Origin of the sequence: Pseudomonas sp. WJP1, from assembly GCF_028471945.1 — a bacterium.
Classification (GTDB): domain Bacteria; phylum Pseudomonadota; class Gammaproteobacteria; order Pseudomonadales; family Pseudomonadaceae; genus Aquipseudomonas.
In genome coordinates this window covers 515,810-1,438,555 of the sequence record NZ_CP110128.1, presented here as the reverse complement: position 1 = coordinate 1,438,555, position 922,746 = coordinate 515,810, and the positions used below count along the sequence as shown (strand labels likewise).

Here is a 922,746-nt window from a genome sequence, read left to right as displayed (position 1 = left end):
GGTGCTGCTGCTCGGCACCGGCATCCCGACCAACCTGCAAGCGGCCAAACCGCTGAACGACGACCTGCTGGCCGAAGTACCGCCTGGCCTGCCGTCGGACTTGCTGCAGCGTCGTCCGGACATCCTGCAAGCCGAGTACAACCTCAAGGCCGCCAACGCCAACATTGGCGCGGCGCGGGCAGCGTTCTTCCCGAGCATCAGCCTGACGGCCAACGCCGGGACCCTGAGCCCGGACCTGTCCGGCCTGTTCAAGGGTGGTTCGGGCACCTGGCTGTTCCAGCCGCAGATCAACCTGCCGATCTTTAACGCCGGCAGCCTGCGCGCCAGCCTGGATTACTCGAAAATCCAGAAAGACATTGGCGTGGCGAACTACGAGAAGTCCATCCAGACGGCCTTCCAGGAAGTCGCCGACGGCCTGGCCGCGCGCCAGACCTACGTGCAGCAGTTGCAGGCACAGCAGGATTTCGTCAATGCCAACCAGGACTACTACCGCCTGGCCGAGCGTCGCTACCGCATCGGTGTCGACAGCAACCTGACCTTCCTCGATGCCCAGCGCCAGCTGTTCAGTGCCCAACAGGCATTGATCACCGACCGCCTGGCGCAGTTGGTCAGCCAGGTCAACCTGTACAAAGCCCTGGGCGGTGGCTGGAATGAACAGACGGCGAAGAACGAGCCGTTGAAAGAAGAAGCGCCGAAGATGAAGTATTTCTGATAGCGCGGTGAAAACACGAAGCCCACCTTTTGGTGGGCTTTTTATTGGGTGCGGGAAAGTTGTGGTGCCTGTGATGGCCCCATCGCGAGCAGGCTCGCTCCCACAGTTGACCCAGTTCCTTCAGAAAAAATGCGGTCCATTGTGGGAGCGAGCCTGCTCGCGATGAGGCCCGCATAACCACCACAAATTCAAAACCAATCTCAGTTCGATAATCGCCCAAAAACTGTTTTCTACGATTGAACCATCTAGTACATTCACATCACCATTCGACCAACAAAACCAATAACAACAGGTCCGATGCCATGCCCCCGCGCCCTGCCCTCTCCGGCTGATCCGCCCCGTTTGTCCTGATTTCAAATGCACGTCTGCAACCCCGGGTTGCGGCATCACCCTGTTTCATCCCCAAGAATTAGAGAGACCCGAGCCCATGACGCCTTCTTCCGCTCAGTATTTCGTTCCCAGCCTGATCGCCATAGCCCTGGCGAGCGCAGCCCTGCCCGCCCAGGCCGAGGAGTCGGGTTTTGTCGAAGGGGCCAAGGTCAACCTGAACCTGCGCAACTTCTACATCAACCGCAATTTCACCAACCCGACCAAGGCCCAGGGCAAGGCCGAAGAGTGGACGCAAAGCTTCATTCTCGATGCCAAGTCCGGGTTTACCCAAGGCACCGTCGGTTTCGGCATGGACGTGCTGGGGCTGTACTCGGTGAAACTCGATGGCGGCAAAGGCACGGGCGGTACCCAGTTGCTGCCGCTGGACAGTGACGGCCGCCCGGCCGACAACTTCGGCCGCACCAACGTGGCGTTCAAGGCCAAGCTGTCGCAGACCGAAGCGAAGGTTGGCGAATGGATGCCGGTACTGCCGATCCTGCGTTCGGATGACGGTCGCTCCCTGCCGCAGACCTTCCGTGGCGGACAGCTCACTTCCAAGGAAATCGACGGCCTGACGCTGTACGGCGGCCAGTTCCGCCAGAACAGCCCGCGCGACGACAGCAGCATGGGCGACATGTCGATGACCGGCAAAGCCGGGTTCACCTCCGACCGTTTCAACTTCCAGGGCGGCGAATACCTGTTCAACGACAAACGCACCCAGATCGGGGTGTGGAACGCCGAACTCAAGGACATCTACAGCCAGCAATTCATCAACCTGACCCACAGCCAACCCATCGGCGCCTGGACCCTGGGTGCCAACCTCGGTTACTTCTACGGCAAGGATGACGGCAGCGCCCGGGCCGGCGAGCTGGACAACAAAACCATGTACGGCCTGTTCTCGGCCAAGTACGGCGGCAACACCTTCTACGTCGGCCTGCAGAAACTCACCGGCGACAGCCCGTGGATGCGGGTCAACGGCACCAGCGGCGGCACCCTGGCCAACGACAGCTACAACTCCAGCTACGACAACGCCCGGGAAAAATCCTGGCAAGTGCGCCACGACTACAACTTCGCTGCCCTTGGCGTGCCGGGGCTGACCCTGATGAACCGTTATATCAGCGGCGACAACGTGCACACCGGCACGATCACCGATGGCAAGGAATGGGGTCGTGAAAGTGAATTGGGCTACACCGTGCAGAGCGGTGCGCTGAAAGACCTGAACGTGAAATGGCGCAACTCGACGATCCGCCGCGATTACAGCAACAACGAGTTCGATGAGAACCGCGTGATCATCAGCTATCCGATCAGCCTGTTGTAAACCTCAAGTACGCCTTCGCGGGCAAGCCTCGCTCCTACAAGGATTGCGCAATACCTGTAGGAGCGAGGCTTGCCCGCGATGGCGTCAGTTCAGGCAACAAAAATCGCCGGGATCACTCCCGCGATTCAACCCCCAACTCATCCCACACCGACTCCGCCAGGTGGAACGTCGCGTTGGCTGCCGGAATCCCGCAGTAGATCGCGCTCTGCATGATCACTTCCTTGATCTCGCTGCGGCTCACGCCGTTGTTGGCGGCGGCGCGCAGGTGCAGTTTGAGTTCACCCTCGCGGTTCATGCCGATCAGCATGGCGATGGTGATCAGGCTGCGGGTGTGGCGCGGCAGGCCCGGGCGGGTCCAGATATCACCCCAGGCGTGGCGGGTGATCATTTCCTGGAACTCCGAGTTGAACTCGGTCAGGGTGGTCAGGCTGCGGTCGACATGGGCGTCGCCCAGAACGGCGCGACGGACCTTCATGCCTTCGTCGTAACGTTGTTTCTCGTCCACGGAATTCCCCTCAACGAGCCGTCAGAAAGGCCAGTACGCGGTCGCTGAAATCAGCGCCGGCCTGGACGTTGGACAAGTGCGCAGCATAGAGCTCGGCGTACTCGGCGCCCGGCACGTGCTCCTGGATGAAGTGCCCGCCGGACGGCGGCGTGACCGCGTCCTGGGTGCCGGCGATCACCAGCAGAGGCGCCTTGATCGAGGACAACTGATCGCGAAAATCGGCATCGCGCACCGCCGCACAGTTGGCCGCATAGCCTTCAGGCGATGTGGCCGCCAGCATGTCGGTAATCTGCTTGGCCGCCGCCGGGTTGGCTTCGGAGAAGTCCGGGGTGAACCAGCGTGCAATCGATGCATCGCGCAAGGCGACCATGGCCGCCTGACCGTCTCGCAGCACGGTTTCGATACGCGGGTTCCAGATCGACGGATCGCCGATTTTCGCCGCCGTGTTGCACACGATCAGCTTATTCAGACGTTCGCCGGCGTTGATGCCCAGCCATTGCCCGATCAGCCCGCCCATGGACAGGCCACAGAAATGTGCGCGTTCGATGTGCAATGCATCCATCAGTGCCAAGACGTCACGGCCCAGTTGTTCGATGCTGTAAGGGCCCGGTGTCACCAACGATTGGCCGTGGCCGCGGGTGTCGAAACGCAGCACACGGAAGTGCTCCGTGAACGCCGGAATCTGCGCGTCCCACATGTGCAGGTCAGTGCCCAGCGAGTTGGACAGCACCAGCACCGGCGCATCGACCGGCCCATCGAGTTTGTAATGCAGTTCGCCATCGGCGAGTTGAACGAAAGCCACAGCAGTCTCCTTCAGGCAGTCAATGCAGAATGTTCAGCCACCGCTCGCTCGACCCAGGTACGGGCCTGACCGAGATAATGGGCGGGGTCCAGCAGATGATCGAGTTCAGTGGCCGACAGCTCGGCGGTCACTTGCGGTTCGTCGCCGAGTACCGCGCGCAAATGGCGTCGCTCGGCGACGGCGCGTTTGCAGCATTGCTCCAACAGGTGATGCGCGGTGTCGCGGCCAACCCGTTGTGCGAGGACGATGCTCACCGCTTCGGCGAGCACCAGGCCCTGGGTCAAATCGAGGTTGCGCGCCATGCGTTCGGCGTCCACTTCCAGCCCGCCCGTGACCAACAGCGCTTGCTTGAGACTGCCGGATACCAGGCAGCAAATCTCCGGCAGGGTTTCCCACTCGGCGTGCCACAGTCCCAGGCTGCGCTCGTGCTCCTGCGGCATGGCACTGAACAGTGTCGACAGCAGGCCAGGCACGCGAGTCGCCGCGCCAATCAGCACCGCCGCGCCAACTGGATTGCGTTTATGTGGCATGGTCGAAGAGCCGCCCTTGCCCGGCGCCGAAGGTTCGAACACCTCGGCGGCTTCGGTCTGCATCAACAAGCTGATATCGCGACCGAGTTTGCCAAGACTGCCGGCGATCAAGCCGAGTACCGAGCCGAACTCCACCAGGCGATCGCGCTGGGTGTGCCAGGGCTGGTCGGGCAAGCTCAGTTGCAGTTCCTCGGCCAACGCCTGGGCAATCGGCAGCGCCTGCTCACCGAGGGCCGCGAGGGTTCCGGATGCACCACCGAATTGCAGCACCAACAGGCGCGGCTTGAGTTCTTGCAGGCGTTGACGGCTGCGAGTGACGGCGCCCAGCCAACCGGCGATCTTCATGCCGAGGGTGACCGGCGTCGCGTGCTGCAGCCAGGTGCGTCCCGCCAATGGCGTGGCCGCATACCGTTGGGCCTGGCTGGCGAGGGTGTCGCCCAGTTGCGCCAGATCACTGTCGATCAATTCCAGCGCCCGGCGCAATTGCAGCACCAGGCCGCTGTCCATCACGTCCTGACTGGTGGCGCCCAGGTGCACGTAGCGCTCAGCTTGCGCATCGCTCGCGGCGATCTGCTTGCCCAACGCCTTGACCAATGGGATCGCCGAGTTACCCGCCGTGGCAATCGCCTCGCCGAGGGCGGCAAAATCGTAATGCCCGGCCTGGCACGCCGCTTCAATCGGCGCTACCGCGGCATGCGGAATCACACCGACCCGCGCTTCGGCCCGGGCCAGCGCCGCTTCGAAATCGAGCATGGCCTGGACCCGGCCCTGATCGCAGAACACTTCGCGCATATCGCGGGCAGTGAAATAGGCATCGAACAATTGATTGCCCGGTCGCTCGTTCATAAACAGTCCCTGGAGGCGCGGGCCGCTTGGGCCCGCGGGTGTGGATCAAAGGTCGTTTTCTAGATACTTCGCATGCTTGGGCAGACGCAGGCTGAACAGGAACGCTATCGCCATCATCAACGTCACGTACCAGTAGAAGGTGTTTTCCATGCCGACCGCTTTGAGGCTCAGGGCTACATATTCCGCCGAACCGCCGAAGATTGCATTCGCCACCGCGTAAGCCAGGCCAACACCCAGTGCACGCACTTCAGGCGGGAACATTTCGGCTTTTACCAAACCGCTGATCGAGGTGTAGAAACTGACAATCGCCAGCGCCAGGGTAATCAGCACGAAGGCCAGGAACGGACTGGTGACGCTTTTCAGGCTGAGCAGAATCGGCACGGTGCACAGCGTGCCGAGTGCGCCAAACCACAGCATCGAGTTCCGGCGGCCGATCTTGTCCGAGAGCATGCCGAAGATCGGCTGCATGCACATATAAAGGAACAGTGCGCCGGTCATGATGTAACTGGCAGTCTTGGCCTGCATGCCGGCGGTATTCACCAGGTACTTCTGCATGTACGTGGTGAAGGTGTAGAAAATCAGCGAGCCACCGGCGGTATAACCGAGCACGGTGATGAACGCGGCTTTATGGTCGCGAAACAGCGCGCGAATGCTGCCGGCGTCCTTGTTTTCGCGCATTTCCTTGCTGGTGGTTTCTTTCAGCGAACGACGCAGGTACAACGAAACCAATGCCGCCATGGCACCGACCACGAACGGAATCCGCCAGCCGTAGGCACGCAGGTCATCCTCGGTGAGGAACTGTTGCAGGATCACCACCAGCGACACCGCCAGCAACTGCCCGCCGATCAGCGTCACGTACTGGAACGAGGCGAAGAAACCGCGCTGGCCCTTGAGGGCGACTTCGCTCATGTAGGTGGCGGTGGTGCCGTATTCGCCGCCCACCGACAGGCCCTGGAGCAAACGGGCGAACAGCAGCATGATCGGCGCCCAGACCCCGATGTCCTTGTAGGTCGGCAGACAGGCGATGAGCAACGAACCGAAGCACATCATCAGAATCGATATCAGCATCGAATTCTTGCGCCCGTGCTTGTCCGCGAGACGGCCGAAAATCCAGCCGCCAATCGGGCGCATCAGGAACCCGGCGGCAAAGACGCCCGCGGTGTTGACCAGCTGCACCGTGGGGTTGTCGGACGGGAAAAAAGCCGGCGCGAAATAGATCGCACAGAAGGCGTAGACGTAGAAGTCGAACCATTCGACGAGGTTGCCCGACGATGCGCCGACAATGGCGAAGATCCGCTTGCTGCGTTCTTCGCCGGTGTAGAGCGCTGCTGGAGCTGTAGTTGGGGTTGTCATTATTTTGTTCACTCAATGGGGACAGTGAGAGTCTAGACACACTTTGCAACAGTCCCGTTCCGCAGATAGTTCAGCGACGCGATTCCCCCTGTGGGAGCGGGCTTGCTCGCGAAAGCGGTGGATCAGTCGACGGTGATAGAGACTGACACGACGCCTTCGCGAGCAAGCCCGCTCCCACAGGGACTTACGGTGTACTCAATAATCGAAGAACACCGTCTCCGCATCAGTGCCCTGCAGAATCACATTCCACTGATAAACACCGCTCGCATCCTGCTTGGCCAGCAAGGTGCCGCGGCGCTCGGCCGGCACGCATTCGAGCAGCGGGTCGTTCACGTTGGCCGGCTCGCCATCGAAGTAGATCCGCGTCAGCAAGTGCTTCACCAAACCACGGGCGAACACCAGCACCACCAGGTGCGGTGCCTGGGTCGTGCCCTTGAGGCCTTCGACCGTGCCCGGCTTGATGGTGGTGAAACGGAAGCGCCCTTCGGCGTCCACCGGTACCCGGCCAAAGCCTTCGAAGTTCGGGTCCAGGGGTTTGTCCTGATCGTCTTCAGGGTGGGCGTACTTGCCGGCGGCGTTGGCCTGCCAGACTTCCAGCATCGCGTCGTTGACAACATCACCGTTGCCATCGACCACTTGCCCGGTGATCGCCACGCGCTCGCCCAGGGTTTGTTCGACGGTCAGGTTTTCGCGATTCAGCCAGGTCAGGCCGATGTGGTAGTACGGCCCGACGGTGTGGGACGTGGTCGCAGTCAGCGTCATCTTATTTCTCCATCGGCGTGGCGTCGCGGCCGCGCAATACGATGTCCCAGCGATACCCGAGGGCATAGGAAGGGATGGTTTTTTCCAGATCGAAACTGGCGATCAAACGCTCCTTGGCACTGGTATCCGGCACGCAGTTGTAGATCGGGTCGTACGCCAGCAGCGGGTCCCCGGGGAAATACATCTGCGTGACCAGGCGCGTCAGGATGCTCGGCCCGAACAGCGAGAAATGGATGTGCGCCGGACGCCAGGCGTTGTGGTGGTTACCCCACGGATACGCGCCAGGCTTGATGGTCTGGAACTGGTACCAGCCATCGGCGTCGGTCACGGTACGGCCGGTGCCGGTGAAGTTCGGGTCCAGCGGTGCGTCGTGCAGGTCCCGGGCGTGGTTGTAGCGACCGGCGGCGTTGGCCTGCCAGATCTCCACCAGAATCCCCGGCACCGGCAGACCGTTTTCGTCCAGCACACGGCCGTGGACGATGATGCGCTCACCCTGAGGCTCTCCCTCGTGCTGGGCGGTCAGGTCGTTGTCCTTCTCGTTGATGCGCTCGGCACCCACGGTAGGACCGGTGATTTCCGACAGCGAATGCGGCAAGAACACCAGCGGTTTGGACGGCGAGCGCAGGTTGGTGGATTGATAGGTCGGGTGCAGGTAGGCAGGCTGGGTGCCTTCCTGCGGGCGACGGTAACCAGGCTTGTCAGTCATGAAACATTCCTCTGTTCTTATAAGTCTTTTCGAGCGCGTCAGACGCGCTCGATCGCCAGGGCCAGACCTTGGCCGACACCGACGCACATGGTCGCCAGACCTTTCTTGCCACCGGTTTTTTCCAGCTGATGCAGAGCAGTCAGTACCAAACGCGCACCGCTCATGCCCAACGGATGGCCCAAGGCAATGGCGCCACCGTTCGGGTTGACTTGAGGTGCGTCGTCCGCCAGCCCCAGTTCGCGCAGCACCGCCAAGCCCTGGCTGGCGAACGCTTCGTTGAGTTCGATGACGTCGAAATCGCTGACCGCCACACCCAGGCGTTCGGTCAACTTGCGCACCGCTGGCACCGGGCCGATACCCATCACCCGAGGTGCAACACCGGCGCTGGCCATGCCCAATACTTTGGCGCGAGCGGTCAGGCCGTGCTTTTTCACCGCTTCGGCCGAGGCCAGGATCAAGGCCGCCGCGCCGTCGTTCACGCCAGAAGCGTTGCCGGCGGTGACGGTTTTGTCCGGGCCATTGACCGGTTTGAGTTTGGCCAGGGTTTCCAGGGACGTGTCGGCGCGAGGATGCTCATCCTGGCTGACCACCGTTTCACCCTTCTTGTGGGCAATGCGCACTTCGACGATTTCTTCGGCGAAAAACCCAGCTGCTTGCGCGGCAGCGGTGCGTTGCTGGCTGCGCAGGGCGAAAGCGTCCTGGTCTTCACGGGACACTTCGTAATCGTCGGCGACGTTGTCAGCGGTCTGCGGCATCGCATCCACACCGTACTGGGCTTTCATCAACGGGTTGATGAAGCGCCAGCCGATGGTGGTGTCTTCCAGCTTCATGTTGCGCGAGAACGCAGCGTCGGCCTTGCCCATCACGAACGGTGCGCGGGACATCGATTCGACGCCACCGGCAATCGCCAGCTCCATTTCGCCACTGGCGATGGCGCGGAACGCGGTGCCGATGGCATCCATGCCCGAAGCGCACAGGCGATTGAGTGTCACGCCAGGAATCGATTCCGGCAGACCCGCCAGCAGCAGCGCCATGCGCGCCACGTTGCGGTTGTCTTCACCGGCCTGGTTGGCGCAGCCGAGGAACACCTCGTCCACTGCGTTCCAGTCCACCGACGGGTTGCGCTCCATCAGGGCCTTGATCGGTACGGCGGCCAGGTCGTCGGCGCGAACCGCCGACAGGCCTCCGCCGAAACGGCCGATGGGGGTGCGAATCGCGTCGCAGATATAAACTTCACGCATCATGCTTCTCCTGGTGCTTGGCCGTGGGCCGCTGCGGTGCGGGCTTCCAGATCGCGCAGTGCGGTCAGCTCGACCTCAGTCGGCTCGGCGGTGGTGTCGACGTTGTCGGCAAAACGGATCGGCCAACCGGTAGCCGCGACCACTTGCTCGCGGGTCACGCCCGGGTGCAGTGCAGTGACCACAAATTCGTGGGTGCCGGTTTCCGGCTCCATGATGCACAGGTCGGTAATGATCCCTACAGGACCTGCGCCCGGCAGACCCAGACGCTTGCGTGAATCACCGCCCTCGCCATGGCCGACCGACGTGATGAAGTCGAGTTTGTCGACGAAGGAACGCGACGACTGCTTGAGGATGATCAGCACGCTCTTGGCGGAACCGGCAATCTCCGGCGCGCCACCGGCACCTGGCAGGCGCACTTTCGGTGCGTGGTAATCACCGACCACGGTGGTGTTGATGTTACCGAAACGGTCGACTTGCGCAGCACCGAGGAAACCGACGTCGATACGCCCGCCCTGCAGCCAGTAGCGGAAAATCTCACCGGTCGGGACCACGGTATCAGCGGTTTCCGCCAGTTCACCGTCACCGATCGACAGTGGCAGTACGCTCGGCTTGGCGCCGATCGGGCCCGATTCGTAGATCAGGACCACGTCCGGCGAGGAGGTCAGGCGCGCCAGGTTGGCCGCTTTCGACGGCAGGCCGATACCCACGAAGCATACAGAACCGTTCTTCAGGCGGCGGGCCGCAGCGACGGTCATCATTTCATTGGTGGTGTAAGTCATTACTTCGCCTCCGAAGCGGCGGCCAGTTTGGCCTGGAACTCGCTGAAGTCAGCGCTGCCATGGATGTACTCGTTGATCCACGCGGTGAAGGTTTCACGGTCGCGGGCAATCGGGTCCCAAGCCTGGTAGAAACGGTTGTCACGCTCGTTGTAACCGTGGGCATAGGAAGGATGAGCACCACCAGGGACGTGGCAAACCGCACTCAGGGCCCAGGTTGGCAGGACACAGGAGTTCATCGGCGCGTTCAGGTCATCGACGATTTCCTCAACGGTGACGATGCAGCGCTTGGCAGCCAGCGCAGCTTCTTTCTGCACGCCGAGAATGCCCCACAACAGCACATTGCCCTTGCGGTCGGCTTTTTGCGCGTGGATCACGGTGATGTCCGGGCGTACCGAAGGCACGGCAGCCAGCACTTCGCCGGTGAACGGGCAGGTAACGGACTTGATCAGCGGGTTGACCTTCGGCAGGTCGGAACCGGCGTAGGCACGCAGCACTGCGAACGGCAGGCCGGATGCGCCAGCGACATAGGCGTTGGCCAGGTCGGCGTGGCTGTGTTCTTCAATTTCCAGGGCGTGGGGCCACTGCTTTTCGACGGCGTCACGCAGACGATGCAACGAACCGACGCCAGGGTTGCCGCCCCAGGAGAAAATCAGCTTGCGAGCACAACCGGCACCGATCAACTGATCGTAGATCAGGTCAGGGGTCATCCGCACCAGGGTCAGGTCTTTCTTGCCCTGGCGAATGATTTCGTGACCCGCTGCTGTCGGGATCAGGTGAGTAAAGCCTTCGAGTGCGACCGTATCGCCGTCGTTCACGAATTGCTTCACCGCGTCGTGCAGCGAAAGAATTTCAGCCATTGGGGCAGGCTCCCATTTTTTATTAACCAACGTGGTGAAAAGGCGCCGATGCGCAGCGCCGGATTGGTTAAAGATTAAGCTCCTGCCATACGCCAAACAATCCGATAATCGACTGAGTGTTCGTTTATCGAACACATTGTTGTCAGGCTACCGTTTCTGAAAACTGCTATCAGGTCGCATCCGCATGACTGACCACGCCTTTAATCAGCACCGCCGCAGTCGCCAAAGCCGCCGGAATCACCAGTGCCGTCAGCACCTGCTCGAAATTCCAGCCCAGCCCCAGCAGGGTCGCACCCATCCATGCCCCCAGGATCGCGCCGAAACGGCCAATCCCGAGCATCCACGACACCCCGGTGGCACGTCCTTGAGTCGGATAAAACCGCGCCGCTAGCGACGGCATCGCCGATTGAGCACCGTTGACACACATACCGGCCACCAGCACCAGGGTCGCCAGGAGGGTGATATTGCCCAGGCTCTGCCCTACCGCGTAGGCAAACACCCCGGCCAACAGGTAGAAAGTTCCGATGACCTTGTGCGGATTGAAGCGATCCATGGCCCAGCCTACACCTACCGCGCTCAACACCCCGCCGAACTGGAACAGCGCGCCGATGAACGCGGCCTGCTCCATGCTTGCGCCACTGTCGCGCATCAGGGTTGGCAGCCAGCTGGTCAGCAGGTAAACGATCACCAGGCCCATGAAATAGGTCAGCCACAACAGCAAGGTGCCGACGCTGTAGGTGCCGCTGAAGATCACGGCAAACACGTTGCGCGCCTTCACGGTTTTCTGTTCCGGCACGCTGAAGCTCGATGCCTGGGCCACCACCTTCGGATCGATGGGCGCCAGCGTCTTGCGTACTTTGTCGGTGCCGCGATTACGCACGACAAGGAAGCGCGCTGATTCCGGCAACCAGAACAGCAACACGACGCCGAGGATCAACGGGAGGATCCCGCCGATCAACAGCAGGCTGTGCCAGCCGAACGCCGGAATCAGCTTGGCCGAAATGAATCCGCCACCGGCCATGCCCAGGTTGAAGCCACAGAACATGCTGGTCACCAGCAGGGACTTCTTGCGCTCCGGGGTGTATTCCGACAGCAACGTGGTGGCGTTCGGCATCCCGGCACCCAACCCCAGGCCAGTGAGGAAACGCAAGACCAGCAACTGATCGACATTCGTGCTGTAAGCCGACGCCAGGCTGAATGCACCGAACAAGAATACGGCACCCACCAGTACTACTTTTCGCCCGAAACGGTCAGCCAAAGGACCGGAGCCCAATGCGCCGAAGACCATGCCGATCAGCGCCGCACTCATGACCGGGCCGAGGCTGGCGCGATCGATGCCCCAATCCTGGGACAGGGCGGGCGCGATGAAGCCCATGGCCGCCGTATCGAGGCCATCGAGAAAGACGATCAGGAAACACAGGATCACCACTCGCCACTGATAGCGCGAAATGGGCTGGGCATTGATGAAGGACTGCACGTCGAGGCAGTTACCTACAGCAGACTGGGGCTGGTTCATTATTTTTATTCCGCGCAAAAATACACAGTCGAACAGGTGCCAACCGAAGGGTTGGCGCAGCCGCGACAGTAATAATCTGCAGGAAACAGCGTCAATTCACTAAAAGCGACTCCGTGCGATTATCGAACAACTTAGGTGAACAGCTGGGTGCTGAGGTCACGACTGGCACTCAACAGACCGGGCAGGAAACGTTGTTCAAGCTCGCTGCGACTGACCCGGCCGGCGTGGGTACTGACGTTGAGCGCCGCGACCACCTGACCGGAAGCGTCGTACACCGGGACGGCGATCGAGCGCAGTCCCTGTTCCAGTTCCTGATCGACGATGCACCAACCCTGTTGACGTACTTCCTGCAGGCATTCGAGCAAGGCTTCGGGGGTATGAATGGTTCGACTGGTCTTGGCTTGCAGGTCGGCGTGGTCGAGATACTCGCGCAACGACGTGTCATCGAGGGCTGCGAGCAGGATCCGGCCCATCGACGTGCAATAGGCCGGCAGGCGCCCGCCCACCGAAAGGTCGACCGAAATCAGGCGCTGGGTGGTCGCCGAGCGGGCGATATATAGAATGTCATCGCCTTCCAGGGTGGCCATGTTGCAGGCCTCATGGAGTTGCTCGCTCATGCGGTCCAGGTACGGTTGCGCAGAAACGGCCAGCGGCGTCGAGGACACATAGGCATGGCCGAGTGTCAGCACTTTGGGCAGCAACGAATACGTACGGCCATCGGTGGTGGCATAACCGAGCTTGATCAACGTGTGCAGGCAACGTCGAACGGCGGCGCGGGGAATTTCCGTGCGATGGCTGATCTGCGCAATGGTCAGGTGCCGCTTGCGCTCCTGGAAGGCTTGCACCACGGCCAGCCCACGCGCCAGCGAGGTCATGAAATCCGGATCACCGGTCAGGGCCTGGATCCGCTTGGCAGGTGAAGCAACGATCGGCGGTGCCACCGAAGCGAAGGAGTTGCGCAGTTGATCGTTCATAACAAGGTCCTTTTCCCGGACGGATCGGCGAGCTATTACAGGGCACTGGCAGCTGGGCACACAAGCCCGGCCCTAAGACACTGGGCGATTATCGAACCATTGCTCGATAATCGCAATCCATGCTGCTCATGACGCAACCGGTCATGCAGCCATCAGTACATGTACTTGCGCAGGCGCTGCAGACTCCAAGGCGCAATGTAACTGTCTTTAGTTGTGCGACTTAATGGCGCCAGCAAAAAGACATCGCCGTACAGTGGCATCTTCCATGCCCAAGTTGCCAGTAACGGTTATGGATAAAAAACAATCACACATCAAGATCCACTTTTAACTCTATCGTGATAGTGTTCTGTCAATCGCTCGCTATAATGTAATTCAGTAGCCATTCGGATTTTTATTGGCCGATACCGCTACCCGGTGGCGCGATGTTCCATCGCCGCTCTCCACAGCAAGCACCTGACGCCCATTGCATCCGCATGGCGCCAACGCGCTCGCTGAAACAGGATCTGATGCTACGTCAGCTGTTTATCTCTGGTGCCGTGGCCGCCTGCAACATGGAAGTAAAGATCGCACTGTCGCAAAAACGATGCCTGCAAGGGCTTTTTGCATTCGACGTGTGCGGTCAATACATCAGTGCAGCGCGTTTCACCAGAATTCATCTCAACTCAATCAGGTAGCACCGTGACAAAAGACGAACTGCGCGCGGAACTTGAGCGCCAGGAACAACGTTACAAGGAAGTTTACGGCGGGGAAGTCACCACCTACGCCGCCCAGCCAGAACCGGAACGCAAGCCATGGCGCAAACGTGCCACCGTTCAGGATCAGGTTTTCAAGCAAGAACTGGAAAAAATGGAAAAGGAACTCAAAGCCGAGGAGCCATGATGGCGTGGGCTTGAATACCTGCCGGGGTCTGCATTGCATCCGTTAAAAGCGGAATGTATGGATGTTGCCTTTTGCGCCCGCTACGAGCGGGCAGCGGCCGCCTTGCCCACCGGACGAGGTTGAAGGCTCGAATCTGACCCTTTTTTCAGAAATTTCATACAAGCATGCTCACACCCCCTACAGGTGAGGCAAACCCCTGTGCCTGCGGGCTTTCCAAAGAAATTCAATCACTTGCAAAACCCTGAAATTCACCGGGGTTACGGGCACCGTTGCAAAATAATTCGTTGAAGAATGTTACCGATGAGCAGCAAGTGCATCGATTTCCAGTCTTTTCTGGCATAATCGCGCCCCCTTATGACCGGGTCAGAAAACCTTCATGATCGATTTATTCAGCGGACTGGATGCTTGGGTGCTTGTGAGCCTCTTGCTCGCCCTGGCTTTTGTCCTCGCCTTCGAGTTCATCAATGGATTTCATGACACCGCTAACGCGGTAGCCACTGTTATCTACACCAAAGCCATGCCTCCACATCTGGCGGTGTTCTTTTCCGGTGTGTTCAATTTCCTTGGCGTATTGCTCGGTGGCGTTGGCGTGGCGTATGCCATTGTCCACCTGCTGCCGGTTGAACTGCTGATCAACGTGAACACCGGCCACGGCCTGGCAATGGTTTTCTCGCTCCTCGCAGCGGCCATCACCTGGAACCTGGGCACCTGGTACTTCGGTATCCCGGCCTCCAGCTCCCACACGCTGATCGGTTCGATCCTCGGCGTAGGCCTGGCCAATGCCCTGATCAACGATATTCCGCTGGCCGACGGGGTGAACTGGCAAAAGGCGATCGACATCGCCATGTCGCTGGTGTTCTCGCCCATGGCAGGCTTCCTGATCGCCGCGCTGATACTGATCGGTCTTAAATGGTGGCGTCCGCTGTCGAAGATGCACAAGACGCCGGAACAGCGCCGCAAGATCGACGACAAGAAGCACCCACCGTTCTGGAACCGCCTGGTACTGGTGATCTCGGCCATGGCCGTGAGCTTCGTGCACGGCTCCAACGATGGTCAGAAAGGTATCGGCCTGATCATGCTGGTGCTGATCGGTATTGTGCCGGCGCAGTTCGTACTCGACCTGAACAGCACCACCTACCAGATCGAACGTACCCGCGACGCGACCTTGCACTTGAGCCAGTTCTACAAGCGCAACGCCGACTCCCTGGGCGAGTTCCTGGCCCTGGGCAAAAGCTTGGAAGGCGATTTGCCGGAGAAGTTCCGCTGCAACCCGCAGCAGACCGAACCGACCATCGACGCACTGCTGGGCACCCTTAAAGGTGTAGCTGACTACCACTCGCTGTCGTCGGAAAGCCGCATCGAAGTACGTCGCTACCTGCTGTGCCTGGACGACACGGCGAAGAAAGTCAGCAAATTGCCAATCCTGGGCGCCCGTGAAAAGGCCGACCTGGACAAGCTGCGCAAGGACCTGACCACGACTACTGAATACGCTCCGTTTTGGGTCATCCTGGCGGTCGCACTGGCCCTGGGCCTGGGTACCATGGTTGGCTGGAAACGCGTGGTACTGACCATCGGCGAGAAGATCGGCAAGCAAGGCATGACCTATTCCCAGGGCATGTCGGCGCAGATCACCACCGCGAGCCTGATCGGCATGGCCAACATCTTCAGCCTGCCGGTGTCCACCACCCACGTCCTGTCTTCGGGTGTGGCCGGCACCATGGTCGCGAACAAAAGCGGCCTGCAAGGTGGCACGGTCAAGACCATCCTGCTGGCTTGGGTCCTGACCCTGCCGGCGACGGTCGCCCTGTCGGCCGGCCTGTTCTGGCTGGCTTCGAAGGCGCTGGGTAGCTGATACGCAGCTCTACGAAAAAGGCGCGCTCCGTGAGGACCGCGCCTTTTTTTGTTGCCCTGATCTGCCAAACACCACAAATCAACTGTGGGTTTGGTGTCCACCTTCCAAATCGCAGGCAAAAAAAAGGGCAACCGAAGTTGCCCAAAATGCCTTGCGTGCTCATTGCATCCAGAAAGACCTACGGCTTTTTGCGCTTGTGCGAGTCTTTCCAGATAAAAAATCCGAACCCTGCAAAAAATACCAACATGAGGCTGACGGTCAGCACTCCGGCGATCACCACGTTGTCGAAAAACATGACGCGTCTCCTGCAGTTGCCCTGTTGCGATGGAGCCAAGGTAACCAATCGGGCAGGAGAGAATATTGACCGGGATCAATGTTGCCCGGGGCCGGGCATAGAAGGAGGGGAAAACTGACCTGCATCAATCAATGCAGGGGGACTCAACGCTTTTTAGGTTTGTTCTTCGGCTTTTTCTTCGCCTTGCCCAACGGCATGGCCTGCTCAAACGCCTGGCGCACTTCATTCAGGCGCTTGTCGTTGAGGTCATGGACACGCTTGGCGCGTTCGGCATTAAGGTCGATCAGCTTGTCATCTTGGCTCATGGCGTCAGTGCATCGCTTGAAATGAAATTCAGTTGCCGCAGGGTTCGGCAGGATTGTGCCAATAATGCGGTCTGGCGACGGCGCTGACCAGCCATCGGCTCAAATCTCGATATCGACCCACAGACCCTGGCGAGGCTGGCCTTCCATCAACGGAGCCACCGGCACGGTGTTGTCGGCATTGAGTTCGTTGCCCGGGATCGGCAGGTGCGCCTCTGGGTCCTCGTCGGCCTCACGCCGGCGTCTTTGCTGCTCCTGCTTGCGCCGCTGCTCCTCGCGCAACAGCAAGGCGGCCTCCTCCGGATCACGATTTTGCAGGTCGATGGTGCTGTCGCTGGCACTCTCCTGCATCGGCACGACGGGCGCGATATCCGGACGCGGGCGGACCGGGTCGTGCTGTGAAGTGATCGGCACGGCACTCAAGGGGAGCATCGGTGGCAGCATATTTATCAGTCTCCTGTCAGCAGGCTGTCGGCCGCAGCGGCGGCGACTTGAGCCATCGGTCGCAAACTGTGCCTCTATCGGCACGGCGGGAACTGTCACAGGCTACGATTTGTTCAGCCTGGCCAGATCAAAAGATCGCAGCCCAAGGCAGTTCCTGCACAGGTATTCCTTTGGTCTGGAGACCTGATTCCGTTAAGATAGCCCGCTTTTTCAAGGTGGGAGTCAGGCAGCATGGCGCAGCAGTATCAACCGGGGCAACGCTGGATCAGTGACAGCGAAGCGGAGCTGGGTTTGGGCACCGTTCTGGCACAGGACGGCCGCTTGCTGACCGTGCTCTACCCGGCCACTGGCGACACTCGCCAGTACGCGCTACGGAATGCGCCCCTCACACGTGTGCGGTTTTCGCCGGGTGACACCATCACCCACTTCGAAGGCTGGAAACTGACCGTACGCGAAGTCGACGACGTCGATGGCCTGCTGGTCTATCACGGCCTCGACGGGCAGAACGAAGTGGTCACCCTGCCGGAAACCCAACTGTCGAACTTCATCCAGTTCCGTCTCGCCAGCGACCGCCTGTTCGCCGGGCAGATCGACCCCCTGGCCTGGTTCGCCCTGCGTTATCACACCCTGGAACACACCAGCCGCCAACTGCAGTCGTCGCTGTGGGGCCTGGGTGGCGTGCGTGCGCAACCGATCGCGCACCAGCTGCACATCGCCCGCGAAGTGGCCGACCGCATTGCGCCACGGGTTTTGCTGGCCGACGAAGTGGGCCTGGGTAAAACCATCGAAGCCGGCTTGGTGATCCATCGCCAACTGCTCTCGGGTCGCGCCAATCGTGTGCTGATCCTGGTGCCGGAAAACCTCCAGCACCAGTGGCTGGTGGAGATGCGCCGCCGCTTCAACCTGCAGGTCGCGTTGTTCGACGAAGAACGCTTCATCGAAAGCGATGCCTCCAACCCGTTCGAAGACACCCAGCTCGCCCTGGTGGCCCTGGAGTGGCTGGTGGACGACGAGAAAGCCCAAGACGCGCTGTTCGCGGCCGGTTGGGACTTGCTGGTAGTCGACGAAGCGCACCACCTGGTGTGGCACGAAGATCAGGTCAGCCCTGAATACTCCCTGGTCGAGCAGCTTGCGGAAACGATTCCGGGTGTCTTGCTGTTGACCGCGACCCCGGAACAGTTGGGCCAGGACAGCCACTTCGCGCGTCTGCGCCTGCTCGATCCGAACCGCTTCCACGACCTGGCAGCCTTTCGCGCCGAGAGCGAAAACTATCGCCCGGTGGCCGAAGCCGTACAGGAGCTGCTGGAAAAAGGTCGCCTGTCGCCGCAAGCCCATGAAACCATCCACGGCTTCCTCGGTAACGAAGGCGAAGCCCTGCTGAACGCCGTCAACGATGGCGACACCGAGGCCAGCGCCCGCCTGGTGCGCGAACTGCTGGACCGCCACGGCACTGGCCGTGTGCTGTTCCGTAATACCCGTGCCGCGGTCCAGGGTTTCCCGGAGCGCAAACTGCACCCTTACCCGCTGCCGTGCCCGGACGAATACCTCGAATTGCCCCTCGGCGATCACGCCGAGCTGTACCCGGAAGTCAGCTTCCAGGCCCAGCCGGATGCCAGCGAAGAAGAGCGCTGGTGGAAATTCGACCCTCGCGTCGAATGGCTGATCGACCAGCTAAAAATGCTCAAGCGCACCAAGGTGCTGGTGATCTGCGCCCACGCCGAAACCGCCATGGACCTCGAAGACGCCCTGCGCGTGCGTTCCGGCATCCCGGCCACGGTGTTCCACGAGGGCATGAACATCCTCGAGCGTGACCGCGCCGCCGCCTACTTCGCCGACGAAGAGTTTGGCGCGCAAGTGCTGATCTGCTCGGAAATCGGCAGTGAAGGCCGCAACTTCCAGTTTTCCCATCACCTGGTGCTGTTCGACCTGCCATCGCACCCGGACCTGCTGGAACAACGTATCGGTCGTCTGGACCGGATCGGCCAGAAGCACACCATCGAACTGCACGTGCCCTACCTGGAAACCAGCCCGCAAGAGCGCCTGTTCCAGTGGTACCACGAAGCCCTGAACGCGTTCCTCAACACCTGCCCGACCGGCAACGCCCTGCAACATCAGTTTGGCCCGCGCCTGCTGCCGTTGCTCGAGGAAGCCGACGATGGTGAATGGCAAGCGCTGATCGACGAAGCCCGTACCGAGCGCGAGCGCCTGGAAGCCGAACTGCACACCGGCCGTGACCGCTTGCTGGAGCTCAACTCTGGTGGTGCCGGTGAAGGCGATGCGCTGGTCGAGGCCATCCTTGAGCAAGACGACCAGTTCGCCCTGCCGATCTACATGGAAACCCTGTTCGATGCATTCGGCATCGACAGCGAAGACCATTCGGAAAACGCCCTGATCCTCAAGCCGAGCGAAAAAATGCTCGACGCCAGCTTCCCGCTGGGTGACGACGAAGGCGTGACCATCACCTACGACCGCAACCAGGCGCTGTCTCGCGAAGACATGCAGTTCATCACCTGGGAACACCCGATGGTCCAGGGCGGCATGGACCTGGTGCTGTCCGGCTCCATGGGCAACACCGCGGTGGCCCTGATCAAGAACAAGGCACTGAAACCCGGCACCGTGTTGCTGGAACTGCTCTACGTCAGCGAAGTGGTTGCCCCGCGCTCGTTGCAACTGGGTCGCTACCTGCCGCCAGCTGCCCTGCGCTGCCTGCTCGATGCCAATGGCAATGACCTGTCGGCCCGGGTGTCGTTCGAGACCTTGAACGATCAACTGGAAAGCGTGCCGCGCGCCAGCGCCAACAAGTTCATCCAGGCCCAGCGCGATCAGCTGACGCCACGGATCAACGCCGGCGAAGACAAGATCTACCCACGTCACGCCGAACGCGTGGCAGAGGCGCAACGCCGCCTGGCCGCCGATACCGAGGAAGAACTGGCACGCCTGACCGCGTTGCAAGCGGTCAACCCGACCGTACGCGACAGCGAACTGGTTGCCTTGCGCAAACAACGCGAACAAGGCCTGGCCATGCTCGACAAGGCTGCGCTGCGACTGGAAGCGATTCGGGTGCTGGTGGCGGGTTAAGCCCCTGCTCCACCGCGTGAACATAAAAAGGCCCGCAGCGATGCGGGCCTTTTTATTTACCTGAGTTTTGTACTGATCGTTCCCACGCTCTGCGTGGGAATGCAGCCTGGGACGCTCCGCGTCCCTTTCGAGAGCTGGAACGCAGAGCCTCCCTTGAGACAAGCCCACATAGGAGATACCCAGTCATTGCGCAGGATGTTTCCGACAGAGGCATAGGAACACCTCGGCCACTTATATAGCACAGTGGCGATTACATTTAATTTCGGCTTTTTTCCTACTTTTAAAAAGAGATTTCCGACGCAACTCTCGGACCCACTTGGCCAAAAAACCAATTAGCATGGAAGTGTGAAGTACACCTCCCCCACATCAACACTCTTTAATTAAAAATTATCGACGTGAGCAATTAAAACCCAACGCCTCGCAATAACAGCTACACATAAAGGATATTTAAATATGAGTAATGGAATAACTCTCCCACCCCTTGTCACCACAGCTACAGCCCCTGGCTATTCTCCGCCATCTGGCGGCGGTACTTGGGGCGCGCCGAATCCAGCATTGGTTTTCACTGCACAACAACTAGAACGGAACAATTACTACGCCCAAGGTCTGTGGCGTGAGATGATCATAAAAATCACCAAGGAACAGGAAGCCTCTATCAGAAACGGAGTAGCCTTGAGTATTGTTAGCTCTATTGTGCGTGACATGCAGGCAATCCCCTTTGCCGATAACTATATCTGCTTGAACCCGAACATATCACCCGCTCAAGCATTGTATTATGCGACGAATAACTTTAAGGCTGGATCTGTTCCGGAATCCAAAGGGTTATCAGGGGGACTACTTACTCCAGTATCTGCTTTAGGGCATTTCCTTTACGGAAAAGGTGTTGCCGCCGAGACGAACATCAACAGTTTGGGATTGGACCTATCAGGTACGAGGATTCCGATGCTGGAATCGGCATTCACCCAGGCGCCAATGGGTCGAACACCAATAACGCTGGATAAGGTACCGTACAACACAGGCTCTAACTCATGGCATACCGAGGCATGGCTTGGTAATATCACTTTAAAAATCGAAGGCACAGTCACGAAAAATGAAAACGGAACTTTATCTTTCACTGGTGGCGCACGAGCTTACAACGATGTATACGACGCAAATCCAAGCACCTTTCGCGACGCAGTAGGTGAAAATTCTACTCGAATACTCGCAACTGTTGAAAAATTCTTGAATGCCCAGCCGTATGAAATAGCTATCAAAGGGACAAATGTAATAAGCATAGAGCGCTAATTATCAAGAACATCTTTCCAAGCCCTGCATAACTCAAACAGTCAAACCAGCCTCATAGCACCCGTCACCTTCATCAGGAAAAGCGCAGACCATGCCCCCCTACCAACGGTTATTATTATCCATCTTACTGTTCATCGGGGGATGGTTCTGCTTGTTTAATGCAGCTATCCGCCTTCCAATCAACTCGCAAGACCTTTCTGACACAGAAGGTTTATCATTAGTTTTATTACTTGTGATAGCCCTGGTATGCCTAGGCCTTCCTGGCAGCGCACTTACAATTGCCGGCATGATCTTATCAACTATAACCAAACCGACATCACTTACTGTCCGGCGAGCAATTTTCTGGCCATCAAACTTGCTCCTATTGCTTTCTTCGCTTTTTGGAATACTGATTATTGGCTTATTTGTGCTCGATACACGCCTTAGCATAGTCGCCGTCAGTCTTTATATAGGTGCAATTAGTCTAATATTGTCTGCTATCCCAAAACGAGTAGCAGACAATAATCTACAGTGACTCCCTTCAACACCGTCAAGCAGTCGCCGCAGAACCCACCGGCTCAACCACCGCCACCAACCCTTCCTTCATCCGCTTCGCATCCCTCACAAAACACCGCGACGCCAGTACCAGAAACACCATGGTGAAAAACAGCGCCACTGGGATCAGGTACATCGCGTCATGCAGGCCCACGGCCTTGAACGCCTCGGTCATCTGTTCGGCACCCGCCGCCAGCATCGCCGTGTGGGCAAAGTGATCGGACAACGCGCCGACCACCACTGGCCCCAACCCACCGCCCAACAGGTAAAGCCCGGCAAAGAACAAGGCCATGGCGGTGGCCCTCAGGCGCGGTTCGACCACATCCTGAATCGCTGTGTAGACGCAGGTATAGAAGTTATACGCAAACAGCCAGCCCACACTGAACACGGCCACGAACACCCCGATCTCGATTCGCCCCGAATGCAGCGCCCACGCCGTGCACAGGGTTGAGATAATCAGACTGAACGCAGCGAACAACAGACGACCGTTGGCAATTCGCTGATGAATCTTGTCCGCGACCCAGCCACCCAGGGTCAGGCCGACCAACCCGGTCACGCCGACGATCACCCCGGTCGCCACCGCCGCTTCCTGCAACGGCATCAGGAAATAGCGCTGCAGCATCGGCACCAGAAACGAATTGCAGGCATAGGTCGCGAAGTTGAAGCACAGCCCGGCCAGCACCAGCCACAGGAATGTCGGCACCGCCAGGATACGGCGGATAGGCCGGTCAACCTTCTCCTGCGACACCTGCACGCTTTCAGCCGCGCCGCGTTTCGGCTCCTTGATGAAAAACATGAAGATCGCCAGGATCAGCCCCGGTACCGCGGCAATGAAGAACGGTGCGCGCCAGCTGTCGAAGGCCTTGACCATCGCGCCGATGGTGAAGAACGCCAACAACAGGCCCAACGGCAGTCCGAGCATGAAAATGCCCATGGCCCGCGCCCGGCGATGCGCCGGAAACAAGTCACCGATCAGCGAGTTGGCGGCCGGTGCGTAACTGGCTTCGCCGATGCCGATGCCCATGCGCACGATCAGGAAACTCCAGAAGCTGCCGACCATGCCATTGACCGCGGTCAGGCCGCTCCACGCCGCCAGCCCCCAACCCATCAACTTGCTGCGCGAGCCGGTATCGGCCATTCGCCCCAGCGGCAGGCCTGCGATCGCGTAGACGATGGTGAAGGCCGTACCGATGATCCCCAGTTGAAAGTCGCTGAGGTGCCACTCCATGCGGATCGGTTCGATAATGATGGCCGGGATCGTGCGGTCGAAGAAGTTGAACAGGTTGGCCAGGAACAGCAGGAACAGAATGCGCCAGGCATTCGCCGCTTGGGTCGAGTTCTGCATGGGTCCGTCTCTTTTATTGTTATGGGGCTTCACTGCCAGTGCATCCGAGCCCGGAACCTGCAATCTAGTCAGGCGGGCCAGGACTGTCTGTAATTATTCGTAAAGCTGATACCCAACCATGGGGACAGACGCGGCCCATGCGACATTTTATTTCCAAACGAACTAAGGTCCATTCCAAAATCATTGGGAGACAATGTGCCACTATCCCTTGCGTTCAATCCACGGCCTCTATACTCCAACACATTCGCCAGCGTTGATTGCCGGCAAGGGAGACAACCACGGGGCATGCTATGGAGTGGCTTGGTCTGCATTTCACTACAGAGCTAGCAGAAAGCGGACAGGTCATACTCCATTGCGCACATGACCCTTTTCTGGTGCTGCTGGCTTTTCTGGTCGCCTGCGCCAGCTGTTTTGCCGCACTGGATATGGCCGAACGAATCAGCCATGCGCAAAAACCGGCTTCCCAACGCCTTTGGCGCTGGATCGGTGCCGGGTGCCTGGCCGGTGGAATCTGGGCCATGCACTTCATCGGCATGCTGGCGTTCCAGGCGCCGATCGACGTCCACTACCATTTGCCCATCACGCTCCTGTCGCTGTTGATCGCCCTATGTGCGTCGTGGCTGGCGATGCACACCCTCAGCTTGCCTGTCTTGAATGTCCGCCAATGCTGCAAGGCATCGTTCATTATTGGCCTGGGCATCGCCACCATGCACTACGTGGGCATGGCCGCCATGCGTTCGCAAGCGACGGCCTACTACCATCCGGCGCTGCTCGTCCTTTCCATTGTGATCGCCACCGGCGCCAGCCTGGCGTTACTGCTGCTGGCGAGCTACCTGCGCAATAGCGCGGGTATTTTTCACCAACTGCGCAAATACGCCGCCAGCCTGGTGCTGGGCGCAGGCATCATGAGCCTGCACTTCACCGGCATGGCCGCCTTCGACCTGGTCCTGCCAACCGGCAGCCAGGTGACTCAACCTTCCGAAAACAACCATCTGCAACTGGGCCTGACGGTAGCCGTCATGACACTGCTGATCATCGGCAGTTGCATCAGCGCAGCGCTGGCGGACAAGAAACTGCAGCACAAGGACCGTGACCTGCTGCGGGTCAACTCGCTACTCAGCCAACTGGACCAGGCGCGCATGTCCCTGCAACAGGTGGCGCACTACGACGCCCTGACCAACCTGGTCAACCGTCGCGGGTTCAACCAGCTCTTCGCCGAGAAGCTTTTGGAGCGTACTCATTCAGGCGGCATGCTCGCCGTCCTGTTCCTCGACATCGACCATTTCAAGCGAATCAACGACAGCCTCGGCCACGACGCCGGCGATGAACTGCTCAAGGTCCTCGCCCGGCACATCAAAAGCTCGGTACGCAGTCATGACGATGTGGTGGCACGCTTTGGTGGCGACGAATTCTGCATTCTCATCGACCTGCATGACCGTGAAGAGGCGCGGCAGATGGCCCAGCGCATCATGCTGAAAATGAAGGAACCCATCGAGCTGTCCGGGCGACGCATGGTCATGACCACCAGCATCGGTATCAGCGTGTTTCCCGAGGACGGCAAGACTTGTGAAGAACTGCTGAAAAACGCCGACCTGGCGCTGTATCAATCCAAGGACAGCGGCCGTAACGGTCTGAACTTCTTCAGTGCCAACCTCAAGGCTCGCGCCATGCTGGAACTGCAAATGGAGGAAGAACTGCGCCATGCCCTGCGCGAAGACACCGGCCTGATGCTCTATTACCAACCGATCCTTGACCTCAAGACCAACCAGGTCAGCAAGCTCGAAGCCTTGATCCGCTGGCAACACCCCGTCCACGGCTTCCTCGCGCCGGACCGTTTCATTGGCGTAGCAGAGGCCAATGGCCTGATTACCGAACTGGACAACTGGGTGCTGCGCAAGGCCTGCGTGGATCTGGGCGAGTTGGCGCGCCAGGGTTGCGGGCACCTGAAGATTGCCATCAATTGCTCCCCCCTGACCCTGGCGCGCGAAGAACTGAGCGACGAAATCTCACTCGCGTTGCGCAGTGCCGGGGTGGAGCCCCATCGACTGGAACTGGAGGTCACCGAGAGTGCGCTGATGGGCAACATAGCCGATACGCTGGTGTTGCTGCAGCAGATACGCGCCCTCGGCGTTTCGCTGTCGATCGATGACTTCGGCACCGGTTATTCATCCCTGGCTTACCTTAAGCGCTTGCCGCTGAACACGCTGAAGATCGACCGCTCATTCATCCAGGATATTCCGAAATCCACCCAGGACATGGAGATCGTCCAGGCCATCATCGTCATGGCCCACACCCTCCATCTGGATGTGGTTACCGAAGGTGTCGAAACCTTCGAGCAGTACCGGTTTCTCGAAGGCCACGGCTGCGACTTCGTCCAGGGTTACCTGCTCAGCAGGCCGGTCCCGCTGACCGAACTGCAGCCGGTGCTGAACGAAATCAACCAGCGCAAGCAGTCATGCACCGTCACGCACCTGGGTCGGGTTCACGGTACATCTGCACTAATGTAGACGGGTCTTTCTCCAGGAAACCTTGCCCACCGTGCAGGCGCATCAATTGCGCAGCCAAGCCGCTGATCGGCGTCGCCGAACCTTGTTCGCGGGAAAACTTCACCGCACCGTCCAGATCCTTCAGCAAAGTCCGCACGTGCCATTTGACCGGTTCGAAACGGCTCTCGGCCATTTGCGGAGCCAGGAACTGCAAGGGCCTTGAATCGGCAAACCCACCGGTCAGTGCCTCGGCGATCAGACTGGCGTCGACCCCGGAGCGCTCCGCCAAGGCCACCACTTCGGCGATGACCAGCGCGTTGCAGGCAACGATCATCTGGTTGCAGACCTTGGTCACCTGCCCTGCGCCCACGGCGCCCATGTGCGTCACGCGCTGGCCAAGACTCAACAAAACCGGTTTGACTCGCTCAAGGTCCGCCACGGTGCCGCCGACCATGATCGCCAGGCTGCCGGCTTCAGCGCCCACCACCCCGCCAGACACCGGTGCATCCAGCCAACCCATGCCGGTTTTGCCGAGTTCTGCCGCCATCTCCCGGGTCGCCGTGGGTTCCAGGCTGGAAAAATCCACCAGCAATTGATCCTTTTTCGCCCCCTCGGCAATGCCCGACTTGCCGAAAACCACCTCGCGAACCACCGCCGTATCCGCCAGGCACAACATGACTACTTCGGCGTGTTGGCACAACTCGGCAGGCGTGGCGACCTGGCGTGCACCGGCCTCGACCAGCGGCGCGCACTTGGCCGGATTGCGGTTCCACACAGTCAGTGGGTAACCCGCGGCGAGCAAACGCCGGCACATTGGCAGGCCCATCAGGCCGATTCCGGCAAAACCCAGGGCCGGTAGCGTTGACATCATTTTGCCTCCTTTTGATTAAAGAACACCGAATATTGGCCGATTCATCAAGATGCAGGAAAGGATTCCGCCGAGCGACGCGCAAGCTGACTGCGCCGCCCGGGACTAATACGCGCTGATAAAAGACGCGAGCTCTCATTCCGTGATGGTCGACGACAGTAGTCCGCGACCAACCAGCCCAGGTACATGGCGAACAATGACTTCCAAAAACAACCCGGCCCCTGCGCTTTCCGACCTGACGCTGAGCCCGGCGGCTAACAGCCCCGTACCCTCGAAGCCATTGACGCCGTCGCGCCCACTGGCGACCCAGCAATACCTGTACTTCACCGAAACCAACACCGATCGCATCCTCGACAACCTCGACGGCCTGCGCGACATGGTGTTCCCCCGCCCACCGCATCTGGAAGGCGACAACGAACAGCACAACGACCAGCAGTTCCCGTCAGTGTGCCTGATTGGCCTGGGCCGTTGCGGTTCGAACATCGCGCTGGATGTCGCGGAACTGGTCTACAACGCCCGCAAGTTCTACCTCAACGAGTTCAACAACGAAGACCGCCTCTCGCCAGACAAACGCTATTCGGAAAAGGGCTACAGCCCGGCACAGTGGATTCGTAACAATTTGCGCCTGGGGGCGAACAAGGCCACCAAACCGGTGTTCCTGGTAGAACCGCTGGTGATGCTGGGCGACCTGGACAAGGACATTGCCGGGCGTATCCGCTTCTCGCGCAAAGGCGAAAAAAGCGGGTTCCTGCGTGACTACAGCAAAATGAAAATCATGGACCTGTCGGAAGTCCATGCCGGGGGTGCCGGTAACGCGCCGATCCTCGGCCAGTACCTGGCCAAGATCATCCTGAACAAGGACACCCAGCGCTTCTCCAGCCCGGACTGGAAGATGATCCACTCGTACCTGATCGACAGCTGCGGCATCAAGGCCAACCAGTCGCGCCTGTACTTCTCGATCTTCAGTGCCGGCGGCGGCACCGGTTCAGGCATGGCCTCGGAGTTCGGCCTGGCCCAGCAACACTCGTACATGAACAAGACGTTCGACACCAAGCCGATGGACGAGCATGACAGCAAGAGTGGCCACGCCTTCGTCTTCGAGCCGATCTTCACCAGCGGCATCTGCGTATTGCCGAACATTTCCGATCACCGCAGTGAAATGTCCGAAGCGCTTCACATCAACGCCGGTCGCCTGCTGTGCAAATACCTGTCGGAGGAGTGGGACTTTTCCTACAACTTCGCCAACGAAGACAGCAGCGAAGCCAGTGTCATGGGCCGTATCCGCCCTTGGAACGCGATGATGCTGATTTCCAACGACATCATGCGCTATGCCGAAGAAAGCGATGACGGCAACATCCAGAACATCGACGTCAACGCGATGGAAAAGCATGCCAACCAGTACATCTCGCAGCAGATCTTCAACATCCTGACCGCGCAGGCGGTCACGACAGACTACGACCAGAACTATTTCCGCCGTGCCGGCATCGACATTGGCGAAACCATTCGCCTGGACGCCAACGACCTGTTCATGAGCCTGGCCGGCCCGGTAGCGATTGCCTACGCCGAGTCCGTGGTTCCGGAAACCCCGGCGCCTACCGGCGACAAATTCAAGGTGTTCGAGAAAGAGCCACAACGCCTGAACATCGACGACCTGTTCTTCCGCTCCATCGACCTGCCGCACTTCAATAAAGTCACCCAAGCCATCGAAGGCATCAGCCTGTTGCCGATCGAGTCCAAGCGCTATCGGGCGTCGCTGGAGCAGTACAAGAATTCGGGATATGACGCGGCGGCCCTGCACGACCTGCACTTCTTCAAGAACTGTTCGTCGGTAGTGTCGATCGTTTCCCTGCCCAAGGACTACAAGCTGTCCTACATGGACCTGAACCGGTTGAAGACGCACCTCAACAACCTGTTCCCCAACACCACGCTCAAGCGCTATGCACTGGTGATCGGTGCCTCGGCCAACCTGTCGCTGACCACCCTGATCGCCAAGAGCCCGTGCCTGTCGGACGATTTCCTGACCTTGATCGTGGCGTTCATCAAGCGTTGCTTTGCGCGTACCCCTTACCGCTTCGATGACACCCTGGACAACTCGGTCCTGGACTTCATCATCAACGAAGAATTCGATGAAAACCTGATCGACGACCTGCTCAACGAGTTCGAGAACCCGGCGAAAATTCTCGATACCAATTGGTATGCGATCAAACCGATGTACGAGAAGAAGTATCGCGAGCTGATCAACGACAAGGACAAGTTTGTCTCAATCAATGACATCCGCCTGTCCCGCGACTGCGTGAAAAAAGCGATCAAGTACCTGCGTGAGATCTATCGTCACCGGATTGGCAAGACTAAGGTTATTTCGCTGAATAACCATACGGGCAAGACTTTCTAAGCCCGACGCAACACCGAGTCGGCCCTATCGCGAGCAGGCTCGCTCCCACAGTTGACCGCGTTCCTTATGAATGAAATGCGATCCCTGTGGGAGCGAGCCTGCTCGCGATGGCGTCCTCAGAATCAACACACTTTCAACATCCAGAAACAATTGAGAAGCCGCTTGGTTGTCCCCGCAACTGTTCCCGTTACGTTTACGTCACCGTGAAGCGTGGCCTTTCTCTACGGCAACGTGCCATCACGCTACTCGGCTACACACTTATCCCCGCCAAGCCATCGCACCAATACGGTGCGACCATTCAAGCCGGCGCCTTTTCCTGGATCATGATCCACGGCGAAACCACCACTGCCCACAACGGCGGATCGCGTTCGAAAAGATCCAGCGCCCGCGTTTCAGACAGCTTGGCGACCTGGTCGGCGGCCAGCCAGGCAGCCACTTTCTCGCCGTCGTCGGTTGCCATGGCCTCGGCGGCAGCGATCAGATCAAGACTGGGGTCGACCCACAATAGGGCACCCTTGGCGAAGAACGGCTCCAACTCCTTCCAGGTAATAGATGCGGTTTCGCCAAGCAGCTTGGCATAGAGGGTGCTAGGTTCTTCAGTCATGGGTCCGGTCCGGAAAAGAAATCGACGCAATGATAACGTCGGTAGTCAGGCAGAAAAACCCAGAAGCAATTTGCATCACCGAATGAAAAGCGCAGGAAGGCCAGGGAATGCACGGAATATGGCTATAAGCCCGTCAAACCCCCGCCGCAATTCTGACTTTTTCTTTCAAAAAAGCGACACCTCCAAGTTTTGCCCCCTGGCGCCAGCTTCCCAGGCTGACAATCGGCGCTCTACACTGTACCGGTACAGTTGCCGAGGGGCTTTTCCGGGGAATGTCGTAGATACTTACCCGGTTCTGCCGCCTACGGCGCCAGGACTATAAAAATTACAACAGTAAGAGTGGAGCACTATGACTAAGGCTACTAAGCAGATTTCCAAACTGTTTGCCGCTATGGTTCTGGCCGGGGTTGCCAGCCATTCGTTCGCAGCTGACACCATCAAGATCGGCATCGCCGGCCCTAAAACCGGCCCTGTAGCCCAATATGGCGACATGCAGTTCAGCGGCGCCAAAATGGCCATTGAACAGATCAACGCCAAAGGCGGCGTAGACGGCAAGAAACTCGAAGCCGTTGAATACGATGACGCCTGTGATCCAAAACAAGCGGTAGCGGTCGCGAACAAAGTCGTCAACGACGGCGTGAAATTCGTGGTTGGCCACCTGTGCTCCAGCTCCACTCAACCGGCTTCGGACATCTACGAAGACGAAGGCGTGATCATGATCACCCCGGCTGCCACCAGCCCGGACATCACCAACCGTGGCTACAAAATGGTGTTCCGCACCATCGGCCTGGACAGCGCCCAGGGTCCTGCCGCCGGTAACTACATCGCCGACTTCGTCAAACCGAAAATCGTTGCTGTCCTGCACGACAAACAGCAATACGGTGAAGGCATCGCCTCTGCCGTGAAGAAAACCCTGGAAGGCAAAGGCGTCAAGGTTGCCGTGTTCGAAGGCGTCAACGCCGGCGACAAGGACTTCTCGTCGATGATCGCCAAGCTCAAGCAAGCCAACGTCGACTTCGTCTACTACGGCGGCTACCACCCGGAGCTGGGCCTGATCCTGCGTCAATCCCAGGAGAAAGGCCTGAAAGCCAAGTTCATGGGTCCGGAAGGCGTGGGTAACGACTCCATTTCGCAGATCGCCAAGGACGCCTCCGAAGGCCTGCTGGTGACCCTGCCGAAATCCTTCGACCAGGATCCGGCCAACGTTGCCCTGGCTGATGCGTTCAAGGCCAAGAAAGAAGATCCAAGCGGTCCGTTCGTGTTCCCGGCCTACTCGGCTGTGACCGTGATCGCCGACGGCATCAAGGCTGCCAAGTCCGAAGACTCTGCCAAAGTGGCTGAAGCCATCCACGCCGGCACCTTCAAGACACCTACCGGCGACCTGAGCTTCGACGAAAAAGGCGACTTGAAAGACTTCAAATTCGTGGTCTACGAGTGGCACTTCGGCAAACCAAAAACTGAAGCCAAGCCTCAGTAAGGCATTGCCTGACTGACTGCCAACAAAGCCCACGGCGTGCCGTGGGCTTTGTTTTACGAACGTATCTGGGCCGCGCTGGCGTGATCCGCTAGTCTCCCCACCTGAAAATCTCAAAACCGTCATCAGCGGTTCGCTGGCAAACTCCGGATTCGAAGTGGATGCAGATCCACGGGGCCCGGGCGGGAAAATGACTCCACCAGTGAAATGCGTATCAGGTTTTTAGGAGCGCTGTAATGCCTGACATCTATCACTTCTTCCAACAGCTGGTTAATGGTCTGACCATTGGCAGCACGTATGCCCTGATCGCCATCGGCTATACGATGGTTTACGGCATCATTGGAATGATCAACTTCGCCCACGGCGAGGTGTACATGATCGGCTCCTACGTGGCGTTCATCGCCATCGCCGGGCTGGCCATGCTGGGACTCGACAGTGTTCCGCTGTTGATGACCGCCGCTTTCCTGGCGACCATCGTCGTCACCAGTGCCTACGGCTACAGCATCGAACGGATCGCCTACCGCCCCTTGCGCGGCAGCAACCGTCTGATCCCGCTGATTTCCGCCATCGGCATGTCGATCTTCCTGCAGAACACGGTTCTGCTGGCGCAAGACTCCAAGGACAAATCCATCCCCAACCTGATTCCGGGCAACTTCGCCTTCGGGCCAGGTGGCGCACATGAAGTGCTGATTTCCTACATGCAAATCGTGGTGTTCGTGGTGACCCTGGTCGCCATGCTCGGCCTGACGCTGTTCATCTCCCGCTCTCGCCTGGGGCGCGCCTGCCGCGCCTGTGCCGAAGACATCAAGATGGCCAACCTGCTGGGTATCAACACCAACAACATCATCGCCCTGACCTTCGTCATCGGTGCCGCGCTGGCGGCCATCGCGGCCGTGCTGCTGAGCATGCAATACGGCGTGATCAACCCGAACGCCGGTTTCCTGGTCGGCCTCAAGGCCTTCACCGCCGCGGTACTGGGCGGTATCGGCAGCATACCGGGCGCCATGCTCGGCGGGCTGGTACTGGGCGTGGCGGAAGCCTTCGGTGCCGATATCTTCGGCGACCAGTACAAGGACGTCGTGGCCTTCGGCCTCTTGGTTTTGGTGTTGTTGTTCCGGCCAACCGGCCTGCTGGGCCGCCCGGAGGTTGAGAAAGTATGACTAGGAATCTTAAACAGGCGCTGTTCAGTGCCTTGCTGGTGTGGGCCGTTGCCTATCCGGTACTGGGTCTGAAGCTGAGCATCGTTGGCATCAACCTCGAAGTCCATGGCACTAGCACCGCCACGTTGATCACCATCGCCGTGTGCTCGGTGCTGATGTTCCTGCGCGTTCTGTTCGACCAGCAGATCAGCTCGGCCTGGCGCTCCTCGCCGAGCATGCCGCTGATTCCGGCCAAGGCCAGCAACTTCCTGACCCTGCCGACTACCCAGCGCTGGATCATCATTGCGCTGATCGCCGGCGCCCTGGTCTGGCCGTTCTTCGGCTCGCGCGGCGCGGTGGATATCGCGACGCTGGTGCTGATCTACGTGATGCTGGGCCTGGGCCTGAACATCGTGGTCGGTCTGGCTGGCCTGCTCGACCTTGGTTACGTCGGCTTCTACGCCGTCGGCGCCTACAGCTACGCGCTGCTGTCGCACTACTACGGCTTGAGCTTCTGGATCTGCCTGCCGATTGCCGGCCTGATGTCGGCCACCTTCGGCTTCCTCCTCGGTTTCCCGGTGCTGCGTCTGCGCGGTGACTACCTGGCGATCGTGACCCTGGGCTTCGGTGAAATCATCCGTCTGTTCCTGCGTAACCTGACCGGCCTCACGGGCGGTCCGAACGGCATCAGCAACATCGAGAAACCAACGTTCTTCGGCCTGACCTTCGAACGTAAAGCCGCTGAAGGGATGCAGACGTTCCACGAGTATTTCGGCATCGCCTACAACTCGATCAACAAGGTGATTTTCCTCTACCTGGTTGCCCTGTTGCTGGCGCTCGGCGCGCTGTTCGTCATCAACCGCCTGCTGCGCATGCCCCTGGGCCGTGCGTGGGAAGCCTTGCGTGAAGACGAAATCGCCTGCCGTGCACTGGGTCTGAACCCGACCGTGATCAAGCTTTCGGCGTTCACCCTTGGGGCCAGCTTTGCCGGTTTCGCCGGTAGTTTCTTCGCTGCCCGCCAAGGCCTGGTGACACCGGAGTCCTTCACCTTCATCGAGTCGGCGATCATCCTCGCCATCGTGGTGTTGGGTGGCATGGGCTCGCAGCTGGGTGTGATCCTCGCCGCGGTGGTGATGATCCTGCTGCCGGAAATGATGCGTGAGTTCAGTGAGTACCGCATGTTGATGTTCGGTGCCTTGATGGTACTGATGATGATCTGGCGCCCTCAGGGCCTGCTGCCCATGCAACGTCCTCACATGGAGCTGCGCAAATGAGCCGCGAGATCCTGAAAGTAGAAAACCTGAGCATGCGCTTCGGCGGCTTGCTGGCGGTCAACGGCGTTGCCTTGAGCGTGAAAGAGAAACAAGTGGTTGCATTGATCGGCCCCAACGGCGCCGGCAAGACCACCGTGTTCAACTGCCTGACCGGCTTCTACAAGCCGAGCGGCGGCAGCATCCTGCTCGACGGAGAGCAGATCGAAGGCCTGCCAGGCCACAAGATCGCCCTCAAGGGCGTGGTGCGCACCTTCCAGAACGTGCGGTTGTTCAAGGACATGACCGCGGTCGAGAACCTCTTGATCGCCCAGCATCGCCACCTGAACACCAACTTCCTGTCCGGCCTGTTCAAGACCCCGGGGTTTCGCAAGAGCGAACGCGAGGCCATGGAATTCGCCGAGTACTGGCTGGAAAAGGTCAACCTCAAGGAGTTCGCCAACCGTCCGGCCGGCACCCTGGCCTACGGTCAGCAACGACGCCTGGAAATCGCCCGCTGCATGATGACCCGTCCACGGATCCTCATGCTCGACGAACCGGCCGCCGGCCTGAACCCGAAGGAAACCGAAGACCTCAAGGCGCTGATCAGCGTGTTGCGTGAAGAGCACAACGTCACCGTGCTGCTGATCGAGCACGACATGAAACTGGTCATGAGCATTTCCGACCACATCGTCGTGATCAACCAGGGCACGCCTCTGGCCAACGGTACGCCGGAACAGATCCGCGACAATCCTGAAGTGATCAAAGCCTACCTGGGGGAAGCGTAAATGCTGCAGTTCGAAAACGTTTCCACCTTCTACGGCAAGATCCAGGCCCTGCACAGCGTCAACGTCGAAGTCCGCCAGGGCGAGATCGTGACCCTGATCGGCGCCAACGGTGCCGGCAAGTCCACCCTGTTGATGACCCTGTGCGGTTCGCCGCGGGCCCACAGCGGCAGCATCCGCTACATGGGTGAGGAACTCGTCGGGCAGGATTCTTCGCAGATCATGCGCAAGAGCATTGCCGTGGTGCCGGAAGGCCGTCGGGTGTTTTCCCGCCTGACCGTGGAAGAAAACCTCTCCATGGGTGGCTTCTTCACCGCCAAGGGCGACTATCAGGAACAGATGGACAAGGTCCTCGGACTTTTCCCACGCCTGAAAGAACGCTTCGCCCAACGTGGCGGCACCATGTCCGGTGGCGAACAGCAAATGCTCGCCATCGGCCGTGCGCTGATGAGCAAACCCAAGCTGCTGCTGCTCGACGAGCCTTCGCTGGGCCTGGCCCCGATCATCATCCAGCAGATCTTCGATATCATCGAGCAGCTGCGCAAGGACGGTGTAACGGTGTTCCTGGTCGAGCAGAACGCCAACCAGGCCCTGAAAATCGCTGACCGTGCCTACGTATTGGAAAACGGCCGGGTGGTGATGACAGGCACCGGTGAAGCGCTGCTGACCGATCCGAAAGTGCGTGAAGCGTACCTCGGTGGCTAAGCCTCGGCGTTAAACAAAAAAACGGCCTTCACGGGCCGTTTTTTTTGCCTGCCACAATCCCGCCAACAATGAAAACCCACTGTAGGAGCGAGCCTGCTCGCGAAGAACTGGAGGGCGCTGCGTTCATCCAGACAGCCCACGTCATCGTTAACATCCATCGCGAGCAGGCTCGCTCCTACAGGGGTTATGTGAGCGTTTAGAGTCTGTCCAGCGCTTCGCCACTGCGCTTGAACCACCCCATCAGATAGTCCGCCAGCACGTGCGTGCGCTTGGGCAACCCGCCCTGATACGGATGCACCAGATACATCGGCATACTCCGGGTCTGATAATCACGCAGCAGCCAGCGCAAACGTCCGTCAGCCAATTCCGCCGGCAATGCGTAGGAAGGCAAACGGGCAATGCCGGCGCCAGCCAGCGCGGCTTTTTTCAACAGGTTGTAATGGTTGCTGGCGAACGGCCCCGAAACCCGCACCCGCAACAGTTCGTGTTGTTGGTGATACAACCACTCCTCCCGACCACTGTAGTGGCTGTTGAGCAGGCACCGGTGCTCGGCCAGCGCCTGCGGGGTCTGCGGTTCACCGTATTGCTCCAGATAGGCCGGACTGGCGCAGGTCAGTTCCCGCCACGCCAGTAGCGGGCGCGCCACCAGGCGCTGGTCGATCGCGACATCGGAGCGGATCGCCAGATCGAAGCCGTCACGGGACAGATCGCGATAGTTGTTGCTGAGCTCCAGCTCGATCTGCACCTCGGGATACTGGGCGGAGAACTCCAGCAGCAAGCCATCGAAGAAAGTTTCCCCCAGCGACACTGGAACCGTCATCCGCACAGGGCCGGCCATGTCGTCCTTCAGCCGTGCCAGGGCCTGGCGCGCGCGCTCGACTTGCACCACCAGCGCCTGGGCCTGGGGCAACAACGCAGCGCCCGCCGCCGTCAGGCTCAAGCGCCGGGTGGTGCGCTGCAGCAGGACCACGGAAAACTGCGCTTCCAACTGGCTGATGCGCTTTGACAACTGGCCCTTGCTGCAACCCAATTGCTGCGCCGCCAAGGTAAAACTGCCCGCTTCGACCAACACGGCGAATGCCGCCAGGTCATCCATCTCGCTCATGGATTGTTTCCATTTGAAAACCAAAGGTTGCCTATTAGTGCGCTTATCCGCAGAAAAAACCACTCTAAACTGAAACCTCACTCAATCGATACGAGGATAGGCCCGCATGAAAATTCTTTTGATCGGCGCAGGCGGCACCATCGGTTCGGCCGTCGACAAGGAACTGTCCCAGCGCCACGAGATCGTGCGCATCGGCCGCAACAGCGGTGATTTCCAGGTGGATATCAGTGACAGCGCCTCGATTCGCAAGCTGTTTGAGCAAACCGGCAAGTTCGATGCACTGGTGTGCGCCGCTGGCAACGTGACCTTCGCGCCATTGGATGAAATGACCGAAGAGAGTTTCGCCCTGGGCCTGAAAGACAAGTTGATGGGCCAGGTCAACTTGCTGCTGATCGGTCGTGAGTTCGCCAATGACGGTGCGTCCTTCACCTTTACCACTGGCGTATTGAGCCACGACCCGATCCGCAGCGGCGCCTCCGCAGCGCTGGTCAACGGTGCCCTGGACAGCTTTGTCCGTGCCGCGGCCATCGAATTGCCGCGCGGCCTGCGGGTGAACTCGATCAGCCCGAACGTGCTGGTCGAAGCCATGGGCAAATACGCACCCTACTTCCGCGGCTTCAAACCGGTTCCGGCGGCTGATGTGGCATTGGCCTACGCCAAGAGCGTCGAAGGCTTGCAGACCGGCCAGACCTTTCACATCTGAACAAACCCAAGGTGCGGCGCTGACTCAGCGTCGCATCAGGTTGCCGGCGGCTCCAGCAGCGTAGGCAGCAGATTGTCAGCGATCTCGCGCGGTACGGATATCATCAAACCGGGGCCTCTGATCACCGATTGAACCGTCGAGGTCGACACCAGGATGCCGTTGATGGACAGGCGCAAAGACTGGTGCATTTCCTGACGCGTTACCTGTTCCAGACGGCTTTGCGCATCGGGGCTAAGTACGACCTTGAGCGCAATGGATTGCGGATTCGGATCATCGACCCGTTTGAGCTCCAGGTTCATTTCCATAAAGTCAGATCTGGACGAAAGATCAATGTCTGCCGCCAGACATTGCATCGCGCCTTTCACCCTGGTGGTTCAAGTACAGCTGAATGTTTCTTTCGCAGCGCGGTTTCCCATGCAAGTCCAACTCATGGGTTGTGATGAACGGTCAGGCTGAGTAACGTGACGGCACTTGTCAGGAGACCCCACGATGCGTGCTGCCCGTTCCTTAGTCCTCGTTGCCTTTCTTCCGCTGTTCGCCGCCTGCCAGTTGTTCGATGGCGCGCGGGAAAGCGCTTCCCACGCAGGCCAGACCCGCATGCAGGGCCAGTTGAGCGCCGCCGAGGGCAAACTGATGTTCCAACCATGCGGCGAGCAGAAACGTTATGCGGTCAACGACACCGGCGCAACTAGCGTCCTGCAACAGGCCGCGAGCCTGGCCGATGCCCAGGGCAAACTGTTTGCCGATGTGCGCGGGCGGATCGTTTCCGGTTCCGGCGACGGGCAACTGGACCTCGAACAGCTGTACCGCGTCGAGCGTTCGGGCAATGCCTGTGCCGATCCCGACTTCAAGAAGCTGATCCTGCGCACCGCCGGCCATACCCCCGAGTGGAGCGTGAGGGTCACCGGCAAAGGCATGGTCCTCGAACGCGCCGGCCAGGCGCCGTTGGCCGTACCCTACGTCGAGGAGCAATTGGGCGATGGCCGCTTCAACCTCAGCACCGAAGCCAACCAGCAGCACATCGAACTGTGGGTCGCACCGCAACGCTGCGTCGACAGCAGAACCGGCAGCATCCAGCACATGAGTGCCGAACTGCGAATCAACGGCCAGGTGCAACGTGGTTGCGGGTATTTCGGCGGATCGCGCGACGACTGATCGTTTAAGCCTCACGGGCCTGCGCCTTTGAGGCTTATAATCGCCGGTTTCAAACGCCCTGGCGCAGTTGTGCGCCCCGCGAACCGGATCCTGCCATGTTACGAATCACCGAACTCAAGCTGCCGATCGACCATCCCGATGAAGACCTGCGCCCTGCCATCCTGCAGCGCCTGGGCATCAGCAGCGATGACTTGCTCGACTTCACCCTGTTCAAGCGCAGCTACGATGCACGCAAAAAGTCCTCGGAGCTGTGCTTCATCTACACCATCGACCTCGATGTTCGCGATGAAGCGGCGGTGCTGCACAAGTTCGCCGATGACCGTAACGTCAACGTGGCACCGGATGTCAGCTACAAAATGGTCGGTCAGGCGCCGGCCGACCTGAGCGTGCGCCCTGTTGTGGTCGGTTTTGGTCCGTGCGGGATTTTCGCCGGGCTGCTGCTGGCGCAAATGGGCTTCAAGCCGATCATCCTCGAACGCGGCACCGAAGTGCGCCAGCGCACCAAGGACACCTGGGGCCTGTGGCGTAAAAGCGTGCTCAACCCCGAGTCCAACGTGCAATTCGGCGAGGGCGGCGCGGGGACATTCTCCGACGGCAAGCTCTACAGCCAGATCAAGGACCCGAAGTTCATCGGGCGCAAAGTGCTCAATGAGTTCGTCAAGGCCGGCGCCCCGGAAGAAATCCTCTACGTCAGCAAACCGCACATCGGTACGTTCCGTCTGACGGGCGTTGTGGAAAACATGCGTGAGCAGATTCGCGCCATGGGCGGCGAAGTGCGCTTCCAGCAGCGAGTGACCGACGTACTGATCGAGGACGGCCAACTGGTTGGCGTCGAACTCGATGGCGGCGAACAGATCCATTCGAAACACGTGATCCTGGCCCTCGGCCACAGCGCCCGTGACACCTTCCGCATGCTCCACGGCCGTGGCGTGTTCATGGAAGCCAAGCCGTTCTCGGTAGGTTTCCGCATCGAGCACCCGCAGTCGCTGATCGACCGCGCGCGCCTGGGCAAGTACGCCGGCCACCCGAAACTCGGTGCCGCCGACTACAAACTGGTGCACCACGCCAAGAACGGCCGTTCCGTCTACAGCTTCTGCATGTGCCCGGGCGGCACGGTGGTGGCGGCGACGTCCGAGCCGAACCGCGTGGTCACCAATGGCATGAGCCAGTACTCGCGTAACGAGCGCAACGCCAACTCCGGGATCGTTGTCGGGATTACCCCGGAAGTCGATTACCCGGGCGGCCCGCTGGCCGGTATCGAGTTGCAGGAACGCCTGGAATCCCACGCCTTTGTGCTCGGCGGCAGCAACTACGAGGCACCGGCGCAACTGGTCGGCGACTTTATCGCCGGCAAGCCGTCCACCGAACTGGGCAGCGTCGAACCGTCCTACAAGCCGGGCGTTGCCCTGGGTGACCTGGCGCTGGCCTTGCCCGCCTTCGCCATCGAAGCGATTCGCGAAGCCTTGCCGGCGTTCGAGAAACAGATTCGCGGTTACTCGCTGCACGATGCCGTGTTGACCGGGATCGAGACCCGTACTTCGTCGCCACTGCGCATCACCCGCAACGAATCGATGCAAAGCCTGAACGTCAAGGGCTTGTTCCCGGCCGGTGAAGGCGCGGGTTACGCGGGCGGGATTCTGTCGGCGGGTGTGGATGGGATTCGCATTGCCGAAGCCGTGGCCAGGGACATCCTGGGCCTCGAAGCCTAACGCAAATCCCCTGTGGGAGCGAGCCTGCTCGCGATAGCGGACTATCAGTCAACATCATCGTTGAATGACACTCCGCTATCGCGAGCAGGCTCGCTCCCACATGGGGCCTTCATTGTCTGAAAGATCTTAGATATTGGCGCGCAACACGCTTGCCGGCAGCGGCTCGCCGCGCTCAACCGTCGCTTTAACCGCGTCAATCAACCCGCTCAGCTCAAACCCCTCGGCCTTGAGCCACGCCTGATCGTAATACGTCGTGGCGTAGCGCTCGCCGCTGTCGCACAGAATTGCCACGATCGACCCCTCCTCTCCCGCCGCTGCCATCTGCTGCGCCGCCATCAAGGCGCCGATCAGGTTGGTTCCGCTCGATCCACCAACGTGACGCCCCAGGCGTTCAGCCAGGTAATGCATGGCTGCCAGCGACAATGCGTCCGGCACCTTGACCATCGCATCGATGACCTTGGGCAGGAATGACGCCTCCACCCGGGGCCGGCCAATGCCCTCGACCCGCGAACCGTGATCCAGGCGCAGACTGGCATCGCCGCTCTGGTAGTAATCGAAAAACACCGAACGTTCGGCATCGGCACACAACACGCGGGTGGCGTGCTGGCGATAGCGTACGTAACGTCCCAGGGTCGCCGTCGTGCCCCCAGTGCCGGGGCTGGACACCAGCCAGCTCGGCTCCGGGTGCTTTTCGAAGCGCATCTGCTGGAAGATCGATTCGGCGATGTTGTTGTTCGCCCGCCAGTCGGTCGCGCGCTCGGCGTAGGTGAACTGGTCGATAAAGTGGCCGTCGTGTTCGCGCGCCAGGCGCTCGGACTCGGCGTAGATCTGCGTAGGGTCCGCGACCAGGTGCGTCTGCCCGCCATAGAACGCGATCTGCGCAATCTTCTCCCTCGACGTGCTGGCCGGCACCACGGCAATGAACGGTACCCCCAGCAAACGCGCGAAGTAGGCCTCGGAAATCGCCGTCGAACCGCTGGACGCCTCGATCACCGGCGCACCGGGCTTGAGCCAGCCATTGCACAGCGCATACAGGAACAGCGACCGCGCCAGACGGTGCTTCAGGCTGCCGGTGGGATGGCTCGACTCATCCTTGAAGTACAACTCGATGCCTGCAAAACCTGGCAGCGACAAAGGGATCAGGTGAGTGTCGGCGCTGCGCTGGAAATCCGCTTCGATGATCCGGATGGCTTCGCGGGACCACTGTCGGTTGTCGCTCATGGTGGTTTACTCGATGGGTCGGGCAATAGGCGGCCTTTTCACAAGCCTCAACCTCCAAGCTTAGGAAAAATCCTACATCCAGCACAGATACAGCTGAGTTCCAATACGTCCGGCAACTGCTAGGCTCAGGTCCTTGCCGCAGAATTGCGCTGTTACGACATATAACAAAAAAGAATATAACTTTTGTTTTAACAACTAACGGTACGGGTTAGGGTGTGCCACCTTTTGACTTTATCGATGGAGAGCGACCTTGCCTCTGCGTAGCACGTTCACGCGTTTCTTTCAGCTGGAAGCTGCCAGCGGTCTGCTATTGATCGCCGCAGCTGTCCTCGCGCTGATCATCAACAACTCCGCCCTGTCGTGGCTTTACAACGACCTGCTGGAAACCCCCGTCGTCGCTCAGGTCGGCGCGCTGAAAATCGCCAAGCCGCTGCTGCTGTGGATCAACGACGGGCTGATGGCGATGTTCTTCCTGCTGATCGGGCTGGAGGTCAAGCGCGAAGTCCTCGACGGGCAACTGTCCAAGCCGTCGCAGATCGTCCTGCCCGGCGCGGCCGCCATTGGCGGCATGGTCGTGCCGGCGCTGATCTACTGGTTCCTCAACCGTGACAACCCGCCAGCCCTGAACGGCTGGGCGATCCCGACGGCCACCGACATCGCTTTCGCGCTGGGTGTACTGGCGCTGCTGGGCAAACGCGTGCCGGTGTCGCTGAAGCTGTTCCTGATGACCCTGGCGATCATCGACGACCTCGGCGCCATCGTTATCATCGCGATCTTCTATTCCGGCGCGCTGTCGACCCTGTCCCTGGCCCTGGCCGCCGCCTGCATCGCGGCGCTGATCGGGATGAACCGGCTCGGCGTGGTGAAGCTCGGGCCGTACATGATCATCGGCCTGATCCTCTGGGTCTGCGTGCTCAAGAGCGGTGTACATGCCACGCTGGCGGGCGTGACCCTGGCTTTCTGCATCCCGTTGCGCACGAAAAACGCCGAACCGTCACCCCTGCTGACACTGGAACACGCGCTGCACCCCTGGGTGGCCTACGGCATCCTGCCGTTGTTCGCCTTCGCCAACGCCGGCCTGTCCCTGAGTGGCGTGACCGCCGAAAGCTTCACCCATGACGTACCAATGGGCATCGCGGTCGGCCTGCTGCTGGGCAAGACCGTCGGCGTGTATGGCCTGACCTGGCTGGCGGTGAAAACCGGCATCGCCGCCCTGCCCCTGGGGGCCAATTGGGGCCAGGTGCTGGGGGTCGCGATTCTCTGCGGCATCGGCTTCACCATGAGCCTGTTCGTCGGTTCGCTGGCCTTTGAACCGGGCGTCAGTGACTACGCCGGGATGGACCGGATGGGGATCCTGACCGGTTCGATTCTGGCGGCGCTGATAGGTTATGCCGTGACGGCAGCGGCGAGTCGCAAGTCTGTGCTGCAAGCTGCGTAACCCGGACGCCGGAAATTCTGTAGGGGCGAACATGCTCGCTCCTACAGGGCCAGCTTTCGCACAACACTATCGGATTCTTCCTACGATCTTTACGGATGCTGCCTGCATAAGTCTCCAGGCCTTTCTCGATAACTTTGCGATTTCTGACCCGTGCCTTCTGCTTAATCCAGGCACGGTCAAATTCAGTAATGTTGGAGAGGGTTATGGCGCTGCGTCAGGAACTGATGCCCCCGCATCTTTGCGAATCCAGGGTATCTCGCCTTGCAGACCTTGCGGCCGAAATTGCTGGCGCAGACCAGTATCGAACCAGGAGTCAGTTGGCTGAATTCAATCGAGAGGCCATGACCCACCTGACCTTTCTCGACTTTCAAGGCCTTTACGGGGCCCAGGATCATGACACATGGGTTCGCCAGATCCTGGCGGCTCCTTATGAACGACGCCTGAGGGACATCTCCCAATCTGAACTGATCGAAATCGCTCGAAGAGTCATGAATGCCGATAGCCCGGTACATGCCACCGACTTGTGGCTGAAAATGTTGGTACTCAATATTCCGGATGCTCGTATTTCCGATCTTTTTTTCTGGCCCGGTGAATATTCTGGCGATGGAGACAATGCTCGAGAACTCACGCCGGAGCAGATAATCGAAACTGCCCTGAAGAACAGCGATTTGTAACCTGATGCGGGAAACCGGCGCAAAAGAAAACCCCGACCAGTCACCCTGATCGGGGTTTTCTTTTACCCGTACCCCCGCTTAGTGGGAAACGCGGCTGGTGCCATCAACCGTGGCAATGCGCACGCGCTCGCCGACACGGAACACTTCGTTTTCCTGAACCTGTTGCACGTAGGCGCGCATGCTGCCGTCATCTTCGCGCACTGTGATTTCCACGCCCTGGGTACGGGTCAGGCCTTCTTCAGTGGCCGAGCCCAGCAGGCCGCCGGCAACTGCACCGATGACTGCAGCGACGATGCTGCCTTTACCGCCGCCGATGGCGCTGCCGCCGACGCCGCCGACCACTGCACCCGCAGCACCGCCGATCGGGGTTTTGGTACCTTCGATTTTCACCGGTCGCAGGGCTTCGATGGTGCCCATGCGAATCGTCTGCACGCGACGCGCTTCGTCACGGGAATAGGAGTCACCGGTCAGGCTCGATTGGCAGCCAGTGAGCAACATCGCCATGGTAGAAAAGGAAGCAACCAGCAGAACAGACTTACGCATAGCATCAACTCCAAAGGACAAGTAACCATTAAACTCCCCAGCTTGACGCCTGTCACGGCCTTGCCCGGAGAAAATTGCTTCGATTCAGGCTCCGTACAGGCCGTCTGCGAACTCACCACACAGTAGCGGCCTTTACTCAACACTGCGCCACTGACGGGGATTTATATGGATTACTTTATCATTGTCGTCACGACCGTCGCCGGACTGTACTTCCATGGCTGGCTGTATGTACGCATCCGACGCTGGATGGACCGGGACCTGGCGTTAGCGCTGGCGGGCAAGGACGAGCAGAAGAAAGCATTCATGCTCGAACGGTTGGCGAGCGCTCAGGCGCAGAAAATCAAGCGTCGAGACCTGCCGCAGTGGCTTGAGGCCGCAGCGGCAGGTTATCCCGAGCGGTAGACTGCTTAAGGAGCCAGACGTTCAAGAATCCAGCTGGCACCCTGCAGGCGATAGTTGAGGCGGTCGTGCAGGCGGCTTGGGCGGCCTTGCCAGAACTCGATGCGTTCTGACAGCAGACGATAACCGCCCCAGTGTTCAGGGCAGTGAGGCTGGGTATCGCTGAAACGTTGCTCGGTATCCTTGAGCAGCGACTCCAGTTCATTGCGATCGGCGATCACCCGGCTCTGCGGCGAAGCCCAGGCACCCAGGCGGCTGCCTAGCGGGCGGACCTGATAGTACGCGTCGGACTCCTCGGGAGTAACCTTCACCACCCGACCTTCAATCCGCACCTGACGCTCCAGGGTTGGCCAGAAAAACGTCATGGCGGCGAATGGATTCGCCTCCAGCTGCTGGCCTTTGGCGCTGTCGTAGTTGGTGAAAAAGGTGAAGCCCTGCGCATCCAGGCCCTTGAGCAGCAGAATGCGGCAATGCGGCCGCCCGTCCTGGTCGACAGTGGCCAAGGTCATGGCATTGGCCTCCACCGGTGCCTGCTCGGTTTTCACCGCGTCGGCAAACCATTGGTGGAACAGCGCAAACGGCTCGGCCGGCGCTTGCGCCTCGGTCAGGCCATCACGGGTGTAGTCGCGGCGCATATCAGCCAGGGCCTTGGTCATGGCGCATTCCTTATGGTTAACGAATCACTTCTTTGTGGAATCGGCGGCGACCTTCGTCGAGTCGGCAGCGGCTTTGGCCGGTGCAGTCTTTTTCGCTGGCGTCGCGGTTTTAGCCGGTGCCTTCTTGGCTGGAGCCTTGGCGGCTTTCTTGGCCGGCGCTTTTTTCGCGACCGGTGCAGCCGCTTTCTTCGCATCGGCAGGTGCTGGAGTCACAGGCTTGGCCACCGGTTTGATGTCCTGGGCCGCGACCATGCGCACAGGCGCCGGAGCCGGCATATTGTACTTGCTCAGCAGCGCGACCATGGTGTTTTGCGGCGTGACCAACAGCTCCACCCGACGGTTCAAGGCACGACCTTCAACGCTGTCGTTGGCGGCACGCGGGGCTTCGCCGCCCATGCCGCGCAGCATCAGGCGATCACGCTGCAGACCGCTGAGACGGAAGATTGCAGCCACGGACTGCGCACGTTCCTGACTCAGCTTCACATTAGCGGGCGCGGCACCCGAGGTATCGCTGTGGCCGAGTACCAGCACGGCCGTCTTCGGGTCGGCTTCAAGGATTTTCGCAACGCGAGTGAACGGGCCGAGCACCACCGGCAGCAGCATGGCCGGACGGTCCGGGTTGAACGAGCCTTCTACCGGCGCGGTTACCACCAATACGTTTTCACGGCGCTCGAGTTGCAGGTTGCTGTCCTTGATCGCTGTACGCAGGCGCGGCTCGTAGTCATCAAGCCAGGCCTGGGTGACTTTCGGATCCGGCATCGGCACGGCTTTGGCAGTGCTCTGCTCTTTGCCACCGAACGGCCACCACCACTTGCCACCCGCATCGGCCTCAGCCTTGGCCTTGGCCACTTCGACCGGCTTGGCTGCAGGTTTTACTTCCGGTTTTTTATCGAGCGCTTCCTCGGAGCCGAACGGCCAATACCAAGGACTGGAACTTTCAGCCTTGGCAACCGGCGCGGCCACCGGTTTCAGCGGTGCCGGGGTTGGGGTCGGGGCTGGAGCCGGTGTCTTGGTCGCGACTTTGTCGGACGACCCGAACGGCCACCAGCTGCCGCCGTCTACATCACTTTTAGGAGTCTGTGCGCAACCAGTAATAGCGAAGCACAGTGCCAAGGCGAGGGTGGGTTTGGTTGACATTGGATATCCACAAAAATGAGGTAATAAAGATCAGGCCGAATCGGCCCGCATAAACAGACGCTTGGAAACTGAAAAGGCTGTCGGGTTCCAGCTCCGGAACCTTTAAGCGTGATTTACAGACAAGTGGCCAGTACCCGCACAAGCCTTTGTGCGCGCGGATCCATCAAGACGTACGGCCCCAGGGTATTTGTCACAAATCCGAACGCCACATCATGCTCGGGGTCAGCGAACCCAACGGAACCGCCAGCGCCCGGATGCCCGAACGCTCGCGCGCCCAGGCCGAAGGTGGCATTGGGCACATCCGGTTGATCGAGCATGCAGCCCAGGCCGAAGCGGGTCCGGGTCAACAACGTCTTGTCCTCGCCAAGGCTGTGCTCACGGGTCAGTTCGTCGAGTAACTCGCCTTCGAGCAGGCTGCCATCGAGCAACCCGGTGTAGAACCCGGCCAGGCTGCGGGCATTGCCATGGCCATTGGCTGCCGGCTGCTGCATGCGCCGCCACTCCGGCTTGTTGGTGCTGGTCAGCACCGAGGGCGGATTGGTGAACGCGCGGGTGGTCATGGCCGTTGGCTCGCGCATGGTCACTTGCAGCAGACGCTGGGCCGCCGCATCGCCGACATTGCCCTTGCCGCGGGCAATGTGCGCCACGCGATGAAACTCTTCATCGGCCAGGCCGACATGAAAATCCAGGCCCAACGGTTTGGCAACCCGCGCCACGATGGACTCACCCGGGCCGCGGCCGTCAGCACGGCGCAGCAGCTCGCCGATCAGCCAGCCATAAGTGATTGCCGCATAACCGTGGCCTTCACCGGGCGTCCACCAGGGTGTTTCGGCGGCCAGCGCCTCGACCATGGTTTGCCAGTCGTAGAGCGCTTCAGGGGCCAACAGCTCGCGCAACGCCGGCAGGCCGGCCTGATGGCAAAGCAGCTGGCGCAAGGTGACCGATTCTTTGCCAGCGGCGGCGAATTCAGGCCAGTAGCGAGCCACCGGGGCATCCAGTTGCAACTTGCCTTCGGCCACCAGTTGCAGGGCGGTGACGGCGGTGAAGGTCTTGGTGCAGGAGAACAGGTTGGCGATGGTGTCGCTGTGCCAGGCTTCGGCCCCGTCCTTGTCGGCGGTGCCGGACCACAGGTCGACGACGGTTTCGCCGCCGATCTGGATGCACAACGCGGCGCCACGTTCCTGAGGATCGTCGAACAGCGCCGCGAACGCTTCACGCACTGCCTCGAACTTAAGCTCGTAATGACCCTGAATCTGCACCCGCAACTCCCCGCAAACGTTCTGTAAAAGTGGCCCGCATTGTTCCAGCCCTTGAGGGTTTTGGGAACAGGTGCGGGCTGGGCGGTCAATCACTGGCAGAACTGATCAGAACTCAATGACCTTTGCCGGAATGCCCACCTGCGCCCTTGCCCGGGCCTGTGCCGGCCTCGGCCTTGCGCCCGCCCTCGGCGTCATGGTTCGCCTTGTCGACTTCGGCTGCAGCCTTCTGCGCCTCTTTGCGCAACTGCTCAAGCGCCGCCAGATTGCTCTTGCGCACGCTGTCGACAAAGCCCTGGAACGGCAGATCGGTAATGCCTACCAGGCCAAAGTGACCATTTTCGCCATCCAGAAGGCGCCCCGTCACAGGTTGGTCGAGGTACTGGAACCAGTGCACCCCGACAATCGACGGTTCGGTCAGCGCCTGTTTCAGGAAGTTCGCGTAGGCCGGGCCACGGTCTTCTTCCTTCGCCAGTTGCGTGACGCCGCCCCAGAACGGGCCGCGATCGGTCGAGCCGAAGTTGAATTCGGTGATCAGCACCGGTTTGTCGAGGCTGCGCAGTCGGGCGAAGTCGTAACCGTCCTGGGGTTGCAAGGTGTACATGTTGAAGCTCAGGACATCGCAGTACTGCGCACAGGACTCAACCGCTTCCGGGGTGCTGATGGCGAACCGGCCACCGAGCAACAGCTGGTTCGGCGCGTGCCACTCGAGCGAGTCGGAAATGGTCTTGAAGTAGGTGTCGGCGAAAACCTTCTGGAAATATTTGAAGTCGGCCTCGATTTCCGGGTGTTCGGCGCTTGGCAGAGGCGGCACAAAGCCCGGGTCTTCCATCAGCTCCCAGGCTGGCAGATCGATACCCCAGGCTTTCGACAAGCCTGCCTGGTTGCGATATTTGTCGCGCAACTGCTTGAGGAACGCGCGCTTGGCCGGCACGTCGGTGGTCATTTTCAAGGTGCCGTACGCGAGCGCGTAACGGGCTTTCGGGTCATCGCCTGGACCGGCCCAGGCCAGTTCGTTGTCGGCAAAGTAACCGATCAGCCAAGGGTCGTCGCGGTGGTCCCGGGCGGCAATGGCCACCGCGCGTTCGGTCGCCATGGCGAACCGCGGGTCGAACGGGTCGGGCATCCCGCCCCACCAGTCGCTGCCGGTGCTGATGCTGGCGTAATCGCCGACGATCGACAGGGGCAAGGTGTAGGGAACGCGTTCAGCGTCACCCAGGGTCTCAGCGCTCCAATTACCGAGGGTGTTGAAACCCCAGGCCTGCAGGCGATCGAGGGTGTGGCCGGTCCAGCGCTGCTCATCAAACGTGGTTTTGCAGGGTTCGGCAGGTGTTGGCTCGGCCGCTTTCGCCACCGTCGCATCGACGGCGCCAGTCCGGGCGGCTTCGGCGACACCGGATTCGGCGGTTGATGGCGCGACGGGCGGCTCGGCAGACTTCTCGGCCGTTGCCTCTACCGCGTCTGCCTTGGCCGCTTCAGCGACGCCGGCCTTGGTATTGCTGCCCAATGCACAAGGGTCGCCATGCAGGCGCTGCAAGTTGGCCCCATAGAAGTCGTACCACTTGCCAGCATTGAAGCCCCGGCCCTGATCGACACCGTTACCACCGCGGTTGTCGCCTTCACCGTAGTGATTGGCCAGCGGTTCGTCAGGCTTGGGCAGGGTTTCGAACATCCATTCACGACCGGCGACATAGGTCTGGTTGACGTCCGCCGTAACCGCGTTGACCCCCAGCGAGTAGAACGGATGCCCTTGCGGCGTCACCAGGTACCAGCGGCCGTCGCGTTTCTCGGTGCGGAAAAAGCCGCTGGCCTTGAACGTCGGCCCTGTGGTCCAGCCACCGAACTTGTCCAGGGAGGACTTTTCGCGCTCGACCAGCCAGGTTTTCAGCTGCTGTTGTTCCTTGGCGGCGGCGCTTTTCAGTTGTTCGTCGTTGCTGACTTTTTCTGGCCATTTGGCCCGGGTCGATTGGCCATAAGCGTCCACCAGAGCGCCATAGACCGCTTGGGTCACCCCTTCGCCATCCTGCACGCCAAAGCGCTCCAGCAGGATGCTCTGGGCGACTTTCGGCTGATCCATGGACAAGCTGACCGACACCACCTGGCTGCGGTCCAGTTCACCGGCACTGCTGGCGAGCAAAACCCTTTGACCGTCGACCGTCATCGGCATCGGAGGCCCCGCCTTCATGCCCTGGCTAAGCGGCGAAGTCGGCTGCAAGGGCACCAACAGGGTCTGGGCCGGGCCGGCTGGAAGATCGACGCGACTGACCAATGTCTTGCCATCGTTGCTCTGGATAGTCACGTACAGGGTCACGGCCCAGTTCATCGCGCTCTGGATCCGCAGGCTCATCACGCCCGACTGCGACCAGTCCCACGCCCCGCTCTGCGGCGACAGGCGCAGGGTTGGCCGGGCTACAGGGTTGAACGTCACCCGGCGCAACACTTCGCCTTCAGGCGTCTGTTCAGCATTGGATTGCGGCAGGCTGGCGTCCTGGGTCGCCACCTGGACCACGTCGGCGGGGCGCACAAAGTTGAACAGCGTCTGTTGGCCTGCGGGTGCGGCCAGCAAGGGCGTTGCGAACAGGGCAAGAACGGCAGGTAGCGAGCGACGCAGCGAACGGCGAATCATGAGAACGGAATTCTCCCTAGCGACCCGGTCGGGCCAATGGAAAAGCGATGGTAGAGAGATAGACAACGCGGCGGGCAAAACTGCCCACCGGTTTATCAGGAAATTTCACGACGGAAGGGAGGCAACGCATTGAGGATCGCCTTGCCATAGCGCTGGGTGACCAGGCGCCGATCAAGCAAGGTGATGGTGCCGCGGTCCTCTTCGGTGCGCAGCAGGCGACCGCAGGCCTGGACCAGTTTCAGCGAGGCATCCGGAACCGAAATTTCCATGAACGGATTGCCGCCACGGGCCTCGATCCATTCGGCCAGCGCCGCTTCGACCGGATCATCCGGTACCGAGAACGGGATCTTGGCGATCACCACGTGCTCGCAGTACGCGCCAGGCAAGTCGACCCCTTCGGCAAAACTCGCCAGGCCGAACAGCACGCTGGAATCACCGCCATCGACCCGCGCCTTGTGTTTGTTCAGGGTTTCCTGTTTCGACAAGTTGCCTTGAATGAACACTTGCTTGCGCCAGTCGCGGTCCAGGCCGTCGAACACGTCCTGCATCTGTTTGCGCGAGGAAAACAGCACCAGCGTGCCCCTTGAGCCTTCGACCAGCTCTGGCAGATCGCGGATGATCGCCGCGGTATGGGCCGCCGCATCCCGCGGATCGGCGTTCAGGTTCGGCACCCGCAACACACCGGCGTCGGCGTGATGGAACGGGCTCGGCACCACGGCGGTCACGGCTTTTTTCGGCAGGCCGGCGCGCATGCGGAAGCGGTCGAAGGTGCCCAGGGCAGTCAAGGTCGCCGAAGTCACCAGCGCGCCATAGGCCACGTTCCACAGGTTTCGCCGGAGCATTTCCGCCGCCAGGATGGGACTGGCGTTGACTTCGATATCGAACAGCGAGCCGCTTTCCGACAGGGTCAGCCAGCGGGCCATGGGCGGGTTGTCTTCCGGGTCTTCGGCGGTGAAGGCGACCCACAATTCCCAGTTGCCCGAAGAGCGGGACAACAGGCTGCCAAACAGCGGATACCACTCTTCGGCCTGGTTACTGGCGATCCCGATATTGACCTCGCCGTCCATGCCTTCCTTGAGCAATTCCGTGAGGCGGGTAAACAGGTCAGTCAGGCGCGCGAAGCCTTTCTTCAGCTCGATGCCCATTTCGCGCATGTGCTCGGGAATCACCCCGCCGACGAAACGGTGACGCGGGCGTTCGCGGCCCTCGACATCTTCGCCGGGTTTGAAATCGGCGGCCTGTTCGCAGGCGGTGAACATGAACTGCTGCTGGGTCTTGATCTCCCGCGCCAGCTCCGGCACTTGCTCGATCAGCTTGCCCAGGTCACCCGGCAAGGGATGCTGGGCCAGCAGCTTGGTGAGGTTCTTGGCGGTGGTTTCCAGCCAGTCGGCAGTGGAGCGCAGGCGCGTGTAATGGGCGAAGTGGCCGATGGCCTTGTCCGGCAAGTGATGGCCTTCGTCGAACACGTAGATGGTGTCGCGCGGATCGGGCAGCACGGCACCGCCACCCAGTGCCAGGTCGGCCAGGACCATGTCGTGGTTGGTGACGATCACATCGACCTTGCCCATGCCTTCGCGGGCCTTGTAGAAGGCGCACTGGCCGAAGTTCGGGCAATGGCGGTTGGTGCACTGGCTGTGATCGGTGGTCAGGCGTGCCCAGTCGGCGTCCTCCAGGGCAGTGGACCAGCTGTCGCGGTCACCGTCCCATTTATTGCCGGCGAGCTTCTCGATCATGCTGGTAAACAGCTTCTGGCTGGCCTCATCGACCTCGATCTTGAAGCCTTCTTCTTCGAACAGCTGGGCGGTGGCGGTTTGCGCGTGACCTTCCTGGAGCAACATGTCGAGCTTGGACAGGCACATGTAGCGCCCACGCCCCTTGGCCAGCGCAAAACTGAAATTCAGCCCGCTGTTGCGCATCAGGTCGGGCAAGTCCTTGTAGACGATCTGCTCTTGCAAGGCGACGGTGGCGGTGGCGATCACCAAGCGTTTGCCGGCCGCCTTGGCCGTGGGGATGGCCGCCAGGCTGTAGGCCACGGTCTTGCCGGTACCGGTGCCGGCTTCCACCGCGACAATCGCGGGGTCGCCACTGCGCCGGCCTTCGTCGTCGGTGTCGATGTCACCGAGGACCTTGGCGATTTCGGCGATCATCAGGCGTTGGCCGTAGCGCGGCTTGAGGCTCTTGGCTTCGAGAAAACGCGAATAGGCGCCCTGGATCGTGGTTTTAAGTTCAGTGCTGATCATGGATTGTCGGGCGCAAAAAACGCTGGATAAATTTTCAGTAGTTCGGTTCGGCCGCTATCATACCCCGCTAATGAATCCCGCGCAGAACGGAGTAACCCAATGACACCCTTTAGCCTCATTTACAGCCTGCATGTCCTCGCCGCACTGGTGTGGGTTGGCGGCATGTTTTTCGCCTGGATGGTCTTGCGCCCCGCGGCCTTGAAGGCACTGGAGGGCCCTGCCCGGCTGAAGCTGTGGGTAGAAGTGTTTCAGGGGTTTTTTCGTTGGGTGTGGGTCGCGGTGGTGCTGTTGCCGATCAGTGGCGTCGGCATGATTCATCTGCAGTACAGCGGTTTTGAAACCGCGCCGCGTTACGTGCAGGTGATGATGGGGTTGTATGTGGTGATGACCGCGCTGTTTATCCGGATCCAGGCGTTGATGTTGCCGGAGTTGCGCACGGCGGTGACGGCCCAGGATTGGCCGGCGGGGGCTGCGGTGCTGGGGAGGATTCGCCGGTTGGTGGGGATCAATCTGATCGTTGGCCTGGTGCTGGTGGCGATTGCGGCGGCCAGGCCGACGCTTTAATGCCTCAAGGGACGCGGAGCGTCCCGGGCTGCATTCCCACGCGGAGCGTGGGAATGATCGGTCAGGGGGATTACAACCGCTGCACCGTCACCGAACCCGCAGCCCCCTCCACTCCCGGCTGCCCGTCTACGCCAGGCTTGCCACTCTTGCCGCCATCGGCCTTGTAGACGAAGCAGCCCTTGGCTTTACCGCCCGCCCCCGGCTTGCCGCCAGGTCCGGCCACGCCACCGGCACCGCCGGCCACTTGCACCTTGATTTTGTCGGCCGGGTAATCACGCGGCACGGCCAGCCTGACCGCCGCGCCAGGCGCACCGGCCTGGCCCTTGCTGCCATCGCTGCCGTCGGCACCGCGACCCGCCTGGCCCCAGGCACAACCCGGTGCCTGGCCGTTGGCCCCGTCGAGGCCGACAAAGCCCGGGGCACCCGCACCACCGCGAGCATCCACCAGCAGTTGCGGCGCCTTGAGTGCCTTGATCTGCATGTTCAGGTTGCGCCCGGAGCGGGCAGCCTTCTGGTAGGTCCCCGGTGCGCCACGCGCGGTGATTTGGCTGCCCTCGGACAAGTCGGCACGGTTGACCTTCAGCTCCAGCGGCTGCTCGCCGGGCACAATGGTAATCCGCGCATCGCGGCCCAAGTGCAGTTCACCGACACTGACCTCGGTCACGTTCGAGGGAATCAGCAAGGTGCCGTAGTCGGCCACTTCCAGGCGTTCCAGTTGCAAGGTGCTGGCGGTGTTGGGCAGGCGCATCAGCGAGTTGGTTTCGACACTCACCACCTGGGCGCAAGCCAATGGGCTGATGAGGGCGGCGAGCAGACAGAGTTTACGCATGGGAAGCCTTACGTGCGGTGGGAGCCGGGAGGGTTTGCAGGTGGAAAACGCCGAAAATGAGCACTTTCAAGCGATCGAGCCAAGGGTGGGCACGCCCCCTGAGGCTGCGGTAGCAAAACACCGCCTCCAGCAGATGAAGCCCCGCCAGCAGGCAGCCGGCCAGGTTGACCAGCGGGTGCAGCGGATAGATGAACGGTGTGAGCTGATTGACCAGCACCACCAACCAGAACACCAGGGTCAACAGCTTCCCCAGCCCCCATATCACCTTCATACCCGCCCCCGATGAGAATTATTATTTGCCCGCACAGTAACGGCTTCCACGCGGGATATGCCAGAGGGCAAGCGAAAATTCTTGAGGAAGATGGCAAATGGCCGACGGAACGACATGAATCATCGCCCGACGGCTCTATTGCGCGGTTCAGCGATTGATATGCAATTCCACTCGGCGATTTTTCGCGCGGCCTTCTTCGGTTTCATTATCGGCCACAGGCTCGCTTTTACCCTTGCCTTCGCTGGTGACTTTATCGGGCGCAACGTGCTGGCTGAGCAGGTATTCGGCGACGCTGCTGGCTCGTTTTTGCGACAGTTCCTGGTTGTACTCATCCGATCCGACGCTGTCGGTATGGCCGACCACCTTGATGCTCGCGACGCTGGGGTCCTGCAGTTTGCCCATCACCGAATCCAGCTTGCTTTGCATGCTGGGGGTCAAGTCAGCGCTATTGAACGCAAACAGCACGTCATCGGCATCGCTCAGGGTAATGACTTCGGCTTGCACAGGTTCGGCTTTCACGCTGGCCGGGTATTGCGGCAACGGGCAGCCATGATGTTCCACAGGGGTATTGGCGGGCGTGTCAGGGCAGCGATCGCGACGGTCGAATACGCCATCGTCGTCTTCGTCGCCATCCTGGGCATAACAGATCAAGCCACCGCCCAAGATCCCGAGCGCCGCTCCACCGGCCGCCCAACCGCCACTTTCGATAGCGCCCAGACCTCCGCCGACGAGTCCGCCAAGGAGGCTGCAGATCGGCCAGGTACGTTGATTGAGGGGGGCGGTGCCATCACTGTGAGTAGCGCAACCGGTCAACAGGCTGCCAAGCAGCAGAACCGGTAAGACGGTCCGTGTGAAATTGCTCATTTCTGAAAGCTCCTGTGTCACCGGCCGATGCCGGTTACACAGGAGTAAAGACCCGCATCCACGACTGCACAAGCCGTGGATGCGAGGGGTCTAGCGGTTGATTTTGATTTCCGTGCGACGGTTCATCGCGCGGCCGTCAGCGGTTTTGTTGTCGGCAACCGGCTGGCTTTCCCCAGCGCCGCTGACCGACACGAAGCTGCTACGAGGCACACCGCTTTCGATCAGATATTCCACCACCGAATGCGCGCGACGGTCCGACAGTTTCTGGTTGTAGGCATCGCTGCCCACGCTGTCGGTGTGACCGGTCACGGTCAGTCGGGCGCTGGCTGCTTCCTGTTTCAGGCGAGTGGCAATGGTGTTGAGCTTGTCTTTATCGGCGGCTGTCAGCTTGGCCGAGTCGAACTGGAAGTTGACATCGCGAATCACGATGGTTTCTTCCTTGACCACCACGACCTCTTCAACCACTGGAGCAGGCGCTGGTGGTGGGCAGCCATCGGCATCGACCTTCACGCCTCTTGGCGTGCCTGGGCACTTGTCGCGGCTATCGAGCACACCATCGCCATCTTCGTCACCATCACCGTGAACCCAGCAATAGGCTGCCGCCGTAGCACCGACTACCAACGCGCCATAACCGGCCCATGATGAACTCTCGGTTGCACCGAGACCCGCACCTACGACACCACCGACCGCGGCACAGGTCGGCCAGTCGGTTTTCTGCAAACCTGCGCAACCAGTCAACACACTGGTTAGCAGAACCAGGGGTAATGCTGTCCGAACTATGCTCATCTAGTTTTCTCCTGAAGGATCGGCTTAGAACCGATTCAGGGAGTAAAGACCGGAGTTTTAATCTCCGCCAGCAATAGGCCATAGCAGTTTTGTCCCGTGTTCACAGGCGATCGTGACTTTTCAGGCAAAGCCGCTCTAGGATCGAACAAGCGGGCAGGCTAGTCTTGGCAAATCTGATTGAGGATCTTCGATGATTGCAGGTATTTCTTCACGTACGCCGCAGCAGGCGTTGGCCGCTTTGCTGGACCGTTATGCCCCTGCGCGCCTGTTGTTGATTGGCGCCAGCGAGTTCCCCGCGCTTGAGGCCTTCAAGCTTGCGCACCCGGACACCAGCGTCGCGCATACGGCACCCGGGCCGTTGCCCGCCGAGCTGGCGGCGCGCCGCTTTGATCTGGCGCTGGTGGTCGACTGCCTCGAACACTTGCCCAAGCGTGATGGCCTGAACCTGCTCGGTGGCATTCGCAACCTCAACGCCAGCCGCATCGCGGTGCTGGCCGACCTGCCGGCGAGCGGCTGGCAGGAAACGGATTTTTTCTCCCTGGCGCTGCAAGCCAGCGAACGCTTCCAGCGTGACGAACAGGTGCTGACCCTGTTCACCTATGATCTGCTTGAATACAAACAAGTACCCGACTGGCTCAATTCGCGGTTCTGGGCCAATCCGGAAAATTTCGGGAAATACTGGTGGTAACGCAATGAGTACATCCATTTGCCCTTGCGGCAGCGGCACCCTGCTCGATGCCTGCTGCGGCCATTACCATGCCGGGCATCCGGCACCCTGCGCCGAAGCCCTGATGCGCTCGCGCTATAGCGCCTACGTGCTGGGCCTGATCGATTACCTGGTGGCAACCACCCTGCCCGCCCAGCAGAGCGGGCTCGATCGTCAATCGATCACCGACTGGAGTGCCCAGAGCACCTGGCTGGGCCTTGAAGTCGAGAGTTCCGAAGTACTCGGCGGCCAGCCGGAGCATGCCTTCGTCACGTTCACCGCACGCTGGCACGACGGCAGCGGCGAACACAGCCATCGCGAACGCTCCTCGTTTGTGCAGAATGCCGGACGCTGGTACTTCATCGACCCTACCGTGCAACTGGACATCGGACGCAACGACGCCTGCCCTTGCGCGAGCGGGCACAAGTTCAAGAAGTGCTGTTCGGGGTATTTCGGTAGCTGACACAAGGTCAACGGCTAGACTGGGGTTCAAGGGAGACAAACGACCATGATCACCCAGCAACTCTCACGCATTCTACTCACGCTGGCTCTTTGCCTGGGGCTCGGCGGCTGCGCATCCTGGTTCAGTACAGATGAACCAGACCCCGAGGTGCATCTGGTCAGGGTCGAAGTCGTGCGGGCCAAGCTGCTGGAGCAACGGTTTGTCCTGCACTTTCGCATCGACAACCGCCGCGACAGCGAGTTGACCGTGCGCGGGCTGGAGTATCGCATCCATCTGGGCGACATCCTGTTGGCCGAAGGTGAGCATGAGCACTGGATCTCCGTTAACCCCAGGAGCAGCCGTTTTTACAAGGTGCCGATCCGCACCAACCTTTGGCCCAAGGTCAAGGACCTGGTCAAACAGCTGAAAAACCCCGAGCAGGCCGTTCCCTATCGTCTGGAAGGTGAGATGGAAACCGGTTTATTCATCGCTCACTACGTGCACCTGGCGCGTAATGGCGTGATAATCCCCGCCGATCTAATTCCGGAGCAACCTCGATGACCCAGCAACCCCATGTTCATGGCCCAGACTGCAACCACGATCATGACCATCACCAGCATGATCACGACCATGGCCATGTACACGGCCCGAACTGCGGCCACGCCCACCAGGAACCGGTGCGCAACGCCTTGAAAGACGTCGGCCGCAACGACCCTTGCCCATGCGGCAACGGCAAGAAGTTCAAGAAGTGCCACGGCGCTTGATCGGCTGAACTGTAGGGCTGGCTTGTCGGGTCGACGCTTTGTAGAAAGCGGCAGGCTGACATACCGCGCTGTCTGGTTCGCCGGCAAGCCTGGCTCCTACGCAGATTCAGTCGTTATTGAGAATATGCGCGGTGCTGGTGACCGTGGCGTACTCGCCATGCAGGTTCCCCAGCGACATCCCATGCACCTCTTCGGCTGAGTGGGCATTGCCGAAAAAATCGGCCTTGTCGAAGGTAAAGCAGCCATCCTCCACGACCCAGGTATCAAACCCCAGGTTACCTGCCGTGCGCGCCGTGGACTCCACCGAGTTGTGGGTCGCCACGCCAACGATGACCAATTGCTCGATCCCCGCCTCGCGCAAAACGGCTTCCAGCCCCGTCGAACAAAACGCATCCGGTACCTGTTTTTGAATGTGTCTTTCGCCAGGCGCAGGCAGAAATCGTTCCTGAAATTCCACCCCGGACTGCCCGGGCCAGAACACTGAATCCTCAGAACGGGACAGATGCTGCACGTGGATCACCGGCCGAGCGCTATGGCGCCAATGGCCCAGCAGTTCCAGCATGCGCTCCTCGGCCTGGGGATTGTTCCGCCGACCGAGCTTGGGGTGCAGGATGCCTTTCTGTTGGTCGATGATGATCAGCGCCGCGTTGGTCTTTAGCTCCATGCAGACTTTTCTCGGACAGGGTTGAAGGGCGTGGGCAAACTTAACAGATTCTTTCATGAGGATCGCTCCCATGTTGCATGGGAGCGATCACCCGCGCGGGCTCAATGACCGAACACGCCCACCTTCTTGGCTTTCTTTTCCGTACGCTTTTCGATGGCGGTTTTCAGCGGTTTTTTCTTCGCTGCTTTCTTCGAATCCATACCTTTGGACATGATGCGTACTCCTCTGACTGGGGATGTGAGATCAGGTATACACCTATCGCAGCCGGCGTGTTCTTTTATAATCACCTGCTTTGCACACCGACAATCCAAGATCATGCCCGATACCCAGTACACCCGGCTCGACGAGCCGTTATGGCCGCTGATGAACAAGTTTTATCGCGCCCACCAATCGTCGATGAAGGCGGTCCGCGACGCACAACTGTGGGTGGCGCGGCGCGACGAGATCATCGCAGCGCTGTGTTTGCGGCCGGTGTCCGGCGGGCATTGGTTGACCGGACTGTTTGTCGACCCGGCCTGTCGCGAACAGGGTGTCGCCGCCGCACTGATCGGCGCGGCCACCCGCCACATAGAAAGCCCGGTATGGCTGTTCTGCCATCCGGACTTGCGCGATTTTTATCAACGTCGCGGTTTTGCCTTCGATCCACCGATGCCGTACGCCATGGTCGAGCGCCTGAGTCGCTACGCCCGCAGCAAGCCGATGATCGCCATGGGCCTGACGCCGTAAGACAGGTCAGTCGTCTGCGTTGGGATCAAGGTCCGGGAACATCACTTCGGTAAACCCGAACTTGCTGAAGTCGCTGATGCGCGACGGGTACAACCGACCGATCAGGTGGTCGCACTCGTGCTGCACCACCCGCGCGTGAAACCCCGAAGCGATGCGCACGATCGGCTCGCCCTTGGGGTCGAACCCTTCGTAGCGGATGTGTTGATATCGATCCACCGCGCCGCGCAGGCCAGGCACCGACAGGCAGCCTTCGAAACCCTCTTCCAGGGTCGGACTCAGCGGCGTGATCAACGGATTGATAAGAATGGTCTGCGGTACCGCTTCGGCGTCCGGGTAACGTTCGCTGTGCTCGAACCCGAAGATCACCAGTTGCAGGTCGACACCAATCTGCGGCGCGGCCAGGCCGACCCCGCCGACGCTTTCCATGGTCTGGAACATGTCGTCGATCAGTTGCCACAACTCGGGGCTGTCGAACATTTCGGCCGGCACTGGCGGGGCAATGCGCAGCAGGCGTTCATCGCCCATTTTCAGGATTTCACGGATCATGGTCAGGTTTCGTCAATGGTCGGTTTGGGTTTTGAATGATCGCGGCCCAGTCCCGACACGTGGTGTTTTTCTTCATGGACGGGGCCATGTTCGCCGGGAACCTTCTCGCCAGGGTCCTTGCCCTCTCGCGACATGTGCTCGATCACCGCATTCATTTCCGCGCCCAGCAGCAACACGGCGGCGGATATGTAGAAGTACAGCAACAGCACGATGATCGCACCGATACTGCCATACATGGCGTTGTAGTTGGCGAATTCCTTGACGTACAAACCGAAGCCCAGGGACGCGATGATCCACACCACCACCGACAGCACCGAACCTGGGGTGATGAAGCGAAATTCCTGTTTGACGTCGGGCATGACGTAGTAAATCAGCGCCACGGCGACCATCAACAGAATCACGATCACCGGCCAGCGCGCGATATTCCACAACGTGACGATGAAGTACTCGAGACCGACTTGCGCCGCGATCCAGCTCATTACCTGCGGCCCGAGCACCATCAGGGCGGCAGCGATAAGCAGCATCCCGGCGATGCCGACGGTGTAGATGATCGACAGCGGAAAGCGCTTCCACGCCGGCCGGCCTTCAACCACATCGTAGGCGGCGTTCATCGCACTCATCATCAGGCGCACACCGGCCGAGGCGGTCCACAGGGCAATCACGATACCCACCGACAGCAGGCCACCCTTGGATTGCTGGAGCTGGTCGATCACCGGGTTCACCTGTTCCAGCGCCTGGGGTGGCAAAACCAGTTCCGATTGCAGGCGCAACCAGGAAAAGAAATCCGGCAGGTGCAGGAAGCCGATCAGGGCAATCAGGAACAGGATGAACGGAAACAGCGAAAACAGCATTTGATAGGCCAGCGCCGAGGCATAGGTCGACATCTCGTCATCGACGAACTCGGTGACCGTGCGCATCATCACACGGTGCAGGGGCAGGCCTCTCATGTCCGGGAAAATCATTCGCGTCTCCATTCGCCGCATACAGGGTTGGGTTGAGATCGTGGCGACTCAGGGGCCGCTTGTATTGATCAAACTAGCCTACCTGGCGACTTTGAAACGATTTCGTCGCTCAAGTTCAGGCTGACACAAAAACGGCCATCCGTGGATGGCCGTTTCTTACGCTCACAAAAGGCCGCATTACGCTTTGTCGACACCTTTCTTGATCGCGTCCTTGGCTTTGCCGACGGCCTGCTGGGCCTCGCCTTTCCGTTCCTGAGCCTTGCCTTCCGCTTGCAGGTTGGGGTTATTGGTGGCCTTGCCCACGCCTTGCTTGACGTTACCCGCGGCTTCGTTGGCCATGCCTTTGACTTTATCGCTTGTGCTGCCCATGGTGTTTCTCCTGTGAACATCTCAATGAGAAAAAGTGGTTACACAAGGTTGACCGGGGGCGTTTGCAGGGAGTTTCATTTATTTTCCGCTGACATTTCATCGTTCAATGCAGGTTGGGCTTTATGTTTGCCCGGCAACCCCCGAGAATGCGCAACGTATTCAGGCCCTGGCGCTGAAGATCCAATTTTGTAGGAATGTTATGAAACTCGATAAAAAGCAGGCCATTGCCCGCAGAAATCAGGAACTCGGCGGTGCTGTGCTTGGCGTCAACAATTGCCACTTCACCGAACTGAACCGCAACCGCAACATCTGGTGGTTCGACATCCCGGTGTCGCGCCTGGCGGTGGGTCAGTACGAGTGGATTCACCTGCTGATGCACACCCCGGACACCGACGAACTGCTGCACCTGAAAGTGCCGACGGTGTTCCTGCGCGAGAAGCTCGAAGGCCTGGTGGTGCGCAATGAAGGCAAGCGCAAGGCAGCCCTGAGCCTGGAATTGAGCGCCGACAAGGACTCGTTCCTGCAGGACATGCGCCCGGCGGGCACCAACGTCAATTTCGCGCCGTTTCGCCAGTAACACCCGCTCTCTGCACTGATCGTTCCCACGCTCTGCGTGGGAACGATCAATTGAGCACAAACAAAAAGCCCCGCATCTGCGGGGCTTTTTTTGTTACGCGGCGGTTTTCTTCGCGTTGATCTTCTTCAGCTCTTCATCACGCAGTTCACGACGCAGGATCTTGCCAACGTTGGTGGTCGGCAGCGCATCGCGGAATTCCACGGCTTTCGGAACCTTGTAGCCGGTGACGTTGGCGCGCATGTGCTCCATCACCTGTTCCTTGGTCAGGGTCACGCCCGGCTTGGCGACGATGAAAATCTTGATCGCCTCGCCCGACTTCTCGTCCGGCACGCCGATGGCCGCGCATTGCAGCACGCCCGGCAGGGTCGCCAGCACGTCTTCGAGCTCATTCGGGTACACGTTGAAACCGGACACCAGGATCATGTCTTTCTTGCGATCGACAATGCGCATGTAGCCATCGGGCTGGATCAGCGCGATGTCGCCGGTCTTCAACCAGCCTTCGCTGTCGAGGATTTCATCGGTGGCTTCCTGGCGCTGCCAGTAGCCCTTCATGACTTGCGGCCCCTTCACACACAACTCACCGATTTCGCCCATTGGCTGCTCGACACCGGCATCATTGACGATTTTGCACAGGGTCGACGGAACCGGAATACCGATGGTGCCGATCTGGATGTTCTGGATCGGGTTGACCGTGGCCACCGGACTGGTTTCGGTCATGCCGTAACCTTCGCAAATGGCGCAACCGGTGACCGCTTTCCAGCGCTCCGCCGCCGCCAATTGCAGGGCCATGCCGCCGGACAGGGTGACTTTCAGCGCAGAGAAATCCAGCTTGCGGAAGCCTTCGTTGTTGCACAGGGCCACGAACAAGGTGTTGAGGCCGACGAAACCGCTGAACTTCCACTTCGACAGTTCCTTGACCATCGCCGGCAGGTCGCGCGGGTTGCTGATCAGGATGTTGTGGTTGCCGATCAACATCATCGCCATGCAATGAAAGGTGAAGGCATAGATGTGGTACAGCGGCAGCGGCGTGATCAGGATCTCGCAACCCTCATTGAGGTTGGAGCCCATCAGCGCCTTGCACTGCAGCATGTTCGCCACCAGGTTGCGGTGGGTCAGCATCGCGCCCTTGGCCACGCCGGTGGTGCCGCCGGTGTATTGCAGCACAGCCACATCGCTGCTGGCCGGGCTGGCTTCGGTCACGGGCTGGCCGTGGCCCTTGCTCAGCACGTCGTTGAACTTGACGGCTTTGGGCAAGTGATAGGCCGGCACCATCTTCTTCACGTACTTGATCACGCTGTTGATCAGCAGACGCTTGAGCGGTGGCAGCAGGTCCGCCACTTCCGTGACGATCACGTGCTTGACCCCGGTTTTCGGCACCACGGTTTCAGCCAGGTGAGCCATGTTGGCCAGGCAAACCAGGGCTTTGGCACCGGAGTCGTTGAACTGGTGTTCCATCTCCCGCGCGGTGTACAGCGGGTTGGTGTTGACCACGATCAAGCCGGCGCGGATGGCACCGAAGACGGCAACCGGGTACTGCAACACGTTCGGCAGTTGCACGGCGATTCGATCGCCCGGCTGCAAATCGGTATGCTGTTGCAGGTAAGCGGCAAAGGCACCGGACAACTCATACAGCTCACCGTAGGTGATTGTCCTGCCCAGGTTGCTGAAAGCCGGTTTGTTGGCGAAGCGTTGGCAGGACTGCTTCAACACTGCCTGAATATTCGGGTACTCGTCTGGATTGATGTCGGCAGCAATTCCAGCTGGGTACTTATCCTTCCAAAAGTCTTCGATCATGGAAGCCCACTCCTCAGCAACGCGAATTCAACACCGCATTTGATGCGATTATTATTGGTGTTTGTCTATAGGTGAGTCTGGCTTTTTACTAGGCCGAGAAGTCACAAAGCGCGCCGAGAGTAGCAGCTTTAAATTGGGTCGACTAGAGCCAAAAGCGGCCTCTATGGTCACTTTTGTGACTCAAGAACAGTAGTCGGTCATTTTAGAGCAAAAAACCTATATGTCGCTGAAAGCCCCGAAATTCGGGGCTTTCCCTTTAAACGCATCGCGGGCAAGCCCGCTCCCACACGTTTCGCGTCGTTCTCTTACCTTGTGAACAATGCTGAACCTGTGGGAGCGGGCTTGCCCGCGATGCGCGAAGCGCGATCTCTAACGATTATGCGATATCCCGCAACTCCCGCCGCAAAATCTTGCCCACCGGCGTCATCGGCAACGATTCACGCAAGACGATGTGCTTGGGCACTTTGTACGCCGTGAAGTTTTCCTTGCAGTAGGCCTTCAGCTCTTCCAGGCTGACCCCCGCCTCACGGGCCACCACGAACAACTTCACCGCCTCGCCTGAACGCTCGTCCGGCACACCGATCACCGCGCAGTTGGCGACTTTCGGGTGAGCCATGACCACGTCTTCGATTTCGTTCGGGTACACGTTGAAACCCGAGACGATGATCATGTCCTTCTTGCGATCGACGATGCGCACAAAGCCGTCCGGGTCGATCACCGCAATGTCGCCAGACTTGAACCAACCCTCGGCATCCAGCACTTCGTTGGTCGCCTCGGGTTTCTGCCAGTAGCCCTTCATGATCTGCGGGCCCTTGATGCACAACTCGCCCCGCTCGCCCAACGGCTGCTCGACACCTTCGTCGTTGATGACCTTCAAGGTGGTGCCCGGCACCGGCAGGCCGACCGTGCCGATGCGCGACTGGTCGCCATACGGGTTGGTACAGGCCACCGGCGAGGTTTCGGTAAGGCCGTAACCTTCGGTGATGCGGCAACCGGTCAACTGTTCCCAGCGTTCGGCCGTGGCCTTGACCAGTGCGGTGCCGCCGGAGTTGGTGAGCTTGAGGCTGGAGAAGTCGAGGGTCTTGAAATCCGGGTGGTCCATCAGCGCGACAAACAGCGTGTTGAGCCCCAGCAATGCCGAGAACCGCCAGTTTTTCAGCTCCTTGATGAACCCGCCGATGTCCCGCGGGTTGGTGATCAGCACGTTGTGGTTGCCGGTCACCATCATGCACATGCAATTGGCCGTGAATGCATAGATATGGTACAGCGGCAGCGGTGCGATCATCACCTCCTGGCCTTCGCGCAGCAGCGCCTGGCCGTCGGCCGCGAACTGGCTGAGGCAGGCCCGCGCCTGCTGCATGTTCGCCACCAGGTTGCCGTGGGTCAGCATCGCCCCCTTGGCCAGGCCGGTGGTACCGCCGGTGTACTGCAACACGGCGATATCCTTGAGGCCGGCGTTCAGTGGCTTGATGCTCTTTCCTTTGCCCTGGTGCAAAGCGCTTTTGAAGGAAATGGCCTGGGGCAAGGAATAGGCCGGGACCATTTTCTTCACCTTGCTCACCAGCGTATTGACCAGCCAGCCCTTGGCGGAGGGCATCAGGTCGCCCATCCTCGCTTCGATCAGGTACTGGATGTCGGTGTCCGCCAGCACTTCCTGGACCTTGGCCCCGAACATGTTCAGGTACACCAGTGCCCGGGCACCGGAGTCCTTGAACTGATGACGCATCTCCCGCGCGGTGTACAGCGGATTGGTGTTGACCACGATCAGCCCGGCGCGCAAGGCGCCGAACACAGCGATCGGGTATTGCAGGACGTTGGGCATCTGCACCGCGATGCGATCCCCCGGCACCAGGTCGGTGTGGGCTTGCAGGTAACCGGCGAACGCTGCGCTGTAGCGTTCCAGTTCGGCGTAGGTCAGGGTGACGCCCATGTTGCTGAATGCCGGGCGATCCGCGAACTTCTTGCAGGAACGTTCGAACACCTCGATGACCGACTTGTATTCAGTGACATCAATGTCCAGGGGTACGCCGGCCGGGCGTTTGTCATTCCAGAAATCAGGTTGCATTGTTCTTGTCCTCTTTACCTGAACCTATCCGGGGCCGCTGATCTGTCATTTCTCGACAACAGAACGCGGAGCTTCACGGACACTAGCAGCTATGGTGAATCAGGCAAATATGGGCCAAGGCGTCATTGATCGTGTGAATCTTCCCGCCGTGGCGTGGGCTGATGCCAGCGCCGTTATGCGCTATACAATGCAACCACCTCGCGCCCCCTGCATGGAAAGGAATCGCCATGATCCACGACACGTTCTGGCTGACCACCAGTGACCGCAGCCGTCTCTTCGTCAACCAGTGGCTGCCTGCTGGCGGGCTCAAGGCCGTGATTTTGCTGGCTCACGGCATGGCGGAACACAGCGGCCGCTACGCGCGCCTGGCGGGAAAACTCTGCGAACAGGGCTACGGCGTCTACGCACCCGACCAGCGTGGACATGGCAAAACTGCCGAAAATGGGACGCTCGGCCATTTCGCTGACGAAGGCGGCTGGGCCAAAGTGGTGGGCGACCTGGCGTGCCTCAACCAGCACATCGGCCAGCAGCACCCCGGGGTACCCATCGTGCTGCTGGGGCACAGCATGGGCAGCTACATCGCCCAGGCCTATCTGTTGCATCACAGCGCCAGCCTGCACGGAGCCATTCTCAGCGGTTCGAATTTCCAGCCCGTGGCGCTTTATCGAGCGGCCCGCCAAATCGCCCGTGTCGAACGCCTGCGCCAGGGCCCCAAGGGGCGTAGCGCCCTGATCGAATGGCTGTCGTTCGGTTCGTTCAACAAAAAATTCAAACCGGCGCGCACCCGCTTCGACTGGCTCAGCCGAGACCCGGTGGAAGTCGACCTGTACGCCAACGATCCGCTGTGCGGCTTTCGCTGTACCAACCAACTGTGGATCGATTTGCTCGGCGGGTTGCAGCAAATCAGCAAAGCGTCCAATCTCGCCCAGATCGACCCGGGCCTGCCGCTGCTGGTGATTGGCGGCGAATGTGATCCGGTGAGTGAGGGCAAGCGTCTGAAGGATCTGGCCAACGCGTTGCGCGAGGCTGGCAGCCAGAGCCTGCGACTGACCGTTTACCCGCAGGCACGGCACGAACTGTTCAACGACATCAACCGTGATGAAGTGACGAGCGACGTGTTGGCCTGGATCAACCAGGCGTTGAGCAGTCCACGACCACACCGAACCGAATAGTTTTTTGTGAATTTTTTAATTCGTCACAGGAATCCAGACACATGACCCAGGTTACCAACACCCCTTACGAAGACCTCGAAGTCGGCCAGACCGCCAGCTTCAGCAAAACCGTCGAAGAGCGCGATATCCAGCTGTTCGCCGCGATGTCGGGCGACCACAACCCGGTGCACCTGGACGCCGAATACGCCGCCAGCACCATGTTCAAGGAGCGTATCGCCCACGGCATGTTCAGCGGCGCGCTGATCAGTGCCGCGGTAGCCTGCGAGCTGCCTGGGCCGGGCACTATCTACATCGGCCAGCAGATGAGCTTTCAGAAGCCGGTGAAGATTGGCGACACCCTGACGGTGCGCCTGGAAATCCTCGAGAAACTGCCGAAGTTTCGTGTGCGCATCGCCACTCGCGTGTTCAACCAGCGCGATGAGCTGGTGGTGGATGGCGAGGCGCAGATCCTGGCGCCGCGCAAGCAACAGTCGGTGACCTTGACCGAGTTGCCGCCGATCAGCATTGGCTGACCCGCCCGCTACGATCGTTCCCACGCTCTGCGTGGGAACGATCAGCGCTCCCCCTCCTGCACCTGCACGCTCGCCGTCATCCCCGCACTCAAGTTGAGCCCTTCAGGCACGTGGTCGAGTTTGATCCGCACCGGAATCCGTTGCGCCAGCCGAACCCAGTTGAACGTCGGCTCCACCTCTGCCAACAACTGGCCATCCGGCGTGGTATTGCGGTCGGTAATCCCCCGGCTGATGCTTTCCACCCGCCCCTGCAAGGCATCCCCGGCACTCATCAACCAGACCTTCACCGGGTCGCCGACACGAATGCGCGGCAGTTTGGTTTCTTCGAAATACGCCTGAACATAAAAGGTCGAGTCATCGATAAGGGCCATCACCGATTGCCCGGCATTCACATAGTTGCCCTGGGCCAGGCGCAGGTTGGTGATGTGCCCGTTGCGCGGGGCGTGGACCTGGCTGCGGTCCAGATTGATTTGCGCGGCCTTGGCTTCGGCCTGGGCTTCGCGCAGCTCGCCACGTGCGATGCCGGCGTTGATCTGCGCGTTTTCCCGCAGCTCCGCACTGATCGCCTGCGGCCCGAGGCTGGCGCGTCGGCTGGCTTCGCGCTCGCGTAGACTGAGTTGCTGCTGGCGGGTTTGCACCACGGCCTGGGCCTTTTCCAGCGCAGCTTCGAAACGGTCGCGGTCAATGCTCAGCAACAGATCGCCGGCCTTCACCTGCTGGTTGTCGTACGCCTTGAGCTCGCGCACCCAGCCTGACACATCCGGGGAAATCACCACCACGTCGGCACGGATGCGCGCGTCGCGGGTCCAGGGGGTCAGCATGTAGTACTGCCACAAATGCAAACCTGCAAAAATCGCCGCCGCCACCAGGCACAGGGTGACCGCGACACGTACGGAGGTACGCATATTCAACTCCTTACAAAGGTCCGAGGACGACGGTGATCGCGGTCAATACGCAGACGTACAAGGCGCAATCGAATAACGCTTCATGCCAGATCCAGCGGCTCGCTGGCGTCAGGCGCAACAAAAGGCGCAAGGCACCGGTCACCAGCAGTGCCAGCACCACATAAATCAGGAACGGGCTGAGCAGCACGCCGCCCACCGACCACTCACGCAAGCCCATCGACTTCCTCCTGCTGGCGGCACCAGGCGCGCCAGCTGTTTTGCAATTGCAGCACCGCCCCCTGGGCCAGCTTCACCGCATCGCCGGGGGGCAAGGCGTACAAGGTTTTCAGCAACGCTGCGCTCGGTTCGGCCAATGCCTCGGCGCGACTGCCGGCCGGGCCTTGGCGCAGGATTTTTTCCAGGTCATCGAGATAACGCCGTTGCGGCTCGGTGACCGACACCTGCGCCACCGCCAGGCTCAAGCGCAGGTGCAACAATTCATCGCCGATGTCCAGGCCGAGCAAGCCGTCGTCCCAACGACTGCGCGCCGGTTCCGGCAGTTCCGGATAGTGCCGCGCCAGTTGCAGCAAGCGGTCGGCCATGCGCCCGCCGAACCAGCTTTCGGCGCCGGCCAGGTTGCGCCGGGTCAGGCGCACCAGATCGTCCAGGGTGGCCGCCAGCAGGCGTCGGCCATGCCAGGCCGGATTGCGCAGGATCAGCAGATGGAACGCCAGCACCGCCGCTCCGACACCGATCACCATGGCCTGCGCGCTGTTGAAGAACGTTGCGACGTCGAACTGCATCTGGTTCAACGGTGCGACCAACACAATGAAATGCAGGCAAAACGAGGTGGCAGTAGCACCGATCTGCGCCTTGGCCATGCCCAGCGCGCCGAAAAACAGCGGCACACCCATGGCCAGGCAGAGCATCGCGAAACTGCTCCACTGCGGCAGTAGAATTTGCCCGACGATAAACGCCGCTGGAATGGCCAGAAAGATACCCCGCATAAAACTCATGCCGATCTGCGCGCCGTTCTCACGACTGGCAAACAGGCTGCATACCACGCAGGTCAATACCAGTGCACCGGCGGCAGCGGGCCAGGCGGTCGCCAGCCAGAAGCACGACACCACCAGGAAGGCCAGTGCGCTGCGGGCGCCGAACACCAGGGCCAGGGACAGATCGCGGTGCGGTGTCAGGGTTCTCGGCGGGTCGAGTGTTTCACCGCCCTGCTCCACCGCTTTCAACGCCGCGTTTGCCGCCAAGGCGGTATCGATCAACAAGGTGAAGCGGACCAGGCAGTAACTCTGCGCAGAACTGATGCCCGGATCATGGGAAGCATCGAGCAAGCGCGGGCGCAAGGCTTGCAGGGTCGCGCCATCGGCACTGTTCAGCGCCTCCTGAACCTGGTTCATCCAGGGCAACAACTGCTCGGACTCCTGCGGCGCCAACTGCTTCCACTGCCGGCGCACCGAACGGGCAATACGCAGCAGCATCAACAGCTTCTGGCTCAAGCCGCTGATGGCCCGCGCGCGTTGGCGGCCACGGCCGCCTTCGAACCAGGCGTGTTCGCGCTGGGCGTCGACCGCGACGATTCGTCCGAGGATTTCCAGCAGCCCCTTGCGCGCCTGGGCATCACCGGCCAGGGTCGCCTGCGCCGCCTTGATGCCGCTTTGCCAGGCAGCCCGGGCCTGATCCGCCAATTGCCGTTCGACCCGCAGCGGCCAGATCAAGGCACTGCTGGCTGTGGCGCAGATAATCCCCAGGCAGATTTCCGTGCAACGCGCGACCGCCTGATCGAACACCGTCAGCGGATGATTGATGGCGGGCAAGGCAATGATCGCCACCGTGTAACCGGCCAGCACAAATGAATAGGACCAGGCGCTGCGCAACAGTGTTGAACTGGCGGTACACAGCCCCAGCCACAACGCCAGCGCCAACAGGAACAGCCAGGGCGTCTGGGCGAAGACGCCCATGAACACCACCGACATGATTGTCCCGACCAATGTCCCCAGCAGCCGCGCCAAGCCCTTTTGCAGGACCATCCCGGACAACGGCTGGGCTACGATGAAGGCCGTCATCAACGCCCAGGCCGGTTGCTCCAGGCCCCAGCGCAACGCGAGCCACAGCGCAACGCCCCCGCCGATCAAGGTCTTGATCGCGAATTGCACGGCGCGGCGGTCAGGCAGGAACAGGGCCTGCAGAGTGATAGGCACGGAATGGACTCTTGAAAGGACGATTTAACGATAGTCGGCCTGGGCCGTGTAACTTGAAAAACAAATTATTAGCTAGCTATCTATATCCCGTCCAGCAGTAAATCCATAACACAAAAAAACGCCAGGCTGGCTGGCGTTTTTGACAGCTAACGAACGCTTACGAGCGTGCGCGAGCCTGGTTACGCAGGGCTTTTACCTGATCGTGATTGCGTTGTACGCCGTGGTACTGGCGCTCAACGATGTCACGAATGCCCACCAGGTTGTGCTTGTTGATTTTTTCCATGGCGTCGCGGTAGGCCTTCAGCGCATGGTCTTCACCGCGCTCGGCCTCATTGAGCACGGCCTCTTCGTCCTTGCCGGTGAACATCGACTTCACGTCGACCCAGCGACGGTGCAAATCACCGCTGACACTGGTGGAAGTTTCCGGATCGCCACCCATGGAACGCACGGCGCCCTGCAGTTCTGCCGCCGCTGCGGCGCAATCGGCCGAGCGTTGCACGAACAGGGTTTTGAGTTCAGGGTGCTTGATGTCTTCAGCGCAAGTCTTGAACCCTTCCTGACCGTCCTTGCTGGTTTCAATCAGGTCGTTGAGTACAGAAATCGCTTCTTTATTCATGTCGGTCATTTTTCAATTCCTTGCGGGTTGATGAAAGATGCAATAGGTATTGCACTCGTCATGCCAGCCTGGAACCGATCAGTAATTTGTTATTTTTCAATAATTTAGAATCAATCAGAAAATCTGTATCCGTTTTATTTGCATGATCTGTCATTTGGCCTGCATGCAGAATGCCTGTATTTTCCAGACTGATTGATTCAAGGCGATAGATTGATGAACCCCGAAAAGCTCGAACTGCTGATTACCCGGCAAATGCCCTTTGGCAAATACAAGGGCCGAATCATCGCCGACCTGCCCGGCCCCTACCTCAACTGGTTCGCCCGGGAAGGTTTTCCCCATGGCGAACTGGGTGGCTTGCTGGCCCTGATGCAGGAAATCGATCACAACGGCTTGTCCGAGTTGCTCGAACCCTTGCGCGCCAAACATGGCAAACCCGCACCCCGTCATTGAATCGAGTAACCCATGCCCGACAACACCCGCCGTGCCCGTGATGAAGCTTTCTGGCGAACCTTTGCCGACCGCTACGATGTCCAACCCGGCCCGATCAACCTGGAAAACGGTTACTTCGGGCGTATGTCGCGCACGGTGGTCGAGGAATACCAACGCAACATCGAGCTGATCAACCGCAGCAACTCGGTGTACGTGCGCCAGCGTTTCGAACAGGGCGAGAGCCACAGGATCAGCGCGCAGGTGGCCGGTTTGATTGGCGTTGCCGCAGAGAGCGTCGCCCTCACCCGCAACGCGACGGACGGGCTGCAATCGTTGATCCGCAACTACAACCGCTTGCAGCCAGGCGACCAGGTGCTGTTCAGCGACCTGGAGTACGACACGGTCAAGGGCGCCATGCGCTGGCTGGCGCGCAACCGCGGCGTCGAAGTGATCGAGATCGAGCACCCGCATCCCGCCAGTTTCGACAGCCTGCTGGGCGCCTACCGCGACGCCTTCACGCGATACCCGCGACTCAAGCTGATGGCCCTGACTCACGTCACCCATCGCACCGGCCTGGTGATGCCGGTCCAGGCGATTGCAGCCGCCGCCCGGGAGCATGGCATCGACGTGATCCTCGACGGCGCCCACGCGCTGGGCCAGTTCGAATTCGACCTCAATGAGCTGGGTATCGACTTCGCCGCCTACAACCTGCACAAGTGGATCGGTGCGCCGCTGACCCTGGGTTTCATCTTCATTGCCCCCGAGCGCCTGGCCGACATCGACCCGGACATGGGTGAGATGCATTTCCCGGAAACCGACATCCGCGCCCGCACGCCCTACAGCACACCGAACATCCCGGCCTTGCTGACCCTGCCGCTGGTCATCGAGGAACATCACGCGATGGGCGGTTCGGCGGCCAAGGGTGCGCGGCTCAACTACTTGCGTAACTTGTGGGTAAGGCCGGCGCGCGAGCTGTCGGGGATCGAAGTCATGACGCCGGATGACCCCAGGCTGTATTGCGGCATCACGTCGATGCGTTTTGTCGCTCATGCCGAGCAGCAGCCGATGGTTGAGCGTTTGCTGCGCGACTACAACCTGTTCACCGTGGTGCGTAGCGGTGCGGCCTGTGGTCCGTGCATTCGGATCACGCCGGGGCTGACCACGACTGCGGCTGACATGATGCTGTTGACCACGGCTCTCACGGAACTGCGCTGACAACTGTAGGTGCGAGCCTGCTCGCGATGGACGTTAACGATAACGCGGGTTTTCTGGATGAACGCGGCGCTCTCGGGTTCATCGCGAGCAGGCTCGCTCCTACAGGGGTTTTTCATCAGGCAAAAAAAACGGTGCACCGACCAAGCGCACCGTAAAGCCGTAAAGCACACAACGAAGTGTCAGGTAAAACGGATCAGTCCAGCAGCGCCAGGGCCTCGGCGGTGCATTCCTGAATACGGGCCCAGTCGCCGTTCTTGATCCACTCCGGATCAAGCATCCAGCTACCGCCCACGCACATGACGTTTTTCAGCGCCATGTAGCTCTTGATATTGGCTGGTCCTACGCCACCAGTCGGGCAGAACTTCACTTCGCCGAACGGGCCGCCCAGGGCCTTGATGGCCGCGACGCCGCCGCTGACTTCTGCCGGGAACAGTTTGAAGCGGCGATAGCCCAGGCCGTAGCCTTCCATGATGCCCGAGGCATTGCTGATACCAGGCAGGAGTGGAATCGGGCTGGCAACGCTGGCTTCCAGCAGGTCACGGGTGATGCCTGGCGTGACGATGAACTGCGAACCTGCAGCTTCAGCAGCAGCCAGCATGTGGCGATCGAGCACGGTGCCGGCACCGGTCACCAGCTCCGGGCGCTGTTCACGCAGGACCTGGATGGCCTTGAGGCCGAACTGCGAACGCAAGGTCACTTCCAGGGCAGTCAGGCCACCGGCCGCGAGGGCGTCGGCCAGCGGCAGGATGTCCTGTTCGCGGGCAATGGTAATCACCGGCAGGATCCGCGCCTTGGCGCAGAGGCTGTCGATCAGGGCAACTTTATCCGCCATGGAAACGGTCGGGGATGGGTTTGTCATAGCGGCTGTTCCTTGGCTCATGGGCACCAGTAAATCTCTAACGTGGGTTGCAGAAAGGCGCGCACCGGCATTTCGGCGACATCGTCACCGGCCAGCGCGAAACTCAGGGTGGTCAGCTTGGACTGACCGGAAATCGACAGGATCTTGTGTTTGGCCGAGGCCAGCAGCGCACGGCTCATGGTCAGGCGTTGACGCGGCACGGTCGGCGCCAGCATCGGGTAGCAGCGACGGGTGCCGTCGGCCTGCAGCGCCTCGGCGAGATTCGGGCTGCCGGGGAACAGTGATGCGGTGTGACCGTCATCGCCCATGCCCAACACCAACACGTCGATCACCGGCAGTTCGGAAAGCAAACGATCGGCGTGCTCGGCGGCTTGCTCAAGGTTGGCGCTGGCGCTGTACAAGCTGAGGAACTGAGCCTTGGCCGCAGGCCCCTGCAACAGGTATTTTTTCAGCAGGCCGGCATTGCTGTCGGCATGCTCGACCGGCACCCAACGCTCGTCGGCGAGGCTCACCACCACGTTCGACCAGTCCAGCGTTTGCTTGGCCAGGTGCTGGAAGAACGCCACCGGGCTGCGGCCACCGGAAACCACCAGGGTCGCCGTGCCTTGGGCCTCAATGGCATCGCTCAGTTGCTTGGCCACGTTCAGGGCCAGGCTTTCAGCCAGCAAGACCGGGCTCTTGAACGCATGTGCGTGAACGCCCTTAGGCAGTTTCAAATCAGATATCGCCATACCACGACCTCCCGTCCCGCGTGATCAGAGCAATGGAACTCATGGGGCCCCAGGACCCGGCCGCGTACGGCTTGGGCGCATCACCGGATTTTTTCCACCCGGCGATCAACTGGTCACACCACTTCCACGCGGCTTCGATTTCATCTTTACGGACAAACAGGTTCTGATTGCCACGCATCACTTCCAGCAACAACCGCTCGTAGGCATCGGGAATCCGTGCGCTGCGCCAGGTGTCGGAAAAATTCAGCTGCAACGGACCGCTGCGCAGCTGCATGCCCTTGTCCAGGCCTTGTTCCTTGGTCATCACACGCAAGGAAATGCCTTCGTCCGGTTGCAGGCGGATAATCAGCTTGTTGCTGATCTGCAGGCGCTGCTCGGGAGCGAAAATGTAGTGCGACGGTTCCTTGAAGTGGATGACGATCTGCGACAGCTTCTGCGGCATGCGCTTGCCGGTGCGCAGGTAAAACGGCACGCCGGCCCAGCGCCAGTTGCGAATATCGGCACGCAGGGCGACGAAGGTCTCGGTGTCGCTCTGGGTGTTGGAATTGGGTTCTTCCAGGTAACCGGGCACCGATTTCCCTTCGCTGTAGCCGGCGATGTACTGGCCACGTACCACTTGGGTGGTCAAGCCTTCCGGACTGATCGGCGCCAGTGCCTTGAGCACTTTGACTTTCTCGTCACGGATGCTGTCGGCGGACAGGTCGGCCGGCGGGTCCATGGCGATCAGGCAGAGCAGTTGCAACAGGTGGTTCTGGATCATGTCGCGCAGCTGGCCGGCCTTGTCGAAGTAACCCCAGCGGCCTTCGATGCCAACCTTCTCGGCCACGGTGATTTCCACGTGGGAGATGTAGTTCTGGTTCCACTGGGTTTCGAACAGGCTGTTGGCAAAACGCAGGGCGATCAGGTTCTGCACGGTTTCCTTGCCCAGGTAGTGGTCGATGCGATAGGTGCGGTTCTCCGGGAAGAACTGCGCCACGGCGTCATTGACCTTGCGCGAGGATTCCAGGTCCGAACCGATGGGTTTTTCCAGCACCACGCGGGTGTTTTCCGCCAGGCCGACCTTGGCCAGGTTTTCGCAGATCGCGCCGTAGACCGCTGCCGGCGTGGCGAAATAGGCGATGACCCGCTGCGCACTGCCGGCAGCTTCAGCCAGGGCCACGTAGTCTTCGGCCTTGAGGAAGTCGACGTGCAGGTAGCTCAGGCGTGCGAGGAAACGCTCGGCCACGGCTTCGTCCAGCTCTTTGGCACCGACGTAGCGGTGCAGCTCGGACGTTATGAACGCCAGGTGCTCATGCTCGCTGCCAGGCTCACGGGCCAGCGCGATGATCCGCGTGTCCTCGTGCAGGAGGCCTGCGCCATCGAGTTGATAGAGAGCAGGAAACAGCTTGCGCAAGGCCAGATCGCCCAAAGCGCCGAACAAGGCAAAGGTGCACGGTTCAACCGTAATCGAAGGCATGATGTTTGTTCTTTTATCAAGTTAAGCTACAAATACCTTTTTTCAAGGCATCACTCAAGGGAAAATGTAGTAATAACCACAACATTTTCGCAAAATACAGATTCCGAGTGGTGGTCGGTCGGAGCCATCAGTAGGATAGGCCACCGTTACGGGCCTCATCAAAGGCCCTTTTTGCATTAGCCGCGCGCTTGTTGGCGCAGGTGTAAAGGATACTTATATGGACCGCGTGCGAAATTTACTGGAGCAGATCCAGAATCGCCTTGAAGAGCTGAACAAGGCCGAACGCAAAGTGGCCGAGGTGATCCTGCTCAATCCACAGCAGGCCACCCGATTCAGCATCGCCGCCCTCGCCCAGGCCGCCTCGGTCAGTGAGCCGACGGTCAACCGTTTCTGCCGTTCGTTTGGCGTCAGCGGTTATCCGGAGCTCAAGTTGCAACTGGCCCAGAGCCTGGCCAGTGGCGCCGCCTACGTCAGCCGTGCGGTGGAAGCCGATGACAATCCGGAAGCCTACACGCAGAAAATCTTCGGCAGCGCCATCGCGTCCCTGGACAGCGCTTGCCAGGCGCTGGACCCGAACCTGATCAGCCGCGCCGTCGACCTGTTGATCCAGGCCCGGCAGATCCACTTCTTCGGCCTCGGCGCCTCGGCCCCGGTGGCATTGGATGCGCAGCACAAGTTCTTCCGTTTCAACCTGGCCGTGACCGCCCATGCCGACGTGCTGATGCAGCGCATGATTGCCTCGGTGGCGCACACGGGCGAGCTGTTCGTGATCATCTCCTACACCGGCCGCACCCGCGAACTGGTGGAAGTAGCGCGCATCGCCCGGGAGAACGGTGCTTCGGTGCTTGGCCTGACCGCCGAGAACTCGCCCCTGGCCAAGGCCAGTACCTTGAGCCTGAACATTCCGCTGCCGGAAGACACCGACATCTACATGCCGATGACTTCGCGGATCATCCAGCTGACCGTGCTGGATGTGCTCGCTACCGGCATGACCTTGCGCCGCGGGGTGGATTTCCAGCCGCATTTGCGCAAGATCAAGGAGAGCTTGAATGCCAGCCGGTATCCGGTGGGGGACGAGTTCAACTAGTCCGACATCTGCATTGCCTGATCGGGCCTCTTCGCGAGCAGGCTCACTCCTACAGGGGATTGGTTTGAACACAGATGCTGTGTCCACTGAAGATCCAATGTGGGAGTGAGCCTGCTCGCGATGGCGGTAGACGGAGCGCCGCAAACCCAGAACTAAACTCCCACCCGCGCCTGCAAACTCAAATGCGCCCGCTCCCCTGGTTTCAGGCACAAGCTGTCGGTGCCGCCGCTCGCCGCTTCCACACAAACGAATTCCGATATCTCATTCCAGCTCACCCCCAACAGCGGCCGCGAGCCCGGGTGCCACACCACCGTGTCCGCCGTGTCGCCGGTATCGATGCACAACGCCCTCTCCCAGGCGTGATCGTTGAGCTGCAGTTCGCCGTCATGCTGGAACACCCGCTGACAACCGCCATCGACGCGCAACTCGCCCTCCTGCTGGCAACTCTGCCGGCTCAACTGGTCATAACCCTGCGCGCCCTCAAGCCCAGACAGCGCTATCTCACTGACATCACCAATACGCCAGTAAGCGTGCAAAGCCTGGCTCAACTGGCACGGCATGTCGTCCTGATGCTCGGTGCTCAGGTGCAGCTCCATGCGCTCGCCCAGATGCGCGTGCAGGTCCACTTGCCAGTCGCACAGCTCAAGCCGCCAGTGCAGGCGCACGCCATCGTCATCGCTGCCGCTGTCGATCAGTTTCCAGTCGAGCAAGCGCGCCCAGCCATGAGACGGCCAGGCGTTCTCGCTGGGATGACGGCCATACCATGGCCAGCACACCGGCACGCCACCGCGAATGGCTCCAACCTGCGGCCACTTCGCCGCGCACCACAGCCAGGGTTTCTGCCCCTTGGGCTGAAAGTGCAGCAACTGCGCGCCCTGACGACTGAACACCGCCTGACACAGCGGATGATCGATCACCAACACGTCGCGCTTCTGATAGCGCTCCCATGCGAACACCGGCCGTTCACGCAAGGATTTGAAGAAGCGTTGTAGCGGATGCTCAAGCATGTGCCACGGTCCTGAAAATCATCTGTTACCGGGGTGCGCGGCCCGCAAAAAAAAGCGGACAGCCTTGGCCGTCCGCAAAATGCGCACATGGAGAGGAGCTTATCGCAGTCGCGTTAGAACACCGACTGAATTTTCAGGCCGGCGACCAAAGCGTTATCGACTTCATCCACACCACCCGGGTGAGTGATGTATTGCAGGTTGGGACGCACGGTCAGCCAGTTGGTCACGTGGAAACCGTAGTTGAGCTCGTAGTTGTATTCGGTGTCACGCAGGGGCGAGAACAGCGGGTCGTTGTAGTCGCTGACGCCATTGGAGGCGTTGACCAGCTCGGCGTTTTTCTTCACGTCATCGTTGACATGGATACGCGCGAAACCGATCCCCATGTCATCTTTGGGGCGTGCATCGAACGGCCCTTTGTACACAAACATCAACGACTGGTAGTTGTCGACGATGTTGGTGTCCTTGTCGTGGAACGTGGCGTTGGCGGCAATGTTCAGACCGCGGGTTGCGTCACCGTTATGGCTGGTGAGTTGCTGTTGTGCAACGAACCAGTAGCCGTGCTTGCTGCTGTGGCTGCGATAGGCGTTGCCGCTGGTGGCTGCATCATTGCCGTTGTCGTCTTTAAGGACGTCATCGGCTTTGGCCGTGCTTTTGTAGTAACCGACACGGTACTCGCCCGGCAGGTTGCCAGGGTTAGGCAACCACACCAGTTCGACCGGCAGTACGGTGCCGTTGGTGCCACTGCCGCTGAGCTTGAAGCCGTTGCCGTGCTCCAGTTGCGACGTGTTCTGGTTGTACGCGCCGATCTGCGCATAGAACTCAGGCGAGATGTTCCACTTCAGGCGGATAGCGGCCTGGCTGACCGGCCAGTTGTACCAGATATTGGTGGCCCAGTTGCCCACCTGGGAACCGCAGAACGCCAGGTTCTGGAATTCGCACGGGAAGGTGTTGAAGTCTTCACCCTCACCGAAGTAACCGGCCTTGATGTCGAGTTTGTTGTCGAGGAACTGATGCTTGATCCACAGCTGGGTCAGCCGGACCATGTGCCCACGACCGTAGACTTCCTGGGAGGAACTCAAGGTGCCGGCACGCGGGTCGCCGATGCGGTCATTGGAGATGTTTTCACCGTTACGGTTGGTGAGCTGGACCTTGGCCTGGGTGTTGTCCCAGCCGAACAGTTTCTCCAGGTCCAGCGCCGCGCCCAGGCCGAACTGGTCACTGTAGCGCGCGGTCTTATCATCGTTGAAGCCGCCGTGGAGGTTGCCGCCCACTTCACCGACATAGTCCATCTTGATGTCGATGCCTTGCTCGATCAGCCGGGTCCGTTCGCCGCCCCAATCGCCGGTCATCCATTCGGAATCGGCGCTAAACGCTTCAGCCGCGTGCACGCTGCCGGCCAGCATCATGGCCGCAACGGCCGATAACTGGCAGATAAGCTGAGCGCTGTTGTTCTTCTTCATCCCTACTTCCTCGTCTTATTGTTATTAACTTTTTTGTTTAACGCGGTTACATCCCCTGTGGGAGCAAGCCCGCTCCCACATTTTTTGATCTTCAGCGGCCTTTGAATTGGGCGACGTTGGCCGTGTGTGATTCGATTTTCGGCAGGCCGGCAACCCCCAACCGTTCGCCGGTCTTGGCATCGAACAGCAGCACTTTCGATGGATCGAACTGCAGGGTCAGGGTCTCGCCTACCGCTGGCGCAACATCGGGCGCCAGGCGGCAGCAGACCTTGGTGTCGTTGAGATTGACGAACACCAGGGTGTCGGGCCCGGTCGGTTCGGTGACCTGGACTTCGGCGCGAATGGTCGGCAAACCATTGGCTTCACCGTTGCCCAGCACGATCTGCTCCGGGCGCATGCCGAGGATCACTTCGCGGTCTTCGAGACCTGCGTCCTGCATGCCCAGCGGCAATTCGCAACGGGCCTGGCCGCTATCGAGCAGCGCCAGCAGGCGACCGTCCTTGCGCTGCAAACGCAGGGGGATGAAGTTCATCGGCGGCGAACCGATGAAGCTCGCCACGAACAGGTTGGCCGGGTTGTTGTAGATGTCTTTCGGCGTGCCGAACTGCTGGATGATCCCGTCCTTCATCACCGCCACCTTGTCGCCCAGGGTCATGGCCTCGATCTGGTCGTGGGTCACGTACACCGTGGTGGTTTTCAGGCGTTGGTGCATCAGTTTCATTTCGGTGCGCATCTCGACCCGCAGCTTGGCGTCGAGGTTGGACAGCGGTTCGTCGAACAGGTAGATCTTCGGCCGCCGCGCCAGGGCACGGCCCATCGCCACGCGCTGTTGCTGGCCGCCGGAGAGCTGGCCCGGCTTGCGGCTGAGCAGGTGTTCGATCTGCAGCAGCTTGGACACCCGAGCGACTTCTTCGTCGATTTCCGCAGTCGGCATCTTGCGGATCTTCAGGCCGAAGGCGATGTTGTCGCGCACGCTCATGGTCGGGTACAGCGCGTAGGACTGGAACACCATGGCGATGTCGCGATCTTTCGGGCTCATGCCGCTGATGTCGGCGTCGTCCACCAGGATCGCGCCGCCGCTGATGGTTTCCAGGCCGGCGATGCAGTTCATCAAGGTGGATTTGCCGCAGCCGGACGGGCCGACCAGGATCAGGAATTCCCCGTCATCGATCTTCAGTTCGATGTTCTTCAGGGTGTCCGGCAAACCAGCGCCGTAGGTCTTGTTGACGTTGCGTAATTCGAGAGTTGCCATGTTCTACCCCTTGACCGCGCCGGACGTCAGCCCACGCAGGAAATACTTGCCAGCGAATATGTAGACCAGCAGTGTCGGCAGCCCGGCGATCATCGCGGCGGCCATATCAACGTTGTATTCCTTGGCCCCGGTGCTGGTGTTGACCAGGTTGTTCAGGGCCACGGTAATTGGCTGGGCATCGCCACTGGCGAAGACCACGCCGAACAGGAAGTCATTCCAGATCTGGGTGAACTGCCAGATCAGGCAGACCATCACGATCGGGATCGACATCGGCAGCAGGATCTTCCAGAAGATCATGAAGAAGCCCGCGCCATCGAGCCGCGCGGCCTTCACCAGCGCATCCGGAATGCTCACGTAGTAGTTGCGGAAGAACAGCGTGGTGAACGCCAGCCCGTAGACCACGTGCACCAGCACCAGGCCCGTGGTGGTGTTGGCCAGGCCGAACTTGCCGAGGGTGAACGAGGCCGGCAGCAGCACGGTCTGGAACGGCAGGAAGCAGCCGAACAGCAACAGGCCGAAGAACAGCTGCGAACCGCGGAAGCGCCACATCGACAGCACATAGCCGTTCATGGCACCGATGAAGGTCGAGATCAGCACCGCCGGCACGGTTATTTTCACCGAGTTCCAGAAGTAGCCGCCGACCACGTCCCAGGCCTTGATCCAGCCGATGCCGTCGATCACCGTCGGCCAGCTCAACAGGTTGCCGGTGCGGATGTCTTCCGGGGTCTTGAAGCTGGTCAGCAGCATCACGATCAGCGGGATCAGGTACACCGCGGCAGCCAGCAACAAGGTGGCGTAGATGGCGATGCGGCTGAAGCTGAGCGACGGTTTGCCGAGTTGATTAGTCATGGCGTTTGCCTCGCAGCTCGGAATACAGGTACGGCACGAGGATGGTCAGCACGGCGCCGAGCATCAGCATGGCGCTGGCCGAACCGATGCCCATCTGGCCACGGCTGAAGGTGAAGGAATACATGAACATCGCCGGCAGGTCGGACGAGTAGCCAGGACCACCGGCGGTCATCGCCGCCACCAGGTCGAAGCTCTTGATCGCGATGTGTGCAAGGATCATGAAGGCGCTGAAGAACACCGGGCGCAGGCTCGGCAATACGATCTTCAAGTAAATGGTCGGCAGGCTCGCGCCGTCGACTTGCGCAGCACGGATGATCGACTGATCGACACCGCGCAGGCCGGCGAGGAACATCGCCATCACGAACCCGGAGGCTTGCCACACGGCGGCGATCACCAGGCAGTAGACCACGCGATCCTGATCCACCAGCCAGTCCAGGCGAAAGCCTTCCCAGCCCCAGTCACGCAGCATCTTGTCCAGGCCCAGGCCCGGGTTGAGCAGCCACTTCCACGCGGTACCGGTGACGATCATCGACAGCGCCATCGGGTACAGGTAGATGGTGCGGATGAAGCCTTCCTTGCGGATGCGCTGGTCCAGCAGCACGGCGAGGAGCACGCCCAGCACCAGGCTGATGCCGATGAACATGCCGCCGAACAGCGCCAGGTTCTTGCTCGCAACCCACCAGCGGTCGTTGTCCATCAGGCGCATGTATTGCTGCAGGCCGACCCACTTGTAGCTCGGCATGAAGCTGGAGTTGGTGAAGGACAGTATGAATGTCCAGATGATGTAACCGTAGAAGCCAACCAACACGATCAGCATGCTCGGCGCCAGTACCAACTTGGGTAACCAGCGTTGCAGCGCATCGAACGGTGAGGCTTTGCTGAAAACCGCCACAGAGCTCATCGGGATAATCCAGGTTTAGATGTAGGGGATCGGAGTGCGATCCCTTGTAGGAGCGAGCCTGCTCGCGATGGAGTGTCAGTCGACATCTGTGTAGCTGACACACCATCGCGAGCAGGCTCGCTCCTACAGGGGGCTCACTCGGTGTCAGGGATTACTGGGCGGCTTTTACGGCCGACGCCAGTTGGGCGCTGGCCTTGGCCGGGTCGGCGTCCTTGTCGTTCATGAAGTTGGTGACCACGTCGAAGATCGCGCCCTGCACGGCCAGGGAGGTGGCCATGTTGTGCGCCATGCTCGGTTGCAGGCCGCCGTTCTTCTCGTCCGCCAGGAAGTCCTTGGCCGCCGCTTGGGCGCAGGAATCGAAGCCCAGGCCGGCCATGTCGTTCAACATGTCGGTACGCACCGGGATCGAGCCCTTGTTGATGCTGAAGACTTTCTGGAAGTCCTTGCCCAGGGCGACCTTGGCCAGGTCTTGCTGGGCGGCGATATCGCCTTTGCGATCGGCTTTCAACTTGAACACAGCCATCGAGTCGATGTTGTAGGTGAAGGCTTTTTCGGTGCCCGGGAACGCCACGCACTGGTAGTCCTTGCCGGCGACTTTCTTCGCCGCGGTCCACTCGCTCTTGGCCCAGTCGCCCATCATCTGCATGCCGGCCTTGCCGTTGATCACGTCGGCGGCGGCGATGTTCCAGTCACGACCGGCGCGGTTCGGGTCCATGTAGGTGGTGATTTTTTTCAGCTCGGTGAAGGCCTTGGTCATCTCGGCGCCCGAGAGGGTTTTCTGATCCAGGTCTACCAGGGCTTTCTTGTAACCGTCGGCGCCCATGACCGAGAGCACCACATCTTCGAACACGGTGCTGTCCTGCCAAGGCTGGCCACCGTGGGCGAGCGCGATAAAACCGGCGGCTTTGAGCTTGTCGCCAGCGGCATAGAATTCTTCGAGGGTGGTCGGCGCCTTGTCGATCCCGGCTTTCTTGAACACTTCCGGGTTGATCCACAGCCAGTTGACGCGGTGGATGTTCACCGGCACGGCGACGTAATCGCCTTCGTACTTCACGGTGTCGGAGACTTTCACCGGCAGCAGGCTGTCCCAGTTTTCCGACTTGGCGACGTCTTTCAGGGTGTCGGTACTGAGCAGGCCGGTGCTGCCCCACTCCTGGATGTCCGGGCCCTTGATCTGGGCAACGCCCGGCGGGTTACCCGCTACGGCGCGGCTCTTGAGCACGGTCATGGCCGTGGAACCGCCACCACCGGCGACTGCGCCGTCCTTCCAGGTGAAGCCGTCTTTTTCGACTTGGGCCTTGAGGACATCGACCGCCGCTTTTTCGCCACCCGAGGTCCACCAGTGAACGACTTCCACGGAACCTTTGGATTCGGCGGCAAGCACACTGAGAGGGAGCGCAGACAGGGAGACGAGAGAAATGACAGTAGCGAGGCGAGAAATCGCATTCATCTTGGAAGTACCTTTCTTGTTGTTATGCATGCAAGTCTGGTGCTTGCGCTGCAGAGGATTCTAAACAGGGGACGCCCCTTCGCAGGTAACGAAGGGACGCGCGAATGTCACCGCATGGTTACATGGAAACGCTCTGGGACAATGCCGCCAGCGCAATGGCCATGCTCGGCGCCAGGGGCAGGCGCGGGATCAGGACGGCTTGCCAGGCGTGATAGAGATCGGGTTTGCCGGTCCAGATATCGCCGCTGGGGCGGTTCAATGGGTCGAGTTCGTGGTGCCAGCTGCCGCCTTCGCGATCGATGAAATGACCCTCACAAAAATCCCAGAACAGGCGGTACCAGTGTTCGTATTGCTCATCGCCCGTGCGCTTGAGCAAGGCACTGGCCGCGGCGCTGGCTTCACAATGGGTCCAGTGCAGGCGATGGCGAACCACCGCCTTGTTGTCCCAGTCGAGGGTGTAGACCATGCCCGGCGCGCCATCGATGTCCCAGCCGTGGCGGCAGTTCTGTGCGAAGAGTTTTTGCGCGTCGGTGACCAGCCATCCCGGGGTGAGCATGCCGGCGCGCACCCGCGCGGCTTCCAGATGCAAGAGCAATCGGGCCCATTCGAAACCGTGACCCGGCGTGGTGCCGTAGGGACGGAAACCGTCGGCCGGGTTGTCGTGGTTGTACTCGCGCAGTGGCTGCCAGTCGCGATCGAAATGCTCGATCACCAGATAGTCATTGGCGGCGGCGTGACCATGGATCACCCGCTCGACGATGCGCTGGGCGCGGCACAACCAGCGCTTGTCGTCGGTGACATCGGCCAGGGCGAGGAAGGCTTCGGTGGCGTGCATGTTGCTGTTGGCACCGCGATAGGCTTCCTCGCTACTCCAGTCGCGGCTGAAGGATTCGCGCAGGGCGCCTTCTTCTTCGCTCCAGAAACAGCTGTCGATGATGTCGATCGCGTCATCGAGCAAGGCTTGCGCACCGGGCCGTTGCGCGACCACCGCGGAACTGGCGGCCAGGGCCACGAAGGCATGCAGGTAAGCATTTTTTCCGGTGTTGCCGTCGCGGTGTTCGGCAACCGCGAACCAGCCACCGTGCACGGCATCGCGCAACGGCCCGCGCAGGGCCTGGATGCCATGATCCACCAGCTCGGCAAAGCCCGGCAGGCCCTGGATGTGCGCCATGGCGAAGCTGTGGGTCATGCGTGCGGTGTTCATGGTGTGTGCTTGCGCGTCGGGCGGCAGGCGACCTTTTTCGTCGAGATTGCCAAAGCCTTCAGGCAGCTTCGAAGCCTTGGCAAACGCCAGCAGGCGCAAGCCTTCGGCGGCGAGCCATTGCTGGTGGGCGGGGGCATTCAGCCAACTGCTGAACGCGGGTTGGGAGGTGTGCATGGGGGGGCCTTTTTTGTTGTTATGACTGAGGGGCAGTCTAAACAACGGGCCGTGGCGGGCTTGTAACGAAGGGGGCGAGTTATGTCACCGACTTGTGACATTTGCCTTGATGTTTTTGTTGAAGGGTCTGACGCCATCGCGAGCAGGCTCGCTCCCACAGGGGTTCTGTGTCGTACGCAAATCCAATGTGGGAGCGAGCCTGCTCGCGATGAACGATAACTCGGTATTCCTAGTCAGCACTGCGAGGCAATTGCAAGGTCACCCTCAACCCGCCTTCACGCAAATTTTGCAAACTCACTTCCCCCCCATGACTATGGGCAATGTTGCGCGCAATCCCCAACCCCAACCCATACCCCTGCTGTTGCCCGGCCAAACGAAAGTGCGGCTCGAACACCTGTTCCAGCCGCTGCTCGGGAACCCCCGGCCCTTCATCATCGACATGCAGGACAAACGCGCTGTCGTCATCATCGATGTGCAGGTGGGCGTTCTGGCCGTACTTCAGGGCGTTGTCGATCAGGTTGCCGATGCAACGCTTGAGCGCCAGTGGTTTACCCGGATAGGCGGCCAGGGCACGGCCTTGCTGGGTCACGCGACCGTTACCGGTGGGCGACAGGTACGGCTCCACCAGACATTCGAGTACATGATTGAGATCCACCGGCTCGATGTTTTCGTGGATGTCGGTGTCTTTCACACATTGCAGCGCGCCCTTGACCAGCAGCTCCAGCTCATCCAGATCGCGACCGAACTTGGCTTGCAGCTTTTCGTCTTCCAGCAACTCGACGCGCAGGCGCAAGCGGGTGATGGGCGTGCGCAGGTCATGGGAAATCGCGCTGAATAGCTGGCTGCGCTCGGTCAGGTAACGGCTGATGCGCTCGCGCATGGTGTTGAAGGCGCGGCCGACTTCGACCACTTCACTGCCGCCGCCTTCGGCCACCGGCTCGACGTCGGCGCCCAGTGACAGGTCCCGCGCCGCCCGCGCCAGGCGCTTGAGCGGCCGGCTTTGCCAGTGCACCAGCAGGCCGATGAACAACAGCAGAAAGCCGCTGGTGAGCAAGATGAACCACACTTGCTGCGCCGGCAGGCCTTGCTCTTCAAGGCTGGTGTAGGGTTCGGGCAACAGCGAGGCGATGTACAGCCACTCGCCGGGCGCCATCTGGATCTGCGTGACCAGCACCGGCGGGTTCACCGGTTCCAGGGTCAATGCGTAGTGCGCCCAGGAGCGCGGCAGTTCGTCGAGCTTGAGCCCGCCATTGAAGATCCGCAGGTCTTCGGGGCTGACAAAAGTCACCGAGATGTCGGTGTCCTGCCCCAGGGACTGGCGCAGCACTTCGTCCACCGCCTTGATCACCGCCTCCTTGCGCGGCGTGATCGGCAGCACTTCCATGCCCAGGGGTTTGTCATTGAGCGTCACCACAAACCGTGTGCCGCCCATGCTGCGCAGCTGGTCGAGCACCAACGGGCGGTACGCCACCGGCAACGAGCGCAGGTAACTGACACTGGCGTTCATCGAGTGGGCGAGGCTGCGCGCGCTGGTGACCAGGCCTTCGAGCTGGGTCGCCCGCAGTTGGGAGACCCAGATCACGCTCGACAATGCCTGGGCGAACAACACCGCGAGTAACGTCAGCAACAACATGCGCCCGAGCAGCGAGCGCGGCACCGGCACGCGGCCGGCCAGCTTGCGCAGGAAATCAGTGACCATTGGCGGCAACCACACTGGCTGCCAACTGATAGCCGCTGCCCCGTACGGTGCGAATCAGTCGCGGTGGTTTTTCCGTATCACGCAGGCGCTGGCGCAAGCGACTGACCGCCATGTCGACGATACGATCCAAGGGCATCAAGTCCCGGCCACGGGTGGCGTTGCCGATCGTGTCACGGTCGAGGATTTCCTGCGGGTGATCGAGAAACAGCTTCAACAGGGCGAAATCGGCACCGGAAAGAATCACCTCTTCGCCGTCGATGTGAAACAGGCGATGACTGACCATGTCCAGGCGCCAGTCATCGAAGGCCAGCACTTCGCTGCCGGAGCGCTCCTGACCGAACTGCGCCCGGCGCAGCAAGGCTTTGATGCGCGCCTGCAATTCGCGGGGGCTGAAGGGTTTGCCCAGGTAGTCGTCGGCGCCCAGTTCCAGGCCGATGACCCGGTCGGCCTCGTCGGAGCTGGCGGTGAGCATGATGATGGGTACCTGCGACTGGCGCGGGTGCTGGCGAATCCAGCGACACAGGCTAAAACCGTCTTCGTCCGGCAGCATCACGTCAAGGATCACCAGGTCGCTGGGGGCCTCGTTGAGGGCCTGGCGAAAGCCTGCGCCATCGGGCGTGGTACGCACCTGGAACCCGGCGCGAGTCAGGTAGGTGTCCAGCAACTCGCGTATCTCTTGATCGTCATCGACCAACAAAATCGACTTGTTGACTGAGCTCACGGGGCGGCGTCCTTGTTGTTTGAATTGGGCGGATTATGCCTTAAGCACCGATTTTACAAACACCACAAAGCAACTGTAGGAGCGAGCCTGCTCGCGATGGACTCAAACGCACCGCGTGCATTCAGAAAGCACGCGTTATCGTTAACGTCCATCGCGAGCAGGCTCGCTCCTACAGGGAATCGCATTTCAGGTCGGGATGGATTGTTCCAGCGCAACCCCCGCACCCATCAACCCCGAATAAGGAGCCGTCACCAGCCACACCGGAATCCCCTTGAAGTAATCGCTCATGCACCCCTTGTCGGCAAAGCACCTGGCGAAACCACTTTCGAGGAAGAAATCGGCAAAGCGCGGAATCACCCCGCCAACGATGTACACACCAGCGCGGGCACCGGTGGTCAGCACGTTGTTGCCCGCCACGCGACCGAGCCAGCAGCAGAATTGTTCGAGCACTTCCAGGGCAATCGGATCACCCGCCAGGCCCGCAGCGGTGATCGCTTCCGGCGTGTCGAGTACCGGCTCGTGGCCGTCTACCGCACAGATCGCCCGATAGACCCGTGGCAAGCCGCCTCCGCTCAACGCCGTTTCGGCGCTGACATGCCCGATCTCGTTGAAGATGTGCTGCCACAGTTGAGTCTCGCGCGGGCTGCTCAGCGGCAGATCGACGTGACCGCCCTCCCCCGGCAACGCGGCAAATCGCCCTTCACCGAGATCAAGCAACGTGCCGACCCCCAACCCCGTGCCCGGGCCAATCACCACCGCCGGGCGCAACGGTTCCGGCGTGCCTTCGCAGACCACGCGGAATTCGCCCGGCTGCAAACGCGTCATGCCCAGGGCCATGGCGGAAAAGTCGTTGACCAGCAACAGCTGATCCACCTGCAAGGCCTGACAGAAATCACGGCGGCTCAGGCGCCAGTGATTGTTGGTAAACTTGAATTCGTCGCCGCTCACGGGGCCTGCCACCGACAGGCACACCGAACCGATCGAACCCGGCGCCAGGCCAAGCCCGCTCAGGTAGAGGCTGATGGCCTCTTCCGGGCTGGCATGGTCGGCCGTCGCCAGCACCTGGACCGATTCCAGCTGCTGGTTTTTCCACAACGCGAACCGTGCGTTGGTGCCACCGATGTCACCGACCAAAGCCAGTTTCAATTAAGCGTCTCCAGGGCAGAAGTGAAGGCGCTGGCCCCCTGCTCTGCCGAGCTGAAGGCCATGCGCATGAAACCAAACAGTTCGCGACCGGTGCCGATGTTGTTGCCCAACAGGCCCTTGGCCGGCGTGCGCGCTGCGAATTCTTCGGCGTCCACCTTAAGCTCCAGGGTGCCTTTGACGCCATCGACGCGGATGATATCGCCCTCTTGCACCCGCGCCAAAGCGCCGCCCACGTAAGCTTCGGGGCTGACGTGGATGGCCGCCGGGATTTTCCCCGACGCGCCGGACATGCGCCCGTCGGTGACCAGTGCCACCTTGAAGCCGCGATCCTGCAACACACCGAGGAACGGCGTCATCTTGTGCAGTTCCGGCATGCCGTTGGAACGCGGGCCCTGGAAGCGCATCACCGCGACGAAATCCTTCTCCAGCAAACCAGCCTTGAACGCATCGGCCAGGTCTTGCTGATCCTGGAACACCATGGCCGGTGCTTCGACGATCTGGTTTTCCAGTGCCACGGCCGAAACCTTCATCACGCCGCGACCGAGGTTGCCTTCCATCACACGCAGGCCACCCTCCGGCGAGAACGCCCGGGCGACTGGGCGCAGGATGCTTTCATCGAGGCTTTCGGTGATGCCTTCGCGCCAGACCAGCTCGCCATTATCGAGGAACGGCTCCATGGTGTAGCGGCGCAGCCCGTGGCCGAGCACGGTGTTGACGTTTTCGTGGAGCAATCCGGCATCCAGCAGTTCGCGGATCAGGAACGACATGCCGCCCGCCGCCTGGAAGTGGTTGATGTCGGCCTTGCCGTTCGGGTAGACGTGGCTCAGGGTCGGCACCACCTCGGAGAGGTCGGCCATGTCCTGCCAAGTCAACTGGATACCCGCCGCCATGGCGATCGCCGGCATGTGCAGGGTGTGGTTGGTCGAGCCGCCGGTGGCGTGCAGGGCGACGATGGAGTTGACCAGCGAACGCTCGTCGACGATTTCGCCGATCGGCAGGTAGTCGCCGTTCTGTTTGGTAATGCGCGTCACCTGATGCGCCGCTTCGCGGGTCAGGGCGTCGCGCAATGGCGTGTTCGGGTTGACGAAGGACGCGCCCGGCAAATGCAGGCCCATGACTTCCATCAGCAACTGGTTGGTGTTGGCGGTGCCGTAAAAGGTGCAGGTGCCGGGGCTGTGGTAGGAATTCATTTCCGACTCCAGCAGCTCTTCACGGCTGGCCTTGCCTTCGGCGTAGCGCTGGCGCACGTCGGCTTTCTGCTTGTTGGAAATACCCGACACCATCGGCCCGCCCGGCACGAAGATCATCGGCAGATGGCCGAAGCGCAACGCGCCCATCATCAGGCCCGGGACGATCTTGTCACAGATGCCGAGCATCAGCGCGCCATCGAACATGTTATGGGAAAGCGCCACGGCGGTGGACAGCGCGATCACTTCACGGCTCGGCAGGCTCAGCTCCATGCCCGGCTCGCCCTGGGTCACGCCATCGCACATGGCCGGGGTGCCGCCGGCGAACTGGCCGACCGAGCCGATTTCACGCAGGGCCTTCTTGATCAGCTCAGGAAAGACTTCATACGGCTGGTGCGCCGAGAGCATGTCGTTATATGACGAAACAATTGCGATGTTGGCGGAGTTCATCATCCGCAGGCTGTTCTTGTCGTCGCTGCCGCAACCGGCCACACCGTGGGCGAAGTTGGCGCATTGCAGCTTGCCGCGCATCGGACCGTCGCTGGCGGCATCGCGGATCAATGCAAGGTAAGCCTCACGCGTGGCGCGGCTGCGGGCGATAAGCCGTTCGGTGACCTCAAGGACGCGGGGATGCATGTGTAGAACTCCAGGCTAACGGATGTGGCGACCTGATTGTCTATGCTGATCAAACACCGGTGTCGATGGGATGACAGACGGCTTTCTTGACCATTCGGACCAGTTGATTCAGGTCACTCGTTGTAGATTGAACAAAATATTGCCATTAAAAAGGCTTGTTTTCTATTTTTTTGCGAATAATCTTGTAATTCCAACAACAAAACGACGGCGGCGCTGACAAATGACTCTACGAATCGCAATCAATGGTTTTGGCCGAATCGGTCGTAACGTCCTCCGGGCACTCTATACCCAAGGCTATCGCCAGGATTTGCAGATCGTCGCCATCAACGACCTGGGTGACAGCGCGATCAATGCGCACTTGCTCAAGTACGACACGGTTCACGGCACGTTCGACGCCGATGTCCAGCATGATAAGGAAAGCCTGACCGTCAACGGCGACCGTATCGCGGTCAGCGCCATTCGCAATCCGGCCGACCTGCCCTGGGCCGCGGAAAAGATCGATGTGGTGTTCGAATGCACCGGCCTGTTCACCGACCGTGCCAAAGCCGCCGCGCATATTACGGCCGGTGCCCGCAAAGTGATTATCTCGGCCCCGGCCACAGGCGCCGACGCCACTGTGGTTTATGGGGTCAACCACGACATTCTGCGCCAATCGCACCAGATTATTTCAAACGCCTCGTGCACCACCAACTGCCTGGCCCCGGTGGCACAGGTGCTGCATCGCGAACTGGGCATCGAAAGCGGCCTGATGACCACCATCCACGCCTACACCAACGACCAGAACCTGACCGACGTCTACCACACCGACCCGTACCGCGCCCGCTCGGCCACCCAGAATATGATCCCGAGCAAGACCGGTGCAGCTGAAGCGGTCGGCCTGGTGCTGCCGGAACTGGCGGGCAAACTGACCGGCATGGCGGTGCGCGTGCCGGTGATCAACGTATCCCTGGTCGACCTGACCGTTCAGCTGAAAAAAGAAGCCAGCGCACAAGAGGTGAACGAACTGCTCAGGCAAGCCGCCCAGCACTCGAAAATCCTCGGCTACAACACCTTGCCGCTGGTCTCGAGCGACTTCAATCACAACCCGCTGTCGTCGATCTTCGACGCCAACCACACCAAGTCCAGCGGCAAGCTGCTCAAGGTGCTGGCCTGGTACGACAACGAATGGGGCTTCTCCAACCGCATGCTCGATAACTGCCTGGCGCTGTGCAACGCCGAATAATTCGGCACGTCACACCCGATTCCGTAGGAGCCAGGCTTGCCGGCGAACCAGACGACGCGGTTTACCTGTTATTCCGCGTCATCGTTCTTCGCCGGCAAGCCTGGCTCCTACAGGAGATGGCGCCCTCAGCATCACCTTCGCACGTCTGGAACAACCCATGATCGGCATCACCTTTACCCAAAAGACCCTGGCAGCGCGCAAGCGCATCGCCCTGGTCGCCCATGACCATTGCAAAGTGTTTTTGCTGGACTGGGCCGAACGTCAGAAAGACCGGCTCGCGCAACATGAACTGGTCGCCACCGGCACCACCGGGTTGTTGTTGCAACAACGCCTCGACCTGCCGGTGGAGAGCATGATCAGCGGCCCATTGGGCGGAGACCAACAGCTCGGTGCGCGAATCGCCGAGCAACGGGTCGATATGCTGGTGTTCTTCTGGGACCCGTTCGAACCACAGCCACACGACCCCGACATTAAGGCATTGCTGCGGGTCGCGGCGGTCTGGAACATCCCGGTGGCCTGCAACGAATGCAGCGCCGACTACCTGCTCAGCAGCCCGCTGATGGATCAGGCCCACGGGCATCGGATTCCTGATTACGCCACTTATTTGCAGGGTCGGGCGTAAACCTTCACAAATCAGTACTTGACCATTCGAGCGGATGATAAGCATTATCATTCACTCGAAATGGATCAGGTCCTCCCGTGAGTCAATCGCGCTTCAACGACGTCTTCATCAACCAGCGAATCTCTCTGCTGCGTACGCTGGAGCGGATGGTCAACAATCACAGCACCGCCGAAGACCTCTTGCAGGAGACCTACCTGCGCGTGAGCCGTGCACTCAGCGAGCGGGCCATCGATCACCTGGAACCCTTCGTTTTCCAGACCGCCCGCAACCTGGCGCTGGACCATTTGCGCGCGCGGCGCATCCACTCGCGCACCATGGTCGATGACGTGCCACTGGACGTGGTGGAAAGCGTCGCCGCCCCCGCCAGCAGTGCCGAGGACGCCGCCCATGCCGAACAATTGCTCGAGCGTTTGAACGTGCGCCTCAGTCAACTCAGTTCCCGCCAGCAGCAGATTTTCATCCTCAGCCGCCTGCACGGTCATAGCTATCTGGAGATCGCCGAGAAACTCGGCGTCTCACTCAGTACCGTGCAGAAGGAGCTGAAACTGATCATGACCATCTGCATCGGCGTCGCCGACCGGTCGAACGGCCACTGAGCCACCCATGGCTCGACGACCTTGTTCATCAGGGCTACCCTTGGCCCTCTTTTGCGCTTCACTAAAAAAACACCCGTGCACAGACACGCCGAGGAAACACCGTGACGGACACCCACCGCGCCCCTTCGCCTTCCCCGGCGCAGGCCACAGCCGAGGCGATGGACCAGGCCCTGGACTGGCTGATCGTGCTGGACAGCCCGAGCGAAGAACAGACCCGCCAGTTCCACCAATGGCTCGCGGCCGACCCGGCCCACGCCGAGGCATTCGCCAAGGCCGAGGCGATCTGGAACGGTGCGCCCGTCACGCAATGCGCGCAAAAACTGGCGGCACAACCAGCCAAAGTCAGCGTACTGTCGCGCCTGCGCCCGCACTGGAAGCCGTTGGCCACTGCCGCCGTGCTGATCCTCGGCTTGTTCAGCTTCAGCAATCTGCCAATGCGCCTGCAGGCCGACCACCTGACCGTGGTCGGTGAACGCCAGCGCCTGCAACTGGAGGACGGCTCGAAAGTCCTGCTCAACACCAATTCGGCGTTTTCCAGCACCATCAACGACCAGAAGCGCGTGGCCCGGCTGTATCAGGGCGAGGCGTTTTTCGAAGTGCAGCCGCATCGCGGCCTGCCGCTGGAAATCGACGCGGGTCGGGTCACCGCGAGTGTCCGTGATACGGCATTTGCCGTGCGTTACCTCGACGGCGTGACCCAGGTTCGGGTGCAGCGCGGGGATGTCGACTTGCGCGCCACCGGCGACGACGCCCGGGTTCGGCTGACGGCCGGAGAAAGCATCCGCATCGGCCCCAATGGTTTCGACCGCCCGGCCAAACTCGATGCGGCCACTGACCTGGCCTGGGTCCAGGGTCGCCTGGTGTTTGAAAACTGCCCGCTGAACCAGGTGCTGGCGGAGCTGCGTCGCTACTACCCTGGCTGGATCATCAACAACAACGAGCAGTTGGCGAATGTTGCCGTGACCGGAAATTATCGCCTCGACCAGCCGCTGGACGTGGTCCGCTCGCTGGCTCACATCACCTCGGCACAGCTCAAGGAATACCCTGCGCTGGTCATCTTGAACTAAATGAGAATTATTTTTACTCGATAGCCAAAGCTCGTACGTCTCGTTATAGCCAATGCAATTGATTCGCATCTCTCAATGCCAATCAGCACCTATAAAGATTCGTGCGACACGGAGCGCTATCGATGTCCTCTCGCCTTACCCGCCCAGCCACTTCACCTTCCCGCGTACTGTCGCTGCTGACCGCCGCCATCCTGATGGCCGGTACTGCGCCGGTCATGGCCGCCACTGCTTCCGAGCAGTCGGCGCGCAAAATGGGCGATTACGCGTTCACCATTGCGCCACAGTCGCTGGTGTCGGCACTCAATTCGTTCACCGCCGTGACCGGCTGGCAGGTCGGCTTTTCAGCCGAACTGGCGCAAGGCATCGACTCACCGGGCGTGCGCGGATCGCTGCCGCCGGAAAAAGCCCTGGAGCGCCTGTTGGTGGGGACCAACCTGAGCTATCGCAAACTCGGCAACAACAACATCGTGCTGGAGCGGCGCGCCGTCGCCGGTGCCCTCAACCTGGAACAGGTGACCATCAGCGCCACTCGCCAGGAACAAGACATCAACAGTGTGCCCAGCACCGTCACTGTCCAGACTCGCGAAGATCTCGACCGCAACAACGTCAATAACATCAAGGATCTGGTGCGCTACGAGCCGGGAGTGTCGGTAGGCGGCACCGGTACCCGTGCGGGTCTTTCCGGCTACAACATCCGCGGTATCGATGGTGACCGCGTATTGACCCAGGTCGACGGCGTGCAAGTACCCGACGGTTTCTTCAACGGCCCGTACGCCCAGACCAACCGCAACTATGTCGACCCGGAAATCGTCAAGCGCGTGGAAATCCTGCGTGGCCCGGCTTCGGTGCTGTACGGCAGCAACGCCATCGGTGGCGCGGTCAGCTACTACACGCTGGACCCGGACGACATCATCAAGCCAGGCCAGGACGTCGGTGCCCGCCTGAAGACCGGCTACAGCTCGGCCGATGACAGCTGGCTCACCTCCGGCACCGTGGCCGGGCGCGCCGGCGACTTCGACGGCTTGCTGCACCTGAGCCAGCGCAACGGTCATGAAACCGAGTCCTACGGCGAAACCGGCGGAACCGGCCTGGACCGCACCGAAGCCAACCCCGAGGATGTGCGCACCACCAACGTGCTGGCCAAGCTTGGCTGGAACTACGCCGACGATGCGCGCTTTGGCTTGACTTACGAGCACTACAAGGACGATCGCGACACCAATCAGCTGAGCGCCGTAGGTGGCCCGTTCAACGCTGGACGCGGCTTCGGCTTCTACAAATCGCGCACTGGCAACGACACCATCACCCGCGAGCGCTTCGGCCTGGATCATCGCTTCGCCGTGGACAGCCTCCTGGCTGACAACATCAAGTGGACGTTGAATTACCAGATCGCCAAGACCGACCAGAGCACCGAAGAAATCTACGCGCCGTCGCGCACGGTGCTGCGTAACCGCGATACCACCTACAAGGATCGCCAATGGGTCTTCGATGCCCAGGCTGACAAGGCGTTTGCCATTGCCGACACCGACCATGTCGTCACTTACGGCACCACCATCAAGCAGGACAAAGTCACCGGCCTGCGCACCGGTAGCGGCACCTGCCTGACCGTGGCCGGCGCGTGCCGCGTCATCGGCGCGCCGAGCGCTGCCGACACCCTGACCCCGGCCAGCGACTTTCCGGACCCGACCATCAACACCTACAGTGTGTTCGCCCAGGACCAGATCGCCTGGAACAATTGGACCTTCATGCCCGGCCTGCGCTACGACTACACCCAGCTCAAGCCGCACCTGACCGATGAATTTCTGGCCACGGCCGACCAGAGCGGCAACGGTGAGGTCAACGAGGACAACAAGACCTGGCATCGCCTGTCGCCGAAATTCGGCACCACTTACCGCTTCAACGACCACTACACCTGGTACGGCCAGTACGCCGAAGGCTTCCGCACGCCGACTGCCAAAGCCCTATATGGGCGCTTCGAAAACGTTGCGGGCGGCTATCAGGTCGCACCCAATCCCGATCTCGAACCGGAAAAGAGCAAGAGCTATGAAACCGGCCTGCGCGGGCAATTCGACGCCGGCACCTTCGATGTCGCGGTGTTCTACAACAAATATCGCGACTTCATCGACGAGAACGCCATTACCCCCGGCTACACCGAGACCACCTTCCAGAGCAACAACATCCAGCACGCCACCATCAAGGGCCTGGAGCTCAAGGGGCGCTTGAACCTGGACACCTTCGGCGCGCCAAGCGGTCTCTACGCCCAGGGCTCGGTGGCCTATTTGTATGGTCGCAACGATGACAGCGGCGAGCCGCTCAACAGCATCAACCCGCTGACCGGCGTCTTCGGCCTGGGCTATGACCAGGACCAGTACGGCGCGTTGCTGAGCTGGACCCTGGTCAAACGCAAGACCCGGGTCGACAGCACCAGCTTCAACACCCCGGACGGCACCAGCACCCAGTTCAAGACACCGGGTTACGGCGTGCTCGACCTGGCGGGCTTCTACAAGGTGACCGACGACCTGACCGTCAACGCCGGCCTGTACAACCTGACCGACAAGAAGTACTGGCAGTGGGATGACGTACGCGGCTACGACAGCGTCGGCGAAGCCTCGGTGACCCAGCCCGCCAACCTCGATCGCCTGACCCAGCCTGGCCGCAACTTCGCGATCAATCTGGTCTGGGACATCTGAACCCGTGCACCTCACCGCGCGACGCTGGTAACAGCCGCCCGGTGAGGATTTTTTACTGTCATACGCCTGCTCATTCGTCTCGTTACCAAGCGCCTCTTCTTTCCCAAGGATCTGCCATGACCACCCAGGACACCGCCCAACGCTCCACCCTGCGTTCGCAACGCTTGAACCAGGTCACCAACGAGCCGCACAGCAAGCTCGATGCACTGGTCAAAGCCCACGCCCCCTTTGAAACCCAGGCCAATTTCGCGCGCTTCGTGGTGGCGCAATACCTGTTCCAGTCGGAACTGGTGGCGCTGTACAACGATGCCGAACTGACGGCCATCGTCCCGGACCTGCCAGCCCGTTGCCGTGCCGATGCGGCCAAGGCTGACCTGGCGGACCTCGACACCGAGGTGCCGGCGCCGGTTGCAGGCGCACTGCAAAACCCGACCAAGGCCCAGGCCCTGGGCTGGCTCTTCGTCTCCGAAGGCTCGAAGCTGGGTGCCGCGTTCCTGATCAAGCGTGCCGTGGGCCTTGGCCTGAGCGAAACCTTCGGTGCCCGCCACCTTGGCGAACCGGCCGGTGGCCGTGCGCAAGGCTGGAAAACCTTCGTCAAGACCCTCGATGAACTGGAGCTGAATGCCCAGGAAGAAGCGGAGCTGGACAAAGGCGCCATCGACGCCTTCAACCGCTTCACGGTGTTGCTGGAACAGGCTTATTCGACAGTTGCCGAACCGGCCTGATTGATACTCCACAAACCCTTGTGGGAGCGAGCCTGCTCGCGATGACGGACTGACATTCAAAAGTGATGTCGACTGTAAGACTGCTATCGCGAGCAGGCTCACTCCCACAAGGGATCGAGTCAGCCTGCAAGATCTTCATCAAGCCTCACATGCGTCCTTTGAGCTTATGCCTGCCTCTTCAAAACTCGCCCGCCTCCTCTTCGGCCTGCTGGCCTATGTCAGCCTCGCCATCGGCCTGGTCGCCATCGTCATACCCGGCCTGCCGACCACCGAATTCATCCTGCTGGCCGCCTGGGCAGCCACTCGAAGCTCGCCGCGCTTGAGTGCCTGGCTGGAAAATCATCGGCTGTTCGGCCCCATTCTCCATAACTGGCGCAACGGCAAGATCATCGCGCGCCGGGCCAAGGTCAGCGCCACCGTCAGCATGCTGCTATGCGCCACGTTGATGCTGGTGATGCTCGACCACGGCTGGCCGATCTACCTGGCGATTGTCGGCATGGGCCTGGGCAATCTATGGATCTGGTCGCGACCGGAATCACTGGCGCCACAACCTTAGGTTTTGCCGCGACTTTTCCCGTTTTTAACCCACTTTTCGGCACATTTTCCCGCGCAAACGTTTAACCATGACCGTTCGTCGGCAGCCCCCTCATGCAACCTGTGCCCCAGGCCGATGTGCATTGAATGGCGCTAAATGGATTTGGCGTGTCGAGCCGCAATGGCTCACAGCCGACCCCTCATCCATTCGCGAGCTCGCCCTATGTTCGACTCACTGTCCATCCGCCTGAAAATCGTCCTGCTGTCCGGCCTGTGCCTGCTTGGTGTGGTTGCATCGATAGTGGGCATGAACCTCTATCAGACCAACCGGAACGATGAACTGGTCAGCGCTTCCAGCAGCAGAATGCTTACCGACAGTGTGCAGAACCTGCTCCAGGCCAAAGCCGCCGAGCAAGGGGTGCGGGTACAGAAGACATTCGGTGAAACCCTGACGGTGGTGGCCGCCCTGGCGGACCAGATCAAGGACCTGCGCAACATGGCCGCCAAGCGTTCGCTTGAGCCAGGCGCCCTGCGTGAAGAGTTGAACCAGAGCCTGAAAACCGCCTTCGAACGCAACGGCAAAGTGCTCGGCATCTGGCTGGCGTTCGAACCCAACGGCCTGGACGGCAAGGACAGCGAGTTCGTCAGTGACGCCGCCCGCCAGTCCAACGAAATCGGCCGCTTTGCGACCTATTGGAGCCGTGCCGGTGGAGAAGCGCTGAACACGATCATGGTCGAAGAGGACATGACCAAAACCACCCTGAACCTCAGCGGCACGCCCTACAACGTCTGGTACACCTGCCCTCGGGACAGCAAGCGCATCTGCCTGCTCGACCCTTATGCCGATACCGTTGGCAGCAAGGAAGTGTTGATGACCACCATTTCCGTGCCGCTGCTGGTGGATGGCAAGTCGATCGGCGTGGTCGGTATCGACATTGCCCTCGACGCGCTGCAAGCGGCGGCGGTCGACTCCCAGCGAGAGTTGTTCAACAACGCCGGCCACATGCTGATCGTTTCCGGCACCGGTGTGATGGCGGCGTACAGCGTCGACCCGACGAAGGTCGGCAAGAGCATCGGTGACACCCTGGGGGCGGACGGCAAGGACATCCTGCAACTGCTCGCCAGCGGTGCGCCGAAGATTCTTCAACAGGGCGAGCTGATTCGGGCAGTGTACCCGGTCAGTCCGATTGTCGACGCCAAGGCGTGGGCGGTGGTGATCGACTTGCCCAAGCAAGTGCTGCTGGCCGACTCGGTAAAACTGCAAGAGGTGCTCGACGATGCCCAGCAAGCCGGCACGATCAAGGCAGTAGGCGTTGCGATCATTGCCGGCCTGATCGGCCTGCTGTTGATGTGGCTGACCGCCTCGGGCGTGACTCGACCGATCAACAGCGTGGCGCAAATGCTCAAGGCGATTGCCAGTGGCGACGGCGACCTGACCCAGCGCCTGCACTACGGCAAGAAGGATGAACTGGGCGAACTGGTCAGCTGGTTCAACCGTTTCCTCGACAAGCTGCAGCCGACCATCGCGCAGATCAAGCAGAGCATTACCGATGCGCGCGGCACCGCCGACCAGTCTTCGGAAATCGCCCGCCAGACCAGCGAAGGCATGCAGGTGCAATTTCGCGAAATCGACCAGGTCGCCACCGCGTCCAATGAAATGAGCGCCACCGCCCACGACGTCGCCAACAGCGCGTCGAATGCCGCCAGCGCGGCCAAGGGTGCCGATCAGTCAGCCCGCGATGGCATGCAGATCATCGAGCGCAGCACCCGCGACATCAATCAACTGGCCGACGAAGTCAGCAAGGCCGTGACTGAAGTCGAGGCATTGGCGGTCAACAGCGAGCAGATCGGTTCGGTATTGGAAGTCATCCGCAGCATCGCCGAACAGACCAACCTGCTGGCGCTCAACGCGGCGATCGAGGCCGCCCGCGCTGGCGAAAGCGGTCGCGGTTTTGCGGTGGTCGCCGACGAAGTGCGCAACCTGGCCAAACGTACCCAGGACTCGGTGGAAGAAATTCGCCTGGTGATCGAACGCATCCAGAGCGGCACCCGCGGCGTGGTCGCCACCATGCACTCGAGCCAGACCCAGGCCCACAGCAACGCCGGGCAGATCCAGCAAGCGGTCCAGGCCCTGGGCAAAATCAGCGACGCGGTTACGGTGATCAGCGACATGAACCTGCAGATCGCCAGCGCCGCCGAACAGCAAAGCGCCGTGGCCGAAGAGGTCAACCGCAACGTTTCGGCCATCCGTACCGTCACCGAAACCCTCACCGGACAAGCCACCGAATCGGCGCAGATCAGCAGCCAGCTCAATGCCCTGACCACCCAGCAGATGAAACTGATGGATCAGTTCCGGGTGTGACCGGTTTTTGATTTATGCTCGGGCTCTCGCTCCGGAGGGCCCTTCGATGACTGATTTGCTCACGTCCATTCAAGCCGAACTCGGCATGCCGCACAGCCCAATCGCGTTCACCTCCAGCGGCGCCCTGCCCTCGGTGTTCGCCGTCACCGACCTGGCGTGCGCCAGCATCGCCGCCGCAGGGCAAGCTGTCAGCGAATTGCTGCACCAGCAGACCGGACGCTTGCCCGGCCTGGAAGTCGACCGGCGCCTGGCCTCCTTCTGGTTTTCCAGTTCGATCCGCCCGCTAGGCTGGAGCGTCCCGCCGCTGTGGGACCCGGTCGCCGGTGACTATGCCGCCAAGGATGGCTGGATCCGCCTGCACACCAATGCGCCCCATCATCGTGCCGCCGCCGAATCGGTGCTGGGCGCCTGCGTCGACCGCCAGGCGATGGCCAGAAAAGTGGCGCAATGGGCCAAGCGCGATCTGGAGCAGGCCGTGGTCGAGGCCGGTGGTTGTGCCGCCGAAATGCGCAGTCGGGAACAGTGGCAGGTCCATCCGCAAGGGCTCGCGGTCAACGCCGAACCGCTGATTCAATTCACCACTGGCCACAACCGGCACAGCACACCCTGGCAAGGTTCGGTGGCCCGACCACTGGCCGGAATAAAGGTGCTGGATTTGACCCGCGTGCTCGCCGGCCCCGTCGCCAGCCGCTTTCTCGCGGGCCTGGGCGCTGATGTACTGCGCATCGACCCACCCACCTGGAACGAACCGGGCGTAGTGCCGGAGATGACGCTGGGCAAGCGTTGCGCACGTCTGGATCTGCACGACAAAACCGATCGCCATGTATTCGAAAGCCTGCTCAAGGACGCCGACATCGTGCTCCACGGTTACCGCGCCGATGCCCTGGAGCGTCTGGGCTATGGTACCGCCGAACGCCAGCAACGCATCCCTGGCCTGATCGACGTGTGCCTTAATGCCTACGGCTGGAGCGGCCCGTGGCAGAACCGCCGCGGCTTCGACAGCCTGGTGCAGATGAGCAGTGGCATCGCGGACGCGGGTATGCACCTCACGCATGCGGACAAACCGACGCCCTTGCCACTGCAAGCGCTCGATCACGCCACCGGGTATTTGATGGCGGCCAGTGCGATCCGGTTGTTGGCAGCACGCTTAAACAACGGACAGGGCGGCTCGGCGCGGTTGTCGTTGGCGCGTACGGCAAAGCTGTTGATCGACAACGGCCCCGGTGGCGACCAGCCGTTGCGGGCCGAAGATGAACACGATCAGGGGATGCTGGTCGAGCAGACCCCATGGGGCCCGGCGCATCGCCTGCACGTGCCGTTGAAGATCAGCGGGACGCCGCTGCAGTGGACGCTTGCAGCGTCTGAATTGGGTTCACATCGCGCACAATGGTGACACCATGAAATTCGACCTCGCCTATTGCCTCGGTCTCGACGAAAAACTGTCGATCTATGACGTGCGGGATCTTAATTTCGACGAGACGATGGCGTTCGATTCCGCGAAAGAACATTTCCAGTGCCCCAACGATGCCTGTCGTTTGGCGTTCGATTCCACGAATGCGTTGGGCACGTTCAACGCCAAGAACGTCAACTACGTGCGCACGCCGCACTTCAAGAATCTGCCGGGTACACGGCATGTCGCGAGTTGCCCTTATGTGAGCCTGAAGACCCCGGCTTCGGCCGTGGAGGCGGACGGCGAGGAAACGGACGACAGTCGCGAGGAACATTTCCCCTCGGAATTGCTGCTGAATCGGCGTGAGTATGTGCGCAAGCCGTCGCCCCTGGCCGGGGCTGCCGATCTGCAAAGGGATGCACCACCAGCGGCTCCGGCGGCCACCCAGGTCGAGTTACCCGAGCGCGAATCGACGCCGGACAAGACCCGTGTCTTCGCTCACCCGGTGGAATGCTTCGTGTCGAACTTCGAGGACAAGGCGCTGCTCAAGCGCATGCCCTTGAAGATTGGCGAGCACACGGCAACCTATGCCGGGTTTTTCAAGAAGATCGAGTACCTGCAGGACAACAAGGGGCTGATTTACTGGGGCAAGATCAAGCAGATCAAGGATTACACCCAGAGCTTTCGCATCGATTTCGAGAAGAAGGCCTGGTTCGAAAAGAAGCCGTACCCGGTCAACGTTTACCTGAGCAAGAAGCTGATCGACAACTACCGCAAACGCAAGGCGTTCCTGGAGGAGATCAAGCACGCCATCGAGGGCGGGCGACCATTGTATTGCTTCTTTTATGGCGTCCAGCCTGCATTGCAGCAGGTGCCCAGCAAGAAAAACCCCGAGCAGACGTTCGGCGTGTTCAGCGCCAACATTGAGAATCTGGATCATTTTATCGTGCGGGAGGCGCCGCAGTTGGAGGGCGAGTAATACCCGGCACGCAGGCAGTGACCTTCCGTCTGGCCAAGGGGCCGGAAATCGCAAAAATCGAAAAATGCGTTTGATCCGGATCGAAAACAACTGTACAAAAACACAGTACATTTGAATTCAACACTCTCGAGCCCGGAGAACCCCATGGCCTCTCAAGCGATGAAAATCACCCTGGAACGTATCGCCCTCTTCCAGTTCACCCCGGCCCACTGCGCCCAGGCCCGAGCGATGCTGGGCTGGAGCGTGGAAACGTTGTCCCGCGAAGCCGGGGTTTCGGTGCAGGCCATTGAGCGCTTCGAGGCGCGGCAGGAGGTGCTGGACGTCACGCGCCTGGCCCTGGCGTATCGGCTTGAATCGGAGGGGCTGGTGTTCTTCCCGGGGTTTGCGCCGGGTAGAGGGATGAATGTGCAAGGGGCAACGCCGAATCCGGTGGGGCGGGCTGATTTTGCGATGGTGGAGTGAGGTCGCAACTTCAGCACTGGAGCTACGACCCGACTTGCACAGATTAAAAACTACGGCCTGGACACTCCTGGTAGACCTGCTCTTCGACTTCATACCACCACGCGGTGCCACGCTGCGCCGCCATCACATTGAATGCCTCGCCCATCCGAGGCGTGGTGATCGAGACATTGCGCTCCCAGGCCAGGGCCAGGATGCGGTCGAAGGGTTCGTACCAGGCATGCGTCGACAAATCGAAGGTGCCATTGTGAATTGGTAGCAGCCAGCGCCCCTTGAGGTCGAGGTGGGCTTGCAGGGTTTGCTCAGGCTGCATGTGCACATGGGGCCAGTCGACGTTGTAAGCGCCGGTTTCCATGAGGGTCAGGTCGAAAGGGCCGTATTGTTCACCGATGCGTTTGAAGCCATCGAAGTAGCCGCTGTCACCACTGAAGAAGATCCGCGTGTCGCCATCGATCATCACCCACGAGGCCCAGAGGGTGCTGTTGCCATCGAACAGGCCGCGGCCGGAGAAATGCTGCGAGGGGGTGGCGACGAACTCGATGCCCTCGACCTCGGTGCCCTGCCACCAGTCCAGCTGGCGGATTTTGCTGGCGTCGATACCCCACTTGATCAGGGTGTCGCCCACGCCCAATGGAGTGAGAAAGTACTTGGCCTTGTCGGCAAGCTTGAGCACCGCGTGATAGTCCAGGTGGTCGTAGTGATCGTGAGACAGGATCACCGCTTCAATTGGCGGCAATTGCTCGAGGCTGATCGGTGGCTGGTGAAAACGCTTGGGACCGGCCCACTGCACGGGTGAGGCGCGCTCGGCGAACACCGGGTCGGTAATCCAGAATCTGTCCCGCAGCTTGAGCAGTAGTGTGGAATGACCCAGCCGATAGACGCTGTGGTTGGGCGCTGCCATCAACGCCGCTTGCGTCAGCGGTTGCACCGGCACAGGCGCCGTCGGGCGGGTATTGAGTGGCTTGTGAAACATCGCGTTCCAGAGGATGCGCAGGGTTTTGCCAAGGCTCAAACGCTGTATCGGCCGATGGTTTTGAAACTGCCCTTGAACCTGTCGGGAAGCTTCATGCCTGGAGGCGCTGCTCGCCGAGGGAGTTGATTTGGCCATGGGGAAATGACTCCAGAAAAACCGCACGCTTCACGATTTTCCGTTTTGGGACGATAAATGGCCAAGGCACGCACGCATCAGCCGAACACTCTATTTTTTACCGGGCAGGATTAACAAAACATTACACTGCACAGTGTAGTTTCAAGGTTGCAACAAAGCGACTCACAAGTAAACTGCTGAGTGTAATTTTCATTTCCTCCTGCCCAAAGCGTATTTATGACAGTTCCAAAGCGCCTCACCGACCGTAAACGCGAAGCCATCATTCAGGCGGCCATTGTCGAATTCCGTGCCAATGGTTTCGACATCACCAGCATGGACAAGATTGCCGCCACCGCCGGTGTGTCCAAGCGCACGGTGTACAACCACTTCCCCAGCAAGGAAGAATTATTCGCCGAAATCCTCAATCAATTGTGGGTCCGAGTAACCGCTGAAGATGAAGCGCCTTACCACCCCGACCTGCCCCTGCGTGACCAGATGCGTCACCTGCTGACGGCAAAGCTGCAGATGTTGAGCGATGAAAATCTACTCGACCTGGCGCGGGTGGCCATCGCCGCCACCATCCATTCTCCCGAGCGCGCGCAAAGCATGGTGACCCGAATGGGTGAACGCGAGGAAAACCTGACCCTGTGGATTCGTGCCGCCCAGGCCGATGGACGCCTGAAAGCGGTCGCCCCGGAATTTGCCGCGCAACAGGTCCATGGCATGCTCAAATCCTTTGCATTCTGGCCGCAGATTTCCATGGGGCTGCCGGGTTTGTCGGCCGAGATGCAGGGCACCGTGGTGGAGTCGGCGCTGGATATGTTCCTGGCCTGCTATGAGTTGCAATAAATGACAATTTCGACGGCGGCCTCGAGCGGTTGATCGCCGGGATTTTTTGCGGGGCAATGTGTTTCAGAATGAAACTCCTGATCAGCCTCACGGCAACTTCAGCGCCCGCCCCAACTCGTCAAACAGCGTCACCACCGAGCGCAGGGCACGGCAATCCGGCCGCGTCAGCAACCACAGCGCGGTGTCGTAGCCATGCAACGGCTGACCCAGCGGCTGCAATCGGTCACCGATCAGAAAGTCCGGCAATGCCGCCACGCCCAACCCCGCCCGCACCAGTTCGGTGACCGACAGCATGCTGTTGCAGCGATACCCCGGCATCACCCCCGGCAATGCCTGGCGGCGCCAGGCCACTGTCGGATGATCAGGCAAAAAATCGTCGGGGGCGATCCAGGTCAGTGACGCCAGGTCGGTCGCATCGACCGATTGCAGATAAGCGGCGCTGGCACACACCCGGTAGGAAATCCCCGCCAGGCGTCGCCCCACCAGATGCTCCGGTGGCGCACGGGTCAGGCGCAGGGCGATGTCGGCATCGCGGCGGCTGAGGTTGGCAAAGTCGTTGGACGTGCTGAGCTCAAGGGTCAACGCCGGATAGTTCGGCATGAACCGCGCCAGCGCCGGCAACAGCAAACCTTGCAGGACCGAATCGGTGCAGGTCAGGCGCACGGTACCGCTGACGACTTCGCCACCCTGCTCCACGCCGACCCTCGCGGCTTCCAATGCCTGTTCGGCGCGCTCGGCCTGTTCCGCCAGGGCCTGCGCCAGGGTGGTAGGCAGGTAACCGGCGCGACTTTTTTCGAACAACGTCTGGCCCAGTGCGGCTTCCAGTCGACGCACCGCGCGAAACACCGTCGAGACATCCACCCTCATCAACTGCGAGGCCCGAGCCAGAGAGCCGCCACGGACCAAGGCGAGAATCAGGGCCAGGTCCGGGTAGTCCAGTCGATAGTGCGTCGCTGCATTGATCACTTGGGAAAGTGCCCATATTGAGTGCGTTCACGCCAATCTATAGTGGGTGCCAGGATTCAACAAGCGCCGAGGTCACCCATGGAAAACCGCGTCATACGCATTGCCCTGATCGGCGATCACGACCCGCAAGTCACCGCCCACCAGGCCATCCCCGTGGCGCTCGGCATGGCCGCCGAACACAGTGGCCGAAACGTGCAAGGCCAGTGGCTGGCCACCGATAGCCTGCAGGCCGACACGCCGCTCAGCGGGTTCGACGGTTTCTGGTGTGTGCCCGCCAGCCCTTATCGCAGCATGGACGGCGCGTTGCGGGCGATTCGTTTTGCCCGTGAACAGCGGCGGCCTTTCCTTGGCACCTGCGGCGGTTTTCAACACGCGGTGCTGGAATACGCGCGCAACGTGCTCGGTTGGTCGGATGCCGAACATGGCGAGACGGCACCCGATGCAACGCGGGCATTGCTCACGCCGCTGGCATGTTCACTGGTGGAAACGGTGGACACCATTCATTTGCTGGAAGGCTCGTTGATCGCCAAGGCGTATGAAACCTCGGAAATTCGTGAGGGCTATCGCTGCCGCTACGGTGTGAATCCTCAATTCGAACGGGAACTGCTCAAGCACGCACTTCACGCTGTCGGCCATGATGCCGGGCACGACTTGCGCGCGGTCGAGCTCAGCGATCATCCGTTCTTTGTCGCCACGCTGTTCCAACCGGAGCGCGCTGCACTCAAGGGCACCCTGCCACCGCTGGTGCGCGCCCTGGTCCAGGCCTGCGCGGAGCAGCAATCATGATCGCCAATACGCCGCCGGCTCCGTATTACGCGGTGATCTTCACCTCACTGCGTACCGAGGGGGATCAGGGCTACAGCGAAGCCGCCGAGCGGATGCTCGAGCTGGCGCGGGAACAACCCGGGTTCCTCGGCGTGGAGTCGGCCCGGGGTGAGGACGGGTTGGGAATCACCGTGTCGTACTGGGCCAGTGAGTCGGCAATCCTGGCGTGGAAACAGCACCCCGAGCACCGGGCGATTCGTGAGCGCGGGCGTTCGACCTGGTATGCGCAGTGTCATACGCGGGTGTGTCGGGTTGAGCGGGCATATGGGTTCACGCAGTAGCGATGGCGGCCTTACAGCCGACCTGATTGCAGGTCTGTCCGCATTCCCCTGTGGGAGCCAGCCTGCTGGCTCTCACAGGGATCAGGTACACCCGTAAAAGTCAGGTCGGCTGTCAGGCCGCCTCGCTTTGGCTTTGGATCTGGGTGCCCCGTCAACCACGATGGCCGAACGCAGGCATTGCGCAGTGGGTAAACCGGCAGGACGCCGGTTTAGCCGCGCTGGGCCAGGGATGGCCCATCGCGGCGACCCACGGAGCAATGCCGGAGAGAGGGCATGCCGAGCCTAAGCGAGGCACCAAGTGGTGGGGCAAAGCCTTTTGCTTACTTTTTGGCGTTTGAAAAAGTGAGTCGCCGTAAGGGCGAAACCATAAGCCGCCGTTACCGCAGCAATGGATATGTACTCAGACAACAACGGACTGGCTCAGCGCGTGAGGTAGCAGCGCCAGTACAAAAAAACCCGTTAAAAAATCCGCGTTGAACAGGTTTATGTCGGTCTGACGATAGCGCTTGTCCAGTTCACTTGTTAAAAGAGACCTCTTTGAAACCCATCGCGAAAGGATCTCGACCATGCCGGCCACCTTCACCCAAAGCGCCCTGCTCCTGAGTTTGCTGCTCGGCCTCGGCCAAGCCCAGGCCACCAGCGAACCCGGCCCCGCCGCACTGGCCACCCGCGTGGGCATCCCACACCCGGCAGTGATCGCCCACCGTGGCGCGTCGTTCGATGCACCGGAATCCACCGCCGCCGCCTACAAACTGGCCCGCGACCTGGGCGCCGATTACCTGGAGCTGGACCTGCAGCGCAGCAAGGATGGCGTGCTGTTTGCCCTGCATGACAATAATCTACAACGCACCACCGACGTCGCCAGCAAGTTCCCCGAGCGCAAAGACAGCCCGGCCAATGCCTTCACCATGGCCGAGCTGAAAACCCTGGACGCCGGCAGCTGGTTCAACACGGCCTACCCGGATCGCGCGCAGCCTGGGTTTGCCGGCCTGAAAATCCTCACCCTCGATGAAATCATCGACATCGCCCAGGGCAATCCGCAACACAAGCCTGGCCTGTACATCGAAACCAAGGAGCCGAAGCAGTTTCCCGGCATCGAACACGACCTCAAGGAAAAACTCCAGGATCGCGGCTGGCTGAGCCCTGCGGGTTCGAAACTGGCCAAAAGCGCGCTCGGCGTTGGCCAGGGCAAAGGCAAGGTGGTCCTGCAAACCTTCGAGAAGAGCAGCCTCGAACTGTTGCAAAAGGAAATGCCACAGGTGCCGAAGATCCTGCTGCTGTGGGTCGGCGAAGGCAACATCGAACCAAAATCCACACTGACCTTTGCCGAATCCGGCGACAAGGACAAAGCCACCTACTACGCCAGACAGCAACCGAAAGACCAGGCCGAGTTCCAGCGCTGGGTCGACTACGCCAAGGCCCAGGGCGCGATCGGCACCGGCCCGTCTGCGGCGCTGACCCACGGTGGCGATCAGAGCTACGCCGACCTGGTGCAACCGTGGATGAACCAGTACACCCACGATCAGGGCCTGCTGGTGCACGTCTATACCATCGATGAGGCGGTGGACTTCCAGAAGGCCATGAATGCCGGGGTCGATGGTATTTTCACCAATCGCGCCAGCGAACTGCTCAAGTTCTACAAGCGCCCGGCGACGAGTGTGGCGCAGGTGCTGCGCAATAACGGGTACTGATTTCTCGGTTCAAGGGAATTTAAGCGTGAATTAAGTTGCCACAATTAATCTGATCCCACTTAAACGGCTCCCCAAGGAAAGAATCTCATGAAAACTCTGACTGCTCTGTTCACCGCTGCCACCCTGACCTTCACCGCCGGTGTGGCCCAGGCGAAAGACGTGCCCGTCGACCAGATCCCTCAGCTGGTCAAGGATGGCAAGGTCAAGTCGCTGGAAGAGTTGAATCAGATCGTAATGAAGCTGCACCCGGGCGCGACGATTACCGATAGCGAGCTGGACAACCACTTCAACGGCTATGAGTACGAAGTCGAGTTGATCGATGCCAACAAAGTTGAATGGGACGTGGATTTGAATGCCGCCACCGGCGAAGTCCTGAAGAACAAAAAAGACGACTGATGCACACCGCAAAAAGCCGCACGATTCCCCGTCGTGCGGCTTTTTTGCGTCTTGGCGACCGATCCGGCCGCAGTCACAAATCCGTCATCCAGACTTGCAATGATGCGGCTCACGTGAACCTGTAAAACACGCGACAGGCGCCTCCCCATGCGAGCCCTCATGAACCACAGCATCGATCACAGCCATCGCGATCCGGATCTGTTCGGCCTGCTTTACGGTTTCAGTTTTCGCCCCGGCGAGCGCGGGCGGGAGATCGATTCGGCCAGGGCCTTGCAGTACCTGCAACAACCGCAGGACGCCGAGCAATTTCTCTGGCTGCACCTGAACCTCGCCCATGCCGCGTGCGAACGCTGGATGAAGAGCCATCTGGAACTGCCCGACGAGTTTTTCGAGGCCCTGCATGAAGGCTCACGGTCGACGCGTATCGAACATGTCGATTCGGCGTTGCTGGCGGTGGTCAACGACGTGGTGTTCAACCTCAGCAGCATGACGTCCTCGGATGTCTCCACCCTGTGGGTGTGCGTGCGCAGTCGACTGATCATCAGCGCACGCCTGCAACCGCTGCACTCGGTGGACAAGCTGCGCTCGTCGGTAAAAGCCGGCGAGTGCTTCCGCTCGCCGCTGGAGCTGCTCGTACATCTGCTGCGCGACCAGGGCGAAGTGCTGACCCAGATCGTGCGCAAGACCAGCCTGAGCGTGGATCAGGTCGAAGATGAACTGCTGTCCTCGCGCCTGTCGACCAATCGCGCTGAACTGGGAGCCAATCGCCGGGTGCTGGTGCGCCTGCAACGCCTGCTGGCGCTGGAGCCCGGGTCGTTGCTGCGCCTGCTCAATCGCCCGCCTCCCTGGTTGCAGAAGGAAGACGTCAAGGAGCTGCGCAAATCCACCGAGGAGTTTGCCCTGATCATCAACGACCTCACAGCCCTGGGCGAACGGATCAAGCTGCTGCAGGAGGAAATCGCCGCCAACCTCAACGAGCAGAGTAACCGCACCCTGTTCACCCTCACGGTGGTCACGGTGCTGGCGTTGCCGATCAACATCATTGCCGGTTTCTTCGGCATGAACGTGGGCGGGGTGCCGCTCTCACAGGACCCGGAAGGGTTCTGGATTCTGGTGGCGCTGGTGGCGACCTTCACCGTGATTGCGGGGCGCTGGGCGTTTCGCAAGCGCCAGGATTTGTAGGCGCAAACAATCAAAGACTGATCCATGGCAGTCTCGCTGTAACAATTAGCAACGAATATCAACGGCACTCCTCCCTCCTCAGGAATGCCCGGCATGGCCACCCCGTCCTTTTCCGCCGCCCCGGCGCCCGCCAGTAGCGCCAAACCGCAGTTCGACAAGAAACCCGGCGTGCTCACCCTCGTGGTGTTCTTTGCAGTGCTGAGTATCGGGCTGCTGTTCACCGCCTACAGCCTGATGCACGACATGAACGAACTCGGCACCGTGGTGACCACCTGGACGCCGTTCCTGCTGCTGGGCGTGGCGTTGCTGATTGCCTTGGGCTTCGAGTTCGTCAACGGATTCCACGACACGGCCAACGCCGTTGCCACGGTGATCTACACGCATTCGCTGCCACCGAACTTCGCGGTAGTCTGGTCCGGGTTCTTCAACTTCCTCGGGGTGCTGCTGTCCAGCGGCGCGGTGGCGTTCGGCATCATCGCGTTGTTGCCGGTGGAGTTGATCCTGCAAGTCGGCTCTTCCGCCGGATTCGCCATGATCTTCGCCCTGCTGATCGCCGCGATCCTGTGGAACCTCGGCACCTGGTGGCTGGGCCTGCCGGCATCATCGTCGCACACCCTGATCGGCTCGATCATCGGCGTCGGCGTGGCCAATGCCCTGATGCACGGGCGTGACGGCACCAGCGGGGTGGACTGGGCGCAGGCGACCAAGGTCGGCTACGCCTTGCTGCTCTCGCCACTGGTCGGCTTCGCCTGCGCCGCGCTGTTGCTGCTGGCCCTGCGGGCCTTCGTCAAGAATCGCGCGCTGTACAAGGAGCCCAAGGGCAACACCCCGCCGCCGTGGTGGATTCGCGGCATGTTGATCCTGACCTGCACCGGCGTATCCTTCGCCCACGGCTCCAATGACGGTCAGAAAGGCATGGGGCTGATCATGCTGATCCTGGTCGGGACCTTGCCGATGGCCTATGCGCTGAACCGCACCATGCCCGCGGATCAGGCGTTGCAGTTTGCCGCGGTGGCCGAAGTGACCCAACAAGCGCTGGTCAAGAGCGCGCCGTTGCCGGCACCGGCCGACCCGCGTCCGATCCTGTCCGATTACGTGCGCAGCAAGGAAGTCACGCCGCAACTGATCCCCGCCCTCGCGGCACTGGCCGGCAACATCGGCAACGAAGTGAAGGGTTATGGATCGCTGTCCAAAGTCCCGGCCGAGGCCATGGGCAACGTGCGCAATGACATGTACCTGACCAGCGAAACCATTCGCCTGATGGACAAGAACAAGGTCGGTAATTTCGACGCCGACACCGCCAGCAAACTGCAGCTGTTCAAGCAGCAGATCGACAACGCCACGCGCTTCATCCCGCTGTGGGTGAAGATCGCCGTGGCGATAGCGCTGGGCCTGGGCACCATGGTCGGCTGGAAGCGCATCGTGGTGACCGTGGGCGAGAAAATCGGCAAGACCCACCTGACCTACGCACAAGGCGCCTCGGCGGAAACCGTGGCCATGCTGACCATCGGTGCCGCCGACATGTTCGGCTTGCCGGTCTCGACCACCCACGTGCTGTCTTCAGGGGTGGCCGGGACCATGGTCGCCAATGGCGGCGGCTTGCAGATGAAGACCATCCGCAACCTGCTGATGGCCTGGGTACTGACCTTGCCAGCGGCGATCCTGTTGTCGGGCAGTTTGTACTGGCTGTTCACCCAATTGTTTTGAAATCTCAATCTTGTAGGAGCGAGGCTTGCCCGCGAAGAACGGTAACTCGGTGCGACAGATACACCGCAGCGTCAGGTTCGCCGGCAAGCCTGGCTCCTACGGGTTACGGGTCACGCGTTGGACGTGGCGCGAATGACCAACCGCTCGCGCACCACGTCATACACCCAGTGATAAACGTAGGTGTACGGCAGGAAAAACAGCAGCACCCCGATGTCGAGCAGGAACGCCTGCCACAAACTGATGTTCAGCCACCAGGCAATCAGCGGTACGCCAAGCGCCACCAACCCGCCTTCGAACAACAGCGCATGCACCACCCGGACCCAGGCGTTGTGCGCAATGGCCAGGCGCTTGAGCACTCGGTCGAACATGCCGTTGAACACCACGTTCCAGGCCAGGGCCAGGGCCGCAATGACGACGGTGACGACGCCCATTTCCACCATCGGTTTGTCCATGATCCACGCCAGCAAAGGCGTACAGATCAGGATGGCCAGCAGTTCGAAACCGATGGCCTGGAAAATACGTTCGGTAAGGGATTTATTGGCGCTCATGGCCGGACTCCTTGAGTGACGATGGTTGCCATCATCCAGCTTCACACCGATACTTCATAACCAATAACCATCGATCAAGGCGATAGTTCATGGCGTCCCAGGAAGTGTTGCAGGCGTTCGTCCAGGCCGCGACCCAAGGCTCGTTTTCCGCGGCAGCGCGCAAGCTGGGCCGCAGTCAGTCGACCATCAGCGCTGCCATCGCCAGCCTGGAGATCGATCTGAACCTGACGCTGTTCGACCGCAGCAGCCGCAAGCCCAGCCTGACCCCCGCCGGCCACGTCATGCTGCAACGGGCCGAAGAGATCCTGGCCGCCACCAGCCGCCTGGAAATGACCGCCAGCCAATTGTCCCAGGGTGTCGAGGCGAAGCTGACGGTGGCGCTTTCCGACACCTATCAATCCGACCGTTTCGAAGCCTCGCTCAGTGCGTTCGAACAGCGTTATCCGGACCTGGAGCTCGAATGCCTGATCGCCGAATGCGACGATCTGGTGGCCTTGGTGCAGAGCGGTCGTGCGCAGATTGCCTTTGCCGAAATGCAGGACAGTTATCCACCGGACCTGGTCAATTCGACGGTGGACGAACGCACGGAAATCGCCCTGTTCGTGTCACCCGAACATCCGCTGGCGATGCAGGAACACATCGACCAGGACGTACTGCAACAACATCGCGAATTGCGCCTGGCGACCATCGTCAATCCGTATGAGAGCCGTGCAAAGGGACGCGTCTGGTCGGCGCCGAGTTACCTGATGCTGCTGGAAATGGCGCAGGGTGGTTTTGGCTGGGCGCCATTGCCACGCTGGCTGGTGGCGCGCTTCGGCCCGGGAACCTTACAAGAGCTGCAGGTGCGTGGCTGGCCAAAAACGGTGTCGGTGGATGCCTTGTGGTCCCGCTTGCATCCACCTGGGCCGGCGGGCAGTTGGTTGCTGGGCAAGATGCTGGAGTGAAGGTCCTGCGGCCCTTATCGCGGGCAAGCCACGCTCCCACAATGATCATTGGTGTACACAAAATTCGTGGCCACTCATTACCCTGTGGGAGCGGGCTTGCTCCGGGCGGCGTTCCGACGAAGAGGCCGGCGAGCACGCCTCACTGCAACGCCTTGAGCCGAGCTTCAATAAACCGCCGCTCCGGTTCTTGCTGCGTCAACTCCAGCGCCCGTGCATAGGCCGTCCGCGCCTGCTCCGCCCTGCCCAACTGCCGACAGAACTCCGCCCGCGCCGAATGCGCCAGGTGGTAATCGAGCAGCTCACCACGCGCCAGAATGGCCTCAACCAGCATCAGCCCTGCCAACGGCCCATCGCGCCTGGAGATCGCCGCCGCCCGGTTCAATTCGATGACCGGCGACGGCCATGCCCGCAGCAACACCTCATACAGCCCGACGATCTGCGCCCAGTCGGTTTCCTCGATCGACGGTGCTTCCGCGTGCACCGCTGCAATCGCCGCTTGCAGGCAATACGGCCCGAATCGCCGGGTACCCAGTGCCCGCTCTACCAGCGCACAGCCTTCGGCGATCAGTTGGGCGTCCCACAGCGTGCGGTCCTGGTCATCCAGCAAAATCAGGTCACCGTCCGCGCAGGTCCTGGCCAGGCGCCGGGACTCGTGCAACAACATCAGGGCCAGCAGGCCCATGACCTCCGGCTCCGGCAACAACTCCAGCAACAAACGCCCCAGGCGGATCGCTTCACGGGTCAAGTCTTCGCGGGTCACCTGTGCGCCGAGGGACGCCGAATAACCTTCGTTGAACACCAGGTAAATCACCCGCAGCACACTGTCGAGGCGCTCGGGCAGTTCCGCAAGGGATGGCACCTGATAGGGGATTTTCGCGTCACGGATTTTCGCCTTGGCGCGCACGATGCGCTGGGCGATGGTGGCCGGCGCCGAGAGAAAGGCCCGGGCGATTTCTTCCGTGGTCAGGTCGCAGACTTCGCGCAGCGTCAACGGCACCTGAGCGTCAGGCGCCAGTGCCGGGTGACAACAGGTGAAGATCAGGCGCAGGCGATCGTCTTCCACGTCTTCGTCACTCCAGTCGGCCTGCTCCAGCGCCTCCAGCTGCGCGACCAGCAGCGGTCGGGACGCGGCAAAACGTGCGCGCCGGCGTAGCACATCGATGGCCTTGAAACGCCCGGTGGAGACCAGCCAGGTGCGCGGATTGTCCGGCACACCGTCCTGCTGCCAGCGTTCGACCGCCACGAAAAACGCTTCGTGCAGCGCCTCTTCGGCCAGGTCGAAATCGCCGAGCAGGCGTATCAGGGTCGCCAGAATGCGTCGCGACTCCTGGCGATAAACCTGCTCGACCCTGGCCTGTACCGACAGCTGCGGCATCTTAGGGATTCAACTGCCGAACGGGGCGCACTTCGACACTGCCGACCCGCGCCGCCGGGATGTTCCCGGCGACCTGGAGGGCTTCATTGAGGTCCTTGGCATCGATCAGGTAGAAGCCAGCCAACTGCTCCTTGGTTTCGGCGAACGGGCCGTCGGTGATCGACATCTTGCCGTTGCGCATGCGCACCGTGGTGGCGGTCTGCACCGATTCCAGCGCCTCGGCGGCAACCATCCGGCCGCTGCCCTGGATCGCCTCGGCATAGGCCATGCATTCCTCGTCCTTGGGGCTCTCGGGCAGCGAATGCAGCAAGTGCTCTTCGCTGTAGACCAGGCATAAATACTTCATCGCGTTCTCCTGATTGAACGGATCAACTATGGCTGCAGATGGGCGGTTTCGCGCCGCGAACCGACGATCAGGGTTGCAGGTTGAACAAGGTCGTGCCGCTCATCATGTCGAACGGGGCCGACCAGTGTTCATGGACGATCCGCCATTGCCCGGCTTCGCGCCGATAGCACGCGGTCACGCGCATCCAGCAGGCCTGGGTTTCACCCTGCTCGTTGGTGCCGCCGCAATGGGCCAGCCAATGGGCGAAGGCGATGTGCTCATCGGCGACGATGTTCATGTGGTCGAAGTCGAACGTGTGCTGGCCCTGGCACATTTCCATGCATTCCAGCCAATGTGCGCGGTAGGCGGCCTTGCCGCGAAATTGCAGGGCCTTGACGGCGTCGTAGGAGACGATGTCGTCGGCGTACAGGGCCATGATTTTCTCGACGTCTTTGGAGATGACCGCCTCACGATAGGTGGCGATCAGGGTCTGGATTTCGTGGGTATCGCTCATGATGGTTCTCCGTGGTTTTTATTGGAAGACACCCTTAGTCGTTCGGTGATCCACCCAATCGACAGTCGAAATAAAAATAATCCATGCACGCAAACTCGCTAGAATCCGAGGCTTATTTCTATTGGAAAAAGGACACTCCAGTGACAACCCGACTCGTGCCTTACGAAAGCCTGAACGCGCTGCAGCGCCAGCAGGTCGAGGCCATCGAAGTACATCCGCAACAGATCAGGTTTTCCGGCGATATTCATGGTGCGTTGCACACCCTGTTGTCCAAGCCCGGCCCCGGCGTCAAAGGCTTTGCGTTGCTGGCCGATGCGGTGCCCGTAGCCTTTCTGCTGCTCAAGCGCCCACCGGCTTTACCGGCCTGGGCCGACGAACACAGCGCCACGCTGCACGCGTTGCAAGTCGATCAGCGCGCTCAGGGCAAAGGTTACGGCAAGGCCTGCCTGCAGGCGCTACCCGAAGTGGCGCGCCTGGCGTGGCCGGAAATCCGGGGGCTGGAATTGTCGGTGGATGCGGACAATGAGTCTGCGATCGCGCTGTATGCCAGGTATGGATTTGTCGACAGCGGCGAGGCGTACAAGGGGCGGATCGGCTATGAGCGGCGCATGGGCCTGAAATTCTGAAGTCAGCACATTCCAAATGTAGGAGCGAGCCTGCTCGCGATTGCGGTGTAACAGCTTGCATTGAAGCTGACTGAAACGACGCCATCGCGAGCAAGCCCGCTCCCACAGGGGTTCGGCGTCGGGTTTAGAGGTTCAGTACCATCTCATGCCAAGCCATCCCGCCATGGTCAGACGCCGATGGCTTGATGTAGGCAAAACCAAAGCCTGCATACAACGGAATATGCCGTTCCTTGCACATCAGGTTGATGCTGACCTTGCCCATGGCGCGCATACGTTCGATGAACTCGCCCATCAAGCGCTTCGCCAGGCCCTGCCCCTGATAATCCGGATGCACGACCACCGACATGATCACCACGTGCGGCCCAGCCGGGTCGTGGCCAATCAGCTCCTTGAACGCTTCGTCGGACATTTCCACCTGGAACGCCGCACCGGAATTGATGAAGCCGGCGACCACGCCATCCACTTCAGCGACGATGAATCCCTCGGGCCAGGTGGCGATGCGGGTGGCGATTTTCTCGCGGGTAGCGGCTTCGTCGCCTTCATAGGCCAGGGTTTCGATGGCGTAGCAACGGTCCAGATCAGCAGGCGTGACGTGGCGGATGACGGTGTTCATGGCGGGTCGCAAATCAGTTGGAAAGGACGAGGATCATAAAGCAGCGTCGATAGGACATCGAGAGACGAATCGTTTTTGATCCGCCTCCCGACGCTGGGGTCATGCCTTGATCGGCAACCAGAGTTCCAGCTTGCCGGTCTTGAGCCTGGGGTTGAAGTCTTCGCTGTAGCGCTCGAATTCCGGGGCGTTCAGCAGCTCGCGCCCGGACTGCGGCAGCCACGTGCCATGGATGTACTGGAAGGTTTGCGGCAGCGACTCCAAGGGGCCTTTGTGTTCGAACACCACATACTGCTGAGGCTGGACCTCGACCCAGCGGTAGGTGTCCGGCAAATCGTCAAGTTTGCTGATCTCGACACCCGCGATGTAATCAAAGCCGCCCTTGCCGTCGAAATTGCAGCAGACGCCGTAGGTCACTTCGCCCTTTTGCCCTGGAACATTGCCGATATGAGGAATGAATTTTTCCCAAAGCTCGGGAATGCCTTTGACGGTTTGCTGGGTGAAGTGTCCGCCAAGCCCTGCGATCAGCAGGAAGTGTCCATGTTCGAAGCGGGGTTCCGTCACTTCGACGCTTGTTTGTTCATCCATGACTCGACTCCTGGAAGGTAAAAGTGGGTTCGGCTGGGAGTATAGAAGCCAAACCCGATTCGCCCACTTACAGGGCGTGCAACTGCTCGACGGCACCTGCACCGACAAACTCGTTGTAGCCCGATAGAATCACGTACACCGCGAAATAGCAGAAGATCGCCGCAGATGCCATATAGGAATAGCGCAGCAGCTTGTCGCCTAGCAACTTGCCGCCGTGGCTTGCCGCGAAGCACAGGCCGGCGGACCACAGCAACCCGGCGCAGAGAAATCCACCGAGGAACAGTGCCGAGCTGAGCGCGCCGCCTCCACCGGAACGAGCGATCAACGTGCCGCCTACTGCGGCGAACCAAAGAATGGCACTGGGCGACGACATGGCGAGAAAAATCCCACGGAAAAACTCCTTGCGATGGGAGTTGTGACCCACCTCGGCGGTTTCGGCCAACAGCGCCTCATGGTGGATCGCCGAGTAAATCATCTTCGCCGCGAAGTACACCAGCAACGCCGAACCGCCGATCCACAGCACCCAGCGCACGGTTTCGTACTGCAGCAAAACGGTCATGCCGGCCAGCGCCAGCACGGCGTAGATCAGGTCACCGACGCAAGTGCCCAGGCCCAGGGCGAAGCCTTGAAAATAACCGCGCTGCATCGCCAGGGTGATCATCGCGATGTTGGCCACGCCTATGTCCAGGCACAGTGAAAGGCTCAACAGGAAGCCGCTGGTAAATTCCATCCAATCCTTTCCTTCGGAAAATTTGTTTACGTTGAGGCTGGACAGTCTGCCACAGCAGATCGTACATTCCGCCACAGGTCACCGCAGTGACCAGCGTCGCTCGGACGGTTCCGGGCGCTTACGTTATCCGAGGCAACAATGGCCGAACAAGGTTCGCCGCGCCGCTTTGCGCGCATCGATCGACTCCCCCCCTACGTTTTCAACATCACTGCCGAGCTGAAGATGGCCGCCCGTCGTCGTGGCGAAGACATCATCGACTTGAGCATGGGCAACCCCGACGGCGCCACGCCGCCGCACATCGTGGAAAAACTGGTCACTGTCGCCCAGCGCGAAGACACCCATGGCTACTCCACGTCCAAGGGGATTCCGCGCCTGCGCCGGGCAATTTCCAACTGGTACAAGGAGCGCTACGAGGTCGATATCGACCCGGAAAGCGAAGCCATCGTCACCATCGGTTCCAAGGAAGGCCTGGCGCACCTGATGCTGGCTACCCTCGATCAGGGCGACACCGTGCTGGTGCCCAACCCGAGCTACCCGATTCACATCTACGGTGCCGTGATTGCCGGCGCCCAGGTGCGTTCGGTACCGCTGGTGCCGGGCGTGGATTTCTTCGCTGAACTGGAACGGGCCATCCGCGGTTCGATCCCGAAACCGAAGATGATGATCCTCGGCTTCCCGTCCAACCCCACCGCCCAGTGCGTGGAACTGGATTTCTTCGAACGGGTGATCGCCCTCGCCAAGCAATACGATGTGCTGGTGGTGCATGACCTGGCCTACGCCGACATCGTCTACGACGGCTGGAAAGCCCCGTCGATCATGCAGGTACCGGGCGCCAAGGACATCGCCGTCGAATTCTTCACCCTGTCCAAGAGCTACAACATGGCAGGCTGGCGTATCGGCTTCATGGTTGGCAACCCGGAACTGGTCAACGCCCTGGCGCGGATCAAGAGCTACCACGACTACGGCACCTTCACCCCGCTGCAAGTGGCGGCCATTGCGGCGCTTGAAGGCGATCAGCAATGCGTGCGCGACATCGCCGAGCAGTATCGCCAGCGCCGTAACGTGCTGGTCAAAGGCCTGCATGAACTGGGCTGGATGGTGGAAAACCCGAAAGCGTCGATGTACGTCTGGGCCAAGATCCCCGACGCCTACGCGCACCTGGGCTCGCTGGAGTTCGCCAAGAAGCTGTTGGCCGAAGCTAAGGTCTGCGTCTCGCCGGGTGTCGGCTTTGGTGAGTATGGTGACGATCACGTGCGCTTCGCGCTGATCGAAAACCAGGACCGGATTCGCCAGGCCGTACGCGGGATTCGCGGGATGTTCCGGGCGGATGGGTTAGCCCCGAAAACCAACAGCTGACACAAAACACTGTGGGAGCGAGCCTGCTCGCGATGAGGCCATCACATCCAACAAAGATGTCGACTGTCCCACCGCTATCGCGAGCTGGCTCACTCCTACATTGGTTTTGTGTAGAGCCATGAGTTCAACACCCACAAAAAAACCGCATCGCTGCGGTTTTTTTGTGTCTGGCGAATGCCTTAAACGAACAACGACAGCAACAGGATAAAGCCCAGGCCCACCACCGACAGAATGGTTTCCATCGCGGTCCAGGTCTTGAACGTTTCTGCCACGGTCATGTTGAAGTACTGCTTCACCAGCCAGAAACCGGCGTCATTCACGTGGGATAGGATCAACGAACCGGCACCGGTGGCCAGCACCAGCAGCTCACGGTTAACCCCTGGGATCATCCCCACCACCGGCACCACGATGCCCGCGCCAGTAATGGTCGCCACGGTCGCCGAACCGGTCGCGATGCGGATCACCGCCGCCACCAGCCAGGCCAGCAGGATCGGCGAGATCTGTGCATTGACCGCCATGTGGCCGATCACGTCACCCACACCGCTGGTCACCAGCATCTGCTTGAAGCCACCACCGGCACCGATGATCAGGATGATCGCGGCGGTTGGCGCGAGGCTCGCATCCAGCCATTTCATCATCTGGCTGGAACCGATGCCCTGCTTGTAGCCGAAGGTATACAGCGACAGCAGCAGCGCCAGCAGCAACGCCGAAATCGGGTGACCGATCAGGTCCATGAAGGCGCGGAAGATATTGCCATCGGGCAGCACTACGTCGGCAAAAGTCTTGAGCAGCATCAGGAACACCGGCAGCAGCACGGTGACCAGGGTGATACCAAAGCTCGGCAGTTCAGACGTGTCCGATTCGCGGGCCAGTTGATCCACCAGCTCCTGGTTAGGATGACCGGGGATGTGCTTGGCGATGAAGGTACCGAAGATCGGGCCGGCAATGATGGCCGTCGGCAACGCAACGATCAGGCCGTACAGAATGGTTTTACCGATGTCGGCACCGAACACGCCGATGGCCAGCAACGGACCCGGGTGCGGTGGCACCAGGCCATGCACCGCGGAGAGGCCGGCCAGCAGCGGGATACCGATCTTGATGATCGACACGCCAGTGCGGCGGGCAACGATGAACACCAGTGGAATCAGCAGCACGAAGCCGATTTCGAAGAACAGCGGGATGCCGACCAGGAAGGCCGCGAACATCATTGCCCACTGCACCTTGTCCTTGCCGAAAGCGCGGATCAGGGTCTGGGCGATCTGATCCGCCCCGCCCGACTCGGCCATCATTTTGCCGAGCATGGTCCCCAGCGCCAGGATGATCCCGACGAAACCGAGCACGCCACCAAAGCCGTCCTGGAACGCCTTGATGATGGTGCCGATCGGCATGCCGGAGGTCAGCCCGAGGAAAGCGGCGGCGATGATCAGGGCAAGAAAGGGGTGCAACTTGAACTTGGTGATCAGGACGATAAGCCCGATCACCGTGACCACTGCGTCGAGCAGCAGGAACGTCTCGTGGGACATGCCAAACATTAGGGGTGTCTCCTGGTTGTTGTTGTTATTAAAGCGGGTTAATCAGAAGTCGTGAGGACAGCGCTGTCTTTGAAAGCACGTTCATACCGCCTGCTTCAGGCCGTTGGCCTGCCACCAGGTGTGGGCCTGCGCGGCCAGTTCTTCAACGCTGTGGATCGAGGCATTGAGCGCCAGTGTCAGCGGCTCACCCTTGGGAGACTCGAGGGTGGCGAACTGACTTTCGATCAGGGTTGCCGGCATGAAATGACCTGGCCGATGGGAGACACGTTCGGCAGCAACTTCCGGGGTCAACTCCAGGAACACGAAGCCCAGGCCCGGCAAGGCACTGCGCAGGCGCTCGCGGTAAATGTGCTTGAGCGCCGAACAGGTCAGCACCGGGCGCTGGCCCAGGGCATCGATGCGGCGCAGTTCATCGCACAGGCTGTCGAGCCAGCCGGCACGGTCTTCATCGTTCAGGGGGATTCCCGCGCTCATCTTTTCGATATTGGCGGCAGGATGGAAAGAGTCGCCTTCAATGGCAGTGGCGCCGCTCAGTTGGCACAGGGCTTCGCTGACGCACGTCTTGCCGCAACCGGCAACGCCCATGATGACCAGGGCGGTGATGGGATGATTCATGTAACACCTCAGCGCGCAGACAGCGCTACCTTTGAAAGCTATGACACTCGATCAAAAGCAGAAGTTGCCGACGCCTTTCTTGTCATTTTGTGGGTTGCAGCATGTGTGTTCCCAACGCCAAAAAGCGAGGATCAGGCGAACCCCCGCTCACGCATTTGCAGCTGCATCGAGACAGCGCTACCTTAGTGCCTTGAATTTTGTTTGGCAAGCCGTCGATGACTCCAACTAAAAACGATAAAAATACTCGCACCACTGGCCGCCCCACCCTGAACGAAGTGGCACGCCTGGCCGGTGTCAGCCCGATTACCGCTTCCCGCGCCCTGCGCGGGGTCAGCACGGTGGCCACCGAACTGGTGGAAAAAGTCCAGAAAGCCGCGCAGGAACTCAACTACGTGGTCAACCCTGCAGCCCGTGCCCTGGCTTCGGCGCAGAGCCATTCGGTGGTGGTGCTGGTGCCGTCCTTGTCCAACCTGTTGTTCATCGACACCCTGGAAGCCATTCATCAGGTGCTGCGCCCCAAGGGCTTCGAAGTGCTGATCGGCAACTTCCATTACTCGCGCGACGAAGAAGAAAACCTGCTGCGCAACTACATGGCCTATCAGCCCCGGGGCTTGCTGCTGACCGGTTTCGACCGCACCGAAAGTTCGCGGCGGATGATCGAAGCCAGCAACATCCCGTGCGTGTACATGATGGAGCTCGACAGCGCTGCCGGGCTCAATTGCGTCGGCTTTTCGCAACTGGCGGCCGGCGAAACGGCGGCCGAGCATTTGCTCTCGCGTGGGCGCAAGCGCCTGGCCTACATCGGCGCGCAGCTGGACCAACGCACCCTGCTGCGCGGTGAAGGTTTCCGCAAGGCACTGAAAAAAGCCGGCCTCTATGACCCCGCCCTGGAGGTGCTGACCCCGCGCGCCTCGTCCGTCGGCCTGGGCGGCGAACTGTTCCTGCAACTGCTGGCCAGTCACCCGGATGTCGATGCGATCTTCTTCGGCAACGACGACCTGGCCCAGGGCGCCTTGCTTGAGGCCATGCGTTGCGCGATCAAGATCCCCGAACAGGTGGCGATTCTTGGCTTCAACGATTTGCCGATGTCGGAACACATGGTCCCGCGCCTCAGCAGCATCAATACCCCGCGCGAAGCCATCGGCCGTCGCGCGGCGGAGCAGATGCTCACACTGATGGCCGGTAATACCGTGGCCAAGCCGGTGCAGGACATGGGGTTTGAGTTGAAGGTTCGCGAGAGCACCTGAGGCTAAAATCAAGATCAAAAGATCGTAGCCTGCGCTAGCTCCTACACTTGCCTATACGCCACTCTCGTTGGAGTCGTTCCATGGAACACACACTGAAGATTCTGGGAAAAGCCTCGTCGATCAACGTCAGAAAGGTCCTGTGGACCTGCGACGAACTGGGCCTTTCCTACGAACGCGAGGATTGGGGCAGCGGTTTTGCCTCCACCCACAGCCCTGAGTTTCTCCGGTACAACCCCAACGCGCAGGTACCGGTGATCATCGATGAGGCCGGTGTGCTGTGGGAGTCCAACACCATCTGCCGCTACCTGAGCGCAAAACACCAGCATCACCACACTGAGCTGTTGCCCAGCGAACCGGCCGCCCGCGCGCGGGTGGAACAGTGGATGGATTGGCAAGCCACCGATCTCAATTCGTCGTGGAGCTATGCGTTCATGGCGCTGGTGCGCAAGGATCCGGAATTCCAGGATGCACATCGCATCGACATCAGCGTGCGCAGCTGGAACCAGAAAATGGCGATCCTCGAACATCAGCTCGCGACCACCCAAGCCTATGTCGCTGGGGCAAAATTCACCGTGGCCGACATTGTCATCGGCCTGTCGGTCAATCGCTGGCTTATGACGCCCATGGAGCGTCCAGACTATTCGGCGGTGGACGAGTATTTCAAACGCCTGGCGCAACACCCGGGTTTTCTCAAACACTGCTGCAATGGCCTGCCTTGATCGACTTTCGATAGCGGTCGAGCACTGCCGCCGGGCGGCAAGCTCTGACCGCACCCCCACCCTTCCTGCTGGGTAAAGACAACCTAACCAGTTGACTTAGTTGATATTTACGAAATAGGCATACTATTTGCTGATTGCACTGCACCGCCAATACCTACAAGGTCTGCTTATCATGTTGGTCAGTGCAAAATTAAATTTGGTAACACCGCTGCCCAAACGCCCCGGTGAAGACCCGATCGCCGAAGCCGCCGCCGGCCTGCAAAGCGTCATGACGCAGGCCCTGCAAAACAACGTGCAGGCGCAAACCACGCAAACCAGCACGCAGGTCGAGGAATCCGCCACACAACTGGCCACGCAACAGGTGAGCGAAGCCTCGCGCATCAGCGATAACGTCGATGAAGCGTTCGCCAAGACCCGCGTAGGCCTGCAAGCAACCTCCGCGCCGCTGCCTGAGGACGTCAAGGACAGGATCGGCGATGGCTCGGCGACGGCCGAATTCAAGGACTACATGAGCAAGACCCCGGAACAGCGCATGCGCGATGCGATCCTGCAAGAGATGGGCTTGACCCAGGAGGAGATCGATCAGATGCCACCGGAGAAACAGCAGGCCATCGGCGAAGAAATAGCCCAGCGCCTGCTGGACAAGACGCAGGTGGCAGCGACCGAGAAAGACCAGCGCAATGGTGAAAACACCAGCATCGTGGGTGTGGACAAACTCATCGCCTCGCTGTAACGACGCGCTGATGTTCTTTTTTTGTAGGAGCCCGGCTTGCCGGCGAAGGCGTCCGAAAGACGAGCGCAATGTTCAAGGGCGCTTTCGCCGGCAAGCCTGGCTCCTACAAGCGAAGGCGTCCGAAAGACCAGCGCAATGTTCAAGGGCGCCTTCGCCGGCAAGCCTGGCTCCTACAGGAACACATCCGAAATCAGGTGGGTGATCAGTTCAACTGCAAGGTCGAGTTGAACTGGCTGATCGCATCCACCACATGGCGCGACCCCTGCTGGATCTCCAGGATCACCTCCCCCGCCTCGTTCGCCAGTTCCACGCCCAGCCCGGTTCGACTCAGGCTCGACTGCATGCTCGACACCGCACTCAATGACAGGTCGTGGTTCTTGCGCACCACATCGACAATTTCCAGGGTGGCCTGGCTGGTGCGTGCGGCAAGGCTGCGCACCTCATCGGCTACCACGGCAAAGCCTCGCCCATGCTCGCCGGCACGGGCCGCTTCGATGGCGGCGTTGAGCGCCAGCAAGTTGGTCTGATCGGCAATCCCGCGGATGGTCTGGACGATGGTGCCGATGATGTCGGACTGTTTACTCACCGCATCGATGCTCAGCGCCGCCTGGTTCAAGTCCCTGGAGATGTCCTGGATGATCTGCACCGTCTGCTGCACCACCTCGGAGCCCTTGCGCGCGCAGGCGTCGTTTTGCACCGAAGTGCTGTGGGCCGAATCCGCCGCGGTTTGCAGGGTGGTCATCTGTTGGGTGATGTCGCTGGCGAACTTGACCACTTTGTACAGGCGGCCCTTGGCGTCGAACAGCGGATTGTAGGAGGCTTCCAGGAAGATCGTCTGACCCTGCTTGTTCTTGCGCTCGAAACGATGGGAGTGATATTCGCCGCGGTTCAGTGAGGCCCAGAAATTCCTGTAGCCCTGGGATTCCGCTTCGGCGCGATGACAGAACAGGCTGTGATGCTGACCGACAATTTCATGGAGCGAGTACTGCGTGGTTTTCAGGAAGTTTTCGTTGGCCGTGATCACCCGGCCTTCGGGGGTGAACTCGATCACCGCCATGGAGCGGCCAAGGGCGGCGAGCCTGCTTTGGTTTTCGTGTTCCTGATGAACCCGCGCGGAAATGTCAGTGGCCACCTTGATCACGCTGCGCACCTGCCTGTCGGGGCCGAACACCGGCATGTAGCTGGCTTCGAGCCAGATCTCCTTGCCGCTCTTGTTCAGGCGCAGGAAGGTTCCGCTGATCGGCTCGCCCCGGGCCAGATCACGCCACAACTTGGCGTACTCTTCACTGCGGTAAAACGCCTCTTCACAGAATATCCGGTGGTGTTTGCCGCGCACTTCATCGGCGCTGTAACCCATGGCGTTGCAAAAATTCTCGTTGGCTTCGAGGACGATGCCATCGGGGGTGAATTCGATCATCGCCATGGACCGGCTGACAGCAGCCAGCTTGGCGTTGGCTTCAGTCAGCGCGCAGCTGAAACGTTCGATTTCCAGCAGGTCAGCCTTGTGATGCAAGTTAAACATGGTCGTATCACCTATGCGCGTTTATGAAAGTTGCTGGTCTTTCAAATCCACCACTACGTTCAACAGAACAGGCACACGCGTTCCTCCAAGGAGGAGGAACCAATCAGGTGATAGGTGATGTTCGATCGGAGGGGGTCCTTATCGCGACACTCTCATCAAGACATCCTTCTCTTGATAGCCCGGGGTCGGGCCAGCCCTAACGTGCTCATAAGCGAACTCCATTTCCGGACAACTTCCTGTGCAAGTGTGTCGGTGCCTTGGGTTGCGCACTCTGGCAGCTTGGCTCGATGGACCATACACGGCGATAACGGTCGGCATGGCTGGTTAGACGTCAGCATAGCCACCGGCCTCCGGCTTGCAAGGCCACTAGTCGGCCAGTATTGAGGACAAAATCGGTTCAGCGGGGCCTGGCGCCAGCGGGCTCTTCTACTGGGCAAACAACATGAACATGGGCGCAAACGCGATGCTCATGATCCGGTCGTTGTTCTCGGTCAGTTGGCTCTGTGCATTGATCTCCGTCCAGGTGCCGATGACACGGGCATCCTCGGGAATACTGAACGGACAACAGCCCTTGCCCAGGATCACCTCCCGGATATTGCTCATCACCATGTTGCCCCGGGCGCCTGGGCCATCCACGCCAAAGATCTTTACCGAGCCGGTCTTGTTGTTGTGCTGCCAGGAGGAGACCTCGGCGCTCATACCGTAGTCGGACAGGTTGACGGGCTGGCTTTTCGCAGAACTGAGCAATGACAACTTCCTGCCCGCAAAATCCGCAGCGCTCCAGAGACAGATGTAACCATAGTCACAGGAGCGGTCTGACTGTCCTGCGTCGCCGGGCACAGGGAAGGCCAGCACGACGGCACCCTCGTCGTAAGTCACTTGGGTAGCGCTGACTTGATGCCCTCCGGACTTTGAAATGAGTTGTCGGTCGATTTGCCGTTGCACCAGGGCTTTTTGCTCAATCGTCATGGGCGGCTCAAACAAGGCATAGGGGCTGCGCTTGACCGTCGCCTGTTTCGCCGAAAAGAACAGTGCGCCGATACCGAGGCAGATTGCCACGACACCAACCAGCCATTTGCGGTTCATGTAGAGACCCCGTTCACCAGGCACGCTGAGCCCATTCAGCGTGAGCAGGAAACCAGAGTCCCTTCGGCACCTTTTATTGTCTACTGTCAGAAATAACAGGCTCGACGGATGGCGCCATCCGGCCGATTCTTGAAATAACCCCGCGTCCCGCTTGCGTGGCCCCCTCCTGCTCACTAACGTAGCGCCTTTATCGCGCGCCGCCGCCTTTACCCCGCAGGAGCTTTGCCATGGCCTCGCCAGCCCTTTCACATTTTCTACCCCGGTTCGGCGTTGCCGCAGCAGTGGCGGGTGCCTTGAGCCTGACCGGTTGTCAGAGCTTCAATACCCAGGACACTCTCCCGCCCACCTCCGGCGTACAGCCGCTCAAAGGCCTGGCGCAGAACGTTTCGGTGCGACGCAATGCCATGGGCATGCCGTTGATCGAAAGCAGCACCTTCCACGACGCACTGTTTGCCCTGGGCTATGTGCACGCCAGTGACCGCATCACGCAGATGGTCACCCTTCGATTGCTCGCCCAGGGTCGATTGGCCGAGATGCAGGGGGCGGACCTGTTGGACGCTGACCGCTACATGCGCGCGGTCAACCTGAAGAAAAGCGCCGGCGAGTTGTACAAGGCCTCTTCACCGCGGCTCAAGCGCTTCTTCGAAGTCTATGCCCGCGGGGTCAACGCCTATCTGTTCCGCTACCGCGACAAGCTGCCTGCCGACCTCGTTGCCACCGGGTACAAGCCCGAATACTGGAAGCCGGAAGATTCGGCGCTGATTTTCTGCCTGCTCAATTTCAGCCAGTCAGCCAACCTGCCCGAGGAAATTGCCTCGCTGGTGCTGGCCCAGACCGTCACCACCGACAAGCTGCCGTGGCTGACCCCTTCCGCCCCGGATGAAAAACTGCCGCTGGGCGAAAGTGAAAAGCTGCAAGGCATCAACCTCCGCGGGCAGGTTCCGGGTCTGGCTGACATCAGCAAGGCCACCGGCCAGTTGTCCGAGCTGAACCTGCTGGGCGCCACCTCATCGAACAACTGGGCCATTGCCCCGCAACGCAGCCGCAGCGGTAAAAGCCTGCTGGCCAGCGACAGCCATGGCCCGATGGGGGTGCCCGCGCTGTTTAGCTACGTGCAGATCCGCGCACCGAAGTATCAGGCTTCCGGCGTGACCGTCGCCGGCTTGCCGATGATCCTGGGCGGGTTCAACGGCAAAGTGGCCTGGAGCATGACCAGCGTCATGGGCGACAACCAGGACCTGTTCCTGGAAAAAATCAAACGCCAGGGTAACGGACTCTCCTACGAAACCGCTGGCAAGTGGCAGCCGGTGATCGTGCGCAACGAAACCTACTTCGTCAAAGGCCAGCGGCCAATACGCGAAGCCGTGTTCGAAACCCGCCACGGCCCCCTGCTCAACAGTGCCCAAAGCCTGGCCCAGGGCAGCGGTTTCGGTTTGGCTTTGCAAACACCAAGCTTTACCGACGACAAGAGCCTGGACGCCTTCTTTGATTTATCCCGGGCGCAGAACGTCGAGAAAGCCTCGGACGCCAGCCGCGAGATTCGCGCCATCGCCCTGAACCTGGTGTTTGCCGATGCCAGCAACATTGGCTGGCAAGTCACCGGCCGCTATCCGAACCGTCGCGAAGGCGAAGGCCTGCTGCCCTCGCCTGGCTGGGAAGGACGCTACGATTGGGACGGTTACGCCGACCCGATGCTGCACCCCTACGATCAGGACCCGGCCCAGGGCTGGCTCGGCACCGCCAACCAGCGGGTCATTCCCCATGGCTATGGCATGCAGCTGTCCAACTCCTGGTCGGCACCGGAACGTGGCGAGCGCCTGGCCGAGCTGGCTGGCGTGGGCAAGCACGACACCCGTAGCCTGATCGCCATGCAATACGACCAGACCACGACATTCGCCGCCAAACTGAAGAAAATGTTCGAAGCAGCGGGCATGTCTCAGCCGCTCAAGCAGGCCATCGAGGCCTTGCCTGTGGCAGATCGTGGCAAGGCCCGCGAGGCCCTGACCCGCTTGATGGCGTTTGACGGCAAGCTCGCCCCGACCTCCGCCGACGCAGCGATTTACCAGTTGTTCCTTCAGGAAAGCACTCGGCAGATTTTCCTCGATGAACTGGGACCGCAAGGCAGCCCGGCATGGCAAGCGTTCATCGCCAATGGCGCCTTGTCTTACGCGGCGCAGGCCGATCACTTGCTGGGGCGTGAAGACAGTCCGTTCTGGGATGATGTGCACACCGCGCAGAAGGAAGACAAACCGGCGATCCTCGCCCGCAGCCTGGCCGCAGCGATCACCGCAGGCGACAGTCAGTTGGGCGGCGATCACAAAGCCTGGCAGTGGGGCAAACTTCATCGCTATGAGTGGAAGAACGCCAGTGGCCAGACCGTGCGCGGTCCGCAGCCGGCCGGCGGCGACCACACCACCCTCAACACGGCCGCGTACGCCGTGGGCCAGGACTTCAGCACCACGCGGGTACCGGCCATGCGCCTGATCGTCGACTTCGGCCAGCCCGAACCGCTGATGGGCCAGATCGCCACCGGCCAGTCCGGCAACCCGGCCAGCCCGAACTACCTCAACGGTATCGAACCGTGGCTGAAGGGGCAGTACCAGAGCTTGCCGATGCAGACGGAGAACTTTGACAGGGTGTATGGAACCAAGCGCTTGACCCTGACGCCTGGAAAATAACCAGCGACACTGAACCAATGTGGGAGCGAGCCTGCTCGCGAAGAGGCCCTGTCAGTCAACATCCATGCTGACTGACACACCGCTTTCGCGAGCAGGCTCGCTCCCACAGTCGTTTCCCCATTGAACTCCGATAGAACTTCTCCCCCCGCGCCAGCCTCCTAGCTAACAAGCCCCTCCACCCGGATAACAACGTGGACCTTGTCATCGCGCGCCCCGAAGGCTTGTACTGCCCTGCCGGCGATTTCTACATTGATCCATGGCGGCCAGTCGAGCGCTCGGTCATCACCCACGCCCATGGCGACCACGCCCGTAGCGGCAACCAGCATTACCTGGCGGCGGCGCCCGGCGAAGGGATTCTGCGTGCGCGACTGGGCCAGGACATCAACCTGCAAACCCTGGCGTATGGCGAGCGGCTGGTGCATCACGGCGTCACCCTGAGCTTCCACCCCGCCGGCCACGTCCTCGGCTCGGCCCAGGTGCGCCTGGAATATGGCGGGGAAGTCTGGGTGGCGTCAGGGGACTACAAGATCGAACCCGATGGCACCTGCGCCCCTTTCGAGCCCGTCCGCTGTCACACCTTCATCACCGAGTCGACATTCGGCCTGCCGATCTACCGCTGGCAGCCGCAGGCGCAGGTCTTTGCCGAGATCAACCAGTGGTGGCAGGCCAATGCGGCGCAAGAGAAAGCCAGCGTGCTGTTCTGCTATTCGTTCGGCAAAGCCCAGCGCATTCTCCACGGCATCGATGCCAGCCTCGGCCCGATCCTGGCCCATGGCGCGGTCGAACCGCTGAACCGTGTCTATCGTGAGGCCGGGATAGAGCTGCCACCGACGCTCTACGCCGGTGATTTCAAGAAAAGCGATGCGATCCTGCGCAAGGCGCTGGTGATCGCGCCACCTTCGGCCGGTGGCAGTTCCTGGATGCGCCGCTTCGGTGACTACAGCGACGGTTTCGCCAGTGGCTGGATGCGCTTGCGCGGAGCCCGCCGGCGACGCGGCGTGGATCGTGGTTTCGTGTTGTCCGATCACGCTGACTGGCCGGGTTTGCTCTGGGCCATCGAGCAGACTGGCGCTGAACGGGTGATGGTCACCCACGGTTCCGTCGCGGTATTGGTGCGCCACCTGCGTGAACAAGGCCTCGATGCCCAGGGCTTTCGCACCGAGTACGGTGACGATGAGGAGGCCTCGACGGCCGAGGCCGAGAGCGTCGAGACGCTGCCATGAAGGCCTTCGCACAGTTGTACGCCGAGCTCGACGCCACCACGTCGAGCAACGCCAAGCTGGCGGCGATGCAAGATTACTTTGCCCAGGCCGCACCGGAAGATGCCGCGTGGGCGGTGTACTTTCTGTCCGGAGGACGCCCCAGGCAATTGGTGCCAGTGCGCGTCCTGCGTGAGTTGGCAGTCGCCTATTCCGGGCTTTCAGCCTGGCTATTCGAAGAAAGCTACCAGGCGGTGGGCGATCTGGCGGAAACCATTTCCCTGGTGCTGCCCGAGATGCCCTACCGTTCCAGCGACGGCCTGGCGGTGTGGATCGAAGAAAAACTGCTGCCATTGCGCGGCGAAACCCCGCAGCTGCTCGCCGAACGCCTGCCCGCTCTCTGGTCGCAGCTGGACCGCCCCAGCCTTATGCTGTGCATCAAATTGATCACCGGCAGCTTTCGCGTCGGTGTCTCCAAGCTGCTGGTGACCCGGGCCCTGGCCTCCATGGCTGGCCTGGACAGCAAGCGCGTGGCCCAGCGCATGGTCGGCTATACCGACCTGTCCCACCGCCCCACTGCCGCCAGCTACCTGAAGTTGATCGCCGCGCAATCCCCCGACGAGCATGCGCAAAGGGGTGGCCAGCCGTATCCGTTTTTCCTCGCCCATGCCCTGGCACAACCGGTCGAACAATTCGAAGCGCTGTTCGGTGCCACCACCCAGTGGCAGGTGGAATGGAAGTGGGACGGCATCCGCGCCCAGATCGTCAAGCGCGAGGGGCGCCTGTGGATCTGGTCCCGGGGTGAAGAGTTGGTCACTGATCGCTTTCCTGAATTTGACAGCCTGATCCACTGCCTGCCCGACGGCACCGTGATCGACGGCGAGATCGTCGCCTGGAAAGCCACTCAATCGGGCACCGAAGATGCCTTCGATCCGCCTGAGGCAAGCCCCGCCGTGCAACCTTTCGCCCTGTTGCAGCAGCGTATCGGCCGCAAAAACCTCACCCGCAAGATTCTCAATGACGTACCGGTGGTCCTCCTCGCTTACGATTTGCTCGAATGGCAAGGTGCGGACTGGCGCAACCAGCCGCAAAGCCGGCGGCGCAGTCAACTGGAGCAGGTGATCGCCCAGGCCAACAATCCACTGCTGCTCGCCTCGCCCCTGTTGACCGGCGAAGACTGGTTCGACCTCGCGCGTCAGCGGGAAGCATCGCGCAGGCTCGGCGTCGAAGGCATGATGCTCAAGGCCCGGGACGCGCTCTACGGCGTCGGTCGCACCAAGGACATGGGGGTCTGGTGGAAATGGAAAGTCGACCCGTTCAGTGTCGACGCGGTGCTGATCTACGCACAACGCGGCCATGGCCGTCGGGCCAGTCTCTACAGCGATTACACCTTCGCCGTCTGGGACGCGCCACCCGACGCCAGCCAGCGCGCGCTGGTGCCGTTTGCCAAGGCCTATTCGGGGTTGACCGATGAGCAAATGCGCCAGGTCGACAACATCGTGCGCAGGACCACGGTGGAAAAATTCGGCCCGGTGATCAGCGTCAGGCCGAGCCTGGTGTTTGAACTGGGTTTCGAGGGCATTGCCTTGTCCAAGCGGCACAAAAGCGGGATTGCGGTGCGGTTTCCGCGGATGCTGCGCTGGCGCCAGGACAAATCGGTCGAAGAGGCGGATCACTTGGGTACATTGCAGGATTTGCTCGGCTGAATGCATCTTGCGAGCGCTGCGCGGATCCAAAAAAGTGCGGGCTTTTCATGACGCCCATTTTCGTGCACTAATCCCCTCCGGCAATTTCTTGAAAAAACCTTTTAAACGCTTGTTCGGCACTATGGTTCGGAAATTGCTACTTTCTTTAGGGCTTACGCTTACCAGTAACAATAATTCTGCGCCACAAGCGCTCATATTGGTTCTTAGGGATTGAATAATGAAAAAAGCATTGCTGACCCTTTCTGCACTGGCGTTGTGCGTGGCAGCCGGTTCCGCGCTGGCAAAGGAATACAAGGAATTGCGTTTTGGTGTTGACCCTTCCTACGCGCCGTTCGAGTCGAAAGCGGCCGACGGCAACCTGGTAGGCTTCGACATCGACCTGGGGAACGCGATCTGCGCCGAGCTGAAGGTCAAGTGCAAATGGGTCGAAAGTGACTTCGACGGCATGATTCCTGGCCTCAAGGCCAATAAATTCGACGGCGTGATCTCGTCGATGACCGTCACCCCGGCCCGCGAAAAAGTCATCGACTTCTCCAGCGAGCTGTTCTCCGGCCCGACCGCCTACGTGTCCAAGAAAGGTTCTGGCGTGACCGCAGACGTCGCTTCGCTGAAGGGCAAGACCGTCGGCTACGAACAAGGCACCATCCAGGAAGCCTATGCCAAGGCCGTCCTGGACAAGGCCGGGGTGAAAACCCAGGCTTACCAGAATCAGGACCAGGTGTATTCCGACCTGACTTCCGGCCGTCTCGACGCCGGGATCCAGGACATGCTGCAAGCCGAACTGGGCTTCCTGAAGTCGCCAAATGGCGCCGATTACGAAATCAGCAAGCCGGTCGACAGCGAACTGCTGCCTGCCAAGACGGCGATCGGTATTAAGAAAGGTAACACCGAGCTGAAAGCACTTTTGGATAAAGGTATCAAAGCGTTACACGATGATGGCACCTACGCCACTATTCAAAAGAAACACTTTGGCGATCTGAACCTGTACAGCGGCAAGTAATGCCCGGCGCCCATCCCGTGATGGGCGCTTTTTTCATCCGATCAGGTTGCTGATTTATGTTCGAAAACCTCCTGCAAAATCTGGGGCTCTCCGCCTTCAGCCTCAAGGGCTTTGGCCCGCTGCTGATGGAAGGCACCTGGATGACCATCAAGTTATCGGCGATGTCGCTGCTGGTGGCCGTATTGCTCGGCCTGATCGGCGCCAGTGCCAAATTGTCGAAAGTCAAACTGCTGCGCCTGCTTGCCCAGTGCTACACCACGCTGATTCGCGGGGTACCGGACCTGGTGCTGATGCTGCTGATCTTCTACAGCCTGCAAACCTGGCTGACGTCGCTCACCGATTACATGGAATGGGAATACATCGAGATCAACCCGTTCAGCGCCGGGGTGCTGACCCTGGGCTTCATTTACGGTGCGTACTTCACCGAAACCTTCCGTGGCGCGATCCTCGCCGTGCCTCGCGGCCAGGTCGAAGCGGCCACCGCCTACGGGCTCAAGCGCGGCCAGCGATTCCGCATCGTGGTGTTCCCGCAAATGATGCGCTATGCCCTGCCAGGTATCGGCAACAACTGGATGGTCATGCTCAAGGCAACAGCTCTGGTCTCGATCATCGGCCTCGCCGACCTGGTCAAGGCTGCCCAGGATGCGGGTAAAAGCAGCTATCAACTGTTCTACTTCCTGGTGCTCGCCGCCCTGATCTACCTGGTGATCACCAGTGCTTCCAACTTCATACTGCGCTGGCTCGAACGCCGCTACGCCGCGGGTACCCGGGAGGCCGTACGATGATCGAACTCCTGCAGGAATACTGGAAACCCTTCCTCTACAGCGACGGCAACAACATCACTGGCCTGGCCATGACCCTGTGGCTGCTCAGCGCGTCGATTTTCATCGGCTTCATCGTCTCGATTCCGCTGTCGATCGCCCGGGTTTCACCGCACTTCTACATTCGCTGGCCGGTGCAGTTCTACACCTACCTGTTCCGCGGCACGCCTTTGTATATCCAGCTGCTGATCTGCTACACCGGGATCTACAGCCTGGCTGCCGTGCGCGCGCAACCGGTGCTCGACAGTTTCTTTCGCGATGCGATGAACTGCACCATCCTGGCGTTCGCCCTGAACACCTGCGCCTACACCACGGAGATCTTCGCCGGGGCGATCCGCAGCATGGCCCACGGTGAAGTCGAAGCCGCCAAGGCCTACGGCCTGACAGGCTGGAAGCTGTATGCCTACGTGATCATGCCTTCGGCCCTGCGTCGCTCGTTGCCTTACTACAGCAACGAAGTGATCCTGATGCTGCACTCGACCACTGTGGCGTTCACCGCGACCATCCCGGACATCCTGAAAGTCGCTCGGGACGCCAACTCGGCGACCTTCCTGACCTTCCAGTCGTTTGGCATCGCCGCCCTGATCTACCTGACCGTCACCTTTGCGCTGGTCGGCCTGTTCCGCCTCGCCGAACGCCGATGGCTGGCCTTCCTCGGGCCGACTCACTAGGACCCGCTTCGGGAAACAAGACAAATGCGCCACCAGATACATGACCTGCTGGCCCCAATGCCGGGGACCACACGACAGATCCACAGTTTTCACTTCGGGCCGCAATCGGCCAACGGCAAGATCTACATCCAGTCGTCCCTGCACGCCGATGAAATGCCCGGCATGCTGGTGGCCTGGCACCTCAAGCAACGCCTGGCGGAGCTGGAAGCCGCCGGCCGCCTGCGCAGCGAAATCGTCCTGGTGCCCGTGGCCAACCCGGCGGGCCTGGAACAGGTGCTGATGGATGTACCGCTGGGCCGCTATGAGCTCGAAAGCGGGCAGAACTTCAACCGCTGGTTCGTCGATTTGAGCGAAGAAGTAGGCAACGCGATCGAAGGCCAGCTCGGCGACGACCCGCAGCGCAACCTCGAACTGATCCGCGACAGCCTGCGCCAGGCATTGGCGCGGCAGACCGCCAGCACCCAGTTGCAATCCCAGCGCCTGACCCTGCAACGGCTGGCCTGCGATGCCGACATGGTGCTGGACCTGCATTGCGATTTCGAGGCTGTCGCGCACCTGTACACCACGCCCGAGGCCTGGCCGCAGGTCGAGCCGCTGGCCCGCTACATCGGTTCCCAAGCCAGCCTGCTGGCTACCGACTCCGGCGGTCAGTCGTTCGATGAGTGTTTCACCCTGCTTTGGTGGCAGTTGAAAGAGCGCTTCGGCGAGCAGTTCGACATTCCCCTGGGCAGTTTCTCGGTCACCGTCGAACTGCGCGGCCAGGGCGACGTCAACCACCCACTGGCCAGCCTCGACAGTCAGGCGTTGATTGATTACCTGATTGATTTCGGCGCGATTACCGGAGAGTCGGCGCCTTTGCCCGACCTGCCCTACCCGGCCACCCCCCTGGCCGGCGTGGAACCTGTGGCGACGCCGGTCGGCGGCTTGCTGGTGTTCAGTGCGCTGCCGGGGCAATACCTGGAAGCCGGGCAACTGATCGCCGAAATCATCGACCCGATCAGCGACCGTGTCACGCCCGTCCATTGCACGGTTGCCGGCCTGATGTACGCCCGCTCACTGCGCCGCATGGCCACGGCCGGCATGGTGATCGCCCACGTCGCGGGCGTCGAAGCCTATCGCAGCGGCTACCTACTTTCGCCTTGAGGATGCATGCTCCATGTACAAACTGACCATTGAAGGCCTGCATAAAAGCTATGGCGATCATGAGGTGCTCAAGGGCGTTTCGCTCAAGGCCAACACGGGCGATGTCATCAGCCTGATCGGCGCCAGCGGCTCCGGAAAAAGTACTTTCCTGCGCTGCATCAACTTCCTCGAACAGCCCAACGACGGTGCCATGAGCCTCGACGGCCAGGCTATCCGCATGATCAAGGATCATCACGGCATGCACGTGGCCGATCCCGATGAGTTGCAACGAATCCGCACCCGCCTGGCCATGGTGTTCCAGCATTTCAACCTGTGGAGCCACATGACGGTGCTGGAAAACATCACCATGGCCCCGCGCCGGGTGTTGGGCTGCAGCAAGCAGGAAGCCGAAGACCGTGCCCGGCGTTATCTCGACAAGGTCGGGCTGCCAGCGCGCGTAGCAGATCAATATCCGGCATTCCTTTCCGGTGGCCAGCAACAACGGGTGGCAATTGCCCGCGCGTTGGCCATGGAACCGGAAGTGATGCTGTTCGACGAACCGACCTCGGCGCTGGACCCGGAACTGGTGGGTGAAGTGCTCAAGGTGATCCAGGGCTTGGCCGAAGAAGGCCGGACCATGATCATGGTCACCCATGAAATGAGCTTCGCGCGCAAAGTGTCGAGCCAGGTGTTGTTCCTGCACCAGGGGCTGGTGGAGGAAGAAGGTGCGCCGGAGGATGTGCTGGGCAATCCGAAGAGCGAGCGCCTGAAACAGTTCCTCAGCGGCAACCTGAAGTAACCGTTCAGCCTATGAATCGGGAGCCAGGCTCACTGGCTTCCGTCACTCAAGGTACTGCGAATTCCAGCCTGAAGCTGCCGTTTTCCACCTCGATACCTTCGGCATCCAGGCCTCGGAAACTTCCGGCAAACTGTGCGTCGCCTCCTACCGCCAATTCAAGCGATCCTCGATAAAGCTCCGCCTCCGAGCCGCCCGTCACATGAACGATCATGGGGGACCGCTCACACAGCCCCAGGGCAAACCTGCCACTCTCGATGCCCTGTGGCAGATAGACGTAAAACGTTTTGTCCTGGCCATTGCTCGCGCCAAGGCAATGCAGGCCTGGCAGCTCGAAAAAGTCCAGCGTTGGCGCTGCCCGAAACGCCAGGCACTCACTCGCCGTGAGCAAATCGGCGTGCAAATGTCCTGCACGAACTGACTTCATCTGAATGCTCCTTTTCATATTCTTCGACTGGCTGTCGGCCTTTGCGAAACGCTGCCGAGCGAACGGAGCAGCGATAAAACCACGGCCTGGCGGCCCAAAGGTTTCAACGACAGACACAGTTTTTTCCGAATATGAAAAGCGCGCGGCGGGAAGTGTGCCGGCCCATTCATTTGATTAAACCTTTGCCAGGCCGGCGTGGTCATTGAAAGAAGCCTTCCAGAGCGCACGCGGCCCGAATGGGAACCCACTACGACTTCGCCAAACGCTGGTTTACCGCTCGCGACTGGAAGCCATTCGAGTTTCAGAAACAGGTATGGGTAGCCATCAAGCGCGGGCAGTCCGGGTTGCTCCATGCCAGCACCGGTGCCGGTAAAACCTACGCGGTCTGGTTCGGCGCGCTCAATCGCTTCGCACGCTGTTCACCTGCGGTTGAAACACCACGTAAACGAAAGCCCGTGGCCGAGCCCCTGACCGTATTGTGGATAACCCCGATGCGTGCCTTGGCTGCAGACACCGCCCGCGCGCTGCAAGGGCCGCTGGTCGACTTGCAGCTCTCGTGGAGCGTCGGCCTGCGCACGGGCGATACCAGCAGCAGCGAAAGGGCGCGCCAGAGCCGGCGCCTGCCCACCGCACTGATTACCACCCCGGAAAGCCTGACGTTGATGCTCGCCCGGGCCGACGCGAAAACAGCGCTCTCGACCTTGCGCATGGTCGTGGTCGACGAATGGCACGAATTGCTCGGCAACAAGCGCGGCGTGCAACTGCAACTTGCGCTCGCTCGCCTGCGTCGCTGGAACCCGCATTTGATCGTGTGGGGCGTTTCGGCGACGCTGGGTAATCAGGACCACGCCGAGCAGGTATTGATCCCACAGGGCGGCGGCATCAGCGTTCAAGGCCGGGCCGATAAAAAACTGCTGGTCGATACCTTGCTGCCGCCCGGAATAGAACGCTTCCCATGGGCCGGACATATCGGCCTGAAAATGTTGCCGCAGGTCGCCGCGCAACTGGAGGCCAGCACCAGCAGCCTGGTCTTCACCAATACTCGGGCGCAATCGGAAATCTGGTATCAGGCCTTGCTTGAGGCAAGGCCTGACTGGGCCGGGCTGATCGCGCTGCATCACAGTTCGTTGTCCCGTGAAACCCGTGACTGGGTGGAGCGCGCCCTCAAGGAAGGCCAACTCAAGGCGGTGGTCTGCACCTCCAGCCTGGATCTGGGGGTGGACTTCCTGCCGGTGGAACGGGTGCTGCAAATTGGCTCGGCCAAAGGCGTGGCGCGGCTGATGCAGCGTGCGGGTCGTTCGGGGCATGCGCCGGGGCGAATATCGCGGGTGACGCTGGTACCGACCCACAGCCTGGAGCTGATCGAAGCCGCAGCGGCACAGGACGCGGTGGCGCAGCGGCGGATCGAACCTCGAACCTCACCCCATAAACCGCTGGATGTGCTGGTCCAGCATCTGGTCAGCATGGCGCTGGGCGGTGGGTTTGTGCCCGATCAGTTGTTTGATGAGGTACGCGCCGCCTGGGCCTATCGTGATCTCAGCGAGGCGGACTGGACCTGGGCGCTGGCTTTCGTACGCCATGGCGGACTTTCACTGACAGCCTATCCGGATTACCGCCGGGTCGAACCGGATGAACAGGGAATCTGGCGTGTCCCCGATGCACGATTGGCCCGACGCCACCGCATGAGCATCGGCACGATTGTCAGCGATGCGAGCATTCAGCTGAAGTTCTGGAGCAAGGGCGGCGGTGGCAAACAACTGGGCAGTGTCGAAGAAGGTTTCATTGCACGGCTCAAGCCGGGTGACGGTTTTCTGTTTGCCGGACGGCTGCTGGAGTTGGTGCGCGTGGAAAACATGACCGCTTACGTCAAACGCAGCACCGTGAAGAAAGCCTCGGTGCCACGCTGGAATGGCGGGCGGATGCCCCTTTCCAATGAGCTGGCGCAAGCGGTGGTCGCGCGTTTCAGTGCGGCGGCGCGCGGCGAGTTCAGCGGCCCGGAAATGCAGGCACTGTGCCCCCTGCTGGAGCTGCAGCAACGCTGGTCCGGCTTGCCAACGTCGCAATCGTTGCTGGCCGAGGCGCTGAAGTCCCGTGAGGGCTGGCACCTGTTCCTTTATCCCTTCGCCGGCCGCCAGGTGCATCTGGGGCTGGGCAGTCTGCTGGCCTGGCGAGTCAGTCAACAGCAGGCCGTGACGTTTTCCATCGCCGTCAATGATTACGGGCTGGAACTCTTGAGCGCCACCCCGGTGGACTGGGCGCAAGCCTTGAATCCGGAGTTGTTGAGTGCAGAGCATTTGCTCAGGGACGTACTCGCCAGCCTGAATGCCGGAGAGCTGGCCTTGCGGCGCTTTCGGGAAATAGCCCGGATTGCCGGGCTGGTGTTCGCCGGTTATCCCGGTGCACCGAAAAGCACGCGCCAGGTTCAGGCCTCGAGCGGGTTGTTTTTCGAAGTGTTCAAACAGTACGACGCGGACAATTTGCTATTGGCCCAGGCCGGCGAAGAAGTCCTACGCGAAGAACTGGATATTCATCGCCTGGAACAGACGTTGGCACACATCAATCAATTGCATCTCGACCTGCATCACGTCAAACGCCCTACACCCCTCGGGTTTCCGCTGCTGGTGGAACGTATGCGAGAGAGTATGAGTTCGGAAAAACTCGCCGACCGCATCAGGCGCATGGTCAGCGACCTCGAGAAAACCGCCGGGACAGGGAAAGCCTGATGAGTACACCCTACCCCGTTCGACTGGCCGGCGAGGAACTTTGGCTGCTACCGGAGAAAGCCCTCTACTGGCCTGCCCAGCAAGCGCTGTTGATCGCCGACATGCATTTCGGCAAGGCCGCCGCCTACCGAAGCCTTGGCCAACCGGTCCCCCAAGGCACTACTAGCCACAATATCGCCGTGCTCGACGGACTGTTGGCCACCCTGCCCTGCCGACAGCTGATTTTCCTCGGCGACTTTCTTCACGGCCCGGGCTCCCATGCCGCCGCCACGCTCAAAGCCTTGGCTGACTGGCGAACACGCAACGCCGAGTTGGCTGTGACATTGATTCGCGGCAACCACGACAAGCGTGCCGGGGATCCGCCGGCCTCGTTGAACATTCACGTAGTGCCGGAGCCATTGCTGCTGGGGCCGTTCGCTTTGCAGCACGAACCGCAACCGCATCCGGATCGACATGTGCTCGCTGGTCACGTGCATCCAGTTTATCGGCTCAACGGTCGGGGTCGGCAAAGACTGCGGCTGGCCTGCTTCAGACTTGGCGAGGAAATCAGCCTGCTACCGGCCTTCGGCGCGTTTACCGGGGGCTATCCGGTGGAACGGGACGACCACTGTAGGATTTTCGTCATCGGCGACAACGAAATATGGCCCCTGTAGGAGCGAAGCTTGCTTCGCTCCTACAGAAGAAAAATCTCAGGCCACCGGCGCAGGAGGCGGCTCGTCGGGCAAGGTTGGCTCGCCGGGCTCGGTCGGTTGTTCGTTGGGGGTATCGGGATCAGGCTGGCCGGGGATGCCACCGGCCAAGCTGACGGGCGGGTGTGCCAACAAGGACCAGGCCAAAACGCCAACCTGATTGGGCTCAAGCCTTGCCAGTTCGGCACTTATTCTGGGATCGATCTTCATAAAGCACTCCTGGGCGATGGCCCGATCCGCCTTGCGCGAATCGGAACAGTACACTCCATAGAGTGTACGCTCGCCCAGGAATTCCCGAGGCCCATCGGACGGCTGACTCAGGTGCGTGGCAGGGTGACGCCACGCTGGCCCTGGTACTTGCCGCCACGGTCCTTGTAGGAGACTTCGCACTCTTCGTCGGATTCGAGGAACAGCATCTGCGCCACGCCTTCGTTGGCGTAGATTTTCGCCGGCAGGTTGGTGGTGTTGGAGAACTCCAGGGTCACGTGACCTTCCCACTCAGGCTCGAGCGGCGTGACGTTGACGATAATGCCGCAGCGCGCGTAGGTGCTTTTGCCCAGGCAAATGGTCAACACGTTACGCGGGATGCGGAAGTATTCGACGGTGCTGGCCAGGGCGAAGGAATTCGGCGGAATGATGCAGACGTCGCTATGGATGTCGACGAAACTGCCGGCATCGAAGTTTTTCGGGTCGACGATGGCCGAATTGATGTTGGTGAATACCTTGAAGTGATTGGTGCAACGCACATCGTAGCCGTAGCTGGACACGCCGTAGGAGATCACACGGCTCTCGTCGCTGCCGCGCACCTGGCGCTCGACGAAAGGCTCGATCATGCCGTGTTCCTGCGCCATGCGGCGAATCCACTTGTCCGATTTGATGCTCATGGCGGGTGTCCTGAATAGCGAGGTCGAAAAATTCTGTCCGGCATCTTACCGGGCGCGCCGCCGGGTTCAAAGTCCGCTCTGCAATTCTCGCCGGACAGTCAGGAATTACCTGCGCTGGCGACGAAGCGTCACACCGTCGATCCTTAAAACAGAGAAACCTTCGCAAGAAGCATTGGCACGTTCCGGAAAAAGGGTTAAGGTGGCGCCACTGTGCTGCTTGTGTCACTGAGAATCTCTACACGATATGTTGAATTTCGATCCAACCATCTACAAGAATTTTTCCTGCTCTTTGCACTCAGTCTCGGCCAGGGTTCTTCCTGAGTCGCAGTTATCTTTGTTCAAGGAGTTACACCATGTCTAATCGCCAAACCGGTACCGTTAAGTGGTTCAACGATGAAAAAGGCTTCGGCTTCATCACTCCACAATCCGGTGACGACCTGTTCGTTCACTTCAAAGCTATCCAATCCGACGGCTTCAAAAGCCTGAAAGAAGGCCAACAGGTTTCTTTCATCGCTACCCGCGGTCAGAAAGGCATGCAAGCTGAAGAAGTTCAAGTTATCTAACTTGTACTTGCTTTAGTGAAAGGCCCCGCCCTCAAAAGCGGGGCTTTTTTGTGCCCGTGTGTTTTTGCCGGGCAAAAAAAATCGCGACCCGAAAGTCGCGATTTTTTTATGCCTTACCAGGTCACGCCAAATCCGGCCGTGTATCGGGTCTTATCCAGGTCAGCATCGTCGGTCCCGTCGATAATGTCTCGCTCGGCCTTGAGGTTCAGCGACGCCCAGTCCGTGACCTTGTAACGCAGGCCCATCTCGGCATCCAGTGCATATTCGGCCACGCCGGACAGTGGTTTGCCCACCTCGCCATTGGTGAAGAACTCGACTTTCTTGCCAATGAGGTAGCGGTTGTAATCCCACTTCATGGCCACCGAATAGAAATTTTCCTTACTGCCGTCAGCGAATTGATAGTCCGTGCGGTTGACCAGCGAACCGAGCGAGAACGCACCCAGTTCGTCATCCCAGAACTGATAACCAGGACCGGTACCGACGGTACGCTGGCGGGACAGATCCTCGACCTTGTCACGCTTGTACACCAGGCGACCTTGCCAGAACCATTTTTCCGTCAGGAAACGGTCGAGGGAGTACTCTCCCCGCCAATTGTCGGTAGTGACCACGTCATCCTGGAATTCGCGGTTGTACTCGCCTTCTGCGGTATGCCGCCACCGACCATGGCGCGCCGTGGTCTTGAAGTCGATGTCGTAATCGTCGGTATCCTTGTCAGCCCGCTGATAATCCAGCGCCGCATCGATATTGCCTTTCCACACCAGATCCTCGACCACAGGCTTGGGCTTGAGGATTTGCTGCACGCTCGCCAGCTCTACCGTCTTGGGCCCGTCACCGTTTTCCAAAGTCACCTTGCCATCATCCGCCGCGTGCAGCGACTTGGCCTTCTCACCGGTGTAGGCATCCTGCTTGACCAACAGTTGCTGATCACTTTCCAGGGTCTTGACCTGCTTCCAGTCGATCGGCACCGCACCGGCGTACTCCGTCTGGACCAGCAGCTTGCCACCGTCGAACAGGATGATCTTGCCGCTCAGCTTGTCACCGTTCTTCAACCAGACGGTGTCGGCGAGCAAGGGAGTGGAGGCACTGATGACAGCGAGGCACAGCAAGGTTCTGGACAACATAAGCAAAAACGGGCTCGGGTTCGCGAAAAAAAGTCGGCATTATCCTCAGGAATAAGACCCTGGCAACGACTGACCCAACTTTTTCTATTGAGTTCATTTCTCAACTGGCAATCCAGCATTTACTCTACAGACGGTAGTGCGAACGACTTCAGGAACTGCGAACGTGATCGAGCCGAGCGAAAAACCCGAAAGTGCCGCGCAAATCCGACGCACGGCGCTCTACCTGACACTTGCGCAAGTACCCGAAGGCAAGGTCGTGAGTTATGGTCAACTCGCTGAACTTGCGGGCCTCGGACGCGCCGCTCGCTGGGTCGGGAGGACGTTGAGTCAACTGCCCGGGGACAGCAAATTGCCCTGGCACCGCGTGCTCGGTGCCGGCGGGCGCCTGAGCCTGCCCGCAGGCAGTCCCTCCGGGGACGAACAGCGCGCGCGACTACGCATGGAAGGCATCAGTGTCCTGAACAATCGTGTTGATATTCAGCGCCATGGGTGGCGCCCGGTAGAGCACAGCGGTTAGAGTGCGCGCTTTGTTTCCGTATTTCTTGAGGCAGACTCCAGCCCATGCCCCGTAAAACCTGGCGCGCCGCGCTTGCTGCCTATGCCAGCCCTTCGACGCTTGTACTGTTATTGCTGGGTTTCGCCGCCGGCTTGCCCTACATGCTGGTGTTTTCAACGCTTTCGGTCTGGTTGCGCGAAGCCGGTGTGGCGCGCGAAACCATCGGCTATGCAAGCCTGATCGGCCTGGCCTATGCCTTCAAATGGGTCTGGTCCCCCCTGCTCGACCAATGGCGCCTGCCGTTGCTGGGCAAACTCGGCCGGCGACGATCCTGGCTGGTGTTGTCGCAAGCGCTGGTCATTCTGGGCCTGGTCGGGATGGGCTTTTGTGACCCGCAAAAACATTTGTCCTGGCTGATCGCCATCGCGGTGGTCGTGGCCTTCGCCTCGGCGACGCAAGACATTGCAGTGGACGCCTACCGCCTCGAGATCGCGGATGACAGTCGCCAGGCGGCGCTCGCCGCCAGCTACATGTCTGGCTACCGCATCGCGGCACTGCTGGCCACGGCCGGCGCGCTGTTCTTCGCCGAAGGCTTCGGCTCCACCGGCTTCAACTACAAGCATTCGGCATGGGCCGGCACTTACCTGCTGTTTGGTGCCCTGATGGTCCCGGCGCTGCTCACCTCGCTGTTCATGCGCGAGCCTTCGGTGCCCCTGCGCACGCAACTGCAGGCCGGGCGCTACAGCTTCGTGCATCAACTGGCCTCGGTGTTCGTCCTGATCGTGCTGCTGGTGTCCGTGCCGGCCATGTTTACCCAGCTCTACAACACCGACTTCGCCAGCGTACTGTTCGAAGGCGAGAGCCTGCTCGACCTGCTGCTCGAAGACCGCGCGTTCCTGCGCGCGATCCTCTACACCACCCTCACCGCCCTGTGCCTGTCGGCCATGGGTCGTCGGGGCCTGGCACCGGTACTGACGCCGATCAACGACTTCATTCTGCGTTATCGCTGGCAAGCGCTGCTGCTGCTGGGGCTGATCGCCACCTACCGGATGTCCGATACGGTGATGGGCGTGATGGCCAACGTTTTCTACATCGACCAGGGTTTCACCAAGGACCAGATCGCCAGCGTCAGCAAGATCTTCGGCCTGATCATGACCCTGGTGGGTGCCGGCATGGGCGGCCTGCTGATCGTGCGCTTTGGCATCCTGCCGATCCTGTTCATTGGCGGCGCAGCGTCGGCGGGCACCAATATATTGTTCCTGTTGCTGGCCGACATGGGCGCCAACCTCAACATGCTGATCCTGACCATTTCCCTGGACAACTTCAGTTCAGGCCTGGCGACTTCGGCATTCGTCGCCTACCTGTCGAGCCTGACCAACCTCAAGTTCTCCGCCACCCAATACGCCTTGCTCAGCTCGATCATGCTCTTGCTGCCGCGCCTGATCGGCGGTTATTCGGGCGTCATGGTAGAGAAGTTCGGTTATCACAATTTCTTCCTGATCACCGCCCTGCTGGGTGTTCCGACGCTACTGCTGATCGCCTTGCACTGGTTCCAGGAGAACCGTCGCGCAGGTCCGACACCGAAACCTGAGCCGGCTCCTACCCAGGTTGTGGAAGAATCGTAGGGAACACGCGCAGAAATCCTACAGAGGACGGGGTCAATCCCGTCCTCCTGCCACCGCACCGACCGCACGCCTGTACGACAGCGGAACTCGCCCGTACAATGCTCCGTCATTTCTCGTCATCAGCAATCGATAACGGCCAACCATGCGCACCAGTCAATTTTTGCTCGCCACACAAAAAGAAACGCCTTCCGACGCGGTCGTGATCAGCCATCAGCTGATGCTGCGCGCCGGCATGATCCGCAAACTCGCCTCGGGCCTGTACACCTGGCTGCCGATGGGCTTGCGAGTGATGCGCAAGGTCGAAGCCGTCGTTCGCGAAGAAATGAACGCCGCCGGCTCGCTCGAAGTGTTGATGCCGAGCACTCAACCGGCTGAGCTGTGGCAGGAATCCGGGCGCTGGGAAGAGTACGGTCCTGAATTGCTGCGCTTCAAGGATCGCCACGGTCGCGACTTCTGCGCAGGTCCCACCCACGAAGAAGTCATCACCGACCTGATGCGCAACGAGCTAAGCAGCTACAAGCAGCTGCCGATCAACCTGTATCAGATCCAGACCAAATTCCGTGACGAGATCCGTCCACGCTTCGGCTTGATGCGCGGCCGCGAATTCATCATGAAGGACGCCTACTCGTTCCACGCTGACCAGCCATCGCTGCAGGTCACGTACGATCGTATGCACCAGGCGTACTGCAACGTTTTCACCCGCCTGGGCCTGAAGTTCCGCCCGGTTGAAGCCGACAACGGCTCCATCGGCGGCGCCGGCTCCCACGAGTTCCACGTACTGGCCGAGTCCGGCGAAGACGATATCGTCTTCAGCAACGGTTCCGACTACGCGGCGAACATCGAGAAAGCCGAAGCCGTGCCGCGTGAAACCTCGCGTCCAGCGCCAAGCGAAGAGCTGCGCCTGGTCGACACGCCAGACACTAAAACCATCGCTGCGCTGGTGGAAAAATTCAATCTGCCGATTGAAAAAACCATCAAGACCCTGATCGTGCACGCCGAAGAAGAAGGCAAGCTGATCGCCCTGATCATCCGTGGCGACCACGAGCTGAACGAAATCAAGGCCGCCAACCAGCCTGGCGTTGCCAGCCCGCTGGTCATGGCCAACGATGCCGAACTGCGCGACGCCATTGGCGCCGGCGCCGGCTCCCTGGGCCCGCTGAACCTGCCACTGCCAATCATCATCGACCGTTCCGTGGAGCTGATGAGCGACTTCGGCATCGGTGCCAACATCGACGACAAGCACTACTTCGGCGTGAACTGGGAACGCGACCTGCCGGTTCCGACCGTTGCCGACCTGCGTAACGTGGTCAGCGGCGACCCAAGCCCGGACGGCAAGGGCACCCTGGAAATCAAGCGCGGCATCGAAGTCGGGCACATCTTCCAGCTGGGCAACAAGTACAGCAAGGCGATGAAGTGCGAAGTACTGGGCGAGAACGGCAAGCCGGTCACCCTGGAAATGGGCTGCTACGGCATTGGCGTCTCCCGCGTGGTCGCGGCTGCCATCGAGCAGAACAACGACGACAAAGGCATCATCTGGAGTGACACCCTGGCGCCGTTCCAGGTTGCCCTGGTGCCACTGCGCTACGAAACCGACCTGGTTCGCGAAGCCACCGACAAGCTGTACGCAGAACTGACTGCCGCCGGCTTCGAAGTGCTGCTGGACGACCGCGACAAGAAAACCAGCCCGGGCATCAAGTTCGCGGACATGGAGCTGATCGGCATTCCTCACCGGATCGTGGTCAGCGACCGCGGCCTTGCCGAAGGCAACCTGGAATACAAGAGCCGTACCGAGGCCGAGCCGCAAGCGCTGCCGGTTGCCGACGTGCTGCCTTTCCTTCAGGCCCGTATCCGCCGCTGAAACCAGATAGAGACGTCATGTTCAAGCGAAACACCTTAGGCCTCGGTGGTGCCGCCCTGTGCGGCACCCTGCTGGTCAGCGGCTGTGCCAACCACATGTCACAACGCAGCGAGCACGAGGAACGTGTCGAGCGCAAATTGCTTGATCACAGCCTGCAGATCGACGTGGGGGAGCCCAAGGTGCTTGAGCTCCCTCAACGCCGGGTGAAAATCCACGAGCAGAAGACTTTCGAAGTCACCGAGTTCGAGGTCACCCGCCATTACGATCGCTACACGCCGTACCAACCCTGGCGGGAGGTCTATGAGATCCCGCTGGGCGCGGTCGCGGTAGTGGCCGGGGTCGGCGCCAACGTGGCCAACGTGTTTGCCCTGGGCAATCTGCCGGATAGCATGACCAGGGACTGGTTCAGCTACGGCTTCGCCGGGCTCAATCCGTTCATGAACGTGCAGTCCCATGGACGCGCCCAGCAGAACCTGGCCGGCATCGACGAAGTGCAGCTCGACAAACGCACGGAATACTCGAGCCTGCCCTGGAGCGAGCGCCCGGTCGAAGTCAAGGCTGGCAAGGAAACCTTCGAGCTGAGCACCGACAAGAACGGCGTCTTGCGCCTGAACCTGTTGGACAGCCCGTTCGCCGAACATGACCTCAATCACCTGAGCAAGCTGCAGATCAACGTCCAGGATGCCAAGGACGATGTGCACAGCGATTCGTCGCTCGCACTGAGCAGCACCTTGCGCGGCAAGTTGCTCGAAGCCCACGGCTTGATTTACGACGACCTTGAAGACGACGAAGTGAGCCAGTGGGTTCACCGGGTCAAGCGCCTGTCGGAACTGGGCCTGGAAGAAGAAGCCACGGAACTGGAACAGAGCCTGATCGAACTGACTCGCAACGATCCGGAGCTGCAGACCGAATTCCTCAAGTCATTGACCAAGGATGCCGGGCGACTGGTGGCGGATCCGGGACCGAATTAAGGCCTTGTATAAAGATCGCAGCCTGCGGCAGCTACTACAGAGGAACGCATTCCCCCTGTAGGAGCTGCCGAAGGCTGCGATCTTTTGACTTTAAGGTTTAACGCTCAAACAACTCCATCTGCTCAAACCCGCCCCGCAAATCCTCCAGCCTCACCCCCACGCCCAACAACCGCACCGGTTTACCGCCACGGTTGAACGCCTGCGTCAGCAACAACTGATAACTGCCCAGGTCCCGCCCCGCCCCCGCCTGCTCCAGCGTGGTCTGGGTGAAATCATGGAACTTCACTTTGACGAAGGGTTTGCCCGGCCGATAGCTGCTGTCGATTCTCGCCATGCGCGAGGCGAGGGTTTCCAGCAGTTCCGGCAACTTGTCCAGGCAACTGCGCAGGTCTGGCAAGTCGACGTCGTAGGTGTTTTCGACGCTGATGGACTGGCGGCGGCTGTCGTTATGCACCAGACGGTCATCGATCCCACGGGCCAGACTCCAGAGTCGCTCGCCAAAACTGCCGAATTCACGCACCAGCGCCAACTTGTTCCACTCGCGCAGCTGCGAGCAGTCGACGATGCCGAGCTTGCCCAGCCTGTCGGCGGTGACTTTACCAACCCCGTGCAGCTTGCTCACCGGCAAGCCACTGACAAACGCCTCGACCTGATCCGGGGTGATGACAAACAATCCGTTGGGCTTTTTCCAGTCACTGGCAATCTTGGCCAGGAACTTGTTAGGTGCCACCCCGGCGGAGACGGTGATATGCAATTGATTGGAGACGCGCCGACGAATGTCCTGGGCAATTCGCGTGGCACTGCCGCCAAAATGCGCGCTGTCCGATACATCGAGGTACGCCTCATCCAGGGAAAGCGGCTCGATGATCTCGGTGTAGTCGCGAAAGATCGTGTGAATTTCCCTGGATGCTTCTCTATAGGCATCCATGCGCGGCTTGACGATCGTCAGGTCCGGGCACAGCTTCAATGCATGCCCCGAGGACATGGCCGAGCGCACACCATAGGCCCGGGCTTCATAATTGCAGGTGGCAATCACGCCACGCCGGTCCGCCGACCCGCCGACCGCCAGGGGTTTTCCAGCCAGGCGCGGGTCGTCCCGCATCTCGATGGCGGCGTAGAAGCAATCACAATCGACGTGGATGATTTTTCGCTGGGTCATTTCAACGCGGTGTTCATGGGGTAGAAATAGCGTCACGCGGTGTAGGAAAACAGTATCTCACTGACAACTGTATATAGCACCAGTACCTTGAGGGTTCTTTTTCACTCGCAGGAACGCTCGGTTGAATTTATTTTCTCAATCAAGAAGTTGGCTCCAATAGAGCCGCAGGCCTTGCCACACCTGCCTCTCAGGCCATCCGAGCGCCGCGATATGTAGCTAAGCGATTGAACCGGAAGAGGTTTTGTCAAAATTGCAGGTTGACACCCCCGCGCATTTCTATAGAATTGCCAACACAGACGCGGGATGGAGCAGTCTGGTAGCTCGTCGGGCTCATAACCCGAAGGTCGTCGGTTCAAATCCGGCTCCCGCAACCAAACATCAAAAAAGGCTACTCGAAAGAGTGGCCTTTTTTGTGCGTGTCAGTTTTGTCATCAGCATCCTCCCCCTTATGGCGGCCTGTAGCACGACGCCATAAGAAATCGTTCTGATTCCGAAACTTAGGTCCCCTCCTCGCACTTTTTGCCCTTTCTCAAACTTATTTGACCCAGTTTGGGATTAACGGTTGACACCCCGGCGATTCTCTATAGAATGCCGCCACACAGACGCGGGATGGAGCAGTCTGGTAGCTCGTCGGGCTCATAACCCGAAGGTCGTCGGTTCAAATCCGGCTCCCGCAACCAAACATCAAAAAAGGCTACTCGAAAGAGTGGCCTTTTTTGTATCTGTAGAAAAAGTCCTTTCGCAACAATGATCTGTCACTGTGTGGTGAACCTTACGGGCTCACCGATGCGCTGAGTTCCGACTATGCTCAATCGCACATTGCACGCTCTACGACTCAAGACGAACTGTCACCGGGACTCGGTGCCAGGCGTTATTATTCGTGATTATTTTTTTCTACAGGGATTGGTAACTTGGCTGGATACCCCCATCCTGTCGCGCACAATCCAAGAGGTGATTGATGCGCGCCAACTCGTCTGATCCACAAGACACCGTCACAGCGACACAACCGATCAAGGCGCAACGGCTGCGCTTGCTTGACCTGATCAGCAAGTACCGCCAACCCATCGGCCTGGCGGTCACCCTGTTGTTGTTCACCATTGCGCTGATTGCCTGCCGTCACTTGCTGAGCGAACTCGACCTGGACGCTTTGCACGACTCGATCCTCGAGGTTCCGCAACCGGCACTGCTGGGTGCGCTGGCTGCTACCGTCACAGGCTTCGTCATTTTGCTGGGTTACGAATGGTCGGCCAGCCGCTACGCCGGCGTCAGCCTGGCACCGAGAACCCTGGCACTGGGCGGCTTCACCGCCTTCGCGATCGGCAATGCCATTGGTCTTTCGATGCTGTCCGGTGGCTCGGTTCGCTACCGCCTGTATGCGCGCCATGGCCTGGGGGCCACTGAAGTCGCGCGCATGACGCTGTTCGCCAGCCTCTCGCTCGGTTGCGCCCTGCCACCGCTTGCCGCGCTGGCGACACTCAGCGACCTGCCCGCAGCCTCCACCGCCCTGGGGCTTTCGCCAGTCCTGCTGGGCACCATCGCGACGGCTGTTCTGTTGCTGTTCGCGGTACTGGCCATCGGCATCTACCGTCGGCGCCTGCCGGAACAACCGTACGCCGACAACCTGCTGGTACAGATCGGCCGCCGCACCTTGCGCCTGCCCGGGCGCCGCCTGACCTTCCTGCAACTGGTCATTACCGCCCTGGACGTGGCCGCTGCCGCCACCGTGCTCTATCTGTTGTTGCCGGAAGCGCCGCCGTTCGGCGCGTTTCTGCTGGTTTACCTGTTGGCCCTGGCCGCCGGCGTGCTCAGCCATGTACCGGGTGGGGTCGGCGTATTCGAAGCGATTTTGCTCGCAGCCTTCTCCGACAAGCTCGGCGCCGCACCATTGGCCGCCGCCCTGCTGCTCTACCGCTTGATCTATGTGGTACTGCCGATGCTGGTAGCCTGCCTGTTCCTGTTGATCAGCGAAGGCCAGCGCCTGTTTCAGACGCGCCAGACCCTGCGTGCCGCCTCAGGCCTGGCCGCGCCTATATTGGCGGTGCTGGTGTTCCTGTCCGGCGTTGTGTTGCTGTTCTCCGGCGCGACACCGGAAATCGACACGCGCCTTGAACATATCGGCTTCCTGATCCCGCACCGTCTGGTCGACGCCTCGCACTTTGGCGCCAGTCTGATCGGTGTGTTGTGCCTGTTGCTGGCCCAAGGCCTGCGTCGTCGACTGTCGGCCGCCTGGATGCTGACCACCATTCTGCTGCTGGTCGGCGCCCTGCTCTCCCTGCTCAAGGGTTTTGACTGGGAGGAAGCCACTCTGATGGTGCTGACGGCGAGCCTGCTGGGGGTTTTCCGGCGCTCGTTCTATCGCCCCAGCCGCCTGACCGAGGTGCCGTTCTCGCCCCTGTACCTGGTGGCCAGCCTGTGCGTACTTGGCGCCTCGATGTGGCTGCTGTTGTTCGCGTACCAGGACGTTCCGTACAGCCATCAACTCTGGTGGCAGTTCACCCTCGATGCCGATGCCCCCCGCGGCTTGCGCTCGCTGCTCGGCGCGGCGGTCCTGCTGGTGGTGGTGTCCCTGACCTGGTTGCTGCGCACCGCCCGCCCGGTCATCCACCTGCCGACAGCCGATGAGCTGGAGCGCGCGAGCAAGATTCTCATGGCATCCGCCCAACCGGATGGCGGCCTGGCCCTGACCGGCGACAAGGCGCTGCTGTTCCACCCCAACGACGAGGCGTTCCTGATGTACGCCCGCCGCGGTCGCAGCCTGGTGGCGTTGTATGACCCGATCGGTCCGGGCCAGCAACGGGCGGAAATGATCTGGCAGTTCCGCGACCTGTGCGACATCCATCACGCCCGCCCCGTGTTCTATCAAGTGCGCGCGGAGAACCTGCCGTACTACATGGACATCGGCCTGACCGCGATCAAGCTGGGCGAAGAAGCCAGGGTCGACCTCAAGCGCTTTGACCTCGAGGCCAAGGGCAAGGAGATGAAGGACCTGCGCTACACCTGGAACCGTGGCACTCGCGACGGCCTGTCTCTGGAAATCCATGAGCCGGGCCAGGCGCCAATGGATGAGCTCAAGGTGATTTCCGATGCCTGGCTGACCGGCAAGAACGTGCGCGAGAAAGGCTTCTCCCTCGGCCGCTTCAGCGACGATTACCTCAAGCACTTCCGCATTGCCGTGATCCGTTTCGAAGGACGCCCGGTGGCGTTCGCCAACCTGCTCGAGACCTACGGCCATGACCTGGCCAGCCTCGACCTGATGCGCGCGCACCCGGACGCCCCCAAGCTGACCATGGAGTTCATGATGGTCGGCCTGATCCAACATTATAAGAGTCACGGATACGCGCGTTTCAGCCTGGGCATGGTGCCGTTGTCGGGGTTGCAACCCCGTCGCGGTGCACCCTTGACCCAGCGCCTGGGCTCGATGGTATTCCGCCGTGGTGAGCAGCTCTACAACTTCCAAGGCTTGCGCCGCTTCAAAGACAAGTTCCAGCCTGACTGGGAACCCCGTTATATGGCCGTGCCCGCCGGACTCGATCCGCTGGTTGCCTTGGCCGACACTGCCGCCCTGATCGCGGGCGGCTTGACTGGATTGGTGAAACGCTGATGATTCAACGCTCCCTGCGCTATGTACTGGGCACCCTGGTAGTGGTGGCCCTGATTCTCGGTGGTGGCTACTGGTACCTCAAACGCCCGGCACCAGAACCGACCCTCGAACTGCTGACCCCCACCGATGGCGCGGCCATGACCCGCGTTATCCCCGGCACCACGCCCAAGGCCCAGGTACTGGTGGCGGTCAACGAAGACCAGAAACTCAGCGACAAGCAGTTGCTGACCCTGAGCCGTAGCGGTTCGGCGCAGATTGTCCAGGTGATCCTGCCCAAGGACTGCCTGCTGCAAAGCCGTGCCTTGCAATCGGGCCTGCGGGAACTGAAAGGCCCGGCCACCCTGGTCAGCGGCATCGGCCCGGGCGCGGTGCTGGCCTGGCGCTGGCTGTCCGAGCAGAAGAACGACAAGGCCCAGGCCGTGTCGGTGGACCTGGCCCTGGAAAAACCCGGCTGCACCCACCTGCTGCCGAAAAGCGCCGCCCACGGCCACTGGCTGGTGGCGTGGAACGACAACCCGGACGACACCAGCGCCGGCTTCGTGCGTGACCAACCGAACGCCGAAACCAGCATCAGCGACTACGACATCAACCTGCCGCAAGTGCTGAACAACGAACTGCGCAAACTGCTGGTCGGTGGTGACAAGGACGCGGGCGGCTTGCAAATACCCGTGGTCGAGGTGCCGGCCGGTCAGGCCAAGGATACCGTCACGCTGTTCCTTTCAGGTGACGGCGGCTGGCGCGACCTCGACCGCGACGTGGCGGGCGAGATGGCCAAGATCGGTTACCCGGTGGTCGGCATCGACACCCTGCGCTACTACTGGCAGCACAAGAGCCCCGAGCAAAGCGCCCTGGACCTCGCCGAGCTGATGCAGCACTACCGGCAGAAATGGGGCACCAAGCGCTTCATCCTGACCGGCTACTCGTTCGGTGCCGATGTGCTTCCGGCAATCTACAACCGCCTTGCAGAGTCCGAGCAGCAGCGCGTCGACGCCATTATCCTGCTGGCCTTCGCCCGCACCGGCAGCTTCGAAATCGAAGTCGAAGGCTGGCTTGGCAACGCTGGCAAAGAAGCCGCCACCGGCCCGGAAATGGCCAAGCTGCCTGCCGCCAAAGTGGTGTGCATCTTCGGCGAAGAAGAAATCGACGAAAGCGGCTGCACCGACAAGAGCGCGGTGGGTGAAGCCATCAAGTTGCCTGGCGGCCACCACTTCGACGAGAACTACCCGGCCCTGGCGCAGCGCCTGGTGGATGTGATCCAGAAGCGGCAAGCGCAGGAAACTGAAGCCCAGGAATAATCCTGGCCGCACAAAAAAGCCCCCGCTGCCGCAAGGCACCGGGGGCTTTTTTTCATACAACCACTACCCACTGTAGGAGCGAGCCTGCTCGCGATGGACGTCAACGATGACGCGGGAATTCTGGATAACCGCGGTGCATTTGAGACCATCGCGAGCAGGCTCGCTCCTACAGGGGTTACATCTCCACCTGGGTCCCCAGCTCAATCACCCGGTTCAGCGGCAGGTTGAAGAAGCGCAAATTGCCGTTGGCGTTCTGCAACATGAACGCGAACAGCGCCTCGCGCCACCGGGCCATGCCTTCGAGCTTGGAGGCGATGACCGTCTCGCGGCTGAGGAAGTACGTGGTGCGCATCGGGCTGAAGTCCAGCTCATCGAGATGACACAGCTTCAGCGCCTTCGGTACGTCCGGCTCGTCGGTGAAACCGAAATGCAGGATCACCCGGAAGAAGCCTTCGCCGTAGGATTCGACCTCGAAGCGCCGGCTCGCCGGCACTCGCGGAATGTCTTCGTAGACCACCGTCAGCAGCACCACCTGCTCGTGCAGCACCTGGTTATGCAGCAGGTTGTGCAACAGCGCGTGGGGCACGGCGTCCGGTCGCGCGGTGAGGAACACCGCCGTGCCCTGCACGCGATGCGGCGGTTGCACGGCGATGCTGCTGATGAAGATCTCCAGCGGCAGGCCGCCCTCGTCGATACGCTCCACCAGCAACTGCTTGCCACGCTTCCAGGTGGTCATCAACACAAACAGTGCAAAACCGGCGATCACCGGGAACGCCCCACCCTGGACGATTTTCGGCACGTTGGCGGCAAAGTACACACCGTCCACTATCAGGAAACCCAGCAGGACCGGCACCGCCAGCACCGGCGGCCATTTCCACAGCAGCAGGATTACCGCCGACACCAGGATACTGGTCATCAGCATGGTCCCGGTCACCGCCACGCCATAGGCCGAAGCCAGGGCACCGGAGGATTCGAAACCGAGCACCAACAGCACCACGCCGACCATCAACGCCCAGTTCACCGCGCCGATGTAGATCTGGCCCTGCTCGGCGCTGGAGGTGTGCTGGATGTGCATGCGTGGAATGTAGCCGAGCTGGATTGCCTGACGGGTCAGGGAGAAAGCCCCGGAAATCACCGCCTGGGAAGCGATCACCGTGGCCAGGGTCGACAGCGCCACCAGCGGAATCAGCGCCCAGCTGGGTGCCAGCAGGTAAAACGGGTTGCGCGCCGCTTCCGGATCGCCCAGCAGCAGCGCCCCCTGGCCGAAGTAATTAAGCACCAGCGCCGGCAGCACCAGGATGAACCAGGCACGGGCAATCGGCTTGCGGCCGAAGTGGCCCATGTCGGCATACAGCGCTTCGGCACCGGTCAGTGCCAGCACGACCGCGCCAAGGATCGCCACGCCCATGCCCGGGTGCACGACGAAGAATCGCACGCCCCACGCCGGGTTCATCGCCTGCAACACTTCAGGGTGCTGGAGGATCCCATGGACACCCAACGCCCCCAGCACCACAAACCAGGTGACCATGATCGGCCCGAACAGAATGCCGATGCGCGCGGTGCCGTGACGTTGAATCAGGAACAACGCCACCAGCACGATCAGCGACAGTGGCACCACCCAGTGGTCGATGCCGTCGAAGGCCAGGCCCAGGCCTTCAATGGCCGACAGTACGGAAATCGCCGGGGTGATCATGCTGTCACCATAGAACAGCGCCGCACCGATCAGCCCGCAGACCACCAGCAGCGTGCGCAATTTCGCATGCCCTGCCGCCGCCCGCCGGGCCAGCGCGGTCAAGGCCATGATCCCGCCTTCGCCCTGGTTGTCGGCACGCAGGACAAACATCATGTACTTGATCGACACGACCCAGATCAGCGACCAGAAGATCAGCGCGAGAATCCCCAGCACGCCGTCATGGTTAACCGGTACGCCATAGTCGCCGGAAAACACTTCTTTGAGGGTGTACAGCGGACTCGTGCCGATATCGCCATAAACCACCCCGACCGCCGCGACCAGCATGCCGATCGGCTTGGCCGCCGAATGCTCGGCGCCCGCCGCGTGACTACTTGCCTGACCCATCCAACACTCCTGATTCCCAGACCGGCTTCTTTGAACGAAGCACTATGCTTTGCATTGCAGCATGCGCCGTTTTACCTGTTGTTACAGACGTTTTCTTGACTGTAAAAAATCGGTAAGGCCCAACGGCGCGAAGCATAGCGCAGCACTCGTCGTATTTCCCTGCATAAAGCTGGTCAAGTGAGCGTCTCATCGCTAGAATTGCGCACTTTTTGATCAGAGGCACGCCAAGTGCCCGTTTGTCGCCTTGCCCATTTGCGGCTGGAGGCGTCACAAATACCGAGGTTAGACATGTCCACCACTCCTGCGCCGGCCAATCCAAAGGTTGGCTTCGTATCCCTGGGTTGCCCCAAAGCACTGGTCGACTCCGAGCGCATCCTTACCCAGCTGCGCATGGAAGGCTATGACGTCGTGTCCACCTATCAGGACGCCGATGTCGTGGTGGTCAACACCTGTGGCTTCATCGACTCGGCCAAGGCCGAGTCCCTGGAAGTGATCGGCGAAGCCATCAAGGAAAACGGCAAGGTCATCGTGACCGGCTGCATGGGCGTCGAAGAAGGCAATATCCGCAACGTACACCCGAGCGTGCTGGCCGTCACCGGTCCGCAGCAGTACGAGCAAGTGGTCAATGCCGTGCACGAAGTCGTACCGCCACGCCAGGACCACAACCCGCTGATCGACCTGGTGCCGCCACAAGGGATCAAGCTGACCCCGCGCCACTACGCCTACCTGAAGATTTCCGAAGGCTGCAACCACAGCTGCAGCTTCTGCATCATCCCGTCGATGCGTGGCAAGCTGGTCAGCCGTCCGGTCGGTGACGTGCTCGACGAGGCCCAGCGCCTGGTCAAGTCCGGCGTCAAGGAGCTGCTGGTGATCTCCCAGGACACCAGCGCCTATGGCGTCGACGTCAAGTACCGCACCGGTTTCTGGAACGGCGCGCCGGTGAAAACCCGCATGACCGAACTCTGCGAAGCCCTGAGCACCCTGGGTGTCTGGGTGCGCCTGCACTACGTTTACCCGTACCCGCACGTGGACGAGCTGATCCCGCTGATGGCCGCCGGCAAGATCCTGCCGTACCTGGACATCCCGTTCCAGCACGCCAGCCCGAAAGTGCTCAAGTCGATGAAACGCCCGGCGTTCGAAGACAAGACCCTGGCGCGGATCAAGAACTGGCGCGAAATCTGCCCGGACCTGATCATCCGTTCGACCTTCATCGTCGGCTTCCCTGGCGAAACCGAAGAAGACTTCCAGTACCTGCTGAACTGGCTGACCGAAGCCCAGCTCGACCGCGTCGGCTGCTTCCAGTACTCGCCGGTTGAAGGCGCCCCGGCCAATGACCTGGACCTGGAAGTGGTGCCGGACGACGTCAAGCAGGACCGTTGGGAGCGCTTCATGGCGCACCAGCAGGCCATCAGCTCGGCGCGCCTGCAAATGCGCATCGGCCGCGAAATCGAAGTGCTGGTCGATGAAGTCGACGAGCAGGGCGCGGTCGGCCGCTGCTTCTTCGATGCCCCGGAAATCGACGGCAACGTGTTCATCGACAACGGCAGCAACTTGAAACCAGGTGACAAAGTCTGGTGCAAAGTGACCGACGCCGACGAATACGACCTGTGGGCTGAACAGATCTAGTCGCAAAAAATATGAAAAGCCCCGCTCTCCTGACGAGATGCGGGGCTTTTTTACGGCTATCGTTTGATGAGGAACGGATTCTCATCTCCAATCACCCAAGGGGCAGGCTGGCATGCGCCAACATTCGGTCATTCATACACCGAAACAAAGTGACTACGAAGAATTGACCAGGGTCTGGGAGGCCTCGGTCCGCGCTACCCACGATTTTCTGCCGGACAGCTACATCGAACTGTTGAAGAACCTGGTGCTGACCCGCTACCTCGACGCGGTGATGCTGATCTGCACCAAAGACCCGCAGCAGCGCATCACCGGATTCGCCGGTGTCGCGGCGGGCAAGATCGAGATGCTCTTCATCGACCCGGCGCATCGTGGCCAGGGCCTTGGCAAACGGTTGCTGCGTTACGCCCTGGAAAACCTCAACGCCGATGAGCTGGACGTCAACGAACAGAACCCGCAAGCACTGGGGTTTTACTTCAAGCAGGGTTTCGAGGTGATCGGCCGTTCGGAAGTCGACGGCATGGGCCAGCCGTATCCGCTGTTGCACATGCGTTTGCGCCAGGCTCAGCAACTGACGCGCAATGGCTGATACACCGTGAAACCACTGTGGGAGCGAGCCTGCTCGCGAAAGCGATTTATCAATCAATATTGATGTTGAGCCTGATGGCCATTTCGCGAGCAGGCTCGCTCCCACAAAAAGCCCCTGCGGCAAAATGGTTCCGGGATTAACCGGCGCCAGGCAGGTACAATGCCCACCCCTTTTTTGTTACGGCCCTGTCATGACTGACCCGATTCGACTCTCCAAACGCCTCATCGAACTCGTCGGCTGTTCCCGTCGGGAGGCTGAGCTGTTCATCGAGGGCGGCTGGGTCACCGTCGACGGCGAAGTCGTCGACGAGCCGCAGTTCAAGGTCGGCACGCAAAAAGTCGAGCTGGATCCAGAAGCCAAGGCCACGGCGCCAGAGCCGGTCACCATCCTGCTCAACGTGCCTGCCGGCATGGACGCGGACACCGCCATGGCGACCATCAGCGCCGAGACCCTGAGCGAAGAGCACCGCTACGGAAAACGCCCGCTCAAGGGCCACTTCCAGCGTCTTACCGCCAGCACCGACCTGCAGGCCAATGCCAGCGGTTTGCTGGTGTTCACCCAGGACTGGAAGATCCTGCGCAAGCTCACTGCCGACTCCAGCAAGATCGAGCAGGAATACGTGGTCGAAGTCGAAGGTGACATGGTTGAACACGGCCTCAATCGCTTGCAACACGGCCTGACCTACAAGGGCAAGGAACTGCCACCGGTCAAGGCCAGCTGGCAGAACGAAAACCGCCTGCGCTTCGCCATGAAGAACCCGCAGCCGGGCGTGATCGCCCTGTTCTGCCAGGCCGTCGGCCTGAAGGTCGTGGGCATCCGCCGCATCCGTATCGGCGGCGTGTCCATCGGCAAGGTGCCCTTGGGGCAATGGCGCTACCTGTCCGGCAAAGAGAAGTTCTGAGGCTTCTCACGCCGCCATACATTCCGGCGCCGCTGCTATTGCGGCGCCCACTGCTGAATATCAGGATTGCACACCATGATTCACAATGACGTACTGCGCAGCGTGCGCTACATGCTCGACATCAGCGACAAGAAAGTCATCGAGATCATCAAGCTCGGCGGCATGGACGTGACCTTGGCCGACCTGCTGACCTACCTCGACAAGAAAGAGGAAGACGAGGAAGGTTTCGTACGCTGCCCGGACGAGGTCATGGCGCACTTCCTCGACGGCCTGGTGATCTTCAAGCGCGGCAAGGACGAAAGCCGCCCACCGCAGCCGATCGAAGTGCCGGTGACCAACAACATCATCCTGAAAAAGCTGCGTGTGGCCTTCGAGCTGAAAGAAGACGACATGCACGCGATTCTCAAAGCCGCCGAGTTCCCGGTATCCAAGCCTGAGCTGAGTGCGCTGTTCCGCAAGTTCGGCCACACCAACTACCGCCCGTGCGGCGACCAGTTGCTGCGTAACTTCCTCAAGGGCCTGACCCTGCGCGTTCGCCCGCAATAAGCGCCACCGCCCCTGTAGGAGCACAGCTTGCTGGCGATGGCGTCCTTGAGATCGCCATCGCCAGCAAGCTGTGCTCCTACAGGGGGCGCTAGCAGTTCCAGTCTGCATAGCCCCCCATTCCGCGCAAAAATAGTGGCTCCGCTTCCAGCGACTGACGACTAGGGTGTAAAGACCCTCAGTTCTCAGGATTAGCCATGCATCCCTACTTCTCCCTGCAAGGCCGCACCGCACTGGTGACCGGCGGCACCCGCGGTATCGGCAAAATGATCGCCAAGGCCTATGTCGAGGCTGGTGCCACCGTCTACGTCTGCGCCCGCGATGTCGAAGCCTGCCAGCAAACGGCAGACGAACTCGGCGCGCTCGGACGCTGCCACGCGGTGGCCGCCAACCTGGCCACTGAAGAAGGCGTGCAGCAGTTGGCCACGCGCCTGGGTGAGCAGATGACCCACCTCGATATCCTGGTGAACAACGCTGGCACCACGTGGGGGGCGCCACTGGAAAGCTACCCGATCAAGGGCTGGGAAAAGGTCATGCAACTGAATGTGACGTCAGTATTCAACTGCATCCAGCAGTTTCTGCCACTGTTGCGCAAAGCCGGTTCGCCTGCGAACCCGGCCCGGATCATCAATATCGGTTCAGTCGCCGGGATTTCTTCCTTCGGCGAACAGGCATATGCCTATGGGCCCAGCAAAGCGGCCCTGCATCAACTGTCGCGGATTCTGGCGCGGGAACTGGTGAGCCAGCACATCAACGTCAATGTGATTGCACCAGGGCGCTTTCCGAGCAAGATGACCCAACACATCGACAGTGATGCCCAGGCATTGGCGCAGGATACGGCGCTGATTCCGATGAAGCGCTGGGGTCGCGAGGAGGAGATGGCGGCGCTGGCGATCAGCCTGGCGAGTACGGCCGGAGCCTACATGACCGGGAATATCATTCCGCTGGATGGTGGGTTCAGTCTCTGAGACCGGCGGTGCGGCCATCGCGGGCAAGCCACGCTCCCACAGGGTTTTCTGGTGCTCACAAAATCTGTGGCCGGCCGAGATCCACTGTGGGAGCGGGCTTGCCCGCGAAGGCGGACTCACGGTCACCGCCGATGTAAAGGCCGATCGGGTTATCATGCCCGCCCCATACCGCCTCGACCGCCAACCATGACCTACAGCGTTTCCCCCATCGGCTTCGTGCGCTCCTGCTTCAAGGAGAAGTTCGCCATCCCTCGGCAGCCGCAATTGGCCCCGGCCGCACGCGGCGTCCTGGAACTGGTGGCGCCATTCGATCAGGGCGATGCCGTGCAGGGCCTGGAGCAGGTCAGCCACGTGTGGCTGCTGTTCCTGTTCCATCAGGCCCTGGAGGAAAAGCCGCGACTGAAAGTCCGCCCGCCTCGCCTGGGCGGCAACAAGTCCATGGGCGTATTTGCCACCCGCGCCACCCACCGTCCTAACGGCATTGGCCAGTCCGTGGTCAAACTGGACAAGGTCGAAGCCAATCGCCTGTGGATATCCGGCATCGACCTGCTCGATGGCACGCCGATCCTCGACATCAAACCCTACGTGCCTTACGCAGACATCATCGACACAGCCACCAATAGCGTCGCCAGCGCCGCGCCACAGTTGATTGCCGTGCAGTGGACGGACTCAGCCCTGCAACAGGCTCACGGGCACGCCCAGCGCCTTGAAGAGCCCTTGGTTGAGTTGATCGAGCAGTGTCTGGCGCAGGATCCGCGCCCGGCGTACCAGACGCCTGCCCCGGAACGGGAATATGGTGCGCAATTGTGGGATGTGGATGTGCGTTGGCATTATCCGACGCCGGAGATGATCCGCGTACTTGAAGTCATTCCCGCATCCAACGTGTAGGAGAACGCGCTCGGCATAAAAAAGCCCGCATTACCTGTATAGGCAATGCGGGCTTTTTTTGAGGCGGTTGTGCTTATTTCTCGACGAACGCACGCTCGATCAGGTAATCACCCGGCTCGCGCATCCGCGGCGACACTTTCAGGCCGAAGCTGTTCAACACTTCGCTGGTCTCGTCGAGCATGCTCGGGCTGCCGCACAACATGGCGCGGTCGTCCTGCGGGTTGATCGGTGGCAGGCCGATGTCGCTGAACAGCTTGCCGCTGCGCATCAGGTCGGTCAGGCGACCTTCGTTTTCAAACGGCTCGCGGGTCACGGTCGGGTAGTAGATCAACTTGTCACGCAGGGCGTCGCCGAAGAACTCGTTCTGCGGCAGGTGCTCGGTGATGAACTCGCGGTAGGCGACTTCGTTGACGTAACGTACGCCGTGGCACAGGATCACTTTTTCGAAACGCTCGTAGGTCTCCGGGTCCTGGATGACGCTCATGAACGGCGCCAGACCGGTACCGGTGCTGAGCAGGTACAGATGTTTGCCAGGCTTCAAGTCATCCAGCACCAGCGTGCCGGTAGGCTTCTTGCTGATGATGATCTCGTCGCCTTCCTTCAGATGCTGCAGCTGGGAAGTCAGCGGACCATCAGGCACCTTGATGCTGAAGAACTCGAGATGCTCTTCCCAGTTCGGGCTGGCAATCGAGTAAGCGCGCATAAGCGGGCGGCCGTTTGGCTGTTGCAGGCCGATCATCACGAACTGACCGTTCTCGAAGCGCAGGCCCGGATCACGGGTGCACTTGAAGCTGAACAGAGTGTCGTTCCAGTGATGAACACTGAGGACACGCTCGTGGTTCATGTTGCTCATGTACGGGGACTCCTGGAGATTGGGTCTGCGCTTGCCCTTTCAGGAAGAGACCTGTGGTGCGCAATTGCATCGCATTCTAATAGCGACGACAATATCTGTTAACTGGATTATTAAGATAAGGGTTATCGGTTATATCGATATGCGATTTACTCTCCGTCAACTTCAAGTATTCGTTGCCGTCGCCCAGCAGGAAAGCGTCTCCCGTGCTGCGGGCCTGCTCAACCTCTCACAGTCGGCGGCGAGCACATCGATTACCGAGCTGGAGCGCCAGTGCAGCTGCCAGCTGTTCGACCGCGCCGGCAAACGGCTGAGCCTCAATGCCCTGGGTAAACAACTGCTGCCCCAGGCCGTAGCCTTGCTCGACCAGGCCAAGGAAATCGAAGACCTGCTCAATGGCAAGTCCGGTTTCGGCTCATTGGCGGTGGGCGCAACCCTGACCATTGGCAACTACCTCGCGACCCTGCTGATCGGCGGCTTCATGCAGCGCCACCCGGAAAGCCAGGTAAAGCTGCACGTGCAGAACACCGCCAATATTGTGCAACAGGTTGCCCACTACGAAATTGACCTGGGTCTGATCGAAGGCGATTGCAGCCACCCGGACATCGAAGTGCAAAGTTGGGTCGAAGATGAACTGGTGGTCTTTTGCGCGCCGCAACATCCGCTGGCCAAACGCGGTACCGCGAGCATGGAGGAACTGAGCCAGGAAGCCTGGATCCTGCGTGAACAAGGTTCGGGGACACGCCTGACGTTCGATCAGGCCATGCGCCATCACCGCACCGCGCTGAACATCCGCCTGGAACTGGAGCACACCGAAGCGATCAAGCGCGCCGTCGAATCCGGCCTGGGGATAGGCTGCATCTCGCGGCTGGCGCTACGGGATGCGTTCCGTCGCGGCAGCCTGGTGGCCGTGGAGACGCCAGACCTGGACCTGGCGCGGCAGTTCTATTTCATCTGGCACAAGCAGAAGTACCAGACCTCGGCGATGCGTGAGTTCCTCGACCTGTGCCGCGCGTTCACCGCCGGGGTTCAGCGCAGCGACGAGATCGTTCTGCCTACGATCGCTTAAAGCAGAATCACCGCCCAGACCAGCGCGATCATGGTCAAGGCCACCAATTGCGCGGCGCTGCCCATGTCCTTGGCATTTTTCGACAGCGGGTGCAGTTCCAGGGAAATGCGGTCGATGGCCGCTTCCACGGCCGAATTGAGCAACTCGACGATCAGCGCCAGCAGGCATACCGCAATCAGCAACGCCTGCTCGACACGACTCACGTTCAGGAAGAACGACAGCGGGATCAGAATGACGTTGAGCAACACCAGCTGCCGAAAAGCCGCCTCGCCGGTGAACGCTGCGCGCAGGCCGTCCAGCGAGTAGCCGGAAGCATTAAGGATACGTTTCAGGCCGGTCTGGCCTTTGAAAGGTGACATAGAGTAGGAACTGACCAAAAAAAGGAGTGAGAACGCTAGATTAACCAAAGTCAAAAAAGCGTGAAGGCGCCAGCGCTTAATGGCTTGAAATTGACTCAAGTTGTTGCAGCAGCAGCGCCGCCTGGGTTCGGGTCCGCACATTCAGTTTACGAAAAATCGCGGTGACGTGAGCCTTGATGGTCGCTTCGGAAACGCTCAATTCGTAGGCAATCTGCTTGTTCAGCAACCCTTCGCAGACCATGGTCAACACCCGGAACTGTTGCGGAGTCAAGCTTGCAAGGCCTTCACTGGCGGCCTTGGCTTCATCGGAAACGCTGACCGCTTCGAACGCCTGTGGTGGCCAGAAAACATCGCCATCGAGCACCGCGCGCACGGCTTTCTGAATAACACTCAGGTCGCTGGACTTGGGGATGAAACCACTTGCACCAAATTCGCGGGACTTCACCATGATCGTCGCTTCTTCCTGGGCGGAGACCATGACCACAGGAATTTGCGGATACTGGCCGCGCAACAGCACCAACCCGGAAAACCCATACGCGCCCGGCATGTTCAGATCCAGCAGCACCAGGTCCCAGTCAGCCTTTTCGCCCAGGCGTGCCTCCAACTCGGCAATGCTTGCCACTTCCACCAGGCGGACATCCGGGCCCAGGCCCAGGGTCACGGCTTGATGCAGGGCGGAACGAAAAAGAGGGTGATCATCGGCAATCAGGATTTCGTATGTGGCCATTTTTCAAATGATCCTGTTTTTTCATGGGATACCCGATGCATTCGGGTAACGCCAAAACAACGCGAGGTAACAGCCACGCAGCTGCACCAACGGGGCACGTTCAACGCAAAAAACGGCGTTTCAAACTCTGGCCGCACCCTAATCGGCGCCAAGCATGCCCAGCGAAACCGGGGTGGTCAAGCGACATGGCCGGTACACTTTATTGCAGTATCGGCGACAATCAGTCCATCGATACCGCTGCTTGTTGAACATAGGCCATCAACTCGGTGTGCGCCGGGGTCGAAACATTCATTTCCAGCTGACGCTTGGCATCGAGGTAATGCTGGCTGAACACGTCGAAATAGGCGTCGAGTGCCGAGGCCGCCTCTGCATCCCCCGCCAGATCAAGACACAACGCCGCGACTTCCGCGGTGCACAGGTGTTCGCTTCGGGTGGAGCGGCGCAATTGATAGCGAGAGAGCCTCTCGGGCAACAGGCTGAGGATCGGAAGCGCGTCGAAATACGGGCTTTTGCGGAAAATCTTCCGCGCTTCGGTCCAGGTCGCGTCCAGCAAGATGAACAGCGGCCGCCGGCTCTGATCGACCGCCACGCTGTGAGTCACCCGCTCCGGCGCGACATATTCACCCGGAAACACCAGATAAGGCTGCCATTGCGGGTCGGACAGCAACGCCAGCAACTGTTGATCGACTTCGGTACGCGACCAAATGAATGCATGGTTGTCACGCACTACATCGGCAATCAGCCAGCCGGTGTTGCTGGGCTTGAACACTTCCTTGCCGGTCATGATCAGGCACACCCCGGAGCGAGTCTCGACCTGCGGGCGCCAGGCGCACAGGCAGTGACTCTCGATCACGCGGCACGCACGGCACCGCGTTGCCCGCCATCCACGGGCCTGGATCGGCTTGATGCCTTCCTCTTCGCGCTGGTCGCGCAGGCGGGCTACGGCGTTGGGAGCATGGTTCATCGCAGGCCACGCCGGCAGGAAAAAGAGATCGACACGAAAAGCACTCGGCAAGGGGGGGAAAGTGCAGGCAGTTTACCAGACCCTCTGGCGCAAACCTGTACCGCCCAGGCCTGCTCCCCTATAATTCGCCGCCACTGAACGCACAGTCATGTGATGGGTCAAACCCCCATCACTGCCCCAGGAGAGTTTCATGCTGCGCCTTATCGTTCCCACCGCTGCCATTCTGCTGGCGTCGCCATTCATCGCTCAGGCTGCGTCCTTGAGTGAGCAGAATTTGAACAGAGAGCTGCGAAACGTCGCCACCCAAAGCAGCGTCGGTACTCCACGGGCGATCAATGAAGACATTCTCGATCAGGGCTACACGGTCGAAGGCAATGTGCTGATCAACCACCTGAGCGTGCAAAGCAGCCACGCCAACAAGATGCGTGCCGACCCCAAGGCTGTGTACTTCCAGCTTGGCGCCTCGGTGTGCAACAACCCGTCCTTCCGCAAGCTGATGGCCAAGGGCGCGGTCATGCGTTACGACTTCACCGAGGTAAAGACCAACCGTGCGGTCGGTTCTGCAAGCTACCAGGAATCGGATTGCCCGAAAGCGACCCAGAAGAAAAAGTAAGTCAGTGGGATTTTGCGCGCCGCTGCTCATCCTCGGCGCGCAGCTCCGCCACCAGCGCCTGCAAATAGCGTGAGCGCTGCTCCGCGTCCTTAAGACGGCGGCAGCACTCCTCCTCGAGACTCAAATGATTGATCTCGGCTGATGACTTCAGCAATCGATACAGTTGCGTATCGATCTCCAGAATGACCCTGGCCATGACTTACCGGCTCCCTGCACCTCGCTCATGATGAGCGAAAAATCCTTTACTGCTTGTACCCTGCGCCCTGCCTTTGACGCCAAGTTGTCGTGTAGTACCTGTAACTTAGTAAATCAGAGTACGGAACTCCCGGGGCGGGTTCAGACGGGCGGTGAAACCACCTTGCAAATCGTCAATAAACGGTTGCCAGGAAAGACTTTGCGGCGCAATGATCAAGGCAGCACGAATCATCGCGAGGGTCTAGATTTCAGGTATCTACGTTCATTGTGTCAGGGCTGGAAAGGGCCACCCGTTTCGCCTTGCGCCGTGCGAACGTTTCTTTCACCCAAGGGAAAAACAGAGCCGGTATGGATGACCCGATCAGGGTCAAGTGAATCGCCCAGGCATGGGCCTGGGCAGACAGCGACACATGACGTGTCGTGGCATTGACGCTTCAATGGTCGAAGCCGATGGCTCTGTGCAGAAGGAGAAGTTGAATGCCTTACCAACCGAATGACCTCCTGAGCCGTCATTTTGAACAAAGCGGCCACAACCTCATCAGCAAGGTCGAAGAGCAGCTCAATCTGGTTTCACCCAATAGCCCGAACATTCCGATCTACCGCGACATGATCCTGACCGTGCTGCGCATGGCCCAGGAAGACCACAACCGCTGGAACGCCAAGATAACCCTGCAAGCCCTGCGCGAACTCGAGCACGCTTTCCGTGTGCTGGAGCAGTTCAAGAGGCGACGCAAAGTCACAGTCTTCGGCTCAGCACGCACGCCAGTGGAACACCCCTTGTATGGCCTCGCCCGGGAACTCGGCGCAGCCCTGGCGCGCTCGGACATGATGGTCATCACGGGCGCGGGCGGCGGCATCATGGCCGCAGCCCATGAAGGTGCAGGCCTGGAACACAGCCTGGGATTCAACATCACCCTGCCCTTCGAGCAACATGCCAACCCCACCGTTCAGGGCACCACCAACCTGCTGCCCTTCCATTTTTTCTTCACGCGCAAGCTGTTCTTCGTCAAGGAAGCGGATGCATTGGTGCTGTGCCCAGGTGGTTTCGGCACCCTGGACGAAGCCCTGGAAGTATTGACGCTGATCCAGACGGGCAAAAGTCCACTGGTGCCCGTGGTGCTGCTGGACGCACCGGGCGGCAAGTTCTGGCAGGGCGCACTGGACTTCATCCACCAGCAACTGGAGGAGAATCGCTACATCCTTCCCACCGACATGAAGCTGGTGAAACTGGTCTACAACGCCGAGGAAGCGGTGGAGCAAATCAACCAGTTCTACAGCAATTACCACTCCAGCCGCTGGCTCAAGCACCAGTTCGTGATTCGCATGAATCACAAGCTCAGCGACCCGGCACTCGAACACATGCAGCAGGCATTCGCCGACCTGTGTCTGAGCGATCAATTCCATCAACATGCCTATAACGGCGAGGAGCACGACGAACCACGGTTCAGCCACCTGGCGCGGCTGGCTTTCAACTTCACCGCACGTGACCACGGCCGGCTGCGCGAGTTGGTGGATTACATCAACTTGCCGGAAAACTGGGCACATACCCAGCCACCGGTGCAGCAGCGTACGCGAGAGCCATTAAAGGTTACGTGAGGAGAAAAAAAACGGCCCGCTATCGAAGTAGCGAGCCGTTTCAGTCAATCGTCCATCCCTCGGCCGCTGAACAAGCGGCTGATCATTTCCATGGAGTAGCCCCGATACGCCAGGAACCTGCCTTGCTTGGCACGCTCCCGGGCGTCTATCGGTAACTGCCCGGAGAATTTGCGTCGCCAGGTGTCCTGCAATTGTTCCTGCCAGTCGATGCCGCTCTCGCGCAAGGCGAGTTCGATGTCGCTACGCTGCAGGCCACGCTGACCCAATTCTTCACGAATGCGCAAAGGGCCATAGCCGCTACGGGCACGGTAGGAAACGAAGCTTTCAAGGTAACGGGATTCGGACAACAAGCCCTCTTCCGTCAATCGGTCGAGTGCTGTTTCGATCATTTCGGGGAGAGCGCCGCGCTGACGCAGTTTACGCGTCAGCTCGACTCGACCATGCTCGCGTCGTGCGAGCAGGTCCATTGCGGTTCGCCGCACCGCGACGAGGGTATCGAGTACGGCGGTCATCGGATCAATCAGATATCAGCGTCAGCCAGATCGTCTTCGGTCTCTTTGACCGCAGAAGCCTTGGCATCCGCTACCGAAGCCGGAGACAGCAGTTTGTCACGCAGTTGTTTCTCGAGCGTTGCGGCAATATCCGGGTTATCCGCCAGGTATTTGGCCGAGTTGGCCTTACCCTGACCGATCTTGGTGCCGTTATAGGCATACCAGGCACCGGACTTCTCAACGAAACCGTGCAGAACACCCAGGTCGATCATCTCGCCATTGAGGTAGATGCCCTTGCCGTAAAGAATCTGGAACTCGGCCTGACGGAACGGCGAAGCCACCTTGTTCTTTACAACCTTGACGCGGGTCTCGCTACCGACGACTTCATCACCTTCTTTCACCGCACCCGTGCGGCGGATATCCAGACGAACCGACGCATAGAACTTCAGCGCGTTACCACCGGTAGTCGTTTCCGGACTACCGAACATCACGCCGATTTTCATACGGATCTGGTTGATGAAGATCACCAGGCAGTTGGCGTTCTTGATATTACCGGTGATTTTACGCAGTGCCTGGGACATCAGACGAGCCTGCAGGCCCACGTGCATGTCACCCATTTCGCCTTCGATTTCAGCTTTCGGCACCAGCGCCGCCACGGAGTCGACGATGATCACGTCGACCGCATTGGAACGCACCAGCATGTCGGTGATTTCCAGGGCTTGCTCACCGGTGTCAGGCTGGGACACCAGCAGGTCGTCGACGTTGACGCCCAGCTTGCCGGCGTACTCAGGGTCCAGGGCGTGCTCGGCATCGACGAATGCGCAGGTCGCGCCGGCTTTCTGAGCCTGGGCGATCACGGACAATGTCAGTGTGGTTTTACCGGAAGATTCAGGACCGTAGATTTCAACAATACGGCCTTTTGGCAGACCGCCAATGCCCAAAGCGATGTCAAGACCCAGAGAGCCAGTAGAGATGGCCGGGATCGCCTGACGGTCCTGATCGCCCATACGCATTACGGCACCCTTGCCGAATTGACGTTCGATCTGACCCAGGGCCGCAGCCAAGGCTTTCTTCTTGTTGTCGTCCATTAAAGTCCTCACGTAATCAATAAGGCCTGACGGCCAACACCTGTATAAGTAGACAGTATTATTCCACAGCGCTTGCGGATCGCCTACCCCTGATTTGCGATTTCTCCCGCGGCATGGCGCAGCAGCCCCTCTAGCGCGGCCTTCACCGTTTGTCGGCGGACCTCGTCGCGGTTACCGGCAAAGTGCTGCACCTCGCTGAATACCTGGTCGTCGACGCCCCACGCCAGCCAAACGGTGCCCACCGGCTTGCTTGGCGAACCGCCGTCCGGCCCTGCCACGCCGCTGACAGCCACGGCAAAACGCGCACGGCTTTTTTCCTGTGCGCCACGCACCATGGCCTCGACCACCTCCCGACTGACCGCCCCCACCGTTGAAAACAACTCGGTCGGGACATTCAGCTGGAGTGTCTTCTGTCGGTTGGAATAGGTGACATAACCGGCTTCGAACCACGCCGAGCTGCCCGGTATCCGGGTAATCGCCTCGCTGATACCGCCGCCCGTACAGGACTCGGCGGCGGTGACGTGGGCATTGAGAACCTGCAGGCGCCTGCCGAGTTCAGCGGCCAGCTGTGTGATTTCTTTCACGGTCATCTCCTGATCGAACGGAATGAGGCCTAACGTACACGAGCGAATGGCGCTTGCAAGTTACAGAAGCGATTCAAAATGTCAGCGGGCAAGCGCTCTGACACAGGCCTTGCCGACTTGCAGGCGAAGCCAGGATCAGACCGCAGGTGGGCACAACACGGTCTTTGCCCGCTCCCAAAGTAGCAAACGATCCTGGAGCCCATTCAAGCCACCATTGATCCGTCGGGTAATACTGTTGAACTCATCGCCATCGGCCAGTTCATTAAGGCCGTTTCGCGCCCAGAACCAGGCCGCGGATTCAGCGGCCCATTGTGGCAACTCCAACAGTTCGGGTTGTTGCAGCAAGCGCTCATCGGCAAAAAGTGCTCGACTGCACTGCAGATAGTTACTGCGGCCGGTGATCTGGATCAGCCCACGCCCCCGATAGCGCTGACCGTCGCCGTCGGGCTCAGGGGAATTGCCCAGGCGCAGGGCCAGGTCCCCGGTATCGTATTTTTCGAAATACTTGTCGTTGCCCAACTCTCGCACATGCTGCAACTGCCCAGACTCGTGGCCGATTTGCGCCAGGAAAGCGGCGATGCGCCCGGGAGTATTGATATTACGACGGGCCATGGCGTTATTGAGGGCGAGTATGAACACGCCCGCCTGAGTGCGAGCGCCGGGAAAAATCATGAGTAACTGTTGCTCAGTGAGGCGCATCGTTCACTCCTTTGATTGATGCTTGAAATTCTCAATGTGGTGTTGGGAGAAATCCGCCGGCAGCGTATTGAGTGCCGCACCCCGAACGCCAGACTACACACCTGAACCACGCAAGCCTCGCCGGTAATTGTTGCACCGTGTTGTGCCATCGGTTGATGCCGCGCTTCGACAACGGCAGTGGGCAGTGCGCCACCCACTCACTGTCGGTCGGGGCGAGAATCTCGCGGCGATGCATCATCGATACCGATACGCCTGGACACCCAGCGCCCGTAAAATCCCACGGCCATGTCAGCCCCGGCTATCGCGGTGAGGCAACCGAAGGCACCGGCGGCCCAGATCGACATCCCGGCCGCGTACAGCAACATCATTGCCGAGACGCCGCACACCATGCAGGCCCCTGAACGCAAGGCCAGGCGTCGCAGCAATGTCCAGCCACGGGTGCCCTCCTTGTCGGCGCGCCACATTTCCCCGGACACCCCGCTGACCACTGCGAGCGTGACGACGAGCCAGATCGGCAGGTCCAGCAATAGTTGCTGCTCGTTTGTCATGTCAGGCCTCCAGGGTGTTTGGTTTGAGATGCAAGCGGTTGGGCCCCAGACTATGCATGTATGCATATACAGTCAATGCACTAATGCATTTTTTTGAACCGCAAAAAATGCAGCTCCAGGTGGCAAGCCAAAGGTCAGCGAGCGTACATGCCCCACCAGAACACATGCCCCAGGATAAGGATCTGCTCTTCCTGCATTTCCTGGAAGGAGTAATCCTCGTCAGGATGCTCATCGCGGTTGAAGCTGCGCAGGCGAATCCCGGTCGGCAGCCGATACAGCTGTTTAACCCGCAGCTGGCCGTTATGGTTGATGGCATAGAGATCGCCATCGACGATATCGCCAATCCCGCGCTTGCCAGCGTTGACGCCCACCGTGGCGCCGTCGCGCAACACCGGCAGCATGCTGTTGCCGCGCACCGTCACGCATTTGGCCTGGTCGAACTGCACGCCGTTATGACGCAGGCTGCGCTTGCCGAAGCGCAGGCTGGCGCGCTCGCTCTCTTCGATGACGAATCTTCCTGATCCTGCAGCCAATTCAACCTCGCGAAGAAAGGGTACTGAGACCTCGTCGTCATCAATGGGGGTGTCGTCATCCCACAGACTGATGTCGGTGAGTTGCGAATGCGTGCTTTCACGCCGGGCACCCGACGCCTTCGCGATGTCCGCCCGGCCACGCAACTGATCGGTACTGACGGCGAAGTAGTCGGCGATCTTCGAAATGTGTTTATCGGAGGGGTCGACAATCTTCCCGCCGAGGATGCGCGAGAGCGTGGATTGAGGCACGCCGGTGCGACGGTGAAGCTCCGTGGGGGAGATACCGTGCTGATCAAGCAGCGCTCTTAAAACAGTCGAAACATTGCGTTTTTGCATAATGCGCATAGTGCTCGAAGTTTTTTGCCGCGACAAATGCTTATTTGCATAACCCGGGCATGAACCATCAATAAAGACGTCACCCGGCCGTGATGCCTGCGTCGACAAGACTGCCCATGGTAACCTTGCGCCCATCGCGGAAAAGCCGTGCCAACGCCCGCTTTTGCCCCACACCTTTTGAACGAGTTTTCCTGGCAATCCGATGAATAAAGCCCTCTCCGACCTGTCCTCGCACACGCCGATGATGCAGCAGTACTGGCGCCTGAAGAACCAGCACCCTGACCAATTGATGTTCTACCGCATGGGCGACTTCTACGAGATCTTCTATGAAGACGCGAAGAAGGCCGCCAAGCTCCTCGACATCACCCTGACCGCTCGCGGACAGTCGGCTGGCCAGGCGATTCCGATGTGCGGCATTCCTTACCATGCGGCGGAAGGTTATCTGGCAAAACTGGTGAAGCTCGGCGAGTCCGTGGTGATCTGCGAGCAGGTTGGCGACCCGGCCACCAGCAAAGGCCCGGTGGATCGTCAGGTGGTGCGTATCATCACCCCAGGTACGGTAAGCGATGAAGCGCTGCTCGATGAGCGCCGGGACAACCTGATCGCCGCGGTTCTTGGCGATGAGCGGCTATTCGGCCTGGCGGTGCTGGATATCACCAGTGGCAACTTCAGCGTGCTGGAGATCAAGGGTTGGGAAAACCTCCTGGCGGAACTGGAGCGAGTCAATCCCGTGGAATTGCTGATCCCGGATGACTGGCCCAAGGATCTGCCGGCCGAGAAACGTCGCGGCGTTCGTCGCCGTGCGCCGTGGGATTTTGAGCGTGATTCGGCACTGAAAAGTCTTTGCCAGCAATTCTCTACCCAGGACCTGAAAGGTTTCGGTTGCGAAAACCTGACCCTGGCCATCGGCGCCGCCGGCTGCCTGCTGGCCTACGCGAAAGAAACCCAGCGCACCGCCCTGCCGCACTTGCGCAGCCTGCGCCACGAACGCCTGGACGATACCGTGGTGCTGGACGGTGCGAGTCGCCGCAACCTGGAACTGGACACCAACCTGGCCGGCGGTCGCGACAACACCCTGCAATCGGTGGTCGATCGCTGCCAGACCGCCATGGGCAGCCGCCTGCTGACGCGCTGGCTGAACCGCCCGCTGCGTGACCTGACCGTGTTGCTGGCGCGCCAGACCTCGATCACCTGCCTGCTGGACGGCTACCGTTTCGAAAAGCTGCAACCGCAGCTCAAGGAAATCGGCGACATCGAGCGCATTCTCGCCCGGATCGGCCTGCGCAATGCCCGTCCACGGGACCTCGCGCGCCTGCGTGACGCCCTCGGCGCGCTGCCGCAACTGCAAGTGGCGATGACCGAACTGGAAGCGCCGCACCTCAACCAACTGGCAATCACCACCAGCACTTACCCGGAACTGGCGGCATTGCTGGAAAAAGCCATCATCGACAACCCGCCCGCGGTGATCCGCGACGGCGGCGTGTTGAAAACCGGTTACGACAGCGAACTCGATGAACTGCAATCGCTCAGCGAGAACGCCGGGCAATTCCTGATCGACCTCGAAGCCCGGGAAAAAGCCCGCACCGGCCTCTCTCATTTGAAAGTCGGCTACAACCGCATCCACGGCTACTTCATCGAACTGCCGAGCAAGCAGGCCGAGTCCGCACCCGCCGACTACATTCGTCGCCAGACTCTCAAAGGTGCCGAGCGCTTCATTACGCCGGAACTGAAGGCTTTTGAAGACAAGGCACTGTCTGCCAAGAGCCGTGCCCTGGCGCGGGAGAAGATGCTGTACGAAGCGCTGCTTGAAGACCTGATCGCCCAGCTGCCACCCCTGCAGGACACTGCGGCAGCACTGGCCGAGCTCGACGTGCTGAGCAACCTGGCCGAACGGGCGCTGAACCTCGACCTGAACTGCCCGCGCTTTGTCAGCGAGCCCTGCATGCGCATCAACCAGGGTCGCCACCCGGTGGTTGAGCAGGTATTGACCACCCCGTTCGTGGCCAACGACCTGAGCCTCGACGACAACACCCGTATGCTGGTGATCACCGGCCCGAACATGGGCGGTAAATCCACCTACATGCGCCAGACCGCCTTGATTGTGCTCCTGGCGCACATCGGTAGCTTCGTGCCAGCGGCCAGTTGCGAGTTGTCCCTGGTCGACCGCATCTTCACGCGGATCGGCTCCAGCGATGACCTGGCCGGCGGACGCTCGACCTTCATGGTCGAGATGAGCGAAACCGCCAACATCCTGCACAACGCCACCGAACGCAGCCTGGTGCTGATGGACGAAGTCGGGCGCGGTACCAGCACATTCGACGGCCTGTCCCTGGCGTGGGCGGCGGCGGAGCGCCTGGCGCACCTGCGGGCCTATACGCTGTTCGCCACCCACTACTTTGAGCTGACGGTGCTGCCGGAAGCCCAGCCATTGGTGGCCAACGTGCACCTCAACGCCACCGAGCACAACGAACGCATCGTGTTCCTGCACCATGTGCTGCCAGGGCCGGCCAGCCAGAGCTACGGCCTGGCGGTCGCGCAGTTGGCCGGCGTACCGAACGAAGTGATCGTGCGTGCCCGTGAGCACTTGAGCCGGCTGGAAGACACCGCCCTGCCCCATGAGGCGCCTGCGCCGACCAAAGGTAAACCGGCCGCGCCGCAGCAAAGCGACATGTTCGCCAGCCTGCCGCATCCGGTGCTGGATGAACTGGCCAAGCTCGATCTGGACAACATGACGCCACGTCGCGCGCTCGAAATGCTCTATACACTAAAGACACGGGTCTAACGCAGCGGCTTGCAAGCTGTTAGAATCTCGCGCGGTTTGGGATGCTGCTGGCTTTTAGCCTGGCCGGCAGACTATCGCTCCCAAACCTTGCGACCCCTACGTGAAGGGGCGCAGCAAGCCGCGCCTGAGGAGAAAATTAGAAATGACCTTCGTCGTCACCGACAACTGCATCAAGTGCAAGTACACCGACTGCGTAGAAGTCTGTCCGGTGGACTGCTTTTACGAAGGCCCGAATTTCCTGGTGATTCACCCGGATGAGTGCATCGACTGCGCACTGTGCGAACCTGAATGCCCTGCCGTGGCCATCTTCTCCGAAGATGAAGTGCCTGCCGGCATGGAAAACTTTATCGCGCTTAACGTTGAGCTGGCTGAAATCTGGCCGAACGTCACCGAACGCAAAGATCCGTTGCCCGATGCCGCTGAGTGGGATGGCAAGCCAAACAAGATCGAACACCTCGAACGCTGATTATCCCCGCGTTCCAGAAAAAGGCCCCACAAGGGCCTTTTTGCTTTTCTGCAGGCAAAAAAAAGGGGCGGTCTGACCCGCCCACATTTTTTCCCTATTCCCTGTGTTCCTTTTCATCATCCTGATGAATCGCATCCTGCGATGTCCCTTCCCCTCATCCTTGAAGGGCGTGTCTGTCCGTTGACACAACACCGATACTAGAGTTTTTCGCGCCAAGAGCAATCGCCTGCCCGGGCCTGAATGGCTTGTCACATCCCTTTCATATTAGAAAATCTGCTTGTTTTTCAGCGGGATAAAAGTGGCCTGCAAAAAATATGGTCGACTGCCAACCTGTAAAAATAGTGAACACTTACGCAAAGAGTAAGCGAAGACTTACAACCTGAAGCTACAAAGCTGCGCTGGCGTCCCGGAGATAAAACCAGGGTAGCGGATAGCAAGAAGCCCCGAACCAGTCGGGGCTTCTTGCTATCAGCGGGATGCAACGCTAACGAAAGGCTTACTGAAACAGCGACTCGCTCGACAGCCCGTTTTTCTCCAGGATCTCCCGCAGGCGTTTCAGACCTTCTACCTGAATCTGTCTGACCCGCTCCCGGGTCAGGCCAATTTCCAGGCCCACATCTTCAAGGGTGCTGCTCTCGTGACCACGCAGGCCGAAGCGGCGTACAACCACCTCGCGCTGCTTGTCGGTCAACTCCGAGAGCCACTGGTCGATGCTTTGAGACAGGTCGTCATCCTGCAGCAGCTCGCATGGATCGGTTGGGCGATCGTCGGTAAGGGTGTCCAGCAGGGTTTTATCCGAATCCGGACCCAGCGAGACGTCGACCGAAGAAACCCGCTCGTTGAGGCCCAGCATGCGCTTGACCTCCGCTACCGGTTTTTCCAGCAGGTTGGCGATCTCTTCGGGTGAGGGTTCATGATCGAGTTTTTGCGTCAGCTCCCGTGCGGCCCGCAGGTACACGTTGAGCTCCTTGACCACATGGATCGGCAACCGGATGGTCCGGGTCTGATTCATGATCGCGCGCTCAATGGTCTGACGAATCCACCAGGTTGCGTAGGTCGAGAAGCGGAAACCGCGCTCAGGGTCGAACTTCTCAACCGCCCGGATCAAGCCGAGGTTGCCCTCTTCGATCAGATCGAGCAGCGAAAGACCCCGATTGACATAACGCCGGGCGATTTTCACCACCAGCCGCAGGTTACTTTCAATCATGCGTTTGCGCCCGGCCGGATCACCACTTTGCGACAGGCGCGCAAAATGCACTTCTTCTTCGGGGGACAGTAGAGGGGAAAAGCCGATTTCATTGAGGTACAGCTGCGTGGCATCGAGTGCCCGCGTGTAATCGATGTACTTGTGTTGCTTCAATGTCGCGGAGTGTTTGGATTTGGCACGAACGGAAGGTGGAGCCGCCCCTTCATCATTCGACATCGAATCCGCGGCGACGTCGGTCTCCATCAGGAGAACCTCATCGTCGATGTCAAACTCCGGCACTTCTTTACTGAGAGCCATTGTTATAGTCCTTTGGTGAGTTCGACCTCAAGCTCAAGCGGCGCCTTTATCCTTGGCAACGCTGGAGCCTGTCCCCTCTACGTGACGGAACAGGCTGGAAGCGATCAACGACGCGGCAGGAATTGCAGCGGATCTACTGGTTTACCTTGGCGGCGAATCTCAAAATGCAGTTTCACCCGGTCTGTACCCGTTGACCCCATTTCGGCAATTGTCTGTCCGACCTTGACCTGCTGCCCCTCCCGAACCAACAGCCTGCGGTTATGTCCGTAGGCACTGACGTAGGTTTCACTGTGTTTGATGATGACTAATTCGCCGTAGCCCCTTAAGCCACTCCCGGCGTATACCACCGTCCCATCAGACGCAGCTAAAACAGGCTGTCCCAAATCCCCTGCGATATCAATTCCTTTATTCAAACTACCGTTTGATGAGAATTTGCCGATCAAAATGCCATTAGATGGCCACCCCCAGCCGGTCGGGGCTGGACCCGGTGGAGGCAGTGGAGCGGGTGCAGGCTTGTTGGCGACGGACGGTACAACCACCGGTGTGGTCGTGGTCGTACCGTCCGCAGAGCGACGGATGACCGTGGTTTTACTCGAGGATGAAGGCGAGGAACTGGACGAGCTGACCACGGTGGTCGGCGTTGAACCGGTGCGCCCATCGAAGCGAATCGTCTGGCCCGGACGGATGGTGTACGGCGGCTCAATGTTGTTGCGCGCCGCCAGCGCCTTGTAGTCCCACCCGTAGCGAAAGGCGATGGAGAACAGGGTGTCCTTGGGGCGAACGACGTACTGCCCGGTGGTCACGGCCGGACGCTGGGCCGCGGCTTTGTTGCGGTCGACAACACCTACATCGCTGGATTTGTTACTGGAGCAACCGACCAGCAAGGTGCTCATGACGAGGCCAGTCACCAGGCGCTGAAAGCTCGTTGTACCCATACGCTGCGCTATGACTGTGAGACTCACCCGCCGCTCCCTTTGTGGTGGCTGAAAATGTGATTTGCCGTGTTCCGGCACGAAGTGCCGCAAGTATAACGGGCCGTGCCGGCTTTTCCCTTAATGAAGCGAAATGCCTTGGCGCACACGTTTGCTGCCCGCCAAAACACCCCGTTTAATCAATCGACCCCGCTATAAGACAGAGGCCATCGAAGAGAATTCAGCGCGTTTAAATAAATGCTCAGGCCAGTGGCCCATTGAGTAACGGGACGAAGCGCACCGACCCCAGGACACGCCTGGAGAAGCCATTTTCTTCCCGGACGATCAGCATCAGTTGTTGAACTTCACCGGAGCCGACCGGGATCACCAGGCGCCCCCCTGGCGCCAGCTGATCAAGCAGCGCCTGAGGTACGTCAGTTGCCACCGCCGTGACGATAATGCCGTTGTAGGGCGCCAGCGCTGGCCAGCCCTCCCAGCCATCGCCCCAGCGAAATACCACGTTACGCAAATTCAGCTCGACCAGGCGTTCCTTGGCCCGGTCTTGCAGCACCTTGATACGTTCCACGGAAAAAACCCGCTCGACCAGCTGCGACAACACCGCCGTCTGATAACCCGACCCCGTGCCGATTTCCATGACCTTGTCCAACGGCCCGGCTTCGAGCAGCAACTCACTCATGCGAGCCACCATATAAGGCTGGGAGATGGTCTGGTTGTGGCCGATGGGTAGCGCCGTGTCTTCGTAGGCCCGGTGCGCCAGCGCCTCGTCGACGAACAGGTGACGCGGTGTACGACGAATGACTTCCAACACCTTGGCGTTGGTAATCCCCTCCTCATACAAGCGCTGAATCAGGCGTTCGCGGGTCCGTTGCGAGGTCATGCCGATGCCGCGATGCAGCATGTCGTCTTGTCCACGCGTCATGGGTGCAACCCCTCCAGCCAGCCGTCGAGGCTTCTGAAGGCATCATTGAAGGTGCGATCCAGTTGCAAAGGCGTGATGGAAACAAAGCCCTGCATCACGGCATGGAAATCGGTGCCGGGGCCGCCATCCTCGGCGTCCCCCGCCGCCGCGATCCAGTACCCGGACCTGCCTCGCGGATCGACCACTTTCACCGGTGCAGCCGCACGGGCGCGATGCCCGAGGCGGGTCAACTGGATACCGCGGATGTGCTCCAGCGGCAAATTGGGAATATTCACGTTCAGTACCGTACGCGGTGGCAGTTCGAGATCCGCATGGGCCTCGACCAGTTTGCGCGCAAAGTAGGCCGCCGTGGCAAGGTTATCGACTTGTCGCGAGACCAGCGAAAAGGCAAACGCAGGGCGCGCCAGGAACCGACCTTCGAGTGCCGCCGCCACGGTACCCGAGTAGAGCACGTCGTCCCCCAGGTTGGCGCCCAGGTTGATGCCAGACACCACCATGTCTGCTTCACGCTCCAGCAAGCCATTGAGGCCCAGGTGCACGCAGTCAGTCGGCGTGCCATTGACGCTGATAAAGCCGTTGGCCAGCGTGTGCGGATGCAGCGGACGGTCCAGCGTGAGCGAACTGCTCGCGCCGCTTTTGTCCTGGTCCGGGGCAATCACCACGCACTCGGTGTAATCCGCCAGCGCAGCATGAAGCGCGGCGAGTCCGGGTGCGGTTACCCCGTCGTCGTTAGAAATCAGAATACGCATGGGCTGTCCGTCTGCCCCACCGGCACCAGATCAACAAGCTCGCGCACCAATACGGTGGCGAAGCATCCGGCCGGCAGGACGAATTCCAGTTGCAGAATGTCAGGTTCGGGATAATGCCACGTCAACCCGGCAATGGGCAGCCGCAGGATGCGGCGTTCGTGGCTCATTCCGGCTTTGATCAACCAATCGCGAAGGTCTGCTTCGCGAGCGGCGATCGCCTGCTCCAGTTCATGGACAGCGCCCGTGGCCGGCGAGTCACCTTCACCCCACTGCGGACCGGTCGGGTGCAGGTCGAGAATCGCCAGGCGTGGGTCGCTGCACTCGGCCTCACCTGCCGGAAAAAAGCTGCGGCTATCGGTGAAGGCCAGCAGATCGCCGACCTGCGCCTGCTGCCAGGTACCGTCGGCGACGCGCGCGGCCAACACCTGGTTGAAGAGGAAACTGCGGGCGGTCGACAGCAGGCGCGAACGCACGTTGCGCTGCTCCGGCAAGGCCTTGCGCGCGGCCCAGGCGCGGGCGTCGACCACGTTGCCGCCGTCATGACCAAAGCGCTGGGCACCGAAATAATTGGGAATGCCTCGTTTGGCAATCAGCTGCAGGCGCTCTTCAATGGCGGCCTTGTCGCCAGCGAACTGCGTCAGGCGCAAGGTGAAGCCGTTGGCCGCGTGGGCACCGCGTTGCAGCTTGCGTTTATGCCGGCTGGTCTTGAGGATTTTCAACGTTTCGTTTTCGGCCGCGGACAGATCCGGATCGGCCTTGCCCGGCAGTTGTACGCTGAACCACTGGCGCGTCAGCGCCTGGCGGTCCTTGAGCCCGGCGTAGCTGACAGTGCGCAATGGCACCCCGGCCGCCTTGGCGATTCGACGTGCTGCCTCTTCCGTATTCAGGCCGCGTTTTTCCACCCAGATCCACAGGTGCTCGCCGTCACCGCTCAAGGGAATATCGAGGACTTCGTCGACCTGGAAATCTTCGGCGATGGCTTTCAGTACGGCGCTGCCGAGCGGTTCACCATAGGCCCGCGGGCCGAGCAATTGCAGTTCGTTCATGCGCGCAGCAACAAGGCAACGGAATGCACGGCAATGCCCTCTTCGCGACCGACAAAGCCAAGCTTTTCGGTGGTGGTAGCTTTCACGTTCACTTGATCCAACTCAACTTGAAGATCCGCGGCAATCAGCGCGCGCATCGATTCGATATGCGGGGCCATTTTTGGCGCCTGGGCAACGATGGTGTTGTCGACGTTAGCGACTTTCCAGCCTTTGGCGTGGATCAACGCGACGACATGCCGCAACAGCGCTCGGCTGTCGGCGCCCTTGAATTGCGGGTCGGTGTCCGGGAAATGCTTGCCGATGTCACCCAGCGCAGCAGCGCCGAGCAAGGCATCGCTCAAGGCGTGCAGCAGGACGTCACCGTCGGAGTGAGCGAGCAGCCCGAAGCTGTGTGCAATGCGCACCCCGCCCAGAGTGATGAAATCGCCTTCAGCGAAACGGTGCACATCATAGCCGTGGCCAATACGCATAAAAAAACGCCCCGAATTTTGTCAGGGCGTGATTCTACCTGCATTAGGCACCTAGAGCATGCGCGTGATGCCGCAAGTGCTCATCGATGAAACTGGCGATGAAGAAATAGCTGTGGTCATAGCCCGGTTGCAGGCGCAACGTCAGCGGGTGACCGGCCAGTTTGGCCGCCTGCTGCAAGGCTTCGGGCTTCAACTGATTGGCGAGGAAATCGTCGCGATCGCCTTGATCGACCAACAGCGGCAGCTTTTCATCGGCCTCGGCGATCAACGCACAAGCATCCCATTCACGCCATTTCGAACGGTCTTCTCCCAGATAGCGGGAAAAGGCTTTCTGCCCCCACGGGCAATCCATCGGGTTGTTGATCGGCGAGAACGCCGATACCGACAGATAACGCCCCGGATTGCGCAAGGCGCAGACCAGGGCTCCGTGGCCGCCCATGGAGTGACCGCTGATGCCGCGCTTGTCCGACGCAGGGAAATGCGCCTCGACCAATGCCGGCAATTCCTGCACGACATAGTCATGCATCCGATAGTGGCGCGACCACGGTTCCTGGGTGGCGTTCAAGTAGAACCCGGCGCCGAGGCCGAAGTCCCAGGCACCGTCCGGATCACCCGACACATCGGGACCTCGTGGGCTGGTGTCCGGCGCGACGATGATCAGGCCCAATTCGGCGGCCATGCGCATGGCGCCGGCCTTCTGCATGAAGTTCTCGTCGGTGCAGGTCAGGCCGGACAACCAGTACAACACCGGCAACTTGCCGCCCTGCTCCGCTTGCGGCGGCAGGTACACGGCAAACACCATGTCGCAGCCGAGCGTTTCCGAGCGATGGCGATAACGCTTGTGCCAGCCGCCGAAGCTTTTCTGGCAGGAGATATTTTCCAGGCTCATGGCTGACCTCAGAAATGGATGACGGAGCGGATGCTTTTTCCTTCATGCATCAGGTCGAACGCCTTGTTGATATCTTCCAGGCCCATGGTGTGGGTGATGAAGGTATCCAGCGGGATCTCACCGGTCTCGGCCATTTCCACGTAGCTTGGCAATTCGGTACGGCCGCGCACGCCGCCGAACGCCGAACCGCGCCAGACGCGACCGGTGACCAGCTGGAACGGACGGGTGGATATTTCCTGGCCGGCACCGGCAACACCGATGATCACCGACTCGCCCCAACCTTTGTGGCAGCACTCGAGGGCGGCACGCATCAGTTGCACGTTACCGATGCACTCGAAGGAAAAGTCGACGCCGCCGTCGGTCATGTCGACGATGACTTCCTGGATCGGGCGATCGAAGTCTTTCGGGTTTACACAATCGGTTGCACCCAGCTGCTTGGCGATCTCGAATTTGGCCGGGTTGATGTCGATGGCAATGATCCGTCCGGCCTTGGCTTTTACCGCGCCGATGACCGCCGACAGACCGATGCCACCCAGACCGAAAATGGCCACGGTGTCACCGGGTTTCACCTTGGCGGTGTTCAACACGGCGCCGATGCCGGTGGTGACACCACAACCCAACAGGCAGACTTTTTCCAGCGGTGCTTCCTTGGCGATCTTGGCCACGGAAATTTCCGGCAGCACGGTGTACTCGGAGAAGGTCGAAGTACCCATGTAGTGGAAAATCGGCTGGCCTTTGTAGGAAAACCGCGATGTGCCATCTGGCATCAGGCCTTTGCCCTGGGTCGCACGAATCGCCTGGCAGAGGTTGGTTTTGCCCGACAGGCAGAATTTGCACTGACGGCATTCCGGGGTGTACAGCGGGATCACATGATCGCCCACCGCCACCGAGGTCACGCCTTCACCGATCGCTTGGACGATCGCCCCGCCTTCGTGACCGAGGATCGACGGGAAAATGCCTTCCGGGTCAGCGCCCGAGAGGGTGTAGGCATCGGTATGGCAGACACCGGAAGCCACCACGCGCAGCAACACTTCACCGGCCTTGGGCATGGCGACATCGACTTCAACGATCTCCAGAGGTTTCTTGGCCTCGAAGGCAACGGCGGCGCGTGACTTGATCATGGTGATTCTCCAGTGAATAAAAACGAGACTGAGAGTGTAATACAGCGCCTTACGGTGAATAATCAGGACAAAAGCAAAACATTATTGCTACACAGGGATAATCTTCGATGTCGGAAAACCGCTGGGAAGGGATCGACGAATTCGTGGCCGTCGCCGAATGCAGCCAGTTCACTGCGGCGGCCGAACGCCTGGGGGTTTCTTCCTCGCACGTCAGTCGACAAATCGTACGCTTGGAAGAGCGCCTGCAAACCCGCCTGCTCTATCGCAGTACCCGGCGTGTCACGCTGACCGAGGCCGGGCAAACCTTTCTGCAACATTGTCAGCGCTTGCAGGATGGCCGCGAAGAGGCGTTGCGGGCGGTCGGCGACCTGACCAGCGAACCCAAGGGCATGTTGCGCATGACTTGCGCGGTGGCTTATGGCGAACGCTTCATCGTGCCGTTGGTGACTCGCTTCATGGGGCTTTACCCGCAACTGCGGATCGACATCGAACTGAGCAATCGCCAACTCGATCTCGTGCATGAAGGCCTGGACCTGGCGATCCGCCTGGGGCGCCTGCAGGACTCAAGACTGGTCGCCACCCGCCTCGCGCCACGGCGCATGTTCCTCTGCGCGTCGCCTTCCTACCTGGAACGCTATGGTCGGCCACACAGCTTGTCGGAATTGAGCCGGCACAATTGTCTTATTGGCAGTTCGGACCTCTGGCAACTGGAACAGAACGGGCGGGAATTTTCCCAACGGGTTCAGGGAAACTGGCGCTGCAACAGTGGGCAAGCGGTGCTAGATGCGGCGCTACAGGGTGTGGGGTTGTGTCAGTTGCCGGACTATTACGTGCTGGAGCATCTGAAAAGCGGCGCGTTGATTTCGTTGCTCGAAGCGCATCAACCGCCGAATACAGCCGTTTGGGCGCTATATCCGCAGCAGCGGCATTTGTCGCCGAAGGTGCGCAAGTTGGTGGATTTTTTGAAGGAAGGGTTGGCGCAAAGGCCGGAGTACCGAAGCTAGCTGGCGTGTCAGCAAGATTTCGGTGCCCCGACTACCGCTATCGCGAGCAGGCTCACTCCTACAGGGGGCGGGGGTCAACCGTAAATCTTGAGCGCACCAATGAACCCTGTAGGAGTGAGCCTGCTCGCGATTGGGGACAACACTGAACCCAAATCAATCAGCGACGATTGGCCCAACGCTGTTTCAACCACTCAAGGTCTTCGGGCCGCGTGACCTTGAGGTTGTCCGACCGCCCTTCAATCAAGCGAGGAGCCATACCCGCCCACTCCATCGCCGACGCTTCGTCGGTGATGACAGCGTCCGCCACCAGACTGTCCGCCAACGCCCGATGCAACGCCCCAAGGCGAAACATCTGCGGCGTGTAGGCCTGCCAGATCACGCTGCGGTCCACGGTTTCAACCACACGACCGTGCTTGTCGACCCGCTTGAGCGTGTCCCGCGCCGGCACCGCCAGCAGTCCACCGACAGGATCGTCAGCCAGCTCTGCCAGCAGCTTGTCCAGATCGTTGCGACTCAGGTTTGGCCGTGCGGCATCGTGAACCAACACCCAATCCTCATCATCGGCACCTTGGGCATGCAAATGCAGCAACGCGTTGAGCACCGACCCGGAACGCTCGGCGCCCCCCTCGACCCGTGCGATACGCGGATCGCTGGCAAGAGGCAGGTTCGGCCAATAAGGATCATCAACAGCGAGACTGACCACCAGGCCCTTCAGGCCAGGGTGATCGAGGAAACAGCCGAGGCTGTGTTCGAGAATAGTGCGCCCGCCCAGTTGCAAGTATTGCTTGGGACGGTCCGCAGCCATACGGGCACCGACGCCCGCGGCAGGAATCACGGCCCAGAAGGCCGGTAGTTCAAGGTTCATTGGGCCAGCTGGTAAAGGGTTTCACCGTCCTTGACCATGCCCAACTCATGGCGAGCCCGTTCTTCAACGGTCTCCATGCCTTTTTTCAACTCGCTGACTTCCGCGTCCATCACCCGATTGCGTTCCAGCAATGTCTGGTTCTCGGCTTGTTGATCCGCAATCTGCTGGGTCAGCTCAGCCACTTGCGCCAGGCTGCCATTACCCACCCACAGGCGGTATTGCAGGCCAGCCAGCAACAGGAGCAAGACGAGAAACAACCAATTGGGACTGCGCATCGAATATCAGGTATCCAGTGGAAAAAGACAGCCATACCAAAACATGAAGCTACTGATAGCACGAAGCCTGGAAGAACCAGGCTTGTGCTTTCAAGGCATCAGATTAGTGGCAAAAGCGTCGCTGTAGCGATTTTTTCCGACACAATCCGGTGTCTTTTTTTACCAGTTAACGCTTAACCGCGGAATTCGCTGCGGCCGTTGTACTTGGCTTTACCGTTCAACTGCTCTTCGATACGCAGCAGTTGGTTGTACTTGGAAACGCGGTCGGAACGGCACAGGGAGCCGGTCTTGATCTGGCCAGCCGAAGTGCCCACGGCCAGGTCGGCAATGGTCGAATCTTCGGTTTCGCCCGAACGGTGCGAGATCACGGCGGTGTAACCGGCGGCCTTGGCCATCTGGATGGCTTCCAGGGTTTCGGTCAGGGTGCCGATCTGGTTGAACTTGATCAGGATCGAGTTGGCGATCTTCTTGTCGATGCCTTCTTTCAGGATCTTGGTGTTGGTCACGAACAGGTCGTCGCCTACCAGCTGAGTCTTCTCGCCGATCTTGTCGGTGAGGATTTTCCAGCCAGCCCAGTCGGACTCGTCCAGGCCATCTTCGATGGAGATGATCGGGTAACGCTCGGTCAGGCCTTTCAGATAGTCAGCGAAACCTTCAGCGGTGAACACCTGGCCTTCGCCGGACAGGTTGTACTTGCCGTCTTCGTAGAATTCGCTGGCTGCGCAGTCCAGGGCCAGGGTCACGTCGGTGCCCAGGGTGTAACCGGCGTTGGCCACAGCTTCGGAGATCACTTTCAAAGCGTCTTCGTTGGAAGCCAGGTTAGGTGCGAAACCACCTTCGTCACCCACGGCAGTGCTCAGGCCACGAGCCTTCAGAACAGCCTTGAGGTGGTGGAAAATCTCGGTACCCATGCGCAGGCCTTCCGAGAAAGACTTGGCGCCAACCGGCTGCACCATGAATTCCTGGATGTCGACGTTGTTATCGGCGTGCTCGCCACCGTTGATGATGTTCATCATCGGAACCGGCATCGAGTACACACCCGGGGTGCCGTTCAGGTTGGCGATGTGCGCGTACAGCGGCAGGTCCTGGTCCTGTGCTGCTGCCTTGGCCGCGGCCAGGGAAACGGCGAGGATCGCGTTGGCGCCCAGGGAACCTTTGTTTTCAGTACCGTCGAGCTTGATCATCGCCAGGTCGAGGGCTTTCTGGTCGCTTGGGTCCATGCCTTTCAACAGGTCTTTGATCGGACCGTTGATGTTGGCCACGGCTTTCAGTACGCCCTTGCCCAGGTAACGGCTCTTGTCGCCATCACGCAGCTCGAGCGCTTCACGCGAGCCAGTGGAAGCACCGGACGGCGCGCAGGCGCTACCGATGATGCCGTTATCGAGAAGCACATCCGCTTCCACGGTGGGATTGCCACGGGAGTCGAGAACTTCACGACCTTTGATGTCGACGATTTTAGCCATTGTTGTAAACACTCCAAAGTTGACGAAAACGACGCAGCTAGAGGAAATCTTTTACCGTCGGCAAGTGAGTCGCAGCGGGCAGGCTTGCGGACGATAAGGCTCAGGCCCGAGGGCCTGAGCGTTAAATCGTGCGGTACTTTACCGGAGAAATGAGGATTACGCGGTTTCTACCGTCGGAAAACTCTTCACCAGTTCGTCCAGGGCTTTGAGCTGGGCCAGGAATGGCTCCAGTTTGTCCAGGCGCAAGGCGCAAGGGCCGTCGCATTTGGCGTTGTCCGGATCCGGGTGGGCTTCCAGGAACAGGCCGGCCAGAGACTGGCTCATGCCGGCTTTCGCCAGATCCAGGACCTGGGCGCGACGACCACCAGCGGAATCAGCACGACCGCCCGGCATTTGCAGCGCGTGGGTCACGTCGAAAAACACCGGGTATTCGAACTGCTTCATGATGCCAAAGCCGAGCATGTCGACGACCAGGTTGTTGTAGCCGAAGCTCGAACCGCGCTCGCAGAGGATCAACTGATCGTTACCCGCTTCCACGCACTTGTTCAGGATGTGTTTCATTTCCTGAGGCGCGAGGAACTGGGCCTTTTTGATGTTGATCACCGCGCCGGTCTTGGCCATCGCGACAACCAGGTCCGTCTGGCGCGACAGGAAGGCCGGCAGCTGGATGATGTCGCAGACTTCAGCGACGACCGCGGCCTGTTCAGGCTCGTGGACGTCGGTGATGATCGGCACGCCGAAGGCTTGCTTGATGTCCTGGAAAATCCGCATGCCCTCTTCCAGGCCAGGGCCACGGTAAGAGGTCACGGAGGAACGGTTGGCCTTGTCGAAGCTGGCCTTGAACACGTAAGGGATACCCAGTTTCTGGGTAACCTTCACATACTCTTCGCAGACCTGCATCGCCATGTCACGGCTTTCCAGCACGTTCATGCCACCGAACAGCACCATAGGCTTGTCGTTGGCAATTTCGATATCGCCTACGCGGATGATCTTCTGCGCCATCAGGTTTACGCCTTCTTCTGGTGTTGAGCCAAAGCAGCTTTAACGAAACCGCTGAACAACGGGTGACCGTCGCGTGGTGTCGAAGTGAACTCCGGGTGGAACTGGCAAGCGACGAACCATGGATGATCTGGTGCTTCCACCACTTCGACCAACGCGCCATCACCGGAACGACCGGAGATTTTCAGGCCGGCTTCCATGATCTGTGGCAGCAGGTTGTTGTTCACTTCGTAGCGGTGACGGTGACGCTCGACGATCACGTCCTTGCCGTAGCAGCCGTGAACCAGGGAGCCCGGCTCCAGCAGGCAATCCTGTGCGCCCAGGCGCATGGTGCCGCCCAGATCGGACGATTCGGTACGGGTTTCGACAGCGCCGGTGGCGTCTTCCCACTCGGTGATCAGGCCCACGACCGGGTGACCGCTGGCACGATCGAACTCGGTGGAGTTGGCGTCTTTCCAGCCCAGCACGTTACGAGCGAACTCGATTACGGCCACTTGCATGCCCAGGCAGATGCCCAGGTAAGGCACCTTGTTTTCGCGAGCGTACTGGACGGCAGTGATCTTGCCTTCCACGCCACGCAGGCCGAAGCCGCCAGGTACCAGGATCGCGTCGACGCCTTCGAGCAGCGCAGTGCCCTGGTTCTCGATGTCTTCGGAATCGATGTAGCGCAGGTTGACCTTGGTGCGGTTGCTGATACCGGCGTGGCTCATCGCTTCGATCAGCGACTTGTACGCGTCCAGCAGTTCCATGTACTTGCCAACCATGGCGATGGTGACTTCATGCTCAGGGTTGAGCTTGGCGTCGACCACGGCTTCCCATTCGGACAGGTCGGCACCGCCGCATTGCAGGCCGAAACGCTCGACGACGAAGTCGTCCAGACCCTGGGAGTGCAGGATGCCCGGAATCTTGTAGATGGTGTCGGCGTCTTCCAGCGCGATCACCGCACGTTCTTCAACGTTGGTGAACTGCGCGATCTTGCGACGCGACGACACATCGATCGGGTGATCGGAGCGGCACACCAGCACGTCGGGTTGCAGGCCGATGGAACGCAGTTCCTTCACCGAGTGCTGGGTTGGCTTGGTCTTGGTTTCGCCAGCAGTGGCGATGTACGGCACCAGCGTCAGGTGCATCAGCATCGCGCGCTTGGCGCCGACTTCGAAACGCAGCTGGCGGATAGCCTCCAGGAACGGTTGCGATTCGATGTCACCCACGGTGCCACCGATCTCGACCATCGCCACGTCGGCATCGCCGGCGCCCTTGATGATGCGGCGCTTGATTTCGTCGGTGATGTGCGGAATCACCTGGATGGTTGCACCCAGGTAGTCACCACGGCGCTCTTTGCGCAGCACGTGCTCGTAGACACGGCCGGTGGTGAAGTTGTTGTTCTGGGTCATGGTCGTGCGGATGAACCGCTCGTAGTGGCCCAGGTCCAGGTCGGTCTCGGCGCCGTCGTGGGTGACGAACACTTCACCGTGCTGGAACGGGCTCATGGTGCCCGGGTCGACGTTGATGTACGGGTCCAGCTTCAGCATGGTGACCTTAAGTCCCCGCGCCTCCAGGATGGCCGCCAATGATGCCGATGCAATGCCTTTCCCCAAAGAAGAAACAACACCGCCCGTGACGAATATGTAGCGCGTCATGAAAAACCCTAGAAGTCTGCGTTAAAGCGGTCCGAGCCGCCGGGGAAAGCGAAGGAAGGCCGAAGCCCCCGATCACCTGCATTAATCACAGTGCACCTTTCAAAAAAACCGCCGCGTTGTGACAGACCGGGAAATGAAACACCGGTTCGTTGCTCGCTACACATTTTTTGGAATCGCCCAGCAAAGACTGCTTGGTAATCGGCAACTCCTGCAATTCAGGCGAATCCACAGAAGTTGTATCAAGAAGGGAGCGTAGTCTACCGGAAAGCCCCTTTCAGCTCAAACCTTGATCTTCGCCTGGTGTTTGCCAATGTAAATGCCAGTCACCCCGCGCCTTGCCGTCCAACCCCGGCAGGTTCGCCACCGCCAGCAATTGCTCGCCCTTGTACAGCAGCGGCAATCTGCCGCGCACGAACAGCGGCACCGCGCTTTCATTGAGCAAACGCTTGAGGTCGCGATGCCCACGACCAGGCAGATCCATCACCTCGCCTCCCACACGATAGCGGATCTGTAGCGTTCCGGCGGGGATTTGCCCACTGAGCGAGAGCACGCCGTTGTCGGGCAACGCCAACGGCTGCGTGGGTTCAAGCCATGCTCCTGGCGCTGGTGCCACACGCAACCAGGCACCGGACAACCACCAGATACGCCCGCCCGCCCGATGCAACTCGCCATCGGCCAGGCGCCAGATCGGCCGCGCGTCGCCGGTGGCATCGCGCAAATCGACCCAACCCGACCAATGGTCACTGTCCGGCAGTCGGGTCAGGGGTTCGAGCCAATGGCTGAGCGCATTGCGCTGGCGAGCGGCGGAGAGTTTTTCCAGGGGGGCCAGCTCCAGCGACGGCAGGCCCAGCCAATCGAAATCACTTGGCGTGTTCGCCTGGCTCAAGTCGATTTGCGCAAGATCATCGAGCAAGGTCTGCGCCTCACTGAGATGTGCAGCACTGCGAGCCATAGTTGCCACCGCCTGCGGCCAACGTAGAGTCAATGTCGGGAGCACCTGATGACGCAGGTAATTGCGCGAGAACTGCCGGTCCTGGTTGGAAGGATCCTCGATCCAGCTCAGCTTGTGTTCCGATGCGTAGGTCTCAAGCTCGGCGCGGGTAGCCTCGAGCAAAGGCCGCAGCAGATGCCCTTTGCCCAGCGGGCGCTGGCGTGGCATCCCTGACAGCCCCCTAACGCCGGCCCCACGCAGCAGACGAAACAGCAAGGTTTCCGCTTGATCGTCACGGTGTTGGGCCGTGAGCAGCACTTCATTGGCTTGAGTGGCCTCACTGAACGCCGCATAACGCGCATCACGGGCGGCTCGCTCAAGGCTGGCGCCGGATTGCACCCGGACGCGAATGACCTGTAACGGCACTCCCAGCGACTCACACACCAGCCGGCAATGCTCCGGCCACGCGTCGGCCACAGCCTGAAGGCCGTGATGGACATGGATGGCGCTCAGCGCTGGCAGGGATTCGGTTTTGGCGAGGTGTGCGAGAAGGTGCAGGAGGACGGTGGAGTCGAGGCCGCCGGAGAAAGCGATGCGCCAGGCAGGAGCGTTGCGCCACGGGGCGAGATTGCGCAAAAGCCTGGAAGACAAATCAATCGCGGGCCGATCCATATCTTTCCCTTTGCACAAATCAAATGTGGGAGCGGGCTTGCTCGCGAAGGCGGCTCAACATTCAACACATAAGTCGACTGTTATACCGCTTTCGCGAGCAAGCCCGCTCCCACATGGGTACAGCGTGATCGTCTTAGAGACCGTAGCTCATCAGACGCTCATAACGACGGTCCAGCAGCGCCTTGTGGTCGAGCTTCTTGAGCATCGCCAGTTGCGTGCTCAGTTCGGCACGGATCGAGGCAGCCGCAGCCGCCGGATCACGGTGCGCGCCACCCAGGGGCTCGCCGATTACTTTGTCCACGATGCCCAGGCCTTTGAGGCGCTCGGCGGTGATGCCCATGGCTTCAGCGGCGTCCGGGGCTTTCTCGGCGGTTTTCCACAGGATCGATGCGCAACCTTCCGGCGAGATCACCGCGTAGGTCGAGTACTGCAGCATGTTCAGCTGATCGCAAACACCGATCGCCAGTGCACCACCGGAACCACCTTCACCGATCACGGTGGCGATGATTGGAGTTTTCAGGCGAGCCATCACGCGCAGGTTCCAGGCAATCGCTTCGCTCTGGTTGCGCTCTTCCGCGTCGATGCCCGGGTAAGCGCCCGGAGTGTCGATGAAGGTCAGGATCGGCATCTTGAAACGTTCGGCCATTTCCATCAGGCGGCAAGCCTTGCGGTAGCCTTCCGGACGCGGCATGCCGAAGTTACGGCGAACCTTCTCGCGCACTTCGCGGCCTTTCTGGTGACCGATCACCATCACAGGCTGGTCCTCCAGACGGGCAATACCACCGACGATGGCGGCGTCGTCGGAGAAGTGACGGTCGCCGTGCAGCTCATCGAACTCGGTGAAGATGTGTTCGATGTAGTCCAGGGTATATGGACGCTTCGGGTGACGCGCCAGACGCGCGATCTGCCAGCTGGTCAGCTTGCCGAAGATGTCTTCAGTCAACGTGCTGCTCTTGTCCTGCAGGCGGGAGATCTCATCGCCGATATTCAGCGAATTGTCATTACCGACCAAGCGCAACTCTTCGATCTTGGCTTGCAGGTCGGCGATCGGCTGTTCGAAATCCAGAAAATTCGGGTTCATAGGCGTCCGTCTTGGGTCGGCGTCCAAGGGAGCTTGGGCCGGCCGGTTGTCTATTCGCGCCCTACCATAAGGGACAGGCGCGTTAAGGTCGAGATTAAAAATTCTGCTCAAGCCCAGGGTTGCGTAATGTCACCCTGACCTTAACGGTATTGGAGGAAGACGTTGTCTCGCCCGAACTGGTCACGCAGGGCTTGAATCAACGCATCCGCCGGGTCGATTCGCCAGCCTTCGCCGAACTGCAGCAAGGCTTTCGCATCGGGACTTGTGTAGTCCATGGTGATCGGGCACGCACCGCGGTGACGCTTCAACAGTTCACCCAGCCAGCGTAGCTGATCGCCCTTGAGATCCTTGGCATGCAGCTTCAGGCGCAGGCTTTCGGCCAGGTTGGTGCGCGCATCTTCCATGCTCATCACCCGCTTGACCCGCAACCGCAGGCCGCCGGAAAAGTCGTCGTTGCTGACTTCGCCTTCGACCACCACCATCGCATCGGTCTGCAACAGCGATTGCGCGGAATGGAAGGCATCGGCGAACAGCGACGCTTCGATCCGCCCCGAACGGTCGTCTAGGGTGATGAAGCCCATCTTGTCGCCCTTTTTGTTCTTCATCACCCGCAGGGCGATGATCATGCCGGCAACGGTCTGGGTGTCGCGCGCCGGTTTCAGGTCGATGATGCGCTGACGGGCGAAACGACGGATTTCCCCTTCGTATTCGTCGATCGGGTGACCGGTCAGGTACAGGCCCAGGGTGTCTTTCTCGCCCTTGAGCCGCTCCTTGAGGGTCAGTTCCTTGGCTTTGCGATGATTGGCGTAGACGTCGGCATCTTCTTCCACGAACAGCCCACCAAACAGGTCGGCATGGCCGCTGTCATGGGTGCGGGCGGTTTGCTCGGCGGCCTTGATCGCCTCTTCCATCGCGGTCAGCAAGACTGCGCGGTTGCGGTCGATATTGGCCTGGTAGGCTTTGGCTTCGTCGTGGAAATACGGGCCCAGGCGATCCAGTGCACCGCTGCGGATCAAGCCGTCGAGGGTGCGTTTGTTGATGCGCTTGAGGTCGACCCGGGCGCAAAAATCGAACAGGTCCTTGAACGGACCGTCCTGGCGCGCCTCGGTGATCGCCTCCACCGGCCCCTCGCCCACACCCTTGATCGCACCCAGGCCGTAGATGATCCGGCCTTCGTCGTTCACCGTGAACTTGAACTCGGAAGTGTTCACGTCCGGCGCGTCGAGACGCAGCTTCATCGTGCGCACTTCTTCGATCAAGGTCACGACCTTGTCGGTGTTGTGCATGTCCGCCGAGAGTACCGCGGCCATGAACGGCGCCGGGTAGTGCGCTTTCAGCCACGCGGTCTGGTACGACACCAGGCCGTAAGCCGCGGAGTGGGATTTGTTGAAGCCATAACCGGCGAACTTTTCTACCAGGTCGAAGATGTTACCGGCGAGGTCGGCATCGATGTTGTTGGTGGCGCAACCTTCAATGAAACCGCCGCGCTGCTTGGCCATTTCCTCGGGCTTTTTCTTACCCATCGCCCGACGCAGCATGTCCGCACCGCCGAGGGTGTAACCGGCCATGACCTGGGCAATCTGCATCACCTGTTCCTGATACAGGATGATGCCGTAGGTCGGGGCCAACACCGGCTTGAGGCCTTCGTACTGGTAGTCCGAGTGCGGGTACGCCAGCTCGGCGCGGCCGTGCTTACGGTTGATGAAGTCATCCACCATGCCCGATTGCAGCGGACCCGGACGGAACAATGCCACCAGTGCGATCAAGTCTTCCAGGCAGTCGGGCTTGAGCTTTTTGATCAGCTCCTTCATGCCGCGTGATTCAAGCTGGAACACCGCGGTGGTTTCAGCTTTCTGCAGCAGGGTATAAGTCGGTTTGTCATCCAGCGGGATGAACGCGATGTCCAGCGGCGGTTCGTTGACCTTGGCGCGGTCGCGGTTGATGGTTTTCAGCGCCCAGTCGATGATTGTCAGGGTCCGCAGGCCGAGGAAGTCGAACTTCACCAGGCCGGCCGCCTCAACGTCGTCCTTATCGAACTGGGTTACCAGGCCATCGCCGGCTTCGTCGCAATAGATTGGCGAGAAGTCAGTCAGTTTGGTCGGCGCGATCACCACGCCACCGGCGTGCTTGCCGACGTTACGCACAACGCCCTCAAGCTTGCGGGCCATCTCCCAGATTTCCGCAGCTTCTTCATCGACCTTGATGAAGTCACGCAGGATTTCTTCCTGTTCGTAGGCCTTTTCCAGGGTCATGCCGACTTCGAACGGAATCATCTTCGACAGACGATCCGCCAGGCCGTAGGACTTGCCCTGCACCCGCGCTACGTCACGGACCACAGCCTTGGCCGCCATGGAACCGAAGGTGATGATCTGGCTTACCGCGTTGCGGCCATATTTTTCGGCCACATAGTCGATCACCCGGTCGCGACCGTCCATGCAGAAGTCGACGTCGAAGTCGGGCATGGAGACCCGTTCCGGGTTAAGGAAACGTTCGAACAGCAGGTCATATTCCAGCGGGTCGAGGTCGGTGATCTTCTGCACATAGGCCACCAGCGATCCGGCACCCGACCCCCGGCCAGGACCGACCGGCACGCCGTTGCTCTTAGCCCACTGGATGAAGTCCATAACGATCAGGAAGTAACCGGGGAAGCCCATCTGGATGATGATATCCAGCTCGAAATTCAGCCGGTCGACATAGACCTGGCGCTTGGCCTCATAGTCTTCGGTGGTTTCCTTGGGCAGCAGGACGGACAGCCGTTCCTCCAGGCCATCGAAGGACACCTTGCGGAAGTACTCGTCGATGGTCATGCCATCGGGGATCGGGAAGTTGGGCAGGAAGTGCGTGCCCAGCTTGACTTCGATGTTGCAGCGCTTGGCGATCTCGACGGTGTTTTCCAGCGCCTCGGGAATATCGCTGAACAGCTCGGCCATTTCCTCGGCACTTTTGAGGTACTGCTGATCGCTGTAGTTTTTCGAACGACGCGGGTCGTCGAGGGCCCGGCCCTCACCGATGCACACGCGGGTTTCGTGGGCGGCGAAATCTTCCTGCTTGATGAAGCGCACATCGTTGGTCGCAACCAGCGGAGCGCCGATTTTCTCGGCCAGCGCCACGGCGCCATGCAGTTGCTCTTCATCGTTGGGGCGGTTGGTGCGCTGGATTTCCAGATAGAAGCGATCCGGAAACACGGCCATCCATTCACGCGCCAGGTTTTCCGCTTCATCCGGGTTGCCGCTGAGCATGGCCTGGCCGATTTCACCCTCTTTGGCCGCAGACAGCATGATCAGGCCGTCGCTGGCTTCGGCCACCCATTCACGCTCGATGATGATCGAGCCGTTGCGTTGACCGTCGATAAAACCGCGAGAGATCAATTCGGTGAGATTGCGATAGCCCGCGGCATTCATTACCAGCAGGCTGATCCGGCTCAGGGGGTTGTCCGGATCCTTGTTCGACAGCCACAGGTCGGCGCCGCAGATCGGCTTGATCCCGGCACCCATGGCGTTTTTATAGAATTTGACCAGGGAACACATGTTGTTCTGGTCAGTGACCGCTACGGCAGGCATGTTCATGCCGACCAGGGTCTTGACCAGCGGCTTGATCCGCACCAGACCGTCGACCAGGGAGTATTCAGTGTGCAGGCGCAGGTGAACGAATGAAGCCGGCATAGTGATCCTGTCTAAAACGTGAAAACAACAATGCCCGGAAATCCGGCGTTTAAAGCTACTGCGCTTGGTAATACTGCGTTGAACGGCAACTCGAAATGCTCATTGACTAAAGTCAACTCCGCTTTCTCGCTACCGTTCGCCTTGTCTTACCTGCGCTCGTGACGCTTTAAGACGCCGGATTGTACCGGGCCTTGGTAGAAAAAATCAGCCTTGGACTAACTCACAATGAGTCCTTCCTGCGCCTCATATGCCAGACGTACCGGGGCAAACGAGCGCCGGTGAATCGGGGTCGGGCCCAAGCGTGCCAGGGCTTCCAGATGAACGGGCGTCGGGTAGCCTTTGTGTCCGCCGATGCCGTAACCGGGGTAAATCAATTCGAAAGCAGCCATTTCACGGTCACGACTGACCTTGGCCAGGATCGATGCCGCAGCGATGGCCGGCACCTTGCTATCACCCTTGACCACCGCTTCGGAGCGCATCGGCAATTTCGGGCAACGGTTCCCGTCAATCATCGCCAGTTTCGGCTGGATGTGCAGCCCGGCGACCGCGCGCTGCATGGCCAGCATGGTGGCGTGAAGGATGTTCAGCTCGTCGATTTCTTCGACTTCCGCGCGGGCAATGCACCAGCTCAGGGCTTTTTCGCAGATTTCGTCGTAGAGCTTTTCGCGGCGGGCCTCGGTGAGTTTCTTCGAGTCGTTGAGCCCGAGGATCGGACGGTTCGGATCAAGAATCACCGCAGCCGTGACCACCGCGCCACAGAGCGGTCCACGTCCGACTTCATCGACTCCGGCTACCAATTCTTCAACCTCCGCGACCAAGGTGAAATCCAGCCCCATTTGCATACTTTTTTTACTCATTTTACCGGGTCGATCAGGTTCAGCACTGCATCCGCAGCCTGATTGGAGGCATCCAGACGAAGGGTCCGGTGAATTTCATCAAAACCGCGGGTTTGCTCTTCGCCACCCTCGATCAGCGGCGACAGGGTTTGGGCCAGCGCTTCCACCGTGGCATCGTCCTGCAACAACTCGGGCACCAACAAGCGCTGGGCCAGCAGGTTCGGCAAGGACACGTAGGGACTTTTCACCATGCGCTTGAGAATCCAGAACGTCAGCGGTGCCAGGCGATAGGCAACCACCATCGGCCGCTTGTACAACAAGGCTTCAAGCGTTGCTGTACCGGAGGCAATCAGCACGGCATTGCATGCCGCCAACGCCAGATGGGACTTGCCGTCGAGCAAGGTCAGCGGCAAATCGCGACCGGCCAACAGCTCTTCCAGCTGCGCCCGGCGCTGTGGGTTGGCGCAAGGCACTACAAACCGCACACCGGGGCGCAGTGCCCGTAGGCGCTGGGCCGTATCAAGAAACAAGGCACCGAGACGGCCGACTTCGCCGCCACGACTGCCGGGCATCAGCGCAACCAACGGCCCGTCAGGCAATCCCAGTTCGGCCCGCGCAGCAGCACGGTCGGCTTCCAGCGGAATGGCATCGGCCAAGGTATGCCCGACAAACCGCACCGGCACGCCTTTCTCTTCGTAGAATTTCGCTTCGAACGGGAACAGCGTGAGCATCAGGTCGCAACCTTCGCGAATCTTCAGCACGCGCTTCTGCCGCCACGCCCAGACCGACGGGCTGACGTAATGCACGGTCTTGATCCCGGCCTGACGCAGCTTGAGTTCGATATTGAGGTTGAAGTCCGGGGCGTCGATACCGATGAATACGTCCGGCTTCGCGGCGATCAGGTCGGCCACCAGCTTTTTGCGCCGCGCCAGCAATTCACGCAAGCGGCCCAGCACTTCCACCAGGCCCATGACCGACAGGCGTTCCATGGGGAAATAGGACGTCAGGCCCTCGGCCTGCATCAATGGGCCGCCGACACCGATGAACTCGACCGCCGGATGGCGCGCCTTGAGCGCACGCATCAGGCCCGCGCCCAGAATGTCGCCGGAAGCCTCGCCCGCCACCAGCGCAATACGCAGATTGGCCATGATTAGCGGGTGATGCCGCGGGTCGAGGACTGTATGGAATCGCGGAACACCGCCACTTCAGGGAACTGGGCAGAGGATTCGGCCAATTCGGCGAGCGCCTGCTCAACCGTCAGCCCCTGGCGATACACCACCTTGTAGGCACGACGCAGGGCGTGGATCGCGTCTTCGCTGAAACCGCGACGGCGCATGCCTTCGAAGTTCATGCTGCGGGCTTCGGCCGGGTTGCCGAATACCGTGACATAGGCCGGGACGTCCTTGCCAATGGCGGTACCCATGCCGGAAAAGCTGTGGGCGCCGATGTGGCAATACTGGTGAACCAGGGTGAAACCGGACAGGATCGCCCAGTCTTCCACATGCACATGGCCGGCCAGCGCCGTGTTGTTGACCAGGATGCAGTGGTTGCCGATGACACTGTCGTGACCGATGTGGGCGTAGGCCATGATCAAGTTGTGATCGCCCAGGGTCGTTTCCGAACGATCCTGAATGGTCCCACGATGAATCGTCACGCCTTCGCGGATGACGTTGTGATCACCGATCACCAGGCGGGTTTCCTCGCCTTTGTATTTCAGATCGGGCGTGTCCTCACCTACCGAGGAAAACTGGTAGATACGGTTGTGCTTCCCGATTCGGGTCGGGCCTTTGAGAATAACGTGCGGCCCGATTACCGTGCCCTCGCCGATTTCCACACCTGCGCCGACGATCGACCAAGGGCCGACCTCGACACCGTCAGCCAGGACGGCTTTCGGATCGATGATTGCGCGAGGGTCGATCAAACTCATAGTTTGCGTTCCGCGCAGATGATTTCAGCAGAGCAGACCGGCTTGCCATCGACCGAAGCCTGGCACTCGAACTTCCAGATCTGACGCTTGCAGCTGATGAACTTGGCTTCAAGAATCAACTGATCGCCCGGCAGTACAGGCTGGCGGAAGCGCAGCTTGTCGGAGCCGACGAAGTAATAAAGGGTGCCGTCGGCCGGTTTCACGTCGAGCATTTTGAAACCAAGGATCCCGGCAGCCTGAGCCATCGCTTCGATGATCAGTACGCCCGGCATGATTGGATGCGCAGGAAAGTGACCATTGAAGAACGGTTCGTTGATGCTGACATTCTTGTAGGCGCGAATGCGCTTGCCTTCCACGTCCAGATCCACGACCCGGTCCACCAGCAGGAACGGGTAACGGTGAGGCAGGTATTCGCGAATCTCGTTGATGTCCATCATTTCGGGGGGAAGCCTATGTAAAGATTGGGAGCGCGCGACTGACGCACACTCCGCTAGCAAATCAAGGACGCAGTCTAGCGGCTGTGCACACTTGATATGGAAATGGTATCAGCCATCTGATGAAGCATTACCGCCAGGGGTCACTTCCCCTGCTTGCTTTTCCAGCTGTCGCAGACGCCGCGCGATGTCATCGAGCTGACGAATACGTGCCGCGCTTTTGCGCCATTCGGCGGCTGGCTGCATCGCCGTACCGGAGGAATAGGCACCCGGCTCGGTGATCGAGTGGGTCACCATGGTCATCCCGGTGATGAACACGTTGTCGCAAATATCGATATGCCCCACCAGCCCTACGCCACCGGCGAGCATGCAATGCTTGCCGATCTTGGTGCTGCCGGAGATACCCACGCACGCCGCCATGGCGGTGTGATCACCTACCTGGACGTTGTGGGCGATCTGAATCTGGTTGTCGAGCTTCACGCCATTACCAATGATGGTATCGGCCAGCGCACCGCGGTCGATGGCGGTGTTCACGCCAATTTCCACATCGTCGCCGACCAGCACGCCACCGATCTGGGCGATTTTTTGCCAGATGCCTTTCTCGTTGGCAAAGCCAAAACCTTCACCACCAAGTACCGCACCGGACTGAATCACCACCCGTTTACCGACGCGCACGTCGTGATACAGCGTGACGCGCGGGGCCAGCCAGCCACCCTCGCCAACGACGCTACGGGCACCGATGAAGCAATGCGCACCCACGGTCGTACCGGCAGCAATATGCGCCCCGCTTTCGATCACCGCAAATGCACCGATACTCGCCGCCGGGTCGACTACCGCATCCGCTGCAATCACAGCCGTCGGGTGCACACCGGCTACCGCCTTGGGCTTGGGATCGAACAGGTGGGAAATACGCGCGTATGCTGCGTAAGGATCAGGCACCACCAATGCATCGCCGGCAAAACCTTCGGCGTCAGCGGCCTTGAGCAACAGCCCTGCCGCCTGGCTGCCTGCCAGGTACTTGCGGTATTGGGGGTTTGCGAGAAAGCTCAACTGAGTTGGGCCAGCCTCCTGCAAGGTGGCTAGCCCGGTAATTGCTTTCTCCGGGTCGCCACGTAGCGTGGCGCCGAGGAACTCGGCCAGCTGGCCGAGCTTAATGGTCACGGTCATGGATTACTTCAGCTGATTCATGCGCTCGATAACCTGGCGCGTGATGTCGTACTGAGGCTTGACATCAATCACTGCACCACGCTCGAAGACCAGGTCAAAAGCACCTTTCTTGATGACTTCTTCCACAGCGCTGTCCAGTTTCGGCTTGAGCTGCTTCAGCATTTCACGGTCGGCAACGGCTTTGGCTTCGTTCAGTTCCTTGGACTGGAACTGGAAGTCACGCGCCTTTTGCTTGAACTCAAGCTCCAGACGCTCACGCTCGCCTTGCTGCATTTTGTCGCCACCGGCCATCAGGCGATCCTGGATGCCCTTGGCGCTGCTTTCCAGAGTCTTGAGCTTGCTCAGCTGTGGACCGAACTTCTTCTCGGCATCCACGGCGTACTTCTTGGCCGCATCGGATTCCAGCAGGGCCATCTGATAGTTCAGAACGGCGATTTTCATGTCGGCAAATGCCGGACCTGCAACCAGTACGGAAGCCAGGAGAACCAATTGAGTCAACTTACGCACGATGCACTCCTACAAAATCCATTGTCGTTATCTTGGGGCAGACGCTTAGAACGTCTGACCGAGGGAGAATTGGAACACTTGAGTTTCAGCGTCATCCGGTTTCTTGACTGGCATGGCCAACGCAAAACTCAGAGGACCCAGTGCGGTGACCCAGGTCACACCCACACCGACGGAACTGGCCATATTGCTCAGACTGATGTCGTTGCACTTGGTGTTGGACTTCGTGCCATCGGCGTTCACAGTATCAGAGCACGATGAGTCGAATACGTTACCCACATCCCAGAATACCGAAGTGCGCAGGGAACGCTGATCCTTGACGAATGGCAGAGGGAACAGAACTTCCACACCACCCTGGATCAGCACGTTACCACCGAACGGCAGCGGATCCTGGTCCGGGTCGAGCGCAGTGCCAGGGTTCTTGCCGGTACTTGGCGTACTGCGAGGACCCAAAGTGCTGTCCTTGAAGCCACGAACCGAGTTGAAACCACCAGCATAGTAGTTTTCATAGAATGGCAAGCCATCGGTCGAACCATAACCATCGCCATAACCCAGTTCGGTATGCAGGCGCATGGTGTAGCTGTCGCTCAGTGGTTGGAACAACTGACCGCGGTAGTCGAGCTTGAAGAACGACAGGTCGCTGCCCGGCGTCGTGGTTTCCAGCACGAGGCTCTGGGAATGGCCACGGGTCGCCAGTACGCCTTTGTTCAAGGTCGACTCGGACCAACCGGCCGACGCCTTGAAGTTCAGGTACTTGTCGCCTTCCTTGTTAACGAAGTCGAAAATCTCGTCAACGGTATACACACCGGTCTTGATCTCGTCCTGCTGGGCCGTCAGGCCGAAGGTCAGGCGCGAAGTCTCGCTGATCGGGTAGCCGACGCTCACGCCTGCACCCAGGCTATCCACGGCATAGCTGGCCACGTCGACGTCAAGATCGTCGTAGTCAGTTGTACGGTAGAAGGCGTTGTAACCCAGGCTCACGCCATCGGCAGTCCAGTAGGGGTCGACATAACCGAAGTTGTAGCGACTCTGGTATTCACTGCGGGTCAAGCCGAGGCTGACCTTGTTACCGGTACCCAGGAAGTTGTTCTGGGTGATCGAACCACCGAGGATCAGGCCCGCGCTCTGGGCGAAACCGACGCTGGCGGTAATCGAACCGGAAGCCTGTTCTTCAACGCTGTAGTTGACGTCCACCTGGTCATCGACACCCGGTACAGCCGGGGTTTCAACGTTGACTTCCTTGAAGAAGCCCAGGCGTTCCAAACGGGTCTTGGACTGGTCGATCAGGTAAGTCGACGCCCAGCCACCTTCCATCTGGCGCATTTCACGGCGCAGCACTTCGTCTTCCGACTTGGTGTTGCCACGGAAGTTGATGCGGTTCACGTAGGCGCGCTTGCCTGGATCGACAGCGAAAGTGATGTCTACCGTGTGGTCGTCATCGTGGGGCTGAGGTACGCCGTTGACGTTGGCGAAGGTGTAACCCTCGTTACCCAGGCGACGGGTGATCAGCTCGGAGGTGGTGGTCATCAGCTTGCGCGAGAACACCTGGCCTTTCTGCACCAGCAGCAGGGACTTGACCTGGTCTTCAGGGACTTTCAGGTCACCGCTGAGCTTCACGTCACGAACGGTGTACTTGTCACCTTCGTTGATGTTGACGGTGATGTAGACGTGCTTCTTGTCCGGGGTGATGGACACCTGGGTCGAAGCGATGTCCATGTTGATGTAGCCGCGGTCCAGGTAGTAGGAACGCAGGCGCTCCAGGTCACCGGAGAGTTTTTCACGGGCGTACTTGTCATCGTTCTTGAAGAACGACAGCCAGTTGGTGGTCTTGAGTTCGAACAGGTCGATCAGGTCTTCATCAGGGAAGACCGTGTTGCCTACCACGTTGATGTGCTGGATAGCTGCAACGGTGCCTTCGTTGATGTTGACCTTCAGACCAACGCGGTTGCGCGGTTGCGGCACCACTTCAGTGTCGACGGTAGCCGAGTAGCGGCCCTGGGCGACGTACTGGCGTTGCAGTTCGTTACGCACACCTTCGAGGGTGGCGCGCTGGAAGATCTCGCCTTCGGCCAGGCCGGATTGCTTGAGGCCCTTCATCAGGTCTTCAGTGGAGATCGCCTTGTTGCCTTCGATCTCGATACTGGCAACCGACGGACGTTCGACTACCGTAATGACCAGGACGTTGCCATCGCGGCCCAGCTGGATATCTTGAAAGAACCCGGTTTTGAACAGCGCACGAGTGGATTCCACCAGGCGTCGATCATCCGCCTGTTCACCGACGTTCAACGGCAAAGCACCAAAGACGCTACCCGCGGAGACCCGCTGGAGGCCATTGACGCGAATATCAGAGATAGTGAAGGACTCGGCGTGAACTTCGGCGATCATCAATACGGTGAGAACCGCAGTTAGCAGCAGACGTTTCATGAAGTCCTTTCTTATTCCAACTGGCAATAAACAAACTGCCGCAAAATGCGGCAGGTTCGCAATTCAGCGAAGCGTTACAGTCGACCCAGATCATTGACCAGAGCAAGCAACATCACCCCAATCACCAAACTGATGCCGATCTGTATCCCCCAACCTTGCACCCGATCCGACAAGGGACGACCACGCGCCCACTCGATCAGATAAAACAACAAATGCCCCCCATCCAGCACAGGAATGGGCAGCAAATTCAGAACACCCAGGCTAATACTCAGATAAGCAAGGAAATTCAGGAAATCAGCGACGCCCGACTGGGCCGAAGCGCCCGCCACTTTAGCAATGGTTATCGGTCCACTCAAGTTTTTTACCGAGAGCTCACCGAACAACATTTTCTTCAGCGAATCGAGGGTCAGCAGGCTCATCGTCCAGGTGCGTCGAGCCCCCTCCCCCACGGCGGCCAACGGCCCATAACTGACTTCGCGAATCATCTCCGGCGGCCAATCGACCGCTTTTACGCCCGCGCCAAGGTAACCAGTGGGGGCCTTGCTTTCGCCACGGGCAGCCAACATCACAGGAACGTCGATTTGAGCAGCGTCACGCTCGACCCGCAGCATGATCTTGGTATCAGGATGCATACGGACCGTATCGACGACCTGTTGCCAGTCATCCACCGCCTTGCCGTCCACCGCCAACAGCCGGTCACCGGTCTTCAGGCCAGCCGCCTGGGCCGGGCCTTTGGGATCCAGCTCAGCCAACACGGGTGGCAATGCCGGACGCCATGGACGAATACCCAGCGAACGAATCGGATCCGGCTCATCAGCACCCTTGAGCCACTTGTCCAGCACCAGCTCACGAGGCGAATCCACCGTGGATCCCTGCTCACGAACCAGCAATTGCAGGGAACCGCTTTCACCCAGGCGACGAACCAGTTGCAGATTGACCGCAGCCCAACCGGAAGTGGGTTCGCCGTCGATGGCAATGATTTCCTGGCCTGCGCCCAGGCCTGCCCTGGCAGCAAGGCTGCCGGACTCGACAGCGCCAATGACCGGGCGGACCTGCTCGGTACCGAGCATCGCCAACGCCCAGAAAAACACCATCGCCAACAAAAAGTTGGCAATCGGCCCTGCCGCCACGATCGCAATGCGCTGGCGCACCGATTTACGGTTGAAGGATTGATCGAGCTGATCGGCCGGCACTTCGCCTTCACGCTCGTCGAGCATTTTCACGTAGCCGCCCAACGGAATGGCAGCCACCACGAATTCAGTACCCTGCTTGTCGTGCCAGCGCAGCAGCGGCATGCCAAAGCCTACGGAGAAACGCAGCACCTTGACCCCACAGCGACGCGCGACCCAGAAATGGCCGAACTCGTGGAAGGTAACCAGCACACCCAGAGCGACCAGGGTGCCGACAATCATATAGAGCGCGCTCATCTATTTTCTCCGCATTCCTAATCCAGTCCTGCATGGGCCGGCGCATGGCAACACTTACCGCCCGTGACGACTCAACCACTGCTCGGCCAGTACACGCGCCTTGGCGTCCGCCGTGAACACCGCCTCTAGATCATTCACTACAACCACAGGCTCGAGATTGAGTACTTCTTCGATGATACTCGCGATTTCCAGGTATCGAACCCGTCCGTCGAGAAAGGCCGCCACAGCGACTTCATTTGCCGCATTCAACATCGCCGGAGCGCTGTTGCCCGCCTCGGCGGCGTGACGAGCCAGGCGCAGGCACGGGAATCGATCTTCATCGGGGGCCTGGAAGTCCAGGCGCGCGACTGCAAACAAGTCCAGCGGCGGCACGCCTGAGTCTATTCGCTCGGGCCAGGCCAGTGCATTGGCGATCGGCGTGCGCATGTCCGGATTGCCCAACTGGGCCAATACCGAGCCATCGATGTAGTCGACCAGCGAATGAATCACACTTTGCGGGTGAATCACCACTTCAACCTGGGACGGCTTGGCATCGAACAGCCAGCAGGCCTCGATCAATTCAAGCCCTTTATTCATCATGCTGGCCGAATCGACCGAGATCTTGCGCCCCATGGACCAGTTAGGGTGGGCACAGGCCTGCTCGGGCGAAACATGCGCCAGCTCAGCCATGGGTGTCTGCCGGAACGGACCGCCAGAGGCGGTCAGCAGGATCCGGCGCACGCCGACCGAATCCAGGCCACGGGCAAAATCCCGGGGCATGCACTGGAAAATCGCGTTGTGCTCACTGTCGATCGGCAGCAATACCGACCCGCTTTTGCGCACAGCCTGCATGAACAACGCGCCGGACATGACCAGCGCTTCCTTGTTGGCCAGGAGGATCTTCTTGCCGGCCTCAACGGCCGCCAGGGTCGGACGCAAGCCCGCTGCGCCGACGATGGCCGCCATGACCGCATCGACCTCAGGGGCGGCAGCCACCTGGCACAGCCCCTCCTCCCCCACCAGAACCCGAGTCGACAGGCCTGCAGCGCGCAGATCATCCTGCAAGCAGCGGGCAGCAGCGGGCTCAGGCACCACTGCAAACTGTGGGGCGTGACGCACGCACAGCGCCAGCAGCTCGCTCAGGCGGCTGAAACCGCTCAAGGCGAAGACTTGATAGCGCTCAGGGTGTCGGGCGATGACATCCAGGGTGCTCAAGCCGATCGAGCCCGTGGCCCCCAGGACAGTTATCTGTTGAGGGCGGCTCACGGTGCAGCCATCCACAACAGCACCGCAAACACCGGGATCGCCGCGGTCAGGCTATCGATGCGGTCCAGCACGCCGCCATGCCCCGGCAGCAGATTACTGCTGTCCTTGATCCCGGACTGGCGCTTGAACATGCTTTCGGTGAGATCACCCACCACCGAGACGAATACGATCAGCGCAGCGCCGATCAAGCCCTTGAACAATTGCGCCACCGTCCAGTCACGCACCAGGGCAACCAGGGTGGTGATCACCAGGCTCAAGGCCAGGCCGCCGTACACGCCTTCCCAGCTTTTGCCCGGGCTGACCTGCGGCGCCAGCTTGCGCTTGCCGAAAGCACGCCCGGAAAAATAAGCACCGATATCGGCACCCCAAACCAGCACCATCACCGCCATGATCAGCCAGTTACCCAGCGGGTACTGCTTGATCTGTACCAGGCCTTGCCAGGCCGGCAAAAGGATCAACAGGCCGATCACCAGCTTGCAGGCGGCGCTTGCCCAATGCTCGCTGGAGCGTGGGTAGGTCAGCACCAGATAGGTCGCCACCGCCCACCAGATCACCGAAGCACCCAACACCCATGGCGCGAGGCCAGGCAGGATGTACATGACGAACAGCATCAATGCGACGACGGCGGCATAGCCGGCACGAAACGCTTGAGCAGTGAAACCGGCCAGGCGCGCCCATTCCCAGGCACCCAGGGTCACGACCAGGCCGATGAACAGCGCAAAAGCGGAACCCTCCAGCAGAAAAAACCCGCACAGGGCAATCGGCAGCAGGATCAGCGCGGTGATGATTCGTTGTTTAAGCATTAAACCCGGGCTCCAGCCTCGACCTGCTCGCTCGTTTTACCGAAGCGGCGCTGGCGAGATGCGAAATCGGCCAGCGCATTGCGCATGGCATCGTGTTTGAAGTCCGGCCAGAACAGGTCGGAGAAGTACAACTCGGCGTAGGCCAGTTGCCACAGCAGGAAGTTACTGATGCGATGTTCGCCACCGGTACGGATGCACAAATCCGGCAACGGCAGGTCGCCGGTGACCAGACAGGTTTGCAGCAGCTCAGGGGTGATATCTTCCGGCCGCAGATGCCCGGCCTGGACTTCACGCGCCAGGCGTTGTGCGGCTTGTGCGATATCCCACTGACCGCCGTAGTTGGCGGCGATCTGGAGGACGAAGCGATTGGCGCCGGCCGTCATGGCCTCGGCTTCACGCATGGCAGCCTGCAGTTCGGGGTGGAAGCGCGAGCGATCGCCAATGATGCGCAAGCTGATGTTGTTGTCATTGAGGCGCTTGGCCTCTCGACGCAATGCCTTGAAGAACAGATCCATCAAGGCACTCACTTCATCGGCTGGACGTTGCCAGTTCTCACTGGAGAACGCGAACAGGGTCAGCACCTCGACCCCCGCCTCAGCGCACACCTCGATGACCGCGCGCACCGCATCCACACCCGCTTTATGCCCGGCGACACCCGGCATAAAGCGTTTTTTCGCCCAGCGATTATTACCATCCATGATGATCGCGACATGGCGCGGCACCGTGGACGGTGCAACCTGCTTAGTCTTTTCCATGAAAACGCGACCCTTATACGGCCATCAGGTCTTTTTCTTTCTGCGCCAGGTTCGCATCGATTTGAGCCACGTACTTCTTGGTCAGATCATCGATTTCGCCAGTTGCGCGACGCTCTTCGTCTTCGCTGATTTCCTTTTCCTTGACCAGATCCTTGAGCTGGCTGTTGGCATCGCGACGGATGTTGCGCACGGCAACCCGGGCATCCTCAGCCACGTCACGCGCCTGCTTGGTGAAGCCCTTGCGGGTTTCCTCGGTCAGGGCCGGCATGGAGATCAGCAGCAACTCGCCCAGGTTGGTCGGGTTCAGGTTCAGGCCGGCACTGCCAATGGCCTTGTCCACGGCGCCCAGCATGTTGCGCTCAAAGGCAACGACTTGCAGGGTACGGGCGTCCTTGACGGTGATGTTCGCCACTTGCTTGATCGGGGTATCGGCACCGTAGTACGGAACCATCACACCTTCCAGGATGCTTGGGTGCGCCTGGCCGGTACGGATACGACCGAAGTTGTGCGCCAGCGATTCCACGGACTTCTGCATGCGCTCTTGAGCGTCTTTCTTGATTTCGTTGATCATTGTTGGCCTTCCTCGATCAGGGTCCCTTCAGCGCCACCATGCACGATGTTCAGCAGGGCGCCGGGCTTGTTCATGTTAAATACGCGCAACGGCATCTTGTGGTCGCGGCACAGGCAAATGGCCGTCAGATCCATCACGCCCAGCTTGCGATCCAGTACTTCATCGTAGGTCAGATGATCGAACTTCTCGGCATGCGGGTCCTTGAATGGGTCAGCGGTGTAGACGCCATCGACCTTGGTTGCCTTGAGCACGACATCGGCGTCGATTTCAATTGCACGCAGGCAGGCAGCCGAATCCGTGGTGAAGAACGGGTTACCGGTGCCGGCCGCGAAAATCACCACATCCTTGGAATTCAGGTGGCGCATGGCCTTGCGGCGATCGTAGTGATCGGTCACGCCGACCATGGAGATGGCCGACATCACGATGGCCGAGATATTGGCACGTTCCAGCGCATCGCGCATGGCCAAGGCGTTCATCACAGTGGCCAGCATGCCCATGTGGTCGCCCGTAACCCGATCCATGCCGGCCTTGCTCAGCGCTTCGCCGCGGAACAGGTTGCCGCCGCCGATCACCAGACCGACCTGGACACCGATGCCAACCAGTTGGCCGACTTCCAGCGCCATGCGATCCAGAACTTTCGGATCGATCCCGAACTCTTCCGAGCCCATCAGGGCCTCGCCGCTAAGCTTGAGTAGAATGCGTTTATAGCGAGCCTGATAACCACTGCCCTGCTGAGCCATTGCGAATCTCTCCTGCGGCGTATTTTAAAAATTCTTTGCGAGCTGTTTTCAGCTGGCGTTCACTCTAGCGTGGCGCTGCTTCAGCGCCATCGGAACATGGCTTTGTAAGCCAGTTCCAAACGGAAACCAATAAAAATTGGCAACCCATCTGAAAAGAGGCTGCGCGCGTGAGCGGGCAGCCTCTTCAGGGCGACAGTTAAAAAACCGTCTTATTGCTTGGCGGCAGCCAGCTGTGCAGCAACTTCTTCAGCGAAGTTGTCTACTGGCTTCTCGATGCCTTCGCCAACCTTGAAGTAGGTGAAGGAAACGATTTCAGCGCCGGCTTTCTTGGCCAGGGCGCCTACGGTAACTTCCGGGTTCATGACGAAAGCCTGCTCAACCAGGCTGGCTTCGGCCAGGAACTTGGTGATACGACCAGCAATCATCTTCTCGACGATTTCAGCTGGCTTGCCTTTCATCTTGTCTTCGTTCAAGGACAGGAAAACGCCCTTTTCACGTTCGATGGCTTCTGGCGAAACCTGCGATGGCAGCAGGAACTCAGGGTTGCTTGCAGCCACGTGCATGGCGATCTCTTTGGCCAGCTGAACATCGCCGCCCTTGAGAACAACAGCAACACCGATCTTGTTACCGTGCAGGTAAGTACCGACCACGTCACCTTCAACGCGAACCAGGCGACGGATGTTGACGTTTTCGCCAACTTTGGCCACCAGGGCTTCACGAGCCGATTCCTGAGCGGCGATCAGCGGAGCTGCGTCGGTCAGTTTTTCGGCGAAGGCTTTTTCTACGCTGGCAGCAACGAAGTTCTTGAAGTCGTCTTGCAGGGCCAGGAAGTCGGTCTGCGAGTTCACTTCCAGCAGTACGGCGGACTTGTCGTCAGCCTTGATGGCGATGGCGCCTTCAGCGGCAACGTTGCCCGCTTTCTTGGCAGCCTTGATGGCGCCCGAAGCACGCATGTCATCAATGGCTTTTTCGATGTCGCCGCCAGCCTTGGTCAAGGCCTTTTTGCAGTCCATCATGCCTTCGCCGGTACGCTCGCGCAGTTCTTTGACCAACGCTGCAGTAATCTCTGCCATTTCAAAATTCCTCTTGGATAGGTTATCAACCATTCCACCCGATCGAACGGGCGTTCAATTCTTCCCGAACCACCCTTGTTAGCTGCCGCACGTTACAGATAGAGCAGTGGGCGCCGACAAACGGTTTTCGAGGTGGCAAAAAGGGGGCCAAGCCCCCTTTTTGCTTACTGAGTCAACGCCAGGGCGTCAATTACTCAGCTGCAGCTGCCGGAGCTTCTTCAACGAAAACTTCGGTGCCGCCAGCAACGTTGTTGCGACCACGGATAACAGCGTCAGCCATCGAACCCATGTACAGCTGGATAGCGCGGATTGCGTCATCGTTGCCTGGGATGATGTAGTCAACGCCTTCCGGGCTGCTGTTGGTATCGACTACGCCGATAACCGGGATGCCCAGCTTGTTGGCTTCGGTGATCGCGATGCGCTCGTGATCAACGTCGATAACGAACAGAGCGTCTGGCAGACCGCCCATGTCCTTGATACCACCCAGGGAACGATCCAGCTTTTCCAGGTCACGGGAGCGCATCAGCGCTTCTTTCTTGGTCAGCTTGGCGAAAGTACCGTCTTCGGCTTGTACTTCAAGGTCACGCAGACGCTTGATGGAAGCACGGATGGTCTTGAAGTTGGTCAGCATGCCGCCCAACCAGCGGTGATCGACGTACGGCGAACCGCAACGTGCTGCTTCTTCAGCAACGATCTTGCCAGCGGAACGCTTGGTGCCGACGAACAGAATCTTGTTTTTGCCCTGGGCCAGGCGCTCTACGAAAGTCAGAGCTTCGTTGAACATTGGCAGGGTTTTTTCAAGGTTGATGATGTGGATCTTGTTACGCGCGCCGAAAATGTATTTACCCATTTTCGGGTTCCAGTAACGGGTCTGGTGACCGAAGTGCACACCGGCCTTCAGCATATCGCGCATGTTGACTTGGGACATGATAGTTCCTTAATAAGTCGGGTTTGGCCTCCACGTATCCCAATGACCAACCACCAGCATTTCGCTTGCGGCACCCAGGTCATCGTGTCGACACGTGTGTGGATTTAAGCTTTTCGGGGCATCCCCGGAAAGCGGCGCATTTTATACCACAGGGCAGGAAAAAACGGAACCCGGATTCTGAAATCGAGGCAAACGCACGCCACCATCCCTTGGAATCGGCCCGGAATGCGCCATTCTATAGAGAGAAGCGATCTACGGAGCCGCGGATTTGCGCTGATCGTCTGTTAGAATCGCGTTTTTCAGGGCTGCGAAGATCGATCGCGCAACGCCCTTTTCGTTTAGAAAGCGCCATCGAGCGCAGAGAGAGCCTGTATGACCGTCACCCTCAAAACCCCCGAGGACATCGCAAAAATGCGCATCGCCGGAAAACTGGCCGCCGATGTGCTGGAAATGATTGCCGAATATGTCAAGCCGGGCGTCACCACCGATCAACTCAACCAGATCTGTCACGACTATATCGTCAACGAACAGAAGGCCATCCCTGCCCCGCTGAACTACAAGGGCTACCCGAAGTCAATCTGCACCTCGATCAACCATGTGGTCTGCCACGGCATCCCGAACGACAAGCCGCTCAAGGATGGCGATACCCTGAACATCGACGTCACGGTCATCAAGGACGGCTACCACGGCGACACCAGCCGCATGTTCCACGTCGGCACGGTGCCGGTCTGGGCCGAGCGCCTGTCGCAAGTGACCCAGGAATGCATGTACAAGGCAATCGAGATCGTCAAGCCCGGCTGCCGCCTGGGCGACATCGGTGAAATCATCCAGAAGCACGCCGAGAAAAACGGCTTTTCGGTGGTTCGCGAGTTCTGCGGCCACGGCATCGGCAAGGTGTTCCATGAAGAGCCGCAGATCCTGCATTACGGCCGTGCCGGCACCGGCATGGAACTGAAGGCCGGCATGACCTTCACCATCGAGCCGATGATCAACCAGGGCCGCGCCGACACCAAGGTGCTGGGCGATGGCTGGACCGCGATCACCAAGGACCGCAAGCTGTCGGCCCAGTGGGAACACACCCTGCTGGTGACCGAAACCGGCTACGAGATCTTCACCCTGCGCAGCGATGACACCATCCCCCGCGTTTCGGCCTGATCCCGTCACCGTACCCAGCCTATAGAAAGGAAAGCAATCGATGCCGCAGGTGGATCCCGAACTCTTCGATCGTGGCCAGTTCCAGGCTGAACTGGCCCTGAAGGCCAGCCCGATCGCGGCCTTCAAGAAGGCGATCCGCCAGGCTCGCGAAGTGCTCGACGGGCGCTTTCGCAGCGGCCGGGACATTCGCCGCCTGATCGAGGACCGCGCCTGGTTCGTCGACAACATCCTGCAAAAGGCCTGGGAGCAATTCAACTGGAGCGAGGACGCCGACATCGCGCTGGTCGCGGTCGGCGGCTACGGTCGTGGCGAATTGCATCCTTATTCCGATATCGACCTGCTGATCCTGCTGGACAGTGCGGATCACGAGGTTTTCCGTGATCCCATCGAGCGTTTCCTGACCCTGCTGTGGGACATCGGCCTGGAAGTCGGCCAGAGCGTTCGCTCGGTTGACGAGTGCGCCGAGGAAGCCCGCGCCGACCTGACGGTCGTGACCAACCTGATGGAAAGCCGCACCATCACCGGTCCCGAACACCTGCGCCAGCGCATGCTGGATGTCACCAGCACCGCGCACATGTGGCCGAGCAAGGACTTCTTCCTGGCCAAGCGCGCCGAGCAGAAAGCCCGGCACCACAAGTACAACGACACCGAATACAACCTGGAACCCAACGTCAAGGGCTCGCCCGGCGGACTGCGGGATATCCAGACGATTCTCTGGGTGGCCCGTCGCGAGTACGGCACCCTGAACCTGCGGGCACTGGCCGGCGAAGGTTTCCTGGTCGAAAGCGAGAACGCCCTGCTGGCCTCCTCCCAGGAGTTCTTGTGGAAGGTGCGCTACGCGCTGCACATGCTCGCCGGTCGCTCCGAAGACCGCCTGCTGTTCGATCACCAGCGCACCATTGCCGGGCTGCTGGGATTCCAGGGCGACGACGCCAAGCAAGCCGTCGAAAACTTCATGCAGCAGTATTTCCGCGTGGTCATGAGCATTGCCCAGCTCAGCGACCTGATCATCCAGCACTTCGAGGAAGTCATCCTCGCGCCGGAGGATGCCGCGCCGCCACAACCGGTCAACTCGCGATTCCAGCTGCACGACGGCTACATCGAGGCGCGCAACGACAACGTGTTCCGCCGCACGCCGTTCGCCATGCTCGAGATCTTCGTGCTGATGGCCCAGCAACCGGAAATCAAGGGTGTGCGCGCCGACACCATTCGTCTGTTGCGCGAAAATCGGCACCTGATCAACGACGACTTCCGCAACGACATACGCAACACCAGCCTGTTCATCGAGCTGTTCAAGTGCAAGATCGGCATCCACCGCAACCTGCGCCGGATGAACCGCTACGGCATTCTCGGGCGTTATCTACCGGAATTCGGATTCATCGTCGGCCAGATGCAGCACGACCTGTTCCACATCTATACGGTTGACGCCCACACCCTGAACCTGATCAAGCACCTGCGTAAGCTGCAGTACACCCAGGTCTCGGAAAAATTCCCGCTGGCCAGCAAGCTCATGGCCAAGCTGCCCAAGCCTGAACTGATCTACCTGGCCGGCCTGTACCACGACATCGGCAAGGGCCGGCATGGCGATCACTCGGAAATTGGCGCGGTGGACGCCGAGGCCTTCTGCCAGCGCCATCAACTGCCGGTGTGGGACAGCCGCCTGATCGTCTGGCTGGTGCAAAACCACTTGGTAATGTCGACCACGGCCCAGCGCAAGGATTTGTCCGACCCGCAGGTGATCCATGATTTCGCCCAGACCGTGGGCGATGAAACCCGCCTCGACTACCTGTATGTGCTGACGGTCGCCGACATCAACGCCACCAACCCGACGCTGTGGAACTCCTGGCGGGCCAGCCTGCTGCGCCAGCTCTACACCGAAACCAAGCGCGCCCTGCGTCGCGGCCTGGAAAACCCGGTGGACCGCGAAGAGCAGATCCGCCAGACCCAGAGCGCCGCGCTGGACATCCTGGTGCGCGGTGGCACCGACCCGGACGACGTCGAGCAATTGTGGGCGCAATTGGGGGATGACTACTTCCTGCGCCACACCGCCGGCGACGTCGCCTGGCACAGCGATGCGATCCTCCAGCAGCCGGCCGACGGCGGGCCGCTGGTGCTGATCAAGGAAACCACCCAACGCGAGTTCGAGGGCGGCACGCAGATCTTCATCTACGCACCGGACCAGCACGATTTCTTCGCCGTGACCGTGGCCGCGATGGACCAGCTCAACCTGAACATCCATGACGCCCGGGTCATCACCTCCAGCAGCCAGTTCACCCTCGACACCTACATCGTGCTCGACACCGACGGCGACTCGATCGGCGATAATCCGGCACGGGTCAAGCAGATCCGTGACGGCCTGACCGAAGCCCTGCGTAATCCGGACGACTACCCGACGATCATCCAGCGTCGGGTGCCGCGCCAGCTCAAGCATTTCGCCTTTGCACCACAGGTGACGATCCACAACGACGCCCAGCGTCCGGTGACCGTGCTGGAACTGACCGCCCCCGACCGCCCAGGCCTGCTGGCGCGAGTCGGGACGATCTTCCTGGAGTTCGACCTGTCGCTGCAGAACGCCAAGATCGCCACCCTCGGCGAACGCGTGGAAGACGTGTTCTTCATCACCGACGCGAACAACCAGCCGCTGTCCGACCCGTTGCTGTGCAGTCGTTTGCAGGACGCAATCGTGGAACAATTGAGCGTCAACCAGGAACCCGATATCAAACTGTCGCGCATCAGTATCTGAATCAACAATGGCCCGCCCTTCTGTAGGAGCGAGCTTGCTCGCGAAAAACTCGCAAACGCCGCGTTGAACCAGCATGAGCGCATTATCGTTAACGACCATCGCGAGCATGCTCGCTCCTACACCGAACGAGATTCATCAATGAACAACGCTTTGTCGCAGCTCCAGCCCTACCCGTTCGAGAAACTCCGCGCCCTGCTCGGCAGCGTCACGCCCAACCCGGACAAGCGCCCTATCGCGCTGTCGATCGGCGAACCGAAACACCGTTCGCCGAGCTTCGTTGCCGAAGCGCTGGCCAGTAATCTGGAAAAGATGGCGGTGTACCCGACCACACTCGGTATCCCGGAGCTGCGCGAGGCCATCGCTGCCTGGTGTGAACGTCGTTTCAACGTTCCGAACGGCTGGATCGACCCGGCGCGCAACGTGCTGCCGGTCAACGGCACCCGTGAAGCGCTGTTCGCCTTCACCCAGACCGTGGTCAACCGTGGCGACGACGCGCTGGTGGTCAGCCCGAACCCCTTCTATCAGATCTACGAAGGCGCCGCGTTCCTCGCCGGGGCCAAGCCGCACTACCTGCCGTGCCTGGATGAAAACGGCTTCAACCCGGATTTCGATGCCGTTTCCCCGGACATCTGGAAACGCTGCCAGATCCTGTTCCTGTGCTCGCCGGGTAACCCGACCGGCGCGCTGATCCCGGCCGAGACCCTGAAAAAGCTGATCGCCCTGGCTGATGAATACGACTTCGTGATCGCTGCGGACGAGTGCTACAGCGAACTGTACTTCGACGAACAAACCCCACCGCCAGGCCTGCTCAGCGCTTGCGCGGAACTGGGTCGCCAGGATTTCAAGCGCTGCGTGGTATTCCACAGCCTGTCCAAGCGCTCCAACCTGCCGGGCCTGCGTTCCGGTTTTGTTGCCGGTGACGCGGATATCCTCAAGGGCTTCCTGCTCTATCGCACCTACCACGGCTGCGCGATGCCGGTTCAGACCCAGCTGGCCAGCGTTGCTGCGTGGAACGACGAAGTGCATGTGCGCGCCAACCGTGCGCTGTATCGCGAGAAGTTCGACGCCGTACTGGAAATCCTCAGCCCGGTTCTGGACGTACAACGCCCCGATGGCAGTTTCTACCTGTGGCCGAATGTGGCCGGTGACGACGCCGCCTTCTGCCGCGACCTGTTCGAGCAGGAGCATGTGACCGTGGTGCCAGGCTCCTACCTGTCACGGGATGTCGATGGCGTCAATCCGGGTGCCGGGCGTGTGCGCATGGCGCTGGTTGCGCCGCTGGCCGAGTGTGTTGAAGCTGCAGAGCGGATTCGTGCGTTTATTACTGCAAAAAAATAAGCAAGAGCGTCCCGCCCTGTGCAATGCAGCGGCGGGATCTTAATTCTGGGTTAGTTACCGCGACTTGAAAATTTCCAAACATATACCGCAGACCACATAACAGCCTTTTATTGCTCACCATCCAAAGCCACGCAACATAAAGAACAAAACTAACACTTCACCCCCCATCATCACAGCGATAGTATTTTCGCCACACTCAACCAGCATAAGATCCTGGGCAACCTTGCAAAACATAAAAACTCAACAATCGCTAAATCATCATTTCGGATATCACTCGCATGGACTCGGAAACACTGGATATTTGTGGAGGCCTTCCACCTGTTGACATCGAAGCCAACTATGACACTTCGATAGAAGGCAAAAACAGCGGCGGCAATATGCGCATCAAACGCGCCTTTGGCACTCCATCTCTGTATTGGCCCCAGCACAGCACTTTGAAAATAGCTTTTCTATTCAAAAACAAACGATTCCAGGAAATATTTAAATCGGCAGTCGAACAGTGGACCCCCCACATCAACCTGAAGATAGAGTACGTCACCGACCCTACACAGGCGCAGATAAGAGTAGCCGACCAAAGTGAAGACCCGGGAAACTGGTCGCGCATTGGAGCAGACGCCCTGAATGCTCCCGCTGATGAAGCAACCATGCAACTTGATTTGCGCCAAGCGCACAATATAGACACATGGATTTCTTATATATTGCACGAGTTCGGTCACGCTCTCGGCCTGCAGCACGAGCATCAACATCCTGATGCCAACATCGACTGGAATACATCCGCCGTATACCGAATCTGTAAAGAAAAAAATGGCTGGTCAAAAGAGATGACACACTTCAATATCTTTAAGAAGCTTAAAAATATTGAAGCACTGGGTCCATACGATCAGTCATCAATCATGCATTACGGATTTTGCAAGGCAGTGATCTGGAAAGGTGAAGCCATCACCAAGACCTGGACACTTTCGGAAAAAGACAAACAACTTATATCCAGCATTTACCCTCCAACATAGAAAGGGTAAATAACAACGGCCGGCGTTCTAACCAACCTCTCCCAGGTTCGCCTCACTCAAATCCAGCTCACCTAACACCTCACGCAACACATCATCACCAATCTGGTGATTACCGCTGAGCTTGTACAACTCCAGGCGCTGCGCCCGCAGCGCCCGGAGCCGTAAACGTCGCTCCAGCAAATCCATCTGAAGAGCCAGAGCCTGGGCTTCCACCGAATCGTTGAACACCTCGAGCTGGTGCCGATACTCGGACATGATCCGCGCCTTCAGCTCAATGGCCAGCGCAGCCTGGGCCGCATCCTGCGGGGTGACCTCTTCAACTTCGAGCGCATGAATCGCCGCCTGCGCGGTTTTACGCCAGGCATCACGCACTTCATTACGGCGCTTGTCGTCCGGGCTTTTCCCTATGCCACGCAGCAGCAACGGCAAGGCCACGCACGCAGCGATCAACGACAGCAGGATCACCCCGGCGGCAATGAAGATCAACAGGTCCCGTTCGGGAAATGCGTCGGCCCCCATCAGCATCGGCACCGACATCACACCGGCCAGCGTTACCGCCCCGCGCACGCCACCCACGGTCAGCAACCAGCAGGAACGTGCACTTGGCACCCGAGTGATCTCATCCTTGCCACGCCAGCGCCGCAGCAAAATGGACAGGCGCCAGATGCTCTGCACCCAGACGAACCGCAGCACCAGCAGCACCAGGAAAATCGCCAGCACATCGACGCAGCGATAGAGCAGCGTCGGCCACAGCGAGGCTTCATGACTGGCCACGGCCTTGATGATGTCCGGCAACTGCAAGCCCAGCAGCAGAAAAATCAAGCCATTGAAGGCGAACTCCAGCAATGACCAGACGCTGCGATTGAGCAGCCGCGTATTGGTCTGGCGCGGCAGCAGATCGAGCCAGCTTTGCATCATCCCCGCTGCTACCGCCGACAGGATGCCCGACGCACCTACGCGCTCGGCGAGCACGTAGGCGGCGAACGGCAGCAACAACATGAAGACGACGTGGGTGGCCGGGTCATCCCAGCCGCGGGCAATCATCCAGGAGCGCAGGCGCCCCACCAGCCAGCTCAAGGCCACGCCGATGGCCAGGCCACCGACCGCCACCAGGACAAAGGTGACACTGGCGTTGGCCAGCGAAAACGCCCCGGTCACAGCGGCCACAAGGGCGAACTTGAACGTCACCAGACCCGAGGCATCGTTCATCAAGGCCTCACCCTGCAGGATGTGCATCAAGGGCGTCGGCAAGCGATTCTGGGAGATCGCCGACACCGCCACGGCGTCCGTGGGCGACAGCACCGCAGCCAGCGCAAAGGCCACCGGCAGTGGGATACTCGGCAGCAACCAGTGAATGAAATACCCGGCGCCGACCACGGTAAACAGCACCAGGCCGACCGCCAGGGTCAGGATCGGTCCGCGAAGTCGCCAGAACTCTCGCTTGGGCATGCGCCAGCCGTCGGAAAACAACAGTGGCGGCAGGAACAGAAACAGAAACAATTCAGGGTCCAGTGCCACATGCAAGCCCAGGGTCGGCCAGGCCAGCAAGGCGCCTGCGGCAATTTGCACCAACGGCAAAGGCAGCGGGATCACCCGTCCGAGCAGGCGCGAAACGCCCACCAGCATCAACAGGATCAGGACGGTGTAGGCGGTTTGCATAAAACGGGATTCCCGGACAATCGACAGCATTGAAGTGCCATATTAGCTGCTTAGACTGTGCGTGACCCTTGCACCAATGTCGCACGCCGCCACGCCATGAGCCCCGGTGTCATGCCATGGCACAAAGACAAACCTGACCACAGCCGCCGCGAAACCGTCCGGTCATGGCATAATCCGGCACCTTTTATTTCCGACACCTGTAAAGGGGGCGATTCCTTGACCGTTTCAAGTAAAACGTTGCACCTTTTCGGCATCAAAGCCTGCGACACCATGAAAAAGGCGCGCACCTGGCTCGATGAACACGCTGTCAGCCATGACTTTCATGATTACAAAGCGGTCGGTATCGACCGTGAACACCTGACCCAATGGTGCAACGAGCACGGCTGGGAAGTGGTGTTGAACCGTGCAGGCACGACCTTTCGCAAGCTCGACGACGAACGCAAAGCCGATCTCGACCAGTCGAAAGCCATCGAACTGATGCTCGCACAACCTTCGATGATCAAGCGCCCGGTGCTCGATCTCGGTGACCGAACCCTGATTGGCTTCAAGCCAGATATCTACGCGGCCGCGCTCAAGTAAGCAGCCCGTTTCAATTTGCTAGAGGTATCAACATGTCCACTACCCCGTTCAGCCTGGCCTTTGGTGTCGGCACTCAAAACCGTCAAGGCGCCTGGCTGGAAGTGTTCTACGCACAGCCTTTGCTCAATCCTTCGGCCGAACTGGTCGCTGCCATTGCGCCGATCCTGGGCTACACCGAAGGCAACCAGGCCATCACTTTCACCACCGCGCAAGCTTCGCAACTGGCTGAAGCCGTAAAAGGCGTCGACGCTGCCCAGGCCGCCCTGCTGACCCGCCTGGCCGAGAGCCACAAGCCGCTGGTCGCCACCATCCTGGCCGAAGACGCACAACTGACCTCCACGCCTGAGGCTTACCTCAAGCTGCACCTGTTGTCCCATCGCCTGGTCAAGCCACACGGCCTGAACCTGGCCGGCGTGTTCCCGCTGCTGCCAAACGTGGCCTGGACCAGCCAGGGCGCCATCGACCTGTCCGAACTGGCCGAGCACCAACTCGAAGCCCGCCTGCGCGGCGAGCTGCTGGAAGTGTTCTCGGTGGACAAGTTCCCGAAAATGACCGACTACGTCGTACCGGCTGGCGTGCGTATCGCTGACGCCGCGCGCCTGCGCCTGGGTGCCTACGTGGGCGAAGGCACCACCGTGATGCACGAAGGCTTCATCAACTTCAACGCCGGCACCGAAGGCCCGGGCATGATCGAAGGCCGCGTCTCCGCTGGCGTATTCGTCGGCAAGGGTTCGGACCTGGGCGGCGGCTGCTCGACCATGGGTACCCTGTCGGGTGGCGGCAACATCGTGATCAAGGTTGGTGAAGGCTGCCTGATCGGCGCCAACGCCGGTATCGGCATCCCGTTGGGCGACCGCAACACCGTTGAGTCGGGCCTGTACGTGACGGCCGGCACCAAGGTAGCACTGCTGGACGAGAACAACGAGCTGGTCAAAATCGTGAAGGCCCGTGAACTGGCCGGCCAGACCGACCTGCTGTTCCGTCGCAATTCGCAAACCGGTGCCGTGGAATGCAAAACCCACAAATCGGCGATCGAACTGAACGAAGCGCTGCACGCTCACAACTAAGCGTCGCACGATCACCTCTAATCCCGTAGGAGCGAGGCTTGCCCGCGAAGCTTTTGGCGGCTTCAAGGGCCCCTTCGCGAGCAAGCTTCGCTCCTACAGGGTCAGCAGGGTCAGGCGTACATCCGCCCATGTTCACCAGGGCCGAACAGCATGATGATTCTCTCCCCGTGGCGCGCCGATTTCCCGGCCATCGCCGCCCTGCAACGGCAAGGCCAGACCTATCTGGACAACGCCGCCACCACGCAAAAACCTCAAGCACTACTGGATGCCCTGGCGCATTACTACGCCAATGGCGCGGCCAACGTGCATCGGGCGCAACACCTGCCCGGCGCCCACGCCACCCAGGCGTTCGAGGACAGCCGCCGCAAAGCCGCGCAATGGCTCAACGCCGGTGACAGCGGGCAGATCATATTCACCCACGGCGCGACCTCTGCGCTGAACCTCCTGGCCTATGGTCTGGAACCTCTTTTCAATCCAGGCGATGAAATTGTCATCAGCGCCCTGGAACACCACGCCAACCTGCTGCCGTGGCAACAACTGGCGCACCGTCGCAACCTGAAACTGGTGATCCTGCCACTGGACACCGACGGCGTGATCGACCTCCAGGCCGCTACGGATTTGATCGGCCCGCGCACGCGCCTGCTCGCGGTCAGCCAGTTGTCCAACGTGATCGGCGCCTGGCAACCCCTGCCTGCGCTGCTGGCGCTGGCCAAGGCGCGTAAGGCCTTGACCGTGATCGACGGCGCCCAGGGCGTGGTCCATGGCCGGCATGACGTGCAGGCACTGGGATGCGACTTTTACGTATTTTCCAGCCACAAGCTCTACGGCCCCGACGGCCTGGGCGTGTTGTTCGGGCGCCATGAAGCCCTGCAACAGCTGCGCCCCTGGCAGTTCGGCGGCGAGATGGTGCTGGACGCCAACTATCACGACGCGCGCTTCCGCCCTGCACCGCTGGGATTCGAAGCCGGCACGCCGCCGATTTCCAGCGTCATTGGCCTGGGGGCAACCCTGGACTACCTTGCCGGGCTCGATCAGGACGCCGTATCCGCCCACGAAGCGGCGCTGCATGACTGCCTGCTCAAGGGCCTTGAGGCGCGCAACGGCATCCGCCTGCTGGGCAAGCCGCAAGTGGCCCTGGCGAGTTTTACCATCGAGGGTGTACATAACTCGGATCTGGCGCACCTGCTGACCGAACAAGGCATTGCGGTGCGCGCCGGTCATCACTGCGCCATGCCGCTGCTTAAAAGCCTGCACCTGGCCGGAGCGATTCGGGTGTCGTTGGCGCTGTATAACGATTCCGAAGACCTGGAACGGTTCTTTGAAGCGCTGGATCAGGCACTGGAGTTACTGCGATGAACCTTCCCGCTGAAGCCGTGGCCGCGCTGCAAGCCTTTCAAGATCTGCCGGGCTGGGAACAACGGGCGCGCCTGCTGATGCAGTGGGGCGAACGCCTGCCGGCACTGAGCGAAGTGGAAATGTGTGACACCAACCGCGTGCACGGCTGTGAAAGCCAGGTGTGGCTGGTGGGTGAGCTGCAGGATGGCCACTGGCTGTTCAAGGCCAACAGCGATGCACGCTTGATTCGCGGCTTGGTGGCGTTGCTTTTGGCGCGGGTCAACGGGTTGTCGGCGGCTGAGTTGCAGCAGGTGGATTTGGCAGACTGGTTCAATCAGCTGGGCTTGGGCCGCCAGTTGTCCCAGTCGCGCAGCAATGGCCTCAACGCCGTATTACAACGAATGAATGAGTTGGCCAGTTAATCGCCTTCGCGAGCAGGCTCGCTCCCACATTGGAATACATTCCCCTGTGGGAGCGAGCCTGCTCGCAATGAGGCCATCAGCAACAACCCTCAAACCTGAGGTTTAACCCGCTCCGCCGGCCGCCGCACACCCGCCACGATCTTGTCCACCGCCTTGGTCGCCGCGACCATGCCGAAGGTCGCCGTCACCATCATCACCGCGCCAAAGCCACCGGCGCAGTCGAGCTTCACACCATCGCCGACAAAACTCTTCTGCAGGCAAATGCTGCCATCGGGTTTCGGGTAGCGCAGTTGCTCGGTGGAGAACACGCACGGCACGCTGTAGTGACGGGTCACGGTGCGTGAGAAGCCATAGTCGCGGCGCAAGGTGGAGCGCACTTTCGACGCCAGCGGGTCATTGAACGTACGGTTGAGGTCGCAAACCTGGATCAGCGTCGGGTCAATCTGCCCGCCCGCGCCGCCGGTGGTGATGATCTGGATCTTGCGCCGTTTGCACCAGGCAATCAGCGCCGCCTTGGCGTTGACGCTGTCGATGCAGTCGATCACGCAATCGATGTTCGGGGTGATGTATTCGGCCATGGTCTCGCGGGTGACGAAATCCGGCACCGCGTGCACCGTGCAATCCGGGTTGATTCCGCGCAGGCGCTCGGCCATCACTTCGACCTTGGGTTTGCCGACGGTGCTGTCCAGCGCGTGCAGCTGACGGTTGGCGTTACTGACGCAGACATCGTCCAGGTCGAACAACGAAATCTCGCCAACACCGCAACGGGCCATGGCTTCCGCCGCCCAGGAGCCAACGCCACCAACGCCGACAATCGCCACGTGCGCCGCGCGCAAGCGTTCAAGGCCCTCGATGCCATACAAACGGGCGATGCCTGCAAACCGCGGATCTTCTGTACTCATGACCATCACCTCAAAAACCGGCGCGCAGTATAGGGCTTCGCGGCACTAAATTTTAGGCTTCAAGCGGTAAGTGTAAGAACTTATGTGAAATCAAATTGCCCAATATCGGGTAATTCCCTGTCCGCTGTAGGTTCAGAGAATGCCTAGTGTAGGATTCGCCCCCCTTGGCGGTCCGACCGTTCCTTCGTTCCACAGTCTTTGGAACCCGAAATAACTATGTCATCGCGTAAATTTGGACTCAACCTGGTGGTGGTGCTCGCCATCGCTGCCTTGTTTACCGGCTTCTGGGCGCTGATCAATCGCCCGGTGACCGCGCCCAACTGGCCCGAACAGATCTCCGGCTTCTCGTACTCACCTTTCCAGCAGGGTCAATTCCCACAAAAAGAGCAGTACCCGACCGACGATCAAATGCGTCGCGACCTGGAGATCATGAGCAAGTTGACGGACAACATCCGTACTTACTCGGTGGACGGCACACTGGAGAACATCCCGAAACTGGCGGAAGAATTCGGCCTGCGGGTCACACTGGGGATCTGGATCAGCCCGGACCAGGAACGCAACGAACGGGAAATCGCCCGCGCCATCGAAATCGCCAATTCTTCGCGCAGCGTCGTGCGCGTCGTTGTCGGTAACGAAGCGATTTTCCGTAAGGAAATCACCGCCGCCGAACTGAGTGTGATCCTTGATCGCGTCCGCGCCGCGGTGAAGGTGCCGGTGACCACGTCCGAACAGTGGCACGTCTGGGAAGAACACCCGGAACTGGCCAAGCACGTCGACCTGATCGCCGCCCACGTGCTGCCCTACTGGGAATTCATCCCGATGGACAAGGCCGGGCAGTTCGTCCTCGACCGCGCCCGCGACCTGAAAAAGATGTTCCCGAAAAAACCGTTGCTGCTGTCTGAAGTGGGCTGGCCGAGCAACGGCCGCATGCGCGGTGGCGCCGATGCATCACCGGCAGACCAGGCGATCTATCTGCGCACCCTGGTCAACAAGCTCAACCGCCAGGGTTTCAACTACTTCGTGATCGAAGCCTTCGACCAGCCGTGGAAGGTCAGCGACGAAGGTTCGGTAGGCGCTTACTGGGGTGTGTTCAACGCCGCGCGCCAACAGAAATTCAACTTCGAAGGCCCGGTGGTCGCCATTCCGCAATGGCGCGTGCTGGCCATCGGTTCGGTGGTATTGGCGCTGCTGTCGCTGACCCTGCTGATGATCGACGGCTCGGCCCTGCGCCAGCGTGGCCGCACCTTCCTGACCTTTATCGCATTCCTCTGCGGTTCGGTGCTGGTGTGGATCGGCTATGACTACAGCCAGCAATACAGCACCTGGTTCAGCCTGACGGTGGGTTTCCTGCTCGCCCTCGGCGCGCTCGGGGTGTTCATTGTGTTGCTGACCGAGGCCCACGAACTGGCCGAAGCGGTGTGGATCCACAAGCGGCGCCGGGAATTCCTGCCGGTGGAAGGCGATTCCAGCTATCGCCCGAAAGTCTCGATCCATGTGCCCTGCTACAACGAGCCGCCGGAGATGGTCAAACAGACCCTCAACGCCCTGGCGAACCTCGACTATCCGGACTTCGAAGTCCTGATCATCGACAACAACACCAAGGACCCGGCGGTCTGGGAACCGGTGCGCGACTACTGCGAAACCCTCGGCCCGCGCTTCAAGTTCTTCCACGTCGCACCTTTGGCAGGTTTCAAGGGCGGCGCGCTGAACTACCTGATCCCGCACACCGCCAAGGATGCCGAAGTGATTGCGGTGATCGACTCCGATTACTGCGTGCATCCGAACTGGCTCAAGCACATGGTGCCGCACTTCGCCGACCCGAAAATCGCCGTGGTGCAGTCGCCGCAGGATTACCGCGACCAGAACGAAAGCACCTTCAAGAAGCTCTGCTACGCGGAATACAAAGGCTTCTTCCACATCGGCATGGTTACCCGAAATGACCGTGACGCGATCATCCAGCACGGTACCATGACCATGACCCGGCGCTCGGTGCTCGAAGAACTGGGCTGGGCCGACTGGTGCATCTGCGAAGACGCCGAACTGGGCTTGCGCGTATTCGAAAAAGGCCTGTCGGCGGCGTATTACCACGACAGCTACGGCAAGGGCCTGATGCCCGATACCTTTATCGACTTCAAGAAACAGCGTTTTCGCTGGGCCTATGGTGCGATTCAGATCATCAAGCGTCACACCCGCAGCCTGCTGCGCGGCAAGGACACCGAACTGACCCGCGGCCAGCGCTACCACTTCCTCGCGGGCTGGTTGCCGTGGGTCGCAGATGGCATGAACATCTTCTTCACCGTTGGCGCGCTGTTGTGGTCGGCGGCGATGATCATCGTGCCGCAACGGGTCGATCCGCCGCTGTTGATTTTCGCGATCCCGCCATTGGCCCTGTTCGTGTTCAAGGTCGGCAAGATCATCTTCCTCTACCGTCGCGCCGTAGGCGTGAACCTCAAGGATGCGTTCTGCGCGGCGCTGGCGGGACTCGCGTTGTCGCACACCATCGCCAAAGCGGTGCTGTACGGCTTTTTCACCAGCAGCATTCCGTTTTTCCGCACACCGAAGAATGCCGATAACCACGGCTTCTGGGTGGCGATTTCGGAAGCCCGGGAAGAGGTGTTCATCATGCTGTTGCTGTGGGGTGCGGCGCTGGGAATCTTCCTGGTGAACGGCATGCCGAGCAACGACATGCGCTTCTGGGTCACCATGTTGCTGGTGCAGTCGCTGCCGTACCTGGCGGCGCTGATCATGGCGTTCCTCTCCTCTCTGCCGAAACCGACCGCCGAAACCGAAACGGTGCCAGCGGTCTAAATCTTCACCGATGCACTAAACGGCGGCCAATGGTCGCCGTTTTGCTTTAAGATAACCGCCATTTTCCAGGCCTTGCCCCCATTTCCCGTAGGGGCGAGCGATGCGGCGATCCGACTTGCCCGCGAACGAAGCGACTCGGTGTAACAGATACACCCCATTATCGTTCTTCGCGGGCAAGCCTCGCTCCTACAGATAAAGCTCCGGAGTTTTTTCCATGACGGCCCACGCCGACCTTTCGCCGACCCTTCAACTCGCCATCGACCTGATCCGCCGTCCGTCCGTGACGCCGGTCGACGCCGATTGCCAGAAGCAGATGATGCAGCGCCTGGGCGATGCCGGTTTCATGCTGGAACCGATGCGCATCGAAGATGTGGATAACTTCTGGGCCACCCACGGCAAACACGACGGCCCGGTGCTGTGCTTCGCCGGCCACACCGACGTGGTGCCGACAGGTCCCGTGACCGCCTGGCAGATCGACCCATTCAACGCGGTGATCGACGAACACGGCATGCTCTGCGGCCGTGGCGCGGCCGACATGAAAGGCAGCCTGGCATCCATGACCGTAGCCGCCGAACGCTTCGTCGCCGACTACCCGGATCACAAGGGCAAGGTCGCGTTCCTGATCACCAGCGATGAAGAAGGCCCGGCGCACCACGGCACCAAGGCCGTGATCGAGCGCCTGGTCGCGCGCAAGGAGCGTCTGGACTGGTGCATCGTCGGCGAACCGTCGAGCACCACCCTGGTCGGTGACGTGGTCAAGAACGGTCGTCGCGGCTCCCTCGGCGCCAAGCTGACCGTGCGCGGCGTGCAGGGCCACGTGGCCTATCCCCACCTGGCGAAGAACCCGATCCACCTCGCCGCCCCGGCCCTGGCGGAACTTGCCGCCGAACATTGGGACCACGGCAACGATTTCTTCCCGCCGACCAGCTTCCAGATTTCCAACGTCAACTCCGGCACCGGCGCGACCAACGTCATCCCTGGCGACCTGGTTGCCGTGTTCAACTTCCGCTTCTCCACCGAGTCGACCGTCGAAGGCCTGCAAAAGCGCGTCGCCGACATCCTCGACAAGCATGGCCTGGACTGGCACATCGACTGGGCGCTATCCGGCCTGCCGTTCCTCACCGAACCGGGCGCGCTGCTCGACGCCGTGTCGTCGAGCATCAGGGACATCACCGGGCGTGAAACCCAGGCGTCCACCAGCGGTGGCACCTCCGACGGTCGTTTCATCGCGACCATGGGCACGCAAGTGGTCGAGCTGGGGCCGGTCAACGCGACCATCCACCAGGTCAACGAGCGCGTGCTGGCGGCCGACCTCGATGTGTTGACCGAAATCTACTACCAGACCCTGATCAAGTTGCTCGCCTGATGCTCGCTTGCCCGATCTGCAGCGAACCGCTGAATGCGGTGGACAACGGCGTGGCCTGCCCCGCCGGGCACCGTTTCGACCGTGCGCGCCAGGGTTACCTGAACCTGTTGCCGGTGCAGCACAAGAACAGCCGCGACCCTGGGGATAACCAGGCGATGGTCGAAGCCCGCCGCGACTTCCTCAACGCCGGCCATTACGCGCCGGTAGCCAAGCGCCTGGCGCAGCTGGCGGCAGGTTACGCGCCACAGCGCTGGGTAGACATCGGTTGTGGCGAGGGTTACTACACCGCGCAAATCGCCGATGCCTTGCCGGATGCCGACGGCTACGCCCTGGACATCTCTCGCGAAGCGGTCAAGCGCGCCTGCAAACGCAACCCCAAGCTGACCTGGTTGATCGCCAGCATGGCCCGCGTGCCGCTGGCGTCGGGCAGCTGCCAGTTCCTGGCCAGCGTTTTCAGCCCGCTGGATTGGGAAGAAGCCAAGCGCCTGCTCAGCCCCGGCGGCGGCCTGATGAAAGTCGGACCGACCAGCGGCCACCTGATGGAATTGCGTGAGCGGCTGTACGACGAAGTCCGCGAGTACATCGACGACAAGCATCTGGATCTGGTGCCAGAAGGCATGGCACTGGCGCACAGCGAAACCCTGACATTCAAACTGACGCTTGCCAGTGGCCAGGACCGGGCGAACCTGCTGGCCATGACACCCCACGGCTGGCGTGCCAGTGCCGAACGCCGGGCAGCGGTCATCGAGCAGGCCGAGCCTTTCGAGGTCACCGTGTCGATGCGCTACGATTATTTCGTACTTCAATAACTTCAACCCTTTTTGGTCTTGGGCAATGGCCCGAGACCGGCTAAATCCGCGAATGGATTTTTCAGACACGCAGTGAGGACATCCATGCGCCAACCCGATATCGAGATTTACCTGAAAGACGCCGACGTCGACCACAAGGCCATCTCGGCCTGGCTCGGCACGGCATTGGGCCCGTGCACCGACTGGGTACAGAAAGGCCAGACCTACAAGTGCAAGGCCGGCAACGTGCCGGTGACCTGGTTGCCCAAGGCCGTAGGAAAGTGGAACAGCCTGTACCTGGAAAGCGACCAGACGCCTTGGGACGACGACATCGCCTGCGCCCGCGCCGCGTTTGCCGCGCTGAACGTCGAAGTGCGTTGCGCACCGGGTAGCTGGGTCGAGGAAGAGGGTGAGGAAACGGCGGATCGCTGGATTCGCATCAGCGCCGACGGTGAAGAAGAGATCACCTGGAAAACTGCTTAAAAGCAATACGCAAAACCTGTGGGAGCGAGCCTGCTCGCGATTGCGGTGGATCAGTCAACGTTGATGTCGACTGGCACGGCCTCATCGCGAGCAGGCTCGCTCCCACAGTGTTTTTGTGTGGTCTGAAGAATGGGTTTACAGCCCCACCACATCCTCAGCCTGCAACCCCTTCTCGCCGGTCACCACCCCATACTCGACCTGCTGGCCTTCGGTCAGCGAGCGGTGCCCCTCGCCGCGAATCGCGCGGTAGTGCACGAACACATCCACCCCGTCCTCGCGTTGAATGAAGCCGTAGCCCTTGGCGTCGTTGAACCACTTCACATTGCCGGTTTCACGCGTTGCCATCTCAGTACCCCCTTGTTTTTATTTTGAGCGGCCGAGTATATGACAGGCACAGAAACTCTCAACTACAGATTGGTTGACCGCTTTTTTGCCGATTTTCGACGAATCCGGCACACTGTCCCACTCCCGAGCAATTGCTCGGTTTTATCCACTCAAGCAGATGCCGTATGACCCGCTCCCCGTTCCGCCGTCTTGTGTTTGGCGCCCTGCGTCGGCTGTTGTACCTCTGGGTTCGCTCGGAGACGATCAACCAGTCGTCGTTCACCCTCAACCTCGACCGCAGTCGCCCGGTGTTCTACGTCCTGCAAAACCCTTCGCTGACCGACCTCGCCGTGGTCGACACCGAATGCACCAAGGCCGGCCTGCCGCGTCCGGTGCTGCCCGTCTCGGTGGGCAACCTGCTGGAACCGGCCGCGTTCTTCTACCTGACACCGGATCCCGACTGGCTTGGCCGCCAGGACAAGCGCGGCGCACCGCCCACCTTGACCCGCCTGGTCAGCGCCCTGAGCCAGAACGCCGCCGAAGACGCGCAGATCATTCCGGTCAGCGTGTTCTGGGGCCAGTCGCCGGACAGCGAAAACAGCCCGTGGAAACTTCTGTTCGCCGATAGCTGGGCAGTCACCGGGCGCCTGCGCCGCCTGCTCAGCATCATCGTGCTGGGGCGCAAGACCCGCGTGCAATTCTCGGCCCCCATCCACCTGCGCGAACTGATCGAGCACAACAAGGGTCACGAGCGCACCGTGCGCATGGCCCAACGGATTCTGCGGGTGCATTTCCGCAACCTGAAGGCGGCGGTGATCGGCCCGGACATTTCCCACCGGCGCAACCTGGTCAAGGGCCTGGTCAACCAGCCTCTGGTCAAGCAAGCGATCCTCGACGAAGCCGAGCGCGAGAACATCTCCCCGGAGAAAGCCAAGGCCCAGGCCCTGCGCTACGGCAACGAGATCGCCTCGGACTACACCTACACCGCGATCCGCTTCATGGAAGTGGTGCTGAGCTGGTTCTGGAACAAGATCTACGACGGTATCAAGGTCAACAACATCGAAGGCGTGCAGAAGGTCGCACCGGGTTACGAAGTGATCTACGTACCCTGCCACCGCAGCCACATCGACTACCTGCTGCTGTCCTACCTGCTGTTTCGCAATGGCCTGACCCCGCCGCACATCGCCGCCGGGATCAACCTCAACATGCCCGGAATCGGCGGCCTGCTGCGGCGCGGGGGCGCGTTTTTCATGCGCCGTACCTTCAAGGGCAACCCGCTGTACACCTCGGTGTTCAACGAATACCTGCACACCCTGTTCACCAAGGGCTTCCCGGTGGAGTACTTCGTCGAAGGCGGCCGTTCGCGCACCGGGCGCATGCTGCAACCGAAGACCGGGATGCTGGCGATCACCCTGCGCAGCTTCCTGCGTTCGTCGCGCGTGCCCATCGTCTTCGTGCCGGTGTACATCGGCTACGAGCGCGTGCTGGAAGGCCGGACCTACCTGGGCGAACTGCGTGGCGCGAGCAAGAAGAAAGAATCGATCTTCGACATCTTCAAAGTCATCGGTGCGCTCAAGCAGCGCTTCGGTCAAGTCGCCGTGAACTTCGGTGAGCCGATCAAGCTGGCGCAATTCCTCGACAGCGAGCAGCCGGACTGGCGCGAGCAGGAGCTGGGGCCGCAGTTCAAACCGGCCTGGCTCAACGAAACCACCAACCGCCTTGGTGAAAAAGTCGCGCAGCACCTGAACGAAGCGGCGGCGATCAACCCGGTCAACCTGGTCGCGCTGGCGCTGCTGTCCACCAGTCGCCTGGCCCTGGACGATCGCGCCATGGCACGGGTGCTTGATCTGTATCTGGCACTGTTGCGCAAGGTCCCGTATTCGCCGCATACCACCCTGCCGGAAGGTGATGGCCGAGCGCTGATCGAGCACGTGAAGGACATGGACCTGCTGTCCGAACAGAGCGATGCGTTGGGCAAGATCCTGTATCTGGACGAGCAGAACGCCGTCCTGATGACCTATTACCGCAACAACGTGCTGCACATCTTCGCGCTGCCGGCACTACTGGCGAGTTTCTTCCAGAGCGCCTCGCGCATGAGCCGCGAGCAGATCCTGCGCTACACCCGCGCGCTGTACCCCTACCTGCAAGCGGAACTGTTCATTCGCTGGTCGCTGGACGAGCTGGACGCGGTGATCGACCAATGGCTGCAAGCATTCGTCGAGCAAGGCCTGCTGCGTTTCGAGAACGACGTCTACCTGCGCCCGGCGCCGAGCTCACGGCATTTCGTGCTGTTGACGCTGCTGTCGAAAAGCATCGCCCAGACCTTGCAGCGCTTCTACATGACCGTTTCCCTGCTGCTCAACAGCGGCCAGAACAGCATCAGCGCCGAAGAACTGGAAGACCTGTGCACGGTCATGGCCCAGCGCCTGTCGATCCTGCATGGCCTGAACGCCCCGGAATTCTTCGACAAGAGCCTGTTCCGCCACTTCATCCAGACCCTGCTCGACCTTGAAGTACTAAAGCGCGACGAGGCCGGCAAGCTGGGCTACCACGAGCTGCTCGGCGAACTGGCAGAAGGTGCGGCCAAGCGGGTGTTGCCGGCGGAGATTCGTCTATCAATCCGCCAGGTGGCGTTGCACCGCAGTGAAGATGCCGCCGACCAACCCGCGACGCCCGAACAAACCGTCTAGATTGATCAAGGCGCCAGTCGGTTCTGGCGCCGTCGATACGGAGATCTCCCGATGAAAAAACTATCCCTGATCGCAGCTGCTGTAATGTTGACAGCCTGCCAGCACCCTACTCCGGCGCCCAAGGCTTCCCTCGATGGCGAAGTGTTCTACCTGCAACGCATCGCGCTGCCACCGACGGCAATCCTCAGCGTCAGCCTGCAAGACATCTCACTCGCCGACGCACCGGCGAAGGTCATTGACGAACAACGTGGCCCGGTCAAAGGCCAGGTGCCCCTGCCGTTCCACCTGAGCTACGACCCGCTGAAGATCGAGCCCAATCACCGTTACTCGATCAACGCACGCATCGAAGTCGATGGCAAACTGCTGTTCATCACCACCGAGAATCACGCCGTGCGCCTGGACGGGTCCGATCCACAGCCCGTGAAGGTCCGCGTTGACGCGGCCCGTTAAGTCTTATGAAAAAGGAAGTTGCCATGCTCCGCCCTACCCTACGTTTTGCCGGCCTGTGCGCAGGCTTGATGATCTCTGCCAGCGCCCTGGCGCTGTCCCTGAGCGACCTGTCGCAGAAAGACGCCACCGGCGGACTCAAGGACGCCCTGACCCAAGGCGCGCAACTGGCCGTGAAACAACTCGGCACCCCGGGCGGCTTCAGCAACAACCCGGACGTGAAGATCGAACTGCCGGGCAAACTGGGCAAAGTGGCCAGCAAAATGAAACAGTTCGGCATGGGTGATCAGGTCGATCAGCTGGAAGCCAGCATGAACAAAGCGGCGGAAACCGCCGTGGTCCAGGCCCAGCCGATCCTCGTTGACGCCGTGAAGAAGATGACGGTCGACGATGCCAAGGGCATCCTCAGTGGCGGCAATGACTCGGCCACCCAGTACCTGAACAAGACCAGCCGCGAACAGATCCGCGCCAAGTTCCTGCCAATCGTCAAGCAAGCCACCGACCAGGTCGGCCTGGCCCAGCAGTACAACTCGTTCGCCGGGCAGGCGGCGACCATGGGCGTGATCGATGCGAAGAGTGCCAACGTCGAAAACTACGTGACCGAACAGGCATTGAACGGCTTGTTCGAGATGATCGGCAAACAGGAAGAAACCATCCGCCAGAACCCGGCGGCGGCGGCGACCAGTTTGGCGAAGAAGGTCTTCGGCACGCTCTAAGCCACAACCCTTGATCGTTCCCCTGCTCACTGCAAGGGAGCGATCAAATCAGCTCCCTTTAACCCGCAGAAAAAACACCCACTCACGCCCCAGCTTGCGCTTCTCGAACAATTCCAGATCCACCAATCCGTTCAACGTGGCCGACGCCGTGTTGTACGAGCACCCCAGGTTCTCCTTCACATTGGCCGCCGTAAATTCCTTCGCCATCCCACTCCTGGCCACCTGATACACCGCCCGCTGCCTCCCGCTCAGTCGCTCGAAAAATCCGGACTCCGACAACCAACGATCAAAACACTCGGCATTCACAAGACTTTTCCTGTAAGCCTCGGTAAAGCTGCTGACAGCACGCAGCACCACCCAACACTGGAAATCGATGAAATACGTCAGGTCCAGGTCATCCGCTTCGGTATTGAGATAGGAGCGTCCGTATTTCACCGGCGCATTGCGCAGCAAGACGCTGATCGCGATGTAACGAAACGCCGAGAAATCATTCTTGAACATGAACCAGTAGAACAACGCCCGCGCAACGCGGCCATTGCCATCGCGAAAAGGATGCTCATAACCCAGCGCGAAATGCAGCGCGATCCCCTTGATCAGCGGGTGCAGATAATCCACCCGGTGGGGATCGTCATGGGATTGATTGATCCACTTCGACAGCACCCGCAATCGAGCAGCGAGCCCCGCGGCAGGAGGCGGTACATGCACCGTATTGCCCTGGCCGTCCTGTACCACCACGTCATCATTGACCCGCAGATCCCCCGGCGAGTATTGCGCGTCATCGATACCCGATACGCCAACGCGATGCAGTGCCGTGATCAGCTCGACACTCAAGGGTTCGTAACGTTTCTCCCAGGCAAGGTTCATCATCTTGAAATTGCCAATCACCATGCGCTCGTCCGGCGTACGCGGCAGGCGATGGCGCTTGAGCATGTCCTTTGCCACCCGAGTGGTGGTCGCTGCACCCTCAAGCTGACTGCTGCTGATGGCTTCGTCTTCGATCAGGTCGTTGAGCAGGTAACTGAAATGCGCACTCTCGCCGATTTGGCTGGTCATGTACTCCAACGCGGCCGTCGTCGTTTGACGATCCACGCAGGAAATCGCTTTTTGTGCCATCGGTGTCAGCACGAAATTGCCCCACTGCATTGGCTCACCCAATGGCAGCAGGCTGACGTATTGCGCGGTTCGAGCTTTCTTGACCAAGGCCCAGCACAGATTCGAATCCAGGCCCGACGCCCAGCGATAGCGCAATTCATCAAACGGCAGATAGCGCCCTTGCTCGTCCAGGGGCTTGAGCAAGGAGAGGTATTGCGAGAGGCGTTCCTTGTGTGGCGATTTCGTCAGTAAATCGAAAACCGGGTCTGAACTCCCCTTCAGCATGGGTGGCTTTTTCATTGGCGCTGTCTCGAAAACTCGTAAAACCGAGTTTCGAGTACAACATCCGGCCCCCCGAGTCTCAATATCGGACGGTTCTGAGATAGTTGTAGGAACTTACGGCAGAAGGATCCGAAAGGTTGGCTTTGACGATGAACATTGATGACTGTTGAGCAGCCTTCGCGAGCAGGCTCGCTCCTACAGTGATCGGCGTACATCCACCCGCTCTTCACCACTCAACAGGCCGAGCGTTAGCTCGCCTTCAGCTTTTGATCTTGATCTGCCGGCCCCTTCGGGAGGCTGAGTGGAGGTGTTCATCCGGGGAGTGGTGCGCAGCGCCGTTCGACGCAGTCGAACACGCTGCATGTAGGTGCAGCGAAGCCAACCGGAGGGCAGTGTCCCCGGATGGATACCGGAGCGAAGGAACGCCGAGCCTTAGCGAGGGGCCGGACGCTGGGGCGAGCGTTTTTTTGCTTACTTTTTTTTGGCGCTTGTAAAAAAAGTGAGTCGCCGTAAGGGCGAAACCGCCAGCCGCCGTTACCGCAGAAACGGATATGTACTCGGTCAATCAAGAACCTGGTCGGCCCAAAGGCCGCCAAGTCCAACGAACTCAGGCCGACTCTTTCTTGACCCGGAACCAAGCCGCATACAGCGCAGGCAGGAACAACAGCGTCAACGCCGTCGCCACAATCAACCCCCCCATGATCGCCACCGCCATCGGCCCGAAAAACACGCTGCGCGACAACGGAATCATCGCCAGCACCGCCGCCAGCGCCGTCAACACAATCGGCCGGAAGCGGCGGACCGTGGCTTCGATGATCGCTTGCCATGGCTTGAGCCCAGCGGCGATATCCTGCTCGATCTGATCCACCAGGATCACCGAGTTGCGCATGATCATGCCCGACAACGCGATGGTCCCGAGCATGGCGACAAAGCCAAATGGCTGGCGGAAGACCATCAGAAACAGCGTCACCCCGATCAACCCCAAAGGCGCCGTCAGAAACACCATCACCGTGCGCGAGAAACTGCGCAACTGCAGCATCAGCAACGTCAACACCACCACGATGAACAACGGCACCCCCGCCTTCACCGAGTTCTGCCCGCGCGCCGAATCCTCGACCGTACCGCCGACATCCAGCAAATAGCCGTCAGGCAGTTCAGCGCGGATCGGATCAAGGGTCGGCATGATCTGCTGCACCAGGGTTGCCGGTTGTTCCTTGCCATAGATGTCGGCGCGAACCGTCACGTTGGGCAGGCGATTGCGGTGCCAGATCACGCCTTCTTCAAAGCCGTATTCCAGGGTCGCGATCTGCGACAGGGCGACGCTGCGACCGTTGTCGGTCGGCACCGCCAGGCTTGGCAGCAACGACAGCTCGGTGCGCTCATGCAAGGTGCCGCGCAACAGGATCTCGATCAACTCGTTGTCTTCGCGGTACTGGCTGACGCTGGAACCGGTCAGCGAGCTCTGCAAAAACTTCGACAGGTTCGCCGTGCTCACCCCCAGTGCCCGTGCACGGTCTTGGTCGATGTTCAAGTACACCACTTTGCTCGGTTCTTCCCAATCCAGGTGGACGTTGACCACATGGGGGTTTTCGCGCACCTTGGCCGCGACTTTGCGGGCCAGTGCGCGGACCTCCTCGATGTGCTCGCCGGTGACCCGGAACTGCACCGGATAGCCAACCGGCGGGCCGTTTTCCAGGCGTGTGACCCGCGAGCGCAACGCCGGGAATTGTTCGTTGAGGGTGGTGATCAACCAGGTGCGCAGGGATTCGCGCTCTTCGATGGTTTTCGCCAGGACGACGAACTGGGCGAAGCTCGCCGCCGGCAATTGTTGATCCAGGGGCAGGTAAAAACGTGGCGAGCCGGTGCCGACGTAGGCCACGTAGTTGTCGATCCCGGCCTTGTCCTTGAGCAACGCTTCGAGGCGCTTGACCTCCTCGGCCGTATTGCTCAGGGACGCGCCTTCGGCCAGCTTCAGGTCGACCATCAACTCCAGCCGGCCCGACGCCGGGAAAAATTGCTGGGGCACAAAACGGAACAGCACGATGGAAGCAATGAACAGCACCACCGTTGCCGTGATCACGGTTTTACGCCAGCGCACACACCACTCCACCAGACGCCTGACGCGCTGGTAAAACGGCGTGCCATAAGGGTCGGGTTGATCCGCGCCGTGTTTGGCCGCGTGAATCTTCGCCAGGTCCGGCAGGAGTTTTTCCCCCAGGTAAGGCACGAAGAGCACCGCCGCCACCCAGGACGCCAGCAGGGCAATAGTCACCACTTCGAAGATCGAACGGGTGTATTCACCGGTGCCCGATTGCGCGGTAGCGATCGGCAGGAAACCGGCGGCGGTGATCAGCGTGCCGGTGAGCATCGGGAAGGCGGTGCTGGTCCAGGCATAGCTCGCCGCCTTGATACGGTCGAAGCCCTGCTCCATTTTGATCGCCATCATTTCCACGGCGATGATGGCGTCGTCCACCAGCAAGCCCAGCGCCAGCACCAGGGCGCCGAGGGAGATCTTGTGCAGGCCAATCCCCAGGTAATACATGCAGGCGAAGGTCATCGCCAGCACCAGCGGAATGGCCAGGGCCACCACCATGCCGGTGCGCACGCCGAGGGAGAAAAAACTCACCAACAGCACGATGGCCAGCGCTTCGACCAACACCTGGACGAACTCGCCAACCCCGGTTTTCACCGCGGCCGGCTGGTCGGAGACCTTGCGCAGCTGCATGCCGGCCGGGAGATTCTTCTGGATGCGGGCAAACTCGATTTCCAGGGCCTTGCCCAGCACTAGAATGTCACCACCGTCCTTCATGGCCACGGCCAGGCCGATGGCGTCTTCACCCATGAAACGCATGCGCGGTGCCGGTGGATCGTTGAAACCGCGGCGCACGTCGGCGACATCGGAGATGCGGAACGTACGATCGCCGACGCGGATCGGGAAGTTCTTGATCTCATCGACCGTCTGAAAATTCCCCGAGACCCGTAGCTGCAATCGCTCACTGGTGGTTTCGAAGAAGCCGGCGGTGGACACCGCATTCTGTTCTTCCAGGGCTTGCTGCACCGCCGCCAACGGCAATCCGAGGGTGGCGAGCTTTACGTTGGACAGTTCGATCCAGATCTTTTCGTCCTGTAAGCCGAGCAAGTCGACCTTGCCCACATCCTTGACCCGCTGCAGCTGGATCTGGATGCGGTCGGCGTAGTCCTTGAGCACGGCGTAGTCGAAACCCTCGCCGGTCAGCGCGTAGATGTTGCCGAAGGTGGTACCGAATTCATCGTTGAAAAACGGCCCCTGAATACCCGGCGGCAAAGTGTGGCGGATGTCGCTGACCTTCTTGCGCACCTGATACCAGAGCTCCGGTATATCCACCGAGTGCATGGAGTCACGGGCGATGAACGTCACCTGGGATTCACCCGGGCGGGAGAACGACACGATGCGCTCGTACTCGCCGGTTTCCATCAGCTTCTTTTCAATGCGTTCGGTGACCTGGCGCGAGACTTCCTGTGCGGTCGCCCCTGGCCAGTTGGTACGGATCACCATGGCCTTGAAGGTAAACGGCGGGTCCTCGCTTTGCCCCAGCTTGGTGTAGGACAGAGCGCCGACGATCGCCAGCAAGAGCATCAGGAACAAGACGATCTGGCGATTGCGCAGCGCCCAGGCGGAAAGATTGAAACCCATCGGGGATTACTCCTTGTCCGCCAGATTGACCACGCGGTTGGAGCGATCCACCGGGCGCACGGATTGCCCGTCGAGTAGCACATGGACACCGGCGGCCACCACCCAGTCGCTGGCATTGAGACCTTCAAGGACCGGCACGGTTTTCTCACCGAAGGCGCCGACCCGTACCGGGGTCTTCTTCAAGGTGTTGTTGGCGCTGACCACCCAGACATAGGTCACGCCGTTTTCCGCGGTCAGCGCCGACAGTGGCACTGACAACGGAACAGCTTGGGCGGACTGCACGAAGACACGGGCGCTCTGGCCGAGCTCGACCGGCACCTTGCCCGCATTGAAGGCGATACGCGCAGCGAAGGTGCGCGACTTTGGATCGGCAGCCGGCGACAGTTCGCGGATGTGTCCGGCGAAGCGCTGATCCGGTTGCGTCCAGAGTTCGACCGAAACCGGTTGGCCGACCTTGAAGCGGCCGAAGCTTGCCTCCGGCAGGCTGATCAACACTTCACGTTCGCCATCGGTGGCCAGGGTAAACACCGTTTGCCCGGCCGCGACCACTTGCCCGACTTCCACCGCTCGCTTGGCGACTACGCCATCCTGCGGCGCCCGCAGCACCGCGTAACTGGCCTGATTGGTGGAGACGTTGAACTCGGCCTTGATCTGTTTAAGACGCGCTTCACCGGACCGGTACAGGTTTTCGTGATTGTCGTACTGCGAGCGGCTGACCAGCTGGCGCTCCATCAGCGTCTTATAGCGATCACGTTCGGCGCGCACCATGTTCAGATTGGCTTCGGCGGCCGCGACCTGGGCGCGGGTGGCCTCCAGTTGCAGGCGCACGTCCTGGGGATCGAGTTCCGCCAGCGGTTGATCGGCCTTGACCCGCTGCCCTTCGTCGACCAGTCGTCGGCTGACTTTCCCGCCAATGCGGAACGCCAGGTCCGGTTCAAAGCGGGCGCGAACTTCACCAGGGTAACTTTCCATCGCCTGGGTCGAAGGCTCTGGCTGAACCACCATGGCCGGTCGAATGCTGACGACAGGCGCCTCTTCGTGACCGCACGCGGTCAATAAAAACGCCAGGGTGACTGGCAACGCGAGGGGCAAGGCATAGCGGAACATGGTGAAGGACCTTTCGCCAATGGTGCTTGGAATAATTATACTGACGAGTATGTTATTAATAGCAAACTCACCAGTCCAGTAATAAAAGCGAATATGCCGAACAATCTTTCAGCACCCAATGGCCCAGGCCGCCCCAAGGATCTGGCCAAGCGCCAGGCGATCCTCGATGCAGCGAAAACGCTGTTTCTGACCAAGGGATATGCCAACACCAGCATGGATGCTGTCGCCGCGCAGGCCGGCGTATCGAAGCTCACGGTCTACAGCCACTTCAACGACAAGGAGACGCTGTTCTCCGCTGCCGTGGTGGCCAAGTGCGAAGAGCAATTGCCGTCGCTGTTCTTTGAATTGCCGGAAGGCGTGGCAGTGGAAACCGTGCTGCTGAACATCGCCCGCGGCTTTCACCAGTTGATCAACAGCGATGAGTCGGTGAACTTGCATCGATTGATCATGGCCCTGGGCAGCCAGGACCCGAAACTCTCGCTGATCTTCTTCGAAGCCGGGCCACAGCGCATGCTGCACGGCATGGAGCGGTTGCTGAGCAAAGTCGATCAGAGTGGCGTGTTGTGTATCGACAAACCGCGTAATGCGGCGGAACACTTTTTTTGCCTGCTCAAGGGGGCGGCGAATTTCCGGTTGTTGTATGGCTGCGGCGAACCGCTGACCGGGGAAGCGGCGGAGAGCCATGTGCGGGAAGTGGTGGGGTTGTTTATGCGGGCTTATCGGCCGGAGTAGGCCTGACAGATATTGGTTGGCTGATCTGACGCTATCGCGGGCAAGCCCGCTCCCACAGTGTCCGGGGTGTTCTCAGAAATTGTGTTCTACACAAATCCTGTGGGAGCGTGGCTTGCCCGCGATGCAGGCGACTCGGTCTTAAGGCTTCAGCGCTTTCTTCGGATAAATGTCATACCGACTGGATTTGCCATCCAGCGCATGGCTAGGCTTGGGCCCCTCAATGCACGGCGCCTTGCGCGGACGTTTAACCACCACCCGGTGGCTGGCCAAAGCCAATGCCGCGGCGAGCAATGCCGGCGCATCCGGATCATCCCCCACCAGCGGGCGGAACAGGCGCATTTCCTTTTTCACCAACGCGGTTTTCTCGCGATGGGGGAACATCGGGTCGAGGTAGATCACCTGCGGCGGCTCGCCTTCCCAATTGCGCATCACCTCGATCGAGTTGCCCTTGAGCAAGCGCATACGCGCCACGATGGGTGCTACGTCGAAATCTTCCGCGCCCCGGGCCAAGCCATCCTCGAGCAAGGCACCGATCAATGGCTGACGCTCGATCAGGCTCATCTCGCAGCCGAGGCTAGCCAGCACGAACGCATCCTTGCCCAGCCCCGCAGTGGCATCCAGCACACGCGGTCGCACACCTTGGGCGATGCCCACGGCCTTGGCGATCATCTGCCCGCTGCCGCCACCATACAACCGGCGATGCGCCGCGCCACCCTCGACGAAATCGACCCGCACCGGACCGGGCGCATCCGGCCCCAGCTGTTGCAGCTGCAAACCCTGGTCACCCACCTGCAACGCGAACTCGCCATCCGCCACTTGCAGCGGCAGGCCCAGACGCTCGGCCCATTGCTCGGCCTGGGGCTCGAAGGCCGCGCTCAGCGCCTCGACATGGATGCGGCAGGCCGCAGGTTGATCAATCATCGGAAACACGCTCAAAAAATTAATGATCGGCAAAAACGGCCGATAACAAAACTATCGAGCATTTTGCCAGAGCTGAGCGTCGACCGAGAGAAATGTCAGACATTCAACCCACAATCACAGGTTTTATCTCGCCCTACGGCGATTACAACCTGCGAAACACCCAGGCCCTGAGCGGCGTCAGTCACATCTGGCAGGATTTCTTTGCCCGTGCACTGGCCGAACAGTCGGGTGACGTGTTGCCGCAATCGCTGAATTTTCCACCGGTCGACCTGCAAAGCCCGGTTGAACCCACCGTTGGCAGCGACCTGCTGGCGCACATCGTTGCCCAGCGCGAATGCGACGTGAAGGACAACGAAGTTCGCCCGCCCGAGCCGCTGTTCCTGCCGATTGCCGAGTTCGAACTGGACCTGGCCGACAAACCATTCCCGCCGTTCCCCGCCGAAGAGATCGTTGCCCAGCAGCAACAGCAGGACTTCGAGAGGGGCTGGGTGCGTCCGATCGTGCTCACCGCCGGCCAGCCGTTGCCAGAAGCCGGACCGGCGCCACAACCGCGTCCGCTGCGCTTGCCGATCGCCGAGTTCGAACTCGACCTGCTGGACAAGCCGTTCCCGCCGTTCTCGCCTGAAGAATTGGTGGAACAACAGAAACAACTCGATTTCGATAACGGTTGGGCACGCCCGATCATCCTGCAGAACCTGCGCCTCGCCGCATAAAACTCAGCGACAGACCCACGACGGCCCGACATCCAGATGAAAGTGATTGCGATGGGCGGCGTTGTAATCGGGGCTCAACACCACGCTGAACAGGCCGCAGGCGCCATCGCGGACCTGCCGTAAAAACCTGGCATCCTGATTATCCTTCGGCCAATCCTTGAGCACGCTGATGGTTCGGCCGTCAGCCAGGCGAAAACCGGCGATATCCAGCGCATCGGCCGACGCATGCTGGCTAAGCCTGCCATTCTCGCGACCGTAGACATTGCGGCAGGCAAAGCTGCCGAGGTGATCGACCCGCGTGACCGCTTGCCCGTACACCGCCTGCGCCGCCGGTTGCAGCGCGTGATGCTCGAACAGGGCAAATGCCACAGCAAGCCGGCAACTGGCGAGGAAACTGCTGCTCAGGGCCACGTCACTGCCCTGGACACGCAGGGCAGTGGTCAGCGGGCATTTGGCGTCCGGACTGTCGGCCTGATGACTCACGCGCAATCCGGAGCTGCTCAACGCCTGGTCGCACAGCTGCGCATCAGCGCGCAGTCGCATCAGCTTGTAGCGGGTCAGCAGGTTGGGCTCGGCCTTGACGTCCAGCGGCGCCCAGGGATTCCACTGCGGCGGCAGCGAAATCCAGCCACGCCAGACGCCCACTCCAGCTGCCGTGATGATCAACAGCATCAGCAGCAGCCACCCGCGAAATCGCACCGTCAGCCTTTGAAAAACTGATTGGCCTGGGCGTACGGCATGGATCGCGACGTGAAGCCGAACGTGCCCGCCGTCTTGATTTCCTCGGCGGCGCGGTAGAACTCGCCCAGCGCCGCCAAGGCCAGCGCCGAGCCGACACTGATGCGCTTGACGCCCATTTCACTCAATTGCTCGACCGTCAGCTTCAAACCGCCGGACATCAACACGTTGACCGGTTTCGGCGCCACGGCGCGAACCACTGCCAATACCTCTTCAGCACTGCGCAACCCTGGCGCATACAACACGTCGGCACCGGCTTCGGCGAACGCCTGCAAGCGACGGATCGTGTCGGCCAGATCCGGATTGCCATGCAGATAGTTCTCGGCCCGGGCGGTCAGCGTGAACGCGAAAGGCAAACTGCGGGCGGCAGCGACGGCGGCCTCGATACGCGCCACGGCATGTTCGAAGCAATAAATCGGAGCGTCCGGACGGCCCGTGAAATCTTCGATCGAACCGCCAACGGCACCGGCGGCCGCGGCCGCCCGAATGCTTTGCGCGCATTCGGCGGGATCATCGGCAAAGCCGTTTTCCAGATCGACCGCTACCGGCAGGTCGGTGGCGGCGACAATCGCCCGGACGTTGGCCAGGGTGTCGTCCAGCGTCAGGCCGCCATCGGGGCGGCCCTGGGAAAAAGCGTAACCGGCGCTGGTGGTCGCCAGCGCCTCGAAACCCAGGCTGGCGAGCATCTTTGCCGAACCGGCATCCCACGGATTGGGAATCACAAAGGCCCCGTCGCGTTCGTGCAAGGCTCTGAACGCTTGGGCTCGAAGGGTTTGCGCAGCCATTGGCAGGCTCCTCTGAAGGGAAACGAGTCCGCTTCAGAGCAAGCCAAGTTGCTCCGCCGCGGGCTCTCTGTATAGCTCAGGCAGCGCCGGCAAGCCAGGCAGACGCAGCATCAGGTGCGCGTGAAAACGTTGTGCCAGTTTCGCCGCGAGCACATTGTCGGCGGTGTGCAGGAAGATGTAGGGCGTACGCCCCTCTTCGATCCACAGGGCGATTTTCTCCACCCACGGCACCAGAAAGGGTTCATTGGCCTCAAGCTGCGGATGACCGATGAAACGCACCTGCGGGAACTGCGTGAACGCTGCCGGGCGCGGCGGCACACGGGGTTTCTTCGATTGGGCGTGCAGCACCGAGGGCTCGGTCGAGATACAGCTGAACAAGGCACGGGGATCAAGACAGATGCGCTCGACACCCCGATCGAGCAACAGGCGATTGAGCATCCGCTCGTTCTCGCCCTTGGCGAAGAAGTCGTCATGCCGCACTTCCACCGCCAGTGGCCGCTGCAGCGCATCGATGAATCCGGCCAGCTCGGGCAGGCGTTGTGGCGTAAAGCCCTTGGATAATTGCAACCACAACGGCGCTACCCGCTCGCCCAGCGGGCTGAGCAATCGGGTGAAGGTGTCGGCGGCGGTCAGTTGTTCGCGCAGGTCACCGCCGTGGCTGATCTCCCGGGGGAACTTGGCGGTGAAGCGAAAGTGTGCGGGCATGACCTCGGCCCAACGCTGCACGGTCCTGGCAGAGGGACTGGCGTAGAAGGTCGTATTGCCTTCCACGGCGTTGAACACTTGGGAATAGAGACTTAGAAAATCGGCGGGTTTGGACGCTGGCGGGTACAGGTAATCACGCCAGGCGTTTTCGCTCCAGGACGGGCAACCGAGGTAGTAAGGCAACATCAGATGTACAGGTCGAGGCCCAGCACTTGCGCATCCCAATCGACGAAACTGGCGGTGCTCAGGTAACTGGCCAGCGCCATTGCCACGCTTTTGCTCATCGCGCGGTGATAAAGCATGTCCTGCTGACGGGCGGGAAGATTGCTCAGCTTTTGCGCAGCGGCTTTGGCGGCACGGGCAGCCAGTTGTTCTTCGGTCGCAAATTCCAGCTCGCCTTCGATATCGACGGGCTCGTCTTCCACCCGCTGGCCGTTGCGAGGCTTGCGCTTGATGGGATAGGACTGAGAGGAAACGCCGTCTATACGCATAGGTGCATGCTCGGTATCAGTAATGGCAGTCTAGTGGCACACAACCCACATCGCAAACTGCCGAGTGATAACTAGAACACATAAAAGGCAAAAGGTTTAAAAGCTGGGGTTACAAACTGACGATTGACTGTGTTTTTGACATCGCCTTCGCGAGCAGGCTCGCTCCCACAGGATTTACGCCAAACCTTGTGGGAGCGAGCCTGCTCGCGAAGGGGACAACTCGGTGTAGCGAATTAACGCGCCTTGGGTGTCGCCACTTTATCGCGCAGATAAACCGGCTGCGCCTCGTCCGCCACAATCGCCTCGCCACGCTCCCAGGCAAAGCGCGCCAGCGTCAGCAGGTCTTCAGCATGAGGCAACATGCCCGCGTCCTGCCCGATCAAATCGACGCCGATGCGCTCGGCATAGCCCCAACCGGTGCCCGCGCCGAACCATTCACCACTGGCATCGGCCGGCAGTGCGGCGACTTCCGGTGGCAACACTGCTTCAGCACCGACCAGGCGCATCTCCCCTGCCGTTTCGCGGTAGCAGCCCCAATACACCTCGTCCATCCGCGCATCGATGGCCGCCGCGACCTGGCTGGCGCCGTGTTCGCGGTAGGCGCGTTGGGCCAGCACCGCCAGGTTCGACACTGGCAATACCGGGCGATCGAGTGCAAATGCCAGGCCTTGCACCACGCCGATGGCAATCCGCACGCCGGTGAACGCACCCGGCCCGCGACCGAAGGCGATGGCGTCGACCGCTTGCAGGTTGGTGCCGGCATCGGCGAGCAGCTGCTGGATCATCGGCAGCAGCTTCTGTGCATGCAGGCGCGGAATCACCTCGTAATGGCTCGTCACTTTGCCGTCGTGCAGCAAGGCAACGGAGCAAGCTTCAGTCGCGGTGTCCAGGGCCAGCAAGGTGCTCATCGATGTTTCCACAAGAGAGATCAGAAAAAAGTCCGTCAGTATAAACAACTACGGCCCGCAAGCGGGCCGTAGAAGATCAAGCTGTTTTCAGCTCAGGGCAGCCATCACCTTGGTGGTGATCGCTTCAACCGAACCAACGCCTTCGATATGGCTGTACTTCGGCTTGCCGTTGGCAGCCGACAGCTTCTGGTAGAAGTCCACCAGCGGTTTGGTCTGCGAGTGGTAGACCGACAGGCGATGACGCACGGTTTCTTCGGTGTCGTCCTTGCGCTGTACCAGCTCTTCGCCGGTGATGTCGTCTTTACCAGCGATTTTCGGCGGGTTGTAGACGATGTGGTAAACGCGGCCGCTAGCCTCGTGAACACGGCGACCGGCGATACGCTGCACGATCTCTTCGTCTTCAACGGCGATTTCAACCACCGCATCCAGCTCGACGCCGGCAGTCACCAGGGCTTCAGCCTGGGGAATGGTGCGCGGGAAACCGTCGAACAGGAAACCGTTGGCGCAGTCGGACTGGGCGATACGGTCCTTGACCAGGGCGATGATCAGGTCATCGGAGACCAGGCCGCCGGCATCCATGATGCTCTTGGCCTTGATGCCCAGCTCGGTGCCGGCCTTGACCGCGGCACGCAGCATGTCGCCGGTGGAGATTTGCGGAATACCGAATTTTTCGGTGATGAACTTAGCCTGAGTACCTTTACCGGCCCCGGGAGCTCCCAGCAGAATGACGCGCATCGATGTGCTCCTCAATTTTTATATGGATAACGTCAGATTCGCCTCGTGGGGCCAATCTCAAAAATAGGGTCGTGACCGCCCAAACGGCCAAAGGCTGCTCAAGATACACAGCAGGCTGCGCCCACACAAGCCGCCAAAAGTCGGAGAAACCGCTGCCCGTGATGACCGCGCAACCCGGTTCCCCAAGTCGCAACCCCTACATTAACTGTCGCCTGGCAGCACTTTCGCACCTGCCATTGAACCGCATCCGGCGCCCGCGCCGGATGCCCAAAAGCACGGCAAAATTCCTCAGCCGGTGTTGCGCAAACCGGCGGCAATCCCCGCTACAGACACCAGCAACGCCTGTTCTACCGGGCTGTCCTGTGCCACATCCGGTTGCCGCGATCGTGCCAGCAACTCGGCCTGCAATAGATGAAGCGGATCGAGGTAAGTGTTGCGCAAACGGATGAATTCAAGGGTGGCCGGGCTATGTGCCAACAGCTGTGACTGACCGGTCAGCCCGAGAACGATGGCGCATGCCTGCGACAATAGGTCGCGTAAGTGCGCGCCCAAAGGTAGCAAGTCCGGTTCGACCAGACGCTCGTCGTAGGACCGGGCAATATCCGCGTCCGCCTTGGCCAGGACCATCTCCAGCATGTCGATGCGGGTGCGGAAAAACGGCCACTGCTCACGCATCTGCTGCAGCAGTTCGCCCTCACCACGCTCCAGCGCCTTGCTCAGGGCCGCTTCCCAGCCCAGCCATGCCGGCAGCATCAGCCGTGTCTGGGTCCAGCCGAAGATCCACGGGATAGCCCGCAGGCTTTCGATCCCGCCGGCGCGGCGCTTGGCCGGGCGACTACCCAGCGGCAGGCGTCCCAGTTCCTGTTCCGGCGTGGACTGGCGGAAATATTCCACGAACTGCGGATTTTCCCGCACCACGGCACGGTAGGCGCTGACTCCATCGGCGGCCAGTTCGTCCATCAAGTGGCGCCACTGTGGCGTTGGGGGCGGCGGTGGCAGCAAGGTCGCTTCGAGCACCGCGGCCAAGTACAGATTGAGGTTTTGCTCGGCGATGTCCGGCAGGCCGAATTTGAAACGAATCATTTCTCCCTGCTCGGTGGTGCGGAAACGTCCGGCGACTGAACCCGGCGGCTGCGACAGGATCGCCGCGTGAGCCGGGCCGCCACCCCGCCCCACGGTGCCACCGCGACCATGGAACAACAGCAGTTCCACGTCATGTGAACGGCAGATATCCACCAGTTGCTCCTGCGCCCGGTACTGGGCCCAGGCGGCGGCCGTGGTCCCAGCGTCCTTGGCCGAGTCGGAATAACCGATCATGACCTCCTGCGGGCCTTGCAGGCGCGAGCGATAACCCGGCAGCAACAAGAGCTTCTCGATCACCGGGCCGGCGTTGTCGAGGTCGGCGAGGGTTTCGAACAGCGGCACCACGCGCATCGGCCGCAATACCCCGGACTCCTTGAGCAACAGCTGCACGGCCAGCACATCGGAAGCGGCACCGGCCATGGAGATCACGTACGAGCCCAGCGACGCCCCTGGCGCAACGGCGATTTCCCGGCAGGTCGCCAGCACTTCGGCGGTGTCGGCCGAAGGCTTGTAGTGCGGTGGCAGCAATGGCCGGCGGTTGTTCTGTTCGCGCGTCAGGAAGGTAATGCGCTCTTCTTCGCTCCAGTCTTCGTAGCGACCGAGGCCCAGGTAATCGGTGATTTCGGTCATGGCCGCGGTATGGCGCGACGAGTCCTGACGCACATCGAGACGCACCAGGAACAGGCCAAACGTCACGGCCCGGCGCAGGCAATCGAGCAACGGACCGTCGGCGATCACGCCCATGCCGCACTCATGCAGCGAGTGGTAGCACAGCTCCAGCGGGTCGAGCAGTTCGCGGTTGTTTTGCAGCACATCGACCGATGCAGGCGTTGGCGTCGACAACGCGGTGTGCGCCCAGTTTCTCGTCGCGCGCAGGCGCTCGCGCAGTTGCTTGAGCACCGCGCGATAGGGTTCGGCGCTGTCGCCGGCCTTGGCCTTCAACGCTTCACTGGCCTGCTGCATCGACAACTCGGCAGCGAGATGATCGACATCGCGCAGGTACAAATCGGCCGCCATCCAGCGCGCCAGCAGCAGCACTTCGCGGGTGACCGCCGCCGTCACGTTCGGGTTGCCGTCACGGTCGCCGCCCATCCACGAGGCAAAGCGGATGGGTGCTGCCTGCAGTGGCAAACGCAGACCGGTGGCGGCGTGCAGGGCCTGATCGGCCTTGCGCAGGTAGTTGGGGATCGCTTGCCACAGCGAATGCTCGATCACTGCGAAGCCCCATTTGGCTTCGTCGACCGGCGTCGGACGCGTGCGGCGGATCTCTTCGGTGTGCCAGGCTTCGGCGATCAGGCGTTGCAACGTCGACTTGATCTGCTCGCGCTCGGCGCCGGTCAGGTCGCGATGGTCCTGGGCTGCCAGTTGCGCGGCGATGGCGTCGTATTTCTGGATCAGCGTGCGGCGCGCGACTTCGGTCGGGTGCGCCGTCAGCACCAATTCGATTTCCAGCCGTCCCAGCTGACGGGCCAGGGACTCGGCGCCATGACCTTCGGCGCGCAGGCGGGCGAGCAACTCCGGCAGCACCCGCGCTTCGAATGGAGCGGCCTGGGATTCTTCGCGACGGTGAATCAGCTGGTACTGCTCGGCGATGTTGGCCAGGTTGAGAAACTGGTTGAACGCCCGCGCCACCGGCAGCAGTTCGTCCTCCGTCAACTGGTTGAGGCTGGCACTCAGCTCGGCGTCCATGGAGCCGCGACGGTCCGCCTTGGCGCCCTTGCGGATCTGCTCGATCTTGTCGAGAAAGCCGTCCCCGTACTGTTCACGAATGGTGTTGCCCAACAACTCACCGAGCAGGTGAACGTCTTCGCGCAAGCGTGCATCAATATCGGTCATCAACAGTTCTCCAGCGAAAAATCCGGTCGACCAGGAACCTTAAGAGTGCCGCTCCAGACCGGTTCTTACAAGCAAGACGACGAAGGGACTGTAAACCTTTGCCGTTGAAGCTAGTCTCAACGGTAAGCCGTTCAACGGCTGTCGCCGGCACCTGCCGGACATTCCCCGCCTGCAATGAGCAGGAGCGCAATGAGGTCATTATGAAAATCCGCGAGCTTGCCAACCACTGGGAAGAAAACGCCAAAGGTCGCCTGACCGACACAGGCTATTCGATTCACCTGGACGTGGAGGCTGCCGCACGGCTTGCGGCGATTATCGAGATGTACCCCAAGCGGCATCCCGAAGAACTGCTGGGCGAACTGATCGGGGCCGCCCTGGAAGAACTGGAAAAAAGCTTCCCCTATGTAAAAGGTACGACCGTAGTGGCCACTGACGAAGAAGGCGATCCGCTGTACGAAGACATCGGCCCGACCCCACGTTTTCTCGCCTTGTCCCGTCGCCACCTGCACGACTTGTCGGCGGCTGACGACAAGCAGAAACACTGATTTTTTCCGCATTCCCCCCTTCAGAAAACCGCTGTTCGCGTCGCCTTCGAGGGGCGTGAACAGCCGTGTTTATTGCCACGATCCTCGATATAGAGCCCTCTCCACTGCACCGAAGTTTTTTTCGGTAGCAGGCTAATTTCTCTGAACTTTCAAAAAACGCCTCGGGTCAACCCAGTAACCACGCCTGGGACGGCCGTTTCAAAACGCCTTGTGAAATACGGTTTCGGCTCTTTGCCCAGGATGGATGTTCACGTTGCTCAGGAGTTAGCCCAATGGAGTTGAAAACGATGAAAACCCGAACTGGCAAATCTTCTTCCCTGCACAGCCTGAAAATGACGGCCCTGGCCATCGGCTCCGGCCTCGTGCTGGCCGGTTGCGCCGGCAACCCGCCCACCGAGCAGTTCGCCGTTACCGAGTCAGCGGTCAACAACGCCGTCAGCGCCGGTGGTACCGAATTCGCCGCGGTGGAAATGAAGGCGGCGCAGGACAAGCTCAAGCAAGCCGAAATCGCCATGCACGACAAAAAGTACGATCAGGCCAAAACCCTGGCCGAACAGGCTGAGTGGGACGCTCGCGTGGCCGAGCGCAAAGCCCAGGCGATGAAAGCCGAACAGTCTGTGAAGGACTCTCAGAAAGGGGTTCAGGAACTGCGTCAGGAAAGCCAGCGCACCGTTCAATAACGGCGCGGCATGACGTATTTCTTACTCTATTAAAAGGACGAAACCATGAATTACAAACAAGCGATGATCCCTGCCCTGCTGGCCGCCAGCGTTGCTTTGGCCGCATGCTCCACACCACCGAACGCCAATCTGGAACAGGCCCGCACCAATTATTCCGGCCTGCAAGCCAATCCGCAGGCGAGCAAAGTCGCGGCGCTGGAAACCAAGGAAGCCAGCGATTACCTGGACAAGGCCGACAAGGCCTATCTGGACAAGGAAGACCCGGCCAAGGTCGACCAGTTGGCCTACCTGACCAACCAGCGTGTGGAAGTGGCGAAACAGACCATCGCCCTGCGCACCGCCGAAGCCAACCTGAAAAATGCTTCCGCCCAACGGGCCCAGGCGCGCCTGGATGCGCGCGACCAGCAGATCAAGCAGTTGCAGGACAGCCTCAACGCCCGGCAGACCGATCGCGGCACGCTGGTGACCTTCGGTGATGTGCTGTTCGCCACCGACAAGGCCGAGCTGAAATCCAACGGCCTGATGAACATCAACAAACTGGCGCAGTACCTCCAGGAAAACCCGGACCGCAAAGTGATTGTCGAGGGTTACACCGACAGCACCGGTACCGCGTCGCACAACCAGTCCCTGTCGGAACGTCGCGCCAGCTCCGTGCGCACGGCGCTGGTGAAGATGGGTGTCGATCCAACGCGCATCGTTGCCCAGGGTTATGGCAAGGAGTATCCGGTTGCGGATAACACCAGCGTTTCGGGTCGGGCCCAGAACCGTCGGGTGGAAGTGACCATTTCCAATGACAACCAGCCGGTGATTCCGCGTTCGGCTGTCAGCTCCAACACACAGTAAGCCGTCATTGCACAAAACCCTGTGGGAGCCAGCCTGCTGGCGATAGCGGTGTATCAGTCAACATCAATGTTGAATGTTCAATCGCAATCGCCAGCAGGCTGGCTCCCACAGTCGATCTCGGTTTATTGCTCAAGCTTCTGCGGGGTTTCCTGACCCATGCAGCGCACTGCTTTCTTCTTGCTGTTGACCAGCACGCCGGTCAGGCCTTTCTGTTCGGTATCAAACAGCACCAACACGCCATCAATGCACTGCGCCACTTGCGCCGCCGGTTCCAGGGAGACTTTGTAGTCTTCGCCCGGCACGGTCTTGAGCATGGTGAATTCGTTGAGCAGCAACGCATCCTCTGGCTTGGCGAAGTGCAGGTAGCCGTACCACCACAGGGCGCCGACGGTGCCGAGGATGCTGCAGATACCGGTGATGATCAGTGGGATGGCGTTACGTTCTTCACTCATTTCGGGCTCTCTGGTGGTTCATCTTCAGAATGTTCGGGCGCCGGGTAATTGGGGATCTCACCCAGGCGGCGCAGGCCGTCGAAATGCTGCGGGTCATCGAGATAACGCAGCATGACTTTGCGCCAGACCGGGTCGGCGAATGTCTGCACGTGACCGCCACGGGTCAGTTGCAGCACTCTGGGCGGCGGCGCAGCTTGATACAGACGGATGCCGTTGGAAAGAGGCACGAGCGGATCGTCGATGCTGTGGTAGATCAGTTTCGGCACGCCATTGAGTTGCGCCATGGAGTTGATCGCACTGTCACCATCGGGCACCAGCCAGGACAGCGGCACCTGGAACGCCCAGAACACCCATGAATTGCTCAGCGCATAGCGACCGACACTGCGGTAGCTGGCGGGCACGCCATCGAGCACAACCGCCTTGAGCTGTTTTTGCCGCTCGGGGTGCTGCACCAGGTAGTGAACCGCCATTGAGCCGCCCAGGCTCTGGCCCAGCAGGACCAGCGGCTTGCCCTTGACCTCGGGGGCCTGGTCGAGCCATTTGAACGCGGCGTCGATGTCCTGGTAGATTGCCGGCAAGCTCGGCTCGCCCTCGGACAGGCCGTAGCCGCGATAATCCACCAGCAGTACCTGGTATCCCTGTTTGGGTAGCCACCAACTCCCGCCCAAGTGCATGGGCAGATTGCCGCCGTTGCCGTGCAGGTGCAGTACGGTGCCTTTGACCTCGACGCCTTTTTTCGCCGGCAGCCACCAACCGTGCAGCTTGAGGCCGTCGGCGGTAGTCAGGGTGACATCGCGGTATTCGAGCTTGGCTTTTTCCGGGGTGAACAACTGGCCGGGTTCGGGGTAGAACAGCAATGAGCTGCAACCGTTCAGGGCCAGGAGAAGGCAGAGGATGCCGAGGAGTTTCATCCGGTGAAACCTCGCTTTTAGGATTGATAGCAAGTCCTGTAGGAGCGAGCGGGCGGCGTTCCGACTTGCCCGCGAAGAACGATGATGCGGTGCATCTGTCAGACCGCGTTATCGTTCTTCGCGGGCAAGCCTCGCTCCTACAGGTGATGCGTTGATTACAGGATATTGGAGTAATCCGCCTCGATCCGGTCCAGGCTCAGGTGGTTGAGGAAGTTGGAGAAGCACATCCACGCCGACAACGCGTTCATGTCACGGAACTGTTCCGGCAGGTACTTGGGCGGTACCACCAGGCCTTCATCCACCAACTGGCGCAAGGTGCGCATGTCTTCCAGGGTGGTCTTGCCGCAGAACAACAGCGGGATCTGCTCCAGCTTGCCTTTGCGCACCGCCAACTGAATGTAGTTGTAAATCATGATGAAGCCCTTGAGGTAGGACAAGTCTTTGGTAAATGGCAGACCTGTCGGCACCGAGCCGCGGAAAACGCGACTGGCGTTGCTGTAGCTCTCGGGCATCTCGAAGCCTTGTTCGCGGAAGAACTCGAACACCTGCAGGAAATCCGCGCCCTCCTCGACCATGTGAATGGCCCGCGTGCGGTTGGTCAGCTTGCGCAGGCGGCTCGGGTAGGAGGCAAAGGTGATGATTTCCATCAGGATCGCCAGGCCTTCCTGGGTCACCGTCGACGAGGGTGGCCCCTTGGACAGGAAGGTGCAGATCGGCTGGTTCAAACCGTTGAGTGTGGTGCCGACGTGCACCAGGCCTTCATGGACTTCCAGGGCACGCACGTCACGGTCGTTGAACATCGCATCGGCGCGGATCTTGATGTAGTCGGCGCCCGCCGCCGCATCGGCGACGATACCGTCGGACTCGAACACCCGAATGGTTTCCTCGGCTTCGCCGAACACCTTGTTCAAGCGGTGTTGCAGCAGGCTGACAGCATCCTTGGCGGTCAATGTCTTCGGCTCATCCTTGAGGTCGCCACGACCGTCGATGTTGTTCAGGTATTCGGACAGCATCATGCCCAGGTCGGACAGGGTCGGGTCGCCGGCATGGAAGGCGTCGGAGGCAGCGCCATACAATTCCTGGGAAATCAGGCCGAAATCCTCGGTGCCGCGCGCTTCGAGCATGCGCACCACCATCCGGTATTCCTTGCACATGCGGCGCATGATCTGCCCGACCGGGTTGAACTGGCCAAGCTGGCGGGTGATGTCGCGCTCGATGTTCTGGAATTCCAGCTTGACCTTGCTGGAATCGAAGGCCAGCGGACGGTTGAGGTAGTAGTCACGGTCCACCGCCGGCATTTCCTTGCCCTTGGCCTTGAGGAAACCCTTGCGGATGTTGTCGTCCCATTTCACCGCATCGAGGACGCGAATCGGCGTCTGCGCCAGCACAATGCGATCAGACAAAATGCGTATCGACTGCTGGTAATCGTCCACCCGGAACTCCTGTTGAAACCTGTTGATTATTGGGCCTTGGCCTGGCGCTGGTAGCGAACCGCTTCGACGAATACATCGGAGTTGGCGGGATCGTCGAGGTAGGCCGCTACCTGGTCCATGTTGCTGTCGATCAACACACCCTCGCCGTCGTCGGTCTGGGTGCCTTCGCCACTGAGAATTTTCTGCCCAAGCGCCTGCCTGATCTGCTCGAGGTCGAGGTTGTACACCACCAGTTCACGCTTGTCGGTGAGCTCGAACCCGGCAATGGTGAAATGCCCGCCGAATTGGGCCGGCACTTTCGCCGAGAAATACCAGCGGCTACCGTGGTGAGACAGGGTGAAGGGGTAGGCTTCGCGCTCCCTGGGCCTGGCCTTGAAGTAGCTCACCGCCTGATAGCGATTGTCGCCGATGCGCGTCAACTCCAGGTTGAGTGGTTCACCCCAGGCGTTGGTGCTGCTCCATTTGCCGAGCAACCCTTTGGGTGCCGGCTCACTGGTGGGCAGCGGCTCCTTGAAGGTCACCAGGCAGCCGCTGAGCAGCAGGAACGACAAGGCGATCACTACGACGCGCCAGACTCTCATTCAATACTCCCTATCGAAAACCGATCCGCTCAAGTGACCACTGCCCCTGTGGGAGCGAGCCTGCTCGCGATAGCAGTGTGTCAGGCGACATAGATGTCGAATATTAAACCGCTATCGCGAGCAGGCTCACTCCTACAGGGAACATCACCCATAAGGAATTAAACCGAAGCCAGCACCAAGTGCATGTAACGCTTCAGTATGCCGAGCATTTCCTCTTCGGCGTCCGGTTCGGCGTCGTTGAGCAGGCCCTGATATTCCATCCGTCCGATTATCGCCGTCAACACTTTGGCATCCTGTTGTGGCTCGCGAGAGCCCAGCACCTGGAAGAGCTGGCAGGAACCCTGCAACAGGATTTGCTGATGGGAGCGCACCAGTTCGGCCAGGCGCGGGTTCAACAATGCCTCCTGGCGGAACGCCTGCTCGGCCATCAGGTGCTCACGACGGGTAATCAGTTGTCGGTGAACATAGTCGGTCATCAACCGCGCAATGTCGTCCGCCAGTTTTGATCGAGCCTGCGCACTGCCGTCGCCACTGGCAATCATGTCACGCAGCAGGCCCTCGTTGTTCACCCACAGCTTGGCCATGTAGGCCGCGCTGCGCTCTACGTACTGGGCGAAGGTATCGGTGAGCAGGTCATCGATATCCTTGAAATAGTAAGTGGTCGCCGATAACGGCACTTGCGCCTCGGCAGCCACCGCGCGGTGCCGCACCGCCCGTACGCCATCACGCACGACGATGCGCATCGCGGCATCGAGAATGTCCTGTCGACGTTGCTCGCTGCCCTGCCGGCTGGCCTTGCGGCCTTGGTACTGAACACTTTCAGCGACCGCAGTGGCGATACCCGCTGCACCTTCTTGAGCCATTGCACGATTCACGACAGGTCTTTCCTCTCAGATGAACTAACAAGTTGATACGTTTGTACCAGACAGGCAATAAAAAGCCGCCTGAAAAGGCGGCTTTTTAATTAAAACACTTACGCCTGCGGCCGCATGTGCGGGAACAGGATCACGTCGCGGATCGACGGTGAGTTGGTCAGCAACATCACCAGGCGGTCGATGCCGATGCCTTCACCCGCCGTTGGCGGCATGCCGTACTCCAGCGCGCGAACGAAGTCGGCGTCGTAGTGCATGGCTTCGTCGTCGCCGGCGTCCTTGTCGGCCACCTGGGCCATGAAACGCTCGGCCTGGTCTTCCGCGTCGTTCAACTCGGAGTAGGCGTTGGCGATTTCACGACCACCGATGAACAGCTCAAAACGGTCGGTGACGTTCGGGTTCTCGTCGTTGCGACGGGCCAGCGGCGACACTTCGAACGGGTACTGGGTGATGAAGTGCGGCTGTTCCAGCTTGTGCTCGACCAGCTCTTCGAAAATCATCACCTGCAGCTTGCCCAGGCCTTCGAAGCCCAGCACCTTGGCGCCGGCTTTCTTGGCGATGTCGCGGGCCTTGTCGATGTCGTTCAGGTCGTCAGCGCTCAGCTCAGGGTTGTACTTGAGGATCGAGTCGAATACCGACAGGCGCACGAACGGCTCGCCGAAGTGGAACACCTTGTCGCCGTACGGCACGTCGGTGCTGCCCAGAACCAGCTGTGCCAGCTCACGGAACAGTTCTTCGGTCAGGTCCATGTTGTCTTCGTAGTCGGCGTAGGCCTGGTAGAACTCCAACATGGTGAATTCAGGGTTGTGACGGGTCGAAACGCCTTCGTTACGGAAGTTGCGGTTGATCTCGAAAACCTTTTCAAAACCGCCAACCACCAGACGCTTCAGATACAGCTCAGGCGCGATACGCAGGAACATTTCCATGTCCAGCGCGTTGTGGTGGGTTTCGAACGGCTTGGCCGCAGCGCCGCCAGGAATGGTCTGCAGCATCGGCGTTTCCACTTCCAGGAAGTCACGCTTCATCAGGAAGCTGCGGATGTGGGCGATGACTTGCGAACGCACGCGGAACGTCTGGCGCACGTCCTCGTTGACGATCAGGTCAACGTAGCGCTGACGATAGCGCTGTTCGGTGTCGGTCAGGCCGTGGTGCTTGTCCGGCAGCGGGCGCAGGGATTTGGTCAGCAGGCGCACGTTGGTCATTTCAACGTACAGGTCACCTTTGCCGGAACGGGCCAGGGTGCCTTCGGCGGCAATGATGTCGCCCATGTCCCAGGTTTTCACCGCGGCCAGGGTGTCTTCGGACAGGGTCTTGCGGTTGACGTAGACCTGGATGCGTCCGGTCATGTCCTGGATCACCATGAACGAGCCACGGTTGAGCATGATGCGACCGGCAACCTTGACCGGGATTGCAGCCTCTGCCAGCTCTTCCTTGGTCTTGTCCGCGTATTGCTTCTGCAAGTCCTGGCAGTAGTTTTCGCGGCGGAAGTCGTTAGGGAAGGCATTGCCCTTGGCGCGCTCGGCAGCAAGCTTTTCCTTGCGCAGGGCGATCAGGGAGTTTTCTTCCTGTTGCAGGGCTTGCGGGTCGAGTTCTAGGTCGCTCATGTCTTTAAATATTCCATCAGGTTCGTTGCCCCCGGGCCTTGCGGCCCGAGGATCGCCAGCAGGGCTGGCTCCTACAGGGATCGGGTTGAATCAGCCGATGCTGTATTGCGTCTTTTACAGCCCGGATTTCAGGCTGGCTTCCAGGTATTCGTCGATGTCGCCATCGAGCACCTTGTCGCAGTCGCTGCGTTCGATGTTGGTGCGCAGATCCTTGATCCGCGACGCATCGAGCACGTACGAGCGAATCTGGTGACCCCAGCCGATGTCGGACTTGGTGTCTTCCAGCGCTTGCGACGCGGCGTTGCGTTTCTGCATTTCCTGCTCGTACAACTTGGCCCGCAGCATTTTCATGGCGGTGTCTTTGTTGGCGTGCTGGGAACGTTCGTTCTGGCAGCTGACCACGGTGTTGGTCGGTACGTGGGTGATACGTACGGCCGAGTCGGTGGTGTTTACGTGCTGACCACCGGCACCGGAGGAACGATAGGTGTCGATTCGCAGGTCGGCCGGGTTGATCTCGATTTCGACCTTGTCGTCGATCTCTGGCGAGACGAAAACCGCGGAGAACGAAGTGTGACGGCGGTTACCGGAGTCGAACGGGCTCTTGCGCACCAGGCGGTGTACGCCGATTTCGGTACGCAGCCAGCCAAAGGCGTATTCGCCCTTGATGTGCACGGTCGCGCCCTTGATACCGGCGACTTCACCGGCCGACAGTTCCATGATGGTGGCGTCGAAGCCACGTTTGTCAGCCCAGCGCAGGTACATCCGCAACAGGATGTTGGCCCAGTCCTGGGCCTCGGTGCCGCCGGAACCGGCCTGGATGTCCAGGTAGGCGTTGTTCGGGTCCATTTCATGGCTGAACATGCGGCGGAATTCAAGCTTGGCGAGGTTTTCCTCAAGACGGGCCAGCTCGGCGACGACATCGCCCACTGCGCCTTCGTCGTTTTCTTCGACGGCCATGTCCAGCAGGTCGCGGCAATCGGCCAGACCGGTGTTCAGTTCGTCGAGAGTCTCGACGATCTGCGCCAGCGCAGAGCGCTCGCGGCCCAGTTCCTGGGCGTATTCAGGTTTGTTCCAGACACTCGGATCTTCAAGCTCGCGATTGACTTCGGTCAGGCGCTCATGCTTTTGATCGTAGTCAAAGATACCCCCGAATAGTTTCGGAGCGCTCGGACAGGTCCTTGATGGTGTTAAGGATCGGGTTGATTTCCATGGCGGGCAGCACTCGTTGGCGAACTTTTGAAAGCCGGCGAGTATAACGGCAAACGGCCTGGAACGGCAGTCCGCTTGGCCGAAAAGGCCTGCCTACGCGATGCCCACCTGATTGCGCCCATTGTTCTTCGCCAGGTACAACCCCTTGTCCGCTGCCGAGATCAATTCACGGCAACTGCTGCCGGCTGTCGGGATGACGGTCGACAGGCCGATGCTGATGGTCAGGCTCGATCCTTCGGTCGGGGCAATATGCGGGATCTTCAGCGCCGCCACGGTCATGCGCAGTTTTTCCGCCACCAGCCGTGCACCGCCCTGCGAGGTGTTGGGCAGTACCAGGGCGAATTCTTCGCCGCCGTAGCGGGCCGGCAGGTCGGAAGGCCGGGCGCTGGCGTCGCGGATTGCCGCGGCGACCTGGCGCAGGGCTTCATCGCCTTCCAGGTGGCCGAAGGTGTCGTTGTAGGTCTTGAAGTAGTCCACATCGATCATCAGCAACGACAACTGGCTCTGCTCACGCAGCGAGCGGCGCCATTCAAGCTCCAGGTATTCATCGAAATGCCGACGGTTCGACAGCCCGGTCAGGCCGTCGGAGTTCATCAGGCGTTGCAGCACCAGGTTGGTGTCGAGCAACTGCTGCTGGCTGACCCGCAAGGCGCGGTACGCCGCATCACGCTGCAGCAACGTCATGTAGGAGCGCGAGTGATAGCGAATGCGCGCCACCAGCTCGATGTTGTCCGGCAGCTTGACCAGGTAATCATTGGCCCCGGCCGCGAACGCCGCGCTCTTGATCAGCGGGTCTTCCTTGGTCGACAGGACGATGATCGGAATGTCCTTGGTCGCCGGGTGGTTGCGGTATTCGCGCACCAGGCTCAGGCCGTCCAGGCCGGGCATGACCAGGTCCTGCAGGATCACCGTCGGCTTGATGCGCACCGCATGGGCAATGGCCTGGTGCGGGTCGGCGCAAAAGTGGAAGTCGATGTTGTCTTCGTTCGACAAACCGCGTCGTACTGCCTCGCCGATCATGGCCTGATCGTCCACCAACAGCACCATGGCGGCGTTTTCGTCAGTCTTGAAGTCGTCGAGCTGTAAATCAGTCATGTGCGTTCACCTGAATACTACTTGGGCCAGGATTGCGGTTGAGAGGGTCATTTGGGGAATATCTCCAGCAATCGTGGCGCTATCTTTTCCAGCGGGCGTATTTCCACGGCGGCATCGATGGCCGCTGCCGCCTTCGGCATGCCGTACACCGCACTGCTCTGCTGGTCCTGTGCGATGGTCAGGTAGCCCTGCTGGCGCAAGAGTTTAAGCCCTTGTGCCCCATCACGCCCCATGCCGGTCAGCAAAACGCCAACCGCATCGCCATGCCAGTAACTGGCCACGCTCTCGAAAAACACATCGATAGAGGGCCTGTAGATCTCGTTGACCGGTTCGGCCGTGTAGGCCAGCGTGCCGTTTTTCAACAAACGAATATGGTGGTTGGTGCCCGCCAGCAGCACGGTGCCGCCTTGCGGCGGCTCGCCCTCCTGAGCCAGGCGCACGTTCAGGCCGCTGGCGCTGCCGAGCCATTCGGCCATGCCGGCGGCGAATACCTGGTCAACGTGTTGCACCAGCACGATGGCCGGGGAAAAATCCCGGGGCAGTCCCTTGAGCAGGAGTTCCAGCGCTGCCGGCCCGCCAGCCGACGAACCGATGGCGATCAGGCTCTGGCGCGGGCCCGAGCTGCGAGTCGGATTCGCTGCGGACCGCTCCCGATTGCCCTTATCGCCGATCAACCAGCCGATGTTCATGATCTTGCGTAACAGCGGTGCCGCCGCTTCCTGGGCATTGCCCGCGCCGAGGGCCGGCGTGTCGACCACATCCAGCGCGCCATGGCCCATGGCTTCGAACACCCGGTGCACGTTCTGCTGGCGATCGACAGTAACGATGACGATCGCGCAAGGCGTTTCAGCCATGATGCGCCGGGTGGCTTCCACACCGTCCATCACTGGCATGATCAAATCCATCAGGATCAGGTCTGGCGTCTGTTCGGCACACTTTTGTACTGCTTCCTTGCCATTGCCCGCGACCCAGATCACCTGGTGTGCCGGCTCGAAAGCCAATGCCCGGCGCAAGGCCTCCACGGCCATCGGCATGTCGTTTACGATTGCGATCTTCATGCCCGTGCTCCTCCAATGAGCTCTACCACTGCATCGAGCAGGGCGTCGTCGTGAAAACTGGCTTTGGCTAGATAATAGTCGGCCCCGGCGTCCAGTCCACGACGACGGTCTTCTTCACGATCCTTGTAGGACACCACCATCACCGGCAGCGATTGCAGGCGATTGTCCCGGCGCAACAATGACACCAGCTCGATGCCGTCCATGCGCGGCATGTCGATGTCGGTGATCAGCAGGTCGAAATCCTCCGAACGCAAGGCATTCCAGCCGTCCATGCCATCGACCGCCACGGCCACGTCATAACCCCGATTGAGCAACAACTTGCGCTGCAGCTCACGCACGGTCAGGGAGTCGTCGACCACCAGGACCCGCTTGCGGGGCGCTTCGACGGCCTGGTTGCTGTGGCGCGCAATGCGCTCCAGGCGCCCGGTATTGAGCAATTTGTCCACCGAGCGCAGCATGTCTTCGACGTCGACGATCAACACCACCGAACCGTCGTCGAGCAGCGCCCCGGCGGAAATGTCCTGGACCTTGCCCAAGCGTTCATCCAGGGGCAGCACGACCAAGGTGCGTTCGCCGATAAAGCGCTCGACCGCAACGCCGTAAATTGCGTCGCGCTCACGGATCACCACGACTTTCAAGGTTGACTGGCTGCCCTGGCTCGCCGGACGCTGCAACAATTGGCTGGCGGCGACCAGCCCGACATGCCGGCCTTCATGCCAGAAATGCTGGCGGCCCTCGACCTGCACGATATCCGCAGGTTCCAGATCGCACATGCGTTCGATATGGGCCAGCGGGAAGGCATAGGCCTCGCCACCGACGTCCACCACAAGGCTGCGCACTACCGAAAGGGTCAGTGGCACCTCGAGATGGAAGCGACTGCCCTCGCCCGCCGTCTGCTCCAGCACCACCGCGCCACGCAACTGGCGGACCATGTGCTGCACCGCATCCAGGCCGACGCCGCGTCCGGAGACTTCGGTGACCGTGTCGCGCAGGCTGAAGCCGGGCAGGAACAGGAAGGTCAGCAGTTCCTCTTCACTCAATTGCGCGGCGGTATCGGCCGGGGACAGTTGGCGCTCGACGATGCTGCGACGGACCTTTTCCAGGTCGACACCGTTACCGTCATCGCTCAGTTGCAGCACCAGCAACCCGGCCTGATGGGATGCGCGCAGCCGAATCAGGCCCTCCGCCGGTTTACCCGCCAACAGCCGTTGTTCCGGGGTTTCGATACCGTGATCGACCGCATTGCGCAGCAGGTGCGTCAGTGGTGCTTCGAGCTTCTCCAGCACGTCACGGTCAACCTGGGTCTTCTCGCCCTCGACCTCCAGCCGCACTTGCTTGCCGAGGCTACGACCGAGGTCGCGGACCATCCGTACCTGACCCGTCAAGACATCGGCGAACGGCCGCATGCGACACGCCAGGGCGGTGTCGTACAACACCTGCGCGCGCTGGCTGGCCTGCCAGGCGAATTCATCCAGTTCGGCGTTTTTTTCCACCAGCAACTGCTGGGACTCCGCCAGGAGCCGGCGTGCATCCTCGAGGGCTTCCCGGGCTTCGAGGCTCAGGGCTTGTTCCTTCAGATGCACGTTGAGATTTTCCAGCGCCCGCAAGCTGTTGCCCTGCATGCGCTTGAGCCGCTGCATGGTGGCCAGGTGCGGTTTGAGCCGCAGGGTTTCCACCAGGGATTTACTCGACAGATCGAGCAGACTGTTCAAGCGTTCGGCGGTGACCCGCAGCACCCGCTCGCCGTTTTCGGTGGTGCGCCTGGATTTTTTCGGCGAAACCGCCAGCGGTTCGACGGGCGCCGCCGGCTCTTCGATCGCGGGTACCGGCGCTTCAAGTTGCAGCGCGGCCATCACCGGCGCAGCGGGTGCCATGCTCGGAACTGCGGCCGCCATCGGATCGAGCAAGCGCCCCATCAATGCGACATACGCTTCGATGTCCGCAGGCCCCGGCGCACTGTTTGGAGTCGCGATGCGCATCAGCAGGTCGGTGCCTTGCAGCAATGCATCAATGTGTTCCGGGCGCAGGTACAGGCGACCTTCCTGGGCACTGACCAGGCAATCCTCCATGACATGGGCGACGCTGACGCCGGCATCGACGCCGACGATCCGGGCCGCGCCTTTGAGCGAATGCGCCGCACGCATGCACGATTCGAGATGATCCGCCTGGGTCGGATCACGCTCCAGCGCCAACAGGCCTGTGCTGAGCACCTGGGTCTGAGCCTCGGCTTCCAGGCTGAACAGCTCCAGCAAAGAGGAGTCGCGCATTTGCTCGGGGGTCATGTGAGGCTCCGGGTCACGGCGGACATCAGCTGCTCTTCATCGAGCCAGCGCAGGCTGCGACCTTTGAATTGCAGCACGCCACGGGTGTACTTGGCGCTGGCCTGCACGCCAGAGCGGGACGCCGCCTCGAGGATGCGTTCGTCAATGGCATGAATCCCGTCCACTTCGTCTACCGGGACCACCACGGGGCCGCCGTGGGCGGCGATGATCAGCATACGCGGCATGACCCGTACGCCTGCGGCCACGCTACTGTTGCCATCGAGCCCCAGCAACTCGACCAGAGACAGGCACGCCACCAGCGCGCCCCGCACATTCGCCACCCCGAGCAAGGCCCGGGAGCGTTGATGCGGCAATGAGTGAATGGTTTGCAACGGCGCCACTTCCACCAGGCTGCGAGTGGCCAGGCCCAGCCATTCTTCGCCGAGGCGGAACATCAACAGCGAACGGGTTTTCACCTCGCTCTCAACGGCAACGGACGCTGACGCGTGGTCTTCCTGCTGCAACGCGTAGCGATCCAGCAGTCGCGTGGCGGCCGCCGAATACACCGCGCAATTGCGGCAATGGATGTGTTCGATCAGAAGCGGGCAGGACTTGTCGCCGTGAATACCAATGCGGTTCCAGCAATCGTCGATGGCCTGGGCATCGTCATGGGTGACGCTCAAGGAATCGGAGGCAATCATCGTTTACGCTCACTGTCAGCGGCGCGCTCGCTGCGGGCGGCGCGATCCTGCAATCGTCTGGCGCCTGCCGTATCGCCCTGGGATTGCAGCAAGGCAGCCAGGTGCATCAACGCGTCGGCATGCTGCGGTTCAAGGTACAGCGCCTTGCGATAAAAACCCTGGGCTTCGAGGACGCTGCCGGCGACATCGCTGAGCAGTCCCAGCCAATAAAACACCTGGGCCACCGGTTCATGGTGGCGTAGATAGTTATCGCAGGCGGCACGGGCTTCGGCGCTTCTGCCTTCGTTGGCCAGCGCGGCGACGTTCGCCAGCAGCGCGGCGGCGTCGGATTTGTTCGGTGCAGCCGCGTGCGATGTCGGCGTAACGCTGGCGAACGGGCGCCGTGGAGTCGGCACCGGCGCGATCCTGCGCACAGGTTGCGGCACCGGCAACGGTGTGGGTACGAATGTCGGTAGAGGCTCAGGCTCTGGCGCGCTATGGCGACTGAAGGCAAAGGATTGTGGGATGCCAATCGAACGCATGCCCAGACGCCCCAGCAGGCTGCCCTCCGCCGGGCCGATAAACAGTACGCCATCAACATGGGTCAAGCGCTTGAGCACCTCGAAAACCTGTTTTTGCGTCGCCAGGTCGAAGTAGATCAGCAGATTGCGGCAGAACACGAAGTCATAGGGCGGCTCGTTGGCGAGCAAGGCCGGATCGAGCAGGTTGCCGACTTGCAGGCGCACTTGCTCCAGCACCCGGGCGCTGAGTCGATAGCCGTCATCTTCGGCGGTGAAATGGCGGTCGCGGAACGCGATGTCCTGACCGCGAAACGAATTCTTGCCGTACAGCGCTCGCCGGGCTTTTTCCACCGACAACGGGCTGACGTCCATGCCTTCGACCTTGAACTGGTGCGGCTTGAGCCCGGCATCCAGCAGCGCCATGGCGATCGAATAAGGCTCTTCGCCGGTGGAGCACGGCAGGCTCAGGATTCGCAGGGCGCGCATGTTGTTGAGCTCGGACAGGCGCGTGGTCGCCAGTTTCGCCAGGGTGGCGAAGGATTCCAGGTAACGGAAAAACCAGGTCTCCGGGACGATCACCGCTTCGATCAGCGCCTGCTGCTCGTCGCTGGAACCCTGCAAGGTGCGCCAGTACTCATCGGCCGTCGGCGCCTGGGACGCGGCACTGCGTTGACGCACTGCACGCTCGATGATCGCCGGGCCGACGGACGTCACGTCGAGGCCGATGCGCTCCTTGAGGAAATCGAAAAAACGCTGGTCGCTGCTCATTGCCACTGCTCCAGCGATGCCGGGTCCAGGGGTGGCGTGGGGTACAACAGCGCGCGCACCTGATCGTCCAGCAGATCGGCCACCCGCACCCATTGCAACAAACCCTGGGCATCTTCACGCACGGGCCCCAGGTACGGCGCCTGGGGGTTGTCCAGGCCATAGGGCTGAAAATCGGCCGGATTGCAACGCAAGGTGTCGGTAGCCCGTTCCAGAATCAACCCGAGCAATTGCGCCTCGGCGGTTGCATCCGGGCGGTAATGCACCAGCACCAGCCGGGTGCTGGTGCGCGCCTGCGCGGGCGTACCAAAGGTCAATGCGCTGAGGTCGATGACCGGCACCACCGCGCCGCGATAGGCCAATACCCCGGCGACCCAGTGCGGCGCCTGGGCAATCGGCTTCAATGGCAGGCGCGGCAGCACTTCCGCCACCTCGATCGCCTGCAAGGCATACCGCTCGTGACCGATGCGAAACACCAGGAACAACGCATGCGCCGCCTGCTTCACGGCAGTGCGCTTGGCCGTGAGTTCGCTCATCAGACTTTGAATCGCGAGACGCCGCTGCGCAGCCCTACGGCCACCTGGCTCAGCTCGTCGATGGCAAAACTGGCCTGGCGCAGGGATTCGACGGTCTGGCTGCTGGCATCGCCCAACTGCACCAGCGCGTGGTTGATCTGCTCGGCACCAGTGGCCTGGGCCTGCATGCCTTCATTGACCATCAACACCCGCGGCGCCAGCGCCTGGACCTGATGGATGATCTGCGACAACTGCTCGCCGACCTGCTGCACCTCGAACATGCCGCGGCGCACTTCCTCGGAGAACTTGTCCATGCCCATTACACCGGCCGACACCGCCGATTGAATCTCGCGCACCATCTGTTCAATGTCGTAGGTGGCGACGGCGGTCTGGTCTGCCAGGCGCCTGACTTCGGTGGCGACCACGGCAAAACCGCGACCGTATTCGCCAGCCTTCTCGGCTTCGATCGCCGCGTTGAGCGACAACAGGTTGGTCTGGTCGGCAACCTTGACGATGGTCACCACCACCTGGTTGATGTTGCCGGCCTTCTCGTTGAGGATCGCCAGCTTGGCGTTGACCAGGTCGGCCGCGCCCATCACCGAATGCATGGTCTCTTCCATGCGCGCCAGGCCCTGTTGCCCGGAACCGGCGGCGACCGAGGCCTGGTCGGCGGCGGTGGACACTTCGGTCATGGTGCGTACCAGGTCACGGGAGGTGGCGGCGATTTCCCGGGAAGTCGCGCCGATTTCAGTGGTGGTGGCCGCCGTTTCGGTGGCGGTGGCTTGCTGTTGCTTGGACGTTGCGGCGATCTCGGTGACCGATGTGGTCACTTGCACCGACGAGCGCTGGGCCTGGGACACCAAGGAGGTCAGCTCGGTCATCATGTCGTTGAAGCCGGTTTCCACGGCACCGAATTCGTCCTTGCGCTCAAGATTGAGACGCGAGCTCAGGTCGCCCGTGCGCATGATTTCGAGGATATTAACGATACGATTCATCGGCGCCATGATGGCGCGCATCAACAGCAGGCCGCAAAGGCCGGCGGCCAATACGGCGAACACCAGGGAAATGCCCATGATGATCTTGGCGGTGAGCACCGCATCGTCGATGGCCGCCACAGCCTGGTCTGCCACTGCCTTGTTATGGCGCAGAATATCACTGAGCTTCATTCGACCCGCTGTCCAGACAGGGGTCAGCTCCTCGTTGAACATCCTGATGGCGTCGGCGTCCTGATTGCGTTTATGCAAGTCGGTAACGGCAAGCAGGATCCGGTGGTAGTCGGCGTGGAATTTTTCAAACGCGGCATACTCGACCTTGTCTTCATCCGTCGTGACCGTCGCGCGATAAAGCTCCATCTGCTCTTGCAGGCGCGTGGAGAAGCCATTGAAGTCCGCTGCGTCCTTGGCGGTGAAGCCCTGCCCCTGTTCCAGCCCCAGCATTTCCAGCATCCGCAAATAACTGTCGGACCAGGCGCCGCGAACCATCGAGCTGTAATACAAGCCCGGCAGCGCATCCTCACGAACGCTGGCTTCGCTGGTCTCGATCTTCAACAACCGCGAATACGAGACGACCACCATCAGCAACATGATGGCGATAATTACCGCAAAGCTCGCCAAAATGCGTTGGCGCAACGTCCAGTTCTTCACAGTCAGTCCTCGGGGGCATTTCGAAATGCGGGGAGTATAGCCGAGGGCGCTGTTTCATTTATAAGACGGTTGCGCACCACTTCTCATCCCGCGGAAAAATCCGGGATGGGCTTTTGGGTGGGGATTTTCCGACATTGCTCGGGAAGTGTGCCAGTGGCATTTCGCAGGAAAAGGACCGTGGATTGGTCATTGAGTGGGGCGGCGATGCTGAATACGCTTTCGCGGGCAAGCCACGCTCCTACAGGCTGGTGATATCCGTAGGAGCGTGGCTTGCCCGCGAAGGCGGCCTGAAGTCTTACACCGCTGCCAGCCTCACCTGATTTTCCAATTCAGCCTTCAACCCCGGTTCCAGCTTGAGTTGCCGCGCCAGTTCATCGAGGTAGGACTTCTCCATGAAGCTCTCCTCATCCACCAGCATCACACTGGCGATATACATTTCGGCAGCCATTTCCGGGGTGCTGGCGGAACGGGCCACATCGCTCGGATCCAGCGGCTTGTTCAGTTCGGCGTGCAGCCAGTGTTGCAGCTCCTGATCGTTGTCGAGCTTGCTGAACTCGCCTTCGATCAGCTCGCGTTCGCGCGCGTCGATATGACCGTCAGCCTTGGCCGCGGCCACCAGGGCCTTGAGAATCGCCTGGCTGTGCTGCTCGGCTTGCGCCGTCGGCAAGCGATCGAGGGTTTGCGGCTCGGTCCTTTGGGCCGTGCCCTGCTGGGCCTGCCAGTTGCCGTAGGCCTTGTAGGCCAGCACGCCCAATGCGGCGAGGCCGCCATACACCGCGACCTTGCCCCCAACCTTGCGCGCTTTCTTGCTACCCATCAGCAGGCCCATCGCCCCGGCCGCCAAGGCACCGCCGCCCGCACCGGAGAGCAGGCTGCCGATGCCACTGCCCGCCCCCTTGTTCTGCGTCGCGCCGGCGTTTTTTTGCAACAAATCCTGGCCCGACTTGAGCAGCTGGTCGAGCAATCCACGGGTGATCATTTTTCGCCTCCACAAAAGGGTTCAACCGCACACTAAGGCCATCAGACTAGATCGAAAGTGCCCGACGACTCCCGGCGGGTTTGCTTCCAGATGTTGCTGGGGCGGCAGATTCCCGGGGGCAGTGATACTCAGGGATACGCCAGGGTTATCCGATAGTTGCCCGAAGTGATCGGTCTGGATGCAGCGTCCACCAACCTGTACTGCCCGTCATTGATCAGCAATCGGGCCGGGACGGCTGGTGAGTCGAGCGAACTGACAGTCAACACTGGCTCCATGCTTCGCGCACTGATCAGGTCTCCTTGCGCGCTCCCCGGACAGCCACGCAACGCAAGACCCTGGCCGGTAACAGAGACTTTGCATGGCGCCTCCACTATTGCACCCTGGAAATGGATTATCGGTGCAGACGCAAGGCAACTTCCTGCCAGGCCAAGTGACAGTCCCAATGCCAGCGACATTTTCCTGATACTCATCCCGCCCCTCCCAGTTCAAAGATTGTGAAGTCCCAAGAGTAGTCGGCAAAAAAAAGCAAATGATTAGCTTGCCCAACACTACGGCCCAGCCACTCCATCGAAAAAAAAGATATACACTCAAAAAAATCTATAAAACCGCCCACCCGGTACGGCCTCATGATGACCCTGCGTCAAATCCGTCATTTCATTGCGGTGGCCGAGACCGGCTCGATCTCCGCCGCCGCGCAAACCGCATTCATTTCCCAATCCACCCTGACCCTGGCGATCCAGCAGCTCGAACAGGAAATCGGCGTCGGCCTGTTCAATCGCCACGCCAAGGGCATGACCCTGACCCATCAGGGGCATCAGTTCCTGCGCCAGGCGCATTTGATCCTGGCCACCGTGGACAACGCCAAGCGCAGCCTGCAACAAAGCACCGACCAGGTGGCCGGGCAATTGATCGTCGGAGTGACCAGCCTGGTGGCCGGTTATTACCTGGCGGACCTGCTTACGCGCTTCCAGCGTGCCTACCCCAACGTCGAAATCCGTGTGATGGAAGACGAGCGCCCGTACATCGAACACTTGCTGGTCAGCGGCGAGATCGATGTCGGCGTATTGATCCTCTCCAACCTCGAAGACCGCCACGCCTTGCAGACCGAAGTGCTGACCCATTCGCCCCATCGACTGTGGTTGCCAGCCCAGCATCCGCTGCTGGAACACGACAGCATCAACCTCGCTGACGTGGCCCGCGAGCCGCTGATTCAATTGAACGTCGATGAAATGGACCGCAACGCCCAACGCATGTGGACGGCCGCCTCCCTGCAACCACGCATCACCCTGCGCACCGCCTCGACCGAAGCGGTGCGCAGCCTGGTGGCGGCCGGCCTGGGCGTGTCGATCCAGCCCGACATGACGTATCGCCCTTGGTCGCTGGAGGGCGACATCATCGAAGCGAGGCCGATTGCCGACCTGAGCCAGACCCTCGATGTCGGCCTGGCCTGGCGCCGCGGTACGGCGCGTCCGGCACTGGTCGACCCGTTCCTGACCGTCGCCCGCGAGCAGCCCCACGGCGGACGCAAGCCATCTATTTAATCGAACGCCACCTTCAGTATTTAGAATTTGTCGACCTCGGGTCTGCGCACTAGTCTTGTCGTATCTATATAAGACGGCCAGCCCCGGTCACAGGGAGCAGCATGGCCACACAAGAAAAGAGAACCCGAAGAATGGCTGACGCACAGACCCCATTGTTCACCGCATTGTTGATCGAAGGTGAATTAGTCGCAGGGCAAGGCCGTGTCGAGGCAATCCTCAACCCGGCCACAGGCGAAGTGTTGACGCACATTGCCGAAGCCAGCACCGAACAAGTCGAAGCCGCCATCCTCGCCGCGCACCGCGCCTTTGCCGGCTGGTCGCGGACCACGCCGCAGCAGCGCTCGAACCTGTTGCTCGATATCGCCAACGCCATCGAAAATAACGCCAACCTGCTCGCCCGCCTCGAATCCCTGAACTGCGGCAAGCCGTTGCACCTGGCCCGTCAGGACGACCTGAGCGCCACGGTGGATGTGTTCCGCTTTTTCGCCGGCGCCGTGCGCTGCCAGACCGGCCAGCTCAGCGGCGAATACCTGCCGGGCTACACCAGCATGGTGCGGCGGGATCCGATTGGCGTGGTCGCATCGATTGCGCCGTGGAATTACCCGATCATGATGGCGGCGTGGAAAATCGCCCCCGCCCTCGCCGCCGGCAACACCCTGGTGTTCAAGCCCTCGGAGCACACGCCCCTGTCGATCCTGGCGTTGGCCCCGGCGCTGGCGGAAATCCTGCCGCCCGGCGTGATCAACATTGTTTGCGGTGGCGGCGAAGGCGTCGGCAGTCATCTGGTCAGCCATCCCAAGGTGCGCATGGTGTCGCTGACCGGCGATATCGTCACCGGGCAGAAAATCCTCCAGGCTGCGGCGAAGACCCTCAAGCGCACGCACCTCGAACTGGGCGGCAAGGCACCGGTGATCGTCTGCAACGATGCCGACATTCAAGCGGTGGTCGAAGGCGTGCGCACCTACGGCTATTACAACGCCGGCCAGGACTGCACCGCCGCTTGCCGGGTGTATGCCCAGGCCGGCATTCACGACCGCCTGGTGGCCGAACTCGGTGCGGCGGTCAGCAGCCTGCGGTTCGCCGGCAAACGCGATGCCGACAACGAGATCGGCCCGCTGATCAGCACCCGCCAGCGCGACCGCGTGGCCAGTTTCGTCGAACGCGCCCTCGGCCAGCCGCATATCGAACGGGTGACCGGTGCGGCGGTGCACTCCGGAGCCGGCTTCTATTACCAGCCGACCCTGCTCGCCGGTTGCAAGCAAGGCGATGAAATCGTCCAGCGCGAAGTGTTCGGGCCGGTGGTCACCGTGACCCGATTCGACCAGTTGGAACAGGCGGTGGACTGGGCCAACGATTCGGAATACGGCCTGGCCTCGTCGGTCTGGACGCAGAACCTCGACAAGGCGATGCAGGTTGCCGCGCGGTTGCAGTACGGCTGCACCTGGATCAACAGCCATTTCATGCTGGTCAGCGAGATGCCCCACGGCGGGCTCAAGCGTTCGGGTTACGGCAAGGACCTGTCCAGCGACTCGCTCCAGGACTACAGCGTGGTGCGGCACATCATGGCACGCCACGGGCAGCATCTCTGACTACGCTAATAACAAGCCGCTAACGGCATGCTTCACCACGTTCACTACTGCCCCGACCATAATTTGAAGAAGAGGGAAATCCCATGTTCGTGCACAAGACCGCACTGCTCAGTGCAATCACCACCGCGCTGCTGGCCAGTGTCAGTGTCCACGCCGCCGAGCCGTTGAAGGCTGTCGGCGCTGGCGAAGGCCAGCTGGATATCGTGGCGTGGCCCGGTTACATCGAACGTGGCGAAAGCGACAAGGCCTACGACTGGGTGACCGGTTTTGAGAAGGAAACCGGTTGCAAGGTCAACGTGAAAACCGCAGCGACCTCCGATGAGATGGTCAGCCTGATGGCCAAGGGTGGCTATGATCTTGTGACCGCGTCCGGCGACGCCTCCCTGCGCCTGATCGTCGGCAAACGGGTGCAGCCGATCAACACGGCGTTGATCCCGAACTGGAAGAACCTCGACCCGCGCCTCAAGGATGCGCCCTGGTACGTGGTCAACAAGCAGACCTACGGCACCCCGTACCAATGGGGTCCAAACGTGTTGATGTACAACACCAACGTATTCAAGACCGCACCCGACAGCTGGGGCGTGTTGTTCAATGCCGAAAACCTGCCGGACGGCAAGCCGAACAAGGGCCGCGTGCAAGCCTATGACGGCCCGATCTACATCGCCGACGCGGCGCTGTACCTGAAATCCACCAAGCCGGAACTGGGCATCCAGAACCCCTACGAACTGACCGAAGCGCAATACAAGGCCGTGCTCGATCTGTTACGCGCCCAACAGCCGTTGATCCACCGCTACTGGCACGACACCACCGTGCAAATGAGTGACTTCAAGAACGAAGGCGTGGTGGCGTCCGGGGCCTGGCCGTATCAGGTCAACGGCCTGGTCAACGAGAAACAGCCGATCGCCTCGACCATCCCGAAAGAAGGCGCCACCGGATGGGCCGACACCACCATGCTGCACACCGACGCCAAGCATCCGAACTGTGCGTACAAGTGGATGGACTGGTCGCTGCAACCGAAAGTCCAGGGTGACGTGGCGGCGTGGTTCGGTTCGTTGCCAGCGGTACCGGCAGCGTGCAAGGAGAGCGAATTGCTCGGTGCCGAGGGCTGCAAGACCAACGGTTTCGACAACTTCGACAAGATCGCCTTCTGGAAAACCCCGCAGGCTGAAGGCGGCAAGTTCGTGCCGTACAGCCGCTGGACCCAGGACTACATCGCGATCATGGGCGGCAGGTAAGCCGCCCCACCCTGTAGGAGCGAGCCTGCTCGCGATGGCGGTGTGTCAGTCGACAGAGATACTGACTGTTCTGCCCTCATCGCGAGCAGGCTCACTCCTACAGTTGATCAGCGCCGTTGCCACTACCGTGCTCGGCCCACCGATAAAAGCTGTTCTGTTTTTCAGAAGTCCAGGCAGGGCCGCTGCGACGGCCTTCGCCTTTTTGGAGCACCGCACCATGACGCTTGCAGTCCAGTTCACCAACGTTTCCCGTCAGTTCGGCGAAGTGAAAGCCGTTGACCGGGTTTCCATCGACATCCAGGACGGCGAGTTTTTCTCCATGCTGGGGCCTTCCGGCTCGGGCAAAACCACCTGCCTGCGCCTGATCGCCGGTTTTGAACAACCGAGCGCGGGTTCCATTCGTATTCATGGCGAGGAGGCCGCCGGCCTGCCGCCGTACCAGCGTGACGTGAACACCGTGTTCCAGGATTACGCGCTGTTCCCGCACATGAACGTTCGCGACAACGTCGCCTACGGCTTGAAAGTCAAAGGCGTCGCCAAGGCCGAACGCCTCAAGCGCGCCGAGGAAGCCCTCGACATGGTCGCCCTCGGCGGCTACGGCGAGCGCAAGCCGGTGCAACTCTCCGGCGGCCAGCGCCAACGCGTGGCCCTGGCCCGCGCCCTGGTCAATCGTCCGCGGGTGCTGTTGCTCGACGAACCGCTGGGTGCACTGGACCTGAAGCTGCGCGAGCAAATGCAAGGCGAACTGAAGAAGCTGCAACGCCAGCTCGGCATCACCTTCATCTTCGTCACCCACGACCAGACCGAAGCGCTGTCGATGTCCGACCGCGTCGCCGTGTTCAACAAGGGTCGCATCGAACAGGTCGATTCGCCGCGCAACCTGTACATGAAACCGGCAACCACCTTCGTCGCCGAATTCGTCGGTACTTCCAACGTGATCCGCGGTGACCTGGCGCGGCAGTTGAGCGGCAATCCGCAGCCGTTCTCGATTCGCCCGGAACACGTGCGTTTCGCCGAAGGTCCGCTGGCCAGCCACGAGATCGAAGTCAGCGGCCTGCTGCACGACATCCAGTACCAGGGCAGCGCCACCCGCTACGAACTGAAGCTGGAAAACGGCCAGACCCTGAACATCAGCCAGGCCAACAATCAATGGCTCGATACCAGCGCCCAGCACCAGACCGGCCAACGCCTCAGCGCTCGCTGGGCTCGCGAAGCGATGATCCCGCTGCACGACACCCTGACAGGCGGGGTGTGACATGAGCACCCTGGCTGTTTCCCAAACCTCGTCGGGCGGCTCGGCGTTGCGCAGGTTTTCCAACCTGCTGTATCGCCGGCCGAACCTGTACCTGTCGATGCTGCTGGTACCGCCGCTGCTTTGGTTCGGCGCGATCTACCTGGGCTCGTTGCTGACGTTGCTGTGGCAGGGCTTCTACACCTTCGACGACTTCACCATGGCGGTCACTCCTGACCTGACCCTGGCGAACTTCGCCGCGTTGTTCCAGCCATCGAACTTCGACATCATCCTGCGCACCCTGAGCATGGCCATCGTGGTGTCCATCGCCAGCGCCATCGTCGCGTTCCCGATTGCTTACTACATGGCGCGTTACACCACGGGTAAAACCAAGGCATTTTTCTACATCGCGGTGATGATGCCGATGTGGGCCAGCTACATCGTCAAGGCCTATGCCTGGACCCTGCTGCTGGCAAAGGGCGGCGTGGCGCAGTGGTTCGTGCAGAACCTGGGGCTGGAACCCTTGTTGCAGTTCGTACTGGGCATTCCGGGAGTCGGCGGCAGTACCTTGTCGACCTCACACCTGGGGCGTTTCATGGTGTTCGTCTACATCTGGCTGCCCTTCATGATCCTGCCGATCCAGGCGTCGCTGGAGCGCCTGCCGCCGTCGCTGCTGCAAGCCTCCGCCGACCTCGGCGCCAAGCCACGCCAGACCTTCATGCAGGTGATTTTGCCGCTGTCGATTCCGGGGATTGCCGCAGGCTCCATCTTCACGTTTTCGCTGACCCTGGGCGATTTCATCGTGCCGCAACTGGTCGGCCCACCGGGCTACTTCGTCGGCAGCATGGTGTATGCCCAGCAAGGTGCGATCGGCAACATGCCGATGGCCGCCGCCTTCACCCTGGTGCCGATCGTGTTGATCGCCATTTATTTGTCCATCGTCAAACGACTGGGGGCCTTCGATGCACTCTGAAAAGGCTTCATTAGGCCTGCGCATAGCAGCCTGGGGCGGGCTGGTGTTCCTGCACTTCCCGATCCTGATCATCTTCCTGTACGCCTTCAACACCGAAGACGCAGCCTTCAGCTTCCCGCCCAAGGGCTTCACCCTGAAGTGGATCGGCGTGGCGTTCTCGCGCCCCGACGTGCTGGAAGCGATCAAGTTGTCGCTGCAGATCGCAGCCATTGCCACGGCGATTGCCATGGTGCTTGGCACACTGGCGTCGGCGGCGTTGTACCGACGGGATTTCTTCGGCAAGCAAGGCATCTCGCTGATGCTGATCCTGCCGATCGCCCTGCCGGGGATCATCACCGGCATCGCGCTGCTGGCGACCTTCAAGACACTGGGCATCGAGCCGGGGATGTTCACCATCATCGTCGGCCACGCGACCTTCTGCGTGGTGATCGTCTACAACAACGTCATCGCCCGCTTGCGTCGTACCTCCCATAGCTTGATCGAAGCCTCGATGGACCTCGGCGCCGATGGCTGGCAGACCTTCCGCTACATCATCCTGCCGAACCTCGGCTCGGCGTTGCTGGCCGGCGGCATGTTGGCGTTCGCGCTGTCATTCGACGAGATCATCGTTACCACCTTCACCGCCGGCCACGAACGCACCCTGCCGCTGTGGCTGCTCAACCAGCTCAGCCGCCCACGGGATGTGCCGGTGACCAACGTCGTGGCGATGCTGGTGATGATCGTGACGATGCTGCCGATCCTTGGCGCCTATTACCTGACGCGGGGTGGTGAGAGCGTTGCCGGTAGCGGCGGGAAATAAATCACGTACAGACAACAACTACCCCCTGTAGGAGCGAGCCTGCTCGCGATGGTCGTCAACGATGACACTGGGCACCTGACACCCCTCGGTGCTCTCAGGTTCATCGTCGGAACGCCGCCCGGAGCATGCTCGCTCCTACAGGGGCCGGTTTCTGCAGATAAAAATAAATAGCTTCGAAGAGGACAAAGCCATGCAAACCCAACTCCTGATCAACGGCCAACTGCTCACCGGCGAAGGCCCTGCCCAACCGGTGTTCAACCCCGCGCTGGGCAGTGTGCTGGTGGAAATCAACGAAGCCAGCGAAGCCCAGGTCGATGCCGCCGTGCGCGCCGCCGATGCCGCGTTCGACAGCTGGTCGCACACACCACCGAAAGAGCGCTCGCTGCTGCTGCTCAAACTCGCCGACGCCATCGAAGCCCATGGCGAAGAGCTGGCCAAGCTGGAATCGGACAACTGCGGCAAGCCCTACAGCGCCGCGCTCAATGACGAGATCCCGGCGATTGCCGACGTGTTCCGCTTCTTCGCTGGCGCCAGCCGTTGCATGAGCGGCTCGGCCGGAGGCGAATACCTGCCCGGCCACACCTCGATGATCCGCCGCGACCCGGTGGGGGTGATCGCCTCCATCGCGCCGTGGAACTACCCGCTGATGATGGTCGCCTGGAAAATCGCCCCGGCCCTGGCCGCCGGCAATACCGTGGTGCTCAAGCCGTCGGAACAAACGCCGTTGACCGCATTGCGCCTGGCCGAACTGGCGTCGGAGATTTTCCCCGCCGGCGTGCTCAACCTGGTGTTTGGCCGTGGTCCAACCGTCGGTAGCCCGCTGGTCACCCACCCGAAAGTGCGCATGGTGTCGCTGACCGGCTCGATCGCCACCGGCTCGAACATCATTTCCAGCACCGCCGACAGCGTCAAGCGCATGCACATGGAACTGGGCGGCAAGGCCCCGGTGATCATCTTCGACGACGCCGACATCGACGCCGCCGTCGAGGGCATCCGCACCTTCGGTTTCTACAACGCCGGGCAGGACTGCACCGCTGCTTGCCGCATCTATGCCCAGGCCGGCATCTACGACAAGTTCGTGGAGAAGCTCGGTGCAGCGGTCAGCAGCATCAAGTACGGCTTGCAGGACGATCCATCGACCGAACTCGGCCCATTGATCACCGCGCAACACCGCGACCGCGTCGCTGGCTTCGTCGAGCGCGCCGTGGCGCAGCCGCACATTCGCCTGGTCACCGGCGGCAAGGCCGTCGAAGGCAATGGTTTCTTCTTCGAACCGACCGTGCTGGCCGATGCGCAGCAGGACGACGAGATCGTGCGTCGCGAAGTGTTCGGGCCGGTAGTGTCCGTGACCAAATTCAGCGATGAAGCGCAGGTGCTGGGCTGGGCCAACGATTCGGACTACGGCCTGGCGTCCTCGGTGTGGACTGCCGACGTCGGCCGCGCCCATCGCCTGTCGGCGCGCTTGCAGTACGGCTGCACCTGGGTCAACACGCACTTCATGCTGGTCAGCGAAATGCCCCATGGCGGGCAGAAGCTGTCCGGGTATGGCAAGGACATGTCGATGTATGGGTTGGAGGACTACACCGTTGTGCGGCATGTGATGTTCAAGCATTAAGAGCTTCGCTGGCAAGCCAGCTCCTACAGTTTGGAATGCGTTTCCCTGTGGGAGCTGGCTTGCCAGCGATGGCGTCACCTCGGTTTCAAGGTCGAAACCGGCATTACGCACCACCTGGTTTCAAACAAAACAATAACCACCGATCCGGGCGGCGCCTCCAGGCTCCGCCACGGCATCGGACATCCGAAATCTGCCGATTTTCCGGAGAAACACACATGACTGCATCACCCGATCTCACTACCGCTGTCGTCGACAGCGACGCCGAGCAACTGCGAAAACTGGGTTACACCTCCAACTTCAATCGCAGCATGAGCCTGTGGGAAAACTTCGCCCTGGGCTTCACTTATCTCTCGCCGGTCGTAGGGGTCTATACCCTCTTCGGCCTGTGCCTCGCCGCTGGCGGACCACCGATGTTCTGGGCCTACCTGCTGGTTGGTTGCGGCCAGTTGCTGGTGTGCCTGATCTTCGGTGAAGTGGTATCGCAGTTCCCGATTTCCGGTGGTGTGTACCCCTGGGCGCGTCGCCTGGTGGGCAAACGCTGGGCGTGGATGGTCGGCTGGATCTACTCCATCGCCCTGTGCGTGACCATCGCCGCCGTAGCCGTCGGCGCCGGCCCATACCTGGCCGCCATGCTCGGTTTTGAACCGAGCAACAACACCAACATCGTCATTGCCTTGGTGCTGACCCTGTTCGCCACCTTGGTCAACCTCAGCGGCACCAAGGTGCTGGCGCGCATCGCCATGTTCGGCTTCCTCTGCGAACTGGTGGGAGCGGTGATCGTCGGCGTTTACCTGCTGATCTTCGAGCGTCACCAGTCGATCAGCGTGCTGTTCAACACCTTCGACATCAGCGTCGACGGCTCGTACCTGCCGGCCTTCCTCACCGCTTCGTTGGCGGGGATGTTCCTGTACTACGGCTTCGAGGCCTGCGGCGATGTGGCCGAAGAAACCCCGAACCCGAGCAAGAAAATTCCGGTGGCCATGCGCATGACCATCTACATCGGCGGCGTTGCGGCGATGTTCGCCTGCCTGGCGCTGATCCTCGCCGTGCCGGACATGCAAGCGGTGATCGATGGAGCCGACAAGGACCCGGTCGGCACCATCCTCAACAACGCTTTCGGCCCGGTGGGCTCGAAGATGGTGATGGGCGTGGTGATGATTTCCTTCATCTCCTGCGTCATCAGCCTGCAAGCGGCGGCCAGTCGCCTGCTGTACTCCTACGCCCGGGATGAAATGGTCATCGGCAGCCGACTGCTGAAGAAGATTTCTCCGACAACCCAGGTTCCGGTTGCGGCGCTGTTCGTGTCCGGCGTCCTGCCAGCGCTGATCATCATCCTCGGCTTCTTCCTGCAGGATGCGGTCGCCACCATCGTCAGCTTCGCTGCCATCGGTATCTACCTGGCCTTCCAGATGATCGTGCTGGCGGCACTGTACGCACGCCTGAAAGGCTGGAAACCCAGCGGCAAATTCACCCTAGGCGCCTGGGGCTGGGCAGTGAACATCGGCGCACTGGTCTACGGCGTCGGCGCGATCATCAACATGGCCTGGCCACGGACACCAGATGCAGCGTGGTACATCAACTACGCCATGGTGCTGAGCACTGCGATTGTCATTGGCCTGGGGTTGCTCTACATGTGGATCGCCAAGCCATATGACCACGGTACGGCGCCTGCGGGGGATGCGTGGAAAGTTAGTCGCTGATGAAAACTGCCCCGGTGCCAATAGGCACCGGGGTCATCACATGCCTTAAGCAGGCAAGCATTTCGAAACAGTTCCTGGCGTCCCGCGGATGCATCCCCAGCTAGAGTTTCCCTACCACGCACGTGGTAGTGGTTGACGATAGTCGCAGCAGGGCCTAGGGTGTTTACGTCGTTTACAACGTATACATCTTTAGGAGAGCCACCATGGCCTCACCCGTTTTGTCGTTTCGTGTCGAAGAACTCCTGGCCCAACAACTGGATCAGCTGGCGGCTGCCACCGATCGCGACCGTCAGTACCACCTCAAGCGTGCATTGGTTCGATACGTGGAAGCCGAGTCATGGCATCTGCAAGCCATAAGCGACGGCATAGCCGATGCCGATGCTGGAAAACTGACCGATCTGGACGCCGTGAAGGCTAAGTGGGAAAAACGTGCCGAGCGTAGTACTGACTGAGAAAGCTGAAAGCGACCTGGATGCCATCCATGAACATTACCGAAAGGTCATAAGCGCGGGTACTGCCATCGAGATCATTTCCAACATGCTGCAATGTTTCCGGCAGTTGGAACAGTTTCCCGGCTCAGGCAGGCCTTCTGTCATGCCTGATGTACGAGAGTTGGTACTTGGCCGCTATCCATTCATTGCCCCGTATCGATTTGCCAATGGCCAGATACAGGTGTTGAGGGTGCTGCATCAGCGTTCGGAACGTTCTCAGGATTGGTAAGGGGAGAACGTCCAGCCGCGACAGGATTGCCGCGACTGAATGTTCCATTTCTTCAAAACCGCGAAACACTGCGCATCGCATCCACCAGATAACGCATCGCGATACGGTCACTCTCCGACAATTCCCGATAACGCTCCACCAGCTTCATCTCCTCGCTATTGAGCCGACGTCTTCGCCGGCCAGTAGATAGGCACGCAAAGATTCCCAGGATTTCGGTGATGCCTTGTACTTTCGACATGGACGATGTCCTTCTCTACGTCAAAGAAAACTTCAGAAACCGCATCGCCCTACCCCTTTTCAGCAGTCACCCTGTGTCCACTGAAGCCACCGGTCCGAAGGGCAGAAACCGGTCATGCCCATAGAATAGAAACTATCCGGGCGCTGAAAAGTACTTTTTAGAGTAATTAGTCGAAAAAAGCAGAAATGCCCTTTAAATCAGAACTTACTGTCGGAAACGTTAACCGACATCTCTTGTTTCATTGCCGCGCCATCGTCACGCCATCAATCATTTTTTCTGCGCAACCGAACGGTTTAAGCTATTCGTTATCTGTTTAAAAGGCAGTTGTGTTTGGCCGAAGGCATGTCCGAACCGATATTTTTGATCCAGCAGTGCCAGGGCCGGCGCGGGATCGTTCACGACAGGTTGAATTTATGCATCGCAGGAATTTGCTCAAGGCCTCCATGGCCATCGCGGCCTACACCGGTTTGTCGGCCACCGGCCTGCTCGCTGCCCGAGCCTGGGCAAGCAATGGCACGGCGGATGGCGAGGCCCAGGCGTTCGACTTCGACGCACTGAAGGCCCAGGCCAAGCAACTGGCCAGCAAGAGCTACCAGGATACCAAGCAGGTGCTGCCACCTACCTTGGCGACCATGACCCCGCAGAACTTCAACGCGATCCGCTATGACGGCAAGCATTCGCTGTGGAATGACTTGAATGGTCAGCTGGATGTGCAGTTTTTCCATGTCGGCATGGGTTTTCGCCAGCCAGTGCGCATGTACAGCGTCGATCCCAAGAGCCACATGGCCCGCGAAGTGCATTTCCGCCCTTCGTTGTTCAACTATGAGAATACGTCGGTCGACACCCAGCAGCTCAAGGGCGACCTGGGCTTTTCCGGGTTCAAGCTGTTCAAGGCGCCGGAACTGGACAAGCACGACGTGGTGTCTTTCCTCGGCGCCAGCTACTTCCGCGCGGTAGATGCCACCGGCCAGTACGGCTTGTCGGCCCGCGGCCTGGCGATCGACACCTACGCGAAAAAGCGCGAAGAATTCCCCGACTTCACCAAGTTCTGGTTCGAGACGCCCGACAAGGACAGCACTCGTTTCGTGGTCTACGCCTTGCTCGATTCACCGAGTGCCACCGGCGCCTACCGCTTTGACATCGATTGCCAGGCCGAGCGCGTGGTCATGGAAGTCGACGCCCATGTCAACGCACGCACCGCCATCGAACAACTGGGCATTGCGCCGATGACCAGCATGTTCAGCTGCGGCACCCACGAGCGCCGCATGTGCGACACCATTCACCCGCAGATCCACGACTCCGATCGCCTGGCGATGTGGCGTGGCAACGGCGAATGGATCTGCCGCCCGCTGAACAACCCGGCCACCCTGCAGTTCAACGCCTTCACCGACAAGGACCCGAAAGGTTTCGGCCTGGTGCAGACCGATCACGAGTTCGCCAACTACCAGGACACCGTCGACTGGTACAGCCGACGCCCCAGCCTGTGGGTGGAACCGACGACCCCGTGGGGCGAAGGCTCTATCGACCTGCTGGAAATTCCTACCACCGGCGAGACCCTCGATAACATCGTTGCCTTCTGGACCCCGAAAAAACCGGTCGCGGCCGGCGACTCGCTGAACTACGGCTACAAGCTCTACTGGAGCGCCCTGCCGCCCGTCGGCACGCCGCTGGCACGGGTTAACGCGACCCGTTCGGGCATGGGCGGCTTCACCGAAGGTTGGGCACCGGGCGAGCATTACCCGGAAGTCTGGGCCCGTCGCTTCGCCGTGGACTTCAACGGCGGCGGCCTCGATCGCCTGCCGCAGGGCACCGGCATCGAACCGGTGGTCACCTGTTCGAACGGCCAGGTGAAGGACTTCAACGTGCTGGTGCTCGATGACATCAAGGGCTACCGCATCATTTTTGACTGGTACCCGACCAATGACAGTGTCGAGCCGGTGGAGCTGCGCCTGTTCATCCGCACCAATGACCGCACGCTGAGTGAAACCTGGCTGTACCAGTACTTCCCGCCGGCGCCGGACAAGCGCAAATACACCTGACGGAAAAAACAAAGCCCCGGTCAAATAGACCGGGGCTTTTTGCTTTGCAGCCTCAATCAATCACGCAAATCCGACTCATGAATGGGCTGGTCACGGTGGGTTGCGCGGTGATACTGCGCTGGCCAAATGGCTTTGCGCCCGCCCAGGTCATCGTCGGCATGCAGCGCCCAATAAGGATCACGCAACAGCTCACGAGCGAGGAAGATGATGTCGGCCTGACAGGTGCGCAGGATATGCTCGGCCTGAGCCGGCTCGGTGATCATGCCTACAGTACCGGTGGCGATGCCTGACTCCTTGCGCACACGTTCGGCGAACCGGGTCTGATAACCCGGGCCTGTGGGGATTTCCGCGTTGACTGCCGTGCCGCCCGACGAAACATCGATCAGGTCCACGCCCAGGTCTTTCAGGCGTCGCGCCAGCTCGACGGTTTCATCCGGGTTCCAGCCATCCTCCACCCAGTCGGTGGCGGACACCCGCACGAACAGCGGCAACTCTTCCGGCCAGACCTTGCGCACCGCTTCGGTCACTTGCAGCACCAGGCGGATGCGGTTTTCGAAGGAGCCGCCGTACTGATCACGCCGCTGATTACTCAGGGGCGAAAGAAACTGGTGCAGCAGGTAGCCATGGGCTGCGTGCACTTCGACCACCTTGAAACCGGCCGTGAGTGCGCGCTGCGCTGCGTCGACAAAGGCCTGGATAATCTTGGCGATATCACCGTCATCGAGCTGTTTGGGTTGTGTGTGCTGCGGGTCAAATGCAATTGGTGAAGGGCCGACCGGCTGCCAGCCGCCCTCGTCGATCTTTACGCTGCCATGCTTGCCGAGCCAGGGTCGATAGGTACTGGCCTTGCGCCCGGCGTGGGCCAGCTGGATGCCGGCGACGGCGCCTTGGGCGGCAATGAATCGGGTGATGCGCTGCAGGGGTTCGATCTGTTCATCGTTCCACAGGCCAAGGTCCTGGTCGGTGATACGCCCGTCGGCCGTGACCGCCGTGGCTTCGGTAAAGACCAGTCCCGCGCCGCCGACGGCGCGACTACCGAGGTGGACCAGGTGCCAGTCATTGGCCAGGCCATCGACGCTCGAATACTGGCACATGGGCGATACCGCAATGCGGTTGAGCAGGGTCAATTGACGAAGGGTGTAGGGTTCAAGCAGCAGACTCATGGGGCACCTCTCAAATCAGTGGGCAGGCTCCAGGGTTCTGTTTGAATAGTCGACGAGTGACATGAAAGGGATGCAGCACCCGCCCCCGCGGGCAAAAAATTGACAAGACGTCACAAGGATAATCAAGCAGTGCTTTAGAGCCTAGTCGACATCGGGGGATGGTGGAGGGTTCTGATGAATTCGGTGCCAGGGAGATAGCCATCGCGAGCAGGCTCGCTCCCACAGGGGATTACGCAATCCTGTGGGAGCGAGCCTGCTCGCGATGGACTCAGCGCGGTTCGATGTGGGCAATCATCAGTTGAACCGTCTCGTTGCCACGAAACTCGTTGACGTCGAGTTTGTAAGCCAATTCGACCCACTTGATGGTCGGGTTCGGCCAGACATCACGGTCGATGCCAAAGGCAATGCCATCAAGTTTCAACGAGCCGCATTCGCTTCTCAGCACCACTTTCAAGTGCCGTTCACCCACGACGCGCTGCTCGACCAACTGGAACACCCCATGGAACAGCGGCTCCGGGAAGTGTTGCCCCCAAGGGCCGGCATGGCGCAAAGCACGCGCCAGTTCCAGGTGAAACTCCTCGACAGCCAGGGTACCGTCCGACAGCAATCGCCCGGTCAGGTCTTCTTCGCGCAATTGCCTACGCACTTCAGCGTCGAAAGCTTCGGCGAACAACGGAAAATTCGCCTCCGGCAGCGTCAGGCCAGCGGCCATGGCGTGGCCACCGTATTTGGTGATCAGGTTCGGATGCTGCGCCGCCACCACGCTCAGGGCGTCGCGAATATGAAAGCCCTGGACCGAACGCCCCGAGCCCTTGAGCAAGCCATCGCCTGCATCGGCAAAGGCGATGGTTGGACGGAAATAACGCTCTTTCATGCGCGAGGCCAGGATGCCGATGACGCCCTGGTGCCACTCGGGATCGAACAGGCACAAACCAAACGGCATCGATTCCACCGGCAAATCCTTGAGCTGGGCCAGCGCTTCACGCTGCATGCCCTGCTCGATGGATTTGCGGTCCTGGTTCATCCCGTCCAGTTGCGCCGCCATTTCCCGCGCGAGCGCCGCGTCTTCGGTGAGCAGGCATTCGATGCCCAGGCTCATGTCATCCAGTCGCCCGGCGGCGTTGAGGCGTGGGCCGACAATGAACCCCAGGTCGGTGGAGGTGATGCGCGCATGGTCACGCTTGGCTACTTCGAGAATCGCCTTGATCCCCGGCCGGGCACGTCCGGCGCGTATCCGTTCCAGGCCCTGATGCACCAGGATGCGGTTATTGGCGTCCAGCGGCACCACGTCGGCCACGCTGCCCAACGCCACCAGATCGAGCAGTTCGCCGATGTTCGGCTGCGGCTTGCTGGCGTACCAGCCGAGTTCGCGCAAACGCGCGCGCAGGGCCATCAGCACATAGAAAATCACCCCGACGCCGGCCAGCGCCTTGCTCGGGAACGTGCAACCGGGCTGGTTCGGATTGACGATGGCATCGGCCAGCGGCAGTTCGTCGCCGGGCAAATGGTGGTCGGTAACCAACACGTTGAGCCCGGCCTTTTTCGCCGCGGCCACGCCTTCGACACTGGAAATGCCGTTGTCCACGGTAATCAGCAACTGAGGCTGGCGCTCCAGGGCCACCGCGACGATTTCCGGGGTCAGGCCGTAGCCGTAGTCGAATCGATTGGGCACCAGATAGTCGACATGCGCCGCACCCAGCAGGCGCAAGCCCAGAGTGCCCACGGTACTGGCTGTGGCGCCGTCGGCATCGAAGTCGCCCACGATCAGGATCCGCTGGCGCTGCTCGAGCGCAGTCACCAGCAAATCCACCGCCGCCTCGATGCCCTTGAGCTGCTGGAACGGAATCAGCCGCGCCAGGCTTTTGTCCAGTTCGGCTTCGGATTGCACGCCCCGCGCTGCGTACAGCCGGGTCAACAGCGGTGGAATATCACCGAGAAATGGCAGGGTGTCGGGCAGCAGGCGAGGTTCGATGCGCATGGGGTGACAGGGGCTTCTCTTCAATACGTAGGATTAAACCGGTGAGGCAGCGACTGATCAGCCGCGTTCGCCCAGCAGCCACTGCAACTGGACTTCATGCTGGCCGCGGTCGTCGGTGACGAAAATCGTCCCTTCGCTGATCATCACGTCCCACTTGATCACCCGGGGCATGTCTTTGGCCAGGGTCTCCAGGACTTCCTGAGGGACCGCCGCGATGTTGACGTTTTTCAGGTTCTTGATCGCCGGGATCACCTTGCCTTCCCACACGCGCAGGCTGCCGTAGGCCAGCAGGCTGGTGCGTTCGGTGCGGCGCGAGCACCAGGTCAGGCGATCGGCGTCCGGCTGACCGACTTCGATCCAGTGCAGGACACGGTCATCCAGGCTCTTTTCCCACAACGCTGGTTCATCCACGTCCGACAGGCCACGGCCAAACGACAGCTGCTCGTTGTACCAGAGGGCGTAGGCCAACAGGCGCACGGTCATGCGCTCTTCGGTTTCCGAAGGGTGGCGGGCGATGGTCTGCTTGACGGACTCGTAGACACTGCGATCGAGGTCAGTGAGGTTCAGTTCAAACTTGTAGGTCGTGGACGGCTGGGCCATGAACGGGCTTCTTGATACGTGGAAAGGCGGCAAGTCTAACCGATGCAGCCACCAATCAACGAATAGAAGGCGATCTCCCTTGGGCGCCTGACAGTCGGCTATGTTAAAACTCTGTACTCGCTCAACCTTTGTCCTACAGGAACCCGCATGCCGTCCTCTGCCAAACCGCTCTCAGGTCTGAAAGTCATCGAATTGGGTACCTTGATCGCCGGCCCGTTCGCCTCGCGCATTTGCGCTGAATTCGGTGCCGATGTGGTCAAGGTCGAGTCGCCGGACGGTGGCGATCCTTTGCGCAAATGGCGCAAGTTGTACGAGGGCACCTCGCTGTGGTGGTTCGTCCAGGCACGCAATAAAAAGTCGCTGACGCTGAACCTCAAGCACCCGGATGGCCTGGCGATCCTGAAAAAACTGCTCGGTGAAGCAGACATCCTGATCGAGAACTTCCGCCCCGGCGTGCTGGAAAAACTCGGCCTGGGCTGGGACGTCCTGCATGCCTTGAATCCCAAGCTGGTCATGGTGCGGCTCTCGGGCTTCGGCCAGACCGGCCCGATGAAAGATCAACCCGGGTTTGGCGCAGTCGGCGAATCCATGGGCGGCCTGCGCTACATCACCGGGTTTGAGGACCGGCCACCGGTGCGCACCGGGATTTCCATCGGCGACTCGATCGCCGCGCTGTGGGGCGTGATCGGTGCCCTGATGGCCCTGCGTCACCGCGAGGTCAATGGCGGTGAGGGGCAAGTGGTGGACGTGGCGCTGTACGAGGCGATCTTCGCCATGATGGAAAGCATGGTGCCGGAGTTCGACGTGTTCGGCTTCATCCGTGAACGTACCGGCAACATCATGCCGGGCATCACGCCCTCCTCGATCCACACCAGTGCCGATGGCAAGCACGTGCAGATCGGCGCCAATGGCGATGCGATCTTCAAGCGTTTCATGCTGATCATCGGCCGGGAGGACCTGGCCAACGATCCGCTGCTGGCCAGCAACGACGGCCGGGACAGCCGTCGCGACGAAATCTACGGGGTCATCGATCGCTGGGTCAATTCGCTGCCCCTGGACACCGTCATCGAGCGCTTGAACCAGGCTGACGTACCGGCCAGCCGGATCTTCAGCGCCGAGGACATGTTCAGCGATCCTCAGTACCTGGCCCGGGAAATGTTCCTGCAGGCCAAACTGCCCGATGGCAAGGACTTCAAGATGCCGGGGATCGTGCCGAAACTCTCAGAGACACCCGGTGATTGCGAATGGGTCGGGCCGCAACTGGGTGAGCACAACGCCCAGGTACTCCAGGAACTTGGCTATGACGCGTCGCAGATCACACAGCTGCGCAAAGACGGGGCCATCTGAGCTCAAGCGTCTGTTTGCGCGATTCATCACGCCCGGCCTGTTGCTGGACGGGCGGCGGCTATTGTTGGCCGGGCGGCGCTTGGGCGCGTTGGCGAGCCTGGCCCTGATCATTGCGTTGGCCTCGCCGGTGTCGGCGCAGCCCAAGGAAACCCTGGTCTGGCTGAAACGCGATCTTCCGCCGCTGTTCATTTTCGACGGTCCGGAGAAAGGCCAGGGGGTCATCGATCAATTGCTCCGGCAACTGATCGCCGGCATGCCGCAGTACCGGCACAGTGTGTTGAAGGTCAATCGTGCCCGTGGCCTGCAAAAGCTTCACGAACCGTCCCTCACCTGCGATGCGGCACTGAACTGGAGCAAGGAGCGCGAAAGCTGGATCGCATTTTCCCTGCCGGTCTTTCGCGCCATGAGCAATGGCCTGGCAGTGCAGAGCAAAGATCGGGAGGTGCTGGCGCCGTTCCTCAAGGATGGGGAGGTGGACCTGGCCGCCTTGTTGGCCACCGGCAACGTGACACTGGGCATTGTTGCCGAACGCAACTATGGCGAATACCTCGACGCCCTGCTCAAACAGGCACCGGGCAAGGCCCTGACGCTCCATTACGGCAACGACGCCTTGGGCAGCCTGCTGCAAATGCAACGCCTGGGACGCCTGCAATTGCTGTTGGGCTATCGCCCGGAAATTCGCTATCAGGCCCGGCAACAGGGGATCGCCGAAGATGAACTGCAGTTCTACCCGATACGCGGCACCGGCAAATACCTGTCCGGCTACATCGGCTGCACCAACACGCCCCAGGGCCGCCAGGCGATCATCGAGATCAACCAACTGCTGCGTGCCCTGCCCCGGGATCACCTGAGCGAGGCGTATGCCGGGTGGCTCGATCCGCAAAGCCGCAGCGACTACCTGCAAGCGGCCAAAGAATTTTTCGAGCACCAGGACGGCTACTGACAATGGCCGGGCAAAAAGAAACCCCGAGAAGTGGGGAGACATCTCGGGGTTAAACGTGGTCTTACAAAGACCCGTAACAGCAAGCGACAATCACCGGAGCACAATGCTTGCTCCTGCTGTTAATGGGTCTGACTGATTCGGATGCAGGAAGGTTCCCACAATCGACAATTCAATTTCGACTGGCCAGCAACTTGTCCTGCGCCGCATTGCGCAACGCGGCGATTACACAGGGTTCCAGGCGTCCCTCGGCAATCAGCACATCACGGTGCAAACCGTCGACGACATCCGTCAGCTGACGCTTGTCGGTCAACTGCGCCTGGTTGAACGCGCGATCGACCACGATGGCGCCGATTTCATTCTTCAAGGTCACCCGGCATTCGCCATGCATGCCTGACGGGGTCAACGTCACCTGGTACGGGCTCAGGGCCTCACCGAGCAAGAGACTGATACTTTCCATCCGATCACCACTCAATAGTCCGAAAACAAAGTGCCTGGGGCGTGTGTACAGTAAATGACCGCTGGCCCGAGTAGAAAGTTCTGGGGATGAACCTGCGTCTCTGGTCGATAGAGCATGCACGGCGAAGATGACAGGGAAAAAACAACCGCATCACGTCCGTCCGGTTCGTCGGCCGATAGATAGCCATTGGGATCGCTATTGGCAAATGCGGCCTGCAAAAACAACAAAGCCCGTCAGGAGACGGGCTTTGTTGTGTGACCGGGTTTGCCTGTTACAAAGGCTTACCGCGGTTGCCATGCTGGCTGACGAAGGCCTGCACAGCCTTGAGGTCATTCGGCAAGACGGTGCAGCGCTCGTCTCTTTCGAACAAATCAGACAGATGTGCAGGGAGCTCGAGGGCTTTTCCTACACCGGCTTTTTCCACGGCGTCCGGGAATTTGACCGGATGGGCCGTGCCCAGGATCACCATCGGGATATCCAGGCTGCGGCGGCATTCCCGTGCGGCCTTGACGCCGATCGCGGTGTGCGGGTCCAGCACTTCGCCGGTCTGTTCAAAGACTTCGGCGATGGTTTCGCAGGTTTGCGCATCGTCCACGGCCAGCGAGTCGAACAGTTTGCGCGCTTCGGTCCAGCGCTCTTGCTCGACGCTGAAACCGCCGCCCTGCTTGAAGCTGTCCATCAGCCCGGCAATCGCCGCGCCGTTGCGACCGTGCAGGTCGAACAGCAGGCGTTCGAAGTTCGAAGACACCATGATGTCCATCGACGGCGACAGGGTCGCGTGCAGGGTTTCCTTGACGTACTGGTTGCCGCTCATGAAGCGGTGCAGGATGTCGTTGCGGTTGGTGGCAACGATCAACTGGTTGATCGGCAGGCCCATGTTGCGCGCCAGGTAACCGGCGAAGATGTCGCCGAAGTTGCCGGTTGGCACCGAGAACGCTACCGAACGCGCCGGACCGCCCAGCTGCAGGGCCGCGTGGAAGTAGTAGACGATCTGGGCCATGATCCGCGCCCAGTTGATCGAGTTCACCGCCACCAGGCGTGTGCCCTTGAGGAAGCCCTGGTCGGCGAAGCTCGCCTTGACCATTTCCTGGCAGTCATCGAAGTTGCCTTCGATGGCGATGTTGTGGATGTTCTCGCCGAAAATGGTCGTCATCTGGCGACGCTGCACTTCGGACACACGGTTGTGCGGGTGCAGGATGAAGATGTCGACGTTTTCGCAGTGCTTGCAGCCTTCGATGGCCGCCGAGCCGGTATCGCCGGACGTGGCGCCGACGATCACCACGCGCTCGCCGCGCTTTTCCAGCACGTAGTCGAGCAGGCGACCGAGCAGTTGCAGGGCGAAGTCCTTGAACGCCAGGGTCGGGCCGTGGAACAGCTCCAGCACCCATTCGTTGCCGTTCAGCTGACGCAGCGGCGCGACGGCGCTGTGGGCAAACACGCCGTAGGTTTCTTCAAGGATCTTTTTGAAATCGGCATCCGGAATGCTGCCGGTGACGAACGGGCGCATAACGCGAAACGCCAGCTCGTGATACGGCAGGCCGGCCCAGGAAGCGATTTCTTCCTGGGTGAAACGTGGCAGGTTTTCCGGGACGTACAGACCGCCGTCGGTGGCAAGACCTGCCAGCAGGACGTCTTCGAAATTCAGGGCCGGTGCCTGGCCGCGGGTACTGATGTAACGCATGACTGACTCCATTGGGACAGTGTTCGCAATGCCGGGCGCCGCTCACGGCGCCCGGTAATCGATAACGACTTAGTTCAGGTGCTCGACGCGGATCCGTACAACCGGACCGACCACACCCGCCAAGGCTTCCAAAGCGGCGATGGCGTCGTTGATACGCTGCTCCACCACACGGTGGGTCAGCAGGATCATCGGTACCAGGCCATCGTGCTCCTCGGCTTCCTTCTGCATGATCGACTCGATGTTGATGCCACGCTCGGACAGGATGCTGCCCACCTGGGCCAGGACGCCCGGATGATCCTTGGCCTGGATCCGCAGGTAGTACGCGCTTTCGCAGGCTTCGATCGGCAGGATCGGGTGCGCCGACAGCGAATCCGGCTGGAAGGCCAGGTGCGGTACGCGGTTTTCCGGGTCCGAGGTCATGGCGCGAACCACGTCGACCAGGTCGGCGATCACCGACGAAGCAGTCGGTTCCATGCCGGCACCCGCACCGTAGAACAAGGTCGAACCGGCGGCGTCGCCGTTGACCATCACCGCGTTCATCACGCCGTTGACGTTGGCGATCAGGCGATCGGCCGGGATCAGCGTCGGGTGCACGCGCAGTTCGATACCGGCCGCGGTGCTGCGCGCCACGCCCAGGTGCTTGATGCGGTAACCCAGCGCTTCGGCGTAGTTCACGTCAGCGGTGGTCAGCTTGGTGATCCCTTCGGTGTAGGCCTTGTCGAACTGCAGCGGGATGCCGAAGGCAATCGACGCCAGGATCGTCAGCTTGTGCGCCGCATCGATACCTTCGACGTCGAAGGTCGGGTCGGCTTCGGCGTAGCCCAGGGCTTGCGCTTCGGCCAGCACGTCTTCGAAGGTCCGGCCTTTCTCGCGCATCTCGGTGAGAATGAAGTTGCCGGTGCCGTTGATGATGCCGGCCACCCAGTTGATGCGGTTGGCGGACAGGCCTTCACGGATCGCCTTGATCACCGGGATGCCGCCGGCCACGGCCGCTTCGAACGCAACGATCACGCCCTTCTCGCGCGCCTTGGCGAAAATTTCATTACCGTGAACGGCGATAAGCGCCTTGTTCGCGGTGACCACATGCTTGCCATTCTCGATGGCCTTGAGTACCAGCTCGCGGGCAACGGTGTAGCCGCCCATCAGCTCTATGACGATGTCGATCTCAGGGTTCGTGGCCACTTCGAAGACATCGGTGGTAATCGCAATACCGGTCGTTTGGAACTGAGGCTTTGGCGTGCGCATGGCAATTTGTGCCACTTCGATTCCACGCCCGGCACGACGAGCAATTTCCTCGGCGTTGCGCTGAAGTACGTTGAAGGTACCGCCACCGACGGTCCCTAACCCACAGATGCCTACTTTGACCGGTTTCACTGTGAACTCCCCATAAAACGGCCGACTCGAGGCCGGCCGTGAAAACAGCCGCATGCTCGCGGCTCACTATTGATGGCCCGACTGAGCTGCCGTCGGACCACACTCGTCAAAGGCTGACTCGTATTACTTTGCGCTCAGCGCCAGTTTGGCGACTTGTGGCGCCGGCTGGTAGCCCGGAATGACCTGGCCGTCCGCCAAAACGATGGCCGGTGTGCCGTTCACGCCGATCGACTGGCCGAGGGCGAACTGCTTGGACACCGGGTTATCGCACTTGGCGGCCTTGATTTCCTTGCCGTCGACCATCTTGTCCATGGCCGCTTTCTTGTCCTTGGAGCACCAGACCGCCTGCAGTTGCTCGTCACCCGGCGAACCCAGGCCCTGGCGCGGAAACGCGACGTAGCGCACTTCGATGCCGCGCTTGTTCAGCTCAGGCACTTCGGCGTGCAGTTTATGGCAATACGGACAGGTGGTGTCGGTGAACACGGTGATGTGCGACTTGGTTTCACCAATGGCCGGGTACACCACGGTTTCCGCGACAGGGATGGCGTTGACCAGTTTGGAGACGCCCAGGCGTTCGGTCTTCTCGGTCAGGTTGACCGGTTTGCCGTCCTTGAGATCGAACAGGTAGCCCTGGACCACGTACTGGCCGTCGGCGCTGGCGTACAGCACGCGGCTGCCCTTGAGCTTGACTTCATACAGGCCCGGCAGCGGGCTGGCGGAGATGCTTTCTACCGGTACTTCGAGCTGGAGGTTTTCCAGGCTTTTACGAATGGCTTTATCGGCCGCGTCATCGGCGACGGCAAAGGTGCTGACCAACGCAATGGCGGCGGCGGCGAAAATCTGGGTCAGACGCATGAGAACTCCTGAAGGCGGACAAATGGGACGCTCAGAACGCCCGTGCCGAAACACCGGGTCATAAACGCCCATCGTGCAAACCGGCAAAGCCTACCACATAAGGTCCGTGTGGCCGAATGCGCCTGTCGCAAGACATTTTCGGGCGACACTCATCCCTTGTGGGAGCGAGCCTGCTCGCGATAGCTTTCTATCTGTCACATCAATGTTGGATGTGCCACCGTCTTCGCGAGCAGGCTCGCTCCCACAGAGGAACCCCGTCAGCCGCGGGGGTGGTGTTTGGCGTGCAGGTCCTGCAATCGCGCCCGGGCGACGTGGGTGTAGATCTGCGTGGTCGACAGGTCGCTGTGGCCGAGCAGCATCTGCACCACCCGCAAATCAGCGCCATGGTTGAGCAAATGCGTGGCAAAGGCATGGCGCAAGGTATGCGGCGACAGCGACTTGCCGATCCCCGCGACCTTGGCCTGGTGCTTGATCCGGTGCCAGAACGTCTGGCGGGTCATCTGCTCGCCGCGCTGGCTGGGGAACAACACGTCGCTGGGCCGCCCGCCGAGCAATTCGCCACGACCATCGCGCAGATAGCGTTCGACCCAGACGATCGCCTCCTCGCCCATCGGTACCAGCCGCTCCTTGCTCCCCTTGCCCATCACCCGCAACACGCCCTGGCGCAGATTGACCTGCTCCAGCGACAGGCTGATCAATTCCGTCACCCGCAGGCCACAGGCATAGAGCACTTCGAGCATGGCCCGGTCGCGCTGGCCGATGGCTTCGCTTAAATCCGGTGCTTTGAGCAAGGCTTCGACGTCAGCTTCCGACAGGGATTTAGGCAAGGGCCTGCCCAACTGCGGCATGTCCACGCGCAAGGTCGGATCGACGGCGATCAGCTTTTCCCGCAACAGATAGCGATAAAAGCCGCGCACACCCGAAAGAAATCGCGCCGTGGAGCGGGGTTTGTAGTTCTGTTCCAGCCGCCAGGCCAGGTGATCGAGGATCAATTCACGTCCGGCATTGACCAATTCCAGGCCCTTCTCCTGCAGCCAGCCATTGAACAGGGCCAGGTCGCTGCGATAAGCATCGCGGGTGTTGTCGGAAAGGCCTTTTTCCAGCCACAGCGCGTCGAGGAATTGGTCTATCAGTGGATGATCGATAGCAGGCATGGTCGCTCTAGACACGCGGCCCCGGGACAGCGTGCGAAAAAAGGGTGAACGGAAAAATGGCCGCTAGTCTTTCATAGCCGGCTACTTCAAGGAACAGGAGCTTCAATGAACGAACAGCAAATTCTGTTGGCGATTGGCGGCATCGGAGCGGCGGCGTTGGGCTGCCAGTGGCTGGCGTGGCGCCTGAAATTGCCGGCGATCCTTTTCCTGTTGCTGACCGGGATTCTGGTCGGGCCGATCCTCGGATGGCTCGACCCGCAGGTGATGTTCGGACCGCTGCTGATGCCGCTGGTGTCGCTGGCGGTGGCGCTGATTCTGTTTGAAGGCAGCCTGACGCTGCATTTGTCGGAATGGCGTGAGATCGGCAGCGTGGTGCATCGACTGGTCACCCTCGGCGCGCTCGCGACTTGGGTGGTCATCGCGGTCGCGACCCATTACCTGCTGGATTTTGACTGGCTGCTCGCCATTCTCTTCGGCAGCCTCACGCTGGTCACCGGCCCCACGGTGATCGTGCCGATGCTGCGCGTGGTGCGGCCAAAAGCCTCGATTGCCAACATCCTGCGCTGGGAAGGCATTGTCATCGACCCGATTGGCGCCCTGCTCGCCGTGGTGGTCTACAGCTTCATCATCGCCAGCGCGGCGGGTGAAGGCCTGAGCCATAGCCTGCTGACCTTCGGCGGTGTGATTGTGTGTGGCAGCGTGTTCGGCATAGCCGGTGGCTGGGTGCTCGGCATGATTATCCGGCGTCAGTGGCTGCCAGAATACCTGCACAACCTGGCCGCGCTGGCCTCGGTGCTGGGGATTTTCATCAGCGCCAATGCTGTGATGCACGAGTCCGGCCTGCTGGCCGTGACCTTGATGGGCATGTGGCTGGCCAATATGAAGGGCGTGGATGTACGGCACATCCTGCACTTCAAGGAAAACCTCAGCGTACTGCTCATTTCGGGCTTGTTCATTTTGTTGGCGGCGCGCCTGGACCTGAACGCCATGATCGGCCTTGGGCCGCTGGTGCTGATTCTGCTGCTGATCATCCAGTTCATCGCCCGCCCCTTGAACGTGATGCTCTCTACCGCCGGCTCGAATTTGAGCTGGCGCGAACGGGCGCTGCTGTCATGGATAGCCCCCCGGGGGATCGTCGCGGCGGCCGTGTCAGCGATTTTCGCGATTCGCCTGCATGAGGCCGGCCACCAGGGTGCCTTGCTGCTGGTGCCACTGACCTTTGCCGTGATCATCGGCACCGTGGTGCTGCAAAGTGCCACGGCGCGGCCACTAGCGCGCTTGCTCAAAGTGGCTGAACCGGCGCCCAGCGGCTTCCTGATCGTCGGTGCCAACGGTCCGGCGCGAAGCCTGGGCAAGGCCTTGCAGCAATTGGGCAGTCGCGTGCTCCTGACAGACTCGAGCTGGGAAAACATTCGGGCGGCGCGCATGGAGGGTTTGCCGACGTACTTCGGCAATCCGGCATCGCAGCATGCTGACGCGCACCTGGACCTGGTCGGGCTGGGGCATTTGCTGACGCTGTCGCCGTCCGGCGAACTGAACACGCTGGCGTCGATGCGCTTTCGGCATGACTTTGGGCATCAACGCCTGTTTGGACTGGCCAGTGGCCAGGAGAGCCGACGCACCGACAAGCATCGCGCCAGCCATGAGCATCGAGGACGTTTGCTGGGCAACGAGGAATTGACCTACCTCAAGCTGGCCAACCAACTGCATCAGGGGGCTGAGTTGTACAGCACGCACCTGACCGAGGGCTTTGGCTGGGAAGATTATCAGGCGCTGCATGGCGAACGTGCGACGCTGCTGTTTGCCCGTGATGACAGTGGCTGGGTGCATGTGGTGACGCCGGACAGTGCGGTCAAGCCTGCGGCGGGGTGGACGTTGCTGGCGTTGATCCAGCCGCAGGTCAGCGACGCTGCATGAATCGAATCGCGAGCAGGCTGGCTTCCACAATGATCCTGGGTAAATCGCAGGCAACAAAAAAGCAGCCCGTAGGCTGCTTTTTTCTGCATCGGAAGCTGGACTTAAGCCAGTTTTTCCTTGATGCGAGCTGCTTTACCCGACAGGTCACGCAGGTAGTACAGCTTGGCTTTACGTACGTCACCGCGACGCTTGACAGCCATGCTGTCGATTTGCGGGGAGTAGGTCTGGAAAGTACGCTCTACGCCAACACCGTTGGAGATCTTACGCACGGTGAATGCACTGTTTACGCCGCGGTTACGCTTGGCGATTACAACGCCTTCGAACGCTTGCAGACGCGAACGGTCGCCTTCCTTCACTTTCACCTGAACGACAATGGTGTCGCCCGGGGCAAAGGTAGGGATCTCTTTGGTCATCTGCTCTGCTTCGAGTGCAAGGATGATTTTGTTAGTCATGCTGTGCTCCTAAGGTAAATCGTCGGATCTACCATCGATACGTTGTTAACTATCGTCCCGCTCGCGGATGTATTCCTCGAGCAGCTTCTTCTCTTCTCCAGAAAGCGAGCGGCTTTCCAGAAGATCGACGCGTCGTTCAAAGGTCCGACCAAGGGACTGCTTTAAACGCCAACGCCGGATGTGCGCGTGATTGCCACTTAGCAATACGTCGGGAACACGCTGATCCGCATACACCTCCGGTCGGGTGTAGTGCGGGCAATCCAGCAAACCATCCGTAAAGGAATCTTCCTCGGCGGAGTCCGCATGCCCTAAAGCTCCAGGCAGCAGTCGTGTAACCGCGTCGATCAGGACCATCGCCGGCAGCTCGCCGCCAGACAGTACATAGTCGCCAATCGACCACTCTTCATCGACATGAGCATCAATAAAACGCTCGTCAATGCCTTCATAGCGGCCGGCAATCAGGATCAATGCATCCAGATTCGCCAACTCGCGTACCGCCGACTGAGTCAGTTGACGGCCTTGGGGGGACAGGTAAATCACCTTCGCTCCCTCCCCGGCGACTGCCTTGGCCTCAACCAGAGCATCTTCCAGGGGCTTGATCTTCATCACCATGCCCGGACCACCGCCAAAAGGGCGATCATCCACAGTGTGATGTCGATCCGTCGTGTAGTCTCGCGGATTCCAACAGGTAATCTGCAACAGCCCCTGTTTCACCGCCCGACTGGTGATGCCGTACTCGCTGATGGCGGAGAACATCTCGGGAAACAAACTGATCACTTCTACGCGCAAGTTAGCCACGCTTAGAAATCCGCATCCCAATCCACCTTCATCTCGCCCGCGACCAGGTCGATGGCCAACACGCATTGCTCGGTATAGGGCAACAGGCGTTCGCGATCATCCAGGCTGCCAGCGCAAGGCTTGACCACCATTACATCATTCGAGCCGGTCTCCAGCAGGTGATCGATCTTCCCGAACAGTTGTCCGAGGGTGTCGATGACCTTGAGACCTTCCAGCTGGTACCAGTAGTACTCGCCGTCGGTCAGTTCAGGGAACAGGTTGCGCGGCACGCAGATCTCATAACCGGCCAGAAGACGAGCTTCTTCACGATCATCGAGACCCTTGAGCTTTGCGACCAGGAACTTGTCGTTCCCGCGTCCGCTGACCAGCTCTACCTGCTTTACATTGCCGTCACGCTTGAGCGTCCAGGTTTTGTAATCCAGCAGGTTCTTAATCGGATCAGTAAAGGAATACACCTTCACTTCGCCGCGAACGCCGTGAACCGAGTAAATCTTGCCGATAACGATCAAATCATCAGCAGCAGCTGGCGTCGCGTTCATATTGCTCAGGCCGCAGCCTTAGCAGATTCCTTCAACAACTGAGCAACGCGCTCAGAAGGTTGTGCACCAACGCTCAGCCAGTAGGCTACGCGCTCTTGGTTCACGGACAGACGAACTTCCTGACCACGAGCAACAGGGTTGAAGAAACCAACCTGTTCTTTGTGGGAACCGTCACGCGGGTTGCGGGAGTCGGTTACGGTCAGGTGGTAAAACGGGCGCTTTTTGGAGCCGCCAAGGGCAAGACGGATTGTTAGCATGTGAACATCGTTCCTGTAGTCGGTGCTGCAAATCTAAAGGCACAGCGGGCATAGGTGCCCGAAAGGCCGCATATTCTAAGGAATATCCGGACTTTTGCAAATGACTTTTTCCGGCGGCCTTTCGGCTGCCATCCAGATTTGCTATAGAGCCGTCGGTGAAAACGGCCAGTCAGCTCCCGCCAAGTGCGGGTTTGCTGTGAATCCCACGTCCGTGTGGGCTGCGCAAGAGCAAGCCCTTGCGCGAATTCTTTACATTTTTGGCATGCCGCCGCCGGGCAACATACCGCCCATGCCGCGCATCATCTTGGCCATTCCGCCTTTGGCGGAGAATTTCTTCATCATCTTCTGCATCTGCTTGTGCTGCTTGATCAAGCGACCGATGTCCTGCACCTGGGTGCCGGAGCCCATGGCGATACGACGCTTGCGCGAACCGCTGATCAGCTCAGGGTCGCGGCGCTCGGCCGGGGTCATGGAGTTGATGATGGCTTCCATCTGCTTGAACTGTTTCTCTGCCGCGCTCTGGGCGTTGCCCATCTGCGCCAGGTTCACACCGCCCATGTTCGGCAGCTTGTCCATGAGGCCGCCGAGGCCGCCCATGTTCTTCATCTGTTGCAGCTGGTCACGGAAGTCTTCGAGGTCGAAGCCCTTGCCCTTCTTCAGCTTCTTGGCCAGCTTATCGGCCTTGTCCTTGTCGAGGGTCGCTTCCGCCTGCTCGATGAGGCTGAGCACGTCACCCATGCCGAGGATGCGCGAGGCGATACGCTCAGGGTGGAACGGGTCGAGCGCTTCGCTCTTCTCGCCCATACCGATGAACTTGATCGGCTTGCCGGTGATGGCACGTACCGACAGGGCAGCACCGCCGCGGGCGTCGCCGTCGACCTTGGTCAGGATCACGCCAGTCAGTGGCAGCGCATCGCCAAAGGCCTTGGCCGTGTTGGCGGCATCCTGGCCGGTCATGGCGTCGACCACGAACAATGTTTCGACCGGGTTGATCGCGGCATGCAGCGCCTTGATCTCGCCCATCATCTCTTCATCGATGTGCAGGCGACCGGCGGTATCGACGATGACCACGTCGATGAATTTGAGTTTCGCTTCCTTAATAGCCGCTTGCGCGATCGCGACCGGCTTCTGGCTCAGGTCGGACGGGAAGAAGGTAACGCCGACTTCACCGGCGAGCATTTCCAGCTGCTTGATCGCCGCTGGACGGTAAACGTCCGCGGACACGACCATGACCGACTTTTTCTTGCGCTCTTTAAGGAAGCGCGCCAGTTTGCCGGCGGTGGTGGTTTTACCAGCACCCTGCAAACCGGCCATCAGGATGACCGCTGGCGGCACGGCGCTCAGGTTCAGGTCTTCGTTGGCGGCGCCCATCAGGCTTTCGAGTTCGGCCTGGACGATCTTCACGAAGGCCTGGCCCGGCGTCAGGCTGCGCGACACCTCGGTGCCGACAGCGCGTTCCTTGACCGAATTGACGAAGTCCTTGACCACCGGCAGGGCGACGTCGGCTTCGAGCAACGCCATGCGCACTTCGCGCAGGGTGTCTTTGATGTTGTCTTCGGTCAGCTTGGCCTTGCCGGTGACGTGGCGCAGCGTCTGCGAGAGACGGTCGGTTAAGTTTTCAAACATTGCGCGATCCTTTCAGGCCCTGTGTAGACCGGGATAATGGCGGCCCAGACCGGACTAAACGTGTGCTCGGCGAGCCTGCGGCGTGGGCAGGTCGCGGATTATAGCGAAGACTGCGTCTGGCGGACACCTCGCACTTTCGTGTCGCGTGGGTTCTATGCCAAACTCAGCGCCTTTCGGGCTTGCCTAACAGGACTTATGCTCCCCTTGTCACCCAGTTTGCTTGCTACCCTCGCCGCCGCCTGCTTATACGCCGCTGCGACTTTCTATCAAGGCACTCGCCTGGCCACCGGCGCCAAGGCCAACAAGCGCCTGCTGGTTACGCTCGGCGTGCTGGCGGTGCTGGCCCACAGCGCCAGCCTTGTCACCCACCTGCTGACGCCGATTGGCCTGGGCCTGGATTTTTTCAGCGCCGCCAGCCTGATTGCCGCCGCGGTCATCGCCCTGACGCTTCTGGCCTGCTCACGAATACCGGTGGAGAACCTGCTGCTCCTGCTGTTCCCCCTGGGCGCGTTGACCGCGCTGCTGGCGCAGTTCGCCCCCGCCGGCACCGTGCAGATCATCGACGAAGCACCCGGCATTCTCGCCCACATCCTTCTGTCGATCCTCGCCTACGGCATGTTCACCATCGCCGTGTTCCAGTCGTTGTTGCTGCTGCTCCAGGATCATCAACTCAAGCACAAGCACCCGTCGGGGCTGATCAAGAACTTCCCGCCGCTGCAAACCATGGAAAGCCTGCTGTTCGGCTTCCTTTGGGCCGGCTGGACGCTGCTGTCACTGTCGCTGATCTCCGGCTGGCTGTTCGTCGACAACCTGTTCGCCCAGCACCTGGTGCACAAGACCTTGCTGGCCTGCCTGGCCTGGATCGTCTTCAGCGTGCTGCTCTGGGGCCGCAACCGCCTTGGCTGGCGCGGTCACAAGGCCATCCGCTGGACCCTGGCCGGTTTCTGCCTGTTGATGCTGGCGTATTTCGGCAGCAAGCTGGTTCGTGAATACATCCTGCACATCTGACGGGCGGCAATAATGGACGACTTGCCCATAGGGCCGATGCTTGCAGTAGTGGCCTTGCTGATCTTGTGGTCGGGCCTGTTTACTGCCATAGAAGCCGCGCAGCAGCACTTGCTGGCCCAGCGTACAGCCTCGCGCGCCAGCGACAAACCGCTGGCCCGGTTGAGCTTCCCCCTGGTCAGCCTGATTTTCTGCAATACCCTGTGCCGCGCACTGGTGCTGGTCATCTGCACCTTGCTGGCGATTTTCACCTGGGCCGAAAACGGCCCGTGGCTGGCGTGCCTGGGCGCGGGTGCCCTGCTGTTGATCCTGGCCGACTACCTGCCCCGCGCCCTCGCAGCTCGTCATCCGGACGCGATCCTCGCCTTGGGCAACAACTTGTTGCCCATACCCCTGAAGCTTATTTACCCGGCGGCATGGCTTCTCAACGCCATCAGCCAATTGCTGATGCGCCCGTTTGCCCGCAAAGCCAACGTCGTGCAACAGAGCGAAGACGAGCCAGTGCCGCTGCGGCACGACCCTCACGGCCATCACGAGCATGCCGTCAGCCGCACGCACGCGCTGCCGGGCATCCATGCGCTGGACAACATCACGGTCAACGACATCCTGGTGCCACGCAGCGAAGTCGACGGGATCAACCTCGACGACCCAATCGAAGAGATCATCGAGCAACTGCGCCACAACCAGCGCACGCGCCTGCCGGTGTTCCACAGCGACATCAACCAGGTCGAAGCAGTGCTCAATACCCGGCAGATCGCCCATTTGCTCCCCGACGGCAGCCTGACCCTGGAAGCATTGCTGGCAGCCTGTCGCGAACCCTATTTCGTCCCTGAAAGCACCCCGTTGCAATTGCAACTGCTGAACTTCCACAAGCAACAGCGGCGTCTGGGCATGGTGGTCGACGAATACGGCGAGGTGCTGGGCATCGTCACCCTGGAAGACATTCTCGAAGAAATCGTCGGCGAATTCGAAAGCCAGCAAAGCCAGGACAACCCGCATATCCATCCACAGGCCGATGGGCGCCTGGTGATCGACGGCGCCGCCTCGATCCGCGACCTGAACAAGAGCCTGGGCTGGCACCTGCCCAGCGACGGCCCGAAAACCCTGAACGGCCTGGTGACCGAAGCGCTGGAAACTATCCCGGACTGTCCGGTATGCCTGAAAATCGGCCGCTATCGCCTGGAAATCCTCGAGACCGAGGACAATCGTGTTACCCGGGTGCTGATTTGGCATACCAACCCGTCGCCCGCTGCGTTACCCATCCGCTAGATTTGCACTTGTTGAATCGTTAGCCACCTTCCTATAATCGAGCCGCTTACCCAAGCCTCGCCGCCCCGTGCTTACCCCGCACACCGCAAGTTCCATGCAACGGGCGCCGGGTGATGCTGAACACCAGCCAGTCGATGCACTCCGACACGGCAAATGCCGTGGCGCTGGCCAGGGCAATGGAGGGATCAGAGGTGATATAGGACAACACCAGCGCCGCCAGCATCGCCGCGATCGCACCGTGACCGAAGCGGGTCTGCACCATGTCGCGCAACACGAACACCAGGCCGCCCCAGGCCGACCAGATGATGTCCAGGTCCGGGGCGGTGGAGAAGGCGTAGTTGATCAGCACGACGCTGCTGATATAGGCGATCAGAAAGAGCATGGAAGTACCTGTCAAATTTCGCACAGGATACTGTAGGAGCGAGCCTGCTCGCGATGGTCGTTAACGATAACGCGGGGAATCTGGTTCCCCGCGGTGTTCTTGAGTCCATCGCGAGCAGGCTCGCTCCTACGATGGCCATACCTCAGTTCTTCGGCTTTGCTCCAATCATCCACACCAACCCACTGGCCTTGGCCCGCTCATGGCACAACCCCAACACGGTGCGGCGCTCGTCGTTGGTCATGCGGCTCCAGCGGGTGATTTCCTCAACCGTGCGCTGACAGCCCGTGCAAATGTCATCGTCGTCCAGTGCGCAAATATTCACGCAGGGCGATGCCACCGGGCGTTCTGGAGTGTTCATTCTTCCTGCTCTGCCAGGTCGCGGGCATACCGCTGTGAGTTATGCACATAGTGGGCGGCGCTGGCTTCCAGCATCTTTTTCTGCTGTTCGGTCAGCTCGCGTACTACCTTGCCGGGCGAACCCATGACCAACGAACCATCCGGAATTTCCTTGCCTTCGCCGATCAACGAATTGGCGCCGATGATGCAGTTCTTGCCGATTTTCGCGCCGTTGAGGATCACCGCATTGATACCGATGAGGCTGTAGTCACCCACGGTGCAGCCGTGCAGCATGGCGTTGTGGCCGATGGTCACGCCGGTACCGATGGTGAGCGGGTAACCCATGTCGGTATGCATCACGGTGCCATCCTGGACGTTGCTGTTCTTGCCGATCAGGATCAGCTCGTTGTCGCCCCGCAGCACGGCGTTGAACCAGACGTTGGCGCCCTCTTCCAGCTTGACCCTGCCCACCAGCACGGCATTGGGAGCGACCCAGCTCTGTGGATGGGTCTCGACACGGGCGTCGCCCAGGCGGTATTTCATCTTGTTGTCCTCAGGGCTCAGGCAGCGGCGTGTTCAGGCCATTCGAGTGATGGCTTCAGGTATTGATAAAGCTTTTAGGCGGTAAGTGCAGGCTGATTTTCGCGTCATAGAGCAGATTGATCAACTCCACGATCATGATCGCCGTCAGGCCCCAGATCTTGAATTCGCCATAGCGATAGCTCGGCACGTACCAACTGCGTCCCTGGTAATCGATACGATGGGTATGCTCGCGCGGGTCCTTGCGGAAGAACTCCAGGGGCACACTGAACACGGCGGCGATCTCGGCATCGTTGGCCCGGTACTGGACAAAATCCGGAATCACCCCGACATAAGGCGTGACCTTGATGCCGTGCAGGGAGATCAACGGGCTCAGCGGGCCGATCACTTCGACCAGGCCCGGTGGCAGGCCGATCTCTTCTTCGGCTTCGCGCAGGGCGGTAAATACCAGGTCGGGGTCTTCGGGGTCGCGGCGACCACCGGGGAAGGCGACTTCGCCACCATGGGTCGACAGCCCGCTGGCGCGCAAGGTCAATACCAGCTCCGGCTCGTCACTGCGAGTGATCGGTACCAGGACGGCAGCCTCTGGGAAACGTCGGTCGGTCTCCAACGTGCGCGGTGTGTGGTGACTTACCCGATGCAGTAGCTCGTCCAGCATGAGTGTTCTCGATCAGTGCCTTACCCTGCATCATGCACCAATCGCTTCGGTCGCCCAACCCCCCGGACAGTGGCATGTCGCGAAACGACAACTTGCCGACAGCCACCGCCGCACGCCAAGATAGGCGCAGCATTCAGGAACCCAAGCATGAAATTTTGCAGTCAGTGCGGCAACCCGGTGACCCAACGCATTCCCGAGGGCGATTCGCGCCTGCGTTTTGTCTGCGACAGCTGTCACACCGTTCACTACCAGAACCCCAACATCGTCGCCGGCTGCGTGGCGACCTGGGGCACCCAGGTCCTGTTGTGCCGCCGCGCCATCGAGCCGCGCCGTGGTTACTGGACCCTGCCCGCCGGCTTCATGGAAAACGGTGAGACCATCGAGCAGGCGGCCATTCGCGAGACCGCCGAGGAAGCCTGTGCGCGAGTACGCAACCTGAGCATCTATACGCTGATCGATGTACCGCACATCAGTCAGGTGCATGTGTTCTTCCGCGCCGAGCTGGCGGACCTGGATTTTGCCGCCGGTGTAGAGAGCCTGGAAGTGCAACTATTCGACGAAGCCGACATTCCTTGGGACGAGCTGGCTTTCCGCACGGTGGGCCGTACCTTAGAATGCTTCTTCGCTGACCGGCGGACCGAGGTCTACCCCGTGCGGTCCGAATCGATCCCGCCGCTGGTTCAGCCTGTCATCACTTGATGTCATCTTGGTATCATCGCCAGGCGCGCAAAGATCGTCCGAACTCGGCCCGGACCTTCGGCAGCGCCTGCAAAAACACCTATAAATAGATATATGGTCGCGACACCTCCTGGGGAATCGTTTCAATGCGCTGGTTGCTTGCCCTGTTCTGCTTGTCGTTCGTCACGGTGTCCCAGGCTACTGCCATGGAGCCCCTGGACGGCAAGGTCATCGAGAAAATCCTGGTTCTCAAGTCTGCCCATCAATTGCAATTGATCAATGACGGCAAGCCGGTCAAGACCTATCGCATTTCCCTGGGCAAACGGCCCCTAGGGCCAAAGCTGATGGAAGGCGACAAACGCACGCCAGAAGGTTTCTACTGGATCGACTGGCGCAAGGTCAGCGATAAATTCAACCTGGCGATGCACATTTCCTACCCGAACATCACCGATTCCGCGCGCTCACGGCGTGAAGGTGTCGATCCCGGCGGCATGATCATGATCCACGGCACCCCGGACACCGAAGAAAACCCCGAGCACCTGTTCCACACCCTGGACTGGACTGACGGTTGCATTGCCATGCGCAACATGGACATGCGCGAAATCTGGAACCTGGTGCCGGACGGCACGATGATCGAGATTCGTCCTTAATATGATCGTTGAGCGTTCCCATGCCTTGGGAACGCTACGCTGCCTGCAACAGGCAGATGCACACTACCTGTCCCGATCCTGAACGCTCCCCGAATATCCCCTCCCCCATTGAAACCACCAGAGGCCTGCCCCATCTAAGACCCATACCCCATTGTGCAGGTGCCCCATGAGCGACCAGCAAGCATTCCCCGAAGACCCCAGCGAATACGCCGACCCGGAAAACGCCGAACACCACACCCCAGGCAAGGGGCTTGCCCTGCCCGGCCAGAACCTGCCGGACAAGGTCTACATCATCCCGATTCACAACCGCCCCTTCTTCCCGGCCCAGGTCCTGCCGGTCATCGTCAATGAAGAGCCCTGGGCGGAAACCCTCGACCTGGTCGCCAAATCCGAGCATCACTCCCTGGCCCTGTTCTACATGGACACGCCACAGGAAGACCCGCGCCATTTTGATACCTCGGCCCTGCCGCTGTACGGCACCCTGGTCAAGGTGCACCACGCCAGTCGCGAAAACGGCAAACTGCAATTCGTCGCCCAGGGCCTGACCCGTGTGCGCCTCAAGACCTGGCTCAAGCACCATCGCCCGCCGTACCTGGTGGAAGTCGAATACCCGCACCAGCCCACCGAGCCGACCGACGAGGTCAAGGCCTACGGCATGGCGCTGATCAATGCGATCAAGGAACTGCTGCCGCTCAATCCGCTGTACAGCGAAGAGCTGAAGAACTACCTCAACCGCTTCAGCCCCAACGATCCATCGCCGTTGACCGACTTTGCCGCCGCACTGACGTCGGCCACCGGCAGCGAACTGCAGGAAGTGCTCGACTGCGTGCCCATGCTCAAGCGCATGGAAAAAGTCCTGCCGATGCTGCGCAAGGAGGTCGAGGTCGCGCGCCTGCAAAAAGAGATTTCCGCCGAAGTTAACCGCAAGATCGGTGAGCATCAGCGCGAATTCTTCCTCAAGGAGCAGCTCAAGGTCATCCAGCAGGAGCTGGGGCTGACCAAGGACGACCGCAGCGCCGACATCGAACAATTCGAGCAACGGCTGACCGGCAAGGTGTTGCCGTCGCAGGCGCAGAAGCGCATCGAAGAAGAGATGAACAAGCTGTCGATCCTCGAGACCGGTTCGCCGGAGTACGCGGTCACGCGTAACTACCTCGACTGGGCGACATCGGTGCCCTGGGGCGTGTACGGCGAGGACAAACTCGACCTCAAGCACGCGCGCAAGGTACTGGACAACCACCATGCAGGCCTCGACGACATCAAGGACCGCATCCTCGAATTCCTCGCGGTGGGTGCCTACAAGGGCGAAATCAGCGGCTCCATCGTGCTGCTGGTAGGGCCGCCGGGCGTGGGTAAAACCAGCGTCGGCAAATCCATCGCCGAATCCCTCGGCCGGCCGTTCTACCGCTTCAGCCTCGGCGGCATGCGTGACGAAGCCGAAATCAAGGGCCACCGCCGTACCTACATTGGCGCGATGCCGGGCAAACTCGTGCAAGCGCTGAAAGACGTCGAAGTGATGAACCCGGTGATCATGCTCGACGAAATCGACAAGATGGGGCAAAGCTATCAAGGCGACCCGGCGTCGGCGCTGTTGGAAACCCTTGATCCGGAGCAGAACGTCGAATTCCTCGACCATTACCTGGACCTGCGCCTGGACCTGTCCAAAGTGCTGTTCGTCTGCACCGCCAACACCCTGGATTCGATTCCCGGCCCCTTGCTGGACCGGATGGAAGTGATTCGCCTGTCGGGTTACATCACCGAAGAAAAAGTCGCCATCGCCAAACGCCACCTGTGGCCGAAGCAACTGGAAAAGGCCGGCGTGTCAAAAGGCAGCCTGAGCATCAGCGACAGCGCGTTGAAGACGCTGATCGACGGTTACGCCCGTGAAGCCGGGGTCCGTCAGCTGGAGAAAAACCTCGGAAAACTGGTGCGCAAAGCCGTAGTTAAGCTGCTCGACGATCCAGAAGCAGTGATCAAGATTGGTCCAAAAGACCTCGAATCGTCGCTGGGCAAGCCCGTGTTCCGTAACGAGCAAGTACTGTCCGGCACCGGAGTGATCACAGGTCTGGCGTGGACCAGCATGGGTGGCGCGACCCTGCCGATCGAAGCCACGCGCATACATACCCTCAATCGCGGCTTCAAGCTCACCGGGCAACTGGGCGACGTGATGAAAGAGTCTGCGGAAATTGCCTACAGCTACGTCAGTTCCAACCTGAAGTCGTTTGGCGGTGATCCGAAATTCTTCGACGAAGCGTTCGTGCACTTGCACGTACCGGAAGGCGCCACCCCGAAAGACGGCCCGAGCGCCGGCGTAACCATGGCCAGCGCCCTGCTGTCCCTGGCACGCAACCAGCCGCCGAAAAAAGGTGTGGCCATGACGGGCGAGCTGACGTTGACCGGGCATGTACTGCCGATTGGCGGGGTGCGTGAGAAGGTGATTGCGGCGCGGAGGCAGAAGATTTTCGAATTGATCTTGCCGGAGCCTAACCGTGGAAGCTTCGAAGAATTGCCGGATTATCTGAAGGAAGGGATTACCGTGCACTTTGCCAAGCGCTTTGCGGATGTGGCAAAAGTTTTGTTTTAAGCGGATATAGCGCAACACCGACATGGCCAGACAAGTTGTCTGGCCATTGTCATATTCACGCCTGACAACATACATAATCTGTCATTAAACGCCGTTAAAACCTGTCAATTCAAATAGTAGCTCAGACCGTTCGCAGGCCGTACATTCAAGGCTCAAATAATCCTTGAAGAGACAGGTTCCATGGATATCCAGCAACGAAGAAGTCGTGTCGACAGCCGCATTAATGTTGAATTGAAGTTCCGCCAGTGCTGTCAGAAAAACTGCTTGAGTGCCACCATTCAAGACCGTAATGATTTCAACTCCGAAGAGTTCTACACCAGCGTCGGTTCCCGAGAAATCCTGGCCGTTTTCAAAGCTGGGGAAAAGAACACCCCTGAAGATCGTGCTTTTGATATCTATCTGCCTAGACACATCGAAACCGGCACTTACAAATTAAACTCTCCAGATCAACTGATAGAAATCGCCTTGACTGAAAACTTCCCGAGCTACACCAGTTACTGGGCATTCGAGGGCGAAATGGACCTGACTGTGAACGCCAACAAGCAAGACTACTGCGGCACATTCCATGTCAGCTTCAAGGACAAGGATCAGCGTGAGTTTGTATCCGAAGGCAAGTTTGCTTTCTCTCTGGAAGCCTGACATGCACCACCGCTTTCACTGGCAAACCAGCTCCTGTAGGTAGGAGCCGGCTTGCCGGCGAAGGCGTCGGTGCTGTCACACTTTGTCTCATCTTCAGTTATGCTCGCCGTTCGTCGTGAACGCCGGAGCCACTGAGCCTATGTCCCCCACTCGCCTGTTTGTCCCTCTCGCTCTCACCTTGGTGGCCGCTTGCGCCACGCAACCTGCGCACAACGTGACCGTGGAAAAACAAAGCGAATGCCCGGTAAAACTCACCAGCGGGCAAAACCTGATCCTGACCCTGCCGAGCAATCCGACCACGGGTTACCGCTGGTCGATCCAGGATTCGGCCGGTGGCGTGTTGCGCGCGCTCAGCCCTGAGGTCTACAGCAACCCGGAAGATGCCGGCGTCGTGGGAGCTGCCGGTGTTTCGACCTGGCGCTTCCAGGCGTTCGCCCCTGGCACGGGACGTTTGCGCCTGACCTCGCAACAACCTTGGGCACCGGAAGTGCTGCCGGCGGATGCCTTCGACTGCGCCATTTCGGTGAACTGACCGTGGGCTGGCTGATTCTGGCGCTGATGGGCGCAGTGACGTTTCTTTATGGCCTGAGCGTGCACGCTGCGCTGCTTTGCCTGTTGGTCAAGCCGCTGCCTGTCCTCGCCCTGCTCGGCTGGCTGCATGATGCGCCGCCCAGTGACTATCGACGCTGGATCAGCCTTGGATTGATTTTCTCCCTGCTCGGCGACGTGTTGCTGGCATGGCCGGGGGATTTGTTTGTGTTCGGGCTCGGGGCGTTCCTCGTTGCCCATCTGGCCTATCTGAAAGCTTATTTGAGCGATTGCAGGCGACTGGCCATGTTGCCGCTGATCATCGCCCTGGGTGTTGGCGCGGTGCTGCTGGGGATACTGATTGCCCACGGACTGGGGCCATTGCTGATTCCTGTGATCGTCTATGGCCTGGCGATCAGCGCCATGCTCTGGCGGGCGCTGGCGCGACTCGGCACTGACGTACCCAAGCGTTCGGCGCTGCTTGCAGGAGCCGGGGCCGTGGCGTTTGTGTTTTCCGATAGCGTGATTGGTATTAGCCGCTTTGTGGCGCCGTTTGATGCCGCGCCGTACGTGATCATCCTCAGTTATTGGTTGGGGCAATGGGGCATCACGGCATCGGCGTTCGATCAGAAACCGCGTTAGATCGCGAAGGGACGCGGAGCGTCCCGGGCGGCATTCCCACGCAGAGCGTGGGAACGAGCAAGGCATCAGCCCCACCGGTTTATCAGACAACCCGCGCATCCCCGCGCCAACTTGGCTAAAATGCCGGCCTTTTCCACCGACACCGCCGGAACCGCCGTGAGCAAAGAATCCGATCGCCTTTTCGCCCAGCCTTTGGCCCAGGTGCCTGACTTCGCCTTCAACGAGGACGTGGTGAGGGTGTTCCCGGACATGATCAAGCGCTCGGTGCCAGGTTATCCGACCATCGTCGAAAACCTCGGCGTGCTCGCCGCGCAATTCGCCCAGCCCAACAGCGTGCTCTACGACCTCGGCGCGTCGCTGGGTGCAGTGACCCAGGCGCTACGTCGACATGTGCGCACCGACGGCTGCCGCGTCATCGCTGTGGATAACTCCGCGGCGATGGTCGAGCGATGCCGTGAATACCTGAACGGCCAGGACTCGATGTTCCAGGAGTTGCTGCCGGTGGAAGTGGTCGAAGGCGACATCCTCGCGCTCGAATTCAAGCCCGCCTCGGTGGTGGCGCTGAACTTCACCCTGCAATTCATTGCTCCGGATCAGCGTAGCGCGTTGCTGTCGCGCATCCACCAGTCCCTGTTGCCCGGTGGTGCACTGATTCTCTCGGAAAAACTGCGCTTTGAAGACGAGCAGGAGCACGCGCTGCTCACCGACCTGCACGTCGCCTTCAAGCGCGCCAACGGCTACAGCGAACTGGAAATCGCCCAGAAGCGCAGCGCCATCGAAAACGTCATGAAGCCCGACAGCCTCGAAGAACACCGCGAACGCCTGTTGGCCGCAGGGTTCTCGAAAGTCGTGCCGTGGTTCCAATGTCTTAACTTTGCCTCGTTGATTGCCTTGCCATGATTGATCTGTCTCCCCTCGCCCGCCGCCTGGCTGGCACACCGCTGGCCGATTGGGCCAACACCCTGCAGCATCAACTCGACAAGAAAATGGAAAAGGGTCACGGCGACCTGGAGCGCTGGCAGAGCGCGCTGGACGCTTTGCCGAAGATTCAGCCGAGCGAAGTCGACTTGTTGAACGGTTTGACGCTGGACACCGATTGCGACGATGAAACCCGTGCGCAGATGCGTACGGCATTGATGGGTTTGTCGCCGTGGCGCAAAGGGCCGTTCGATCTGTTCGGCGTTCACGTCGACACCGAATGGCGTTCGGACTGGAAGTGGTCGCGCGTCGCACCGCACCTGGACCTGAAGGGCAAGCGCATCCTCGATGTCGGCTGCGGCAACGGTTACTACATGTGGCGCATGCTGGGTGCCGGTGCGGACAGCGTGATCGGCGTCGATCCGAACTGGCTGTTCTTCTGCCAGTTCCAGGCGGTGCAACGTTACCTGTCCGAGCCGAATGCCTGGCACCTGCCATTCCCTTTCGAAGACCTGCCGCCGAACCTCGAGGGCTTCGACACGGTGTTTTCCATGGGTGTGTTCTACCACCGTCGCTCGCCGATCGAGCACTTGCTGGCGCTGAAGGATTGCCTGGTCAAGGGCGGTGAACTGGTGCTCGAAACCCTGGTGGTCGAAGGCGACAAACATCAGGTGCTGGTGCCGGAGGATCGTTATGCGCAGATGCGCAACGTGTGGTTCCTGCCGTCGGTACCGGCGCTGGAGTTGTGGCTGCGTCGTGCCGGATTCACCGATGTGAAGTGCGTGGACGTGAGCGTGACCACGGTTGAAGAGCAGCGCGGGACGGAATGGATGAAGTATCAGTCGCTGAGCGACTTCCTCGATCCCGAAGACCACAGCAAGACCATTGAAGGGCTGCCGGCGCCGATGCGGGCCGTCATCGTCGCCCGCAAATAAACCCCGATCTCGCTGTCAATGGAGATCCCCTGTAGGAGTGAGCCTGCTCGCGATGGAGTGTCAGATACGTTGATGTCGACTGACACACCATCGCGAGCAGGCTCGCTCCTACAGGGGTTGGTGATTAGTCTGAAGGTTTCGCACGTCGGGCCTTGAAGAACTCGCTCAGCACCGCCCCGCACTCCTCCGCCAACACCCCACCCTCATACAACACCCGGTGATTCAAAAAGCCCTGGGTGAAAAACTGTCCCTGGCTCTGCACAATCCCGGCCTTGGGCTCCAGCGCGCCATACACCACCCGGGCAATCCGCGAGTGCACGATCAGGCCCGCGCACATGCTGCACGGTTCCAGCGTCACATACAGCGTGCTGCCCGGCAGGCGGTAATTGCTGACGGCCTGGGCGGCAGCACGGATCGCGACCATCTCGGCATGGGCGCTCGGATCGTTGCCGCTGATCGGGCAATTGAAACCACGGCCGATGATTTCACCGTCCTGCACCAGCACCGCGCCCACCGGCACTTCACCCAGCGCCGCGCCTTGTGCTGCGAGGGCCAGGGCTTCGCGCATGAAGTCGCGATCTCGGCTGCGGTCGATGATCGCCGCGGGACGAATCTGACGCATCACGCCACCTCGATGGCGGCCATCAGGCCGGTTTCCATGTGATCGATCACATGGCAATGGAACATCCACACCCCAGGGTTATCCGCCACCAGCGCCACTTGCGCACGCTCGTTCTTGCCCAACAAATAGGTGTCGGTGAAGTACGGGATGACCTTATGGCGGTTCGAAGCAATGACTTTGAAGCTCATGCCGTGCAGGTGAATCGGATGCTGGTATTGAGTCATGTTCTTCAATTCAAAAATGTAGCTTTTGCCCTTTTCCAGCTTGGCAATCGGGCGGTCGGCGCAGGTCTTGTCGGTGATGTCCCAGGCTTTGCCGTTGATCTGCCACAGGCTTGGCGGCTTGCCGTTGTCGACGTTGACTGACACCGACCCCACCCATTCGAAATTGAAGTTGAGTTTCTCGGCATTGGCCAGGTCCGGTTCGGCCACCGGGTTGGCAGGCAGTGCCGCAGGCCATGCAGTCGGCGCGTCGGAGTTGGCCACGGAGCGCAATGTGCCCAAACGAACGGGGCCGTTACGCAAGGATAATTCTTCACCCGCCGGCGGTGCTTTGATCGCCAGACAAATACGCATCCCCGGGCCGAGCCAGTACTCCTTGCCCAGCGGTCGCGGTTCGATGGGGTTGCCGTCCAGTGCGTAGATCTGCGCTTCGACACCCGGGATATTCAGGCGATAGGTGAGGGTGTTATCGAGGTTGAGCAGGCGCACGCGGGTGATCTGCCCGGCAGGCAAGTCGATGACCGCTTGCGGTACACCGTTGATGGTCGACAGGCGCCCCGCCGTACCGCCGCGGGCGGCTTCGCGAGGAATGCTGAAGTCGACGAAAGCGCCCTGCTCATCGACATGCCAGTTCTTCAAGCTCAAGGTTTTCTCGTACTTGAAGCCGGTCGGCTCGCGCTCCTCGACGATCAGTGGGCCGACCAGCCCGCGACCGAGCTCTTCACTGCTGCTCACGTGCGGGTGATACCAGTAGCTGCCGGCATCGGGCACGCGAAACTTGTAATCGAAGTATTCACCGGGCAATACCGGCAACTGCGACACGTAAGGCACACCGTCCATCTCCAGCGGCAGGCGAATGCCATGCCAGTGGATGGTGGTCGCCACCGGCAAGTGGTTGATGAAACGCACCCGCAGCCATTCACCCTGGCGCACGCGCAATTCGGTTCCCGGTGCCGACGGGCCGAACGCCCAGGCTTCGGTCTTGTGCCCCGTCACCAGTTCGACATCCAGCGGCGCAGCAATCAGCTCATAGTCGTGACCCGCATCGGCGTCGGCCATCTTGCCCAGCCAGTAACGCGATGCGCCGCCCGCTCCCACGCCAACGACAACAAGACCGGCCAGGCCACCGAGGATTTGGCGACGGGTGAAAGACATGAACTCAACTACCTCACGTATCAGCGACAGGCCTATGGCCTGCAAAAGGCGAATACGATACACCTGCGGTTGGGAAACAGTAAGGGTGGCGCGGCGACTGGTCACAGCTTGATCGACGCTGACCGTTCATCCATGCATAACTATGTAGTGCACCTCCTGCAGAGAAGCAGGCAATCATCACTGCCCATTTCTCAAGGAGCGAGAGCATGTCCAGCGAACAAAACACCCCCGCATCAAGCAATGCCGCCGACCAGGAAACACTCAGGCTCATTGCGCCTGTCGTTGTGACAGAGTGCCCCGGCTTGCAAGAGGAAGCCCATGCGGTAGCCAGTGATATCCTGAAAAAACACGGCATCACCGGCCACGACCCCGATCAGGTCTGGTGGCATCGGTTCGACAACGTCACGGCCAGCAGCAACAAGACTTTCCTGGGCTGGGAACATGCGCCCAAACCCTGTGAGTCGTTCACGCTGACGCAACTGGTGATGCATCGGTTTCGCGTGACCGACCAGGACGACGCCCTCGAACTGAACAGCAATGGCGGGTTCTACACCGCCGATGCAAACGCCAGTATCTACAACGAAACCAATGAAGTGCGGATGTACCCCAGCAAAGTGCTCGCCGACCTGTGGGAGCTGAACCTCAGTGACCGCTACCTGAGCAAATTCAATGCATTCTGGGCCACGCATTTCGATGACTACCGGGCCCTGGCCAAGTGTAACTACCTCAGTAAAGCCATCGAGGCGTGCGAGAGCGGGCAACTGGGGGAAGACGATTTCCAGACCGTCGTCAGGGCCGCCGTCGGCGACACGCCCTGGCCTATGACCCTGACGACCCTGCAGGCGCAAAACACCGTGCCTGCGGACCTGCAAGTCTGTGCGCTGGATGTCGCAGGCCATGTCGCCACCGACATCCTGCGCATCGTCGACCGCAACGGTCGGCAGATCACCTACGTACCTGGCGCAGCCACACCTTTCCACGTGCACCCGACGCCCACCGACATGCACTGGTGGATGCTGCTGCAGATGAACGAAGAGCAGGCCCGAACCGAATTCATGAGCCATTTCCCGCTGTCGGTGCGCAAGGCGATCCACGACGACATCACCCCGTTGATGAACCAGCTGGTCGGCACCTGGGGAAAATACGATCACCACCTGATCAATCAGAAAAACATCACCGTCAGCGGCGACGTGTTCACCTGGCAAAGCCGGGCCGTGCAAGGCGCGATGCTGGAAGAAGCCAATCTGACCCTGGTGACCAATGGGCAAATGCGCGAACACCTGTGGCTGGGTTATCTGACTGTCGGCCTGAAGGTCTTCGGCCCGCTGGCGGTTCTCGGCTGGCCCATCGCCTTGCCCGTGATCGGGGCCAGCATCGCCGCGATGGGTTTGAACATCGACAAGGCGGTCAATGGCAGAACGGCGGCGGAGCGCAAGGCAGGCGTGATTGGCGCGGTGCTCGCTGGCATCAATGTGCTGTTCAATATTCCGCTGCTCAGGGAAGCGAGTGTGTTGGACGAAGCCGGGGTTGCGGCTGAAGCTGAAGCGGCGGACCTGGACAAGACGCTCGACCCGGAGGAAACCGCGGAAACGCGCGCGACCGATGAACCAGAGGAGGATCCTCTGCAACCTGATGTATTACCGACCCTGCCCGACGAGACCGGGGATGCCATTGAAGTGCCAGAGCATTGGCAAAGCAATGAACTCCTCGAAAGCTACCCCATGGCCACCAGCGGGAAATACCAGGGTATCTACACCCTGGACTCAAACCCTCCCAACGCCATCCTGATCAACGAACAGGCTTACTACGTGCGTTACGAGGCTGACGTCAACGGCGGCGGCACCTGGGCCATCATCGACCCGCAAAACCCCAACGCCTTTACGGGCTCGATTCCGGTACGCCTGAATGCCGAGGGTGAATGGGAACTGGCTCCGAAACTTCGTTTGACCGCCGGCGGTAAAGGCCCCAGCAAGCCTGCCTCTGGCAAGCCTGGCCCCAGCGAGCCTGTTCCCGGACCATCGCAGCCCACGGCTCCGGTGCTGCCCAAAGTGAAGGATCTCACTCACTTGACCCGCTACGATGCCCCCAACGGCCGCTCACTGAACTCCATGGCGTTGGGAGAACCGGAAACCCATATAAAAATCGTCAGCATGCATGGAGGGCAAATCAGAGGGGTCTCCTCCTATGAACAATATGTTGCCGGGCGTCGCACAATGCTGGTCAGGGATGCAACCGCATTCCAGACGCCCAAGGACTTTTTTGCATCGCTGCCGCCCCGGCCGGTCCAGCCCGTGATCACGCCATCCACAACCGTTACCGAACTCATCGAGAAGATATTCGACGCAGCGCCCGGCCTGGTGGTTGGAGAAAGTCAGGATCGCATTGCCAGCATGCGCTTCCTGATCGAAAACATGCCGACGTTTGCCCGGAAAGGCGTCAAGACACTCTACATGCATCGTCTGCTCAACGACTTCAGCCAAGTCGACCTGAACAACTTCGCCGAGACCGGGGAGATGCATGGCATGCTGGAGATATACCTGAAAAAGCTGCCAGGCGATCCTGCGGGACAGTTCACGCCGCTGGAGGTCGTCAAAACGGCCCAACAGAACGGCATTCGAATCCAGGCCACCGACTGCCTGGCAAGTTATCGCTATACAGACACGACCATGGGCCTCAGATCACGGCAATCCATCAAGACCTACCTCACCCACAGCATCATGCAAGCCACTCAAGCCCGCAACGGCGGCACAAAATGGCTGGTACTCACCGACCAGGAAAGTACCAACACGTTCAGGGGAATGGCCGGCATCAGCGAAACGGAGGGGGGTATCGGTTTGCGCATCGAAGAAGTGCAACCCGAGCAGAGCCTGCACCTGGACATCGACCAAGGCATCGAAGTCGGCCATGAGATTGCGGGGGGACTTGGCCCGATGCGCGGTAATACCGACACCCTTTATGCCGACATCAGCCTGCAGATGCCGACGCCGTTCATCCAACGAACACCCGAGCAGATCGATCACCTGCTGTTTCGTCAGGGCATGTTCACCATTGAACGGTCGCAGGATTCCTTCACGCTGATTCATCGCAGCCGCACCAACCAGATTGTGCGAACGACAATCGAGCGAACGATGGATAGCGGCTTTCGGGTCGACCGCCCTGCCTGGGCCGGCGTGCATCAGGTCACCTACGCAAATCTGATCAGCCTTGCCCACGCACTCAACCGCATGGGCCTGACGCTGGAAGGGCGGCTGCCCTCTGTAGCGGCCTGAAACGCAAAGGCCCCGTGAATTCGCATTCACGGGGCCCTTGAGGTATTACAGGCGATCAGTCAGACCGGGATCACTCCCACTCGATCGTCGCTGGCGGCTTGCTCGACACGTCGTAGGTGACGCGGGAGATGCCTTCGATTTCATTGATGATGCGGCCGCTGACAGTTTCCAGCAGTTCGTAAGGCAGGTGAGCCCAACGCGCGGTCATGAAGTCGATGGTTTCCACGGCACGCAGGGCCACGACCCAGGCGTAACGACGGCCATCGCCAACCACGCCAACCGATTTCACCGGCTGGAACACCACGAACGCCTGGCTGACCTTGTGGTACCAGTCGGCCTTGCGCAGCTCTTCGATGAAGATGTGGTCGGCGCGACGCAGCAAGTCGGCGTATTCCTTCTTCACTTCACCCAGGATGCGCACGCCCAGGCCCGGGCCCGGGAACGGGTGACGGTAGACCATGTCGTACGGCAGGCCCAGTTCCAGGCCAAGACGACGGACTTCGTCCTTGAACAGCTCACGCAACGGTTCAACCAGCTTGAGGTTCATCTCTTCCGGCAGGCCGCCCACGTTGTGGTGCGACTTGATCACGTGGGCCTTGCCGCTTTTCGCGCCAGCCGACTCGATCACGTCCGGGTAGATGGTGCCCTGGGCCAGGTACTTGATGTTTTCCAGTTTGTTGGACTGGGCATCGAACACGTCGATGAAGGTACGGCCGATGATCTTGCGCTTCTTCTCAGGGTCGGACTCGCCGGCCAGGTTGTCGAGGAACTGGTCCTCGGCGTTGGCGCGGATCACCTTGACGCCCATGTTCTCGGCGAACATGGCCATCACTTGCTCGCCTTCGTGCAGGCGCAGCAGGCCGTTGTCGACGAAGACGCAGGTCAGCTGGTCGCCGATAGCCTTGTGCAGCAGCGCGGCAACCACGGAGGAGTCAACACCGCCGGACAGGCCGAGCAGTACGTTGTCGGTGCCGACCTGGGCGCGAACCTGGGCGATGGCGTCTTCAGCGATCTTCGACGGGGTCCACAGCGCTTCGCACTCGCAGATGTCGAGGATGAAGCGCGACAGGATGCGACCGCCCTGCTTGGTGTGGGTCACTTCCGGGTGGAACTGCACGCCGTAGTAGCGACGCTCGTCGCTGAACATGCCAGCGATCGGGCAGCTCGGGGTGCTGGCCAGGATGTGGAAGTCTTCCGGCATGCGGGTGACCTTGTCACCGTGGCTCATCCACACGTCGAGGCCGAACAGGCCGTCGGCGTCGATGTGGTCTTCGATGCCGTCGAGCAGGCGGCTCTTGCCAACCACGTCGACACGGGCGTAACCGAACTCACGCAGTTCGGAACCTTCAACCTTGCCGCCCAGTTGCTCGGCCATGGTCTGCATGCCGTAGCAGATACCGAAGACCGGCACGCCCAGGTCCCACACCGCTTGCGGTGCGCGAGGGCTGTCGGCGACGTGTACGGACTCGGGGCCGCCGGCGAGGATGATCCCTTTTGGCGCGAATTCGCGAATCGCTTCGTCATCCATGTCGAACGGGTGCAGTTCGCAGTACACGCCGATTTCACGCACGCGGCGGGCGATCAGCTGGGTGTACTGGGAACCGAAGTCGAGGATCAGGATGCGGTGGGCGTGAATATCGAGGGCCATGATTCAGTCTCGTCTAAGTCATTCAGAAACAGTCGTGATTCAGAAACAACTCGGGGCTGAATAATACAGCCCCGGTTGCTTAACTTTTTACTTGAAGGCTCAACCTACGCGGTAGTTTGGCGCTTCCTTGGTGATCTGCACGTCGTGGACGTGGGACTCGGCCATGCCAGCGCCGGTGATCCGCACGAACTCAGGCTTGGTGCGCATCTCTTCGATGTTGGCGCTACCGGTGTAGCCCATGGAAGAACGCAGGCCGCCCATCAGTTGATGGATGATGGCGCTCAGGGTGCCCTTGTACGGCACACGCCCTTCGATGCCTTCCGGAACCAGCTTCTCGGCGCCGGCCGAGGAGTCCTGGAAGTAACGGTCGGAGGAACCCTGGGCCTGGGACATGGCGCCCAGCGACCCCATGCCGCGATAAGCCTTGTACGAACGGCCCTGGAACAGTTCGATCTCGCCTGGCGCCTCTTCGGTACCGGCGAACATCGAGCCCATCATCACGCAGGAAGCACCGGCCACGATGGCCTTGGACAGGTCACCGGAGAAACGGATGCCGCCGTCGGCGATCAACGGTACGCCAGTGCCTTCAAGGGCAGCGGCGACGTTGGCGATGGCACTGATTTGCGGCACGCCGACACCAGCAACGATACGGGTGGTGCAGATCGAGCCAGGGCCGATACCGACCTTGACTGCATCAGCGCCAGCTTCGGCCAGGGCCTTGGCGGCAGCGCCGGTGGCGATGTTGCCGCCGATCACCTGCACTTCAGGGAAGTTTTCTTTAACCCAGCGAACGCGGTCGATCACGCCTTTGGAGTGACCGTGGGCGGTGTCGACCACCACCACGTCAACGCCGGCATTGACCAGGGCGGCAACGCGGTCACCGGTGTCTTTACCGGTACCGACGGCAGCGCCCACGCGCAGACGACCTTGATCGTCCTTGCTGGCCAGCGGGTAAGCCTTGGCTTTTTCGATGTCGTTGACGGTCATCATGCCTTTGAGGGCGAACTTGTCGTCGACGATCAGCACGCGTTCGATGCGGTGCTTGTGCAGCAGCTCGCGAACGTCGTTCTTGTCGGCGCCTTCCTTGACCGTGACCAGGCGCTCTTTAGGCGTCATCACTTCACGGACACTGGCGTCCAGGCGGTTTTCGAAACGCACGTCACGGGAAGTGACGATGCCGACCAGGTCGCCATCGTGCAGTACCGGAACGCCGGAAATGTTGTGCAGGCGGGTCAGTTCGAACAGGTCACGCACCGTGGCATCAGCCTCGATGGTGATCGGGTCTTTGACGACGCCGGCTTCGAACTTCTTGACCTTGCGGACTTCGGCAGCTTGCTGCTCGATGGTCATGTTCTTGTGGATAATGCCGATACCACCTTCCTGAGCCATGGCGATTGCCAGACGGGCTTCAGTGACGGTGTCCATGGCGGCGGAAACCAGTGGAATATTCAGCTCGATGCCACGGGTAAGGCGGGTCTTGAGACTGACTTCGTTAGGAAGCACCTCGGAATAACCGGGCACTAGGAGAATGTCGTCGAATGTCAGAGCTTCTTGGCTGATACGCAGCATCGCGGGGGCTCCCGAGCGGGAAAATGGAAGCGCGCCATTATAGTCACACACCCCCTCGGGTTCAATGTAAAACTCTGTCTATTATCGATGCGGTGATCGACGGGGGGTTTTCTACCTAAAGCTCTACTTTCACCCAACTAACGGGTTGATCCAGCCAATCGGCAAATTCATCGAGAAAGCTCTGCTTGAACCCCGCCTCTGCCCAATTGTTGAAAATGAACCCCAGGTTGGAAAAACCGCACTCCTGCAGGAACAGAAAGCCGTTGATGTCGTCTTCATGCCCGCATTCGGGGCAGGTGAAGTTGTCGGTGCGCCCGGGCATCCAGTCTTCGAGGCTTTCAAACAGCGCTTCGCCGATTTCTTTGCGGCACTCGGCGCAACCGGCCTCGCCAAGAAACCCCTTGGCCGGCGTATAGATGCAGCGCTTGGTGACGATCTCCAGGCCATTGACCGGCTCGCCGAACGGCAAGGCTTGCGGATGCAGGACCACGGCCCTGGCACCGTCGGCGATGGCGTGGCCCATGCGATTGCCGGTGCGGCCACAGGTGGTCAGCTCTTCGTTGATGATGTTCTTGCGCACCAGCCAACGCACGATCGCCCGGGCCCGTGGCTCATGCACCGGCAGCGTGGAGATTTTCGGGACAATGATGCTTTGGGAATTCATGGGGCGGCCTGCTGTAACGCTTTGAAAGAAGCCCGGCAGCTTAAGCCCAAGGCTTCAGAGGTCAAGTACTCAAGTAACGCCCGATCAAGGCGATACCGCTGGCCAGGACCAGCCAGGTCACCAGCCGAACGAACGCCTCGCGGGACAATTTCATGGTCAGCCGTCGCCCGATCCACAGGCCTAGTGCCATGGCCGGCAGCAAACACAACGCCAGCACCAACAAGGGTAGCTCGGCATAGACACCCGCGACAATGAACAGGCTCAGGCGCACCACCGTGCTGCAACTGATCAGCGCACTCTGGGTCGCGCGAGCCGCCTCCTTGGGCAAGCGGCTATTCAAATAGATCGCATAGAGGAAACCACCACTGCCAAACAACGCCCCGAACATCCCGCCCACGGTGCCCATCGGCAGTGCCCAGGCGGCAGACAACTGCGTCGGACGGGTTTTGATCCACAGGCTGTAGACGGCATAGGCACTGATGAACAGCCCCATCAACAGCAGCAACAGATCGGACTTGAGGTTCAACAGGAAGATCACGCCCAGCGTGCACCCCACGGCCATGCAGGGCAGTAATCGCAGCAGCTCAGGCTTGGCGACATCACGCCGCGAGGGCAACAGATTGCCGAAGGCCGCGACAAAATCCAGCAACACCAGCAACGGCACGATCTTCGACAGCGGCATGAACAGGATCAGGATCGGCCCGGCCACCAGCGCCGTGCCGAAACCGGCAATGCCGAACACGATGTAGGCCAGGGCGATGCCCAGCGCGATTACCAGCCAGTCCGTGGCGCCAAATGGCCATTGGCTCAACAGTTCAAACACATTAATTCCCCACTCATCCATGAATCGCGAAGCAGACTCTACCCCTGTAGGAGCGAGCCTGCTCGCGATGGACGTTAACGATGACGAGTATTTTCTGGATGAACAAGTCGTCCTCAGGTCCATCGCGAGCAGGCTCGCTCCTACAGGGGGATCGTGCATTCGGTTGGAGATTGCCTTTATCATGCGCCCCATGATTAAAGATCCCTTTGCAAGACTCGGCCTGGACCGCGAAGTCCTGACCGTCAGCCAGCTCAACGGCCGCGCGCGGGTGTTGCTTGAAGACGTTTTCAGCAACATCTGGGTCGAAGGCGAAATTTCCAACCTCGCCCGGCCGGCGTCGGGCCACGTGTATTTCACCCTCAAGGACAGCGGCGCCCAGGTGCGTTGCGCGCTGTTTCGGCAAAACGCCGCGCGCGTGCGCCAGGCATTGAAGGACGGCCTGGCCGTCAAGGTACGCGGCAAAGTCTCGTTGTTCGAAGGCCGTGGCGATTACCAGCTGATCCTCGATACCGTGGAGCCGGCCGGTGACGGGGCGTTGCGCCTGGCTTTCGATGCCTTGAAGGAAAAACTCAGCGCCGAAGGCCTGTTCAGCGCCGAACGCAAGGTGCCGCTGCCGGCGCATCCGCAGCGCATCGGCATCATCAGCTCGCCCACCGGCGCGGTCATCCGCGACATCATCAGCGTGTTCCGCCGCCGCGCGCCGCAGGTGCAACTGACCCTGATCCCCACCGCCGTGCAGGGCCGCGAAGCCACCGCGCAGATAGTCCGCGCATTGAAACTGGCGGACGCCCGCGGCTTCGACGCGTTGATCCTGGCCCGCGGGGGCGGTTCGCTGGAGGACCTCTGGTGCTTCAACGAAGAAGCCGTGGCGCGCGCGGTGGATGCCTGCGTGACACCGATCGTCAGCGCCGTCGGCCATGAAACCGATGTCTCCATCAGTGACTTCGTCGCCGACGTCCGCGCGCCCACACCATCGGCCGCCGCCGAACTGCTGGCACCGGATTCCAGCGACCTGGTACGCCGGGTCGAAAGCCTGCATCGGCGCCTGGTGATGCGCATGCGCGATCGCCTGATGCGTGACCGGCTGCGCCTGGAAGGCATCTCTCGGCGCCTGCGCCATCCCGGCGAACGCCTGCGCCAGCAAGCGCAACGCCTGGATGACCTGGATATGCGCATGCGTCGTGCGTTCGAACGCAGCCTCAACACCCGTCGCGAACGCCTGATCCGCCTGGAAACCCGCCTGGCCGGGCAACATCCGGGCCGTCAATTGGCGATGCTGCGCCAACGTCTCGACAGCCTCGCCGAACGCTTGCCGCGTGCCATCCGCGAGGGCCTGAAAAACCGTCGCCTGCAGCTGCAGAGCCAGATGCAAACACTGCACGTGGTCAGCCCCCTGGCGACCCTCGGCCGTGGCTACAGCATCTTGCTCGACGAGCGTGGCAATGCGATCCGCAACGCCGCTCAGACCCACACCGGCCAGCGCCTGAAGGCCAAATTGGGTGAAGGCGAACTGCAGGTGCGGGTCGAAGACAATCACCTGACGCCCGTCACCCTCTCTTTACTGGACTGATCCATGCCGCGTTTTTTAGCTCCGCTGCTGTTGCTGTGCCTGACCTTCAACGCCCACGCCGACAGTTACATCACCCGCCTGTTGAACAAACCGGTGCCGGGGGGCGTGGCCGTGGTCGACCTGGGCGCTGCCGCGCAAGCGCCGAAAGCCAGTTATCAGGGCAAGCCTGTATTGGTGATCAAGGAACAGAACAACTGGCTGGCGATTGTCGGCGTGCCGCTGACGGTCAAGCCGGGCGCCCAGTCCATCAGCAGCGGTGGGCGCAGCCTGGGGTTCACTGTCGGTAACAAGAAATACCCGGAACAACGCATCACCCTGAAGAATACCCAGCAGGTCAATCCTGATCAGGACAACCTGAAGCGCATCGAACGCGAGCTGGCCGAGCAGATCGCCGCCTACCGCACCTTCAGCCCGAATACGCCGAGTAACGTGCTGCTGGACAAACCGGTGAACGGACCGCTGTCGAGCAAGTTCGGTGTGCGCCGGTTCTTTAATGGTGAAGAGCGTAATCCTCACTCAGGCCTGGATTTCGCCGTGCCTGCCGGTACGCCGATCAAGACCCCGGCCGCGGGTAAGGTGATCTTGATTGGTAACTACTTCTTCAATGGCAACACGGTGTTTGTCGACCATGGGCAGGGTTTCATCAGCATGTTCTGCCACATGTCGAAGATCGATGTGAAGGTTGGGCAGCAGCTGGGGCGTGGTGGCGTGGTTGGCAAGGTGGGTGCGACGGGGCGGGCGACCGGGCCGCATATGCACTGGAATGTCAGTTTGAATGATGCGCGGGTGGATCCGGCGATTTTTATCGGGGCGTTTCAGCCATAGTTGTTCGGTGAAGCTGGTGGCCCCTTCGCGGGCAAGCCCGCTCCTACAGGGATTGGCGGTGCACACAAAATTCATGTTCACCTCGGTCACTGTGGGAGCGGGCTTGCCTGCGAAGGCGGCGTCACTGACACCGCCTATTCCGCCTCCAGATCTTCGATCCCATGGACTTCCCGGTCCGCCAGGCAATGCCTGACCCACTCCTGGGTCTCCGCTGAAAACCAGCTCAACTCCTCCGCCGTGATCAACTCGCGCGCACACAACCCAAGCAAATGCGAACGCGCTTCATGGCGTGAAAACCTGAACACGCCAAACGCCCAATACAGCTCTTTTTGCCCGGCTTTCAGCAATTCCTCGCTGGCATCGATCCGCTCGTAGGGCGCAATACTCTTGTCCAACACGATCTTTTCGACGTCGGTCATGATCCGGGTGCACATCCGCTCATGGGCCACCGGACGCAATACGCAATACTGTTTCCAATCGGACTCGTTCATCGCCGACTCCCGCTTGCCCATCGAGGCTTTAAAGAAGAATAGCCCCGCTGCACGGACGCGGTCGCTCAATCCGTCGATTGCGCATCGCTCAAACCTTGCGCAAACATCCTGAAGATCGGACTTATGCAGAGCAATAAAATCTCGATAAATACGGCCTAAAGAGGATTCCTCTCAATTTTTTTCGACTGCTTGCCATCCTTCCCCCCCGCGGTTAGGGTTGAAGGCATGAAAACCTCTCACACCCTCATTCAGCTTCGTCAGCACCGCAGTTTGTGCCTTGTCAGCGCACGACTGCCGGGCTAAATCGCGGCGCCTCATCCCAAGCGTTACTCCAAGAACATTTTGATCCACCGGCAGGCCGCCTTTTTTCGGCCCACACAATAAGGATTTCCCGATGAGCATGCTCAAAGACCCGTCTTCGAAATACCGCGCGTTCCCGACCATCGATCTCCCGGACCGCACCTGGCCGTCGAAGACCATCACTGCAGCGCCAATCTGGTGCAGCTCCGATCTGCGTGATGGCAACCAGTCGCTGATCGAACCGATGGACGCCGTCAAGAAGCTGCGCTTCTGGAAAACCCTGGTGCAGGTCGGCGTGAAGGAAATCGAAGCGTCGTTCCCGTCCGCCTCGCAGACCGATTTCGACTTCGTACGCACCCTGATCGAAGACGGTCATATCCCGGACGACACCACCATCCAGGTATTGACCCAGGCACGTGAAGATTTGATCGCGCGTACTTTCGAATCCCTGCGTGGCGCGAAAAAAGCCATCGTTCACCTGTACAACGCCACGTCTCCTTCTTTCCGCCGCATTGTCTTCAACCAGGACCTGGAAGGGGTCAAGGAAATCGCCGTAAACGCGGCCAAGCTGTTCGTCAAATATGCCGCCCAGCAGCCGGAAACCGAGTGGACCTTCCAGTACTCCCCGGAAACCTTCAGCGCCACCGAACTGGAGTTCGCCAAGGAAGTCTGCGACGCGGTGATCGAAGTCTGGAACCCGACGCCCGAGCGCAAGATCATCCTCAACCTGCCGGCCACCGTCGAATGCGCGACCCCGAACATCTATGCCGACCAGATCGAATGGTTTGGCCGTCACATCAACCGTCGTGACAGCGTGATCATCAGCCTGCACACCCACAACGACCGTGGCACGGGTGTTGCCGCCACTGAGCTGGGCCTGATGGCTGGCGCCGACCGCGTCGAAGGCTGCCTGTTCGGCAACGGCGAGCGCACTGGCAACGTCGACCTGGTGACCGTGGCCCTGAACATGTACACCCAGGGCTTGAACCCTGAGCTGGACTTCTCCGACATCGACGGCGTGCGCAAAGTCGTCGAAGAGTGCAACCAGATCCAGGTTCACCCGCGTCACCCGTACGTTGGCGACCTGGTGCACACCGCATTCTCCGGCTCGCACCAGGACGCGATCCGCAAGGGCTTCGCCCAGCAGAAATCCGATGCCCTGTGGGAAGTGCCTTACCTGCCGATCGACCCGGCCGACATCGGCCGCAGCTACGAGGCGGTCATCCGCGTCAACAGCCAGTCGGGCAAGGGCGGCATCGCCTACCTGCTGGAACAGGAATACGGCATCAGCTTGCCGCGTCGCATGCAGATCGAGTTCAGCCAGGTCGTGCAGCGTGAAACCGATCGCCTGGGCCTGGAAATGACCGCCCAGCAAATCCACGCGCTGCTGCACAGCGAGTACTTGCAGGCCAATACCCCGTACGCGCTGGTCAGCCATCGCCTGCAGGAAGAAAACGGCCACAGCGCCGTCGAAGTGGAAGTGGCCAGCAAAGGCCAGGGCGAAACCAACCTGCACTGGCGCGGCAAGGGCAACGGCGCCCTGGAAGCACTGGTGGCCGGCCTGCCGATCCCGGTGGAAATCATGGACTACAACGAACACGCCATCGGCGCGGGCACCAATGCCAAGGCCGCGGCCTACATTGAACTGCGCGTGAATGGCGAGCGTGCGGTGCACGGCGTGGGTATCGATGAAAACATCACTACCGCCAGCTTCAAGGCCCTGTTCAGCGCGCTGAACCGCTCGCTGAGCCAGCCGGAAGCGAAAGCGGCGTAACGCCCTGCTGTAATGCAAAAGGCCCCGAGATGCGAATCTCGGGGCCTTTTTGTTTGCCTGCGGGTTCTGTGTTGCCTGTTATGGCCTCATCGCGAGCAGGCTCACTCCCACAGTGTCCGCGTTCACACCAATCCAATGTAGGAGTGAGCCTGCTCGCGATGGGGCCGGCTCAGGTAGCAACAATCTCAGGTGAATTCGAAGGTATCGGCATCCAGATTCGCCGGAAAACGCGTGCGATAAGCCGCCAGGTCCGCCGCATCCAGCACCACCTTGAACACGCCGTCCGCCTCCCCCGCGCTGAGCAAGGTCTCGCCCTGGAAATCCAGCACCTGGCTGTCCCCGGTATAGGCAAAGCCTTTGCCATCGGTGCCGACGCGGTTAACTGCCGCCACGTAGCACAGGTTCTCGATCGCCCGCGCCGGCAGCAATCTATTCCAGTGCTGACGCCGTGCGCCCGGCCAGTTCGCCGTGTACAGCAGCAAGTCCGTGTCCTGCGGGTCACGGCTCCACACCGGGAAGCGCAGGTCGTAGCAAATCAGCGGCCGTACCCGCCAGCCCTTGAGCTCGAACTGCACTTGGCGCTCGCCCGGGGTGTAGTGATTGTGCTCGCCGGCCATGCGGAACAGGTGACGCTTGTCGTAGTGCCACACTTCGCCGTCCGGCCGAGCCCACAACAGGCGGTTGCGATGGCTGCCATCAGCGGCCTGCACGATCACGCTACCGGTGATCACCGCATCCAATTTTGCAGCCTGGGCCCGCAGCCATTTACTGGTCGGCCCGTTTTCCGCTTCGGCGAGGGTCTCGGACTCCATCGAGAAACCGGTGGTGAACATCTCCGGCAGAATGATCAGGTCCGCGCCGCGCGCCTGCTCCAGCAAGGGTTCGAAATGCTCCAGGTTGGCCTGGCGATCGTGCCAGGCCAGGGTGGTCTGGATCAGCGCAACAGTCAGGTTCGGCAGTGCACTCAGATCACGCATAGTTTTTCCGCTGCTTCACGCAGGGTCTCCTCACGTTTGGCAAAGCACAGGCGCACCAGGCGCTGGCCGACCGGCGGCGTCTGGTAGAACACCGAGATCGGGATGCTCGCAACGCCATGCTCACGGGTCATCCACAGCGCCATCTCAACGTCGTTGAGGTCAGGACGGATCTGCGAGTAGTCAACCAACTGGAAATAAGTACCGCTTACCCGGGTGAAGCTGAAGCGCGAAGGCACCAACAGATCACAGAACAGGTCGCGCTTGGCCTGATAGAACGCCGGCAACTCTTCCACGTGCTCCGGGTGTTCGGCCATGAAGTCGGCCAAGGCATACTGCAACGGAGTGACGCCGCAGAAGTTCACGTACTGGTGCACCTTGCGCAGCTCTGCCGTCAGGGCCGGCGGCGCGACCACGTAGCCCGTTTTCCAGCCGGTGACGTGGTAGGTCTTACCGAAGGAACTGACCACGAAGGCACGCTGATACAGCTCTTCATGGGCCAGCACACTGACGTGGGGCACACCGTCGTAGACCAGGTGTTCGTAGACCTCATCGCTGATCACATAGATGTCGCGATCGCGGATCAACGCCGCCAGTTGGTCCAGCTCGGCACGGTTGATCAGTGCGCCGCTGGGATTGTGCGGGGTATTGAGGATGATCATCCGTGTGCGCGGACTCAGTGCCTGGGCGAGCTTCTGGAAATCGATGCTGAAGTCGTCCAGCCCCAATTGCACGTGAACACAACGGCCACCGGCCAGCTCGACCGAGGGCTCGTAACTGTCATAAGCCGGATCAAACACGATGACTTCGTCACCGCTGTGGATAACCGCCTGAATGGCGCAGAAAATCGCCTCGGTCGCGCCGGGCGTCACGGTCACTTCGCTGTCCACATCGACGGTGACGCCGTAGCTGCGGGCGATTTTCGCCACGATCTGCTGACGCAGTACCGGCAGACCGGTCATTGGCGAGTATTGGTTGTGGCCACTGGCAATATGCCGGCCGACCGCATCGCACAGGGCCTGCGGCGCGGCGAAATCGGGAAAACCCTGGGACAGGTTGAGCGCCCCGGTTTGCGCCGCGAGCTGAGACATCTGCGTGAAGATGGTGATGCCGACATTCGGCAGCTTACTGGTGATCATCGAGGACTCCCTGCTCTACACCCGGCTCTAACGGCGGCGCGGGAGAGCCCGAGGATAGCCCAAACGGCAGGCATGAAAAAGGGCGCCATCGGCGCCCTCTTCTTCCCACAGTAAAAACCTGAATCAGCGCTTGTCGCGGCGCTTCTTGTCGGCCTTCTTGTGGTGTGACATCAAGCGACGCTTCTTGTTGACCTGGCGGTCGGTCAGCGAGTTCTTGTTGCCTTCGTACGGGTTCTCGCCGCCCTTGAACTCGATGCGGATCGGCGTACCGACCAGCTTCAAGACACGGCGGTAAGTGTTTTCCAGGTAACGCACGTAAGACTTCGGCACCTTCTCGATCTGGTTACCGTGGATCACGATGATCGGCGGGTTCGCACCACCCAAGTGGGCGTAACGCAGCTTGATCCGGCGGTTGTTGACCATCGGCGGTGCGTGCTCGCCAACTGCGTCTTCCAGGATCTGGGTCAGGCGGTTGGTTGGCCAGCGGGTGACCGCGGACTTGAACGAGTTCTGCACCGAGGCGTAGAGGTTGCCCACGCCAGTGCCGTGCAATGCCGAGATGAAGTGGATGTCGGCGTAGTCAACGAAGAACAGGCGACGTTGCAGCTCGACCTTCACGAAGTCGCGCTCGCTCGGCGTCATGCCGTCCCACTTGTTGATCGCGATGACCAGCGCACGACCCGACTCAATGGCAAAGCCCAGCAGGTTGAGGTCGTGGTCCACAACGCCTTCGCGGGCGTCCATCACGAAGATCACCACGTTGGCGTCTTTGATCGCCTGCAGGGTTTTGACCACGGAGAACTTTTCGACTTCTTCGTGGATCTTGCCGCGCTTGCGCACACCGGCGGTGTCGATCAGCGTGTACTTCTCCTCGTTACGTTCGAACGGGATGTAGATGCTGTCGCGGGTGGTGCCGGGTTGGTCATACACGATCACCCGGTCTTCACCGAGCATGCGGTTGACCAGGGTCGACTTGCCGACGTTCGGGCGACCGATGATGGCGATCTTGATCCCGTCTTTTTCGCTCGGGCCAGGAATGCGCTTGGCTTCCTCGCCTTCAGCGACGTCCTCTTCTTCCTCGCCTTCTTGCGGCTCGTCTTCGTCTTTCGGGAAGTCGCCCAGGGCGATTTCAAGCAGCTGGGTGATACCACGACCGTGGGCACCGGCGATCGGGATCGCATGGCCCATGCCCAGCGGGGCGAATTCGGCGCGGGCCATTTCCGGGTCGATGTTGTCGACCTTGTTGGCGACCACGTGGGAACGCTTGTTACGTTTGCGCAAATGCTCGGCGATCATCTGGTCGGCGGCGGTGAAACCGGCCTTGGCATCTACCAGGAATAGAACAACATCCGCTTCTTCAATGGCCAGCAGCGACTGCTCGGCCATTTTTTCGTCCATACCGTGCTCGTCACCGGAGATACCGCCGGTGTCGACCAGAATGTAGGAACGCCCTTGCCACTTGGCCTCACCGTACTGGCGATCACGGGTCAGACCGGACAAGTCGCCGACGATGGCGTCGCGAGTCCTGGTCAGGCGGTTGAACAAGGTGGACTTGCCGACGTTCGGTCGGCCCACCAGGGCGATTACGGGAACCATGCGGCTCTCCACTTCGTTATTTCAGAAAATACAAAAGCCGCTGCGAGGCAGCGGCTGGTGCTCGGGACCATCCCAGGGCACGTACCTGTAGGAGCGAGCCCTGCTCGCGAAAAACGCATGGACACCGCGTTTATCCAGGAAGCCACCGTTTTCGTTGGCGACCATCGCGAGCATGCTCGCTCCTACAGTTAAAACCCAAGCATAGTCGTTACTTAATGGTCAGGGCTTCCAGTTTGCCGCTGTTGCCATAGACATAAATCGTGTCACCCACCACCAGCGGACGCGCACGCAGGCCGTCGCTGTCGATGCGCTCACGGCCGACGAATCGACCGTCCACCTGACTCAACAGGTGCAGGTAACCTTCCAGGTCACCGACTGCAACGTAGCTGGAGAACACTTCCGGAGCCGTCAGTTGACGGCGAGCCAGCGAATCGTTGCTCCACAAGGCTGTGGTGGAACGCTCGTCGACGCCTTCAACGGTGCCCGAGGACAGGCTCACGTAGACGCTGCCGAAACCCTGGGCGACACCGGCGTAGCTGGAAGCATCACGCTGCCAGAGCTGCCGGCCGCTTTGCAGGTCCAGTGCCGCAACGCGACCCTGGTAGCTGGCGACATAGATCGTCTCGCCGGACAGCAGCAAGCCGCCGTCGATGTCGACAACGCGTTCCAGTTCCGAACGACCTTGCGGGATCGCTACACGCTGTTCCCACACCGGCACGCCGTTGGAGATGTCGAGAGCGACCACTTTACCGGTCGAGAAGCCAGCCACCGCGAGGCGGTTGGTCACGATCGGTGCGCTGGTACCGCGCAGGGTCAGTACCGCAGGCGTGCTGTCATACAACCAGCGCTGGTTGCCGGTGGCGGCATCCAGACCGATCAAACGGTCGTCCTGGGTCTGGACTACGACCACATCGCCATTGTTGGCGGGTGGTGCGAGGACTTCACTGGACACGCGAGCGCGCCATTTCTCTTCGCCGTTGATGGCGTCCAGGGCAACGATTTCACCCTTGATCGTACCGATCGTCAGCAGACCGTAACCCACGCCAACGGCGCCGGAAACAGGCAGTTCGAGATCTTTCTTCCATTTGACGTCGCCGTTGCTGCGATCCAGCGCCATCACCACACCGGTGACATCGGCGGCATAGATGGTATCGCCTTCGATGGCCGGAACCAGCATGTTGTAGGTTTCGCCCTGACCGTCACCGATCGAACGACTCCACTGCTTTTGCAGGACCACTTCTTCCTTGAAGTCGGTCAACTCGGCCGGTGGCAATTCTTTCTTGCTGTTGCTGCTGCAACCCGCGGCCAAAATGGCCAGGGCCAGCAATGCTGCATGCTTCCAACGGATCACGTCACGCATCCCCTTTGGCCAGGTCGTCCAGCTTGATTTGCAGGCCACCGACCGCCGCTTCATCCGACAGTGCCGCCTTGGCTTTTTGATACGCCGCGTGCGCTTCGTCGGTACGACCCAACTGCACCAGCAGGTCGCCCTTGAGTTCTTCGCGAGTGGCCAGGAAAGCCTTGTCGGCATCGCCTTCCAGCAGCTTCAGGGCTTCATCGACCTTGCTCTGCGCGGCCAGCACCTGCGCCAGGCGCTGACGGGCGATTTCGCCCAGAGCCGGGTTGGCCGGCTTGGCGACGATGGCTTTGAGCTCAGTGGCTGCGTCATCGAGCTTGCCACTGTCGACCGCGACTTTCGCCACGAACAGGCTGCCGTATTGCGCATAGGCGCTGCCGCCGAACTCGCTGTTGAGCTTGCCGGCCAGGTCCGAGACCCGCGCCGCATCCGGCTTGCCGTCAGGCGTCAGCGTGGTTTCGAGCAATTGCTGATAGAGCATCGAGGCGCCTTGCGACTGGTTGCTCTGATACTTCTGGAACGCCTGCCAACCGAACACGATGACCAGCGCCAACAGGCCGCCAGTGACCAGGGGCTTGCCGTTGCGTGACCACCATTCCTTAAAATCCGCCAGCTGTTCGTCTTCGGTACTCGACACCCCAATACTCCTTAATCGCTAATTCGGCTGTTAAGACAGCTTCAACCCTGCACGACGCAGGTGGCCAGGTGTGCAGCAAGCGCATCCCAGGCAATGCTTTGTTGTTCGCCCTGGCCACGCAGGGGTTTGAAACCTACCACTTGCTGGGCCATTTCGTCGTCACCGAGGATCAGTGCGTACAGCGCACCGCTCTTGTCGGCCTTCTTGAACTGGCTCTTGAAGCTGCCGGCACCGGCATTGACTTGCAGGCGCAGGTTGGGCAACTGGTCGCGCACGCGCTCGGCCAGGGCCAGGCCAGCCAGCTCGGCGGCTTCACCGAAGGCGCAGAGGTAGACGTCGACCTGACGGGAGATTTCTTCCGGGATCTGCTCCAGGGTTTCGAGCAGCAATACCAGGCGCTCGATGCCCATGGCGAAACCGACGCCGGCAGTAGGCTTGCCGCCCATCTGCTCGACCAGGCCGTCGTAACGACCACCGGCACACACGGTGCCCTGGGCGCCGAGTTTGTCGGTGACCCATTCGAAAACGGTCTTGCTGTAGTAGTCCAGCCCGCGAACCAGCTTCGGGTTGATTACATAGGGAATGCCAGCGGCGTCGAGGCGAGCCTTGAGGCCCTCGAAGTGCACTCGGGATTCTTCGTCGAGGTAATCGGCCATTTTCGGCGCATCGACCAGAATCGCCTGTGTGTCGGCGTTCTTGGTGTCCAGGACCCGCAGCGGGTTGGTTTTCAGTCGGCGCTGGCTGTCTTCGTCCAGCTTGTCCAAGTGACCGGACAGGAACTCGACCAGCGCTTCACGATAGCGGCCACGGGACTCGCTGGTGCCCAGGCTGTTGAGTTCGAGCTTGACCGCATCACGGATACCCAGCTCGCCCCACAGGCGCCAGGTCAGCACGATCAGCTCGGCATCGATGTCCGGACCGTCGAGGTTGAACACTTCGACACCGATCTGGTGGAACTGGCGATAACGCCCTTTCTGCGGACGCTCGTGGCGGAACATCGGGCCGATGTACCAGAGTTTCTGCACCTGGCCACCGCCGGTGATGCCGTGTTCGAGCACGGCACGCACGCAGGCTGCGGTACCTTCAGGGCGCAGGGTCAGGGAATCGCCGTTACGGTCGTCGAAGGTGTACATCTCTTTTTCGACGATGTCGGTCACTTCACCGATGGAGCGCTTGAACAGCTCGGTGAACTCGACGATCGGCATGCGGATCTGCTTGTAACCGTAGTTATCCAGCAGGCGCGAAACGGTGCCCTCGAAATGACGCCACAGGGGGGTCTGTTCGGGCAGGATGTCGTTCATGCCACGAATGGCTTGCAATGACTTGCTCACATTAAATCCTTAAATTCGTTCGATCAGCCACGCGCAATGACGGCAGCGTCAGCTTCGACCTTCTCGGCCGCTTTCTGGCGGATCAAGCGTTCAAGCTCATCCACCAGATTGTCATTCGTCAGTTTCTGCGACGGCTTGCCGTCGATGTAAATCAGGTTTGGCGTGCCGCCGGTCAAGCCGATATGGGCTTCCTTGGCTTCGCCCGGCCCGTTGACCACGCAACCGATGACCGCGACATCCAGCGGCACCAGCAGGTCTTCGAGGCGCCCTTCCAGCTCGTTCATGGTCTTGACCACATCGAAGTTCTGCCGCGAGCAGCTCGGGCAGGCGATGAAGTTGATGCCACGGGAACGCAGATGCAGGGACTTGAGAATGTCGTAGCCGACTTTCACTTCCTCGACCGGGTCAGCCGCCAACGAGATGCGAATGGTATCGCCAATCCCTTCGGCGAGCAGCATACCGAGGCCCACGGCAGATTTCACTGTGCCTGAACGCAAACCACCGGCTTCGGTGATCCCCAGGTGCAGCGGCTGGACGATTTCCTTGGCCAGCAAGCGGTAGGCTTCGACGGCCATGAACACGTCGGAGGCTTTCACGCTGACCTTGAAGTCCTGGAAGTTCAGGCGCTCGAGGTGTTCGACGTGGCGCAACGCCGATTCGACCAGCGCGGCGGGCGTCGGCTCGCCGTATTTTTTCTGCAGGTCTTTTTCCAGGGAGCCGGCGTTCACGCCGATACGGATCGGAATGCCGCGATCGCGGGCAGCATCGACCACCGCGCGCACGCGGTCTTCGCGACCGATGTTGCCCGGGTTGATCCGCAGGCAGTCAACACCCAGCTCGGCCACGCGCAAGGCAATGCGGTAGTCGAAGTGAATGTCGGCGACCAAGGGCACCTTGACCAGTTGCTTGATCTTGCCGAAAGCCTCGGCGGCGTCCATGTCCGGCACGGATACCCGCACGATATCGACACCGGCTGCTTCCAGGCGATTGATTTGCGCAACGGTCGCAGCGACGTCGTTGGTGTCGCTGTTGGTCATGCTTTGCACAGCGATGGGCGCATCGCCGCCAACAGGTACATTACCGACCCAGATCTTGCGCGATTCGCGACGTTTGATTGGAGATTCGCCGTGCATGACTTATTGACCCAACTTCAGGCGAGCAGTCTCGCCACTGGTGAACGGAGCGACATTGACCGCCTGACCGTTGTAGCTGACCTGCGCGCCGCGGGCATAACCCAGGCGCACGGAAAACGGCGGCTTGCCATTGAGGGAAACGCTTTCGCCTTTACGCTTCAGACCGCTCAACAGCACCTTGCCGTTGCCGTCGGTCACCTGGGTCCAGCAGTCGGCGGTGAACTGCAGTTGGACCTGGCCCTGGCCTGCCACCGCAGGTGCTGCTGGCGCTGGTGCTGGAGCCGCAGCGGTTGGCGCTGGAGCACTTGGAGCAACCGGTGAAGTCACCGCTGGCGCTGCAACAGCAGGAGCCGTCGGGGCTGGCGCAGCAGGTGTGGCAACGAGCGGAGCGGTCACGGCCGCTGTAACGGGTGCTGGCGCTGGCGTTTCAGCCGGTGCCTGGGTCGCGGTGTCGGCCTGCGGCAATGCCAGAGCCGTTGTGGTTTCAGCCTGCCCTTCGGCGACGGCCTGGTCTTCCGGCTCGTCCAGCGGATGAATCTGGGTGGTGCCGTCGGCGCCTTCGACTTCCACGTGTTCCGGGGTCAGGCTGATCAGGTCCTTGGTGCGCAGCGACGTCTGGTCCTGCCACCAGACAAAACCGCCACCCACCACGGCCACCAGCAACAACAGGCTGACAATGCGCAGGATGGTGTGGGACACGCGCACCGGTTCTTCGATACGGCCAAGGCTGTGAACGTTGCTGCCCTTGGAGTCGGTACCGGTGGATTGGTCGAACTGCTGGACCAGGACGGCCTGGTCCATGCCGAGCAATTTGGCATAGGCGCGAATATAGCCGCGGGCGAAGGTATGCCCTGGCAGCTTGTCGAACTCACCGGCTTCCAGATTGCTCAGGGAATTGACGGTAAGGTTGAGCTTGAGGGCCACTTCGGCCAGCGACCAGCCATTGCTTTCGCGGGCCTGGCGCAAGGTCTCACCGGGGTTAACGCGATTCGCTGCTACAACTTCAGGATGCGCCGCTTTCATCATTGCTCCGACAGGTATTGCTGATATTCCGGTGTACCGGGATAGAGTCGTTTTAATTGCAGGCCCGCACTGGCGGCCTTGTCGCGATCATCAAACACTTTTGCCAGGCGAATGCCGAGCAATAGACTACGTGCATTTTGCTCGGTAAGCAGGCTAAAACGGTCGTAATAGTCACGCGCGGGCACATAATGCCTGTCTTCGTAAGACAACTCAGCCATTTCCAGCAATGCCCGAGGCTGTTGTCGATTCAAACGCAGGGCTTTTTCCAGTTGTTGCTGGGCCAACTCACGCTGGCCGAGCATCGAAGCGGTCATGCCGAGGTTCTCGAACACCCGCGAACGCTCAGGATACAGGGTATCGGCCGCGGCCTGTTCGAAGCGCTCGTAGGCTTCCTTGTAACGTTTCTGCTCGAAGAGAAAGCTGCCGTAGTTGTTGAGGATTCGCGCATCGGCGGGACGGGAGGACAGCGCCTTGCGAAAATGCTGGTCAGCCAGCTCCGGCTCCATCTCGGCCTGGAACACCAACCCCAGCGCCGCATTGGCGTCCGGGTCTGCGGCGTCCAGATCCAGCGCCTTCTTCAGCGGCACTTTTGCGCGCTCGGTCATGCCCTGTTGCAAATAACCGATGCCCAGTTGTACGTAGGCCTCGCGCGCCTCGTCACGGCCTTTGCTGGTCTTCATCGGGTTGTAGTCACCCGAAAGCACACAGCCAGCACACAGGCTGGCCATTAGCAAAAGCAGCGCAAAGCGCAGGGACATGGAGATCCTCTCTTGATTACTTCGCAGCGTTCGAAGCCATATCGTTGTCGGCGTTCAGTTCACGCACGGCGATATAACGTTCGCTGCGACGGGTGCGATCCAGCACCTGCCCTACCAATTGACCACAGGCCGCGTCGATGTCTTCACCACGGGTGGTGCGGACGGTGACGTTGAAACCGGCATGATGCAGCTGATCCTGGAACCGGCGGATGGCGTTGTTGCTCGGCCGCTCGTACCCGGAATGCGGGAACGGGTTGAACGGGATCAGGTTGATCTTGCACGGGATGTTCTTGAGCAGCTCGATCATTTCCACAGCGTGCTCAACCTTGTCATTGACGTCTTTGAGCAAGGTGTACTCGATGGTCAGCACGCGCTTTTCGCCCAGGGACGACATGTAGCGCTGGCACGACTCGAGGAGCATCTTAAGCGGATACTTCTTGTTGATCGGCACCAATTGGTTACGCAATGCGTCATTCGGTGCGTGCAGGGACAACGCCAGGGAGACGTCGATGTGCTTGGACAGCTCATCGATCATCGGCACCACGCCGGAGGTCGACAGGGTCACGCGGCGCTTGGAAATGCCGTAGCCCAGGTCGTCCATCATCAGGTGCATGGCGGCGATAACGTTGTCGAAGTTCAGCAGCGGCTCACCCATGCCCATCATCACCACGTTGGTGATGGCACGGTCGACGGTTGCCGGGACGCTGCCAAAGGATTTGTTGGCAATCCACACCTGGCCGATGACTTCGGCGGCGGTGAGGTTGCTATTGAAGCCTTGCTTGCCGGTGGAGCAGAAACTGCAATCCAGGGCACAGCCTGCCTGGGACGAAACGCACAAGGTGCCGCGTTTGCCCTGGGGAATGTACACGGTCTCGACGCAGCTGCCGGACGCCACGCGCACCACCCATTTACGGGTGCCGTCGCTGGAGATGTCCTCGCTGACCACTTCCGGACCACGGACCTCAGCAACAGCCTTGAGCTTTTCGCGCAAGGCCTTGCTGACGTTCGTCATGGCGTCGAAATCATCGACGCCAAAGTGGTGAATCCATTTCATTACCTGACCGGCACGGAAACGCTTCTCCCCGATTGAGTCGAAGAATTTTTCCATTTCCTGTTGAGTCAGACCCAGCAGGTTAGTTTTTACAGTCGATGTAGTCATGGATTCACCTTCACTCTTAAGCCAATGCTTAGCGAGTGGTTACTTCAGTAGCTGCGAAGAAGTACGAGATTTCGCGAGCGGCAGCGGCTTCGGAGTCCGAACCGTGTACGGCGTTGGCGTCGATCGAGTCAGCGAAGTCAGCACGGATGGTGCCAGCAGCAGCTTCTTTAGGGTTGGTAGCGCCCATCAGCTCACGGTTCAGAGCGATAGCGTTTTCGCCTTCCAGAACCTGAACAACAACTGGGCCGGAGATCATGAAAGCAACCAGGTCGTTGAAGAAACCACGAGCGCTGTGCTCAGCGTAGAAGCCTTCGGCTTCGGCTTTGGACAGTTGCTTCAGTTTCGAAGCTACAACGCGCAGGCCAGCTTTTTCGAAACGGGTGGTGATCTCGCCGATCACGTTTTTAGCAACGGCGTCAGGCTTGATGATGGAGAAAGTACGTTGAACAGCCATGGTGTAACTCCAGAAACGGTAATTTGCGAAAAATTAAACCCGCGAATTATACGCGGGTTCTTGGGTATTGCCTAACCTGCAGCGTGGCTCAGTCGCGTTCTTCGATCCAGTGAGCCTGAATGGCCTCCAGGATCTTTTCGCCACAATGCTCAGGCAAATCGTCGAATTCGGGCAATTCCATCACCCATTTGCGCAGATCGACGAAGTTGACCGACAAAGGGTCAACATCGGGCTTGCTTTCAGCCAGCTGGATCGCGATTTCCAGCACATCAGTCCACTTGAGACTCATGACAGTTCCTTGAATCAGTGCGGCGCTTCGGCTGCGTGGTTGAGCGAGTACTTCGGAATTTCGACGGTCAGGTCTTCGGTGCCGACCTTGGCCTGACAGCCCAGGCGCGACTCACGCTCAAGGCCCCAAGCCTTATCAAGGTAGTCTTCTTCCAGCTCATCAGCCTCTTCCAGCGAGTCGAAACCCTCGCGGATGATGCAGTGGCAGGTGGTGCAGGCGCAGACGCCGCCACAGGCACTTTCCATCTCGATATGGTGTTCGTGAGCCAGTTCGAGGATGGAAATACCTGTCTCAGCCTCCACGACCATGCCTTCCGGGCAAAACTTTTCGTGTGGCAGAAAAATGACCTGCGGCATCGTTATTCCTCAATCTCATTCAGGTTGCGCCCCGACAGCGCGGCTTTCACGGTCAAGTCCATGCGACGGGCGGCAAAAGCGTCGGTTACTTGCGACAGACGCTTGGTCTGCTGCTCGATGGCAAAACCATCGGAACCTTTCATCAGTTCGGTCAGTTCCTGCATCTGCAATTCAATGACCATGCGCTCTTCGGCATCGAGCAGGCGGTCGCCGTCGGCTTCCAGGGCGCCCTGCACCGCTTCAATCAAGCGCTGGGCATCGACCTGCTGCTCGCGCAATACGCGGGCAACCTTGTCGTCATTGGCGTGCTGGAACGAATCCTTGAGCATCTTGGCGATTTCGCCGTCGGTCAGGCCGTAGGACGGCTTGACCTGGATGCTGGCTTCGACGCCCGAACCCAGTTCGCGGGCGGAAACACTGAGCAAGCCGTCGGCATCGACCTGGAAGGTCACGCGAATCTTCGCCGCGCCGGCCACCATCGCCGGAATACCGCGCAATTCGAAGCGCGCGAGGGAGCGGCAGTCGCTGATCAGCTCGCGCTCGCCCTGCAACACGTGGATCGCCATGGCCGACTGACCATCTTTGTAAGTGGTGAAGTCCTGGGCGCGAGCGACGGGGATGGTGGTGTTGCGTGGAATCACCTTCTCCATCAGACCGCCCATGGTTTCCAGACCCAGGGACAACGGAATCACGTCCAGCAGCAGCAATTCATCGCCATCGCGCTTGTTGCCGGCCAGGGTATCGGCCTGGATCGCGGCACCGATGGCCACCACTTGATCCGGGTCGATTTCAGTCAGTGGCTGGCGCCCAAAGGCTTCAGCGACGGCTTCGCGAACGCGCGGCACGCGAGTCGAGCCGCCAACCATGACCACCGCATGCACGTCTTCCAGCTCAACACCGGAATCACGTACCGCGCGGCGGCAGGCTTTCAGGCTGCGCGCGACCATCGGTTCGATCAAGGCATCGAAGGCTTCGCGGGTCAGCTCGGCTTTCCAGTCGCCATGCGCCACTTCGACCGACGAGGCGTTGGTCAGGGCTTCTTTGGCAGCACAGGCCGTTTGCAGCAGTTGACGCTGCGCACCCGGATCGAGATTGGCGGACAGGCCGGCGCTCTCGATGATCCAGCCAGCGATCGCGTGGTCGAAGTCATCGCCGCCCAGGGCGCTGTCGCCACCGGTAGCCAAAACTTCGAACACACCGCCAGTCAGGCGCAGAATCGAAATATCGAAGGTACCGCCGCCCAGGTCATAAATCGCCACCAAGCCTTCGGCATGCTGGTCCAGACCGTAAGCCACCGCCGCTGCGGTCGGCTCGTTGAGCAAGCGCAGCACGTTAAGGCCGGCCAGCTTGGCCGCGTCCTTGGTGGCCTGGCGCTGGGCGTCGTCGAAATAGGCCGGAACGGTGATCACCGCACCTACCAGTTCACCACCCAGGGTCGCTTCAGCGCGCTGGCGCAGGACCTTGAGGATGTCGGCAGACACCTCGACCGGGCTTTTCGGGCCCTGGACCGTGTCGATGAACGGCATGTGCGACTCGCCACCGACAAAGCGGTATGGCAGTTGATCGCCCAACTGCTTGACGTCGGCCAGACCACGACCCATCAGGCGCTTGACCGACAGCACGGTGTTCAAGGGATCGGTGGCGGCAGCCAGCTTGGCGGATTCGCCAACCTCGACGCGATCGGCGTGGTAGCGCACGGCAGACGGCAGGATGACCTGCCCTTGCGCGTCAGCCAGAGGCTCGGAAAGACCACTGCGCAACGCAGCGACCAGCGAATTGGTAGTGCCCAAGTCGATCCCCACAGCCAGGCGACGCTGGTGCGGTTGAGGACTTTGGCCGGGTTCGGCGATCTGCAGTAGGGCCATCGTTATCAGGACTTATCTGTATATCAGGCGTGCGACCGGAGCGGCACTGGGTTAATCGTCGAGGCGCTCTTCTAACTGGCGCACTTCGTAGGTCAGCTTGTCGAGGAACTGCATGCGCCGCATCAGGCGTTCGGCCTGTTCACGTTGCGCTGCATCATTCCAGCAGGCTGCGAAACTGTCGTTCAGTTTTTCCTGGGCCACTTTCAGGCGGCGCTTGAAGACGGCAACGCCATTGAGGTCGGCGCTGTCCTGCAGGTCTTCGAGCTCTTCGCGCAACTCCATCTGTTGCAGAAGAAACTCCGGATCATGCACCGTGACCTCCAGCGGCAGCTCGCCACCATTCAAGGCGAGCAGGTATCGCGCGCGCTTGGGTGGACTCTTGAGCGTCTGGTAGGCCTCGTTGAGGCTCGCGGATTGCTCTAGCGCCAGCCGCTGCTCTCGCTCGGAAGCGTCGGCAAAGCGGTCTGGATGAACACTGCGCGCCAACTCACGGTAGCGCGTAGCCAGCTGGTCGAGATCCAGGTTGAAACTCGGTTGCAGCTCGAATAAAGCGAAATGACAAGGAGTACCCACGACAAGCCTCAGATGTTGAAGCTTTCGCCGCAGCCACATTCACCGCGCACGTTGGGGTTGTTGAACTTGAAGCCTTCGTTCAACCCTTCCTTGACGAAATCGAGCTCGGTGCCGTCCAGGTAGGCCAGGCTTTTCGGGTCGATGATCACTTTCTCGCCGTGACTCTCGAACACCTGGTCCTCTGCAACCACCTCGTCGACAAACTCCAGCACGTAGGCAAGGCCGGAGCAGCCCGTGGTGCGAACACCCAGGCGAATCCCCTCACCTTTGCCGCGCCCGTCAAGGGAGCGTCGCACGTGTCGAGCAGCCGCTTCTGTCATGCTGATAGCCATCGGTGACTCCTTACTCGTCGCCAAAAACTGAAATTCAGATCAAGCCTTTCTTCTGCTTGTAATCGCGAACGGCCGCCTTGATGGCGTCTTCGGCGAGTACCGAGCAGTGAATTTTCACTGGCGGCAGGGCCAGCTCTTCAGCCAGCTGGGTGTTCTTGATGGTTTCCGCTTCGTCCAGGGTCTTGCCCTTCATCCACTCGGTGGCGAGGGAGCTGGAGGCGATCGCCGAACCGCAGCCGTAGGTCTTGAACTTGGCATCTTCGATGATGCCTGCGTCGTTGACCTTGATCTGCAGGCGCATCACGTCGCCGCACGCCGGAGCGCCGACCATGCCGGTGCCGACATCAGGATCTTCCGCGTCCATCTTGCCGACGTTGCGCGGGTTTTCGTAGTGGTCGATGACCTTTTCGCTGTAAGCCATGATTCTCAATCCTCACTCATCAGGGCCGCTCTTGAGACCCTGTAGCTGCGCTGCGTCAGTCGCCGCGTCGCTACAGGAGCTGTATCCGGCGGCTTCTTTGTTTAGTGTGCCGCCCACTCGATCTTCGAGATATCGACGCCGTCTTTGTACATGTCCCACAGCGGCGACAGAGCGCGCAGCTTGGTAACGGCCTCGCAGACTTTCTGCGCGGCATAATCGATTTCTTCTTCGGTGGTGAAACGGCCGAAGGTGAAGCGGATCGAGCTGTGTGCCAGTTCGTCGTTGCGGCCCAGGGCGCGCAGTACGTACGAAGGCTCCAGCGACGCCGAGGTGCAGGCCGAACCGGACGAAACCGCCAGGTCCTTGAGCGCCATGATCAGCGACTCGCCTTCAACGTAGTTGAAGCTCAGGTTCAGGTTGTGCGGCACGCGAGCAGTCAGGCTGCCGTTGACGTACAGCTCTTCCAGGTGCTCGACCTGCTTGTAGAAACGGTCGCTCAAGGCCTTGATGCGCACGTTCTCGGCAGCCATGTCTTCCTTGGCCACGCGGAACGCTTCGCCCATGCCGACGATCTGGTGAGTCGCCAGGGTGCCCGAACGCATGCCGCGCTCGTGACCGCCGCCGTGCATGGTCGCTTCGATACGTACGCGCGGCTTGCGGCTGACGTACAGGGCGCCGATGCCTTTAGGACCGTAGGTCTTGTGGGCGGAGAACGACATCATGTCGACTTTCAGCTTCTGCAGGTCGATCTCGACCTTGCCAGTGGACTGAGCGGCGTCGACGTGGAACAGGATGCCCTTGGAGCGGAGCAATTCGCCGATCGCTGCGATGTCGTTGATGGTGCCGATTTCGTTGTTCACGTGCATCACCGACACCAGGATGGTGTCGTCGCGCAGTTCGGCTTCGATCATCTCAGGTGTAACCAGACCGTCGGTGCGAGGCTCGATGTAGGTCACTTCGAAACCTTCACGCTCCAATTGGCGCATGGTGTCCAGGACAGCCTTGTGCTCGATCTTGGTGGTGATCAGGTGCTTGCCTTTGGTGGCATAGAAATGTGCCGCACCCTTGATTGCCAGGTTGTCGGATTCGGTGGCACCGGAAGTCCAGACGATTTCGCGCGGGTCGGCGTTGACCAGGTCGGCCACCTGACGACGGGCGTTTTCGACGGACTCTTCGGCTTTCCAGCCAAACACGTGGGAACGGGACGCCGGGTTACCGAAGTTTCCGTCGACCAGCAGGCATTCACTCATCTTTTGCGCGACACGCGGATCAACCGGGGTAGTCGCAGAGTAATCAAGGTAAATCGGCAATTTCATGGACTATCTCCTAAATCAGGCTGGCTGGCGTGCCGCTGGCTCTCTGGCTGTCATTCGACGGCGGACGCTTCAATCTTGTCCAGGCGTGGCGCCTTGCTGTTGCAACGGCGTTGATCCTGACGCTGGGCTACTTCTTGCACCTCACGGCGAGTCACAAGGTCAGCCAAGCTGATACCGCTCAGAAATTCGTGAATCTGCAGGCTCAGATCGCACCACAAGTGGTGGGTCAGGCAGGTGTCGCCTTGATGGCAATCACCCTGGCCCTGGCATTTGGTTGCATCGACCGATTCGTTCACCGCATCGATCACCTGGGCGACCTGGATACCTTGCATGTCGCGTGACAGCTGGTAGCCACCGCCTGGACCGCGAACGCTGGACACCAGATTGCTGCGGCGCAATTTGGCAAACAGCTGCTCGAGGTAGGACAGGGAGATGCCTTGGCGCTCGGAGATATCGGCCAGGGACACGGGCCCGTGCTGCGCGTGCAACGCCAGGTCGAGCATGGCGGTCACGGCGTATCGGCCTTTTGTAGTCAGTCGCATGGACAATTACCACGGAGTTCGGAATGAGGCGAGTATGCAATTCCCGAGTATTTAAGTCAACTATAAGACCTAGTACTTTAGTCAGGTTTACCCGCAAAAGAGCGGCCGCATCATAGCAAAGGCTGGCTGTGAACGGCCAGCAATACCGAGTCATCGTTCATCGCGAGCAGGCTCACTCCTACAGGAAAACGCATTTCAAATGTAGGAGTGAGCCTGCTCGCGATGCAGTCGACACGGTTTAACTGGCCTGACTCTGGTCCTTATCCTTCACACAGGCGAAGTCTTCTTCGCGCAGTTCAGGCAGGTCCTTGGCACAGTAATTACTGCCCAGATCCTTCAACGCCCCGCACATCCCCTCCAGGCGCCCGTCGACCGCCTGCAGGTGGTCGAGCAACTGGTTGATGGCACGTGCCACCGGGTCCGGCATGTCTTCCGTCACGCCATAGGCATCGAAGCCGATCTTCTCGGCCATGGCCTTGCGCTTGGCGTCCAGCTCCTGGCCGGGCTTGACGATGATCCGCCCCGGAATGCCCACCACCGTGGCGCCCGGCGGCACTTCCTTGGTTACGACGGCATTGGAGCCCACTTTGGCGCCGGCCCCGACAGTGAACGGACCGAGCACCTTCGCGCCCGCCCCGACCACCACGCCATCACCCAGGGTCGGGTGACGCTTGCCCTTGTTCCAGCTGGTGCCGCCCAGGGTCACGCCCTGGTAAATGGTCACGTCATCGCCGATTTCAGCGGTCTCACCAATGACGATACCCATGCCATGGTCAATGAAGAAACGCCGACCGACCTTGGCCCCCGGGTGGATCTCGATCCCGGTCAGCCAGCGGCCGAAGTTCGACACCAGCCGCGCCAGCCATTTCAGGTCCGCGCGCCACAGCATCGCCGACAGGCGGTGAATCCAGATGGCATGCATGCCGGGGTAGCAGGTCAGGACTTCAAAAGCGTTACGCGCCGCCGGGTCTCGATGGAATACGCTCTGGATATCTTCACGCAAACGCTCAAACATCATTAATCCTTCCGCTTAAGAAGCTCACCACGGGCCGCTTTCTGGGTTTCCGTGAGGATGCCACGCAAAATATTCATTTCCGCCCGGCTGACCGAGCTGCGTCCGTACAACCGGCGCAGGCGCGCCATCAAGTGCCGTGGCTTTTCCGGGTCGAGGAATTCGATGGCCACCAGGGTTTGCTCCAGGTGCTCATAGAATCGCTCCAGCTCATCCATGGTCGCCAGCTCAGCGCTTTTGACCGATGCCACTTCTTCCTTCTCGACCTTGGTTGGCTGGCCTTGGGCGGCCAGCCAGGCCATGCGCACTTCATAACTCAACACCTGCACCGCCGCCCCAAGGTTCAGCGAACTGAACTCAGGGTCTGATGGAATGTGCACGTGATAATGACATCGCTGCAGCTCGTCATTGGTCAGGCCGGAATCTTCACGACCGAACACCAGGGCGATCTCGGCGCCCTGCCCGGCTTCCTCGACCACTTTGCTCCCGCATTCGCGCGGATCGAGCAGCGGCCAGGGAATACGCCGGTCGCGGGCACTGGTGCCGAGCACCAGATTGCAACCGACCAGGGCATCTTCCAAGGTGGCGACGACTTGCGCCTTTTCAAGGATGTCACCGGCACCGGAAGCGCGGGCATCGGCCTCGTGGTGCGGGAACAGGCGTGGTTCGACCAGCACCAGGCGCGACAGCCCCATGTTTTTCATGGCGCGCGCGGTCCCGCCGATATTGCCCGGATGGCTGGTATTGACCAGGACGACACGAATGTTTTGCAGCAAGGGAGGCGCTCTCGAACACATTATCGGGAGCAGAATCTTACAGCGCTCACTACCGTTAAGCCATGAAAGCGAACGTCGTCCTTCTCCTGTAGAAACTTTCTGATAGAATGCCCGGCTTTCTTTAACAACCTTAGGTGACACATCCATGCAGCCCATGCTGAATATCGCGCTGCGCGCCGCCCGCAGCGCCAGTGAATTGATCTTCCGCTCCATCGAGCGCCTGGATACCATCAAGGTCGACGAAAAAGACGCCAAGGATTACGTATCCGAGGTGGACCGCGCCGCTGAACAGAAAATCATCGACGCGCTGCGCAAGGCGTACCCGAATCACTCGATCTTGGGTGAAGAGACCGGCATGCACGCCGGCTCCGGCATCGAAGGCGAAGAGTACCTGTGGATCATCGATCCGCTGGACGGCACCACCAACTTCCTGCGCGGCATTCCTCACTTCGCTGTCAGCATCGCCTGCAAATACCGCGGTCGCCTGGAGCACGCTGTTGTCCTGGACCCGGTTCGCCAGGAAGAATTCACCGCCAGCCGTGGTCGCGGCGCCCAACTGAACGGCCGTCGCCTGCGCGTCAGCGGTCGCACCAGCCTGGACGGCGCCCTGCTGGGCACCGGCTTCCCGTTCCGTGATGACCAGATGGACAACCTCGACAACTACCTGGGCATGTTCCGCGCCCTGGTAGGCCAGACTGCCGGCATCCGTCGCGCAGGCTCGGCGAGCCTGGACCTGGCCTATGTGGCCGCTGGCCGTTTCGACGCCTTCTGGGAGTCGGGCCTGTCCGAGTGGGACATGGCGGCAGGCGCCCTGCTGATCCAGGAAGCAGGCGGCCTGGTGAGCGACTTCACCGGCGGTCACGACTTCCTTGAAAAAGGCCACGTCGTTGCCGGCAACACCAAATGCTTCAAGGCAGTCCTGACGGCCATCCAGCCGCACCTGCCAGCCTCGCTGAAGCGCTAAGCGCCCCAAGCGACAGAAAAAGCACCCTTCGGGGTGCTTTTTTTATGCCTGGAATTCACCACAGCCCCCTGTAGGAGCGAGCCTGCTCGCGATTGCGGTGTATCAGCCAGCATTTATTTTGGATGACGGACCGCTATCGCGAGCAGGCTCACTCCTACAGGGGTTGGTGGTGATGCGGAAATCGCGGGCATAAAAAAGCACCCCGCAGGGTGCTTCTTTTTCAATCTGACTTCAGCGGATCAATGCGCCTGCTGATTCTCCGACAAGATCAACTTGCCCTCTTTATCCACAGGGATCTGGTTCCCCGGATCGCGATCCATGCGCACCTTGCCTTCCTTGCCATCCAGCGAATAACGCACGTCGTAACCCACTACCTTGTCACTGATGTCATTCACCGTATTACAACGGGTCTGGGTCGTGGTGTAGGTGTCACGCTCCTGCATGCCTTCCTGAACCTTGTTACCGGCATAACCACCACCGACAGCGCCTGCAACCGTGGCAATCTTCTTGCCGGTGCCGCCGCCGATCTGGTTACCCAGCAAACCACCCGCCAGCGCACCTACCACCGTACCAGCGATCTGGTGTTGATCTTTGACCGGCGCTTGCCGGGTGACCGCTACATCCTTGCACACTTCACGTGGAGTCTTGATTTGAGTCTTGATCGGTTCAACGGCGAGCACTTGAGCATACTCAGGGCCGTTATCTTTAACCAGGCTGTAGGTGGCCACAGCACCGCCGGCAGTCACACCGACAGCACCCAGTACAGCACCAACCAGCATCGACTTGTTCACATGAACCTCCTTACCATCACGTGCGGGATAACCCGCGCTTCTCCTAGCCTTGGAGCATAAAAAAAGGCGCGAGTTCAACTCGCGCCTTTTTGGACTGCATCCCTGGAAGAAGCTTCACTCAAGGACGGTCGTCGACTTCCTTCTCGGTGTTGGCCGCAGGAATCAGGTCTTCAGAGCTCAGGTTCAGCCAGATCAGCACCACGTTGGCGATGTAGATCGACGAGTAGGTACCCGCCAGAACACCGATGAACAGGGCGATGGAGAAGCCAAACAGGTTGTCGCCACCGAAGAACAACAGGGCCGCGATCGCCAGCAAGGTGGAGATCGAGGTGGCCATGGTGCGCAGCAGGGTTTGCGTGGTCGAGATGTTGATGTTCTCGATCAGGCTGGCCTTGCGCAGCACCCGGAAGTTCTCACGAACCCGGTCGAATACCACGATGGTGTCGTTGAGCGAGTAACCGATGATCGCCAGTACCGCCGCCAGCACCGTCAGGTCGAAGGTGATCTGGAAGAACGACAGGATACCGATGGTCACGATCACGTCGTGGATCAGGGAAACGATCGCACCGACCGCAAACTTCCACTGAAAGCGGAACGCCAGGTAGATCAGGATGCCGCCCAGCGCCATCAGCATGCCGAGGCCGCCCTGGTCGCGCAGTTCTTCACCCACCTGCGGGCCGACGAACTCGACGCGCTTGACCGTCGCCGGGTTTTCGCCGCCGACTTTCTGCAGCGCTTCAGCCACCTGGTGACCCAGTTGCGGGTCTTCACCAGGCATACGCACCAGCAGATCGGTAGTAGCACCGAAGTTCTGCACGATGGCTTCGTGATAACCGGCGGTAACCAGTTGTTCACGCACCTTGGTGACATCGGCCGGACGCTCGTAGGTCAGCTCGATGAGCGTACCGCCGGTGAAGTCCAGGCCCCAGTTCATGCCCTTGGTGGCGACGCTGAACAAGGCCAGCACGGTAAGGAACAATGTGACGCCGAACGCAAAGTTGCGAACGCCCATGAAGTTGATTGTACGTAACATGGCAGCCCCTTAAATCCACAACTTCTTGAAGTCACGTCCGCCGAAGATCAGGTTGACCATCGCGCGGGTCACCATGATGGCCGTGAACATCGAGGTAAAGATCCCGAGGGACATGGTCACTGCGAAGCCTTTGACGGGCCCTGTGCCCATGGCAAACAGGATGCCGCCGACCAGCAACGTGGTCAGGTTGGCGTCGAGAATCGCGGTGAATGCCCGGCCGAAGCCTTCGTTGATGGCGCGCTGCACGGTCATGCCCGCGGCGATCTCTTCACGAATCCGCGAGAAGATCAGCACGTTGGCGTCGACCGCCATGCCCATGGTCAACACGATACCGGCGATACCCGGCAGGGTCAGCGTTGCACCCAGCAGCGACATCAGGGCCAGCAGCATCACCATGTTCACCGCCAGTGCGACGGTGGCGATGATGCCGAAGAAGCGGTAGATGGCGATGATGAACAGCGAGACGAACAGCATGCCCCACAGCGAGGCATCGATACCCTTGGTGATGTTGTCGGCACCCAGGCTCGGGCCAATGGTGCGTTCTTCAGCAAAGTACATCGGCGCAGCCAGGCCACCGGCACGCAGCAGCAGTGCCAGTTCGGACGACTCGCCCTGGCCGTTCAGGCCGGTGATACGGAATTGCGCACCCAGCGGCGACTGGATGGTCGCCAGGCTGATGATTTTCTTCTCTTCCTTGAACGACTGCACCGCCACGTCTTTCTCGACGCCATCGACCACTTGCTTGGTGTAAGTGGTGACCGGACGCTGCTCGATGAAGATCACCGCCATGCTGCGACCGACGTTCGAACGGGTCGCGCGGCTCATCAGCTCGCCACCATGGCCATCCAGGCGGATGTTCACTTCTGGCGTACCGTGCTCGCCGAAACCAGCCTTGGCGTCGGTTACCTGGTCACCGGTGATGATCAGGCCACGCTCGATCAGCGCAGCAGGACGATTGCCCTCACGGAACTCGAAGGATTCGGAAGTGGCTTTCGAAGCACCCGGCTCAGCGGCCAGACGGAATTCCAGGTTGGCCGTCTTGCCGAGGATACGCTTGGCTTCGGCAGTGTCCTGCACGCCCGGCAGCTCAACCACGATGCGGTTGGCGCCCTGACGCTGGACGATCGGTTCAGCAACACCCAGCTCGTTGACGCGGTTACGTACCGTGGTCAAGTTCTGCTTGATGGAGTATTCGCGGATTTCCGCCAGCTTGGCCGGGGTCATCGCCAGACGCAGCACCGGTTGGCCATTGAGGTCGGCCGGAACAATGTCGAAATCGTTGAAGTTCTTGCGGATGATCGTACGGGCCTGTTCACGGCTGTCTTCATCGGAGAAGCCCAGCTGAATGGCACCACCCAGTTGCGGCAGGCTGCGATAGCGCAGTTTCTCTTTACGCAACAGGCTCTTTACATCGCCTTCGTACACTTTCAAGCGTGCGTCGAGGGCTTTATCCATGTCCACTTCCAGCAGGAAGTGCACACCACCGGACAAGTCCAGGCCCAGCTTCATCGGGTGCGCGCCCAGGCTGCGCAGCCATTGCGGGGTGGTTTGTGCCAGGTTCAGTGCAACGACGTAGTCATCACCCAATGCCTTGCGCACGACGTCTTTGGCCGGCAGCTGGTCTTCAGCCTTGGTCAGGCGAATCAAGCCGCCCTTGCCGTTGGCAGCCAGGGTGGCAGCCTTGACGTTGATCCCGGATTCCTTGAGCGCAGCGCTCACACGGTCCAGATCAGCCTGATTGACCTGCAGTGCAGTGCTTGCACCGCTGACCTGGATGGCCGGGTCATCAGGATAAAGATTGGGAGCGGAATAAATCAGACCGATCGCCAGCACCGCCAGGATCAGAATGTATTTCCACAGAGGGTATTTGTTCAGCATCACGCCGCCCGCTTATGACGCGGGGCGCCTTGCGCGCCCCGTCGATTGAGTAGAAGTTGAAACTTAGATCGCTTTGAGCGTGCCTTTTGGCAGCGTGGCGGCGATGGCGCCTTTCTGGAATTTCATTTCGACGGTGTCGGAAACTTCCAGGACCACGAAATCGTCGGCCACTTTGGTGATCTTGCCGGCGATGCCGCCGGTGGTCACGACTTCGTCACCTTTCTGCAGGCTGCTCAGCAGGTTTTTCTGCTCTTTGGCGCGCTTGGCCTGTGGACGCCAGATCATCAGGTAGAAGATGACCAGGAAGCCGACCAGGAAAATCCACTCAAAGCCGCCGCCCATCGGGGCTGCAGCAGGTGCTGCAGCGTCTGCCATGGCATTAGAGATAAAAAAGCTCATTTAGCACTCCAGTTGCAAATGTTGAATCTTGGGGTCAGAAAACTCAGTCCAAAGGCGGTACGGGAAGCCCGCGTTTGGCGTAGAAGGCATCGACAAAGGCGGCCAATGTACCCTGTTGAATAGCCTCGCGCAAACCAGCCATAAGCACTTGATAATGACGCAAGTTATGGATGGTATTGAGCATGCTTCCCAGCATTTCGCCACACTTGTCCAGGTGATGCAGATAAGCGCGGGAGAAGTTCTGGCAGGTATAGCAATCGCAGGTCGGATCCAGCGGCGAATCATCATGGCGATGGAACGCGTTACGGATCTTGATCACGCCGGTATCGATGAACAGATGCCCATTGCGGGCATTACGGGTTGGCATCACGCAATCGAACATGTCCACACCGCGGCGCACACCCTCCACCAGATCTTCCGGTTTGCCAACGCCCATAAGGTAACGAGGTTTGTCAGCCGGCATCTGGGCTGGCAGATAATCCAGCACCTTGATCATTTCATGCTTGGGCTCGCCCACCGACAGACCGCCGATGGCCAGGCCGTCGAAGCCGATCTTGTCGAGGCCTTCCAGGGAGCGCATGCGCAAATCCTGGTGCATGCCGCCCTGAACGATGCCGAACAGCGCCGCCGTGTTGTCGGCATGGGCGTTTTTCGAGCGCTGGGCCCAACGCAGCGACAACTCCATGGACACGCGAGCGACGTCTTCGTCGGCCGGGTACGGCGTGCATTCGTCGAAAATCATCACGATGTCCGAGCCCAGGTCACGCTGGACCTGCATCGACTCTTCCGGGCCCATGAACACCTTGGCGCCGTCGACCGGAGAGGCGAAGGTCACGCCCTCCTCCTTGATCTTGCGCATGGCGCCCAGGCTGAACACCTGGAAACCACCGGAGTCGGTCAAAATCGGGCCTTTCCACTGCATGAAATCGTGCAGGTCGCCGTGTTTCTTGATCACTTCCATGCCCGGGCGCAGCCACAGGTGGAACGTGTTGCCCAGAATGATTTCAGCGCCAGTGGCCTCGATATCCCGCGGCAACATGCCCTTGACCGTGCCGTAGGTACCCACCGGCATGAAAGCCGGGGTCTCGACGGTACCGCGCGGGAAGGTCAAACGACCGCGACGAGCCTTGCCGTCAGTAGCAAGTAACTCAAACGACATACGACATTGGCGACTCATTCTTTGTCCTCAGGGCCACGTGGTGCGGGATTACGGGTGATAAACATCGCATCACCGTAGCTGAAAAAGCGGTATTCGTTGTCGACGGCGGCTTTATAGGCGGCCATGGTTTCCGGATAACCGGCAAACGCCGAGACCAGCATCAACAACGTGGATTCAGGCAAATGGAAATTGGTGACCAGGGCATCGACCACATGAAACGGCCGGCCCGGGTAGATGAAAATGTCGGTATCGCCGCTGAACGGCTTGAGCACACCATCGCGGGCAGCGCTTTCCAGGGAACGCACACTGGTGGTCCCCACCGCCACTACACGACCGCCGCGCGCACGACAGGCGGCAACGGCATTTACCACGTCCTGGCCGACTTCCAGCCATTCACTGTGCATGTGGTGGTCTTCGATCTTCTCGACCCGCACCGGCTGGAACGTGCCAGCGCCCACGTGCAAGGTCACGAACGCCGTCTCGACGCCCTTGGCGGCAATCGCCTCCATCAGCACCTGATCGAAATGCAGCCCCGCCGTCGGCGCCGCCACCGCGCCCAAACGCTCGGCATAGACGGTCTGGTATCGCTCGCGGTCCGCACCCTCGTCCGGGCGGTCTATATAAGGAGGCAGCGGCATGTGCCCGACGCGGTCGAGCAGCGGCAACACCTCTTCGGCAAAGCCCAGCTCGAACAACGCATCGTGCCGCGCCAGCATCTCGGCCTCGCCACCGCCCTCGATCAGAATCTTCGACCCAGGCTTGGGCGACTTGCTGGAACGCACATGAGCCAGCACGCGATGACTGTCCAGCACCCGCTCCACCAGGATTTCCAGCTTGCCGCCGGAAGCCTTCTGGCCAAACAGCCGCGCCGGAATCACCCGGGTATTGTTGAACACCATCAAATCGCCAGGGCGCAAATGCTCCAGCAAATCAGTGAATTGACGGTGTGCCAGGGCGCCGCTGACCCCATCCAGGGTCAACAGGCGACTACCGCGACGCTCGGCCAAAGGGTGGCGGGCGATCAGCGAATCAGGAAGCTCGAAAGTAAAGTCAGCAACGCGCATGATGGGGTTCGTCTAGCAGGGCCGGGAAGTCTAGCGGAAATATCAAAAATTCTCCATGTACCTGATTGACCGACGGTTATCTCATCTCTATACTCCGCGGCCATTGCCCTGATGGCGGAATTGGTAGACGCGGCGGATTCAAAATCCGTTTTCGAAAGGAGTGGGAGTTCGAGTCTCCCTCGGGGCACCAAAATTAAGAAAGGTCTTGCTTAGCAAGGCCTTTTTTTTCGCCTAAAGAAAAGCCCCCGACACCCCACCGCCAACGCCCTGACACCGCGCTGACGTGTAGGAGCTGCCGAAGGCTGCGATCTTTTGATCTTGCTTCTCTTCTGCTCTTCACGCCGGAAGAACATTTCACAAGGACTCTCCCATGGAATCACAACTGGAAACCGTCGCCCTCTTCTCCCTCAAGCTGGCTTACGAATCGGAAGGTTCAAGCCCGATTTTGCGGGATGATCTGGTGATGGGTGATTACCAGCGGGATGTGTTTGAGTTGCTGGTGCGGCGGGGGGATGTTGAGGGGATTCAGGTGAAGGTGGGTGAGTGTATGGGGTTGGCGTTGGAGGCTGTTGGGGGTGTGGGGAAGCCATTGGGGCGGGAGTTGGGGAGGTTGGCGGGGGATTTTGCTAGCGCCCAGACGCTGGAGCAGCTTGATGACCCGATCATTGCTCTGAAGGACTATTTAAAAGATATTCAATAAAAAAGGGAGGCTTTAAAGTAGAAGATAGACAAACCCTCCGACGTGTCGAAACGTCTTAAACGATAAATCGCCCCCTTATTCCCCTGTCTCCCTCCCTTGACTTTTTCACTATCTATTGGTTTTTAGCGGACCCGATTCCGCCACAAGCAACCGGTGGACAGGATGATGGCAATTGGGTAGCTTTTCACCCCTTTGGCGGAATCCTTTCTAAGTCAGGATGAATACGTGTACGTCTCAGCAACTTGATTTTTTCAGTGAGCGCCGCGAATGCATGCCGCGTCATCTTTTCTTATCTCTTAGGGAAACAAGAACATGAAACAGCGCCGTATTGATCAATTCAATTTGTGGCCAATGACCTTGGCGTCTGATGCTGAAGAAAAGTTTAAGACAAGGCTTGTCAATACAGAACTATCAGAATTATTTTTTCCATATAAACTTCCCGACACAAACGACAGACACCTACATGTCTGCGTATCCTACATGTTGGATGCCCTGGATAGTTTACCGCTTAGACCAGATCATGCATTCGATTGGATTTGGCGAAGCTTTGAGTATTTGACATCTCACGCGATTGGAGGCAAAGGAAACCTTACTAATGAGCTGAGAAGCACTGTTTGCCCCGCTGTCGATGGACTCTTCTCATCCGACCAAGATATTTCAGATGCTTTTTTTGAACTGACTAACAAAATTCCGTTTCAAACCTGTGAGTATTTATTGAAGCGAATATGTGAATCCGGCCCATATAGCTTTACGACCGGCCAGCAAAATCCATTATCCAGCTACGCCAAGCGTTTGCTTTTTTCAAATGGAAATCCTCCGGTTGTCAGCACTTCACTCCAGAGCATTCTGGAGTTTTTGTCGAAAAACTATGATTACAAGAAAGCCAGCGATCGTCGAAATGGTGCTTCTTTGTTACGTAGAATTATCAAACTTGAGAAAGTTTCACTACACTCTACGGTAGTTCAACTTACAAAATCAGAAATACTGTTCTTTTTAGTAAGTGGTCTAGGCTATGCATTCAGAAATGATCGAGCTCATGCCAAATCTATCGCCCCATTCAGAAGCAGTGCAGCATCGATAACTACGTACGCACACTGCTGGTTTATGTTTTTATTATTTTACAACATGACCTTTTCCCTACTTCACACACCCTCATCACCGTTAGTTTTAACTGGTCCTTTGGCGATTAATTTCAGAAAAAACCACGCATCATACTCTCAATTATTCGGCGACTACATCAACGCTTAAAACCTGTACTCTCAAGAAAAAGCCCGACACTATTTCCTCAAACAGAAGAAGCCTTATAAATTTTTATGTTTATTGAATGGACCTAATTTTTGCGAAATTAAATACAGACCAATACCCGCTCTATTTATTTTCAGGGAAAACGCATGGGTAAGTATGAAATAAATAAATCAAGTAGCGGCAATTATTTTTACGCTTTAAAAGCGCCAAACTCCGAAACAATTTTAATAAGCGAGCAATTTACGACACATAGTGCGGCTAAATCCGCTATTCAGCAGTCAATGGCTAATTGCAGCAGAGCAGATAAATTTAGAATAAGAGAATCAAGCAATGGAAAGCCATATTTCCAATTAGTGGCCGCTAATGGAGCCATTCTTGGGTCAAGTCCGTTATATTCCAGCAATGTCTCGTTAGAAAGCGGAATTGAATCAGTTAGAAAATACGGAGGCCCCGAAGCCGCTATAGTCGACGTATTGGGCAGTTCAAAAGCGGTGCAAAAAATTGGTAGTGTAAGAACATATATAACAGCCATTGAATCACTACCTCAAGATTCAGGATCAGTAGTATTTTTTAGAGGTCATGGAGATGTTTCGTACAAGCTGCTACCAAGCTTGTATAGAAACTCTGGCTGGGTTAGAAATGAGCACGTAATATTTCAAGAGCTTGTTTTACGCTGCCCAGATGACTTTCAGCTTTCCGGACCGACCTTTAACACCCTAGTTAAGATGCAGCATTATGCACTTCCAACTCGCTTATTGGACATTACAACAAACCCACTAATCGCATTGTATTTCTCGTGCGCTGACGGAGGCACTACTGATGCTGAAGTTATTGTATTTAAAATCCCTAAAAACGAAATTAGGTATTACGATAGCGATCGAGTTAGTTTAATTTCCAATATTGGTCGCCTCCCACAGCACACTCGTTTCCCCATAGGGCGCAACGCAGACGAATTCAACTCTGACGACGATGTCATCAAGCTTATTAGAGAGATACAACGAGAGAAGCCTTACTTTGTAGCAAGAGTTAACCCTATCGATATTTCTTCCGTAGTTTGTGTTAAACCAGTGCTAGATAATCCGAGGATAATAAAGCAGGATGGAGCCTTTCTGCTTTTTGGAGTAGATGGAGAGAAAGGCAAGCCAGCTACAGTTCCTGAACAATACTTACTGACAAGCGAAGAATTTAAAATAGTTATTCGAGGAAGCGACAAGATAAAAATTTTGGAGCAACTTGAGTCTCTAGGCATAACCAGATCCACTATTTACCCGGAAATTGAGCACGTGGCGGGGTACCTAAAAGACAGGTACAGCGATTAAATAAAAAGGAAAAAATGGAAAAAAGGGGACTGGAAAAAAGGGGACAGATTTATTTTCGAAATTGGAAAAAAGGGGACAGATTTATTTTCGAAATCGATCCAATAATAAATCCGTCCTCTTCCCCAAAAAATCAGCCGCTTACAAGCACCATGGAAAAATTTTACAAAAACCTGAAAATCATAAAGAACTGCGAACCGTAGCACCTACCGCCTTCATATATGACACAAAAACACCCACATAAGACACGACATCAGAAAAAGACACATCTACAGCCTTATCATTGTGGTGAATTATATTATTTCTCTTCCTAACAATCTGCTCAACCAATTCCTTATTACTCATAACTCCTTGAGACACTGACAAATCAATACCCAAAAACTTAAAAGCCTTTATTGTCCTATAAGGATTGGCGGATATTGAATCAGAAATTTCTTTTTTACTACAGGGATGATCTGCATATTTAAAAGCTAGCTCTTTCTCCTTTACCTCACCCGAGGTTTTCCAGTAGATATAATTGTGAGGCACTCTTGCTAGTTTCAGGCGTTCATTTACAGATTGAGCATAAAAAAAAGCCACATCTTGAAGAAATGCCTCCAAATAGGTACACAAAAAAAATGGGGACGGATTTATTTTCGAGTTCATTCCATAATAAATTATTCCACTTTTCCCCTAGCCCACTTTTGGGTCTAAAGTTGAGGAACGAAAGAGCTTCGCAGCCATAATTTTGAAAAAAAAGGAACAGAAATATTTTCAAAAAAATAAATCTTCCCCCTTTTTGCTAAGCCGGCGAACACAACGAGCAGTATCGTTGAAGCTGCAGTCGTCCACATGGGCCATAACCTGCGAGCATTTTCGCGTTTGAGCAATAGTTTGTTAGGTTGTTTTCGACTGCACTTGTAGAGGACCTTGAGGTTAGCCCATTCTATGAGTTTCATGATCATTCCTTATCTTAAGAGTCGAAAGGGCAAAAAAAGGGACGACCGCAAAATTGGATTTATTTTCATACGGAAAATCTGCCCATTTTTCCAATTGCTCCCTTTCCTACTCCATTTTCCGCAGTGAACTTTACTCCAAACATTGTTAAACGAAGCCAAGTGCGCTAACTACAAAAAGCCCAAGCAATACAATAATAAAAAATAACCCACTCCAATGCAAAACAATTAGTTTGCGCCTGAGCTTCGCAGGAAAGCTTTGCAGATCCTTAGCGTGGGCTCCGCCATCGCGAAGATACATATTAGGCATAGTCATAACGCCCATTATTGCAGCCAGAACGAACAACCTTCCCCAAGCCCCCCCATTCTTAAATTGAGCCCTAACCATAATAGATGGGCAGTTTTTCAAGTGATCCAGCATCATATCCATTCTGGTGTAGGCCAAATGCAGCGCAACGCCAAGGAAAATGAGAAGACCGCTAAAACCAATTATGCTGATACACAGAAATATCTTTTGCGCGGCACTCACGCTCATTTCAGGGTCTCGTAAATTATTTCGCCAGTTTTTTCACCCGTCTTGCCGAGGGCAAACCCTACAGCCAAGCGTCCTCTTGCCACTACAAATCAACATACCTAAATTTCTGAGCTTGCGGTTTAATTCTCGGAACTGGCTAGCCTTAAGCCAGCCAGCTACCGATCAGACACAACATAGATCCACAGGCACATTATTTAAGCACTCCTGACTCCCATAATGAAACCAGGAACACCAAAGTGGTAAGCAATCCTATTACACTCCATTGCAAAATAATTAATTTGCGCCTAAATGGAAGTGGAAAGTTCTCGACATCTTCAGCATTGGCTATGCCGCGCTTTATAAAAAAGCGAGGGAAGGTGACAACACCGGCTATGCCACCTACCAACTGAAGCTTTCCAAATGGGCCCTTATGCTTGTTCGTATATAGCGTTATAAGCGAAGAGCTTCTTTTGAAATACGCTGACATCTCTTCGCCTTTGGTGTAGCCAAGATATAGGGTAATCCCAATCCAAATGTACAATCCGACGAGCACTACGCCGCATAAACTACCGACAACCAATTCAGCGGCCGTCATTTCGTAGACTCATAGATAACCTCCCCCATAAACTCACCGCCCTTCGCACCATAATGGCTGCCAGCATAAGAACCGACCCCAACTACGGCGACACCGCACACCAACGCCCCTACTACTCCCAATCCAACACAAAGCCCACCGACAATAGGGGCGGATAACAGGCCACCAACAGCGGCGCCGCCGCCGACCCCGCCAGCAAAACTCCCCGCCTCAGTGAATTTAACCCGTTCGCAAGCCTCAGTATTCCCAGCCGTACATACATCCTGCACCTTCATGGCCGACGCACCTCCTCCGACCGCAGTGCCGACCCAACCACCGTATTTGAGGTATTTGGAAGCCCTGGCCACCCCCTCCAGATGAGTGGCATATCCCGGCATCCGCCCTACGCCGCCGGCTTCCGTCCAGCGGTGAACCAGAGTGGGAGGCGAGAGGAACATGGCACGATTCAAATTGAGGTGGTCGGGGAAGCCGATACCTTTGCGCGTCAGACTTGTCAGGTGGATATCGAGTTGAGCGAGCAGCTTTTGGCGCTCTGCCAGAAACGTCGGTGAGTTCAGGTGCCCATCGCGCAGGAATGAATGCTGATGCAACGCTTCGATTTTTTTCAGGGTGTCGCTGACGTTATCCAGATTGTTTTTGAGAACACTCGCGCCAACGCCTATTGCGATCGAGCCATGGCCCAGGAAAGTCTGGATGGCATCACGGTGCTGCACCATGAAATCCGCTTCTTCGGGACTGAGTGTTTCAATGATCTGGTTGGTCTTGGCTGCCACGTCCATGAGCAGGGCTTCTTCACGGGTGCACTGGTAGTTGTTGGGGTCGCCCAGCACGATCATCGAACCGGCTTTGACGTCGCGCAGGTTGGGATTGAGCAGCTTGAATTTGCCCATCAACGCCGGGTCACGCAGGGTGAATAAGGAGGCTTCAAGCTGTTCGCGGGTGGTGCTCTTGGGGACGACGTAGAAGCCTGGCTCCTGGGTTGCTGCGCTGCCCAGGGGCACTGGCTTGGGAGTGTTCGACGCAGACGCGAAACCGGCTGAGCGTGGTGCCGGATTGCCGGCGAGAGGTGTGGTCGGTTGGGGCGCGGCCCTTGTGGCCTGGGGCGCAGCACTGCTACGCGATTCGTAAGTGGCGGTGAAAACCGAGGGGATCAACCTGGCCCTGCACGGGCAGGTGCTGTAGCTGTCCAGCGAGCCCGCCACGATCCTGCCATGACTGTTGATGTAGGAGACGCCTCCCACGATGGTGTAGGTTTCGTCGTTCTTGCCGCAGGAAACGCGGTCGCCCTCACGAGCATGGGCGATACCGAACATCATGACTCGGGTGTCGGCTTCCAAAACCTGGCCACCGCAAGTGGTCTTGTCACCCAGGCGAATGAAATGTCCTTGTGCCATTGTTGATCTCCCTCTCTGCTGGCGCCCCAGATAGCGCACCACTGTTAACGATCGATAAGCCGACTCGGGTTGAGTGGCTTAACGCAAAGTACGTGGACAGAGGGGAAACTCAAGATGGCTGAGAAAATCAGGAAACATCCCACAAGCCATGTAGAAAAAGGCGACAAAAATGAAGATAGGCAAAGGGATGGCTAAAGCCAGCTAGACCCGGAACAGCTTCCGAGGTAACCCTGTTTCATCTGGAAACCCCATCGATTTGAAGGTACATCCGGGCATAGCAGGCTTGCTGTCCATCAGTTCCGCGACTTCATTTATCCAAGTTGAAGCTGGTGCGATCCTACGCAGCAGAAACCAAATGACCGTGATTAATCCGTACAGCCGCTTCAGCGCATGCTGATCTAGATTTAACGTCAGAAAATACGACTCAGGAGGGACCGCTAACGGATTAGGCGAGGCCTGATTCCAAATACGGGTATGGTGGGCACAGCGATTGCGCAAATGGCTGACCTGCTGCATCCACCGGCTGAGCATCTTGGCGTTGTTCAAGCCGAGACGCGCGAGTATGAGATTTTGATACTTGCTGTTGAGCAGCTCGAAGAATTCCGAGAGATCCCCGAAATCCCATGCCTCCACCGCGACCCAAACGGGGATGGACTTACCGGCACGAAAGTGCCACTGAATGCAGTCCTCTTTGCTACGCGCAATATGCGACTGCTGCTTCTGGCTCCATTCTTTCCACTTGTTCCGTGTAATACCGCGGTTGTCCGTGTACGGCTGAGTCCATTTGTGCAGGATGAATTTCACATTGGTATATGCCATGGGGTCGTGATAACCGACCTCGTGAGCCATTACTGTCTTGAGGTGAACCTCCAGGCGCTCGATCGCGTCCAGCATGAGCATTCGCAGTCGTTTATCGAACTTGTAAAGGTCTACGGCCGAGTCGAAGGAGGTCGCTGCCTGGAACGTGTCGAGACGCAAGGGCTTGCTCGTGACCGGGCAGATGTCTTTCTGCGAGCAGTTCATTTTGAACTCTCGCGCCGGGTACCAGTAACCACTGAGGCGGTAATACCCTAGCTGCGCGAGCTTGCGTTCTGCACGAGACAGGTCATGGATTTGCATTCCCCTGCTGGCGAGCAGCGCAACCAAATCAGGGTATGAACGGAACGGCTTCGGAGGGGTTGGGGTAGACAACTTCCATGTTCCAGAAACAAGAAGGCCCGAACGTAATGCCGGACTGAGCCAGCACCAGAGGATCGGGCGCGATTGGGATTAATGCTGCCGAAGCCTGATGACCCTGTCAATGTGTTCGTTACAAAACCGCGATAAACACCAGGGTCTATGCAGGTTTGCGACGATTTTGTTGCAGGCGATGGCGTGCGCTTGTGAGCAGCCTAAAACAGAGCTCTTTGGCTAGCTGTCAGGCAGCTCCTAGATAGCGGTAGGAATATTCCCTCCAGCGCGTGATGCCAGTGATTATTAGAGAGATAGCGTCGAGTAAAGGGCTTTCGAAAGTTGCAGGAGCGGGGTCTGCGCGATACCCTTCCGGCGTCGCTGCCAATTCAGCGACCGGGCTTGGTAACCCGAGGTAAATCACTGCGCAACAGTGCCATGCGTTCGCAGGCGCTTTTTTTCGCCTGCGATCTGCGTTATGGCGGCTGTGCGTGGGACGTCTGCGGACGTGCCGGTTTCCTTGATTTCCCGGTTTACCAACCTGCGCACAGCTGCCACCCATTCGCTTGGTAACGAATTGTGGTAGCTCTTCAAATTAAGGAGCTTCATGATGCGCAGTATGAATCCGTTTGAAATTTGGCTTTCCCCTCTACGCAATTTCCAATCGTGTAACGCCCTCCCCCATTGCCTCTCCATCCTCGGAGGTGGCCAATGACCGAACAACCCGAACTAAAAACCATCGGCTTAACCCCCGCCATCTACTGCTCCGATCAACCACTGTTCCACGTCACTCGCGGCGTTCCGCTCGGTGATGCGTTGTCGATGGCTTCTGATTTTCTGTTTCTGGCCAAGACGCTGACTGAAGATGCTGCCTATGCCAGAGATACCGATCGGCATGCCTGGGCGGCGCATTATTTGACGTCGATGAGTAAGGCGTTGGTGGATGATGCGGTGAAGGTGCTTACTCGGGATCGGGGGTTGGGGTCGGCGGCAAAGCGGGCGACGACGGCTCAGGGGGAGTAGCTGTAGCGTGTTGGTAAGGTGTGTGCTTGTGGGGTGAGTTGCTTGCGATTGCGGCGGTATATTCAGCATTGGTGTTGGTTGGACTGGCGCTTTCGCGGGCAAGCCCGCTCCCACAGGGATTGCGGTGAGCTAACTGGCATTGTTTGGCCTGAGTGGGTGAGTTGCTTTTTGATGCAGCACCACATTCGGCATTTGTGTTGGCTGGACTGGCGCTTTCGCGAGCAGCCTCGCTCCCACAGGAGTTTTGCATGCTGTTCGGTATTTGGATTAGCCTCCAGGTTTCGGGGCTTTTTATTGTGTGGCATTTGGCTGCGCGGTGACGCGGTAGACTTCATACCGCTGCTTTTTCCGGATTGGATCAGCGCATCTGCACCGCAGAATTGCCCACATTTCTGATGCTTCTTCCCACCCGCAATGCTTGCTATACATCACCCATCGCCAAGCCCTTCTGGCATTAGGCCAGTGTATGAACGCCCCCTGCGGCACTCATCTAGACTTAATGCATAGTCGTAGGCAGAACCGAGCACGTCGCTTTGGTGCAGTTCCATCAACAGCCGCGTGGCAAGCTGCCCTTTATGCCCAATCGAGGTGCGGCGAAGACCGTGCCGGGCGCACAAGATGCCCGCTCAGGGTGCCCTGGCCAACGGCCTGAAAATGCCACGATACCGTGACGTGGTGTGAGTGCCGCAGCCGACACTTTCGGACGACCGACGACCTTCTGGTTTGTCCGTGACCGTGAGGATTGCTGAATGCCTGATGTTGAGTTGCACCTGTCTGTGGTCAACACCCTGTTGGAGCGCCATAAGGGCACTCCCGGCGCCCTGTTGCCGATTCTTCATGATGTTCAGGAACGCATTGGCTACATCCCCGATGCGGCCGTACCCGAGATTGCCCATGCCCTCAACCTGAGTCAGGCGGAGGTTCGTGGGGTGATCAGTTTTTACCATGATTTCCGTACCTCGCCGCCAGCCCGCCATATTCTGCGTTTGTGCCGCGCGGAGTCGTGCCAGAGCCGTGGGGCCGAGCAGTTGGCTGCGCAGTTGCGCGATCGGCTGCAACTGGATGATCACGGCAGCAGCGCTGATGGCAGCATCAGTTTGCGCCCCGTTTATTGCCTCGGTGCCTGTGCTTGCTCGCCGGCACTGGAGCTGGATGGCCGGGTGCATGCGCGGCTCAGTGCCGAGCGGCTGGATGCGTTGCTCGATGCTTGCCGGGAGGACGCGTGATGCCGACTCTTTATCTGCCCTGTGATTCTATTGCCCGTGCCGTGGGGGCCGATGAGGTATCGACGGCGCTGATTACTCAGGCCAAGGAACGCAATCTGCCGCTGGAGCTGCAACGCACCAGCTCGCGCGGGTTGTACTGGCTGGAGCCGCTGCTGGAAGTGGACAGCCCGCAAGGCCGGATCGGCTTCGGCCCGTTGACCGCAGACGATGTGCCATCCGTGCTCGATGCGCTGCAACAAGACGCCAGCCATCCCCTGGCCCTGGGCCTGGTGGAAGAGCTGCCTTATCTCAAATCTCAACAACGCCTGCTGTTCGCCCGCGCCGGTATTACCCGGCCGTTGTCGCTGGACGACTACCGCGCACACGGCGGTTTCGAAGGCCTGACAAGGGCCGTCGCCATTGGTGGCGAGCAGACCGCGACGGCGGTGTTCGATTCGGGCCTGCGTGGCCGTGGCGGCGCGGCTTTCCCCGCCGGGATCAAATGGCGCACGGTGCGTGGCACTCAGGCTGCGCAGAAGTACATCGTGTGCAACGCCGACGAAGGCGACTCCGGCACTTTTGCCGACCGCATGCTGATGGAAGGCGACCCCTTCCTGCTGATCGAAGGCATGGCCATTGCCGGCATTACCGTCGGCGCCACCCTCGGTTACATCTATGTGCGCTCGGAATATCCAGACTCCGTGGCCATCCTGCGCCAGGCGCTGAACATCGCCCGTGAAGCAGGGTATCTGGGCGCCAATGTCGGCGGCAGCGGCCAGGCCTTCGATATGGAAGTTCGCGTCGGTGCCGGCGCCTACATCTGCGGTGAAGAAACCGCGTTGCTGGACTCTCTGGAAGGCAAGCGCGGAATCGTTCGCGCCAAGCCGCCGATCCCCGCGTTGCAGGGCCTGTTCGGCCTGCCAACGCTGGTGCACAACGTGCTGACCCTGGCCTCGGTGCCGCTGATCCTGGCCAAGGGTGCGCAGTTCTATCGCGATTACGGCATGGGCCGTTCCCTGGGCACCATGCCCTTCCAGTTGGCGGGCAATATTCGCCACGGCGGCTTGGTGGAACGGGCCTTTGGCCTGACCCTGCGCGAGCTGGTGGAAGACTACGGTGGCGGTACTGCCAGTGGTCGACCGCTGAAAGCCGCGCAAGTCGGCGGCCCGCTCGGCGCTTGGGTGCCGCCTTCGCAATTCGATACGCCGCTGGATTACGAGGCCTTCGCCGCCATCGGCGCGATGCTCGGTCACGGTGGCGTGGTGGTGGCGGATGACACATTGGACATGGCCCACATGGCGCGCTTCGCCATGCAGTTCTGCGCCGAGGAATCCTGCGGCAAATGTACGCCCTGCCGCATCGGCTCGACCCGGGGCGTGGAGGTGATCGACCGTCTGCTGGCCGCGCCAGATCAGGCCGCTCGTGATCAGCAGGTGATCATCCTCAAGGACCTGTGCGACACGCTGCAATACGGTTCGCTGTGCGCGTTGGGCGGCATGACCTCCTATCCGGTCGCCAGCGCCCTCAAGTACTTCCCCGCTGACTTCGGTCTGCAAGCCTCGGAGGCCGAGCAATGATCACTGTATTCGATCCAAAAACCGATATCGATCTGGGCACGCCGGCCCGCGAGAGCCAGGTGCAAGTCACCCTGAACATCGACGGCCGCAGCATCAGCGTGCCCGAAGGCACTTCGGTGATGCGCGCCGCGGCGCTGCTGGGCACCACCATTCCGAAACTCTGTGCCACCGACAGCCTGGAAGCCTTTGGCTCCTGCCGCATGTGCCTGGTGGAGATCGACGGCATGCGCGGCTATCCCGCGTCCTGCACCACGCCGGTCACCGAAGGCATGAGCGTGCACACCCAGACGCCGAAGCTCGCGACCCTGCGGCGCAATGTCATGGAGTTGTACATCTCCGATCACCCACTGGATTGCCTGACCTGCTCGGCCAACGGCAACTGCGAGCTGCAAACCGTCGCCGGCCAGGTTGGCCTGCGCGAGGTGCGTTACGGCTATGAAGGCGAGAACCATCTGGAGGACGTGAAAGACACCTCCAACCCTTATTTCGACTACGACCCGAGCAAGTGCATCGTCTGCAACCGCTGCGTGCGCGCCTGTGAAGAAACCCAGGGCACCTTTGCCCTGACCATCACCGGACGCGGTTTCGAATCCCGCGTGGCCGCTGCTGGCGGTGATAACTTCCTCGATTCGGAATGCGTGTCCTGCGGTGCCTGTGTACAGGCCTGCCCTACCGCGACGCTGATGGAAAAAAGCGTGGTTGAGCTGGGCCAGCCGGAACGCAGCGTGATCACCACTTGCGCCTATTGCGGCGTGGGTTGCTCGTTCCGCGCCGAAATGAAAGGCGACCAGCTGGTGCGCATGGTTCCGGACAAGAACGGCCAGGCCAACCACGGCCACTCCTGCGTCAAGGGGCGCTTTGCCTGGGGTTACGCCACCCACCCGGATCGCATCACCAAGCCGATGATCCGCAAGCACATCAACGACCCGTGGCAGGAAGTCAGCTGGGATGAAGCGGTGACCTACGCCGCCAGCGAATTCCGCCGGCTGCAGCAGAAATACGGTCGCGATTCCATTGGTGGTATCACCTCAAGCCGCTGCACCAACGAAGAAACCTATCTGGTGCAGAAGCTGGTGCGCGCCGCGTTCGGCAATAACAACGTCGACACCTGTGCACGGGTTTGCCATTCGCCGACCGGTTATGGCTTGAAGCAAACCCTGGGCGAGTCCGCCGGCACCCAGAGTTTCGACTCGGTGATGCAGGCCGACGTGATCCTGGTGATGGGCGCCAACCCCAGCGATGCGCACCCGGTGTTCGCTTCTCAGCTCAAGCGCCGCCTGCGTGAAGGTGCGCGGCTGATTGTCATCGACCCGCGACGCATTGATCTGGTGGACTCGGTGCATGCCCGCGCCGAATATCACCTGGCCCTGCGCCCCGGCACCAACGTCGCCATGCTCAACGCATTGGCCCATGTGATCATCACCGAGGGCCTGCAAGACCAACCCTTCATCGACACCCGTTGCGAGGGCAATGATTTCGCCCGCTGGAGCGAGTTCGTCAGCCGTGAGGAGAATTCGCCGGAAGCCCTTGCCCCAGTCTGCGGGGTAGACCCTGCCGACATCCGTGCCGCCGCTCGCCTATATGCTACCGGCGGCAACGCCGCGATCTACTACGGCCTGGGCGTTACCGAGCACAGCCAGGGCAGTACCGCCGTCATGGGCATCGCCAACCTGGCCATGGCCACCGGCAACATCGGCCGCGAAGGCGTGGGCGTGAACCCGCTGCGGGGGCAGAACAACGTGCAGGGCTCCTGCGACATGGGCTCCTTCCCCCACGAGTTGCCCGGCTACCGGCACATCTCCAACGAAGTGGTACGCACGCAGTTCGAACAGGCGTGGAACGTCACCCTGCAACCCGACCCGGGCCTGCGCATTCCCAACATGTTCGAGTCGGCGCTGGCCGGCAGTTTCAAGGGCCTGTACTGCCAGGGCGAGGACATCGCCCAGAGCGATCCGAATACCCAGCACGTCACCGCGGCCCTGTCGGCCATGGAATGCGTGGTGGTGCAGGACATTTTCCTCAACGAAACGGCGAAGTTTGCCCACGTGTTCCTGCCGGGCGCTTCGTTCCTGGAAAAGGACGGCACCTTCACCAACGCCGAGCGCCGTATCTCGCGGGTACGCAAGGTCATGGATCCCCTGGGCGGCAAGGCCGACTGGGAAGGCACAGTGGCCCTAGCCAACGCCTTGGGCTATCCGATGAATTACAAACACCCATCGGAGATCATGGATGAAATCGCCAGCCTGACGCCGACCTTCACCAACGTCAGCTACGCCGAACTGGATCGCCACGGCAGCCTGCAATGGCCGTGCAACGCCGAGGCACCGGACGGCACGCCGACCATGCACATCGAGCAGTTCGTGCGCGGCAAAGGGCGTTTCATGCTCACCGGCTACGTGCCCACCGAGGAGAAGGTCAACAGTCGCTATCCGCTACTGCTGACCACCGGGCGCATCCTCAGCCAATACAACGTCGGCGCCCAGACCCGGCGTACCGAGAACGTCGCCTGGCACGACGAGGACCGCCTGGAAATCCACCCGACCGACGCCGAGAGCCGTGGCATCAACGAAGGCGACTGGGTCGGTATCGGCAGCCGCGCCGGGCAGACCGTACTGCGTGCGCGGGTCACTGAACGGGTTGCCCCGGGCGTGGTGTACACCACCTTCCACTTCCCGGAGTCGGGGGCCAACGTGATCACCACCGACAACTCCGACTGGGCCACCAACTGTCCGGAGTACAAGGTCACGGCCGTGGAAGTCAGCCGCGTGTACCACCCTTCGGAGTGGCAAAAACGCTTCCAGGAATTCACCGACGAACAGCACCGTTTGCTCAAGGAACGCCGTCAGGCCCGTGGCGATAAAGCGGAGGTGCGCCGATGAGCACTGAAAACCTGATCAAGATGGCCAACCAGATCGCCCAGTACTTCGCCAGCGAGCCGGACCGGCAACTGGGGGTGCTCGGTGTGCGTAATCATCTGCAGATGTACTGGACGCCGGGTATGCGCAAGGAGTTGCTGGCCTGGCAGACGGCGCATCACGGCGCGGACTTGCACCCGCTGGCGCAAGAGGCGGTCAGTGGGGCGGGTTGGGAGGCTTAGCCAGCTGGCTTAAAAACCTGTAAGAGCGAGCCTGCTCGCGATGGACTCGAGAACGCCGCGGGGTGCCAGGCTTCCCGCGTTATCGTTAACGACCATCGCGAGCAGGCTCGCTCCCACAGGGTTATGTATCAATTTTGAATGCGGCTTTCGTCTTTGAGGTACCGCGATAACTCATGCTGCCGCTGACAGCCAAGCAGCAGCCAAAGCAGAACCCTCGCTTTACGCGGACATAGAAATCCCGCCATCGATGCACCCTTGCGAATCAGATCCATCTCACTGCCGTTAAAACCATAGCTGACTTGCGCGGTAGAGCCTGAACCGGTGCGGGTCGCAATGATCACCGGGATTTTTTCGGCGATGTGCTCAATCACCGTCGCCCAGCTCTGCGAGACATGTCCGGCACCGAAACCGGCTATTACCAGCCCGTCATAGCCGAGTGCAAGGATGTTTTCCAGAAGCAGCGTGTCGGCCGAGAGGGATGCCTCGAGCATCGCGACCTTCTGTGTTGTCTGGTGCGGCAGGGGCAGAAACGAACGCTGAGCCGGCGGGCGCAGGTAGTGAACGCGGTCTTCAACCATCAAGCCTGCAGGCCCCACGACTGGAGAGGTGAACGCCTGCAATGCCAGTGAATCGGTTTTGCGCACGCTTCTCGCTTGATGAATCTCTCCGTTCATCACGACCTGAACACCGCGCCGCCGGCTGCTCTCGGCCAGCGCGACGCGGCATGCATCCAGGAGATTCGCCGGCCCCTCGGCCCCGGGCTGTGCTGCCGAGCGCATTGCACCGGTCAGCACCAGAGGTGTGTCGTGGGGCCACAGGTAATCGAAAAACGCCGCCGTTTCTTCGAGTGTGTCGGTGCCTTGGGTCAGAACGACACCCACGGCGCCTTGTGTGATTTGAAGTTTTGCCCAAGCCAATACGTTTAGTAAAAAATCGAAATTTAGTGAAGCACTGGGAAGCAGTCCAAGGGTTTCAACGTTCACCCGGGCAAGCGTCGTCAATTGGGGTACGGACGCCAGAAGTGTCTCGCCACTGACGGTCGGGATAACGCCTTCGCCGGCATTCCTGGCTTGCATGCTCACCGTGCCGCCGAGCGCCGCGATGGCCAGTTTTGGCAGATCCATGTGATACCTCGCGTATTCGGAAAGAGAAGCGGCTGTACCCGGTTCCGGACGGGGTACAGCCGTAAGGCAGGTGGCATTTACTGCGCGATAAGGACGCCGATCAGCGGCACGATCAGCAACGTGCTGATGGCCATGGACAGGACATTGCCGATATAGGCATGCATGTCGGCCGGTAATCGCCTGGAGATCGCCCGGGCCAGAGGTGGTGCGATCAACGCCCCCAGCAATGCACTCGAACCGATCACCAGCCAGCTGCCGCCATGGGTCAGAATCGCGGCGGGCACCACTGAAACCAGTGGAACGTAGGTGGGGTACCAGCCGTGCAACATCCATTGTCGACGCCAGACCAGCACCCCTATGGCGGAGGTCAGTGCCTGTGCCGCGATGATGTGCAGCAACAGGCCCGAACCGTACGCCGGACTCATCGGGTTCAAGGTGTAAGCCAGCAATACCCCCAGTAACAAACCAAGGCTGGCCAGTTCATTGCCGAAGAATGGCGCTTCGGAAAAGTCTGCCAAGACCCGGCGTATGCTCCAGACCACTCCGTAATCGGGTGCTTTGGTGACGGGTACGGGAGGTGAAGGCGGTGGTGTCCCGGTCTGTTCGGACTTCATCAGATTCGGCCGGTAGCGGCAGAGCAGAAACGCCAAGACACTGGCGACTGCCATGCCCAGAACATTGCCGATCACCGCTGGCAACCCCAACGGATTGCACACGTAATTGACGATCAGCAGGCACATTGGGGTGACGAGGACGGCACCCATGATTGCGCCGTTGATCGTGACCTTCCAGCCACCGCCAAACATCAGCACCATCGCCGCTGGCAGCGAGACGAACGCGGCAAATGTCGGTTGCCAGCTAGTGGCGGTCACCGTCCAACCCCAGAGCACGTTACTCAGCAGCAGGCCGAGCAGTGAACTGGTGATCAACCACGGCCAGAGCCCGGTGCCATAGGAAATGCTGAAGCCTTGCCAGGCTCTTCCCGTTCGATTCGCCCAGTAGGCGAGATAAGCGCCCGCCAATAGTCCGATCGAGGCGAACTCGTGTTTGTAGAATGCCACCTCGCTGATGTCTCCAAGCAGCCAGCGCAACCAGGCATTTGGCTGGGGAAGGCTCGACACCATGTCGCTGTAACCTGGCCAATGGGCGGACCAGTGCGAACGATTGGTGAATGAAAGCCAGATAATCAGCAGTGTCGTGCCGATCATCAGCAGGATGACCGCCACATCAAAAGGTGATCTGGAGGCAAACCTGTTTTTATTGGTTGTGATTTCCATGAGTGAGGTCCCCCTGATCAACGCGGGAGACATGGGTGTTGTGTGTAGCCGAGCATCTGATCGTAGAGATCGGCTCGACGATCACGATGTAGATCGTTCAGGTTATTCCAGATGAGGGCGCTGCGGGAGCTGGTCAGGTCAATATCGGCAAACAGAATTTCCTGCTGGTCTGCCGATGCCACTGCGCCAATCGGCCAGCCATTGGTCCCGGCAATCAGCGAGCATCCAAGGTAACGGGCACCTCGTTCCTCACCGATCCGGCTGGCAGCTGCGATAAACACATTGTTGACGTGGGCAGCCGTCATCGTCAGGTACGACGCCATGCACTTGCCGGCATCGTCGAACAGCGGTGGAGGTGTCCAGACCCAGTTATTGACGCTGCAAATGATGTCGGCGCCTTGTTGACTCAGGATTCGTGGCACCTCGGGGAACCAGATATCCCAGCAGATCAACATTCCGATACGGCCAATGGGTGTATCAAAAACCGGGAAACCCAGGTCGCCCGGTGTGAACCAGAGTTTCTCCAGATTCCATAAATGGGCTTTGCGATACTTGCCGATAAAACCCTCAGGGCCGACCAGTATTGCGGTGTTGAAAAGCCGCATGCCATCACGTTCGGCCAGGCCGGTTACGAGGTAGACGTTGTGCCTGGAGGCGAAGTCGATCCAGAGTTGCGCGCTTGGCCCGCCGGGTACCAGCTGGGCATGTTCAAAAGCATCCTGCCGACTGCTGAAGAAATAACCGGTGCTGGAGAGTTCAGGCAGCACGATGAGGTTCGCACCGCCGGTGACCGCCTCCAGCGCCAATTCCAGGCTGCGACACAGATTTGAATCACAATTTTCAATGCCGACTTGTGGATCGAATTGCACGACTGCTACACGAACAGGGCTTGTTGGCTCGCTCATTTCGGGTGACCTCTTTTTATTGTTATTCACGCTGTTTAATTGCGTGTTTATAAGACTCGAAAAGCCAGCTGACGTAAGTCAGACGCTTCCGGTAGGTCTGTAGCCTTTGTCCGAAGATGATGAGCGAGGGGTTTTTTGTTCGTCGGCCGGGTCAGGCCGCAAAGCAGAGCCATTCCAGGCGTGCATGGCTCTGGAGGAGGGATCAGGTTTTGAGTTTGTAGTGTGGGTAGTCATTCATGGAAAAACCGCCATTGAAAATCGCCGCGGTTTTATCGCAGATGTGAATAGCCGCATCGACGGCCGCCCGAAAGCATGGCTCCGTCCAGCCAGCATCGACTGAAAACGACTCACCAGAAAAATACAGGCCTGATGTACGCGCTAAGTCTCTGTTGTACTTCATCAGGCTCACGGCGTCGTAATAGGTACCGGGTCGGTAGAGCTTTGCACAACCCAAGGCGTTTTTATCAGTTATCCAGCGTTGAACCACTGCCTGATCAATGCCCACGTAAGGAGAAATTTTCTCCTGAATATTGGTGGAGTTCAGGAGGATGCGATCCAGCTCTTTGACGCACTTGGCAACCAGTTCTTTGTCGGTGAATGAGGCGAGTTTTGTCGCGTCATCCTCCCACGTATAACTCAGGAGGATGCAGTCATAGCTGTAGTTGTCGTTGTAGCGGTAGGTGTAGACATCGTGGATAAAACTGTCGGTGACGATGGTTTGCGGGATTTTGTGATTTTTCGAAAGAAATGATTTTTTCAGCGGTGCATAGACTTTGCAGCTGGTTTCCCAGTGTGCGGTTTTGTACGCGTTGATTGTCTCGAATGGCAGCATCTCCTGAGTGAAGTTTTTCAACTCGATTCGAGTCTCGATTAACCAGGACGGTAGGGTCATGATGACCGAATCAAAGTCTTCGTAGCGTTCCTCGGTTTGCTCGGGTCGACTGTGTTTCCAGTTGAAGGAGACGCGTATCTTCTGGTTCGTCAGTTTTTCAAGTTTTGTAACAGACGAGTCCGTGAGGAAGCCATTGCTTCTTTCAATACTGTGTTCATAAACGGACTTACCGGTTTCGGCGATTTTCAGGAACATCAGGCATTCGTCCAAGGCGGCGAGTCCGATGTATCGGGGGGCATCGAAGCTTAATCCCTCCGAGTCAAAAACGGTGTTGCTGTGTAGGTAGGGCGAGGCCAGTGGGTTTCCATTAGCGTCTACCCGACCGTGGATCAGTTGCAACTGACTGCTGAACCCAAAAATGGCAGTTCGCAGCGGATAAAGGCAGCAGACGTCATAAAAAGCCCCCCAGCTCCCGTCACCGATACCTATCGCATAGAAAATCGCGGATTCTTCCGCGGACATTCCCATTCCGCCAAAGTCCCCGGGGGTGCGTTCATCCCAGATCTCCAGGATCGGCATACTGACCAGATCGCGAAACGAAACGCTCTCGTACTTATTCACGATCGCAGCCCACATGCTTTCCCATTTCGGACTCGCGAAGTTTTCTGCGACATGTTTTGTCATGCGATCGGCGAAATCCTTCCACTTTGCATAGACCTTCTGCAGTTCCTCGCCAGGAGGTGGGGTGAGGCCATCGGTATTTTTCCAGATCAACATCTCAGGAGCGTCGCCGTTCCCCATACGGCCCTCTCTGAGGTAAATACCGGTCGAGCGGACCCACTGGCTTCCGGGATTGGCAAAGTCTGAAAACGACAGGTCAAAAGCCTTGGCGTAGTAAGCCATTAACGACCTGCCATCTGTTGGTGGTTCGTCTGCCCGATTGAAAAAAGGCATGCGCATCGCCCCCATTTCAAAGGGTGTATGACTTTCCGTGGAGTTACGGCTTCCTGGAACGGTTAAGTGCCTGCCCCCTATGCGGCGGGACTGTTCCATGAGGGTGATATTGGTGAAGCCGCAGCGATACAGTTCTCGGGCGGCCGTCAGTCCGGTCACCCCTGCGCCGATGATACAAATTCGGTGATCCGGGTCAGTGGTCTTGGCTATTCCGTTTGCCTGTTCAACCAGTAATCGATAGTCGAAACACAAATCGGGTGGATTGGGAAAGCGGGCAGCCCATTTGTTTTCAGCCGAGCGCTTTGTTCGAGTGCTTTCCGTGGCTGCGAATGAAGGGTAGTTGTAGCTTGAACCAATAGTCATTGTGATCTTCCCTGAAAGTACTGATGTTTATGCAGGGAAGACGTTGAAGTTTTGAGCGCTCAGCGTAAATGAGCCAAGTCGGGCGCTGGGGCGCTCCGCTTTCCGTTTTTCTTGTAGGAAATGAAGAAACTACAAATACACCAAAATCCCCTGCAGGAGCGGCACCGCCGCTCCCACAGGGCCCGCGTCGTTCACAAATTCTGCAGTCAGCTCAGAGCAGGTGCTGGGAGATCAGTTTGGAGACCTCGACCATCGAGGTCTTACCGGTGAATTCGAATTTCACTTTACCCAACGACGAAAAGTAGATTTCCAGCTCGGAATCCAGATCGAACGTCCCTGATGTTTCCACCGAATACGCCACGATGTTTTTGTATGGCAACGAGGTGAAGTCCTTCTTGCTGCCGGTGATGCCCTGTACGTTCACCGCGATGATGCGCTTGTTGGTGAACACCACGCCGTCGCGCATGGATTTGTAGGCGTCGATGACCTTTTCCCCGTCGAGCAAAAGGTCTGCAACCCGTTCCGCGTATTCCTCGTTTTGCTTGAGCTTGAAGAATCCCTTGTTGTTGAAGTCGATCATTGGCCTCTCCCTGATTGTCAAAACACGCATCTAAGCACGACTTCATGCCCTTGGGCCTGCCTTACTTTTCCCCACCGGTCGTGCGTACCGCACTCTCGATCGCCCGCACGCTGATCGCCGCAAAGATCGCCGTGAGCAGCACGCCGTTGAACCCCAGCAATATCGCGAGTACCCGCGACAGCGCCAGTTTCGGCACGAGTTCGCCATAGCCGATGGTCAACCCGGTCACGAAGCCGAAGTAGATGCCGTCAAAAGCGTCCCAGCCTTCCAGGTAGCTGATGATCAGGCCGCACGTGACGATGACGACCAGCATGGTGGAAAAAATCGGCCACACAATTCGAAGGTAGTAGCCGACGGCTTTGTAGAACTCTCGACGGATCTGCGAGGTATGGGCGGGCTTCATGTCATGGGTTTCCTGAGGACGACGGTGTAGCTGCTTCCTTACCGTCAATCGTCTGGTCTTTGGTTTTTTCACCGGCGTCAGGTACTGCGGGATTGGCAAAGCCGGCCTTGGCGTTTTCGGCCTTGGTCTTGTGGATATCGCAGCCCTGCGCCTCGCTGACCTGGGTGCACCCGGACTTCTCCAGCTGCTGGCGGTATTTGTCGTTGATGGCATGGGCCGGGGCCTGGGCGAGCAGCAAAATGGCCAGTGTCGGCAGGATGATTCTGTTCATGGGTCCTCTCTTCAGCTGGGCACCAGCAATCTGCATGGCAGCTTCACTTTAGCCTGTGTCGCCGTCAGCTGCGTTATCATCCCCCGCCTCTGTGCCCCCAAGAGTTTTTATCCCGGATGTCCCAAGCGCTGCCATTACCCGACGACCCTCAATCCCTGCCCCCTGTGCTGGCCGGCCCGATATTACGGCGCCTGGAACCGTCGCGGCTGGTGCTGTGGCTGGTGGGCTCGCGGGCGCTGGAGTTGACGCTGCGCTTGCAGGGCGTGGGCGATATTCGCCTCGATGCCGGGCAATGCACGGTGATTACGGTGGGTACCCATGCGTTCGTGCACCTGATCGATGTGGCGCTGGACGTTGCCCTGCCCTGCGATGAGTTGATCGAGTATGACCTGCTGATCGATGACGGCACCGGCATCGCCACCTGGGCGCCGCATCTGTTGTACGGCGATGCAACTGCACCGAATTTTGTCCTGCGCAGCCGCATCGAGCAGTTGCTGCACGGCTCCTGCCGCAAGCCCCACCACCCGGCGACCGACGGGCTGCTGTGCGTCGATGAGCTGTTGTCGCAAGACCACCCGGCCACGGACCGTCCGGCGCTGCTGATGATGAGCGGCGATCAGGTCTACGCCGACGATGTCGCCGGGCCGACCCTGCGGGCGATCCATGCCTTGATCGAACGGCTGGGGTTGTTCGGTGAGCATCTGGAAGGCGCCGTGGTCAGTGACAGCGCCGCGCTTTACGGGCACGCCGCCTGTTACTACCACCGCGCGGACCTGTTGCCGGCGCTGCAAAGCAACGAAACCCTGCGCGAGCGTTTTTTCGGTGGCGCGCGCAAGCCGATTTTCACCAGCAGCAGTGCCGACAATCACCTGGTGACCTTCGCCGAAGTGATGGCCATGTACCTGTTGGTCTGGTCGCCGACGCCCTGGACCCTGATCGCGCCAAAACCGCCGAAACTGATCAAGGAACGGCGCGAGCGGTATGCCCTGGAACAGACGCGCATCGACGCGTTCAAGGCCGGCCTGGGCAAGGTCGCGCGAGCGCTGGCGCACGTGCCGACGCTGATGATTTTCGATGACCACGACATTACCGACGACTGGAATCTTTCCGCGCAATGGGAGGAAACAGCCTACGGCCATCCGTTTTCCCGGCGCATCATCGGCAATGCGCTGCTTGCCTACATGCTGTGCCAGGGCTGGGGCAATAATCCGGATGCCTTCACCGGCGTGCTGGAAAAAACCCGTGCGCTCAGTGCCACCGGCGATGATTGCTACCTCGACAGCGATGTCCAGGACGAGCTGATCAATGAGCTGCTGCGCTTCCAGCACTGGCATTACGTGCTGCCCACCACGCCGGCCATGGTGGTGCTCGACACCCGCACCCGGCGCTGGCGCAGCGAGATGACCCTCAAGCAACCGTCGGGCCTGCTGGACTGGGAAGCCCTCAGTGAACTGCAGCAGGAACTGCTGGATCACCCCTCGGCGATCATCGTGTCGCCGGCGCCGATCTTCGGCGTCAAGCTGATTGAAACCGTGCAACGGGTGTTCAGCTGGCTGGGTTATCCACTGCTGGTGGACGCCGAGAACTGGATGGCCCATCGCGGCGCGGCCCAGGTGATCCTGAACATTTTCCGCCACTCGCGCACGCCGGGTAACTACGTGGTGCTGTCCGGCGACGTGCATTACTCCTTCGTCTACGAAGTGCTGATCCGCCACCGCAAGGCCGGCCCGCGCATCTGGCAGATCACCAGCAGCGGGATCAAGAACGAGTTCCCACCGACCTTGCTGGAGTGGTTCGACCGCCTCAATCGCTGGCTGTATTCACCGCGTTCGCCGCTGAACTGGCTGACCAAGCGCCGGCGCATGCGCATCGTGCCGCACGTGCCCGAACACGCCGAAGCAGGCGAACGGTTGTGGAATTCGGCGGGGATCGGCCAGGTGTACTTCAATGAACAAGGGCAGCCGCGGGATATTTTCCAGCACAACGCCAATGGCTCGCCGAAGACGCGAATGGTGGCGCCTGAAGATGATGACTGAAGGACTGGAACAATAACCTGTAGGAGTGAGCCTGCTCGCGATAGCGGTATATCAGCCAGCCTATTAGTTGAATGTTACGCAGCCATCGCGAGCAGGCTCACTCCTACAGTTGATCGGTGTCGCTCATGGACCTCACCCGAACCCTGATCATCGGTAACTCCGGTTCCGGCAAGAGCTGGCTGGCGCAACGCCTGGCCGAGCGACTGCAGGTGCCATGGACCGATCTCGACCGCATTCACTGGCTGTCCGACGAACACAGCATCGCCCGCTCCCGCGCCGAAGCCCTGGCCATGGCGCGAGTCACGGCGGAGCAGGAGCGCTGGGTGATCGAAGGCGTGTATGGCTGGATCGCCAGCGAACTTCTGCACCGCACGACTGCGCTGATCTGGTTGTGTGTTGCCGACGAGGAATGCGTCGCCAATATCCGCCAGCGAGAAGCCAACGACGACGAACGTCTGATCGCCCTGCTGGAGTGGGCGGGGAGCTATCGCCAGCGTGATGGGTCCAGCGGATATACGGCCCATCGGCAGCTGTTCGAAGGGTTTGCCGGTTGCAGAATTCAATTGACGGGCCGGACTGAAATCAGCGATTTCGCCTTTATCAGATAAGGACTACAGCGCTCTCGGAAACGTCTCGAGGAGGTTTCGAAGATACTCGCACTCATCGAGCGAGGATTTCACTATGTACACCATCAACTACACCACCGCACGCGCGCATTTGGCTGAAACCATGGATCGCGTCAACGAAGACCACATCACCCTGCTGGTCACCCGTCAGAAAGGCGAGCCGGTAGTGATGATGTCGCTGGCGCAATACAACGCCCTCGAAGAGACCGCCTACCTGCTTCGCTCCCCGGCCAATGCCGAACGCCTGATCAAATCGATTGGCAACCTGCGTGCCGGGTAAGTGCAGATACCACTACTGAACTCACCCCCCTGACAATCATCTCTACCTCCCGCTCATCAATCGTCAGTGGCGGCAACAAACGAATGGTTTGCCCACGCGTCACGTTGATCAGCAATGCATGGTCGCGGGCGGCGATCAGGCTCAGGTCGCGGATCGGTTGCTTGAGTTCGATGCCGATCATCAAGCCCTGGCCGCGGATTGCCAAGACGTTCGCGTGATCCGCCAATTCCATGCGCAGCCTGCTCATCAGGCGTTCGCCCTGGAGCCGGGCATTTTCCAGCAAGCCTTGCTCCTCGATGATGTCCAGCACCGTGCACCCGACCCGACAGGCCAGCGGGTTGCCGCCGAAGGTGCTGCCGTGGCTACCCGGGGTGAAGAGTTCGGCGGCTTTGCCACGGGCCAGGCAGGCGCCGATCGGGACGCCGTTGCCCAGGCCTTTGGCCAAGGTCATGACGTCCGGGACGATGCCTTCGTGCTGGAACGCGAACCACTGCCCCGTACGGCCGATGCCGGTCTGGATTTCGTCGAGCATCAGCAACCAGGCGCGCTGGTTGCAGAGTTCGCGCACGGCTTTCAGGTAGCCGGGTGGCGCCAGCTGCACGCCGCTTTCGCCTTGGATCGGCTCCATCAGGATCGCCACGATGCGCGAGCCGTGCTCCTGGCGCACTTTGTCCAAAGCCTTGAGGTCGCCGAACGGCACTTTGACGAAATCCCCCGGCAGCTTGTTGAACCCCAGGCGCACCGCCGGGCCATCGCTGGCGGACAGGGTGCCGAGGGTGCGGCCATGGAAGGCGTTCTCCATGACCACCACCAAGGGTTGCTCGATGCCCTTGTGCCAGCCATGCAGCCGGGCGATTTTCAGCGCCGTTTCATTGGCCTCGGCCCCGGAGTTGTTGAAGAAGGCCCGGTCCATGCCTGCAAGCTCGGTCAGCCGGCGGGCCAGGCGTTGCTGCCAGTCGATGCTGTAGAGGTTGGAAGTGTGCAGCAACAGCCCGGCCTGTTCGCTGATGGCCGCGACGATTTTCGGGTGCGAGTGCCCGACGTTGGTCACCGCCACCCCGGCCACCGCGTCCAGGTATTCACGACCGGCCTGGTCCCACAGGCGCGTGCCCAGGCCCTTGTTGAAACTCAAGGCCAAGGGTTGGTATGTGCTCATCAGGCAGGCGGCGGTCATGGCATCAGGCTCCATCGAGGGTCGGTGTTTTTGCAGTATGGTTAGCCACCTGAGCTGGATAAATACTGCAATACTTCAATCATTTTAAAGTCGAGCTTGATAATGGACCTGTTCCAGGCAATGACCGTCTACGTCAAAGTGGTGGAAGCCGGCAGCATGACCGGCGCCGCATCGCAGTGCAAAATGTCCACGACCATGGTCGGCAACCACCTCAAGGCCCTTGAGCAGCGCCTGGGTGTGCGCTTGCTCAACCGCACGACCCGGCGCCAGCGGCTGACCGAGTTCGGCGCTGCGTATTACCAGCGCTGCCTCGAAGTGCTGGGGCTGGTGGCGGACTCCGAACGCCTGGCCGAGCAGGCGATGGATGAACCCAGCGGCACGCTGCGCATTTCGGCGCCCTTGACCTTCGGCACGGAAAAACTGGCGCCCGCCCTGAGCGAATTCGCCCTGCTCTACCCCCGGGTAAAACTCGACGTGATGCTCACCAACCGGCGCCCGGACCTGCTGGAAAACGGTCTGGACGTGGCCTTTCGCCTGGGCGCCCTCGAGGAGTCCAATCTGATTGCACGCCCTCTGCTCGACTACACCCTGACCATGTGCGCCTCCCCGGCGTACGTGGCCCGTCGCGGCGCGCCGCAAACACCGGAAGACCTGCGTCACCACGATTGCCTGTCCTTCGCCTATCCGGCCGGCGATGACTGGCACTCGGTGGAAAAGGAATGGCGCCTGGCCGGCCCCGAAGGCGAAGTCACGGTGGCGGTCAGCGGACCGATGCTGATCAACAGCTCGGCGGGGCTGCATCAGGCGGCGCGAACCGGCATGGGCATCGTGATGATGCCCGATGTCCTGGTTGAGCAAGACATCCGGGACGGCAAACTGCTGGGCCTGATGCCCGGGTTCACCCCGCCGAGCCGGCCGATGAACCTGATGTATGCCCAGGACCGCTACCGGCTGCCGAAATTGCGACGTTTCGTCGACTTCGCCGTGCAGATGTGGGGCAAGCACTAGCAGGCTCGCCGGGCCTTGGACTAATCTCCCTGACTGAGCAGGTCATTGGCTATCAGGCTAGCGCCAGGGAGAGCGGCAATGGGAGAGACTTCGAGTATCGAACCCTTGAAGTTCAATGTGTCGGACATGAACGAAGGCATGCTGCACACCATCATGGAGCTGGTCAGCGACGGTATCTGGGACTGGAACGCCAACACCGGTTTCGTCTACCGCAACGCCCGCTGGTACGAAATGCTCGGCTACACGCCGCACTCCCTGGACAACAACGTATTGACCTGGGAAAACATCATCCACCCCGATGACTTCCCCCAGGTCATGGCCCTGTTCGATGACTACCTGAGCCAGCGCACGCCGGTGTATCAGGCCGAGTACCGCTGCCGCACGCACGACGGCAGTTACATCTGGATCGAAGACCGCGGCCACGTGTTGGCACGCAATGCCGACGGTTCGGTGGCGCGGATGGTCGGCGCCCACCGCAGCATCGAAGACAAGAAGCGCCTGCTCGAAGCGCTCGAACGGCGCAATCAGTCCCTTGAAGCCATCGTTGAAGAACGCACCCGCGAGTTGTCCAGGGTCAATCAGCAACTGCAGCAGCAACTGGAAGAAAACCGCAAACTGGCTGAAACCGATGCCTTGACGTCGACCGCCAATCGCTATCGCCTGGATCAGGCCCTGCGCCAGGAATGCGAGCGAGCGCAGCGCTTTCGACAGCCGCTGTCACTGATCGCCATGGACATCGACGACTTCAAGAGCATCAACGATCACTACGGCCACGCGCTGGGCGATGCCGCCCTGATACAGGTGGTCGAGCGTGTGCAGCGCTACCTGCGTGAAGGTGACCTGCTGGCCCGTTGGGGCGGCGATGAATTCATCGCGGTGCTGCCCGATACCTCGCTGGCGGAGGCCAGGGCCCTGGCCGCAACCATTCGCCAGGGTCTGTCGCAGATGCCGTCCGTGGGCGACTTTCGCGTCACCATGAGTTTCGGCGTGGTCCAGCGCTTCGAGGAGGAGCAACAGACCGGCCTGATGGCCAGGGCCGATCAGGCCCTCTACCGGTCGAAAGTCGCCGGCAAGAATGTGATCAGCGGATAACCGCCGTCACATCCCCGCTTTCACCAGCACCGGTTTTTCCTGGTAGCGATCCGGGTACAGCTCCTTGAGCTGCGCCACCTTCGGCAAGTCGTTGATCACGATGTAGGGATAGGTCGGGTGCTCGGTCAGGAAGTCCTGGTGCTCGTCTTCAGCCGGGTAAAAACCGTTGAAGCTTTCCAGCTTGGTCACAATCGGCTTATCGAACGCATGCGCGGCGTCGAGCTGGGCAATGTAGGCCTGGGCCACCCGTTGCTGTTCGCTGCTCTTGGTAAAGATCGCCGAGCGGTACTGGGTGCCGGTGTCCGGCCCCTGGCGGTTGAGTTCGGTCGGGTTGTGCGCCACGGAAAAGTAGATCTGCAGCAAGGTGCCGTAGCTGACCTGGCTCGGGTCGAAAGTCACTTCCACCGATTCCGCATGGCCGGTATTGCCGCTGCTGACGCGCTCGTACTGCGCCGTATCGGCTTTGCCACCGGCGTAACCGGAGACGGCATTTTTCACGCCTTTGACATGCTGGAACACCCCTTGCACACCCCAGAAACAACCACCGGCGAACACCGCGGTTTCGCTGCGGGCCTGGGTGGTTTCGTCGAGGGCCGGTGGCGGAAGGAGCACGCCTTCTTCAGCGCTGCCAAGGGAAAACGCCGAGCATTGGCCGATGATGCCGGCAGCGGCCAGCCCCAACAATGTGCGGCGCCAGGTGAAAAGATTTTTCATGTCACAGACTCCTGGGAAATTCAGATGGCCCTGGGCTCGAACTTGAGCGCCAGACCGTTCATGCAATAACGCAAACCGGTCGGTTTCGGCCCGTCGTCGAAGACATGGCCCAGATGCCCGCCGCAACGGCGGCAGTGCACCTCTTCGCGCACCATGCCGTAGGCACGGTCCTGGCGGGTGGCCACGGCCTTGTCCAGCGGCGCCCAGAAACTCGGCCAGCCGGTGTGGCTGTCGAACTTGGTCGCCGATGAGAACAGCGGCAACTGGCAACCGGCACAGACGAACGTGCCGTCGCGGTGCTCGTTGTTCAGCGGGCTGCTGTAGGCCCGCTCAGTGCCTTCTTCGCGGAGGATTTCATACTGTTCGTCGCTCAGGATGGCGTGCCATTCGCTGTCGCTGTGGGTCACCTCGAACGCCTCGGCCGCGCTGGCATCACTGATCAACGCAGTGCGCGTGGAGAATTTCGGCAACAGGCCGATCGCCAGGGCTGCAACGCCCAGCCCGCCGCTGGCGAAAAGGAATTGCCGCCGTGAAAAGCGTGGTGAAAACATGGCCGTCTCCAAAAATTCCAGGGGTCTTTCATGGAGCACAGCCTAGTCTTGGCTTGATCGCCAAATCCTCACGGGAAGTTAAACAATTCGTGATAACTCGGGTCGCGAAAAACCCGCACAATGCGCTCATTGCGCCAAAGGATGAGCTGGATGGAACAGACCAAACGCGTCCTCGTGGTCGAGGATGACCTGCATATCGCCGACCTGATCTGCCTGCACCTGCGTGACGAGCAGTTCGAGGTGGTGCACAGCGCCGATGGCACTGAGGGCATGCGCTTGCTGCAGCAAGGCAACTGGGATGCGTTGATCCTCGACCTGATGCTGCCCGGTGTCGACGGCCTGGAAATCTGCCGCCGCGCCCGTGCCATGGCGCGCTATACGCCGATCATCATCACCAGTGCGCGCTCCAGTGAAGTGCACCGGATTCTCGGCCTGGAGCTCGGTGCCGACGATTACCTGGCCAAGCCGTTTTCGATGCTCGAGCTGGTGGCCCGGGTCAAAGCCTTGCTGCGCCGGGTGGATGCCATGGCGCGCAACCTGAAGATGGACGCCGGCAGCCTGCTCATCGACGGCCTGGCCATCGACCCGATCACCCGCGAAGTGGCCCTCGATGGCCGGCGCCTGGACCTGACGCCCCGGGAGTTCGACTTGCTGTACTTTTTCGCGCGCCAGCCGGGCAAGGTGTTTTCGCGCATGGACCTGCTCAACGCCGTGTGGGGCTACAGCCACGAAGGCTACGAGCACACGGTCAACACCCACATCAATCGCCTGCGCGCCAAGATCGAGGCCGACCCGGCACAACCGGTGCGCATCCTCACGGTCTGGGGCCGTGGCTACAAGTTCGCCACCGGGGAGGAATCGCCACCATGAGGCTGACCCTGACGCAGCGCCTGTCGCTGGTGTTCGCCGTGCTGCTGCTGGTGTGCTGCGGCACCTCGGCGTGGCTGCAGGTGCGTTCTAACCAGATGCATGAACAGGAAGTGGTGCAGGGTTTGTCCCGGGACCTGGCGCAACACATCGCCCGTGACACGGTGCTGATGGACACCCAGGGCCTGATGCCCAATGCCGTGCGTGATCTGTTCAGCAAGCTGATGCAGGTCAACCCCAGTGTCGAGGTATACCTGCTGGACACCGAGGGCAGGATTGTCGGCAGTGCCGCGCCCGAAGGCCGGATTCGGCGCGAGCGCGTCGACCTGGCGCCGATCCAGCGCCTGCTCCGGGGCGATGCCTTGCCGATTGCCGGTGACGATCCGCGCAGCGTCGATGCACGCAAGGTGTTCAGCGCCGCGCCGTTGAAGGTCGATGGCAAGGCCGTCGGTTATCTCTACGTGGTGCTGCTGGGTGAAGATCATGATCGCCTGGCCGAGCGCGGCGCCACCAGTGCGGCGCTCAATACCGCCCTGCTGTCCATCGGCCTGGTCGCGCTGCTGTGCCTGATTGCCGGTCTCACCGCGTTTGCGCTGATCACCCGGCCATTGCGCCGCCTCACCGAAACCGTCAGCCAGTTCGACATCGATGGCGTCCCGGTGACGCCGGCCCTGCCCGTCCCCCTGGAAAAAGCTGCCAGTCACGACGAAATCGCCGTCCTCGACGCTGCGTTCCGGCAGATGCAGGCGCGCCTGGGCGAACAATGGCGCTCCTTGACCCGCCAGGACCAGGAGCGTCGCGAACTGGTGGCGAACATCTCCCACGACCTGCGCACGCCGCTGGCCTCCTTGCACGGCTATCTGGAAACCCTGTCGCTCAAGGACGCCACGCTGTCCCCCGACGACCGCCGTCGCTATCTCGGCATCGCCCTGGATCAGAGCCGCAAGGTCGGCGGGCTGGCGCAATCGCTGCTGGAACTGGTGCGGCTGGAGCATGGTTTCGTGCAACCGGTACTGGAGCGGTTCTCCCTGACCGACCTGGCCCAGGACATTTTCCAGAAATTCGAACTGACGGCTGAGGCGCGGCAGGTTGAATTGAAGGCCAGCTTCGCCCCTAACGTATCCGCAGCCTGCGCTGATCTGGGATTGATCGAGCGGGTGCTGACCAACCTGTTCGACAACGCATTGCGCCATACGCCGCCAGGTGGCGAGATCGAACTGGGGTTGCGTCCGCAAGGGTCATTCATTGAAGTGACGGTCAGCGACACTGGCCCTGGTATCGCCCCGGAACTGCGCGAAGGTCTGTTTTTGCGGCCATTCAATATCGGCGGTGCACGACGTGATGGCGGGCTGGGGTTGCGGATCGTGCACCGCATCCTGCAACTGCATGGGCTTGAAATTCAGTTGATCGATGTGCCGGGGCGTGGGGCGACGTTTCGATTTTCGTTGCCGATCGATGAACAGACCGCGTCGGGATTGGCGGTTCGGTCGATGAACCTCAATACACCACGGCAAGCCTGAATGGCTGTGGTGCCTGTCAGGACCCTATCAGTTCTGCTAGTAGCCAACGCTTGAAAAAGCTCCGAAGCTAAAGGTCCGGCTTTACCGACCCTGCACGGAGCTCAGCCAATGCCCATGTCACCTCGCGAAACCCTACTGTGTCGCTACCGCTACGACCCGCTGGATCGCGCGACGGACTGGGCGCCCGACCAACAGGCCAGCATCCAGCGTTTTTATTGCAAAAGTCGCCTGGCTACCGAAATCCAGGGAGCGGCGAAGTACAGCTTCTTGCAGCATGACGACCAGGTGTTGGCGCAGCGGCAACAAATGGGGGACAAAGTCGACACTGCGTTGCTGGCGATCGATCAACAGCATTCAGTGTTGAATGCACTCAACGCAACGCAACCCCATCCCCTCGCCTACTCTCCCTACGGCCATCGCCCTCTCGGAAACGGTTTGCTCAGCCTGCTCGGCTTCAACGGCGAACGGCCGGACCCTGTGACCGGGCATTATCATTTGGGCAATGGTTATCGGCAGTTCAACCCGATGTTGATGCGGTTTAATAGCCCGGACAGTTGGAGTCCGTTCGGGAAGGGTGGACTTAATGCTTATATGTACTGTGGCGCCGATCCAGTAAATCGTAGCGATCCGAGTGGGCATTCTCTTTTGAGTCAAGCAAGTCGATTAACACTAGCAGCACCAAAAAAACCAGCACAAATAGTAGGACTTGGAGTTGTTGGAGCTTTATCATTATCAGGCATAGCAGTCGCCACTATAGGAGGGATCACTAATAATCAGGAAATGTTGGTAGGGGGATTAGTCGCTGTTGGAACCATCATTACTATTTCAATTAGCGTACAGGCTGGCTTAATAGCTAGGCGTCCAGCTCGCCCGCCCTTGACACCACGTCGACATTCACAGCTCTCCCCCCCCCCACCACCAGATTATGATACAGCTATGAGATTTGACCCCAACCTACCGAGTTATAGTTCAGCTATGGAAACTAACGCCCCGCCACCGGCCTATGATTCAGTTAACTCGCCCTCGCAGACACCGACAAGACAACGTGTAGAACAGTTGCCTGGAGCCCTTAAAAATTCGCTGCATGAGCACTTTAGTATTCGTCGATCTACGTAGACCTATTTAGATTACCGTTGGCTGCAATGCATGCTGCCTCGTTTATCTTGACTTGTGCCACCCGGCGGCCATCAACGCCAGCCGCCGGTTTGAGTTTCAGGTGCTCTGACAAGGCCAAAAGTTGCGATGACCTAACTATTGCTTCGCGAACAGACTCACTCCTACAGTGATTGTGGTCGTTCGCAGATGTTGCGTGCACCCACACACCTGTAGGAGTGAGCCTGCTCGCGATGAGGCCAACCCGAACGACGGAGGACTTGGATCAGTCCCGATACCCCGGCGCCACCCGTTCCAGCAAACGCAACAACGCCGCCCACGCCAACTGCATCGCATCCGGATCATTAAGCTCACCCTCCTCCAGCGCCCGCCCCGAATCATTGAACTGCCGCTCGGTATGCGCACAAACCTCGGCCGGCGGCAACACCAACTCCCCGGCGGCCATCGCTGCCAACTGAATGTCGCAGGCCTTTTCCAGGTAATACATGCGCATGAACGCCTGCCCTACCGTCTCACCCACCGTCAAGCTGATGCAGGTCAACCCCATTGTCGAGGTGTACCTGCTGGACACCGAGGGCAGGATTGTCGGCAGTGCCGCGCCCGAAGGCCGGATTCGGCGCGAGCGCGTCGACCTGGCGCCGATCCAGCGCCTGCTCAGGGGCGATGCCTTGCCGATTGCCGGTGACGATCCGCGCAGCGTCGATGCACGCAAAGTGTTCAGCGCCGCGCCGTTGAAGGTCGATGGCAAGGCCGTCGGTTATCTCTACGTGGTGTTGCTCGGTGAAGACCATGATCGCCTGGCCGAGCGCGGCGCCACCAGTGCTGCGCTCAATACCGCCCTGCTCTCCATCGCACTGGTCGCGCTGCTGTGCCTGATTGCCGGTCTCACCGCCTTTGCACTGATCACCCGGCCATTGCGCCGCCTCACCGAAACCGTCAGTCAGTTCGACATTGATGGCGTCTCGGTGACGCCAGCCCTGCCCGCCCCCCTGGAAAAAGCCGCCAGTCACGACGAAATCGCCGTCCTCGACGCCGCGTTCCGGCAGATGCAGGCACGCCTGGGCGAACAATGGCGCTCCTTGACCCGCCAGGACCAGGAGCGCCGCGAACTGGTGGCGAACATCTCCCACGACCTGCGCACGCCGCTGGCCTCCTTGCACGGCTATCTGGAAACCCTGTCGCTCAAGGACGCCACGCTGTCCCCCGCCGACCGCCGCCGCTACCTGAGCATCGCCCTGGATCAAAGCCGCAAGGTCGGCGGGCTGGCGCAGTCGCTGCTGGAACTGGTGCGGCTGGAGCATGGCTTCGTGCAACCGGTGCTGGAGCGGTTCTCCCTGACCGACCTGGCCCAGGACATTTTCCAGAAATTCGAACTGACAGCCGAGGCGCGGCAGGTTGAATTGAAGGCCACCTTCGCTCCCAACGTTTCTGCAGCCTGCGCCGATCTGGGGCCTGAAGGACGGTAGTGTTTGTCAGGACCCTATCAGTTCTGCTAGTAGCCAATGCCTGAAAAAACTCCGAAGCTAAAGGTCCGGCTTTACCGACCCTGCACGGAGCTCAGCCAATGCCCATGTCACCTCGCGAAACCCTACTGTGCCGCTACCGCTACGACCCGCTGGATCGCGCGACGGACTGGGCGCCCGACCAACAGGCAAGCATCCAGCGTTTTTATTGCAAAAGTCGCCTGGCCACCGAAATCCAGGGGGCGGCGAAGTACAGCTTTTTGCAGCATGATGAGCAAGTGTTGGCGCAACAGCGACAGGTGGGAGACAAAGTCGACACTACTCTGCTGGCGACCGATCAACAGCATTCAGTGTTGAATGCACTCGCCGCGACGCAACCCCATCCCCTCGCCTACTCTCCCTACGGCCATCGCCCTCTCGGAGACGGTTTGCTCAGCCTGCTCGGCTTCAACGGCGAACGGCCGGACCCGGTGACCGGGCATTATCATTTGGGCAATGGTTATCGGCAGTTCAACCCGAGGTTGATGCGGTTTAACAGCCCGGATAGTTGGAGTCCGTTTAGGGAGGGTGGTCTTAATGCTTATATGTACTGTGGCGCAGACCCAATAAATCGGAGAGATCCGACCGGGCACTCTGCTTTTCATATATCAAGAAAAGTATTAATAGGAGGATTTTATACTTCTGCTGCTTTAACATTTGCAGGCGTCGGAGTGGCTATTGCGGGTATGGCCGTTCGTCGTAATGATGAAGATAGTGGTAATAAAATGCTGATAGGCGGGGCAATAGCGGCCGGGATCGGCCTTGCTGGTGCTGGCATGGTAGTTCTCCGCGCGAGATTTTACAGGCAGCCCAGATCTTCATTTTCACGTGGTAACTCATCGATATCATCAAGACCCGATAACCCGCCTCCATACCCAGGTAATGATCGAGCGGCTGCATCTACGTTTAACAACTCCAGGCGATCATCCACCCCACCGCCGAGCTATGAGTCATTTGAATTAACGCAAAGGTCCCCCACTTCACCACTGGATCATTCCTCGATTACATCCACAACGCCCACCGAACCGCCACCATCCTATTATCCGCCAGCGCAAACACCCATAGGACAACGTGCAGAACAGCTTCTTCGAACCCCTGGTAAGCTAATGAATAAGAAAACCAATATTCGTCGTACTATGTAGACTTTCTGAGATTAGGGCAGTAATGCGGTGCTCTGACGGCGCTCCTGCAGTGATTTTGGTCGTTCAAAGAGGTTGCGTACACCCACACACCTGTAGGAGTGAGCCTGCTCGCGATGGCGTCAGCCCATGCATCAGGGAATTAAGATCAGTCCCGATAATCCGGCGCCACCCGCTCCAGCAATCTCAACAATGCCGCCCACGCCAGCTGCATCGCATCCGGATCATTAAGCTCACCCTCCTCCAGCGCCCGCCCCGGATCATTGAACTGCCGCTCGGTATGCGCGCAAACCTCGGACGGCGGCAACACCAACTCCCCGGCGGCCATCGCTGCCAACTGGATGTCGCATGCCTTCTCCAGGTAATACATGCGCATGAACGCCTGCCCTACCGTCTCGCCCACCGTCAGCAACCCATGATTGCGCAGCATCAGCACCGGCTTGTCGCCCATGTCCGCCACCAGCCGTTGCTGCTCGCTCATGTCCAGCGCCACGCCTTCATAGTCGTGGTAAGCCACGCGGCCATAGAACTCCATGGAAATCTGGTTCACCGGCAACAACCCGCACTTCAACGCCGCCACCGCGCAGCCAGATTTGGTGTGGGTGTGCAGCACGCATTGCGCGTCTTCGCGGGCTGCATGGATCGCGCTGTGAATCACGAAACCAGCCGGGTTCACCGGGTGTGGCGACGCTTCCACAGCATTGCCGTCGAGGTCGATTTTCACCAGGTTCGACGCCGTGATCTCATCGAACATCAGCCCGTAGGGGTTGATCAGGAAATGATGCTCCGGCCCCGGAATGCGCACCGAGATGTGGGTGAAGATCAAATCGGTCATGCGAAAATGCGCCACCAGTCGATAACAGGCAGCGAGTTCTTCGCGCAAACGTCGTTCGGTCGGCTTCATGCGCTCACCTTCACGGTGCAGGCCTCGAGCCCTTGGCCCAAGGCCTCCCAGCCGTCAAAACCACGCCGGGCGATGAACACCAGCCGCGTACTATCGGCGCCGGCTTCATCGGTCGCCGGCAGGAACTGACTGCGGGTACCGACGTGTTGCAGCCAGTGCGCCTTGTTGCCCTGCGCCAGTTTCACCAGCCCCTTGACCCGGAACACATCGCTGGGCAGCGCCTGCAACCAGCGGCGCAATCCCTCGGCATCCAGGGCCGCGTTGCTCTGCCACAACCAGCTGCTGAACATCTCGCCGTGATCGCCATCGGACACCCGTGTCAGCGGTTTCACGGTGCGAGGTTCAAGCTCCAGCTCGGTATCGAGCCACAGCGCATCCGGCAACTGCGCCTGCACGCTTTCATGCACGCGAGTCCTGAGCCCCAACGCCTCGCGCAATGCTCGCAACTGTTCCTCGTCGACCAGATCGGTCTTGTTCAACAGCAGCAAGTCGGCAGCGGCCACCTGTGCCCGCGCCAGTCGCGCGTACTCGCCGTCGAGTTGCAGATGGCGGGTTGCGTCGACCACGGTGATGACCATGTCCAGTTGCATCTGGCTGCGCAGCTGTGGATAAGCCAGGGTCTGCACGATGCGCTGTGGATCGGACACGCCGCTGCACTCGATGACGATGCGTTCCAGCCGCGGCTGCAATTGCGCCAGGCTGCCGAGCTGGGCCAGCAGGTCTTCCTGCACGGTGCAGCAGATGCAGCCGTTTTGCAGGCTGTAGACGGCGTCGGTCACTTCAGAAACGATGGCGGCGTCGATGTTCAGCTCGCCGAAATCGTTGACGATCACCGCCAGGCGGCTGCCTTCGGCACGGCGCACCATGCGGTTGAGCAAGGTGGTTTTACCGGCGCCGAGGAAGCCCGAAACGACGGTCACGGCGATACGTGGGGAAGTCATTCTGCCTTGCCCTCCAGCACCGGTGGTTCGCCCTGCCAGACCGCCTTGAGGCCGACGGCCTCGAGCGTCGAATGGCGGTCATACACCAGTTGCCCTTCGACGAAGGTCAGCAGCACCTGGGTCTTGTGGATGTAGTTGCGTGCCGGTGCCGCGAACAGGTCACGGTCGATCACGATCAGGTCCGCCGCCTTGCCCACTTGCAGGCTGCCGGTGCTGTGCTCCAGGCCCATGGCCACGGCGCCGTTGCTGGTGATCACGGTCAGCGCCTGTTCGAGGCTGATCGGGTCGCCGAAGCAGGCCGGGTCGTCGTTCCACGGGTTCTGCCGGGTGATCATGGTTTCCAGCGCCAGCCACGGGTCGATGGACGCCACTGGCCAGTCGGTGCCCATCACGGCGGTGCCACCGGCGGCGAGCACGCCCTTGAAGTCGTAGATGCGCTTGAGCCGTTCCTGGCCGTACCCGGAACGCGCACCGCTGGCGAACGGTGTCGGGTACCAGGCCGCCGGGGAAAATTCGGCGATGACATTCAGCTCCTTGAAGCGCGGCAGGTTGCCCGGGTGCAGCAAGGTGCTGTGGGCGCACTGGTGGCGCACACCGCTGAAACCGTTGCGCCGACGCGCCTCGGCCACGGCATCGAGGAACACGTCGGAGGCGCCGTCGCCGGTGCAATGGGCGATGACGCGGATGCCCTTGCGGTCCATGTCCACCACCATGTCGGTGATGTGTTCCGGGGTCAGGTTGAGCTTGCCGCGCCAGCTCTTTTCCTCTGGCCATGGGGTCAGCAGGTACGAAGACTTCGGCTCCACGGTGCCGTCGAAGTGGAACTTCACCGCGTTGGCGCTCAGGCGTGCACTGCGATAGTAGTGACGCTCGCCCGCCAGCAGTTCCCAGCGACGGCGCACCGGGAAGATGTCGTCCTGCCAACTGATCGCCGCTTCGATGCGCACGGTCAGTTCACCGCTGTCGTCGAGTTCCTTCAACGCCTGCAGGCGCTGTTCGCAGACGTGTACGTATTTGCTCGCCGTGACCCCGCGCGAGCTCTGGAAGTGCACGCCATCGCGATAGGCGCGGCGCAGCACACTGACCGGGGTCGGCGGCATGGCGGCGTGGATCATCGCGTAGGCGCCGTCGATCATCAGGCCGGTGGGTTCGCCGGTCAGTTCGTCGCGCTCGAAATAGCCGTTGCGCGGGTCCGAGGTGTTGCCATCGATCCCGGCCAGTTCCAGGGCCTTGGAGTTGACCATCATGGTGCCCCACATGCGGTCGAGCAGCGCCACGGGACGGTCGGGCATGACGCTGTCGAGCCAGGCACGACCCGGGGTCAGCCCGGCTTCGCGGAAGGTGTAGCGCACCCAGTATTGGCCGTAGATCCAGCCATCACCCGGGTGACTGTCGGCATAGGCGAGGATGCTTTCGCGCAGTTGCTCGGGGGTCGGGTCTTCAATGCCGACATCCAGGTCGTCGCTGTAGCGTGGCGCCAACGCCAGGTCGGGGTGAGTGTGCATGTCGTGCAGGCCCGGCATGCAGAACGCGCCTTGCAGGTCATGCACACGGGTGTTCGGGCCCTTGAACATCTCGATCTGGCCAAGGCTGGCAACACCGATCAACTTGCCGTCGCGAATGGCCACGGCCTCGGCCCACGGGTTGGCCGGGTCCTGGGTGTAGATACGCCCGTTGGCCAGGATCAGGTCGGCGTAGGTCCCCTGCACGGAATGGGTAGAGGAAAAGTTATCGGACTCAGCCATGTAAGCCACCTTTGAGTTCAGGGAGATTGAAAGGTCCACCGGGCGCCGGGCGCATCGGGGGCCTGAAAATTTGTTGTTGTTTTAGTCAGCCAGGAACGTTGCCGCGTCGACCTCGATCATCACCGGTTCGACGCTGTCAGCCAGTTGCCCGAGGAGTTCGCGCAGGCCTTGCAGATCGCTCGCCCGGTGATGTGGCACGTGGCAGCTTCGGGCCAGGGCGGCGAAGTCCGGCGTGAGGATGTCCACCCCCAGCAACGGCACCGCCTTGGCGTTCATGTAGTCGCGGATTTCGGCGTAGCTGCCGTTGTTCCACAGCAGCAGGATCACGCCGACGCCGGCTTCTTTTGCGGCAATCAGCTCGGCGCTGGAAAACTGCAAGCCACCGTCGCCCACCAGCGCCACCACCGGGCGCAAGGGTTGCGCGAGCTTGGCGCCGATGGCGGCGGGCAAGCCGTAGCCGAGGGTGCCGTAGCCGCTGCCGGCGTTGAACCAGCTGTTGGGTGTTGGCGCCCGGTAGCCCAGGGCACCCTGATACACCGGCTGGGTCGAATCGCCGACGATCAGCGGTTGTGGCAAGTGATCACGCAGCGTATCGAGCAGCGCTTGCATGCGGCTCTGTTTCGCCGTCCAGCCAGCCTGTTCGACGGCATTGACCCGACTCACCCGCGCAGCCGCCCAGGCGTCATCGGCCTGGCGTTGCGGCAGTTGCGCCAGTAACGCGAGCAATCCCTGTTCGGCGTCACCCAACAAGCCGACCGCTGCCGCTTGTACCCCGAGAATCTGCAGCGGATCGATGTCCAGGCGAATCAGCGGCGCCTTGAACTGCAAGGGGCCAAGGCCGAAAAAGTCATAGTCGGTTTCCCCCAGCTCAGTGCCGACCGCCAGCACTACGTCGGCCTCTTCGAACAGCTCGCGGCCGTGGGCCGAGGACTGCACACCATCGAGCAATAACGGATGCTCGGGGGCCAGCAAACCACGGGCGTTGGTGGTCAATGCCACGGGAGCCTGCAGGCGCTCGGCGAGCGCGGTCAGGGCCTCGGTAGCTCGGCGCGAACCGCCACCGGCGAGGATCAATGGGCGCTTCGCCGCCTGGATCAATTCGACGGCGCTGGCGATGGCCGCCGCGGCCGGTGCCGGTGCTGCCGGCAAGGCCCGTGGGCGCAAGTCCAGGCCATCGGCCGGCATGTCCAGCACGTCCAGCGGAATCTCGATGTGCACCGGTCGTGGCCGCGTGCAGCCGAACAGGGCGAAGGCCCGCGCCAGCACTTCCGGCAATTGCGACGGGTGCTGCAGCGTATGGCTGAAGGCGCAGACCCCGGCGACCAGCGCGCGCTGGTCCGGCAGTTCATGCAGGTGACCGTGGCCCAGGCGCAAGTGCTCGCGACGGTTGCAGGTGGAGATCACCAGCATCGGCACCGAGTCCGCATACGCCTGGCCCATGGCGGTAATGATGTTGGTCATGCCGGGGCCGGTGATGATGAAACACACCCCCGGCTTGCCGCTGGCGCGGGCATAACCGTCGGCCATGAACCCGGCGCCCTGCTCGTGGCGCGGGCTGATGTGTTTCAGGCGGCTGCCGTGCAAGCCGCGATACAGCTCGACGGTGTGCACGCCGGGAATGCCGAAGACGGTGTCAACGCCATAGCCTTCCAGCAACTGAACGAGCGCCTGGGCACAACGGGTCATGCAGCACCTCTTTGATAATGGGCCATACCGGCCCAAGGACAATTGGCGCTAGTATTGTTGAATCAACCGATACAACAATCGATTTTTTTTGGCCTGACTGTTCGATTTACGTCACCATACGAGTTCACAACAAGACCGGGATGATTTATGCGTTTTCCTTCGATGACCGCCCTTCGCGCGCTGGACGCAGTCGCCCGCACCGGCAGCGTGTCGGTTGCGGCCCGTGAGCTGAACCTGACCCGTAGCGCCATCAGCCACCAGATCAGCAAGCTCGAGGAATGTGTCGGCTTCCCCCTCACCGAGCGCATTGGCCGCGGTATCGGCCTGACGTATCAGGGCGAACGTTATGCCCGGGAGGTGCACGGGATTCTGTTGAACCTGCTCGATGCCGGGCAGTTGGTCGACGACCAGGAGATCTCCGGTCGGCTGTGCGTCAGTTGCGCGCCGGGGTTCGCCACCTATTGGCTGTGCCACCACATCGGCGCATTCCTGCGCCAGTACCCGCAGGTGCAGTTGCAGCTGATTTCCCCGCGCACACCGGACGACACCAACAACCCCGGCGCCGACCTGTTCATCGCCTACGGGATTGGCGACTGGCCGGAGATGGTGGTCGAAGAGATCGTCGCGTTGCGCTTCTTCCCGGTGTGCAGCCCGCGCCTGATCAACGCCCTGAGCGGTCTGAAAAGCCCGCATGAGCTGAGCCACTTCCCGCTGTTGCACATGACCGATTACTCGGACTGGCGCGTCTGGCTGACCGCCGCCGGGGCTTCGGGGGTCAACGCGGTGAGCGGCATCCTGTTCTCCGATGCGCACTGCGCGCAATCGGCGTGCATTGCCGGCCAAGGCATCGCGATCGGCGACAACCTGATCAGCGGCGATGCCTTGTCCAAGGGCCTGCTGGTACGTCCCTTCGACATCACCATTGACCTGCACCGCGGCTACTACCTCGCCGCCGATCCGCAAAAGGCCGAGCGCGCGGTGGTCCAGGCCTTCAGCAACTGGGTCAAGACGCAGCTGCAGTCATCGCACCAGACCTGGCAGGACACCCTCTAACCCCCCGATCTCTGTAGGAGCGAGGCTTGCCCGCGAAGAACGATAACGCGGTGTGACTGACAAACCGCGTCGCACCATTCGCGGGCAAGCCTCGCTCCTACAAAATTCACGGGGAAACTGAGTAAAAAAACTAACCAATATGGGCAAAATAATTCCATTGATGTAGCGATATTTTTAACAATAATAACGCCCAAAGCCCATTTCGGATTCGCATCCGTCCTCGTACGTCATATGGGCAATAAAAAGAGGAACCTCATTGTGTCCAGCCGTTCAGCGATTCAGCTCAGCGCTCAAGGTATCAGCCAGTATTACGGCCGTTTCGCGGCGCTGGATAACGTCGACCTGGATGTTCGCCAAGGCGAATTCCTGACCCTGCTGGGCCCCTCCGGCTCGGGCAAGACCACCTTGCTGATGATCCTGGCCGGTTTCCTCAGCCCGACCTCGGGCAAGCTGATGGAGCAAGGCGTCGACATCATCCGGCGCCCCGCCGAGAAGCGGAACTTCGGTATGGTGTTCCAAGGTTACGCGCTGTTCCCGCACATGAGCGTGGCCGACAACGTCGCCTACCCGCTGCGCATCCGTAAAGTGCCGGTCGAGGAGCGCAATCGCCGGGTCAAGCACATCCTGGAAGTGGTCGGCCTCGGCGCGCACATGCACAAGAAGCCGGCGGAAATGTCCGGTGGCCAGCAGCAGCGCGTGGCGATTGCCCGGGCGCTGGTGTTCGAACCGGAACTGTTGTTGCTCGACGAACCGCTGTCAGCCCTGGACAAGAACCTGCGCGAACAACTGCAAACCGAATTGCAGCGCATCCACCGTCAGGTCGGCACCAGTTTCGTGTTCGTCACCCATGACCAGAACGAAGCCCTGGCGCTGTCCTCGCGCATCGCCATTTTCAACCACGGCAAGCTGACCCAGGTCGACACCCCGGAAAACATCTACAACCGCCCCGAGAGCCGCTTCGTCGCCGAGTTCCTGGGCAAGATGAACCTGTTCCCGCTGGCCAACCTGACCCGCAATGGCCAGACCGCCAGCGGCCGCTGTGGCACCAGCGTATTGCACGCCCTCGCACCGAACGCCTTGGGCAATGCCCCGATCGTCCTGGCCGTGCGCCCCGAACACATGGAGCTGCACAGCGATTGCCCGACCGCCGAGGGCTACAACGTGATGCCCGCGCAGCTCACCGACAAGGTCTACCAAGGCTCCAGCACCCACCTGGCGTTGAAGGTCGGCGGCGACACATTGCCGATCAACCTGTCCGTACCGGGCAATCACCCGGGCGCCTTGATGCCCAGCGGCGCACCGGTGTGGCTGAGCTGGCCGGTGCAGCAAAGCTTCCTGCTCCAGGCCTGATTCCCCAAGCAATTGCGTCACAAAGCTCTCTTCCAATGACAACAAAAAGGCCGTTGCCCACGCAGGCATCCGCCGACTGAGGACTTGCCCATGCGCCAGGATCACCAACAAGACTGCATCGAAGTGCTTATCGAAAAGGCCCGTGGCGGTCAGATCAACCGTCGCACCTTCATCCAGGCCATGGGCCTGTTGGCGGCGGTACCCCTGGCGTTGCGCAGTGGCATCAGCTGGTCGGCCGACAAGCCGCTGGTGGTGGTCAACTGGGGTGGCGATGCCCTGAACGCATTCCGTTCGGCATGGACCGACACTTTCACCAGGAACACCGGCATCCAGGTGCGCATCGACGGCGCCGGCCCGACCGAGGGCGCGATCCGCTCGCAACTGGCCAGCGGCCAACCGAGCTGGGACGTGGTCGACGTCGAGAGCTACAGCGCCATCGTGCTGGGCCGCGAAAAGATCCTGCAGCCGCTGGACTACAGCACCATCAAGCGCGACCAGGTGGCCCCGGCGCTCAGCTCCGACTTCGGCATCGCCAGCTATCAGTTCAGCTACGTGATGGCCTGGGACAGCGAAAAATTCGGCGACAACGGCCCCAAGACCTGGGCCGATTTCTGGGACGTGAAGAAATTCCCCGGCAAGCGCACCTTGTACAAATGGATGAACGGGATGCTCGAAGCCGCCCTGCTCGCCGACGGCGTTCCAGCCGACCAGCTCTACCCGCTGGACGTACCCCGGGCGATGAAGAAGATCGACGAGATCAAGCCTCACGTGCTGTCGTTCTGGAGCTCGGGCGCCGAGAGCCAGCAACTGATGGTCGACGGCGAAGTGTCGGTGGGGGCGATCTGGCACACCCGCGCCAAGCTGCTCAGCGAAGACACCGACAATCGCGTGCGCTGGAGCTTCGACAACGGTTTCATCAACTCCAGCAGTTGGGCGGTGCTCAACGGCAACCCGGGCGGCACGCAACCGACCATGCAGTTCATCCAGCAAGCCTTGCAGCCTGAAGGCCAGCTCAAACTGTTCGAAGCACTGGGCAACGGCCCGTCGAACAGCGCCACCGAGAAACTGATGTCGCCCGAGCAGCTGGAAGCCAACTGCAGCTCCGAAGCCAACCTGAAAAAACAGATCGCCCTCAATGCCCAGTGGTATGCCGACAACTATTCCAAAGCCCTGGAAGAGTACCTGACGCGGTTGTCCAAGTGAGCCATCGACCATGACGACGACCCTGGTTTCAACCCTCACCGCCCCCAAGCCGCGCTTCAGCTCGCCGGGCCTGGAGCGCGGCCTGCTGCTGTTTCCGCTGCCGGTGCTGTTGCTGGTCTTCTACGTGTTGCCGTTCCTCGGCGTGGTCGGCTGGAGCTTCTCGCTGCCAACACCGGGCATCGAGCAGTACCAGCGCATCGCCACGGACCCCGCGATTCACGAGATGCTCTGGCGCACCTTGCGCCTGTGCCTGACGGTCAGTGGCCTGGCCTTGATGATCGGTTACCTGCTGGCGTACTGCTGGGTGTTCAGCCCGCCGTTCTGGCAGCGGGTGGTGGAGATCTGCATCTTCATCCCGTTCTGGATTTCCGTGCTGGTGCGCGCCTTCGGCTGGCTGATCGCGCTACGCAGCAATGGCGTGCTCAACGACAGCCTGTTGGGCATGGGCCTGATCGATCAACCGCTGCAGCTGAGCCGCAATGAAATCGGCGTGGTCATCGGCATGCTCCACGTGATGATCCCGTACGCCGTGTTCCCGCTGCTGTCGACCATGCGCCAGCTCGATCAGCGCGTGCTCATGGCCTCGCGCGGCCTGGGTGCCGGCGCCTTGCGCACCTTCTGGCAAGTGCTGCTGCCGCAGACGCTGCCGGGCATCCTGGGTGCGTTCATCATGGTCTTCGTGTTCTGCCTGGGCTTCTTCATCACGCCGGTGCTGTTGGGTGGCGGGCAAACGGTGATGATCGCCGAGTACGTGTTCCTGCAGATGTTCCAGACCAGCAACTGGGGCCTGGGGGCGGCACTGAGCGTGGTGCTGCTGGCCCTGGTCAGCGCATTGATCTGGGTGCTGTTGAAAATGACCCGCGTGAACCGACTGGTAGGCTGAGATCACTATGAATACCCATCGTACAAGCCTGAGTACCCGCCTGCTGGCCGTGGTCGCCATGGCCTTCATGCTGTTCCCGCTGCTGACGGTCATCCCGGTGTCGTTCACCAGCAAGCGCTTCCTGTCGATGCCGCAGGGCAACTGGTCGTTGCGTCACTACGAAGCGTTGGTGAGCAACCCTGACTGGTTCCACGCCATCAGCCAGAGCCTGACCATCGCCTTCGCCACCAGCATTATCGCGACCTTGCTGGCGGCCAGCTTCAGCCTCGGCATCTGGTACATGCGCTCCAAATGGGCCACGGCGCTGATCGGCCTGGTGCTGTTACCGATGGCGATCCCGCCGGTGATTTCCGCGCTGGTGCTGTACTTCATGGAAACCAAGCTCGGCCGCTTCGCACCCGGCATGGGCTACGACACCCTGACCGGGGTGGTGATCGCCCACGTGATCATGGTCGTTCCATACGGTGTGGTGACCATGCTGGTTGCCCTCAGCCAGATCGACCGACGCATCGAACTGGCCTCGCGCAACCTCGGCGCCAGCCTGATGCAGACCACCTTCATGGTGATCCTGCCGAACCTCAAGTTGGGCCTGGCCTCCACCGCCCTGCTGGGTTTCGCCCTGTCGTGGGAAGAGGTGGCGGTGACGCTGTTCATCACCAGCGTCAACGTCGACACCTTGCCCAAGCGGATCTGGAGCGGGTTGCGCGATAACGTTGATCCGAGTGTGGCGGCGATTTCGGTGTTGTTGATCTCGCTGACCCTGTTGGTGCTGATTGGGCGGCTGGTGGTGCAGCATCTGGCGGACAAGCGGGCGCAGAAGCTGCAGCAATCCTGATCTCAACCTGTAGGAGCGAGCCTGCTCGCGATGGACGACAGAACAACGCGGGGCGTCAGGCTGCCAGCGTTATCGTTGACGTCCATCGCGAGCAGGCTCGCTCCTACAGGGGGCCAGAGCGATCGCGTCATTGTCAGCGTCCATCGCAATAGGCAAAAACATGACCAGCCGCCTGTTCATCCGTGACAACAGCGCCCCGCTCCAATAGATTAGTCGGCCTGAAAAAGCCCCCCGGGCTTTCTCGCCTCTATTCAAGTTCAAAGAAGTAGTGAAATTTCAATGTCCGATTCCAACACCGCTGAATCCGTAGTCACCTTGTCGTCCAAAGCGGAATACGAAAACTCCATCAATCTTTCACAGCATGTGCCCCAGGCCAAGACCATCAGCGAGATGGTCCTGGACGCTTTCCAGTCCACCCGCGAAAGCGAGCAGATCCGCGAGCTGCGCGCCGCGATCCGCCAGGCCCACGACAGTTTCGACGACGACAAAGCCTACGAACTGATGGGCGAGCTCAAGCAACTCAAGGACGCCGAGGCCGCTGACATCGCCGCCCTCGAAGACCTGAGCAGCAAGTTCCCGATCAGCCGCATCCTGTCCAGCTTCAAGGACGACCCGGCGTTCCAGGAAATCGTCTACGGCCTGGCCCTGAAGGTGCTGAACCAGACCCACCAGGCCATCAGCAATCCGAGCGGCGGCAAGAGCAAAGCCGCCAAGGCGAAAAAAGAACTCGAAGTGTTCACCATCAGCAAGGACGGCATCAGCGTCACCTTGCCGTTGCGCACCCCGCGCTCGCGCCTGAACGTCGACCGTGAAGCCCTGGAGTTCCTCGGTTTCACGTTCGTTGGCGAAGGCGATGAAGCGGAGCTGGAAAGCGAAACGTTCCTGGACAACAGCGGGACCGAACAGGCGATCAACCGCAAGAACATCATCACCGCGCTGCAACAACAGACCGCCTTCGATGGCTTCACTATTGCCGCGCAGTAACACGCCCTCGCCCCGAATGCTTCGCTAGTTCAAGCATCCCCCAAGCCCCGCCCTCGTGCGGGGCTTTTTATTGCCTGCGATTCAGGCAAGTCCGCGACTACTGTTCCAGTATCAAAACAACATCACACTTCCCTTAACCCTTGAGCACCATGGGTCCGCCTGCGGGGAGCGTCAACTCACTGTCCAGATCAGGACCTCAGTGGTGCAACTGCTGAGGCCTGTATGAACACACTTCCCCTGTACCGTCAGTTAGCCAACCACTACCTCGACGCGATCCGCAGCGGCACCTTGAAAACCGGCGAACGCTTTCCCTCCATCCGCCTGATGATGGAGAAGCACGCCGTCAGCCTGTCGACCGCCGTGCAGGTGTGCCGGGAGCTGGAGGGCCAGGGTGTGCTGGAGGCGCGCCCGCGCTCGGGCAACTACATCCGCCAGCCCGATACCCCGCCCCGCCCCATTCCCCTGGCGGTGCCGGATGCCGGTGCGTATGCGGGCATTCACCAACAGGTGTCGTCGGTGCTCAAGGCCAGCCAGCGCGCGACCATCAAGGTCAATTTCGCCAGCCCCTACTGCGCGCCGCAACTCTACCCGCTGAAAATCCTCCAGGACCACATGACCAAGGCGTTGCGCCAGGACCCGCAGTTGCTGGGGAGGACCGGACCAACCTGCGGCAACCTGGCCCTGCGCAACATCCTCGCCCGCCGGGCCTTGACCTGCAAAACCCACCTGAGTGCAGAGCAGATCGTGATCACCAACGGCGCATCAGAGGCCCTGAACCTGGCCCTGCGCGCCGTCACCCAACCGGGCGATACGGTCGCCGTCGAGTCGCCGACCTTCCACGGCCTGTTGCAGATTCTCGAAAGCCTGAGCCTGCGCGTGCGGGAGGTGCCGGCGACGGCGCACTGCGGGATCAATCTGTTTGCCCTGGAGCAGATACTGCGCGGCCCCGAGCGGATCCACGCCTTGATCGTCATGCCCAATCTGCAAAACCCGCTGGGCAGCATCATGCCCGACTCGCACAAGGCACGACTGGTGCAGCTGTGCGCCGAGCACGACACGGTGCTGATCGAAGACGACACCTATGGCGACCTGGTGGACACCGAGCAACCCCTGTCCACGCTCAAACACTGGGACCGCAGCGACAACCTGATTTACTGCGCCTCCCTGAACAAAACCCTCGCCCCCGGCGTGCGCCTGGGCTGGATCAGCGCTGGCCGGTGGCACGACCGCGTGGAGATGCTCAAGCACAGTCAATCGAGGGGGTGCGAGACGCTGTCGCAGTTGGCGGTCAGTGCCTTCATGAAGACCCCGTCCTACGAACGTTACCTGCGGCGGCTGAGGAAGACCCTGATGCAGCAGCGCCAGCAGATCAGCCGCGCCATCCTCGAGCATTTTCCCCAAGGCACTCGCATCACCGAGCCTCAGGGGGGCACGCTGTTATGGGTAGAGTTGCCACCCGGATATTCATCGATGGGTTTGTTCCACGAGGCGCTGAAGAGGGGTATTCAGATTTTGCCTGGGGATATCTTTTCCAATACCGCAGGGTTTGCGCATTGCCTGAGAATAGGCTGTGGCACGCCATTTTCACCGCAGATCGAGCAGGCGCTGGCAACTTTGGGTCAGTTACTCGAACAGCCCTGATCAGGTCCTGAAACGCAGCGCGCTGCAAGCCCCTCCCTTTCAAACACGGGAGGGGCTCATTGTGAAGTGCGCCCCCATTCAGGAAGGATTAGAGTCTCCTCTCCTGCTTAATTCGCGAATCTCTTTCGTGGCGAGTTGGCCACGCGGTTGCCAGAATTTATCAGGCTCCAGAACGTAGAACTTGCCCCGTTTTGCCAGAGTCCCGAGAACTTCCTGGAGTTTGGAACGGGTGACACCGTTTTCCACGTCTTGCCAATCGTTGAGCAGGACCTGGCCTTCGTTCGCGGAATAACCGGGTGCATACGAAAGCAAGGCGCCGTTTCGAGGGGTCAAGTAGTAGCGGGCATCAGGGACGTTATCCACTCTCAACATGTCGATGACTGCGCGAATCTCACCATGCGCAATGAAATTGCGGTAAAGCGCCTTTTCATAATGACTGCTGAAGTTATGTGGGGTGTCGTCCAGTTTGTAGATCTGCTGCACCCCCATGACCTCGTATCCGGCGGGATACTTGTTGGAGGCTGGAAGGTTGCTATTCATGACCCCGGAAAAGAGACGGCGATAAGCCTCACCGAGCATCACGCTGGAGTCGGTATCGCTCAACGGCTGAACGGCCACAAAAGTGTGGGTGGCTTCGTTCCTCAGAATCGCCCCCAGATAGGCTTTGCCGTGATAAACCCTTCTCTGGCGCCACACCTGGCGCGCAGCATCGTCCGGGTGCAAGCACAGGGGCCCCAGTGGCAATCGTTCACTATCGGATACGTACGATGATATTTGCCGGGGCTGCCAGTTGAAAATCCCACGCCCCGTGGAGGCCCATACCGGGCTGCTGACCAACACAGTGAGATAACCGGCCGCTATGACTTTGCGGATGTATTGCGCCGGGTCCCCATCCTCTTGCAGGGTTTTCACATAGGCCCTCAACCCGCTGCCAAACTGCAGATCGCTGTCCAGCCGCACGGCCTCGTATTTGAGCAAGGCGCCATCGGCGCAAGACAGGTAAAGCGTCTGGAACCTGAGTGCCTGCCCTGGAATACTCACTGCCGCCAAGGCTGTCGCGAGTACCGATGGCGGAACAAAACTGTAGTACACATCGTTACTCGGCAGCTCATCCGGCTGTCGCGCCGGCGCGCACACGTAGAGCCCCTGCACCGTATACCCGGTGGGCAGCACTCCATTGGGAAATACCCGGTCGAACGCAAACTTCAGTTCATCTGCCACGACCGGCAAACTTGTCACGAAATGGCCGCGTCGCGACGACTTCAGAATCAAGCCATAGGACATTTGTTCACGCCTGCCCGCACGCTCATGGGCGTAATGCACGGCATCATCCATATGTTCGAACGTCGGGCTCAATGTCCGATCAACCAAGGCAAAGCGAGCAGTCTCGGGGCTGGAGTATCCAGACGTCAGCGGCTGCCAGCCGGCATGCAGTTTCTGGACGGGGCCCCAGAGGTTGGAACTCTCCAGTACATGCACTGCTGCGGCCTTGACCAACTGAGTGACGAACTGAGTGGGGATGGCAACGCCATTGCGAATTCGCCGTTCGATCAAGTTGCTCCAAGGATCATGGGGGGAATCGCTGGAGGGCGCGAGTTGGTTTTCCAGCAGTGTGACGCGGGCTGTCAACTCGTTCTTGAGCGACGTAGTCAACAGATCCCGGTCCTCATCAAGCAAAGTGAAACTGATCAGTGAACCATCCGGGCCGAACAGGTACTCATGGTTCCAGAGCTGGGCCGACGCGAGCGCCGTTGACAGCACCTCGGTAGAAAGCAGGTTGCGATAAACGATCTTTTCCAAACCCGCTAACTGGAACGGGTACTCCGTGAGTGCGCGCGAGCGATAGCGGCCTACGATTGAACATCCAGGGGCTCGCAGGCCCTTGCTGAAATGCTCGTCCGGTAAAATCCAGGCGGGATCGAAGTTCTCTGTCGGCACCGCCATAGGCTCGGTTGCAACGAACAAGCCGTCGTTACGCCGGAGAATCAGTCCCCCGTAAATGTTGTCGCGGCGATGGCCCAGCAATCGATAGGCGTACCGGACGGCATCGGCTTCGCAGATGAACGCCGGGCTCAGGGCTCGCCGGATGTTCTGTGGGTAAGGCTCCCAATCCTCCGTCAACCTGGCGGTACCCTGCTCGCCCCAGAATTCGTTGGGCACCACGACGGTCAGCCAGCTCAGGGTGGCCACCCGGGTGACAAAGTCCTTTGGCAGCAACTGACCACTGGCCAACTGCGTATGAACATCCTCGGCCGCTCCCGAGGGCAGAATCCGGGCGTCGAACAGGGTCGTGGAATCAGGTGTCTGATACTTCAGAAGCGCCTTGTCCAGGGTCGAGATGTAAACCTGCAACCCTGCAGTCGCGTCCCTGGGCTTCCTGCGTCGAGCTTCAAAGAAAGCCTTATACAGGTCGCTCGAAGAAATGAAGTGCTGCGCCAACCAGGCCTCGGTCGAACCGAGCCCCTTGGGCTTCCACTGCCGCGCATGAAAAAGACCGTTCAGGTCGAAATCCTGCGGATACTCGAAGCCTCCGGTTTCATGAATGCGGAACAGGCTCGCGAGAGAAAAGAGTTCCTGCCTTTCGCTGGCGGCCACCGTTTCGCTGACGATGTACTCCTCATTACTTTTATGCTTGAGGATAAATCCAAAACAGGTCTGGTCCGGGCCGTATCGCCGTACCCGCTCATGGGCATCCTTGGCGGCAGCGTCCATGCTGGCAAATATCGCCCCAAAAGCCACCTGCTCGGGCACCACACGATCCTTGGCCGAGGGGAAGGCTTTCCAGTATTCGGGAACCATTCCCGGCGCGCCCCATAGGTCACTCGCAACGATGACCCGCAAGCCACCCGCATCGGCCAGCTGCTTGACGACATCTTCAGGCGCCAGCGCACCGCTCGCCAGATCCTGTGCGAGCAGACTGCCCTGCGGCCCGGGTGCAACTTGCTTGAGCAGCGCACTTTCAGTCGTGGAACCACTGCAGTCATAGGCGATCAGGGAATCTTCAGCCGTGGATAGATAGGCCAATGAAACACTATGGCGGTTCTGCACAATGCTGTGGATATCCACATCAGTGAACATCTGCGCGTCGATGCACGCCTGCTGCCGAGTCCAGGAATAGCGCTGCATTTTGTCCGGGTCATACATCGAGAAAGCCAGGCACGAGGCATACACGCCATGAAGAACATGCCGCTCAGGCAGTATCGCTTTCCCGGAAGCATCCGCAGGGTAGATGGCGCCAGGTGTGAATCGACCGAATTTGAAGTTGTCGAGCGGCTCGGTCACAACAAACCGCTGATCCTGACGTTGCAGGATATAGCCACTGAACTCGTAGTCGCGCTGACTGCCGATACGTTCGTGCGCATAACGAGCCGCATCGTCCGCCGTGAGAAATGACGGGCTCAAGACGGGTTTCGGATGCAGCGCAAAAGGCTGCCAGTTCTGATCCACAGAGCCCGCTACATCCCATAGCCTGCCCGTCTGAATCACCGACATCTCGCCCGCTGCTGCCACCCGCTTTACGAACGCCGAAGGCGTCAGTGTTCCCGAGACCAAATCGGCTTGATCACCGTTGTCCGTGACGATTCCATGGGGATTGACCGCATACAGCTGGTTCTCCTGTGCGGATTGGGAGAACACGTACTTCAATTGCGCGCGATCGCGGGTGCTTAGGTAGAGCGCAAACCCACTTGGTTTCCCGACTCGGGAGGTGCCGACTGCCAATGCGAAATCCGTGGGAGAAACAAAACATTCGTAAACCCACTTTTCTTCACGTGCCGAACTGGCGTCAGGCAACGACAGGTAGCAAATACTCTGCAGGGCATAGCCCTCGGGGAATTTTAACTTCCCGGCATCATCGACAGCGAAGGCATGCAGCGGCGAAAACAATGGCAACGCACTATTGGCCGCATCGATGACGGCCGGAGCGGTGACCACGTATTCTTCGGCCTGGGAGTTCTTGAGGATGAAAGCGACTTGTCTGACCGTGGGTTTTGCCAACATCTGGTCATGGGCAAATTGCGCGGCCGTTTCCGCATCCTGGAAAACCCAGCTGAGCGCGGGGGCGACAGGTGACGCGGATTCAAAAGGCTCATAGGCGACCCACGCCGTGGGCACTTTTCCGCGCGAGCCTCTCCAGGCCGGATTCGAAACGATGACGCTGAGCTCGCCGGTGCGCACCAGTTTTTTAACCAGTTGCTCTGTCGACCCATCATACCCGTCGAGCTGTTTACCGATGGTATGGTCACCCGCCAACGCGGCAGCCAAAAGGTTCTTGAAGTTGAGTTCTTCCTGGGAGCGACTGCACACATATTTGACCAACGAGCCGCCAACACCTGAATGATAGAGCGCGGGTACGGCGGTCTGTGAAGTGATGCCGGCTATGGCGCCAATCGACGGCATGCTCACATACAAGTTGATCTCATCCTCCGACCAGGAAGGGTTCAGCTCTTTGACCCGCGCCTGGGTCTGAGAATTGGTAAGGTATTGCCCCTTGTATCGATAACCGGGTAGTTCAATCAGTTTGCTGGATACACCCCCTGCATGGGGGAGCCCCCAACCCTCAAGCCATTGTTCCGATCGCACCGGCTGGGTGGCAAAAAACTTGCCGTCCGAACGCTCAAGCACATAACCCAGACAGTCATGGGTACGCACATCACCCAACTGTTCGTGGACATGACGAGCAGCATCGTCGGCCGATAGAAAGGCCGGACCCAGCGCTTGGTGAATACGCTCGAAAGGCCGCCAGTTCTGCTCCACAACCCCCGTTTTATCCCACACGTCGCCAGTTTCCACGACGGTCAACCTGCCGGCAGCAGCCACCTTGAGGACAAAGTCGAAAGCGCTCAAGGTTCCAGCCTTCAGTTCGTTGTGCAAGGTCGTGCCCTGCGCGGTCAGCAGTGCTGTTTCGGCAGCGGACCCAGAGCATTGGTAACTCAACAGTGCGTTGCCCTTGGCCCGCATATGCAGGGTCAACCCGCGCTGGTTATCCAGCAGATAGGTGTCGGTACGCGACTGAGCGATCGCCGTCGCGAGCTCCTGCGGGGAAAAGAAGTTGTCATACAGCCAGGCTTGCCTGGGAGGCCGTTGCGCCGCAACCGGTCGAGACCGGTAGTAGATGCCGTCGAGCCGGAAGTTGGAAGGCAGCTTCGGCCCGCCATTGGCACGCTGGGGGAATAGCTCGATCGGCGAAAACAGTGGTGTAAGGGCGCTCAGCGGTTGGGTGGCGACATATTCATCCTTGCCTACCGCCTTGAGGATGAACCCCATGCAGCCGTCATCGGGTTGAGTACCGCCAAAGCCCAGTACCGCGTCGACGGCCTTGGCCGACTGATCGAACACTTGTGTGCAGAAAGGTTGTTCCGTGGGCGTCCTGGAGGTCGCCACAGGCGTGTTCAAGGTCCATTGCGGGTGAATCTGGCCTCCGCGTCCGCCCCATACGGTGTTGGGGACTACAACGCTCAGGGTTCCCGCCTGTGCCAACTCGTGAATCGGCCCTTCAAAATTCGCGAATGAATCGGGGGCACGTCCCTCCCTGATGGTTTTCGCCACCTGATCTTCCGCAGCGGATCCGCTGGTCACGTATTTAAGCAGGCAGTTCTCAGCCCCCGATAAATAATGAGCCGGAGCAAAAGCCCTGTGATGGATGATGAAGTACTTGTCAGCTTCCGAATAGAAACTCATGACCACGGCAACAAAGTCATCGGAGAACGACGGATTGGCCTCTTTTACCTTGGCAGCATGAGCTGGATGTGAATGATAAAAGGCATAGCACTTGAACCCGGCGGGGTGGACGAAGTTGCCTTGCGCATCCGTCGACATCATCGTTTGATGATCAAACAATACGGTATCGCCGGGGATAGGCAGGGTCGCAAAGAACCGACCGTCTTCATGCCGAAGAATGGCGCCGCCATACTCCCGCTCCCTTTTGTTGCCAATGGCCTCATGCGCAAACCGCGCCGCATCGTCCGCACTGATGAAAGGCGGGCTGAGTGCGGGTAGTTTTACGGTGACATTGGCTGTACGTTTGACGCGAGCTAACGAGTTTTCCATAACGTAATCGTCCGTGAATGTAGAAGATCTCGATGTCGTTACCTCAGGCGTGGTACCTGAGAAAACACACATTCCATGATCATCAATCGTCATTCACGGCAGCGGTATATATGTATTCGCTGAAAAATATTTGTTTGGCCCCGACAAAGGGGCCGTGTTTCAGATTGGTTTTTGGTGCAGGCAAATGATGTGCGGATCGTCGTTCCAGTGCGGGAAACGTTCGGCTATCAAGGGGTCGTGACCGGGGATGACGTGGTCTGCACTATCGGCCAGGCGATCGATTTCGCTGAACGCTTCAAGTGACTGCGCCAGGTCATCGATGATTGGAAACGGACTACGCTCGCGGATGTTCACCCACAAGTGCGCCGCGTCCGACGCCAGCACGATCCAGCCTCGTTCGGTGTTCACCCGCACCACCTGGCTACCCGGTGTGTGACCACCCACCGCGTGCAGTGTCACCCCCGGCAGCACCTCGACCGTGCCGTTGTGCAAACGCATCCTTCCTTCGAACAGCGGCGGCAACGCCGACATCACATCCTCGACCTCATAGGTCTTGTTCACCGTGTGATGGCTCATCTTCGGCCCGGTGCAGAAGCGCAATTCCGCTTCCTGCAAATGCACCGTGGCCTTGGGAAACAGCCCCAGGTTGCCGGCGTGGTCCCAGTGCAGGTGCGTGAGGATCAGGTGCTCGACCTGCGCCGGATCGATGTCCAGTTGCCGCAGGGAATCTTCCGGCAGGCGGTACATCTGCCGGTTGCGCCGGTCCGCCGTGGCCGGTTGAAAACAGGTATCGACCACGATCACCTGGTGCTCGTTGCGAATGACCCAGAAGTAATAATCCAGCGGCATCGGCGCATTCGGATCGCCGCAGCAGGCGTCGTAGAGGAAGTTCTCCCGGGCGGTGCGCTGCGCGTTGGCGCCGACACGGATGGCGAACACTTCGTACATGGGAATGGACATGGACACCTCCAGGTTCAGGCGGCTGCGGTGGCTTTGAGGGTCGGACGAAAATCGAAGTCGATCTGCTCGCTGATGCCCAGGTCGTGTGCCAGCTTATGCAGGCCACTGTAGTCGCGCATGATCGTCGCGTTCCTGTTGCTCTCGCGGGTGTCGGCAATGATCGACTCGGCGTCCTCGACCCCGAGCTGCGTGAGGATCGCCTCCCACATCGAGTAGTCCTGGGCGATGAAGGCACTCAGCGCCACCGACAGGTTGCGGGCGAAAAATTCCCGCTGTATCGGCGGCATGTTGGCGTACATCACCTTGGCCACTTCGGCCAGCACCTTGCTGTGGGCGTATTCGTCGCGGTTGTGCAGTTCGGCCACGCGGCGGTTTTGCGGCTGGATGGTCTGGTCCTCCGCCAGCAGGTCGAGATAGGCATTGACGCTAATCTCGGCCACCACCGCGAAGGTGATCGCCGCCAGGTCGCGCTGCCATGGCTCGGACAGCTCCTCGCGCAGGGCCTTGAGGCGCAGGTACGTCACCGATGGCGGCAACTGCAGATCCTGGTCCAGTGCGCGATCCAGCTTGGTCCGCTCGATGGCCCGCAGGTGCATGAGGGTGTGGTAGTGCTCGTCGATCAGGGTCTGCTGCATCGCTTCGCGAAAATGCCAGTCGTCCTTGCCCAGGTACTGATTGGCGAGGACGCTCAGTGCCGGGTTCACCACGTGTTCCTCGGCGGTGACGGTGCGCAGGTTGTAGCCGATCCAGCCCCAGGTCACCACCTTGCTTTTGAGCTCATCACTCAAGGCCTGGAATTTCGGGTGATGGAAAAACGGCACCATGCACTCCGGGTAATCCGGGCGTGCCGGGTCGAACACTTCATTGATCTGCGCCCTGTCCGGCGAACAGACTGCGGCGCGTTTGGTCCAGGCCTGATTGAGCCGTACGATCAGTTGATGATCGACCTGGGCGATCTCGATTGCTGTTTGCATGACGCGATACCTGTAGAACGCGTACCCCTGGGGGTACGCGGAAAAAAGAAGGGCGACGGAAAAATCAGGCCAGCCAGTAGCGGGTCAGGTTGCGCGCCGGGTCAGTGTATCGGCTGCGGGCATGAATCATCCGCCAGTTATCCCAAATCAGCATGCATCCGTCGGGAATCAGTACCGGGATGTTGTGTTCGACGAAGTACGCTTCGCCGAGCACGGCAAACCTGGCCAGCGGCGAGTCGTTGTTGTTGACCTGTGATTGTTGCAAGGCTTCCTTCGATGGATTCACATCGCCGTAGTGAAACTGGTTGTAGCTGAAGCGGAAAATATCGCCTTCCTCGGTGGGTGTCAGGATGTATTCCCTGACCCGGGTTTGCGCCGGTTCACCGGGCTTGGCCGTGGCGACGAACTCCACCGGCGTGTCATCGAGCCACTCGCGTAGTTGCGGCTCGGATTGCTCCAGCGACTTCAAGAATGCGTAACCGTCCACCAGCCCAGTGTGACCGCCGCCACAGGTCGCCTGTTGATGGCAATGCAGCGCCAGGTAACGCGGTGGCGGGCCATACACCGGCGCTTCGGTGTGCGGGCCGATGCCGTTCATGCTTTGGGAGTACGGCAAGTCCTCGTAGCCCGGCTTGCGGGTGATGGCGAACGCCATCTGGCCATTGAACTGCGGAATGATCGGGCCGAACTCATGCAGTGTTCCTGCTACATCGTGGGCAAATTCCCCCGGGGTCAGCACAGTCCAGCCACGATTCGACAACTCTTCATGGCGATGGCCCAGCGAAACATAAGGTGTGGACGCAACAATCCCTTGGTCTGACATGGTGAGTTTCCTGGCGGTTTATCAGGCGTTTACGGTTGAGGTGTAAGCGGCAATCAATTCACTGCAGGCGCTGCCCGGTCGGTATCGCTGTTCATCGATGCTTTGTACCGGGGTGATTTCGGCGGCGGTGCCGGTGAGAAAACATTCGTCGAAGTCGCCCAGTTCCGTGGGCAGGATCGTGCGTTCGATGACCTGGTAGTCCAGCGCCCGGGCCAACTCGATGACGGTCTGGCGGGTAATGCCGTCGAGGAAACAATCAGGCACCGGCGTATGCAAGGTCCGTCCCTTGGCGAAGAACACGTTGGCGCTGGTGGCTTCGGCGACGTGGCCCCGCCAGTCGAGCATCAAGGCGTCGTGGTAACCGTTGTTTTCGGCGTCGTGCTTGCTCAGCGTGGCGATCTGGTAATGCCCGGACGCCTTGGCTTCGAACGGGCTGCTGCTGGGCGGCGGACGGCGCCAGGTGGCAGTCTTCAAGCGGATGCCGGTCATGCGCGCCGCCGGGTCGAAATAGCTTGGCCATTGCCAGCAGGCGATCGCCACATGCACGCGATTGAACCGCGCCGACGTGGAAATCATTTCGCTGCCGCGCCAGGCCACCGGCCGCAAATAGCCGTCGGCCACATTGTTACGTTGCAGCAATTGCTGGCTGGCCGCTTCAAGCTCGTCGAGTTCGAACGGGATGGCAAAATCCATCAGCTGCGCCGAGCGATACAAGCGCTCGGTGTGTTCGCGCAGCTTGAAGATCTTGCCGTTGTACACGCGCTCGCCCTCGTACACCGTGCTTGCGTAATGCAAGCCGTGGGTCAGCACATGCAGGCGCGCCTGGGACCACTCGACGAACTCGCCATCGAGCCAGATCAATCCTTCGCGCTGATCAAACGGGATACCGCTCATGTCCTTGTCTCCCCTGTCATCAAGTGTCGTCCTAGGCTGTTTGCAGCAGAACCGGTATCAACTCCGGCGCGGGTGCCAGCAAACGCTCAGGCTCGGTCTGAAAGAAAAATCCGCGTTCGCCGAAGGCCGGGCGCAGCTCGTCGAACCAGGTCGCCTGCGGGTCGAAGCGCGCATAAAAGGTCCGCAATACCCACTGCGGGTCCCGGGCCTGGAGGAACTGCAACACGAAAACTTTCTCCCCGGCGACGGTCTCGATGCCGTTGATCAGGACCTTGCCGTAGAAGGTGCTCATCGACGGCCCGCGCACCGTTCGCGCCAGCCCTGAGACCGTGCGATAGGCCGCCTGGAAGATCTCGAACGCCCGGGCCAGCGGCATCGCGAAGTAGTGGCTGGGGCCGGTGTCGCGTTCGACGAACATGTAATAGGGCACCGCCCCGAGCCGTACGCCTTCGGTCCAGAGGTCCGCCCAATCGGCGGGGTTTTCGTTGATATGGCGGATCACCGGCGCCTGCATGCGCAGGGTCGCGCCCGTTGCGCGAATGCGTTCGACGGCCTGGCGGGCGATGTCCTGGCGAATCTCTACCGGGTGGTTGTAGTGGCCCATGATCGACAGGTTTTTACCCGCCGCGATGATCCGCCGGAACAGTTCGAGCAACTCGCCTGCGTCCTTGTCGCTGACAAACCGCTGCGGCCAGTACGCCACCGATTTGGTGCCGATGCGGATGCTCTTGAGATGCGCCAGCTCCAGCAGTGGCTCGATGTAACCCGCCAGCGAGCGGGTGTTCATGATCAGTGGATCGCCACCGGTGATCAGTACGTCGGTCACTTCCGTGTGCACGCGCAGGTAGCTCAGCAGTTCCTGGGATTCCCGCGCGTTGAACTTGAGCTCCTCCTCGCCGATGAACTGCGCCCAGCGGAAACAGAAGGTGCAGTACGCATGACAGGTCTGACCGGCACCGGGAAAAAACAGCACGGTTTCGCGGTACTTGTGCTGAATGCCCGGCAGGACCTTTCCATCGAGGGTCGCGCCGTTGTGCGTCAGCTGCCCGGCAGGATGGGGGTTCATGCGCAGCCAGATCGCCTCGATGCGCTGCTTGATCGCGGCGGCGTCATCCTGCTCGATCAGGTGCTTGAGCGAGGCATATTCATCGGCCAGCAACATGTCCTTGTGGGGAAAAGTCATGCGGAAAATCGGATCGTCCGGGATGTTGTTCCAGTCGATCAGCGTCCCCAGCACGTATTCGTTGGTGCGAAACGGCATGACCCGGGCCACGACCGTCATGGCTTCCTGCAGCTCAGGCGTCAGCTTGTGCCAATACGGTGTGTCGCGAATGGTGCGAGCGTTATAGGGTTTGTAGCGTTCGTGCTCCGACAGTCCTTGCATGGCAGCGCTCCTGGTGATTGCCCTGACAGTCGCCTTAAACAACAGCCGGTGCGATGGCCGGCGCTTTGCGCTCTATGTCCATCCATGCCCGAACGCTGTCGCGATCCCACTGGCGACGGACATACGCCGCGAGTCGCGCCGGGACTTGATCGCCATTGGCGACCAGCCGGTTGAGCATGATCGCCAGGTCCGTGTCGGCAATGCTCCAGTCGCCGAAGAGGTGCTCGGCGCCCTCCTCCAGCAAGCGCTCGGCGACGAAGAACAGGCGCTCGACCGCGGCCTTGGCATCGTCAGAGAGCGGCGCGTCTTTCTTGCCGAAGTACACCAGGTCAAACGGGCGCTCTTTGCGGATCACCAGCAAATCGCTGCGCAGCCAGGCCTGGAGTTGACGGGCCCGGGCGCGTTGCTGGAGGTCCTGGGGGAAAAGCCTTGCATGCCCTGGCGCGAGTTCCTCCAGGTATTCGGCGATGGCGGAAGACTCCGACAGTGCAAAGCCTGCGTGAACTAATGTGGGAATCTTGCAGGTCAGCGAAATATCACGATACTTTGCCTGATAGTTCTCTCGTGCCTTTAAATCCAACGTAACAAGTTCAAATGAAAGTTGCTTCTCCTTGAGTGCCACAAACGCCGACATCGCAAAAGCGCTGACAAAATCCGCGCCAACATAGAGTTTAATCCTGTTGTTTTCCATGGAACGCTCCCTTGCACTAAGTACATTAATCCGTTGCATTCGAGGCGATCGTAGTAAGTTGACCGGGCGCTGAACAGATACAGAAATTACCCGTTTGCATCGATACAGAAAATTCGAAAATACGAATCGCCCAGGGGTCGTCGAGGGCGCTGCAGAAACGAAAAAAGGGAGTCCGCGAACGCGGACTCCCCGGTGTGAAACGGAGGGGAATTTACAGCTGGCGGGGGATCAGGCCGACGTTGTCGGTGCAATTGGCGAGCAGCAGCGCCTGGGGCATGTTGCTGATATTGAGCATGGCCAGCGGCTCGGTGGCGCTGGTATTGACGAAGCCGTGACGGGTCCAGGCCGGCACCAGCAGCACGTCCCCGCTGCCGACGCCCACGGCCTCGGCATCGCCCAGGGTCAAGGTGCCGTTGCCGCACTGGATGATGAACAGGTGCCACCATGCATGATCATGGCCATGGAGCTGCGTACCCGGTATCAACCATTGCATGGACACGGCCATTCCGGGGGTCAACGAGCAGCCATCGAGGCTGTTGTCGTGGGCCAGCGCGACAATATCGACATCGCTGGCCTCAAGGCTCTGACGTATCCCCGTTAGTTCAACATCCTTCCAAACCCGTGGTTTAATCGGCTGACGAACCAGACTTTGGCGAAAGTCCTTATAGGAAAAGAATGCACCCTGAACGTTATTCATGTTCGGCTTCCAACTTATTCTGCAGAGTTGAGTCACTCGACCTTAGGCGAACAATTAATCGCTGTAAAGTCGAATAACTCATACTTATAACGCAGAAGGTCGCAACGCCACGATCATGTCCACTTCCACTGCCGCGTTTTTCGGCAATTGATAAACACCGACGGTCGAGCGCGTATGTTTACCAGCATCGCCCAGTACGTGACTGAACACATCCGAGGCGCCGTTGGCCACTTCGCTGAGGTCGACAAAATCCGCGGTGGATTTCACATACACCGTGACCCTTATCAGCGACTTGATCTTGTCCAGCGAACCGATGGCGTCGACGATCAACGCCAAGCCGCGCATCGCGCAGAGGCTGGCGGCCGCTTGCGCATCCGCCATGTCGAGGTCCAGGCCGACCCGGCCGGGGTATTGGATCTTGCCGTTCACCCGCGGCACCATGCCGCTGATATACAGCTCGTCGTGGTGGCGGATCAGCGGCGCGTAATGCCCGCCTGCGCTGTTTTCACCGTAGATGTCGTAGTCGAATTCCTTCGCCAGCGCGATGAAGCGCTCGTCACAGGTCATGTGCTCAATCATTTGCCGAACCTCTTGATCAATACTGCAGAAAACATCGATCCCTGACACTCAAGAAAACACCCTTGCAGAAGGCGCCAGGCTGGTGATCCCGATGCTTGATTCAACGGCCTCGGCCAGGCGCAACAGGTCATTGCTGAGCTGCGCGTAGTCTTCGTTGAACAACACGATGTGGCCGATAAACGAGAAGTTGTCCTTCACCAGGGCGCTGACCGATTCGCCGATGCGCTTGCTCACCACCGACTCCAGCAGCTCGATGCCCAGCGAGTGGGCCAGGGCCTGGATGTCCGGCACATCTCGCAGGATGCCGCCCGTGGTCGCCCGCAGCAGGCGTATGCCGCAGTAGCCCCGGGGCACCGGTTCCTGGCTCTCGACCTGGCCTTCCACGGCCCAGCGGACCCAACGCTCCCACGGGTCGAAATCGACGAACGCCTGGCGCGCCAGGTCCCAGATGTGCATGCCACCAGGGCGCATGTTGGTTTCAACGGCCGAGGTGCGATGATTGGCCCTGTAGAACACTTCGTTGTGCCAGGCACCGTTGTCCTGGGAAACCAGCCCCGCCATGTGCTGGCCGGCAGCCAACAGTCGAGCCTGCACCTCAGGCGCCAACGGTGCGGGCACCACTTGCTGGATCTCGGCGCGGTAGGCACCGTCGGTGGTGGTTTTTTCGGTGATCCAGGTGCTTCCGGCGACAGAGTCCCAGCTGTATTCCCGGGCGTTCTGGATCAGCTCCTCAAGCACGATGCCACCCTCGCGGTAGGGCTTGAGCGCATGCCATGCCTCGTCGCATTCGGACGGGTGACGGATGACGCGGCAGCCTCGGCTGGCACCTTCGCAGGCTGGCTTGATGAATGCCTTGCCACCCAGTTCGATCACACGCTGACGCAGTTCCGGCAGGCTCTCGATACGGCTGGAAACCACCGGCCGGTAGTCTTCGGGCGCCGCGGTGGCCGACGCTTCGAGCTGGCGGAAAATCTGTTTGTCCAACCCCGCCCGGGCCTCGGCAGGCGAAATACCGGGCAAGCCGAAATGACTGGCCAGCGCCGCACCGAGCAACACGCCACGGTCAGAAAACGGCAGCACGCCAATCAGCTTCCAGCGATCGGCCTTCAGGCACCCCACCACCAATTCGAGGGAGGCCGCCACGTCCTGCTCGGCCAGTGAAGTGCTGCAGACGTGATCCGCCACCTGGTCGTCATGGGGCTGGACCTGCTCGACCAGCAGGATCAGCCTGGCGTCGTACAGCGACTTGCACAGATCGCGCAGCTTCTGGATATCGTGAACCCGACTACCGTTGTACCCCACCACGACTACGCATGAAGTCGTATTCATAAAGCCCCCGACTTGCAAAGTGAAAACCGAAACAGCGATGACTCAGTCATGCAACGACGCGATCGATCGGCGGTTGAGCCAGTACCAGACCAGGATCCCGCCTGCGCCGATGGCCGCCAGCACCAGCGCGTTATAGGGCGGTGGCGCGACCCGCATGATCAACACGGTCAACCCTGCGCCGACGCCCAGGGACACTTCCTTGACGAACATGTTGTTCTGCTTGACCGAGAAGTAATCGAGGTGACTGAAGGCGCACTCGGCGATGGACAGCAGCGCCACCCAGATCAACGCGCCGACCAGGGTGTCGACGTGGAACGCGGCAGGCGAAGACAGCACGGCAAAACCGCCGACGATGATGGCGATCACTGTCAGCACCTTGAAGCGCCCGGTGCTCTCGATCAGCTTCATGACCGGCACTTGCGCGAACACCACCACGGCGCTGTTGAGGATCAGCATCAGGCCATACCAGGCCGGCAGCTCGCCCGTCTTCAGCAGGATCGCCTGGGGCAGGATCGAGAACACGCCAAACAGCTTGATGCCCATGATGACGCCGGCGATGACCCACGGCAGCTTGTTACGCCAGCCGCTGCCATCCTGGCTGGCGGGACGGGCAACCACGGGGTCGCAGGTGAAGGTCGCGCCCATGGCGATCGGCAGGCACAACAGGACGAAACCGGCGGCGCCGAGGAAAAACAGGGTCGGGGTCAGCAGCGGCGACAGCAGGATAAGGCCCGCCAGCAGGCTGCCCATGTTCATGGCGACGCGGTTGTAGGCGGCGCCCTCCTTGGTCTGGGCCGCTTCGCTCTTGATCAGGTAGCCGGCAATCGCAATGCCGTAGGCAAACAACGCCGCGGCAAACATGACCACCCCCTGGTTGCTGGTGACCGCCAGCAACACCAATCCGCCAGCGGCGCACAGCAGCGTGACGCTCAAGGAGCGGCGACCGAGAACCAGCAACGTCAACGGCAACAGCAGCAACAAGGCCCGATAACCCAGGGCCAGGATGCTGTTGGTGGCGGTATCGAGCCAGACGTTGGCCTTGCCCAGCACCGCGAACAGCGACACGGCGGTGATGATCCGGATGGTGAACAACCGCAGGTTGATCACCGGCTTGGCCGCGACGACCGTTGTTTCGACACTCATGCAACACCTCACGAACCTGGCATCGATCGACCGTGATAGGTCGGCCATCCAGAAAGTCTGTAAGGCGATGGTAGAAAGAGATGCTTGTCTTGATCAGAGCAAGTTCGTATAGAATCAAACGAACTTTACTGCCAGAGAGACCAGTAAAATGCAGGCTCAGCGAGCAGTGATCGCCGCTATCGAGTTCCAGCCGGGTGTGCCGCTGGTGCAGCAGATCGTCGATCAGTTGACGGTGGCGATCAGCAAGGGCGGCCTGCCCCACGGCTCGAGGCTGCCACCGATTCGCGAACTCTCCGACCTGATGCACGTGGGCAAGTCCACGGTGGTCGACGCCCTCGACCGCTTGCGCGCCAAGGGCCTGGTGGTGTCACGCCAGGGCTCGGGGCATTACGTGCACCGTTCCAACACCAGCGTCCAGAGCAACGCCGGCCCCGACCTGCTGCCCCAGGACACGCTCAGCGTGGTCCGCCGCGCGGTACTGCTGGACAATGGCGCGCTGCGCCCAGGGGCCGGTTTTTTGCCGTCCTCATGGTTGCCTGCCGAAGAACTGCTCAAGGCCGTGCGCGGCACCCTTCGCGCAACCACCCTGCGCATGGGCGAATACGGCAACGCCAGCGGTTACCTGCCACTGCGTCAGGCATTGCGGGTGAAAATGGCGACCCTGGGCATCGAAGCGCCGGTCGAGCAGATCATCACCACCGCCAACACCGTACAGGCCATCGACATGCTGATGCGCCTGCTGGTCAAACCCGGCGACACGGTGCTGCTCGATGACCCCTGTTACTTCACGATGCACACCAACCTGGCCTGGCACGGCGCCAAGGTCATCACCATCCGCCGCGATTGCGACGGCATGGACCTGGATGCCCTGGAGCAGTTGCTGATCGCCCACCGTCCCGTGCTCTACCTGACCAACAATGCCCTGCACAACCCGACCGGGCACTCGTTCACCTCGGCGCAGGTCTACCGCTTGCTGGAGTTGAGCCATCGCTACAATTTCCACATTCTCGAAGACGACCTGTACTGCGACATGCAGCAACGCCGCACCCCACGCCTGGCCGCGAGCGGGCTGGACAACGTCTCCTACGTCTCGGGATTCTCCAAGACCCTGACCGCCAACAGCCGCGTCAGCTTCGCGGTGCTGTCACCACAACTGGCGGCGCGGATGGTGACCCTGAAAATGGCCTGCGGCGGCATGACCTCGGAAATGGCCGAACAGATCATCTGCACCATGCTCAGCGATGGCAGCTACGCCAAGCACATGCGCCGCACCGTGGACCGGCTCTACGAGTCGAACAGCCGGGTGGCGGCGTGGCTGGGGGAAGCCGGGTGTTCGGTGTCTTCACTGCCTGGCGAAGGGCTGTATATCTGGACGCGATTGCCCGATGGATTCGATGCCGAAACCCTGGCCAGAAAGGGTCTGGAAATCGACCTGGTGCTGGCGCCGGGAACCATGCTCAGCAAGGCGGCGGATGGCAATCAGTTTTTGCGCTTCAACGTGGCGCACAGTGATCATGTGCAGGTGCGGGAGCGGTTTTTCCGGTTGCTGGACAAGCCGCACAAATAGCCGCCCCCCCTTAATCCCTGTGGGAGCGGCGGTGCGACGATTCGACTTGCCCGCGATGGGGCCGTCACATCCTGCATCAACGTCATCTGACACACCGCTTTCGCGGGCAAGCCCGCTCCCACAGGGACAGCGGCGCCAAACGCATCCCGGCCAGCACAAAGCCACGATTGTGCAATCCGATACCCACACGCTAACTTCGCCCGTCGCTGCCAATTCAGCGACCGGGCCTGATAACTCGAATTGATATAGGCACAATTGGAGTTCTCTTTATGCATGCCCGCAGTCCGTTCAAAATTAATTCTCTTGCACTCAGCACCTCTCGACCAGCTGGAGGTGAAGCCCAATGACCAATCCCCAAGACCTCAAAACCATCGGCCTCACCCCCTTCTCCTATCACGCCAACGAACCGCTTTTCCGCATCAACGCCGGTGTCCCGGTCACCTCCGCCGTCTCCCACGCCTCAGACCTGCTCCACCTCGCCAAACTACTGGCCTCAGACGCCGCCATGGTCCGCGACTCCGACCGACACGCCTGGGCATCGCATTTCCTGCAAGACATGAGCAAGGCAATCATTGACGACGTGGTGAAGGTGCTCGACGCACCGTGTAACAACCGCGCGTAAATGAAAAAGCCCCGCGTTTCTTTTGAATACGGGGCTTTCCGATCACAGACAGACGCACTACCCCTTTTATTGAGTCTGACTGCTCGCTTTTTCTTTAGCGGGCCAAGAAAATCTTAAGACTTTGAGGTTTCCTCAATTTTTTCTTAAGTGGACCGATATCGAATCCGCCTGTTAGTCCGCGTCGCGGCCATCGCGAGCAGGCTCACTCCTACAGGGATCGGTGTTGCTTTCAACATTCGCAACAACACAGATCCATTGTAGGAGTGAGCCTGCTCGCGATGGCGGCAACACGGTCCAGCAGAATTAACCCAACAAAAAGCCCCGCTCTTCTCTCGAAGGCGGGGCTTTTCGATGCAGCGTCCAAACCTTAAGGCGCGTACGTCAGCAGCAACTCGGTCGGCACTTTGAAGTCCAGGGACATCATCACGCTCAACGCGGTAATGGTGAAGATCGAGAACACGAACAGCTTGCGTGCCCAGACCGTGTCATCCACTGCCTTGTAGCCGGTCCAGGCCATGTACAACCAGTACATGCCCATGGCCGCGGCGACAGCGAGGTAGCTCATGCCGGCATAGCCGCTGAAGGTCAGCATCAAGGTCGCCACGAGGAAGGCCAGGATGTAGATCAGGATGTGCTTCTTGGCCACCTGGATTCCGCGCTTCACTGGCAGCACCGGGATCGATGCAGCCAGGTAATCGTTGAAGCGGAAAATCGCGATGGCGTAGGAATGCGGCATCTGCCACAGGCTGAACATCACCAGCAGGGTCAGCGCGGCCATGTCGAAGGTGTTGCTCACCGCGACGTAGCCGATCACCGGCGGCATGGCGCCCGACAGGCTGCCCACCAGCGTGCCGTGAACCGACTTGCGCTTGAGGTACAGGCTGTAGAAGCCGACGTAGATCACGAAGCCGATGACTGCGAACAGGGCGGCCAACGGGTTGGCCACCTTGTACAACAGTGCAACGCCGGCGACACCCAGGACGGTCGCATAGATCAGGGCCAGTTTCAGGGAGATGAGGCCCTGGACCAGCACACGGTTCTTGGTGCGTTCCATCTTCAGGTCGATGTCGCGGTCGATGCAGTTGTTGAACACGCAACCGGAGGCAACCACCAGGGACGTGCCGATCATGGCGGCCAGGAAGATGGCCAGATCGACATGCCCTTTGGAGGCCAGGAAAAATCCGCCTGCCACAGAAAGCACGTTACCGAAAATGATCCCCGGTTTGGTGATTTGGATAAAGTGCTTGAGGGACATGCGGACTTACCTCACTTCGCCATCATGAACGTGTGGATGCTGAACATGATCCACAACGACAGGCCAACCAGCAGGACGATCACGATCGCGGCGAACACAAACGCAATCACGTTGTTACGCTGCGCGGCCGAACGGTCCAGGTGCAGGAAGTACACCAGGTGCACCAGCACCTGGACGATCGCGAACGCGAGGACGATCAACAGGGTGATCGACTTCGGCAGCGTCGGGTACATCACCAGGCCGAATGGAATGGCGGTCAGGATCACCGACAGGATGAAACCGATGGCGTACGACTTGTAGCTGCCGTGACCGGCATCGTCGTGGCCATGAGAATGTGCATTAGCCATTTACATAGTCCCCATCAGGTAAACAACGGTGAATACGCAGATCCACACGACGTCCAGGAAGTGCCAGAACAGGCTCAGGCAGCTCAGGCGGGTCTTGTTGGTCGACGTCAGGCCATGCTTGTTGACCTGGTACATCATGATCGCCATCCAGATCAGGCCGCTGGTCACGTGCAGACCGTGGGTGCCGACCAGAGTGAAGAACCCGGACAGGAAGCCGCTGCGGCTAGGGCCGTAGCCTTCGGAGATCAGCAGGTGGAACTCGTTGACCTCCATGCCGATGAAGCCCAGGCCGAACAGGAAGGTCATGGCCAACCAGCCCAGGACCTGCTTCTTGTTGCCACGGTAGAACGCCAGCATGGCGAAGCCGTAGGTGATCGAACTGAACAGCAGCAGGGCGGTTTCGCCCAGTACGTAAGGCAGTTCGAAGATGTCGTGGCCCGACGGGCCACCCGCTACGTTGTTAACCAGTACCGCGTACACCGCGAAGATCGACGCAAACAGAATGCAGTCGGTCATCAGGTAGAGCCAGAAACCGTATACGGTCATCTCGCCCGAGTCGTGGTGGTGGTCATCGTGCCCATGGTCACCATGGGCGTGTCCAACATTGGTCACTAAGTTCGACATGGTTTAAGCCTGTTCCAACGAGGTTTCAACACGGGTGGCGGTGGCCGGGATTTTCCCTGCCGCTACCAGACGCTTGTGCTGCTCGGCTTCGATGCGCTCGATCACGTCGACCGGCACCATATAGCCTTGATCATCACGGGCGGCGTGGATCGCGAAGTAGACGACAGTGCCTACCAGGCTCGCGATCGCCAGCCACCAGATGTGCCAGATCATTGCGAAACCGAACACGGTCAGCAGAGCACCCATGACCACACCGGTAGCGGTGTTGTTTGGCATGTGGATCGGCTCGTACTTGGCCGGAACCTTGTACGCAGTGCCGTTTTCCTTGGCTTCGGTGAACGGATCGACGCAGTCGGCTTTTGGCAGCACGGCGAAGTTGTAGAACGGTGGTGGCGACGAGGTCGACCATTCCAGAGTGTGGGCATTCCACGGGTCACCGTGTTCGCACATGTTCTCTGGCTTCTTACGGTCACGCACACTGACGTACAGCTGGATCAGTTGGCAGGCGATACCGACGGCGATCATCACCGCACCGAACATGGCGACGTACAGGTACGGCACCCACTCAGGGTTGGTAGTGGCGTTCAGACGACGGGTCATGCCCATGAAGCCCAGTGCATAGAGCGGCATGAACGCGACGAAGAAGCCCGAGATCCAGAACCAGAACGCTGCCTTGCCCCAACCTTCGTGCAGCTTGAAGCCGAACGCTTTCGGGAAGTAGAAGGCGAAACCTGCGATGTAGCCGAATACCGCGCCGCCGATGATCACGTTATGGAAGTGCGCGATCACGAACAGGCTGTTGTGCAGAACGAAGTCAGCACCCGGGATGGCCAGCAGTACGCCGGTCATGCCGCCGATGGCGAAGGTCACCATGAAGCCCAGGGTCCACAGCACCTGGCTGGTGAAACGCAGACGGCCCTGGTAGATGGTGAACAGCCAGTTAAATAGTTTCACACCCGTCGGGATGGAAATCAGCATCGTCGCCAGGCCGAAGAAGGCGTTGACGCTGGCACCCGAACCCATGGTGAAGAAGTGGTGCAGCCAAACCATGAAGCCCAGTACCGAGATCGCGCCCGAAGCGTAGATCATCGACTTGTGGCCAAACAGTTTCTTGCCGGTGAAGGCCGAGATGACTTCCGAGAACACGCCGAATGCCGGCAGGATCAGGATGTAAACCTCAGGGTGGCCCCAGGCCCAGAACAGGTTGACGTACATCATTGGATTGCCACCAAGTTCATTGGTGAAAATGTGGAAATCCATGTAACGGTCAAGCGTCAGCAGTGCCAGGGTAGCGGTCAGGATCGGGAACGAAGCCACGATCAGGACGTTGGCCCAGGTGCAGGTCCAGGTGAAGATCGGCATGTCCATCAGCTTCATGCCAGGGGTACGCATTTTCAGCACGGTGGCCAGGAAGTTGACCCCCGTCAGCGTCGTACCCAGGCCCGATAGCTGTAGCGCCCAGATGTAGTAATCCATCCCCACGCCCGGGCTGTATTGCAGGCCCGACAGCGGCGGATAGGCAACCCAACCGGTCTTGGCGAATTCGCCGACGCCCAGGGAAAGGTTGATCAGCACCACGCCGGAAACCAGCAGCCAGAAGCTCAGGGAGTTCAGGAACGGGAAGGCAACGTCACGCGCGCCGATCTGCAGCGGCACTGCAAGGTTCATCAGGCCGGTGAAGAATGGCATCGCCATGAAGATGATCATGATCACACCGTGGGCGGTGAAGATCTGGTCATAGTGTTCAGGTGGCAGGTAGCCAGGCGAACCCTCGGTGGCCATGGCCAGCTGGGTACGCATCATGATGGCGTCGGCAAAGCCGCGCAGCAGCATGACCATGGCGACGATGATGTACATCACGCCGATTTTCTTGTGGTCGACCGACGTCAGCCACTCGGTCCACAGATAGGTCCACTTCTTGAAATAAGTGATACCCGCGAACAGTGCCAGACCACCGAGCGCGATCATGGCGATGGTCACCATCACGATCGGCTCGTGGAACGGCACCGCTTCCCAACTTAATTTACCAAACATCGTTTACTCCTCTGCCCCGGCAGCTGAATGCGAGTTCATGTCCGTAGCGGCCACTTCTTTCTCTTTCTTCTCGTGCTTGACCTTCGGGCCTGGTTTCATGCCTTCGTACTTGTCGACGATGATCTGGAACAGGTTCGGCGTCACCGAGGAGTAGAGCTCGACTGGGTTGTTCTGGCTCTGCTTGGAAAGGGCTGCGTATTCAGCTTGTTCAAGCTGTTTAGGTGCCTTTTTGACTTCACTTACCCAGGCGTCGAAATCTTCCTGGGAAGTTGCGATCGCTTTGAATTTCATACCGGTGAAACCGGCACCGCTGTAGTTGGCGGAGATGCCGTCCATTTCAGCGTTGCGGTCGGCGATCAGGTGCATTCTGGTCTGCATGCCCGCCATCGCGTAGATCTGGCCGCCCAGGCCCGGGATGAAGAACGAGTTCATCACGGCGTCGGAGGTGATCTTGAAGTTGATTGGCGTGTGCGCCGGGAACACGATCTTGTTGACCGTGGCAATGCCTTGTTCCGGGTAGATGAACAGCCACTTCCAGTCCAGAGCGACCACTTCGATGGTCACAGGCTTCACGTCGGATTCGATCGGACGGTACGGGTCCAGCTCGTGGGTCGACTTGTAGGTGATGTAACCCAGGGCAATGATGATCAACACAGGAACAGTCCACACCGCGATCTCGATCTTGGTGGAGTGGTTCCATTTAGGCGTGTAGGTCGCCTTGGTGTTGGATGCGCGGTATTTCCAGGCGAACAGGAAGGTCATCACGATGACCGGGATCACGACCAACAGCATCAGCAGCGTTGCGGTGATGATCAGGTTTCGCTGTTCCAGGCCGACCTGGCCCGTGGGATTGAGCAAGGTCATGTTGCAGCCTCCCAGCAACAACGTGCCGAGCAGCGGCACTAAGCCTAGTAGTCTGGGGTACCTGTTTTTACTCATCTCACGACCTCTAAAGCAGCTTGCGCAATGCAGTTGGGTTTTGATCGCCAACACTTCACCCTGCCAAGGGTTGGCATTTTTCTTGGATTGAATAAGGGCTTGCCCGTCGAGCCTCAGAGGCGTTTCGACAAATCCTGGGCCAGCGGTGAGTTCTTATTCGAATTCGTGGTCAAAGGCCTTGTTACAGCCCAATTCCATTTGGTGCGGATAGTTGGAGGCACCGACACCTGGGCGTCACATCAGGCCAAAAGGCCTCTCGACACCCTCGTGTCACTCATGCACCAATGCCTGGGTGAGCAGTGCCGGGAATTCAGTGCGGGCGATTGTAGATATGTAGCGTTTTATAAACCATGTCTTATCCCGAAATAATTTTTATCCCAGCCCGCAACAATCCTGACTCAAATCTGTAAAAGTGGCGCATCTTATCGAAATTGATTCTCAACAAAAACACCAAAAATAGTAGGGCTACCACCCGCGATACAGACAGTATCGAAGGCGCGACAACGACCCTCTACTTCGCCCTAGCCCCGATATGGCAAGGGCTCTGGCAAATCGCCAGAGCCTGTTAAAACTGCCTGCTCCCGTGCCAGCCGGCAAAAATCCGGCGGCGCTCAAACGCGCCAATTTCATTGCAGGACACCGCACCAATCCGACACACGAAAGCGCGCTGCGACACTCTCGATGTGACAACATGTCGCAGACTTGTCGCACCCCTGATTGCCGCGCATCACGGTCTTTTTACCTGGCCCCTGAAATGCAAAAACGCCCCGGTCCTTTTATCGAGGACCGGGGCGTTTTGCGTGTGTCGCAATAATGCCGCCGATGATGTCAGTGCAGCGCCTTGCGATTGCGCACCGTCAGCAACGGCACCAGCACCACCACCAGCACGAAGGCCAGCAGTGCCCATTGCGCCAGGGACAACCCGAGGATCGGCGGGTACGGTGTGGAGCAGAAGCCGTCCACCTGGAAGCCCAGCGGGAAGATCTTCGCCAGCGGCAAACCGTCGACTATCGGCTGCAGCACATCGATGCCGCAGCTGACGGCCGGATAGAACTGCGTGTAGACGTGATGCCCGGCCACCCCGACGCCCGCCAGGGCACAAATGACCACCAGGGTCTCCAGCACCGTGATGCTGCGCCGGGTGCGCATGGCCGCACCGATGAACGCGAAGAGCGCGATCAACAGCAGCGCGTAACGCTGCAGGATGCACAAAGGGCACGGCGCCTCGCCCAACACTACCTGCATGTACAACGCACCGCCGATCAGCGCCAAACAGATGATGCCCAACAGCACCAGGTAGCGCCGCTCTCGGCCCAGACGCATCGTTTCCTCGCTCATCGTGTTTCCCTTTTGACTATCGATTGCCCGCCAGTTTACACGCTGGCCTTGCCCTTTGAGAGTCGGGTGCGTGCAACGGGTATCGTGGGAATAGACGACAGGTCGGTTAAGACGGGATTAACCGTAATGATCCTGGCCCCGCGAACTCGGCCTGTAACAACTTCACGAAGGCCTCACGCGCCGGGTGCCGGCCTGCGCTCTCGTGCCAGTAAAAAAGGTTGTCGACGCTCGTCAGTTCCGGGAATTCATATCCCTGGCAACCTGCGCTGAGACAATACTGCTCATAGATTCCACGGGGCACCAGCGAGACGCCGGCACCGGCACTGACACAGCCAACGATGGTGCCATAGCTGGCGATACTGACAATCGGTTGTACCTGGTCATGGCGCAACAGCCACTGTTCCAGCGCGAAACGGTACGGGCAGCCGGGGGGCCACATGAAAATCGCCTTGCCCTGCAGATCCGCCGCCTGACGCAAAGGCCCATGGGAGGCGGACGCGATGAGAATCAGATCTTCGCGGTACATCACTTCCCGCTGCAGTCCCGGGCGCTCAACGTTCACCGCCACGAACGCCCCGTCCAGCCGCCGATGTTGGGTGTCGTCGAGCAATTGAGCCCAGGTGCCAGTGCTCAGCTCCAGCACCACCTTTGGGTAAAGCTCGTGATATTTGGCCAGTAGCCGGGGCAATCGCCCAGTGGCAGTGGACTCGATGGCACCAATGCGCAGAGGACCGCTCGGCGCACTGTCGGGAGCCAATGCCCTGCGCGCTTCGTCGGCCAGGCCGAGGATTTTCGTCGTGTAATCGAGAAACACCTCCCCGGCAGGCGTGATCCGCAATCCTCGGCCATCGCGAGAAAACAGCGCAGTACCGAGTTCACGCTCCAGGGACTTGAGGCGTGCGGTGATATTGGACGGTACGCAATGCAGCACCTCGGCCGCACGCGCGATGCTGCCGAGATGGTGAACCGTGTTGAACATGCGCAGCTGGGACAGTTCCATAGCTCACCCAAAGTGAATACTTAACTCAGTTTAAGTCACTTGTAGTGAATCCGGATGATTTTGATAATTCGACTGCGCGCACTTCAGTTACGTCATCACACTTTGGATAAACAGGACGTTTTATGGATTTGATTCAGCGCATGAACCTGAGCCTCGCCACAAGGCCCGGCGTAAAAATCGCCCTGGCTACGTTTTTCGTGATCCTTTGCTGGGCCTATTCGCCCACTGGAATACACATCGGGTTGTTGGCTTACGAGCCCGGTCATTTGGCGTTGATCCGCTTTCTCATCGCCTCGACGTTCATGGCCGGGGTGGCATGGGTGGCGGGTATTTCCCTGCCGCGCCTGAAAGACCTGCCGCTGTTGGCTGTGCTGGGCTTCTTTGCTGTCACCCTGCACCACATGGCAATCAACTACGGCCAACAAGGCGTCAGTGCCGGCGCGTCCAGTGTACTTGCACAATCCACTCCGCTATTCAGCACGTTGCTGGCGCACTTCGTGTTCAAACAGCGTGTCAACCGCTGGCAATGGATCTGCGTACTGGGTGGCTTGCTAGGTGCCGCTGTCGTGGTCAGCAGTGATCGTGGTTTGGGTGATCTGGATGCGCACGGGCTGCTGGTCCTGTTGGCGGCGTTGTCCTGGAGTCTCTATTTCGCCCTGCAAAAAAGCCATGCCCATCGCTACAACGGGCTGACGATGGTGTGCTACACCATTTGGTCAGGCACCGCGCTGTTACTCGTCTACGCACCGGGCTTGTGGAGCGAAGTGCAGAGCGCCCCGACTTCGGTCAATCTGGCGGTGCTCGTCCTGGGCATTTTTCCCAGTGCCCTTGCGTACCTCGCCTGGGCATATGTGCTGGCGCACAGCAACGTGAGCCGCGCGTCCATTTCGCTTTACCTGATACCGCCTACCGCCATGTTGATGGCCTCGGTGGTTCTGGCTGAACGCCCTTCGTTCATGGTCATTGTCGGGATGGTCATCGTGCTGACGAGCGTGCTTGCCCTCAATCTGCAGCCATCGAAAGTCTCGGGAATCAGCAGCGCAGTGGGGCTTTCGCGAGAAAGCCCCAAGAGCGGTTGATCAGTCGCCGTAGATATCAGACTTGAAGTACTGCTGCGAAATCTTCTGGTACTCGCCACTGGCGCGAATCCCGTCGATAGCGTTGTTCAGCTCCGATACCAGCTCGGTGTTGCCCTTGCGCACCGCAATCCCGGCGCCCTCGCCCACGTATTTCGGGTCCTTGAGCTCCGGGCCGGCGAATGCGTAGCCCTTGCCGCGCGGCATCGACAGGAAGTCGTTAAGCGGAATGGTGTCGGCAAAGATGGCGTCGAGGCGACCGGCTGCCAGGTCCATGTAGATTTCTTCGTTGTTGCTGTAGCGCTTGACGTTGATGCCCTTGGGTTCGAAGACTTCGGTCGCGTAACGGTCGGTGGTGGTCGCCCGTTGCACGCCAACGGTCTTGCCCTTGAGGCTGGCGTATTGGTCATCCACCACCGCGCCTTCCTTCATGACCAGGCGCGATGAGGTGAAGTAATACTTGTGGGTGAAATCCACCGACTTCTTGCGGTCTTCGTTGATGGTCATCGACGACAGTGCCATGTCGATTTTCTTCACTTTCAAGGAAGGAATCAGGCCGTCAAACTCGCCCTCGATCCACACACACTTGACCTTCATCTGCGCGCACAGGGCATTGCCGATGTCGTAGTCGAAACCCGCGATCTCGCCTTTGTCGGTCTTGGAGGCGAACGGTGGGTAGGCCGCTTCGATGCCGATGCGCAGGGTTTTCTCGGCGGCAAACAGGCTGCTGCACGCCAACAGGCTCAGGGCCAGACCAGTGATGAGGGGGAATTTCTTCATGTTCGTTCTCTCGCGGGTTGTTGTTGGTTTGGCAAGATGGAAGAAGAGCAGAAACGGGGGGAAGCCTTTTTTGTACTTATAAATCCATACTGGACTTTTATGTATTTGGCGTCAATTGGGTAAATGCAGGGCGTGCCGGCCGATGGTCGGGATGTGTATCAGCGGGATTTCAGGGTTGCGGATGACGCTATCGCGAGCAGGCTCACTCCTACAGGGGGAATGCATTCAACTGTAGGATTGAGCCTGCTCCGGGCGGCGTTCCGACGATGGCGTATTTGAGAGCGATACAGCAATTACTGCTTCCAGCGATCCGCCGCCGCATGATCGCTGTCACGCCCTTCGACCCAACGCGGACCGTCGCTGGTGTTTTCCTTCTTCCAGAACGGTGCGCGGGTTTTCAGGTAGTCCATGACAAAGGCGCAGGCGTCGAATGCCGCCTGGCGGTGGGCGCTGGCGGCGCCGACGAAGACGATGGGTTCGCCAGGCTCCAGGGCACCGATGCGATGCAGCACCTCCAGCTTGAGCAAGGGCCAGCGTTGCTCGGCCTCGGTGGCGATCTTGCCGAGGGCTTTTTCGGTCATGCCCGGATAGTGCTCGAGAAACATCCCGGCGACCTCCAGGCCATCATTGAAGTCGCGCACATAGCCGACAAAACTCACCACCGCCCCGACGCCGACATTGGCGTCGTGCATGGCGTTAACTTCGGCGCCGGGATCGAACGCGGTCGATTGCACGCGAATGGCCATGTCTCAGCCCCCGGTCACAGTGGGGAAAAACGCCACTTCATCGCCATCGCTGACCGGTTCGTCGAGCTGGCACAGGTCTTCGTTGCGCGCGCACATCAGGTTCTGCTCGCGCAGCACGTCAGCACCCTCACGTTGCGCCAGCAACGCCCGCACGTCGTCGACAGTGGCGAACTGGCCTTCGACCTTCACCGAATCCACGCCCAGCGCTTCACGGTAACGGGCAAAAAACTTTACGGTGACGTTCATGATGGATCCGCCTGGAAATGACCGCTCTTGCCGCCGACCTTCTCCAGCAGGCGCACGCTTTCGATGGTCATGCCGCGATCCACGGCCTTGCACATGTCATAGATAGTCAAGGCGGCGACACTGGCAGCCGTCAGCGCTTCCATCTCGACCCCGGTCTGCCCGGACAACTTGCAGCGCGCCACGATGCGCACACTGTCGTCGCCTTCGGCACTGAGCTCGACCTTGACCCCAGTCAACATCAACGGATGGCACAGGGGAATCAGGTCGCTGGTTTTTTTCGCCGCCTGAATGCCGGCAATGCGCGCCACGGCGAACACATCACCCTTGGGGTGACCGCCGCTGACGATCATCTGCAGAGTTTCGGGCAGCATGCGCACCAGCGCTTGGGCCGTCGCTTCACGGAACGTCACGGCTTTTTCGGTGACGTCGACCATATTGGCGCGACCTTGGGAATCGAGATGAGTCAGCACGGGGTTACTCCTGATCAGGAGTCCCGATTGTAAACCTGTGGGTCAATTTTTCGCACGCACGAATATCGGCTCACACAATCCCCCCTGTAGGAGCGAGGCTTGCCCGCGATTCAGACGCCGCGGTTGAACAGGTACACCGAGTAGATGCCATCGCGAGCAGGCTCGCTCCTACAGAGTTCTACGTTGCCCATAAAAAACCGGGCGACCCGTTAGGCCGCCCGGTTTGGGTGAAGGTTACAGATGCGATTCGGCGTATTCGGCCAGGATCGAACGAGGCACCCCTTGCAGGGTGATGTGCACGCCGTTAGGGAAATCCTTGAAGCGTTCAGTCAGGTACGTCAGCCCGGAGCTGGTCGCGGACAGGTAAGGGGTGTCGATCTGTGCCAGGTTGCCCAGGCACACCACTTTGGAACCGGCACCGGCACGGGTGATGATGGTTTTCATCTGGTGCGGTGTCAGGTTCTGGCATTCGTCGATCAGGATCAGGCTCTGCTGGAAGCTGCGGCCCCTAATGTAGTTGAGGGATTTGAACTGCAACGGCACTTTGCTGAGGATGTAGTCGACGCTGCCATGGGTGCTTTCGTCATCCATGTGCAAGGCTTCGAGGTTGTCGGTGATGGCGCCCAGCCAAGGCTCCATTTTTTCCGCTTCGGTGCCGGGCAGGAAGCCGATCTCCTGGTCCAGGCCTTGCACGCTGCGGGTCGCGATGATGCGGCGGTAGCGCTTGCTGACCATGGTCTGCTCGATGGCCGCGGCCAGCGCGAGGATGGTTTTACCGGAGCCTGCGGCACCGGACAGGTTGACCAGGTGGATGTCCGGATCGAGCAAGGCATACAGCGCCAGGCTCTGATAGATGTCACGCGGCTTGAGGCCCCAGGCTTCCTGGTGCAGCAACGGTTCCTGGTGCAGGTCAAGGATCAGCAGCTTGTCTTCCTCGATCTCCTTGATCCAGCCGACGAACCCCTGCTCATCGATGATAAATTCATTGATATGCACGGCTGGCAGATTGTCGATCAACTGTACCTGGTGCCAGGTGCGACCGTGGTCCTGACGGGTCTCGACCTTGCTCACCCGGTCCCAGAAGGAACCGGTCATGTTGTGATAGCCATTAGGAAGCAGCGATACGTCATCGACCAACTGGTCGGTGCTGTAGTCCTCGGCCGCGATCCCGCAGGCGCGGGCCTTGAGGCGCATGTTGATGTCTTTGGTGACCAGCACCACGGGCTTCTTCGGCTCACGAGCGTGCAGGTCGATCAGCTGGTTGATAATTCTGTTGTCGTTCAGATGCTCAGGCAGAACGATGTGGGGTTCGGCCTGCTTGCTCATCAGAATTGACAGCAATCCCTTGGGTCCGCTCTTGCCCCGCTGGATCGGCACGCCCTGCTCGACATCCTCGGGTGAGGCATCGCCCAGGGTCTTGTCGATCAGCCGGATGGCCTGGCGACATTCGGCGGCAACGCTGTGATGCCCGCTCTTGAGCTTGTCGAGCTCTTCAAGCACGGTCATCGGGATCGCGACGTGGTGTTCTTCGAAGTTGAGCAGCGCGTTTGGATCGTGAATCAATACGTTGGTATCGAGTACATAAAGGATTGGCTGGTTGGAAGAAGAGCTACGTCCGTGATCATCCATACTCGGTCACCTTTGTCAGAGCCAGTGGACGCAATACCTTGGCGGTGCTGCGCCTCGAAGTGACTACCGAATACACCTGCGGGGACTCAAGTGTTCTGCCTACATGCGGGGTCTTGGGAGACGCCACCTGTGTTGCAGGTTTCGGCGGTCTGTCTTCGTAATACTCCAAAACCCATGACAGAAAAAAGCACTTTGACGCTTTTTTGAAGTTTATTTTGCAGAGTGACGAAAAGCCCTTGGCGGACTGCCATCACTTGTTTACAGTCGGAGATCAACCTGCAGCAAAATCCCCTCTAAAATCGCCGCTTGCCCAATGTTTACGGGCTTTGGCGGTTTTCAGCGAAACCCTTCCTGACAGTCCTCCCAACCGATGCCGCTTTGCGCCGTTTGTGTGATCAGCCAGGGCAACGACGTTTTCACCCCCTCCTGCTTCATATTGAAATTGATCACCCCATGGCGCCACAGCAGCATCAGGGTCAGCACCCGTTGCGCACTCTGGTTGCCCTTGAGCTTGCCGGCACCGTCCTGGGCGTCGATGTCCCACAGGGCAACCTGCAGGCCCTGGGCCTTGAAGAAAGCGCCGGCGTCGGCACGACGCTGGCCATCGGGCGGGCGAAACAGCGGCACGAAGTTCTCCGGCAGTTTGTTCCTGGCAAGCTCGACGCTGCGGCGTACCGAGTCCTGCCAGTCCTGCCAGTGGCTGTGAGAGCGAAATTCCCAGCCTTGCACACCGATGCACTGGGTTGACCAGGTTTCTTGCACGCTCGCCACTGAACGCTCGCCCAGACGCGCCTGGAGATCCTTGCCGAGAACGAAGAAAGTGCCGCTCAGGTTGGCCTTGCGCAGGTACTCGGCTATCCATTCGGTATTGTCCGGCACGGCATTGGCGGCGCTGTCGAACGTCAAGAGAAACAGCCGGTCATGCATCGCGTCGCCATTGCGCTCATAGTCACCGAAATGATCGACTTCACTGCTGGCTTGCGGAAACAGCGCCGCCTTGCGCAGTTGCTCATCCAGGTACTGGCTGTGGAACAGGCGACTCGGTTCGGCCCACCTTATGTAGTAGCTGTCCTCACTGAGCTGAAACTTGCCGGCCTGCTCGCGCAACGTGGCCATGTCCTCGACCAGGAAACAGAAGGAGGCATCCTGGTCGCAACTCTGTTGGGCGAAATCGTAGTTGGCCAACAGCCGCTGCCAGAGGCGCTGGCGAACGCGATTGACCGATTCCAGATTGATCGTGCGCAGGCCCAGGCGTTGCGCCAGTGCGGCTTCGTCCAGGGACTCGCTGGCCAGCAGCACCCGGGCGAACATGAGGATTTCGGCACGCGACGCGACATCAAACAAGGTCGGGCTGTCGAGTTTTTCCGGCCAGGTGCTGCGATCCAGCGTCGCCACGTCACCCGGCGCCGCCATGACGCCGAAGCTCAGGAGCCAGGCTGTGAGCAGAAAAACGATACGCAATGGGATGTCTCCATAACAAAACCCGCGCGGCACTATAGCTGATCCAACCTGCCCCCTGATGATCGTTCCCACGCTCTGCGTGGGAATGCAGCCCGGGACGCTCCGCGTCCCTTCAACAGCCGAACGCGGAGCGTCCGTTGAGGCGTTCCTTTGCTGCGCGTGGGAACGATCACCGTTCGGCACCTATAACACCCATAGCTGGAGTCAACGATGACAACCCCCTAGAATCGCCGCCACGATTAAAGGAGACGACTTCATGCTGATGGTGATTTCCCCCGCCAAGACCCTCGATTACGAAACACCGCCGGCGACCCAGCGCTTCACCCAGCCGCAGTACCTTGACCATTCGCAGGAACTGATCCAGCAATTGCGCGAACTGACGCCGGCGCAGATCAGCGAGTTGATGCACGTCTCCGACAAGATCGGCGGGCTCAACGCCGCCCGCTTTGGCAGCTGGACACCCGCCTTTACCCCGGCCAACGCCAAGCAGGCCTTGCTGGCGTTCAAGGGCGACGTCTACACCGGGCTCAATGCTCAAACCTTCAGCGAAGCCGACTTCGATTACGCCCAGCAACACTTGCGCATGCTTTCCGGCCTGTATGGCCTGCTGCGCCCCCTGGACCTGATGCAACCGTACCGCCTGGAAATGGGCACCAAGCTGGCCAATGCCCGGGGCAAGGACCTGTATGCCTTCTGGGGCACGCGCATCAGCGAATGGTTGAACGAAGCCCTGGCCGACCAGGGCGATGACGTGCTGCTCAACCTGGCTTCCAACGAGTATTTCTCGGCGGTCAAGCGCAGCGCCTTGAATGCACGCATCATCAACACCGACTTCAAGGACCTGAAGAACGGCCAGTACAAGATCATCAGCTTCTACGCGAAAAAGGCCCGGGGCATGATGAGCCGCTTCGTCATCGAGGAACGCATCAACGATCCACAAGCCCTCAAGCAGTTCGATGTACAGGGCTATCGCTACAGCGCCGAGCAGTCTAAACCGGACAACCTGGTGTTCCTGCGCGACCACGCACCAGAGTGATGCAACGAGCGGCGCACGCCCTCTCGTGCGCCGCCATTGAAAGCCTCGAAATCCCCCGCCTTTTCCGTCATTTTTATGACGCCAAAAATCAATCTGTCAATTTTCTAACTTTAGTTTCACTCGACTTCGATCATTTTTTTCAGTAGTGGCACTGAAAATTTTTCTCCGTAGTGGCAAATAACTATCCCCTCCAATAATCCGCCTATATATAAAGGGCGAAACGGTAAGTGCTATCAATTTGAGAGCAGTGCCATCTTTGTCAATATTTCAAGAAATTTCAGATTTCCTGAGGAGCGCGTCGGAACTATGTCCGAATGCACCGCTCATACCACCGGTAACGATTCTCGCCGAGGATGTACGAGATAACTTACGCAGAACAGTGATCCATGCAGTGAAGTTGCAACACCTAACTTCCGCTGATTTATCCCTGATTTGGGCAACAACAGAACGGACAGGAGATATGCACCATTACTATCCCCTACAAGGCCAAGGCAGCGCCCCTATAAACGTGCTCACCCGGGCACCAGAACGCTTGATCTACGGGCTTTCGGCCTGACATCGAGCGCGCAGGATCATTGCACGAATATCTTCTGAACAGAGGACCGGCTGCATAACAGGGCAAGTCATAACAACAAGGCCTAGTTGCGCACACCTTGAGTGCACTTATTTAGACACTCGGAACTTTCATGCCAGCACGCGGTATTGTCGCGCCTGCAAGGCTTAACTTCCGCGTGCACTATCACCGCTGAACACCATTAACTCTGGCCATCTAATGGCTTGATCAACACTGAGGTAAATGCGATGCGCATCAGCATATTTGGTTTGGGTTACGTTGGCGCAGTCTGTGCCGGTTGCCTGTCTGCACGGGGCCATGACGTCGTTGGCGTCGATGTTGCCAAAGACAAGATCGATATGATCAACGCAGGCAAATCGCCAATCGTTGAGCCAGGCCTGGGCGAACTTCTGGCCCAGGGGATCCAGACTGGTCGTCTGCGCGGCACCACCAACTTCGCCGAGGCGATTCGCGACACCGACCTGTCGATGATCTGTGTTGGTACGCCGAGCAAGAAGAACGGCGACCTGGAACTCAACTACATCGAGGCCGTGTGCCGTGAGATCGGTTTTGTCCTGCGTGACAAGACCACCCGACACACTATCGTAGTGCGCAGCACCGTTTTGCCGGGCACTGTCGCAAACGTTGTCATCCCGATTCTCGAAGACTGCTCCGGCAAGAAGGCCGGTGTCGATTTCGGCGTGGCGGTCAACCCTGAGTTCCTGCGCGAAAGCACGGCCATCGCCGACTACGACCAACCGCCAATGACCGTCATCGGCGAGTTCGACAAGGCCTCGGGCGACGTTCTGCAATCGCTGTACGAAGAACTCGACGCGCCGATCATCCGCAAGGACATCGCCGTTGCCGAGATGATCAAGTACACCTGCAACGTGTGGCACGCCGCCAAGGTGACCTTCGCCAACGAGATCGGCAACATCGCCAAGGCCGTCGGCGTCGATGGTCGTGAAGTGATGGACGTGGTCTGCCAGGACAAGACCCTGAACCTGTCCCAGTACTACATGCGCCCGGGCTTTGCCTTCGGCGGTTCCTGCCTGCCCAAGGACGTGCGTGCCCTGACCTACCGCGCCAGCTCCCTGGACGTCGAGGCACCGCTGCTCAGTTCGCTGATGCGCAGTAACGAGTCCCAGGTGCAGAACGCGTTCGACATCGTTTCCAGCCACAACAAACGCAAAGTCGCGCTGCTGGGCCTGAGCTTCAAGGCCGGCACCGATGACCTGCGCGAGAGCCCGCTGGTAGACCTGGCGGAAATGCTGATCGGCAAGGGCTACGACCTGAGCATCTACGACGCCAACGTCGAGTACGCCCGTGTCCACGGTGCGAACAAGGACTACATCGAGTCGAAGATCCCGCACGTGTCGTCCTTGCTCAATTCCGACTTCGACGCGGTGATCAACAACTCCGACGTGATCATCCTCGGCAACCGTGACGAGAAATTCCGCGCCCTGGTGCAGGACGTTCCGCACGGCAAGCAAGTGATCGACCTGGTCGGCTTCATGTCCAAGGCCACCACCACCGATGGCCGGGCTGAAGGCATCTGCTGGTAACACGGAATCCCGTCTCCGACACCGCGCTTTCGCGCATGAAACACCTGTAGGAGCACAGCTTGCTGGCGATGACGTACTTGAGATCGCCATCGCCGGCAAGCCGGGCTCCTACAGGGGCGAGGGGCTCGCAAATGACTTTAGGATTCCGATTATGCACAGGCTAAAGCACGGCCTACTCCAGGCCGCCGGTTGGCTGTTCTACCTGAGTTTACTGATGGGCATCGCCATGGCGCTGCCTGTGTCCACGTTCGACTCCGAGTCGAAGGACTTCATTTTCCTGATCGGGATCGTCGGTATCTGGCGCTACTCGATGGGGGCCACGCACTTTGTGCGCGGCATGCTGTTTTTGTACGTGGTCTACCCGCACCTGCGGCGCAAAGTGCGCAAGCTGGGCAAGGCGGCGGACCCGTCCCACGTATTTTTGATGGTCACCAGTTTCCGTATCGATGCCCTGACCACCGCGCAGGTCTACAGCTCGGTGATCCGCGAAGCGATCGACTGCGAGCTGCCGACCACCGTGGTCTGCTCCATCGTCGAAATGTCCGATGAACTGCTGGTCAAGAGCCTGTGGAACCGGATGAATCCGCCTGCCCGGGTGAAACTCGACTTCGTGCGCATCCCCGGCACCGGCAAGCGCGATGGCCTGGCCTTCGGTTTCCGCGCCATCTCCCGCCACCTGCCGGACGACCGCGCCGTGGTGGCCGTGATCGATGGCGACACCGTGCTCGGCGAAGGCGTCGTGCGCAAGACCGTGCCGTGGTTCCAGCTGTTCGGCAATGTCGGCGGCCTGACCACCAATGAATTCTGCGAAGTGCGCGGCGGCTACATCATGAGCGAGTGGCACAAGCTGCGTTTCGCCCAGCGTCACATCAACATGTGCTCGATGGCCCTGTCCAAGCGCGTGCTGACCATGACCGGGCGCATGTCGGTGTTCCGTGCCACCGTGGTCACCAACCCGGAATTCATTGCCGACGTGGAAAGCGACTCGCTGCAACACTGGCGCCTGGGTCGCTTCAAGTTCCTGACCGGCGACGACAAGTCCAGCTGGTTCAGCCTGATGCGCCTGGGCTACGACACCTTCTACGTGCCTGATGCCGCGATCAACACCGTCGAGCACCCGCCAGAGAAGAGCTTCATCAAGGCCAGTCGCAAGCTGATGTTCCGTTGGTACGGCAACAACCTGCGCCAGAACTCCCGCGCCCTCGGCCTGGGGATCAAGCGCCTCGGTGCATTCACGTCCGTGGTGCTGTTCGACCAGCGCGTGTCGATGTGGACCTCGCTGCTGGGCCTGACCGTGGCACTGATCGCCAGCTTCAAGTACGGCACCGCGTTCATCCTGGTGTACCTGCTGTGGATCGGCATCACCCGCCTGATCCTGACCCTGTTGCTGTCCTGCTCCGGCCACCGGATCGGGCCGGCCTACCCGGCGATTCTCTATTACAACCAGATCGTTGGCGCGCTGGTGAAGATCTACGTGTTCTTCCGCCTCGACCAACAGTCCTGGACTCGCCAGCCCACTGCCCTGACCCGTGATCTCGCCAGCTTTCAACGTTGGTTCAACACCTGGTCGTCTCGGACCATGACCTTCTCCGCCGGCAGCATTTTTGTCGCCGTGCTGCTGCTGATGGTCTGACCGCCCCCTTTTTGAATTAACCAGGAAATCGCCCTTATGAATACCGCCGTCAACGCCAACGTAGTGCACGAATCTGAAGCCCAGCGCCAACACGCCCGGGTAAAAATCCCGGCCAAGCTGCGTTTCTTCGGCCCTGACCGGACACCGGTCGAAGCGCGAGTGATCGACCTTTCCGCCGGTGGCCTGGCCTTCAATGCCGGGCAACTGCCACTGAAAGTCGGCGACAAGTACAAGGCCCGCCTGCAGTTCGTCATCGACAACCTCGGCCTGGCCATGGACGTCGAGTTGCAAGTGCGCTCCTGCGATCGCGAGACCGGTCGCACCGGTTGCCAGTTCCAGAACCTGGAACCGCAAGACATCTCGACCTTGCGCCACCTGATCACTTCGCACCTGGCCGGCGACATCGTCACCATCGGCGAAGTGCTGGCGACCCTGCAGCGCGACAACTTCACCAAGGCGCGCAAGACCAAGGATGGCGGCCACGGCATGACCCCGTTCGGGCGCATGAAAGCGGTGACCTTCAGCCTGGGGATTTTCGTCGTCGGCCTGGCGGCGTTCGGGTTCATCTTCAAGTCGGTGTACGGCATGTACTTCGTCAGCCACGCCCAGGCCGGCCTGGTCAGCGTGCCGGGCGTGAACATCACCATGCCCCGCGACGGCACCGTGCAGAGCCTGGTGAAAGCCGATGGCGTCGCCGCCAAAGGCGCACCGCTGGCGACCTTCAGCACCAGCATGCTCGACGTGCTCAAGGGCCACCTGGAAGACGATCAACTGGCCCCGGCCAAGGTTGAAGAGCTGTTCGGCAAGCAAATGACCGGCACCCTCACCTCGCCTTGCGATTGCACCGTGGCCCAGCAGATGGTCGCCGACGGTCAGTACGCCAGCAAGGGTGACGTGATCTTCCAGCTGGTGCCGCGCAACACCGAAGCCAACATCGAGGCGCGCTTCTCCTATCGCCAGTTCGGCGACGTATTGCCAGGCACCGCGGTGCGCTTCCAGATCGCCGGCGAAGACAAGACCCGCACCGGCAAGATCGTCAACAGCACCAGCCTGAAAAGCGCCGACCTGTCCTCCGACATCCGCGTGCTGATCCAGCCTGACGAAGCCCTGGACAGCAGCCTCGCCGGCCGTCCGGTGGAAGTGAACAGCGACCGTGGCCCGAACCTGAACTGGCTGATCGACAAAGCCATGGCTGCTGGTCTGTAACCGGAGGACATGCCTGTGAGTACTCCACCAATTCCAAGAACACCGCAGTCCCTGTGGGAGCGAGCCTGCTCGCGATGGGATCTATTCGGTTTGCCTGATGTACCGAGCCGCCTGCATCGCGAGCAGGCTCACTCCTACATGGGATCTCTGTGTGCAGTAGCTTTGGCGGTGAGCCTCGCCGGCTGCGCCGGCCTGCCCGACCAGCGCCTGGCCAACGAAGCGCTCAAGCGTGGCGACACCGCCACCGCCGCGGCGAACTACCAGCAGCTGGCAGCGCTGGGCTACAGCGAAGCCCAGGTCGGCCTCGCCGACATCCAGGTCGACAGCCGCGACCCGGCGCAGATGAAACAGGCCGAGGCGACTTACCGCGCCGCCGCCAGTGTTTCGCCGCGCGCCCAGGCCCGTCTCGGCCGTTTGTTGGTGGCCAAGCCTGGCTCCACCGAAGCCGAACACCAGGAAGCCGAAGGCCTGCTGAAAAAAGCCTCCGCCGCTGGCGAAGGCAACACCCTGATCCCGTTGGCGATGCTGTACCTGCAGCACCCGCACAGCTTCCCCAACGTCGATGCGCAAAAGCAGATCAGCCAATGGCGCGCCGAAGGCAAGCCGGAAGCGGGCTTGGCGCAAGTGCTGCTGTATCGCACCCAGGGCACCTACGACCAGCATCTGGATGACGTGGAAAAGGTCTGCAAGGCCGCGCTCAACACCACCGACATCTGCTACGTCGAACTGGCCACGGTCTATCAGAAAAAGGCCCAGCCCGAGCAACAGGCCGAGCTGATCAAGCAGATGCAGGCGGCGCACAGTCGCGGCACCGTATCGGCGCAACGTATCGACAGCGTCGCTCGCGTGCTGGCCGATGCGAGCCTGGGCCAGCCCGACGAAAAAACCGCGCAGGCGCTGCTTGAACCCATCGCCCCGGGCTACCCGGCGTCCTGGGTCACCCTGGCGCAACTGATCTACGACTTCCCGGAACTGGGCGACGTAGACCAGATGATGAAGTACCTGGACAACGGCCGCGCCGCCGACCAGCCGCGCGCCGAGCTGTTGCTGGGCAAGCTCTACTACGAAGGCAAGATGGTCCCGGCCGACGCCAAGGTCGCCGAGGAACACTTCCAGAAAGCCGTCGGCCGCGAAGTCGCCGCCGATTACTACCTCGGCCAGATCTATCGCCGTGGCTACCTGGGCAAGGTCTACCCGCAGAAGGCCCTCGACCATCTGCTGACCGCCGCGCGCAACGGCCAGAACAGTGCCGACTTCGCCATCGCCCAACTGTTTTCCCAAGGCAAAGGCACCAAGCCTGACCCACTCAATGCGTATGTCTTCAGCCAACTGGCCAAGGCCCAGAACACCCCGCAAGCCACCGAGCTTGCGCAAACACTCGAAGCCCAACTGCCGCCTGCGCAGCTGGCCGAGGCCCAGCGCCTGTTGAAACAGGAACAGTCCGTTCGCGGCAACTTGAGCCAGAACACGCTGCAACTGCACGCACTGCAAGAAGAAGACGGCGAGGAATCCCTATGAAGTTGAATCCATTCATGAAGGCCGGTATCGGCCTGACATTCGCCTTGATCTGGTCCTGCCCGACGCTGGCGGCGATGACAGAAGAAGCCAAGAACTACGGCCTGGATGTGAAAATTACCGGCCAGTCCGAAGACGACCGTGACCTCGGCACCCAGAGCGGCGGCGACGTCAACGGCCTCGGTCTGGACCTGCGCCCGTGGGTCTATGGCGAGAGCGGCGCGTGGAGCGCCTTCGCCATGGGTCAGGCGGTGACGTCCACCGACATCATCGAAACCGACACCCTGCAGGAATCCGACAACGACGGCACCCAGACCACCGACAACGGTGATCGCAAGACCAAGAAGAACTACCTGGCGATGCGCGAATTCTGGGTCGGCTACAGCGGCTTCACGCCCTACCCCGGCGAGATCCTCAAGTTGGGTCGCCAGCGCCTGCGTAACGACGACGGCCAATGGCGCGACACCAACATCGAAGCCCTGAACTGGACCTTCGACACCACCCTGCTGCGCGCCAACGCCGGTGTCGCCGAACGCTTCAGCGAGTACCGCACCGACCTGAAGGAACTGGCGCCCAAGGACAAGGATCGCCTGCACGCCTTCGCCGATGCCGAATACCAATGGACACCGGGCCACTGGGCCGGCATCCGCGGTCATCACACCCACGATGACGGCAAGCTCGACTACCCGACGCCAGGTGAACCGGGCGATTCGCTGGACAAAAAACAGAATGGCGACATCAGCTGGCTGGGCCTGCAGGCCAACAGCGATGCCTATAACTGGCGCAACACCAACACGGTCAATTACTGGGGCAGCATCACCGGCATGAGCGGCGACCGCGACACGGTCAACCCGCTGAACGCCGATGGCAGCGCACCGGCACAAGCCAAGCACAGCGGCGATGTCGACGGCTGGGCCACTGACCTGGGCGTGCGCCTGCGCCTCGATCCGCAATGGCAAGTCGGTGCGGCCTACGCCCGTGCCAGCGCCGATTACGAACAGAACGGCCTGGAAAGCAACCGCTCGAACTACACCGGTACCCGCTCGCGGGTGCACCGTTTCGGTGAAGCCTTCCGTGGCGAAATGAACAACATGCAATCGGCCACGCTGTTCGGTTCGTGGATGCTCAACGACGAATACGACGCCAGCCTGATCTACCACAAATTCTGGCGCGTCGACGGCAACAAGCCGATCACCAGCAACGGTATCGACGCGGTGCAGAACAACACCGACGACGTGACCGGCGCGGTGCTGTCCAGCACTTCCCTGCCACTGAACAACGGTGACAAAGACCTCGGCCAGGAAATGGATCTGGTGGTCACCAAGTACTTCAAGCAAGGCCTGCTGCCGGCGGCGTTGAGCCAGAAGATCGATGAGCCTTCGGCCCTGGTGCGTTTCCGCGGTGGTGTGTTCAAGCCGGGCGATGCCTACGGCAAGGAAGTCGATTCGTACATGCACCGCGCGTTCGTCGACGTGATCTGGCGCTTCTGATGCACATTGCGAAGGGAGTCTCCCAGATGAACAGTGCCAAGAAAGGTTCCATGACCTTGCTGGCCGGCGCGATGCTGCTGGCGAGCGCGGCTGCCTTCGCCAATGTGGAGCCAGCCGCCAAGCCGGCCACCATGGCCAAGGAACTGCAACAGGCCAAGACCTACACCGTCAGCAGCGCCCCGACCGCGCCGCTGGAACTGGCCACACCGAAACTGCCGGACACCTCGGGCTACACCGCCGAAGCCATCGCCGCGAAAATCGTGCGCGGCAAGGCCGGCAAGATCAGCGTGCGCCGGATGATGCAGGAAGACGCCCTGAAGGATTTCATCGGCGGCGACAACAAGATGGCCGAGTGGGTGGTGCGCCAGCACGGCATCCCGCAGGCGATCTTCGTCGACGACGGCTACATGAACCTCAAGGACCTGGCGAACAAGCTGCCCAAGCAGTACTTCAGCGAAACCTCGCCGGGTGTGTTCCTGGCGAAGTTGCCGATCGTTGTGGGTAACAAGGGCATCCTGGAAATCGACAAGCAGACCCAGGAATTGCGCCTGTCCCAGGAGGCCGGTTCGTTCCTGGTCAACGACGGCCAGTTGTTCGTGCGTGATACCAAGGTCACTGGCTGGAGCGAGAAGGCCAACGGCCCGGCTGCCTTCAAGTCGCCCAAGGAATTCCGCCCGTTCCTGCTGGCCTGGGGCGGCACCGAGACCTACATCGCCAACAGCAAGATGGCCAGCTTCGGCTACGCCAACAGTAAGTCCTACGGCGTGAGTATTTCCCAGTACACGCCGAACATGGCCAAGGTGCTCAAGCGCCCTGAACCGACCGGCTGGATCGTCGGTTCCGAATTCTCGGACATGTGGTACGGCTTCTACTGCTACGAAACCAGCAACTTCGTGGTCAAGGGCAACACCTACAAAGACAACATCGTCTACGGCATCGACCCGCACGACCGTTCCCACGGCCTGATCATCGCCGACAACACGGTGTTCGGGACCAAGAAGAAGCACGGGATCATCATTTCCCGTGAGGTTAACGACAGCTTCATCTTCAACAATCGCAGCTACGACAACAAGTTGTCGGGCCTGGTGATCGACCGTAACAGCGTCAACAACCTGATCGCCCACAACGAGATCTACCAGAACCACACCGACGGCATCACCCTTTACGAGAGTGCCGACAACCTGCTGTGGGGCAACAAGGTGATCAGCAACCGTCGCCACGGCATCCGCATTCGTAACAGCGTGAACATTCGCCTCTACGAAAACGTCGCCATGGCCAACGGCCTGACCGGCGTCTACGGGCACATCAAGGACCTGAGCGACACCGACCGTGACATCAAGCTCGACCCGTTCGACGCCCAGGTGTCGCTGATCGTGGTCGGCGGTGAACTGGCGGCCAACGGCAGCGGCCCGCTGTCCATCGACTCGCCGTTGAGCGTCGAGTTGTATCGCGTGTCCATGCTCGCGCCGACCAAATCCAGCGGCATCAGCTTCTCGGGGATTCTCGGCGAGCGCCAGGATGAAATTCTCGACCTGCTGGTGCGCCAGCAGAAAGCCGTGCTGATCGACCCTGTCGAACGCCAGACCGAAATGCGGGACTGAGGATAATTTTATGCACCCACACCTGATCAAATTACTCAGCCTGTCGGCCCTGACCGCCGGCATTCTCGCCGCCAGCGGTGGCGCGCGAGCCGATGAAGCCCAAGCGCCGAAATTCTCGGCTGAGCCGTGCTGCAGCCTGTGCCCGGCCGCCCACGACCCGAAGAACTACACCACGCGCTACCAGCAGAACTTCACCACCCTGGTGCAGGCCCAGGGCGACTGGCTGTTCCGTACCCAGGAAGACTTGCGCACCGAGTTCGACACCACCCCGGCCGGCTACAAACGCATGCAGCAACTGCACGATGCGTTCAAGAGCAAAGGCGTGGAACTGGTGGTGGTTTATCAACCGACCCGTGGCCTGGTGAATCGCAACAAGCTCAACCCGGCCGAGAAAGCCAGCTTCGATTTCGACAAGGCGCTGAAGAACTACAAGACCATGCTCGGGCGTTTCGCACAGATGGGTTACGTAGTGCCGGACCTGTCGCCGCTGACCAACGAGCAATTGCCCGAGACCCTGCCGGCCCACGACTTCTACTTCCGCGGCGACCAGCACTGGACCCCGTACGGCGCCCAGCGCACGGCGAAAATCGTCGCCGAAAAGGTCAAGCAGATCCCGGCCTTCGCCGACATTCCCAAGCGTGAATTCGAGACCCATAAGTCGGGTCGCATGGGCAAGACCGGAACATTGCACAACATGGCCGGTCAACTCTGTGGCACCAGCTACGCGATCCAGTACATGGATCAATTCACCACCGAGCCGAAAGGCGAAGCGGGCGATGGCGATCTGTTCGGCGACTCCGGCAATCCGGAGATCACTCTGGTCGGCACCAGCCACAGTGGCAAGAACTACAACTTCGCCGGTTTCCTCGAAGAGGCCATCGGCGCCGACATTCTCAACGTGGCGTTCCCCGGCGGCGGCCTGGAAGGTTCGATGCTGCAGTACCTGGGCAGCGACGAGTTCCAGAAGAACCCGCCGAAGATTCTCATCTGGGAATTCTCGCCGCTCTACCGCCTCGACCAGGAAACCATCTACCGCCAGATGATGGCGCTGCTGGACAACGGTTGCGAAGGCAAGGATGCACAGATGTCCGGCAGCACCACATTGAAACCGGGCAAGAACGAACTGATGGTCAACAGCAAAAACCTGAACCTGCAAAACGCCAGTCACCAGGTCGACATCCGCTTCGCCGACACCTCGGTGAAAACCCTGCAAGCCACCCTCTGGTACATGAACGGGCGCCACGAGGACATCAAGATCGACAAACCGGAAACTTCCGACACCGACGGGCGTTTCGCCTTCGAGTTGCGCACGGACGAAGACTGGGCCTCGCAGAATCTGCTGGCCGTCGAAATCCAGGGCCCTGAAAAAGCGGGCGCCGCGCCACAGAAAGTCGAAGCCAAAGTCTGCAAACGCAACGTATTCCCGGGCGCTGGACAACGTACCGCTTCAGCCGGGCAATGAGGTCTGCTATGCGAACTCCGAAACTTGCAACACTGACGCTGTTGAGCCTGGCGATGTTCGCCGGCGCGACTCAAGCGGCCGCGCCACTGCGTCCGCCCCAGGGTTACTTCGCGCCGATCGAGAAAGTCAAAAGCGCCGACAAGAGCGAAGGCTGCGACGCGATGCCGACGCCGTACACCGGCTCGCTGCAATTTCGCAGCAAGTACGAAGGCTCGGACAAGGCCCGTTCAACGCTGAACGTGCAATCGGAAAAGGCCTTTCGCGACAGTACCGCCGACATCACCAAGATCGAGCGCGGTACCAGCAAGCGCGTGATGCAGTTCATGCGTGACGGTCGCCCTGAGCAGCTCGAATGCACCTTGAACTGGCTGACTGCCTGGGCCAAGGCGGATGCCTTGATGTCCAAGGACTTCAACCACACCGGCAAATCCATGCGCAAATGGGCGTTGGGCAGCATGGCGTCTTCGTACATCCGCCTGAAGTTTTCCGACTCCCATCCGCTGGCCAACCATCAGCAGGAGTCGCAGTTGATCGAAGCCTGGTTCAGCAAGATGGCCGATCAGGTGGTCAGCGACTGGGACAACCTGCCGCTGGAAAAAACCAACAACCACTCGTACTGGGCCGCTTGGTCGGTGATGGCAACTTCGGTCGCCACCAACCGCCGCGACCTGTTCGACTGGGCTGTGAAGGAATACAAGGTCGGCGTCAATCAGGTCGACGCCCAGGGCTTCTTGCCCAACGAACTCAAGCGCCAGCAACGCGCGCTGGCCTACCACAACTATGCCCTGCCGCCGCTGGCGATGATCGCCAGTTTCGCCCAGGTCAACGGTGTGGATCTGCGCCAGGAAAACAACGGCGCGCTGAAGCGCCTGGGTGACCGGGTGCTGGCCGGGGTGGAAGACCCGGATGAGTTCGAGGAAAAGAACGGCAAGAAACAGGACATGACCGACCTCAAGGTCGACTCGAAATTCGCCTGGCTCGAACCGTTCTGCTCGCTCTACACCTGTTCGCCGGATGTGCTGGAAAAGAAACACGAGATGCAACCGTTCAAGACCTTCCGCCTCGGGGGTGACCTGACCAAGGTCTACGACCCGGCTAATGAAAAAGGCAAAGGTTCCTAGGACAAACACAAACCCTTGTAGGAGTGAGCCTGCTCGCGATGACTGAGTGTCAGGCAACACTAATGCTGAATGTCAGTCCGCTATCGCGAGCAGGCTCACTCCTACAGGTTCGGTGTCGAGTTTGAGTTTTGTGAGTTATCCCCCCGGTTTTCGATGGGGGGTTTGGGGGGGCCGTTGGCCCTTGACTGTTGGTTAAACAAGGAGAGATCGGGATGGTTTTTTCGTCCAACGTGTTCCTGTTTTTGTTCTTGCCGATCTTTCTCGGCTTGTACTACCTGAGCGGGCAACGCTATCGCAATTTGCTGCTGCTGATCGCCAGCTACATGTTCTACGCCTGGTGGCGTGTGGACTTCCTCGCCCTGTTCGCAGCGGTCACGCTGTGGAACTACTGGATCGGCCTGAAAGTCGGTGCCGCCGGAGTCAGAACCAAACCGGCACAGCGCTGGCTGCTGCTCGGCGTGGCCGTCGACCTGTGCATCCTCGGCTACTTCAAGTACGCCAACTTCGGCGTCGACAGCATCAACGCAATGATGACCTCGGTCGGCCTTTCGCCGTTCATCCTGACCCACGTGCTGTTGCCGATCGGGATCTCGTTCTACATCTTCGAGTCCATCAGCTACATCATCGACGTCTACCGTGGTGATACCCCGGCGACCCGGAACCTGATCGACTTCGCGGCGTTCGTGGCGATCTTCCCGCACCTGATCGCCGGCCCCGTGTTGCGTTTCCGCGACCTGGCCGACCAGTTCAATAACCGCACCCACACCCTCGACAAGTTCTCCGAGGGCTGCACGCGGTTCATGCAGGGTTTCATCAAGAAGGTCTTCATCGCCGACACCCTCGCGGTGGTGGCCGACCACTGCTTCGCCCTGCAAAACCCGACCACGGGCGATGCCTGGCTCGGCGCCCTCGCCTACACCGCGCAGTTGTACTTCGACTTCTCCGGCTACAGCGACATGGCCATCGGCCTGGGCTTGATGATGGGTTTCCGCTTCATGGAAAACTTCAAGCAGCCGTACATCAGCCAGTCGATCACCGAGTTCTGGCGTCGCTGGCACATCAGCCTGTCGACCTGGCTGCGTGACTACCTGTACATCACCCTGGGCGGTAACCGCAAAGGCACGCTGACCACCTATCGCAACCTGTTCCTGACCATGCTGCTCGGTGGCCTGTGGCACGGCGCGAACATCACCTACATCGTCTGGGGTGCATGGCACGGCATGTGGCTGGCGATCGAGAAAGCCATCGGCCTGAACACTTCGCCGCGCAGCTTCAACCCGATCCGCTGGGCACTGACCTTCCTGCTGGTGGTGATGGGCTGGGTGATCTTCCGCGCGGAAAACCTGCACGTGGCCGGGCGCATGTACGGCGCGATGTTCAGCTTCGGCGACTGGTCGCTGTCGGAACTCAACCAGGCCAGCCTCACCGGCCTGCAAGTGGCGACGCTGATCGTGGCCTACGTGACCCTGGCGTTCTTCGGCCTGCGCGATTTCTACAGCAATCAGCCACCGGTCAAGACCAAGCCTGCGGTCAACGTCGATACCGACGGCCCGGCCGCCGCAACAGCCGGCACGATCAAGGCCGTGCCTGGGGATAACCCGGCCAGCATCCACCAGCCAGGCTACACCGTTGGCGTTGAAGCCCAGGTGCAACCGTCCTACTGGACCGCTGACTGGTCGCGTTACGCAATGCGTGCCCTGGTGCTGCTGCTGTTCATCGCCTCGATTCTCAAACTTTCGGCGCAAAGCTTCTCGCCGTTCCTTTACTTCCAGTTCTGAGGGATCTGACCATGACCCGCTCATTACGCATCTTCTACATCGCCCTGTTCCTGATGACGCTGCTGGCCCTGGGCCTGTGGTCGGTTCGCAGCTTCCTGGGCTTCAGCACCAACGCCGATGCGACGGTGCTCAACGGCCGCTGGACCAAAGCCGTGGAGACGCACTACGACGACGAGTTCCCGATCAAGCGCCTGGGTACCAACCTCTGGGCCGCGCTGGACTTCAAGTTGTTCAACGAGGGTCGTCCGGGCGTTGTCCTCGGTCGCGACCAGTGGCTGTACAGCGATGAAGAATTCCATCCGGTCGTCAACGAAGAGCTGAACCTGCAGGGCAACTACGCCCTGGTCGAAGGCGTGCGCCAGACCCTGAAAGACAAAGGCGTGAAACTGGTGATGGCGGTGGTTCCGGCCAAGGTGCGCCTGTACCCGGAACACCTGGGTGAGGCGAAACCGGCCAGCATCCACGCCAACCTCTACCAGGACTTCCACAAGCGCCTGGCCGCCGACCGCATCCTAGCCCCTGATTTGCTGGGCCCCTTGCAAGCGGCCAAAAACGACGGCAAGCAAGTGTTCCTGCGTACCGACACCCACTGGACCCCGGAAGGCGCCGAGATCGCCGCCAACCGCCTGGCCAAGACCATTGCCGACAAGTACCCGCTGAGCGGCGATCCGCAAGACTTCGTCACCGAGCCTGCGGAAAAAATCACCCACAAGGGCGACCTGCGTCTGTTCCTTCCACTGGACCCGCTGTTCGAAAATCTGATGCCGGCACAAGAGCCTCTGCAGAAGCGCAACACGGTTGCCGCTGAAGGCCAGCCGGCCGGCGACGACGCACTGTTCGCCAACACCGAAGTACCGGTTGCGCTGATCGGCACCAGCTACAGCGCCAACCCGAACTGGAACTTCGTCGGCGCGCTGAAACAAGCCCTGCGCAGCGACGTGGTCAGTTACGCCGAAGACGGCCACGGCCCGATCCTGCCGATGCTCAGCTACCTCAAAAGCGACGCTTTCAAGAACAGCCCGCCACAAGTGCTGATCTGGGAGTTTCCGGAACGCTATCTGCCTGTGAACAACGAAATCGGCGACGCCGACCCGCAGTGGGTCGCAGAGCTTAAACAAGCCGGCGCCCGCCAACAAAACGTAGCCATTAACGCTAAATCCGAGACGCCCGACCGGGCGCAAAACTGAAAGAGAGAGGTACTACCATGACTTTCAAGACTACTCCTCGTCGTCTCGCCAAGACTTTTGCTCTGGTTGCTGGTATGAGCGTGCTTTCGATGCAAGCGTTCGCCGCTGGCGACGCCGCGCTGTATGGCCCGACCGCGCCGAAAGGCTCGTCCTTCGTGCGCATCTATAACGCCAGCAACGCCGAAGTCAGCGCCACCGTCGGCAGCACCAACCTGAGCGATGTCGCGCCGTTGTCCAGCAGCGACTTCAGCTTCATGCCGGGCGGTGACTACAGCGCCAAGGTCGGCAGCCAGACCCTGCCGGTGAAACTGGCCGGCGACCACTATTACACGCTGGTCAACAACGCCAGCGGCGCGCCGCAACTGATTGAAGAGCCACCGTTCAAGAACAAGCAGAAATCCCTGGTACGCGTGCAGAACCTCAGCGACAAGGCGCTGACCCTGAAAACCGCCGACGGCAAGACCGACGTGGTGCCGAACGTGGCCGCCAAGGGCCGTGGCGAGCGTGAAATCAACCCGGTGAAAGTCAGCCTCGCGCTATACGATGGTGCAACGAAAGTCGGCGACGTGAAGCCAGTCGCCCTGGAACGCGGTGAAGCTGCGGTGCTGTACGTCACCGGCAGCGGCAGCAGCCTGTCGCCGGTCTGGGTAAAACGCCCGGTGTCGACGCGCTAATACATTTTTCCGGCTGACCCGATTCCTGTGGGAGCGGGCTTGCCCGCGATGAGGCCCTTGAGACCGCCATCGCTGGCAAGCCAGCTCCCACAAGGACCGAGGTGTCAGTCGGGACACGGAACAAAAACAAGAGTGAAACGACACAGCGTTCGTAGCTCTAACCAAACGATTTTCAAGGAGTAACAACATGATTCCGGTGATCTTGTCAGGTGGTAGTGGCTCACGTCTTTGGCCGCTTTCCCGTAAGCAGTTCCCAAAACAGTTCCTGGCCCTGACCGGCGAACACACCCTGTTCCAGCAAACCCTGGAACGCCTGGTGTTCGAAGGCATGGACACGCCGATCGTGGTCTGCAACAAGGACCACCGTTTCATCGTCAACGAGCAGTTGACCGCGCGCAAACTCGAAACCCAGCGCATCCTGATGGAACCGTTCGGCCGCAACACCGCGCCGGCCGTGGCCCTGACCGCGATGATGCTGGTCAACGAAGGCCGTGATGAACTGATGCTGGTGCTGCCGGCCGACCACGTGCTGGAAGACCAGAAAGCCCTGCAACGCGCCTTGGCCCTGGCCACCGTCGCCGCCGAAAACGGTGAGATGGTGCTGTTCGGCGTACCGGCCACCAAACCGGAAACCGGTTACGGCTACATCAAGTCGACCAACGATTCGCTGCTGCCCGAGGGCGTCAGCCGCGTATCGCACTTCGTGGAAAAACCGGACGTCAAACGCGCCACCGAGTATGTGCAGTCCGGCGGTTACTTCTGGAACAGCGGCATGTTCCTGTTCCGCGCCAGCCGCTTCCTCGAAGAGCTGAAAAAGCACGACCCGGACATCTACGACACCTGCCTGCTGACCCTGGAACGCAGCGCCCAGGACGCCGACACCGTGAGCATCGACGAAGCCACCTTCGCCTGCTGCCCGGACAATTCCATCGACTACTCGGTGATGGAAAAAACCCAGCGCGCTTGCGTTGTGCCGCTGACGGCGGGTTGGAGCGATGTCGGCTGCTGGTCGTCGTTGTGGGAAGTGAATGCAAAAGATGCCAACGGCAACGTCACCAAAGGCGACGTGGTGATCCAGGACAGCAAGAACTGCATGATCCACGGCAACGGCAAGCTGGTGTCAGTGATCGGCCTGGAAAACATCGTCGTGGTCGAAACCAAGGACGCCATGATGATCGCCCACAAGGACAAGGTCCAAGGCGTGAAGCAGATGGTCAACACCCTCAACGAACAGGGCCGCAGCGAAACCCAGAACCACTGCGAAGTCTACCGTCCGTGGGGCTCCTACGACTCGGTGGACATGGGCGGGCGTTTCCAGGTCAAGCACATCTCGGTCAAGCCGGGCGCGTGCCTGTCGCTGCAGATGCACCACCACCGTGCCGAGCACTGGATCGTCGTCAGCGGCACCGCGGAAGTAACCTGCGATGAGAATGTGTTCCTGCTGACTGAAAACCAGTCGACCTACATTCCGATTGCATCGGTTCACCGTTTGCGTAACCCAGGCAAGATTCCACTCGAGATCATCGAAGTGCAATCGGGCAGCTACCTGGGCGAAGACGATATCGAGCGTTTTGAAGATATCTACGGGCGCACCGCGCCGATCGAGCGTGGCGTGTCGGTGAAGACCATCGCGCAGTAAGCGATCGCTGAAACAAAAAGCCCCCGTCCGGTCCACTGCGTCCCCTATCCGCAGTGGGTTGGGCCGGGGCTTTTTTTGCTTGTTTTTTGTGCTGCCTCGGCCGGCCTCATCGCGGGCAAGCCCGCTCCCACAGGGTTCTGAGTTGGTCATAAATTCTGTGTTCACCCCGGCCCACTGTGGGAGCGGGCTTGCCCGCGATGAGGCCGGCACATTCACCGCCAAATCAAGCCCATCGCCAACCTCCCCTACGCTTAGGTAGGATGGTCTTCTCCATTCCCGAGGTTTGCGCGTCATGTTCATCGGCGTCCTGCTGGTCATCACCTGGCTGATCCTGTTGCTGCGCTATCCGGCCAAGGCCTTGCCAGTGTCCATGGCGGCTGCAGTGGGCCTGGGTATCGTCGCGACCTGGGTCATCTGGATGGATCACCGCGAGCTCAAGCAGCTGGAGCGCCTGGAGTTGCGCATCAGTTACGCACCGCAACACTGCCCGGCAGACCGTCCGCTGCAACTGACCATGAACAACGGCAACGATGTACCGCTGACCGAATTGCGCTGGCGTGTCGCCGCTTATGCGCCGGGCGACACGGTCAATCTCGCCGACAATCAGTACACCGCCCCACGCTACCGCGGGCCTGGCGAATTGCAGGCCGGTGGCAACTGGGAAGACTGCTTGCCGTTGCCGCCACTTCGCCCCGGCTATCGCCCGGAAACTCTGGAGTTTCGCGCCGAGCGTTTGCACGGTAGTTTCTCTGACTGACCTATTCCCGTTTTGCACAAGGACCGCGCCATGCCCGTTGCGTTGATTACCGGATGTTCCAGCGGCATCGGCCGCGCCCTCGCCGATGCGTTCAAGGCGGCCGGCTACGAAGTCTGGGCCAGCGCGCGCAAGGCTGAAGATGTCGCGGCGCTGACCGCCGCCGGTTTTACTGCCGTGCAACTGGATGTCAACGATGGCCAGGCACTCGAACAGCTGAGCGAACGGATCAACCGGCAATATGGCGGCCTCGATGTGCTGGTCAACAACGCCGGCTATGGTGCCATGGGCCCTTTGCTCGATGGCGGCGTGCAGGCGATGCAACGCCAGTTCGAGACCAACGTGTTCGCCATCGTTGGCGTGACCCGGGCGTTATTTCCGGTGTTGCGTCGGGCCAAAGGCATGGTGGTGAACATCGGCAGCGTTTCGGGGGTTCTGGTCACGCCGTTCGCCGGCGCTTACTGCGCGTCGAAAGCGGCGGTGCATGCCTTGAGCGATGCCTTGCGCATGGAGTTGGCGCCGTTTGGCGTGCGGGTCATGGAGGTTCAGCCTGGCGCCATCGCGTCCAGTTTCGCCAAGAATGCCGGTCACGAAGCCGAGCAACTGATCAGCGAGCAATCGCCCTGGTTCCCGCTGCGCGAAGGCATTCGGGCACGGGCCAAGGCCTCCCAGGACAACCCGACGCCAGCCAGTGAATTTGCCGCCGGGTTACTCAAGGCCGTGCAGCAGAGCAAACCGCCACGGCTGATTCGCCTCGGCAATGGCAGCCGGGCATTGCCGTTGCTGGCGGGGTTGTTGCCAAAGGGGTTGCTGGAGTCGGCGTTGATGAAGCGGTTCGGGTTGCGCGGGCAACTGTAGGAGCGAGCCGGCTCCGGGCGGCGTTCCGACGATGGGCGTGAACGATAACGCGGGCAGCCTGACGCCCCGCGGTGTTCTGGCCTCCATCGTCGGAACGCCGCCCGGAGCCGGCTCGCTCCTACAGGGGTTATGCACCATCACCAGGGTTGACCACGACGGTGCAAGTAATCCCCGCCGCCAACAGCACACCCTCCGGCACTTCATCGATGTGAATCCGCACCGGCACGCGCTGGGCCAGGCGCACCCAGTTGAAGGTCGGGTTCACGTCGGCGATCAGTTCGCGGCTTTCCGGGTTGTCGCGGTCGTAGATGCCTCGCGAGATGCTTTCCACATGGCCCTTGAGCACTTCGCCGCTCATCAGTTGCATGTCGGCCTTGTCGCCGACGCGCACGTGGGGCAGTTTGGTTTCTTCGAAGAAGCCGTAGACCCAGAACGAGTTCATGTCGACCACGGCCATCTTCGCTTCACCGATGCGCGCGTAGTCGCCGCGATGCACATTGAGGTTGGTCACGTAGCCGTCGACGGCCGCACGGACTTCGGTGCGCTTGAGATTGAGCTCGGCGGCTTCCAGCTGGGCCTGGGCGTGCTGGTAGTCGGCCAGGGCCGAGTCGGCGATGTTGCTGGCGTCGTCGCGGTTTTCCCTGGAGATCACCAGGTTGTCCAGGTCGGCGCGGCGGTGGGCGTTGACCTTGCGCATCTCCCAGGTGGCCTTGCGCGACGCCACCAATGACTGCGCCTGCTTGACCGCGAGGCGGTAGTGTTCGGGGTCGATGCGCATCAACAGATCGCCCTTCTTCACCAACTGGTTATCGCGTACCGGCACATCCACCACTTCGCCCGTAACGTCGGCGGCCACGTTGATGATGTCGGCGCGCACCCGGCCATCGCGGGTCCACGGGGTGTTCATGTAATGCTCCCACAGGGAGCGGCCGATCCATATCGCGAGGGCGAGCACCAACAGGGTCGCGAGCAGGCTGAAAAGCTTTTTCATCGGGACGTTCTCAACGGTAGACAGTCAGCGCCAGGGCGCCGAACAGACAGGTAAACAGGCTCAGGCGCAGCAGCGCCGGGTGCCAAAAAAAGCGGTACAGGTCGAACCCGGACAGGCATCGGTCAAATCCCCAGGCCAACACCGCGGCAATCAAAAACATCAGGGTCATGGTCGGCATGTAGACGCCGTGGAAGGCGATTTCACGGGGCATGTTCAAGTCCTTGGGGCCTGGGCGTAACTGGACAGGGGCGATTGCGGATCCAGCAACGAAGTGCGAATGAAGTGCAGGTAGCTCTTAACCCGACGCAACGCCGACGTATCGAAGTGCGGGGCGAAGGGTTCATCGGTGGCTTGCACGCGGCTGATGGCGTGGTCGACGGCGATCAGGGCGCGCTCCAGATTGCTCTGGCCCGGTTGCAGGAACAGCCGCACCAGCGAACGGCCCATCACGCGGATCGACTGGCGCCACGGCTGCGACTCGGCATAGGCCGGGTGCACCGGCAGGATCGCCTGTTCCTTGCGCAATTCGATGATCGCGTGCCCGACTTCCAGCACCACGAACATCCAGCGCAGCAGGTCGCGCTGGACCTGCGGCTGCCCCGCCGCGAAGCCGTAGGCCTGATGCACCAGGTCGCGGGTGCGGCTTTCGAAACTCGACGCCAGGCCCTTGAGCTTGCCGCTGATGGCGTACACCACCTGGCCACGCAGATCCTGTTCCAGGCGTCGCCACAACCAGCGGCTGTTGGGCGGCAGGATGATTGCCCCGGCTGCCGCGCACACCAGCATGCCGATCACCATGGCGATGTAGTCGTTGATGAAGGTGTAGGGGTTGTAGACCGTGAGGTTGTCCGGCACCGAACCGATGCTGAAAAAGATCAGCAAGCCCACCCCGACGCCCGCGTATTGCGGCCGCGATGCCAGGAACGCGCCCAGCACGAACACCGGTGCGAGCATCACGCACAGCAAGGGGAAACCATCGATCCACGGGTAAATGAAAAACATCTCGGCGAAGCCGATCACCGCTCCGAGCAAGGTGCCGCAAGCCATCTGGAACGCCATGCGCTTGGGGTTCGGCGTGGCGGCGGACAGCCCCACGGTGGCAGCGGCGACCAAGGTCATGGTTGCCCCGCTCGGCCACGCCGTGGCCACCCAATAGCTGCCCAGCACCAGGAGAATGAACGAGGCACGAATCCCCGAAGCCGCCGACGCCAGCCAGTTGGTTTGCGGTGTGAAGGGTTCGTCCCAATTCTCTCGCTCATGACTGTGATCCGCCAGGGACGCGTGGGTCTGTGCATAACTGTGCAAGTCATCGACGAAGCGATAGAGCAGTTCGTAGGCGGTGTGGAAATCCAGTTGTTCGGCTTCAGTCGGGTTGCTCTGCTGATAGATCGCCCGCAGGCTGCGCACCCGTGACGGCAAACCTTCCTTGTACGCCGTCAGCGCTGTGACCAGCCGTGCAGCATCAGTGCTGGTCAGGGCGCGGCCGCTGAAGCCGTCGAGCAGCTCTGCGAGTTCCTGCAAACCCGGTTTGATCGCCGCCTCCGCATGGTCGCAGCCGCTGCTGCGCAAGCGTTCGAGCAACTGGTGCAAGGCGTTGAAACGCGTGGTGATGCCCATGAACTCGCTGTTCAGGCGACTGAGACGACCGTTGCGCCGACGCATGTGCGGGTCTTCGAACACCGTCACGCTGCGCAGTCCTTCCAACCCGACTGCCTCGGCGATGAAGCGCACGTTGCTGGCCTCGAATGCGTCGCGCTTGCTGCGACCGCGCAAGCCGTCGGTGACGAACAGGGCAAACACACCGAAGCGTTGATACAAGGCATTGCGCATGGAGGCACTGGCGCTTTGCGGCAGGATCGCGGCGCTGACCAGTGTCGAGCAGAGAATCCCCAGGGAGATTTCCAGCACCCGCCAGACCGCCATCATGAACGCGCCCTCGGGGTGCGCCAGCGCCGGCAATCCGACCATCGCCGCGGTGTAGCCGGCCAGCACGAAACCATAGGCGCGGAAGTTGCGACTGCGCGCCGCGCCCGCCGAGCAGATGCCGACCCAGATCGCCAGCGCGCCGAGGAACAGTTCGGTGTTCTGCGCAAACAGGGCGATCAACGCCACCATCACCGCCGAACCGGCCAAGGTGCCGAGGAAGCGATAGAAACTCTTGGCGAACACCTGGCCGCTTTGCGGCTGCATGACGATGAACACGGTGATCATCGCCGTGCGCGGCTGCGGCAATTCCAGGCGCATGGCCAGCCACAGGGTCAGGAATGCTGCGATCAATACTTTGAAAATGTAGACCCAGGTCACGCCATCGCTGCGTGCCCAGTCGAAAAAACCCCGGCGCCATTCGAGGGAGTACAGCCAGCGCAAGGGTGCGGGCAAGGGGGTCATCAGATCCTGCTCAAAGAAATTAAGTCCTGACTCGGGACCTGTGGGAGCCAGCCTGCTGGCGATTGCGGTCGGACATTCAACATCGATGTCGACTGACACGCCCTCATCGCGAGCAGGCTCACTCCTACAGGGGTTGTGTTCACCGCAAAAGGACCGGGGTCTTCGGAGCGGCGGTCTGGCTGTCTTTCGGCACATCGTTGCCCGCACCAAGCCCACCGCCGAGCGCCGTCACCAGTTCCGCATGCGCACTCAATCGCGCCGCCTGCACCTGTTGCTGCACCTGCTGCTGCTTGAACAACAGCGTCTGCGCATTGAGCACGTTGAGGTAATCGGTGAGCCCGCGCTGGTAAGCGATCATCGCGATGTCGTAGGTTTTCTGCGCCGTGGCCACCGACTCGGCGGCGAAGGTTTGCTGCTTGTCCATGGACTCGCGACGAATCAATTGATCGGAGATGTTCTTCAGGGCATTGACCAGGGTCTGGTTGTACCTGGCCACGGCAATGTCATACCCCGCCGAAGCCTCACCCAGCTCCGCGCGCAAACGGCCGCCGTCGAAAATCGGCAGGGAAATCGCCGGCCCCACGTTGTAGTTGAGTTTCCTGCCGGTCAGGAACTCCAGCGCCCCGCCCCCCGTGGCCATGTAGCCCAGGCTGCCGACCAGATCGACGTTGGGATAGAAGCCGGCATGCGCCACATCGATCCCCCGGGCCTGCGCCGCCACTTGCCAGCGGCTGGCGACCACGTCCGGACGTTGCCCGAGCAACTGCGCCGGCAACGACGACGGCAGTTTCAGCGCAGCGCCCAGCGACAGGGTCGGCCGTTGCAATTGCGCACCCTCCCCCGGTCCCTTGCCTGCGAGTGCGGCCAGTTGGTTGCGGCTCAGGGCGATTTCCTCGTCCAGTGCATCGATCTGGCGATGGGTTTCCGGCAGCGGCGTCTGGGCCTGGCTGACTTCGAAATGGGTGCCGATGCCGCCATCCAGGCGTTTTTGCGCCAGATCGAGGATTTGCTGTTGCTGCTTCAATGTCGCCTCAACGATGTCCCGCTGCGCGTAATGCAGCGAGAGCTCGATGTAGACGCGCACGATGTTGTTCTGCAATTCGAGCTGCGCCTGACGCGCTTCGGCGACCGTCATGTGGGCCATGTCCACGGCACGCTCGGTGGCATTGCTTTCACGGCCCCAGAGGTCGAGGGCGTAACTGAAGCCCAGCGCGGCGTTGTTGTCCCAGGTGGTACTGTTGGCCAGATCGCCGGGGCCATAGAACTGATCGGTGGGCCAGTTGTGGCGCTTGAGGGTCGACTCGCCGTTGATTTGCAACGATTCGGCCGACTCGGCCACACCGGCCATGGACCGGGCCTGACGCACCCGCGCGGCGGCCATGGCCATGCTCGGGCTGCCTTGCACGGCGAGGTCGATCCAGCGATTGAGTTGCGGATCGCCATAAGCCTGCCACCATTGGGCGGTGGGCCAATGCGCATCCTGTGCCGCGCTCTGGATGGCTTCGTCGGTGGCCAGTGAATCAACCTCCAGCGCCTTGCCCTGGGGGGAAATACCTCCGGTTCCGATGCAGCCGCTGATTGCCAGGGTTAAAGCCAGAATACTGAGGGGTTGAAGCGCTCTGCTGATGCGACGCGGCACTGCTGAAGATTCCTGAGGTGGGGAACGTACGTGGGAACGGCGTAATTCTAGGGGTGGGTTTTGCAGGCGATAAGCTGGGATTCCTGTGAATCTTTGTTACCGTTAACGCGATAATCCCTTTGTAGGGGATTCAGCCCCTGAAACTTCGTGTCACAATTTGCCATCGAACCCGAGAGCACCCCATGGACACATTGCAAAACATGCGCGCCTTCAGTTACGTGGCCGAGGCCGGCAGCTTCACCGCCGCCGCCGTGCAACTGGACACCACCACGGCCAACGTCTCGCGCGCGGTCTCCAACCTGGAAGCCCACCTGCAAACCCGTCTGCTCAACCGAACGACACGACGCATCGCCCTGACCGAAGCCGGCAAGCGCTATTTGCTGCGCTGCGAGCAGATTTTGACGTACGTCGAAGAAGCCGAAGCCGAGGCCAGCGACGCCCACGCGCGCCCGGCCGGGCAGCTCAAGGTGCACACCATGACCGGCATCGGCCAGCACTTCGTGATCGACGCCATCGCCCGCTATCGCAAGACCCACCCGGACGTGACCTTCGACCTGACCATGGCCAACCGCGTACCGGACCTGCTGGACGAGGGCTACGACGTGTCCATCGTGCTCGCCAGCGAACTGCCGGACTCCGGTTTTGTGTCCCAGCGCCTGGGGATTACCTACAGCATCGTTTGTGCGTCGCCGGCCTACGTGAAAGCCAACGGCTGCGCGCAAAAACCCAGCGACCTGCTGAACCACGCCTGCCTGCGCCTGGTGAGCCCGGTCATCCCCCTGGAAAAGTGGGCCTTCGACGGTCCCGAGGGCCAGGAAATGGTCACCATCAACAGCTCGCCGTTCCTGGTGAACTCGGCTGACGCGATGAAAACCGCGATCACCAGCGGCATGGGCGTCGGCGTACTGCCGCTGTATGCCGCGATCGACGGCTTGCGTAACGGCACGCTGGTGCGGGTGATGCCCAAATACCGCTCCCAGGAGCTGAACCTGTACGCGATCTATCCGTCGCGGCAGTACCTGGATGCGAAGATCAAGACCTGGGTGGAGTACCTGCGTGGTTCGTTGCCGGAGTTGTTGGCGGCGCATCAGGCGGAATTGGCCGCGTATGAATTGAGCGGCAGTCTCGCCGGGGCGCGAGTGGCGACCTGAGTCGTACCTGAACGACAGGCCATAAAAAAACCGAACAAGGTCCGTAAAGCCGTTCATTTTAGGTTGGGGGGCTGCAGGAGCATATTTGGATTGGGTGTATATCCATTCCTGCGGTAACGGCCACCTAGGGTTTCGCCCTTACGGCGAGTCACTTGGAAAAACGGAACGCCGCCCGGCCCTAAGTAACCAAGGGCTCTTGCCCCTGGCGTTCGGTGCCTCGCTAATGCTCGGCATGCCCTCGCTCCGGTCCTGCTCCGTGGGCCCGCCGCGATGGGCCATCCATGGCCCAGCGCGGCTAAACCGGCATCCATGCCGGTTTACCCACTGCGCAGAACCTCCACTCGGCCTCTCGAGGGGGCAAGAAAATCAAAAGCCAGATCAAGATCAAACACGAGGCGGCCTGACAGCCGACCTGATCGGGAGCCGTACGCATTTCCCTTGTAGGAGCCAGCGGTGCGGCGATCCGACTTGCCGGCGAACCAGGCGCAGCGGTGTGTCTGATGTACCGCGTTATCGTTCTTCGCCGGCAAGCCTGGCTCCTACAGGGGATTGGGGTATCTGCAAAAGTCAGGTCGGCTTTAAGGCCGCCTCGCTTTGGCTTTTGATCTGGGTGCCCCGTTAACCACGATGGCCGAACGCAGGCATTGCGCAGTGGGGAAACCGGCAGGACGCCGGTTTAGCCGCGCTGGGCCATGGATGGCCCATCGCGGCGACCCACGGAGCAATGCCGGAGTGAGGGCATGCCGAGCCTAGGCGAGGCACCGAGTGGTGGGGCAAAGCCTTTTGGTTCCTTTTTGGCGTTTGAAAAAGGGACTCGCCGTAAGGGCGAAACCATAGGTGGCCGTTACCGCAGCAATGGATATCCCCCCAATCCAGTTCTTAAATACAACCCCATGCTTAAGTGAACAGCATTCCAGGTTTTTTATTGCCTGGGCTAGATCAATGCAGGATCTGGCTCAGGAACAGCTTGGTGCGTTCATTCTGCGGGTTGTCGAAGAAGTCGTTCGGCGCGGCCTGTTCGACGATTTCACCCTTGTCCATGAAGATCACGCGGTTGGCCACGGTACGGGCAAAGCCCATTTCGTGGGTCACGCAGAGCATGGTCATGCCGTCTTCAGCCAGGCCGATCATGGTGTCCAGCACCTCTTTCACCATCTCGGGGTCGAGTGCCGACGTCGGTTCGTCGAACAGCATGATTTTCGGTTTCATGCACAGCGCACGGGCAATCGCCACACGCTGTTGCTGACCGCCGGACAGTTGCCCCGGGTACTTGTGCGCCTGCTCCGGAATGCGTACGCGTTCCAGGTAGTGCATGGCGATTTCCTCGGCCTTGCGCTTGGGCATCTTGCGCACCCACATCGGCGCCAGGGTGCAGTTCTGCAGGATGGTCAGGTGCGGGAACAGGTTGAAATGCTGGAACACCATGCCGACTTCACGGCGGATCGCTTCGATCTGCTTGAGGTCGTTGGTCAGTTCCACGCCATCGACCACGATGCGGCCCTGCTGGTGTTCTTCCAGGCGGTTGAGGCAGCGGATGGTGGTGGACTTGCCGGAACCCGACGGGCCGCACAGCACGATACGCTCGCCCTGCTTGACGTTGAGGTTGATGTCCTTGAGTACGTGGAACTGGCCGTACCACTTGTTCACGCCCTGCATCTGGATAATGCCTTCAGGGCTCACAGGCTTCTTGATTGCTTCGCTCATAAAAAGAACTCCTAACGCTTGTGGCCTGTGTCGAGCTTGCGTTCCAGATGCATGGAATAGCGCGACATACCAAAACAGAAAATCCAGAACACCAGGGCGGCGAACACATAGCCTTCAGTGGCCATGCCCAGCCATTTCGGGTCGGCGGCGGCTTGCTTGACGCTGTTGAGCAGGTCGAACAGGCCGATGATGATCACCAGGCTCGTGTCCTTGAACAGCGCGATGAAGGTGTTGACGATGCCGGGGATCACCAGCTTCAGGGCTTGCGGCAGAATCACCAGGCCCATGCTGCGCCAGTAGCCCAGGCCCATTGCCGCGGCGGCTTCGTACTGTCCTTTAGGGATCGCTTGCAGGCCGCCGCGCACCACTTCGGCCACGTAGGCCGACTGGAACAGGATCACGCCAATCAGCGCCCGCAGCAGCTTGTCGAAGTTCATGCCTTCAGGCAGGAACAACGGCAGCATCACCGAGGACATGAACAGCACCGTGATCAACGGCACGCCGCGCCAGAATTCGATGAAGGTCACGCAGACCACACGAATCGCCGGCATGTTGGAACGACGGCCCAACGCCAGGACGATGCCCAGCGGCAATGCACCGGCAATGCCGACGGTGGCGATCACCAGGGTCAGCATCAGGCCGCCCCACTGGCTGGTCGCCACGGCGTCCAGACCCAATACGCCGCCATGCAGCAGGCACCAGGCAATGATCGGGTACAGCACCAGGAAGCTCAGCCCGTACACCGCCTTATGGTGAAAGCGCGAGATGAACAACGGCGCCACGCCGACAATCGCCAGCCACACCGTCAGGTCCACGCGCCAGCGCAGTACCGGCGGGTAGTAGCCGTACATGAACTGGCCGAAGCGCTGCTGGATGAACACCCAGCAGGCGCCCTCCTTGGTGCAGTCGGCCTGGGAGGTGCCGACCCAGTTGGCATCGAGAATCGCCCACTGCAGGATCGGTGGCACCACCAGGTAAATCAGGTAGAACGCAAACAAGGTCAGCAGGGTGTTGAGCCAGCTGGAGAACATGTTCGCGCGCATCCACGCCATCGGGCCGAAGACCTTGGCCGGCGGTGGCATGTCGGGTTTGAAAGTATGAGTACTCATGCGCTATTCCTTACCGCTCGATCAGCGCAATGCGCTTGTTGTACCAGTTCATCAGCAGGGAAATGCTGATGCTGATCGCCAGGTACACGCTCATGGTGATGGCAATCACCTCGATCGCCTGTCCGGTCTGGTTCAGCACCGTGCCGGCGAACAGCGACACCATCTCCGGATAACCGATACCGGCCGCCAGCGAGGAGTTCTTCGCCAGGTTCAGGTATTGGCTGGTCAGCGGTGGAATGATCACGCGCAGGGCTTGCGGGATGATCACCTTGCGCAGGGTCGGACCGTTGCGCAGGCCGAGGGAATGCGCCGCCTCGGTCTGGCCGTGGCTGACCGACTTGATGCCCGAACGCACGATCTCGGCGATGAACGCCGCGGTGTACACCGTCAGTGCCAGGGTCAAGGCCAGCAATTCCGGGATCAGCACCCAGCCACCGACGAAGTTGAAGCCTTGCAGCTTCGGCATTTCCCAGTGCACAGGTGCGCCGAAAATCAGGGCGCACAGGGCCGGGATCACCAGGAACAGCGCCAGGCCGACCCAGAACTTGTGGAACGGCTCGCCGGTGGCTTCGAAGCGCTTGTTGGCCCAGCGGGTCATCAGCACGATGGCGACAATGGCCACGACGATGCTGATCACGAACGCCCAGAACCCATCGGCCATCAGCGCCGCCGGCATGTTCAGGCCGCGGCTGCTGACGAAGAAGGTGTCGCCGAAGTTGTGGCTGTTGCGCGGCCCCGGCATGGTCAGGAATACCGCGAAGTACCAGAACAGGATCTGTAGCAGCGGCGGGATGTTACGGAAAACTTCCACGTACACCGTCGCCACCTTGGCGATGATCCAGTTCTTCGACAGCCGTGCCACACCGACGATGAAGCCCAGGATCGTCGCCAGGATCACGCCGATGAAGGTCACCAGCAAGGTGTTGAGCAAGCCGATGACAAACACCCGGGCATAGCTGTCCGCTTCGGTGTAGGCGATCAGGTGTTGAGCGATGCCGAACCCGGCACTGCGCTCCAGAAAGTCAAAACCGGAGGTGATGCCCCGGTGTTGCAGGTTGGTCTGTGTGTTGTCGAACAGATACCAGCCTAGCGAGACCACCGCGACAATGGTGATGATCTGGAATACCCACGCACGCACTCTTGGATCGCTGAGGCTGAGCCTCTGCTTTGGTGCGCCGATTGAATTTTGCATGAAGTGCCCCGCAAAGAATGGAACAGAACATCACCCGGTGGTTGGCCCACCGGGTGATAGAACCATCAGCGCACTGGTGGTGCGTATTGAATGCCGCCAGCGTTCCACAAGGCGTTCAGCCCGCGGTCGATTTCCAGCGGAGTGCTCTTGCCGAGGTTTTTCTCGAACACTTCACCGTAGTTGCCGACTTGCTTGACGACCTGCACGACCCAGTCTTTCTTCACTTTCAGGTCTTTACCGTATTCACCGTCGGTGCCCAGCAAACGAGCGACGTCCGGGTTCTTGGTGCCCTTGGCTTCAGCCTCGACGTTCTTCGAGGTGATGCCTGCTTCTTCGGCGTTGAGCATGGCGTAGCCAACCCAGCGCACGATGGCCAGCCACTCGTCGTCGCCGTTACGCACGACCGGGCCCAGTGGCTCCTTGGAAATGGTTTCCGGCAGCACCACGTAGTCCTTCGGCGAGGCCAGCTTGCTGCGTTGGGCGAACAGCTGGGATTTGTCGGAGGTCAGTACGTCGCAACGACCGGATTCCAGCGACTTGGCGCTCTCGTCGGAGGTGTCGAAAGTGATCGGGGTGTATTTCAGACCGTTGCCGCGGAAATAGTCGGAAACGTTCAGTTCGGTGGTGGTACCGGCCTGGATGCAGATGGTCGCGCCGTCCAGCTCTTTGGCGCTCTTGACGCCCAGCTTGTTGTTGACCAGGAAGCCGATGCCGTCGTAGTAAGTGATGAAGCCAGGGAATTTCAGACCCATGCCCGCGTCACGGGAGCTGGTCATGGTGGTGTTGCGCGACAGGATGTCGATTTCGCCCGACTGCAGCGCGGTGAAGCGCTCCTTGGCGTTCAACTGGCTGAACTTGACCTTGGTCGCGTCACCGAAGACGGCAGCGGCCACGGCACGGCAGTAGTCGGCATCGATACCGACGATCTTGCCGGTGGAATCCGGAACCGAGAAACCAGGCAGGCCATCGCTGACGCCGCACTGTACGAAACCTTTCTTCTGCACTGCATCCAGGGTCGCGCCCGCCTGAGCGAACCCGCTGACGCCGAGTACTGCGGCTGCAGTCACGACTGCCAGGGTGGATTTCAACATCTTCATTCAAACCTCCAGTTTTGCTCTTGTTGTGTCGGAGCGTGAGTCCAGTCGCACCCTTTTGAGGCGGTGGTGACCCGTGTTGGCTTTTTTGAGGGTCAACCGACGTAGGACCGTAGCCATGAGTCTAGTAGGAGAAAATCCACATAAAGGACAACTCACTTCTCACCAATCGGCCGAACGGGCTGTAGCCCTTTCTCGTTCGCGAAGCCCGTAGCGGCCACTGGCGAACATCCATTACCGGATTTTTTTGCTATCCCACTGCCAACAATGGCCTGATAGTGTTACCGACAGATGTGGGATTTTCGTACCAACATCCCTATAGCAAAGCCCGTACCACACCGACCGCTTAAGCGGTTAAGCGACAGGTCAATAGCAAAACTTGTAACCTTGCGACATCTTCGTAACTGATCAACCAGGCGCGCACTCGCACCTCGCACTCAATGAGCGCGCACGCACATATTTGGAGCAGCCATGACCAATCCCTTGATTCTTGAACCCGTCAAGACCGCAGATGCCTGCGTGATCTGGCTGCACGGCCTGGGCGCCGATCGCTTCGACTTCCTGCCGGTGGCCGAAGCGCTGCAGGAAACTTTGTTGGGCACACGCTTCGTCCTGCCCCAGGCACCGACCCGCGCCGTCACCATCAATGGCGGTTACGAGATGCCGAGCTGGTACGACATTTTGGCCATGAGCCCGGCCCGCGCGATCAATCCCGAGCAACTGGAAGAGTCGGCCAACTGGATAATCGAATTGCTCGAACAGCAGCGCGCCAGCGGAATAGACGCCTCGCGAATTTTCCTGGCAGGCTTTTCCCAGGGCGGCGCCGTGGTTCTACACACCGCGTTTCTGAAATGGCAGGGCCCATTGGGTGGCGTACTTGCCCTCTCTACTTATGCACCGACCTTCAGCGATACGCTGGAACTGTCCGCCAGCCAGCAGCGCATTCCGGTGCTGTCGCTGCACGGCCAGTACGATGACGTGGTGCAGAATTCGATGGGACGTAGCGCCTACGAGCATCTGAAACAGCGTGGTGTCACCGTGACATGGCAGGAATACCCAATGGGTCATGAAGTGTTACCCGAGGAGATTCGCGACATCGGCGTGTGGCTCGCCGAGCGCCTGCGCTAAACAATAATGTTTAAAAACGCCCTTTGATCCATCCCTCTACGCCGCGCCCGATTCTTGCATTACACTGGCCGGCGTACATTCCTTAACCAATTGATGAGATGACCGTGCTCAAAGCACTCAAGAAAATGTTCGGTAAAAGCGAGACTGAGCAACTCGCGCCAGTCCCCAGCGCTCCTTCTCACGCCCCCAGCCACCGCACCGACGGTAGTCAGCCTGGCCGGACCGCCGCCGTAGCGGCACCGAAACATGAGCCTGCGAGCACGCCGGCCGACCAGCCTGCGGTGGTCACTGCCCCCGAGCAGCCACGCAGCGAAACGCCAAAACCTGCCAAACCCCGCCGCGAACCGAAGCCGAAGGCGCCGGTCATCCCGTGGAAACTCGAAGACTTCGTCGTCGAGCCCCAGGAAGGCAAGACCCGTTTCCACGATTTCAAGCTTGCCCCCGAACTGATGCACGCCATCCAGGACCTGGGCTTCCCGTACTGCACGCCGATCCAGGCCCAGGTGCTGGGCTTCACCCTCGCCGGCAAAGACGCCATCGGCCGCGCGCAGACCGGTACCGGCAAGACCGCGGCGTTCCTGATCTCGATCATCACCCAGCTGCTGCAGACCCCGCCGCCGAAAGAGCGCTACATGGGTGAGCCGCGCGCACTGATCATCGCCCCGACCCGCGAACTGGTGGTTCAGATCGCCAAGGACGCGGCCGACCTGACCAAGTACACCGGCCTGAACGTCATGACGTTTGTCGGCGGCATGGACTTCGACAAGCAGCTCAAGCACCTCGAGGCCCGCCACTGCGACATCCTCGTGGCCACGCCGGGCCGCCTGCTGGACTTCAACCAGCGCGGCGACGTGCACCTGGACATGGTTGAAGTGATGGTGCTGGACGAAGCCGACCGCATGCTCGACATGGGCTTCATCCCGCAGGTACGCCAGATCATTCGCCAGACGCCACCGAAGTCCGAGCGCCAGACGCTGCTGTTCTCCGCGACCTTCACCGAAGACGTGATGAACCTGGCCAAGCAATGGACCACCGACCCCGCCATCGTCGAGATCGAGTCGCAGAACGTGGCCAACGAAAACGTCGAACAACACATCTACGCGGTGGCCGGTGCCGACAAATACAAACTGCTCTACAACCTGGTCACCGACAACGGCTGGGAGCGGGTCATCGTCTTCGCCAACCGCAAGGATGAAGTGCGACGCATCGAAGAACGCCTGGTGCGCGACGGCGTCAACGCCGCGCAGCTGTCGGGTGATGTACCGCAACACAAGCGCATCAAGACCCTGGAAGGTTTCCGCGAAGGCCACATCCGCGTGCTGGTCGCCACCGACGTGGCCGGTCGCGGCATCCACATCGACGGCATCAGCCACGTGATCAACTTCACCCTGCCGGAAGTCCCGGACGACTACGTGCATCGCATCGGTCGTACCGGTCGTGCCGGTGCCGACGGTGTGTCCATCAGCTTTGCCGGTGAAGACGACTCCTACCAGCTACCCGCCATCGAAGAAAAGCTGGGACGCAAGATCAGCTGTGAAACGCCACCGACCCATCTACTGCGGCCGATTGAGCGCAAGCGGCCGCACTGAGTGCCGTTGCAAGAACAAGCGCAGCCGGAAACGGACTGCGCTTTTTTTTCGCCCGGAGATTGCCAGAGATAACTAAAAGTCCATAATGGACAAATTAGTTTACGCCAAGCTCCCGGAGCCGACCATGTCCAGCACCCCTTACGTGATCAATCAAACCCAGGCCCGCGAGTTGCTGGCGCAGGTCGACGTGCCGCAGATCCTGCGCAAACTGTTCCGCGACCTGGCCGCCGGGCAAGCCGTGCAGCCGGCACAGCAACTGGTGGAATTTCCCCAGGGTGCCGGCGACTTCATCAACTACCTGGGCGTGCTGGCCGAAGACGGCGTGTACGGGGTCAAGACTTCGCCCTACATCGTCCGTGAACAAGGCCCCCTGGTGACCGCATGGACGCTGCTGATGTCGATGCAAACCGGCCAGCCGCTGTTGCTGTGCGATGCAGGCGAACTGACCACCGCCCGGACTGCGGCGACCACCGCGGTGGCGGTCGACGCCCTCGCACCGCTCAAGGCGAGCCGCCTGGCAATCATCGGCAGCGGCAAAGTGGCCCAGGCGCACCTGCATTACGTGAAAGGCCTGCGCGACTGGCAGAGCATCAGCCTGTACTCGCCAAGCCTGAGCGAAGACCCTGAAACGGTGAGCCTGCTAAAAGGTATCGAACCGCGCCTGAGCATCGCGCAAAGTCGCGAGGCTGCCATCAGCGACGCGGATGTCATCATGCTCTGCACCTCGTCCGCAGGTCCGGTGATCGATCCGTCGACCCTGGGCAAACCGGCGCTGATCACCTCCATCAGCACCAACGCGCCGCGCGCCCATGAGGTGCCGCCGCAAAGCCTCAATGACATGCAGGTATTCTGCGACTACCGTATGACCACCCCGGGCTCGGCCGGCGAGATGCTGATTGCCGCTGAACAGCATGGCTGGGACAAGAACGCGATTGTCGGCGACCTGGCCGACCTGCTCAGCGAGAAGGTGCAGCGCCCCGACTACGACCGCCATGTGTTCTTCCGCTCCATCGGGCTGGGTCTGGAAGACATTGCGCTGGCCAATGCCATCTATCGACTTCAGCGTTAACACTTAACCCTGTGGGAGCGGCGGTGCGACGATTCGACTTGCCCGCGATGCAGACGCCGCGGTCTGCCAGGCATACCGCGGCGATGCAATCGCGGGCAAGTCGAATCGTCGCACCGCCGCTCCCACAGGGATCTTCTACATCAATGGTATCTACGCTTGATCAGGAGACCTTCATGAGCCAAGCAGACTTCATCATCATCGGCGGCGGGATTGCCGGCGCTTCCACCGGTTTCTGGCTGTCGCAGCACAGTCGCGTAATCGTGCTCGAACGCGAGTCCCACCCGGCCTATCACTCCACCGGTCGTTCCGCGGCGCTTTACACCGCCGCCTATGGCACGCCACAAGTTCGCGCGCTGACCCAGGCCAGCCGGGATTTCTTCGACGCCCCACCCGCCGGCTTCTGCGAACACCCGTTGCTGACCCCGCGTGGCGAAATGACCGTGGACTTCACCGGCGATCCGGCCGAACTGAAAAACCAGTACCTGAGCGCCAAGGCCACGGTGCCTGAAATGCAATTGCTCAGCGCCGAAGAGGCCTGTGTGCGCCTGCCGATTCTGCGCCGGGAAAAAGTCCACGGTGCGATCTACGATCCGACCGCCAGCGACATCGACACCGATGCCCTGCACCAGGGCTACCTGCGCGGTATCCGGCGCAATCAAGGTGAAGTTCATACCGACGCCGAAGTCCTGAGCCTGACCCGTGATGCCGCAGGCCTGTGGCAGGTACAAACCCAGGGGCAGACTTTCAGCGCACCGGTGATCATCAACGCCGCCGGCGCCTGGGCCGACAAGATCGGCGAAATGGCCGGTGCCCGGCCACTGGGCCTGCAACCCAAACGCCGCGCGGCGTTCATCTTCGCCGGCCCCGAGGGTGTGGACATCCACCATTGGCCGATGCTGGTCAGCCTCGACGAATCCTTCTACATGAAACCCGACGCCGGGATGTTCCTCGGCTCGCCGGCCAACGCCGACCCGGTCGAACCCCACGACGTGCAACCCGAAGAACTGGACATTGCCATGGGCATCTACCAGATCGAGGAAGCCACCACGCTGACCATCCGCCGCCCGACCCGAACCTGGGCCGGCCTGCGCAGTTTCGTCAGCGATGGCGACTTGCTGTCCGGTTTCGATTCGCAGGTGCCGGGGTTGTTTTGGGTGGCGGCACAAGGCGGCTACGGCATCCAGACCTCGCCGGCCATGGGTCAGGCCAGTGCCGCGCTGGTTCGCGGTGAACCCCTGCCCGAACCCCTCACCCGTTTCGGCCTGAATGCCGGGATGCTGTCCCCTGCCCGTCTGGGCTGACTGTTGTCCTCAGGTGACGCGCCGACTCGATTGCGGCACACTTTCAGCGTCCTGTTTGACGGGGCGCTGAAGCTGCCCGGAGCCCCACTGTATGAACGCACCTGAACAAGACCCGGCCCTGAACGAGACGTCCCTGGACAACTTCCGGGCTATCGCCGATGCCATCGCCACGCTGTTTTTCCCCCACGCCGAGGTGGTGCTGCACGATTTGCGCACGCAAAAGGTCGACTACATCGCCAACAACCTGTCGAAACGGGAAATCGGTGACGATTCGGCATTGGAGGACATGCTCAGCGACGATGTCAGCGAACGCAACATCGGGCCCTACGAAAAGCTCAATTGGGATGGTCAGAAGATTCGCAGCCTCAGCACCGTGCTGCGCGACCGCGAGGGACACCCGCTGGCGGTGCTGTGCATCAACCTGAATATTTCGCTGTTCGAGAATGCCAAGGCCGCGCTGGACCTGTTCCTGTCGCCGACCAAGCTGATTCCGCAGCCCGATTCACTGTTTCGCGATGACTGGCAGGAGCGGATCAACACCTTCCTCCACGCCTGGCTGCGCGAACGCCAGCTGAGCCTGAACCTGCTGACCCGCGATCACAAACGCGAACTGGTGCTGGCCCTGCACGCCGAAGGCGCCTTCAAGGGCAAGAGCGCATCCAATTATGTGGCCAATGTACTGAACATGGGCCGGGCAACGGTGTACAAGCATTTGAAGGAACTCAAAGGCTGAAATACACCGTACATTTGATTGGGAACCCAATGTACCCGTAGGAGCCAGGCTTGCCGGCGAAGGCGCCCGAGAGATCACCTTCGCCGGCAAGCCGTGCCCCTACGGGACGGGTACGCGTATGCGTCCGGTGTTTATTCCAACGCCGCAGCCGGCCCGAAGAACTCGTAACGGCTCTGCTTCTCAGGCACACCCAGCGCCTTGAGGTGACGCTTGACCGCCGCCATGAAGCCTTTTGGCCCGAGGAAGTAAGCGTCCAGGTCACGCTCTTCAGGCAACCAGGCGGCCAGTTGTTCCTGGCTCAACAGCCCGACCTTGTGCGCCGCCGGGCTGACGCCGTCATCTTCGGCATAGCAGTAGAAACGCTTGAGTTGCGGATGACGCTCGGCCAGCCCGTCGATCCAGTCGCGGAAGGCGTGGACGCTGCCGTTGCGCGCGCAGTGGATAAAGTGCACCGGCCGCTCGGTTTCCAGCGCCGCTTCCAGCATGGCCAGGGTCGGGGTGATGCCGACGCCGCCGCTGATCAGCACCAGTGGTTTGTCGCTGGCGCTCAGGGTGAACTCGCCCGATGGCGGGAACAGCTGGATGCTCGCCCCTACATGCAGTTGATCGTGCAAGTGATTGGAAGCTCGCCCGCCGTCTTCACGCTTGACGCTGATGCGGTACTGGCCCTTGTTCGCCAACGCCGACAGCGAATAGTTACGACGAATTTCTTCGCCATCGAGGATCAGTTTCATGCCGATGTACTGGCCAGGCTCGGCAGCCAGGATCGCGCCCTTGTCAGCCGGTTCGAAATAGAAAGAGGTGATTTCCGCGCTTTCCTCGACCTTGGCCACCACGATGAATTCCCGCGCCCCGCGCCAGCCGCCCGGTGCCTGCTCCTTCTGGTCGTAGATGCTGGTTTCGGCACCGATCAGAATGTCCGCCAACTGGCCGTAAGCCGCACCCCATGCCGCAATCACTTCAGGGGTGGCGATTTCTTCGCCCAGCACCTCGGCAATGGCACGCAGCAGGCAGCTGCCGACGATCGGGTAGTGTTCCGGCAGAATCTGCAGGGCTACGTGCTTGTTGATGATCTTGGCCACCAGGTCGCCCAACTGATCGAGCTGGTCGATGTGGCGGGCATACATCAATACACCGTTCGCCAGGGCGCGCGGCTGGTCACCGCTGGCCTGGTGAGCCTGGTTGAACAGTGGACGGACTTCCGGGTACTCGGACAACATCATCCGGTAGAAGTGAGTGATCAGCGCTTCGCCACCGCTTTCCAGCAATGGCACAGTGGACTTGACGATGGCACGGTCTTGAACGCTCAGCATAAGGTGACTCCTGGGCAACGGGGTTTTCTTAACAGTTGCCATATGCTTATCAGTTTCCATGCCAACTATTAAATCGTTATAAATCAATCACTTAATTACACAGTAGTCATTACGACCCACAGCAGGTTATAGTCTTATCGACTACACGGAGTCACTATGACTGCAAAATCCCTGCTTACCGCGCTGTTGCCACTGGTTGCGGATCTGTCCCGCGAACTCCCCGAGGGTGAACGCTATCGGCGCTTGCTGGAAGCCATGCGCGCCCTGCTCCCCTGCGATGCCGCCGCACTGCTGCGCCTTGATGGCGAATGGCTGGTGCCGCTGGCTGTCGACGGCTTGAGCACCGACACCCTCGGCCGGCGCTTCAAGGTTAGCGAACACCCGCGCTTCCAGGCCCTGCTCAGCAGCACAGGCCCCACGCGGTTTGCCGCTGACAGCGAGATGCCCGACCCGTATGACGGCCTGGTCGATGGCCTGGACGATCATCTGGAAGTCCACGATTGCATGGGTTGCCCACTGTTCATCGATGAACGCCCGTGGGGCCTGCTGACACTCGACGCCCTCAACCCGGAACAGTTCGAACCGATAGAACTGGATGCCCTTGAGGCCTTCGCCAGCCTCGCGGCGGCAACCGTCAACGCGGCCGAACGCATCGAGCGCTTGAACAACAGGGTCGAAGACGAACACCAGCGCGCCGAGGTGTACCGCCAGGCCAGCGGCCAGCAAAACCGCGAAATGATTGGTCAAAGCAAGGCCCACAAACGCCTGGTGGAAGAAATCAACCTGGTAGGCGGCAGCGATCTCACGGTGTTGATTACCGGGGAAACCGGGGTGGGCAAGGAGCTGGTGGCCCAGGCCATCCATGCCGCCTCGCCGCGCGCCGACAAGCCGATCATCAGCCTCAACTGCGCCGCCTTGCCGGATACGCTGGTGGAGAGCGAACTGTTCGGGCACGTCCGCGGGGCTTTCACCGGGGCGATGAATGACCGGCGCGGCAAGTTCGAACTGGCCAATGGCGGTACGCTGTTTCTTGACGAGGTGGGCGAACTGTCACTGACGGTGCAGGCCAAATTGCTGCGCGTGCTGCAAAGCGGTCAGCTGCAGCGACTGGGTTCGGACCAGGAGCATCAGGTCGATGTGCGCCTGATCGCAGCGACCAATCGCGACCTGGCCGAGGAAGTGCGCAGTGGCCGCTACCGCGCCGACTTCTATCACCGGCTCAGTGTTTACCCCTTGCTGGTCCCGGCGCTGCGTGACCGAGGGCGAGATGTGTTATTGCTCAGCGGTTTCTTCCTCGAACAGAACCGCTCGCGCATGGGCCTCAACAGCCTGCGCCTGAGCACCGATGCCCAGGCTGCGTTGCTGGCCTACGCTTGGCCCGGCAACGTGCGCGAACTGGAACACCTGATCGGCCGCAGCGCGTTGAAGGCGCTGGGTAATTGCAAGGAAAGGCCGAAGATCCTCAGCTTGAGTGCGACAGACCTCGATCTGCCCCATGGCAGTGTGGAAGTCAGTGCCGAGCAACCCATTGCCGCTGCCATGGAAACGGTGACGGGCGATTTGCGCGAAGCCACCGAGCGTTATCAGCGCCAATTGATCGGCGCCTGCCTGGAACGACACCACCACAACTGGGCGAGCGCTGCCCGCGAGTTGGGACTGGACCGGGCCAATCTCGGGCGGATGGCCAAGCGCCTGGGAATGAAATAAGCACCGGGCGGTGATCGCTGCGAGTGGCGCATAACTTGCTTCGAGAGCAACCTTTGCGGCGGCATTCTGTCGCCGCTTACTGCCCCCGGATGCGACTGGCTGTTCAATGAATACGACGTTTTCCTGTGTAGGCTGTGGCAAATGCTGCAATGACCACCACGTGCCCCTGACCCTGGCCGAAGCCCGGATGTGGGCGGCCGACGGTGGCCAGGTGATCGTGCTGGTGGAAGCCTTCCTGAGCAATGGCCTGGGCCTGCCGGCGCAACAACGCGAGCACGCCGAACGTCGCTCGGCAGTGGTGCGCAGCGGCGCCTGCGAGGCTTATGTCGCCATTACTTTTGCCGCCTACAACCCCGGCGCCTGCCGCCATCTTGACCAGGACAACCTGTGCCGCATCTACGAACGCCGGCCGTTGGTGTGCCGCATCTACCCGATGGAGATCAATCCGCACATTCCCTTGAACATCGCCGTCAAGGAATGCCCTCCGCAATCCTGGGAACAGGGACCGCAACTGATTGTAGGTGGCCAACTGGCGGACCCGGAACTGGCGCAACTGATCCAGCGCTCTCGCCAGGCGGATCGCGAAGACATCCACATCAAGGATGCGGTATGCGCGTTACTGGGGATTCGAACGACCGCCCTCAAGGGCGACGGATTTACCGCTTACCTGCCGGACATGACCGAATTCGCCACGATCATCGACGAATTGGACGGGCAGACGTTACCGGCATGGGAAAGCGAATGGCAGTTTCATGTGTCGGGGGACGATGTCGCCGGACAGGTATTGGCAGCGGGTGCGCAGGTGGTGAACGAACCACCCGCTGACTATGCGTTCATTTCGCTGGCGAAGACCCAGGCCCAAGCGCTGGAAAAAACCTGAAACCTAACGCTTGCCCATCGAACGGCGAGTACCCGGAGGTGCCATCCCCGGGGTCTTGGTGTGGCCATTCTTGGCGCCGTTCTTGTACCACGGCTGGCTGGCGTCCTTGGTGGCCTGCAGCTCACCCGGCTTGAACGGGAACTTGAACGCCGGGATCGCGGTTTTGGTCTCGCTGTCAGCGCTGGAGTCGACGCTGTCTGGCAGCTCTGCCTGCTCGTCGCTCAAGGCGTCGGCTACCGGCGGTTGTTTCGGGGAAGTCATGAAAAGCTCCGGGTGATGCACACTGTGTCGGGCCCGGTCAGCGAGCCGCGAAAGACGCCAGTATAACGGAACGGCAGCCATAAGCTTCAAGCTGCTCGCTTCAAGTTAAAAGCGCTGCGGGTAGCTTTTAGCTTGCGGCCTGTCGCTTGAAGCTTGTAGCTTTCCCCACATCCTCCTCCGCCCGACGAGCCCTGTACCCATGAAAAAGACTGTCCTCGCCTTCAGCCGCGTCACGCCAGAAATGGTTGAACGCCTGCAACAAGACTTCGACGTCATCGTTCCGAACCCGAAAAAGGGTGACATCAGCGCCCAGTTCAACGAAGCCCTGCCCCATGCCCACGGCTTGATCGGGGTCGGCCGCAAGCTCGGTCGCGCACAACTGGAAAACGCCGCCAGCCTGGAAGTCGTGTCCAGCGTCTCGGTGGGCTATGACAACTATGACGTGGCCTATTTTAACGAGCGCGGGATCATGCTCACCAACACCCCGGACGTGCTCACCGAAAGCACCGCCGACCTGGCCTTCGCCTTGTTGATGAGCAGTGCACGCCGCGTCGCCGAGCTTGACGCCTGGACCAAGGCGGGTCAATGGCAAGCCACCGTCGGCGCCCCGCTGTTCGGCTGCGATGTTCACGGCAAGACCCTGGGCATCGTCGGCATGGGCAACATCGGCGCGGCCATCGCACGCCGTGGGCGCCTGGGCTTCAACATGCCGATCATCTACAGCGGCAACAGCCGCAAGACTGCGCTGGAACAGGAACTCGGCGCGCAGATGCGCAGCCTGGACGAGCTGCTGGCTGAAGCCGATTTCGTTTGCCTGGTGGTCCCGCTCAGCGAGAAAACCAGGCACCTCATCAGCCATCGCGAACTGGCCCTGATGAAGCCGAGCGCGATCCTGGTGAACATTGCCCGTGGCCCGGTGGTGGACGAGCCGGCACTGATCGAAGCGCTGCAAAACAACCGCATCCGCGGCGCCGGGCTGGATGTGTATGAAAAAGAACCGCTGGCCGAGTCGCCGCTGTTTCAATTGAAAAACGCCGTGACCTTGCCGCATATCGGTTCGGCCACCCATGAAACCCGCGACGCCATGGCCAACCGCGCTCTGGCGAACCTGCGCAGTGCCTTGCTGGGCGAGCGCCCACAAGACCTGGTCAATCCGCAGGTCTGGAAAGGCTAATTGAACAATGGCACGTCTGGCTGGACGTGCCACTTTCCCTGACATCAAGCGACTTGCTATTTGAATAACGCAAACGACATAACTCGCAACGCAGTCTCCGACTGAACTTTCCTGAACAGCTATAAACTTCGAGTCATTAAAGAAAGCACCAGACGTGCACTCGGAGAACGTACCCACATGAACAAACTCACTACCGCCTCCGTAACAAGGCGGAGCAAAATAATTATTGTTTTGACAGCGGCATTATTTGGGCTGATGACCATCGCTAACAATATCTCCGATTATGCGGCATATGCCGACTACATCGGGCGCATCATCAGCATGAGCGACACCGAGGGCAACGACTCCCGGCGCTACAGGGCGATCACCTCCAACATGTTTCATCATCGCTTTTACTGGGCGATCATTTCGCTCGAGATCATTTACACTTTTAGTTGCCTGATAGGGACCTATCAGCTCTGCCGAAAGGTCGCTGCACCACGCAACGAGTTTCACGAAGCAAAAAAATTCGCCATCGCTGGTCTTGCGATTGGTATTTTTGTTTATCAGGCTTTATACGTCATCATACTCAATGAATGGTTTGACCTGGATTACTCTGCTCATCGCAATACCTACACTTGGGCAGAAAACAACATTCAATACATGTTTCTCGGCCTGATCTATCTCACCGCAGTGAAAGACCGCTGAACAGCCTGCCGCTCAGGCCAGCTTCCCCGCCACGGGCCTGGCGCTCGTCCCGGGCTTGCGAAACACCAACACGTTGCCCAGCATGACCATCACCAGGCCCACGAGCGCCGGGGGCGTCCATTGGTAGCCTTCGGCAAATGCCGAGACATTCAGCGCCACCACCGGAAACAGCACAGTGCAATAGGCCGCACGCTCGGGGCCCATGCGCCCGACAAGGGTCAGGTAGGCCGTGAAACCGATGACCGAACCGGGAATTACCAGGTACAGCAGCGAGCCGATGTAGCGGGTGTTCCATTCCATGTCGAACGGGATTCCCTTGACCAGGCACCACACCGACAACATCGCCGCGCCGTAGGCCATGCCCCAGGCATTGGTTGTCAGTGGCTTGAGCCCGGCCTTTTGTTGCAGGCTCGACAGCATGTTCCCCGCCGAGAAGCACAAGGTGCCGCACAGGGCCAGGCCAAGGCCGAGCAAGGTTTGCGGGCTGGTGGTGTGACCCGCCAGTTCGGGCCAGAACAACAGGCCCAGGCCGAGCAAGCCCAGCGCGCCGCCCATCAGCACATTGCGGGCGATTTTCTGAGCGAAGAACACCCGTGCGTTCAGCGCATTCCACAGCGTGGCCGTGGAAAACACCACGGCCACCAGGCCGCTGGGGATCCACTGACTGGCGGTCAGGAAACACATGAAGTTGACGCAGAACAGGCACAACCCCTGCGCCAGGCAAATCAGATGCCCACGGCGGTTCATCACTTGCAGGCGGCGGCTGAGCAGCAAGATCACGAATAGCACCAGTGCCGCCAAACCAAAGCGATAAACAATGGACACGGGAATCGCCACCACGCCCAGTTGCCATTTCAGGGCAATCCAGGTGGTGCCCCAGATCAGCACAGTCAGCAAGTACAACGAAAGGTTCATGGCAAAGGCTCCTCGATAGGCGCCCAGTGTCCTGCGCCGCGTTGCGCGGCACTTGCATAATCTTGCGCTTTTGTCAGGCGACGGGCTGGCAGGCAGGTGTCTACGGAGTAGGATGCAAGGCGTTGGAGAGAAACGATCATGCCCGCACTGGAATCCCTGCAAGTCTTTCAAGCCCTCAACCGCTCGCCCAATGCTCGCCTCGAGCATAGCGCCGAGCTCGGTGACGGATTGGCAGCAGCCTTGTGGAACAACCACCACGATGCCCAGGACTACGAAGCGCCGAGCCACCACACGCTGTCCTGCTACATCGCTGGCGGTACCGGGACCTTCCGGCGTGACCAGCCGGGCACCAAGGGCGGTCCGGACAAGCTGTGCATCCTGCCGGCCGACCATCAGTCAGGCTGGGTGATCAATGGCGACATTCGCCTCGCCCACCTGTATTTCAGCCCTGAACAATTTGCCCTTGGCTGCGTCACCCTGCTCGATCGCGAACCACGGCAACTGCAGTTGCGTGAGCAAACTTTTCTGGATGACCCACAACAGGCGTTGCGCTTTCGGCACTTGATCAGCCTCAACTGGGACGAACCCGGAGAACGCTTGCTTACCAGCAGCCTGGCCCATGAAATGCTCGCACACGCCCTGCTCAGCCAGGTCAGCATGCGTCCCGGCTTGCGCCTCAAGGGTGGCCTGGCCGCGCATCAGCGGCGGCATCTGGTGGAATTCATCGACAGTCAGTTGGCCGAAGCCATCAGCCTGGGGCAGTTGGCTGCGTTGTGTGCATTATCCGAATACCACTTTGCGCGGATGTTTCGTGAGAGTTTCGGTTTGCCGCCCCATCAGTATGTGCTGGCGCGGCGCTTGAGCCGGGCGCGGGATTTGCTGCGCACCACCTTGCAGCCGTTGGGGGAGATTGCATTGGCGTGCGGGTTTGCCAGTGCCAGTCACTTTACCAACCGGTTCAGGCAGGCGCTTGGTGGAACGCCAGGAGAATATCGGCAGGCGTTTTTACGATAAAAAGAGAAACTTCGATTACTTTCAATACAAAAATCAATCTTGTTTATTTCGAAATACAATCAAATATAACAAGACCCTAGTATTTCTGACAGTACCCACTCGCCACCCGGACAAGTAATACTCCCCCCTCACCAAGGAGTTTATATTATGTCCACAACAACCGGTAACACTGAAGCATTCACCCTGAACAGCGAAACCAATGGAGCTAAAACCGAAGGCTCCGCAACGATCAACCTTGCAAGCTACGGTAAAGACTTTTCTTTTGCGAACGTCTCCACCAGGCAGGATACATCCCTGTTTGAAATATTCGCCATCAACGACGATAAGTCCTACGGCTTGACACTTAAACTTCACAAGAATTTTGATGAGAGCGAGGATTCTCTCCGCGCTGTATACCAAATGCATTTCTGGGCAAGACAAACCGATGACAGTCACTATGTTTATGCTCTCGTCCACGACAAAGCTGGCCGGATCCGCATCAAGCTAAATGATGACCGAAGCATTAATGAAATTGACTTTAAACTTAACCTGAAATTCGGAGTCGACGGACCGCTGGATTGGTCAACGGGGCAAATCAAACTCAATAGTAAATAACGCTCGCCCCGCCCATCTCGCCGTCCTTGCCAGCAGCACGACAAGGACGGTGTGATTCAGAAACAAAAAACCGCTAACCCCCACTGCACAGCCGTCGTCAAAATTCCAAGGTGCTCGACAACGTCACCTGCCGCGAATCCCCCATCGACACAAAGAACCGGCTCGCCGCCGAGGTGTAATACGTGCGGTCAAACAGGTTCTTCACGTTGAGTTGAAACTTGAGCCGCTGCCCATCGAGTTGAGTGTCGTAGGTGGCAAACGCATCGGCGACGGTATAGCTCGGCAGGTCGAAATCATTCACGGCATTGCCCGCTCGCTCCCCGACATAGCGCGCCCCGGCGCCAACCCGCAACTGGTCGCCACCGATGACGCTGCCGAAGTCGTACACCGCCGACAGCGAGCCGCTGTTCTTCGCCACGTTCTGCAGCTGATTGCCTTTATAGACCGGGTCTTCGGTGACCTCGGCATCGGTGTAGGCATAACTGCCGATCATGCTCCAACGGTCAGTGAGCTGGCCGCTCAAGTCCACTTCCAGGCCACGGGAACGCACTTCGCCCGCCGCACTGTAGAGGGTCACCGGGCCTTCGGCGTTAGCCACCAAAACGTTGCGTTTCTTGATGTCGAACAGCGCAATGTTGCCCGTTACGCGGCCCGGCATTTCCAGCCGGGCTCCCACCTCCCACGACTTGGCTTCTTCCGGCGCAATGCTGCCATCGAGCACGGTGCTGCTGCCGCTCAATGGCGCAATGGTCGAGTTGGGTTTGAACGATTCGGTGTAGCTGCCATAAAACGACAGTTCGTTGGTGTAGCGGTAGACCAGACCGGCGCGCGGCACCCACTTCTGCCCGTTGCTGTCGGTGTTGGCCTTGAACGGCACGCCTTTGCCTGCGTACTGGTCGTATTCCTGGAAACGTCCGCCCGCCACCAGGATCCATTGGTCGGTGAGGTGGATCGAGTCCTGCAAAAACACCGAATCGCTGCGCAGGATATCGGTTTGCGCACTGTCGGCCGGACTGACCGTGGTGCCCGGGACTTCGCGGCCATACACCGGGTCGAGGTAGCTGAAGGTGGTCAGGCTTTTCTGGCGGATCAGGTCGGCGCGGTAGATCTTGCGGTATTCGTCATCGATCCCGAACACCAGGTCATGTTGCATACCGGCGACATCGACCTTGCCTTCAAGGCTGGCGGTGGTGAAACGGTCGGTGCTGATGGCATTCTGCGTGCCGTCCATACTGCGCGTCAGCGTGCCTTTGCTGGTGTCGATGGCGGTCACGCGCACCTGGCTGGCGTCATAGGTCTCGCGATTCCAGCTGTAGCCGAAATGGGCTTTCCAGTTGTCGTTGAGGTCGTGATCGGCCTGGAAGTGGTACAGGTCGGAGCGCCCTTCCATGTTGTTGAACGGTTCGTCGAGCCGGCGATCACGGGGGATGTCCAGTGGATGATTGTCACGCGGATCGATCACCGTGCCACGGTCGAACGGGGTCAGGAACTCCCGGTGTTCATAGGCGAACGTCAGCTGGGTGCTTTCACCGAACCAGGCCAGCGACGGCGCCACCAGCGTCTCGCGGTGCACACCGTAGTTGCGCCAGTACTCTTCGTCTTCGTGGTCCAGCACCATGCGGTAGGCGAACCCGGAGTCGCCCAGGGCGCCCGTGCTGTCAAAGGTGCCGCCGCTGCCGTTCTTGCCCTCGCCATAGGTCGAGCCACGCAGGGTCAGGGCGTTGTAGGGATCAAGCTCCGGCTGCTTGCTGACCATGTTGACCACGCCGCCGGGATCCTGGATGCCATAGAGCAACGAGGCCGGGCCCTTGAGCACTTCGACCCGGTCCACAGTCGCGTTCAGGCCCCGCCCCTGCACCACCGGCATGCCGTCGCGCATGATCGAGCCATTGCGGTTATCGCCGAAACCGCGGGTCATCACCGAATCCTGGGTGCTGCCCAACGTGTTGCCCTGGGTGATGCCGCTGACGTTCGCCAGCGCGTCATCCAGATTGCGCGGGGCCTGGTCGCGAATGACCTGGGCCGGGACGACGTTGACCGTCTGGGGAATTTCCTGCAGCGGCGTCGAGGAACGCATCACCGAGCTGGTGGGTGGCGGCTGGTAGCTGGTGGACTGATCCATCACCGAGGTGATGGTGGTGGCGCCCAGATTCAACGCGCCCTCGGTCGGTAGTGGTTCCAGGACCATGGTGTGGCCGTCGATGCGGCGCGAGGTCAAGCCGGAACCGCTGAGCAACCGCTGCAGGGCCTGTTCGGCACTCAACTGCCCGTTAAGCGCCGGGGCAGTGAGGCCGTAAGGCGCTTCATCGGTGTAGACCACGCTGATACCGGTGACGTGACTGAAGTCGCTCAAGGCCTGGGGCAGCGGTTTGGCAGCCATCGAAAAGCTGAACAGCGTACTTTGCGCGGTGCCGGCCTGCGCGGCCATCGCCCCGTTCAGCGGCAGCAGCGTCAACGCCGCGAAGCTCAACGCAGACACACCCAACCATTGTTTGACCGAACCCGATATTGCCCTGGACTTCATGACTCATGACCTGTGTAGAACCGCAACGGATGCGAATGACTCGCAGTTTCAGTCAGTACACGGATGGCGTTTTGTTTTACCTCAGCAGAAAGTTGAAAATATTTTTGTTGGGAGATGAGGTGTTTGATCTGACGCCTTCGCGGGCAAGCCTCGCTCCTACAGAATTTGCGTAACCTTTGTAGGAGCGAGCGATGCGGCGACCCGACTTGCCCGCGAAGGGGCCAATCGCCTCAGCGCAAAATAATCAGATGCCCCAGAACCTGGTGTTGCTCAAACCCCAACACCCCCTGCAATGAACTCAACACTGCCTGCGGATCCTTGCTCGGAAAGCTGCCGCTGACCTTGCGCTTCGCCAGCTCATCATTGAGCACCACGATCCTTCCCGGGTAATACCGCCGCAGATCCTCCACCACATCTGCCAGCGTCGCCTTGTAGTAAGTGAGCCATCCCTGGCGCCACGCCAGCTGCGCTTCGCTGTCCACCGCGTGGAGTTTTTCTGCCGAGCCTTCGCCGTAAACCACTTGCTGGCCGGCCGTCAGGATCTGCTGGTCCGAGTGGTTGTCGGCCGTCACGCCAACCCGACCCGACAGCACCGTTACCTGCGCCCCACGGGGCTGCAGTCGCACTTCGAACTGGGTGCCGAGCACCCGCGCCTGGCCCTTCTCGGCGTCGACCACAAAGGGCTCGCCGGTGTGGGTCACATTGAAAAATCCGGCACCGCGGCGCACCTGTACATGCCGCTCACCAGCACTGAAATCCACGGCAATCGCACTGTCGGCATCCAGGGTGACCTGCGATTGATCGGCCAGGGTGACGGTGCGGATTTCCCCCGGCGCTGAGACATAATCGGCGCCCAAATCGTCGACCCAACGCAATGGCTGCCGACCGCTGCCGAGGCTGATCAGCAGCAGCAGGCAAGCCGCCATGGCCAGCGCACCCGACCAACGCCGAACGTTGCTGCGCCGTGAGCGATCCATGGCGTTGAGGTAACCCTGCAAGGCCAGCGCGTTCTCATCGGCAAGCGTGCGCGCCGGCACTTCGCTCAACTCCCACAGCACTTGCGCACGGGCGTACGCCTCGGCATGGGCGGGGTCGGCCTGCAACCAATGACTGAAAGTGGCCTGATCACCGCTGCTGGGCTGGTCATGCAACAGACTCAGCCAAGCCAGCGCTTGTTGCTCCTGAGCGGGCGTCGGCATGACGCGTTCGATGTCATTCACTGTGCTTTCCCTGGCGTGCGCGGGTCGGGTTCCCGAAGGCTGGCCTTGCAGGCTTCGAGCGCGCGCATCATATGTTTTTCCACGGCACTCTGGGACAGGCCCATGGCCTTGGCGATCTCGGCGTACTTGCGGCCATGGATGCGATTGAGCAAAAAAATCTGCCGCGTACGTTCTGGTAACGCACGCAACGCCGCTTCGACGTGGCGCAGATCGTTGCCGGCTTCCAGCGCTGCTTGCGGCTCGCTGCCCACGCAGTGCACCGGTTCAGCCATCAAACCTTCGTTGGCCCGCACCCGCGTGCCTTCACTGCGCAAGTGATCGATGGCGATGTTGCCGGCGCAGCGCAACAGATAGGTGCTGAGTTCTTCAACTTGCACCAGAGGGCGTCGCCAGAATCGCACGAACAAATCTTGCACCAGGTCCGCCGCCGTCGCCCGGCAACCGACGCGACGGCTCACCAGCGCTTCCATTTGCGAACGCTGGGAGAGAAACACCTGGAGAAAATGCGCACGGTCGCCGCGTGGTTCTGCGTGCTCGATCTCGGGAGATTCGGGGGAGGTCATCGATTCAATACTGCGCCATAGCGGCAATCGGGTGAGGCCGCATGAACGTCATGCGGCCAGCAAGACGCAATACTAATGATAAATATTCTCATATGCAAAGCTGTCGGGTGAAATCAACAGGGCGAGTTGATTGCCGGAGGTTGTCTTAAACCATTACAATGCGAACAATTCTTGTTCTCTAACGCATCCAGATGCGTCCCGAGTGATCCAGTTGCCGCCAGCCCATCCAGTCGAAACCCTCTACAACGCCCACCACAGTTGGCTCAACGGTTGGTTACGGCGCAAGCTCGGCTGCCCTGACAGCGCCGCGGACCTGGCCCAGGACACGTTCATGCGCGTGCTGACGGCGCGGGAAGCGCCACAGATCGTCGAGCCGCGAGCATTCCTCACTACCCTCGCCAAACGCGTGCTGTCCAACCATTACCGCCGTCAGGATCTGGAACGCGCCTACCTGCAAGCGCTGGCGCAAATGCCGGAACTTTTCGCGCCGTCCGAGGAAGAAAAGGCCATCATCCTGCAAACCCTGGTAGAGCTGGACCAGTTGCTCGACGGCCTGCCGCGCCTGGTCAAACGTGCGTTTCTCCTGGCACAGGTCGATGGCCTGACTTATCCACAGATCGCCGCCGAACTGGGCATTTCCATCGCCACGGTCAAGCGTCACCTGAGCAAAGCGGCCATGCGCTGTTACTTCGCCCTATGAACACTCCAGCGGACTTTTCCGGCCAAGTCGCCGAGCAGGCCGTGCACTGGCTGATGGAAATGCAGCAAGGGCCGTTGAACCCGCGCCAGCAACAGGCCTGGCAACGATGGCATGACGCGCACAGCGAGCATCAACGGGCATGGGCGCATATCCAGCGGGTGAACCAGCGACTGCGCGGTTTATCGTCGCCGCTGGCGCACGCCGCACTGAACGCGCCGACATCCGCCAGTCGGCGCCAGGCACTGAAGCTGCTGCTGATTCTCGGCGCGGGCTCGGCGCTCACCTGGGGCCTGCGTGAACACAACGTGTTGCCCCCCTTGCTGGCCGACTACCGCAGCCCTGTCGGCCAACGGCACACAGTGCCATTGGGCAGTGGCGATCAGTTGCAGCTCAATACTGCCAGCTCGGTGGACGTGCGCCTCGAAGGCCCACAGCGGCTGATCCGTTTGCTCGAAGGCGAGATTATGCTCACCGCCCGCCAGCCATTCCAGGTGCGGACTGCCCATGGCCTGCTGAATACCCAAGGGGCTCGCCTGAACGTGCGGCAGTTTGCCGACCACACCCAAGTGGCGGTGTTCGAAGGCCGCGTCGAATTGACCCCCGATGGCGGTTCACCGTTGATGCTGCCCAGCGCCCGGCAGCTGGGCTTTGGCGCAAAAGGCGTTGGAACGGCCTTGCCCCTGGATGCCAACAGCGGTGCCTGGACTGACGGCATGCTGGTGGCGGCGCACATGCGACTCGGTGATTTTCTCGAGGAGCTCGGCCGCTATCGACGCGGACAACTGCATTGCGACGCGAAGGTCGCTGACCTGCTGATCTCCGGGACTTATCCCCTGGATGACAGCGAACGAATCCTGCAATTGCTGGAGATCAGCCTGCCGGTGAAGGTGAGGCGCTTTACGCGGTACTGGGTGTCCGTCGAGGCACGGGCCTAGCTGGAGATCATTCCCACGCTCCGCGTGGGAACGATCAATGAGCCGTTTTTCAGATCTGGCGTGACAGAGAAGGAAAGCCACCTTGATTCCCCTTCTCAGGACCGTCCTTCATGCAACCCACCCGCCTCACTCCGCTGGCCCGCACCCTGCGTCAATTGCTGCTCGGCGCCAGCCTGAGTTTCGCTGCCCTGCCGCAGGGGTACGCCGCCGACACCAGGGCTTACCACATCGCGCCATCTTCCCTGGAAAACGCCCTCAACCAATTTGGCCGTGAAGCGGGCGTGCTCATCACCTTTGGCTCGCAAGTCACCAGCGGTGTGCAAAGTCGTGGCCTTGAAGGCAACTACAGCCCCGAGCAAGGACTGAATGCGCTGCTCGAAGGCACTGGCCTGCAGGCCCGCAGCGAGGGCGACAATGCCTACAGCCTGCAACCGGTGGGCGGCGCGGCGCTGGAACTGGACAGTTCGACCGTCGTCGGCGACTGGCTCGGTGATGCTTCGCAAATCAATGTCTTCGAACACCCCGGTGCCCGTGATGTGATCCGCCGCGAAGAATTCGAGCGCCAGGGTGCCACCCAGGCCCGCGACGTGCTCAACCGCATCCCCGGCGTCAACGCGCCGGACAACAACGGTACCGGCAGCCACGATATGGCGCTGAATTTCGGCATTCGCGGTCTCAACCCACGCCTGGCCTCGCGCTCGACCGTGCTGATGGACGGCATCCCCGTGCCGTTCGCGCCCTACGGTCAGCCGCAGTTGTCGTTTGCCCCGGTGAGCATCGGCAACATGGACGCGGTCGATGTGGTGCGTGGCGGCGGCGCGGTGCGTTACGGTCCGCAGAACGTCGGCGGCGTGGTCAACTTCGTGACCCGGGCGATTCCCGATGAGCCGACGGTCAAAGGGGGTTTCCAGACCGAGACCAGCCCGTCCTCCAGCCACGACGGCTTCAAGACCACGGGTAATCTGCTGGCCGGTGGCACCGCAGACAATGGCCTGGGTGGCGCACTGCTGTATTCCGGCACGCGCGGTGGCGACTGGCGCGAACACAGCGACACCGAAATCGACGACCTTATTCTCAAGGGCAAGTACCAGCTCGACGACGCCAACAGCTTCAACGCCATGGCGCAGTACTACGAAGGCCAGGCCGACATGCCTGGCGGCTTGAACGTCGCCGACTACGATGCCGATCCGTACCAGTCGACCCGCCCGAAAGACCAGTTCTGGGGCCGCCGCACGATGTTCAATTTCGGCTATCGCTACCAGCAGGATCGTCGCGAGTTCACCGCCAACACCTTTTTCACCAAGACCCTGCGCAGTGGCTACCTGGACCAGGGCACCTTCCTGTCGCTGTCGCCACGCGAGTACTGGGTCCGCGGCCTGGAAACCCGTTTTGCCCAAGGCTTCGACCTCGGCGCCACCAGCCACGAAGTCGGCATCGGCTACCGCTACATCAACGAGGCCGGCCACGAACTGCGCTACCGCACACCGATTGCCAGCAACGAATACCCGACCACCAGCAGCCGCAACGACCGCGACACACGCGGCGGCACCGAAGCCAACGCATTCTTCCTCGATGACCGGATCGACATCGGCAAATGGACTATCACCCCCGGCATCCGCTACGAAATGATCGACTCGCAGCAAACCAACAACCTGACCAATGAAAAGTACCAGGGCGACTACAACACGGCGTTGCCGGCATTGAACGTGCTCTATCACCTGACCGACACCTGGAACCTGTACGCCAATACCGAAGGTTCGTTCGGTAGCGTGCAGTACAGCCAGATGCCCAATCGCGTGACCAGCGGCGAAGTCAAGCCGGAAAAGGCACGCACCTGGGAAATGGGCACCCGTTACGACAATGGCCCACTGCGCGCGGAAATCGGCGCGTTCCTGATCAACTTCGATAACCAATATGAAAGTAACCAGACCAACGATTCGGTGATTGCACGTGGCGAAACGCGCCACCAAGGCATCGAGACCAGTGTGAACTACGCCCTCGATGACTTGAGCCCGGCACTGGCGGGCTTAGATGTGTACGCCACCTACGCCTATGTTGACACGACCATCCGCGAAGACGGTCCGAACAAGGGCAACCGTGTACCGTTCTCGTCGAAACACAAAGGCACCCTGGGCGTTGGTTACACCGAGGGGCCGTGGGAGTTGAACCTGGACAGCAGCTATCAAAGCGACCAGTTCGCCGACAACGCCAACACCTCGGCCGAAAGCGCCGATGGCAGCACCGGCAAGATCCCGGGCTACATGCTGTTCAGCAGCCGCGCGGCCTATGACTTCGGGCCGCAGTTATCGGACCTGACGGTGGCGGTGGGTGTGAAGAATATCCTCAACCATCAGTACTTCACCCGTTCGTTCGACGATAACAACAAGGGCAAGTTCGTGGGGGAACCGCGGACGGTTTATTTGCAGACGTCGGTGGCGTTCTAAACCGAGCAAGGGATGATCATTCCCACGCTCTGCGTGGGAACGATCGTTTACCCCCAAAAACAAAACGAGCCTGCATGGCAGGCCCGTTTTCATTTGGGAAGGTCAATCAGGCATCAAGCGTTTTGCGCAGCCTGTTCGTTTTCAAGAAACTCTTCTTCCAGCAGCTTGTCGGCGTGAGGCCGGCGCTCGAAAGGCACCACGGCAGCGCGTGGTTTGCCGCGCAGTTTGCCGAACAGGTGTTCAAGGGCGTGTTCGAGTTTCTCGGCAGCTCCGTCGATCGCCAGTTCCAGGCTGGCGGCTTTATGGGTGACAGAAATCGGTTGGTGGCCTTTTGGCCGCGCTTCCAGCTGGCAGCGCAAATCATGGGGACCAGGCTTGTCGCCGTTCTCGTCCCGCAGGTGAACCTCGACGCGGGTCAGGTCCTCCTCATAACGTTCGAGCGTGCTCTCAATGGTGGTTCGTACCCACTCCTCCAGTCGGATGCTGCTTTGAATATGGTTATCGCTATTGACTTGGATTTGCATAGTTCATCCCTTATTTCAGCTAGCTCGCGAGAGGCCGGTCAGCTAAGCCCTTGGGCGTCATCACCGTGACCTCTTACTTACACAATCGGTCTGTACGATGAACAATTCAACCCCTAAAAAAAGATAAATATCTAATCGCAAAAAAAGCCGGACAACCGGCAAAAGCGCTGTTAAGGTCGGGAGTTGGGTAGCCTGGCTCTTACGTAATAATTGCTCACATTTGCCCCTCCCCCAGCGGGTGCAAGCCGCGAAAGATCCCCGCTTCCTCCACCAGCCAGTCATGCACCGCACGCACGCCTGGATGGCTCAACGCCCCCGGCGCGTAGAGCACCATGTAGCGCTTGTGATTGGGCACCGCCAGGCCGAACGGTACGATCAATGCGCCCCGCTCCAGCTCGTCATTGAGCAGCGTACGCCGTGCGATCGCCACGCCCATCCCGGCGATGGCCGCCTCGATGGTCAAGTGATTGCGGTTGAAGGTATGCCCGCGCCGCACGTCAGCACCTTCGAAGCCGATGGCATCGAGATAGAACTCCCATTCCGCGTATTCGTAACTGCCGCGCCAGGCAGTGATGTCATGCAGCAACGGAAAATGCAGCAGGTCCGCCGGACCATGCAACGGCGGACGACCGCGCAACAGGCCTGGGGCACACACCGGGAAAATCTGCTCATCGAGCAAGGCTGTGGATAACAAGCCTGGGTAGCTGCCGTCATTCAGATCGATGGCCAGGTCGAAATCGCCTTCGTGCAACGGCACGCTGCTGTCTTCGGCGACCAGGCGCAGCTGGATGTCCGGGAAGCGCTGCTGCAAGCGCGGCAGGCGCGGCGTCAGCCACTTGCTCAGAAACGACGGAATCGAGCGCACGCGCAGCGTGCCGCTGATCATGCCTGCGTCCAACCGGCGCAATTCCGCGTCGATGCTGCCGTAGGCCTCGTTGACCGTGATGGCCAGTCGCTGGCCCTCGGCGCTCAGCTCCACACCCCGGGCACGCCGGTGAAACAGGCGAAACCCCAGGCGCTCTTCCAGTTGCCGAATCTGCTGGCTGACCGCCCCCGGCGTAATGTGCAGTTCTTCGGCGCAACGGGTGAACGACAAGTGCCGCGCGGCACAGGAAAACACCTGCAGCCAGACGTAAGTCTGGGCGTGTAGTTGACGGCTCATCGTTTAGTCCTGCTAAAGGCTGTCTTAGGAAGTTTCGTTGGTCACGTAGGACTGAGAGAGGCAGTATCGCTGAAATTGCGCTTGTCCTACAAAAATGGCAGCGATTCATCTTCCATTGCAGGAATAGGCTTTAGCATGGCTATCAGTGTTTTCGATCTCTTCAAAGTCGGCATCGGTCCGTCCAGCTCCCATACCGTCGGCCCCATGCGTGCTGCCGCGACCTTTGCCCAGGCGCTGGTGGACCAGGGTTCAGTGACTGACGTACGGCGAGTGGAAATCCGCTTGTACGGCTCCCTGTCGGCCACCGGTGTCGGTCACGCCACCGACCGGGCCTGCGTGATGGGGCTGATGGGCGAATGGCCGGACCGTATCGATCCCTCCACCATCGACAGCCGGATCCATGCCTTGCGTGAAACCGGCGAGTTGTTGCTGGCAGGCCAGGCGAGCATTGCCTTCAACTGGTCACGCGATCTCCTGCTGCTCGACGAGAGTTTGCCCTACCACCCCAACGCCATGTCCCTGACAGCCTTCGGCGAAACCGGCGAGATGTTCGAGCAGACCTACTACTCGGTCGGTGGTGGTTTCATCATCGAGGCGGCAGAAGCCGAGTCCGGAATTTCACCCACCCGTGACGTGGAGTTGCCCTACGACTTTTCCAGCGCCGCCGAACTGCTCAAGCTCTGCAATCAGCACGGTCTGCGTGTTAGCGAGTTGATGATGGCCAACGAACGGGCCTGGCGCAGTGACGAGGAAATACGCCAGGGCTTGCTGCATATCTGGTCGGTGATGCGCGAGTGCGTCGAGCAGGGTCTGGAGCACGAAGGCATCCTGCCTGGCGGCCTGAATGTACCGCGACGTGCGGCGAAATTGCACCGCAGCCTGTTGGAAATCGGCAAGCCAAACGTCATCACTTCAACCCTGTCGGCCATGGAGTGGGTGAACCTGTACGCCCTCGCCGTGAACGAAGAAAACGCCGCCGGCGGTCGCATGGTGACGGCGCCAACCAATGGCGCAGCAGGGATCATTCCAGCGGTGCTGCACTACTACATGAAATTCAACCCCGACGCGTCGGACGACGACGTCGTGGCGTTCTTCCTGGGCGCAGCCGCCGTCGGCATCCTGTGCAAGAAAAACGCCTCGATCTCCGGCGCCGAAGTCGGCTGTCAGGGCGAGGTCGGCTCTGCCTGCGCCATGGCCGCCGCCGGCCTGGCAGACGTGCTCGGCGCCACGCCGGAGCAACTGGAAAACGCCGCCGAGATCGGCCTTGAACACAACCTCGGCCTCACCTGCGACCCGGTCGGCGGGCTGGTGCAAGTGCCGTGCATCGAACGCAATGCGATTGCTGCCGTCAAGGCGATCAACGCCACGCAGATGGCCCTGCGCGGCGACGGCAAACACTTCATCTCCCTGGATCGGGTGATCCGCACCATGCGTGATACCGGTGCCGACATGCACGACAAATACAAAGAGACATCACGGGGTGGCCTGGCGGTGAGCTGGGTGGAATGCTGACCGGTTTGGTGGCACGCGGACGGTCAGTGCCCTGAAACGGGCAGGTAAAAACAAGGCGGGCCACGGTGCCCGCCTTGTTTTTATACGGGTTTATTGTCTGACAATTTTTCCGGCATGTCCCTTGCTACATCCCGCTTGGAACAATGATGGCGATATTGACGAGAACATGGCCAATGGTCCGGTGTTGCGAACCAACCCGATCACGGCCGGTCAACAACTGCACGTTCAATCAAGCGGTGACGCATCATGGACAACCCTTTTCAGCTCATTACCGATGCTTTTGCAGCGGACTATCAGATCAACCTGAGCATTCAGGGTCTTGATGGCAGCATCATGCTGACCCTGTCCAACAATGGTCGAGTAGTCGCAAAGCGCATGATCAGCGCCGAGCAACGCAACGACCCGCAACGCCTCAAACGCCTGGTGCAGAGCATTCAGTTCGGCATTGCCATCGAACAGGGCCACAGCGCGGTGGCCATCCTCGAGGCCATGACCGATGGCGGCACGCATAGCCTGCCGCCACCGACTGTGAAAAACCGGCCGCGCCCGGCCATCAGGCTTTAAAGCTCGCCCTTTTCCACCTCTGGATGTTCACCCGAGCCCGCACCGGTCTTCCGGTGCGGATGCTCGATCTTCACCGAGGGAAATTGCGAGGAGGCGTAACGCACCACCAGGATCGCAAACGCCAGCAGCAGGATCCCGCCGCACAGGTAAATAATTCCCAGGTCCGGTGGATTGTGATGGGACACGTTGGAAATCAGCAGCCGCGTGAGTGCCGTGATCGCCACGTAGATCAGGAAACGCACCGGCATGTGATTGGTCTTGAAATAAATCCCGACCATCGCACCCAGTTCCAGATAGATGAACAGCAGCAGGATGTCGTCGATTTTGATATGCCCCTGCTCGAGCATCCCGAGAAACTCCATCACCGCGGCCCACGCGGTCACCGCTCCAATGGCGAACAGCGCCAGGTAGTGGAAGGTTTCGACGAACAGGTTGCCCAGTGACTCGGCCAGTTCATGCACGTTCTGCCGCAGCTTTTCGGCCCAGTTGATTTTCACGATGATGCTTCCTTAGGTCGGCTCGACCGGATAATGCAGGTTGGACGTGACGATTGTTCTGCATGCAGAAACAAGGCCACTACCATGATGGCGAGCCGCCCCGGGTTCTGCTCCGTGGCGTTTGGTCGCAGCTACCTTTACCAAGCCACCAACACCCGAGGCCTGACAAATCCCGAAACCGGCCTACATTAAAAAGCCACTACCCAAACCCTGAGGATTCGCTTATCCTTTGCTGTATATAGATACAGTAGTCGAATCAGACAAACAAATTTGAAGGCATGTGAGGTGGTGAATGGCCGTCGAAGTGGTATACCGCAGCAGCCGAGATCTGGAGCGCTTGTTCATGGATAAAGCCGAAGCTGACCGTCATGACAAAATGCTCGAACTGGCCGAGTTGCTGGCTGACGTGTTGCAAAAAGCCGTTCCGTCCCTGACCGAACAGCAAGTGGAAGAAGTCGGGATCTACATGGCGAAGAACCGCGACGTGTTCGCCAAGGCGTTCAAGAGCCAGCCGGATGCGTTGTCCGAACTGCTCACAGCGCCAGCAGACGTTGCGCAGCCGATGGCAGCGGCTGCGCCTGTTGAAGCACCTGTTGCTGTTGAAGAGACTAGCGTTGCTGCGCCCGTTGCCCCGGCCAAGCCAGCCAAGGCTGCGAAAACAGCCAAGTAAGCGACGTATGAATTGAACAGGCCGTGAGTCCAATGGACTCACGGCCTTTTTCATTCGTAAAAATCGAAAGACCTTTCTATCGGTACAGCACTTTCTCCGCCAACTCGTCCGCCACTCGGGCCGGTGAGCGTTTTTCCGCCTGGGCGTGGGCGAAGACTTCGGTGAGTCGCGAGCTAATTTTCGACAGGTGCGCGGTGATGGTGCCCAGCTCTTCGCCGCGATGCTTGAGCGAAACATAGATCAATCCGCCGGCGTTGATCACATAATCCGGCGCATACAGGATGCCCCGCCGCTCCAGTTGATCGGCGACGTCCAGATGGGTCAGTTGGTTGTTCGCCGAACCGGCCACTGCCGAGCAGCGTAGTTGGGTCACGCTGTGGCTGTTCAGCACCCCGCCCAGACCGCAAGGAGCAAGAATGTCGCAAGGCGTGCTGAGCAATGCATCGTTGGCAATCGGGTGCGCGCCGAGTTGTTCCATCGCCAGTTGGACCTTGCCATGGTCGATGTCGCTGACCAGCAATTCGGCCCCGGCGGCGTGCAACTGTTCTGCCAGGGCAAAACCGACGTTGCCCAGGCCCTGGATGGCGACACGCAGGCCTTCGAGGTTATCGCTGCCCAAGCGGGCCATGGCTGTTGCGCGGATGCCGGTAAACACGCCCATCGCCGCATGAGGCGCGGGGTCGCCCGCCGACGTGGTGCTGGTGACGTGCTGGGTCTGCTGGGCGATACAATCCATGTCCGCCACCGAGGTGCCACTGTCGATGGCGGTGATGTAGCGCCCGTCGAGCTGATTGATGCAGCGCCCGAACGCTTCGAACAGCGCAGCGCGATCGGCCACGTGAACGGGGCGAATGATCACCGCCACGCCGCCGCCCTGGGCCAGGCCGGCCAAGGCCGCCTTGTAACTCATGCCTTGGGCAAGGCGCACCGCATCCTCGACTGCAGACTCGTCGCTGGGATAGGCAAGATAACGGCAACCGCCCAGAGCAGGCCCCAAACGGCTGTTATGAATGGCAATCACCGCCTTCAACCCGGTGGCCGGGTCGACGCTAAGATGTAGCGATTCAAGGCGAGTGCTTTGCATGAGAGCGAACATCGTAAGGCTCCCGAATCACTTCTTGTAGTCGCCAGTATAGGCTTGCGCACAAAAATTGCAGAAGCGCACCGGCATAAGCAAAGGCGCCATGCACGCTTTAGGAAATAACCGAAACTGGGCCTGTACGGTACTGGACGAATGGCAAAGACCGGTCTAAAACGAGGCATAGCCCGGAGATTTCCATGACGCCGCGCCAATCGTTTTTCGCCTGCCTGCAACGATCACCGCCTGCGCTGTTCGAGGCGGCGCTATGGATTGCCGTCGAACATGACAATCAGGTTAACCCCGAGGCTGTGTTGGCGCACTTCAAAGAGCTGCAGCTGCGGATCAGTGGCGGCTTGCCCATGCTGCCCGTGAGCGAGTTGGCGCAACCGTTGCTCAGGCGCATGGTCGAGTTGGGGTTCGCCCAGGATGATTTCGCCCCCTTGCGACCACAAGTGGCATTGCTCGATAAAGTCCTGGAGCGTCGCCGCGGGCAACCGTTGGCCTTGGGGCTGATAGCCCTGGAACTGGCCAGAGGCCTTGAGATTCCAATGGTCGGCGTCAACTTCCCAGGGCATTTCCTGCTGCGGGTGCCTGGCGCCGATCATCTGCTCGACCCCTGCGGCGGCCGGCGCCTGTATCCCAACGATTGCCGGGAACTGCTGCACCGCCAGTACGGCCCGAACATGCAACTCAACGCTGAGCACCTGGTCACCGCCACACCCGCACAAATGCTCCAACGACTGTCACGCAACCTGCGCCAGCTGCATCTTTCCCACGACGATTACATTGGCGCGTTGATCGACGCCGAACGCGTGCTGGAACTGGGTGACGCCAGCGCCTCCGACTACCTGGCCCGGGCCAGCCTCTACCAACGCCTGGACTGCCCGAATGCCGAGCGCTTCGACCTGGAACATGCGCTGCTGCTCAGCGACGATCCGATCCAGCGGATTCGCCTGACCGAGCGACTGGGGCATTTGCCGCCCAACTCCATCGTTCATTAACCATCCCTTGTGGGAGCGAGCCTGCTCGCGATGGTCGTCAACCATAACGAGTGGCATCTGGATGTACGCGTTTTCGTTAACGTCCATCGCGAGCAGGCTCGCTCCTACAGGGTTACGCGTGATGTGTTACGGCGTGTCTGGCTGGTTAGCCGGATGCGCCTTGATGAACGCCGGATGGCTGGCCACCAGCGCCGCTACCCGGCGGATTCGCGGATAAGCCTCAAGGGAAATGTTGAAGCGCTCGGCGGCGTACAGCTGTGGAATCAGGTACACATCCGCCAACCCGGGCTGCGAACCAAAACAGTAACCCTCCTCGCCAATCAACTGCTCCACGGTCGAGAGGCCCTGGTTGATCCAGTGCCCGATCCACTCGACAACCTGCGGTTCATCGTGCCCCAACTGGCGCAGCCGATTGAGCACGCTGACATTGTGCAGCGGATGCACATCGCAGCCGATCAGCGCCGCCACGCCACGTTCACGGGCGCGGGCAACGAGATCCTTCGACAGCAGCGGCACCTGTGGATAACGCTCCTCCAGGTACTCGATGATCGCCGGTGACTGAATCAGCAGCTCGCCTTCATCGGTGCGCAACGCCGGCACGCGGCCTTGCGGATTGATGCCCAGGTACGCTGGCTGGCGATGCTCGCCACCCGCTGGTGCGATCAGATTGACTGGCAGCGCCTGGTAATCCAGGCCCTTCAACGCCAGCGCAATCCGTACCCGATACGACGATGTCGAGCGGTAGTAGGTATAGAGTTCCATGAACCGATCCCCTTAGCGAGCCGGCAACACTTTGCCGCGGCATTCACCGAAACCGATGGACGCAAACCCTTCGCGGCTGCAACGACCACGCAAGATGATTTCGTCGCCGTCTTCGAGAAATTTACGCACTTCGCCCGAGGCCAGTTCGATCGGCTTTTTACCGCCCTCGGTGATTTCCAGGAGGCTGCCGAACTGGTCGTTTTGCGGCCCCGACAAGGTGCCCGAACCGAAAAGGTCGCCAGCCTGCAACTGGCAGCCATTAACGCTGTGATGCGCAACCAGCTGCGCCACGGTCCAATACATGTGTTTCGAGTTGCTCAGGGCCAAGCGATGGGCCGGCAGGTTCTGCTCGCGCATGGCTTCGGTGAGCAGCAGCACTTCCAGCTCGATGTCGAACGCACCAGCAGCTTGATCGCGTTTATCGAACAGGTACGGCAGCGGCTGCGGATCGCCTTCCGGACGTGCAGGCTGGGCGAGGCGGAACGGTTCCAGCGCTTCAGCGGTCACGACCCACGGGGAAATACTAGTGATGAAACTCTTCGACAGGAATGGACCCAACGGCTGGTATTCCCAAGCCTGGATATCACGCGCCGACCAGTCATTGAGCAAGCAGAAACCGGCGATGTGGTCAGCCGCGTCCCCAATGGCGATGGAGTCGCCCATGTCGTTGCCCTGGCCGATCCAGATGCCCAGTTCCAATTCGTAGTCCAGGCGTGCACAGGGCCCGAACGTCGGCTCGGTCTGACCGGCCGGCAGCGTCTGGCCTTTCGGACGGCGCACGTCGGTGCCCGACGGGCGGATGGTCGAGGCGCGACCGTGATAACCGATCGGTACGTACTTGTAGTTAGGCAGCAACGGGTTGTCCGGGCGGAACAGTTTGCCGACGTTCTGTGCGTGCTCGATGCCGACGTAAAAGTCGGTGTAGTCGTTGATCTTCGCTGGCAGATGCATCTCACAATCGGAAGCCAGGGGCAGCAGTTTTGCGCCCTGGGCCTCAATCTTGCCGTGCAGGGTGCTGCCGTCCTTGAGCAGCTCGATCAAGCGTTCACGCAAGGCTACGCGAGCCTCGCGGCCCAACTCGAAGAAGGCATTCAACTGACCGCCACGGGTGGCTTCGACCGCGGCTTTTGCAGTGCCGTCGAACAGGCCGGCATCGAGTGCCGCTTCCAGATCGAAGATATGCTCGCCGATGGCCACACCACTGCGCGGCGCCGCCCCCTTCACGCTGAACACGCCCAGCGGCAGGTTTTGCAGAGGGAAGTCCGCATGACCGTTGGCCGAGGCAACCCAGCTGCGAGTAATGGAAGTTTGCGTCATGGGTTATCTCCGGGTCGGGTCGAAAGTGGCGGGAAAAGTGGCCCAGCAAGCATCGTAGTTGTCTTGCAGTTGCGGGCAATCGAGGGCGAACTGGCTCGGGCGCAGCACCTGGCTGGTCTCGAACATGAAGGCCATGGTGTTGTCGATTTTCGACGGTTTCAGGTCGGCGTTGATCGCCTTGGTGCAGGTCTCGCCGTCTGGCCCGTGAGCGCTCATGCAGCTGTGCAGCGACGCGCCGCCGGGCACAAAACCTTCGGCCTTGGCATCGTACTCGCCCTGGATCAGCCCCATGAATTCGTTCATCAAGTTACGGTGGAACCACGGTGGCCGGAAGGTGTTCTCGGCCACCATCCAGCGTGGCGGAAAGATCACGAAGTCGAGGTTGGCCAGGCCGTGGACGCTGGTCGGCGAGGTCAGCACCGTGAAGATCGACGGGTCCGGATGGTCGAAGCTGACCGAGCCGATGGTGTTGAAACGGCGCAGGTCATATTTGTACGGCACGTTGTTACCGTGCCAGGCGACCACGTTCAACGGTGAGTGATCGAGCTCGCAAGCCCACAACTGGCCGAGGAACTTCTGCACCAGGGTCGTGGGTTGTTGAAGATTTTCGTAACAAGCCACCGGGGTCAGGAAATCACGTGGATTAGCCAGGCCGTTGCTGCCGATCGGCCCCAGATCCGGCAGGCGCAATGGTGCACCGTGGTTCTCGGCAATGTAACCGCGCGCTTGTGGGTCAAGCAGTTCGATGCGCCATTTCAACCCGCGAGGCAATACCGCAATTTCCAGCGGCTGCACTTCCAGCACGCCCAGCTCGGTGGCAATGCGCAGGCGGCCCTGTTGCGGCACCAGCAGCATTTCGCCGTCGGCATTGAAGAATACGCGCTCCATGGAACGGTTGGCGCGGTACTGGTAGATGCTGATGCCCGACGGTTTATCCGCGCCGGAGTTGGCCGCCATGCTCACCAGGCCGTCGATGAAATCGGTTGGCTCGGCGGGAATGTCCAGCGCGTTCCAGCGCAGGCGATTGGGTGTCACTTCGCCCAAGGGGCCGCCGGCCAGTTGCCGATCGAGCTTGACGAATGCCGGGTGATTGGCCGAAGGCTGAATCCGGTACATCCACGTCCGCCGCGCTTCGCTGCGCGCCATGGTGAACGCGGTGCCGGAGAACAATTCGGTGTAGAGGCCGTAAGGGGCTTTTTGCGGGGAGTTCTGGCCGACGGGCAGTGCGCCAGGCAATGCCTCACTGCTGAATTCGTTGCCGAAGCCTGACTGATAGGCCAGTGCTGGCGTCGTTGAATCGGAGTTCATGGAGCCTCCTGAACAGAGAGTCGACAGTGGCCGGTCGCTCTGTTGCAGAGGTCATGGCACGCCGGGGTTATTTTTATCGTAATCCAATTACGCATAACGTAATTTGATTGGCGTTGACCGTCAAGCTATAAAGACGCCCATTCGTCCCGGGATCACAACGCCTCCATGGAAAAGCCTGACAGCAACGGTAAACAGAAAGTCCGCTCGGCCGAGGTGGGTACCGACATCCTCAAGGCCTTGGCCGAGTTGTCGCCCTCGACTTCGCTCTCGCGCCTGGCCGAGCACGTGCAAATGCCGGCGAGCAAGGTTCACCGCTACTTGCAGGCGCTGATCGCCAGTGGCTTTGCCGAACAGAATGCGGCAACCAACCATTACGGCCTGGGCCGCGAAGCCTTGCGCGTCGGATTGGCGGCACTCAACAGTATGGACGTGCTGAAAGTCGCCGCCCTGCCGTTGGCCGAGTTGCGCGACGACTTGAACGAAACCTGTTTTGTGGCGGTGTGGGGCAACCAGGGCGCGACCGTGGTGCATATCGAACCGGCGGTGCGGGCAGTGACGGTGGTGACGCAGTTGGGGTCGGTGTTGCCATTGCTCAGTTCCTCCACGGGCCTGGTATTCGGCGCGTACCTGCCCAAGCGTGAAACCGTAGAGTTGCGTGAACAGGAACTGCTGTCGGCCAGCGCTCATCCCCTCGGCGATGACCAGGTCTATGAAACGCTATGTGGGCAGATCCGCAGCCGCGGCTTGCATCATGTTCATGGTTTGTTGATGCCGGGTGTCGATGCATTGTCGGCACCGGTGTTCAACGCCGTCGGGCACGTGGTGGCAGTCGTCACCATTGTCGGCCCGGCCTCGTTGTTTCATGCCGACGAAAACGGCCCGGCGGCGCAGCGTTTGCTGGCAGCGACGCGGGCCGTGAGTTGGCGGATGGGGTATGAACCGCCCACCGTCATCGGTTAGCCGGATTACATCAAAATCGTTTGCTCGCTGGATTCAGGCTCGGCGAGCGACTCCTTCATCAGTTGGCTGACAACGGCCAGGTCCACCGTTTTGCCGGTGCACGCAGAGATGACACCCATGCAGGTATTAACATTGCCGATCTGTTTGGCAATGGCCTTCTGCACCATGGAAAAACCTAACTTGCCAATGCGCATCGTGGCCAACTCCATCATGCAATCGAGGTAACTTGTGAACAGCTTCTCGTAGTTCCCTTCCTGAAACGCCTTCGCCCCCTCAAACACTGCCTTCGTCATCACGACAGCACTTAACGCGAGCCCGATGGGTGCAAAAGGGATACTGACAATGGTGACCGCCGCGACTGCGGTGTCGTAGATCAGCTTGCCGACAATCTCCGCGAGACTGGTCGTCTTGGCATCAACGTCGTCAATGATCTGAGCCATTGCATCGGTGTAGCAACGGGAGAAATCCCGGACTCGACTATCGAGTTGCAAATGAGGGATGTCCTCGATGCTGCGCAGCTTCACTTTCTCGAGGTATGCACTGACGACTTTCTGCTGCGTCAACTTGGCTCGCTTGCTGTAATAACTGCCAAGCCCTGCCGTTTTCACCGATCTGGCAAACTCGGCCAAGGGCCTGAACGATCTGCAATCCGGTGCAGAGGGGGTATACAGCAGATCATCCGCGACGCCATTGTGCATGAGGCGGAAAACATAAAGACCGTCGACCTGGCAATCTTGCAGATAAAACCTGTAGAGGCCCTCGCGTTGAGGGGACTCGGGGTCTTCAACATGCTCGATTGGGTCAGGTTCTACTTCGTGTGACTGATCAATCAGCCCTTCGATCTGCTCAAATTGCTTGCGTTCAAGATGACCATTGAACAGCGCTTCCAGCGCTGAACGATGCATTTCATTGCGCCGCAGATCCGCGTAGACGTCGCGCTTCAAGGCATAACCCGGTGCGTTCTGATCCAGGTAATCAGCCTTCAGCATGGCGAGGTACTGCTCACCTGGGCGCAAAGTTTTAGACCAGCCAGGCAAATACTTGATCAGCAGGCTGGATACGGGTGGATGACCGGGTGATAGACGAATGGACGGGTAAATTCCGGGGTTATGAGCCGGACCACTCTCTTCGGTAATGTGATGTTCATCGATGATCATCCGGGACAAGGTCATCTCGTTGGAATCACCAAGCCTCACCACAATCAGGTCAGGATCTATGTCGACTGTTTCGCCGTGTTGCGCCAGGACCTCCTCTGCGCGCTCCTTGATCAGCTTGGTGGCGAAATCCTCGTAACTGATCAGCGCTGCCTCGCGGCTTGCAAGTCGGGTCAAACCTTTGAGCTCGATGTTCAGCCGGGCGAAACATTGTCGCTGGGTGGCTGTGGCCGAACGATAGCCGGCAGGAACAACCGCTTGCATTTCCCCCCGCAACCAATCGACATGCAGCATAACCCCCTGGCGCAATGCACCCTCTGCGCTGTTTGGCCAAGGGCTGCGCTGGATACCACACCACTGACTTGGCAAGTCCTGGAGACGTCTCATGTACGCGTCGAAGCTGGCGCGTTCACTGGCCAGCGCCTGGCGGCTCAGGTAACTGCGCCCTTCGGGTTGAGCGGTCCATTCGGCCAGATGGAAATTCAATTGTTTGAAGCTCGCAAATTCATACCAGCTCCTGCCACCCGGCGCCTGCGGTGCATAAAGCACACAAAGGCCTTCTTCGCCCTGCGACCCGCAACAGACAATCATCCCCTCGAAAGCGCCTTTCGCATCACCGAACGAGAGCGCTCCCATGGAACAACGCCCATCACCTTGCGCGGCGATAGCGACGATCTGCAGGCTCTCGTCGCTGATATGCCTTTGTAGCTTCGCGCTGAATGAACTCAGTCGTATACGACTGCTCAACAGAATCTGTTGCGCTTGAAGCACCGCTTCGGCCGTGTATTTCTTTTCGAATTGTTCCGCATAGAATTTGCGCATGCTCGCGTCGACCATCACCTCCAGAAGATCCTCTGCGGTCACGCCGGACGGCAACGCTTGCCCTTCCAGTTTGACCTCCAATGGAAGGGTGGTGGAGCCGTACAAATCGTTGAGCATGAATTCGGGAAGCGTCAAGCGATTGCTTTGCACAACCTTTTGCTTGCCGACGAAGAATGTGTAGTGAGCGCTGACGAAAATCTGGTCCGGGTCAACAACCTCACCGCAGAGGATTCGAACAACCTCCCGCGCTTGAAATCTGGCAAACGCCTTGAGGGATTTTACTTCTCCAAGCAGTGCATCCAGCGCCTGTTCGCTTTCGGTCAGGGACTGCTCGGCATCAAAGTAGTACTGGCGATCTTCCTCACTTGCACGTTGCAGCCAATCCGGCAGCTGGGGTGCTTGCCTGGAAGGGCGTAAAACTTCTTCTTGAAGTTTATACGCGGGCTCATTGGTTAATCCATTAATTTCCATGCACTGTCCTTTTTGCATATATTATTATGCTGGTCATTACTGTAAATCCCCGTTTCAACTTGTAAAAAAACCAAAACTGAAAAACTGAAACTATCGGGGCGACTCCAAACATATAAGCACTACAGCCATAGAAGTACACCCCAAAACTTGTGTGCATTCATGAACAAACAAAACGCCTTACAATTCGCACATCAAGTAACAATACCCAAGACTTTCGCCTTGGCCACGGCTTGCGTTCTGCGCTCCACCCCCAACTTCCCGTTGATACGTCGCGCGTGGGTCTTGACCGTATGCAAGGAAATGAACAACAGATCGGCAATTTGTTGATTAGAATTGCCCTGCGCCACTAACTGCAGCACCTGTATCTCACGCTGGCTCAAGCGGTTCTGGGCTGCGCCCGGCACCTGGTGATCATCGCGCGACTCGGTCAGGCCAATGGCTTGCAGTAGCTGCGGCTGGCGCAACTGCAAATCGCGCACGGCTTGTTGCAGGTTGCACCGCTCAACCAGTGCCAGTCCTTGCGCCAATGACTCCCTGGCTACGTCCAGGTCACCCTGAAGCCAGGCCACCTCAGCCAAGGCAAGATGCAATTGCGCTTGCAGTGCCGTCATCCCTCGCCGGCAGGCCCGTTGCAGTTGGGCTTCAAGCCGCTCCAGAGGTGTTTGCGTCTGCCCCAGGTAAACCTCGGTCAAGACCAGCAGATACTCCAGGCCGTCGATCATCTCCAGCGTTGCCGGTGGGGCCTGTCGTGCAGCGGGGCCGTGATAGTGACGCAGCACCCGTGTCAGGGCCTGGTGAGCCAGTTCCGGTCGCCTTTGTTGCAGCCAGAAATGGATACTGGTGTGCAGCAAAACACCGCGATAGACCGTCTCGGGTATCCACCGTTGTTGCATCAAGCGTTCGGCGTCGCGCAGCCGGTCGAAAGCCTGGGCGTAATCCAGACGATTGGCCGCCAGTTGTGCCAGCCCCAGAAAACCATACAGCGCTCGCTTGTCCTGGCTGCGCAAGCAGATCTGCAGGCCGCTCTCGAAGTGCAGGGCCGCCTGCTGCTCCCGACCCAGACTCAAGTTCAATCGGCCACGACGCAGGGCGATCCGCCCCAACAAGGGTTCGACATTCGAATGCTGCCGACAGAGCAGGCCGTGCATGTTGGCGAGCAGGTCATCGGCCCTGCAGGAGGCTCCGCGTTGCTCCAGCAACTGGGCGTGATCGAGCTCCAGCAACCCCTCGAAAACCAGCGATCCTTGGGCCCGGGCGAGGCACAGCGCTTCGCGGTTAAGCGCCTGTGCGACGTCAAGTTCGCCCCGCAGCAAAGCCTGTTGCGTCAAGCCGGACAGGCACATCAGCCGGGCAGTCCAGCACTCGGGGTCGAGTTCGCCCAGCGCCTCGAGAAAGTGTGCCCGTGACGCCTCCATGCGCCCTTGCAAATGCAGCAACCAACCTTGTTGAGACTGCCATCGTGCGATCAATTGCCGCTGAAGGGTTGCCGACGGCTGCGGCGTGAAGCGTGACAACTGCTCGATGCATTCGCCCGCCTGCTCGAAGCGCCCGGCAAACAAGAGGGCTGCGGTAATCAGCCCGACCAGTTGCGGCGAACCGAACAGCAGTTCCTCGCCGCGTTGCTCGTGTAAACGAAGCAGCAGTACCACGGTCTGCTCTTCGAACAACTGCTCGAAACTGAAATGCTGCAACAGGCTGACCGCGACCTCGAACTCTTGCGCCAGCAACGCCTGTTCGAACGCGGCCTTCCAGTCCTGTTCAGCGACGAACCACTGACAGGCACGACGATGCCAGAAGCGTCCGGCCGGCCATTGTTCATCGCGCATCAACAGGGCCAGTGGAGCGAAAATCTGCAACCAGTCTGTTGAGTCTTGCCAGGGTTCGATGAAACAGCCCAGCGCCTGCAATGCACTCAAGTATTGTGCGCCCTCGCCCGCACCGAACAGGTGATCGCTGAGCCGGGCGTTGAATCGCGGCAACAGCGCCAGCACCCGCCAGGCTTCGGCAAGCTCCGGAGTCAGGTTGGCGAAGAGTTCATGCTCAAGGTAGTCGTGCAGGGTATCCGGTCGACCATGGAGGGTGTCGTGCCGCGTCCAGTCGCATTTTTGCAGCAGCGCAATCCTCACCCCGGCGCACCAGCCACCACTGTGGCGCAAAATCCTCTCGGCACCTTTCGCGGCCTGGGCCGGTTCCAGGTGATGCAACAGCTTTTCGATTTCACCTTGATTGAACGCCAGCGCAGCGCACTCACTCTCGTACAGTTCATCATCGAGCAGCAGCCGTGGCCAGTTGCATTGCGGACGCCGCCGCCCACTCAGCCACCAGGTGATCATCGGGCTGCTGCCGGCCAGCAACCGGTCGAGCAACAGGTCCAGCTCCGGGTCAGGGACACGGCAATAGTCATCGATAAACAACCAGGTGGCGGTCGATAAACGAGCCAGATACTCCAACAATTCGGACTCATCCGACGTTTTCAGTCCCAGCGTTTGCGCCAGGCGCTGGCAAAAGCCACCCACACTGATCGCCTCACCCGCCAAGGGCAGCCAGCGGATCTCACAGGTTGCCGGCGCGTTCAGCATGCATTCTGCGAGCAGCGCACTCTTGCCACTGCCGGGCGGTGCGCAGAGCAACTTCACCCGCGCCGTCGAGGCCAGCAACGGCTCGACCAGGCGCGCGCGATACAGGTGATGGGGAGACAATCGAGGCAGGAGTCCAGGACGGTCCAGACACGTCGTCATGGCAGTCATAGTGGTGCGCCTTTTTTATTTTTGTGGCGCCACCCTAGTCCTCTGTTGAGCGCTTGTTGAAGAAGTATTCAACACACTGATCAAGCCCTATAAAAAAGGTGACCACGAGGTCACCTTTTTGTGTATCCGCTGTAGGAAACCTACCTCACACCTGTACTCCGTAGCGCCGCTGGCGTGTAGTCCCCTGCTTTGGCGGCGATGTTGAATTCGAAGCTGCGCTTCTCCTCATTCTTCATCCCCAAGGCGATGTAACGACCGGCGATCAGGTCATACAGCGCTTCGACCGTGTAGGCCGGGACCTGATGATCGTAGTAGAACTGCGCGTGTCCTTCGGCCACTCGCCAAAGCTGGCCACGACCATCGTAGTGATCGGCCAGCGCCACTTGCCAGGTGTCCTCATCGATGTACATGTGACGCTTGGCATACACATGCCGCTCATTGGGCTTGACCGTGGCGACGACTTCCCAGACCCGATGCAGCTCATAACGGGTCAGGTCCTGATTGATGTGCCCGGCCTTGATCACGTCCGTGTATTTGAGGTCGGGCGAGTCAAGCTTGTAGCTGTTGTAGGGGATGTACATTTCCTTCTTGCCGATCAGTTTCCAGTCATAGCGATCCGGCGCTCCGGAAAACATGTCGAAGTTGTCGGTGGTGCGCAAGCCGTCGGAGGAGGTGCCGACGCCGTCATAGGCCACTTGTGGCGCCCGCCGCACCCGACGCTGGCCTGCGTTGTAGATCCAGGCCTTGCGGGGTTCCTGGACCTGGTCGAGGGTTTCGTGCACCAGCAGCACGTTGCCCGCCAGACGGGCCGGCGCGGTCACTTCCTGCTTGAAGTAGTTGAGGACGTTTTCATCACTGCCTGCCTTGAGATCACCCAGCAACGACGGCACCGCCACTTCGTCCTTGAAGCGGATGACCGTGAAATCGCCATTGGACTGGGGCGTTGCCTGGGTGATGGTGCGACGCAGGTTACCGCCGTGATAACGGGTGATGTGATTCCAGATCACCTCGACGCCGTTCTTCGGAATCGGAAAGGCGTAGTAGCGATTGCCGGTGAAATTGGCCAGGCCGTTGCCGTCATTGGTCGGCGTCACATTCAGTGCGCTGCGCTTGGCCGCTTCATACACCTCTGGTGGCAGCGCCGCTGTGCGATGGCTCGGATAGACCGGGATCCGGTAGGTCTCGGGGTAGCGTTTGAACATCGCGACCTGGCCATCGGACAGCTTGTCCTTGTACTGGTCGACCGTGGCCGCAGTGATGATGAACAAGGGTTTTTCACTGGCGAACGGATCGGCCAGAAAGCCCTTGCTGTCCACGGCACCCGCATTTTTTGCAATGCCGCCGGTCCACGGCGGAATCGACCCAGCGGCGTTACCGGCCTTCTCGGCGCCCAGCGGTGTGAGGCTGGTACCGAGCTTGTTCGCTTCCTCCGCCGATACCGCCGCCATCACGTTGACGGCCAGCAGACTCAAGGCCAGGGCGCCACCCAATTGCAGAATCATCTTGCGCATCGAATTCATCCTCTTTCAGCCAGGTCAGAAGTTCACGCCAAAGCTCAACGCCACGAAGTCGCGGTCTTCGAGCACGTTGTAGTCACCCCCGAAGAAGTCGGTGTAACTGAGGCTTGCGGTATAGGTGTTGCGGTAGTCGGCATCGACGCCGAGGCTGACGGCCTTGGCACCTTCATTGAACAGCCCGTTGGGGCCGTAGCCGGCGACGTCGTGGGACCACGACAGGTTGGGACGGAAATTGATCCCGGCGATGACGTTGTTGTAATCGAGGATGGCGCGGGCGCGATAACCCCACGAGGTCGAGGTCACGAAACCATCGGTATCACCACCGAAACCGTATTGCCCGTACACCGAGTCCCGGCCGTAGCGCAACTTGCTGCGTGACTCCAGGCCGCCGACGTGAACCACGGCGGCTTCACCCACCAGGGTCAGGCGATCCGCGCCCGCGATCTGATCGACGAAGTGCGTCAGCGTGCTCTGGACCTGGGTCACTTCCTTGCGACGGTAGCCTGTGTTGTCGGCGCCAGGCGAAGTCGCGATCGGCGATGCCGCGCCACCGGCGATCGGGTTGAGCATCGCCAGGGTCAGGTCGTTGGTGTTGACCTGCACCGGCGCGTTGGGGCGATAGCTGATCTCGCCGGTCCACGCCGTGCCGGTGGGCAAGGTGGTGGAGAAACTCGCGCCATACAGGCGAATGTCTTCGGGGTATTCAAGGTAATACTGGCCGCGACCGAGCATCACGCTTTGCGCCAGTGCCGAACCCGTGCCGGGGGCGATGGCATTGGCGGTGGCGACGATTCGCGGAAGGCTCGCCAGCGTCGCGAGACCGGCCGTTGTCGTACCGACATTCGGCGTACGGCTGTGATAGTTCATGAAGTACAGACCGTACTCGGTATCGTCCCCCAACCAACGCAACGCCGTGCCCCACTGCCCCGAATCGCGGGCATCGCGGTCGCCGCCACGGGGAACGACCACGCCTTCACTAGTGACCTCGAAACCCTGGCCGAAGGCGGCGGCAATCGGCTGCAATGGCGCAATCGCCGGGCTGGCCACGGTGTAGCCCTTGTTACAACCATCCGCCACCACGTCGACGCCGAAGAAGGTGCCGCAGTTATCAACGACGGTCTGGTCCCACTCCAGTTGATAGAAGCCTTCCACCGTCAACTTGTCCGTCAGGCCCTGGGAGGCGAACAGCATGTTGACCGGAATCAGGCCCTCCTTGATCTCGGCACCGGGACGGCGAAAGGCGGACACGTCGACCGGGTTGATGCTGTTGATCGAGTTGCCGATGAAGGTACTTTCGCCCCAACTGACCACCTGCTTGCCGGCGCGCACCGTACCCGGCAGGTCGGCGATGGAGTAGTTGTGATAGACGAAGGCGTCGAGGATTTGCCCACCGGACGATTTGGAACCCTCTTTGCGATTGTGATCGCTGATCGGCTTGAAGGGCCGGTCTTCGTCCTTCAATTCGAAGTCGTACCAGTACTTGCCACGGACGAACACACCGGTGTCGCCGTACTTCAGCTCGAGGTCGTGAATGCCCTTGAAGATCTTCGAGAAGGTTTCACCCTTGCCGAAATTCTGCCGCCCGTCGTCACCGGTCGACGCCTGCCCGCTGCCGCCGTTGACGATGCCGACCAGGGCATCATCGGCATCACGCATGCCCCAGCTCGCACCGACCGACAGCGAAGAGTCGAACGTGCCCTCGATTTCCCCAATGTTGAATGAAAGCGCCTGCGCCTGGGCACAGCACCCCAAGGCCACCGCAACAGCCAACGCCTGCGGTGTGAAGATGGCGCGCATTGTTGTTTTTGTCATGCGTCTTCCCCGGTGAGTGACAGAAGGCCACACCCTACTGCCGCACGCCGGGAGCGATAAGCGCACCAAGGAGGTATTCGTGATGTCGCTCCAAAGGATGAATGCCTGCATGGAACGGGGGGATTGCACGGGGTATAGACACACTGGATGTGGCGGCATCAATTGCAAACATGGTCTAGGCTGCTGGCAGGCAGGACTGTTGCGCCAACGGTAACGGTGCATCTCCCCGATCGCTATTTTTCCTTTGCCGGCAAAGACTTATTCTTGCCCTGCGCTTTCGGGACAACCGCCGCAAAGCGCGACGCAACGAAAGGCACTGCGCCTTCGCCGTTCGCGACAGATTTCAGATGATTTGAACGTGTCGAGTCATCACCCCGTGTACATCGACGTTGATTTGTAGCTCCTGGATCCAACGTCTTCTTTGGCCGCTGCGTTTGCAGCGGCCTTTTTTATGGGGGATGGTTTTTAGGCGAAGGGAGGGGGAAATCGGAAGGAAGGCAGCGTCCGTGCGGACCCTGCCCGATGAAGCCTGATCAGATCGAATGCTTCTGCAAATTCCCCATCATCTCTTTCAGCGCTTCAATGTTGTCCTTCGGATGCGCTGCGCCCTCGAAATCACAGATCTGCTGCCAATGCGCCGCCACGTCTTCCGGCGAGAAACCCTCCCGCGGATCGAACCCGGCGCCGAGGCTGCGTTCCCAGCGCACTTTGCCCATCCAGCCGCCGCCCACTTCGAACAGCCCGGAGGTTTCCTGGCAGTTTTCGCTGGCCAGGTACACCACCAGCGGGCTGACCAGTTCCGGTTTGAGTTGTTCGAACACTTGCGGCGGGATCAGGCCTTCGGTCATGCGGGTGCCGCCGGTGGGGGCGATGGCGTTGACCAGGATGTTGTTCTTGCGGCCTTCGATGGCCAGGGTGCGGGTCAGGCCGTAGAGGCCGAGCTTGGCCATGCCGTAGTTGGACTGGCCGAAGTTGCCGTAGATGCCGGAGGTGGACGCGGTGAAGATCACCCGGCCGTAGTTTTGCTCGCGCAGGTGCGGCCAGGCGGCGCGGGTGACTTTGTAGGCGCCCTCGACGTGGACGCGGTAAACCAGATCCCAGTCGGCGTCTTCCATTTTGTGGAAGGTCTTGTCGCGCAGGATGCCGGCGTTGTTGACCACCACGTCGACGCGGCCGAAGGCGTCGAGGGCGTGTTGGACGATCTTGTCGCCGTCGGTGACCGAGTCGTGGTTGGCCACGGCGGTGCCGCCCGCGTCGCGAATTTCGTTGACCACGCGGTCTGCCGCCGAGGCATTGGCGCCTTCGCCCTGGGTCGAGCCGCCGAGGTCGTTGACCAGTACCTTGGCGCCCTGTTTGGCGAACAGCAGTGCGTGCGCCCGTCCCAGGCCGCCACCCGCACCGGTGATGATCACGACTTTATCTTCGAAACGCACAGACTCATTCATGGGGAACTCCAGCAGGCCAGGGACATTGGCTTGGAGTTTCAGGCACGGCGCTACGGGATCACAATGAACAGGGGGGAGGCTGAATGGTGTGCGATAAGGTAGGGGGATGATGAGCACGAGGCGGCCTGTTGCTTGTTGACCGCGTGCATATCCATTCCTGCGGTAACGGCCACTTATGGTTTCGCTTTTACAGCGAGTCACTTGGAAAAGCCCCAAGTAACCAAGGGCTCTTGCCCCTGGCGTTCGGTGCCTCGCTAAGGCTCGGCATGCCCTCCCTCCGGTCCTGCTCCGTGGGCCCGCCGCGATGGGGCAAGAAAATCAAAAGCCAGATCAAGATCTAACGCAAAAGCGAGGCGGCCTGACAGCCGACCTGATCGGGACCTGTACGCGTTCTCCTTGGAGCCAGGCTTGCCGGCGAACCAGGCGCTGCGGTGTGTCTGTTGTACCGCGTTATCGTTCTTCGCCGGCAAGCCTGGCTCCTACAGGGGATTGGGGTACTTGCAAAAGTCAGGTCGGCTTTAAGGCCGCCTCGCTTTTGTTTTTGATCTGGGTGCCCCGTTAACCACGATGGCCGAACGCAGGCATTGCGCAGTGGGGAAACCGGCAGGACGCCGGTTTAGCCGCGCTGGGCCATGGATGGCCCATCGCGGCGACCCACGGAGCAATGCCGGAGTGAGGGCATGCCGAGCCTAGGCGAGGCACCGAGTGGTGGGGCAAAGCCTTTTGCTTACTTTTTGGCGTTTGAAAAAGTGAGTCGCCGTAAGGGCGAAACCATAAGCCGCCGTTACCGCAGCAATGGATATGTACTCAGACAACAATCTCCCACAGGCGTTGACGTTGACGAAAAGGCTCAGGGCGTGAGGAGGCAAGAAAATCCAAAGCAAAGCAAAAGCAAAAGCGAGGCGGCCTACCGGCCGGCCTGATCTCAGGTGAAAGCGATCCCCCTGTGGGAGCTAGCATGCCAGCGAAAGCGTCCGAAAATTCAGCGCAATGTTCAAGTACGCCTTCACCGGCAAGTTCCTACGAACAAGCCACCTTGAGCGGCGGTGAGATCGACTGGTCGCGGAAGGCCAGGTAGTGCTTGAGTACCTGGCACGGCGCTTCGATCTGCGGGTAATGGCCGATGTCGCTGAGCAGGATCGCGTCCGGGTTGGGTATCAGCTCACGGTAGCGCGCGACCATGTGGGCACCGGAAACCGGGTCGACCTCGCCATCGATCACCCGCAGCGGCACTTCGCCGCGCTGCATCGCGCCAACCCAACGCTCGCGCTGGGTTCGCCGCTCGGGGATGTAGGCAATCAATTTATGCATGACCCGTGGCCCGTGATTGCTTTCGACCAGGCTCCAGAAATCATCCATCTGGCTCTCGCTGGGACGAGTCTGCGGGCCGAAAATCTGGCGAAAACTCTTCACCAGCCCATCGCGGCTGAATGCACGGCCGATCATCCACCCCAGTGGGCTGAGCAGGAGTTTTTGCATCAGCACCGCGCGATGGGTTTCGGGGAACAGCCCGCCATTGAGGAACACGCAACTGGCGAGGTGGATGCGCGCTTCGTAATGCCGGGCCAGCAGTTCCTGGGCCACGCTGTCGCCGTAGTCATGGGCAAGCAGGTGCAATGGCTGCTCGACCTTCAGGTGCGTCAACAACTCCTGTTGCAGATCGGCCTGCTCCAGCAGGCTGTATTCGTGATCCACCGGTTTGGCCGAGTCGCCGAAGCCGAGCATGTCACAGGCAATCACCCGATAGCGCTGGGCCAACGGTTGCCAAAGGTAATGCCAGTCCCAACTGGCGCTCGGGAAGCCATGGATGAGCAACAACGGCTCACCCTGCCCCGCCGTCCAGTAACGGATGGCGTGGCCACGGAACATGAAAGTCTGGCTGCGCTTGCGCCAGACACTCAGGGGAATCTCGGCGAGTGGCATTAGATTTTGTATCCCGGGTCCAGTTTATCGAGCTTGCGCAGCAGCGCCGGCCAGGCCAGCGCTCCGCCCATTCCTTGAGCACTTTTGGTGACACCGGCGATCATCGCCTTGGCACCCGCCAGAATCTGCGGTTCGATGGCAATCAGTTCGGCCCCACCGTTCTGCGCCATGACCTGGATGTCGCAGGCGCGTTGAAAGATAAACATCATCAGGAAGGTGTCGGCGATGCTGCCACCGCAGGTCAGCAGACCGTGGTTGTGCAGCATCAGGAAATTGTTGGCGCCGAGGTCGGCTTGCAGTCGCGCCTTTTCCTCATGGTTGAGCGCAACACCTTCGTAGGCGTGATACGCCAGGCTCGACAGGACAAACAGCGACTGCTGGCTGATCGGTAAAATGCCTTGTCGTTGCGCCGACACCGCCACGCCCGAAGCCGTATGGGTGTGCAGCACACACACCACATCGTGGCGAACCTCGTGCACCGCACTATGGATGGTGTACCCCGCCGGGTTGATCTCGTAGGGGCTTTCCATCAACTTGTTGCCGGCCTGATCGACCTTGACCAGGCTCGACGCGGTTATTTCGTGAAACATCAAGCCGTAGGGGTTGATCAGAAAGTCTTCGGTGCCCGGCACCTTGGCGGAGATGTGGGTGAATATCAGATCATCCCAGCCATGCTGGGCGACCAGGCGGTAGCAGGCAGCCAGGTCGACGCGGGTCTGCCACTCGGCAGCGCTGACCTGGTCTTTGACACTGGAGGAGGACTGGACGGGGGCTACGCTCACGGCAAGGAACCTCGGTTTTTATTATGGAGTGTTTCCAATGACTACCGAGTCTAGTCACCCTCCGGGGTTCGCGTAGTTGCATTGGCAGCCAGCTTGATGGCCGAGCGAGTCAGTGACTCAAAGAGTCGGGATCCATGACCTGGCTGCCGGTTGCACCCGCGTGTCGATCAGCCTCGCAGAGCGTCGACCAGTTCCGCCAGCCAAGGCTCGGCATCCGTTTCCGGGGTCACGCTTTCACTGGCATCCAGGCGCAGCATCGGCAGGACTTCGCGAACACCCAGCTCACCGAACAACTCCCGCATCAGTTCGCCACCGCCGCAAAAGGTATCGCCGTAGCTCGCGTCGCCCAGGCCGATCACGGCCCCCGGCAAGCCTCGCCAGGCGGCGGGCAACTGGTCGCGAATCATCGAGTACAGGGGTTGCAGGTTGTCCGGCAGCTCGCCCATGCCGGTGGTCGAGGTCACCGCCAGCAAGGCCTCGGGAGCGAAAGCCTGAAGTTCGGCAAGGCTTGCCCGGGGGTTGTGCAAGGTTTCGAAACCGGCGTTTTTCAAAATACTGGCGGCGTGGCGGGCAACTTCTTCAGCCGTGCCGTACACCGAGCCGGAAATGATGGCGACTTTCATCAATCTGATCCTGAAGCTGAATAAAAGACCGGGATATTAACAGCACGGTCTGCATTGTTCTTTTAGAATCCCACAGACAACCAACAAGGAAGGGTTTCACCGATGATCAACGCGAAACTGCTGCAGCTGGCGATCAATGCCTCCAACGACGGTATCGTGATCGCCGAAAAAGAAGGCGATCAAGACAAGATCCTGATCTACGTCAACCCGGCCTTCGAACGCCTGACCGGTTACACCAGCGAAGAGATTCTCTACCAGGATTGCCGCTTCCTGCAGTCCGGCGACCGCGACCAGGATGCCTTGCCGAAGATTCGTGACGCGCTGAACAGTGAAGGCGCCTGTCGGGAAATCCTGCGCAACTATCGCAAGGACGGCACGCCGTTCTGGAACGAACTGTCGCTTTCAACGGTGAAAAATCCGAATGACGGCCAGGTTTATTTCATCGGCGTGCAGAAAGACGTGACCATACAGGTCAAGGCACAGCAGCGGGTGGTGCAGCTGGAAGCGCAATTGGCAGAAGTCCAGGCCGAGCTTGCCGCGCTCAAGGCGACGAACGGCAAAAACTAAACAGCGAATCAATTGTCATTAACTACAATCACCAGTGCCTGTAACTAATTTTTTCGAGCCCACCATGCAACGCGACGCGCTCCTGACCCAGGATGAGCTGGATTTTATCCAGACCATGCAACACAACCCGCAGCTGAATGTGCGGGATGCGACGTCGAGCCTGCTGGTCAACGGTGGGTCGCAGATCCGTGACCTGCTCACGCGCCTGGCCGCGCATGAGCAGGTCACCCTTCAAGCCAACTTCGAAAACCAGCAAATGACCTTCCCACTGCACCTGGTGGAAGACGAGTTTCATGCCATGCACCTGCGCCTGGGCGTGCCCAGCATTTATGAGGGCGGGCCATCGGTGCGGCCATGGCGGTTGGTGCTCGACGAGCCGGTGGCGCTGGAAAACGCCAAGGGCCAACCCGGCACCCTGTGGGTGCACGAGGTTTCGTTCAAAGGGGTTTTGCTGGAGATTCGCAACAAGACCAAGGCACCCAAGCACTTCGCCCTGTGGTTCAGTCCCTCAGGCTATGAACGAATCGCCTTGCGCGGGACCCTCGAAAAAGAAACCGAACAGGGTTTCTATGCCTATCAGTTGAGCCAGAACGACCTGGACGAAACCGAGCGCCTGCGTCAGTTCATCCTGCAACAGCATCGCTTGACCCATCCCACTCTGCACCTCTGATCCTCTGATCCTCAGGTATCCAGGCTGCCGGCCAGAAACTGGTTCAGGCGCTGGCGCATCACCATGCCCTCGTTGCCCAGGCAGCCGATCGACGACCCGGCAAGGCTTTCCTGCGCCAGGTCACAAGCCTCACCGGCCAGCAACAGGGGGCAATCCAGGCTCATCGCCAAGCGATTCAGGCGCCGGGGCAAGTCAGGGGTGGGGACGTGATTGGAAAACAGCACCAGCGCCCGGGGTTTGATCCGCTCGCAGACCAGGGTCAGTTCGTCGAACGGTTGCCCGGTGGTCAGCACCCGCACCCCCATTTGATCATTGGCCAGGAACAGCGCGGCGATCAGTAACTCGAGCTCGCGACACTGGCCCGCCAAGGCGCTGACGATGACTCGCCTGGGGTGCCGGTCACGGATCAGCAAAAGGCGCTGAACCACCCGCGAGCGCAGGAACCCATCGAGGAACAACCATTCGCTGGCCCGGCCAAACGTATCCTGGCGCTGCAGCAATTGCCTCCACAGCGGAAGCAGGATGTCCTGGAAAACCACCGGTTGGGAGTAGCTGGAAAAGATCTGCCCGTAGACCTGCTCCAGCCGGGCGTCGTCAAACGCACTGACCGCGGCCGCAAGCTGTTGCTGCCACTGTGCGTAATCGGCCTGCACCAGATCGCTGGGGATGATGTGCGCCAGTGCCTGCAACGGCGCCGCCTTGGCCAGGATCCTGGCGATCTTGCTGACCGCTACACCGCGCTCGATCCAGTTGAGGATGCTGCGGACCCGCTCGATGTCGGTCAACGAATACAGGCGATGCCCGCTTTCGGTGCGGGTGGGCACGATCAGGCCATAACGTCGCTCCCACGCGCGAAGCGTGACCGGGTTTACACCGGTCAGGCGCGCCACTTCGCGTATCGGAAAAAGCTCTACCCGTTCCAGGGAGAGCGCCGGCGACACATCCGGAGCAACGTCGGTCAAGACAGGCATTTAGAGGCCTACGTCCATGTATTAATCAGGTCCCATTCTACCTCCGCTGCACCTCAATCATTCAAGAAATAGATTGTTACCGGGGGCACCGACGTCGCAGGTAGAATCGGGAATACTATTTGCTTGTCCCAAGATGCAGCCCACCACCCCGGCGCTGCGCCTGGCGAAACTCCTATCCGGAGCGACGCATTTGTTTACGGAGATACATGATGTCTACCTCCCCCGTCACGCTGATGGTTGCGCGTCGCGTCGCCGATGGGCGCTATCAGGACTTGATGGCCTGGCTGCGCGAAGGCGAACAACTGGCCACCGACTTCCCCGGTTACCTGGGCTCCGGCGTGCTCGCTCCGCCGCCCGGCGATAACGAATTCCAGATCATTTTCCGCTTCGCCGACGAACCGACGCTGCACGCCTGGGAGCACTCCGCCTCGCGCACCGCCTGGCTGGCCCGTGGCAGCGATTTGTTCGCCCACCCGACGGAGCATCGGGTCAGTGGCATCGAAGGCTGGTTCGGCGCAGCGGGACAACGCCCGCCACGCTGGAAACAGGCTGTTGCGATCTGGCTGGCGTTCTTTCCGGTGTCCCTCCTGTTCAACTTTGTGCTTGGGCCGTTGCTTGGCGAGATGACGTTATTGCCTCGCGTGCTGATCAGCACCCTGTGCCTGACACCGTTGATGGTCTACTTCTTCATTCCGCTGTCGACATACCTGCTTGCAAGCTGGCTGAACAGCGCGCCCACACGGCCATTGCCCGCGCAACCGACTACCCAAAACCTGTAGGCTCACGGCTCGTCGCTGGTATAGTTTTGCTCTTACCGCGACGCGAGCCGTTCATGACCTCTTCCGCAGCCCCCATTCTGATCACCGGTGCCGGCCAGCGTGTCGGCCTGCATTGCGCTCAGCGATTGCTCGAAGACGGCCATCGCGTGATGTTCAGTTACCGCAGCGAACGTCCCGGCGTACAAACCCTGCGCGACCTGGGGGCCATCGGGCTGTTCGCGGACTTCTCCAGTGAAGCCGGGATCCTCACCTTCATCAGTGAACTGAAAACACACACCGACAGCCTGCGGGCGATTATCCATAACGCCTCCGAATGGCTGGCCGAGACCCCAGGCACCGATGCCACGGCATTCACCCGCATGTTCAGCGTGCACATGCTGGCACCCTACCTGATCAACCTGCATTGCGCCGACCTGCTCGAACGCTCTAGCCCCGCCGACATCGTGCACATCAGCGATGACGTGACCCGCAAGGGCAGCAGCAAGCACATCGGCTACTGTGCCAGCAAAGCCGGGCTCGACAGCCTGACCCTGTCCTTCGCCGCCCGATACGCACCCGGCATCAAGGTCAACGGAATCGCGCCCGCCCTGCTACTGTTCAATGCCGACGACGATGCCGCGTATCGCACCAGGGCACTGGCCAAATCCGCGCTGGGCATCGAGCCTGGCAGCGAAGTGATCTACCAGAGCCTGCGTTATTTGCTCGATAACCCTTATGTCACCGGCACGACCCTGACCGTCAACGGCGGAAGGCACATCAAATAAGTGTCCCTGAGGATCTTCCATGACGCTGCCCCTACCCCAGAACCGCCTGTCACAGAACTATCGCGAGATCCTCATCGGTCTCGGTGAAAACCCCGACCGCGAAGGCCTGCGTGACACTCCGCTGCGCGCAGCGAAGGCCATGCAGTACCTGTGTCACGGTTACGAGCAAAGTGTCGAGGAAATCATCAACGGCGCCTTGTTTGCGTCCGACAACGATGAAATGGTGATCGTCGACAACATCGAACTCTATTCCCTCTGCGAACATCACTTGCTGCCCTTCATCGGCAAGGCGCATGTGGCTTATATTCCAACGGGCAAGGTGTTGGGCCTGTCGAAGATTGCGCGGCTGGTGGACATGTTCGCCCGCCGCCTGCAGATCCAGGAAAACCTCACCCGGCAAATCGCCGACGCCGTGCAACAGGTAACCGGCGCGGCTGGCGTTGCCGTGGTCATCGAGGCGCAGCACATGTGCATGATGATGCGCGGCGTCGAGAAACAGAATTCGACCATGAACACCTCGGTGATGCTCGGCGCCTTCCGCGAGTCGAGCAACACCCGCCAGGAGTTCCTGCAATTGATTGGACGGAGCAAGTAGCAATGCCACAACTTCAACCAGGCATGGCGCGCATCCGGGTCAAGGACCTGTGCCTGCGCACCTACATTGGCATCAACGAAGACGAGATACTCAACAAGCAGGATGTGTTGATCAACCTGACCATCCTCTATGCCGCCCAGGAAGCGGTGCGCGACAACGATATCGATCACGCGCTGAACTACCGCACCATCACCAAGGCGATCATCGCCCACGTGGAAGGCAACCGCTTCGCCCTGCTCGAACGCCTGACCCAGGAGCTGCTGGACCTGGTCATGGCCAACGAGTCGGTGCTGTACGCCGAAGTCGAAGTCGACAAGCCTCACGCCCTGCGATTCGCCGAGTCGGTGTCGATAACGCTTGCAGCGAGCCGCTAGCTTCAAGCTTCAAGCGCCAGGCTGTAAACTTTGACTCACCGCCATCCATCTTGCAGCTTGAAGCTTGCCGCTTGAAGCTGTCTCGCAGAGATCCCTATGACCGATCAAGAACGCCTTGAGCTCGAAGCCGCCGCCTTCCGCCGGCTGGTGGCCCACCTGGACAGCCGCAAGGATGTACAGAACATCGACCTGATGAACCTCTCCGGTTTCTGTCGCAATTGCCTGTCCAAGTGGTACAAGGCCGCGGCGGATGAACGCCAGATCGAGGTCAGCCTCGATGACGCCCGCGAAGTGGTCTACGGCATGCCCTATGCCGAGTGGAAAGCCCAATTTCAGCAAGAAGCCAGCGCCGAACAACAAGCGGCGTTCGCCAAAGGAAAACCCAATGAATGATTTGAACACCCTGCGCACCAGCCTCAAGAGCGGCGAACACGCCTTCGCCGATACCCTGGCGTTCATTGCCGCCGGTTATGACTACCAGCCCCAGGCCTTCAACAATGGTGGCGTGGAAAACGCCGCCGGGCAGAACGAAGGTTCGTGCAAGACCCTGGGCCTGGCCCTGCTGGAAGGCCTGAGCGATAAAGAAGCGCTGCTGGCATTCGGCGAGCATTACCGTTCAGTGCTGGCGACGCCCGAGGGCAGCGATCACGGCAATATCCGTGCGTTGATAGCCCATGGTCTGGCCGGGGTGAAGTTCGCTCAACAGCCGCTGACCCGCCGGTAATTTTCGCCGCACGGACGTGTCCCGACTTTTAAGATTGACCCGGCGACTTTATTTCGTTTGCCGGGCACCGCTGCTCCCGGCTTAGATAAAAAGAAGCCCTCCTTCTTCCGAGCCGGTCAGCCATGCGCAGCGAAACCATCAGCCAGTCGATCAATATCGTTCACCCTGTCACCCTCAGCCACGGCAAGAACGCCGAAGTCTGGAACACCGATGGCAAACGCTACATCGACTTTGTCGGCGGCATCGGTGTATTGAACCTCGGCCATTGCCATCCACGCATCGTCGAGGCCATTCGCGAACAGGCCACACGGCTGACCCACTACGCCTTCAACGCCGCACCCCATACCTCCTACCTCGAACTCATGGATCGCCTGGCGGCGTTCATTCCGGTGGATTACCCGGTCAGCGGCATGCTCACCAACAGCGGCGCAGAAGCGGCGGAGAATGCGCTGAAGATCGTCCGTGGCGCCACCGGCCGCACAGCCGTCATCGCCTTCGACGGCGCCTTCCACGGCCGCACGCTGGCCACCCTCAACCTCAATGGCAAGGTTTCGCCATACAAACAGAAAATCGGCGTGCTGCCTGGGCCGGTGTATCACCTGCCGTTCCCCAGCCGGGACAATGGCGTGACCTGTGCCGAGGCCCTCAAAGCCATGGAGCGTCTGTTCAGCGTCGAAATCGACGTCGAGGACGTGGCCTGCTTTATCGTCGAACCGGTGCAGGGTGAAGCCGGTTTCCTGGCGATGGATGTCGAGTTCGCCCAGACGCTACGTACGTTTTGCGACGAAAAAGGCATTGTGCTGATCGCGGACGAAATCCAGTCTGGCTTCGGCCGCACGGGCCAGCGGTTTGCGTTCTCGCGACTGGGCATCGAACCGGACCTGATCCTGCTGGGCAAAAGCATCGCCGGTGGCGTTCCGCTGGGAGCAGTGGTTGGGCGCAAGGCGCTGCTGGACAACTTGCCCAAGGGCGGGCTCGGCGGCACATATTCCGGCAACCCGATCGCCTGCGCCGCCGCGCTAGCGACCCTGGACGAAATGACCGACGCCAATCTGCAAGCCTGGGGTTCACAACAGGAGGAAGCGATTGTCAGTCGCTACCAGTCCTGGCGTGATCACAACCTGTCACCCTACCTCGGGCGCTTGACTGGAGTCGGCGCGATGCGTGGGATTGAGCTGATCAAGGCCGACGGCACTCCGGCTTCGGCGCAGTTGACGCAACTGCTGGCCCTGGCCCGGGACGCCGGTTTGTTGCTGATGCCCAGCGGCAAATCGCGGCACATCATTCGGCTGCTGGCGCCGTTGACGATCGAATCTGCGGTACTGGAGGAAGGGCTGGATATTCTTGAGGCGTGTTTACAAAAACTAGCCTGAGTCCACGCCCCCTGTGGGAGCGGGCTTGCCCGCGATAGCAATTTATCATCCAACATTGATTGCGACTGATTTGCCGCCATCGCGGGCAAGCCCGCTCCCACAGGTTTGGGTGTGATCCTAAGGCACAAAAAAACCGGCCGAAGCCGGTTTTTTTACGGACGCAGAATCAAGCGTTCTGCAGATTGTCCAGGTAACGCTCAGCATCCAGTGCCGCCATGCAACCGGCGCCAGCGGAGGTGATCGCCTGGCGGTAGACGTGGTCCGCCACGTCACCAGCGGCGAAGATGCCTTCGAGGTTGGTCGCAGTGGCGTTGCCGTCACGGCCGCCGTGCACGACCAGGTAGCCGTCTTTCAAGGTCAACTGGCCTTCGAACAACGAAGTATTCGGGGTGTGGCCGATCGCGATGAACACGCCGTCGACTTTCACTTCGTCGAAGCTGCCGTCGTTGTTCTTCAGACGGGCACCGGTCACGCCCATGTTGTCGCCCAGCACTTCGTCCAGGGTCGCGTTCAGCTTCAGGATGATCTTGCCTTCGGCCACGCGGGCATTGAGCTTGTCGATCAGGATCTTCTCGGCGCGGAAGGTTTCGCGACGGTGAATCAGGGTCACGGTGCTGGCGATGTTGGCCAGGTACAGGGCTTCTTCAACAGCGGTGTTACCGCCGCCGACCACAGCCACAGGCTTGTTGCGGTAGAAGAAACCGTCGCAGGTCGCGCAGGCCGAAACGCCCTTGCCCATGAACGCTTCTTCCGACGGCAGGCCCAGGTAACGCGCGCTGGCACCGGTGGCGATGATCAGGGCGTCGCAGGTGTAGGTCGCGCTGTCGCCGGTCAGGGTGTAAGGCTTGGCAGCGAAGTCCACGGCATTGATGTGATCGAAAACGATCTCGGTTTCAAAGCGCTCGGCGTGCTCGCGCATCCGCTCCATCAACGCCGGGCCGGTCAGGCCGTGGACATCGCCCGGCCAGTTGTCGACTTCGGTGGTGGTGGTCAGTTGACCGCCGGCCTGCATGCCGGTGATCAAAAGTGGCTTGAGGTTGGCACGGGCGGCATAGACCGCGGCGCTGTAACCGGCAGGGCCGGAACCGAGAATAATCACTCGCGAATGACGGACTTCAGACATGACCTGCTCCTGTTGACCGGCCCGGAATACCTGGCGCGGAACGCCGGCTGACCGGCGGGAATAAAAAAGGACGATTGAAAGCGCTTGGGGAAGGCTTGAACTCGACCGTCCTGTAAAAAGATTGGGTGCAGCGTATCGAGGGGGCGAAGATTAAGGAAATACGGTTTAACAATCCAGCTCATAGGTGGTCTCTATCCCCACTGAGCGATAATCAGGACGCCTTTGTTACAGTTAATGTCGATGTCACTGTCGCGCTTTCGCCTGTCAGGCAAAGCCGGTAAGGTCGGCGCGTTTCCCATTGTCCGGAGCCCGTTATGCCCGCCCCTGTTCTGTCCGGCCCGCAATACCTGCGCGAAGGCCTCAAGCTGGTCCTGAGCCCCGGTCTGCGTTTGTTCGTATTGTTACCGCTGGCCATCAACCTGGTGCTGTTCGTCGGATTGATCTTTCTGGCCGGCCATCAGTTCAGCCTGTGGGTCGATACGCTGATGCCGTCCCTGCCCGACTGGCTGGGTTTTCTCAACTATGTGCTGTGGCCATTGTTCGTGGTGCTGGTGGTGTTGATGGTGTTCTTCACCTTCACCATGCTCGCCAACATCATCGCGGCGCCCTTCAACGGTTTCCTCGCGGAAAAAGTCGAAGTGGTGGTGCGCGGCACCGACGACTTCCCGGCCTTCAGCTGGGGCGAGCTGATCGCCATGGTCCCCCGGACTTTCGCCCGGGAAATGCGCAAGCTCGGTTACTTCCTGCCCCGAGCACTCGGGCTATTCATCCTTTCGTTCATCCCGGTGGTGAACATCATCGCGGCGCCGTTGTGGCTGCTGTTCGGGGTGTGGATGATGGCGATCCAGTACATCGACTACCCGGCGGATAACCACAAGCTGGGCTGGAACGAGATGCTCGCCTGGCTGCGGCAGAAGCGCTGGCAGAGCATGAGTTTCGGCGGCAGCGTCTATCTGGTGCTGCTGATTCCGGTGGTGAACATCCTGATGATGCCGGCGGCCGTGGCCGGGGCGACCTTGTTCTGGGTGCGTGAGCGGGGGGCGGAAAATCTGGTGACCCAACGCTAGTCGGTCACAAATCCATCATCTCGCCGTCACAACGCCGACATGGCCTCAGCCCACACTGAGGCCATGACGACAGCCCTGCATATCACCCTGATCACCGAAACCTTCCCTCCGGAAATCAACGGCGTTGCCAATACCCTAGGGCGCCTGTGCGACGGACTGCGCGCGCGCGGGCATCAAGTGGAATTGGTGCGACCACGCCAGGGTTGCGATCAATCGGCGGCCGGTGACGATGGGTTGTTGCTGTGTCGAGGCTGGCCGCTGCCGGGTTATCCCGGGTTGCAATGGGGGCAGTCGTCGATGCACAAGCTGCTGCGACGCTGGCAACGCCATCGCCCGGATGTGCTGTATATCGCCACCGAGGGGCCTTTGGGGTTGTCAGCATTGCGCGCGGCACGGCGCCTGGGCATTTCAGTGGTGAGCGGCTTCCACACCAACTTCCAGCAATACTCCAGTCAGTACGGGTTCGGCTTGCTGACTCGGTTGCTGACCCATTATTTGCGCTGGTTCCACAATCGCTCGAACCTGACCCTGGTGCCCAGTGTCAGCCAGCGCATGGAGCTGGAGCGTCGGCATTTCGAGCGCCTGGCGTTGCTGTCCCGCGGCGTCGACAGCCAGTTGTTTCACCCCAGCAAACGCTTGAACGCGCTTCGCGAGCAATGGGGGCTGGGTGAGAAGGACATTGCCGTTATCCATGTAGGCCGTTTGGCAACGGAGAAAAACCTCGGCTTGCTCAAACGTTGTTTCGATAGGCTCAAGTCCACTTATCCACAGCGCATTCTGAAACTGATCGTGGTGGGCGATGGCCCGCAACGGCCGCTGATGGAAAGCCAATTGCCCGAGGCGATTTTCTGCGGGGCACAACGGGGTGAAGCCCTGGCCAGCCACTATGCGTCCGGGGATGTGTTTCTGTTTCCGAGCCTGACCGAGACCTTCGGCAATGTGGTGCTTGAGGCATTGGCCTCGGGACTGGGTGTGGTGGCTTACGACCAGGCGGCAGCGGCGCAGCATATTCGTCATGGCTACAACGGCGTGCTGGCGATGCCGGGGGATGAGGAAGCGTTCTGCGATGCCGCTGTGTGGCTGCTGGAGAAGCGCGAAACCCTGCGCTGCCTGCGGCTCAATGCGCGTCAGCATGCCAGTCGGCAGGGGTGGGCGGCGATCATCGAACAGTTCGAAGGGCAGTTGCGGGGGGCTTGTGTTGGGGAGGTGGTGGTGCCGAATGCACCAACCGTCCCCTGATATCTTTGGTGCTTTTGAGTCAGTCATCGCGGGCAAGCCCGCTCCCACAGTGCTCCGGGTGTTCACAGATTATGTGACCGCCACAAAACCTTGTGGGAGCTGGCTTGCCAGCGAAGGGGCCCTTCTGGACGCTGCTTAAACCAGCGACATCAACGCCTCACGGCTGAACGGCAAGATGTCTTCCTCACGGCCGTCACGCACTTTCTGCGCCCAGTCCGGGTCTACCAGCAATGCACGACCCACCGCCACCAGATCAAATTCGTCGTTGTTCAAACGCTCCAGCAGTTTTTCCAGGCTGGCCGGCTGCGCCACCTTGTCGGTGTTGACCATGAACTGCAGGAACTCGCCGTCCAGACCAACGCTGCCCACGGTGATGGTTGGCTTGCCAGTTAGCTTGCGGGTCCAGCCCGCCAGGTTCAGCTCGGAACCGTCGAACTCCGGCTCCCAGAAGCGACGTGTCGAGCAGTGGAAAATATCCACGCCAGCGTCGGCCAGCGGCTTGAGGAACTCACCCAACGCCTCAGGGGTTTGCACCAGGCGCGCGGTGTAGTCCTGCTGCTTCCACTGGGAGAAACGGAAGATGATCGGGAAACCTTCGCCAACCGCTGCACGTACGGCTTGAATCAATTCGATGGCGAAACGCGAACGGTTGGCCAGGCTGCCGCCGTATTGGTCGGTGCGCTGGTTGCTGCCTTCCCAGAAGAACTGGTCGACCAGATAGCCGTGGGCACCGTGGATTTCCACGCCGTCCATGCCGATGCTCTGGGCATCCTTCGCTGCCTGGGCGAATGCGCCGATCACATCCTGAATGTCCTGTAGGGTCATGCCGTGCACCACGACATTGCCCTCTTTCACCTTTTCCGACGGACCATAACCCGGCACGCTGGCGTCCGGCTCGGTGCCGATGCGACGCACACTGCCGACATGCCACAGTTGCGGAACGATCTTGCCACCCTCGGCGTGAACCGCGTCGACGACTTTCTTCCAGCCAGCCAACGCGGCTTCGCCATAGAAATGCGGTACGTTCGGGTAGCCGTTGGAAGCCTTGTGCCCGACGGTGGTGCCTTCAGTGATGATCAAGCCCACGCCAGCGGCGGCGCGGCGACGGTAGTACTCGATCACTTTGGAATTGGGTACGCCGCCCGGCGAAAACGAGCGGGTCATCGGCGCCATGACGACGCGGGTCGGCAGTTCGAGGGTGCCGAGGTGGAACGGTTTGAACAGGGCTTTGACGGGCATGGGGACGCTCCACGAAGAATGACTATATGACGATGATAATATGGGGCGTGGAGCGCCTTGAACAGCATTATTGATTTTAGTGATTAAGAGTCAAAAGACAGAAAGCATTGTAGGAGCGAGGCTTGCCCGCTAAGGCGTTATGTCAGCCAACAATGATGTCGACTGACCGACCGCCTTCGCGGGCAAGCCTCGCTCCTACAAGGGAGGTGTCAGGCCAGGGCTTTTTCGATCGCCTGGACGACACTTGGATCATCCGGCGCCGTGCGTGGCGAGAAGCGCGCCAGTACACGCCCGTCTTTACCCAGCAGGAATTTTTCGAAATTCCAGGTGATATCACCGGGAAACTCCGCGCCCTCGCCCGCCAGCAACTTGTACAGCTGATGACGATCGTGACCGTTGACTTCCAGCTTGCTGGACAACGGAAAGGTCACGCCATAGTTGAGGCTGCAGAAGTCCTTTATTTCTTGCTCGGTACCTGGTTCCTGACCGGCAAACTGGTTGCACGGCAGGCCCAGCACGCTGAAGCCTTTACCCTTGAACTGCTGGTAGAGGTTTTCCAGCGCCGCGTACTGTGGCGTCAAGCCACATTTGGAGGCCACGTTGACCACCAGCACGACCCGCCCTTTGAAAGGCGCCAGAGGTAGCGCCTGACCATCCAGGGCTGTCAAATTAAGTTCGTGAAAAGCACTCATGACGTACTCCAGATTCCCGTGTACTTCTCTAAACAGCCACTTGGTGGTGTCGCCTGGAACAGCCGCAGACTAAAAAGGCGCCCTCGGGGCGCCTCTCCAGCTATCTGAGCTTAGCGCAGAAATCAGTGGTGATGGCCACCTTCGCCATGGACGTGGCCATGAGCGATTTCTTCCTGGCTGGCATCACGGATGGCGATGATCTTGACCTGGAAATTCAGGCGCTGCCCCGCCAACGGGTGGTTGCCGTCTACGGTGACGTCGTCGCCGTCCAGATCGCGGATGGTCACGATCTGCATTTGGCCGTCTGGAGCGGAAGCGTGGAACTGCATGCCCACTTCCAGTTCGTCGACACCTTCGAACATGCTGCGGCTCAGGGTGCTGACCAGTTCGGCAGCGTACTCGCCATAGGCATCTTCTGGCTCAACGGCCACGGTCAGCTCGTCGCCGACTGCTTTGCCTTCCAGCGCCTTTTCCAGGCCCGGGATGATGTTGCCTGCGCCTTGCAGGTAGACCAGCGGCGCGCCGCCGGCGGAGCTGTCGATGACCTCACCAGCGTCGTTGGTCAGGGTATAGTCGATGGAGACAGCCTTATTGGCGGCGATCAGCATGGGGCGAGACCTTTTGCATAAGAATGATGAAAGACGCAGTTTAGCGAAGCAATCGCCCGAAAGCGAACACAACCCGGACAGACGGGACGTGACGATCACAGGCTTCCATCAGGACGAAGACGGCCACTGGGTGGCCGAGCTTTCCTGCGGCCACACCCAGCACTTGCGCCACCAGCCGCCGTGGCAATCCCGCGCCTGGGTCATGGATCCCGTGCAGCGCCGTGAAAAAATAGGCCAGCCCTTTGATTGCGGTTGGTGCGCACAAGGCTCGGATAGCGATAACCTTGGCGACTGAATTTCGGTAGTTGGCCAGTCATAGGCCGTCACCATTGCCATGCACCTTTAGAGAATCCGCATGCAAACTTTTTTTATCGCGCCCACTGATTTTGGCGTGGGCCTGACCTCCATCAGCCTCGGGCTGGTACGTACCCTCGAGCGCGCCGGCCTGAAAGTCGGCTTTTTCAAGCCGATTGCCCAGCCCCATCCAGGTGATACCGGCCCTGAGCGCTCTACCGAACTGGTAGCCCGTACCCATGGCCTGAAGCCGCCAAAACCATTGGGCCTGGCCCATGTCGAACGCATGCTCGGTGACGGCCAGCTTGATGAGCTGCTCGAAGAAATCATCACCCTCTACCAGCAAGCCGCTATTGGCAAGGACGTGCTGGTCGTGGAGGGCATGGTGCCAACCCGCAGTGCAAGCTATGCCGCACGGGTCAATTTGCATCTGGCCAAGAGTCTCGATGCCGAAGTGATCCTGGTGTCGGCACCGGAAAACGAAGTGCTGACCGAATTGTCCGGTCGCGTGGAATTGCAGGCGCAGTTGTTTGGCGGCCCGAAAGACCCGAAAGTCCTCGGTGTGATCCTGAACAAGGTCAAGACAGACGAAAGCATGGAGGCCTTTGCCGCGCGCCTGAAGGAACATTCACCGCTATTGCGCAGTGGTGATTTCCGCCTGCTGGGCTGCATTCCGTTCCGCCCGGAACTGAACGCGCCGCGCACTCGCGACGTGGCCGACCTGATGGGCGCGCAAGTGCTCAACGCCGGCGACTATGAAACCCGGCGCATGACCAACATCATCATTTGCGCGCGCACCATGCGCAACACCGTGGAGCTGCTCAAGCCCGGCGTGCTGGTGGTGACCCCCGGCGATCGCGACGACATAATCCTCGCCGTCAGCCTCGCGGCCATCAACGGCGTGCCGCTGGCCGGTCTGTTGCTGACCAGCGACACCCTGCCCGACCCGCGCATCATGGACCTCTGCCGTGGCGCCTTGCAGGCCGGTCTGCCAGTACTGTCGGTGAGCACCGGTTCCTACGACACCGCCAACCAGTTGAACGGCCTGAACAAGGAAATCCCGATCGACGACCGCGAGCGCGCAGAGATCATCACCGATTTCGTCGCCAGTCACCTCGACGCCAACTGGCTGCACCAGCGCTGCGGTACCCCGCGGGAAATGCGCCTGTCGCCGGCTGTGTTCCGCTATCAATTGATCCAGCGCGCCCAGGCCGCCAACAAGCGTATCGTCCTGCCGGAAGGCAGCGAACCGTTGACCGTACAAGCCGCCGCCATTTGCCAGGCCCGTGGCATTGCCCGCTGCGTGTTGCTGGCCAAGCCTGCAGATGTCGAAGCCGTGGCCCGCGCCCAAGGCATTGAATTGCCGCCGGGGCTGGAAATTCTCGACCCTGACCTGATTCGCGAGCGCTACGTCGAGCCAATGGTGGCCCTGCGCAAAAGCAAAAGCCTCAACGCACCGATGGCCGAGCAGCAACTGGAGGACACCGTGGTGATCGGCACCATGATGCTGGCGCTGGACGAAGTCGATGGCCTGGTATCGGGCGTCATTCACTCTACCGCCAACACCATCCGCCCGGCCCTGCAACTGATCAAGACCGCGCCGGGCTGCACCCTGGTGTCGTCGGTGTTCTTCATGCTGTTTCCCGAAGAAGTGCTGGTCTACGGCGACTGTGTGATGAACCCGCACCCGAGCGCCGTGGAACTGGCCGAAATCGCCCTGCAAAGCGCCGACTCGGCGGCGGCATTCGGCATCACCCCGCGTGTGGCGATGATCAGCTATTCCAGCGGTGAGTCGGCCAGCGGCGAAGAAGTCGAGAAGGTCCGCGAAGCGACATTGCTCGCCCATGAACAGCAAAACTCGCTGCTGATCGACGGCCCTTTGCAGTATGACGCCGCCGCCAACGAAACCGTGGCCCGGCAACTGGCGCCGAACAGCCAGGTGGCTGGTCGCGCCACGGTGTTCGTGTTCCCCGACCTCAACACCGGCAACACCACGCACAAAGCCGTGCAGCGCAGTGCCGACTGCGTCAGCCTCGGGCCGATGCTGCAAGGCCTGCGCAAACCGGTGAACGATTTGCCGCGCGGTGCGCAGGTCGATGACATCGTCTACACCATCGCCCTGACTGCGATTCAAGCCGCCAACCGACCTGTGGATGTGTAAATGCTGGATTTCCTACCCGCGTTTTTGCGCGGAGTGATTGCCGCGCTGCTGCTGGCGCTGAACACGATTTTGCTGTGCTCGTTCCTGTTCTGTGTGGCGCTGTTCAAGGTACTGCCGTTCGCGCTCACCCAACGCATTGCACACTGGTTGATGGGCCATACCCACGAAGCCTGGATCAGCAACAACAAAGGCTGGATGAACCTGGTCCGTCGCACCCGCTGGCACGTCAGCGGCTTGCAGGGCCTGGACTATCAGCACTCGTACCTGATCACCAGCAACCACCAGAGCTGGGTCGATATTCTGGTGCTGCAATACGTGCTCAATCGGCGTATCCAGCCGCTGAAGTTCTTTCTCAAGCAGGAGTTGATCTGGGTGCCGGTGATTGGACTGGCGTGGTGGGCGCTCGGTTTTCCGTTCATGAAGCGCTACTCCAAGGCCTATCTGGAAAAGCACCCCGAGAAGAAAGGCAAAGACCTGGAAACCACGCGCAAGACCTGTGCGAAGTTTCGTGATAACCCGGTGGGCATTTTCAATTTCGTTGAAGGCACGCGCTTTACCGAAGGCAAGCATGCCCAGCAGAAATCACCGTTCAAGTACCTGCTCAAGCCCAAGGCGGGCGGTATTGCCTTTGTGCTGGATGCCATGGGTGAACAGTTGGAATCGATCGTCAACGTGACGATCCATTATCCAGCCGGTCGCCCGGGCTTCTGGGACTTGCTGTGCGGTAACGTCAAAGACGTGGTGGTGCATTTTCAGGAGCTGAAGATTCCGCCGCAGTTCATTGGCAAGAATTACGACCAGGACGGTGAGTATCGCTTGCAGTTCCAGGGCTGGATCAACCAGTTGTGGGAAGACAAGGATGCGTTGCTGGGGCAGATGCACCGCGAATTCCCAAGCAGACGCTGATCCCTTGTAGGAGTGAGCCTGCTCGCGATAGCGGTCGTACATTCAGAATTTGTGTCGACTGATACACCGCTATCGCGAGCAGGCTCACTCCTACAGTTGACCGAGTCGATCTGAAATAAAAAACCCGCCGATGATCACTCATCGGCGGGTTTTTCATTGCAGGCTAACGCTTAGATCGCGCCACGCTTGCGCAGCAACTCCAGCACCTGCTTGACGCCTTCTTCCAGCGACACGGACTGGGTATCGATCACCAGGTCGGCATCCAGCGGTACGTCGTACGGGAAGGACTCGCCCGGGATGTTATCCCCGGCTGCCGCGTACAGGCCTTGCGGGTCACGTTCGGCACAGACCGTCGGCGAAGCCTGGACGTAGACCGTTACCAGACGCTCTTTGCCGATCAGTTCCCGAGCCTGCTCACGACCTTCGGCACTCGGCGCAACGAACGCCGCCAGGGTCAGCAGGCCGGCTTCGTTGAACTGACGCGCCACGTGAGCGGCACGACGCCAGTTCTCGGTACGCCCGGCGCGATCCTGTGGCAGACCTTTGTTCAGGTCATGACGCAGGTTCTGGCCATCGAGCACGAACACCGCACGACCCAGGTCGAACAGCTTGCGTTCAACCGCATACGCCAGAGTGCTTTTGCCCGCGCCCGACAGGCCGCTGAACAACACGGTGGCCGGTTGTTGGCCGAAGCGCTGTGCACGCTCTTCGGTGGCGACGTGGGCCAGTTTGCCGTGGTGCGTGCTGGTGCCATGCGCCACCGGCTGCGCGACGATCATGCCGGCGCCAACGGTGCCGTTGGTCAGGCGGTCGATGATGATGAATGCACCGGTGGTGCGGTTGCTGTCGTAACCGTCGAGGGCAATCGGCGCGTCGAGCGCGATCTTGACCTTGCCGATTTCGTTCAGCTGCAACGCGCTGGCCGGGCCTTCTTCCAGGGTGTTCACGTCGACCTTGTTGACGATGCTGGCGATGGAACCAGGTACGTAACTGGTAGCGCGCTTGATGTCGTATTTCTTGCCCGGCAGCATCGGCTCTTCAGCCATCCACACCAGCATCGCTTCGAAGCTGTCGGTGACCGGCGGCACGTTGTCGGCGTGAACCAACAGGTCGCCACGGGAGATGTCGATCTCGTCTTCCATGGTCAGGGTTACCGCCTGACCGGGACCTGCGTGTTCCAGTTCACCTTCGAAGGTGACGATGGATTTCACGCGGCTGCTCTTGCCCGACGGCAACACCACGACTTCGTCGCCCTTCTTGACGATACCGCTGGCCAGGGTGCCGGCGAAACCGCGGAAGTTCAGGTTCGGACGGTTGACGTACTGCACCGGGAAACGCAGGTCGGTGAAGTTGCGGTCGCCCGCCACTTCCACGGTCTCGAGGATTTCCATCAGCGACTGGCCGGTGTACCACGGCGAGCGCTCGGACTTGTTCACCACGTTGTCGCCCTTCAAGGCCGACATCGGCACGAAGTGCATGCTGGTCGGCTTCAGCTTCAAGCCCTCGGCAAACTGCAGGTAGTCGGCCTTGATCGACTCGAACACGCCCTGGTCGAAGTCCTTGAGGTCCATCTTGTTGATGGCGACGACGATGTGCTTGATGCCCAGCAACGACGCGATGAAGCTGTGGCGGCGGGTCTGGGTCTGCACGCCGTAGCGGGCGTCGACCAGGATGATCGCCAGGTCACAGGTGGATGCACCAGTGGCCATGTTGCGGGTGTACTGCTCATGGCCGGGGGTGTCGGCGATGATGAATTTGCGCTTGGCGGTGGAGAAGTAGCGGTACGCGACATCGATGGTGATGCCTTGCTCACGCTCGGCCTGCAGGCCATCGACCAGCAGTGCCAGGTCGATGTCTTCACCGGTGGTGCCGACTTTTTTCGAGTCGCGGGTAATGGCTTCCAGGTGATCTTCGTAGATCATCTTGGAGTCATGCAGCAGGCGCCCGATCAGGGTGCTCTTGCCGTCGTCGACGTTACCGCAGGTCAGAAAGCGCAGCAGTTCTTTACGTTCGTGCTGGCCCAGGTAGGCGAGGATGTCCTCGCTGATCAAATCAGATTGGTGCGACATGACAGCCCCTTAGAAATAGCCTTGACGTTTTTTATCTTCCATCGAGCCTGCGCCATCGTGGTCGATGACACGGCCCTGGCGCTCGGAAGTTCGCGTCAGGAGCATTTCCTGAATGATGTCCGTGAGGCTTTCGGCCTCGGACTCCACCGCGCCCGTCAACGGGTAGCAGCCAAGGGTACGGAAACGCACTTTCTTTTTGACGATGCGGGCTTTGTCTTCATCGCTCAGGTGTTCGAGGATGCGCTCGTCGTCGATCATGATCAGGGTGCCGTTCTTCTCGATGACTTCACGCTCGGCGGCGAAGTACAGCGGGACGATCGGGATGCCTTCCAGATAGATGTACTGCCAGATGTCCAGCTCGGTCCAGTTCGACAACGGGAATACGCGAATGGATTCGCCCTTGTTGACCTTGCCGTTGTAGACGTTCCACAACTCCGGGCGCTGGTTTTTCGGGTCCCAGCGGTGCTTGCTGTCGCGGAACGAGTACACGCGCTCCTTGGCGCGGGATTTCTCTTCATCGCGGCGCGCGCCACCGAAGGCGGCATCGAAACCATGCTTGTCCAGTGCCTGCTTCAGGCCCTCGGTCTTCATGATGTCGGTGTGCTTGGCACTGCCGTGGGTGAACGGGTTGATGCCTTGCGCCACACCTTCAGGGTTCACATGGGTGATCAAGTCCAGGCCCAGCTCGGCAACCATCTTGTCGCGGAAGCTGTACATCTCCTGGAATTTCCACTGGGTGTCGACGTGCATTACCGGGAACGGCAGCTTGCCGGGGAAGAACGCCTTGCGTGCCAGGTGCAGCATCACGGCGGAGTCTTTACCGATGGAGTACAGCATCACCGGGTTGTCGAACTCGGCGGCCACCTCGCGGATGATGTGGATGCTTTCCGCCTCCAGCTGTTTCAGATGCGTCAGTTTGTCGACCATGGCTACTCACGAAAACATTCTTATGAACGGCCAGCGGGCCGTGTTCGAGCGGGGAATCCTAGCACAGCGCCCCCTTCTAATCAGGACGCCAACTAGATCGAAAGAGCATATGAATATGCCCGCCTGTTTGGGCTTCTCCGATCTCGTAGGAGCGAGGCTTGCCCGCGAAGAACGATAATGCGGTGTACCTGATGCGCCCGGTCATCGTTTTTCGCGGGCAAGCCTCGCTCCTACAAAAAATCGTACTCCGCGCAAAGTCAGATCGGGTTGGGGCAATCGATGAAGATGTGCTCAAGGGCAAAGCGCTTCGCCAGGTAATCACCCAGCGCCTGCACGCCATAACGCTCGGTGGCGTGGTGCCCGGCAGCAATGAAGCTGATGTCGTTTTCCCGCGCACTGTGGAAGGTTTGCTCCGAGGCTTCGCCGCTGAGGTACAGATCGACACCCGCCAGTACCGCCTGATCGATGTAGCCCTGACCGCCCCCGGTGCACCAGCCAACGCGGCGAATCATTGCGTTGCCTTCAATCAGCAATGGCTCGCGGCCCATGACTTCCCGTACCCGACGAGCGAAATCCTGGGCTGTCACGGGCTCGTTCAACGAGCCGACCAGACCGACGATCTTCAGGTTGTCGGGATCGAGCGGACCTTCGACGGTGATGTCCAGCTGCCGCGCCAACTGCACGTTGTTGCCAACCTCAGGGTGCAGGTCCAGCGGCAGGTGATAGGACAGCAGGCTGATGTCGTGCTTGAGCAGCGTTTTCAGGCGGCGCTGCTTCATGCCGGTGATGCACGGGTTCTCGCCTTTCCAGAAGTAGCCGTGATGCACCAGCACCAGGTCGGCGTTGGCCTGCACCGCGGCATCAAGCAAGGCCTGGCTGGCGGTGACGCCACTGACGATGCGCATCACCTGCGGTCGGCCCTCGACCTGCAGGCCGTTGGGGCAGTAATCGGCAATTTTCGAACTGCCGAGGTAACGGTCGGCTTCTTCGACCAGGGTGCTCAGGGCGACGGCCATAAAAGACTCCTAAATATCCCGTTCAGAGGCACGCGTGGCCTCGTATAATGCGCGTCATTATGAGCGGTCTCATACCGCCTGCAACTCTCTCAGGACGTGCTTAATGCTCAAGGCGCTGCGTTTTTCCGGCTGGCCGTTGTTGGCCGGCGTGCTTGTCGCTCTGTTAATCATCCAGCGTTACCCGCAGTGGGTCGGGCTTCCAAGCCTCGACGTGAACCTGCAACAAGCCCCGCAAACCACCAGCATGCAGCAAGGCCCGGTGTCTTATGCCGACGCGGTGACCACCGCCGCGCCGTCGGTGGTGAACCTGTACACCACCAAAGTCATCAACAAACCCAATCATCCGCTGTTCGAGGACCCGCAGTTTCGTCGCTTCTTCGGCGACAACTCGCCCAAGCAGAAACGCATGGAGTCGAGCCTCGGCTCCGGCGTGATCATGAGCCCGGAAGGCTACATCCTGACCAACAACCACGTGACCAGCGGTGCCGACCAGATCGTGGTGGCGCTCAAGGACGGCCGCGAAACCTTGGCGCGGGTGATCGGCAGTGACCCGGAAACCGACCTCGCGGTCCTCAAGATCGACCTGAAGAAACTGCCTTCGATCACCGTCGGCCGCTCCGACAACATCCGCATCGGTGACGTGGCCCTCGCCATCGGCAACCCGTTCGGCGTTGGCCAGACGGTGACCATGGGCATCATCAGTGCCACCGGGCGCAATCAGCTGGGCCTGAACAACTACGAAGACTTCATCCAGACCGACGCCGCGATCAACCCTGGCAACTCCGGCGGTGCGCTGGTGGACGCCAATGGCAACCTGACCGGCATCAACACGGCGATCTTCTCCAAGTCCGGCGGTTCGCAAGGCATCGGTTTCGCGATTCCGGTGAAGCTGGCCATGGAGGTGATGAAGTCGATCATCGAACACGGCCAGGTGATTCGCGGCTGGCTTGGTATCGAAGTGCAGCCATTGTCCCAGGAACTGGCGGAGTCGTTTGGCCTGTCGGGGCGTCCGGGCATTGTGGTGGCGGGGATTTTCCGCGACGGTCCGGCGCAAAAGGCCGGCCTGCAATTGGGTGACGTGATTCTCAGCATCGACGGCGAGCCAGCAGGCGATGGCCGTCGCTCGATGAACCAGGTGGCGCGGATCAAGCCGACCGATAAGGTCACTATCCAGGTGATGCGCAACGGCAAGGAGCTCAAGCTCACGGCAGAAATCGGCTTGCGTCCGCCGCCTGCGCCGGTCAAGGAAAAAGAAGAGAACTAAACCTGGCCCGAGAAATTCGGGCTATTGGAAGATATTCTCATTAGACATGTTATATTGTTTCAATTACTGCAATTGGAACAACATAACATGTCGTCTCGAACAAAGGCCTCGTTCGTCGGATTCGCCTTCGGCCTGCTGGGAAACCCGGTCTTCGCCGAAGAATCACCAACGCTTGAACTGGACGCCATCAGCGTCACTTCCGATTACGAATCCCCCACAGGCCCGGTCGAGGGCTATCGCGCCACCCGCTCTTCCAGCGCGACCAAGACCGACACAGCCATTCGAGACATCCCGCAATCGATCAGCGTGATCCCCGCCAGCGTGCTCAAGGACCTGGGCAGTACCAGCGTCGAACGCGCGCTGGATTTTGCCGGCGGTGTGTCGAAGCAGAATAACTTCGGCGGCCTGACCCTTTACGAATACAGCGTGCGCGGCTTCACCACGTCGGAGTTCTACAAGGACGGGTTCAGCGCCAACCGTGGCTACCCCAGCACACCGGATGCGGCCAACATCGAACGTATCGAAGTGCTCAAAGGCCCGGCGGCCAGCCTGTATGGCCGGGGTGATCCGGGCGGCACGGTCAACATCGTCACCAAGAAGCCACAGCCTGGCGCCTTTACCACACTGCAAACCAGCGCTGGCAGCTGGGATCGCTATCGCACCACGCTGGACCTCAACACGCCGCTGGATGAACAAGGTGATGTCCTGTCGCGAGTGAACATGGCCGTCGAGGACAATCACAGCTTCCGTGATCATGTCGACAGTCAACGCGTGTTCGTCGCGCCCTCCTTCAGCTGGCAACTCAATCCCGATACCAACCTGTTGGTGGAAAGCGAATTCGTCCGGCACAGCTCTACCTTCGACCGTGGCATCGTCGCGCCGAACAATACGTGGAGCGGCGTTTCCCGTTCGACCTTCCTCGGCGAACCCAACGACGGCGATATCGACAACCACAACAATCTGCTGCAGGCCGCACTCGAACATCAGCTCAACGACACTTGGAAGCTGCGCCTGGCCAGCCACTACAAGGAAGGCAAACTCTGGGGTTTCGCCTCCGAGTCGCGGCCGCTGAATGCCGATGGCCACTCGGTCAACCGCCGTTACCGTGAGCGTGACAACAACTGGCATGACAGCATCACCCAGCTCGAACTGCGCGGCCTGTTCGACCTCGGCAGTTGGCAGCACGAATTGCTGATCGGCAGCGAGTACGAGAACTATCGCAAGGACGAGCGGGTCACGACGATCGCTGGCAGCCCCTACGCCATCGACATCTACAACCCGATTTACGGCCAGCCGAAACCCAACGGTGCGCGCTCAGGGACGGACTTCTTCGAGCACGTCGAAAGCCATGCGCTGAACCTGCAGGATCAGATCATCTTCACCGACAAGCTGCGGGGCATGCTCGGTGCACGCTTCGAACACTTCGAGCAGAGCATCGACGACCACACCCGCGACACCTCCAGCCGCCAGCGTCACGACGCCCTCACCCAACGGGCCGGCCTGCTCTATCAGCTGACGCCTGAAGTCGGCGTGTTCGCCAATGTCTCCACCTCGTTCAAACCCAATAACGGCCTGGACGCCGCCGGCAAATCCTTCGACCCGGAAGAAGGCGTCGGCTATGAAGTCGGCATCAAGAGCGAGCTGTTCGACGAGCGCGTGAGCAGCACCCTCGCCGCTTTCCATATCGAGAAGGAAAACGTCCTCGCCCTCGACCCAGGCACCGACACTAGCCGCGCCATGGGCAAGGCGCGCAGCCAGGGTTTCGATCTGCAATTGGCCGGGCAAGTCACCGACGCGGTACGGGTGATCGGCGCCTTCGCCTACATCGATGCCGAAGTCACCCAAGGCGACAAGGTCATTCCCACTGGCAGCCAAATTCTCGGCGTGGCCAAACGCAGTGGCAGCCTGTTGGGGGTTTATGAGTTTCAGGATGGCCACTTGCGCGGTTCGGACGTCGGCGCGGCCTTCACCTATGTCAGCGATCGCTCAGGTGAAGCCGGCAGCGATTTCGAACTGCCGGCCTACCACACCGTCGACCTGCTGGCCCATTACAAGGCCAGCGAAAACGTCACGGTGGGGCTGAACCTGAACAATGTTTTCGACGAGAAATACTTCGAGCGCTCGTACAGCAACTACTGGGTCAACCCCGGCGAGCCGCGCAACTTCACTGTCAGCCTGACACTCACTCTGTAAAAGGACGTCCCCATGCACCCTCTCAAACCCCTGGCGCTGCTCGGTTTGCTGTTCGCCACCCAAGTCTCCGCCCACGGTCTGTGGACCGAACAACGCCGCGGCAACATCGAAGTGATCTACGGCCACGGCGCCGAGGACAATGCGTTCAAAGCGCAGAAAATCAGCGGCGCCTGGGCCTACGACGGCAATGGAAAAATGATTCCGGTCACGGTGCAGCGCCTGGCCGATCACGCGCGCCTGCAACCGCTGAAGCCGCCCGCCGTTATCGCGGTGGCATTGAACAACGGCATGTGGTCGCAAACAGCCGATAAAAAATGGATCAACGAGGGCCGCAGCAAAGTGCCCGGCGCCATCGAATCCACAGAGACATTCAAATACAGCCTGGCGATTTATCAGCCGGGAGCGAAGCTGCCGAAACTCGATCAGATCAAACTGCTGATCCTGCCGGAGGTCGATCCGCTGGGCGTTGGACCGGGCCAGTCGTTGCCGGTCCGGGTGCTACTGGACGGCAAGCCGGCGGCGGGAGTGAAGTTGGTTGGCGACTACCGCAACGCGCCGAACACCCTGACCACCGAGACTGATGCAGACGGTCGGGCGCAGGTGCTGGTGCGCAATGAAGGGTTGAATGTGATTGCGGCGCAGTTGGAAGTGCCGGTGAAGGACAGCACTGACGTGAGCAGTCGGGGATTGTTCAGCTCGCTGACGTTTTTGGGCGAGCCGCATCACGAATAAAAACAACGCCGCCCCTTGTAGGAGCGAGCTTGCTCGCGAAAAACTTTCGGTAACCGCGATCATTCAGATAAAGCGCGTAATCGTTGTCGTCCATCGCGAGCAAGCTCGCTCCTACAGGATAAGTGGCGGCTCAAAGATTGCCGAGGCAGTCGACCCACCAACTCGCAAATCTTATCGAAGTACTCGGTCCTCGAACGTCCCAGCGCCGACATTCGCCATACGTCGCGTCTACAGGATCAATGCTGATCCGGCAATCGTTTCAAAATTGCTCAACCGCTTATTTTAATATTCATACGCAACATTAAAAGCGATTCCAAAAAGCACTAAAGCACTGTCACTTGTGACAGTACATCACCGTTCTCAAACGTCGTAAGCTGTGAATGCAACCTCGTCTTGAGAAATCGTAGTAAGTTCACCCATCAAAAAACACGAACTGCAGTCCAGGTAGAGCTTTTATCTTAAAAGGAAAAATCATGACCACTCAACCAACATACAAACATAACCCTAAAACTAAAATTGAAAAGGGAGATGCCACCCTGAACTGGAGTGGTAAAAACCTCACATCATCATCAGTAGGTTTTAACACCAATACCGCCGGTGGGTTGCTATTTGCAAACTATTTACGACAGACAGATAGCAAAAATTCAAAAGGCGGAAACGATTCCGATATCGTTGTAGCGTGCTTCTTGAGCAATACGGATATCCCTGAAAGATTCGACCAGCCTTACAAAGCTGGCAGCACAAACCATCCATTCCGGTGGGGCCTTTTCTACGAGGGCGCTGAACATTTTGCGACTGAAGGGTCTATCACTGGAGTATTTTCTAACGGATATAGAAAAATCGAAGCAGAAATCAGAATGCTGCTTGAAAATGGCGAGACCGTCGTAACTTTATTTAACGCAGAGAAAGTTTAAAGCCGCTATTTCCACAGAAATAAGCACTCACTAATTTAATCAGCAGAAAGGATGCAACCATGACCAGTCAAAAAAAAGACGAATCAGCCTTTACATCCACACGCGACTCAGGCACAGCAACTTTCAACTGGGAGGGCACTGAGCTTAAATCCGATAAAGTTGAATTCGGATACAACGGCACGACCGAAGGCCTGATATTTGCGCGTTACTTAAGTGAAAAAAACCGTGCAGAGCGTGGGGGTACCGAAAACGATACAATTTTGCTATCCCTGCGCAGTGAAATCCTGCCCGAAAAAGACTTTATACAGATCTTCAATGAGGGCGATCAAAACTACAAAGTTTCCTGGAAATTTATATATGATAACCGTGCATATGACGTAAAAAACGGAACCATTAGTGGCCGATTTACACCTGGATACGGAAGAATCAAAGCTAATGTAACCATGACCTTAACAGATGGGTCAACGGTGAGCGGAAAGCTAGACATTTATAATTCAAAAGCGCCCCATAGCGGGGAGCCATATAAAAAACATTAATTATTGTAATCACACAGAACAGTTCCCGCCTAAACACCGGGAACTGTTCTCATTCAAAATTTACAACTCACCAAGCCCATCAACCAACGCCTGATTCTGCTCCGGCGTGCCAATACTGATCCGCAAGAACTGCGCAATCCGCTCCTGCTTGAAGTGCCGCACGATCACGCCCTGCTCACGCAGTTTGGCTGCCAGGCCTGCCGCATCGTGCATGGGGTGACGAGCGAAAATGAAGTTCGCCGCCGACGGCAGCACTTCAAAGCCCTTGGCCTGCAATTGCGCAACGACCTTGTCGCGGCTTTCGATGACCAGACGGCACGTCTTGTCGAAGTACTCGCGATCCTCGAACGCCGCCGCCGCGCCGACATTCGCCATGCGATCGATCGGATAGGAGTTGAAGCTGTTCTTGATCCGCTCCAGCGCCTCGATCAGATCCGGATGCCCCACCGCCAGGCCAACCCGCAGGCCCGCCAGGGAACGGGATTTGGACAGGGTCTGGGTCACCAGCAGGTTCGGGTAACGGTCCACCAAGGTGATGGCCGTCTCGCCACCGAAGTCGATGTAGGCCTCATCCACCACGACCACCGAGTCCGGGCTGGCCTTGAGGATTTGCTCGACCGCCTCGAGCGCCAACAGGCAACCGGTCGGTGCGTTCGGGTTGGGGAAGATGATCCCGCCGTTCGGTTTGGCGTAGTCCGCAGGGTTGATCTGGAACTGCTCGTCCAGCGGCACCGCATCGAACTTGATGCCGTACAAACCGCAGTAGACCGGATAGAAGCTGTAGCTGATGTCCGGGAACAGCAGCGGCTGATCGTGCTGCAGCAAGCCGTGGAAGATGTGCGCCAGGACTTCGTCGGAACCGTTGCCGAGGAACACCTGGTTGCTCTGCACGCCGTAGTACTTGGCGACGGCATTTTTCAGCAGATCGCTGTTCGGGTCCGGGTACAGGCGCAGGTTGTCGTTCAGTTCGGTCTGCATCGCAGCCAGGGCCTTGGGCGATGGACCGTACGGGTTTTCGTTGGTGTTGAGCTTCACCAGTTTTGCCAGCTTTGGCTGTTCGCCCGGTACGTAGGGCACCAGGTTCTTGACGAACGGGCTCCAGAATTTACTCATCTCAGTTCCCCTGCTTGTCGTCGATGATGCGGTATTCGGCACTGCGGGCGTGGGCGGTCAGCGACTCGCCACGGGCCAGCACCGAAGCGGTTTTACCCAGGTCGGACGCGCCCTGCTCCGAGCAAAAAATGATCGACGAACGTTTCTGGAAGTCGTATACGCCCAGCGGCGACGAGAACCGCGCCGTGCCGGAAGTCGGCAATACGTGGTTCGGGCCTGCGCAGTAATCGCCCAGCGCTTCGCTGGTGTGACGGCCCATGAAGATGGCACCGGCATGGCGGATCTGCGGGAGCCAGGCGTGCGGATCGGCGACCGACAGTTCCAGGTGCTCCGGCGCGATGCGGTTGGCCACTTCGATGGCTTGCTCCATGTCACGCACCTGGATCAGCGCACCACGGCCGTTGATCGAGGTTTCGATGATCTCGGCGCGCTCCATGGTCGGCATCAGCTTGGCGATGCTCGCGGCGACCTGATCGAGGAAGGCCGCATCAGGGCTGACCAGAATCGCCTGGGCGTCTTCATCATGCTCGGCTTGGGAGAACAGGTCCATGGCAATCCAGTCAGGATCGGTCTGGCCGTCACATACCACGAGGATCTCGGACGGACCTGCGATCATGTCGATACCGACCTGGCCGAACACGTGACGCTTGGCGGTGGCGACATAGATGTTGCCCGGGCCAACCACTTTGTCGACCTGCGGCACGCTTTCGGTGCCATAAGCCAGCGCGGCAACCGCTTGTGCGCCACCGATGGTGAAAACACGGTCAACACCGGCGATGCAGGCAGCCGCCAACACAAGCTCGTTGATTTCACCGCGCGGGGTCGGCACCACCATGACCACTTCGGTCACACCGGCAACCTTGGCCGGAATCGCGTTCATCAACACTGAAGAGGGGTACGACGCCTTGCCGCCCGGTACGTACAGACCGGCGCGATCGAGCGGCGTGACCTTCTGGCCCAGCACGGTGCCGTCGGCTTCGGTGTAGCTCCAGGAGTCCTGTTTCTGCTTTTCGTGGTAGCTGCGTACGCGGGCCGCGGCTTTTTCCAGGGCTTCGCGCTGCGGCACGGTAATGCGGGTAAGTGCCAGCTCCAGGCGTTCGCGTGGCAGGATCAGGTCCGCCATGGACGCGACGTCCAGCCCGTCGAACTGGCGGGTGAATTCCACCAACGCGGCATCGCCACGCTCGCGCACCGCCTTGATGATGTCCAGCACCCGCTGATTGACCGAGTCGTCAGACACACTTTCCCAGCTCAGCAGATGATCCAGATGATGCGCGAAATCCGGGTCAGCAGCGTTGAGTCGGCGAATTGCAGTCGGTGCGGTCATAGCGAGAGCCTCATAGGATTGGCAAAAAACTCAGGCGCCCGAAACTAACATTCGATCCGCTTGGGCACCTGAGAATTCTGGCTATGAGGCGGATAGACGGCGCGACTCAACGTCGCGCAAGTGAATCAGCCGCGGTGTCGAGACTCCACTGCCTTGCGCAGGGTGTCGATCAACGCCTGGATACGGGCGTGCTGCATTTTCATCGAAGCTTTGTTGACAATCAGCCGGGAGCTGATGGCCGCGATGAAATCCTGTGGCTCCAGGCCGTTGGCCCGCAGCGTGTTACCGGTGTCGACCACGTCGATGATCTTGTCGGCCAGGCCAATCAGCGGCGCCAGCTCCATCGAGCCATAGAGCTTGATGATGTCGACCTGGCGGCCCTGCTCGGCGTAGTAACGCTTGGCAACGTTGACGAACTTGGTGGCGATACGCAGGCGGCCCTTGGGCTCGACCGCACCGACCTTGCCGGCGGTCATCAACTTGCACTGGGCAATCTGCAGGTCCAGTGGCTCGTAGAGGCCCTGGCCGCCGTATTCCATCAGCACGTCTTTACCCGCGACACCGAGGTCGGCGGCACCATGCTCGACATAAGTCGGCACGTCGGTGGCACGCACGATCAACAGGCGTACATCTTCCTGGGTCGTGGGGATGATCAACTTGCGGCTCTTGTCCGGATTCTCGGTCGGCACGATGCCCGCTTCAGCCAGAAGCGGCAGGGTGTCGTCAAGGATGCGGCCCTTGGACAGTGCGATGGTCAACATGGGAAACGTCAGTCCTTATCAAGGTACTCATGCCCGGTCGCAAATGGCGCCGAACACACATCGAGGGTGTAACCACCCTCGACTTTGAACAAATCAACGGGCACGTCCTTGCGCCCATGAAGCAGAAACTAGCCCGGAACGCGACGGATCTTGGCGCCCAGCATCTGCAGTTTCTCTTCGATGCACTCGTAGCCACGGTCTATGTGGTAGATGCGGTCGATCAGCGTGTCGCCGTCGGCGATCAACGCCGAAATTACCAGGCTGGCCGAAGCACGCAGGTCGGTAGCCATCACTGGCGCACCCTTGAGCTTTTCGATGCCGGTGACGATGGCGGTGTTGCCTTCGACCTGGATGTGCGCGCCCATGCGGTGCAGTTCGTAAACGTGCATGAAACGGTTTTCGAAGATCGTCTCGATCACGGCACCAGTGCCTTCGGCAATGGCGTTGAGGGAGATGAACTGCGCCTGCATGTCGGTCGGGAACGCCGGGTACGGAGCGGTTCGCACGTTCACGGCTTTAGGCCGCTTGCCGTGCATGTTCAGCTCGATCCAGTCTTCACCGGTATTGATTTCGGCGCCTGCTTCGCGGAGTTTCTCCAGCACGGCTTCGAGGATGGTCGGATCGGTGTCCTTGACCTTCACACGACCGCCGGTCACGGCCGCGGCCACCAGGTAGGTGCCGGTTTCGATACGGTCCGGCATCACCTTGTAGGTGGTGGTGTGCAGGCGCTCGACGCCATCGATGGTGATGGTGTCGGTGCCAGCGCCCGAAACCTTGGCACCCATGGCGTTCAGGAAGTTCGCCAGGTCGACGACTTCAGGCTCGCGCGCGGCGTTTGCCAGGACGCTGCGGCCCTTGGCCAGGGCAGCGGCCATCATGATGTTTTCGGTACCGGTCACGCTGACGGTATCGAAGAAGAAGTGCGCACCGCGCAGGCCGCCTTCAGGCGCCTTGGCCTTGATGTAGCCGCCTTCGACGTCAATGACCGCGCCCATGGCCTCCAGGCCACGGATGTGCAGGTCAACCGGACGCGAACCGATGGCGCAACCGCCAGGCAACGCGACTTCGGCTTCACCGAAACGGGCAACCATCGGGCCCAGCACCAGGATCGACGCACGCATGGTTTTAACCAGTTCGTACGGAGCGATCAGGGTCTTGATGGTGCGCGGATCGATTTCGACGGCCAGCTTCTCGTCGATCACCGGCTCGATCCCCATGCGACCGAACAGCTCGATCATGGTGGTGATGTCGTGCAGGTGTGGCAGGTTGGCAACGGTCACCGGACCATCGCACAGCAGGGTGGCCGCCAGGATCGGCAGGGCGGAGTTCTTTGCCCCGGAGATGCGGATCTCGCCGTCAAGACGAGCACCGCCAGTAATAATCAATTTATCCATTAGAATCTCGACGCCCTTGGGCTCAGGTGCGCTCGGCCCAGGCCGCGCTGCTGAAAAATTTCATTGTGACCGCATGGATGCTGCCATCGGTGATCCATGGGTTCAAATGGGCATAGACCTGTTGCTGACGCTTCACCGGGCTCAATGCCGCCAGTTCATCGCTAATCACGTTCAGCTGGAAATTGCAGCCTTCGCCCTCGACTTCTACCTTCGTTCCGGGCAGCTTTCCTTCAAGAAAGCTCTTCACTTCGTTGGCCTGCATGCTCAACCTCAATCGGCGCCCTGTGCGCGCGGGTCGGACATCATACAAAAAAGCCCCGCGCCTGCGAACCCCGCGAAGCAGGACTCTGACGGGGGGCTTGTTCATAGATGCGGGTTAGGGATGCGCCAACAGCTCGGTCAGTTCACTGACCTGAGCGATTTCGCGCATGTCTTCTGGCATCCCGCGGATGCTCAGCGCCTTGCCGGCCGCCTGGGCATCACGCATGAAACACAACAGCAACGACAGACCGACGCTGCTGGATTTTTCCACCGCCGAACAATCAACCACCACGGCCGCGGCCTTGCTGGCATTGATCAGCGCCTGCCCCTGCTGGCGCAATTGCGGGCCGGTGCGATAATCCAGCACACCGCTGAGCCGCAGCTCGCCGGCTTCGTCCATCCGGACCGCCGACTCACTCATTGGGTCTGCTTCTCCGTGGATTCCTTGGCCTTGGCGACTTCCCCGGCCCAACCATTGATGGTTTTGTCCAGGTCGTTGCCATTGCGCTGCATCGCATCAGCGAACTGATCACGGAACAACTTGCCAATGTTGATGCCGTTGATGATGACGTTACGCAATTTCCACTCGCCGCCGACCTTTTCCAGTGTGTAGGACACAGGATAGATCGCGCCATTGCTGCCCTTGACCGTCATGCCGACGCTCGTACGCTCGCCCGACTCGTCCTTGGCAGGATCAACGGTGATGCCCTGGTTGTTGTATTCGAGCAAGGCATTGCCATAGAACTGGAACAGGCCCTTCTTGAAGTTTTCCTCAAAGGTCTTCATTTGCGCAGGCGTAGCTTTGCGCGAGTACTTGACCGTCATGATGCTTTTGGAAATACCTTCGGCATCCACCACAGGCCCGACAATGCTGTTGAGCGCCGCATAGAAGTCCTGCGGATCCTGTTTGTACTTCTCTTTGTTGGCGGCCAGGTCGGCCAGCAAGCGGTTGGTGGTGTCCTGAACCAGCTCGTGCGCGGTAGGCGCCGCCACGGCGTTGGCCACCAACGGCAAGACCGCGAGCAGAACCAACAGGCCACGTCGCAAGGTAGAGATCATTCAAAAGCTCCTCATTTGGCGTCTTTGCTAACGGTATTGAGCAGGAATTTACCGATCAGGTCCTCGAGCACCAGCGACGACTGGGTGTCGTGGATGGTCCCGCCATCCTTGAGCAGGGCTTCTTCCCCACCCACACTGATACCGATGTACTTCTCGCCCAACAGGCCAGCGGTCAGGATAGATGCAGTGGAGTCTGCCGGTAGATTATCTACGCGCTTTTCCAGCTGCATGGTCACCCGACCGGTGAAACTGTCGCGGTCCAGATCGATTGCCGTGACCTTGCCGATGGTCACACCGGCCATGGTCACTTTAGCTCTGACAGTCAAACCGGCGATATTGTCGAAATACGCATAAAGTTTATAGGTTTCGGTGCTCGGGCTCGGGGACAGTCCACTGACCCGCAACGCCAGCAACAGCAAAGCCAGGATGCCAGCCAGCAAGAAAAGGCCGACACCGATTTCCAGGGTGCGGTTTTGCATCAGAAATCTCCAAACATCAAGGCGGTCAGAATAAAGTCCAGGCCGAGCACAGCCAAAGAGGCATACACCACGGTCTTGGTAGTGGCACGACTGATCCCCTCTGAAGTGGGCTCGCAGTCATAGCCTTGGAATACGGCGATCCAGGTCACGACGAAGGCGAAGACCATGCTTTTGATGATGCCGTTGAGCACATCGTCGGCAAAGGTCACGCTGTTCTGCATGTTCGACCAGTAGGAGCCTTCATACACACCCAGCCAGTCGACGGCCACCCAGGAACCGCCCCAGATACCCACCACGCTGAAAATCATCGCCAGCACCGGCAAGGAAATGAAGCCGGCCCACAAGCGCGGGGCAATGATGTACTTGAGCGGGTCCACCCCGATCATTTCCAGGCTGGAGAGCTGTTCGGTGGACTTCATGTTGCCTATTTCCGCCGTCAGCGCCGAACCTGCACGCCCGGCGAACAGCAATGCAGTCACCACCGGTCCCAGTTCACGCAGCAGCGTCAGCGCCACCATCTGCCCCACCGCCTGCTCCGAACCGTAGCTGGACAGGATGTTGAAGCCTTGCAGCGCCAGCACCATGCCGATGAATATCCCGGAGACCACGATGATCACCAGGGACATCACCCCCACCGAATGCAGTTGCTTGACCAGCAGGCCAAACCCGCCACCGATGCCTCCGCGCCCCAGCAGTGCGTGAAACAGAAAAAGCGAAGAGCGCCCGAACACCGCCAGTACGTCGATGCCGGCGTGGCCGAACCGGCGCACCCTTTCCAAAAGCGAAATCTTGCGCATCAACGCTTCCCCAGAAGATCTGCGCGGTAATCCGTCGCTGGAAAGTGATAGGCGACCGGACCGTCGGGCTCGCCTGTCATGAATTGACGGATACGCGGCTCGTCCGAGTTCATCAGCTCGTCGGGCGTGCCCTGGCCCAACACCTGCCCGTCGCCCACCACATAGATGTAGTCGGCGATGCTGGCGGTTTCGGCCAGATCATGGGAAACCACGATACTGGTAATGCCCAGCGCATCGTTGAGCAAGCGGATCAGGCGCACCAGTACGCCCATGGCGATGGGATCCTGGCCGACAAAGGGCTCGTCATACATGAGAATCTGCGGATCGAGCGCAATCGCCCGCGCCAGCGCGACGCGACGCTTCATGCCGCCGGACAGTTCGTCGGGCATCAGGTCGATGGCGCCACGCAACCCAACGGCCTGCAATTTGAGCAGGACGATGTCGCGGATCATTTCTTCGGGCAGCCCGGTATGAACGCGCAATGGAAAGGCGACGTTCTCGAAGACATCGAGGTCGGTAAACAGTGCGCCACTCTGAAACAGCACACCCATGTGCTTGCGTGCATCGAACAGATCACTGCGCGACAACGCCGGCAGGTTCTGACCATTGACCCAGACCTCGCCACTGGCAGGCCGCAACTGGGCGCCCATCAAGCGCAAGAGCGTGGTCTTGCCACACCCGGAAGGTCCCATGATGCCGGTGACCTTGCCGCGCGGAATACGGATATCAATGTTATTGAAAATGCTGCGCGCGCCGCGCTTGAAGGTCAGTCCCTTCAGCTCGACCGCGTAGGCGTTATCGGCACTCATCTAAACTCCTTGCGATGCAGCCTCACACTCGGACGCCTGGCTTCCTGACAAAAGCACATACTTCCCGGGCGGGCCGAACTGGCGGCGAACTATATCACTGCAAGCGTCACGCGCCCAAGGCCAATGCCGGGCCATGTTCAGCAGCATGACAGCCAGAAAGCTCCATCTAGAGGGGATTCGGTTACAAGGAATGACAATGGGCAACGAACTTGCGTGAGGGTTTCAACCATACCGGCTATAATCGCCGCCTTTTCACCAGGCTAAATATTTTCGAAATGAGCCAATCCAACGACCTGATCAATTCAGCACAACGCACCATCCGCCTCGAACTGGAAGCCGTTCAAAGCTTGCTGCCCCGTATCGACGGGGATTTCGTGCGCGCCTGCGAAATGATTCTGGCCAGCAAAGGGCGTGTCGTCGTGGTCGGCATGGGCAAATCGGGGCACATCGGCAACAAGATTGCCGCTACCCTGGCCAGTACCGGCACCACGGCCTTTTTTGTGCATCCTGCCGAAGCCAGCCATGGCGACATGGGCATGATCACCCGCGACGACATCATCCTGGCGCTGTCGAACTCCGGCTCAACCAATGAAATCGTCACCCTGCTGCCGCTCATCAAGCGCCTGGGTATCCAGTTGATCAGCATGACGGGCAAGCCCGACTCGCCACTCGCCAAGGCGGCCGAGGTCAACCTGAATGTGCAGGTCGAGCATGAGGCCTGCCCGCTGAACCTGGCGCCCACCTCGTCGACGACCGCCGCGCTGGTCATGGGCGATGCCTTGGCCGTCGCATTGCTGGAAGCTCGCGGTTTTACCGCCGAGGATTTCGCCTTTTCCCACCCGGGCGGTGCACTGGGCCGACGCCTGCTGCTGAAAGTGGAAAACGTCATGCACGCCGGGCAAGAGCTGCCGCAAGTACTGCGCGGCACCCTGCTCAAGGATGCGCTGATGGAAATGACCCGCAAGGGCCTGGGCATGACCGTGGTACTCGAGGCCGACGGCAAGCTGGCCGGGATCTTCACCGACGGTGACTTGCGTCGCACGCTGGACCGCAGCATCGATATCCACAGCGCCACTATCGACCAGGTCATGACCGCCCATGGCAAGACCGCCCGTGCCGAAATGCTCGCCGCCGAGGCCCTGAAAATAATGGAAGATCACAAAATCAACGCGCTGGTCGTGGTCGACAGCGAAGATCGCCCGGTCGGTGCCCTGAACATGCACGACTTGCTGCGTGCGGGAGTAATGTAATGAGCATGGACCTGCTGGAACGCGGCCAACAAATCAAACTGGCGGTGTTCGATGTCGATGGCGTCCTGACAGACGGGCGCCTGTACTTCCTCGAAGACGGTAGCGAATTCAAGACGTTCAACACCCTCGACGGCCAGGGCATCAAGATGCTGATGGCGGCCGGCGTGCAGACCGCGATCATCAGCGGCCGCAAAACCCCGGTGGTCGAACGACGCGCGAAGAACCTCGGCATTCCCCACCTGTATCAGGGTCGCGAAGACAAACTGGTGGTGCTCGACGAGCTTCTTGCCCAACTCGGCCTAAGCTATGAGCAGGTCGCCTACCTCGGTGACGATTTGCCGGACCTGCCAGTGATCCGCCGCGTCGGCCTGGGCATGGCAGTGGCCAACGCCGCCAGCTTCGTGCGCGAGCACGCTCACGGCATAACCCAAGCCCGCGGGGGTGAAGGTGCCGCACGTGAATTCTGCGAATTGATCCTGCGCGCCCAAGGCCGCCTCGACGAGGCCAATGCCGCGTACCTGTGAGCCAGATCATGCTGAGTAAAAAGATTCGTAACACCCTGTTGTTCGGTAGCATCACGGCGATTTTCGCTGCGGTTGGCTACTGGAACATCAGCCCGGAACGCTTTCTCGACAAGCCGGTAGTGCACGTCGATGAGAGCGCTATCGACTATTACGCCACCAACGCCCACAGCGTGCAGTTCCTGCCGGACGGCAGGCTGCAATACGAGATGACGTCGGACAAGGTCGAGCACCTGAAAGCCACCGAAGTGACGCTGTTGACCAACCCCGACCTGAACATGTTCCGGGGCACCGAGTTCCCATGGCACGTCCAGAGCGAAAAAGGCGAAGTCAATCCCGACGGCACGCAGGTCGAATTGATAGATTCGGTGCGCATTACCCGTTTCGACGAAAAAAACCGCAGGACGCTGATTACCACCACCCGCATGACCGTGTTCCCGCAGCAGCAATATGCGCAGACCGAGCGAGACGTTAGAATCGACGGCGCTGGCGGTGTATCGACTGGCAAGGGAATGAAGGCGTATTTGAAAGAAAGCAGGATACACCTGCTATCGAACGTAAGAGGACAGTATGAGGCTCGTTAAAACCCTCCCTATTTTGCTCAGTCTGGGCGCAGCACTGGGAAGCGTGAGCGCCTGGGCTCTGCCGAACGATCAGCAGCAGCCAATCCGCATTCAGGCCGATGATGCCCAGCTGGACGACAAGAACGGTGTAGCCACCTATACGGGCGATGTGATCATCACCCAGGGCTCGATCATCGTTAAGGGCAACAAGGTGACAATGACCCGCGCCGCCGATGGCGACATCGATGTGGTGACCTCGGTTGGCAACCTGGCCTACTTCGAGCAACTGCAGACCGCCGGCGACTCCAAGCCCGTGCAGGGCTGGGGCGTGACCATCCAGTACCTTGCCAAGCAAAATCGTGTCGTGCTGATCGACAAGGCCAAGGTCATCGACAAGGACGACAACATCACTCAAGGCGAGAAAATCGTCTATGACACCGAGAAGAAGCTGGCCAGCGCCGGTCGCGCCACGGGCAGCAAGGTGACCGAATCGCGCCCGCGCATCGATATGGTGATCCAGCCGAAAAAGAAAACCGACGAGCAAAAGGCCCCGTAATGGCAACTCTGAAAGCCCAGCACCTGGCCAAGAGCTATAAGAGCCGCCAGGTCGTGCGTGACGTCAGCCTGTCCATCGACAGCGGCCAGATCGTCGGCCTGCTCGGCCCCAACGGCGCCGGCAAGACCACCTGCTTCTACATGATCGTCGGCCTGGTACAGGCCGATCAGGGCCGCGTACTGATCGATGACCTCGATGTCAGCCACCAGCCGATGCACGGTCGCGCCAAGGCGGGTATCGGCTATCTGCCGCAAGAAGCATCGATCTTCCGCAAACTCTCGGTGGCCGACAACATCATGGCCATCCTCGAGACCCGCAAGGAGCTCGACAAGGCCGGTCGTCGCAAGGAACTGGAAAGCCTGCTGCAGGAGTTCCACATCAGCCACATCCGCGACAATCTCGGCATGAGCCTGTCCGGTGGTGAGCGCCGCCGTGTGGAAATCGCCCGGGCACTGGCCACCAACCCGAAATTCATCCTGCTCGACGAACCGTTCGCCGGCGTGGACCCGATCTCGGTAGGCGACATCAAGCAGATCATCCACCACCTCAAGGCGAAGGGGATCGGCGTGCTGATCACCGACCACAACGTCCGTGAAACCCTGGATATCTGCGAAACCGCCTATATTGTCAACGATGGCCAACTGATCGCCGAAGGCGACGCTGAAACCATCCTGGCCAACGACCTGGTGAAGGAAGTGTACCTGGGGCATGAATTCCGCCTGTAAGCATCGCGGTGTCCGGCGGGTCGGCCGAGCGCTTGCCGCAATAAAAAATCAATCTTTTTTTATTGTTACAGCGCTCTAGGCAAACGCCGCAGTTTCGGGCATATAATTTGCTTAAGTTTGGCGCTCCGGCGCCCTGTAGTGGATGGCGCATGTGCGCCGGCGAATAAGGTGTTAAGCCCCTGCCATGAAACCATCGCTAGTCTTGAGAATGGGCCAGCAGCTGACGATGACACCGCAGCTGCAACAGGCCATCCGCCTGCTCCAATTGTCGACCCTGGACCTGCAACAGGAAATCCAGGAGGCCCTGGAGTCCAATCCGATGCTCGAGCGCCAGGAAGAAGGCGACGACTTCGACAATTCCGACCCACTGGCCGACAACGCCGAACACAAGCCCAGTACCGACATCCAGGAACCCTCTTACCAGGAAAGCGCCCCGACCGTCGATAACATCGAGGAAGGCGACTGGAACGAGCGCATCCCCAACGAATTACCTGTCGACACCGCCTGGGAAGACGTCTACCAGACCAGCGCCAGCAGCCTGCCGAGCAACGATGACGACGAGTGGGATTTCACCACCCGCACATCGGCCGGCGAGAGCCTGCAAAGCCACCTGTTGTGGCAATTGAACCTGGCACCGATGTCCGACACCGATCGCCTGATCGCCGTGACCCTGATCGACTGCATCAACAACCAGGGTTATCTGGACGAGACGCTGGAGGAAATCCTCGAAGCCTTCGATCCGGAACTGGACATCGAACTGGACGAAATCGAAGCCGTCCTGCACCGCATCCAGCAATTCGAACCTGCCGGTATCGGTGCGCGCAACCTGGGCGAATGCCTGCTGCTGCAATTGCGCCAGCTACCCGCCAAGACACCTTGGCTGGCCGAAGCCAAGCGCCTGGTCACCGACTACATCGACTTGCTCGGCAGCCGCGACTACAGCCAGCTGATGCGCCGCATGAAGCTCAAGGAAGATGAACTGCGCCAGGTCATCGAACTGGTCCAGAGCCTCAACCCGCGCCCGGGCTCGCAAATCGAGTCGACCGAAGCCGAATACGTGGTTCCCGACGTGATCGTGCGCAAGGACAACGAACGCTGGCTGGTGGAGCTCAACCAGGAGTCGGTGCCTCGCCTGCGGGTCAACGCCCAGTATGCCGGGTTCGTTCGCCGTGCCGACACCAGCGCCGACAACACCTTCATGCGCAATCAGCTGCAGGAAGCCCGCTGGTTCATCAAGAGCCTGCAAAGCCGCAACGAAACCCTGATGAAAGTGGCCACGCAGATCGTCGAGCATCAGCGCGGCTTCCTGGAGTACGGCGACGAGGCCATGAAACCATTGGTCCTGCATGACATCGCCGAAGCAGTCGGCATGCACGAGTCGACGATTTCACGGGTCACCACGCAGAAATTCATGCATACCCCTCGGGGCATCTATGAACTGAAATACTTTTTCTCCAGCCACGTCAGCACCTCCGAAGGCGGAGAATGCTCGTCCACGGCGATTCGCGCGATCATCAAAAAACTGGTAGCTGCGGAAAATCAGAAAAAGCCGTTGAGTGACAGCAAGATCGCTGGTTTACTGGAGGCACAAGGCATTCAGGTGGCCCGCCGCACCGTCGCCAAGTATCGCGAATCCCTGGGGATCGCGCCTTCGAGCGAACGCAAGCGGTTGATGTAGGGCCACGCCACAGCGTTCCAGTGGCAGATCATCTGGATCTGCCGCTTTATGCACTGGCAACGAAGGAGAAGCTGTATGCAAGTCAACATCAGTGGACACCAACTGGAAGTGACCGAACCTCTTCGCTCCTACATCGGCGAAAAACTCGAACGATTGGAGCGACATTTCGACAAGATCACTAACGTGCAGGTCACGATGACGGTCGAAAAGCTGAAGCAGAAAATCGAAGCCACGCTGCATATTCCCGGCAATGAAGTGGTCGCCAACGCGGAACATACCGACATGTACGCGGCGATCGACGCATTGACCGACAAGCTGGATAAACAACTCAAAAAGCATAAGGAAAAGACCCAGAGCCTCCTCCAGGGCGCTACGGGTCGTTAACACTCCCAACCCATGATCCGACTTGAAAGCATCCTGACCCCCGGCCGTTCCCTGGTGAACGTGCCGGGCGGCAGTAAAAAGAAAGCCCTCGAGCAAATTGCCAACCTTATCCATCGCGAAGTGCCGGATCTGGAGATGCAAGATGTCTTCGAGGCTTTGATTGCCCGCGAAAAACTAGGCTCGACCGGTTTTGGCAACGGCATCGCCATTCCCCACTGTCGACTGAAGGGCTGCAACGCACCCATCAGCGCCTTGATGCACCTGGATGCCCCCATCGATTTCGACGCCATCGACGGCGCCCCGGTTGACCTGCTGTTTGTGCTGCTGGTCCCGGAAGCCGCTACCGATGCGCACCTGGAGCTGTTACGCCAGATCGCCAGCATGCTCGACCGTAAGGAAGTGCGCGAAAAACTGCGTAGCGCCTCGAGCAATGAAGCCTTGTATCAGGTTGTCCTGAGCGAGCAAAACGGTCACTAATCATGCGCTTGATCATAGTCAGCGGTCGTTCCGGCTCAGGTAAAAGCACTGCCCTCGACGTCCTCGAGGACAACGGCTACTACTGCATTGACAACCTGCCTGCCGGTTTGCTGCCCGAACTGGCCGAGCGAGCGCTGATCCACACCGAGCTGGCACAACCGCTGGTTGCCGTATCCATCGATGCTCGCAACCTGCCGAGCCACCTGTCGCGGTTCCCCGAGTTGCTGGCCGAAGTTCGCAGTCGCCACATCCAGTGCGATGTCCTGTATCTGGATGCCGACGAGGAAACCCTGCTCAAACGTTTCTCGGAAACCCGTCGGCGGCACCCGCTGAGCAATGCCAACCGCTCACTGGCTGAAGCGATCAACGACGAGACCACCCTGCTTGGACCGATTGCCGACCTTGCCGATCTCAAGATCAACACCACCAGCCTGAATTTGTATCAACTGCGCGATACCCTCAAGCTGCGCCTGCTGAACCAGCCGGAACCCGGTACGGCATTCCTCGTGGAATCGTTCGGGTTCAAGCGCGGCATGCCGGTCGACGCCGACCTGGTATTCGACGTGCGCTGCCTGCCCAATCCTTACTGGAAGCCGGAACTGCGCGAGCAGTCAGGGCTCGACCAACCGGTGGCCGAATACCTGGCGGCGCAACCCGATGTCGAGGAAATGTTCCAGGACATTTCTACTTATTTACTCAAATGGCTGCCACGCTTTGCCGCCAGCAACCGTGCCTATGTCACCATTGCAATTGGCTGCACCGGCGGCCATCACCGCTCCGTCTACCTGACTGAACGTCTTGGCCAGGTCCTGCAGCAATCCCTGAAGAATGTCCAGGTTCGCCACCGCGACCTCAGCTAAAGGATTCACATCGCGATGCCTGCTCTGGAAATCGAAATCATCAACAAGCTGGGCCTGCATGCCCGCGCTTCGGCAAAATTCGTTGGGGTCGCCGGTCAATTCAAGGATTGCACGATCAGGGTGGGACGCACGCCAGAAACCACCGTCGATGGTAAAAGCATCATGGCGATGATGATGCTGGCCGCCGGCAAGGGCACCAGGATTCATCTGAGTACCGAAGGCGAGCAGGAACAGGAAGCGCTGGATGCGCTGGTGACGTTGATCAACAACTACTTCGACGAAGGCGAGTAAAGGTCAAAAGATCGTCCGCAGGCTCGGGCCTCATTCGGACGATCTTTTTCTCAGCCCAACGCCGTATCCATCACCATCATCAAACAAAACCCGATCAGCAACCCAAGGCTGGCCAGCTTGTCGTGACCATGCCGTCGCGACTCGGGAATGACTTCGTGGGTGACCACCAACAGCATCGCCCCCGCCGCCAGCGCCAAACCCAAAGGCAACAACAGTTCAGCCAGGCTCACCAGCCACGCGCACAACAGCGCGAACACCGGCTCAACCAACCCTGACGCTGCACCAATCAAAAAAGCCTTGAAACGCGACATCCCTGCCCCGGCCAGGACCAACGCGATCACCAACCCTTCCGGCACATCCTGCAAGGCAATGCCCATTGCCAGGCTGTCGGCATCAGGCATACCACCACCGGCCGACACGCCGACCGCCATGCCTTCAGGGATGTTATGGGCAATGATTGCAAACACGAACAGCCAGATCCGTGGCGGGATCACCGGATGCTCCACGGAGCCGATGAGCATTTCTGGTGAAGCTCCCGAGACCTTGCGATCCACCAGGAACAAAGCGAGCGCGCCGAGCATGATGCCGAAACAGATCAGGCTGCTGGCTGCCCACGGCGTCATGCCGAGGTTTTCTGCCGCGGCAATGCCCGGCACGATCAACGAAAACGCTGTCGCCGCGAGCATCACGCCAGCACCAAAGCCCAGCAGGGTATCGCTGAGTGCCAGGGGCATACGCCGGATCACCAGCACCGGTACGGCCCCGAGCGCGGTACCCAGGGCGCAGATCGCACCGCCCTGCAACGCCCGCGATAGCCGCGGCTCCAGATCCAGCCACGCCAGCCCGTGTGCAACCAGCAAGCTCGTGCCCGCCAGCAGTAGCAGCGATCCAAATGCGTAACGAAACATTCGTCCACTTCCGATCGCCAGTGTTTCAGTGCCCATAATCAGCCTTGGGTTGTTTTTATTGAACACTCAGGCCAGTGCAGCTTGATAGCGCGCAGCAACTTCTGGCCAATTGATCACGTTGTAGAACGCGCCGATGTATTCCGGACGGCGGTTCTGATAGCGCAGGTAGTAAGCGTGCTCCCACACATCCAGGCCGAGGATCGGCATATTGCCATTCATCAACGGACTGTCCTGGTTAGCACTGCTTTCCACCACCAGGGTCTTCTGCGGTGTAACGCTCAGCCAGGCCCAGCCACTGCCGAAACGGCTCAGCGCAGCCTTGGTGAAAGCCTCCTTGAAACTGTCGAAGCCACCCAGTTGCTCGTCGATGGCCCGGGCCAGCGTGCCTTCGGGCTTGCCGCCGCCGTGGGGCGCCATGACCTCCCAGAACAGTGAATGGTTGGCGTGGCCGCCACCCTGATTGATCACTGCCGCACGGAGCTTCTCAGGCAGTTGCTGTACGGCGGCCACCAGCCTTTCCACTGGCCACTCGGCGAACTCGGTGCCCTCGACAGCAGCGTTCAGGTTGTTGATATAGGTCTGATGGTGCTTGGTGTAGTGAATCTCCATGGTCTGCGCATCGATGTGCGGTTCCAGGGCGTCGTAGGCATACGGCAAGGTAGGCAGGGCAAAAGCCATGTTCAGTGGACTCCATGAGGGTGAGGCGAAGGGCGTTGCGAGGGTGAAGCAGCATCGATGTGCAGCAAACGATGGGTGCGTGGGTATTCACCGTGTTCGCTGATGAAATTCAGCAGCTCGACGTAGGTCTTGTTGCTCTGGCGCAGTGCGGCTTCGCGCAGGGCTGGCGTCAGTCGCGGGTCCTGCATGGCTTGCAATAGACGCTGGTGGATGGCGCACAGGTACTCGGCGCTCTCCTCCGGCTGATTCAGGCGCAGATGCAGGTCCGCCAGGTTGTGATGGGAAATCACGCAGGCCGCCACCGCTTCATCGGCATTTCCCCAGCGCTCGAAAAGCACCTGGGCCAGGGCCAATGCCTGCAAGTAAGCCTCGCGGGCATCAACCAGCTCACCCAACATGAAATAGCGATTTGCCCTTTCGATCGTGCGTTTCCAGTGCTCCATGGTGAGCCTCCAAAGCGGTGGTAGTGTTTACACGCCGCCAGCGGTGAGTTTTTCCGGGTTGAGCAACTCTTCCAGCTGGCTACGCGACAGGTCCGTGTGCTCCAGCGCGACATCGATCACCGGGCGGCCCTGCTGATAGGCCTTCTTGGCGATTTCAGCGGCTTTCTGGTAGCCAATGATCGGGTTGAGTGCGGTCACCAGGATCGGGTTGCGCGACAGCGCTTGCTTGATCCGGTCTTCATTGACCCTGAAACTGGCAATTGCCTTTTCACCCAGCAGCCGGCTGGAGTTGGCCAGCAATTCGATACTGCTCAGCAGGTTCTGGGCGACGATTGGCAGCATCACGTTGAGCTCGAAATTGCCCGACTGACCGGCGATGGTGATCACCGTGTCGTTGCCGATCACCTGGGCGGCGACCATGGCGGTGGCCTCCGGGATCACCGGGTTGACCTTGCCGGGCATGATCGAAGACCCCGGTTGCAAGGCTTCGAGCTCTATCTCACCCAGGCCGGCCAAGGGGCCGGAGTTCATCCAGCGCAGGTCGTTGGCAATTTTCATCAGCGAAACCGCGGTGGCCTTGAGCTGGCCGGATACGGCAACGGCAGTGTCCTGGGACCCGATCAAGGCAAACAGATCCACCCCTGGGGTGAATTGCACCTGGGTCAGCTTGCTCAGCTGTTGGCTGAAGCGCTCAGCGAATTCGGGATGCGCATTGACGCCAGTGCCCACTGCCGTGCCGCCCTGGGCCAGGGATTGCAGGCTTGGCAGCAGATTCTGCAAATGGCCGATGTTGGCCTTGAGCTGTTGCGCCCAACCATTAAGTACCTGGCTCATGCGCACCGGCATGGCATCCATCAGGTGGGTGCGACCGGTCTTGACGTGGTGATGCACCTCTTGCGCCTTGCTCTCGATCACCTGTACCAGCTCGGTCAGGGCTGGCAACAACTGCTCGTGCAAGGCCAGCGCGGCACTGACATGGATAGTGGTCGGGATGATGTCGTTGCTGCTTTGGCCGCAGTTGACGTGATCGTTGGGATTCACCGGCTCGCCGAGCAGGCGGCTGGCCAGGGTGGCGATCACTTCATTGGCATTCATGTTGGAACTGGTGCCGGAACCGGTCTGGAAAACATCCACCGGGAAATGCTGCATGAAATCACCTTCGAGCAGGCCTTGCGCCGCCAGGGCGATAGCGTTGCCCTGGGACTCACTGATCTGCTTGAGCTCGATGTTGGCCCGGGCAGCGGCAGCCTTGGCCAGGATCAGCGCGCGAATGAACTGCACCGGCATCGGCTTGCCGCTGATCGGGAAATTATCCACCGCACGCTGGGTCTGTGCGCCGTAGAGGGCGTCTTGCGGGACCTGAAGCTCGCCCATGCTGTCGCGCTCAATACGTGTCTTGGTCATCTGAATATCCTTGCACCAGTTCAGTTAAGGGAATCGAAGGCTGCAACTCGCAGGTCGCCAATTGCCAGGTGTAGCTCTGCCAGCGTTTGAGGCGGCATTTGCACAGAGAGAGGCGCTCGAGTTCGCGCAGCGGGCGCCAGGCCTGGTCGAGGCAGTAAGTGCGCCAGTGCCAGGGCAGCGCGACATCGGCGGCGGTGTCGAGCAACAAACGGAAGGAAGTTTCAGCGACAGTCCAGGGTGAGGTCGCCGTGCAACAGGCCAGATACCGGCCTTCGGCCAGGTAATGGTCGATCAGGCGCGGTTCGTCAGGATTCAACGCGCAACGGATCTGGCGACTCATCCAGCGCCAGCTTTCGAGGTAGGGCTGCTCGTGCAAGGCAGAACTCATGATCCGGGGCTCATTCGGTAATGAGATTTATTATTAGATGATAATGAGAACCAAAACAAGTGCAGACTCTGGCGCACACTCAATGTGGGAGCGGGCTTGCTCGCGAATACGGTGTGTCAGCCGATGCATAGGGTGGCTGACACTCCGCATTCGCGAGCAAGCCCGCTCCCACAGGGGGCTCGGTGTAAAGCGCATAAAAAAAGGCGCACCACCCGATGGGTGGCGCGCCTTTGGGTGTAACGGCGAGGCTTAGCTACCCGCCACCGTCATCCGCTCGATCAACACCGAGCCCGTGCGAATGTTGCTGCGCAGTTCCAGGTCATTACCCACGGCGACGATCTGCTTGAACATGTCACGCATGTTGCCGGCGATGGTCACTTCCTGGACCGCGAACTGGATTTCACCGTTCTCGACCCAGTAACCCGCCGCGCCACGGGAGTAATCACCGGTGACCATGTTCAGGCCCTGGCCCATCAATTCGGTGACCAGCAGTCCGCGCCCCATGCGACGCAGCAAAGCAGCCTGATCCTCATCGCCATGGGTGACGAACAGGTTGTGCACACCACCCGCATTGGCGGTGCTAGGCATGCCAAGCTTGCGACCTGAGTAGGTGCCGAGAATGTAAGACACCAGCTCGCCTTTTTCGACGAAAGGTTTGGCGTAGGTGGCCAGGCCATCGCCATCGAACGCCGCGCTGCCCAGGGCTCGCATCAGATGCGGACGTTCGTCGATGGTAAGCCATTCCGGGAACAGCTTCTGCCCCAGCGTGCCTTCGAGGAAGGAGGATTTACGGTACAAGCTGCCACCGGAAATCGCCGAGAGGAAGCTGCCGAACAAGCCGCCGGCCAGCTCCGCGGAAAACAGCACCGGCACTTCGCAGGTCGGCACCGGACGCGCGCCCAGGCGGCTCGCTGCCCGTTGCGCAGCACGTTGGCCGATGCTCACCGGGTCAGCCAGCAGATTGCCCTGGCGGTTCACGTCGTACCAGTAATCGCGCTGCATCTGGCCATCGGCCTCGGCGATCATCACGCAACTCAAGCTGTGCCGGGTCGACGCATAACCGCCGATAAACCCGTGGCTGTTACCATAGACGCGGCAGCCCTGATGCGTGCTCAGGGTGGTGCCATCGGCATTCTTGATCCGGCTGTCGGCGGCAAACGCCGCGGCCTCACAGGTCAGCGCCTGCTCGATCGCTTGCTCCGGGGAGATGTCCCATTGATGGAACAGGTCGAAGTCCTGCACATCTCTGGCCATCAGCGCGGCATCTGCCAGACCCGAGGCTTCGTCTTCCGAGGTGTGCTTGGCGATAGCCAAGGCAGCGGCAACGGTTTCACGAATTGCCTCCGGCCCACTGGCCGAGGTGCTGGCCGAGCCCTTGCGCTGACCGACGTACAAGGTGATGCCAAAACCCTGGTCGCGGTTGAATTCGACGGTTTCGACTTCACGCTGGCGAACCGTGGTCGACAGGCCCTGCTCCAGGGATACCGCCACTTCACAGGCACTGGCGCCCTGTCGCTTGGCTTCAGCGATGATCTGCTCGACTTGTTCTTGCAGTGCCGGCAACGCTTGTGGGCCGACGCTTTCAACTGCACTCATGCTGTTCTCCACTCAAATTCTGCTTTCGGTAACGGTCATCGAGCGACCGGGCCGGACAAGCGGCCCCCGACTGGTTATCATGGCGGCGTTTCTTTGCGGACGGCCACCATGGTTGATTCTTACGACGACTCCCTCGATACGGGAGAAAAAAGCAAATCCCAGGTCAAACGCGAGCTGCATGCTCTGGTTGACCTCGGCGAGCGCCTTACAACGCTCAAGCCTGACTTGCTGGCAAAACTGCCCTTGACCGACGCCTTGCGCCGGGCTCTGGCCGATGCGCCCAAGCACACCGCGAACATCGCGCGTAAACGGCACCTTCAGTTCATCGGCAAACTGATGCGCGATCAGGACACTGACGCCATTCTGGTTTTGCTCGATCAACTCGATGCCTCCACTCGCCAGTACAACGAACGTTTCCATAACCTGGAGCGTTGGCGCGATCGCCTGATCGCCGGCGACGATGCCGTACTGGAAAAATTCGTCGTCGACTACCCGGACGCGGACCGCCAGCAATTGCGCTCCCTGATCCGTCAGGCCCAGCACGAGGTTGCGCAAAACAAGCCTCCTGCTTCGAGCCGTAAAATCTTCAAGTACATCCGTGAGCTGGACGAGACTCAACGCGGTCTGCGTTGAATCCCGGACCGGGTGAGTCGCCACGCGACTCACCCACAGCTCCATCCTTACGAGCCCGTGCCACCCACGGTGATCGCATCAATCTTCAGCGTTGGCTGGCCGACACCCACCGGCACCGACTGCCCATCCTTGCCACACGTCCCCACACCACTATCCAGTGCCAGGTCGTTGCCGACCATCGACACCTTGCTCATGGCCTCCGGACCGTTGCCGATCAACGTCGCACCTTTGACCGGGGCGGTGATCTTGCCGTCTTCGATCAGGTACGCCTCGCTGGTGGAGAACACGAACTTGCCGCTGGTGATGTCCACCTGACCGCCGCCGAGGTTGGCGCAGTAGATGCCGCGCTTCACCGAGGCGATGATCTCCGCCGGGTCGCTTTCGCCGGCGAGCATGTAGGTATTGGTCATGCGCGGCATCGGCAGGTGCGCGTAGGATTCACGACGGCCGTTTCCGGTGCGGGCCACGCCCATCAGGCGGGCGTTGAGCTTGTCCTGCATGTAGCCCTTGAGCACGCCGTTTTCAATCAGCGTCGTGCACTCGGTCGGCGTGCCTTCGTCATCGACGCTCAAGGAGCCACGGCGACCGGCCAGGGTGCCATCATCGACGATGGTGCACAGCTTGGACGCGACCATCTCACCCATGCGCCCGCTGTACGCCGAGCTGCCCTTGCGGTTGAAGTCGCCTTCCAGGCCGTGGCCGACCGCTTCGTGCAGCAGCACGCCCGACCAGCCGGAACCCAGTACTACCGGCAAGGTACCGGCCGGCGCCGGAATGGCTTCCAGATTGACCAGTGCCTGGCGCAACGCTTCACGGGCATAGCCCATGGCGCGGTCTTCCGCGAGGAAATAACGGTAATCGGTACGCCCGCCACCGCCGTGGCCGCCGCGCTCGCGACGGCCGTTCTGTTCGACGATCACACTGACGTTGAAACGTACCAGTGGCCGTACATCCGCCGCCAGGCCGCCATCGGTGGACGCCACCAGAATCCGCTCCCAGACACCGGCCATGCTCACAGTGACTTGCTGGATACGCGGATCGAGGGCGCGCGTGGCGGCATCGATGCGCTTGAGCAGATCGACTTTCTCGGCGCGGGTCAGCACTTCCAGCGGATTATCCGGCCCGTATAACTGCGCGACATCCTGGGTGGTGAACGCTTGTACGGTGCCATTCTGCCCAGCCCGGGAGATCGAACGGGCGGCACGGGCCGCCGCGCCGAGGGCTTCCAGGGTGATGGCATTGCTGTAGGCAAATCCGGTCTTCTCCCCGGATTGCGCGCGAACGCCAACCCCTTGGTCGAGGTTGAAGCTGCCTTCCTTGACGATGCCGTCTTCCAGCGCCCAGGACTCGGAAATCTGCCCCTGGAAATACAGGTCGGCGGCATCGATGCCGGGGCCGGCCAGGTCGCCGAGCACACCCTGCAGGCTTTCGATCGTTACGCCACCGGGTGCCAGGAGGTGTTCACTGACTGAGGACAACAACTCGCTCATATGCTTTACGCCTTAAATTCATCGTTCTGAGGCAGGCCGCTGGGCGCCCTGCGAGAAAAAGCGCCGGTGACTGGACACCGGCATCCGCGCCCGGATGGACGCCTGTTCGCTGCTATCGCGTTCGGCCAGCAGCACGGCCTCGCCTTGATCCTGTTGCGCCAGCACCCGCCCCCATGGGTCGACAATTGCCGCATGGCCCCAGGTTTCCCGTGGCCCTGGATGCGTTCCACCCTGGGCGGCCGCAAGCACATAACACTGGGTTTCTATGGCTCGCGCACGAATCAGCACGTCCCAGTGCGCGGCGCCGGTCACGGCGGTAAAAGCCGACGGTGCGGTAATCAGTTCCGCGCCGGCAGCCCGTAATTCACTGTAGAGCTCCGGGAAGCGCAAGTCATAACAAACCGTCAGGCCGACTCGCCCCACCGGTGTGTCCGCAACCACCACACCACTGCCATAAGCATAGTCATCGGATTCGCGATAACGGCCGCGATTGTCCGCCACGTCCACGTCAAACAGGTGCAGCTTGTCGTAGCGAGCGACCGTTTCACCCTGATCATCGACCAGCAACGAACAGGCGTGCACCTTGGCCGTCGGTTGATCCACCGGCGGCAACGGCAAGGTGCCGGCCACTATCCATAACTTGAGGTCGCGGGCCGTCTGTTTCAACCAGGGCAGGATCGGGCCTTCGCCCAATGCCTCGGCGCGGCCGATGTCGGCGATGTCGCGCCGGCCCATGGCGGCGAAGTTTTCCGGCAGCACGGCCAATTTCGCACCGCCTGCAGCCGCTTGTTCCAGCAACTGACGCGCCCGGGCCAGATTGGTCGGTACGTCGCTCTGGCTGACCATTTGAATTACCGCTACAGACATGGCCTTTCCTATATCTGGAAATCAACACATTCCTGTAGGAGCGAGGCTTGCCCGCGAACCAGACACCGCGGTGTTTCAGCTATACCGCGTCATCGTTCTTCGCCGGCAAGCCTGGCTCCTACAGAGATTAGCGTCGGAGCATGGGAACGTGAGGCCATGCTACTCCATAGGTCTGGAGGATGGCGTCAAAAAGCCTTGTCGAAGGTGATTTTCGGCTCTTTCCACGGTCCCTTGACGTTGTACTTCACGCTGGCAAAACGCGACACACGGTCACCGATCAACTTGTCGATCAGGAACAGCGCCCCGCCGATCGCCGGCGCGCCGACAATCAGCGCGGCAATGGGCAGGTTGTTGGTCACCGGCAAGGTCACCAGCAGTTTCGCATCGATCTGATCGGCCACCATGTTCAGGGTGCCATCGAGCTCGATGGTGCTGGACGGGCCAGTCAGGCGGATTGGCTCGCGGGTCACGTACACGCCGTTGATCGCCACCAGGAGGCCCTTGACCCGGTCATAGCTCATGCCTTTGCCGAACAGGTCGGAGAAGTCCAGGCGCAAGCGGCGGCCAATGGAGTTGAAGTTGAGCAGGCCGAACACCCGCAACGCTTGGGCACTGCCTTCAACCTCGACAAACTGGCCTTCCTTGAGCGAGGCATCGAGGGTGCCGGAGAAACGCTTGGTCGCCAGCCATGCCGGCGAGCCGGGCCAGCGGCCGTCGACATCCATGTGGAATTCCTGGCTGGTGACGCTCGGCGCAAAGCCCCAGCCCTTGAGTACATCCGCCAGGTTCTTGCCGCTGATCCGCCCCTTGTACCAGCTGGTGCTGGCGCCGGGCGCCCCTTCCCAACCGCCGCTGCCTTGTAACAGGATGCCCTTGAGGCCCAGGTCCAGCGAGTTGAGCGCAATGCCCTTGGCGGTCGGACGCACCTTCAACGACCAGGCGCCGACCAGATCGTTGCCCTGGTACAACTGGTTGATGGTGATATCCAGCGCAGGGATATTTTTCGGGTCTACCGAGGCCAGTGGATCCGGCGAGTTTTCGTCGGCCAAAACCTTTGGGTCAGGTGCCGGCAGCCGCACGGTTTGCAGGTTGATCACCATCGGCGCGGCCTTGGCATCGGGGATGCTGGCAGCGCCCTTGACCTGCTGGCTGTCGAGTTGCAAGGCCCATGCGGACGGTTTGCGCGTCAACTGCACCGCTGCCTGGTCCAGCGTGGTGCCGAAGGCGCTGAGCTTGCCGACCTTGATGTCCGCACCACTGAGCAACTGCTTGGCATTGCCGCCGGGGTCTTGGCCGGCATATTTGCTCACCAGATCCTGCCACGGGCCGACATCCAGTTCCGACAGCACGCCACGAATGCGCAGGCCCTTGGCCCCGGGCAGCACGGCATTGCCATTGCCGAGGAACAATTCGCCGCGGCCGTTGGCAAAATTGCCGGTCGGTGCGGCAAACGTGAAGTTCGCCAATTCACCGTAATTCACCCAGTAGCGCCGTTCCGGTCCCTGCAAGGTCATGCGGAACGTCGTATCACGCCCCACGTCGGCAGCCATCCCGAAGGGCGCCGGCAAATCAACCGTAACGCCCTTGAGATTGGAATTCACCATCAACTGGCTATCGGCGCCATCCAGGGTCAGTTGCAGTTGATACGGGATCACGCCGCTCACCGGCAACGGCTGGGTCACGCTTAGCCAGTCCGTGAGTTTCTTGACTTCGACCTGCCCGGAAGCGGTGACCCGGGTGTTGAGCTTGCCCTCGCGACCCTCGGCGAAAATCTGCGCAGTCACAGGTTTATCGAAGGCGCGTGCACTGATGTTCTGCCCGCTCAACCCTTTGCTGCTGTCGAAACGGAAGTCACCCTTGAGCTGAGTCAGCTCGAGGGGGGGCTCGGGCAGTTTCAGGCGGGCCTTTGCCGTCTTGAAGTCAACCAGGATCTTCGGCTGCTCGCCCTTGGCCAGCGGGATATCAAGCTTCAGCTTGCCTTGCAGATCGCCCTCGCCTTCCCAGCCAGCGAAAGTCTCGGCTGTGCCGATCGGCGCTTCTTTGAGAATTTTCAGACCGTCGCCCAATCCGCCGGCGAACGCGCCATCGAGAAACAGGTGACTGTTGTGCCCGGCAGGCACGTGGGGAATATTGACGTAGATGTCGCGGACCTGGGTGTCGAGCAATTGCCCCTTGCTGGCCAGGATCCGCACGCCACTGTCTTCGACGAACACGTCACCCGTGACTTTGCTGACATGCGGCCAGCCAGGCTGAAACGCCAGCTCGGCGTCGTGGACCTTGAAAAACAGGCTGATGCTGCGGGCGGTTTCCTCCGCGCCATGGTTCAAGGAGCCTTGGTACTGGAAGAACCCCTCATCCACGGCACCCTTGAGAATCGCCGTTCGCAGCCATTCGTCCAGCGCCGGGCTGAGGACGGTCGGCAGGTATTTGGCGGTGTAGCGACCGTCGCCGTCCACCAGACCGACCCGCAGGTCCATGTAGTCTTCCTGTGTCTCATCGAAAAACAGGCGGATAAGGAAGTCGCCGGCAATCTTGCCTTCCTCGCCCAGTACCTTCAGGTACGGTGCGATCAAGGTGAAACTTTCCTTGTCGAGCTTCCAGGTCAAGGTCGCGTTGGCCTGGATGTATTGCCATGGTTTGGCGAAAATCGGGTCCAGGTGCAACATGAAATCCTTGCTGTCCATGCGCAACTCGCCATGGCCAAGGTCGCCGCTGATGCTGCCCGTGACATTTCGTGCTGCAGGGGCGCCGTGATACGCGTCAAAGCCGACGCTATCGAGGTTGGCCGCGAAGCTCAACCGGCTGTCGTCGGTGGCATTGGGCTTCACGTCGATCAGTACGTTGCGCAACCCACCGGTGACCTTGAGCCGCTCGACCACCGTGGCAACACCTTCCGGCAATGGCGCCAAGGCATTGAGCAAGGGCGTGAGTGGTGTCAGGTCGAGTCGGTCGGCTTGCAGGTGCCAGAGATTTTGCGTCCGGTCCACAGCCTCGGTCTGCTTGAACTGCAGACGCGATTCCCAACGGGTCTCACCAAGGTTCATGGCCAGGGAGTCAACCGTTACCAGCATGCCCTCGACGCTGCGCTGGAAATAAGCGTTAAGCGCCAGGTTGTTGATCTGGATAGGCTTGCGCTCGGCATAGGCACCTTTGAATTGCGGCGCATTCAAACGCACGGCGCCGCTTTGCAAGGCGCCCTTGCCCCAGGTTGCCCACAGCTCGCCACCGGCCTTGATCTCGGAGAAATTCCATTGCTGGGTCAGGGTTTCGGGCAACCATTTCGACCAGTCGCTCTGCGGCAAGCTCACATAGACTTGCGCTTCGCCATCCTTCCACTGGCTGGCACGAATACGGGTACGCACACTCAAGGCCAATGGCTGGCCATCGGGCAGGGTCAAGCGGGCATCGAATCGCTGGCGGGATGCGCCGGTTTTCAGCGTCGCGCCGACGTACGTCAGGGTCAGCGGCGATTCTCCCCAGGGCTGCAAAGTGACCTGGCTGTCGAGCACTGACAGCTGCTGGATCATTTGCATGCGATTAAGCAACTGCTCAGGGTCCAGGGGCTGATCGTCCTTGACCGGCAAACCCTCCAGACTCCACGCGCCATCATCGCCTTGCTTGAGGCTGATCTTCAGGCCATTGAGCTCCAGATTGGCGATGCGCACGTCGCGTGCAAGCAGACTGGCCCAAATGTCCGGGACAGCCCGTACGTTTTCCAGATGCAGGGCGTTGGCACCCTCGCCCACAGTCACATCGTGAGCCGACAAGATGGGCGCGAAATCACTCCAGCTGCCTTTCAACTCGCCGATTTGCAGGGGCATGCCCAAGGCTTCGCTGGCCTTGGTTTCGACTTCGGCACGGTACTCGGCCACCAACGGCGCCAGTTCCCGGCCAAGGCTGACGTACAACGCCATCACCACCAAAACCAACGCGCACAGGCCTAGACCCCAGCGGGTCAGTGCGGCCACTATGCGTGTCAGACGCTCCATGTCAGTTGGCTCCCATGGCAAAAGTTCTGCAGAAAGCTGAGGCCAGCCGTTCAGGAAAATTCAGGACGTAGCAGTTCAGAGCAGCACGACGTCGTATTGTTCCTGGGAATACATGGTTTCGACCTGGAACCTGATGGTGCGCCCGATAAACCCTTCAAGTTCGGCGACGTTACCCGACTCTTCATCGAGCAGGCGGTCGACGACTCGCTGGTTCGCCAATACACGATAGCCTTCCGCTTGATAGGCGCGAGCCTCACGCAGGATTTCGCGGAAGATTTCGTAGCAAATGGTTTCGGGAGTCTTCAGCTTGCCACGCCCCTGGCAACTGGTGCACGGCTCGCACAGTACCTGTTCGAGGCTTTCTCGGGTGCGCTTGCGGGTCATCTGCACCAGGCCCAACTCGGTGATACCGATAATGTTGGTCTTGGCGTGATCGCGCTCCAGTTGCTTCTCGAGCGTGCGCAGCACCTGGCGCTGGTGTTCTTCGTCTTCCATGTCGATGAAGTCGATGATGATGATCCCGCCCAGGTTGCGTAGTCGCAATTGGCGAGCGATGGCGGTGGCGGCTTCGAGGTTGGTCTTGAAGATGGTTTCTTCAAGGTTGCGATGCCCGACGAATGCCCCGGTGTTGACGTCGATGGTGCTCATGGCTTCCGCCGGGTCGACCACCAGGTAACCGCCAGACTTCAACGGGACTTTGCGCTCGAGGGCCTTCTGGATTTCATCCTCGACACCGTACAGGTCGAAAATCGGCCGCTCGCCCGGATAATGTTCCAGACGATCGGCTATCTCCGGCATCAATTCGGCGACGAACTGCGTGGTTTTCTGGAAGGTTTCCCGGGAGTCGATGCGGATTTTCTCGATCTTCGGGCTCACAAGATCCCGTAGCGTGCGCAGCGCCAGGCCGAGGTCTTCATAGATCACACTCGGTGCGCTGATGGTTTTGATCTGCTCGCTGATCTGGTCCCATAGCCTGCGCAGATAGCGGATGTCCATGAGGATTTCATCGGCCCCGGCGCCTTCGGCCGCCGTGCGCAGGATGAACCCGCCCGCTTCCTTGATACCTTCTTTGGCCACGCAATCGGTGACCACTTGCTTGAGGCGTTCGCGCTCGGCTTCGTCTTCGATTTTCAGCGAAATACCGACGTGAGCGGTGCGCGGCATGTACACCAGATAACGCGAAGGGATCGAAAGCTGCGTCGTCAGGCGCGCACCTTTGGAGCCGATGGGGTCCTTGGTGACTTGCACCACCAGGCTCTGGCCTTCGTGCACCAGCGCACTGATGCTCTCGACTGCCGGACCTTCACGCAAGGAGATTTCCGATGCATGAATGAACGCGGCGCGGTCCAGGCCGATATCGACGAACGCCGCCTGCATGCCGGGTAATACCCGCACGACCTTGCCTTTGTAGATGTTGCCGACGATCCCGCGCTTTTGCGTGCGCTCCACATGAACTTCTTGCAGGACACCGTTTTCGACCACCGCCACGCGCGATTCCATCGGCGTGATGTTGATCAGGATCTCTTCACTCATGGCAGGGTCTCGTTCAGGCATGTTCACGATAATGGCCAGCTACGACGCTTAGTGCGCGTTATTGGGTTGCCAACAGGGTATGCCGAAATGGCCGAGCAGTTGCGCGGTTTCGCACAGCGGCAGTCCAACCACCGCCGAGTAACTTCCAGTGAGCCCGGCGACAAACACCGCGCCCAATCCTTGAATGCCATAGCCACCGGCCTTGTCCCGGGGTTCGCCGCTGGCCCAGTAGGCCGCCGCTTCTTCAGCGCTGATCTCACGAAAACGTACGCCACTTGTGACCACCAAAGATTCGCAACGCTCACCGTCGAGCAGCGCAATCGCGGTCAGGACCTGATGCTCACGCCCCGACAACATCTTCAGCATGGCGCACGCGTCGTCTTCATCAACTGGTTTGCCAAGAATTTTTCCGCCGAGCACCACGGCGGTATCTGCACCGAGCACGCAGCAGGATGTTTCAGACGAGACGGCGCTGCGTCCGGCCTCGGCCTTGCCGCGCGCCAGGCGCTCGACATAGGCCGACGGGGATTCGTGAGTCAAAGGGGTTTCATCGATTTCCGCACTGATGGCGGTGAATGGCACGCCGATCTGCGTGAGCAGTTCACGTCGACGCGGTGAGCCAGAGGCGAGGTACAACCGTTTCATCAAGACCTCTCCCTGTCTAATGCCTGAGCGAATTAATTGATTTTGTAGCGTCGACGCAATCCGCGCAAACCGAAGCTGACCCAAGGCCAGAGCAACGCGCTGACCAGTGCGGGCAACACCAGTGCCAGGGTTGGCTGACGGTTGCCGGTCAGGGCACTGAGCCATAGCTGTACCAGCTGGGCGAGGCCGAAGATCACCAGGATCACCAGGCTCTGCTGCCACATCGGGAACATTCGCAGGCGTTGTTGCAGCGCCAGCACCAGGTAGGTGATGAGCGTCAGGATCAATGCATTCTGGCCCAGCAGCGTGCCGTACAGCACGTCCTCGGCCAGGCCCAGGCACCAGGCGGTGACCATCCCGACTTTCTGCGGCAGTGCCAGCGCCCAGAACGCCAGCAGCAAGGCCAGCCACAGCGGGCGCAGGATTTCCATGAATTGCGGCAGCGGCGATACGCTGAGCAACATGCCGACGGCGAAAGTCAGCCAGACGATCCAGCCGTTTCGGGAAGCAGTAACACCGACCATTATTCTCGTCCCCCAGTGGTAGCCGGCGCGGAGACTGGCGGTTTGGCAGCAGGCTTGACGACAGCGGGCTGCGCCGCCGGTGGCTTGGCGGGTGCCGTCGCGGTAGGTTTGGCGGCAGGTTTGGCCGGGGTCGTGGCAGCCGGCGCGGCCGCTGCTGGAGTCGCCGGAGCAGCGGGAGCCGCAACAGCCGCCGGTACAACTGCCGGCCTCGGCACGGTTGCCGGAATGATCGGCCCACCGCCCTGCGCATCCAGGCTTTCCTGGGCCTGGGCCGCATCGTTGGCGCGTTCTTCGGCCGTGCGGGTGTCGCTGAACACCAGCAGCAGGTATCGGCTGCGGTTCAAGGCGGCGGTCGGAACGGCGCGAACAATGGCGAACGGCTGACCGGAATCGTGGATCACTTCCTTGACCGTCGCCACCGGGTAACCCGCCGGGAAGCGCTGGCCGAGGCCGGAACTGACCAACAGGTCGCCTTCCTTGATATCGGCGGTATCGGCCACGTGGCGCAGCTCAAGGCGCTCCGGGTTGCCGGTGCCGCTGGCAATGGCGCGCAGGCCGTTGCGGTTGACCTGCACCGGAATGCTGTGGGTGGAGTCGGTCAGCAACAGGACCCGGGAGGTGTAGGGCATCAACTCGACCACCTGGCCCATCAGGCCACGGGCATCGAGTACCGGCTGACCGAGCACCACGCCGTCGCGCTCACCCTTGTTGATGATGATGCGATGGGTGAACGGGTTGGGGTCCATGCCGATCAATTCGGCCACTTCGACCTTTTCGTTGACCAGCGCCGACGAGTTGAGCAACTCACGCAGCCGAACGTTCTGTTCGGTGAGGGAGGCAAGCTTTTGCATACGCCCCTGCAACAGCAGGTTTTCGCTCTTGAGCTTTTCGTTTTCGGCGACCAGTTCGGTGCGGCTGCCAAACTGGCTGGCCACACCCTGCCATAGCCGCTGCGGCAGGTCGGTGATCCAGTAAGACTGCATCAGCACCAGCGACATCTGGCTACGCACTGGCTTGAGCAGTGTGAAGCGGGCATCGACCACCATCAGCGCGACCGATAGCACGACCAGCACCAACAAGCGCACGCCCAGTGAGGGACCCTTGGTGAAAAGCGGTTTAATAAGCCGCTCCTCCCAGGCAAATGTTCTCTTTATTCATACGGCATCAAACCGGCCTGGATGCAGACGACAGAAGATAAACGCGAACAGGCAGCACTGCAAAGTGCCGCCTGCGCGCTCAACAGCATGGAGGCGATCCGACGACTTATTCGCTGGAGAGCAGGTCCATGGTGTGTTTATCCATCATTTCCAATGCACGGCCACCGCCGCGAGCAACGCAGGTCAACGGGTCTTCGGCGACGATCACCGGCAGGCCGGTTTCCTGGGCCAGCAGCTTGTCGAGGTCACGCAGCAAGGCGCCACCACCGGTCAACACCAGGCCACGCTCGGCGATATCGGAAGCCAGTTCCGGCGGCGATTGCTCCAGCGCGCTCTTCACGGCCTGAACGATGGTTGCCAGGGACTCTTGCAGAGCTTCCAGCACTTCGTTGGAGTTCAGGGTGAATGCGCGCGGAACGCCTTCGGCCAGGTTGCGGCCACGAACGTCGACTTCGCGGACTTCGCCGCCCGGGTAGGCGGTACCGATTTCCTGCTTGATGCGCTCGGCAGTGGACTCACCGATCAGGCTGCCGTAGTTGCGACGCACGTAAGTGATGATCGCTTCGTCGAAACGGTCGCCACCCACCCGAACGGATTCGGCGTAGACCACACCGTTCAGGGAGATCAGCGCGATTTCGGTGGTACCGCCACCGATATCCACAACCATCGAACCGCGGGCTTCTTCAACCGGCAGGCCGGCACCGATCGCAGCAGCCATCGGCTCTTCGATCAGGAACACTTCACGGGCACCGGCACCGAGGGCCGATTCACGGATGGCGCGACGCTCAACCTGGGTGGATTTGCACGGAACGCAGATCAACACGCGAGGGCTAGGCTGCAGGAAGCTGTTTTCATGAACCTTGTTGATAAAATACTGCAGCATCTTTTCGCAGACGCTGAAGTCGGCGATCACGCCGTCTTTCATCGGACGAATGGCAGCAATGTTGCCCGGCGTACGGCCCAACATGCGCTTCGCTTCGGTGCCGACAGCAACGACACTTTTCTGGTTACCGTGCGTCCGAATGGCCACAACCGATGGCTCATTCAGGACGATACCGCGCTCACGCACGTAAATAAGGGTGTTGGCAGTGCCCAGGTCGATGGAAAGATCGCTGGAAAACATGCCACGCAGTTTCTTGAACATGGGAAAGGGACCCTAGGCAACGCGTGGGTAAAAAAGTGCGGCAAACTCTAACAACGACAGGGATTTTGGGCAAGGCGCCAATATGTTAAATTGGCCGCTTTTCTGTGCACCAAGCCCCACAATCGCGGCCATATGACCGTAGAAGTGCGGTAGTGTTCCGACAATCTAACACACGGACGCCGTCCGTCTTGTTTTCCACTGGAGAATCCCAATGGCGCTTGAACGCTCCGACGTGGAAAAAATCGCTCATCTGGCCTGCCTTGGCCTCAATGATGCCGATCTTCCACACATTACTTCGGCCCTCAACAGCATTCTCGGGCTGGTCGACGAAATGCAGGCGGTCAATACCGATGGTATCGAGCCGCTCGCCCACCCACTGGAAGCCAGCCAGCGCCTGCGTGCAGACGTCGTGACCGAGAGCAACAATCGCGAGGCCTACCAGTCCATCGCACCAGCGGTCGAAAACGGCCTGTACCTGGTTCCGAAAGTCATCGACTAAAGGGAAAGAGCCTGCAATGCATCAATTGACTCTGGCCGAGATCGCCCGCGGACTCGCCGATAAAAAGTTTTCCTCCGAAGAGCTGACCAAAGCCCTGCTGGCGCGCATCGCCCAGCTCGACCCGCAGCTCAACAGCTTCATCAGCCTCACCGAAGAGCTTGCGCTCACGCAGGCGAAAGCCGCTGACGCACGCCGCGCCAATGGTGAGAACGGCGCGTTGCTGGGTGCGCCGATCGCCCACAAGGACCTGTTCTGCACCCAGGGCATCCGCACCAGCTGCGGCTCGAAGATGCTCGACAACTTCAAGGCGCCGTACGACGCCACCGTCGTCGCCAAGCTGGCCGCTGCCGGGGCCGTGACCCTGGGCAAGACCAACATGGACGAATTCGCCATGGGCTCGGCCAACGAGTCGAGCTACTACGGCGCGGTGAAAAACCCGTGGAACCTGGAACATGTTCCGGGTGGTTCGTCCGGCGGCTCCGCTGCTGCGGTAGCCGCACGCCTGCTGCCAGCCGCCACCGGTACCGACACCGGCGGTTCGATCCGCCAGCCAGCGGCGCTGACCAACCTCACCGGCCTGAAACCGACGTACGGTCGCGTTTCGCGCTGGGGCATGATCGCTTACGCCTCCAGCCTCGATCAGGGCGGCCCTCTGGCTCGCACCGCCGAAGACTGCGCAATATTGTTGCAAGGTATGGCTGGCTTCGATCCGAACGACTCCACCAGCATCGACGAACCCGTGCCGGACTACAGCGCCAGCCTGAACGGTTCGCTGCAGGGCCTGCGCATCGGCGTGCCTAAAGAGTACTTCAGCGCCGGTCTTGACCCGCGCATCGCCGACCTGGTCATGGCCAGCGTCGAAGAGCTGAAAAAGCTCGGCGCCGTGATCAAGGAAATCAGCCTGCCGAACATGCAGCATGCGATTCCTGCGTACTACGTGATCGCCCCGGCGGAAGCCTCTTCCAACCTGTCGCGTTTCGATGGCGTGCGTTTCGGCTATCGCTGTGAAGACCCGAAAAACCTCGAAGACCTGTACAAGCGCTCCCGTGGCGAAGGTTTCGGAACGGAAGTGCAGCGCCGGATCATGGTCGGTGCCTACGCCCTGTCCGCCGGTTACTACGACGCCTACTACCTGAAGGCGCAGAAGATTCGTCGCTTGATCAAGAACGACTTCATGGCGGCCTTCAATGAGGTCGACATCATTCTCGGCCCAACCACGCCAAACCCGGCCTGGAAGCTCGGCGCCAAGAACAGCGACCCGGTCGCCGCCTACCTGGAAGACGTCTACACCATCACCGCCAACCTCGCCGGCCTGCCAGGCCTGTCGATGCCGGCCGGTTTTGTCGACGGCCTGCCGGTCGGCGTGCAACTGCTCGCTCCGTATTTCCAGGAAGGTCGCCTGTTGAACGTTGCCCACCAGTATCAGTTAAACACTGACTGGCACACCCGCACCCCAACCGGCTTCTGAGGAGACACACATGCAATGGGAAGTCGTGATCGGGCTGGAGATTCACACCCAGCTCACCACCCGGTCGAAAATCTTTTCCGGTAGTTCCACCACCTTCGGTTCCGAACCGAACACCCAGGCCAGCCTGGTAGACCTGGGCATGCCCGGCGTACTGCCGGTGCTGAACCAGGAAGCGGTGCGCATGGCGGTGATGTTCGGCCTGGCGATTGACGCCGAGATCGGCCAGCACAACGTGTTCGCCCGTAAAAACTACTTCTACCCGGACCTGCCCAAGGGCTACCAGATCAGCCAGATGGAATTGCCGATCGTCGGTAAGGGCCACCTGGACATCGCCCTGGAAGACGGCACGGTCAAGCGCGTCGGCATTACCCGCGCGCACCTGGAAGAAGACGCCGGCAAGAGCCTGCACGAAGAATTCAGCGGCGCCAGCGGCATCGACCTGAACCGTGCCGGCACGCCGTTGCTGGAAATCGTTTCCGAGCCGGACATGCGCAGCGCCAAGGAAGCCGTGGCTTACGTCAAGGCGATCCACGCCCTGGTGCGCTACCTGGGCATCTGCGACGGCAACATGGCCGAAGGTTCGCTACGTTGCGACTGCAACGTGTCGATCCGTCCAAAGGGCCAGGTCGAGTTCGGCACCCGCTGCGAGATCAAGAACGTCAACTCGTTCCGCTTTATCGAGAAGGCGATCAACAGCGAAATCCAACGCCAGATCGAGCTGATCGAAGACGGCGGCAAGGTGATCCAGCAGACCCGCCTGTACGATCCGAACAAGGACGAAACCCGTCCGATGCGCAGCAAGGAGGAAGCCAACGACTACCGTTACTTCCCCGATCCGGACCTGCTGCCTGTCGTGATCGAAAACTCGTTCCTCGACGACGTGCGCGCCACCCTGCCGGAATTGCCACCGCAGAAACGCGAGCGTTTCCAGGAGCAGTTCGGTCTGTCGGTCTATGACGCCAGCGTGCTGGCCACCAGCCGCGAGCAAGCCGATTACTTCGAGAAGGTTGCGAGCATCGGCGGCGACGCCAAGCTGGCGGCGAACTGGGTGATGGTCGAGTTGGGCAGCCTGCTCAACAAGCAAGGCCTGGACATCGAGCAGTCGCCGGTTTCCGCAGAGCTTCTGGGCGGCATGCTACTGCGCATCAAGGACAACACCATCTCTGGCAAAATCGCCAAGGTGGTGTTCGAAGCCATGGCCAACGGCGAAGGCAGCGCGGACGAGATCATCGAAAAGCGCGGCCTCAAGCAAGTGACCGACACCGGCGCGATCTCGGCGGTGCTGGACGAAATGCTCGCAGCCAATGCCGAGCAGGTCGAGCAATACCGCGCGGCAGACGAAGCCAAACGCGGCAAGATGTTCGGTTTCTTCGTCGGCCAGGCCATGAAAGCCTCCAAAGGCAAGGCCAACCCGCAACAGGTCAACGAACTGCTGAAAAGCAAGCTCGAAGGCTGACCGGAGTGGAGCCAGCATTCAAACCTGGCTCAAATCCCTGTGGGAGCGAGCCTGCTCGCGATAGCGGTCCGGCACTCAACACAAAGTTGACTGTCAGAATGCCAATCGCGAGCAGGCTCGCTCCCACAATTGTTTCGGGAAAACCTTGAATGAAGCGTCTACTTGGACTTTGCGCCCTGCTCTCCCTACTGACCGGCTGCGCCAGCACCGACACCGTCGACCCGCACGGCTACGACAAAACCGGCGTTGCCTCCTACTACGGCGCCAAACACCAAGGCAAACGCACCGCCAGTGGCGAGCGTTTCAACAAGAATTCCATGACCGCCGCCCATCGCCAGCTACCCTTCGGTACACGGGTGAAGGTCACCAACCTGAACAACGACAGATCCTGCGTGGTGCGTATCAATGACCGTGGCCCGCACACCCGTGGCCGCCTGATCGATTTGTCCCATGAAGCCGCCGAACGGCTGGGCATGCTCAAGAGCGGCACCGCGCGGGTTCGCGTGCAAGCCCTCGACTGACCGACGGAGCCCCGACCATTTTCGGACTAGCCGATTTACCCCTGATCAGCGTTATCGAATTGCTCAGCGGGCTGGTGCTGCTGATTGCCGGCGCCGAATTGATGGTGCGCGCCGCCGTGCGCCTGGCAGCCCGCCTGCATGTACGCCCACTGATCATCGGCCTGACCATCGTCGCCCTCGGTAGCAGCGCACCGCAAATGGCGGTCAGCCTGCAAGCAACCCTGGCGCACAACGCCGACATTGCCGTCGGCAGCGTGATCGGCAGCAGCATTTTCAACATCCTCGTCACACTCGGATTGTCGGCGCTGATCATCCCGTTGCGGGTGTCACGGCAATTGGTGCGCCTGGATATTCCCCTGATGATCGGCGCCAGCCTGCTCGTGTTCTTACTGGCCTGGAACGAAGATCTGACCCGCGTCGACGGCGTGATCCTGCTGACGGCGCTGCTGGTGTACCTGGCTTTGCTGTTACGCCAATCGCGGCATTCGGTGCGCCCGGTATCGATTCATGATCACACAGGGCAAGCTCCATGGATCAGCAGCCTGCTGATGATCGTCACCGGTCTGGCAATGCTGGTGTACGCCGGACATTTGCTGCTGGGCGCAGCGGTATCGGTCGCCACTGATCTGGGCTTGTCGGAGCGCATCATCGGCCTGACTATCGTTGCCGTCAGCACGTCCCTGCCGGAACTCGCCACCTCGCTGATCGCTGCCCTGCGCGGCGAACGCGAGATCGCCGTGGGCAACGTGATCGGCAGCAACCTGTTCAACCTCCTGGGTGTGCTGGGCTTGACCGCACTGCTCGCGCCAGCGCCATTGTCGGTATCGCCTAACGCCCTGGATTTCGACTTGCCGGTGATGCTTGGCGTCGCCGCGTTGTGCCTGCCGGTGTTTTATTCCGGTTACCGCGTGACCCGCGCCGAAGGCCTGCTGTTTCTGGGCTTGTACCTGGCCTACGGCCTGCACGTGGTGTCGTTCACCACCGGCATGCCGCTGGCCGGCAAGCTTGAACACCTGATGCTGTTTTTCGTCCTGCCAGCGCTAATGGCGTTCCTGCTGTTCACGTCATTGCGCGCCTGGCGTCGCCAACACCATAAGAGGGAATCGCCATGACCGAGAACAAGAAATCCGGCGTTGAAGTACGTCGCCAAGTGATGGGCGACACCTTCGTCGACCGCGCACTGGGCAACGCTACCGAGTTCACCCAGCCGCTGCAGGATTTCGTCAACGAACATGCCTGGGGTGGTGTGTGGAATCGCGAAGGCCTGCCGTTGAAAACCCGCAGTCTGATCACCCTTGCCGCCCTGACTGCACTGAAGTGCCCGCAGGAGTTGAAAGGCCACGTGCGCGGCGCGCTGAACAACGGCTGCACTGTGGACGAGATACGCGAGGCGCTGCTGCATTGCGCGGTGTATGCCGGAGTGCCAGCAGCAATCGATGCATTTCGCGCGGCGCAGGAAGTGATCGACAGCTATCAGAAGCCGGAGTGAACACTTCTCTTCGTAACCCTCGTGGCTAATCAGTTCGCCCACATATTTCGACAATAAAAGGCGCCCTGCCAAACCTGTTCCCGCAAGCCTCTTTTCGACACACTGCGCCGACCAAAAACCAGACGGGGAATGGTCGGCGCAGCTCGCCGCGCCCAGGATTCGAGCCTTTCCCTGCATCACAAGGAAGGCTCCCATGGGAATGAACACCAGGTTCATATTGTCGACATTGATGTTGTCCAGCCTGCTCGTCAGCAGCTCGATTCATGCCTCTGCCCAAGCGTGTTTCGAAGCCAGCGGTCAAGACTTCAGCGAAGTGCTCGCTTGTTACAAGAAAGCCGAGGACACCAACCCGCTGCTTTACACCGCCAAGGCGAGCACGATATTTCCCGGCGTGGAAAAACGCAGTTTCGAATTGTCTTCCCAGCAATGGTCGCCACAGGGTTTGGTCAGCCCGGCACCGTGGAAACACGCGGTTGACATCTACATTCCGGACAACGCCCTGCACAGCCAGGCCCTGCTGTTGGCCAACAACGGAACCGCCAACGCCGGGCCAACCAATGCCAACGAACCCACTGACTTCACCGAAACCATGGCGCTTGAAGTGGCGGGCAAGACACGCACGATTGTCATTTCAGTCAGCAACGTTCCGAACCAGTACCTGACCTATGCCGACGACGGCATTGCGCGCACTGAAGACGCCAGCGTCGCCCACAGCTGGAAACTCTTTCTCGACGACCCATACCAGCGCCCGTTCATGTCGGTGCGCCTGCCCATGGTGGTGTCGATGGTCAAGGCCATGGACCTCGCGCAAAAGGAACTGCAACCCTGGGGGATAGACCGCTTCATTGCCAGCGGCGCATCGAAACGTGGCTGGACCGTTTGGCTGACAGCCGTTGCCGACGAGAGGGTCAAGGCCATCGTGCCATTTGTCATCGACGTGCTGGGCACGGATAACGTCCTTGAACATACCTATCAAAGCTACGGCAAGAACTGGCCACTGGCATTTTTTGACTATCATCACGAAGGCATCACCCAACGGATAAAGACTGAAAACTTCGCCCGCCTGATGCAAATCGAAGACCCGCTGAGCTACCTGCAGACCCGCTATGCCGAGCGCCTGGCGATCCCGAAATACATCGTCAACGCCAGCAGCGACGATTTCTTCCTGCCAGACAATGCGCGATTTTTCTTCGACCGGCTTCCAGGTCCGAAAGCTTTGCGAGTCGCGCCCAATGCCAGTCACTACGGCATCAAACGGTTCATCGAGAACTCGCTGATACCTGTCATCAATCGCTGGCAACAGGACAAGCCCTTGCCGGTCATTTCATTGCGCCCGGATCAGCAACCACAAAAGATTGGACTGCAGTTTTCCGAAACACCGGTACGGGTGATCCAGTGGACGGCGGCCAATCCGCACGCCCGGGACTTTCGTCAGCCCTGTGGCATCCAGTACGAACCGCAAGAGCTGAGCCTCACTGGCCCGCTCGACGGTGGCATGCAGATCGACACTCCAGAAAATGGCTGGAAAGCGACCTTTGTCGAAGCGATCTTTGCCGATGGCTTCGTCGTGACGACCCCGGTACAGGTCATGCCGATGCGCTATCCGAGCCAGGCGCCTCCGGTCATCGAGCCGGCGTGCAAAACCCTGGCCGACGATTAGCGGCGCTAGATCCACCCACCCCACTGCAATAAAAAGATCCCGATGTTGGTGGTGACCGCCGCCATCAACGTGGTGATCACGATGATCGCCGCCGCCAGTTCATGATTGCCATCCGCTGCCCGGGCCATGACGAAGCTGGCGGCGGCGGTCGGGCTGCCGAAGTACAGGAACAGAATCCCCAGCTCCGCACCGCGAAAGCCCCAGAGCCACGCACCCAGGGTCGCCAGAATGGGCAGGCCGAGCATTTTCACCAGGCTTGAACTGAGCGCCATCGAGCCACTTTTTCGCATCGCCGCCAGCGACAGCGTGCCGCCGATGCAGATCAACGCCAACGGCAAGGTGGTTTGCGCCAGATACTGGCCGGACGTCTCCAGCCATCCGGGCAAGCCGATGTTGAAATAAGCAAAGGGCGCCGCTGCAATCACGCTGATGATCAGCGGGTTGCTGAACACGCTTTTGCAAATGCTCCATGGGTCGGACTTGATCACCGGGCTGTACACCGCCAGCACAATGGTCGAGAGCGTGTTGTAGAACAGAATCACCAGCGCTGCCAGAATCGCCCCGAGGGAAATTCCGTAGTCGCCGTACATGCTCGCGGCCAGTGCCAGGCCGATCACGCCGTTGTTACCGCGAAACGCACCCTGGGTGTAGATCCCCCGGTCTTCGCGCGGGCACCGGAAGATCGCCCAGCCCCAGGCAATGGCAAAGCACACCAGGGTCGCGAGGGAGAAGTAGATCAGCAGTGCCGGTTGCAATGCGGCGTGCAGGTCGGCATGCAGGATGCCCAGAAACAGCAGCGCCGGCATGGTGACGTTGAACACCAGGGACGAGGCGGTGTGGATGAAGTTGTCGTTGATCCAGTCGATGCGCTTGAGCAACACCCCCAGAAACAGCATGGCGAACACCGGCGCGGTGATGTTCAGGGTTTCGAGGAAAATTGCCAGCATGCCGGAGATGACCTTGAGGTGGGCGTCGTTAGGGGGCTAATGATAAGCCACTGAGGACTCCGGCGTCTGGAACACCGTCATCGCGGGCAAGCCTCGCTCCTACAGGTCCGTGTCGTGCGCAAAAATGTGCACGGCACGGATTTGTAGGAGCGAGGCTTGCCCGCGAAGAACGATAACGCGGTCTCAGGTGATAGGCGCAGGATTGAACAGCGTAATGTCGTTATGCAGCTTGTGCCGCTCCGCCCACGTCTGCTGCTTGCCACTGGCCACATCAAGGTAGTAGTGGAACAACTCCCAGCCCAGCTCCTCGATGGACGCCCGCCCTGTAGCGATACGCCCGGCGTCGATGTCGATCAGGTCCGGCCAGCGCTGCGCCAGTTCGGTCCGGGTCGATACCTTCACCACCGGCGCCATGGCCAGCCCGTAAGGCGTGCCGCGGCCGGTGGTGAACACGTGCAGGTTCATCCCCGCCGCCAACTGCAGCGTCCCGCAGACAAAGTCACTGGCCGGGGTGGCGCAGAAGATCAGGCCTTTTTCCTTGAACCGCTCGCCAGGGCCGAGCACGCCGGTGATGGCACTGCTACCGGACTTGACGATCGAACCCAGGGACTTCTCGACAATGTTCGACAAACCGCCCTTCTTGTTGCCCGGTGTGGTGTTGGCACTGCGGTCCGCCTCGCCCTTGGCCAGGTAACGGTCGTACCAGTCCATTTCCCGCACCAGTTCCCGGGCGACCTCTTTGGTTTGCGCGCGGGAAGTCAGCAGGTAGATCGCATCGCGCACTTCGGTGACTTCGGAGAACATCACCGTCGCACCCGCACGCAACAACAGGTCCGAGGCATAGCCCAGGGCCGGGTTGGCGGTGATCCCGGAAAACGCATCGCTGCCACCACACTGCATGCCCAGGATCAGCTCGGACGCCGGCACGGTCTCCCGGCGACGTTGATCGAGCTTCTTCAAACGGGTTTCAGCCAGTTCCATGATCTGCTCGATCATCTCGGTAAAACCGTGACTGGAATCCTGCAGGCGATACAGCCACGGCTCGCTCAGATCCACCGAGGCATCGCCTTCGTGCATCACCTGCCCGGCCTGCAATTTCTCGCAGCCCAGGCTGATCACCAACGCCTCGCCGCCCAGGTTCGGGTTGCGCGCCAGGTTGCGCACGGTGCGGATCGGGATGTAAGCATCGGTGGCGGTGATCGCCACGCCACAGCCGTAGCTGTGGGTCAGTGCCACCACGTCATCGACGTGCGGGTACTTGGGCAGCAGCTCGTCCTTGATGCGCTTGACCGCATGATCCAGCACACCGGTCACGCATTGCACCGTGGTGGTGATCCCGAGAATATTGCGCGTGCCCACCGTACCATCGGCGTTGCGATAACCCTCGAAGGTATAGCCTTGCAGCGGTGCCTGCGCGGCCGGCACTTCGGTGGACAGCGGCAAGCTGTCCAGCGGTGGCGCGGTCGGCATGCGCAGTTGATCTTCCTTGACCCAACTGCCACGCGGAATTGGCTGCAGGGCGTAGCCAATGACCTGCCCGTAACGAATCACCCGGCCACCCTCGGGAATATCTTCCAGGGTGACCTTGTGGCTCTGTGGCACGAAGTCGACGGTAACCAGGCCATCGGAAAACTCGGTACCGGCCGGCACCCCCTGGTCATTGACCACGATCACCACGTTGTCCCGCTCGTGCAGGCGGATGTAGCGCGGCGAATCGGAATGTTCAATCAACTGCATGACGCCGCTCCTCAGGAATGCGCTTGAGACAATTTACCGGATGCTTCAGGACCGTTTACCGGCGGCTCCTTGAGCACCACACGCTTGATCGGACCGACGATCACCAGATAGCTGAACACCGCGACCAGTGCGTTGCAACCGACAAACACCAGCGCCCATTTGAACGAACCGGTGGAACTGATGATGTAGCCGATGACGATCGGCGTGGTGATCGACGCCAGGTTGCCGAAGGTGTTGAACAGGCCACCGCTGAGACCGGCGATCTGCTTCGGTGAAGTATCGGACACCACCGCCCAACCCAATGCACCCACGCCTTTACCGAAAAACGCCAGGGCCATGAAGCCCACGACCATCCATTCAACATCCACGTAGTTGCAGGCCACGATGCTGCTGGACACCAGCAGGCCAGCGATGATCGGCGCCTTGCGGGCGAAGGTCAGGGAATGGCCCTTGCGCAGCAGGTAATCGGAAATCACCCCGCCAAGCACGCCACCGATGAAGCCGCAGATCGCCGGCAACGAGGCGATGAAACCGGCCTTGAGGATGGTCATGCCGCGCTCTTGAACCAGGTACACCGGGAACCAGGTCAGGAAGAAATAAGTGATGCCGTTGATGCAGTACTGGCCCAGGTACACACCCAGCATCATGCGGTTGGTCAGCAGTTGGCGGATGTAGTCCCACTTCGGACCGTCGCCTTTTGCACCTTTGCCCTTGGTCTGATCCATGTCGACCATGCCACCGTTATCGGCGATGTGCTTGAACTCGGCGTCGTTGATCATCGGATGTTCGCGCGGGCTGTAGATCACTTTCAGCCAGATGCCGGAGAAAATGATGCCGATCACGCCCATGACGATGAACACGTGCTGCCAGCCGAAGCTATAGACGATCCAGCCCATCAGCGGCGCGAACAACACGGTGGCAAAGTATTGCGCCGAGTTGAAGATCGCCGAAGCGGTGCCACGTTCAGCGGTGGGGAACCAGGCCGCGACGATGCGCGCGTTGCCGGGGAAGGACGGCGCTTCGGCCAGACCGACCAAAAAGCGCAGCATGAACAGCGCAACCACCGCCGTGGACATGCCGAACTCGCCGACATAACCCTGCAACACCGTGAACAGCGACCAGGTGAAGATGCTCAGCGCATAGATTTTTTTCGAACCGAAACGGTCCAGCAGCCAGCCACCGGGAATTTGCCCGGCCACGTAGGCCCAACCGAATGCAGAGAAGATGTAGCCAAGGGTAACCGCGTCAATGCCAAGGTCTTTTTGCAAGCTGGAACCGGCGATGGCGATGGTGGCGCGGTCGGCGTAGTTGATCGTGGTCACCAGAAACAGCATGAGCAGGATCAAATAGCGGACATGAGTCGGCTTCTTGGTCGATTGCATGTAGATGTACTCCCACTGATTATTTTTATGCGGGTAAAACATTCTTTGGTCTTGTGCCGCGCAAGGCCTCAGGCGAAGGCCTCGCGCGGGTGCAGCGTGGGGTTACGATCCGATGTAGGCAGTTTTTACGACCGTGTAAAACTCTTGCGCATAGCGACCTTGCTCACGTGATCCATAGGATGAACCTTTACGCCCACCGAACGGAACGTGGTAATCCACACCGGCGGTCGGCAGGTTGACCATCACCATCCCGGCCTGGGAGTGGCGCTTGAAGTGGTTGGCGTACTTCAACGAAGTGGTGGCGATACCCGCCGACAGACCGAATTCGGTGTCGTTGGCCATGGCCAGTGCAGCTTCGTAATCGGCCACGCGCACGATGTTGGCCACCGGGCCGAAGATCTCTTCGCGGCTGATGCGCATTGAGGCTTCGCTGTCGGCAAACAGGGTTGGCGCAAGGAAGTAGCCCTCGGTGTCACAGGTCACCAGACCACCGCCGCTGACCAGGCGCGCACCTTCGGACTGGCCGATGTCGATGTATTTCATGTCCTGTTCAAGCTGCGCTTGCGAGACCACTGGACCGATGTCGGTACCGGCCTTCAACGCGTGGCCGACCTTGATCGACTTCATGCGCTCCGCCATGGCTTCGACGAACTTGTCGTGAATGCCGGCGGTAACGATGAAGCGGCTCGATGCCGTGCAACGCTGGCCGGTGGAATAGAACGCACTCTGCACCGACAGCTCGACCGCTTGCTTGAGGTCGGCGTCGTCGAGAATGATCTGCGGGTTCTTGCCGCCCATTTCCAACTGGACCTTGGCCTGGCGCGACACGCAACTGACGGCGATCTGACGACCGACGCCCACGGAGCCGGTGAAGCTGATGCCGTCGACTTTCGGGCTGTTGACCAGCGCATCGCCAACCACGCGACCACTGCCCATCACCAGGTTGAACACACCGGCCGGGAAGCCTGCGCGGGAGATGATTTCCGCCAGGGCCCAGGCGCAACCCGGTACCAGATCAGCCGGTTTCAATACGACGCAGTTGCCGTAGGCCAGGGCCGGAGCGATTTTCCAGGCAGGGATCGCGATCGGGAAGTTCCACGGAGTGATCAGGCCGACCACACCCAGGGCTTCGCGGGTCACTTCAACATTGACGCCCGGACGCACCGACGGCAAGTAGTCACCGGACAGGCGCAGGCATTCACCGGCGAAGAACTTGAAGATGTTGCCGGCGCGGGTCACTTCGCCGATGGCTTCGGGCAGGGTCTTGCCCTCTTCCCGGGCCAGCAGGGTGCCGAGTTCTTCGCGACGGGCGAGGATCTCGGTACCGACCTTATCCAGGGAATCGTGACGGGCCTGAATGCCCGAAACCGACCATGCCGGGAATGCGGCACGGGCGGCATCGATGGCGGCGTGGACCTGAGTCAGGTCAGCCTTGGCGTAGTCGCCAATGGCGTCGCTCAGTTCGGACGGGTTGATGTTGACCGAGTAATCGGCACCGGCGACCCATTCACCGTTGATGTAGTTGTCGTAGCGCTTTGTCACGAGTCGTTCTCCTCACGCAAAAAGCCGCTGATCGCTCAGCGGCTCCGGTTTGATCGTTGTTATTGCGCACCCTGCTTGTCGATCAGCGCGGCGAGCATTTCGTACTCTTCGCCGGTCAGATCGGTCAGCGGCGCACGCACAGGGCCCGCGTCATAACCGGCGATTTTTGCCCCGGCCTTGACGATGCTTACCGCGTAACCGGCTTTGCGGTTACGGATGTCCAGGTATGGCAGGAAGAAGTCGTCGATGATCTTGCCGACGGTGGCGTGATCTTCACGAGCGATGGCGTGGTAGAAATCCATCGCGGTTTTCGGAATGAAGTTGAACACCGCCGAGGAGTAGACCGGTACACCCAGGGCCTTGTAGGCCGCGGCGTAGACTTCGGCGGTCGGCAGACCACCCAGGTAAGTGAAGCGATCACCGAGGCGGCGACGGATCGACACCATCAACTCGATATCACCCAGGCCATCCTTGTAGCCGATCAGGTTCGGGCAGCGCTCGGCCAGACGCTCCAGCAGCGGCGCGTTCAGGCGGCAGACGTTACGGTTGTAGACCACCACGCCGATGTTGACCGATTTGCACACGGCTTCAACGTGGGCGGCAACGCCGTCCTGGCTGGCTTCGGTCAGGTAGTGCGGCAGCAGCAACAGGCCTTTGGCGCCCAGACGCTCAGCTTCCTGTGCGTATTCGATGGCCTGGCGGGTGGAACCACCGACACCGGCGAGAATTGGCACGCTGGTGGCGCAAGTGTCGACGGCCGTCTTGATGATTTCCGAATATTCGCTGGCCGCCAGAGAGAAGAACTCACCGGTGCCGCCTGCGGCGAACAAAGCCGAGGCGCCGTATGGGGCCAGCCATTCCAGACGCTTGATGTAGCCAGCGCGGTTGAAATCGCCCTGGGCATTGAAATCGGTGACCGGGAAAGACAGCAGACCGGAGGAGAGGATGGACTTCAGTTCTTGTGGATTCATTATTCGAACACCCTGGGTAGCGACGTTATGTGAGAAAACCGTTCAGCCTGCGCTGAAGTTGTAGGTCATCGTACAACTTAAAATACAACCGTCAACTGCATTTCATCGTCAGGGGTGAAAATTGTTCGACAAGAAGGCGTGAACGCCCGTGTTTGCTGGGCTTACATGCTAGGAGGATGGAGTTAGGTTTCGCGATCAACGGCTTGATAGAGATACGTTGTCGGAAGATTCAATAACGATCGGCGGAGCGCCTGAAGGATGTGTGCATCGGTTTATGGCCCCTTCGCGGGCAAGCCCGCTCCCACAGTGGCTCACCTGCGGCCACACATCTTGTGAACCGCCACGATCAACTGTGGGAGCGAGCCTGCTCGCGAAGAGGATCTGACAGGCAATTGATTACCTGACCCGGAATCTTACCCCCGCTGCGCCTCAGCCTCTTCATGGGCATGACGCAGCCGTTCGCGGCTATTGGTCAGGTGCAAACGCATGGCCGCACGCGCCGCATCGGAGTCCTGGCGGGCGATGGCGTCGTAGATCTCTTCGTGCTCGCGGCTGAGGCGATTCATGTAGTGCTGCTGATCGTCATGGGCCAGTCGCGCCGAGTTGAGGCGGGTACGCGGGATGATGCTCGTGCCCAGGTGGGTCATGATGTCGGTGAAGTAGCGGTTGCCGGTCGCCAGGGCAATCTGCAGGTGGAACTGGAAGTCCGAGGCCACGGCATCGCTGGCATGGGAAACGCTTTCATTGAGGGCATCCAGCGCCGCGCGCATCAGTGCCAACTGCTCGGGGCTGCGACGTTGCGCGGCGAGGCCGGCGGACTCCACTTCGAGGCTGATGCGCAGTTCCAGGATGGCCAGCACGTCACGCAGGGTGACCACAGTCGCCGGGTCGATACGGAAACCGCTCGGGCTCGGGGTATCGAGCACGAAGGTGCCGATGCCGTGACGGGTTTCCACCTGCCCGGCCGCCTGCAAACGGGAAATCGCCTCGCGCACCACCGTGCGGCTGACGCCATGGGCATCCATGATCGCCGACTCGGTGGGCAACTTGTCGCCACGCTTGAGGTGACCGTCGCGGATCTGCTCGGACAGCACCGTCACCAGTTCCTGAGCGAGGCTGCGGCGCTTGCGAGGGAGGCGTGGTGCGTCGTTCGGGTTTTCCATGGTGAACATCTGTCTCGAAAAAATCGGCTGAAAACGCATCATAGCTCAACGCGGTTGTACGATCACCACCACCTCGCCTCTGTAGGAGCGAGGCTTGCCCGCGAAAGTCGTTACACGGTGCCTATTTAAGGTCGCGTTATCGTTCTTCGCGGGCAAGCCTCGCTCCTACAGAGGACTGTGGGGTTCAGGCAGTCACGGTCTGGTCCACCAGATGGCCATTCTCGATACGAATGTGCCGCGGATGGAAGCGCTTGAGGCTGCTGCGATGGCCGACGCTGACAATGCTCAGGCCCGGCAACTCATCGATCAGTGCCTGATACAGCGACGCCTCGTCTTCTTCATCCATCGCCGAAGTCGCTTCGTCCATGTACAGCCATTGCGGGGCATATAGCAGCGCACGGGCAAAGGCCAGGCGTTGCTGCTCACCCGGCGACAACATGCGCTGCCAGTGATTGGCTTCGTCGAGACGCGCCACCAGGTGCGGTAAACGACAGGTTTCCAGAACGTGCACGTAGCGCTCGTTCGGATAGGTATCGCCGGCCTGTGGATAACTCAGGGCCTCACGCAACGTGCCAATCGGCAAGTACGGTTTTTGCGGCAGGAACAGATAACGCGCCGTCGGCAGGCGGATGCTGCCATGACCCATCGGCCACAGGTGCCCCATTGCCCGCAGCAGGGTCGATTTGCCGCTGCCGGAACGACCACTGAGCATGACGCGCTCGCCTTCCTGCACGGTCATGTCGCCACTGGTCAACAGGTGGCGACCGTCAGCCAGGTCGAGGCCCAGGTTATGCACCTTCAAGGCTGAGCCCGAGTTCTGCACGTCAATGGCCGGCGCGCGTTGCTCGTTGTCAGTCATGGCCTGACGGAAACTGAGCAGGCGATCGCAGGTGGCGCGCCATGAAGCGAGGCTCTGGTACGCGGTGATAAACCAGCTGAAGCTGTCCTGGACATTGCCGAACGCCGAGCTTATCTGCATCAGCTCGCCCAGCTCGATCTTGCCGGCCAGGTAACGTGGCGCAGCAACCATGAAGGGGAAGATGATGGCCGCCTGCTCGTAACCGGAGGTGAAGAAGGTCAGGCGCTTGGACACTTTCATGATGTCCCAGAAGTTGTGCCAGACCATCGAGAAACGATGGGTCAAGCGGCGGTTCTCATTGGGCTCGCCGTTGTACAACGCAATGCTTTCGGCATTCTCGCGAACCCGCACCATGGAGAAACGCAGGTCGGCTTCGAAGCGTTGTTGGCGGTTATTCAGGCCGATCAAGCGACGACCGATCAAATGCGTCAGCCAGCTACCCACCACCGCATAGACCAGTACGCACCAGAACATGTAGCCGGGAATGGTCACCCCGAACACCTCGATGCTTCCCGACACCCCCCAGAGGATGATGGAGAACGACACCAGGCTGACGATATTGCGCAGCAGGCCGACGCCCAGGCTCAAGGTGTCGGACGTGAAATTATTGAGGTCTTCGGAAATGCGCTGGTCCGGGTTATCGGTGTAACCGCCCTGCTCCAGCTGGTAGTAATTCTTATTGCCCAACCAACGGGCGAAATGCTTTTCGGTGAGCCACGCCCGCCAGCGAATCGTCAGCATCTGCGTCAGGTAGAGCCGGTACACCGCACCGACAATCGCCACCGCGGCAATCGCGCAGAAATACAGGATCAGCCGCCAGAAAGCCTCCTCGTCCTTTTGCTGCAGGGCGTTGTAGAAGTCCTTGTACCAGGTGTTGAACCACACCGAGATCCCCACGCTGATCAACGACAGCGCAATCACCGCGATCAGCAACGTCCAGGCCTTGGCCTTTTCTTCGCTCTGCCAATAAGGCGTGATCATCGCCCAAACTTTTCGGAAAAACTGCCCGCGCACAGCATCATTGACCGCGGAATATTCAGCGTTCTGATTCATGGATAAGGCTCGATAAAGAAAAGTACATGCACGAACCGATCATAGATGATCGGTTCGGTTTGTCGCGAGGAGCGGCCGGCATTCGTTCAGCGCAGGTTCAGCGACGAACGGGACGCTTCTGCAGTTTGCGCTGCAGCGTGCGGCGGTGCATGCCCAGGGCACGGGCGGTGGCGGAGATGTTGCCTTCGTGTTCGGTCAACACGCGCTGGATGTGTTCCCACTGCAGGCGGTCCACGGACATCGGGTTTTCCGGCACCAGGCTGTCGAGGTCGGCGTGTTCGGACAACAGCGCGGCCAATACGTCGTCGGCATCGGCCGGTTTGCACAGGTAGTTGCAGGCGCCACGCTTGATCGCCTCCACGGCGGTGGCAATGCTCGAATAACCGGTGAGGATCACCACGCGCATTTCCGGGTCCATTTCCAGCAGTTTGGGCAGCAGCACCAGGCCCGAATCGCCATCCATCTTCAGGTCCAGGGCGGCATAGTCCGGTAGATCGGCCTGGGCGATGGTCAGCCCCTCTTCGGCGGAACCGGCGGTGCTGACACGGAAGCCACGGCGGGCCATGGCGCGGGCCATCACCCGGGTAAAGGTCGCGTCATCGTCGACCAGCAGCAAATGCGGCAGTTCTTCGCCTTCGACTTGGATTTCGTCACTCATGTTGGTCTCCTCGGGCGCCGTGGGGCAGGCGCAGCTCAGTGAGCGTGCCGCCTTCCTCATGACTATAGAGTTTCACTGAGCCGCCGGCGCGTGTCACGCTGGCCTTGCTCAAAAACAGGCCCAGGCCGAAACCTTTGCCCTTGGTGGTAAAAAATGGCTTGCCGATCTGCTCGGCGATGGCCAGCGGCACACCAGCACCGTGGTCGCGGATGCTGATGGTCAAGTCCTCGGCATTCCAGTCCAGGGTCACCTGCAGCCCTTCAGGGCAGGCATCCGCCGCGTTGTTGAGCAAATTGAGCAGCGCCTGGGTCAGGTCCGGCGGCGGCGCCATGCGCGGTACCGTGCCCTGGCCCAGGCGCTGGAAGCGATAGCTGGCTTCCGGACGCATCAGGTGCCAGCGATTGAGCGCTTCGTCGAGCCAGTCGGTGACGTCCTGCATCTGCACCGCCAGCCGGCGATTGGCCTCAGCCGCCCGAACAAGTTGTTGCAAGGTCTCCTTGCACAGCTTGACCTGGTCCTGCAGCACCTTCAGGTCATCCTGCAGCATCGGGTCAGGATGATCCTGCTGCATCTCCTTGAGCAACACGCTCATGGTTGCCAGCGGCGTGCCCAGCTCATGGGCGGCGCCCGCCGCCTGGGTAGCGACGGCCAACAGTTGCTGGTCGCGCAGGCCTTCTTCCCGGCGAATGGCCCGCAGCTCTTCCTGGCGACGCAGCTCCTCGGCCATGCGCGCGGCGAAGAACGTGATCACTGCCGCCGCCAGGGCGAAGCTCAGCCACATTCCGTACACCTGCAGGTTTTCCCGGGCGATCGGGAAGGTTTGCAGCGGGTAGAAGCGCGCCAGCAGCAAGGTATACATGGCCAGGGCAATGCCCGACAGAATCACCGAGTAACGCCATGGCAAGGTCACTGCCGCGATGGTCAGCGGTACCAGGTAATAAGAGACGAACGGGTTGGTCGACCCCCCCGAGAAATACAGTAACGCACTGTGGATAAACAGGTCGCAGGCCAGCTGCACCGCGTATTCGAGCTCGGTGACCGGCCAGCTGGTACGCAGCCGAATGGCCGTGAAGGCACACAGCAGCATCGAGCAGCCGAGGGTCGCGGCCAGTTGGAACCAGGGCAACGGCAACAGTTCGAGCCAGTAGGCCAGGCCTACGGAACCGGCTTGGGCGGCCAGGACCAAAGTGCGGATGAACGTCAACCGCCAGAGATTCTGGCGCGTGGCGGAAGTGATTTGAACGGGGGCGAGCATGAGCTCTCCTGATGAGCGCTCCAGGCGGATCGACGGGAGTATAACCAAGCGCGGGGGCTGGCAGGCGAAAGTGCGGCAAAAGGACACAGAGAAGCAGCGGCAAGCTTAAAGCTGCAAACATCCAGTAATAAGCTTGCAGCCTGCCGCTTGAAACTTGCCGCCGCTCCATAGAGTCTGATGGTTTCACGCAGGCCCGGCCCATCAACCTGCGCCCCCACTTAGGAGCCTTCATGCACACATTCCGCCGCAGCGCCGCCCTCCTCGCCCTGAGTGCCGGCACCCTCGCCGCCCTTCCGGCCCTGGCCGCCGACGAGCTGCATTACAACCAGATTTCCCTGCGCGCCGAAGTCAGCCAGGAAGTGGCTCGCGACCTGATGATCGTGACCCTCTACACCGAAGAACAGAATACCGACCCGGCCAAACTCGCCGCGGACGTCAGCACCACCATGAACAAGGCCCTGGCCCAGGCCAAGCAGGTCAAGGACATCACCTTGCGCCAGGGCAGTCGCAACAGCTACCCGATCTACGACGCCAAAGGCCAGAAAATCACCGGCTGGCGCGAGCGTGCCGAACTGCGCCTGGAAAGCCCGGACTTCGCCGCACTGTCGAAGCTGACCGGCGAACTGCTCACCGACCTGAAAATGGGCGGCATGGATTTCGCCATCGCCACGCCTACGCGCAAGGCCAGCGAAGACGCCTTGCTCAAAGAGGCCGTGACGGCCTTCAAGGCCCGTGCACAATTGGCTACCGATGCCCTGGGCGGCAAGGGTTACAAAATCGTCAATCTGAACTTCAACAGCATTGGTTACCCGCAACCGTACATGCGCGGGCCGATGATGATGAAAGCCGCCAGCATGGACGCCGCTCCGGTGACGCCGGAAGTTGAGGCCGGCACCAGCCAGGTCAGCATGACGGCCGATGGATCGATTGAAGTGCTGATGCCTTGAATAGATAACCTCTGAACAAAAACGGCGATCACCCAAGTGATCGCCTTTTTTTATCCCTGTAGGAGCTGCCGCAGGCTGCGATCTTTTGATCCTGATCTATGCTCTCTGAACATTTCAGTGGCTACCAGAAAGATCGCAGCCTGCGGCAGCTCCTACAGAGATGACCTACACACTGAAATGAAAAGTTGCACCTTGTACTACTCGCAACCCGCGACCAATACCAGTGCAACGATAAGCACTCCCATTCAACCCCACACACCCGTCAAGGACGGGGTATAAATAGGTAACACCCCGCCCCACTCACGGGCAACCCAAGGCTTTAACGCACCATTAAAGTGCGCCAGTTGCACTACAAAAACGCCGCGCAAACGGTCAAATGCGTCAAGTTTTATACAAATGCGACATTAAGGTACGTTCGTGCCACTGTTTAACACTTGTAGTCGCTCTGGATCTTGCATTGGGTATGGCCCCTGCATAAGTATCCGCAGGCACGACTCACGAGGTCGTCCTCAAAATCAAAAAATGACAACAAATCATGAGGCCACCATGCTTAAACACGCGGTCATTCCGTTTTTAGTCGGCGCCAGCCTGTTGGCTAGTGCACCGTTCGCTCAAGCTGCGACTAACCTGGTGTTCTGCTCCGAAGGGAGCCCGGCCGGTTTCGATCCAGGTCAATACACCACCGGAACCGACTTCGACGCCTCTGCCGAAACCATGTTCAACCGCCTGACCCAGTTCGAGCGCGGCGGTACCGCCGTAATTCCTGGCCTGGCGACCAGCTGGGACGTCTCCACTGACGGCCTGACCTACACCTTCCACCTGCGCGAAGGCGTCAAGTTCCACACCACCCCGTATTTCAAGCCGACTCGTGAGTTCAACGCCGACGACGTGCTGTTCACCTTTAATCGCATGATTAACAAGGATGACCCGTTCCGCAAAGCGTACCCGACCGAATTCCCGTACTTCACCGACATGGGGATGGACACCAACATCACCAAGATCGATAAAGTCGACGACAAAACCGTCAAGTTCACCCTCAAAGACGTTGATGCCGCGTTCATCCAGAACATGGCGATGAGCTTTGCTTCGATCCAGTCCGCCGAATACGCAGCCCAGCTGCTGAAAGAAGGCAAGGCTGCCGACATCAACCAGAAGCCGGTCGGCACTGGTCCGTTCGTGTTCAAGAGCTACCAGAAAGATTCCAACATCCGCTACACCGGGAACAAGGACTACTGGAAGCCAGACGACGTCAAGATCGACAACCTGATCTTCGCCATCACCACCGACCCGTCGGTACGTATCCAAAAGCTGAAGAAGAACGAGTGCCAGGTCACCCTGTTCCCTCGTCCGGCCGACCTGAAAGCGCTGCGCGAAGACAAGACCCTGAAGCTGCCTGACCAGGCAGGTTTCAACCTGGGCTACATCGCCTACAACGTGATGGATAAGGTCAAGGGCAGCAACGAGCCAAACCCGCTGGCCCAACTGAAAGTGCGTCAGGCACTGGACATGGCGGTCAACAAGCAACAGATCATCGACTCCGTGTACCAGGGCGCTGGCCAACTGGCCGTCAACGCCATGCCGCCGACCCAGTGGTCCTACGACACCACCATCAAGGATGCGCCGTACAACCCTGAGAAAGCCAAAGAGCTGCTCAAGGAAGCTGGCGTGAAAGACGGCACCGAAATCGTTCTCTGGGCCATGCCGGTACAGCGTCCGTATAACCCGAACGCCAAGCTGATGGCAGAAATGCTGCAGTCCGACTGGGCGAAAGTCGGTCTCAAGGTCAAGATCCAGAGCTACGAGTGGGGCGAGTACATCAAGCGCTCCAAAGGCGGCGAGAACCAGGCGATGCTGATTGGCTGGAGCGGCGACAATGGTGATCCCGACAACTGGCTGAACGTGCTGTTCGGTTGCGACTCGCTGGAAGGCAACAACTTCTCGAAGTGGTGCTACAAGCCGTTTGACGACATCGTCAAGCAAGCCAAGCGCACTTCGGATCAAGGCAAGCGCACCGAACTGTACAAGCAGGCGCAACACATCCTTAAAGATCAGACGCCAATGACACCTATCGCTCACTCGACGGTGTTCCAACCCATGCGCGCCAATGTGCAGGACTTCAAGATCAGCCCGTTTGGCTTGAACTCCTTCTACGGCGTCAGCGTCAGCAAATAAGGTTGGGTAACGGCGACGTTCATGACGTCGCCGTTACGTTGCCTACCGAGAAAGCAGGAAATTACCTACATCCAAATCGCCCGCTGACTACAGCAGAGCGCCAGGACGCGTCGTCTTTTCCCACAAGTCTTTCGGACTTTTCGTATTTACTGCCGGACCCACGGTACATACCGTCGGGATCTGACCAGCTAATGCGTGGGTCCTCGGTTTTTTTTTGCTGCACGCCATGGCTGGAAACCAGTGAAGCCTCCCCGTCTGCGCACGGGACGAAGGCTCATTGTCACAACACTGAACAAGAGAGAGCGTCATGCGCCATACCTTGGTTTTATCCGCATTGCTGGGCACTGGCCTCTTGGCCGCCACGTCCATGAGCCAGGCCGCCTCCAACAGCCTGGTGTTCTGCTCCGAAGGCAGCCCCGCCGGCTTCGACACCGCGCAGTACACCACCGCGACCGATAACGACGCCGCCGAACCGCTGTATAACCGCCTGGCAGAGTTTGAAAAAGGCTCGACCAATGTCGTACCGGGCCTGGCCACCAGTTGGGATATTTCCGAGGACGGCCTCGCATACACCTTTCACCTGCGCCCGGGGGTGAAGTTTCATACAACCAAGTACTTCACACCGACTCGCGACTTCAACGCCGATGACGTGCTGTTCACGTTCAATCGCATGCTCGACCCGCAACAACCTTTCCGTAAGGCTTACCCGACCGAATTCCCGTATTTCAACGGGATGAGCCTGAACAAGAACATCGCCAAGGTCGAAAAGACCGGGCCGCTGACCGTGGTCATGACGCTAAACAGCGTCGACGCCGCGTTCATCCAGAACATCGCCATGAGCTTTGCCGCGATTCTCTCCGCCGAGTACGCCGACAAGCTGCTCGCCGAAGGCAAGCCGAGCGACATCAACCAGAAGCCCATCGGCACCGGACCGTTCGTGTTCAAGAGTTACCAGAAAGACTCGAACATCCGTTACACCGGCAACAAGCATTACTGGGACCCGAGCCGGGTCAAGCTCGACAACCTGATTTTCGCCATCAACACCGACGCCTCGGTGCGCGTGCAGAAGCTCAAGGCCAATGAGTGCCAGATCACCCTGCACCCGCGCCCCGCCGACGTGACCGCGCTGAAGAACGATCCTGCGCTGCAATTAATCGAAAAGCCCGGTTTCAACCTGGGCTACATCGCCTATAACGTGCGTCACAAGCCATTCGACCAGCTCGAAGTGCGTCAGGCGCTGGACATGGCGGTGAACAAGCAAGGCATTCTCAACGCCGTTTACCAGGGCGCTGGGCAACTGGCGGTCAACGCCATGCCGCCGACCCAATGGTCCTACGATGACACCATCAAGGACGCCGCCTACAACCCGGAAAAAGCCAAGGAACTGCTCAAGGCTGCCGGCGTGAAAGAAGGCACCGAAATCACCCTGTGGGCCATGCCCGTACAGCGCCCCTACAACCCCAACGCCAAATTGATGGCCGAAATGCTCCAGGCTGACTGGGCGAAGATCGGCCTCAAGGTCAAGATCGTCAGCTATGAATGGGGCGAGTACATCAAGCGCACCAAGAACGGTGAGCACGACATCAGCCTGATCGGCTGGACCGGTGACAACGGTGACCCGGACAACTGGCTCGGCACCCTGTACAGCTGCGATGCCATCGGTGGCAACAACTACTCCATGTGGTGTGATCCGGCTTACGACAAGCTGATCAAGCAGGCCAAGGTCGTGACCGACCGCGACCAGCGCACCGTGCTCTACAAACAGGCGCAGCAATACCTCAAGCAGCAGGTACCGATCACGCCGGTCGCCCACTCGACGGTCAACCAGCCATTGAGCGCCAAAATCGAAGGGTTCAAGGTCAGCCCTTTCGGTCGCAACGTTTTCTCGGGTGTCAGCATCGAAAAATAAAACCGTGTAGCTGAAAACGCTGGGGGCGCATTGCGCCCTCACGCAAGCGTATTGCCGTAATTCGCCAATCCGGCATCCAGCAAACGTTTGCGATGCGTGCAAGAGTTCCAAAGCAAATAGCCGAACCACCAAAAAAGGCCGGCATTAATAATAGAAAGTAAGGAGCTTCACCCATGAAACTGAGCAGCACCGCGATACTGGCCCTGGCCATCAGCAGCGTAACCGCCACGGCTTACGCTGAAAGCCAGAGCCAGGCGTTCACCCCGGTTACCGTGAAAGAGAAAAGTGCTCAAAGTGAAGCCACGGGTTTCGTCGAAGGCCAGTCGATCACCGGCACGACCCGTAACTGGTACGCCAACGAACAGCTGAAGCGTGGCGCGCACTTCAAATACAAAAAAGACGGCGTACTGCTCGATACGGATCGCCGTATCAACTGGGTTCAGGGCACCATCTTCAAGTACAACTCGGGCTTCACCGAAGGCACAGTTGGCTTCAGCACCGAGGCCGCGGTCTACAACGCCATCGCCCTGGACCAGGATCGCAAGGACCTGGCGTCCGGTAACGGCGGCGCTCCAGAACCAGGCCGCGTCAAGGCGGGTAACAACCGTACCCTGACCCACGATGGCGGCGATGCAGTTGGCCAGTGGAGCAAACTGGGCCTGGCTAACGTCAAGGCACGCTTCTCGAACACCACATTGACTGCTGGTCGTCAAAACTTCAGCAGCCCGATGGTCGATGTAATCGGCAACCGTGCCCTGCCTTCCAGCTTTCAGGGCGTAAGCCTGCACAGCGAAGAACTGGAAAACCTGACGTTTGACTTGGCCACGTTCGACCGCAACTCGCCACGCACCGAAGAAAGCCAGCGTAAATTCCGCTCCGAATACGCTGACGAGATTATCGAAATCGATCACGTGTACACCGCTGGTATTACTTACCAGCCACTCGCCAGCCTGACCACCAGCCTGTGGGGTACCCAGGCCGAAGACATGTGGAACCAGTACTATTTCGGCGCCACTCACGTGTTGGGTGACAGTTCGGTATTGAGCCTGACTACTGGCCTGAACTACTACAAGACCGTCGACGAAGGTAAAGCGAAACTGGGCCAGATTGACAACGACACCTACTCCCTGTCGTTCGGGCTGACTCATCAGGCCCACAGCCTGACGTTCTCCTACCAGGAAGTGAACGGTAACGAGTACTTCGACTACCTGCACGAAACCAACGGCATCTACCTGGCCAACTCCCTGCTGTCGGACTTCAACAGCCCGAACGAGAAGTCCTTCCAGATCGCCTACGGCCTGAACATGGCCGAATACGGTGTACCAGGCCTGAAGTTCAATATCTACCAGGCTCGCGGCTGGGGTATTGACGGTACGCATTACAAAGGCGGCGCCTACGACAGCGTGCTGACGATGGACGGCGAACATCACTACGAATACGGCATCGGTGCTTCCTACGCCGTACAGAGCGGTCCGCTCAAGGCAACGACCGTACGCGCGACCTACACCGCGCACCGTGCCAGTGAAAACCAGCTGGATGGCAGCATCAACGAGTTCCGTCTTGTGACCACCGTTCCGTTCAACATTCTGTAATGCACCGGCCAAACGGCTGATTCCACGAAGAGTCAGCCGTTCGGCTTTTGTCCTTTAACCGATTGCAGAGGGTTCTTGATGAAAATGCTTCCCCTACGTGCGGCCATCGCGGCCGCCTTGCTGAGTGTCGCGGTGGGTGTATCGGCCAAGCCGCTGGTGGTCTGCACCGAAGCCAGCCCCGAAGGCTTCGACATGGTCCAGTACACAACTGCAGTCACAGCCGACGCGGTGGCCGAAACCATCTTCAATCGCCTGGCGGACTTCAAGCCCGGCACCACTGATGTGATTCCGGCACTGGCCGAATCCTGGGCCATTAGCGAAGACGGTCTGACCTACACATTCCACCTGCGCAAAGGCGTCAAGTTTCACACCACTGAATACTTCAAGCCGACCCGCGACATGAATGCCGACGACGTGGTCTGGAGCTTCCAGCGTCAGCTGGACCCGAACCACCCATGGCACAAACTGTCGAGCGTGGGCTTCCCGTACTTTGAAAGCATGGGCTTCAAGGAACTGCTGAAAAACGTCGAAAAAGTCGACGACAACACGGTCAAGTTCACCCTGACCCGCCGCGAAGCGCCGTTTTTGGCTGACATCGCCATGGCGTTCTCCTCGATCTACCCTGCCGAATACGCCGACCAGCTGCTCAAGGCCAACAAGACTGGCGACCTGAACAACAAGCCGATCGGCACCGGTCCGTTTGTCTTCCAGCGTTACAACAAGGACGCCCAGGTTCGCTTCAAGGCCAACCCGGACTATTTCCGTGGCAAGCCGCCGGCTGATTCGCTGATCCTGGCCATCGCCACCGACAACAACGTGCGCCTGCAGAAGCTCAAGGCCAACGAATGCCAGGTCGCGCTGTATCCGAAGCCGGATGACATCCCGAGCATCAAGAAAGACACCAAGCTGAAGGTCGATGAACTGAACGCGATGACCGTCGCGTACATCGCCATCAACACCCAGCACAAATACCTGAGTGACGTGCGCGTACGTAAAGCCATCGACATCGCCTTCGACAAGGAAGCGGCCGTCAACGCGCTGTTCGGCAAAGGCAATGCCACCGCTGCGGTCAATCCGTTCCCGGACACCCTGCTGGGCTACAACCACGACCTGAAGAACCCGACCCGCGATCTGGACAAGGCCCGCGCCCTGCTCAAGGAAGCCGGCGTACCGGAAGGTACCGTGTTCACCCTGTTCACCCGCAACGGCGGTGGTGCGACCAACCCCAACCCGATGCTCGGCGCGCAGATGATGCAGGCCGACCTGGCCAAGGTCGGGATCAAGATCGACATCCGCGTCATGGAGTGGGGCGAAATGCTCAAGCGCGCGAAAAACGGCGAGCACGATATGGTTTCCGCCGGATGGGCGGGCGATAACGGCGACCCGGATAACTTCTTGACGCCTATGCTCAGTTGCGAGGCGGCGAAGAACGGCGAAAACTACGCTCGCTGGTGCAATGAAAAATTCCAGGCCCTGCTTGACCAGGCCCGGGAAAAAACCGACCCGGCCGAGCGTGCAGCGCTGTACGAACAGGCACAGGTTATCTTTAACCAGGACCAGCCATGGATCAGCCTGGCGCACACTAGAATGTTCACAGCAATGCGCAACAACGTAGAGGGCTACCAAATTAGCCCGCTCACCACCAATAACTTCGCCACCACCCAGGTGAAGTAGATAAGAAACTCCCGGCATCCCTGACCCAGGCATGCCGGGCACGCCTAACCGGCTGATGAGGTACACCTTACGATGTTTAGTTTTATTGCCCGCCGACTGGGGTTACTGATCCCCACGTTCTTCGGCATCACCTTGCTGACGTTCGCGTTGATTCGCATGATCCCTGGCGACCCCGTGGAAGTCATGATGGGCGAACGCAGAGTCGACCCGGAAATGCACGCTCAGGCAATGGAACGCCTTGGTCTGAACAAACCCCTGTATGCCCAGTACCTGGATTACATCGGTAAACTGGCCCACGGCGATCTCGGGGAATCCCTGCGTACCCGTGAAAGCGTCTGGAACGAGTTCACCTCCCTATTCCCCGCGACCCTGGAACTGTCCATGGCCGCCCTGTTGTTCGCCGGTATCCTGGGCCTGCTGGCCGGGGTGATCGCGGCACTCAAGCGAGGGTCCCTGTTCGACCATGGAGTGATGGGCATCTCCCTCGCGGGATACTCGATGCCGATCTTCTGGTGGGGCCTGATCCTGATCATGTTCTTCTCGGTCTCCCTGGGCTGGACCCCGGTCTCCGGGCGGATCGACCTGCTCTATGACATCGAGCCGCGCACCGGCTTCATGCTGATCGATACGCTGCTGGCCGATGACGTCGGCGCGTTCCTCGATGCGCTGCACCACCTGATCCTGCCGGCCATCGTGCTCGGCACCATTCCGCTGGCGGTGATCGCGCGGATGACCCGTTCGTCGATGCTCGAAGTGCTGCGTGAAGACTACATCCGTACCGCCAAGGCCAAGGGCCTGTCGCCGTCGCGCGTGGTGTTCGTGCACGGCCTGCGCAACGCGCTGATTCCGGTATTGACCGTGGTCGGCCTGCAAGTCGGCACTCTGCTGGCCGGTGCGGTCCTGACCGAAACCATCTTCTCCTGGCCGGGCATCGGCAAATGGCTGATCGAAGCCATTGGCGCCCGGGACTACCCGGTCGTGCAAAACGGCATCCTGTTAATCGCCTGCCTGGTGATTCTGGTCAACTTCGTAGTGGACATCCTCTACGGCTTTGCCAACCCACGCATCCGTCATCAGCGCTGAGGTCAATACCCATGAGCACTCCAACATCCTCAGTAGCCACCGCCACTTCCGCCGTGGATCAAAGCCTGCTGTACCCGTCGCCGTACAAAGAATTCTGGCAAGCGTTTTCCAAGAACAAAGGTGCCGTTGCCGGCCTGATGTTCATGCTGCTGGTGATTTTCTGCGCCATCTTCGCCCCGTGGGTTGCGCCCCATGACCCGAGCGAGCAGTACCGCGACTTCCTGCTCACCCCGCCAGCCTGGCTGGAAGGTGGGCAGATCCAGTTCCTGCTGGGTACCGATGAACTGGGTCGCGACCTGCTGTCGCGCCTGATCCAGGGCTCGCGCCTGTCGCTGCTGATCGGTTTGTCGTCGGTGGTGATGTCGCTGATCCCGGGGATCCTGCTGGGCCTGCTCGCCGGTTTCTTCCCCAAAGCCGTCGGCCCGACCATCATGCGCCTGATGGACATCATGCTGGCCCTGCCGTCCCTGCTGCTGGCCGTGGCGATCGTCGCCATCCTCGGCCCTGGCCTGATCAACACCGTGATCGCCATCGCCGTGGTGTCCCTGCCGTCCTATGTGCGCCTGACCCGCGCTGCGGTCATGGGCGAGCTGAACCGCGACTACGTAACCGCCGCGCGCCTGGCTGGTGCCGGCCTGCCGCGCCTGATGTTCGTCACCGTGCTGCCCAACTGCATGGCACCGTTGATCGTACAGGCCACCCTGAGCTTTTCCTCGGCGATTCTCGATGCCGCCGCCCTGGGCTTCCTCGGCCTTGGCGTACAACCGCCAACCCCTGAGTGGGGCACCATGCTGGCCTCGGCCCGCGACTACATCGAACGCGCCTGGTGGGTAGTCAGTCTGCCTGGTTTGACCATTTTGCTCAGCGTGCTGGCAATCAACTTGATGGGTGACGGCCTGCGCGACGCGCTGGACCCGAAACTCAAGAACGCCGCCTGAGGAGATTCCCATGTCACTGCTAGAAATCAAGAATCTCAACGTTCGCTTCGGCGACAAGAACGCTACGCCCGTGGTCGATGGCCTCGACCTGAAAGTCGACAAGGGCGAAGTGCTGGCCATCGTTGGCGAGTCGGGTTCGGGTAAATCCGTGACCATGATGGCGCTGATGGGCCTGATCGAACATCCAGGCATCGTCACCGCCGACTCGCTCAGCTTTGACGGCAAGGACATGCTCAAGCTCAACAATCGCCAGCGTCGGCAAATCGTCGGTAAAGACCTGTCCATGGTCTTCCAGGATCCGATGACCGCGCTGAACCCGAGCTACACCGTCGGTTTCCAGATCGAGGAAGTGCTGCGCCTGCACTTGAAAATGTCCGGCAAGCAAGCGCGCAAACGCGCCATCGAACTCTTGGAAAAAGTGGAAATCCCGGGCGCCGCCAGCCGTATGGACGCCTACCCGCACCAACTGTCCGGTGGTATGAGCCAGCGTGTCGCGATCGCCATGGCGATTGCCGGCGAACCGAAACTGCTGATCGCCGACGAACCGACCACTGCCCTCGACGTAACGATCCAGGCGCAGATCATGGACCTGCTGCTGGCGTTGCAGAAAGAACAGAACATGGGCCTGGTGCTGATCACCCACGACCTCGCCGTGGTGGCCGAAACCGCCCAGCGCGTGTGCGTGATGTACGCAGGGCAAGCGGTCGAAGTCGGCCAGGTGCCGCAACTGTTCGACATCCCGGCACACCCGTACAGCGAAGCGCTGCTCAAGGCGATTCCGGAACACAGCCTGGGCGCCTCGCGCCTGTCGACCCTGCCGGGCATCGTCCCGGGTCGCTACGACCGTCCGCAGGGCTGCCTGCTGTCGCCGCGCTGCCCCTACGTGCAGGAAAACTGCCGCGTGCAGCGTCCAGCCCTTGATCCGAAAAGCCACAGCCTCGCCCGCTGCTTCTACCCGCTGAACCAGGAGGTGGCGTAATGGCCGTCGTACTTACCGCCCGCGACCTGACCCGTCACTACGAAGTGTCCCGTGGCCTGTTCAAGGGTCACGCCACCGTTCGCGCCCTCAACGGCGTGTCGTTCGAACTGGAAGCCGGCAAGACCCTCGCCGTCGTGGGTGAGTCGGGCTGCGGAAAATCCACCCTGGCCCGTGCCCTGACCCTGATCGAAGAGCCGTCCTCCGGCTCCCTGAAAATCGCCGGGCAGGAAGTCGCCGGCGCCGACAAGGCCCAGCGCAAGCAACTGCGCAAAGACGTGCAGATGGTGTTCCAGAGCCCGTACGCCTCGCTGAACCCCCGGCAGAAAATCGGTGACCAGCTGGCTGAACCGCTGTTGATCAACACCAACCTGTCGGCCACCGAACGTCGCGAAAAAGTCCAGGCGATGATGAAGCAGGTAGGTTTGCGCCCTGAGCATTACCAGCGCTATCCACACATGTTCTCCGGCGGCCAGCGCCAACGGATCGCCCTGGCTCGCGCGATGATGCTGCAACCGAAAGTGCTGGTCGCGGACGAACCGACCTCGGCACTGGACGTATCGATCCAGGCGCAGGTGCTGAACCTGTTCATGGATTTGCAGCAGGAGTTCAACACCGCCTACGTGTTCATCTCCCACAACCTGGCGGTGGTGCAACACGTCGCCGATGACGTGATGGTGATGTACCTCGGCCGCCCGGTGGAAATCGGTCCGAAGAACGACATCTACGAGCGCCCGCTGCACCCCTACACCCAGGCGCTCCTGTCGGCCACCCCGACCATTCACCCGGACCCCAACAAGCCGAAAATCAAGATCGTCGGCGAATTGCCCAACCCGCTGAACCCGCCGCCTGGCTGCGCTTTCCACAAGCGCTGCCCGTATGCGACCGAGCGCTGCAAAACCGAAGAGCCGGCCCTGCGCCCTCTCGATAACCGGCAGGTGGCTTGCCACTACGCCGAGCAATTCGTGCACGGCCCGGCATAAAAATGTGGGAGCGGGCTTGCTCGCGAAGGCGCTCTATCAGTCGACAAAGACAGTGACTGACATGACGCCTTCGCGAGCAAGCCCGCTCCCACAGGGATATTGCTCGTTCATCCAACCCCTTCTATTTCGATTGCGTACTAATCGGGAGAGAAGGGGTTTTATTTTGTCCGTGCTTTACGTCTGGCTATCACCTTCCTCATCGGAGTCCGGTTCATCGGTGGTCGAGTCATCGTCACCCGCACTACCGCCCTGCCCCTTGTCGCCCGGTTCCGATTCGGACTTGGCAATCATCAGATCACCGTGGGTTCCCTGCCCGCTAGACGCCTGGCTTTCGTGATCCTCACACTCGGCCCAGACCGCCGAACTACCGAGGGCCAGCATCAGCAAAACCTTCAACAGCAACACAACGCGTAGCAACCTGTTCATAGTCGAATCCATCCTTTCGCAGGTGAAACATCTGTGCCTGACTAGCCTCACTAAAATTTAGTTCCGATCAGCCCGGTTCTCCAGATAGGACGCTAACGATGAGACCGAAATGCCGCAGATGTAGAGATTGGTTTTGAATAAGGAATATATCCAAACCGATTAACACCGACGCCCTATGTGGGAGCGAGCTTGCTCGCGATGACTGACTCACAGGCAACATCTTTGCTGAATGACAGACCGCCATCGCGAGCAAGCTCACTCCCACAGGGATAATCGCAGACCCAAAAAAAGCCCCGAGGCTTTCGCGTCGGGGCTTTGGATTTGCAACTCAACGCTTAGTGATGCTCACGCGTCGCGCGGAATTTCACGTCCGGCCAGCGCTCTTCCATCAGTGCCAGGTTGACCCGGGTCGGCGCGAGGTAGGTCAGGTGACCGCCGCCGTCCAGTGCCAGGTTTTCCACGGCCTTGTTGGAGAATTCCTCAAGCTTCTTCTTGTCGCTGCATTCGATCCAGCGCGCGGAATACACGGTGATCGGCTCGTAGGAGCACTCGACCTTGTATTCCTCTTTCAGGCGGCTGGCGACCACGTCGAACTGCAGCACACCGACGGCACCGAGGATGATGTCGTTGCTGCGCTCGGGGAAGAACACCTGGGTCGCGCCTTCTTCGGCCAGTTGTTGCAGGCCCTGGCGCAGTTGCTTGGATTTCAACGGATCACGCAGGCGTACGCGGCGGAACAGTTCCGGGGCGAAGTGCGGGATGCCGGTGAAGCCCAGGACTTCGCCTTCGGTGAAGGTGTCGCCGATCTGGATGGTGCCATGGTTGTGCAGGCCGATGATGTCGCCGGCAAACGCTTCTTCCAGCTGCTCGCGCTCGGAGGAGAAGAAGGTCAGCGCATCGCCGATCCGCACGTCCTTGCCGGTGCGCACGTGGCGCATCTTCATGCCTTTTTCGTACTTGCCGGAGCAGATGCGCATGAAGGCGATACGGTCGCGGTGTTTCGGGTCCATGTTTGCCTGGATCTTGAAGATGAAGCCTGAGAACTTCTCTTCCACCGGCTCCACGGTGCGCTCGTTGGCTACGCGTGCCAGCGGGCGCGGCGCCCAGTCGACCACCGCATCGAGCACGTGATCGACGCCGAAGTTGCCCAGTGCGGTACCGAAGAATACCGGGGTCAACTGGCCGTCGAGGAATTCCTGCTGGTTGAACTCGTGGCAGGCACCCTGCACCAGTTCCAGCTGCTCGATGAAACGCTCGTACTCGTCACCCAGGTGGGCGCGGGCTTCATCGGAATCGAGTTTCTCGATGATCTTGGTTTCGGTGCGTTCGTGACCGTGACCGGCGGTGTAGACGATGATGTAGTCGTCGGCGAGGTGGTAAACGCCCTTGAAGTCACGGTAGCAGCCAATCGGCCAGGTGATCGGCGCCGCCTTGATCTTGAGGACCGCTTCGATCTCGTCGAGCAGTTCGATCGGATCGCGAATGTCACGGTCGAGTTTGTTGATGAAGCTGACGATCGGCGTGTCACGCAGGCGGCAGACGTCCATCAGCGCGATGGTCCGTGGCTCTACACCTTTACCGCCGTCGAGGACCATCAAGGCCGAGTCCACCGCTGTCAAGGTGCGGTAGGTGTCTTCGGAGAAGTCTTCGTGGCCCGGGGTGTCGAGCAGGTTGATCATGTGCTCGCGATACGGGAACTGCATGACCGACGTGGTAATGGAAATACCCCGTTGTTTTTCCATTTCCATCCAGTCGGAGGTGGCATGGCGATCGGATTTACGGGATTTCACCGTACCGGCCACCGCGATCGCCTTGCCCATCAGCAAGAGCTTCTCGGTGATGGTGGTCTTACCGGCATCGGGGTGGGAAATAATGGCGAAAGTGCGGCGTTTCGCGACTTCGGCGGCCTGTTTGGTCATGGGAAATCGCCTGGCAGGTGATTCAAAAAAGGGCGCAGATTATAGCCCAAGTTGATTCAATAACCGAACCGTTGAGCACATTAGGGGTGGCCAAATGCTGCCTCAGATGGGAACCTTTTAAAGCACGGAGACGTCCACTCCCCCGTAACGACCACTCGTCGGGGGCCTGAAACACCCGCTATTCAGCCTGACGAGGCTGTGCTCATGGTTCGTTTGCATGCTGTTTTACCAGCATCTGACGAGCTGCTTCTCGCGAACGTTTTCCGGCAGCCAGGCATGGCATGCCACACGGAATTGCGTTCGCCGACGGAAAAAAAAGGAGTCCGCCTGTGGCTATTCGCTATGGCAAAGGGCTGATAGGAGGCGCGCTGGTAATCGCCCTTCTGGCCCTGCTGGTCCACTGGATCGGCATCAACACGATCGAACACTACCGCGACGATTTGTTGTTTTACCTGCAAGCTCATCTGATTCTCGTCCTCGCTTCCATGCTGGCCGCCCTTGTCGTGGGCATTCCTGCCGGCATCTTCCTCAGCCGCCCGACCATGGTTGGACGCGCCGAACGCTTCATGCAGATCTTCAACATCGGCAACACGGTGCCGCCTCTGGCCGTGCTGGCCATCGCCCTGGGCGTGCTCGGCATCGGCAGCGGTCCCGCGATCTTCGCCTTGTTCCTCGCCTCGTTGTTGCCAATCGTGCGCAACACCTACGAAGGCCTGAAAAACGTCCAGGGTTCGCTCAAGGAAGCGGCCGTCGGCATTGGCATGACCCCGTCTCAAGTGCTGTGGCGGGTCGAACTGCCGAACGCCATGCCGATCATCATCGGCGGCGTGCGCGTGGCATTGGCGATCAACGTCGGGACGGCGCCGCTGGCGTTCCTGATCGGCGCCAACAGCCTGGGCAGCCTGATCTTCCCCGGCATCGCCCTGAACAACCAGCCGCAACTGCTGCTGGGCGCGGCCTGCACCGCCCTGCTGGCCTTGTTGCTCGACGCACTGGTGACACTCGCCAGCCGTCTCTGGCTCGAACGCGGTTTGCGCCCGTCTTAAGCCTCGGCAAAGGAATCATCATGAAGACATCAAGCTTTTTACTAGGCTGCGTCCTGCTGTGCGCAGGATTTGCCCAAGCCGCGGAAAAACCGTTGATCCGCATCGGCGCCCGGGTGTTCACCGAACAGACGCTGCTGGCGGAAATCACCTCCCAGTACCTGCGCACCAAGGGTTATGAGGTACAAGTGACCGGCGGCCTGGGCAGCAATCTGGCCCGCAGCGCCCACGAAAGCGGGCAACTGGACATGCTCTGGGAATACACCGGCGTGTCGCTGGTGGCCTACAACCATGTCAGCGAAAAACTCGACAGCCAACAGTCCTACGCCCGGGTGAAAGAACTCGATGGGAAAAAAGGCCTGGTCTGGCTGACGCCGTCGAAATTCAGCAACACCTATGCCCTGGCCCTGCCCAAGAACGTCGCCGACCGGTACCCCCAAATCAACACCATCAGCGAGCTGAACAAGGTGCTGCGCCAGGAAGACAGGACCAACAATCTGATAGCGCTCGACACCGAGTTCGCCAATCGCTCGGACGGGCTCGACGGCATGGTGCAGCTGTACGACATGAACCTGACCCGCAAGAACATCCGGCAGATGGACGCAGGCCTGGTCTACACCGCCCTGCGCAACGGCCAGGTGTTTGCCGGTCTGGTCTACACCACCGACGGTCGCTTGAACGCCTTCAAGCTCAAGTTGCTGGAAGACGACAGGCATTACTTCCCCGACTACACCGCAGCGCCCGTGGTTCGCCAGGCCTACCTCGATGCGCATCCGCAACTGGCCGAACAGCTCAAGCCACTGGCTGAACTGTTCGACGACAACACCATGCGCGAGCTCAACGCGCGGGTCGATGTCGAGCACCAGAGTCCTTCAGCCGTTGCCGCGGATTTCCTGCGCCAACACCCATTGAACTGAAGGAGCAAGACTCATGGAATTGTTCAACGCCTTTTCCCATCTCGACTGGCAGCAGGTGCTGCAGCTGACCGGGCAACACATCACCCTGGTCGGCATCGCCGTGACCCTGGCGATTGTGGTTGGCGTGCCGCTGGGCGTGCTGATGACGCGCTTCCCCAGTCTCGCCGGCCCCCTGCAAGCCAGCGCCACGGTGCTGCTGACCGTGCCGTCGATCGCGCTGTTTGGCCTGCTGCTGCCGTTCTACTCGAAGTTCGGCCAGGGCCTGGGGCCGATGCCGGCGATCACCGCGGTATTTCTCTACTCGCTGCTGCCGATCATGCGTAACACCTACCTGGCCCTGACCAACGTCGAACCGGGCATCCGCGAAGCCGCGCGCGGCATCGGCATGACCTTCGGCCAGCGCCTGCGCATGGTCGAACTGCCGATCGCCGTGCCGGTGATCCTCGCCGGCGTACGCACCGCCGTGGTCATGAACATCGGTGTCATGACCATTGCCGCCACCATCGGCGCCGGTGGCCTCGGTGTACTCATCCTCGCTTCCATCAGCCGCAGCGACATGTCGATGCTGATCGTCGGCGCCGTGCTGGTCAGCCTGCTGGCCATCTTCGCCGACCTGCTTCTGCAATGGCTGCAACGCTCGCTGACTCCAAAAGGACTGCTCAAATGATCGAACTTCAAAACCTCAGCAAGACCTTCCAAAGCAACGGCAAAGACGTGAAAGCCGTGGACTCGGTAAGCCTGACCGTCAATGAAGGCGAGATTTGCGTGTTCCTCGGGCCTTCGGGCTGTGGCAAAAGCACCACGCTGAAAATGATCAACCGCCTGATCAAACCGACCTCGGGCAAGATCCTGATCAATGGCGAAGACACCACCGGTCTCGACGCCGTGACCCTGCGCCGCAACATCGGTTATGTGATCCAGCAGATCGGCCTGTTCCCCAACATGACCATCGAAGAGAACATCGTGGTGGTGCCTAAACTCCTGGGCTGGGACAAGCAGAAGTGCCACGACCGCGCCCGCGAGTTGATGAGCATGATCAAGCTCGAACCCAAGCAATACCTGCATCGCTACCCTCGGGAACTGTCCGGTGGCCAGCAACAGCGTATCGGCGTGATTCGCGCGCTGGCCGCCGATGCACCGCTGTTGTTGATGGACGAACCGTTCGGCGCGGTCGACCCGATCAACCGCGAGATGATCCAGAACGAGTTTTTCGAGATGCAGCGGGCGCTGAACAAGACGGTGATCATGGTCAGCCACGACATTGATGAAGCCATCAAGCTCGGCGACAAGATCGCAATTTTCCGCGCTGGCAAACTGCTGCAGATCGACCACCCGGATACCCTGCTGGCGCACCCGGCGGACGACTTCGTCAGCAACTTCGTTGGCCAGGACAGCACGCTTAAACGCTTACTTCTGGTTAAAGCCGAAGACGCAGCTGACAACGCACCGTCCGTCAGTCCGGAAACCTCGGTGGCCGATGCGCTGGAGTTGATGGATGAGCATGACCGACGCTACGTGGTGGTCACCTGCGCCGATAACAAGGCCCTGGGTTATGTGCGCCGTCGCGACCTGCACCGTCAGGCCGGCACTTGCGGGCAGTACCTGCGGGAGTTCAACGCCACGGCGGCGTATGACGAGCATTTGCGCATCCTGTTGTCGCGGATGTACGAGTTCAACCGGTCGTGGTTGCCGGTGATGGATGCCGAGCGGGTGTTCCTTGGGGAAGTGACGCAGGAATCGATTGCCGAGTATCTGAGTTCCGGCAAGTCCCGTGGGGGCAAGACCAGCATTGTTTCGCCTGCCGAGGTAGCGCTGGCCTGACTGACGCCTTCGCGGGCAAGCCTCGCTCCTACGGATTCGGTGTCGTGCAAACAATAACGCACCCCCCAATCTGTAGGAGCGAGGCTTGCCCGCGAATGGGGCACCTCAATTCCCGCTGACACACCTCAAATATCCCTCCAAGGGGAACATCACACCGTCACACAGGTCCGTTACATCAGTAGTTGTAAGGGACCGCACGACGGATGCGTGCAAAAACGCGACATTTTTTGTTGATCTCAAGCCCCTCACGCCCTAAAGTTCGCGCCGAACGTCCATGCTGGAAACGATCCATCCGGCTCAAGTACTGACGACGAGACAGCAAGGCCAAGGGAAAGCAGCGCTTCCCATGGCCTTTTTGCTTTCGGCGACATGCCTTGGGAAGTAGGCGAACCAAAGTGGGGATACGGAGGACGTTCATTTGCACCCATTGATAATTTCAGTTTGCCAGTAGGAGTTCCCAGCATGTCGATCCAGGTCGAAGACTATTTCGCGCGCGATACCTTTCAGAAAATGAAGGCGTTCGCCGACAAGCAAGAAACCCCGTTCGTGGTGATCGACACCGCGATGATCAGCCAGGCCTATGACGACCTGCGCGCCGGTTTCGAATTCGCCAAGGTCTACTACGCCGTCAAGGCCAACCCGGCCGTGGAAATCATCGACCTGCTCAAGGAGAAAGGCTCGAGCTTCGACATCGCCTCGATCTACGAGCTGGACAAAGTACTGAGCCGCGGCGTCAGCGCCGACCGGATCAGCTACGGCAACACCATCAAGAAATCCAAGGACATCCGCTACTTCTACGAGAAGGGCGTGCGCCTGTATGCCACCGACTCCGAAGCCGACCTGCGCAACATTGCCAAGGCCGCACCGGGCGCGAAAGTCTACGTACGCATCCTGACCGAAGGCTCGACCACCGCCGACTGGCCTTTGTCGCGCAAATTCGGCTGCCAGACCGACATGGCCATGGACTTGCTGATCCTTGCCCGTGACCTGGGCCTGGTGCCGTACGGCATCTCCTTCCACGTAGGTTCGCAGCAGCGCGACATCAGCGTCTGGGACGCCGCGATCGCCAAGGTCAAGGTGATCTTCGAACGCCTGAAGGAAGAAGACGGCATCGTATTGAAGCTGATCAACATGGGCGGTGGCTTCCCCGCCAACTACATCACCCGCACCAACAGCCTGGAAACCTACGCCGAAGAAATCATCCGCTTCCTCAAGGAAGACTTCGGTGACGACCTGCCGGAAATCATCCTTGAGCCGGGCCGTTCGCTGATCGCCAACGCCGGCATCCTGGTCAGTGAAGTCGTGCTGGTCGCCCGTAAATCCCGTACCGCGGTCGAGCGTTGGGTGTACACGGACGTGGGCAAGTTCTCCGGCCTGATCGAAACCATGGACGAAGCCATCAAGTTCCCGATCTGGACCGAAAAGAAAGGCGAGATGGAAGAAGTCGTCATCGCCGGCCCAACCTGCGACAGCGCCGACATCATGTACGAAAACTACAAGTACGGCCTGCCACTGAACCTGGCCATCGGTGATCGCCTGTACTGGCTGTCGACCGGTGCGTACACCACCAGCTACAGCGCAGTCGAGTTCAATGGCTTCCCGCCGTTGAAATCGTTCTACGTGTAAGCGCTATACGCTGAAAGCAAAAAGCCCATGACGAGTCATGGGCTTTTTTGTGCCTGATCGTTCCCACGCTCTGCGTGGGAACGATCTGTCTTCAGGTGTGCCTACAGTTCGGCGCAACGTTTGGCGTAGTCGTCGGCCATTGCGCGAATCCGGGGCTCGGTTGCGCCCATGAGCGCCTGGCTCGCCACCCGAAGAAAGTTCAGATTGCCTTTGGCCAATGCCTTGCGTAGCCAGCCCAATGCCGTGTCGATGCTCCCCTCTGCGGCCAACACCGCCGCAAAACTGAACTGCCCACGAAAATCCCCTCCCTCTGCCGAGCGCCGATACCAGTCCCGAGCCGCTTGGGGATCTGCCGGGCAAGCGCGCCCCTCTTCCAGATAGCGCCCCAGCAGGTTCATCGATTTCGCATGGCCAAGCTCGGCAGCACGCTGATATAGATTCAGTGCCTGGACCTGATCCTCGGCCACCCCACGCCCGGTCGCCAGCAGATTGGCGTAGTTGTACATCGCCCAATCCAATCCAGCATCAGCTGCAACTTTGTAATGCCTGGCGGCGACTGAAGTATTCGCAGCACACCCCCAGCCATGCTCATGACAACGTCCGAGCATGTTACGCGCCATCAGATGTCCACTTTGGGCGGCAATCCCGAACCAGCGCAGCGCCAGCGGCTGATCCTGTGCGATCCCTCGCCCGTCCAGCAGGATCTGCCCGAGCAACGCCTGGGCATCGACAACCCCTTCACGGGCCGCCATCAGAATCGCCTGGGCAGCACGCGCCGGGCTTTCATCGAGCATGGACTTGAGGCGTTCACCGTCGAGCACTTCCTCGCGGCGCAATTGAAAACTCATACTTCGACCCAACGACGCAACAGGTTGTGATAGGTACCGGTCAGTCGAATCAGCGAAGGGTGATCGGGCACATCCTGGGTCAACTGCCGGATCGCTCCGTCCATCTCGAACAACAGCGCACGCTGGCTGTCTTCGCGCACCAGGCTCTGGGTCCAGAAAAACGAGGCGTAGCGCGTACCACGGGTGACGGCGTTGACCTTGTGCAGGCTGGTGCCGGGGTACAGCACCATGTCGCCAGCCGGCAACTTCACGCGTTGGGTGCCGTAGGTGTCCTGGATTTCCAGTTCGCCGCCGTCGTAATCCTCGGGTTCACTGAAGAACAGCGTGGCCGACAGATCGGTGCGCACCCGTTCGATACTGCCCTTGGGCTGACGCACGGCGTTGTCGATGTGGAAGTCGAAACTGCCGCCGGCCGTGTAGCAGTTCAGCAACGGAGGAAACACCTTGTGCGGTAACGCCGCCGACATGAACTGCGGATTTTTCCACAACCGCTCCAGCATGGCCGCGCCGATCTCCTTGGCCAGCGGGTGACCTTCGGGCAACTGCAGATTGTGCTTGGCCTTGGCCGACTGGTAACCGGCGGTGATCTTGCCATCGGCCCAATCGGCCTGTTGCAGAGCCTCGCGAATGCGCTGCACTTCTTCTTTTTCGAACAAGCCGGGAATGTGCAGCAGCATGGGGCAAGCACCAGAAAGCAAAGGGGTGCCAATGGTATTGATTCTTATTGCTCGTGTAAAACCCGCTAGACGAACGAAACAGTAAAAACCGTAAGGTTAAATTGTAAAGATTGTAAATTCAGTGCGAATAGTAATTTTTCGCAATTGATACAAATACGTGTTTACCCTATATTCCGCCGCCTCAAATCCTTGGGGAGGGGAATAAAAAATGTCACGTCAACACCCACAACTACCGGTCAGTTCACCGCGTCTGCTCACTTGCGCAATTGGCGTGGCAATCACTGCCGGCTCTGCGGGCCAAATGGTTTTCGCCGCTGAAAAAGCCGACGAGAAAGCGCCGGGCAACACGATTTCCCTGGGCGCTACCGCGATCACCGGCGAAGCCCAGGACGCGACCTCCTACAACGTCGAAAAAGCCTCCTCGCCCAAGTACACCGCGCCGTTGGTAGATACGCCGCGCTCGATCACCGTCATCCCGCAACAAGTCCTCAAGGACACCGGCGCCCTGAACATGCAGGACGCGCTGCGTACCGTCCCGGGCATCACCTTCGGTGCCGGTGAAGGCGGCAACCCACAGGGCGACCGTCCGTTCATCCGCGGTTTCGATGCCCAAGGCGATACCTACCTGGACGGCGTGCGCGATACCGGTTCGCAGAGCCGCGAAATCTTCGCCGTTGAGTCGATCGAAGTCAGCAAGGGCCCCAACTCGGCCATTGGCGGTCGCGGCGCTGCCGGCGGCAGCATCAACCTGGTGAGCAAGAAAGCGCACCTGGGCGACTCCTTCGACGGTGGCTTTACCTGGGGTTCGGACCAGACCCAGCGCTACACCATGGACGGCAACTACCAGTTCTCCGACACCGCTGCCGGTCGTCTGAACCTGATGAGCCACGAAAGCAATGTCGCCGGCCGCGAAAGCGTCGATTACGATCGCTGGGGCGTCGCGCCATCGCTGGCCTTCGGCCTGGGCACCGACACCCGCGTCAACCTTGACTACTACCACCTGGAAAGCAACGACACTCCGGATTCGGGTATTCCGTACACAGTTCCAGCTTCGGGTAAAACTGCCGACCGTACCAAGTCCAACCCGGACAAGCCTTACGCCGGCGGCGACAGCAGCAACTTCTACGGCCTGACCGATCGTGACTTCCGCAAAGGCCGTACCGACACCGCGACCATCGCCATCGAGCACGACCTGAACGACGCGCTGACCGTCAAGAACACCCTGCGCCACGGCAGCAGCATGCAGGACTACATCCTGACCCAGCCGGACGACAGCAAGGGCAACGTCAACAACGGTACCGTGTGGCGTCGGGCCAACACCCGCGTCAGCAACACCGATACGACGACCAACCAGACCGACCTGTTTGGTGATGTCTACATCGCCGGCTTCAAGAACAGCTTCTCGACCGGTATCGAGTTGAGCCGCGAGGAAAGCCAGAAGTCCTCGTACACCGTCAATACCGACACTACTCCGGGTACCACCCCAGTCACCACCACCTGCAACCCGGCAATCGTCGGCGCACCAAGTGGCTACAACTGCACCTCGCTGTCGAACCCGAACCCGAACGATCCATGGAACGGTTCGATCAGCCGCAACTACGCCGGCACCGACACCAAGGCCAACACCTACGCACTGTATGTGTTCGACACCCTGGAGTTGTCCGAGCAGTGGCTGGTGAACATGGGCCTGCGCTACGACCATTTCGACACTGACTACAAGACCTACAACGCCGCCGGCACCACCACCTCCAAGGGCGATGATGTCAGCGAGTTCGTCACCGGCCAGTTCGGCGTGGTCTACAAGCCGGCGGAAAACGGCAGCATCTATGCGTCCTACGCGACTTCCGCCACACCTCCGGGCAACACCCTCGGTGAAGGGCAGGAAGGCAACCCGCTGGGCGGCACCCCGGATCGCAACGGCAACCTGTTGAAAAGCGACATGGAGCCGGAAACCACCAAGAACTACGAAATCGGTACCAAGTGGGACCTGCTGAACGATCGCCTGTCGCTGACTGCCGATATCTTCCGCACCGAGAAAGACAACGCGCGCGTTCAAGTGGATACCACCTCGTACGAAAACGCCGGCAAGACCCGCGTTCAGGGCGTCGAGCTCTCGGCCACCGGCAAGCTCACCGACAAATGGCAAGTCTTCGCCGGCTACGCCTACATGGACAGCGAACAAGTCGATGGCGGCCCGCTCAGCGTGACCGACGGCAACGAACTGCCTAACACCCCGAAAAACAGCGCCAGCCTGTGGACGACCTACCAGGTCACGCCGAAGCTGACCATCGGTGGCGGTGCGTTCTATGTCGATGACGTGTTCGGCAGCGTGGCCAACACCACCATGGTCAATGACTATGTGCGCTACGACGCCATGGCCGCCTACAAGCTGACCAAGAACATCGACCTGCAGCTGAACGTGCAGAACCTGACCGACGTCACCTACTACGACAAGGCGTTCTCCACCCACTTCGCCAACCAGGCGGCGGGCCGGACTGCCTTGCTGAGCACCAACTTCCACTTCTGATGGAAGTGTGAAACCCAAGCCCCGTTCATCCAGGTGAACGGGGCTTTTGTGTGTAAAGGGAATGTTTCTCGACAACCCACGGCATAATGCGCGCCGTGATGATTACTTTTGAACGAACAAGGCGAGCGACGTGTTGAAGAAAACCCTGTTCCAGTTGCACTGGTTTTTTGGCATCAGCGCCGGACTGGTCCTGGCCCTGATGGGCATCACCGGTGCGGCGGTCTCGTTTCAGGATGAAATCCTGTATGCGCTGAACCCTTCCGTGCTGCAGGTCCAGAAACAGGTCGCCGGCGTGCTGCCACCCGCCGATCTGGTGGAAAAGATCGAAGCGTCGACGCGCATGAAAGTCGCGATGCTCTCGGTCGGCATCGACAGCGACGTTGCCGCCAAAGTGTTCTTCACCCCGCCAGCGGGCGAGCGTCGCGGCCCCATGCGTTACGTCGACCCGTACACCGGTGAACTCCTGGGCGACGCCAGCGGCCAAGGCTTCTTCGGCCTGATGCTGCAACTGCACCGCTTCCTCGCCATGGGCGATACCGGCCGGCAGATCACGGGCGCCTGCACCCTGATCCTGGTGTTCTTCTGCCTGTCCGGCCTGTACCTGCGCTGGCCTCGCCAGTGGAAAAGCTGGCGCGCCTGGCTGACCCTCGACTGGAAGAAAAAAGGTCGCAGCTTCAATTGGGACCTGCACTCGATTGCCGGCACCTGGTGCCTGGTGTTTTACCTCCTGGCCGCGCTGACCGGCTTGTCCTGGTCCTACGAGTGGTACAACAAGGGCCTGACTCGCCTGCTCTCCGATTCGCCGCAGAACGAACGTGTACGCGGCGGCCGTGGCCCTGCGCCAAGTGGCCCTGCTCCGGTGGCCGATTACTCGGCAATGTGGAGCAGCATCTACAGCGCTGCCGGTCCCGACCTGAGCTTCTACAACACCCGCATGCCGCCCGTGGCCGGGCAACCGGCAACCGTTTTCTACCTGTTGAAAAACTCGCCCCACGACCGTGCGCTGAACCAGATCACCCTCGACCCGGTGACCGGCGCGATCAAACGGCATGACCGCTACAGCGACAAGAGCCTCAACGCGCAACTGCTGACCAGCATCTATGCGCTGCACGTGGGCAGCTACTTCGGCATCGTCGGGCGCATCATCCTGACGCTCACGGCCCTGACCATGCCGCTGTTCTTCGTCACCGGCTGGCTGCTGTACCTTGATCGTCGACGCAAGAAACGCCAGATCAAGGACGCCCGCAAAGGCCTGGCGCAACCCGGCAGCAACACCCCGGCCTGGCTCATCGGTTTTGCCAGCCAGAGTGGCTTTGCCGAGCAACTGGCCTGGCAGACCGCTGGCCAGTTGCAGGCGGCGGGCCTGCCGGTGAAGGTGCAGCCGCTGGCGGATGTCAGCGAGCAGGACCTGCATGCTTCGAAAAACGCGCTGTTTGTGGTCAGCACCTTCGGTGACGGCGAAGCGCCAGACAGCGCCCGGGGTTTCGAACGCAAGGTGCTGGGCCGGGCGTTGAGCCTCGATAGCCTGAACTATGCCGTGCTGGGACTCGGCGACCGGCAGTATCAACACTTCTGCGGATTCGCCCAGCGCCTGCACAAATGGCTCGGCGAGCACGGCGGCAAGACCTTGTTCGCGCCGGTGGAAGTCGACAGCGGCGACCCCTATGCCTTGCGTCACTGGCAGCAGCAACTGGGCCTGTTGACCGGCCAGGCGCCGGTCGACACCTGGCAGGCACCGCGTTACGACAACTGGACCCTGACTCGCCGGGAGCTGCTCAACCCGGACAGCAGCGGTTCGCCTGTCTATTTGCTCGGCCTCAACGCGCCGACCACCAGCAGCTGGCTGGCCGGCGACCTGGTGGAGGTGTTGCCGCGCAATTGCCCGTGGGCCATCGAGCACTTCCTCGAAGGACTGGGGATCGACGGTCGCGCGACGATTACCCACGATGGTTTGTCGCAACCGCTGGAGCAAGCCCTCGCCGCTCGGCAGCTGCCCGCGAACCGCAGCCATTTGGTCGGCCTGCATGCGCAGGCATTGGTGGATGCCCTTGTGCCATTGGCCATGCGCGAGTATTCCATCGCCTCGATAGCCGCCGACGGCATCCTGGAATTGATCGTACGCCAGGAACTGCACCCCGATGGCAGCCTGGGGGTCGGCTCCGGCTGGCTCACCGAGCACGCACCAGTGGGCGGCAGCATCAGCCTGCGGGTGCGCCGCAACAGCGGTTTCCACCTGCCCAATGAACCGGTGCCGATGATCCTGCTGGGCAACGGCACCGGATTGGCCGGGCTGCGCAGTTTGCTCAAGGCGCGGATTGCCGATGGCCAGCAACGCCAGTGGTTGTTGTTCGGCGAGCGTAATCGCGAGCACGACTTCCTGTGTCGCGATGAACTGCAAGAGTGGTTGATTGCCGGCGATCTGGAGCGCCTGGACCTGGCATTCTCGCGCGATCAAGCCGAGAAGATCTACGTGCAGGATCGCTTGCGCGAATCGGCCGAAGAGCTGAAGAAATGGCTGGCGGACGGTGCGGTGATCTACATTTGCGGCAGCCTTCAGGGGATGGCGTCCGGCGTCGATCAAGTGCTCAACGATGTGCTCGGCAGTGCCGAAGTCGAGCGCCTGATCGAACAAGGCCGCTACCGCCGCGACGTTTACTGACACTACGGCCTGATCGTTCCCACGCTCTGCGTGGGAACGATCAACGTGCGGAACTAGACTGGTTGCAACGTCTGCTCAAACACCGCCCCCCCATCCAGGTCCCGCAACACCACACTCAACGCCCCGCTTTGCCCGTCAATGTTCACCTCACCAAAAAACTGAAATCCGGCAAACGGCGAGATGTTTTGCGCAGGTGGCGCTTTCTCGAACACCACTTCAGGGCCGAAGGTCTTGTCCAGCGTGTCCGGGCCAAAGCTCCCGGCATTCAGCGGACCGGCGACAAACTCCCAGAAGGGCTCAAAGTCCTGGAACGCCGCTCGGTCCGGGTGATAGTGATGCGCCGCGCAGTAGTGCACATCCGCCGTCAGCCAGACAAAATTGCGTACCTGCTGCCCCCGCAGAAAACCCAGTAACTCGGCAATTTCCAGCTCCCTCCCCTGGGCCGGTCCGGCGTCACCGTTGGCCACTGCTTCCCAGCGCGTCACGCCAGGACTGACCTCGCCATCCGGTGCGCCAAGGCCAATCGACATGTCGGCGGCGATGACTTTCCATTGGGCATTGGACGCCTTCAACGAAGCCTTCAGCCAGTCCAGTTGCTCACGTCCGAGAAACGCCTTGGCGTCGCCAAGATTGGCGTCGTTGGCCCCGCGATAACTGCGCATGTCGAGCACGAACACAGTGAGCAATGGCCCGTAATCGAGTTGACGATAAATCCGTTTGCCCCCCTCGGCGGTCTGCCAGCGCATCGGCGCATATTCAAGCCATGCCCGGCGCCCACGACTCACCAGGCTGTGGATATCTTCGTAGGTGTAGCGCACATCCAGCACGGTGCCCGGTGACCAGTTGTTGACGACTTCGTGGTCATCCCATTGCCAGATTTGCGGGACTTCGGCGTTGAAGCGGCGGACGTTTTCGTCCATCAGGTTGTAGCGATAATTGCCACGGTAGTCGTCGAGGGTTTCGGCGACCTTGCTCTTCGCCTCGCTGGTGATGTTGCGCCACACCCGGCCGCTCTCGGTGGCGAGTTGCGCGGGTATGGGGCCGTCGGCGTAGATGGTGTCGCCGCTGTGGATAAAGAAGTCCGGCAGGCGCAGGCGCATGGCTTCGTAGATGCGCATACCGCCGATGTCCGGGTTGATCCCGAAGCCTTGACCGGCCGTGTCGCCGCTCCAGACGAAACGAATATCGCGCCGGGTCTGGGGCACGCTACGCAGGTGGCCGAACCACGGTTCGCTGGCGACGCCGCTCTGGGCGTCTTCAAAGTGCACACGGTAGAAAATCGCCTGATCGGCAGGTAGCCCACTGAGTTCGACCCGCGCCGTAAAGTCGGTGCGGGCGTCGGCCAGGGCCGAAACGAATCGCCGGGGATTGGAAAAGAGGCTGCGGGTGTCCCATTCCACCACCATGCGTGCGGGGCGATCGCAGCGGCTCCAGACGATCGCTTTATCGCCCAGCAGGTCGCCGGACTGCACGCCGTCGGTGAGTTGGGGTCGATCCTTGACCGATGCGATCACCGCCGGTGCCAGGCCCGGCAGTAACAAACCGGCACCGAGCGCTTGCATGACACGTCGGCGGCCAGGATCTAATTCGCTCATGGTGCTCTCGACCTCTGTAGGAGCGAGCCTGCTCGCGAAAGATCAACAGGCACCGCTGGGCATCTGGTTTTACGCGCTATCGTTCACGACCATCGCGAGCATGCTCGCTCCTACAAGGCACCGGGGTCAGGCGCTGACGGGCTCCACCGCCAACTCCACCACCTCCGGTCGCTTGACCAGCGCATACACCACCGCAGTCAACAAACTCCCCGCGACAATCGCCAGCAGATACAGCAGCGCATGGTTGATCGCATTCGGAATCGCCAACACGAACAACCCACCATGGGGCGCCATCAACTTGCAGCCGAAATACATCGACAAGGCACCGGTCAGCGCACCGCCGGCAATGCTCGCCGGGATCACCCGCAGCGGGTCTTTCGCGGCAAACGGAATCGCGCCTTCGGAGATGAAGCACAGCCCCAGCACCAAGGCCGCTTTACCCGCCTCGCGTTCAGTCTGGGCGAACTTGCGCCGGGCGATGAACGTGGCGATGCCCAGGCCGATCGGCGGCACCATGCCCGCGGCCATGGTTGCCGCCATCGGTGCATAACTCTGGGACGCCAGCAGCCCGACCGAAAACGCATACGCGGCCTTGTTGATCGGCCCGCCAAGGTCGACGCACATCATGCCGCCCAGCAGCACGCCAAGCAGAATCGCGTTGGTGGTGCCCATGCTGTCAAGGAAATGCGTGAGCCCGGAGAGCATGCCCGCCACCGGCTTGCCGACCACGTAGATCATCACCAGGCCGGTAAACAGGCTCGCCAGCAACGGGATGATCAGGATCGGTTTCAGCGCCTCAAGGCTCTGCGGTAACCGCGCATAACGATTGATCGCCTGGGCCGCATAACCGGCGAGGAAACCGGCAATGATCCCGCCGATAAAACCGGCGCCCAGGGTGCTGGCCAGCAGGCCGCCGATCATTCCCGGCGCCAGGCCCGGACGGTCGGCAATCGAATAGGCGATGTAGCCTGCCAGCAGCGGCACCATAAGCTTGAACGCGGTGTCGCCGCCGATCTGCATCAGCGCCGCCGCCAGTGTTCCCTCTTCCTTGAAAGCGGTGATACCGAACACGAACGACAAGGCGATCATCAGACCGCCGGCCACCACCATCGGCAACATGAACGACACGCCGGTCAACAGGTGTTTGTAGACCCCGGTCTTCTCTTGTTTGGCCGGCCCCTTGGGACCGGTTGAGGCGGTTTCCTGCTTGCCCTCCGCCAGCGCTTTTTTCAAGGTCGCTTCAGCTTGCTTGAGGGCAATGCCGGTGCCGCAGCGATAGATTTTCTTGCCGGCAAAACGCTCGGTGGCGACTTCGATGTCCGCCGCCAGCAGCACCACGTCGGCGTCGGCAATCGCGTCGCTGCTCAGCGGATTGCGTGCACCGACCGAGCCCTGGGTTTCCACCTGCAAGTCATAGCCCAGGCGCTTGGCTGCTTGCTGCAAGGCTTCGGCGGCCATGAAGGTGTGGGCGACACCGGTCGGACAGGCCGTCACGGCAACCAGTCGCGGCGCGTTTTTTACGACGGCAACCGGCTCGACCACAGCTGTAGGTGCGACATACACCCGGGCCTCTTCAGCACCGCGGCGCAACACCGCTTCGACATCCTGCAGCGCCTGGGCCGGGGTGCTCTGGAACAAGCGCTTACCGACGAAACGCGACATATCCACAGGCGCGCTGGTCACCAGCAACACCCATTCGGCAGCCTCGATCGTGGCGGTGGACAGTTGCCGCTCGGGATGCGCCGCATCGCTGATCTCGACGCTGGTGCTCCAGCCCTGACGCTGGGCCGCTGCATCGAGCAAACGGGCACACAGCACACTGGTGACCATGCCGTTCGGGCAGGCAGTAACAATGGCTAACTTCATGACCAACCCTCTTATTGTTCTGTCAGGGGGCGCACGCGCACACCCTGTTCGAGCTGCGCCAGTTGCGCCGCATCGCTGATACCGAAACCGATCTGGGTGACCGCCATCGCGGCAATCGCCGTGGCGGTGCGCAAGGTTTGTTCAGGCGTATCGGCGCTGAGCAACCCGTGGAGCATGCCGGCCAGCAATGAGTCGCCCGCGCCTACCGTACTGGCGACGCTGACCTTCGGCGGCGTGGCATGCAACGCCGAGCCGACGCTGAACCAGTTCACACCCTCGGCACCGTGGGAAATCACCACATGCTCGATGCCTTGCGCGTGCAGGCGGCTCGCCGCTTCGGCCTGGGCCGTGGTGGAAATCACCTCGCGATCGAGCACGTCGGCCAGTTCTTCGGTGTTGGGCTTGATCAGCCACGGACCGGCCTTGAGCGCCGCCGCCAATGCCTCGCCACTGGTATCGAGAGCGACCCTAAGGCCGAGACTTTTCAAGCGCAGGATCAATGCCTGCAACCAATGCGCACTGATGCCCTGTGGCAGGCTGCCGGCAACCACGACCGCATCATGCCCCGGCGCAATCCGATCGAGGCGCTCGAGCAATGCCTGCTGCGCCGACGGACTGACCAGCGGTCCCGGGCCATTGAGGTCGGTGATGCGCCCATCGCTTTCCGCCAGCTTGATGTTGCTGCGCGTCTCGCCAGGAACACGAATAAACGCATCGACAAAACCGCGTTTGGCGAACAGCGTTTCGAACGCTTGCAGATTGTCCTCACCGAGAAAACCGCTGACGGTCAATTGATGCCCGAGGTCCGCCAACACCTGCGCCACGTTCACCCCTTTGCCGGCGGCGTGGGTGTGCATGGTGTCACTGCGGTTAACCTGACCCGGTTCCAGGTGCGCAAGCTGGACGGTGAGGTCCAGCGCCGGGTTGAGAGTCAGGGTTAAAATCCTGGCCATTACAAAGCCTCCACTAATGCGCGCACTTCATTCGCGCTGCCCACGGCAAGTGCCTGTTGGGCAAGGGTTTGAGCCTGGGCCAGGCTGAGTTCGCGAACCCGCGCCTTGACCTCGGCAATGCTGCGCCCGCCGACACTGAGCTCGTCCACACCCAGGCCGACCAGCACTGGCACCGCCAGCGGATCAGCCGCCAGCTCGCCGCACACGCCGACCCACTTGCCATGGGCATGGGCCGCGCGCACGGTGATGTCGATCAGTTGCAGCACCGCCGGATGCAAGCCATCGGCCTGGGCCGACAAGGTTGGATGCCCACGGTCGATGGCCAGGGTGTATTGCGTCAGGTCATTGGTGCCGACGCTGAAAAAGTCGACTTCCTTGGCCAGCACCGGCGCCAGCAAGGCCGCCGAGGGCACTTCGATCATGATGCCCAATTGCAGGTCCGCCACCGGAATTTCCAGGCGCAGGCGTTCAGTCATGTCCCGTGCCTGGCGCCACTCGTCGACGCTGCCGACCATCGGGAACATGATCCGCAGCGGGCGGTTGTCGGCGGCACGCAGCAAGGCGCGCAACTGGGCTTCCATGATCTGCGGCCGTTGCAGGGTCAGGCGAATGCCACGCACGCCGAGGAACGGGTTTTCTTCCTTGGCGATCGGCCAATACGGCAGCGGTTTATCGCCACCGACATCAAGGGTGCGTACCACCAGCGGTCGACCGGCCAGGCCATCGAGTACGCGGCGGTATTCGGCTTCCTGGGTCGCCTCGTCCGGCGCTTGCGGGTGGGCCATGAAAATCAGCTCGGTGCGCAGCAGACCGATGCCTTCGGCGCCCTGCTCCACCGCGCTGGTGACGCCGGCGCTTTCACCGATATTGGCGAACACTTCGACGGCATGCCCGTCGGTGGTCAACGCCGGTTGATGGCGTTGTTCGGCAGCGGCTTTCAGGCGTTGCTCGCGGGTGTCGCGCTCCTGGGTGGCACGCTGCAAGGTCGCCGCGTCGGCGTCCACATGCAAACGACCGCGCTGGCCATCGATCAACAGCGGCGTGCCCGGTGCCAGCAGCAACACTGCCGCACCGGCGCCGACCAGCGCTGGAATCCCCAAGGCCCGCGCGACAATCGCGCTGTGGGCGGTGGCGCCACCCCGGGCGGTGAGAATGCCGGCGACACGGGTTGGATCAAGACGCGCCACATCGGACGGACCGACTTCGTCCATCACCAGAATGTACGGTTGCTCCGGTTCATTCGGGGTTTCGACACCGCTAAGTTGCGCCAGCACTCGACGGCCGATGTCGCGCAAGTCGGCGGCGCGCTCGGCGAGCAAGGCGTCCTGCAAGGATTCCTGTTGCCTGGCGGCGGCTTCGATCACGGACATCCACGCCGCTTCCGCGCTTTCGCCCTGCTTGAGACGGGTGTCGACCTCATCGGTCAATTCCGGGTCGTCGAGCATTTCCTGGTGGGTGATGAAAATCTCGCGGATGGCCTTGGCCTTGCTGCGCTCGATCAAGCCACCGATGTCCTGGCGCACGTGCGTCAACGCTTGCTTGAGACGTTCACGCTCGACGGCGGCGGACTCTCCGCGCAGCGGGTAATCGATGGTTTGCAGCACCTGGATATGCGCCGGACCAATGGCGATTCCCGGGGCGGCGGCGATGGCCTGCACCAGACTGCCGGACGCCGGGGCGAGCAGCACTTGGACTTGCTCGACCGCTTCTTCACGCGGCTGGCTCACCGCTGGCAACGGCTCGACTTCTTCACCGAGGCCTTCTTCGATGGCGGCCAACAGGGCGGGCAAGGCATCGGCAGCGATGCTCGGCTCGGCGATGATCTCCAGCACCTGACCGCGACGGGCGCCGAGGCTGAGCAGTTTGCTCAAGCTCTTTACCGACACCGCGCTGTCCTGGCCATCGACGATGCGGATGCGGATCTCGCCCTCGAAACTTTTCGCCAGCTGCGCGAGGATCTTCGCCGGACGGGCGTGCAGGCCGTGGGCGTTGGCCAGCGCAATGCGTGCGCTTGGCCAGTCCGCCGGCAGTTCACCGCCGAGCACTTCAAGCACCGCACGGCAACTGGTGGCACGGCCCAGCTCATGGCCGCGACCTTCGATCAGCAATGCACACAGGCGTTCGAGCAACGCTTGATGGGCCTCGCCGAGGCTGGCCAGGCAAAACAGGCCGCTCAGGGGTTGACCGAGGTAGCGCAGCGGTTTGTCCGGCGTGACGAACGCCAACCCTGGACGCTTGACCGTTTGTTCACTGTGCAGCCACCACAGGCCATCGCCCAGCGGCAGCGCTTCGACTTGCTGCAACACGGCGGAAAAACCGTTGCTGACACAGTCGGCCTGACGCAGCAAACGCGCGCCGCGCCAGACCAGCTCTTCAAAATCTTCGGCAGCAACGCCCAGGCCGATCATCTGCGCATCCAGTGCCAGTTCTTGCGGCGCGCCTTGCAGCAGTTTCAGCAAGGCCTCGGCGCTGCTGGCGCGACGCAAGGCCTGGCCCAGGTCGGTCTCGCCGAGGGCGCGGGTCAGCAGTTGCAGCAGGCGCAGGTGTTCGTCGGATTTGGCGGCAATGCCGATCGCCAGGTAGACGATCTGTCCGTCGCCCCAATCCACGCCGTCGGGAAATTGCATCAGGCGCACGCCTGTGGAAAACACCTGGTCGCGGGTTTCAGGCGTACCGTGGGGGATGGCAATACCTTGACCGAGAAAGGTCGAGCCCTGGGCTTCGCGTGCCTGCAAGCCAGCGAGGTAGCCCTCGTCAACCAGGCCATCGGCAACCAGGTGCCTGGCCAGCAGTTGCAGCGCGGCGGATTTATCCACAGCCGACTGGCCCATGGATATCTGCTCTATGGTGAGCTCGAGCATGCTGTCTCCTGTTGGCACCCTTGGGGCGCCAGGTATTGTTTTTGAATGATTCAGCTTAGGCCTTTGTCTTAAAACAATCTTCGGCGGTTTCACGGCAGATCCAGCCAAAGCAGCCATTAACGTAGAAAATACGCTTGCTGAATCGTTTAATCTAGAGTGATTGGCACGTTACTCGATAATGTTGCATCGTTGAAGTCCAACTTGTCGGATGCGTTGTGACCCAGGTCGCCTGCCTGAATCGGGTAGGATTGGTGAAAATGTCGAGGCAAGCTCGAAAAAACAAGGAATAGCGGGTTGAAACTCAGTGATATAGCCCAGCTGGCCGGTGTGTCCGTCACCACCGCCAGTTACGTCATCAATGGCAAGGCCGAACAGCAACGCATCAGCAGCGCCACCGTTGAGCGCGTGCGTGCGGTGGTCGAAGAACATGGTTTCACGCCTAACCCCCAGGCGGCCGGCCTGCGCAGTCGCCACACCCGAACCTTGGGCTTCATTCTGCCGGACCTGGAAAACCCCAGTTACGCGCGGATCGCCAAGCTCCTGGAACAAGGCGCCCGGGCGCGTGGCTACCAGCTGTTGATTGCCAGCTCCGACGATGCACCGGACAGTGAACGGCAACTGCTGCAACTGTTCCGCGCCCGCCGCTGTGACGCCCTGATCGTCGCCAGTTGCCTGCCGCCCGGTGACGATAGCTACCGCCAGCTGCAATCCAAAGGCATTCCGATCATCGCCATCGACCGGGTCATGGAGCCTGAATACTTCTGCTCGGTGATCAGCGACGACCGCGAGGCCAGCCTGCACCTGACCCAAAGCCTGCTTGATCCGTTGCCCAAACAGATCGCCTTGATCGGCGCCCGTCCCGAATTGAGCATCAGCCAGGAACGGGCCGCCGGCTTCAAGGAGGCCCTGGTCGGCTACGACGGCGAGGTGCTGATCGAACACGCTGATTCGTTCAGCCGTGAGTGTGGCAAGCAGTTGATGGAAGAACTGATCCAGCGCGTCGGGCATTTGCCCGAGGCACTGGTGACCACGTCCTATGTACTGCTGCAGGGTGTGTTCGATGCGTTGCACGACTTCCCGCTGAAAACCCGCCCGCTGCGCCTCGGCACATTTGGTGACACCCAGTTGCTGGATTTCCTGCCGCTGCCGGTGAACGCCATGGCACAGCAACACCAATTGATTGCCGACAAGGCCCTGGCACTCGCGCTGGCGGCCATTGAACAATCCGATTACCAACCCGGTGTACTGGCCATCGCGCGGACGTTCAAACAACGTATTCGCAAGGACTGAGCCATGGACCTGATCGACACCCACACCCACCTGGACTTCCCCGACTTCGACGCGGATCGTCAGGCGCTGATGGCCCAAAGCCGAGCGCTCGGGGTGCGGCAGATGGTGGTGCTGGGGGTTTACCAGGGCAATTGGCAGCGCGTCTGGGAACTGGTGCAAAGCGATCCCGACCTGCATGCGGCATTCGGTTTGCACCCGGTGTACCTGGAGGATCATCGCCCCGAACATCTGACCGAACTGGGCGACTGGTTGACGCGATTGGCCGGCCATCGCCAGCTGTGTGCGGTGGGCGAGATCGGCCTGGACTACTTCATCGAAACCCTGGACCGTGAACGCCAGCAAGCGTTGTTCGACGTGCAGTTGCAACTGGCGGTGGATTTCAATTTACCCGCCCTGATCCATGTGCGCCGCAGTCATGCGGCGGTGATTGCCACGCTCAAGCGTTTCAAATTGAAACGCGCCGGGATCATCCATGCCTTCGCGGGCAGCCAGGAAGAAGCGCGCGAATACATCAAACTCGGTTTCAAACTCGGTCTTGGAGGCGCTGCGACCTGGCCCCAGGCACTGCGCATGCACCGCGTGCTCGCCCGCTTGCCGCTGGAATCGGTGGTACTGGAAACCGACTCGCCGGACATGGCGCCCGCCATGTTCCCCGGCCAGCGCAACAGCCCGGTGCACTTGCCGGCGATCTGTGGGGCACTGGCGCAAATCATGTCGCTCGCCCCCGAACAGCTGGCCAGCGCCAGCAGCGCCAATGCCCGTGAATTGTTCAACTGGTAATTAGTCGACGTGGGCCTTGGCGGCCTCGAGAATCAGCGTCATGTGCTGACGCTGGCGAGCGAATCGAAGGGCAACGAAGTAGACGAAAATCGCCACCAGCGAAACATTCAGTTGCTCCACGACGCTGAGCATTCCGATCCATTCCAATACCAACGCCACCAGCAATGTGCTGCAAATCATGATCAGCAGGCTGGCCTTCAACATGGCCAACGAGTCCAGGGACTTGAAGCGCCTGATCTGTTTCGGATCGCACAGTTGCAGGGCTTTCTGACAGTGGGTACAGGTGAATGCTTCGTTGATTGCAATGGCATTGAGTTGCCAGGGCTTGAGCAATAGCGTGCGCTGGCAATGTGCACAGCGACCCTGGATACCAAGTGTTGCGACAGCCATAACCGTGCCTCCTCCATGCGGTCAGTGACGTGGATAATCCTTCATTGAAGACGAAAAACAAGAAGCCGCAGGAAAACAGGAGCTTTCCTGCGGGCATTGGGAAGGGGTACTACAGAGTTTTCAGACCCGGAACGCGCTGATCAACTGTTTGAGCTCCACCACCTGCGCCGACAGCGCGCGACTGGCATCCTCCGTCTGGTGCGCACCTTCGGCCGTGCGTTCGCCGGCACGATTGATCTCGACAATGTTCTGGTCGATATCGTGGGCCACGGCGGTCTGCTGTTCCACAGCCGCGGCAATCTGCTGATTCTGGTCGACGATCATGCCGACAGCCCCCAGGATATTATCCAGGGCCTTCTGGACCTTTTCCGACTGCCCTACCGTTCCGTTAGCCATCTCATGACTGACGCCCATCGCCTTGACCGCGGCCCCGACACCGCCGTGCAGCTTGGCGATCATCTGTTCGATCTCTTCGGTCGATTGCTGGGTGCGCTTGGCCAGGGTGCGGACTTCATCCGCCACCACCGCAAACCCGCGCCCCTGCTCACCCGCCCTGGCGGCCTCGATGGCGGCATTGAGTGCCAGCAAGTTGGTCTGTTCGGCGATGCTCTTGATCACTTCCAGCACACGACTGATTGACTGGCTGTCGCTGGCCAGCTGGTTGATCACCTGCACCGATTGATCGATTTCGCTGGCCAGGGCGGCGATGCTGCCCTGCTGCGACTCCACCAGCCCACGACCGCTCACCGTTTCGTCGTTGACGCTGTGGGCACTGCTGACGGCGGCGGCAGCACTGCGCGCCACCTCAAGGGAGGTGGCCGACATCTGGTTCATCGCCGTGGCAACCTGCTCGATCTGCGAGCGCTGCCCGGCCACGGCCTGGTTGCTTTGCGCCGAGACACTCTCGACTTGTCCGGCCTGGCGCTCGACCTCGCCGACGGTTTGCCCGACACGCTCGATCAAGTCATGGATCTGTTTCACGGTGCCGTTGAACACCTCGCCCAACTCGCCCAGCTCATCGCGACTATGGGCGTTGAAAGTGACCGTCATGTCGCCGGCCGCCACTTTATCCATGACCTCGCCAAGACGCTTGAGGGTGGTGCGGGTCGAGGCGTAGAAGCCGCCGTACAGGTAAAAGATCAGCACAAACACCACCGACAGTGCCACGGCTTGCAAAATCATGTGCGTGCGGTTCTGTTCCAGGCGCTGTTGCAACTGCGTGCCGAGAAATTTCAAGGTGGCTTCATTGAGTTGATAGGTTTGGCCCATCAGCGCCGAGACCTGATCGTAAAAGGCCTGCCACGGTGCATCGAGCGTGTCGGCCATCACCACCTGTTCTTCGAACAGCTCACTGGCCTTTTTCAACGAGACCTTGCTGCTGTCAGCCTGGGCAGCCAGGGTTTCGCGCGCGGCGTGGCTCGAGCCCGTTGCGTCCTGCAGTTTCAAGCCGTACTCGGCATGGAGCTTGTCGATTTGTGCCAGCAACTCATCGAAACGCGTGCTCGACGACGAATTGAGAAACCCCTGGCCCAGGGAAGAGGCGCCCAATGCGCGCCCTTCGCCGAGCATCTGGGTGATGCGCGGCGTGACGTTGGTGACGAGTTCGCTCAGCTGGCGCATGTCACTCTGGCTGTCGTGGCTCAGGCCGGCCTGGCTGGCGATGATCTGGCCGAAAACTTGCGCATTGCCGAGCAGTTTGCCGATCAGCGCACTTTTGCTTTGCAGGGACTTTTCCGTTTGTTGAGCTTTGAACGCGTTGATCATTTCATCGCGCTTGGCATTGAACAGCACGATCTGCTCGGGATCGCGGGCCATCGCCGTCAACCCCTGCAAGCGTGCCAGGACACCTTGTTCAAGGGTACTAATCTGCGTCTCGACATTCCCCGCCTTGCCCGACTGGCCCAGGGCGACGTTGATCTGGACAAGATTGTTCAGGGTTTCCAGATCACGCCGTAACGCGAGGCTGCTGCCCAACAGGTCCAGGCTCTGCAGTTCGACCCGGGTGCCCTGGAACTCGCGATATGAATCACGTACCAGGTAGAAGTTGGTTACCAGCATCGGCACCAGGAACAGTACGCTGATCAGGCTGAACTTCATGCCGAAGCTCAGGCGGTTCATCAGTGCGACGGCGGGATAGAGCAAGCTCTTCACTGGAAGTCTCCCTTGGATTTCTTATTTTTATTGGCGAGCGCAGCGAGAAAGCAGATAGCCAGTATTCGGCGCTAGCTCTGTATAGCGTAAATCAGGGGAGTGTTTTGTAACTTAAGGTTAACGGAATGCAAAATCTGTGGAGGGTGGCATGACCGACACCCCCCTTCGTCTGGTTCGCCTGTAGGAGCGAGCGGGCGGCGATCCGACTTGCCCGCGAAGAACGATTACGCGGTGCGACAGATACACCGCGGCGCCTGGTTCGCCGGCAAGCCTGGCTCCTACAGGCGAAGAACGATGACACGGTGCGAAAGATACACCGCAGCGCCTGGTTCGCCGGCAAGCCTGGCTCCTACAAGGCGAAGAAATGACGCGGTGCTACAGGTACACCGCAACGGCCGATTTGCCGGCAAGCCGGCCCCTACGGCAGAACCGTCCACAACGCAAAACCCGCATACCAGAGCACTGCCGCCCGCAGTAGCAACTCCCAGATACGGTCGAGATTATGGATGCCTTCGGGCCCTACCACCGGGGCTGGAATTTCACCGGCTACCAGTCCGACCTTTTCGATCAATTGGGCAGCGCTGATGTTCCAGTTCAACAGCTCGTGCAACATCACCCGGCTGACCGCGACAAAGTTGCCGACCAGGGCAAAGCTCGCTGCCAACAGGCGCACCGGGACCCAGTCGAATGCATGCCGCAGTTGCGCGGCGCGCACGACCACGGCCGGGTTTTGCCCGTGCTCTTCGGCCAGGGCCAGCAATCGATAACTTAGCGCAGCGACCGGCCCCAGCAGGAAGTACCAGAAAATTATCGCGAAAAAGCTCTGGTAGGCCTCCCACAGCAAATGCCCTTCGACCCGCTCCAGCAGTTGCTCGGCATTGTCGGCGCAGATGTCCAGATCACGCTTGGCCACATGAGCCGCCGCTTGCAGGTCTTCACGACGCCAGGCATCGCGGAAGGGCCCGAGAGCGCCCAGCAGATCACCGCGCCCCAGACTGTAGATGACCACCAGCAAATGCACCGGCAGCGCCAATAGACCGTAGGCTACAGGGTCGAGCACCACCAGCAGCAAGCCCAGCACTGCCACTGGGAACAACACCAGCACAGCCAGGACCAGCCACGGACGCTTCACCAGACGCGGGCTGAGTTCAAGCTTGTTCAGTTCCCGAACCCAGCCACCGTCGTGTTGAACCCGGTGGCGCAGGGCCGAAAATTTCTCGATCCACACTGCCAACAGCAGCACCAGAAAACTCATTATCCTTCCTCTTGTGCCAAGGCTGCGCGAAAGCGTGTCCAGTCGAACGCGGGTCCCGGATCGGTCTTGCGTCCAGGGGCGATATCGCTGTGCCCACAGATGCGTTGCGTGGTGATGGCTGGAAACGCCGATTGCAACTTCCGGGTCAGGGTCGTCAACGCTCGATATTGCGCATCGTCGAATGGCAGATCATCCGTGCCTTCGAGTTCGATGCCTATGGAAAAATCGTTACAGGTTTCCCGCCCTTCAAAACTCGAAACGCCCGCATGCCAGGCGCGCTCAAGGCATGAGACAAACTGGGTGACGGTGCCATCACGCTCGATCAGAAAATGCGCAGACACCCGCAGGTCGGCGATCCCTTCAAAGTAGGGATGCTCGGTGACATCCAGGCGGTTCTGGAAGAATTCCTGCACCTTACCCGTCTTGAACTGCGCTGGCGGCAGGCTGATGTTGTGGATCACCAACAGGGAAATTTCGCCCTCGGGGCGCGCATTGAAGTTGGGCGAGGGGCATAAATGCACGCCTTTGCACCAACCGCTCGCAGGGTCCAGCTGCATACAGTTTCCTTCAACGACGACTGTGTTGGCGCCCAGTATGCCGCGATAGCCCATCGGGAGCGATCACTTGACGCGATTGAGACGCTGCACGTCGGGCAAGCGAGCAGTGTCGCAGGGACCGTCCTCAGCCGCTGACAGAAGGAATGGCTCCAAAACCTCGACCACCATCGTCGCACTTGCTGGCGGATGCCCCGGATGCTCGAGCAATTGAACGTGCAAGCGCTCCAGCTCGCTGAAAAACGCGCGGGTGGCAAACGGATCAAACGCCGAACTGCCCAGCCCCTCGCGCAATGACTTGAGCAACCCCGGAACCATCGTCAACAAATGCTCACGAGCATCGGGCGAGTCATGACGCCGGACGCTCCAGATCAATTGCTCCATGGTCTGCACATCAGCCTGCCACTGCATCGACAGATGGCCATGCTTGAGGCAGGTCAGTAACAACACGTTGCTCCAGGCCTCGTGCACGAACGCAAGCACACTGTGGGGCAATCTCTTGCCCAGTAGTGCCTGATTCAACGCCTGCTCGACTTGCTGGCGGGCCACAGAGGTCTGGGCACACTCTTCTTCGGCATCACGAATCCGCTGCTCCAGCAGTTCGCTGCGACGGCGTTCGTCAGGAGGAAGCGCACCAGCTGCTTTGTTATCCATCGTGTCGCTTGTAGGGGGAGGCGCGAGGCCGGGCAATACGCCGGTGGCGATCAACAGTTGGTTGGCCTGGGCGTAAAGCTGGCCAGCGCCACTGAGCACATAGCGATCGAACAGCTGGAGGATGATCAGCTTGACCTCGATGTCCACGCCCAGATGGCGCGCGGCCGCCAGGAAGCACTTGCAGAGCACCGTCGGCCCCAGGGGATTGTGCTGCTCGATCAGCGTCCTGCCCAACAACGTACTGAGGCGGGCGGTGAGTTGATCAAGGGCGAAGCCGTCGCGGTAGAGCGTCTTGTTGACCATCGCTTGAACGGCCAGGTTGCGCTCAGGCCCGTCATCCCGCGGCGCAGCGCTGGCATTGGCAGACAATGAGCGAGGCAGGACCCTGTAAGCGAGGTCGCATTGGCCGAGGTTGATGAACGCCTTGAACAATTGCTCGAAAAACAATCGTTCGATACTTTTTCGCTTCAAGCGCAAGTCGCGCATCGCTTCAAAGAAAAGGTTCTGCTCGGCATCATCGAGTGCCTGGTCGGCCATTTCGAAGAGGGTACCGTCGGCATTATCAAACAGCGCCTGCAAGCCCTGCCTGAGCTGTTGCGTAGCTTTGTCGCGAACCTGCAGCACAATGACAGGCAAGCGGGCGAGTGGCGGTTGCGTCGCCTGGTCGCTGGCGACCCTGCGCAAAGGCACTACATTCCCGTCGTTGTGCATCCAGCCTCCTGAAATTCTCAGCCGTCAAAGTCATGACGTCAAATCCAAGGCGAATTATCGGGTAAAGGGAGCCCTTGCGCCACCCCGGTGCGCACTGAGCTGGAAAAGGAGGCGACTCCTGAATGTCGATCACACACGCAATCGACCAAATGCAGGCTTCAGAACACTGGGATCTGTGCTGACGCCTTGGGTTGCTCAGTACCATGGCCCTATAATCGAGGCACTTTGTTTGTGGAGTGCCTTATGCCGAATCTACGTCTCGCCGACTTGAACGCCGAAATCGAAGCCAACGTGCGCCGCGCGTTGCGCGAAGACATCGGCAGCGGCGACATCACCGCACAGCTGATCCCGGCCGAACGCCTGGCCAAAGCCACCATCATCACCCGCGACGCTGCCGTCATCTGTGGCACAGCGTGGGTGGATAACGTGTTTCGCCAGCTGGACCCACGAGTTGCGGTGCATTGGCAGGTCGCCGATGGCGAGCGGGTCAAGCCCAACCAGGTGTTGTTCCACCTCGAAGGGCCGGCCCGTTCGCTGCTGACGGGCGAACGTAGCGCGCTGAACTTCCTGCAAATGCTCTCCGGCGTCGCCACTCGCGCGCAGCAACTGGCAGACTTCGTTGCACAAACCCAGGTGAAACTGCTCGACACCCGCAAGACCCTGCCGGGGCTGCGCCTGGCGCAGAAGTACGCCGTGACCTGCGGCGGTTGCCACAACCACCGCATCGGCCTGTATGACGCCTTCCTGATCAAGGAAAACCATATCGCCGCCAGCGGTGGCATTCCGCAGGCCATCGCCGCCGCACACAAGATTGCACCTGGCAAGCCGGTAGAGATCGAAGTGGAAAGCCTGGATGAGCTCAAGGAAGCCCTGGAGGCAGGTGCCGACATCATCATGCTGGACGAGCTGAGCCTGGATGACATGCGCGAAGCCGTACGCCTGAACAACGGCAAGGCAAAGCTGGAGGCCAGCGGCGGGATCAACGAAAGCACGTTGCTGCCGATTGCCGAAACCGGGGTGGATTACATTTCGATTGGTGCGATGACCAAGGATGTGAAGGCTGTCGATCTGTCGATGCGACTGAGCCTCTGATAACGCCTGTAGGAGCACGGCTTGCCGGCGATGGCAATCTGAAGGACGCTATCGCCGGCAAGCCGTGCTCCTACAAGAGCGCTTTTGTCAGACCACCAGATTGTTCATCTCGCAGTACTCCTCCCACTCAACACCCAGCACCTCGGCTGCTTCCCTGTGCAGCTCCAGGCGCTTTGCCTCGTATTCTTCCGGGGTCGAGGTGTACTTGAGCGTCAGCTCCCACGGCTGCAAGCCCTGGGCTTCAGCTTCATCCTCGAACGCCCATTGGATCTGGTCCTTCTGATCTTCGGGTGGCAAGTCCTTGATCTCTTCCAGCAAATGGGGCACGTCCAGCACGTACTTCTTGAGGGCTTCTTCGTGTCTGGCTTCTTGAGTCAGTTCTTTAACGGTCATGGCGTTCTCGTTGATCTGGGGAATGGAAGATGGATCTGGATCATCAAGGATCTCTCTGACGCAAAAAAACCGCTTGAAGCCCGGCTTTTCTGGCCTTCAGAACCATTCGGGATCATCTGAAAACAACGTGTCGCTGGTGCCCGAGACAGGAATCGAACCTGCGACCTTCGCGTTACGAGTGCGCTGCTCTACCGACTGAGCTACACGGGCAGTGGGCTAAACCTAGCACTGACCATGGGGTCAGGCAACTTCGAACACCGTTAAAATCAAAAGATTACGGCCTGCGATCTTTTGACGTTTGCGTACACAAAAAAAATGCCCCGCCGTTTTCACGGCGGGGCATCGATCAGGCGCGGCGGGTGATTAAACGCCCGAGGCCTTGGCTGCTGCTACGTCCTTGATGGACAGCTTGATACGGCCGCGGTTGTCCACGTCCAGTACCAGCACTTCCACTTCCTGGCCTTCTTTCAGGATGTCGGTCACTTTCTCGACGCGAGCATCGCTCAGCATGGAGATGTGAACCAGGCCGTCCTTGCCAGGCAGGATGTTGACGAATGCGCCGAAGTCGACGATGCGTTCAACTTTACCCACGTAGATCTTGCCGATTTCGGCTTCAGCGGTGATACCCAGAACGCGCTGACGTGCAGCTTCTGCAGCTTCCTTGGTTTCGCCGAAGATCTTGATCGAGCCGTCGTCTTCGATGTCGATCGAAGCCTTGGTCTCTTCACAGATCGCACGAATGGTCGCGCCGCCTTTACCGATGACATCACGGATTTTGTCGGTGTCGATTTTCATCGCGATCATGGTAGGAGCGTTGGCCGACAGTTCGGTACGCGACTGGCCAATGATCTGGTTCATCTGGCCGAGGATGTTCAGGCGCGCTTCCAGGGCTTGGCCCAGGGCGATTTCCATGATCTCTTCGGTGATGCCCTTGATCTTGATGTCCATCTGCAGCGCGGTCACACCTTTGGCCGTACCGGCTACCTTGAAGTCCATGTCGCCCAGGTGGTCTTCGTCACCGAGGATGTCGGTCAGGACGGCGAACTTCTCGCCCTCTTTAACCAGACCCATGGCGATACCGGCAACCGGCGCCTTCATCGGTACACCAGCGTCCATCAGCGCCAGGGAAGCGCCGCAAACGGAAGCCATCGAGCTCGAACCGTTGGATTCGGTGATTTCCGATACCACACGGATGGTGTACGGGAAGTCGGCAGCGGCAGGCAACATGGCCGAAACCGAACGACGGGCCAGACGGCCGTGACCGATTTCACGACGACCGGCGCCACCCATGCGACCACACTCGCCTACCGAGAACGGAGGGAAGTTGTAGTGCAGCATGAACGGGTCTTTCTTCTCGCCTTCCAGGGTGTCCAGCAGCTGTGCATCACGGGCAGTACCCAGAGTCGCGACTACCAGAGCCTGGGTTTCGCCACGGGTGAACAGAGCCGAACCGTGGGTTTTTGGCAGAACACCGACTTCGATGTTCAGCGGACGTACGGTCTTGGTGTCGCGACCGTCGATACGTGGCTTGCCGTTAACGATGTTTTCGCGAACGGTGCGGTATTCGATTTCGCCGAAAGCCGCTTTGACTTCGCTGGAAGAAGGCTGGCCTTCTTCACCGGACAGTTTGGCAACAACCTGATCCTTCAGCTCACCCAGGCGAGCGTAACGGTCAGCCTTGACGGTGATGGTGTAGGCCTGGGAGATCGCTTCGCCGAACTCGGCACGGATAGCGCCCAGCAGTTCGGTGGCTTCTGGCGCAGGAGCCCAGGTCCAGGTTGGCTTGGCAGCTTCAGCGGCCAGTTCTTTAACGGCGTTGATCACAACCTGGAACTCGTCGTGAGCGAACAGTACCGCGCCCAGCATCTGGTCTTCGGTCAGCTCTTTGGCTTCCGATTCAACCATCAGCACAGCGTCCGAAGTACCGGCAACGACCATGTCCAGGCTCGAAGCAGCTTGCTGCTCGTAAGTCGGGTTCAGCAGGTAGCCGGTGCTTTCGTGGAAGGCAACGCGGGCAGCGCCGATCGGGCCATCGAAAGGAATGCCGGAGATGGCCAGGGCAGCCGAGGTACCGATCATCGCAGCGATGTCCGGATCGGTCTTCTTGCTGGTGGACACGACGGTGCAGACAACCTGCACTTCGTTCATGAAGCCTTCAGGGAACAGCGGACGGATCGGACGGTCGATCAGTCGGGAAGTCAGGGTTTCTTTCTCGGAAGGACGGCCTTCGCGCTTGAAGAAACCGCCAGGGATCTTACCGGCAGCGTAAGTCTTTTCCTGGTAGTGAACGGACAGAGGGAAGAAACCCTTGCCTGGATCGGCTTGCTTGGCACCAACGACGGTCACCAATACGCTGACGTCGTCGTCAACGGTGACCAATACTGCGCCGGAGGCCTGACGGGCGATACGGCCAGTCTCGAGGGTAACGGTCGACTGACCGAACTGGAATTTTTTGATTACCGGGTTCACGGTGTCCTACCTTCTTTTGTGGCTCTTGGGGAAACTGGGTTCTTGCGAAATTCTTGGGCAACGCCGGGAATCGGCCCGACGGGTTGTCCTGGGTGCTCTTACACGGGCAAAACGAGTATCCAGATAAAACTTGAGGCTGGGAGCCTGCCATGCGCCCGCGGAAACCCGCTGACGCACGACAGACAACCAACCTCTAGCGCAATCGCTTATTAGCGACGCAGACCCAGGCGAGCGATCAGAGCGCTGTAACGGCTCACGTCCTTGCCTTTCAGGTAGTCCAGCAGCTTACGACGCTGGTTAACCATGCGGATCAGACCACGACGGGAGTGGTGGTCTTTACCGTTGGCCTTGAAGTGACCTTGCAGTTTGTTGATGTTGGCGGTCAGCAGTGCAACTTGCACTTCTGGCGAACCAGTGTCACCAACAGCTTGCTGGTAGTCAGCTACGATTTGAGCTTTTTCTTGAACGTCGAGAGCCATGTGGCAATCCTTTTATCAGGAAACTGTTTCAAAAACAGTTTCAACAGGCCAGGGACAAATCCCTGTATCTAAAAATGAGTAGTGACCGTGCCTGCTGACAGCCACACTCGTCCGGTCATTCTGACCGAATCAATCGACGTGGCGCGATGCGCCCGTCTTCGCTCACTTCACCGATACCGATGAAGCGACCATTGTGATCCTGTACCCGTACCATGCCGAACTTCGGGGCATCCGGGGCGCGTACCGGCTGGCCATTGAGCCAGTAGAACGCGCTCGCTTCCGAGAACTGCAACAGTGGCCAATCCAGCAGGCCGCTGTCCGATGGCATCAGGAAGCGGTCGACCGCCTCGTTGCCGCCTTCGGCATGTACCGCTTCCAGCTCTTCGAGGGTAACGGTCTGCGCCAGGGTGAATGGCCCGGCCTGGGTACGTCGCAGTTCTGCAACGTAAGCGCCACAACCGAGTTGCTCACCGATATCCTCCACCAGGGTGCGAATATAGGTGCCTTTGGTGCAATCCACCGCAAGCCGCGCAGTATCCCCTTCGAAGGCCAGCAATTCCAAGCGCGTAATAGTAACAGAACGCGGTTCGCGCTCCACTACTTCACCTGCACGGGCCAGCTTGTACAGGGGTTGCCCATCACGCTTGAGAGCCGAGTACATCGGCGGTATCTGACTGATTTGCCCACGAAATTGCGGCAACACAGCTTCGATATCGGCGCGACCAACGGTCACCGGGCGCTCCTGCAAAACCTCACCTTCGGCATCTGCCGTGGTGGTGGTCTTGCCCAGTTGCGCCAGGGTTTCGTAACCCTTGTCGGAATCGAGCAGGTATTGCGAGAACTTGGTGGCCTCACCGAAGCACAGCGGCAACACGCCGGTGGCCAGCGGATCGAGGCTGCCGGTGTGTCCGGCCTTCTCGGCGTTGAGCAACCAGCGGACCTTCTGCAAGGCGGCGTTGGAGGTGAACCCCAGCGGCTTGTCGAGCAGGATGATGCCGCTGACGTTACGACGGATACGTTTGACCTGAGCCACCGATTACTCCTTGGTGTCTTCGGCTTGTGCCGCAACCGAGTGCTGGTTGTCTTCAGCCACTGCGCGCTCGATCAAGGCCGACAGATGCGCACCGCGCACGACGCTTTCATCGTAGTGGAAGTGTAACTGCGGAACGCTGCGCAGCTTCATCTCGCGAGCCAGCTGCATGCGCAGGAAACCGGCGGCGGAGTTGAGCACCTTGATGCTTTGCGCGATGTCTTCGTGGCTGTCCTGACCCATAACGGTGATGAAGATCTTGGCGTGACCGACGTCACGGCTGACTTCCACAGCGGTAATGGTGACCAGGCCGACGCGCGGGTCTTTGACTTCACGACGGATCAGTTGTGCCAGCTCGCGCTGCATCTGATCGCCGATACGTTGGGTACGGCTGTATTCTTTTGCCATGTCTTGTTACCTGTTACTGCCCCACGGTGAAACCCGTGAGGTCTGAAAGCGGCAAACGCCCGGCCTGACAAAAGCCAGACCGGGCGTTGCGTTTAGAGTCCGGGCGATGCGCCGCGCAATTGCATGCGGCTGGCCATCACGGCTCTTGAAGTGCGCGAGTTAGAGGCTGCGAGCAACCTGGACCTTCTCGAAGACTTCGATCTTGTCACCGACCTTGACGTCGTTGTAGCTCTTCACGCCGATACCGCATTCCATGCCGGCACGTACTTCGGAAGCGTCATCCTTGAAGCGGCGCAGGGATTCCAGCTCGCCTTCGAAGATAACGATGTCTTCACGCAGTACACGGATTGGACGGTTACGGTGAACAACACCTTCGATCACCATGCAACCGGCGATCGCGCCAAACTTCGGCGAACGGAACACGTCACGCACTTCGGCGATGCCCAGGATGTTCTCGCGAACGTCGCTGCCGAGCATACCGGTCAGGGCTTTCTTGACGTCTTCGATGATGTCGTAGATCACGTTGTAGTAACGCATATCCAGACCTTCCTGCTCGACGATCTTGCGAGCGCCGGCATCGGCACGCACGTTGAAGCCGAACAGTACAGCGTTGGAAGCCAGTGCCAGGTTGGCGTCGGATTCGGTGATACCACCGACACCGCCACCGACCACGCGCACTTGCACTTCGTCGTTGCCCAGGCCGTTCAGGGCACCGTTCAACGCTTCCAGCGAACCACGGACGTCGGATTTGAGGACGATGTTGAGCGTCTTCTTCTCTTCCTGACCCATGTTTTCGAAGATGTTTTCCAGCTTGCCGGCGTGAGCGCGAGCCAGTTTGACTTCGCGGAACTTGCCTTGACGGAACAGAGCCACTTCACGGGCCTTCTTCTCGTCGGCAACCACGCTCATCTCGTCGCCAGCGTCCGGGGTACCGTCCAGGCCGAGGATCTCGACAGGGATGGCCGGACCGGCTTCCTTGATTGGCTTGCCGTTCTCGTCGAGCATGGCGCGAACACGGCCATAGTTCGAACCGACCAGGACCATGTCGCCCTGGCGCAGGGTACCGTCTTGAACCAGCACGGTAGCCACCGGACCGCGGCCCTTGTCGAGGCGGGATTCAACCACCACACCACGGCCAGGAGCCGATGGCGTTGCAGTCAGTTCCAGGACCTCGGCTTGCAGCAGTACCGCTTCGAGCAATTCGTCGACGCCAGTACCCATCTTCGCCGAAACCGGTACGAACGGAGTGTCACCACCCCACTCTTCCGACGTCACGCCGTGTACCGACAGTTCGCTACGGATGCGATCGAGGTCAGCACCTGGCTTGTCGATCTTGTTCACAGCGACAACCAGCGGAACGCCAGCAGCCTGGGCGTGCTGAACAGCTTCGATGGTTTGCGGCATTACGCCGTCGTCCGCTGCAACCACCAGGATCACAATGTCGGTCGCCTTGGCACCACGGGCACGCATTGCGGTAAACGCGGCGTGACCAGGGGTGTCGAGGAACGTCACCATGCCACGGTCGGTTTCAACGTGGTACGCACCGATGTGCTGGGTGATACCACCGGCTTCGCCAGCAGCTACCTTGGCACGACGGATGTAGTCGAGCAGGGAAGTCTTACCGTGGTCAACGTGGCCCATTACGGTCACGACCGGCGCACGGGAAACAGCCTCGCCTTCAAACTTCAGGGACTCGGCCAGGGAATCTTCCAGGGCGGTGTCGCTGACCAGGGTCACTTTGTGGCCCAGCTCTTCGGCAACCAGCTGGGCAGTTTCCTGGTCCAGTACCTGGTTGATGGTCGCTGGAGTACCCAGTTTGAACATGAACTTGATGATTTCAGCTGCCTTGACCGACATCTGCTGGGCCAGATCGCCCACAGTGATGGTCTCGCCGATCTTCACTTCGCGCACGACAGGGCCGGTAGGGCTCTGGAAACCGTGGGCGTTGCGCTTCTTCAGCTTGGCCTTGCCGCGACCACCACGACGGAAGCCATCGCTTTCTTCGTCGGTAGTACGTGGGGCAACGCGTGGCGCAGGCGCCTTTTCCTTGACCGAAGCACGATGCGGAGCGTTTTTGCGCTCGCCATCGCCGCCACCGCGACGATTGTTGTCGTCGGCACGTGGTTTGTCCGGACGACGCTGTTCGTCGCGCTTGCGGGCATCGGCTGCAGGTGCCGGAGCGGCTGCCACGACCGGCGCGCTTTCGCGCACAGGCTCGGCCACCGCAGCTGGCGCTGCAACAGGTTGGGCTGGGGCGGTCGGCGCAGCAGCTGGCTGGCGACGCGCTTCTTCTTCGGCGCGACGCTTGGCTTCTTCTTCAGCCTTCTGACGTGCAGCATTTTCTACTGCGCGACGTTCATCCAGTTCACGCTTGCGCTCGGCTTCGATTTCTTCCGGGCTGCGCTGTACGAAGACTTTCTTCTTGCGTACTTCAACGCTGATGCTCTTGCTGCCAGCAACACGCAGGGTGCTGGTGGTTTTACGCTGCAGCGTAATCTTGCGTGGTTCTTCCACTTTCGCCTTGTGGCTGCTCTTCAAGTGAGTCAGCAACGATTGCTTCTCACTGTCAGTCACACTTTCTTCGGCGGCGGTGTGCGGCAGACCTGCCTCACGCATCTGCTGCAACAGGCGCTCTACCGGTGTTTTGACCTCATCGGCCAGTTGTTTCACCGTGACTTGCGTCATGCATTTCTCTCCTCAGGCCGCGCCTAATTACTCGAACCAGTGGGCTCGGGCGGCCATGATCAACTTGCCGGCACGATCATCGTCAATGCCGTCGATGTCGAGCAGGTCGTCAATAGACTGCTCGGCCAGGTCTTCGCGGGTAATTACGCCGCGCACCGCCAGTTCCATCGCCAAATCCTTGTCCATACCCTCAAGCGAGAGCAGGTCTTCGGCCGGATGGGCGTCTGCCAGCTTTTCCTCAGTAGCGATGGCTTTGGTCAACAAACGATCCTTGGCACGAGCGCGAAGCTCGTTGACGGTGTCTTCGTCAAAGCCGTCGATGTTGAGCATTTCTTCCAGCGGTACGTAGGCAATCTCTTCCAGGCTGGTGAAGCCTTCATCAACCAGCACCTGTGCCAGATCTTCGTCGACTTCCAGCTCGTCGATGAAGTTGCGCAGGATGTCGCCGGTTTCTGCTTGCTGTTTAGCCTGGATGTCCGATTCGGTCATCACGTTCAGGGTCCAGCCAGTCAACTGGCTGGCCAGACGCACGTTCTGACCACCACGACCAATGGCCTGAGCCAGATTGTCTGCGCCGACGGCGATGTCCATTGCATGGGCATCTTCGTCAACGATAATTGCCGCAACCTCGGCCGGGGACATGGCGTTGATCACGAACTGAGCCGGGTTGTCGTCCCACAGGACGATGTCCACACGCTCACCGCCCAACTCGCCCGACACTGCCTGGACGCGCGAACCGCGCATACCAATGCACGCGCCCTGCGGGTCGATGCGTTTGTCCTTGGAGCGTACGGCGATCTTGGCGCGCGAGCCCGGATCACGGGACGCAGCCATCACTTCGATCAGGCCTTCGGCAATTTCCGGCACTTCGATGCGGAACAACTCGATCAGCATTTCCGGCGCGGTACGCGACAGGATCAACTGCGGGCCGCGGTTCTCGGTGCGGATTTCCTTGAGCAGCGCACGCAAGCGCACGCCAACCCGGAAAGTTTCGCGAGAAATGATGTCTTCACGGGCCAGCAACGCCTCGGCGTTGTTACCCAGATCGACGATCACGTTGTCGCGGGTGACTTTTTTCACGGTGCCGGAGATGATTTCACCCAGGCGCTCGCGGTAAGCGTCAACAACCTGGGCGCGCTCGGCTTCGCGAACCTTCTGCACGATGACTTGCTTGGCAGTCTGTGCAGCGATACGGCCGAATTCGATGGACTCGATCTTCTCTTCGACGACATCGCCAACTTTGGCACCAGGATGCGTTTCAGCAACCTTGCTCGGCCAGGTTTCGATGGCCGGATCGTCCAGGTCGGCTTCTTCGACAACCGTCCAGCGACGGAAAGTCTCGTAGGCACCGGTGTGGCGGTTGATTTCCACACGCAGATCGACTTCGTCCTCGAAACGCTTTTTGGTAGCCGTGGCCAGAGCGAGCTCCAGCGCTTCAAAAATTACGTTAGCCGGTACGCCCTTTTCATTGGATACCGACTCAACAACCAGCAGTACTTCTTTGCTCATCGTACGCCTCGCCTTTCGCAAGCCATTGGATCCGCGGGATCCGCAGTATCTGGCACGCCTCAGTCAAAACTGGGAATAATGTTGGCCTTGTCGATCATATCGATCGGCAACAGGAACTCATGGTCATCTACCTGCACCACGACGTCCTGCTCTTCTACACCGCGCAGAAGGCCCTGAAAGTTGCGTCGTCCTTCAAAAGGCGAGCGCAGCTTGATCTTCACTTGTTCACCGGCAAATTTTGCAAACTGCTCAAGAGTGAACAGCGGGCGTTCCATGCCTGGCGAGGAAACTTCGAGGGTGTATTCAACGGAGATTGGATCTTCAACATCCAGCACACCGCTGATCTGACGGCTGACGATGGCACAATCGTCCACCAACACACCGCCCTCTTTATCAATATAAACGCGCAACATCGAGTGACGACCCTGAGCCGAAAACTCGATACCCCAGCATTCATAGCCTAGGGCCACGACCACCGGGGCCAGCAAGGCCTGCAACTCTTCTAGCTTGCTCGACACCTGAACCCCCTCGTGCATGTATGTGCATGCTATGCAAAATAAAAAAATGGGCGAAGCGCCCATCCTTGAAACGCCGTCGAACAGCGGCGTTGGAAGTGTCCAGCTAACAAAAAGCCCCTGAAAAGGGGCTCCTTAAACTGGTTGCGGGGGCCGGATTTGAACCGACGACCTTCGGGTTATGAGCCCGACGAGCTACCAGACTGCTCCACCCCGCGACAAAGCTGGGGCGGAAGTATACGACCGAACCCCGACGGGGTCAATGTAACCTTCCACCTGCAAGAAAGCCCGCAACAGCGGGCTCTCCTGACTAATTGGTACCGAGAAGGGGACTCGAACCCCTACACCCTATGGGCACAACCACCTCAAGGTTGCGTGTCTACCAATTCCACCACCTCGGCAATACTACGTTTGAAACCCTTCTTACTTCTGCTCTTGAGCTGGAGGTACGTCAGTCGCTGGAGTAGCCGACTTTTGCTCTTGAAGCACCGGGACATCATCAGAAGCCGGTTGTTGCTTTGGAACTTCCAACACTGCCGGGTTTGGCAAACCTACTTGAGTCAGCTGGTGAGCTTTCTCTTTAGCAAAGTAACCTAACCCTAAGCTGGTTATGAAGAAACCTGCGGCAAGTATAGCAGTAAACTTACTAAGAAAGGTAGAGGAACCTTGGCTTCCGAACACAGTATTTGAAGCACCTGCTCCGAAAGACGCGCCAGCGTCCGCACCTTTACCCTGCTGCAGCAAAACCAGAGCCACTACGCCCAATGCACCCAGCAGATGAAAAACGACTACGACTGTTTCCAGCATTTTTTCAGTTTCCCGCGGCGCGACAAATCGCACCGAACTCATCTGCATTCAGGGAAGCCCCACCAATGAGGCCCCCATCGATATCCGGCATGCCGAACAGTTCGACCGCATTGGCCGCCTTCACGCTGCCGCCGTATAGAAGCCGCACACCTTGTGCGACTTCAGAATTCTCTGCCGCCAACTGTGCGCGAATGGCTGCGTGCACATCCTGCGCCTGTTGCGGTGAAGCAGTCAGCCCGGTGCCAATGGCCCAGACCGGCTCGTAAGCGATTACTGCCTTTGCAAACACATCGACGCCCAGCTCTTCGATGATGCTACCCAGCTGCTGCGAAACGACCTCAAGGGTCTTCCCGGCTTCACGCTGCTCAAGGGTCTCCCCTATGCACAACACCGGAACCAGGCCACTTGCCTGAGCCGCTGCAAACTTGCGAACCAGCACTTCGTCCTGCTCGCCCATTAACTGGCGGCGTTCGGAGTGCCCGACAAGCACCAGGGAACAACCTGCATCCACCAACTGACTTGGCGAGACCTCACCGGTCAGTGCGCCTTGTCCGACTTCCACCGCAGAATTCTGCGCGCCGATCGAAACCGGCTTTCCTTTCAAGCCATCAACCACTTGGCTGATATGCAACAAAGGCGGGAATACCGCTACTTCAACACCGCTCGGCAAGGCCAAGTCACGTAGGCCGTTGATCAGCTCAGCGACGCTGGCGCGGGTACCGTGCATCTTCCAGTTACCAGCTACCATAGGGCGACGCATGCTGTACCTCGTCGGTCAAAGTGGGCGCAGATGTTACCCAACACAATCGAGGCTGGCAAGCCGAATTCAGGCAGAAACTTCAGTAACCAGTTTTGCCAGCTCTTCGGCGTAGGCGCGAACCTGCTTTTCGTCTTCGCCTTCGACCATTACACGCACCAGCGGCTCTGTCCCGGACTTGCGCAACAACACGCGCCCGCGACCCGCCATGGCCCGGGTGACACGCTCGCTGGCTTCCTTGACCGATGCATGCTCGAGCGGGTTTGCACCGCCACCGAAACGCACATTGATCAATACCTGAGGACACTTGCGCAACGCCTGACGCGCCTCTGCCAGCCCCTGTGAACGAGTCTGCAGCGCCATCAGCACCTGCAGCGCAGCGATGATCGCGTCACCGGTGGTGGTGTGATTGAAGCACACGATATGCCCCGAGTTCTCGCCACCCACCAGCCAGTTGCGCTCCAGCAGATCGGCGATCACATAACGGTCACCGACGTTGGCGCGCACAAAGGGAATCGCCAGGTCCGCCAGGGCGAGCTCCAGCCCCAGGTTGCTCATCAACGTGCCGACCACACCGCCTTGCAGCTTGCCTTGCTCATGCAGATCGCGAGCAATGATGTACAGCAGCTCATCGCCATCGACGACGGCACCGGTGTGATCAACCATCAGTACCCGATCGCCATCACCGTCGAACGCGATACCCAGGTCCGCATGCTCGGCCAACACGGCAGCCTGCAGTGGACCCATATGGGTCGAACCGCAGTTGTCGTTGATGTTCAGGCCATTGGGATGCGCGGACAGGACCACGACCTCGGCACCCAGCTCGCGGAACACGCTCGGCGCCACCTTGTACACGGCACCATGGGCGCAATCGATGACGATTTTCAGACCGGAAAAGCTGGTGCCAGTCGGCACGCTACTCTTGCAGAATTCGATATAGCGACCAGAGGCGTCGTTGATTCGCGAGACCTTGCCGATCTTGCTCGACTCAACCACGGTCATCGGGGTATCGAGCAGCTCTTCGATCATGTGCTCGATTTCATCGGGAAGCTTGGTGCCCTTCCCGGAGAAAAACTTGATGCCATTGTCGTCATGGGGATTGTGCGAAGCACTGATCACGATGCCGGCTTCAGCATGAAAGGTACGCGTCAGGTAGGCGATGGCCGGCGTCGGCATCGGGCCCAGGAGCATCACGTCGGCACCCGCCGACGTCAGCCCGGCCTCGAGTGCCGATTCGAACATGTACCCGGAAATCCGCGTGTCCTTGCCGACCAGTACCTTGCAAGCGCCCATCTTGCGAAACGCCATGCCGGCAGCCCAGCCCAGCTTGAGCATGAAGTCAGGAGTGATCGGATACACGCCGACCCGACCGCGAATGCCGTCGGTGCCAAAATATTTTTTAGTCATAAGTACTCCATATTCTTATTCGGCTGATTCCACTGCGGCGATCATCTTCACCACATCAACTGTTTCAGCTACGTCATGGACACGCAATATACGCGCGCCCTTGTGCGCTGCCAGCGCCGCGAGGGCAAGACCGCCATACAGGCGCTCACCCACGGGGCGACTCAACGCCTGGCCGATCATGCTCTTTCGCGACACCCCAACCAACAACGGGCGCCCCAAGGCATGCAAGGCTTCCATGTGCTTGAACAAGCTTAGATTGTGCTGCAGGTTTTTTGCGAAGCCAAAACCCGGATCGAGAATGATCCGGTCAGCTGTAATCCCCACCGCGGCGCATTGAACCATGCGTTCGGCAAGAAACTCGCCCACCTCTTGGGTGACGTCCTGGTAGTGCGGGCTGTCCTGCATGTCACCCGGCTCACCGAGCATATGCATGAGGCAAACGGGCAAGCCGGTAGCCGCTGCCGCATCCAGCGCACCTTCGCGACGCAACGAGCGCACGTCGTTGATCAGGCCCGCCCCCAGTCGCGCCGCTTCGCGCATGACGACGGGGGTGGAGGTATCAACCGAGATGATTACATCCAGCTCACGGTGGATCCGCTCGACGATCGGCGCCACGCGCTCGAGCTCTTCGAGCGGTGAAACCGCCCTGGCGCCCGGGCGCGTGGACTCGCCGCCGACATCGATCAATGTGGCGCCCGCCGCGACCATGGCCTCGGCATGGCGCAACGCCGCATCGAGCTGGCTGAACTGACCACCATCGGAGAAAGAGTCGGGAGTGACATTGAGAATGCCCATGACATGCGTCTGGGCCAAATCAAGAACCCGGTTGCCGCAAGGCAACCGGGTCGAGGACTGAACAAAAGTCATTTCAAACCTTAAACGTCAGCAGCGGGACCGCCGATAGGTGTTTCCGGACGTTCACCCTGCACCGCTGGAGGCGTACCGGACGTACCCGTACCACCCGACCAGTCGCGAGGCTCGCGCGGTGTGCGTCCAGCCATGATGTCGTCGATCTGCTCTGCATCGATGGTTTCATACTTCATCAGGGCATCGGCCATGGCGTCGAGCTTGTCACGGTTGTCCGTGAGGATCTGCTTGGCGGTGCCGTAGCACTGGTCGATGATGCTGCGCACCTCGGAGTCGATCAGCTTGGCTGTCTCACCGGAGAAACTTGCAGCCTGGCCACCGCCGCCGCGACCGAGGAACACTTCACCTTCCTCTTCAGCGTACATCAGCGGACCGAGTTTTTCGGAAAGACCCCACTTGGTCACCATGTTCCGTGCAATCTGGCTGGCGCGCATGATGTCGTTGGACGCACCGGTGGTGACGCCATCGAAGCCCAAGGTCATTTCTTCGGCGATACGGCCACCGTAGAGCGAGCAGATCTGGCTGATCAGCGCGCGCTTGGACAGGCTGTAGCGATCTTCTTCCGGCAGGAACATGGTCACGCCCAGCGCACGACCGCGCGGGATGATCGAGACCTTGTACACTGGATCATGCTCAGGCACGACGCGACCGACAATGGCGTGACCAGCTTCGTGATAAGCGGTGTTCTGTTTCTCTTTCTCGGACATAACCATGGATTTGCGCTCGGCGCCCATCATGATCTTGTCCTTGGCCAGTTCGAACTCTTTCATTTCGACGATGCGCTTGCCGGCACGGGCAGCGAACAACGAAGCTTCGTTGACCAGGTTGGCCAGGTCGGCACCGGAGAAACCAGGCGTACCACGAGCGATCACCGCCGGAGCGACGTCATCACCCATTGGCACTTTGCGCATGTGGACCTTGAGAATCTGTTCGCGACCACGGATATCCGGCAGACCGACCACGACCTGACGGTCGAAACGGCCCGGACGCAGCAGCGCAGGGTCCAGTACGTCTGGACGGTTGGTCGCGGCGATCACGATGATGCCGTCGTTCATTTCGAAACCGTCCATCTCCACCAGCAACTGGTTGAGAGTCTGCTCGCGTTCGTCGTGACCACCACCCATGCCAGCACCACGGTGGCGACCGACGGCGTCGATTTCATCGATGAAGATGATGCATGGTGCGTGTTTCTTGGCCTGCTCGAACATGTCGCGAACACGGCTGGCACCGACACCGACGAACATCTCGACGAAATCGGAACCGGAAATGGTAAAGAAAGGCACCTTGGCTTCGCCGGCAATCGCCTTGGCCAACAGGGTTTTACCGGTACCCGGAGGACCGACCATCAGCACGCCGCGAGGAATGCGGCCGCCCAGGCGCTGGAACTTGCCAGGATCACGCAGGAACTCGACCAGCTCACCCACTTCTTCCTTGGCTTCGTCGCAACCGGCAACGTCTGCCAGGGTGGTTTTCACCTGATCTTCGGAGAGCAGGCGCGCCTTGCTCTTGCCGAAGCTCATCGGCCCGCCCTTGCCACCAGCACCGCCCTGCATCTGCCGCATGAAGAACATGAACACGGCGATGATCACCAGGATCGGGAAGCTCGCAACCAGGAGCTGGGTCCAGATGCTTTGCTGTTCAGGCTGCTTGCCTTCGACCACGACATGGTTGTCCACCAGGTCGCCGATCAGGCCATTGTCCTGGATCGCCGGACGAATGGTCTTGAAGCTGTCGCCATCGTTGCGCTTGCCGGTAATCACGTAGCCATCAACCGCCACGCGCTCGACCTTGCCATCCTTGACCTGCTGGATGAAGTCGGAATAGTTGAGGGTCTGCGGCTCGTTAGGGCTGGAGAAGTTGTTCATCACTGTCACCAGGACAGCCGCGATGATCAACCACAGGATCAGATTCTTTGCCATATCGTTCAATTAACTACCCTCTGAAGCAAGCGCCGCTGTTGGCGCGCGCTTCGCATGATATTCACCGGCCTAACTTACTACATTACCTACAACTCTGGCAGGCGCCGTCTGTAACCCTTTGTGAAACACTTCCTACACAATATTCGCAATTTCCCACAGGGCGAAATACGAAATTCCTATCGCCCCGCAAAAAAAACCGCTTTATTCACTCCGGCCGCGGTAGCCCCAAGCCAGCATGTATTGCTCGCGGGAACTGCCACGGGAAGAGTCCGGCTTGATCATCTGGACCTTGTCGAATTTCTGACGAGCGTCCTTCACGTAAGCATCAAACCCTTCGCCCTGAAAAACCTTGATCACGAAATTACCACCCGGCTTGAGTATCCGGGCCGCCAGATCAAGCGCCAGCTCGCAAAGAAACATGGCTTTGGGCATATCTACGGCAGGCGTACCACTCATATTGGGGGCCATATCGGAAATCACAAGGTCCACCGGCGAATTACCCACGGCGTCCAGGATCTGAGCGAGCACTTCGTCCTGGGTGAAGTCACCCTGGATGAAAGTCACGTCCGGAATGCTGTCCATTTCCAGGATGTCCGAGGCGATCAGGCGCCCCTGCCCACCGATCAGCCGGCTAGTGACCTGCGACCAGCCACCGGGCGCCGCCCCCAGGTCGACAACGGTCATACCCGGACGGATCAGCTTGTATTTCTCCTGGACCTCCAGAAGCTTGTAACTCGCACGCGAGCGGTAGCCATCCTTCTGCGCCTGCTTCACATAGGGATCATTGACATGTCTTTTCAGCCAACCAAGGCTTGTCTTGGAACGCGCCATTGGGCACCTCGATGATAAGGGTCGTGATTAGTTGGGCGGATCCACGAACCCTCGGGTAAAATGGCCGCCATTTTACAGAATCCAGACGAAAGGGTCAGATTATGCCGCTCACTCAAGAGCAGAAGAAACAGTACAAATCCATTGGCCACCATCTGAAACCAGTATTGATTGTGGCTGACAACGGTTTGACTGAAGGTGTGTTAGCCGAACTTGAACGCGCTTTGGCGGATCACGAGCTGATCAAGATCAAGCTCAACATCCTCGATCGCGAATCGCGCCTGGCAAACATTGCCGAGCTGTGCAAGGTTGGTAAAGCGGATCTGGTTCAGGTCATCGGCAAGATGGCACTGATTTACCGCAAGAACTTCAGCGTCAACAAGCAGCTGTCGAACGTCCATCGCTTCAAGTGATGACAAGGGTCAAGGGTGTGCTTCGCGCACCCTGCCACTCCATCCAGGCACCGGTTGCATGACCAGGACCAGCCCCGAGAACCCCAGGACCAGATAGCTGAACACCTGCCAGCGCTGCGCATTCGGCCAGCCGATACCCACGACGACAAACATCGCACAGGCGCACAACGCGATCAGCAGAACCTGCCCACGAAAATCCCGCCATAGACTGGCAAGGCCCTTGGCCTGTACCAGCACCAAAGCCTGAAAGATCACGCACACGGTGGCAAACCCCACCACCATGGTCTCGAACATGCCGGCGATCTCTTCGATCAGCAACGGCGCCAGGCCAATTCGGCCCAACACCGGCTGCAAACCAAGATGCACCAGCCACAGACCGCCGACCCACAACATCTGGGCCAGCTGCCAGAGCATGGCGCCCGCATTCAGCGGGCGCCTTACTTCAGATGTGACGGACTTCGACAATCTCGTACTCGATAACGCCACCAGGCGTTTTGACGACGACCACATCACCCTCTTCCTTGCCGATCAAGGCTCGGGCCAAGGGTGAACCGACCGAAATCTTGCCGAGTTTGAAGTCAGCCTCATCCTCACCCACGATGTGGTAAGTGACGCTTTCATCAGTCTCGACGTTGGCGATTTCGACGGTGGTGCCGAAGATAACCTTGCCAGTGTGAGGAATGGTTGTGACGTCGATGATGACCTGATTCTGAATCCGGCCTTCGATGTCACGAATCCGCGCCTCGACCATACCCTGCTGCTCGCGGGCAGCGTGGTATTCGGCGTTTTCCTTCAAGTCACCCAACTCGCGGGCCGTACCGATGTCCTGGCTGAGCTTCGGACGAACGACCTTGGTCAGGTGAGCATGTTCTTCTTCCAGGGCGCGAGCGCCCTGAACGGTCATCGGGTACTTCGTTATGCTCATGCCTTCAATCCTGCGTGTAGATCCTGCAAGCGGCGTACGGTCTTCTCGGGACCGAACTTCAACGCTTCGCAGATCGCTTCGCCAGCAGCAATGGTGGTGGTGCAGTAGATCTTGTGCTGCAGGGCATTGCGACGAATGGAATAGGAGTCAGCGATAGACTGACGGCCTTCGGTAGTGTTGATGATCAGGGTGACTTCGTCATTCTTGATCATGTCGACTACGTGCGGACGCCCTTCGGTCACCTTGTTCACGCGGCGCACTTTCAGGCCTGCGGCTTCGATCAGCTTGGCAGTACCGGCAGTGGCAACCACTTCAAAGCCCAAGTTGATCAGATCACGGGCCACGCCTGCAACCAGTGGCTTGTCGTCATCACGCACGCTGATGAACGCAGTACCGCCGGTCGGCAGCACTTCACTGGCGCCCATCTGGGCCTTGGCGAATGCTTCACCGAAGGTGTCGCCCACGCCCATCACTTCACCGGTGGACTTCATTTCTGGGCCGAGGATCGGGTCAACGCCAGGGAATTTGGCGAACGGGAACACCGCCTCTTTCACGCTGTAGAAGTTCGGAATGATTTCCTTGGTGAAACCCAGTTCCTTCAGGGTTTTACCGGCCATCACGCGGGCTGCGATCATCGCCAGGGAAACACCGATGCACTTGGACACGAACGGTACGGTACGCGAGGCGCGCGGGTTGACTTCGATGACGTAGATGTCTTCGCCTTGCAGCGCCAACTGTACGTTCATCAGGCCGACTACGCCCAGTTCCAGGGCCATTTTCTTGACCTGTTCGCGCATCTCGTCCTGGATGTGCGCTGGCAGCGAGTACGGCGGCAGCGAGCACGCGGAGTCACCGGAGTGAACGCCGGCCTGCTCGATGTGCTGCATGATCGCGCCGATCACCACGTCTTTACCGTCGCAGACCGCATCCACGTCCATTTCGATGGCGCAGTTGAGGAAGTGGTCCAGCAGCACCGGGCTGTCGTTGGACACTTGAACCGCTTCACGCAGGTAGCGCTTGAGTTCTTCTTCTTCGTAGACGATTTCCATCGCACGTCCGCCCAGTACATAGGACGGACGCACCACCAGCGGGTAACCGATCTTCGCGGCAGCACGAATCGCTTCGTCTTCGCTGCGCACGGTGGCGTTTGGCGGCTGACGCAGGTTCAGGCGCTGGACCATTTGCTGGAAGCGCTCACGGTCTTCAGCACGGTCGATGGCGTCAGGGCTGGTACCGATGATCGGCACGCCAGCAGCTTCCAGGGCACGAGCCAGTTTCAGCGGGGTCTGGCCGCCGTACTGGACGATCACGCCTTTTGGCTTCTCGACGCGGACGATTTCCAGCACGTCTTCCAGGGTCACTGGCTCGAAGTACAGGCGATCGGAGGTGTCGTAGTCGGTGGAAACGGTTTCCGGGTTGCAGTTGACCATGATGGTCTCGTAACCGTCATCGCGCAGGGCCAGTGCCGCGTGTACGCAGCAGTAGTCGAACTCGATGCCCTGGCCGATACGGTTAGGACCGCCACCCAGGATCATGATCTTGTCGCGGCCCGACGGCGCGGCTTCGCACTCTTCTTCGTACGTGGAGTACAGGTACGCGGTATCAGTGGCGAACTCGGCGGCGCAGGTGTCGACGCGCTTGTAGACCGGGAAGATGTCCAGCTTGTGACGATGGGCACGCAGGCTCTTCTCGGTCACACCCAGCAGCTTGGCCAGGCGCATGTCGGAGAAGCCCTTGCGCTTGAGGCGGAACATCAGGTCGCGGTCGATGCTGGTCAGACCCAGGGTCTTGACCTTCTCTTCGTCCTTGATCAGATCTTCCATCTGCACCAGGAACCAAGGGTCGATCATGGTCATGCCGAAGATGTCTTCAACGCTCATGCCGGCGCGCATCGCGTCCGCCACGTACCAGATACGCTCGGCGCCCGGCACGGTCAGTTCGCGCTTGAGGACGCTCATGCTTTCCGGATTGCTCAGGTCAACCTTCTCGTCCAGACCGCAAACACCCACTTCCAGGCCGCGCAGGGCTTTCTGCAGGGATTCCTGGAAGGTACGGCCGATGGCCATGACTTCACCGACCGATTTCATCTGAGTGGTCAGGCGCGCGTCAGCCTTGGCGAATTTCTCGAAGGCGAAACGTGGCAGCTTGGTCACGACGTAGTCGATGGACGGCTCGAAGGACGCCGGGGTCTTGCCGCCGGTGATGTCGTTCGACAGTTCGTCCAGGGTGTAGCCCACAGCCAGCTTAGCCGCGACCTTGGCGATCGGGAAACCGGTGGCTTTCGAGGCCAGTGCCGAGGAACGGGATACGCGCGGGTTCATCTCGATCACGACCATGCGGCCGGTGTTCGGGCAGATGCCGAACTGCACGTTCGAACCACCGGTTTCCACGCCGATCTCACGCAGTACCGCCAGGGAGGCGTTACGCAGGATCTGGTATTCCTTGTCGGTCAGGGTCTGTGCCGGTGCCACGGTGATCGAGTCACCGGTGTGCACGCCCATCGGGTCAAAGTTTTCGATGGAGCAGACGATGATGCAGTTGTCCTTTTTGTCACGGACAACTTCCATTTCATATTCTTTCCAGCCGATCAGCGATTCGTCGATCAGCAGCTCTTTGGTCGGCGACAGGTCCAGACCACGGGCGCAGATTTCTTCGAACTCTTCACGGTTGTAGGCGATACCACCACCGGTGCCGCCCATGGTGAAGGACGGACGGATGATGCATGGGAAGCCCAGCTTCTCGAGGACCGCATTGGCCTCTTCCATGCTGTGGGCGATGCCGGAACGCGGGCACGCCAGGCCGATGGATTTCATCGCCTTGTCGAAGCGCGAACGGTCTTCAGCCTTGTCGATGGTGTCGGCGTTGGCACCGATCATTTCTACGCCGAACTTCTCCAGGACGCCTTCGCGCTCCAGGTCCAGGGCGCAGTTCAGAGCCGTCTGGCCGCCCATGGTTGGCAGCAGCGCGTCCGGACGCTCCTTCTCGATGATCTTGGCAACGGTCTGCCACTTGATCGGCTCGATGTAGGTGGCGTCGGCCATGGCCGGATCGGTCATGATGGTGGCCGGGTTGGAGTTCACCAGGATGACGCGGTAGCCCTCTTCGCGCAGGGCTTTGCAGGCCTGGGCGCCGGAGTAGTCGAATTCGCAGGCCTGGCCGATCACGATCGGGCCAGCGCCGAGAATCAGGATGCTTTTAATGTCTGTACGTTTTGGCATGGGTTTGTCACTCAAATCCGCAGGTCAGTCGGCAAGCCGTCTTGTTCAATCTGTGAAGACTTGAGGGGGTCGCCGATCTCGGGACCGCCCTCAAGCTTTGCAACATCAGGGCGAGCGATCAGCGTCGCTTGGCCATCTCGTTGATGAAGCGATCGAACAGAGGTGCTACGTCGTTCGGGCCAGGGCTGGCTTCAGGGTGACCCTGGAAGCTGAAGGCGCTCTTGTCGGTACGCTCGATCCCTTGCAGGGTGCCGTCGAACAGCGATTTGTGAATCGCGCGAACGTTGGCAGGCAGGGTCGCTTCGTCTACCGCGAAACCGTGGTTCTGGCTGGTGATCATCACAACGCCAGAGTCCAGGTCCTGGACAGGGTGGTTGGCACCGTGGTGGCCGTGACCCATTTTCAGGGTCTTGGCGCCGGAGGCCAGGGCCAGCAGTTGGTGACCGAGGCAGATACCGAATACCGGGATCTCGGTTTCCAGCACGTCCTTGATCGCCTGGATCGCGTAGTCGCAAGGCTCAGGATCGCCAGGGCCGTTGGACAGGAACACGCCGTCCGGCTTCAGGGCCAGCGCTTCGGCGGCAGGCGTCTGTGCAGGCACCACGGTCACGCGGCAACCACGCTCGACCAGCATGCGCAGGATGTTCACCTTGACGCCGTAGTCGTAGGCGACCACGTGGTATGGCAGCTCGGAGGCTTCGATGGTCGCGTGGCTGTCGGTTTTCAGATCCCAGACAGTCGAACGCCACTCGTATTTCTCAGTGGTGCTGACGACTTTTGCCAGGTCCATGCCTTTGAGGCCAGGGAAGCCCTGGGCAGCGGCGATGGCGGCTTCTTCGGAAATGTTGTCACCGGCCATGATGCAACCGTTCTGCGCACCTTTTTCACGCAGGATGCGCGTCAGGCGGCGGGTGTCGATACCGGCGATGGCCACAACGTTGTTGGCCTTCAGGTAGTCGGACAGGGACATCGTGTTACGCCAGTTGCTCGCCACCAGTGGCAAGTCACGGATGACCAGGCCGGCAGACCAGACGCGGTTGGATTCGGCGTCTTCCGGCGTGGTGCCGGTGTTGCCGATGTGCGGGTAAGTCAGGGTAACGATTTGTTGGGCGTAGGAAGGATCGGTAAGGATTTCCTGATAGCCGGTCATTGCGGTGTTGAACACCACCTCACCAACGGTTTGACCGTCGGCTCCAATGGCTTCGCCGCGAAAAATGCTGCCATCAGCAAGGGCGAGTATGGCTGGCTTAGTCAAGAAGACCTCCCGTAAATAAAGCCTGAAAGGGCGATCGCAGGTTGTAAAAAAGCGGAGTGACGTATGGACACGTCACCCCGCTTCTTCACTGAATTATTCTGCGCGCTTTTAGTGGACACACTAAAGCTGTAGCTTACAGAAAAAGGCATTTTTGGTCTACCGCCAATGAGCCTTAAAGGCTGGAGAATGCGACAGGACGTCGCTTGGCGGGGTAAAACCGGGCTCAAACGCTGTGCGCGAGCCCGATTTCGGGTGCATCTTACCGCAGGTCGAGCACGTCTTGCATGTCGTAAAGACCCGCTTCACGTCCGTCGAGCCACAAAGCAGCACGTACCGCACCCTTGGCGAAGGTCATGCGACTGGAGGCCTTGTGAGTGATCTCGACACGCTCACCGTCAGCGGCGAACAGTACGGTGTGATCGCCCACGATGTCACCAGCGCGTACCGTGGCAAAACCGATGGTCTCGCGCTCGCGAGCACCGGTCTGGCCCTCACGACCGTAAACCGCGACTTTCTTCAGGTCGCGACCCAGGGCATCGGCAATCACTTCACCCATGCGCACGGCCGTACCGGACGGCGCATCGACTTTATGCCGATGGTGAGCTTCGGTGATCTCGATATCGACATCGTCACCCAGCACGCGAGCGGCGGTGTCGAGCAGCTTCAGGCACAGGTTTACACCGACGCTGAAGTTGGCTGCGAAGACGATCGGGATATCCTTGCCCGCCTCTGCCAGCAACTGCTTCTCTTCAACACTGAAGCCGGTAGTGCCGATGATCATCGCCTTGTTGTGCTTGCGGCAGAAAGCGAGGTTCTTCAGGGTCACCGTCGGATGGGTGAAGTCGATCAGCACGTCGAATTCATCGACCACACGATCCAGATCGCCCGACAACGGCACGCCGATACGACCGATAGCCGCCAGCTCACCGGCGTCCGCGCCGACCAGCGTACTGTCAGGACGATCCACTGCCGCCGTCAGGCCGGCACCCGGTGCTTGCTGCACGGCTTCGATCAGAGTTTTGCCCATGCGCCCGGCGGCGCCCATCACAGCTATACGTCGCATGCCTGTCTCCTTACAAATCGCCGAAGAAGCGCTTCACGCCTTCGAACCAGCCCGTGGTTTTCGGGGAATGACTGTTGTCGTCCGCCAGGGAGTTGCGGAACTCTTCGAGCATTTCACGCTGACGACGGCTCAGGTTGACCGGCGTCTCAACTGCCACACGGCACATCAAGTCACCCGCACCGCCGCCACGCACAGGCGCAACGCCTTTGCCACGCACGCGGAACTGCTTGCCGGTCTGAGTCCCTTCAGGGATCTTCAGCTTGACCCGACCATCGAGGGTCGGAATCTCCAGTTCGCCACCCAGCGCCGCATCGACGAAGCTGATAGGCACTTCGCAGAACAGATGCTTGCCGTCGCGCTGGAAGATCGAGTGCTCGCGCACGTTGATCACCACGTACAGATCGCCGGTCGGCCCGCCTTGGGCACCCGCCTCGCCCTCGCCCGACAGGCGAATGCGATCACCGGTATCGACACCGGCCGGCACTTTGACCGACAGGGTCTTGTACTCTTCGACACGACCTTCGCCATGGCAGGAGTCGCAAGGGTCGGAAATGATCTTGCCCTGACCATGGCAACGCGGGCAGGTTTGCTGCACCGAGAAGAAGCCTTGCTGCATGCGCACCTGGCCGATACCGCCACAGGTCGGGCAGGTCACCGGCGAAGAGCCTTTCTTGGCACCCGAGCCGTCGCACGGCTTGCAGTTGACCAATGTCGGAACGCGGATATTCACGCTGGTGCCACGCACCGCTTCTTCCAGGTTCAGCTCCAGGGTGTAGCGCAAGTCGCTGCCACGCTGGGCGCCGCCACGGGAACCACCGCGACCGCCACCGAAGAAGTCGCTGAAGACATCACCAAAGATGTCGGAGAAATTCTGACCGCCGAAACCGGCACCGCCGCCACCCATGCTCGGGTCGACACCGGCATGGCCGTACTGGTCGTATGCCGCACGCTTGCTGGAATCGGAGAGCACTTCGTAGGCCTCGTTGGCCTCCTTGAACATCTCTTCCGATGCCTTGTCATCAGGATTACGGTCCGGGTGGTGCTTCATCGCCAGGCGACGGTAGGCCTTTTTCAGGTCCGCCTCGCTTGAGCCTCGTTCAACACCCAATACTTCGTAATAGTCACGCTTTGCCATAAGTCTCTGCACTCTTGAGGACGTTCGACAAACCTCTCCTGAGCCTCGTCAAACTCGTTGAGCCCCAATACAGGCCCGGACCCAACTCACGTCAATTCAACGATCCTGGTCTTTGTTTCGATGTGGCACTTTCGGCTCGGAAAGCAGGAGCATTTCCGACCATGCCGCCAACAAGCGAACGTTGTCGCATGCTGTAAAAATTCGCGTATTCCAGACACGCCAACGCGGGAGCAAGCTCCCGCGCGGCGACATCCTACCAGTCACCGCCGCAAGGCAGTCAACCGGCCGACCAACAACTTACTTGTGGTCTTTTACTTCTTCGAACTCAGCGTCGACAACGTCGTCAGCCTTTTCCGCCTTGTCGTCGTGCGGTGCCGCGCCTTCAGCAGGCTGAGCCTGTTCGGCGTACATCTTCTGCGCCACTGGAGCAGAGACTTTCGACAGCTCTTCAACCTTGGCTTCGATAGCAGCCTTGTCGTCGCCTTTTACAGCGGCTTCCAGGGCAACCACGGCAGCTTCGATCGCAGTCTTCTCTTCAGCGCTTACCTTGTCGCCAGCGTCAGCGACCATTTTGCGCGTCGAGTGAACCAGTGCGTCGCCCTGGTTACGGGCAGCGGCCAGCTCTTCGAACTTGCGGTCTTCCTCGGCGTTGGCCTCGGCATCACGCACCATGCGCTCGATCTCTTCGTCGGACAGACCGGAGTTGGCCTTGATCACGATCGACTGAGTCTTGCCGGTAGCCTTGTCCTTGGCACCTACGTGCAGGATGCCGTTGGCGTCGATGTCGAAGGTCACTTCGATTTGTGGCACGCCACGTGGTGCTGGTGGAATCTCGGCCAGGTCGAACTTGCCCAGGGACTTGTTCTGTGCAGCCTGCTTACGCTCACCTTGCAGCACGTGAATGGTCACGGCGCCCTGGTTGTCGTCGGCAGTCGAGAACACTTGCGATTTCTTGGTAGGAATCGTGGTGTTTTTCTCGATCAGCGCAGTCATCACGCCACCCATGGTTTCGATACCCAGGGTCAGCGGGCTGACGTCCAGCAGCAGAACGTCTTTCACGTCACCGGCCAGAACGGCACCCTGAATCGCAGCACCAACGGCAACAGCTTCGTCCGGGTTCACGTCCTTGCGAGGCTCTTTACCGAAGAACTCGGTCACCAGCTTCTGAACCAGCGGCATACGGGTCTGACCGCCGACCAGGATCACGTCATTGATCTTGGCAACATCGATACCGGCATCTTTCATGGCGATGCGGCAAGGCTCGATGGTGCGCTGAACCAGGTCTTCAACCAGCGCTTCCAGCTTGGCGCGGGAGATTTTCACGTTCAGGTGCTTAGGACCGGTGGCGTCTGCAGTGATGTACGGCAGGTTCACGTCGGTCGACTGAGCGGACGACAGCTCGATCTTGGCTTTTTCAGCGGCCTCTTTCAGGCGCTGCATCGCCAGCGGATCACCCTTGAGGTTCATGCCGCTTTCTTTCTTGAATTCGTCGACGAGGTAGTCGATCAGACGAATGTCGAAGTCCTCACCACCCAGGAAGGTGTCGCCGTTGGTGGCCAACACTTCGAACTGGTGCTCGCCATCGACTTCGGCGATTTCGATCACGGAAACGTCGAAAGTACCACCACCCAGGTCATAAACGATCACGGTGTGGTCGCCCTTGGCCTTGTCCATGCCGTATGCCAGAGCGGCCGCGGTTGGTTCGTTGATGATACGTTTTACGTCCAGGCCCGCGATGCGGCCGGCGTCTTTGGTGGCTTGACGCTGGCTGTCGTTGAAGTAGGCCGGAACGGTGATTACCGCTTCAGTCACAGGCTCGCCGAGGTAGTCTTCGGCGGTCTTCTTCATTTTCTTCAGGATTTCAGCCGAGATTTGTGGCGGCGCCATTTTCTGGCCGTTCACTTCAACCCAGGCGTCGCTGTTGTCAGCCTTGACGATCTTGTAAGGGACCATCTGGATGTCTTTCTGAACCACTTCTTCATCGAAGCGACGACCGATCAGACGCTTTACCGCGTACAGGGTGTTGTGCGGGTTGGTCACTGCCTGACGCTTGGCCGACTGGCCAACCAGGATTTCGCCATCGTTGGCGTAAGCGATGATCGACGGCGTGGTGCGCGCGCCTTCGGCGTTTTCAATAACTTTGGCTGTGCCGTTTTCCAGCACGGAGACGCAGGAGTTGGTAGTCCCCAGGTCGATACCGATAATTTTGCCCATGTTCACTCTCCCGAAACTTTGGATTTGGTTGCCGCAGCAGTGGTGGCTAACTGCGGTAGCACTTAAACGCTTGACTTCTAAATGGGGGCCTTGCGGCTAATTTCAAGCCTGCTCGTCAATCGAAGGCGACACAGCTGCCGGCGCCTTGCTGACCACGACCATTGCCGGACGCAGCAGGCGGCCATTGAGCTCGTAGCCCTTCTGGAAAACCTTGAGCACGCTGTTGGGCTCGACGTCGGCGCTTTCCTGCATGGCCATCGCCTGATGCTTGACCGCATTGAACGGTTCGCCGTGCGGATCGATCGTTTCCAGCTGATAACGCTTCAGGGTGTCCTGGAACATTTTCAGGGTCAGCTCGATACCTTCGCGCATTGGACGGATGTTTTCGTCTTCCGCGCTGGACAACTCCAGGCCGCGCTCCAGGCTGTCGATGATCGGCAGCAGGTCGCCGGCGAATTTTTCCAGGGCGAACTTGTGAGCCTTTTCTACATCCTGCTCGGCGCGACGGCGGACGTTCTGCAGATCGGCGGCTACACGCAAAGCCTGATCCTGCGCACCTGCCAGTTGCTCTTCGAGCACTTGTACACGAGCCGCCAGGTCATCACCCGAAGCCTGGGGAGCCTGATCGGCGTCTAGATTTTGCGTATCCACTGTCTGTTCGTCAGCCATAGAATTCTCCTTTCAATATCGTCCGCGAGCCTGACTCGCGCTTCTGCCCAGGTATATGGGGCCGCAAAATCCGGCTTCAAGGGGCAACCAAACATTAACCCTACAAAAAACAGCTGCATTGTCATGCCCCCCAGTACTAAGGATTTCGTCGGATCAAGCAAATCGAGCTAACGAGGGGCATTGTCAGCCGCAAATAAAACACTGTATAAATAACCAGACCTAAAGCCTGGGAGCGGCCTTTATGCTGGTGCACCTGTCCGTACATAACTACGCCATCGTTGAACATCTCGACCTGGAACTCGATCGAGGCATGAGCGTGATCACAGGGGAAACCGGCGCCGGCAAGTCGATCATGCTCGACGCCCTGGGCCTGACTCTCGGCGACCGGGCCGACAGCGGCGTGGTGCGCCCCGGTGCCGACAAGGCTGATATCCTGGCAACCTTCGACCTGGCCGATATTCCGGAAGCCAGTGCCTGGCTGGCCGAACGCGACCTCGAGAACGATGGCCCGTGCATCCTGCGCCGGGTCATCACCGCCGAAGGGCGCTCGCGCGGCTACATCAACGGCACTCCCTGCCCGCTGGGCGACCTCAAGGCGCTGGGCGAACTGTTGATCGACATCCACAGCCAGCACGAACACCAGTCCCTGCTCAAGACCGATACCCATCGCCGCTTGCTCGACGAATACGCTGGCGCCACGGACCTTGCCCGCCAGGTACAGCTTGCTGCCCAACGCTGGCGCCAGACTCATCAGGAGCTTGAGCGACTGTCCAACTCCGGCGATGAGCAGCGCGCTCGCCATCAGTTGCTGAGCTATCAGCTTGAAGAGCTGGAAAACCTTGGCCTCGGCGACAACGAGCTGGAGCAGCTGGAACAGGAACACAAGAACCTGACAAATGCGGAAACCTTGCTGGGTATCTGCCGGCAAGTCGTCGAACAATGCAGCGAGAGTGATTCCGGCAATGTCCTGAACGCCCTGACTGCAAGCCTTAATCGCCTGTCGAGCGTGAACAACTCGATTGGCGCGCTGGGTGAAGCCAGCAGCCTGCTGACCAGCGCGCAGATCCAGGTTGAAGAAGCCGTGGGTGAACTGAACCGCTTCCTGGATAACTTCGACGCAGACCCGGCGCGCCTTCAATACCTGGAAGAGCGCCTCGATGCGATCTACACCATGGCGCGCAAGCACCGCATCCAGCCGACCGAGGTCGCAGAGATGCAGCAGCGCTTACTGGATGAAATCGAAACCCTGAACGCCAACGATGAATCCATCGAGCGACTGAGTGACGAGCTGGCGTCTTATGCCCGTCATTATCAGGAGAAGGCTCGAGAGTTGAGCGACCTGCGCCAACAAGCCTCCAGCAGCCTGGCCAGCGCGGTGGAACAGGAGATCCAGCGCCTGGGCATGCCCGGTGGGCGCTTTGCCATCGAACTGCGACCGAACAGCAGCAATGAATTGCTTCCGAACGGACTCGAACAGGTGGAACTGTTGGTTAGCGCCAACCCGGGGCAGCCTTTAAAAGCTTTGGCGAAGGTAGCATCGGGTGGTGAACTGTCGCGTATCAGCCTGGCAATCCAGGTCATCACCGCCCAGACCTCCCGCGTACCGACCCTGGTGTTCGACGAAGTGGACGTGGGCATCGGTGGCCCAACCGCCGAAATCGTTGGCCAGTTGCTGCGCCGCCTCGGCGAGCGTGGACAAGTTCTGACAGTTACTCACTTGCCACAGGTGGCGGCGCAGGGCCATCAGCATTTGTTTGTACATAAAGTACGCGGCGAAGATGCCACTCGCACGGCCGTCTCCAAATTGAGCAAGAACGATCGCGTGGAAGAAGTGGCGCGAATGCTGGGCGGGATCGATCTCACCAAGGAATCCCTGGCCCACGCGAAAAAAATGGTCGTTACGGCAAAAATCTAGCAACGACAGAAAGCACGAAGGCGACCCTGGGGTCGCCTTCGTTCGTTTCGCGAACCCTGGGTTCGCGCGACATGCTTACTTTTTCTTGCGCACGTACAACACAAGATTGTGATCAACCATCTCGAAGCCGTACTTGTCGACGATGGCTTTCTGCAGGCGCTCGATTTCTTCGTCGAAGAATTCGATCACTTCGCTGGTTTCGACATTGACCATATGGTCGTGATGCTTGCCGTCGTCCAGTTCGAAGACCGCATGGCCTCCGTCGAAGTTGTGCCGCACCACAAGTCCAGCTGCCTCGAACTGGGTCAGTACACGGTAAACCGTGGCCAGACCGACGTCCTCGCCAGCCTCCATCAATGCCTTATAGACATCCTCGGCACTCATGTGGCGCTGCTCGGCAGAGTCGAGCATTTGCAGAATCTTGACCCGTGGCAGGGTCACTTTGAGGCCGGCTTTGCGTAGTTCGCTATTTTCAACCATGGTCAGCTTTCTCGCGATGCTGCTTCGCAGCTTCTCTTAATGCGGGTATGATCGGCGTTTACGTTGTCCCAGCCAAGATAGTGGAAGTCGCCCACCGATGCAAAACACCAAGCTCTTGCTAACCAGTTTCACCTTTGTGGGACTGCTCGCACTCGCCGGTTGTTCATTCCCCGGGGTTTACAAAATCGACATCCAGCAGGGCAATGTCGTCACGCAGGACATGATAGACCAGTTACGCCCGGGAATGACCCGTAAGCAAGTAAGGTTTATCATGGGCAACCCCCTGCTGACTGATACGTTCCATGCCGATCGCTGGGATTACTTGTATAGCCTGCAACCGGGTGGCGGCGAACGCCAACAGGAACGCATTAGCGTTATCTTCAACCCAAATGACCAGCTTGTCAGCCTGTCTGGCGACTTCATGCCCGGCGTGAGCCGCGATGAGGCCATTCTGGGCAAGGACACTGGCACTACCGTCACCGCGCCAGCAGAGCAGGTCGAGCAGCCGAAACCGGAAAAACCGGTCAAGCCTGGCTCGTTGCTCGATCAGATCCAGAAGGAAGTGGACGGTGTCGAAACCGTGCCAGTCCCCACTCCAGAACCTCTGGAAACCTCGCCGCAATAATTTGCGACGTAAAAAAACCCGGCATGTCCGGGTTTTTTATTGCCTGGCTTTTACCGGGCTCACTGATTTCGCGCTTTGGCCTCGGCGGCCTTTGCCGCACGCAGTCGACGCACCTCTTTCGGATCCGCCAGCAATGGCCGGTAAATCTCGATGCGATCGCCCGGTTCAACCAGACGACTTTCTGGATCGACCACCACCTTGCCGAAGATCCCCACCGGACACTGGAGCAGGTCCAGCTCCGGAAATGACTGACCCACCCCAGAGTTCAGCAACGCGGCGCGAACGGTGATCCCTGCCGGCACCCTCACCGGCAGGAGCACCTGATGATCAACGGCGGCATAGACCACCTCGACCTCTATCATCGCCTCAACCATAAATTTGCTTTGCGCGCTGGCAGAAGGCGTCCACCAGCGTATTGGCCGCCTGATTGAACAACGGCCCCAGGGTCGCGCGAATGATCGGGCCGGCGTAATCGAACGACAGGTCCAGGCTGATCTTGCAGGCCTTCTCACCCAACGGCTTGAACACCCACACGCCATGCAACTGAGTGAACGGCCCCTCTTCGAGGTTCATTTCGATCGACTGACCGGGCACCAGGGTGTTGCGCGTCACGAAATGCTGGCTGAGCCCGCCCTTGGCCACTCCAACGCTCGCGCGCATGTGATCGGCAGAGCTTTCCAGGACTTCAGCCGATGAGCACCAAGGCAGGAATTCCGGATAACGCGCCACGTCGTTGACCAGGTCATACAGCGCCTGCGCGGGGTACGGCAGCAAGGCCGAACGTGAAATGTGTGTCGTCATGTCGGCATCACTTCCAGAGCTGGGCGGCAAACACTATGAGAATGCCGATAGGCGCCACATAGCGCATCAAGAACAAGGACAAGGCGAACAACGCAGGGTTGCGGATCGACAATTCGTCGCGCACCGCTTCCCGGCCCATCACCCAGCCTGCAAACACCACGAAACACAAACCACCGAGTGGCAACATGATTCGCGAGGTGAAGAAATCGATCACACCAAAGAAGTCCAGACCGCCCGCTGCACCCCATTGATAGAGGTGAAACAGCCCGTCTTCGTTCACGAAAAACTTGGCCTGCTTCCAGATATTGAAGGAAAACACAGTGCCCAGCCCGACAAACCAGCAGCTGAAAGCCAGCCAGAAGGTGACCCAGGCTCGACTGATTTTCGAGCGCTCGACCAGGTAAGCCACCATGGGTTCGAGCAAGGAAATGGCCGAACTCCAGGCTGCAATCGCGACCAACACGAAGAACACTACGCCCATCAACTGGCCAAACGCTACGTTACCGAAGGCAAATGGCAGGCTGACAAACATCAGGCCAGGACCTTCGCTCGGGTTCAGACCGCCGGCAAACACAATCGGAAACAATGCCAGACCCGCCACCAGGGATACAAAGGTATCCAGCAGCGCAACACCAACGATGGTTCCTGAAATCGACGAATGCTTGGGCATGTAGGCGCCGTAGATCATGATCGAACCGACCCCGACGCTCAACGAAAAGAAGGCGTGCCCCATGGCCGGCAGCAAGCCGTCGAGGACTTTTTCCGGATGGAAGTCGAACATGAAATGTACGCCTTCCATGAAATGCCCGGTGGTCATGCTGTAGCCCAGCAGGACAAGCACCATCACGAACAGCAACGGCATCATGATGCGCAGGCTGCGCTCAAGCCCCGCGACCACGCCCTTGGCAATCACCACGGCAGACAGCAGCATGAAAATCGTGTGCCAAAGTGTCAGGCGCCACGGATCGGCGATCACATTGCCAAAGTACGCGCCCACCTGATCGGGCGTCGCCCCCTGGAAGTCGCCACGCCCCATGTCGATGATGTAGTCCAGCGACCAGCCGCCGACCACACTATAGAAAGACAGGATCAGCAGCGCCGTGATCATCCCGGCAAACGCCCCCCAGGACCATTTGCCCGAATGCCCAGCCTCCAGCGCCAGCACCTTCAAGGCGTTGGCCGGACTCTGCCGGGCACGCCGGCCGATCAGGGTTTCCGCGAGCATGACCGGCACACCGATCAACGCAATACAGGCCAGGAACATCAGCACGAAGGCGCCGCCGCCGTAGACGCCAACCATGTAGGGAAATTTCCAGATACTACCCAGGCCCACGGCCGAACCGGTCGCGGCGAGTATGAAGACCCAGCGGCTAGCCCAACTGCCGTGGACAGAAACCTTGTCTGTCGACATCGATATTACGACCAAGCGTTCAAAAAAGAGGCCGCATTGTCCGGGATTCAATCAACCTGCTCAAGCATGTAGCAATCCCGTAGCCGACTCGCGTGCAACTCCCTATAATGCCGCCCCTATGGCTAAACAGAAGAAACACCCAACAGGGACCATCGCGCAAAATAAAAAGGCGCGACACGATTACTTCATCGAACATCGGTTCGAGGCTGGTCTGGTCCTGGCCGGCTGGGAAGTAAAAAGTCTGCGGGCAAGCAAGTTGCAACTGGTTGACAGTTACGTACTGCTCAAGGATGGCGAAGCCTGGCTGCTCGGCAGTCACATCACGCCCCTGACGACCGCCAGCACCCACGTCATCGCCGATCCGGTGCGCACGCGTAAGCTGCTGCTCAACCGGCGGGAGCTGGAAAAGCTCGCCGCTGCCGTGCAGCAAAAAGGCTACGCCTGCGTGTGCCTGTCCTGGTACTGGAGCAAGCACATGGTCAAGTGCGAAATTGCCCTGGGCAAGGGCAAGAAGGAATACGACAAGCGTGATACCGAGCGCGAACGCGACGCCGGCCGCGAGTTGCAGCGCGCGGTTCGCAACAAGGGCAAGGAAGATTAATTCCGCTGCCTGATCGTTCCCACGCTCTGCGTGGGAACGATCACCAACTGACTACATCCCCTTGCGCCGCTCCGCCCGAGCCACGCGCTGCACTTCCTGACGCACCTCCTCCAGCACTTCCTGCACATACAGAATGTGTCGACTGGAGACTTCACGCGCCTGTTCCGCACGACCTTCGATAATCGCCTGATACAACTCCCGGTGCTGCGTAATCAGCATGTCGCGGGTCTCGGTGCGCTGCTTGTACATGCCGCCGATGTTCGTGACCACGTTGCGCTTGAGCAGGTCGAACAATCCACGAATGGTGTGCAGCAGCACCGCGTTATGACTGGCTTCGGCGATCGCCAGATGAAAATTTGCATCCGCCGCGCCCTCTTCCGCCCGACTGACTTCATCGTGACGCGAATAGCAGTCCTGCAGCTGATTGAACGCCGCGGCCAATCGCTCACGGTCAACGGCGGTGGCGCGTAATGCGGCGTAATAGGCGCAGGACGCTTCCAGCGTGTGGCGAAACTCCAGCAGATCGCGCTGCGCTTCGGGGTTGCTTTCCAGCAGCTGCAGCAGTGGATCACTGAACGTCGTGCCCAGGGACTCCACCACGTAATTGCCGCCCCCCTGGCGACTGACCAACAGCCCCCTGGCGGTCAGTTTCTGAATAGCTTCCCGCAGCGACGGCCGAGAAACGCCAAATTGTTCGGCCAGCGTGCGTTCCGCCGGCAAGCGCTCACCCGCTTTCAGCGTGCCCTCGAGAATCATGCCCTCGAGTTGCTCGACAATATCGTCAGACAAACGGCGCTGCCGAATCTGATCAAACCCCATAACTCGATTTCTCCACCATCCCGACGGTGCGCCGGGGCTCTATTCTGGCCTATCCATACGACGCAGGCACCTGCCACACGACCATTACCCGGACAGGCCAGATCCTGTGCAAAACCCTGCCTACGACAAAAGTTTTAGGGCGGCAAATTGACACACCGCCTACAAGGCTTTTACCCTAGCCAACAGCGATTGTAAATTGGTATTACCAATTAACCAAGAACGCTGATCAGTGCATTGACCAACAACAATTAGGGGCCACCCCATATGCAAACCTGGCAACAGCTCTACAGCCCGCTCGGCAGCCTCGGCCTGTCCGCACTCGCAGCCGTCATTCCCATCGTGTTCTTCTTCCTGGCCCTGGCCGTGTTCCGCCTCAAAGGACACGTGGCCGGCAGTATCACCCTGGCCTTGTCGATCCTGGTGGCAATCCTTGCGTTCAAGATGCCGGTCGACATGGCGTTCGCCGCCGCCGGCTATGGTTTCGCCTACGGTCTGTGGCCAATCGCCTGGATCATCGTGGCGGCCGTGTTCCTCTACAAATTGACGGTCAAGAGTGGCCAGTTCGAAGTGATCCGCAGCTCGGTGCTGTCGATCACCGACGACCAGCGCCTGCAGGTGTTGCTGATCGGTTTCTGCTTCGGCGCGTTCCTCGAAGGCGCGGCCGGTTTTGGCGCTCCGGTAGCGATTACCGCGGCGCTGCTGGTAGGACTGGGCTTCAACCCGCTGTACGCCGCCGGCCTGTGCCTGATCGCGAACACCGCACCGGTCGCATTCGGCGCCCTGGGTATTCCGATCATCGTTGCCGGGCAAGTGACCGGCATCGACGCCTTCAAGATCGGCGCCATGACCGGTCGCCAGCTGCCGCTGCTGTCGCTGTTCGTGCCGTTCTGGCTGGTGTTCATGATGGATGGCCTGCGCGGCGTCCGCGAAACCTGGCCTGCTGCGCTGGTTGCCGGCTTGAGCTTTGCCGTGACCCAGTACTTCACCTCGAACTTCATCGGCCCGGAACTGCCGGACATCACGTCGGCCCTGGCCAGCCTGATTTCCCTGACCCTGTTCCTGAAGGTCTGGCAGCCAAAACGCGCCGCCGGCCAACACATCGTCGGCGCCGTCTCGGCTTCCGTGGTCAGCGCCAGCGTCGGTGGTTTCGGCCAGAAGCGCACCACCGTGGCTTCGCCTTACAGCCTCGGGGAGATTTTCAAGGCTTGGTCGCCGTTCCTGATCCTGACCGTGCTGGTGACCATCTGGACGCTCAAGCCGTTCAAGGCGATGTTTGCTGCTGGCGGTTCGATGTACAGCTTCGTGTTCAACTTCGCCATCCCGCACCTGGACCAGCTGGTAATCAAAGTGGCACCGATCGTGGCCGCACCGACTGCCCTTCCGGCGGTGTTCAAGCTTGACCCGATTTCCGCCACCGGCACCGCGATTTTCTTCTCGGCGCTGATCTCGATGCTGGTCCTGAAGATCAATCTCAAAACTGGTCTTACCACTTTGAAAGAGACCTTCTACGAGCTGCGCTGGCCGATCCTGTCCATCGGCATGGTGCTGGCCTTCGCGTTCGTCACCAACTACTCGGGCATGTCGTCGACCATGGCCCTGGTCCTGGCCGGCACGGGCGCAGCCTTTCCGTTCTTCTCGCCATTCCTCGGCTGGCTGGGCGTGTTCCTGACCGGCTCCGATACCTCGTCCAACGCGCTGTTCAGTTCGTTGCAGGCCACCACCGCCCACCAGATCGGCGTCAACGACACCTTGCTGGTGGCGGCGAACACCAGTGGCGGCGTGACCGGCAAGATGATCTCGCCTCAATCGATCGCCGTGGCCTGCGCGGCGACCGGCCTGGTGGGCAAGGAATCGGACCTGTTCCGCTTCACCCTCAAGCACAGCCTGTTCTTTGCAACGATTGTCGGCCTGATCACCCTGGCCCAGGCCTACTGGTTCACCGGCATGCTGGTGCACTAAGCACCACAAGCGACATGGAAAAAACCGACGTCGGGCCACGACCCCGGCGTCAGCTGTTCACTACCCGGTCTGTAAGGCTGCTGAAAGAATCTCTCTCTATATTCAGCAGCCTCGACGGACGGATAACCCGCCGAGAGACACGCCCGATGAGCGAGCTTTTTTACAACGCTGTGCCGAATGCGACCCGTGTCGCCCCGCCACTGCCCGAGCCTCGGCAATACCCCAGCGAGAAACCGCAACGGGTGTACCTGTTCGGGACCTGCGTAGTGGATCTGTTCTACCCGCAAGCCGGAATGGACGCGATCCACCTGCTGGAACGCGAGGGCATTCGTGTCGAGTACCCGCAAGGGCAAAGCTGCTGCGGTCAACCGGCCTACACCTCGGGCTACACCGAGCAGGCCAGGACCGTCGCGCGCTCGCAACTGGCGCTGTTCGCCGGGGATTATCCGGTGGTGGTGCCTTCCGGTTCCTGCGCGGGCATGTTGCGCGAGCACTATGCCGACTTGTTCAAGGATGAGCCGGACACGTTGCAACAGGTCCAGGCCCTGGCGGCCAGGACCTATGAGCTGGCCGAGTTTCTGTTGTTCGTCTGCAAGGTGCAGCTCAAGGACAGCGGCACACCGGTAAAGGTAGCGTTGCACACGTCGTGTTCGGCACGCCGTGAAATGAACACCCACCTGCACGGCCGCGAGTTGTTGTCGCAACTGGGCAACGTGGAACGGGTCGAGCACAGTCACGAAAGCGAATGCTGTGGCTTCGGTGGGACTTTCAGCGTCCGTATGCCAGACATTTCCGGCGCGATGGTGGCTGACAAGACCCGCTCGTTGAAGGAATCCGGCGCGCACCAGGTACTCAGTGCCGACTGCGGTTGCCTGATGAACATCAACGGCTCGCTGGAGAAACAGAAGGAGGCGTTGCGCGGTCAACACCTGGCCAGCTTCCTCTGGCAGCGTACCGGGGGTGCCCAATGAGTGCCGCCGAGATTATTCCTACGGTTGCCGTAGAAGAAGACTTCCGCACCCGAGCGCACGAGGCGCTGGGTGATGCGCAATTGCGAGGCAACTTTCGCAAGGCGATGGATTCACTGATGACCAAACGGGCAACGGCTTTCAGCGATGCCCATGAAAGAGAACATCTGCGAGCGCTGGGCAATGCTGTCCGCGCCCGTGCGTTATCGAAGTTGCCCGAGTTGCTCGAGCAACTTGAACAGAACCTGACCCGCAACGGTGTGACAGTGCACTGGGCGGAAACGGTGGACGAGGCCAATGGCATCGTCCTCTCGATCATCCGCGCTCACGAGGGGCGGCAAGTGATCAAGGGTAAATCGATGGTCAGCGAAGAGATGGAGATGAACCATGTCCTCGCTGAACAGGGCATTGAATGCCTGGAATCGGACATGGGCGAGTACATCGTCCAGCTCGACCACGAGAAGCCTTCACACATAATCATGCCGGCGATCCACAAGAATGCCGGTCAGGTCGCGTCCTTGTTCCACGACAAACTGGGTGTGGAATACACCAAGGACGTTGACCAACTCATTCAGATCGGTCGCAGGGTCCTGCGGCAGAAATTCTTCGAAGCGGACATCGGCGTCTCCGGCGTCAACTTCGCCGTGGCTGAAACCGGCACCCTGCTGCTGGTGGAAAACGAAGGTAACGGCCGCATGACCACCACGGTGCCACCGGTGCACATCGCCGTCACCGGCATCGAGAAAGTCGTGGAGAACCTGCGCGACGTGGTGCCGTTGCTGTCGTTGCTGACCCGCTCGGCCTTGGGCATCCCGATCACCACCTACGTCAACATGATCTCCGGCCCGCGCAAGGAGCATGAGCTCGACGGCCCCCGGGAAGTGCACCTGGTATTGCTCGACAATGGTCGCAGCCAGGCCTTTGCCGACAGCGAACTGCGCCAGACCCTGAACTGCATCCGCTGCGGCGCCTGCATGAATCATTGCCCGGTCTACACTCGAATCGGTGGCCATGCCTACGGCGAGGTCTACCCTGGCCCTATCGGCAAAATCATCACCCCGCACATGGTTGGCCTGGCGAAAGTCCCAGACCACCCGAGCGCCTCTTCGTTGTGCGGTGCCTGCGGCGAAGTGTGCCCGGTAAAAATCCCGATTCCTGCTTTGCTGCGCCGTTTACGCGAAGAAAACGTCAAGGCGCCGGACAGCCCGAATCAAGTGATGCGTGGCCAGGGCAGCAAGTACTCGCGCAAGGAACGGTTCATCTGGAACGCCTGGGCCAGACTGCACAGTTCACCGACGCTGTATCGCCTGTTCGGCTTGGCCGCTACCCGCCTGCGTGCCCTTACGCCAAGCAATGTCGGCCCCTGGACACAAAACCACAGCGCCCCGAAACCCGCCGCCCGCTCACTGCATGACATGGCCCGCGAGCATCTGGCCAAACAGGGAGATCGTTGATGAGCGCCAAGCAAAATATCCTCGCCAAGCTGCGCAAAAGCCTGACAGGCACCACTCCGGTGGCGGACAACTTCGACGTCGGGCTGGTGACCAAGCCCTACACTTACACGCCAGATCAACGCATCCCGCAACTGCGCAAACTGATGGAAGCCGTGCACACGGAAATCCACCTGACTTGCGGTGAACACTGGCCGGTTTTGCTGGCAACACTGCTGCAAGATCGCCAATTGCCCAGCCTGTTGATCGCCCCGACTACCCCGCACGGGCAACGTGTCACACAGCATTGGGCGAAAAATCCCGACCTGCCGGCGCTCAAGGCCTACGACCGTCCGGTTGAAGAATGGAAAGCGGAACTGTTCAACGACACCCCGGCGAGCCTGACCACCACCCTGGGCGCAATCGCCGCCACGGGCAGCCTGATCATCTGGCCGACGCGGGAAGAACCGCGCCTGATGAGCCTGGCGCCGCCGGTGCATTTCGCCTTGCTCAAGGCCAGTGAAATCCGCGATAACTTCTATCAGGTACAACAGGAGTTCGAATGGGCGCAAGGCATGCCGACTAATGCCTTGCTGGTTTCCGGCCCGTCGAAAACCGCTGACATCGAACAAGTCCTGGCCTACGGCGCCCACGGTCCGAAAGACCTGGTGGTGTTGATCCTGGAGGACCAATGAGTCTACCGGCCGCTTTCCTGCGCGATGCGCAGCAACTGATTCCCCGGGAACGGCGTTTCGACGATCCATTGTCGACGCTGGCCTTCGGCACCGATGCCAGCTTCTATCGCCTGATTCCGCAACTGGTGATTCGCGTCGAGTCCGAAGACGAAGTGGTGGCGCTGCTGAAACTGGCGCAGCGCGATCAGGTTCCCGTGACCTTCCGCGCCGCGGGCACCAGCCTGTCCGGGCAAGCCATCAGCGATTCGGTGCTGATCGTGCTGGGGGATAACTGGAACGGTCGCGAGATCCGTGGCCAGGGCACACAAATCCGCCTGCAACCAGGGGTGATCGGCGCGCAGGCCAATGCCTGGCTGGCACCGTTCGGGCGCAAGATCGGCCCGGACCCTGCCTCGATCAACGCCTGCAAAATCGGCGGCATCGTCGCCAACAATGCCAGCGGCATGTGCTGCGGCACGGCGCAAAACACCTATCACACCCTGGCGGGCATCCGCTTGGTGCTGGCCGACGGCAGCCGCCTCGATACCGAAGATGCTGCCAGTGTCGCGGCGTTTCGGGCCAGTCATGGCGACCTGCTGGAGCGTCTTGCGACCCTGGGCCGCGAGACCCGCGCCAATGCCGAACTGGCTGCGAAAATTCGCCACAAATATCGTCTGAAAAACACCACGGGGCTGTCACTCAACGCTCTGGTGGATTACGACGAGCCTGTGGATATCTTGAGCCACTTGCTGGTGGGTTCCGAAGGCACTCTGGGTTTCATCAGCGCGGTGACCTACGACACGGTGATCGATCACCCGAACAAGGCCTCGGCACTGATCGTATTCCCGGACGTAGAAACCTGCTGCAACGCCGTCACCGTGCTCAAAAGCCAACCGGTGTCAGCGGTAGAACTGCTGGACCGCCGCAGCCTGCGCTCGGTGCAGAACAAGCCCGGCATGCCCGCTTTCGTACAACACCTATCGAACAATGCCTGCGCCCTGCTGATCGAATCCCGCGCGGCCTCTTCCTCGTTGCTGCAGGAACAACTGGCGCAGATCATGGCGTCACTGTCCGCGTTCCCGGTAGAGAAACAAGTCGATTTCACCGAAGACCCGCTGGAAAACGCCCGGCTCTGGGCGATCCGCAAGGACACCTTTCCCGCTGTCGGCGCGGTGCGTAAAACCGGGACCACGGTGATCATCGAGGACGTGACCTTCCCGGTGGAACAATTGGCCATTGGTGTGAACCGGCTGATCGAGCTGTTCGACAAACATCACTACGACGAAGCGATCCTTTTCGGACATGCACTGGAAGGCAATCTGCACTTCGTCTTCACCCAAGGCTTCAACAACCCGCAGGAAGTCGCACGCTACCAGGCGTTCATGGATGACGTGGCGCAACTGGTGGCTGTCGAGTTCGGCGGTTCGCTCAAGGCCGAGCACGGCACCGGGCGCAACATGGCACCCTTCGTCGAACTGGAATGGGGCAGCGACGCCTACCAGTTGATGTGGCAGCTCAAGCGCCTGCTCGACCCCAACGGCATTCTCAATCCGGACGTAGTGCTCAGCGAAGACCCGCAGATCCACCTCAAGCATCTGAAACCACTGCCAGCCGCCGACGAGATTGTGGATAAGTGCATCGAATGCGGCTTCTGCGAACCGGTCTGCCCTTCCAAAGGCCTGACCTTGAGCCCACGCCAGCGCATCGTGATCTGGCGTGACATCCAGGCGAAGAAACGCGCCGGTGTCGATACCCGCGAACTCGAGGCGGCCTATGAATACCAGGGCATCGACACCTGTGCTGCCACCGGTCTTTGTGCGCAACGTTGCCCTGTAGGAATCAACACCGGCGAGCTGGTGAAAAAGCTGCGTGGGCAGCATGCCACCCATAAGAAAACCGCCACCTGGATTGAAGGCAATTTCGCCACGGCGCTGCAAGGCGCTCGTTTCACCCTGCACGTGGCCAACGGTGCACGGATGTTGCTGGGTGCGCCACGCCTGGCAAAGTTATCGGCAACACTGACCCGTTTGTCCAAAGGCCAGGTCCCGCAATGGACCAACGCGATGCCGCAGCCGGAAAAAGCCATTCGCTTCAGCCCATCGGTGACCGACGAACGACCGCGCGTGGTGTACCTGGCGGCCTGCGTTTCACGGGCCATGGGCCCGGCGGCGGGCGACAAGGAGCAAATGTCGCTTTACGACAAGACCCGCGGCCTGCTGGAAAAAGCCGGTTATCAGGTGGTCTTCCCGGACAACCTGGACAACCTCTGCTGCGGCCAGCCGTTCGCTTCCAAAGGCTATGCCGAACAGGCCGAACACAAACGCCAGGAACTGATCGGCGCCCTGCTCCACGCCAGCCGCGGCGGGCTCGATCCGATCTATTGCGACACCAGCCCCTGCACGTTGCGCCTGACCCAGGATCTAGGTGATGTGCGCCTGGACCTGTACGATCCGGTACGTTTCATCCGTACGTACTTGATGGATCGACTGCAGTTCACGCCGCAGGAAGCGCCCATCGCGGTGCATGTCACCTGCAGCACCCAGCATCTGGGCGAAAGCCAGGCGCTGATCGATCTGGCGCGCAAATGCAGCAAAAATGTGGTCATCCCCGAAGGCATCCACTGCTGCGGGTTTGCCGGTGACAAGGGCTTCACCACCCCTGAGCTGAACGCCCATTCGCTGCGCACCTTGAAGGATGCGGTGCAGTATTGCAGCGAAGGCATTTCCACCAGCCGCACCTGTGAAATCGGCCTCAGCCAGCACGGCGGGATCGATTATCACGGCCTGGTCTACCTGGTAGACCGCGTGACACAAGCGCGCCCGGCTTGAGGATGACGCAATGAAAAGGGGCGTTTTCGCCCCTTTTTGCATTCGTACTCACTTCCAGCAAAAGAAAACCGAATTCCTGCGCGCGGCTATAGTCATTTAGCTAGGCCCTGCAAACGGGCTTATAACCCCCTCGGCCAGCAGCCCCATCGACCGGCAGCACCGAGCCCTCATGCGCAAGGAGATACCCATGAAGCACTCTGCATTGGCTGGATTGTTCATTTCTGCTGCACTGTTGGCCTCGCCGGTGTTTGCGGCGGACAAAGATCTTTGTGACGCGCAACTTCAAAAACTGGACGACGCAATCACCACCGCACCCGCTGTATCCGAGAACTCCATGGATAACGCGAAAACCGCGCTGGCCGATGCGAAAAAGGCTCAGGCATCCGGTAACGACAAGGACTGCATCGAGATCTCCGGTCAGATGCTAGAGAAAATTCAGCAGCGCAGCCCAACCAAAAAGTGAACACAGGCAAGGCCAACCTTCGGGTTGGCCTTCCGCGCCTCATTGGCGTACACTGTACAGGCTTGTTGCTCAACGAGATTTTCGGGCAATGAGTTCGGGGCCGTTTAGGATTCGACGCCGGTTGCGAAACTTTAGGTGCATGCCGAGTTGGTAACAGAACTCGTAAATCCACTGTTGCAACTACTTATAGTTGCCAATGACGAAAACTACGGCCAGGAATTCGCTCTCGCTGCGTAAGCAGCCTTAGCCCTGAGCTTCTGGTACCTTCGGGTCCAGCAATCACCAGGGGATGTCTGTAAACCCAAAGTGATTGTCATATAGAACAGAATCGCCGTGCAGTACGTTGTGGACGAAGCGGCTAAAACTTACACAACTCGCCCAAAGCACCCTGCCCGTCGGGTCGCTGAGGGTTAACTTAATAGACACGGCTACGCATGTAGTACCGACAGCGGAGTACTGGCGGACGGGGGTTCAAATCCCCCCGGCTCCACCAAATACGAAGCAAGACAAACCCGCCCAGTGCGGGTTTTGTTGCATCTGGGGGTTCGTAATCCCGGACTCACACGCCCCCCTGTAGGAGCGGAGCTTGCCCGCGAAGGCGCCAGCCAGACCACCGCAAAACAATCGTGGCCACATCAGCCACCGTCGCAACGCCCCCTCGGAGAAGCCCATGCGCCAAGCCCTCCTGATCATCGACGTACAACCCAGCTTCACCCCACCCCAATGGCTCATCGACGGCATCCGCAGCTTGATCGGCACCCTGCCCAGCGTCGCCACCGTCGAACGCCACGACGAATCCGTAACGCCCTTCCAGAAACAGCTCGGCTGGCACCCCGCGCCAGACGACGACAGCCTGATCGAGGCCGACCGTACCTTTATCAAGCACGGCTACGCACCGTCGCCGGAGACCATCGAATATTTGCTAAGCCTGAAGGTGGAACGGGTACTGGTGTGCGGCCTGCAAACCGAAACCTGCTGCCTGGCGGCCGGGTTCGCGTTGTTCGATGCGGGGTTGCAGCCGACATTGATCACGGATTTGACGGTGGGGTCATCGCTGGATCGCACGGGGGCATTGGGGGTGAGGCTTTGGGAACATCATTTCAAGCACACGGTGACGTTGGGAGCAATTCGACAAGGTTAGAGCGGAAGCTGCCATGCCAAGTATATGGTTCCAGTCCTAGGAAATTTCCTTCAACTCGTGTCGCCCGCCAGGCACTGGAGCGCGATAAGTAAATCTGTATGCTTTGTTTCACAACGTTTCGGTCTCCAATCTGTGCTTCACCTTTGATGTACTCCATACCAAAGGACTGGCGATGACTCCTGATGAACAGCTCTTGCAGAATGAAGCGATTTCCTTTGCCCGGTCGAACAAGAAACCCATAGCCAGGCGTCGAACCGACATAGCGATATACCCTCCGGAGCAAGATCCTGTATCAGTATTTATGGCTGGCTCGCCGGGAGCAGGGAAGACAGAAGCGTCAATCGCTCTAGTGAATCTTTTTGCTGATACAGCAATCCTAAGAATTGATCCTGATGAGCTTCGCAACGAATTTTGTGAGTATTCCGGGGGAAACGCCTGGATTTTCCAGAGTGGAGTGTCGATTCTGGTCGAAAAAATTCTGGATTGCGCCTTCGATCAGAGACAGTCATTTGTCCTGGATGGAACACTTTCCAATATCGAAGTGGCAAGAAGGAATGTGGAGCGATCACTGCGCAAGGGACGATTCGTACAAATCCTCTACGTCTACCAAAATCCACTCCTCGCATGGGACTTTGTCAAAGCTCGCGAAGCCGCTGAAGGGAGAAGAATCCGGCCCGAGCACTTCATCGATCAGTATTTCGCCGCGCGTGACGTGGTAAACACTATTAAGCTAGAGTACGGAGGCGACGTGCACGTGGATTTACTGCTCAAGCATATCGATAATTCAGGACGTCTTTACAAGGCTGGAGTCGATAAAATTGACTACCATATCCCTGAGCGACACACGCGGGCTGACTTAATGGCCGTGCTCGGGTTAGGATCAGGAGCGAATCAATGATTTCGATCAAGCCAGGCTTATCCAAGGGCACCAAGAGCCCCTTTGCTGATTTCATTCGCAATGCTAAATCAGAGCAGAAAAAGCGTGTCTACAGCGAAGTACTGACTGAGGCTACCAAGCAGCAGAACCTTGTGATGATGGAAGCTCAAACCAAACGAGCTAACTGACTACTCGGACAAGTAAACCGGTCAAGTATTAAGCCGTAAAGCCAACGCTTTACGGCTTTTTTGTTAGCCGCGCTTTATCCCTCAACTCAAATGAAACTCGCTCAAGTCAATCGACACCATCACCCTCTCGCGCACCGGCTGCAGATCCTCGCCCCGCAGGTAGGCTCTACGCCGGGAAGGAAAACCAAAGCCCTGGGCTTCAACGTACTCGCTCACGTACTGGGCGGCTGCAAAGCCCCCAGCCACGTCGACGTGATAGTCGTGTCGACGCAACAGGCCGTCATCTGCGAAGTAAAAATCCTGGAAACGGCTATGACTGGCGATGTGTTGCGCAAACTCGACCCGCAGACCGCGCCAGATCTCGGGGCCTTCCTGCCAGGGCGCGATCTCAGTGACGTTGAACCCCGGCATCGCCATGAAAAACGGCGTCGTCAGGTAGGTCCACATGGCGTATCCGCTGAAGTACGCGCGGTGCAGCGGGTCCCAGGGGGTGTCCATGGCGTGCCCGTCGAATGATTTTCGCGGGTTCGCTCGCTCGCGCACGATTTCTCCATCGGTGGTTTCGATGGCGATGTAGTCGGCACGGAATACCGTGCGCCAGTGCGGGTTGCCGAACGGTGTGACGCTGGCGCTTTGCTGGTGCAGGCTGACGGTCATCTCGCGGGGCATCGTGTCTTGCACCACGCCCTTGATTGCCCACAGCTCCCCGCCCGTGACGATGGTGGCGTTGAGCGTGGTGAACCTGTTCCAGCGCTCCAGGCCGCCATGGGCGTCGAGTACTTTTTTCAGCAAATCGTTCATGGGGTCTGCCCCCCCTTTCAATGCTGGCCAGAATCAAAGAATAGGTCACTGGCCAGTCGTGAGCGGTGCGAACTGGCAAGCGGATCTATGCTCATCCCTCCACTGAACGGAAGCATTCAGGACGCAGAACATGAACATCCGGATTCTGGCCCTGCTGACGGCGATGGTCGCCCTGCCGGCACAGGCCGCCAGCGAAATCGCCCCTCAGGTCGAGCATGTTTCTTTCAACAACGGCGTTGATACCTATGCCGGTAACGGCACGCAGCCTTTCGACCAGACGCTCGAACTGCAGGGAATTACTTTTCATGTGACGCAGGCGTCAGTCGATAGCAGCCGGGTAATGCGCATCGCTCCCCAAGGGCTGGAAATAGATAATTCAGCCATGACTCATCCCCTGGCCAGCGACATCTCCAGGGCAGAAGTTGCAGACATTGATCGGGATGGCTCACCGGAAATCTACGTGTTCGTCAGGTCTCCAGGGCGCGGATTGCCCGGCGAGCTTGTTGCCTACTCCGCCAACCGGAAAAAATCCCTCAGCGCGATCTATCTGCCACCGGTCAGCGAAGACCCGAAAATCGCCGAGGGGTATCGGGGCGAGGACGAGTTTGCCGTGGTGGAAAACACATTGGTGCAACGGTTTGTGCTGTATGACAGCGCGGACGCCTCGGCGGGTCGGACCGGGAAGATGCGCGAGATCCAGTACCGGTTGATGCCTGGGGAGGCGGGATGGATCTTGCGCAGGCAGAAGGTGACGGAGTATTGAGGATGATGGGTGTAACACCGGCTTCGCCCCCAAACCCCTTCTACACTCAATCGCACACCTCCTCCCTCCCCCACCGAAAGAGTCCACATGACTGCACTCAAAGATCGCCTCAAGCAAGGCAAGGAAGCCCGCAAGAAGTGTCCGCGCAATCAGCAGGCGTCGATGGGCAAAACCAGGCGCGACCCTGTTCCGCTGATCAAGGCGTCAAGTGAGGGTCGCATCCGATCGCTGGTCGAATTGCGGTATGGGCGCATGCTGGAATCGCCTTTCAGCTTCTTTCGCGGCAATGCGTTGCTACAGGCGCACGACCTGGCGGGGACGCCGGACATGGGGCTGGTTGCTCCGATCTGTGGCGACTGTCATCTGATGAATTTTGGCGGATTTGCCACCCCCGAGCGCAAGCTGCTGTTCAGCGTCAACGATTTCGACGAGGTGCATCCCGGTCCCTGGGAATGGGACTTGAAACGGCTGGTGGCCAGTTTCCTGGTGGCCACCCGTGACTTGCGCCATGGCAGCTCGGTGGAAGATACGGTCTGCCACCAACTGGTGGGCGCTTATCAGCAAACGATGCTCGAGTGCGCCGAACAAAGCGCGATGGACACCTGGTATGAGTCCATCACTTATGACGACTTACGTGCACAGGCGAGCAAAAAAAACCTGGAGCATGTGCAACGGGCGATGGAGAAAGCCGAACGTCGTACCCATGCGCAGCTGCTGCCGAAAATCAGCGAGCGCGACAAACAGGGCCGCCTGATCATTCGCGACGACCTGCCGGAAATTTTCCACCTGCACAACCACACCACCTTGCTGGATGCCGACGATGACTGGCTGCGCCTTTCGGACTGGCGACCGCTGTATGACACCTTCCTGCGCGACTACCGAGGCACGCTGCAAACCGACCGTCGCGAGCTGCTGTCGCGCTTTGAGGTGCAGGACATGGCGTTCAAGGTGGTGGGTGTCGGCAGCGTCGGTAAGCGTTGCCTGGTGGCGCTGCTGACCGACGAGCAGGAATTCCCGTTGTTCCTGCAATTCAAGGAAGCACGACGCTCAGTGCTCGCCGGCTTCGTGAAGACCAAATCACGGGCCCGGCATGAGGGGCAGCGCGTGGTTGACGGCCAACGCCTGATGCAATCAGCCAGCGATTTGTTCCTTGGTTGGACCACCGGCCCCAGCGGGCGTCACTTCCATGTGCGGCAGTTGCGCGATATGAAGATCTCGGCCGAACTCGAGACCTTCGACGGGGAAGCGTTCGCAGCCTACGCACGGATTTGTGGCCGCGCCCTGGCCCGCGCGCACGCCAAGTCTTCAGGACAGGCCGCGTACATCAGCGGCTACATCGGCAAGAGCCAGGCACTGGCCGATGCCCTCTATCAGTATGCCCAAGGCTACGCCAAACAGAACGAGCGCGACTTCGAACACTTCCAGCAAGCGTGTCGCAAGGGAAAATTGCACGCGCGCTCGGAAGCGGATTTTGCAACGGATCATCTGCCTTAGGCGCGGTGGAGTGCGCCTCGGGAACGACATGAACTTTTCTTCACCCCGCGTTCAGGCCACTCGCTGTACATTTGTCTCGCTCATTCAAGAAACTACGGTTTGCCCGCCCTCCCGCGGGCTTTTTTTTGTCTGGCGAAAAGTCCTGCCCCGGGACAGCCCCCTGGGCAAAATCCCTGGCGGAGCTGGCTGTGAACCGGGCACTGGATACTATTGATCCGCAGGAGCAAGTCCGACAGGTTGAGCCACCAATGCCGGTTTTTCAGCCTTGCGCAGCACCGGCATCTCCAACCGTGCTCGCCCGTAAAACGCCAGCGCCGTCAGCAAACACGCCAGCCACACGAAGATCCCGGCCCAGAAGGTGTGGGACATGTAGTGCCAGCCCTGCACCACCCGCGTCGTGCCGTACACGAACCCCAGGGCCAGTGAGCCATACATGAGTGCCTTGGCATGGCGCCAGCGGTAACGGCGTGCAACAAAGTACAACGCAAGCATGGTGAAACCACCGGAGGCATGCCCACCTGGCCAGCAGCGACCGTCACCTGCGACCTTGAGCAAATCGAAATTCTCGTACCACTCCTTGTGCTCGATCTTCCCGCCGTATTGGGTGGTCTCGATCGGGCAATACACGCTGGTATGGCCCTTGAGGTAGTGGATCACGCCGGTGCTGATGGAGAACGCAAACACCACGTAGAGGAAATCCCGACGATGCTTGCAGGCAAAGCGCAGTACCGGCGCGACTTTGATCTTCTCCAGGAAGGCGATGATTTTCGCGTGTTTTTCGGCCTTCAACCGCGGCCAGAGAAACGACAGCAAGGCACCGATGATGGCGATCTCGCCGGTCCAGTTCGGAATGATCCGCGCCCATTTATGGGTGATTTTTTCGAACAGGTGCACATGGTCCAGCGGGAACGTCTGCGTCACCGGGTCAAAAAAAAGATCGTTGAAGGCGATGTCGATCCGGGTCAGGTCGAACATCAGGAACACCACGACCGCGCAGGCCAGTGGGATACCGAAGTTCAGCCAGTAAAAACGGGAACGGGAAGCCGTCTGCATGGTGCGTCCTGATTCAGAGAGTGAATTCATTCGGTGGTCACCGATTGCCAGTCCGAGGCTTCGATGAAACCAAGGATGCGTGGCGCTTGCTGCGCTTGGGCGGTGACGAAAAGCGCGGAGCCATAGCCAAGGGTCGAAGTCGGTAATTTGAGATCCTTTTGCAGTTGCGCCATGCATTCGCTGTGCGTCACCAGGATCAGGTTGCGCCCGGCAACCTTGTGCGCCAGGGCGTCGCGCAACATCGTGCCTTTGCAGTTAATCAGCCAGTCGTCGCCGGTGCCGACTTTGTTGAACATGTACCCGCTCGTCTGTGCCGTACGCACCATCGGGCTGTTGTAGATGTCGGCGCGACCCAGCCCCAACTGCTCGAACCGTGCACCGACGGCCACCGCAACGCTGCGCGAGCGATCGGTAATGCCATCGTTACCACTCAAGCAGGGCGCGCTGGAGTGATCGCAACGCTCGACATGGCGCACCAACACGATCATGTCGCCCTTGGCCCAACCCGCAAACAGTGCCCGCGCGCCCTGCACATTGCCATGGGCCAGGTCCGGCACGGCGGCGGGCCGTAACAGCAATACCGTCAAGGGGATCGCCAGCAGCGCCGAGGCCAGCACCACCAGCGTATTGCGATAACGGGTAAACCGACCCAGGTCGATCGAGCGGTTTATTCCGAACAGACTCAGTCTCAGTTCCACATCAAGCCGCCTCGCCGGCATGCAGCCTTCATTCGATGCCGCGAGGGTAATGAGGGGGGCGTCGGCAGCCAGTGAAACCGATGTGAAAAAAAGCTTAAGCCTGCGGCAAAAAACTTGTTACAGATTCCGTCCGACAAAATCCTTTCAGCTCTCGTGATTGCTGCCGATACAGACCTGCAACCCACCTTGCTGGCGCCTAAAAACAACAATCTTCCAGCCAACCGACGATCAAGAAACACACGTTCCTGGAGGAATTTTGATGAATAGCTGGTTCGGCAACATCAGCGTGAACCTGAAACTGGGCCTGGGCTTCGGCCTGGTCCTGGCCCTGACCTGCATCCTCGCCCTGACCGGCTGGACCAGCCTGGGCAGTTTGATCGACCGCAGCAACTGGATGAGCGACATCACCCAGCTCAACGCCGGCCTGACCAAGCTGCGCGTGGTGCGCCTGCAGTACATGCTGACCAACGGTGACGAAGCCACCGCGCAGAATGTCCAGACCACGCTGCAGGCCTTTTCCGATCAGCAACAAGCCTTGCTGGCGAAGTTCAAGAGCCCGGAAAACCTCAAGCTGCTCAGAGAGCAAGGCACCGTCATTGATGCCTACAAGACGTCCCTCGCCAAGATGCGTGGCGCCTACCGCACCGGCAACAGCGCCCGCGACGTCATGGGCGTCAACGCCGAAACGGCCAGCACGTTGATCGACGATCTGAGCCGCCGCGTGCAACAACTGCCACCGAGCGATCAGCGCTTCGAACAGTTCCAGGCCATCACCGCCGCCAAACAAGCGTTCTTGCAGGCCCGCTACGAAGTACGTGGCTACACCGCGACCACCAATGCCGAAACCGAGCAAAAGGCCGTCGCCCAACTGGACGCCGCCATTGCCAGCCTGAAACAGCTCAACGTGCACCTCACTGACATCCAGCCCGAGGCCCTGCGTCAACTGGAGACCGCGCTGGGCAACTACCGCAGCGCCTTGCAGGCCTACAAAGCCGCGAACAACGATGCCGTGCAGGCGCGCAAGGAAATGACCGACCAGGGTGCGGCCATCGTGAGCCTGAGCGAGCAGCTGTATCAGATCCAACTCGACCGTCGTGACGCCGAAAGCGCCCAGGCGCGTACCCTGCAACTGATCAGCACCCTGCTGGCGTTGTTGGTGGGCATTATTGCCGCCGTTATCATTACCCGGCAGATCACAGGTCCATTGCGCGAGACCTTGGCCGTGGTCGATCGCATTGCCAGCGGCGACCTGTCCCAGGACGTCCAGGTGACTCGCCGCGATGAGCTGGGTGTGTTGCAACAAGGCATTGCGCGCATGGGCGTGACCCTGCGCGACCTGATCAGCGGTATCCGCGACGGCGTCACCCAGATCGCCAGCGCGGCCGAAGAACTGTCGGCCGTGACCGAGCAGACCAGCGCCGGGGTCAACAGCCAGAAAGTCGAGACCGACCAGGTCGCCACCGCCATGCACGAGATGACCGCCACCGTGCAGGAAGTCGCGCGCAATGCCGAGCAAGCCTCCCAGGCCGCCGCCGCGGCGGATGGTGAAGCACGCGAAGGCGACAAGGTGGTCGGCGAAGCCATCACCCAGATCGAGCGCCTGGCCAACGAGGTGGCGCGCTCCACTGAAGCCATGGGCCTGCTGCAACAGGAAAGCGACAAGATCGGCAGCGTCATGGACGTGATCAAGGCCGTGGCCGAACAGACCAACCTGCTGGCACTCAACGCCGCCATTGAAGCGGCACGCGCCGGGGAAGCCGGTCGCGGGTTCGCCGTGGTGGCCGACGAAGTGCGGGGCCTGGCCCAACGCACGCAGAAATCCACCGAGGAAATCGAAGGCCTGGTGGCCGCCCTGCAGAACGGCACCCAGCAAGTGGCGACCGTAATGAACAACAGCCGCACCCTGACCGACAGCAGCGTGGCCCTGACCCGCAAGGCCGGTGTCTCACTGGAGAACATCACCCGCACGGTGTCCAACATCCAGTCGATGAACCAGCAGATCGCAGCCGCTGCCGAACAGCAAAGCGCGGTGGCCGAAGAGATCAGCCGCAGCATCGTCAACGTACGCGACGTGTCGGAACAGACCGCTGCGGCCAGCGATGAGACCGCTAAATCCAGTGTTGAACTGGCGCGACTGGGGAATCAGTTGCAGATGATGGTGAGCCACTTCCGCGTCTGACGTTCATTGCGCGGGGAATGAAAGATCCATTCGCGAGCAAGTCGAATCGTCGCACCGCCGCTCCCACACTCGATCTGCTGCGATCACAAGTTTTGTGCATTGCATCAATCTAATGTGGGAGCGGGCTTGCTCGCGAATGCGATATGACAAACAACCGATATGCCCGAATTAGCGAGCAGGCAGATTCAACTCCACACCACCTTCGGATTTGAACCGATTGTGTATTCGAGTCCCCAAGCCACTCACACAATCCTTCTGATTGAGTGAGTGCCCAAGAATAATGCGAGCCTCTTCCTCCATCGACCGACCGTTGATGTCTGCCGCTACGCGCAACAGCTCAAAAAGCCGAGAGTCAAGATTACTAATGGTGATACTGGCCACGGGCGCCTCCCATATCCATCAAAACGATCGAGTGACACTACCACGAAGCGGTTAACGATTCTGCGCGCTTGGCCGCGATCTTTTAGCGTCACGCAAATCCCACGCGCAAATCCCCTTCCCGCGCCAAAAACCGCCCTTCCCTGCGCCCGTTCGCCTGACCGTCCTGGTAACTCAACACCCCGTTGACCCACACCCCATCGATGCCTTCAGCCGCCCGTTGCGGATCATTGAAGTCCGCGACATCGCGAATGGTCGCCGGGTCGAACAGCACCAGGTCGGCCCAATGGCCTTCACGGATCTCGCCCCTTTCCTTCAGGCCAAATCGCGACGCCGACAGCCCGGTCATCTTGTGCACGGCGGTGTGCAGGGGAAACAGGCCTACGTCACGGCTGAAATGGCCGAGCACCCGCGGGAAGGCGCCCCACAAGCGTGGATGGGGAAACGGATCTTCCGGCAGGCCATCGGAGCCGACCATCGACAACGGGTGCGCCAGGATTCGTCGCACATCGGCTTCGTCCATCCCGTAGTACACAGCGCCAGCCGGTTGCAGCTGGCGGGCGGCCTCGAGCAAGGGCAGGTTCCACTCGGCGGCGATATCCATCAGGTCGCGCCCGCCCATCTGCGGGTGCGGCGTTGACCAGGTGATGGTGATGCGGTGGGCATCGGTGACTTGCTTGAGGTCCAGGGTCGAGGAACTGGCGGCATAGGGGTAGCAATCGCAGCCCACCGGGTGGGTTTTCGCAGCCTGCTCAAGGGACGCCAACAGCTGCGGGCTGCGCCCCCAGTTACCGGCGCCGGCACATTTTAGGTGGGAAATGATCACCGGGGATTGCGCATGGCGGCCGATCTGGAACGCCTCGTCCATGGCTTCCAGCACCGGCTCGAATTCGCTGCGCAAATGGGTGGTGTAGACCGCGCCGAACGCCGTCAGCTCTTCGGTCAGTTGCATCACTTCCTCGGTGGATGCCGAGAACGCACTGGCGTAGGCCAGACCGGTGGACAAGCCCAGGGCGCCGGCCTCGAGACTTTCGCGCAACTGCTCGCGCATCGCGGCAATTTCATCGGGCGTAGCGGTGCGAAACAGGTCGTCGAGGTGGTTGCTGCGCAGCGCGGTGTGGCCCACCAGCGCGGCGACGTTCAGCGTGGTGTTCGCCGCCTCGACCGCCGCACGGTAATCACTGAACTTCGGATAGACAAACGCCGCAGCGCTGCCAAGCAGGTTCATCGGGTCCGGCGGATCGCCGCGCAGGCTCACCGGCGATGCGCTGATCCCGCAGTTACCGACGATCACCGTGGTCACGCCCTGGCTGATCTTGGGCAGCATCTGCGGCTGACGGATCACCACCGTGTCGTCGTGGGTGTGCACATCGATGAAGCCGGGCGCCAGCACGCGGCCGGCAGCGTTGATTTCTTCGGTGGCACGGGCATCCTGCAAGTCGCCGATGCGCTCGATGCGACCGTTGCGGATCGCCACGTCGGCCGGGTAGCCAGGGCTGTTGCTGCCGTCGATGACCAGGGCATTGCGAATCAGCGTGTCGTACATCATGTCAGTCTCCCAGCGGCAAGTGATCGTCGCCGCCGCGGTAATCGTCCAGGGCGAGTTTGATCCGCCGCAGGCGCTCTTGATTGTCTTGAGGATTGGCCAGTGCCAGCTCGGTGGCAAGCACATCGATGGCCAGCAGCATGCCGTAGCGTGCCGCTGTCGGTTTGTAGATGAACGAGGTCTCGGCGCTTTGCAGCGGCAGCACGATGTCGGCCAGTTGCGCCAGCGGCGAATCGCCTCGGGTGATGGCCAGGATGGGCGCACCGTAGCTGCGTGCCAGCTCCACGGTTTCCAGCAGTTCGGGGGTGATACCTGTCAATGAACAGACGATGACCACCTGATCGGCGCTGAGACTGGCCGCCGTGATCCGCATCATCACCGCGTCGTGACAGACCGCAATCGGGTAGCCAAGGCGCACCAGGCGCACCTGCAACTCATCGCTGCACAAGGTCGAGCAGCCGCCCATGCCGAAGGCGTGAATCATCCGCGCCTTGCCCAGCAGTTTCACCGCATCGGCGAACCGCGACTCGTCGAAGGCCGTCAGGTGCTGGCGCAGGGTCGATTCGATGTCGCCGACGATTTGCCCGTAGAACGCCGACTGATCCGGTGTGCCCGCCGGGTCGAGAAAACGGCTGCCGACGCCGCTGGCCTGGGCCAGTTGCAAACGCAGGTCGCGCAGGTCCTTGCAGCCGACCGTACGGGCGAAACGCGACAGCGTGGCGGTGCTGACTTCTGCGCGCAGCGCCAGCTCATCCAGGCTTGCAGAGGCGGCAAACCCCACATCGTCGAGCATCAGGCGCGCGATGCGTCCTTCTCCGGCGCTGAAGGAATCCTGGCGGGCGCGGATCTGGTAGAGGATGTCCATGGCAGGCGGCTCCGGTTAAATCAGGTAGGAAAGGCCCACGGTCAGGCCGAAGGCGACGAGCGAGATCAGGGTCTCCAGCACCGTCCAGGTCTTGAAGGTCTGGGTCACCGTCATATTGAAGTATTCCTTGATCAGCCAGAAGCCGCCGTCGTTGACGTGGGAAAAAATCACCGAGCCCGCCCCCGTCGCCAGCACCAGCAACTCCGGATGCGGATACCCCATCGCGATGGCCACGGGCGCGACCACGCCCGAGGCGGTGGTCATGGCCACGGTGGCGGAGCCGGTGGCGATGCGCATCAACGCGGCAAACAACCAGCCCATCAGCAACGGCGACAAGTGAAACTCGTTGGCCAGGCCGACGATCTGGTCGGTGACGCCAGCGTCCACCAGGATCCGGTTCAGGCCGCCGCCGGCGCCCACCAGCAAGGTGATGCTGGCGGTCGGCGCCAGGCATTCGTTGGTGAACTTGAGGATCGACTCGCGATTGAAGCCCTGGGCCAGGCCAAGCGTCCAGAAGCTCAGCAAGGTCGCCAGCAGCAATGCGATGACCGAGTTGCCGATGAACAGCAGGAACTGGTTAAAACCCGTGCCCGGGGTGGAAATCAGGTTGGCCCAGCCGCCGATCAGCATCAGCACCACCGGCAACAGGATGGTCGCCATGGTCAGGCCGAAACTTGGCAGGCTGTCGCGTGGCTCGCGCTCGAGGAACTGCCGCTCCAGCGGGTTTTCCGCCGGCAGCTGGATACGCGGCACGATGAACTTGGCGTACAGGGGACCGGCGATGATCGCCGTGGGAATGCCGATCGCAATCGCATAGAGCAAGGTCTGCCCCACCGACGCCTGGTACACCTGCACCGCCAGCATCGCCGCCGGGTGCGGTGGCACCAGCGCATGCACCACCGACAGGCCGGCGACCATCGGCAAGCCGACCATCAGGATCGACACGCCGACCCGCCGCGCCACGGTGAACGCAATCGGCACCAGCAACACGAAACCGACCTCGAAGAACAACGGCAACCCCACCAGGAAGGCGATGCAGACCATTGCCCAATGCGCGTTCTTTTCGCCGAAGCGGTCGATCAAGGTCCGCGCCACCTGCTCGGCGCCGCCGGACTCGGCCATCATCTTGCCGAGCATGGTGCCCAGCGCCACCACCAGGGCGATATGCCCCAGGGTCTTGCCGACGCCCGCCTCATAGGCCCCGACCACGCCGGACGGCGGCATGCCCGCCACCAGCGCCAGGCCGATGGAGATCAGGGTGATGACGATAAACGGATTGAGCCGGTAACGGGCGATCAGCACGATCAGCGCGATGATGGCGATGGCGGCGTACACCAGCAGCCAATAGCCGAAGGACAGGGTCATGCGGTACTCCTCGAGAGGGTCACGTCGAAAGTTTTGTGAAACTCTTAAAACATTTCGAGGCGTAATTTTCAAACGAGGTGAAAGTAATTTTCGTGCAGAGGTAAGGGATGTCGCTTAGAGATATGCAGTGTCGCGATTAATGAAAATCAGGCAGGCGGATTTTCATGACCACACTGCTCGTTCCCACGCTCTGCGTGGGAACGATCATCAGGCAGGCGGATTTCAGTCGTGTTGCACCCGGGCACGCTTGAGCAGTTTCTTGCAGCGCTCCGACAGGCCCAGCACCCGCAGGTGCTTGCCAGCCTTGCTGTAGCGCTCACGCAAGGTATCCAGTGCAGCGATGGCGGAGTAGTCGACGAAGCTCAGGTGGTGACAATCGAGAGTCACCTGCGCAGGGTCGTTGGCTGGGTCGAATTGATTTAGGAAAGGGGTCGTCGAGGCGAAGAACAGCGTGCCATGGACACGGTAAAGTTTGCTGCCGTCGTTTTCCAGGTGACTGTCGGCGTACAACTGCCGAGCCTGCTGCCAGGCGAAATTCAGCGCCGCTATGATGATCCCGCACAACACCGCCGTGGCCAGGTCGGTGAACACCGTGATCACCGTCACCGCGATGATCACCAGCACATCGTTCAACGGCACCTTGTTCAGCACCCGCAGCGAAGCCCAGGCGAAGGTCTGCTGCGAGACCACAAACATCACCCCCACCAACGCCGCCAATGGAATACGTTCGATCAGCGGCGACAGGAACAGGATGAACAGCAGGATCGACACACCGGCAACCACACCGGACAACCGGCCGCGGCCCCCGGAGCTCAAGTTGATCACAGTCTGGCCGATCATCGCGCAACCGCCCATGCCACCGAACAGTCCGGACACCACGTTGGCCGCGCCCAGCGCCACGCACTCGCGATCGGGGTAGCCGCGGCTCTCGGTGAATTCGTCGGTGAGGTTCAGGGTCAGCAACGTCTCCAGCAGACCGACCATCGCCATCAGGATCGCGTAAGGCGCGATGATGTGCAGGGTTTCCAGGGTCCAGGGAATGTCTGGCAAGGCAAACGTCGGCAAGCCGCCGGCGATATGTGCCATGTCGCCCAGGGTGCGGGTTGGCAGGCCAAGCAAGTAAACCGCCAGACCCACCCCCAGGATCGCCACCAATGCCGGCGGCACCGCGCGGGTCAGGCGCGGCAGCACATAGACAATCGCCATCGTCACTGCCACCAACCCGATCATGTAGTACAGGGGCGTACCGCTCAGCCAGGTCTCGCCACTCTTGAAATGCTCAAGCTGCGCCAGGGCAATGATGATCGCCAGGCCGTTGACGAAACCGAGCATCACCGGGTGCGGCACCATGCGCACCAGTTTGCCCAGGCGCAGCAGTCCGAACGCCGACATGATCAACCCGCCCAGCAGCACCGTCGCCAGCAAGTACTGCACTCCGTGCTGCACCACCAGCGCGACGATCACCACTGCCATCGACCCCGCAGCACCGGACACCATGCCCGGCCGACCACCGAACAGCGCGGTCAGGGTGCAAAGGATGAACGCACCGTACAGCCCCATCAGCGGATTGAGATGAGCCACCAGCGCGAAGGCGATGCATTCGGGCAACAGGGCGAAGGACGTCGTGAGGCCAGCGAGGGCATCGGCGCGTAGATGTTTTGGTTTCATGGGGGACCGCATGCAGGGAGTCGCAGAAGGAGTGTGCGGATGTTACGGAATCGGGGGCGGCCCGGCCAGTTGTAGAGACTTTGAAAACGCCATCGCGAGCAGGCTCACTCCTACAGTGGACCGCGTTGTCCAGACGGACGCGGTCGAATGTGGGAGTGAGCCTGCTCGCGATTGCAACAACTCGGTTTAGAGCGAACTCACACCATCTCGTTACGAATCCACTCCAGCACCGACGTACGCTTCGGCACCCAGCCCAGCAATTCCCGCGCATGCTTACCGCGAACCCGGCTGTTGGAGCCCAGGCCATAGTTGGCCATTTCATAACCCCACTCGGCTTCGGCATCCTTCAACGGCCAGTCTTGCGGCTCGCCCAGATTCAGCGCCTCGGCGATTGCCGTGGTCATGTCGATGAAAGACGCTTCACCGCTTTCGACGAAGTAGAACGTACCTGGGACATTTTTGGTCAGCGCCAGCAGGTACAGCGACACCACGTCTTCGATGTGCACGTTCGACCAGATGTTCTGCCCGGTCCCGACATGGCGGACCACGCCGCTTTTGTGCGCTTGTTTGAGCAAGCGCGGCAACTGCACGCTGTCGCGCTTCACGCCCAGGCTGTGGCCGTAGATCAGCGTGTTGCAGATGACGGCCGAGTTCACGCCATCCTTGGCCGCGGCGAGGATCAGGTTGTCGATGGCCACGCGTGCGGCCTTGTCCACGGTGGGTTCCGGCAAGTTGTCCTCAACGTAGATGACGTCGCTGGACTGACCGCCCGAGGCATCGCCGACGATGCTCGAACCGCTGGTGTGCAGGAATACTTTGTTGGAGCCGCGCAGGGCATCGAGCAAGGCTTCGACAGCGCCACGATGGTCGCTGCTGGCGGCGTTGATCACGGCGTCGGCGGCCCGGGCCTGTTCGGCCAATAGCGCGCTGTCATCCAGTGTGCCGGTGATTGGCGTGATGCCTAGCGCCTTGAGCTCATCCGCCTGTTCGGCGTTGCGCACCAGACCGGTCACTTTGTGGCCGGCCTTGACCAGGCCGGTGGCGATGGAGCCGCCGATGAAACCGGCAGCACCGGTAACGAATACGTTCATGGAGAAACTCCCTGCGTTGATAAGTGATGCAACGAGTATCAAGCAGCGATCCCTGACGAAAAATCCCTGCTGACCCAATTCACTCTTGCGCAGGAATCACGAATCAGCCGCTGAAATCCGTGGAAGCGTAAACCGCCAACTTGCCCTGGATGAAGTCGAGGAAGCACTGGATGCGCAAGGCCAGTTGCGAGTTGCGGTAGTACACCGCGTTGATCGGCTGGCGATAGCCGCTGTTGAACTCGCCCAGCAACACCTTCAACCGTCCAGCACGAATGTCTTCGATGGTCATGTAATGCGACAGGCTGGCGATGCCCTGGCCTTCCAGCGCCAGATGACGGATGGTTTCACCGCTGGACGCGCTCAGTGACGCCTGAATCGGCCAGCGATCGCCATGCACGTAGCGCAGCGGCCATTGGTTGAGGCCTTCGTTCTGGGTGAATCCCAGCAGGGTGTGCTCGGCCAGGTCCGCCACGGCGGTCGGTGTGCCGTGTTTTTCCAGGTACGCGGGGCTTGCGACGATGTGCAGCGGGCTGCAACCCAGGGAGCGGGCGTGCAGGGTCGAGTCGGCGAGTGTGCCGATGCGGATGGCAATGTCGGTGCTTTGCTCAAGCAGGTCGATGATCAGGTCGTTGCTGTTGAGTTCGAGCTGGATATCCGGATACAGCCTTCGGAACTCATCGATGTAGGGCACGATGGCGTGCAGCATGAACGGTGACGCGGCGTTGATGCGCAAACGCCCGGACGGCGTTTGCTGGCGCGAGGACAAGCGCTCTTCGAGTTGATCCATCTGATCGAGAATCAGCTTGGCCTGCTCGAAGAAATACTTGCCCTCCTCGGTCAGGTCCATGCGCCGAGTAGTGCGGTTGATCAACGTGGTATCGAGCTTGGCCTCCAGCCGCGACAGCGTGCGGCTGACCGCCGACGGCGTCTGACCGACCTGCTCGGCGGCCGCGGAAATCGACCCGCATTCGATCACGCAGACGAAAATCTGCAATTCATCGGATCTGGCTTTCACGTGTGTTCCTTATCGATAGCCCCGCTCATTTTTAAAGCTGAGCCGTTTTTTCGTAGGAGCACGGCTTGCCGGCGATAGCGCCCTCAAGGCCGCATCGCCGGCAAGCCGGCTCCTACAGGTTCTGGTTCCAGCTATCGATAGTAGCGGAGCCTCAAGCCTTCAGGCCAAACACTTCATTCAGATGCTGCTCATAACGCACCACATCGGCCTCGATGTTCGGGCGCTTCATCACGTCCACGCAGAGGAAGGTTGGCAAGGCGGTCATGCCGAGGAACTCGTTGGCCTTGTGGAACGGGAAGTACACCGCGTCCACGCCTTTGGCCTCGAAGAAGTCGGTTGGGTCGTCGAAGGCTTGCTGCGGCGCGTTCCAGGTCAGCGACAGCATGTATTGCTTGCCTTGGATCAGGCCGCCACTGCCGTACTTCTGCGAGGCGTCGGAACGGGTGCGGCCGTCGCTGGCGTAGAGGCTGCCGTGACCTTCGGTGAAGACTTCGTCGATGTACTTCTTGACGGTCCATGGCGCGCCCATCCACCAGCCGGGCATCTGATAGATGATCACGTCGGCCCAGAGGAATTTGGCGACTTCTTCGGCGACGTCGTAACCCTCGTCGATGAAGGTGGCTTTGACATCCACACCGCCGCGATCCAGCACGCTCAGCGCGGCTTCATGCAAGGTGGTGTTGTAGCGGCCATCGGAGTGGGCGAATTTTTTACCGCCATTGAGTAACAGGACTTTTTTCATGGGAGATCTCGGGAAGGGTCAGGAATCGGATGGCGGCAGAGTAACGATCTGCCTCGCGCGGAATAAGCGCCGATTTCGCAAAATTCATTTGACCCACACGCACGAATCAATAGGCAATTGTTGCCTTAGACTGGCGCCGATTCTGACTTGAGGAGTGTTTTCCAATGAGTGAAATGCAAGGCTTCATCCTGCACGCCAAGACCCGCCCGGAAAAATCCGACGCCTTCGAAGCGTTTTTCAGCGGTTATGTAGAAGCGAGTCGTGCCGAACCCGGCTGCATCGAGTACCACATGCTGCGCGACAAGCAAGACCCGACCCTGTTTATCTTCTACGAGATCTGGCAGTCCCAGGCCCACCTCGACGTGCACTCGAACCTGCCGCACATGAAGCAGTTCCTCGATCAACGCGACGAGTACCTGGAACGGGATTTCGAGATCCGCGCCATCGAAATGATCAGCCCGTCGTCCGCTAGCCGCTGATCAACAAATGGCCGCCGAGCAACCCGAGGCCAATGAAAAATACGCGCTTGAACAACAGGGCGCTGATCCGCTGGCGCAGCCACTGCCCCAGCCACATGCCGAGCACCGCCGGGATCAGCGCCAACAGCGATGCACTCAACTCGCCACCGCCGAGGGCGCCGCGCCATAGCAGTCCACTCGCGAGGGCGAGGGTCGACACGGTGAACGACAGGCCCAACGCCTGCACCAGTTCGTCCCTGCTCAAGCCCAGGGCCTGTATGTAGGGCACTGCCGGAATCACGAACACGCCCGTGGCCGACGTGATCACACCTGTCAGCACGCCGCACAACGGACCTAGCCAGCGCTCATGACCCGCGCCTACACGCAAGGTCGGCAGGAACAAGCCACTCAGCGCATAGAGCAACAACGCCGCGCCCAATCCGCGCACCACCCAATGCCCACCGACCATGCCGATCCACAGCGTACCCGCGCCGGTGCCGATGAAAATCGCCAGCAGCATCGGCCACAGCCGTTTGATCAACCCGCGCAGATGCCCGCCGAAAGCCAATTGCCAGACGTTGGTCAGGGTCGCGGGAATGATCAACAGCGCGGCAGCCTGTGATGGGGCCATAGCCAGACCGAGCAGCCCCATGGCGATGGTCGGCAGGCCGAGACCGATGACGCCCTTGATCATGCCGGCCAGCAGGAAGGTGGCAATGACCAGCAATGACAGGGTCAAGCCGAGATTCTGGTAGAACGATGCGAGTGTATTCATGGGGCTATGGTGAGGCTGGGTGGGCCGGATGGAAATCTGCCATATACTGAGGGTGCCTCTTGATTAGCAAGAGGCTGACGTAATCGCCGTGGCTGCTGACGCCTTCGCGGGCAAGCCCGCTCCCACAGTGGATTGCATTTCGCCAATGGGAACTCGGTCACCTGTGGGGGCGGGCTTGCCCGCGAAGAGGCCCGCCCAAGCGACACACCTCCTGAGGCCGTAACGATGCACTTCGACCTGACCGACCTGCGGCTCTACCTGAACATTCTCGACACCGGCAACATCACCGCCGGTGCCGCGCGCAGCCATCTGTCCCTGGCCGCCGCGAGCGCACGAATTCGCGCGATGGAATCTTCGCTCGGCACCGATTTTCTGGAGCGCGGCCGGCGCGGCGTCACCCCCACGCCTGCCGGTAAAGCCCTCGCGCAACACGCCAGGGTCCTGCTGCAACAGGCCGAACGCATGCAGCAGGACCTGGCCGAATATGCCAAGGGCGTCAAAGGCCAGGTGCGGTTGTTGTGCAACACCACGGCGATCACTGAATACCTGCCGGAGTTGCTCGCCGACTTCCTGCGCGAGCACCCCAACCTCGACATCGACCTGCAGGAACGACCCAGCGCACGCATCACCCACGCCTTGCGCCAGGGTGCCGCCGACCTGGGCATCGTCTCCGACGCGGTAGACACCCACGCCCTCGAAACCCTGCCCTTTCGCGACGACCCGCTGGTGCTGATCATGCCGCCCGGGCATCCGCTGGCCGACGGCGAACCACCCGGTTTCAGCGATACCTTGCAGCACGACTATGTGGGCCTGGCCGCCAATAGCGCACTCGCGGTGTACCTCGAAGAGCAGGCGCTACACGCGGGTATGCGCATGCAGATCCGCATCCGCGCCGAAGGCTTCGACGGGATGATTCGCATGGTGGCTCGCGGCGCCGGGCTGGCGATCGTGCCGCTGGCGGCGATCCAGCGCCGGGCACTGGATCAACCGCTCAAAAGCTTCGCCTTGAAGGAAGACTGGGCTCAGCGAAAACTGCTGCTGTGCGCGCGCTCATTCACTGGCCTGCCCGGTTATGCCAGGGCGTTGCTCGAGGCGTTGCGCCCGGCAAACCGTACAGGCAGTCCTTGAAAACCAGCGCTCAACCCAATGTGTACCCGTATTACCAAAAGTTCACTGAGAGTAATATCTGATCCTTCAAATCATGCCTGAACAACAATGACTAGAAGGGAACGCGATGGCGGATGAAATCTTGCAACAGGGCACACTCAAGCGGGGGTTGAAAAATCGTCATATTCAACTGATCGCATTGGGTGGCGCCATTGGCACCGGGCTGTTCCTGGGCTCTGCCGGGGTGCTCAAATCCGCCGGGCCGTCGATGATCCTCGGCTATGCGATTGCCGGGTTTATCGCCTTCCTGATCATGCGCCAGCTGGGCGAGATGATCGTCGAAGAACCGGTGGCCGGCTCCTTCAGTCATTTTGCCCACAACTACTGGGGTAGCTTTGCTGGCTTCCTGTCCGGCTGGAACTACTGGGTGCTCTATGTGCTGGTGGGCATGGCCGAGTTGACGGCCGTCGGCAAATACATCCAGTTCTGGTGGCCCGAGGTGCCGACCTGGGTCAGTGCGGCGGTGTTCTTTGTACTGGTCAACCTGATCAACACGCTGAACGTGAAGATCTTCGGCGAGATGGAGTTCTGGTTCGCGATCATCAAGGTCGTGGCCATCATCGGCATGATTGCCCTGGGCTGCTATATGCTGTTCAGCGGCACCGGCGGCCCGCAAGCGGCGGTGAGCAACCTGTGGAGCCACGGCGGTTTCTTCCCCAACGGCTACAGCGGTTTGCTGATGGCGATGGCATTCATCATGTTTTCCTTCGGCGGCCTGGAGCTGGTCGGCATCACCGCCGCTGAAGCCAGCGAACCGAGAAAGGTCATCCCCAAGGCGATCAATCAGGTGGTGTACCGCGTGTTGATCTTCTACGTTGGCGCCCTCACCGTGCTGCTATCGTTGTATCCGTGGGATCAACTGCTGCAAACACTGGGCGCATCGGGCGATGCCTACAGCGGCAGTCCGTTTGTGCAGATCTTCGCGTTGATCGGCAGCGACACTGCCGCGCAGATTCTCAATTTCGTGGTGCTCACCGCCGCGCTGTCGGTCTACAACAGCGGCGTGTACTGCAACAGCCGCATGCTCTACGGCCTGGCCGAGCAGGGCGACGCACCGAAGGCGCTGATGAAGCTGAACAAACAGGGCGTGCCGTTGCGGGCGCTGGGCGTATCGGCACTGATCACCATGTTGTCGGTGCTGGTCAACTATGTCGCCCCGCATGAAGCGCTTGAGCTGTTGTTCGCCCTGGTGGTCGCTTCGCTGATGATCAACTGGGCGCTGATCAGCCTGACGCACCTGAAGTTTCGCAAGGCCATGGGCCAACGCGGCATCGTGCCGAGCTTCAAGTCGTTCTGGTTTCCCTTCAGCAACTACCTGTGCCTGGCGTTCATGGCCGTGATCATCTACGTGATGTGGATGATTCCGGGGATTCGCGCCTCGGTCTTCGCCATCCCGGTCTGGGTGCTGATCATCTACCTGTTCTATCGGGTGCGTATGGCCAGGCATCGGAACTTGCCAGTGGCCCAATAACCGCCAAATAACGCCCCTGTACGATGAGTACCGGGGCGTTTTTTATTGGGTGGGCCAGATGCCCGAGCGTTTCTGGACACCTCGATGTCGAGCACAGACAACTGACACCCCGGCAGGCCCTATAGGGTTCGACTTCAGCTCTCCCCCAACGCCGGAGTCATCATGACCGCACCGATTACCGTTCTTCGCGACACCCATCCGCTGCCCGTACTCGACGCCTGCAAATGGGAAAAACTCGAAGGCGACCCGCACACCGTCAACCTCAACGCCTACACCAGCGAAGATGGCAGCAAGATCATGGGCACCTGGATCTGCACGCCGGGCAAGTGGTACGTGGAATACGTGAAGTGGGAATACTGCGACTTCCGCGAGGGCTACTGCATCATCACCCCGGAAGGAAAAGAGCCGATCCACCTGCGTGCCGGTGACATTTTCGTCATTGAGCCGGGGATGAAAGGCACCTGGGAAGTGGTGGAAACCGTGCGCAAGTATTTCGTGTTTGCCTGATGCAAAAAAAACGGGAAATCACCCGACGTGATTTCCCGGTCAATGTATCGAATCGTTTTATTGCGGCTTGCGATAGCTGTTGATGATCGCCGAGAAGTCACTGCCGCCTTCCCCACGCAGGCTCATCGCCTGATACAACTGTTGCGCCACCGCGCCAAGCACCACCGGCTGGTGCGCCTGACGGGCCGCTTCCGTGGCCAGCCCCAGATCCTTGAGCATCAGCTCGGCGCCGAAGCCACCGGTATAGCCACGCGAGGCTGGTGCCGTTTCGACGATGCCCGGCCACGGGTTGTACATCTCCGAACTCCAGCAACGTCCGGTGGAGCTGTTGATGATGCCCGCCAGCACCTTGGTGTCGATACCCAAGGCATCGCCCAGGGCCATGGCTTCGCTGACGCCGACCATGGAGATCCCCAGCAGCAGGTTGTTGCAAATCTTGGCGATCTGTCCCGTGCCGACTTCGCCGCAATGGACGATGTTGCGGCCCATTTGCGCCAATACCGGTTGCAAGGTCGCGAACAGTTCCGGGGTCGCACCCACCATGAACGTCAAGGTCCCCGCCGCGGCGCCACCGGTGCCACCGGAGACTGGCGCATCGGCCATGGCCACGCCCTGTTTGGCAGCGGCGGCCGCCACGTCACGGGCGGTCTGCGGATCGATGGTGCTGCAATCCACGGCTGGCACACCCTTGCCGATTCCGGCGAGCACACCGTCTTCACCCAGCCAGACGCTACGTACATGCACGGCAGCGGGCAGCATGGTGATGACCATTTCCGCACCTTGCGCCGCCTCACGGGCCGAAGCGCTGATGCTGCCGCCCAGTTGCTCAAGCTCCGCCAGCACGGTCTTGTTCAGGTCGACCAGGCGCAGCGAATGGCCGGCCTTGATCAGGTTGCGCGCCATTGGCGCGCCCATGTTGCCGAGACCGATAAAAGCGATGTTCATGTCCGGCTCCTTATTAACGCAGGTTGATCGTGGTGTTCACACCGTCGTTGACGCTGTCGTCATCGAACCAGCGGCTGGTGACGGTCTTGGTCTGAGTGTAGAACTGCACCACTTGCTTGCCATATGGGCCGAGGTCGCCGAGCTTGGAGCCACGGGAACCGGTGAAGCTGAAGAACGGGACCGGCACCGGAATCGGGATGTTGATGCCGACCTGGCCGACGTCGATTTCGTTCTGGAACTTGCGCGCCGCCGCACCGGATTGGGTGAACAGGCCAGTGCCGTTACCGAACGGGTTGGCGTTGACCAGGGCAATGGCCTCGTCGAGCGTATTCACTTCCAGCACGACCAGCACCGGACCGAAGATTTCCTGGGTGTAGATCTGCATGTCAGTGGTCACACCGGAGAACAGGGTCGGGCCGACGAAGTTGCCCTTCTCGTAACCGGGAACGGTGATTTCGCGACCATCGAGCTCGAGTTTCGCGCCTTCCTTGATGCCGCTTTCGATCAGGTCGAGAATTCGCGCCTTGGCCTTTTTCGAGATGACCGGACCCACATCGGTGCCCGGCTCGCTGCCAGCATTCACCTTGAGTTTCTGCGCCAGCGCTTTCAAGTCTGGCAGCCATTGCTTGGCCGCGCCGACCAGCACCACCACAGACGTGGCCATGCAGCGTTGACCGGCCGCGCCAAAACCGGCGCCTACCAGCGCATTCAGCGCCTGTTCGCGATTGGCATCGGGAAGCACCACGGCGTGGTTCTTCGCGCCCATCATCGATTGCACGCGTTTGCCGTGCTTGCCGGCCAGGTCATAGACGTGGGTTCCGACCGCGGTCGAGCCGACGAAGGAAACCGCCTTGATATCCTTGTGGGTGCAGAGCGCATCCACCACATCCTTGCCACCGTGCACCACGTTGAGCACGCCAGCCGGAACGCCGGCCTCGATGGCCAGTTCCACCAGCAGCATGGTCGACATCGGGTCCTGTTCGGACGGCTTGAGCACGAAGGTGTTGCCGCAGGCGATGGCCATCGGGAACATCCACAGCGGAATCATCGCCGGGAAATTGAACGGAGTGATGCCAGCGCAAACGCCAATGGGCTGACGCAGGGTGTAGGTATCCACGCCGCCCGCCACGTTTTCAGCGAACTCGCCCATTTGCAGGCTGCCGATGGAGCACGCGTGTTCGACCACTTCCAGGCCACGGAAAATATCGCCTTCTGCGTCGGCAATGGTTTTGCCCTGCTCGGCGCTCAGGACTGCAGCGATGCGCTTGGAATGTTCACGGATCAACGCCTGGAGCTTGAGCATGATGCGCATGCGCGCGCCGATCGGCGTCAGCTTCCAGGTCTGGAAGGCGCGATGGGCAGCACTGATGGCGGCGTCGACTTCTTCAGCGGTGGCAAACGGCACCTTGGCCAGCACTTGCTGGGTTGCCGGGTTGATGATGTCGTGCCATTCAGTGGTCTGGGATTCGACCCACTGGCCATCGATCAACAGCTTGACCTTTTGCACGGTAGTTTCGTTAGGCGTAAGCGAAGCGTTCATGTGGGTCTCCGAATCTTTGTTTTTATTCCAGGAGCCAGGGCGAAAAGTCACCCTGTGATAAGACGTGTGCCGCGAATTGGTGATCGGGCTGTTTTTGGAGTATAGATGTGCAAACTTCTAATAAGAACGCACATAAAAGCCGGTCCATCATGCAAAAAAACATCACGTCTCTAGGTTCGCTGAACTGGGATGACCTCAAGTTTTTCCTTGAGGTCTCCCGTACCCGCAAGGCCAGCACCGCGGCCAAGCGCCTGGCCGTCGACTACACCACCGTGTCGCGACGCATCAGTTCACTGGAAGCTTCGCTGGGCACCTTGCTGTTCGAGAAATCGCGGACCAGCGGCTTTGTCCTGACCGCCGAAGGCCAGCGCCTGATGGGCTATGCCGAGTCGATCGAAAGCACGCTGCACATGGCCTGCGAGCAGGTCTCGGGGTCCGGGGTGGCGTTGTCCGGCCATGTGCGCATGGGCTGCACCGAAGGTTTCGGCAGCTTTTTCATTACCCCGCAACTGAGCCATTTCGTCGATGCCTACCCTGCAATCTCGGTGGACATCCTGCCGCTGCCGCACTTCATCAGCCTGTCCAAGCGCGAGGCCGACATCGTCATCGCCCTGGAACGCCCGGAGCACGGGCCCTATGTCTGCTGCAAGCTGACCGATTACCGCCTGCAGCTGTATGCGACCCAGCAATACCTCGACAAACACCCGGCGATCCGCCGCCCCGCCGACCTGGGCAAGCATGCGTTCATCAGTTATGTCGACGACCTGGCGTTCAGCTCCGAGCTGCTGTACCTGGCCAACGTGCTCCCCGGTGCCAGCGCCAATTTGCGCAGCACCAGCGTGATCGCGCAGTTCGTGGCCGCGCAGCAAGGACGATCGCTGGCCATCCTGCCGTGTTTCCTTGCCGCCCAGGACCCGCGGTTGCTGCCGGTGTTGCCGCAGGAAATCAACATTACCCGGCAATTCTGGATGTACTGCCGCGAGGATTTGAGGAAGCTCAAGCGGATTACCCTGTTGTGGGATTACATCCGCGCGGTGACTGAGCAGAATCAGGCCCTGTTGATGGGGGTCAGTCGACAAATGCAGTTCGCCGACTGAGGACCTTCAAAAACGCTCAGGTTGTAACCGGTTGGTGGCCAGCCACTTTCCTGGACAACGTCTTGCCAAAAGCAATCCACCATTTTTCATAATAGAAGGTGGATATATGCGCGGTGATGAAAATTGCCGCGAACAACAACGGACGCTTCAGATATTTAACGACAGTATCCCCGCTACCCAGCCAGGTATGCGCCAGCAACGGATGAACAACGTAGAGTGCGTAGGAGATGGTGGCGATATAAAACAAAATGCGGTTGTTCAGAACATGGGCAATGAATGTCCGGCCATTGAGTAACGTGCTTCCCACCATTGCTGCAGCAATATAGGGGCGCAAGTAGTTCATGAAACCGCCGTCAGGATGACTGGACACCACAAACAGGGCGAATAAAGCTATTTGCACGACCAGCATTTGTGTCGGCGCTTTCACAAGGTTGCTGCCCAGTCTTTTGTGATAGATCAGCGCCAGTATGCAGCCAGACAGTATTTCATCAATGCGGTAATAGGTATTGATGACGACATGGGCATCATTCATGACCCGGTAGGTCGTGACGGCGATGGCGAGAAAAGGGATCAGCACCATCCACCTTTTCCTCATCAGAACGACCAGCAAAGCGATGGCCAAGTAAAACTGGACCTCCATGCACAAACTCCATAGATGGCCGTTTATATTGCCAAGCCACATGGGTGGCCAGTTGGCAACGAACAAAAAGTTTGCGATGTAGAAATCCGGAGGGCTGCTCATCATAGGCAAAACAATAGCCATGTATAGCCAGGCGAGCGGCACAATGCGAAAGAACCTGCGAATCAGAAAATCAATGACGCTGTCGTTATTGAGCAGAAAACTTGTTATCAGGAAACCCGACAACGTAAAGAATATAGCCATGCCCATGACGCCAGCGGCGGAATTCAACTGCAAAAACTTTGGGCCAAGTGGTAGCAAGTGACACGCCAGGACCAGCAAGATACTTATGCCGCGCCATCCATCAAGTACGTTTAATCGAGAGCCTGCTACGGAACTATCACTCATATTGGCATTCGCTCTTTGGATATGAAAACCCAATAGTCGTAGCAGTGAAAATCTCATGGAGCCAGACCATTCAAGCCTGAAGTCTAGGCCACCTTTTGAGCTTTACACTTCACGCCACGATAAAATTTTGTCGCGAGCCAGTGGCTGAATAACTGGTTTTTTGACGTTGCTTTCATGGCGTGAAGTGTATCGTCCACTTTTTGGCAGATGCGCTGCGAGCGCTGTCAGTCGCTCGCCTCCTTGAGTTCCAGCATCAGACCGCTCAAGCGTTTGACCCGACGCCGCACCGCCTCTTCGAAGACGCCTGAGCGAGGTTCGATCAATGTGAACCAGTCCTTGGCCCGGGTGATGCCGGTGTAGATCAGCTCCTTGGTGAGCACCGGGTTCAGGGCGTCGGGCAGGATCAACGCGGTGTGGGCGAATTCCGAGCCCTGGGACTTGTGCACGGTCATGGCGTACACGGTCTCGACATCATTCAGGCGGCTGGGCAACACAAAACGCACACCGCCCTGTCCGTCGTTCCTCGGGAAGGCTACCCGCAGCACCGGTTTCCCGGCCTCGGGCCCCTCGCGCTCGGGAAGCTTGAGGGCAATGCCGATGTCGCCATTCATCAAGCCCAGGCCGTAATCATTGCGGGTCATCAGCACCGGCCGACCTTCGTACCACTGCTGGTCGCTGTCGATCAGCCGAGCCTTCAGCAAGGCGCCGGTCACCCGCTGGTTCAAGCCTTCCACGCCCCAAGGGCCTTTGCGTACGGCACACAACAACTGGAAGGCATCGAATGCCTGCAGCACCTGCCGGGCCCAATCGGTCCAACGCGCGTCTTCAAGGGGACAATCGATTGCTGGACGCTGGTTGCGCAGCAGGCTCAAGTAGTAGCGGTAACCTTGCGGCCCCTCACCGTGACCTTCGAGCAACAGACGCTCCAGCGCCCGGTCCTGTTCATTACGCAGGGACAGGCAGAACACATCGTCGTGGCTTCGCGCCGCCAACAATTTCCTGGCTTGCGCAGGCTGTTGCTGGTTCACCCAACGGGCCAGCTGGCCAATGCCGCTGCCTTCGCCGAATCGCCGCGAGTGGCGCAACATCACCACCTGCTGGGCCAGCGGATGGGTGCCTTGGGTATCTTCTTCTAATCCGCTGGCGTCCAGGCTTTCGCCACTAACGGCCTGCAGCCAGTGGAGAGTCTGCGGGCTATACCAGCCCGCTTCGGCGTCGCGACACAGATCGCCCAGCACGGCACCGGCCTCCACCGACGCCAGCTGGTCCTTGTCACCCAGCAGCACCAGGCGGGCATGAGCCGGCAGTGCGTCGAGCAGGTTGGCCATCATTTCCAGGTCGATCATCGACGCTTCGTCCACCACCAGAACATCCAGCGGCAAGGGATTGCCGGCGTGGTGACGGAAATGCCGCGTCCCCGGACGGCTGCCCAGCAGGCGGTGCACGGTGGTGACATCAGAGGGAATTTTATCGCGGATGGCTTCAGAGACTTTCAGCGTGCGCACTTGCGCACTGATGGATTCGGTCAGCCGCGCCGCGGCCTTGCCGGTGGGCGCGGCAAGACGAATGCGCAGCGGCTTGCCCGCCTCTACCGCCGGGGCCTGGAGTAAAGCGAGCAAGCGCACCACCGTGGTGGTCTTGCCGGTTCCCGGGCCGCCGGTGACGATGCTGAAAGCACTGCGCGTCGCCAGGGCGCAGGCGAGTTTCTGCCAGTCGATGACCTCACCGGGCCTGGCCGGACCGAACAGCCCCGTCAGGCGCTGCAACAAATCATCCGGTGCGCTCTCATGCACTGCAAGGCGCTCACGCAAGGCATTGTCGATACGCCGCTCGTAGGCCCAGTAGCGCCGCAGGTACAGGCGCTTGCCGGCCAACACCAGGGGCCGCTGTTGCACGCTGTCACGCTCGTCCGCAGCCAATGCAACCAGGCTGCTGCCGGCCAGCGCCTTGCACCAATGGGCGCCATCCAGTCCTTCCAGCAGCTGCGAAGGTAGCAACATCGCGCCACCTTGCAGGTCGCCTTCCGGTGGCAGCGACAGGGCGAAATCGGGCTCCTTGAGGGTCTCGAACAGATCCAGGCACACATGCCCGTGCCCCAACTGGTGACTGGTCAATGCCGCCGCCAGCAGCACCAGCGGATCGTCATCCGGGGCCAGCTCGTGGAGAAAGCCGACGAAGGCCTTGTCCAGTGCTCGCAACCAGCCGCGCTCGACCCAGCGCGTGAGCAGCAGCAACAAGTCTTCGGCACGACTCAATGGGGTGAGTTGCGCCAGGCTGTCGGCGCTCAGTGGCGTCGACAGCACATCGGCGAAGGTACGGTTCATAGCAGTACTCCCTGTTCCCAGGCGGGTTCGACCCTGGGCTCCGGCTTGCCTTGGAACAGGCGGTCTAGTTGCTCGATCAAGGCCCGGGGCGGGCGGGCGAAAAATACGCCCTGGCTTGGCGCACGGGTACCGCGCAGGAACAGGTACAGCGCCCCTCCGACATGCCGGTCGTAATCGTAATCGGCCAGCCGGGCCTTGAGCTGGCGATGCAGGGCCAGCAGGTACAGCACGTATTGCAGGTCGTAGCGGTTGTCGAGGATCGACTGCTCCATGGCCTGCTCGGTATAGGCCGCGTCGTCGACCCCGAGCCAGTTGGATTTGTAGTCGGCGACGTAGTAGCGGCCGTCATGTTCGAACGTCAGGTCGATGAAGCCCTTGAACATGCCGTTGAGCATCACCGGTTCGGCGGCCACCCGCGGCACGCCGTTGTGGGTGTATTGGCACACCAGGGCATCGAGCTTGAGTACATCGACCTTGTGGCTGGCGAACCAGAACTCCATCTCGACCCGGTACTGGGCCAACTGCCCGAATATCACCGGAGCCTCGTCGCTGCCCAGCGGCAAGGGCGACTTGAGCAGATGCTGCAACCATTCACTCAGCGTGCTGATCCAGCCTTCCCAGCCACGGCGGTTGCAGCGACGGCCAATCGCATCTTCCACGGCTTGTGGGGTGACGGCGAAACCTTCGTTGCCTGCCCATTCGAGCAAGCCATGGAGAAAGGTGCCCGGGTTCGGGCCACGGGGGAATCGATGGATATCGGCACCACCGGCCACCATCTCCCGGGGGGCATGCGGGTCGAGACGTTCGTCATCGAAGAGTTTCTGTGCCTGCGGGCTTTCGGGTGCCTGGTCACTGCCAATGCTCAGGCTGTCGCCGATGCGCAAGGCGCTGTAAGAGGCAATCCACCAGTTTTCACTGGCCTTGCGTTGCACCGTCAACGGCGCCAGCAACGCGGCGGTATTCTGCGGTGGATGGTAGTGCTCGGTGGTGGCCTCGGGAATTTCGCCATAGCCCATCGACGGACAGCCCTGTTGCAGGTCTCGCAACCAGGCCAGCAAACCCGCCGACTCGTTCAGGCAGGCACCACCGCCCAACAGATAGCCCAGTGCCGACAGGTGCAGCACCGAACTGTTGCCGTTACCACGCTTGAGATCCGCCACACCGAGCCAGCAGGCGTGCTGCGCCCGGGTCAGGGCCACATACAGCAGGCGCAGGTCTTCGGCCAGACGCTCGTCATCGGCCAGGGCAATCAGTTCGGCCGTGGGGTTCAAACTCACTTGGGCCTTGCCCGCGGCGTCGTGGTAATGCAATGGCAGGCGGCTGCCATCCACCGGTTTGGCCGAGCAAATGAACGGCAGGAACACCAACGGGTACTCCAGCCCCTTGGACTTGTGGATGGTCACGACCTTGACCAGTTGCTCATCGCTTTCCAGGCGCAGGATCTGCTCTTCCCCCGCCTGGCCCGACAAGGCCAGGTGTTCGGACAAATGCCGGATCAAGGCCTGCTCGCCGTCAAGTTCAGCGGCCGCCTGTTGCAGCAATTCGGACAGGTGCAGCAGGTTGGTCAGCACCCGCTCGCCATCGCTACGCGCCATCAATGCCTGGGGCAGCCTGAAGTCATGCAGCAAGCGTCGCAGCATCGGCAACACACCCTGTTTGCGCCAGAGTTCGCGATAATGGCGGAACTGCATCACTCGCGCTTCCCAGGCCAGTTCGTCCTGGTTCAACTGTTCCAGTTCGACCAACGACAGGTTCAGCGTGATGCTGGCCAATGCAGCGCGCAGTGGCCGCTCGACGTCCGGCTCGGCACAAGCCTTGAGCCAGGTCAGCACGTCGTGGGCTTCCTGCGCGGCGAACACCGAGTCCTTGTCCGACAGGTAAACGCTGCGCACACCTCGAGCAGCAAGCTCGGAACGCACCGCCTGGGCTTCCTTGCCGTCGCGCACGAGGATGGCAATGTCCGAGGGCATCAGGCCTTTCAGCGCCTGGTCGTCACGCACGAGCCCGGCAACGCCTTGTTGCCCGCCGTTGAGCAAGGCGGTGATTTCACTGGCGCAGGCGGCGGCCAGTTGCTGGCGATAGACCGCACCGGACATCGGCTGCTCGGCGGACAAGTGCCAGATGTTCAACGCCGGTACTGCCTGATGATTGATGCGCAGGACTTCTTTGCGCCCCTGGGACTCGACAGGCAGGAACGGCACCGGGTTGTCGCCGTTTTTTTCCCGGAACAGAAAAGCCCCGCGCCCCGACTCGCGAGACTCGGCATAGTCGAACACATGGTTCACGGCACTGACCATGCCATGGCTCGAACGGAAGTTGGTGCCCAGGGTATGCAGGCGGCCGGTGGTCGCCTGACGGGCACGCAGGTAGGTATAGATGTCGGCGCCGCGGAAGGCGTAGATCGCCTGCTTCGGGTCGCCGATCAGGAACAGTCCGCTCTCGGGACTGTTGTCTTCAATGCGGTAGATGCTCTCGAAGATCCGGTACTGCACCGGGTCGGTGTCCTGGAATTCGTCGATCAACGCCACCGGGAACTGTTCGCGGATCAAGCTCGCCAGGCGCTCGCCGCCATCGCTTTGCAGCGCCGCATCCAGGCGCAGCAACATGTCGTCAAAGCCCATTTCCGCACGACGGCGCTTTTCCTCTTCGAAACGCGCCCCCACCCAATGGGCAGCGTGTTGCAGCACGGCGGCATCGGGCGTCGGCAAGCTATCGAGACAGGCCTTTAGCGCGGGCATCGCGTCCAGGCCCGGATGATCCGGGGCGGGGCCCTTCTTCCAGGCTTCGGCCATGCCGTCAGGGGTCAGTCGCGTGAAGCCGGTACCGATATCCAGTTGCTCAAGGGACTCGTCTTCGGCCCAGGCTTTGATTTTCTCGAACCAGGGCTCGAAATACCGCGCCTGCATCTTGCGCCCGTCGACGCTCTTGCTGGCGACACCTTCGTGACACAGGGCCAGCAACTCGTCGGCCCACTGGCTCCACGGCCTCTTGAGCTCGAGCAAGGCGGCTCGCCGCGCCTGCAGGCATTCGCTGATCAACTGCGCCGGATCTTTATCGCTGAGGGTGTCGCGCTCACTGGCGAACAACCCGCGGATTCGCGGCAACAAGGCCGCGGGCCCGCCCCAATTGCTGCGCACCCAGTTCAACGCATCGCCCTGCATCGGATAACAGAACAGCCGCCAGTAGTCGCGCAGGACTTCACCGAGCAGATCGCTGTGGTCGGTTTCCAGGGTCTGGGTAAACAGGCTGCCGCTGTCAAAGGCGTGCTCGCGCAACATGCGCTGGCACCAACTGTGGATGGTCGACACCGCCGCCTCATCCATCCACTGCGCGGCGATGTCCAGGCGATTGGCGCAGCCGGGCCACTGCTCGGGTGCGTATTGTTCACGCAACTGGTCGATCAGCCCGTCGGGGGCCGGCGTTTCGTCGCGGAAAAACCGCGCGGCTTCTGCCAGGCGAGTACGGATACGTTCGCGCAGCTCTTTGGTGGCGGCATCGGTAAAGGTCACCACGAGGATCTGTGGCGGCAGCAGCTCACGTCCGAAACCACTGGCGTCTGCACCATGGCCCAGGACCAGGCGCAGGTAGAGTGCGGAAATGGTGAAGGTCTTGCCGGTCCCGGCACTGGCCTCGATCAGTTGGCTGCCACGCAGCGGGAACGCCAGGGCCAAGGGTGTCTGGGTGGTCATGGGCGGTTTTCCTCACTGGACACTGAACGCCAAGGGGCCTCGATCAGCGGTCGATACAGGGCGTCGCACCAATCGGCGAACGTCTCGTCGGCGACCAGGGCGTCGTAATCGGCGAACTGCCGCGCGAGCGCCACGCTTTCGCGGCGCTCACCGTCAGTGGTCAAACCGTCCCCCTCATAGGCCTTGCGGGCAGCGGCCTGGGCTTTGACCGGATCGGTTTGCCCAAGCCAGGCGAAGGCGGTCTTGACCGCAATCGGCAGCGGCTGGCGCATGCCTGATTGCCAGGCCTGCAACAGATCACCCAGGGTGCGCAAGGCACTGTCCTGTGCAATCGGGTCGAGCAGCAAGCTGTCGTCACTGGCCACCAAGGCAGTGGTCATCGGCATGCCGCTGGCGCACGCCACCAGATGGTTGACCCACGGCCGTGTCAGCCGATGCCATTTGCGGGCCTTGATCGAACCGATGCTGTTGGGGATCGTCGTGACCGCCAGCAAGCCACCGTCAGCACGCTGATGCAGGCCGCTGAGCCAGCCCTCGATACGCAGGTCATCCACTTGCAGATTGACTGGCAGGGCACTGGTCAGGGGGGTTGGCCACAAAGCCAGGAGCTGTTGATAACGTGCAAGCAGATCCGGCAAGGGTTCGATCAGCTCGCGCTGCAGGCATTCGCCAAATCCCGCCATGGGCAGCAGCCCACTGTTTTGCAGGCGACTGGCGTGCGCCTCCAGCACCCGGTCGCTGTTATCCAGATCTGCCAGTGCCGCGCCGAGCAAACTGTCGCTCAGGCCATAGCGTTGCAAGGCATCGAGGACAAAGGGTTCTTCATCGGCCAAAGGCGCTTCGGCCGCTTCAAAGAACACTTTCAATCGCTGGCTGAAGAAATGCCGCACCGGGTTGCGCAGGAAATCCTGCAGCTGCCCAAGACTCAGCGGCTCCTCCTGGACGTGGGCATCGAGTATCGCGTGGCCAGGCGCTGGCCCACTGGCTTGATGGAGTACCTGCCACTCACTGGCATAGCTGAACAGGACATCGCCCTGATGGAAGTAACGGGCACTGAAGGGTTGCAGCGGATGCTCCTGGGTCATGGACTCAAGCAAGTCTTGCTCGGCATCGTCCGATCGCCAACCGCTGGCCAGGTGGTCACGGAGCTGGCCGATCAACACCGATGCCGGGCGCTCGCTGTTATCGCGAATGCTGCGACCGACCCAGCTCACATAGAGTTGATCGCGTGCAGACAACAAGGCCTCCAGCAGCAAGTAGCGGTCATCCTCACGCCGCGAGCGATCGCCGGGGCGGTAGTCGCTGCCCATGAGGTCGAAGTCCAGTGGCGGCTGTGCCCGCGGGTAGTCGCCATCGTTCATCCCCAGCAGACACACCAGTTTGAACGGGATGGCGCGCATGGGCATCAAGGTACAGAAGTTAACCGCTCCGGCCAGAAAACGCTGGGACAACCGCCCCTGATCGAGCCCGGCCAGCCAGGCTTCACGGACCACGGTCAGCGGCAGTTCGTCGTGCAAGCCCACTGACTCACAGTTCTCCAGCCAGGTTTCACGCAACGTTTCCAGCTGCGTCAGCAAATACTCGTCGTGCTCGTTACTGGCCCGGAAGAACAGGGCCACCAATGCCTGCAAGCGCAGGCTCCATTGCTGGGGCGAGGCCGGTCGAGAGAGCTCGTGGTGGGCAATTTCCAGCGCATCCAGCAGCGCAACCAGCGGGCCTATGAGGGCAGCATCCAGACCACCGATCTCGTCGTAGGGTTCGATGCCGCCACAGGCACCGGAACTGCCAACGGCGTACCCGAGCAACATCCGCCGCAGGCCAAAACGCCAACTGTTTTGCTCCAACGCTTCAGGCAGGCCCAGGCCTGCACGCTGCTCGGCATTCATTCCCCAGCGGATGCCTGCTCCTTCGATCCAGCGGTGCAGGGTTGGCAGGTCGCGTTCCTCTACGCCGAAGCGCTCCCGGAGCGCGGGCACGTCCAGCAGGTCGAGAATCTCGCTGACCGGGAAACGGCTGTCCGGCAGCTTGAGTAGATGCTCCACCGCGATCAACAGCGGATCACGGCCGCGCTGCCCCTGGTCTGCGAGGGTGAAGGGTACGAAGCGCGGATCGTGGCGCTCCAGCTGGCCGAACACCGCGCGAATGTGCGGGGCATAGGCATCGATGTCCGGGACCATGACAATCACATCCCGGGGCCGCAATAGCGGGTCGGCGCTGAAGCGCGCGAGCAACTGATCGTGCAGGATCTCCACTTCGCGCTGGGCGCTGTGGGCAATGTGGAAACGGATCGACGTGTCTTTCTGCAGGTCCACGGCCGGCCAGTAGTCGCGGGTTTCGCCCAGTGGGCGCAACTCAAGGATGTCGTCCTGCAACTGGTTGAGCATGTGCAGCGGCTGGCTGTCACTGAACAGGTCGATGCGCCCGTCGCGAAACGCCGAACGATAGCTGTTGGGGTCGTCGTAGCTATCGAGCAGGTTGATGTAGTCCCGCCCCTGCTTGCCCCATGCGGCCAGTAACGGATGGGCGTGTTGATGCAGGGTCTGCGGGTCGAGCACGCCGGGCATGCCGCTCTTGCGGGCCTGACGTTTGTATTGATGGCGCAACAGGTCTTTGTCGGCGACGATGTCCGCCCAATGGTGACGGCAGGGGTTGTGCACGCACAGCAGAACCTGGCTGAACCGAGCCAGCCCGGCCAGGGCCTCAAGGGCTTGAGCGGGTAGCGAGGAAATGCCGAACACGATGACCCGGGACGGTAAACCGCTCGGCGCGACGTCGAGGCTGTTGATGCGCTCGATAAACCGCTGATGCACGCCGGCCCGGCTTTGCGCCATCCCTTCTTCACCGACATCCAGCAACAGTGCGCGCCACAACTCTGCCTGCCAGGCATTGGCCGCGGTCAGCGGCTTGGCTTCGCCCCTGCCGTTACGTAGCTGGTGACGACCTTGCGCCCAGTCTTCGAGCCAATCGGCGCGGTACACCTGGTACTGGTCGAACAGATCCGCCAGTCGTTCTGCCAGTTGATAGCGTTTGCGCAAATCGGGGTCATGGGTAAGAAACCGCTGTAGCGGCTCGAAGTGCGGCTGATTGATCAACTGTGGCAACAGCCGCATCAGGCGCCAAGTCAGGGGGGCTTTATCCAGCAGCGACTTGGCCGGGATTTCGTCGCGGCCCAGGACCATCCGGTAGAGCTGCCACATAAAACTGCCGGGGAGCTGCACATCGATGGCGGCGGCGATTCCGCAGCCGCCCATGTCGTCATCTTCAGCGTCTTCTGCCAGTGCCAGCTTCAGCCATTGCGCGATGCCGTTGCTCTGCACCAGGGCGATTTCATTTTCCAGGGGAGCCAGCGGGTAGCGCCGCATCCAGCTCACTACCAGGCTGCGTAACTCGTCCAGGCGATTGCCATGGACCACCATAAAACCAGCACTGAGGGACGTTGCGTCCGGCATAAAGGCTTCCTTGGAAAGCGCAAATCGAGGGAGGACTTTAACATTGAAGGCGATTGGCTTCATTGTTGGGGGGGTAGGAGCGAGCATGCTCGCGAAGAACCTGAGATCGCCGCGGGGGATCAGGCCTCCCGCGTCATCGTTGACGACCATCGCGAGCAGGCTCGCTCCCACAGAGGTGGGTTAGCGATTGGCCAGAAAGACAAAACCCCTACCTGCATGCGCAGATAGGGGTTTTGGAATTTAATCTTGACGATGACCTACTCTCACATGGGGAAACCCCACACTACCATCGGCGATGCATCGTTTCACTTCTGAGTTCGGGATGGGATCAGGTGGTTCCAACGCTCTATGGTCGTCAAGAAATTCGGGTACTGAGTCGTGGCCAGAGGGCCTCGCTTCAGCAAATTGGGTATGTGATAGCTCGGTGTTTTGTGAGATTCGAACTTTCGGTTCGTTTCGTCTTCACACACCGCAATCTGATGCTCTTTCGAGTAGTCAAATTGCTTGGGTGTTATATGGTCAAGCCTCACGGGCAATTAGTATTGGTTAGCTCAACGCCTCACAGCGCTTACACACCCAACCTATCAACGTCGTAGTCTTCGACGGCCCTTCAGGGGACTCAAGGTCCCAGTGAGATCTCATCTTGAGGCTAGTTTCCCGCTTAGATGCTTTCAGCGGTTATCTATTCCGAACATAGCTACCCGGCAATGCCACTGGCGTGACAACCGGAACACCAGAGGTTCGTCCACTCCGGTCCTCTCGTACTAGGAGCAGCCCCTCTCAAATCTCAAACGTCCACGGCAGATAGGGACCGAACTGTCTCACGACGTTCTAAACCCAGCTCGCGTACCACTTTAAATGGCGAACAGCCATACCCTTGGGACCGGCTTCAGCCCCAGGATGTGATGAGCCGACATCGAGGTGCCAAACACCGCCGTCGATATGAACTCTTGGGCGGTATCAGCCTGTTATCCCCGGAGTACCTTTTATCCGTTGAGCGATGGCCCTTCCATACAGAACCACCGGATCACTAAGACCTACTTTCGTACCTGCTCGACGTGTCTGTCTCGCAGTCAAGCGCGCTTTTGCCTTTATACTCTACGACCGATTTCCGACCGGTCTGAGCGCACCTTCGTACTCCTCCGTTACTCTTTAGGAGGAGACCGCCCCAGTCAAACTACCCACCATACACTGTCCTCGATCCGGATAACGGACCTGAGTTAGAACCTCAAAGTTGCCAGGGTGGTATTTCAAGGATGGCTCCACGCGAACTGGCGTCCACGCTTCAAAGCCTCCCACCTATCCTACACAAGCAAATTCAAAGTCCAGTGCAAAGCTATAGTAAAGGTTCACGGGGTCTTTCCGTCTAGCCGCGGATACACTGCATCTTCACAGCGATTTCAATTTCACTGAGTCTCGGGTGGAGACAGCGCCGCCATCGTTACGCCATTCGTGCAGGTCGGAACTTACCCGACAAGGAATTTCGCTACCTTAGGACCGTTATAGTTACGGCCGCCGTTTACCGGGGCTTCGATCAAGAGCTTCGCGTTAGCTAACCCCATCAATTAACCTTCCGGCACCGGGCAGGCGTCACACCCTATACGTCCACTTTCGTGTTTGCAGAGTGCTGTGTTTTTAATAAACAGTCGCAGCGGCCTGGTATCTTCGACCGGCGTGGGCTTACGCAGCAAGTGCTTCACCCTCACCGGCGCACCTTCTCCCGAAGTTACGGTGCCATTTTGCCTAGTTCCTTCACCCGAGTTCTCTCAAGCGCCTTGGTATTCTCTACCCAACCACCTGTGTCGGTTTGGGGTACGGTTCCTGGTTACCTGAAGCTTAGAAGCTTTTCTTGGAAGCATGGCATCAACCACTTCGTCACCTAAAAGGTAACTCGTCATCAGCTCTCGGCCTTAGAATCCCGGATTTACCTAAGATTCCAGCCTACCACCTTAAACTTGGACAACCAACGCCAAGCTGGCCTAGCCTTCTCCGTCCCTCCATCGCAATAACCAGAAGTACAGGAATATTAACCTGTTTTCCATCGACTACGCTTTTCAGCCTCGCCTTAGGGACCGACTAACCCTGCGTCGATTAACGTTGCGCAGGAAACCTTGGTCTTTCGGCGTGGGTGTTTTTCACACCCATTGTCGTTACTCATGTCAGCATTCGCACTTCTGATACCTCCAGCAAGCTTCTCAACTCACCTTCACAGGCTTACAGAACGCTCCTCTACCGCATCATCCGAAGATGATACCCGTAGCTTCGGTGTATGGTTTGAGCCCCGTTACATCTTCCGCGCAGGCCGACTCGACTAGTGAGCTATTACGCTTTCTTTAAAGGGTGGCTGCTTCTAAGCCAACCTCCTAGCTGTCTAAGCCTTCCCACATCGTTTCCCACTTAACCATAACTTTGGGACCTTAGCTGACGGTCTGGGTTGTTTCCCTTTTCACGACGGACGTTAGCACCCGCCGTGTGTCTCCCATGCTCGGCACTTGTAGGTATTCGGAGTTTGCATCGGTTTGGTAAGTCGGGATGACCCCCTAGCCGAAACAGTGCTCTACCCCCTACAGTGATACATGAGGCGCTACCTAAATAGCTTTCGAGGAGAACCAGCTATCTCCGAGCTTGATTAGCCTTTCACTCCGATCCACAGGTCATCCGCTAACTTTTCAACGGTAGTCGGTTCGGTCCTCCAGTCAGTGTTACCTAACCTTCAACCTGCCCATGGATAGATCGCCCGGTTTCGGGTCTATTCCCAGCGACTAGACGCCCTATTAAGACTCGCTTTCGCTACGCCTCCCCTATTCGGTTAAGCTCGCCACTGAAAATAAGTCGCTGACCCATTATACAAAAGGTACGCAGTCACCTAACAAAGTAGGCTCCCACTGCTTGTACGCATACGGTTTCAGGATCTATTTCACTCCCCTCTCCGGGGTTCTTTTCGCCTTTCCCTCACGGTACTAGTTCACTATCGGTCAGTCAGTAGTATTTAGCCTTGGAGGATGGTCCCCCCATATTCAGACAAAGTTTCTCGTGCTCCGTCCTACTCGATTTCATGACTAAGAGATTTTCGCGTACAGGGCTATCACCCACTATGGCCGCACTTTCCAGAGCGTTCCGCTAATCTCAAAGCCACTTAAGGGCTAGTCCCCGTTCGCTCGCCACTACTAAGGGAATCTCGGTTGATTTCTTTTCCTCAGGGTACTTAGATGTTTCAGTTCCCCTGGTTCGCCTCTTGCACCTATGTATTCAGTACAAGATAACCATCTTATGATGGCTGGGTTCCCCCATTCAGACATCTCCGGATCAAAGTCTGTTTGCCGACTCCCCGAAGCTTTTCGCAGGCTACCACGTCTTTCATCGCCTCTGACTGCCAAGGCATCCACCGTATGCGCTTCTTCACTTGACCATATAACCCCAAGCAATCTGGTTATACTATGAAGACGACATTCGCCGAAAATTCGAATTTCTCAATTAAGAGAACTCACAAATTTTACCTTAGCCTGATCCGTTACCAGTGAAAGTAACGTTCAGTCTATCTTTCTATCACATACCCAAATTTTTAAAGAACGAACTAGTCAAAGACTAGAAATCAACATTCACCATCGAACCGATGGAATGCTCATTTCTAAGCTTTAAAACAAAACAGCCATTTCCAGATGGAAACGACCTTTTCGTCTTCTTCAATGAATCAAGCAATTCGTGTGGGAGCTCATGAAGCAGCTGAGTCGTCGATTAAGGAGGTGATCCAGCCGCAGGTTCCCCTACGGCTACCTTGTTACGACTTCACCCCAGTCATGAATCACACCGTGGTAACCGTCCCCCCGAAGGTTAGACTAGCTACTTCTGGTGCAACCCACTCCCATGGTGTGACGGGCGGTGTGTACAAGGCCCGGGAACGTATTCACCGCGACATTCTGATTCGCGATTACTAGCGATTCCGACTTCACGCAGTCGAGTTGCAGACTGCGATCCGGACTACGATCGGTTTTATGGGATTAGCTCCACCTCGCGGCTTGGCAACCCTCTGTACCGACCATTGTAGCACGTGTGTAGCCCAGGCCGTAAGGGCCATGATGACTTGACGTCATCCCCACCTTCCTCCGGTTTGTCACCGGCAGTCTCCTTAGAGTGCCCACCATTACGTGCTGGTAACTAAGGACAAGGGTTGCGCTCGTTACGGGACTTAACCCAACATCTCACGACACGAGCTGACGACAGCCATGCAGCACCTGTCTCAATGTTCCCGAAGGCACCAATCCATCTCTGGAAAGTTCATTGGATGTCAAGGCCTGGTAAGGTTCTTCGCGTTGCTTCGAATTAAACCACATGCTCCACCGCTTGTGCGGGCCCCCGTCAATTCATTTGAGTTTTAACCTTGCGGCCGTACTCCCCAGGCGGTCAACTTAATGCGTTAGCTGCGCCACTAAGAGCTCAAGGCTCCCAACGGCTAGTTGACATCGTTTACGGCGTGGACTACCAGGGTATCTAATCCTGTTTGCTCCCCACGCTTTCGCACCTCAGTGTCAGTATCAGTCCAGGTGGTCGCCTTCGCCACTGGTGTTCCTTCCTATATCTACGCATTTCACCGCTACACAGGAAATTCCACCACCCTCTACCATACTCTAGCTTGTCAGTTTTGAATGCAGTTCCCAGGTTGAGCCCGGGGCTTTCACATCCAACTTAACAAACCACCTACGCGCGCTTTACGCCCAGTAATTCCGATTAACGCTTGCACCCTCTGTATTACCGCGGCTGCTGGCACAGAGTTAGCCGGTGCTTATTCTGTCGGTAACGTCAAAACAGCAAAGTATTAATTTACTGCCCTTCCTCCCAACTTAAAGTGCTTTACAATCCGAAGACCTTCTTCACACACGCGGCATGGCTGGATCAGGCTTTCGCCCATTGTCCAATATTCCCCACTGCTGCCTCCCGTAGGAGTCTGGACCGTGTCTCAGTTCCAGTGTGACTGATCATCCTCTCAGACCAGTTACGGATCGTCGCCTTGGTGAGCCATTACCTCACCAACTAGCTAATCCGACCTAGGCTCATCTGATAGCGCAAGGCCCGAAGGTCCCCTGCTTTCTCCCGTAGGACGTATGCGGTATTAGCGTTCCTTTCGAAACGTTGTCCCCCACTACCAGGCAGATTCCTAGGCATTACTCACCCGTCCGCCGCTGAATCAGAGAGCAAGCTCTCTTCATCCGCTCGACTTGCATGTGTTAGGCCTGCCGCCAGCGTTCAATCTGAGCCATGATCAAACTCTTCAGTTCAAACATCTTTGGGTTTTGAGAAAACCCTAAACTTGGCTCAGCAATCGTTGGTTACATCTTTGATTTCTCGCGGAGTAACTTGTGATGCTGATAATCTGTTGACTAGCAGTCTGACTCCACAAGCACCCACACGAATTGCTTGATTCAGTTGTTAAAGAGCGGTTGGTTAAGATCTTTCGTCTCAACCGAGGCGCGCATTCTACAGCAGCCTCATTTGCTGTCAAGTGATATTTTTCAGAAGTTTTCAAGGAATCCTTAACAACTTCAACCACTTGCGCTTCAGATCTCTCATCAGCGGGAGGCGAATTCTACAGCGTTACACGCTGCTGTCAACACCTTAATTCCTGCTTCTTTCGATTGAGAGAACCGAATCACTAACCAGGTAAACGACTTGGTTAGCAGCACAAGCTTTATACAAAGCTTGTACTTATACAAAAACAAAACCCCTACCTGCATACGCAGATAGGGGTTTTGGAATTTAATCTTGACGATGACCTACTCTCACATGGGGAAACCCCACACTACCATCGGCGATGCATCGTTTCACTTCTGAGTTCGGGATGGGATCAGGTGGTTCCAACGCTCTATGGTCGTCAAGAAATTCGGGTACCGAGTCGTGGCCAGAGGGCCTCGCTTCAGCAAATTGGGTATGTAATAGATTTGTGTGTTATCGAACTTTCGGTTCATTGCGTCTTCACACACCGCAATCTGATGCTCTTTCGAGTAGTCAAATTGCTTGGGTGTTATATGGTCAAGCCTCACGGGCAATTAGTATTGGTTAGCTCAACGCCTCACAGCGCTTACACACCCAACCTATCAACGTCGTAGTCTTCGACGGCCCTTCAGGGGACTCAAGGTCCCAGTGAGATCTCATCTTGAGGCTAGTTTCCCGCTTAGATGCTTTCAGCGGTTATCTATTCCGAACATAGCTACCCGGCAATGCCACTGGCGTGACAACCGGAACACCAGAGGTTCGTCCACTCCGGTCCTCTCGTACTAGGAGCAGCCCCTCTCAAATCTCAAACGTCCACGGCAGATAGGGACCGAACTGTCTCACGACGTTCTAAACCCAGCTCGCGTACCACTTTAAATGGCGAACAGCCATACCCTTGGGACCGGCTTCAGCCCCAGGATGTGATGAGCCGACATCGAGGTGCCAAACACCGCCGTCGATATGAACTCTTGGGCGGTATCAGCCTGTTATCCCCGGAGTACCTTTTATCCGTTGAGCGATGGCCCTTCCATACAGAACCACCGGATCACTAAGACCTACTTTCGTACCTGCTCGACGTGTCTGTCTCGCAGTCAAGCGCGCTTTTGCCTTTATACTCTACGACCGATTTCCGACCGGTCTGAGCGCACCTTCGTACTCCTCCGTTACTCTTTAGGAGGAGACCGCCCCAGTCAAACTACCCACCATACACTGTCCTCGATCCGGATAACGGACCTGAGTTAGAACCTCAAAGTTGCCAGGGTGGTATTTCAAGGATGGCTCCACGCGAACTGGCGTCCACGCTTCAAAGCCTCCCACCTATCCTACACAAGCAAATTCAAAGTCCAGTGCAAAGCTATAGTAAAGGTTCACGGGGTCTTTCCGTCTAGCCGCGGATACACTGCATCTTCACAGCGATTTCAATTTCACTGAGTCTCGGGTGGAGACAGCGCCGCCATCGTTACGCCATTCGTGCAGGTCGGAACTTACCCGACAAGGAATTTCGCTACCTTAGGACCGTTATAGTTACGGCCGCCGTTTACCGGGGCTTCGATCAAGAGCTTCGCGTTAGCTAACCCCATCAATTAACCTTCCGGCACCGGGCAGGCGTCACACCCTATACGTCCACTTTCGTGTTTGCAGAGTGCTGTGTTTTTAATAAACAGTCGCAGCGGCCTGGTATCTTCGACCGGCGTGGGCTTACGCAGTAAATGCTTCACCCTCACCGGCGCACCTTCTCCCGAAGTTACGGTGCCATTTTGCCTAGTTCCTTCACCCGAGTTCTCTCAAGCGCCTTGGTATTCTCTACCCAACCACCTGTGTCGGTTTGGGGTACGGTTCCTGGTTACCTGAAGCTTAGAAGCTTTTCTTGGAAGCATGGCATCAACCACTTCGTCACCCAAAGGGTAACTCGTCATCAGCTCTCGGCCTTAGAATCCCGGATTTACCTAAGATCCCAGCCTACCACCTTAAACTTGGACAACCAACGCCAAGCTGGCCTAGCCTTCTCCGTCCCTCCATCGCAATAACCAGAAGTACAGGAATATTAACCTGTTTTCCATCGACTACGCTTTTCAGCCTCGCCTTAGGGACCGACTAACCCTGCGTCGATTAACGTTGCGCAGGAAACCTTGGTCTTTCGGCGTGGGTGTTTTTCACACCCATTGTCGTTACTCATGTCAGCATTCGCACTTCTGATACCTCCAGCAAGCTTCTCAACTCACCTTCACAGGCTTACAGAACGCTCCTCTACCGCATCACCTAAGTGATACCCGTAGCTTCGGTGTATGGTTTGAGCCCCGTTACATCTTCCGCGCAGGCCGACTCGACTAGTGAGCTATTACGCTTTCTTTAAAGGGTGGCTGCTTCTAAGCCAACCTCCTAGCTGTCTAAGCCTTCCCACATCGTTTCCCACTTAACCATAACTTTGGGACCTTAGCTGACGGTCTGGGTTGTTTCCCTTTTCACGACGGACGTTAGCACCCGCCGTGTGTCTCCCATGCTCGGCACTTGTAGGTATTCGGAGTTTGCATCGGTTTGGTAAGTCGGGATGACCCCCTAGCCGAAACAGTGCTCTACCCCCTACAGTGATACATGAGGCGCTACCTAAATAGCTTTCGAGGAGAACCAGCTATCTCCGAGCTTGATTAGCCTTTCACTCCGATCCACAGGTCATCCGCTAACTTTTCAACGGTAGTCGGTTCGGTCCTCCAGTCAGTGTTACCTAACCTTCAACCTGCCCATGGATAGATCGCCCGGTTTCGGGTCTATTCCCAGCGACTAGACGCCCTATTAAGACTCGCTTTCGCTACGCCTCCCCTATTCGGTTAAGCTCGCCACTGAAAATAAGTCGCTGACCCATTATACAAAAGGTACGCAGTCACCCAACAAAGTGGGCTCCCACTGCTTGTACGCATACGGTTTCAGGATCTATTTCACTCCCCTCTCCGGGGTTCTTTTCGCCTTTCCCTCACGGTACTAGTTCACTATCGGTCAGTCAGTAGTATTTAGCCTTGGAGGATGGTCCCCCCATATTCAGACAAAGTTTCTCGTGCTCCGTCCTACTCGATTTCATGACTAAGAGATTTTCGCGTACAGGGCTATCACCCACTATGGCCGCACTTTCCAGAGCGTTCCGCTAATCTCAAAGCCACTTAAGGGCTAGTCCCCGTTCGCTCGCCACTACTAAGGGAATCTCGGTTGATTTCTTTTCCTCAGGGTACTTAGATGTTTCAGTTCCCCTGGTTCGCCTCTTGCACCTATGTATTCAGTACAAGATAACCATCTTATGATGGCTGGGTTCCCCCATTCAGACATCTCCGGATCAAAGTCTGTTTGCCGACTCCCCGAAGCTTTTCGCAGGCTACCACGTCTTTCATCGCCTCTGACTGCCAAGGCATCCACCGTATGCGCTTCTTCACTTGACCATATAACCCCAAGCAATCTGGTTATACTATGAAGACGACATTCGCCGAAAATTCGAATTTCTCAATTAAGAGAACTCACAAATTTTACCTTAGCCTGATCCGTTACCAGTGAAAGTAACGTTCAGTCTATCTTTCTATCACATACCCAAATTTTTAAAGAACGATCTAATCAAAAGACTAGAAATCAATATTCACCGCGGAATATTCATTTCTAAACTCTCAAACTTCGAAGCAGTTAATGGTGGAGCCAAGCGGGATCGAACCGCTGACCTCCTGCGTGCAAGGCAGGCGCTCTCCCAGCTGAGCTATGGCCCCATAACAAAATTGGTGGGTCTGGGCAGATTCGAACTGCCGACCTCACCCTTATCAGGGGTGCGCTCTAACCAACTGAGCTACAGACCCAATTTCGTGCTGCTTCTATCGTCTTCTTCAATGAATCAAGCAATTCGTGTGGGAGCTCATGAAGCAGCTGAGTCGTCGATTAAGGAGGTGATCCAGCCGCAGGTTCCCCTACGGCTACCTTGTTACGACTTCACCCCAGTCATGAATCACACCGTGGTAACCGTCCCCCCGAAGGTTAGACTAGCTACTTCTGGTGCAACCCACTCCCATGGTGTGACGGGCGGTGTGTACAAGGCCCGGGAACGTATTCACCGCGACATTCTGATTCGCGATTACTAGCGATTCCGACTTCACGCAGTCGAGTTGCAGACTGCGATCCGGACTACGATCGGTTTTATGGGATTAGCTCCACCTCGCGGCTTGGCAACCCTCTGTACCGACCATTGTAGCACGTGTGTAGCCCAGGCCGTAAGGGCCATGATGACTTGACGTCATCCCCACCTTCCTCCGGTTTGTCACCGGCAGTCTCCTTAGAGTGCCCACCATTACGTGCTGGTAACTAAGGACAAGGGTTGCGCTCGTTACGGGACTTAACCCAACATCTCACGACACGAGCTGACGACAGCCATGCAGCACCTGTCTCAATGTTCCCGAAGGCACCAATCCATCTCTGGAAAGTTCATTGGATGTCAAGGCCTGGTAAGGTTCTTCGCGTTGCTTCGAATTAAACCACATGCTCCACCGCTTGTGCGGGCCCCCGTCAATTCATTTGAGTTTTAACCTTGCGGCCGTACTCCCCAGGCGGTCAACTTAATGCGTTAGCTGCGCCACTAAGAGCTCAAGGCTCCCAACGGCTAGTTGACATCGTTTACGGCGTGGACTACCAGGGTATCTAATCCTGTTTGCTCCCCACGCTTTCGCACCTCAGTGTCAGTATCAGTCCAGGTGGTCGCCTTCGCCACTGGTGTTCCTTCCTATATCTACGCATTTCACCGCTACACAGGAAATTCCACCACCCTCTACCATACTCTAGCTTGTCAGTTTTGAATGCAGTTCCCAGGTTGAGCCCGGGGCTTTCACATCCAACTTAACAAACCACCTACGCGCGCTTTACGCCCAGTAATTCCGATTAACGCTTGCACCCTCTGTATTACCGCGGCTGCTGGCACAGAGTTAGCCGGTGCTTATTCTGTCGGTAACGTCAAAACAGCAAAGTATTAATTTACTGCCCTTCCTCCCAACTTAAAGTGCTTTACAATCCGAAGACCTTCTTCACACACGCGGCATGGCTGGATCAGGCTTTCGCCCATTGTCCAATATTCCCCACTGCTGCCTCCCGTAGGAGTCTGGACCGTGTCTCAGTTCCAGTGTGACTGATCATCCTCTCAGACCAGTTACGGATCGTCGCCTTGGTGAGCCATTACCTCACCAACTAGCTAATCCGACCTAGGCTCATCTGATAGCGCAAGGCCCGAAGGTCCCCTGCTTTCTCCCGTAGGACGTATGCGGTATTAGCGTTCCTTTCGAAACGTTGTCCCCCACTACCAGGCAGATTCCTAGGCATTACTCACCCGTCCGCCGCTGAATCAGAGAGCAAGCTCTCTTCATCCGCTCGACTTGCATGTGTTAGGCCTGCCGCCAGCGTTCAATCTGAGCCATGATCAAACTCTTCAGTTCAAACATCTTTGGGTTTTGAGAAAACCCTAAACTTGGCTCAGCAATCGTTGGTTACATCTTTGATTTCTCGCGGAGTAACTTGTGATGCTGATAATCTGTTGACTAGCAGTCTGACTCCACAAGCACCCACACGAATTGCTTGATTCAGTTGTTAAAGAGCGGTTGGTTAAGATCTTTCGTCTCAACCGAGGCGCGCATTCTACAGCAGCCTCATTTGCTGTCAAGTGATATTTTTCAGAAGTTTTCAAGGAATCCTTAACAACTTCAACCACTTGCGCTTCAGATCTCTCGTCAGCGGGAGGCGAATTCTACAGCGTTACACGCTGCTGTCAACACCTCTTTTTCAACTTCCTTCTGGCTTCGATGAACTGAAGCAACCTGCTGCCAAAAACTGCGTAACTCATTGTTTACCAAGGAGTTTTCCGTTTCGACTGCGCCGGAAGTGGGGCGAATTATAGGCTCCCAGAATCTGCCGTCAACCGCTATTTTCATAAAACTGTCATATGGCTAAAAAACCACGAAAAACAAAAGGCCGACCCAATGGGTCGGCCTTCCTTCTCTACCCTTCTACTTACAAGCTAGGGAAAGCGAACTGCGAAGCTTCATGGCTCGCACGCTGCGGCCAGCGCTGGGTGATGGCCTTGCGGCGGGTGTAGAAGCGCACGCCATCCGGACCATAGGCATGCAAGTCGCCGAACAGCGAACGTTTCCAGCCACCAAAGCTGTGGTAAGCCACCGGCACCGGCAGCGGTACGTTGACGCCGACCATGCCGACTTCGATCTCGTCGCAGAACAAGCGGGCCGCTTCCCCGTCACGGGTGAAGATGCAAGTGCCGTTGCCATACTCGTGATCGTTGATCAGTTGCATCGCTTCTTCCAGGCTGTTGACCCGGACGACGCACAGCACTGGCCCGAAGATCTCTTCCTTATAGATGCGCATTTCTGGCGTGACGTTATCGAACAGGCAGCCACCCAGGAAGAAACCTTCCTCGTGACCAGCGACGGTCAGGCCACGGCCATCCACCACCAGTGTCGCACCGGCGGCTACGCCATCTTCGACATAACCGCTGACCTTGTCGCGTGCCTGGCCAGTCACCAGTGGGCCCATGTCCAGACCGCAGGAAGTACCAGCACCGATTTTCAACGCCTGGATCTGTGGTACTAGCTTGGCCACCAGTGCATCCGCCACCTGGTCACCGACGCACACGGCTACCGAGATCGCCATGCAACGCTCGCCGCAGGAACCATAGGCCGCACCCATCAGTGCGCTGACGGCATTGTCCAGGTCCGCGTCCGGCATCAGCACGGCGTGGTTCTTCGCCCCGCCCAGGGCCTGCACGCGTTTGCCGCGCTTGGTGCCTTCGCTGTAGATGTATTCGGCAATCGGCGTCGAACCAACAAAACTCAGTGCTTTGACTTCCGGCGCCTCGATCAACGCGTCCACCGCAGTCTTGTCACCGTGCACCACGCTCAGCACGCCTTTAGGTAGACCCGCTTCCAGCAGCAACTGGGCAATCAGCAGCGTCGAGCTCGGGTCACGCTCGGACGGCTTGAGGATGAAGCAGTTGCCGCACACGATCGCCAGCGGGTACATCCACAGCGGCACCATGGCCGGGAAATTGAACGGCGTGATACCAGCCACTACGCCCAGCGGCTGGAAGTCCGACCATGCATCGATATTCGGGCCCACGTTGCGGCTGTATTCGCCCTTGAGGATTTCCGGTGCCGCGCAAGCGAACTCGACGTTCTCGATACCGCGTTTCAATTCACCCGCAGCGTCTTCCAGCGTCTTGCCGTGCTCTTCGCTGATCAGTTGAGCGATACGCGCTTCGTTCTGCTCCAGCAGTTGCTTGAAGCGGAACATCACCTGGGCACGCTTGGCCGGCGGCGTGTTGCGCCAGGCCGGGAATGCTGCCTTGCCGGCATCGATGGCGCTCTGGATGGTTTCGCGGGTCGCCAGCGGCAACTTGTGGATAGCCTGGCCGGTGGACGGGTTGAACACATCAACCGCGCGACCGTTCTCGGTCACCAGTTCGCCATTGATCAAATGCGGAATAACGCTCATGGAAGCTCCTGAAAAGTTGTCCACAGGCGCGCCCGATCGGCACGCCCGTTGTTTGTAGGTCTATAGAAGAAGAAATCAGTCGATCTTGCCCAGCACTTCGCCGACCGCGTCGAACAGTCGATCCAGGTCCTGCGGCTTGCTGTTGAACGTTGGGCCGAACTGCAGGGTGTCGCCGCCGAAACGCACGTAGAAACCGGCTTTCCACAAGGCCATGCCCGCTTCGAACGGGCGCACGATGGCGTCGCCGTCACGTGGTGCAATCTGGATCGCACCCGCCAGGCCATAGTTACGGATGTCGATGATGTTCTTGGTGCCCTTGAGGCCATGCAGCGCATTTTCGAAATGCGGTGCGACTTCGGCGACGCTCTGTACCAGGTTTTCCTTTTGCAGCAGGTCGAGTGCTGCCAGGCCCGCGGCGCACGCCACCGGGTGTGCGGAATAGGTGTAGCCGTGGGGGAATTCCACCGCGTATTCAGGCGTCGGCTGATTCATGAAGGTCTGGTAGATCTCGGAGCTGGCAATCACCGCACCCATCGGGATCGCGCCGTTGGTGACTTGCTTGGCGATACACATCAAGTCCGGGGTCACGCCGAAGGTGGTGGCGCCGAACATGGTGCCGGTACGGCCGAAACCGGTGATCACTTCGTCGAACACCAGCAGGATGTTGTGCTGGTCACAGATTTCACGCAGACGCTTGAGGTAACCCTGTGGCGGAACCAGCACGCCAGCGGAACCGGCCAATGGCTCGACGAATACTGCCGCGATGTTCGACGCATCGTGCAGTTCGATGAGCTTGAGCAGTTCGTCAGCCAGGGCGATACCACCCTGCTCCGGCATGCCACGGGAGTAAGCGTTGCTTGCCAGCAAAGTGTGCGGCAGGTGGTCGACGTCCATCATCGCCTGGCCGAACAGTTTGCGGTTGCCGTTCACGCCGCCGAGGCTGGTGCCGGCGATGTTCACGCCGTGGTAGCCACGGGCACGACCGATCATCTTGGTCTTGGTCGACTGGCCCTTGAGGCGCCAGTAGGCACGCACCATCTTCACCGCCGTGTCGGCGCACTCGGAACCCGAGTCGGTGAAGAACACGTGGTTCAGGTTGCCCGGCGTCAGGTCGGTGATCTTTTCCGCCAGCTGGAACGACAGCGGATGCCCGTACTGGAAACCTGGCGAGTAATCGAGAGTGCCGAGTTGCTTGGCGACCGCTTCCTGGATTTCCTTGCGAGTATGGCCCGCACCGCAGGTCCACAGCCCGGACAGCGAGTCATAGACTTTGCGGCCCTTGTCGTCGATCAGCCAGCTGCCTTCTGCGCCAACGATCAGGCGCGGATCGCGCTGGAAGTTACGGTTGGCGGTGTACGGCATCCAGTGAGCGTCGAGCTTGAGCTGGCTGGCCAGGGATGTCGGAGCGTTCTCGGGCAAGTTCATGGGCGAAACCTCGCAAGGCAATAAACGGCGTAGGGGTTAAAAAACCGTAGTTGCAGCTAAGTTGCCACGGGGATAAAGTCGGTGAAATCCAACTTTTGTAACCTTCAGTCAGCCCACCACTAAACTATCGAGTAAGAGCATGAGTAGCCGCCGCCCCGATCCACTGGCGCAAGTCAGCGACTTCGATATCCGCCTGCTGCGGATCTTTCGCAGCGTGGTTGAATGCGGTGGCTTCTCCGCGGCTGAAAGCGTGCTTGGTATCGGTCGCTCGGCGATCAGCCAGCAGATGAGCGACCTGGAGCAGCGCCTGGGCTTGCGTCTGTGCCAACGCGGTCGCGCCGGGTTTTCCCTGACGGAAGAAGGTCGCGAGGTTTATCAATCGGCGTTGCAGCTGTTGAGTGCGCTGGAAAGTTTCCGCACCGAGGTCAACGGCCTGCACCAGCATCTGCGCGGCGAGTTGACCATCGGCCTGACCGACAACCTGGTCACCCTGCCGCACATGCGCATCACCCACGCCTTGGCGCAATTGAAGGAACGCGGTCCGGATGTGCAGATTCAGATCCGCATGATCGCGCCCAACGAAGTCGAACAAGGCGTACTCGACGGGCGCCTGCATGTCGGCGTGGTGCCCCAGGCCAGCGCGTTGTCGGGGCTGGAATATCAGCCGCTCTACAGCGAACGCTCATTGCTGTATTGCGCGGTTGGTCACCCTTTGTTTTATGTCGACGACAAGCAGCTGGACGACGGGCGCCTGAATAGCCAGGACGCCATCGCCCCGACCTTTCGTTTGCCCGCGGATATCCAGGCGCATTACCAGGCACTCAACTGCACCGCCAGCGCGTCGGACCGCGAAGGCATGGCGTTCCTGATCCTGACCGGGCGCTACATCGGCTACCTGCCAGACCATTACGCGAGCCTCTGGGTGCAGCAGGGTCGCCTACGCGCGCTGAAACCCAAGACGCGGTTTTATGACTTGAGCCTGGCCTCGGTGACCCGCAAGGGACGTCGCCCGCACCTGGTGCTGGAAAGCTTCCTGGAAAGCCTGGCCGCGACGCGCTGACCGGGGTTTTATCGAACCGGGACTTGTCTGGAACCTGTGGGTGCGCTATCAACGTCCTGGCCCGCAACCCACTTGATCGGAAGTGCCCATGACCTTTGAAGTCCCAGCTCACAGCGGCAAACCCGCCAGCCGTATTCGTCAGAAAAACGAAGAGACCATCATCAAGGCCGCCGAGGACGAGTTCGCCCGCCACGGGTTCAAGGGCACCAGCATGAACACCATTGCCCTGAATGCCGGCTTGCCCAAGGCGAACCTGCATTATTACTTCACCAACAAACTCGGTTTGTACGTGGCGGTGCTGAGCAACATCATCGAGTTGTGGGACAGCACCTTCAATACCCTGACCGCCCAGGACGACCCCGCCGAAGCCCTGACCCGCTACATCCGCGCCAAGATGGAGTTTTCCCGGCGCCAGCCGCAGGCGTCTCGAATCTTCGCCATGGAGGTCATCAGTGGCGGCGAATGCCTGACCGAATATTTCAACCAGGACTATCGCGCCTGGTTCCAGGGCCGTGCCGCGGTATTCCAGGCATGGATTGACGCTGGCAAAATGGACCCGGTCGACCCGGTGCACCTGATTTTCCTGTTGTGGGGCAGCACCCAGCATTACGCCGACTTCGCCACGCAGATCTGCCGGGTCAGCGGACGTAGCAAGCTGACCAAGCAGGACATGGAAGACGCCGGCAACAACCTGATCCGTATCATTCTCAAAGGCTGCGGCCTGACACCTACCCTCTAAGAGCCCTATGCCTTTTACCCTCAGCGACTTTTGCGAATACCGCGAAGATATTCGCAAAAGCCGCTTCATCACCTTCGCCGCGCCGATCGCCAGCCCCGCCGAAGCCCAGGCCTTCATCGCCCAACACAGCGATCCGAACGCCACGCACAATTGCTGGGCGTGGAAGCTCGGCGATCAATACCGCAGCACCGACGACGGCGAGCCGGGCGGCACGGCCGGACGGCCGATCCTGGCGGCCATCGAAGCCCAGGATTGCGATCAAGTCGTCGTACTGGTGATTCGCTGGTATGGCGGCATTCAACTGGGCACCGGTGGCTTGGCCCGAGCCTATGGCGGCGGCGCCAACAAATGCCTGCAAGCGGCACCGAAGGTTGAGTTGATCAGTCGGGTGCCGGTGCGATGCGCTTGTGCGTTCGGTGAGCTGGCATTGGTCAAGCTGCGGGTTGCGGAACTCGGTGGGCTGGTGGTGCAGGAGGATTTCACGGCCAATGGCGTTGAACTGCAACTGGCGGTGGGCGCCGGGCAGATCCAGACGTTGCAATCTCAGTTGGCTGATTTGAGTCGCGGGCGGATTGTGTTGGAGCGCTGAACGAGCAACCTGGAGGAGCTGCCGCAGGCTGCGATCTTTTGGGGCGCCGCACTTTTTCCCATATTCCATAGTTGCCCACATCTGCTGTGCACCCGGCTGTGGATAACCTGAGCACATACCGCTGTAACCCTTCTGTCATGCGGCTTTGCGGGCTTTGTTCATTTTTCGTCCATTTCACCTATAAAATTGCTAAATCCAAATAAAAACAATCAGTTAGGTTGGTATAGCACTTTTAGAAGAAAGCCGCCCCACGCTTATGCCCGTCCCTTGGGCTTGCGCACAAATACTGTGGAGCAATCTGTGGATAACCCGTTCATGGCTGGCGCGGTTGCATATTGGGCATGGCTTGCGCTCGAGTGCTCATTTTTTGATCAATAGCCCACGCGCAAAACGAGAGCAGATCAACGGCGTTGCACTTATGTGGTGCCTGGCTCGCGATGACCTCCAGTTCGACAGCTAACTCAACGCCCTGACATACGGGCGCCAGGAATATTTCCTGACCTGATGGCCAGAAAATTGCTTTATCCACAGGCATCCATTCAATCGAATCGAGCCTGTCATGCCCACCGCCGATCCAACGCCCCGTTTGCAACTGAGCAACATCAGTAAACGCTACCCCGGCTGCCTGGCCAACGATGCTATCGATCTGACTATCGCGCCTGGTGAGATCCACGCGTTGCTCGGCGAAAACGGTGCGGGCAAAAGCACCTTGATGAAAATCATCTACGGCGTCGTGCATGCCGACGCTGGCGAGATGTTCTGGCATGGCCAGCCTGTGAACCTGCGCAACCCGGCCCAGGCTCGCGACTTGGGGATCGGCATGGTGTTCCAGCATTTCTCGCTGTTCGAAACCCTGAGTGTGGCGCAGAACATCGCATTGGCCATGGGGCCGGCGGCAGGCTCGCCCAATCAGCTTGAACATAAGATAAGTGAAGTGTCGCAACGCTACGGCATGGCGCTGGAGCCGCAGCGGCTGGTCCACAGCCTGTCCATCGGCGAACGGCAACGGGTGGAAATCATCCGCTGCCTGATGCAGGACATCCGCCTGCTGATTCTCGACGAACCGACCTCGGTGTTGACCCCACAAGAGGCCGAGGACTTGTTCGTGACCCTGCGTCGACTGGCCGCCGAGGGCTGCAGCATTTTGTTCATCAGCCACAAACTCGCCGAAGTGCGTGCGTTGTGCCACAGCGCGACCGTGTTGCGTGGCGGGCGAGTGGCCGGGCATTGCGTGCCGGCCGACTACTCGGATCGGCAACTGGCGCACCTGATGGTTGGCGAAGCGGCGGAGTTGATCGCCGATTACCCAAAGGTGGTGGGCACCGATGTTTTCTTGAACATACAAGGTTTGTCCTGGCACAACCCGGACCCGTTCGGTTGCTCGCTCAAGGCCATCGACCTGGCCGTGTGCACCGGTGAAATAGTCGGCATCGCCGGTGTCGCCGGCAATGGTCAGGATGAGCTGCTGGCGTTGCTCAGCGGCGAAGAACGGCTGGGCCGCAATGATGCGGCAACCATCAGTTTCGGCGGCGAACCGGTCGCGCATCTACGTGCCGATGCCCGTCGCCAACGCGGACTGGCCTTCGTCCCGGCCGAACGACTGGGACATGGCGCCGTGCCGGATCTGAGCCTGACCGACAACGCCCTGCTTAGCGCATTCCAGCAAGGGTTGGTGAGCAAGGGGCTGATCCAGCGCGGCAAGGTCCAGTTGCTGGCGCAAGCGATCATTGACCGCTTCGGGGTCAAGGCTTCCGGCACCCAGGCGCCAGCCCGCAGCCTGTCCGGTGGCAACTTGCAGAAATTCATCCTGGGCAGGGAGATTCTTCAACAACCGAAATTGCTGGTGGCCGCGCACCCGACCTGGGGCGTGGATGTCGGCGCGGCCGCAACCATCCACCGTGCGCTGATTGCCCTGCGCGATGCTGGCGCGGCAATCCTGGTGATTTCCGAAGACCTCGACGAACTGTTCCAGATCAGCGACCGCCTCGGTGCCTTGTGCAGCGGCCGGTTATCACCGCTCAAGGCTACCGTCGACACCCGCCTGATCGATGTCGGTGGCTGGATGGCCGGCCAGTTTGACGCCCCTCAATTACCTGCCTGCGCAACACGTTAACGGAGTCTCACATGCTGCTTTCCCTTGAACCCCGTGGCCAGCAATCAAGCCTGATGCTGTGGTGCTCGCCGCTGTTGGCGGCGGTCCTGACCCTGGGCTGTGGCTCATTGCTGTTTATCGCATTGGGTCACGATCCGCTGCTGACGTTGCATACGCTGTTGATCGCGCCGATCAGCGACCTGTATGGCCTCTCCGAGTGGCTGGTCAAAGCATTGCCGATCCTGCTCTGTGCGTTGGGCCTGGCCGTTGCCTACCAGGCGCGGATCTGGAACATCGGCGCCGAAGGCCAACTGCTGCTCGGCGCCTTGGCTGGCAGCGCGTTGGCGGTGAACTTCATCGAGATGCAAAGTCGCTGGGCACTGGTCCTGATCCTGCTTGCCGGGACCCTGGCCGGCGCCGCGTGGGCGGGGCTGACGGCGTGGTTGCGCACGCGCTTCAACGCCAATGAAATCCTTACCAGCATCATGCTCAATTACATCGCCCTGAACCTGCTGCTGTTTTGCGTCCACGGTCCCCTGAAAGATCCGGAAGGGTTCAATTTTCCGCAGTCGGCGATGTTCGGTGACGCCAGCCGTTTGCCGCTGCTGATGGAGGATGGCCGGGTTCACGCCGGCGTGTATTTCGCCCTGCTCGCCCTGGTGGCGGTGTGGGTGTTGTTGCACAAAAGCTTCGTCGGGTTCCAGATCAAGGTGCTGGGGCTGGACAAGCGCGCGGCCGGTTTCGTCGGCTTTCGCGAAAAGCGCCTGATCTGGCTGGCGCTGTTGATCAGCGGTGGCCTGGCGGGCCTGGCGGGTGCGTGCGAGGTGACCGGGCCGATCGGCCAGTTGGTGCCGCAAGTGTCGCCGGGTTACGGCTATGCGGCGATCACCGTAGCGTTTCTCGGGCGGTTGAACCCCATTGGCATTGTGTTTTCCAGCTTGTTGATGGCGCTGCTGTACATCGGTGGCGAGAGTGCGCAGATGAGCTTGAACCTGCCGCAAGCGATCAGCCAATTGTTCCAGGGGATGATGCTGTTTTTCCTGCTGGCCTGTGATGTGCTGATTCTCTACCGACCCCGCTTGAACCTGCGCTGGACACGCCGCGCACCCGCCTCCGCCGTACAACAAGTAGGTGCGCTTTGATGGATATCGATCTGCTGAGCAACATTTTCTACGCCATGGTTCGCTGCGGTACGCCGCTGCTGCTGGTGGCGCTGGGCGAACTGGTCTGCGAGAAAAGCGGCGTACTCAATCTGGGCCAGGAAGGCATGATGCTGTTTGGCGCGGTGATGGGTTTCATCATCGCGTTCAGCACCGGCAACCTGTGGCTGGGCGTATTGCTGGCGATGTTCGCCGGGATGCTGTTGTCATCGTTGTTTGCCCTGGTGGCGCTGGTGTTCAACGCCAACCAGGTGGCCACCGGGCTGGCCCTGACGATTTTCGGCGTGGGACTGTCGACCTTTGTCGGTGCGGCATGGGTCGGCAAACCGTTGGCGGGCTTCGAACCGGTGGCGCTGCCTTACCTGAGCGAGATACCGCTGATCGGACGTATGCTGTTCGCCCAGGATCTGCTGGTGTACCTGTCATTCGCGCTGTTTGCGCTGGTGGCCTGGGCGACGCTGAAAACCCGTGTCGGGCTGATCATCCAGGCAGTCGGCGAAAACCCGGATGCCGCCAGTGCCATGGGCTTGCCGGTGTTGGCCGTGCGGGCCTTGGCGGTGTTGTTTGGCGGCGCGATGGCGGGACTGGCCGGCGCGTACCTGTCGCTGGCCTACACACCCATGTGGGCGGAAAACATGAGCGCCGGCCGCGGCTGGATTGCCCTGGCACTGGTGGTGTTCGCCAGTTGGCGGGTATGGCGCTTGCTGCTGGGCGCTTACCTGTTCGGACTCGCCAGCATCCTGCACCTGGTGGCGCAGGGGCTGGGGCTGGCGATTCCATCGAGTTTGCTGGCGATGCTGCCGTATGTGGCGACCATTGTGGTGCTGGTGCTGCTATCTCGGGACAAGGTGCGCACGCGCTTGTATGCGCCGGTTTCGTTGGGGCAGCCGTGGCAGGCTGGGCATTAGTGGTTGTCTGGTCTGGCCTCTTCGCGGGCAAGCCCGCTCCCACAGGTACTGCGACGGACGCGGTTATGTGGGAGCGGGCTTGCCCGCGAAGGGGCCCGCACAGGCAACAGTTGAGCAATGCCCCACGCCAACTCAAAGAACAGAAAAATCACCAGCAATGAACTTGCACCATGGGCCAGGGCATACAGCTGCCAAGCCGAAAACAGAAACCTGGCCACGGCGTCATACCGCCCATAAACCTGCTGCGGATCACGTATCCGCAGCACCGACCAGACGCAGACAATCGACCCCAACAGATTCGCCATCAACATGTGCACCGGTTCGAACGGTGGCAACTCACCGGGCAAACTCAACGCCTGGCTCACCCCTGTCAAAAGCCCGTGCAACGCGGCAAAACTCCACGGCGTGACAAACGCGGCCGTCACGATCAGGTCATACCAGGCACTGCCGCGAACCAGGCAGCGATACTGAGTTGAAGTCCACATCGACATTGCTCCATCAATTTCCGGGAGCAACCAGGCTAAAGCCTGGAGTATGCTCCAGGGTCAAGCCCTCCATGAGACGTGATGATGCGCATCGGTGAATTAGCCCAGGCCAGCGCCGTCAGCCGCGACACGCTGCGATTCTATGAGCAGCGCGGATTGATCGCCGCACAACGCAGCGCCAATGGTTATCGCGACTATCCGGCCGACATGGTGCAACTGGTGCAGTACATCAAGACCGCTCAACGGCTGGGCTTTACCCTCGGTGAGATCGGTCACAGTGTCGGGGCCATCTGGCAGTCGCCCGATCCGGACAGTGCCGTCACACGATTGCTGCAAGACAAGCTCAAACTGATCGAAGCGCGCATGGCCGAACTGGGCGCATTGCGCGATGAGTTGCAACAACGGCTTGGACAAGCTTGTCCATTGAATCCACGTCTCTGAACTTCAAGGAAGCCACACATGTCCAGAAACGCACTGATCATCGGTGCCTCCCGCGGCCTTGGCCTCGGTCTGGTGAAAACCCTGCTTGCCGACGGCTGGCAAGTCACCGCCACCGTGCGCAATCCGCAAAACGCCGGGGCCCTGAAAGCATTGGGCCAGGTGCGGATCGAGAAACTCGACATGGACGATCAGCAAGCAGTGATCATGCTCAGTCAGCAACTCAAGGGCGAATTGTTTGACCTGCTGTTCGTCAACGCCGGGGTAAAAGGTCCTGAGGTGCAGACGCCAGACGGTGGCGCGACCCTGGCCGAGGTTGGGCAACTGTTCTTCACCAACGCCGTGGCGCCGATCAACCTGGCGCAACGCTTCGTCGGGCAAATCCGCCCGGACGGCGGCGTGCTGGCCTTCATGAGCTCGGTATTGGGCAGCGTGACCATGCCCGACGCGCCGGAACTGGCGCTGTACAAGGCCAGCAAGGCTGCACTCAATTCCATGACCAACAGCTTCGTCACCCAGTTGGGCGAAACCAGCCTCACCGTGCTGTCGCTGCATCCGGGCTGGGTGAAAACCGATATGGGCGGTGAAGGCGCTGACATCGATGTGGACACCAGCACGCGCGGGCTGGTTGACCAGGTGAATGCGTATGCCGGCAAGGGCGGGCATCACTTCATCAACTACAGGGGTGAAACCATTCCCTGGTAACACCACCCACACCTTTGTCGGGGAAGGCTTGCCCGCGAAGCCCTTTTGATCGACACTTCGCACCTCGCCTCCCCGGCGACCCTGGATCAGCAGACAGGGCAACACTGAGCTGGCAACCCTGAACCCAACTTTCAGAGGAGCCGGCCAACATGCCTGCGACCCGTACCTGGTTAAAAAATCCCCTCGCCATTTTCACGGCCAACGACCTCGATGCCCGTGGCGGCCTGGTGCTGCAAGACGGTGTGATCGTCGAAGTGCTTGGCCTCGGTCAACAGCCTTCCGCGCCGTGCAATGAAGTGTTCGACGCCCGCGAGCATGTGATCCTGCCGGGGCTGATCAACACCCATCACCACTTCTATCAAACCCTGACCCGCGCCTGGGCACCAGTGGTCAACCAGCCGTTGTTTCCGTGGCTGAAAACCCTGTACCCGGTCTGGGCACGCCTGACCCCGGAAAAACTCGCCCTCGCCACCAAAGTCGCGCTGGCCGAACTGCTGTTGTCCGGTTGCACCACGGCCGCCGACCACCACTACCTATTCCCGGAAGGCCTGGAAAATGCGATCGACGTACAGGTCGAGAGCGTCCGCGAACTGGGCATGCGCGCCATGCTGACGCGCGGTTCCATGAGCCTGGGTGAAAAGGACGGTGGCCTGCCGCCGCAGCAAACCGTACAGGAAGGTGAAGTGATCCTGGCCGATAGCCAGCGCTTGATCGCCGAGTACCACGAACGGGGCGAAGGTGCGCAAATCCAGATCGCCCTGGCGCCTTGCTCTCCTTTCTCCGTCACCCCGCAAATCATGTCCGCCAGCGCGGAACTGGCGAACAGACTCGATGTGCGCCTGCACACGCACCTGGCCGAAACCCTCGACGAAGAAGATTTCTGCCTGCAGCGCTTTGGCCTGCGCACCGTGGATTATCTGGACAGCGTCGGCTGGCTCGGTCCGCGTACCTGGCTGGCACACGGCATCCACTTCAACCCGGATGAAATCGCCCGCCTCGGCGCCGCCGGCACCGGCATTTGCCATTGCCCGAGCTCGAACATGCGCCTGGCCTCCGGTATCTGCCCGACCATCGAGCTGACCGATGCTGGCGCGTTGCTCGGTCTTGGCGTGGACGGTTCTGCCTCCAACGATGCGTCGAACATGATGCTCGAAACCCGTCAGGCGTTGTACATCCAGCGTCTGCGCTACGGTGCCGAGAAGATCACTCCGGAGCGCGTCCTGGGCTGGGCGACCAAAGGCTCGGCCAGTTTGCTCGGGCGCAGCGACATCGGTGAAATCGCCGTGGGCAAGCAGGCTGACCTGGCGCTGTTCAAGCTCGACGAGCTGCGTTTCTCCGGCAGCCACGATCCGGTCTCAGCGCTGCTGTTGTGCGGCGCGGACCGTGCGGATCGGGTGATGGTCGGCGGCAAGTGGCGAGTGATCGACGGGCAGGTCGAGGGGTTGGATCTGAAGGGGTTGATTGCTGATCACAGCCAGGCGGCTCGGCAGTTGATCGCGGGCGTCTGATCGGACGCCTTCGCGGGCAAGCCTCGCTCCTACAGGCCCAGTAGCGACAACATGATGAACGTCGCAAACAGCACAAAGTGAGTCATCCCTTCGATGGCGTTGGTTTCGCCATCGTTGAGGTTGATCGCGCTGACGATCAGGGTGATGAAGATCATCACGGTCTGCACCGGGGTCATCGCCATCTGGAACGGCTGCCCGGTGTAGAGCGCCATCGCCTCCATCACCGGCACCGTCAGGATCACCGTCGACAGTGACGCCCCCAAGGCGATGTTGACCACCGACTGCATGCGGTTGGCCAGCGCCGCGCGCAATGCCGTCAGAATTTCCGGTGCGGCCGAGATGGCCGCCACAAGGATCGCCGTGATCACCGGCGGTGCGCCCGTCCCTTCCAGCCCCAGGTCGAGGGTCTTGGACATCACTTCGGCCAAGGCGCCGATCACCACCACACCGAACACCAGGATGCCGATCGACAACGACAGGCTGATGGGTGCCGGCTCCTGCTCCAGCGGTTCCTTCTTGCGGCGTTTTTCCGGGTAGCTGTAGCTGAAAAAGTAACTGTGCGGCCCGACCTGCATCCGCAGGAACAAGGCGTAAAGCACCACCATCGCGCCAATGGTGAACGCCGAATAGAGCTTCCAGTCGCCCTCGGGAATGAACTCCGGCACCACCATCGACACGCCCATGGCGGTCAGGATCATCACGCTGTAGCTGCGCGCCGAATCGTCGTTGTAGGACTGTTCGCCGTGCTTGAGTCCGCCCATCAACGCCGCCAGGCCGAGGATGCCGTTGATATCGAGCATGACGGCTGAGTAAATCGTGTCGCGCACCAGCGTGGCCGACGCTTCGTTACTCATCATGATCGCCAGGATCACCACTTCCACCAGCACGGCGGCCAGGGTCAGGATCATCGTGCCGTAGGGGTCGCCGACCTTTTCCGCGAGCAGTTCGGCCTGATGGGCGACACGCATGGAGGCGGCGACGATGAATGCGATCAGCACCAGGCCGCCAGTCAGCGCGACCGCCTGGCCGCTGTGCAGCAACCAGTGCTCCAACGGGAACGCGACGAGGGCGGCGATCAAGGCCAGCAGCAGAAAGGTTTCTTGCTTGAGGACGGTGAGCATGTCGGGCCTTTTGCCGTGGAGGAGCGATATGCGACTGACTGCGGCGCGGCGCTAACGTTTCGTTTCACCTTAGCGCACCAGTGGATGGCAGCCGGTTCGAGTCATGCACTTTTACTGGCCGTACTGGCCTCTTCGCGGGCAAGCCTCGCTCCTACGGGTTGGCGCCGCTCTGTAGGAGCGAGGCTTGCCCGCGAAGGGCGCGCTGCGGTTTCAGGTCGTTTGTTGTCCTGTTGGTCAGCAATTTGCATTGCCCCTGCCAACCACAACAAAAGGGAGTTCGAATTCATGCAAATACGTCCACTGCACAAACTGCTGTGCGCCGCCATCGGCCTCGGGATCAGCCTGAGCGCCTCTGCCGCTGCCCCACTGAAAGTAGGCTTCGTCTACATTGGCCCGATCGGCGACCACGGCTGGACGTATCAGCATGAACAGGGACGCAAGGCACTCGCGGAGAAACTCGGCGACCGCATCACCACCAACTATGTGGAAAACGTTGCCGAAGGCGCCGACGCCGAGCGAGTGATCCGCAACATGGCCAAGGACAAGTACGACCTGATCTTCACGACCTCGTTCGGCTACATGAACCCGACACTCAAGGTCGCCAAGCAGTTTCCCAATGTGACGTTCGAACACGCCACCGGCTACAAGCAGGACAAGAACCTGGGCACCTACCTGGCGCGCACTTATGAAGGTCGCTACGTCGGCGGTTTCCTCGCGGCAAAGATGACCAAAAGCAAAAAGATCGGCTACGTCGCCTCGTTCCCGATCCCGGAAGTGATCCGCGACATCAACGCCATTCAACTGGCCCTGAACAAGTACAACCCCGGCACCGAAATCAAAGTGGTGTGGGTCAACTCCTGGTTCGATCCGGGCAAGGAAGCCGATGCCGCCAACGCGCTGATCGACCAGGGCGTGGACGTGGTGTTCCAGCACACCGACAGCCCGGCGCCGATCCAGGCCGCTGAACGTCGCGGCGTGTATGCCGTGGGCTACGCTTCGGACATGGCGCATTTCGGCCCCAAGGCGGTACTGACCTCCATCGTCAACGACTGGGCGCCGCATTATCTGCAAGCGACCCAGAGCGTGATCGACCACAGCTGGAAAACCCAGGATTACTGGGGTGGCCTGAAGGAAGGCACCGTTGAACTGCCGATCAGCGACCTGGTGCCGGCGGCGGTGAAAACTGAAGCTGAGCAGATCATCGCCGACATCAAGAGCGGCGCGCTGCAGCCGTTTACCGGGCCGATCAAGGACCAGGCCGGGGCCGAAAAAATACCCGCGGGGGTGAGCGCGACGAATACGGAACTGGCATCGATGAATTATTACGTGGAAGGCATGAAGGCTGACATGCCGAAGTAGTTCTTCACCACAACATAAATCCCCTGTAGGAGTGAGCCTGCTCGCGATAGCGTTGTGTCATTCAGCACAGATGTTGCCTGACATGCCCTCATCGCGAGCAGGCTCACTCCTACATTTGATCTTCAGCGTATTCAGGATTGTGTATGAACCAGCTTCCCATCATCGACATCGCCCCGCTCTACAGCGACGATCAAAGCGCCTGGGCCGCCGTGGCAAAGCAAATCGACCACGCCTGCCGCGAATGGGGCTTTTTCTATATCAAGGGTCACCCGATTTCCGCCGCGCGTATCGACGCCGTGCTCGACAGCGCCCAGCGTTTCTTCGCCCTGCCCACCGCCGAAAAACTCAAGATCGACATCACCCAGACCCGCCACCATCGCGGCTATGGCGCCATCGCCACCGAGCAGCTCGACCCGAGCAAACCCAGCGACCTGAAAGAAACCTTCGACATGGGCCTGCACCTGCCGCTCGACCATCCCGATGTGCTGGCGGAAAAACCGTTGCGCGGCCCCAACCGCCATCCATCGCTGCCAGGTTGGGAGGCGTTGATGGAGCAGCACTACGTCGACATGCAGGCGCTCGCGCAAACCTTGTTGCGGGCAATGACAATGGCGCTCGGCATCGAGCGGGACTTTTTCGACACGCGCTTTCGTGAGCCGGTCAGCGTGCTGCGGATGATTCACTACCCGCCGCGTCACACCGCCAGCTCCCGGGAGCAGCAAGGTGCCGGCGCCCATACCGATTACGGTTGCATCACCCTGCTCTACCAGGATGCCGCCGGTGGCTTGCAAGTCAGGAACGTAAAAGGCGAATGGATCGATGCCCCGCCGATCGAAGGGACGTTCGTGGTCAACCTCGGTGACATGATGGCGCGCTGGAGCAACGACCGTTACCTGTCGACGCCGCACAGGGTGATCAGCCCGTTGGGCGTGGATCGTTATTCGATGCCATTCTTTGCCGAGCCGCACCCCGATACCCGCATCGAATGCCTGCCCGGATGTCAGGATGAGCAGCAGGCGGCGAAATACCCCGCCACCACTTGCGCCCAGTTCCTGCTGTCACGCTTCGCCGATACCTACGCTTATCGACGGGAGCAGGAGGCAACGGAATGAACCGCCTGGTCAGGTTTTACCAATTGTTGCGATGAGCACCTGTAGAATGGCGCCATTGCACCTGATGAGAACAGAATTATGTACGACTGGCTGAACGCCCTGCCCAAGGCAGAACTGCACCTGCACCTGGAAGGCTCGCTGGAACCTGAACTGCTGTTTGCCCTGGCCGAACGCAACAAGATCGCCCTGCCGTGGAGCGATGTCGAAACCCTGCGCAAGGCCTACGCCTTCAATAACCTGCAGGAATTCCTCGACCTGTATTACCAGGGCGCCGACGTGCTGCGCACCTCCCAGGATTTCTACGACCTGACCTGGGCCTACTTGTTGCGCTGCAAGGCTCAGAACGTGATTCACACCGAACCGTTCTTCGACCCGCAGACCCACACCGACCGTGGCATTCCATTCGAAGTGGTGCTCAACGGCATCGCGGCTGCGTTGAAAGATGGTGAGCAGCAACTGGGTATCACCAGCGGTTTGATCCTGAGTTTCCTGCGCCACTTGAGCGAAGAACAAGCACAGAAAACCCTCGATCAGGCGCTGCCGTTCCGCGATGCGTTTGTCGCCGTGGGCCTGGACAGCTCCGAGATGGGGCACCCACCGAGCAAATTCCAGCGCGTGTTCGATCGCGCCCGTGGCGAAGGTTTCCTGACGGTCGCCCACGCCGGTGAAGAAGGCCCGCCCGAATACATCTGGGAAGCCCTCGACCTGCTGAAAATCCAGCGCATCGACCATGGCGTGCGCGCCATCGAAGACGAGCGCTTGATGCAGCGCATCATCGACGAGCAGATTCCGCTGACCGTGTGCCCACTGTCCAACACCAAGCTCTGTGTGTTCGATCACATGTCGCAGCACAATATTCTCGACATGCTCGAGCGTGGCGTGAAAGTGACCGTGAACTCCGATGACCCGGCCTACTTCGGCGGTTACGTCACGGAAAACTTCCATGCCCTGTATACCGATCTGGGCATGACCCAGGACCAGGCCAAACGCCTGGCGCAGAACAGCCTGGATGCCCGGTTGGTGAAACCCTGAGACCGCCCGTCTACAGGGCCATTTCAAGCTCGGTCTGTTTGGCGAAACGGTGAATTTCTTTCTGCCCGGCGGCGGTAAGCTGCAGGGCACGAGAGTCCACGGGCAAGCTCAACCAACCGGACTGCATGAACAGCTGCAACAACGCCGCACCCAGGGCACCGCCCAGGTGCGGGCGTCTTTCGCTCCAGTCGGGACACGCACAGGCAACCTTGCCGTTGCGATGGGCCAGCGCCTGAATGAACACACCGCGTGACGCCAGCTGCGTCGAGCCTTTGAGTGTAATCGTGACCCGTTGATCGAACTGTTCGATCCAGCCCGCCTCCAGCAGGCGCTGGTACAAGTCGGCAGCCAGGGTGCCACCCAGATGGTCGTCACAAAGCCGTGCGCGCAACAACGATGAACCCCTCGGCTGAGGTTTGGCCAAGGGGGCGGCGCGTTTGAAGATGTCCGGGATATCCTGCGGTGTGCTGGCCAGCGTGGCACTGGCCAGGGCTTCGATCGCGACACCGACTTCGGGCGCCGTCAGGCGAAAGAAGCGCTTACGCCCACGGGCTTCTACTTTCAACAGGCCTCCGGCCAACAGCCGTCCCAGGTGCGCACTGGCCGAAGACGGTGACAGGCCGGCCATCAATGCCAATTCTTCGGTATGTCGCGCCGAACCGTCCATCAATGCCCACATCATTGCGCTGCGCTTCGGGTCAGCCAGCAACGTGGCTATCTGGCTGATGCAAGGTGCATGTTCCATGTATTCACTCCCTGTTGAATCGTATCGTCCTGCTGCTCAGAGATATCTTGACCCGTCATGTGCTGTCGGCCAAACGTGGAAACTGCCATAAACCGGGCTCGCCCTTAGGATCGACGGTGCGTTCACGAGGCGAGGGTTAGTATAGGCCGGTTGCCCGCCAGATCCTGCTCCCTGCAAACCGCCGATGCTGATAGTTCCTGAGGGAAATTTCGCTTTTTACCTGCGACTAATGATCGATTCTTGATAAGCCTGGAAAATGACTACTCAAGCGGGCGCATCGGCTGGCAAGCATTTCCCGCAGAAGGTTCACCGGCTTGCTCAATTGTGCGCGATGGGCGCACAACAGATTCAGCGGTGCGCGCTCACAGAGCAGCTCCGGCATGAGCACTTTCAAGCGCCCCGCGAGCACATCGGCGGCCACGTCGAGCCAGGATTTATAGGCGATGCCGGCCCCTGCCAGGGCCCACAGGCGCACGACATCGGCATCGTCACTGAAACGATCGCCACTGACGGTCAGGCCGACCTCGCGCTTGCCGTCATGAAAACTCCAATGGTCATGTACCCGGCTACCCAGCATGAACAGCAGGCAATTGTGCTGGGCCAGTTGCTCCAATTGTCGCGGCTCGCCACGCCGGGCGAGATAGTCGGGCGCGGCACACAGCACGCGACGATTGTGTGGGGCGATGGGCAGCGCCACCAGGCTGGAGTCTTCCGGCTCGCCGTAGCGCAGCGCGATGTCCACTGGCTGGCGGAACAGATCGGCGATGCGGTCGCCCAGCAGCAGGCGCACGGTCAGCTTCGGGTGCTCGCGCTGAAACTCATCCAGCCAGGGCAGCAGCAGGTTGCGACCAAAGTCCGACGGTGCCGACAACTGCAGGACGCCGCTGACCTGATCCTGGCCACTGGCCAACAAACGCCGGCCTTCGTCGAGATGACTCAAGGCCGCTCGGGCGTACTCGAGAAAACCTTCGCCTTCGGCGGTCAGGCGCAGGCTGCGGGTGGAGCGGGCCAGCAGCCGGGCGCCCAACTGCTGTTCGATGCGCTTCAACGCAGCGCTCGCCACCGCCGCCGACATGTCCATGCCCCGTGCGGCCGCAGACAGACTGCCAAGGTCCGCCGCCCGGACAAACAACTGCAAATCATCGAATCGCAGCATGTGAAGCCTTTATTATCAAAAAAATATTGAAAGAGACTGCTGTTTTAGCCGGTTTTATCTTGCATAGAAATAGCCAATCATCCGCCCCATCGAATCTTTCTTCAGATAGCTATTTGGGAGTCTTCCATGAAAGCCGTTGCTTACTACGCCTCGCTGCCGATCAGCGATGAAAACGCCCTGCAAGACATCGAACTGCCAGAGCCGGTCGCCGGCCCTCGTGACCTGCTGGTGGAAGTCATGGCCATCTCGGTCAACCCGGTGGACACCAAGGTCCGTCAGAACGTCCAGCCTGAAGCCGGCGCGGCCAAAGTTCTGGGTTGGGACGTGGCAGGTGTGGTCAAGTCGGTGGGCAGTGAAGTGACATTGTTCAAGGCCGGCGACAAGGTGTTCTACGCTGGCTCCATCGCCCGCGCCGGGGGTAACAGCGAGCTGCACGTGGTGGATGAGCGAATCGTCGGCCATATGCCGAAAACCCTCGGTTTCGCTGAGGCCGCTGCCCTGCCGCTGACGGCCATTACCGCCTGGGAATTGCTGTTCGAGCGCCTGCAGGTACGCGAAGGAAAAACCGATGAAGGCCAGAGCCTGCTGATCGTCGGTGCGGCCGGTGGCGTCGGCTCGATCCTCACGCAACTGGCCAAACAGCTCACGGGCCTGAACGTGATCGGTACCGCTTCGCGCCCGCAGACCCAAAGTTGGGTGAAGGCGCTGGGAGCCGATGAGGTGATCGATCATAGCCAGCCACTGAGCCAGGCCCTAAAACAGGCCGGCATCGATCAGGTGACCCATGTCGCCAGCCTGACCCAGACCGATCATCACCTGGATCAACTGGTCGAAGCGCTGGCACCGCAAGGTAAGCTGGCACTGATCGACGACCCGAAAACCCTCGACGTGACCAAGCTCAAGCGCAAGAGCCTGTCGCTGCACTGGGAGTTCATGTACACCCGCTCACTGTTCGAAACCGCGGACATGATCGAACAGCACAAACTGCTCAACCGGGTCGCCGAGCTGATCGATGCCGGTACCCTGAAAACCACGGTCGGCGAACACTTTGGCACCATTAATGCCGCGAACCTGCGACGTGCCCATGCACTGCTGGAAAGCGGAAAATCCAAGGGCAAGATTGTGCTGGAAGGGTTTTAAGCGCCTGCAGGCGCCGCCCTCGGACTGCGATGTTTTTTGTTACAAACCGTCAGTCCGAGAGTTGTGCCTTGTCACAATAGCGTTCGTATTCAGGACTACAATCGAAGCCTCTGCGAGACAATCTTTTACTTGAGGAGGTCAGTAATGAAGATCCTGATAAAAGAATTGGCAAAGTCCCAGTGGCAGGTCCGCCTGGATCAACATGCCGTCACATTCCGCAGCGAAGCCGAAGCCCGCGCCTTCACCAATACCCTTGAAGCGCGATTACACGCCCCGCACCAGATACCCGACCGCCAACAGCGCGCTGTTGGCTGAGTCCGCCCTCAAACCTGGGCTTGCACCAGCGCCCGGGCATTCTGCAAACGCCGGGTGAGCAGCGCCGCGCTCACCACCAGAATCCCGCACAGGCTGATGACCATGGCCATCGGCATGGCGCTGCCGTCGTGCAAGACCCCGACCAGCGCCGCGGCGCCTGCCGCGACACTGAATTGCAGGCATCCGAGCATGGCCGAGGCACTGCCGGCGCGGGCGCCCTGGCCGTTCATCGCGCAGGCCGAGGCATTGGGCAGGATGCAACCGAGGCTGGCGATGCAGACGAATAATGGAATCAGCAGCGGCCAGAGCTCTGTGGTGTGCAACGCACTGACGGCGAGCAACGCCAGGCCGGCACCGAGGTAAATCCACACGGTGCGTGTCAGCAGGAACGCCGGACCGCGCTTGGCCAACAGTCGCGCGTTCACCTGCGCCACCAGGATGAACCCCGCCGCGTTGGCACCGAAGAACCAGCCAAAATGTTCGGCCGGCACGCCATAGAGCTTGATGAAGATGAACGGCGACCCGGCGATGTAGGAGAACATGCCGGCGATGGCGATACCGCCCGTCAAGGCATGGCCGAGGTACACCGGGTCCTTGAGCAAACGTGCGTACTGATGCAACGCCCCGGCCAAGGGTTGGCGGGGCAAATGGGCGGGCATGCTTTCCGGCAAGCCCAATGCCACGGCCAGGCCTGCCAAGGCGCTGAAACCGGTGAGTGCCAGGAATATCGACTGCCAGCCTGTGGTGTTGACCAGCAAGCCGCCGAGCATCGGCGCAAGAATCGGCGCCAGGCCCATCACCAGCATCAATTGCGAAAAGACTTTTGCTGAGCCCACCGCATCGCATTTGTCGCTGACCACCGCCCGCGAGATCACCATCCCTGCGCAACCGCCCAGTGCCTGGATGAACCGCGCGCCGATCAGCCAGTCCAGGTTCGGCGCATACGCGCACGCCAACGAAGCGGCGGTAAACAGCCCGACGCCGATCAACAGCGGAATGCGTCGCCCGAAACGGTCAGCCACCGGGCCGTAGGCCAGCTGGCCAATGGACAAGCCAAGGAAATACGCGGCCAACGTCAGCTGAACGTGTTTTTCGTCGGTGCCGAAGGCGAGCGCCATCGCCGGGAACGCCGGCAGATAGAAATCGATCGCCAGCGGACCGAAAGCGCTCAAGGCGCCAAGAATCAGGATTGTGCGAAAATTCATCAGGCACCCATGGGACAGAAGTCGGCAGGCCGACAGTCTAGCCGCGCATGGACGCCTTGAACATTAAGTTAGCTCGCTAACTATTAAAAAATCAGACCAACTTCACGCGATAGCCTTCTTCACTGATGAGCGCGATCACTTGCTCGGCGCTCAATGCGCTCTCGACGCCGACTTCCCTGGCCGCCAGATCGACCCGCACACTCGCCGCCGGGTCCCTGGCCTGCACAGCCTGGGTGATCGCCTTGACGCAGTGACCGCAGGACATGCCTTCAACGTTGAACACTTGCATGGATGACTCCTTTAATGGGGCGCTTGAATGAAGTGACCTACAGTCTCGAGCTTGCCACCATGGCAAGGTCAAGTTCTGACATGACCTGCCGGGCTGGCAATCGGCTTCGCGCTCGGCCAAGCTGCGTTCATCTACGACTTGATCCCAGGAGATTCAGCCATGCGCTGGTCAGCTTTCAGCCTGTTTGGCCTGCTCAGCCTTTTCACCGCCACAACCCCGGTCAATGCCGCCGGGGAGGATTATGGCGTGTTGATCATTTCCCGCGAGCGCCTGGAAGTCGCAACCAGCTGCGAGATCGGCGTGTATATCCAGGACCAGTTGGCGGCGCGACTGTTCCAGGAGCAAAGCACTTCGTTCAACTTGCCGCCAGGCAATGTGTCGCTGCGCCTGAAGCTGCTGCCAGGCCAGGCACCGGGGTGCAACCCGGGCATGCTGGCGCCGGGTTCGCAGGATATTCAACTCAAGGCCGGTGATGTGTTGAAGTACCGGATTGCGATGACCCAGGACGGGATGTATCTCAAGCGTGCCGGCCTCGGCTACTGATCCCCCCTGTAGGAGCCAGGCTTGCCGGCGAAGAACGATAACGCGGTGCAGCAGACACACCACGGCGTCTGGTTCGCCGGCAAGCCTGGCTCCTACAAAAGCACAGAACGATAACGCGGTGCGACCGATCTTTGCGCTTGACCTTGCCAGCATGGCAAGGTTGATCCTGTAGGCAACTTCTACAGGGAGCGTGACCGATGTCCGAATCCACTACTTTCGATCTGCCGATCGCCGGCATGACCTGCGCCAGCTGCGCCGGGCGTGTCGAGCGCGCCTTGAGCAAAGTCATCGGTGCCAGTGCCGTCAGCGTCAACCTGGCCACCGAGCAGGCCCGGGTTCAAGCGCCGGTCGACAGCCTGCCGGCCTTGATGGAGGCGGTACAAAAAGCCGGTTACAGCGTTCCGCAACAGCGCCTGGAACTGAGCATCGACGGCATGACCTGCGCCTCCTGCGTCGGCCGGGTCGAACGGGCACTGAACAAGGTGCCGGGGGTCAGGAGCGTCAGCGTCAACCTGGCCAATGAACGCGCTCATCTTGAGCTGCTCGGACAGGTCGACCCGCAAACCCTGATCGACGCCGTGACCAAGGCCGGCTACGCCGCCAGCGTCTGGCAAGACGATCAGCCCCACATCGACACGCAGCAAAGCCGACTGCACCGCGAGCGCTGGGCCGTGATCGCGGCCATTGTCCTCGCCTTGCCGCTGGTTTTGCCGATGTTGCTGCAACCGTTCGGCGTGCACTGGATGCTCCCCGCCTGGGCGCAGTTCGCCTTGGCCACGCCGGTGCAATTCATCCTCGGCGCGCGGTTTTATCTGGTCGCCTGGAAAGCCGTGCGTGCCGGTGCTGGCAACATGGACCTGCTGGTAGCGCTGGGCACCAGCGCCGGTTATGGCTTGAGCGTCTACGAATGGGCCACCGCCGCCGGGCGCATGCCGCACCTGTACTTCGAAGCCTCGGCCGTGGTGATTGCCCTGGTGTTGTTGGGCAAGTACCTGGAAAGCCGCGCCAAGCGCCAGACCGCCAGCGCCATTCGCGCCCTGGAAGCGCTGCGCCCGGAGCGGGCGATCCAGGTGGTCGACGGCCGTGAGCAGGAAGTGTCCATCAGCGCCCTGCGCCTCAATGACCTGGTGCTGGTCAAACCCGGCGAACGCTTTCCGGTGGACGGTGAAGTGGTCGACGGCCAGAGCCATGCCGACGAAGCGTTGATCAGTGGCGAAAGCCTGCCGGTGCCCAAGCAACCCGGCGATCAAGTCACCGGCGGCGCGATCAATGGCGAAGGTCGCCTGCTGGTGCGCACCCAGGCACTCGGCGCGGAAACGGTGTTGGCGCGCATCATTCGGCTGGTTGAGGACGCTCAGGCGGCCAAGGCACCGATTCAGAAACTGGTGGATAAAGTCAGCCAGGTTTTCGTGCCGGTGGTCCTGCTGCTGGCACTCGCGACCCTGATCGGCTGGTGGCTGTACGGCGCGCCGCTGGAAACCGCGCTGATCAATGCCGTGGCCGTGCTGGTGATCGCCTGCCCTTGCGCACTGGGCCTGGCAACGCCGACGGCGATCATGGCCGGCACCGGGGTGGCGGCGCGTCATGGGATCCTGATCAAGGACGCCGAAGCGCTGGAACGTGCACATGAAGTCAGTTCGGTGGTGTTCGACAAAACCGGCACCCTGACCTCTGGCGCCCCGCGCATCGCTCACTTGAGTGCCATCGAAGGCGACGAAAGCACCCTGCTGCAACTGGCCGGCGCTTTGCAACGCGGCAGTGAGCATCCGCTGGCCAAGGCTGTGCTGGACGAATGCGCACAACGCGGCCTGACCGTGGCCGATGTCAGCGACAGCCAGTCCCTGACGGGGCGCGGCATTGCCGGCAGTCTTGATGGCCGTCGGCTGGCGCTGGGTAATCGGCGTCTACTGCAAGAGAGCGGATTGAGCGCAGGTGAATTGGCCGATTCGGCAACGGCCTGGGAAACCGAAGGCCGGACCCTGTCCTGGCTGGTCGAGCAAAGCCCTGCACCGCGAGTACTGGGATTGTTCGCCTTTGGTGACACGCTCAAGCCTGGCGCGCTGCAAGCCGTGCAACAACTCAGCGCACGCCATATCAGCAGTCACTTGCTGACCGGCGACAACCGTGGCAGCGCCAAAGTGGTCGCCGATGCACTGGGTATCAAGAACGTACACGCCGAAGTGCTGCCGGCAGACAAAGCCGCCGAAGTCGCCACGTTGAAGAAAACCGGTGTGGTGGCGATGGTCGGCGACGGCATCAACGATGCGCCGGCACTGGCCGCGGCGGATATCGGCATTGCCATGGGGGGCGGCACCGACGTGGCCATGCACGCCGCCGGGATCACCCTGATGCGCGGCGATCCGCGATTGGTACCCGCGGCGCTGGAGATCAGCCGCAAGACCTACGCGAAGATCCGGCAGAACCTGTTCTGGGCCTTCGTCTATAACCTGATCGGCATTCCTTTGGCGGCCTTCGGTTTCCTCAACCCGGTGCTGGCCGGTGCGGCGATGGCGTTGTCGAGTGTGAGCGTGGTGAGCAATGCGCTACTGTTGAAAACCTGGAAACCCGAGGATCTGGAGGACAACCGATGAACATCGGCCAAGCAGCCCGCCACAGCGGCCTGAGTGCGAAGATGATTCGTTATTACGAGTCCATCGGCCTGCTCAAGGCGGCCCATCGCACCGACAGCGGTTACCGGGTGTACAGCGACGATGACCTGCATACGCTGGCGTTCATCAAGCGCTCCCGGGACCTGGGGTTTTCCCTGGAGGAGGTCGGCAAGCTGCTGACCCTCTGGCAGGACCGCCAGCGTGCCAGTGCCGATGTGAAGGCGCTGGCACGGCAGCATATCGATGAGTTGAACCAGAAGATTCGTGAGCTGGGGCAACTGCGCGATACGTTGCAGGACCTGGTTGAGCATTGTCAGGGGGATCATCGACCGGATTGTCCGATTCTGAAGAATCTTGAGTCGGGGTGTTGTGCCACACCTGCCAACCACCACAACCCCCTGTAGGAGTGAGCCTGCTCGCGATAGCGGTCTGTCTGATACATCAAAGTTGAAGGTGCCGACGCTATCGCGAGCAGGCTCACTCCTACAAAGGATTTGTGTTGTGCATAAAAAACCCGGCCGAAGCCGGGTTTTTGATTAACCGATCACTGCATCCAGGGCGGAGGCGGTTCTTCGGTTTTGCCCGATGGCGCATCGTCTGCGGCACGTGCCGCTTGCTTGCGCTCTTCATCCAGGCGTGCGGCCTCGATCTCGCGCATGATGCCGCCGACATCGGCCAGTTCTTCCGGTTCGTCGAACTCACCGGTCAGGACACTGGCCGGGTGCAAGGTACCCGCCTCGTACAAGGCCCACATCTCCTTGGCGTACCGGGTCTTTTTCAACTCTGGCGCAAACCGTCCGAAATAGGACGCCATGTTGCCCACGTCCCGCTCCAGCATGCTGAAAGCGTGGTTGTTACCCGCCGCGTCAACCGCTTGCGGCAAGTCGATGATCACCGGGCCGGTCGGGGTCAACAGCACGTTGAACTCGGACAGGTCACCGTGCACCAGGCCGGTACACAGCATCAGCACGATCTGCGAAATCAGGAACGCGTGATACTCGCGTGCCTGGTCCGGCTCCAGTACCACGTCGTTCAGGCGCGGTGCCGCATCGCCGTACTCGTCGGCCACCAGCTCCATGAGCAGCACGCCTTCAAGGAAGTCATACGGCTTGGGTACGCGCACACCGGCATTGGCCAGGCGGAACAGCGCCGCCACTTCGGCGTTCTGCCAAGCGTCTTCGGTTTCCTTGCGGCCAAACTTGGAACCCTTGGCCATGGCCCGGGCCTGTCGGCTGTTGCGCACCTTGCGGCCTTCCTGATACTCGGCCGCCTGACGAAAACTGCGTTTATTCGCCTCCTTGTAGACTTTCGCGCAACGTAACTGGTTGCCGCAGCGCACCACATAAACAGCTGCTTCTTTACCACTCATGAGTGGGCGCAGCACCTCGTCGACCAGACCGTCCTCGATCAGGGGTTCAATGCGTTTTGGAGTCTTCATCAGCTTTTATTGTGGGTCCTTTATTACCAAACACGCGAAAGTCATTCGTTATACGGCAATCCATCCATTCGGGGGAGGGGGTGCCGACGTACCGTTCGCGTGATTTTTCAAAACAGCCCTCAATTTCCGCAGGCAACAGCCGAAGTCCTAAGTGACAAAGTGATTTGTCCGACAATCGTTTTTACAACAATAACGATGCCGCACTCAGGGAACCGGGATCAACAACGTTTACGGCTGCCAATAAACCGCGAGTCATCTGCACTGCGTGGGCCTACAAGAAAATCTGGAGCGCGGATGAACATCAAACAAAAACTGACCTGGGCGTTTGCAATCATCGCCTGCTTGCCGGTGGTACTGGTCGCCACCCTTGTCGTGCTGAACTTGCGCAGTGATGCCAAGGACGAATTCGTCGACAACAGCGGTCGCGAAATCCGTCAAGTCAGCAATGCCATGCAACTATTCTTCGACGGCATCAGCCAGAACGTCGAATACCTGGCCCGGCAGCCGCTGATCACCAACTCCGACGACAGCCTCAAGACCTACATGAACGCCAACGCCGCCAGCATTCCCCAGGGCGAAATGGACAAAAAAGTCTTCGGCTTCCTGCAGGACCTGGGCAACGCCCATCCGTCTTACGCCTACGCCATCCTCGGCACTGCGGCCGGTGGTTACGTATCGTGGCCGGACGATGCCAAACTGGCCAACTACGACCCGCGCCAGCGCCCCTGGTACAAGGCAGCCCAGGCCAAACAGGGCAAGCCGTTCCGTACCGAAGCCTATTACTGGGCCGAAAACGATACGTCCTACGTCAGCACCGTACGCACCATCGACAACAAGCTGGGCACCAACGGCGGCGTGGTCAGCATCGACGTGTCGCTCAAACAGCTCACCGAACTGGTCAAGCAGATCAAGCTCGGCGAAACCGGCTACCTGATGCTGCTGGAAAACTCCGGCACCGTACTGGTCGACCCGAAGCAACCGGAACACAACTTCAAGGCCCTGGGCAGCCTCGGCGAGGGTTACGCACAACTGGCCAAGGCCGGCAAAGGCCTGGTCGAAGTCGAACTCAATGGCGAGCGCTACATGGCCAACGTCTGGCCGTCCGAGCAACTGGGCTGGACCTTCATCGGCCTGATCAAGCAGAGCGATGTGATGAGCACCGCCACCCAACTGACCTGGTTGATCGCCATCATCGCCGCGGTACTGGCGGTGATCTTCGCCATCGTCGGCGCCAGTTTCGCCAGCGTCATCGTGCGACCGATCCGCAGCGTGGCCGACGGCCTGGAAGGCATCGCCCAGGGTGAAGGCGACCTGACCAAGAGCCTGCAAATCCGCGGCAGCGACGAAACCGCGCAACTGGCCAACTGGTTCAACCAGTTCCTGACCGCGATTCGCAACCTGATCCAGAGCATTGGCGGCGCCGCGACCAGCATCCTGGCCACGTCCAAGAGCTCGACCCAGGTCTCCAGCGACATGGCCGAAGCCGCTGGACGCCAGCGTGAAGCGGTGGACATGGTGTCCACGGCATTCCACGAAATGGTCGCCACCGCCAACGAAGTGGCGCGTTCCTGCAGCCAGGCGGCCGAGTCCGCCGACAGCGGCCAGCGCCAGGCCCGCGAAGGCCAGCAACAGATTGACGCGGCCGTCAGCAGCGTCGATCGCCTGAGCCAGGAAATCGAACAGTCGGCCCAGTCGATGCAACAGCTGGAGCGCGACAGCAACGACATCCAGTCGATCCTGGGGACCATTCGCTCGATCGCCGAGCAGACCAACCTGCTGGCGCTGAACGCGGCCATCGAAGCGGCGCGGGCCGGTGAACAGGGCCGTGGTTTTGCGGTGGTGGCCGATGAAGTGCGGGCGCTGGCCAAGCGCACGGCCGATTCCACCGCGGAAATCGACGGGCTGCTGGGCAACCTGGCCAAGCGCACCAGCCAGGTGACCCAACAGATGCATGCGAGCCTGGAAGTGTCCCAGCAATCGGTGACGCGCATCGGCGAAGCGCGCAACAGCTTCGGGCAGATCCGCGAGTCGGTGGACGTGATCCGCGACATGAACACCCAGATTGCCACGGCGGCGGAGCAACAGCATCAGGTGGCCGAAGACATCAACCGACACATCAGCCAGATCCATGGCGATGCGCAATTGGTGGCCGAACTGGCGAACTCGGCGCGCCTGGATTCCCAGAGCCTGGCCGGGTTGTCGAATGAGTTGGATGGGTTGGTGCGGCGGTTCCGTACCTGATCCAATCCCCGGTGGCCGCCGTTCGCGGGCAAGCCTCGCTCCTACAGCAGTACGCATCGTCCTTGTAGGAGCGAGGCTTGCCCGCGAAGGGGCCATCACTGTCGGAAGAGTTCTCCCGGGGTAAACCCGAACAGGCACTTGAACGCCGCAATAAACGCCGACGTCGAGTCATACCCACAGGCCAGCGCGGCATTGGTCACGCTGTCGCCCTCCTCCAGCAGACTCAACGACGACAGCAAGCGCATACGCTGGCGCCAGCCACGAAAACTCAACCCGGTTTCCCGCTGGAACAGGCGCATCAGGGTTTTTTCCGACGTACCCAGGCGCTCGGCCCATTCGTGCAGGGTCACATTGCGCTCGGGATTTTCGATCAGCTCGCTGCACAACCCCAGCAACCGTTCATGACGGGGCAACGGCAGGGAAAAACCGACTTCCGGCAACGTCGCCAACTGATCGAGCAACACACTCACCAGCCGCGCTTGCGGGCTGTCGCCCTGTGGATATTCCACTGGCAGCAGGCAAAAACTCTTGATCAGCTCCCGGGCCAGCGGCGTCACTTCCAGTACCCGGCAACGCCCGTCCGCCCACCCGCAATCTTCGCGACGCACATACAGGCTGCGCATTTCGGCGCGCATCGAGGTCACGACCTGATGATCAAGGTCCGCCGGAATCCAGATGCCCCACTGGGGCGGCGCGAAGAAACTGCCCTCGGCGGTGTGCACACCGAGTACGCCACTGATGGCATAGGAAAACTGCACCCAGTCGTGTCGATGGGACGGCGTCCACGACCCGGCGTTGAGGCTCTCCACCCGGGCGTACAGAGGGCGTGGCAGTGTAATGAGCGGTGGGATGCTGCGTTCGAGAGAAACCTGTCCGTTAGTCGGCATTGCCTGGCCTTGTGTTGCGAGACGGCTAATGTGGCGACGTTAGGCCATGTCACCCCTCTATTCAACACCGGACATATGGTTAACGTTCGATGATGGCGGTCACCCCCTGACCACCTGCGGCGCAGATCGAGATAAGCCCGCGCCCTTTCCCCGCCGCATCGAGCAACTTCGCCAGGTTGGCAACAATGCGCCCACCCGTGGCAGCGAATGGATGCCCCGCCGCCAGCGAACTGCCTTTGACATTCAGTCGGCTGCGGTCGATCGAGCCCAGCGGCGCGTCGAGGCCGAGGCGGGTTCTGCAGTACTCGGGGTCTTCCCAGGCCTTCAAGGTGCAGAGCACTTGCGCGGCGAAGGCTTCATGGATTTCGTAGTAATCGAAGTCCTGCAGGGTCAGGCCATTGCGCGCCAGTAACCGCGGCACCGCATACACCGGCGCCATCAACAGGCCCTCGGCGCCGTTGACGAAATCCACCGCCGCTGCCTCGCCATCGCGCAGGTAGGCAAGGATCGGCAAGCCACGCGCCTGCGCCCACTCTTCACTGCCCAACAGCACCAGCGAGGCGCCATCGGTCAGCGGTGTGGAGTTGCCGGGAGTCAGGGTGCCTTTTGCGCTTTTCTCAAAAACGGGTTTGAGCGAGGCGAGTTTGTCCAGGGTCAGGTCCGGGCGCAAATTGTTGTCGCGGGTGAGGCCGAAAAAAGGCGTCATCAAGTCGTTTTGCCAACCTTCGGCATAGGACGCGGCCAGCTTCTGATGGCTCTCGAGCGCAAATTGATCCTGCTCTTCTCGGTCAATGTTCCAGGTCTGCGCCATCAGCTCGCAATGCTCGCCCATGGACATTCCGGTGCGCGGCTCGCCATTGCGCGGGAACTCGGGAATCAAATGCCGGGGACGCAACTGCAGGAAGGGTTTGAGTTTTTCAACGGTTGTGTTGGCGCGATAGGCTTGCAGCAGAATCTTGCGCAACCCGTCGCTGACACTGATCGGCGCGTCCGAGGTGGTGTCGACGCCACCGGCGATGGCGCAATCGATCTGGCCCAGGGCAATTTTGTTCGCCACCAGTAGCGCAGCTTCCAGCCCGGTGCCACAAGCCTGCTGGATGTCGTAGGCCGGGGTAGCAGGCGACAGCCGCGAACCGAGCACACACTCGCGTGTGAGGGCCATGTCCCGCGGCAACTTGAGGACGGCCCCGGTAACCACTTCGCCAAGGCGCAGGCCATGCAGGTTGTAGCGTTCGATCAGGCCTTCGAGTGTGGCCGTGAGCATGGCCTGGTTGCTGGCGGTGGCGTACGGCCCGTTGGAGCGAGCGAAGGGTATCCGGTTACCGCCGATGATCGCGACGCGACGCAGCTGAGTCATGAAAAGCTTCCTATTCTGTGAAGGCCACTACCCGCAAGCGTAGGCCTTTTCCAGTGAATCGAACGACTGATTGCCATTCATGGTCCACACTTTGAACCTCATCTGCTGGAGCGCGTTCCATGTCCGACCGCTATATCGACTTCGCCAATTCGTCCATCGGCCATCGACTGGTCGCAGCCGTGGGCTTGCCTTCGCCTGTACGTCTGGAACGCTGGCAAGCGGGCCGATTGCGCCCTGTCGAAGGTGCTTTGCTGATTGGCGGCGGGCCACTGGCGGAAAAGGTCAGCGCCTTCGCCAACCGCCTGACGGACGCGATCTACACCTACGGCACCGAACCCTCGATGGCGACCGCGTGGATTCCCGGACACGGCCCGAAACTCAAGGCCGTGGTGTTCGATGCCAGTGACCTGGTGCAGGTAGACCAGCTCAAGCAGCTGCGCGAGTTTTTCCAGCCGCTGATGAAAAATCTCGACCACAGTGCCCACCTGGTGATACTGGGCCGAGACCCGCGGACCTTGAGTGACCCGTTCGCCGCCAGCACCCAGCGCGCCCTCGAAGGTTTCAGTCGCTCGCTGGCCAAGGAGCTGCGCAGCGGTGGCACCCTGCAGCTGATCCATGTTGGCGAGGGTGCGGAGGATCAACTGGAAGGACCGCTGCGGTTTTTCCTCTCACCGAAAAGCGCCTTCGTGTCCGGGCAAGTGATTGGCCTTGCGGCCTGCGCCACCCAGGTCACGGACTGGACGCGCCCGCTGGCCGGGCGCAAGGCACTGGTCACCGGCGCTGCGCGGGGCATTGGCGCCGCCATCGCCGAAACCCTGGCCCGTGACGGTGCCGAGGTCATCCTGCTCGACGTGCCCCCGGCCAGGACCGATCTCGACGCCCTCGCCGCACGCCTCGGCGGACGTGGTATCACGCTGGACATCTGCGCCGAGAATGCCGCGACGGAATTGGTGGAACAGTTGCCCGACGGCATCGACATCGTGGTGCACAACGCCGGCATCACCCGGGACAAAACCCTGGCCAACATGACCCCGGAGTTCTGGGACGCGGTGCTCGCCGTCAACCTCAACGCCCCGCAAGTGCTGACTAAAGCCCTGCTCGACAGCGGCACCCTGCGCGACGATGGCCGGGTGGTCCTGCTGGCATCGATCAGCGGCATCGCCGGCAATCGCGGACAAACCAACTATGCGGCGAGCAAGGCCGGGCTGATTGGCCTGGCACAGGCCTGGGCGCCGCTGTTGCATGGGCGGGGCATCAGCATCAATGCCGTGGCGCCGGGTTTCATCGAAACCCAGATGACCGCACACATTCCCTTCGGCCTGCGTGAAGCCGGACGACGCATGAGCTCATTGGGCCAGGGCGGCCTGCCGCAAGACGTCGCCGAAGCCGTGGCCTGGCTCGCGCAACCGGGTACGGGCGCGTTCACAGGGCAAGCATTGCGTGTCTGCGGGCAAAGCGTCCTGGGGGCCTAGGCATGATCATCGACTGGCACACCCTCAATCGCGAACCCAGCCTGCCGGGGCTGTATGTGCAGGCGGCGACGCGGCGCAAAATCACCGGCACCACCCTGCCCGATTCGGGCTTGCGCTGCTGGCTCGATGTCGATCCAATGCGCCTGGCGACCTATCGCAAGGTCTGCGGCTTCGCCGACAACAGCCTGCTGCCACCCACCTATCCGCACATCCTTGCATTCGCCTTGCAGATGCAATTGCTTACCGCCCGGGACTTTCCGTTCCCGCTGCTGGGGCTGATTCACCTGAGCAATCGCATCCGCGTGCTGCGGCCCATGGGCGGGGTCCATCGAGTGCGGGCCAGCGTATGCGTGGAGAACCTGCAACCCCATGCGAAGGGCGCGACCTTCGATCTGGTGACCACGCTGGATGATCAATTGGGAACGCTCTGGGAGGCGCAAAGCCAGATGCTTTGCCGAGGGGTGAAGCTTGAGGGCGAGCCCGTCGAGGAGCTGCTCGCCTCGACACTGGCACTGACGCAAGTCGCCCAATGGACAGCGCCCGCGGACATCGGCCGGCAGTACGCCAAGGTATCGGGCGACTACAACCCGATTCACCTGAGTGCGGCCAGCGCCCGGATGTTCGGTTTTCCCTCGGCGATTGCCCATGGACTGTGGAACAAAGCCCGCACCCTGGCCGCCCTGGCCGAGCATCTGCCGGCCGCGAATATCGAGATCGCAGTGCAATTCAAAAAGCCGGTGCGCCTGCCCAGTGAGGTGACGTTACTGGCCAGCGCCGCGGGTTCAAGTGGGGATCTGCAATTGGTCGGGGCGGGTGATCTGGAGCACATGGTGGGCCATTGGCGGCCGATTGCCTGACGCTAATCGGACGACAAACACCTTCTTGTTGTAGGAGCCAGGCTTGCCGGCGAAGGCGTCCGAAAGACCAGCGCAGAATTCAAAGACGCCTTCGCCGGCAAGCCTGGCTCCTACAGGTTTTTCATCCGGCCCATAACGGATTCAGCGCCTCGCAAACTCCCCCAACGGCTGCGGGAACAGGTTATTCAGCGTCTCCAGCAACCGCACGTGGTAGATCGGCTTGCGAAACAGGTCCAGCACCTGCAACCGCAACATGTCGCTGACATCCTCCATGTCGGCATGCCCGGACATCACGATCACCGGCAGATGCTGGCGCGCCGTGTGCTCGCGCAAGCGCTTGATCAACGACATTCCACTCTCCTCCGGCATGCGCAGGTCGGTGATGACCAGCGCGATATCCGGATTACGCGTCAGATGCTGCAGCGCCAGCTTGACCGAAGTCGCGGTGAAACAATTGAAACCCTCACCCTCCAGCAACTCCGCCAACTCAAGCAACGCATCCTCCTCGTCATCGACCAGAAGCAGTTGTTGGCGCGGCAGTGCGGGAGCGTTCATAGGCAACACCTGGAATAGACTAAGCGCTGACATTAGAACCCGCCTTGTGCATTAGCAAGTGACAGCCGACTTAACCACCGGCGGGGGCAGCCACCATTGCACCGGTGATTCTTGTAAAGATTCCGGTGATCGTCGTGCCCATGCCGCCGCTGAGCCCGGCAATCACCACCGCGACCATCGCGGCGACGATGGCGTACTCGATACCCGAAGCCCCCTCGGTATCCTTCGCCAGCCCTTTGTAAAAAGCGATTTCAGATTTGACCTTCTGGAGCAGCTTGGCGAAAGACATGAGGTTCTCCTTGAGGACACCGAGTGTTGCACCGACGCAACATGATTCCCCTGTGCCAGCACCAGCATTGTCGGCATTCCCCCGCCGAACAACTGTAAAAACGCATTAACACGAAAGTATTAATCGGTTCGTTGACGTCAAAAAACCTTTGATTTGAGCTGAACTTCGATTTTTCGTTAGAAATTTCCTGCCGAGTAATGGCGTTTTGCTCTAGCTGCGCTACCGTCCAATAGCGAAATAGTTCCATGTTCATAGCTGCCTGATTGCGTAGTTGTCTCGTTGCGGAAAACGAGTTCTTTGTGCAGCGGGGAAGGGAGTGCCGTCATGAACAGTCGTGTCATCCTAGGCCTAGCCGGACTGTCTCTGGCGGGTGCGGTCATTGCCGGTTATTGGGGCTTCACCTTGACCCGTGATCCGACCGCCACGCCCGTCGCGCAAGCCGCGATCGCCCCCCTGACATCCACAAGCCCCGCACCGACTGCCCAGGCAGAAGAGGACACGCGCCAACCGATCGTGGTGTTGCTGCATGACATCGCCCCGTTCGTGCAAATCACTGCCGCCGATGTGGCCCTGGAAAAACTGCGGACCGTCCCGGCCGGCAGCCTGACCCGACTCGATCAAGCCATTGGCCGCACGCCCTGGCGCGCCCTGACTGCCGGTAGCTGGCTCAACGACGAGAGCTTTGAAGGCGGCGGCAAGCTGGCGCGGATGATCCGGCCCGATGAGCGCGCACTCGCCGTGGCCGTGGATGAAGTGATCAATGCCGGCGGGCAACTGACCCCCGGGGACTATGTCGATGTGCTGCTGTTCCTGCGCATGGACGCCAACAACATCCAGCCCTCGGCCCAACTCGCGGTCCCGGCCTTGCGTGTACTGGGGGTGGGCGAGCAATTGGGCCTGACCAACGATGGCCAGCCCTCCAGCCCGGCCCATGGCAACGATGAAAAACTCCGACAGGAACAACAGCGCGCCAGCGCCCGCACCGTGCTGCTCGCCGTCCCCGAACCCCTGGTGAGCCGCTTGATGCTCGCCGCGCAGTCCGGGGTGTTGCGCCTGGCCGTGCGCAGCGCCGAGGAAAAACGCCTGGCGCGTTACTGGGCCGGTGAACGCGATTCTGCGGCCAACATCGCCAACGCCAATCGCGACTTGATCCAGTTCAACCAGTTGGCCATGACCGCGCCGCCCAGGCCCATGGTCGCCAGTAGCGCAGCCGCGCCTCGCCGGTCGGGTGTGGAAGTCATCCGCGGCAACGAAACCACGCAAAAGTCCCCCTGAATCGAGCAAGGAAACGCTTTAATGCGCAGACGTAGTACGCCGTTGTTCAACGGCTTGATCTGGGCCACCTTGCTGAGCGGCTTGCCGGTGACGGCAGCCATCGCTGCCAACGGCAATTGTGCCGCGCTGGGCCCCTTGCCAGCGGTGCTGGAAGTGGGCGAAGGCCTGCAACAGGAAGTGCAATCGCCCGTGGCAATCACCCGGATCGCGGTGGGCGACCCGAAAATCGCCGACGTGCGAGTCAATGGCGACCAGGCATTCCTGCTCACCGGCATGGGCTCCGGCGCCACCAGCCTGATGGTCTGGACCGCCTGTGCCAGCGCGCCGCGTCAAAGCATGGTATTCGTCCAGGGCCGCGCGACGACGGCCATGACCAGTGCCCGGCAGTCACCCTCCGATGACCCGCTGCTGCCATCGCAAGTGCAGACCGACATCCGCTTCGTCGAAGTCAGTCGCACCAAGCTTAAGGAAGCCAGTACCTCGATCTACGGCAAAACCTCGAACTTCCTGTTCGGCTCCCCCGGTACCGTGCCCAACACGGCAGTGACCCCGCGGGTGTTCCCGTTGCGCAACCTGGATCCGCGGATTGCCGTGCCGAGCATTCCGCTGGCCAACGACATGTACAACATCGTCGCCGGCGGCGGCAACTTCCTGGCCATCATCAATGCCATGGAAAGCAGTGGCTTTGCCTACACCCTGGCGCGGCCGAGCCTGGTGGCGATCAGCGGACAAAGCGCAAGCTTCCTGGCGGGCGGTGAAATACCGATCCCGATTCCCAGCGCCAACAGCAACAGCTACTCCATCGAATACAAGGAGTTCGGCATCCGCCTGACGCTCACGCCAACGGTGGTCAGCAACGACCAGATCGCCCTCAAGGTCGCTCCCGAAGTCAGCGAACTGGATTACAACAACGCCGTGACCATCGGCGGCACCACGGTGCCGGCGTTCACCATTCGCCGTACCGACACCAGCATCTCCCTGGCCGATGGCGAAAGCTTCGTCATCAGCGGCCTGATCAGCACGCAAAACACCTCGCAGGTGGACAAGTTTCCGGGGCTGGGCGATATCCCGATACTCGGCGCGTTCTTTCGCAGCTCCTCGATCAATCGCGAAGAACGGGAACTGCTGATGATCGTCACGCCGCACCTGGTGCAGCCGCTGGCCGTGAATGCGCAACTGCCGTCGCTGCCGGGAGAAAAACTGCGCAATTACGACCCCAACTGGTACCGCCTGTACTTCCTCGAAAACGGCGACTTCGATAAACGCAGCGGACTATCGCAATGAGCCAGAACCTGAGCCAGACCTTCCTCGCGATCACGCGCAACAGCACCGACCTTGAATGGCTGCAAGGCGCGCTCGCCCCCTTGGGCCAAGTGGTCAGCGCCGGTGGCGGCAGCCTCGACGAATTGCTGGCGCTGGTGGACGTGACCCTGGCCAGCCTGGTGTTCGTGGGCCTGGACCGTGAGCACGTCGTGGCCCAGTGCGCACTGATCGAAGGCGCCCTGGAAGCCAAGCCGAGGCTGGCCATCGTCGCGCTGGGCGACGGCATGGACAACCAGCTCGTACTCAACGCCATGCGCGCCGGGGCCCGGGACTTCGTGGCCTACGGCTCGCGCTCCAGTGAAGTCGCCGGGCTGGTGCGGCGCCAGAGCAAACGCCTGCCACCGGTGGTGCCCAATACTCACCTGGGCGGCCTGACCGTACTGTACGGCGTGCAGAGCAACGCCGACGGCGCACTGCTGGCCAACCACATGGCGCAGGTGGTGCAAAAAAGCGGACAGCAAACGCTGCTGCTCGACCTCGGCCTGCCACGGGGGGACAGCCTGGCCCTACTGGGCCTGGAGAGTTCGTTTCATTTCGGTGATGCCCTGCGCAACTTGCGTCGCCTCGACGCGACGTTGATCGACAGCGCCTTTACCCGTTGCGAAGCCGGGCTGCGGATCCTCGCCTACGCCACCCAGGATGAACCGCTGGAACACACCAGCGCCGCCGAGTTGTACATGCTGCTCAGCGCCCTGCGCCAGCACTTCCAGCACATCGTCGTGAACCTCACCGGCCAGCCCGACAGCGAAGCCTTGCGCACCTTCGTCAGCCATTGCGACAAGCTGCTGTGGTACACCGACCAGAACGTGCTCGACTGCCGCCGCAACCTGGCGGTCCTGAACCTGTGGCGCGAAAAAGGCATGAAACTCGATCACGCCAAGCTGCTGGTGGATCGCTACCTGCGCAGCGTCGCACCAGACTCCGAAGCCTTGGGCAAAAGCTTCGGCATGGAGATCATCGCCACCCTCGCCTACAGCCCCGAGGTGCGCTTGAACGCCAAGAACCAGGGCGTGACCCTGTTCGAACTGGCCCCCCGGGAAGTGCTCACTCAAAGTCTGCGCAACCTCGGCGAACGCCTGGCCAAACGCTCCGAAAACCTGGCCAAGCCCAAGTCCTGGTTCAGCCGTTTGAGAGGTACGCCATGAGCAGCGAAAAACTGTTCGGCGCAACGCACCGCGGGGTGGCCGGCAACACCGACCACGAAGGCCTGAAACTGGTGTTGCACCGCTACATCATCGACGCCATCGAGGAGTCCGGGAAAAACCTGCTCGAAGGCTCGCGCCAGGTGCTGGCGCAGTTCGTCATCGACAAAGTCGCCGAATACATCGCGCGCCTGCACCTGGCGATTTCGCGCTACGAGATGGAGCGCCTGGCCGAAGAGATCGTCGACGAACTCACAGGTTTCGGCCCACTGGAAGTGCTGCTGCGTGATTCGGCCGTCACCGAAATCCTGGTCAACGGCCCGCACCGCGTATTCATCGAGCGCGATGGCGTACTGCATCAGAGCGACTTGCGTTTCATCGATGCGCACCATGTCGAGCGCGTCATCCAGCGCATCCTCGCGCCCCTGGGCCGGCGGCTCGATGAGTCTTCGCCGATGGTCGATGCGCGCCTGCCAGATGGCAGCCGGGTCAATGCGATCATTCCACCGATTGCGCTCGACGGCCCGTGCCTGTCGATTCGAAAATTTCGCCAGGACATGCTCAACAGCACCGACCTGGTGGCCATGCAATCGATCGACCAGGCGATCTACGAATTCCTGCAAGAGGCCGTGGGCAAACGCTGCAACATCCTGATCAGCGGTGGCACCGGCACCGGCAAGACCACACTGCTGAACATTCTCAGCCAGTTGATCGACCCGCACCAACGGCTGGTGACCATCGAAGACGTCGCCGAACTGCAACTGGGCCACCCCCACGTGGTGCGCCTGGAAACCCGGCCGCCGAATGCCGAAGGCCATGGCGAGGTGAAAGCCAGCGACCTGATTCGCAACGCGCTGCGGATGCGCCCGGACCGGATCATCCTCGGCGAAATCCGCGGTGTCGAAGTGGTCGACGTACTGACCGCGATGAACACCGGCCACGACGGTTCCATGAGCACCGTGCACGCCAACAACGCGCAGGATGCGTTGCTGCGCCTGGAAACCCTGGTCGGCCTGACCGGTCGCAGCATTGCCGAACGAACCTTGCGCCAGATGATCTGCGCGGCACTGGACGTGGTGATCCAGTTGACGCGCATGCCCGATGGCCGCCGCTGCGTCAGCGAAGTGGTCGAGGTGATCGGCATCCGTGAAGACGTGTACGTCACCAATACGCTGTTTCGCCTCGACCGTCGTAGCGGTTTCGGTTTCATGCGCGAGGCGGTCAATCCCGCCGGTGACAAACTGCGCCGTGAATCGGCGCTCTCTCCCTCGATGTATTGAAGGCCACGGCATGCTCAAACCGCTGCTGCTCATCCTCGTTTGCCTGGCGCTGCTTGGGCTGTCGGCTCGTCTGCTCGTTCGCGGCTTGCGCGAACCCGGCACCCAGCGCGTGCTGGAACGCCTGGCCCAAGGGCAACCGGAGCGGGTGGCGCGCAAAACACCCTGGACGGGACTGGATCGAGCCTTCTTGCGCGCCGGCCTCGGGCGGCCCACCGAACGCCTGGGTGTGTGGCTAACGCTGTGGGGCTCGAGTGTCTTGCTCGGCTTCATCGGTGGCGGCTGGCTGGGCTTGCTTGCCCTGTTGCTGTTGCCGCCCCTGCTCCTGCGCCTGTATGTCGATTGGCGTTACCAGCGCCGGCTCAAGCGCATGATCGAACAATTGCCGGCGCTGCTCGATCACAGCGTGCGCAGCCTGAAGTCCGGGCGCACCCTGGCCGATGCGGTGCTGGGCGCCATCGACGCCGCCGAAGACCCGCTGAAAGATGCCTTGGGCCGGGTGAAACGCCAGGTGCACATGGGCATCAGCCTGCCGGACGCCACCTCGGACTTCGCAGAGCTCTACGACAAAGACGAACTTCGCCTGTTTGCCCTCGGCTTGAAGGTCAACCACCGCTACGGCGGCAATGCCAGTGAACTGCTGGAAAACCTGATCAAGATCATCCGCGAACGCGAACAGGCAGCTCGCCAATTGAGCGCCATGACCGGGGAAACCCGGGTCACGGCGGTGGTCCTGGCGCTGATGCCGGTCGGGGTCGCCGGCTACTTCCTGATGTCCAATCCAAAGTACCTGATGACCATGTGGGACGACAGTTCGGGGCAATCGATGCTGATGGGAGCGCTCGCCCTCCAGGTGTTCGGCTGCCTGGCGCTGTGGCGGATGTTGCGCAGCCTATGAACCCGTCCCTGCTGCTGAGCTCGCTGCTGTTCCTGCTGGCCTCGGGCTTGTTTATCGGCGTCATGGTGCAACTGCGTCGGCGTGCGCGCCAGGTGGTGCAGCGCCTGGACGGCAAAACGCCAGGCGAAAGCCGCTTCAGCCAATGGCTGCACGCGCTGGGCACCAGCCGGGTCGGCCAGCAGTCGGTCAAGCTCGACAACGAAACCCACACGCTGCTCAATTGCCTGGGCTGGCGCACCGCGCGGCAACGGGCGTTGTTCGCCGCCTTGCAGGTTGGCGTCCCGGTATTGGCGCTGGCGCTAAGTGCACTGGTGCAGGGGCTGTTCTTCTCCCAGGTCACGCGCCCGTGGCTGGTCCCGGCGTTCGCCCTGGGGATCGGTTATCTGCTGCCCAAGCGACTGCTGGCCGCTGCGGCGCACCACCGGCAGAAAAAACTGGCGATGGAAATCTCCACCTTCATACCGTTGCTGCGCATCCTGTTCGAATCGGGCATGGCCGTGGAGCAATCGCTGCGCGTCTTGAGCAATGAAGGCAAACAACTGATGCCCGAACTGACCCACGAGTTGCGCCTGGTGCTGGCCCGCGTCGACTCGGGCCTGGAGCTGGGCGATGAACTGAACAAGGCCAGCCGTTTGCTGGCGGTCGACGAATTCACTGACACCTGCGTGATCCTGCAACAGCTGATCCATCAGGGCGGCGGTGCAATGAAATCCCTGCTGGCGCTCAAGCTGTTGCTCGATGACAAGCGCCTGGCGCGTCTTCAGGAATACATCTCCAAGATGTCCGCAAAAATGTCCGTCGTGATGATGCTGTTCCTCTTCCCGGCGTTATTGATCGTACTGGCGGGCCCGGGCTTCACCGCCCTCGCCCGGGCTTTTGCTTCCTAGAGGAATCGTGATGAAAGCAATGATTGCAGGTTTGTGTCTGCTGATGCTGGGGGGGTGCGCGAGCAACGGACAGACACCCTGGAGTGCCATGACCGGCACCGCCAGTTGCGGCAAATTGAACGCCGAACAACAGCTGGCGCTGAACCTGGCCGATGACATGGCCAATGACGGCAAGCTGCACGCCAGCCTCGCCAACCTGCAGAGCCTGCCCGATAACCTGGCCGACGTGCGCCTGCGCAAGGCCAAGGTGTATCGACTGCTGGACCGCAACGAAGCCGAGCCGCTGTACCGCAGCCTGCTCGGCGGCTGCCTGGCCGCCGAAGCCGAACACGGCCTGGGCCAACTCGCCGCTGCCCGGGGCGACCATGGTTTGGCCCAGGCGCACCTGCAACGGGCCGCCCGACTGGCGCCCACCGACGAAAAAATCCGCAACGACCTGGGCGTGGTGTACCTCAATCAACTGCGCATCGAAGACGCCAAATTCGAATTCCTCACCGCCATCGAGCTCAAGCAGGGCGATCAACTGGCCGCCGTGAACCTGGTGACCCTGTTGATCTACCAGGACGACTGGAACCGCGCCGCCGAGCTGGTCAGCCGCCTTGGCCTGAAACCGGCCCAAGTCACCCAGGCCCAGGCCCGCGCCGAGAAACTCAAGCGGCCAGCCAGGCCTGGATCGACCGTAGCCGCGCAAGTCGCCGCCGTTCAGTAGGGAGCCCCCAGATGAAACCGACCACCCTTTGTTGCCTCGGCCTGCTGACCCTGCCACTGGCCGCCCACGCCATCGACGCCGGCCCCTCCTCGGCGCAACAACAGGAAACTGAAGGCTGGCTGCAACTGCAAAGCAGCAACACTGCCGCCTCCACCAAGCCGCAAACCGCCAGCGCTACCGAGCGTGAACTGGCGATGCAGCGCTGGTTGAAAAGTTTTCAGCATGAGATCCCGGAGTTCTTTGATCAGTATGAGGGTGGAACGGTGAACAGCGGATCGCAGGAATAAACTGATTTTTTTGGCGTTTGACAGACCATCTTCGCGGGCAAGCCTCGCTCCTACAATTGAAATGCATTCCCCTGTGGGAGCGAGCCTGCTCGCGATGAACGATGATGCGGTCTCCTTGGCGGAGCGCTATGGCTGCGGATCGAGGTTATCCAGCGCCCGATTCACCGCCAGCTCCCCCAGCATGATCACCTGGGCAATCCCCAGCAGCGTATTGCGTTGCGACCCCTCCAGGAACGCCGCGAAGTCATTGGCCATGACACTCGCCGACGCAAGGGATTCACAGGCGTGGGCCAGCAGGGTTTCGGTGTCGATATCGGGCGAGATGACGAACATCGTGCTGGGCTTGCGCACGGTGGGTGTCTTGAGTGGATTGAGGTAGTGATCGAGGGCGCGGTCGGCGGCTTCGTGGAGGGTTTTTGAGTTGGGGGATTGGTAGGGTGAAACGTCGTCGGGTGCGGGGGGATTGGGGGTGGGTTTGATCATGGTTACACCTCTGGGATGAAATGGAGCCACGTCCAAATCGCCGCGATGCAATTTGGGGTGGCAGCTGTACGCGGGTTCGCGGACCGATTCCCAGAGGCTGCTCGGCATACCCGAAGGTATCCCGCGCACAGGCGCCATGACACGAACGACAGACACCGAAAAGTGTTGTTGTTCTGTGGAGCGATTATGCCTCAGGAATCGAGCCGCGACGCCCGGACGCTGATTTTTTCAGCGACGGACAAAGGCTAGAGGTCAGGCGTCTGACGGACAACCTGAAAAGCGTGTCGGATGTTTCCGAGGGATTTGAGGGATTCCGCACAACAATGGTTGGTTGTCAGGCCGTCTTCGCGGGCAAGCCTCGCTCCTACAGGAGATTCAGTACATCCGCCAGATTCAGGTCGGCTGTCAGGCCGCCATCGCGAGCAGGCTCGCTCCCTAAGGGGATGGGTACATCTGCCAGATGTTGGTCGGCTGGCAGGCCGCCGTCGCGAGCAGGCTCACTCCTACAGTGGGTCTGTGTACATCTGCAGGAAACAGGTTGGCTGTAAGGCCGCCATCGCTGGCAAGCCAGCTCCCACAGGGGATTGGTATATCTGCCAGATGTTTTTCGGCTGGCAGGCCGCCATCGCGAGCAGGCTCACTCCTACAGTGGATCGGTGTACACCCTCCGCTCTTCACCACTCATCAGGCCGAGCGTTAGCTCGCCTTCAGCTTTTGATTTTGATCTTGATCTGCCGGCCCCTTCGGGAGGCTGAGTGGAGGTGTTCATCCGGGGAGTGGCGCGCAGCGCCGTTCGACGCAGTCGAACACGCTGCATGTAGGTGCCAGCGAAGCCAACCGGAGGGCAGTGTCCCCGGATGGATACCGGAGCGAAGGAACCCCGAGCCTTAGCGAGGGGCCGGACGCTGGGGCGAGCCTTTTTTTGCTTACTTTTTTTTGGCGTTTGAAAAAAAAGTGAGTCGCCGTAAGGGCGAAACCATAAGTGGCCGTTACCGTAGGAATGGATATGTACACAAAATCCTACAGCGGGGATCAGCTCGTCGACGCCCGATGCCGCTGGCCCAAATTACTCGGCGTCAACGCCAACGCCAATTGCGTGCGATTATGCATATGCGTCAACCGCAACACTTGCGACACGTACAACTTCACCGTGTTCTCGGTAATGCCCAACTCGCAGGCAATCTGATAATTCGTTTGCCCCTTGCCCACCAACCGCGCCACCTCCAGTTGACGTGGCGATAGCTGATTGAAGATCGCCGGGATCTCGGTCCGCTCCTTATCGCCGTCATCCCCGCCCGACGCTAGCGGTGTGCGCCGAACCCGGTCCAGGTCCTGATACAGATCATCGAGCGACTCGGACAGGTATTGCAGCTTCTGGTTCAGATGCCCCAACTGCAACGCCTTGTGCCGTTCCTGCAGTGCCACTTCCTGGCGTTGCACGCCTTCAAGCAACTCGCCCAGATCGATCGGCTTCTGGTAGTAATCGGCAACACCGGCGCGCAATGCCTTGATCACATCCTGCTTGTCCGCCTGCCCGGTGAGCATGATCGCTTCGAAAGCCCGGTGTTTGCCGCTCAGGCGTTGCAGCTCCTGGACCATTTGAATGCCGTCCAGGCCAGGCATGTGCAAATCGCAGAGGACCAGGCCGATGTCCGTGTCTTGTTGGAAATGTTCGATCGCCTGATGGCTGGATTCGCAGGGAACGCAGCGGTAGCCGTTACTCTCAAGAAATTCGCAAAGCTCTGAAACGATCAAGGGCTGATCGTCGACCACAAGGACTTTTACTGCCGAAGTACGCTTGTTCACGTGCAACTCCCTGCAAGGCCAAGGACTGACCGTCCTATTACTGAACCTGAGGCTGTTCGACCCCTGTATGAAAGTAGTCGCTCTTTCGCTGCTGTACAAAAACAGATGTCTAACCGAGCCAGGCAAACGTCAGCAACAGCCCCACCAGCAGGAAGGGGGCAAAGGGTTGTTTCCTTGACAGACCGGGCTCCAGATAACACAGGCGACTTCTAAGCCCTTGACTGATATGAAGCCAGACTCTTGGCGCCAGCAGCAGCCAACACACACTGGCCAGGCCGGCGCCGATGAATACGCCCAGTACATGCCGACCATCGGTCGCCAGCCCCAGGGCGGTCATGAGTTTGACGTCCGCGCCGCCCAGGCGACGCATCGCGTAGGCGGGCAAGGTAAAGGCCAGGGCCAGCAACGCGGCCCAGCCGCCCTGCTCGGCGGGTGCGCCGATCCAGGTGGTTCCGCTCCATAGCAGGTATGCCAGGGCCAGCGCCCCGACGCCCAGGGTCAGTCGATTGGCGATGTGCCGTTGCCGGGCATCCTGGGCTGCGCATAGCGTCAGCCAGATCAGTAGGACAAAGCTTGGCATCCGGTAAAAAACGTCCGTTATGGCGGAATGATTCTATGCTGACATTACTTCGTGATGTCAGGGTAGACGCACCCATGAAAAGCAACCTCCCTCGTAAGCAAAAAGGTGCCGTAGCGATTGAATTTGCCTTGGTGTTCGTGATCTTTTTTGCCGTGTTCTACGCGATTGTCACGTATAGCCTGCCGCTGCTGCTGATGCAGTCGTTCAACCAGTCGACCGCCGAAGCCGTGCGTCGTAGCGTGGCCCTGGACCCGAACACGCCCGGCTACGAGGCCGCGCTGAAAAACATCGTCAAGCAGGAACTGACTCGGCAGTTGGCGTGGATTCCCGCCGGGCTGAATTTCGATGTCGCCAGCGACACGACCACCACTTATACGGGCGGCGTGTTGAAGGTGGTCATCCACTATCCCTCGCAAAAGTTGAACGCGGTGATTCCCTTTCTGAACCTGCCGGGGATTGGCCCCGTGCCGAATTTACCGGCCACGCTCACCGCCAGTTCGAGTCTGCAATTTTGAGTGCCGGGGATAAACTTTTCGGGCGCCTGCTCAACCGCCACCCGCCCGCGCATCAGGAAATCGCGCCGCCCCCGAGCGTGCTCAGCGTCGGCCTGCAAATACAGCTCGATGCCCAAGGCCGGGTGTTGCACCTGACCGGCCCGTTGCGACATCTGCTGGCCCAGCAGGTGCCTACGGCACAACTTGCGCATCTGCAGGATTTTCTCTTGCCCCATTGCAGCCTCGCTATCGAGGGCGCTCCCGCCGATTGGCAAGGCCAGCACCTGGACCTGGATTTCTACAGCCTCAGCGGCCCGCCCCTGCACCTGCGTGGCTGGGTCCAGCCAATGGCTGATGCCTGGTTGCTGCAGTTGCTGGACATCGGCGACCTGCTGCTTGAACGCCGACAAGCGCGCGTGCGCGAGCAGTGCCAACTGCTCGCGGCACAGATCGGGGAGCAGTTGCGCCTGTGCGGCCTGACGCGCTTGCCCGACGTGCTGACCGACCAATTGCAATCGCTGGCGCAACGCTTTCACATTCCCTGTATCGCCCTGGCGTTGCTCGATGAGCAGGAGCAGGGCTGGCAGATTCACCAACACTATGCCGACTTCGACGTGTCCAGCCTGTGGCATAACGGTCAGCGCCTGGGTACCGGTCTCGACAGCTTGAACGGCTCCACGCCGTATCACCTGAACCTGGCCGAACACCCGCGGCTGCAAGGCACCTTTGGCAATGCCGAGGGTTTCGCCGTGCCCTATCACGACGCTCAAGGCGTGGTGGCCTGGTTGCTCTGTGGTTGTTACCCGGTCCATCAACAGGCCCCGGACGTCAGCGAGCGCGACTGGTTGCAGTTCGCCGCCGCCCTCGCCGGCCCTTTGCTGGAACGCTTGCGCGAACATCGACACCACCTGCAGCTGGAGCGCCTGGAGTCGTTGCAGGCGCTGCTCGGCACCGGCTGGTGGGAAATGTTCAGCGACAGCACCGAGGTGCAATTGGCCCCCTCCCTGACCCGCGCCTTGAACCTTGGCCATGAACGTTTGCCGCTGCAGGACTGGCTCACCCAGGTGCACCCCGCCGACCGCGAAGAGTTGCACAGCCGCCTGCAGGACTTGCAACACGAAGGCACGCCATTGCTGTTGTGCGTGCGCCTGCACCGTGCCGACGGCGACGCTCCAACGGTCTGGTATCGCTTGCAAGGCCAGGCCCTGGGCGTAGGCAGCCAACGGCGTCTTGTCGGATTCATGCTCGACATCAGCGACATCAAGAACCAGGAGCAACTCGCCGCTGCCGCCCATGCGCGCCTGGACAATCTGATCGCCAGTTCACCCGCGGTGATTTACGTGCAGCGCTATGTCGAAGGTGCGTTGCAACCCACCTTCTTCAGCGACAGCCTGCAACCCTTGCTGGGCTGGACGCTGGCCGATTGCGCCGGTGCGGCGTTGGTCGATCGCGTGCACCCCGAGGATCGCGAGCGCTATTTCCAGCGCACCCGCCTGCTGCTGCGCGAAGGTTCGGTACGCGCTCGTTATCGGCTGCGCGACAGTCGTGGCGATTACCACTGGCTGCTCGACGAAGCCCGGCTGCTGCGCGATGACCTGGGCTTGCCGGTGGAAGCCGTCGGCCTGTGGCTGGACGTCACCGAAGCGACGCTGGCGGCCGAGCACGTCAAGCAGAGCGAGGAGCGTTACCGGATGTTGGTGGAGGACTCGCCGGCCATGATCTGCCGCTACCGTCCGGACCTGACCCTGACTTTTGGCAACCGGCCGCTGGCGACGTACCTGGAATGTTCGCCCGAGGGTTTGCCGGGGGTGAACCTGGGCAGTTGGTTGTCGGCGCAGCAGCGCGAGTCCTTCCTGCAGCGCCTGAGCCAACTGAGCCCGGAGTTCCCGGTCAGCACCGCGGAAATCAACCTGCAGTTGCCCGGCCGGGAACACGCCTGGTGGGTCTGGTCAGATCGCGGCGTGTTCGACGAGCAAGGCCGCCTGCTGGAAGTCCAGGCCGTGGGCCGCGACAACACCGAAGTCCGGCGCGCCCAGCAACAACTGACCCAAAGCGCGAAAATGGCCACATTGGGTGAGATGGCCACCGGCCTGGCCCATGAAATCAACCAGCCGCTGAACGTGATGCGCATGGCGATCATCAATGTGCTCAAGCGCCTGGGCAATGGCGATGTCCAGATCGAATACCTGACCGACAAGCTCAACCGCATCGACGCCCAGGTCCAGCGCGCCGCGCGGGTGGTGGACCACATGCGCGTGTTCGGCCGTCGCTCGGACATTGAACAACACCCGTTCGACCCGGCCCAGGCGATCGAAGGCACGTTGTCGCTACTGGCCGAGGGGATGCGCGGCAAAGGGGTGGAGCTGCGGGTCAGCGAGAGCGGTTTCGCGGTACAGGTGCGCGGGTATGTCGATCAGCTGGAACAGGTGTTGATCAACTTGATGGTCAACGCCCGGGATGCGCTGCTCGGCAAGCGTGAGGCCGATGGGCAATTCAAGCCGTGGATCGCGCTGTACGCCGAACGCGATGAACACAGGGTACGGCTGTGGGTTGAAGACAACGGTGGCGGCATCGACCCGCGCTTGCTCGAGCGGATCTTCGAACCCTTCTTCACCACCAAGCCGGTGGGCGTCGGCACAGGGCTGGGGTTGTCGGTGAGCTATGGCATCGTGCAGAACATGGGTGGAACACTCAGCGTCAGCAACTCGGCCGAGGGCGCGCGGTTTTGCATCGAGCTGCCGATTGTGCCCGCCGATCAGATCACCAGCGACGCGCGCCCGGCGTGACAGCTGAGGTTGGCGCCGACTTCGACCTTGTTCAAGTCGATGCCCAGGCTCGCCAGCAACGTATTGATCAGGGTGTCCAGCAGCGGGCTGAGCACGGTGTTGATCGCATTGACCAATGCGGTGGTCACGTCGTTCAAGATGCTTCCCAGGCCACCGACGATGCTGCCCGACGGCCCATACATGTTCACACCGAGGTTGCTGACGGTGGTGCTCAGGCTGTTGACGATGTTGTTGGTGGTGTAGGCGTAGAAAAACGGTGGCTGATTGATTTCCGGAAGGTTGGCGGCGGCGGGTGCGGAATACACGTGGGGGATGTTGGCGTTTTGCGCTACAGGGATATTGACCAGGATGTCGATGCCGCCGAGGGACTGATGTTTGTAACAGTCCGTCGGTAAAATCAGAAACCGCTTGCAGGTCTTCACGCCAACATAAATGACTTGGAGCGGGTTCACGACATTGGTTGGCGGGAGCGTGGCGGAGCCGAACACATCTTCCTGGGTTATCTTTCCAATTTTCAGTCCGATCAGCCTGGTCGTGGTGCTGGTCGTCAGGCTTTTGTTGGTCGCGCTCATGCAACTGTAAGCCGTGACGTAACTCCAGGCACCACCCGCTTCCAGGGCGACATCGAGCTGTATCGATGGTTGTAGAAGCCTGATGTCCGGTGTATCACAGGCTGCACCCAAGAGGCAGGTGAGCGCATCGATCACCTCAACCAGATCCAGATGACTCAGTGCTTTAAGGGTAGGCATCAATGGTGTGACCAGATCGGCAACTGCATTGAGCAATGGCTCGATGGCGCCCAGCACCGGCAGGTCGATCGACAACAACGTCTTGACCTGGGCAGTTCGAACATAGATCCGGTCAGGCCCCAAAGGTGCCAAGGCTGCCTTTTTCGGATTACCCACGGCCGATAGTTGCGGTGGCTGCATCACCTGCACCTGCGCGGTGATTTTCGCCAGGCCGGAAAATTTGATGGGCAAGGTCGCCACCAGGCCGTTTTGCTTGTTGGCCAACTGCACGACGCCTTCAATCAGGTCGAAGGCTTTGAGGTTCACTGCCAGGGCCGAGATGTCACTGCCACTTTCGACGTGCAACAGGTCGCCCAGTACGACGCTGGTCGTACCGGCCGCCAGCTTCAGCGCCTTCAAGCTGACGATCGTGGCACTCGCCGCCAGGGTGCCATTGGGGTCCAGGACATTGATGGCGGCCTGGATCAACTGGCTGACGGTGATGCTGTTGGACAGCACCTGGTCATAGCCTGCGGCGGTCAGGCCGAGGTCGACTTTCAGGCGATTGAGGTAGCTGAGCAGGCTGATGTTGCTATTGACCAGGCCATTCCAGCCTGCGGCATTGATCGTCACGTTGCCTCCCAGCAAGCCGCCGAACAGCGAACTGGTTATGGCTGCCTTGCTGTCATCGAACGTCAGCACGGTGCTGCGAATGGTCAGTGCCGCCAGCGGCGGCGGGAGCGCGGCGACGGCCTTGGCCTTCAGGGTCAGGGTCGAGCCCGCAGGTGCACCGCCAAACAGTGCGCCGATGCCGCCAGCAAGACTTTGCGGCATGACGTGGCTGGCGATGACCTGGATCGCTTCACTTTTGCCAGGGTCGGCGGCAAATATCCGCAGGCTGTTGGCATCCAGGGTCAGCCCGCCGCAGCTGACCGTCAGTGCGCGCCCGTCGCTGGGCAGAGGGAAACCATTGCGCTGGGCGCTGGCGGTGGCATAGCTGGTCGCGGTGGCACCCGTGGAACAATCACCGCCCCGTGTGGCGGCTTCAAGCGCGGCCATGTCGGCGATGCGCTGCAGGTTGCGTTTTTCCAGGTAGAGCCGGCCGCTGTCGATCACCAGCAGCATGAACGCCAGCGCCAGCGCCAACGTCACCGCCGCCATCAGGCCAATGGCCCCTTTTTGTCGGGCAGGGCCGCGAAACTGCATGCGAGGCGACATCGCGCACTCCTTTGCCGGCGCACGGCCGAACGTGACCTCCGTGGGTGTAAGGCAGTGTAGACAAGGGATGGCACGACTGCTGGCAACTCGCCATCGCAGGCGTCGCGCCTGACACACCACGTTGTATGGTTCGTCCGTAGGAGCCAGGCTTGCCGGCGAACCAGGCACCGCGGTTTATCCGTAGTACCGCGTTATCGTTCTTCGCCGGCAAGCCTGGCTCCTACAGTGGGGGGTGCAGGCACGTTGTTATCGATGGGGTGGATAGTTGGCCAAAATCCGCGTCACCGTTTCGTGGATCGCATTACTGCGGTCCGTCGGGTTCGGCGTGCGGCTGAGCATCTGCTCGTCACTGCCGCGCCACACCAGCTTGCCGTCCTTGCCGTCGAGCAGGTCGATCTGGATCGTCGCGACCTTGTAGGACACCAGACGGGTTTCGTTGTACATCGGCGCGCCATAGTAGCCGTACCAAGGGTAGCCCCAACCGCCGCCGTAGTTGGTCGTCACCTGTTGCTGGCGATCCTCGACAATCAGATAAGCCTGGACACTCACGTCTCCCTTGGCGCCGGCCTGGCGCAGGCCTCGCTGTTCGAGCTGTTCGCCCACCGATTCACGCACGCGCTGTTCGGTCAGGTCGCTCTTGATCCTGGGGTCATCGGGACGGTATTGCAGCGCGGGTTCTTTCCAGCTCCAGGTGCGATAGGCGGCAAAATCGCGGCTGGCATCGAAGTCATGATTGACCTGGTTGGCGGCGCAGGCACTGAGCAGCACGGCCACTGCCAGTAAAGCGAGACGGCGGAACATGATGATTCTCCGGTAGAAGACATGAACCTGCGAAGTGCTTCTTGACCACAGGAAGCTAACTAGGAGGATACGCCGACATTGCCTTTTCCACAGCCTCCCGAATGGCATCGACTCGCTCACCCTGGCTGCCGCGGTTGCTGGTTTCAGCGCTGGAACTCCAGACCGGTTCACCGTTTTGCGCGTCGTACAGGTCGACGTGAACCACCACGACCTGTTCCTCATAAGTGCGCACAATCGGCGTGCTGCCGTACATGCCATAACCCGGGCCATAACCATAGCGGTTGTAGCCACCATAACCGCCGTAGTAGCCGTAATCGTCCTGGACCTGACGCAAGCGGGTTTCCAGGCGCAGGTCAGCGCTGACGAACAGGTCCGCCGGCCGATTGTCATGCAGAGGCCGCAGGCCGCGTTGATCCAGCGCACTGCTGACGGCCTCGGCGACCTGCTCCGAATCCGCCCACGGGGTGCCCGGCGGCATTTGCCCGTTGAGCCAGGCCCAGCTGCGATAACGCCCGTAGTCTCGCGGTGGCGCTGGGTAGGCACTGCGATCAAAAGTACTGGCCGCCTGGGGCGGCGCAGGCGGCAAGGGCTTGGAACTTGCCACGTACGGATTGCTGCCCTGGCAGGCCGCCAGGCCCAGGCAGATCAACAGCAACCCTGAACGACTTTTCATTTCGGACTCCGATCAGACCGGCCGACAGATCCAGTGCAAATAACGCCCAAGCCCGGCAAAGGCTGGATGGCGACGATGGGCCAGCTCCATTTCGAGCAGGTCCGACAGCTCGGCGCGGGCCTGGAACTCCACCGGCATGTAATCGTGAAAAACCCGCACGCCACTCTGACTTTCGACCTGCCACAGCCCCTCAAGTTGCGCGGCCAACTCCCGTGGATCCAGCGGCTGTTGCGGGGTCAGGCTCTGCTTCTCGCCGGCCATGTCGTTCTTGCGCATCTTGCGGAAATGGCCCTTGAGCAAGTTGCGGTAAATCAGTGCATCGCGGTTGTAGAAGGCCAGGGATAGCAAGCCGTCGGCCTTGGTCAACCGATGCAGCACCGGCAGGATGGCGTGCGGTTCGGACAGCCACTCCAGCACGGCATGACACAGCACCAGGTCGTAGGGTTCGGTGAGCTGGCCGGGCAGTTCCTGCCAGGGCGCCTGGATGAAGGTCGCACTCTGGCCCGCATCGGCAAAGCGCTGGCGGGCGCCTTCAAGCATGGGCTCGGCGGGCTCGGCCAGGGTCACCTGATGGCCACGCTGGGCCAGCCACAACGACATGTGGCCAAGGCCGGCGCCGATATCCAGCACTCGCAACGGCCGGTCCGGCAGGGCTTCGGCCAGATCGGCCTGGAGCACCGCCAGGCGAATCGCACCTTTGGCGCCGCCGTAGATTTTTTCGGCGAAACGCGTCGCCAGTTGATCGAAATGACGGTCGCTCATCAGCCGAACCTCCGCTCGCTGTCCGCCAGCTTGCTGCGTACAACCTCATTCATGTCGAGCCCCAGTTCGCTGCACAGCAACAACAGGTAGAGCACGATATCGCCGACTTCCTGCCCGGCATGGGCCAGCTTGTCGGCGGGCAACTGGCGCGACTGGTCTTCGCTCAGCCACTGGAAAATCTCCACCAGCTCGGACATTTCGACACTCGCGGCCATGGCCAGGTTTTTCGGGCTGTGAAATTGCCGCCAGTCATTGCGATCACGGATGGCGTGCAGGCGTTCGGTCAGTTCAACAAGGTTCATCGGGCTCTCCTGAAGGCGTATAGCTTCGGGGGGATGGCGGGGGAAGGCAAGTGCCTGGCAGCGTTGTCGATCTTTGCACCATAATCATTCGATGGCGTGCCTCGGCGGCGCCTGTGAAAATTCGCTGGCACGCCAGCTCCTACAGACAGGACGTTCATTTCATGCAGGTAGAAGGTTTTTTCGAATGGCTTGGCCAGGTCCTCGGTTCAGTCATCCGCTTCATCGTTGACGGCCTCAGCGGTCTGTTCCAACTGGTGAGTCGCGCCAGCAGCCATTTTGTCGAAGGCTTGTCCCAGGCACTGGGGATGGACACATCGATCATCAGCATCATCACCCTGGTCGTCGGGTTGGTACTGCTGTGGTCGGCGATCCGCGCGTTCATGAACGCCGCGTTCATCATGGGGATCATTTGGTTGATGCTGGGGTTGTGGTTGCTCAGCTGGATCATGCACTGACACCACCCACCGCCGTGTCGCTACAATGCCTGCTCCCCAAGGAGCCTGCATGTCCAACCTGATCGCCGACTGGCGCGACCGCCCCACCCATCGTCGGGTCTGGGCGCTGGCTGCGCCGATGATTCTCTCGAACATTTCCGTACCGCTGGTGGCGCTGGTCGACAGCACTGTCATTGGCCACCTGCCCCACGCCCATCAACTTGGGGCCGTGGCGGTCGGCGCCAGCCTCTATACCTTCCTCGCCTGGGCCATGGGTTTCCTGCGCATGGGCTCCACCGGTTTTGCCGCCCAGGCCGCAGGGCGCGGGGATGGCGCGGCGTTGCGGCAGATTCTGTTGCAGGGCCTGCTGCTGGCCATGGGGCTGGCGGTGCTCCTGGGTGCCTTGGGTGTGCCGTTGAGCGGGGTTGCGCTGCACTTCATGCAACCGTCGGCGGAACTGGACCAGATGACCCGCGAGTTTTTCCACACACGCCTGTTCGGCCTGCCCGCGGCCCTGGCCAGCTATGCGCTGGTCGGCTGGTTTCTCGGCACGCAGAACGCCCGCGCGCCGCTGGCGATCCTGCTGAGCACCAACCTGGTCAACATTGCCCTTAACCTGTGGTTTGTCCTTGGCCTGGAATGGGGGGTGGTGGGCGCGGCCCGGGCTTCGGTGATCGCCGAGTGGACCGGTGCGCTGATCGGCCTGGCGCTGACCCGCCAGGCCCTGCGCGCCTATCCCGGCCATATCGTCTGGGCCGCACTGGCGCTCTGGCAGAGTTGGCGACCGCTGTTGGCGGTCAACCGCGACATTTTCATCCGTAGCCTGGCGCTGCAGTCGGTGTTTTTCCTGATCACCGTGCAAGGCGCCCGGCTGGGCGATGCGACCGTTGCCGCCAACGCCCTGCTGCTCAACGGCTTGCTGCTGACCGCCCACGCGCTCGACGGCCTGGCCCATGCCGTGGAAGCCCTGTGCGGGCACGCCATCGGCGCTCGCGACCGCGATGCCCTGCGCCGCTCCCTGGTGGTGGCCTGCGGCTGGTCATTGCTGGCGAGCCTGGGCTTTGCCGGCATGTTTGTGTTTGCCGGACACCTGTTCATCCAGATGCAGACCGACATAACCAGCGTGCGCGACACCGCCTTCCTGTACCTGCCCTACCTTGCCGTGCTGCCGCTGATCGCGGTCTGGAGCTACCTGCTCGACGGCCTGTTCATCGGTGCCACCCGCGCCAGGGAAATGCGCAACGGCATGCTGTTGACGGTGGCTTTACTTCTGCCGTTCGCCTGGGCGCTGCAGGGATATGGCAACCATGGCTTGTGGATAACCTTCCTGCTGTTCATGTTGCTGCGCAGCCTGACGCTCGGCTTGATTGCCTGGCGTCTGCGCCAGAACGATGGCTGGTTCGCCCGCGCGCACTGAGCCGGCGTGGTTTACAGCGCCAGCTCAAGGGGAGTCGTTCTGCCATAGCTTGCGCAGGCTTTCGAGACGCTCCTGCTGGGTAGCCCCCGACAATGGCTGCACCAGCCAGGCGTCGGGGTATTGCAAGCGCAGCCACATCCAGCCATCAAGCACCGGGCGTTCGCTGAAGCCCAATGCCAGGCCCTCTTCCAGATGGCCCCACAAATGCGTGAAATCAGTTCCCGTGGATCGATTCCAGCGCCAGGCGTGGTGCTCCAGCAGACAGGTCTGCAGTTTTTCCCGCTGCCGGGGGCTGAGATCTTCATCGACCTCCAGAGGGCGCACGGCAAGCCCCGGGTTAAACAATTGCTGCCAGCCCTGACAATCCAGCGCGCGGTCCGCCCAGGTGCCGCCGAACCAGCGTAACTGGCTGATAGGCCCCAACCAGCGACTGAGTTCCTCGGCATCGCAGGCATCAAAAAAATAACTGGCGGTGTTCGGGTTGTAGTAACTCAACAAGGCGCGGTGATGCAGGTTGAACGAGACGCTGAGCATGCGCCGCAGATGCGCCAGCAATGTCGATGCCGGCGCCTCGCTGAACATCAGCAACCCACGCCAGCGTTGCCCGTCGACGCGGTAGAGATCGGCCAGAGCCGGGCAGCTGCGCAGATCAACGAGTACCGGCCCCTGCTCCTGCAGTGCCTGCCACTCGGTGTCGTCGAACAACCTGAACCGATGGGCATGAGCAAACGTGTCCTGCAGGGTCATACCCGCCTGCGGTCCGCCCGGAATGTCCAGCAACAACCATTGCGGGTTCGCATTCGGCGCCTGTGCCGCGCTCATGCCGCACCGCTCTGGCCAAGGCGAGTGGCCGCGCGGCATACGCAGGGTGCCTGTGCGCAATGATTGAAACTGCCGCCACCGGGCAGCAGGCACAGCAGCATCAGGGGCTCGCCCGAACACAGCCACTGTTGCACACCGTCGAGCGGGCAATCTTCGAGATCCGTGGCGGCAGGGTTGGGCGCCTCGTCTGCTTCGGCACCGGCGGGGCCGTGCAGAAACCCGGTAATCAACGGCCGGTCCGGATCACCTTCGGTGAAGCTCACCACCACCTCCGTGCCTTCAGCCAACCGGAGGCTGCCCGCCGCGTTCAATGGCGCAGCCAATGGCAGCCAACAGTGGCTGGATGCCGCGCCCTCCCCCTGATAAACCCAGTCAAACTGCACCGCCACTGGCCTGGATGGATCAGGTTGCGGCTCATCGACATCGACCACCCAGGCACGTTGCAGGCTGTGCATCCGTGGCTTCACCGCCACATGCGGTGTTTCAAGGGGTGATACCCAGTGCTCCGCCCGCACCTTGTTGCTGTAGGTCTGGCTCGCCGCCTGTGCGCCTTGATGCTCGATATGGGTCACCAGCCACAGCTGATTCCATTCGGTAACCGGGTGCCCGGACAGCGGCATGAGCTGGCCGCTGCGCAGCGTTGCCAGGTCAGTGTCACATTCCACGCGCTGCGCCGCGTCATCGGTGCAGCGCTTGACTTCGAAACGACGCACTGCCGCTTGCCCGCCCGCCGCACGGAAGACCGCCGCTTCAGCGACCTGAAAATTCCCCGGCCCATCACCGAACACCACGCAATGCCCATCAGCCCGCTGTTCGAAGTGATAGTGCAACCGCTCCTGGGCGCACAAGCGCTGCACAAACTGCAGGTCCGATTCCCGGTACTGCGTGCAGAAATCACGGGGCGGGTAATCGCCAGCCAGTTCAAAGCGCCGATCCTGATCGCCGATGCCGTGCTCCCTGAGCACCTGATCCAGTATCTGCGGCACTGAACGTCCGCTGAAAATACGCTGGCTGAAGCGCTGGTCCAGACAGGCGAGTTTGGGCCCCAGCCGAACCTGACAGAGCCTGATCCCCTGGCCGTGATCGCGCTGGACCAGTTCATGCAACTGTCCATGGATGGCGTTTCCCGCCGGCCCGAACAGCAAGGAGGCCGAACGGTACAGCAAGCTGGCGAGGTCGAGTGTCGGGTCTTCGATCAGCAGGTCCACGTCGAACACGAACGGCTCGCTGATGGATTCTCTACCGGCAAAAGCCAGAACCTCGAAGGCATTGGACAGACCTGCTACGTCCAGACGAAATGACGGCTCGTTGACTGGATCGACCATGGGCGTTTCTCTACAGGAGGGAAAGCCGGGGATTCTCGCCGAGAGACATGGCCGAGTAGAGAGGCGAAATACAACTTAGGAAAAGACCTACGCGAAAAGAGGACCAAATCCCTTGGACGGCCAAGTCGCGGTCTTTTTCGCTGGAAGAAAGAGAATTGCCCTACCGGGCCATCTGAAATTTCCGAAGCAAAAGGTAAATTTTCAGACAACCCGGTGAGCGAGGTACTTACCTCAGGAAGACAGGTAAGAGGAACGGGTCAGGCCCAGACGCAGGGCATCGAGGAATTGGGTGCGTTCGCTGGCACTGATGCGGGCACTGGCGCACTTGTCGCGGTAGTGGGTCATCAGTTCTTCCGGCGACAGGTGCACGTAGCGCAGCATGTCTTCGATGGTGTCGTGGGTCTCGATGCCGGCGTGGTACACGCTGCCGTCGGCGTTCTGGTAGATGTTCACCGAATCGGTGTCACCGAACAGGTTGTGCATGTCGCCGAGGATTTCCTGGTAGGCGCCGACCAGGAACACGCCCAGCAGGTAGTCCTCGCCTTCGTTCAGGGCGTGCACCGGCAGGCTGGTTTCGATGCTCTGCTCGTCGACGTACTGGTTGATCTTGCCGTCGGAGTCGCAGGTCAGGTCCTGCAGCACCGCGCGACGCAGGGGCTCTTCGTCCAGGCGGTGCAGCGGGATGATCGGCAGTACCTGGTCGATCGCCCAGGTGTCCGGCAGGCTCTGGAACACCGAGAAGTTGCAGATGTACTTGTCGGCCAGCTTGTCGTTGAGCTCGTCCAGCACCTGGCGATGGGAGCGCTGACGGGCCTTCAACGAGTTGTGCAGGCGACGGCATACGGCGAAGTAGCATTGCTCGGCCAGGGCTTTTTCCGCCAGGGTCAGCTTGCCGTCGGCGTACTGGGCGGCAACGTCGCTCATGTAGTGCGTGGCGCGCCAGTAGGTTTCGGTGACCATCTCGATGTCGGTCGGACCCAGCAGGTCCACCAGCCACTGCACGGTTTCCGGCAGCGCTTCCTTGTTCTCGATCTGTGGCACGTCGTCGTTGTGTTTCTCGACGTCGGTCACCTGGATCACCAGCATGGCGTGGTGCGCGGTCAGGGAGCGGCCGCTCTCGGAGAAGATGTTCGGGTGCGGCAAGCTCTGCGCGTCGCAGAATTCCTTGAGCATGCCGACCACGACACCGGCGTAATCGTCCATGTCGTAGTTGATCGAACTGGCGTTACGCGAGTGCGTACCGTCGTAGTCCACGCCCAGGCCACCGCCGACGTCGATGTGATCCACCGGCAGGCCCAGGTTGCGCAGCTCGCCGTAGTAACGGATCGCTTCCTTGAAACCGTGCTGGTAGTCCGCCAGGTTGGCGATCTGCGAACCCATGTGGAAGTGCAGCAGGCGGATGCCCTGGTCCAGGCCCGCGGCGCGGAAGCGCTCGACCACCGACAGCAATTGCGCCGCCGACAGGCCGAACTTGGATTTCTCGCCACCGGTGTCGGCCCACTTGCTCGACGCCAGGGACGACAGGCGCACGCGCAGGCCAACCTGTGGCTTGACCTTGAGCGAGGCGGCTTCTTCGATCACCAGGCCGACTTCGGATTCTTTTTCGATCACGATGAACACGTTGTGGCCGAGCTTCTGACCCATCAGCGCCAAACGGATGAACTCGCGGTCCTTGTAGCCGTTGCAGACAATGGTGCCGCCCTTCGGCGCCAGCGCCAGCACTGCCAGCAGCTCTGGCTTGGAGCCGGCTTCCAGGCCGATGGAGACGTTCTGGGTAGCGATGATGTTCTCGATCACCGCTTCTTGCTGGTTCACCTTGATCGGGTACAGCGCGGTGTACTTGCTCTGGTATTCCAGGCGCTCGATGTTGGCGTCGAATGCACCGGTCAGCTGACGCACGCGGTCTTGCAGGATGTCCGGGAAACGAACCAGCAACGGCAAGGACAAGCCGCTTTCGCGCAGCTGTTCGACTTGCTCGAACAGATCGATGGGTGAGCTGCTCGGACCGTTGGGACGAACCTCGACGCGACCGGCGTCATTGATCGCGAAATACCCGGCCCCCCAATGGCGAATCCCGTAAACACTGCGGCTGTCCGCAACTGTCCATTGGCTGCCATCGTCTTTGCGTGTGCGTCGTACGGACATTGAAGTCCCCTATAAAGAAGTCATAGTGCGTCGCCTGGATTCAGGCCGGCGCAGTCTAAAGAATGAAAATGACGGTTCGTCAACGAAGGGATAGACCTCGCCGACCGCAGTGAGTTTAGAAACCGGTCATGAACAGGCTCTGTGAAAACCATGGTGACGACGCCAGGCCTGCACTCAGGCAGGTCTGGATCAAGCCGCGGGTGGTTTTCACAGAGGCTGCTAGCCGCCGGACTTCTTCGCCTTGAAACCGTGTTTGATCAGCTCAGCCAAGAGTAGCTCGACATGATCGCCCTGGATTTCAATGATCCCGTCTTTCAACGCCCCACCGGTACCACAGCGTTTTTTCAACGTTGTAGCCAGCTCCTTGAGCGCGTCTTCGGCCAAGGGCACGCCAGTGATGGTGGTCACCGTCTTGCCGCCACGGCCCTTGCTTTCGCGACGCACGCGCGCGATGCCGTCGCCGGCCGGGATAACGGTCTGTTTGCAGATGCAGGCGTCCACCGGTTTACTGCATTCCGGGCAATGACGACCTGCGTCGGTGGAAAATACCAGGCCACCAAGGGCGGCGAAGGATGCGGCTTTTTTGGCCACCGGCAATCCTCTTGGGAGGACAAAGACTGGTCGCGGCAACCTGGGCAGGTGCCATCGACCGCGAAGCCCCACTCAGGCAGGGGCAGCGCTACTGAGCCAGGCAATACCGGCTCAGTTTGAAAAGGTCGCGCAGTGTAACGGCAAAAACGCCGATTGCTAAGAGCCAATCGGCGCCAATTTATAGCTGTATTGCGACGTCTTGCCCGCGAGACTTCAGATAGCGTTTCAATGCCGCCAAAGAGTCCGGGCAGTAAGGCTTTTGCTCGATATCCCGTAGCACTTGCTCGATGGGCATGAAGCGCGCTTCCAGTACCTCTTCCGGTTGCAGGGTCAGCGGGCCGTCCCACACCGCCGAAAACGCCGAACACCAGAGGCGATTACCGGTGTCTTCGAAGAAAAAGTGGTCATGAACGGTCAACTCCACCCCGCTCACCCCCAACTCCTCTTCCAGCTCCCGGGCGGCCGACTCGGCATAGGTTTCGCTGGCGAGCACCATGCCGCCCGCCGCCACGTCCCAATAACCCGGATAGATCGCCTTGCTCAGGGTGCGCCGGTGTACACAAAGCTCGCCGGCGGAGTTGAACAACATAATGTAGGTACCGCGCCCGATCAGCCCGCGCTCGCGCAAGTCAGACCGCACCAGGGCGCCGAGCAAGTTGTCCTGCTCGTCGACCCAGGCGATCTGTTCGGCATCCGAGGCCGCCCGATGTGCGGCCTCGCGCTGGTTATCGATGGAGCTATCGGCCATGGCTCAGCCCTGATTCAGCAATTGACGCAAATCGATCACCGCGGCGTTGGCCCGGGAGATGTAGTTGGCCATCACCAACGAGTGGTTGGCCAGCACGCCGAAACCGCTGCCATTGAGGATCATCGGGCTCCAGACCGCTTCCTGCGACGCTTCCAGTTCACGAATGATCTGGCGCACGCTGACCGTGGCGTTCTTCTTGGCCAGCACGTCGGCGAAGTCCACTTCGATGGCACGCAGCAAATGCGACAGCGCCCAGGCCTGGCCGCGGGCTTCGTAGAACACGTTGTCGATCTGCAGCCATGGGGTTTCGACGATCTCTTCATCGACCTGTGGCACCTGACCAGGGGCCACCACTTCGGTTTTCAACGCCGTGTTGAGCTTGACCCGGCCAACACTGGCCGACAGGCGTTGCGACAGCGAACCCAGGCGGGTGCCGACATCACCCAGCCAGTTGTTCAGGTTATCGGCACGGGCAAAGAACAGTGCGCTCTTCTGGTTCGGATCGGACAGGCGAGTCTGATAGCGGGTCAGGGAGTTGATGCCCTCCTGGAACTCGGACTCACTGGATGGCAGCACCCAGCTTTTATTGTCGAAGTTGAAGCGCGGCTCGGCCTTGGCCAGGTCGGCGTCTTCGGTGGACTGCGACTGCGAGCGGGCGAAGTCTTTACGTAGCGCGCGGCTCAAATCGCGCACCTGCACCAGCACGCCATATTCCCAGCTCGGCATGTTGTCCATCCACAGGCCTGGCGGCAGGCGGTCGTTGGAAATGTAGCCGCCCGGCTTGTTCAGCAGGGTACCGGCGACACTCTTGAGGGTTTCCACCGTGGTGTAGCCGACCACCATCTGCTTGCCGTCCCGTTCGGCGGCCAACTGCGCATTCTGCTGTACCGGAAACAGAGCAGGTTCCGCGCTCCAGTACCAACCCAGAGCAATCGTCACCAGCAGGTAGATGCCAATCAACGTGGCCAGCGCCCGGCTGAACACCAGGCCGCCCAGATAACTGCGGGTGGCCGACTTCGGTTCAGCGGCACGTTCAGGCGCGCTACCGGCGCGGTTCTTCCAGTCCAGCATGGCGATATCCTTTCAATTACTTGAGTTCATCGATTCGACCACAACCATACAACAACGTGCCTTTGCCCGGCACCCGCCGTTGGCTTTACAGCGAAATTTATCTCTTTATCCCTAGGGGAATCCCTTAGCCCGCCAAGACTGAGAACCTGCCGCTTTCCAGCAATGGACTATCGGCTACCGCAGCCCTGCGTGCTGGACGCAAGCAGCTTCAGAATTGCACTCGACGCTGGCCGAGCCCAAGGATTGCTAGACCTGAGCAAGAACTGGCAGGCAATTGGCGACTCGCTGGTCAGAAACTGAATGGATGGGGGTCACAGATTATTAACGTTCAACACTCATGTAACGGAAAAGAGATGCTAGCATAGAGCCACCAGTCGACCTCAGCGTACCCCCTAACCAGTAGTCAGGATATGACCGAGCCAGAAGACCCCAGCCGCGAGCGCCTCAAGCATCACTTTGCCCAGCGGGTAATTCATCAAGCACGTCAGATTCTTGAGATATGGCAACGCCTGCAACGCAACGAATGGTCGACCCAGGAACTGGCGGAACTGAGCGAGGCCAACCTGCGCCTGCTGCGTTTCGCCGAACGCTTCGAACAACCCGAACACACGCAACTGGCGCGTCACATCGGCCAGTCCCTGGAGGCTGTCGATGCCAATCGCGGACGCCTCAGCAGCGGCCTGATCAGCGACCTCAACCGATTGATGCAACGCCTGTCGCGCACCGGCCTGCGCCATGGCGATCAGCTCGACCAAACATTCCTGCCGCCCTTGCGCAAGCCGGTCTATGTGATGCTGCAGGATCATGACCGTGCCGAGCGACTGGCCAAGCAGCTGGAGTTTTTCGGCCTCAGTGCCCAATCCCTGGAGAGCGTGCCGGCATTCCGCTCCTCGATGGTCGAGCGCCTGCCGGCAGCCATCGTCATGGACGTTGACTTCAGCGGCCCAGGCATAGGCCTGAAACTGGCGGCCGAAGCCCAGGAAGGTCTCGACCAGCGCTTGCCGCTGCTGTTTTTCAGCCTGCATGAAACCGACACCCCGACCCGCCTCGCCGCCGTGCGTGCCGGTGGCCAGGAGTTCCTCACCGGCACCCTTGAGGCATCAAGCCTGCTGGAAAAAATCGAAGTGCTGACCTGCGTCGCCCAGTACGAGCCTTATAAAGTGCTGATCATCGACGATTCGCGCGCCCAGGCCTTGCACACCGAACGCCTGCTCAACAGTGCCGGGATCATTACCCGGACCTTGCTCGAGCCGATCCAGGCCATGGCCGAGCTGGCGGACTTTCAACCGGACCTGATCATCCTCGACATGTACATGCCGGCCTGCACCGGTACGGAGCTGGCCAAGGTCATCCGCCATAACGACCGCTATGTCAGCGTGCCGATCATTTACCTGTCGGCCGAGGACGACCTCGACAAGCAACTCGACGCCATGAGCGAGGGCGGCGACGACTTCCTGACCAAACCCATCAAGCCCCGGCACCTGATCACCACCGTGCGCAACCGGGCGGCACGGGCTCGCAATCTCAAGGCACGGATGGTGCGCGACAGCCTCACCGGCCTGTACAACCACACACACATCCTGCAATTGCTCGAAGACTGCAGCTTTCGCGCTCGCCGCGAGGGCAAGCCGCTGAGCTTTGCGATGCTCGACATCGATCACTTCAAGCGCGTCAACGACAGTCACGGCCACCCCATGGGCGACCGGGTGATCAAGAGCCTGGCGCTGTTCCTCAAACAGCGCCTGCGCAAGACCGATTTCATCGGCCGTTACGGTGGCGAAGAGTTCGCCATTGTCATGCCCGATACCGACCTCGAAGCGGCCGTCAAAGTGCTCGATGACATCCGCAAGCGTTTTGCCGAGATTCATTATCCCGCGCAACCCCAGGATCTGTGGTGCACGTTCAGCGCCGGCGTGGTGGACCTCAGCGAACACTCCGACAGCCTGTTGATGGCCAGCCAGGCGGACGAGGCGCTGTACCGTGCCAAAGGGGCGGGACGTAACCGTGTGCAGGCCGTCCGAGCATCAAAGCAAAGTGCCACTTTTTCATCGGAAGAGCCCGATACGGTCATAACCCTGTAACACAAACGCAATAACTTCAGGGACTTACCATTCTGCCGTTGGTAGTCCTTGATGCGCCTGAAACTGCTGACCAATCTCAATACCCTTCTTTTAGTTGCCGTGTGCGTAGCCCTTGGCGCCACACTCTGGTGGTCGCAAAAAGCCCTCGAACGCCCCTATCTGTTGATGGAGCGCTACCTGGGGTTGTCACAGCAGTTCCAGAATGACGTGGCACGCAATATTGTGGATTACCTCGCCAGCGGCGATGCACTGCGCTTGAGCAGCGCCAGCCAGGCCATCGACAAGCTGCACAATGAACTCGGCGAGTTGCCTCCCGCCCTGGCTGAGACCTTGCGTCCGAGCCTGGCCAACCTGGACGAATTCAGCAAAACCGATCTGCTGGCCGCCGGCAAGCTCGCGGGCGACCCACAGGCCCTGCTCCTGCAAGCCGAACGAGAGCTGGGCGCCAGCCTTGAGCAACTCAGCCAGTACGCCAGTGGCATCGCGAGCTACCTGGCCCCGCTACTCACCGCCTCCCAGCACCTGGGCAAGCTGTCACTGGCCCGGGACAAACTGGTCAGCAGCGGCCGCAGCGAACTGGCCGCCGATGTCGAGCGCGAAATCAACAACATCCGCAGCCAGGCCGAAAAGCTGGACGCCCTGCCGTTATTGGGTGTGGCGGCCAGCGCTGAGTCGAACACCGATGATTTCGCCGCGATGATGGGCCTGGAGAACAGCGAGAAAGCCGCCGCCGAAGATGCCGGCGTCGGTTTAAAGCGTGAGCTCAACAGCCTGCTCGGCCGCTACCCGGCGGAACTGTCGCGCACCCGCGAGCAAATCCAGAAACGCGCCGAACTCAGTGCCGCGACGCACCTGAAAATCGCCGCCGTGCAACAAGCCATCGCCGGGCTGGAGCCGGTGGTACGCGCCCAGCACGGGCAGATCCAGAGTGAAGTCCGGCTGATGCAAGGGCTGATGATCGGCTTGATTCTGTTGATCGCCCTGCTGATCGACACCTTGCAACGACGCCTGGCGCGGACCCTGACCAACCTCGCACCGGCCTTGTCGACCTGGGCGGAAGGCGATTTCAGCCGGGATATCCAGCTGGGTAACACCAACCGCGAACTACACGATATCGAAGCGTCGCTCAACCGCTTGCGCGCCTATCTGGTGGACCTGGTGGGGACCATTCGGCTCAATGCCGAACAGGTCGCCGGCAGCAGTCGAACCCTGGCCGAGCTGAGCAATGATCTGCACAGCGGCGCCGAACACCAGGCCGGTGACACGGCAATGATCCGCGACTCCCTCGGCGAACTGGAAGCGACCATCCAGCAAGTCGCCGGCGACGCCAGCCAGGCCGCCGACGCCAGTCGCCATGCCGGCCAGGCGGTCGAGCATGGCCAGAGAGTCATTGGCCTGAGCCTTACCGGCCTGCATGCGCTGGTGGGCGAAGTGCAAGGCAATGCGCAGATGATCGAGCACCTGGCCGAAGAGTCCGCGACCATCGGTGGCGTGCTCACGGTGATCCGCTCGATTGCCGACCAGACGAACCTGCTGGCCTTGAACGCCGCCATCGAAGCGGCCCGGGCCGGGGAAATGGGCCGCGGCTTTGCCGTGGTGGCCGAAGAAGTGCGCTCGCTGGCACAACGCACCGCCGGGGCCACGGCCGAAATCCAGACCCTGATCGCCGGGCTGCAGACCGCGGCACGCCAATCGGTCGAAGGCATGCGCGCCCAGGTCGAGCACGCCGAAGCCACCGCCAATCAGGCGCAGGCGGCGGACGGTGCGCTGGATAAGATCGTCGGGGCGATCCAGACCATTTCCGACACCGCGGTACGCATCGCCGATATCACCGCCCAGCAGAGCGGTGCCGTCAGTGAAATCCGCGATCACAGCGAGCGTATTCACCAGTTGGGTGGGGATAACTTGCTGCGTATCGGCCAGGGGCGTGAGCAAGGGGAGAATTTGCTGGTGTTGGGTGGACGTTTGCATACAGCCGTTCAGGCCTTTCGCGTCTGACAGCCCCCCTGTAGGAGCGAGGCTTGCCCGCGAACAATACGATGCGGTCTTTCAGGCAAACCGCGTAATCGTTCTTCGCGGGCAAGCCTCGCTCCTACGGGTACGGCGCAATTCATACTACTGTCCGCTATCATCCCCCCAATTCCGATACGCGAGATCGTCATGCGCCGTTTGCTTTGCCTGCTGCTTTTAGTATTCGCCCTGCCGGCCACCGCCGCCGGGTTGCTGGAGAATCGTCCCAGTTCGACCCTGGGCTCGATCAACAACAGTGCCGATTTCCTGCCGGTGCGCGAAGCCTTTCAGTTGAGCCTGGTGGAAAGCACGCCACAATCGATCAAGCTGCGCTTCGTCGCCACCGAGGGTTATTACCTTTACCGGCATCGCTTCCAGTTCCGCGCCGACCCGGCCGATGTCACCCTCGGCCCGGCACAACTGCCCAAGGGCGAACAAAAGCACGATGAGTACTTCGGCGATGTCGAGGTCTACCACGGCGTACTCGATGTAGAACTGCCGCGCACCGATCAACGCGCCTTCACGCTGGCCGTGACCTACCAGGGCTGTGCCGACAAAGGCCTGTGTTATCCACCGGAAACCGAGCGCCTGGGCATCGACGGCAGCGACCCGACGACAACCCACGCCTGGAACTGGCGCGAACTGGCGCTGTTTTTCCTCGCAGGCCTGGGCCTGACCTTCACTCCGTGCGTGCTGCCCATGCTGCCGATTCTTTCCGGCGTGGTGTTGCGTGGCCAGGTCGGCGGCTGGCGTGGTTTCAATCTGTCGCTGGCCTATGTGCTGCCGATGGCCGCCTGTTTCGCCTTGCTGGGTGCGCTCATGGGCCTGTTCGGCGCCCAGCTCAACCTGCAGGCGCGCCTGCAATCGGCCTGGGTGCTGGTGCCGTTCGCAATGTTCTTTGCGCTGTTTGCCCTGGCGATGTTCGGCGTCTTCGAACTCAAATTGCCCCACGCCATCAGCAGTCGCCTGGACCGCATTGCCGGCCGCACCGAAGGCGGCTCGCTGTGGGGCGCCGCGGTACTGGGCGTGGTTTCCAGCCTGTTGGTTTCGCCCTGCGTCTCGGCGCCGCTGGCCGGTGCGCTGCTGTACATCAGCGCCAGCGGCGATGCACTGGGCGGAGGCCTGAAACTGTTCATGCTCGGCCTGGGCATGGGTGCCCCGCTATTGCTGGTGGCCACCGGCGGTGCCGCCTGGTTGCCGAAAAGCGGACCGTGGCTGATCTACGTGAAAAACGCGATCGGCGTGTTGCTGCTGGGCCTGGCGATCGCCTTGCTCAGCCGGGTGCTGCCGGGGCAGGTGACCTTGCTGCTGATCGGCTTGCTGGCCGCTGGTGTCGGGTTGTTCCTGGGAGCACTGGAGTTCGTCTACAAACCGCCGCGCAAACGCCTGGGGCAACTGCTCGGGATGTTCCTGCTGTTTTATGCCCTGGCCTGTTGGTACGGCGGCTTCAGCGGCCAGACCGATCCATTCAGCCCGATCAGCCAGCCGTCCAGGGTGGTTGGCAACGAGCCCGTGCAAAACCCCAGCGCCTGGCAAACCATCAGCACCCCGGCAGACCTCGACCGCGTGCTCGCCGAAGCCCGCTCGTCCGGCACCCCGCTGCTGCTCGACTGGTACGCCGACTGGTGTATCAGCTGCAAAGTCATCGAACATGAAGTGCTCGACGATGCCAGCGTCGTCGAACGCCTCAAGGGCTATCGGCTGATCCGCTTCGACATCACCGCCAGTAACGCCGAACAACGTGCCCTGCTCGACCGCTACCAATTGTTCGGCCCTCCAGCCTTGATGTTTTTCGGCAAGGACGGCGTCGAACTCGTCGATGTGCGGGTCATTGGCGAGATCAATGCCAGGGACTTCGCCGAACGTGTCGACAAGGCTAATGACCGGATTTAACCAGGCGGTCATATATTTCGCGCAAACATCGGTCATCGTGCTGGCTATTGCAGAGAACTGGACAGTCACAAAGGCTTTGCGGCATAGTCGCCGGGTTCTGACAAATGCACACGGATAACCAAGGAACAGCCGATGGCAACGCTACTCGTATTGCATGGACCCAACCTGAACCTGCTTGGCACCCGCGAACCGGGCACCTACGGCGCTACGACGCTGGCGCAGATCAACCAGGACCTGGAACGCCGCGCCCGTGAAGCCGGCCACCATTTGCTGCACCTGCAAAGCAATGCCGAGTACGAATTGATCGATCGCATCCATGCCGCCCGCAGCGAAGGCGTGGACTTCATTTTGATCAACCCGGCGGCTTTTACGCATACAAGTGTCGCATTACGTGACGCGCTGCTGGCGGTGAGCATCCCATTCATCGAAGTGCATTTGTCTAACGTGCACAAACGCGAACCTTTCCGCCATCACTCTTACTTCTCCGACGTAGCGGTAGGAGTGATCTGCGGCCTTGGCGCCAGCGGTTATCGACTGGCCCTGGAGGCCGCACTAGAGCAGCTTGAACAACAAGCTAAACGCCCCTGACCGACCCTTGGGAGTTGATGATTCATGGATATCCGTAAAGTTAAGAAACTGATCGAATTGCTGGAAGAGTCCGGCATCGACGAGCTCGAGATCAAGGAAGGCGAAGAGTCCGTACGCATCAGCCGTCATAGCAAGACCCCGGCTCAGCAGTACTACGCGCCAGCTCCAATGCCTGCTCCGGTTGCCGCGCCTGCCGCTGCCGCCGCTCCGGCTGCCGCTGCCGCCCCTGCAGCTCCAGCCGCGCCAGCACTGAACGGCGCCGTTGCCCGTTCGCCGATGGTCGGTACCTTCTACCGCAAGTCTTCGCCAACCTCGCCGTCCTTCGTTGAAGTCGGCCAGACCGTGAAGAAAGGCGACACCCTGTGCATCGTTGAAGCCATGAAGATGATGAACCACATCGAAGCTGAAACCAGCGGTGTGATCGAATCCATCCTCGTCGAAGACGGCCAGCCGGTTGAGTACGACCAACCGCTGTTCACCATCGTTTGAACCGCGGAGAGCCTTTGATGACTGCGAAGTTGGAAAAAGTTCTGATCGCCAACCGCGGTGAGATCGCACTGCGGATTCTGCGCGCCTGCAAAGAGATGGGCATCAAGACCGTCGCCGTTTATTCCAAGGCTGACAAGGAACTGATGCACCTGGGCCTGGCAGACGAGTCCGTCTGCATCGGTCCGGCATCGGCCGCCCACTCCTACCTGCACATCCCGGCAATCATCGCCGCGGCCGAAGTGACTGGCGCCACCGCCATTCACCCAGGCTACGGCTTCCTCGCGGAAAACGCCGACTTCGCCGAACAGGTCGAGAACTCCGGCTTCGCCTTCATCGGCCCGAAAGCTGAAACCATTCGCCTGATGGGCGACAAGGTTTCGGCCAAGCACGCGATGATCGCCGCTGGTGTACCGACCGTTCCAGGTTCCGACGGCCCGCTGCCGGAAGACGAAGAAACCGCTCTGCGCATCGGTCGCGAAGTCGGTTATCCGGTGATCATCAAGGCCGCTGGCGGCGGCGGTGGTCGCGGCATGCGCGTGGTGCACAAGGAAGAAGACCTGATCTCCTCGGCGAAACTGACCCGCTCCGAAGCGGGCGCAGCGTTCGGCAACCCGATGGTCTATCTGGAAAAATTCCTGACCAACCCGCGCCACGTCGAAGTTCAGGTTCTGTCCGATGGTCAGGGCCAGGCGATCCATCTGGGCGACCGCGACTGCTCGCTGCAACGCCGCCACCAGAAAGTTCTCGAAGAAGCGCCGGCGCCGGGCATCGACGAGAACGCGCGTGAAGAAGTCCTCGCCCGCTGCGTCAAGGCGTGCATCGACATCGGCTACCGTGGTGCCGGTACTTTCGAGTTCCTGTACGAGAACGGCCGCTTCTACTTCATCGAGATGAACACTCGTGTCCAGGTAGAGCACCCGGTATCGGAAATGGTTACCGGTATCGACATCGTCAAGGAGATGCTCAGCATCGCCGCCGGCAACAAGCTGTCGTTCACCCAGGATGACGTGGTCATCCGCGGTCACGCGCTGGAATGCCGGATCAACGCCGAAGACCCGAAAACCTTCATGCCAAGCCCGGGCACGGTCAAGCATTTCCACGCTCCAGGCGGCAACGGCGTTCGCGTCGACTCGCACCTGTACAGTGGTTATGCCGTTCCGCCGAACTACGATTCGTTGATCGGCAAGCTGATTACCTACGGGGCAACCCGTGACGAAGCCATGGCGCGCATGCGCAATGCGCTGGACGAAATCGTGGTCGACGGGATCAAGACCAACATCCCGCTGCACCGCGACCTGACCCGCGACGAAGGCTTCTGCAAAGGGGGCGTGAACATTCACTACCTCGAGCACAAGCTGGCTGGCGAGAAGCACTAAGCTTCGACCCATCAACAAGGCCGCCTTCGGGCGGCCTTGTTGTTTCTGGACATTACACATCCCCCCGTAGGAGCCAGGCTTGCCGGCGAACCAGACGCCGCGGTGTATCTGTAGCACCGCGTCATCGTTCTTCGCGGGCAAGTCGGATCGCCGCCCGCTCGCTCCTACGAAAAGCTCTACCCGGTCGTCTTCTTCCTCGCGCTCGCGTAAACTTGCGCGCTTCTCGCAGCCCGCTAGGCTGCAATCAATATTTTTCAAAGGTGCCCGCCATGCCTTGGCTGCAAGTCCGTCTCGCCATCAGCCCAGAACAAGCCGAAACCTACGAAGACGCTTTCCTTGAAGTGGGCGCCGTGTCGGTGACCTTCATGGACGCCGAAGACCAGCCGATCTTCGAGCCCGAACTCAACACCACGCCGCTGTGGTCCCACACTCACCTGCTGGCGCTGTTCGAAGGTGGCACCGAGCCAGGTCCGGTACTGGCCCACCTTGAGTTGCTGACCGGTGGCCCGCTGCCCGAGCATCACAGCGAAGTGATCGAGGATCAGGACTGGGAACGCAGCTGGATGGACAACTTCCAGCCCATGCGTTTCGGCCAGCGCCTGTGGATCGTGCCGAGCTGGCACGCAGCCCCCGAGCCAGATGCCGTGAACCTGCTGCTGGATCCGGGCCTGGCCTTCGGTACCGGCACGCACCCGACCACCGCTTTGTGCCTGGAATGGCTCGACGGCCAGGACCTGAAGGACTGTAACGTTCTGGACTTCGGTTGCGGTTCGGGGATTCTGGCGATCGCCGCGCTGCTGTTGGGCGCCAAACAGGCCGTGGGCACCGATATCGACGTGCAGGCGCTGGAAGCTTCCCGTGACAACGCCGGGCGCAATGGCATCGCCGACGAACTGTTCCCGCTGTACCTGCCCGAAGATCTGCCGCAGGTCCAGGCCGATGTGCTGGTGGCCAATATTCTCGCCGGCCCGCTGGTTTCGCTGGCGCCGCAGTTGTCGGGCCTGGTCAGGACGGGCGGTCGCCTGGCGCTGTCGGGCATCCTCGCCGAGCAAGGCGATGAAGTGGCCGCAGCCTATGCCAAGGACTTCGATCTGGACCCGATCGCCAATCGCGATGGCTGGGTGCGCATCACTGGCCGTCGGCGCTAGAATGGACGCCTGCACCTACCGGATCGCCGCATGACCGACAGCTTCGTCACCCAGTGCCCGCATTGCCAAACCAGCTTCCGCGTCAGCCATGCCCAGTTGAGCGTGGCGCGCGGCGTTGTTCGTTGCGGCTCATGCCTGCAGGTGTTCAACGCCGCCAAGCAATTGCTGGAGCAGGCAGGCAAGGAAGCACCCGTGCCGACGCCGGCACCGCGGGAGACCGTCGAACCGCCGCAGCAGCGCGCCATCAGCCAGAAACAATGGAGCGCCACCGAGCTGGACCTGGACAGTCTCGACCTGGACGAAGAACTCGCCCGGCTTGAACAGCGGGAAATCCAGCCGACGACCGAGATCGGCCGACACCGCGAAGACACACTCAGCGCTCGCCGCGACAGCGCCGAGCACGACGAAGCCCCGTGGCCCGACAGCCTGTTCAGCGAGTCAGCTGCGGATCGCGCCCAGGCGGCCGACACCCTTGACGCGCTCGATGTGCTCGACACACCGCCGCCACCGAGCGAAGCCACGCGCACCGAACCGTCGCTGTCCCTGGAACCGGTGGACCTGGACGATGAACCGCAGCCCCCGCAACTGCGCCTGAACGATCCGCTCGTCCCCCCAGTGCATCATGAACGCATGACGGCGACCGCCGAGATCGACGACGACCTGCCTTCGATCGAGCCACCGCGCAAGCGTCGCGAACGCAGCGAAGCAGGGGTTCGTGCCGAAGCGCTGCAGGACCTGACCGACGATCCACTGCAACTGGACTGGCAAAAACGTCGCTCGCCATGGGGTCGCCGGCTGTTCTGGCTGTTGTTGATCCTGCTGGGAGCCGGTGCACTCGCCGGCCAGTACGTCGCCTACCACTTCGACGAGCTGGCGCGCCAGGACCAGTACCGCCCCTGGTTCCAGCAACTGTGCCCGCAAATCGGCTGCACGGTGCCCTCCAAGGTCGACATCGCGAAAATCAAGAGCAGCAACCTGGTGGTCCGCAGCCACCCGGAGTTCAGCGGCGCCCTGGTGGTCGATGCGATCATCTACAACCGCGCCCCTTTCTCGCAGCCCTTCCCGCTGCTGGAGCTGCGCTTTGCCGACCTCAACGGCCACCTGATCGCCAGCCGCCGCTTCAAGCCCGGCGAGTACCTCAACGGCGACCTCGAAGGCAAGGTGGAGATGCCTCCGCAAACGCCAATTCACATCGCCCTCGACATCCTCGACCCTGGCGCCAAAGCGGTGAATTACAGCCTGAGCTTCCACTCCCCCGAGTGAAACGATTCACTGATCGGCAATTGACGACGGCTTCATGACGTTGCCCGCCCGGACCAAACCACTGGCAATAACAGAATAACTGTTCAGATTTTGTTCAATTCAGCCTTTATCCAGTCATCGAGAGCGGGTATCATGCCAACCCTTTTTCGAACTCTCATGATCCGGCCCCACACCAGGGAAGTCCTATGTCGGCGGTACGCATCGGTCCATACACATTACACAACGGCTTGATTCTCGCCCCGATGGCGGGCGTCACCGACCAACCCTTTCGTCAGCTGTGCAAGCGATTGGGCGCGGGGCTAGTAGTCTCGGAAATGGTCACCAGCGACATGAGTCTGTGGAACACCCGCAAGTCACGCATGCGCATGATCCATGCAGGTGATCCCGAGCCACGCTCGGTGCAGATCGCCGGTGGTGATGCACAGATGCTGGCGGATGCAGCCCGGGCCAACGTCGAGTTGGGTGCGCAGATTATTGATATCAACATGGGCTGTCCGGCCAAGAAGGTCTGTAACAAGGCCGCCGGCTCCGCGCTGTTGAAAGATGAGGCATTGGTAACCGAGATCCTGCAGGCCGTCGTGGCTGCGGTCGATGTGCCGGTTACCTTGAAGATCCGTACCGGCTGGGACCGGGACAACAAGAACGGCCTGACGGTGGCGAAGATCGCTGAACAGGCAGGCATTACGGCGCTGGCGGTACATGGCCGCACCCGTGCCGACCTGTATACCGGTGAAGCCGAGTACGACACCATTGCCGCGATCAAGCAGGCGGTGTCGATGCCGGTCTTCGCCAATGGCGATATCGATTCGCCAGAAAAAGCCCGGTACGTGCTCGACGCGACCGGTGCCGATGGCCTGTTGGTGGGCCGGGCTGCCCAGGGGCGGCCATGGATTTTTCGCGAGATCGACCATTTCCTGCGTACCGGCGAGAAGCTCCCGGCGCTGGACCTGATCGAGGTGGAACGCATCCTGCTAGAGCATCTGGCTGCGCTGCACGTCTTCTATGGAGACGTGATGGGCGTTCGCATTGCTCGAAAGCATGTGGGCTGGTATCTCGCAACCTTGCCGGGCGCCAGGGAGTTTCGCGCCCACTTCAATCGTTTGGATGGTACGGAAGCACAATGCGCCAACGTTCGGGAGTTCTTTGCCGGGCGTTACAAGAGCCTGACAGGGGACGGAGAGTGGGTGGCCGCATGACGATGATGACCGAGACTTTAGTGAGTGGAACAACACCCGTGAGCGACAACGTGAATTTGAAACAGCACCTCAATACGCCAAGCGAAGAAGGCCAGACCCTTCGCGGGAGTGTCGAGAAGGCGCTGCACAATTATTTCGCCCACCTTGAGGGCGCTGCCGTCACGGACGTGTACAACCTGGTGCTCTCCGAAGTCGAGGCTCCCCTGCTCGAGTGCGTGATGAACTACGTCAAGGGCAACCAGACCAAGGCCAGCGAGATGCTCGGACTGAACCGGGGCACGCTGCGCAAGAAACTCAAGCAGTACGATTTGCTGTAAGCATTCAATCAAACCAGAAAGGCGCCCGCGTAAGACCGGTCGCCTTTTTTGCTGACTTCCTTTGCTTTTGATGGAAATTGAGATGACCGACCAGACTACCCGCCTGCCGATCCGCCGCGCCCTGATCAGCGTTTCCGACAAGACCGGGATCCTCGAATTCGCCAAGGAGCTTGAAGCCCTGGGTGTCGAGATCCTCTCCACCGGCGGGACGTTCAAGCTGCTGCAGGACAACGGCGTTGCCGCAGTGGAAGTCGCGGATTACACCGGCTTCGCTGAAATGATGGACGGCCGGGTAAAAACCCTGCACCCGAAAATTCACGGCGGGATCCTCGGTCGTCGCGGTATCGACGACGCCATCATGAACGAACACGGCATCAAGCCGATCGACCTGGTAGCGGTCAACCTGTACCCGTTCGAAGCCACCATCAACAAGCCTGGCTGCGACCTGCCGACCGCCATCGAGAACATCGACATCGGCGGCCCGACCATGGTCCGTTCGGCCGCGAAAAACCACAAAGACGTGGCCATCGTGGTGAATGCCAGCGACTACGCCAACGTCCTGGAAAACCTGAAAGCCGGCGGCCTGACCTACGCCCAGCGTTTCGACCTGATGCTCAAGGCCTTCGAACACACCGCCGCCTACGACGGCATGATCGCCAACTACATGGGCACCGTGAACCAGGCCGCTGACACCCTCAGCACAGAAGGTCGCAGCGAATTCCCGCGCACCTTCAACAGCCAGTTCATCAAGGCCCAGGAAATGCGCTACGGCGAGAACCCGCACCAGAGCGCGGCGTTCTACGTTGAAGCCAAGCCTGCCGAAGTCGGCATCTCCACCGCGACCCAGCTGCAAGGCAAAGAGCTTTCCTACAACAACGTGGCCGACACCGATGCCGCGCTGGAATGCGTGAAGAGCTTCGTCAAGCCGGCCTGCGTGATCGTCAAGCACGCCAACCCGTGCGGCGTGGCCGTCAGCCCGGACGCCGAAGGCGGCATCCGCAAGGCCTACGACCTGGCCTACGCCACCGACACCGAATCGGCATTCGGCGGCATCATCGCCTTCAACCGCGAACTGGACGCCGAGACCGCCAAGGCCATCGTCGAGCGTCAGTTCGTCGAAGTGATCATTGCCCCTAGCGTCAGCGAAGAAGCCCGTGCCATCGTCGCAGCCAAGGCCAACGTGCGCCTACTGGCCTGTGGCGAGTGGTCGGCCGATCGCGCCGCCGCCTGGGACTACAAGCGTGTCAACGGTGGCCTGCTGGTGCAGAGCCGCGACATCGGCATGATCAGCGCCGATGACCTGAAGGTCGTGACCAAGCGTGCGCCGACCGAACAGGAAATCCATGACCTGATCTTCGCCTGGAAAGTCGCCAAGTACGTCAAGTCCAACGCCATCGTCTACGCCAAGAACCGTCAGACCATCGGTGTCGGCGCGGGCCAGATGAGCCGCGTGAACTCCGCGCGCATCGCTGCGATCAAGGCTGAACATGCCGGCTTGCAGGTAGCCGGTTCGGTCATGGCTTCCGACGCCTTTTTCCCGTTCCGCGACGGTCTGGACAATGCGGCCAAGGCGGGCGTGACTGCCGTGATCCAACCTGGCGGCTCGATGCGTGACAACGAAGTGATCGCAGCCGCTGACGAAGCTGGCATCGCCATGGTCTTCACCGGCATGCGCCACTTCCGTCACTAATCAGACAACGGCCGCACTGAAACCGGCATCTGCTGCGTTGGAGGCTACCTTGATGATGCTCATTGCCAAAAGGCAACACCGCTCATCAAGGTAGCCTCCGCCTTGCATCTACCGGCTTCATTGCGACCTCCTACAGCGTAAAGCGCTTTAGGTTCTAAAACAGAATTAGCGTCATCCGAGGTTTTTGAAATGAATGTTTTGATCATTGGCAGCGGTGGCCGTGAACACGCCCTGGCCTGGAAAGTAGCCCAGGATCCGCGCGTGCAGAAAGTGTTCGTGGCACCCGGCAACGCCGGCACCGCCATCGAAGCCAAATGCGAGAACGTCGCCATCGGCGTGCTGGCCCTTGAGCAACTCGCGGACTTCGCCGAGAAAAACGTTTCCCTGACCATCGTCGGCCCGGAAGTGCCGCTGGTCGCCGGTGTGGTCGACCTGTTCCGCTCCCGTGGCCTGGACTGCTTTGGTCCGACCGCCGGCGCTGCGCAGCTTGAAGGTTCGAAAGCGTTCACCAAGGACTTCCTGGCTCGCCACAAGATCCCGACCGCCGACTACCAGAACTTCACCGAGATCGAGCCAGCCCTGGCTTATCTGCGTGAAAAAGGCGCACCGATCGTGATCAAGGCCGATGGCCTGGCCGCCGGCAAAGGCGTGATCGTTGCCATGACCCTGGCCGAAGCCGAAGACGCCGTACGTGACATGCTGGCAGGCAATGCCTTCGGCGACGCCGGCTCGCGGGTAGTGATCGAAGAATTCCTCGACGGCGAAGAAGCGAGCTTCATCGTCATGGTCGACGGCAAGAACGTCCTGCCGATGGCCACCAGCCAGGACCACAAGCGCGTCGGCGACGGCGACACCGGCCCGAACACGGGCGGCATGGGTGCCTACTCCCCTGCCCCGGTGGTGACCAGCGAAGTACACCAGCGCGTGATGGACCTGGTGATCTGGCCGACCGTGCGCGGCATGGCCGAGGAAGGCAATGTCTACACGGGCTTCCTGTATGCGGGCCTGATGATCGACAAGGCCGGCAACCCGAAAGTCATCGAATTCAACTGCCGTTTCGGTGACCCGGAAACCCAGCCTGTCATGCTGCGCTTGCAGTCGAGCCTGGTCCTGCTGGTCGAAGCTGCCCTGGCGCAGGCGCTGGACAAGGTCGAAGCGCAATGGGATCCACGTCCGAGCGTCGGCATCGTCCTGGCGGCAGGCGGCTATCCTGGTGACTACGCCAAGGGTGTGGCCATCAATGGCCTGGATGCAGCGTCGGCACTCGACGGCAAGGTCTTTCACGCCGGCACCGCGCTCAAGGACGGTCAAGTCGTGACCGCCGGTGGCCGGGTGCTTTGCGCCACAGCCATGGGTGTCAGCGTCGATGCGGCCCAACAGCAGGCTTACAAACTGGCGGCCAGCATCGATTGGGAAGGCTGTTTCTATCGCAAGGACATTGGCTACCGTGCCATTGCCCGCGAGCGCGGCGAACAGGAATAAGGCAACAATTCGACAGGCAGGGGCTTGCGACCCTTGCCTGGCTATTCCGGCGCCGCGCATAGTTATATTCTGGCATTAACCTACGAAGGGATTTCGCCGTGCGCTGGCTCAGGATTGCCATAAGTCTAACCGTCACGTTGCTGACCTTGCTCTGCATGCTCCCGGCCCAGGCCGCGCAAGGCAGTGGCTGGGCAGTATTGCTCGACGAACAGGGTGACCTGCAGCTGAGCGACATCCGCTCCGCCCGCTACACCAACCAATTCAGCCCCATCGAACTCGACCACCTCACGGCGGCCGAGCCCGACGGTGCGCTATGGCTGCGTTTCCGGCTCGCACCGGGCAAACACGAACAATTGCTGCGGGTGTTCGCGCCCGATCTCTTGCACTTCAACATGTATGTACTGGACGGCGACAAGCTGATCGACCAGTCACAGACAGGCAATGAACAACCCCTCGCGGACCGGCCTTTGCCCAGCAGCGACTTCATGCTGCCGCTGCCGCAAAGCGACAAGACCCTGGACGTCTACCTGCGACTGGTTTCCGAACACCAGTTGCGACCCTACATCACCTTGCAATCGGCGGTCGTCACCGCGGCCAACCAGAACCAGACGCTGATCTACGGACTGCTGCTGGGCTGCATTTGCATGCTGATCCTGCACAACCTCATCCGCTACGCCTATACCCGCTCGACCAGCAGTGTCTGGCTGGCGGTGTGCGAAGCCTTGTTGATGCTCAGCCTGGTGCTGTTGTTGAACCTGGCGGGCCCCTGGATCCCGGACTGGCAGGCCGTGCAGACGCCCGGCGCCTATATCGCCCTGCTGCTGACGGCCCCCAGCGGGCTGATATTTGCCTACCGCTTCTTCAAGCCCCTGGGACCGCATCCGCTGAACAAGCTGATCGTGGGCGACATCCTGTTCATCATGATCTGCAGCCTGCTGCTGCTGTTCGTCAACACGCTGCCGCTCAACATCATCACCTATGCACTGGTCGCCCTGGCAGGCCTGAGCATGTTGTTCGTCAGCACCTATCACTGGCAAAAAGGTTATCGCCCGGCGCGGCTGTTCGTGGCGGCCATGGTGGTGTTCAACCTTGGCACCCTGATCATCCTGCCCGCCTTGCTGGGGCTGACCCTGATCGAACCCCATGACCTGATCACCACCCTGCTGGCGTTCATCTGCATCAGTGGCCTGTTGATGAGCATTGCCCTGAGCGAACGCCAGCGCAGCATCACCGAAGCCCGTTTCAGCATCAGTCGTGACCTCGCGGCCAGCAACGCCGAGATCAATGCCAAGGCCGAGTTCCTGGCAAAGATCAGCCATGAGATCCGCACCCCGATGAACGGCGTACTGGGCATGACCGAGTTGTTGCTGGGCACGCCGCTGTCGGTCAAGCAGCGCGACTATGTGCAGACCATCCACAGCGCAGGCAACGAACTGCTGACATTGATCAACGAGATTCTCGACATCTCCAAACTCGAGTCCGGACAGATCGAACTGGACGATGTGCAGTTCGACCTCAACGCACTGATCGAAGACTGCCTGAGCATCTTCCGCGCCAAGGCCGAGCAGCAGAACGTCGAGCTGATCAGCTTCATTCAGCCACAAGTTCCGCGCGTGATCAGCGGTGACCCGACGCGCCTGCGCCAGACCTTGCTGAGCCTGCTGGAAAACGCCCTGAAGAAAACCGACGAAGGCGAGATCCTGATCGTCGTCGCCCTCGACGAACGCAGCAGCCATCCTCGCTTGCGCATCGCTGTGCAGGACAGCGGCGAACCGATGGATGCCGAAGAGCGCGACGCGCTGATGCACGCCGAACTGCACAGCAAGCATTTCCTCTCGACCAACCACCTGGGCGGTAATCTGGGGCTGGTGATCGCCCGTCAGCTGATCCGCCTGATGCATGGTGAATTCGGGATCAAGAGTGGCAACAACCAGGGCAGCACCTTGTGGCTGACCTTGCCGCTGGACCCGGACCGCCTCGAGCATCCAACCTGCGACCTCGATAGCCCGCTGCAGGGTGCACGGGTGTTGGTGGTGGATGACAACGACACGTGCCGCAAGGTGCTGGTGCAGCAGTGCAGCGCCTGGGGCCTGAACGTGAGCGCGGTGCCCTCGGGCAAGGAGGCCCTGGCGCTGTTGCGCACCAAGGCGCACCTGCGTGACTACTTCGATGTGGTCCTGCTGGACCAGAACATGCCCGGCATGACCGGCATGCAACTGGCCGCCAAGATCAAGGAAGACCCGAGCCTGAACCACGACATCCTGCTGATCATGCTGACCGGCATCAGCAATGCGCCGAGCAAGATCATCGCGCGCAACTCGGGAATCAAGCGCATCCTTGCCAAACCGGTGGCCGGCTATACCCTCAAGACCACCCTGGCCGACGAACTGACCCAGCGCAACAAAGGGCTGGCGGTGCCGCAGCACCTGCCACCCGGCCCACCCCTGCCGGTCAAGGTTCCCAGCGATTTCCGCATTCTGGTGGCCGAGGACAACAGCATTTCGACCAAGGTCATCCGCGGCATGCTGGGCAAGCTCAATCTGCAACCAGACACTGCCAGCAATGGCGAAGAAGCCTTGGTGGCAATGAAGGCGTATCGCTACGACCTGGTGCTTATGGACTGCGAAATGCCGATCCTCGACGGCTTTTCGGCGACCCAGCAGCTGCGTGCCTGGGAAGTCGGCAATCAGCGCACTCGCACCCCGGTGGTGGCGTTGACCGCGCACATCCTCGCCGAGCATAAGGAGCGGGCACGCCAGGCTGGCATGGATGGGCACATGGCCAAACCGGTCGAGCTCTCGCAGTTGCGCGAATTGATCGAACACTGGGTTGCACAGCGCGATCAGCAGAACCGCGCTACGACGCCAACGTCCTGAGCCGACAGACCCCGCGGCGCCTGTTAGACTCCCCCTCGACTTCCCTCACCAGTGAGCCTGCCCCATGCTCCACGTGTTGTTCAGCGTTTACCTGAAGATGCTGGTGCTCTATAGCCCGTTCTTCGTGTTGTCCTGTTTCATCAGCCTGACCCGCGGTTATTCGCGAAAGGAACAACGTCGACTGGCGTGGAAAGTGGCCATTGCCACCCTGGTCTCCAGCGTCTTGCTGTACCTGTTCGGGCGGGTGATTTTCAGCGTCTTCGGCATCACCGTGGACGCCTTCCGCATCGGCGCCGGCAGCGTGCTGTTCATCTCCGCGCTGGGTATGGCGCAGGGCAAGTCGGCGGTGCAGACCGATAATGTGCAGCAGGACGTGACCATCGTCCCCTTGACCATCCCGCTGACCGTAGGGCCCGGCACCATTGGCGCCCTGCTGGTGATGGGCGTGAGCCAGCCGCACTGGGACGACAAGCTTACTGCAATCGTCAGCATCGCCCTGGCCAGTTTCACCGTCGGCGTGGTGCTTTACCTGTCGAATCGCATCGAGAGAATCCTGGGCGACCAGGGGCTGCAGATTGTGAGCCGATTGATGGGGTTGTTTGTGTGCGCGCTGGCTGCGCAAATCATCTTTACCGGGGTGAGAGGCTATCTCGTAAACTGACCTGCCCTAAAAAAGACAGGGCCTTGCTGCAGGCAAGCCCTGTCTTTGTGCAGTGTGGTGTAGTCATTCACAGCTTCAGTTTACGAACGAGCGCCTTGTCGGAATACGCATCAATTTTTTCGTGCACCCTGGCGCGATACTGCAGAAATTGCACACGATCAAATGCGAAGACACCACCATCCGGGATGACGACCACCTCCTTTCCCGAATCAGTCCAGAACAACTCCGGCTTTATGACAACCGTGCTGTAGCGAATACCGAAAAGACACACCACGGTCTCTCCAGAGTCAAGACGCTCGCAAGGTGCAGTCTTGAGGATCCCCAGGCCATCGCGCGCAACATTCCCCTGGAAGAATTCCCAGGCGATGTTGTCCAGTTTCAGAGCTCGGTAAGTATCATCGATCAGTTGTCCCAATCGCTCATAACCCAATTTACCCACGACGGTGTGATTAATGCTCAGCAGTTGATCGGCATTCGATGCCCGAAACGGAGTGGAGGGTACGATTACCCTGAGTGTGAAGCCCGCTTTCAATAACCGTCCTTGATAATAATCGAACCAGACTTTTTCCGACACCTGTTCTGGATACTTGTCATTGGCCGCGAGCTCTGCGTACAACAGACAATCCTGTATATCCTGTTGATCCTGAAAACGCACTGACTGGGAAAAGGACACGAGACAACTGCCCACCACAACAGCGTTACTCAACGCAGACATCTTACTCCTCCCGTTGAATACCCAAAGAAGCAACACCACCTTGAACATTCAAGCTTTCAGCCTCACATACCCGTCAGCTTCTTAAACAAACCGTCATCGTTCTGGTCAATAAAGTCATAAACCATTTGACGCTTGCGACCGAACGCTCGTTTGTTGAATTTGCGAATAGCCGCAGACTGGAAGAGATGAATACCTTCAGTTTTAAACGTAAAGAACAGGTAATCGCCGTCGAAGTTCTTGCTGTAAACATCGACTGCACCCATGACCATCGCCATACCCCCACCGGGCGCTACGATACATGGCACTGCCTTGAAGCTGACAAGGTCCGTTCGCTTGGAAGACGTATCGACAATTTTCAAGGCTGGTTTGTCGCCCTTGAGCTTATCGAAGCCGGCAGCCACCATACCCAATACGTTGCCGGAGCTTGCGCTGACAACGGTTTCAAGCACCTGCAGAATCGCGTCATTCATTGTCAGCGTGGTTTTTTTTGAGTCATAGGTTTTACGGGTGTAACTCTCCGTCACCCATCCAATCGCCGACAATGCCTCGTTGTAAGCAGCATACTGTTGCTCTTGCGAACTTCCTTTTGGCATCCTTCGAAGGATGGCCTCAGCAAAAGCCTGGCTATCCAATGCATCCTGCTTGTCGTCTTCCCCAAGCTTATCGTCAAATACAACAAGAGATTGCCCCACGACAGAAGTATCAACCCCCCCTGCGCCTCGACTTGCACTCAAGCTATTGTCATCCAGCAGCATCCGAGCGCGAGGACGAGGCGGCATTTCAGCTAACTGAACTTTGACTTTTTCAAAATACTTATCTTGCATCTCCTCATCAAATGGAAGATCCAAAACACCGGAAAAATTTTGCTCTTTCATACAATCTCCTTATAAAAACCGCTCCATGCGGACAACAAACCTAAAACATACAAGCTTTCCCGGTCAAATCAATATCACGTCAATTCCATACTAATAATTTCAACACAAATAAAACCGCGAAAGTAATCCAAGATAAAAAAACGACCTCACTGAGAGGTCGCTGTTGATCATGAAACCGGCTTGTTACCATACCAACGAGGCGTATACACCCATTGCCGGCCATCGTCGCGCGCAAACACACAAGTCAGGGAGGAGCCGATCAATACCATGGTGCGCATATCGACCTGATCAGGGGTCAACTGCCCAAGGGTCGTCACACGCAGCGTCTGCCCAGGCCGGCCAACATCCCGCCCCAGGACCACGGGCGTTTGCGGCGTTCGATGCCGGGCAACGATTTCCAGGGCTTGCCCTAATTGCCAGGGTCGCGAACGGGAAATCGGATTGTAGAACGCCAGTGCCAGGTCAGCCTGCGCCGCCAGATCGAGTCGCTTTTCGATAATGGCCCAAGGCTTGAGGTTGTCCGACAGCGACAGCACGCAGAAATCATGACCCAACGGTGCACCGGCCTGGGCTGCCGTCGCCAGGGAAGCCGAGACCCCCGGCAGGATTTCCAGGTCGACGGCATGCCACGTCACATCAATGGATTCGTGCAAGGCCTCCAGAACTGCGGCAGCCATGGCGAACACGCCTGGATCTCCCGAAGAGACCACCACCACCGAGCGCCCTTGGGCTGCCAGTTCAAAGGCGTGACGCGCGCGCTGCATCTCCTCCCGGTTGTCGGTGCAGTGCAGTACCTGATCCGCACGAAACGGCCCGGCCATGCGCACATAGGTTTCGTAACCCAGCACATCGTTGGCCCTGGCCAACTCCGCCTTGACCGCCGGCACCATCAGTTCGGCAGCTCCCGGGCCGAGCCCGATCACCGCCAGCCGTCCTCGCGCCCGACCGATCTGCGAAGCCTGCAGCGGTTGCTCGGCCACTGCGATTGCAATTACTTCATCGCCCAGAATGGAAACAGCCTGACCAATAGCGTTGCTCGCCATTTCGCCCAGTGCACCGCCACCCGGAGTAAATCGCAGTGGCAAATTCAGCTCAAGCGCCGCGCTTCGCAGCGTCGGGTTGGCCATCTCGGAATCAGCGGCCAACAGGCACGCCACTGATTGCAGGGCTATTGCGCAGCGATGCAATGCGCCGCGGATGGCTTCCGGTAAATCGGGCGTGGAAGCATCTATTGCAACCACAACATTGCTCGGATAGATCAGCAGTTCATTGTCTGCTGGCTCGCGCTCGGCGTGACCTACGTGTACGGTCAGCCGCGCCTGCGGATTTTCCGGCAGTTGTGCCTGGGCCAGCCAGGGCGCTGCACCTTCGATGCGCACCGATTCACCGGCCAGCAAATCGGAAACAAAGCGTTTGCCCAGCTCCAGATCGCCTAACGCATACCCGCTGGGTGGATTGAGCAGGCAGGTACCGAAACGTAACTCGCCACTGGTGGTGATTGCCGCGGCTACCTGCAACGCACCGGCAATCTCCCGTGCCAGCTCGTTCACTCCGCCCAGGCCGCCGAGCAGCGGCACCACTGCACTACCGTCTTCTGCTACCGCCAGCACTGGCGGTTCCGCGCCTTTCTCCAGCAGCAACGGCGCCAGGGTGCGGATTACGATTCCGGCCGCGCACAGGGCGATGATCGGGGTGTCCTGTTGATAGAGCTCACGCAGGGTTACGCCGAACTCGTGGTAAAAACGGTCCGCCGCGTCCACCCGTTTGGCCAGGCCGTGGATCAGCGCCCCTGGATACAACGACTGAATCTTGCGCGCGGTTGCGAGGCTGCCATTGCCAAGGATGACAATGGCCGGAGCTGGACGAGTCATCAGCCTTGCCACCTTTCACCGGGAACGATGATCAGCGAGAAGTACGGTGACGACATCGGCTCGACCTGATCAAGCGGCACGATCTTCTGGTTGGCCATGGTCGCGCGTTCGACGTACAGCGCACGCTCGGCCAATCCGAGTTCTTCCAGCACCTGACGGACTTTCGGGAAGTTACGTCCCAGCTTCATGATCACCGCCGCATCGGCGTCGGCCAGACGACGCTTGAGATCATCGTGCGGCAGCACGCCGGACAGCACCGACAGGCTCTGATTGCGATACACCAACGGTGCACCCAGTACCGAAGCGCCGCCGAGCATCGAGCAGACACCCGGCACCACTTCGGCTTCATAACGCTCTGCCAGCCGATCGTGCAGGTACATGTAGGAACCGTAGAAAAACGGATCGCCTTCGCAGATCACTGCCACGTCACGACCTGCATCGAGATGCGCTGCCAGCTCTTCACCCGCCGCATCGTAGAAATCGCTGATCACTTGCTCATAGGACAGCGGTGCCGGCAATGCCTCGGTGGTCACCGGGTACACCAGTGGCAGCAAGGTTTGGGCGTCCTGCAAATGCGCTTCGATGATGCCGAAGGCGTTGCCCTTTTTACCCTTGGCGACGAAATACGCCACCACCGGAGATTCGCGCAGCAGGCGCAGGGCCTTGACGGTAATCAGTTCCGGATCACCCGGTCCCACGCCAAGGCCGATCAAGCGTCCAGGTTGCTGCATCATTCGATCTCCGTAGCGAGGGCATTGACGGCGGCGGCAGCCATGGCGCTACCGCCCAGCCGGCCTTGCATGATTACGAACGGCACGCCGCGACTGTCGGCGGCCAGTGCTGCCTTGGATTCGGCGGCGCCAACAAAGCCCACCGGGAAGCCCAGGATCAGCGCCGGTTTCGGGGCACCGGCGTCGAGCATTTCGAGCAGGTAGAACAGTGCCGTCGGCGCGTTGCCGATCACCACCACACTGCCTTCCAGGTGCGGACGCCACAGTTCCAGCGCAGCGGCGGAGCGGGTATTGCCCAATTCACGGGCAAGTTCGGGAACGCTTTCATCACGCAAGGTGCAGATGACGGGGTTGTTCGCCGGCAAACGCGTGCGGGTTATGCCCTCGGACACCATCCGCGCATCACACAGGATCGGCGCGCCGGCGGCCAGCGCATCACGCCCGGCCTTGCCCGCGCCTGGGGAAAACTGCAAACCGTCGATCGCATCGACCATGCCGCAAGCATGGATCACACGGACCGCGAGTTTTTCCAGATCGGCCGGAATGCGCTCGAGGTTGGCCTCGGCACGAATGATCGCGAAGGAATTGCGATAGATCTCCTGACCGTCGCGGATGTAATCAAGCATCAAGGGGGCTCCGTGAGCGGGCGTCGAGCAGAGCTGCGACCGCTTCAATAGTAAGGTTGCGTGCGTGCAGATTGCCGAATCCGGACTGCGCTGCATCGCGCAAATAGAGGTCATAGCGACCTGGGGCGACGGCCAGCAACGTAACGGGGGCAATATGAGCGGCGGCGCAGGAACGCGAGCAGCCGGACAGATGTACGTTCAGCGTCTTGCCGTGAGGTTGCAGCAGTGTCGCCAGTTGCCGGGCATCACCTTTGGTATCTGCCAGGCCTTTGCCACAGCCGGTCGCACCGGTGCAGGCAATCAGATGAGCCAAGGCAGCGTCGGCCGAGCAACGCAAGCCGAGTTGCTCCAGCTTGTGGATAACTTCAGGCGCCGCACGAGGATCGACCCCGGGCAGCAGCAGGCTTTGCCAGGGCGTGAAACGCAGGCTGCCGTCACCCTGCTCCAGCGCCAGGTGCGCGACACCTCGCAACATCGCCGGATCGAGTCGCCCCAAGGGCGGTACCGCGCCGATATACACATGTTCGGCGCCGCGCTGCAAATGAGCACCGATGTGCAGGTCGTCCGCTCCAGCATTGCGCTGCCAGGCCTCGATGGGTAGTAACGGCAATCGCTCGGCAAGTCGCGCAATCAAGACCTCAGGCGAGCACTCGGCGAGCAAATGGCGCATACGGGTCTGTTCGGGACGAGCCAACTCGAGGAACAACTCAAGCACGGCGACCACCAGCGCATGCGCCTGCTCCAGCATTACCGCACCCACTGGCTGGTCAACAGGACATCCCGCGAAGCCGAAAGCGAACACGCACTCGCCGTCTCGTCTGGTAGCGGACAGCCACAGGTCATGGGGGTGTTCGAGCATAACCAGACTTTCGCCGCCATCCAGTTGCACGGCAAACTTGGCGCTCAGATCGTGAAAGCGTTCATGGCACTGCAGCGTGGCGAGGACCTGTGCAGCCAATGGGCGGGTATCAACCAGCATCTGTTGATCGATGCCGGCACCGGGGCTGAGCATCAAGTTGCGCACATCGTCGCCCGTAGCACTACTCGGGCCCAGACCGGCAGCCATCATGCTGTTGATCAAGGCGGCGTGTTCGCTGCCAATCCCGCGAATCTGCAGATTGCCGCGGTTGGTCGCCTCGATCACTCCACCGGCAAAGCGTTCCGCCGCATCGGCCACCGCGCAGGCCTGGAAGGCATTGATCGAACCACCATCAAGTTTGATTCGGCAGATCCCGCCGTCCAGCGCCTGGACGATACGCAGTAACCCCGGGCAGGCCGAGGGGCGTAAGGCTTGGGACATCGGACGTTCGTTCAAGGGGGTGACCGGCAATGTGGGAAAGGCGCTTCGCAAGCAAAGGCGCGGTATTATGCCTGCTTTGTTCGATGGCATGAAAAGTCTGCCCGTCGGAAGTACGTACGACGACTATTTTTTGAGGACTGCAGATGGCACCCTGGCTGACGGTAACAGGCATCGGTGAAGACGGCTTCAAGGGCCTGGGCAAGAAGGCCCGACACGCCCTGTTGTCTGCTTCGCGGATCTTCGGCAGCCCGCGCCAGCTCGAGTTGTTGCCGCCGTGCATCGTTGGCGAACGTCATGAGTGGCCAAGCCCTTTCTCGCTGGATCCGCTGTTGGCCCTGCGTGGCGAACCGGTTTGCGTGCTGGCCAGCGGCGACCCGATGTTCTTTGGTGTCGGCGCCAGCCTCGCCCGGCAATTGCTCAGCGATGAAATGCTGATCTTGCCCGCGCCATCCTCCTGCTCACTCGCCGCCGCGCGGATGGGTTGGCCACTGCAGGATGTGGTGACGCTGTCGGTGGTCGCCCGCCCCATCGCGGCACTTAATGCGCAGTTGTTCAGTGGCGTTCGTCTACTGGTGCTCAGCAATGACGGCCAAAGCCCTGCGGCGATCGCGGCGCTGTTGCGCGAGCGCGGGTTCGGGCCGAGCCGCCTGAGCGTGCTGGAACATTTGGGTGGTGAGACCGAGCGACGCATCGACGGTACCGCCAACGACTGGGCCGACCCGGCTGTCGCCGACCTGAACCTGATTGCCATCGAGTGCATCGCACAAGCAAACGCGCCGCGCCTGTCGCGACTGGCCGGCCTGCCAGACTCCGCCTTCAAGCACGACGGACAACTGACCAAACGCGATGTGCGCGCGATCACACTCGCTCGACTGGCACCGGTCCCCGGCGACCTGTTATGGGATGTCGGCGCTGGCAGCGGCTCCATTGGCATTGAATGGATGCGCGCTCATCCAGCTTGCCGCGCGCTGGCGATCGAGGCCGATGAAGGTCGGCAGCTGTTGATCGAGCACAACCGCGACGCTCTTGGCGTACCCGGCCTGCAACTGATTCGCGGCAGTGCGCCGCAAGCCCTGGCTGGACTGGAACCCCCGGATGCGATTTTCATCGGCGGCGGGGTCACTCGCGAAGGCGTGCTCGACACTTGCTGGGCAGCGCTCAAACCTGGCGGCCGCCTGATTGCCAATGCGGTCACGCTGCAAAGTGAAATGACCCTGATGGCCTGGCGCGAACAGCACGGCGGCGAGCTGACACGTATTCATATCGCCCAGGCACAGCCCCTGGGCGACTTCGACACATGGCGCCAGGCGTTGCCGATTACCTTGCTGGACGTGGTCAAACCTCTCGATGCGTGACGAAACCGCCGAACAACCTGCCCCATTGCGCAGCGGCCTGACTACGGGCAGCTGCGCTACCGCGACCAGCCTGGCAGCGGCTCGCCTGCTGCTCGGTGGTGTGAGCTCGGACGCCGTCGAAATCGTCCTACCCAAAGGCAAGCAGGTGCAGATGCGCCTGGAATTCTGTCGCCTCATGGAAGGCGGCGCCGAGGCCGGGACAATCAAGGATGCCGGGGACGATCCCGATGTAACCCACGGTGCGCTGCTCTACTCTCAAGTGCGCCTGCGCAGTGAGCCGGGGACAGGTTTCATTGCCGGACGTGGTGTTGGCACGGTAACCCGACCGGGGCTGGTGCTGGGCGTCGGCGAACCGGCAATCAATCCGGTACCGCGCAAGATGATCAGCGATCACCTTGCGCTACTCGCCAACGAATTCGGTTACGGCGGCGGTTTCGAGGTCACGGTGAATGTCGAGGACGGCGAAGCCCTGGCATTGAAAACCATGAACCCGCGCCTGGGCATTCTCGGCGGCCTGTCGATCCTCGGCACCAGCGGCATTGTCAGGCCGTTTTCCTGCGCGGCCTACATCGCCTCGATCCATCAGGGCATCGACGTGGCCAAGACCAACGGCTATCTGCACATCGCCGCGTGCACCGGCAATGCCAGCGAAGACACCATGCGCAAGGTCTATAACCTGCCGGAAATCGCCTTGATCGAAATGGGCGATTTCGTCGGTGCAGTGCTCAAGCACCTGCGCAAGGTCCCGGTGGAAAAACTCAGCCTGTGCGGCGGCTTCGGCAAGATCAGCAAGCTGGCGGCCGGGCACATGGACCTGCACAGTCGGCATTCGAGCATCGATCTGCCGCAACTGGCCGAATGGGCCGCCGCAGTCGGCGCCGATACGGCGCTGCAGCAAGGCATCCGTGAAGCCAACACCAGTCAACAGGCCCTGGCGATGGCCAGCGCCGCAGGCATCGCCCTTGGCGATGCCGTGTGCCAACACGCCCTGGACTTTGCCCGCAGCGTGGTGCCGGCGCAGGTTCAGGTCGAAGTGTTTGCCATCGATCGCCAGGGCGGGATTGTCGGCCATGCGGGGGCTTTTCAATGAAGCGCATTCTGTTGCTGGGCGGCGTGACCGAGGCCCTGGCGATTGCCCGAACCCTCGGCCCACGACACATTTATAGCCTGGCGGGTGTCGGTCGAGTGCCTACGGACTTGAACTGTCAGGTGCGTGTGGGTGGCTACGGCGGTGCCGAAGGCCTGGCGCAGTTCATCCGCAATGAGCGGATTGATCTGTTGCTGGATGCGACTCATCCCTATGCCGCCCAGATCAGTCGCAACGCTGCGCTGGCGGCTCGCTTGAGCGGCATCGCCTGCTGGGCGCTGCGACGTCCGGCCTGGCAACCACAGGCCGGCGATGACTGGCGCGAAGTCAGTGATTGGGCCGAGTTGATCGAGGCGCTGAAACCCTTCCATCGACCGCTTTTCACCCTGGGTCGCGAGCCCTTGCAACACCTGGACGAAATTCCGCCGGAGCAATTCTGGACCTTGCGCGCGCTGGACGTGTACCCCGGCAATGACCGTTGCGAAGTGATCGGCGCTCGTGGACCGTTCCGGATCGTTGATGAGCGCGAGTTGTTCGAATGTCGCAACATCGACGTACTGATCAGCAAAAACAGCGGCAGCACGGCCACCGAGCCGAAGCTGGAAGTGGCGCGCGAGCGTGGGGTGCCTGTATTGGTGTTGAAGCGGCCGGAGTTGCCTGGGGTTGAACGGGAGTTTCTGACGCTTGAAGAAATACTTGATGCGTTGGCGACCTGCGCCCTGTAAGGCAGGATTGTAGGCTTGCATGAACAGTAACCTATTTGTCACCTTCAGGGCCGCCCCGAAAAAAAGCTCAAAAAATCGGAGGTAGAGTCATGGCGCTTACCCGAAGCTACAAGCACACCATAGCCGAGCGCGCCCAGCGAGACCCCGAGTTCGCCCAAGCGTTGTTGGATGAGGCTGCTACTCTGTTTCTCAATGGCGAACCTGAGATGCCCAGGATCATTTTGCGCGACCTCGTCAACGCCACTGTGGGCTTCGAAGAACTGGCAAAGGAAACAGCGAGACCCAGCAAAAGCCTTCATCGGATGTTGTCTGCGAAAGGCAACCCAAGCATGGACAATCTGGCTGCGATATTTGCGGTAATTCGCGCTACGCTAGGAGTAGATATGCAAGTACATGCAGTTCGTGCGCACTGACAGCGCGAGAAAAATCGACTTTTACTGCGACACCACACCGCACACGGTGTTTTTACTTATCGGCCCTGATCAGGCTAAATAGCCGCGCCTGATCGCCCACCCACCGGATTTGTCCCATGTCCCGACAACGGCTCGCAATTGCCTGGATCGCCTGCTTCGCAGTGCTGTTCAACATGCTCGCCATGCCGATGTCCGGAGCGATGGCACAGACGGCGAAGTCACCTGCCGAGCAATTGTTGTGGGGCAGTTTCTGCTCGTCCAGCGGTACCAGGATGGTGGCGATTTCCCTGGGCGACATCGAGCAGAAAGCCCCGCAAAGCGACAATCATTCCAACATGCAGCATTGCTGGTGCTGCAGCGGCTCCGCGCCATTGGTGGCGTTGCCCGGACATGAGCCACAGCTGTATTACACGCAGTTCGAAGCGAATCGAAGCCTGCCTCCCGCCGCATTCAATACCCCGACACCCCGCCAGCAATGGCCCAGCCTCAACCCCCGTGCCTCCCCTCTGGTGTGATTGTTTCTCGCAATTGATCTGCGTTTTGAATCGCCTGGAGAACTGCCATGTTGAACAGACTCATCGTTCTGGCCGCGTTGCTGCTGCCTGCCTGCTTTGCCAATGCCCACGAATACACACAGGGCGATCTGCAGATCGCTCATCCCTGGTCGCAAGAGTTGCCGCCCAATGCGCCGAACGTCGCGGCCTATTTCGTCATCCACAACGCAGGCAAGACCGCCGACCGCCTGCTCAGCGTCGACTCGCCGATTGCGGGTGAGGCCCAGTTGCATGAGCATCTGATGCAGAACGACGTGATGAAAATGCAGCACGTACCGAGTGTGGAAATCCCCGCTGGCGGCGAAGTCACTTTTGCACCGATGGCCTACCACGTGATGCTGCTGAACCTGAAGGACCGCAGCCTGCTGAGCGACGGTAAACGCTTCCCGCTGACCCTGCATTTCGAGAAGTCCGGTGACGTGACGGTCGAAGTGGCGGTGCAGAAGCAGGCGCCCGAGGCTACGCAAAAGCACGCGCACGTTCAGTAATCCGCTGAGCTGAAGCCGCCCATGCGCCCGCCAGGCACCAGGTCAACCGCCCACCGTCGTCAGCCATTGAGCCTGACGCGCGGCAGCTGGATCAGCCTGTTCGCCATGCTGATGATCTTTATCGGTCCGCTGATTTCCCAGTCGATGCCGATGGATCAGCGCACCTCCATTTCCATGAGCATGTCCATGGACATGAGCATGGACATGTCGGCGATGGAGCACGCGGATCACGCCGCACAACCGACTGCCGAACATTGCCCGCCAGCGTCCGGGCACCACGCAATCTGGGAAAAATGCGGCTATTGCAGCCTGCTGTTCAATTGCCCGGCGCTCACCGGTGGCGGGGCATTCACGGCGTTCGACACCCCGCCCGCCAACACGTACACCACGCCATCCCCTCGCCTGGGCCACGCCCGGCAAACCTTCTTTCCCGGCGCCCGCACCCGCGCCCCGCCCGTCGTCGCGTAAACACCCACCGCTGGTTTCACACGGTCCTGTAGGAGCGACCGTGTCGTTTACGACTGTTCGATGGAAATTGTCATGTCCAGGATTGCTGCTGTCCCCTGCTTGAGCGCTGCCCAAGCCTCCCTTGCCCTGAACGAATCCAGCATTCGCTTCAGGCACGCCACCGCCATCCTGTGCGGTGCCTTGCTGGCGCCTTCGGCGCTGGCCGATGAACATGCAGGTCATAGCGAAGAGCTGAGCCCGACGGTCATTACCGCCATTGCCCCGAGCTCGCCACTGACCATCGTCACCAACCCCAAGGAGCCGCGCCAACCCGTACCGGCCAGCGACGGGTCGGACTATCTGAAAACCATTCCGGGCTTCGCCCAGGTGCGTAATGGCGGCACCAACGGCGACCCGGTACTGCGCGGCATGTTCGGCTCGCGCCTGAACATCCTCACCAACGGCGGCATGATGCTGGGTGCGTGCCCCGGCCGGATGGACGCTCCGACCTCGTACATCTCTCCGGAAACCTACGACACACTGACCGTCATCAAAGGTCCGCAGACCGTGCTCTGGGGACCGGGTGCCTCGGCCGGCACCATCCTCTTCGACCGCGAGCCGGAACGTTTCGGTGAGCTCGGCACGCGGGTGAACGCCAGTGTGCTGGCCGGCTCCAACGGCCGGTTTGATAAATTGGTCGACGCAGCCGCCGGCGGACCATTGGGCTACGTACGGGTGATCGGCAACACCGCCCAGGCCGACGACTACAAGGATGGCAACAACGACACCGTGGCATCGCGTTACGACAAATGGAACGGCGACGTTGCGCTCGGCTGGACCCCGGACGCCGATACCCTGCTCGAGCTCACCGCCGGCAAGGGAGACGGCGAGGCGCGTTACGCCGGGCGCGGCATGGACGGTTCGCAGTTCAAGCGCGAGAGCCTCGGCCTGCGCTTCGAGAAGTCGAACATCAGCGACGTGCTGGAAAAGCTTGAGGCGCAGGTTTATTACAACTACGCCGACCATGTGATGGACAACTACACACTGCGCACGCCGTCCGGTACCGGGATGATGGCGGGCCCCATGGCGTCCAACGTCGACCGTCGCACCCTTGGCGCGCGAATCAAGGCCACCTGGCGCTGGGCCGATGTGCAGTTGATCGGCGGCATTGACGCGCAGACCAACGAGCACCGCCAACGCAGCGCCATGGGCATCGACACCTACAAGGACCTGCCGTACACCAAGGATGCCGACTTCCATAACTACGGAGTGTTCAGCGAACTGACCTGGTACGCCGCCGAGCGTGACCGGCTCATCACCGGCGCACGCCTGGACCGCGCTTCGGCCAAGGATTACCGGCAAACCATCGGCTCGGGGATGATGACCCGCCCCAACCCGACCGCCGACGACACCCGTGCCGATACGCTGCCCAGTGGCTTCATCCGCTATGAACATGACCTGGCCGACAGCCCGACCACGGTGTACGCGGGCCTGGGCCACACCCAGCGTTTCCCGGACTACTGGGAACTGTTTTCACCCAATTCCGGCCCCGCCGGATCGGTGAATGCCTTCGATGCGATCAAACCCGAGAAAACCACCCAGTTCGACTTCGGCCTGCAATACAAATCCGCAGACCTTGATGCCTGGGCCTCGGCGTACATCGGCCAGGTGCGCGGCTACATCCTGTTCAACTACACGCCCGCCATGATGGGCATGACCTCGCAAGCGCAGAACATCGATGCGCGAATCATGGGTGGCGAACTGGGCGCCGCCTACAAACTCACCGAACACTGGAAAGCCGACGCCACCCTGGCCTACGCCTGGGGCAAGAACAGCAGCGATGGCAATGCCTTGCCGCAGATGCCGCCGCTGGACGCCCGTTTCGGCTTGACCTACAGCGAAGACAACTGGAGCGCCGGCGCACTGTGGAGAGTGGTTGCCGCGCAAAACCGTATCGACCAGAACAAAGGCAATGTGGTCGGCAAGGACTTCGACAAGACCCCGGGTTTTGCCGTGTTCTCGCTCAACGGTGCCTATCGGATCAACCAGCACTGGAAGGTCAGCAGCGGCGTCGACAACCTGTTCGGCAAGGCCTACGCCGAACACTTGAACCTGGCCGGCAACGCCGGTTTCGGCTACCCGGCCAATGACCCGCAAGCCATCAAGGAACCGGGGCGAACGCTCTGGACCAAGGTGGATATGAGTTTCTAGACGCTTCGCGAGCAGCCCGCTCCCTGTAGGAGCGAGCCTGCTCGCGATCGGTTGCGCAGCAACCGCAAAACAAACAACTAAAAGATCCAGCCAAGCGGAGCACACGTGATGAAACAGCCCAAAGTGAATTTCTACAACCTGGCCTGGCGCTGGCACTTCTATGCCGGATTGTTCGTTGCGCCATTCATGGTGATGCTGGCCCTGACCGGCACTATTTACCTGTTCAAACCGCAACTCGACTCACTGATGTACAGCAGCCTGCTCAACGTCCCGGCCGGGCACCACACAGTACCGGCTGATGACTTGCTCAACCGGGTCAAGGCTGCTTATCCACAAGGCACGATCAAACAATACCTGCCGCCAGTAAACGCCGAGCGCAGCGCCCAGTTTGTCGTGCTCAACGGCGGTAACGAGCTGAACGTGTTCGTCGACCCCTACCACGGCGACATCCTCGGCGAGCAAGACGCCAAGAAAAACCTGCAAGCGATCGCGCGGGCGATTCACGGCGAGCTGATGATCGGCACCGTCGGTGACCGGCTGGTGGAACTGGCCGCGGGTTGGGCGGTGGTGCTGGTGGTGTCCGGGGTGTTCCTGTGGTGGCCGCGCGGTCAGGCTGCTGGGATCCTGTGGCCACGCTTGAGCAGTCGCGGCCGGGTGTTGTGGCGTGACCTGCACGCCGTCACCGGGTTCTGGGGTGCCTCGTTGCTGCTGGTGATGCTGCTCAGCGGCATGACCTGGACCGGCTTCTGGGGCCAGCAATACGCCGCCGTCTGGAACGTCTTTCCGGCGGCGATGTGGGACAACGTGCCCAAGTCCGACGTCGAAGCGCGCAGCCTCAACAGCGCCACCCGCCAGACTGTGCCGTGGGCCATGGAAAATACCCCGATGCCAATGTCCGGCGCTCACGCCGAACACATGGCCCACGATGCAGCGCCAGCCGGCCCGGCCGCGCCGACCATCAGCCTGCAGGACGTGCAGAACATCGCAGTGCAGCGCAAGGTCGAGCCCGGCTACAGCATCACGTTCCCAACGACGGCCACCGGCGTGTTTACCATCGCCGTGTTCGCCGATGACCCACGCAACGACGCCACCCTGCATATCGATCAATACACCGGCGACGTCCTCGCCGACGTACGCTACGAGCAGTACGGCGCCGTCGCCCGCGCCACGGAAATCGGCGTGATGCTGCACGAAGGCAAGATGTTCGGCACGCTCAACCAGATCATCGTCCTGCTGATCTGCATGATGATTTTGCTCAGCGCGGTCAGCGGCGTGGTGATCTGGTGGAAGCGTCGTCCGCAAGGCAAATTGGGCGTCCCGCCGCTGCGCCACGACCTGCCGAAATGGAAAACCGCGATGGTGATCATGTTCGCACTGGCGGTGGCGTTTCCATTGGTGGGCGTTTCGCTGGTAGTCGTCTGGGTACTCGACCGGTTGCTGCTGTCACGCTTCAATCGACAAACTGAAAGCGCCTCGACTTAACCCTGAGTCAAACGAGATGCGCGGGATTGCCGCGCATCTCGCCCGCCCCAATGTGGCGCATCCCGATGCACCACTGCCCTGACCTCGTCCCGTCATGGTGCGTCTTCAAACCCGCGCAACCGCTCTAACACGACATTCCCGTGCCTTTCCCCGACTGGGCACAGCCCTTGCTAAAGACCCTTCAGTAGTCCGCATCTGCCAACCAAGAAAACTCATAAGTTCATGGAGATCGCACAATGAAGCGTCGCAGTTTGATCAAGGCTTTCACACTCACGGCAAGCATTGCCGCGATGGGCATGACCTGGACTGTCCAGGCCGCCGAGACCATCAAGGTCGGTATCCTGCATTCGTTGTCCGGCACCATGGCGATCTCCGAAACGTCGCTCAAGGACATGGCGCTGATGACCATCGACGAGATCAACGCCAAGGGCGGCGTGAACGGCAAGATGCTCGAAGCGGTTGTGGTGGACCCGGCGTCGAACTGGCCGCTGTTCGCTGAAAAAGGCCGGCAGTTGCTGACCCAGGACAAGGTCGCCGTGGTGTTCGGATGCTGGACCTCGGTGTCGCGCAAGTCGGTGTTGCCGGTGTTCGAAGAGCTCAATGGCCTGCTGTTCTACCCGGTGCAGTACGAAGGCGAAGAGATGTCGCCGAACGTGTTCTACACCGGTGCCGCGCCGAACCAACAGGCGATCCCCGCCGTGGAATACTTGATGAGCGAAGAAGGCGGCAGTGCCAAGCGTTACTTCCTGCTGGGCACCGACTACGTCTACCCACGCACCACCAACAAGATCCTGCGTTCGTTCCTGCACTCCAAAGGTGTGGCGGACAAGGACATCGAAGAGGTCTACACCCCGTTCGGTCACAGCGATTATCAAACCATCGTGGCCAACATCAAAAAATTCTCGGCTGGTGGCAAAACCGCCGTCATCTCCACCGTCAATGGCGACTCCAACGTGCCGTTCTATAAAGAGCTGGCCAACCAGGGTCTGAAAGCTACCGACGTTCCGGTCGTGGCGTTCTCGGTCGGTGAAGAGGAGTTGCGCGGCATCGACACCAAGCCGCTGGTGGGCAACCTCGCAGCATGGAACTACTTCGAGTCGGTGGAGAACCCGGCCAACAAGAAATTCGTTGCCGACTGGAAAGCCTACGCGAAGAACCACAACCTGCCGGGCGCCGACAAGGCCGTGACCAACGACCCGATGGAAGCCACTTACGTCGGCATCCACATGTGGGCGCAGGCGGCTGAAAAAGCCAAGTCCACCGACGTCGACAAGGTCCGCGAAGCCCTGGCTGGCCAGACCTTTGCCGCGCCGTCCGGTTACACCCTGACCATGGACAAGACCAACCACCACCTGCACAAGCCGGTGATGATCGGCGAGATCCAGGCCGACGGTCAGTTCAACGTGGTGTGGCAGACCGAAGGACCAATCCGCGCCCAGCCGTGGAGCCCGTTCATCCCGGGCAACGACAAGAAGCCGGAGTATGCGGTGAAGAGCAACTGAGCCAATGGATGCCGGGCCTAAGCATGGAGCTTGGGCCGACACGAATCCTGTGGGAGCTGGCTTGCCAGCGATGGCATCACCTCGGTACCTCAGATACACCGAGTCGCCTGCATCGCTGGCAAGCCAGCTCCCACAAAATCCGAGCAAGGCGACTTTTTATGCCCACTGCCATTTATCGCTTCATTCTCGCCATCGCACTTCTGTTGCCGATGGCCACTTACGCCAGCGACGCCGAAGACTTCGTCGCCGCCAATCCCGTGCAGCAGGCCAAACTGCTCGAAGCATGGGCCGCGCAGCCTGACCCTGCGCGCATCGATCTGATCAACGCCCTGCAACAAGGCGAACTGACGGTCGATGGCCAGCCGAAAACCCTGCGCCTGAATAACCGCCTGCGGGGTCTGATCGACACCGCCCTGGCCAGCCACCAATTGCTCGCCGCCGACGCCAGAACCCGTCTGGGCGCCGCGCAGCAATTGCAGAAAAGCGCCAAACCCGCGCAGCTGAAATTCCTCGACCAGCAACTGGCTGGCGAAAAAGATGAAAGCGTTCACGCCGCGCTCAGCCTGGCCCTGGCCAACCTGCAACTGGTGGACAGCGATCCGGCCGTGCGCCTCGCCGCTGTGCGCCTGCTCGGGGAAACCGGTGATCCCCTGGCCCGCACTCGCCTGGAAAGTCTGCTGGAGCCGGGTGTAGAAGCCGATGCCAACGTGCGCACGGCTGCCGAAACCAGCCTGGCCCAGGTCAAACGCAAACTGCTGGTCGGCGAAATGCTCGGCCAGGCCTTCAGCGGCATGTCACTCGGCTCGATCCTGCTGCTCGCCGCCCTGGGTCTGGCGATCACCTTCGGCCTGCTCGGCGTGATCAACATGGCCCACGGCGAAATGTTGATGCTCGGAGCGTACTCGACCTACGTCGTGCAGCTGATGTTCCAGCGCTTCGCCCCGCACGCCATCGAGTTCTATCCGTTGATCGCGCTGCCGGTGGCATTTTTCGTCACGGCCGGGATCGGCATGGCACTGGAGCGCACCGTGATTCGCCACCTCTACGGTCGCCCGTTGGAAACCCTGCTCGCCACCTGGGGCATCAGCCTGATGCTGATCCAGTTGGTGCGCCTGGTGTTCGGCGCGCAAAACGTCGAGGTGGCCAACCCGGCGTGGTTGTCCGGCGGAATTCAGGTGTTGCCCAATCTTGTGCTGCCCTACAACCGCATCGTGATCATCGCGTTCGCACTGTTTGTGGTGGTGCTCACCTGGCTGCTGCTGAACAAGACCCGCCTGGGTCTGAACGTGCGCGCCGTCACCCAGAACCGCAACATGGCGGCCTGCTGCGGCGTGCCTACCGGGCGCGTGGACATGCTCGCCTTCGGCCTCGGCTCGGGCATTGCCGGCCTTGGCGGCGTGGCGCTGAGCCAGATCGGCAACGTCGGCCCGGACCTCGGCCAGAGCTACATCATCGACTCGTTCCTGGTGGTGGTGCTCGGCGGTGTCGGGCAACTGGCCGGTAGCGTGTTGGCCGCGTTCGGGCTGGGTATCGCCAACAAGATTCTCGAACCGCAAATCGGTGCCGTGCTCGGCAAGATCCTCATCCTCGCGCTGATCATTCTGTTCATCCAGAAACGTCCGCAAGGCCTCTTCGCACTGAAAGGACGGGTGATCGACTGATGAACCAGCCCCTGATGCTCACGGCCAGCCAAAAGGCCGGCCCCAAAGTCACGATTGCCGTCGGTGCGGTGATCCTTGCCTTACTGTTGGCGTTGCCATTGCTGTCGTTGTTGTCGCCGGACAGCGTCTTCCATGTCTCGGCCTACACGCTGACGTTGGTGGGCAAGATTCTGTGCTACGCCATCGTCGCCCTGGCGCTGGATCTGGTCTGGGGTTATGCCGGCCTGTTGTCCCTCGGCCATGGCCTGTTCTTCGCCCTCGGCGGTTACGCCATGGGCATGTACCTGATGCGCCAGGCCTCGGGCGATGGCTTGCCGGCCTTCATGACGTTCCTGTCGTGGACCGAATTGCCCTGGTACTGGGCCGGCACCAGCAGCTTCCTCTGGGCCCTGTGCCTGGTGGTGCTGGCGCCGGGATTGCTGGCGTTGGTGTTCGGCTTCTTCGCCTTCCGCTCGCGGATCAAGGGCGTGTATTTCTCGATCATGACCCAGGCTCTGACCTTCGCCGGCATGCTCCTGTTTTTTCGCAACGAAACCGGTTTTGGCGGCAACAACGGCTTCACCAACTTCCGCACCATACTTGGCTTTGGCATCACGGAACCGGGCACCCGGGCGGTGCTGTTTTTCGCCACGGTGCTGCTGCTGGTGGCGAGCCTGTACATCGGCTGGCGCCTGGCGCAGAGCAAGTTCGGCCGAGTGCTGACCGCACTGCGCGATGCCGAAAACCGCTTGATGTTCTGCGGCTACGACCCGCGCGGATTCAAACTGTTCGTGTGGGTGTTGAGCGCGGTGTTGTGCGGCCTGGCCGGTGCGTTGTACGTGCCGCAGGTGGGCATCATCAACCCGAGTGAAATGTCGCCGACCAACTCGATCGAAGCAGCGGTCTGGGTGGCCCTCGGTGGTCGCGGTACCTTGATCGGCCCACTGCTTGGCGCAGGCGTGGTCAATGGCATGAAGAGCTGGTTCACCGTGGCGTTCCCGGAGTACTGGCTGTTTTTCCTCGGTGCGCTGTTCATCGTCGTGACCCTGTATCTGCCCAAGGGCGTGATCGGTTTGCTGAAGAAAAGAGGTGAACAATGAGAGTCACTGCAAGCGCTGAATTCATGCTCGAACCGGCGTTTTTCCCGCCCCTGGAACCGAACAGGGATGCCGGTAGCAGCCGCGATGCCATCGGCCTCGGCCAGCGTGCCGGCAAAGGCCTGAACACCCGCCACGGCACCATCCTGACCCTGGAAGACATCAGCGTAAGCTTCGATGGCTTCAAGGCGTTGAACGACTTGAACCTGTACATCGGGGTCGGCGAGTTGCGCTGCATCATCGGCCCCAACGGCGCGGGCAAGACCACGCTCATGGACGTGATCACCGGCAAGACCCGCCCCACCCACGGCAAGGCCTGGTTCGGCGAGACACTGGACCTTACACAAATGAGCGAAGTGCAGATTGCCCAGGCCGGCATTGGCCGCAAGTTCCAGAAACCGACCGTATTCGAAGCCTTGAGTGTGTTCGAGAACCTGGAGCTGGCACAGAAAACCGACAAATCGGTATGGGCCAGTCTGCGGGCGCGCTTGAGCGGCGAGCAGAAAGACCGTATCGCCGAGGTGCTCGAGACCATTCGCCTGACCGCTTCGGTCAATCGTCCCGCCGGCTTGCTGTCCCACGGCCAGAAGCAGTTCCTGGAAATCGGCATGCTGTTGATGCAAGACCCGCAATTGCTGCTGCTCGACGAACCGGTGGCCGGCATGACCGACGCCGAAACCGAATTCACCGCCGAACTCTTCAAGACCCTGGCCGGCAAGCATTCGCTGATGGTGGTGGAACACGACATGGGCTTCGTCGGTTCGATCGCCGACCACGTCACCGTTTTGCATCAGGGCAGCGTGCTGGCCGAAGGGTCGCTGGAGCAGGTGCAGGACAACGAACGGGTGATCGACGTCTACCTGGGACGCTAATTGCTCTTTGTAGGAGCGAGGCTTGCCCGCGAAGGGAACTGCGCGGTGCAACTGAATGACCGCGTCATCGTTCTTCGCGGGCAAGCCTCGCTCCTACAGGGAATGAGAGGGAATTGAGAATGCTGCAAGTCGACAAGCTGCACCAGTACTACGGCGGTAGCCACATCCTGCGCGGCCTGACGTTTGACGTGAAGGTTGGCGAAGTCACCTGCCTGCTCGGCCGTAACGGCGTGGGCAAGACCACACTGCTCAAGTGCCTGATGGGCCTGCTGCCCGCCAAAGAAGGCATGGTCAATTGGGAGGGTAAGCCGATCACCACGTTCAAGCCGCACCAGCGGGTGCATGCCGGTATCGCCTACGTGCCCCAGGGCCGGGAAATCTTCGGCCGCCTGACCGTGGAGGAAAACCTGCTGATGGGCCTGTCACGATTCCCGGGCTCCGAGGCGAAGGAAGTCCCGGCGTTCATCTACGAACTGTTTCCGGTGCTGCTGCAGATGAAGCAACGGCGCGGCGGTGACTTGTCCGGTGGCCAACAGCAGCAGCTTGCAATCGGCAGAGCCCTGGCCAGCCGTCCACGGTTGCTGATCCTCGATGAACCCACCGAAGGCATCCAGCCGTCGGTGATCAAGGAGATCGGCGCTGTGATCAAGAAACTCGCGGCGCGCGGCGACATGGCGATTCTGCTGGTAGAGCAGTTCTACGACTTCGCCGCCGAACTGGCCGATCAGTACCTGGTGATGTCCCGTGGCGAGATCGTGCAGCAGGGCCGTGGAGAAAACATGGAAGCCGAAGGTGTACGCGGTCTGGTAACGATCTAATCTGTGGCGTCCCGGCGATAATCAGAAAATATGAATTTACCTCTTCCCACTGCCCTGTTTACCCCGAGCTGGCATGCCGAACTGGAACTGGGCTACGCCCGATTCGGCGACAGCACGCGCCCGGTCCAGCGACGACACAAAGGCCCGCTGCGGGTGCAGAAGCACCTGTATGCAGAAGGGCCCGAGGTGTGCCAGCACATCATCGTGCATCCGCCAGGCGGGATTGCCGGCGGTGACCGGCTGGACATCAGCGCCAGCGTCGGCCACGAGGCGTGGGCGCAAATCACCAGCCCCGGCGCCGCCAAGTGGTATCGCGCGGCCGCGCCGGCTTATCAGAAACTCGAGCTGAACGTGGCCCACGGCGCGACACTGGAGTGGCTGCCGCAGGAGACGATCATCTTCAGCGATGCCCGCGCCGAGCTCAGCACGTCCATCGATCTGCAAGGCGATGCACGACTGTTCTACTGGGACGTGGTGGCGCTGGGTCGTCCGGCCAGTGGCGAGCGTTTCGACCACGGGCATTTCCAGGCGCAACTGGATATTCGTCGTGATGGACAGTTGCTCTGGCATGAGCGCCAGCGCATCGTCGGTAAAGACGGTTTGCTCGATTCGCCCATTGGGCTGGACGGGCAACCGGTGTTCGCCACGTTGCTGGTCACTGGCGAGATTGATAGCCCATTGCTGGAGCAGTGCCGTTCGCTGCCCCATGACGTGCGCGGGGATTTGACTCAGTTGCCGGGGCTGCTCGTGGCCCGCTGCCTGGCCAGCGAGGCGCTGCTGGCGCGCGGCTGGTTGATTGAATTATGGCGATTGCTCAGGCCTGCATTGCTTGGCCGCGAAGCCGTCCCACCGAGAATATGGAGCACCTGAACAGCGCTCCTGCAAAAACCTTTTTAACTGCCGAAACTGGATTCCTACGATGGACCTGACCCCACGTGAAAAAGACAAGCTGCTGATCTTCACCGCCGGCCTCGTCGCCGAGCGGCGTTTGGCCCGTGGTGTGAAACTCAACTACCCGGAAGCCATGGCCTACATTTCCGCCGCGCTGCTCGAAGGCGCCCGCGACGGCCAGACCGTGGCCGAGCTGATGCACTACGGCACCACCCTGCTCAGCCGCGAACAAGTGATGGAAGGCATCCCGGAAATGATCCCGGAGATCCAGGTCGAAGCGACCTTTCCCGACGGCACCAAACTGGTCACCGTCCACCAACCGATCGCCTGAGGCTGCACCATGACTTACACCATTCGCGATGCGGTACACGCCGACCTGCCGGCAATCCGTGACATCTACAACGACGCCGTGCTCAACACCACGGCGATCTGGAACGAACAGGCGGTCGACCTCGGCAACCGCCAGGCCTGGTTCAGCGCCCGGCAATCCCAGGGTTATCCGATCCTGGTGATCGTCGACGGCGAGAACAGCGTACTGGGCTACGCTTCGTTCGGTGACTGGCGACCGTTCGATGGTTTCCGCCACACCGTCGAGCACTCGGTCTACGTGCGCAGCGACCAGCGTGGCAATGGCCTTGGCCCGAAACTGATGGATGCCCTGGTCGAGCGCGCCAGGGACTGCGGCAAACACGTGATGGTCGCGGCCATCGAAAGTGGCAATGCCGCCTCGATTCGCCTGCATGAGCGCATCGGCTTCGTGATCACCGGGCAGATGCCTCAGGTGGGCACCAAGTTCGGTCGCTGGCTGGACCTGACCTTCATGCAACTGACCCTCAATCCTGGCGCGCAACCACCGACCGCCAGCAAGGAGTGATACCCAATGAACCCCGCCCAACTGCGACGCGTCAACGTTGAAAGCTTTGCGCACTATCGTCAGGGATTGATTGACCTGCTGCTCGATGCCGTCGGTTATGGCGCCAGCGTCGGCTTCATGGCCAACCTTGATGCCACGCAGGCCCGCGCGTATTTCGATGAAGTTCAGGAGAACCTGAACAAGGGCAACGTGTTGTTGTGGGTGGTGGTCAAGGACGAACAAGTGCAGGCCAGCGTACAGCTGACCCTGTGCCAGAAAGCCAATGGCCTGAACCGCGCCGAGGTGCAGAAATTGCTGGTGCGCGAGCACGCGCAGCGTCGCGGCCTGGGCCAGCAATTGATGGCGGCGGTGGAGCAGGCCGCCCTGCAACACAAACGCGGCATGCTCTACCTCGATACCGAGGCCGGCTCCCCGGCTGAAGACTTCTACAAGGCGCTGGGCTACACCCGCGCCGGTGAAATCCCCGATTACGCCTGCGACCCGAGCGGCCGCTACAAGCCGACTGCCCTTTACTACAAGATTCTCCAAGGAGCCCATTGATGATTCCCGGTGAATACCAGATCCAGCCCGGCGACATCGAACTCAACGTTGATCGTCGCACTGTCAGCTTGAAAGTGGCCAACAGCGGCGACCGGCCGATCCAGGTCGGCTCGCATTACCACTTTTTCGAAACCAACGACGCCCTGAGCTTCGACCGCGCCGCCAGCCGCGGCATGCGCCTGAACATCCCCGCCGGCACCGCCGTGCGTTTCGAACCGGGGCAGAGTCGCGAGGTCGAGCTTGTCGACCTGGCCGGGCATCGCCGGGTATTCGGGTTTGCCGGCAGGATCATGGGTGGCCTTGATTGACCGATCGTTCCCACGCTCTGCGTGGGAATGCATCCCGTGACGCTGCGCGTCACAAAAAGCGGACGCAGAGCGTCCATGGCGGCATTCCCACGCAGAGCGTGGGAACGATCAAAGAAGGAATTGCAATGAAGATTTCCCGTCAAGCCTACGCCGACATGTACGGCCCCACCGTCGGTGACAAGGTCCGCCTGGCCGACACCGAGCTGTGGATCGAAGTGGAAAAAGACTTCACCACCTACGGTGAAGAAGTGAAGTTCGGCGGCGGCAAAGTCATCCGCGACGGCCAGGGTCAGAGCCAGCTTTTGGCCGCCGACGTGGTCGACACCCTGATCACCAACGCACTGATCATCGACCACTGGGGCATCGTCAAGGCCGACGTCGGCCTCAAGGACGGTCGCATCGCCGCCATTGGCAAGGCCGGCAACCCGGATGTTCAGCCCAACGTGAACATCGCCATCGGCGCCAGCACCGAAGTGATCGCCGGTGAAGGCATGATCCTGACCGCCGGAGGCATCGACACCCACATCCACTTCATCTGCCCGCAGCAGATCGAAGAAGCGCTGATGAGCGGCGTCACCACCATGATCGGAGGCGGCACCGGGCCGGCCACCGGCACCAATGCCACCACCTGCACCTCCGGGCCGTGGCACCTGGCGCGCATGCTCCAGGCCGCCGACGCCTTCCCGATGAACATCGGCCTGACCGGCAAGGGCAACGCCAGTCTGCCCGAACCGCTGATCGAACAGGTCAAGGCCGGCGCCATTGGCCTCAAGCTCCACGAAGACTGGGGCACCACCCCGGCCAGCATCGACAATTGCCTGAGCGTCGCCGACCAGTACGATGTGCAGGTCGCGATCCACACCGACACCCTCAACGAATCGGGCTTCGTCGAAACCACCCTCGCCGCGTTCAAGGGCCGCACCATCCACACCTACCACACCGAAGGCGCGGGTGGCGGTCATGCCCCGGACATCATCAAGGCCTGCGGTTTTACCAACGTGCTGCCGAGTTCGACCAACCCGACCCGCCCCTTTACCCGCAACACCATCGACGAACACCTCGACATGCTGATGGTCTGCCACCACCTGGACCCGAGCATTGCCGAAGACGTGGCCTTCGCCGAAAGCCGCATTCGTCGCGAAACCATCGCGGCCGAAGACATCCTTCACGATCTCGGCGCGTTCTCGATGATCAGCTCCGACAGCCAGGCCATGGGCCGCGTCGGGGAAGTGATCACCCGCACCTGGCAAACCGCCGACAAGATGAAAAAACAGCGCGGCCCGCTGCCCCGGGACGGTGAAGGTAACGACAACTTCCGCGCCAAACGCTACATCGCCAAGTACACCATCAACCCGGCGATCACCCACGGTATCAGCCATGAAGTAGGTTCGATCGAAGTGGGCAAATGGGCGGATCTGGTGCTGTGGCGACCGGCGTTCTTCGGGGTCAAACCGACGCTGATCCTCAAGGGTGGCGCCATCGCGGCCAGTTTGATGGGCGATGCCAACGCGTCGATTCCGACACCGCAACCGGTGCATTACCGCCCGATGTTCGCCAGCTACGGTGGTTCGCTGCACGCCACCAGCCTGACATTCATCAGCCAGGCTGCGCAGGAGGCCGGCTTGCCCGAAACCCTGGGTTTGAAAAAGAAAATCGCGGTGGTCAAAGGTTGCCGTGATGTGCAGAAAACCGACCTGATTCACAACGACTACCTGCCGAGCATTGATGTCGACCCGCAGACCTATCAGGTCAAGGCCGACGGCGTGCTGCTGTGGTGTGAGCCGGCAGATGTGCTGCCGATGGCGCAACGGTACTTCCTGTTCTGACAATGGGATCAACACGCAGGAACCTGGCATGCCAGGCTCCTGCGATATCAGAAGCGATCAGCTCGCCGGTTGAACGGTGAAGGGGATTTCTACCCGCTGCAGCTTTGCCCGGTCGATCGCCTGACGAGTCAACGTCTTGAGCAACGCCCTGCTTTCATCAGTTATCGCCTTTACATCGGCGGCATACTCCGCTTCAGTCATGACGCGGCCAGGGGCAAACGTGTTGTCCGGTTTGCCCAGTTCTGCGGCGAGCGCCCTGATCTCGATCTTGAGCCGGGCCTCATCCTCAAGGGACAAGGCAGGGTCACTCACGCGTTCCTGCAGTGCCATGTAGAACTCTGTGGTGGCGTTGATCCGGCGCCTGAAGCCTTTGAAAGCGCTGCGGTTGGCATCTTCGACATAGGACGACCAGAACGGCTGGTCGACAAGCAAATCATCCAGCAACTCTCCTTCCTCAAGGTCCAGCACTCTTCGATAGGCCGCATCAATCATTGCCTGGTCGACACCCGCAATCTTGCGGAATTGCATCTTGCGAAACTGCCACGGCAAGTCCAGCCGATCAGCCAGGTCCGTCATGAAGGCCATATGAACTTCCACTTCGTCGACAGTGCCTTCAACCTGCCCTTGGGCATCTACGCGCCTGAAATCCTCGCCCTGCTCCAGACGCTCGGAAACCGTCTTGTGGGCGATCCGGGTCAACTCGTCCAGGCGCGACTTGCCCCGGGCCAGCGCAGCCAGTTCGGCCTCCACCAGGCCTGGATTGGCAAGCTCGTAAGTCTCATGGATCAGTACCTCCATGCCCATGGCGTTGAACAGCTGCGCACCAGCATCGACGCACGCGGTGCCGGGGGTGGCCATGGTGAACAGTTTCAGGCGCAACTCGCTATTGTTGGCCATTGCCTCAAGCATTCGCCACACCTTGGCAGTCAGATCGACTCGATAGAGCGTGTCATGAATATAATGTGATGACCCGGTCAGTTTACGGATCTCGTTGAAGAACGGGACCGATCCGGTCTCATCCTCGACGCTGTTCCAGATTTTCTGGCGGGCGACCCACTCAGGTCGTGACAAGCCCTCTTCCCAATCGAGACTGTCGCGCACGCCACGTGGCGGATAAGGTCTATCCGGGTCCAGGCCGACAGACTCGATGTAATCGCGCAGCGTCTGCAAATGGCTGGCCGAGAGAAAGTCCGGTTCGCGGCTCACCACTGTTCGCGCCAGCAGTTCCGCCTGCACCGAGCCACGGGCTACCGCCGGTATAGCCCGGATCGGATTGCGCTGGATATCCAGGTAAAAATGCCGGAACCGCGGTTGCGAAAACAGTCCGTGCGGCCAGGCTCGAATACCTGTCTCAGCGAGCAGGACCGTATGCAACATTCTCATCCTGCCAATGTCCGGAACCTCTCCAAGAGGATTGCCCACAAGGTCCAGAGTATGAAGCTCGGTGAGGTCAGCCAGGTCAGCAATACCTTGTGGGTCCAGCACGATCCGGTTTTCGCGCAGGCCCAATTCGGTCAGGTTGCGCATGCGACCCACGACATTCGGAATTCTGGTGAGTGAATTGCCGTTGATGTTGAGCGAGCGCAAGCGGGGAAAATGGTCGAGGAAGGAAATGTGAGCATCGGCCAATCCAGTGCTGGACAGATTGAGCCGGGTGACGTGATCGAAATTACCCTCCAATGCCGGCATGGTCTCCAGACGCAGTCCCATGGGCAGGTCGTGAAGATCGAGTACCGCGCCTTGCAGGTCGCCATATGAATCCACATCGCGCAGGCCGGTCTGCTGCCAGGCTTCCCTGATGGCCTTGTACACCGTGTTACGCGACTGCCATTCGGCGATGCCGGCGGACGAGAACCGAAACGATTCGGTCGGTGAGTTCAGCCAGCGTTGAAAATTTGCGTTGAGCCGATTGAATTCGGCTTCGAGTGCGCCAGCCCTCTGCTCAACATTCGCCTGACTGCCCCCGGCCCGCAGGTAATTCAGGGCTTCTTCCTCCGACCACCCGGGGCGTACGACACGGACACGCTCCTGGGCTGTCAGTTGCCCACGGACCTGATCGAGCCCCCGAGAAACGCCGCGCATACCGCCGCGCAGGCGCATGGTTAGCGGATCGTACGACGGCTTGCGGACGGGATGGTCCGCCAGCAGGACGTTGAACCTGTCTCGTGACAATGGCGCCTGTTGAATGACCTGCTTGAGTGTGGCGCCCTGATTGATCTGATACCCCAGCGCATCGCGTTCGGCGTCGGGCAACGCATGCAACACAGAAGCATATAAGTCGTCGGGGCCATGCAGGTGGAGATCATCGGAATCTCGTGCCTCGTATTGGCCGTTTTCACTGACCAGAACCCGGCGAATGGCGGCATCTCCCGGACCGACACTGTTGCTCAGCGGCCCGTCAAAGGAAGAGACACGGATTTCGATTCGCAGGTTTTCGGGCCACGTGGGCAATGCCTGCAACGAGTGCAACGCCAGACGCTCGGTGTCTGCGTTGTAGGGCAGATCAAGGAACAGCCCCTCGTAAGCGCGTGCGGCTCGTGACGTCAGTAGCGAGACTCTCGCACGCTCCCTGAGCGCCAGGGGGATGTGCGTCGAGTCGGTGATCTTGAGCAAATCCTCAGGGGCGACATCGGCCAGCAACTCTTCGGCCGCTGCCGTGGAGAGTTCGCTGAAAGCATCCTGCAGCGCCACCACCGGCGGGGAACCGGCCTGCTGTTTCCCGCGGTTGAGCGCTGCAAACAGGGATTCGCGCCGGGTGTTCGCTTGCTCGGCGAGCTTGTTTCTCAAGGCGTTGATCCGCACCGGCTGCTCTCGGGAAATACCCTGCCCGAGCATGGTGTGAATATCGTCTTCGCCGATGAATTTCACAGCAAACTCAGGCAGTTTCCCTGAGCGGACCTCAGCGCGGGTGATTTTCAAGGTATTCGCTGACGATGCGTCGATATCACCCAATTTTATCGACGGCCCCCAGTGCTCGGCACCTTCAAAGAGTTCGATGCTGGTGAGCTCAGGCCATCCAGGCACTTCGAACAGCAAGCGACATACCTGCTCGGTGAACGCATGCGGTACCCCATCACGCCGAATCAGCTCGGGCAATTTGCCCACATCGTCCCAGGCCTTGAAGCGCTCCAGCGTGTCGGTCAGCACAGCGGGTGGCGGCTCGTTGACGACATGCAGCCTGCGTAATTCGCCCTCCTCCACTCCACTGGCGATACGGATCTGCTGCAGAGTGGCGTCGGAGAAACTTTCGGCTGTCGGGCCTATTCGACGCATCAGCCTGGCGTTGTCCCACTCGATCGGGCGGTCGAGTTCGGTCTTCCATCCCCCCGCACCGTTGTGCTCAAGCTTGGGTTGATACGCCTGGGGTCGGCTCGGGTGCCGCAAGACGGGTTGGCCCGTGCGCGGATCGTTGCGCACTTCGAAGTGCTGGTGTTCATGCTTGAGAATGTCTTTGTCAGCGTGCCGGAACAAGCCAAGCTCGTTGGGCTTCGCCTCTGCAGGGAGAGCGACATCATGGCCGTAGTGGGTCAGGTTCCGGTTCCACAACCGCACGCTGCCATCGGGCAGTTGAACCGGCTTCAGGCCGTCGATGAGCGACGATGGCTTGACTGCCACGGGTGCGCCGCCGGGCAGAATATGCCCTGCCATCATCAGCGCCAGTTGAGCAAAATTGATCATGACCCCGACCAGGTGACCAGCCGCTTCTTCCTTGTCACCCTTGCTCCACTCTTCAACCCCTTCCATGGTTTCAAACAGCATTTGCCCGACCATGACGGCCAGCAGCGGTCCGCCGAGCCCTGGCACCAGCATGGCGCCGAAATTGAACACATTCCAGCCGATGTTCAGGTAAGTGCTCAGCCTGTTCCAGCGAGTGGCGGCGTCTTCATCATCGGTGAGCACCGCGATTTGCCGCGCGTCAGCAATCGCCTTTTCCCTGCGCCAACGACCCAATTGCGGCCACAAAGCCCCCTGGATGATGTTAGTGACTGGTTCGGCACTGGGGTTCTCGACGGCAGTTTCGCGCCACCAGGGCCCCATGTCCAACGGGCCACGCGCCGTCCAGGTGAAGGTGGTCAAGCGCTCACGCACCCGGGCGTAAAACCGGCCCTTGTCTTTTTGCGCGACAAACCGGCTGAAAAACTGCTGGTAACTCGGCGAGCGCAACTGGCTCACCAGCTCCTTCATGAAGTCTGCAAGGGAGTCATACTCCTTGACGGGGTGATCAGGGTCGTCGGGGACGTAAACCAGCAACGTTCCATCAAGGCGACTCTGCTGGTAAACATCATTGCGTTGCAGCATGGCTTCGACCAGAGCCTTGGGACCATTGGCGAAAAATGCCTTCAGCAACTTGAACTGATCGAATTCCTGTCCCGGCAACAACGTCAACCGACGTGACCATTCCATCAGCGTGCGCTGGTGCTGTGGTACCAGTCCGTCATAAAGCCGTTTGACTTCTGAAGGGTCCGCCACTGCACTGAACAGCACGATTCCGGACAGGTTGAACCCCATCAGCAAAAGGCGATGGGATAACAACGGACGATTACCCAGGACGATTCCCTGCTTCTCATCGCGAACCTGCAGCAGCTTTGCGTAACTTCCGGAAGAGATGTCATTTTTTAGATAAGCGATGAAAGTCGATTCGTTGAAAGCGGCTTTTTCGATATTGATCGCCTGTTGTGCGACCTTTGCGCCTGCAGCGGCATCCTCGGGTTTCAGCAATGCCTTTATATGCTGCTGATACTGCGCACCCAGATCGAGCTTGCGGCTCAGGGTTGCAAATTGCTCAATGGTCAATGCATGCCGCTGCAACTCATTGGTGCTGTCAGCGGTGAAGATGCCGGAACCATCACGAAACGCCCCCGCCCGTGTTTCTGGCTCTTCGAAGTTGTGCAGCGCCGCCTCAAGCAATGAAGATTGACGAAGTCGACTTGCATTATTGTCGACACCGGGGAATAGATTGGCCGGGATATACAATCGAATCACTGTGGCATTGACGTCCAGTTCCAGCGCCAACTCTTCCTTCAACGCCTTGACCAGCAAGGGTTCAGCAAAGGCATTGATGTCTTGCTGCAGATTTTCCAGCGTCGTTTCCAATGGCCCCTGCAAACGCCAGCGCTCGTCAATCAGATCCTTGAGGTGCTGGCGGTCTATTGAGCGCGCATTCATGTACCAATCAGGAAAGTTCGGTTGGGCATTGGCGAGCGAGACCAATCGCGAGGGCGGAGCCTCTCTTATCGGCGTCGGCAACTTGCCCAGAAGATAATCACGATAGACGTTTTCCTGTCCCACTCCATATGAATACAACACTTCTATTTCGGCGGCACCCGATACCTGGCTCATCTCGCATATCCTTATGCTGTCAATTGACTCGCCAGTTTTAGGGAGGATTTAAAAAAACAAAAGATTAAAAAACAGCGGGAAAATTATTGTTTATCTGAAATCGCATTGAATTTCAGAATCTAAAAAATAACTAATTACCACCCTCGTTTCCCCCGCAGGTGCTTGCGCCGCGTAATGGTAGTTTTTAGCGCCCGGCAAAAGGGCTAAGATGCGCCTGACCTACCTCTCAGGAATCTGGCCATGCGTCTCCCCGATTTCATCAGGCAACACGTGGACCGTATCGTTGATGAATGGGAGCAGTTCGCCAAAACCATCACGCCGGCGGCAGTCAACCTGGACCGTGCAGCCTTGCGCGACCATGCCAAGGCGATTCTGTTGGCCGCCGCGCGTGACATGAACACGGCGCAGACCGCCAGCGAACAGTTGGCCAAGGCCAAGGGCGAAGGCCCCGAAAAAACCCCGAGTCTGGACGAAGCCGGCGCCAGCCATGGCGAGTTGCGGCATACCGTGGGCTTCGATCTGGTACAGATGACCAGCGAATTTCGCCACCTGCGCGCCTGCGTGATTCGCCTGTGGGTCAACAGCCTGGAGTCGCCGGATATGGCGTACTTCCAGGACATGATCCGTTTCAACGAAGCCATCGACGAAGCCCTCGCCGAATCCACCGCCGCCTATGCCGAACAGGTCAATCGTTCGCGGGATATCTTCCTGGCGATTCTCGGCCATGACCTGCGCGCGCCCTTGCAGGCGGTGAGCATGTCCACCGAATTGCTGATGCGCAAAACGCCGTTGGAAGGCGTGGCACTGACTTGCGCCAACAACATCAAGCGCGGCACGCGGCATATGGCGGCGATGGTCAATGATTTGCTGGAACTGGTGCGCAGCCGCTTGGGCAAAAGCCTGCCGATAGACCCCACGCCCACGGACCTGGCTGCCGTGGCGCATGAGGCGATTGCCCAGGCGTGCGCTGGAAACCCCGAGTGCGATCCAAGGTTAAAAGTAGCGGGGGATATGCAGGGCGTCTGGGATGCCGCGCGGCTGAGTCAGTTGCTGCAAAACCTTATTGGCAATGCATTGCAGCATGGCTCGACCAAAGGCGATGTCACGGTGACGCTCAGCGGCAAACCCGACACCGTTCACCTCACGGTGCACAACTATGGCGCGCCGATTGCCGAGAAAGACATCGGTACGATCTTCGATCCACTGGTGCGCAGCGCCGACGAAGAACTGGGCCAGCCATCCACCAGCCTCGGTCTGGGATTGTTTATCGTCAAGGAAGTGGTGGATGCGCACCGCGGGACGGTTGAGGTCAGTTCGAGCGAAACAGACGGAACGCTGTTTACCGTGATGCTGCCGAGAAAGGTATGACGCATCGATGGCGCCACCTACTCCACCACCAAGCGCCCCAACCGCTGCTTGAGCATCCGGTTCTCGGCCCGCAGCTGCTGGACCTCCTCAAGTAGGTCCAGCGCCAGGGCAACCCCTTCCCACTCCAGCTCAAGATCGCGCCGCAGCTTGGCGGCGCGTTTGGCCAGGGTCAGTTCGTAATCGGTGAAGCGCCAGTCCTTGGGCTGCGCGCCCTGAGGTTCGAGGATGCCGTGCTCGACGATTTCGATCACGTAGACGTCTGTCAGGTCGCTCGCCTCACAAAATTCTGCCAGGTCCAGTTGAACGGTCAGGGGGCTGCTCATGATGGGCTACTCCGTCGCTGGGTTCAAAAATTTTCTCGTGGGTTGAAGGCGGCTTTTTTCGCCAGTTCCTGCCACAGCGCCTTGACCTCATCGTCTGCGGCCTTGGGCATTACGGCTTTGAACTGGATGAACAGATAGCCGCGCTCACCCGCCTTGTTCAACAGGCCGTGGCCCTTGGCGCGCATGCGTTGGCCGTTCTGGCTGCCCGCCGGGACCTTTAGGTTGATCTTGCCGGTCAGGGTCGGCACGGCGACTTCAGTGCCCAAAGCCAGCTCCCACGGTGCCAGCGGCAACGTGATGATCAGGTTCTCGCCTTCGACGTCGAATTTCGGGTGCGGCGCAAAGCGAATGGTCAGGTACAGGTCGCCATTGGCACCACCGCCGACACCCGGAGCACCCTGGCCCTTGAGGCGAATACGCTCACCATCGCTCACGCCCGCCGGGATCTTCACGTTCAGGCTTTTGCTGGTGTTGCTAACATGCTGGCCGGCCGCATTGTACTGCGGGACCTGGAAGGTGACCTTCTTCGACTCGGTCGACAGGGTTTCTTCCAGAAAAACCCCAAGTTCCATTTCCACGTCTTGCCCTCGACGTCCGGTGCTGCGACGTGATTGTTGTCCACCGCCACCGAAACCGGGGCCGCGGTTACCGAAGATCGAACTGAAGAAGTCCGAAAAATCGCCGGTGTCCTGGCCGCCGCCGAAGCCGCCACGGCTCTGCCAGCCTGGTGGCCCCTGGAACGGTTGGCCATGCTGGCCATAGCGGCGCAATTCGTCGTATTCGGCGCGTTTGTCAGCGCTTTTCAGCGCCTCATAGGCTTCAGAGGCGTCCTTGAACTTGGCCTCGGCGTCCTTTTCCTTGCTGACGTCAGGGTGGTATTTGCGCGCCAGCTTGCGATAGGCGGCCTTGATCGCCTTGTCGTCTGCCGTCGGCTCCACACCGAGAATCTTGTAATAGTCTTTGAAGTCCATCGCGGGAATCACCATCCGTTATCGAAATCGCGCCACCTGCCACAGCATGCGCCTGTTTGCAGCGCAGAGGTTGACCGATCTCAAGGTTGTGACCGGGCAGCGCATCAGAAGTTTATCGGCAGCGTGCAGGGCGACTTGTGTTCGCCCCGGGGGCTAGCCGGTTGATGCAGGGTAGTTTGGGGGTGATGACGCGTCTTTCAAGCGGTGAACGGCAAGATTTAGCGGATAACCGGCCTTCGATTCTGTGCCGCACTGGCATACACTGCGCGGCCGTTTTTTAACCGGAACTCGAAAGACATGAAAAACGCATCTCCAGCCCGTGCCGTAGGTATCGACTTTGGCACGTCCAACTCCACCGTCGGTTGGCTGCGCCCCGGCATGGAAACGCTGATTGCGCTGGAGGATGACAAGATCACCTTGCCCTCGGTGGTCTTCTTCAACCTCGAAGAACGCCGCCCGGTGTACGGTCGACTGGCGCTGCACGAGTACCTGGAAGGGTATGAAGGCCGCCTGATGCGCTCGCTCAAGAGCCTGCTGGGCTCCAAACTGATCAAGCACGACACCAGTGTTCTTGGCACGGCGATGCCGTTCAAGGACCTGCTGGGCCTCTTCATCGGTCAGCTCAAGAGCCGTGCCGAAGTCGCCGCCGGTCGGGAGTTCGAAGAAGTGGTGCTGGGCCGCCCTGTGTTCTTCGTCGACGATGATCCGATGGCCGACAAAGAGGCCGAAGACACCCTGGTGGACGTTGCGCGCAAGATCGGTTTCAAGGAAGTGTCCTTCCAGTTCGAACCGATTGCCGCCGCGTTCGACTACGAGTCGACCATCGAGAAGGAAGAGCTGGTACTGATCGTCGACATCGGCGGTGGTACCTCCGACTTCTCGCTGGTGCGCCTGTCGCCAGAGCGTCGGGGTGTGGATAACCGCCAGGATGACATCCTCGCCACCGGCGGTGTGCACATCGGCGGGACCGACTTCGACAAGCAGTTGAGCTTGCAGGGCCTGATGCCACTGTTCGGCTACGGCAGCCGGATGAAGAGCGGTGCCTACATGCCGACCAGCCATCACATGAACCTGGCGACCTGGCACACCATCAACTCGGTGTATTCGCAGAAGTCCCAGCTGGCCCTGGGCAGCATGCGCTACGACATCGAAGACACCGGTGGCATCGACCGCCTGTTCAAGCTGATCGAGCAGCGCGCCGGGCACTGGCTGGCCATGCTGACCGAAGAAACCAAGATCGAACTGACCCATGTCGACAGCCGTATTGTCCCTCTGGACCGCATCGAACCCGGATTGAGCGTGGAGTTGAGCCGGGCATTGTTCGAATCGGCCATCGACAATCTGCTGGAGCGTGTGCGAAACAGCGTCAGCCGGTTGCTGGCAGACGCCGACGTGCGGGTCGATCAGGTGGACACGGTGTTCTTCACCGGTGGTTCGAGTGGTATTCCGGCGCTGCGCAACAGCGTGTCGGCGATGTTGCCGAATGCGCGGCATGTGGAAGGGAATATCTTTGGCAGCATCGGCAGTGGTTTGGCGATCGAGGCGGCCAAGCGTTACGGTTCAATGGACTGATCCGAAACCTTGGTGCGGCCATTCGCGAGCAGGCTCGCTCCCACAATGGGCCTGAATACTCAGGACTAATGTGGGAGCGAGCCTGCTCGCGATGGCGTCGAATCAGGCACTATATGTACCTGATCAAACCATCCCCACCTGCTTCAACTCGCTCTTCAGGTACGCGTAATAAATCGGTCCTGCCACCACCCCCGGCAGGCCGAACGCGGCTTCGAACACCAGCATTGCCAAGAGCAACTCCCACGACTTGGCACTGATCTGCCCGCCAACGATCCGCGCGTTGAGAAAATACTCGAGCTTGTGGATGACAATCAGATAGCCCAGCGCGGCCATCGCCACCCAGATCGACAACGACAGGCCGACAATGGTGATCAGGGTGTTCGACATCAGGTTGCCGATCACCGGCAACAGGCCGAGCAGGAAGGTCAGCACGATCAGGGTCTTGGTCAGTGGCAGCTTGATGCCGAACATCGGCAGCACCACGGCCAGGAATATCCCGGTAAAGAACGTGTTGAGCAGGGAAATCTTGATCTGGGCGAACACGATGTTGCGAAACGCTTGCACCAGCAAGTGCAGGCGGTCGAACAGCGCCGCGGCCAGCGGTTTGCGTTTGGTCAGGTCCGGAATGCGCTGCAAGGCAATGATCGCGCCCAACACCATGCCGATCAGCAACGTCACGAACATGTGCGCAGCGTCCTTGCCTACGAGCTGCAAGTCACTGAGGTGTTTACTGATCCACTCGCCGATCGCCACGCGGAACTCGGCGGCACTGGCGGGCAGGTAGGCATCGATGAAGGGTGGCAGCTGACCGCGCGCGCGATCGACTACGCCCATGAACTTGTCGAGGGAGGCGCCGGGGTTTTCCGCTTCGTGCAGCAGAAAACTGATGGCGCCGGCAAAGATCAGCGCCAACACACTGACAATCAAAGTCCCCAGCAATGCCACCGCGAGCCAACGCGCACGCCGTCCTTCGATCAGCCGTTGCAACTGTGGGGTGAGCATGTTGACCAGTTCGAACACCAGCAGCCCGGCCAGCAGGCTGGGCAGCAACCGCAGCGGAATCACCAGCAGCAGTCCGCCGAAAATGATGACCCAGCTGATGACCAGCAAAACTTGGCGTTGAGAAAACGTTGGCATACAGCCTCAAAACGAACGGCGTAAAAGGATTGGCAGTCTGCCAGCGATCCGGTGTCAGCACTAGGAATTGTGTGGGTCGACCTTTGTCGGGGGCCACTCGGTTTTTGCCCAGCCCTTGCATGCTCGCGAAAAGGCTCTCGCAGCCTCCATATTTCCCGGCCCCATGTTTATTTTTTCTTCAGGCAGTCACTCATGAACGCCTTGCGCTCATCACCCTTGAGGGCCTTGGTCGCGGCGTCGGCATTGCAGGTTTTCATCTTCTCCTGCTGTGGGGTCAAGGCCTTGGCGTCATTGGCCGCTGGCGCCGCCTTGAGGCAATTGCTCATGAAGGCTTTGCGCTCATCGCCCTTGAGGCTTTTGGCCGTGGCGTCGGCGTTGCAGGTGGTCATCTTGTTCTGTTGGTCAGTGGCGGCAAAGCCTTGGGAGCACAGGAGCAAACCGATCATCAGCAAAGGGGCACGCAGCATCTTCATGGAGTTTTCTCCTTATTGCCGCACCGAGGGGAACGGCCTTGCTCTGGAGTGTAGACAACACCTGTTACACCTTCATCTTGTCTCCAGGTGGCTGCGTCGATACTGCTCCGGCGTACACCCGGCCTGGCGCTGGAACATGGCGATGAAGGCCGAGCCGGTGCTGTAGCCCAAATCGAAGGCGACGTCCTGGATACTGCGGTGGCTGTCCAAGGCTTCGATCGCCGTCAGAAAGCGCAGGCGTTGGCGCCATTCACCGAAACTCATACCCAACTCGCGGACAAACTGTCGCGCCAGTGTGCGTTCGCTGACATGAATCTGCGCGGCCCAGTCCGCCAGTGGCCGGTTATCCCCAGGCTCGGCCTGCAGCGCCTCCAGAATGCCAAGCAATCGGTAACTGCTGGCGTAGGGCAGATAACACTCCTGCACTGGCGCTTGCTGCAGTTGATCCACCAATACCTGGGCCAGACGCTTGTCCGCGGCTTGCTCGGGGATCTTCACGTCCCGGGCGGCAAAGTCCTTGAGGATAGCCTTGAGAATGTCGCTGATGGCCAGTGTGCAGGCCTCTTGCGGCAGATCAGCGCACAGGGTGGGCGCCAGGCAGACCGCGCGATAATTGATCGGCTGGTTGCTGTAGAAGCTGTGCTCGGTCTCGGGGGGCACCCATACCGCGTATTGCGGCGGTGACATGAAGCGACTGCCGCCGATTTCCATGTGCAGCACGCCGTGGGCCGAATACTCCAGCGTGCCCCAGGGGTGGCGATGCGCCGAGGCAAAACGGTGTGCATCAAAATCGGCGTAGCGGAAATACACCGGGGCGGGCAGCTCAGTGAAATCCAGCAGGTCGATGTGTTTACTGGTCATGCTGTCCGGAATCAGGGGCGGGTTGTCTGGATCGAAGTATAGGCCTGTATCCAGACAAGGGATAATCGCCCCTCATTAACGTTCTGGTTTTTCCCATGCAATACGCTTATCCCCTGCTGGCCATTTTCATCTGGGCCGGCAACACCGTGATCACCAAAATGTCGGCCGGGGCGATCTACCCCGCCGAGATCGGTTTTTACCGCTGGCTGCTGGCCGGGTTGTTGTTCACGCCCTTCATGCTCAAACCGGTGATTGCCCACTGGCCGTCGATTCGCCCGAACCTGGGCAAGATCTTTGTCCTCGGTGTGCTCGGCATGGCGGTTTACCAAAGCCTGGCGTACTTCGCCGCGAGCCTGACCTCCGCGACCAACATGGGCATCATCCTGTCGCTGATGCCGCTGATGTCGCTGGCCATGGCGATCATCAGCCTCGGCCAACGCCTGACCCTCGGCGCACTGGCGGGTGCGGTGCTGTCGTTTGCCGGGGTGTTGGTGGTGGTCTCGTCCGGCAGCCTTGGCGTGCTGCTGGAGCATGGGGTGAACCTGGGCGACGCGATGATGATGATCGCCACCCTGGCCTATGCGATCTACAGCACTTTGCTGAAAAAATGGCAGCTGCGTTTACCACCCTTGGTGTTGCTGTATCTGCAGGTGCTGGTGGCGGTGGTGGTGTTGTTTCCGCTGTTTCTCGCCTCACCGAAAATCGGCCCGACCCTGCACAATATTCCGTTGGTGCTTTACGCCTGCCTGCTGGCCTCGATGGTCGCACCGCTGGCCTGGATGCAAGCCGTGGTGCGTTTGGGGCCGAGCCGGACCACGCTGTTCTTCAATTTGCTGCCGTTGATTACCGCGCTGATTGCGGCGGTGGTGCTGCACGAGCAGTTGGCGATGTACCACCTGGTGGGCGGGTTGTTGACGTTGGGCGGGGTGATTCTTTCCGAGCGCTGGACCACCGTGCTGGGCCGCAAGGTCAGCCTTGCCTGATCACTTACAGGCCTGCCGCTTTTAGCCGCGCAGCATGCTCGACAAACAACCGGATCGGCTCCGCCCCCTTCCCCACCAGTCCCAACGACTGATTGACGATGTCGAAATGGTCCAGCGGATACTCATCGCCAATCACTGTCCCCAGGTGCGAGCTGTAACGCCCGACCATCCCGTCGCAATGCCCGGCCTCGCGCACGAAGGTCCGGGCGAACAACCGGCAACTGCGGTTGGTGCCATCGAACAGGTTGCGCCCGCGATCAGTCTTTCCCGGCTGCAAGGTGCCGGACCAGGAGTAGTAGCGCACGCCGTTCACCTCTTCCGGTCCGTGCCCGCCCCAGGTGTCGGGCAGCCCCTGTGGATAACGTTGATTGAACAGCGCCACGCCTTCAGTGGTGAGCGAATGATGGGAGGCATGGATATCCACCGGCAATTTCGGTCCGCGATAGCCGGTTTCCAGCAGGCTCATCAGCGCCGCGACGCACCGTACCAAAAAGCTCACCAGCAGCCCCATGGCACTGCCATGCGGATAGTGTTGGTGCAGATAATCGGCCAGTTCCGAACCATGGTTGGGCCCCGCAACCGAGGTCACCGAGGCGACCAGGTCCGGGCGTTTGGCCGCCGCGTAGCGGGCGGTGAGCGAGCCCTGGCTGTGGCCGATCAGGTTGACCTTCCCGGCACCGGTCTGGCGCAGAATCTCTTCAATCCGCGCCAGCAATTGCTCACCGCGCACTTCGCAGGAGTTGAGCGGCGAAACCTGCACCGCAAACACCACCGCACCACCACGGCGCAAGGCCTCGGCGATCCCGTACCAGTACGGATAGAGCACCAGACGGACAAACCCGAGCATTCCCGGGACCAGCACCAGCGGATAACGCGTGGCCGAACCTTGCGACATGGGCGAACATCCTTGTGAATGGTGAGGTGACGCCTGGCGGTTGCAAGACATCCGCCAAGCTTCGCCAGCGAACATGACAAACCGACGACCAGTCTAGGACATCCGCCCTACTTCAGCCCCACCACACCCGCCACGATCAGCCCGACCGACAGCAGCTTGACCGCGGTCAGACTCTCACCGAGCAAGGCAAAGCCAAGTAACACCGTGCCCAGCGATCCGATGGCGGTCCAGATCGGGTAGGCGATGCTCACCGGCAGTTCGCGCATGGCCAGGGTCAGGAAGTAGATCCCGCCCACCGCCGCGACGATGGTCATCAGCGATGGCCAGAGCCGGGTGAAGCCCTCGGCATACTTCATGCCCATGGCGAAGGTGACTTCGAACCCGGCGGCGATCAGCAAAAACAGCCAGGCCATCTAGAACTCCCTGGCCAGGGCCAACAAGCGCTGCTCCGCTTCGGCGGCAGAGACATCGAAGGTACGCGCCTCGGACTCTTCGCCTTCGGCGGCGACCACGGTGACATCGGTGATGCCGATGAAACCCAACGCCGTGCGTAAAAGCGTATCCGCATGGTTCATGGCCTCCAGCTCGCCCCCCGGGCCAAACCCGAAACCGCCGCGACTGGTCACGATCAAGGCTTTTTTTCCCAGCACCAGTGGCTCGTACTGCGCGATACCGTTATCCAGGGTGTGATTGAAGGTCAGCCCGAGCCGAACGATCTGGTCGATCCAGGCTTTCAAGCCGCTTGGCACGCTGAAGTTGTGCATCGGCGTGGAAACAACCAGCAGGTCATGCCCAAGCAACTCGCCGACCAGCGTGTCGCTGAACGCCAGGTCCGCTTGCATCGACAGCGGTCGTGCATCGGGTTGGGGATAGAACGCGGCGGCGACGAACGCCTCGTTGACCGGTGGAATCAATGCCCGGCCGACTTCGCGACGGGTCAGCTTCGATTGCGGGTGACGGGCCTGCCAGGCCGACAGAAAGACTTCGGCCAAACGCCGGGAGTGCGAACGCTCACCACGTGGGCTGGCATGAATCGCAAGAACTGTGCTCATCTGACTCTCCTTGGGACTAAACTCAAACTGCTGGTGGCTTGCAGCTTGGAGCTCAGCGCTGTCCCCCTTCAACTGAACAAAAATCAGTCTGGATGAATCCATTTCATCCGTGGAGTCGTCATGTTCGCCTCGTTGCCATTGACCGCCCTGCGTGCTTTTGAATCCGCCTCACGCCTGCTGAGCTTCAAGGCCGCCGCCGAAGAACTGTCGGTCACTCCAACGGCGGTATCCCATCAGATCCGCTCGCTGGAAACCTGGCTCGGCGTGCAGCTGTTTGAGCGGCTGCCGCGCCAGGTACGCCTGACCGAAGGCGGCGAGCGATTGTTCCACAGCCTGCACGGCGCTTTCCTGGAAGTGGCGCAAAGCGTCGACACCCTGCGCCCCCACCGCAGCGGCACGAACCTGACCATCTCCACCACCGCCGCCTTTGCCGCCCTGTGGCTGGTGCCGCGCCTGGGGCGTTTCTATGCCCGACACCCGAACATCAGCCTGCGCCTGGACACCCATTGCGAGGTCATCGATCTGCATCAGGACGCCAGTGTCGACCTGGTAGTGCGCTACAGCCTCGATGACTATCCGAATCTGTATGGCCTTTGCCTGTTCGACGAGTCGTTTGGCGTGTACGGCTCGCCCGGGCAAGTAACCTTGGCGGCCCACCACACGCCTACGCTGATCAGCGTGCGCTGGCACAACTCCAAACTCTACGCCCATGGTTGGGAAGCTTGGTGTACGCAGTCCGGCGAGGCTTGGCTGGCGGGTCAGCCCACCGTGCGCGAATACGATGAAGAGCATTACGCCCTGCAAGCGGCGATTGCCGGGCAAGGTCTGGTGCTGGCGAGCAATATTCTGGTGTCAGAAAGCGTCGCCAGTGGATTGCTGCTGCCTTATCGGGGCGAAGTGCAGGTGGATGGCGCCGGTTACAGCGCACTGTGCGTGCCTGGACGCGAGCGGCATCCGCCGGTTCGGGCATTTTTCGCTTGGTTGCAAGAGGAAGCTCGGCTGTCTGGCCAAGCGCAGGAGTGGTAAAACCAAGTTCAACTCTCACATGCTGATAAAGCGGGCATCCTGAACGTCCTGTAATAGCTGAAAAGCCATATTGAATCAAACTTCAACAAGTCCCTTTCTTTATCTATTAACCTGCAGCCAAAACTAACAGCATAAAGTTACAAACGACTGCTAGACGCCAAACCTCAGTTCTTTATATTAACCCCACAGACAGACCGTCTGCTCAAATATAAAGGACTATAGACATGCACATCGAACAGCGACTTGAATTCCTGGATTCCCTGCCTGCTCTGCCTGTAACCAGCACGCCATCCATTCGAGCTTTCGCACCTGAGCTTCCCATTGACCCAAGTAAGTCAAGCGGCACTGTTGGAAAAGAAATGATCAACCTCTTCATGGAGGGCGTTAGCATACAAAACCGTAAAGACGTCAACAACTGCAAGCAATTGGTACAAAATGCCGCCACCAAACTTTACGACCCACAAAAAGAGCTGTACCAATGGTATAAGTACTACGTCGAAACCATGCAAAAGCTCGGCTGGGTTATTCAAGCATCCCAGCTCAAGGAACAGACGATTAGACGCAGTGGCTTGACCATGGACACCGTGGCTCTGTACGTATTGCAAGGCCTTGTAGGCGCCAACATTTCAAAACTGGCAGATATGGCCGGAAAAGGCGTAGCAAAAATTAAAAATAGTGATGGTCTGGTTAACATTTATAACAGCACAGCCAATCTCGGAGCTGACGCAAAGTTCGACATGTCGCCGATTTGGGAGACCAAGGAAGGCTACCCGATGATGATTCTTAACTGCAATAGCCTGAATGTAAGCGAAAGCAGCAGAGGGATTCTCTGGTGGAAATCGACCACCCAGGAAACAACAATAAAAACAGCCGCACAAGCAGTATACCTCAATGTGGATAGTTATGCGGGGATACGTCAAGGCGTTCTCGATAAAATCGGCAAAACTTCGCGAGATGCTCTCGCTGAGATCCCAGACATGGCGTAAAGCGAACGCTTCAATACAATAGCTCATGCCCCCTTGAGCTATTTTAACGACAATGCACAAAGCGAAAACAAAAATGGCCGACACTATACTAGACAGCTATATTACTGATGGAAACATCACTCTATTTTTTGGAGAGCACTCCAACTCCTTCAAACATGACATTTTGAACTCCAGCTTGCTCGCACATCTGGTTTCAAACCCAAATGGTATTGCCTCAGACGCTTGGTTCCACTCGTATAAAAAACTCTTGGGCAATCTATCATGGTTACTTAAAAGTCAAGGCACTCAAACCCCAGAAATTGAATCAGCGAGCCTGCTAAGCCTTGCAAAACTTACCTTATCCAGATATTTATCAGCCACTCAACTTGACGATATTACAGACTGCTTTACTAAAATAAGACAGTTACCCGACAACTCAGAAAAACTCTCGTCGATACTGAATAGAATCCAATCGATAGAGAAAAAAGACAAACAGACAATCACCACCGTTTGTCCTCTATTGACCATTGTCCGCGAAGACGGAATGGTCATTTCATCAGTTATTCGCTTCAACACGACCGCCCCCGTCGACATTGCTATCTTCGACGAGGAACTGCCCTTTAATAAAATTATCGGCACACCGGAAATCAACCAGTGGATTACTTATCTTGATGAAGACAGCTACGCCAATATTCGAAATACTGTAATCCAAAAGCTGGGCAGCAAAATCAAAACAAAACTGTTTCATCTTGATGCTACCCCTCTTTCAAATTAGCAATTATGTACCATTCGATCGGCACGCTCTTGGCCAACCTGACACCACTAGCGTGCGTTGCTAAATAATGTGCCAGTCCTTTATCTTTCCACGGACTTCGGCGCCTTGCCCGCCTTCATCTGCTCCAGCAACGGCGCGCACTGGTTCGGCTCTCCGCCGCTCGGCGCTACCAATGCCAACAAACCCGCCGCTGGGGCGGCAATCACACCCAGGGCAACCATCCCGGCCCCACGCAACATCAAGGGAACGGCTTTCACCCCGGCGTCGGGTTTGATGAACTTGCCCCGCACATACAGCGGCGAACGCAACGAGATCAGCCGCCAGCCCTTGGATTCCGGCGTGATGGTCAAGTCCAGTTGCTCGGTGGCCATGTTCGCCGTGCCATCAATGTAGATGATGGCGTTCTCGGTATCGAAGACGAACAACCGCGTCGTGGCCAGACCGCTCTTGATGTCGAAGTCGGCGGCGGCGCAGTTGATCTTCACTTCCTTGTCGCCAAAGATCTTGCCGATCACATAGTTGCCAACGTTCAACCCGGCCAGCTCCATCAGTTCACGACTGATGGCGCCGTCGTTGATCAACATTTTCAGCTTGCCGTTGGCGCTGCCGAGCAACTTGGCCACCGAATTGCCGCGCCCGGTGATGTCAGCATCGCCATTGAGTTGGCCGAAGCTGGTTTTCATCGGTTCGAAGGTCGGGAACAACTGCTTGAGCTTGAACCCCCGGGCGGTGAGTTGTGCCCGGCCTTCCAGCGGTTCGGCGTGCCCGTTCAGGCGAATCTGCGCGTCCAGCTTGCCACCGGCCACACCGAAGCGCAGCGGCTCGAGGCTGAGCACACCATCAGTGAGCACCAGGTGCGTGTAGAGATCGTTGAATGGCAACCTTTCGCTGTGGACGATGCGCTTTCCGGTGAATTCGACATCCGCGTCCATGTCGCGCCAGCGATCGGTCTTGAACTCCTCGACCGGCAGTACCTTGTCCGCCGGCTGCTTGCTCTCGCCGCCGCGGGCTTTCTGCTTGGCATTGGAGTCGGCGCCGATCAACGGGGCCAAGTCGGCAAACAATAATTGATTGGATAGCACTGAACCGCTGAGTTTGGGGCGGGGCTGGCCGGCGACGTAGGCCAGGCTGCCATGGATGTCGCTCGCGCCGATCGTGCCGTTGAACGCCTCGTAACGAAACACCGCACCGCCCGGCTCATGCAGCTTGGCGATCAGATGGCCGTCGGTGGCATAGGGCGGCGTGTCCGGCAGGGTCACGCCGGTCAGCGGGTAAAGGTTGCCCAGGCTGGTGCCGGCCAGTTTCAGGCGCAGATCCAGGGCGCCCAGATTCATCGGATCGGTCAGCGTGCCGGCCAGCTCGACGCTGGTGTCGCCGATCTTCGCTTGCGCCTGCAGCGGAAACGGCCGGGCCGCGTCCTGCAGCGCCAGCAAGCCGCCGATCTTGCCCTGGCCCGTGAGTTTCTGAGCGTGGTACTGGCCTTTGACCTTCAGTGCAAACGCGTAATCCTGAGGCGCGCCACCCTGTTCGGAGGCCGTTTTCGCCGCTTTGTCACCGACGATTTCACTGAAGGGAATCGGCTTGCCCAGGGGGTCGATCAGCAGGTCCAGTTGAGTCTTCAGCTTCTGGTCGTCGAGGGTGACATGTCCCTTGTCGAAGCCGATCGCGCCGATATCCACCACCCATGGCGAAGGCTTGGCGTTCGGATCTTTGGGGTCGAATTTGAAGGTCCAGTTGGCACGACCGTCGGCCAGGCGCTGTAACTGGGCAGTGGGTTCGGTAAGGTCGATGCGCGGGATCACCACACGCTGCGCCAACAAGGCCAGGGGCGAGATGCGCAACTCGACGCGCTTGAGGCTGGCCATCTGCGGTGTCTTCGACCAGTCCGGGTTGCCCAGGCTCAGATCGTGCGCCACCACATGCGGCCAGGGCACCCAGGCACGCCAGCCGCCCTCGTCGGGTTCGCGGCGCCAGACCACCGCCAGGTCGCCGTTGATGGCGAACGGACGGTGCAGCTCTTCAGACACCTTGGCATTGAGGGGCGGTTTGATCCGGTTCCAGTCGAAGAACACGATGACCAGCACCAGCACGGCCAACAACACAACGAAGCTGGTCATGCTCCAGGCGAGAATCTTACGGGTGCGCGTCATTGCACAGGGCTCCTGATACGGCTGAGCGTCACGATCGCGATGCTCAGGAGAAACGCAGGGCCAGAACCGGCCCGTTATGCAGTCTACGACTGGCAAATAGCCCGCAGGTTTAATCGAAAATCCGATTTTGCTGCCATTGACCGATTGAACACGGCGCCCTGATCCCACTCAGCGTTACCGGCCCCGCACTTTTGCGTGGCGCGATTGAGTCGAAAATACCCACCTCGGTGCGCCGCAAAGGCCCGGTTTAGAAGGGCTGTAGAGAACAATCAATTCCGTTGATTATTAACATTGCGTTTATGAACTTTTATATCGACTTATCAAGAGTAGCATTGCCTTCGTACCCAATTTATCGCCCTCCTACGGAGCACCCCATCATGAAACGCCAACTTCTGCTTAGCCTTACACTTTCAATGCTGGCCAGCACCGCTTTTGCGCTGCCGGCCGCTGACCAGGCCACCCCGCAAGTGAAAGACACTCACTCGGTGTTCAGCCAAACCGTTGCCGCTGATGGCTCCGACCGCACCCCTGGTCAAACCGTCGCTGCTGATGGTTCCGACCGTACCCCAGGTCAAACCGTCGCCGCTGATGGTTCCGACCGTACCCCAGGTCAAACCGTCGCCGCTGATGGCTCCGACCGCACTCCCGGTCAAACCGTCGCCGAAGGTGGTAACGATCGCCTGAGAGAAAAAGGCCTGATCACTGAAGACGGCTACGATCAAACTCCACAAGGTCAAACCGTTGCCGAAGGCGGTGGTGACCGTGTCATCGAACGCAACAGTTCCATGAGCTAAGCCCATGGTGGCCGTGAAAAAAAGCCCAATCACCGGATTGGGCTTTTGATTTTCTGGTCATTACCTTTGTTGAAACTGCACCTCCCCCGCCTGATCTACCCCCATGTCGTTCGACGCCGGCAAAGCCTATTTGCTAGAGTGCGCCGCAGTCCTTTTCAGAAAACGCCCTTGCAATGCTGCCCCGCGCCGAACAGAAACAACAAACCCGCAACGCCTTGATGGACGCGGCCCGCCATTTGATGGAGGGCGGCCGAGGATTTGGCAGCCTGAGCCTGCGCGAAGTTGCGAAAACCGCCGGGATCGTCCCCACCGGTTTCTACCGGCATTTCGCCGACATGGATGAACTCGGCCTGGTGCTGGTGAGCGAAGTCGGCCAAACCTTCCGCGAAACCATTCGCCTGGTGCGGCACAACGAGTTCGTCATGGGTGGCATCATCGATGCGTCCGTGCGGATATTTCTCGATGTGGTGTCGGCCAACCGTTCGCAATTCCTGTTTCTGGCCAGAGAGCAGTACGGCGGCTCATTGCCGGTGCGCCTGGCCATCGGTCGCCTGCGCGAGAACATCAGTTCGGACCTGGCTGCCGACCTGTCCTTGATGCCGAAACTGCAACACCTGGACATGGCCGGCCTGAGCGTCATGGCGGACCTGATCGTCAAAAGCGTGTTCGCCACCTTGCCGGACATCATCGACCCACCCGTCGAAGCGCTACCCGAGCACTTGACGCCGCAAGCAAAGATCACCCAGCAGCTGCGGTTCATCTTTATCGGCCTCAAGCATTGGCAGGGGCTCGGCAGCACAGAATAAGCCCCGCCAATGCACACGCGCCGAGCTTCAACTTGGTGCACAGGGAAGAACCTGCGCACCAATTTCAGTCAAAATCCTGATCACCCAGAAACTTTTCCTACGCTGCCTACAGGCATTTCCTACGCATCCCCGGATTGGCAAGCCCCTTGCTCTAGCCTGAGCATTGTCCATTGCTGGAAGCTTTCCGATGCTGGTGATTCATCGCAGAATCGACCCTCAACCCGACTGGGCCGCCGAGCTGCACCTGACCTTCGAGGCCCGGAGCAAAAGCCGCTTGCGCTGTTTCAGTGCCGAGGGTGAGGACGTGGGGTTGTTTTTGGAGCGCGGTCAATCGCCCTTGTATGACGGCGAATGTCTGCAAGCCGAAGACGGCCGCGTCGTGCGCGTCTGTGCCCGCCCCGAGCAATTGCTGCACGTCACCTGCGCCAATGCCTTCGAATTGACCCGTGCCGCTTATCACCTGGGTAATCGCCACGTTGCCCTGCAAGTCGGCGACGGCTGGTTGCGCCTGCTCGATGACTACGTGCTCAAGGCCATGCTCGAACAACTCGGCGCGCAAGCCGAGCCCATCGAGGCGGCGTTTCAACCTGAACACGGCGCCTACGGCGGCGGCCATCACCATTTGCGCCACGGTGACGAAGACTTCAACTATCCGCCAAAACTGCACCAGTTCGGCGTGCGCCCATGAACCCTGCATGGGCTTTGCTGCGCCTGGCCAGTCCGCAATTGCCGATTGGCGGCTACAGCTATTCCCAAGGCCTGGAAATGGCGGTGGACAACGGCCGAGTGCACGATCCCGATAGCGCGCGACGCTGGATCAGCGATCAGTTGCTGTTCAATCTCGCCCGCTTCGAGGCGCCGCTGCTGCTCGCCCATTGCGTGGCCGCGGCCGAGGAAAACTGGAGCGAACTGCTGCAGCGTTGCGAAGAACACCGTGCCAGCCGGGAAACCCGCGAACTGCATCAGGAAAGCCGACAAATGGGCTACTCCTTGCAGCAGTTGCTCAACGGCCTGCCTGAACTCGATTCACCGGCCCGCGCCTTTCTCGCACAGCGACCCGAACCCCATTTGGCCCTGGGCTGGGCGTTGGCCGCTCGCGCCTGGCGGATCAGCCCGCAGGACGCACTGGCCGCCTGGCTCTGGAGCTGGCTGGAAAACCAACTGGCGGTATTGATGAAAACCTTGCCGCTGGGCCAGCAGGCCGCGCAGCGCTTGACCAGTGAACTGCTGCCGCTGTTGCAACAGGCCCAGCAGGACGCCACCCGAATCAACCCCGAACACTTTGGCAGCGCCGCGTTTGGCCTGTCCCTGGCGTGCATGGCCCACGAGCGCCAGTACAGCCGTCTGTTCCGTTCCTAGGGCCTGATATTTTGGCCGCCCTTTTTTGGAGAACCACATGAACACACAACCTTTGCGCGTCGGTATCGGCGGCCCGGTCGGTTCCGGTAAAACCGCCCTGACCCTGGCCCTGTGCCTGGCCCTGCGCGAACGCTACAACCTGGCGGTGGTGACCAACGATATCTACACCCGCGAAGACGCTGATTTCCTGGTGCGCAACGAAGCGCTGGCGCCGGAACGCATCATCGGCGTGGAAACCGGCGGCTGCCCGCACACGGCGATCCGCGAAGACGCCTCGATCAACCTTGAGGCCGTGGATCAGTTGAACCGCCGTTTCCCGGGGCTGGACCTGATTCTGGTGGAGTCCGGTGGCGACAATCTCTCGGCCACCTTCAGCCCGGAGCTGTCCGACCTGACCATCTACGTGATCGACGTATCCGCTGGCGACAAGCTGCCGCGCAAAGGCGGGCCGGGGATCTGCAAATCCGACCTGCTGGTGATCAACAAAATTGACCTGGCCCCCCTGGTGGGAGCCTCGTTGACGCTGATGGACAGCGACACCACGCGCATGCGCAACGGCAAGCCGTTCGTGTTCAGCAACCAGAAAACCGGCCAGGGCCTGGACGCGATCATCGCCTTCATCGAACGCCAGGGCCTGCTGACCGCAGCCTGATCATGACTTATCGACAAGGAAGCTTCTGCATGACACTGAAACGCATTCTGGGCGCCATGGCGCTGCTGTTGACACCCGCCGTTGCGTTCGCCCACCCGGGGCACGGCGACAACGGCCTGCTCGCCGGGATCAGTCACCCGATTGGTGGCCTCGACCATTTGCTGGCAATGCTCGCGGTCGGCCTGTGGGCGGCCCAGCAGCAAGGAGCTGCTCGTTGGGCGCTGCCGTGCACTTTCGTTGGCACCATGCTGATCGGCGGGATGCTGGGCTTCGAAGGGCTGGAACTGCCGGCGCTTGAAAGTGGAATTGCTGCGTCGGTGCTTGCCCTGGGGCTGGCGGTAGCCTTGGCGGTGCGTCCACCGTTGAGCCTGGCAATGGGGGCAACGGCTCTGTTTGCGCTGTTCCATGGCGTAGCCCATGGCCTGGAATTGCCGGATATGTCCAGCCCTTGGGCGTATGCCGCAGGGTTTGTCGCGGCGACCGCAGCGCTGCATGCCGCTGGTTATGCGCTGGTGCGGGTGTTGCCGCAAGCTGCTGCGCCATTGGTTCGACTCGCGGGTGCGGCTTCGGCGGCGACCGGAGTCTGGTTGTTGGCGGGCTAGCTCTCTATCGACTGTGATGCCGTCATCGCGAGCAGGCTCGCTCCCACAGTGGAACTGTGTACGCAGGGCAAATGTGGGAGCGGGCTTGCTCCGGGCGGCGTTCCGACGAAGACAGCCTGACAGACACCGCTTCGCTCAGGCCTGCTAACATGTCGCGCAATCAACCCTGCCGTGACGACGCCAGCCAATGCCGCCTGTTTCCCGCTCCGCCTCCCAGCCTGAACTGACCGCCCTGTTTGCCTCGGTGCAACAGCACTTCCAGGACGTGATCGTGCCGCTTTGGCAAGGTCGCGGCTGGAATGCCGAGATGGCGCTGCCCTATGAGGCGCTGGACGCCGAGCACAAACCGCTGCCCCCCCAACGCTACCGGGCCATGGCCTGCGCACGGCAGTTGTACCTGTTTGCCAGCTTGATCGGCCAGGTACCAGGTGCGCAGGAGCGCGCGGCGGCGCTGTTCCGTTCCTTGCAGCGGCACTTCCACGATGCCGAGCACGGCGGCTGGTTCTACAGCATCGACCCGCAGGGCGCGCCGCTGGATCAGCGTAAAGACCTCTACACCCACGCCTTCATTCTGTTCGCCTGCGCCCACTATTGGGACAAAGTCCGCGAGCCGCTGGTGGAATCGGTGCTCAACGCGGCGCTGGAAGTGATCGCACAACGTTTCGCCAGCGGCGACGGCCTCTACGAAGCGGAACTTGCGCGTGACTGGTCATCGTTGAACAGCGGACCGCTGCAGAATCCGTTGATGCACCTGGCGGAAGCCTTCCTCGCCACGCTGTCGGTGCGCGAAGACCTCGCTGTGCAACAGGCGCTTGTGGACTTATGCACAGGGATGCAGAAGCGGTTTATCGATCCGCAACACGGCGTGCTGATGGAAAAACCGCTGGGCGCTGTGGATAACTGGTTCGAACCCGGGCATCAGTTCGAGTGGTATTTCCTGCTGGAGTCGTCCGAGCTGCTGCGCGGTTCACCCTTGCATGCTTCGCTGGAACGCGCCTTTGCCTTCACCGAACAACTGGGTGTCGATCCACAGACCGGTGCCGTGCGGGCCATGCTGGACCTGGGGCCGGACGGCGGTTCCCGGGACGCAACGCAGCGAATCTGGGCCCAGGCCGAATACCTGCGCGCATTGACCCTGCGGCCGGACAGCGAGGTTTCGCTGTTGCGTCAATTACAGGCGTTGCAGCAGCGCTCGCTGCACGCGGGTGGCTGGTATGAGTGCCGTGACGAGCACGGTGAAGTGAGTCGTCGGGACATGCCTTCGACTACGCCTTATCATCTGGCGACCTGTTATCGCGGATTGGCTGAGTATCTTGGCTGACTGAACGGTCGCCTCAGGCAATCCACTTGCGATCCCCGGTAAAGCTGATGGTCAGCCATCTCGCCGCATCGGGCTTGCCGAGCTTCGCAGAAATTTCCTCTCGCAGTGCATCCAGTTGCACCACGCTGTGCAGCCGATAATTGGTCGGCAACACGATGTGAATCTCGATGAAACACGCCCTTCCGTGCTTCTGCACGTAGGAAATGTAGTCGTCAAAGCCATGCTCGATCTTGGCCTCTTCCATCACCTGGCGCACCTTGTCGTCCAGTTGATCCGGGACAATTCCCAGCACATCGCGCAACGCCGGACCGAGGATCTTGAACGCCGGCGGGAGCATGCCCAGGGCCAGCAGGATCAGAATCATCGGGTCGACATACAACGCCCATTTATCGTAGCCCTGGGTCTTGAGCAGCAGCGCGATGAGGAAACTCACCAACAGGCCGGCCGAGAGCATCGCGTCCACCAGCCAACTGATGTTGTCGAACTGGATCAGCGATGATTTGAGCGTGCGATTGCGATGGCGGACGTAGAAAAAGTAAATGAGCTCGATGACGGTGAACACCGCTGCGTAGAAGATCACCAGGCCGAGCTCGACCTCGCGCCCACCACTGATGATGCCGAACACGCCGTTGAGAAAGGCATAAATGGCCACCAGCAACAGGAAACTGCCTTCGATCACCAGCACCATGGGTTCGAGGTGCCAGGAGCCGAACTGGAAACGTTGATTGCTTTCCTTGGCGATCAGCCTGGCGGTGATCAGCATCAGGACCTTGATGAAGGCTGCAACCAGCGAGAAGAAGCCATCGAACAGGATGGATTGGGCACCCGAGACAAACCCGGTGATGATCCCGGCGAATGTCACCACCAGCATCAGGAAGGTCGATTGCTTGAGCAGCGCCTGCTCGCCTCGATTGCTCACATGCTCTCCTCGGGGGTTGTTGGGTGAGGAGTCTAGCTGATGTCCGGCGATGTCCATTCCGGCCTATTCGCGGGCAAGCCTCGCTCCTACAGGTCGGCGGTGACCTGTAGGAGCGAGGCTTGCCCGCGAACAGCCGTGATGCGGTGTTACGCCTTGCCACCACTGCGATCAATCGCAAACCCCGCCCAGGTCTGACTCACCGGCATCAGCTCAACACTGTTGATGTTGATGTGCGCTGGAGCATTGAGCACCCAGAAAATGGTATCGGCGATGTCCTGCGGCTGGATCGGGTCGGCACCGGCGTAGGTGGCGTTGTAGCGCTCCTGGTCACCGGCGAAACGCACCAGCGAGAACTCGCTTTCGCACAGGCCCGGTTCGATGTTGCTGACTCGCACGCCGGTGCCCTGAAGGTCGCAGCGCAGGTTCAGGGAGAACTGTTTGACGAACGCCTTGCTCGCGCCATACACATGGCTGCCCGGGTAAGGGTAGTTGCCGGCAATCGAGCCGAGGTTGACGATGCCCGCACCACGACCATGGGCGATCAAGCGCGGCAGCAGCAACCGGGTGCTGTACATCAGGCCCTTGATGTTGGTGTCGACCATGGTGTCCCAGTCGTCCAGATCGCACTTGGGCGCCGGGTCGACACCCAGGGCCAGGCCAGCGTTGTTGATAAGTCCGCGCAGCTTGGCGAAGGATGGCGGCAGGTTGCCAATGGCTTCTTCCATGGCCTTGCGGTCACGCACATCGAGCACCAGGCCGTGCACCTCGGTCTGCTTCGACAGTTCGGCGCACAGCGCGTTGAGGCGCTCTTCACGACGCCCCGTCAGCACCAGTTTCCAGCCGGCCTCGGCAAAACGACGGGCACAGGCTTCACCAAAACCGGAAGTCGCGCCGGTAATAAACAGGGTGTTGGACATGGTGTTCTCCTTGCTACGGCTGATCGGCAGCCATTGGAATAGAAAATCAGCAGGCAGCATGCCCGGCCTTGCGCACAGCGGCAACCGGCGCGCTACCTGTACAAAAAATGAACAAAACTTGCAACACCTTGCCGGCCGTGGCTTGCAGCCATATGCACGCACCTTATCCACAGCCCCATCCACACATTCCGGGGGCAAGTGGAAAAGCTGAAAGCCGCTACCCACAAGGCTTTGCGGGCCTATTTGAAACTTTTTTGCTTGACCCCAATCGGCCTGCTGTGTAACCCAGGGTCAATTTCCCGACCGCGCGGTCAAGCCTGCGATGGCGCCAAGCCAGTAACCACGGCCCTCAGCCAAGTCTTTCCAGAGTTTAACCACAGACTTATCCACAGGCTTGTGCACTGCGATTTGCCGCACTTTCCTTGCCAAGAAAAAGGTTGACAAAGCTGCCCTGGAGCCCCGGAAAAAACCCTGATCAAAAAACAACCATAGCGCTGCAAGCCACGGATTCAAAGGCTTTCAGCCAGCTACTCCCACGTTATTCACAGCCAGCTCCACAGCAAACGGGGACAAGTCAAAACTGTGGAAAAACAACTAATTGCGGCGGCTTTATGTCGCACTTTCGGAGCTCGACAATTTTGTTTTCCACAATTCCCCAATCACCTGTGGAATGAAAAAAGCCCCGACGATTACTCGTCGGGGCTTTGTCATTGCAACAGCGAATCAGTGCCCGCCAAGATAAGCGTTACGCACATCCTCGTTGACCAGCAGCTCCTTGCCGGTGCCGCTCATGCGAATCTCGCCGTTGACCATCACATAGGCCCGGTCCGACAGCCGCAGCGCGTGGTTGGCATTCTGCTCGACCAGGAAAATGGTCATGCCGGTCTTGGCCAGTTCCCGCAGCGTGGCGAAGATCTGCTTGACCACGATGGGCGCCAGCCCAAGGCTCGGCTCATCGAGCAACAGCAGTTTCGGCCGGCTCATCAGGGCTCGGGCGATGGCCAGCATCTGCTGCTCGCCCCCCGACATGGTCATCGCACGCTGGGTGCGCCGCTCTTCAAGCCGCGGGAACAGCTTGAACATGCGTTGCATGTCTTCCTTGGCGTACTTGTCGCCAATGGGGATGGTGCCCATCAGCAGGTTTTCCTCGACGGTCATGTCGGGGAACACCCGCCGTCCTTCCGGCGACTGGGCGATACCGTTGGAGGCGATGTAGTGCGACGACTTGTGGGTGATGTCCACGCCTTGGTAAACGATCTGCCCGTCCGCCGCACGCGGCTGACCGAAAATCGACATCAGCAGGGTCGACTTGCCGGCGCCGTTGGAGCCGATCAGGCTGACGGTTTCCCCTTCGTTGATGTGCAGCGAAACATTCTTCAGGGCCTGGATCGGCCCGTAGAACACGTCCAGGTCCTTGAGTTCGAGGATGGGTTTGCTCATACCACCTCCTCTTCGTCGGCGCCCAGGTAGGCGGCAATCACTTTCGGGTCGTTACGGATGTCATTGGGCCCGCCCTCGGCGATGACGACGCCGTGGTCCAGCACCACAATGTGGTCGGAAATACTCATTACCATGCCCATGTCGTGTTCGATCAGCACCACGGTCAGATCATGCTCGTCGCGCAGCAGCCGGATCATCGCGCTCAGTGCTTCGGTTTCCTGAGGGTTGAGGCCGGCAGCCGGTTCGTCGAGGCAGATGATCTGCGGACGGGTGCACATGGCCCGGGCGATTTCCAGTCGGCGTTGCTGGCCGTAGGACAGTTCACCGGCCAGGCGGTTGGCGCAGTCCACCAGGTCCACCACCTCCAGCCAGTAGAAGGCGTGGTCCAGCGCATCGCTTTCGGCCTTGCGGTAGCCCTTGGTGTTGAGGATGCCCGCCAGCATGTTGCGGTTGACCCACATGTGCTGGGCCACCAGCAGGTTTTCCAGCACCGACATTTCCTTGAACAGGCGAATGTTCTGGAACGTCCGCGCCAGACCGGCGCGGTTCACCAGGTGGGTGCCGCCGAACATCTTGTAGCGCATCCGGGTGACGAAGCTTTTGGGCGAGACGAAGTCGGTGGGTTTGAACGATTCGCCCAGCAACTGGATGACGTTGGTCTGTTGCCCACGCACGTTGAGTTCGATCTTGCCGCCGGAGGCCTTGTAGAAACCGGTCAGGCAGTTGAACACTGTGGTCTTGCCGGCGCCGTTGGGGCCGATCAGGGCGAAGATCGAGTTGCGCTTGACCTTCAGGCTGACATCATTCAACGCCTTGATGCCGCCGAAGTGCATCATCAGCTTCTCTACGGAGAGTACGACTTCGCTCATGGCGCTACTCCTTTACGCGGGGTCACACCGGTACGGCTGATTCGAATCAGGCCGCGCGGTCGCCAGATCATCATCAACACCATCAGGATGCCGAACAGCAGCACGCGGTATTCGGCGAAGCCACGCAGCAGCTCCGGGGCCACGGTCAGTACGAAGGCCGCGATCACCACGCCGATGGTCGAGCCCATGCCGCCGAGGACCACGATGGCGAGGATCAGGGCCGATTCGAAGAAGGTGAACGAGGTCGGGTTGACGAAGCCCTGGTAGGTGGCGAAGAACACGCCAGCCAGGCCTGCCGTCGATGCGCCGATGGTGAACGCCGAGAGCTTGACCAGCACGTGGTTCAGGCCCATGGAGCGGCAGGCGATTTCATCCTCGCGCAGCGCTTCCCAGGCACGGCCGACGGGCATGCGGGTCAGGCGATGCTTGATGTACAACACGGCCAGTACCACCAGGAACAACACCGCGTAGATGAAGTAGTACTTCACGTCAGGGTTGTAGGCGATGCCGAAGAACTCATGAAACGGCACACCGCCGTCCTTCGCGCGCTTGCCGAACTCCAGGCCGAAGAAGGTCGGCAGTGGGGCCGGCATGCCGTTCGGACCGCCGGTCAGGGACAGCCAGTTGTTGAGGATCAGTCGGATGATTTCACCAAAACCCAGGGTCACGATCGCCAGGTAGTCGCCGTGCAGGCGCAGCACCGGGAAACCGAGGATGCAACCGGCCAGCCCGGCGGTGATCGCCGCCAGCGGCAGCACCGTCCAGAAGCCCAGCCCCAGGTATTGATAACCGAGCGCCAGGCCGTAGGCACCGATGGCGTAGAACGCCACGTAACCCAGGTCGAGCAAGCCGGCCAGGCCCACTACGATGTTCAGCCCCAAGCCCAGCAGCACATAGATCAGCCCGAGGATGACCACGCCCAGCACGTAGGAGTTGGAGAAAAACGGGAACACCACGGCGATGACGATCATCAACGGGATGATCCAGCGCAGGCGTGATTTGTAATCGGGCGCCAGTACGTGCACCCCGGAACCGGTGGTTTCAAATCCTTCGAGGATGCTCAAACCTTTGGGGGTTTGCAGGAACATGCTCAAGGCAAAGCGTCCGGCCATGACGATGGCGACAATCCACGCCACGCGACTGGTTTCCAGGTTGAAGCCATAGCCATCGAGAACGACGCCGACAATCGGCCCGAACACGATCAGGGCGATGAGGCCGGCAAGAATCGCGTCAACCAGACTTTTTTTGATATCAATGGTTTTTTTAGTGGTTGAGGACATCGCTTACACCTTCGACACAAGAGGACGGCCGAGCAGGCCTTGGGGCCGAAAGACCAGAACGAGAACCAGCAGCGAGAAGCTGAAAACGTCTTTGTAGTCCGAGTTCACCAGGCCAGAGAACAGCGACTCGGAAATCCCGAGGATGATCCCGCCCAACATGGCGCCCGGCAGTGAGCCGATCCCGCCGAGCACCGCGGCGGTGAACGCCTTGATGCCGATGATGAAGCCGGCATAGAAGTCGAACGTGCCGTAGTTCATGGTGATCAGCACGCCGGCCAGGGCCGCCATCGCTGCACCGATGATGAACACATAGGAAATCACCCGGTCGGTGTTGATCCCCAGGATCGAAGCCATCTTGCGGTCTTGCTGGGTCGCACGGCACATGCGGCCGAGCTTGGTGTACTTGATGACGTAGGTCAGCAGGGCCATCCCGACGAACGCTGCGACCAGGATGAACACCTTGGTGTAGGTCAACTGCACGAAACCTGTGCCGACTTCCACGCGCCACGCCCCGCTGAGCAAGGTTGGAACACCTTGTTGCTTGGCGCCCTGGGCGATCTGTGCATAGTTTTGCAGGATCAGCGAAATACCGATGGCGCTGATCAGCGGTGCCAGTCGGGTGGAGTTACGCAGGGGTTTGTAGGCGACGCGCTCGATGACCCAGCCATACACCGCCGTGACGACGATGGTGAAGATCAGGGTGCCGAGCATCAGCAGAGGGAAGGATTCAATACCGAAGTATGCCAGCAGAGCCAGACTGATTGCCGCGAGGTAAGCGGAAATCATGTAAACCTCGCCGTGGGCGAAGTTGATCATGCCGATGATGCCATAGACCATTGTGTAGCCGATGGCGATCAGGCCATAGACCGACCCGAGGGTCAGGCCGTTGACCAGTTGCTGCAGGAAAATACCATCCATAACGCAATCTCACGCAATGAGAACCTGTCACCTGCCGGTGCGGTTCTTCTAAGGAAAATACAGATATACGTCGGAGCAATGTCAGCCACGATTAGCCCGATCACCGCCCCCCCTGTAGGAGCGAGCCTGCTCGCGATAGCGGTTGAACATTCAACGTATGTGTTGCCTGTCAGTCCGTCATCGCGAGCAGGCTCACTCCTACAAGGGAACGGTAGGGATCAGCCGATTGAGTCAGCCCTTACTTCTGTTTTTCCAGTTGGTGGTATTTGCCGTCCTTGTCCCACTGGTAAACCACGTAGTCGGAGACTTTCAGGTCGCCTTTGCTGTCCCAGGTCTTCTCGCCCATGACAGTCTTGACCGGATTTTTCTTCAGCCACGCAGCCGCTTCTTCGCCCTTGTTGGATTTGGCGCCGTTGAAGGCAGCCGCCAGGGTCTGGACCGAAGCGTAGGCGTACAGGGTGTAGCCTTCAGGCTCGGTACCGGCCTTGCGGAATGCGTCTACCACGGTCTTGCTGTCTGGCAGCAGGCGTGGGTCGGCACCGAAGGTCATCAGCACGCCATCGACGAATTGCGGACCGCCAGCGGTGGTCACCAGTTCGTCGGTCACGATGCCGTCGTCGGACATGAACTTGACATCTTTCAGGCCTTGTTCACGCAGCTGGCGAACCAGAGGACCGGCTTCCGGGTGCAGGCCACCGAAGTAGACGACGTCAGCGCCGGCACCGCGGATCTTGGTCACGATGGTGCTGAAGTCTTTCTCGCCACGGGTCAGGCCTTCATACAGCACTGGCGTTACGCCGCGCTTGACCAGTTGGGCCTTGGTGGCATCAGCCAGGCCTTGGCCGTAGGTGTCCTTGTCGTGCAGTACCACGACCTTCTTGCCCTTGAGCACGTCGACGATGTAGTCGCCGGCCACGATGCCTTGCTGGTCGTCACGACCGCACATGCGGAACATGGCGCTCAGGCCGCGTTCGGTCACCTGTGGGTTGGTGGAGCCTGGAGTGATGGCGATGATGCCCGCTTCGTCGTAGATCTCGGAAGCCGGGATAGTCGAGGAGGAGCAGAAGTGACCGACCACGCCGGCGACTTTCTGGTTGGTCAGGTCTTTGGCGACCGTCACAGCCTGTTTCGGTTCGCAGGCGTCATCGCCCTTGACCAGTACGATTTTTTCCCCGTTCACGCCGCCCGCTGCGTTGACCGCATCGGCTGCTGCCTGTGCACCCTTCATGTACTGCTCGCCAAATGCCGCATTGGCGCCCGTCATTGGACCCGCTACGCCGATCTTGATGTCAGCCTGAGCAAACGCAGAAACACCCAACGCAGCTGCCACTGCGAGGGCCAGAAAGCCTTTCTTGTAAAACGTCTGGGACATGAGGTGGTGCTCCATGGTTTTTTTAATTGGCACTGCGACTTCACTGATTGCTCAGAGCAAGGGCCGTGCCATCGGTTTTTTATTCTTAAAAAAGTCGCTGCTTTATTCTTATTTCGACTATCTCGGGCCCATTTTCATTGGGCGTGCAACCGTCTAAACCGCGGAAGGTAAAACCATTATTTTTTTGAGGCGCAACCCGTCTGCGCCATCATTGCAACCGCGGCACTAAACGACGTGCAACCAGCCTGTAACAACGTGCGTCACCGAAGTGCACACTGCTGGTGCGGGACTGCTACAACCCGCACCACTACAGGCTAGCTGCTGATCAAAAAAGCGCCGCTTTCAACAACAAAAATCAACATTCAGATCACGATCCGCAAGCACTGGCCTGCGTGATACAGCGAAAAACCGGCCTCGTATAAACAACTACGCAATCCCACCCCTGCCAGTGGCTGCATTGGAGCGAAGGGAATGGGTAGCGCTTGAGGATTTCCGTTACACAAATAATCGGCGAATGCTTTGCCGACAACGGTCCCGGTGGTCACACCCCGACCGTTGTAGCCGGTCACTGCCACTATTCCGGGCGCCGGTTCGAACAGGCGCATCAAGTGATCCGGGGTGAAAGCAATGCGCCCCGTCCAGGTGCACTCCCATTCCACCGGTTTGAGGTAAGGAAAGTAATGCTGCTGAACCCGATCGGCCCACGCCTTGAGGAACCATGCCGGTTTCTGATTGCCGTTACCCAGACTGCCTAGAAGTAAACGCCCGTCCTTGTCCCGGCGAATACTGCTGAGCACCTGGCGGGTGTCCCAGGAACCCTGGCCACCGGGCAGGATTTGCCGGGCGGCGTCTTCGGTCAGCGGCACCGATGCCACCTGATAGTAATAACCGGGGAAGAAATTGCGCCGCAACTCCGTCCAGTCGCCTTCGGTGTAGGCGTTGGAAGCGATCACTACCTGCTCGGCCAGGACCGAACCCTGCGCGGTTTGCACCGACCAGCGTTGCCCCTGGCGTTCGAGGCGGGTGACCGGGGAATGATCGAACAACTGACCGCCCAGGCCCATGGCCGCCTTGGCCAACCCCGTGGTGTAAGCCATCGGGTTGAGCGTGCCAGCACGGCGATCGAGCAGTGCCGCAGCAATTTTTTTGGTGCCCGTCGCTTGCTCACAGGCTTGCCCGGTCAGCAACTCGACAGGGGCGCCACGGCGCTTCCATTGCTCTTCACGACTGCGCAAGTCAGCTTCGCCACGGGCGTTGTGCGCCATGTGCAACGTGCCTTCGCGGCGCAACTGGCAATCGATCTGGTACTTATCCACAAGGCTGAACACCAGGGACGGTGCGGCACCGAGCATCCGGTTGAGCTGGCTGCCCACCGCCTCGCCAAACCCGGCTTCGATCTCGTCCGGGGGAATCCACATGCCGGCATTGACCAGCCCGACGTTGCGCCCCGAACCGCCGTGACCGGCGCGATGGGCTTCGAGCACACAGACCGTCTTGCCCTGTTCCAGCAGATGCACCGCCGCCGACAGCCCGGTAAAACCGGCGCCAATCACGCAGACATCGGCCTTCACTTCACCCTTGAGCGCCGAGTTGTCGGGCCTTTGCGGCGTCAGTTTTTCCCACAGACACTCTTCGCGTAACGGCATTGCCAGACTCCAATCAGAAACCTAACAAACAAAAACAAAGCATCGCTGGCAAGCCAGCTCCCACAGGGTTATGTGCCGCAACACAAATCCTGTGGGAGCTGGCTTGCCAGCGATAGGGCCCATCAGTCGAACGTAATACCTTGAGCCAGCGGCAACTCCAGCGAATAGTTCACGGTATTGGTCTGACGACGCATGTACCCGCGCCATGCATCGGAACCCGACTCACGACCACCGCCCGTTTCTTTCTCCCCCCCAAACGCACCACCGATTTCCGCACCGCTCGGGCCGATGTTGACGTTGGCGATACCGCAGTCACTGCCCACCGCCGACATGAACTGCTCGGCCTCACGCACGTCGGTGGTGAAGATGCACGACGACAGGCCTTGCGGCACGGCATTGTTCAAACGCAGCGCTTCGTTGAAATCGTTGTAGCCCACCACGTACAGAATCGGCGCGAAGGTTTCATGGCAGACAACATCGCTCTGCTCCGGCATTTCGACGATGGCCGGCGAAACGTAGTAGGCATTGGGGAATTTGTCTTCCAGCTGACGCTTGCCGCCGAACACCTTACCGCCTTCGCTCAGAGCCTGCTCCAGCGCGTCCTGCATGGTGTCGAAGCTTTGCTTGTCGATCAGCGGGCCGATCAGGTTGCCTTCCAGCGGATGGCCGATGCGCACTTTGGAGTAGGCGGCCTTGAGGCGGGTGACGATTTCTTCCTTCACCGATTCATGGGCGATCAGGCGGCGTAGCGTGGTGCAGCGCTGGCCGGCAGTACCGACGGCGCTGAACAGGATCGCGCGAACGGCCATGTCCAGATCGGCGCTTGGGCCAAGGATCATCGCGTTGTTGCCGCCCAGCTCGAGAATGCTGCGGGCGAAGCGCGCGGCGATTTTCGGCGCCACTTCACGGCCCATGCGGGTGCTGCCGGTAGCGCTGACCAGTGCGACACGCGGGTCATCGACCAGGGCTTCACCGGCATCGCGACCGCCAATGACCACCTGGCTCAGGTGCGGTGGCGCATCGCTGAAGTTCTTCAGCACGCGGTCGAACAGTGCCTGGCAGGCCAGTGCGGTCAGTGGCGTTTTTTCCGACGGCTTCCAGATCACCGGGTTGCCGCAGACCAGCGCCAGCGTTGTGTTCCAGGCCCAGACCGCCACCGGGAAGTTAAAGGCGCTGATCACGCCGACGACGCCCAGCGGGTGCCAGGTTTCGCGCATGTGGTGGCCAGGGCGCTCGGAGGCGATGGTCAAGCCGTACAGTTGACGGGACAGGCCGACGGCGAAGTCGCAGATGTCGATCATTTCCTGAACTTCACCCAGGCCTTCCTGGGTGATCTTGCCCGCTTCCCAGGACACCAGTTCGCCGAGATCGGCCTTGTATTCACGCAGGATGTCACCCAGTTGCCGCACCAGTTCGCCGCGACGCGGTGCCGGAACCTTGCGCCACAGTTCGAATGCATGATCTGCACGACTGATGTGCTGCTCGACTTCAGCGGCACCTTCCCAGTTGACGGTGGCAATCGTGCTGCCATCGATCGGCGAATGCACCGGCACTTTGCCGTTCTGGTACAGGGCCGGGTTCACACCAAGACGATCAAGCAATGCGGCAACCATGGGTCACTCCTCAAGCAAAAAACGGAACGTGTGCAGCCGCCGAATCACGACTGATCAGACCTGTAGTTTTAGCGCTCCCGAGGTTACTCAACAAACGACCATTAAGAGAGATATCATTCCGTTTATTCATGCTGTGCATTGTTGGCAATAAAGAGACAAGTACAAAGGACCGCCCATGCTGAACAAACGCTATTTGCCCTCGATCGCTGCGCTGCAGTGTTTCGAAGCCGTGACCCGCCACCTGAGTTTCACCCGGGCCGCCGAAGAGCTGAACCTGACCCAGAGCGCCGTCAGTAAACAGGTGGCGCAACTGGAAGAGCTGTTGCAGCACCTGCTGTTTCGCCGGGTTCGCCGACGCCTGCAAATGACGCCAGCGGGCGATCTGTACCTGGTGGAGGTACGAAAAATCCTCACCCAAGTAGAGATGTCGACCCATTACCTGCGTTCCTACGGGGGTGAAACCGAAGTCCTGCGCGTCTCCACACCCTCGACCTTCGGCGCTCGCTGGCTGGTACCACGCCTCAAGGGCTGGCGCCTGCGCCATCCGTCGATCCATCTGGACCTGTGCAATGAACAGGAAGCCGACGACCTGGTGCAAGGCCGCAGCGACCTGGCGTTCTACTTCGGCCAGGGTTCGCGTCCGGGCACCGAATGCCTGAAATTGTTCAGCGAAGAGCTTGTGCCGGTCTGTGCCCCAAGCAGCCTGCCCGACACGCCGTTCACCGACCCGACGCAACTCACCGACCTGGTCCTGCTGCAAAACGCCTCCCGCCCCCAAGCCTGGCACGACTGGTTCGACAGTCAGGGCTACCACACCGAACACAGCTACCACGGCCCGCGTTTCGAAACCTTCTACATGTGCATCCGCGCGGCGCAAGTCGGCTGCGGCGTAGCACTGCTGCCAAGGTTTCTGGTGGAAGAGGAACTGGCCGACGGCAAACTGGTCATTCCCTGGCAGCATGCGATGCCCAGCACTGACGCCTATTACCTGGCGTACCCGGAACATTCGGCGGAAGTGCCCAAGGTGCGCGATTTCGTGAAGTGGATGCTGGAGCAGGTGTAGGGACGCTTCAAAAATCGCTGGCAATCAACACCACCGATATGCGCCACTAGCCTTATTCAATGTGGAGAACCCCCGTTATGAGCGAGAGTGTATTTGCCGATCGCATCGTGCAGAACCTGCTCGACACCGACTTCTACAAACTGACGATGATGCAGGCGGTGCTGCACAACTACCCTAACGTAGAAGTCGAATGGGAGTTTCGTTGCCGTAACAGCGAAGATTTGCGCCCGTACCTGGCGGAGATCCGTTTCCAGATCGAACGGCTGGCCGAGCTGAGCCTGAGCGCCGACCAATTGAGTTTTCTGGAGCGCATCACTTTCCTGAAGCCGGATTTCCTGCGTTTTCTCGGGCTGTTTCGCTTCAACTTGCGCTACATCCACACGGGTATCGAAAACGGCGAACTGTTCATCCGCCTGCGGGGCCCGTGGCTGCACGTGATCCTGTTCGAGGTACCGATTCTGGCCATCGTCAGTGAGGTGCGTAACCGCTATCGCTATCGGGAGATTGTCCTGGAGCAGGCGCGCGAGCAGCTCTATCGCAAGTTCGACTGGCTGAGTGCCAACGCCAGCAGCGAGGAATTGTCCGAGTTGCAGGTAGCCGATTTCGGCACACGTCGTCGCTTCTCCTACCGTGTACAGGAGGAAGTGGTGAATGTGCTCAAGCACGATTTCCCCGGGCGCTTCGTCGGCACCAGCAACGTGCACCTGTCCCGGGAGCTGGACATGAAACCGCTGGGCACCATGGCCCACGAATGGATCATGGCCCACCAGCAACTCGGCCCGCGGCTGATCGACAGCCAGATCGCCGCCCTCGATTGCTGGGTCCGCGAATACCGAGGCCTGCTAGGGATCGCGCTGACCGACTGCATCACCCTTGATGCTTTCCTGGGCGATTTCGACCTGTTTTTCGCCAAGCTTTTCGACGGTTTGCGCCACGACTCGGGCGATCCGGTGGTTTGGGCGGAAAAAGCCATCGCGCACTATCACAAGCTCGGTATCGACCCGATGAGCAAGACGCTGACCTTCTCCGACAGCCTGACGCTACCCAGGTCCCTGGAGATTTTTCGGGCGCTGCGGGGTCGAATCAATGTCAGCTTCGGTATCGGCACCAACCTGACGTGTGACATTCCGGGTGTCGAACCGATGAGCATCGTGCTTAAAATGACGGCCTGCAACGGCGCGCCGGTGGCGAAGATCTCCGACGAGCCCGGCAAGACTCACTGCACAGACCCGAATTTCGTTGCCTATTTGCGACACGTTTTCCAAGTTCCTGCCCCCCTCTAGCAAGGAGTGAATTCATGCAAGCCGTACAGCGTGAGATTGCTGAACAGCTCAAGGTCCAACCGCCGTTCGCCGACGAAGCTGCCCTCGAAGCCGAAGTCGCCCGGCGGATTACCTTCATCCAGGATTGCCTGGTCAATTCCGGGCTCAAGACCCTGGTGCTGGGCATCAGTGGTGGTGTCGACTCCCTGACCGCCGGCCTGCTGGCCCAGCGTGCGGTCCGTGAGCTGCGCCAGCGCAGCGGTGATGCCACCTACAAATTCATCGCCGTACGGCTGCCGTACGAAACCCAGTTCGATGAACATGACGCCCAGGCCTCGGTGGACTTCATCAAACCGGACGAGCGCCACACGGTGAATATCGGCCCGGCGGTCAAGGCCCTGGCCAACGAAGTCGCGGCGTTCGAAGGCAAGCATGCGGTGTCGGTGGATTTCGTGCTCGGCAACACCAAGGCGCGCATGCGCATGGTCGCCCAGTACACCATCGCCGGCGCGGCCCATGGCCTGGTGATCGGCACCGATCATGCGGCGGAAGCGGTGATGGGCTTCTTCACCAAGTTCGGTGACGGCGCCTGCGACCTGGCACCGCTCAGTGGCCTGGTGAAAAACCAGGTCCGTGCCATCGCCCGCAGCTTCGGCGCACCGGAATCGCTGGTGGAAAAAATCCCGACTGCCGACCTTGAGGACCTGTCACCGGGCAAACCGGACGAAGCGTCCCATGGCGTGACGTACGCCGAGATCGACGCCTTCCTGCACGGCGAACCGGTGCGCGAAGAGGCGTTCCAGATCATCGTGAATACGTACAACAAGACGCATCACAAGCGGGTGATGCCGTTTGCGCCTTGATGGGTGAATGAATGAAAAAGCCCGCTGGAGCGTTGAGCTTCAGCGGGCTTTTTCTTTGGCCAAGGCATTTGTTGATGCTGATGGCCCCTTCGCGGGCAAGCCTCGCTCCTACGAGTACAGCGTTGTACTTGTAGGAGCGTGGCTTGCCCGCGAAGAACGATAACGCGGTGCTTCGGTTTATTTCAGAGTAACCGTGCCTTTCATCATCGAAATATGGCCCGGGAACGAGCAGAAGAAGCCGTACTTTTCATTGGCATCGAGCTTGGACACGTCGAAGGTCACCGAGTCGGTCTCCTTGGCGCCGATGATCTTGGTGTGGGCGATGATGCGTGCGTCGCCTTCTTTCAGGTAGTTCTTGTCGATGCCGGCGCTCAGACCGTCGGTCGCGATCGGCTGCATGTCGGCTTCTTTACTGATGACCAGGTTATGGCCCATGACGTTTTTCGGCAGGCTGCCGGAGTGCTTCAATTCCACGGTAAAAGTCTTGCAGCTCTTGTCGATTTCAATGGCCTTCGTGTCGAAAGACATCTGGTCAGTGGAGTCAACGGTGACTTTGCACTCGGCAGCCATCAATTGGCTGCTGGCCAGTGTCAACAGGGATACCGCAACAAGTTTGGCAAACATGGTGAATCTCCAAGGCAGGGTGAATGAGAAATGCGAATGAACAGAAGACTGCCTGAAAACTTCGCAAGTTCCTATGACCTGAAGCAAAAATTGTATACAACTTTCGGGCTATGGGACCGATCAAGACAATCTACCAGCCAGGTGTCTGCCTCGGCCCTATCATCAGACTGTCCTCATTTTTCGGAGCGTCTGTCATGTCGATCAATACCCTATTGTGCAGCTTGCTCGCCGCCTATGCCTGCGGTGCCAGCGGAACCTGCGAAACGCCCAAGCGCGAAGTTTAGCCCTTGGAGCGCAACGCGCCTGCCTTTACCCTGTGGCCCTGATCGACCCTGGAGCAAGGCATGTCTTTAACATCCGTTTGTGTATTCTGCGGCGCCAGCACTGGCACCAACCCTGCTTATCGTGAAGCAGCCGTGGCCCTTGGCCAGGCCTTGGCCGAGCGCAAGCTGACCCTGGTCTACGGCGGTGGAGCCGTGGGGCTGATGGGCATCGTTGCCGACGCGGCATTGGCGGCCGGCGGTGAAGTGATCGGGATCATCCCGCAGAGCCTCAAGGACAAGGAAATCGGCCACAGCGGCCTGACCCGCCTGGAAGTGGTCGACGGCATGCATGCGCGCAAGGCTCGGATGGCCGAGCTCAGCGATGCTTTCATCGCTTTGCCCGGCGGCCTGGGCACCCTGGAAGAGTTGTTCGAAGTCTGGACCTGGGGCCAGTTGGGCTACCACGGCAAACCGTTGGGTTTGCTGGAAGTGAATGGTTTCTACAGCAAACTCACCGGTTTTCTCGATCATATCGTCGGCGAAGGCTTCGTTCGCGCGGTACACCGTGACATGCTGCAGGTGAGCGAATCGCCGCAGACGCTGCTCGACGCCCTCGATCGCTGGCAGCCGACCGTTGCGCCCAAATGGGTCGAGCAAAAACCCGACTAACGACTTAGGCATCGATACAGGGCAGAATACGCGCCGCTCAAACCTCACCTTCGACCCCAGAGGATCGCCCATGGCCAAACCCAATTACTCCTTCGCCAAACGTCAGAGAGACCTGGCCAAGGAACAGAAGAAAGAGGAAAAGCTTCAGCGCAAGAAAGCAATGGCTGACGAAGCGGCACTGAACCCTGACGCTGAAGTCGCAACAGATGACGATGTAGATGCACCGAAAGATCAGGCACCCGACGCCTGAGTCCCCTCCGGGCCGGATGATCTGATCGGGCCCATGGATCTGTGTCCGGGGTTGGCAGCGATGCTGCCAGCCCTCACAGGCCAATCGAATGACTCCCAAACACCGCATCCCCCTGTGGGAGCGAGCCTGCTCGCGAAAGCGATATGCCTGTAACAGAACTTCTGGATGTGCCGGCGCTATCGCGAGCAGGCTCGCTCCCACAGGGGGGCTTGGTTTAGTCCAATGGCATCACTGTGACCCGAACTTCCGGATCATGATTGCCTCCCCCCAGAATGACTCCCCGCAACGGCGACACATCGGAGAAATCCCGGCCCCAGGCCAGGGTGATGTGCTCCAGCGCCGGTTGCACATTATTGGTCGGATCGAAATCCACCCAGCCCGACACCGGACAAAACACCGAGACCCAGGCATGGGACGCATCGGCGCCAATCAATCGCGGTTGACCTGGCGGTGGCTGGGTCAACAGGTAGCCGCTGATGTAGCGCGCGGCCAATCCACGGGAGCGTATGCAAGCGAGCATCAGGTGGGCGAAGTCCTGGCAAACCCCGCGCCGGCGTTCCAGCACTTCCACCAGGGGGGTAGCGACCTGCGTCGCCTCGGCATCGAAGGTGAATTCGCTGAAGATTTTCTCCATCAAGGCCTGCACCCCGAGCAACAGCGGCCGCCCCGCCGGAAAGCAGCTCTCGGAAAACTCGACGAAATTGCGCTTGAGATGCACATAAGGTGATTCGAACCGGTAACGGCAGGCTTCGAGCAATTGTGGCGAAAGCGGCTGGCTGCTGTACGTCAGCGCGTTGCGGGTGTCTTCCCACGCTGGGGATCGATTGAAATCAACCAAGGGCCGGGGCAGCACCTCGATCGTCAGGCTGGCATTGACCAGCAGTTCATCATGGGGACGCTCGAACGCCAGCCGGGTCAACGGGTTGCCGAACACATCCAGCTCATCGCGGCGTGAAGTCGGGTCCGGACTGATCTGCAATTGCTGGTCGGAGCAGCGCTGCCACGCACAAGGCCTGGGCCACAAATGCGCCAGTTGCTGGGCCAGGGACACCGGACTGTCATAGTGATAATGGGTATCGTGGAAAATCTGGTAATGAGCACTCATCAGACGGACACCGTGCGCTGGCTTACATCATCGACGTGGGCGAAGTGCCGCAAGGCCAGGCGATCCGACACCTGCCCGCTGGCATCGGCAATTTCTTGCAGCAGATCGGCCAACCCTTCGATGGCAGCACGCACGCTGGCGGCGCCAAACAACGGGTTTTCCAGGCAGCCCAGATCGAAGCGCGCCAGACGCTCCACCAACTGTGGCAGGCCCGCTTCGCGAGGGACACCGAAGTCGTCGCACAGGCGTTTGAGCGTGCGGGTCACCAGTTTCAACTGAAACAGCACCGCGTGTGGGTTCTGCTCATCGAGCAACAACAGGTCAAGCACCGGGATCAATTGCGCCACCGCCAGGTACCGCGAACGATAGGTGATACTGCTGTTGCCCAGCTCTAGCAACCATTCCAGTCCCGCCTGATCGAAAGCCCCGGCGCCACGCAGGAACGCCGCCAGGCTGCCGCTGAGAAACTGCAGGCGTTCGAGCCGCCGGCCGATCATCAGGAAGCGCCAGCCTTCGTCCCGGGTCATGTCGTCCAGGGCAAAACCGGACAGCGCCGCCAGGGACATCACCAGCCGGTTGAGGAAGTCGAGCAACTCGCCGAAGTCCGGTTCTTCGGTCTCGAGTTCCATCGCTTCGCGTTGCAGCTCCACCAGCGCCTGCCAGTTCTCCCGCGACAGCTTGCCACGCACCTGCGAGGCCGCCCATTGCAAACGTTGCAGGTTGGAACGCAGGCTGAACGGCCAGTCATCGCCGAGTATCGCCGCCAGCAATCGCTCCGGCAGTTCGCCTTCATCGGGCAACAGCATCAGCCGTTCGCCAAGATCCACCGCCGCCTCCAAGGCCTGCGGATCATCGCCATCGACATAACGCGCCAACATGATTCGCAGCAATCGGGCGCTGTCATCGCAGCGCTCGCAGTAACGGCCGAACCAGAACAGGTTTTCCACCACCCGCGACGGCAGGTAAGGATCGCGACGCACCAAGTCATGCACGCCGATATTGCGCTGGGCTTTCCACTGTTCGCCGCTCGGTGAACGTTCGCCCAGCACCCAGGTGTCCTTGCTGGCGCCGCCGCGCTGCATCGATACCACCTCGGCGTCCGCTTGCGCGGCCACACGGGTCAAGCCACCGGGCAACACCCGATAACCGTCGCGACTGGCCACCGCATACACGCGCATGCCGATAGCCCGCGGTTGCAATTGACCGTCCTCGGCCTGCCATATCGGCGCCTGAGACAACTGCGCGAGTTCTTGCGCAACGTAAGCATAGGGTCGTGCCTGCATGCGCTCGGCGAGCTCCTGGCGCTGTTTTTCACTCAAATCTCGACCGAATAGCGGGGCGAAACTCTGGGACGGAAATGCCGGTTTGATCAGCAGCTCCGGCAGTTTTTCCAGGGCCTGGGCCAGCACCGGGGCCTCACCGCACCACCAGGTGGCAATGGACGGCAGGATCAGTTCTTCGCCAAACAGGAACTGGTTGATCTTCGGCAGGAAGCCCAGCAAGCCCGGCGACTCCAGCACACCGCTGCCGAGGGCGTTGGCCACCAGCACCCGACCCTGGCGCACGGCTTCAAGCAGGCCCGGTACGCCCAAGGCCGAGTCAGTGCGCAATTCCAGTGGGTCGCAGAAGTCGTCGTCGAGCCGGCGCATGATCGCGTGGACCCGACGCAGACCACTCAGGGTCTTCAGGTAGACCGTGGCATCGCGCACCGTGAGGTCGCCACCTTCCACCAACGGGTAGCCAAGCTGGCGGGCCAGGTACAGGTGCTCGAAATAGCTTTCGTTGAAACGCCCCGGCGTCAGCAGGACCACCAGCGGTGCCTCTTCATCACTTGGCGCCTGACGGGCCAGTGTCTCCTGGAGGGTGCGGAAGAATCCCGCCAGGTGCTGCACCTTCAAATCACGGTACAACTCGGGAAAGGCCCGGGACACGATGGTGCGGTTTTCCAGGGCATAGCCAGCGCCGGACGGCGCCTGAGTGCGATCGGCCGTTACCCACCAGCGGCCATCGGGCGTGCGCGCCAGATCCACGGCGTACAGATGCAAAAAGGCTCCGTCAGGCGGCTTGATGCCCTGACAGGGCCAGAGGAAATTGTTGTGGCCAAATACCAGCTCCGCCGGCAGCAGACCTTCGGCGATCAAGCGTTGCGGGCCATAGAGATCGGCCAGTACGGCATTGAGCAAACGTGCACGCTGGGCGATGCCGGCGGACAATTGCTCCCACTCGTCGGCGGCAATCACATGGGGCAGCAAGTCCAGCTCCCACGGCCGATCGGCGCCCTTGGGATCGGCGTAGACGTTATAGGTGACACCGTTTTCCTGGATCTGCCGGGTCAGTAGCGCCTGACGCTGCACCAATTGAGCGGGTGTGCTGCGCTGCAACTGGTCGAACAGCCGACGCCAGTGCGGCCGTATGGCACCGCTGTCGTCGAGCAATTCGTGATAGGTGCCCGCCGTCAGCGGGTAGCGGTCTAGCAGGTCAGGCATGGAAAGCTCGGCAGACAGCAATGATCGGTCAGACTAACGCACGCTCATGACGCCCGGATAGACGAAAAATCCGGGCGTCGCGTACGAATTAGAAACGTCGCAAATCGAGCGTCATCGGCAGCTCGTCGTTAATTTCCATATTGGGTATCGGAAGTTTCCCCGGCGTGTGTCCGATTCGGAAGAAACGCGCCATTCGCCGGCTCTCGGCTTCATTGGCGTTCACTGGCAACGTCTCGTAGTTGCGCCCCCCCGGATGGGCGACGTGATACTGGCAACCGCCCAGCGAACGGCCCATCCAGGTGTCGAGCAGGTCGAACACCAGTGGTGCATGGACCGGGATGGTCGGCTGCAGGCAGTTGGACGGTTGCCAGGCACGGAAGCGCACACCGGCGACGAACTCGCCGACCCGCCCAGTGGGCTGCAACGGCACAGGCATGCCGTTGCAGGTCAGCACATAGCGTTGCGGCGGCAAGCCGCTGAGCTTGACCTGCAGGCGCTCCAGGGACGAGTCGACGTAACGCACCGTGCCACCGACCGCGCCCTCCTCGCCCAGTACATGCCATGGCTCAAGTGCCTGGCGCAGTTCCAGCGCGATGCCCTTGACGGCGTAGTCGCCGACCTTGGGAAAACGGAACTGCAGGTGCGCCGCAAACCACTCCGCCCGCACCGGATAACCGGCGTCGTTGAGATCGGCGATGACGTCGGCGAAATCCTGTTCGATAAAGTGCGGCAACAGGAACCGGTCATGCAGTTCGGTGCCCCAGCGCGCCAGTTTTGGCGGTGCATAAGGCTCACGCCAGAACCGGGCAACCAATGCCCGCAGCAATAGCTGCTGGGCCAGGCTCATGCGCGCATGGGGTGGCATTTCAAAAGCGCGCAACTCCAGCAAACCCAGGCGACCGGTCGCGCCATCCGGTGAATAGAGCTTGTCGATGCAGAACTCGGCGCGATGGGTGTTGCCGGTCACGTCGATCAACAGGTTGCGCAGCAGGCGATCCACCAGCCACGGCGCGCACTCTTCGCCCGGCGCAGGCATCTGGGCGAAGGCGATTTCCAGTTCATACAAGGCGTCGTTGCGCGCTTCGTCGACGCGTGGGGCCTGGGACGTCGGGCCGATGAACAGTCCGGAAAACAGGTAGGACAAGGACGGATGGTTATGCCAGTAGCTGATCAGGCTGCGCAGCAAATCCGGACGCCGCAGAAACGGTGAGTCCGCCGGTGTCGCGCCCCCCAGTACGAAGTGGTTGCCGCCACCGGTGCCGGTGTGCCGGCCGTCGATCAGGAATTTCTCGGTGGTGAGTCGGGTCTGGCGCGCTTCTTCGTAAAGAAATTCAGTGCGCTCAACCAACTCGTCCCAGGTCGCGGATGGCTGCACGTTGACTTCGATCACGCCGGGATCAGGGGTGATGCGAAAGTTGCTCAAGCGCGGATCGCTCGGCGGCTCGTAACCTTCCAGCAATACCGGGCAATTGAGCTCCCGGGCCGTGGCCTCGATGGCTGTCACTAACTCCAGATAATCCTCGACCCGCTCCAGCGGCGGCATGAACAGGTATAACCGGCCTTCACGTGCTTCCGCGCAGAAGGCGGTGCGGGTCAGCCAGTCAGCGGACTCATCGACCTTCGGTGCCCGATCTTCAACCAGCGCCGCGGCGCCCTGGCGCTGCAGTTGGTCTGTACCAGGTAGCGCCGGGAAATCCTGATTGGGATCTTTGGGGTGAATGAACGGATACTCCGCCGCCTTCACCCAAGGCTGCGAACCCAGAGGCAGGCGATACCCCAGCGGTGAGTCCCCCGGCACCAGGCGGCAGTGCTCGTCACGCAGGTACCACCGGCCGCTTTGCCACTGATCGCCCTTGGCGGTGCGCGCTAAGGGCAGGACCTGGCCAATCACCTTGTCCAGGCCCTGACTGAAGACTTTGCGCAAACGCGCACGCTCCAGGGGCTCTTCGAGTCGTGAGTCTTCAGCGCTGACATTCTGCGGCAAAGTACCTTCGCGCCAGAGGTAATAGAAATTGTCTTCGTAGGCTGGAAATACAAAGCGCGTAGGAATGTTCAAACGCTCGGCAACACTCGCCAGAAAACGCCCCGCCAGCTCGCCATTGGCGCCGTAATCCTGCTGCTCGTCGGCGATCAGCGCGCTGTCATGCCAGATCGGCACACCGTCGCGCCGCCAATAGCAATTGAGCGACCAGCGCGGCAGTTGTTCGCCGGGATACCATTTGCCCTGGCCAAAATGCACCAGGCCTTGCGGGGCATACCGCTTGCGCATGCGCTGGAACAGTTCGGCGGACAGCCGCCGCTTGTTCGGCCCCAGCGCCGCGGTGTTCCACTCGGCACCGTCCGGATCATCGATGGACACAAAGGTCGGCTCACCGCCCATGGTCAGGCGCACATCGCCTTCGAGCAGGTCGGCATCGATCTGCCGGCCCAGGGCCTGAATCGCCAGCCACTGCTCTTCGGTGTAGGGCTTGGTGACCCTTGGCGCCTCCCAGATCCGCTCCACCGACATTTCATGGCTGAATTCGCACTCGCACGGTTCCACCAAGCCACTGATCGGTGCCGCAGAGGATGGATCGGGACTACAGGCCAACGGGATGTGTCCTTCACCGGCAAACAGCCCGGAGGTTGCATCCAGGCCGATCCAGCCAGCACCGGGCAGATACACCTCACACCAGGCATGCAGGTCGGTGAAGTCCACTTCGGTCCCGGAAGGACCGTCGAGGCTTTTCAGGTCGGCGGTCAATTGAATCAGGTAACCCGACACGAAGCGCGCAGCCAGTCCCAGGTGACGCAGCAGTTGTACCAACAACCACGCTGAATCGCGGCAGGAACCGGAGGCCTGCTCCAGGGTGTGCTCGGGCGTTTGCACCCCCGGCTCCATGCGGATCAGGTAGTTGATGTCTTCGCTCAGACGCTGGTTGAGCGCAACGAGGAAATCCACCGCCGGCAATGGCGTGCGGTCGATGCCGTCCAGATAGGCCTTGAACTTCGGCGTCAGGGGCAAGGTTTCCAGGTACGGCGCCAGCTCCTTGCGTTCGTCGGTCGCGTAAGCGAATGGGATTTTTTCGGCGTAAGGCTCAAGGAAAAAGTCGAACGGATTGAACACCGCCATTTCCGCCAGCAGATCGACTTCGATCCGCAGCTCGTCGGTTTTCTCCGGGAACACCAGCCGCGCCAGGTAATTACCCTGGGGGTCCTGCTGCCAATTGATGAAATGCTGCTCAGGCGAGACTTTCAGCGCATAGGAAAGTATCCGCGTGCGGCTGTGGGTGGCGGGACGCAGGCGAACAATCTGCGGGCCCAACTCGACAGCGCGGTCATAGCGGTAATGTGTGACGTGGTGCAATGCGACATGAATCGACACGGCGTGCCTCCTGCGAGCCCTAAGCGTATTGGAAAGCGCGCAAGACTTATGCCATCCAGCAGTGCTGGCGCTTTCTCCCGTTGCAGGAGGCAGTACAGCACCAAAATCGGGCGATGCGGGAAATTGGTTGGAGAGAGTTGCACGGATTTGTGGCGGGAAGTTGTGAAGTCGCCGCCTGCTCGGGCCTCTTCGCGGGCAAGCCCGCTCCCACAGGGATCTGCTGCGAACACACAATCGCGTGCAACCTCGAACACTGTGGGAGCGGGCTTGCCCGCGAAGAGGCCAGTGGCTCCAGCACAAATGGTTAAACCCTGAAACGCAAAACGCCAACCCGAAGGTTGGCGTTTTGTTCAGCTCAAGCGAGGCTTAGCGCGGCACGACCGGCTTGCGCGTAGGCTTGGGCCCCTTGCCTTTGGCCGCTTCCTTGCGCTCCTTGGCCGCCTGCTGGTTGCGGGCGAATGCCGCCGCCTTGGCCTGCTCACGCTTGTCCCACGGGTTGCCGCCATCGCTGGCGCGTGGTGGCAGGCCGGTGTGCTGGGTCAGGATCTTGGTGGTCTTTTCCCCTGCAACCTTGTGGCTACCGGCCGGCGTCGAGTTCTTGCGACGGGCGCTCTGGTAGCTGTCGGTGGACGGCTGGTGCAGCGGGATCAACTGGTTCTTGCCCGGCCCGATCAGATCGGCACGGCCCATGCGGGTCAGCGCCTCACGCAGCATCGGCCAGCCTTTCGGATCGTGATAACGCAGGAACGCCTTGTGCAGGCGACGCTGCTCCTCGCTCTTGACGATGGTGACCGCGTCACTCTTGTACGTAACCTTGCGCAGCGGGTTCTTGCCCGAGTGGTACATCGCGGTGGCGGTAGCCATCGGCGACGGGTAGAACGCCTGCACCTGGTCAGCACGGAAACCGTTGCCCTTGAGCCACAGCGCCAGGTTCATCATGTCTTCGTCGGTGGTGCCCGGGTGGGCCGCGATGAAGTACGGAATCAGGTACTGCTCTTTCCCGGCTTCCTTCGAATACTTCTCGAACATGCGCTTGAACTTGTCATAGCTGCCGATGCCCGGTTTCATCATCTGGTTGAGCGGACCTTCCTCGGTATGTTCCGGGGCGATCTTCAGGTAGCCACCGACGTGGTGGGTCACCAGCTCTTTAACGTATTCCGGCGACTCGACCGCGAGGTCATAACGCAGGCCGGAAGCGATCAGGATCTTCTTCACACCCGGCAATTCACGGGCGCTGCGGTACAACTGGATCAGCGCCGAGTGGTCGGTGTTCAGGTTCGGGCAGATGCCGGGGAACACGCAGGACGGCTTGCGGCACGCGGATTCGATTTCCGGGGTCTTGCAGGCGATGCGGTACATGTTCGCGGTCGGGCCGCCCAGGTCAGAGATCACGCCGGTAAAACCGGGAACCTTGTCACGAATTTCTTCGATCTCGCGAATGATCGACTCGTGGGAGCGGTTCTGGATGATCCGGCCTTCGTGCTCGGTGATCGAGCAGAAGGTACAGCCGCCGAAGCAGCCACGCATGATGTTCACCGAGAAGCGGATCATGTCGTAGGCCGGGATCTTCTCCTTGCCATACGCCGGGTGCGGAATGCGGGCGTAAGGCATGCCGAAGACGTAGTCCATCTCTTCGGTGGTCATCGGAATCGGTGGCGGGTTGAACCAGACGTCGACTTCACCGTGCTTCTGCACCAGGGCACGGGCGTTGCCCGGGTTGGTTTCCAGGTGCAGCACGCGGTTGGCGTGGGCGTAGAGCACCGCGTCGTTACGGACCTTTTCCACCGACGGCAGACGGATCACGGTCTTGTCGCGGGTCATCTTCGGGCTGGCCAGGATCTGTACGACCTTGGCTTCCTGCGGGTCTTCAACCGGCCCCTTTTCCTGCTCGATGGCGCAGGCCTGGGTGTCCTGGGTGTTCACGTACGGGTTGATGATCTTGTCGATCTTGCCCGGACGGTCGATTCGCGTGGAGTCGACTTCGTACCAGTCTTTGGGTGTGTCGCGACGGATGAACGCGGTGCCGCGCACATCGGTGATGTCTTCGATCTTGTGACCGTAGGACAGGCGCTGGGCGACTTCGACGATCGCACGCTCGGCGTTGCCGTAGAGCAGGATGTCGGCGCAGGCGTCGATCAGGATCGAGTTACGCACCCGGTCCTGCCAGTAATCGTAGTGGGCGATGCGGCGCAGGGACGCTTCGATGCCACCGAGCACGATCGGCACGTGCTTGTAGGCTTCCTTGCAGCGCTGGCTGTAGACCAGGCTCGCGCGATCCGGACGCTTGCCCGCCAGGCCACCCGGGGTGTAGGCGTCGTCGGACCGGATTTTCTTGTCGGCGGTGTAGCGGTTGATCATCGAGTCCATGTTGCCGGCCGCGACACCGAAGAACAGGTTCGGCTCGCCAAGCTTCATGAAATCGTCTTTGGACTGCCAGTTCGGCTGGGCAATGATCCCGACGCGGAAGCCCTGGGACTCCAGCAGCCGGCCGATGATCGCCATGCCGAACGACGGGTGATCGACGTAGGCATCACCGGTGACGATGATGATGTCGCAGGAATCCCAGCCAAGCTGATCCATCTCCTCCCTGCTCATCGGCAGGAATGGCGCTGGTCCGAAACATTCGGCCCAGTACTTGGGATAGTCAAATAACGGCTTGGCTGCTTGCATGTCGATAACCGGTGTTGGCTTTCATTGAATTTCGCGGGCGCGGAATATAGCACAAATTTTGACCAATTCCGACGGCTGTGGTCGGAAATTGCGACGCCCCCATCGCGGGCAAGCCTCGCCCCTACAGACGGAGGGATTCTGTAGGAGCGAGCGGGCGGCGATCCGACTTGCCCGCGAAGAGGCCCGATCAGACGCTACAAATCACTCGTCGTCGTCGAAGTTGTAGCTACCCGGCGCCAGGTTCTCGAATCGCGTGTATTTGCCGATAAAGGCCAGACGAATAAAGCCGATCGGCCCGTTACGCTGCTTGCCGATGATGATCTCGGCAATGCCTTTGTGCTCGGTCTCCGGGTGATACACCTCGTCGCGGTACACGAACATGATCACGTCGGCGTCCTGCTCGATCGCTCCGGATTCGCGCAAGTCGGAGTTCACCGGGCGCTTGTTCGGGCGTTGTTCCAGGGAACGGTTGAGCTGTGACAGCGCAACGACCGGGCAGTTGAATTCCTTGGCCAGGGCTTTCAGGGATCGGGAGATCTCGGAAATCTCGTTGGTCCGGTTGTCACCGCTGGAGCCCGGGATCTGCATGAGTTGCAGGTAGTCGATCATGATCAGGCCGACTTCGCCATGCTCACGCACCAGACGGCGGGTCCGCGCACGCATTTCCGACGGGCTGATACCGGCGGTATCGTCGATGAACAGCTTGCGATCGTTGAGCAGGTTGACCGCCGAGGTCAGGCGTGGCCAATCGTCATCTTCCAGCTGGCCGGAACGCACCTTGGTCTGGTCGATGCGCCCCAACGACGACAACATACGCATGATCAGCGATTCGCCTGGCATCTCCAGCGAGTAAACCAGAACCGCCTTCTCGCTGCGCAACACGGCGTTTTCCACCAGGTTCATGGCAAAGGTGGTCTTACCCATGGACGGACGGCCGGCGACGATGATCAAGTCGGCCGGCTGCAGGCCGCTGGTCTTCTCGTCGAGGTCGGTATAACCGGTGGACAGGCCGGTGATGGCGTTGTCGGTGTTGAACAGGGTGTCGATGCGGTCGATGGCCTTGGTCAGCAGGTCATTCACACCCACCGGGCCGCCGGTTTTTGGCCGGGCCTCGGCGATCTGGAAGATCTGCCGCTCAGCTTCGTCGAGAATCTCGGCGGCGGTACGGCCTTCCGGGTTGAAGGCGCTGTCGGCGATCTCGGTGCTGATGCCGATCAACTGGCGCAGGGTCGCCCGCTCACGAACGATTTGCGCATAGGCCTTGATGTTGGCGACAGACGGCGTGTTTTTCGCCAGCTCGCCCAGGTAACCGAGGCCGCCGACCTGCGAGGTCTGACCTTCCTTGTCCAGTTGCTCGGACAGGGTCACGACGTCGATCGGCATGTTCTGATCGGCCAGCTTGGCGATCGCACGGAAAATCAGACGGTGGTCATGTCGATAGAAATCGCCGTCGGAGACTTGATCGAGCACGCGTTCCCAGGCGTTGTTGTCCAGCATCAGACCACCGAGTACAGCCTGTTCGGCTTCGATGGAATGCGGCGGCACCTTCAGCGCGGCGGTTTGCAGATCGTATTGCTCGGGAGCAGAGATTTCGTTCATGGCCACTTGGTTTTTTGAAAAGCAGGGGTTTGAAAACGGGTGTTACCAGAAAGACAAAGGGCACGACCTGTGAACAGGATCGTGCCCGATGTTACCGGCAAGCACCCGAGGGTGCCAGCCGACAAGTGCTGCTTAAGCTGCTACCACGACAACGCGTACGGTGGCTTCAACTTCGGCGTGCAGGTGCACGGCTACGTCGAATTCACCTACGTTGCGGATGGTGCCGTTCGGCAGACGAACTTCGCTTTTCGCTACTTCAACGCCGGAGGCGGTCAGTGCGTCAGCGATGTCGTGAGTACCGATCGAACCGAACAGCTTGCCTTCGTCGCCAGCGGTGGCAGTGATGGTCACTTCCAGCTCGGCCAGTTGGGCAGCGCGGCTTTCAGCCGACGATTTACGATCTGCTGCGGCTTTTTCCAGCTCAGCACGACGCTCTTCGAACGCAGCCAGGTTGGCTGGGGTCGCAGCGGTAGCTTTGCCGTAAGGCAGCAGGTAGTTACGACCGTAACCAGCCTTAACGTTCACTTTGTCACCCAGGTTGCCCAGGTTGGTGACTTTTTCCAGAAGGATCAGTTGCATGTGAAAATCCTCTTAACTTTTAACCTTCACCGTTCGCGTCATCGGCGTCTTTCGGCGCCAGACGACCGCGAAAATCAATCAGGCTGTCGACGATGGCCAAGACCACCAGCAACGGATAGATCAGCTGCATGAACAGCAACAGCGTGACGTACAACCCCACCAGCCAGAATCTGGCCAGTCGCTTTTGCGCCACCAGCCCGTGAATCAGGGCCAGCCCGGCGAAAACCAGCGGTACGCTGCACAGCGGTACAAGCATGGACATCTGGACACCGAGATTCGGTGTCACAACCATGCCCGCCAGCAGCAACATCGCGGGACCCAGCGGGATTCGGACGGCGCGAAACTCGCGACCGAAACCACCGGGGTTGTACAACAACGCCTGCCAGTAGCGCCCGACAATCAGGCTCAGCACACTGACGATTTGCAACAAGGCCGCAATCAGGCCGGTCAGGATTGGTGTAATCAGGGACGCGAAACGCGCTTGCTCGTCTACCGACATTTGCTGGTAGACCTCACCGAGTAGCGACGGCATGACTTTTATCAAAGCCTGCGCCAGCATCTCGATCTGGGGACCGAAAACCGCCCCCAGCACCACTGAAAACACCACTCCCATCGCTATGCTGACCAGCAGCACGCGGTTCCAGGACTCGCTTGCGCGCAAAACCAACGCAAGGCTCGCAGACCCCAGCAGCACCAGAAGTGCTCGTGGGTCGTCGGAGTAAAGCCACCAGATCAACGCCGGCAGCAGTCCCAGAGCAAGAACGCCCAGGGCGTCCTTCAATCCGCGCCGCAGGAGCACAAGGCATCCGGCGGCAGCACCCAACCAATACAACAACGGCAATGCCGCGCATCCAGCCACTACGAGAGTGGCCTGCATACGGCCCCGCATGATGAACTCAGCTAAGGCACGCATACATTCAATCCTTTGCTACGTGTCGACTGCCCGGTCTCAGCGGCCGTGGCTGTCGGTGTAGGCCAGCAGGGCCAGGAAGCGGGCGCGCTTGATAGCGGTGGCCAGCTGACGCTGATAACGAGCTTTGGTACCGGTGATGCGGCTTGGAACGATTTTGCCGGTCTCGGATACGTAGGCTTTCAGAGTGTTGAGATCTTTGTAATCGATCTCTTTCACGTCTTCAGCGGTGAAGCGGCAGAATTTACGACGACGGAAGAAACGTGCCATTTGATAGGCTCCTTAAAAGGTCCGTGGATTACTCGTCAGCGTTATCGCTGTTGTCGCTGTCATCACTATCAGCGCTTTCAGCGCCTTCGTGCTCAGGACGGTCGCGACGCTCACGGCGCTCACTGCGGTTTTCTTCAGCCTTGAGCATCTCGGATTGGCCGGTAACGGCTTCTTCGCGACGGATGACCAGGTTACGGATCACTGCATCGTTGTAGCGGAAGTTGTCTTCCAGCTCGGCCAGGGCCTTGCCAGTGCACTCAACGTTCAGCATCACGTAGTGAGCCTTGTGAACATTGTTGATTGCGTAGGCCAGTTGACGACGGCCCCAATCTTCCAGACGGTGGATTTTGCCGCCGTCTTCTTCGATCAGCTTGGTGTAACGCTCAACCATGCCGCCGACTTGCTCGCTTTGATCCGGGTGGACCAAAAAGATGATTTCGTAATGACGCATGAATGCTCCTTACGGGTTGTAGCCTGCCGCTCAAAAGCGGTCAGACAAGGAGTGAATGACACTTATGGACTTGTGGACGCTAGACACGTTGGTGCCTGCCATCACAGCAAGGGGCGCAATTGTAGAGAAGGGGCGTGGGAGGCGCAAGGGAATTGGTGATTATTTGAACAACCCTCAATTCATACCACACCACAAGACACTGTGGGAGCGAGCCTGCTCGCGATGGGGGCGCAACATTCAACATTGATGCTGAATGTAACTCCGCTATCGCGAGCAGGCTCGCTCCCACAGGGACTACAACTGGATCACGCTTTTTTAGCGGCAGCCTTGGCTTTGACGCTGCGCTGGCGCTGCGCTTCGAACAGGCACACACCCGTTGCCACGGACACGTTGAGACTGCTGACGCTACCGGCCATCGGCAGGTTCACCAGATAGTCGCAATGCTCGCGGGTCAGGCGACGCATGCCTTTGCCTTCGGCACCCATGATCAGGATGGTCGGGCCTGTCAGGTCCTGATCATACAGGCTGACTTCAGCTTCACCGGCCGTACCGACAACCCACAAACCACGCTGCTGGAGTTTTTCCAGGGTGCGCGCCAGGTTGGTCACCGCCACCAGCGGAATCACTTCCGCCGCACCGCAGGCGATTTTTCGTACAACCGGCGTCAGAGTCGCCGACTTGTCCTTCGGTACGATCACTGCCAGCGCACCCGCCGCATCGGCGGAACGCAGGCAGGCACCGAGGTTGTGCGGATCGGTCACGCCGTCGAGCACCAGCAACAACGGAGCGCCTTCCGTGCGATCGAGCAGCTCGTCGAGCATTGCCTCGCCCCAGACCTGGCTCGGACTGACTTCCGCGACCACACCCTGGTGCACGCCTTCAACCCAGGCGTCCATTTCGCGGCGCTCGGCTTGGCCGACCTGAACCCGGTTTTCGTTGGCCAGCTCAATCAGCGTCTGGACCCGAGGGTCATTCCGGCCTTCGGCCAGCCAGATCTGCTTCACGCGTTTCGGGTGATGACGCAACAACGCTTCTACAGCGTGCACGCCATAGATCTTTTCCAACTGACTCATGACTTGGCCTTAGGTTTACGCGCCCCGCCAGTCTTGGCTGGAGCCGAGCCCGCTTTCGGCGGACCTTTACGATGTTTAGTCGGTTTGGCTGGCTTGCCGCCGGCAGCCTTTTCAGGCGCCGACCGGCTGGTCTTTCCCCCAGACGCCGCTTTACCGCCGCTTTTCGCGCCGGCCAGCAACGCCTGCTTCATTTCACGGCTCTTGCGCACTTCGGCGTTTTTCGCCGCCGCATCGCTTGGGCGATAGGCCTCGACAGCTTTTTCCTTGGCAGGACGACGGCCGGTTTTCGCCGGGGCCGGCTCTGCTTCGGCTTTAGCTGCAGGAGCTGCCGTTTCGCTGCCACGTTTTTTGCGGCCGATCGGCGCGCTGATGGTTTTTTCGGCCATCTCGAAGTCGATCTTGCGCTCGTCGAGGTCGACGCGCATCACCCGCACTTCAACCGTGTCGCCAAGGCGGAAGCTGCGACCGGTACGCTCACCGGCCAGGCGGTGGTGCACAGGATCGAAGTGGTAGTAATCGCCCGGCAGCGCGGTGACGTGCACCAAGCCTTCGACGTAGATGTCGGTCAGCTCGACGAACAGGCCAAAGCCGGTGACCGCGGTGATCACACCCGGGAACGACTCGCCCACGCGATCTTTCATGAACTCGCACTTGAGCCAGTTCACCACGTCACGGGTCGCTTCGTCGGCACGGCGCTCGCTCATCGAGCACTGCTCGCCGAGTTGTTCCAGGGCCGCCTCGTCGTACGGATAGATGCGCGCCTTCGGAATGGTCATCGCACCGGCACGGCGAACGTGCGGGGTATCCTGCTTCGAATGGATCACGCTGCGGATCGCCCGGTGCGTGAGCAAGTCCGGGTAGCGGCGGATCGGCGAGGTGAAGTGGGTGTAAGCCTCGTAATTCAGGCCGAAGTGGCCCTGGTTATCGGCGCTGTACACGGCCTGGCTCAACGAGCGCAGCATCACGGTCTGGATCAAATGGAAATCCGGACGATCTTTGATGCCGGCCAGCAACGCCTGGTAATCCTTCGGCGACGGGCCATCCTTGCCTTTGTGCAGGGACAGGCCGAGCTCACCGAGGAAGGCGCGCAGTTTTTCCAGGCGCTCCGGCGGCGGGCCGTCGTGAACGCGGTACAACGCAGGAATCTCGTGTTTCTTCAGGAATTCGGCGGTGGCCACGTTGGCCGCCAGCATGCATTCCTCGATCAGCTTGTGCGCGTCGTTGCGGATGGTCGGACGGATTTCCGCGATCTTGCGCTCGGAACCGAAAATGATCCGGGTTTCCTGGGTTTCAAAATCGATCGCGCCACGCACGTGACGAGCGGCCAGTAACACCTTGTACAGTGAATACAGCTGCTTGAGGTGCGGCACCACGTCGGTGTACTCACCGCGAAGCTTGCGCGCTTCGGTGGCTTTCGGCGTTTCCAGCATCGCGCTGACCTTGTTATAGGTCAGGCGGGCGTGGGAGTGGATCACCGCTTCGTAGAAGCAGTAGTCGGTCATCTCGCCGGATTTGGAGATGGTCATCTCGCAAACCATGGCCAGGCGATCGACCTGCGGGTTCAGCGAGCACAGGCCGTTGGACAGCTGCTCAGGCAGCATCGGGATCACGCGCTCGGGGAAGTACACCGAGTTGCCGCGCACCTGGGCCTCGGCGTCCAGCGCCGAACCAAGCTTCACGTAGCTGGAAACGTCGGCAATCGCCACGTACAACTTCCAGCCACCGGAGAACAGGCGCAGCTTGCCCGGACGGGCTTCGCAGTAGACCGCGTCATCGAAGTCGCGGGCATCTTCGCCGTCGATGGTGACGAACGGCAGATGACGCAGGTCGATGCGCTTCTCTTTATCCTTCTCCTCGACTTCCGGCTTGAGCTTGGCGGCTTCCTTGAGCACAGCCTCAGGCCAGACGTGGGGAATGTCGTAGGTACGCAGGGCAACGTCGATCTCCATGCCCGGCGCCATATAGTTGCCCACGACTTCGACCACATCGCCTTGCGGCTGGAAACGTGGTGTCGGCCAGTGAGTAATCTTCACTTCGACGAACTGACCAATCTGCGCGTTCGCATTGCGGCCCGGTGTCACCAGCACTTCCTGCTGGATCTTCGGGTTATCCGCGACGACGAAACCGATACCGCCTTCTTCGAAGTAGCGACCGACGATGGTCTCGTGGGCACGGGATACCACTTCGACGATCATGCCTTCGCGGCGACCGCGACGATCCAGCCCGGAAACACGCGCCAGTGCACGGTCGCCGTCAAACACCAGGCGCATTTGCGCCGGGCTCATGAACAGGTCGTCACTGCCGTCGTCCGGCACTAGGAAACCGAAGCCGTCACGGTGACCGCTGATGCGGCCCAGGATCAGGTCGAGCTTGTCCACCGGCGCATAAGTGCCGCGGCGGGTGTAAATCAGCTGTGCATCGCGCTCCATGGCGCGCAGGCGGCGGCGCAGGGCTTCGATCTGGTCTTCCGTGGTCAGACCAAACTCTTCGACCAGTTGCTCGCGGTTAGCAGGCGAACCCCGATCAGCAAGGTGCTGAAGGATCAGTTCGCGGCTAGGAATGGGGTTTTCATATTTTTCCGCTTCACGAGCGGCCTCGGGATCGAGGGACTGCCAATCGGCCATTAGAGAGTTTTCACCTTGTCTATATGCGGGTTAGTTTGGCATAGGCGTAATGAAACGGGAAATTTCAGGCTAAGACGCCTCATCTAAAGCCCTTTATCGACACCAGGAGACTGACTTGAAGACCGCTGGTGAAATTTTTCAGGTTTTTTTGGTGTCGGGGGTTTACAGTTAAAAACACGCTCCGTATAGTGCGCGCCATCGACGACGGACAACGTTGCCGATACTGCCCAGATGGTGAAATTGGTAGACACGCCAGCTTCAGGTGCTGGTGACCGCAAGGTCGTGGAAGTTCGAGTCTTCTTCTGGGCACCAATTTCGAGCTTGAGATTAGATCAATTTCAAGGCTCACACAAAAACCCGCGAAAGCGGGTTTTTGCATTTCCGGGGTTCTGATCTGCATTTCGGAGGTTCTGATTTATTAATTTCAAATCAGGGGTTTACAGATCTAATTGCGCTCCGTATAGTGCGCCACATCAACAGCGGCAACGCTAGCGATGAAATGCCCAGATGGTGAAATTGGTAGACACGCCAGCTTCAGGTGCTGGTGACCGCAAGGTCGTGGAAGTTCGAGTCTTCTTCTGGGCACCAATTCAAATTCAAGGTTACGGCCTTGAATTTCACAAAAACCCGCGAAAGCGGGTTTTTGCGTTTCCGGGGCTTGAAACCCAGGGCAATTACGCCGTGCAGGGCGCATTTGAGAAACAATATCGTTTATCATTGTTGCAAGATTTTGCAATGCGACAGTGAGGAACCCTGCGAATGATGTTTCGAAATACCCTGCGCCGCGGCATGACCACCACCCTTCTCGGCCTGGCACTCGCCACTCCCCTCACCCAGGCTGCCGACCCAGTCTCCCTGACGCTCTATAACGGCCAACACAAGGAAGTCGGCGATGCGGTCGCCAAAGCCTTCGAAGCCAAGACAGGCATTCACGTCAATGTGCGCAAAGGCAGCAGCAACCAGCTCGCCAGCCAGGTCGTCGAAGAAGGCGATCGCTCCCCCGCCGACGTAATCTACGCCGAAGAATCGCCACCACTGAACAAACTCGGTGAGCAAGGCTTCCTGGCCAAGGCCGATGACACCACGCTGGCAGTCCTGCCCAAGGACTATGTCGCCGCCGACGGCACCTGGATTGGCGTCACCGCTCGGGTGCGCGTCGTCGCGTTCAACCCGAAACTGGTCGACGAAAAAGACCTGCCGAAATCGGTGATGGAATTCTCCGATCCAAAATGGCAGGGCAAGGTCGGCTTCGTACCCACCAGCGGCGCGTTCCAGGAACAAGCCGTGGCGATCATCAAGGTGCATGGCATGGAGGCTGCGGAAGAATGGCTGACCGGCTTGCGCGCCTTCGGCAAGACCTACAGCAACAACATGGTTGCCCTCAAAGCCGTGGAAAACGGCGAAGTGGCGACGGTATTGGTGAACAACTACTACTGGTTCGCCTTGCAGCGTGAAAAGGGCCAGCTCGACTCGAAACTGCATTACTTCAGCGGCGGTGACGTCGGCGGCCTGATTACCGTATCGAGCGCGGCCGTGCTGAAATCCAGCAAACACCCAAAAGAAGCCCAGCAATTGCTCGCCTATATGGCCAGTGAAGAAGGCCAGCGCGTGATCACCCAGACCACCGCCGAATACCCGCTGCACAAAGGCATGCAATCGGATCGCGGCCTCAAGCCGTTCAGCGAACTGCAAGCGCCGAAAGTCACGCCCGCTGACTTGGGCAATGCCGAAGAAGCCCTGGAGCTGGAACGCGAGGTTGGCCTGAACTGATGAGCGCATCGCTATCCGCCTCCGCCACGCAAGGCCGGTATGTGCCAGGGCGTAAGCGGCCTTCCATCTGGCTGGTTCTGCCGGTTCTACTGCTGGTCGTGCTCAGCGTGCTACCCCTGGCGTACGTCGGCCTGAAAGCCTGGCAAGCCGGCTGGGCCCAGGCGCTGCACTTGCTGTGGCGGCCTTATGTGTTTGGCCTGCTGCGCAACACCCTGGCGCTGATGATCGGCGTGACGCTGGCGTGCGGCGTGATTGGCCTGTCGCTGGCATGGCTGCTGGAACGCAGCAATCTGCCGGGGCGACGCCTGTGGGGTGTGGTTCTGTGCTTGCCGTTCGCCGTACCGGCGTTTGTCAGCAGCTTTACCTGGGTGTCGCTGAGCGCACATTTCGAAGGGCTCGGCGGGGCGATCCTGGTGATGAGCCTGTCCAAATACCCGCTGATCTTTCTGCCCGTGGCCGCCACCCTTCGCAATCTCGACCCCTCGCTGGAAGAGTCTGCCCGCACCCTGGGACAGAATCGCTGGGGGGTGTTTTTCCGCGTCACCCTGCCGCTGCTCTGGCCTTCGCTGCTGGCGGGGTCGCTGCTGATTGCCCTGCACATGCTGGTGGAATTCGGTGCGCTGTCGATCATCGGCCTGCAAACCTTCACCACCGCGATCTATCAACAGTTCGAGCTGGAGTTCAGCAACGCCAACGCCGCGATGCTCTCGGCGGTGTTGCTGGCGCTGTGTTTGATGTTGCTGTGGCTGGAACTGCGTGTTCGCGGCAAAGGCCGGCACGTGCGCACAGGCCAGGGCGCGGCGCGACAGGCAGAACAGGTTCGCCTGGGGCCGTGGGTGTTCGTGGGACAGCTGTATTGCCTAGTGCTGGCGATCATTGGCAGCGGCATTCCGCTGGGAATGCTGGCGTACTGGCTGGCCGTGGGCTCATCGGCCGCGTTCCCGATCGCCGCGATCAGCGAGGCACTGCTTTCCTCCCTGGCCCTGTCCCTGGGCGGCGCGGCGTTTTGCCTGGTGCTGGCGCTGCCGGTGGGGCTGCTGGTGGTGCGCTATAAAGGGCCGCTGGCAATCTGGGCCGAGCGCTTGCCGTATCTGCTGCACGCGCTGCCGGGGCTGGTGATCGCGCTGACCCTGGTTTATTTCGCGCTGCACTATGTGCCGGTGTTGTACCAGACTTCGACGCTGTTGCTGATTGCTTATGCGCTGCTGTTTCTGCCGCTGGCCCAGGCACCGATTCGCACAGCGCTGAACAAGGCTGCGCCGCAACTGGAAGAGGCTGCACGCACGTTGGGGGCATCTTCGTTCAGTGCCTTTTGCCGGATAACGCTGCCGATCATTTTCCCGGCGCTGGGGGCGGCGTTTGCGCTGGTGTTTCTGGATGCGATGAAGGAACTGACGGCAACCCTGCTCTTGAGCCCGACCGGACTCAATACACTGGCCACCGAGGTGTGGGCGCATACCGCGAATGTGGAGTTTGCAGCGGCGGCGCCTTATGCGGCGTTGTTGATATTGGTGTCGGGGTTGCCCGTCTACCTGTTAACGACCCGGATGTATTTGAGCCGCTGAGGCCGTCATCGCGAGCAAGCTCGCTCCCACATTTGATCGCGTTCTTTCTGGGAGAACTCGGTCAACTGTGGGAGCGAGCTTGCTCGCGATGAGGCCGGCCCCGGCGACACATTACGCCCTGAACTGCCCCAGACTGGCCTTGAGCTGCGCCGCCAGCCCATCCAGCACCTTGCCACTGGCCGTGGTTTCCACCACCGCCTGGGCCGCCTTCTCGGCTTGCACATGAATGGTCTCGACCCGACCGCGCACCGCCTGGGCTCCCCGGGCCTGATGCTCGGCGGCCTGGGTCGCCAGGCCGATCGCCGTGTGCACCTGTTCAACCGAAGCCTGCACCGATTGCTGCAACCGCGCACTGTCACGTAGAACCAACAGCCCCTCACTGGCCTGACGCCCGGCCTGGCCGATTGCGGCCACGGCTTCGCGTGCGCCTTGCTGCAACGCCACGATATGCGCCTGGATATCGCCGGTGGAGCTTTGCGTCTTGCTCGCCAACGCGCGCACTTCGTCCGCCACCACCGCAAAGCCGCGACCGGTTTCGCCAGCGCGCGCCGCTTCAATGGCCGCGTTCAGCGCCAGCAGGTTGGTTTGCTCGGCAATCCCGTGAATCACCGTCAGGACCACCTCGATCTGCTCACTCTGCTGTGCCAGGCGCTCGATCACCTGCGCCCCGGTTTCAACCTGGCCAGCCAACGCTTCAATCAGGTTGCCGACTTTCGCCGAGGTCCGGGTGTTTTCGTCGGTGGCCTGACGAATATCCACCACCTGCTTCAATGCCGCTTGCATGGCCTGGCTTTCGGACTGTGCCTCATCCGCCATTCGCGACAAGGCCCGCAGACTTTCAGCCACCTCATCGCGCTGCATGCCTGCCGCCGCATCGGCCCCCGCGTTGCGCAATGTCATGGCACCGATTTCCACACCGGTACGCTGAGCGACATCACCCGCCTCGCGCACGATCGGCTGCAACTTGTCGACAAAGCGATTGACCGCCGACGCCATGTCGCCGATTTCGTCCTTGCTGCTGATCTGCACGCGCTTGGTCAGGTCGCCCTCACCCGCCGCCAGGTCATCCATGGCGACAATCAGCATCCTCAGGCGGTTGACGACTCGACGCCCGAGCACGACCGCCAGCAACAGCAGGACACCAAAACCCACCACCGCCAGACTCACACCAATACGCCAGCGCAGGGTAGTCGCAGCCTCCTGCACGGTAGCGGTGGTATTGGCTTTCATTTCAGCGGCCGTTGCCTGGGCCGATTGCAGACGTGCACCCATGGCTGCCGCACTGTCGGCCGCCGCGCCCTTGAGGCTGTCGCCCACCAGCTGGTCGCCACTGGCGATCAACGCCGAGAAGCGCTTATCCAACGCCGCCAGGTCGGCCTCTACCGACGCCGTCGAGACGCCCATCAGGACCTTGCCGATTTCCACGCCATTCGGGTTGATCGAGGCCTCGATGTAAAAGACCGACGGATCGTTCTTGGCCGCATCCAGCACCTTGTCCAGCGCGCGCTCGCCCTGGCCTTTTTCCAAAAGGGCCTTATTGATCGGGTTTTCCCGGTTGAGGTAGCGCGTCAGATGCTGGCCCGTGGCGTCGTCATACACCACGAACAGGACGTTGGGGTTGCGCTGGGCCCGACGGGCGAACTCGGACAAGGTCGGCACGTCGTTGTCCCACATGGCGCGCGGCGCCACCGACGCCAGAAGCTGCGCCATGTCGCTGGCGGAGTCCTTCAGGTCTTTTTCCAGGGTCGAACGCAACTGCGCCTGTTCATCCTTCAGGCGCTCAGACAAGCCAGCCGTAAGGCGTTGACGCGTACTGGCGGAAAGGCTGTCGAGGCTCGACGTGACTTCCCGCCCCGCCTGCTCGAGCTCACCAGATAGTTTTTGACTGTCTGCGCCCAGGCGCTGAGCGAGATCGGCTTCCAGCGCCGTCACGGTGCTGCGAGTCAGCGCGACCGCCACCAGTACCTGCACCAAAAGGGCGATACCAAGGGTAACGAACACGGGCCGCAACAAACGGCTTTGTAACAATGAGAGAACGGCCGACACTTGAAATCCCTCTGCATTAGCGCCATTAAATTGATGGCACGCCCGAAAGTGACACGTTAGGCAAAGCTAATAGCAAAGGTCATGCCGTACGACAGGCATAAACGACAAAGGCCCCTATCAAGGGGCCTTTGTTTTTTACATCAACAACTTATCAAGCGAACGGGTGGCGCAGAACGATGGTTTCGTTTCGGTCCGGACCCGTCGAAATAATGTCGATCGGCGCGCCGATCAGCTCTTCAACACGCTTGATGTAGGCACGGGCGTTGGCCGGCAGCTCTTCCAGAGTCTTGGCGCCCACGGTCGATTCGGTCCAGCCCGGCACTTCTTCGTACACAGGCTGCAGGCCTACGTAGCTGTCGGCGTCGGTTGGGGCAACGTCATTGCCGTTTGCGTCTTTGTAGCCGACGCAGATGTTGATGGTTTCCAGACCGTCGAGTACGTCCAGCTTGGTCAGGCAGATGCCCGAGATGCTGTTCACATCGATAGCGCGACGCAGGATAACGGCGTCAAACCAGCCGCAACGACGAGCACGACCGGTGGTTGCGCCGAACTCGTGACCCTGCTTGGCCAGGTGAGCGCCGACTTCGTCGAACAGTTCCGTCGGGAAAGGACCCGAACCTACACGCGTGGTGTAAGCCTTGGTGATGCCCAGGATGTAGTCCAGGAACATAGGGCCAACACCCGAACCGGTAGCTACGCCGCCAGCCGTGGTGTTAGAGCTGGTCACGTACGGGTAGGTACCATGGTCGATGTCCAGCAGGGAGCCTTGGGCGCCTTCGAACATGATGTCCTTGCCAGCGCGACGCAGGCCGTGCAGCTCGGCAGTCACGTCCAGCATCAGCGGCTTGAGCAGCTCAGCGTATTCTTTGCATTCGGCCAGGGTCTTTTCGAATTCGATGGCTGGCTCTTTGTAGTAACCCACCAGCATGAAGTTGTGGTAATCCACCAGCTCACGCAGCTTGTCTTCAAAGCGCGGCATGTTGAGCAGGTCGCCCACACGCAGACCACGACGTGCAACCTTGTCTTCGTAGGCCGGACCGATGCCGCGACCGGTGGTACCGATCTTCAGCTCGCCACGAGCCTTTTCACGGGCCTGATCCAGTGCAACGTGGAAGGACAGGATCAGCGGGCAGGAAGGGCTGATACGCAGGCGCTCGCGCACCGGTACGCCTTTCTCTTCCAGCTTGACGATTTCACGCATCAGGGCGTCAGGTGCAACCACCACGCCGTTGCCGATCAGGCACTGCACGCCTTCGCGCAGTACGCCCGACGGGATCAGGTGCAAGACGGTTTTTTCACCGTCGATCACCAGGGTGTGGCCAGCGTTGTGGCCACCCTGGTAGCGCACTACGGCGGCAGCATGTTCGGTCAGCAGATCAACGATCTTGCCTTTGCCCTCATCACCCCACTGGGTGCCCAGGACTACGACATTCTTACCCATAACACTTGTCCTCATTCGCGCAAACTTGGTGCCGGCGGCAGCCGGCAGGAAAACTCAAGAAGCCAGTGGCGATACTTGCCAAAGCCCGTTCTGCTGAATCAATTGCCGGTCGCAGTCCGCTTCACGGGCGGCGGCCAAAGGTTGTCCAGGCAAGGCCTGGACGACACGCTGACCCTCACTGCGCAACCGGCAAACCTGCTGCCAGAGTGCCGCATCCGTACTGTCAGGCATCCAGATACCGCCAGACGGTAGCTCGATCTCAGCACGCCCCAGGGTCACCAGGGTTTTCAAATCGGTAGAGAAGCCGGTTGCCGGACGGGCGCGACCGAAGTCAGCGCCGATGTCGTCGTAACGACCGCCCTGGGCAATGGACTGGCCAACACCCGGCACGAACACGGCGAACACCACGCCGGTGTGGTAGTGGTAACCGCGCAGCTCGCCCAGGTCGAAGTACAGCGGCAGCTCCGGGAAACGCACGGACAAACGCTCGGCGATTGCCAGCAGGTCGTCCAATGCCGCCAGTACCGCGGCAGGGGCCTTGGCCAGACGCTCACGCGCAGCCGCCAGCACTTCACGGCCGCCACACAGGTCGACCAACGCGCGCAGCATGCCCGACAGGTCAGCCGGCAAGCCTTCGGTCAAGGTAATGACCTCATCGATGGCTTTACGTTGCAATGCATCGAACAACTGTTGTTCAACTTCACCGGACAGACCGGCGGCGCGGGCCAGGCCGCGGTAGATGCCGACATGCCCCAGGTCCATGTGCACATCCGGCACGTCGGCCAGTTGCAGCATGGCGAGCATCAGGCTGATGACTTCCACGTCGCTGCTTGGGCTGGCATCGCCATACAACTCGGCGCCCAACTGGATCGGGCTGCGCGAGGACGACAAGGCACGCGGTTGGGCATGCAGCACGCTACCGGCGTAGCACAGGCGGCTCGGGCCTTCGCGGCGCAGGGTATGCGCATCGATGCGCGCTACCTGCGGCGTGATGTCCGCACGGAAACCCATCTGCCGGCCCGATTGCGGGTCGATGACCTTGAAGGTACGCAGATCCAGGTCCTGGCCCGCGCCGGTCAGCAGGGATTCCAGGTACTCGATATGGGGAGTCACGACAAACTCGTAACCCCAGCTCTGGAACAGATCCAACACCTGGCGACGCGCAACTTCAATACGCGCCGCTTCCGGTGGCAGTACTTCTTCGATGCCATCTGGCAGTAGCCAGCGGTCTACCGTTGCCATTACGCCTTCCCCTGTATCCGGGCGGCCAGCCCTGGGCCGAGCCCTTGAGTGAAGCAGAAAATGATTGTTCCGCGCAGGAACAACGAAGCGAAACGCCTGCTACCGGCTTCGCCAATCACTTTCCTCGAAAAACCTGTCGAGCATTCAGCTCGGGCACCTGCACAAAACAGCATTCAAACATGCAGACGCAAAAAAGCCGGGAATTTCCCGGCTGCCGCATCATACACACGTTTTCCCAAAGGATCACCCCGCCAGAGGTTTTAGCCGCCCGGCGGGATGAATCAGGTCAACGTTGTATCAAGGCTTGGCTTTTTCCAGGTAGTGGAAGAAGTCACTGCTTGGGTCCAGGACCATGACGTCGGATTTGTTCGCGAAGCTTTCACGGTAGGCACGCAGGCTACGGTAGAACGCGTAGAACTCCTGATCCTGACCGTAGGCCTTGGAGTAGATCGAAGCGGCCTGGGCGTCACCGTCACCGCGAATCTCTTCGGATTCACGATAGGCTTCAGCCAACAACACGCGACGTTGACGATCGGCGTCGGCACGGATGCCTTCAGCCAGCTCGTTACCCTTGGCGCGGTGCTCGCGAGCTTCACGCTCACGCTCGGTGCTCATACGCTCGAACACGCTGCGGTTCACTTCCTTCGGCAGGTCGATGGTCTTGACCCGAACATCGACAACCTCGATGCCCAGCTCCTTTTCAGCCATCTTGTTCAGCGAAGCGGTGATATCCGCCATCAGCGCATCACGCTCACCGGACACGACTTCGTGCAAGGTGCGCTTACCGAACTGGTCACGCAGGCCCGATTCGAGACGACGGGACAGACGCTCGTCGGCAATCTGCTTCAGGCCGGAAGTCGCGGTGTAGAAACGCTCGGCGTCCTTCACCCGCCACTTGGCGTAGGCATCGACCATCACGGCTTTCTTTTCCAGCGTCAGGAAGCGTTGCGTCGGTGCATCCAGCGTCATCAGGCGTGCGTCGAATTTACGCACCTGGTTAACGTAAGGCACTTTCACATGCAGGCCTGGCTGAACATCGGTCTGGACCACGCGACCGAACTGCAGCAACACCGCACGCTCGGTCTGAGCCACGATGTAGAAGCAGTTCCAGGCAGCGATCGCCACGACGACGCCGACAATAAGGGCGATCAGCGATTTATTGCTCATCAGCGACTCTCCCTGGTACGTGCTTGCTGTTGCTGCAGATCAGCTGCCGCACGCGCATTCGCTTCATTGCTGGTGGCTGCCGCGCCGGTCACCTGAGTGCTGGTGCTGCGACCACTGTCGACCATTTTGTCCAGCGGCAAGTAGAGCAGGTTGTTCTGGCCATTCTTGTTGCCGGTCACGAGAACCTTGCTGGTGTTGCTGAAGACTTCCTGCATGGTGTCCAGGTACAGACGTTGGCGGGTGACTTCAGGTGCCTTGCGATACTCGGCGACCAGCTTGGTGAAGCGATCGGCCTCACCCTTGGCGCGCGAGACGGTTTCGTCACGGTAGCCGTTGGCATCTTCAAGGATGCGCTGGGCCTGACCACGGGCTTCCGGCACGACGCCGTTGGCATAGGTTTCAGCCTGGTTGCGCGAACGCTGCTCGTCTTCACGGGCGCGGATCACGTCATCGAAGGCTTCTTGCACTTCACGCGGTGCCGCTGCGCTCTGTACGTTGACCTGGGTGACGGTGATACCGGTGCGATAGGTATCCATGAAGCGTTGCAGGCGCTCCTTGATTTCGCTGGCCATCAACTCCCGACCTTCGGTCAGCACCTGGTCCATCGCGGTGGAACCCACCACATGGCGCAGGGCGCTGTCGGTCGCGTGCTGCAGGCTGATTTCCGGCTGATCGACGCTCAGCACGAAGTCCTGCAGGTTGCTGATCTTGTACTGCACGGTCAGCGGCACTTCGACGATGTTTTCGTCTTCAGTCAGCATTTGACCCTGCTTGGTGTACGCCCGCTCACGCGTGACGTTTTCCATGTACTTCTTGTCGATCGGTGGGAAGTAGATATTCAGGCCGGGGCCGACGGTTTCGTAGTACTTGCCGAAGCGCAGCACCACGGCTTGCTCCTGCTCGTCGACGACATAGACCGCGCTGTACAGCCATACGGCCGCCAACACGACCAGGCCGATGCCCAGCAGGCCGCCGAAGCCGCCGCTCTTGCCCGAACCACCACCGTCATCACCACGTTTCTTACCACCACCGAACAACCCGTTCAGGCTTTCCTGCAGCTTTCGGAAGGCCTCGTCGAGATCTGGCGGCCCCTTGCGATCGCCGTTATTACGGCGCTTACCACCCCAAGGATCCTGATTATTCGAGTTGCCACCCGGCTCATTCCAAGCCATAGCGCTCTCCATCTGATAAAGCAAAGACGCACCCACGGCGCGCCGACCAATGCTACAGAATGCCTGTCACCACGGCACAACCGCTTTCTCAGGCTTTTATTGCAAAGTGTGTTGCTCGATGAATTCCACCGGTTGCAAACCTTCGCGGCTCACCAGCCGATTCAACTCGGCGCGTGGCAAACGAACGGCCAGCAAACTGATGCCTTCATCGTCATGTTCTTCCTTCTGTACCGCACCGAGTTCGAAGAACTGCGCACGCAGTCGAGCAAATCGGTTCGGCAAGCGCAAGGTGCCAACAAACAAATCATCCCCAAGCAGTTCGGCCACGGCCTGCCTGAGCAGGTCCAGACCTGTACCGTCCTTGGCCGACAACCAGACCCGTTGCGGCTTGCCATCGGCATCGCGCTGGATCTGCGGCTCCACCCCCTCGAGCAAATCGAGTTTGTTATAGACCTCCAGGATCGGCAAGTCCTGGGCCCCGATCTCCCCAAGCACCACCATGACCTGCTCAATCTGGGCCATGCGCTCGGGTTCATGGGAGTCGATCACATGCAGCAGCAGGTCGGAGTTGCTCGACTCTTCGAGCGTAGCCCGAAATGCCTCGACCAGTTTGTGCGGCAGGTGACGAATGAAACCCACGGTGTCGGCCAGCACGATCGGCCCGAGGTCATCGAGTTCGAGTCGACGCAGGGTCGGGTCGAGGGTGGCGAAGAGTTGGTCGGCGGCGAAAACCTCGGAATCGGTCACCGAGTTGAACAGCGTCGATTTGCCGGCGTTGGTGTAGCCCACCAGTGAAACCGTCGGTATGTCAGCCCGTTTGCGGCCACGACGCGACTGCTCGCGCTGGCTGCGGACCTTTTCCAGGCGCCCCTTGATCTGCCGCAGGCGAACCCGCAACAGACGCCGGTCTGTTTCCAGCTGGGTTTCACCCGGACCGCGCAAGCCGATACCGCCCTTCTGCCGCTCAAGGTGAGTCCAGCCGCGAACCAGCCGCGTGCTCATGTACTCAAGCTGGGCCAGTTCAACCTGGAGCTTGCCTTCATGGGTACGGGCGCGTTGGGCGAAGATATCGAGAATCAGGCCCGTGCGGTCGATCACGCGACACTCGAAAGCACGTTCGAGGTTACGCTCCTGACTGGGCGTGAGGGTGTGATTGAAAATCACCAGATCTACCTGCTCGGCTTTGACCAGGTCGCGTAATTCTTCGACCTTGCCGCTGCCAATCAGGTATTTGGCGGATGGCCGATGACGCGGCACGTTGAAAAACGCGACGGTCTCGGCGCCAGCCGAAATTGCCAACTCCTGAAACTCCTGCGGATCTTCGCGCGCCTCAGGGTCCTGTCCATCCAAGTGAACGAGAATGGCCCGTTCACCACCACCGTGGCGCTCAAAGAACAAAGGAGACTCCTATCAGGCGTTACCTGGCTCAGCATCACCTGCTTCGGATTCGGTTGCGCTAGGCAGACGAATTGGACGAACCGGCACTACTGTAGAGATAGCGTGTTTGTAGACCATTTGGCTGACGGTGTTTTTCAGCAGGATAACGAATTGGTCGAAAGACTCGATCGTACCTTGCAGTTTGATCCCGTTGACCAGGTAGATAGACACCCCAACTTTCTCTTTACGTAAAGTATTCAAGTAAGGGTCTTGTAGCGAATGCCCTTTTGACATGTGCCGCACTCCTTTAAGGATTCAATATAAAAAAATAGGTAATCAGATGGCTTCGGCCGCCCCACCCCCAAGGATAGACGGCAATTGCAAGGACTCAGCTCAATATGGAGATGGTCCCAAGGTATTTCAAGGCGCGCGGCAGATTGTCGCAATCGAGACTGTCCAACCAGTGTAAATCAGCCCAACTGCGAAGCCAGGTGAACTGGCGCTTCGCCAATTGGCGCGTGGCAATGATTCCACGCTCCTGCATCTCGGCTGACGTCAGCTTGCCATCCAGGTAATCCCAGACTTGGCGGTAGCCCACCGCACGTATAGACGGCAACCCGGTATGCAGGTCACTTCTATTACGCAGGGCTAGGACCTCGTCGATGAATCCCTGTTCCAACATTAAGGTGAATCTTTGTTTAATTCGCTCGTGCAGTACCTGGCGATTCGCCGGAGCAATGGCCAAGTTCGCGACAGTATAGGGCAATTGTTGCCGTCCCGAAGCGGCTGCTTCAGTACTTTGCGCAGATTGTTGCAAGCGTAGCGCAGTCATGCTCTGACCGCTTACCCGATAAACTTCCAGCGCTCGACTCAAACGCTGCGGATCGTTCGGATGAATACGTGCCGCGGAAACCGGGTCAATGACCGCCAATTGGTCATGTAACGCCTGCCAGCCAAGGCGTGCGGCCTCTTCCTCGATCTGCGCGCGGACATCAGGGTCGGCGGCCGGCATATCCGCAAGCCCTTCGACCAATGCCTTGTAATAGAGCATTGTGCCGCCGACCAGCAGCGGAATCTTGCCCCGCGCGGTGATGTCGTCCATGGCTTGCAGGGCATCGCGACGGAAATCCGCGGCCGAATAAGCCTCGGCCGGGTCGAGAATATCGATCAAACGGTGCGGAAACTCTGCCAACAGCTCTTTTGACGGCTTGGCGGTGCCGATGTCCATGCCGCGGTACACCAATGCCGAATCGACACTGATCAGCTCGCAAGGCAGGACTTTGGTGAGCTCGATGGCCAGGTCGGTCTTGCCGGCGGCGGTCGGGCCCATCAGGAAAATCGCAGGGGGGAACTGGCTCATCAACGACCGCGCAAGAACAGTTTGTCCAGATCGTCCAGGCCCAATTGGGTCCAGGTCGGTCGGCCATGGTTGCATTGACCGCTGCGCTCGGTGTTTTCCATGTCACGCAGCAGACCGTTCATTTCCGGCAGGGCCAGGCGCCGATTGGCTCGGACCGCGCCGTGGCAGGCCATGGTGCCGAGCAATTCGTTCAGGTGCGCCTGAATCCGGTCGCTGGTGCCATATTCCATCAAGTCGGCCAGTACGTCACCCACCAGGCGGTTGGCCTCAGCCTGCTTGAGCAGGGCCGGTATCTGCCGAATGGCCAGGGTTTCCGGGCCCAGGCGCTGCAGCTCGAAGCCCAGGCGCTGGAACCAGGCGACGTTCTCTTCGGCGCAATCGGCTTCACGCTGGCTGAGCGCCAGGGTTTCCGGCACCAGCAGCGGTTGCCCGCTCAAGCCTTCGCTGGCCATGGCGACTTTCAGGCGTTCATACATGATCCGCTCGTGAGCGGCATGCATGTCCACCAGCACCAGCCCCTGGGCGTTTTCCGAAAGGATGTAGATGCCTTTGAGCTGCGCCAGCGCATAGCCCAGCGGCGGGATGTCGTCCTGACCGGCTGGCAGCGCTACCGCATTGGCCTCGGGCAACGGCGCGAAGAACTCGCGATAGGCGGCCTGTGCCTCAGCAGCCGGTACTGCCGACTGCGGACGCGGGGTGTATTGATACTGGTATCCGGCGCCAGCACCGGAACCGGCCGGCGCATTGAACGAAGGCTGGGCCTGAGGCTGCTCCAGCAGCGCATTGGCAGCCAGGCGCATTTCACCCTGCGGGCCGAATTCACCGGCTTCAAGGCCCGTAGGCCGCACTACGGCTGTCGCAATCGGGGCCGCCAGATGATCGTCCGGCCGCACATCGCCCAGGGCACGGTGCAAGGTGCCATAGAGGAAATCGTGAACCATGCGCCCTTCACGGAAGCGCACTTCGTGCTTGGTGGGGTGCACGTTGACGTCGACGCCCGTCGGATCGACCTCGAAGAACAGCACGAACGTCGGATGCCGACCATTGAACAGTACGTCGCGATAAGCCTGGCGTACGGCGTGTGCCACCAGTTTGTCGCGCACGGCACGGCCATTGACGAAGAAATACTGCAAGTCCGCCTGGCTGCGATTGAAGGTCGGCAACCCTACCCAGCCCCACAGATGCAGGCCATTGCGCTCGATTTCGATCGGCAGCGCCTGCTCCAGGAAACCTGGCCCGCAGATGGCCGCCACGCGCCGGGCGCGAGCCGCATCGTCGCGAGCTTCGTGCAGGCTGAGGATGGTCTTGCCGTTATGGCGCAGATGAAAGGCCACGTCGAACCGCGCCAGGGCCAGGCGCCTGATGACTTCCTGCAGGTGATCGAATTCGGTTTTTTCGGTCTTGAGAAACTTGCGGCGTGCCGGGGTATTGAAGAACAGGTCGCGCACTTCGACCGACGTACCCACCGGATGCGCCGCAGGCTGCACCCGTGGAGCCATGTCACGGCCTTCGGTTTCGACTTGCCAGGCCTGCTCGGCATCTCGGGTGCGCGACGTCAGGGTCAGGCGCGCCACCGAACTGATCGACGCCAGGGCCTCACCGCGAAAGCCCAGGCTCATGACCTGTTCCAGATCTTCCAGGTTGCGGATCTTGCTGGTGGCGTGTCGCGCCAGGGCCAGCGGCAGGTCATCGGCGGAAATGCCGCTGCCATCGTCGCGTACCCGCAGCAACTTGACGCCGCCCTGCTCCACATCGACATCGATGCGCTTCGCGCCGGAATCAAGGCTGTTTTCCAGCAATTCCTTGATCACCGAAGCCGGACGCTCAACCACCTCGCCGGCGGCGATCTGGTTCGCCAACCGCGGACTGAGCAGCTCGATTCGAGCGCTGTTGTTCACGACCTCGTTCATTCCTTGGCCGCCAGTTCAGTGCCCGGGATGGTCAGGTGCTGACCAATCTTGAGTTCATCGCTCGACAGGTTGTTGGCGCTGCGCAGGGTCGCCGGCGACACCTGATAGCGCACCGCGATCATCGCCAGCGTCTCGCCCGGGTTTACCCGATGGTCACGTGGGCCTTGAGCGATTTTTCCGGAATCACGCAGCCAGGCGATGTAAGTGCCCGGTGGCGGATTTTGCTGGAAGAACTGGCGCACGCCGCTGCTGATGGATCGCGCCAGCGCCTGCTGGTGGCTCGATGCAGCCAGCTTCGAGGCTTCGTTGGCGTTGGAGATAAACCCGGTTTCGACCAGGATCGACGGAATGTCCGGCGACTTCAGCACCATGAACCCGGCCTGCTCGACCCGCTGCTTGTGCAGGGGCGTAACCCGGCCAATGTTACTCAGCACTTTCTGGCCGACGTTCAGGCTGGAGGTCAGGGACGCGGTCATCGACAGGTCGAGCAATACGCCGGCCAGCATGCGGTCCTTGTCATCGAGGCTAACGTTGCCGGCACCACCGATCAGGTCGGAACGGTTTTCACTGTCGGCCAGCCAGCGCGCGGTTTCCGAAGTGGCACCACGATCGGACAAGGCAAACACCGAGGCACCGAACGCCGCGGCAGAAGGCGCGGCGTCGGCATGGATCGAGACGAACAGGTCGGCGCCTTTCTTGCGGGCGATTTCCGTACGGCCACGCAGTGGAATGAAGTAGTCGCCGGTACGGGTCAGTTCCGCACGGAAGCCTTTCATGCCATTGACCTGGCGTTGCGTTTCGCGGGCGATCTGCAGCACCACGTCTTTCTCGCGCTGACCACGGGAGCCGGAGGCGCCCGGGTCTTCACCGCCGTGACCGGCATCGATCACCACAACGATGTCGCGTTTGCCAGCCGGTGCCGGAGGCAGCTTGATCGCAGGTTCGGCAGGTGTGACCGGAACGGCCGGCACCGTGGCCACCGATGGCGTCGGCGCTGTTGGCGGTGCGGCATCGGCCGGGTTATCGAACAGATCGACCACCAGGCGATTGCCATACTGCGCGTTGGGCGCCAGGGAGAAGCTTTTCGGCGTCACCGCTTTTTTCAGGTCGATGACCACCCGCAAATCGGTCGGCGTACGTTGTGCCGAGCGCATCGCGGTGATCGGGGTGTTGGACGAGTTGACGTTCAACGGCGCACCGAGGCTCGCGCCATTGATATCGATGACCAGGCGATCCGGGGCTGTCAGCGTGAAGACGCTGTGCTGCACGGGGCCGGTCAGGTCAAACACCAGCCGCGTGTTATCCGGAGCCCGCCACAGGCGAACGCTGTTGACCTTCGTCTCGGCCACAGCGTCGACGGTCACCGCCAGAAACAACACCCCTACGGCAGCAACCAACGCGCGAAAGCGCATACCTAACCCCATCATTTATTTGGATTCCAATGCCAAAGCGGCACACCAGGCCTCGCCGCGCGAGCCCCTGGGTAAAATTTTCAGCGAACGCCCGCTGTCTTGCGGGCTAATGGTAATGGTCAGGTCGGGCTTTGGCAAAAAGCCTGCACCTTTATCGGGCCACTCGATGAGGCACAGGGCATCGTCCTCGAAATAGTCACGGATGCCGAGAAACTCCAGCTCCTCCGGATCGACCAGGCGATACAGGTCGAAATGGAAAGCGCGAACGTCGCCGATCTCATAGGGCTCGACCAAGGTGAAGGTCGGGCTTTTGACCGCCCCCACATGCCCCAGGCCACGGATGATACCCCGGGACAAGGTGGTTTTCCCCATCCCGAGATTACCTTCAAGGAAGATCAGGCCATGCCCCTCAGTGATACGGGCGATACGTGCGCCAAAGTCGCTCATGGCCTGCTCATCGGCCAGGTACAGGGTTACTTCAGACACGGTGCTTGCTCCTCCAACAACTGACGAATGGCTGGTATCAGATCACTGGCCGCCAGCCCGCGGCCGAATTTACCTTGGTATACACCGGCATTGGCGTGCAGCCAGACCGCCAGGCACGCCGCGTCGAACGCCGCCAGGCCCTGTGCCAGCAGCGCACCGAGCAGACCGGCCAGCACGTCGCCCAGCCCGGCGGCGGCCATCGCCGGATGGCCCTGATGACACACGGCAAGCCGCCCATCAGGACAGGCGATCAGACTACCGGCGCCCTTGAGCACCACCACTGCTGTGTATTTTTTGCTCAACGCATGGGCCGCCGCAGGGCGATCCGCCTGGACCTGGGCCGTGCTGAGCCCCAGCAACCGCGCGGCTTCCCCCGGATGCGGCGTGATCACGCAGCCCTTGGGCAAGCTCACCCGGCCTTCGGCCAGCAGGTTCAGCGCATCGGCGTCCCAGACTTGCGGCAGGGGTGCGTTGGCGGCAGCCGACAACAGGCTGCGCCCCCAGGCACCCTGCCCCAGCCCAGGGCCGACCACCAAAACGGACACTTTTTGAAGCAAATCCATCAGCTGATTGGCCGACGCAGTGCCCAACGCCATTGCCTCGGGGATGCGGGCCAAGGCAGCGGGTACATGCTCGGGGCGAGTCGCCAGCGACACCATGCCCGCGCCGCTACGCAATGCACTTTGCGCGCTCAACAGGATCGCCCCGCCCATTCCGCGATCGCCACCGATCAGCAATACGTGGCCGAACTGGCCCTTATGGGAAGCGCCGTTGCGGGCGGCCAGGCGCGGCAGATTGCCGGCCGTCAGGCGCCGAGCGGTCATCGGCACCCCTTCGACCAGCTGGGGATCGGCATGCAGGTCATTGAACACCCGCTCGCCCACCACATTGGCCGCGTCGCCGGTGAACAACCCCAGCTTCAAGCCGATAAAGGTCACCGTCAGATCGGCTTGTACGGCACAACCGAGGATGCGGCCGGTATCGGCACATAGCCCGGAGGGGATGTCCACCGCCGCCACCGGAAGTCCGCTGGCGTTGATCGCCGCGATGGCACTGGCGTACGGCTCGCGTACGTCACCGGTCAGGCCGGTGCCGAGCAGGGCGTCCAGGACTATGCCTCGGTAGTCCGATTGCGCGCTCCACGCTTGAATGACAACGTTTTCGGCCACCGCTTCGGCATGGGCCGAAGCCGCATCACCTCGCAATTGTTGCGGATCGCCTGCCGCCAGCACCCGTACCGTCCACCCGCCGCGCTTGGCCAGCACTGCAACCAGATAACCGTCACCCGCGTTATTGCCGTGGCCTGCGACCACCGTCAATTCATTCGCCGTCGGCCAATGCCGGACCAGCGCCCGCCAGGTCGCCCGTGCAGCACGCTGCATCAATTCGAAGCCCGGCGTGCCGGCCGCGATCAGGCTCGCATCGAGCCTTCGGACCTGCGCGGCGCTGTACAGCGCGTCGGGTAAATCATCTTTAGTGTGCGGCATGCGTCTACGGGCTCCGATGTCTGGCAGAATTATACGCACCTCAGCTCCGGTTTCTCTCGCCTCATGCCCGCTATTACCACAGACCTGCCTGCCCTCGCCCAATCCATCAAGGACTGGGGCCGCGAGCTGGGCTTTCAACAAGTCGGCATCAGCGGCCTGGACCTGGCCGAGCATGAGCAGCACCTGGAACGCTGGCTCGCCGCCGGCTACCACGGCGAAATGGACTACATGGGCGCCCACGGCAGCAAACGCTCGCACCCCGAAGAACTGGTGCCGGGCACCTTGCGCGTGGTGTCGCTGCGCATGGACTACCTGTCAGGCGATACCAGAATGGCGCAATTGCTCGCCCAACCGGAAAAAGCCTACGTCTCGCGTTATGCCTTGGGCCGCGATTACCACAAATTGATTCGTAAACGCGTGCAACATCTGGCAGAGAAAATTCAGGCCCAGATTGGCCCGTTTGGCTATCGCGCGTTCGTCGACAGCGCTCCCGTCCTGGAAAAAGCCATCGCGGAGAAAGCAGGCCTGGGTTGGATCGGTAAAAACACCCTGGTGCTGAATCGCAAGGCCGGCAGTTATTTCTTCCTCGCCGAACTGTTCGTCGACCTGCCGCTGCCAGTGGACCCACCCCATGCCACCGAACACTGCGGCCGCTGCAGCGCCTGCCTCGACATCTGCCCGACCAATGCCTTTGTCGGCCCCTATGTGCTGGACGCCCGGCGCTGCATTTCCTATTTGACCATCGAACTCAAGGGCGCCATCCCCGAAGAGCTGCGACCGCTGATCGGCAATCGGGTGTTCGGTTGCGATGACTGCCAGATCGTCTGCCCGTGGAACCGCTTCGCCCGCCCGTCCGGCGAAAGCGACTTCAAACCACGACACAACCTGGACAACGCCGAACTGGCCGAGCTGTTCATGTGGGACGAGGATAAATTCCTGAGCAGCACCGAAGGTTCGCCCTTGCGCCGGACCGGTTACGAAAACTGGCTGCGCAACCTGGCGGTGGGCCTGGGAAATGCGCCTTCAACGATTCCGGTACTGGAAGCGCTGAAGGCACGACGCGAACACCCATCCGACCTGGTCCGCGAACACGTCGAGTGGGCCCTGAAGCAGCACGCCGAACGTCAGGCCTCGTCGTTGTAGACGAACTTGGGCATTTCCCAATGGAAGCGGATCGCCAGCAGACGTAGCAGGAAACCGCCGAACAGCGTGATCAGGATCGCCTGCTCCCCAGGCAGATTCAGGTACAGGCAGAGCATGTAGCACCACGCCGCCGCGAAGGAGACGCTGGCGTACAGTTCGCGCCGAAAAATCAGTGGAATATCGTTGCAGAAGATATCCCGCAGGATGCCACCAAACACCCCTGTGATCACACCGCTGACCGACGCGACCAACATGCCATGCCCCATTTCCAGGGCGGTCATGCAGCCAATCAGCGTGAATGCCACCAGGCCGACGGCGTCGAGCACCAGAAACAATGAACGCAGATGGCGCATCCAGCGTGCGGTGAACACCGTGATCATGGCTGCAATGGTGGTCAGCACCAGGTATTCCGGGTGTTTGACCCAGGTCAGCGGGTAGTGGCCGAGCAGCACGTCGCGTACCGAACCGCCGCCCAGCGCCGTGACGCACGCGATCAGCACCACGCCGAACCAGTCCATGCCGCGACGCCCGGCAGACAGCGCGCCGGTCATGGCTTCAGCGGTGATGGCGATCAGGTAAAGCATCAACAACATGGTGGCGATCCTTGCGAAAAGGCGCGCAGTCTACGCACTTCGCTGAAGCACCAAAAGGGGGCAAAGGTGTCAGCGTTTATGCCACCCGATCAAACCTTGATGAAATGCTGGCGATAGTGCTGCAGCTCGGCGATCGACTCACGGATGTCGTCCAGCGCCAGGTGGGTGCTGCCCTTCTTGAAGCTGTCGCGTACGTCCGGCGCCCAGCGAGCGGCCAGCTCCTTGAGGGTCGAAACGTCGAGGTTGCGGTAGTGGAAATAGCTTTCCAGGGATTTCATGTGCGTATAAAGGAAGCGACGATCCTGGCAAATGCTGTTGCCGCAGATCGGCGACTTGCCCTTGGGCACCCACTTCTCCAGGAAGGCGATGGTTTGTGCTTCGGCTTCGGCCATGCTGATGCGGCTGTCACGCACGCGCTGGGTCAGACCCGAACCGCCATGTTGACGGGTGTTCCACTCGTCCATGCCAGCGAGGATTTCGTCGCTGTGGTGGATCGCGATCACCGGACCTTCGGCCAGGGTGTTCAGGTCGCTGTCGGTGACAATGGTGGCCATTTCGATGATGACATCGGTATCCGGGTTCAGACCGGTCATTTCCAGGTCGATCCAGATCAGGTTCTGCGGGTTTTGCATGTGTCGGCTCCTAGGCAATGCTGCGCAGTTTAGCCTAGGCCGGTGGCCGGGCGTGCTAAACTCGCGGCCGTTTTACCTAATCGCTGCATTATTACTACGGAACACCCATGGCCAAACGCCAACTCAATCGTCGTCAAAACTGGCGCATCGAAAAGATTCAGGGCGAACGCGCTGCCCGCGCCGCCAAACGCGAGTCCTCGGCTGTCGAGGCACTTGAGGGCGGCGACCTGGGCCCGGAACAGCACGGCCTGGTGATCGCGCACTTCGGTGTGCAGGTCGAAGTCGAGGCCCGCGATGGCGAGCTGGCCGGCCAGGTGTTCCGCTGCCACCTGCGCGCTAACCTGCCTGCGCTGGTGACCGGCGACCAGGTGGTGTGGCGTGCCGGCAACCAGGGCATCGGCGTCATCGTGGCACAATTGCCACGCAATACCGAACTCTGCCGCCCGGACAGCCGTGGCCAGCTCAAACCGGTAGCGGCGAACGTCGACATGATTGTCATCGTGTTCGCGCCACTGCCTGAGCCCCATGCCAACCTGATCGACCGCTACCTCGTAGCCGCCGAACATGCGGGCATCAAGCCGCTACTGTTGCTGAACAAGTTCGACCTGATCGACGAGCACAACGCCCCGGCGCTGAATGCCTTGCTCGCGGTCTACCGCACCCTGGGTTATCCGGTGCTGGAAGTGTCGGCCCACCACGGCAACGGCATGGAGCAACTGCAGAAGCAACTGGACGGGCGCATCAGCGTGTTCGTCGGCCAGTCCGGCGTCGGCAAGTCGTCGCTGGTCAACAGCCTGCTGCCGGAAGTCGAAACCCGTGTCGGCCCGTTGTCCGAGTTGTCCGGCCAGGGCACCCATACCACGACCACCGCACGCCTGTTCCACTTCCCCGGCGGCGGTGAGCTGATCGACTCCCCGGGTATCCGCGAATTCGGCCTGGGCCACGTCAGCCGCGCCGATGTCGAGGCCGGCTTCATCGAGTTCAACGACTTGCTCGGCACCTGCCGCTTCCGCGACTGCAAGCACGACCGCGAACCCGGTTGCGCCCTGCTCAAGGCCTTGGAAGACGGCCGCGTGCAACAGCAACGGATGAACAGCTACCGCTCGATCATCGCCAGCCTGCCGGAAAACGGCTACTAAACAGATGTGTCGACCGCCCTGGCTTCAGCGGGGCGGTCGGCGGCTGAATCCCGCCGCCACTTAAACGTCAGACCTTTCTGTAAGACTTGCAAACCCTCGCTTGTAGGGCATTTCTCTTTTGGCGCCGCCCCCTTGTGGCCGCCCTGCAATCGCCTAAGTTCAAACCCTCTTCGCACTCCTGCGACACCGAGGGACACCCATGCAAACCTACCATCTGTTCATCAGCCACTCTTGGAACTACTCCGACGCCCACGACAGTCTCGTGCGCCTGCTCAACGCCAAGCCGGATTTCACCTTCAAGAATTTTTCGGTGCCACCGGAGAACCCGATTGTCGGCGCGCAAACCGACAAACAACTCGAGGATGCCATCGAAAACAAGATCCGCCCGTGTTCGGCGGTGTTGATCATGGCCGGGATGTACGCCACCTACAGCAAGTGGATCAACAAGGAAATCGAGATCGCCAAGCGCATGGGCAAGGTGATCATTGCGATCAAGCCGTTCGGTGCCGAGCGCATTTCCACGGTGGTACGTGACGCGGCACATGCCGAATGCGCGTGGAACACCAACAGCATCATCAATGCGATTCGCCAGCATACGGCGGTGTAACCATGCGCAAGGGACTGTTTATCGGTATCAACGACTACACCCATGTGTCGCGCCTGAGCGGTTGCAGCAATGACGCCATGGCCATGGCCTCGGTGCTGAAGACCGACGCCAATGGCGATCCGAACTTCAAGAACATCGTGCTGACCTCCGCCGAGGACTACCTGGGCCGGGAAAAACTCGAAGACCAGATCCGCGAGCTGTTTTCCGGGGACTGCAATGTCGCCCTGCTGTATTTCGCCGGCCACGGCAGCTTCGACACTGACACCGACGAAGGCATGTTGATCCCGCAGGATTACAAGAGCGCCAAGGACGGGATTCGCCTTAGCGACATTCTGAACTGGGCCAGCAAGGCCACGAAGATCAAGAACAAAGTGATCATTCTCGATTGCTGCCAGAGCGGCTCGGCCGGCGAACTACGGGCCTTGCGCAGTGAAGGTAGCGTGGTCGGCGAAGGCATGACCATTTTGACCGCCTGCAAAAAGGAGGAGCCGGCGCTGGAGGGCGCACAGCACGGTGTGTTCACCGGATTGTTGCTGCAGGCCCTGCACGGCGGAGCGGCGAACATCCTGGGCAAGATCACCCCCGGCAGCCTGTATGCGTTTGTCGACAACGCACTCGATGCCTGGGAGCAGCGTCCGGTGTTCAAGACCAACGTTTCGCAGTTCATCTCCCTGCGCGAAGTGTCACCGCTGATCCCAAAGGAAATCCTGCGCAAACTCCCCGAGTGGTTTGCCGAAGCGGAGTCGATGTACCCCCTCGCGCCCAGCTTTGAACCCACGGAACCTGAGTTCAACCCGGAACAGGGCGAGGTCTTCGCCCAGCTGCAAAAGTGCAACCGCCACAGCCTGGTCGAACCGGTGGACGCCGAACACATGTACTACGCCGCCATCCACTCCACGGGCTGTCGCCTCACCGCCCTCGGCGCTTATTACCGCGAACTCGCGATCAAGGGACATTTCTGATGCCAGTGTTTATCAGCTACCGCCACATGGACCGCGCCCACGCGATCCACATCAACACGCGCCTGATACAGGCCAATATCAAGACCTACCTCGACGTACTGGATGCCGAATCCCAGACCACCGACGACATCACCGGCGTGATCACCCGCAACATCAGCGAATGCACGCACCTGCTGGCGGTGGTGTCGGAGAAAACCGCGCTGTCCTGGTGGGTGCCGTTCGAAATCGGCGAGGCGACCATCACCAATCGGCGTATCTGCTCGTTCAAGACCGGCCCCACGGAACTGCCGCTGTACCTGGACAAATGGCCGAAGCTGACCAGCGACAGGGACATCGAGTTCTTCATTGATGCTTATCGCAACGAATTGACGGTCAAGCGTTCGATGTCACTGGAATCGGTGACGGGCAGCGAGTCGGTGCGTAGCGTCAACAGGACTAACGCCGATCGATTCCACACTGATTTGAAGTCCAGAATTACTCGCGGTTTCTGACGTCATGCCTCTCCCCAATCAGTCCTCTCTACCGATTGGGGTTGGCGATTCACCGCGGTTAACTGAACAAAACGCAGATCGATCATCGTTAGCAAGCCGAGCCTATAAGACTGCGGCGAGTGGAATTTTTGCCGTGTCTAGTCCTGAAAGCGACTCACCATCCCCGATCATTTTCGTGACGCCACGAAAATGATCGATCGGCCCTAGTCCAGGACTAGACACCACTTGCGGCCTTTTCCAGCTTCCAGCCCAGGGCGTCCAAGGCATCACAGCCATCCTGAACCAGCATGTGCGCGGCATTGGCGAAATGCTCCAGATCGTGACCTTCGGCGTCTTTTATGCACAGGCAGGTGACGCTGTTGAGCAAATTGCGGGCGGCTTTTAGTCGGTGAACGGCTGTTTCAAGCAGATCGGAAGCGCGGGCTTCAGTGTCGATGTACAGCGTTGGGCCGACGCTGAAGTTGCCTTGGAGCGGGTGGTACTTAGCCATGGGTCAAAACTCCGGATAATTTCGAGAGGTTTCATCTTTGTTTCGACCGGCTAAGATCGGTCACCGCGTTGACAGCAACGACGGAACTATAGGCAGACGCTTGCACGACTGAGAACCCCGGCACGAAATTTCAGATCGTTCCTACAACCAGTAAGGAAACGCAACCCCCTCGAAAGCACCGGCATGACATGGCACGGAATGACGCAGCAGCAAATTTAAATTTTATTCAAGACGAGACAACAGGCAAAAAAGTTCTTCACTGAACCCCGGAAATGCAGATAACGCAAAACCTGTAGGAGCCGGCTTGCTGGCAATGGACTCAAATGCGCCGATTGAATCCAGACAGCACGCGTTATCGTTAACGACCATCGCGAGCAGGCTCGCTCCTACAGGGGAATGAGTACAACCGCGAAATCAGGTCGGCTATAAGGCCGCCTCGCTTTGGCTGTTGATTTGGCTTTTGATTTTCTTGCCCCATCGAGAGGCCGAGTGGAGGTTCTGCGCAGTGGCTAAACCGGCATGGATGCCGGTTTAGCCGCGCTGGGCCAAGGATGGCCCATCGCGGCGGGCCCACGGAGCAGGACCGGAGCGAGGGCATGCCGAGCCTTAGCGAGGCACCGAACGCCAGGGGCAAGAGCCCTTGGTTACTTGGGGCTTTTCCAAGTGACTCGCCGTAAAGGCGAAACCATAAGAAGCCGTTACCGCAGCAATGGATATGTACTCCGACAATAATAATAGGTCGGAGACCGCCTTCGCTGCGATGCGGCGACCCGACAAGCCAGCTCCTACAAAAAGCGGCCTCCAAACCAGTGAAAGCCACAGAAAAAGCCGACATCACTGTCGGCTTTTTCGTAGGTCACTGCTTCGGCGATTCACCCGGCTTCGGTGCCGGGTCATCGAACAGGTTCAAGCGCTCACGCAGTTCATGGGCCGGCAGTGGTTCCTTGTCCGCCGGCAATGCGTTCGGATCGACCGGTGCAGCCGGTGCGGTTCCCGGAGCAGCCGAACCTTGCGGTGCATCCGGAGCAGGTTCCGCGCCTTGCGAACCTTCGATGGCACGCTGGGCCTTCTTGGTCAGCACGATAATGTCGATTCGACGGTTGACCGGGTTGAACGGATGCTCGCGATCGAACAGGGCCGACGAGGCATAACCGACCACGCGCGCCACTTGCGAATCGGGATAGCTGCCCGCCACCAACGCACGGCGCGCGGCGTTGGCACGGTTGGCCGAAAGCTCCCAGTTGCCGAACTCACCGGTGCCGCTGTACGGCTTGGCATCGGTATGGCCGCTGATGCTGATCTTGTTCGGCACGGCCTTGATGGTGTCGGCCATGGCCAGCAGGATGTCTTCGAAATAGGGTTTCAGGCGGGCTGAGCCTGAGTCGAACATCGGCCGGTTCTCGGCGTCCACGATCTGGATACGCAAACCGTCCGGGGTGATCTCGAACAGGATCTGGTCTTTGAATTTCTGCAGTTGCGGGTTCTCTTCGACCTTGTTCTGCAGCTCTTGCAGCAGCAGTTCCAGGCGCTCCTTCTCCACCATCTCGGCCATGCCTTCGACCTGCTCGACGTCGACCGTCACCTTGTCCGGCTGCGGCTGGGTCTTCACCTCGGGGTTGAGGGTGTTTTCCGGGGCCATGGTCGGCGTGCCGCCCAGATCGATGATGTACGGCGTGCCACTTTCGGAGAAGCCGATCGGGTCCTTGAAGTAGCCGGCGATGGCGATCTTCTGTTCCGGGGTGGCGGTGGACAGCAGCCACAACACCAGGAAGAACGCCATCATCGCCGTGGCGAAGTCGGCGAAGGCGATTTTCCAGGCGCCCCCGTGATGCCCGCCGGCGATGCGCTTGACGCGCTTGATGATTATCGGCTGATTATTTTCCATGGAGAGTGCTCTGTCTCACAAATACTGTTCCTTTTTGACGGTGCCTGTTGTCGCCATACGGCGTTGCCGCTCCTCGCCATAGCGAGCTATGACTCGTCGCGGCGCCTTGTCTGGCAACAACAGTCACTCGCCAAAAAAGGAACGTATTTGCGAAACAAAGCACTATCGACCGCGAACCGCTTGTTCCAGCTCGGCGAAGCTCGGACGGTGCGCCGGGTACAGGACCTTGCGCCCGAACTCCACGGCCAGCGATGGCGGCATGCCGGAAGCGGAAGCCACCAGCGAGGCCTTGATGGCTTCGTAGACGTTCAGTTCTTCCTTGGCATCGTGGGCCAGGGAGTGCGCCAGCGGGCCGAAGAAGCCATAGGCCGCGAGAATACCGAAGAAGGTACCGACCAGTGCCGCACCGACGTGCAGGCCGATGGACTTCTGGTCGCCCTCACCCAGCGAGGCCATGGTCACCACGATACCCAGGACCGCCGCGACGATACCGAAACCGGGCATGGCGTCGGCGATACCGTTAACCGCGTGGGACGGGTGCTCCAGGTCTTCCTTGAGGCTGTAGAGCTCCATGTCGAACAGGCCCTCCAGTTCATGGGGGGCCATGTTGCCGGAGGACATGATGCGCAGGTAGTCACAGATGAACGCGGTCATGCGCTCATCCTTGAGGACCGTCGGGTACTTGGCGAAGATCGGGCTCGCCGCGGCATCTTCGATGTCCGCTTCGATGGCCATCATGCCTTCGCGGCGGCTCTTGTTGAGAATCTCGTAGATCAGGCCCAGCACTTCAAGATAGAAGGCATGGCTGAAACGTGAACCGAACATGCTCAGGGACTTCTTGAGCACGTGCATGGTCATGTAGCCGGGGTTGGCCTGCAGGAATGCACCAAGGGCCGCACCACCGATGATCATGACCTCGAAAGGCTGGATCAGGGCGGCAATCTTGCCATGGGAGAGCACGTATCCGCCGAGCACGCTCGCGAATACGACGATGATGCCGATAATTTTAGCCATAGGTAGGAGAGCACTTACTGAGTCGGGTTCAAGGTCATATTCGGAAGTTAAAAAATCTCTTCTTCTACTTATCGGCAAAACTGCGCCAGACTATAGCCAGTTCAGGCGAAAAGCTAATTTGACCCCCTCAGGGCACAGGTATTGTTGACGATGATCGCCTCCAGACATGGCTAGACAAACGAACGCCCCCACGCCAATACCGACCACGCTCGAAGGCTGGACCAAGCTTCTCGACGGCGTGCGCCTGCCGGTTCCACAGGCCAGTCATGACCGTGTCTGCCGGGCCCTGCGCGACAGCCACAGTTCTGTGCGCAAGATCGCCGACCTGATGCAGGACAGTCCAGCCCTGGCCTTAAGCGTGATTCGCGAGGCCAACCGGTACAACCATGGCGGCATGACCGAGCCGGCGGAAAACCTTGAGGTCGCCATCAATCGCCTCGGCTTGAAGCGCACCGAGGAGCTGCTCGCGCGACTGCCCGCCGTGCCCCAGGGCGAGATTCCGAAAGCCCTGCGCCAGTTGCAGCTGATCAGCCAGCACGCCAGCCAACAGGCCAACGGTTTTTTTGCCAGCCGCCTGGCGCGCCTGTGGCAGGACATCCATTGGGGCAGCCTGCTGTTTCTGTCGCCGTTGTGGCCGCTGGCCCTGACGCATCCGCACCTGCTCGAAGACTGGGAGCTGCGGGTCATTCATAAAGGCGAATCGGCGCGCACCGTCGAAAAGCAACTGTTCGGCGCCCGCCTGCTGGAAATCGGCCTGGCCCTGGTGAACCTGTGGCACCTGCCGATCTGGGTGCAACAGGGCTATCGTCTGCTGCTCACCGAGCAACGGGAGCTGGTCAAAGTCCTGCGCATTGCCCGTGACAGCGAGCATCCGCTCCGCCAGCAGAACCGTCTGGATGACGACCCGACCCTGCGCCGCTGGCTCAATCAACCGGCCAACACGGTGCTGTTGGCCAACGGGCTGGCGCTCTCGGCGCACCAGGCCTGGGACAGTCCGCACAGTGAGCGCTGGCAGTACCTGACCAGCCTCTACCTGCAAATACCGATGGACCAGGTGCAACAACAACTGCACCAGCAAGCCGCCAACAGTGCGCGTAACCACGCCATGCCCGACCTCTGGCATCCCGCTGTCGCGCTGATCTGGCCATGGGGCACGAACCCGGTGCATGCCGGTTTGCAGCCAGCCCCGGCCCCCACCGCCGAAGACCTGGCAAAGTGGCGCAAGCAATGCGCCGAGTTGCTGCTCGAGCCGAGTCGCTTCACCAATGCCATCCACCTGACCACCTCTGCCCGCGACGCACTGGTTGCCTGTGGCATGCGCAGGGTGATGATCCTGATGGCCGACCGCACCCACTCACAGCTGCGCGTGCACCAGACCGCCGGCTTGCCTGACGAAGTGGCCGGCCTGAACTTTGTCGTCAGTCAAAGCGCCGTGCTGCAACGCCTGCTCTCGCAACAGGCCCAGGTACGCCTTACGCCCCAGAACAACGCGCAATTTTCCGCGTTGCTGCCCAACAACCTGCGCAACCAGTTCAGCGGCGAACACCTGTTGCTGCGCTCGCTGCTCAACAATGGGCGGGTGATCATGATCGTCGTGGCAGACCAGGGTGGCGGGCCGTTCTCGGACATCACCGTGCAAGCCTTCGGCAAAACCGCACAATGCATCGAAAAAGCGCTGCACAGCTTTAGCCAGCGCGGCCAATAAGGCTGCGCTACAATCCCCCCTTTTGTGCTCTGGAGACCTCACATGTCTGACTTCTCTGGCTTGCCGCTGGTGATCGAGCCGAGCGACTTGCTCCCTCGTCTCGACGCCCGCGAACTGATCCTGGTGGACTTGACCAGCCCCGCCCGCTACGCCGAAGGGCACATTCCCGGCGCGCGCTTTGTCGATCCTAAACGCACGCAACTGGGGCAGGCGCCCGCCCCAGGACTGATGCCGCCGCAGGCAGCACTCGAAACCTTGTTTGGAGAGCTGGGGCACAATCCCGATGCCGTCTATGTCGTCTATGACGACGAAGGCGGCGGTTGGGCCGGACGCTTTATCTGGCTGCTGGACGTCATTGGCCACAGCAAGTATCACTATGTCGACGGCGGCCTGACGGCCTGGCTGGCAGAAGGCATGCCCATGTCGATCCAGATCCCGCCATCCGCTGGCGGCCCGGTTGCGCTGACCCTGCACGACGAACCCACCGCCACCCGCGAATACCTGCAAAGCCGTCTCGGCGCTGCCGACCTGGCGATCTGGGACGCACGCGGGCCGCTGGAGTATTCCGGCGAGAAAGTCCTGGCGGCCAAGGCCGGCCACATCCCAGGCGCGGTGAATTTCGAATGGACCGCGGGCATGGACAAGGCGCGCAACCTGCGCATCCGTACCGACATGCCGCAGATCCTCGAACAGCTCGGCATTACGCCTGACAAAGAAGTGATTACCCACTGCCAGACTCACCATCGATCTGGCTTCACCTATCTGGTGGCCAAGGCTCTCGGTTATCCGCGGGTCAAGGGCTACGCCGGCTCCTGGGGCGAATGGGGTAACCATCCCGATACGCCCGTAGAGATTCAAGGTTTTTAAGGACAGTTAATGAACAAGCGTCTGTTTATCGTCAGCCAATACCTGCTGCCCCACAACCTGCTCTCGCGACTGGCCGGCTGCATCGCCGAATGCCGCGTGCGCTGGTTCAAGAATGCGTTCACCGCATGGTTCGCCAAGCGTTACCAGGTGAACATGTCCGAGGCACTGGTCGAAGACCTGACCGCCTACGAGCACTTCAACGCTTTCTTCACCCGCGCCTTGAAAGACGGCGCGCGCCCGCTGGACGAAACACCTGGCTCAATCCTCAGCCCCGCGGACGGCGCCGTCAGCCAGCTCGGCCCGATCGAGCACGGTCGCGTATTCCAGGCCAAGGGCCACAGCTTCAGCGTGCTGGAACTGCTGGGTGGCGATGCGGCGAATGCCGCGCCGTTCATGGGCGGTGATTTCGCGACCATTTACCTGTCGCCGAAGGATTACCACCGCGTGCACATGCCACTGGCCGGCACCCTGCGCGAGATGGTCTACATCCCGGGCCGCCTGTTCTCGGTCAACCAGACCACCGCTGAAAACGTTCCGGAATTGTTTGCCCGCAACGAGCGCGTGGCGTGCATTTTCGACACTGAGCGCGGGCCAATGGCCGTGGTGCTGGTGGGCGCGATGATCGTGGCATCGATCGAAACCGTGTGGGCCGGACTGGTGACGCCGCCAAAACGCGAGCTGAAAACCTTCCGCTACGACGAAGCTGCACGCGCGCCGATCCACCTGGAAAAAGGTGCGGAACTGGGCCGCTTCAAACTGGGTTCGACCGCCGTCGTGCTGTTCGGGCCGGATCAGGTGAAGTGGGCTGAAGAACTGGTGGCGGGTTCGCCGGTGCGGATGGGTCAGGGGATGGGCTCGCCAAAAGCCTGATCGCCTTCGCCACTACTGTAGGAGCGAGCATGCTCGCGATGAACCTGAGAGCGGCGCGGGCAATCTGACTGCCCGCGTCATCGTTGACGTCCATCGCGAGCAGGCTCGCTCCTACAGTGGTTTTGCGGTGTTACAGCTGGCCGTCGCGATCGCGGAAGCCCAGCAGGTACAACACGCCATCCAGGCCCAGCGTCGAAATCGCCTGCTTCGCCGACTGCTTGACCAGCGGCTTGGCGCGGAATGCCACGCCCAACCCGGCAATCGCCAGCATCGGCAAGTCATTGGCACCGTCGCCGACCGCAATGGTTTGCTCCAGGCGCAAGCCTTCCTTGTGTGCCAGTTCCTTGAGCAAATCAGCCTTGCGCTGTGCATCGACAATCGGCTCGATCGCAACGCCGGTCACCTTGCCGTCGACCACTTCCAGTTCGTTGGCGAACACGTAGTCGATGCCCAACTTGGCCTGCAACTGCTTGGCGAAGTAGGTGAAGCCGCCCGACAGAATGGCAGTCTTGTAACCCAGGCGCTTGAGTTCGGCGAACAGGGTTTCAGCGCCTTCGGTCAGGCGCAGCGAGGCCCCGATCGAATCCAGCACGCCCACATCCAGGCCTTTGAGCAACGCCAGGCGTTCCTTGAAGCTGGCACGGAAGTCCAGTTCACCGGCCATCGCCCGCTCGGTGATTTCCGACACCTTGTCACCCACGCCTGCCGCCTTGGCCAGCTCATCGATGACCTCGGCTTCGATCAGGGTCGAGTCCATGTCGAACACCGCCAGGCGGCGGTTGCGACGGAACAGCGAATCTTCCTGGAAGGCGATGTCGACGTTCAGTTCCTGGGCGACGCTGAGGAATTCGGCCCGCAGTGCCTGCGGATCAGCCGCCTCGCCACGCACGGAAAACTCGATGCAGCCCTTGCCTTTATCGGCCGGGGTATCCAAAGGCATGCGCCCGGACAGGCGATCGATGTGGTCGATGTTCAGGCCATATTTGGCGGTGATCGAGCTCACGGCCTGCAATTGCCCGGCGGTAACCTTGCGAGTCAGCAGGGTCACGATGTGGCGTTTTTTGCCCTGGTTGCCGACCCACTGCTGGTAATCCTCTTCGGACACCGGTGTGAACCGCACCTGTTGATCAAGCTCATAGCCCTTGAACAGGATGTCCTTGAGCACCGACTTGCCTTGTTCGGTATCAGGAATTTCAACCAGGATGCCGAACGACAGGGTGTCGTGGATCACCGCCTGACCAATGTCGAGAATGTTCACACCACCCTGGGCCAGTACACCGGTAATGGCCGCAGTCAGACCCGGACGGTCGACTCCCGTGATGTTTATCAGGACGATTTCGCGCAAGGCGCACCCCCGCAGGTGGAAAAAAACCGCATTCTACCCACATTCAGTGACCATCGGGCACCGTGAGCGCTTTGACGGTCTAGGGCCTGTCGCTATACTGCGCGTCAACTTCACGGACAAAAGAGCCGAGCTCAAGTGAACCGGCCCACGCCAGTAAAAACCGATAACTTCTTTCTGCTGATCTTCCGTGCACTGCGCCACCGCCGTGTACCGATTGCATTGCGCATTGCCAGCCATAACGTGATCCTGGTCGCCCTGGCCCTGGTGATCTACGCCTGCGTGATGGGTTTGCAGTTCAAGCAGGCCATGCACGAGCAAGCCGATGCGCTGGGTGAAAGCCTGACCATGCAGACGGCCTCCTCCGCCACCGAGCTGTTGGTGTCCAACGACATCCTCAGCCTCAACGTGCTGCTCAACAACCTGACCAAGAACAAGCTGGTGGCCCACGCCGCCATCTACAGCATGGACAACCGGATCCTTGCCGAGGCTGGCCAGCGCCCCAAGCACGGCCTGCTGGGCGAAGCCGAAGGCATCTATCAGAGCAAGATCACTTTCCAGGACGTGACCGCCGGTCAGCTGCGCATCAGCCTGGACATGGATCAGTTCCAGCAGCCGATGACCATCAGCCTGCAAAGCATGGGGATCTTGAGCGCGATCCTGCTGGCCCTGTCCCTGGCCTTGAGCCTGCGCATGGGTCGATACCTCTCCACGCCGCTGCTGCAATTGCGGTTGTGGCTGCGCAACATCGACGAATACACCCCGGCCACCGAGCGTAACGACGAGATCGGCGACCTGGCGCGCCAGCTGCACGCCGACTTCGCGCCGGAACCGGCCGAACCGGAACCCGTGCCGGAACCCGAACTGGACGACATCGATGACGACGATGCCGAACCGGGTTTCGAAGTGCGTAACCTGCGCGATCCAAGCTTCGATGAAAGCCGCCCGATGGCCGCGATGAAAGCCGCGCCACGGCGTGTCGTCAGCACCGTTGAAGACGACGACGATGAGGCATTCGCTGATTTGCTCGATGATGTGCCGGCCAGCACGGCGAAACCGTTGGGCAAACCCGTGGCCTCCAGCGTGCCGCAGCACAGTGCCGTGCTGGCCGTACAGTTGGGCTCACAGGAACAACTGCGACGCCTGCCCCGGACACGCTTGGAAGAGCTGACCAAACGCTACCGCGACTGCCTCGACCAGGCGGCCTCGCTCTATCAGAGCGAAATGCACACCCTGAACGATGGCAGCACGCTGATGCTTTTCCACAACGAAGACAGCGGCGACGACTACCTGACCAACGCCATCTGCTGCGGCGAGCTGCTGCGGGCGCTGGGCCATCAACTGCAGATCGAAGTCGCCGACAGCGGCATCACCTTGCAATTGCAGCTTGGCCTGACCCTGGGCGACGAGTTGTTCGGCCTGAGCCAGATCGACCTGTTGCTCACCGACGCCGCGCAGGACGCCCTGGCCCTGTCGCAACACAGCCGCAACCTGCTGCTGGTGGAGCGCAAGATCAGTGACGATGCCCTGATCCGCCAACGCGCACGGATCCGCCCGATTGCCAGCCCTGAGGGCGCCTGCTGCGTGGAGCGGTTGATGGAGCCTTATCCGTCGATGCTGGAGCGACAACTGGCGCGGATGCACGAACGCCGGGCGTAGGTATTGGCCCTGATGTGAAGAAGCCCGCAGATGAGTGATCGTCTGCGGGCTTTTTGTTGCCCGTCCTGGCGCTATCGCTGGCAAGCCAGCTCCCACAGTGATTGATGCCGTACACACAATCAGCGCTCAACAGATAACCTGTGGGAGCTGGCTTGCCAGCGATGAGGCCATCAGCAGCACTGGAAACCTCCAACCTACAGAAACAACAAGGCCCGCATCACTGCGGGCCTTGTTTCGAAACCATTCAGACCTAGAAGCGAAACACTTCCATATCCGTACGGATCGGTGCAGCCATCGGTATCTTCGGCTGTTTTTCCTGTTCCGCCGCAGGCGCCACAGGCTTAGCCGCCGGCTTTTTCGGGGCTTCGGCAATCGGCGGCTGGTTGGCCAGCGGCTTGAGCGCCACCGACAGCTGTTCAGCGAGCTTCTGCAGCAACGCACCCTGTGCCTGAACCTGAGCCGCGGTGCTGCCGGCGTGCTGTTCCTGCAGGTGGATGATGCGGTTATCGCGCACCTGGCCACGACGGTCGATCAAACGCCATTGCGCATCGAGGATCGCCGGTTGCGAGGCCCCCGAATCCAGGCGCGTGATGGTCAACAGCACCTGTACATCCGGAGTGAACCCGGTTGTCGCAGGCGCCAGCACTACGCGCTGGCTGTCCAGGTGACCAGCCACCTGACGCAGCAACAGCTGATCGATGTCGGAAGACAGGCTGCCAGCCCAACGGCCATCGGCCGAGGCTTGCAGGCTGCCGTCAGGCTGACGCTGCAGCAGGGTTTCGCGCTGCAGGTAGTCCGCCACGGTTACCGGGCCCAACAAAACCGCCATGCCCGCGCTTTGCGCAGGCTGAACCGGACTTCCGCTGTCCAGTTGATACAGCGACACCGGCTGGTGAACGCTGCAACCCGCCAGGCCAAGAACGCCGGCGAGCATCAAAATAAAAGGAAGGCGCAGAGCAGTCATCGTCCCATCCAGGTGATTGCCACAAGACTAATCACAGTGAAAATACTCAATAAATATGAAGAACGCTCGGCCACGCCGGCGCTTGAAAGGCCATATCATCCGTGAATATGCGTTCCGACTCCAGCGCCAAAGCGCCGATCTACGCGTTAAATCGCAGATCAGGCGCTCTAGGACGCTTAATTGAGGTTTTCGACGAGCAGCGCATCCACCCTCTGGAAGCCACGTGGCAGTTTGTTACCACGACGCCCACGCTCACCTTTGTAGTGTTCGAGGTCGTCTGCTTTCAGTGACAAGGTACGTTTTCCGGCCTGCAGCACCAAGGTGGCACCATCCGGCACAACGGCGATGTCCGTTACATACTCTTCGCGACTGGCCACGCGCTCACCGGAAATCCCGATGATCTTGTTGCCTTTGCCCTTACCTAATTGTGGCAGATCGCTGATCTTGAAGATCAGCAGGCGACCTTCGGTGGTCACCGAAGCCAGCCAATTCTGCTCACGATCGGCCACCGGACGCGGCAGGATCACCTTGGCGTTGTTCGGCAGGCTCAGCAGGGCCTTGCCCGCCTTGTTCTTGGCCTGCAGGTCTTCACCCTTGACCACGAAACCGTAACCGGCGTCCGAGGCGATGACGTAGAGCGCATCGTCTTCGGGCATCAGCACGCATTCGAAACTCGCCCCTGGCGGTGGCGTCAGACGGCCGGTCAACGGTTCGCCCTGGCCACGGGCCGAAGGCAAGGTGTGCGCGGCGACCGAGTAGCTGCGACCGGTGGAATCGATAAACACCGCGAACTGGTTGGAACGCCCTGCCGCCAAGGCCTTGAAACCATCCCCGGCCTTGTACGAAAGCCCGGTGGCGTCGATCTCATGGCCCTTGGCGGAGCGAACCCAGCCTTTTTCCGAGAGCACGACGGTGACTTTTTCGTTCGGCAGCAGATCGTGCTCGGTCAGCGCTTTCGCTTCTGCACGCTCGACGATTGGCGAGCGACGGTCGTCGCCATAGGTCTCGGCGTCCTTGATCAGCTCGCTGCGCACCAGTTTTTTCAACTTGGCTTCGCTGCTCAGCAGCGCTTGCAGCTTGGCTTGTTCCTTGAGCAGTTCATCCTGCTCGGAACGCAGCTTCATTTCTTCCAGGCGCGCCAATTGACGCAAACGCGTGTCCAGAATGTAGTCGGCCTGGATTTCGCTCAGGGCGAAACGCTCGATCAGCGCGGCCTTGGGCTGCTCCTCGGTGCGGATGATGTGAATCACTTCATCCAGGTTGAGGTAGGCGATCAACAAACCGTCCAACAGGTGCAGGCGACGCTCGACCTTGTCCAGGCGGAATTGCAGGCGGCGACGCACGGTCTGCACCCGGAACTCCAACCACTCGACCAGCAGCGCCCGCAGGTTCTTCAGCTGCGGCTTGCCGTCCAGCCCGATGATGTTGATGTTGACCCGGTAGCTCGACTCCAGCTCGGTGCTGGCGAACAGGTGCTGCATCAAGGCATCGTGGTCGAAGTTTTTCCGGGCGCCCGGAATAATCACGATACGGCACGGGTTCTCGTGGTCCGACTCGTCGCGCAAGTCGGCGATTTGCGGAGCTTTCGACGGTTTGGCCTGCATCATCGCCGCGATCTGTTCCAGCACCTTGGCACCCGAAACCTGATGCGGCAGCGCGGTGACGATGATGTCGCCGTCTTCGATGTGATAAACGGCGCGCATACGCACCGAACCGCGACCTGTTTCGTAGATTTTCAGCAGGTCGGCGCGCGGCGTGATGATTTCCGCTTCGGTCGGATAATCCGGGCCTTGAATGTGCTCGCAGAGCTGTTCGACCGTTGCCTTGGGCTCATCGAGCAAACGCACGCAGGCGCTGGCGACTTCGCGCAGGTTGTGCGGCGGCACGTCGGTGGCCATGCCCACGGCAATGCCGGTGGTGCCGTTCAGCAGGATATTCGGCAAACGTGCGGGCAACACCAGCGGTTCGTCGAGTGTGCCGTCGAAGTTCGGGCCCCAATCCGCCGTGCCCTGGCCCAGTTCGCTGAGCAGCACTTCGGAATAACGCGACAGCCGTGCTTCGGTGTAACGCATGGCGGCGAAGGACTTGGGATCGTCCGGCGCACCCCAGTTACCCTGGCCATCGACCAGCGTGTAGCGGTAGCTGAACGGCTGGGCCATCAGCACCATCGCTTCGTAGCAGGCCGAGTCGCCATGGGGGTGGAACTTGCCGAGCACGTCACCGACGGTACGCGCCGATTTCTTGTGCTTGGAATCGGCGTCCAGCCCCAGCTCACTCATGGCGTAGACGATACGCCGCTGTACCGGTTTCAGGCCGTCGCCGATATGCGGCAAGGCACGGTCCATGATCACGTACATGGAGTAGTTGAGGTAGGCATTTTCGGTGAAGTCAGCCAGTGATCGGCGTTCTACACCGTCCAGGCTGAGATCAAGGGAGTCGCTCATGCGGGCCTCATCGGTTCGTTGTCTGGCGCAGCAGCATGGTGCCACCGCGCTGGGTAAATTCAAGTTTGTTCAGCGCGCTCATACCGAGCAGCACTTGATCGCCATCCAGGCCTGGCACGACGAGGGCGCGCACATCACGCAACACAATGTCGCCCAGTTGCAGCCGATCGACGCGGGTTCGATAACCCTCGGTGCGTCCGTTGGCGGTGCTCAGGGTCACCCCGAAGCCTTGTTCCAGTTTCAGCCTCTGCGCCAATTGCGCCGGGATCGCCACATCGGTCGCCCCGGTATCGAGCATGAACTTCACCGGCTGGCCATTGATATGGCCGCTGGCAACGAAATGCCCCTGGCCGTTGCTGACCAGTTTCACTTCGACAAAACCATCGCCGCGCTCCGAGCTCACGACCACATTCGGGTTTTGCTGACGCTCTTCCCACTGGCCGAAGAACCGCGTCGCCAGGAACAACGCGGCGCACCAGGCCAGGATCATCAAGACCCGACCGGCACGCTTGCCTGGCGCTTGCTGGCTCATGGCTTGGAACTCCAGCCACCTTCAGGTGCAGCAAAACGCCAGACGATCGGACGCACCTCGCCATCGGCGCGGGCACCGGTGTTGTTGTCGACCCCGATCCAGGCCCCCTCGGCGTCCACGATCAACGCTTCGGTCAGTGCAAAGTCCTGGGGATAACGACGATTTTCCTGCAGCGCCTCATTGGCAAACGACCAGCAGCGTTCGACCTTGGCCGTCACCGCATCCCGGCGACAAATCTCGAACGCGTTGCGCTCAAGGGTAAACAGCTTGCCGTTGAACCACGACAGATCGGCAAAATCCCGGGGCATCGCCCGGGCGCTGGGAAATTGTGCAGGCTGCATTTCCATTCCCCCTTCGCTCAGCAGCACACAACCGCCGTCACAGTCCCACACGGTCTGCTTGCGCTTGACCCGCAGCAACCCGCGACTCTCACGCTCGGCAGACAACCACAACTGGTCACCCTGCGGATTGATCGCCAGGCCTTCGAACAATGCATTGAAGCGCAGCAACATACCGCTGGCCCGCGCTTCGCGAACCATGAGCGGCGAAATTTTCAGCCAGGAGGCCGGCCCGGTTGGCGGAATCTGCAGCACCGCCGCATGGGATTCGCTGACCACGTAGCGATTTCCGGCGCTGTCGCAGGTAATCCCTTCGAAATCCAGGTCACCGCCACGCACGAACGACGACACCCAGGCCCGCGAACGCAAACCCCAGGGCAAGCCACTGTCGGGCACGGGCGGAACGCCGATGCCCACCGCTTCCGCGTGCCAGACACCCTCGCCCGTCTCGAGGCGGTAGATCTGGTCGTCATCACGGTCGGAGACCGTCCACAGCTCATTGCCGCACTGGGCCAGCCCGGACAGGTTGCCACCGCGCATGCCGTCCACGGCATGCTCGGACAACAGGCGCAACTGCGGTGTCGGCTTGGCAGACACCGTCATCGAGGTCAGCAGCAACGCACACGCCAGGGCAAAGCCCAGCCGCATCAGCCCAGCACCTCCGCCAGGTTGCCCTTGGACTCCAGCCAGTTCTTGCGGTCACCGGCGCGTTTTTTCGCCAGCAGCATGTCCATCATTTCCGAGGTCGCGGCGAAATCCTCACCGAGGGTCAACTGCACCAGGCGCCGAGTATTCGGATCCATGGTGGTTTCGCGCAACTGCGGCGGGTTCATCTCACCCAGGCCTTTGAATCGCGTGACCTGCGGCTTGCCACGCTTCTTCTCGGCCACCAGGCGATCGAGAATGCCGTCGCGCTCGGCCTCATCCAGGGCGTAGTAGATCTCTTTACCCAGGTCGATGCGGTACAGCGGCGGCATGGCGACGTAGACGTGACCGGCATCCACCAACGGACGGAAATGCTGGACGAACAACGCGCAGAGCAGGGTTGCGATGTGCAGGCCGTCGGAGTCGGCGTCGGCGAGGATGCAGATCTTGCCGTAGCGCAGCTGGCTCATGTCCGCGGCGCCCGGATCGACGCCGATGGCCACGGCGATGTTGTGTACTTCCTGGCTCGCCAGCACTTCGCTGCCGTCGACTTCCCAGGTGTTGAGGATCTTGCCGCGCAACGGCAGGATCGCCTGAAATTCCTTATCCCGTGCTTGTTTGGCGGACCCGCCGGCGGAATCACCTTCGACCAGGAACAGCTCGGAACGCATCGGATCCTGCCCGGCGCAGTCAGCCAGTTTGCCCGGCAATGCCGGCCCCTGAGTCACGCGTTTGCGCTCGACTTTCTTGCTCGCCTTGAGGCGTCGGCCGGCGTTGTTGATCGCCAGTTCCGCCAGCGCCAGACCGGTTTCCGGGTTGGCGTTGAGCCACAGGCTGAAGGCATCCTTGACCACACCGGAAACGAACGCCGCCGCTTCACGGGACGAAAGACGCTCTT

823 protein-coding genes, 10 tRNA genes, 6 rRNA genes, 1 other RNA gene and 9 pseudogenes (2 of these 849 only partly in view) are annotated in these 922,746 nt (G+C 60.2%); 381 read left to right on the top strand and 468 right to left on the bottom strand.

The features are described 5' to 3' along the window. Together emhC and OH720_RS06515 are read left to right on the top strand one after the other, a co-directional pair. Positions 1–712, top strand: partial view of an efflux RND transporter outer membrane subunit EmhC gene (gene emhC / locus OH720_RS06520; RefSeq protein WP_272604956.1) — the 3' end only. It extends 749 nt beyond the left edge of the window; 712 of the gene's 1,461 nt are visible here — the last part of the coding sequence; its start codon lies beyond the left edge, outside the window; the stop codon is at positions 710–712. A gap of 427 nt (positions 713–1,139) precedes the next feature. Next, positions 1,140–2,399 carry an OprD family porin gene (locus OH720_RS06515; RefSeq protein WP_272604955.1) on the top strand — a complete coding sequence of 420 codons (1,260 nt, stop codon included), beginning with the start codon at positions 1,140–1,142 and terminating at the stop codon, positions 2,397–2,399. Between the two features lie 112 nt (positions 2,400–2,511). Here the strand turns inward: OH720_RS06515 and pcaC are convergent, their stop codons facing one another. The 11 genes from pcaC to pcaR form a co-directional block, all read right to left on the bottom strand. Further along, complete coding sequence (gene pcaC, locus OH720_RS06510; RefSeq protein WP_020798348.1) at positions 2,512–2,904, bottom strand: 4-carboxymuconolactone decarboxylase; 393 nt, start codon at positions 2,902–2,904, stop codon at positions 2,512–2,514. A gap of 10 nt (positions 2,905–2,914) precedes the next feature. Next, positions 2,915–3,706, bottom strand: a complete 792-nt coding sequence (pcaD, locus tag OH720_RS06505) for a 3-oxoadipate enol-lactonase (RefSeq protein WP_272604954.1) — start codon at positions 3,704–3,706, stop codon at positions 2,915–2,917. An 11-nt stretch (positions 3,707–3,717) separates the two neighbouring features. Next, positions 3,718–5,082 (bottom strand): 3-carboxy-cis,cis-muconate cycloisomerase, encoded by a 1,365-nt coding sequence (locus tag OH720_RS06500; protein WP_272604953.1) that lies wholly within the window; start codon positions 5,080–5,082, stop codon positions 3,718–3,720. Between the two features lie 45 nt (positions 5,083–5,127). Then, the gene (locus OH720_RS06495) at positions 5,128–6,435 is read right to left on the bottom strand and encodes an MFS family transporter (RefSeq protein ID WP_272604952.1); all 1,308 of its coding nucleotides are present in this window, start codon (positions 6,433–6,435) and stop codon (positions 5,128–5,130) included. A 195-nt stretch (positions 6,436–6,630) separates the two neighbouring features. Continuing rightward, complete coding sequence (gene pcaG / locus OH720_RS06490; protein WP_272604951.1) at positions 6,631–7,197, bottom strand: protocatechuate 3,4-dioxygenase subunit alpha; 567 nt, start codon at positions 7,195–7,197, stop codon at positions 6,631–6,633. Between the two features lies 1 nt (position 7,198). Then, the gene (gene pcaH / locus OH720_RS06485) at positions 7,199–7,903 is read right to left on the bottom strand and encodes a protocatechuate 3,4-dioxygenase subunit beta (RefSeq protein ID WP_008056872.1); all 705 of its coding nucleotides are present in this window, start codon (positions 7,901–7,903) and stop codon (positions 7,199–7,201) included. 38 nt (positions 7,904–7,941) lie between these two features. After that, complete coding sequence (gene pcaF, locus OH720_RS06480; protein ID WP_177325070.1) at positions 7,942–9,147, bottom strand: 3-oxoadipyl-CoA thiolase; 1,206 nt, start codon at positions 9,145–9,147, stop codon at positions 7,942–7,944. After that, entirely contained in the window at positions 9,144–9,923 is a 780-nt protein-coding gene (locus OH720_RS06475) for a CoA-transferase subunit beta (protein ID WP_180203119.1), read from the bottom strand. The genes pcaF and OH720_RS06475 overlap by 4 nt, the downstream gene beginning before the upstream one ends. Further along, positions 9,923–10,780 (bottom strand): CoA transferase subunit A, encoded by an 858-nt coding sequence (locus OH720_RS06470; protein WP_008054173.1) that lies wholly within the window; start codon positions 10,778–10,780, stop codon positions 9,923–9,925. The genes OH720_RS06475 and OH720_RS06470 overlap by 1 nt, the downstream gene beginning before the upstream one ends. Before the next feature lie 169 nt (positions 10,781–10,949). Beyond that, positions 10,950–12,296: an MFS transporter gene (locus OH720_RS06465; protein ID WP_272604950.1), complete on the bottom strand. Its 1,347-nt coding sequence runs from the start codon at positions 12,294–12,296 to the stop codon at positions 10,950–10,952. Between the two features lie 131 nt (positions 12,297–12,427). Further along, positions 12,428–13,270 carry a pca regulon transcriptional regulator PcaR gene (gene pcaR / locus OH720_RS06460; protein WP_272604949.1) on the bottom strand — a complete coding sequence of 281 codons (843 nt, stop codon included), beginning with the start codon at positions 13,268–13,270 and terminating at the stop codon, positions 12,428–12,430. A gap of 422 nt (positions 13,271–13,692) precedes the next feature. Here pcaR and OH720_RS06455 point away from each other — a divergent pair, with 422 nt between their 5' ends. From OH720_RS06455 to OH720_RS06445, 3 genes are all read left to right on the top strand, one after another. Further along, on the top strand, positions 13,693–13,944 hold the full coding sequence (locus OH720_RS06455) for a hypothetical protein (RefSeq protein WP_272604948.1): 252 nt from the start codon (positions 13,693–13,695) through the stop codon (positions 13,942–13,944). Positions 13,945–13,948: 4 nt separating this feature from the next. Beyond that, positions 13,949–14,149, top strand: coding sequence for a hypothetical protein (locus OH720_RS06450; RefSeq protein WP_008056863.1), 201 nt, complete (start codon positions 13,949–13,951; stop codon positions 14,147–14,149). A 376-nt stretch (positions 14,150–14,525) separates the two neighbouring features. Beyond that, complete coding sequence (locus tag OH720_RS06445) at positions 14,526–16,001, top strand: inorganic phosphate transporter (protein WP_008056861.1); 1,476 nt, start codon at positions 14,526–14,528, stop codon at positions 15,999–16,001. Positions 16,002–16,179: 178 nt separating this feature from the next. Here OH720_RS06445 and ccoM read toward each other — a convergent pair whose 3' ends face one another. The 3 genes from ccoM to OH720_RS06435 all read right to left on the bottom strand — a co-directional run bounded on the left by ccoM (position 16,180) and on the right by OH720_RS06435 (position 17,042). Next, positions 16,180–16,296: a cytochrome c oxidase subunit CcoM gene (ccoM, locus tag OH720_RS31665; protein WP_008056860.1), complete on the bottom strand. Its 117-nt coding sequence runs from the start codon at positions 16,294–16,296 to the stop codon at positions 16,180–16,182. A gap of 143 nt (positions 16,297–16,439) precedes the next feature. Further along, entirely contained in the window at positions 16,440–16,601 is a 162-nt protein-coding gene (locus tag OH720_RS06440) for a hypothetical protein (protein ID WP_008016476.1), read from the bottom strand. Between the two features lie 99 nt (positions 16,602–16,700). After that, positions 16,701–17,042 carry a hypothetical protein gene (locus tag OH720_RS06435; protein ID WP_008056858.1) on the bottom strand — a complete coding sequence of 114 codons (342 nt, stop codon included), beginning with the start codon at positions 17,040–17,042 and terminating at the stop codon, positions 16,701–16,703. Between the two features lie 231 nt (positions 17,043–17,273). Here OH720_RS06435 and rapA point away from each other — a divergent pair, with 231 nt between their 5' ends. Together rapA and OH720_RS06425 are read left to right on the top strand one after the other, a co-directional pair. Further along, complete coding sequence (rapA, locus tag OH720_RS06430) at positions 17,274–20,120, top strand: RNA polymerase-associated protein RapA (protein WP_272604947.1); 2,847 nt, start codon at positions 17,274–17,276, stop codon at positions 20,118–20,120. Between the two features lie 453 nt (positions 20,121–20,573). Next, the gene (locus OH720_RS06425) at positions 20,574–21,404 is read left to right on the top strand and encodes a lipid II-degrading bacteriocin (RefSeq protein ID WP_272604946.1); all 831 of its coding nucleotides are present in this window, start codon (positions 20,574–20,576) and stop codon (positions 21,402–21,404) included. A 529-nt stretch (positions 21,405–21,933) separates the two neighbouring features. Here OH720_RS06425 and OH720_RS06420 read toward each other — a convergent pair. Further along, complete coding sequence (locus OH720_RS06420) at positions 21,934–23,283, bottom strand: spinster family MFS transporter (protein ID WP_272604945.1); 1,350 nt, start codon at positions 23,281–23,283, stop codon at positions 21,934–21,936. Positions 23,284–23,573: 290 nt separating this feature from the next. On the opposite strand from OH720_RS06420, the gene OH720_RS06415 reads away from it, so the two are divergent. After that, positions 23,574–25,790: a putative bifunctional diguanylate cyclase/phosphodiesterase gene (locus tag OH720_RS06415; protein WP_272604944.1), complete on the top strand. Its 2,217-nt coding sequence runs from the start codon at positions 23,574–23,576 to the stop codon at positions 25,788–25,790. Here the strand turns inward: OH720_RS06415 and OH720_RS06410 are convergent. Continuing rightward, positions 25,747–26,640: an NAD(P)-dependent oxidoreductase gene (locus OH720_RS06410; protein WP_272604943.1), complete on the bottom strand. Its 894-nt coding sequence runs from the start codon at positions 26,638–26,640 to the stop codon at positions 25,747–25,749. The two genes, OH720_RS06415 and OH720_RS06410, sit on opposite strands and share 44 nt — an antisense overlap. Positions 26,641–26,833: 193 nt before the next feature. Between OH720_RS06410 and OH720_RS06405 the strand changes: the two genes are divergently transcribed. After that, the gene (locus OH720_RS06405) at positions 26,834–29,029 is read left to right on the top strand and encodes a hypothetical protein (protein ID WP_272604942.1); all 2,196 of its coding nucleotides are present in this window, start codon (positions 26,834–26,836) and stop codon (positions 29,027–29,029) included. A 298-nt stretch (positions 29,030–29,327) separates the two neighbouring features. On the opposite strand, the gene OH720_RS06400 is transcribed toward OH720_RS06405, so the two are convergent. After that, positions 29,328–29,633 (bottom strand): DUF2288 domain-containing protein, encoded by a 306-nt coding sequence (locus OH720_RS06400; protein ID WP_272604941.1) that lies wholly within the window; start codon positions 29,631–29,633, stop codon positions 29,328–29,330. 349 nt (positions 29,634–29,982) lie between these two features. Here OH720_RS06400 and OH720_RS06395 point away from each other — a divergent pair, with 349 nt between their 5' ends. The 5 genes from OH720_RS06395 (at position 29,983) to OH720_RS06375 (ending at position 34,986) form a co-directional block, all read left to right on the top strand. Beyond that, positions 29,983–31,110 carry a branched-chain amino acid ABC transporter substrate-binding protein gene (locus OH720_RS06395; protein WP_180203131.1) on the top strand — a complete coding sequence of 376 codons (1,128 nt, stop codon included), beginning with the start codon at positions 29,983–29,985 and terminating at the stop codon, positions 31,108–31,110. Positions 31,111–31,343: 233 nt separating this feature from the next. Continuing rightward, entirely contained in the window at positions 31,344–32,267 is a 924-nt protein-coding gene (livH, locus tag OH720_RS06390; protein ID WP_007947264.1) for a high-affinity branched-chain amino acid ABC transporter permease LivH, read from the top strand. Then, the gene (locus OH720_RS06385) at positions 32,264–33,520 is read left to right on the top strand and encodes a high-affinity branched-chain amino acid ABC transporter permease LivM (RefSeq protein ID WP_110748910.1); all 1,257 of its coding nucleotides are present in this window, start codon (positions 32,264–32,266) and stop codon (positions 33,518–33,520) included. The genes livH and OH720_RS06385 overlap by 4 nt, the downstream gene beginning before the upstream one ends. After that, entirely contained in the window at positions 33,517–34,284 is a 768-nt protein-coding gene (gene livG / locus OH720_RS06380) for a high-affinity branched-chain amino acid ABC transporter ATP-binding protein LivG (protein WP_008056845.1), read from the top strand. The genes OH720_RS06385 and livG overlap by 4 nt, the downstream gene beginning before the upstream one ends. Further along, positions 34,285–34,986 (top strand): ABC transporter ATP-binding protein, encoded by a 702-nt coding sequence (locus tag OH720_RS06375; RefSeq protein ID WP_111281490.1) that lies wholly within the window; start codon positions 34,285–34,287, stop codon positions 34,984–34,986. A 196-nt stretch (positions 34,987–35,182) separates the two neighbouring features. Here OH720_RS06375 and OH720_RS06370 read toward each other — a convergent pair whose 3' ends face one another. After that, a complete protein-coding gene (locus tag OH720_RS06370) occupies positions 35,183–36,091 on the bottom strand; it encodes a LysR family transcriptional regulator (protein WP_272604940.1) in 909 nt (302 codons plus the stop codon). A 106-nt stretch (positions 36,092–36,197) separates the two neighbouring features. On the opposite strand from OH720_RS06370, the gene OH720_RS06365 reads away from it, so the two are divergent. Further along, the gene (locus OH720_RS06365) at positions 36,198–36,794 is read left to right on the top strand and encodes a short chain dehydrogenase (RefSeq protein ID WP_008056834.1); all 597 of its coding nucleotides are present in this window, start codon (positions 36,198–36,200) and stop codon (positions 36,792–36,794) included. A 35-nt stretch (positions 36,795–36,829) separates the two neighbouring features. Here the strand turns inward: OH720_RS06365 and OH720_RS06360 are convergent, their stop codons facing one another. Continuing rightward, positions 36,830–37,099: a hypothetical protein gene (locus OH720_RS06360; RefSeq protein ID WP_272604939.1), complete on the bottom strand. Its 270-nt coding sequence runs from the start codon at positions 37,097–37,099 to the stop codon at positions 36,830–36,832. Between the two features lie 184 nt (positions 37,100–37,283). Here OH720_RS06360 and OH720_RS06355 point away from each other — a divergent pair, with 184 nt between their 5' ends. Further along, the gene (locus OH720_RS06355) at positions 37,284–37,949 is read left to right on the top strand and encodes a COG3650 family protein (protein WP_272604938.1); all 666 of its coding nucleotides are present in this window, start codon (positions 37,284–37,286) and stop codon (positions 37,947–37,949) included. Positions 37,950–38,044: 95 nt separating this feature from the next. Then, positions 38,045–39,658, top strand: a complete 1,614-nt coding sequence (locus OH720_RS06350; RefSeq protein ID WP_272604937.1) for an NAD(P)/FAD-dependent oxidoreductase — start codon at positions 38,045–38,047, stop codon at positions 39,656–39,658. A 126-nt stretch (positions 39,659–39,784) separates the two neighbouring features. Here OH720_RS06350 and OH720_RS06340 read toward each other — a convergent pair whose 3' ends face one another. Next, positions 39,785–40,879: a PLP-dependent cysteine synthase family protein gene (locus OH720_RS06340; protein WP_272604936.1), complete on the bottom strand. Its 1,095-nt coding sequence runs from the start codon at positions 40,877–40,879 to the stop codon at positions 39,785–39,787. Between the two features lie 250 nt (positions 40,880–41,129). On the opposite strand from OH720_RS06340, the gene nhaA reads away from it, so the two are divergent. Beyond that, entirely contained in the window at positions 41,130–42,317 is a 1,188-nt protein-coding gene (gene nhaA, locus OH720_RS06335) for a Na+/H+ antiporter NhaA (protein ID WP_272604935.1), read from the top strand. A 203-nt stretch (positions 42,318–42,520) separates the two neighbouring features. Beyond that, entirely contained in the window at positions 42,521–42,991 is a 471-nt protein-coding gene (locus tag OH720_RS06330; protein ID WP_272604934.1) for a hypothetical protein, read from the top strand. Between the two features lie 78 nt (positions 42,992–43,069). On the opposite strand, the gene OH720_RS06325 is transcribed toward OH720_RS06330, so the two are convergent. Then, entirely contained in the window at positions 43,070–43,534 is a 465-nt protein-coding gene (locus OH720_RS06325) for a glycine zipper 2TM domain-containing protein (protein WP_008056824.1), read from the bottom strand. A gap of 165 nt (positions 43,535–43,699) precedes the next feature. Between OH720_RS06325 and OH720_RS06320 the strand changes: the two genes are divergently transcribed. Next, positions 43,700–43,936: a hypothetical protein gene (locus OH720_RS06320; RefSeq protein ID WP_272604933.1), complete on the top strand. Its 237-nt coding sequence runs from the start codon at positions 43,700–43,702 to the stop codon at positions 43,934–43,936. A 5-nt stretch (positions 43,937–43,941) separates the two neighbouring features. On the opposite strand, the gene pdxH is transcribed toward OH720_RS06320, so the two are convergent. The 5 genes from pdxH to dinG form a co-directional block, all read right to left on the bottom strand. Beyond that, positions 43,942–44,589, bottom strand: a complete 648-nt coding sequence (gene pdxH / locus OH720_RS06315; protein ID WP_272604932.1) for a pyridoxamine 5'-phosphate oxidase — start codon at positions 44,587–44,589, stop codon at positions 43,942–43,944. Positions 44,590–44,613: 24 nt separating this feature from the next. Next, positions 44,614–45,726, bottom strand: coding sequence for an OmpA family protein (locus tag OH720_RS06310; protein ID WP_272604931.1), 1,113 nt, complete (start codon positions 45,724–45,726; stop codon positions 44,614–44,616). A 113-nt stretch (positions 45,727–45,839) separates the two neighbouring features. Continuing rightward, positions 45,840–46,985: a serine hydrolase domain-containing protein gene (locus OH720_RS06305; protein ID WP_272604930.1), complete on the bottom strand. Its 1,146-nt coding sequence runs from the start codon at positions 46,983–46,985 to the stop codon at positions 45,840–45,842. 112 nt (positions 46,986–47,097) lie between these two features. After that, complete coding sequence (locus tag OH720_RS06300; protein ID WP_272604929.1) at positions 47,098–49,608, bottom strand: beta-agarase; 2,511 nt, start codon at positions 49,606–49,608, stop codon at positions 47,098–47,100. A gap of 95 nt (positions 49,609–49,703) precedes the next feature. Then, positions 49,704–51,848, bottom strand: coding sequence for an ATP-dependent DNA helicase DinG (dinG, locus tag OH720_RS06295; RefSeq protein WP_008056816.1), 2,145 nt, complete (start codon positions 51,846–51,848; stop codon positions 49,704–49,706). Between the two features lie 99 nt (positions 51,849–51,947). Between dinG and OH720_RS06290 the strand changes: the two genes are divergently transcribed. Further along, positions 51,948–52,412, top strand: a complete 465-nt coding sequence (locus tag OH720_RS06290) for a CopD family protein (RefSeq protein WP_272604928.1) — start codon at positions 51,948–51,950, stop codon at positions 52,410–52,412. A gap of 70 nt (positions 52,413–52,482) precedes the next feature. Here the strand turns inward: OH720_RS06290 and OH720_RS06285 are convergent, their stop codons facing one another. The 4 genes from OH720_RS06285 to OH720_RS06270 all read right to left on the bottom strand — a co-directional run bounded on the left by OH720_RS06285 (position 52,483) and on the right by OH720_RS06270 (position 55,162). Further along, on the bottom strand, positions 52,483–53,241 hold the full coding sequence (locus tag OH720_RS06285) for a collagen-like protein (RefSeq protein ID WP_272604927.1): 759 nt from the start codon (positions 53,239–53,241) through the stop codon (positions 52,483–52,485). Beyond that, the gene (locus OH720_RS06280; RefSeq protein ID WP_272604926.1) at positions 53,234–53,512 is read right to left on the bottom strand and encodes a DUF1145 domain-containing protein; all 279 of its coding nucleotides are present in this window, start codon (positions 53,510–53,512) and stop codon (positions 53,234–53,236) included. The genes OH720_RS06285 and OH720_RS06280 overlap by 8 nt, the downstream gene beginning before the upstream one ends. 147 nt (positions 53,513–53,659) lie before the next feature. Beyond that, on the bottom strand, positions 53,660–54,376 hold the full coding sequence (locus OH720_RS06275; RefSeq protein ID WP_272604925.1) for an OmpA family protein: 717 nt from the start codon (positions 54,374–54,376) through the stop codon (positions 53,660–53,662). Positions 54,377–54,466: 90 nt separating this feature from the next. Further along, positions 54,467–55,162, bottom strand: a complete 696-nt coding sequence (locus OH720_RS06270) for an OmpA family protein (protein ID WP_180203147.1) — start codon at positions 55,160–55,162, stop codon at positions 54,467–54,469. Between the two features lie 190 nt (positions 55,163–55,352). Between OH720_RS06270 and OH720_RS06265 the strand changes: the two genes are divergently transcribed. Genes OH720_RS06265 through OH720_RS06250 form a run of 4 tightly spaced genes read left to right on the top strand, consistent with a single transcriptional unit; the run spans position 55,353 to position 57,074 of the window. Next, on the top strand, positions 55,353–55,850 hold the full coding sequence (locus OH720_RS06265) for a DUF6231 family protein (RefSeq protein ID WP_008056809.1): 498 nt from the start codon (positions 55,353–55,355) through the stop codon (positions 55,848–55,850). Positions 55,851–55,854: 4 nt separating this feature from the next. Further along, positions 55,855–56,331, top strand: a complete 477-nt coding sequence (locus tag OH720_RS06260) for a YchJ family protein (RefSeq protein ID WP_008056808.1) — start codon at positions 55,855–55,857, stop codon at positions 56,329–56,331. A 45-nt stretch (positions 56,332–56,376) separates the two neighbouring features. Then, positions 56,377–56,871, top strand: a complete 495-nt coding sequence (locus OH720_RS06255) for an LEA type 2 family protein (protein ID WP_272604924.1) — start codon at positions 56,377–56,379, stop codon at positions 56,869–56,871. After that, the gene (locus tag OH720_RS06250) at positions 56,868–57,074 is read left to right on the top strand and encodes an SEC-C metal-binding domain-containing protein (RefSeq protein ID WP_008056806.1); all 207 of its coding nucleotides are present in this window, start codon (positions 56,868–56,870) and stop codon (positions 57,072–57,074) included. The genes OH720_RS06255 and OH720_RS06250 overlap by 4 nt, the downstream gene beginning before the upstream one ends. 106 nt (positions 57,075–57,180) lie before the next feature. On the opposite strand, the gene OH720_RS06245 is transcribed toward OH720_RS06250, so the two are convergent. Then, a complete protein-coding gene (locus tag OH720_RS06245) occupies positions 57,181–57,738 on the bottom strand; it encodes a cysteine hydrolase family protein (protein ID WP_272604923.1) in 558 nt (185 codons plus the stop codon). A 315-nt stretch (positions 57,739–58,053) separates the two neighbouring features. On the opposite strand from OH720_RS06245, the gene OH720_RS06240 reads away from it, so the two are divergent. Further along, the gene (locus OH720_RS06240; RefSeq protein ID WP_272604922.1) at positions 58,054–58,464 is read left to right on the top strand and encodes a GNAT family N-acetyltransferase; all 411 of its coding nucleotides are present in this window, start codon (positions 58,054–58,056) and stop codon (positions 58,462–58,464) included. A 6-nt stretch (positions 58,465–58,470) separates the two neighbouring features. Here OH720_RS06240 and def read toward each other — a convergent pair whose 3' ends face one another. The 3 genes from def to OH720_RS06225 all read right to left on the bottom strand — a co-directional run bounded on the left by def (position 58,471) and on the right by OH720_RS06225 (position 60,341). Then, on the bottom strand, positions 58,471–59,010 hold the full coding sequence (gene def, locus OH720_RS06235) for a peptide deformylase (RefSeq protein WP_130210077.1): 540 nt from the start codon (positions 59,008–59,010) through the stop codon (positions 58,471–58,473). A gap of 2 nt (positions 59,011–59,012) precedes the next feature. After that, the gene (locus OH720_RS06230) at positions 59,013–59,972 is read right to left on the bottom strand and encodes a YihY/virulence factor BrkB family protein (RefSeq protein ID WP_272604921.1); all 960 of its coding nucleotides are present in this window, start codon (positions 59,970–59,972) and stop codon (positions 59,013–59,015) included. Positions 59,973–60,149: 177 nt separating this feature from the next. Beyond that, entirely contained in the window at positions 60,150–60,341 is a 192-nt protein-coding gene (locus tag OH720_RS06225; RefSeq protein ID WP_008056799.1) for a CsbD family protein, read from the bottom strand. Positions 60,342–60,540: 199 nt separating this feature from the next. On the opposite strand from OH720_RS06225, the gene OH720_RS06220 reads away from it, so the two are divergent. Beyond that, positions 60,541–60,918, top strand: a complete 378-nt coding sequence (locus OH720_RS06220; RefSeq protein WP_008019269.1) for a hypothetical protein — start codon at positions 60,541–60,543, stop codon at positions 60,916–60,918. Positions 60,919–61,011: 93 nt separating this feature from the next. Here OH720_RS06220 and fadD1 read toward each other — a convergent pair whose 3' ends face one another. Both fadD1 and fadD2 read right to left on the bottom strand, forming a co-directional pair. Further along, on the bottom strand, positions 61,012–62,712 hold the full coding sequence (gene fadD1, locus OH720_RS06215) for a long-chain-fatty-acid--CoA ligase FadD1 (RefSeq protein WP_272604920.1): 1,701 nt from the start codon (positions 62,710–62,712) through the stop codon (positions 61,012–61,014). Positions 62,713–63,088: 376 nt separating this feature from the next. Then, on the bottom strand, positions 63,089–64,777 hold the full coding sequence (gene fadD2 / locus OH720_RS06210; RefSeq protein ID WP_272604919.1) for a long-chain-fatty-acid--CoA ligase FadD2: 1,689 nt from the start codon (positions 64,775–64,777) through the stop codon (positions 63,089–63,091). 227 nt (positions 64,778–65,004) lie between these two features. Between fadD2 and OH720_RS06205 the strand changes: the two genes are divergently transcribed. Together OH720_RS06205 and OH720_RS06200 are read left to right on the top strand one after the other, a co-directional pair. After that, the gene (locus tag OH720_RS06205; RefSeq protein WP_272604918.1) at positions 65,005–65,949 is read left to right on the top strand and encodes an alpha/beta hydrolase; all 945 of its coding nucleotides are present in this window, start codon (positions 65,005–65,007) and stop codon (positions 65,947–65,949) included. Between the two features lie 41 nt (positions 65,950–65,990). After that, positions 65,991–66,461, top strand: coding sequence for a MaoC family dehydratase (locus OH720_RS06200; protein ID WP_008056792.1), 471 nt, complete (start codon positions 65,991–65,993; stop codon positions 66,459–66,461). Positions 66,462–66,502: 41 nt separating this feature from the next. Here the strand turns inward: OH720_RS06200 and OH720_RS06195 are convergent, their stop codons facing one another. The 4 genes from OH720_RS06195 to OH720_RS06180 form a co-directional block, all read right to left on the bottom strand. Then, positions 66,503–67,366, bottom strand: a complete 864-nt coding sequence (locus tag OH720_RS06195) for an efflux RND transporter periplasmic adaptor subunit (protein ID WP_272604917.1) — start codon at positions 67,364–67,366, stop codon at positions 66,503–66,505. 10 nt (positions 67,367–67,376) lie between these two features. Continuing rightward, positions 67,377–67,583, bottom strand: coding sequence for a DUF1656 domain-containing protein (locus OH720_RS06190; protein ID WP_008056790.1), 207 nt, complete (start codon positions 67,581–67,583; stop codon positions 67,377–67,379). Beyond that, positions 67,570–69,558, bottom strand: a complete 1,989-nt coding sequence (locus OH720_RS06185) for an FUSC family protein (protein ID WP_272604916.1) — start codon at positions 69,556–69,558, stop codon at positions 67,570–67,572. The genes OH720_RS06190 and OH720_RS06185 overlap by 14 nt, the downstream gene beginning before the upstream one ends. Positions 69,559–69,715: 157 nt before the next feature. Then, complete coding sequence (locus OH720_RS06180) at positions 69,716–70,183, bottom strand: ferritin-like domain-containing protein (RefSeq protein WP_272604915.1); 468 nt, start codon at positions 70,181–70,183, stop codon at positions 69,716–69,718. Between the two features lie 204 nt (positions 70,184–70,387). On the opposite strand from OH720_RS06180, the gene OH720_RS06175 reads away from it, so the two are divergent. Further along, positions 70,388–70,624, top strand: a complete 237-nt coding sequence (locus tag OH720_RS06175) for a DUF3820 family protein (RefSeq protein ID WP_008056784.1) — start codon at positions 70,388–70,390, stop codon at positions 70,622–70,624. A gap of 12 nt (positions 70,625–70,636) precedes the next feature. After that, a complete protein-coding gene (locus tag OH720_RS06170) occupies positions 70,637–71,818 on the top strand; it encodes an aminotransferase class V-fold PLP-dependent enzyme (RefSeq protein ID WP_272604914.1) in 1,182 nt (393 codons plus the stop codon). A 193-nt stretch (positions 71,819–72,011) separates the two neighbouring features. Here OH720_RS06170 and OH720_RS06165 read toward each other — a convergent pair whose 3' ends face one another. The 3 genes from OH720_RS06165 to zwf are packed head-to-tail and all read right to left on the bottom strand — an operon-like array spanning position 72,012 to position 74,864. Beyond that, complete coding sequence (locus OH720_RS06165; RefSeq protein WP_020797030.1) at positions 72,012–72,677, bottom strand: bifunctional 4-hydroxy-2-oxoglutarate aldolase/2-dehydro-3-deoxy-phosphogluconate aldolase; 666 nt, start codon at positions 72,675–72,677, stop codon at positions 72,012–72,014. Positions 72,678–72,694: 17 nt separating this feature from the next. Next, complete coding sequence (gene pgl, locus OH720_RS06160) at positions 72,695–73,408, bottom strand: 6-phosphogluconolactonase (RefSeq protein ID WP_272604913.1); 714 nt, start codon at positions 73,406–73,408, stop codon at positions 72,695–72,697. Continuing rightward, positions 73,395–74,864 carry a glucose-6-phosphate dehydrogenase gene (gene zwf, locus OH720_RS06155; protein ID WP_272604912.1) on the bottom strand — a complete coding sequence of 490 codons (1,470 nt, stop codon included), beginning with the start codon at positions 74,862–74,864 and terminating at the stop codon, positions 73,395–73,397. Before zwf ends, pgl begins: the two co-directional genes overlap by 14 nt. A 226-nt stretch (positions 74,865–75,090) precedes the next feature. Between zwf and OH720_RS06150 the strand changes: the two genes are divergently transcribed. Beyond that, on the top strand, positions 75,091–75,951 hold the full coding sequence (locus OH720_RS06150; RefSeq protein WP_170948639.1) for a MurR/RpiR family transcriptional regulator: 861 nt from the start codon (positions 75,091–75,093) through the stop codon (positions 75,949–75,951). A 152-nt stretch (positions 75,952–76,103) separates the two neighbouring features. On the opposite strand, the gene OH720_RS06145 is transcribed toward OH720_RS06150, so the two are convergent. The 11 genes from OH720_RS06145 to edd all read right to left on the bottom strand — a co-directional run bounded on the left by OH720_RS06145 (position 76,104) and on the right by edd (position 89,637). Then, a complete protein-coding gene (locus OH720_RS06145) occupies positions 76,104–76,958 on the bottom strand; it encodes a D-hexose-6-phosphate mutarotase (RefSeq protein ID WP_272604911.1) in 855 nt (284 codons plus the stop codon). Between the two features lie 113 nt (positions 76,959–77,071). Further along, positions 77,072–78,418 carry a carbohydrate porin gene (locus OH720_RS06140; protein ID WP_272604910.1) on the bottom strand — a complete coding sequence of 449 codons (1,347 nt, stop codon included), beginning with the start codon at positions 78,416–78,418 and terminating at the stop codon, positions 77,072–77,074. 91 nt (positions 78,419–78,509) lie between these two features. Continuing rightward, positions 78,510–79,670 carry an ABC transporter ATP-binding protein gene (locus OH720_RS06135; protein ID WP_272604909.1) on the bottom strand — a complete coding sequence of 387 codons (1,161 nt, stop codon included), beginning with the start codon at positions 79,668–79,670 and terminating at the stop codon, positions 78,510–78,512. A gap of 3 nt (positions 79,671–79,673) precedes the next feature. Further along, on the bottom strand, positions 79,674–80,519 hold the full coding sequence (locus OH720_RS06130; protein ID WP_008056770.1) for a carbohydrate ABC transporter permease: 846 nt from the start codon (positions 80,517–80,519) through the stop codon (positions 79,674–79,676). Further along, entirely contained in the window at positions 80,512–81,420 is a 909-nt protein-coding gene (locus OH720_RS06125; protein ID WP_180203167.1) for a carbohydrate ABC transporter permease, read from the bottom strand. Before OH720_RS06125 ends, OH720_RS06130 begins: the two co-directional genes overlap by 8 nt. Positions 81,421–81,571: 151 nt before the next feature. After that, positions 81,572–82,870 carry an ABC transporter substrate-binding protein gene (locus tag OH720_RS06120; RefSeq protein ID WP_008056767.1) on the bottom strand — a complete coding sequence of 433 codons (1,299 nt, stop codon included), beginning with the start codon at positions 82,868–82,870 and terminating at the stop codon, positions 81,572–81,574. A 118-nt stretch (positions 82,871–82,988) separates the two neighbouring features. Further along, positions 82,989–84,248 carry a D-mannose isomerase gene (locus tag OH720_RS06115; protein ID WP_272604908.1) on the bottom strand — a complete coding sequence of 420 codons (1,260 nt, stop codon included), beginning with the start codon at positions 84,246–84,248 and terminating at the stop codon, positions 82,989–82,991. A gap of 229 nt (positions 84,249–84,477) precedes the next feature. After that, entirely contained in the window at positions 84,478–85,947 is a 1,470-nt protein-coding gene (locus OH720_RS06110) for an ATP-binding protein (protein ID WP_272604907.1), read from the bottom strand. Further along, positions 85,937–86,668 (bottom strand): response regulator, encoded by a 732-nt coding sequence (locus OH720_RS06105; RefSeq protein ID WP_008056763.1) that lies wholly within the window; start codon positions 86,666–86,668, stop codon positions 85,937–85,939. Before OH720_RS06105 ends, OH720_RS06110 begins: the two co-directional genes overlap by 11 nt. A 186-nt stretch (positions 86,669–86,854) precedes the next feature. Further along, on the bottom strand, positions 86,855–87,814 hold the full coding sequence (locus tag OH720_RS06100; RefSeq protein WP_272604906.1) for a glucokinase: 960 nt from the start codon (positions 87,812–87,814) through the stop codon (positions 86,855–86,857). Continuing rightward, positions 87,811–89,637: a phosphogluconate dehydratase gene (edd, locus tag OH720_RS06095; protein ID WP_008056761.1), complete on the bottom strand. Its 1,827-nt coding sequence runs from the start codon at positions 89,635–89,637 to the stop codon at positions 87,811–87,813. Before edd ends, OH720_RS06100 begins: the two co-directional genes overlap by 4 nt. Positions 89,638–89,857: 220 nt before the next feature. On the opposite strand from edd, the gene gap reads away from it, so the two are divergent. The 12 genes and pseudogenes from gap (at position 89,858) to OH720_RS06040 (ending at position 102,283) form a co-directional block, all read left to right on the top strand. Then, positions 89,858–90,859 carry a type I glyceraldehyde-3-phosphate dehydrogenase gene (gap, locus tag OH720_RS06090; protein ID WP_008056760.1) on the top strand — a complete coding sequence of 334 codons (1,002 nt, stop codon included), beginning with the start codon at positions 89,858–89,860 and terminating at the stop codon, positions 90,857–90,859. Positions 90,860–91,016: 157 nt separating this feature from the next. Next, complete coding sequence (locus OH720_RS06085) at positions 91,017–91,481, top strand: methylglyoxal synthase (protein WP_272604905.1); 465 nt, start codon at positions 91,017–91,019, stop codon at positions 91,479–91,481. Between the two features lie 77 nt (positions 91,482–91,558). Then, positions 91,559–92,077 carry an RNA polymerase sigma factor gene (locus OH720_RS06080; RefSeq protein ID WP_008056755.1) on the top strand — a complete coding sequence of 173 codons (519 nt, stop codon included), beginning with the start codon at positions 91,559–91,561 and terminating at the stop codon, positions 92,075–92,077. Positions 92,078–92,178: 101 nt separating this feature from the next. After that, complete coding sequence (locus OH720_RS06075; protein ID WP_272604904.1) at positions 92,179–93,144, top strand: FecR family protein; 966 nt, start codon at positions 92,179–92,181, stop codon at positions 93,142–93,144. Between the two features lie 122 nt (positions 93,145–93,266). Further along, positions 93,267–95,831, top strand: a complete 2,565-nt coding sequence (locus OH720_RS06070) for a TonB-dependent receptor (RefSeq protein ID WP_272604903.1) — start codon at positions 93,267–93,269, stop codon at positions 95,829–95,831. A gap of 116 nt (positions 95,832–95,947) precedes the next feature. Further along, positions 95,948–96,556: a biliverdin-producing heme oxygenase gene (locus tag OH720_RS06065; protein ID WP_272604902.1), complete on the top strand. Its 609-nt coding sequence runs from the start codon at positions 95,948–95,950 to the stop codon at positions 96,554–96,556. Positions 96,557–96,722: 166 nt separating this feature from the next. Then, positions 96,723–97,112 (top strand): YbaN family protein, encoded by a 390-nt coding sequence (locus OH720_RS06060; protein WP_272604901.1) that lies wholly within the window; start codon positions 96,723–96,725, stop codon positions 97,110–97,112. A 135-nt stretch (positions 97,113–97,247) separates the two neighbouring features. After that, positions 97,248–98,546: pseudogene (locus OH720_RS31795) on the top strand (PDC sensor domain-containing protein); the annotation flags it as partial. A gap of 150 nt (positions 98,547–98,696) precedes the next feature. Further along, a complete protein-coding gene (locus OH720_RS31790) occupies positions 98,697–99,452 on the top strand; it encodes a methyl-accepting chemotaxis protein (RefSeq protein ID WP_408601063.1) in 756 nt (251 codons plus the stop codon). Between the two features lie 46 nt (positions 99,453–99,498). Then, the gene (locus tag OH720_RS06050; RefSeq protein ID WP_272604899.1) at positions 99,499–100,845 is read left to right on the top strand and encodes a CoA transferase; all 1,347 of its coding nucleotides are present in this window, start codon (positions 99,499–99,501) and stop codon (positions 100,843–100,845) included. Positions 100,846–100,849: 4 nt separating this feature from the next. After that, complete coding sequence (locus OH720_RS06045) at positions 100,850–101,821, top strand: hypothetical protein (protein ID WP_272604898.1); 972 nt, start codon at positions 100,850–100,852, stop codon at positions 101,819–101,821. 144 nt (positions 101,822–101,965) lie between these two features. After that, the gene (locus tag OH720_RS06040; RefSeq protein ID WP_272604897.1) at positions 101,966–102,283 is read left to right on the top strand and encodes a helix-turn-helix transcriptional regulator; all 318 of its coding nucleotides are present in this window, start codon (positions 101,966–101,968) and stop codon (positions 102,281–102,283) included. Positions 102,284–102,326: 43 nt separating this feature from the next. On the opposite strand, the gene OH720_RS06035 is transcribed toward OH720_RS06040, so the two are convergent. After that, on the bottom strand, positions 102,327–103,388 hold the full coding sequence (locus OH720_RS06035) for an MBL fold metallo-hydrolase (RefSeq protein ID WP_272604896.1): 1,062 nt from the start codon (positions 103,386–103,388) through the stop codon (positions 102,327–102,329). Positions 103,389–103,604: 216 nt separating this feature from the next. Here OH720_RS06035 and OH720_RS06030 point away from each other — a divergent pair, with 216 nt between their 5' ends. Then, positions 103,605–104,216, top strand: coding sequence for a TetR/AcrR family transcriptional regulator (locus OH720_RS06030; protein WP_272604895.1), 612 nt, complete (start codon positions 103,605–103,607; stop codon positions 104,214–104,216). A gap of 87 nt (positions 104,217–104,303) precedes the next feature. Here the strand turns inward: OH720_RS06030 and OH720_RS06025 are convergent, their stop codons facing one another. Beyond that, positions 104,304–105,200, bottom strand: coding sequence for a LysR family transcriptional regulator (locus OH720_RS06025; protein ID WP_272606406.1), 897 nt, complete (start codon positions 105,198–105,200; stop codon positions 104,304–104,306). 60 nt (positions 105,201–105,260) lie between these two features. Between OH720_RS06025 and OH720_RS06020 the strand changes: the two genes are divergently transcribed. Together OH720_RS06020 and OH720_RS06015 are read left to right on the top strand one after the other, a co-directional pair. Then, a complete protein-coding gene (locus OH720_RS06020) occupies positions 105,261–105,968 on the top strand; it encodes a CTP synthase C-terminal region-related (seleno)protein (protein ID WP_272604894.1) in 708 nt (235 codons plus the stop codon). Beyond that, positions 105,965–106,288 carry an antibiotic biosynthesis monooxygenase family protein gene (locus OH720_RS06015; protein ID WP_272604893.1) on the top strand — a complete coding sequence of 108 codons (324 nt, stop codon included), beginning with the start codon at positions 105,965–105,967 and terminating at the stop codon, positions 106,286–106,288. Before OH720_RS06020 ends, OH720_RS06015 begins: the two co-directional genes overlap by 4 nt. 400 nt (positions 106,289–106,688) lie before the next feature. Here the strand turns inward: OH720_RS06015 and OH720_RS06010 are convergent, their stop codons facing one another. Continuing rightward, on the bottom strand, positions 106,689–106,856 hold the full coding sequence (locus OH720_RS06010; protein WP_272604892.1) for a hypothetical protein: 168 nt from the start codon (positions 106,854–106,856) through the stop codon (positions 106,689–106,691). On the opposite strand from OH720_RS06010, the gene OH720_RS06005 reads away from it, so the two are divergent. The 4 genes from OH720_RS06005 (at position 106,855) to OH720_RS05990 (ending at position 111,264) form a co-directional block, all read left to right on the top strand. Continuing rightward, positions 106,855–107,979 (top strand): glycerophosphodiester phosphodiesterase, encoded by a 1,125-nt coding sequence (locus tag OH720_RS06005; RefSeq protein WP_272604891.1) that lies wholly within the window; start codon positions 106,855–106,857, stop codon positions 107,977–107,979. The two genes, OH720_RS06010 and OH720_RS06005, sit on opposite strands and share 2 nt — an antisense overlap. Before the next feature lie 87 nt (positions 107,980–108,066). Then, positions 108,067–108,375, top strand: coding sequence for a PepSY domain-containing protein (locus tag OH720_RS06000; RefSeq protein ID WP_272604890.1), 309 nt, complete (start codon positions 108,067–108,069; stop codon positions 108,373–108,375). 159 nt (positions 108,376–108,534) lie between these two features. Beyond that, positions 108,535–109,557, top strand: coding sequence for a transporter (locus OH720_RS05995; protein ID WP_272606405.1), 1,023 nt, complete (start codon positions 108,535–108,537; stop codon positions 109,555–109,557). Between the two features lie 93 nt (positions 109,558–109,650). Further along, complete coding sequence (locus OH720_RS05990) at positions 109,651–111,264, top strand: inorganic phosphate transporter (protein ID WP_272604889.1); 1,614 nt, start codon at positions 109,651–109,653, stop codon at positions 111,262–111,264. Positions 111,265–111,374: 110 nt separating this feature from the next. On the opposite strand, the gene OH720_RS05985 is transcribed toward OH720_RS05990, so the two are convergent. Next, the gene (locus tag OH720_RS05985; RefSeq protein WP_272604888.1) at positions 111,375–111,812 is read right to left on the bottom strand and encodes a multidrug/biocide efflux PACE transporter; all 438 of its coding nucleotides are present in this window, start codon (positions 111,810–111,812) and stop codon (positions 111,375–111,377) included. Positions 111,813–111,901: 89 nt separating this feature from the next. Here OH720_RS05985 and OH720_RS05980 point away from each other — a divergent pair, with 89 nt between their 5' ends. Next, positions 111,902–112,756 carry a LysR family transcriptional regulator gene (locus tag OH720_RS05980; RefSeq protein WP_272604887.1) on the top strand — a complete coding sequence of 285 codons (855 nt, stop codon included), beginning with the start codon at positions 111,902–111,904 and terminating at the stop codon, positions 112,754–112,756. A gap of 139 nt (positions 112,757–112,895) precedes the next feature. Here the strand turns inward: OH720_RS05980 and OH720_RS05975 are convergent, their stop codons facing one another. From OH720_RS05975 to OH720_RS05965, 3 genes are all read right to left on the bottom strand, one after another. Continuing rightward, a complete protein-coding gene (locus tag OH720_RS05975) occupies positions 112,896–114,131 on the bottom strand; it encodes an RNA polymerase sigma factor (RefSeq protein ID WP_272604886.1) in 1,236 nt (411 codons plus the stop codon). A 1-nt stretch (position 114,132) separates the two neighbouring features. Then, positions 114,133–114,477, bottom strand: coding sequence for a YciI family protein (locus OH720_RS05970; protein WP_008060756.1), 345 nt, complete (start codon positions 114,475–114,477; stop codon positions 114,133–114,135). Positions 114,478–114,544: 67 nt separating this feature from the next. Next, positions 114,545–114,970, bottom strand: coding sequence for a YybH family protein (locus tag OH720_RS05965; RefSeq protein ID WP_272604885.1), 426 nt, complete (start codon positions 114,968–114,970; stop codon positions 114,545–114,547). 140 nt (positions 114,971–115,110) lie between these two features. On the opposite strand from OH720_RS05965, the gene OH720_RS05960 reads away from it, so the two are divergent. Next, positions 115,111–115,596, top strand: coding sequence for a GNAT family N-acetyltransferase (locus tag OH720_RS05960; protein ID WP_272604884.1), 486 nt, complete (start codon positions 115,111–115,113; stop codon positions 115,594–115,596). A gap of 124 nt (positions 115,597–115,720) precedes the next feature. Here the strand turns inward: OH720_RS05960 and OH720_RS05955 are convergent, their stop codons facing one another. From OH720_RS05955 to OH720_RS05945, 3 genes are all read right to left on the bottom strand, one after another. Then, on the bottom strand, positions 115,721–116,209 hold the full coding sequence (locus tag OH720_RS05955; protein ID WP_110748796.1) for a GNAT family N-acetyltransferase: 489 nt from the start codon (positions 116,207–116,209) through the stop codon (positions 115,721–115,723). Between the two features lie 99 nt (positions 116,210–116,308). After that, positions 116,309–116,794: a GyrI-like domain-containing protein gene (locus OH720_RS05950; protein ID WP_272604883.1), complete on the bottom strand. Its 486-nt coding sequence runs from the start codon at positions 116,792–116,794 to the stop codon at positions 116,309–116,311. Between the two features lie 67 nt (positions 116,795–116,861). Beyond that, positions 116,862–117,524, bottom strand: a complete 663-nt coding sequence (locus tag OH720_RS05945; protein ID WP_150703105.1) for a LysE family translocator — start codon at positions 117,522–117,524, stop codon at positions 116,862–116,864. Between the two features lie 138 nt (positions 117,525–117,662). On the opposite strand from OH720_RS05945, the gene alaC reads away from it, so the two are divergent. Continuing rightward, the gene (gene alaC / locus OH720_RS05940) at positions 117,663–118,880 is read left to right on the top strand and encodes an alanine transaminase (RefSeq protein WP_008060747.1); all 1,218 of its coding nucleotides are present in this window, start codon (positions 117,663–117,665) and stop codon (positions 118,878–118,880) included. Between the two features lie 179 nt (positions 118,881–119,059). Here alaC and OH720_RS05935 read toward each other — a convergent pair whose 3' ends face one another. Beyond that, positions 119,060–120,412 (bottom strand): GntP family permease, encoded by a 1,353-nt coding sequence (locus OH720_RS05935; protein ID WP_180203203.1) that lies wholly within the window; start codon positions 120,410–120,412, stop codon positions 119,060–119,062. 81 nt (positions 120,413–120,493) lie between these two features. Further along, complete coding sequence (locus OH720_RS05930) at positions 120,494–121,027, bottom strand: gluconokinase (RefSeq protein WP_272604882.1); 534 nt, start codon at positions 121,025–121,027, stop codon at positions 120,494–120,496. 215 nt (positions 121,028–121,242) lie between these two features. Between OH720_RS05930 and OH720_RS05925 the strand changes: the two genes are divergently transcribed. The 3 genes from OH720_RS05925 to OH720_RS05915 all read left to right on the top strand — a co-directional run bounded on the left by OH720_RS05925 (position 121,243) and on the right by OH720_RS05915 (position 123,726). Further along, positions 121,243–122,274, top strand: a complete 1,032-nt coding sequence (locus OH720_RS05925; RefSeq protein WP_272604881.1) for a LacI family DNA-binding transcriptional regulator — start codon at positions 121,243–121,245, stop codon at positions 122,272–122,274. Between the two features lie 80 nt (positions 122,275–122,354). Further along, a complete protein-coding gene (locus OH720_RS05920) occupies positions 122,355–122,993 on the top strand; it encodes a glutathione S-transferase family protein (protein ID WP_272604880.1) in 639 nt (212 codons plus the stop codon). 172 nt (positions 122,994–123,165) lie between these two features. Next, positions 123,166–123,726 (top strand): hypothetical protein, encoded by a 561-nt coding sequence (locus OH720_RS05915; protein ID WP_272604879.1) that lies wholly within the window; start codon positions 123,166–123,168, stop codon positions 123,724–123,726. A 202-nt stretch (positions 123,727–123,928) separates the two neighbouring features. On the opposite strand, the pseudogene OH720_RS31785 reads toward OH720_RS05915, so the two are convergent. From OH720_RS31785 to OH720_RS05905, 3 genes and pseudogenes are all read right to left on the bottom strand, one after another. Then, positions 123,929–124,345: pseudogene (locus OH720_RS31785) on the bottom strand (methyl-accepting chemotaxis protein); the annotation flags it as partial. A gap of 129 nt (positions 124,346–124,474) precedes the next feature. Next, positions 124,475–125,143 (bottom strand): annotated as a pseudogene (locus OH720_RS31780) (PAS domain-containing protein); the annotation flags it as partial. 531 nt (positions 125,144–125,674) lie between these two features. Further along, on the bottom strand, positions 125,675–126,334 hold the full coding sequence (locus OH720_RS05905) for a peptidase inhibitor family I36 protein (protein WP_272604877.1): 660 nt from the start codon (positions 126,332–126,334) through the stop codon (positions 125,675–125,677). Between the two features lie 227 nt (positions 126,335–126,561). Between OH720_RS05905 and OH720_RS05900 the strand changes: the two genes are divergently transcribed. The 8 genes from OH720_RS05900 to OH720_RS05865 all read left to right on the top strand — a co-directional run bounded on the left by OH720_RS05900 (position 126,562) and on the right by OH720_RS05865 (position 136,330). Continuing rightward, positions 126,562–129,012: a penicillin acylase family protein gene (locus OH720_RS05900; protein ID WP_272604876.1), complete on the top strand. Its 2,451-nt coding sequence runs from the start codon at positions 126,562–126,564 to the stop codon at positions 129,010–129,012. 191 nt (positions 129,013–129,203) lie between these two features. Further along, positions 129,204–130,235 carry a ligase-associated DNA damage response exonuclease gene (locus OH720_RS05895; RefSeq protein ID WP_272604875.1) on the top strand — a complete coding sequence of 344 codons (1,032 nt, stop codon included), beginning with the start codon at positions 129,204–129,206 and terminating at the stop codon, positions 130,233–130,235. Continuing rightward, complete coding sequence (locus tag OH720_RS05890; RefSeq protein ID WP_272604874.1) at positions 130,232–131,917, top strand: ATP-dependent DNA ligase; 1,686 nt, start codon at positions 130,232–130,234, stop codon at positions 131,915–131,917. Before OH720_RS05895 ends, OH720_RS05890 begins: the two co-directional genes overlap by 4 nt. Before the next feature lie 217 nt (positions 131,918–132,134). Further along, positions 132,135–132,917 (top strand): transporter substrate-binding domain-containing protein, encoded by a 783-nt coding sequence (locus OH720_RS05885; RefSeq protein ID WP_008060714.1) that lies wholly within the window; start codon positions 132,135–132,137, stop codon positions 132,915–132,917. A 56-nt stretch (positions 132,918–132,973) separates the two neighbouring features. Further along, positions 132,974–133,702: an ABC transporter permease gene (locus tag OH720_RS05880; RefSeq protein ID WP_272604873.1), complete on the top strand. Its 729-nt coding sequence runs from the start codon at positions 132,974–132,976 to the stop codon at positions 133,700–133,702. After that, a complete protein-coding gene (locus OH720_RS05875) occupies positions 133,699–134,409 on the top strand; it encodes an ABC transporter permease (protein ID WP_008060710.1) in 711 nt (236 codons plus the stop codon). The genes OH720_RS05880 and OH720_RS05875 overlap by 4 nt, the downstream gene beginning before the upstream one ends. A gap of 24 nt (positions 134,410–134,433) precedes the next feature. After that, a complete protein-coding gene (locus OH720_RS05870) occupies positions 134,434–135,552 on the top strand; it encodes a succinylglutamate desuccinylase/aspartoacylase family protein (RefSeq protein WP_272604872.1) in 1,119 nt (372 codons plus the stop codon). Positions 135,553–135,565: 13 nt separating this feature from the next. Further along, entirely contained in the window at positions 135,566–136,330 is a 765-nt protein-coding gene (locus OH720_RS05865; protein ID WP_272604871.1) for an ABC transporter ATP-binding protein, read from the top strand. A 46-nt stretch (positions 136,331–136,376) separates the two neighbouring features. Here the strand turns inward: OH720_RS05865 and OH720_RS05860 are convergent, their stop codons facing one another. Next, on the bottom strand, positions 136,377–136,754 hold the full coding sequence (locus OH720_RS05860; RefSeq protein WP_272604870.1) for a hypothetical protein: 378 nt from the start codon (positions 136,752–136,754) through the stop codon (positions 136,377–136,379). Between the two features lie 236 nt (positions 136,755–136,990). On the opposite strand from OH720_RS05860, the gene OH720_RS05855 reads away from it, so the two are divergent. Together OH720_RS05855 and pdeM are read left to right on the top strand one after the other, a co-directional pair. Beyond that, positions 136,991–139,477 carry a ligase-associated DNA damage response DEXH box helicase gene (locus OH720_RS05855; protein WP_272604869.1) on the top strand — a complete coding sequence of 829 codons (2,487 nt, stop codon included), beginning with the start codon at positions 136,991–136,993 and terminating at the stop codon, positions 139,475–139,477. Continuing rightward, the gene (gene pdeM / locus OH720_RS05850) at positions 139,477–140,130 is read left to right on the top strand and encodes a ligase-associated DNA damage response endonuclease PdeM (RefSeq protein ID WP_272604868.1); all 654 of its coding nucleotides are present in this window, start codon (positions 139,477–139,479) and stop codon (positions 140,128–140,130) included. The genes OH720_RS05855 and pdeM overlap by 1 nt, the downstream gene beginning before the upstream one ends. A 36-nt stretch (positions 140,131–140,166) precedes the next feature. Here the strand turns inward: pdeM and OH720_RS05845 are convergent, their stop codons facing one another. Both OH720_RS05845 and dcd read right to left on the bottom strand, forming a co-directional pair. Continuing rightward, positions 140,167–140,376 carry a hypothetical protein gene (locus OH720_RS05845; protein WP_272604867.1) on the bottom strand — a complete coding sequence of 70 codons (210 nt, stop codon included), beginning with the start codon at positions 140,374–140,376 and terminating at the stop codon, positions 140,167–140,169. 107 nt (positions 140,377–140,483) lie between these two features. Next, on the bottom strand, positions 140,484–141,050 hold the full coding sequence (dcd, locus tag OH720_RS05840) for a dCTP deaminase (RefSeq protein WP_008060695.1): 567 nt from the start codon (positions 141,048–141,050) through the stop codon (positions 140,484–140,486). A 353-nt stretch (positions 141,051–141,403) separates the two neighbouring features. On the opposite strand from dcd, the gene OH720_RS05835 reads away from it, so the two are divergent. Further along, the gene (locus OH720_RS05835) at positions 141,404–141,613 is read left to right on the top strand and encodes a cold-shock protein (protein ID WP_002554837.1); all 210 of its coding nucleotides are present in this window, start codon (positions 141,404–141,406) and stop codon (positions 141,611–141,613) included. Between the two features lie 113 nt (positions 141,614–141,726). Here OH720_RS05835 and OH720_RS05830 read toward each other — a convergent pair whose 3' ends face one another. Then, positions 141,727–142,734 carry a DUF481 domain-containing protein gene (locus tag OH720_RS05830; RefSeq protein ID WP_272604866.1) on the bottom strand — a complete coding sequence of 336 codons (1,008 nt, stop codon included), beginning with the start codon at positions 142,732–142,734 and terminating at the stop codon, positions 141,727–141,729. 163 nt (positions 142,735–142,897) lie between these two features. Between OH720_RS05830 and OH720_RS05825 the strand changes: the two genes are divergently transcribed. From OH720_RS05825 to OH720_RS05810, 4 genes are all read left to right on the top strand, one after another. Further along, positions 142,898–143,251 carry an MGMT family protein gene (locus OH720_RS05825; protein ID WP_272604865.1) on the top strand — a complete coding sequence of 118 codons (354 nt, stop codon included), beginning with the start codon at positions 142,898–142,900 and terminating at the stop codon, positions 143,249–143,251. Between the two features lie 44 nt (positions 143,252–143,295). Beyond that, complete coding sequence (locus OH720_RS05820) at positions 143,296–144,855, top strand: AmpG family muropeptide MFS transporter (RefSeq protein WP_008060689.1); 1,560 nt, start codon at positions 143,296–143,298, stop codon at positions 144,853–144,855. Positions 144,856–144,997: 142 nt separating this feature from the next. Then, a complete protein-coding gene (locus OH720_RS05815) occupies positions 144,998–146,713 on the top strand; it encodes a proline--tRNA ligase (protein WP_272604864.1) in 1,716 nt (571 codons plus the stop codon). A 17-nt stretch (positions 146,714–146,730) separates the two neighbouring features. Beyond that, positions 146,731–147,684: a hypothetical protein gene (locus OH720_RS05810; RefSeq protein ID WP_008060685.1), complete on the top strand. Its 954-nt coding sequence runs from the start codon at positions 146,731–146,733 to the stop codon at positions 147,682–147,684. 97 nt (positions 147,685–147,781) lie between these two features. Here OH720_RS05810 and dinB read toward each other — a convergent pair whose 3' ends face one another. Continuing rightward, positions 147,782–148,843, bottom strand: a complete 1,062-nt coding sequence (gene dinB / locus OH720_RS05805) for a DNA polymerase IV (RefSeq protein ID WP_272604863.1) — start codon at positions 148,841–148,843, stop codon at positions 147,782–147,784. Between the two features lie 297 nt (positions 148,844–149,140). Between dinB and OH720_RS05800 the strand changes: the two genes are divergently transcribed. From OH720_RS05800 to OH720_RS05785, 4 genes are all read left to right on the top strand, one after another. Then, positions 149,141–149,217, top strand: a tRNA-Met gene (locus OH720_RS05800). A 229-nt stretch (positions 149,218–149,446) separates the two neighbouring features. Further along, positions 149,447–149,523, top strand: a tRNA-Met gene (locus OH720_RS05795). Positions 149,524–149,801: 278 nt separating this feature from the next. Next, positions 149,802–152,444 (top strand): bifunctional lysylphosphatidylglycerol flippase/synthetase MprF, encoded by a 2,643-nt coding sequence (gene mprF / locus OH720_RS05790; protein ID WP_272604862.1) that lies wholly within the window; start codon positions 149,802–149,804, stop codon positions 152,442–152,444. Next, the gene (locus tag OH720_RS05785) at positions 152,444–153,739 is read left to right on the top strand and encodes a virulence factor family protein (RefSeq protein WP_272604861.1); all 1,296 of its coding nucleotides are present in this window, start codon (positions 152,444–152,446) and stop codon (positions 153,737–153,739) included. The genes mprF and OH720_RS05785 overlap by 1 nt, the downstream gene beginning before the upstream one ends. 175 nt (positions 153,740–153,914) lie before the next feature. Here the strand turns inward: OH720_RS05785 and OH720_RS05780 are convergent, their stop codons facing one another. After that, positions 153,915–155,816 (bottom strand): potassium transporter Kup, encoded by a 1,902-nt coding sequence (locus OH720_RS05780; protein ID WP_008060680.1) that lies wholly within the window; start codon positions 155,814–155,816, stop codon positions 153,915–153,917. Between the two features lie 288 nt (positions 155,817–156,104). On the opposite strand from OH720_RS05780, the gene rimO reads away from it, so the two are divergent. The 6 genes from rimO (at position 156,105) to tsaA (ending at position 161,328) form a co-directional block, all read left to right on the top strand. Next, complete coding sequence (gene rimO, locus OH720_RS05775; RefSeq protein WP_008052161.1) at positions 156,105–157,442, top strand: 30S ribosomal protein S12 methylthiotransferase RimO; 1,338 nt, start codon at positions 156,105–156,107, stop codon at positions 157,440–157,442. Between the two features lie 112 nt (positions 157,443–157,554). Beyond that, positions 157,555–158,028, top strand: coding sequence for a GNAT family N-acetyltransferase (locus OH720_RS05770; RefSeq protein ID WP_180203227.1), 474 nt, complete (start codon positions 157,555–157,557; stop codon positions 158,026–158,028). Positions 158,029–158,218: 190 nt separating this feature from the next. Further along, the gene (locus OH720_RS05765; RefSeq protein ID WP_180203228.1) at positions 158,219–158,929 is read left to right on the top strand and encodes an rRNA pseudouridine synthase; all 711 of its coding nucleotides are present in this window, start codon (positions 158,219–158,221) and stop codon (positions 158,927–158,929) included. Positions 158,930–159,004: 75 nt separating this feature from the next. Further along, a complete protein-coding gene (locus tag OH720_RS05760) occupies positions 159,005–159,475 on the top strand; it encodes a DUF1456 family protein (RefSeq protein WP_103394455.1) in 471 nt (156 codons plus the stop codon). Between the two features lie 194 nt (positions 159,476–159,669). After that, positions 159,670–160,440 carry an SDR family oxidoreductase gene (locus tag OH720_RS05755; RefSeq protein WP_272604860.1) on the top strand — a complete coding sequence of 257 codons (771 nt, stop codon included), beginning with the start codon at positions 159,670–159,672 and terminating at the stop codon, positions 160,438–160,440. A gap of 186 nt (positions 160,441–160,626) precedes the next feature. Continuing rightward, positions 160,627–161,328, top strand: coding sequence for a tRNA (N6-threonylcarbamoyladenosine(37)-N6)-methyltransferase TrmO (tsaA, locus tag OH720_RS05750; RefSeq protein WP_272604859.1), 702 nt, complete (start codon positions 160,627–160,629; stop codon positions 161,326–161,328). 73 nt (positions 161,329–161,401) lie between these two features. Here the strand turns inward: tsaA and fpr are convergent, their stop codons facing one another. Then, on the bottom strand, positions 161,402–162,181 hold the full coding sequence (gene fpr / locus OH720_RS05745) for a ferredoxin-NADP reductase (protein ID WP_008054100.1): 780 nt from the start codon (positions 162,179–162,181) through the stop codon (positions 161,402–161,404). A gap of 139 nt (positions 162,182–162,320) precedes the next feature. On the opposite strand from fpr, the gene OH720_RS05740 reads away from it, so the two are divergent. Next, complete coding sequence (locus OH720_RS05740; protein ID WP_180203232.1) at positions 162,321–163,247, top strand: LysR family transcriptional regulator; 927 nt, start codon at positions 162,321–162,323, stop codon at positions 163,245–163,247. On the opposite strand, the gene OH720_RS05735 is transcribed toward OH720_RS05740, so the two are convergent. The 3 genes from OH720_RS05735 to OH720_RS05725 form a co-directional block, all read right to left on the bottom strand. Then, positions 163,244–163,606, bottom strand: a complete 363-nt coding sequence (locus tag OH720_RS05735) for a diacylglycerol kinase (RefSeq protein ID WP_008060649.1) — start codon at positions 163,604–163,606, stop codon at positions 163,244–163,246. The genes OH720_RS05740 and OH720_RS05735 overlap by 4 nt on opposite strands. A 76-nt stretch (positions 163,607–163,682) precedes the next feature. Beyond that, a complete protein-coding gene (erdR, locus tag OH720_RS05730) occupies positions 163,683–164,333 on the bottom strand; it encodes a response regulator transcription factor ErdR (protein WP_180203233.1) in 651 nt (216 codons plus the stop codon). A 220-nt stretch (positions 164,334–164,553) separates the two neighbouring features. Beyond that, complete coding sequence (locus OH720_RS05725; protein WP_272604858.1) at positions 164,554–165,297, bottom strand: tRNA-uridine aminocarboxypropyltransferase; 744 nt, start codon at positions 165,295–165,297, stop codon at positions 164,554–164,556. Positions 165,298–165,487: 190 nt separating this feature from the next. Here OH720_RS05725 and OH720_RS05720 point away from each other — a divergent pair, with 190 nt between their 5' ends. After that, positions 165,488–165,910: a PA3611 family quorum-sensing-regulated virulence factor gene (locus tag OH720_RS05720; protein ID WP_008060643.1), complete on the top strand. Its 423-nt coding sequence runs from the start codon at positions 165,488–165,490 to the stop codon at positions 165,908–165,910. A 1-nt stretch (position 165,911) separates the two neighbouring features. Here the strand turns inward: OH720_RS05720 and OH720_RS05715 are convergent, their stop codons facing one another. Then, entirely contained in the window at positions 165,912–166,106 is a 195-nt protein-coding gene (locus OH720_RS05715; protein ID WP_272604857.1) for a hypothetical protein, read from the bottom strand. A gap of 476 nt (positions 166,107–166,582) precedes the next feature. Between OH720_RS05715 and OH720_RS05710 the strand changes: the two genes are divergently transcribed. After that, complete coding sequence (locus OH720_RS05710) at positions 166,583–167,701, top strand: TIGR00730 family Rossman fold protein (RefSeq protein WP_272604856.1); 1,119 nt, start codon at positions 166,583–166,585, stop codon at positions 167,699–167,701. A gap of 44 nt (positions 167,702–167,745) precedes the next feature. Here the strand turns inward: OH720_RS05710 and recX are convergent, their stop codons facing one another. The 6 genes from recX to OH720_RS05680 form a co-directional block, all read right to left on the bottom strand. Beyond that, positions 167,746–168,213, bottom strand: a complete 468-nt coding sequence (gene recX / locus OH720_RS05705; RefSeq protein ID WP_008060631.1) for a recombination regulator RecX — start codon at positions 168,211–168,213, stop codon at positions 167,746–167,748. A gap of 8 nt (positions 168,214–168,221) precedes the next feature. Then, complete coding sequence (recA, locus tag OH720_RS05700; RefSeq protein ID WP_008060630.1) at positions 168,222–169,280, bottom strand: recombinase RecA; 1,059 nt, start codon at positions 169,278–169,280, stop codon at positions 168,222–168,224. A gap of 83 nt (positions 169,281–169,363) precedes the next feature. Continuing rightward, positions 169,364–169,864: a CinA family protein gene (locus OH720_RS05695; RefSeq protein WP_272604855.1), complete on the bottom strand. Its 501-nt coding sequence runs from the start codon at positions 169,862–169,864 to the stop codon at positions 169,364–169,366. Between the two features lie 135 nt (positions 169,865–169,999). Then, positions 170,000–170,563 (bottom strand): glycoside hydrolase family 19 protein, encoded by a 564-nt coding sequence (locus tag OH720_RS05690; RefSeq protein WP_272604854.1) that lies wholly within the window; start codon positions 170,561–170,563, stop codon positions 170,000–170,002. A gap of 197 nt (positions 170,564–170,760) precedes the next feature. Further along, on the bottom strand, positions 170,761–171,111 hold the full coding sequence (locus tag OH720_RS05685) for a phage holin family protein (protein WP_272604853.1): 351 nt from the start codon (positions 171,109–171,111) through the stop codon (positions 170,761–170,763). Positions 171,112–171,245: 134 nt separating this feature from the next. Beyond that, positions 171,246–171,980, bottom strand: coding sequence for a LexA family transcriptional regulator (locus OH720_RS05680; protein ID WP_272606404.1), 735 nt, complete (start codon positions 171,978–171,980; stop codon positions 171,246–171,248). A gap of 202 nt (positions 171,981–172,182) precedes the next feature. On the opposite strand from OH720_RS05680, the gene mutS reads away from it, so the two are divergent. Together mutS and fdxA are read left to right on the top strand one after the other, a co-directional pair. Then, complete coding sequence (mutS, locus tag OH720_RS05675; RefSeq protein WP_272604852.1) at positions 172,183–174,762, top strand: DNA mismatch repair protein MutS; 2,580 nt, start codon at positions 172,183–172,185, stop codon at positions 174,760–174,762. A 142-nt stretch (positions 174,763–174,904) separates the two neighbouring features. Then, positions 174,905–175,228, top strand: coding sequence for a ferredoxin FdxA (fdxA, locus tag OH720_RS05670; RefSeq protein ID WP_272604851.1), 324 nt, complete (start codon positions 174,905–174,907; stop codon positions 175,226–175,228). A 496-nt stretch (positions 175,229–175,724) separates the two neighbouring features. On the opposite strand, the gene rpoS is transcribed toward fdxA, so the two are convergent. The 8 genes from rpoS to OH720_RS05630 form a co-directional block, all read right to left on the bottom strand. Beyond that, positions 175,725–176,732: an RNA polymerase sigma factor RpoS gene (gene rpoS, locus OH720_RS05665; RefSeq protein WP_008057345.1), complete on the bottom strand. Its 1,008-nt coding sequence runs from the start codon at positions 176,730–176,732 to the stop codon at positions 175,725–175,727. 104 nt (positions 176,733–176,836) lie between these two features. Continuing rightward, positions 176,837–177,694, bottom strand: a complete 858-nt coding sequence (locus tag OH720_RS05660) for a peptidoglycan DD-metalloendopeptidase family protein (protein WP_272604850.1) — start codon at positions 177,692–177,694, stop codon at positions 176,837–176,839. Positions 177,695–177,905: 211 nt separating this feature from the next. Beyond that, positions 177,906–178,541 carry a protein-L-isoaspartate(D-aspartate) O-methyltransferase gene (locus OH720_RS05655; RefSeq protein WP_177325071.1) on the bottom strand — a complete coding sequence of 212 codons (636 nt, stop codon included), beginning with the start codon at positions 178,539–178,541 and terminating at the stop codon, positions 177,906–177,908. 38 nt (positions 178,542–178,579) lie between these two features. Continuing rightward, positions 178,580–179,332 (bottom strand): 5'/3'-nucleotidase SurE, encoded by a 753-nt coding sequence (gene surE, locus OH720_RS05650; RefSeq protein ID WP_008057342.1) that lies wholly within the window; start codon positions 179,330–179,332, stop codon positions 178,580–178,582. Then, on the bottom strand, positions 179,320–180,378 hold the full coding sequence (gene truD, locus OH720_RS05645; protein WP_272604849.1) for a tRNA pseudouridine(13) synthase TruD: 1,059 nt from the start codon (positions 180,376–180,378) through the stop codon (positions 179,320–179,322). Before truD ends, surE begins: the two co-directional genes overlap by 13 nt. Continuing rightward, the gene (gene ispF / locus OH720_RS05640; RefSeq protein ID WP_272604848.1) at positions 180,375–180,848 is read right to left on the bottom strand and encodes a 2-C-methyl-D-erythritol 2,4-cyclodiphosphate synthase; all 474 of its coding nucleotides are present in this window, start codon (positions 180,846–180,848) and stop codon (positions 180,375–180,377) included. Before ispF ends, truD begins: the two co-directional genes overlap by 4 nt. 43 nt (positions 180,849–180,891) lie before the next feature. Beyond that, positions 180,892–181,737: an S-formylglutathione hydrolase gene (gene fghA / locus OH720_RS05635; RefSeq protein WP_272604847.1), complete on the bottom strand. Its 846-nt coding sequence runs from the start codon at positions 181,735–181,737 to the stop codon at positions 180,892–180,894. A gap of 8 nt (positions 181,738–181,745) precedes the next feature. Beyond that, positions 181,746–182,858: an S-(hydroxymethyl)glutathione dehydrogenase/class III alcohol dehydrogenase gene (locus tag OH720_RS05630; RefSeq protein WP_272604846.1), complete on the bottom strand. Its 1,113-nt coding sequence runs from the start codon at positions 182,856–182,858 to the stop codon at positions 181,746–181,748. A 107-nt stretch (positions 182,859–182,965) separates the two neighbouring features. On the opposite strand from OH720_RS05630, the gene OH720_RS05625 reads away from it, so the two are divergent. Then, on the top strand, positions 182,966–183,862 hold the full coding sequence (locus OH720_RS05625; RefSeq protein WP_180203248.1) for a LysR substrate-binding domain-containing protein: 897 nt from the start codon (positions 182,966–182,968) through the stop codon (positions 183,860–183,862). A 157-nt stretch (positions 183,863–184,019) separates the two neighbouring features. Here the strand turns inward: OH720_RS05625 and ispD are convergent, their stop codons facing one another. The 23 genes from ispD to rpsB form a co-directional block, all read right to left on the bottom strand. Then, positions 184,020–184,727 carry a 2-C-methyl-D-erythritol 4-phosphate cytidylyltransferase gene (gene ispD, locus OH720_RS05620; protein ID WP_272604845.1) on the bottom strand — a complete coding sequence of 236 codons (708 nt, stop codon included), beginning with the start codon at positions 184,725–184,727 and terminating at the stop codon, positions 184,020–184,022. Continuing rightward, on the bottom strand, positions 184,724–185,002 hold the full coding sequence (gene ftsB / locus OH720_RS05615) for a cell division protein FtsB (protein ID WP_008057335.1): 279 nt from the start codon (positions 185,000–185,002) through the stop codon (positions 184,724–184,726). Before ftsB ends, ispD begins: the two co-directional genes overlap by 4 nt. Before the next feature lie 173 nt (positions 185,003–185,175). Beyond that, a complete protein-coding gene (eno, locus tag OH720_RS05610; RefSeq protein ID WP_008057334.1) occupies positions 185,176–186,465 on the bottom strand; it encodes a phosphopyruvate hydratase in 1,290 nt (429 codons plus the stop codon). A 156-nt stretch (positions 186,466–186,621) separates the two neighbouring features. After that, on the bottom strand, positions 186,622–187,467 hold the full coding sequence (kdsA, locus tag OH720_RS05605) for a 3-deoxy-8-phosphooctulonate synthase (protein WP_008057333.1): 846 nt from the start codon (positions 187,465–187,467) through the stop codon (positions 186,622–186,624). 5 nt (positions 187,468–187,472) lie between these two features. Continuing rightward, on the bottom strand, positions 187,473–189,104 hold the full coding sequence (locus OH720_RS05600) for a CTP synthase (RefSeq protein ID WP_272604844.1): 1,632 nt from the start codon (positions 189,102–189,104) through the stop codon (positions 187,473–187,475). A 274-nt stretch (positions 189,105–189,378) separates the two neighbouring features. Continuing rightward, a complete protein-coding gene (tilS, locus tag OH720_RS05595; RefSeq protein ID WP_272604843.1) occupies positions 189,379–190,707 on the bottom strand; it encodes a tRNA lysidine(34) synthetase TilS in 1,329 nt (442 codons plus the stop codon). Positions 190,708–190,840: 133 nt separating this feature from the next. Beyond that, positions 190,841–191,788, bottom strand: coding sequence for an acetyl-CoA carboxylase carboxyltransferase subunit alpha (locus OH720_RS05590; protein WP_008057327.1), 948 nt, complete (start codon positions 191,786–191,788; stop codon positions 190,841–190,843). Between the two features lie 140 nt (positions 191,789–191,928). Beyond that, a complete protein-coding gene (gene dnaE, locus OH720_RS05585) occupies positions 191,929–195,450 on the bottom strand; it encodes a DNA polymerase III subunit alpha (protein WP_272604842.1) in 3,522 nt (1,173 codons plus the stop codon). 215 nt (positions 195,451–195,665) lie between these two features. Further along, positions 195,666–196,292 (bottom strand): ribonuclease HII, encoded by a 627-nt coding sequence (gene rnhB / locus OH720_RS05580; RefSeq protein WP_272606403.1) that lies wholly within the window; start codon positions 196,290–196,292, stop codon positions 195,666–195,668. Positions 196,293–196,303: 11 nt separating this feature from the next. Continuing rightward, on the bottom strand, positions 196,304–197,434 hold the full coding sequence (gene lpxB / locus OH720_RS05575; protein WP_272604841.1) for a lipid-A-disaccharide synthase: 1,131 nt from the start codon (positions 197,432–197,434) through the stop codon (positions 196,304–196,306). Positions 197,435–197,436: 2 nt separating this feature from the next. Then, complete coding sequence (gene lpxA / locus OH720_RS05570; RefSeq protein ID WP_008057322.1) at positions 197,437–198,213, bottom strand: acyl-ACP--UDP-N-acetylglucosamine O-acyltransferase; 777 nt, start codon at positions 198,211–198,213, stop codon at positions 197,437–197,439. Further along, entirely contained in the window at positions 198,210–198,650 is a 441-nt protein-coding gene (gene fabZ, locus OH720_RS05565) for a 3-hydroxyacyl-ACP dehydratase FabZ (RefSeq protein WP_007940511.1), read from the bottom strand. Before fabZ ends, lpxA begins: the two co-directional genes overlap by 4 nt. A gap of 108 nt (positions 198,651–198,758) precedes the next feature. Further along, positions 198,759–199,814 carry a UDP-3-O-(3-hydroxymyristoyl)glucosamine N-acyltransferase gene (gene lpxD / locus OH720_RS05560; RefSeq protein ID WP_008057320.1) on the bottom strand — a complete coding sequence of 352 codons (1,056 nt, stop codon included), beginning with the start codon at positions 199,812–199,814 and terminating at the stop codon, positions 198,759–198,761. Positions 199,815–199,817: 3 nt separating this feature from the next. Next, complete coding sequence (locus OH720_RS05555; RefSeq protein WP_008057318.1) at positions 199,818–200,321, bottom strand: OmpH family outer membrane protein; 504 nt, start codon at positions 200,319–200,321, stop codon at positions 199,818–199,820. Positions 200,322–200,366: 45 nt separating this feature from the next. Then, entirely contained in the window at positions 200,367–202,742 is a 2,376-nt protein-coding gene (bamA, locus tag OH720_RS05550) for an outer membrane protein assembly factor BamA (protein ID WP_272604840.1), read from the bottom strand. Between the two features lie 74 nt (positions 202,743–202,816). Then, on the bottom strand, positions 202,817–204,169 hold the full coding sequence (gene rseP, locus OH720_RS05545; protein ID WP_272604839.1) for an RIP metalloprotease RseP: 1,353 nt from the start codon (positions 204,167–204,169) through the stop codon (positions 202,817–202,819). Positions 204,170–204,223: 54 nt separating this feature from the next. After that, positions 204,224–205,414, bottom strand: coding sequence for a 1-deoxy-D-xylulose-5-phosphate reductoisomerase (ispC, locus tag OH720_RS05540; protein WP_272604838.1), 1,191 nt, complete (start codon positions 205,412–205,414; stop codon positions 204,224–204,226). Further along, positions 205,411–206,217, bottom strand: a complete 807-nt coding sequence (locus OH720_RS05535; RefSeq protein WP_272604837.1) for a phosphatidate cytidylyltransferase — start codon at positions 206,215–206,217, stop codon at positions 205,411–205,413. Before OH720_RS05535 ends, ispC begins: the two co-directional genes overlap by 4 nt. Further along, entirely contained in the window at positions 206,217–206,972 is a 756-nt protein-coding gene (gene uppS / locus OH720_RS05530; protein WP_272604836.1) for a polyprenyl diphosphate synthase, read from the bottom strand. The genes OH720_RS05535 and uppS overlap by 1 nt, the downstream gene beginning before the upstream one ends. Before the next feature lie 13 nt (positions 206,973–206,985). Next, positions 206,986–207,543: a ribosome recycling factor gene (frr, locus tag OH720_RS05525; protein ID WP_008057309.1), complete on the bottom strand. Its 558-nt coding sequence runs from the start codon at positions 207,541–207,543 to the stop codon at positions 206,986–206,988. Next, the gene (pyrH, locus tag OH720_RS05520; RefSeq protein ID WP_003222124.1) at positions 207,540–208,283 is read right to left on the bottom strand and encodes a UMP kinase; all 744 of its coding nucleotides are present in this window, start codon (positions 208,281–208,283) and stop codon (positions 207,540–207,542) included. The genes frr and pyrH overlap by 4 nt, the downstream gene beginning before the upstream one ends. A gap of 209 nt (positions 208,284–208,492) precedes the next feature. Further along, entirely contained in the window at positions 208,493–209,356 is an 864-nt protein-coding gene (gene tsf, locus OH720_RS05515; protein ID WP_008057308.1) for a translation elongation factor Ts, read from the bottom strand. A gap of 190 nt (positions 209,357–209,546) precedes the next feature. Next, complete coding sequence (rpsB, locus tag OH720_RS05510; protein WP_008057307.1) at positions 209,547–210,284, bottom strand: 30S ribosomal protein S2; 738 nt, start codon at positions 210,282–210,284, stop codon at positions 209,547–209,549. A 372-nt stretch (positions 210,285–210,656) separates the two neighbouring features. On the opposite strand from rpsB, the gene map reads away from it, so the two are divergent. The 4 genes from map (at position 210,657) to OH720_RS05490 (ending at position 216,527) form a co-directional block, all read left to right on the top strand. Next, positions 210,657–211,439: a type I methionyl aminopeptidase gene (gene map, locus OH720_RS05505; protein WP_008057306.1), complete on the top strand. Its 783-nt coding sequence runs from the start codon at positions 210,657–210,659 to the stop codon at positions 211,437–211,439. Positions 211,440–211,479: 40 nt separating this feature from the next. Continuing rightward, positions 211,480–214,182: a [protein-PII] uridylyltransferase gene (locus OH720_RS05500; RefSeq protein ID WP_272604835.1), complete on the top strand. Its 2,703-nt coding sequence runs from the start codon at positions 211,480–211,482 to the stop codon at positions 214,180–214,182. A gap of 138 nt (positions 214,183–214,320) precedes the next feature. Continuing rightward, the gene (gene dapC, locus OH720_RS05495; RefSeq protein ID WP_272604834.1) at positions 214,321–215,520 is read left to right on the top strand and encodes a succinyldiaminopimelate transaminase; all 1,200 of its coding nucleotides are present in this window, start codon (positions 214,321–214,323) and stop codon (positions 215,518–215,520) included. A gap of 278 nt (positions 215,521–215,798) precedes the next feature. Continuing rightward, a complete protein-coding gene (locus OH720_RS05490) occupies positions 215,799–216,527 on the top strand; it encodes a M12 family metallopeptidase (RefSeq protein WP_272604833.1) in 729 nt (242 codons plus the stop codon). 27 nt (positions 216,528–216,554) lie between these two features. On the opposite strand, the gene OH720_RS05485 is transcribed toward OH720_RS05490, so the two are convergent. Then, positions 216,555–218,186 carry a Na+/H+ antiporter gene (locus OH720_RS05485; protein ID WP_272604832.1) on the bottom strand — a complete coding sequence of 544 codons (1,632 nt, stop codon included), beginning with the start codon at positions 218,184–218,186 and terminating at the stop codon, positions 216,555–216,557. 270 nt (positions 218,187–218,456) lie between these two features. Between OH720_RS05485 and OH720_RS05480 the strand changes: the two genes are divergently transcribed. The 4 genes from OH720_RS05480 (at position 218,457) to OH720_RS05465 (ending at position 221,589) form a co-directional block, all read left to right on the top strand. Next, positions 218,457–218,765, top strand: coding sequence for an arsenate reductase (locus OH720_RS05480; RefSeq protein WP_272606402.1), 309 nt, complete (start codon positions 218,457–218,459; stop codon positions 218,763–218,765). A gap of 32 nt (positions 218,766–218,797) precedes the next feature. After that, complete coding sequence (gene dapD, locus OH720_RS05475; RefSeq protein ID WP_272604831.1) at positions 218,798–219,832, top strand: 2,3,4,5-tetrahydropyridine-2,6-dicarboxylate N-succinyltransferase; 1,035 nt, start codon at positions 218,798–218,800, stop codon at positions 219,830–219,832. 150 nt (positions 219,833–219,982) lie between these two features. After that, entirely contained in the window at positions 219,983–221,188 is a 1,206-nt protein-coding gene (locus tag OH720_RS05470) for an aminotransferase class V-fold PLP-dependent enzyme (RefSeq protein ID WP_272604830.1), read from the top strand. After that, complete coding sequence (locus OH720_RS05465) at positions 221,185–221,589, top strand: SufE family protein (protein ID WP_272604829.1); 405 nt, start codon at positions 221,185–221,187, stop codon at positions 221,587–221,589. The genes OH720_RS05470 and OH720_RS05465 overlap by 4 nt, the downstream gene beginning before the upstream one ends. 89 nt (positions 221,590–221,678) lie before the next feature. On the opposite strand, the gene tcdA is transcribed toward OH720_RS05465, so the two are convergent. After that, positions 221,679–222,491 (bottom strand): tRNA cyclic N6-threonylcarbamoyladenosine(37) synthase TcdA, encoded by an 813-nt coding sequence (gene tcdA / locus OH720_RS05460; RefSeq protein ID WP_442967262.1) that lies wholly within the window; start codon positions 222,489–222,491, stop codon positions 221,679–221,681. Between the two features lie 216 nt (positions 222,492–222,707). Between tcdA and OH720_RS05455 the strand changes: the two genes are divergently transcribed. The 4 genes from OH720_RS05455 (at position 222,708) to OH720_RS05440 (ending at position 227,936) form a co-directional block, all read left to right on the top strand. After that, the gene (locus tag OH720_RS05455) at positions 222,708–225,299 is read left to right on the top strand and encodes a glycosyltransferase (RefSeq protein WP_272604828.1); all 2,592 of its coding nucleotides are present in this window, start codon (positions 222,708–222,710) and stop codon (positions 225,297–225,299) included. 214 nt (positions 225,300–225,513) lie between these two features. Beyond that, complete coding sequence (gene dapE / locus OH720_RS05450) at positions 225,514–226,665, top strand: succinyl-diaminopimelate desuccinylase (protein ID WP_272604827.1); 1,152 nt, start codon at positions 225,514–225,516, stop codon at positions 226,663–226,665. Continuing rightward, the gene (locus OH720_RS05445) at positions 226,665–227,474 is read left to right on the top strand and encodes a putative RNA methyltransferase (protein WP_180203270.1); all 810 of its coding nucleotides are present in this window, start codon (positions 226,665–226,667) and stop codon (positions 227,472–227,474) included. The genes dapE and OH720_RS05445 overlap by 1 nt, the downstream gene beginning before the upstream one ends. 84 nt (positions 227,475–227,558) lie before the next feature. After that, positions 227,559–227,936, top strand: coding sequence for a hypothetical protein (locus OH720_RS05440; RefSeq protein WP_046816499.1), 378 nt, complete (start codon positions 227,559–227,561; stop codon positions 227,934–227,936). 135 nt (positions 227,937–228,071) lie between these two features. Here the strand turns inward: OH720_RS05440 and OH720_RS05435 are convergent, their stop codons facing one another. Then, positions 228,072–228,281: a cold-shock protein gene (locus tag OH720_RS05435; RefSeq protein WP_008035470.1), complete on the bottom strand. Its 210-nt coding sequence runs from the start codon at positions 228,279–228,281 to the stop codon at positions 228,072–228,074. 164 nt (positions 228,282–228,445) lie between these two features. On the opposite strand from OH720_RS05435, the gene plsB reads away from it, so the two are divergent. From plsB to OH720_RS05420, 3 genes are read left to right on the top strand one after another with little or no spacing between them, the layout of a single operon-like run. Further along, positions 228,446–230,950: a glycerol-3-phosphate 1-O-acyltransferase PlsB gene (gene plsB, locus OH720_RS05430; RefSeq protein ID WP_272604826.1), complete on the top strand. Its 2,505-nt coding sequence runs from the start codon at positions 228,446–228,448 to the stop codon at positions 230,948–230,950. A gap of 51 nt (positions 230,951–231,001) precedes the next feature. Beyond that, positions 231,002–231,400 (top strand): YbaY family lipoprotein, encoded by a 399-nt coding sequence (locus OH720_RS05425; RefSeq protein WP_272604825.1) that lies wholly within the window; start codon positions 231,002–231,004, stop codon positions 231,398–231,400. Positions 231,401–231,423: 23 nt separating this feature from the next. Continuing rightward, positions 231,424–232,113 (top strand): DUF4197 domain-containing protein, encoded by a 690-nt coding sequence (locus OH720_RS05420; protein ID WP_008058776.1) that lies wholly within the window; start codon positions 231,424–231,426, stop codon positions 232,111–232,113. A gap of 48 nt (positions 232,114–232,161) precedes the next feature. On the opposite strand, the gene OH720_RS05415 is transcribed toward OH720_RS05420, so the two are convergent. From OH720_RS05415 to OH720_RS05405, 3 genes are all read right to left on the bottom strand, one after another. After that, positions 232,162–233,505: a Fic family protein gene (locus tag OH720_RS05415; RefSeq protein ID WP_272604824.1), complete on the bottom strand. Its 1,344-nt coding sequence runs from the start codon at positions 233,503–233,505 to the stop codon at positions 232,162–232,164. Positions 233,506–234,094: 589 nt separating this feature from the next. Continuing rightward, the gene (locus tag OH720_RS05410; protein ID WP_272604823.1) at positions 234,095–237,160 is read right to left on the bottom strand and encodes an efflux RND transporter permease subunit; all 3,066 of its coding nucleotides are present in this window, start codon (positions 237,158–237,160) and stop codon (positions 234,095–234,097) included. A 6-nt stretch (positions 237,161–237,166) separates the two neighbouring features. Continuing rightward, on the bottom strand, positions 237,167–238,267 hold the full coding sequence (locus OH720_RS05405; protein ID WP_272604822.1) for an efflux RND transporter periplasmic adaptor subunit: 1,101 nt from the start codon (positions 238,265–238,267) through the stop codon (positions 237,167–237,169). Positions 238,268–238,360: 93 nt separating this feature from the next. Here OH720_RS05405 and OH720_RS05400 point away from each other — a divergent pair, with 93 nt between their 5' ends. Beyond that, complete coding sequence (locus OH720_RS05400) at positions 238,361–238,999, top strand: TetR/AcrR family transcriptional regulator (RefSeq protein WP_272604821.1); 639 nt, start codon at positions 238,361–238,363, stop codon at positions 238,997–238,999. Positions 239,000–239,137: 138 nt separating this feature from the next. On the opposite strand, the gene OH720_RS05395 is transcribed toward OH720_RS05400, so the two are convergent. Next, on the bottom strand, positions 239,138–239,920 hold the full coding sequence (locus OH720_RS05395; RefSeq protein ID WP_008058766.1) for a class I SAM-dependent methyltransferase: 783 nt from the start codon (positions 239,918–239,920) through the stop codon (positions 239,138–239,140). A gap of 92 nt (positions 239,921–240,012) precedes the next feature. Here OH720_RS05395 and OH720_RS05390 point away from each other — a divergent pair, with 92 nt between their 5' ends. Beyond that, entirely contained in the window at positions 240,013–240,633 is a 621-nt protein-coding gene (locus tag OH720_RS05390; protein WP_272604820.1) for an energy transducer TonB, read from the top strand. Between the two features lie 3 nt (positions 240,634–240,636). Here OH720_RS05390 and OH720_RS05385 read toward each other — a convergent pair whose 3' ends face one another. From OH720_RS05385 to ppc, 7 genes are all read right to left on the bottom strand, one after another. Next, positions 240,637–241,305, bottom strand: coding sequence for an extensin-like domain-containing protein (locus OH720_RS05385; RefSeq protein WP_442967261.1), 669 nt, complete (start codon positions 241,303–241,305; stop codon positions 240,637–240,639). Between the two features lie 29 nt (positions 241,306–241,334). Then, complete coding sequence (locus tag OH720_RS05380; RefSeq protein WP_272604818.1) at positions 241,335–242,156, bottom strand: isocitrate lyase/PEP mutase family protein; 822 nt, start codon at positions 242,154–242,156, stop codon at positions 241,335–241,337. A gap of 33 nt (positions 242,157–242,189) precedes the next feature. After that, positions 242,190–243,050 carry a DUF72 domain-containing protein gene (locus OH720_RS05375; RefSeq protein WP_272606401.1) on the bottom strand — a complete coding sequence of 287 codons (861 nt, stop codon included), beginning with the start codon at positions 243,048–243,050 and terminating at the stop codon, positions 242,190–242,192. Beyond that, the gene (locus OH720_RS05370) at positions 243,047–243,352 is read right to left on the bottom strand and encodes a hypothetical protein (RefSeq protein ID WP_272604817.1); all 306 of its coding nucleotides are present in this window, start codon (positions 243,350–243,352) and stop codon (positions 243,047–243,049) included. Before OH720_RS05370 ends, OH720_RS05375 begins: the two co-directional genes overlap by 4 nt. Positions 243,353–243,585: 233 nt before the next feature. Further along, positions 243,586–244,260, bottom strand: coding sequence for a tRNA (adenosine(37)-N6)-threonylcarbamoyltransferase complex dimerization subunit type 1 TsaB (gene tsaB / locus OH720_RS05365; RefSeq protein WP_272604816.1), 675 nt, complete (start codon positions 244,258–244,260; stop codon positions 243,586–243,588). A gap of 87 nt (positions 244,261–244,347) precedes the next feature. After that, positions 244,348–244,995 (bottom strand): adenylate kinase, encoded by a 648-nt coding sequence (gene adk, locus OH720_RS05360; protein WP_008058753.1) that lies wholly within the window; start codon positions 244,993–244,995, stop codon positions 244,348–244,350. 288 nt (positions 244,996–245,283) lie between these two features. Continuing rightward, on the bottom strand, positions 245,284–247,914 hold the full coding sequence (ppc, locus tag OH720_RS05355) for a phosphoenolpyruvate carboxylase (protein ID WP_272604815.1): 2,631 nt from the start codon (positions 247,912–247,914) through the stop codon (positions 245,284–245,286). Positions 247,915–248,114: 200 nt separating this feature from the next. On the opposite strand from ppc, the gene OH720_RS05350 reads away from it, so the two are divergent. The 3 genes from OH720_RS05350 (at position 248,115) to OH720_RS05340 (ending at position 249,982) form a co-directional block, all read left to right on the top strand. Beyond that, positions 248,115–248,459, top strand: coding sequence for a hypothetical protein (locus OH720_RS05350; RefSeq protein ID WP_008058751.1), 345 nt, complete (start codon positions 248,115–248,117; stop codon positions 248,457–248,459). Between the two features lie 272 nt (positions 248,460–248,731). After that, complete coding sequence (locus OH720_RS05345) at positions 248,732–249,139, top strand: DUF4398 domain-containing protein (RefSeq protein ID WP_272604814.1); 408 nt, start codon at positions 248,732–248,734, stop codon at positions 249,137–249,139. Between the two features lie 45 nt (positions 249,140–249,184). After that, positions 249,185–249,982 carry an OmpA family protein gene (locus OH720_RS05340; RefSeq protein ID WP_272604813.1) on the top strand — a complete coding sequence of 266 codons (798 nt, stop codon included), beginning with the start codon at positions 249,185–249,187 and terminating at the stop codon, positions 249,980–249,982. Positions 249,983–250,104: 122 nt separating this feature from the next. Here the strand turns inward: OH720_RS05340 and OH720_RS05335 are convergent, their stop codons facing one another. From OH720_RS05335 to OH720_RS05265, 15 genes are all read right to left on the bottom strand, one after another. After that, positions 250,105–250,434 (bottom strand): hypothetical protein, encoded by a 330-nt coding sequence (locus OH720_RS05335; protein WP_008058748.1) that lies wholly within the window; start codon positions 250,432–250,434, stop codon positions 250,105–250,107. Then, entirely contained in the window at positions 250,431–251,345 is a 915-nt protein-coding gene (locus OH720_RS05330) for an alpha/beta hydrolase (protein WP_272604812.1), read from the bottom strand. Before OH720_RS05330 ends, OH720_RS05335 begins: the two co-directional genes overlap by 4 nt. A 155-nt stretch (positions 251,346–251,500) precedes the next feature. Next, on the bottom strand, positions 251,501–252,778 hold the full coding sequence (locus tag OH720_RS05325) for a flavohemoglobin expression-modulating QEGLA motif protein (protein WP_008058745.1): 1,278 nt from the start codon (positions 252,776–252,778) through the stop codon (positions 251,501–251,503). Positions 252,779–252,804: 26 nt separating this feature from the next. Further along, positions 252,805–253,359 carry a hypothetical protein gene (locus OH720_RS05320; RefSeq protein ID WP_272604811.1) on the bottom strand — a complete coding sequence of 185 codons (555 nt, stop codon included), beginning with the start codon at positions 253,357–253,359 and terminating at the stop codon, positions 252,805–252,807. 158 nt (positions 253,360–253,517) lie between these two features. Further along, on the bottom strand, positions 253,518–254,234 hold the full coding sequence (locus OH720_RS05315; protein ID WP_008058741.1) for a TetR/AcrR family transcriptional regulator: 717 nt from the start codon (positions 254,232–254,234) through the stop codon (positions 253,518–253,520). Between the two features lie 98 nt (positions 254,235–254,332). After that, a complete protein-coding gene (gene lysS / locus OH720_RS05310; RefSeq protein WP_008058740.1) occupies positions 254,333–255,835 on the bottom strand; it encodes a lysine--tRNA ligase in 1,503 nt (500 codons plus the stop codon). Positions 255,836–255,949: 114 nt separating this feature from the next. Next, a protein-coding gene (prfB, locus tag OH720_RS05305; protein ID WP_157295629.1) for a peptide chain release factor 2 occupies positions 255,950–257,045 on the bottom strand; the annotation gives its coding sequence in 2 pieces (ribosomal slippage) (positions 255,950–256,972 and positions 256,974–257,045; 1,095 coding nt in all). 92 nt (positions 257,046–257,137) lie between these two features. Then, positions 257,138–258,139: a response regulator gene (locus OH720_RS05300; RefSeq protein ID WP_272604810.1), complete on the bottom strand. Its 1,002-nt coding sequence runs from the start codon at positions 258,137–258,139 to the stop codon at positions 257,138–257,140. Positions 258,140–258,186: 47 nt separating this feature from the next. Continuing rightward, positions 258,187–259,197, bottom strand: coding sequence for a chemotaxis response regulator protein-glutamate methylesterase (locus tag OH720_RS05295; protein WP_272604809.1), 1,011 nt, complete (start codon positions 259,195–259,197; stop codon positions 258,187–258,189). Next, a complete protein-coding gene (locus OH720_RS05290; protein WP_272604808.1) occupies positions 259,194–261,479 on the bottom strand; it encodes a hybrid sensor histidine kinase/response regulator in 2,286 nt (761 codons plus the stop codon). The genes OH720_RS05295 and OH720_RS05290 overlap by 4 nt, the downstream gene beginning before the upstream one ends. Beyond that, positions 261,476–262,159 carry a chemotaxis protein CheW gene (locus OH720_RS05285; RefSeq protein ID WP_272604807.1) on the bottom strand — a complete coding sequence of 228 codons (684 nt, stop codon included), beginning with the start codon at positions 262,157–262,159 and terminating at the stop codon, positions 261,476–261,478. Before OH720_RS05285 ends, OH720_RS05290 begins: the two co-directional genes overlap by 4 nt. Next, the gene (locus tag OH720_RS05280; protein ID WP_272604806.1) at positions 262,156–263,427 is read right to left on the bottom strand and encodes a CheR family methyltransferase; all 1,272 of its coding nucleotides are present in this window, start codon (positions 263,425–263,427) and stop codon (positions 262,156–262,158) included. Before OH720_RS05280 ends, OH720_RS05285 begins: the two co-directional genes overlap by 4 nt. Beyond that, on the bottom strand, positions 263,424–263,960 hold the full coding sequence (locus tag OH720_RS05275; protein WP_272604805.1) for a chemotaxis protein CheW: 537 nt from the start codon (positions 263,958–263,960) through the stop codon (positions 263,424–263,426). The genes OH720_RS05280 and OH720_RS05275 overlap by 4 nt, the downstream gene beginning before the upstream one ends. Next, positions 263,960–265,582: a methyl-accepting chemotaxis protein gene (locus OH720_RS05270; protein ID WP_272604804.1), complete on the bottom strand. Its 1,623-nt coding sequence runs from the start codon at positions 265,580–265,582 to the stop codon at positions 263,960–263,962. The genes OH720_RS05275 and OH720_RS05270 overlap by 1 nt, the downstream gene beginning before the upstream one ends. A gap of 295 nt (positions 265,583–265,877) precedes the next feature. Continuing rightward, the gene (locus OH720_RS05265) at positions 265,878–266,561 is read right to left on the bottom strand and encodes a tellurite resistance TerB family protein (protein WP_272604803.1); all 684 of its coding nucleotides are present in this window, start codon (positions 266,559–266,561) and stop codon (positions 265,878–265,880) included. A 626-nt stretch (positions 266,562–267,187) separates the two neighbouring features. Here OH720_RS05265 and OH720_RS05260 point away from each other — a divergent pair. From OH720_RS05260 to OH720_RS05215, 10 genes are all read left to right on the top strand, one after another. Further along, complete coding sequence (locus OH720_RS05260) at positions 267,188–268,102, top strand: LysR family transcriptional regulator (RefSeq protein WP_020799666.1); 915 nt, start codon at positions 267,188–267,190, stop codon at positions 268,100–268,102. A 131-nt stretch (positions 268,103–268,233) separates the two neighbouring features. Continuing rightward, positions 268,234–269,691: a gamma-aminobutyraldehyde dehydrogenase gene (locus tag OH720_RS05255; RefSeq protein ID WP_272604802.1), complete on the top strand. Its 1,458-nt coding sequence runs from the start codon at positions 268,234–268,236 to the stop codon at positions 269,689–269,691. 83 nt (positions 269,692–269,774) lie between these two features. Continuing rightward, entirely contained in the window at positions 269,775–270,926 is a 1,152-nt protein-coding gene (gene ydcS / locus OH720_RS05250; RefSeq protein WP_272604801.1) for a putative ABC transporter substrate-binding protein YdcS, read from the top strand. Between the two features lie 217 nt (positions 270,927–271,143). After that, positions 271,144–272,181, top strand: coding sequence for an ABC transporter ATP-binding protein (locus OH720_RS05245; protein WP_272604800.1), 1,038 nt, complete (start codon positions 271,144–271,146; stop codon positions 272,179–272,181). A gap of 1 nt (position 272,182) precedes the next feature. Further along, entirely contained in the window at positions 272,183–273,130 is a 948-nt protein-coding gene (locus OH720_RS05240) for an ABC transporter permease (RefSeq protein WP_008058704.1), read from the top strand. After that, the gene (locus OH720_RS05235) at positions 273,120–273,929 is read left to right on the top strand and encodes an ABC transporter permease (protein ID WP_056856299.1); all 810 of its coding nucleotides are present in this window, start codon (positions 273,120–273,122) and stop codon (positions 273,927–273,929) included. Before OH720_RS05240 ends, OH720_RS05235 begins: the two co-directional genes overlap by 11 nt. A 190-nt stretch (positions 273,930–274,119) precedes the next feature. After that, positions 274,120–275,544 carry a gamma-aminobutyraldehyde dehydrogenase gene (locus OH720_RS05230; protein ID WP_008057836.1) on the top strand — a complete coding sequence of 475 codons (1,425 nt, stop codon included), beginning with the start codon at positions 274,120–274,122 and terminating at the stop codon, positions 275,542–275,544. Between the two features lie 215 nt (positions 275,545–275,759). Beyond that, positions 275,760–277,244: an APC family permease gene (locus OH720_RS05225; protein WP_272604799.1), complete on the top strand. Its 1,485-nt coding sequence runs from the start codon at positions 275,760–275,762 to the stop codon at positions 277,242–277,244. Positions 277,245–277,447: 203 nt separating this feature from the next. After that, on the top strand, positions 277,448–277,696 hold the full coding sequence (locus tag OH720_RS05220; protein WP_008057832.1) for a CopG family ribbon-helix-helix protein: 249 nt from the start codon (positions 277,448–277,450) through the stop codon (positions 277,694–277,696). Next, on the top strand, positions 277,674–277,964 hold the full coding sequence (locus tag OH720_RS05215) for a type II toxin-antitoxin system RelE/ParE family toxin (protein ID WP_272604798.1): 291 nt from the start codon (positions 277,674–277,676) through the stop codon (positions 277,962–277,964). Before OH720_RS05220 ends, OH720_RS05215 begins: the two co-directional genes overlap by 23 nt. A 52-nt stretch (positions 277,965–278,016) precedes the next feature. On the opposite strand, the gene OH720_RS05210 is transcribed toward OH720_RS05215, so the two are convergent. Further along, a complete protein-coding gene (locus OH720_RS05210; protein ID WP_008057830.1) occupies positions 278,017–278,202 on the bottom strand; it encodes a hypothetical protein in 186 nt (61 codons plus the stop codon). A gap of 413 nt (positions 278,203–278,615) precedes the next feature. Here OH720_RS05210 and OH720_RS05205 point away from each other — a divergent pair, with 413 nt between their 5' ends. Continuing rightward, positions 278,616–280,241: a glucan biosynthesis protein D gene (locus OH720_RS05205; protein ID WP_272604797.1), complete on the top strand. Its 1,626-nt coding sequence runs from the start codon at positions 278,616–278,618 to the stop codon at positions 280,239–280,241. A gap of 56 nt (positions 280,242–280,297) precedes the next feature. On the opposite strand, the gene OH720_RS05200 is transcribed toward OH720_RS05205, so the two are convergent. The 3 genes from OH720_RS05200 to OH720_RS05190 form a co-directional block, all read right to left on the bottom strand. Further along, positions 280,298–281,404: an NADH:flavin oxidoreductase/NADH oxidase gene (locus tag OH720_RS05200; protein ID WP_272604796.1), complete on the bottom strand. Its 1,107-nt coding sequence runs from the start codon at positions 281,402–281,404 to the stop codon at positions 280,298–280,300. Positions 281,405–281,672: 268 nt separating this feature from the next. Next, positions 281,673–283,382, bottom strand: coding sequence for a single-stranded-DNA-specific exonuclease RecJ (recJ, locus tag OH720_RS05195; RefSeq protein ID WP_272604795.1), 1,710 nt, complete (start codon positions 283,380–283,382; stop codon positions 281,673–281,675). Positions 283,383–283,439: 57 nt separating this feature from the next. Further along, positions 283,440–283,982, bottom strand: coding sequence for a YaeQ family protein (locus OH720_RS05190; protein ID WP_008057823.1), 543 nt, complete (start codon positions 283,980–283,982; stop codon positions 283,440–283,442). A gap of 147 nt (positions 283,983–284,129) precedes the next feature. Between OH720_RS05190 and OH720_RS05185 the strand changes: the two genes are divergently transcribed. Both OH720_RS05185 and OH720_RS05180 read left to right on the top strand, forming a co-directional pair. Further along, complete coding sequence (locus OH720_RS05185; RefSeq protein WP_272604794.1) at positions 284,130–285,329, top strand: CaiB/BaiF CoA transferase family protein; 1,200 nt, start codon at positions 284,130–284,132, stop codon at positions 285,327–285,329. Beyond that, entirely contained in the window at positions 285,283–286,272 is a 990-nt protein-coding gene (locus tag OH720_RS05180; RefSeq protein ID WP_272604793.1) for a TIGR02285 family protein, read from the top strand. The genes OH720_RS05185 and OH720_RS05180 overlap by 47 nt, the downstream gene beginning before the upstream one ends. A 169-nt stretch (positions 286,273–286,441) precedes the next feature. On the opposite strand, the gene OH720_RS05175 is transcribed toward OH720_RS05180, so the two are convergent. The 5 genes from OH720_RS05175 to xerD all read right to left on the bottom strand — a co-directional run bounded on the left by OH720_RS05175 (position 286,442) and on the right by xerD (position 291,793). Continuing rightward, positions 286,442–286,729: a DUF3509 domain-containing protein gene (locus tag OH720_RS05175; RefSeq protein WP_008057818.1), complete on the bottom strand. Its 288-nt coding sequence runs from the start codon at positions 286,727–286,729 to the stop codon at positions 286,442–286,444. Positions 286,730–287,000: 271 nt separating this feature from the next. Beyond that, on the bottom strand, positions 287,001–288,410 hold the full coding sequence (thrC, locus tag OH720_RS05170; protein WP_008057816.1) for a threonine synthase: 1,410 nt from the start codon (positions 288,408–288,410) through the stop codon (positions 287,001–287,003). A gap of 69 nt (positions 288,411–288,479) precedes the next feature. Beyond that, complete coding sequence (locus OH720_RS05165) at positions 288,480–289,784, bottom strand: homoserine dehydrogenase (RefSeq protein ID WP_180205890.1); 1,305 nt, start codon at positions 289,782–289,784, stop codon at positions 288,480–288,482. A gap of 123 nt (positions 289,785–289,907) precedes the next feature. Continuing rightward, entirely contained in the window at positions 289,908–290,639 is a 732-nt protein-coding gene (dsbC, locus tag OH720_RS05160; protein WP_180205889.1) for a bifunctional protein-disulfide isomerase/oxidoreductase DsbC, read from the bottom strand. Positions 290,640–290,896: 257 nt separating this feature from the next. After that, entirely contained in the window at positions 290,897–291,793 is an 897-nt protein-coding gene (gene xerD / locus OH720_RS05155; RefSeq protein WP_272604792.1) for a site-specific tyrosine recombinase XerD, read from the bottom strand. 105 nt (positions 291,794–291,898) lie between these two features. Between xerD and OH720_RS05150 the strand changes: the two genes are divergently transcribed. Beyond that, positions 291,899–293,710 carry a cation:proton antiporter gene (locus tag OH720_RS05150; RefSeq protein WP_272604791.1) on the top strand — a complete coding sequence of 604 codons (1,812 nt, stop codon included), beginning with the start codon at positions 291,899–291,901 and terminating at the stop codon, positions 293,708–293,710. Between the two features lie 101 nt (positions 293,711–293,811). Here OH720_RS05150 and rplS read toward each other — a convergent pair whose 3' ends face one another. The 5 genes from rplS to ffh all read right to left on the bottom strand — a co-directional run bounded on the left by rplS (position 293,812) and on the right by ffh (position 297,382). After that, complete coding sequence (rplS, locus tag OH720_RS05145) at positions 293,812–294,162, bottom strand: 50S ribosomal protein L19 (RefSeq protein WP_003175895.1); 351 nt, start codon at positions 294,160–294,162, stop codon at positions 293,812–293,814. 45 nt (positions 294,163–294,207) lie between these two features. After that, positions 294,208–294,918 carry a tRNA (guanosine(37)-N1)-methyltransferase TrmD gene (trmD, locus tag OH720_RS05140; RefSeq protein ID WP_272606400.1) on the bottom strand — a complete coding sequence of 237 codons (711 nt, stop codon included), beginning with the start codon at positions 294,916–294,918 and terminating at the stop codon, positions 294,208–294,210. A 44-nt stretch (positions 294,919–294,962) separates the two neighbouring features. Continuing rightward, on the bottom strand, positions 294,963–295,499 hold the full coding sequence (gene rimM / locus OH720_RS05135) for a ribosome maturation factor RimM (RefSeq protein ID WP_008057803.1): 537 nt from the start codon (positions 295,497–295,499) through the stop codon (positions 294,963–294,965). Between the two features lie 5 nt (positions 295,500–295,504). Further along, entirely contained in the window at positions 295,505–295,756 is a 252-nt protein-coding gene (rpsP, locus tag OH720_RS05130; protein ID WP_003198088.1) for a 30S ribosomal protein S16, read from the bottom strand. A gap of 249 nt (positions 295,757–296,005) precedes the next feature. Further along, positions 296,006–297,382 (bottom strand): signal recognition particle protein, encoded by a 1,377-nt coding sequence (gene ffh, locus OH720_RS05125; RefSeq protein WP_008057801.1) that lies wholly within the window; start codon positions 297,380–297,382, stop codon positions 296,006–296,008. Between the two features lie 195 nt (positions 297,383–297,577). On the opposite strand from ffh, the gene OH720_RS05120 reads away from it, so the two are divergent. Together OH720_RS05120 and OH720_RS05115 are read left to right on the top strand one after the other, a co-directional pair. Further along, on the top strand, positions 297,578–298,390 hold the full coding sequence (locus tag OH720_RS05120) for a cytochrome C assembly family protein (RefSeq protein WP_032831493.1): 813 nt from the start codon (positions 297,578–297,580) through the stop codon (positions 298,388–298,390). Between the two features lie 12 nt (positions 298,391–298,402). Continuing rightward, entirely contained in the window at positions 298,403–299,656 is a 1,254-nt protein-coding gene (locus OH720_RS05115) for a transporter associated domain-containing protein (protein ID WP_272604790.1), read from the top strand. Between the two features lie 94 nt (positions 299,657–299,750). Here OH720_RS05115 and OH720_RS05110 read toward each other — a convergent pair. The 4 genes and pseudogenes from OH720_RS05110 to OH720_RS05095 all read right to left on the bottom strand — a co-directional run. Beyond that, a pseudogene (locus tag OH720_RS05110) lies at positions 299,751–300,038 on the bottom strand (preQ0 transporter); the annotation flags it as partial. A gap of 142 nt (positions 300,039–300,180) precedes the next feature. After that, positions 300,181–300,396, bottom strand: a complete 216-nt coding sequence (locus tag OH720_RS05105) for a DUF1289 domain-containing protein (protein WP_272604789.1) — start codon at positions 300,394–300,396, stop codon at positions 300,181–300,183. Beyond that, positions 300,393–300,917, bottom strand: coding sequence for a gamma carbonic anhydrase family protein (locus tag OH720_RS05100; RefSeq protein ID WP_272604788.1), 525 nt, complete (start codon positions 300,915–300,917; stop codon positions 300,393–300,395). The genes OH720_RS05105 and OH720_RS05100 overlap by 4 nt, the downstream gene beginning before the upstream one ends. Positions 300,918–300,972: 55 nt before the next feature. Continuing rightward, positions 300,973–301,572, bottom strand: coding sequence for a CoA pyrophosphatase (locus OH720_RS05095; RefSeq protein ID WP_008057788.1), 600 nt, complete (start codon positions 301,570–301,572; stop codon positions 300,973–300,975). A gap of 147 nt (positions 301,573–301,719) precedes the next feature. Between OH720_RS05095 and OH720_RS05090 the strand changes: the two genes are divergently transcribed. From OH720_RS05090 to cmoB, 8 genes are all read left to right on the top strand, one after another. After that, positions 301,720–302,271, top strand: a complete 552-nt coding sequence (locus OH720_RS05090) for an NUDIX hydrolase (protein WP_272604787.1) — start codon at positions 301,720–301,722, stop codon at positions 302,269–302,271. 125 nt (positions 302,272–302,396) lie between these two features. Further along, positions 302,397–302,900, top strand: a complete 504-nt coding sequence (locus OH720_RS05085; protein WP_008057785.1) for a L,D-transpeptidase family protein — start codon at positions 302,397–302,399, stop codon at positions 302,898–302,900. A gap of 166 nt (positions 302,901–303,066) precedes the next feature. Then, positions 303,067–305,484 (top strand): endopeptidase La, encoded by a 2,418-nt coding sequence (gene lon / locus OH720_RS05080; RefSeq protein WP_272604786.1) that lies wholly within the window; start codon positions 303,067–303,069, stop codon positions 305,482–305,484. A 180-nt stretch (positions 305,485–305,664) separates the two neighbouring features. Continuing rightward, complete coding sequence (locus tag OH720_RS05075) at positions 305,665–306,123, top strand: hypothetical protein (protein ID WP_272604785.1); 459 nt, start codon at positions 305,665–305,667, stop codon at positions 306,121–306,123. 139 nt (positions 306,124–306,262) lie between these two features. Beyond that, positions 306,263–306,655 carry a protease inhibitor I42 family protein gene (locus tag OH720_RS05070; protein WP_272604784.1) on the top strand — a complete coding sequence of 131 codons (393 nt, stop codon included), beginning with the start codon at positions 306,263–306,265 and terminating at the stop codon, positions 306,653–306,655. A 2-nt stretch (positions 306,656–306,657) separates the two neighbouring features. Then, positions 306,658–307,293 (top strand): lysoplasmalogenase, encoded by a 636-nt coding sequence (locus OH720_RS05065; protein ID WP_272604783.1) that lies wholly within the window; start codon positions 306,658–306,660, stop codon positions 307,291–307,293. 156 nt (positions 307,294–307,449) lie between these two features. Next, positions 307,450–308,193 (top strand): carboxy-S-adenosyl-L-methionine synthase CmoA, encoded by a 744-nt coding sequence (cmoA, locus tag OH720_RS05060; protein ID WP_272604782.1) that lies wholly within the window; start codon positions 307,450–307,452, stop codon positions 308,191–308,193. Beyond that, positions 308,190–309,146, top strand: coding sequence for a tRNA 5-methoxyuridine(34)/uridine 5-oxyacetic acid(34) synthase CmoB (gene cmoB, locus OH720_RS05055; RefSeq protein ID WP_180205872.1), 957 nt, complete (start codon positions 308,190–308,192; stop codon positions 309,144–309,146). The genes cmoA and cmoB overlap by 4 nt, the downstream gene beginning before the upstream one ends. A gap of 124 nt (positions 309,147–309,270) precedes the next feature. On the opposite strand, the gene tadA is transcribed toward cmoB, so the two are convergent. Next, positions 309,271–309,768, bottom strand: a complete 498-nt coding sequence (gene tadA / locus OH720_RS05050; RefSeq protein ID WP_047538171.1) for a tRNA adenosine(34) deaminase TadA — start codon at positions 309,766–309,768, stop codon at positions 309,271–309,273. Then, positions 309,768–311,144, bottom strand: coding sequence for a multicopper oxidase family protein (locus OH720_RS05045; protein WP_272604781.1), 1,377 nt, complete (start codon positions 311,142–311,144; stop codon positions 309,768–309,770). Before OH720_RS05045 ends, tadA begins: the two co-directional genes overlap by 1 nt. Before the next feature lie 206 nt (positions 311,145–311,350). Here OH720_RS05045 and OH720_RS05040 point away from each other — a divergent pair, with 206 nt between their 5' ends. Continuing rightward, on the top strand, positions 311,351–314,413 hold the full coding sequence (locus OH720_RS05040; RefSeq protein ID WP_272604780.1) for a membrane-targeted effector domain-containing toxin: 3,063 nt from the start codon (positions 311,351–311,353) through the stop codon (positions 314,411–314,413). Between the two features lie 70 nt (positions 314,414–314,483). Here the strand turns inward: OH720_RS05040 and guaA are convergent, their stop codons facing one another. The 4 genes from guaA to OH720_RS05020 form a co-directional block, all read right to left on the bottom strand. Beyond that, entirely contained in the window at positions 314,484–316,061 is a 1,578-nt protein-coding gene (gene guaA / locus OH720_RS05035) for a glutamine-hydrolyzing GMP synthase (protein WP_008057764.1), read from the bottom strand. Positions 316,062–316,160: 99 nt separating this feature from the next. After that, complete coding sequence (guaB, locus tag OH720_RS05030; RefSeq protein ID WP_095193736.1) at positions 316,161–317,630, bottom strand: IMP dehydrogenase; 1,470 nt, start codon at positions 317,628–317,630, stop codon at positions 316,161–316,163. 115 nt (positions 317,631–317,745) lie between these two features. Further along, entirely contained in the window at positions 317,746–318,294 is a 549-nt protein-coding gene (locus tag OH720_RS05025) for a sugar ABC transporter ATPase (protein WP_180205861.1), read from the bottom strand. Positions 318,295–318,355: 61 nt separating this feature from the next. Next, entirely contained in the window at positions 318,356–319,123 is a 768-nt protein-coding gene (locus tag OH720_RS05020; protein WP_272606399.1) for a sulfite exporter TauE/SafE family protein, read from the bottom strand. A gap of 184 nt (positions 319,124–319,307) precedes the next feature. Between OH720_RS05020 and xseA the strand changes: the two genes are divergently transcribed. Next, a complete protein-coding gene (xseA, locus tag OH720_RS05015) occupies positions 319,308–320,687 on the top strand; it encodes an exodeoxyribonuclease VII large subunit (protein ID WP_032831500.1) in 1,380 nt (459 codons plus the stop codon). A gap of 3 nt (positions 320,688–320,690) precedes the next feature. Further along, positions 320,691–321,512 carry a peptidoglycan DD-metalloendopeptidase family protein gene (locus OH720_RS05010; protein ID WP_272604779.1) on the top strand — a complete coding sequence of 274 codons (822 nt, stop codon included), beginning with the start codon at positions 320,691–320,693 and terminating at the stop codon, positions 321,510–321,512. 134 nt (positions 321,513–321,646) lie between these two features. Here OH720_RS05010 and OH720_RS05005 read toward each other — a convergent pair whose 3' ends face one another. After that, entirely contained in the window at positions 321,647–322,003 is a 357-nt protein-coding gene (locus OH720_RS05005; protein ID WP_272604778.1) for a hypothetical protein, read from the bottom strand. Positions 322,004–322,397: 394 nt separating this feature from the next. Here OH720_RS05005 and leuA point away from each other — a divergent pair, with 394 nt between their 5' ends. Then, a complete protein-coding gene (gene leuA, locus OH720_RS05000) occupies positions 322,398–324,077 on the top strand; it encodes a 2-isopropylmalate synthase (RefSeq protein ID WP_180205858.1) in 1,680 nt (559 codons plus the stop codon). A gap of 185 nt (positions 324,078–324,262) precedes the next feature. Here the strand turns inward: leuA and OH720_RS04995 are convergent, their stop codons facing one another. The 21 genes from OH720_RS04995 to trmJ all read right to left on the bottom strand — a co-directional run bounded on the left by OH720_RS04995 (position 324,263) and on the right by trmJ (position 343,120). Further along, positions 324,263–325,054: an amidohydrolase gene (locus OH720_RS04995; RefSeq protein ID WP_272604777.1), complete on the bottom strand. Its 792-nt coding sequence runs from the start codon at positions 325,052–325,054 to the stop codon at positions 324,263–324,265. Beyond that, a complete protein-coding gene (locus OH720_RS04990) occupies positions 325,042–326,190 on the bottom strand; it encodes a pyridoxal phosphate-dependent aminotransferase (RefSeq protein ID WP_272604776.1) in 1,149 nt (382 codons plus the stop codon). The genes OH720_RS04995 and OH720_RS04990 overlap by 13 nt, the downstream gene beginning before the upstream one ends. A 123-nt stretch (positions 326,191–326,313) precedes the next feature. Next, entirely contained in the window at positions 326,314–327,786 is a 1,473-nt protein-coding gene (gene der, locus OH720_RS04985; protein ID WP_008057747.1) for a ribosome biogenesis GTPase Der, read from the bottom strand. A 208-nt stretch (positions 327,787–327,994) separates the two neighbouring features. Beyond that, a complete protein-coding gene (gene bamB, locus OH720_RS04980) occupies positions 327,995–329,146 on the bottom strand; it encodes an outer membrane protein assembly factor BamB (RefSeq protein ID WP_272604775.1) in 1,152 nt (383 codons plus the stop codon). After that, entirely contained in the window at positions 329,139–329,780 is a 642-nt protein-coding gene (locus tag OH720_RS04975) for a tetratricopeptide repeat protein (protein WP_272604774.1), read from the bottom strand. The genes bamB and OH720_RS04975 overlap by 8 nt, the downstream gene beginning before the upstream one ends. Positions 329,781–329,821: 41 nt before the next feature. Beyond that, complete coding sequence (gene hisS, locus OH720_RS04970; RefSeq protein ID WP_180205853.1) at positions 329,822–331,111, bottom strand: histidine--tRNA ligase; 1,290 nt, start codon at positions 331,109–331,111, stop codon at positions 329,822–329,824. 23 nt (positions 331,112–331,134) lie between these two features. Continuing rightward, entirely contained in the window at positions 331,135–332,244 is a 1,110-nt protein-coding gene (gene ispG, locus OH720_RS04965) for a flavodoxin-dependent (E)-4-hydroxy-3-methylbut-2-enyl-diphosphate synthase (protein WP_003185136.1), read from the bottom strand. Positions 332,245–332,247: 3 nt separating this feature from the next. Continuing rightward, complete coding sequence (locus tag OH720_RS04960; RefSeq protein WP_272604773.1) at positions 332,248–333,267, bottom strand: RodZ domain-containing protein; 1,020 nt, start codon at positions 333,265–333,267, stop codon at positions 332,248–332,250. After that, positions 333,267–334,025: a type IV pilus biogenesis/stability protein PilW gene (gene pilW / locus OH720_RS04955; protein WP_008057738.1), complete on the bottom strand. Its 759-nt coding sequence runs from the start codon at positions 334,023–334,025 to the stop codon at positions 333,267–333,269. Before pilW ends, OH720_RS04960 begins: the two co-directional genes overlap by 1 nt. A 16-nt stretch (positions 334,026–334,041) precedes the next feature. Next, positions 334,042–335,184: a 23S rRNA (adenine(2503)-C(2))-methyltransferase RlmN gene (rlmN, locus tag OH720_RS04950; protein WP_008057736.1), complete on the bottom strand. Its 1,143-nt coding sequence runs from the start codon at positions 335,182–335,184 to the stop codon at positions 334,042–334,044. Positions 335,185–335,212: 28 nt separating this feature from the next. Further along, on the bottom strand, positions 335,213–335,638 hold the full coding sequence (ndk, locus tag OH720_RS04945) for a nucleoside-diphosphate kinase (RefSeq protein WP_007903599.1): 426 nt from the start codon (positions 335,636–335,638) through the stop codon (positions 335,213–335,215). Between the two features lie 88 nt (positions 335,639–335,726). Continuing rightward, positions 335,727–335,927: a Fe-S cluster assembly protein IscX gene (gene iscX / locus OH720_RS04940; protein ID WP_008025505.1), complete on the bottom strand. Its 201-nt coding sequence runs from the start codon at positions 335,925–335,927 to the stop codon at positions 335,727–335,729. 14 nt (positions 335,928–335,941) lie between these two features. Further along, complete coding sequence (fdx, locus tag OH720_RS04935) at positions 335,942–336,283, bottom strand: ISC system 2Fe-2S type ferredoxin (protein WP_007998670.1); 342 nt, start codon at positions 336,281–336,283, stop codon at positions 335,942–335,944. 2 nt (positions 336,284–336,285) lie between these two features. Beyond that, complete coding sequence (gene hscA / locus OH720_RS04930; RefSeq protein ID WP_180205849.1) at positions 336,286–338,148, bottom strand: Fe-S protein assembly chaperone HscA; 1,863 nt, start codon at positions 338,146–338,148, stop codon at positions 336,286–336,288. A gap of 51 nt (positions 338,149–338,199) precedes the next feature. Then, positions 338,200–338,721, bottom strand: a complete 522-nt coding sequence (gene hscB / locus OH720_RS04925; RefSeq protein ID WP_008025499.1) for a co-chaperone HscB — start codon at positions 338,719–338,721, stop codon at positions 338,200–338,202. Between the two features lie 8 nt (positions 338,722–338,729). After that, positions 338,730–339,053: an iron-sulfur cluster assembly protein IscA gene (gene iscA, locus OH720_RS04920; RefSeq protein WP_003227904.1), complete on the bottom strand. Its 324-nt coding sequence runs from the start codon at positions 339,051–339,053 to the stop codon at positions 338,730–338,732. 34 nt (positions 339,054–339,087) lie between these two features. Next, a complete protein-coding gene (gene iscU / locus OH720_RS04915; protein ID WP_007974006.1) occupies positions 339,088–339,474 on the bottom strand; it encodes a Fe-S cluster assembly scaffold IscU in 387 nt (128 codons plus the stop codon). A gap of 101 nt (positions 339,475–339,575) precedes the next feature. Continuing rightward, complete coding sequence (locus OH720_RS04910; RefSeq protein ID WP_008057730.1) at positions 339,576–340,790, bottom strand: IscS subfamily cysteine desulfurase; 1,215 nt, start codon at positions 340,788–340,790, stop codon at positions 339,576–339,578. Positions 340,791–340,840: 50 nt separating this feature from the next. Continuing rightward, positions 340,841–341,332 carry a Fe-S cluster assembly transcriptional regulator IscR gene (gene iscR / locus OH720_RS04905; RefSeq protein WP_007903581.1) on the bottom strand — a complete coding sequence of 164 codons (492 nt, stop codon included), beginning with the start codon at positions 341,330–341,332 and terminating at the stop codon, positions 340,841–340,843. A 238-nt stretch (positions 341,333–341,570) separates the two neighbouring features. Further along, positions 341,571–342,347, bottom strand: coding sequence for a serine O-acetyltransferase (cysE, locus tag OH720_RS04900; RefSeq protein ID WP_272606398.1), 777 nt, complete (start codon positions 342,345–342,347; stop codon positions 341,571–341,573). 2 nt (positions 342,348–342,349) lie between these two features. Further along, positions 342,350–343,120: a tRNA (cytosine(32)/uridine(32)-2'-O)-methyltransferase TrmJ gene (trmJ, locus tag OH720_RS04895; RefSeq protein WP_272604772.1), complete on the bottom strand. Its 771-nt coding sequence runs from the start codon at positions 343,118–343,120 to the stop codon at positions 342,350–342,352. 145 nt (positions 343,121–343,265) lie between these two features. On the opposite strand from trmJ, the gene suhB reads away from it, so the two are divergent. Further along, the gene (gene suhB / locus OH720_RS04890; RefSeq protein ID WP_008057724.1) at positions 343,266–344,084 is read left to right on the top strand and encodes a type III secretion system regulator SuhB; all 819 of its coding nucleotides are present in this window, start codon (positions 343,266–343,268) and stop codon (positions 344,082–344,084) included. Between the two features lie 239 nt (positions 344,085–344,323). On the opposite strand, the gene OH720_RS04885 is transcribed toward suhB, so the two are convergent. The 6 genes from OH720_RS04885 to queA form a co-directional block, all read right to left on the bottom strand. Beyond that, complete coding sequence (locus tag OH720_RS04885; RefSeq protein ID WP_272604771.1) at positions 344,324–344,875, bottom strand: glycine zipper 2TM domain-containing protein; 552 nt, start codon at positions 344,873–344,875, stop codon at positions 344,324–344,326. A 118-nt stretch (positions 344,876–344,993) separates the two neighbouring features. Beyond that, positions 344,994–345,908 carry a protein translocase subunit SecF gene (gene secF, locus OH720_RS04880; protein WP_180205846.1) on the bottom strand — a complete coding sequence of 305 codons (915 nt, stop codon included), beginning with the start codon at positions 345,906–345,908 and terminating at the stop codon, positions 344,994–344,996. A 9-nt stretch (positions 345,909–345,917) separates the two neighbouring features. Then, the gene (gene secD, locus OH720_RS04875; protein ID WP_272604770.1) at positions 345,918–347,786 is read right to left on the bottom strand and encodes a protein translocase subunit SecD; all 1,869 of its coding nucleotides are present in this window, start codon (positions 347,784–347,786) and stop codon (positions 345,918–345,920) included. 63 nt (positions 347,787–347,849) lie between these two features. Beyond that, positions 347,850–348,185, bottom strand: coding sequence for a preprotein translocase subunit YajC (gene yajC / locus OH720_RS04870; RefSeq protein ID WP_007956696.1), 336 nt, complete (start codon positions 348,183–348,185; stop codon positions 347,850–347,852). Positions 348,186–348,228: 43 nt separating this feature from the next. After that, entirely contained in the window at positions 348,229–349,344 is a 1,116-nt protein-coding gene (gene tgt / locus OH720_RS04865; RefSeq protein ID WP_162135911.1) for a tRNA guanosine(34) transglycosylase Tgt, read from the bottom strand. Positions 349,345–349,358: 14 nt separating this feature from the next. Beyond that, entirely contained in the window at positions 349,359–350,408 is a 1,050-nt protein-coding gene (gene queA / locus OH720_RS04860) for a tRNA preQ1(34) S-adenosylmethionine ribosyltransferase-isomerase QueA (protein WP_272604769.1), read from the bottom strand. 105 nt (positions 350,409–350,513) lie between these two features. Here queA and OH720_RS04855 point away from each other — a divergent pair. From OH720_RS04855 to OH720_RS04840, 4 genes are all read left to right on the top strand, one after another. Next, positions 350,514–350,598: transfer RNA gene (locus tag OH720_RS04855), tRNA-Leu, on the top strand. 180 nt (positions 350,599–350,778) lie between these two features. Continuing rightward, a complete protein-coding gene (locus tag OH720_RS04850; RefSeq protein ID WP_272604768.1) occupies positions 350,779–351,108 on the top strand; it encodes a hypothetical protein in 330 nt (109 codons plus the stop codon). A 312-nt stretch (positions 351,109–351,420) separates the two neighbouring features. Continuing rightward, entirely contained in the window at positions 351,421–352,356 is a 936-nt protein-coding gene (locus tag OH720_RS04845; protein WP_272604767.1) for a hypothetical protein, read from the top strand. Positions 352,357–352,499: 143 nt separating this feature from the next. Continuing rightward, positions 352,500–353,672, top strand: a complete 1,173-nt coding sequence (locus OH720_RS04840) for a DUF1508 domain-containing protein (protein WP_272604766.1) — start codon at positions 352,500–352,502, stop codon at positions 353,670–353,672. Between the two features lie 177 nt (positions 353,673–353,849). On the opposite strand, the gene OH720_RS04835 is transcribed toward OH720_RS04840, so the two are convergent. From OH720_RS04835 to OH720_RS04815, 5 genes are all read right to left on the bottom strand, one after another. Then, positions 353,850–354,269 carry a HEPN domain-containing protein gene (locus OH720_RS04835; protein ID WP_272604765.1) on the bottom strand — a complete coding sequence of 140 codons (420 nt, stop codon included), beginning with the start codon at positions 354,267–354,269 and terminating at the stop codon, positions 353,850–353,852. A gap of 483 nt (positions 354,270–354,752) precedes the next feature. Then, the gene (locus OH720_RS04830; RefSeq protein WP_272604764.1) at positions 354,753–355,139 is read right to left on the bottom strand and encodes a hypothetical protein; all 387 of its coding nucleotides are present in this window, start codon (positions 355,137–355,139) and stop codon (positions 354,753–354,755) included. 190 nt (positions 355,140–355,329) lie between these two features. After that, complete coding sequence (locus OH720_RS04825; protein ID WP_272604763.1) at positions 355,330–355,713, bottom strand: hypothetical protein; 384 nt, start codon at positions 355,711–355,713, stop codon at positions 355,330–355,332. Beyond that, positions 355,710–357,107, bottom strand: a complete 1,398-nt coding sequence (locus OH720_RS04820) for a PAAR domain-containing protein (RefSeq protein WP_272604762.1) — start codon at positions 357,105–357,107, stop codon at positions 355,710–355,712. The genes OH720_RS04825 and OH720_RS04820 overlap by 4 nt, the downstream gene beginning before the upstream one ends. 201 nt (positions 357,108–357,308) lie before the next feature. Then, positions 357,309–358,298 (bottom strand): Abi family protein, encoded by a 990-nt coding sequence (locus tag OH720_RS04815; RefSeq protein WP_272604761.1) that lies wholly within the window; start codon positions 358,296–358,298, stop codon positions 357,309–357,311. A gap of 690 nt (positions 358,299–358,988) precedes the next feature. Between OH720_RS04815 and OH720_RS04810 the strand changes: the two genes are divergently transcribed. The 5 genes from OH720_RS04810 (at position 358,989) to OH720_RS04790 (ending at position 365,179) form a co-directional block, all read left to right on the top strand. Next, positions 358,989–359,300 (top strand): DUF3077 domain-containing protein, encoded by a 312-nt coding sequence (locus OH720_RS04810; RefSeq protein WP_272604760.1) that lies wholly within the window; start codon positions 358,989–358,991, stop codon positions 359,298–359,300. 749 nt (positions 359,301–360,049) lie between these two features. After that, a complete protein-coding gene (locus tag OH720_RS04805) occupies positions 360,050–360,526 on the top strand; it encodes a formate dehydrogenase subunit gamma (RefSeq protein WP_008057671.1) in 477 nt (158 codons plus the stop codon). Further along, the gene (locus OH720_RS04800; protein ID WP_272604759.1) at positions 360,526–362,082 is read left to right on the top strand and encodes a formate dehydrogenase beta subunit; all 1,557 of its coding nucleotides are present in this window, start codon (positions 360,526–360,528) and stop codon (positions 362,080–362,082) included. The genes OH720_RS04805 and OH720_RS04800 overlap by 1 nt, the downstream gene beginning before the upstream one ends. Continuing rightward, on the top strand, positions 362,079–364,961 hold the full coding sequence (gene fdhF, locus OH720_RS04795; protein ID WP_272604758.1) for a formate dehydrogenase subunit alpha: 2,883 nt from the start codon (positions 362,079–362,081) through the stop codon (positions 364,959–364,961). The genes OH720_RS04800 and fdhF overlap by 4 nt, the downstream gene beginning before the upstream one ends. Further along, positions 364,958–365,179 carry a formate dehydrogenase subunit delta gene (locus OH720_RS04790; protein WP_272604757.1) on the top strand — a complete coding sequence of 74 codons (222 nt, stop codon included), beginning with the start codon at positions 364,958–364,960 and terminating at the stop codon, positions 365,177–365,179. The genes fdhF and OH720_RS04790 overlap by 4 nt, the downstream gene beginning before the upstream one ends. Positions 365,180–365,307: 128 nt before the next feature. Here the strand turns inward: OH720_RS04790 and OH720_RS04785 are convergent, their stop codons facing one another. The 7 genes from OH720_RS04785 to OH720_RS04755 form a co-directional block, all read right to left on the bottom strand. Then, on the bottom strand, positions 365,308–366,303 hold the full coding sequence (locus OH720_RS04785) for an asparaginase (protein ID WP_272604756.1): 996 nt from the start codon (positions 366,301–366,303) through the stop codon (positions 365,308–365,310). A gap of 77 nt (positions 366,304–366,380) precedes the next feature. Continuing rightward, positions 366,381–367,580 carry a hypothetical protein gene (locus tag OH720_RS04780; RefSeq protein ID WP_272604755.1) on the bottom strand — a complete coding sequence of 400 codons (1,200 nt, stop codon included), beginning with the start codon at positions 367,578–367,580 and terminating at the stop codon, positions 366,381–366,383. 17 nt (positions 367,581–367,597) lie between these two features. Continuing rightward, the gene (locus tag OH720_RS04775; protein WP_272604754.1) at positions 367,598–368,485 is read right to left on the bottom strand and encodes a nitrilase family protein; all 888 of its coding nucleotides are present in this window, start codon (positions 368,483–368,485) and stop codon (positions 367,598–367,600) included. A 202-nt stretch (positions 368,486–368,687) separates the two neighbouring features. Then, entirely contained in the window at positions 368,688–370,634 is a 1,947-nt protein-coding gene (locus OH720_RS04770; protein WP_272604753.1) for a flavin monoamine oxidase family protein, read from the bottom strand. Positions 370,635–370,845: 211 nt separating this feature from the next. Next, complete coding sequence (locus OH720_RS04765; RefSeq protein ID WP_272604752.1) at positions 370,846–371,214, bottom strand: PH domain-containing protein; 369 nt, start codon at positions 371,212–371,214, stop codon at positions 370,846–370,848. A gap of 61 nt (positions 371,215–371,275) precedes the next feature. Continuing rightward, positions 371,276–371,617 (bottom strand): potassium channel family protein, encoded by a 342-nt coding sequence (locus OH720_RS04760; RefSeq protein ID WP_272604751.1) that lies wholly within the window; start codon positions 371,615–371,617, stop codon positions 371,276–371,278. Between the two features lies 1 nt (position 371,618). Next, positions 371,619–371,888 (bottom strand): hypothetical protein, encoded by a 270-nt coding sequence (locus OH720_RS04755; protein ID WP_272604750.1) that lies wholly within the window; start codon positions 371,886–371,888, stop codon positions 371,619–371,621. A gap of 116 nt (positions 371,889–372,004) precedes the next feature. Here OH720_RS04755 and OH720_RS04750 point away from each other — a divergent pair, with 116 nt between their 5' ends. The 3 genes from OH720_RS04750 to OH720_RS04740 all read left to right on the top strand — a co-directional run bounded on the left by OH720_RS04750 (position 372,005) and on the right by OH720_RS04740 (position 374,830). Beyond that, on the top strand, positions 372,005–373,924 hold the full coding sequence (locus OH720_RS04750) for an alkaline phosphatase D family protein (RefSeq protein ID WP_272604749.1): 1,920 nt from the start codon (positions 372,005–372,007) through the stop codon (positions 373,922–373,924). 125 nt (positions 373,925–374,049) lie between these two features. Continuing rightward, entirely contained in the window at positions 374,050–374,532 is a 483-nt protein-coding gene (locus tag OH720_RS04745; RefSeq protein ID WP_272604748.1) for an AAA family ATPase, read from the top strand. Between the two features lie 73 nt (positions 374,533–374,605). Continuing rightward, positions 374,606–374,830: a type II toxin-antitoxin system Phd/YefM family antitoxin gene (locus OH720_RS04740; RefSeq protein ID WP_180205830.1), complete on the top strand. Its 225-nt coding sequence runs from the start codon at positions 374,606–374,608 to the stop codon at positions 374,828–374,830. On the opposite strand, the gene OH720_RS04735 is transcribed toward OH720_RS04740, so the two are convergent. After that, complete coding sequence (locus OH720_RS04735) at positions 374,799–376,004, bottom strand: aspartate aminotransferase family protein (RefSeq protein ID WP_272604747.1); 1,206 nt, start codon at positions 376,002–376,004, stop codon at positions 374,799–374,801. The two genes, OH720_RS04740 and OH720_RS04735, sit on opposite strands and share 32 nt — an antisense overlap. A 102-nt stretch (positions 376,005–376,106) precedes the next feature. Between OH720_RS04735 and OH720_RS04730 the strand changes: the two genes are divergently transcribed. Continuing rightward, positions 376,107–377,012, top strand: a complete 906-nt coding sequence (locus OH720_RS04730; protein WP_272604746.1) for a LysR family transcriptional regulator — start codon at positions 376,107–376,109, stop codon at positions 377,010–377,012. A gap of 78 nt (positions 377,013–377,090) precedes the next feature. Continuing rightward, a complete protein-coding gene (locus tag OH720_RS04725; RefSeq protein ID WP_272604745.1) occupies positions 377,091–378,104 on the top strand; it encodes a sensor domain-containing diguanylate cyclase in 1,014 nt (337 codons plus the stop codon). A 6-nt stretch (positions 378,105–378,110) separates the two neighbouring features. On the opposite strand, the gene msrA is transcribed toward OH720_RS04725, so the two are convergent. Continuing rightward, positions 378,111–378,818, bottom strand: a complete 708-nt coding sequence (gene msrA, locus OH720_RS04720; RefSeq protein WP_272604744.1) for a peptide-methionine (S)-S-oxide reductase MsrA — start codon at positions 378,816–378,818, stop codon at positions 378,111–378,113. A 20-nt stretch (positions 378,819–378,838) separates the two neighbouring features. After that, a complete protein-coding gene (msrB, locus tag OH720_RS04715; RefSeq protein ID WP_272604743.1) occupies positions 378,839–379,369 on the bottom strand; it encodes a peptide-methionine (R)-S-oxide reductase MsrB in 531 nt (176 codons plus the stop codon). 150 nt (positions 379,370–379,519) lie between these two features. On the opposite strand from msrB, the gene OH720_RS04710 reads away from it, so the two are divergent. The 3 genes from OH720_RS04710 (at position 379,520) to OH720_RS04700 (ending at position 382,872) form a co-directional block, all read left to right on the top strand. Next, positions 379,520–380,239, top strand: coding sequence for a response regulator transcription factor (locus tag OH720_RS04710; RefSeq protein WP_272604742.1), 720 nt, complete (start codon positions 379,520–379,522; stop codon positions 380,237–380,239). Then, entirely contained in the window at positions 380,236–381,756 is a 1,521-nt protein-coding gene (locus OH720_RS04705) for a sensor histidine kinase (protein ID WP_272604741.1), read from the top strand. The genes OH720_RS04710 and OH720_RS04705 overlap by 4 nt, the downstream gene beginning before the upstream one ends. Before the next feature lie 108 nt (positions 381,757–381,864). Continuing rightward, entirely contained in the window at positions 381,865–382,872 is a 1,008-nt protein-coding gene (locus tag OH720_RS04700) for an RHS repeat-associated core domain-containing protein (protein WP_272604740.1), read from the top strand. Between the two features lie 262 nt (positions 382,873–383,134). On the opposite strand, the pseudogene OH720_RS04695 reads toward OH720_RS04700, so the two are convergent. Next, positions 383,135–383,395: pseudogene (locus tag OH720_RS04695) on the bottom strand (class II aldolase/adducin family protein); the annotation flags it as partial. Between OH720_RS04695 and OH720_RS04690 the strand changes: the two are divergent. Further along, positions 383,394–384,320 (top strand): annotated as a pseudogene (locus tag OH720_RS04690) (histidine kinase dimerization/phospho-acceptor domain-containing protein); the annotation flags it as partial. The pseudogenes OH720_RS04695 and OH720_RS04690 sit on opposite strands and share 2 nt — an antisense overlap. A 113-nt stretch (positions 384,321–384,433) precedes the next feature. Continuing rightward, positions 384,434–385,513, top strand: a complete 1,080-nt coding sequence (locus OH720_RS04685) for an RHS repeat-associated core domain-containing protein (protein ID WP_272604739.1) — start codon at positions 384,434–384,436, stop codon at positions 385,511–385,513. A 145-nt stretch (positions 385,514–385,658) separates the two neighbouring features. Here the strand turns inward: OH720_RS04685 and OH720_RS04680 are convergent, their stop codons facing one another. The 4 genes from OH720_RS04680 to OH720_RS04665 form a co-directional block, all read right to left on the bottom strand. Continuing rightward, positions 385,659–386,414: a class II aldolase/adducin family protein gene (locus OH720_RS04680; RefSeq protein WP_272604738.1), complete on the bottom strand. Its 756-nt coding sequence runs from the start codon at positions 386,412–386,414 to the stop codon at positions 385,659–385,661. Next, on the bottom strand, positions 386,411–387,355 hold the full coding sequence (locus tag OH720_RS04675; RefSeq protein WP_272604737.1) for a CobW family GTP-binding protein: 945 nt from the start codon (positions 387,353–387,355) through the stop codon (positions 386,411–386,413). The genes OH720_RS04680 and OH720_RS04675 overlap by 4 nt, the downstream gene beginning before the upstream one ends. Further along, positions 387,352–389,100: an amidohydrolase gene (locus OH720_RS04670; RefSeq protein WP_180205820.1), complete on the bottom strand. Its 1,749-nt coding sequence runs from the start codon at positions 389,098–389,100 to the stop codon at positions 387,352–387,354. The genes OH720_RS04675 and OH720_RS04670 overlap by 4 nt, the downstream gene beginning before the upstream one ends. 81 nt (positions 389,101–389,181) lie before the next feature. Next, entirely contained in the window at positions 389,182–390,786 is a 1,605-nt protein-coding gene (locus tag OH720_RS04665; protein WP_272604736.1) for a 5-guanidino-2-oxopentanoate decarboxylase, read from the bottom strand. A 147-nt stretch (positions 390,787–390,933) separates the two neighbouring features. Between OH720_RS04665 and OH720_RS04660 the strand changes: the two genes are divergently transcribed. The 7 genes from OH720_RS04660 to OH720_RS04630 all read left to right on the top strand — a co-directional run bounded on the left by OH720_RS04660 (position 390,934) and on the right by OH720_RS04630 (position 398,735). Then, positions 390,934–391,839, top strand: coding sequence for a LysR substrate-binding domain-containing protein (locus OH720_RS04660; RefSeq protein ID WP_272604735.1), 906 nt, complete (start codon positions 390,934–390,936; stop codon positions 391,837–391,839). A 258-nt stretch (positions 391,840–392,097) separates the two neighbouring features. Next, entirely contained in the window at positions 392,098–393,189 is a 1,092-nt protein-coding gene (locus OH720_RS04655) for an ABC transporter ATP-binding protein (protein ID WP_272604734.1), read from the top strand. 90 nt (positions 393,190–393,279) lie between these two features. Beyond that, positions 393,280–394,392, top strand: coding sequence for an ABC transporter substrate-binding protein (locus OH720_RS04650; protein WP_272604733.1), 1,113 nt, complete (start codon positions 393,280–393,282; stop codon positions 394,390–394,392). Positions 394,393–394,402: 10 nt separating this feature from the next. Continuing rightward, on the top strand, positions 394,403–395,275 hold the full coding sequence (locus tag OH720_RS04645; protein WP_180205815.1) for an ABC transporter permease: 873 nt from the start codon (positions 394,403–394,405) through the stop codon (positions 395,273–395,275). Between the two features lie 7 nt (positions 395,276–395,282). Continuing rightward, positions 395,283–396,110 (top strand): ABC transporter permease, encoded by an 828-nt coding sequence (locus tag OH720_RS04640; RefSeq protein WP_272604732.1) that lies wholly within the window; start codon positions 395,283–395,285, stop codon positions 396,108–396,110. Between the two features lie 279 nt (positions 396,111–396,389). Continuing rightward, positions 396,390–397,094 carry a hypothetical protein gene (locus tag OH720_RS04635; RefSeq protein WP_272604731.1) on the top strand — a complete coding sequence of 235 codons (705 nt, stop codon included), beginning with the start codon at positions 396,390–396,392 and terminating at the stop codon, positions 397,092–397,094. A 222-nt stretch (positions 397,095–397,316) separates the two neighbouring features. Then, entirely contained in the window at positions 397,317–398,735 is a 1,419-nt protein-coding gene (locus OH720_RS04630; RefSeq protein WP_272604730.1) for an aminotransferase-like domain-containing protein, read from the top strand. 78 nt (positions 398,736–398,813) lie between these two features. Here OH720_RS04630 and OH720_RS04625 read toward each other — a convergent pair whose 3' ends face one another. The 11 genes from OH720_RS04625 to OH720_RS04575 all read right to left on the bottom strand — a co-directional run bounded on the left by OH720_RS04625 (position 398,814) and on the right by OH720_RS04575 (position 414,257). Beyond that, complete coding sequence (locus OH720_RS04625) at positions 398,814–404,876, bottom strand: DUF4329 domain-containing protein (protein ID WP_272604729.1); 6,063 nt, start codon at positions 404,874–404,876, stop codon at positions 398,814–398,816. Between the two features lie 66 nt (positions 404,877–404,942). Further along, on the bottom strand, positions 404,943–405,743 hold the full coding sequence (locus OH720_RS04620) for an N-acyl homoserine lactonase family protein (RefSeq protein WP_272604728.1): 801 nt from the start codon (positions 405,741–405,743) through the stop codon (positions 404,943–404,945). 14 nt (positions 405,744–405,757) lie between these two features. Continuing rightward, positions 405,758–406,717 carry a diiron oxygenase gene (locus tag OH720_RS04615; protein ID WP_272604727.1) on the bottom strand — a complete coding sequence of 320 codons (960 nt, stop codon included), beginning with the start codon at positions 406,715–406,717 and terminating at the stop codon, positions 405,758–405,760. 64 nt (positions 406,718–406,781) lie between these two features. Continuing rightward, a complete protein-coding gene (locus tag OH720_RS04610; RefSeq protein WP_272604726.1) occupies positions 406,782–407,540 on the bottom strand; it encodes a TauD/TfdA family dioxygenase in 759 nt (252 codons plus the stop codon). A 21-nt stretch (positions 407,541–407,561) separates the two neighbouring features. Further along, entirely contained in the window at positions 407,562–408,434 is an 873-nt protein-coding gene (locus OH720_RS04605; protein WP_272604725.1) for a branched-chain amino acid aminotransferase, read from the bottom strand. Between the two features lie 31 nt (positions 408,435–408,465). Next, complete coding sequence (locus OH720_RS04600) at positions 408,466–409,818, bottom strand: KamA family radical SAM protein (RefSeq protein ID WP_272604724.1); 1,353 nt, start codon at positions 409,816–409,818, stop codon at positions 408,466–408,468. Between the two features lie 34 nt (positions 409,819–409,852). Further along, complete coding sequence (yfcF, locus tag OH720_RS04595; RefSeq protein WP_272604723.1) at positions 409,853–410,509, bottom strand: glutathione transferase; 657 nt, start codon at positions 410,507–410,509, stop codon at positions 409,853–409,855. Between the two features lie 211 nt (positions 410,510–410,720). Continuing rightward, positions 410,721–411,206 (bottom strand): cupin domain-containing protein, encoded by a 486-nt coding sequence (locus OH720_RS04590; RefSeq protein WP_272604722.1) that lies wholly within the window; start codon positions 411,204–411,206, stop codon positions 410,721–410,723. Between the two features lie 84 nt (positions 411,207–411,290). Next, positions 411,291–411,785, bottom strand: a complete 495-nt coding sequence (locus OH720_RS04585) for a RidA family protein (RefSeq protein WP_272604721.1) — start codon at positions 411,783–411,785, stop codon at positions 411,291–411,293. 48 nt (positions 411,786–411,833) lie between these two features. After that, positions 411,834–413,114 carry an ATP-grasp domain-containing protein gene (locus OH720_RS04580; RefSeq protein ID WP_272604720.1) on the bottom strand — a complete coding sequence of 427 codons (1,281 nt, stop codon included), beginning with the start codon at positions 413,112–413,114 and terminating at the stop codon, positions 411,834–411,836. A 42-nt stretch (positions 413,115–413,156) separates the two neighbouring features. Then, entirely contained in the window at positions 413,157–414,257 is a 1,101-nt protein-coding gene (locus OH720_RS04575) for a hypothetical protein (RefSeq protein WP_272604719.1), read from the bottom strand. 148 nt (positions 414,258–414,405) lie between these two features. Here OH720_RS04575 and OH720_RS04570 point away from each other — a divergent pair, with 148 nt between their 5' ends. After that, positions 414,406–415,824, top strand: a complete 1,419-nt coding sequence (locus tag OH720_RS04570; RefSeq protein ID WP_272604718.1) for an aminotransferase-like domain-containing protein — start codon at positions 414,406–414,408, stop codon at positions 415,822–415,824. Between the two features lie 343 nt (positions 415,825–416,167). Further along, positions 416,168–416,446, top strand: coding sequence for a DUF3077 domain-containing protein (locus tag OH720_RS04565; protein WP_272604717.1), 279 nt, complete (start codon positions 416,168–416,170; stop codon positions 416,444–416,446). 367 nt (positions 416,447–416,813) lie between these two features. On the opposite strand, the gene cyoE is transcribed toward OH720_RS04565, so the two are convergent. The 7 genes from cyoE to OH720_RS04530 form a co-directional block, all read right to left on the bottom strand. Then, on the bottom strand, positions 416,814–417,701 hold the full coding sequence (gene cyoE / locus OH720_RS04560) for a heme o synthase (protein WP_007986830.1): 888 nt from the start codon (positions 417,699–417,701) through the stop codon (positions 416,814–416,816). Between the two features lie 11 nt (positions 417,702–417,712). After that, positions 417,713–418,048 (bottom strand): cytochrome o ubiquinol oxidase subunit IV, encoded by a 336-nt coding sequence (gene cyoD / locus OH720_RS04555; protein ID WP_008060551.1) that lies wholly within the window; start codon positions 418,046–418,048, stop codon positions 417,713–417,715. Next, on the bottom strand, positions 418,049–418,672 hold the full coding sequence (locus tag OH720_RS04550; protein ID WP_008060550.1) for a cytochrome o ubiquinol oxidase subunit III: 624 nt from the start codon (positions 418,670–418,672) through the stop codon (positions 418,049–418,051). A gap of 3 nt (positions 418,673–418,675) precedes the next feature. Then, positions 418,676–420,706: a cytochrome o ubiquinol oxidase subunit I gene (gene cyoB, locus OH720_RS04545; RefSeq protein ID WP_008060549.1), complete on the bottom strand. Its 2,031-nt coding sequence runs from the start codon at positions 420,704–420,706 to the stop codon at positions 418,676–418,678. 3 nt (positions 420,707–420,709) lie between these two features. Continuing rightward, complete coding sequence (gene cyoA, locus OH720_RS04540; protein ID WP_008060547.1) at positions 420,710–421,645, bottom strand: ubiquinol oxidase subunit II; 936 nt, start codon at positions 421,643–421,645, stop codon at positions 420,710–420,712. An 828-nt stretch (positions 421,646–422,473) separates the two neighbouring features. Beyond that, positions 422,474–422,983 (bottom strand): disulfide bond formation protein B, encoded by a 510-nt coding sequence (locus tag OH720_RS04535; protein ID WP_032831667.1) that lies wholly within the window; start codon positions 422,981–422,983, stop codon positions 422,474–422,476. 106 nt (positions 422,984–423,089) lie between these two features. After that, a complete protein-coding gene (locus OH720_RS04530) occupies positions 423,090–423,983 on the bottom strand; it encodes a LysR family transcriptional regulator (protein WP_272604716.1) in 894 nt (297 codons plus the stop codon). A 122-nt stretch (positions 423,984–424,105) separates the two neighbouring features. On the opposite strand from OH720_RS04530, the gene OH720_RS04525 reads away from it, so the two are divergent. Beyond that, on the top strand, positions 424,106–425,062 hold the full coding sequence (locus OH720_RS04525) for a DMT family transporter (protein WP_272604715.1): 957 nt from the start codon (positions 424,106–424,108) through the stop codon (positions 425,060–425,062). On the opposite strand, the gene OH720_RS04520 is transcribed toward OH720_RS04525, so the two are convergent. The 6 genes from OH720_RS04520 to OH720_RS04495 form a co-directional block, all read right to left on the bottom strand. Beyond that, positions 425,063–425,839, bottom strand: a complete 777-nt coding sequence (locus tag OH720_RS04520) for an ABC transporter substrate-binding protein (RefSeq protein WP_272604714.1) — start codon at positions 425,837–425,839, stop codon at positions 425,063–425,065. Positions 425,840–426,132: 293 nt separating this feature from the next. Beyond that, on the bottom strand, positions 426,133–426,585 hold the full coding sequence (gene moaE, locus OH720_RS04515) for a molybdopterin synthase catalytic subunit MoaE (protein WP_272604713.1): 453 nt from the start codon (positions 426,583–426,585) through the stop codon (positions 426,133–426,135). 3 nt (positions 426,586–426,588) lie between these two features. Continuing rightward, the gene (gene moaD / locus OH720_RS04510) at positions 426,589–426,831 is read right to left on the bottom strand and encodes a molybdopterin converting factor subunit 1 (protein ID WP_008060537.1); all 243 of its coding nucleotides are present in this window, start codon (positions 426,829–426,831) and stop codon (positions 426,589–426,591) included. Continuing rightward, positions 426,828–427,301 (bottom strand): cyclic pyranopterin monophosphate synthase MoaC, encoded by a 474-nt coding sequence (gene moaC, locus OH720_RS04505; protein ID WP_008060536.1) that lies wholly within the window; start codon positions 427,299–427,301, stop codon positions 426,828–426,830. The genes moaD and moaC overlap by 4 nt, the downstream gene beginning before the upstream one ends. A gap of 234 nt (positions 427,302–427,535) precedes the next feature. Beyond that, entirely contained in the window at positions 427,536–428,930 is a 1,395-nt protein-coding gene (locus tag OH720_RS04500; RefSeq protein ID WP_008060535.1) for a PhoH family protein, read from the bottom strand. 336 nt (positions 428,931–429,266) lie between these two features. Then, positions 429,267–430,391 carry a polysaccharide deacetylase family protein gene (locus tag OH720_RS04495; protein ID WP_272604712.1) on the bottom strand — a complete coding sequence of 375 codons (1,125 nt, stop codon included), beginning with the start codon at positions 430,389–430,391 and terminating at the stop codon, positions 429,267–429,269. A 256-nt stretch (positions 430,392–430,647) separates the two neighbouring features. Here OH720_RS04495 and yaaA point away from each other — a divergent pair, with 256 nt between their 5' ends. The 15 genes from yaaA (at position 430,648) to OH720_RS04420 (ending at position 450,463) form a co-directional block, all read left to right on the top strand. Then, positions 430,648–431,427: a peroxide stress protein YaaA gene (yaaA, locus tag OH720_RS04490; protein WP_180205791.1), complete on the top strand. Its 780-nt coding sequence runs from the start codon at positions 430,648–430,650 to the stop codon at positions 431,425–431,427. A gap of 801 nt (positions 431,428–432,228) precedes the next feature. Next, positions 432,229–433,545, top strand: coding sequence for a nucleotide sugar dehydrogenase (locus tag OH720_RS04485; protein ID WP_272604711.1), 1,317 nt, complete (start codon positions 432,229–432,231; stop codon positions 433,543–433,545). Positions 433,546–433,696: 151 nt separating this feature from the next. Beyond that, positions 433,697–435,178, top strand: a complete 1,482-nt coding sequence (gene alg8, locus OH720_RS04480; RefSeq protein ID WP_442967260.1) for a mannuronan synthase — start codon at positions 433,697–433,699, stop codon at positions 435,176–435,178. Positions 435,179–435,214: 36 nt separating this feature from the next. Beyond that, positions 435,215–436,384 carry an alginate biosynthesis protein Alg44 gene (locus OH720_RS04475; RefSeq protein ID WP_272604710.1) on the top strand — a complete coding sequence of 390 codons (1,170 nt, stop codon included), beginning with the start codon at positions 435,215–435,217 and terminating at the stop codon, positions 436,382–436,384. Between the two features lie 138 nt (positions 436,385–436,522). Further along, complete coding sequence (gene algK / locus OH720_RS04470) at positions 436,523–437,902, top strand: alginate biosynthesis TPR repeat lipoprotein AlgK (RefSeq protein WP_272604709.1); 1,380 nt, start codon at positions 436,523–436,525, stop codon at positions 437,900–437,902. After that, a complete protein-coding gene (locus OH720_RS04465) occupies positions 437,899–439,389 on the top strand; it encodes an alginate export family protein (protein ID WP_272604708.1) in 1,491 nt (496 codons plus the stop codon). Before algK ends, OH720_RS04465 begins: the two co-directional genes overlap by 4 nt. A gap of 26 nt (positions 439,390–439,415) precedes the next feature. Further along, positions 439,416–440,990 (top strand): mannuronan 5-epimerase AlgG, encoded by a 1,575-nt coding sequence (gene algG / locus OH720_RS04460; RefSeq protein WP_272604707.1) that lies wholly within the window; start codon positions 439,416–439,418, stop codon positions 440,988–440,990. A 10-nt stretch (positions 440,991–441,000) separates the two neighbouring features. After that, a complete protein-coding gene (locus tag OH720_RS04455; RefSeq protein WP_272604706.1) occupies positions 441,001–442,452 on the top strand; it encodes an alginate O-acetyltransferase in 1,452 nt (483 codons plus the stop codon). A gap of 8 nt (positions 442,453–442,460) precedes the next feature. After that, positions 442,461–443,573 carry a mannuronate-specific alginate lyase gene (locus OH720_RS04450; RefSeq protein ID WP_272604705.1) on the top strand — a complete coding sequence of 371 codons (1,113 nt, stop codon included), beginning with the start codon at positions 442,461–442,463 and terminating at the stop codon, positions 443,571–443,573. A 212-nt stretch (positions 443,574–443,785) separates the two neighbouring features. After that, positions 443,786–445,351 (top strand): MBOAT family O-acyltransferase, encoded by a 1,566-nt coding sequence (locus tag OH720_RS04445; protein ID WP_272604704.1) that lies wholly within the window; start codon positions 443,786–443,788, stop codon positions 445,349–445,351. 11 nt (positions 445,352–445,362) lie between these two features. Then, positions 445,363–446,538, top strand: a complete 1,176-nt coding sequence (locus tag OH720_RS04440) for an alginate O-acetyltransferase (protein WP_272604703.1) — start codon at positions 445,363–445,365, stop codon at positions 446,536–446,538. Positions 446,539–446,555: 17 nt separating this feature from the next. Further along, complete coding sequence (locus OH720_RS04435; protein ID WP_110746934.1) at positions 446,556–447,212, top strand: alginate O-acetyltransferase AlgF; 657 nt, start codon at positions 446,556–446,558, stop codon at positions 447,210–447,212. Positions 447,213–447,399: 187 nt separating this feature from the next. Then, positions 447,400–448,851, top strand: coding sequence for a mannose-1-phosphate guanylyltransferase/mannose-6-phosphate isomerase (locus OH720_RS04430; protein WP_272604702.1), 1,452 nt, complete (start codon positions 447,400–447,402; stop codon positions 448,849–448,851). 292 nt (positions 448,852–449,143) lie between these two features. Then, positions 449,144–449,608, top strand: coding sequence for a hypothetical protein (locus tag OH720_RS04425; RefSeq protein ID WP_008054482.1), 465 nt, complete (start codon positions 449,144–449,146; stop codon positions 449,606–449,608). A 30-nt stretch (positions 449,609–449,638) separates the two neighbouring features. Continuing rightward, positions 449,639–450,463, top strand: a complete 825-nt coding sequence (locus tag OH720_RS04420) for an SDR family oxidoreductase (protein ID WP_272604701.1) — start codon at positions 449,639–449,641, stop codon at positions 450,461–450,463. A 127-nt stretch (positions 450,464–450,590) separates the two neighbouring features. Here the strand turns inward: OH720_RS04420 and OH720_RS04415 are convergent, their stop codons facing one another. From OH720_RS04415 to OH720_RS04400, 4 genes are all read right to left on the bottom strand, one after another. Continuing rightward, positions 450,591–451,454 (bottom strand): efflux RND transporter periplasmic adaptor subunit, encoded by an 864-nt coding sequence (locus OH720_RS04415; RefSeq protein ID WP_272604700.1) that lies wholly within the window; start codon positions 451,452–451,454, stop codon positions 450,591–450,593. Between the two features lie 10 nt (positions 451,455–451,464). Continuing rightward, on the bottom strand, positions 451,465–451,665 hold the full coding sequence (locus tag OH720_RS04410) for a DUF1656 domain-containing protein (protein WP_272604699.1): 201 nt from the start codon (positions 451,663–451,665) through the stop codon (positions 451,465–451,467). Between the two features lie 2 nt (positions 451,666–451,667). Next, complete coding sequence (locus OH720_RS04405) at positions 451,668–453,842, bottom strand: FUSC family protein (protein WP_442967259.1); 2,175 nt, start codon at positions 453,840–453,842, stop codon at positions 451,668–451,670. A 139-nt stretch (positions 453,843–453,981) separates the two neighbouring features. Next, a complete protein-coding gene (locus OH720_RS04400) occupies positions 453,982–455,481 on the bottom strand; it encodes an efflux transporter outer membrane subunit (RefSeq protein WP_272604698.1) in 1,500 nt (499 codons plus the stop codon). A 182-nt stretch (positions 455,482–455,663) separates the two neighbouring features. Between OH720_RS04400 and OH720_RS04395 the strand changes: the two genes are divergently transcribed. Beyond that, positions 455,664–456,632, top strand: a complete 969-nt coding sequence (locus OH720_RS04395; protein ID WP_008054474.1) for a LysR family transcriptional regulator — start codon at positions 455,664–455,666, stop codon at positions 456,630–456,632. 939 nt (positions 456,633–457,571) lie between these two features. Here OH720_RS04395 and OH720_RS04390 read toward each other — a convergent pair. The 4 genes from OH720_RS04390 to OH720_RS04375 form a co-directional block, all read right to left on the bottom strand. Then, positions 457,572–458,336, bottom strand: a complete 765-nt coding sequence (locus OH720_RS04390) for an amino acid ABC transporter ATP-binding protein (RefSeq protein ID WP_007905492.1) — start codon at positions 458,334–458,336, stop codon at positions 457,572–457,574. Positions 458,337–458,347: 11 nt separating this feature from the next. Next, positions 458,348–459,445, bottom strand: a complete 1,098-nt coding sequence (locus OH720_RS04385; RefSeq protein ID WP_057713401.1) for an amino acid ABC transporter permease — start codon at positions 459,443–459,445, stop codon at positions 458,348–458,350. Between the two features lie 10 nt (positions 459,446–459,455). Further along, on the bottom strand, positions 459,456–460,637 hold the full coding sequence (locus OH720_RS04380; RefSeq protein WP_272604697.1) for an amino acid ABC transporter permease: 1,182 nt from the start codon (positions 460,635–460,637) through the stop codon (positions 459,456–459,458). 65 nt (positions 460,638–460,702) lie between these two features. After that, positions 460,703–461,734, bottom strand: coding sequence for an amino acid ABC transporter substrate-binding protein (locus OH720_RS04375; RefSeq protein ID WP_008054471.1), 1,032 nt, complete (start codon positions 461,732–461,734; stop codon positions 460,703–460,705). Between the two features lie 468 nt (positions 461,735–462,202). Between OH720_RS04375 and OH720_RS04370 the strand changes: the two genes are divergently transcribed. The 5 genes from OH720_RS04370 (at position 462,203) to OH720_RS04350 (ending at position 467,551) form a co-directional block, all read left to right on the top strand. After that, positions 462,203–462,859, top strand: a complete 657-nt coding sequence (locus OH720_RS04370; RefSeq protein ID WP_272604696.1) for an alpha/beta hydrolase — start codon at positions 462,203–462,205, stop codon at positions 462,857–462,859. A 98-nt stretch (positions 462,860–462,957) separates the two neighbouring features. Then, positions 462,958–464,448 (top strand): ATP-dependent RNA helicase RhlB, encoded by a 1,491-nt coding sequence (gene rhlB, locus OH720_RS04365; RefSeq protein WP_272604695.1) that lies wholly within the window; start codon positions 462,958–462,960, stop codon positions 464,446–464,448. A gap of 124 nt (positions 464,449–464,572) precedes the next feature. Beyond that, positions 464,573–465,517 carry an ornithine cyclodeaminase family protein gene (locus tag OH720_RS04360; protein WP_272604694.1) on the top strand — a complete coding sequence of 315 codons (945 nt, stop codon included), beginning with the start codon at positions 464,573–464,575 and terminating at the stop codon, positions 465,515–465,517. Positions 465,518–465,690: 173 nt separating this feature from the next. Further along, entirely contained in the window at positions 465,691–466,818 is a 1,128-nt protein-coding gene (locus OH720_RS04355) for an NAD(P)/FAD-dependent oxidoreductase (protein ID WP_272604693.1), read from the top strand. Between the two features lie 91 nt (positions 466,819–466,909). Continuing rightward, positions 466,910–467,551, top strand: coding sequence for a helix-turn-helix transcriptional regulator (locus OH720_RS04350; RefSeq protein ID WP_180205767.1), 642 nt, complete (start codon positions 466,910–466,912; stop codon positions 467,549–467,551). Positions 467,552–467,682: 131 nt separating this feature from the next. On the opposite strand, the gene hmpA is transcribed toward OH720_RS04350, so the two are convergent. Beyond that, positions 467,683–468,864 (bottom strand): NO-inducible flavohemoprotein, encoded by a 1,182-nt coding sequence (gene hmpA, locus OH720_RS04345; protein ID WP_272604692.1) that lies wholly within the window; start codon positions 468,862–468,864, stop codon positions 467,683–467,685. A 156-nt stretch (positions 468,865–469,020) separates the two neighbouring features. On the opposite strand from hmpA, the gene norR reads away from it, so the two are divergent. Together norR and OH720_RS04335 are read left to right on the top strand one after the other, a co-directional pair. After that, positions 469,021–470,571, top strand: a complete 1,551-nt coding sequence (norR, locus tag OH720_RS04340) for a nitric oxide reductase transcriptional regulator NorR (RefSeq protein ID WP_272604691.1) — start codon at positions 469,021–469,023, stop codon at positions 470,569–470,571. A gap of 106 nt (positions 470,572–470,677) precedes the next feature. Further along, the gene (locus tag OH720_RS04335; RefSeq protein WP_272604690.1) at positions 470,678–471,451 is read left to right on the top strand and encodes a YkgJ family cysteine cluster protein; all 774 of its coding nucleotides are present in this window, start codon (positions 470,678–470,680) and stop codon (positions 471,449–471,451) included. 3 nt (positions 471,452–471,454) lie between these two features. Here the strand turns inward: OH720_RS04335 and OH720_RS04330 are convergent, their stop codons facing one another. After that, positions 471,455–471,712, bottom strand: coding sequence for a hypothetical protein (locus OH720_RS04330; RefSeq protein ID WP_020796706.1), 258 nt, complete (start codon positions 471,710–471,712; stop codon positions 471,455–471,457). 199 nt (positions 471,713–471,911) lie between these two features. Here OH720_RS04330 and OH720_RS04325 point away from each other — a divergent pair, with 199 nt between their 5' ends. Continuing rightward, positions 471,912–472,886 (top strand): 2-hydroxyacid dehydrogenase, encoded by a 975-nt coding sequence (locus tag OH720_RS04325; protein WP_272604689.1) that lies wholly within the window; start codon positions 471,912–471,914, stop codon positions 472,884–472,886. A 177-nt stretch (positions 472,887–473,063) separates the two neighbouring features. Further along, positions 473,064–473,573 carry a DUF2165 family protein gene (locus OH720_RS04320; protein ID WP_272604688.1) on the top strand — a complete coding sequence of 170 codons (510 nt, stop codon included), beginning with the start codon at positions 473,064–473,066 and terminating at the stop codon, positions 473,571–473,573. 12 nt (positions 473,574–473,585) lie between these two features. Here the strand turns inward: OH720_RS04320 and OH720_RS04315 are convergent, their stop codons facing one another. Further along, positions 473,586–474,488: a DMT family transporter gene (locus OH720_RS04315; RefSeq protein WP_272604687.1), complete on the bottom strand. Its 903-nt coding sequence runs from the start codon at positions 474,486–474,488 to the stop codon at positions 473,586–473,588. Between the two features lie 138 nt (positions 474,489–474,626). On the opposite strand from OH720_RS04315, the gene OH720_RS04310 reads away from it, so the two are divergent. After that, positions 474,627–475,502 (top strand): helix-turn-helix domain-containing protein, encoded by an 876-nt coding sequence (locus OH720_RS04310; protein ID WP_272604686.1) that lies wholly within the window; start codon positions 474,627–474,629, stop codon positions 475,500–475,502. 147 nt (positions 475,503–475,649) lie between these two features. Further along, positions 475,650–476,096 carry a hypothetical protein gene (locus tag OH720_RS04305; RefSeq protein ID WP_272604685.1) on the top strand — a complete coding sequence of 149 codons (447 nt, stop codon included), beginning with the start codon at positions 475,650–475,652 and terminating at the stop codon, positions 476,094–476,096. Positions 476,097–476,193: 97 nt separating this feature from the next. On the opposite strand, the gene OH720_RS04300 is transcribed toward OH720_RS04305, so the two are convergent. The 3 genes from OH720_RS04300 to OH720_RS04290 all read right to left on the bottom strand — a co-directional run bounded on the left by OH720_RS04300 (position 476,194) and on the right by OH720_RS04290 (position 480,403). Beyond that, entirely contained in the window at positions 476,194–478,620 is a 2,427-nt protein-coding gene (locus OH720_RS04300) for a TonB-dependent siderophore receptor (protein WP_272604684.1), read from the bottom strand. A gap of 230 nt (positions 478,621–478,850) precedes the next feature. Continuing rightward, positions 478,851–479,840 carry a FecR family protein gene (locus OH720_RS04295; protein ID WP_272604683.1) on the bottom strand — a complete coding sequence of 330 codons (990 nt, stop codon included), beginning with the start codon at positions 479,838–479,840 and terminating at the stop codon, positions 478,851–478,853. Next, a complete protein-coding gene (locus OH720_RS04290; protein ID WP_272604682.1) occupies positions 479,837–480,403 on the bottom strand; it encodes an RNA polymerase sigma factor in 567 nt (188 codons plus the stop codon). The genes OH720_RS04295 and OH720_RS04290 overlap by 4 nt, the downstream gene beginning before the upstream one ends. Before the next feature lie 211 nt (positions 480,404–480,614). On the opposite strand from OH720_RS04290, the gene OH720_RS04285 reads away from it, so the two are divergent. From OH720_RS04285 to fecA, 3 genes are all read left to right on the top strand, one after another. Next, entirely contained in the window at positions 480,615–481,103 is a 489-nt protein-coding gene (locus OH720_RS04285) for a sigma-70 family RNA polymerase sigma factor (RefSeq protein ID WP_272606396.1), read from the top strand. Next, positions 481,100–482,038, top strand: a complete 939-nt coding sequence (locus tag OH720_RS04280; protein ID WP_272604681.1) for a FecR domain-containing protein — start codon at positions 481,100–481,102, stop codon at positions 482,036–482,038. Before OH720_RS04285 ends, OH720_RS04280 begins: the two co-directional genes overlap by 4 nt. Before the next feature lie 110 nt (positions 482,039–482,148). Then, entirely contained in the window at positions 482,149–484,482 is a 2,334-nt protein-coding gene (gene fecA / locus OH720_RS04275; protein WP_272604680.1) for a TonB-dependent Fe(3+) dicitrate receptor FecA, read from the top strand. 113 nt (positions 484,483–484,595) lie between these two features. Here fecA and OH720_RS04270 read toward each other — a convergent pair whose 3' ends face one another. Both OH720_RS04270 and OH720_RS04265 read right to left on the bottom strand, forming a co-directional pair. After that, the gene (locus OH720_RS04270; protein WP_008054445.1) at positions 484,596–485,006 is read right to left on the bottom strand and encodes an HPF/RaiA family ribosome-associated protein; all 411 of its coding nucleotides are present in this window, start codon (positions 485,004–485,006) and stop codon (positions 484,596–484,598) included. 214 nt (positions 485,007–485,220) lie between these two features. Then, positions 485,221–486,168, bottom strand: coding sequence for a LysR substrate-binding domain-containing protein (locus tag OH720_RS04265; protein WP_008054444.1), 948 nt, complete (start codon positions 486,166–486,168; stop codon positions 485,221–485,223). A 135-nt stretch (positions 486,169–486,303) separates the two neighbouring features. Between OH720_RS04265 and OH720_RS04260 the strand changes: the two genes are divergently transcribed. Together OH720_RS04260 and OH720_RS04255 are read left to right on the top strand one after the other, a co-directional pair. Then, positions 486,304–487,680 (top strand): L-serine ammonia-lyase, encoded by a 1,377-nt coding sequence (locus OH720_RS04260; RefSeq protein ID WP_272604679.1) that lies wholly within the window; start codon positions 486,304–486,306, stop codon positions 487,678–487,680. 246 nt (positions 487,681–487,926) lie between these two features. Beyond that, positions 487,927–488,244 carry a DUF3509 domain-containing protein gene (locus tag OH720_RS04255; protein WP_272604678.1) on the top strand — a complete coding sequence of 106 codons (318 nt, stop codon included), beginning with the start codon at positions 487,927–487,929 and terminating at the stop codon, positions 488,242–488,244. Here OH720_RS04255 and OH720_RS04250 read toward each other — a convergent pair. Further along, entirely contained in the window at positions 488,241–488,741 is a 501-nt protein-coding gene (locus OH720_RS04250; protein ID WP_008054441.1) for a phosphate-starvation-inducible protein PsiE, read from the bottom strand. The genes OH720_RS04255 and OH720_RS04250 overlap by 4 nt on opposite strands. Positions 488,742–489,033: 292 nt before the next feature. Here OH720_RS04250 and OH720_RS04245 point away from each other — a divergent pair. Continuing rightward, positions 489,034–489,273, top strand: a pseudogene (locus OH720_RS04245) (YebG family protein); the annotation flags it as partial. 214 nt (positions 489,274–489,487) lie between these two features. Here the strand turns inward: OH720_RS04245 and OH720_RS04240 are convergent. After that, a complete protein-coding gene (locus tag OH720_RS04240; protein WP_272604677.1) occupies positions 489,488–490,507 on the bottom strand; it encodes a Glu/Leu/Phe/Val dehydrogenase family protein in 1,020 nt (339 codons plus the stop codon). Positions 490,508–490,689: 182 nt separating this feature from the next. Between OH720_RS04240 and OH720_RS04235 the strand changes: the two genes are divergently transcribed. Beyond that, on the top strand, positions 490,690–491,493 hold the full coding sequence (locus OH720_RS04235; RefSeq protein ID WP_272604676.1) for a SirB1 family protein: 804 nt from the start codon (positions 490,690–490,692) through the stop codon (positions 491,491–491,493). Between the two features lie 126 nt (positions 491,494–491,619). Here OH720_RS04235 and maiA read toward each other — a convergent pair whose 3' ends face one another. Genes maiA through hmgA form a run of 3 tightly spaced genes read right to left on the bottom strand, consistent with a single transcriptional unit; the run spans position 491,620 to position 494,880 of the window. Continuing rightward, positions 491,620–492,255: a maleylacetoacetate isomerase gene (gene maiA, locus OH720_RS04230; protein ID WP_272604675.1), complete on the bottom strand. Its 636-nt coding sequence runs from the start codon at positions 492,253–492,255 to the stop codon at positions 491,620–491,622. 12 nt (positions 492,256–492,267) lie between these two features. Beyond that, a complete protein-coding gene (fahA, locus tag OH720_RS04225) occupies positions 492,268–493,572 on the bottom strand; it encodes a fumarylacetoacetase (protein ID WP_272604674.1) in 1,305 nt (434 codons plus the stop codon). A 3-nt stretch (positions 493,573–493,575) separates the two neighbouring features. Next, positions 493,576–494,880: a homogentisate 1,2-dioxygenase gene (hmgA, locus tag OH720_RS04220; protein WP_272604673.1), complete on the bottom strand. Its 1,305-nt coding sequence runs from the start codon at positions 494,878–494,880 to the stop codon at positions 493,576–493,578. Between the two features lie 165 nt (positions 494,881–495,045). Between hmgA and OH720_RS04215 the strand changes: the two genes are divergently transcribed. Continuing rightward, the gene (locus OH720_RS04215; protein WP_272604672.1) at positions 495,046–495,840 is read left to right on the top strand and encodes an IclR family transcriptional regulator; all 795 of its coding nucleotides are present in this window, start codon (positions 495,046–495,048) and stop codon (positions 495,838–495,840) included. A 5-nt stretch (positions 495,841–495,845) separates the two neighbouring features. Here OH720_RS04215 and OH720_RS04210 read toward each other — a convergent pair whose 3' ends face one another. From OH720_RS04210 to OH720_RS04190, 5 genes are all read right to left on the bottom strand, one after another. Then, positions 495,846–498,287, bottom strand: coding sequence for a dermonecrotic toxin domain-containing protein (locus OH720_RS04210; RefSeq protein WP_272604671.1), 2,442 nt, complete (start codon positions 498,285–498,287; stop codon positions 495,846–495,848). A gap of 191 nt (positions 498,288–498,478) precedes the next feature. After that, the gene (locus OH720_RS04205; protein ID WP_272604670.1) at positions 498,479–501,034 is read right to left on the bottom strand and encodes a LuxR C-terminal-related transcriptional regulator; all 2,556 of its coding nucleotides are present in this window, start codon (positions 501,032–501,034) and stop codon (positions 498,479–498,481) included. 140 nt (positions 501,035–501,174) lie between these two features. Then, complete coding sequence (locus OH720_RS04200; RefSeq protein ID WP_272604669.1) at positions 501,175–502,545, bottom strand: DUF1329 domain-containing protein; 1,371 nt, start codon at positions 502,543–502,545, stop codon at positions 501,175–501,177. A 24-nt stretch (positions 502,546–502,569) separates the two neighbouring features. Further along, positions 502,570–504,363 carry a DUF1302 domain-containing protein gene (locus tag OH720_RS04195; RefSeq protein ID WP_272604668.1) on the bottom strand — a complete coding sequence of 598 codons (1,794 nt, stop codon included), beginning with the start codon at positions 504,361–504,363 and terminating at the stop codon, positions 502,570–502,572. A 533-nt stretch (positions 504,364–504,896) separates the two neighbouring features. Continuing rightward, positions 504,897–505,808 (bottom strand): SDR family oxidoreductase, encoded by a 912-nt coding sequence (locus OH720_RS04190; RefSeq protein ID WP_272604667.1) that lies wholly within the window; start codon positions 505,806–505,808, stop codon positions 504,897–504,899. 680 nt (positions 505,809–506,488) lie between these two features. Between OH720_RS04190 and OH720_RS04185 the strand changes: the two genes are divergently transcribed. Beyond that, positions 506,489–506,731 carry a hypothetical protein gene (locus tag OH720_RS04185; RefSeq protein WP_272604666.1) on the top strand — a complete coding sequence of 81 codons (243 nt, stop codon included), beginning with the start codon at positions 506,489–506,491 and terminating at the stop codon, positions 506,729–506,731. Between the two features lie 97 nt (positions 506,732–506,828). On the opposite strand, the gene OH720_RS04180 is transcribed toward OH720_RS04185, so the two are convergent. From OH720_RS04180 to OH720_RS04170, 3 genes are all read right to left on the bottom strand, one after another. Then, positions 506,829–507,731 carry an alpha/beta fold hydrolase gene (locus OH720_RS04180; RefSeq protein ID WP_272604665.1) on the bottom strand — a complete coding sequence of 301 codons (903 nt, stop codon included), beginning with the start codon at positions 507,729–507,731 and terminating at the stop codon, positions 506,829–506,831. Further along, entirely contained in the window at positions 507,731–508,513 is a 783-nt protein-coding gene (locus tag OH720_RS04175; RefSeq protein ID WP_272604664.1) for a class II aldolase/adducin family protein, read from the bottom strand. Before OH720_RS04175 ends, OH720_RS04180 begins: the two co-directional genes overlap by 1 nt. 167 nt (positions 508,514–508,680) lie before the next feature. Further along, on the bottom strand, positions 508,681–509,136 hold the full coding sequence (locus OH720_RS04170) for a flavodoxin (protein WP_272604663.1): 456 nt from the start codon (positions 509,134–509,136) through the stop codon (positions 508,681–508,683). Positions 509,137–509,238: 102 nt separating this feature from the next. On the opposite strand from OH720_RS04170, the gene OH720_RS04165 reads away from it, so the two are divergent. Next, on the top strand, positions 509,239–509,703 hold the full coding sequence (locus OH720_RS04165; protein ID WP_272604662.1) for a PAS domain-containing protein: 465 nt from the start codon (positions 509,239–509,241) through the stop codon (positions 509,701–509,703). A 64-nt stretch (positions 509,704–509,767) separates the two neighbouring features. Next, positions 509,768–510,373 (top strand): hypothetical protein, encoded by a 606-nt coding sequence (locus OH720_RS04160; protein ID WP_272604661.1) that lies wholly within the window; start codon positions 509,768–509,770, stop codon positions 510,371–510,373. 11 nt (positions 510,374–510,384) lie between these two features. Here OH720_RS04160 and OH720_RS04155 read toward each other — a convergent pair whose 3' ends face one another. Beyond that, a complete protein-coding gene (locus OH720_RS04155; protein WP_272604660.1) occupies positions 510,385–511,344 on the bottom strand; it encodes a MerR family transcriptional regulator in 960 nt (319 codons plus the stop codon). A gap of 209 nt (positions 511,345–511,553) precedes the next feature. Here OH720_RS04155 and OH720_RS04150 point away from each other — a divergent pair, with 209 nt between their 5' ends. The 7 genes from OH720_RS04150 to OH720_RS04120 all read left to right on the top strand — a co-directional run bounded on the left by OH720_RS04150 (position 511,554) and on the right by OH720_RS04120 (position 515,953). Then, on the top strand, positions 511,554–512,123 hold the full coding sequence (locus tag OH720_RS04150; RefSeq protein WP_272606395.1) for an antibiotic biosynthesis monooxygenase: 570 nt from the start codon (positions 511,554–511,556) through the stop codon (positions 512,121–512,123). Between the two features lie 53 nt (positions 512,124–512,176). Beyond that, positions 512,177–512,887, top strand: a complete 711-nt coding sequence (folM, locus tag OH720_RS04145; protein ID WP_272604659.1) for a dihydromonapterin reductase — start codon at positions 512,177–512,179, stop codon at positions 512,885–512,887. Between the two features lie 19 nt (positions 512,888–512,906). Then, complete coding sequence (gene folE, locus OH720_RS04140; protein ID WP_272604658.1) at positions 512,907–513,482, top strand: GTP cyclohydrolase I FolE; 576 nt, start codon at positions 512,907–512,909, stop codon at positions 513,480–513,482. A 2-nt stretch (positions 513,483–513,484) separates the two neighbouring features. Continuing rightward, on the top strand, positions 513,485–513,856 hold the full coding sequence (folX, locus tag OH720_RS04135) for a dihydroneopterin triphosphate 2'-epimerase (RefSeq protein ID WP_008054404.1): 372 nt from the start codon (positions 513,485–513,487) through the stop codon (positions 513,854–513,856). Between the two features lie 96 nt (positions 513,857–513,952). Then, positions 513,953–514,249, top strand: coding sequence for a DUF1244 domain-containing protein (locus tag OH720_RS04130; protein WP_272604657.1), 297 nt, complete (start codon positions 513,953–513,955; stop codon positions 514,247–514,249). Continuing rightward, positions 514,242–514,580 carry a HopJ type III effector protein gene (locus OH720_RS04125; RefSeq protein WP_272604656.1) on the top strand — a complete coding sequence of 113 codons (339 nt, stop codon included), beginning with the start codon at positions 514,242–514,244 and terminating at the stop codon, positions 514,578–514,580. The genes OH720_RS04130 and OH720_RS04125 overlap by 8 nt, the downstream gene beginning before the upstream one ends. A gap of 122 nt (positions 514,581–514,702) precedes the next feature. Further along, positions 514,703–515,953 (top strand): 2-aminoadipate transaminase, encoded by a 1,251-nt coding sequence (locus tag OH720_RS04120; protein ID WP_272604655.1) that lies wholly within the window; start codon positions 514,703–514,705, stop codon positions 515,951–515,953. Between the two features lie 166 nt (positions 515,954–516,119). Here OH720_RS04120 and trxB read toward each other — a convergent pair whose 3' ends face one another. Then, entirely contained in the window at positions 516,120–517,076 is a 957-nt protein-coding gene (gene trxB, locus OH720_RS04115) for a thioredoxin-disulfide reductase (protein ID WP_033042914.1), read from the bottom strand. A 314-nt stretch (positions 517,077–517,390) separates the two neighbouring features. Here trxB and cysZ point away from each other — a divergent pair, with 314 nt between their 5' ends. After that, on the top strand, positions 517,391–518,143 hold the full coding sequence (gene cysZ, locus OH720_RS04110; protein WP_008054396.1) for a sulfate transporter CysZ: 753 nt from the start codon (positions 517,391–517,393) through the stop codon (positions 518,141–518,143). A gap of 39 nt (positions 518,144–518,182) precedes the next feature. Beyond that, positions 518,183–519,382, top strand: coding sequence for a glycosyltransferase family 4 protein (locus OH720_RS04105; protein ID WP_272604654.1), 1,200 nt, complete (start codon positions 518,183–518,185; stop codon positions 519,380–519,382). A gap of 135 nt (positions 519,383–519,517) precedes the next feature. Here the strand turns inward: OH720_RS04105 and OH720_RS04100 are convergent, their stop codons facing one another. From OH720_RS04100 to OH720_RS04090, 3 genes are all read right to left on the bottom strand, one after another. Further along, positions 519,518–520,621, bottom strand: coding sequence for an NADH:flavin oxidoreductase (locus OH720_RS04100; RefSeq protein ID WP_272604653.1), 1,104 nt, complete (start codon positions 520,619–520,621; stop codon positions 519,518–519,520). Between the two features lie 209 nt (positions 520,622–520,830). Then, positions 520,831–521,313, bottom strand: coding sequence for a glutathione peroxidase (locus OH720_RS04095; RefSeq protein ID WP_272604652.1), 483 nt, complete (start codon positions 521,311–521,313; stop codon positions 520,831–520,833). Between the two features lie 122 nt (positions 521,314–521,435). Next, on the bottom strand, positions 521,436–521,921 hold the full coding sequence (locus OH720_RS04090; protein WP_008026954.1) for an FKBP-type peptidyl-prolyl cis-trans isomerase: 486 nt from the start codon (positions 521,919–521,921) through the stop codon (positions 521,436–521,438). Here OH720_RS04090 and OH720_RS04085 point away from each other — a divergent pair. Genes OH720_RS04085 through OH720_RS04075 form a run of 3 tightly spaced genes read left to right on the top strand, consistent with a single transcriptional unit; the run spans position 521,890 to position 525,282 of the window. Further along, a complete protein-coding gene (locus tag OH720_RS04085) occupies positions 521,890–522,216 on the top strand; it encodes a DUF3565 domain-containing protein (protein ID WP_272604651.1) in 327 nt (108 codons plus the stop codon). The genes OH720_RS04090 and OH720_RS04085 overlap by 32 nt on opposite strands. 60 nt (positions 522,217–522,276) lie before the next feature. Next, the gene (pta, locus tag OH720_RS04080; protein ID WP_272604650.1) at positions 522,277–524,376 is read left to right on the top strand and encodes a phosphate acetyltransferase; all 2,100 of its coding nucleotides are present in this window, start codon (positions 522,277–522,279) and stop codon (positions 524,374–524,376) included. Next, positions 524,377–525,282 carry an acyltransferase gene (locus OH720_RS04075; protein WP_272604649.1) on the top strand — a complete coding sequence of 302 codons (906 nt, stop codon included), beginning with the start codon at positions 524,377–524,379 and terminating at the stop codon, positions 525,280–525,282. 170 nt (positions 525,283–525,452) lie between these two features. Here OH720_RS04075 and cysN read toward each other — a convergent pair whose 3' ends face one another. The 3 genes from cysN to OH720_RS04060 form a co-directional block, all read right to left on the bottom strand. Then, positions 525,453–527,351 carry a sulfate adenylyltransferase subunit CysN gene (gene cysN, locus OH720_RS04070; RefSeq protein WP_272604648.1) on the bottom strand — a complete coding sequence of 633 codons (1,899 nt, stop codon included), beginning with the start codon at positions 527,349–527,351 and terminating at the stop codon, positions 525,453–525,455. A gap of 9 nt (positions 527,352–527,360) precedes the next feature. Further along, the gene (gene cysD, locus OH720_RS04065) at positions 527,361–528,278 is read right to left on the bottom strand and encodes a sulfate adenylyltransferase subunit CysD (protein ID WP_008054388.1); all 918 of its coding nucleotides are present in this window, start codon (positions 528,276–528,278) and stop codon (positions 527,361–527,363) included. A 257-nt stretch (positions 528,279–528,535) separates the two neighbouring features. After that, entirely contained in the window at positions 528,536–529,294 is a 759-nt protein-coding gene (locus OH720_RS04060) for a Nif3-like dinuclear metal center hexameric protein (protein ID WP_272604647.1), read from the bottom strand. Between the two features lie 103 nt (positions 529,295–529,397). Here OH720_RS04060 and algW point away from each other — a divergent pair, with 103 nt between their 5' ends. The 5 genes from algW (at position 529,398) to OH720_RS04035 (ending at position 534,933) form a co-directional block, all read left to right on the top strand. Then, positions 529,398–530,558, top strand: coding sequence for a Do family serine endopeptidase AlgW (gene algW / locus OH720_RS04055; protein WP_180205716.1), 1,161 nt, complete (start codon positions 529,398–529,400; stop codon positions 530,556–530,558). An 87-nt stretch (positions 530,559–530,645) separates the two neighbouring features. Then, complete coding sequence (locus OH720_RS04050; protein WP_272604646.1) at positions 530,646–532,751, top strand: TonB-dependent siderophore receptor; 2,106 nt, start codon at positions 530,646–530,648, stop codon at positions 532,749–532,751. 12 nt (positions 532,752–532,763) lie between these two features. Then, positions 532,764–533,483 (top strand): DUF4198 domain-containing protein, encoded by a 720-nt coding sequence (locus OH720_RS04045; RefSeq protein ID WP_272604645.1) that lies wholly within the window; start codon positions 532,764–532,766, stop codon positions 533,481–533,483. Positions 533,484–533,956: 473 nt separating this feature from the next. Next, the gene (locus OH720_RS04040; RefSeq protein WP_272604644.1) at positions 533,957–534,397 is read left to right on the top strand and encodes a hypothetical protein; all 441 of its coding nucleotides are present in this window, start codon (positions 533,957–533,959) and stop codon (positions 534,395–534,397) included. A gap of 59 nt (positions 534,398–534,456) precedes the next feature. Beyond that, positions 534,457–534,933: a hypothetical protein gene (locus tag OH720_RS04035; RefSeq protein ID WP_272604643.1), complete on the top strand. Its 477-nt coding sequence runs from the start codon at positions 534,457–534,459 to the stop codon at positions 534,931–534,933. A 60-nt stretch (positions 534,934–534,993) separates the two neighbouring features. Here the strand turns inward: OH720_RS04035 and hisC are convergent, their stop codons facing one another. The 10 genes from hisC to OH720_RS03985 all read right to left on the bottom strand — a co-directional run bounded on the left by hisC (position 534,994) and on the right by OH720_RS03985 (position 542,933). Continuing rightward, complete coding sequence (hisC, locus tag OH720_RS04030) at positions 534,994–536,046, bottom strand: histidinol-phosphate transaminase (RefSeq protein ID WP_272604642.1); 1,053 nt, start codon at positions 536,044–536,046, stop codon at positions 534,994–534,996. 1 nt (position 536,047) lies between these two features. Further along, complete coding sequence (hisD, locus tag OH720_RS04025) at positions 536,048–537,373, bottom strand: histidinol dehydrogenase (RefSeq protein ID WP_272604641.1); 1,326 nt, start codon at positions 537,371–537,373, stop codon at positions 536,048–536,050. A 125-nt stretch (positions 537,374–537,498) separates the two neighbouring features. Next, entirely contained in the window at positions 537,499–538,134 is a 636-nt protein-coding gene (gene hisG / locus OH720_RS04020; protein ID WP_008018703.1) for an ATP phosphoribosyltransferase, read from the bottom strand. A 128-nt stretch (positions 538,135–538,262) separates the two neighbouring features. Next, positions 538,263–539,528, bottom strand: coding sequence for a UDP-N-acetylglucosamine 1-carboxyvinyltransferase (gene murA, locus OH720_RS04015; protein WP_272604640.1), 1,266 nt, complete (start codon positions 539,526–539,528; stop codon positions 538,263–538,265). 22 nt (positions 539,529–539,550) lie between these two features. Next, on the bottom strand, positions 539,551–539,790 hold the full coding sequence (locus OH720_RS04010) for a BolA family protein (RefSeq protein WP_020796650.1): 240 nt from the start codon (positions 539,788–539,790) through the stop codon (positions 539,551–539,553). A gap of 114 nt (positions 539,791–539,904) precedes the next feature. Further along, positions 539,905–540,210, bottom strand: a complete 306-nt coding sequence (locus tag OH720_RS04005) for an STAS domain-containing protein (protein WP_272604639.1) — start codon at positions 540,208–540,210, stop codon at positions 539,905–539,907. Continuing rightward, positions 540,207–540,848, bottom strand: coding sequence for an MlaC/ttg2D family ABC transporter substrate-binding protein (locus OH720_RS04000; RefSeq protein WP_272604638.1), 642 nt, complete (start codon positions 540,846–540,848; stop codon positions 540,207–540,209). The genes OH720_RS04005 and OH720_RS04000 overlap by 4 nt, the downstream gene beginning before the upstream one ends. Positions 540,849–540,859: 11 nt before the next feature. After that, positions 540,860–541,327: an outer membrane lipid asymmetry maintenance protein MlaD gene (gene mlaD, locus OH720_RS03995; protein WP_008054374.1), complete on the bottom strand. Its 468-nt coding sequence runs from the start codon at positions 541,325–541,327 to the stop codon at positions 540,860–540,862. Beyond that, on the bottom strand, positions 541,327–542,124 hold the full coding sequence (gene mlaE, locus OH720_RS03990; protein ID WP_008054372.1) for a lipid asymmetry maintenance ABC transporter permease subunit MlaE: 798 nt from the start codon (positions 542,122–542,124) through the stop codon (positions 541,327–541,329). The genes mlaD and mlaE overlap by 1 nt, the downstream gene beginning before the upstream one ends. After that, positions 542,124–542,933, bottom strand: a complete 810-nt coding sequence (locus OH720_RS03985; RefSeq protein WP_008054371.1) for an ATP-binding cassette domain-containing protein — start codon at positions 542,931–542,933, stop codon at positions 542,124–542,126. The genes mlaE and OH720_RS03985 overlap by 1 nt, the downstream gene beginning before the upstream one ends. A gap of 275 nt (positions 542,934–543,208) precedes the next feature. Between OH720_RS03985 and OH720_RS03980 the strand changes: the two genes are divergently transcribed. From OH720_RS03980 to OH720_RS03935, 10 genes are all read left to right on the top strand, one after another. Next, positions 543,209–544,183: a KpsF/GutQ family sugar-phosphate isomerase gene (locus tag OH720_RS03980; RefSeq protein ID WP_272604637.1), complete on the top strand. Its 975-nt coding sequence runs from the start codon at positions 543,209–543,211 to the stop codon at positions 544,181–544,183. Continuing rightward, positions 544,183–544,707, top strand: coding sequence for a KdsC family phosphatase (locus OH720_RS03975; RefSeq protein WP_008054369.1), 525 nt, complete (start codon positions 544,183–544,185; stop codon positions 544,705–544,707). The genes OH720_RS03980 and OH720_RS03975 overlap by 1 nt, the downstream gene beginning before the upstream one ends. An 8-nt stretch (positions 544,708–544,715) precedes the next feature. Continuing rightward, complete coding sequence (gene lptC / locus OH720_RS03970; RefSeq protein ID WP_272604636.1) at positions 544,716–545,288, top strand: LPS export ABC transporter periplasmic protein LptC; 573 nt, start codon at positions 544,716–544,718, stop codon at positions 545,286–545,288. After that, positions 545,275–545,823 carry a lipopolysaccharide transport periplasmic protein LptA gene (lptA, locus tag OH720_RS03965; protein WP_272604635.1) on the top strand — a complete coding sequence of 183 codons (549 nt, stop codon included), beginning with the start codon at positions 545,275–545,277 and terminating at the stop codon, positions 545,821–545,823. The genes lptC and lptA overlap by 14 nt, the downstream gene beginning before the upstream one ends. Next, positions 545,823–546,548, top strand: a complete 726-nt coding sequence (gene lptB, locus OH720_RS03960) for an LPS export ABC transporter ATP-binding protein (RefSeq protein WP_008054366.1) — start codon at positions 545,823–545,825, stop codon at positions 546,546–546,548. Before lptA ends, lptB begins: the two co-directional genes overlap by 1 nt. A gap of 184 nt (positions 546,549–546,732) precedes the next feature. Beyond that, positions 546,733–548,226: an RNA polymerase factor sigma-54 gene (locus OH720_RS03955; RefSeq protein WP_032831235.1), complete on the top strand. Its 1,494-nt coding sequence runs from the start codon at positions 546,733–546,735 to the stop codon at positions 548,224–548,226. Positions 548,227–548,301: 75 nt separating this feature from the next. Then, entirely contained in the window at positions 548,302–548,610 is a 309-nt protein-coding gene (gene hpf / locus OH720_RS03950) for a ribosome hibernation-promoting factor, HPF/YfiA family (RefSeq protein ID WP_008018717.1), read from the top strand. A 12-nt stretch (positions 548,611–548,622) separates the two neighbouring features. Beyond that, the gene (gene ptsN, locus OH720_RS03945; protein WP_272604634.1) at positions 548,623–549,087 is read left to right on the top strand and encodes a PTS IIA-like nitrogen regulatory protein PtsN; all 465 of its coding nucleotides are present in this window, start codon (positions 548,623–548,625) and stop codon (positions 549,085–549,087) included. A 2-nt stretch (positions 549,088–549,089) separates the two neighbouring features. Continuing rightward, the gene (rapZ, locus tag OH720_RS03940) at positions 549,090–549,947 is read left to right on the top strand and encodes an RNase adapter RapZ (protein ID WP_008054363.1); all 858 of its coding nucleotides are present in this window, start codon (positions 549,090–549,092) and stop codon (positions 549,945–549,947) included. 15 nt (positions 549,948–549,962) lie between these two features. Beyond that, positions 549,963–550,238, top strand: a complete 276-nt coding sequence (locus OH720_RS03935; RefSeq protein ID WP_272604633.1) for an HPr family phosphocarrier protein — start codon at positions 549,963–549,965, stop codon at positions 550,236–550,238. Positions 550,239–550,288: 50 nt separating this feature from the next. Here OH720_RS03935 and OH720_RS03930 read toward each other — a convergent pair whose 3' ends face one another. The 6 genes from OH720_RS03930 to pmbA form a co-directional block, all read right to left on the bottom strand. Next, positions 550,289–551,182 carry a ZIP family metal transporter gene (locus tag OH720_RS03930; RefSeq protein WP_272604632.1) on the bottom strand — a complete coding sequence of 298 codons (894 nt, stop codon included), beginning with the start codon at positions 551,180–551,182 and terminating at the stop codon, positions 550,289–550,291. 30 nt (positions 551,183–551,212) lie between these two features. Further along, positions 551,213–551,824, bottom strand: a complete 612-nt coding sequence (locus OH720_RS03925; RefSeq protein WP_272604631.1) for a superoxide dismutase — start codon at positions 551,822–551,824, stop codon at positions 551,213–551,215. Between the two features lie 2 nt (positions 551,825–551,826). Next, positions 551,827–552,267, bottom strand: a complete 441-nt coding sequence (locus OH720_RS03920; RefSeq protein WP_272604630.1) for a hypothetical protein — start codon at positions 552,265–552,267, stop codon at positions 551,827–551,829. Between the two features lie 27 nt (positions 552,268–552,294). Beyond that, positions 552,295–553,671, bottom strand: a complete 1,377-nt coding sequence (locus tag OH720_RS03915) for a class II fumarate hydratase (protein WP_272604629.1) — start codon at positions 553,669–553,671, stop codon at positions 552,295–552,297. Continuing rightward, positions 553,652–554,059, bottom strand: coding sequence for a FagA protein (locus OH720_RS03910; protein WP_272604628.1), 408 nt, complete (start codon positions 554,057–554,059; stop codon positions 553,652–553,654). The genes OH720_RS03915 and OH720_RS03910 overlap by 20 nt, the downstream gene beginning before the upstream one ends. A 249-nt stretch (positions 554,060–554,308) precedes the next feature. Further along, the gene (pmbA, locus tag OH720_RS03905; RefSeq protein ID WP_272604627.1) at positions 554,309–555,655 is read right to left on the bottom strand and encodes a metalloprotease PmbA; all 1,347 of its coding nucleotides are present in this window, start codon (positions 555,653–555,655) and stop codon (positions 554,309–554,311) included. Between the two features lie 108 nt (positions 555,656–555,763). Between pmbA and yjgA the strand changes: the two genes are divergently transcribed. Beyond that, complete coding sequence (yjgA, locus tag OH720_RS03900) at positions 555,764–556,288, top strand: ribosome biogenesis factor YjgA (protein ID WP_008054354.1); 525 nt, start codon at positions 555,764–555,766, stop codon at positions 556,286–556,288. Positions 556,289–556,335: 47 nt separating this feature from the next. Here the strand turns inward: yjgA and tldD are convergent, their stop codons facing one another. From tldD to mreB, 8 genes are all read right to left on the bottom strand, one after another. Next, on the bottom strand, positions 556,336–557,778 hold the full coding sequence (gene tldD / locus OH720_RS03895; protein WP_008054353.1) for a metalloprotease TldD: 1,443 nt from the start codon (positions 557,776–557,778) through the stop codon (positions 556,336–556,338). A gap of 18 nt (positions 557,779–557,796) precedes the next feature. Further along, entirely contained in the window at positions 557,797–558,645 is an 849-nt protein-coding gene (locus OH720_RS03890; protein WP_272604626.1) for a carbon-nitrogen hydrolase family protein, read from the bottom strand. A 185-nt stretch (positions 558,646–558,830) separates the two neighbouring features. Continuing rightward, the gene (locus OH720_RS03885; RefSeq protein WP_272604625.1) at positions 558,831–562,634 is read right to left on the bottom strand and encodes a YhdP family protein; all 3,804 of its coding nucleotides are present in this window, start codon (positions 562,632–562,634) and stop codon (positions 558,831–558,833) included. 75 nt (positions 562,635–562,709) lie between these two features. Then, complete coding sequence (rng, locus tag OH720_RS03880) at positions 562,710–564,167, bottom strand: ribonuclease G (RefSeq protein WP_272604624.1); 1,458 nt, start codon at positions 564,165–564,167, stop codon at positions 562,710–562,712. Between the two features lie 48 nt (positions 564,168–564,215). Then, a complete protein-coding gene (locus OH720_RS03875; RefSeq protein ID WP_272604623.1) occupies positions 564,216–564,812 on the bottom strand; it encodes a Maf family protein in 597 nt (198 codons plus the stop codon). Positions 564,813–564,844: 32 nt separating this feature from the next. Beyond that, the gene (gene mreD / locus OH720_RS03870) at positions 564,845–565,336 is read right to left on the bottom strand and encodes a rod shape-determining protein MreD (protein WP_008054347.1); all 492 of its coding nucleotides are present in this window, start codon (positions 565,334–565,336) and stop codon (positions 564,845–564,847) included. Further along, a complete protein-coding gene (gene mreC / locus OH720_RS03865; RefSeq protein WP_272604622.1) occupies positions 565,336–566,421 on the bottom strand; it encodes a rod shape-determining protein MreC in 1,086 nt (361 codons plus the stop codon). Before mreC ends, mreD begins: the two co-directional genes overlap by 1 nt. Before the next feature lie 178 nt (positions 566,422–566,599). Further along, positions 566,600–567,637, bottom strand: a complete 1,038-nt coding sequence (gene mreB / locus OH720_RS03860; RefSeq protein WP_002555108.1) for a rod shape-determining protein MreB — start codon at positions 567,635–567,637, stop codon at positions 566,600–566,602. Positions 567,638–567,848: 211 nt separating this feature from the next. Between mreB and gatC the strand changes: the two genes are divergently transcribed. The 7 genes from gatC (at position 567,849) to OH720_RS03825 (ending at position 574,730) form a co-directional block, all read left to right on the top strand. Further along, positions 567,849–568,136, top strand: coding sequence for an Asp-tRNA(Asn)/Glu-tRNA(Gln) amidotransferase subunit GatC (gene gatC / locus OH720_RS03855; protein ID WP_008054345.1), 288 nt, complete (start codon positions 567,849–567,851; stop codon positions 568,134–568,136). Between the two features lie 16 nt (positions 568,137–568,152). After that, positions 568,153–569,604 (top strand): Asp-tRNA(Asn)/Glu-tRNA(Gln) amidotransferase subunit GatA, encoded by a 1,452-nt coding sequence (gene gatA, locus OH720_RS03850; RefSeq protein WP_272604621.1) that lies wholly within the window; start codon positions 568,153–568,155, stop codon positions 569,602–569,604. A gap of 10 nt (positions 569,605–569,614) precedes the next feature. Beyond that, entirely contained in the window at positions 569,615–571,060 is a 1,446-nt protein-coding gene (gene gatB, locus OH720_RS03845; protein ID WP_272604620.1) for an Asp-tRNA(Asn)/Glu-tRNA(Gln) amidotransferase subunit GatB, read from the top strand. A gap of 149 nt (positions 571,061–571,209) precedes the next feature. Beyond that, positions 571,210–571,581: a septal ring lytic transglycosylase RlpA family protein gene (locus OH720_RS03840; protein WP_272604619.1), complete on the top strand. Its 372-nt coding sequence runs from the start codon at positions 571,210–571,212 to the stop codon at positions 571,579–571,581. 101 nt (positions 571,582–571,682) lie between these two features. Further along, positions 571,683–572,693: a calcium/sodium antiporter gene (locus tag OH720_RS03835; protein ID WP_272606394.1), complete on the top strand. Its 1,011-nt coding sequence runs from the start codon at positions 571,683–571,685 to the stop codon at positions 572,691–572,693. After that, a complete protein-coding gene (locus tag OH720_RS03830) occupies positions 572,690–573,070 on the top strand; it encodes a carboxymuconolactone decarboxylase family protein (RefSeq protein ID WP_272604618.1) in 381 nt (126 codons plus the stop codon). The genes OH720_RS03835 and OH720_RS03830 overlap by 4 nt, the downstream gene beginning before the upstream one ends. 193 nt (positions 573,071–573,263) lie before the next feature. Beyond that, on the top strand, positions 573,264–574,730 hold the full coding sequence (locus OH720_RS03825) for a PhoPQ-activated pathogenicity-related family protein (protein ID WP_272604617.1): 1,467 nt from the start codon (positions 573,264–573,266) through the stop codon (positions 574,728–574,730). Between the two features lie 5 nt (positions 574,731–574,735). Here OH720_RS03825 and OH720_RS03820 read toward each other — a convergent pair whose 3' ends face one another. From OH720_RS03820 to OH720_RS03780, 9 genes are all read right to left on the bottom strand, one after another. After that, positions 574,736–575,677 carry an AEC family transporter gene (locus OH720_RS03820; RefSeq protein WP_008057505.1) on the bottom strand — a complete coding sequence of 314 codons (942 nt, stop codon included), beginning with the start codon at positions 575,675–575,677 and terminating at the stop codon, positions 574,736–574,738. Positions 575,678–575,860: 183 nt separating this feature from the next. Beyond that, positions 575,861–577,414, bottom strand: a complete 1,554-nt coding sequence (gene garD / locus OH720_RS03815) for a galactarate dehydratase (RefSeq protein WP_272604616.1) — start codon at positions 577,412–577,414, stop codon at positions 575,861–575,863. Between the two features lie 11 nt (positions 577,415–577,425). Continuing rightward, on the bottom strand, positions 577,426–578,796 hold the full coding sequence (locus OH720_RS03810) for an MFS transporter (protein WP_008057499.1): 1,371 nt from the start codon (positions 578,794–578,796) through the stop codon (positions 577,426–577,428). 102 nt (positions 578,797–578,898) lie between these two features. Continuing rightward, the gene (locus tag OH720_RS03805; RefSeq protein ID WP_272604615.1) at positions 578,899–580,338 is read right to left on the bottom strand and encodes an aldehyde dehydrogenase family protein; all 1,440 of its coding nucleotides are present in this window, start codon (positions 580,336–580,338) and stop codon (positions 578,899–578,901) included. 59 nt (positions 580,339–580,397) lie between these two features. Continuing rightward, positions 580,398–581,309 (bottom strand): 5-dehydro-4-deoxyglucarate dehydratase, encoded by a 912-nt coding sequence (gene kdgD / locus OH720_RS03800; protein WP_008057490.1) that lies wholly within the window; start codon positions 581,307–581,309, stop codon positions 580,398–580,400. 413 nt (positions 581,310–581,722) lie between these two features. Continuing rightward, the gene (locus OH720_RS03795) at positions 581,723–582,472 is read right to left on the bottom strand and encodes a FadR/GntR family transcriptional regulator (RefSeq protein WP_175391458.1); all 750 of its coding nucleotides are present in this window, start codon (positions 582,470–582,472) and stop codon (positions 581,723–581,725) included. 184 nt (positions 582,473–582,656) lie between these two features. Continuing rightward, positions 582,657–584,384 (bottom strand): ABC transporter ATP-binding protein/permease, encoded by a 1,728-nt coding sequence (locus tag OH720_RS03790; RefSeq protein WP_272604614.1) that lies wholly within the window; start codon positions 584,382–584,384, stop codon positions 582,657–582,659. A 97-nt stretch (positions 584,385–584,481) separates the two neighbouring features. Next, positions 584,482–585,042 carry a response regulator transcription factor gene (locus OH720_RS03785; RefSeq protein ID WP_008057484.1) on the bottom strand — a complete coding sequence of 187 codons (561 nt, stop codon included), beginning with the start codon at positions 585,040–585,042 and terminating at the stop codon, positions 584,482–584,484. Next, positions 585,035–586,297 carry an ATP-binding protein gene (locus tag OH720_RS03780; RefSeq protein ID WP_008057482.1) on the bottom strand — a complete coding sequence of 421 codons (1,263 nt, stop codon included), beginning with the start codon at positions 586,295–586,297 and terminating at the stop codon, positions 585,035–585,037. Before OH720_RS03780 ends, OH720_RS03785 begins: the two co-directional genes overlap by 8 nt. 230 nt (positions 586,298–586,527) lie before the next feature. Between OH720_RS03780 and OH720_RS03775 the strand changes: the two genes are divergently transcribed. The 9 genes from OH720_RS03775 (at position 586,528) to OH720_RS03735 (ending at position 598,571) form a co-directional block, all read left to right on the top strand. Beyond that, positions 586,528–587,244, top strand: coding sequence for an SIMPL domain-containing protein (locus OH720_RS03775; protein WP_272604613.1), 717 nt, complete (start codon positions 586,528–586,530; stop codon positions 587,242–587,244). 546 nt (positions 587,245–587,790) lie between these two features. Beyond that, positions 587,791–589,416 carry an ABC transporter substrate-binding protein gene (locus tag OH720_RS03770; protein ID WP_272604612.1) on the top strand — a complete coding sequence of 542 codons (1,626 nt, stop codon included), beginning with the start codon at positions 587,791–587,793 and terminating at the stop codon, positions 589,414–589,416. A 307-nt stretch (positions 589,417–589,723) separates the two neighbouring features. Further along, positions 589,724–591,325 (top strand): ABC transporter substrate-binding protein, encoded by a 1,602-nt coding sequence (locus OH720_RS03765; protein WP_272604611.1) that lies wholly within the window; start codon positions 589,724–589,726, stop codon positions 591,323–591,325. A 173-nt stretch (positions 591,326–591,498) separates the two neighbouring features. Continuing rightward, entirely contained in the window at positions 591,499–592,917 is a 1,419-nt protein-coding gene (locus tag OH720_RS03760) for an OprD family porin (protein WP_272604610.1), read from the top strand. A gap of 78 nt (positions 592,918–592,995) precedes the next feature. Further along, entirely contained in the window at positions 592,996–594,591 is a 1,596-nt protein-coding gene (locus OH720_RS03755) for an ABC transporter substrate-binding protein (protein WP_272604609.1), read from the top strand. 72 nt (positions 594,592–594,663) lie between these two features. Further along, positions 594,664–595,674, top strand: coding sequence for an ABC transporter permease subunit (locus tag OH720_RS03750; RefSeq protein ID WP_008057470.1), 1,011 nt, complete (start codon positions 594,664–594,666; stop codon positions 595,672–595,674). Between the two features lie 11 nt (positions 595,675–595,685). Further along, entirely contained in the window at positions 595,686–596,612 is a 927-nt protein-coding gene (locus tag OH720_RS03745) for an ABC transporter permease subunit (protein ID WP_008057469.1), read from the top strand. Positions 596,613–596,622: 10 nt separating this feature from the next. Further along, positions 596,623–597,591, top strand: a complete 969-nt coding sequence (locus tag OH720_RS03740) for an ABC transporter ATP-binding protein (RefSeq protein ID WP_272604608.1) — start codon at positions 596,623–596,625, stop codon at positions 597,589–597,591. Continuing rightward, positions 597,591–598,571, top strand: a complete 981-nt coding sequence (locus OH720_RS03735; RefSeq protein WP_272604607.1) for a peptide ABC transporter ATP-binding protein — start codon at positions 597,591–597,593, stop codon at positions 598,569–598,571. The genes OH720_RS03740 and OH720_RS03735 overlap by 1 nt, the downstream gene beginning before the upstream one ends. A gap of 174 nt (positions 598,572–598,745) precedes the next feature. On the opposite strand, the gene OH720_RS03730 is transcribed toward OH720_RS03735, so the two are convergent. Beyond that, on the bottom strand, positions 598,746–598,997 hold the full coding sequence (locus OH720_RS03730; protein WP_272604606.1) for a hypothetical protein: 252 nt from the start codon (positions 598,995–598,997) through the stop codon (positions 598,746–598,748). Positions 598,998–599,332: 335 nt separating this feature from the next. Then, positions 599,333–600,916 carry a peptide chain release factor 3 gene (locus OH720_RS03725; protein ID WP_008057464.1) on the bottom strand — a complete coding sequence of 528 codons (1,584 nt, stop codon included), beginning with the start codon at positions 600,914–600,916 and terminating at the stop codon, positions 599,333–599,335. A 329-nt stretch (positions 600,917–601,245) separates the two neighbouring features. On the opposite strand from OH720_RS03725, the gene OH720_RS03720 reads away from it, so the two are divergent. From OH720_RS03720 to OH720_RS03700, 5 genes are all read left to right on the top strand, one after another. Continuing rightward, positions 601,246–601,962 (top strand): ABC transporter permease, encoded by a 717-nt coding sequence (locus OH720_RS03720; RefSeq protein ID WP_272604605.1) that lies wholly within the window; start codon positions 601,246–601,248, stop codon positions 601,960–601,962. Positions 601,963–601,982: 20 nt separating this feature from the next. After that, on the top strand, positions 601,983–602,876 hold the full coding sequence (locus tag OH720_RS03715; RefSeq protein WP_272604604.1) for a glycine betaine ABC transporter substrate-binding protein: 894 nt from the start codon (positions 601,983–601,985) through the stop codon (positions 602,874–602,876). 13 nt (positions 602,877–602,889) lie between these two features. After that, positions 602,890–603,543, top strand: coding sequence for an ABC transporter permease (locus OH720_RS03710; protein ID WP_180204402.1), 654 nt, complete (start codon positions 602,890–602,892; stop codon positions 603,541–603,543). Continuing rightward, on the top strand, positions 603,540–604,697 hold the full coding sequence (locus OH720_RS03705; protein ID WP_272604603.1) for an osmoprotectant ABC transporter ATP-binding protein OsmV: 1,158 nt from the start codon (positions 603,540–603,542) through the stop codon (positions 604,695–604,697). The genes OH720_RS03710 and OH720_RS03705 overlap by 4 nt, the downstream gene beginning before the upstream one ends. A gap of 462 nt (positions 604,698–605,159) precedes the next feature. After that, positions 605,160–606,323, top strand: a complete 1,164-nt coding sequence (locus OH720_RS03700) for a type III PLP-dependent enzyme (protein WP_008057459.1) — start codon at positions 605,160–605,162, stop codon at positions 606,321–606,323. A 101-nt stretch (positions 606,324–606,424) separates the two neighbouring features. On the opposite strand, the gene OH720_RS03695 is transcribed toward OH720_RS03700, so the two are convergent. Together OH720_RS03695 and OH720_RS03690 are read right to left on the bottom strand one after the other, a co-directional pair. Next, a complete protein-coding gene (locus OH720_RS03695; RefSeq protein ID WP_272604602.1) occupies positions 606,425–607,171 on the bottom strand; it encodes a tetratricopeptide repeat protein in 747 nt (248 codons plus the stop codon). Further along, on the bottom strand, positions 607,168–607,848 hold the full coding sequence (locus OH720_RS03690) for a Fe2+-dependent dioxygenase (protein ID WP_008057456.1): 681 nt from the start codon (positions 607,846–607,848) through the stop codon (positions 607,168–607,170). Before OH720_RS03690 ends, OH720_RS03695 begins: the two co-directional genes overlap by 4 nt. 208 nt (positions 607,849–608,056) lie before the next feature. Here OH720_RS03690 and OH720_RS03685 point away from each other — a divergent pair, with 208 nt between their 5' ends. Both OH720_RS03685 and OH720_RS03680 read left to right on the top strand, forming a co-directional pair. Further along, positions 608,057–610,375, top strand: a complete 2,319-nt coding sequence (locus tag OH720_RS03685; RefSeq protein WP_272604601.1) for a TonB-dependent receptor — start codon at positions 608,057–608,059, stop codon at positions 610,373–610,375. Positions 610,376–610,505: 130 nt separating this feature from the next. Further along, positions 610,506–613,034: a sulfite reductase flavoprotein subunit alpha gene (locus OH720_RS03680; RefSeq protein ID WP_272604600.1), complete on the top strand. Its 2,529-nt coding sequence runs from the start codon at positions 610,506–610,508 to the stop codon at positions 613,032–613,034. A 53-nt stretch (positions 613,035–613,087) separates the two neighbouring features. Here the strand turns inward: OH720_RS03680 and OH720_RS03675 are convergent, their stop codons facing one another. The 4 genes from OH720_RS03675 to ptsP form a co-directional block, all read right to left on the bottom strand. Continuing rightward, the gene (locus tag OH720_RS03675) at positions 613,088–614,629 is read right to left on the bottom strand and encodes an alkaline phosphatase D family protein (protein ID WP_272604599.1); all 1,542 of its coding nucleotides are present in this window, start codon (positions 614,627–614,629) and stop codon (positions 613,088–613,090) included. A 126-nt stretch (positions 614,630–614,755) separates the two neighbouring features. Then, the gene (locus OH720_RS03670; RefSeq protein ID WP_272604598.1) at positions 614,756–616,495 is read right to left on the bottom strand and encodes a PTS fructose-like transporter subunit IIB; all 1,740 of its coding nucleotides are present in this window, start codon (positions 616,493–616,495) and stop codon (positions 614,756–614,758) included. Positions 616,496–616,506: 11 nt separating this feature from the next. After that, the gene (pfkB, locus tag OH720_RS03665; RefSeq protein ID WP_272604597.1) at positions 616,507–617,448 is read right to left on the bottom strand and encodes a 1-phosphofructokinase; all 942 of its coding nucleotides are present in this window, start codon (positions 617,446–617,448) and stop codon (positions 616,507–616,509) included. Continuing rightward, the gene (gene ptsP / locus OH720_RS03660; RefSeq protein WP_272604596.1) at positions 617,448–620,309 is read right to left on the bottom strand and encodes a phosphoenolpyruvate--protein phosphotransferase; all 2,862 of its coding nucleotides are present in this window, start codon (positions 620,307–620,309) and stop codon (positions 617,448–617,450) included. Before ptsP ends, pfkB begins: the two co-directional genes overlap by 1 nt. Positions 620,310–620,603: 294 nt before the next feature. On the opposite strand from ptsP, the gene cra reads away from it, so the two are divergent. Continuing rightward, the gene (gene cra / locus OH720_RS03655) at positions 620,604–621,599 is read left to right on the top strand and encodes a catabolite repressor/activator (protein ID WP_272604595.1); all 996 of its coding nucleotides are present in this window, start codon (positions 620,604–620,606) and stop codon (positions 621,597–621,599) included. Between the two features lie 3 nt (positions 621,600–621,602). Next, positions 621,603–622,379 carry a TatD family hydrolase gene (locus OH720_RS03650; protein ID WP_272604594.1) on the top strand — a complete coding sequence of 259 codons (777 nt, stop codon included), beginning with the start codon at positions 621,603–621,605 and terminating at the stop codon, positions 622,377–622,379. On the opposite strand, the gene OH720_RS03645 is transcribed toward OH720_RS03650, so the two are convergent. From OH720_RS03645 to OH720_RS03625, 5 genes are all read right to left on the bottom strand, one after another. Continuing rightward, positions 622,380–622,769 carry a hypothetical protein gene (locus OH720_RS03645; RefSeq protein ID WP_008057440.1) on the bottom strand — a complete coding sequence of 130 codons (390 nt, stop codon included), beginning with the start codon at positions 622,767–622,769 and terminating at the stop codon, positions 622,380–622,382. Positions 622,770–622,889: 120 nt separating this feature from the next. Next, positions 622,890–623,594 carry a methyl-accepting chemotaxis protein gene (locus tag OH720_RS31775; RefSeq protein WP_401313791.1) on the bottom strand — a complete coding sequence of 235 codons (705 nt, stop codon included), beginning with the start codon at positions 623,592–623,594 and terminating at the stop codon, positions 622,890–622,892. 1,744 nt (positions 623,595–625,338) lie between these two features. Then, positions 625,339–626,175 carry a regulatory signaling modulator protein AmpE gene (gene ampE, locus OH720_RS03635; protein WP_272604592.1) on the bottom strand — a complete coding sequence of 279 codons (837 nt, stop codon included), beginning with the start codon at positions 626,173–626,175 and terminating at the stop codon, positions 625,339–625,341. Then, positions 626,175–626,732 (bottom strand): 1,6-anhydro-N-acetylmuramyl-L-alanine amidase AmpD, encoded by a 558-nt coding sequence (ampD, locus tag OH720_RS03630; RefSeq protein ID WP_272604591.1) that lies wholly within the window; start codon positions 626,730–626,732, stop codon positions 626,175–626,177. The genes ampE and ampD overlap by 1 nt, the downstream gene beginning before the upstream one ends. 63 nt (positions 626,733–626,795) lie before the next feature. Next, on the bottom strand, positions 626,796–628,094 hold the full coding sequence (locus tag OH720_RS03625) for a DUF1631 family protein (RefSeq protein WP_272604590.1): 1,299 nt from the start codon (positions 628,092–628,094) through the stop codon (positions 626,796–626,798). Between the two features lie 243 nt (positions 628,095–628,337). Between OH720_RS03625 and nadC the strand changes: the two genes are divergently transcribed. After that, positions 628,338–629,186 (top strand): carboxylating nicotinate-nucleotide diphosphorylase, encoded by an 849-nt coding sequence (gene nadC / locus OH720_RS03620; RefSeq protein WP_008057434.1) that lies wholly within the window; start codon positions 628,338–628,340, stop codon positions 629,184–629,186. Positions 629,187–629,273: 87 nt separating this feature from the next. On the opposite strand, the gene OH720_RS03615 is transcribed toward nadC, so the two are convergent. From OH720_RS03615 to rlmE, 17 genes are all read right to left on the bottom strand, one after another. Then, complete coding sequence (locus OH720_RS03615; protein WP_272604589.1) at positions 629,274–629,579, bottom strand: DUF6388 family protein; 306 nt, start codon at positions 629,577–629,579, stop codon at positions 629,274–629,276. Positions 629,580–629,713: 134 nt separating this feature from the next. Then, positions 629,714–629,789, bottom strand: a tRNA-Thr gene (locus OH720_RS03610). Positions 629,790–629,942: 153 nt separating this feature from the next. Then, positions 629,943–632,048 (bottom strand): polyribonucleotide nucleotidyltransferase, encoded by a 2,106-nt coding sequence (gene pnp / locus OH720_RS03605; protein ID WP_272604588.1) that lies wholly within the window; start codon positions 632,046–632,048, stop codon positions 629,943–629,945. Between the two features lie 209 nt (positions 632,049–632,257). Next, positions 632,258–632,527 (bottom strand): 30S ribosomal protein S15, encoded by a 270-nt coding sequence (rpsO, locus tag OH720_RS03600; RefSeq protein ID WP_011332409.1) that lies wholly within the window; start codon positions 632,525–632,527, stop codon positions 632,258–632,260. 115 nt (positions 632,528–632,642) lie between these two features. Beyond that, complete coding sequence (gene truB, locus OH720_RS03595; protein WP_020796537.1) at positions 632,643–633,560, bottom strand: tRNA pseudouridine(55) synthase TruB; 918 nt, start codon at positions 633,558–633,560, stop codon at positions 632,643–632,645. A gap of 3 nt (positions 633,561–633,563) precedes the next feature. Next, positions 633,564–633,965, bottom strand: a complete 402-nt coding sequence (rbfA, locus tag OH720_RS03590) for a 30S ribosome-binding factor RbfA (RefSeq protein WP_008057429.1) — start codon at positions 633,963–633,965, stop codon at positions 633,564–633,566. 159 nt (positions 633,966–634,124) lie between these two features. Beyond that, on the bottom strand, positions 634,125–636,650 hold the full coding sequence (gene infB, locus OH720_RS03585; protein WP_272604587.1) for a translation initiation factor IF-2: 2,526 nt from the start codon (positions 636,648–636,650) through the stop codon (positions 634,125–634,127). A gap of 27 nt (positions 636,651–636,677) precedes the next feature. Continuing rightward, positions 636,678–638,159 carry a transcription termination factor NusA gene (gene nusA / locus OH720_RS03580; RefSeq protein ID WP_008057419.1) on the bottom strand — a complete coding sequence of 494 codons (1,482 nt, stop codon included), beginning with the start codon at positions 638,157–638,159 and terminating at the stop codon, positions 636,678–636,680. 59 nt (positions 638,160–638,218) lie between these two features. After that, a complete protein-coding gene (gene rimP / locus OH720_RS03575; protein ID WP_007915250.1) occupies positions 638,219–638,677 on the bottom strand; it encodes a ribosome maturation factor RimP in 459 nt (152 codons plus the stop codon). A gap of 138 nt (positions 638,678–638,815) precedes the next feature. Next, positions 638,816–638,892, bottom strand: a tRNA-Met gene (locus OH720_RS03570). A gap of 97 nt (positions 638,893–638,989) precedes the next feature. Next, a tRNA-Leu gene (locus OH720_RS03565) sits at positions 638,990–639,075 on the bottom strand. 22 nt (positions 639,076–639,097) lie between these two features. Continuing rightward, a complete protein-coding gene (gene secG, locus OH720_RS03560; protein WP_017336473.1) occupies positions 639,098–639,481 on the bottom strand; it encodes a preprotein translocase subunit SecG in 384 nt (127 codons plus the stop codon). A gap of 4 nt (positions 639,482–639,485) precedes the next feature. Further along, positions 639,486–640,241, bottom strand: coding sequence for a triose-phosphate isomerase (gene tpiA / locus OH720_RS03555; protein ID WP_272604586.1), 756 nt, complete (start codon positions 640,239–640,241; stop codon positions 639,486–639,488). A 66-nt stretch (positions 640,242–640,307) separates the two neighbouring features. Further along, on the bottom strand, positions 640,308–641,645 hold the full coding sequence (gene glmM, locus OH720_RS03550; RefSeq protein ID WP_272604585.1) for a phosphoglucosamine mutase: 1,338 nt from the start codon (positions 641,643–641,645) through the stop codon (positions 640,308–640,310). Positions 641,646–641,660: 15 nt separating this feature from the next. Continuing rightward, positions 641,661–642,512: a dihydropteroate synthase gene (gene folP, locus OH720_RS03545; protein WP_272604584.1), complete on the bottom strand. Its 852-nt coding sequence runs from the start codon at positions 642,510–642,512 to the stop codon at positions 641,661–641,663. A gap of 8 nt (positions 642,513–642,520) precedes the next feature. Further along, the gene (ftsH, locus tag OH720_RS03540) at positions 642,521–644,431 is read right to left on the bottom strand and encodes an ATP-dependent zinc metalloprotease FtsH (protein WP_032831476.1); all 1,911 of its coding nucleotides are present in this window, start codon (positions 644,429–644,431) and stop codon (positions 642,521–642,523) included. A 201-nt stretch (positions 644,432–644,632) separates the two neighbouring features. Further along, complete coding sequence (gene rlmE / locus OH720_RS03535) at positions 644,633–645,262, bottom strand: 23S rRNA (uridine(2552)-2'-O)-methyltransferase RlmE (RefSeq protein ID WP_008057410.1); 630 nt, start codon at positions 645,260–645,262, stop codon at positions 644,633–644,635. A 101-nt stretch (positions 645,263–645,363) separates the two neighbouring features. Here rlmE and OH720_RS03530 point away from each other — a divergent pair, with 101 nt between their 5' ends. After that, positions 645,364–645,672 carry a YhbY family RNA-binding protein gene (locus tag OH720_RS03530; protein ID WP_008057408.1) on the top strand — a complete coding sequence of 103 codons (309 nt, stop codon included), beginning with the start codon at positions 645,364–645,366 and terminating at the stop codon, positions 645,670–645,672. A gap of 9 nt (positions 645,673–645,681) precedes the next feature. Here OH720_RS03530 and OH720_RS03525 read toward each other — a convergent pair whose 3' ends face one another. The 8 genes from OH720_RS03525 to grpE all read right to left on the bottom strand — a co-directional run bounded on the left by OH720_RS03525 (position 645,682) and on the right by grpE (position 656,151). Then, positions 645,682–646,086 carry an MFS transporter gene (locus OH720_RS03525; RefSeq protein ID WP_272604583.1) on the bottom strand — a complete coding sequence of 135 codons (405 nt, stop codon included), beginning with the start codon at positions 646,084–646,086 and terminating at the stop codon, positions 645,682–645,684. Between the two features lie 28 nt (positions 646,087–646,114). Beyond that, complete coding sequence (gene greA / locus OH720_RS03520; protein WP_032831479.1) at positions 646,115–646,591, bottom strand: transcription elongation factor GreA; 477 nt, start codon at positions 646,589–646,591, stop codon at positions 646,115–646,117. Between the two features lie 2 nt (positions 646,592–646,593). Next, a complete protein-coding gene (gene carB, locus OH720_RS03515) occupies positions 646,594–649,815 on the bottom strand; it encodes a carbamoyl-phosphate synthase large subunit (protein WP_008057401.1) in 3,222 nt (1,073 codons plus the stop codon). Positions 649,816–649,933: 118 nt separating this feature from the next. After that, entirely contained in the window at positions 649,934–651,070 is a 1,137-nt protein-coding gene (gene carA, locus OH720_RS03510; protein ID WP_008057400.1) for a glutamine-hydrolyzing carbamoyl-phosphate synthase small subunit, read from the bottom strand. A 259-nt stretch (positions 651,071–651,329) separates the two neighbouring features. Continuing rightward, positions 651,330–652,133, bottom strand: a complete 804-nt coding sequence (gene dapB / locus OH720_RS03505; RefSeq protein WP_008057399.1) for a 4-hydroxy-tetrahydrodipicolinate reductase — start codon at positions 652,131–652,133, stop codon at positions 651,330–651,332. A 10-nt stretch (positions 652,134–652,143) separates the two neighbouring features. Next, on the bottom strand, positions 652,144–653,268 hold the full coding sequence (gene dnaJ, locus OH720_RS03500; protein WP_008057397.1) for a molecular chaperone DnaJ: 1,125 nt from the start codon (positions 653,266–653,268) through the stop codon (positions 652,144–652,146). A 297-nt stretch (positions 653,269–653,565) separates the two neighbouring features. Beyond that, positions 653,566–655,482, bottom strand: coding sequence for a molecular chaperone DnaK (gene dnaK / locus OH720_RS03495; protein WP_180204377.1), 1,917 nt, complete (start codon positions 655,480–655,482; stop codon positions 653,566–653,568). Positions 655,483–655,584: 102 nt separating this feature from the next. After that, positions 655,585–656,151 carry a nucleotide exchange factor GrpE gene (grpE, locus tag OH720_RS03490; protein WP_272604582.1) on the bottom strand — a complete coding sequence of 189 codons (567 nt, stop codon included), beginning with the start codon at positions 656,149–656,151 and terminating at the stop codon, positions 655,585–655,587. Positions 656,152–656,392: 241 nt separating this feature from the next. Between grpE and recN the strand changes: the two genes are divergently transcribed. Beyond that, positions 656,393–658,066: a DNA repair protein RecN gene (gene recN, locus OH720_RS03485; RefSeq protein ID WP_272604581.1), complete on the top strand. Its 1,674-nt coding sequence runs from the start codon at positions 656,393–656,395 to the stop codon at positions 658,064–658,066. 75 nt (positions 658,067–658,141) lie between these two features. Here the strand turns inward: recN and fur are convergent, their stop codons facing one another. After that, the gene (gene fur / locus OH720_RS03480) at positions 658,142–658,546 is read right to left on the bottom strand and encodes a ferric iron uptake transcriptional regulator (RefSeq protein WP_003197684.1); all 405 of its coding nucleotides are present in this window, start codon (positions 658,544–658,546) and stop codon (positions 658,142–658,144) included. Positions 658,547–658,643: 97 nt separating this feature from the next. Between fur and OH720_RS03475 the strand changes: the two genes are divergently transcribed. Next, a complete protein-coding gene (locus tag OH720_RS03475) occupies positions 658,644–659,171 on the top strand; it encodes an outer membrane protein assembly factor BamE (RefSeq protein WP_180204374.1) in 528 nt (175 codons plus the stop codon). Positions 659,172–659,230: 59 nt separating this feature from the next. Here OH720_RS03475 and OH720_RS03470 read toward each other — a convergent pair whose 3' ends face one another. From OH720_RS03470 to OH720_RS03460, 3 genes are read right to left on the bottom strand one after another with little or no spacing between them, the layout of a single operon-like run. Next, complete coding sequence (locus tag OH720_RS03470; RefSeq protein ID WP_272604580.1) at positions 659,231–659,545, bottom strand: RnfH family protein; 315 nt, start codon at positions 659,543–659,545, stop codon at positions 659,231–659,233. Beyond that, positions 659,538–659,972, bottom strand: coding sequence for a type II toxin-antitoxin system RatA family toxin (locus OH720_RS03465; RefSeq protein WP_272604579.1), 435 nt, complete (start codon positions 659,970–659,972; stop codon positions 659,538–659,540). Before OH720_RS03465 ends, OH720_RS03470 begins: the two co-directional genes overlap by 8 nt. Before the next feature lie 7 nt (positions 659,973–659,979). Further along, positions 659,980–661,383 (bottom strand): sodium-dependent transporter, encoded by a 1,404-nt coding sequence (locus OH720_RS03460; protein WP_272604578.1) that lies wholly within the window; start codon positions 661,381–661,383, stop codon positions 659,980–659,982. Positions 661,384–661,501: 118 nt separating this feature from the next. Here OH720_RS03460 and smpB point away from each other — a divergent pair, with 118 nt between their 5' ends. Further along, on the top strand, positions 661,502–661,984 hold the full coding sequence (gene smpB, locus OH720_RS03455) for an SsrA-binding protein SmpB (RefSeq protein WP_008057382.1): 483 nt from the start codon (positions 661,502–661,504) through the stop codon (positions 661,982–661,984). 51 nt (positions 661,985–662,035) lie between these two features. On the opposite strand, the gene OH720_RS03450 is transcribed toward smpB, so the two are convergent. After that, positions 662,036–662,803 (bottom strand): FCD domain-containing protein, encoded by a 768-nt coding sequence (locus OH720_RS03450; protein ID WP_272604577.1) that lies wholly within the window; start codon positions 662,801–662,803, stop codon positions 662,036–662,038. A gap of 264 nt (positions 662,804–663,067) precedes the next feature. On the opposite strand from OH720_RS03450, the gene OH720_RS03445 reads away from it, so the two are divergent. From OH720_RS03445 to OH720_RS03400, 10 genes are all read left to right on the top strand, one after another. Next, the gene (locus OH720_RS03445) at positions 663,068–664,762 is read left to right on the top strand and encodes a lactate permease LctP family transporter (protein ID WP_180204369.1); all 1,695 of its coding nucleotides are present in this window, start codon (positions 663,068–663,070) and stop codon (positions 664,760–664,762) included. Positions 664,763–664,908: 146 nt separating this feature from the next. Further along, complete coding sequence (locus tag OH720_RS03440; protein ID WP_272604576.1) at positions 664,909–665,733, top strand: (Fe-S)-binding protein; 825 nt, start codon at positions 664,909–664,911, stop codon at positions 665,731–665,733. Then, positions 665,730–667,184 carry a LutB/LldF family L-lactate oxidation iron-sulfur protein gene (locus OH720_RS03435; RefSeq protein ID WP_272604575.1) on the top strand — a complete coding sequence of 485 codons (1,455 nt, stop codon included), beginning with the start codon at positions 665,730–665,732 and terminating at the stop codon, positions 667,182–667,184. Before OH720_RS03440 ends, OH720_RS03435 begins: the two co-directional genes overlap by 4 nt. Then, a complete protein-coding gene (locus OH720_RS03430; protein WP_272604574.1) occupies positions 667,184–667,855 on the top strand; it encodes a LutC/YkgG family protein in 672 nt (223 codons plus the stop codon). The genes OH720_RS03435 and OH720_RS03430 overlap by 1 nt, the downstream gene beginning before the upstream one ends. After that, entirely contained in the window at positions 667,852–670,662 is a 2,811-nt protein-coding gene (locus OH720_RS03425; RefSeq protein ID WP_272604573.1) for an FAD-binding and (Fe-S)-binding domain-containing protein, read from the top strand. Before OH720_RS03430 ends, OH720_RS03425 begins: the two co-directional genes overlap by 4 nt. Positions 670,663–670,849: 187 nt before the next feature. Then, positions 670,850–671,125, top strand: coding sequence for a hypothetical protein (locus OH720_RS03420; RefSeq protein ID WP_272604572.1), 276 nt, complete (start codon positions 670,850–670,852; stop codon positions 671,123–671,125). A gap of 96 nt (positions 671,126–671,221) precedes the next feature. Then, positions 671,222–671,618: a transfer-messenger RNA gene (ssrA, locus tag OH720_RS03415) on the top strand. A gap of 177 nt (positions 671,619–671,795) precedes the next feature. Beyond that, on the top strand, positions 671,796–672,266 hold the full coding sequence (locus OH720_RS03410) for an isochorismatase family protein (protein WP_272604571.1): 471 nt from the start codon (positions 671,796–671,798) through the stop codon (positions 672,264–672,266). A gap of 172 nt (positions 672,267–672,438) precedes the next feature. Then, positions 672,439–673,164 carry a zeta toxin family protein gene (locus OH720_RS03405; protein WP_272604570.1) on the top strand — a complete coding sequence of 242 codons (726 nt, stop codon included), beginning with the start codon at positions 672,439–672,441 and terminating at the stop codon, positions 673,162–673,164. Next, positions 673,161–673,331 (top strand): hypothetical protein, encoded by a 171-nt coding sequence (locus tag OH720_RS03400; protein ID WP_272604569.1) that lies wholly within the window; start codon positions 673,161–673,163, stop codon positions 673,329–673,331. The genes OH720_RS03405 and OH720_RS03400 overlap by 4 nt, the downstream gene beginning before the upstream one ends. An 81-nt stretch (positions 673,332–673,412) precedes the next feature. Here OH720_RS03400 and OH720_RS03395 read toward each other — a convergent pair whose 3' ends face one another. Next, positions 673,413–674,132, bottom strand: coding sequence for a hypothetical protein (locus OH720_RS03395; protein ID WP_272604568.1), 720 nt, complete (start codon positions 674,130–674,132; stop codon positions 673,413–673,415). Between the two features lie 130 nt (positions 674,133–674,262). Between OH720_RS03395 and OH720_RS03390 the strand changes: the two genes are divergently transcribed. After that, the gene (locus OH720_RS03390) at positions 674,263–674,895 is read left to right on the top strand and encodes a hypothetical protein (protein WP_272604567.1); all 633 of its coding nucleotides are present in this window, start codon (positions 674,263–674,265) and stop codon (positions 674,893–674,895) included. 87 nt (positions 674,896–674,982) lie between these two features. Next, entirely contained in the window at positions 674,983–676,389 is a 1,407-nt protein-coding gene (locus tag OH720_RS03385) for a DUF2252 domain-containing protein (protein WP_272604566.1), read from the top strand. Between the two features lie 207 nt (positions 676,390–676,596). Here the strand turns inward: OH720_RS03385 and OH720_RS03380 are convergent, their stop codons facing one another. Then, positions 676,597–677,442, bottom strand: a complete 846-nt coding sequence (locus OH720_RS03380; RefSeq protein WP_272604565.1) for a phosphatase PAP2 family protein — start codon at positions 677,440–677,442, stop codon at positions 676,597–676,599. 26 nt (positions 677,443–677,468) lie between these two features. After that, the gene (locus tag OH720_RS03375; RefSeq protein WP_272604564.1) at positions 677,469–678,140 is read right to left on the bottom strand and encodes a histidine phosphatase family protein; all 672 of its coding nucleotides are present in this window, start codon (positions 678,138–678,140) and stop codon (positions 677,469–677,471) included. Positions 678,141–678,399: 259 nt separating this feature from the next. Between OH720_RS03375 and OH720_RS31770 the strand changes: the two are divergent. Continuing rightward, a pseudogene (locus tag OH720_RS31770) lies at positions 678,400–679,413 on the top strand (methyl-accepting chemotaxis protein); the annotation flags it as partial. A gap of 42 nt (positions 679,414–679,455) precedes the next feature. After that, entirely contained in the window at positions 679,456–680,319 is an 864-nt protein-coding gene (locus tag OH720_RS31765) for a methyl-accepting chemotaxis protein (RefSeq protein ID WP_442967306.1), read from the top strand. Positions 680,320–680,487: 168 nt separating this feature from the next. On the opposite strand, the gene OH720_RS03365 is transcribed toward OH720_RS31765, so the two are convergent. The 8 genes from OH720_RS03365 to OH720_RS03330 all read right to left on the bottom strand — a co-directional run bounded on the left by OH720_RS03365 (position 680,488) and on the right by OH720_RS03330 (position 688,989). Next, complete coding sequence (locus OH720_RS03365) at positions 680,488–680,700, bottom strand: FitA-like ribbon-helix-helix domain-containing protein (protein ID WP_272604562.1); 213 nt, start codon at positions 680,698–680,700, stop codon at positions 680,488–680,490. 88 nt (positions 680,701–680,788) lie between these two features. Continuing rightward, complete coding sequence (locus OH720_RS03360) at positions 680,789–682,246, bottom strand: N-acyl-D-amino-acid deacylase family protein (RefSeq protein WP_272604561.1); 1,458 nt, start codon at positions 682,244–682,246, stop codon at positions 680,789–680,791. A 1-nt stretch (position 682,247) separates the two neighbouring features. Further along, entirely contained in the window at positions 682,248–683,108 is an 861-nt protein-coding gene (locus tag OH720_RS03355; RefSeq protein ID WP_272604560.1) for a MurR/RpiR family transcriptional regulator, read from the bottom strand. 15 nt (positions 683,109–683,123) lie between these two features. After that, positions 683,124–684,473 (bottom strand): GntT/GntP/DsdX family permease, encoded by a 1,350-nt coding sequence (locus tag OH720_RS03350; protein WP_272604559.1) that lies wholly within the window; start codon positions 684,471–684,473, stop codon positions 683,124–683,126. A gap of 222 nt (positions 684,474–684,695) precedes the next feature. After that, a complete protein-coding gene (locus OH720_RS03345) occupies positions 684,696–686,141 on the bottom strand; it encodes a SulP family inorganic anion transporter (RefSeq protein ID WP_272604558.1) in 1,446 nt (481 codons plus the stop codon). Positions 686,142–686,338: 197 nt separating this feature from the next. Continuing rightward, positions 686,339–687,232, bottom strand: a complete 894-nt coding sequence (locus OH720_RS03340; protein ID WP_272604557.1) for an NAD-dependent epimerase/dehydratase family protein — start codon at positions 687,230–687,232, stop codon at positions 686,339–686,341. Positions 687,233–687,335: 103 nt separating this feature from the next. Next, a complete protein-coding gene (locus OH720_RS03335) occupies positions 687,336–688,247 on the bottom strand; it encodes a LysR family transcriptional regulator (protein WP_272604556.1) in 912 nt (303 codons plus the stop codon). 151 nt (positions 688,248–688,398) lie between these two features. After that, entirely contained in the window at positions 688,399–688,989 is a 591-nt protein-coding gene (locus OH720_RS03330) for an NAD(P)H-dependent oxidoreductase (protein WP_272604555.1), read from the bottom strand. A gap of 164 nt (positions 688,990–689,153) precedes the next feature. On the opposite strand from OH720_RS03330, the gene OH720_RS03325 reads away from it, so the two are divergent. Next, positions 689,154–689,468: a putative quinol monooxygenase gene (locus OH720_RS03325; protein WP_272604554.1), complete on the top strand. Its 315-nt coding sequence runs from the start codon at positions 689,154–689,156 to the stop codon at positions 689,466–689,468. Here OH720_RS03325 and OH720_RS03320 read toward each other — a convergent pair. Then, entirely contained in the window at positions 689,458–690,222 is a 765-nt protein-coding gene (locus OH720_RS03320) for a sulfite exporter TauE/SafE family protein (protein WP_272604553.1), read from the bottom strand. The two genes, OH720_RS03325 and OH720_RS03320, sit on opposite strands and share 11 nt — an antisense overlap. Before the next feature lie 225 nt (positions 690,223–690,447). Here OH720_RS03320 and OH720_RS03315 point away from each other — a divergent pair, with 225 nt between their 5' ends. The 3 genes from OH720_RS03315 (at position 690,448) to OH720_RS03305 (ending at position 693,367) form a co-directional block, all read left to right on the top strand. Next, a complete protein-coding gene (locus OH720_RS03315) occupies positions 690,448–691,350 on the top strand; it encodes a LysR family transcriptional regulator (RefSeq protein ID WP_272604552.1) in 903 nt (300 codons plus the stop codon). 106 nt (positions 691,351–691,456) lie between these two features. Then, positions 691,457–692,860 carry an amino acid permease gene (locus tag OH720_RS03310; RefSeq protein WP_272604551.1) on the top strand — a complete coding sequence of 468 codons (1,404 nt, stop codon included), beginning with the start codon at positions 691,457–691,459 and terminating at the stop codon, positions 692,858–692,860. A gap of 162 nt (positions 692,861–693,022) precedes the next feature. Further along, on the top strand, positions 693,023–693,367 hold the full coding sequence (locus OH720_RS03305) for a cupin domain-containing protein (protein WP_007946320.1): 345 nt from the start codon (positions 693,023–693,025) through the stop codon (positions 693,365–693,367). Between the two features lie 57 nt (positions 693,368–693,424). Here OH720_RS03305 and mmsB read toward each other — a convergent pair whose 3' ends face one another. Next, entirely contained in the window at positions 693,425–694,312 is an 888-nt protein-coding gene (mmsB, locus tag OH720_RS03300; protein WP_272604550.1) for a 3-hydroxyisobutyrate dehydrogenase, read from the bottom strand. A 13-nt stretch (positions 694,313–694,325) separates the two neighbouring features. Beyond that, positions 694,326–695,852 (bottom strand): CoA-acylating methylmalonate-semialdehyde dehydrogenase, encoded by a 1,527-nt coding sequence (locus tag OH720_RS03295; RefSeq protein WP_008063832.1) that lies wholly within the window; start codon positions 695,850–695,852, stop codon positions 694,326–694,328. A gap of 149 nt (positions 695,853–696,001) precedes the next feature. On the opposite strand from OH720_RS03295, the gene OH720_RS03290 reads away from it, so the two are divergent. Next, entirely contained in the window at positions 696,002–696,949 is a 948-nt protein-coding gene (locus OH720_RS03290; RefSeq protein ID WP_272604549.1) for a LysR family transcriptional regulator, read from the top strand. A 16-nt stretch (positions 696,950–696,965) separates the two neighbouring features. On the opposite strand, the gene OH720_RS03285 is transcribed toward OH720_RS03290, so the two are convergent. From OH720_RS03285 to OH720_RS03220, 14 genes are all read right to left on the bottom strand, one after another. Beyond that, positions 696,966–697,976: an acyltransferase family protein gene (locus OH720_RS03285; protein ID WP_272604548.1), complete on the bottom strand. Its 1,011-nt coding sequence runs from the start codon at positions 697,974–697,976 to the stop codon at positions 696,966–696,968. 224 nt (positions 697,977–698,200) lie between these two features. Beyond that, positions 698,201–700,300 (bottom strand): exodeoxyribonuclease V subunit alpha, encoded by a 2,100-nt coding sequence (gene recD, locus OH720_RS03280; RefSeq protein ID WP_272604547.1) that lies wholly within the window; start codon positions 700,298–700,300, stop codon positions 698,201–698,203. Beyond that, complete coding sequence (gene recB / locus OH720_RS03275) at positions 700,297–703,989, bottom strand: exodeoxyribonuclease V subunit beta (protein WP_272604546.1); 3,693 nt, start codon at positions 703,987–703,989, stop codon at positions 700,297–700,299. The genes recD and recB overlap by 4 nt, the downstream gene beginning before the upstream one ends. After that, positions 703,986–707,438, bottom strand: a complete 3,453-nt coding sequence (recC, locus tag OH720_RS03270) for an exodeoxyribonuclease V subunit gamma (RefSeq protein ID WP_272604545.1) — start codon at positions 707,436–707,438, stop codon at positions 703,986–703,988. The genes recB and recC overlap by 4 nt, the downstream gene beginning before the upstream one ends. Before the next feature lie 244 nt (positions 707,439–707,682). Continuing rightward, positions 707,683–707,798: ribosomal RNA gene (gene rrf / locus OH720_RS03265) — 5S ribosomal RNA — on the bottom strand. A 155-nt stretch (positions 707,799–707,953) separates the two neighbouring features. After that, positions 707,954–710,847: ribosomal RNA gene (locus OH720_RS03260) — 23S ribosomal RNA — on the bottom strand. A 327-nt stretch (positions 710,848–711,174) separates the two neighbouring features. Then, a 16S ribosomal RNA gene (locus tag OH720_RS03255) occupies positions 711,175–712,711 on the bottom strand. 482 nt (positions 712,712–713,193) lie between these two features. Next, positions 713,194–713,309 (bottom strand): 5S ribosomal RNA (gene rrf / locus OH720_RS03250). A gap of 149 nt (positions 713,310–713,458) precedes the next feature. After that, a 23S ribosomal RNA gene (locus OH720_RS03245) occupies positions 713,459–716,350 on the bottom strand. Positions 716,351–716,589: 239 nt separating this feature from the next. Continuing rightward, positions 716,590–716,665 (bottom strand) — tRNA-Ala (locus OH720_RS03240). A 10-nt stretch (positions 716,666–716,675) separates the two neighbouring features. Beyond that, positions 716,676–716,752 (bottom strand) — tRNA-Ile (locus OH720_RS03235). Between the two features lie 80 nt (positions 716,753–716,832). Then, a 16S ribosomal RNA gene (locus tag OH720_RS03230) occupies positions 716,833–718,369 on the bottom strand. The 16S, 23S and 5S rRNA genes sit together here with 2 tRNA genes alongside, the layout of an rRNA operon. A 571-nt stretch (positions 718,370–718,940) precedes the next feature. Next, a complete protein-coding gene (locus OH720_RS03225) occupies positions 718,941–720,434 on the bottom strand; it encodes a CoA-acylating methylmalonate-semialdehyde dehydrogenase (protein ID WP_008063919.1) in 1,494 nt (497 codons plus the stop codon). Between the two features lie 75 nt (positions 720,435–720,509). Then, complete coding sequence (locus OH720_RS03220; protein WP_008063922.1) at positions 720,510–721,859, bottom strand: aspartate aminotransferase family protein; 1,350 nt, start codon at positions 721,857–721,859, stop codon at positions 720,510–720,512. A 139-nt stretch (positions 721,860–721,998) separates the two neighbouring features. Between OH720_RS03220 and OH720_RS03215 the strand changes: the two genes are divergently transcribed. The 6 genes from OH720_RS03215 to OH720_RS03190 all read left to right on the top strand — a co-directional run bounded on the left by OH720_RS03215 (position 721,999) and on the right by OH720_RS03190 (position 728,407). Further along, on the top strand, positions 721,999–722,919 hold the full coding sequence (locus OH720_RS03215; RefSeq protein WP_008063924.1) for a LysR family transcriptional regulator: 921 nt from the start codon (positions 721,999–722,001) through the stop codon (positions 722,917–722,919). Between the two features lie 88 nt (positions 722,920–723,007). Continuing rightward, positions 723,008–723,658: a TetR/AcrR family transcriptional regulator gene (locus OH720_RS03210; protein ID WP_272604544.1), complete on the top strand. Its 651-nt coding sequence runs from the start codon at positions 723,008–723,010 to the stop codon at positions 723,656–723,658. Positions 723,659–723,665: 7 nt separating this feature from the next. Next, the gene (locus OH720_RS03205) at positions 723,666–724,247 is read left to right on the top strand and encodes an IMPACT family protein (protein WP_272604543.1); all 582 of its coding nucleotides are present in this window, start codon (positions 723,666–723,668) and stop codon (positions 724,245–724,247) included. A 559-nt stretch (positions 724,248–724,806) separates the two neighbouring features. Beyond that, positions 724,807–726,360: an ABC transporter ATP-binding protein gene (locus tag OH720_RS03200; RefSeq protein WP_272604542.1), complete on the top strand. Its 1,554-nt coding sequence runs from the start codon at positions 724,807–724,809 to the stop codon at positions 726,358–726,360. Positions 726,361–726,371: 11 nt separating this feature from the next. Beyond that, positions 726,372–727,481: an ABC transporter permease gene (locus tag OH720_RS03195; RefSeq protein WP_272604541.1), complete on the top strand. Its 1,110-nt coding sequence runs from the start codon at positions 726,372–726,374 to the stop codon at positions 727,479–727,481. Next, entirely contained in the window at positions 727,481–728,407 is a 927-nt protein-coding gene (locus tag OH720_RS03190) for an ABC transporter permease (protein ID WP_272604540.1), read from the top strand. The genes OH720_RS03195 and OH720_RS03190 overlap by 1 nt, the downstream gene beginning before the upstream one ends. Here the strand turns inward: OH720_RS03190 and OH720_RS03185 are convergent. Then, entirely contained in the window at positions 728,404–728,892 is a 489-nt protein-coding gene (locus tag OH720_RS03185) for a hypothetical protein (protein WP_272604539.1), read from the bottom strand. The genes OH720_RS03190 and OH720_RS03185 overlap by 4 nt on opposite strands. An 84-nt stretch (positions 728,893–728,976) precedes the next feature. Here OH720_RS03185 and OH720_RS03180 point away from each other — a divergent pair, with 84 nt between their 5' ends. From OH720_RS03180 to OH720_RS03170, 3 genes are all read left to right on the top strand, one after another. After that, on the top strand, positions 728,977–729,333 hold the full coding sequence (locus OH720_RS03180) for a MerR family transcriptional regulator (protein ID WP_032831955.1): 357 nt from the start codon (positions 728,977–728,979) through the stop codon (positions 729,331–729,333). A gap of 18 nt (positions 729,334–729,351) precedes the next feature. Further along, a complete protein-coding gene (locus tag OH720_RS03175) occupies positions 729,352–730,035 on the top strand; it encodes an SDR family oxidoreductase (protein ID WP_272604538.1) in 684 nt (227 codons plus the stop codon). A 149-nt stretch (positions 730,036–730,184) separates the two neighbouring features. Continuing rightward, positions 730,185–731,543 carry an 8-oxoguanine deaminase gene (locus OH720_RS03170; RefSeq protein ID WP_272604537.1) on the top strand — a complete coding sequence of 453 codons (1,359 nt, stop codon included), beginning with the start codon at positions 730,185–730,187 and terminating at the stop codon, positions 731,541–731,543. 29 nt (positions 731,544–731,572) lie between these two features. On the opposite strand, the gene OH720_RS03165 is transcribed toward OH720_RS03170, so the two are convergent. Next, the gene (locus OH720_RS03165) at positions 731,573–732,664 is read right to left on the bottom strand and encodes a calcium:proton antiporter (RefSeq protein WP_272604536.1); all 1,092 of its coding nucleotides are present in this window, start codon (positions 732,662–732,664) and stop codon (positions 731,573–731,575) included. Between the two features lie 285 nt (positions 732,665–732,949). Between OH720_RS03165 and OH720_RS03160 the strand changes: the two genes are divergently transcribed. The 3 genes from OH720_RS03160 (at position 732,950) to OH720_RS03150 (ending at position 736,167) form a co-directional block, all read left to right on the top strand. Next, the gene (locus OH720_RS03160; protein ID WP_272604535.1) at positions 732,950–734,023 is read left to right on the top strand and encodes a BMP family ABC transporter substrate-binding protein; all 1,074 of its coding nucleotides are present in this window, start codon (positions 732,950–732,952) and stop codon (positions 734,021–734,023) included. Between the two features lie 143 nt (positions 734,024–734,166). Further along, the gene (locus OH720_RS03155; protein ID WP_272604534.1) at positions 734,167–735,135 is read left to right on the top strand and encodes a 2-oxoglutarate and iron-dependent oxygenase domain-containing protein; all 969 of its coding nucleotides are present in this window, start codon (positions 734,167–734,169) and stop codon (positions 735,133–735,135) included. A 78-nt stretch (positions 735,136–735,213) separates the two neighbouring features. After that, a complete protein-coding gene (locus tag OH720_RS03150) occupies positions 735,214–736,167 on the top strand; it encodes an adenosine deaminase (RefSeq protein WP_020796340.1) in 954 nt (317 codons plus the stop codon). Between the two features lie 10 nt (positions 736,168–736,177). Here the strand turns inward: OH720_RS03150 and OH720_RS03145 are convergent, their stop codons facing one another. Together OH720_RS03145 and OH720_RS03140 are read right to left on the bottom strand one after the other, a co-directional pair. Continuing rightward, positions 736,178–736,912 carry an ArsR/SmtB family transcription factor gene (locus OH720_RS03145; protein WP_272604533.1) on the bottom strand — a complete coding sequence of 245 codons (735 nt, stop codon included), beginning with the start codon at positions 736,910–736,912 and terminating at the stop codon, positions 736,178–736,180. Positions 736,913–737,138: 226 nt separating this feature from the next. Continuing rightward, the gene (locus tag OH720_RS03140) at positions 737,139–738,068 is read right to left on the bottom strand and encodes a LysR family transcriptional regulator (protein ID WP_272604532.1); all 930 of its coding nucleotides are present in this window, start codon (positions 738,066–738,068) and stop codon (positions 737,139–737,141) included. A gap of 126 nt (positions 738,069–738,194) precedes the next feature. On the opposite strand from OH720_RS03140, the gene OH720_RS03135 reads away from it, so the two are divergent. Both OH720_RS03135 and OH720_RS03130 read left to right on the top strand, forming a co-directional pair. Then, the gene (locus OH720_RS03135; protein ID WP_272604531.1) at positions 738,195–739,208 is read left to right on the top strand and encodes a zinc-binding alcohol dehydrogenase family protein; all 1,014 of its coding nucleotides are present in this window, start codon (positions 738,195–738,197) and stop codon (positions 739,206–739,208) included. Positions 739,209–739,352: 144 nt separating this feature from the next. Further along, on the top strand, positions 739,353–739,523 hold the full coding sequence (locus tag OH720_RS03130; RefSeq protein WP_008066222.1) for a hypothetical protein: 171 nt from the start codon (positions 739,353–739,355) through the stop codon (positions 739,521–739,523). 8 nt (positions 739,524–739,531) lie between these two features. Here OH720_RS03130 and OH720_RS03125 read toward each other — a convergent pair whose 3' ends face one another. Both OH720_RS03125 and OH720_RS03120 read right to left on the bottom strand, forming a co-directional pair. Continuing rightward, the gene (locus tag OH720_RS03125) at positions 739,532–740,728 is read right to left on the bottom strand and encodes a multidrug effflux MFS transporter (RefSeq protein WP_272604530.1); all 1,197 of its coding nucleotides are present in this window, start codon (positions 740,726–740,728) and stop codon (positions 739,532–739,534) included. A gap of 91 nt (positions 740,729–740,819) precedes the next feature. Then, positions 740,820–741,017, bottom strand: coding sequence for a heavy-metal-associated domain-containing protein (locus tag OH720_RS03120; protein WP_272604529.1), 198 nt, complete (start codon positions 741,015–741,017; stop codon positions 740,820–740,822). Between the two features lie 159 nt (positions 741,018–741,176). Between OH720_RS03120 and OH720_RS03115 the strand changes: the two genes are divergently transcribed. The 3 genes from OH720_RS03115 (at position 741,177) to cueR (ending at position 744,573) form a co-directional block, all read left to right on the top strand. Beyond that, positions 741,177–741,560, top strand: a complete 384-nt coding sequence (locus OH720_RS03115; protein ID WP_180204124.1) for a hypothetical protein — start codon at positions 741,177–741,179, stop codon at positions 741,558–741,560. Positions 741,561–741,757: 197 nt separating this feature from the next. After that, complete coding sequence (locus tag OH720_RS03110) at positions 741,758–744,151, top strand: heavy metal translocating P-type ATPase (RefSeq protein ID WP_272604528.1); 2,394 nt, start codon at positions 741,758–741,760, stop codon at positions 744,149–744,151. Next, positions 744,148–744,573 carry a Cu(I)-responsive transcriptional regulator gene (gene cueR, locus OH720_RS03105; RefSeq protein ID WP_272604527.1) on the top strand — a complete coding sequence of 142 codons (426 nt, stop codon included), beginning with the start codon at positions 744,148–744,150 and terminating at the stop codon, positions 744,571–744,573. Before OH720_RS03110 ends, cueR begins: the two co-directional genes overlap by 4 nt. 140 nt (positions 744,574–744,713) lie before the next feature. On the opposite strand, the gene OH720_RS03100 is transcribed toward cueR, so the two are convergent. Then, on the bottom strand, positions 744,714–745,607 hold the full coding sequence (locus OH720_RS03100) for a PA4780 family RIO1-like protein kinase (RefSeq protein ID WP_272604526.1): 894 nt from the start codon (positions 745,605–745,607) through the stop codon (positions 744,714–744,716). 195 nt (positions 745,608–745,802) lie between these two features. On the opposite strand from OH720_RS03100, the pseudogene OH720_RS31760 reads away from it, so the two are divergent. Continuing rightward, positions 745,803–746,942: pseudogene (locus tag OH720_RS31760) on the top strand (cache domain-containing protein); the annotation flags it as partial. A gap of 138 nt (positions 746,943–747,080) precedes the next feature. Continuing rightward, positions 747,081–747,848: a methyl-accepting chemotaxis protein gene (locus tag OH720_RS31755; RefSeq protein WP_404821821.1), complete on the top strand. Its 768-nt coding sequence runs from the start codon at positions 747,081–747,083 to the stop codon at positions 747,846–747,848. Between the two features lie 95 nt (positions 747,849–747,943). Here the strand turns inward: OH720_RS31755 and OH720_RS03090 are convergent, their stop codons facing one another. Next, positions 747,944–748,735, bottom strand: coding sequence for an AraC family transcriptional regulator (locus tag OH720_RS03090; protein ID WP_272604524.1), 792 nt, complete (start codon positions 748,733–748,735; stop codon positions 747,944–747,946). Positions 748,736–748,814: 79 nt separating this feature from the next. Beyond that, positions 748,815–750,092 carry an acetyl-CoA C-acetyltransferase gene (locus OH720_RS03085; protein ID WP_272604523.1) on the bottom strand — a complete coding sequence of 426 codons (1,278 nt, stop codon included), beginning with the start codon at positions 750,090–750,092 and terminating at the stop codon, positions 748,815–748,817. Positions 750,093–750,211: 119 nt separating this feature from the next. Here OH720_RS03085 and OH720_RS03080 point away from each other — a divergent pair, with 119 nt between their 5' ends. Both OH720_RS03080 and OH720_RS03075 read left to right on the top strand, forming a co-directional pair. Next, positions 750,212–751,564, top strand: a complete 1,353-nt coding sequence (locus tag OH720_RS03080; protein WP_272604522.1) for a 3-oxoacyl-ACP reductase — start codon at positions 750,212–750,214, stop codon at positions 751,562–751,564. A gap of 2 nt (positions 751,565–751,566) precedes the next feature. After that, on the top strand, positions 751,567–752,421 hold the full coding sequence (locus OH720_RS03075) for a MaoC family dehydratase (RefSeq protein ID WP_272604521.1): 855 nt from the start codon (positions 751,567–751,569) through the stop codon (positions 752,419–752,421). 141 nt (positions 752,422–752,562) lie between these two features. Here the strand turns inward: OH720_RS03075 and OH720_RS03070 are convergent, their stop codons facing one another. Next, positions 752,563–752,976 carry a response regulator gene (locus OH720_RS03070; RefSeq protein ID WP_180204116.1) on the bottom strand — a complete coding sequence of 138 codons (414 nt, stop codon included), beginning with the start codon at positions 752,974–752,976 and terminating at the stop codon, positions 752,563–752,565. 70 nt (positions 752,977–753,046) lie between these two features. Further along, on the bottom strand, positions 753,047–753,265 hold the full coding sequence (locus OH720_RS03065; protein WP_272604520.1) for a Flp family type IVb pilin: 219 nt from the start codon (positions 753,263–753,265) through the stop codon (positions 753,047–753,049). A gap of 324 nt (positions 753,266–753,589) precedes the next feature. On the opposite strand from OH720_RS03065, the gene cpaB reads away from it, so the two are divergent. From cpaB to OH720_RS03025, 8 genes are read left to right on the top strand one after another with little or no spacing between them, the layout of a single operon-like run. Next, the gene (cpaB, locus tag OH720_RS03060) at positions 753,590–754,540 is read left to right on the top strand and encodes a Flp pilus assembly protein CpaB (RefSeq protein ID WP_272604519.1); all 951 of its coding nucleotides are present in this window, start codon (positions 753,590–753,592) and stop codon (positions 754,538–754,540) included. Positions 754,541–754,561: 21 nt separating this feature from the next. Beyond that, complete coding sequence (locus tag OH720_RS03055) at positions 754,562–755,824, top strand: type II and III secretion system protein family protein (protein WP_272604518.1); 1,263 nt, start codon at positions 754,562–754,564, stop codon at positions 755,822–755,824. Further along, entirely contained in the window at positions 755,821–757,008 is a 1,188-nt protein-coding gene (locus OH720_RS03050) for an AAA family ATPase (protein WP_272604517.1), read from the top strand. The genes OH720_RS03055 and OH720_RS03050 overlap by 4 nt, the downstream gene beginning before the upstream one ends. Continuing rightward, the gene (locus OH720_RS03045) at positions 757,005–758,285 is read left to right on the top strand and encodes a CpaF family protein (protein WP_272604516.1); all 1,281 of its coding nucleotides are present in this window, start codon (positions 757,005–757,007) and stop codon (positions 758,283–758,285) included. Before OH720_RS03050 ends, OH720_RS03045 begins: the two co-directional genes overlap by 4 nt. A 10-nt stretch (positions 758,286–758,295) precedes the next feature. Then, complete coding sequence (locus tag OH720_RS03040) at positions 758,296–759,180, top strand: type II secretion system F family protein (protein WP_272604515.1); 885 nt, start codon at positions 758,296–758,298, stop codon at positions 759,178–759,180. After that, a complete protein-coding gene (locus tag OH720_RS03035) occupies positions 759,177–760,067 on the top strand; it encodes a type II secretion system F family protein (protein ID WP_272604514.1) in 891 nt (296 codons plus the stop codon). The genes OH720_RS03040 and OH720_RS03035 overlap by 4 nt, the downstream gene beginning before the upstream one ends. A 10-nt stretch (positions 760,068–760,077) precedes the next feature. Further along, on the top strand, positions 760,078–760,776 hold the full coding sequence (locus tag OH720_RS03030) for a tetratricopeptide repeat protein (RefSeq protein ID WP_272604513.1): 699 nt from the start codon (positions 760,078–760,080) through the stop codon (positions 760,774–760,776). An 11-nt stretch (positions 760,777–760,787) separates the two neighbouring features. Next, positions 760,788–761,063, top strand: coding sequence for a DUF3613 domain-containing protein (locus OH720_RS03025; RefSeq protein WP_272604512.1), 276 nt, complete (start codon positions 760,788–760,790; stop codon positions 761,061–761,063). A 126-nt stretch (positions 761,064–761,189) separates the two neighbouring features. On the opposite strand, the gene OH720_RS03020 is transcribed toward OH720_RS03025, so the two are convergent. The 3 genes from OH720_RS03020 to OH720_RS03010 all read right to left on the bottom strand — a co-directional run bounded on the left by OH720_RS03020 (position 761,190) and on the right by OH720_RS03010 (position 763,932). Beyond that, a complete protein-coding gene (locus OH720_RS03020; protein WP_272604511.1) occupies positions 761,190–761,546 on the bottom strand; it encodes a DUF6124 family protein in 357 nt (118 codons plus the stop codon). A gap of 1,032 nt (positions 761,547–762,578) precedes the next feature. After that, positions 762,579–763,352, bottom strand: coding sequence for a response regulator transcription factor (locus OH720_RS03015; RefSeq protein ID WP_272604510.1), 774 nt, complete (start codon positions 763,350–763,352; stop codon positions 762,579–762,581). Positions 763,353–763,461: 109 nt separating this feature from the next. Next, positions 763,462–763,932, bottom strand: a complete 471-nt coding sequence (locus OH720_RS03010) for an A24 family peptidase (RefSeq protein WP_272604509.1) — start codon at positions 763,930–763,932, stop codon at positions 763,462–763,464. A 74-nt stretch (positions 763,933–764,006) separates the two neighbouring features. Between OH720_RS03010 and OH720_RS03005 the strand changes: the two genes are divergently transcribed. Both OH720_RS03005 and OH720_RS03000 read left to right on the top strand, forming a co-directional pair. Continuing rightward, positions 764,007–764,447: a TadE/TadG family type IV pilus assembly protein gene (locus OH720_RS03005; protein WP_272604508.1), complete on the top strand. Its 441-nt coding sequence runs from the start codon at positions 764,007–764,009 to the stop codon at positions 764,445–764,447. Beyond that, entirely contained in the window at positions 764,444–767,212 is a 2,769-nt protein-coding gene (locus OH720_RS03000) for a PAS domain-containing sensor histidine kinase (protein WP_272604507.1), read from the top strand. The genes OH720_RS03005 and OH720_RS03000 overlap by 4 nt, the downstream gene beginning before the upstream one ends. On the opposite strand, the gene OH720_RS02995 is transcribed toward OH720_RS03000, so the two are convergent. The 5 genes from OH720_RS02995 to OH720_RS02975 form a co-directional block, all read right to left on the bottom strand. Continuing rightward, positions 767,182–769,158, bottom strand: a complete 1,977-nt coding sequence (locus tag OH720_RS02995) for a pilus assembly protein TadG-related protein (RefSeq protein ID WP_272604506.1) — start codon at positions 769,156–769,158, stop codon at positions 767,182–767,184. The genes OH720_RS03000 and OH720_RS02995 overlap by 31 nt on opposite strands. Before the next feature lie 246 nt (positions 769,159–769,404). After that, a complete protein-coding gene (locus OH720_RS02990; protein WP_272604505.1) occupies positions 769,405–769,959 on the bottom strand; it encodes a DUF4136 domain-containing protein in 555 nt (184 codons plus the stop codon). Positions 769,960–770,014: 55 nt separating this feature from the next. After that, entirely contained in the window at positions 770,015–770,632 is a 618-nt protein-coding gene (locus tag OH720_RS02985; RefSeq protein ID WP_272604504.1) for a DUF4136 domain-containing protein, read from the bottom strand. A gap of 12 nt (positions 770,633–770,644) precedes the next feature. Next, positions 770,645–771,394 carry a methyltransferase domain-containing protein gene (locus OH720_RS02980; protein WP_272604503.1) on the bottom strand — a complete coding sequence of 250 codons (750 nt, stop codon included), beginning with the start codon at positions 771,392–771,394 and terminating at the stop codon, positions 770,645–770,647. Then, complete coding sequence (locus OH720_RS02975; RefSeq protein WP_272604502.1) at positions 771,394–771,696, bottom strand: MazG-like family protein; 303 nt, start codon at positions 771,694–771,696, stop codon at positions 771,394–771,396. The genes OH720_RS02980 and OH720_RS02975 overlap by 1 nt, the downstream gene beginning before the upstream one ends. 161 nt (positions 771,697–771,857) lie before the next feature. Between OH720_RS02975 and OH720_RS02970 the strand changes: the two genes are divergently transcribed. Beyond that, positions 771,858–772,151 carry a hypothetical protein gene (locus OH720_RS02970; protein ID WP_008058795.1) on the top strand — a complete coding sequence of 98 codons (294 nt, stop codon included), beginning with the start codon at positions 771,858–771,860 and terminating at the stop codon, positions 772,149–772,151. Between the two features lie 49 nt (positions 772,152–772,200). Continuing rightward, entirely contained in the window at positions 772,201–773,547 is a 1,347-nt protein-coding gene (locus OH720_RS02965) for an MATE family efflux transporter (protein ID WP_272604501.1), read from the top strand. Positions 773,548–773,571: 24 nt separating this feature from the next. On the opposite strand, the gene OH720_RS02960 is transcribed toward OH720_RS02965, so the two are convergent. The 6 genes from OH720_RS02960 to OH720_RS02935 form a co-directional block, all read right to left on the bottom strand. Beyond that, a complete protein-coding gene (locus OH720_RS02960; protein ID WP_272604500.1) occupies positions 773,572–774,369 on the bottom strand; it encodes a DUF4123 domain-containing protein in 798 nt (265 codons plus the stop codon). Beyond that, complete coding sequence (locus OH720_RS02955; RefSeq protein ID WP_272604499.1) at positions 774,366–775,694, bottom strand: contractile injection system protein, VgrG/Pvc8 family; 1,329 nt, start codon at positions 775,692–775,694, stop codon at positions 774,366–774,368. Before OH720_RS02955 ends, OH720_RS02960 begins: the two co-directional genes overlap by 4 nt. Before the next feature lie 231 nt (positions 775,695–775,925). Next, on the bottom strand, positions 775,926–777,839 hold the full coding sequence (gene speA / locus OH720_RS02950) for an arginine decarboxylase (protein ID WP_008058799.1): 1,914 nt from the start codon (positions 777,837–777,839) through the stop codon (positions 775,926–775,928). Between the two features lie 219 nt (positions 777,840–778,058). Next, positions 778,059–778,430 carry a translation initiation factor Sui1 gene (locus OH720_RS02945; RefSeq protein WP_007914613.1) on the bottom strand — a complete coding sequence of 124 codons (372 nt, stop codon included), beginning with the start codon at positions 778,428–778,430 and terminating at the stop codon, positions 778,059–778,061. Positions 778,431–778,608: 178 nt separating this feature from the next. Then, positions 778,609–779,178 carry an NUDIX hydrolase gene (locus OH720_RS02940; protein ID WP_272604498.1) on the bottom strand — a complete coding sequence of 190 codons (570 nt, stop codon included), beginning with the start codon at positions 779,176–779,178 and terminating at the stop codon, positions 778,609–778,611. A 3-nt stretch (positions 779,179–779,181) separates the two neighbouring features. Beyond that, complete coding sequence (locus tag OH720_RS02935) at positions 779,182–780,249, bottom strand: DUF2333 family protein (RefSeq protein WP_008058805.1); 1,068 nt, start codon at positions 780,247–780,249, stop codon at positions 779,182–779,184. Positions 780,250–780,659: 410 nt separating this feature from the next. Between OH720_RS02935 and OH720_RS02930 the strand changes: the two genes are divergently transcribed. The 14 genes from OH720_RS02930 to OH720_RS02865 all read left to right on the top strand — a co-directional run bounded on the left by OH720_RS02930 (position 780,660) and on the right by OH720_RS02865 (position 799,319). Beyond that, positions 780,660–782,330, top strand: a complete 1,671-nt coding sequence (locus OH720_RS02930; protein ID WP_272604497.1) for a response regulator — start codon at positions 780,660–780,662, stop codon at positions 782,328–782,330. A 51-nt stretch (positions 782,331–782,381) separates the two neighbouring features. Further along, positions 782,382–784,328: a methyl-accepting chemotaxis protein gene (locus OH720_RS02925; protein WP_272604496.1), complete on the top strand. Its 1,947-nt coding sequence runs from the start codon at positions 782,382–782,384 to the stop codon at positions 784,326–784,328. A gap of 162 nt (positions 784,329–784,490) precedes the next feature. Beyond that, positions 784,491–786,233, top strand: a complete 1,743-nt coding sequence (locus OH720_RS02920) for a protein-disulfide reductase DsbD (RefSeq protein WP_272604495.1) — start codon at positions 784,491–784,493, stop codon at positions 786,231–786,233. A 132-nt stretch (positions 786,234–786,365) separates the two neighbouring features. Continuing rightward, positions 786,366–786,821 (top strand): type II 3-dehydroquinate dehydratase, encoded by a 456-nt coding sequence (gene aroQ / locus OH720_RS02915; protein WP_008058809.1) that lies wholly within the window; start codon positions 786,366–786,368, stop codon positions 786,819–786,821. A gap of 24 nt (positions 786,822–786,845) precedes the next feature. Then, a complete protein-coding gene (accB, locus tag OH720_RS02910; protein ID WP_008058828.1) occupies positions 786,846–787,310 on the top strand; it encodes an acetyl-CoA carboxylase biotin carboxyl carrier protein in 465 nt (154 codons plus the stop codon). 17 nt (positions 787,311–787,327) lie between these two features. Beyond that, positions 787,328–788,686, top strand: coding sequence for an acetyl-CoA carboxylase biotin carboxylase subunit (gene accC / locus OH720_RS02905; RefSeq protein ID WP_008053950.1), 1,359 nt, complete (start codon positions 787,328–787,330; stop codon positions 788,684–788,686). 269 nt (positions 788,687–788,955) lie between these two features. After that, the gene (gene prmA, locus OH720_RS02900) at positions 788,956–789,834 is read left to right on the top strand and encodes a 50S ribosomal protein L11 methyltransferase (protein ID WP_272604494.1); all 879 of its coding nucleotides are present in this window, start codon (positions 788,956–788,958) and stop codon (positions 789,832–789,834) included. A 30-nt stretch (positions 789,835–789,864) separates the two neighbouring features. Continuing rightward, positions 789,865–791,097 (top strand): DUF3426 domain-containing protein, encoded by a 1,233-nt coding sequence (locus tag OH720_RS02895; RefSeq protein ID WP_272604493.1) that lies wholly within the window; start codon positions 789,865–789,867, stop codon positions 791,095–791,097. Between the two features lie 185 nt (positions 791,098–791,282). After that, a complete protein-coding gene (dusB, locus tag OH720_RS02890; RefSeq protein WP_180204086.1) occupies positions 791,283–792,293 on the top strand; it encodes a tRNA dihydrouridine synthase DusB in 1,011 nt (336 codons plus the stop codon). Further along, positions 792,290–792,610 (top strand): DNA-binding transcriptional regulator Fis, encoded by a 321-nt coding sequence (gene fis / locus OH720_RS02885; protein ID WP_015093301.1) that lies wholly within the window; start codon positions 792,290–792,292, stop codon positions 792,608–792,610. Before dusB ends, fis begins: the two co-directional genes overlap by 4 nt. 82 nt (positions 792,611–792,692) lie before the next feature. Beyond that, positions 792,693–794,300, top strand: coding sequence for a bifunctional phosphoribosylaminoimidazolecarboxamide formyltransferase/IMP cyclohydrolase (purH, locus tag OH720_RS02880; RefSeq protein ID WP_272604492.1), 1,608 nt, complete (start codon positions 792,693–792,695; stop codon positions 794,298–794,300). A gap of 189 nt (positions 794,301–794,489) precedes the next feature. Further along, a complete protein-coding gene (gene purD, locus OH720_RS02875; RefSeq protein ID WP_272604491.1) occupies positions 794,490–795,782 on the top strand; it encodes a phosphoribosylamine--glycine ligase in 1,293 nt (430 codons plus the stop codon). 98 nt (positions 795,783–795,880) lie between these two features. Then, positions 795,881–798,658 carry a hybrid sensor histidine kinase/response regulator gene (locus OH720_RS02870; protein ID WP_272604490.1) on the top strand — a complete coding sequence of 926 codons (2,778 nt, stop codon included), beginning with the start codon at positions 795,881–795,883 and terminating at the stop codon, positions 798,656–798,658. Positions 798,659–798,722: 64 nt separating this feature from the next. Then, positions 798,723–799,319: a MarC family protein gene (locus OH720_RS02865; RefSeq protein WP_272604489.1), complete on the top strand. Its 597-nt coding sequence runs from the start codon at positions 798,723–798,725 to the stop codon at positions 799,317–799,319. A 67-nt stretch (positions 799,320–799,386) separates the two neighbouring features. On the opposite strand, the gene OH720_RS02860 is transcribed toward OH720_RS02865, so the two are convergent. The 6 genes from OH720_RS02860 to cobG all read right to left on the bottom strand — a co-directional run bounded on the left by OH720_RS02860 (position 799,387) and on the right by cobG (position 805,437). After that, the gene (locus OH720_RS02860; RefSeq protein ID WP_272604488.1) at positions 799,387–800,034 is read right to left on the bottom strand and encodes a hypothetical protein; all 648 of its coding nucleotides are present in this window, start codon (positions 800,032–800,034) and stop codon (positions 799,387–799,389) included. A 62-nt stretch (positions 800,035–800,096) separates the two neighbouring features. Further along, positions 800,097–800,909, bottom strand: coding sequence for a hypothetical protein (locus OH720_RS02855; protein ID WP_272604487.1), 813 nt, complete (start codon positions 800,907–800,909; stop codon positions 800,097–800,099). A gap of 167 nt (positions 800,910–801,076) precedes the next feature. Beyond that, positions 801,077–802,780, bottom strand: coding sequence for a precorrin-3B C(17)-methyltransferase (cobJ, locus tag OH720_RS02850; protein WP_272604486.1), 1,704 nt, complete (start codon positions 802,778–802,780; stop codon positions 801,077–801,079). Beyond that, complete coding sequence (locus OH720_RS02845; protein ID WP_017336332.1) at positions 802,780–803,511, bottom strand: precorrin-2 C(20)-methyltransferase; 732 nt, start codon at positions 803,509–803,511, stop codon at positions 802,780–802,782. Before OH720_RS02845 ends, cobJ begins: the two co-directional genes overlap by 1 nt. Then, complete coding sequence (locus OH720_RS02840) at positions 803,511–804,137, bottom strand: precorrin-8X methylmutase (RefSeq protein ID WP_272604485.1); 627 nt, start codon at positions 804,135–804,137, stop codon at positions 803,511–803,513. The genes OH720_RS02845 and OH720_RS02840 overlap by 1 nt, the downstream gene beginning before the upstream one ends. Beyond that, the gene (gene cobG, locus OH720_RS02835; protein WP_336299063.1) at positions 804,130–805,437 is read right to left on the bottom strand and encodes a precorrin-3B synthase; all 1,308 of its coding nucleotides are present in this window, start codon (positions 805,435–805,437) and stop codon (positions 804,130–804,132) included. The genes OH720_RS02840 and cobG overlap by 8 nt, the downstream gene beginning before the upstream one ends. A 143-nt stretch (positions 805,438–805,580) precedes the next feature. Between cobG and cbiE the strand changes: the two genes are divergently transcribed. The 20 genes from cbiE to ureC all read left to right on the top strand — a co-directional run bounded on the left by cbiE (position 805,581) and on the right by ureC (position 824,567). Then, on the top strand, positions 805,581–806,792 hold the full coding sequence (cbiE, locus tag OH720_RS02830; protein ID WP_272604483.1) for a precorrin-6y C5,15-methyltransferase (decarboxylating) subunit CbiE: 1,212 nt from the start codon (positions 805,581–805,583) through the stop codon (positions 806,790–806,792). Beyond that, positions 806,785–807,882: a cobalt-precorrin-5B (C(1))-methyltransferase gene (locus OH720_RS02825; protein ID WP_272604482.1), complete on the top strand. Its 1,098-nt coding sequence runs from the start codon at positions 806,785–806,787 to the stop codon at positions 807,880–807,882. Before cbiE ends, OH720_RS02825 begins: the two co-directional genes overlap by 8 nt. Then, positions 807,879–808,604, top strand: a complete 726-nt coding sequence (locus OH720_RS02820; protein WP_272604481.1) for a cobalt-precorrin-6A reductase — start codon at positions 807,879–807,881, stop codon at positions 808,602–808,604. The genes OH720_RS02825 and OH720_RS02820 overlap by 4 nt, the downstream gene beginning before the upstream one ends. 89 nt (positions 808,605–808,693) lie before the next feature. Further along, on the top strand, positions 808,694–809,017 hold the full coding sequence (locus OH720_RS02815; protein ID WP_272604480.1) for a helix-turn-helix domain-containing transcriptional regulator: 324 nt from the start codon (positions 808,694–808,696) through the stop codon (positions 809,015–809,017). A gap of 116 nt (positions 809,018–809,133) precedes the next feature. Next, positions 809,134–809,532, top strand: coding sequence for a DUF2946 domain-containing protein (locus tag OH720_RS02810; protein ID WP_272604479.1), 399 nt, complete (start codon positions 809,134–809,136; stop codon positions 809,530–809,532). A gap of 47 nt (positions 809,533–809,579) precedes the next feature. After that, the gene (locus OH720_RS02805) at positions 809,580–810,059 is read left to right on the top strand and encodes a copper chaperone PCu(A)C (protein WP_272604478.1); all 480 of its coding nucleotides are present in this window, start codon (positions 809,580–809,582) and stop codon (positions 810,057–810,059) included. A gap of 21 nt (positions 810,060–810,080) precedes the next feature. Further along, on the top strand, positions 810,081–810,527 hold the full coding sequence (locus OH720_RS02800) for a DUF2946 domain-containing protein (RefSeq protein ID WP_272604477.1): 447 nt from the start codon (positions 810,081–810,083) through the stop codon (positions 810,525–810,527). A 72-nt stretch (positions 810,528–810,599) separates the two neighbouring features. Next, positions 810,600–812,717, top strand: a complete 2,118-nt coding sequence (locus tag OH720_RS02795) for a TonB-dependent copper receptor (protein WP_272604476.1) — start codon at positions 810,600–810,602, stop codon at positions 812,715–812,717. A gap of 108 nt (positions 812,718–812,825) precedes the next feature. Further along, positions 812,826–814,199 carry a PepSY-associated TM helix domain-containing protein gene (locus tag OH720_RS02790; RefSeq protein ID WP_272604475.1) on the top strand — a complete coding sequence of 458 codons (1,374 nt, stop codon included), beginning with the start codon at positions 812,826–812,828 and terminating at the stop codon, positions 814,197–814,199. A 236-nt stretch (positions 814,200–814,435) separates the two neighbouring features. Further along, positions 814,436–815,701, top strand: coding sequence for an urea ABC transporter substrate-binding protein (gene urtA, locus OH720_RS02785; RefSeq protein WP_272604474.1), 1,266 nt, complete (start codon positions 814,436–814,438; stop codon positions 815,699–815,701). Positions 815,702–815,859: 158 nt separating this feature from the next. Then, a complete protein-coding gene (gene urtB / locus OH720_RS02780) occupies positions 815,860–817,362 on the top strand; it encodes an urea ABC transporter permease subunit UrtB (protein ID WP_272604473.1) in 1,503 nt (500 codons plus the stop codon). Continuing rightward, positions 817,362–818,441: an urea ABC transporter permease subunit UrtC gene (gene urtC / locus OH720_RS02775; RefSeq protein WP_272604472.1), complete on the top strand. Its 1,080-nt coding sequence runs from the start codon at positions 817,362–817,364 to the stop codon at positions 818,439–818,441. The genes urtB and urtC overlap by 1 nt, the downstream gene beginning before the upstream one ends. Then, complete coding sequence (gene urtD, locus OH720_RS02770; RefSeq protein ID WP_272604471.1) at positions 818,438–819,310, top strand: urea ABC transporter ATP-binding protein UrtD; 873 nt, start codon at positions 818,438–818,440, stop codon at positions 819,308–819,310. Before urtC ends, urtD begins: the two co-directional genes overlap by 4 nt. Positions 819,311–819,429: 119 nt before the next feature. Further along, complete coding sequence (gene urtE, locus OH720_RS02765) at positions 819,430–820,128, top strand: urea ABC transporter ATP-binding subunit UrtE (protein ID WP_272604470.1); 699 nt, start codon at positions 819,430–819,432, stop codon at positions 820,126–820,128. Positions 820,129–820,158: 30 nt separating this feature from the next. After that, positions 820,159–820,998 (top strand): urease accessory protein UreD, encoded by an 840-nt coding sequence (locus OH720_RS02760; RefSeq protein WP_272604469.1) that lies wholly within the window; start codon positions 820,159–820,161, stop codon positions 820,996–820,998. A 49-nt stretch (positions 820,999–821,047) separates the two neighbouring features. Beyond that, positions 821,048–821,350, top strand: coding sequence for an urease subunit gamma (gene ureA / locus OH720_RS02755; protein WP_007937143.1), 303 nt, complete (start codon positions 821,048–821,050; stop codon positions 821,348–821,350). A gap of 9 nt (positions 821,351–821,359) precedes the next feature. Continuing rightward, positions 821,360–821,893: a GNAT family N-acetyltransferase gene (locus OH720_RS02750; protein WP_272604468.1), complete on the top strand. Its 534-nt coding sequence runs from the start codon at positions 821,360–821,362 to the stop codon at positions 821,891–821,893. A gap of 6 nt (positions 821,894–821,899) precedes the next feature. Further along, entirely contained in the window at positions 821,900–822,433 is a 534-nt protein-coding gene (locus OH720_RS02745; protein ID WP_180204063.1) for a GNAT family N-acetyltransferase, read from the top strand. Then, positions 822,433–822,741 carry an urease subunit beta gene (locus tag OH720_RS02740; RefSeq protein WP_272604467.1) on the top strand — a complete coding sequence of 103 codons (309 nt, stop codon included), beginning with the start codon at positions 822,433–822,435 and terminating at the stop codon, positions 822,739–822,741. The genes OH720_RS02745 and OH720_RS02740 overlap by 1 nt, the downstream gene beginning before the upstream one ends. Before the next feature lie 125 nt (positions 822,742–822,866). Then, the gene (gene ureC / locus OH720_RS02735) at positions 822,867–824,567 is read left to right on the top strand and encodes an urease subunit alpha (protein WP_272604466.1); all 1,701 of its coding nucleotides are present in this window, start codon (positions 822,867–822,869) and stop codon (positions 824,565–824,567) included. A gap of 57 nt (positions 824,568–824,624) precedes the next feature. Here ureC and OH720_RS02730 read toward each other — a convergent pair whose 3' ends face one another. Continuing rightward, the gene (locus OH720_RS02730; protein ID WP_272604465.1) at positions 824,625–829,907 is read right to left on the bottom strand and encodes a dermonecrotic toxin domain-containing protein; all 5,283 of its coding nucleotides are present in this window, start codon (positions 829,905–829,907) and stop codon (positions 824,625–824,627) included. Positions 829,908–830,147: 240 nt separating this feature from the next. Here OH720_RS02730 and OH720_RS02725 point away from each other — a divergent pair, with 240 nt between their 5' ends. Continuing rightward, positions 830,148–831,275: a sensor histidine kinase gene (locus OH720_RS02725; RefSeq protein WP_272604464.1), complete on the top strand. Its 1,128-nt coding sequence runs from the start codon at positions 830,148–830,150 to the stop codon at positions 831,273–831,275. Between the two features lie 17 nt (positions 831,276–831,292). Here the strand turns inward: OH720_RS02725 and OH720_RS02720 are convergent, their stop codons facing one another. Both OH720_RS02720 and OH720_RS02715 read right to left on the bottom strand, forming a co-directional pair. Then, positions 831,293–831,598, bottom strand: coding sequence for a chaperone modulator CbpM (locus tag OH720_RS02720; protein WP_272604463.1), 306 nt, complete (start codon positions 831,596–831,598; stop codon positions 831,293–831,295). Between the two features lie 23 nt (positions 831,599–831,621). Continuing rightward, positions 831,622–832,569, bottom strand: coding sequence for a DnaJ C-terminal domain-containing protein (locus OH720_RS02715; protein ID WP_272604462.1), 948 nt, complete (start codon positions 832,567–832,569; stop codon positions 831,622–831,624). 297 nt (positions 832,570–832,866) lie between these two features. Here OH720_RS02715 and OH720_RS02710 point away from each other — a divergent pair, with 297 nt between their 5' ends. Next, positions 832,867–834,141 (top strand): Hsp70 family protein, encoded by a 1,275-nt coding sequence (locus tag OH720_RS02710; protein ID WP_272604461.1) that lies wholly within the window; start codon positions 832,867–832,869, stop codon positions 834,139–834,141. Between the two features lie 123 nt (positions 834,142–834,264). Here the strand turns inward: OH720_RS02710 and OH720_RS02705 are convergent, their stop codons facing one another. The 3 genes from OH720_RS02705 to OH720_RS02695 form a co-directional block, all read right to left on the bottom strand. Beyond that, positions 834,265–835,278: an AI-2E family transporter gene (locus OH720_RS02705; protein ID WP_008058906.1), complete on the bottom strand. Its 1,014-nt coding sequence runs from the start codon at positions 835,276–835,278 to the stop codon at positions 834,265–834,267. Positions 835,279–835,445: 167 nt separating this feature from the next. Beyond that, a complete protein-coding gene (locus tag OH720_RS02700) occupies positions 835,446–835,751 on the bottom strand; it encodes a PsiF family protein (RefSeq protein WP_008058913.1) in 306 nt (101 codons plus the stop codon). Positions 835,752–835,823: 72 nt separating this feature from the next. Further along, positions 835,824–836,612 carry an AraC family transcriptional regulator gene (locus OH720_RS02695; RefSeq protein ID WP_272604460.1) on the bottom strand — a complete coding sequence of 263 codons (789 nt, stop codon included), beginning with the start codon at positions 836,610–836,612 and terminating at the stop codon, positions 835,824–835,826. A 95-nt stretch (positions 836,613–836,707) separates the two neighbouring features. Between OH720_RS02695 and OH720_RS02690 the strand changes: the two genes are divergently transcribed. Continuing rightward, entirely contained in the window at positions 836,708–837,595 is an 888-nt protein-coding gene (locus tag OH720_RS02690; RefSeq protein WP_272604459.1) for a DMT family transporter, read from the top strand. 4 nt (positions 837,596–837,599) lie between these two features. On the opposite strand, the gene OH720_RS02685 is transcribed toward OH720_RS02690, so the two are convergent. The 3 genes from OH720_RS02685 to OH720_RS02675 form a co-directional block, all read right to left on the bottom strand. Beyond that, a complete protein-coding gene (locus tag OH720_RS02685) occupies positions 837,600–838,490 on the bottom strand; it encodes an esterase/lipase family protein (protein WP_272604458.1) in 891 nt (296 codons plus the stop codon). 107 nt (positions 838,491–838,597) lie between these two features. Then, entirely contained in the window at positions 838,598–838,903 is a 306-nt protein-coding gene (locus tag OH720_RS02680; protein WP_272604457.1) for a DMT family transporter, read from the bottom strand. After that, positions 838,904–839,542, bottom strand: coding sequence for an FMN-dependent NADH-azoreductase (locus tag OH720_RS02675; RefSeq protein WP_272604456.1), 639 nt, complete (start codon positions 839,540–839,542; stop codon positions 838,904–838,906). A 120-nt stretch (positions 839,543–839,662) separates the two neighbouring features. Here OH720_RS02675 and OH720_RS02670 point away from each other — a divergent pair, with 120 nt between their 5' ends. The 3 genes from OH720_RS02670 (at position 839,663) to OH720_RS02660 (ending at position 842,308) form a co-directional block, all read left to right on the top strand. Beyond that, the gene (locus OH720_RS02670; RefSeq protein WP_272604455.1) at positions 839,663–840,568 is read left to right on the top strand and encodes a LysR substrate-binding domain-containing protein; all 906 of its coding nucleotides are present in this window, start codon (positions 839,663–839,665) and stop codon (positions 840,566–840,568) included. Positions 840,569–840,792: 224 nt separating this feature from the next. Further along, positions 840,793–841,554: a hypothetical protein gene (locus OH720_RS02665; protein WP_272604454.1), complete on the top strand. Its 762-nt coding sequence runs from the start codon at positions 840,793–840,795 to the stop codon at positions 841,552–841,554. Positions 841,555–841,627: 73 nt separating this feature from the next. After that, positions 841,628–842,308 (top strand): hypothetical protein, encoded by a 681-nt coding sequence (locus tag OH720_RS02660; protein ID WP_272604453.1) that lies wholly within the window; start codon positions 841,628–841,630, stop codon positions 842,306–842,308. 80 nt (positions 842,309–842,388) lie between these two features. Here the strand turns inward: OH720_RS02660 and OH720_RS02655 are convergent, their stop codons facing one another. Further along, positions 842,389–844,458 carry an AsmA family protein gene (locus tag OH720_RS02655; protein WP_272604452.1) on the bottom strand — a complete coding sequence of 690 codons (2,070 nt, stop codon included), beginning with the start codon at positions 844,456–844,458 and terminating at the stop codon, positions 842,389–842,391. Positions 844,459–844,835: 377 nt separating this feature from the next. Here OH720_RS02655 and OH720_RS02650 point away from each other — a divergent pair, with 377 nt between their 5' ends. From OH720_RS02650 to OH720_RS02620, 7 genes are all read left to right on the top strand, one after another. Continuing rightward, positions 844,836–845,252, top strand: coding sequence for a hypothetical protein (locus OH720_RS02650; RefSeq protein ID WP_272604451.1), 417 nt, complete (start codon positions 844,836–844,838; stop codon positions 845,250–845,252). A 173-nt stretch (positions 845,253–845,425) separates the two neighbouring features. After that, positions 845,426–846,058: a TetR family transcriptional regulator gene (locus tag OH720_RS02645; RefSeq protein ID WP_180204045.1), complete on the top strand. Its 633-nt coding sequence runs from the start codon at positions 845,426–845,428 to the stop codon at positions 846,056–846,058. Positions 846,059–846,245: 187 nt separating this feature from the next. Further along, on the top strand, positions 846,246–846,746 hold the full coding sequence (ureE, locus tag OH720_RS02640; protein WP_272604450.1) for an urease accessory protein UreE: 501 nt from the start codon (positions 846,246–846,248) through the stop codon (positions 846,744–846,746). Then, positions 846,743–847,417 carry an urease accessory protein UreF gene (locus OH720_RS02635; RefSeq protein WP_272604449.1) on the top strand — a complete coding sequence of 225 codons (675 nt, stop codon included), beginning with the start codon at positions 846,743–846,745 and terminating at the stop codon, positions 847,415–847,417. Before ureE ends, OH720_RS02635 begins: the two co-directional genes overlap by 4 nt. Positions 847,418–847,454: 37 nt before the next feature. Continuing rightward, a complete protein-coding gene (ureG, locus tag OH720_RS02630) occupies positions 847,455–848,069 on the top strand; it encodes an urease accessory protein UreG (RefSeq protein ID WP_008058937.1) in 615 nt (204 codons plus the stop codon). A gap of 29 nt (positions 848,070–848,098) precedes the next feature. Next, a complete protein-coding gene (locus OH720_RS02625) occupies positions 848,099–848,671 on the top strand; it encodes a HupE/UreJ family protein (RefSeq protein ID WP_272604448.1) in 573 nt (190 codons plus the stop codon). A gap of 187 nt (positions 848,672–848,858) precedes the next feature. Continuing rightward, a complete protein-coding gene (locus OH720_RS02620; RefSeq protein WP_272604447.1) occupies positions 848,859–849,992 on the top strand; it encodes an AGE family epimerase/isomerase in 1,134 nt (377 codons plus the stop codon). Positions 849,993–850,005: 13 nt separating this feature from the next. Here the strand turns inward: OH720_RS02620 and OH720_RS02615 are convergent, their stop codons facing one another. The 9 genes from OH720_RS02615 to amaB all read right to left on the bottom strand — a co-directional run bounded on the left by OH720_RS02615 (position 850,006) and on the right by amaB (position 860,966). Beyond that, positions 850,006–850,911 (bottom strand): cation diffusion facilitator family transporter, encoded by a 906-nt coding sequence (locus OH720_RS02615; RefSeq protein WP_272604446.1) that lies wholly within the window; start codon positions 850,909–850,911, stop codon positions 850,006–850,008. Between the two features lie 146 nt (positions 850,912–851,057). Beyond that, positions 851,058–851,828 carry an SDR family oxidoreductase gene (locus tag OH720_RS02610; protein WP_180204039.1) on the bottom strand — a complete coding sequence of 257 codons (771 nt, stop codon included), beginning with the start codon at positions 851,826–851,828 and terminating at the stop codon, positions 851,058–851,060. A gap of 723 nt (positions 851,829–852,551) precedes the next feature. Continuing rightward, on the bottom strand, positions 852,552–853,268 hold the full coding sequence (locus OH720_RS02605; RefSeq protein ID WP_008058947.1) for an ABC transporter ATP-binding protein: 717 nt from the start codon (positions 853,266–853,268) through the stop codon (positions 852,552–852,554). Continuing rightward, entirely contained in the window at positions 853,265–854,137 is an 873-nt protein-coding gene (locus tag OH720_RS02600; protein WP_272604445.1) for an ABC transporter ATP-binding protein, read from the bottom strand. The genes OH720_RS02605 and OH720_RS02600 overlap by 4 nt, the downstream gene beginning before the upstream one ends. Then, positions 854,134–855,417: a high-affinity branched-chain amino acid ABC transporter permease LivM gene (gene livM, locus OH720_RS02595; RefSeq protein WP_180204037.1), complete on the bottom strand. Its 1,284-nt coding sequence runs from the start codon at positions 855,415–855,417 to the stop codon at positions 854,134–854,136. Before livM ends, OH720_RS02600 begins: the two co-directional genes overlap by 4 nt. A gap of 3 nt (positions 855,418–855,420) precedes the next feature. Next, positions 855,421–856,335 (bottom strand): ABC transporter permease subunit, encoded by a 915-nt coding sequence (locus OH720_RS02590; protein ID WP_008058951.1) that lies wholly within the window; start codon positions 856,333–856,335, stop codon positions 855,421–855,423. Positions 856,336–856,573: 238 nt separating this feature from the next. Then, positions 856,574–857,707 (bottom strand): branched-chain amino acid ABC transporter substrate-binding protein, encoded by a 1,134-nt coding sequence (locus OH720_RS02585; protein WP_020797619.1) that lies wholly within the window; start codon positions 857,705–857,707, stop codon positions 856,574–856,576. A gap of 362 nt (positions 857,708–858,069) precedes the next feature. Further along, positions 858,070–859,353 carry an L-pipecolate oxidase gene (gene amaA / locus OH720_RS02580; RefSeq protein ID WP_272604444.1) on the bottom strand — a complete coding sequence of 428 codons (1,284 nt, stop codon included), beginning with the start codon at positions 859,351–859,353 and terminating at the stop codon, positions 858,070–858,072. Between the two features lie 122 nt (positions 859,354–859,475). Beyond that, positions 859,476–860,966, bottom strand: a complete 1,491-nt coding sequence (gene amaB / locus OH720_RS02575; protein ID WP_272604443.1) for an L-piperidine-6-carboxylate dehydrogenase — start codon at positions 860,964–860,966, stop codon at positions 859,476–859,478. Between the two features lie 175 nt (positions 860,967–861,141). Between amaB and OH720_RS02570 the strand changes: the two genes are divergently transcribed. From OH720_RS02570 to OH720_RS02555, 4 genes are all read left to right on the top strand, one after another. Then, a complete protein-coding gene (locus OH720_RS02570; RefSeq protein ID WP_272604442.1) occupies positions 861,142–862,029 on the top strand; it encodes a LysR family transcriptional regulator in 888 nt (295 codons plus the stop codon). A gap of 77 nt (positions 862,030–862,106) precedes the next feature. Next, on the top strand, positions 862,107–863,312 hold the full coding sequence (gene pncB, locus OH720_RS02565) for a nicotinate phosphoribosyltransferase (RefSeq protein WP_272604441.1): 1,206 nt from the start codon (positions 862,107–862,109) through the stop codon (positions 863,310–863,312). A gap of 14 nt (positions 863,313–863,326) precedes the next feature. Next, complete coding sequence (gene nadE, locus OH720_RS02560) at positions 863,327–864,154, top strand: ammonia-dependent NAD(+) synthetase (RefSeq protein ID WP_272604440.1); 828 nt, start codon at positions 863,327–863,329, stop codon at positions 864,152–864,154. Between the two features lie 7 nt (positions 864,155–864,161). Continuing rightward, positions 864,162–864,317 carry a hypothetical protein gene (locus OH720_RS02555; RefSeq protein WP_272604439.1) on the top strand — a complete coding sequence of 52 codons (156 nt, stop codon included), beginning with the start codon at positions 864,162–864,164 and terminating at the stop codon, positions 864,315–864,317. Between the two features lie 14 nt (positions 864,318–864,331). Here OH720_RS02555 and azu read toward each other — a convergent pair whose 3' ends face one another. After that, positions 864,332–864,778, bottom strand: coding sequence for an azurin (azu, locus tag OH720_RS02550; RefSeq protein WP_272604438.1), 447 nt, complete (start codon positions 864,776–864,778; stop codon positions 864,332–864,334). Positions 864,779–865,122: 344 nt separating this feature from the next. Between azu and OH720_RS02545 the strand changes: the two genes are divergently transcribed. Beyond that, positions 865,123–865,710: a TIGR00730 family Rossman fold protein gene (locus OH720_RS02545; RefSeq protein WP_272604437.1), complete on the top strand. Its 588-nt coding sequence runs from the start codon at positions 865,123–865,125 to the stop codon at positions 865,708–865,710. 70 nt (positions 865,711–865,780) lie between these two features. Further along, positions 865,781–865,960: a hypothetical protein gene (locus tag OH720_RS02540; protein ID WP_272604436.1), complete on the top strand. Its 180-nt coding sequence runs from the start codon at positions 865,781–865,783 to the stop codon at positions 865,958–865,960. Positions 865,961–866,174: 214 nt separating this feature from the next. On the opposite strand, the gene OH720_RS02535 is transcribed toward OH720_RS02540, so the two are convergent. The 11 genes from OH720_RS02535 to rnr all read right to left on the bottom strand — a co-directional run bounded on the left by OH720_RS02535 (position 866,175) and on the right by rnr (position 883,091). Beyond that, entirely contained in the window at positions 866,175–867,065 is an 891-nt protein-coding gene (locus OH720_RS02535; protein ID WP_272604435.1) for a transglutaminase family protein, read from the bottom strand. Further along, complete coding sequence (locus OH720_RS02530; RefSeq protein ID WP_272604434.1) at positions 867,065–869,551, bottom strand: circularly permuted type 2 ATP-grasp protein; 2,487 nt, start codon at positions 869,549–869,551, stop codon at positions 867,065–867,067. The genes OH720_RS02535 and OH720_RS02530 overlap by 1 nt, the downstream gene beginning before the upstream one ends. Positions 869,552–869,639: 88 nt before the next feature. Continuing rightward, complete coding sequence (locus OH720_RS02525) at positions 869,640–872,915, bottom strand: transglutaminase family protein (RefSeq protein ID WP_272604433.1); 3,276 nt, start codon at positions 872,913–872,915, stop codon at positions 869,640–869,642. A 366-nt stretch (positions 872,916–873,281) separates the two neighbouring features. After that, entirely contained in the window at positions 873,282–875,585 is a 2,304-nt protein-coding gene (locus tag OH720_RS02520) for a YgiQ family radical SAM protein (protein WP_272604432.1), read from the bottom strand. Positions 875,586–875,786: 201 nt separating this feature from the next. Beyond that, on the bottom strand, positions 875,787–877,184 hold the full coding sequence (gene dnaB, locus OH720_RS02515; protein ID WP_008058980.1) for a replicative DNA helicase: 1,398 nt from the start codon (positions 877,182–877,184) through the stop codon (positions 875,787–875,789). A gap of 132 nt (positions 877,185–877,316) precedes the next feature. Next, on the bottom strand, positions 877,317–877,763 hold the full coding sequence (gene rplI / locus OH720_RS02510; RefSeq protein WP_008058981.1) for a 50S ribosomal protein L9: 447 nt from the start codon (positions 877,761–877,763) through the stop codon (positions 877,317–877,319). Between the two features lie 19 nt (positions 877,764–877,782). Then, the gene (locus tag OH720_RS02505; RefSeq protein ID WP_272604431.1) at positions 877,783–878,676 is read right to left on the bottom strand and encodes a hypothetical protein; all 894 of its coding nucleotides are present in this window, start codon (positions 878,674–878,676) and stop codon (positions 877,783–877,785) included. Positions 878,677–878,712: 36 nt separating this feature from the next. After that, a complete protein-coding gene (gene rpsR / locus OH720_RS02500) occupies positions 878,713–878,943 on the bottom strand; it encodes a 30S ribosomal protein S18 (protein WP_002551829.1) in 231 nt (76 codons plus the stop codon). Between the two features lie 28 nt (positions 878,944–878,971). After that, positions 878,972–879,394: a 30S ribosomal protein S6 gene (gene rpsF, locus OH720_RS02495; RefSeq protein ID WP_003217491.1), complete on the bottom strand. Its 423-nt coding sequence runs from the start codon at positions 879,392–879,394 to the stop codon at positions 878,972–878,974. A gap of 305 nt (positions 879,395–879,699) precedes the next feature. Beyond that, positions 879,700–880,467, bottom strand: a complete 768-nt coding sequence (rlmB, locus tag OH720_RS02490; RefSeq protein WP_272604430.1) for a 23S rRNA (guanosine(2251)-2'-O)-methyltransferase RlmB — start codon at positions 880,465–880,467, stop codon at positions 879,700–879,702. Then, the gene (gene rnr, locus OH720_RS02485) at positions 880,464–883,091 is read right to left on the bottom strand and encodes a ribonuclease R (protein ID WP_272604429.1); all 2,628 of its coding nucleotides are present in this window, start codon (positions 883,089–883,091) and stop codon (positions 880,464–880,466) included. The genes rlmB and rnr overlap by 4 nt, the downstream gene beginning before the upstream one ends. A 225-nt stretch (positions 883,092–883,316) precedes the next feature. Between rnr and OH720_RS02480 the strand changes: the two genes are divergently transcribed. From OH720_RS02480 to OH720_RS02460, 5 genes are all read left to right on the top strand, one after another. After that, positions 883,317–883,403, top strand: a tRNA-Leu gene (locus tag OH720_RS02480). A 189-nt stretch (positions 883,404–883,592) separates the two neighbouring features. After that, a tRNA-Leu gene (locus tag OH720_RS02475) sits at positions 883,593–883,679 on the top strand. After that, the gene (locus tag OH720_RS02470) at positions 883,650–883,838 is read left to right on the top strand and encodes a hypothetical protein (RefSeq protein WP_272604428.1); all 189 of its coding nucleotides are present in this window, start codon (positions 883,650–883,652) and stop codon (positions 883,836–883,838) included. Before OH720_RS02475 ends, OH720_RS02470 begins: the two co-directional genes overlap by 30 nt. 12 nt (positions 883,839–883,850) lie before the next feature. After that, positions 883,851–884,861 (top strand): extracellular solute-binding protein, encoded by a 1,011-nt coding sequence (locus tag OH720_RS02465; RefSeq protein ID WP_272604427.1) that lies wholly within the window; start codon positions 883,851–883,853, stop codon positions 884,859–884,861. Next, entirely contained in the window at positions 884,861–886,426 is a 1,566-nt protein-coding gene (locus tag OH720_RS02460) for an ABC transporter permease (protein WP_272604426.1), read from the top strand. The genes OH720_RS02465 and OH720_RS02460 overlap by 1 nt, the downstream gene beginning before the upstream one ends. Positions 886,427–886,537: 111 nt before the next feature. Here OH720_RS02460 and OH720_RS02455 read toward each other — a convergent pair whose 3' ends face one another. From OH720_RS02455 to OH720_RS02400, 12 genes are all read right to left on the bottom strand, one after another. Next, complete coding sequence (locus OH720_RS02455; RefSeq protein WP_272604425.1) at positions 886,538–888,472, bottom strand: methyl-accepting chemotaxis protein; 1,935 nt, start codon at positions 888,470–888,472, stop codon at positions 886,538–886,540. 151 nt (positions 888,473–888,623) lie between these two features. Continuing rightward, positions 888,624–889,913 (bottom strand): adenylosuccinate synthase, encoded by a 1,290-nt coding sequence (locus OH720_RS02450; protein WP_180204020.1) that lies wholly within the window; start codon positions 889,911–889,913, stop codon positions 888,624–888,626. Between the two features lie 54 nt (positions 889,914–889,967). Next, the gene (locus OH720_RS02445; RefSeq protein WP_272604424.1) at positions 889,968–891,155 is read right to left on the bottom strand and encodes an ATP phosphoribosyltransferase regulatory subunit; all 1,188 of its coding nucleotides are present in this window, start codon (positions 891,153–891,155) and stop codon (positions 889,968–889,970) included. 297 nt (positions 891,156–891,452) lie between these two features. After that, positions 891,453–892,322 (bottom strand): protease modulator HflC, encoded by an 870-nt coding sequence (gene hflC / locus OH720_RS02440; RefSeq protein WP_008064109.1) that lies wholly within the window; start codon positions 892,320–892,322, stop codon positions 891,453–891,455. After that, on the bottom strand, positions 892,322–893,494 hold the full coding sequence (gene hflK / locus OH720_RS02435) for an FtsH protease activity modulator HflK (RefSeq protein WP_008064111.1): 1,173 nt from the start codon (positions 893,492–893,494) through the stop codon (positions 892,322–892,324). The genes hflC and hflK overlap by 1 nt, the downstream gene beginning before the upstream one ends. A 96-nt stretch (positions 893,495–893,590) precedes the next feature. Continuing rightward, entirely contained in the window at positions 893,591–894,892 is a 1,302-nt protein-coding gene (gene hflX, locus OH720_RS02430) for a ribosome rescue GTPase HflX (protein ID WP_008064113.1), read from the bottom strand. Between the two features lie 12 nt (positions 894,893–894,904). Beyond that, positions 894,905–895,165, bottom strand: a complete 261-nt coding sequence (hfq, locus tag OH720_RS02425) for an RNA chaperone Hfq (protein ID WP_007902656.1) — start codon at positions 895,163–895,165, stop codon at positions 894,905–894,907. Between the two features lie 94 nt (positions 895,166–895,259). Beyond that, complete coding sequence (gene miaA / locus OH720_RS02420; protein WP_272604423.1) at positions 895,260–896,231, bottom strand: tRNA (adenosine(37)-N6)-dimethylallyltransferase MiaA; 972 nt, start codon at positions 896,229–896,231, stop codon at positions 895,260–895,262. Beyond that, complete coding sequence (gene mutL, locus OH720_RS02415; RefSeq protein ID WP_442967258.1) at positions 896,231–898,141, bottom strand: DNA mismatch repair endonuclease MutL; 1,911 nt, start codon at positions 898,139–898,141, stop codon at positions 896,231–896,233. Before mutL ends, miaA begins: the two co-directional genes overlap by 1 nt. Continuing rightward, positions 898,138–899,568 (bottom strand): N-acetylmuramoyl-L-alanine amidase, encoded by a 1,431-nt coding sequence (locus OH720_RS02410; protein ID WP_442967257.1) that lies wholly within the window; start codon positions 899,566–899,568, stop codon positions 898,138–898,140. The genes mutL and OH720_RS02410 overlap by 4 nt, the downstream gene beginning before the upstream one ends. After that, positions 899,569–900,039: a tRNA (adenosine(37)-N6)-threonylcarbamoyltransferase complex ATPase subunit type 1 TsaE gene (gene tsaE, locus OH720_RS02405; protein WP_008064119.1), complete on the bottom strand. Its 471-nt coding sequence runs from the start codon at positions 900,037–900,039 to the stop codon at positions 899,569–899,571. Then, complete coding sequence (locus OH720_RS02400; RefSeq protein ID WP_272604422.1) at positions 900,027–901,526, bottom strand: NAD(P)H-hydrate dehydratase; 1,500 nt, start codon at positions 901,524–901,526, stop codon at positions 900,027–900,029. Before OH720_RS02400 ends, tsaE begins: the two co-directional genes overlap by 13 nt. Before the next feature lie 63 nt (positions 901,527–901,589). On the opposite strand from OH720_RS02400, the gene queG reads away from it, so the two are divergent. After that, a complete protein-coding gene (gene queG / locus OH720_RS02395; RefSeq protein WP_272604421.1) occupies positions 901,590–902,669 on the top strand; it encodes a tRNA epoxyqueuosine(34) reductase QueG in 1,080 nt (359 codons plus the stop codon). On the opposite strand, the gene OH720_RS02390 is transcribed toward queG, so the two are convergent. Both OH720_RS02390 and orn read right to left on the bottom strand, forming a co-directional pair. Then, on the bottom strand, positions 902,651–903,262 hold the full coding sequence (locus OH720_RS02390; protein ID WP_008064122.1) for a trimeric intracellular cation channel family protein: 612 nt from the start codon (positions 903,260–903,262) through the stop codon (positions 902,651–902,653). The two genes, queG and OH720_RS02390, sit on opposite strands and share 19 nt — an antisense overlap. 89 nt (positions 903,263–903,351) lie before the next feature. Continuing rightward, the gene (gene orn / locus OH720_RS02385; RefSeq protein ID WP_020798550.1) at positions 903,352–903,894 is read right to left on the bottom strand and encodes an oligoribonuclease; all 543 of its coding nucleotides are present in this window, start codon (positions 903,892–903,894) and stop codon (positions 903,352–903,354) included. Between the two features lie 107 nt (positions 903,895–904,001). Between orn and rsgA the strand changes: the two genes are divergently transcribed. The 4 genes from rsgA (at position 904,002) to OH720_RS02365 (ending at position 907,093) form a co-directional block, all read left to right on the top strand. Then, the gene (gene rsgA, locus OH720_RS02380; RefSeq protein ID WP_008064125.1) at positions 904,002–905,033 is read left to right on the top strand and encodes a small ribosomal subunit biogenesis GTPase RsgA; all 1,032 of its coding nucleotides are present in this window, start codon (positions 904,002–904,004) and stop codon (positions 905,031–905,033) included. Positions 905,034–905,232: 199 nt separating this feature from the next. Further along, positions 905,233–905,640, top strand: coding sequence for a TIR domain-containing protein (locus tag OH720_RS02375; RefSeq protein ID WP_272604420.1), 408 nt, complete (start codon positions 905,233–905,235; stop codon positions 905,638–905,640). A gap of 2 nt (positions 905,641–905,642) precedes the next feature. Next, positions 905,643–906,602 (top strand): caspase family protein, encoded by a 960-nt coding sequence (locus tag OH720_RS02370; protein ID WP_272604419.1) that lies wholly within the window; start codon positions 905,643–905,645, stop codon positions 906,600–906,602. Beyond that, entirely contained in the window at positions 906,602–907,093 is a 492-nt protein-coding gene (locus tag OH720_RS02365) for a toll/interleukin-1 receptor domain-containing protein (RefSeq protein ID WP_272604418.1), read from the top strand. The genes OH720_RS02370 and OH720_RS02365 overlap by 1 nt, the downstream gene beginning before the upstream one ends. 214 nt (positions 907,094–907,307) lie before the next feature. Here OH720_RS02365 and OH720_RS02360 read toward each other — a convergent pair whose 3' ends face one another. The 3 genes from OH720_RS02360 to motA form a co-directional block, all read right to left on the bottom strand. Then, positions 907,308–907,583 carry a hypothetical protein gene (locus OH720_RS02360; RefSeq protein ID WP_272604417.1) on the bottom strand — a complete coding sequence of 92 codons (276 nt, stop codon included), beginning with the start codon at positions 907,581–907,583 and terminating at the stop codon, positions 907,308–907,310. Positions 907,584–908,439: 856 nt separating this feature from the next. Next, positions 908,440–909,468: a flagellar motor protein MotB gene (gene motB / locus OH720_RS02355; protein WP_272604416.1), complete on the bottom strand. Its 1,029-nt coding sequence runs from the start codon at positions 909,466–909,468 to the stop codon at positions 908,440–908,442. Between the two features lie 162 nt (positions 909,469–909,630). Continuing rightward, positions 909,631–910,482: a flagellar motor stator protein MotA gene (gene motA / locus OH720_RS02350; RefSeq protein ID WP_008063575.1), complete on the bottom strand. Its 852-nt coding sequence runs from the start codon at positions 910,480–910,482 to the stop codon at positions 909,631–909,633. Between the two features lie 166 nt (positions 910,483–910,648). Between motA and OH720_RS02345 the strand changes: the two genes are divergently transcribed. Genes OH720_RS02345 through asd form a run of 3 tightly spaced genes read left to right on the top strand, consistent with a single transcriptional unit; the run spans position 910,649 to position 913,924 of the window. After that, positions 910,649–912,187, top strand: coding sequence for an HDOD domain-containing protein (locus OH720_RS02345; RefSeq protein ID WP_272604415.1), 1,539 nt, complete (start codon positions 910,649–910,651; stop codon positions 912,185–912,187). Positions 912,188–912,229: 42 nt separating this feature from the next. After that, positions 912,230–913,054, top strand: coding sequence for a thiosulfate sulfurtransferase (rhdA, locus tag OH720_RS02340; RefSeq protein ID WP_272604414.1), 825 nt, complete (start codon positions 912,230–912,232; stop codon positions 913,052–913,054). Between the two features lie 9 nt (positions 913,055–913,063). Beyond that, positions 913,064–913,924: an archaetidylserine decarboxylase gene (asd, locus tag OH720_RS02335; protein ID WP_272604413.1), complete on the top strand. Its 861-nt coding sequence runs from the start codon at positions 913,064–913,066 to the stop codon at positions 913,922–913,924. A gap of 130 nt (positions 913,925–914,054) precedes the next feature. On the opposite strand, the gene serB is transcribed toward asd, so the two are convergent. Continuing rightward, positions 914,055–915,269: a phosphoserine phosphatase SerB gene (gene serB / locus OH720_RS02330; RefSeq protein ID WP_034148725.1), complete on the bottom strand. Its 1,215-nt coding sequence runs from the start codon at positions 915,267–915,269 to the stop codon at positions 914,055–914,057. A 135-nt stretch (positions 915,270–915,404) separates the two neighbouring features. Between serB and OH720_RS02325 the strand changes: the two genes are divergently transcribed. Continuing rightward, a complete protein-coding gene (locus tag OH720_RS02325; protein ID WP_272604412.1) occupies positions 915,405–916,925 on the top strand; it encodes an AhpA/YtjB family protein in 1,521 nt (506 codons plus the stop codon). Positions 916,926–917,175: 250 nt separating this feature from the next. On the opposite strand, the gene OH720_RS02320 is transcribed toward OH720_RS02325, so the two are convergent. The 5 genes from OH720_RS02320 to parE form a co-directional block, all read right to left on the bottom strand. Then, the gene (locus OH720_RS02320; RefSeq protein ID WP_180204006.1) at positions 917,176–917,889 is read right to left on the bottom strand and encodes a PqiC family protein; all 714 of its coding nucleotides are present in this window, start codon (positions 917,887–917,889) and stop codon (positions 917,176–917,178) included. Between the two features lie 176 nt (positions 917,890–918,065). Beyond that, a complete protein-coding gene (parC, locus tag OH720_RS02315; RefSeq protein WP_272604411.1) occupies positions 918,066–920,333 on the bottom strand; it encodes a DNA topoisomerase IV subunit A in 2,268 nt (755 codons plus the stop codon). A gap of 7 nt (positions 920,334–920,340) precedes the next feature. After that, positions 920,341–920,865, bottom strand: a complete 525-nt coding sequence (locus OH720_RS02310; protein WP_272604410.1) for a retropepsin-like aspartic protease family protein — start codon at positions 920,863–920,865, stop codon at positions 920,341–920,343. Beyond that, positions 920,862–921,851: an esterase-like activity of phytase family protein gene (locus OH720_RS02305; RefSeq protein ID WP_272604409.1), complete on the bottom strand. Its 990-nt coding sequence runs from the start codon at positions 921,849–921,851 to the stop codon at positions 920,862–920,864. Before OH720_RS02305 ends, OH720_RS02310 begins: the two co-directional genes overlap by 4 nt. Further along, a protein-coding gene (gene parE, locus OH720_RS02300) for a DNA topoisomerase IV subunit B (RefSeq protein WP_272604408.1) crosses the window boundary here: on the bottom strand, positions 921,851–922,746 show its end. The gene runs 1,012 nt beyond the window's last position; 896 of the gene's 1,908 nt are visible here — the last part of the coding sequence; the start codon falls outside the window, past its right edge; its stop codon occupies positions 921,851–921,853. The genes OH720_RS02305 and parE overlap by 1 nt, the downstream gene beginning before the upstream one ends.

Bases quoted from the DNA above. Each gene is read 5' to 3' on its own strand.
- OH720_RS06515 (WP_272604955.1), top strand. From the start codon at position 1,140: ATGACGCCTTCTTCCGCTCAGTATTTCGTTCCCAGCCTGATCGCCATA.
- OH720_RS06500 (WP_272604953.1), bottom strand. From the start codon at position 5,082: ATGAACGAGCGACCGGGCAATCAATTGTTCGATGCCTATTTCACTGCC.
- OH720_RS06495 (WP_272604952.1), bottom strand. From the start codon at position 6,435: ATGACAACCCCAACTACAGCTCCAGCAGCGCTCTACACCGGCGAAGAA.
- pcaG (WP_272604951.1), bottom strand. From the start codon at position 7,197: ATGACGCTGACTGCGACCACGTCCCACACCGTCGGGCCGTACTACCAC.
- pcaH (WP_008056872.1), bottom strand. From the start codon at position 7,903: ATGACTGACAAGCCTGGTTACCGTCGCCCGCAGGAAGGCACCCAGCCT.
- pcaF (WP_177325070.1), bottom strand. From the start codon at position 9,147: ATGATGCGTGAAGTTTATATCTGCGACGCGATTCGCACCCCCATCGGC.
- OH720_RS06475 (WP_180203119.1), bottom strand. From the start codon at position 9,923: ATGACTTACACCACCAATGAAATGATGACCGTCGCTGCGGCCCGCCGC.
- OH720_RS06470 (WP_008054173.1), bottom strand. From the start codon at position 10,780: ATGGCTGAAATTCTTTCGCTGCACGACGCGGTGAAGCAATTCGTGAAC.
- OH720_RS06465 (WP_272604950.1), bottom strand. From the start codon at position 12,296: ATGAACCAGCCCCAGTCTGCTGTAGGTAACTGCCTCGACGTGCAGTCC.
- pcaR (WP_272604949.1), bottom strand. From the start codon at position 13,270: ATGAACGATCAACTGCGCAACTCCTTCGCTTCGGTGGCACCGCCGATC.
- OH720_RS06455 (WP_272604948.1), top strand. From the start codon at position 13,693: ATGTTCCATCGCCGCTCTCCACAGCAAGCACCTGACGCCCATTGCATC.
- OH720_RS06445 (WP_008056861.1), top strand. From the start codon at position 14,526: ATGATCGATTTATTCAGCGGACTGGATGCTTGGGTGCTTGTGAGCCTC.
- ccoM (WP_008056860.1), bottom strand. From the start codon at position 16,296: ATGTTTTTCGACAACGTGGTGATCGCCGGAGTGCTGACCGTCAGCCTC.
- OH720_RS06440 (WP_008016476.1), bottom strand. From the start codon at position 16,601: ATGAGCCAAGATGACAAGCTGATCGACCTTAATGCCGAACGCGCCAAG.
- OH720_RS06435 (WP_008056858.1), bottom strand. From the start codon at position 17,042: ATGCTGCCACCGATGCTCCCCTTGAGTGCCGTGCCGATCACTTCACAG.
- rapA (WP_272604947.1), top strand. From the start codon at position 17,274: ATGGCGCAGCAGTATCAACCGGGGCAACGCTGGATCAGTGACAGCGAA.
- OH720_RS06425 (WP_272604946.1), top strand. From the start codon at position 20,574: ATGAGTAATGGAATAACTCTCCCACCCCTTGTCACCACAGCTACAGCC.
- OH720_RS06420 (WP_272604945.1), bottom strand. From the start codon at position 23,283: ATGCAGAACTCGACCCAAGCGGCGAATGCCTGGCGCATTCTGTTCCTG.
- OH720_RS06415 (WP_272604944.1), top strand. From the start codon at position 23,574: ATGGAGTGGCTTGGTCTGCATTTCACTACAGAGCTAGCAGAAAGCGGA.
- OH720_RS06410 (WP_272604943.1), bottom strand. From the start codon at position 26,640: ATGATGTCAACGCTACCGGCCCTGGGTTTTGCCGGAATCGGCCTGATG.
- OH720_RS06405 (WP_272604942.1), top strand. From the start codon at position 26,834: ATGACTTCCAAAAACAACCCGGCCCCTGCGCTTTCCGACCTGACGCTG.
- OH720_RS06400 (WP_272604941.1), bottom strand. From the start codon at position 29,633: ATGACTGAAGAACCTAGCACCCTCTATGCCAAGCTGCTTGGCGAAACC.
- OH720_RS06395 (WP_180203131.1), top strand. From the start codon at position 29,983: ATGACTAAGGCTACTAAGCAGATTTCCAAACTGTTTGCCGCTATGGTT.
- livH (WP_007947264.1), top strand. From the start codon at position 31,344: ATGCCTGACATCTATCACTTCTTCCAACAGCTGGTTAATGGTCTGACC.
- OH720_RS06385 (WP_110748910.1), top strand. From the start codon at position 32,264: ATGACTAGGAATCTTAAACAGGCGCTGTTCAGTGCCTTGCTGGTGTGG.
- livG (WP_008056845.1), top strand. From the start codon at position 33,517: ATGAGCCGCGAGATCCTGAAAGTAGAAAACCTGAGCATGCGCTTCGGC.
- OH720_RS06375 (WP_111281490.1), top strand. From the start codon at position 34,285: ATGCTGCAGTTCGAAAACGTTTCCACCTTCTACGGCAAGATCCAGGCC.
- OH720_RS06370 (WP_272604940.1), bottom strand. From the start codon at position 36,091: ATGAGCGAGATGGATGACCTGGCGGCATTCGCCGTGTTGGTCGAAGCG.
- OH720_RS06365 (WP_008056834.1), top strand. From the start codon at position 36,198: ATGAAAATTCTTTTGATCGGCGCAGGCGGCACCATCGGTTCGGCCGTC.
- OH720_RS06360 (WP_272604939.1), bottom strand. From the start codon at position 37,099: ATGGAAATGAACCTGGAGCTCAAACGGGTCGATGATCCGAATCCGCAA.
- OH720_RS06355 (WP_272604938.1), top strand. From the start codon at position 37,284: ATGCGTGCTGCCCGTTCCTTAGTCCTCGTTGCCTTTCTTCCGCTGTTC.
- OH720_RS06350 (WP_272604937.1), top strand. From the start codon at position 38,045: ATGTTACGAATCACCGAACTCAAGCTGCCGATCGACCATCCCGATGAA.
- OH720_RS06340 (WP_272604936.1), bottom strand. From the start codon at position 40,879: ATGAGCGACAACCGACAGTGGTCCCGCGAAGCCATCCGGATCATCGAA.
- OH720_RS06330 (WP_272604934.1), top strand. From the start codon at position 42,521: ATGGCGCTGCGTCAGGAACTGATGCCCCCGCATCTTTGCGAATCCAGG.
- OH720_RS06325 (WP_008056824.1), bottom strand. From the start codon at position 43,534: ATGCGTAAGTCTGTTCTGCTGGTTGCTTCCTTTTCTACCATGGCGATG.
- OH720_RS06320 (WP_272604933.1), top strand. From the start codon at position 43,700: ATGGATTACTTTATCATTGTCGTCACGACCGTCGCCGGACTGTACTTC.
- pdxH (WP_272604932.1), bottom strand. From the start codon at position 44,589: ATGACCAAGGCCCTGGCTGATATGCGCCGCGACTACACCCGTGATGGC.
- OH720_RS06310 (WP_272604931.1), bottom strand. From the start codon at position 45,726: ATGTCAACCAAACCCACCCTCGCCTTGGCACTGTGCTTCGCTATTACT.
- OH720_RS06300 (WP_272604929.1), bottom strand. From the start codon at position 49,608: ATGATTCGCCGTTCGCTGCGTCGCTCGCTACCTGCCGTTCTTGCCCTG.
- dinG (WP_008056816.1), bottom strand. From the start codon at position 51,848: ATGATCAGCACTGAACTTAAAACCACGATCCAGGGCGCCTATTCGCGT.
- OH720_RS06290 (WP_272604928.1), top strand. From the start codon at position 51,948: ATGACACCCTTTAGCCTCATTTACAGCCTGCATGTCCTCGCCGCACTG.
- OH720_RS06285 (WP_272604927.1), bottom strand. From the start codon at position 53,241: ATGCGTAAACTCTGTCTGCTCGCCGCCCTCATCAGCCCATTGGCTTGC.
- OH720_RS06280 (WP_272604926.1), bottom strand. From the start codon at position 53,512: ATGAAGGTGATATGGGGGCTGGGGAAGCTGTTGACCCTGGTGTTCTGG.
- OH720_RS06275 (WP_272604925.1), bottom strand. From the start codon at position 54,376: ATGAGCAATTTCACACGGACCGTCTTACCGGTTCTGCTGCTTGGCAGC.
- OH720_RS06270 (WP_180203147.1), bottom strand. From the start codon at position 55,162: ATGAGCATAGTTCGGACAGCATTACCCCTGGTTCTGCTAACCAGTGTG.
- OH720_RS06265 (WP_008056809.1), top strand. From the start codon at position 55,353: ATGATTGCAGGTATTTCTTCACGTACGCCGCAGCAGGCGTTGGCCGCT.
- OH720_RS06260 (WP_008056808.1), top strand. From the start codon at position 55,855: ATGAGTACATCCATTTGCCCTTGCGGCAGCGGCACCCTGCTCGATGCC.
- OH720_RS06255 (WP_272604924.1), top strand. From the start codon at position 56,377: ATGATCACCCAGCAACTCTCACGCATTCTACTCACGCTGGCTCTTTGC.
- OH720_RS06250 (WP_008056806.1), top strand. From the start codon at position 56,868: ATGACCCAGCAACCCCATGTTCATGGCCCAGACTGCAACCACGATCAT.
- OH720_RS06245 (WP_272604923.1), bottom strand. From the start codon at position 57,738: ATGGAGCTAAAGACCAACGCGGCGCTGATCATCATCGACCAACAGAAA.
- OH720_RS06240 (WP_272604922.1), top strand. From the start codon at position 58,054: ATGCCCGATACCCAGTACACCCGGCTCGACGAGCCGTTATGGCCGCTG.
- def (WP_130210077.1), bottom strand. From the start codon at position 59,010: ATGATCCGTGAAATCCTGAAAATGGGCGATGAACGCCTGCTGCGCATT.
- OH720_RS06230 (WP_272604921.1), bottom strand. From the start codon at position 59,972: ATGATTTTCCCGGACATGAGAGGCCTGCCCCTGCACCGTGTGATGATG.
- OH720_RS06225 (WP_008056799.1), bottom strand. From the start codon at position 60,341: ATGGGCAGCACAAGCGATAAAGTCAAAGGCATGGCCAACGAAGCCGCG.
- OH720_RS06220 (WP_008019269.1), top strand. From the start codon at position 60,541: ATGAAACTCGATAAAAAGCAGGCCATTGCCCGCAGAAATCAGGAACTC.
- fadD1 (WP_272604920.1), bottom strand. From the start codon at position 62,712: ATGATCGAAGACTTTTGGAAGGATAAGTACCCAGCTGGAATTGCTGCC.
- fadD2 (WP_272604919.1), bottom strand. From the start codon at position 64,777: ATGCAACCTGATTTCTGGAATGACAAACGCCCGGCCGGCGTACCCCTG.
- OH720_RS06205 (WP_272604918.1), top strand. From the start codon at position 65,005: ATGATCCACGACACGTTCTGGCTGACCACCAGTGACCGCAGCCGTCTC.
- OH720_RS06200 (WP_008056792.1), top strand. From the start codon at position 65,991: ATGACCCAGGTTACCAACACCCCTTACGAAGACCTCGAAGTCGGCCAG.
- OH720_RS06195 (WP_272604917.1), bottom strand. From the start codon at position 67,366: ATGCGTACCTCCGTACGTGTCGCGGTCACCCTGTGCCTGGTGGCGGCG.
- OH720_RS06190 (WP_008056790.1), bottom strand. From the start codon at position 67,583: ATGGGCTTGCGTGAGTGGTCGGTGGGCGGCGTGCTGCTCAGCCCGTTC.
- OH720_RS06180 (WP_272604915.1), bottom strand. From the start codon at position 70,183: ATGACCGACATGAATAAAGAAGCGATTTCTGTACTCAACGACCTGATT.
- OH720_RS06175 (WP_008056784.1), top strand. From the start codon at position 70,388: ATGAACCCCGAAAAGCTCGAACTGCTGATTACCCGGCAAATGCCCTTT.
- OH720_RS06170 (WP_272604914.1), top strand. From the start codon at position 70,637: ATGCCCGACAACACCCGCCGTGCCCGTGATGAAGCTTTCTGGCGAACC.
- OH720_RS06165 (WP_020797030.1), bottom strand. From the start codon at position 72,677: ATGACAAACCCATCCCCGACCGTTTCCATGGCGGATAAAGTTGCCCTG.
- pgl (WP_272604913.1), bottom strand. From the start codon at position 73,408: ATGGCGATATCTGATTTGAAACTGCCTAAGGGCGTTCACGCACATGCG.
- zwf (WP_272604912.1), bottom strand. From the start codon at position 74,864: ATGCCTTCGATTACGGTTGAACCGTGCACCTTTGCCTTGTTCGGCGCT.
- OH720_RS06145 (WP_272604911.1), bottom strand. From the start codon at position 76,958: ATGCTTGAGCATCCGCTACAACGCTTCTTCAAATCCTTGCGTGAACGG.
- OH720_RS06140 (WP_272604910.1), bottom strand. From the start codon at position 78,418: ATGAAGAAGAACAACAGCGCTCAGCTTATCTGCCAGTTATCGGCCGTT.
- OH720_RS06135 (WP_272604909.1), bottom strand. From the start codon at position 79,670: ATGGCAACTCTCGAATTACGCAACGTCAACAAGACCTACGGCGCTGGT.
- OH720_RS06130 (WP_008056770.1), bottom strand. From the start codon at position 80,519: ATGACTAATCAACTCGGCAAACCGTCGCTCAGCTTCAGCCGCATCGCC.
- OH720_RS06125 (WP_180203167.1), bottom strand. From the start codon at position 81,420: ATGAGCTCTGTGGCGGTTTTCAGCAAAGCCTCACCGTTCGATGCGCTG.
- OH720_RS06120 (WP_008056767.1), bottom strand. From the start codon at position 82,870: ATGAATGCGATTTCTCGCCTCGCTACTGTCATTTCTCTCGTCTCCCTG.
- OH720_RS06115 (WP_272604908.1), bottom strand. From the start codon at position 84,248: ATGCACACCTCCCAACCCGCGTTCAGCAGTTGGCTGAATGCCCCCGCC.
- OH720_RS06110 (WP_272604907.1), bottom strand. From the start codon at position 85,947: ATGGTCACTGATTTCCTGCGCAAGCTGGCCGGCCGCGTGCCGGTGCCG.
- edd (WP_008056761.1), bottom strand. From the start codon at position 89,637: ATGCATCCCCGCGTCCTTGAGGTCACCGAACGGCTTATCGCCCGCAGC.
- gap (WP_008056760.1), top strand. From the start codon at position 89,858: ATGACTCTACGAATCGCAATCAATGGTTTTGGCCGAATCGGTCGTAAC.
- OH720_RS06085 (WP_272604905.1), top strand. From the start codon at position 91,017: ATGATCGGCATCACCTTTACCCAAAAGACCCTGGCAGCGCGCAAGCGC.
- OH720_RS06070 (WP_272604903.1), top strand. From the start codon at position 93,267: ATGTCCTCTCGCCTTACCCGCCCAGCCACTTCACCTTCCCGCGTACTG.
- OH720_RS06065 (WP_272604902.1), top strand. From the start codon at position 95,948: ATGACCACCCAGGACACCGCCCAACGCTCCACCCTGCGTTCGCAACGC.
- OH720_RS06060 (WP_272604901.1), top strand. From the start codon at position 96,723: ATGCCTGCCTCTTCAAAACTCGCCCGCCTCCTCTTCGGCCTGCTGGCC.
- OH720_RS31790 (WP_408601063.1), top strand. From the start codon at position 98,697: ATGCAGGTGCAATTTCGCGAAATCGACCAGGTCGCCACCGCGTCCAAT.
- OH720_RS06050 (WP_272604899.1), top strand. From the start codon at position 99,499: ATGACTGATTTGCTCACGTCCATTCAAGCCGAACTCGGCATGCCGCAC.
- OH720_RS06045 (WP_272604898.1), top strand. From the start codon at position 100,850: ATGAAATTCGACCTCGCCTATTGCCTCGGTCTCGACGAAAAACTGTCG.
- OH720_RS06040 (WP_272604897.1), top strand. From the start codon at position 101,966: ATGGCCTCTCAAGCGATGAAAATCACCCTGGAACGTATCGCCCTCTTC.
- OH720_RS06035 (WP_272604896.1), bottom strand. From the start codon at position 103,388: ATGGCCAAATCAACTCCCTCGGCGAGCAGCGCCTCCAGGCATGAAGCT.
- OH720_RS06030 (WP_272604895.1), top strand. From the start codon at position 103,605: ATGACAGTTCCAAAGCGCCTCACCGACCGTAAACGCGAAGCCATCATT.
- OH720_RS06020 (WP_272604894.1), top strand. From the start codon at position 105,261: ATGGAAAACCGCGTCATACGCATTGCCCTGATCGGCGATCACGACCCG.
- OH720_RS06015 (WP_272604893.1), top strand. From the start codon at position 105,965: ATGATCGCCAATACGCCGCCGGCTCCGTATTACGCGGTGATCTTCACC.
- OH720_RS06005 (WP_272604891.1), top strand. From the start codon at position 106,855: ATGCCGGCCACCTTCACCCAAAGCGCCCTGCTCCTGAGTTTGCTGCTC.
- OH720_RS06010 (WP_272604892.1), bottom strand. From the start codon at position 106,856: ATGGTCGAGATCCTTTCGCGATGGGTTTCAAAGAGGTCTCTTTTAACA.
- OH720_RS06000 (WP_272604890.1), top strand. From the start codon at position 108,067: ATGAAAACTCTGACTGCTCTGTTCACCGCTGCCACCCTGACCTTCACC.
- OH720_RS05995 (WP_272606405.1), top strand. From the start codon at position 108,535: ATGAACCACAGCATCGATCACAGCCATCGCGATCCGGATCTGTTCGGC.
- OH720_RS05990 (WP_272604889.1), top strand. From the start codon at position 109,651: ATGGCCACCCCGTCCTTTTCCGCCGCCCCGGCGCCCGCCAGTAGCGCC.
- OH720_RS05985 (WP_272604888.1), bottom strand. From the start codon at position 111,812: ATGAGCGCCAATAAATCCCTTACCGAACGTATTTTCCAGGCCATCGGT.
- OH720_RS05980 (WP_272604887.1), top strand. From the start codon at position 111,902: ATGGCGTCCCAGGAAGTGTTGCAGGCGTTCGTCCAGGCCGCGACCCAA.
- OH720_RS05975 (WP_272604886.1), bottom strand. From the start codon at position 114,131: ATGCCGCAGCTGTCGGTACAGGCCAGGGTCGAGCAGGTTTATCGCCAG.
- OH720_RS05970 (WP_008060756.1), bottom strand. From the start codon at position 114,477: ATGAAGTATTTATGCCTGGTCTACAGCGAAGAGCACTTGCTGCATTCG.
- OH720_RS05965 (WP_272604885.1), bottom strand. From the start codon at position 114,970: ATGAGCGATACCCACGAAATCCAGACCCTGATCGCCACCTATCGTGAG.
- OH720_RS05955 (WP_110748796.1), bottom strand. From the start codon at position 116,209: ATGAACACCGTCATCCGCCACGTCACGCCTGCTGATCTGGACCGTTGC.
- OH720_RS05950 (WP_272604883.1), bottom strand. From the start codon at position 116,794: ATGGATGAACAAACAAGCGTCGAAGTGACGGAACCCCGCTTCGAACAT.
- OH720_RS05945 (WP_150703105.1), bottom strand. From the start codon at position 117,524: ATGGAATTTACCAGCGGCTTCCTGTTGAGCCTTTCACTGTGCCTGGAC.
- alaC (WP_008060747.1), top strand. From the start codon at position 117,663: ATGGCCGAACAAGGTTCGCCGCGCCGCTTTGCGCGCATCGATCGACTC.
- OH720_RS05935 (WP_180203203.1), bottom strand. From the start codon at position 120,412: ATGTTTGGCATGTCCCACGAGACGTTCCTGCTGCTCGACGCAGTGGTC.
- OH720_RS05930 (WP_272604882.1), bottom strand. From the start codon at position 121,027: ATGAATCATCCCATCACCGCCCTGGTCATCATGGGCGTTGCCGGTTGC.
- OH720_RS05925 (WP_272604881.1), top strand. From the start codon at position 121,243: ATGACTCCAACTAAAAACGATAAAAATACTCGCACCACTGGCCGCCCC.
- OH720_RS05920 (WP_272604880.1), top strand. From the start codon at position 122,355: ATGGAACACACACTGAAGATTCTGGGAAAAGCCTCGTCGATCAACGTC.
- OH720_RS05915 (WP_272604879.1), top strand. From the start codon at position 123,166: ATGTTGGTCAGTGCAAAATTAAATTTGGTAACACCGCTGCCCAAACGC.
- OH720_RS05905 (WP_272604877.1), bottom strand. From the start codon at position 126,334: ATGAACCGCAAATGGCTGGTTGGTGTCGTGGCAATCTGCCTCGGTATC.
- OH720_RS05900 (WP_272604876.1), top strand. From the start codon at position 126,562: ATGGCCTCGCCAGCCCTTTCACATTTTCTACCCCGGTTCGGCGTTGCC.
- OH720_RS05890 (WP_272604874.1), top strand. From the start codon at position 130,232: ATGAAGGCCTTCGCACAGTTGTACGCCGAGCTCGACGCCACCACGTCG.
- OH720_RS05885 (WP_008060714.1), top strand. From the start codon at position 132,135: ATGAAAAAAGCATTGCTGACCCTTTCTGCACTGGCGTTGTGCGTGGCA.
- OH720_RS05880 (WP_272604873.1), top strand. From the start codon at position 132,974: ATGTTCGAAAACCTCCTGCAAAATCTGGGGCTCTCCGCCTTCAGCCTC.
- OH720_RS05875 (WP_008060710.1), top strand. From the start codon at position 133,699: ATGATCGAACTCCTGCAGGAATACTGGAAACCCTTCCTCTACAGCGAC.
- OH720_RS05870 (WP_272604872.1), top strand. From the start codon at position 134,434: ATGCGCCACCAGATACATGACCTGCTGGCCCCAATGCCGGGGACCACA.
- OH720_RS05865 (WP_272604871.1), top strand. From the start codon at position 135,566: ATGTACAAACTGACCATTGAAGGCCTGCATAAAAGCTATGGCGATCAT.
- OH720_RS05860 (WP_272604870.1), bottom strand. From the start codon at position 136,754: ATGAAGTCAGTTCGTGCAGGACATTTGCACGCCGATTTGCTCACGGCG.
- OH720_RS05855 (WP_272604869.1), top strand. From the start codon at position 136,991: ATGGGAACCCACTACGACTTCGCCAAACGCTGGTTTACCGCTCGCGAC.
- pdeM (WP_272604868.1), top strand. From the start codon at position 139,477: ATGAGTACACCCTACCCCGTTCGACTGGCCGGCGAGGAACTTTGGCTG.
- OH720_RS05845 (WP_272604867.1), bottom strand. From the start codon at position 140,376: ATGAAGATCGATCCCAGAATAAGTGCCGAACTGGCAAGGCTTGAGCCC.
- dcd (WP_008060695.1), bottom strand. From the start codon at position 141,050: ATGAGCATCAAATCGGACAAGTGGATTCGCCGCATGGCGCAGGAACAC.
- OH720_RS05835 (WP_002554837.1), top strand. From the start codon at position 141,404: ATGTCTAATCGCCAAACCGGTACCGTTAAGTGGTTCAACGATGAAAAA.
- OH720_RS05830 (WP_272604866.1), bottom strand. From the start codon at position 142,734: ATGTTGTCCAGAACCTTGCTGTGCCTCGCTGTCATCAGTGCCTCCACT.
- OH720_RS05820 (WP_008060689.1), top strand. From the start codon at position 143,296: ATGCCCCGTAAAACCTGGCGCGCCGCGCTTGCTGCCTATGCCAGCCCT.
- OH720_RS05815 (WP_272604864.1), top strand. From the start codon at position 144,998: ATGCGCACCAGTCAATTTTTGCTCGCCACACAAAAAGAAACGCCTTCC.
- OH720_RS05810 (WP_008060685.1), top strand. From the start codon at position 146,731: ATGTTCAAGCGAAACACCTTAGGCCTCGGTGGTGCCGCCCTGTGCGGC.
- dinB (WP_272604863.1), bottom strand. From the start codon at position 148,843: ATGACCCAGCGAAAAATCATCCACGTCGATTGTGATTGCTTCTACGCC.
- mprF (WP_272604862.1), top strand. From the start codon at position 149,802: ATGCGCGCCAACTCGTCTGATCCACAAGACACCGTCACAGCGACACAA.
- OH720_RS05785 (WP_272604861.1), top strand. From the start codon at position 152,444: ATGATTCAACGCTCCCTGCGCTATGTACTGGGCACCCTGGTAGTGGTG.
- OH720_RS05780 (WP_008060680.1), bottom strand. From the start codon at position 155,816: ATGGGTCAGGCAAGTAGTCACGCGGCGGGCGCCGAGCATTCGGCGGCC.
- rimO (WP_008052161.1), top strand. From the start codon at position 156,105: ATGTCCACCACTCCTGCGCCGGCCAATCCAAAGGTTGGCTTCGTATCC.
- OH720_RS05770 (WP_180203227.1), top strand. From the start codon at position 157,555: ATGCGCCAACATTCGGTCATTCATACACCGAAACAAAGTGACTACGAA.
- OH720_RS05765 (WP_180203228.1), top strand. From the start codon at position 158,219: ATGACTGACCCGATTCGACTCTCCAAACGCCTCATCGAACTCGTCGGC.
- OH720_RS05760 (WP_103394455.1), top strand. From the start codon at position 159,005: ATGATTCACAATGACGTACTGCGCAGCGTGCGCTACATGCTCGACATC.
- OH720_RS05755 (WP_272604860.1), top strand. From the start codon at position 159,670: ATGCATCCCTACTTCTCCCTGCAAGGCCGCACCGCACTGGTGACCGGC.
- tsaA (WP_272604859.1), top strand. From the start codon at position 160,627: ATGACCTACAGCGTTTCCCCCATCGGCTTCGTGCGCTCCTGCTTCAAG.
- fpr (WP_008054100.1), bottom strand. From the start codon at position 162,181: ATGAGCAACATGAACCACGAGCGTGTCCTCAGTGTTCATCACTGGAAC.
- OH720_RS05740 (WP_180203232.1), top strand. From the start codon at position 162,321: ATGCGATTTACTCTCCGTCAACTTCAAGTATTCGTTGCCGTCGCCCAG.
- OH720_RS05735 (WP_008060649.1), bottom strand. From the start codon at position 163,606: ATGTCACCTTTCAAAGGCCAGACCGGCCTGAAACGTATCCTTAATGCT.
- erdR (WP_180203233.1), bottom strand. From the start codon at position 164,333: ATGGCCACATACGAAATCCTGATTGCCGATGATCACCCTCTTTTTCGT.
- OH720_RS05725 (WP_272604858.1), bottom strand. From the start codon at position 165,297: ATGAACCATGCTCCCAACGCCGTAGCCCGCCTGCGCGACCAGCGCGAA.
- OH720_RS05720 (WP_008060643.1), top strand. From the start codon at position 165,488: ATGCTGCGCCTTATCGTTCCCACCGCTGCCATTCTGCTGGCGTCGCCA.
- OH720_RS05715 (WP_272604857.1), bottom strand. From the start codon at position 166,106: ATGGCCAGGGTCATTCTGGAGATCGATACGCAACTGTATCGATTGCTG.
- OH720_RS05710 (WP_272604856.1), top strand. From the start codon at position 166,583: ATGCCTTACCAACCGAATGACCTCCTGAGCCGTCATTTTGAACAAAGC.
- recX (WP_008060631.1), bottom strand. From the start codon at position 168,213: ATGACCGCCGTACTCGATACCCTCGTCGCGGTGCGGCGAACCGCAATG.
- recA (WP_008060630.1), bottom strand. From the start codon at position 169,280: ATGGACGACAACAAGAAGAAAGCCTTGGCTGCGGCCCTGGGTCAGATC.
- OH720_RS05690 (WP_272604854.1), bottom strand. From the start codon at position 170,563: ATGCGCCTCACTGAGCAACAGTTACTCATGATTTTTCCCGGCGCTCGC.
- OH720_RS05685 (WP_272604853.1), bottom strand. From the start codon at position 171,111: ATGACAAACGAGCAGCAACTATTGCTGGACCTGCCGATCTGGCTCGTC.
- OH720_RS05680 (WP_272606404.1), bottom strand. From the start codon at position 171,980: ATGCAAAAACGCAATGTTTCGACTGTTTTAAGAGCGCTGCTTGATCAG.
- mutS (WP_272604852.1), top strand. From the start codon at position 172,183: ATGAATAAAGCCCTCTCCGACCTGTCCTCGCACACGCCGATGATGCAG.
- fdxA (WP_272604851.1), top strand. From the start codon at position 174,905: ATGACCTTCGTCGTCACCGACAACTGCATCAAGTGCAAGTACACCGAC.
- rpoS (WP_008057345.1), bottom strand. From the start codon at position 176,732: ATGGCTCTCAGTAAAGAAGTGCCGGAGTTTGACATCGACGATGAGGTT.
- OH720_RS05655 (WP_177325071.1), bottom strand. From the start codon at position 178,541: ATGACCTCGCAACGGACCCGCGAACGCCTGATTCAGCGCTTGTATGAG.
- surE (WP_008057342.1), bottom strand. From the start codon at position 179,332: ATGCGTATTCTGATTTCTAACGACGACGGGGTAACCGCACCCGGACTC.
- truD (WP_272604849.1), bottom strand. From the start codon at position 180,378: ATGAACGAACTGCAATTGCTCGGCCCGCGGGCCTATGGTGAACCGCTC.
- ispF (WP_272604848.1), bottom strand. From the start codon at position 180,848: ATGCGTATTGGCCACGGCTATGATGTGCACCGTTTCGCTGAAGGCGAT.
- fghA (WP_272604847.1), bottom strand. From the start codon at position 181,737: ATGAGCCTGGAAAATATCTCCTGCCAGAAAAGCTTCGGCGGCTGGCAC.
- OH720_RS05630 (WP_272604846.1), bottom strand. From the start codon at position 182,858: ATGATCAAGTCACGCGCCGCCGTTGCCTTCGAGGCCAAGAAACCTCTG.
- OH720_RS05625 (WP_180203248.1), top strand. From the start codon at position 182,966: ATGTCGGAAAACCGCTGGGAAGGGATCGACGAATTCGTGGCCGTCGCC.
- ispD (WP_272604845.1), bottom strand. From the start codon at position 184,727: ATGAACCTTGAACTACCGGCCTTCTGGGCCGTGATTCCTGCCGCGGGC.
- ftsB (WP_008057335.1), bottom strand. From the start codon at position 185,002: ATGCGCAGTCCCAATTGGTTGTTTCTCGTCTTGCTCCTGTTGCTGGCT.
- eno (WP_008057334.1), bottom strand. From the start codon at position 186,465: ATGGCTAAAATCGTCGACATCAAAGGTCGTGAAGTTCTCGACTCCCGT.
- kdsA (WP_008057333.1), bottom strand. From the start codon at position 187,467: ATGGCGCAGAAGATCATCCGCGTAGGCGATATCGAAATTGCCAACGAC.
- OH720_RS05600 (WP_272604844.1), bottom strand. From the start codon at position 189,104: ATGACGCGCTACATATTCGTCACGGGCGGTGTTGTTTCTTCTTTGGGG.
- tilS (WP_272604843.1), bottom strand. From the start codon at position 190,707: ATGGATCGGCCCGCGATTGATTTGTCTTCCAGGCTTTTGCGCAATCTC.
- OH720_RS05590 (WP_008057327.1), bottom strand. From the start codon at position 191,788: ATGAACCCGAATTTTCTGGATTTCGAACAGCCGATCGCCGACCTGCAA.
- dnaE (WP_272604842.1), bottom strand. From the start codon at position 195,450: ATGCCGGCTTCATTCGTTCACCTGCGCCTGCACACTGAATACTCCCTG.
- rnhB (WP_272606403.1), bottom strand. From the start codon at position 196,292: ATGCAAATGGGGCTGGATTTCACCTTGGTCGCGGAGGTTGAAGAATTG.
- lpxB (WP_272604841.1), bottom strand. From the start codon at position 197,434: ATGGCCAATCTGCGTATTGCGCTGGTGGCGGGCGAGGCTTCCGGCGAC.
- lpxA (WP_008057322.1), bottom strand. From the start codon at position 198,213: ATGAGTTTGATCGACCCTCGCGCAATCATCGATCCGAAAGCCGTCCTG.
- fabZ (WP_007940511.1), bottom strand. From the start codon at position 198,650: ATGATGGACATCAACGAGATTCGCGAATACCTGCCTCACCGTTACCCG.
- lpxD (WP_008057320.1), bottom strand. From the start codon at position 199,814: ATGACCGTGACCATTAAGCTCGGCCAGCTGGCCGAGTTCCTCGGCGCC.
- bamA (WP_272604840.1), bottom strand. From the start codon at position 202,742: ATGAAACGTCTGCTGCTAACTGCGGTTCTCACCGTATTGATGATCGCC.
- rseP (WP_272604839.1), bottom strand. From the start codon at position 204,169: ATGAGCGCGCTCTATATGATTGTCGGCACCCTGGTCGCTCTGGGTGTG.
- OH720_RS05535 (WP_272604837.1), bottom strand. From the start codon at position 206,217: ATGCTTAAACAACGAATCATCACCGCGCTGATCCTGCTGCCGATTGCC.
- uppS (WP_272604836.1), bottom strand. From the start codon at position 206,972: ATGGAAAAGACTAAGCAGGTTGCACCGTCCACGGTGCCGCGCCATGTC.
- frr (WP_008057309.1), bottom strand. From the start codon at position 207,543: ATGATCAACGAAATCAAGAAAGACGCTCAAGAGCGCATGCAGAAGTCC.
- pyrH (WP_003222124.1), bottom strand. From the start codon at position 208,283: ATGGCTCAGCAGGGCAGTGGTTATCAGGCTCGCTATAAACGCATTCTA.
- tsf (WP_008057308.1), bottom strand. From the start codon at position 209,356: ATGGCAGAGATTACTGCAGCGTTGGTCAAAGAACTGCGCGAGCGTACC.
- rpsB (WP_008057307.1), bottom strand. From the start codon at position 210,284: ATGTCCCAAGTCAACATGCGCGATATGCTGAAGGCCGGTGTGCACTTC.
- map (WP_008057306.1), top strand. From the start codon at position 210,657: ATGACCGTCACCCTCAAAACCCCCGAGGACATCGCAAAAATGCGCATC.
- OH720_RS05500 (WP_272604835.1), top strand. From the start codon at position 211,480: ATGCCGCAGGTGGATCCCGAACTCTTCGATCGTGGCCAGTTCCAGGCT.
- dapC (WP_272604834.1), top strand. From the start codon at position 214,321: ATGAACAACGCTTTGTCGCAGCTCCAGCCCTACCCGTTCGAGAAACTC.
- OH720_RS05490 (WP_272604833.1), top strand. From the start codon at position 215,799: ATGGACTCGGAAACACTGGATATTTGTGGAGGCCTTCCACCTGTTGAC.
- OH720_RS05485 (WP_272604832.1), bottom strand. From the start codon at position 218,186: ATGCAAACCGCCTACACCGTCCTGATCCTGTTGATGCTGGTGGGCGTT.
- OH720_RS05480 (WP_272606402.1), top strand. From the start codon at position 218,457: ATGAAAAAGGCGCGCACCTGGCTCGATGAACACGCTGTCAGCCATGAC.
- dapD (WP_272604831.1), top strand. From the start codon at position 218,798: ATGTCCACTACCCCGTTCAGCCTGGCCTTTGGTGTCGGCACTCAAAAC.
- OH720_RS05470 (WP_272604830.1), top strand. From the start codon at position 219,983: ATGATGATTCTCTCCCCGTGGCGCGCCGATTTCCCGGCCATCGCCGCC.
- OH720_RS05465 (WP_272604829.1), top strand. From the start codon at position 221,185: ATGAACCTTCCCGCTGAAGCCGTGGCCGCGCTGCAAGCCTTTCAAGAT.
- tcdA (WP_442967262.1), bottom strand. From the start codon at position 222,491: ATGAGTACAGAAGATCCGCGGTTTGCAGGCATCGCCCGTTTGTATGGC.
- OH720_RS05455 (WP_272604828.1), top strand. From the start codon at position 222,708: ATGTCATCGCGTAAATTTGGACTCAACCTGGTGGTGGTGCTCGCCATC.
- dapE (WP_272604827.1), top strand. From the start codon at position 225,514: ATGACGGCCCACGCCGACCTTTCGCCGACCCTTCAACTCGCCATCGAC.
- OH720_RS05445 (WP_180203270.1), top strand. From the start codon at position 226,665: ATGCTCGCTTGCCCGATCTGCAGCGAACCGCTGAATGCGGTGGACAAC.
- OH720_RS05440 (WP_046816499.1), top strand. From the start codon at position 227,559: ATGCGCCAACCCGATATCGAGATTTACCTGAAAGACGCCGACGTCGAC.
- OH720_RS05435 (WP_008035470.1), bottom strand. From the start codon at position 228,281: ATGGCAACGCGTGAAACCGGCAATGTGAAGTGGTTCAACGACGCCAAG.
- plsB (WP_272604826.1), top strand. From the start codon at position 228,446: ATGACCCGCTCCCCGTTCCGCCGTCTTGTGTTTGGCGCCCTGCGTCGG.
- OH720_RS05425 (WP_272604825.1), top strand. From the start codon at position 231,002: ATGAAAAAACTATCCCTGATCGCAGCTGCTGTAATGTTGACAGCCTGC.
- OH720_RS05420 (WP_008058776.1), top strand. From the start codon at position 231,424: ATGCTCCGCCCTACCCTACGTTTTGCCGGCCTGTGCGCAGGCTTGATG.
- OH720_RS05415 (WP_272604824.1), bottom strand. From the start codon at position 233,505: ATGAAAAAGCCACCCATGCTGAAGGGGAGTTCAGACCCGGTTTTCGAT.
- OH720_RS05410 (WP_272604823.1), bottom strand. From the start codon at position 237,160: ATGGGTTTCAATCTTTCCGCCTGGGCGCTGCGCAATCGCCAGATCGTC.
- OH720_RS05405 (WP_272604822.1), bottom strand. From the start codon at position 238,267: ATGTTCCGCTATGCCTTGCCCCTCGCGTTGCCAGTCACCCTGGCGTTT.
- OH720_RS05400 (WP_272604821.1), top strand. From the start codon at position 238,361: ATGCCGAACAATCTTTCAGCACCCAATGGCCCAGGCCGCCCCAAGGAT.
- OH720_RS05395 (WP_008058766.1), bottom strand. From the start codon at position 239,920: ATGATTGATCAACCTGCGGCCTGCCGCATCCATGTCGAGGCGCTGAGC.
- OH720_RS05390 (WP_272604820.1), top strand. From the start codon at position 240,013: ATGTCAGACATTCAACCCACAATCACAGGTTTTATCTCGCCCTACGGC.
- OH720_RS05385 (WP_442967261.1), bottom strand. From the start codon at position 241,305: ATGCTGTTGATCATCACGGCAGCTGGAGTGGGCGTCTGGCGTGGCTGG.
- OH720_RS05380 (WP_272604818.1), bottom strand. From the start codon at position 242,156: ATGGCTGCGCAAACCCTTCGAGCCCAAGCGTTCAGAGCCTTGCACGAA.
- OH720_RS05370 (WP_272604817.1), bottom strand. From the start codon at position 243,352: ATGCGTATAGACGGCGTTTCCTCTCAGTCCTATCCCATCAAGCGCAAG.
- tsaB (WP_272604816.1), bottom strand. From the start codon at position 244,260: ATGAGCACCTTGCTGGCCCTGGACACCGCGACTGAAGCTTGCTCCGTT.
- adk (WP_008058753.1), bottom strand. From the start codon at position 244,995: ATGCGCGTCATTCTGCTGGGAGCTCCCGGGGCCGGTAAAGGTACTCAG.
- ppc (WP_272604815.1), bottom strand. From the start codon at position 247,914: ATGACCGATATTGATGCACGCTTGCGCGAAGACGTTCACCTGCTCGGT.
- OH720_RS05350 (WP_008058751.1), top strand. From the start codon at position 248,115: ATGAAAATCCGCGAGCTTGCCAACCACTGGGAAGAAAACGCCAAAGGT.
- OH720_RS05345 (WP_272604814.1), top strand. From the start codon at position 248,732: ATGGAGTTGAAAACGATGAAAACCCGAACTGGCAAATCTTCTTCCCTG.
- OH720_RS05340 (WP_272604813.1), top strand. From the start codon at position 249,185: ATGAATTACAAACAAGCGATGATCCCTGCCCTGCTGGCCGCCAGCGTT.
- OH720_RS05335 (WP_008058748.1), bottom strand. From the start codon at position 250,434: ATGAGTGAAGAACGTAACGCCATCCCACTGATCATCACCGGTATCTGC.
- OH720_RS05330 (WP_272604812.1), bottom strand. From the start codon at position 251,345: ATGAAACTCCTCGGCATCCTCTGCCTTCTCCTGGCCCTGAACGGTTGC.
- OH720_RS05320 (WP_272604811.1), bottom strand. From the start codon at position 253,359: ATGAGAGTCTGGCGCGTCGTAGTGATCGCCTTGTCGTTCCTGCTGCTC.
- lysS (WP_008058740.1), bottom strand. From the start codon at position 255,835: ATGAGCGACCTAGAACTCGACCCGCAAGCCCTGCAACAGGAAGAAAAC.
- OH720_RS05300 (WP_272604810.1), bottom strand. From the start codon at position 258,139: ATGACTGATTTACAGCTCGACGACTTCAAGACTGACGAAAACGCCGCC.
- OH720_RS05295 (WP_272604809.1), bottom strand. From the start codon at position 259,197: ATGAAGATCGCAATCGTAAACGACATGCCGATGGCCGTGGAGGCCTTG.
- OH720_RS05290 (WP_272604808.1), bottom strand. From the start codon at position 261,479: ATGACCCCCGAGCAAATGCGCGACTCCTCTTTGCTGGAGCTGTTCAGC.
- OH720_RS05285 (WP_272604807.1), bottom strand. From the start codon at position 262,159: ATGATTGCCTCCGATTCCTTGAGCGTCACCCATGACGATGCCCAGGCC.
- OH720_RS05280 (WP_272604806.1), bottom strand. From the start codon at position 263,427: ATGAGCAGCGACCAGCGTTTTTTCGATTTCCTCAAGGAGCGCATCGGC.
- OH720_RS05275 (WP_272604805.1), bottom strand. From the start codon at position 263,960: ATGAGCGAACTCACGGCCAAGCGCACTGCCGTGAAGCAGGCGGCGCAT.
- OH720_RS05265 (WP_272604803.1), bottom strand. From the start codon at position 266,561: ATGATCACCCGTGGATTGCTCGACCAGCTGCTCAAGTCGGGCCAGGAT.
- OH720_RS05260 (WP_020799666.1), top strand. From the start codon at position 267,188: ATGATGACCCTGCGTCAAATCCGTCATTTCATTGCGGTGGCCGAGACC.
- OH720_RS05255 (WP_272604802.1), top strand. From the start codon at position 268,234: ATGGCTGACGCACAGACCCCATTGTTCACCGCATTGTTGATCGAAGGT.
- ydcS (WP_272604801.1), top strand. From the start codon at position 269,775: ATGTTCGTGCACAAGACCGCACTGCTCAGTGCAATCACCACCGCGCTG.
- OH720_RS05245 (WP_272604800.1), top strand. From the start codon at position 271,144: ATGACGCTTGCAGTCCAGTTCACCAACGTTTCCCGTCAGTTCGGCGAA.
- OH720_RS05240 (WP_008058704.1), top strand. From the start codon at position 272,183: ATGAGCACCCTGGCTGTTTCCCAAACCTCGTCGGGCGGCTCGGCGTTG.
- OH720_RS05235 (WP_056856299.1), top strand. From the start codon at position 273,120: ATGCACTCTGAAAAGGCTTCATTAGGCCTGCGCATAGCAGCCTGGGGC.
- OH720_RS05230 (WP_008057836.1), top strand. From the start codon at position 274,120: ATGCAAACCCAACTCCTGATCAACGGCCAACTGCTCACCGGCGAAGGC.
- OH720_RS05225 (WP_272604799.1), top strand. From the start codon at position 275,760: ATGACTGCATCACCCGATCTCACTACCGCTGTCGTCGACAGCGACGCC.
- OH720_RS05220 (WP_008057832.1), top strand. From the start codon at position 277,448: ATGGCCTCACCCGTTTTGTCGTTTCGTGTCGAAGAACTCCTGGCCCAA.
- OH720_RS05210 (WP_008057830.1), bottom strand. From the start codon at position 278,202: ATGTCGAAAGTACAAGGCATCACCGAAATCCTGGGAATCTTTGCGTGC.
- OH720_RS05205 (WP_272604797.1), top strand. From the start codon at position 278,616: ATGCATCGCAGGAATTTGCTCAAGGCCTCCATGGCCATCGCGGCCTAC.
- OH720_RS05200 (WP_272604796.1), bottom strand. From the start codon at position 281,404: ATGAGTCTGCTGCTTGAACCCTACACCCTTCGTCAATTGACCCTGCTC.
- recJ (WP_272604795.1), bottom strand. From the start codon at position 283,382: ATGCGCATCGAACCTCGCCTGCTGCCCGACACCCTGCCATTTCTCGGT.
- OH720_RS05190 (WP_008057823.1), bottom strand. From the start codon at position 283,982: ATGGCCCAGCCGTCCACGACCTACAAGTTTGAACTGAACCTCACTGAC.
- OH720_RS05185 (WP_272604794.1), top strand. From the start codon at position 284,130: ATGCCGTCCTCTGCCAAACCGCTCTCAGGTCTGAAAGTCATCGAATTG.
- OH720_RS05180 (WP_272604793.1), top strand. From the start codon at position 285,283: ATGACGCGTCGCAGATCACACAGCTGCGCAAAGACGGGGCCATCTGAG.
- OH720_RS05175 (WP_008057818.1), bottom strand. From the start codon at position 286,729: ATGGAAAGTATCAGTCTCTTGCTCGGTGAGGCCCTGAGCCCGTACCAG.
- thrC (WP_008057816.1), bottom strand. From the start codon at position 288,410: ATGCGTTACATCAGTACCCGCGGCCAGGCACCGGCCCTGAATTTCGAA.
- dsbC (WP_180205889.1), bottom strand. From the start codon at position 290,639: ATGCGTCTGACCCAGATTTTCGCCGCCGCCGCCATTGCGTTGGTCAGC.
- xerD (WP_272604792.1), bottom strand. From the start codon at position 291,793: ATGCCTGCTATCGATCATCCACTGATAGACCAATTCCTCGACGCGCTG.
- OH720_RS05150 (WP_272604791.1), top strand. From the start codon at position 291,899: ATGAACGAACAGCAAATTCTGTTGGCGATTGGCGGCATCGGAGCGGCG.
- rplS (WP_003175895.1), bottom strand. From the start codon at position 294,162: ATGACTAACAAAATCATCCTTGCACTCGAAGCAGAGCAGATGACCAAA.
- trmD (WP_272606400.1), bottom strand. From the start codon at position 294,918: ATGTTCTCCGCCATCAGCGAGTACGGCATCACCAGTCGGGCGGTGAAA.
- rimM (WP_008057803.1), bottom strand. From the start codon at position 295,499: ATGAACGCGACGCCAGCTGCTGCTGATGATTTGATCGTTATCGGCAAG.
- rpsP (WP_003198088.1), bottom strand. From the start codon at position 295,756: ATGCTAACAATCCGTCTTGCCCTTGGCGGCTCCAAAAAGCGCCCGTTT.
- ffh (WP_008057801.1), bottom strand. From the start codon at position 297,382: ATGTTTGAAAACTTAACCGACCGTCTCTCGCAGACGCTGCGCCACGTC.
- OH720_RS05120 (WP_032831493.1), top strand. From the start codon at position 297,578: ATGCTCCCCTTGTCACCCAGTTTGCTTGCTACCCTCGCCGCCGCCTGC.
- OH720_RS05115 (WP_272604790.1), top strand. From the start codon at position 298,403: ATGGACGACTTGCCCATAGGGCCGATGCTTGCAGTAGTGGCCTTGCTG.
- OH720_RS05105 (WP_272604789.1), bottom strand. From the start codon at position 300,396: ATGAACACTCCAGAACGCCCGGTGGCATCGCCCTGCGTGAATATTTGC.
- OH720_RS05100 (WP_272604788.1), bottom strand. From the start codon at position 300,917: ATGAAATACCGCCTGGGCGACGCCCGTGTCGAGACCCATCCACAGAGC.
- OH720_RS05095 (WP_008057788.1), bottom strand. From the start codon at position 301,572: ATGCTGGACGAGCTACTGCATCGGGTAAGTCACCACACACCGCGCACG.
- OH720_RS05090 (WP_272604787.1), top strand. From the start codon at position 301,720: ATGAAATTTTGCAGTCAGTGCGGCAACCCGGTGACCCAACGCATTCCC.
- OH720_RS05085 (WP_008057785.1), top strand. From the start codon at position 302,397: ATGCGCTGGTTGCTTGCCCTGTTCTGCTTGTCGTTCGTCACGGTGTCC.
- lon (WP_272604786.1), top strand. From the start codon at position 303,067: ATGAGCGACCAGCAAGCATTCCCCGAAGACCCCAGCGAATACGCCGAC.
- OH720_RS05075 (WP_272604785.1), top strand. From the start codon at position 305,665: ATGGATATCCAGCAACGAAGAAGTCGTGTCGACAGCCGCATTAATGTT.
- OH720_RS05070 (WP_272604784.1), top strand. From the start codon at position 306,263: ATGTCCCCCACTCGCCTGTTTGTCCCTCTCGCTCTCACCTTGGTGGCC.
- cmoB (WP_180205872.1), top strand. From the start codon at position 308,190: ATGATTGATCTGTCTCCCCTCGCCCGCCGCCTGGCTGGCACACCGCTG.
- tadA (WP_047538171.1), bottom strand. From the start codon at position 309,768: ATGCGTCAGATTCGTCCCGCGGCGATCATCGACCGCAGCCGAGATCGC.
- OH720_RS05045 (WP_272604781.1), bottom strand. From the start codon at position 311,144: ATGTCTTTCACCCGTCGCCAAATCCTCGGTGGCCTGGCCGGTCTTGTT.
- OH720_RS05040 (WP_272604780.1), top strand. From the start codon at position 311,351: ATGTCCAGCGAACAAAACACCCCCGCATCAAGCAATGCCGCCGACCAG.
- guaA (WP_008057764.1), bottom strand. From the start codon at position 316,061: ATGGCCCTCGATATTCACGCCCACCGCATCCTGATCCTCGACTTCGGT.
- guaB (WP_095193736.1), bottom strand. From the start codon at position 317,630: ATGCTGCGTATCAGCCAAGAAGCTCTGACATTCGACGACATTCTCCTA.
- OH720_RS05025 (WP_180205861.1), bottom strand. From the start codon at position 318,294: ATGAATTCCCAAAGCATCATTGTCCCGAAAATCTCCACGCTGCCGGTG.
- xseA (WP_032831500.1), top strand. From the start codon at position 319,308: ATGATTAAAGATCCCTTTGCAAGACTCGGCCTGGACCGCGAAGTCCTG.
- OH720_RS05010 (WP_272604779.1), top strand. From the start codon at position 320,691: ATGCCGCGTTTTTTAGCTCCGCTGCTGTTGCTGTGCCTGACCTTCAAC.
- OH720_RS05005 (WP_272604778.1), bottom strand. From the start codon at position 322,003: ATGAACGAGTCCGATTGGAAACAGTATTGCGTATTGCGTCCGGTGGCC.
- leuA (WP_180205858.1), top strand. From the start codon at position 322,398: ATGAGCATGCTCAAAGACCCGTCTTCGAAATACCGCGCGTTCCCGACC.
- OH720_RS04995 (WP_272604777.1), bottom strand. From the start codon at position 325,054: ATGCGTGATCTGAGTGCACTGCCGAACCTGACTGTTGCGCTGATCCAG.
- OH720_RS04990 (WP_272604776.1), bottom strand. From the start codon at position 326,190: ATGATCACCAGTAAGCTGCCGAATGTCGGCATCACCATCTTCACGCAG.
- der (WP_008057747.1), bottom strand. From the start codon at position 327,786: ATGGTTCCCGTAATCGCCCTGGTGGGCCGACCGAACGTCGGCAAGTCC.
- bamB (WP_272604775.1), bottom strand. From the start codon at position 329,146: ATGCGTGACGTGATCCGTTGGAAGCATGCAGCATTGCTGGCCCTGGCC.
- ispG (WP_003185136.1), bottom strand. From the start codon at position 332,244: ATGCACGGCGAATCTCCAATCAAACGTCGCGAATCGCGCAAGATCTGG.
- OH720_RS04960 (WP_272604773.1), bottom strand. From the start codon at position 333,267: ATGAAAGCGGCGCATCCTGAAGTTGTAGCAGCGAATCGCGTTAACCCC.
- pilW (WP_008057738.1), bottom strand. From the start codon at position 334,025: ATGTCCCTGCGCTTTGCGCTGCTTTTGCTAATGGCCAGCCTGTGTGCT.
- rlmN (WP_008057736.1), bottom strand. From the start codon at position 335,184: ATGACTACATCGACTGTAAAAACTAACCTGCTGGGTCTGACTCAACAG.
- ndk (WP_007903599.1), bottom strand. From the start codon at position 335,638: ATGGCTGTTCAACGTACTTTCTCCATCATCAAGCCTGACGCCGTTGCT.
- iscX (WP_008025505.1), bottom strand. From the start codon at position 335,927: ATGAGTCTCAAGTGGACTGATGTGCTGGAAATCGCGATCCAGCTGGCT.
- fdx (WP_007998670.1), bottom strand. From the start codon at position 336,283: ATGCCGCAGGTCATTTTTCTGCCACACGAAAAGTTTTGCCCGGAAGGC.
- hscA (WP_180205849.1), bottom strand. From the start codon at position 338,148: ATGGCCCTACTGCAGATCGCCGAACCCGGCCAAAGTCCTCAACCGCAC.
- iscA (WP_003227904.1), bottom strand. From the start codon at position 339,053: ATGGCTATCAGCATGACAGAAGCGGCTGCTCGACACGTGCGACGCTCC.
- iscU (WP_007974006.1), bottom strand. From the start codon at position 339,474: ATGGCTTACAGCGAAAAGGTCATCGACCACTACGAAAACCCGCGCAAC.
- OH720_RS04910 (WP_008057730.1), bottom strand. From the start codon at position 340,790: ATGAAATTGCCGATTTACCTTGATTACTCTGCGACTACCCCGGTTGAT.
- iscR (WP_007903581.1), bottom strand. From the start codon at position 341,332: ATGCGACTGACTACAAAAGGCCGATACGCCGTGACCGCCATGCTCGAC.
- cysE (WP_272606398.1), bottom strand. From the start codon at position 342,347: ATGTTTGAGCGTTTGCGTGAAGATATCCAGAGCGTATTCCATCGAGAC.
- suhB (WP_008057724.1), top strand. From the start codon at position 343,266: ATGCAGCCCATGCTGAATATCGCGCTGCGCGCCGCCCGCAGCGCCAGT.
- secF (WP_180205846.1), bottom strand. From the start codon at position 345,908: ATGTTACGTACAATCAACTTCATGGGCGTTCGCAACTTTGCGTTCGGC.
- secD (WP_272604770.1), bottom strand. From the start codon at position 347,786: ATGCTGAACAAATACCCTCTGTGGAAATACATTCTGATCCTGGCGGTG.
- yajC (WP_007956696.1), bottom strand. From the start codon at position 348,185: ATGAGCTTTTTTATCTCTAATGCCATGGCAGACGCTGCAGCACCTGCT.
- tgt (WP_162135911.1), bottom strand. From the start codon at position 349,344: ATGTCGTTTGAGTTACTTGCTACTGACGGCAAGGCTCGTCGCGGTCGT.
- queA (WP_272604769.1), bottom strand. From the start codon at position 350,408: ATGCGCGTTGCTGACTTTACTTTCGAGCTTCCTGATTCGCTGATCGCC.
- OH720_RS04850 (WP_272604768.1), top strand. From the start codon at position 350,779: ATGGAATCACAACTGGAAACCGTCGCCCTCTTCTCCCTCAAGCTGGCT.
- OH720_RS04845 (WP_272604767.1), top strand. From the start codon at position 351,421: ATGAAACAGCGCCGTATTGATCAATTCAATTTGTGGCCAATGACCTTG.
- OH720_RS04840 (WP_272604766.1), top strand. From the start codon at position 352,500: ATGGGTAAGTATGAAATAAATAAATCAAGTAGCGGCAATTATTTTTAC.
- OH720_RS04830 (WP_272604764.1), bottom strand. From the start codon at position 355,139: ATGAGCGTGAGTGCCGCGCAAAAGATATTTCTGTGTATCAGCATAATT.
- OH720_RS04825 (WP_272604763.1), bottom strand. From the start codon at position 355,713: ATGACGGCCGCTGAATTGGTTGTCGGTAGTTTATGCGGCGTAGTGCTC.
- OH720_RS04820 (WP_272604762.1), bottom strand. From the start codon at position 357,107: ATGGCACAAGGACATTTCATTCGCCTGGGTGACAAGACCACTTGCGGT.
- OH720_RS04810 (WP_272604760.1), top strand. From the start codon at position 358,989: ATGACCGAACAACCCGAACTAAAAACCATCGGCTTAACCCCCGCCATC.
- OH720_RS04805 (WP_008057671.1), top strand. From the start codon at position 360,050: ATGCCTGATGTTGAGTTGCACCTGTCTGTGGTCAACACCCTGTTGGAG.
- OH720_RS04800 (WP_272604759.1), top strand. From the start codon at position 360,526: ATGCCGACTCTTTATCTGCCCTGTGATTCTATTGCCCGTGCCGTGGGG.
- fdhF (WP_272604758.1), top strand. From the start codon at position 362,079: ATGATCACTGTATTCGATCCAAAAACCGATATCGATCTGGGCACGCCG.
- OH720_RS04790 (WP_272604757.1), top strand. From the start codon at position 364,958: ATGAGCACTGAAAACCTGATCAAGATGGCCAACCAGATCGCCCAGTAC.
- OH720_RS04785 (WP_272604756.1), bottom strand. From the start codon at position 366,303: ATGGATCTGCCAAAACTGGCCATCGCGGCGCTCGGCGGCACGGTGAGC.
- OH720_RS04780 (WP_272604755.1), bottom strand. From the start codon at position 367,580: ATGGAAATCACAACCAATAAAAACAGGTTTGCCTCCAGATCACCTTTT.
- OH720_RS04775 (WP_272604754.1), bottom strand. From the start codon at position 368,485: ATGAGCGAGCCAACAAGCCCTGTTCGTGTAGCAGTCGTGCAATTCGAT.
- OH720_RS04770 (WP_272604753.1), bottom strand. From the start codon at position 370,634: ATGACTATTGGTTCAAGCTACAACTACCCTTCATTCGCAGCCACGGAA.
- OH720_RS04765 (WP_272604752.1), bottom strand. From the start codon at position 371,214: ATGATCGACTTCAACAACAAGGGATTCTTCAAGCTCAAGCAAAACGAG.
- OH720_RS04760 (WP_272604751.1), bottom strand. From the start codon at position 371,617: ATGAAGCCCGCCCATACCTCGCAGATCCGTCGAGAGTTCTACAAAGCC.
- OH720_RS04755 (WP_272604750.1), bottom strand. From the start codon at position 371,888: ATGAACAGAATCATCCTGCCGACACTGGCCATTTTGCTGCTCGCCCAG.
- OH720_RS04750 (WP_272604749.1), top strand. From the start codon at position 372,005: ATGTCCCAAGCGCTGCCATTACCCGACGACCCTCAATCCCTGCCCCCT.
- OH720_RS04745 (WP_272604748.1), top strand. From the start codon at position 374,050: ATGGACCTCACCCGAACCCTGATCATCGGTAACTCCGGTTCCGGCAAG.
- OH720_RS04740 (WP_180205830.1), top strand. From the start codon at position 374,606: ATGTACACCATCAACTACACCACCGCACGCGCGCATTTGGCTGAAACC.
- OH720_RS04735 (WP_272604747.1), bottom strand. From the start codon at position 376,004: ATGACCGCCGCCTGCCTGATGAGCACATACCAACCCTTGGCCTTGAGT.
- OH720_RS04730 (WP_272604746.1), top strand. From the start codon at position 376,107: ATGGACCTGTTCCAGGCAATGACCGTCTACGTCAAAGTGGTGGAAGCC.
- OH720_RS04725 (WP_272604745.1), top strand. From the start codon at position 377,091: ATGGGAGAGACTTCGAGTATCGAACCCTTGAAGTTCAATGTGTCGGAC.
- msrA (WP_272604744.1), bottom strand. From the start codon at position 378,818: ATGAAAAATCTTTTCACCTGGCGCCGCACATTGTTGGGGCTGGCCGCT.
- msrB (WP_272604743.1), bottom strand. From the start codon at position 379,369: ATGTTTTCACCACGCTTTTCACGGCGGCAATTCCTTTTCGCCAGCGGC.
- OH720_RS04710 (WP_272604742.1), top strand. From the start codon at position 379,520: ATGGAACAGACCAAACGCGTCCTCGTGGTCGAGGATGACCTGCATATC.
- OH720_RS04705 (WP_272604741.1), top strand. From the start codon at position 380,236: ATGAGGCTGACCCTGACGCAGCGCCTGTCGCTGGTGTTCGCCGTGCTG.
- OH720_RS04700 (WP_272604740.1), top strand. From the start codon at position 381,865: ATGCCCATGTCACCTCGCGAAACCCTACTGTGTCGCTACCGCTACGAC.
- OH720_RS04685 (WP_272604739.1), top strand. From the start codon at position 384,434: ATGCCCATGTCACCTCGCGAAACCCTACTGTGCCGCTACCGCTACGAC.
- OH720_RS04680 (WP_272604738.1), bottom strand. From the start codon at position 386,414: ATGAAGCCGACCGAACGACGTTTGCGCGAAGAACTCGCTGCCTGTTAT.
- OH720_RS04675 (WP_272604737.1), bottom strand. From the start codon at position 387,355: ATGACTTCCCCACGTATCGCCGTGACCGTCGTTTCGGGCTTCCTCGGC.
- OH720_RS04670 (WP_180205820.1), bottom strand. From the start codon at position 389,100: ATGGCTGAGTCCGATAACTTTTCCTCTACCCATTCCGTGCAGGGGACC.
- OH720_RS04665 (WP_272604736.1), bottom strand. From the start codon at position 390,786: ATGACCCGTTGTGCCCAGGCGCTCGTTCAGTTGCTGGAAGGCTATGGC.
- OH720_RS04660 (WP_272604735.1), top strand. From the start codon at position 390,934: ATGCGTTTTCCTTCGATGACCGCCCTTCGCGCGCTGGACGCAGTCGCC.
- OH720_RS04650 (WP_272604733.1), top strand. From the start codon at position 393,280: ATGCGCCAGGATCACCAACAAGACTGCATCGAAGTGCTTATCGAAAAG.
- OH720_RS04645 (WP_180205815.1), top strand. From the start codon at position 394,403: ATGACGACGACCCTGGTTTCAACCCTCACCGCCCCCAAGCCGCGCTTC.
- OH720_RS04640 (WP_272604732.1), top strand. From the start codon at position 395,283: ATGAATACCCATCGTACAAGCCTGAGTACCCGCCTGCTGGCCGTGGTC.
- OH720_RS04635 (WP_272604731.1), top strand. From the start codon at position 396,390: ATGTCCGATTCCAACACCGCTGAATCCGTAGTCACCTTGTCGTCCAAA.
- OH720_RS04630 (WP_272604730.1), top strand. From the start codon at position 397,317: ATGAACACACTTCCCCTGTACCGTCAGTTAGCCAACCACTACCTCGAC.
- OH720_RS04625 (WP_272604729.1), bottom strand. From the start codon at position 404,876: ATGACGATTGATGATCATGGAATGTGTGTTTTCTCAGGTACCACGCCT.
- OH720_RS04620 (WP_272604728.1), bottom strand. From the start codon at position 405,743: ATGTCCATTCCCATGTACGAAGTGTTCGCCATCCGTGTCGGCGCCAAC.
- OH720_RS04615 (WP_272604727.1), bottom strand. From the start codon at position 406,717: ATGCAAACAGCAATCGAGATCGCCCAGGTCGATCATCAACTGATCGTA.
- OH720_RS04610 (WP_272604726.1), bottom strand. From the start codon at position 407,540: ATGTCAGACCAAGGGATTGTTGCGTCCACACCTTATGTTTCGCTGGGC.
- OH720_RS04605 (WP_272604725.1), bottom strand. From the start codon at position 408,434: ATGAGCGGTATCCCGTTTGATCAGCGCGAAGGATTGATCTGGCTCGAT.
- OH720_RS04600 (WP_272604724.1), bottom strand. From the start codon at position 409,818: ATGCAAGGACTGTCGGAGCACGAACGCTACAAACCCTATAACGCTCGC.
- yfcF (WP_272604723.1), bottom strand. From the start codon at position 410,509: ATGGAAAACAACAGGATTAAACTCTATGTTGGCGCGGATTTTGTCAGC.
- OH720_RS04590 (WP_272604722.1), bottom strand. From the start codon at position 411,206: ATGAATAACGTTCAGGGTGCATTCTTTTCCTATAAGGACTTTCGCCAA.
- OH720_RS04585 (WP_272604721.1), bottom strand. From the start codon at position 411,785: ATGATTGAGCACATGACCTGTGACGAGCGCTTCATCGCGCTGGCGAAG.
- OH720_RS04580 (WP_272604720.1), bottom strand. From the start codon at position 413,114: ATGAATACGACTTCATGCGTAGTCGTGGTGGGGTACAACGGTAGTCGG.
- OH720_RS04575 (WP_272604719.1), bottom strand. From the start codon at position 414,257: ATGAGTGTCGAAACAACGGTCGTCGCGGCCAAGCCGGTGATCAACCTG.
- OH720_RS04570 (WP_272604718.1), top strand. From the start codon at position 414,406: ATGCAGGCTCAGCGAGCAGTGATCGCCGCTATCGAGTTCCAGCCGGGT.
- OH720_RS04565 (WP_272604717.1), top strand. From the start codon at position 416,168: ATGACCAATCCCCAAGACCTCAAAACCATCGGCCTCACCCCCTTCTCC.
- cyoE (WP_007986830.1), bottom strand. From the start codon at position 417,701: ATGTCCCTCAAGCACTTTATCCAAATCACCAAACCGGGGATCATTTTC.
- cyoD (WP_008060551.1), bottom strand. From the start codon at position 418,048: ATGGCTAATGCACATTCTCATGGCCACGACGATGCCGGTCACGGCAGC.
- OH720_RS04550 (WP_008060550.1), bottom strand. From the start codon at position 418,672: ATGTCGAACTTAGTGACCAATGTTGGACACGCCCATGGTGACCATGGG.
- cyoB (WP_008060549.1), bottom strand. From the start codon at position 420,706: ATGTTTGGTAAATTAAGTTGGGAAGCGGTGCCGTTCCACGAGCCGATC.
- cyoA (WP_008060547.1), bottom strand. From the start codon at position 421,645: ATGAGTAAAAACAGGTACCCCAGACTACTAGGCTTAGTGCCGCTGCTC.
- OH720_RS04535 (WP_032831667.1), bottom strand. From the start codon at position 422,983: ATGAGCGAGGAAACGATGCGTCTGGGCCGAGAGCGGCGCTACCTGGTG.
- OH720_RS04530 (WP_272604716.1), bottom strand. From the start codon at position 423,983: ATGGAACTGTCCCAGCTGCGCATGTTCAACACGGTTCACCATCTCGGC.
- OH720_RS04525 (WP_272604715.1), top strand. From the start codon at position 424,106: ATGGATTTGATTCAGCGCATGAACCTGAGCCTCGCCACAAGGCCCGGC.
- OH720_RS04520 (WP_272604714.1), bottom strand. From the start codon at position 425,839: ATGAAGAAATTCCCCCTCATCACTGGTCTGGCCCTGAGCCTGTTGGCG.
- moaE (WP_272604713.1), bottom strand. From the start codon at position 426,585: ATGGCCATTCGCGTGCAATCGACCGCGTTCGATCCCGGCGCCGAAGTT.
- moaD (WP_008060537.1), bottom strand. From the start codon at position 426,831: ATGAACGTCACCGTAAAGTTTTTTGCCCGTTACCGTGAAGCGCTGGGC.
- OH720_RS04500 (WP_008060535.1), bottom strand. From the start codon at position 428,930: ATGGATGATCACGGACGTAGCTCTTCTTCCAACCAGCCAATCCTTTAT.
- yaaA (WP_180205791.1), top strand. From the start codon at position 430,648: ATGCTGATGGTGATTTCCCCCGCCAAGACCCTCGATTACGAAACACCG.
- OH720_RS04485 (WP_272604711.1), top strand. From the start codon at position 432,229: ATGCGCATCAGCATATTTGGTTTGGGTTACGTTGGCGCAGTCTGTGCC.
- alg8 (WP_442967260.1), top strand. From the start codon at position 433,697: ATGCACAGGCTAAAGCACGGCCTACTCCAGGCCGCCGGTTGGCTGTTC.
- OH720_RS04475 (WP_272604710.1), top strand. From the start codon at position 435,215: ATGAATACCGCCGTCAACGCCAACGTAGTGCACGAATCTGAAGCCCAG.
- algK (WP_272604709.1), top strand. From the start codon at position 436,523: ATGGGATCTCTGTGTGCAGTAGCTTTGGCGGTGAGCCTCGCCGGCTGC.
- OH720_RS04465 (WP_272604708.1), top strand. From the start codon at position 437,899: ATGAAGTTGAATCCATTCATGAAGGCCGGTATCGGCCTGACATTCGCC.
- algG (WP_272604707.1), top strand. From the start codon at position 439,416: ATGAACAGTGCCAAGAAAGGTTCCATGACCTTGCTGGCCGGCGCGATG.
- OH720_RS04455 (WP_272604706.1), top strand. From the start codon at position 441,001: ATGCACCCACACCTGATCAAATTACTCAGCCTGTCGGCCCTGACCGCC.
- OH720_RS04450 (WP_272604705.1), top strand. From the start codon at position 442,461: ATGCGAACTCCGAAACTTGCAACACTGACGCTGTTGAGCCTGGCGATG.
- OH720_RS04445 (WP_272604704.1), top strand. From the start codon at position 443,786: ATGGTTTTTTCGTCCAACGTGTTCCTGTTTTTGTTCTTGCCGATCTTT.
- OH720_RS04440 (WP_272604703.1), top strand. From the start codon at position 445,363: ATGACCCGCTCATTACGCATCTTCTACATCGCCCTGTTCCTGATGACG.
- OH720_RS04435 (WP_110746934.1), top strand. From the start codon at position 446,556: ATGACTTTCAAGACTACTCCTCGTCGTCTCGCCAAGACTTTTGCTCTG.
- OH720_RS04430 (WP_272604702.1), top strand. From the start codon at position 447,400: ATGATTCCGGTGATCTTGTCAGGTGGTAGTGGCTCACGTCTTTGGCCG.
- OH720_RS04425 (WP_008054482.1), top strand. From the start codon at position 449,144: ATGTTCATCGGCGTCCTGCTGGTCATCACCTGGCTGATCCTGTTGCTG.
- OH720_RS04420 (WP_272604701.1), top strand. From the start codon at position 449,639: ATGCCCGTTGCGTTGATTACCGGATGTTCCAGCGGCATCGGCCGCGCC.
- OH720_RS04415 (WP_272604700.1), bottom strand. From the start codon at position 451,454: ATGAAAAAGCTTTTCAGCCTGCTCGCGACCCTGTTGGTGCTCGCCCTC.
- OH720_RS04410 (WP_272604699.1), bottom strand. From the start codon at position 451,665: ATGCCCCGTGAAATCGCCTTCCACGGCGTCTACATGCCGACCATGACC.
- OH720_RS04405 (WP_442967259.1), bottom strand. From the start codon at position 453,842: ATGACCCCCTTGCCCGCACCCTTGCGCTGGCTGTACTCCCTCGAATGG.
- OH720_RS04395 (WP_008054474.1), top strand. From the start codon at position 455,664: ATGGACACATTGCAAAACATGCGCGCCTTCAGTTACGTGGCCGAGGCC.
- OH720_RS04390 (WP_007905492.1), bottom strand. From the start codon at position 458,336: ATGAGCGAAGCAATCAAGAAGCCTGTGAGCCCTGAAGGCATTATCCAG.
- OH720_RS04385 (WP_057713401.1), bottom strand. From the start codon at position 459,445: ATGAGTACTCATACTTTCAAACCCGACATGCCACCGCCGGCCAAGGTC.
- OH720_RS04380 (WP_272604697.1), bottom strand. From the start codon at position 460,637: ATGCAAAATTCAATCGGCGCACCAAAGCAGAGGCTCAGCCTCAGCGAT.
- OH720_RS04375 (WP_008054471.1), bottom strand. From the start codon at position 461,734: ATGAAGATGTTGAAATCCACCCTGGCAGTCGTGACTGCAGCCGCAGTA.
- OH720_RS04370 (WP_272604696.1), top strand. From the start codon at position 462,203: ATGACCAATCCCTTGATTCTTGAACCCGTCAAGACCGCAGATGCCTGC.
- rhlB (WP_272604695.1), top strand. From the start codon at position 462,958: ATGACCGTGCTCAAAGCACTCAAGAAAATGTTCGGTAAAAGCGAGACT.
- OH720_RS04360 (WP_272604694.1), top strand. From the start codon at position 464,573: ATGTCCAGCACCCCTTACGTGATCAATCAAACCCAGGCCCGCGAGTTG.
- OH720_RS04355 (WP_272604693.1), top strand. From the start codon at position 465,691: ATGAGCCAAGCAGACTTCATCATCATCGGCGGCGGGATTGCCGGCGCT.
- OH720_RS04350 (WP_180205767.1), top strand. From the start codon at position 466,910: ATGAACGCACCTGAACAAGACCCGGCCCTGAACGAGACGTCCCTGGAC.
- hmpA (WP_272604692.1), bottom strand. From the start codon at position 468,864: ATGCTGAGCGTTCAAGACCGTGCCATCGTCAAGTCCACTGTGCCATTG.
- norR (WP_272604691.1), top strand. From the start codon at position 469,021: ATGACTGCAAAATCCCTGCTTACCGCGCTGTTGCCACTGGTTGCGGAT.
- OH720_RS04335 (WP_272604690.1), top strand. From the start codon at position 470,678: ATGAATACGACGTTTTCCTGTGTAGGCTGTGGCAAATGCTGCAATGAC.
- OH720_RS04330 (WP_020796706.1), bottom strand. From the start codon at position 471,712: ATGACTTCCCCGAAACAACCGCCGGTAGCCGACGCCTTGAGCGACGAG.
- OH720_RS04325 (WP_272604689.1), top strand. From the start codon at position 471,912: ATGAAAAAGACTGTCCTCGCCTTCAGCCGCGTCACGCCAGAAATGGTT.
- OH720_RS04320 (WP_272604688.1), top strand. From the start codon at position 473,064: ATGAACAAACTCACTACCGCCTCCGTAACAAGGCGGAGCAAAATAATT.
- OH720_RS04315 (WP_272604687.1), bottom strand. From the start codon at position 474,488: ATGAACCTTTCGTTGTACTTGCTGACTGTGCTGATCTGGGGCACCACC.
- OH720_RS04310 (WP_272604686.1), top strand. From the start codon at position 474,627: ATGCCCGCACTGGAATCCCTGCAAGTCTTTCAAGCCCTCAACCGCTCG.
- OH720_RS04305 (WP_272604685.1), top strand. From the start codon at position 475,650: ATGTCCACAACAACCGGTAACACTGAAGCATTCACCCTGAACAGCGAA.
- OH720_RS04300 (WP_272604684.1), bottom strand. From the start codon at position 478,620: ATGAAGTCCAGGGCAATATCGGGTTCGGTCAAACAATGGTTGGGTGTG.
- OH720_RS04290 (WP_272604682.1), bottom strand. From the start codon at position 480,403: ATGACCTCCCCCGAATCTCCCGAGATCGAGCACGCAGAACCACGCGGC.
- OH720_RS04280 (WP_272604681.1), top strand. From the start codon at position 481,100: ATGAACACTCCAGCGGACTTTTCCGGCCAAGTCGCCGAGCAGGCCGTG.
- fecA (WP_272604680.1), top strand. From the start codon at position 482,149: ATGCAACCCACCCGCCTCACTCCGCTGGCCCGCACCCTGCGTCAATTG.
- OH720_RS04270 (WP_008054445.1), bottom strand. From the start codon at position 485,006: ATGCAAATCCAAGTCAATAGCGATAACCATATTCAAAGCAGCATCCGA.
- OH720_RS04265 (WP_008054444.1), bottom strand. From the start codon at position 486,168: ATGAGCCGTCAACTACACGCCCAGACTTACGTCTGGCTGCAGGTGTTT.
- OH720_RS04260 (WP_272604679.1), top strand. From the start codon at position 486,304: ATGGCTATCAGTGTTTTCGATCTCTTCAAAGTCGGCATCGGTCCGTCC.
- OH720_RS04255 (WP_272604678.1), top strand. From the start codon at position 487,927: ATGGACAACCCTTTTCAGCTCATTACCGATGCTTTTGCAGCGGACTAT.
- OH720_RS04240 (WP_272604677.1), bottom strand. From the start codon at position 490,507: ATGTTCGCTCTCATGCAAAGCACTCGCCTTGAATCGCTACATCTTAGC.
- OH720_RS04235 (WP_272604676.1), top strand. From the start codon at position 490,690: ATGACGCCGCGCCAATCGTTTTTCGCCTGCCTGCAACGATCACCGCCT.
- maiA (WP_272604675.1), bottom strand. From the start codon at position 492,255: ATGGAACTCTATACCTACTACCGCTCGACATCGTCGTATCGGGTACGG.
- fahA (WP_272604674.1), bottom strand. From the start codon at position 493,572: ATGACGCAAACTTCCATTACTCGCAGCTGGGTTGCCTCGGCCAACGGT.
- hmgA (WP_272604673.1), bottom strand. From the start codon at position 494,880: ATGAACTCCGATTCAACGACGCCAGCACTGGCCTATCAGTCAGGCTTC.
- OH720_RS04215 (WP_272604672.1), top strand. From the start codon at position 495,046: ATGGAAAAGCCTGACAGCAACGGTAAACAGAAAGTCCGCTCGGCCGAG.
- OH720_RS04210 (WP_272604671.1), bottom strand. From the start codon at position 498,287: ATGGAAATTAATGGATTAACCAATGAGCCCGCGTATAAACTTCAAGAA.
- OH720_RS04205 (WP_272604670.1), bottom strand. From the start codon at position 501,034: ATGACTGCCATGACGACGTGTCTGGACCGTCCTGGACTCCTGCCTCGA.
- OH720_RS04200 (WP_272604669.1), bottom strand. From the start codon at position 502,545: ATGCGCAAGATGATTCTGCAATTGGGTGGCGCCCTGGCCTTGAGTCTG.
- OH720_RS04195 (WP_272604668.1), bottom strand. From the start codon at position 504,363: ATGACAAAAACAACAATGCGCGCCATCTTCACACCGCAGGCGTTGGCT.
- OH720_RS04190 (WP_272604667.1), bottom strand. From the start codon at position 505,808: ATGAATGAGTCTGTGCGTTTCGAAGATAAAGTCGTGATCATCACCGGT.
- OH720_RS04185 (WP_272604666.1), top strand. From the start codon at position 506,489: ATGCCGAGCCTAGGCGAGGCACCGAGTGGTGGGGCAAAGCCTTTTGCT.
- OH720_RS04180 (WP_272604665.1), bottom strand. From the start codon at position 507,731: ATGCCACTCGCCGAGATTCCCCTGAGTGTCTGGCGCAAGCGCAGCCAG.
- OH720_RS04170 (WP_272604663.1), bottom strand. From the start codon at position 509,136: ATGAAAGTCGCCATCATTTCCGGCTCGGTGTACGGCACGGCTGAAGAA.
- OH720_RS04165 (WP_272604662.1), top strand. From the start codon at position 509,239: ATGATCAACGCGAAACTGCTGCAGCTGGCGATCAATGCCTCCAACGAC.
- OH720_RS04160 (WP_272604661.1), top strand. From the start codon at position 509,768: ATGCAACGCGACGCGCTCCTGACCCAGGATGAGCTGGATTTTATCCAG.
- OH720_RS04155 (WP_272604660.1), bottom strand. From the start codon at position 511,344: ATGCCTGTCTTGACCGACGTTGCTCCGGATGTGTCGCCGGCGCTCTCC.
- OH720_RS04150 (WP_272606395.1), top strand. From the start codon at position 511,554: ATGTCTACCTCCCCCGTCACGCTGATGGTTGCGCGTCGCGTCGCCGAT.
- folM (WP_272604659.1), top strand. From the start codon at position 512,177: ATGACCTCTTCCGCAGCCCCCATTCTGATCACCGGTGCCGGCCAGCGT.
- folE (WP_272604658.1), top strand. From the start codon at position 512,907: ATGACGCTGCCCCTACCCCAGAACCGCCTGTCACAGAACTATCGCGAG.
- folX (WP_008054404.1), top strand. From the start codon at position 513,485: ATGCCACAACTTCAACCAGGCATGGCGCGCATCCGGGTCAAGGACCTG.
- OH720_RS04130 (WP_272604657.1), top strand. From the start codon at position 513,953: ATGACCGATCAAGAACGCCTTGAGCTCGAAGCCGCCGCCTTCCGCCGG.
- OH720_RS04125 (WP_272604656.1), top strand. From the start codon at position 514,242: ATGAATGATTTGAACACCCTGCGCACCAGCCTCAAGAGCGGCGAACAC.
- OH720_RS04120 (WP_272604655.1), top strand. From the start codon at position 514,703: ATGCGCAGCGAAACCATCAGCCAGTCGATCAATATCGTTCACCCTGTC.
- trxB (WP_033042914.1), bottom strand. From the start codon at position 517,076: ATGTCTGAAGTCCGTCATTCGCGAGTGATTATTCTCGGTTCCGGCCCT.
- cysZ (WP_008054396.1), top strand. From the start codon at position 517,391: ATGCCCGCCCCTGTTCTGTCCGGCCCGCAATACCTGCGCGAAGGCCTC.
- OH720_RS04105 (WP_272604654.1), top strand. From the start codon at position 518,183: ATGGCCTCAGCCCACACTGAGGCCATGACGACAGCCCTGCATATCACC.
- OH720_RS04100 (WP_272604653.1), bottom strand. From the start codon at position 520,621: ATGCCCGTCAAAGCCCTGTTCAAACCGTTCCACCTCGGCACCCTCGAA.
- OH720_RS04095 (WP_272604652.1), bottom strand. From the start codon at position 521,313: ATGAGTGCTTTTCACGAACTTAATTTGACAGCCCTGGATGGTCAGGCG.
- OH720_RS04085 (WP_272604651.1), top strand. From the start codon at position 521,890: ATGGAGACAGCCTTATTGGCGGCGATCAGCATGGGGCGAGACCTTTTG.
- OH720_RS04090 (WP_008026954.1), bottom strand. From the start codon at position 521,921: ATGCTGATCGCCGCCAATAAGGCTGTCTCCATCGACTATACCCTGACC.
- pta (WP_272604650.1), top strand. From the start codon at position 522,277: ATGCAAACTTTTTTTATCGCGCCCACTGATTTTGGCGTGGGCCTGACC.
- OH720_RS04075 (WP_272604649.1), top strand. From the start codon at position 524,377: ATGCTGGATTTCCTACCCGCGTTTTTGCGCGGAGTGATTGCCGCGCTG.
- cysN (WP_272604648.1), bottom strand. From the start codon at position 527,351: ATGTCGCACCAATCTGATTTGATCAGCGAGGACATCCTCGCCTACCTG.
- cysD (WP_008054388.1), bottom strand. From the start codon at position 528,278: ATGGTCGACAAACTGACGCATCTGAAACAGCTGGAGGCGGAAAGCATC.
- OH720_RS04060 (WP_272604647.1), bottom strand. From the start codon at position 529,294: ATGGCCGTCGCCCTGAGCACCCTGGTCGAAGAAGCCGACCGTTACCTC.
- algW (WP_180205716.1), top strand. From the start codon at position 529,398: ATGCTCAAGGCGCTGCGTTTTTCCGGCTGGCCGTTGTTGGCCGGCGTG.
- OH720_RS04050 (WP_272604646.1), top strand. From the start codon at position 530,646: ATGTCGTCTCGAACAAAGGCCTCGTTCGTCGGATTCGCCTTCGGCCTG.
- OH720_RS04045 (WP_272604645.1), top strand. From the start codon at position 532,764: ATGCACCCTCTCAAACCCCTGGCGCTGCTCGGTTTGCTGTTCGCCACC.
- OH720_RS04040 (WP_272604644.1), top strand. From the start codon at position 533,957: ATGACCACTCAACCAACATACAAACATAACCCTAAAACTAAAATTGAA.
- OH720_RS04035 (WP_272604643.1), top strand. From the start codon at position 534,457: ATGACCAGTCAAAAAAAAGACGAATCAGCCTTTACATCCACACGCGAC.
- hisC (WP_272604642.1), bottom strand. From the start codon at position 536,046: ATGAGTAAATTCTGGAGCCCGTTCGTCAAGAACCTGGTGCCCTACGTA.
- hisD (WP_272604641.1), bottom strand. From the start codon at position 537,373: ATGACCGCACCGACTGCAATTCGCCGACTCAACGCTGCTGACCCGGAT.
- hisG (WP_008018703.1), bottom strand. From the start codon at position 538,134: ATGTTGACCATCGCACTGTCCAAGGGCCGCATCCTTGACGACACCCTG.
- murA (WP_272604640.1), bottom strand. From the start codon at position 539,528: ATGGATAAATTGATTATTACTGGCGGTGCTCGTCTTGACGGCGAGATC.
- OH720_RS04010 (WP_020796650.1), bottom strand. From the start codon at position 539,790: ATGCAGGCCAACGAAGTGAAGAGCTTTCTTGAAGGAAAGCTGCCCGGA.
- OH720_RS04005 (WP_272604639.1), bottom strand. From the start codon at position 540,210: ATGAGTGAGTCGGCGGTCCGGATGGACGAAGCCGGCGAGCTGCGGCTC.
- OH720_RS04000 (WP_272604638.1), bottom strand. From the start codon at position 540,848: ATGATCTCTACCTTGCGACGTGGCCTGTTGGTTCTGCTCGCGGTCTTG.
- mlaD (WP_008054374.1), bottom strand. From the start codon at position 541,327: ATGCAAAACCGCACCCTGGAAATCGGTGTCGGCCTTTTCTTGCTGGCT.
- mlaE (WP_008054372.1), bottom strand. From the start codon at position 542,124: ATGCGCAAGATTTCGCTTTTGGAAAGGGTGCGCCGGTTCGGCCACGCC.
- OH720_RS03985 (WP_008054371.1), bottom strand. From the start codon at position 542,933: ATGAGTGCCGATAACGCCTACGCGGTCGAGCTGAAGGGACTGACCTTC.
- OH720_RS03980 (WP_272604637.1), top strand. From the start codon at position 543,209: ATGAGCCAATCCAACGACCTGATCAATTCAGCACAACGCACCATCCGC.
- OH720_RS03975 (WP_008054369.1), top strand. From the start codon at position 544,183: ATGAGCATGGACCTGCTGGAACGCGGCCAACAAATCAAACTGGCGGTG.
- lptC (WP_272604636.1), top strand. From the start codon at position 544,716: ATGCTGAGTAAAAAGATTCGTAACACCCTGTTGTTCGGTAGCATCACG.
- lptA (WP_272604635.1), top strand. From the start codon at position 545,275: ATGAGGCTCGTTAAAACCCTCCCTATTTTGCTCAGTCTGGGCGCAGCA.
- lptB (WP_008054366.1), top strand. From the start codon at position 545,823: ATGGCAACTCTGAAAGCCCAGCACCTGGCCAAGAGCTATAAGAGCCGC.
- OH720_RS03955 (WP_032831235.1), top strand. From the start codon at position 546,733: ATGAAACCATCGCTAGTCTTGAGAATGGGCCAGCAGCTGACGATGACA.
- hpf (WP_008018717.1), top strand. From the start codon at position 548,302: ATGCAAGTCAACATCAGTGGACACCAACTGGAAGTGACCGAACCTCTT.
- ptsN (WP_272604634.1), top strand. From the start codon at position 548,623: ATGATCCGACTTGAAAGCATCCTGACCCCCGGCCGTTCCCTGGTGAAC.
- rapZ (WP_008054363.1), top strand. From the start codon at position 549,090: ATGCGCTTGATCATAGTCAGCGGTCGTTCCGGCTCAGGTAAAAGCACT.
- OH720_RS03935 (WP_272604633.1), top strand. From the start codon at position 549,963: ATGCCTGCTCTGGAAATCGAAATCATCAACAAGCTGGGCCTGCATGCC.
- OH720_RS03930 (WP_272604632.1), bottom strand. From the start codon at position 551,182: ATGGGCACTGAAACACTGGCGATCGGAAGTGGACGAATGTTTCGTTAC.
- OH720_RS03925 (WP_272604631.1), bottom strand. From the start codon at position 551,824: ATGGCTTTTGCCCTGCCTACCTTGCCGTATGCCTACGACGCCCTGGAA.
- OH720_RS03920 (WP_272604630.1), bottom strand. From the start codon at position 552,267: ATGGAGCACTGGAAACGCACGATCGAAAGGGCAAATCGCTATTTCATG.
- OH720_RS03915 (WP_272604629.1), bottom strand. From the start codon at position 553,671: ATGACCAAGACACGTATTGAGCGCGACAGCATGGGCGAGCTTCAGGTC.
- OH720_RS03910 (WP_272604628.1), bottom strand. From the start codon at position 554,059: ATGAGTTCTGCCTTGCACGAGCAGCCCTACCTCGAAAGCTGGCGCTGG.
- pmbA (WP_272604627.1), bottom strand. From the start codon at position 555,655: ATGAGTGCAGTTGAAAGCGTCGGCCCACAAGCGTTGCCGGCACTGCAA.
- yjgA (WP_008054354.1), top strand. From the start codon at position 555,764: ATGGTTGATTCTTACGACGACTCCCTCGATACGGGAGAAAAAAGCAAA.
- tldD (WP_008054353.1), bottom strand. From the start codon at position 557,778: ATGAGCGAGTTGTTGTCCTCAGTCAGTGAACACCTCCTGGCACCCGGT.
- OH720_RS03890 (WP_272604626.1), bottom strand. From the start codon at position 558,645: ATGTCTGTAGCGGTAATTCAAATGGTCAGCCAGAGCGACGTACCGACC.
- OH720_RS03885 (WP_272604625.1), bottom strand. From the start codon at position 562,634: ATGGAGCGTCTGACACGCATAGTGGCCGCACTGACCCGCTGGGGTCTA.
- rng (WP_272604624.1), bottom strand. From the start codon at position 564,167: ATGAGTGAAGAGATCCTGATCAACATCACGCCGATGGAATCGCGCGTG.
- OH720_RS03875 (WP_272604623.1), bottom strand. From the start codon at position 564,812: ATGAAACGGTTGTACCTCGCCTCTGGCTCACCGCGTCGACGTGAACTG.
- mreD (WP_008054347.1), bottom strand. From the start codon at position 565,336: ATGGTCGGTGTTACTGCTTCCCGAAACGGCTGGATCGTCTGGCTGACT.
- mreB (WP_002555108.1), bottom strand. From the start codon at position 567,637: ATGTTCAAGAAACTGCGTGGCATGTTTTCCAGCGATCTTTCCATCGAC.
- gatC (WP_008054345.1), top strand. From the start codon at position 567,849: ATGGCGCTTGAACGCTCCGACGTGGAAAAAATCGCTCATCTGGCCTGC.
- gatA (WP_272604621.1), top strand. From the start codon at position 568,153: ATGCATCAATTGACTCTGGCCGAGATCGCCCGCGGACTCGCCGATAAA.
- gatB (WP_272604620.1), top strand. From the start codon at position 569,615: ATGCAATGGGAAGTCGTGATCGGGCTGGAGATTCACACCCAGCTCACC.
- OH720_RS03840 (WP_272604619.1), top strand. From the start codon at position 571,210: ATGAAGCGTCTACTTGGACTTTGCGCCCTGCTCTCCCTACTGACCGGC.
- OH720_RS03835 (WP_272606394.1), top strand. From the start codon at position 571,683: ATGGTGCGCGCCGCCGTGCGCCTGGCAGCCCGCCTGCATGTACGCCCA.
- OH720_RS03830 (WP_272604618.1), top strand. From the start codon at position 572,690: ATGACCGAGAACAAGAAATCCGGCGTTGAAGTACGTCGCCAAGTGATG.
- OH720_RS03825 (WP_272604617.1), top strand. From the start codon at position 573,264: ATGGGAATGAACACCAGGTTCATATTGTCGACATTGATGTTGTCCAGC.
- OH720_RS03820 (WP_008057505.1), bottom strand. From the start codon at position 575,677: ATGCTGGCAATTTTCCTCGAAACCCTGAACATCACCGCGCCGGTGTTC.
- garD (WP_272604616.1), bottom strand. From the start codon at position 577,414: ATGCAGTTGATTGAACATTCCGATTCGCCGCGCTACATCCGCCTGCAC.
- OH720_RS03810 (WP_008057499.1), bottom strand. From the start codon at position 578,796: ATGCAATCGACCAAGAAGCCGACTCATGTCCGCTATTTGATCCTGCTC.
- kdgD (WP_008057490.1), bottom strand. From the start codon at position 581,309: ATGAATCCACAAGAACTGAAGTCCATCCTCTCCTCCGGTCTGCTGTCT.
- OH720_RS03795 (WP_175391458.1), bottom strand. From the start codon at position 582,472: ATGGAAAACCCGAACGACGCACCACGCCTCCCTCGCAAGCGCCGCAGC.
- OH720_RS03790 (WP_272604614.1), bottom strand. From the start codon at position 584,384: ATGAATCAGAACGCTGAATATTCCGCGGTCAATGATGCTGTGCGCGGG.
- OH720_RS03785 (WP_008057484.1), bottom strand. From the start codon at position 585,042: ATGAGTGACGAAATCCAAGTCGAAGGCGAAGAACTGCCGCATTTGCTG.
- OH720_RS03780 (WP_008057482.1), bottom strand. From the start codon at position 586,297: ATGCTCGCCCCCGTTCAAATCACTTCCGCCACGCGCCAGAATCTCTGG.
- OH720_RS03775 (WP_272604613.1), top strand. From the start codon at position 586,528: ATGCACACATTCCGCCGCAGCGCCGCCCTCCTCGCCCTGAGTGCCGGC.
- OH720_RS03770 (WP_272604612.1), top strand. From the start codon at position 587,791: ATGCTTAAACACGCGGTCATTCCGTTTTTAGTCGGCGCCAGCCTGTTG.
- OH720_RS03765 (WP_272604611.1), top strand. From the start codon at position 589,724: ATGCGCCATACCTTGGTTTTATCCGCATTGCTGGGCACTGGCCTCTTG.
- OH720_RS03760 (WP_272604610.1), top strand. From the start codon at position 591,499: ATGAAACTGAGCAGCACCGCGATACTGGCCCTGGCCATCAGCAGCGTA.
- OH720_RS03755 (WP_272604609.1), top strand. From the start codon at position 592,996: ATGAAAATGCTTCCCCTACGTGCGGCCATCGCGGCCGCCTTGCTGAGT.
- OH720_RS03750 (WP_008057470.1), top strand. From the start codon at position 594,664: ATGTTTAGTTTTATTGCCCGCCGACTGGGGTTACTGATCCCCACGTTC.
- OH720_RS03745 (WP_008057469.1), top strand. From the start codon at position 595,686: ATGAGCACTCCAACATCCTCAGTAGCCACCGCCACTTCCGCCGTGGAT.
- OH720_RS03740 (WP_272604608.1), top strand. From the start codon at position 596,623: ATGTCACTGCTAGAAATCAAGAATCTCAACGTTCGCTTCGGCGACAAG.
- OH720_RS03735 (WP_272604607.1), top strand. From the start codon at position 597,591: ATGGCCGTCGTACTTACCGCCCGCGACCTGACCCGTCACTACGAAGTG.
- OH720_RS03730 (WP_272604606.1), bottom strand. From the start codon at position 598,997: ATGAACAGGTTGCTACGCGTTGTGTTGCTGTTGAAGGTTTTGCTGATG.
- OH720_RS03725 (WP_008057464.1), bottom strand. From the start codon at position 600,916: ATGACCAAACAGGCCGCCGAAGTCGCGAAACGCCGCACTTTCGCCATT.
- OH720_RS03715 (WP_272604604.1), top strand. From the start codon at position 601,983: ATGAAGACATCAAGCTTTTTACTAGGCTGCGTCCTGCTGTGCGCAGGA.
- OH720_RS03710 (WP_180204402.1), top strand. From the start codon at position 602,890: ATGGAATTGTTCAACGCCTTTTCCCATCTCGACTGGCAGCAGGTGCTG.
- OH720_RS03705 (WP_272604603.1), top strand. From the start codon at position 603,540: ATGATCGAACTTCAAAACCTCAGCAAGACCTTCCAAAGCAACGGCAAA.
- OH720_RS03700 (WP_008057459.1), top strand. From the start codon at position 605,160: ATGTCGATCCAGGTCGAAGACTATTTCGCGCGCGATACCTTTCAGAAA.
- OH720_RS03695 (WP_272604602.1), bottom strand. From the start codon at position 607,171: ATGAGTTTTCAATTGCGCCGCGAGGAAGTGCTCGACGGTGAACGCCTC.
- OH720_RS03690 (WP_008057456.1), bottom strand. From the start codon at position 607,848: ATGCTGCTGCACATTCCCGGCTTGTTCGAAAAAGAAGAAGTGCAGCGC.
- OH720_RS03685 (WP_272604601.1), top strand. From the start codon at position 608,057: ATGTCACGTCAACACCCACAACTACCGGTCAGTTCACCGCGTCTGCTC.
- OH720_RS03675 (WP_272604599.1), bottom strand. From the start codon at position 614,629: ATGAGCGAATTAGATCCTGGCCGCCGACGTGTCATGCAAGCGCTCGGT.
- OH720_RS03670 (WP_272604598.1), bottom strand. From the start codon at position 616,495: ATGAAGTTAGCCATTGTTACTGCCTGCCCGAACGGCATGGTCACCAGT.
- pfkB (WP_272604597.1), bottom strand. From the start codon at position 617,448: ATGGCCAGGATTTTAACCCTGACTCTCAACCCGGCGCTGGACCTCACC.
- ptsP (WP_272604596.1), bottom strand. From the start codon at position 620,309: ATGCTCGAGCTCACCATAGAGCAGATATCCATGGGCCAGTCGGCTGTG.
- OH720_RS03650 (WP_272604594.1), top strand. From the start codon at position 621,603: ATGGACCTGATCGACACCCACACCCACCTGGACTTCCCCGACTTCGAC.
- OH720_RS03645 (WP_008057440.1), bottom strand. From the start codon at position 622,769: ATGGCTGTCGCAACACTTGGTATCCAGGGTCGCTGTGCACATTGCCAG.
- OH720_RS31775 (WP_401313791.1), bottom strand. From the start codon at position 623,594: ATGTCGGCCACCTCCCTTGAGGTGGCGCGCAGTGCTGCCGCCGCCGTC.
- ampE (WP_272604592.1), bottom strand. From the start codon at position 626,175: ATGAGTTTTCTGGTGCTGCTGTTGGCAGTGTGGATCGAGAAATTTTCG.
- ampD (WP_272604591.1), bottom strand. From the start codon at position 626,732: ATGCAGCTGGACCCTGCGAGCGGTTGGTGCAAAGGCGTGCATTTATGC.
- OH720_RS03625 (WP_272604590.1), bottom strand. From the start codon at position 628,094: ATGCACAACGACGGGAATGTAGTGCCTTTGCGCAGGGTCGCCAGCGAC.
- nadC (WP_008057434.1), top strand. From the start codon at position 628,338: ATGCCGAATCTACGTCTCGCCGACTTGAACGCCGAAATCGAAGCCAAC.
- OH720_RS03615 (WP_272604589.1), bottom strand. From the start codon at position 629,579: ATGACCGTTAAAGAACTGACTCAAGAAGCCAGACACGAAGAAGCCCTC.
- rpsO (WP_011332409.1), bottom strand. From the start codon at position 632,527: ATGGCTCTCGACGTTCAAGAAAAAGCTCAAATCGTAGCTGACTACCAG.
- rbfA (WP_008057429.1), bottom strand. From the start codon at position 633,965: ATGGCAAAAGAATACAGCCGTACCCAACGTATCGGCGATCAGATGCAG.
- infB (WP_272604587.1), bottom strand. From the start codon at position 636,650: ATGACGCAAGTCACGGTGAAACAACTGGCCGATGAGGTCAAAACACCG.
- nusA (WP_008057419.1), bottom strand. From the start codon at position 638,159: ATGAGCAAAGAAGTACTGCTGGTTGTTGAGTCGGTATCCAATGAAAAG.
- secG (WP_017336473.1), bottom strand. From the start codon at position 639,481: ATGCTGGAAACAGTCGTAGTCGTTTTTCATCTGCTGGGTGCATTGGGC.
- tpiA (WP_272604586.1), bottom strand. From the start codon at position 640,241: ATGCGTCGCCCTATGGTAGCTGGTAACTGGAAGATGCACGGTACCCGC.
- glmM (WP_272604585.1), bottom strand. From the start codon at position 641,645: ATGACTAAAAAATATTTTGGCACCGACGGCATTCGCGGTCGGGTCGGC.
- folP (WP_272604584.1), bottom strand. From the start codon at position 642,512: ATGACTTTTGTTCAGTCCTCGACCCGGTTGCCTTGCGGCAACCGGGTT.
- ftsH (WP_032831476.1), bottom strand. From the start codon at position 644,431: ATGGCAAAGAATCTGATCCTGTGGTTGATCATCGCGGCTGTCCTGGTG.
- rlmE (WP_008057410.1), bottom strand. From the start codon at position 645,262: ATGGCGCGTTCCAAGACAAGCCTTGGTTGGCTGAAAAGACATGTCAAT.
- OH720_RS03530 (WP_008057408.1), top strand. From the start codon at position 645,364: ATGCCGCTCACTCAAGAGCAGAAGAAACAGTACAAATCCATTGGCCAC.
- OH720_RS03525 (WP_272604583.1), bottom strand. From the start codon at position 646,086: ATGCTCTGGCAGCTGGCCCAGATGTTGTGGGTCGGCGGTCTGTGGCTG.
- carB (WP_008057401.1), bottom strand. From the start codon at position 649,815: ATGCCAAAACGTACAGACATTAAAAGCATCCTGATTCTCGGCGCTGGC.
- dapB (WP_008057399.1), bottom strand. From the start codon at position 652,133: ATGCGACGTATAGCTGTGATGGGCGCCGCCGGGCGCATGGGCAAAACT.
- dnaJ (WP_008057397.1), bottom strand. From the start codon at position 653,268: ATGGCAAAGCGTGACTATTACGAAGTATTGGGTGTTGAACGAGGCTCA.
- dnaK (WP_180204377.1), bottom strand. From the start codon at position 655,482: ATGGGCAAAATTATCGGTATCGACCTGGGGACTACCAACTCCTGCGTC.
- grpE (WP_272604582.1), bottom strand. From the start codon at position 656,151: ATGGCTGACGAACAGACAGTGGATACGCAAAATCTAGACGCCGATCAG.
- recN (WP_272604581.1), top strand. From the start codon at position 656,393: ATGCTGGTGCACCTGTCCGTACATAACTACGCCATCGTTGAACATCTC.
- fur (WP_003197684.1), bottom strand. From the start codon at position 658,546: ATGGTTGAAAATAGCGAACTACGCAAAGCCGGCCTCAAAGTGACCCTG.
- OH720_RS03475 (WP_180204374.1), top strand. From the start codon at position 658,644: ATGCAAAACACCAAGCTCTTGCTAACCAGTTTCACCTTTGTGGGACTG.
- OH720_RS03470 (WP_272604580.1), bottom strand. From the start codon at position 659,545: ATGGTTGAGGCGATGATAGAGGTCGAGGTGGTCTATGCCGCCGTTGAT.
- OH720_RS03465 (WP_272604579.1), bottom strand. From the start codon at position 659,972: ATGACGACACACATTTCACGTTCGGCCTTGCTGCCGTACCCCGCGCAG.
- OH720_RS03460 (WP_272604578.1), bottom strand. From the start codon at position 661,383: ATGTCGACAGACAAGGTTTCTGTCCACGGCAGTTGGGCTAGCCGCTGG.
- smpB (WP_008057382.1), top strand. From the start codon at position 661,502: ATGGCTAAACAGAAGAAACACCCAACAGGGACCATCGCGCAAAATAAA.
- OH720_RS03450 (WP_272604577.1), bottom strand. From the start codon at position 662,803: ATGGGGTTTGATCAGATTCGGCAGCGCCGTTTGTCTGACGATATTGTC.
- OH720_RS03445 (WP_180204369.1), top strand. From the start codon at position 663,068: ATGCAAACCTGGCAACAGCTCTACAGCCCGCTCGGCAGCCTCGGCCTG.
- OH720_RS03440 (WP_272604576.1), top strand. From the start codon at position 664,909: ATGAGCGAGCTTTTTTACAACGCTGTGCCGAATGCGACCCGTGTCGCC.
- OH720_RS03435 (WP_272604575.1), top strand. From the start codon at position 665,730: ATGAGTGCCGCCGAGATTATTCCTACGGTTGCCGTAGAAGAAGACTTC.
- OH720_RS03430 (WP_272604574.1), top strand. From the start codon at position 667,184: ATGAGCGCCAAGCAAAATATCCTCGCCAAGCTGCGCAAAAGCCTGACA.
- OH720_RS03425 (WP_272604573.1), top strand. From the start codon at position 667,852: ATGAGTCTACCGGCCGCTTTCCTGCGCGATGCGCAGCAACTGATTCCC.
- OH720_RS03420 (WP_272604572.1), top strand. From the start codon at position 670,850: ATGAAGCACTCTGCATTGGCTGGATTGTTCATTTCTGCTGCACTGTTG.
- OH720_RS03410 (WP_272604571.1), top strand. From the start codon at position 671,796: ATGCGCCAAGCCCTCCTGATCATCGACGTACAACCCAGCTTCACCCCA.
- OH720_RS03405 (WP_272604570.1), top strand. From the start codon at position 672,439: ATGACTCCTGATGAACAGCTCTTGCAGAATGAAGCGATTTCCTTTGCC.
- OH720_RS03400 (WP_272604569.1), top strand. From the start codon at position 673,161: ATGATTTCGATCAAGCCAGGCTTATCCAAGGGCACCAAGAGCCCCTTT.
- OH720_RS03395 (WP_272604568.1), bottom strand. From the start codon at position 674,132: ATGAACGATTTGCTGAAAAAAGTACTCGACGCCCATGGCGGCCTGGAG.
- OH720_RS03390 (WP_272604567.1), top strand. From the start codon at position 674,263: ATGAACATCCGGATTCTGGCCCTGCTGACGGCGATGGTCGCCCTGCCG.
- OH720_RS03385 (WP_272604566.1), top strand. From the start codon at position 674,983: ATGACTGCACTCAAAGATCGCCTCAAGCAAGGCAAGGAAGCCCGCAAG.
- OH720_RS03380 (WP_272604565.1), bottom strand. From the start codon at position 677,442: ATGCAGACGGCTTCCCGTTCCCGTTTTTACTGGCTGAACTTCGGTATC.
- OH720_RS31765 (WP_442967306.1), top strand. From the start codon at position 679,456: ATGGGCGTGACCCTGCGCGACCTGATCAGCGGTATCCGCGACGGCGTC.
- OH720_RS03360 (WP_272604561.1), bottom strand. From the start codon at position 682,246: ATGATGTACGACACGCTGATTCGCAATGCCCTGGTCATCGACGGCAGC.
- OH720_RS03355 (WP_272604560.1), bottom strand. From the start codon at position 683,108: ATGGACATCCTCTACCAGATCCGCGCCCGCCAGGATTCCTTCAGCGCC.
- OH720_RS03350 (WP_272604559.1), bottom strand. From the start codon at position 684,473: ATGACCCTGTCCTTCGGCTATTGGCTGCTGGTGTACGCCGCCATCGCC.
- OH720_RS03345 (WP_272604558.1), bottom strand. From the start codon at position 686,141: ATGAAACCAAAACATCTACGCGCCGATGCCCTCGCTGGCCTCACGACG.
- OH720_RS03340 (WP_272604557.1), bottom strand. From the start codon at position 687,232: ATGAACGTATTCGTTACCGGTGCTGCCGGTTTCATCGGCGGCTCCATC.
- OH720_RS03330 (WP_272604555.1), bottom strand. From the start codon at position 688,989: ATGAAAAAAGTCCTGTTACTCAATGGCGGTAAAAAATTCGCCCACTCC.
- OH720_RS03325 (WP_272604554.1), top strand. From the start codon at position 689,154: ATGAGTGAAATGCAAGGCTTCATCCTGCACGCCAAGACCCGCCCGGAA.
- OH720_RS03320 (WP_272604553.1), bottom strand. From the start codon at position 690,222: ATGAATACACTCGCATCGTTCTACCAGAATCTCGGCTTGACCCTGTCA.
- OH720_RS03315 (WP_272604552.1), top strand. From the start codon at position 690,448: ATGCACTTCGACCTGACCGACCTGCGGCTCTACCTGAACATTCTCGAC.
- OH720_RS03310 (WP_272604551.1), top strand. From the start codon at position 691,457: ATGGCGGATGAAATCTTGCAACAGGGCACACTCAAGCGGGGGTTGAAA.
- OH720_RS03305 (WP_007946320.1), top strand. From the start codon at position 693,023: ATGACCGCACCGATTACCGTTCTTCGCGACACCCATCCGCTGCCCGTA.
- mmsB (WP_272604550.1), bottom strand. From the start codon at position 694,312: ATGAACATCGCTTTTATCGGTCTCGGCAACATGGGCGCGCCAATGGCG.
- OH720_RS03295 (WP_008063832.1), bottom strand. From the start codon at position 695,852: ATGAACGCTTCGCTTACGCCTAACGAAACTACCGTGCAAAAGGTCAAG.
- OH720_RS03290 (WP_272604549.1), top strand. From the start codon at position 696,002: ATGCAAAAAAACATCACGTCTCTAGGTTCGCTGAACTGGGATGACCTC.
- OH720_RS03285 (WP_272604548.1), bottom strand. From the start codon at position 697,976: ATGAGTGATAGTTCCGTAGCAGGCTCTCGATTAAACGTACTTGATGGA.
- recD (WP_272604547.1), bottom strand. From the start codon at position 700,300: ATGAACCGTACCTTCGCCGATGTGCTGTCGACGCCACTGAGCGCCGAC.
- recB (WP_272604546.1), bottom strand. From the start codon at position 703,989: ATGACCACCCAGACACCCTTGGCCCTGGCGTTCCCGCTGCGTGGCAGC.
- recC (WP_272604545.1), bottom strand. From the start codon at position 707,438: ATGCCGGACGCAACGTCCCTCAGTGCTGGTTTTATGGTGGTCCATGGC.
- OH720_RS03225 (WP_008063919.1), bottom strand. From the start codon at position 720,434: ATGAGCGTTATTCCGCATTTGATCAATGGCGAACTGGTGACCGAGAAC.
- OH720_RS03220 (WP_008063922.1), bottom strand. From the start codon at position 721,859: ATGAACTTGCCCGAGAACGCTCCGACATCCCTGGCCAGCCAGCTCAAG.
- OH720_RS03215 (WP_008063924.1), top strand. From the start codon at position 721,999: ATGAGTAGCCGCCGCCCCGATCCACTGGCGCAAGTCAGCGACTTCGAT.
- OH720_RS03210 (WP_272604544.1), top strand. From the start codon at position 723,008: ATGACCTTTGAAGTCCCAGCTCACAGCGGCAAACCCGCCAGCCGTATT.
- OH720_RS03205 (WP_272604543.1), top strand. From the start codon at position 723,666: ATGCCTTTTACCCTCAGCGACTTTTGCGAATACCGCGAAGATATTCGC.
- OH720_RS03200 (WP_272604542.1), top strand. From the start codon at position 724,807: ATGCCCACCGCCGATCCAACGCCCCGTTTGCAACTGAGCAACATCAGT.
- OH720_RS03195 (WP_272604541.1), top strand. From the start codon at position 726,372: ATGCTGCTTTCCCTTGAACCCCGTGGCCAGCAATCAAGCCTGATGCTG.
- OH720_RS03190 (WP_272604540.1), top strand. From the start codon at position 727,481: ATGGATATCGATCTGCTGAGCAACATTTTCTACGCCATGGTTCGCTGC.
- OH720_RS03185 (WP_272604539.1), bottom strand. From the start codon at position 728,892: ATGTGGACTTCAACTCAGTATCGCTGCCTGGTTCGCGGCAGTGCCTGG.
- OH720_RS03180 (WP_032831955.1), top strand. From the start codon at position 728,977: ATGCGCATCGGTGAATTAGCCCAGGCCAGCGCCGTCAGCCGCGACACG.
- OH720_RS03175 (WP_272604538.1), top strand. From the start codon at position 729,352: ATGTCCAGAAACGCACTGATCATCGGTGCCTCCCGCGGCCTTGGCCTC.
- OH720_RS03170 (WP_272604537.1), top strand. From the start codon at position 730,185: ATGCCTGCGACCCGTACCTGGTTAAAAAATCCCCTCGCCATTTTCACG.
- OH720_RS03165 (WP_272604536.1), bottom strand. From the start codon at position 732,664: ATGCTCACCGTCCTCAAGCAAGAAACCTTTCTGCTGCTGGCCTTGATC.
- OH720_RS03160 (WP_272604535.1), top strand. From the start codon at position 732,950: ATGCAAATACGTCCACTGCACAAACTGCTGTGCGCCGCCATCGGCCTC.
- OH720_RS03155 (WP_272604534.1), top strand. From the start codon at position 734,167: ATGAACCAGCTTCCCATCATCGACATCGCCCCGCTCTACAGCGACGAT.
- OH720_RS03150 (WP_020796340.1), top strand. From the start codon at position 735,214: ATGTACGACTGGCTGAACGCCCTGCCCAAGGCAGAACTGCACCTGCAC.
- OH720_RS03145 (WP_272604533.1), bottom strand. From the start codon at position 736,912: ATGGAACATGCACCTTGCATCAGCCAGATAGCCACGTTGCTGGCTGAC.
- OH720_RS03140 (WP_272604532.1), bottom strand. From the start codon at position 738,068: ATGCTGCGATTCGATGATTTGCAGTTGTTTGTCCGGGCGGCGGACCTT.
- OH720_RS03135 (WP_272604531.1), top strand. From the start codon at position 738,195: ATGAAAGCCGTTGCTTACTACGCCTCGCTGCCGATCAGCGATGAAAAC.
- OH720_RS03130 (WP_008066222.1), top strand. From the start codon at position 739,353: ATGAAGATCCTGATAAAAGAATTGGCAAAGTCCCAGTGGCAGGTCCGC.
- OH720_RS03125 (WP_272604530.1), bottom strand. From the start codon at position 740,728: ATGAATTTTCGCACAATCCTGATTCTTGGCGCCTTGAGCGCTTTCGGT.
- OH720_RS03120 (WP_272604529.1), bottom strand. From the start codon at position 741,017: ATGCAAGTGTTCAACGTTGAAGGCATGTCCTGCGGTCACTGCGTCAAG.
- OH720_RS03115 (WP_180204124.1), top strand. From the start codon at position 741,177: ATGCGCTGGTCAGCTTTCAGCCTGTTTGGCCTGCTCAGCCTTTTCACC.
- OH720_RS03110 (WP_272604528.1), top strand. From the start codon at position 741,758: ATGTCCGAATCCACTACTTTCGATCTGCCGATCGCCGGCATGACCTGC.
- cueR (WP_272604527.1), top strand. From the start codon at position 744,148: ATGAACATCGGCCAAGCAGCCCGCCACAGCGGCCTGAGTGCGAAGATG.
- OH720_RS03100 (WP_272604526.1), bottom strand. From the start codon at position 745,607: ATGAAGACTCCAAAACGCATTGAACCCCTGATCGAGGACGGTCTGGTC.
- OH720_RS31755 (WP_404821821.1), top strand. From the start codon at position 747,081: ATGGCCGAAGCCGCTGGACGCCAGCGTGAAGCGGTGGACATGGTGTCC.
- OH720_RS03090 (WP_272604524.1), bottom strand. From the start codon at position 748,735: ATGCCGACTAACGGACAGGTTTCTCTCGAACGCAGCATCCCACCGCTC.
- OH720_RS03085 (WP_272604523.1), bottom strand. From the start codon at position 750,092: ATGACTCAGCTGCGTCGCGTCGCGATCATCGGCGGTAACCGGATACCC.
- OH720_RS03080 (WP_272604522.1), top strand. From the start codon at position 750,212: ATGTCCGACCGCTATATCGACTTCGCCAATTCGTCCATCGGCCATCGA.
- OH720_RS03075 (WP_272604521.1), top strand. From the start codon at position 751,567: ATGATCATCGACTGGCACACCCTCAATCGCGAACCCAGCCTGCCGGGG.
- OH720_RS03070 (WP_180204116.1), bottom strand. From the start codon at position 752,976: ATGAACGCTCCCGCACTGCCGCGCCAACAACTGCTTCTGGTCGATGAC.
- OH720_RS03065 (WP_272604520.1), bottom strand. From the start codon at position 753,265: ATGTCTTTCGCCAAGCTGCTCCAGAAGGTCAAATCTGAAATCGCTTTT.
- cpaB (WP_272604519.1), top strand. From the start codon at position 753,590: ATGAACAGTCGTGTCATCCTAGGCCTAGCCGGACTGTCTCTGGCGGGT.
- OH720_RS03055 (WP_272604518.1), top strand. From the start codon at position 754,562: ATGCGCAGACGTAGTACGCCGTTGTTCAACGGCTTGATCTGGGCCACC.
- OH720_RS03050 (WP_272604517.1), top strand. From the start codon at position 755,821: ATGAGCCAGAACCTGAGCCAGACCTTCCTCGCGATCACGCGCAACAGC.
- OH720_RS03045 (WP_272604516.1), top strand. From the start codon at position 757,005: ATGAGCAGCGAAAAACTGTTCGGCGCAACGCACCGCGGGGTGGCCGGC.
- OH720_RS03040 (WP_272604515.1), top strand. From the start codon at position 758,296: ATGCTCAAACCGCTGCTGCTCATCCTCGTTTGCCTGGCGCTGCTTGGG.
- OH720_RS03035 (WP_272604514.1), top strand. From the start codon at position 759,177: ATGAACCCGTCCCTGCTGCTGAGCTCGCTGCTGTTCCTGCTGGCCTCG.
- OH720_RS03030 (WP_272604513.1), top strand. From the start codon at position 760,078: ATGAAAGCAATGATTGCAGGTTTGTGTCTGCTGATGCTGGGGGGGTGC.
- OH720_RS03025 (WP_272604512.1), top strand. From the start codon at position 760,788: ATGAAACCGACCACCCTTTGTTGCCTCGGCCTGCTGACCCTGCCACTG.
- OH720_RS03020 (WP_272604511.1), bottom strand. From the start codon at position 761,546: ATGATCAAACCCACCCCCAATCCCCCCGCACCCGACGACGTTTCACCC.
- OH720_RS03010 (WP_272604509.1), bottom strand. From the start codon at position 763,932: ATGCCAAGCTTTGTCCTACTGATCTGGCTGACGCTATGCGCAGCCCAG.
- OH720_RS03005 (WP_272604508.1), top strand. From the start codon at position 764,007: ATGAAAAGCAACCTCCCTCGTAAGCAAAAAGGTGCCGTAGCGATTGAA.
- OH720_RS02995 (WP_272604506.1), bottom strand. From the start codon at position 769,158: ATGTCGCCTCGCATGCAGTTTCGCGGCCCTGCCCGACAAAAAGGGGCC.
- OH720_RS02990 (WP_272604505.1), bottom strand. From the start codon at position 769,959: ATGTTCCGCCGTCTCGCTTTACTGGCAGTGGCCGTGCTGCTCAGTGCC.
- OH720_RS02985 (WP_272604504.1), bottom strand. From the start codon at position 770,632: ATGAAAAGTCGTTCAGGGTTGCTGTTGATCTGCCTGGGCCTGGCGGCC.
- OH720_RS02980 (WP_272604503.1), bottom strand. From the start codon at position 771,394: ATGAGCGACCGTCATTTCGATCAACTGGCGACGCGTTTCGCCGAAAAA.
- OH720_RS02975 (WP_272604502.1), bottom strand. From the start codon at position 771,696: ATGAACCTTGTTGAACTGACCGAACGCCTGCACGCCATCCGTGATCGC.
- OH720_RS02970 (WP_008058795.1), top strand. From the start codon at position 771,858: ATGCAGGTAGAAGGTTTTTTCGAATGGCTTGGCCAGGTCCTCGGTTCA.
- OH720_RS02965 (WP_272604501.1), top strand. From the start codon at position 772,201: ATGTCCAACCTGATCGCCGACTGGCGCGACCGCCCCACCCATCGTCGG.
- OH720_RS02960 (WP_272604500.1), bottom strand. From the start codon at position 774,369: ATGAGCGCGGCACAGGCGCCGAATGCGAACCCGCAATGGTTGTTGCTG.
- OH720_RS02955 (WP_272604499.1), bottom strand. From the start codon at position 775,694: ATGGTCGATCCAGTCAACGAGCCGTCATTTCGTCTGGACGTAGCAGGT.
- speA (WP_008058799.1), bottom strand. From the start codon at position 777,839: ATGTCCGTACGACGCACACGCAAAGACGATGGCAGCCAATGGACAGTT.
- OH720_RS02940 (WP_272604498.1), bottom strand. From the start codon at position 779,178: ATGGCCGATAGCTCCATCGATAACCAGCGCGAGGCCGCACATCGGGCG.
- OH720_RS02935 (WP_008058805.1), bottom strand. From the start codon at position 780,249: ATGCTGGACTGGAAGAACCGCGCCGGTAGCGCGCCTGAACGTGCCGCT.
- OH720_RS02930 (WP_272604497.1), top strand. From the start codon at position 780,660: ATGACCGAGCCAGAAGACCCCAGCCGCGAGCGCCTCAAGCATCACTTT.
- OH720_RS02925 (WP_272604496.1), top strand. From the start codon at position 782,382: ATGCGCCTGAAACTGCTGACCAATCTCAATACCCTTCTTTTAGTTGCC.
- OH720_RS02920 (WP_272604495.1), top strand. From the start codon at position 784,491: ATGCGCCGTTTGCTTTGCCTGCTGCTTTTAGTATTCGCCCTGCCGGCC.
- aroQ (WP_008058809.1), top strand. From the start codon at position 786,366: ATGGCAACGCTACTCGTATTGCATGGACCCAACCTGAACCTGCTTGGC.
- accB (WP_008058828.1), top strand. From the start codon at position 786,846: ATGGATATCCGTAAAGTTAAGAAACTGATCGAATTGCTGGAAGAGTCC.
- accC (WP_008053950.1), top strand. From the start codon at position 787,328: ATGACTGCGAAGTTGGAAAAAGTTCTGATCGCCAACCGCGGTGAGATC.
- prmA (WP_272604494.1), top strand. From the start codon at position 788,956: ATGCCTTGGCTGCAAGTCCGTCTCGCCATCAGCCCAGAACAAGCCGAA.
- OH720_RS02895 (WP_272604493.1), top strand. From the start codon at position 789,865: ATGACCGACAGCTTCGTCACCCAGTGCCCGCATTGCCAAACCAGCTTC.
- dusB (WP_180204086.1), top strand. From the start codon at position 791,283: ATGTCGGCGGTACGCATCGGTCCATACACATTACACAACGGCTTGATT.
- fis (WP_015093301.1), top strand. From the start codon at position 792,290: ATGACGATGATGACCGAGACTTTAGTGAGTGGAACAACACCCGTGAGC.
- purH (WP_272604492.1), top strand. From the start codon at position 792,693: ATGACCGACCAGACTACCCGCCTGCCGATCCGCCGCGCCCTGATCAGC.
- purD (WP_272604491.1), top strand. From the start codon at position 794,490: ATGAATGTTTTGATCATTGGCAGCGGTGGCCGTGAACACGCCCTGGCC.
- OH720_RS02865 (WP_272604489.1), top strand. From the start codon at position 798,723: ATGCTCCACGTGTTGTTCAGCGTTTACCTGAAGATGCTGGTGCTCTAT.
- OH720_RS02860 (WP_272604488.1), bottom strand. From the start codon at position 800,034: ATGTCTGCGTTGAGTAACGCTGTTGTGGTGGGCAGTTGTCTCGTGTCC.
- OH720_RS02855 (WP_272604487.1), bottom strand. From the start codon at position 800,909: ATGAAAGAGCAAAATTTTTCCGGTGTTTTGGATCTTCCATTTGATGAG.
- cobJ (WP_272604486.1), bottom strand. From the start codon at position 802,780: ATGACTCGTCCAGCTCCGGCCATTGTCATCCTTGGCAATGGCAGCCTC.
- OH720_RS02845 (WP_017336332.1), bottom strand. From the start codon at position 803,511: ATGCAGCAACCTGGACGCTTGATCGGCCTTGGCGTGGGACCGGGTGAT.
- OH720_RS02840 (WP_272604485.1), bottom strand. From the start codon at position 804,137: ATGCTTGATTACATCCGCGACGGTCAGGAGATCTATCGCAATTCCTTC.
- cobG (WP_336299063.1), bottom strand. From the start codon at position 805,437: ATGTCCCAAGCCTTACGCCCCTCGGCCTGCCCGGGGTTACTGCGTATC.
- cbiE (WP_272604483.1), top strand. From the start codon at position 805,581: ATGGCACCCTGGCTGACGGTAACAGGCATCGGTGAAGACGGCTTCAAG.
- OH720_RS02825 (WP_272604482.1), top strand. From the start codon at position 806,785: ATGCGTGACGAAACCGCCGAACAACCTGCCCCATTGCGCAGCGGCCTG.
- OH720_RS02820 (WP_272604481.1), top strand. From the start codon at position 807,879: ATGAAGCGCATTCTGTTGCTGGGCGGCGTGACCGAGGCCCTGGCGATT.
- OH720_RS02815 (WP_272604480.1), top strand. From the start codon at position 808,694: ATGGCGCTTACCCGAAGCTACAAGCACACCATAGCCGAGCGCGCCCAG.
- OH720_RS02810 (WP_272604479.1), top strand. From the start codon at position 809,134: ATGTCCCGACAACGGCTCGCAATTGCCTGGATCGCCTGCTTCGCAGTG.
- OH720_RS02805 (WP_272604478.1), top strand. From the start codon at position 809,580: ATGTTGAACAGACTCATCGTTCTGGCCGCGTTGCTGCTGCCTGCCTGC.
- OH720_RS02800 (WP_272604477.1), top strand. From the start codon at position 810,081: ATGCGCCCGCCAGGCACCAGGTCAACCGCCCACCGTCGTCAGCCATTG.
- OH720_RS02795 (WP_272604476.1), top strand. From the start codon at position 810,600: ATGTCCAGGATTGCTGCTGTCCCCTGCTTGAGCGCTGCCCAAGCCTCC.
- OH720_RS02790 (WP_272604475.1), top strand. From the start codon at position 812,826: ATGAAACAGCCCAAAGTGAATTTCTACAACCTGGCCTGGCGCTGGCAC.
- urtA (WP_272604474.1), top strand. From the start codon at position 814,436: ATGAAGCGTCGCAGTTTGATCAAGGCTTTCACACTCACGGCAAGCATT.
- urtB (WP_272604473.1), top strand. From the start codon at position 815,860: ATGCCCACTGCCATTTATCGCTTCATTCTCGCCATCGCACTTCTGTTG.
- urtC (WP_272604472.1), top strand. From the start codon at position 817,362: ATGAACCAGCCCCTGATGCTCACGGCCAGCCAAAAGGCCGGCCCCAAA.
- urtD (WP_272604471.1), top strand. From the start codon at position 818,438: ATGAGAGTCACTGCAAGCGCTGAATTCATGCTCGAACCGGCGTTTTTC.
- urtE (WP_272604470.1), top strand. From the start codon at position 819,430: ATGCTGCAAGTCGACAAGCTGCACCAGTACTACGGCGGTAGCCACATC.
- OH720_RS02760 (WP_272604469.1), top strand. From the start codon at position 820,159: ATGAATTTACCTCTTCCCACTGCCCTGTTTACCCCGAGCTGGCATGCC.
- ureA (WP_007937143.1), top strand. From the start codon at position 821,048: ATGGACCTGACCCCACGTGAAAAAGACAAGCTGCTGATCTTCACCGCC.
- OH720_RS02750 (WP_272604468.1), top strand. From the start codon at position 821,360: ATGACTTACACCATTCGCGATGCGGTACACGCCGACCTGCCGGCAATC.
- OH720_RS02745 (WP_180204063.1), top strand. From the start codon at position 821,900: ATGAACCCCGCCCAACTGCGACGCGTCAACGTTGAAAGCTTTGCGCAC.
- OH720_RS02740 (WP_272604467.1), top strand. From the start codon at position 822,433: ATGATTCCCGGTGAATACCAGATCCAGCCCGGCGACATCGAACTCAAC.
- ureC (WP_272604466.1), top strand. From the start codon at position 822,867: ATGAAGATTTCCCGTCAAGCCTACGCCGACATGTACGGCCCCACCGTC.
- OH720_RS02730 (WP_272604465.1), bottom strand. From the start codon at position 829,907: ATGAGCCAGGTATCGGGTGCCGCCGAAATAGAAGTGTTGTATTCATAT.
- OH720_RS02725 (WP_272604464.1), top strand. From the start codon at position 830,148: ATGCGTCTCCCCGATTTCATCAGGCAACACGTGGACCGTATCGTTGAT.
- OH720_RS02720 (WP_272604463.1), bottom strand. From the start codon at position 831,598: ATGAGCAGCCCCCTGACCGTTCAACTGGACCTGGCAGAATTTTGTGAG.
- OH720_RS02715 (WP_272604462.1), bottom strand. From the start codon at position 832,569: ATGGACTTCAAAGACTATTACAAGATTCTCGGTGTGGAGCCGACGGCA.
- OH720_RS02710 (WP_272604461.1), top strand. From the start codon at position 832,867: ATGAAAAACGCATCTCCAGCCCGTGCCGTAGGTATCGACTTTGGCACG.
- OH720_RS02705 (WP_008058906.1), bottom strand. From the start codon at position 835,278: ATGCCAACGTTTTCTCAACGCCAAGTTTTGCTGGTCATCAGCTGGGTC.
- OH720_RS02700 (WP_008058913.1), bottom strand. From the start codon at position 835,751: ATGAAGATGCTGCGTGCCCCTTTGCTGATGATCGGTTTGCTCCTGTGC.
- OH720_RS02695 (WP_272604460.1), bottom strand. From the start codon at position 836,612: ATGACCAGTAAACACATCGACCTGCTGGATTTCACTGAGCTGCCCGCC.
- OH720_RS02690 (WP_272604459.1), top strand. From the start codon at position 836,708: ATGCAATACGCTTATCCCCTGCTGGCCATTTTCATCTGGGCCGGCAAC.
- OH720_RS02685 (WP_272604458.1), bottom strand. From the start codon at position 838,490: ATGTCGCAAGGTTCGGCCACGCGTTATCCGCTGGTGCTGGTCCCGGGA.
- OH720_RS02680 (WP_272604457.1), bottom strand. From the start codon at position 838,903: ATGGCCTGGCTGTTTTTGCTGATCGCCGCCGGGTTCGAAGTCACCTTC.
- OH720_RS02675 (WP_272604456.1), bottom strand. From the start codon at position 839,542: ATGAGCACAGTTCTTGCGATTCATGCCAGCCCACGTGGTGAGCGTTCG.
- OH720_RS02670 (WP_272604455.1), top strand. From the start codon at position 839,663: ATGTTCGCCTCGTTGCCATTGACCGCCCTGCGTGCTTTTGAATCCGCC.
- OH720_RS02665 (WP_272604454.1), top strand. From the start codon at position 840,793: ATGCACATCGAACAGCGACTTGAATTCCTGGATTCCCTGCCTGCTCTG.
- OH720_RS02660 (WP_272604453.1), top strand. From the start codon at position 841,628: ATGGCCGACACTATACTAGACAGCTATATTACTGATGGAAACATCACT.
- OH720_RS02655 (WP_272604452.1), bottom strand. From the start codon at position 844,458: ATGACGCGCACCCGTAAGATTCTCGCCTGGAGCATGACCAGCTTCGTT.
- OH720_RS02650 (WP_272604451.1), top strand. From the start codon at position 844,836: ATGAAACGCCAACTTCTGCTTAGCCTTACACTTTCAATGCTGGCCAGC.
- OH720_RS02645 (WP_180204045.1), top strand. From the start codon at position 845,426: ATGCTGCCCCGCGCCGAACAGAAACAACAAACCCGCAACGCCTTGATG.
- ureE (WP_272604450.1), top strand. From the start codon at position 846,246: ATGCTGGTGATTCATCGCAGAATCGACCCTCAACCCGACTGGGCCGCC.
- OH720_RS02635 (WP_272604449.1), top strand. From the start codon at position 846,743: ATGAACCCTGCATGGGCTTTGCTGCGCCTGGCCAGTCCGCAATTGCCG.
- ureG (WP_008058937.1), top strand. From the start codon at position 847,455: ATGAACACACAACCTTTGCGCGTCGGTATCGGCGGCCCGGTCGGTTCC.
- OH720_RS02625 (WP_272604448.1), top strand. From the start codon at position 848,099: ATGACACTGAAACGCATTCTGGGCGCCATGGCGCTGCTGTTGACACCC.
- OH720_RS02620 (WP_272604447.1), top strand. From the start codon at position 848,859: ATGCCGCCTGTTTCCCGCTCCGCCTCCCAGCCTGAACTGACCGCCCTG.
- OH720_RS02610 (WP_180204039.1), bottom strand. From the start codon at position 851,828: ATGTCCAACACCCTGTTTATTACCGGCGCGACTTCCGGTTTTGGTGAA.
- OH720_RS02605 (WP_008058947.1), bottom strand. From the start codon at position 853,268: ATGAGCAAACCCATCCTCGAACTCAAGGACCTGGACGTGTTCTACGGG.
- OH720_RS02600 (WP_272604445.1), bottom strand. From the start codon at position 854,137: ATGAGCGAAGTCGTACTCTCCGTAGAGAAGCTGATGATGCACTTCGGC.
- livM (WP_180204037.1), bottom strand. From the start codon at position 855,417: ATGTCCTCAACCACTAAAAAAACCATTGATATCAAAAAAAGTCTGGTT.
- OH720_RS02590 (WP_008058951.1), bottom strand. From the start codon at position 856,335: ATGGATGGTATTTTCCTGCAGCAACTGGTCAACGGCCTGACCCTCGGG.
- OH720_RS02585 (WP_020797619.1), bottom strand. From the start codon at position 857,707: ATGTCCCAGACGTTTTACAAGAAAGGCTTTCTGGCCCTCGCAGTGGCA.
- amaA (WP_272604444.1), bottom strand. From the start codon at position 859,353: ATGCCGTTACGCGAAGAGTGTCTGTGGGAAAAACTGACGCCGCAAAGG.
- amaB (WP_272604443.1), bottom strand. From the start codon at position 860,966: ATGGTTGCCGCATTGCTTGATCGTCTTGGTGTGAACCCGGCCCTGTAC.
- OH720_RS02570 (WP_272604442.1), top strand. From the start codon at position 861,142: ATGCTGAACAAACGCTATTTGCCCTCGATCGCTGCGCTGCAGTGTTTC.
- pncB (WP_272604441.1), top strand. From the start codon at position 862,107: ATGAGCGAGAGTGTATTTGCCGATCGCATCGTGCAGAACCTGCTCGAC.
- nadE (WP_272604440.1), top strand. From the start codon at position 863,327: ATGCAAGCCGTACAGCGTGAGATTGCTGAACAGCTCAAGGTCCAACCG.
- OH720_RS02555 (WP_272604439.1), top strand. From the start codon at position 864,162: ATGAATGAAAAAGCCCGCTGGAGCGTTGAGCTTCAGCGGGCTTTTTCT.
- azu (WP_272604438.1), bottom strand. From the start codon at position 864,778: ATGTTTGCCAAACTTGTTGCGGTATCCCTGTTGACACTGGCCAGCAGC.
- OH720_RS02545 (WP_272604437.1), top strand. From the start codon at position 865,123: ATGTCTTTAACATCCGTTTGTGTATTCTGCGGCGCCAGCACTGGCACC.
- OH720_RS02540 (WP_272604436.1), top strand. From the start codon at position 865,781: ATGGCCAAACCCAATTACTCCTTCGCCAAACGTCAGAGAGACCTGGCC.
- OH720_RS02535 (WP_272604435.1), bottom strand. From the start codon at position 867,065: ATGAGTGCTCATTACCAGATTTTCCACGATACCCATTATCACTATGAC.
- OH720_RS02530 (WP_272604434.1), bottom strand. From the start codon at position 869,551: ATGCCTGACCTGCTAGACCGCTACCCGCTGACGGCGGGCACCTATCAC.
- OH720_RS02520 (WP_272604432.1), bottom strand. From the start codon at position 875,585: ATGCAAGCAGCCAAGCCGTTATTTGACTATCCCAAGTACTGGGCCGAA.
- dnaB (WP_008058980.1), bottom strand. From the start codon at position 877,184: ATGAACGAAATCTCTGCTCCCGAGCAATACGATCTGCAAACCGCCGCG.
- rplI (WP_008058981.1), bottom strand. From the start codon at position 877,763: ATGCAACTGATCCTTCTGGAAAAAGTCACCAACCTGGGCAACCTGGGT.
- OH720_RS02505 (WP_272604431.1), bottom strand. From the start codon at position 878,676: ATGCGTGCCTTAGCTGAGTTCATCATGCGGGGCCGTATGCAGGCCACT.
- rpsR (WP_002551829.1), bottom strand. From the start codon at position 878,943: ATGGCACGTTTCTTCCGTCGTCGTAAATTCTGCCGCTTCACCGCTGAA.
- rpsF (WP_003217491.1), bottom strand. From the start codon at position 879,394: ATGCGTCATTACGAAATCATCTTTTTGGTCCACCCGGATCAAAGCGAG.
- rlmB (WP_272604430.1), bottom strand. From the start codon at position 880,467: ATGAGTCAGTTGGAAAAGATCTATGGCGTGCACGCTGTAGAAGCGTTG.
- rnr (WP_272604429.1), bottom strand. From the start codon at position 883,091: ATGGCCGATTGGCAGTCCCTCGATCCCGAGGCCGCTCGTGAAGCGGAA.
- OH720_RS02465 (WP_272604427.1), top strand. From the start codon at position 883,851: ATGATGTTTCGAAATACCCTGCGCCGCGGCATGACCACCACCCTTCTC.
- OH720_RS02460 (WP_272604426.1), top strand. From the start codon at position 884,861: ATGAGCGCATCGCTATCCGCCTCCGCCACGCAAGGCCGGTATGTGCCA.
- OH720_RS02450 (WP_180204020.1), bottom strand. From the start codon at position 889,913: ATGGGTAAGAATGTCGTAGTCCTGGGCACCCAGTGGGGTGATGAGGGC.
- OH720_RS02445 (WP_272604424.1), bottom strand. From the start codon at position 891,155: ATGGCAACGGTAGACCGCTGGCTACTGCCAGATGGCATCGAAGAAGTA.
- hflC (WP_008064109.1), bottom strand. From the start codon at position 892,322: ATGAGCAATAAATCGCTGATCGCCCTTATTGTCGGCGTCGTCGTGGCG.
- hflK (WP_008064111.1), bottom strand. From the start codon at position 893,494: ATGGCTTGGAATGAGCCGGGTGGCAACTCGAATAATCAGGATCCTTGG.
- hfq (WP_007902656.1), bottom strand. From the start codon at position 895,165: ATGTCAAAAGGGCATTCGCTACAAGACCCTTACTTGAATACTTTACGT.
- miaA (WP_272604423.1), bottom strand. From the start codon at position 896,231: ATGAGCCAGTTCCCCCCTGCGATTTTCCTGATGGGCCCGACCGCCGCC.
- mutL (WP_442967258.1), bottom strand. From the start codon at position 898,141: ATGAACGAGGTCGTGAACAACAGCGCTCGAATCGAGCTGCTCAGTCCG.
- OH720_RS02410 (WP_442967257.1), bottom strand. From the start codon at position 899,568: ATGATGGGGTTAGGTATGCGCTTTCGCGCGTTGGTTGCTGCCGTAGGG.
- OH720_RS02400 (WP_272604422.1), bottom strand. From the start codon at position 901,526: ATGCCGCACACTAAAGATGATTTACCCGACGCGCTGTACAGCGCCGCG.
- queG (WP_272604421.1), top strand. From the start codon at position 901,590: ATGCCCGCTATTACCACAGACCTGCCTGCCCTCGCCCAATCCATCAAG.
- OH720_RS02390 (WP_008064122.1), bottom strand. From the start codon at position 903,262: ATGTTGTTGATGCTTTACCTGATCGCCATCACCGCTGAAGCCATGACC.
- orn (WP_020798550.1), bottom strand. From the start codon at position 903,894: ATGCAAAACCCGCAGAACCTGATCTGGATCGACCTGGAAATGACCGGT.
- rsgA (WP_008064125.1), top strand. From the start codon at position 904,002: ATGGCCAAACGCCAACTCAATCGTCGTCAAAACTGGCGCATCGAAAAG.
- OH720_RS02375 (WP_272604420.1), top strand. From the start codon at position 905,233: ATGCAAACCTACCATCTGTTCATCAGCCACTCTTGGAACTACTCCGAC.
- OH720_RS02370 (WP_272604419.1), top strand. From the start codon at position 905,643: ATGCGCAAGGGACTGTTTATCGGTATCAACGACTACACCCATGTGTCG.
- OH720_RS02365 (WP_272604418.1), top strand. From the start codon at position 906,602: ATGCCAGTGTTTATCAGCTACCGCCACATGGACCGCGCCCACGCGATC.
- OH720_RS02360 (WP_272604417.1), bottom strand. From the start codon at position 907,583: ATGGCTAAGTACCACCCGCTCCAAGGCAACTTCAGCGTCGGCCCAACG.
- motB (WP_272604416.1), bottom strand. From the start codon at position 909,468: ATGGAAAATAATCAGCCGATAATCATCAAGCGCGTCAAGCGCATCGCC.
- motA (WP_008063575.1), bottom strand. From the start codon at position 910,482: ATGGCTAAAATTATCGGCATCATCGTCGTATTCGCGAGCGTGCTCGGC.
- OH720_RS02345 (WP_272604415.1), top strand. From the start codon at position 910,649: ATGGCTAGACAAACGAACGCCCCCACGCCAATACCGACCACGCTCGAA.
- rhdA (WP_272604414.1), top strand. From the start codon at position 912,230: ATGTCTGACTTCTCTGGCTTGCCGCTGGTGATCGAGCCGAGCGACTTG.
- asd (WP_272604413.1), top strand. From the start codon at position 913,064: ATGAACAAGCGTCTGTTTATCGTCAGCCAATACCTGCTGCCCCACAAC.
- OH720_RS02320 (WP_180204006.1), bottom strand. From the start codon at position 917,889: ATGACTGCTCTGCGCCTTCCTTTTATTTTGATGCTCGCCGGCGTTCTT.
- parC (WP_272604411.1), bottom strand. From the start codon at position 920,333: ATGAGCGACTCCCTTGATCTCAGCCTGGACGGTGTAGAACGCCGATCA.
- OH720_RS02310 (WP_272604410.1), bottom strand. From the start codon at position 920,865: ATGAGCCAGCAAGCGCCAGGCAAGCGTGCCGGTCGGGTCTTGATGATC.
- OH720_RS02305 (WP_272604409.1), bottom strand. From the start codon at position 921,851: ATGCGGCTGGGCTTTGCCCTGGCGTGTGCGTTGCTGCTGACCTCGATG.